Source organism: Haloarcula sp. HT12 (assembly GCF_055271655.1).
The window spans coordinates 1-875,374 of the sequence record NZ_JBUXKW010000001.1 but is presented as its reverse complement, the minus strand read 5'-3'; the positions used below and the strand labels follow the sequence as shown (position 1 = coordinate 875,374).

General features: G+C 64.8%; 919 protein-coding genes, 10 tRNA genes and 3 pseudogenes (1 of these 932 cut by a window edge). 468 read left to right on the top strand and 464 right to left on the bottom strand.

Annotated features, from left to right (window positions below; translation table 11 throughout):
* Both ACY9XZ_RS04660 and ACY9XZ_RS04655 read right to left on the bottom strand, forming a co-directional pair.
* Positions 1–565 carry the start of an excinuclease ABC subunit C gene (locus tag ACY9XZ_RS04660; protein ID WP_463455885.1) on the bottom strand. 1,181 nt of this gene lie to the left of the window's left edge, so 565 of the gene's 1,746 nt are visible here — the first part of the coding sequence; the start codon lies at positions 563–565; its stop codon lies beyond the left edge, outside the window.
* Between the two features lie 33 nt (positions 566–598).
* Positions 599–1,222, bottom strand: a complete 624-nt coding sequence (locus ACY9XZ_RS04655; RefSeq protein WP_463455884.1) for a hypothetical protein — start codon at positions 1,220–1,222, stop codon at positions 599–601.
* Positions 1,223–1,296: 74 nt separating this feature from the next.
* On the opposite strand from ACY9XZ_RS04655, the gene ACY9XZ_RS04650 reads away from it, so the two are divergent.
* From ACY9XZ_RS04650 to ACY9XZ_RS04630, 5 genes are all read left to right on the top strand, one after another.
* Entirely contained in the window at positions 1,297–1,836 is a 540-nt protein-coding gene (locus ACY9XZ_RS04650) for a hypothetical protein (RefSeq protein WP_463455883.1), read from the top strand.
* A gap of 273 nt (positions 1,837–2,109) precedes the next feature.
* A complete protein-coding gene (locus ACY9XZ_RS04645) occupies positions 2,110–3,213 on the top strand; it encodes a pyridoxal-phosphate-dependent aminotransferase family protein (protein ID WP_463455882.1) in 1,104 nt (367 codons plus the stop codon).
* A gap of 188 nt (positions 3,214–3,401) precedes the next feature.
* Positions 3,402–3,671 (top strand): HalOD1 output domain-containing protein, encoded by a 270-nt coding sequence (locus tag ACY9XZ_RS04640; RefSeq protein WP_463455993.1) that lies wholly within the window; start codon positions 3,402–3,404, stop codon positions 3,669–3,671.
* Positions 3,672–3,824: 153 nt separating this feature from the next.
* Positions 3,825–5,906: an NAD-dependent DNA ligase LigA gene (gene ligA / locus ACY9XZ_RS04635; RefSeq protein ID WP_463455881.1), complete on the top strand. Its 2,082-nt coding sequence runs from the start codon at positions 3,825–3,827 to the stop codon at positions 5,904–5,906.
* Between the two features lie 145 nt (positions 5,907–6,051).
* Positions 6,052–7,215, top strand: a complete 1,164-nt coding sequence (locus tag ACY9XZ_RS04630; protein WP_463455880.1) for a PAS domain-containing protein — start codon at positions 6,052–6,054, stop codon at positions 7,213–7,215.
* Between the two features lie 118 nt (positions 7,216–7,333).
* Here the strand turns inward: ACY9XZ_RS04630 and ACY9XZ_RS04625 are convergent, their stop codons facing one another.
* From ACY9XZ_RS04625 to ACY9XZ_RS04610, 4 genes are all read right to left on the bottom strand, one after another.
* Entirely contained in the window at positions 7,334–8,338 is a 1,005-nt protein-coding gene (locus ACY9XZ_RS04625; protein WP_463455879.1) for an ABC transporter permease, read from the bottom strand.
* Positions 8,335–9,273, bottom strand: a complete 939-nt coding sequence (locus tag ACY9XZ_RS04620) for an ABC transporter ATP-binding protein (RefSeq protein WP_463455878.1) — start codon at positions 9,271–9,273, stop codon at positions 8,335–8,337. Before ACY9XZ_RS04620 ends, ACY9XZ_RS04625 begins: the two co-directional genes overlap by 4 nt.
* A gap of 95 nt (positions 9,274–9,368) precedes the next feature.
* Positions 9,369–9,644: a hypothetical protein gene (locus tag ACY9XZ_RS04615; protein WP_461647437.1), complete on the bottom strand. Its 276-nt coding sequence runs from the start codon at positions 9,642–9,644 to the stop codon at positions 9,369–9,371.
* A gap of 54 nt (positions 9,645–9,698) precedes the next feature.
* Positions 9,699–11,063: a right-handed parallel beta-helix repeat-containing protein gene (locus ACY9XZ_RS04610; protein WP_463455877.1), complete on the bottom strand. Its 1,365-nt coding sequence runs from the start codon at positions 11,061–11,063 to the stop codon at positions 9,699–9,701.
* 236 nt (positions 11,064–11,299) lie between these two features.
* Here ACY9XZ_RS04610 and ACY9XZ_RS04605 point away from each other — a divergent pair, with 236 nt between their 5' ends.
* From ACY9XZ_RS04605 to ACY9XZ_RS04585, 5 genes are read left to right on the top strand one after another with little or no spacing between them, the layout of a single operon-like run.
* A complete protein-coding gene (locus ACY9XZ_RS04605) occupies positions 11,300–14,083 on the top strand; it encodes a transglutaminaseTgpA domain-containing protein (protein WP_463455876.1) in 2,784 nt (927 codons plus the stop codon).
* On the top strand, positions 14,083–14,682 hold the full coding sequence (locus tag ACY9XZ_RS04600; RefSeq protein WP_463455875.1) for a DUF7269 family protein: 600 nt from the start codon (positions 14,083–14,085) through the stop codon (positions 14,680–14,682). The genes ACY9XZ_RS04605 and ACY9XZ_RS04600 overlap by 1 nt, the downstream gene beginning before the upstream one ends.
* A 2-nt stretch (positions 14,683–14,684) precedes the next feature.
* Entirely contained in the window at positions 14,685–16,076 is a 1,392-nt protein-coding gene (locus ACY9XZ_RS04595; RefSeq protein WP_463455874.1) for a DUF58 domain-containing protein, read from the top strand.
* A gap of 2 nt (positions 16,077–16,078) precedes the next feature.
* A complete protein-coding gene (locus ACY9XZ_RS04590; protein WP_463455873.1) occupies positions 16,079–17,692 on the top strand; it encodes a DUF7519 family protein in 1,614 nt (537 codons plus the stop codon).
* Between the two features lie 45 nt (positions 17,693–17,737).
* On the top strand, positions 17,738–18,145 hold the full coding sequence (locus ACY9XZ_RS04585; protein WP_463455872.1) for an SHOCT domain-containing protein: 408 nt from the start codon (positions 17,738–17,740) through the stop codon (positions 18,143–18,145).
* Between the two features lie 2 nt (positions 18,146–18,147).
* Here ACY9XZ_RS04585 and ACY9XZ_RS04580 read toward each other — a convergent pair whose 3' ends face one another.
* Positions 18,148–19,101 (bottom strand): AAA family ATPase, encoded by a 954-nt coding sequence (locus ACY9XZ_RS04580; RefSeq protein WP_463455871.1) that lies wholly within the window; start codon positions 19,099–19,101, stop codon positions 18,148–18,150.
* 198 nt (positions 19,102–19,299) lie between these two features.
* The gene (locus ACY9XZ_RS04575) at positions 19,300–20,100 is read right to left on the bottom strand and encodes a hypothetical protein (protein WP_463455870.1); all 801 of its coding nucleotides are present in this window, start codon (positions 20,098–20,100) and stop codon (positions 19,300–19,302) included.
* A gap of 353 nt (positions 20,101–20,453) precedes the next feature.
* On the opposite strand from ACY9XZ_RS04575, the gene phnD reads away from it, so the two are divergent.
* From phnD to ACY9XZ_RS04535, 8 genes are all read left to right on the top strand, one after another.
* Entirely contained in the window at positions 20,454–21,476 is a 1,023-nt protein-coding gene (phnD, locus tag ACY9XZ_RS04570) for a phosphate/phosphite/phosphonate ABC transporter substrate-binding protein (RefSeq protein ID WP_463455992.1), read from the top strand.
* Complete coding sequence (gene phnC, locus ACY9XZ_RS04565; protein ID WP_463455869.1) at positions 21,476–22,303, top strand: phosphonate ABC transporter ATP-binding protein; 828 nt, start codon at positions 21,476–21,478, stop codon at positions 22,301–22,303. The genes phnD and phnC overlap by 1 nt, the downstream gene beginning before the upstream one ends.
* A 1-nt stretch (position 22,304) precedes the next feature.
* On the top strand, positions 22,305–23,105 hold the full coding sequence (gene phnE / locus ACY9XZ_RS04560) for a phosphonate ABC transporter, permease protein PhnE (protein WP_463455868.1): 801 nt from the start codon (positions 22,305–22,307) through the stop codon (positions 23,103–23,105).
* The gene (gene phnE / locus ACY9XZ_RS04555) at positions 23,105–23,899 is read left to right on the top strand and encodes a phosphonate ABC transporter, permease protein PhnE (RefSeq protein WP_463455867.1); all 795 of its coding nucleotides are present in this window, start codon (positions 23,105–23,107) and stop codon (positions 23,897–23,899) included. The genes phnE (ACY9XZ_RS04560) and phnE (ACY9XZ_RS04555) overlap by 1 nt, the downstream gene beginning before the upstream one ends.
* Positions 23,896–24,612, top strand: coding sequence for an HAD family hydrolase (locus ACY9XZ_RS04550; protein ID WP_463455866.1), 717 nt, complete (start codon positions 23,896–23,898; stop codon positions 24,610–24,612). Before phnE (ACY9XZ_RS04555) ends, ACY9XZ_RS04550 begins: the two co-directional genes overlap by 4 nt.
* 72 nt (positions 24,613–24,684) lie before the next feature.
* A complete protein-coding gene (locus ACY9XZ_RS04545; protein WP_463455865.1) occupies positions 24,685–25,971 on the top strand; it encodes an O-acetylhomoserine aminocarboxypropyltransferase/cysteine synthase family protein in 1,287 nt (428 codons plus the stop codon).
* On the top strand, positions 25,968–27,176 hold the full coding sequence (metX, locus tag ACY9XZ_RS04540) for a homoserine O-acetyltransferase MetX (RefSeq protein WP_463455864.1): 1,209 nt from the start codon (positions 25,968–25,970) through the stop codon (positions 27,174–27,176). The genes ACY9XZ_RS04545 and metX overlap by 4 nt, the downstream gene beginning before the upstream one ends.
* A 118-nt stretch (positions 27,177–27,294) precedes the next feature.
* Positions 27,295–27,597 (top strand): DUF7130 family rubredoxin-like protein, encoded by a 303-nt coding sequence (locus tag ACY9XZ_RS04535; protein ID WP_463455863.1) that lies wholly within the window; start codon positions 27,295–27,297, stop codon positions 27,595–27,597.
* Here ACY9XZ_RS04535 and ACY9XZ_RS04530 read toward each other — a convergent pair.
* The gene (locus tag ACY9XZ_RS04530; RefSeq protein WP_463455862.1) at positions 27,594–28,154 is read right to left on the bottom strand and encodes a hypothetical protein; all 561 of its coding nucleotides are present in this window, start codon (positions 28,152–28,154) and stop codon (positions 27,594–27,596) included. The genes ACY9XZ_RS04535 and ACY9XZ_RS04530 overlap by 4 nt on opposite strands.
* An 88-nt stretch (positions 28,155–28,242) precedes the next feature.
* Here ACY9XZ_RS04530 and ACY9XZ_RS04525 point away from each other — a divergent pair, with 88 nt between their 5' ends.
* The 3 genes from ACY9XZ_RS04525 to ACY9XZ_RS04515 all read left to right on the top strand — a co-directional run bounded on the left by ACY9XZ_RS04525 (position 28,243) and on the right by ACY9XZ_RS04515 (position 31,267).
* Complete coding sequence (locus ACY9XZ_RS04525) at positions 28,243–29,124, top strand: ketopantoate reductase family protein (RefSeq protein WP_463455991.1); 882 nt, start codon at positions 28,243–28,245, stop codon at positions 29,122–29,124.
* Positions 29,125–29,328: 204 nt separating this feature from the next.
* The gene (gene dgoD / locus ACY9XZ_RS04520) at positions 29,329–30,504 is read left to right on the top strand and encodes a galactonate dehydratase (protein WP_463455861.1); all 1,176 of its coding nucleotides are present in this window, start codon (positions 29,329–29,331) and stop codon (positions 30,502–30,504) included.
* A 103-nt stretch (positions 30,505–30,607) separates the two neighbouring features.
* On the top strand, positions 30,608–31,267 hold the full coding sequence (locus ACY9XZ_RS04515) for a DUF502 domain-containing protein (protein ID WP_463455860.1): 660 nt from the start codon (positions 30,608–30,610) through the stop codon (positions 31,265–31,267).
* Between the two features lie 16 nt (positions 31,268–31,283).
* Here ACY9XZ_RS04515 and ACY9XZ_RS04510 read toward each other — a convergent pair whose 3' ends face one another.
* Positions 31,284–32,216, bottom strand: coding sequence for a branched-chain amino acid transaminase (locus tag ACY9XZ_RS04510; protein ID WP_463455859.1), 933 nt, complete (start codon positions 32,214–32,216; stop codon positions 31,284–31,286).
* A gap of 205 nt (positions 32,217–32,421) precedes the next feature.
* Between ACY9XZ_RS04510 and ACY9XZ_RS04505 the strand changes: the two genes are divergently transcribed.
* Positions 32,422–32,658 (top strand): hypothetical protein, encoded by a 237-nt coding sequence (locus tag ACY9XZ_RS04505; RefSeq protein ID WP_463455858.1) that lies wholly within the window; start codon positions 32,422–32,424, stop codon positions 32,656–32,658.
* A 135-nt stretch (positions 32,659–32,793) separates the two neighbouring features.
* On the opposite strand, the gene ACY9XZ_RS04500 is transcribed toward ACY9XZ_RS04505, so the two are convergent.
* The 5 genes from ACY9XZ_RS04500 to ACY9XZ_RS04480 form a co-directional block, all read right to left on the bottom strand.
* Entirely contained in the window at positions 32,794–33,240 is a 447-nt protein-coding gene (locus tag ACY9XZ_RS04500; protein WP_463455857.1) for an RDD family protein, read from the bottom strand.
* Between the two features lie 58 nt (positions 33,241–33,298).
* Positions 33,299–33,973 (bottom strand): 3,4-dihydroxy-2-butanone-4-phosphate synthase, encoded by a 675-nt coding sequence (ribB, locus tag ACY9XZ_RS04495; RefSeq protein WP_463455856.1) that lies wholly within the window; start codon positions 33,971–33,973, stop codon positions 33,299–33,301.
* Entirely contained in the window at positions 33,960–34,658 is a 699-nt protein-coding gene (locus ACY9XZ_RS04490) for a DUF120 domain-containing protein (RefSeq protein ID WP_463455855.1), read from the bottom strand. Before ACY9XZ_RS04490 ends, ribB begins: the two co-directional genes overlap by 14 nt.
* 375 nt (positions 34,659–35,033) lie before the next feature.
* Complete coding sequence (gene twy1 / locus ACY9XZ_RS04485) at positions 35,034–36,014, bottom strand: 4-demethylwyosine synthase TYW1 (protein WP_463455854.1); 981 nt, start codon at positions 36,012–36,014, stop codon at positions 35,034–35,036.
* 85 nt (positions 36,015–36,099) lie between these two features.
* A complete protein-coding gene (locus ACY9XZ_RS04480) occupies positions 36,100–36,237 on the bottom strand; it encodes a hypothetical protein (protein WP_004964745.1) in 138 nt (45 codons plus the stop codon).
* Between the two features lie 145 nt (positions 36,238–36,382).
* Here ACY9XZ_RS04480 and ACY9XZ_RS04475 point away from each other — a divergent pair, with 145 nt between their 5' ends.
* The gene (locus ACY9XZ_RS04475) at positions 36,383–36,550 is read left to right on the top strand and encodes an FmdB family zinc ribbon protein (protein ID WP_463455853.1); all 168 of its coding nucleotides are present in this window, start codon (positions 36,383–36,385) and stop codon (positions 36,548–36,550) included.
* Between the two features lie 30 nt (positions 36,551–36,580).
* On the opposite strand, the gene ACY9XZ_RS04470 is transcribed toward ACY9XZ_RS04475, so the two are convergent.
* A complete protein-coding gene (locus ACY9XZ_RS04470; protein WP_463455852.1) occupies positions 36,581–37,153 on the bottom strand; it encodes a peroxidase-related enzyme in 573 nt (190 codons plus the stop codon).
* Between the two features lie 148 nt (positions 37,154–37,301).
* Here ACY9XZ_RS04470 and ACY9XZ_RS04465 point away from each other — a divergent pair, with 148 nt between their 5' ends.
* The gene (locus tag ACY9XZ_RS04465; RefSeq protein ID WP_463455851.1) at positions 37,302–37,775 is read left to right on the top strand and encodes a DUF6789 family protein; all 474 of its coding nucleotides are present in this window, start codon (positions 37,302–37,304) and stop codon (positions 37,773–37,775) included.
* A gap of 10 nt (positions 37,776–37,785) precedes the next feature.
* Here ACY9XZ_RS04465 and ACY9XZ_RS04460 read toward each other — a convergent pair whose 3' ends face one another.
* The gene (locus ACY9XZ_RS04460) at positions 37,786–38,310 is read right to left on the bottom strand and encodes a helix-turn-helix domain-containing protein (RefSeq protein WP_463455850.1); all 525 of its coding nucleotides are present in this window, start codon (positions 38,308–38,310) and stop codon (positions 37,786–37,788) included.
* Between the two features lie 144 nt (positions 38,311–38,454).
* Between ACY9XZ_RS04460 and ACY9XZ_RS04455 the strand changes: the two genes are divergently transcribed.
* The 5 genes from ACY9XZ_RS04455 (at position 38,455) to ACY9XZ_RS04435 (ending at position 42,280) form a co-directional block, all read left to right on the top strand.
* On the top strand, positions 38,455–38,832 hold the full coding sequence (locus ACY9XZ_RS04455; protein WP_463455849.1) for a NifU family protein: 378 nt from the start codon (positions 38,455–38,457) through the stop codon (positions 38,830–38,832).
* A 120-nt stretch (positions 38,833–38,952) separates the two neighbouring features.
* Positions 38,953–39,498 carry a CDP-2,3-bis-(O-geranylgeranyl)-sn-glycerol synthase gene (locus ACY9XZ_RS04450; protein WP_463455848.1) on the top strand — a complete coding sequence of 182 codons (546 nt, stop codon included), beginning with the start codon at positions 38,953–38,955 and terminating at the stop codon, positions 39,496–39,498.
* Positions 39,499–39,600: 102 nt separating this feature from the next.
* Positions 39,601–40,755, top strand: a complete 1,155-nt coding sequence (hemC, locus tag ACY9XZ_RS04445) for a hydroxymethylbilane synthase (RefSeq protein ID WP_463455847.1) — start codon at positions 39,601–39,603, stop codon at positions 40,753–40,755.
* Positions 40,752–41,513: a uroporphyrinogen-III C-methyltransferase gene (gene cobA / locus ACY9XZ_RS04440; protein ID WP_463455846.1), complete on the top strand. Its 762-nt coding sequence runs from the start codon at positions 40,752–40,754 to the stop codon at positions 41,511–41,513. The genes hemC and cobA overlap by 4 nt, the downstream gene beginning before the upstream one ends.
* Positions 41,513–42,280, top strand: coding sequence for a uroporphyrinogen-III synthase (locus tag ACY9XZ_RS04435; RefSeq protein ID WP_463455845.1), 768 nt, complete (start codon positions 41,513–41,515; stop codon positions 42,278–42,280). Before cobA ends, ACY9XZ_RS04435 begins: the two co-directional genes overlap by 1 nt.
* A 33-nt stretch (positions 42,281–42,313) precedes the next feature.
* On the opposite strand, the gene ACY9XZ_RS04430 is transcribed toward ACY9XZ_RS04435, so the two are convergent.
* Positions 42,314–43,039, bottom strand: a complete 726-nt coding sequence (locus ACY9XZ_RS04430; protein WP_463455844.1) for a PspA/IM30 family protein — start codon at positions 43,037–43,039, stop codon at positions 42,314–42,316.
* A 216-nt stretch (positions 43,040–43,255) separates the two neighbouring features.
* Here ACY9XZ_RS04430 and ACY9XZ_RS04425 point away from each other — a divergent pair, with 216 nt between their 5' ends.
* From ACY9XZ_RS04425 to ACY9XZ_RS04405, 5 genes are all read left to right on the top strand, one after another.
* Positions 43,256–43,510 (top strand): hypothetical protein, encoded by a 255-nt coding sequence (locus ACY9XZ_RS04425; RefSeq protein WP_463455843.1) that lies wholly within the window; start codon positions 43,256–43,258, stop codon positions 43,508–43,510.
* Positions 43,511–43,514: 4 nt separating this feature from the next.
* Complete coding sequence (locus tag ACY9XZ_RS04420; RefSeq protein ID WP_463455842.1) at positions 43,515–44,072, top strand: hypothetical protein; 558 nt, start codon at positions 43,515–43,517, stop codon at positions 44,070–44,072.
* Between the two features lie 94 nt (positions 44,073–44,166).
* Positions 44,167–45,630 carry a DHHA1 domain-containing protein gene (locus ACY9XZ_RS04415; RefSeq protein WP_463455841.1) on the top strand — a complete coding sequence of 488 codons (1,464 nt, stop codon included), beginning with the start codon at positions 44,167–44,169 and terminating at the stop codon, positions 45,628–45,630.
* 95 nt (positions 45,631–45,725) lie between these two features.
* Complete coding sequence (locus ACY9XZ_RS04410) at positions 45,726–45,959, top strand: hypothetical protein (protein ID WP_424327417.1); 234 nt, start codon at positions 45,726–45,728, stop codon at positions 45,957–45,959.
* Positions 45,960–46,001: 42 nt separating this feature from the next.
* Positions 46,002–46,319: a DUF5783 family protein gene (locus tag ACY9XZ_RS04405; protein ID WP_463455840.1), complete on the top strand. Its 318-nt coding sequence runs from the start codon at positions 46,002–46,004 to the stop codon at positions 46,317–46,319.
* A gap of 79 nt (positions 46,320–46,398) precedes the next feature.
* Here ACY9XZ_RS04405 and ACY9XZ_RS04400 read toward each other — a convergent pair whose 3' ends face one another.
* Positions 46,399–47,445: a DUF4350 domain-containing protein gene (locus tag ACY9XZ_RS04400; protein ID WP_463455839.1), complete on the bottom strand. Its 1,047-nt coding sequence runs from the start codon at positions 47,443–47,445 to the stop codon at positions 46,399–46,401.
* 1 nt (position 47,446) lies between these two features.
* Positions 47,447–48,373, bottom strand: a complete 927-nt coding sequence (locus tag ACY9XZ_RS04395) for a S49 family peptidase (protein ID WP_463455838.1) — start codon at positions 48,371–48,373, stop codon at positions 47,447–47,449.
* Between the two features lie 123 nt (positions 48,374–48,496).
* Here ACY9XZ_RS04395 and ACY9XZ_RS04390 point away from each other — a divergent pair, with 123 nt between their 5' ends.
* A complete protein-coding gene (locus ACY9XZ_RS04390) occupies positions 48,497–50,506 on the top strand; it encodes a heme-binding protein (protein WP_463455837.1) in 2,010 nt (669 codons plus the stop codon).
* 30 nt (positions 50,507–50,536) lie between these two features.
* Here the strand turns inward: ACY9XZ_RS04390 and ACY9XZ_RS04385 are convergent, their stop codons facing one another.
* The 6 genes from ACY9XZ_RS04385 to ACY9XZ_RS04360 form a co-directional block, all read right to left on the bottom strand.
* Entirely contained in the window at positions 50,537–51,295 is a 759-nt protein-coding gene (locus ACY9XZ_RS04385; RefSeq protein ID WP_463455836.1) for a class I SAM-dependent methyltransferase, read from the bottom strand.
* 53 nt (positions 51,296–51,348) lie between these two features.
* Positions 51,349–51,777, bottom strand: coding sequence for an iron-sulfur cluster assembly scaffold protein (locus ACY9XZ_RS04380; protein ID WP_463455835.1), 429 nt, complete (start codon positions 51,775–51,777; stop codon positions 51,349–51,351).
* Positions 51,778–52,220: 443 nt separating this feature from the next.
* Complete coding sequence (locus ACY9XZ_RS04375) at positions 52,221–53,468, bottom strand: aminotransferase class V-fold PLP-dependent enzyme (protein WP_463455834.1); 1,248 nt, start codon at positions 53,466–53,468, stop codon at positions 52,221–52,223.
* Between the two features lie 79 nt (positions 53,469–53,547).
* Positions 53,548–54,006, bottom strand: coding sequence for a hypothetical protein (locus ACY9XZ_RS04370; RefSeq protein ID WP_463455833.1), 459 nt, complete (start codon positions 54,004–54,006; stop codon positions 53,548–53,550).
* 65 nt (positions 54,007–54,071) lie between these two features.
* Positions 54,072–54,362 (bottom strand): DUF424 domain-containing protein, encoded by a 291-nt coding sequence (locus ACY9XZ_RS04365; protein WP_004518341.1) that lies wholly within the window; start codon positions 54,360–54,362, stop codon positions 54,072–54,074.
* Positions 54,359–55,087, bottom strand: a complete 729-nt coding sequence (locus ACY9XZ_RS04360; protein WP_014039369.1) for a tetratricopeptide repeat protein — start codon at positions 55,085–55,087, stop codon at positions 54,359–54,361. Before ACY9XZ_RS04360 ends, ACY9XZ_RS04365 begins: the two co-directional genes overlap by 4 nt.
* Positions 55,088–55,171: 84 nt before the next feature.
* Between ACY9XZ_RS04360 and ACY9XZ_RS04355 the strand changes: the two genes are divergently transcribed.
* The 3 genes from ACY9XZ_RS04355 to ACY9XZ_RS04345 all read left to right on the top strand — a co-directional run bounded on the left by ACY9XZ_RS04355 (position 55,172) and on the right by ACY9XZ_RS04345 (position 57,240).
* Positions 55,172–55,570, top strand: coding sequence for a hypothetical protein (locus ACY9XZ_RS04355; RefSeq protein ID WP_463455832.1), 399 nt, complete (start codon positions 55,172–55,174; stop codon positions 55,568–55,570).
* Between the two features lie 45 nt (positions 55,571–55,615).
* On the top strand, positions 55,616–56,179 hold the full coding sequence (gene thpR, locus ACY9XZ_RS04350; RefSeq protein ID WP_463455831.1) for an RNA 2',3'-cyclic phosphodiesterase: 564 nt from the start codon (positions 55,616–55,618) through the stop codon (positions 56,177–56,179).
* A gap of 248 nt (positions 56,180–56,427) precedes the next feature.
* A complete protein-coding gene (locus tag ACY9XZ_RS04345; protein WP_463455830.1) occupies positions 56,428–57,240 on the top strand; it encodes a ZIP family metal transporter in 813 nt (270 codons plus the stop codon).
* On the opposite strand, the gene ACY9XZ_RS04340 is transcribed toward ACY9XZ_RS04345, so the two are convergent.
* Positions 57,237–57,689 (bottom strand): hypothetical protein, encoded by a 453-nt coding sequence (locus ACY9XZ_RS04340; protein ID WP_463455990.1) that lies wholly within the window; start codon positions 57,687–57,689, stop codon positions 57,237–57,239. The two genes, ACY9XZ_RS04345 and ACY9XZ_RS04340, sit on opposite strands and share 4 nt — an antisense overlap.
* 186 nt (positions 57,690–57,875) lie before the next feature.
* Here ACY9XZ_RS04340 and ACY9XZ_RS04335 point away from each other — a divergent pair, with 186 nt between their 5' ends.
* The 3 genes from ACY9XZ_RS04335 to ACY9XZ_RS04325 are packed head-to-tail and all read left to right on the top strand — an operon-like array spanning position 57,876 to position 58,974.
* Positions 57,876–58,028, top strand: a complete 153-nt coding sequence (locus ACY9XZ_RS04335; RefSeq protein WP_004518346.1) for a 50S ribosomal protein L39e — start codon at positions 57,876–57,878, stop codon at positions 58,026–58,028.
* A complete protein-coding gene (locus ACY9XZ_RS04330) occupies positions 58,028–58,306 on the top strand; it encodes a 50S ribosomal protein L31e (protein WP_312620934.1) in 279 nt (92 codons plus the stop codon). Before ACY9XZ_RS04335 ends, ACY9XZ_RS04330 begins: the two co-directional genes overlap by 1 nt.
* Before the next feature lie 2 nt (positions 58,307–58,308).
* Positions 58,309–58,974, top strand: a complete 666-nt coding sequence (locus ACY9XZ_RS04325) for a translation initiation factor IF-6 (RefSeq protein WP_463455829.1) — start codon at positions 58,309–58,311, stop codon at positions 58,972–58,974.
* 30 nt (positions 58,975–59,004) lie between these two features.
* Here ACY9XZ_RS04325 and ACY9XZ_RS04320 read toward each other — a convergent pair whose 3' ends face one another.
* Positions 59,005–59,169, bottom strand: coding sequence for a hypothetical protein (locus ACY9XZ_RS04320; protein WP_463455828.1), 165 nt, complete (start codon positions 59,167–59,169; stop codon positions 59,005–59,007).
* A gap of 96 nt (positions 59,170–59,265) precedes the next feature.
* On the opposite strand from ACY9XZ_RS04320, the gene ACY9XZ_RS04315 reads away from it, so the two are divergent.
* The 7 genes from ACY9XZ_RS04315 to ACY9XZ_RS04285 all read left to right on the top strand — a co-directional run bounded on the left by ACY9XZ_RS04315 (position 59,266) and on the right by ACY9XZ_RS04285 (position 66,009).
* Positions 59,266–59,403 carry a hypothetical protein gene (locus ACY9XZ_RS04315; RefSeq protein WP_463455827.1) on the top strand — a complete coding sequence of 46 codons (138 nt, stop codon included), beginning with the start codon at positions 59,266–59,268 and terminating at the stop codon, positions 59,401–59,403.
* A 137-nt stretch (positions 59,404–59,540) separates the two neighbouring features.
* On the top strand, positions 59,541–59,714 hold the full coding sequence (rpl18a, locus tag ACY9XZ_RS04310; RefSeq protein WP_004964648.1) for a 50S ribosomal protein L18Ae: 174 nt from the start codon (positions 59,541–59,543) through the stop codon (positions 59,712–59,714).
* Positions 59,711–60,172, top strand: a complete 462-nt coding sequence (gene pfdA, locus ACY9XZ_RS04305; RefSeq protein ID WP_463455826.1) for a prefoldin subunit alpha — start codon at positions 59,711–59,713, stop codon at positions 60,170–60,172. Before rpl18a ends, pfdA begins: the two co-directional genes overlap by 4 nt.
* A 6-nt stretch (positions 60,173–60,178) precedes the next feature.
* Positions 60,179–61,459 (top strand): signal recognition particle-docking protein FtsY, encoded by a 1,281-nt coding sequence (gene ftsY, locus ACY9XZ_RS04300; RefSeq protein ID WP_463455825.1) that lies wholly within the window; start codon positions 60,179–60,181, stop codon positions 61,457–61,459.
* 231 nt (positions 61,460–61,690) lie between these two features.
* On the top strand, positions 61,691–63,430 hold the full coding sequence (locus ACY9XZ_RS04295) for a nitrite/sulfite reductase (RefSeq protein ID WP_463455824.1): 1,740 nt from the start codon (positions 61,691–61,693) through the stop codon (positions 63,428–63,430).
* A complete protein-coding gene (locus ACY9XZ_RS04290) occupies positions 63,423–65,033 on the top strand; it encodes a Coenzyme F420 hydrogenase/dehydrogenase, beta subunit C-terminal domain (RefSeq protein WP_463455823.1) in 1,611 nt (536 codons plus the stop codon). Before ACY9XZ_RS04295 ends, ACY9XZ_RS04290 begins: the two co-directional genes overlap by 8 nt.
* Before the next feature lie 553 nt (positions 65,034–65,586).
* Positions 65,587–66,009 carry a cell wall anchor protein gene (locus ACY9XZ_RS04285; RefSeq protein ID WP_463455822.1) on the top strand — a complete coding sequence of 141 codons (423 nt, stop codon included), beginning with the start codon at positions 65,587–65,589 and terminating at the stop codon, positions 66,007–66,009.
* 62 nt (positions 66,010–66,071) lie between these two features.
* Here the strand turns inward: ACY9XZ_RS04285 and ACY9XZ_RS04280 are convergent, their stop codons facing one another.
* The 3 genes from ACY9XZ_RS04280 to ACY9XZ_RS04270 are packed head-to-tail and all read right to left on the bottom strand — an operon-like array spanning position 66,072 to position 68,097.
* The gene (locus tag ACY9XZ_RS04280) at positions 66,072–66,722 is read right to left on the bottom strand and encodes a bifunctional 4-hydroxy-2-oxoglutarate aldolase/2-dehydro-3-deoxy-phosphogluconate aldolase (protein ID WP_463455821.1); all 651 of its coding nucleotides are present in this window, start codon (positions 66,720–66,722) and stop codon (positions 66,072–66,074) included.
* A 46-nt stretch (positions 66,723–66,768) separates the two neighbouring features.
* Positions 66,769–67,143, bottom strand: a complete 375-nt coding sequence (locus ACY9XZ_RS04275) for a cupin domain-containing protein (RefSeq protein WP_463455820.1) — start codon at positions 67,141–67,143, stop codon at positions 66,769–66,771.
* 45 nt (positions 67,144–67,188) lie between these two features.
* The gene (locus ACY9XZ_RS04270; protein WP_463455819.1) at positions 67,189–68,097 is read right to left on the bottom strand and encodes an AEC family transporter; all 909 of its coding nucleotides are present in this window, start codon (positions 68,095–68,097) and stop codon (positions 67,189–67,191) included.
* Positions 68,098–68,227: 130 nt separating this feature from the next.
* Here ACY9XZ_RS04270 and ACY9XZ_RS04265 point away from each other — a divergent pair, with 130 nt between their 5' ends.
* Together ACY9XZ_RS04265 and ACY9XZ_RS04260 are read left to right on the top strand one after the other, a co-directional pair.
* Positions 68,228–69,640 (top strand): signal recognition particle protein Srp54, encoded by a 1,413-nt coding sequence (locus ACY9XZ_RS04265; protein ID WP_463455818.1) that lies wholly within the window; start codon positions 68,228–68,230, stop codon positions 69,638–69,640.
* Positions 69,641–69,751: 111 nt separating this feature from the next.
* Positions 69,752–70,150, top strand: coding sequence for a universal stress protein (locus ACY9XZ_RS04260; protein ID WP_463455817.1), 399 nt, complete (start codon positions 69,752–69,754; stop codon positions 70,148–70,150).
* 8 nt (positions 70,151–70,158) lie between these two features.
* Here ACY9XZ_RS04260 and ACY9XZ_RS04255 read toward each other — a convergent pair whose 3' ends face one another.
* From ACY9XZ_RS04255 to ACY9XZ_RS04230, 6 genes are all read right to left on the bottom strand, one after another.
* Positions 70,159–70,842 (bottom strand): thioredoxin family protein, encoded by a 684-nt coding sequence (locus tag ACY9XZ_RS04255; RefSeq protein WP_463455816.1) that lies wholly within the window; start codon positions 70,840–70,842, stop codon positions 70,159–70,161.
* Positions 70,843–71,586 carry an ABC transporter ATP-binding protein gene (locus tag ACY9XZ_RS04250; RefSeq protein WP_463455815.1) on the bottom strand — a complete coding sequence of 248 codons (744 nt, stop codon included), beginning with the start codon at positions 71,584–71,586 and terminating at the stop codon, positions 70,843–70,845.
* Positions 71,583–72,341: an ABC transporter ATP-binding protein gene (locus tag ACY9XZ_RS04245; protein ID WP_463455814.1), complete on the bottom strand. Its 759-nt coding sequence runs from the start codon at positions 72,339–72,341 to the stop codon at positions 71,583–71,585. Before ACY9XZ_RS04245 ends, ACY9XZ_RS04250 begins: the two co-directional genes overlap by 4 nt.
* Positions 72,338–73,429 (bottom strand): branched-chain amino acid ABC transporter permease, encoded by a 1,092-nt coding sequence (locus ACY9XZ_RS04240; protein WP_463455813.1) that lies wholly within the window; start codon positions 73,427–73,429, stop codon positions 72,338–72,340. The genes ACY9XZ_RS04245 and ACY9XZ_RS04240 overlap by 4 nt, the downstream gene beginning before the upstream one ends.
* Positions 73,426–74,364 carry a branched-chain amino acid ABC transporter permease gene (locus ACY9XZ_RS04235; RefSeq protein WP_463455812.1) on the bottom strand — a complete coding sequence of 313 codons (939 nt, stop codon included), beginning with the start codon at positions 74,362–74,364 and terminating at the stop codon, positions 73,426–73,428. The genes ACY9XZ_RS04240 and ACY9XZ_RS04235 overlap by 4 nt, the downstream gene beginning before the upstream one ends.
* A 131-nt stretch (positions 74,365–74,495) precedes the next feature.
* Complete coding sequence (locus ACY9XZ_RS04230) at positions 74,496–75,905, bottom strand: substrate-binding protein (protein WP_463455811.1); 1,410 nt, start codon at positions 75,903–75,905, stop codon at positions 74,496–74,498.
* Positions 75,906–76,036: 131 nt separating this feature from the next.
* On the opposite strand from ACY9XZ_RS04230, the gene ACY9XZ_RS04225 reads away from it, so the two are divergent.
* From ACY9XZ_RS04225 to ACY9XZ_RS04210, 4 genes are all read left to right on the top strand, one after another.
* On the top strand, positions 76,037–76,888 hold the full coding sequence (locus ACY9XZ_RS04225; RefSeq protein ID WP_463455810.1) for a hypothetical protein: 852 nt from the start codon (positions 76,037–76,039) through the stop codon (positions 76,886–76,888).
* A gap of 55 nt (positions 76,889–76,943) precedes the next feature.
* Positions 76,944–77,522 carry a magnesium transporter gene (locus tag ACY9XZ_RS04220; protein ID WP_463455809.1) on the top strand — a complete coding sequence of 193 codons (579 nt, stop codon included), beginning with the start codon at positions 76,944–76,946 and terminating at the stop codon, positions 77,520–77,522.
* Complete coding sequence (locus tag ACY9XZ_RS04215) at positions 77,523–78,089, top strand: magnesium transporter (RefSeq protein ID WP_463455808.1); 567 nt, start codon at positions 77,523–77,525, stop codon at positions 78,087–78,089. It begins immediately after the preceding gene.
* Between the two features lie 77 nt (positions 78,090–78,166).
* Positions 78,167–79,213 (top strand): nucleoside recognition protein, encoded by a 1,047-nt coding sequence (locus tag ACY9XZ_RS04210; RefSeq protein ID WP_463455807.1) that lies wholly within the window; start codon positions 78,167–78,169, stop codon positions 79,211–79,213.
* A gap of 18 nt (positions 79,214–79,231) precedes the next feature.
* Here ACY9XZ_RS04210 and ACY9XZ_RS04205 read toward each other — a convergent pair whose 3' ends face one another.
* Positions 79,232–79,966, bottom strand: a complete 735-nt coding sequence (locus ACY9XZ_RS04205; protein ID WP_463455806.1) for an N-acetyltransferase family protein — start codon at positions 79,964–79,966, stop codon at positions 79,232–79,234.
* A gap of 122 nt (positions 79,967–80,088) precedes the next feature.
* Positions 80,089–80,982, bottom strand: a complete 894-nt coding sequence (locus tag ACY9XZ_RS04200; RefSeq protein WP_463455805.1) for a CBS domain-containing protein — start codon at positions 80,980–80,982, stop codon at positions 80,089–80,091.
* Positions 80,983–81,069: 87 nt separating this feature from the next.
* Here ACY9XZ_RS04200 and ACY9XZ_RS04195 point away from each other — a divergent pair, with 87 nt between their 5' ends.
* The 3 genes from ACY9XZ_RS04195 to ACY9XZ_RS04185 all read left to right on the top strand — a co-directional run bounded on the left by ACY9XZ_RS04195 (position 81,070) and on the right by ACY9XZ_RS04185 (position 83,797).
* Positions 81,070–82,026 carry a lamin tail domain-containing protein gene (locus ACY9XZ_RS04195; RefSeq protein WP_463455804.1) on the top strand — a complete coding sequence of 319 codons (957 nt, stop codon included), beginning with the start codon at positions 81,070–81,072 and terminating at the stop codon, positions 82,024–82,026.
* Between the two features lie 51 nt (positions 82,027–82,077).
* A complete protein-coding gene (locus tag ACY9XZ_RS04190) occupies positions 82,078–83,133 on the top strand; it encodes a molybdopterin-dependent oxidoreductase (RefSeq protein WP_463455803.1) in 1,056 nt (351 codons plus the stop codon).
* A gap of 319 nt (positions 83,134–83,452) precedes the next feature.
* Positions 83,453–83,797: a hypothetical protein gene (locus ACY9XZ_RS04185; protein ID WP_463455802.1), complete on the top strand. Its 345-nt coding sequence runs from the start codon at positions 83,453–83,455 to the stop codon at positions 83,795–83,797.
* Between the two features lie 33 nt (positions 83,798–83,830).
* Here ACY9XZ_RS04185 and ACY9XZ_RS04180 read toward each other — a convergent pair whose 3' ends face one another.
* The 7 genes from ACY9XZ_RS04180 to ACY9XZ_RS04150 all read right to left on the bottom strand — a co-directional run bounded on the left by ACY9XZ_RS04180 (position 83,831) and on the right by ACY9XZ_RS04150 (position 89,310).
* On the bottom strand, positions 83,831–84,454 hold the full coding sequence (locus ACY9XZ_RS04180) for an HAD family hydrolase (RefSeq protein ID WP_463455801.1): 624 nt from the start codon (positions 84,452–84,454) through the stop codon (positions 83,831–83,833).
* Positions 84,451–84,873, bottom strand: coding sequence for an RNA-binding domain-containing protein (locus ACY9XZ_RS04175; RefSeq protein ID WP_463455800.1), 423 nt, complete (start codon positions 84,871–84,873; stop codon positions 84,451–84,453). The genes ACY9XZ_RS04180 and ACY9XZ_RS04175 overlap by 4 nt, the downstream gene beginning before the upstream one ends.
* On the bottom strand, positions 84,870–85,433 hold the full coding sequence (locus ACY9XZ_RS04170) for an AAA family ATPase (protein WP_463455799.1): 564 nt from the start codon (positions 85,431–85,433) through the stop codon (positions 84,870–84,872). The genes ACY9XZ_RS04175 and ACY9XZ_RS04170 overlap by 4 nt, the downstream gene beginning before the upstream one ends.
* A 45-nt stretch (positions 85,434–85,478) precedes the next feature.
* Positions 85,479–86,321 (bottom strand): polyprenyl synthetase family protein, encoded by an 843-nt coding sequence (locus ACY9XZ_RS04165; protein ID WP_463455798.1) that lies wholly within the window; start codon positions 86,319–86,321, stop codon positions 85,479–85,481.
* Positions 86,322–86,382: 61 nt separating this feature from the next.
* The gene (locus tag ACY9XZ_RS04160; RefSeq protein WP_463455797.1) at positions 86,383–87,333 is read right to left on the bottom strand and encodes an electron transfer flavoprotein subunit alpha/FixB family protein; all 951 of its coding nucleotides are present in this window, start codon (positions 87,331–87,333) and stop codon (positions 86,383–86,385) included.
* Positions 87,333–88,124 carry an electron transfer flavoprotein subunit beta/FixA family protein gene (locus ACY9XZ_RS04155; protein WP_463455796.1) on the bottom strand — a complete coding sequence of 264 codons (792 nt, stop codon included), beginning with the start codon at positions 88,122–88,124 and terminating at the stop codon, positions 87,333–87,335. The genes ACY9XZ_RS04160 and ACY9XZ_RS04155 overlap by 1 nt, the downstream gene beginning before the upstream one ends.
* A gap of 85 nt (positions 88,125–88,209) precedes the next feature.
* On the bottom strand, positions 88,210–89,310 hold the full coding sequence (locus ACY9XZ_RS04150) for a helix-turn-helix transcriptional regulator (RefSeq protein WP_463455795.1): 1,101 nt from the start codon (positions 89,308–89,310) through the stop codon (positions 88,210–88,212).
* A 154-nt stretch (positions 89,311–89,464) separates the two neighbouring features.
* Here ACY9XZ_RS04150 and ACY9XZ_RS04145 point away from each other — a divergent pair, with 154 nt between their 5' ends.
* A complete protein-coding gene (locus ACY9XZ_RS04145; protein WP_463455794.1) occupies positions 89,465–90,697 on the top strand; it encodes a DUF7094 domain-containing protein in 1,233 nt (410 codons plus the stop codon).
* 195 nt (positions 90,698–90,892) lie between these two features.
* Here ACY9XZ_RS04145 and ACY9XZ_RS04140 read toward each other — a convergent pair whose 3' ends face one another.
* Positions 90,893–91,513: a methyltransferase domain-containing protein gene (locus ACY9XZ_RS04140; protein ID WP_463455793.1), complete on the bottom strand. Its 621-nt coding sequence runs from the start codon at positions 91,511–91,513 to the stop codon at positions 90,893–90,895.
* A gap of 115 nt (positions 91,514–91,628) precedes the next feature.
* On the opposite strand from ACY9XZ_RS04140, the gene ahaH reads away from it, so the two are divergent.
* The 11 genes from ahaH to ACY9XZ_RS04085 all read left to right on the top strand — a co-directional run bounded on the left by ahaH (position 91,629) and on the right by ACY9XZ_RS04085 (position 102,002).
* Positions 91,629–91,961, top strand: coding sequence for an ATP synthase archaeal subunit H (ahaH, locus tag ACY9XZ_RS04135; protein ID WP_151144572.1), 333 nt, complete (start codon positions 91,629–91,631; stop codon positions 91,959–91,961).
* On the top strand, positions 91,948–94,173 hold the full coding sequence (locus ACY9XZ_RS04130) for a V-type ATP synthase subunit I (protein WP_463455792.1): 2,226 nt from the start codon (positions 91,948–91,950) through the stop codon (positions 94,171–94,173). The genes ahaH and ACY9XZ_RS04130 overlap by 14 nt, the downstream gene beginning before the upstream one ends.
* 299 nt (positions 94,174–94,472) lie before the next feature.
* Positions 94,473–94,733: a F0F1 ATP synthase subunit C gene (locus ACY9XZ_RS04125; RefSeq protein ID WP_004518385.1), complete on the top strand. Its 261-nt coding sequence runs from the start codon at positions 94,473–94,475 to the stop codon at positions 94,731–94,733.
* 22 nt (positions 94,734–94,755) lie between these two features.
* Entirely contained in the window at positions 94,756–95,340 is a 585-nt protein-coding gene (locus ACY9XZ_RS04120) for a V-type ATP synthase subunit E (protein WP_463455791.1), read from the top strand.
* A complete protein-coding gene (locus ACY9XZ_RS04115) occupies positions 95,337–96,410 on the top strand; it encodes a V-type ATP synthase subunit C (RefSeq protein WP_463455790.1) in 1,074 nt (357 codons plus the stop codon). The genes ACY9XZ_RS04120 and ACY9XZ_RS04115 overlap by 4 nt, the downstream gene beginning before the upstream one ends.
* Entirely contained in the window at positions 96,407–96,730 is a 324-nt protein-coding gene (locus ACY9XZ_RS04110; protein ID WP_336337582.1) for a V-type ATP synthase subunit F, read from the top strand. Before ACY9XZ_RS04115 ends, ACY9XZ_RS04110 begins: the two co-directional genes overlap by 4 nt.
* A gap of 2 nt (positions 96,731–96,732) precedes the next feature.
* The gene (locus ACY9XZ_RS04105) at positions 96,733–98,493 is read left to right on the top strand and encodes an ATP synthase subunit A (protein ID WP_151144569.1); all 1,761 of its coding nucleotides are present in this window, start codon (positions 96,733–96,735) and stop codon (positions 98,491–98,493) included.
* Positions 98,494–98,495: 2 nt separating this feature from the next.
* On the top strand, positions 98,496–99,908 hold the full coding sequence (locus ACY9XZ_RS04100; protein ID WP_463455789.1) for an ATP synthase subunit B: 1,413 nt from the start codon (positions 98,496–98,498) through the stop codon (positions 99,906–99,908).
* A gap of 93 nt (positions 99,909–100,001) precedes the next feature.
* Positions 100,002–100,754 (top strand): cruxrhodopsin Cop3, encoded by a 753-nt coding sequence (gene cop3, locus ACY9XZ_RS04095; protein ID WP_463455788.1) that lies wholly within the window; start codon positions 100,002–100,004, stop codon positions 100,752–100,754.
* A gap of 108 nt (positions 100,755–100,862) precedes the next feature.
* Positions 100,863–101,555, top strand: a complete 693-nt coding sequence (locus ACY9XZ_RS04090) for a V-type ATP synthase subunit D (protein ID WP_049919884.1) — start codon at positions 100,863–100,865, stop codon at positions 101,553–101,555.
* Positions 101,556–101,609: 54 nt separating this feature from the next.
* The gene (locus ACY9XZ_RS04085; RefSeq protein ID WP_463455787.1) at positions 101,610–102,002 is read left to right on the top strand and encodes a DUF6276 family protein; all 393 of its coding nucleotides are present in this window, start codon (positions 101,610–101,612) and stop codon (positions 102,000–102,002) included.
* A 27-nt stretch (positions 102,003–102,029) separates the two neighbouring features.
* Here the strand turns inward: ACY9XZ_RS04085 and prf1 are convergent, their stop codons facing one another.
* Positions 102,030–103,286 (bottom strand): peptide chain release factor aRF-1, encoded by a 1,257-nt coding sequence (gene prf1, locus ACY9XZ_RS04080; protein WP_463455786.1) that lies wholly within the window; start codon positions 103,284–103,286, stop codon positions 102,030–102,032.
* Between the two features lie 283 nt (positions 103,287–103,569).
* Here prf1 and ACY9XZ_RS04075 point away from each other — a divergent pair, with 283 nt between their 5' ends.
* Complete coding sequence (locus ACY9XZ_RS04075; protein ID WP_463455785.1) at positions 103,570–104,388, top strand: MinD/ParA family ATP-binding protein; 819 nt, start codon at positions 103,570–103,572, stop codon at positions 104,386–104,388.
* Between the two features lie 56 nt (positions 104,389–104,444).
* On the opposite strand, the gene ACY9XZ_RS04070 is transcribed toward ACY9XZ_RS04075, so the two are convergent.
* Entirely contained in the window at positions 104,445–105,131 is a 687-nt protein-coding gene (locus tag ACY9XZ_RS04070; RefSeq protein ID WP_463455784.1) for a helix-turn-helix domain-containing protein, read from the bottom strand.
* A gap of 133 nt (positions 105,132–105,264) precedes the next feature.
* Between ACY9XZ_RS04070 and ACY9XZ_RS04065 the strand changes: the two genes are divergently transcribed.
* Entirely contained in the window at positions 105,265–106,056 is a 792-nt protein-coding gene (locus ACY9XZ_RS04065; protein WP_463455783.1) for an alpha/beta fold hydrolase, read from the top strand.
* A 63-nt stretch (positions 106,057–106,119) separates the two neighbouring features.
* Here the strand turns inward: ACY9XZ_RS04065 and argS are convergent, their stop codons facing one another.
* Positions 106,120–107,859 (bottom strand): arginine--tRNA ligase, encoded by a 1,740-nt coding sequence (argS, locus tag ACY9XZ_RS04060; RefSeq protein ID WP_463455782.1) that lies wholly within the window; start codon positions 107,857–107,859, stop codon positions 106,120–106,122.
* 134 nt (positions 107,860–107,993) lie between these two features.
* Entirely contained in the window at positions 107,994–109,760 is a 1,767-nt protein-coding gene (locus ACY9XZ_RS04055; protein WP_463455781.1) for a site-2 protease family protein, read from the bottom strand.
* Between the two features lie 100 nt (positions 109,761–109,860).
* Between ACY9XZ_RS04055 and ACY9XZ_RS04050 the strand changes: the two genes are divergently transcribed.
* Both ACY9XZ_RS04050 and ACY9XZ_RS04045 read left to right on the top strand, forming a co-directional pair.
* Positions 109,861–110,757 carry a universal stress protein gene (locus tag ACY9XZ_RS04050; protein WP_463455780.1) on the top strand — a complete coding sequence of 299 codons (897 nt, stop codon included), beginning with the start codon at positions 109,861–109,863 and terminating at the stop codon, positions 110,755–110,757.
* Positions 110,758–110,819: 62 nt separating this feature from the next.
* Positions 110,820–110,996, top strand: a complete 177-nt coding sequence (locus tag ACY9XZ_RS04045; RefSeq protein ID WP_008311078.1) for a hypothetical protein — start codon at positions 110,820–110,822, stop codon at positions 110,994–110,996.
* Positions 110,997–111,046: 50 nt separating this feature from the next.
* Here ACY9XZ_RS04045 and lysS read toward each other — a convergent pair whose 3' ends face one another.
* On the bottom strand, positions 111,047–112,684 hold the full coding sequence (lysS, locus tag ACY9XZ_RS04040) for a lysine--tRNA ligase (protein ID WP_463455779.1): 1,638 nt from the start codon (positions 112,682–112,684) through the stop codon (positions 111,047–111,049).
* A complete protein-coding gene (pyrH, locus tag ACY9XZ_RS04035; protein WP_463455778.1) occupies positions 112,685–113,371 on the bottom strand; it encodes a UMP kinase in 687 nt (228 codons plus the stop codon). It lies immediately after the preceding gene.
* Between the two features lie 419 nt (positions 113,372–113,790).
* On the opposite strand from pyrH, the gene ACY9XZ_RS04030 reads away from it, so the two are divergent.
* A complete protein-coding gene (locus tag ACY9XZ_RS04030) occupies positions 113,791–114,039 on the top strand; it encodes a DUF7123 family protein (protein ID WP_004518404.1) in 249 nt (82 codons plus the stop codon).
* A 96-nt stretch (positions 114,040–114,135) separates the two neighbouring features.
* A complete protein-coding gene (locus tag ACY9XZ_RS04025; protein ID WP_463455777.1) occupies positions 114,136–115,386 on the top strand; it encodes a site-2 protease family protein in 1,251 nt (416 codons plus the stop codon).
* Positions 115,387–115,413: 27 nt separating this feature from the next.
* Here the strand turns inward: ACY9XZ_RS04025 and thiL are convergent, their stop codons facing one another.
* The gene (gene thiL, locus ACY9XZ_RS04020) at positions 115,414–116,280 is read right to left on the bottom strand and encodes a thiamine-phosphate kinase (protein WP_463455776.1); all 867 of its coding nucleotides are present in this window, start codon (positions 116,278–116,280) and stop codon (positions 115,414–115,416) included.
* Positions 116,281–116,376: 96 nt separating this feature from the next.
* Between thiL and ACY9XZ_RS04015 the strand changes: the two genes are divergently transcribed.
* From ACY9XZ_RS04015 to ACY9XZ_RS04000, 4 genes are all read left to right on the top strand, one after another.
* On the top strand, positions 116,377–117,411 hold the full coding sequence (locus ACY9XZ_RS04015) for a lysylphosphatidylglycerol synthase transmembrane domain-containing protein (protein WP_463455775.1): 1,035 nt from the start codon (positions 116,377–116,379) through the stop codon (positions 117,409–117,411).
* A 111-nt stretch (positions 117,412–117,522) separates the two neighbouring features.
* Positions 117,523–117,984: a 30S ribosomal protein S19e gene (locus ACY9XZ_RS04010; RefSeq protein ID WP_064287375.1), complete on the top strand. Its 462-nt coding sequence runs from the start codon at positions 117,523–117,525 to the stop codon at positions 117,982–117,984.
* Between the two features lie 73 nt (positions 117,985–118,057).
* A complete protein-coding gene (locus ACY9XZ_RS04005) occupies positions 118,058–118,402 on the top strand; it encodes a DNA-binding protein (RefSeq protein ID WP_463455774.1) in 345 nt (114 codons plus the stop codon).
* A complete protein-coding gene (locus tag ACY9XZ_RS04000; protein WP_463455773.1) occupies positions 118,403–119,020 on the top strand; it encodes a DUF7411 family protein in 618 nt (205 codons plus the stop codon). It begins immediately after the preceding gene.
* Between the two features lie 34 nt (positions 119,021–119,054).
* On the opposite strand, the gene ACY9XZ_RS03995 is transcribed toward ACY9XZ_RS04000, so the two are convergent.
* Positions 119,055–119,720, bottom strand: a complete 666-nt coding sequence (locus ACY9XZ_RS03995) for an RAD55 family ATPase (RefSeq protein ID WP_463455772.1) — start codon at positions 119,718–119,720, stop codon at positions 119,055–119,057.
* Between the two features lie 247 nt (positions 119,721–119,967).
* Here ACY9XZ_RS03995 and hisS point away from each other — a divergent pair, with 247 nt between their 5' ends.
* Entirely contained in the window at positions 119,968–121,275 is a 1,308-nt protein-coding gene (hisS, locus tag ACY9XZ_RS03990; RefSeq protein WP_463455771.1) for a histidine--tRNA ligase, read from the top strand.
* Positions 121,276–121,324: 49 nt separating this feature from the next.
* On the top strand, positions 121,325–121,744 hold the full coding sequence (locus ACY9XZ_RS03985) for an SHOCT domain-containing protein (protein WP_463455770.1): 420 nt from the start codon (positions 121,325–121,327) through the stop codon (positions 121,742–121,744).
* Positions 121,745–121,801: 57 nt separating this feature from the next.
* Here ACY9XZ_RS03985 and ACY9XZ_RS03980 read toward each other — a convergent pair whose 3' ends face one another.
* Together ACY9XZ_RS03980 and ACY9XZ_RS03975 are read right to left on the bottom strand one after the other, a co-directional pair.
* On the bottom strand, positions 121,802–122,071 hold the full coding sequence (locus ACY9XZ_RS03980; protein ID WP_463455769.1) for an LIM domain-containing protein: 270 nt from the start codon (positions 122,069–122,071) through the stop codon (positions 121,802–121,804).
* A 60-nt stretch (positions 122,072–122,131) separates the two neighbouring features.
* On the bottom strand, positions 122,132–122,638 hold the full coding sequence (locus ACY9XZ_RS03975) for an N-acetyltransferase family protein (RefSeq protein ID WP_463455768.1): 507 nt from the start codon (positions 122,636–122,638) through the stop codon (positions 122,132–122,134).
* A gap of 95 nt (positions 122,639–122,733) precedes the next feature.
* Between ACY9XZ_RS03975 and truA the strand changes: the two genes are divergently transcribed.
* The 3 genes from truA to pan2 all read left to right on the top strand — a co-directional run bounded on the left by truA (position 122,734) and on the right by pan2 (position 126,774).
* A complete protein-coding gene (truA, locus tag ACY9XZ_RS03970; protein ID WP_463455767.1) occupies positions 122,734–123,561 on the top strand; it encodes a tRNA pseudouridine(38-40) synthase TruA in 828 nt (275 codons plus the stop codon).
* 53 nt (positions 123,562–123,614) lie between these two features.
* Positions 123,615–125,405, top strand: a complete 1,791-nt coding sequence (pepF, locus tag ACY9XZ_RS03965; protein WP_463455766.1) for an oligoendopeptidase F — start codon at positions 123,615–123,617, stop codon at positions 125,403–125,405.
* A 148-nt stretch (positions 125,406–125,553) separates the two neighbouring features.
* Complete coding sequence (gene pan2 / locus ACY9XZ_RS03960; protein ID WP_463455765.1) at positions 125,554–126,774, top strand: proteasome-activating nucleotidase Pan2; 1,221 nt, start codon at positions 125,554–125,556, stop codon at positions 126,772–126,774.
* Between the two features lie 37 nt (positions 126,775–126,811).
* Here the strand turns inward: pan2 and glpR (ACY9XZ_RS03955) are convergent, their stop codons facing one another.
* The 6 genes from glpR (ACY9XZ_RS03955) to ACY9XZ_RS03930 all read right to left on the bottom strand — a co-directional run bounded on the left by glpR (ACY9XZ_RS03955) (position 126,812) and on the right by ACY9XZ_RS03930 (position 132,318).
* A complete protein-coding gene (glpR, locus tag ACY9XZ_RS03955; protein WP_463455764.1) occupies positions 126,812–127,585 on the bottom strand; it encodes an HTH-type transcriptional regulator GlpR in 774 nt (257 codons plus the stop codon).
* Between the two features lie 199 nt (positions 127,586–127,784).
* On the bottom strand, positions 127,785–127,958 hold the full coding sequence (locus ACY9XZ_RS03950) for a hypothetical protein (protein ID WP_463455763.1): 174 nt from the start codon (positions 127,956–127,958) through the stop codon (positions 127,785–127,787).
* Positions 127,959–127,960: 2 nt separating this feature from the next.
* Positions 127,961–129,091 carry an ABC transporter ATP-binding protein gene (locus ACY9XZ_RS03945; RefSeq protein WP_463455762.1) on the bottom strand — a complete coding sequence of 377 codons (1,131 nt, stop codon included), beginning with the start codon at positions 129,089–129,091 and terminating at the stop codon, positions 127,961–127,963.
* 6 nt (positions 129,092–129,097) lie between these two features.
* Positions 129,098–130,018, bottom strand: coding sequence for a carbohydrate ABC transporter permease (locus ACY9XZ_RS03940; RefSeq protein WP_463455761.1), 921 nt, complete (start codon positions 130,016–130,018; stop codon positions 129,098–129,100).
* Positions 130,015–130,953, bottom strand: a complete 939-nt coding sequence (locus ACY9XZ_RS03935; protein ID WP_463455760.1) for a carbohydrate ABC transporter permease — start codon at positions 130,951–130,953, stop codon at positions 130,015–130,017. The genes ACY9XZ_RS03940 and ACY9XZ_RS03935 overlap by 4 nt, the downstream gene beginning before the upstream one ends.
* Positions 130,954–130,977: 24 nt before the next feature.
* Complete coding sequence (locus tag ACY9XZ_RS03930) at positions 130,978–132,318, bottom strand: sugar ABC transporter substrate-binding protein (protein ID WP_463455759.1); 1,341 nt, start codon at positions 132,316–132,318, stop codon at positions 130,978–130,980.
* A gap of 363 nt (positions 132,319–132,681) precedes the next feature.
* Between ACY9XZ_RS03930 and ACY9XZ_RS03925 the strand changes: the two genes are divergently transcribed.
* From ACY9XZ_RS03925 to ACY9XZ_RS03915, 3 genes are all read left to right on the top strand, one after another.
* Positions 132,682–133,896, top strand: coding sequence for an outer membrane protein assembly factor BamB family protein (locus ACY9XZ_RS03925; RefSeq protein WP_463455758.1), 1,215 nt, complete (start codon positions 132,682–132,684; stop codon positions 133,894–133,896).
* 42 nt (positions 133,897–133,938) lie between these two features.
* Entirely contained in the window at positions 133,939–134,409 is a 471-nt protein-coding gene (locus tag ACY9XZ_RS03920) for a pyruvoyl-dependent arginine decarboxylase (RefSeq protein ID WP_463455757.1), read from the top strand.
* A gap of 84 nt (positions 134,410–134,493) precedes the next feature.
* Positions 134,494–134,847, top strand: coding sequence for a DUF5811 family protein (locus tag ACY9XZ_RS03915; protein WP_004518427.1), 354 nt, complete (start codon positions 134,494–134,496; stop codon positions 134,845–134,847).
* A gap of 58 nt (positions 134,848–134,905) precedes the next feature.
* Here ACY9XZ_RS03915 and ACY9XZ_RS03910 read toward each other — a convergent pair whose 3' ends face one another.
* The 5 genes from ACY9XZ_RS03910 to ACY9XZ_RS03890 form a co-directional block, all read right to left on the bottom strand.
* Positions 134,906–135,100 (bottom strand): hypothetical protein, encoded by a 195-nt coding sequence (locus tag ACY9XZ_RS03910; RefSeq protein WP_463455756.1) that lies wholly within the window; start codon positions 135,098–135,100, stop codon positions 134,906–134,908.
* A gap of 208 nt (positions 135,101–135,308) precedes the next feature.
* Positions 135,309–135,788 (bottom strand): type II toxin-antitoxin system VapC family toxin, encoded by a 480-nt coding sequence (locus ACY9XZ_RS03905; protein ID WP_463455755.1) that lies wholly within the window; start codon positions 135,786–135,788, stop codon positions 135,309–135,311.
* An 11-nt stretch (positions 135,789–135,799) separates the two neighbouring features.
* Complete coding sequence (locus ACY9XZ_RS03900) at positions 135,800–136,069, bottom strand: AbrB/MazE/SpoVT family DNA-binding domain-containing protein (protein ID WP_463455754.1); 270 nt, start codon at positions 136,067–136,069, stop codon at positions 135,800–135,802.
* Positions 136,070–136,127: 58 nt separating this feature from the next.
* Complete coding sequence (infB, locus tag ACY9XZ_RS03895) at positions 136,128–137,933, bottom strand: translation initiation factor IF-2 (protein WP_463455753.1); 1,806 nt, start codon at positions 137,931–137,933, stop codon at positions 136,128–136,130.
* Between the two features lie 94 nt (positions 137,934–138,027).
* Positions 138,028–138,573, bottom strand: coding sequence for a plastocyanin/azurin family copper-binding protein (locus ACY9XZ_RS03890; protein WP_463455752.1), 546 nt, complete (start codon positions 138,571–138,573; stop codon positions 138,028–138,030).
* Between the two features lie 110 nt (positions 138,574–138,683).
* Here ACY9XZ_RS03890 and ACY9XZ_RS03885 point away from each other — a divergent pair, with 110 nt between their 5' ends.
* Positions 138,684–138,923 (top strand): PRC-barrel domain-containing protein, encoded by a 240-nt coding sequence (locus ACY9XZ_RS03885; protein WP_463455751.1) that lies wholly within the window; start codon positions 138,684–138,686, stop codon positions 138,921–138,923.
* The gene (locus ACY9XZ_RS03880) at positions 138,924–139,382 is read left to right on the top strand and encodes an NOB1 family endonuclease (protein WP_463455750.1); all 459 of its coding nucleotides are present in this window, start codon (positions 138,924–138,926) and stop codon (positions 139,380–139,382) included.
* Here ACY9XZ_RS03880 and ACY9XZ_RS03875 read toward each other — a convergent pair.
* The 3 genes from ACY9XZ_RS03875 to ACY9XZ_RS03865 are packed head-to-tail and all read right to left on the bottom strand — an operon-like array spanning position 139,379 to position 142,058.
* Positions 139,379–139,525, bottom strand: coding sequence for a CopG family transcriptional regulator (locus ACY9XZ_RS03875; RefSeq protein ID WP_463455749.1), 147 nt, complete (start codon positions 139,523–139,525; stop codon positions 139,379–139,381). The two genes, ACY9XZ_RS03880 and ACY9XZ_RS03875, sit on opposite strands and share 4 nt — an antisense overlap.
* Positions 139,526–139,581: 56 nt before the next feature.
* The gene (locus ACY9XZ_RS03870; protein WP_463455748.1) at positions 139,582–140,724 is read right to left on the bottom strand and encodes a lysostaphin resistance A-like protein; all 1,143 of its coding nucleotides are present in this window, start codon (positions 140,722–140,724) and stop codon (positions 139,582–139,584) included.
* Between the two features lie 23 nt (positions 140,725–140,747).
* Entirely contained in the window at positions 140,748–142,058 is a 1,311-nt protein-coding gene (locus ACY9XZ_RS03865; protein WP_463455747.1) for a glucose-6-phosphate isomerase, read from the bottom strand.
* A 125-nt stretch (positions 142,059–142,183) separates the two neighbouring features.
* Here ACY9XZ_RS03865 and ACY9XZ_RS03860 point away from each other — a divergent pair, with 125 nt between their 5' ends.
* Both ACY9XZ_RS03860 and ACY9XZ_RS03855 read left to right on the top strand, forming a co-directional pair.
* The gene (locus tag ACY9XZ_RS03860; RefSeq protein WP_463455746.1) at positions 142,184–142,750 is read left to right on the top strand and encodes a hypothetical protein; all 567 of its coding nucleotides are present in this window, start codon (positions 142,184–142,186) and stop codon (positions 142,748–142,750) included.
* Between the two features lie 83 nt (positions 142,751–142,833).
* Entirely contained in the window at positions 142,834–143,301 is a 468-nt protein-coding gene (locus ACY9XZ_RS03855) for a DUF5812 family protein (RefSeq protein ID WP_463455745.1), read from the top strand.
* Between the two features lie 24 nt (positions 143,302–143,325).
* Here ACY9XZ_RS03855 and ACY9XZ_RS03850 read toward each other — a convergent pair whose 3' ends face one another.
* The gene (locus ACY9XZ_RS03850) at positions 143,326–143,640 is read right to left on the bottom strand and encodes a hypothetical protein (RefSeq protein ID WP_463455744.1); all 315 of its coding nucleotides are present in this window, start codon (positions 143,638–143,640) and stop codon (positions 143,326–143,328) included.
* 100 nt (positions 143,641–143,740) lie between these two features.
* Between ACY9XZ_RS03850 and secF the strand changes: the two genes are divergently transcribed.
* Complete coding sequence (gene secF / locus ACY9XZ_RS03845) at positions 143,741–144,604, top strand: protein translocase subunit SecF (protein WP_463455743.1); 864 nt, start codon at positions 143,741–143,743, stop codon at positions 144,602–144,604.
* Positions 144,601–146,157: a preprotein translocase subunit SecD gene (locus tag ACY9XZ_RS03840; protein ID WP_463455742.1), complete on the top strand. Its 1,557-nt coding sequence runs from the start codon at positions 144,601–144,603 to the stop codon at positions 146,155–146,157. Before secF ends, ACY9XZ_RS03840 begins: the two co-directional genes overlap by 4 nt.
* 488 nt (positions 146,158–146,645) lie before the next feature.
* On the opposite strand, the gene rnhB is transcribed toward ACY9XZ_RS03840, so the two are convergent.
* From rnhB to ACY9XZ_RS03825, 3 genes are all read right to left on the bottom strand, one after another.
* Complete coding sequence (rnhB, locus tag ACY9XZ_RS03835) at positions 146,646–147,281, bottom strand: ribonuclease HII (protein ID WP_463455741.1); 636 nt, start codon at positions 147,279–147,281, stop codon at positions 146,646–146,648.
* 57 nt (positions 147,282–147,338) lie between these two features.
* Complete coding sequence (locus ACY9XZ_RS03830) at positions 147,339–148,616, bottom strand: tRNA pseudouridine(54/55) synthase Pus10 (RefSeq protein ID WP_463455740.1); 1,278 nt, start codon at positions 148,614–148,616, stop codon at positions 147,339–147,341.
* A gap of 86 nt (positions 148,617–148,702) precedes the next feature.
* Positions 148,703–149,812 carry a mechanosensitive ion channel family protein gene (locus ACY9XZ_RS03825; protein ID WP_463455739.1) on the bottom strand — a complete coding sequence of 370 codons (1,110 nt, stop codon included), beginning with the start codon at positions 149,810–149,812 and terminating at the stop codon, positions 148,703–148,705.
* A gap of 89 nt (positions 149,813–149,901) precedes the next feature.
* On the opposite strand from ACY9XZ_RS03825, the gene ACY9XZ_RS03820 reads away from it, so the two are divergent.
* Positions 149,902–150,714: an undecaprenyl-diphosphate phosphatase gene (locus ACY9XZ_RS03820; RefSeq protein ID WP_463455738.1), complete on the top strand. Its 813-nt coding sequence runs from the start codon at positions 149,902–149,904 to the stop codon at positions 150,712–150,714.
* 22 nt (positions 150,715–150,736) lie between these two features.
* Here ACY9XZ_RS03820 and ACY9XZ_RS03815 read toward each other — a convergent pair whose 3' ends face one another.
* The gene (locus tag ACY9XZ_RS03815) at positions 150,737–151,342 is read right to left on the bottom strand and encodes a DUF4382 domain-containing protein (RefSeq protein WP_463455737.1); all 606 of its coding nucleotides are present in this window, start codon (positions 151,340–151,342) and stop codon (positions 150,737–150,739) included.
* Positions 151,343–151,532: 190 nt separating this feature from the next.
* Between ACY9XZ_RS03815 and ACY9XZ_RS03810 the strand changes: the two genes are divergently transcribed.
* Complete coding sequence (locus ACY9XZ_RS03810) at positions 151,533–152,399, top strand: CheF family chemotaxis protein (protein WP_463455736.1); 867 nt, start codon at positions 151,533–151,535, stop codon at positions 152,397–152,399.
* A 384-nt stretch (positions 152,400–152,783) separates the two neighbouring features.
* On the opposite strand, the gene ACY9XZ_RS03805 is transcribed toward ACY9XZ_RS03810, so the two are convergent.
* The 8 genes from ACY9XZ_RS03805 to acs (ACY9XZ_RS03770) form a co-directional block, all read right to left on the bottom strand.
* Entirely contained in the window at positions 152,784–153,008 is a 225-nt protein-coding gene (locus tag ACY9XZ_RS03805) for a hypothetical protein (protein WP_463455735.1), read from the bottom strand.
* A 214-nt stretch (positions 153,009–153,222) separates the two neighbouring features.
* Positions 153,223–153,441 carry a hypothetical protein gene (locus tag ACY9XZ_RS03800; RefSeq protein ID WP_312621093.1) on the bottom strand — a complete coding sequence of 73 codons (219 nt, stop codon included), beginning with the start codon at positions 153,439–153,441 and terminating at the stop codon, positions 153,223–153,225.
* A 52-nt stretch (positions 153,442–153,493) separates the two neighbouring features.
* Positions 153,494–153,967 carry a universal stress protein gene (locus ACY9XZ_RS03795; RefSeq protein WP_463455734.1) on the bottom strand — a complete coding sequence of 158 codons (474 nt, stop codon included), beginning with the start codon at positions 153,965–153,967 and terminating at the stop codon, positions 153,494–153,496.
* 4 nt (positions 153,968–153,971) lie between these two features.
* A complete protein-coding gene (locus tag ACY9XZ_RS03790) occupies positions 153,972–155,642 on the bottom strand; it encodes a sodium:solute symporter family transporter (protein ID WP_463455733.1) in 1,671 nt (556 codons plus the stop codon).
* Positions 155,639–156,073: a DUF4212 domain-containing protein gene (locus ACY9XZ_RS03785; protein WP_463455732.1), complete on the bottom strand. Its 435-nt coding sequence runs from the start codon at positions 156,071–156,073 to the stop codon at positions 155,639–155,641. The genes ACY9XZ_RS03790 and ACY9XZ_RS03785 overlap by 4 nt, the downstream gene beginning before the upstream one ends.
* A 46-nt stretch (positions 156,074–156,119) precedes the next feature.
* Complete coding sequence (gene acs / locus ACY9XZ_RS03780) at positions 156,120–158,114, bottom strand: acetate--CoA ligase (RefSeq protein ID WP_463455731.1); 1,995 nt, start codon at positions 158,112–158,114, stop codon at positions 156,120–156,122.
* Between the two features lie 70 nt (positions 158,115–158,184).
* Entirely contained in the window at positions 158,185–159,876 is a 1,692-nt protein-coding gene (locus tag ACY9XZ_RS03775) for a bacterio-opsin activator domain-containing protein (protein ID WP_463455730.1), read from the bottom strand.
* A gap of 140 nt (positions 159,877–160,016) precedes the next feature.
* The gene (gene acs, locus ACY9XZ_RS03770) at positions 160,017–161,960 is read right to left on the bottom strand and encodes an acetate--CoA ligase (RefSeq protein ID WP_463455729.1); all 1,944 of its coding nucleotides are present in this window, start codon (positions 161,958–161,960) and stop codon (positions 160,017–160,019) included.
* A 166-nt stretch (positions 161,961–162,126) separates the two neighbouring features.
* On the opposite strand from acs (ACY9XZ_RS03770), the gene ACY9XZ_RS03765 reads away from it, so the two are divergent.
* The 3 genes from ACY9XZ_RS03765 (at position 162,127) to glmS (ending at position 166,130) form a co-directional block, all read left to right on the top strand.
* Positions 162,127–162,987 carry a CheF family chemotaxis protein gene (locus ACY9XZ_RS03765; protein WP_463455728.1) on the top strand — a complete coding sequence of 287 codons (861 nt, stop codon included), beginning with the start codon at positions 162,127–162,129 and terminating at the stop codon, positions 162,985–162,987.
* Between the two features lie 162 nt (positions 162,988–163,149).
* A complete protein-coding gene (gene glmU / locus ACY9XZ_RS03760) occupies positions 163,150–164,340 on the top strand; it encodes a bifunctional sugar-1-phosphate nucleotidylyltransferase/acetyltransferase (RefSeq protein WP_463455727.1) in 1,191 nt (396 codons plus the stop codon).
* Positions 164,340–166,130 carry a glutamine--fructose-6-phosphate transaminase (isomerizing) gene (glmS, locus tag ACY9XZ_RS03755; RefSeq protein ID WP_463455726.1) on the top strand — a complete coding sequence of 597 codons (1,791 nt, stop codon included), beginning with the start codon at positions 164,340–164,342 and terminating at the stop codon, positions 166,128–166,130. The genes glmU and glmS overlap by 1 nt, the downstream gene beginning before the upstream one ends.
* A 15-nt stretch (positions 166,131–166,145) precedes the next feature.
* On the opposite strand, the gene ACY9XZ_RS03750 is transcribed toward glmS, so the two are convergent.
* The 4 genes from ACY9XZ_RS03750 to aglF form a co-directional block, all read right to left on the bottom strand.
* Positions 166,146–166,559, bottom strand: a complete 414-nt coding sequence (locus ACY9XZ_RS03750) for a hypothetical protein (RefSeq protein ID WP_463455725.1) — start codon at positions 166,557–166,559, stop codon at positions 166,146–166,148.
* The gene (locus ACY9XZ_RS03745; protein WP_463455724.1) at positions 166,556–167,683 is read right to left on the bottom strand and encodes a DUF4330 family protein; all 1,128 of its coding nucleotides are present in this window, start codon (positions 167,681–167,683) and stop codon (positions 166,556–166,558) included. Before ACY9XZ_RS03745 ends, ACY9XZ_RS03750 begins: the two co-directional genes overlap by 4 nt.
* A 215-nt stretch (positions 167,684–167,898) precedes the next feature.
* A complete protein-coding gene (locus ACY9XZ_RS03740; RefSeq protein WP_463455723.1) occupies positions 167,899–169,314 on the bottom strand; it encodes a sugar transferase in 1,416 nt (471 codons plus the stop codon).
* A gap of 162 nt (positions 169,315–169,476) precedes the next feature.
* Positions 169,477–170,232 carry a UTP--glucose-1-phosphate uridylyltransferase AglF gene (aglF, locus tag ACY9XZ_RS03735; RefSeq protein WP_463455722.1) on the bottom strand — a complete coding sequence of 252 codons (756 nt, stop codon included), beginning with the start codon at positions 170,230–170,232 and terminating at the stop codon, positions 169,477–169,479.
* Positions 170,233–170,320: 88 nt separating this feature from the next.
* On the opposite strand from aglF, the gene aglM reads away from it, so the two are divergent.
* Positions 170,321–171,628 (top strand): UDP-glucose 6-dehydrogenase AglM, encoded by a 1,308-nt coding sequence (gene aglM, locus ACY9XZ_RS03730; RefSeq protein ID WP_463455721.1) that lies wholly within the window; start codon positions 170,321–170,323, stop codon positions 171,626–171,628.
* 5 nt (positions 171,629–171,633) lie between these two features.
* Here the strand turns inward: aglM and ACY9XZ_RS03725 are convergent, their stop codons facing one another.
* From ACY9XZ_RS03725 to ACY9XZ_RS03695, 7 genes are all read right to left on the bottom strand, one after another.
* Positions 171,634–172,128: a hypothetical protein gene (locus tag ACY9XZ_RS03725; RefSeq protein WP_463455720.1), complete on the bottom strand. Its 495-nt coding sequence runs from the start codon at positions 172,126–172,128 to the stop codon at positions 171,634–171,636.
* A complete protein-coding gene (locus ACY9XZ_RS03720) occupies positions 172,121–172,594 on the bottom strand; it encodes a single stranded DNA-binding domain-containing protein (protein ID WP_463455719.1) in 474 nt (157 codons plus the stop codon). The genes ACY9XZ_RS03725 and ACY9XZ_RS03720 overlap by 8 nt, the downstream gene beginning before the upstream one ends.
* Positions 172,595–172,659: 65 nt before the next feature.
* Positions 172,660–174,993 (bottom strand): STT3 domain-containing protein, encoded by a 2,334-nt coding sequence (locus ACY9XZ_RS03715; RefSeq protein ID WP_463455718.1) that lies wholly within the window; start codon positions 174,991–174,993, stop codon positions 172,660–172,662.
* Between the two features lie 48 nt (positions 174,994–175,041).
* Entirely contained in the window at positions 175,042–176,037 is a 996-nt protein-coding gene (locus ACY9XZ_RS03710) for an NAD-dependent epimerase/dehydratase family protein (RefSeq protein ID WP_463455717.1), read from the bottom strand.
* Positions 176,030–176,962 (bottom strand): NAD-dependent epimerase/dehydratase family protein, encoded by a 933-nt coding sequence (locus ACY9XZ_RS03705; protein WP_463455716.1) that lies wholly within the window; start codon positions 176,960–176,962, stop codon positions 176,030–176,032. The genes ACY9XZ_RS03710 and ACY9XZ_RS03705 overlap by 8 nt, the downstream gene beginning before the upstream one ends.
* A gap of 2 nt (positions 176,963–176,964) precedes the next feature.
* Entirely contained in the window at positions 176,965–178,137 is a 1,173-nt protein-coding gene (locus ACY9XZ_RS03700; protein WP_463455715.1) for an NAD-dependent epimerase/dehydratase family protein, read from the bottom strand.
* A gap of 113 nt (positions 178,138–178,250) precedes the next feature.
* The gene (locus ACY9XZ_RS03695; protein ID WP_463455714.1) at positions 178,251–178,712 is read right to left on the bottom strand and encodes an NUDIX domain-containing protein; all 462 of its coding nucleotides are present in this window, start codon (positions 178,710–178,712) and stop codon (positions 178,251–178,253) included.
* A 97-nt stretch (positions 178,713–178,809) separates the two neighbouring features.
* Here ACY9XZ_RS03695 and ACY9XZ_RS03690 point away from each other — a divergent pair.
* A tRNA-Pro gene (locus ACY9XZ_RS03690) sits at positions 178,810–178,882 on the top strand.
* 298 nt (positions 178,883–179,180) lie between these two features.
* Here the strand turns inward: ACY9XZ_RS03690 and ACY9XZ_RS03685 are convergent.
* Entirely contained in the window at positions 179,181–179,993 is an 813-nt protein-coding gene (locus ACY9XZ_RS03685; RefSeq protein WP_463455713.1) for an aldo/keto reductase, read from the bottom strand.
* Positions 179,994–180,097: 104 nt separating this feature from the next.
* On the opposite strand from ACY9XZ_RS03685, the gene ACY9XZ_RS03680 reads away from it, so the two are divergent.
* On the top strand, positions 180,098–180,490 hold the full coding sequence (locus tag ACY9XZ_RS03680) for a DoxX family protein (RefSeq protein ID WP_463455712.1): 393 nt from the start codon (positions 180,098–180,100) through the stop codon (positions 180,488–180,490).
* A 67-nt stretch (positions 180,491–180,557) separates the two neighbouring features.
* Here ACY9XZ_RS03680 and ACY9XZ_RS03675 read toward each other — a convergent pair whose 3' ends face one another.
* The 3 genes from ACY9XZ_RS03675 to ACY9XZ_RS03665 form a co-directional block, all read right to left on the bottom strand.
* A complete protein-coding gene (locus ACY9XZ_RS03675) occupies positions 180,558–182,078 on the bottom strand; it encodes a hypothetical protein (protein WP_463455711.1) in 1,521 nt (506 codons plus the stop codon).
* 93 nt (positions 182,079–182,171) lie between these two features.
* Positions 182,172–182,588: a CBS domain-containing protein gene (locus ACY9XZ_RS03670; RefSeq protein WP_463455710.1), complete on the bottom strand. Its 417-nt coding sequence runs from the start codon at positions 182,586–182,588 to the stop codon at positions 182,172–182,174.
* Between the two features lie 63 nt (positions 182,589–182,651).
* Complete coding sequence (locus tag ACY9XZ_RS03665; protein ID WP_463455989.1) at positions 182,652–183,116, bottom strand: nucleoside deaminase; 465 nt, start codon at positions 183,114–183,116, stop codon at positions 182,652–182,654.
* Between the two features lie 119 nt (positions 183,117–183,235).
* Here ACY9XZ_RS03665 and ACY9XZ_RS03660 point away from each other — a divergent pair, with 119 nt between their 5' ends.
* The 4 genes from ACY9XZ_RS03660 to ACY9XZ_RS03645 all read left to right on the top strand — a co-directional run bounded on the left by ACY9XZ_RS03660 (position 183,236) and on the right by ACY9XZ_RS03645 (position 187,539).
* Complete coding sequence (locus ACY9XZ_RS03660) at positions 183,236–183,490, top strand: hypothetical protein (RefSeq protein WP_463455709.1); 255 nt, start codon at positions 183,236–183,238, stop codon at positions 183,488–183,490.
* A gap of 63 nt (positions 183,491–183,553) precedes the next feature.
* Positions 183,554–184,603 carry a Gfo/Idh/MocA family protein gene (locus ACY9XZ_RS03655; protein WP_463455708.1) on the top strand — a complete coding sequence of 350 codons (1,050 nt, stop codon included), beginning with the start codon at positions 183,554–183,556 and terminating at the stop codon, positions 184,601–184,603.
* A 91-nt stretch (positions 184,604–184,694) separates the two neighbouring features.
* Positions 184,695–185,291: a tRNA (pseudouridine(54)-N(1))-methyltransferase TrmY gene (gene trmY, locus ACY9XZ_RS03650; RefSeq protein ID WP_463455707.1), complete on the top strand. Its 597-nt coding sequence runs from the start codon at positions 184,695–184,697 to the stop codon at positions 185,289–185,291.
* Between the two features lie 130 nt (positions 185,292–185,421).
* Positions 185,422–187,539 (top strand): hypothetical protein, encoded by a 2,118-nt coding sequence (locus ACY9XZ_RS03645; protein WP_463455706.1) that lies wholly within the window; start codon positions 185,422–185,424, stop codon positions 187,537–187,539.
* Positions 187,540–187,561: 22 nt separating this feature from the next.
* Here the strand turns inward: ACY9XZ_RS03645 and ACY9XZ_RS03640 are convergent, their stop codons facing one another.
* Positions 187,562–187,687, bottom strand: a complete 126-nt coding sequence (locus tag ACY9XZ_RS03640) for a hypothetical protein (RefSeq protein WP_463455705.1) — start codon at positions 187,685–187,687, stop codon at positions 187,562–187,564.
* Positions 187,688–187,780: 93 nt separating this feature from the next.
* Here ACY9XZ_RS03640 and ACY9XZ_RS03635 point away from each other — a divergent pair, with 93 nt between their 5' ends.
* From ACY9XZ_RS03635 to tgtA, 3 genes are read left to right on the top strand one after another with little or no spacing between them, the layout of a single operon-like run.
* Complete coding sequence (locus tag ACY9XZ_RS03635) at positions 187,781–188,326, top strand: NUDIX hydrolase (protein ID WP_463455704.1); 546 nt, start codon at positions 187,781–187,783, stop codon at positions 188,324–188,326.
* A gap of 44 nt (positions 188,327–188,370) precedes the next feature.
* A complete protein-coding gene (locus ACY9XZ_RS03630) occupies positions 188,371–188,628 on the top strand; it encodes a hypothetical protein (RefSeq protein WP_463455703.1) in 258 nt (85 codons plus the stop codon).
* A gap of 42 nt (positions 188,629–188,670) precedes the next feature.
* On the top strand, positions 188,671–190,143 hold the full coding sequence (gene tgtA, locus ACY9XZ_RS03625; protein ID WP_463455702.1) for a tRNA guanosine(15) transglycosylase TgtA: 1,473 nt from the start codon (positions 188,671–188,673) through the stop codon (positions 190,141–190,143).
* 26 nt (positions 190,144–190,169) lie between these two features.
* Here tgtA and ACY9XZ_RS03620 read toward each other — a convergent pair whose 3' ends face one another.
* Together ACY9XZ_RS03620 and ACY9XZ_RS03615 are read right to left on the bottom strand one after the other, a co-directional pair.
* Positions 190,170–191,042 carry an NAD-dependent epimerase/dehydratase family protein gene (locus ACY9XZ_RS03620; RefSeq protein WP_463455701.1) on the bottom strand — a complete coding sequence of 291 codons (873 nt, stop codon included), beginning with the start codon at positions 191,040–191,042 and terminating at the stop codon, positions 190,170–190,172.
* Between the two features lie 74 nt (positions 191,043–191,116).
* Positions 191,117–192,262, bottom strand: coding sequence for an alginate lyase family protein (locus ACY9XZ_RS03615; RefSeq protein ID WP_463455988.1), 1,146 nt, complete (start codon positions 192,260–192,262; stop codon positions 191,117–191,119).
* A 371-nt stretch (positions 192,263–192,633) separates the two neighbouring features.
* Here ACY9XZ_RS03615 and arcS point away from each other — a divergent pair, with 371 nt between their 5' ends.
* From arcS to ACY9XZ_RS03595, 4 genes and pseudogenes are all read left to right on the top strand, one after another.
* On the top strand, positions 192,634–194,421 hold the full coding sequence (arcS, locus tag ACY9XZ_RS03610; RefSeq protein ID WP_463455700.1) for an archaeosine synthase subunit alpha: 1,788 nt from the start codon (positions 192,634–192,636) through the stop codon (positions 194,419–194,421).
* 63 nt (positions 194,422–194,484) lie between these two features.
* A pseudogene (locus ACY9XZ_RS03605) lies at positions 194,485–194,885 on the top strand (VanZ family protein).
* A gap of 38 nt (positions 194,886–194,923) precedes the next feature.
* Positions 194,924–196,000, top strand: coding sequence for an archaeosine biosynthesis radical SAM protein RaSEA (locus ACY9XZ_RS03600; protein ID WP_463455699.1), 1,077 nt, complete (start codon positions 194,924–194,926; stop codon positions 195,998–196,000).
* A gap of 86 nt (positions 196,001–196,086) precedes the next feature.
* A complete protein-coding gene (locus ACY9XZ_RS03595) occupies positions 196,087–196,248 on the top strand; it encodes a hypothetical protein (protein ID WP_463455698.1) in 162 nt (53 codons plus the stop codon).
* Positions 196,249–196,279: 31 nt separating this feature from the next.
* Here the strand turns inward: ACY9XZ_RS03595 and ACY9XZ_RS03590 are convergent, their stop codons facing one another.
* Positions 196,280–197,005 carry a TOBE domain-containing protein gene (locus ACY9XZ_RS03590; protein ID WP_463455697.1) on the bottom strand — a complete coding sequence of 242 codons (726 nt, stop codon included), beginning with the start codon at positions 197,003–197,005 and terminating at the stop codon, positions 196,280–196,282.
* A 120-nt stretch (positions 197,006–197,125) separates the two neighbouring features.
* Between ACY9XZ_RS03590 and ACY9XZ_RS03585 the strand changes: the two genes are divergently transcribed.
* From ACY9XZ_RS03585 to ACY9XZ_RS03575, 3 genes are read left to right on the top strand one after another with little or no spacing between them, the layout of a single operon-like run.
* On the top strand, positions 197,126–198,166 hold the full coding sequence (locus ACY9XZ_RS03585) for an ABC transporter substrate-binding protein (protein ID WP_463455696.1): 1,041 nt from the start codon (positions 197,126–197,128) through the stop codon (positions 198,164–198,166).
* Positions 198,167–198,169: 3 nt separating this feature from the next.
* Positions 198,170–198,874, top strand: coding sequence for an ABC transporter permease (locus tag ACY9XZ_RS03580; RefSeq protein WP_463455695.1), 705 nt, complete (start codon positions 198,170–198,172; stop codon positions 198,872–198,874).
* Positions 198,871–199,686 carry an ABC transporter ATP-binding protein gene (locus ACY9XZ_RS03575; protein ID WP_463455694.1) on the top strand — a complete coding sequence of 272 codons (816 nt, stop codon included), beginning with the start codon at positions 198,871–198,873 and terminating at the stop codon, positions 199,684–199,686. The genes ACY9XZ_RS03580 and ACY9XZ_RS03575 overlap by 4 nt, the downstream gene beginning before the upstream one ends.
* Before the next feature lie 197 nt (positions 199,687–199,883).
* On the opposite strand, the pseudogene purQ reads toward ACY9XZ_RS03575, so the two are convergent.
* From purQ to ACY9XZ_RS03555, 4 genes and pseudogenes are all read right to left on the bottom strand, one after another.
* Positions 199,884–200,582, bottom strand: a pseudogene (gene purQ, locus ACY9XZ_RS03570) (phosphoribosylformylglycinamidine synthase I); the annotation flags it as partial.
* Positions 200,583–200,696: 114 nt separating this feature from the next.
* Positions 200,697–200,951: a phosphoribosylformylglycinamidine synthase subunit PurS gene (gene purS, locus ACY9XZ_RS03565; RefSeq protein WP_014039492.1), complete on the bottom strand. Its 255-nt coding sequence runs from the start codon at positions 200,949–200,951 to the stop codon at positions 200,697–200,699.
* Between the two features lie 52 nt (positions 200,952–201,003).
* A complete protein-coding gene (locus ACY9XZ_RS03560) occupies positions 201,004–201,669 on the bottom strand; it encodes a DUF7504 family protein (RefSeq protein ID WP_463455693.1) in 666 nt (221 codons plus the stop codon).
* Entirely contained in the window at positions 201,669–202,544 is an 876-nt protein-coding gene (locus ACY9XZ_RS03555) for a GAF domain-containing protein (RefSeq protein WP_463455692.1), read from the bottom strand. Before ACY9XZ_RS03555 ends, ACY9XZ_RS03560 begins: the two co-directional genes overlap by 1 nt.
* Before the next feature lie 120 nt (positions 202,545–202,664).
* Here ACY9XZ_RS03555 and ACY9XZ_RS03550 point away from each other — a divergent pair, with 120 nt between their 5' ends.
* Both ACY9XZ_RS03550 and ACY9XZ_RS03545 read left to right on the top strand, forming a co-directional pair.
* Positions 202,665–203,645, top strand: coding sequence for a formyltetrahydrofolate deformylase (locus tag ACY9XZ_RS03550; RefSeq protein WP_463455691.1), 981 nt, complete (start codon positions 202,665–202,667; stop codon positions 203,643–203,645).
* 217 nt (positions 203,646–203,862) lie between these two features.
* On the top strand, positions 203,863–204,261 hold the full coding sequence (locus ACY9XZ_RS03545) for a redoxin domain-containing protein (RefSeq protein WP_463455690.1): 399 nt from the start codon (positions 203,863–203,865) through the stop codon (positions 204,259–204,261).
* Positions 204,262–204,431: 170 nt separating this feature from the next.
* On the opposite strand, the gene ACY9XZ_RS03540 is transcribed toward ACY9XZ_RS03545, so the two are convergent.
* From ACY9XZ_RS03540 to ACY9XZ_RS03520, 5 genes are all read right to left on the bottom strand, one after another.
* Positions 204,432–204,992: a phosphatase PAP2 family protein gene (locus ACY9XZ_RS03540; RefSeq protein ID WP_463455689.1), complete on the bottom strand. Its 561-nt coding sequence runs from the start codon at positions 204,990–204,992 to the stop codon at positions 204,432–204,434.
* A gap of 106 nt (positions 204,993–205,098) precedes the next feature.
* On the bottom strand, positions 205,099–205,569 hold the full coding sequence (locus ACY9XZ_RS03535) for a metal-dependent hydrolase (protein WP_463455688.1): 471 nt from the start codon (positions 205,567–205,569) through the stop codon (positions 205,099–205,101).
* Positions 205,570–205,596: 27 nt separating this feature from the next.
* Positions 205,597–206,370, bottom strand: a complete 774-nt coding sequence (locus ACY9XZ_RS03530) for a CDP-alcohol phosphatidyltransferase family protein (protein ID WP_463455687.1) — start codon at positions 206,368–206,370, stop codon at positions 205,597–205,599.
* A 134-nt stretch (positions 206,371–206,504) separates the two neighbouring features.
* Positions 206,505–206,897: a DUF7475 family protein gene (locus ACY9XZ_RS03525; protein WP_463455686.1), complete on the bottom strand. Its 393-nt coding sequence runs from the start codon at positions 206,895–206,897 to the stop codon at positions 206,505–206,507.
* Between the two features lie 51 nt (positions 206,898–206,948).
* A complete protein-coding gene (locus tag ACY9XZ_RS03520; RefSeq protein ID WP_463455987.1) occupies positions 206,949–208,937 on the bottom strand; it encodes an aldo/keto reductase in 1,989 nt (662 codons plus the stop codon).
* 88 nt (positions 208,938–209,025) lie between these two features.
* Between ACY9XZ_RS03520 and ACY9XZ_RS03515 the strand changes: the two genes are divergently transcribed.
* From ACY9XZ_RS03515 to ACY9XZ_RS03495, 5 genes are all read left to right on the top strand, one after another.
* Positions 209,026–209,895 (top strand): alkaline phosphatase family protein, encoded by an 870-nt coding sequence (locus tag ACY9XZ_RS03515; RefSeq protein WP_463455986.1) that lies wholly within the window; start codon positions 209,026–209,028, stop codon positions 209,893–209,895.
* 130 nt (positions 209,896–210,025) lie between these two features.
* Positions 210,026–211,015: a zinc-dependent alcohol dehydrogenase gene (locus ACY9XZ_RS03510; RefSeq protein ID WP_463455685.1), complete on the top strand. Its 990-nt coding sequence runs from the start codon at positions 210,026–210,028 to the stop codon at positions 211,013–211,015.
* Positions 211,016–211,044: 29 nt separating this feature from the next.
* Positions 211,045–211,422 carry a 6-pyruvoyl trahydropterin synthase family protein gene (locus ACY9XZ_RS03505; protein ID WP_463455684.1) on the top strand — a complete coding sequence of 126 codons (378 nt, stop codon included), beginning with the start codon at positions 211,045–211,047 and terminating at the stop codon, positions 211,420–211,422.
* Positions 211,419–212,486, top strand: a complete 1,068-nt coding sequence (locus ACY9XZ_RS03500) for a glycosyltransferase family 4 protein (protein ID WP_463455683.1) — start codon at positions 211,419–211,421, stop codon at positions 212,484–212,486. The genes ACY9XZ_RS03505 and ACY9XZ_RS03500 overlap by 4 nt, the downstream gene beginning before the upstream one ends.
* Complete coding sequence (locus tag ACY9XZ_RS03495; protein WP_463455682.1) at positions 212,483–213,388, top strand: hypothetical protein; 906 nt, start codon at positions 212,483–212,485, stop codon at positions 213,386–213,388. The genes ACY9XZ_RS03500 and ACY9XZ_RS03495 overlap by 4 nt, the downstream gene beginning before the upstream one ends.
* A 28-nt stretch (positions 213,389–213,416) precedes the next feature.
* Here the strand turns inward: ACY9XZ_RS03495 and ACY9XZ_RS03490 are convergent, their stop codons facing one another.
* On the bottom strand, positions 213,417–214,451 hold the full coding sequence (locus tag ACY9XZ_RS03490) for a phosphoribosylaminoimidazolesuccinocarboxamide synthase (protein WP_463455681.1): 1,035 nt from the start codon (positions 214,449–214,451) through the stop codon (positions 213,417–213,419).
* A 96-nt stretch (positions 214,452–214,547) separates the two neighbouring features.
* On the opposite strand from ACY9XZ_RS03490, the gene ACY9XZ_RS03485 reads away from it, so the two are divergent.
* Complete coding sequence (locus tag ACY9XZ_RS03485; protein ID WP_463455680.1) at positions 214,548–215,564, top strand: sodium:calcium antiporter; 1,017 nt, start codon at positions 214,548–214,550, stop codon at positions 215,562–215,564.
* 125 nt (positions 215,565–215,689) lie between these two features.
* Entirely contained in the window at positions 215,690–217,042 is a 1,353-nt protein-coding gene (cofH, locus tag ACY9XZ_RS03480) for a 7,8-didemethyl-8-hydroxy-5-deazariboflavin synthase subunit CofH (RefSeq protein WP_463455679.1), read from the top strand.
* A 203-nt stretch (positions 217,043–217,245) separates the two neighbouring features.
* Here the strand turns inward: cofH and cofG are convergent, their stop codons facing one another.
* From cofG to ACY9XZ_RS03455, 5 genes are all read right to left on the bottom strand, one after another.
* Positions 217,246–218,352, bottom strand: coding sequence for a 7,8-didemethyl-8-hydroxy-5-deazariboflavin synthase subunit CofG (cofG, locus tag ACY9XZ_RS03475; RefSeq protein WP_463455678.1), 1,107 nt, complete (start codon positions 218,350–218,352; stop codon positions 217,246–217,248).
* A gap of 33 nt (positions 218,353–218,385) precedes the next feature.
* The gene (cofC, locus tag ACY9XZ_RS03470) at positions 218,386–219,009 is read right to left on the bottom strand and encodes a 2-phospho-L-lactate guanylyltransferase (protein ID WP_463455677.1); all 624 of its coding nucleotides are present in this window, start codon (positions 219,007–219,009) and stop codon (positions 218,386–218,388) included.
* Positions 219,009–219,785, bottom strand: a complete 777-nt coding sequence (locus ACY9XZ_RS03465) for a hypothetical protein (RefSeq protein ID WP_463455676.1) — start codon at positions 219,783–219,785, stop codon at positions 219,009–219,011. The genes cofC and ACY9XZ_RS03465 overlap by 1 nt, the downstream gene beginning before the upstream one ends.
* Positions 219,763–220,944: a tubulin/FtsZ family protein gene (locus tag ACY9XZ_RS03460; protein ID WP_004518503.1), complete on the bottom strand. Its 1,182-nt coding sequence runs from the start codon at positions 220,942–220,944 to the stop codon at positions 219,763–219,765. The genes ACY9XZ_RS03465 and ACY9XZ_RS03460 overlap by 23 nt, the downstream gene beginning before the upstream one ends.
* A 137-nt stretch (positions 220,945–221,081) precedes the next feature.
* Complete coding sequence (locus ACY9XZ_RS03455) at positions 221,082–221,981, bottom strand: complex I NDUFA9 subunit family protein (RefSeq protein WP_463455675.1); 900 nt, start codon at positions 221,979–221,981, stop codon at positions 221,082–221,084.
* A gap of 163 nt (positions 221,982–222,144) precedes the next feature.
* Between ACY9XZ_RS03455 and tmk the strand changes: the two genes are divergently transcribed.
* A complete protein-coding gene (tmk, locus tag ACY9XZ_RS03450) occupies positions 222,145–222,729 on the top strand; it encodes a dTMP kinase (RefSeq protein ID WP_463455674.1) in 585 nt (194 codons plus the stop codon).
* Here the strand turns inward: tmk and ACY9XZ_RS03445 are convergent.
* A complete protein-coding gene (locus ACY9XZ_RS03445; RefSeq protein WP_463455673.1) occupies positions 222,726–223,046 on the bottom strand; it encodes a hypothetical protein in 321 nt (106 codons plus the stop codon). The genes tmk and ACY9XZ_RS03445 overlap by 4 nt on opposite strands.
* 52 nt (positions 223,047–223,098) lie before the next feature.
* Entirely contained in the window at positions 223,099–223,329 is a 231-nt protein-coding gene (locus ACY9XZ_RS03440) for an Lrp/AsnC family transcriptional regulator (protein ID WP_463455672.1), read from the bottom strand.
* 140 nt (positions 223,330–223,469) lie between these two features.
* On the opposite strand from ACY9XZ_RS03440, the gene ACY9XZ_RS03435 reads away from it, so the two are divergent.
* Together ACY9XZ_RS03435 and ACY9XZ_RS03430 are read left to right on the top strand one after the other, a co-directional pair.
* Complete coding sequence (locus ACY9XZ_RS03435) at positions 223,470–224,156, top strand: potassium channel family protein (protein WP_463455671.1); 687 nt, start codon at positions 223,470–223,472, stop codon at positions 224,154–224,156.
* A 1-nt stretch (position 224,157) separates the two neighbouring features.
* Positions 224,158–224,388, top strand: a complete 231-nt coding sequence (locus ACY9XZ_RS03430) for an Lrp/AsnC family transcriptional regulator (RefSeq protein ID WP_463455670.1) — start codon at positions 224,158–224,160, stop codon at positions 224,386–224,388.
* Between the two features lie 39 nt (positions 224,389–224,427).
* On the opposite strand, the gene ACY9XZ_RS03425 is transcribed toward ACY9XZ_RS03430, so the two are convergent.
* Together ACY9XZ_RS03425 and ACY9XZ_RS03420 are read right to left on the bottom strand one after the other, a co-directional pair.
* Positions 224,428–224,940 carry a DUF5813 family protein gene (locus ACY9XZ_RS03425; protein WP_463455669.1) on the bottom strand — a complete coding sequence of 171 codons (513 nt, stop codon included), beginning with the start codon at positions 224,938–224,940 and terminating at the stop codon, positions 224,428–224,430.
* Between the two features lie 267 nt (positions 224,941–225,207).
* Positions 225,208–225,292 (bottom strand) — tRNA-Leu (locus ACY9XZ_RS03420).
* A 208-nt stretch (positions 225,293–225,500) separates the two neighbouring features.
* On the opposite strand from ACY9XZ_RS03420, the gene ACY9XZ_RS03415 reads away from it, so the two are divergent.
* Genes ACY9XZ_RS03415 through ACY9XZ_RS03395 form a run of 5 tightly spaced genes read left to right on the top strand, consistent with a single transcriptional unit; the run spans position 225,501 to position 231,636 of the window.
* Complete coding sequence (locus ACY9XZ_RS03415; protein WP_463455668.1) at positions 225,501–227,147, top strand: ABC transporter substrate-binding protein; 1,647 nt, start codon at positions 225,501–225,503, stop codon at positions 227,145–227,147.
* A gap of 23 nt (positions 227,148–227,170) precedes the next feature.
* Positions 227,171–228,169 carry an ABC transporter permease gene (locus ACY9XZ_RS03410; RefSeq protein ID WP_463455667.1) on the top strand — a complete coding sequence of 333 codons (999 nt, stop codon included), beginning with the start codon at positions 227,171–227,173 and terminating at the stop codon, positions 228,167–228,169.
* A 2-nt stretch (positions 228,170–228,171) separates the two neighbouring features.
* Positions 228,172–229,206 (top strand): ABC transporter permease, encoded by a 1,035-nt coding sequence (locus ACY9XZ_RS03405; RefSeq protein WP_463455666.1) that lies wholly within the window; start codon positions 228,172–228,174, stop codon positions 229,204–229,206.
* 2 nt (positions 229,207–229,208) lie between these two features.
* Positions 229,209–230,324, top strand: coding sequence for an ABC transporter ATP-binding protein (locus tag ACY9XZ_RS03400; RefSeq protein ID WP_463455665.1), 1,116 nt, complete (start codon positions 229,209–229,211; stop codon positions 230,322–230,324).
* Positions 230,317–231,636 (top strand): ABC transporter ATP-binding protein, encoded by a 1,320-nt coding sequence (locus tag ACY9XZ_RS03395; protein ID WP_463455664.1) that lies wholly within the window; start codon positions 230,317–230,319, stop codon positions 231,634–231,636. The genes ACY9XZ_RS03400 and ACY9XZ_RS03395 overlap by 8 nt, the downstream gene beginning before the upstream one ends.
* A 28-nt stretch (positions 231,637–231,664) precedes the next feature.
* Here ACY9XZ_RS03395 and ACY9XZ_RS03390 read toward each other — a convergent pair whose 3' ends face one another.
* Positions 231,665–232,006 carry a ferredoxin gene (locus ACY9XZ_RS03390; protein ID WP_463455663.1) on the bottom strand — a complete coding sequence of 114 codons (342 nt, stop codon included), beginning with the start codon at positions 232,004–232,006 and terminating at the stop codon, positions 231,665–231,667.
* 57 nt (positions 232,007–232,063) lie between these two features.
* The gene (locus ACY9XZ_RS03385; protein ID WP_463455662.1) at positions 232,064–232,849 is read right to left on the bottom strand and encodes an MOSC domain-containing protein; all 786 of its coding nucleotides are present in this window, start codon (positions 232,847–232,849) and stop codon (positions 232,064–232,066) included.
* A gap of 214 nt (positions 232,850–233,063) precedes the next feature.
* On the opposite strand from ACY9XZ_RS03385, the gene ACY9XZ_RS03380 reads away from it, so the two are divergent.
* Complete coding sequence (locus ACY9XZ_RS03380; protein WP_463455661.1) at positions 233,064–235,400, top strand: amino acid permease; 2,337 nt, start codon at positions 233,064–233,066, stop codon at positions 235,398–235,400.
* Between the two features lie 5 nt (positions 235,401–235,405).
* Here ACY9XZ_RS03380 and ACY9XZ_RS03375 read toward each other — a convergent pair whose 3' ends face one another.
* From ACY9XZ_RS03375 to ACY9XZ_RS03365, 3 genes are all read right to left on the bottom strand, one after another.
* Positions 235,406–235,954 (bottom strand): peptidylprolyl isomerase, encoded by a 549-nt coding sequence (locus tag ACY9XZ_RS03375; protein ID WP_463455660.1) that lies wholly within the window; start codon positions 235,952–235,954, stop codon positions 235,406–235,408.
* Between the two features lie 176 nt (positions 235,955–236,130).
* The gene (locus tag ACY9XZ_RS03370; protein ID WP_463455659.1) at positions 236,131–237,063 is read right to left on the bottom strand and encodes an alpha/beta fold hydrolase; all 933 of its coding nucleotides are present in this window, start codon (positions 237,061–237,063) and stop codon (positions 236,131–236,133) included.
* A 57-nt stretch (positions 237,064–237,120) separates the two neighbouring features.
* Positions 237,121–238,206 carry an anthranilate phosphoribosyltransferase gene (locus tag ACY9XZ_RS03365; RefSeq protein WP_463455658.1) on the bottom strand — a complete coding sequence of 362 codons (1,086 nt, stop codon included), beginning with the start codon at positions 238,204–238,206 and terminating at the stop codon, positions 237,121–237,123.
* A gap of 109 nt (positions 238,207–238,315) precedes the next feature.
* Here ACY9XZ_RS03365 and ahbB point away from each other — a divergent pair, with 109 nt between their 5' ends.
* The 3 genes from ahbB to mptA all read left to right on the top strand — a co-directional run bounded on the left by ahbB (position 238,316) and on the right by mptA (position 241,051).
* The gene (gene ahbB, locus ACY9XZ_RS03360) at positions 238,316–239,353 is read left to right on the top strand and encodes a siroheme decarboxylase subunit beta (RefSeq protein ID WP_463455657.1); all 1,038 of its coding nucleotides are present in this window, start codon (positions 238,316–238,318) and stop codon (positions 239,351–239,353) included.
* 74 nt (positions 239,354–239,427) lie between these two features.
* On the top strand, positions 239,428–240,027 hold the full coding sequence (locus ACY9XZ_RS03355) for a response regulator (RefSeq protein WP_463455656.1): 600 nt from the start codon (positions 239,428–239,430) through the stop codon (positions 240,025–240,027).
* A gap of 97 nt (positions 240,028–240,124) precedes the next feature.
* Positions 240,125–241,051 (top strand): GTP cyclohydrolase MptA, encoded by a 927-nt coding sequence (mptA, locus tag ACY9XZ_RS03350; protein WP_463455655.1) that lies wholly within the window; start codon positions 240,125–240,127, stop codon positions 241,049–241,051.
* A 71-nt stretch (positions 241,052–241,122) separates the two neighbouring features.
* Here mptA and ACY9XZ_RS03345 read toward each other — a convergent pair whose 3' ends face one another.
* Both ACY9XZ_RS03345 and ACY9XZ_RS03340 read right to left on the bottom strand, forming a co-directional pair.
* Positions 241,123–241,929 (bottom strand): TrmB family transcriptional regulator, encoded by an 807-nt coding sequence (locus tag ACY9XZ_RS03345; RefSeq protein WP_463455654.1) that lies wholly within the window; start codon positions 241,927–241,929, stop codon positions 241,123–241,125.
* Between the two features lie 76 nt (positions 241,930–242,005).
* A complete protein-coding gene (locus tag ACY9XZ_RS03340; RefSeq protein ID WP_463455653.1) occupies positions 242,006–243,619 on the bottom strand; it encodes a DUF255 domain-containing protein in 1,614 nt (537 codons plus the stop codon).
* Positions 243,620–243,700: 81 nt separating this feature from the next.
* Here ACY9XZ_RS03340 and ACY9XZ_RS03335 point away from each other — a divergent pair, with 81 nt between their 5' ends.
* The 4 genes from ACY9XZ_RS03335 to ACY9XZ_RS03320 all read left to right on the top strand — a co-directional run bounded on the left by ACY9XZ_RS03335 (position 243,701) and on the right by ACY9XZ_RS03320 (position 246,996).
* The gene (locus ACY9XZ_RS03335; RefSeq protein ID WP_463455652.1) at positions 243,701–245,077 is read left to right on the top strand and encodes a cytochrome P450; all 1,377 of its coding nucleotides are present in this window, start codon (positions 243,701–243,703) and stop codon (positions 245,075–245,077) included.
* Positions 245,078–245,151: 74 nt separating this feature from the next.
* Positions 245,152–245,697 (top strand): FxsA family protein, encoded by a 546-nt coding sequence (locus ACY9XZ_RS03330; RefSeq protein ID WP_463455651.1) that lies wholly within the window; start codon positions 245,152–245,154, stop codon positions 245,695–245,697.
* A gap of 81 nt (positions 245,698–245,778) precedes the next feature.
* Positions 245,779–245,852: transfer RNA gene (locus tag ACY9XZ_RS03325), tRNA-Ile, on the top strand.
* 289 nt (positions 245,853–246,141) lie between these two features.
* Positions 246,142–246,996: a hypothetical protein gene (locus ACY9XZ_RS03320; RefSeq protein WP_463455650.1), complete on the top strand. Its 855-nt coding sequence runs from the start codon at positions 246,142–246,144 to the stop codon at positions 246,994–246,996.
* Between the two features lie 55 nt (positions 246,997–247,051).
* Here ACY9XZ_RS03320 and ACY9XZ_RS03315 read toward each other — a convergent pair whose 3' ends face one another.
* A complete protein-coding gene (locus ACY9XZ_RS03315; protein WP_463455649.1) occupies positions 247,052–247,468 on the bottom strand; it encodes a low molecular weight phosphatase family protein in 417 nt (138 codons plus the stop codon).
* A gap of 264 nt (positions 247,469–247,732) precedes the next feature.
* Between ACY9XZ_RS03315 and ACY9XZ_RS03310 the strand changes: the two genes are divergently transcribed.
* On the top strand, positions 247,733–247,894 hold the full coding sequence (locus tag ACY9XZ_RS03310) for a DUF7560 family zinc ribbon protein (RefSeq protein WP_463455648.1): 162 nt from the start codon (positions 247,733–247,735) through the stop codon (positions 247,892–247,894).
* 89 nt (positions 247,895–247,983) lie between these two features.
* On the opposite strand, the gene nreA is transcribed toward ACY9XZ_RS03310, so the two are convergent.
* The gene (nreA, locus tag ACY9XZ_RS03305) at positions 247,984–249,276 is read right to left on the bottom strand and encodes a DNA repair protein NreA (protein WP_463455647.1); all 1,293 of its coding nucleotides are present in this window, start codon (positions 249,274–249,276) and stop codon (positions 247,984–247,986) included.
* Between the two features lie 100 nt (positions 249,277–249,376).
* Here nreA and ACY9XZ_RS03300 point away from each other — a divergent pair, with 100 nt between their 5' ends.
* The 3 genes from ACY9XZ_RS03300 to ACY9XZ_RS03290 are packed head-to-tail and all read left to right on the top strand — an operon-like array spanning position 249,377 to position 250,963.
* A complete protein-coding gene (locus ACY9XZ_RS03300) occupies positions 249,377–249,772 on the top strand; it encodes a hypothetical protein (RefSeq protein WP_463455646.1) in 396 nt (131 codons plus the stop codon).
* Positions 249,773–249,819: 47 nt separating this feature from the next.
* Positions 249,820–250,416 (top strand): ribonuclease HI, encoded by a 597-nt coding sequence (gene rnhA, locus ACY9XZ_RS03295; RefSeq protein WP_463455645.1) that lies wholly within the window; start codon positions 249,820–249,822, stop codon positions 250,414–250,416.
* Positions 250,409–250,963: a DUF7108 family protein gene (locus ACY9XZ_RS03290; RefSeq protein ID WP_463455644.1), complete on the top strand. Its 555-nt coding sequence runs from the start codon at positions 250,409–250,411 to the stop codon at positions 250,961–250,963. Before rnhA ends, ACY9XZ_RS03290 begins: the two co-directional genes overlap by 8 nt.
* Before the next feature lie 84 nt (positions 250,964–251,047).
* Here ACY9XZ_RS03290 and ACY9XZ_RS03285 read toward each other — a convergent pair whose 3' ends face one another.
* Positions 251,048–251,407 (bottom strand): PadR family transcriptional regulator, encoded by a 360-nt coding sequence (locus ACY9XZ_RS03285; RefSeq protein WP_004518536.1) that lies wholly within the window; start codon positions 251,405–251,407, stop codon positions 251,048–251,050.
* Positions 251,408–251,704: 297 nt separating this feature from the next.
* On the opposite strand from ACY9XZ_RS03285, the gene ACY9XZ_RS03280 reads away from it, so the two are divergent.
* From ACY9XZ_RS03280 to ACY9XZ_RS03270, 3 genes are all read left to right on the top strand, one after another.
* Positions 251,705–252,238 carry an inorganic diphosphatase gene (locus tag ACY9XZ_RS03280; RefSeq protein WP_004593839.1) on the top strand — a complete coding sequence of 178 codons (534 nt, stop codon included), beginning with the start codon at positions 251,705–251,707 and terminating at the stop codon, positions 252,236–252,238.
* Positions 252,239–252,365: 127 nt separating this feature from the next.
* Positions 252,366–252,491 (top strand): hypothetical protein, encoded by a 126-nt coding sequence (locus tag ACY9XZ_RS03275; protein WP_004518538.1) that lies wholly within the window; start codon positions 252,366–252,368, stop codon positions 252,489–252,491.
* A gap of 87 nt (positions 252,492–252,578) precedes the next feature.
* Positions 252,579–253,922 (top strand): alkaline phosphatase family protein, encoded by a 1,344-nt coding sequence (locus ACY9XZ_RS03270; RefSeq protein ID WP_463455643.1) that lies wholly within the window; start codon positions 252,579–252,581, stop codon positions 253,920–253,922.
* A gap of 50 nt (positions 253,923–253,972) precedes the next feature.
* Here the strand turns inward: ACY9XZ_RS03270 and ACY9XZ_RS03265 are convergent, their stop codons facing one another.
* A complete protein-coding gene (locus ACY9XZ_RS03265; RefSeq protein ID WP_463455642.1) occupies positions 253,973–255,046 on the bottom strand; it encodes a tubulin/FtsZ family protein in 1,074 nt (357 codons plus the stop codon).
* A gap of 101 nt (positions 255,047–255,147) precedes the next feature.
* Positions 255,148–255,423, bottom strand: a complete 276-nt coding sequence (locus tag ACY9XZ_RS03260) for a MarR family transcriptional regulator (RefSeq protein ID WP_463455641.1) — start codon at positions 255,421–255,423, stop codon at positions 255,148–255,150.
* Positions 255,424–255,565: 142 nt separating this feature from the next.
* On the opposite strand from ACY9XZ_RS03260, the gene ACY9XZ_RS03255 reads away from it, so the two are divergent.
* Entirely contained in the window at positions 255,566–256,096 is a 531-nt protein-coding gene (locus ACY9XZ_RS03255) for a type II toxin-antitoxin system RatA family toxin (RefSeq protein ID WP_463455640.1), read from the top strand.
* Between the two features lie 15 nt (positions 256,097–256,111).
* On the opposite strand, the gene ACY9XZ_RS03250 is transcribed toward ACY9XZ_RS03255, so the two are convergent.
* Positions 256,112–256,771, bottom strand: coding sequence for a halocyanin domain-containing protein (locus ACY9XZ_RS03250; protein WP_463455639.1), 660 nt, complete (start codon positions 256,769–256,771; stop codon positions 256,112–256,114).
* Positions 256,772–256,899: 128 nt separating this feature from the next.
* Between ACY9XZ_RS03250 and ACY9XZ_RS03245 the strand changes: the two genes are divergently transcribed.
* On the top strand, positions 256,900–257,649 hold the full coding sequence (locus ACY9XZ_RS03245; protein WP_463455638.1) for a hypothetical protein: 750 nt from the start codon (positions 256,900–256,902) through the stop codon (positions 257,647–257,649).
* A gap of 281 nt (positions 257,650–257,930) precedes the next feature.
* On the opposite strand, the gene ACY9XZ_RS03240 is transcribed toward ACY9XZ_RS03245, so the two are convergent.
* Together ACY9XZ_RS03240 and ACY9XZ_RS03235 are read right to left on the bottom strand one after the other, a co-directional pair.
* On the bottom strand, positions 257,931–258,116 hold the full coding sequence (locus ACY9XZ_RS03240; RefSeq protein WP_463455637.1) for a DUF7333 family protein: 186 nt from the start codon (positions 258,114–258,116) through the stop codon (positions 257,931–257,933).
* Between the two features lie 110 nt (positions 258,117–258,226).
* Positions 258,227–258,979 carry a hypothetical protein gene (locus tag ACY9XZ_RS03235; RefSeq protein ID WP_463455985.1) on the bottom strand — a complete coding sequence of 251 codons (753 nt, stop codon included), beginning with the start codon at positions 258,977–258,979 and terminating at the stop codon, positions 258,227–258,229.
* Between the two features lie 78 nt (positions 258,980–259,057).
* Here ACY9XZ_RS03235 and ACY9XZ_RS03230 point away from each other — a divergent pair, with 78 nt between their 5' ends.
* A complete protein-coding gene (locus ACY9XZ_RS03230) occupies positions 259,058–259,363 on the top strand; it encodes a MazG-like family protein (RefSeq protein WP_463455636.1) in 306 nt (101 codons plus the stop codon).
* A 76-nt stretch (positions 259,364–259,439) separates the two neighbouring features.
* On the opposite strand, the gene dnaJ is transcribed toward ACY9XZ_RS03230, so the two are convergent.
* Complete coding sequence (gene dnaJ, locus ACY9XZ_RS03225; protein WP_463455635.1) at positions 259,440–260,591, bottom strand: molecular chaperone DnaJ; 1,152 nt, start codon at positions 260,589–260,591, stop codon at positions 259,440–259,442.
* A gap of 525 nt (positions 260,592–261,116) precedes the next feature.
* On the opposite strand from dnaJ, the gene ACY9XZ_RS03220 reads away from it, so the two are divergent.
* Positions 261,117–261,635 carry a hypothetical protein gene (locus tag ACY9XZ_RS03220; RefSeq protein ID WP_463455634.1) on the top strand — a complete coding sequence of 173 codons (519 nt, stop codon included), beginning with the start codon at positions 261,117–261,119 and terminating at the stop codon, positions 261,633–261,635.
* An 83-nt stretch (positions 261,636–261,718) separates the two neighbouring features.
* Here ACY9XZ_RS03220 and ACY9XZ_RS03215 read toward each other — a convergent pair whose 3' ends face one another.
* On the bottom strand, positions 261,719–262,027 hold the full coding sequence (locus ACY9XZ_RS03215; RefSeq protein WP_463455633.1) for a HalOD1 output domain-containing protein: 309 nt from the start codon (positions 262,025–262,027) through the stop codon (positions 261,719–261,721).
* 632 nt (positions 262,028–262,659) lie between these two features.
* Here ACY9XZ_RS03215 and ACY9XZ_RS03210 point away from each other — a divergent pair.
* Positions 262,660–263,469: a TrmB family transcriptional regulator gene (locus ACY9XZ_RS03210; RefSeq protein WP_463455632.1), complete on the top strand. Its 810-nt coding sequence runs from the start codon at positions 262,660–262,662 to the stop codon at positions 263,467–263,469.
* A 31-nt stretch (positions 263,470–263,500) separates the two neighbouring features.
* Here ACY9XZ_RS03210 and ACY9XZ_RS03205 read toward each other — a convergent pair whose 3' ends face one another.
* The 9 genes from ACY9XZ_RS03205 to ACY9XZ_RS03165 all read right to left on the bottom strand — a co-directional run bounded on the left by ACY9XZ_RS03205 (position 263,501) and on the right by ACY9XZ_RS03165 (position 271,038).
* A complete protein-coding gene (locus tag ACY9XZ_RS03205; RefSeq protein WP_463455631.1) occupies positions 263,501–263,818 on the bottom strand; it encodes a DUF7344 domain-containing protein in 318 nt (105 codons plus the stop codon).
* Between the two features lie 320 nt (positions 263,819–264,138).
* Complete coding sequence (dnaK, locus tag ACY9XZ_RS03200) at positions 264,139–266,046, bottom strand: molecular chaperone DnaK (protein ID WP_463455630.1); 1,908 nt, start codon at positions 266,044–266,046, stop codon at positions 264,139–264,141.
* 165 nt (positions 266,047–266,211) lie between these two features.
* Complete coding sequence (locus ACY9XZ_RS03195) at positions 266,212–266,892, bottom strand: nucleotide exchange factor GrpE (protein WP_463455629.1); 681 nt, start codon at positions 266,890–266,892, stop codon at positions 266,212–266,214.
* A gap of 75 nt (positions 266,893–266,967) precedes the next feature.
* On the bottom strand, positions 266,968–267,159 hold the full coding sequence (locus ACY9XZ_RS03190) for a DUF1328 family protein (protein WP_463455628.1): 192 nt from the start codon (positions 267,157–267,159) through the stop codon (positions 266,968–266,970).
* A 44-nt stretch (positions 267,160–267,203) separates the two neighbouring features.
* Positions 267,204–267,824 (bottom strand): hypothetical protein, encoded by a 621-nt coding sequence (locus ACY9XZ_RS03185; RefSeq protein ID WP_463455627.1) that lies wholly within the window; start codon positions 267,822–267,824, stop codon positions 267,204–267,206.
* 66 nt (positions 267,825–267,890) lie between these two features.
* A complete protein-coding gene (locus ACY9XZ_RS03180; RefSeq protein WP_463455626.1) occupies positions 267,891–268,781 on the bottom strand; it encodes an RNA-guided pseudouridylation complex pseudouridine synthase subunit Cbf5 in 891 nt (296 codons plus the stop codon).
* A gap of 4 nt (positions 268,782–268,785) precedes the next feature.
* Positions 268,786–269,364, bottom strand: coding sequence for a (d)CMP kinase (cmk, locus tag ACY9XZ_RS03175; RefSeq protein ID WP_463455625.1), 579 nt, complete (start codon positions 269,362–269,364; stop codon positions 268,786–268,788).
* Between the two features lie 45 nt (positions 269,365–269,409).
* On the bottom strand, positions 269,410–270,300 hold the full coding sequence (locus ACY9XZ_RS03170) for a DUF106 domain-containing protein (RefSeq protein ID WP_463455624.1): 891 nt from the start codon (positions 270,298–270,300) through the stop codon (positions 269,410–269,412).
* A gap of 87 nt (positions 270,301–270,387) precedes the next feature.
* Positions 270,388–271,038, bottom strand: a complete 651-nt coding sequence (locus tag ACY9XZ_RS03165; protein ID WP_463455623.1) for an adenylate kinase — start codon at positions 271,036–271,038, stop codon at positions 270,388–270,390.
* A gap of 105 nt (positions 271,039–271,143) precedes the next feature.
* Here ACY9XZ_RS03165 and ACY9XZ_RS03160 point away from each other — a divergent pair, with 105 nt between their 5' ends.
* Complete coding sequence (locus ACY9XZ_RS03160; protein ID WP_463455622.1) at positions 271,144–271,596, top strand: peroxiredoxin; 453 nt, start codon at positions 271,144–271,146, stop codon at positions 271,594–271,596.
* 63 nt (positions 271,597–271,659) lie between these two features.
* Here ACY9XZ_RS03160 and ACY9XZ_RS03155 read toward each other — a convergent pair whose 3' ends face one another.
* Positions 271,660–272,535 (bottom strand): homoserine kinase, encoded by an 876-nt coding sequence (locus ACY9XZ_RS03155; RefSeq protein WP_463455621.1) that lies wholly within the window; start codon positions 272,533–272,535, stop codon positions 271,660–271,662.
* Between the two features lie 123 nt (positions 272,536–272,658).
* Between ACY9XZ_RS03155 and ACY9XZ_RS03150 the strand changes: the two genes are divergently transcribed.
* Positions 272,659–274,887: a histidine kinase N-terminal 7TM domain-containing protein gene (locus tag ACY9XZ_RS03150; protein WP_463455620.1), complete on the top strand. Its 2,229-nt coding sequence runs from the start codon at positions 272,659–272,661 to the stop codon at positions 274,885–274,887.
* Positions 274,888–274,898: 11 nt separating this feature from the next.
* Positions 274,899–276,257: an NAD(P)/FAD-dependent oxidoreductase gene (locus ACY9XZ_RS03145; protein WP_463455619.1), complete on the top strand. Its 1,359-nt coding sequence runs from the start codon at positions 274,899–274,901 to the stop codon at positions 276,255–276,257.
* 39 nt (positions 276,258–276,296) lie between these two features.
* On the opposite strand, the gene ACY9XZ_RS03140 is transcribed toward ACY9XZ_RS03145, so the two are convergent.
* Positions 276,297–276,905 (bottom strand): DUF6149 family protein, encoded by a 609-nt coding sequence (locus ACY9XZ_RS03140; protein WP_463455618.1) that lies wholly within the window; start codon positions 276,903–276,905, stop codon positions 276,297–276,299.
* Positions 276,906–277,036: 131 nt separating this feature from the next.
* Between ACY9XZ_RS03140 and ACY9XZ_RS03135 the strand changes: the two genes are divergently transcribed.
* The 10 genes from ACY9XZ_RS03135 (at position 277,037) to ACY9XZ_RS03090 (ending at position 289,116) form a co-directional block, all read left to right on the top strand.
* Positions 277,037–278,287 (top strand): NAD(P)/FAD-dependent oxidoreductase, encoded by a 1,251-nt coding sequence (locus ACY9XZ_RS03135; RefSeq protein ID WP_463455617.1) that lies wholly within the window; start codon positions 277,037–277,039, stop codon positions 278,285–278,287.
* Positions 278,288–278,335: 48 nt separating this feature from the next.
* The gene (locus ACY9XZ_RS03130) at positions 278,336–278,557 is read left to right on the top strand and encodes a hypothetical protein (protein ID WP_463455616.1); all 222 of its coding nucleotides are present in this window, start codon (positions 278,336–278,338) and stop codon (positions 278,555–278,557) included.
* A gap of 52 nt (positions 278,558–278,609) precedes the next feature.
* Positions 278,610–279,026, top strand: a complete 417-nt coding sequence (locus ACY9XZ_RS03125) for a DUF7124 domain-containing protein (protein ID WP_463455615.1) — start codon at positions 278,610–278,612, stop codon at positions 279,024–279,026.
* 74 nt (positions 279,027–279,100) lie between these two features.
* Positions 279,101–279,949, top strand: a complete 849-nt coding sequence (locus tag ACY9XZ_RS03120; protein WP_463455614.1) for a hypothetical protein — start codon at positions 279,101–279,103, stop codon at positions 279,947–279,949.
* A gap of 121 nt (positions 279,950–280,070) precedes the next feature.
* Complete coding sequence (locus tag ACY9XZ_RS03115; RefSeq protein WP_463455613.1) at positions 280,071–280,604, top strand: DUF5815 family protein; 534 nt, start codon at positions 280,071–280,073, stop codon at positions 280,602–280,604.
* A gap of 49 nt (positions 280,605–280,653) precedes the next feature.
* Positions 280,654–281,415: a hypothetical protein gene (locus ACY9XZ_RS03110; protein ID WP_463455612.1), complete on the top strand. Its 762-nt coding sequence runs from the start codon at positions 280,654–280,656 to the stop codon at positions 281,413–281,415.
* Positions 281,416–281,502: 87 nt separating this feature from the next.
* A complete protein-coding gene (locus tag ACY9XZ_RS03105; RefSeq protein WP_463455611.1) occupies positions 281,503–281,733 on the top strand; it encodes a hypothetical protein in 231 nt (76 codons plus the stop codon).
* 156 nt (positions 281,734–281,889) lie between these two features.
* Positions 281,890–285,141, top strand: coding sequence for a carbamoyl-phosphate synthase large subunit (gene carB / locus ACY9XZ_RS03100; RefSeq protein WP_463455610.1), 3,252 nt, complete (start codon positions 281,890–281,892; stop codon positions 285,139–285,141).
* 107 nt (positions 285,142–285,248) lie between these two features.
* Positions 285,249–288,269 carry a PAS domain S-box protein gene (locus tag ACY9XZ_RS03095; RefSeq protein WP_463455609.1) on the top strand — a complete coding sequence of 1,007 codons (3,021 nt, stop codon included), beginning with the start codon at positions 285,249–285,251 and terminating at the stop codon, positions 288,267–288,269.
* A gap of 220 nt (positions 288,270–288,489) precedes the next feature.
* On the top strand, positions 288,490–289,116 hold the full coding sequence (locus tag ACY9XZ_RS03090) for a hypothetical protein (RefSeq protein WP_463455608.1): 627 nt from the start codon (positions 288,490–288,492) through the stop codon (positions 289,114–289,116).
* A 248-nt stretch (positions 289,117–289,364) separates the two neighbouring features.
* Here the strand turns inward: ACY9XZ_RS03090 and carA are convergent, their stop codons facing one another.
* Complete coding sequence (gene carA, locus ACY9XZ_RS03085) at positions 289,365–290,411, bottom strand: glutamine-hydrolyzing carbamoyl-phosphate synthase small subunit (RefSeq protein ID WP_463455607.1); 1,047 nt, start codon at positions 290,409–290,411, stop codon at positions 289,365–289,367.
* Between the two features lie 102 nt (positions 290,412–290,513).
* Between carA and ACY9XZ_RS03080 the strand changes: the two genes are divergently transcribed.
* The 3 genes from ACY9XZ_RS03080 to ACY9XZ_RS03070 all read left to right on the top strand — a co-directional run bounded on the left by ACY9XZ_RS03080 (position 290,514) and on the right by ACY9XZ_RS03070 (position 293,241).
* Positions 290,514–290,927, top strand: coding sequence for an Lrp/AsnC family transcriptional regulator (locus tag ACY9XZ_RS03080; RefSeq protein ID WP_463455606.1), 414 nt, complete (start codon positions 290,514–290,516; stop codon positions 290,925–290,927).
* Between the two features lie 249 nt (positions 290,928–291,176).
* The gene (locus tag ACY9XZ_RS03075; RefSeq protein ID WP_463455605.1) at positions 291,177–292,052 is read left to right on the top strand and encodes a mechanosensitive ion channel family protein; all 876 of its coding nucleotides are present in this window, start codon (positions 291,177–291,179) and stop codon (positions 292,050–292,052) included.
* An 88-nt stretch (positions 292,053–292,140) separates the two neighbouring features.
* Complete coding sequence (locus ACY9XZ_RS03070) at positions 292,141–293,241, top strand: AI-2E family transporter (RefSeq protein ID WP_463455604.1); 1,101 nt, start codon at positions 292,141–292,143, stop codon at positions 293,239–293,241.
* A gap of 15 nt (positions 293,242–293,256) precedes the next feature.
* Here ACY9XZ_RS03070 and ACY9XZ_RS03065 read toward each other — a convergent pair whose 3' ends face one another.
* The 3 genes from ACY9XZ_RS03065 to btuC are packed head-to-tail and all read right to left on the bottom strand — an operon-like array spanning position 293,257 to position 298,078.
* Positions 293,257–295,680, bottom strand: a complete 2,424-nt coding sequence (locus tag ACY9XZ_RS03065; RefSeq protein WP_463455603.1) for a DEAD/DEAH box helicase — start codon at positions 295,678–295,680, stop codon at positions 293,257–293,259.
* Positions 295,681–295,736: 56 nt separating this feature from the next.
* A complete protein-coding gene (locus ACY9XZ_RS03060) occupies positions 295,737–296,951 on the bottom strand; it encodes an ATP-binding cassette domain-containing protein (protein ID WP_463455984.1) in 1,215 nt (404 codons plus the stop codon).
* 56 nt (positions 296,952–297,007) lie between these two features.
* Positions 297,008–298,078, bottom strand: a complete 1,071-nt coding sequence (btuC, locus tag ACY9XZ_RS03055) for a vitamin B12 ABC transporter permease BtuC (protein WP_463455602.1) — start codon at positions 298,076–298,078, stop codon at positions 297,008–297,010.
* A 58-nt stretch (positions 298,079–298,136) separates the two neighbouring features.
* On the opposite strand from btuC, the gene ACY9XZ_RS03050 reads away from it, so the two are divergent.
* The 3 genes from ACY9XZ_RS03050 to ACY9XZ_RS03040 all read left to right on the top strand — a co-directional run bounded on the left by ACY9XZ_RS03050 (position 298,137) and on the right by ACY9XZ_RS03040 (position 301,992).
* Positions 298,137–299,252: a PGF-CTERM-anchored ABC transporter substrate-binding protein gene (locus ACY9XZ_RS03050; protein WP_463455601.1), complete on the top strand. Its 1,116-nt coding sequence runs from the start codon at positions 298,137–298,139 to the stop codon at positions 299,250–299,252.
* A gap of 4 nt (positions 299,253–299,256) precedes the next feature.
* Positions 299,257–299,985 carry a 5-formyltetrahydrofolate cyclo-ligase gene (locus ACY9XZ_RS03045; protein ID WP_463455600.1) on the top strand — a complete coding sequence of 243 codons (729 nt, stop codon included), beginning with the start codon at positions 299,257–299,259 and terminating at the stop codon, positions 299,983–299,985.
* Positions 299,986–300,072: 87 nt separating this feature from the next.
* On the top strand, positions 300,073–301,992 hold the full coding sequence (locus ACY9XZ_RS03040; protein WP_463455599.1) for a PAS domain-containing sensor histidine kinase: 1,920 nt from the start codon (positions 300,073–300,075) through the stop codon (positions 301,990–301,992).
* Here ACY9XZ_RS03040 and ACY9XZ_RS03035 read toward each other — a convergent pair.
* The 3 genes from ACY9XZ_RS03035 to ACY9XZ_RS03025 all read right to left on the bottom strand — a co-directional run bounded on the left by ACY9XZ_RS03035 (position 301,980) and on the right by ACY9XZ_RS03025 (position 307,932).
* The gene (locus tag ACY9XZ_RS03035; protein WP_463455598.1) at positions 301,980–303,389 is read right to left on the bottom strand and encodes a dihydrolipoyl dehydrogenase family protein; all 1,410 of its coding nucleotides are present in this window, start codon (positions 303,387–303,389) and stop codon (positions 301,980–301,982) included. The genes ACY9XZ_RS03040 and ACY9XZ_RS03035 overlap by 13 nt on opposite strands.
* Positions 303,390–303,486: 97 nt before the next feature.
* Positions 303,487–306,003, bottom strand: coding sequence for an efflux RND transporter permease subunit (locus tag ACY9XZ_RS03030; RefSeq protein WP_463455597.1), 2,517 nt, complete (start codon positions 306,001–306,003; stop codon positions 303,487–303,489).
* Between the two features lie 3 nt (positions 306,004–306,006).
* Entirely contained in the window at positions 306,007–307,932 is a 1,926-nt protein-coding gene (locus ACY9XZ_RS03025; protein ID WP_463455596.1) for a COG1361 S-layer family protein, read from the bottom strand.
* Positions 307,933–308,134: 202 nt separating this feature from the next.
* Here ACY9XZ_RS03025 and ACY9XZ_RS03020 point away from each other — a divergent pair, with 202 nt between their 5' ends.
* Positions 308,135–308,755: a TetR/AcrR family transcriptional regulator gene (locus ACY9XZ_RS03020; RefSeq protein ID WP_463455595.1), complete on the top strand. Its 621-nt coding sequence runs from the start codon at positions 308,135–308,137 to the stop codon at positions 308,753–308,755.
* On the opposite strand, the gene ACY9XZ_RS03015 is transcribed toward ACY9XZ_RS03020, so the two are convergent.
* Positions 308,752–309,324: a response regulator gene (locus tag ACY9XZ_RS03015; protein ID WP_463455594.1), complete on the bottom strand. Its 573-nt coding sequence runs from the start codon at positions 309,322–309,324 to the stop codon at positions 308,752–308,754. The two genes, ACY9XZ_RS03020 and ACY9XZ_RS03015, sit on opposite strands and share 4 nt — an antisense overlap.
* Before the next feature lie 127 nt (positions 309,325–309,451).
* On the opposite strand from ACY9XZ_RS03015, the gene ACY9XZ_RS03010 reads away from it, so the two are divergent.
* On the top strand, positions 309,452–310,060 hold the full coding sequence (locus ACY9XZ_RS03010) for a hypothetical protein (RefSeq protein ID WP_463455593.1): 609 nt from the start codon (positions 309,452–309,454) through the stop codon (positions 310,058–310,060).
* A 76-nt stretch (positions 310,061–310,136) separates the two neighbouring features.
* Positions 310,137–310,424 carry a hypothetical protein gene (locus ACY9XZ_RS03005; protein WP_004593774.1) on the top strand — a complete coding sequence of 96 codons (288 nt, stop codon included), beginning with the start codon at positions 310,137–310,139 and terminating at the stop codon, positions 310,422–310,424.
* Here ACY9XZ_RS03005 and ACY9XZ_RS03000 read toward each other — a convergent pair.
* Positions 310,421–311,272 (bottom strand): NAD(+)/NADH kinase, encoded by an 852-nt coding sequence (locus tag ACY9XZ_RS03000; RefSeq protein ID WP_463455592.1) that lies wholly within the window; start codon positions 311,270–311,272, stop codon positions 310,421–310,423. The two genes, ACY9XZ_RS03005 and ACY9XZ_RS03000, sit on opposite strands and share 4 nt — an antisense overlap.
* 109 nt (positions 311,273–311,381) lie before the next feature.
* On the opposite strand from ACY9XZ_RS03000, the gene ACY9XZ_RS02995 reads away from it, so the two are divergent.
* Positions 311,382–312,503 (top strand): KaiC domain-containing protein, encoded by a 1,122-nt coding sequence (locus tag ACY9XZ_RS02995; RefSeq protein WP_463455591.1) that lies wholly within the window; start codon positions 311,382–311,384, stop codon positions 312,501–312,503.
* Here ACY9XZ_RS02995 and ACY9XZ_RS02990 read toward each other — a convergent pair.
* Complete coding sequence (locus ACY9XZ_RS02990) at positions 312,500–313,213, bottom strand: DUF4013 domain-containing protein (protein WP_463455590.1); 714 nt, start codon at positions 313,211–313,213, stop codon at positions 312,500–312,502. The two genes, ACY9XZ_RS02995 and ACY9XZ_RS02990, sit on opposite strands and share 4 nt — an antisense overlap.
* A 153-nt stretch (positions 313,214–313,366) precedes the next feature.
* Between ACY9XZ_RS02990 and ACY9XZ_RS02985 the strand changes: the two genes are divergently transcribed.
* A complete protein-coding gene (locus ACY9XZ_RS02985; protein WP_463455589.1) occupies positions 313,367–313,819 on the top strand; it encodes a universal stress protein in 453 nt (150 codons plus the stop codon).
* Here ACY9XZ_RS02985 and ACY9XZ_RS02980 read toward each other — a convergent pair.
* Together ACY9XZ_RS02980 and ACY9XZ_RS02975 are read right to left on the bottom strand one after the other, a co-directional pair.
* Positions 313,812–314,243 carry a universal stress protein gene (locus ACY9XZ_RS02980; protein ID WP_463455588.1) on the bottom strand — a complete coding sequence of 144 codons (432 nt, stop codon included), beginning with the start codon at positions 314,241–314,243 and terminating at the stop codon, positions 313,812–313,814. The genes ACY9XZ_RS02985 and ACY9XZ_RS02980 overlap by 8 nt on opposite strands.
* A 69-nt stretch (positions 314,244–314,312) precedes the next feature.
* Positions 314,313–316,163: an ATP-binding protein gene (locus tag ACY9XZ_RS02975; protein ID WP_463455587.1), complete on the bottom strand. Its 1,851-nt coding sequence runs from the start codon at positions 316,161–316,163 to the stop codon at positions 314,313–314,315.
* Positions 316,164–316,250: 87 nt separating this feature from the next.
* Here ACY9XZ_RS02975 and ACY9XZ_RS02970 point away from each other — a divergent pair, with 87 nt between their 5' ends.
* A complete protein-coding gene (locus ACY9XZ_RS02970; protein ID WP_463455586.1) occupies positions 316,251–317,042 on the top strand; it encodes an endonuclease/exonuclease/phosphatase family protein in 792 nt (263 codons plus the stop codon).
* A gap of 60 nt (positions 317,043–317,102) precedes the next feature.
* On the opposite strand, the gene ACY9XZ_RS02965 is transcribed toward ACY9XZ_RS02970, so the two are convergent.
* Positions 317,103–317,837 (bottom strand): MBL fold metallo-hydrolase, encoded by a 735-nt coding sequence (locus tag ACY9XZ_RS02965; protein WP_463455585.1) that lies wholly within the window; start codon positions 317,835–317,837, stop codon positions 317,103–317,105.
* Between the two features lie 201 nt (positions 317,838–318,038).
* Here ACY9XZ_RS02965 and ACY9XZ_RS02960 point away from each other — a divergent pair, with 201 nt between their 5' ends.
* From ACY9XZ_RS02960 to ACY9XZ_RS02945, 4 genes are all read left to right on the top strand, one after another.
* Positions 318,039–318,374 carry a DUF7113 family protein gene (locus tag ACY9XZ_RS02960; protein ID WP_463455584.1) on the top strand — a complete coding sequence of 112 codons (336 nt, stop codon included), beginning with the start codon at positions 318,039–318,041 and terminating at the stop codon, positions 318,372–318,374.
* Between the two features lie 152 nt (positions 318,375–318,526).
* Positions 318,527–319,063, top strand: a complete 537-nt coding sequence (locus ACY9XZ_RS02955; RefSeq protein ID WP_463455583.1) for a hypothetical protein — start codon at positions 318,527–318,529, stop codon at positions 319,061–319,063.
* Positions 319,064–319,193: 130 nt separating this feature from the next.
* Positions 319,194–319,550, top strand: a complete 357-nt coding sequence (locus ACY9XZ_RS02950) for a helix-turn-helix domain-containing protein (RefSeq protein WP_463455582.1) — start codon at positions 319,194–319,196, stop codon at positions 319,548–319,550.
* Positions 319,550–319,852: a DUF7521 family protein gene (locus tag ACY9XZ_RS02945; protein ID WP_463455581.1), complete on the top strand. Its 303-nt coding sequence runs from the start codon at positions 319,550–319,552 to the stop codon at positions 319,850–319,852. Before ACY9XZ_RS02950 ends, ACY9XZ_RS02945 begins: the two co-directional genes overlap by 1 nt.
* A gap of 2 nt (positions 319,853–319,854) precedes the next feature.
* On the opposite strand, the gene ACY9XZ_RS02940 is transcribed toward ACY9XZ_RS02945, so the two are convergent.
* Positions 319,855–321,105, bottom strand: coding sequence for a DNA double-strand break repair nuclease NurA (locus ACY9XZ_RS02940; RefSeq protein ID WP_463455580.1), 1,251 nt, complete (start codon positions 321,103–321,105; stop codon positions 319,855–319,857).
* 89 nt (positions 321,106–321,194) lie between these two features.
* Positions 321,195–321,587 carry a DUF7522 family protein gene (locus ACY9XZ_RS02935; RefSeq protein ID WP_004593761.1) on the bottom strand — a complete coding sequence of 131 codons (393 nt, stop codon included), beginning with the start codon at positions 321,585–321,587 and terminating at the stop codon, positions 321,195–321,197.
* A gap of 169 nt (positions 321,588–321,756) precedes the next feature.
* On the opposite strand from ACY9XZ_RS02935, the gene gpmI reads away from it, so the two are divergent.
* Positions 321,757–323,316 carry a 2,3-bisphosphoglycerate-independent phosphoglycerate mutase gene (gpmI, locus tag ACY9XZ_RS02930; protein ID WP_463455579.1) on the top strand — a complete coding sequence of 520 codons (1,560 nt, stop codon included), beginning with the start codon at positions 321,757–321,759 and terminating at the stop codon, positions 323,314–323,316.
* A gap of 17 nt (positions 323,317–323,333) precedes the next feature.
* On the opposite strand, the gene ACY9XZ_RS02925 is transcribed toward gpmI, so the two are convergent.
* Complete coding sequence (locus tag ACY9XZ_RS02925; protein WP_463455578.1) at positions 323,334–324,002, bottom strand: RNA 2'-phosphotransferase; 669 nt, start codon at positions 324,000–324,002, stop codon at positions 323,334–323,336.
* 129 nt (positions 324,003–324,131) lie between these two features.
* Here ACY9XZ_RS02925 and ACY9XZ_RS02920 point away from each other — a divergent pair, with 129 nt between their 5' ends.
* Both ACY9XZ_RS02920 and ACY9XZ_RS02915 read left to right on the top strand, forming a co-directional pair.
* Positions 324,132–324,875, top strand: coding sequence for a GNAT family N-acetyltransferase (locus ACY9XZ_RS02920; protein WP_463455577.1), 744 nt, complete (start codon positions 324,132–324,134; stop codon positions 324,873–324,875).
* Positions 324,876–324,954: 79 nt separating this feature from the next.
* Positions 324,955–325,446, top strand: a complete 492-nt coding sequence (locus tag ACY9XZ_RS02915) for a pyridoxamine 5'-phosphate oxidase family protein (protein WP_463455576.1) — start codon at positions 324,955–324,957, stop codon at positions 325,444–325,446.
* Positions 325,447–325,453: 7 nt separating this feature from the next.
* Here ACY9XZ_RS02915 and nadC read toward each other — a convergent pair whose 3' ends face one another.
* Genes nadC through nadA form a run of 3 tightly spaced genes read right to left on the bottom strand, consistent with a single transcriptional unit; the run spans position 325,454 to position 328,916 of the window.
* Positions 325,454–326,275 carry a carboxylating nicotinate-nucleotide diphosphorylase gene (nadC, locus tag ACY9XZ_RS02910; protein ID WP_463455575.1) on the bottom strand — a complete coding sequence of 274 codons (822 nt, stop codon included), beginning with the start codon at positions 326,273–326,275 and terminating at the stop codon, positions 325,454–325,456.
* Positions 326,275–327,786, bottom strand: coding sequence for an L-aspartate oxidase (locus ACY9XZ_RS02905; RefSeq protein WP_463455574.1), 1,512 nt, complete (start codon positions 327,784–327,786; stop codon positions 326,275–326,277). Before ACY9XZ_RS02905 ends, nadC begins: the two co-directional genes overlap by 1 nt.
* A gap of 2 nt (positions 327,787–327,788) precedes the next feature.
* Entirely contained in the window at positions 327,789–328,916 is a 1,128-nt protein-coding gene (nadA, locus tag ACY9XZ_RS02900) for a quinolinate synthase NadA (protein WP_463455983.1), read from the bottom strand.
* Positions 328,917–329,359: 443 nt separating this feature from the next.
* Here nadA and hmgA point away from each other — a divergent pair, with 443 nt between their 5' ends.
* The gene (gene hmgA / locus ACY9XZ_RS02895; RefSeq protein ID WP_463455573.1) at positions 329,360–330,577 is read left to right on the top strand and encodes a hydroxymethylglutaryl-CoA reductase (NADPH); all 1,218 of its coding nucleotides are present in this window, start codon (positions 329,360–329,362) and stop codon (positions 330,575–330,577) included.
* Positions 330,578–330,601: 24 nt separating this feature from the next.
* Here hmgA and ACY9XZ_RS02890 read toward each other — a convergent pair whose 3' ends face one another.
* The gene (locus tag ACY9XZ_RS02890) at positions 330,602–330,952 is read right to left on the bottom strand and encodes a hypothetical protein (RefSeq protein ID WP_463455572.1); all 351 of its coding nucleotides are present in this window, start codon (positions 330,950–330,952) and stop codon (positions 330,602–330,604) included.
* Positions 330,949–331,473: a DUF5817 domain-containing protein gene (locus ACY9XZ_RS02885; RefSeq protein WP_463455571.1), complete on the bottom strand. Its 525-nt coding sequence runs from the start codon at positions 331,471–331,473 to the stop codon at positions 330,949–330,951. The genes ACY9XZ_RS02890 and ACY9XZ_RS02885 overlap by 4 nt, the downstream gene beginning before the upstream one ends.
* 125 nt (positions 331,474–331,598) lie before the next feature.
* On the opposite strand from ACY9XZ_RS02885, the gene ACY9XZ_RS02880 reads away from it, so the two are divergent.
* Both ACY9XZ_RS02880 and ACY9XZ_RS02875 read left to right on the top strand, forming a co-directional pair.
* Positions 331,599–331,937, top strand: coding sequence for a cupin domain-containing protein (locus ACY9XZ_RS02880; protein ID WP_463455570.1), 339 nt, complete (start codon positions 331,599–331,601; stop codon positions 331,935–331,937).
* 37 nt (positions 331,938–331,974) lie between these two features.
* On the top strand, positions 331,975–332,772 hold the full coding sequence (locus tag ACY9XZ_RS02875) for a hypothetical protein (protein ID WP_463455569.1): 798 nt from the start codon (positions 331,975–331,977) through the stop codon (positions 332,770–332,772).
* A 22-nt stretch (positions 332,773–332,794) separates the two neighbouring features.
* Here ACY9XZ_RS02875 and ACY9XZ_RS02870 read toward each other — a convergent pair whose 3' ends face one another.
* A complete protein-coding gene (locus ACY9XZ_RS02870) occupies positions 332,795–333,019 on the bottom strand; it encodes a hypothetical protein (RefSeq protein WP_463455568.1) in 225 nt (74 codons plus the stop codon).
* An 81-nt stretch (positions 333,020–333,100) separates the two neighbouring features.
* Between ACY9XZ_RS02870 and ACY9XZ_RS02865 the strand changes: the two genes are divergently transcribed.
* Complete coding sequence (locus tag ACY9XZ_RS02865) at positions 333,101–333,328, top strand: DUF7860 family protein (RefSeq protein WP_463455567.1); 228 nt, start codon at positions 333,101–333,103, stop codon at positions 333,326–333,328.
* A gap of 125 nt (positions 333,329–333,453) precedes the next feature.
* On the opposite strand, the gene icd is transcribed toward ACY9XZ_RS02865, so the two are convergent.
* Entirely contained in the window at positions 333,454–334,716 is a 1,263-nt protein-coding gene (icd, locus tag ACY9XZ_RS02860; RefSeq protein ID WP_463455566.1) for an isocitrate dehydrogenase (NADP(+)), read from the bottom strand.
* Between the two features lie 153 nt (positions 334,717–334,869).
* Here icd and ACY9XZ_RS02855 point away from each other — a divergent pair, with 153 nt between their 5' ends.
* Together ACY9XZ_RS02855 and map are read left to right on the top strand one after the other, a co-directional pair.
* Positions 334,870–335,712: an isoaspartyl peptidase/L-asparaginase gene (locus tag ACY9XZ_RS02855; protein ID WP_463455982.1), complete on the top strand. Its 843-nt coding sequence runs from the start codon at positions 334,870–334,872 to the stop codon at positions 335,710–335,712.
* A gap of 43 nt (positions 335,713–335,755) precedes the next feature.
* Positions 335,756–336,652 (top strand): type II methionyl aminopeptidase, encoded by an 897-nt coding sequence (gene map, locus ACY9XZ_RS02850; RefSeq protein ID WP_463455565.1) that lies wholly within the window; start codon positions 335,756–335,758, stop codon positions 336,650–336,652.
* 204 nt (positions 336,653–336,856) lie between these two features.
* Here the strand turns inward: map and ACY9XZ_RS02845 are convergent, their stop codons facing one another.
* Positions 336,857–337,054, bottom strand: coding sequence for a DUF7835 family putative zinc beta-ribbon protein (locus ACY9XZ_RS02845; protein ID WP_004518623.1), 198 nt, complete (start codon positions 337,052–337,054; stop codon positions 336,857–336,859).
* A gap of 243 nt (positions 337,055–337,297) precedes the next feature.
* Here ACY9XZ_RS02845 and ACY9XZ_RS02840 point away from each other — a divergent pair, with 243 nt between their 5' ends.
* From ACY9XZ_RS02840 to ACY9XZ_RS02830, 3 genes are all read left to right on the top strand, one after another.
* On the top strand, positions 337,298–337,834 hold the full coding sequence (locus ACY9XZ_RS02840; RefSeq protein ID WP_463455564.1) for an HIT family protein: 537 nt from the start codon (positions 337,298–337,300) through the stop codon (positions 337,832–337,834).
* A 91-nt stretch (positions 337,835–337,925) separates the two neighbouring features.
* Positions 337,926–338,840, top strand: coding sequence for a cation diffusion facilitator family transporter (locus tag ACY9XZ_RS02835; protein ID WP_463455563.1), 915 nt, complete (start codon positions 337,926–337,928; stop codon positions 338,838–338,840).
* Positions 338,841–338,873: 33 nt separating this feature from the next.
* On the top strand, positions 338,874–339,254 hold the full coding sequence (locus ACY9XZ_RS02830) for a DoxX family protein (RefSeq protein WP_463455562.1): 381 nt from the start codon (positions 338,874–338,876) through the stop codon (positions 339,252–339,254).
* A gap of 43 nt (positions 339,255–339,297) precedes the next feature.
* Here ACY9XZ_RS02830 and ACY9XZ_RS02825 read toward each other — a convergent pair whose 3' ends face one another.
* Both ACY9XZ_RS02825 and deoC read right to left on the bottom strand, forming a co-directional pair.
* Positions 339,298–340,581 carry a tRNA (N(6)-L-threonylcarbamoyladenosine(37)-C(2))-methylthiotransferase gene (locus tag ACY9XZ_RS02825; RefSeq protein WP_463455561.1) on the bottom strand — a complete coding sequence of 428 codons (1,284 nt, stop codon included), beginning with the start codon at positions 340,579–340,581 and terminating at the stop codon, positions 339,298–339,300.
* A gap of 50 nt (positions 340,582–340,631) precedes the next feature.
* Positions 340,632–341,339 carry a deoxyribose-phosphate aldolase gene (deoC, locus tag ACY9XZ_RS02820; RefSeq protein WP_463455560.1) on the bottom strand — a complete coding sequence of 236 codons (708 nt, stop codon included), beginning with the start codon at positions 341,337–341,339 and terminating at the stop codon, positions 340,632–340,634.
* Between the two features lie 178 nt (positions 341,340–341,517).
* Between deoC and ACY9XZ_RS02815 the strand changes: the two genes are divergently transcribed.
* On the top strand, positions 341,518–342,354 hold the full coding sequence (locus tag ACY9XZ_RS02815) for a DUF63 family protein (RefSeq protein ID WP_463455559.1): 837 nt from the start codon (positions 341,518–341,520) through the stop codon (positions 342,352–342,354).
* A gap of 8 nt (positions 342,355–342,362) precedes the next feature.
* Here ACY9XZ_RS02815 and ACY9XZ_RS02810 read toward each other — a convergent pair whose 3' ends face one another.
* Positions 342,363–342,776, bottom strand: a complete 414-nt coding sequence (locus ACY9XZ_RS02810; RefSeq protein WP_463455558.1) for a hypothetical protein — start codon at positions 342,774–342,776, stop codon at positions 342,363–342,365.
* Between the two features lie 224 nt (positions 342,777–343,000).
* Here ACY9XZ_RS02810 and ACY9XZ_RS02805 point away from each other — a divergent pair, with 224 nt between their 5' ends.
* Positions 343,001–343,477: a hypothetical protein gene (locus tag ACY9XZ_RS02805; RefSeq protein ID WP_463455557.1), complete on the top strand. Its 477-nt coding sequence runs from the start codon at positions 343,001–343,003 to the stop codon at positions 343,475–343,477.
* Position 343,478: 1 nt separating this feature from the next.
* Here ACY9XZ_RS02805 and ACY9XZ_RS02800 read toward each other — a convergent pair whose 3' ends face one another.
* A complete protein-coding gene (locus ACY9XZ_RS02800) occupies positions 343,479–343,700 on the bottom strand; it encodes a hypothetical protein (protein ID WP_463455556.1) in 222 nt (73 codons plus the stop codon).
* An 87-nt stretch (positions 343,701–343,787) separates the two neighbouring features.
* Between ACY9XZ_RS02800 and ACY9XZ_RS02795 the strand changes: the two genes are divergently transcribed.
* Both ACY9XZ_RS02795 and ACY9XZ_RS02790 read left to right on the top strand, forming a co-directional pair.
* On the top strand, positions 343,788–344,513 hold the full coding sequence (locus ACY9XZ_RS02795; protein WP_463455555.1) for a nucleoside phosphorylase: 726 nt from the start codon (positions 343,788–343,790) through the stop codon (positions 344,511–344,513).
* Between the two features lie 116 nt (positions 344,514–344,629).
* A complete protein-coding gene (locus ACY9XZ_RS02790) occupies positions 344,630–346,144 on the top strand; it encodes an HPP family protein (RefSeq protein WP_463455554.1) in 1,515 nt (504 codons plus the stop codon).
* On the opposite strand, the gene ACY9XZ_RS02785 is transcribed toward ACY9XZ_RS02790, so the two are convergent.
* Positions 346,141–347,349 carry an NAD-binding protein gene (locus tag ACY9XZ_RS02785; RefSeq protein ID WP_463455553.1) on the bottom strand — a complete coding sequence of 403 codons (1,209 nt, stop codon included), beginning with the start codon at positions 347,347–347,349 and terminating at the stop codon, positions 346,141–346,143. The genes ACY9XZ_RS02790 and ACY9XZ_RS02785 overlap by 4 nt on opposite strands.
* 29 nt (positions 347,350–347,378) lie before the next feature.
* On the opposite strand from ACY9XZ_RS02785, the gene ACY9XZ_RS02780 reads away from it, so the two are divergent.
* From ACY9XZ_RS02780 to ACY9XZ_RS02770, 3 genes are all read left to right on the top strand, one after another.
* Positions 347,379–348,659, top strand: a complete 1,281-nt coding sequence (locus ACY9XZ_RS02780; protein ID WP_463455552.1) for a potassium channel family protein — start codon at positions 347,379–347,381, stop codon at positions 348,657–348,659.
* Positions 348,656–350,410: a TrkA C-terminal domain-containing protein gene (locus ACY9XZ_RS02775; RefSeq protein WP_463455551.1), complete on the top strand. Its 1,755-nt coding sequence runs from the start codon at positions 348,656–348,658 to the stop codon at positions 350,408–350,410. Before ACY9XZ_RS02780 ends, ACY9XZ_RS02775 begins: the two co-directional genes overlap by 4 nt.
* 121 nt (positions 350,411–350,531) lie before the next feature.
* Complete coding sequence (locus ACY9XZ_RS02770) at positions 350,532–350,810, top strand: ubiquitin-like small modifier protein 1 (protein WP_463455550.1); 279 nt, start codon at positions 350,532–350,534, stop codon at positions 350,808–350,810.
* A 17-nt stretch (positions 350,811–350,827) separates the two neighbouring features.
* Here ACY9XZ_RS02770 and ACY9XZ_RS02765 read toward each other — a convergent pair whose 3' ends face one another.
* The 3 genes from ACY9XZ_RS02765 to gatD form a co-directional block, all read right to left on the bottom strand.
* Complete coding sequence (locus tag ACY9XZ_RS02765) at positions 350,828–352,483, bottom strand: histidine kinase N-terminal 7TM domain-containing protein (protein WP_463455549.1); 1,656 nt, start codon at positions 352,481–352,483, stop codon at positions 350,828–350,830.
* Between the two features lie 51 nt (positions 352,484–352,534).
* Entirely contained in the window at positions 352,535–353,428 is an 894-nt protein-coding gene (locus ACY9XZ_RS02760; RefSeq protein WP_463455548.1) for an N-acetyltransferase family protein, read from the bottom strand.
* 96 nt (positions 353,429–353,524) lie between these two features.
* A complete protein-coding gene (gatD, locus tag ACY9XZ_RS02755; protein ID WP_463455547.1) occupies positions 353,525–354,772 on the bottom strand; it encodes a Glu-tRNA(Gln) amidotransferase subunit GatD in 1,248 nt (415 codons plus the stop codon).
* A 213-nt stretch (positions 354,773–354,985) separates the two neighbouring features.
* On the opposite strand from gatD, the gene ACY9XZ_RS02750 reads away from it, so the two are divergent.
* Together ACY9XZ_RS02750 and ACY9XZ_RS02745 are read left to right on the top strand one after the other, a co-directional pair.
* Complete coding sequence (locus ACY9XZ_RS02750; protein WP_463455546.1) at positions 354,986–355,585, top strand: DUF5789 family protein; 600 nt, start codon at positions 354,986–354,988, stop codon at positions 355,583–355,585.
* A gap of 74 nt (positions 355,586–355,659) precedes the next feature.
* Positions 355,660–356,166 carry a hypothetical protein gene (locus tag ACY9XZ_RS02745; protein ID WP_463455545.1) on the top strand — a complete coding sequence of 169 codons (507 nt, stop codon included), beginning with the start codon at positions 355,660–355,662 and terminating at the stop codon, positions 356,164–356,166.
* Here ACY9XZ_RS02745 and ACY9XZ_RS02740 read toward each other — a convergent pair.
* The 3 genes from ACY9XZ_RS02740 to ACY9XZ_RS02730 form a co-directional block, all read right to left on the bottom strand.
* Positions 356,163–356,810, bottom strand: a complete 648-nt coding sequence (locus ACY9XZ_RS02740; RefSeq protein ID WP_463455544.1) for an ArsR/SmtB family transcription factor — start codon at positions 356,808–356,810, stop codon at positions 356,163–356,165. The two genes, ACY9XZ_RS02745 and ACY9XZ_RS02740, sit on opposite strands and share 4 nt — an antisense overlap.
* A gap of 71 nt (positions 356,811–356,881) precedes the next feature.
* The gene (locus tag ACY9XZ_RS02735; RefSeq protein ID WP_463455543.1) at positions 356,882–358,162 is read right to left on the bottom strand and encodes a hypothetical protein; all 1,281 of its coding nucleotides are present in this window, start codon (positions 358,160–358,162) and stop codon (positions 356,882–356,884) included.
* Between the two features lie 96 nt (positions 358,163–358,258).
* Positions 358,259–358,903: a DUF1405 domain-containing protein gene (locus ACY9XZ_RS02730; protein WP_463455542.1), complete on the bottom strand. Its 645-nt coding sequence runs from the start codon at positions 358,901–358,903 to the stop codon at positions 358,259–358,261.
* 133 nt (positions 358,904–359,036) lie between these two features.
* Between ACY9XZ_RS02730 and ACY9XZ_RS02725 the strand changes: the two genes are divergently transcribed.
* The 6 genes from ACY9XZ_RS02725 to ACY9XZ_RS02700 all read left to right on the top strand — a co-directional run bounded on the left by ACY9XZ_RS02725 (position 359,037) and on the right by ACY9XZ_RS02700 (position 363,699).
* Entirely contained in the window at positions 359,037–359,402 is a 366-nt protein-coding gene (locus ACY9XZ_RS02725; protein WP_463455541.1) for a DUF5802 family protein, read from the top strand.
* A 140-nt stretch (positions 359,403–359,542) separates the two neighbouring features.
* Positions 359,543–359,680 carry a hypothetical protein gene (locus ACY9XZ_RS02720; protein ID WP_463455540.1) on the top strand — a complete coding sequence of 46 codons (138 nt, stop codon included), beginning with the start codon at positions 359,543–359,545 and terminating at the stop codon, positions 359,678–359,680.
* 268 nt (positions 359,681–359,948) lie between these two features.
* Positions 359,949–360,614: a helix-turn-helix domain-containing protein gene (locus ACY9XZ_RS02715; RefSeq protein ID WP_463455539.1), complete on the top strand. Its 666-nt coding sequence runs from the start codon at positions 359,949–359,951 to the stop codon at positions 360,612–360,614.
* Between the two features lie 71 nt (positions 360,615–360,685).
* Positions 360,686–361,579, top strand: coding sequence for a Vms1/Ankzf1 family peptidyl-tRNA hydrolase (locus ACY9XZ_RS02710; protein WP_463455538.1), 894 nt, complete (start codon positions 360,686–360,688; stop codon positions 361,577–361,579).
* Between the two features lie 75 nt (positions 361,580–361,654).
* Complete coding sequence (locus ACY9XZ_RS02705) at positions 361,655–362,665, top strand: DUF1611 domain-containing protein (protein WP_463455537.1); 1,011 nt, start codon at positions 361,655–361,657, stop codon at positions 362,663–362,665.
* Positions 362,662–363,699, top strand: coding sequence for a dipeptide epimerase (locus tag ACY9XZ_RS02700; protein ID WP_463455536.1), 1,038 nt, complete (start codon positions 362,662–362,664; stop codon positions 363,697–363,699). The genes ACY9XZ_RS02705 and ACY9XZ_RS02700 overlap by 4 nt, the downstream gene beginning before the upstream one ends.
* A gap of 51 nt (positions 363,700–363,750) precedes the next feature.
* On the opposite strand, the gene ACY9XZ_RS02695 is transcribed toward ACY9XZ_RS02700, so the two are convergent.
* The 4 genes from ACY9XZ_RS02695 to ACY9XZ_RS02680 form a co-directional block, all read right to left on the bottom strand.
* Positions 363,751–364,224, bottom strand: a complete 474-nt coding sequence (locus tag ACY9XZ_RS02695) for a peroxiredoxin (RefSeq protein WP_463455535.1) — start codon at positions 364,222–364,224, stop codon at positions 363,751–363,753.
* 85 nt (positions 364,225–364,309) lie between these two features.
* Positions 364,310–366,247 carry a hypothetical protein gene (locus ACY9XZ_RS02690; protein WP_463455534.1) on the bottom strand — a complete coding sequence of 646 codons (1,938 nt, stop codon included), beginning with the start codon at positions 366,245–366,247 and terminating at the stop codon, positions 364,310–364,312.
* Between the two features lie 68 nt (positions 366,248–366,315).
* Positions 366,316–366,828, bottom strand: coding sequence for a gamma carbonic anhydrase family protein (locus ACY9XZ_RS02685; RefSeq protein WP_463455533.1), 513 nt, complete (start codon positions 366,826–366,828; stop codon positions 366,316–366,318).
* 106 nt (positions 366,829–366,934) lie between these two features.
* On the bottom strand, positions 366,935–367,366 hold the full coding sequence (locus tag ACY9XZ_RS02680; protein ID WP_463455532.1) for a universal stress protein: 432 nt from the start codon (positions 367,364–367,366) through the stop codon (positions 366,935–366,937).
* A 181-nt stretch (positions 367,367–367,547) separates the two neighbouring features.
* Here ACY9XZ_RS02680 and ACY9XZ_RS02675 point away from each other — a divergent pair, with 181 nt between their 5' ends.
* From ACY9XZ_RS02675 to ACY9XZ_RS02655, 5 genes are all read left to right on the top strand, one after another.
* Positions 367,548–368,114: an HTH domain-containing protein gene (locus ACY9XZ_RS02675; RefSeq protein ID WP_463455531.1), complete on the top strand. Its 567-nt coding sequence runs from the start codon at positions 367,548–367,550 to the stop codon at positions 368,112–368,114.
* Between the two features lie 57 nt (positions 368,115–368,171).
* On the top strand, positions 368,172–370,100 hold the full coding sequence (gene thrS, locus ACY9XZ_RS02670) for a threonine--tRNA ligase (RefSeq protein ID WP_463455530.1): 1,929 nt from the start codon (positions 368,172–368,174) through the stop codon (positions 370,098–370,100).
* Between the two features lie 91 nt (positions 370,101–370,191).
* Complete coding sequence (locus ACY9XZ_RS02665) at positions 370,192–371,232, top strand: hypothetical protein (protein ID WP_463455529.1); 1,041 nt, start codon at positions 370,192–370,194, stop codon at positions 371,230–371,232.
* A 49-nt stretch (positions 371,233–371,281) separates the two neighbouring features.
* Positions 371,282–372,184, top strand: a complete 903-nt coding sequence (locus ACY9XZ_RS02660; RefSeq protein ID WP_463455528.1) for a diacylglycerol/lipid kinase family protein — start codon at positions 371,282–371,284, stop codon at positions 372,182–372,184.
* 86 nt (positions 372,185–372,270) lie between these two features.
* Complete coding sequence (locus tag ACY9XZ_RS02655) at positions 372,271–374,199, top strand: SLC13 family permease (RefSeq protein WP_463455527.1); 1,929 nt, start codon at positions 372,271–372,273, stop codon at positions 374,197–374,199.
* 18 nt (positions 374,200–374,217) lie between these two features.
* Here ACY9XZ_RS02655 and ACY9XZ_RS02650 read toward each other — a convergent pair whose 3' ends face one another.
* Complete coding sequence (locus ACY9XZ_RS02650; protein WP_463455526.1) at positions 374,218–375,060, bottom strand: PspA/IM30 family protein; 843 nt, start codon at positions 375,058–375,060, stop codon at positions 374,218–374,220.
* Between the two features lie 60 nt (positions 375,061–375,120).
* On the opposite strand from ACY9XZ_RS02650, the gene ACY9XZ_RS02645 reads away from it, so the two are divergent.
* The 6 genes from ACY9XZ_RS02645 (at position 375,121) to ACY9XZ_RS02620 (ending at position 379,218) form a co-directional block, all read left to right on the top strand.
* Positions 375,121–375,717, top strand: coding sequence for a dienelactone hydrolase family protein (locus ACY9XZ_RS02645; protein WP_463455525.1), 597 nt, complete (start codon positions 375,121–375,123; stop codon positions 375,715–375,717).
* Between the two features lie 123 nt (positions 375,718–375,840).
* Positions 375,841–376,014 (top strand): hypothetical protein, encoded by a 174-nt coding sequence (locus ACY9XZ_RS02640; RefSeq protein WP_463455524.1) that lies wholly within the window; start codon positions 375,841–375,843, stop codon positions 376,012–376,014.
* A 48-nt stretch (positions 376,015–376,062) separates the two neighbouring features.
* The gene (locus ACY9XZ_RS02635; RefSeq protein ID WP_463455523.1) at positions 376,063–376,254 is read left to right on the top strand and encodes a hypothetical protein; all 192 of its coding nucleotides are present in this window, start codon (positions 376,063–376,065) and stop codon (positions 376,252–376,254) included.
* 77 nt (positions 376,255–376,331) lie between these two features.
* A complete protein-coding gene (locus tag ACY9XZ_RS02630; RefSeq protein ID WP_463455522.1) occupies positions 376,332–377,993 on the top strand; it encodes a CTP synthase in 1,662 nt (553 codons plus the stop codon).
* Positions 377,993–378,910 (top strand): glutamine-hydrolyzing GMP synthase, encoded by a 918-nt coding sequence (guaA, locus tag ACY9XZ_RS02625; protein WP_463455521.1) that lies wholly within the window; start codon positions 377,993–377,995, stop codon positions 378,908–378,910. The genes ACY9XZ_RS02630 and guaA overlap by 1 nt, the downstream gene beginning before the upstream one ends.
* Positions 378,907–379,218, top strand: a complete 312-nt coding sequence (locus ACY9XZ_RS02620; protein WP_463455520.1) for a DUF7126 family protein — start codon at positions 378,907–378,909, stop codon at positions 379,216–379,218. Before guaA ends, ACY9XZ_RS02620 begins: the two co-directional genes overlap by 4 nt.
* 26 nt (positions 379,219–379,244) lie before the next feature.
* Here the strand turns inward: ACY9XZ_RS02620 and ACY9XZ_RS02615 are convergent, their stop codons facing one another.
* The 5 genes from ACY9XZ_RS02615 to ACY9XZ_RS02595 all read right to left on the bottom strand — a co-directional run bounded on the left by ACY9XZ_RS02615 (position 379,245) and on the right by ACY9XZ_RS02595 (position 384,377).
* Complete coding sequence (locus ACY9XZ_RS02615) at positions 379,245–379,919, bottom strand: MBL fold metallo-hydrolase (protein ID WP_463455519.1); 675 nt, start codon at positions 379,917–379,919, stop codon at positions 379,245–379,247.
* A gap of 69 nt (positions 379,920–379,988) precedes the next feature.
* On the bottom strand, positions 379,989–381,101 hold the full coding sequence (locus ACY9XZ_RS02610) for a glutamate-cysteine ligase family protein (RefSeq protein ID WP_463455518.1): 1,113 nt from the start codon (positions 381,099–381,101) through the stop codon (positions 379,989–379,991).
* Between the two features lie 234 nt (positions 381,102–381,335).
* Positions 381,336–382,160 carry an aldo/keto reductase gene (locus tag ACY9XZ_RS02605; protein ID WP_463455517.1) on the bottom strand — a complete coding sequence of 275 codons (825 nt, stop codon included), beginning with the start codon at positions 382,158–382,160 and terminating at the stop codon, positions 381,336–381,338.
* An 83-nt stretch (positions 382,161–382,243) separates the two neighbouring features.
* Positions 382,244–383,209, bottom strand: coding sequence for a WD40/YVTN/BNR-like repeat-containing protein (locus ACY9XZ_RS02600; protein ID WP_463455516.1), 966 nt, complete (start codon positions 383,207–383,209; stop codon positions 382,244–382,246).
* 205 nt (positions 383,210–383,414) lie between these two features.
* The gene (locus ACY9XZ_RS02595; RefSeq protein ID WP_463455515.1) at positions 383,415–384,377 is read right to left on the bottom strand and encodes a MogA/MoaB family molybdenum cofactor biosynthesis protein; all 963 of its coding nucleotides are present in this window, start codon (positions 384,375–384,377) and stop codon (positions 383,415–383,417) included.
* Positions 384,378–384,489: 112 nt separating this feature from the next.
* Between ACY9XZ_RS02595 and ACY9XZ_RS02590 the strand changes: the two genes are divergently transcribed.
* The 3 genes from ACY9XZ_RS02590 to ACY9XZ_RS02580 all read left to right on the top strand — a co-directional run bounded on the left by ACY9XZ_RS02590 (position 384,490) and on the right by ACY9XZ_RS02580 (position 386,888).
* Positions 384,490–384,654, top strand: a complete 165-nt coding sequence (locus ACY9XZ_RS02590; RefSeq protein WP_463455514.1) for a hypothetical protein — start codon at positions 384,490–384,492, stop codon at positions 384,652–384,654.
* 128 nt (positions 384,655–384,782) lie between these two features.
* The gene (locus tag ACY9XZ_RS02585) at positions 384,783–385,103 is read left to right on the top strand and encodes a hypothetical protein (protein WP_463455513.1); all 321 of its coding nucleotides are present in this window, start codon (positions 384,783–384,785) and stop codon (positions 385,101–385,103) included.
* Positions 385,104–385,145: 42 nt separating this feature from the next.
* Positions 385,146–386,888, top strand: coding sequence for a histidine kinase N-terminal 7TM domain-containing protein (locus ACY9XZ_RS02580; protein ID WP_463455512.1), 1,743 nt, complete (start codon positions 385,146–385,148; stop codon positions 386,886–386,888).
* 9 nt (positions 386,889–386,897) lie between these two features.
* On the opposite strand, the gene ACY9XZ_RS02575 is transcribed toward ACY9XZ_RS02580, so the two are convergent.
* From ACY9XZ_RS02575 to ACY9XZ_RS02565, 3 genes are all read right to left on the bottom strand, one after another.
* The gene (locus ACY9XZ_RS02575) at positions 386,898–387,596 is read right to left on the bottom strand and encodes an SDR family NAD(P)-dependent oxidoreductase (RefSeq protein ID WP_463455511.1); all 699 of its coding nucleotides are present in this window, start codon (positions 387,594–387,596) and stop codon (positions 386,898–386,900) included.
* A gap of 91 nt (positions 387,597–387,687) precedes the next feature.
* Positions 387,688–388,251 (bottom strand): NUDIX hydrolase, encoded by a 564-nt coding sequence (locus tag ACY9XZ_RS02570; RefSeq protein WP_463455510.1) that lies wholly within the window; start codon positions 388,249–388,251, stop codon positions 387,688–387,690.
* 47 nt (positions 388,252–388,298) lie between these two features.
* Positions 388,299–388,934 carry a helix-turn-helix domain-containing protein gene (locus ACY9XZ_RS02565; RefSeq protein WP_463455509.1) on the bottom strand — a complete coding sequence of 212 codons (636 nt, stop codon included), beginning with the start codon at positions 388,932–388,934 and terminating at the stop codon, positions 388,299–388,301.
* A 193-nt stretch (positions 388,935–389,127) separates the two neighbouring features.
* On the opposite strand from ACY9XZ_RS02565, the gene ACY9XZ_RS02560 reads away from it, so the two are divergent.
* The 4 genes from ACY9XZ_RS02560 (at position 389,128) to ACY9XZ_RS02545 (ending at position 391,750) form a co-directional block, all read left to right on the top strand.
* The gene (locus ACY9XZ_RS02560; RefSeq protein WP_463455508.1) at positions 389,128–389,541 is read left to right on the top strand and encodes an SRPBCC family protein; all 414 of its coding nucleotides are present in this window, start codon (positions 389,128–389,130) and stop codon (positions 389,539–389,541) included.
* 116 nt (positions 389,542–389,657) lie between these two features.
* Positions 389,658–389,963 (top strand): CGCGG family putative rSAM-modified RiPP protein, encoded by a 306-nt coding sequence (locus tag ACY9XZ_RS02555; protein ID WP_463455507.1) that lies wholly within the window; start codon positions 389,658–389,660, stop codon positions 389,961–389,963.
* The gene (locus ACY9XZ_RS02550) at positions 389,964–391,037 is read left to right on the top strand and encodes a radical SAM protein (RefSeq protein ID WP_463455506.1); all 1,074 of its coding nucleotides are present in this window, start codon (positions 389,964–389,966) and stop codon (positions 391,035–391,037) included.
* 65 nt (positions 391,038–391,102) lie between these two features.
* Positions 391,103–391,750 carry a helix-turn-helix domain-containing protein gene (locus ACY9XZ_RS02545; RefSeq protein WP_463455505.1) on the top strand — a complete coding sequence of 216 codons (648 nt, stop codon included), beginning with the start codon at positions 391,103–391,105 and terminating at the stop codon, positions 391,748–391,750.
* Between the two features lie 15 nt (positions 391,751–391,765).
* Here ACY9XZ_RS02545 and ACY9XZ_RS02540 read toward each other — a convergent pair whose 3' ends face one another.
* From ACY9XZ_RS02540 to ACY9XZ_RS02530, 3 genes are all read right to left on the bottom strand, one after another.
* Complete coding sequence (locus ACY9XZ_RS02540) at positions 391,766–392,929, bottom strand: hypothetical protein (protein ID WP_463455504.1); 1,164 nt, start codon at positions 392,927–392,929, stop codon at positions 391,766–391,768.
* 1 nt (position 392,930) lies between these two features.
* Positions 392,931–393,164, bottom strand: a complete 234-nt coding sequence (locus ACY9XZ_RS02535) for a DUF2249 domain-containing protein (protein ID WP_463455503.1) — start codon at positions 393,162–393,164, stop codon at positions 392,931–392,933.
* Positions 393,165–393,748: 584 nt separating this feature from the next.
* Positions 393,749–395,101 carry a methyl-accepting chemotaxis protein gene (locus ACY9XZ_RS02530; protein WP_463455502.1) on the bottom strand — a complete coding sequence of 451 codons (1,353 nt, stop codon included), beginning with the start codon at positions 395,099–395,101 and terminating at the stop codon, positions 393,749–393,751.
* Between the two features lie 107 nt (positions 395,102–395,208).
* Here ACY9XZ_RS02530 and ACY9XZ_RS02525 point away from each other — a divergent pair, with 107 nt between their 5' ends.
* The 4 genes from ACY9XZ_RS02525 (at position 395,209) to ACY9XZ_RS02510 (ending at position 398,927) form a co-directional block, all read left to right on the top strand.
* Entirely contained in the window at positions 395,209–396,285 is a 1,077-nt protein-coding gene (locus tag ACY9XZ_RS02525) for an amidohydrolase family protein (protein WP_463455501.1), read from the top strand.
* Entirely contained in the window at positions 396,282–396,659 is a 378-nt protein-coding gene (locus tag ACY9XZ_RS02520; RefSeq protein WP_463455500.1) for a metal-sulfur cluster assembly factor, read from the top strand. The genes ACY9XZ_RS02525 and ACY9XZ_RS02520 overlap by 4 nt, the downstream gene beginning before the upstream one ends.
* A 598-nt stretch (positions 396,660–397,257) precedes the next feature.
* Complete coding sequence (locus ACY9XZ_RS02515) at positions 397,258–398,043, top strand: 2-keto-4-pentenoate hydratase (RefSeq protein WP_463455499.1); 786 nt, start codon at positions 397,258–397,260, stop codon at positions 398,041–398,043.
* A gap of 122 nt (positions 398,044–398,165) precedes the next feature.
* The gene (locus ACY9XZ_RS02510; protein WP_463455498.1) at positions 398,166–398,927 is read left to right on the top strand and encodes an IclR family transcriptional regulator; all 762 of its coding nucleotides are present in this window, start codon (positions 398,166–398,168) and stop codon (positions 398,925–398,927) included.
* 66 nt (positions 398,928–398,993) lie between these two features.
* On the opposite strand, the gene ACY9XZ_RS02505 is transcribed toward ACY9XZ_RS02510, so the two are convergent.
* Complete coding sequence (locus tag ACY9XZ_RS02505; protein WP_463455497.1) at positions 398,994–399,776, bottom strand: 2-keto-4-pentenoate hydratase; 783 nt, start codon at positions 399,774–399,776, stop codon at positions 398,994–398,996.
* 145 nt (positions 399,777–399,921) lie between these two features.
* Between ACY9XZ_RS02505 and ACY9XZ_RS02500 the strand changes: the two genes are divergently transcribed.
* The 12 genes from ACY9XZ_RS02500 to ACY9XZ_RS02445 all read left to right on the top strand — a co-directional run bounded on the left by ACY9XZ_RS02500 (position 399,922) and on the right by ACY9XZ_RS02445 (position 413,038).
* A complete protein-coding gene (locus ACY9XZ_RS02500; RefSeq protein ID WP_463455496.1) occupies positions 399,922–401,436 on the top strand; it encodes an aldehyde dehydrogenase family protein in 1,515 nt (504 codons plus the stop codon).
* A gap of 140 nt (positions 401,437–401,576) precedes the next feature.
* Positions 401,577–402,518 carry an acetaldehyde dehydrogenase (acetylating) gene (locus ACY9XZ_RS02495; protein WP_463455495.1) on the top strand — a complete coding sequence of 314 codons (942 nt, stop codon included), beginning with the start codon at positions 401,577–401,579 and terminating at the stop codon, positions 402,516–402,518.
* The gene (gene dmpG / locus ACY9XZ_RS02490; protein ID WP_463455494.1) at positions 402,511–403,548 is read left to right on the top strand and encodes a 4-hydroxy-2-oxovalerate aldolase; all 1,038 of its coding nucleotides are present in this window, start codon (positions 402,511–402,513) and stop codon (positions 403,546–403,548) included. The genes ACY9XZ_RS02495 and dmpG overlap by 8 nt, the downstream gene beginning before the upstream one ends.
* Before the next feature lie 163 nt (positions 403,549–403,711).
* The gene (locus ACY9XZ_RS02485; RefSeq protein ID WP_463455493.1) at positions 403,712–404,092 is read left to right on the top strand and encodes a VOC family protein; all 381 of its coding nucleotides are present in this window, start codon (positions 403,712–403,714) and stop codon (positions 404,090–404,092) included.
* A 164-nt stretch (positions 404,093–404,256) separates the two neighbouring features.
* Entirely contained in the window at positions 404,257–405,216 is a 960-nt protein-coding gene (locus tag ACY9XZ_RS02480) for an amidohydrolase family protein (RefSeq protein ID WP_463455492.1), read from the top strand.
* Between the two features lie 87 nt (positions 405,217–405,303).
* On the top strand, positions 405,304–406,053 hold the full coding sequence (locus ACY9XZ_RS02475) for an ABC transporter ATP-binding protein (protein ID WP_463455491.1): 750 nt from the start codon (positions 405,304–405,306) through the stop codon (positions 406,051–406,053).
* Positions 406,054–406,055: 2 nt separating this feature from the next.
* Positions 406,056–406,754 (top strand): ABC transporter ATP-binding protein, encoded by a 699-nt coding sequence (locus ACY9XZ_RS02470; protein ID WP_463455981.1) that lies wholly within the window; start codon positions 406,056–406,058, stop codon positions 406,752–406,754.
* Positions 406,755–407,119: 365 nt separating this feature from the next.
* Positions 407,120–408,013 (top strand): branched-chain amino acid ABC transporter permease, encoded by an 894-nt coding sequence (locus ACY9XZ_RS02465; protein WP_463455490.1) that lies wholly within the window; start codon positions 407,120–407,122, stop codon positions 408,011–408,013.
* Positions 408,014–408,017: 4 nt separating this feature from the next.
* The gene (locus ACY9XZ_RS02460) at positions 408,018–409,064 is read left to right on the top strand and encodes a branched-chain amino acid ABC transporter permease (protein WP_463455489.1); all 1,047 of its coding nucleotides are present in this window, start codon (positions 408,018–408,020) and stop codon (positions 409,062–409,064) included.
* Positions 409,065–409,157: 93 nt separating this feature from the next.
* Positions 409,158–410,429: an amino acid ABC transporter substrate-binding protein gene (locus ACY9XZ_RS02455; protein ID WP_463455488.1), complete on the top strand. Its 1,272-nt coding sequence runs from the start codon at positions 409,158–409,160 to the stop codon at positions 410,427–410,429.
* Positions 410,430–410,661: 232 nt separating this feature from the next.
* Positions 410,662–411,633 (top strand): VOC family protein, encoded by a 972-nt coding sequence (locus tag ACY9XZ_RS02450; RefSeq protein ID WP_463455487.1) that lies wholly within the window; start codon positions 410,662–410,664, stop codon positions 411,631–411,633.
* A 445-nt stretch (positions 411,634–412,078) separates the two neighbouring features.
* The gene (locus ACY9XZ_RS02445; protein WP_463455486.1) at positions 412,079–413,038 is read left to right on the top strand and encodes a VOC family protein; all 960 of its coding nucleotides are present in this window, start codon (positions 412,079–412,081) and stop codon (positions 413,036–413,038) included.
* Positions 413,039–413,118: 80 nt separating this feature from the next.
* Here the strand turns inward: ACY9XZ_RS02445 and ACY9XZ_RS02440 are convergent, their stop codons facing one another.
* From ACY9XZ_RS02440 to ACY9XZ_RS02410, 7 genes are all read right to left on the bottom strand, one after another.
* Entirely contained in the window at positions 413,119–414,582 is a 1,464-nt protein-coding gene (locus ACY9XZ_RS02440) for an aldehyde dehydrogenase family protein (RefSeq protein ID WP_463455485.1), read from the bottom strand.
* A gap of 638 nt (positions 414,583–415,220) precedes the next feature.
* Positions 415,221–415,517 (bottom strand): hypothetical protein, encoded by a 297-nt coding sequence (locus tag ACY9XZ_RS02435; protein WP_008310576.1) that lies wholly within the window; start codon positions 415,515–415,517, stop codon positions 415,221–415,223.
* A gap of 52 nt (positions 415,518–415,569) precedes the next feature.
* Positions 415,570–415,848, bottom strand: a complete 279-nt coding sequence (locus ACY9XZ_RS02430; protein WP_004593670.1) for an ArsR/SmtB family transcription factor — start codon at positions 415,846–415,848, stop codon at positions 415,570–415,572.
* 207 nt (positions 415,849–416,055) lie between these two features.
* The gene (locus ACY9XZ_RS02425) at positions 416,056–417,177 is read right to left on the bottom strand and encodes a pyridoxal phosphate-dependent aminotransferase (RefSeq protein WP_463455484.1); all 1,122 of its coding nucleotides are present in this window, start codon (positions 417,175–417,177) and stop codon (positions 416,056–416,058) included.
* Positions 417,178–417,613: 436 nt separating this feature from the next.
* Positions 417,614–418,777 carry a thiolase family protein gene (locus ACY9XZ_RS02420; RefSeq protein ID WP_463455483.1) on the bottom strand — a complete coding sequence of 388 codons (1,164 nt, stop codon included), beginning with the start codon at positions 418,775–418,777 and terminating at the stop codon, positions 417,614–417,616.
* 55 nt (positions 418,778–418,832) lie between these two features.
* Positions 418,833–418,988 (bottom strand): hypothetical protein, encoded by a 156-nt coding sequence (locus ACY9XZ_RS02415; protein ID WP_463455482.1) that lies wholly within the window; start codon positions 418,986–418,988, stop codon positions 418,833–418,835.
* A 45-nt stretch (positions 418,989–419,033) separates the two neighbouring features.
* Positions 419,034–419,801, bottom strand: a complete 768-nt coding sequence (locus tag ACY9XZ_RS02410) for a DUF7839 domain-containing protein (protein ID WP_463455481.1) — start codon at positions 419,799–419,801, stop codon at positions 419,034–419,036.
* A gap of 137 nt (positions 419,802–419,938) precedes the next feature.
* On the opposite strand from ACY9XZ_RS02410, the gene ACY9XZ_RS02405 reads away from it, so the two are divergent.
* Positions 419,939–420,619: a metallophosphoesterase gene (locus tag ACY9XZ_RS02405; protein WP_463455980.1), complete on the top strand. Its 681-nt coding sequence runs from the start codon at positions 419,939–419,941 to the stop codon at positions 420,617–420,619.
* 37 nt (positions 420,620–420,656) lie between these two features.
* Positions 420,657–420,812, top strand: coding sequence for a hypothetical protein (locus ACY9XZ_RS02400; RefSeq protein ID WP_463455480.1), 156 nt, complete (start codon positions 420,657–420,659; stop codon positions 420,810–420,812).
* Positions 420,813–420,848: 36 nt separating this feature from the next.
* Here ACY9XZ_RS02400 and ACY9XZ_RS02395 read toward each other — a convergent pair whose 3' ends face one another.
* Entirely contained in the window at positions 420,849–422,102 is a 1,254-nt protein-coding gene (locus tag ACY9XZ_RS02395; protein ID WP_463455479.1) for an NAD(P)/FAD-dependent oxidoreductase, read from the bottom strand.
* Between the two features lie 83 nt (positions 422,103–422,185).
* Between ACY9XZ_RS02395 and ACY9XZ_RS02390 the strand changes: the two genes are divergently transcribed.
* Positions 422,186–423,358 (top strand): threonine synthase, encoded by a 1,173-nt coding sequence (locus ACY9XZ_RS02390; protein WP_463455478.1) that lies wholly within the window; start codon positions 422,186–422,188, stop codon positions 423,356–423,358.
* Between the two features lie 110 nt (positions 423,359–423,468).
* Complete coding sequence (locus ACY9XZ_RS02385) at positions 423,469–424,482, top strand: alcohol dehydrogenase catalytic domain-containing protein (RefSeq protein ID WP_463455477.1); 1,014 nt, start codon at positions 423,469–423,471, stop codon at positions 424,480–424,482.
* A gap of 55 nt (positions 424,483–424,537) precedes the next feature.
* On the opposite strand, the gene ACY9XZ_RS02380 is transcribed toward ACY9XZ_RS02385, so the two are convergent.
* The 7 genes from ACY9XZ_RS02380 to ACY9XZ_RS02350 form a co-directional block, all read right to left on the bottom strand.
* On the bottom strand, positions 424,538–425,161 hold the full coding sequence (locus tag ACY9XZ_RS02380) for a DnaJ domain-containing protein (RefSeq protein ID WP_463455476.1): 624 nt from the start codon (positions 425,159–425,161) through the stop codon (positions 424,538–424,540).
* Between the two features lie 60 nt (positions 425,162–425,221).
* On the bottom strand, positions 425,222–425,980 hold the full coding sequence (locus ACY9XZ_RS02375; protein WP_463455475.1) for a proteasome assembly chaperone family protein: 759 nt from the start codon (positions 425,978–425,980) through the stop codon (positions 425,222–425,224).
* A gap of 5 nt (positions 425,981–425,985) precedes the next feature.
* Complete coding sequence (locus ACY9XZ_RS02370; protein ID WP_463455474.1) at positions 425,986–426,168, bottom strand: RNA-protein complex protein Nop10; 183 nt, start codon at positions 426,166–426,168, stop codon at positions 425,986–425,988.
* 30 nt (positions 426,169–426,198) lie between these two features.
* Complete coding sequence (locus ACY9XZ_RS02365) at positions 426,199–426,999, bottom strand: translation initiation factor IF-2 subunit alpha (protein WP_463455473.1); 801 nt, start codon at positions 426,997–426,999, stop codon at positions 426,199–426,201.
* A gap of 1 nt (position 427,000) precedes the next feature.
* Entirely contained in the window at positions 427,001–427,174 is a 174-nt protein-coding gene (locus ACY9XZ_RS02360) for a 30S ribosomal protein S27e (protein WP_004518703.1), read from the bottom strand.
* A gap of 2 nt (positions 427,175–427,176) precedes the next feature.
* Positions 427,177–427,455, bottom strand: a complete 279-nt coding sequence (locus ACY9XZ_RS02355) for a 50S ribosomal protein L44e (RefSeq protein ID WP_004518704.1) — start codon at positions 427,453–427,455, stop codon at positions 427,177–427,179.
* Positions 427,456–427,619: 164 nt separating this feature from the next.
* Positions 427,620–427,883: a hypothetical protein gene (locus ACY9XZ_RS02350; protein ID WP_463455472.1), complete on the bottom strand. Its 264-nt coding sequence runs from the start codon at positions 427,881–427,883 to the stop codon at positions 427,620–427,622.
* A gap of 185 nt (positions 427,884–428,068) precedes the next feature.
* Between ACY9XZ_RS02350 and ACY9XZ_RS02345 the strand changes: the two genes are divergently transcribed.
* Positions 428,069–428,341, top strand: a complete 273-nt coding sequence (locus tag ACY9XZ_RS02345; protein ID WP_004963583.1) for an HAH_0734 family protein — start codon at positions 428,069–428,071, stop codon at positions 428,339–428,341.
* A 53-nt stretch (positions 428,342–428,394) separates the two neighbouring features.
* On the opposite strand, the gene ACY9XZ_RS02340 is transcribed toward ACY9XZ_RS02345, so the two are convergent.
* Positions 428,395–430,713 carry a DUF2298 domain-containing protein gene (locus ACY9XZ_RS02340; protein ID WP_463455471.1) on the bottom strand — a complete coding sequence of 773 codons (2,319 nt, stop codon included), beginning with the start codon at positions 430,711–430,713 and terminating at the stop codon, positions 428,395–428,397.
* A gap of 117 nt (positions 430,714–430,830) precedes the next feature.
* On the opposite strand from ACY9XZ_RS02340, the gene ACY9XZ_RS02335 reads away from it, so the two are divergent.
* The 3 genes from ACY9XZ_RS02335 to ACY9XZ_RS02325 all read left to right on the top strand — a co-directional run bounded on the left by ACY9XZ_RS02335 (position 430,831) and on the right by ACY9XZ_RS02325 (position 432,229).
* Positions 430,831–431,598: a glycosyltransferase gene (locus tag ACY9XZ_RS02335; protein ID WP_463455470.1), complete on the top strand. Its 768-nt coding sequence runs from the start codon at positions 430,831–430,833 to the stop codon at positions 431,596–431,598.
* A complete protein-coding gene (locus tag ACY9XZ_RS02330) occupies positions 431,598–432,080 on the top strand; it encodes a GtrA family protein (protein ID WP_463455979.1) in 483 nt (160 codons plus the stop codon). Before ACY9XZ_RS02335 ends, ACY9XZ_RS02330 begins: the two co-directional genes overlap by 1 nt.
* Before the next feature lie 74 nt (positions 432,081–432,154).
* Positions 432,155–432,229: transfer RNA gene (locus ACY9XZ_RS02325), tRNA-Met, on the top strand.
* A 174-nt stretch (positions 432,230–432,403) separates the two neighbouring features.
* Here the strand turns inward: ACY9XZ_RS02325 and ACY9XZ_RS02320 are convergent.
* The 21 genes from ACY9XZ_RS02320 to ACY9XZ_RS02220 all read right to left on the bottom strand — a co-directional run bounded on the left by ACY9XZ_RS02320 (position 432,404) and on the right by ACY9XZ_RS02220 (position 452,173).
* A complete protein-coding gene (locus tag ACY9XZ_RS02320) occupies positions 432,404–432,880 on the bottom strand; it encodes a hypothetical protein (protein WP_463455469.1) in 477 nt (158 codons plus the stop codon).
* 93 nt (positions 432,881–432,973) lie between these two features.
* Positions 432,974–433,543 (bottom strand): hypoxanthine/guanine phosphoribosyltransferase, encoded by a 570-nt coding sequence (gene hpt, locus ACY9XZ_RS02315; RefSeq protein ID WP_463455468.1) that lies wholly within the window; start codon positions 433,541–433,543, stop codon positions 432,974–432,976.
* A 44-nt stretch (positions 433,544–433,587) separates the two neighbouring features.
* Entirely contained in the window at positions 433,588–435,495 is a 1,908-nt protein-coding gene (locus tag ACY9XZ_RS02310) for a hypothetical protein (protein ID WP_463455467.1), read from the bottom strand.
* Complete coding sequence (locus ACY9XZ_RS02305; RefSeq protein ID WP_463455466.1) at positions 435,492–435,980, bottom strand: hypothetical protein; 489 nt, start codon at positions 435,978–435,980, stop codon at positions 435,492–435,494. The genes ACY9XZ_RS02310 and ACY9XZ_RS02305 overlap by 4 nt, the downstream gene beginning before the upstream one ends.
* Positions 435,981–436,068: 88 nt before the next feature.
* Positions 436,069–436,512, bottom strand: coding sequence for a type IV pilin domain-containing protein (locus tag ACY9XZ_RS02300; protein ID WP_463455465.1), 444 nt, complete (start codon positions 436,510–436,512; stop codon positions 436,069–436,071).
* A gap of 265 nt (positions 436,513–436,777) precedes the next feature.
* Entirely contained in the window at positions 436,778–437,359 is a 582-nt protein-coding gene (locus tag ACY9XZ_RS02295) for a DUF7344 domain-containing protein (protein WP_463455464.1), read from the bottom strand.
* Between the two features lie 113 nt (positions 437,360–437,472).
* Positions 437,473–437,934 carry a type IV pilin domain-containing protein gene (locus ACY9XZ_RS02290; protein WP_463455463.1) on the bottom strand — a complete coding sequence of 154 codons (462 nt, stop codon included), beginning with the start codon at positions 437,932–437,934 and terminating at the stop codon, positions 437,473–437,475.
* 195 nt (positions 437,935–438,129) lie between these two features.
* Positions 438,130–439,911: a Na(+)/H(+) antiporter subunit D gene (locus tag ACY9XZ_RS02285; RefSeq protein ID WP_463455462.1), complete on the bottom strand. Its 1,782-nt coding sequence runs from the start codon at positions 439,909–439,911 to the stop codon at positions 438,130–438,132.
* On the bottom strand, positions 439,911–441,590 hold the full coding sequence (locus ACY9XZ_RS02280) for a proton-conducting transporter transmembrane domain-containing protein (protein WP_463455461.1): 1,680 nt from the start codon (positions 441,588–441,590) through the stop codon (positions 439,911–439,913). The genes ACY9XZ_RS02285 and ACY9XZ_RS02280 overlap by 1 nt, the downstream gene beginning before the upstream one ends.
* Positions 441,587–443,089, bottom strand: coding sequence for a monovalent cation/H+ antiporter subunit D family protein (locus ACY9XZ_RS02275; RefSeq protein WP_463455460.1), 1,503 nt, complete (start codon positions 443,087–443,089; stop codon positions 441,587–441,589). Before ACY9XZ_RS02275 ends, ACY9XZ_RS02280 begins: the two co-directional genes overlap by 4 nt.
* The gene (locus tag ACY9XZ_RS02270; RefSeq protein WP_463455459.1) at positions 443,082–443,438 is read right to left on the bottom strand and encodes a cation:proton antiporter subunit C; all 357 of its coding nucleotides are present in this window, start codon (positions 443,436–443,438) and stop codon (positions 443,082–443,084) included. The genes ACY9XZ_RS02275 and ACY9XZ_RS02270 overlap by 8 nt, the downstream gene beginning before the upstream one ends.
* The gene (locus ACY9XZ_RS02265; protein ID WP_463455458.1) at positions 443,438–443,911 is read right to left on the bottom strand and encodes a Na(+)/H(+) antiporter subunit B; all 474 of its coding nucleotides are present in this window, start codon (positions 443,909–443,911) and stop codon (positions 443,438–443,440) included. Before ACY9XZ_RS02265 ends, ACY9XZ_RS02270 begins: the two co-directional genes overlap by 1 nt.
* Positions 443,908–444,453, bottom strand: coding sequence for a DUF4040 domain-containing protein (locus ACY9XZ_RS02260; RefSeq protein WP_463455457.1), 546 nt, complete (start codon positions 444,451–444,453; stop codon positions 443,908–443,910). The genes ACY9XZ_RS02265 and ACY9XZ_RS02260 overlap by 4 nt, the downstream gene beginning before the upstream one ends.
* Positions 444,450–444,770: a monovalent cation/H(+) antiporter subunit G gene (gene mnhG, locus ACY9XZ_RS02255; RefSeq protein ID WP_463455456.1), complete on the bottom strand. Its 321-nt coding sequence runs from the start codon at positions 444,768–444,770 to the stop codon at positions 444,450–444,452. The genes ACY9XZ_RS02260 and mnhG overlap by 4 nt, the downstream gene beginning before the upstream one ends.
* Complete coding sequence (locus ACY9XZ_RS02250) at positions 444,767–445,042, bottom strand: cation:proton antiporter (RefSeq protein WP_463455455.1); 276 nt, start codon at positions 445,040–445,042, stop codon at positions 444,767–444,769. The genes mnhG and ACY9XZ_RS02250 overlap by 4 nt, the downstream gene beginning before the upstream one ends.
* Positions 445,035–446,075, bottom strand: coding sequence for a monovalent cation/H+ antiporter subunit E (locus ACY9XZ_RS02245; RefSeq protein WP_463455978.1), 1,041 nt, complete (start codon positions 446,073–446,075; stop codon positions 445,035–445,037). The genes ACY9XZ_RS02250 and ACY9XZ_RS02245 overlap by 8 nt, the downstream gene beginning before the upstream one ends.
* Before the next feature lie 152 nt (positions 446,076–446,227).
* Positions 446,228–447,394 (bottom strand): bifunctional phosphopantothenoylcysteine decarboxylase/phosphopantothenate--cysteine ligase CoaBC, encoded by a 1,167-nt coding sequence (gene coaBC / locus ACY9XZ_RS02240; RefSeq protein ID WP_463455454.1) that lies wholly within the window; start codon positions 447,392–447,394, stop codon positions 446,228–446,230.
* Between the two features lie 51 nt (positions 447,395–447,445).
* A complete protein-coding gene (locus tag ACY9XZ_RS02235) occupies positions 447,446–449,005 on the bottom strand; it encodes a DUF7519 family protein (protein WP_463455453.1) in 1,560 nt (519 codons plus the stop codon).
* Positions 449,002–450,324, bottom strand: coding sequence for a DUF58 domain-containing protein (locus ACY9XZ_RS02230; protein ID WP_463455452.1), 1,323 nt, complete (start codon positions 450,322–450,324; stop codon positions 449,002–449,004). Before ACY9XZ_RS02230 ends, ACY9XZ_RS02235 begins: the two co-directional genes overlap by 4 nt.
* Positions 450,321–451,070: a DUF7269 family protein gene (locus ACY9XZ_RS02225; protein ID WP_463455451.1), complete on the bottom strand. Its 750-nt coding sequence runs from the start codon at positions 451,068–451,070 to the stop codon at positions 450,321–450,323. The genes ACY9XZ_RS02230 and ACY9XZ_RS02225 overlap by 4 nt, the downstream gene beginning before the upstream one ends.
* Positions 451,070–452,173 (bottom strand): DUF4129 domain-containing protein, encoded by a 1,104-nt coding sequence (locus tag ACY9XZ_RS02220; RefSeq protein WP_463455450.1) that lies wholly within the window; start codon positions 452,171–452,173, stop codon positions 451,070–451,072. The genes ACY9XZ_RS02225 and ACY9XZ_RS02220 overlap by 1 nt, the downstream gene beginning before the upstream one ends.
* Before the next feature lie 100 nt (positions 452,174–452,273).
* Here ACY9XZ_RS02220 and ACY9XZ_RS02215 point away from each other — a divergent pair, with 100 nt between their 5' ends.
* The gene (locus tag ACY9XZ_RS02215) at positions 452,274–453,332 is read left to right on the top strand and encodes a M48 family metalloprotease (protein WP_463455449.1); all 1,059 of its coding nucleotides are present in this window, start codon (positions 452,274–452,276) and stop codon (positions 453,330–453,332) included.
* Positions 453,333–453,338: 6 nt separating this feature from the next.
* Here ACY9XZ_RS02215 and ACY9XZ_RS02210 read toward each other — a convergent pair whose 3' ends face one another.
* On the bottom strand, positions 453,339–454,085 hold the full coding sequence (locus tag ACY9XZ_RS02210; RefSeq protein ID WP_463455448.1) for an NAD(P)/FAD-dependent oxidoreductase: 747 nt from the start codon (positions 454,083–454,085) through the stop codon (positions 453,339–453,341).
* Positions 454,086–454,240: 155 nt separating this feature from the next.
* On the opposite strand from ACY9XZ_RS02210, the gene pan1 reads away from it, so the two are divergent.
* The 6 genes from pan1 to ACY9XZ_RS02180 all read left to right on the top strand — a co-directional run bounded on the left by pan1 (position 454,241) and on the right by ACY9XZ_RS02180 (position 459,549).
* Positions 454,241–455,455: a proteasome-activating nucleotidase Pan1 gene (gene pan1, locus ACY9XZ_RS02205; RefSeq protein ID WP_463455447.1), complete on the top strand. Its 1,215-nt coding sequence runs from the start codon at positions 454,241–454,243 to the stop codon at positions 455,453–455,455.
* 129 nt (positions 455,456–455,584) lie between these two features.
* Complete coding sequence (locus tag ACY9XZ_RS02200; RefSeq protein WP_463455446.1) at positions 455,585–456,166, top strand: DUF420 domain-containing protein; 582 nt, start codon at positions 455,585–455,587, stop codon at positions 456,164–456,166.
* Positions 456,167–456,227: 61 nt separating this feature from the next.
* Positions 456,228–457,451, top strand: a complete 1,224-nt coding sequence (locus tag ACY9XZ_RS02195; RefSeq protein WP_463455445.1) for an HD domain-containing protein — start codon at positions 456,228–456,230, stop codon at positions 457,449–457,451.
* Between the two features lie 21 nt (positions 457,452–457,472).
* A complete protein-coding gene (locus ACY9XZ_RS02190; RefSeq protein ID WP_463455444.1) occupies positions 457,473–458,498 on the top strand; it encodes an amidohydrolase family protein in 1,026 nt (341 codons plus the stop codon).
* 33 nt (positions 458,499–458,531) lie between these two features.
* Positions 458,532–458,996 carry an SHOCT domain-containing protein gene (locus tag ACY9XZ_RS02185; protein ID WP_463455443.1) on the top strand — a complete coding sequence of 155 codons (465 nt, stop codon included), beginning with the start codon at positions 458,532–458,534 and terminating at the stop codon, positions 458,994–458,996.
* A 73-nt stretch (positions 458,997–459,069) separates the two neighbouring features.
* Positions 459,070–459,549 (top strand): universal stress protein, encoded by a 480-nt coding sequence (locus tag ACY9XZ_RS02180; protein WP_463455442.1) that lies wholly within the window; start codon positions 459,070–459,072, stop codon positions 459,547–459,549.
* Positions 459,550–459,570: 21 nt separating this feature from the next.
* Here ACY9XZ_RS02180 and ACY9XZ_RS02175 read toward each other — a convergent pair whose 3' ends face one another.
* From ACY9XZ_RS02175 to ACY9XZ_RS02160, 4 genes are all read right to left on the bottom strand, one after another.
* Entirely contained in the window at positions 459,571–460,518 is a 948-nt protein-coding gene (locus ACY9XZ_RS02175) for a biotin--[acetyl-CoA-carboxylase] ligase (protein WP_463455441.1), read from the bottom strand.
* 81 nt (positions 460,519–460,599) lie between these two features.
* Positions 460,600–462,444 carry an acetyl-CoA carboxylase biotin carboxylase subunit gene (locus ACY9XZ_RS02170; RefSeq protein WP_463455440.1) on the bottom strand — a complete coding sequence of 615 codons (1,845 nt, stop codon included), beginning with the start codon at positions 462,442–462,444 and terminating at the stop codon, positions 460,600–460,602.
* A gap of 141 nt (positions 462,445–462,585) precedes the next feature.
* Positions 462,586–462,891, bottom strand: coding sequence for a hypothetical protein (locus ACY9XZ_RS02165; RefSeq protein ID WP_064288302.1), 306 nt, complete (start codon positions 462,889–462,891; stop codon positions 462,586–462,588).
* Positions 462,892–462,893: 2 nt separating this feature from the next.
* On the bottom strand, positions 462,894–464,444 hold the full coding sequence (locus ACY9XZ_RS02160) for an acyl-CoA carboxylase subunit beta (RefSeq protein ID WP_463455439.1): 1,551 nt from the start codon (positions 464,442–464,444) through the stop codon (positions 462,894–462,896).
* Between the two features lie 141 nt (positions 464,445–464,585).
* Here ACY9XZ_RS02160 and ACY9XZ_RS02155 point away from each other — a divergent pair, with 141 nt between their 5' ends.
* Entirely contained in the window at positions 464,586–465,209 is a 624-nt protein-coding gene (locus tag ACY9XZ_RS02155; RefSeq protein ID WP_463455438.1) for a uracil-DNA glycosylase family protein, read from the top strand.
* A gap of 57 nt (positions 465,210–465,266) precedes the next feature.
* On the opposite strand, the gene ACY9XZ_RS02150 is transcribed toward ACY9XZ_RS02155, so the two are convergent.
* Positions 465,267–466,058, bottom strand: a complete 792-nt coding sequence (locus ACY9XZ_RS02150; protein ID WP_463455437.1) for a helix-turn-helix transcriptional regulator — start codon at positions 466,056–466,058, stop codon at positions 465,267–465,269.
* A gap of 224 nt (positions 466,059–466,282) precedes the next feature.
* Here ACY9XZ_RS02150 and ACY9XZ_RS02145 point away from each other — a divergent pair, with 224 nt between their 5' ends.
* On the top strand, positions 466,283–467,263 hold the full coding sequence (locus tag ACY9XZ_RS02145) for a DMT family transporter (RefSeq protein ID WP_463455436.1): 981 nt from the start codon (positions 466,283–466,285) through the stop codon (positions 467,261–467,263).
* A gap of 703 nt (positions 467,264–467,966) precedes the next feature.
* On the opposite strand, the gene ACY9XZ_RS02140 is transcribed toward ACY9XZ_RS02145, so the two are convergent.
* Positions 467,967–469,304 carry a sodium-dependent transporter gene (locus tag ACY9XZ_RS02140; protein ID WP_463455435.1) on the bottom strand — a complete coding sequence of 446 codons (1,338 nt, stop codon included), beginning with the start codon at positions 469,302–469,304 and terminating at the stop codon, positions 467,967–467,969.
* Positions 469,305–469,467: 163 nt separating this feature from the next.
* Between ACY9XZ_RS02140 and ACY9XZ_RS02135 the strand changes: the two genes are divergently transcribed.
* A complete protein-coding gene (locus ACY9XZ_RS02135; RefSeq protein ID WP_463455434.1) occupies positions 469,468–470,523 on the top strand; it encodes an ATP-binding protein in 1,056 nt (351 codons plus the stop codon).
* 19 nt (positions 470,524–470,542) lie between these two features.
* Here the strand turns inward: ACY9XZ_RS02135 and ACY9XZ_RS02130 are convergent, their stop codons facing one another.
* Both ACY9XZ_RS02130 and ACY9XZ_RS02125 read right to left on the bottom strand, forming a co-directional pair.
* Positions 470,543–471,253, bottom strand: a complete 711-nt coding sequence (locus ACY9XZ_RS02130; protein ID WP_463455433.1) for an SDR family oxidoreductase — start codon at positions 471,251–471,253, stop codon at positions 470,543–470,545.
* A gap of 79 nt (positions 471,254–471,332) precedes the next feature.
* Complete coding sequence (locus ACY9XZ_RS02125) at positions 471,333–472,289, bottom strand: NADPH:quinone reductase (protein WP_463455432.1); 957 nt, start codon at positions 472,287–472,289, stop codon at positions 471,333–471,335.
* Positions 472,290–472,635: 346 nt separating this feature from the next.
* Here ACY9XZ_RS02125 and ACY9XZ_RS02120 point away from each other — a divergent pair, with 346 nt between their 5' ends.
* Both ACY9XZ_RS02120 and sop2 read left to right on the top strand, forming a co-directional pair.
* Positions 472,636–474,891: a methyl-accepting chemotaxis protein gene (locus ACY9XZ_RS02120; RefSeq protein WP_463455977.1), complete on the top strand. Its 2,256-nt coding sequence runs from the start codon at positions 472,636–472,638 to the stop codon at positions 474,889–474,891.
* A 2-nt stretch (positions 474,892–474,893) separates the two neighbouring features.
* Positions 474,894–475,604, top strand: a complete 711-nt coding sequence (gene sop2, locus ACY9XZ_RS02115; protein ID WP_463455431.1) for a sensory rhodopsin II — start codon at positions 474,894–474,896, stop codon at positions 475,602–475,604.
* A gap of 231 nt (positions 475,605–475,835) precedes the next feature.
* Here sop2 and ACY9XZ_RS02110 read toward each other — a convergent pair whose 3' ends face one another.
* Together ACY9XZ_RS02110 and ACY9XZ_RS02105 are read right to left on the bottom strand one after the other, a co-directional pair.
* Entirely contained in the window at positions 475,836–476,168 is a 333-nt protein-coding gene (locus tag ACY9XZ_RS02110) for a hypothetical protein (RefSeq protein ID WP_463455430.1), read from the bottom strand.
* A 138-nt stretch (positions 476,169–476,306) separates the two neighbouring features.
* Positions 476,307–477,266, bottom strand: coding sequence for a transcription initiation factor IIB (locus tag ACY9XZ_RS02105; RefSeq protein ID WP_008310442.1), 960 nt, complete (start codon positions 477,264–477,266; stop codon positions 476,307–476,309).
* Between the two features lie 265 nt (positions 477,267–477,531).
* Between ACY9XZ_RS02105 and ACY9XZ_RS02100 the strand changes: the two genes are divergently transcribed.
* Positions 477,532–478,056 carry a hypothetical protein gene (locus ACY9XZ_RS02100; RefSeq protein WP_463455429.1) on the top strand — a complete coding sequence of 175 codons (525 nt, stop codon included), beginning with the start codon at positions 477,532–477,534 and terminating at the stop codon, positions 478,054–478,056.
* On the top strand, positions 478,053–478,778 hold the full coding sequence (locus tag ACY9XZ_RS02095; protein WP_463455428.1) for an RNA methyltransferase: 726 nt from the start codon (positions 478,053–478,055) through the stop codon (positions 478,776–478,778). The genes ACY9XZ_RS02100 and ACY9XZ_RS02095 overlap by 4 nt, the downstream gene beginning before the upstream one ends.
* A gap of 3 nt (positions 478,779–478,781) precedes the next feature.
* On the opposite strand, the gene ACY9XZ_RS02090 is transcribed toward ACY9XZ_RS02095, so the two are convergent.
* Positions 478,782–481,256: a bacterio-opsin activator domain-containing protein gene (locus ACY9XZ_RS02090; RefSeq protein WP_463455427.1), complete on the bottom strand. Its 2,475-nt coding sequence runs from the start codon at positions 481,254–481,256 to the stop codon at positions 478,782–478,784.
* Between the two features lie 289 nt (positions 481,257–481,545).
* Between ACY9XZ_RS02090 and ACY9XZ_RS02085 the strand changes: the two genes are divergently transcribed.
* The gene (locus tag ACY9XZ_RS02085; RefSeq protein WP_463455426.1) at positions 481,546–482,034 is read left to right on the top strand and encodes an HTH domain-containing protein; all 489 of its coding nucleotides are present in this window, start codon (positions 481,546–481,548) and stop codon (positions 482,032–482,034) included.
* 141 nt (positions 482,035–482,175) lie between these two features.
* The gene (locus tag ACY9XZ_RS02080) at positions 482,176–482,595 is read left to right on the top strand and encodes a DUF7344 domain-containing protein (protein WP_463455425.1); all 420 of its coding nucleotides are present in this window, start codon (positions 482,176–482,178) and stop codon (positions 482,593–482,595) included.
* Here ACY9XZ_RS02080 and gatE read toward each other — a convergent pair.
* Complete coding sequence (gene gatE, locus ACY9XZ_RS02075) at positions 482,592–484,463, bottom strand: Glu-tRNA(Gln) amidotransferase subunit GatE (protein ID WP_463455424.1); 1,872 nt, start codon at positions 484,461–484,463, stop codon at positions 482,592–482,594. The two genes, ACY9XZ_RS02080 and gatE, sit on opposite strands and share 4 nt — an antisense overlap.
* Positions 484,464–484,551: 88 nt before the next feature.
* On the opposite strand from gatE, the gene ACY9XZ_RS02070 reads away from it, so the two are divergent.
* Positions 484,552–485,346, top strand: a complete 795-nt coding sequence (locus ACY9XZ_RS02070) for a DUF7537 family lipoprotein (protein WP_463455423.1) — start codon at positions 484,552–484,554, stop codon at positions 485,344–485,346.
* 34 nt (positions 485,347–485,380) lie between these two features.
* Here the strand turns inward: ACY9XZ_RS02070 and ACY9XZ_RS02065 are convergent, their stop codons facing one another.
* Complete coding sequence (locus ACY9XZ_RS02065) at positions 485,381–485,677, bottom strand: DUF5789 family protein (RefSeq protein ID WP_463455422.1); 297 nt, start codon at positions 485,675–485,677, stop codon at positions 485,381–485,383.
* Between the two features lie 159 nt (positions 485,678–485,836).
* Between ACY9XZ_RS02065 and ACY9XZ_RS02060 the strand changes: the two genes are divergently transcribed.
* Positions 485,837–486,340, top strand: coding sequence for an N-acetyltransferase family protein (locus ACY9XZ_RS02060; RefSeq protein ID WP_463455421.1), 504 nt, complete (start codon positions 485,837–485,839; stop codon positions 486,338–486,340).
* A gap of 198 nt (positions 486,341–486,538) precedes the next feature.
* On the opposite strand, the gene ACY9XZ_RS02055 is transcribed toward ACY9XZ_RS02060, so the two are convergent.
* Positions 486,539–487,945 carry a class II fumarate hydratase gene (locus ACY9XZ_RS02055; RefSeq protein WP_463455420.1) on the bottom strand — a complete coding sequence of 469 codons (1,407 nt, stop codon included), beginning with the start codon at positions 487,943–487,945 and terminating at the stop codon, positions 486,539–486,541.
* Between the two features lie 242 nt (positions 487,946–488,187).
* On the opposite strand from ACY9XZ_RS02055, the gene ACY9XZ_RS02050 reads away from it, so the two are divergent.
* From ACY9XZ_RS02050 to ACY9XZ_RS02035, 4 genes are read left to right on the top strand one after another with little or no spacing between them, the layout of a single operon-like run.
* Complete coding sequence (locus tag ACY9XZ_RS02050; RefSeq protein ID WP_463455419.1) at positions 488,188–488,496, top strand: hypothetical protein; 309 nt, start codon at positions 488,188–488,190, stop codon at positions 488,494–488,496.
* A 7-nt stretch (positions 488,497–488,503) separates the two neighbouring features.
* The gene (locus tag ACY9XZ_RS02045) at positions 488,504–489,568 is read left to right on the top strand and encodes a carbohydrate ABC transporter permease (RefSeq protein WP_463455418.1); all 1,065 of its coding nucleotides are present in this window, start codon (positions 488,504–488,506) and stop codon (positions 489,566–489,568) included.
* On the top strand, positions 489,565–490,494 hold the full coding sequence (locus ACY9XZ_RS02040; RefSeq protein WP_463455417.1) for a carbohydrate ABC transporter permease: 930 nt from the start codon (positions 489,565–489,567) through the stop codon (positions 490,492–490,494). Before ACY9XZ_RS02045 ends, ACY9XZ_RS02040 begins: the two co-directional genes overlap by 4 nt.
* 17 nt (positions 490,495–490,511) lie before the next feature.
* The gene (locus ACY9XZ_RS02035) at positions 490,512–491,651 is read left to right on the top strand and encodes an ABC transporter ATP-binding protein (RefSeq protein WP_463455416.1); all 1,140 of its coding nucleotides are present in this window, start codon (positions 490,512–490,514) and stop codon (positions 491,649–491,651) included.
* Positions 491,652–491,711: 60 nt separating this feature from the next.
* On the opposite strand, the gene fen is transcribed toward ACY9XZ_RS02035, so the two are convergent.
* Both fen and ACY9XZ_RS02025 read right to left on the bottom strand, forming a co-directional pair.
* The gene (fen, locus tag ACY9XZ_RS02030) at positions 491,712–492,692 is read right to left on the bottom strand and encodes a flap endonuclease-1 (protein ID WP_463455415.1); all 981 of its coding nucleotides are present in this window, start codon (positions 492,690–492,692) and stop codon (positions 491,712–491,714) included.
* Between the two features lie 82 nt (positions 492,693–492,774).
* Positions 492,775–493,332, bottom strand: a complete 558-nt coding sequence (locus tag ACY9XZ_RS02025; protein WP_463455976.1) for a GNAT family N-acetyltransferase — start codon at positions 493,330–493,332, stop codon at positions 492,775–492,777.
* 144 nt (positions 493,333–493,476) lie between these two features.
* On the opposite strand from ACY9XZ_RS02025, the gene ACY9XZ_RS02020 reads away from it, so the two are divergent.
* Positions 493,477–493,890 (top strand): DUF3054 domain-containing protein, encoded by a 414-nt coding sequence (locus tag ACY9XZ_RS02020; protein WP_463455414.1) that lies wholly within the window; start codon positions 493,477–493,479, stop codon positions 493,888–493,890.
* 37 nt (positions 493,891–493,927) lie between these two features.
* Here the strand turns inward: ACY9XZ_RS02020 and ACY9XZ_RS02015 are convergent, their stop codons facing one another.
* The gene (locus ACY9XZ_RS02015) at positions 493,928–494,095 is read right to left on the bottom strand and encodes a DUF7331 family protein (RefSeq protein WP_463455413.1); all 168 of its coding nucleotides are present in this window, start codon (positions 494,093–494,095) and stop codon (positions 493,928–493,930) included.
* Between the two features lie 478 nt (positions 494,096–494,573).
* Here ACY9XZ_RS02015 and ACY9XZ_RS02010 point away from each other — a divergent pair, with 478 nt between their 5' ends.
* Both ACY9XZ_RS02010 and ACY9XZ_RS02005 read left to right on the top strand, forming a co-directional pair.
* The gene (locus ACY9XZ_RS02010) at positions 494,574–494,807 is read left to right on the top strand and encodes a hypothetical protein (RefSeq protein WP_463455412.1); all 234 of its coding nucleotides are present in this window, start codon (positions 494,574–494,576) and stop codon (positions 494,805–494,807) included.
* A 114-nt stretch (positions 494,808–494,921) separates the two neighbouring features.
* Positions 494,922–495,929 carry an ornithine cyclodeaminase family protein gene (locus ACY9XZ_RS02005; RefSeq protein WP_463455411.1) on the top strand — a complete coding sequence of 336 codons (1,008 nt, stop codon included), beginning with the start codon at positions 494,922–494,924 and terminating at the stop codon, positions 495,927–495,929.
* Positions 495,930–495,947: 18 nt separating this feature from the next.
* Here ACY9XZ_RS02005 and ACY9XZ_RS02000 read toward each other — a convergent pair whose 3' ends face one another.
* The 3 genes from ACY9XZ_RS02000 to srp19 form a co-directional block, all read right to left on the bottom strand.
* Complete coding sequence (locus tag ACY9XZ_RS02000; RefSeq protein ID WP_463455410.1) at positions 495,948–497,039, bottom strand: presenilin family intramembrane aspartyl protease PSH; 1,092 nt, start codon at positions 497,037–497,039, stop codon at positions 495,948–495,950.
* Positions 497,040–497,115: 76 nt separating this feature from the next.
* Positions 497,116–497,343 (bottom strand): H/ACA ribonucleoprotein complex subunit GAR1, encoded by a 228-nt coding sequence (locus ACY9XZ_RS01995; protein WP_463455409.1) that lies wholly within the window; start codon positions 497,341–497,343, stop codon positions 497,116–497,118.
* On the bottom strand, positions 497,340–497,618 hold the full coding sequence (srp19, locus tag ACY9XZ_RS01990) for a signal recognition particle subunit SRP19 (RefSeq protein WP_463455408.1): 279 nt from the start codon (positions 497,616–497,618) through the stop codon (positions 497,340–497,342). Before srp19 ends, ACY9XZ_RS01995 begins: the two co-directional genes overlap by 4 nt.
* 124 nt (positions 497,619–497,742) lie before the next feature.
* Between srp19 and ACY9XZ_RS01985 the strand changes: the two genes are divergently transcribed.
* Complete coding sequence (locus tag ACY9XZ_RS01985; RefSeq protein ID WP_463455407.1) at positions 497,743–498,513, top strand: CAP domain-containing protein; 771 nt, start codon at positions 497,743–497,745, stop codon at positions 498,511–498,513.
* Positions 498,514–498,878: 365 nt separating this feature from the next.
* Here the strand turns inward: ACY9XZ_RS01985 and coxB are convergent, their stop codons facing one another.
* Complete coding sequence (gene coxB, locus ACY9XZ_RS01980) at positions 498,879–499,634, bottom strand: cytochrome c oxidase subunit II (protein WP_463455406.1); 756 nt, start codon at positions 499,632–499,634, stop codon at positions 498,879–498,881.
* A gap of 142 nt (positions 499,635–499,776) precedes the next feature.
* On the opposite strand from coxB, the gene ACY9XZ_RS01975 reads away from it, so the two are divergent.
* The 5 genes from ACY9XZ_RS01975 (at position 499,777) to ACY9XZ_RS01955 (ending at position 504,083) form a co-directional block, all read left to right on the top strand.
* Positions 499,777–501,165 carry a heme o synthase gene (locus ACY9XZ_RS01975; protein ID WP_463455405.1) on the top strand — a complete coding sequence of 463 codons (1,389 nt, stop codon included), beginning with the start codon at positions 499,777–499,779 and terminating at the stop codon, positions 501,163–501,165.
* A complete protein-coding gene (locus ACY9XZ_RS01970; RefSeq protein ID WP_463455404.1) occupies positions 501,162–501,863 on the top strand; it encodes a DUF7546 family protein in 702 nt (233 codons plus the stop codon). The genes ACY9XZ_RS01975 and ACY9XZ_RS01970 overlap by 4 nt, the downstream gene beginning before the upstream one ends.
* Before the next feature lie 30 nt (positions 501,864–501,893).
* The gene (locus tag ACY9XZ_RS01965) at positions 501,894–502,133 is read left to right on the top strand and encodes a SelT/SelW/SelH family protein (RefSeq protein ID WP_463455403.1); all 240 of its coding nucleotides are present in this window, start codon (positions 501,894–501,896) and stop codon (positions 502,131–502,133) included.
* 271 nt (positions 502,134–502,404) lie between these two features.
* Positions 502,405–503,346, top strand: a complete 942-nt coding sequence (locus tag ACY9XZ_RS01960; RefSeq protein WP_463455402.1) for an ABC transporter ATP-binding protein — start codon at positions 502,405–502,407, stop codon at positions 503,344–503,346.
* Positions 503,343–504,083, top strand: coding sequence for an ABC transporter permease (locus tag ACY9XZ_RS01955; RefSeq protein ID WP_463455401.1), 741 nt, complete (start codon positions 503,343–503,345; stop codon positions 504,081–504,083). Before ACY9XZ_RS01960 ends, ACY9XZ_RS01955 begins: the two co-directional genes overlap by 4 nt.
* A gap of 20 nt (positions 504,084–504,103) precedes the next feature.
* On the opposite strand, the gene ACY9XZ_RS01950 is transcribed toward ACY9XZ_RS01955, so the two are convergent.
* Positions 504,104–504,643: a protein-tyrosine phosphatase family protein gene (locus ACY9XZ_RS01950; RefSeq protein ID WP_463455400.1), complete on the bottom strand. Its 540-nt coding sequence runs from the start codon at positions 504,641–504,643 to the stop codon at positions 504,104–504,106.
* Positions 504,644–504,802: 159 nt separating this feature from the next.
* Between ACY9XZ_RS01950 and cofD the strand changes: the two genes are divergently transcribed.
* The 5 genes from cofD (at position 504,803) to ACY9XZ_RS01925 (ending at position 508,370) form a co-directional block, all read left to right on the top strand.
* The gene (gene cofD, locus ACY9XZ_RS01945; RefSeq protein ID WP_463455399.1) at positions 504,803–505,795 is read left to right on the top strand and encodes a 2-phospho-L-lactate transferase; all 993 of its coding nucleotides are present in this window, start codon (positions 504,803–504,805) and stop codon (positions 505,793–505,795) included.
* A complete protein-coding gene (locus ACY9XZ_RS01940) occupies positions 505,795–506,541 on the top strand; it encodes a tRNA-dihydrouridine synthase (protein WP_463455398.1) in 747 nt (248 codons plus the stop codon). The genes cofD and ACY9XZ_RS01940 overlap by 1 nt, the downstream gene beginning before the upstream one ends.
* Positions 506,514–507,377: a triphosphoribosyl-dephospho-CoA synthase gene (locus ACY9XZ_RS01935; RefSeq protein ID WP_463455397.1), complete on the top strand. Its 864-nt coding sequence runs from the start codon at positions 506,514–506,516 to the stop codon at positions 507,375–507,377. The genes ACY9XZ_RS01940 and ACY9XZ_RS01935 overlap by 28 nt, the downstream gene beginning before the upstream one ends.
* Positions 507,374–507,988, top strand: coding sequence for a DUF447 domain-containing protein (locus ACY9XZ_RS01930; protein WP_463455396.1), 615 nt, complete (start codon positions 507,374–507,376; stop codon positions 507,986–507,988). The genes ACY9XZ_RS01935 and ACY9XZ_RS01930 overlap by 4 nt, the downstream gene beginning before the upstream one ends.
* 190 nt (positions 507,989–508,178) lie before the next feature.
* Positions 508,179–508,370 carry a 30S ribosomal protein S17e gene (locus ACY9XZ_RS01925; protein WP_004516807.1) on the top strand — a complete coding sequence of 64 codons (192 nt, stop codon included), beginning with the start codon at positions 508,179–508,181 and terminating at the stop codon, positions 508,368–508,370.
* A gap of 67 nt (positions 508,371–508,437) precedes the next feature.
* On the opposite strand, the gene ACY9XZ_RS01920 is transcribed toward ACY9XZ_RS01925, so the two are convergent.
* Together ACY9XZ_RS01920 and ACY9XZ_RS01915 are read right to left on the bottom strand one after the other, a co-directional pair.
* Entirely contained in the window at positions 508,438–509,499 is a 1,062-nt protein-coding gene (locus ACY9XZ_RS01920; RefSeq protein ID WP_463455395.1) for an Mrp/NBP35 family ATP-binding protein, read from the bottom strand.
* A 159-nt stretch (positions 509,500–509,658) separates the two neighbouring features.
* The gene (locus ACY9XZ_RS01915; protein WP_463455394.1) at positions 509,659–509,958 is read right to left on the bottom strand and encodes a hypothetical protein; all 300 of its coding nucleotides are present in this window, start codon (positions 509,956–509,958) and stop codon (positions 509,659–509,661) included.
* Between the two features lie 218 nt (positions 509,959–510,176).
* Here ACY9XZ_RS01915 and ACY9XZ_RS01910 point away from each other — a divergent pair.
* The 24 genes from ACY9XZ_RS01910 (at position 510,177) to ACY9XZ_RS01795 (ending at position 530,283) form a co-directional block, all read left to right on the top strand.
* Positions 510,177–510,261 (top strand) — tRNA-Ser (locus ACY9XZ_RS01910).
* A gap of 21 nt (positions 510,262–510,282) precedes the next feature.
* The gene (locus tag ACY9XZ_RS01905) at positions 510,283–510,816 is read left to right on the top strand and encodes a 30S ribosomal protein S13 (RefSeq protein WP_463455393.1); all 534 of its coding nucleotides are present in this window, start codon (positions 510,283–510,285) and stop codon (positions 510,814–510,816) included.
* Positions 510,816–511,331 carry a 30S ribosomal protein S4 gene (locus ACY9XZ_RS01900; RefSeq protein WP_004593562.1) on the top strand — a complete coding sequence of 172 codons (516 nt, stop codon included), beginning with the start codon at positions 510,816–510,818 and terminating at the stop codon, positions 511,329–511,331. Before ACY9XZ_RS01905 ends, ACY9XZ_RS01900 begins: the two co-directional genes overlap by 1 nt.
* Complete coding sequence (locus ACY9XZ_RS01895; RefSeq protein WP_004516802.1) at positions 511,328–511,717, top strand: 30S ribosomal protein S11; 390 nt, start codon at positions 511,328–511,330, stop codon at positions 511,715–511,717. Before ACY9XZ_RS01900 ends, ACY9XZ_RS01895 begins: the two co-directional genes overlap by 4 nt.
* Before the next feature lie 3 nt (positions 511,718–511,720).
* The gene (locus ACY9XZ_RS01890; RefSeq protein WP_463455392.1) at positions 511,721–512,500 is read left to right on the top strand and encodes a DNA-directed RNA polymerase subunit D; all 780 of its coding nucleotides are present in this window, start codon (positions 511,721–511,723) and stop codon (positions 512,498–512,500) included.
* Between the two features lie 104 nt (positions 512,501–512,604).
* Positions 512,605–512,689 (top strand) — tRNA-Leu (locus ACY9XZ_RS01885).
* Positions 512,690–512,713: 24 nt separating this feature from the next.
* Complete coding sequence (locus ACY9XZ_RS01880) at positions 512,714–513,064, top strand: 50S ribosomal protein L18e (protein WP_004516800.1); 351 nt, start codon at positions 512,714–512,716, stop codon at positions 513,062–513,064.
* Entirely contained in the window at positions 513,061–513,498 is a 438-nt protein-coding gene (locus tag ACY9XZ_RS01875; RefSeq protein WP_463455391.1) for a 50S ribosomal protein L13, read from the top strand. Before ACY9XZ_RS01880 ends, ACY9XZ_RS01875 begins: the two co-directional genes overlap by 4 nt.
* Positions 513,492–513,890, top strand: coding sequence for a 30S ribosomal protein S9 (locus ACY9XZ_RS01870; protein WP_004516798.1), 399 nt, complete (start codon positions 513,492–513,494; stop codon positions 513,888–513,890). Before ACY9XZ_RS01875 ends, ACY9XZ_RS01870 begins: the two co-directional genes overlap by 7 nt.
* Before the next feature lie 12 nt (positions 513,891–513,902).
* Positions 513,903–514,103, top strand: a complete 201-nt coding sequence (locus ACY9XZ_RS01865) for a DNA-directed RNA polymerase subunit N (protein ID WP_004516797.1) — start codon at positions 513,903–513,905, stop codon at positions 514,101–514,103.
* Positions 514,100–514,273: a DNA-directed RNA polymerase subunit K gene (locus ACY9XZ_RS01860; RefSeq protein ID WP_004516796.1), complete on the top strand. Its 174-nt coding sequence runs from the start codon at positions 514,100–514,102 to the stop codon at positions 514,271–514,273. Before ACY9XZ_RS01865 ends, ACY9XZ_RS01860 begins: the two co-directional genes overlap by 4 nt.
* Before the next feature lie 2 nt (positions 514,274–514,275).
* Positions 514,276–515,481 carry a phosphopyruvate hydratase gene (gene eno / locus ACY9XZ_RS01855; protein WP_463455390.1) on the top strand — a complete coding sequence of 402 codons (1,206 nt, stop codon included), beginning with the start codon at positions 514,276–514,278 and terminating at the stop codon, positions 515,479–515,481.
* Positions 515,478–516,299, top strand: coding sequence for a 30S ribosomal protein S2 (gene rpsB / locus ACY9XZ_RS01850; protein ID WP_463455389.1), 822 nt, complete (start codon positions 515,478–515,480; stop codon positions 516,297–516,299). Before eno ends, rpsB begins: the two co-directional genes overlap by 4 nt.
* Positions 516,300–516,405: 106 nt before the next feature.
* Positions 516,406–516,792, top strand: coding sequence for a DUF5518 domain-containing protein (locus ACY9XZ_RS01845; RefSeq protein WP_463455388.1), 387 nt, complete (start codon positions 516,406–516,408; stop codon positions 516,790–516,792).
* A gap of 76 nt (positions 516,793–516,868) precedes the next feature.
* Positions 516,869–517,249, top strand: coding sequence for a DUF5518 domain-containing protein (locus ACY9XZ_RS01840; protein WP_463455387.1), 381 nt, complete (start codon positions 516,869–516,871; stop codon positions 517,247–517,249).
* Positions 517,250–517,320: 71 nt separating this feature from the next.
* The gene (locus ACY9XZ_RS01835) at positions 517,321–518,658 is read left to right on the top strand and encodes a cytochrome P450 (protein ID WP_463455386.1); all 1,338 of its coding nucleotides are present in this window, start codon (positions 517,321–517,323) and stop codon (positions 518,656–518,658) included.
* A gap of 355 nt (positions 518,659–519,013) precedes the next feature.
* Entirely contained in the window at positions 519,014–521,188 is a 2,175-nt protein-coding gene (locus tag ACY9XZ_RS01830; RefSeq protein WP_463455385.1) for a PAS domain S-box protein, read from the top strand.
* Positions 521,189–521,255: 67 nt separating this feature from the next.
* Positions 521,256–522,239 (top strand): mevalonate kinase, encoded by a 984-nt coding sequence (gene mvk, locus ACY9XZ_RS01825; protein WP_463455384.1) that lies wholly within the window; start codon positions 521,256–521,258, stop codon positions 522,237–522,239.
* Positions 522,236–522,988: an isopentenyl phosphate kinase gene (locus ACY9XZ_RS01820; protein ID WP_463455383.1), complete on the top strand. Its 753-nt coding sequence runs from the start codon at positions 522,236–522,238 to the stop codon at positions 522,986–522,988. The genes mvk and ACY9XZ_RS01820 overlap by 4 nt, the downstream gene beginning before the upstream one ends.
* Positions 522,989–523,164: 176 nt before the next feature.
* Entirely contained in the window at positions 523,165–524,685 is a 1,521-nt protein-coding gene (locus tag ACY9XZ_RS01815) for a hypothetical protein (protein WP_463455382.1), read from the top strand.
* Positions 524,686–524,949: 264 nt separating this feature from the next.
* Complete coding sequence (locus ACY9XZ_RS01810) at positions 524,950–526,296, top strand: RNase J family beta-CASP ribonuclease (RefSeq protein WP_463455381.1); 1,347 nt, start codon at positions 524,950–524,952, stop codon at positions 526,294–526,296.
* Between the two features lie 4 nt (positions 526,297–526,300).
* Positions 526,301–527,341: a geranylfarnesyl diphosphate synthase gene (gene idsA3, locus ACY9XZ_RS01805; RefSeq protein ID WP_463455380.1), complete on the top strand. Its 1,041-nt coding sequence runs from the start codon at positions 526,301–526,303 to the stop codon at positions 527,339–527,341.
* Between the two features lie 89 nt (positions 527,342–527,430).
* Positions 527,431–528,366: an ArsA family ATPase gene (locus ACY9XZ_RS01800; protein WP_463455379.1), complete on the top strand. Its 936-nt coding sequence runs from the start codon at positions 527,431–527,433 to the stop codon at positions 528,364–528,366.
* Positions 528,367–528,543: 177 nt separating this feature from the next.
* On the top strand, positions 528,544–530,283 hold the full coding sequence (locus ACY9XZ_RS01795) for a glutamate--tRNA ligase (RefSeq protein ID WP_463455378.1): 1,740 nt from the start codon (positions 528,544–528,546) through the stop codon (positions 530,281–530,283).
* 7 nt (positions 530,284–530,290) lie between these two features.
* Here ACY9XZ_RS01795 and ACY9XZ_RS01790 read toward each other — a convergent pair whose 3' ends face one another.
* Complete coding sequence (locus tag ACY9XZ_RS01790; RefSeq protein ID WP_463455377.1) at positions 530,291–532,732, bottom strand: PAS domain S-box protein; 2,442 nt, start codon at positions 532,730–532,732, stop codon at positions 530,291–530,293.
* A gap of 251 nt (positions 532,733–532,983) precedes the next feature.
* Here ACY9XZ_RS01790 and ACY9XZ_RS01785 point away from each other — a divergent pair, with 251 nt between their 5' ends.
* The 8 genes from ACY9XZ_RS01785 (at position 532,984) to ACY9XZ_RS01750 (ending at position 540,520) form a co-directional block, all read left to right on the top strand.
* Entirely contained in the window at positions 532,984–533,355 is a 372-nt protein-coding gene (locus ACY9XZ_RS01785) for an Hsp20/alpha crystallin family protein (RefSeq protein WP_463455376.1), read from the top strand.
* A 263-nt stretch (positions 533,356–533,618) separates the two neighbouring features.
* Positions 533,619–534,590 (top strand): alpha/beta fold hydrolase, encoded by a 972-nt coding sequence (locus tag ACY9XZ_RS01780; protein ID WP_463455375.1) that lies wholly within the window; start codon positions 533,619–533,621, stop codon positions 534,588–534,590.
* 49 nt (positions 534,591–534,639) lie between these two features.
* Entirely contained in the window at positions 534,640–534,969 is a 330-nt protein-coding gene (locus ACY9XZ_RS01775) for a 4Fe-4S dicluster domain-containing protein (RefSeq protein WP_004516778.1), read from the top strand.
* 204 nt (positions 534,970–535,173) lie between these two features.
* A complete protein-coding gene (locus ACY9XZ_RS01770; RefSeq protein WP_463455374.1) occupies positions 535,174–536,028 on the top strand; it encodes an electron transfer flavoprotein subunit beta/FixA family protein in 855 nt (284 codons plus the stop codon).
* Between the two features lie 2 nt (positions 536,029–536,030).
* On the top strand, positions 536,031–537,695 hold the full coding sequence (locus tag ACY9XZ_RS01765; RefSeq protein ID WP_463455373.1) for an electron transfer flavoprotein subunit alpha/FixB family protein: 1,665 nt from the start codon (positions 536,031–536,033) through the stop codon (positions 537,693–537,695).
* Complete coding sequence (locus tag ACY9XZ_RS01760) at positions 537,688–539,349, top strand: FAD-dependent monooxygenase (protein WP_463455372.1); 1,662 nt, start codon at positions 537,688–537,690, stop codon at positions 539,347–539,349. Before ACY9XZ_RS01765 ends, ACY9XZ_RS01760 begins: the two co-directional genes overlap by 8 nt.
* Positions 539,350–539,360: 11 nt before the next feature.
* Positions 539,361–539,720, top strand: a complete 360-nt coding sequence (locus ACY9XZ_RS01755; RefSeq protein ID WP_463455975.1) for a hypothetical protein — start codon at positions 539,361–539,363, stop codon at positions 539,718–539,720.
* Positions 539,721–539,788: 68 nt separating this feature from the next.
* Positions 539,789–540,520 carry an N-acetyltransferase family protein gene (locus ACY9XZ_RS01750; protein ID WP_463455371.1) on the top strand — a complete coding sequence of 244 codons (732 nt, stop codon included), beginning with the start codon at positions 539,789–539,791 and terminating at the stop codon, positions 540,518–540,520.
* Here the strand turns inward: ACY9XZ_RS01750 and ACY9XZ_RS01745 are convergent.
* Together ACY9XZ_RS01745 and ACY9XZ_RS01740 are read right to left on the bottom strand one after the other, a co-directional pair.
* The gene (locus tag ACY9XZ_RS01745; protein WP_463455370.1) at positions 540,517–541,491 is read right to left on the bottom strand and encodes an LLM class flavin-dependent oxidoreductase; all 975 of its coding nucleotides are present in this window, start codon (positions 541,489–541,491) and stop codon (positions 540,517–540,519) included. The two genes, ACY9XZ_RS01750 and ACY9XZ_RS01745, sit on opposite strands and share 4 nt — an antisense overlap.
* A gap of 80 nt (positions 541,492–541,571) precedes the next feature.
* Complete coding sequence (locus ACY9XZ_RS01740) at positions 541,572–543,173, bottom strand: class I adenylate-forming enzyme family protein (RefSeq protein WP_463455369.1); 1,602 nt, start codon at positions 543,171–543,173, stop codon at positions 541,572–541,574.
* A 209-nt stretch (positions 543,174–543,382) separates the two neighbouring features.
* On the opposite strand from ACY9XZ_RS01740, the gene ACY9XZ_RS01735 reads away from it, so the two are divergent.
* A complete protein-coding gene (locus ACY9XZ_RS01735) occupies positions 543,383–544,276 on the top strand; it encodes a ParB N-terminal domain-containing protein (RefSeq protein ID WP_463455368.1) in 894 nt (297 codons plus the stop codon).
* Positions 544,273–546,210 carry a glycosyltransferase gene (locus ACY9XZ_RS01730; protein ID WP_463455367.1) on the top strand — a complete coding sequence of 646 codons (1,938 nt, stop codon included), beginning with the start codon at positions 544,273–544,275 and terminating at the stop codon, positions 546,208–546,210. The genes ACY9XZ_RS01735 and ACY9XZ_RS01730 overlap by 4 nt, the downstream gene beginning before the upstream one ends.
* Positions 546,211–546,334: 124 nt before the next feature.
* Here ACY9XZ_RS01730 and ACY9XZ_RS01725 read toward each other — a convergent pair whose 3' ends face one another.
* From ACY9XZ_RS01725 to tmcA, 4 genes are all read right to left on the bottom strand, one after another.
* Positions 546,335–548,134, bottom strand: coding sequence for an ABC transporter ATP-binding protein (locus ACY9XZ_RS01725; RefSeq protein WP_463455366.1), 1,800 nt, complete (start codon positions 548,132–548,134; stop codon positions 546,335–546,337).
* A gap of 110 nt (positions 548,135–548,244) precedes the next feature.
* The gene (locus ACY9XZ_RS01720) at positions 548,245–548,409 is read right to left on the bottom strand and encodes a hypothetical protein (RefSeq protein WP_463455365.1); all 165 of its coding nucleotides are present in this window, start codon (positions 548,407–548,409) and stop codon (positions 548,245–548,247) included.
* On the bottom strand, positions 548,406–548,903 hold the full coding sequence (locus ACY9XZ_RS01715; protein WP_463455364.1) for a DUF456 domain-containing protein: 498 nt from the start codon (positions 548,901–548,903) through the stop codon (positions 548,406–548,408). The genes ACY9XZ_RS01720 and ACY9XZ_RS01715 overlap by 4 nt, the downstream gene beginning before the upstream one ends.
* Positions 548,900–551,137, bottom strand: a complete 2,238-nt coding sequence (gene tmcA / locus ACY9XZ_RS01710) for a tRNA(Met) cytidine acetyltransferase TmcA (RefSeq protein ID WP_463455363.1) — start codon at positions 551,135–551,137, stop codon at positions 548,900–548,902. Before tmcA ends, ACY9XZ_RS01715 begins: the two co-directional genes overlap by 4 nt.
* Before the next feature lie 87 nt (positions 551,138–551,224).
* Between tmcA and ACY9XZ_RS01705 the strand changes: the two genes are divergently transcribed.
* The 6 genes from ACY9XZ_RS01705 (at position 551,225) to ACY9XZ_RS01680 (ending at position 554,230) form a co-directional block, all read left to right on the top strand.
* Positions 551,225–552,238, top strand: a complete 1,014-nt coding sequence (locus ACY9XZ_RS01705) for an NAD(P)H-dependent flavin oxidoreductase (RefSeq protein ID WP_463455362.1) — start codon at positions 551,225–551,227, stop codon at positions 552,236–552,238.
* A 213-nt stretch (positions 552,239–552,451) separates the two neighbouring features.
* A complete protein-coding gene (gene rpl7ae / locus ACY9XZ_RS01700; protein WP_137682513.1) occupies positions 552,452–552,814 on the top strand; it encodes a 50S ribosomal protein L7Ae in 363 nt (120 codons plus the stop codon).
* Positions 552,815–552,825: 11 nt separating this feature from the next.
* On the top strand, positions 552,826–553,053 hold the full coding sequence (locus tag ACY9XZ_RS01695) for a 30S ribosomal protein S28e (protein ID WP_004516764.1): 228 nt from the start codon (positions 552,826–552,828) through the stop codon (positions 553,051–553,053).
* Between the two features lie 2 nt (positions 553,054–553,055).
* Positions 553,056–553,442 carry a 50S ribosomal protein L24e gene (locus tag ACY9XZ_RS01690; RefSeq protein WP_463455361.1) on the top strand — a complete coding sequence of 129 codons (387 nt, stop codon included), beginning with the start codon at positions 553,056–553,058 and terminating at the stop codon, positions 553,440–553,442.
* Positions 553,442–553,906: a nucleoside-diphosphate kinase gene (gene ndk / locus ACY9XZ_RS01685; protein ID WP_463455360.1), complete on the top strand. Its 465-nt coding sequence runs from the start codon at positions 553,442–553,444 to the stop codon at positions 553,904–553,906. The genes ACY9XZ_RS01690 and ndk overlap by 1 nt, the downstream gene beginning before the upstream one ends.
* 66 nt (positions 553,907–553,972) lie before the next feature.
* Entirely contained in the window at positions 553,973–554,230 is a 258-nt protein-coding gene (locus tag ACY9XZ_RS01680) for a glutaredoxin family protein (protein WP_463455359.1), read from the top strand.
* On the opposite strand, the gene ACY9XZ_RS01675 is transcribed toward ACY9XZ_RS01680, so the two are convergent.
* From ACY9XZ_RS01675 to ACY9XZ_RS01625, 11 genes are all read right to left on the bottom strand, one after another.
* Positions 554,203–554,919 carry a hypothetical protein gene (locus ACY9XZ_RS01675; protein ID WP_463455358.1) on the bottom strand — a complete coding sequence of 239 codons (717 nt, stop codon included), beginning with the start codon at positions 554,917–554,919 and terminating at the stop codon, positions 554,203–554,205. The genes ACY9XZ_RS01680 and ACY9XZ_RS01675 overlap by 28 nt on opposite strands.
* Before the next feature lie 48 nt (positions 554,920–554,967).
* The gene (msrB, locus tag ACY9XZ_RS01670; RefSeq protein ID WP_463455357.1) at positions 554,968–555,372 is read right to left on the bottom strand and encodes a peptide-methionine (R)-S-oxide reductase MsrB; all 405 of its coding nucleotides are present in this window, start codon (positions 555,370–555,372) and stop codon (positions 554,968–554,970) included.
* Positions 555,373–555,407: 35 nt separating this feature from the next.
* A tRNA-Thr gene (locus tag ACY9XZ_RS01665) sits at positions 555,408–555,481 on the bottom strand.
* Between the two features lie 32 nt (positions 555,482–555,513).
* On the bottom strand, positions 555,514–555,981 hold the full coding sequence (locus ACY9XZ_RS01660; RefSeq protein WP_463455356.1) for a GNAT family N-acetyltransferase: 468 nt from the start codon (positions 555,979–555,981) through the stop codon (positions 555,514–555,516).
* Between the two features lie 170 nt (positions 555,982–556,151).
* On the bottom strand, positions 556,152–556,727 hold the full coding sequence (locus tag ACY9XZ_RS01655; RefSeq protein ID WP_463455355.1) for a CBS domain-containing protein: 576 nt from the start codon (positions 556,725–556,727) through the stop codon (positions 556,152–556,154).
* A 67-nt stretch (positions 556,728–556,794) separates the two neighbouring features.
* Complete coding sequence (locus ACY9XZ_RS01650; protein ID WP_463455354.1) at positions 556,795–557,568, bottom strand: GTP cyclohydrolase III; 774 nt, start codon at positions 557,566–557,568, stop codon at positions 556,795–556,797.
* Between the two features lie 108 nt (positions 557,569–557,676).
* Complete coding sequence (locus ACY9XZ_RS01645) at positions 557,677–558,015, bottom strand: DUF7344 domain-containing protein (RefSeq protein WP_463455353.1); 339 nt, start codon at positions 558,013–558,015, stop codon at positions 557,677–557,679.
* 55 nt (positions 558,016–558,070) lie between these two features.
* Positions 558,071–558,370 (bottom strand): DUF5785 family protein, encoded by a 300-nt coding sequence (locus ACY9XZ_RS01640; protein ID WP_137682504.1) that lies wholly within the window; start codon positions 558,368–558,370, stop codon positions 558,071–558,073.
* Between the two features lie 45 nt (positions 558,371–558,415).
* Positions 558,416–559,681: a PGF-pre-PGF domain-containing protein gene (locus ACY9XZ_RS01635; RefSeq protein ID WP_463455974.1), complete on the bottom strand. Its 1,266-nt coding sequence runs from the start codon at positions 559,679–559,681 to the stop codon at positions 558,416–558,418.
* A gap of 368 nt (positions 559,682–560,049) precedes the next feature.
* A tRNA-Ser gene (locus tag ACY9XZ_RS01630) sits at positions 560,050–560,133 on the bottom strand.
* A gap of 26 nt (positions 560,134–560,159) precedes the next feature.
* Positions 560,160–560,912 carry a hypothetical protein gene (locus tag ACY9XZ_RS01625; RefSeq protein WP_463455352.1) on the bottom strand — a complete coding sequence of 251 codons (753 nt, stop codon included), beginning with the start codon at positions 560,910–560,912 and terminating at the stop codon, positions 560,160–560,162.
* A gap of 101 nt (positions 560,913–561,013) precedes the next feature.
* Here ACY9XZ_RS01625 and ACY9XZ_RS01620 point away from each other — a divergent pair, with 101 nt between their 5' ends.
* Positions 561,014–561,556 carry a hypothetical protein gene (locus tag ACY9XZ_RS01620; protein WP_463455351.1) on the top strand — a complete coding sequence of 181 codons (543 nt, stop codon included), beginning with the start codon at positions 561,014–561,016 and terminating at the stop codon, positions 561,554–561,556.
* Here ACY9XZ_RS01620 and ACY9XZ_RS01615 read toward each other — a convergent pair whose 3' ends face one another.
* The 4 genes from ACY9XZ_RS01615 to aroA form a co-directional block, all read right to left on the bottom strand.
* The gene (locus tag ACY9XZ_RS01615; protein ID WP_463455350.1) at positions 561,557–562,183 is read right to left on the bottom strand and encodes a uracil-DNA glycosylase; all 627 of its coding nucleotides are present in this window, start codon (positions 562,181–562,183) and stop codon (positions 561,557–561,559) included.
* A 1-nt stretch (position 562,184) separates the two neighbouring features.
* Complete coding sequence (aroC, locus tag ACY9XZ_RS01610; RefSeq protein WP_463455349.1) at positions 562,185–563,384, bottom strand: chorismate synthase; 1,200 nt, start codon at positions 563,382–563,384, stop codon at positions 562,185–562,187.
* A 48-nt stretch (positions 563,385–563,432) separates the two neighbouring features.
* Complete coding sequence (locus ACY9XZ_RS01605; protein ID WP_463455348.1) at positions 563,433–563,831, bottom strand: hypothetical protein; 399 nt, start codon at positions 563,829–563,831, stop codon at positions 563,433–563,435.
* A gap of 103 nt (positions 563,832–563,934) precedes the next feature.
* The gene (gene aroA / locus ACY9XZ_RS01600; protein WP_463455973.1) at positions 563,935–565,224 is read right to left on the bottom strand and encodes a 3-phosphoshikimate 1-carboxyvinyltransferase; all 1,290 of its coding nucleotides are present in this window, start codon (positions 565,222–565,224) and stop codon (positions 563,935–563,937) included.
* Positions 565,225–565,315: 91 nt separating this feature from the next.
* Here aroA and ACY9XZ_RS01595 point away from each other — a divergent pair, with 91 nt between their 5' ends.
* The gene (locus tag ACY9XZ_RS01595; RefSeq protein ID WP_463455347.1) at positions 565,316–566,023 is read left to right on the top strand and encodes an SDR family NAD(P)-dependent oxidoreductase; all 708 of its coding nucleotides are present in this window, start codon (positions 565,316–565,318) and stop codon (positions 566,021–566,023) included.
* 45 nt (positions 566,024–566,068) lie between these two features.
* On the top strand, positions 566,069–566,935 hold the full coding sequence (locus ACY9XZ_RS01590; protein ID WP_463455346.1) for a ZIP family metal transporter: 867 nt from the start codon (positions 566,069–566,071) through the stop codon (positions 566,933–566,935).
* Between the two features lie 9 nt (positions 566,936–566,944).
* On the opposite strand, the gene ACY9XZ_RS01585 is transcribed toward ACY9XZ_RS01590, so the two are convergent.
* The 4 genes from ACY9XZ_RS01585 to ACY9XZ_RS01570 form a co-directional block, all read right to left on the bottom strand.
* On the bottom strand, positions 566,945–568,345 hold the full coding sequence (locus ACY9XZ_RS01585; protein ID WP_463455345.1) for a PAS domain-containing protein: 1,401 nt from the start codon (positions 568,343–568,345) through the stop codon (positions 566,945–566,947).
* 6 nt (positions 568,346–568,351) lie between these two features.
* Positions 568,352–569,842, bottom strand: coding sequence for an ATPase domain-containing protein (locus tag ACY9XZ_RS01580; protein ID WP_463455344.1), 1,491 nt, complete (start codon positions 569,840–569,842; stop codon positions 568,352–568,354).
* Between the two features lie 256 nt (positions 569,843–570,098).
* Entirely contained in the window at positions 570,099–571,331 is a 1,233-nt protein-coding gene (locus ACY9XZ_RS01575) for an ornithine cyclodeaminase, nickel-pincer nucleotide-dependent (protein WP_463455343.1), read from the bottom strand.
* A gap of 61 nt (positions 571,332–571,392) precedes the next feature.
* Entirely contained in the window at positions 571,393–571,779 is a 387-nt protein-coding gene (locus ACY9XZ_RS01570; RefSeq protein WP_463455342.1) for a hypothetical protein, read from the bottom strand.
* A 133-nt stretch (positions 571,780–571,912) separates the two neighbouring features.
* On the opposite strand from ACY9XZ_RS01570, the gene ACY9XZ_RS01565 reads away from it, so the two are divergent.
* A complete protein-coding gene (locus ACY9XZ_RS01565; RefSeq protein WP_463455341.1) occupies positions 571,913–572,614 on the top strand; it encodes an SOS response-associated peptidase in 702 nt (233 codons plus the stop codon).
* 17 nt (positions 572,615–572,631) lie between these two features.
* On the opposite strand, the gene ACY9XZ_RS01560 is transcribed toward ACY9XZ_RS01565, so the two are convergent.
* Positions 572,632–572,757 carry a hypothetical protein gene (locus ACY9XZ_RS01560; RefSeq protein ID WP_463455340.1) on the bottom strand — a complete coding sequence of 42 codons (126 nt, stop codon included), beginning with the start codon at positions 572,755–572,757 and terminating at the stop codon, positions 572,632–572,634.
* A gap of 119 nt (positions 572,758–572,876) precedes the next feature.
* Between ACY9XZ_RS01560 and cysK the strand changes: the two genes are divergently transcribed.
* Positions 572,877–573,806, top strand: coding sequence for a cysteine synthase A (gene cysK / locus ACY9XZ_RS01555; RefSeq protein ID WP_463455339.1), 930 nt, complete (start codon positions 572,877–572,879; stop codon positions 573,804–573,806).
* Positions 573,807–573,839: 33 nt separating this feature from the next.
* Here the strand turns inward: cysK and ACY9XZ_RS01550 are convergent, their stop codons facing one another.
* A complete protein-coding gene (locus tag ACY9XZ_RS01550) occupies positions 573,840–574,451 on the bottom strand; it encodes a translation initiation factor IF-2 subunit beta (RefSeq protein WP_463455338.1) in 612 nt (203 codons plus the stop codon).
* Positions 574,452–574,548: 97 nt separating this feature from the next.
* Between ACY9XZ_RS01550 and ACY9XZ_RS01545 the strand changes: the two genes are divergently transcribed.
* Positions 574,549–574,929, top strand: a complete 381-nt coding sequence (locus ACY9XZ_RS01545; RefSeq protein WP_463455337.1) for a DUF7344 domain-containing protein — start codon at positions 574,549–574,551, stop codon at positions 574,927–574,929.
* Between the two features lie 10 nt (positions 574,930–574,939).
* Positions 574,940–575,659: a DICT sensory domain-containing protein gene (locus tag ACY9XZ_RS01540; RefSeq protein WP_463455336.1), complete on the top strand. Its 720-nt coding sequence runs from the start codon at positions 574,940–574,942 to the stop codon at positions 575,657–575,659.
* 40 nt (positions 575,660–575,699) lie between these two features.
* On the opposite strand, the gene ACY9XZ_RS01535 is transcribed toward ACY9XZ_RS01540, so the two are convergent.
* Positions 575,700–576,827 carry a CapA family protein gene (locus tag ACY9XZ_RS01535; protein ID WP_463455335.1) on the bottom strand — a complete coding sequence of 376 codons (1,128 nt, stop codon included), beginning with the start codon at positions 576,825–576,827 and terminating at the stop codon, positions 575,700–575,702.
* A gap of 121 nt (positions 576,828–576,948) precedes the next feature.
* Here ACY9XZ_RS01535 and ACY9XZ_RS01530 point away from each other — a divergent pair, with 121 nt between their 5' ends.
* On the top strand, positions 576,949–577,320 hold the full coding sequence (locus ACY9XZ_RS01530; protein ID WP_463455334.1) for a hypothetical protein: 372 nt from the start codon (positions 576,949–576,951) through the stop codon (positions 577,318–577,320).
* A 36-nt stretch (positions 577,321–577,356) separates the two neighbouring features.
* Here ACY9XZ_RS01530 and ACY9XZ_RS01525 read toward each other — a convergent pair whose 3' ends face one another.
* From ACY9XZ_RS01525 to ACY9XZ_RS01505, 5 genes are all read right to left on the bottom strand, one after another.
* The gene (locus ACY9XZ_RS01525) at positions 577,357–579,192 is read right to left on the bottom strand and encodes an L-aspartate oxidase (protein ID WP_463455333.1); all 1,836 of its coding nucleotides are present in this window, start codon (positions 579,190–579,192) and stop codon (positions 577,357–577,359) included.
* 65 nt (positions 579,193–579,257) lie between these two features.
* Positions 579,258–580,361, bottom strand: coding sequence for an ABC transporter ATP-binding protein (locus tag ACY9XZ_RS01520; protein ID WP_463455332.1), 1,104 nt, complete (start codon positions 580,359–580,361; stop codon positions 579,258–579,260).
* A gap of 25 nt (positions 580,362–580,386) precedes the next feature.
* Positions 580,387–582,243 carry an ABC transporter permease gene (locus tag ACY9XZ_RS01515; protein WP_463455331.1) on the bottom strand — a complete coding sequence of 619 codons (1,857 nt, stop codon included), beginning with the start codon at positions 582,241–582,243 and terminating at the stop codon, positions 580,387–580,389.
* 12 nt (positions 582,244–582,255) lie between these two features.
* Positions 582,256–583,380, bottom strand: a complete 1,125-nt coding sequence (locus ACY9XZ_RS01510) for a thiamine ABC transporter substrate-binding protein (protein WP_463455330.1) — start codon at positions 583,378–583,380, stop codon at positions 582,256–582,258.
* Positions 583,381–583,444: 64 nt separating this feature from the next.
* Entirely contained in the window at positions 583,445–583,837 is a 393-nt protein-coding gene (locus ACY9XZ_RS01505; RefSeq protein ID WP_463455329.1) for a hypothetical protein, read from the bottom strand.
* Positions 583,838–583,928: 91 nt separating this feature from the next.
* Here ACY9XZ_RS01505 and ACY9XZ_RS01500 point away from each other — a divergent pair, with 91 nt between their 5' ends.
* The 5 genes from ACY9XZ_RS01500 to ACY9XZ_RS01480 all read left to right on the top strand — a co-directional run bounded on the left by ACY9XZ_RS01500 (position 583,929) and on the right by ACY9XZ_RS01480 (position 588,644).
* Positions 583,929–584,585, top strand: a complete 657-nt coding sequence (locus tag ACY9XZ_RS01500; RefSeq protein ID WP_463455328.1) for a sugar phosphate isomerase/epimerase family protein — start codon at positions 583,929–583,931, stop codon at positions 584,583–584,585.
* A gap of 133 nt (positions 584,586–584,718) precedes the next feature.
* Positions 584,719–585,831: a pyruvate dehydrogenase (acetyl-transferring) E1 component subunit alpha gene (gene pdhA / locus ACY9XZ_RS01495; RefSeq protein WP_463455327.1), complete on the top strand. Its 1,113-nt coding sequence runs from the start codon at positions 584,719–584,721 to the stop codon at positions 585,829–585,831.
* A 42-nt stretch (positions 585,832–585,873) separates the two neighbouring features.
* On the top strand, positions 585,874–586,596 hold the full coding sequence (locus ACY9XZ_RS01490; protein WP_463455326.1) for a hypothetical protein: 723 nt from the start codon (positions 585,874–585,876) through the stop codon (positions 586,594–586,596).
* Between the two features lie 171 nt (positions 586,597–586,767).
* Positions 586,768–588,093, top strand: a complete 1,326-nt coding sequence (locus ACY9XZ_RS01485) for a divalent metal cation transporter (RefSeq protein WP_463455325.1) — start codon at positions 586,768–586,770, stop codon at positions 588,091–588,093.
* On the top strand, positions 588,090–588,644 hold the full coding sequence (locus ACY9XZ_RS01480) for a hypothetical protein (protein ID WP_463455324.1): 555 nt from the start codon (positions 588,090–588,092) through the stop codon (positions 588,642–588,644). Before ACY9XZ_RS01485 ends, ACY9XZ_RS01480 begins: the two co-directional genes overlap by 4 nt.
* Positions 588,645–588,711: 67 nt before the next feature.
* Here the strand turns inward: ACY9XZ_RS01480 and ACY9XZ_RS01475 are convergent, their stop codons facing one another.
* The 3 genes from ACY9XZ_RS01475 to ACY9XZ_RS01465 form a co-directional block, all read right to left on the bottom strand.
* Positions 588,712–588,957 carry a DUF7861 family protein gene (locus tag ACY9XZ_RS01475; RefSeq protein WP_463455323.1) on the bottom strand — a complete coding sequence of 82 codons (246 nt, stop codon included), beginning with the start codon at positions 588,955–588,957 and terminating at the stop codon, positions 588,712–588,714.
* A gap of 19 nt (positions 588,958–588,976) precedes the next feature.
* Positions 588,977–589,132 carry a hypothetical protein gene (locus ACY9XZ_RS01470; RefSeq protein WP_191906039.1) on the bottom strand — a complete coding sequence of 52 codons (156 nt, stop codon included), beginning with the start codon at positions 589,130–589,132 and terminating at the stop codon, positions 588,977–588,979.
* Positions 589,133–589,512: 380 nt separating this feature from the next.
* Entirely contained in the window at positions 589,513–591,426 is a 1,914-nt protein-coding gene (locus ACY9XZ_RS01465; protein WP_463455322.1) for a beta-CASP ribonuclease aCPSF1, read from the bottom strand.
* 268 nt (positions 591,427–591,694) lie between these two features.
* Between ACY9XZ_RS01465 and ACY9XZ_RS01460 the strand changes: the two genes are divergently transcribed.
* Both ACY9XZ_RS01460 and ACY9XZ_RS01455 read left to right on the top strand, forming a co-directional pair.
* Positions 591,695–592,177 carry a hypothetical protein gene (locus ACY9XZ_RS01460; RefSeq protein WP_463455321.1) on the top strand — a complete coding sequence of 161 codons (483 nt, stop codon included), beginning with the start codon at positions 591,695–591,697 and terminating at the stop codon, positions 592,175–592,177.
* Positions 592,178–592,753: 576 nt separating this feature from the next.
* Entirely contained in the window at positions 592,754–592,909 is a 156-nt protein-coding gene (locus tag ACY9XZ_RS01455; protein WP_463455320.1) for a hypothetical protein, read from the top strand.
* A gap of 6 nt (positions 592,910–592,915) precedes the next feature.
* On the opposite strand, the gene ACY9XZ_RS01450 is transcribed toward ACY9XZ_RS01455, so the two are convergent.
* Entirely contained in the window at positions 592,916–593,974 is a 1,059-nt protein-coding gene (locus ACY9XZ_RS01450; RefSeq protein ID WP_463455319.1) for a DUF7350 domain-containing protein, read from the bottom strand.
* A 317-nt stretch (positions 593,975–594,291) separates the two neighbouring features.
* On the opposite strand from ACY9XZ_RS01450, the gene ACY9XZ_RS01445 reads away from it, so the two are divergent.
* Complete coding sequence (locus tag ACY9XZ_RS01445; RefSeq protein ID WP_463455318.1) at positions 594,292–594,567, top strand: hypothetical protein; 276 nt, start codon at positions 594,292–594,294, stop codon at positions 594,565–594,567.
* 13 nt (positions 594,568–594,580) lie between these two features.
* Here the strand turns inward: ACY9XZ_RS01445 and ACY9XZ_RS01440 are convergent, their stop codons facing one another.
* The 3 genes from ACY9XZ_RS01440 to ACY9XZ_RS01430 form a co-directional block, all read right to left on the bottom strand.
* Positions 594,581–595,846, bottom strand: coding sequence for a DUF7405 family protein (locus ACY9XZ_RS01440; protein ID WP_463455317.1), 1,266 nt, complete (start codon positions 595,844–595,846; stop codon positions 594,581–594,583).
* A gap of 80 nt (positions 595,847–595,926) precedes the next feature.
* Positions 595,927–596,430: a winged helix-turn-helix transcriptional regulator gene (locus tag ACY9XZ_RS01435; protein WP_463455316.1), complete on the bottom strand. Its 504-nt coding sequence runs from the start codon at positions 596,428–596,430 to the stop codon at positions 595,927–595,929.
* The gene (locus ACY9XZ_RS01430) at positions 596,427–596,759 is read right to left on the bottom strand and encodes a DUF7471 family protein (protein ID WP_463455315.1); all 333 of its coding nucleotides are present in this window, start codon (positions 596,757–596,759) and stop codon (positions 596,427–596,429) included. Before ACY9XZ_RS01430 ends, ACY9XZ_RS01435 begins: the two co-directional genes overlap by 4 nt.
* Before the next feature lie 80 nt (positions 596,760–596,839).
* Between ACY9XZ_RS01430 and ACY9XZ_RS01425 the strand changes: the two genes are divergently transcribed.
* The 7 genes from ACY9XZ_RS01425 to ACY9XZ_RS01395 all read left to right on the top strand — a co-directional run bounded on the left by ACY9XZ_RS01425 (position 596,840) and on the right by ACY9XZ_RS01395 (position 607,729).
* Positions 596,840–597,562, top strand: coding sequence for a hypothetical protein (locus tag ACY9XZ_RS01425; protein WP_463455314.1), 723 nt, complete (start codon positions 596,840–596,842; stop codon positions 597,560–597,562).
* Between the two features lie 82 nt (positions 597,563–597,644).
* On the top strand, positions 597,645–598,421 hold the full coding sequence (locus ACY9XZ_RS01420) for an SAM hydrolase/SAM-dependent halogenase family protein (protein WP_463455313.1): 777 nt from the start codon (positions 597,645–597,647) through the stop codon (positions 598,419–598,421).
* Positions 598,422–598,518: 97 nt separating this feature from the next.
* On the top strand, positions 598,519–599,973 hold the full coding sequence (gene proS / locus ACY9XZ_RS01415; protein WP_463455312.1) for a proline--tRNA ligase: 1,455 nt from the start codon (positions 598,519–598,521) through the stop codon (positions 599,971–599,973).
* 447 nt (positions 599,974–600,420) lie between these two features.
* Positions 600,421–600,834 (top strand): CBS domain-containing protein, encoded by a 414-nt coding sequence (locus tag ACY9XZ_RS01410; protein ID WP_463455311.1) that lies wholly within the window; start codon positions 600,421–600,423, stop codon positions 600,832–600,834.
* A gap of 154 nt (positions 600,835–600,988) precedes the next feature.
* Positions 600,989–605,539 (top strand): glutamate synthase large subunit, encoded by a 4,551-nt coding sequence (gltB, locus tag ACY9XZ_RS01405; RefSeq protein ID WP_463455310.1) that lies wholly within the window; start codon positions 600,989–600,991, stop codon positions 605,537–605,539.
* 184 nt (positions 605,540–605,723) lie between these two features.
* On the top strand, positions 605,724–606,701 hold the full coding sequence (locus ACY9XZ_RS01400) for a prohibitin family protein (RefSeq protein WP_463455309.1): 978 nt from the start codon (positions 605,724–605,726) through the stop codon (positions 606,699–606,701).
* 44 nt (positions 606,702–606,745) lie between these two features.
* Complete coding sequence (locus ACY9XZ_RS01395) at positions 606,746–607,729, top strand: NAD-dependent epimerase/dehydratase family protein (RefSeq protein ID WP_463455308.1); 984 nt, start codon at positions 606,746–606,748, stop codon at positions 607,727–607,729.
* 3 nt (positions 607,730–607,732) lie between these two features.
* Here ACY9XZ_RS01395 and ACY9XZ_RS01390 read toward each other — a convergent pair whose 3' ends face one another.
* Both ACY9XZ_RS01390 and ACY9XZ_RS01385 read right to left on the bottom strand, forming a co-directional pair.
* Positions 607,733–608,803, bottom strand: coding sequence for a TrmB family transcriptional regulator (locus ACY9XZ_RS01390; RefSeq protein ID WP_463455307.1), 1,071 nt, complete (start codon positions 608,801–608,803; stop codon positions 607,733–607,735).
* Between the two features lie 182 nt (positions 608,804–608,985).
* Positions 608,986–611,619 (bottom strand): glycoside hydrolase family 3 protein, encoded by a 2,634-nt coding sequence (locus ACY9XZ_RS01385; protein WP_463455306.1) that lies wholly within the window; start codon positions 611,617–611,619, stop codon positions 608,986–608,988.
* A 150-nt stretch (positions 611,620–611,769) separates the two neighbouring features.
* Between ACY9XZ_RS01385 and ACY9XZ_RS01380 the strand changes: the two genes are divergently transcribed.
* Positions 611,770–612,828, top strand: a complete 1,059-nt coding sequence (locus tag ACY9XZ_RS01380) for an NAD(P)-dependent glycerol-1-phosphate dehydrogenase (RefSeq protein WP_463455305.1) — start codon at positions 611,770–611,772, stop codon at positions 612,826–612,828.
* Here ACY9XZ_RS01380 and ACY9XZ_RS01375 read toward each other — a convergent pair.
* The 3 genes from ACY9XZ_RS01375 to ACY9XZ_RS01365 form a co-directional block, all read right to left on the bottom strand.
* Positions 612,825–613,340 (bottom strand): NUDIX hydrolase, encoded by a 516-nt coding sequence (locus ACY9XZ_RS01375; protein ID WP_463455304.1) that lies wholly within the window; start codon positions 613,338–613,340, stop codon positions 612,825–612,827. The two genes, ACY9XZ_RS01380 and ACY9XZ_RS01375, sit on opposite strands and share 4 nt — an antisense overlap.
* A gap of 123 nt (positions 613,341–613,463) precedes the next feature.
* The gene (locus tag ACY9XZ_RS01370; protein ID WP_463455303.1) at positions 613,464–615,275 is read right to left on the bottom strand and encodes a S9 family peptidase; all 1,812 of its coding nucleotides are present in this window, start codon (positions 615,273–615,275) and stop codon (positions 613,464–613,466) included.
* Positions 615,276–615,358: 83 nt separating this feature from the next.
* Complete coding sequence (locus ACY9XZ_RS01365; protein WP_463455302.1) at positions 615,359–617,149, bottom strand: DUF2339 domain-containing protein; 1,791 nt, start codon at positions 617,147–617,149, stop codon at positions 615,359–615,361.
* A gap of 140 nt (positions 617,150–617,289) precedes the next feature.
* Between ACY9XZ_RS01365 and ACY9XZ_RS01360 the strand changes: the two genes are divergently transcribed.
* Positions 617,290–618,348: a glycosyltransferase gene (locus tag ACY9XZ_RS01360; protein ID WP_463455301.1), complete on the top strand. Its 1,059-nt coding sequence runs from the start codon at positions 617,290–617,292 to the stop codon at positions 618,346–618,348.
* 19 nt (positions 618,349–618,367) lie between these two features.
* Here the strand turns inward: ACY9XZ_RS01360 and ACY9XZ_RS01355 are convergent, their stop codons facing one another.
* The gene (locus tag ACY9XZ_RS01355; RefSeq protein WP_463455300.1) at positions 618,368–620,107 is read right to left on the bottom strand and encodes a Na+/H+ antiporter NhaC family protein; all 1,740 of its coding nucleotides are present in this window, start codon (positions 620,105–620,107) and stop codon (positions 618,368–618,370) included.
* A 96-nt stretch (positions 620,108–620,203) separates the two neighbouring features.
* On the opposite strand from ACY9XZ_RS01355, the gene ACY9XZ_RS01350 reads away from it, so the two are divergent.
* The gene (locus ACY9XZ_RS01350; RefSeq protein WP_463455299.1) at positions 620,204–622,069 is read left to right on the top strand and encodes a DEAD/DEAH box helicase; all 1,866 of its coding nucleotides are present in this window, start codon (positions 620,204–620,206) and stop codon (positions 622,067–622,069) included.
* Between the two features lie 27 nt (positions 622,070–622,096).
* Here ACY9XZ_RS01350 and ACY9XZ_RS01345 read toward each other — a convergent pair whose 3' ends face one another.
* The 6 genes from ACY9XZ_RS01345 to purH all read right to left on the bottom strand — a co-directional run bounded on the left by ACY9XZ_RS01345 (position 622,097) and on the right by purH (position 630,272).
* Positions 622,097–623,590 carry a globin-coupled sensor protein gene (locus ACY9XZ_RS01345; protein WP_463455298.1) on the bottom strand — a complete coding sequence of 498 codons (1,494 nt, stop codon included), beginning with the start codon at positions 623,588–623,590 and terminating at the stop codon, positions 622,097–622,099.
* A gap of 136 nt (positions 623,591–623,726) precedes the next feature.
* The gene (gene folP, locus ACY9XZ_RS01340; protein ID WP_463455297.1) at positions 623,727–626,192 is read right to left on the bottom strand and encodes a dihydropteroate synthase; all 2,466 of its coding nucleotides are present in this window, start codon (positions 626,190–626,192) and stop codon (positions 623,727–623,729) included.
* A 114-nt stretch (positions 626,193–626,306) separates the two neighbouring features.
* The gene (locus ACY9XZ_RS01335) at positions 626,307–626,993 is read right to left on the bottom strand and encodes a hypothetical protein (RefSeq protein WP_463455296.1); all 687 of its coding nucleotides are present in this window, start codon (positions 626,991–626,993) and stop codon (positions 626,307–626,309) included.
* A gap of 42 nt (positions 626,994–627,035) precedes the next feature.
* Positions 627,036–627,584, bottom strand: coding sequence for a hypothetical protein (locus tag ACY9XZ_RS01330; RefSeq protein WP_463455295.1), 549 nt, complete (start codon positions 627,582–627,584; stop codon positions 627,036–627,038).
* Between the two features lie 36 nt (positions 627,585–627,620).
* Positions 627,621–628,607 (bottom strand): formate/nitrite transporter family protein, encoded by a 987-nt coding sequence (locus ACY9XZ_RS01325; protein ID WP_463455294.1) that lies wholly within the window; start codon positions 628,605–628,607, stop codon positions 627,621–627,623.
* Between the two features lie 84 nt (positions 628,608–628,691).
* A complete protein-coding gene (purH, locus tag ACY9XZ_RS01320) occupies positions 628,692–630,272 on the bottom strand; it encodes a bifunctional phosphoribosylaminoimidazolecarboxamide formyltransferase/IMP cyclohydrolase (protein WP_463455293.1) in 1,581 nt (526 codons plus the stop codon).
* 147 nt (positions 630,273–630,419) lie between these two features.
* Between purH and ACY9XZ_RS01315 the strand changes: the two genes are divergently transcribed.
* The 5 genes from ACY9XZ_RS01315 (at position 630,420) to ACY9XZ_RS01295 (ending at position 635,979) form a co-directional block, all read left to right on the top strand.
* Positions 630,420–630,974 carry a hypothetical protein gene (locus ACY9XZ_RS01315; RefSeq protein ID WP_463455292.1) on the top strand — a complete coding sequence of 185 codons (555 nt, stop codon included), beginning with the start codon at positions 630,420–630,422 and terminating at the stop codon, positions 630,972–630,974.
* A 250-nt stretch (positions 630,975–631,224) separates the two neighbouring features.
* Positions 631,225–632,292, top strand: a complete 1,068-nt coding sequence (locus ACY9XZ_RS01310) for a zinc-dependent alcohol dehydrogenase family protein (protein WP_463455291.1) — start codon at positions 631,225–631,227, stop codon at positions 632,290–632,292.
* Between the two features lie 167 nt (positions 632,293–632,459).
* Positions 632,460–633,842, top strand: a complete 1,383-nt coding sequence (gene purB, locus ACY9XZ_RS01305; RefSeq protein ID WP_463455290.1) for an adenylosuccinate lyase — start codon at positions 632,460–632,462, stop codon at positions 633,840–633,842.
* Positions 633,843–633,935: 93 nt separating this feature from the next.
* Positions 633,936–635,243 carry an MFS transporter gene (locus ACY9XZ_RS01300; protein ID WP_463455289.1) on the top strand — a complete coding sequence of 436 codons (1,308 nt, stop codon included), beginning with the start codon at positions 633,936–633,938 and terminating at the stop codon, positions 635,241–635,243.
* 91 nt (positions 635,244–635,334) lie between these two features.
* Positions 635,335–635,979 carry a phosphoribosyltransferase gene (locus ACY9XZ_RS01295; RefSeq protein WP_463455288.1) on the top strand — a complete coding sequence of 215 codons (645 nt, stop codon included), beginning with the start codon at positions 635,335–635,337 and terminating at the stop codon, positions 635,977–635,979.
* A gap of 25 nt (positions 635,980–636,004) precedes the next feature.
* Here ACY9XZ_RS01295 and ACY9XZ_RS01290 read toward each other — a convergent pair whose 3' ends face one another.
* The 6 genes from ACY9XZ_RS01290 to dapA all read right to left on the bottom strand — a co-directional run bounded on the left by ACY9XZ_RS01290 (position 636,005) and on the right by dapA (position 642,133).
* Complete coding sequence (locus tag ACY9XZ_RS01290; protein ID WP_463455287.1) at positions 636,005–637,132, bottom strand: M20 family metallopeptidase; 1,128 nt, start codon at positions 637,130–637,132, stop codon at positions 636,005–636,007.
* On the bottom strand, positions 637,132–638,367 hold the full coding sequence (lysA, locus tag ACY9XZ_RS01285; RefSeq protein WP_463455286.1) for a diaminopimelate decarboxylase: 1,236 nt from the start codon (positions 638,365–638,367) through the stop codon (positions 637,132–637,134). The genes ACY9XZ_RS01290 and lysA overlap by 1 nt, the downstream gene beginning before the upstream one ends.
* Positions 638,368–638,427: 60 nt before the next feature.
* Positions 638,428–638,955: a hypothetical protein gene (locus tag ACY9XZ_RS01280; RefSeq protein WP_463455285.1), complete on the bottom strand. Its 528-nt coding sequence runs from the start codon at positions 638,953–638,955 to the stop codon at positions 638,428–638,430.
* A 264-nt stretch (positions 638,956–639,219) separates the two neighbouring features.
* Complete coding sequence (locus ACY9XZ_RS01275) at positions 639,220–640,050, bottom strand: 2,3,4,5-tetrahydropyridine-2,6-dicarboxylate N-succinyltransferase (RefSeq protein WP_463455284.1); 831 nt, start codon at positions 640,048–640,050, stop codon at positions 639,220–639,222.
* Between the two features lie 416 nt (positions 640,051–640,466).
* The gene (gene dapB / locus ACY9XZ_RS01270; protein WP_463455283.1) at positions 640,467–641,216 is read right to left on the bottom strand and encodes a 4-hydroxy-tetrahydrodipicolinate reductase; all 750 of its coding nucleotides are present in this window, start codon (positions 641,214–641,216) and stop codon (positions 640,467–640,469) included.
* Positions 641,213–642,133 (bottom strand): 4-hydroxy-tetrahydrodipicolinate synthase, encoded by a 921-nt coding sequence (gene dapA / locus ACY9XZ_RS01265; protein ID WP_463455282.1) that lies wholly within the window; start codon positions 642,131–642,133, stop codon positions 641,213–641,215. The genes dapB and dapA overlap by 4 nt, the downstream gene beginning before the upstream one ends.
* 325 nt (positions 642,134–642,458) lie before the next feature.
* Here dapA and ACY9XZ_RS01260 point away from each other — a divergent pair, with 325 nt between their 5' ends.
* Positions 642,459–642,956, top strand: coding sequence for a LabA-like NYN domain-containing protein (locus tag ACY9XZ_RS01260; protein ID WP_424329745.1), 498 nt, complete (start codon positions 642,459–642,461; stop codon positions 642,954–642,956).
* 138 nt (positions 642,957–643,094) lie between these two features.
* Here ACY9XZ_RS01260 and ACY9XZ_RS01255 read toward each other — a convergent pair whose 3' ends face one another.
* Positions 643,095–643,277 (bottom strand): hypothetical protein, encoded by a 183-nt coding sequence (locus tag ACY9XZ_RS01255; protein WP_463455281.1) that lies wholly within the window; start codon positions 643,275–643,277, stop codon positions 643,095–643,097.
* A 586-nt stretch (positions 643,278–643,863) separates the two neighbouring features.
* Here ACY9XZ_RS01255 and ACY9XZ_RS01250 point away from each other — a divergent pair.
* Positions 643,864–644,331 (top strand): PUA domain-containing protein, encoded by a 468-nt coding sequence (locus tag ACY9XZ_RS01250; protein ID WP_463455280.1) that lies wholly within the window; start codon positions 643,864–643,866, stop codon positions 644,329–644,331.
* 112 nt (positions 644,332–644,443) lie between these two features.
* Positions 644,444–644,923, top strand: coding sequence for a hypothetical protein (locus ACY9XZ_RS01245; protein ID WP_463455279.1), 480 nt, complete (start codon positions 644,444–644,446; stop codon positions 644,921–644,923).
* Here the strand turns inward: ACY9XZ_RS01245 and ACY9XZ_RS01240 are convergent, their stop codons facing one another.
* Positions 644,924–645,874, bottom strand: a complete 951-nt coding sequence (locus ACY9XZ_RS01240; RefSeq protein WP_463455278.1) for an AEC family transporter — start codon at positions 645,872–645,874, stop codon at positions 644,924–644,926. It lies immediately after the preceding gene.
* A 146-nt stretch (positions 645,875–646,020) separates the two neighbouring features.
* Here ACY9XZ_RS01240 and ACY9XZ_RS01235 point away from each other — a divergent pair, with 146 nt between their 5' ends.
* From ACY9XZ_RS01235 to ACY9XZ_RS01220, 4 genes are all read left to right on the top strand, one after another.
* On the top strand, positions 646,021–646,416 hold the full coding sequence (locus ACY9XZ_RS01235) for a nascent polypeptide-associated complex protein (RefSeq protein ID WP_463455277.1): 396 nt from the start codon (positions 646,021–646,023) through the stop codon (positions 646,414–646,416).
* A gap of 1 nt (position 646,417) precedes the next feature.
* Complete coding sequence (locus ACY9XZ_RS01230; protein WP_004962944.1) at positions 646,418–647,140, top strand: methyltransferase domain-containing protein; 723 nt, start codon at positions 646,418–646,420, stop codon at positions 647,138–647,140.
* 75 nt (positions 647,141–647,215) lie between these two features.
* Complete coding sequence (locus tag ACY9XZ_RS01225) at positions 647,216–647,425, top strand: hypothetical protein (RefSeq protein WP_004962941.1); 210 nt, start codon at positions 647,216–647,218, stop codon at positions 647,423–647,425.
* 2 nt (positions 647,426–647,427) lie between these two features.
* The gene (locus ACY9XZ_RS01220) at positions 647,428–647,808 is read left to right on the top strand and encodes a hypothetical protein (protein ID WP_463455276.1); all 381 of its coding nucleotides are present in this window, start codon (positions 647,428–647,430) and stop codon (positions 647,806–647,808) included.
* Here the strand turns inward: ACY9XZ_RS01220 and ACY9XZ_RS01215 are convergent.
* The 3 genes from ACY9XZ_RS01215 to ACY9XZ_RS01205 all read right to left on the bottom strand — a co-directional run bounded on the left by ACY9XZ_RS01215 (position 647,789) and on the right by ACY9XZ_RS01205 (position 649,990).
* On the bottom strand, positions 647,789–648,400 hold the full coding sequence (locus ACY9XZ_RS01215) for a hypothetical protein (protein ID WP_463455275.1): 612 nt from the start codon (positions 648,398–648,400) through the stop codon (positions 647,789–647,791). The genes ACY9XZ_RS01220 and ACY9XZ_RS01215 overlap by 20 nt on opposite strands.
* A 9-nt stretch (positions 648,401–648,409) precedes the next feature.
* Entirely contained in the window at positions 648,410–648,736 is a 327-nt protein-coding gene (locus ACY9XZ_RS01210; RefSeq protein ID WP_463455274.1) for a transcription factor S, read from the bottom strand.
* Positions 648,737–648,916: 180 nt separating this feature from the next.
* Positions 648,917–649,990: a cell division protein CdpA domain-containing protein gene (locus tag ACY9XZ_RS01205; protein ID WP_463455273.1), complete on the bottom strand. Its 1,074-nt coding sequence runs from the start codon at positions 649,988–649,990 to the stop codon at positions 648,917–648,919.
* Positions 649,991–650,125: 135 nt separating this feature from the next.
* On the opposite strand from ACY9XZ_RS01205, the gene ACY9XZ_RS01200 reads away from it, so the two are divergent.
* Both ACY9XZ_RS01200 and ACY9XZ_RS01195 read left to right on the top strand, forming a co-directional pair.
* A complete protein-coding gene (locus tag ACY9XZ_RS01200; RefSeq protein WP_463455272.1) occupies positions 650,126–650,413 on the top strand; it encodes a DUF5789 family protein in 288 nt (95 codons plus the stop codon).
* A 134-nt stretch (positions 650,414–650,547) separates the two neighbouring features.
* Positions 650,548–650,748: a hypothetical protein gene (locus ACY9XZ_RS01195; RefSeq protein WP_463455271.1), complete on the top strand. Its 201-nt coding sequence runs from the start codon at positions 650,548–650,550 to the stop codon at positions 650,746–650,748.
* 75 nt (positions 650,749–650,823) lie between these two features.
* Here ACY9XZ_RS01195 and ACY9XZ_RS01190 read toward each other — a convergent pair whose 3' ends face one another.
* The 10 genes from ACY9XZ_RS01190 to ACY9XZ_RS01145 all read right to left on the bottom strand — a co-directional run bounded on the left by ACY9XZ_RS01190 (position 650,824) and on the right by ACY9XZ_RS01145 (position 660,873).
* Complete coding sequence (locus tag ACY9XZ_RS01190; RefSeq protein ID WP_005535361.1) at positions 650,824–650,988, bottom strand: hypothetical protein; 165 nt, start codon at positions 650,986–650,988, stop codon at positions 650,824–650,826.
* Positions 650,989–651,077: 89 nt separating this feature from the next.
* Positions 651,078–651,242, bottom strand: coding sequence for a hypothetical protein (locus tag ACY9XZ_RS01185; protein WP_463455270.1), 165 nt, complete (start codon positions 651,240–651,242; stop codon positions 651,078–651,080).
* 73 nt (positions 651,243–651,315) lie between these two features.
* On the bottom strand, positions 651,316–652,086 hold the full coding sequence (locus tag ACY9XZ_RS01180; RefSeq protein WP_463455269.1) for a creatininase family protein: 771 nt from the start codon (positions 652,084–652,086) through the stop codon (positions 651,316–651,318).
* Positions 652,087–652,149: 63 nt separating this feature from the next.
* Positions 652,150–653,859, bottom strand: a complete 1,710-nt coding sequence (locus tag ACY9XZ_RS01175; RefSeq protein ID WP_463455268.1) for a glycoside hydrolase family 13 protein — start codon at positions 653,857–653,859, stop codon at positions 652,150–652,152.
* 11 nt (positions 653,860–653,870) lie between these two features.
* On the bottom strand, positions 653,871–655,580 hold the full coding sequence (locus tag ACY9XZ_RS01170) for an alpha-glucosidase (protein WP_463455267.1): 1,710 nt from the start codon (positions 655,578–655,580) through the stop codon (positions 653,871–653,873).
* Between the two features lie 97 nt (positions 655,581–655,677).
* On the bottom strand, positions 655,678–656,760 hold the full coding sequence (locus ACY9XZ_RS01165) for a M24 family metallopeptidase (RefSeq protein WP_463455266.1): 1,083 nt from the start codon (positions 656,758–656,760) through the stop codon (positions 655,678–655,680).
* A gap of 114 nt (positions 656,761–656,874) precedes the next feature.
* Complete coding sequence (locus tag ACY9XZ_RS01160) at positions 656,875–657,834, bottom strand: nucleoside hydrolase (protein ID WP_463455265.1); 960 nt, start codon at positions 657,832–657,834, stop codon at positions 656,875–656,877.
* A gap of 122 nt (positions 657,835–657,956) precedes the next feature.
* Complete coding sequence (locus ACY9XZ_RS01155) at positions 657,957–658,970, bottom strand: ornithine cyclodeaminase family protein (protein WP_463455264.1); 1,014 nt, start codon at positions 658,968–658,970, stop codon at positions 657,957–657,959.
* Between the two features lie 80 nt (positions 658,971–659,050).
* On the bottom strand, positions 659,051–659,323 hold the full coding sequence (locus ACY9XZ_RS01150; RefSeq protein ID WP_463455263.1) for a DUF7513 family protein: 273 nt from the start codon (positions 659,321–659,323) through the stop codon (positions 659,051–659,053).
* Complete coding sequence (locus tag ACY9XZ_RS01145; RefSeq protein WP_463455262.1) at positions 659,320–660,873, bottom strand: Na+/H+ antiporter NhaC family protein; 1,554 nt, start codon at positions 660,871–660,873, stop codon at positions 659,320–659,322. The genes ACY9XZ_RS01150 and ACY9XZ_RS01145 overlap by 4 nt, the downstream gene beginning before the upstream one ends.
* 332 nt (positions 660,874–661,205) lie before the next feature.
* On the opposite strand from ACY9XZ_RS01145, the gene ACY9XZ_RS01140 reads away from it, so the two are divergent.
* Positions 661,206–661,958 carry an IclR family transcriptional regulator gene (locus tag ACY9XZ_RS01140; protein ID WP_463455261.1) on the top strand — a complete coding sequence of 251 codons (753 nt, stop codon included), beginning with the start codon at positions 661,206–661,208 and terminating at the stop codon, positions 661,956–661,958.
* Positions 661,959–661,998: 40 nt separating this feature from the next.
* On the opposite strand, the gene ACY9XZ_RS01135 is transcribed toward ACY9XZ_RS01140, so the two are convergent.
* On the bottom strand, positions 661,999–662,745 hold the full coding sequence (locus tag ACY9XZ_RS01135) for a helix-turn-helix domain-containing protein (protein ID WP_463455260.1): 747 nt from the start codon (positions 662,743–662,745) through the stop codon (positions 661,999–662,001).
* A gap of 137 nt (positions 662,746–662,882) precedes the next feature.
* Between ACY9XZ_RS01135 and ACY9XZ_RS01130 the strand changes: the two genes are divergently transcribed.
* Positions 662,883–663,926 (top strand): DUF1611 domain-containing protein, encoded by a 1,044-nt coding sequence (locus ACY9XZ_RS01130; RefSeq protein WP_463455259.1) that lies wholly within the window; start codon positions 662,883–662,885, stop codon positions 663,924–663,926.
* A complete protein-coding gene (locus ACY9XZ_RS01125; protein WP_463455258.1) occupies positions 663,923–665,002 on the top strand; it encodes a dipeptide epimerase in 1,080 nt (359 codons plus the stop codon). The genes ACY9XZ_RS01130 and ACY9XZ_RS01125 overlap by 4 nt, the downstream gene beginning before the upstream one ends.
* 42 nt (positions 665,003–665,044) lie before the next feature.
* Here ACY9XZ_RS01125 and ACY9XZ_RS01120 read toward each other — a convergent pair whose 3' ends face one another.
* On the bottom strand, positions 665,045–666,145 hold the full coding sequence (locus ACY9XZ_RS01120; RefSeq protein WP_463455257.1) for a polymer-forming cytoskeletal protein: 1,101 nt from the start codon (positions 666,143–666,145) through the stop codon (positions 665,045–665,047).
* A gap of 203 nt (positions 666,146–666,348) precedes the next feature.
* On the opposite strand from ACY9XZ_RS01120, the gene ACY9XZ_RS01115 reads away from it, so the two are divergent.
* Positions 666,349–667,194 carry a DUF7537 family lipoprotein gene (locus ACY9XZ_RS01115; RefSeq protein ID WP_463455256.1) on the top strand — a complete coding sequence of 282 codons (846 nt, stop codon included), beginning with the start codon at positions 666,349–666,351 and terminating at the stop codon, positions 667,192–667,194.
* A 21-nt stretch (positions 667,195–667,215) separates the two neighbouring features.
* Here the strand turns inward: ACY9XZ_RS01115 and ACY9XZ_RS01110 are convergent, their stop codons facing one another.
* Positions 667,216–668,676, bottom strand: a complete 1,461-nt coding sequence (locus ACY9XZ_RS01110) for an alpha,alpha-trehalose-phosphate synthase (UDP-forming) (protein ID WP_463455255.1) — start codon at positions 668,674–668,676, stop codon at positions 667,216–667,218.
* Between the two features lie 342 nt (positions 668,677–669,018).
* Between ACY9XZ_RS01110 and ACY9XZ_RS01105 the strand changes: the two genes are divergently transcribed.
* Positions 669,019–669,711: a 6-hydroxymethylpterin diphosphokinase MptE-like protein gene (locus ACY9XZ_RS01105; protein ID WP_463455254.1), complete on the top strand. Its 693-nt coding sequence runs from the start codon at positions 669,019–669,021 to the stop codon at positions 669,709–669,711.
* Between the two features lie 14 nt (positions 669,712–669,725).
* On the opposite strand, the gene ACY9XZ_RS01100 is transcribed toward ACY9XZ_RS01105, so the two are convergent.
* Positions 669,726–670,724, bottom strand: a complete 999-nt coding sequence (locus ACY9XZ_RS01100) for a TIGR04024 family LLM class F420-dependent oxidoreductase (protein WP_463455253.1) — start codon at positions 670,722–670,724, stop codon at positions 669,726–669,728.
* Between the two features lie 250 nt (positions 670,725–670,974).
* Between ACY9XZ_RS01100 and ACY9XZ_RS01095 the strand changes: the two genes are divergently transcribed.
* On the top strand, positions 670,975–671,307 hold the full coding sequence (locus ACY9XZ_RS01095; protein WP_463455252.1) for a DMT family transporter: 333 nt from the start codon (positions 670,975–670,977) through the stop codon (positions 671,305–671,307).
* A 109-nt stretch (positions 671,308–671,416) separates the two neighbouring features.
* Positions 671,417–672,097, top strand: a complete 681-nt coding sequence (locus ACY9XZ_RS01090) for a haloacid dehalogenase type II (RefSeq protein WP_463455251.1) — start codon at positions 671,417–671,419, stop codon at positions 672,095–672,097.
* 12 nt (positions 672,098–672,109) lie between these two features.
* Here the strand turns inward: ACY9XZ_RS01090 and ACY9XZ_RS01085 are convergent, their stop codons facing one another.
* Complete coding sequence (locus ACY9XZ_RS01085) at positions 672,110–673,267, bottom strand: dihydropteroate synthase (protein WP_463455250.1); 1,158 nt, start codon at positions 673,265–673,267, stop codon at positions 672,110–672,112.
* 123 nt (positions 673,268–673,390) lie between these two features.
* Between ACY9XZ_RS01085 and ACY9XZ_RS01080 the strand changes: the two genes are divergently transcribed.
* Both ACY9XZ_RS01080 and ACY9XZ_RS01075 read left to right on the top strand, forming a co-directional pair.
* Positions 673,391–674,572 carry a sensor histidine kinase gene (locus tag ACY9XZ_RS01080; protein WP_463455249.1) on the top strand — a complete coding sequence of 394 codons (1,182 nt, stop codon included), beginning with the start codon at positions 673,391–673,393 and terminating at the stop codon, positions 674,570–674,572.
* Positions 674,573–674,669: 97 nt separating this feature from the next.
* The gene (locus ACY9XZ_RS01075; protein ID WP_463455972.1) at positions 674,670–675,686 is read left to right on the top strand and encodes a phosphotransferase family protein; all 1,017 of its coding nucleotides are present in this window, start codon (positions 674,670–674,672) and stop codon (positions 675,684–675,686) included.
* Here the strand turns inward: ACY9XZ_RS01075 and ACY9XZ_RS01070 are convergent.
* Positions 675,683–676,561 (bottom strand): carbohydrate kinase family protein, encoded by an 879-nt coding sequence (locus tag ACY9XZ_RS01070; RefSeq protein WP_463455248.1) that lies wholly within the window; start codon positions 676,559–676,561, stop codon positions 675,683–675,685. The two genes, ACY9XZ_RS01075 and ACY9XZ_RS01070, sit on opposite strands and share 4 nt — an antisense overlap.
* Positions 676,562–676,729: 168 nt before the next feature.
* On the opposite strand from ACY9XZ_RS01070, the gene ACY9XZ_RS01065 reads away from it, so the two are divergent.
* The 3 genes from ACY9XZ_RS01065 to ACY9XZ_RS01055 are packed head-to-tail and all read left to right on the top strand — an operon-like array spanning position 676,730 to position 680,026.
* A complete protein-coding gene (locus ACY9XZ_RS01065) occupies positions 676,730–678,223 on the top strand; it encodes a COG1361 family protein (protein ID WP_463455247.1) in 1,494 nt (497 codons plus the stop codon).
* Entirely contained in the window at positions 678,220–678,903 is a 684-nt protein-coding gene (locus tag ACY9XZ_RS01060) for an ABC transporter ATP-binding protein (RefSeq protein ID WP_463455246.1), read from the top strand. The genes ACY9XZ_RS01065 and ACY9XZ_RS01060 overlap by 4 nt, the downstream gene beginning before the upstream one ends.
* A complete protein-coding gene (locus tag ACY9XZ_RS01055; protein WP_463455245.1) occupies positions 678,893–680,026 on the top strand; it encodes an ABC transporter permease in 1,134 nt (377 codons plus the stop codon). The genes ACY9XZ_RS01060 and ACY9XZ_RS01055 overlap by 11 nt, the downstream gene beginning before the upstream one ends.
* Here the strand turns inward: ACY9XZ_RS01055 and ACY9XZ_RS01050 are convergent.
* The 12 genes from ACY9XZ_RS01050 to ACY9XZ_RS00995 form a co-directional block, all read right to left on the bottom strand.
* Positions 680,023–680,535 (bottom strand): HTH domain-containing protein, encoded by a 513-nt coding sequence (locus tag ACY9XZ_RS01050; protein WP_463455244.1) that lies wholly within the window; start codon positions 680,533–680,535, stop codon positions 680,023–680,025. The two genes, ACY9XZ_RS01055 and ACY9XZ_RS01050, sit on opposite strands and share 4 nt — an antisense overlap.
* A gap of 743 nt (positions 680,536–681,278) precedes the next feature.
* Complete coding sequence (locus ACY9XZ_RS01045; protein ID WP_463455243.1) at positions 681,279–682,352, bottom strand: methionine synthase; 1,074 nt, start codon at positions 682,350–682,352, stop codon at positions 681,279–681,281.
* 2 nt (positions 682,353–682,354) lie between these two features.
* The gene (locus ACY9XZ_RS01040) at positions 682,355–683,353 is read right to left on the bottom strand and encodes a 5-methyltetrahydropteroyltriglutamate--homocysteine methyltransferase (protein ID WP_463455242.1); all 999 of its coding nucleotides are present in this window, start codon (positions 683,351–683,353) and stop codon (positions 682,355–682,357) included.
* Positions 683,354–683,415: 62 nt separating this feature from the next.
* Complete coding sequence (locus ACY9XZ_RS01035; protein WP_463455241.1) at positions 683,416–684,036, bottom strand: HemK2/MTQ2 family protein methyltransferase; 621 nt, start codon at positions 684,034–684,036, stop codon at positions 683,416–683,418.
* 1 nt (position 684,037) lies between these two features.
* Complete coding sequence (locus ACY9XZ_RS01030) at positions 684,038–684,895, bottom strand: 16S ribosomal RNA methyltransferase A (protein ID WP_463455240.1); 858 nt, start codon at positions 684,893–684,895, stop codon at positions 684,038–684,040.
* Positions 684,896–684,975: 80 nt separating this feature from the next.
* On the bottom strand, positions 684,976–685,548 hold the full coding sequence (locus tag ACY9XZ_RS01025) for a DUF655 domain-containing protein (protein WP_463455239.1): 573 nt from the start codon (positions 685,546–685,548) through the stop codon (positions 684,976–684,978).
* 181 nt (positions 685,549–685,729) lie between these two features.
* Entirely contained in the window at positions 685,730–686,086 is a 357-nt protein-coding gene (locus ACY9XZ_RS01020; protein ID WP_424329705.1) for an RNA polymerase Rpb4 family protein, read from the bottom strand.
* A complete protein-coding gene (locus ACY9XZ_RS01015) occupies positions 686,083–686,373 on the bottom strand; it encodes a 50S ribosomal protein L21e (protein WP_463455238.1) in 291 nt (96 codons plus the stop codon). The genes ACY9XZ_RS01020 and ACY9XZ_RS01015 overlap by 4 nt, the downstream gene beginning before the upstream one ends.
* Positions 686,374–686,486: 113 nt before the next feature.
* A complete protein-coding gene (locus ACY9XZ_RS01010) occupies positions 686,487–686,753 on the bottom strand; it encodes an elongation factor 1-beta (RefSeq protein WP_004593354.1) in 267 nt (88 codons plus the stop codon).
* 2 nt (positions 686,754–686,755) lie between these two features.
* Positions 686,756–686,935, bottom strand: a complete 180-nt coding sequence (locus tag ACY9XZ_RS01005; protein WP_312618202.1) for an HVO_2753 family zinc finger protein — start codon at positions 686,933–686,935, stop codon at positions 686,756–686,758.
* 72 nt (positions 686,936–687,007) lie between these two features.
* Positions 687,008–687,607, bottom strand: a complete 600-nt coding sequence (locus ACY9XZ_RS01000; RefSeq protein WP_463455237.1) for a DUF2391 domain-containing protein — start codon at positions 687,605–687,607, stop codon at positions 687,008–687,010.
* A complete protein-coding gene (locus ACY9XZ_RS00995) occupies positions 687,604–688,476 on the bottom strand; it encodes a 3-hydroxyacyl-CoA dehydrogenase family protein (RefSeq protein WP_463455236.1) in 873 nt (290 codons plus the stop codon). Before ACY9XZ_RS00995 ends, ACY9XZ_RS01000 begins: the two co-directional genes overlap by 4 nt.
* Before the next feature lie 144 nt (positions 688,477–688,620).
* Between ACY9XZ_RS00995 and ACY9XZ_RS00990 the strand changes: the two genes are divergently transcribed.
* Together ACY9XZ_RS00990 and ACY9XZ_RS00985 are read left to right on the top strand one after the other, a co-directional pair.
* Positions 688,621–689,589: a sugar phosphate isomerase/epimerase family protein gene (locus ACY9XZ_RS00990; protein WP_463455235.1), complete on the top strand. Its 969-nt coding sequence runs from the start codon at positions 688,621–688,623 to the stop codon at positions 689,587–689,589.
* Positions 689,590–689,682: 93 nt separating this feature from the next.
* On the top strand, positions 689,683–690,396 hold the full coding sequence (locus ACY9XZ_RS00985) for a TIGR00266 family protein (protein ID WP_463455234.1): 714 nt from the start codon (positions 689,683–689,685) through the stop codon (positions 690,394–690,396).
* Positions 690,397–690,430: 34 nt separating this feature from the next.
* Here the strand turns inward: ACY9XZ_RS00985 and ACY9XZ_RS00980 are convergent, their stop codons facing one another.
* A complete protein-coding gene (locus ACY9XZ_RS00980; protein WP_463455233.1) occupies positions 690,431–690,811 on the bottom strand; it encodes a CBS domain-containing protein in 381 nt (126 codons plus the stop codon).
* A gap of 102 nt (positions 690,812–690,913) precedes the next feature.
* Here ACY9XZ_RS00980 and ACY9XZ_RS00975 point away from each other — a divergent pair, with 102 nt between their 5' ends.
* The 3 genes from ACY9XZ_RS00975 to ACY9XZ_RS00965 are packed head-to-tail and all read left to right on the top strand — an operon-like array spanning position 690,914 to position 693,398.
* The gene (locus ACY9XZ_RS00975; RefSeq protein ID WP_463455232.1) at positions 690,914–691,063 is read left to right on the top strand and encodes a hypothetical protein; all 150 of its coding nucleotides are present in this window, start codon (positions 690,914–690,916) and stop codon (positions 691,061–691,063) included.
* On the top strand, positions 691,060–692,169 hold the full coding sequence (locus ACY9XZ_RS00970; RefSeq protein ID WP_463455231.1) for a Gfo/Idh/MocA family protein: 1,110 nt from the start codon (positions 691,060–691,062) through the stop codon (positions 692,167–692,169). The genes ACY9XZ_RS00975 and ACY9XZ_RS00970 overlap by 4 nt, the downstream gene beginning before the upstream one ends.
* A 47-nt stretch (positions 692,170–692,216) precedes the next feature.
* A complete protein-coding gene (locus ACY9XZ_RS00965; RefSeq protein ID WP_463455230.1) occupies positions 692,217–693,398 on the top strand; it encodes a redox-regulated ATPase YchF in 1,182 nt (393 codons plus the stop codon).
* Between the two features lie 30 nt (positions 693,399–693,428).
* On the opposite strand, the gene ACY9XZ_RS00960 is transcribed toward ACY9XZ_RS00965, so the two are convergent.
* Positions 693,429–694,358, bottom strand: a complete 930-nt coding sequence (locus ACY9XZ_RS00960; protein WP_463455229.1) for a hypothetical protein — start codon at positions 694,356–694,358, stop codon at positions 693,429–693,431.
* A 77-nt stretch (positions 694,359–694,435) separates the two neighbouring features.
* On the opposite strand from ACY9XZ_RS00960, the gene hisD reads away from it, so the two are divergent.
* Positions 694,436–695,707, top strand: a complete 1,272-nt coding sequence (hisD, locus tag ACY9XZ_RS00955; protein WP_463455228.1) for a histidinol dehydrogenase — start codon at positions 694,436–694,438, stop codon at positions 695,705–695,707.
* Positions 695,708–695,767: 60 nt separating this feature from the next.
* Positions 695,768–696,142: a HesB/IscA family protein gene (locus ACY9XZ_RS00950; RefSeq protein WP_004516609.1), complete on the top strand. Its 375-nt coding sequence runs from the start codon at positions 695,768–695,770 to the stop codon at positions 696,140–696,142.
* On the opposite strand, the gene ACY9XZ_RS00945 is transcribed toward ACY9XZ_RS00950, so the two are convergent.
* Positions 696,143–696,343: a dodecin gene (locus tag ACY9XZ_RS00945; protein WP_004516608.1), complete on the bottom strand. Its 201-nt coding sequence runs from the start codon at positions 696,341–696,343 to the stop codon at positions 696,143–696,145. It abuts the gene before it with no gap.
* A gap of 291 nt (positions 696,344–696,634) precedes the next feature.
* Positions 696,635–697,891 carry an RNA-guided endonuclease InsQ/TnpB family protein gene (locus tag ACY9XZ_RS00940; RefSeq protein WP_463455227.1) on the bottom strand — a complete coding sequence of 419 codons (1,257 nt, stop codon included), beginning with the start codon at positions 697,889–697,891 and terminating at the stop codon, positions 696,635–696,637.
* Positions 697,892–698,434: 543 nt separating this feature from the next.
* Between ACY9XZ_RS00940 and ACY9XZ_RS00935 the strand changes: the two genes are divergently transcribed.
* Positions 698,435–699,856, top strand: a complete 1,422-nt coding sequence (locus tag ACY9XZ_RS00935) for a DUF7282 domain-containing protein (protein ID WP_463455226.1) — start codon at positions 698,435–698,437, stop codon at positions 699,854–699,856.
* A gap of 185 nt (positions 699,857–700,041) precedes the next feature.
* Here ACY9XZ_RS00935 and ACY9XZ_RS00930 read toward each other — a convergent pair whose 3' ends face one another.
* The 6 genes from ACY9XZ_RS00930 to ACY9XZ_RS00905 all read right to left on the bottom strand — a co-directional run bounded on the left by ACY9XZ_RS00930 (position 700,042) and on the right by ACY9XZ_RS00905 (position 703,618).
* Positions 700,042–700,701: a hypothetical protein gene (locus ACY9XZ_RS00930; RefSeq protein WP_463455225.1), complete on the bottom strand. Its 660-nt coding sequence runs from the start codon at positions 700,699–700,701 to the stop codon at positions 700,042–700,044.
* Positions 700,698–701,318, bottom strand: coding sequence for a hypothetical protein (locus ACY9XZ_RS00925; protein ID WP_463455224.1), 621 nt, complete (start codon positions 701,316–701,318; stop codon positions 700,698–700,700). The genes ACY9XZ_RS00930 and ACY9XZ_RS00925 overlap by 4 nt, the downstream gene beginning before the upstream one ends.
* A gap of 60 nt (positions 701,319–701,378) precedes the next feature.
* Positions 701,379–702,293, bottom strand: coding sequence for a metal-dependent hydrolase (locus ACY9XZ_RS00920; protein ID WP_463455223.1), 915 nt, complete (start codon positions 702,291–702,293; stop codon positions 701,379–701,381).
* 67 nt (positions 702,294–702,360) lie between these two features.
* The gene (locus ACY9XZ_RS00915; protein ID WP_463455222.1) at positions 702,361–702,894 is read right to left on the bottom strand and encodes a mechanosensitive ion channel domain-containing protein; all 534 of its coding nucleotides are present in this window, start codon (positions 702,892–702,894) and stop codon (positions 702,361–702,363) included.
* Between the two features lie 24 nt (positions 702,895–702,918).
* Positions 702,919–703,251, bottom strand: coding sequence for a DUF7116 family protein (locus ACY9XZ_RS00910; RefSeq protein WP_463455221.1), 333 nt, complete (start codon positions 703,249–703,251; stop codon positions 702,919–702,921).
* Positions 703,252–703,378: 127 nt separating this feature from the next.
* Positions 703,379–703,618, bottom strand: coding sequence for a DUF5816 domain-containing protein (locus ACY9XZ_RS00905; RefSeq protein WP_463455220.1), 240 nt, complete (start codon positions 703,616–703,618; stop codon positions 703,379–703,381).
* Positions 703,619–703,690: 72 nt separating this feature from the next.
* On the opposite strand from ACY9XZ_RS00905, the gene ACY9XZ_RS00900 reads away from it, so the two are divergent.
* Both ACY9XZ_RS00900 and ACY9XZ_RS00895 read left to right on the top strand, forming a co-directional pair.
* Complete coding sequence (locus ACY9XZ_RS00900; RefSeq protein WP_463455219.1) at positions 703,691–705,049, top strand: bifunctional metallophosphatase/5'-nucleotidase; 1,359 nt, start codon at positions 703,691–703,693, stop codon at positions 705,047–705,049.
* Positions 705,050–705,081: 32 nt separating this feature from the next.
* Entirely contained in the window at positions 705,082–705,528 is a 447-nt protein-coding gene (locus ACY9XZ_RS00895; RefSeq protein WP_463455218.1) for a universal stress protein, read from the top strand.
* Here ACY9XZ_RS00895 and ACY9XZ_RS00890 read toward each other — a convergent pair.
* A complete protein-coding gene (locus tag ACY9XZ_RS00890; protein ID WP_463455217.1) occupies positions 705,498–706,559 on the bottom strand; it encodes a mechanosensitive ion channel family protein in 1,062 nt (353 codons plus the stop codon). The two genes, ACY9XZ_RS00895 and ACY9XZ_RS00890, sit on opposite strands and share 31 nt — an antisense overlap.
* Positions 706,560–706,636: 77 nt before the next feature.
* Here ACY9XZ_RS00890 and ACY9XZ_RS00885 point away from each other — a divergent pair, with 77 nt between their 5' ends.
* Positions 706,637–707,371, top strand: coding sequence for a proteasome assembly chaperone family protein (locus ACY9XZ_RS00885; protein WP_463455216.1), 735 nt, complete (start codon positions 706,637–706,639; stop codon positions 707,369–707,371).
* Between the two features lie 125 nt (positions 707,372–707,496).
* Positions 707,497–707,691 carry a hypothetical protein gene (locus ACY9XZ_RS00880; protein ID WP_463455215.1) on the top strand — a complete coding sequence of 65 codons (195 nt, stop codon included), beginning with the start codon at positions 707,497–707,499 and terminating at the stop codon, positions 707,689–707,691.
* 29 nt (positions 707,692–707,720) lie between these two features.
* Here ACY9XZ_RS00880 and ACY9XZ_RS00875 read toward each other — a convergent pair whose 3' ends face one another.
* Entirely contained in the window at positions 707,721–708,572 is an 852-nt protein-coding gene (locus ACY9XZ_RS00875; protein WP_463455214.1) for a translation initiation factor eIF-2B, read from the bottom strand.
* A gap of 90 nt (positions 708,573–708,662) precedes the next feature.
* Here ACY9XZ_RS00875 and ACY9XZ_RS00870 point away from each other — a divergent pair, with 90 nt between their 5' ends.
* The gene (locus ACY9XZ_RS00870) at positions 708,663–709,094 is read left to right on the top strand and encodes a type IV pilin domain-containing protein (protein ID WP_463455213.1); all 432 of its coding nucleotides are present in this window, start codon (positions 708,663–708,665) and stop codon (positions 709,092–709,094) included.
* 28 nt (positions 709,095–709,122) lie between these two features.
* On the opposite strand, the gene ACY9XZ_RS00865 is transcribed toward ACY9XZ_RS00870, so the two are convergent.
* Positions 709,123–710,217, bottom strand: coding sequence for a DoxX family protein (locus ACY9XZ_RS00865; RefSeq protein ID WP_463455212.1), 1,095 nt, complete (start codon positions 710,215–710,217; stop codon positions 709,123–709,125).
* A gap of 134 nt (positions 710,218–710,351) precedes the next feature.
* Here ACY9XZ_RS00865 and ACY9XZ_RS00860 point away from each other — a divergent pair, with 134 nt between their 5' ends.
* Genes ACY9XZ_RS00860 through ACY9XZ_RS00850 form a run of 3 tightly spaced genes read left to right on the top strand, consistent with a single transcriptional unit; the run spans position 710,352 to position 712,999 of the window.
* Positions 710,352–710,831 carry a GNAT family N-acetyltransferase gene (locus ACY9XZ_RS00860; RefSeq protein WP_463455211.1) on the top strand — a complete coding sequence of 160 codons (480 nt, stop codon included), beginning with the start codon at positions 710,352–710,354 and terminating at the stop codon, positions 710,829–710,831.
* A gap of 39 nt (positions 710,832–710,870) precedes the next feature.
* Positions 710,871–712,049 carry a DNA primase small subunit PriS gene (gene priS, locus ACY9XZ_RS00855; RefSeq protein WP_463455210.1) on the top strand — a complete coding sequence of 393 codons (1,179 nt, stop codon included), beginning with the start codon at positions 710,871–710,873 and terminating at the stop codon, positions 712,047–712,049.
* Complete coding sequence (locus ACY9XZ_RS00850; RefSeq protein WP_463455209.1) at positions 712,046–712,999, top strand: hypothetical protein; 954 nt, start codon at positions 712,046–712,048, stop codon at positions 712,997–712,999. Before priS ends, ACY9XZ_RS00850 begins: the two co-directional genes overlap by 4 nt.
* A 20-nt stretch (positions 713,000–713,019) precedes the next feature.
* Here the strand turns inward: ACY9XZ_RS00850 and ACY9XZ_RS00845 are convergent, their stop codons facing one another.
* On the bottom strand, positions 713,020–714,105 hold the full coding sequence (locus tag ACY9XZ_RS00845) for a S1C family serine protease (RefSeq protein ID WP_463455208.1): 1,086 nt from the start codon (positions 714,103–714,105) through the stop codon (positions 713,020–713,022).
* A gap of 142 nt (positions 714,106–714,247) precedes the next feature.
* Between ACY9XZ_RS00845 and ACY9XZ_RS00840 the strand changes: the two genes are divergently transcribed.
* Together ACY9XZ_RS00840 and ACY9XZ_RS00835 are read left to right on the top strand one after the other, a co-directional pair.
* Positions 714,248–714,511 (top strand): hypothetical protein, encoded by a 264-nt coding sequence (locus ACY9XZ_RS00840; RefSeq protein WP_463455207.1) that lies wholly within the window; start codon positions 714,248–714,250, stop codon positions 714,509–714,511.
* 144 nt (positions 714,512–714,655) lie between these two features.
* The gene (locus ACY9XZ_RS00835; RefSeq protein ID WP_463455206.1) at positions 714,656–717,283 is read left to right on the top strand and encodes a heavy metal translocating P-type ATPase; all 2,628 of its coding nucleotides are present in this window, start codon (positions 714,656–714,658) and stop codon (positions 717,281–717,283) included.
* Here the strand turns inward: ACY9XZ_RS00835 and ACY9XZ_RS00830 are convergent.
* Entirely contained in the window at positions 717,280–718,494 is a 1,215-nt protein-coding gene (locus ACY9XZ_RS00830; protein ID WP_463455205.1) for an ABC transporter substrate-binding protein, read from the bottom strand. The genes ACY9XZ_RS00835 and ACY9XZ_RS00830 overlap by 4 nt on opposite strands.
* A gap of 243 nt (positions 718,495–718,737) precedes the next feature.
* Here ACY9XZ_RS00830 and ACY9XZ_RS00825 point away from each other — a divergent pair, with 243 nt between their 5' ends.
* Positions 718,738–719,457 (top strand): metal-dependent hydrolase, encoded by a 720-nt coding sequence (locus ACY9XZ_RS00825; protein ID WP_463455204.1) that lies wholly within the window; start codon positions 718,738–718,740, stop codon positions 719,455–719,457.
* On the opposite strand, the gene ACY9XZ_RS00820 is transcribed toward ACY9XZ_RS00825, so the two are convergent.
* Positions 719,454–720,806, bottom strand: coding sequence for a sensor histidine kinase (locus ACY9XZ_RS00820; RefSeq protein ID WP_463455203.1), 1,353 nt, complete (start codon positions 720,804–720,806; stop codon positions 719,454–719,456). The two genes, ACY9XZ_RS00825 and ACY9XZ_RS00820, sit on opposite strands and share 4 nt — an antisense overlap.
* A gap of 406 nt (positions 720,807–721,212) precedes the next feature.
* Here ACY9XZ_RS00820 and ACY9XZ_RS00815 point away from each other — a divergent pair, with 406 nt between their 5' ends.
* Positions 721,213–721,455, top strand: coding sequence for a hypothetical protein (locus ACY9XZ_RS00815; RefSeq protein ID WP_463455202.1), 243 nt, complete (start codon positions 721,213–721,215; stop codon positions 721,453–721,455).
* An 89-nt stretch (positions 721,456–721,544) separates the two neighbouring features.
* Here ACY9XZ_RS00815 and ilvD read toward each other — a convergent pair whose 3' ends face one another.
* Entirely contained in the window at positions 721,545–723,272 is a 1,728-nt protein-coding gene (gene ilvD / locus ACY9XZ_RS00810) for a dihydroxy-acid dehydratase (protein ID WP_463455201.1), read from the bottom strand.
* A gap of 120 nt (positions 723,273–723,392) precedes the next feature.
* On the opposite strand from ilvD, the gene ACY9XZ_RS00805 reads away from it, so the two are divergent.
* On the top strand, positions 723,393–724,358 hold the full coding sequence (locus ACY9XZ_RS00805; RefSeq protein ID WP_463455200.1) for a beta-ribofuranosylaminobenzene 5'-phosphate synthase family protein: 966 nt from the start codon (positions 723,393–723,395) through the stop codon (positions 724,356–724,358).
* Positions 724,359–724,450: 92 nt separating this feature from the next.
* A complete protein-coding gene (locus ACY9XZ_RS00800; RefSeq protein WP_463455199.1) occupies positions 724,451–725,554 on the top strand; it encodes an NADH:flavin oxidoreductase/NADH oxidase in 1,104 nt (367 codons plus the stop codon).
* 6 nt (positions 725,555–725,560) lie between these two features.
* On the opposite strand, the gene ACY9XZ_RS00795 is transcribed toward ACY9XZ_RS00800, so the two are convergent.
* The 5 genes from ACY9XZ_RS00795 to ACY9XZ_RS00775 all read right to left on the bottom strand — a co-directional run bounded on the left by ACY9XZ_RS00795 (position 725,561) and on the right by ACY9XZ_RS00775 (position 729,572).
* Positions 725,561–726,562 (bottom strand): DUF368 domain-containing protein, encoded by a 1,002-nt coding sequence (locus ACY9XZ_RS00795; protein ID WP_463455198.1) that lies wholly within the window; start codon positions 726,560–726,562, stop codon positions 725,561–725,563.
* Between the two features lie 106 nt (positions 726,563–726,668).
* Entirely contained in the window at positions 726,669–726,920 is a 252-nt protein-coding gene (locus ACY9XZ_RS00790; RefSeq protein WP_463455197.1) for a DUF7127 family protein, read from the bottom strand.
* Between the two features lie 108 nt (positions 726,921–727,028).
* Entirely contained in the window at positions 727,029–727,517 is a 489-nt protein-coding gene (locus tag ACY9XZ_RS00785; protein ID WP_463455196.1) for a hypothetical protein, read from the bottom strand.
* A 138-nt stretch (positions 727,518–727,655) separates the two neighbouring features.
* Complete coding sequence (locus ACY9XZ_RS00780; RefSeq protein ID WP_463455195.1) at positions 727,656–728,288, bottom strand: hypothetical protein; 633 nt, start codon at positions 728,286–728,288, stop codon at positions 727,656–727,658.
* 393 nt (positions 728,289–728,681) lie between these two features.
* Positions 728,682–729,572: a DMT family transporter gene (locus ACY9XZ_RS00775; RefSeq protein ID WP_463455194.1), complete on the bottom strand. Its 891-nt coding sequence runs from the start codon at positions 729,570–729,572 to the stop codon at positions 728,682–728,684.
* A 410-nt stretch (positions 729,573–729,982) separates the two neighbouring features.
* On the opposite strand from ACY9XZ_RS00775, the gene ACY9XZ_RS00770 reads away from it, so the two are divergent.
* The 3 genes from ACY9XZ_RS00770 to ACY9XZ_RS00760 are packed head-to-tail and all read left to right on the top strand — an operon-like array spanning position 729,983 to position 732,770.
* Entirely contained in the window at positions 729,983–731,014 is a 1,032-nt protein-coding gene (locus ACY9XZ_RS00770) for a metal ABC transporter substrate-binding protein (protein WP_463455193.1), read from the top strand.
* Positions 731,014–731,751 carry a metal ABC transporter ATP-binding protein gene (locus ACY9XZ_RS00765; protein ID WP_463455192.1) on the top strand — a complete coding sequence of 246 codons (738 nt, stop codon included), beginning with the start codon at positions 731,014–731,016 and terminating at the stop codon, positions 731,749–731,751. The genes ACY9XZ_RS00770 and ACY9XZ_RS00765 overlap by 1 nt, the downstream gene beginning before the upstream one ends.
* A complete protein-coding gene (locus tag ACY9XZ_RS00760; protein WP_463455191.1) occupies positions 731,751–732,770 on the top strand; it encodes a metal ABC transporter permease in 1,020 nt (339 codons plus the stop codon). Before ACY9XZ_RS00765 ends, ACY9XZ_RS00760 begins: the two co-directional genes overlap by 1 nt.
* A 45-nt stretch (positions 732,771–732,815) precedes the next feature.
* Here the strand turns inward: ACY9XZ_RS00760 and ACY9XZ_RS00755 are convergent, their stop codons facing one another.
* Both ACY9XZ_RS00755 and ACY9XZ_RS00750 read right to left on the bottom strand, forming a co-directional pair.
* Entirely contained in the window at positions 732,816–733,922 is a 1,107-nt protein-coding gene (locus ACY9XZ_RS00755; RefSeq protein WP_463455190.1) for an oxidoreductase, read from the bottom strand.
* Between the two features lie 364 nt (positions 733,923–734,286).
* On the bottom strand, positions 734,287–735,261 hold the full coding sequence (locus ACY9XZ_RS00750) for an ABC transporter substrate-binding protein (protein WP_463455189.1): 975 nt from the start codon (positions 735,259–735,261) through the stop codon (positions 734,287–734,289).
* Positions 735,262–735,747: 486 nt separating this feature from the next.
* On the opposite strand from ACY9XZ_RS00750, the gene ACY9XZ_RS00745 reads away from it, so the two are divergent.
* Positions 735,748–736,206: a class I SAM-dependent methyltransferase gene (locus tag ACY9XZ_RS00745; protein ID WP_463455188.1), complete on the top strand. Its 459-nt coding sequence runs from the start codon at positions 735,748–735,750 to the stop codon at positions 736,204–736,206.
* Positions 736,207–736,644: 438 nt separating this feature from the next.
* Here ACY9XZ_RS00745 and ACY9XZ_RS00740 read toward each other — a convergent pair whose 3' ends face one another.
* Both ACY9XZ_RS00740 and ACY9XZ_RS00735 read right to left on the bottom strand, forming a co-directional pair.
* Entirely contained in the window at positions 736,645–737,862 is a 1,218-nt protein-coding gene (locus ACY9XZ_RS00740; RefSeq protein ID WP_463455187.1) for a Tm-1-like ATP-binding domain-containing protein, read from the bottom strand.
* A 28-nt stretch (positions 737,863–737,890) separates the two neighbouring features.
* Positions 737,891–738,727 (bottom strand): phosphoenolpyruvate hydrolase family protein, encoded by an 837-nt coding sequence (locus ACY9XZ_RS00735; RefSeq protein WP_463455186.1) that lies wholly within the window; start codon positions 738,725–738,727, stop codon positions 737,891–737,893.
* 164 nt (positions 738,728–738,891) lie between these two features.
* Here ACY9XZ_RS00735 and ACY9XZ_RS00730 point away from each other — a divergent pair, with 164 nt between their 5' ends.
* Positions 738,892–739,302 (top strand): cupin domain-containing protein, encoded by a 411-nt coding sequence (locus ACY9XZ_RS00730; RefSeq protein WP_463455185.1) that lies wholly within the window; start codon positions 738,892–738,894, stop codon positions 739,300–739,302.
* Positions 739,303–739,398: 96 nt separating this feature from the next.
* Here the strand turns inward: ACY9XZ_RS00730 and ACY9XZ_RS00725 are convergent, their stop codons facing one another.
* From ACY9XZ_RS00725 to ACY9XZ_RS00695, 7 genes are all read right to left on the bottom strand, one after another.
* Positions 739,399–740,655: an outer membrane protein assembly factor BamB family protein gene (locus tag ACY9XZ_RS00725; protein WP_463455184.1), complete on the bottom strand. Its 1,257-nt coding sequence runs from the start codon at positions 740,653–740,655 to the stop codon at positions 739,399–739,401.
* Between the two features lie 83 nt (positions 740,656–740,738).
* Entirely contained in the window at positions 740,739–741,482 is a 744-nt protein-coding gene (locus ACY9XZ_RS00720; RefSeq protein WP_463455183.1) for an ABC transporter ATP-binding protein, read from the bottom strand.
* Positions 741,479–742,240 (bottom strand): ABC transporter ATP-binding protein, encoded by a 762-nt coding sequence (locus ACY9XZ_RS00715; RefSeq protein ID WP_463455182.1) that lies wholly within the window; start codon positions 742,238–742,240, stop codon positions 741,479–741,481. Before ACY9XZ_RS00715 ends, ACY9XZ_RS00720 begins: the two co-directional genes overlap by 4 nt.
* On the bottom strand, positions 742,240–743,382 hold the full coding sequence (locus tag ACY9XZ_RS00710) for a branched-chain amino acid ABC transporter permease (RefSeq protein ID WP_463455181.1): 1,143 nt from the start codon (positions 743,380–743,382) through the stop codon (positions 742,240–742,242). Before ACY9XZ_RS00710 ends, ACY9XZ_RS00715 begins: the two co-directional genes overlap by 1 nt.
* A complete protein-coding gene (locus ACY9XZ_RS00705; protein WP_463455180.1) occupies positions 743,379–744,320 on the bottom strand; it encodes a branched-chain amino acid ABC transporter permease in 942 nt (313 codons plus the stop codon). The genes ACY9XZ_RS00710 and ACY9XZ_RS00705 overlap by 4 nt, the downstream gene beginning before the upstream one ends.
* Before the next feature lie 228 nt (positions 744,321–744,548).
* A complete protein-coding gene (locus ACY9XZ_RS00700; RefSeq protein ID WP_463455179.1) occupies positions 744,549–745,967 on the bottom strand; it encodes a substrate-binding protein in 1,419 nt (472 codons plus the stop codon).
* A gap of 410 nt (positions 745,968–746,377) precedes the next feature.
* Complete coding sequence (locus tag ACY9XZ_RS00695) at positions 746,378–747,145, bottom strand: IclR family transcriptional regulator (RefSeq protein WP_463455178.1); 768 nt, start codon at positions 747,143–747,145, stop codon at positions 746,378–746,380.
* A 310-nt stretch (positions 747,146–747,455) separates the two neighbouring features.
* On the opposite strand from ACY9XZ_RS00695, the gene ACY9XZ_RS00690 reads away from it, so the two are divergent.
* Positions 747,456–748,352 carry a GAF domain-containing protein gene (locus ACY9XZ_RS00690; RefSeq protein ID WP_463455177.1) on the top strand — a complete coding sequence of 299 codons (897 nt, stop codon included), beginning with the start codon at positions 747,456–747,458 and terminating at the stop codon, positions 748,350–748,352.
* Between the two features lie 508 nt (positions 748,353–748,860).
* On the opposite strand, the gene ACY9XZ_RS00685 is transcribed toward ACY9XZ_RS00690, so the two are convergent.
* On the bottom strand, positions 748,861–750,228 hold the full coding sequence (locus ACY9XZ_RS00685) for a phosphoribosylamine--glycine ligase (protein WP_463455176.1): 1,368 nt from the start codon (positions 750,226–750,228) through the stop codon (positions 748,861–748,863).
* Between the two features lie 173 nt (positions 750,229–750,401).
* Between ACY9XZ_RS00685 and ACY9XZ_RS00680 the strand changes: the two genes are divergently transcribed.
* Positions 750,402–750,674 (top strand): DUF7553 family protein, encoded by a 273-nt coding sequence (locus tag ACY9XZ_RS00680; protein WP_463455175.1) that lies wholly within the window; start codon positions 750,402–750,404, stop codon positions 750,672–750,674.
* A 9-nt stretch (positions 750,675–750,683) separates the two neighbouring features.
* Here ACY9XZ_RS00680 and ACY9XZ_RS00675 read toward each other — a convergent pair whose 3' ends face one another.
* Positions 750,684–751,511 carry a hypothetical protein gene (locus ACY9XZ_RS00675; protein WP_463455174.1) on the bottom strand — a complete coding sequence of 276 codons (828 nt, stop codon included), beginning with the start codon at positions 751,509–751,511 and terminating at the stop codon, positions 750,684–750,686.
* A 297-nt stretch (positions 751,512–751,808) separates the two neighbouring features.
* Here ACY9XZ_RS00675 and ACY9XZ_RS00670 point away from each other — a divergent pair, with 297 nt between their 5' ends.
* Positions 751,809–752,612, top strand: a complete 804-nt coding sequence (locus tag ACY9XZ_RS00670) for a MarR family transcriptional regulator (protein ID WP_463455971.1) — start codon at positions 751,809–751,811, stop codon at positions 752,610–752,612.
* Here the strand turns inward: ACY9XZ_RS00670 and ACY9XZ_RS00665 are convergent.
* The 7 genes from ACY9XZ_RS00665 to crtD all read right to left on the bottom strand — a co-directional run bounded on the left by ACY9XZ_RS00665 (position 752,609) and on the right by crtD (position 759,182).
* The gene (locus ACY9XZ_RS00665; protein WP_463455173.1) at positions 752,609–752,932 is read right to left on the bottom strand and encodes a transcription factor S; all 324 of its coding nucleotides are present in this window, start codon (positions 752,930–752,932) and stop codon (positions 752,609–752,611) included. The two genes, ACY9XZ_RS00670 and ACY9XZ_RS00665, sit on opposite strands and share 4 nt — an antisense overlap.
* Before the next feature lie 32 nt (positions 752,933–752,964).
* On the bottom strand, positions 752,965–753,654 hold the full coding sequence (locus tag ACY9XZ_RS00660; RefSeq protein ID WP_463455172.1) for a hypothetical protein: 690 nt from the start codon (positions 753,652–753,654) through the stop codon (positions 752,965–752,967).
* The gene (locus ACY9XZ_RS00655) at positions 753,647–754,540 is read right to left on the bottom strand and encodes a hypothetical protein (RefSeq protein ID WP_463455171.1); all 894 of its coding nucleotides are present in this window, start codon (positions 754,538–754,540) and stop codon (positions 753,647–753,649) included. The genes ACY9XZ_RS00660 and ACY9XZ_RS00655 overlap by 8 nt, the downstream gene beginning before the upstream one ends.
* A gap of 133 nt (positions 754,541–754,673) precedes the next feature.
* Positions 754,674–755,510, bottom strand: a complete 837-nt coding sequence (locus tag ACY9XZ_RS00650) for an RAD55 family ATPase (RefSeq protein ID WP_463455170.1) — start codon at positions 755,508–755,510, stop codon at positions 754,674–754,676.
* 422 nt (positions 755,511–755,932) lie between these two features.
* Complete coding sequence (gene cruF, locus ACY9XZ_RS00645; protein WP_463455169.1) at positions 755,933–756,814, bottom strand: bisanhydrobacterioruberin hydratase; 882 nt, start codon at positions 756,812–756,814, stop codon at positions 755,933–755,935.
* Complete coding sequence (locus tag ACY9XZ_RS00640) at positions 756,807–757,691, bottom strand: prenyltransferase (RefSeq protein ID WP_463455168.1); 885 nt, start codon at positions 757,689–757,691, stop codon at positions 756,807–756,809. The genes cruF and ACY9XZ_RS00640 overlap by 8 nt, the downstream gene beginning before the upstream one ends.
* A gap of 3 nt (positions 757,692–757,694) precedes the next feature.
* On the bottom strand, positions 757,695–759,182 hold the full coding sequence (gene crtD, locus ACY9XZ_RS00635; RefSeq protein WP_463455167.1) for a carotenoid 3,4-desaturase: 1,488 nt from the start codon (positions 759,180–759,182) through the stop codon (positions 757,695–757,697).
* Between the two features lie 250 nt (positions 759,183–759,432).
* On the opposite strand from crtD, the gene ACY9XZ_RS00630 reads away from it, so the two are divergent.
* Positions 759,433–760,608: a M24 family metallopeptidase gene (locus tag ACY9XZ_RS00630; RefSeq protein WP_463455970.1), complete on the top strand. Its 1,176-nt coding sequence runs from the start codon at positions 759,433–759,435 to the stop codon at positions 760,606–760,608.
* A gap of 3 nt (positions 760,609–760,611) precedes the next feature.
* Here the strand turns inward: ACY9XZ_RS00630 and ACY9XZ_RS00625 are convergent, their stop codons facing one another.
* On the bottom strand, positions 760,612–760,761 hold the full coding sequence (locus ACY9XZ_RS00625; RefSeq protein ID WP_463455166.1) for a rubrerythrin-like domain-containing protein: 150 nt from the start codon (positions 760,759–760,761) through the stop codon (positions 760,612–760,614).
* Between the two features lie 206 nt (positions 760,762–760,967).
* Here ACY9XZ_RS00625 and ACY9XZ_RS00620 point away from each other — a divergent pair, with 206 nt between their 5' ends.
* Both ACY9XZ_RS00620 and ACY9XZ_RS00615 read left to right on the top strand, forming a co-directional pair.
* The gene (locus ACY9XZ_RS00620) at positions 760,968–761,132 is read left to right on the top strand and encodes a hypothetical protein (protein ID WP_463455165.1); all 165 of its coding nucleotides are present in this window, start codon (positions 760,968–760,970) and stop codon (positions 761,130–761,132) included.
* 44 nt (positions 761,133–761,176) lie between these two features.
* Positions 761,177–761,386, top strand: a complete 210-nt coding sequence (locus ACY9XZ_RS00615; protein WP_137682350.1) for a ribbon-helix-helix domain-containing protein — start codon at positions 761,177–761,179, stop codon at positions 761,384–761,386.
* Between the two features lie 22 nt (positions 761,387–761,408).
* Here ACY9XZ_RS00615 and ACY9XZ_RS00610 read toward each other — a convergent pair whose 3' ends face one another.
* Both ACY9XZ_RS00610 and ACY9XZ_RS00605 read right to left on the bottom strand, forming a co-directional pair.
* Positions 761,409–761,819 (bottom strand): hypothetical protein, encoded by a 411-nt coding sequence (locus ACY9XZ_RS00610; RefSeq protein WP_463455164.1) that lies wholly within the window; start codon positions 761,817–761,819, stop codon positions 761,409–761,411.
* 47 nt (positions 761,820–761,866) lie between these two features.
* Complete coding sequence (locus ACY9XZ_RS00605; RefSeq protein ID WP_463455969.1) at positions 761,867–762,541, bottom strand: MBL fold metallo-hydrolase; 675 nt, start codon at positions 762,539–762,541, stop codon at positions 761,867–761,869.
* Between the two features lie 129 nt (positions 762,542–762,670).
* Between ACY9XZ_RS00605 and ACY9XZ_RS00600 the strand changes: the two genes are divergently transcribed.
* Complete coding sequence (locus tag ACY9XZ_RS00600; RefSeq protein ID WP_463455163.1) at positions 762,671–763,357, top strand: VOC family protein; 687 nt, start codon at positions 762,671–762,673, stop codon at positions 763,355–763,357.
* Positions 763,358–763,531: 174 nt separating this feature from the next.
* A complete protein-coding gene (locus ACY9XZ_RS00595) occupies positions 763,532–763,810 on the top strand; it encodes a hypothetical protein (protein WP_463455162.1) in 279 nt (92 codons plus the stop codon).
* Positions 763,811–763,845: 35 nt separating this feature from the next.
* Here ACY9XZ_RS00595 and ACY9XZ_RS00590 read toward each other — a convergent pair whose 3' ends face one another.
* Positions 763,846–764,148, bottom strand: a complete 303-nt coding sequence (locus tag ACY9XZ_RS00590; RefSeq protein WP_463455161.1) for a DUF5779 family protein — start codon at positions 764,146–764,148, stop codon at positions 763,846–763,848.
* Between the two features lie 135 nt (positions 764,149–764,283).
* On the opposite strand from ACY9XZ_RS00590, the gene ACY9XZ_RS00585 reads away from it, so the two are divergent.
* From ACY9XZ_RS00585 to pfkB, 12 genes are all read left to right on the top strand, one after another.
* Positions 764,284–765,528 (top strand): LeuA family protein, encoded by a 1,245-nt coding sequence (locus ACY9XZ_RS00585; RefSeq protein WP_137682344.1) that lies wholly within the window; start codon positions 764,284–764,286, stop codon positions 765,526–765,528.
* A 339-nt stretch (positions 765,529–765,867) separates the two neighbouring features.
* A complete protein-coding gene (gene ilvB / locus ACY9XZ_RS00580; RefSeq protein ID WP_463455160.1) occupies positions 765,868–767,625 on the top strand; it encodes a biosynthetic-type acetolactate synthase large subunit in 1,758 nt (585 codons plus the stop codon).
* Between the two features lie 8 nt (positions 767,626–767,633).
* A complete protein-coding gene (ilvN, locus tag ACY9XZ_RS00575) occupies positions 767,634–768,221 on the top strand; it encodes an acetolactate synthase small subunit (RefSeq protein WP_463455159.1) in 588 nt (195 codons plus the stop codon).
* The gene (gene ilvC / locus ACY9XZ_RS00570; protein WP_463455158.1) at positions 768,214–769,245 is read left to right on the top strand and encodes a ketol-acid reductoisomerase; all 1,032 of its coding nucleotides are present in this window, start codon (positions 768,214–768,216) and stop codon (positions 769,243–769,245) included. Before ilvN ends, ilvC begins: the two co-directional genes overlap by 8 nt.
* Positions 769,238–769,501 carry a hypothetical protein gene (locus tag ACY9XZ_RS00565; protein WP_463455157.1) on the top strand — a complete coding sequence of 88 codons (264 nt, stop codon included), beginning with the start codon at positions 769,238–769,240 and terminating at the stop codon, positions 769,499–769,501. Before ilvC ends, ACY9XZ_RS00565 begins: the two co-directional genes overlap by 8 nt.
* Positions 769,498–770,919: a 3-isopropylmalate dehydratase large subunit gene (leuC, locus tag ACY9XZ_RS00560; protein ID WP_463455156.1), complete on the top strand. Its 1,422-nt coding sequence runs from the start codon at positions 769,498–769,500 to the stop codon at positions 770,917–770,919. The genes ACY9XZ_RS00565 and leuC overlap by 4 nt, the downstream gene beginning before the upstream one ends.
* Positions 770,920–771,019: 100 nt before the next feature.
* Positions 771,020–771,664 carry a 3-isopropylmalate dehydratase small subunit gene (gene leuD / locus ACY9XZ_RS00555; protein WP_463455155.1) on the top strand — a complete coding sequence of 215 codons (645 nt, stop codon included), beginning with the start codon at positions 771,020–771,022 and terminating at the stop codon, positions 771,662–771,664.
* A 93-nt stretch (positions 771,665–771,757) separates the two neighbouring features.
* Positions 771,758–772,498 carry an HFX_2341 family transcriptional regulator domain-containing protein gene (locus tag ACY9XZ_RS00550; RefSeq protein WP_463455154.1) on the top strand — a complete coding sequence of 247 codons (741 nt, stop codon included), beginning with the start codon at positions 771,758–771,760 and terminating at the stop codon, positions 772,496–772,498.
* A 104-nt stretch (positions 772,499–772,602) separates the two neighbouring features.
* Positions 772,603–773,364: a response regulator gene (locus ACY9XZ_RS00545; protein WP_463455153.1), complete on the top strand. Its 762-nt coding sequence runs from the start codon at positions 772,603–772,605 to the stop codon at positions 773,362–773,364.
* 399 nt (positions 773,365–773,763) lie between these two features.
* The gene (locus ACY9XZ_RS00540) at positions 773,764–774,747 is read left to right on the top strand and encodes an isocitrate/isopropylmalate dehydrogenase family protein (RefSeq protein ID WP_463455152.1); all 984 of its coding nucleotides are present in this window, start codon (positions 773,764–773,766) and stop codon (positions 774,745–774,747) included.
* 88 nt (positions 774,748–774,835) lie between these two features.
* Positions 774,836–775,597, top strand: coding sequence for an HTH-type transcriptional regulator GlpR (glpR, locus tag ACY9XZ_RS00535; RefSeq protein ID WP_463455151.1), 762 nt, complete (start codon positions 774,836–774,838; stop codon positions 775,595–775,597).
* Positions 775,594–776,502: a 1-phosphofructokinase gene (pfkB, locus tag ACY9XZ_RS00530; RefSeq protein WP_463455150.1), complete on the top strand. Its 909-nt coding sequence runs from the start codon at positions 775,594–775,596 to the stop codon at positions 776,500–776,502. The genes glpR (ACY9XZ_RS00535) and pfkB overlap by 4 nt, the downstream gene beginning before the upstream one ends.
* Before the next feature lie 51 nt (positions 776,503–776,553).
* Here pfkB and ACY9XZ_RS00525 read toward each other — a convergent pair whose 3' ends face one another.
* Both ACY9XZ_RS00525 and ACY9XZ_RS00520 read right to left on the bottom strand, forming a co-directional pair.
* A complete protein-coding gene (locus ACY9XZ_RS00525; protein WP_463455149.1) occupies positions 776,554–777,681 on the bottom strand; it encodes a hypothetical protein in 1,128 nt (375 codons plus the stop codon).
* Positions 777,682–777,684: 3 nt separating this feature from the next.
* A complete protein-coding gene (locus ACY9XZ_RS00520) occupies positions 777,685–778,467 on the bottom strand; it encodes a class I fructose-bisphosphate aldolase (RefSeq protein ID WP_053968421.1) in 783 nt (260 codons plus the stop codon).
* 119 nt (positions 778,468–778,586) lie between these two features.
* Here ACY9XZ_RS00520 and ACY9XZ_RS00515 point away from each other — a divergent pair, with 119 nt between their 5' ends.
* Positions 778,587–778,736 (top strand): DUF7557 family protein, encoded by a 150-nt coding sequence (locus ACY9XZ_RS00515; RefSeq protein WP_008309953.1) that lies wholly within the window; start codon positions 778,587–778,589, stop codon positions 778,734–778,736.
* On the opposite strand, the gene ACY9XZ_RS00510 is transcribed toward ACY9XZ_RS00515, so the two are convergent.
* Both ACY9XZ_RS00510 and ACY9XZ_RS00505 read right to left on the bottom strand, forming a co-directional pair.
* Entirely contained in the window at positions 778,733–779,179 is a 447-nt protein-coding gene (locus tag ACY9XZ_RS00510) for a DUF5799 family protein (protein WP_463455148.1), read from the bottom strand. The genes ACY9XZ_RS00515 and ACY9XZ_RS00510 overlap by 4 nt on opposite strands.
* 115 nt (positions 779,180–779,294) lie before the next feature.
* A complete protein-coding gene (locus tag ACY9XZ_RS00505) occupies positions 779,295–779,690 on the bottom strand; it encodes an OsmC family protein (RefSeq protein WP_424329631.1) in 396 nt (131 codons plus the stop codon).
* A 168-nt stretch (positions 779,691–779,858) separates the two neighbouring features.
* Between ACY9XZ_RS00505 and ACY9XZ_RS00500 the strand changes: the two genes are divergently transcribed.
* Entirely contained in the window at positions 779,859–780,230 is a 372-nt protein-coding gene (locus tag ACY9XZ_RS00500) for a hypothetical protein (RefSeq protein WP_053968417.1), read from the top strand.
* Between the two features lie 52 nt (positions 780,231–780,282).
* Positions 780,283–781,137, top strand: coding sequence for a UbiA family prenyltransferase (locus tag ACY9XZ_RS00495; protein WP_463455147.1), 855 nt, complete (start codon positions 780,283–780,285; stop codon positions 781,135–781,137).
* A gap of 62 nt (positions 781,138–781,199) precedes the next feature.
* Here the strand turns inward: ACY9XZ_RS00495 and ACY9XZ_RS00490 are convergent, their stop codons facing one another.
* Entirely contained in the window at positions 781,200–781,859 is a 660-nt protein-coding gene (locus tag ACY9XZ_RS00490; RefSeq protein WP_463455146.1) for a DnaJ domain-containing protein, read from the bottom strand.
* Between the two features lie 127 nt (positions 781,860–781,986).
* On the opposite strand from ACY9XZ_RS00490, the gene ACY9XZ_RS00485 reads away from it, so the two are divergent.
* The 3 genes from ACY9XZ_RS00485 to ACY9XZ_RS00475 all read left to right on the top strand — a co-directional run bounded on the left by ACY9XZ_RS00485 (position 781,987) and on the right by ACY9XZ_RS00475 (position 785,462).
* Positions 781,987–782,535: a DUF1684 domain-containing protein gene (locus tag ACY9XZ_RS00485; protein ID WP_463455145.1), complete on the top strand. Its 549-nt coding sequence runs from the start codon at positions 781,987–781,989 to the stop codon at positions 782,533–782,535.
* A 155-nt stretch (positions 782,536–782,690) separates the two neighbouring features.
* On the top strand, positions 782,691–783,551 hold the full coding sequence (locus ACY9XZ_RS00480) for a lysostaphin resistance A-like protein (protein ID WP_463455144.1): 861 nt from the start codon (positions 782,691–782,693) through the stop codon (positions 783,549–783,551).
* A 261-nt stretch (positions 783,552–783,812) separates the two neighbouring features.
* On the top strand, positions 783,813–785,462 hold the full coding sequence (locus ACY9XZ_RS00475) for a PAS domain-containing protein (RefSeq protein ID WP_463455143.1): 1,650 nt from the start codon (positions 783,813–783,815) through the stop codon (positions 785,460–785,462).
* A 110-nt stretch (positions 785,463–785,572) separates the two neighbouring features.
* Here ACY9XZ_RS00475 and ACY9XZ_RS00470 read toward each other — a convergent pair whose 3' ends face one another.
* The 5 genes from ACY9XZ_RS00470 to ACY9XZ_RS00450 all read right to left on the bottom strand — a co-directional run bounded on the left by ACY9XZ_RS00470 (position 785,573) and on the right by ACY9XZ_RS00450 (position 791,021).
* Complete coding sequence (locus ACY9XZ_RS00470) at positions 785,573–786,571, bottom strand: arsenic resistance protein (RefSeq protein WP_463455142.1); 999 nt, start codon at positions 786,569–786,571, stop codon at positions 785,573–785,575.
* 482 nt (positions 786,572–787,053) lie between these two features.
* The gene (locus ACY9XZ_RS00465; protein WP_463455141.1) at positions 787,054–790,005 is read right to left on the bottom strand and encodes a PAS domain-containing protein; all 2,952 of its coding nucleotides are present in this window, start codon (positions 790,003–790,005) and stop codon (positions 787,054–787,056) included.
* Complete coding sequence (locus tag ACY9XZ_RS00460) at positions 790,002–790,184, bottom strand: hypothetical protein (protein ID WP_463455140.1); 183 nt, start codon at positions 790,182–790,184, stop codon at positions 790,002–790,004. The genes ACY9XZ_RS00465 and ACY9XZ_RS00460 overlap by 4 nt, the downstream gene beginning before the upstream one ends.
* Before the next feature lie 449 nt (positions 790,185–790,633).
* Positions 790,634–790,810, bottom strand: coding sequence for a hypothetical protein (locus ACY9XZ_RS00455; RefSeq protein ID WP_463455139.1), 177 nt, complete (start codon positions 790,808–790,810; stop codon positions 790,634–790,636).
* Between the two features lie 13 nt (positions 790,811–790,823).
* Positions 790,824–791,021 (bottom strand): hypothetical protein, encoded by a 198-nt coding sequence (locus ACY9XZ_RS00450; RefSeq protein ID WP_463455138.1) that lies wholly within the window; start codon positions 791,019–791,021, stop codon positions 790,824–790,826.
* A gap of 216 nt (positions 791,022–791,237) precedes the next feature.
* On the opposite strand from ACY9XZ_RS00450, the gene ACY9XZ_RS00445 reads away from it, so the two are divergent.
* Positions 791,238–791,519, top strand: a complete 282-nt coding sequence (locus tag ACY9XZ_RS00445) for a DUF433 domain-containing protein (RefSeq protein ID WP_463455137.1) — start codon at positions 791,238–791,240, stop codon at positions 791,517–791,519.
* Positions 791,519–791,860 (top strand): DUF5615 family PIN-like protein, encoded by a 342-nt coding sequence (locus tag ACY9XZ_RS00440; protein ID WP_463455136.1) that lies wholly within the window; start codon positions 791,519–791,521, stop codon positions 791,858–791,860. The genes ACY9XZ_RS00445 and ACY9XZ_RS00440 overlap by 1 nt, the downstream gene beginning before the upstream one ends.
* Positions 791,861–792,197: 337 nt before the next feature.
* Here ACY9XZ_RS00440 and ACY9XZ_RS00435 read toward each other — a convergent pair whose 3' ends face one another.
* Positions 792,198–793,556, bottom strand: coding sequence for an NAD(P)/FAD-dependent oxidoreductase (locus ACY9XZ_RS00435; protein WP_463455135.1), 1,359 nt, complete (start codon positions 793,554–793,556; stop codon positions 792,198–792,200).
* Between the two features lie 96 nt (positions 793,557–793,652).
* Positions 793,653–794,174, bottom strand: a complete 522-nt coding sequence (locus ACY9XZ_RS00430; RefSeq protein WP_463455134.1) for a response regulator transcription factor — start codon at positions 794,172–794,174, stop codon at positions 793,653–793,655.
* Positions 794,175–794,389: 215 nt separating this feature from the next.
* Between ACY9XZ_RS00430 and ACY9XZ_RS00425 the strand changes: the two genes are divergently transcribed.
* The gene (locus ACY9XZ_RS00425; RefSeq protein ID WP_463455133.1) at positions 794,390–795,343 is read left to right on the top strand and encodes a D-2-hydroxyacid dehydrogenase; all 954 of its coding nucleotides are present in this window, start codon (positions 794,390–794,392) and stop codon (positions 795,341–795,343) included.
* Here the strand turns inward: ACY9XZ_RS00425 and ACY9XZ_RS00420 are convergent, their stop codons facing one another.
* The 3 genes from ACY9XZ_RS00420 to ACY9XZ_RS00410 all read right to left on the bottom strand — a co-directional run bounded on the left by ACY9XZ_RS00420 (position 795,344) and on the right by ACY9XZ_RS00410 (position 797,355).
* Positions 795,344–795,724 carry a hypothetical protein gene (locus tag ACY9XZ_RS00420; protein ID WP_463455132.1) on the bottom strand — a complete coding sequence of 127 codons (381 nt, stop codon included), beginning with the start codon at positions 795,722–795,724 and terminating at the stop codon, positions 795,344–795,346.
* Between the two features lie 90 nt (positions 795,725–795,814).
* On the bottom strand, positions 795,815–796,852 hold the full coding sequence (gene asd, locus ACY9XZ_RS00415) for an aspartate-semialdehyde dehydrogenase (protein WP_463455131.1): 1,038 nt from the start codon (positions 796,850–796,852) through the stop codon (positions 795,815–795,817).
* Between the two features lie 68 nt (positions 796,853–796,920).
* Positions 796,921–797,355 (bottom strand): hypothetical protein, encoded by a 435-nt coding sequence (locus ACY9XZ_RS00410; protein ID WP_463455130.1) that lies wholly within the window; start codon positions 797,353–797,355, stop codon positions 796,921–796,923.
* A 168-nt stretch (positions 797,356–797,523) separates the two neighbouring features.
* Here ACY9XZ_RS00410 and ACY9XZ_RS00405 point away from each other — a divergent pair, with 168 nt between their 5' ends.
* The 3 genes from ACY9XZ_RS00405 (at position 797,524) to ACY9XZ_RS00395 (ending at position 799,461) form a co-directional block, all read left to right on the top strand.
* Entirely contained in the window at positions 797,524–798,564 is a 1,041-nt protein-coding gene (locus ACY9XZ_RS00405; RefSeq protein WP_463455129.1) for a tyrosine--tRNA ligase, read from the top strand.
* Positions 798,565–798,576: 12 nt separating this feature from the next.
* Positions 798,577–799,269 (top strand): class I SAM-dependent methyltransferase, encoded by a 693-nt coding sequence (locus ACY9XZ_RS00400; RefSeq protein ID WP_463455128.1) that lies wholly within the window; start codon positions 798,577–798,579, stop codon positions 799,267–799,269.
* A gap of 121 nt (positions 799,270–799,390) precedes the next feature.
* Positions 799,391–799,461 (top strand) — tRNA-Gly (locus ACY9XZ_RS00395).
* A 206-nt stretch (positions 799,462–799,667) separates the two neighbouring features.
* On the opposite strand, the gene ACY9XZ_RS00390 is transcribed toward ACY9XZ_RS00395, so the two are convergent.
* Entirely contained in the window at positions 799,668–799,982 is a 315-nt protein-coding gene (locus ACY9XZ_RS00390; RefSeq protein WP_463455127.1) for a hypothetical protein, read from the bottom strand.
* A gap of 394 nt (positions 799,983–800,376) precedes the next feature.
* On the opposite strand from ACY9XZ_RS00390, the gene dinB reads away from it, so the two are divergent.
* Positions 800,377–801,735: a DNA polymerase IV gene (gene dinB / locus ACY9XZ_RS00385; RefSeq protein ID WP_463455126.1), complete on the top strand. Its 1,359-nt coding sequence runs from the start codon at positions 800,377–800,379 to the stop codon at positions 801,733–801,735.
* A gap of 2 nt (positions 801,736–801,737) precedes the next feature.
* Here dinB and ACY9XZ_RS00380 read toward each other — a convergent pair whose 3' ends face one another.
* Positions 801,738–802,085, bottom strand: coding sequence for a hypothetical protein (locus ACY9XZ_RS00380; protein ID WP_463455125.1), 348 nt, complete (start codon positions 802,083–802,085; stop codon positions 801,738–801,740).
* A 147-nt stretch (positions 802,086–802,232) separates the two neighbouring features.
* Here ACY9XZ_RS00380 and ACY9XZ_RS00375 point away from each other — a divergent pair, with 147 nt between their 5' ends.
* Positions 802,233–804,056: a helicase HerA domain-containing protein gene (locus tag ACY9XZ_RS00375; protein WP_463455124.1), complete on the top strand. Its 1,824-nt coding sequence runs from the start codon at positions 802,233–802,235 to the stop codon at positions 804,054–804,056.
* A 27-nt stretch (positions 804,057–804,083) separates the two neighbouring features.
* On the opposite strand, the gene tpiA is transcribed toward ACY9XZ_RS00375, so the two are convergent.
* Positions 804,084–804,731, bottom strand: coding sequence for a triose-phosphate isomerase (tpiA, locus tag ACY9XZ_RS00370; RefSeq protein WP_463455123.1), 648 nt, complete (start codon positions 804,729–804,731; stop codon positions 804,084–804,086).
* Positions 804,732–804,830: 99 nt separating this feature from the next.
* Between tpiA and ACY9XZ_RS00365 the strand changes: the two genes are divergently transcribed.
* The gene (locus tag ACY9XZ_RS00365; protein WP_463455122.1) at positions 804,831–805,436 is read left to right on the top strand and encodes a response regulator; all 606 of its coding nucleotides are present in this window, start codon (positions 804,831–804,833) and stop codon (positions 805,434–805,436) included.
* A 1-nt stretch (position 805,437) separates the two neighbouring features.
* Here the strand turns inward: ACY9XZ_RS00365 and ACY9XZ_RS00360 are convergent, their stop codons facing one another.
* Genes ACY9XZ_RS00360 through hisC form a run of 4 tightly spaced genes read right to left on the bottom strand, consistent with a single transcriptional unit; the run spans position 805,438 to position 808,200 of the window.
* Positions 805,438–805,968 carry a multiprotein bridging factor aMBF1 gene (locus tag ACY9XZ_RS00360; protein ID WP_151099088.1) on the bottom strand — a complete coding sequence of 177 codons (531 nt, stop codon included), beginning with the start codon at positions 805,966–805,968 and terminating at the stop codon, positions 805,438–805,440.
* A 41-nt stretch (positions 805,969–806,009) separates the two neighbouring features.
* Positions 806,010–806,618 (bottom strand): CDP-alcohol phosphatidyltransferase family protein, encoded by a 609-nt coding sequence (locus ACY9XZ_RS00355; RefSeq protein WP_463455121.1) that lies wholly within the window; start codon positions 806,616–806,618, stop codon positions 806,010–806,012.
* Positions 806,615–807,121, bottom strand: a complete 507-nt coding sequence (locus ACY9XZ_RS00350) for an adenylate kinase family protein (protein WP_463455120.1) — start codon at positions 807,119–807,121, stop codon at positions 806,615–806,617. Before ACY9XZ_RS00350 ends, ACY9XZ_RS00355 begins: the two co-directional genes overlap by 4 nt.
* Positions 807,118–808,200, bottom strand: coding sequence for a histidinol-phosphate transaminase (gene hisC, locus ACY9XZ_RS00345; protein ID WP_463455119.1), 1,083 nt, complete (start codon positions 808,198–808,200; stop codon positions 807,118–807,120). The genes ACY9XZ_RS00350 and hisC overlap by 4 nt, the downstream gene beginning before the upstream one ends.
* 257 nt (positions 808,201–808,457) lie before the next feature.
* On the opposite strand from hisC, the gene ACY9XZ_RS00340 reads away from it, so the two are divergent.
* The 3 genes from ACY9XZ_RS00340 (at position 808,458) to ACY9XZ_RS00330 (ending at position 810,319) form a co-directional block, all read left to right on the top strand.
* Complete coding sequence (locus tag ACY9XZ_RS00340; RefSeq protein ID WP_463455118.1) at positions 808,458–809,156, top strand: chemotaxis protein CheC; 699 nt, start codon at positions 808,458–808,460, stop codon at positions 809,154–809,156.
* Between the two features lie 48 nt (positions 809,157–809,204).
* Positions 809,205–809,657 (top strand): transporter, encoded by a 453-nt coding sequence (locus tag ACY9XZ_RS00335; RefSeq protein WP_463455117.1) that lies wholly within the window; start codon positions 809,205–809,207, stop codon positions 809,655–809,657.
* 83 nt (positions 809,658–809,740) lie between these two features.
* Positions 809,741–810,319, top strand: coding sequence for a metal-dependent hydrolase (locus ACY9XZ_RS00330; RefSeq protein ID WP_463455116.1), 579 nt, complete (start codon positions 809,741–809,743; stop codon positions 810,317–810,319).
* Here ACY9XZ_RS00330 and ACY9XZ_RS00325 read toward each other — a convergent pair.
* The 3 genes from ACY9XZ_RS00325 to ACY9XZ_RS00315 all read right to left on the bottom strand — a co-directional run bounded on the left by ACY9XZ_RS00325 (position 810,316) and on the right by ACY9XZ_RS00315 (position 812,733).
* On the bottom strand, positions 810,316–811,947 hold the full coding sequence (locus tag ACY9XZ_RS00325; RefSeq protein WP_463455115.1) for a GMC family oxidoreductase: 1,632 nt from the start codon (positions 811,945–811,947) through the stop codon (positions 810,316–810,318). The two genes, ACY9XZ_RS00330 and ACY9XZ_RS00325, sit on opposite strands and share 4 nt — an antisense overlap.
* Positions 811,948–812,342: 395 nt before the next feature.
* Positions 812,343–812,416 (bottom strand) — tRNA-Arg (locus ACY9XZ_RS00320).
* 77 nt (positions 812,417–812,493) lie between these two features.
* Positions 812,494–812,733, bottom strand: coding sequence for a twin-arginine translocase TatA/TatE family subunit (locus ACY9XZ_RS00315; RefSeq protein WP_463455968.1), 240 nt, complete (start codon positions 812,731–812,733; stop codon positions 812,494–812,496).
* 561 nt (positions 812,734–813,294) lie between these two features.
* On the opposite strand from ACY9XZ_RS00315, the gene ACY9XZ_RS00310 reads away from it, so the two are divergent.
* From ACY9XZ_RS00310 to ACY9XZ_RS00295, 4 genes are all read left to right on the top strand, one after another.
* Positions 813,295–813,540, top strand: coding sequence for a hypothetical protein (locus ACY9XZ_RS00310; protein WP_004515651.1), 246 nt, complete (start codon positions 813,295–813,297; stop codon positions 813,538–813,540).
* A 43-nt stretch (positions 813,541–813,583) separates the two neighbouring features.
* The gene (locus ACY9XZ_RS00305) at positions 813,584–814,051 is read left to right on the top strand and encodes a peroxiredoxin (protein ID WP_463455114.1); all 468 of its coding nucleotides are present in this window, start codon (positions 813,584–813,586) and stop codon (positions 814,049–814,051) included.
* A 46-nt stretch (positions 814,052–814,097) separates the two neighbouring features.
* A complete protein-coding gene (locus ACY9XZ_RS00300) occupies positions 814,098–814,910 on the top strand; it encodes an HD domain-containing protein (RefSeq protein ID WP_463455113.1) in 813 nt (270 codons plus the stop codon).
* 62 nt (positions 814,911–814,972) lie between these two features.
* Positions 814,973–815,371, top strand: a complete 399-nt coding sequence (locus ACY9XZ_RS00295) for a hypothetical protein (protein WP_463455967.1) — start codon at positions 814,973–814,975, stop codon at positions 815,369–815,371.
* Positions 815,372–815,760: 389 nt separating this feature from the next.
* On the opposite strand, the gene ACY9XZ_RS00290 is transcribed toward ACY9XZ_RS00295, so the two are convergent.
* Positions 815,761–815,895 carry a hypothetical protein gene (locus tag ACY9XZ_RS00290; protein WP_463455112.1) on the bottom strand — a complete coding sequence of 45 codons (135 nt, stop codon included), beginning with the start codon at positions 815,893–815,895 and terminating at the stop codon, positions 815,761–815,763.
* Positions 815,896–816,132: 237 nt separating this feature from the next.
* On the opposite strand from ACY9XZ_RS00290, the gene ACY9XZ_RS00285 reads away from it, so the two are divergent.
* Complete coding sequence (locus ACY9XZ_RS00285; protein WP_463455111.1) at positions 816,133–817,392, top strand: alanyl-tRNA editing protein; 1,260 nt, start codon at positions 816,133–816,135, stop codon at positions 817,390–817,392.
* Between the two features lies 1 nt (position 817,393).
* Here ACY9XZ_RS00285 and ACY9XZ_RS00280 read toward each other — a convergent pair whose 3' ends face one another.
* The 4 genes from ACY9XZ_RS00280 to ACY9XZ_RS00265 are packed head-to-tail and all read right to left on the bottom strand — an operon-like array spanning position 817,394 to position 821,377.
* Positions 817,394–818,317, bottom strand: a complete 924-nt coding sequence (locus tag ACY9XZ_RS00280; RefSeq protein ID WP_463455110.1) for a DMT family transporter — start codon at positions 818,315–818,317, stop codon at positions 817,394–817,396.
* A 7-nt stretch (positions 818,318–818,324) separates the two neighbouring features.
* Positions 818,325–819,134, bottom strand: a complete 810-nt coding sequence (gene surE, locus ACY9XZ_RS00275; protein WP_463455109.1) for a 5'/3'-nucleotidase SurE — start codon at positions 819,132–819,134, stop codon at positions 818,325–818,327.
* Positions 819,135–819,170: 36 nt separating this feature from the next.
* Positions 819,171–820,646: a small ribosomal subunit Rsm22 family protein gene (locus tag ACY9XZ_RS00270; RefSeq protein WP_463455108.1), complete on the bottom strand. Its 1,476-nt coding sequence runs from the start codon at positions 820,644–820,646 to the stop codon at positions 819,171–819,173.
* Positions 820,643–821,377 carry a prephenate dehydrogenase/arogenate dehydrogenase family protein gene (locus ACY9XZ_RS00265; protein ID WP_463455107.1) on the bottom strand — a complete coding sequence of 245 codons (735 nt, stop codon included), beginning with the start codon at positions 821,375–821,377 and terminating at the stop codon, positions 820,643–820,645. The genes ACY9XZ_RS00270 and ACY9XZ_RS00265 overlap by 4 nt, the downstream gene beginning before the upstream one ends.
* Before the next feature lie 163 nt (positions 821,378–821,540).
* Between ACY9XZ_RS00265 and ACY9XZ_RS00260 the strand changes: the two genes are divergently transcribed.
* Positions 821,541–822,314: a fumarylacetoacetate hydrolase family protein gene (locus ACY9XZ_RS00260; RefSeq protein ID WP_463455106.1), complete on the top strand. Its 774-nt coding sequence runs from the start codon at positions 821,541–821,543 to the stop codon at positions 822,312–822,314.
* 23 nt (positions 822,315–822,337) lie between these two features.
* On the opposite strand, the gene ACY9XZ_RS00255 is transcribed toward ACY9XZ_RS00260, so the two are convergent.
* Complete coding sequence (locus ACY9XZ_RS00255) at positions 822,338–823,219, bottom strand: halocyanin domain-containing protein (RefSeq protein ID WP_463455105.1); 882 nt, start codon at positions 823,217–823,219, stop codon at positions 822,338–822,340.
* 244 nt (positions 823,220–823,463) lie between these two features.
* On the opposite strand from ACY9XZ_RS00255, the gene ACY9XZ_RS00250 reads away from it, so the two are divergent.
* Positions 823,464–823,826 (top strand): winged helix-turn-helix domain-containing protein, encoded by a 363-nt coding sequence (locus ACY9XZ_RS00250; protein ID WP_463455104.1) that lies wholly within the window; start codon positions 823,464–823,466, stop codon positions 823,824–823,826.
* Positions 823,823–824,125, top strand: coding sequence for a DUF7521 family protein (locus ACY9XZ_RS00245; protein ID WP_463455103.1), 303 nt, complete (start codon positions 823,823–823,825; stop codon positions 824,123–824,125). The genes ACY9XZ_RS00250 and ACY9XZ_RS00245 overlap by 4 nt, the downstream gene beginning before the upstream one ends.
* Positions 824,126–824,147: 22 nt before the next feature.
* On the opposite strand, the gene ACY9XZ_RS00240 is transcribed toward ACY9XZ_RS00245, so the two are convergent.
* Positions 824,148–824,723, bottom strand: a complete 576-nt coding sequence (locus ACY9XZ_RS00240) for a halocyanin domain-containing protein (RefSeq protein WP_463455102.1) — start codon at positions 824,721–824,723, stop codon at positions 824,148–824,150.
* Between the two features lie 169 nt (positions 824,724–824,892).
* Here ACY9XZ_RS00240 and ACY9XZ_RS00235 point away from each other — a divergent pair, with 169 nt between their 5' ends.
* A complete protein-coding gene (locus ACY9XZ_RS00235) occupies positions 824,893–826,419 on the top strand; it encodes a cryptochrome/photolyase family protein (protein ID WP_463455101.1) in 1,527 nt (508 codons plus the stop codon).
* Between the two features lie 9 nt (positions 826,420–826,428).
* Here the strand turns inward: ACY9XZ_RS00235 and ACY9XZ_RS00230 are convergent, their stop codons facing one another.
* The 3 genes from ACY9XZ_RS00230 to ACY9XZ_RS00220 all read right to left on the bottom strand — a co-directional run bounded on the left by ACY9XZ_RS00230 (position 826,429) and on the right by ACY9XZ_RS00220 (position 831,601).
* Entirely contained in the window at positions 826,429–828,183 is a 1,755-nt protein-coding gene (locus tag ACY9XZ_RS00230) for an ABC1 kinase family protein (RefSeq protein ID WP_463455100.1), read from the bottom strand.
* Positions 828,184–828,235: 52 nt separating this feature from the next.
* Positions 828,236–830,881, bottom strand: a complete 2,646-nt coding sequence (locus ACY9XZ_RS00225) for a heavy metal translocating P-type ATPase (protein WP_463455099.1) — start codon at positions 830,879–830,881, stop codon at positions 828,236–828,238.
* 129 nt (positions 830,882–831,010) lie between these two features.
* The gene (locus ACY9XZ_RS00220) at positions 831,011–831,601 is read right to left on the bottom strand and encodes a winged helix-turn-helix transcriptional regulator (RefSeq protein WP_463455098.1); all 591 of its coding nucleotides are present in this window, start codon (positions 831,599–831,601) and stop codon (positions 831,011–831,013) included.
* Positions 831,602–831,752: 151 nt separating this feature from the next.
* On the opposite strand from ACY9XZ_RS00220, the gene ACY9XZ_RS00215 reads away from it, so the two are divergent.
* Genes ACY9XZ_RS00215 through ACY9XZ_RS00205 form a run of 3 tightly spaced genes read left to right on the top strand, consistent with a single transcriptional unit; the run spans position 831,753 to position 834,612 of the window.
* The gene (locus ACY9XZ_RS00215; RefSeq protein ID WP_463455097.1) at positions 831,753–832,835 is read left to right on the top strand and encodes a metal ABC transporter substrate-binding protein; all 1,083 of its coding nucleotides are present in this window, start codon (positions 831,753–831,755) and stop codon (positions 832,833–832,835) included.
* The gene (locus ACY9XZ_RS00210) at positions 832,832–833,641 is read left to right on the top strand and encodes a metal ABC transporter ATP-binding protein (RefSeq protein ID WP_463455096.1); all 810 of its coding nucleotides are present in this window, start codon (positions 832,832–832,834) and stop codon (positions 833,639–833,641) included. Before ACY9XZ_RS00215 ends, ACY9XZ_RS00210 begins: the two co-directional genes overlap by 4 nt.
* Positions 833,638–834,612 (top strand): metal ABC transporter permease, encoded by a 975-nt coding sequence (locus tag ACY9XZ_RS00205; RefSeq protein ID WP_463455095.1) that lies wholly within the window; start codon positions 833,638–833,640, stop codon positions 834,610–834,612. Before ACY9XZ_RS00210 ends, ACY9XZ_RS00205 begins: the two co-directional genes overlap by 4 nt.
* 129 nt (positions 834,613–834,741) lie before the next feature.
* Here the strand turns inward: ACY9XZ_RS00205 and ACY9XZ_RS00200 are convergent, their stop codons facing one another.
* The 11 genes from ACY9XZ_RS00200 to ACY9XZ_RS00150 all read right to left on the bottom strand — a co-directional run bounded on the left by ACY9XZ_RS00200 (position 834,742) and on the right by ACY9XZ_RS00150 (position 841,867).
* Positions 834,742–835,449 (bottom strand): TMEM165/GDT1 family protein, encoded by a 708-nt coding sequence (locus tag ACY9XZ_RS00200; protein WP_463455094.1) that lies wholly within the window; start codon positions 835,447–835,449, stop codon positions 834,742–834,744.
* Positions 835,446–836,138: a metal-dependent transcriptional regulator gene (locus tag ACY9XZ_RS00195; RefSeq protein WP_463455093.1), complete on the bottom strand. Its 693-nt coding sequence runs from the start codon at positions 836,136–836,138 to the stop codon at positions 835,446–835,448. Before ACY9XZ_RS00195 ends, ACY9XZ_RS00200 begins: the two co-directional genes overlap by 4 nt.
* A 79-nt stretch (positions 836,139–836,217) precedes the next feature.
* Positions 836,218–836,370: a hypothetical protein gene (locus ACY9XZ_RS00190; RefSeq protein WP_463455092.1), complete on the bottom strand. Its 153-nt coding sequence runs from the start codon at positions 836,368–836,370 to the stop codon at positions 836,218–836,220.
* Between the two features lie 125 nt (positions 836,371–836,495).
* Entirely contained in the window at positions 836,496–836,744 is a 249-nt protein-coding gene (locus tag ACY9XZ_RS00185; protein ID WP_463455091.1) for an MTH865 family protein, read from the bottom strand.
* Positions 836,745–836,915: 171 nt separating this feature from the next.
* The gene (locus tag ACY9XZ_RS00180; protein ID WP_463455090.1) at positions 836,916–837,086 is read right to left on the bottom strand and encodes a hypothetical protein; all 171 of its coding nucleotides are present in this window, start codon (positions 837,084–837,086) and stop codon (positions 836,916–836,918) included.
* 2 nt (positions 837,087–837,088) lie between these two features.
* Positions 837,089–837,313: a zinc ribbon domain-containing protein gene (locus ACY9XZ_RS00175; RefSeq protein ID WP_463455089.1), complete on the bottom strand. Its 225-nt coding sequence runs from the start codon at positions 837,311–837,313 to the stop codon at positions 837,089–837,091.
* A 199-nt stretch (positions 837,314–837,512) separates the two neighbouring features.
* Positions 837,513–838,103, bottom strand: a complete 591-nt coding sequence (locus tag ACY9XZ_RS00170) for a DJ-1/PfpI family protein (RefSeq protein WP_463455088.1) — start codon at positions 838,101–838,103, stop codon at positions 837,513–837,515.
* A gap of 66 nt (positions 838,104–838,169) precedes the next feature.
* Positions 838,170–838,964: an HAD-IIA family hydrolase gene (locus ACY9XZ_RS00165; protein ID WP_463455087.1), complete on the bottom strand. Its 795-nt coding sequence runs from the start codon at positions 838,962–838,964 to the stop codon at positions 838,170–838,172.
* Between the two features lie 36 nt (positions 838,965–839,000).
* Positions 839,001–840,386, bottom strand: a complete 1,386-nt coding sequence (locus ACY9XZ_RS00160) for an ATP-binding response regulator (protein WP_463455086.1) — start codon at positions 840,384–840,386, stop codon at positions 839,001–839,003.
* A gap of 80 nt (positions 840,387–840,466) precedes the next feature.
* A complete protein-coding gene (locus ACY9XZ_RS00155; RefSeq protein ID WP_463455085.1) occupies positions 840,467–841,141 on the bottom strand; it encodes a DUF2071 domain-containing protein in 675 nt (224 codons plus the stop codon).
* A gap of 21 nt (positions 841,142–841,162) precedes the next feature.
* Entirely contained in the window at positions 841,163–841,867 is a 705-nt protein-coding gene (locus tag ACY9XZ_RS00150; RefSeq protein ID WP_463455084.1) for a YqjF family protein, read from the bottom strand.
* A gap of 122 nt (positions 841,868–841,989) precedes the next feature.
* Here ACY9XZ_RS00150 and ACY9XZ_RS00145 point away from each other — a divergent pair, with 122 nt between their 5' ends.
* Positions 841,990–842,490, top strand: a complete 501-nt coding sequence (locus ACY9XZ_RS00145; RefSeq protein WP_463455083.1) for a macro domain-containing protein — start codon at positions 841,990–841,992, stop codon at positions 842,488–842,490.
* Between the two features lie 6 nt (positions 842,491–842,496).
* On the opposite strand, the gene ACY9XZ_RS00140 is transcribed toward ACY9XZ_RS00145, so the two are convergent.
* From ACY9XZ_RS00140 to ACY9XZ_RS00120, 5 genes are all read right to left on the bottom strand, one after another.
* Positions 842,497–842,790, bottom strand: coding sequence for a hypothetical protein (locus ACY9XZ_RS00140; RefSeq protein ID WP_463455082.1), 294 nt, complete (start codon positions 842,788–842,790; stop codon positions 842,497–842,499).
* Positions 842,791–842,925: 135 nt separating this feature from the next.
* Positions 842,926–843,903 carry an aldo/keto reductase gene (locus ACY9XZ_RS00135; protein ID WP_463455081.1) on the bottom strand — a complete coding sequence of 326 codons (978 nt, stop codon included), beginning with the start codon at positions 843,901–843,903 and terminating at the stop codon, positions 842,926–842,928.
* Between the two features lie 43 nt (positions 843,904–843,946).
* Complete coding sequence (locus tag ACY9XZ_RS00130) at positions 843,947–845,032, bottom strand: ABC transporter permease (RefSeq protein ID WP_463455080.1); 1,086 nt, start codon at positions 845,030–845,032, stop codon at positions 843,947–843,949.
* Positions 845,025–846,947 carry a PrsW family intramembrane metalloprotease gene (locus ACY9XZ_RS00125; RefSeq protein ID WP_463455079.1) on the bottom strand — a complete coding sequence of 641 codons (1,923 nt, stop codon included), beginning with the start codon at positions 846,945–846,947 and terminating at the stop codon, positions 845,025–845,027. Before ACY9XZ_RS00125 ends, ACY9XZ_RS00130 begins: the two co-directional genes overlap by 8 nt.
* The gene (locus ACY9XZ_RS00120; protein WP_306706003.1) at positions 846,948–847,850 is read right to left on the bottom strand and encodes an ABC transporter ATP-binding protein; all 903 of its coding nucleotides are present in this window, start codon (positions 847,848–847,850) and stop codon (positions 846,948–846,950) included. It abuts the gene before it with no gap.
* 60 nt (positions 847,851–847,910) lie between these two features.
* Here ACY9XZ_RS00120 and ACY9XZ_RS00115 point away from each other — a divergent pair, with 60 nt between their 5' ends.
* Entirely contained in the window at positions 847,911–848,306 is a 396-nt protein-coding gene (locus ACY9XZ_RS00115) for an SRPBCC family protein (RefSeq protein ID WP_463455078.1), read from the top strand.
* A gap of 57 nt (positions 848,307–848,363) precedes the next feature.
* Here the strand turns inward: ACY9XZ_RS00115 and ACY9XZ_RS00110 are convergent, their stop codons facing one another.
* The 6 genes from ACY9XZ_RS00110 to sucC all read right to left on the bottom strand — a co-directional run bounded on the left by ACY9XZ_RS00110 (position 848,364) and on the right by sucC (position 854,574).
* The gene (locus ACY9XZ_RS00110; RefSeq protein ID WP_463455077.1) at positions 848,364–849,434 is read right to left on the bottom strand and encodes a sensor histidine kinase; all 1,071 of its coding nucleotides are present in this window, start codon (positions 849,432–849,434) and stop codon (positions 848,364–848,366) included.
* Between the two features lie 266 nt (positions 849,435–849,700).
* Positions 849,701–849,937: a transcriptional regulator gene (locus ACY9XZ_RS00105; protein ID WP_463455076.1), complete on the bottom strand. Its 237-nt coding sequence runs from the start codon at positions 849,935–849,937 to the stop codon at positions 849,701–849,703.
* 282 nt (positions 849,938–850,219) lie between these two features.
* Complete coding sequence (locus ACY9XZ_RS00100) at positions 850,220–850,969, bottom strand: ferritin-like domain-containing protein (protein WP_463455075.1); 750 nt, start codon at positions 850,967–850,969, stop codon at positions 850,220–850,222.
* 243 nt (positions 850,970–851,212) lie between these two features.
* Complete coding sequence (locus tag ACY9XZ_RS00095; RefSeq protein ID WP_463455074.1) at positions 851,213–852,202, bottom strand: sensor histidine kinase; 990 nt, start codon at positions 852,200–852,202, stop codon at positions 851,213–851,215.
* Between the two features lie 354 nt (positions 852,203–852,556).
* Complete coding sequence (sucD, locus tag ACY9XZ_RS00090; protein WP_463455073.1) at positions 852,557–853,429, bottom strand: succinate--CoA ligase subunit alpha; 873 nt, start codon at positions 853,427–853,429, stop codon at positions 852,557–852,559.
* Complete coding sequence (gene sucC, locus ACY9XZ_RS00085) at positions 853,426–854,574, bottom strand: ADP-forming succinate--CoA ligase subunit beta (RefSeq protein WP_463455072.1); 1,149 nt, start codon at positions 854,572–854,574, stop codon at positions 853,426–853,428. The genes sucD and sucC overlap by 4 nt, the downstream gene beginning before the upstream one ends.
* A gap of 229 nt (positions 854,575–854,803) precedes the next feature.
* Here sucC and ACY9XZ_RS00080 point away from each other — a divergent pair, with 229 nt between their 5' ends.
* Entirely contained in the window at positions 854,804–855,586 is a 783-nt protein-coding gene (locus tag ACY9XZ_RS00080; protein ID WP_463455071.1) for an NAD-dependent protein deacylase, read from the top strand.
* A gap of 12 nt (positions 855,587–855,598) precedes the next feature.
* Here ACY9XZ_RS00080 and ACY9XZ_RS00075 read toward each other — a convergent pair whose 3' ends face one another.
* Positions 855,599–856,024: a DUF5793 family protein gene (locus ACY9XZ_RS00075; protein WP_463455070.1), complete on the bottom strand. Its 426-nt coding sequence runs from the start codon at positions 856,022–856,024 to the stop codon at positions 855,599–855,601.
* Positions 856,025–856,126: 102 nt separating this feature from the next.
* Here ACY9XZ_RS00075 and ACY9XZ_RS00070 point away from each other — a divergent pair, with 102 nt between their 5' ends.
* The 5 genes from ACY9XZ_RS00070 (at position 856,127) to ACY9XZ_RS00050 (ending at position 863,339) form a co-directional block, all read left to right on the top strand.
* On the top strand, positions 856,127–856,627 hold the full coding sequence (locus ACY9XZ_RS00070; protein WP_463455069.1) for a TIGR04206 family protein: 501 nt from the start codon (positions 856,127–856,129) through the stop codon (positions 856,625–856,627).
* Positions 856,628–856,760: 133 nt separating this feature from the next.
* Entirely contained in the window at positions 856,761–858,380 is a 1,620-nt protein-coding gene (locus ACY9XZ_RS00065; protein WP_463455068.1) for a type II/IV secretion system ATPase subunit, read from the top strand.
* Position 858,381: 1 nt separating this feature from the next.
* Positions 858,382–860,829 carry a type II secretion system F family protein gene (locus tag ACY9XZ_RS00060; protein WP_463455067.1) on the top strand — a complete coding sequence of 816 codons (2,448 nt, stop codon included), beginning with the start codon at positions 858,382–858,384 and terminating at the stop codon, positions 860,827–860,829.
* Positions 860,830–860,867: 38 nt separating this feature from the next.
* The gene (ligA, locus tag ACY9XZ_RS00055) at positions 860,868–862,529 is read left to right on the top strand and encodes an ATP-dependent DNA ligase LigA (protein WP_463455066.1); all 1,662 of its coding nucleotides are present in this window, start codon (positions 860,868–860,870) and stop codon (positions 862,527–862,529) included.
* 63 nt (positions 862,530–862,592) lie between these two features.
* Positions 862,593–863,339 carry an MBL fold metallo-hydrolase gene (locus ACY9XZ_RS00050; RefSeq protein ID WP_463455065.1) on the top strand — a complete coding sequence of 249 codons (747 nt, stop codon included), beginning with the start codon at positions 862,593–862,595 and terminating at the stop codon, positions 863,337–863,339.
* On the opposite strand, the gene ACY9XZ_RS00045 is transcribed toward ACY9XZ_RS00050, so the two are convergent.
* Together ACY9XZ_RS00045 and ACY9XZ_RS00040 are read right to left on the bottom strand one after the other, a co-directional pair.
* Positions 863,340–864,446, bottom strand: coding sequence for a DNA topoisomerase IV subunit A (locus ACY9XZ_RS00045; RefSeq protein WP_463455064.1), 1,107 nt, complete (start codon positions 864,444–864,446; stop codon positions 863,340–863,342).
* A gap of 1 nt (position 864,447) precedes the next feature.
* On the bottom strand, positions 864,448–866,838 hold the full coding sequence (locus ACY9XZ_RS00040) for a DNA topoisomerase VI subunit B (RefSeq protein WP_463455063.1): 2,391 nt from the start codon (positions 866,836–866,838) through the stop codon (positions 864,448–864,450).
* 139 nt (positions 866,839–866,977) lie between these two features.
* On the opposite strand from ACY9XZ_RS00040, the gene gyrB reads away from it, so the two are divergent.
* The 3 genes from gyrB to ACY9XZ_RS00025 all read left to right on the top strand — a co-directional run bounded on the left by gyrB (position 866,978) and on the right by ACY9XZ_RS00025 (position 872,518).
* On the top strand, positions 866,978–868,906 hold the full coding sequence (gene gyrB / locus ACY9XZ_RS00035; protein ID WP_463455062.1) for a DNA topoisomerase (ATP-hydrolyzing) subunit B: 1,929 nt from the start codon (positions 866,978–866,980) through the stop codon (positions 868,904–868,906).
* Entirely contained in the window at positions 868,903–871,350 is a 2,448-nt protein-coding gene (gyrA, locus tag ACY9XZ_RS00030; RefSeq protein ID WP_463455061.1) for a DNA gyrase subunit A, read from the top strand. The genes gyrB and gyrA overlap by 4 nt, the downstream gene beginning before the upstream one ends.
* A 121-nt stretch (positions 871,351–871,471) precedes the next feature.
* The gene (locus ACY9XZ_RS00025; RefSeq protein WP_463455060.1) at positions 871,472–872,518 is read left to right on the top strand and encodes a ferredoxin--NADP reductase; all 1,047 of its coding nucleotides are present in this window, start codon (positions 871,472–871,474) and stop codon (positions 872,516–872,518) included.
* Here the strand turns inward: ACY9XZ_RS00025 and rocF are convergent, their stop codons facing one another.
* Positions 872,519–873,433, bottom strand: coding sequence for an arginase (gene rocF, locus ACY9XZ_RS00020; RefSeq protein WP_463455059.1), 915 nt, complete (start codon positions 873,431–873,433; stop codon positions 872,519–872,521).
* Positions 873,434–873,495: 62 nt separating this feature from the next.
* Positions 873,496–874,413 (bottom strand): NAD-dependent epimerase/dehydratase family protein, encoded by a 918-nt coding sequence (locus ACY9XZ_RS00015; protein ID WP_463455058.1) that lies wholly within the window; start codon positions 874,411–874,413, stop codon positions 873,496–873,498.
* A gap of 110 nt (positions 874,414–874,523) precedes the next feature.
* Between ACY9XZ_RS00015 and ACY9XZ_RS00010 the strand changes: the two genes are divergently transcribed.
* Both ACY9XZ_RS00010 and ACY9XZ_RS00005 read left to right on the top strand, forming a co-directional pair.
* The gene (locus tag ACY9XZ_RS00010; RefSeq protein ID WP_463455057.1) at positions 874,524–875,057 is read left to right on the top strand and encodes an Rrf2 family transcriptional regulator; all 534 of its coding nucleotides are present in this window, start codon (positions 874,524–874,526) and stop codon (positions 875,055–875,057) included.
* Positions 875,058–875,195: 138 nt separating this feature from the next.
* Positions 875,196–875,374 (top strand): annotated as a pseudogene (locus ACY9XZ_RS00005) (NAD(P)/FAD-dependent oxidoreductase); the annotation flags it as partial.

The window sequence follows — 875,374 nt, the reverse complement described above, 5'->3', positions numbered from 1 at the left end:
CTTCGGCGTACTCGGCGTCGCTGATTTCGCCGGTACAGGGCGCGGTACAGATACCCATCTCGTAGTCGAGACAGGGCCGGTCCCGGTTGCTGTACTTGTGGTCGGAACACCCCCGAAGTCCGTACGTCTCCCGCAGGGCCTTCACGACCGTCTCGACCCGACCCTTGTCGGTGAACGGCCCGTAGACGGTCGCGCCGTCCTCAGGGTCGCGCGTCACTTCGATTCGGGGGACGGGATGGTCGGTCAACTGGACCAGCGGATAGGACTTGTCGTCTTTCAGCCGGACGTTGTACGGCGGCCGATGGCGTTTTATCAGGTTGGCTTCGAGCAACAGCGCCTGCGTCTCCGTGTCGGTGACGGCGAAGTCGATTGTTTCGGCCCGCTCGACCATCTTGGCGATGCGCTCGCTGCGCGGGTCAGCATACGATCGGACGCGGTCCCGCAGATCGACGGCCTTCCCGACGTAGAGGACCCGGCGCTTGTCGCCCCGGCCCTGTTCGAACAGGTACACGCCGGGCTCCCGTGGCAGCGACCCTGCGCGCGCTCGAACTTCGTCGGCATCCATTAGCTCAGGGTTGGCGCTCGGCGGGGTTGAACGTCACGGGAGCGGGTCACCAGTGGGCGACTGGTCTTTTTCGGAGCCGGCAGGTACCGCACCCGGAACGACGGCGGCCTCGATTCGCTCGACGATACTCTCATTCTCCGGCGCAGCGAGTTCGATGTCGTCATCGCCGGCGACACGTACGACGAGCAGTCGGTCACGGCTCCAGAGGTAGACCCCGAGGACGACGGCGGCAAAGGCCAGCGCGAGGCCGCCGAACAGCCGCATCAGGTCGTCCAGTTGCGCCATCAGCGTCAGCATCGACTGGAGCATCCCCAGCATGCCGCCGATACCGACGGCACTGGCGGCACCGCCGCTGTCAAGCGATACGTTGCCGACGAGGCTATCGAGGCTCACGGTCATCCCAGCCGCGACCAGTACGACGCCGACGACCAGCGCCTTCACGCCGAGTTCGAGGAACGACCAGTCGCCTTTCGTGGTGAGGTCGACGCCCTCGACGTTCGGGCGGTCGACTTGCCGGTAGTTCGACCCCTCGCGGTCGGGCGTGAACACGAGAACACGGTGGCTCGTCACGACAATCCCGCCACGGTCCAGTCGAACGTCTTCTTCGATCACCTCGCTGTCGTACAGGAGGCTCTCGGCCCGTGCGACCCAATCCATACAGCCCCTTTCCCGCGGACACCTGTATATTCTCCCCCCGTAACCGCTAACTGTGCGCCCTCGAACATGACAGTATGACCGCCGATCCCCGCTGCCCTCACTGCTCGGAGAAAGTCAGTGCGACCGCGACGTGGTGCATGCACTGTGGCCGGGACTTCGATAGCCCGGTCGATGCCGGAACCGGGACAACGGTCCTCGATGCCGGCGGCAGCCAAACTACGTCGGACCTCGAAGCGGCCCTCAACGCCGGTGACATCGACGGAATACGGGGAGCGCTCGCCAGGAGCGAGCGAGGGGCGATGCTGGTCGGTATCGGCCTCGCCGCAATCGCGCTGTTCACACTTCCCTACGCCACGCCGTCGGGCAATACGCTCTGGTACCTCCTCGCGGTCGCGGGCGTGGGCGCGGTCGCCGCCACGCAGACGACGGCTGACGACGCGGTCAGGACCGGTGGGAAGGCCCTCGCTGTCGCGCCATTCTTTGTGGTGTTCGCCGACGTACTCTCGGGGTACCTCGCCTCGGGACTGGTGAGTGCCAGCCCGACCGTCCTGCTCGGGCCAGCGATATACGCCGGATTGGTCATGTTCGGCGTCAGCCGATACCGTCGCCGCTGAGCGGTTTACGTTGCCCGGTCCGAACCGTCGTGCATCTCGCCGAGCGTGGCTGCAACCTGTTCGGCTGCCTTATCGGCCAGGGCCGCTCGCTGAGCGGCCGTGAGCGGGGGGTGGTGGCCGACATGGCTGCTCAACTGAATAGGGCGGTGCTGTCTGAGCTCCGCTCCAAGCGTGCGTGAACCGCCTCCGCAGGGGTCCGTACTGGCTCGCCCGCCCGGTATCAAAACTACCATGCCTCCCGGATTCGAGAGTCCACCTACTACAGGTGGTTCTGTGACCGAAAAACGCGAATACAAAGACGACTACCAGGACAAGACGCTGTATCTCCCGGGGCCGACAGAGGTGCGCGAGGACGTTATCGAGGCGATGGCCGAGCCGATGTTCGGCCACCGGATGGACCGGATGACGGACCTCTACACCACCATCGTCGAGGACACGAAGGAGTTCCTCGGCACCGACAACGACGTTATCGTGCTTACGGCGTCGGGGACGGAGTTCTGGGAGTCGACGACGCTCAACCTGGTCGAGGACAGCATGCTCGTGCCGACCTCCGGCGCGTTCAGTGAGCGCCAGGCTAACGTCGCTGAGCGGCTCGGCAAGGACGTCGACCGAATCGAGTACGACTGGGGCCGGGCGGTCAAACCCGGCGACATCCGCAACGCGCTCGACTCCGGTGACTACGACGCCGTCGGGGCCGTGATGAACGAGACCTCGACCGGCGTCCGCAACCCCATCGAGGAGATCGGCGACGTGGTCGCCGAGTACCCGGACACCTACTTCATCGTCGACGCCATCTCCTGTCTCGGCGGGGACCAGATCGACATCGAGGCCCACGGCATCGACGCCATCTTCACGTCCACGCAGAAGGCATTCGCCATGCCACCGGGGCTCGCGGTCTGTGCCGTCAGCGACGCTGCCTACGAGCGGGAACTGGAGAAGGATTCGGCGTCGTGGTACGGCGGCTTCCAGCGCTGTCTGGACTACTACGACCGGAAGGGCCAGACCCACTCCACGCCGGCGATTCCGCTCATGCTCGCCTACCGCAAACAGATGAAGCACATGCTCGATGAGAGTCACGCTGCCCGCGACCAGCGCCACCAGGAGATGGCCGAGTATACGCGCGAGTGGGCCCGCGAGCATTTCGACCTCTACCCGGAGGAAGGCTACGAGTCCCAGACGGTGACCTGCATCGAGAACACGCAGGATATCAACGTCGCAGAGACGGTCGAGGCCGTCTCCGAGGAGTACGACATGGTGTTCTCCAGTGGCTACGGCGACATCAGCGAGGAGAGTTTCCGCATCGGGCACATGGGCGAACACACCGTCGAGAGTATCAAGGAACTAACCGACGCAATCGAAGACGTAGCCGACCTGTAACCCAGGCGAGAACCGACGAAAGATCGGGGTTATGGCTCGATTTGGGGCTTTCTGCTCCCGCAGCCTGGCGTTTTCACAGTCTGATAATGCTGGGAAGACTATATTACTGCCTGCTACTTTGATGTAGATAGACGAACCATATGAGTAAAACTAACAGGCGGAGTAGGGACGGCGACTCTTCGACACCGATGAATGTGACCCGCAAGCAGTTCGACTGGACCGAGACGCGACCGAGTGCGGCAGTGACCGAGTACATCTCCGCCATGACCGGACGGGAGCAGACCGACTTCGCACCGCTGTACGAGACTATCGACCCCGAAGCGCTCGATTCACTCGTCGACTCCTCGGACCGCTCCACACCGGTCAGTATCTCTTTTGAATATGCCGGCCACTCGGTCACTGTCCGCAGCGACGGGGAACTCGTGGTCAAGGCGCCCGGCGCCAAAATCGGCCGATAGCCGCCACCTTCTGCAGTCGTTATACTCTCTCTACCGTTCTAACTGGTGGCAGCGCTTTGAGAAAACTGTCTCTCCGTTTCTGCCCGTTGTTTCGTCTGTTCTGTGGCCAGGAGCAGAGCCGTTTTTATACGCGAGCAGTAACACTCGTCCAGTATGACCACTGCCGAGGACGTCGCCGGGAATCCCTACATCTCCGATCCGCGGACCGAATTCGACGCCGTCGAGGACATCGATGAAGCGACGGCCCGTGAGCAAGCCGGCCAGTTGCGCGAGGCGATCCGCCACTACGACTACCGGTACTACGTCGAGAACGACCCGGTCATCGGCGACCGGGCCTACGACGCGCTGTTTTCCCGGCTCCAGGCCCTCGAATCGGCGTTCGATCTCGACACAGATGGGAGTCCAACCCAACGCGTCGGCGGCGAACCGCTGGACGAACTGCCCGAGGTCGAACACGTCGCTCCGATGGGGTCTATCGACCAGGGCGGTGACGAAGCGGACGTTCGGGAGTTCGACGAGCGGGTCCGCGATGGACTCGGTGCTGACGCCGACGTCCAGTACTTCTGTGAGCCGAAGTTCGACGGCCTCTCGGTCGAAATCGTCTACGAGGACGGCGTCTATCAGCGAGCTGCGACCCGCGGCGACGGCGAGATCGGCGAGGACGTGACCGAGAACGTCCGCACCATCGCCAGCGTCCCCCAACGCCTGCGCGGCGAGTACCCCGACTTTCTGGCCGTCCGGGGCGAGGTGTACATCCCGCGGGCAGCCTTCACGGCGTTCAACCGCGAGCGTGTCGAGCGCGGGAAGGACCCCTTCGCGAACCCGCGCAACGCTGCCGCCGGGACGCTCCGCCAGCTCGATCCGTCGGTGACCGCGGAGCGTCCCCTCTCCGTGTTTTTCTTCGGTGTTCTCGACGCCTCTGTCGAGTTTGAGAGCCACAGCGAGATGCACGAGCGGTTCCCCGAATGGGGCCTCCGGGTGTGTGAGCGAACCGCTGTCGTCGATGACATCGACGCCGCCATCGACTACCGAAACGACCAGCACCGGGCCCGCGACGACCTCGACTACGAGATCGACGGCGTCGTCATCAAAGTCGACGACCTGGCCGCCTGCGACGAACTCGGGGCGACCGCTCGCGCACCGCGGTGGGCCTTCGCCTATAAGTTCCCGGCTCGCAAGGAGGAGACGACGGTGCGGGACATCGTCGTCCAGGTCGGCCGGACCGGCCGGCTCACGCCCGTCGCGCTCATGGATCCTGTCGAGGTCGGCGGGGTCACCGTCTCGCGGGCCTCGCTGCACAACCCCTCGCTCATCGCCGACCTCGGCGTCGACGTGGGCGACCGCGTCCGCATCAAGCGGGCCGGCGACGTCATCCCGGATGTCGTCGAGGTGCTCGACGACGACGGCGACGGCCACTTCGAGTTCCCGGCGGCCTGCCCAGCCTGTGACAGCCCGGTCGAGCGCGACGGCCCGATGGCCTTCTGCACCGGTGGGCTTACCTGCCCCGCCCAGCGCGAGCGCAGCGTCGAGCACTACGCCAGCCGCGACGCGCTGGACATCGAGGGCCTCGGCGAGAAGGCGGTCCAGCAACTGCTCGATGCCGGTCTCGCTTCGGACCCCGCGGATCTGTACGAACTCACCGTCGAGGAGCTGTCTGACCTGGAGGGCTGGGGCGAGACCAGCGCCCGGAATCTCGTCGAAGGGATGGACGGCGCTCGGGAGCCGCCGCTCGCGGATTTCCTCGTCGCCCTGGGCATCCCCGAAGTGGGGACCGTCACGGCGCGAAACCTCGCCCAGGAGTTCGGTACGTTCGAGGCGATTCTGGCCGCTGCCGACGACGGCGACACCGATGCGTTCGAGAGCGTCCCCGATGTGGGGCCGACCGTTGCGCGCTCCATCGTCGAGTTCTTCGAGGGCGAGGGCAACCGCGCCGTCATCGACCGCCTGCTCGATCACGTCGACCCACAGGCCGCCGAGGAAACGGGCGGAGACGCCCTTGCGGGACTGACGTTCGTTTTCACCGGGTCGCTCGACGGGTACACTCGCAGCGACGCACAGGAACTGGTCGAGCGAAACGGCGGGTCGGCGACGAGCAGCGTCTCCGGGAACACGGATTATCTGGTGCTTGGCGACAACCCGGGACAGCGAAAACAGGACGATGCGGCAGAAAACGACGTGGAGACGCTCAGCGAAGCCGAGTTCGAGGCGCTACTGGAAGACGCGGGCGTGCTGTAATCGGGGGTCTTCGACGCAACCGGCGGCCGTTGTGAGCCCTCCGGAACCGAACTCAACACGACTGATCGCGCTGTTCCTTGTCTGGCGGTGACCGCTCGGTCTCGGCCATATTTATTTGTTCGTGCACCACCAACTACACAGAATAATGGACCACTCTGGTGATTCGGTCCGTATTCTCCACGCTGATGACAACTCGAACTTCGCCGACACGACCGCGGCGCTGCTCGAACACGAGGACGACCGGATGTGCGTCGAGACGGCGGCGAGTGCCGAACAAGCGCTAGAGAACCTCTCTACGGGCCAGTACGACTGCGTCGTCTCGGACTACGACATGCCGGACCAGAACGGGATCGAGTTCCTCGAAGCCGTCCGCAAGCGCTACCCGGAGCTTCCGTTCATTCTCTACACCGGGAAAGGGTCCGAGGAAATCGCGAGCGATGCGATCTCCGCGGGCGTGACCGACTATCTCCAGAAGGGTTCGGGCGCCGAGCAGTACACACTGCTCGCAAACCGCATCAGAAACGCTGTCGACGCACATCGGTCCCAACAAAAACTCGACGAGCGAACCCGCCGGCTGGAATCGCTCATCAGTAGCCTCCCGGGCATGGTGTATCGGCGCCTGAACGCGCCGGGATGGCCAATGGAAACCGTCGAGGGCGAAATCGAACCGCTCACCGGCTACACAGCCACGGATTTCGAGACCGGGGCGGTAACCTGGGGCGAGGACGTACTCCATCCAGCGGATCGGAACCGGATCACGGAGACGGTCCAGGAGGCGCTCGCGGCCGACGGCGAGTTCGAGATGACCTATCGGATTATCACTGCAGACGGCGCCACGAAGTGGATGTGGGAGCGCGGCCACCGCGTCCCCGGTGCGGGTGCTGACTCGGCTGTGCTGGAGGGATTCGTTACCGATATCACCGACCTCCGGGAGCGAGAACGGGAGCTGCGACGGTACGAGCGGATGGTAAACACGATGCCGGAGGCGGCCTGCATCTACGACACGAAGGGTCGGTTCGAGGTTGTCAACGAGTACTTAGCCTCGTTTTACGGGACATCGAGGGACGAACTGGAAGGCGAATCGAGCCGGCTCCTGCCCAAGATCCGAAGCGAGTACGAGGGGGACCCATACCAGGAGCTGATCGACGGCGACCGCGACGAACTTCGCGGGGTGGTGAGCGGCGAGTTTTCCGGCCACGGGTACGAGGTGCTGGAGTACCGCCTCACGCCGCTGGAAGTCGATGGGCAGGTCACGGGCGTGGTCGCCGTCACCCGCGAAGTGACGGAACAGTGGGAGCACGAAAGATAGGCCGCCAAGCGACGTTCGGTTCGGGATCGGCAGTGGCAAATCCTCCGAGTGACGTGGTCACTTCGGTCGTTGGTACACACAGAAAGACTGTCAATCGGCGCGTGAACAGCGACGGACGCTACAGGTCCTTGTTTTCGAAGACGTAGTACCCGGCGACCAGCGGGACGACCAGCCACAGCAGGAGGTAGCCGATGACCGCGATCGTCCCGTACTGGGGCGGCAAGGCGGCGTTGGTGCACTCGACACCGGTCTGTGTCATCTCGAGTGTCCCGCCCAGCATCTCCTCACACGTCACCTGCGGACTCGACGTCAACAGGAGCCGCGAGCGGATCGGCGAGCCCTGCAGGATCTCCTGGACGAGCGTGCGGTACGCGGCAATGGGGCTCAACAATGAGACGAACAGTTCGACGTGGAGTTGGGTCACTTCCCCGATGTTCGCGTGGTCCGACAGCAGGTTCCCGAGCCCCGCGCCGAGGTTCGACCAGAACACCTGCAGGTAGACGTAGATCCCGAGCGACGCCGCCATCGTCCGACGCGCGGTCTTCATCGCCGCCGAGAGGCCGATCGCGAACGCCGTGAACACGACCCCGTAGGTCATCGTGGCGAGCGCGAACAGGAGGAACGACTCCCACGCGATCTCGATTTCAGACGGGAGCAACACTAACAGGGTCGTCAGGAGCCCGACCGTGACCGGGATGAGCGTGATCGCGCTCCGGCCGACGAACTTGCCGGCGAGCAGTTCGCCGCGCGTGTACGGGAGCGAGAGCAGTATCTTCAGGGAGCCGCGCTCGCTCTCCCGAGCGATTGCGGCGTAGCCGATGACGATCGCGACCGCGGGGAGCAGCGGCGCTGCGATCGGCAGCGCGAACCGGACGTATGCGTCCGTCGTTAACGACGCCCCGGCCTCGCTGAACTGCTGGCCGATGTTGAAATACAGGCCCAGCAGCGCCGGCAGCGCGAAGAGGACAATGAAGATGAACGAGAGCACCCAGATCCACGGCGAGCGAACCGTGTCGCGAAACTCCTTTTTCGAGATGGGGTACCAGTCGGCGAACTCGGAGTTCTTGATGCTCGTATCGACATCGCCGAGGAAGCGCTTGACGGGGTTCTGTTCGGCGCTCATGCGTCGACCTCCGCCTGCTCTTGTTCCTGCTTTTCGGTATAGGCGGCGAACACTTCATCGAGCGACGCCTCCTCGGTCTCGAAGTTGGCGACCTCGCTCCCGCTCTCTTCGACGGCGTTGAGGACGGCCATCTTCGCGTCGCTGTCACAGCCGACAGTCAGCGTGGTGCCGTCCACAGTCACCGTCGAAACCTCGTCGAGCCCCTCGATAGCTGCAACGGCTTCGTCGATGCCGTCGCCGTCGGCAAGCGTCACACGGAGGACGGTGTCGCCGGCGGCGGCCTCGCGCAGTCCGGCGACGCTGTCTTTCGCGATGAGACGGCCGTCCTGGAGGATGCCGACCGTGTCACAGACCGCCTCGACCTGGCCGAGGATGTGACTGGAGAAGAAGACGGTCGCGCCGCGTTCGTTCTCCTCGCGGATGAGTTCCCGCATCAGCCGGGCTCCGTTCGGGTCCAGCCCGGTCGTCGGCTCGTCCAGAATGAGGAGGTCGGGCTCGCCGACGAGCGCCATCGCCAGCACGAGGCGCTGTTGCATTCCCTTGGAGTAGCCGCCGGCCTTGCGGTCGATGGCGTCGGCGATGCCGACCCGCTCGGCCAGCGCGTCGGGGTCGTCGTCGGCGTCTTTCGACTCGATGACAAAGGAGAGGTGCTGGCGACCGGTGAGCCGGTCGTACACGTCGTAGCCTTCGGGGAGGACTCCAGTGCGGGCACGGATTCGCTTCGGTTCTTCGTGGATGTCGTGGCCGAGCACCGTCGCCGACCCGTCGGTCGCGCGGACGAAATCCAGGAGGATGTTGATCGTCGTCGACTTCCCGGCCCCGTTCGGGCCGAGGAAGCCGAAGATTTCGCCCTCCTCGACGGTGAGATCGACCCCTTGCAGCGCGGTGAGGCTCCCGAACTGCTTGGTGACGCCATCCAGTTCTATCGCTGCCATACGGCCGGTTTGTGACGGCCGCCTGTATAGTCTTTCGTGTTCCAATTATCAATCAGAACACTCGACGCGCGGACGCTGGCCGCCACAACGGCCGTTCAGACTTCCGCGTCGGGGTCGTGGCGTTCGGCCATCCGCTGGGCTTCCGTGGCGTAGCGCTCCTGTGTCTCCTCGTCGGTTACGGGTTCCAGTCGCTCGGGTTCGACGTCGATAGCCGCCGTGATCCGTTTGCGCCTGAGCAGGTTCGGCGAGAGCTGCTTGGTCAGGTGGCGGTCGCCCTCGGGCGGCGCGTAGATGAGCGTCACCATGCGCTCGTCGCCGAAACTGGAGCGTTCGACCAGCCAGCACTGGACCGTCTCCTCGTCATCGGTCATTGGCGTGTCGTTTGCGGGCCGGCGGTTTATATCTTACAACGCCCCGCACCGCCGTTATCGGGTCACGTTCAGTCCCTGCTCGATGCCCGCGGTGTACTCCTCGTCGATGTCGATAGCGGTCCCGGCGTTGCGGACCGTGTTCGTCGCAACGACGCCCGCATCGCCCGAACGGAGGCGGATGCCGGCCGCCGACGCGTTGCTGACCGTGTTGCCCGTGATTGTGAAACTGTACGGACGCTTCTCGGTTCGAGCGTCGGTGTTGTCCGCGTCAGCCGGGACCGTCCGGGCGAGGATACCGACCGGACAGTTGTCGACCTGATTGCCCGAAATCGTGATGTCGGACGACCGAGCTTCGGGGGTCCCGGCCACTTCGTCTCGAAGATGCGTTTCCTTGTACTCGATTTCGATGCCCGCCTCGCCGCCGGGGTCGGGCGCGAACTCGGTCAGGTCCCGACAGACGTTCCCAACGATGGTGCCGCGCTGGCCGGGCGAACACGCGATGAGGCTGTGGCCGCCGTCGACGGCGACGTTCCCGATGACGGCGAATTTCGAGACGTTGTACGGGGCGATGTTGTTGAATTTCACGCCGACGACGCGGTTGCCGGCGATGACAACGTCGCTGGATTGCCGGAGGTCCTGGTCGCTGCCGGTCGGCGCACTCCGACTGGTGATGCCGTACCAGTTCGGATTGACGACTTCGTTGTGCTCGACGGTTACGCCCGTACATCGCGTGAACGACAGCGCCATCTGGAAGCCGTTCACCGTGCGGTTGCGGGCGATGTAGACGCCATCGCACTGGTCGGCTTGGATGGCTTGGTTGTTCAAATGGGTGCCGTTGGCGTCGAATTCTATGTCGGTAACGGTGGTGTTGTCACCGCGTACGCGAATGAGGTCGTGCCCGGTCGCCAGCGGGTTCGACTGGGACTCCGACGGTGCGGGGTCCTCGCCCGTTCCGGTCTGTGTGGCGACGAAGCGAGTCCCCTGCTGGCCGGTCAGTGCGGTGTTGTCGCCTATTGTCGCCGGCCCGCCAAAGTGGAAGGTGTCGGCGCTGGCGATGACTGCCCCGCCGCTGTCCGGGATGTTGTCGAAGGCGTACTGGAACGCTTCGTCAGCAGTCCCATCGGTCGTGAACGCGACCTTGCCGCGGCCGCCGTCGAGCACCAGATAGTCGGTGCCGTTCCCGTTTCCGCTGCTGTTCCTATTTCCGTTGCCGTTCCCCCTCCCGTTCGACTGCCCGCTGGTCGTGACGAAGAACAGCGCCCCTGCGCCCGGCAATCCAGCGCCGGCCTGTGCCTGCCCGCTGCCGCTGAACAGTCCGATCCCCGCCGCGGCACCGATGCTCGATAGAACGGACCGACGCGACGCCTGCCAGTCCGACTGTTGTGACCCAGTACCGGCTCCGTTGGTGTCAGTCTGCATGCAGGTTCGACTGCCCGGTGACCCGCAATAACCGCTTATAATACTCGTCTGACCGGTACGTACTGCTTAATACCTGAACTATCCGGCCCGAAATAGCGGGTCAATCCGTCGGTGTGTGGCTCGTTCGATGCCGACCAACTACGGCGCTTGTCCCGAGAAGACGACGAGCGGCACGCCGTCCCCGTCACTGACAGCAGATTTATGCCGACAGCGACGGGACGATACGGTAATCCGACGTGGTCTCCGACGACTCGCCCTTCGAAGATGTGTCGGCAGACAGGGACTACCTCCGGGTCCTGCTCACCGCCGTGTGTATTGTTGCCGTGGTGCTGGCGACGGCAATGCTCCCGGTTCTGTCCCCCGGTGGCGCACAGAGCCCGATGGAGTCCCTTGTGCCCCTCCCGCAGGAGAATCCGTTTGGGGAGGCTGGAGGGACCTCGACTGGTGGCAGTGGAGGACAACTCGGCGCGCTGAACCCGGGAAGCCAGACCAGTGTGGGCGGCTCACTCGACAGCGGCGACAGTCCGTATCAGTCCCAGGACACGGAGCCGCATTTCACCGTCACGAGCTCTGAACCGGCGTACTGGCGGACCGGCGCGTACGAAACGTACACCGGCACGGGGTGGGACGGCCGCGCGGACCCCAAGGCGTACGAGGGGCCGATGGCAGTCGAGGGGATGACCGACACGACCGTCGACTACGAGGTGCGACTGGCCAAGTCCGCCACGTCGCTGCCGACCGTCTGGCGGCCGCGGTCGGTGTCCCGGGACGACGTGATGGTCACCGACTACGGCGCGGTCACGTCCGAGCGGCCGCTGCCTGCCGGGACGACCTACAGCGCGACCAGCGTGACGCCGCCCGACGATCCCGAGGTGTTGCAGACGAGCGGCCGTGACTACCCGGCGGACATCGAATCACGATACACTGGTGTCCCGGCGTCAACCTCGGCCCAGGTGGGGCCGTTTACTGACCGCCTAACGGAAGACAGCGACTCGCCCTACGAGACGGCGGTGACCATCGAGCGGTGGCTGGAGGCGAACAAAAACTACTCGCTGAACGTCAGCCAGCCACCGGAGGACGACGTAGCCACGGAGTTCATCTTCCAGATGGACGAGGGGTACTGCGAGTACTTCGCCACCTCGATGACGGTAATGTTGCGGAGCCAGGACATCCCGGCCCGGTACGTCGTCGGCTACTCGACCGGCGAGCGGACCGGCCAGAACCGGTACACCGTCCGCGGGATGAACGCCCACGCGTGGGTCGAGGTGTATTTCGAGGATGTTGGCTGGGTGCAGTTCGACCCGACGCCGGGCCAGGAGCGTCTGGAATCCGAACAGCAGGCAATGGCAAACGACAGTCAGGAGTACAGCGCCGCGGAGTCCGGAAGCCCTGACGAGGAGTTCGCCGTCGGGACGCCGACGGACGAGCCACAGACCGAAGCCCCGACCGATGGGATCGGGCAGTCGGGGAGCGGCGACGGCGAGGATAGCGAAACGGATGCAGACGGGACCGGCGATAGCGACGAAGCCGGTGACGCTGGCGACGGCGAGACGACCTCGCAGTCCGGCGAGTTCGTCATCGAACTCAACCGGACGGCGACGCCGGGCGTGGCGGTGGCGGCGACGGTGACCCGCGACGGCGCGCCGGTCGAGGGCGCTGAGGTGTACTTCAACGGCGACCCGGTCGGGACGACGGGACCGGACGGCACCGTTTCCGGGACGGTCCCCTACGAAGACGAACTGAGGATTACCGTCGATGCACCGGCCGACGAGGAATCACTCGTCGCTCCGTCGGCCCCGCGTGACAGTACTCGCGCCTTTGCTGTCGCCGGCCCGCAGGCCCAGCAGTCGACGAACGCGAGCTACGAACTGAACACGAGCGCGTCGGTGAGTATCACCGGCGAACAGGTCACCGGTGGCGAGGTGACCGTCACCGCGACCGTCGACGGCGTGCCGGTACGGGACGGCGATGTGTTGCTCGACGGCGAGCAGGTGGCGACGACGGACGGACAGGGCCGGGCAGCAGTGACGCTCCCGACCGACCCCGGCAACGTCTCGATTGCCGTCGAGCGTGATGCTGTCAGCGGCAACACGACTGTCGTTCTTGAACGGCTCTCTGTGGCAACGTCACCAACGCTGCCCCTGACGCTGCCGGTGGCCGGCCAGACGGTGAACGCGACGATGGGCGGGGCCCCCGTCACGAACGCGACGGTCGCAGTCAGCGGGGAGCAGGCCGCCCGGACCGGCGCGACCGGCCGCGCGACGGTCGGCCTGCCACTCGCGTCCAGCGCCACGATTGCGGTCTCGAAGTACGGTCAGACGGCCACGACGACCGTCGACGGCCTGTTCGTCAACGCCGCGGCCGTCGTGGTTGCCCTCGGCCTCCTCCTCGCCGGGACAGTCGTCGCCGCTCGTCGGCGGAACGTCACTCCGGGGACAGCGTGGGAGTGGGTGCTGGCCGGCCGCGAACTCGCTGTTTCCGCGCTGGTGGGCGTTGTCGTCGTATTCGATGACCTGCTGGATCGCCTTCGTACGCGGTTCGAACTCACTGTCACGGCGCTCCGGGACCTGCTCGCCGGCCGTCGGTCGGCGGCGGCGCTGCTCGACGCGTTGCGGGCGTGGGTCGACGAACGCCTCTCAGCGGCCGAAAACGCAGCCAGCGATGCGGTGGCAGCCGTCTCCGCGACCGACGCCAACGGGGACGACGGACCGCCAGCGGCCCGCGTTACCATCCGCGAGGCGTGGACGCGCTTCCTCACCCACGTGTCGCTCCGGCGGTACTGGACGCGGACCCCCGGCGAGATTGCGACCCACGCCATCGAACGGGACGGGCTCCCGCCCGCCGAAGTTCGGACGGTCCGGGACGCGTTCCGGGCGGTCGAGTACGGCCAGCGGGACCCACAGGAACACGTGGCGGCCGTGGAGGATGCGGTTCGGACCATCGAATCGGCCGCCGGGGCACGTCCCGGCACGACTGACGACGCCGGCGATGCCGACGACGCGACGGAGGGGCGGCCCTGATGCGGCTTCGGCCCGTCGTTTTCGGGACTGTGGGGCTGCTGGCGACCGCCGTCGCAGCCGTCCTCGTTTTCGCGCCGATGGTCGCCGGCGAGTCACTGATCGCCGTACTCGGCAGTGTTGCCCCGACGACGGCCCTCCTCGTGGGGAGTCTGGTCGTCGGCCTCTGTGCAGCCCTTGCCGGCTGGCTCGGTGGACTTCTCGGCGGTGGGTCGCCGACCGCCTTCGACCTGGCCGTCGACAGCCCGCCGGAACGCGTGACAGCGACGGAGGGGCGGCTGTTCGCCGCCGACATCGACGCGGCCATCGACGACGCGGTCGCGGGCGACGACGCGGCGATGGACACCGTCACCGAGCGACTCGCCGCGGCTGCGACGACGGCCTACGCAGTCGGCACCGGTGTCTCGCAGGCGTCCGCCCATCAGGCAGTGCGCTCGGGGACCTGGACCGACGACGCCGTCGCGGCGGCCCTGCTCTCGCCGACAGAACCCCAGTCGCTGCTGGCTCGGCTCCGCCTGTGGCTCGATCCGGAGAGCGAGCGCCGCCGCCGCATCCGCCGGACGGTCGCCGCCATCGAGCGGGTGTCAGGGGGTGCGCGCTGACGATGCACCGCCGCGTGCGGCGCTGGAGCGGCGGACTCGCCGCCGCGCTGTTTCTCGTCAGCGTCTCGCTGCTGACTGCGGAGCCACTGTTGCTCGCCGCGACCGCAATCCCGCTCATCTACGTCGCCTACGGCGCACTGTCGCGGGTACCGTCGGGAACCGACTTGCAGGCGGCCCGTTCTGTCTCCGACGCTCAGCCGACACCCGGCGAACCGGTCGAGGTCGAACTCACCCTCACGAACACCGGCAGCAGTTCGCTGACCGACGTACGGGTCATCGACGGCGTGCCCGAGGAACTGGCCGTCGTCGAGGGGTCGCCGCGGTGCTGTACCTCGCTGCGGCCCAACGAGAGCGCGACCCTGTCCTACGCCGTGATGGCGAAGCGCGGGACCTACACGTTCGACGCCGCCGCGGTGCGGGTGCGGACGCTGTCGGCCAGCGACGAGGTGACCGTCGACCTGCCCGTCGCCGGTGACGGGACGCTGACGTGCTCGAACACCGTCTCCGAGGTCCCGATGGCCGACGCCACGCTCCCCCGGGCCGGGACGCTCCCGACCGACACCGGCGGGAGCGGGCTGGAGTTCCACTCGACGCGGAGCTACCAGCCCGGGGACCCGGTCAACCGCATCGACTGGCGGCGCTACGCCAAGACCGACGAACTGACGACCATCGACTACCGGGAGGAACAGGCCGTCAGGACGGTGCTGGTCGTGGACGCACGGCCGCCGACTCGCGTGACGCCCGAACCGGGTTTTCCGACCGGTGCCGAACTGTCGGCCTACGCAGCCGAGCGCCTGTTCGACGCGCTCTCCCGTACCAGCGTCGTCGCGAGCGTCTGTGCCGTCGGACTGGCCGAAACGGATGTCCCCGGCGGGCTCGGTCCCGACGGCTTGGCGTGGGTCGACGCCTCGGGTGGCCACGCGGCCGCCCACGCGAGACAGGTGTTCGACAGCGTTGGCCGTGCTGCGGCCCGGCAGTCGGAGACAGACGCGGCCGGTGAAGCCGACGTGTCCGACGACGGACAACCACGGCAGTCGCAGGGGGACCACACCGCACAGGTGACGACGGCCGATGGCGGCACAGTCGAGGACCCGGCCCTGCTCGCGGTGCTCGCCCGCCTGCCGCCGACCGCGCAGGTGGTCGTGTTCTCGCCGGCCGCCGACGACTGGCCCGTCTCGCTGGTGTCGTCGCTCGCGGTCCGTGACTACCCGACGACCCTGGTCAGTCCGTCGCTGGCCCGCGGGGAGTCGCTCGGCGCGGCCGTCGCGGGCATCGAGCGCACCGCCCGGCTCCAGCGGGCCGAACTGTCCGGCGCGACCGTCATCGACTGGGACCTCGACAGCCCCATCGACGTGGCGCTGCGCGCCTCGCTCGCGGACCTGTTCAGCGTGTAACCATGGACGACCACACCACACTCTCGACCCGGATGCCATGGACCAGCCTCGCCACCGTCGTCGGCGTGACGGCGCTGCTGGTCGCGGGACTGCTGGGAACCGTCTCCGTCGACCGGGTTGCACTCGTCGGTGCGGTCACCGGCGTGCTGCTGGCGCTGTCGCTGTGGCTGAGCGGCTGGGACCGGTGGCAGGCGGTCGGGACGGTTCTGGCAAGCGTCCTCGCACTGCCGGTCGCCGTCGGGCTCTCGGTCGCCACCGGCGGCGCGGTCGTCTCGCTCGGTGCCGAACTGTTCCCCGTCGCCTCGCAAGCCGGCGTCCGCCCGGCCGTCGTCACGCTGCTGTCGCAGGTGATCGTCGTTCTCGGTTGTCTGACCGCCGTGTTCGGCGCGACCGCGGCCACTCGGGGCGTCGTCGACACCGAGCGGGTGGGGACCTACGGCGGCGTCGTCGTGCGGACGACCGTCGTTCCGTTCATCGTCGCCCTGGCGCTGTTCGCGCGGGGCGCTGTCGACTACCTGCAGTCAAACGCCGGGACGCCGGGCGTCCAGCAACTGATGGGTGAGGTCCTCACTCAGGTGCTCGGGCCGGTGTTCGACCCAGTTCCCGGACGGACCCATATCGCTATCTTCAGCCTGTTGCTCGCCCTCGCCGCCGCGGCGCTGGCCCGCGGACTCGACGCCCTACCGATTGCCGAACTCGTCCCGGAAACGAGCGACGCGCCCGACATCGAGGAGCCTGTCGACGCCGCCGAGCGGACGCTCCGGTGGACTGGCCGACTCTCCTTGCTGATCGCGCCGGTCGCCGGCCTGTTCGAACTGGGCCTCGGCCAGGAATCCCTGGCCGAGTTGCTCCCGCGTGGACTGTCCGACCTCCTCGTCGCAGTCACGGCCGCGCCGGGGCTTCGTGACCTCCTCTGGTGGCTGTTCCTCGCCGGGAGCGCCGTCTCGCTGGCCGTCTGGTTCCTCCGGCGGACGGTCCGGAGTTCGGCCGACCGCGTCGGGACCGTCCTCGCGCCGTACGTCGGCGGCGGCGTCATCACGCTCGCCGCGGTGGCGGTCGCGGGACCGGCAGTTAGCGCCATCGAGACGGCGCTCCGAGCGACGCCGGCCGCGGCGGCCGTCGAACAGCTCCTGACTCCGGCACTGGACGTGTACGGCCCCGAGACCGTCACGCTGGCGCTGGTCGTCGTGGCGCTGTTTTCCGTCATCAGCGTGATCGGACAGCTCTGGGTGGCGCTGGCGACGAACTACCTGCGAGAGCGGACGGCTGGCGTCACGCTCGCCGCCGCCGGGCTGTTCGGTGCGAGCGCGTTCGCCGCGACCCTTGACACCCCGACGTGGGTAGTGCTTGCGGGCCTTGTCGGTGCGGTCGTCGTCTGGGACGCCGGTTCCTTCGGGGCGACGCTCAGGCGCGAGGTCGGGATCGGGGCCGCGACGCGCCGGGCGGAACTCGTCCACACCGGCGGGACCGTCGCGGTCGGCGGCGTCGGCGTGGCGGCGACGCTTGGCCTGTCCAGCATCGCTCGGGGCGCGATTGTCGTCGAGCCGCCGGTCGCCGTGGCGGGGCTCGTGGTCTGTCTGGTCGCCGTGCTGGCGCTGGTCGCCGCGATACGGTAGGGCCGCACCGAACAATCCTTTGTGCAGTGCTGTCAACCCGACGGTATGACCGACCAGTCCCCGCTGGAGCGGGCCGGAGACAACGTGACGGAACTCGTTACGCTGGCCGTCACCGGGTTCTGGCTCGTGGCCCTCGTCACCGACCAGGAGTGGTGGCTCGCGGCGCTGCTCGTCGGCTACGTCGTGGTCGTCCCGCTGACCGAACTGCTGTACGGCGACGAAGACGAGGAGGAAGATATCCAGGAAGCGGACCCAGCGCCGTCGAACGATACGAGCGACGAGACGCCGTTGGAACGCTTGCGCCGCCGCTACGCCGACGGCGAACTGACCGACGAGCAGTTCGAGCGGAAACTGGAGCGACTGCTCGAAACGGAGACGCTGGAGGATATCGAAGACGGCGCGGCGCTCCGGGATCAAGCGCGGGACCGACAGCGCGAGACCGAGCGGACGTGAAATCAGGGACTGACGGCCGGCACTTCGACGCGGTCCAGCACGTCGTCGACGACGGTCGCCGGGTCGACGCCGCGGACACCTGCGTCGGCGGTCAGCACGAGCCGGTGGGCGAACGCTTCCTCGACGACGCTTTTCACGTCGTCCGGGACGGCGTAGTCGCGGCCGTCGAGGACCGCGGCGGCGCGGGTGGCTTCGAACAGCCGCTGGATGCCACGCGGGGAGACGCCGACATCGACGCGGTCGTCCTCGCGGGTGGCCCGGCCGAGTTCGACGACGTAGTCCCGAAGCGTGCCGTCGACGGTGACCGATTCGACGGTCCGCTGGAGCGCCGGGAGGCGCTCGCCGTCGATGACGCTTGTGACGCTCGGGGCCTGGGCGGTCCGGTCAGCCCGGCGGTCGATGAGTTCGCGTTCACCGCCGAAGTCGGGGTAGCCCATCGCCGTCTTGAGAATGAAGCGGTCCCGCTGGGCCTCGGGTAGGCCGAACGTCCCCTCCTGCTCGACGGGGTTCTGCGTGGCGATGACGAAGAAGGGGTCCGGGAGGTCGTGGGTTACGCCGTCGACGGTCACCTGCTTCTCGCCCATCGCCTCGAGCAGCGCGGCCTGGGTCTTGGGTGGCGCGCGGTTGATTTCGTCAGCCAGCACGACATTGGCGAAAACGGGGCCGGGCTGGAAGTCGAACTCGCCGGTAGCTTCGTTGTACACGTTCGAGCCGGTGATGTCGGACGGCAGCAGGTCCGGCGTGAACTGCACCCGTTTGAAGGAGAGGTCGAGCGCCGTCGCGAACGACTGGGCGGTGAGCGTCTTCCCCGTGCCCGGCACGTCTTCCAGCAGGACGTGTCCACGGGCGAGGATTCCGGTCATGACGGTTTCGAGGAAGTGGTCGTCAGCGATGACGGCACTGCCGACGGCGTCGAGGATCTGTCGGCTGGTTTGTCCGGCAGTGACGTGATCCATTGCTACCAGTGTGTTGGTGTCGGTATATAAATAGCCCGACGATAGCGGCCTATTACGAACCGTTTCCCGGCAGTCCGGTCTGTGTCATCGGCACCCACGGCCCGGACTCATACGGATCATTGTAGATTATCGCCGGATTACACCGACCCCGTGGTCGGTGGATACCGGTAAATCGCTACAACAATCCGTATCAGCCACTCACAGCCCGGGCCCGAACCCGGCGCCTGCGGGGTCGAACTCGGCCAGCCGGGCGTCACACTCCGGACAGGTGACGGCGACGACTGCCCGCGACTGACAGCACGACTCGACGGTGTCGTCGGCCACCTGAGTCGACGTGTCACAGACCGGACAGCGGTCGGCCAGTCCCCGGATACGGGCGGCCAGGTCCGCCCGCTCGGCCCGGTTCAACTGGGTCCAGGCGGTGTCACTGAGGGTCTCTTCCGTCGCGAGGTCCGCGATGCGGGCTACTTCTGAGGGCCACTGGCCGACCCAGTCGCCGCCGACAGCGAGCGTGACCCCGCCGCCATCCGACCGGGTTACGTCGACGGTGGCGGCCGTCGCCGACACGGCCTCTGCCGCCGCGGCTCGACGCGCGGCCGGGTCGTTGGAAAGTCCTCTGGCCGTGCTCGCCCACGCCTGCCGAAACGAGGGTGCGAGTCGCGGTTCGTCGGAGGCGGTCACGACGCCGAGCGAGCGGAGTCGCTCGCTCGGAGCTCCCGAGGGCGGCGGTCCAGCCGGCGACTTGCCGAACCAGGCCAGTAGCCGGTCGGGGACGAACCGTTTCGTCAGCGCTGGCGTCCCTGGGACGACATAGCCACGGAGCCAAACGAGCGTGAGGCCACCCAATGCGGCGACGACCGCTGCGGCCGGGACCACGACACCGGCGACAGCACTCACGACCGCGACGATCCCGACGTTGACGGCGGTACACGGCCAGCACCGGTTGGGCCCGGTGTACGCTGGCGCTCTGAGTCTGTGGAGCAGTCCCTGTCGGCTCACATTCCCGTTATTATCTAGAACTGACAAACAATTATCGATCCGTATCCGCGCGAACCTACGCTCCTCTATTGTCGCTATATAGCGGTACGTACGGCCGTGAAAGGTCATATACTGCTCATACCTGAACGACTGTCTCCCGTGACTATAGTCTCGAAAATATAAATATTACGATATATTCAAGTAATAGCAATCCCGCGTCCCACTTGATGTCAGAGAACGATGCTACGCGCCGGCGCGTCTTCCTAAAAAGCTCAGCCGCGGCCGTCGCTGCCGGGCTCGCTGGTTGTTCGAGCGGTGAAGGGTCGAGCGGTGCCAACGACGCCAGCGGATCCGATGGGTCGGGCGGCGACTCGATGCTGGCGGACTCCGGGTCCTTCGAGTTCTCGGACCCTAACTGGGCGGAGAACAACTATCTCGCTACCCCGCTCATCGACGCGGGGTACCAGCGCGGGAAACGGGCGGACCTCGAACGGATGAGTGAGCGGGAAGTCGACGAGGTTCCTCACGGTGACCCGGTTCAGGAGACACCGGAGGACGAGAGCGAGTGGCTCGACCCGGACACGCTGGTGTTCACCGAGAGCCCGAGCGAGGACGTGCAGGGTCGCTACGAGGAGGACTTCGAGGCGGTGTTCGACCGCATCCGCGAGGAAACCGGGAAGGACGTCACGTACAACAAGGTCGACAGCTACGCGGCGTCCGTCGAGGCGATGCGCTCCGAGCGGGCCCACATCGCGAACTTTTCGACCGGCGCGACGGCCTTCGCCGTCAATCTCGCCGGGGCGGTCCCCTTCGCGGTCGGTATCGGCTCGGACGGAGCGTTTGGCTATCGGCTGTTCGCGACGACGCGGGCCGACGCCGACGGCATCCAGAGCGTCGAAGATTTCGCTAACGACGATGTGCGGATGGCTCACGCCGAACCGTCGTCTAACTCCGGTCACCAGGCCCCCTCGGCGCTGTTCGACCAGGAATTCGGCGTGACGCCGGGCGAGGACTACGAGGTCAACTTCTCGGGCGGGCACTCGAACACGACCCGCGGCATAGCGGCCGGCGACTTCGACGCTGGCCCCATCTGCTCGACGTGTATGAAAGACACTGTGGAGGGCGACAGCAGCCTCAGCTTTGACGACTTCAAAGTCGTCTGGGCGTCGAACCCGTTCCCGAACGGTCCGATAACCTACCGCTACAATCTCCACCCCGACATCGTTGAGGGTATCCAGGCCGCGTGGCTCGACACCGACTTCAGCGGGACAGCCTACGCCGAACGCACCGACTACACGGAGTTCGTCCCCATCGAGTACCGCCGTCACTGGTACGACATCATGGTCATCCAGGGGTACAACGACGTCGAATACGAGGCAGGCGCGCTCAGCGAATAATGCTCACAGTCAGCGGCTTGCAGAAGACGTACGCGTCCGGGGACGAGGCGCTTCGAGGTGTGGATCTCTCGGTCGAGGGCAGCGAGACCGTCGCGATGATAGGTCCCAGCGGTGCCGGCAAGAGCACGTTCATCCGCTGTATCAACCGCCTCACGGAACCGACAGACGGGACGGTCGAACTCGACGGGAGGGACCTGACAGCGCTCGGCGACGACGAACTCCGGGCGGCCCGTCGGGACATTGGGATGATATTCCAGGAGTACAATCTGGTCGAGCGCCTAACCGTGATGGAAAACGTCCTCTCCGGGCGGCTCGGCTACGTCTCTACCTGGCAGGCGCTACGGCGGAACTTCCCCGAAAAGGACGTCCAACGGGCCTACGAAATCCTCGACCGCGTCGGGCTCGACGGGATGGAGGACAAGCGCGTCGACGAGCTGTCCGGCGGGCAGCGCCAGCGCGTCGGTATCGCACGGGCAGTCATCCAGCGGCCGAAGATACTGCTCGTCGACGAACCCACGTCGAGCCTCGACCCCGAAACGTCGAGTACGGTTATGACACTCCTAACCGACATCGCCGCCGAGCAGTCGGTGCCGGTACTGATAAACATCCACGAGGTAGACCTCGCCATCGAATTCGCCGACCGCATCGTCGGCCTTCACGACGGCGAACTCGTCTTCGAGGGCACCCCGGAAGCACTGGACGAACAGGGCCTCGACCAGGTGTACCGCGGGGCCGACGCCCCTGACAGCGGAACCGCGTCTGTCGCAGCAGGCGGGGAGAGCGGGGTACTCGAAGAGCGGGAGCGGTCGGTGCCGGGAGGGACCTGACGTGGCCACGGGCGAACGGACCTGGGACCGTCCCTCTGCATTCGGCCGCCCGGAGGTCAAGTGGACCATTTACGGCGCTGGTATCGCGCTTTTCGTCTGGTCGGCGTGGGGGCTCGGCGTCGCGCCGTCGCGGATCGCCGACGGACTCGGCAACGCCGTCGCGTTGCTGGGTGACTTTTTCCCGCCGCGGGCCACGCCCCGACAGACCACACGCATCGTCGAGAAGATGCTCGAGAGCATTGCGATGGCGATGGTGTCGACGCTCACCGGAATCGTCCTCAGCGTCCCGATAGCGTTTATGGCCGCCGAGAACCTCTCGCCGAAGCCACTGTACGCGCTCAACCGTGGGTTCATCTCGGTTTCGCGTGCGTTCAACGCCATCATCGTCGCGATTATCGCGGTCAAGGCTGTCGGCTTCGGCCCGCTCGCGGGTGTCGTCACAATAACGTTCAAAACCGTCGGCTTCTTTTCGAAGCTCCTCGCCGAGGACATCGAGGACATCGACATGGGTAGCGTCGACGCTATCAAAGCGTCCGGTGCGTCGCCGATACAGACGCTCCTGTACGGCGTTGTCCCACAGATCGTCCCGCGGTTCGCCGGGCTTTCCGTGTACCGCTGGGACATCAACATCCGGACCTCGACGATTATCGGAATAGTCGGCGCGGGTGGTATCGGGTCGATTCTGCTCACTGCGTTCAACCGGTACGAGTACGGCTACGTCTCGGCGATTCTGCTCGCGATAGTCGCCGTCGTACTGGTCGCAGAGGGTGTCAGTGCCGTCGTTCGACGGAGGTATCAGTGATGGCGAGCGAACACCATGCCTGGCGCCGGTTCGACCGCCGCCGTCGGCTTGCCCGCTTTGGGATCTGGCTGCTCGCGCTCGTGACAGTCGTCGCTTCCTGGCGGTTCATGGACGTCAGCCTGGTCGACGCGGAGACGGTGCCACGGGAAATCTCCGACCTGCTGACCCGGATGTATCCGCCAGACGTCGCCTACGCCGGCACCATCGTCGACCCGTTGATAGAGACAGTCCAGATAGCCGCTATCGGGACGGCCGGCGCGCTGGTGCTTGCGACCCCGGTGGCGCTGCTGGCCGCCGAGAACACGACCCCAAACTCCGCGACGTTCTGGCTCGGAAAGCTGATCGTGACGGTTAGCCGCTCGGTGAACACCATCATCTGGGCGCTGATATTCGTCGTCGTGTTCGGTTCCGGCCCGCTTGCGGGTGCTATCGCTATCGCGTTCCGTTCGGTCGGCTTCCTCGGGAAGCTACTGGGCGAGGAAATCGAGGAAATCGACTTCGGACAGGTCGAGGCGATACGTGCGTCCGGTGCCTCACCAGTCCAGATTCTCCTCTATGGCGTGTTGCCACAGGTCAAGCCGGCACTGGTCGGGCTCTCGGTGTACCGCTGGGAAATCAACATTCGGGATTCGACGGTGCTCGGATTCGTCGGCGCGGGTGGTATCGGCGTGGAACTGTTCCAGGCGGTCAACGCGTTCGCCTGGCGCTCGGTGTCGATGATGCTGATTGCCATCCTCGGCGTCGTGGTCGTCAGTGAAGGTATCTCTGCGTACACCCGGCGGATGGTCCGATGAGTCTGGGACCCTCCACCCGGCCCGACGACGTGTCTGCGCCCGGCGACCACGACCCCGTCGTCCTGTTCGACATGGACGGCGTCGTGCTCGAAGGCCACGGCACCGACGACGCCGTCCACGACCGTGCGCTGGCGGACGCACTCGCAGAGGCCGGACTCGACCCCGATTCCGAAACTCGGTCCCTGCTGGCTGGCTACGAGTACGACACCGACTTCGTCGCGGGGTGTCGCCGCCTCGGCGTCGACCCGGTCGCCTTCTTTGGCCGCCGGGAGCACTACAGCGCCCGCCGGGCCGTCGACCGCCTCGAAGCCGGGGTAAGAACGCCGTACGACGACGTGACCGCCCTCGACGCACTGGCCGAGCGATACCCGCTCGGACTGGTCAGCAACAACTACGACGCGGTCGTCCGCTTCGTCGTCGACTACCACAATCTCGACGCGTTCTCGCACGTCCGCGGGCGCGACACGGGCGTTCGCGGGTTCTACCGACGGAAACCCGACCCGCACTACCTGCTGGACGCGCTGGTGGCCGTCAGTGGTGACGGCGGCATCTACGTGGGCGACCGGGCCACGGACGTCCTCGCGGCGACCCGGGCCGGACTCGACGCCGTGTTCATCCGCCGCGCTCACAACGCTGACGCCGACTCCCCGGTCGGGGCAACCCATGAGGTGGACTCGCTGGCTTCGCTGGCGGAGCGCCTCAGAGCGCGGTGACAACTCCGGGGCTGGGGAGAGTTTTGCCGTAACTCGCGGTTATAGATAGCTAGAGATATATGCATACTGCACATGACTACCGACTACGGATTCGGGACGCGCTGTGTCCACGCCGGCCAGGAGGAGCCGGACCCGGCGACGGGGGCACGCGCGCCGCCCATCTATCAGACCTCGTCGTATGTCTTCGAGGACGCCGACACCGCGGCCGACCGGTACGCCCTGGATGACGACGGCAACGTGTACTCGCGCTTTGACAATCCGACGGTGCGGATGCTCGAAAACCGCATCGCGTCGCTGGAAAACGCCGTTGACGCCGTCGCGACGGGGTCGGGGATGGCCGCACTCGACGCCGGGACGTTCGTCCTCGCGTCCAACGGCGACAATATCGTGACGGCCTCCTCCATCTACGGCGGCACGCACTCCTATTTCTCGAAGACCGCCAGTCGGCGGGGTATCGAAACGCGGTTCGTGGACACGCTCGACCCGGACGCCTACGCCGAGGCCATCGACGAGGACACGGCCTACGTCCACTTCGAGACCATCGGCAACCCCTCGCTCGTGGTTCCGCCGATTGAGGAGATCGCCGAGGTGGCCCACGACCACGGCGTGCCCGTTTTTGTCGACAACACGTTCGGGACCCCGGCGCTCTGTAACCCGCTCGACCACGGCGTCGATGTCCTTTGGGAGTCGACGACGAAGTGGATCCACGGATCCGGGACGACCGTCGGCGGCGTCCTCGTCGACGGCGGGTCGTTCCCCTGGGACGAGTACCCCGAGAAGTTCCCGGAACTGGGCGGCCAGAACGAGGCCTTCGACAAGAACTTCACTGATGCCTTCGGTGACCGCGCGTTCTCCGTCGCCGCCCGTCAGCGTGCCCTCCGCTCGCTCGGCGACGGCCAGAAACCGTTCGACGCCTGGGCGACCCTCCAGGGGACAGAGACGCTCTCCCTGCGGATGGAGCGCCACTGCGAGAACGCGATGACTGTCGCACAGCATCTCGAAGACCACCCCGAGGTCGCCTGGGTCACCTATCCCGGCCTGGAGAGCCACGAGACCCACGACCTGGCACAGCAGTACCTCTCCGGCGGGTTCGGCGGCATCGTCACCTTCGGGCTGGAAGCCGGCTACGACGCTGGGCGGCAGTTCTGCGAGGAGACGGAACTGGCCCAGTTCCTCGCCAACATCGGCGACGCGAAGACGCTGGTCATCCACCCAGCCTCGACCACCCACGCCCAACTCAGCGAGGAAGAGCAACGCGCCAGCGGCGTCACGCCGGACCTCCTCCGGTTCAGCGTCGGCATCGAGGACCCCGAGGACATCATCGGGGATATCGACGCCACAATCGACCGCGTGACATGAACGTCGACCACGACACCGTCTCGCTTGGCGAGTTCGAGTTCGACTCCGGGGAGTCGATTCCGGACCTCGAAATCACCTACGAGGCATACGGCGAGTTCGACGGCGACAACGCGGTGCTTGTCTGTCACGCGCTGACCGGCAGCGCCCACGTCGCCGGTCGCGACCGCGTCGACAGCGCCGACCAGGCCCGCGCCTGGTGGGACGACATCGTCGGCCCGGGCAAGGCCATCGACACCACCGAGTACTACGTCGTCTGTGCGAACGTGCCGGGCTCCTGTTACGGCTCGACGGGGCCGAAAAGCGAGAACCCGGAGACGGGCGACCCCTACGGCACCGACTTCCCACCGGTCACCGTCGGCGACTGGACCGAGGCCCAGCGCGCGCTGCTCGACGAACTCGGGATTCCCCACCTCCACGCCGTCGTCGGCGGCAGCGTCGGCGGCATGAACGTCCTGGAGTGGGCCAAGCGCCACCCGGACCACGTCGACCGCATCGTCCCCATCGCCGCCGCTGCGCGACTCGATACGCAGTGTCTCGCGCTGGATGCCATCGCCCGCCGGGCCATCACGACCGACCCGAACTGGAACCAGGGCCACTACTACGGCGAGGATCAGGAGCCGCCCAGCGACGGCCTGGCGCTGGCCCGCCAACTGGGCCACGTGATGTACCTCTCGAAGGCGTCTATGGAGCGCCGCTTCGGCCGCCGCGCCGCGGGTCGGGACGCCGTCCGCACGTTCCCCACCGACGCCGCCGGCGCGTTCTTCCCGTACCGCGACGTGGAGTCCTATCTCGACTACAACGCCGAGAAGTTCACCGAGCGCTTCGACGCCAACAGCTACCTCTACCTGACCCGGGCGATGGACAACTACGACCTCGCCGCGGGATTCGAGTCCGACGCGGACGCGCTGGCGGCCTTCGACGGCGACGCGCTGGTGATGTCCTTCACCGCCGACTGGCACTTCACCACCCAGCAGGCGGAGGCGCTGGCCGACTCGCTCCGGGAGGCCGACGCGAACGTCGCCCACCACGTCATCGACTCCGACCACGGTCACGATGCGTTCCTCGTCGAACCGGACAACGTCGGGCCGCCGCTGTCTGACTTCCTCGACGCGGGCGTCGACGGCAAGGCTGTCACCGACTCGGTGGTCGAGGACAGCCAGGAGAGCGACTTCGCGCCGGTCCACAACAGCCTGTTCTCGCGGTAGCGACGCCGGCGTCTCGACTGTCGGCGTGTGGGTTTGTCCTCCACCGAACGGGCCGTCAATCATGGCTATTCTGAACCACGCTAGCATTTATCATATCTCGCTCCGACTAGCTCTATGTATGGCTGACATGACCACGAACATCGAAAGCGACGAGTACTCGTTCGGACAGACGGTGTACGACGAGAACGGCAACGAACTCGGGACCATCCGCGGCTTCGACGAACACGGGTTCTACGTCACGGTCGAGGACGGCATCGAGGCGCTGTCGAGTGAACATCTCAGTGCCGGGGCCGCGGGTCAGGCCGAACTGATGTGGCGCTGCTGGGAATGTGGCGAGATGGGCCAGATCGAGGATATCCCCGAAGAATGCCCGTCCTGTGGCGCACAGAAAGAGGATATCTACTACTGGCAGGAAGACTAGGGCGTCTGTTCGAACCGCTCGGCGTCGGCCGCCCCGACCGTCTCCCGCACTGTCTCGACGGCCGACGGCGGCAGCGAGAACCGCAGCGTCGTCCAGTCCCGTTCGAGAATCGCCCGTCCGTCACCGTCACAGACGACCGCGTACACCAGCGTCTCGCCGTAGACTCGCGCCAGCGCGTCGAACGTCTCCGCTGTCATCGGTACGGTCCCGGTCGTGTGGGTGTCGGTAGCTGAAACGTCGGTGTGGCCCGCGATCGTCTCGACGGCGAACCGCTCGCCGCCGGGGTTGTCCCGCCGCCCCAGTCCGAGGTGGACGAACGCCTCTGTGGGGGTCCGCGGTGACGCGTCCAGCACCGCTGCGAACACGTCCAGCCCGACAGCTTCGCCTGGGGTGGACAGCTCGAACCGATATCTGGTTTCGTCCCCCGGCCAGGTCGGTCCCGGCTCGACGCCGGAGCCCAGTCCTTCCCACGCCGTGACGATCGTCTCGGTCAGCCGGTCGATGCCGATCTCGTCGATGGCCCGAACTACCGCCTCGGCGTCGTCGGAGTCGCCCATGAACGCCCGTTCGTCGCTCGCAGCCAAGTGCGTGCTGATTCCGCCCGCCGGTGATGGGTTTTTTTCCGGGCCCGTCCTGCTCGTCGGTATGGATATCGTCGTCGTCGGGGCCGGAAGTCTGGGTAGCCTCGTCGGTGGCCTGCTCGCGCGGGCACACGACGTGACGCTCGTGGGGCGGGAGCCACATGTTGGCAGCGTCAGCGAGAACGGTCTCTCGGTGGTCGGGACCGAGCAGTTCCGGGTCCACCCCAGCGCACAGACGACGGTTCCGCAGAGCGCCGACCTCGCGCTGGTGACGGTCAAGGCCTACGATACCGCCGCCGTTGCAGCGGATCTCGCGGACTGTTCGCCCGATGTCTGCCTCTCGCTGCAGAACGGGATGGGCAACGAGACCACGTTGGCCGCCGAAGTGGACTGCCCGGTGCTGGCGGGGACGTGTTCCTACGGCGCGCGGCTTCGAGAACCCGGCACCGTCGCGTTCACCGGCCGCGGTGAGGTTGTGCTGGGGGACCGCAACGGCGGCCGGTCCGCGGTCGCCGACGAGGTCGGCGCGGCGTTCCAGGCGGCCGGCATCGAGACGGCCGTCGCCACGGACATGCCGACCCGCCTCTGGGAGAAACTCGCGGTCAACGCCGGCATCAACGCGGTGACGGCCCTCGCCCGCGTCGAGAACGGCGCGCTGACCGACCCGCCGGCCGACGCAATCGCTGCGGACGCCGCCCGGGAGACGGCCGCCGTCGCCCGCGAGCAGGGGATCGACCTCTCGGACGAGCGTGCGGTGTCGCTCGTCGAGCGAGTCGTCCGTGATACCGCCGCCAACCACTCGTCGATGTTACAGGACATCTCGGCCGGTCAGCGAACGGAGATCGACGCGATCAACGGCTACGTCGCCGATACCGCGACTGCGCCGGTACCCGTTAACGAGACGCTTGCCGGCCTCGTCCGCACGTGGGAACGACACCGCGACTAGGGGTCGAGGACCCGAGGCCAACAGCCCGTCGGCGCGTCGCCCGCCCGGCCGCTCCCGCCGGGACACCGGCGCCAGTGGGGATGACACAACCGCTAAATACAGCGTCACCGATGGCTCTCACATGACCGCACGAACCGCCGGACGGCGTCTCGAACCGCCGCGCCGCGTCGCTCGCAAGTGTGTCCCCCGCGGGAGGGCGATGGTATGACAGCGAGTGACGCGGGTGGAAACCGCATCGTCGACTACGAACTGTTCGAGGTGCCGCCACGGTGGCTCTTCCTCCGATTGGAGACGGCTGACGGCACCGTCGGCTGGGGCGAACCCGTCGTCGAGGGGCGGGCCCACACTGTCCGTGCGGCCGTCGAGGAACTGCTTGAGGGCTATCTCGTCGGCGAGAACCCCGAGAACATCCAGGACCACTGGCAGGCGATGTACCGCGGCGGCTTCTACCGCGGCGGTCCGGTCCTGATGTCGGCCATCGCCGGCATCGACCAGGCGCTGTGGGACATCAAAGGGAAGCAACTCGGCGCGCCGGTCCACCAGCTGCTGGGCGGCCAGGCCCGGGACCGGATTCGGGTGTACCAGTGGATCGGCGGCGACGAGCCCTCCGACGTAGCGACCGCCGCTCAGGAGCAGGTCGACGCCGGATTCACGGCGCTGAAGATGAACGCGACGCCCGAAATCGAGCGCGTCGACAACCCGGCGGCGGTCGAGGCCGCCGCGACCCGTCTCCGGGAGGTCAGGGAGGCTGTCGGTTCAGAGGTCGACATCGGCGTCGACTTCCACGGCCGCGTGACGAAGCCGATGGTCAAACGGCTCGCGTCGGCGCTGGAGCCCTACGAGCCGATGTTCATCGAGGAACCGGTGTTGCCCGAGCACAACGACGCGCTGCCGGCGCTTGCGGCCCACACCGAGATCCCCATCGCGACCGGCGAACGGATGTACTCCCGGTGGGATTACAAAGAGGTGTTCGAGGACGGTGCCGTCGACGTGATCCAGCCCGACCTCTCCCACGCCGGCGGCATCACCGAGGTGTACAAGATCGCGTCGATGGCCGAGGCCTACGACGTGGCGATGGCCCCCCACTGCCCGCTCGGTCCGGTCGCGCTCGCGTCGTGTGTCCAGGTCGACGCCTCCTCGCCCAACGCCCTCATCCAGGAGCAGAGCATCGACATCCACTACAACGAGACCACCGACGTGCTGGACTACCTCGCCGACCCGTCGGTGTTCGACTACGAGGACGGCTTCGTCAGCGTGCCCACCGACCCCGGTCTGGGCATCGACATCGACGAGGGGTTCCTCCGGGAGCAGTCCCAGCAGGACGTGGACTGGCACAACCCCGTCTGGCGACACGACGACGGCAGCGTCGCCGAGTGGTAGCCCGGCAGCGACGACTCCGCCGTCGTCGGTGTCGACCGCGAACCGGCATCGCGGGCGCGCACCAAAGGAAAGGGCTCATATCCCGCGCCCAATACGTACCTGTATGGCCTCGTCAACGTCGTGGAAGCGCGATTTCGCGAGCGGCCTGATCGTTCTGTTGCCCCTGCTGGTGACGGTTTACGTCATCCTCTATCTCTACTCCATCCTCGCGTCCGCAGCGGTCATCCCGGCGATCGACAGCGAGCTACTGGCGGCGCTTGGACTCCCCTCGGGAACTTCTTCCGTCGAACTCGCCCGGGTGTTCACGACGCTGATTATCTTCATCCTCATCGTGTTCTCCATCGGCTATCTGATGCGGACGGCCTTCGGCGACATCGTCGAACGGGCCATCGACGACGCGATGAACCACGTCCCCGGGCTCCGGGTGGTGTACAACGCCTCGAAGATGGCGGTCGAGACGGCTGTCGGGGGAACCGACGAACTCCAGTCCCCGGTTAAACTCGAAGTGTGGGACGGGATGCGGATGACCGCGTTCAAGACGGGACAGACGACCGACGACGGGCGGGACGTGCTCTTTCTCCCCACAGCCCCCAACATCACCACCGGCTACGTCGTCGAAGTCGAACCCAGCCGCTACGAGGAAATCGACGAACGCGTCGAAGAAGCACTGACACGCATCCTCAGCGCCGGATTCGGCGACACTGAGCGCAGTACTGCCACGCCGATTCCGGTCGCCGACGAGGAAGACATCGCGGACGACTGACCCGCTCAGCGCACTATCAGATGTAGCGGAACCACTCTTCGCGCTCGCCGCTCTCGATCACATCGAAGAACGCCGACTGGATGTCGTCGGTGACCGGTCCCTTCGTCCCTTCGCCGATCTCGTTGTCGTCGACGCTCCGGATGGGTGTGACTTCCGCCGCGGTACCGGTGAAGAACAGCTCGTCGGCGGTGTACAGTTCGCCACGAGAGATAGTCGCCTCCTCGTGAACGGTGTACCCCATCTCCTCGGCGAGCGTGATCGCGGTGTTGCGGGTGATGCCTTCGAGGATGCTCTCGGCCAGCCCCGGGGTGAAGATTTCCCCGTCCCGCACCATGAAGATGTTCTCGCCGGGGCCTTCGGCGACGTTGCCCTCCTTGTTGAGGACGATGGCCTCGGTGTAGCCGTTCCGGCGGGCCTCCTCGCCGGCGAGCATGCTGTTGACGTACAGCCCTGTCGTCTTGATGTTGGTCGGGATCTGGCTGGAGGCGTGCTTGCGCCAGGACGACACCATCACGTCGACGCCCTCTTCCAGCGCTTCCTCGCCCAGATACGCGCCCCACGGCCACGCCGCGATGGTGGTCTTCGTCGGGCAGTTCTTCGGACTCACGCCCAGCGAGTCGAAGCCGTAGTAGACGATGGGGCGGATGTAACACGACTCGAATCCCTCCGTCTCGATGAGTTCCGTCGTCGCCTCGGTGAGTTCGTCCTTGCTGAACTCGATGTCGAGGTCGTAGGGCTTTGCGGACTTGTACAGGCGGTCCAGGTGTTCCTCCCAGCGGAAGATGGCCGGCCCCTGTTCGGTGTCGTAACAGCGGACGCCCTCGAAGACGCCGGTCCCGTAGTGCAGCGCGTGCGTGAGGACGTGGGTCTGTGCGTCCTCGAAGTCGACGAACTCGCCGTCCATCCAGATGCGGTCGGCCCCCTCGAACATCTCCGGACGGTCGCTCATCGCACGACCTCCCCGGTGCGTCGGCAGTCACGGTGCCCGCGGGTGATGCCCCCTGCTGTCTCGTCGTGTGTCATATCTACTCCATTGATGTCCGTGTTTAAGAGTGTTGACGGTCGACTCGCGGGCCTTTGCTTTCGGGGGACCGGACAGCGTCGGGTGCCCGAGTGAGTAAACACTATACCGACCACAATCGTGTGGCTCCGGTATGTCAGAGCCCGCTCTGCAACGGTCTCTCCACCGGGGTGTCGCGATGCTGCTGGTCCTGCTGGGACTGCTCCTTATCCAGATAGCGGTCGTCACGCGAAACCTATCCGGCGTCGTCGAATCGCCGCTTCCCGGCATTTCCCGGACAGTCGGGACTGTTGTCGTCGTCGGTGCAGGTCTGTATCTCCTCGCGAGCGTCGCGCGACAGGTGTACAGGGCGGCCGACACTCCCTTCTAACGCGTCACGGAGCGCGGTCTCAAAACCAGTCATCGGCTGCCTCGTCTTCCGTTCAAGTACTGCGAAGCGGCGGTCCGTCCCGCCGTCGACTTCCATCTACAGCCGTGACTTCGTTCCGGGAGTCCGACCCCTGCCTCACATCGCACTCCCGGTTTCGCCGGCACGGACGACGACGGTATCCGCGACGATATCGCCGACTCGCTGCTTGCGATCCGTGACGAGCATGGCGACGAAGCCGATCAGATAGAACGCCGGTAAGGCGTCAACGATTCGCAAGAGGGTTCTGATCGCCGCCGGCCCGTAGTCGATTGGCCCGCCGTCCTCGGTCACGACGACGATGTCGAGGGCCATCTTGCCGATGGTCTGCCCGTACGTCCCCTCGAAGTAAATGTAGTACCCGAACCCGATTATGAGTCCGAAGAGGTTCCCGAGCACTCCGAGTCGAATCTGCCCGAGGACGCCGATGATGGCTGTCGAGACGACTCCGATAAGCACTACGTCGATTAGTATCGCGACAACGCGTCGCCAGATCACGTCGCCCTCAGTACCCATCTCGGGCTGTGGGCGTTCGAACCAGGCCATACTCACTGACTGACACGGGTCTGATATAAACCCACGCCAGGCTCCGCTTCGGACTCCGTTACTCGAACCGCTCCAGCAGACTGGCGCCTTCGACGTACACCAGTCCTTCGCGCTCGGCGTATGCCCGTGCTGCTGCTGGGGGTAGCGCTGCGCCGGTTTCGTCGTCCAGCATCTCACAGACGACGGCGGCTTCGGGCAGATCGGCCGCTGCCGCGAGCGCGAGCGCGAGTTCGGTGTGCCCTTCGCGGTCGGCCAGGCCGTCCGGGGCCGCCCGGAGCAGGTGGACGTGGCCCGGGGACCGGAACGCTTCGCTGAACGCGTCGGGGTCCGGGTCCCCCGCGATGGCGGCCAGTTCCCGGATCGTCAGCGAGCGGTCGTCGTCGGTGATACCGGTGAAGGTGTCGCGGTGGTTCACCGTCAGCGAAAAGGAGGAGCGCTCGTCGTACGCGAGGTCGTGGTCGGCCGCAGTCGGGTGATCGAGGACCTCCTGCATGAACGGCAGTTCCAGCGCGTCGGCGACGCGGTCCGAGAGGGCGACACAGACGAGACCGCCGGCGTCGTTTCGCATGCGAGCGACGGCTTCGGGGGTGACAGCGCCGGCCGGGTAGACGAGGTCCGTCTCGCCCTCGCGGTCGGCGGCGTCGTGGACCAGCACCGGCTCGCCGCGGGCGAACGCCGCGACGGCGTCGGCCACGCTGTCGGCGTCGACGGTGGCGTCCTCACTCCGAGACATGCACGATCACCTCGTCCCCGTCAGCCAGTTCCAGCACCTCACGGAGCTTCTCCGGTGCGATCACTTCGAGTTGCTCCTCGCCGTGGTGGGTCCGCTCGGGCGCGATGACGTGGGCCGGCTCGTACTCGCCGTCGCTGCCCTCTATCGAGGCGGGGTAGCAGTACGCGGGGCCGTAGGTCCGCTCGTCGTCCTCCCAGCCCTCGATGGTGACCGGCTCGATGGCGCTCATCCGCGCCCGCTTGCGGACGCTCTCGGCCGTGAGTTCGAGATTGAGCGTGCCCGCGAACGGCTCGTACCCCAGCCGCTCGATGAACTGCTCCATGTAGCCCGGCAGCGTGATGTAGTGGCGACCCTCGCCCATCCCCGAGGTGACGACGCCGGTCAGATCGACGCTGGCGTCGGCCTCGAAGATCCGGCGGTAGTCGGCGTATTCAGATTGGAGGCGGCGCTCCCCGTCCCCGGTCAGTTCGACCTCCTGTCCGTCGCTAACGATGTTTCGGGCCAACAGCCCGGCGTCTTCGAGCCGCTGGAGCCGCCGCGAGGCGGTCTGGTTCGAGGCGTCCAGCCGGTCTCCGAGGTCGGCACAGGACACCTTCGTCGACTCGTCGAGCGCACCGTCGAGGGCGAGCAGTTTCAGCGTCGCCAGCTCGTCCCGACCGACGCCCTGTCCCGTTGATTCAGCCATGCAGTCAGGTATGGATTCCCGCCGGATAAGCATACCGAAGGTGGAATGCGTTCCACTTTTGGAACAGCAAAAAACTGGTGTAGGGTTGGTAGCAGAAGCGCGTCTTACGGTCCGTCACGAACACAATTTAAACCGCTGCCTAACACGTTCCGTCTCATCACACTGCTGTGATCGTGCTTCTCTGACGCCCGTTGCAGCTAGTATTCCACGAGCGGGTCCTGTTCCCGAGACCACCTTTTTCCGCTTCGGGTGCGCTCCGCGCACCACTCGCGCAAAAACGTGGTCTTGCTGAGCGAAGCGAAGCAAGGCTCGAAAGATGAGCGCAGCGTGTCTTTCGGTGGCAAAAAAACGGCTCGCTTTGCTCGCCGTCACGTTTCAGTAGTCCACGAGCGCGTCCTGTTCCCAGAACTCGCTCGACTTCTCCAGTTTCGGGACCCAGGTGTTCTCGTTCTCGGCCAGCATCGCCACGCGGGAGTCCTCGACCTCTTTCAGCACGTCGTGATCTGGGAGGTACTCGCCCATCTCCTGTGTGAACGCCCGGACCTCGCTGTGGTCGGGCATCGAGTCACGGTCGAGGCGGCCCCGCGAGTGGCCGACGTGCATGTACGCCTTCATCTCGACGAAGTCCGCGTCGGCCCGGTCACACATCGCCGCGTACCACTCGGGGTGGTGCATGTTGTGGCCCTTGACCAGCGTCGTCCGGATGACGGTGCGGGTGTCGTCTTTCGCGGCCAGTACGTCCAGCGTGTCGATCAGCGACTCCCAGGCGTCGTCCTCCATCGCCTGCACCGTCGAATCGAACGTCCCCCGGTCGGCAGCGTCGACGGAGACGTACAGTTGCGTGGGGTCACACCGCGCCAGCATCTCCGTGTTCGTGCCGTTGGAGACAAGGAACGTGGTGATGTCGCGGTCGTGGAACTCCTCGATGAGTTCCGGCAGGTGCGGATAGAGGGTTGGCTCGCCGTCCAGCGAGATGGCGACGTGACGCGGTTCCATCGCCTGGTCGAACACCTCGCGGGGCACCTCGTCGTTGCCGCCGAAGCCAGACAACAGTTTCCGCTGGAGTTCGACGGAGGCGTCGGCGACCGCCGCGGGGTCGTCCCACTCCACGTCGCCGAGCTCGTAGGCGTGGCCGGCGTGGTCGCGCCAGCAGAACACGCACCGCTCGTTGCATTTGACGACTGGTGTCATCTGGATGCAGCGGTGGGACTCGATACCGTAGAAAATGTATTTGTAGCACTTCCCCTCCCCGCGCAGAGCGTTTTTCGTCCAGCCGCAGGTCTGGGCGGCCGTATGGTTCTCGCTGTGGTAGGCCGGGTCCGAGACCTGCTTCGGACCGCCGTCGGCGTCACTCATTGCTGTCGGCTTCAACAGCCAGCGGCAAAAACTCCCGGATGTTGCGCGTCAGCCACGATACCTGGACTGTGGTGTGCGTGCCGGCTTACGTCAGCTTGACGATGGGGTTGCTCATGTGGTGGCCGACGACGTTGCCGTTCTCCATGATCCGGTCGTAGCCGTCGTCGTCGACTTCGATTCGGGTCTCGCTGTCCTTCTGCATCAGGTAGAGTGTTTTGTTCATACACCTGTGGATGCCCCTGATAGGCAAGACCCGAACTACTAGGTGTATAGGTACGCGCTGTGATGTACCCTATATGTATCAAACCCCGCCGAAGATGTATCTCAGCCGGAAGATTTTGGGGGCTGCGGTTAGTGAGTACACTAGTATGGGAGTGCTTGACACAGTCTCCGAGCTGTTCGGCTCCGGGGACCATCACTACAGGTTCCGCTGTGACGACTGCGGGACCGAGTTCGCACAGCGCGCGGCGGCGGTCGAGGACCTGACCTGTCCGGAGTGTGGCGCTGAAACGGTGCGGCCGGCCGAGGCGGCCTGAGTCGGAGCGCGGTCGGCACGCGGCCGCCCCTCAGCGGCCCAGGTCGTAGAACTCGTCGTTCGGGCGGATGTCGGCGAGCTGTGCCAGGCGGTTCGAGAGGTTGAAGAAGGCGGCGACGCTGCCGATGTCCCAGATCGCCCGGCGGCTGTAGCCGTGTTCCTCCAGCCGTTCGAGGTCCTCCTCCTCGATACGGGCGGGCGATTCGGTCAGTTTCACCGCGAAGTCGAGCATCGCCTTGTGGGTCTCGTTGATATCGGCCGTCCGGTGGTTCGCGGCGACCTGCTCGGCGAGTTTCGGCGCGTCGGCGTAGATACGCAGGAGCGCGCCGTGGGCGACGATGCAGTAGAGGCAGTCGTTGACGCCGCTGACGGCGACGATTATCATCTCGACTTCCTCCCGTTCCAGTTCCGTCTCCTCGACTAGCGCGTCGTGATACGCGAAAAACGCCCGGAAATGCGAGGGCCGATACGCCATCGCCGGGAAGATGTTCGGCGTGAAGCCGGCGCGGTCAGTCTCTTCCGCGATACGGTCTTGTAGGTCCTCGGGGAGGTCGTCGATATCGGGCGTCTCGAACCGAGCCATCACTGTGTCTGAGTCTGCCATACTACCTGTCCGTCCGGTCCCGGCTTGAAAGTTGGTTACCTGTCTAGTCATGGCCAACGAGAGCCGGTGTATAGCTCTTGCGGGGACGTGGTACGAGGTCGAACAGCCCCGCCGGCGCTTTTGACACCCGTGGTGATCTTTCGGATGCATGTCAACGACGACAGAAACGACCCAGACGTACGACTTCGGTACCGGAAACTGGAAAGCGGGTGTGCTCGGCGGCATCGCCGGGAGCGCCGTCATGGGCGCGCTGATACTGGTGATGAACCCCCCGACGCTTGCCGTTGCTATCCCCTCCCTGTACGGGCTCGCGCCGCCGCCGAGTCCGGGGGCTGGCCTCGTCGTCCACCTTTCGCACGGCGCGGTGATGGGCGTGATGTTCGCCGGACTGGCAAGTCTGCTGAACGCGGAGTCGTCCGGAAAACTGCTCGGCCTCGGTGTCGGCTGGGGCGTCGTCACGTGGGCCGTCTTCGCGGCGCTCGTGATGCCGGTCTGGCTCAGTGTCGTCGGCTCGCCGGCCTCGCCGCCGTTTCCGAACTTCGCGCCCCCGTCGCTGCTGTGGCACGTCGTCTACGGCGTCGTTCTCGGCGGCGTTTACGCGGTGACGGCGGACCGGCTCTGACGCTCCACCCTCATTGCTCCTGAAACACGGTCCACTGCCGCTCGTCGGTCTCGGCGTCGGCTATCGACTCGACCTTCTCGCGCTGTAAGTCGCCCAACTGCGCCGTTGCCAGCCGAACCCACGACAGGAACTCCCCACGGAGCCGCTCTCTGACTATTTCGGGCGGCTGCGGCGTGTACACGTACACGTGACCGCCTTCGGGTCTGATGCGCCGTCGCTTCTCGACGACGCCGAGGTCGGCGAGGTGGTTGAGATGCCGCGCGACGACGCTCCGGTCGTAACCGATCTGCTCGGCCAGTTCCGTCACGGTCAGCTCACCGCCTTCCATTACGCAGAGACAGACATCTAGCTCGGTGCCGGACATGTCGAAGACGGTCTGTAGCAGGGTTTCGAGAGAGGGCTCCTCGACGGCTGTGTCCGTCGTCTCGACCGCCGCCATCGGCGCTTCACAGCAGTTCGGGCGGTTGTGTCCGATGCCGACGCCGTCGCAGGTGTCACACTCGAACAGCCGCGTCTCGTCAGCGGGAGGTGTCATGTGACGGTCTACTCCTCCCGCCCGTAGAAGCTTCAGGTGTGTTTGGGGTAACTGACACGCGTGCCCGCGGACCGCGTCTTGCGCCCCGTGATATAGATGTTAGTCCAAAGGTCTAAGCCCTCCCGGGACCGAATACGACTCACTATGAGTACCGAGACAGAGGACGGCGGAGACGAGCTTCGAGAGCGAATCACAAACTTCCTGCGCCGCAACTTCCCCCAGATCCAGATGCACGGCGGGAGCGCGGCCATCGAGGAGATCGACCGCGAGGAAGGCAGCGTCACGATCCGCCTCGGCGGCGCCTGTTCCGGCTGTGGCATCTCGCCGATGACCATCCAGGCCATCAAGACGCGCATGACCAAGGAGATCCCGGAGATCAACGAGGTCACCGCCCGAACCGGGATGGACCAGCAGGAAGGCATGGCCGGCGGCAGCGGCGGCATGAGCCCCTCCTTCCCCGGCGAGTCCCGCGGCGGCGACGTCGGCGGCGACGAAGACGAAGGCCCCGAAGCGCCGTTCTGAGGCCAGCTTTCTCCGTTTTTTGAACGTGGCTAGCCGCAGGTGTGGAAGCGTCCGTGTGGGTCGCCGGTGCTGCACCAGCGAGTCACACAGATTAAGACGACGGGGGCAGACGGCGGGGATATGGAGACGGTCGACACTGTCGTCTGGGCGCTGTGGGCGATGTTGCCGGCGTACATCCCGAACAACGCCGCGGTTCTCGCCGGTGGCGGCAGACCGATAGACGGCGGCCGAACGTGGGGCGGGCGGCGGGTGCTCGGCGACGGCAAGACGTGGCGCGGGACGCTGATCGGAACCGCCGCCGGGACGTTGCTCGCGCTCGGACTGACGCAGATCGCGCCCAGCGTGAGCGCCGCGCTGGGAGTCGACCTCCCCACGTTTCCGGTCCGTGCGGGGCTGGGACTCGCCTTCGGTGCGATGCTCGGTGACATCGGCGCATCCTTCCTCAAACGCCGAACTGGCCGGGAGCGCGGGGCGGCGTTCCCCGGGCTGGACCAGCTGGATTTCGTCGTCGGGGCGTTGCTCTGTGCGTTCGTGGCCGCGCCGTCGTGGTTCACCGAGACGTTCACGCTCCCGGTGCTGGTCGTCGTCGTCGTCGCGACGCCGGTGTTACACGTCGTCACCAACGGCATCGCCTACCTGCTCGGCCTGAAAAACGAGCCGTGGTGAGGCGTTAGCAGGGGGCCGGACCGCTCAACGACGCGGGGTCGGGAGTGGCCACGGAACCGACGAAGAAGTGCGTTTTTACGCGCTGACCGTGGAGTGTCGGGTATGACAACACGCGGGGAGACACTGCGACTGGCGACGCGGGGTTCGGACCTCGCGTTACGCCAGGCGGAGACGGTCCGGGACAGGCTGTCGAGCCGCCGGCTCTCGGTCGAACTCGTCGAGGTGGAGACGACGGGCGACCAGATCCGGGACGAACTCATCCACCGGCTGGGCAAGACCGGCGCGTTCGTCCGGAGCCTCGACGAGAAGGTGCTCGACGGCGAACTCGACGCGGCGGTCCACTCGATGAAGGACATGCCGACCGAGCGACCGGAGCGTCTCGTCGTCGCGGGGGTCCCCGAGCGGGCCGCCGCCGAGGACGTGCTGGTGACCCCGGATGGCCGCTCGCTCGACGAACTGCCGGAAGGCGCGACCGTCGGCACGTCGAGCCTGCGACGCAAGGCGCAGTTGCTCGCCGAGCGCGACGACCTCACCGTCGAACCGCTTCGGGGCAACGTCGACACGCGCATCGCGAAGCTGCTGGCCCCGTCGCTCCAGCAGGAACACCAGGAGCGCCACGAGGCCGAACAGGAGCGCAAGGGCAACGCCGGCGACCCCGACACCGACGAGGACGAGGAACACCCCTACGACCGCACCGTCGAGGAGTGGTTCGACGACCTCACCGAGTTCGAGCGGCGGGCGATGGAGCGGGACCCGGACACCGAATACGACGCCATCGTGCTGGCGAAGGCGGGTCTCCACCGGGCCGGCCTCACGCGTTACGTCGGCATGTCCGACCTCGACCCCGACCGGTTCGTGCCGGCTCCGGGACAGGGGGCGCTGGCGGTAACCGCCGTCGACGGCGACCTCGCGCTGGACATCAAAGACCGGCTGGACGACCCACAGACCCGCGTCGAGACGACCGTCGAGCGGACGATCCTCGAAGAGCTCGGCGGCGGCTGTGTCGCACCTATCGGCGTCCACGCCCACCTGGAAGGCGGCGTGATCCACACGCGAGTGCGCGTGCTCTCACAGGACGGCACGGAGGAGGTCTCGGTCGGCCGCGACGTTCCGGCCGAGCGCCACATCGACGCGGCACAGGACCTCGCGGCCGAACTCGCCGAGCAGGGCGCTGACGACCTCATCGCCGAGGCCAAGCGGGACTCGACAGGAGCTGACGACGACGCATCGACGGCGCGGGAGGAAGACGAAGAATGACCGACGCCGCGCCCGGCAAAGTGTACCTGGTCGGCTCCGGCCCCGGCGACCCCGACCTGCTGACAGTCAAGGCAAAGCGCTTGCTGGAGGAGGCCGACGTGGTGTTACACGACAAGCTCCCCGGCCCCGAAATTATCGGGATGATTCCCGAGGAGAAACGCGAGGACGTGGGCAAGCGCGCCGGCGGCGAGTGGACGCCACAGGAGTACACGAACGCCCGGCTGGTCGAACTGGCCGAGGACGGCAACACGGTCGTTCGGCTGAAAGGCGGCGACCCGACGGTGTTCGGCCGCGGCGGCGAGGAACTGGCTCACCTCGCGGACAACGGGATTCCGGTCGAGATCGTCCCCGGCATCACGAGCGCAATCGCCGGCGCGGAAGCTGCTGGTATTCCGGTCACGCACCGCGATTACACCTCCTCGGTCTCTTTCGTCACCGGCCACGAGGACCCCACGAAAGACGAGTCGGCCGTCGACTGGGACGCGCTCGCGGCGACCGGCGGCACGCTCGTCGTCCTGATGGGCGTCGGCAAGCTGCCCCAGTACACCGAGGCACTGCGCGAAGCGGGGATGGACCCCGACACGCCCGTGGCGCTCATCGAGCGAGCGACCTGGCCCGACCAGCAGGTCGCCACCGGGACGCTGGAAACCATCGTTTCGGTCCGCGATGCGGCCGATATCGAACCCCCCGCCATCACCGTCATCGGCGAGGTGGCCGGCGAGCGCGAGCGGGTAGTGGAGTTCCTGGAGGGGTACTGATGCGCGAGGAACCGCGCCTCCGCGTGGCCGCCTTCCGCCCAGCCGACGACCGACTCGATAGCGCGGTCGAACTGCTGGAATCGCTCGGCGCCGATCCCGTGCCCGACCCCATGCTGGCGGTCGAATCAGCCACCGAGGGGGATGATCCGGTCACGCCGCGTACCGACGCCGACTTCGTGGTGCTGACGAGCAAAACCGGCGTCGAACTCGCCGCCGAGACCGGCTGGGGTCCCGGCGAGGCGACGGTGTGTGCCATCGGCCAATCGACCGCCGAGGCGCTCCACGAAGCCGGCTACGGCGTCGACGTCATCCCCGCGGAGTACTCCTCGACGGGACTGGTCGAGGCGCTGGCCGACGCGGTCGACGGCGCGAAAGTGGAGGTCGCTCGGTCGGACCACGGCTCGGCGGTCCTGACCGACGGGCTGGAAGCCGCCGGCGCGTACGTCCACGAAACCGTGCTGTACCGGCTAGTCCGGCCGGCGGGATCGGGCGAGTCCGCGGAGCTGGCAGCCAGCGGCGACCTCGACGCCGCACTGTTCACCTCCTCGCTCACGGTCGAGCACTTCCTCGATGCGGCCGCCGAGCGCGGCGTCCGCGAGGCCGCCATCGACGGGCTGAACGAGGCGACTGTCGGCGCAATCGGCGAACCGACGCGGGAGACGGCCGAGGACGCCGGCATCTCGGTCGACGTCGTTCCCGAGCAGGCCGACTTCGAGGCGCTGGCCTGCGAGGCCGTCGAGGCGGCCGCTCCGACACATCACGAATAACGGCTCTGGTGTGGCTTCGGCGGCGCTGCGCGGCTACTCTGCGGCTTCTTCGACGGCTTCGCGCTGGTCCATCTCGGCCCGCAGCGTTGCCAGTTCGTTCTCGACGGCCCGCTCGCTGGAGAGGCGGTCGAGCTCCTGGTCGATGGAGTCGCCCTCGTCGAGCACGGACTCGAGCTGGCCGCTTTCTTCGAGTTCCTCCAGCGCGGCCGCGCGCGCTTCCATCTGCTCGGTGCGCTCCGTCGCGCGTTCGATGGAGCGGTGCACGTCGGCCATCGTATCGCCAGCGCCGGTAAACGCCTCCGAGACCCGGGCCGACGCCTCGGCGGCCTGGTAGCGGGCTTTCATCGTCTCCTTTTTCGTGCGGAACTGCTCTATCTGGCTGCTGAGTTCGGCCCGCTTGCCGACCAGCCGGTCCTGTGTCTCCTGCAGGTCGTCTATCTGGCCCGTCAGCTCCGTGATCTGGCTGACGTTGATCTGCTTCTTTTCCAGCGCCCGTCGCGCGAGGTCGTCGCGCCCTTCCTGCAGGGCGGCCCGGGCCTGGGAGTCGTGTTTCTCGACGTTGGACCGCAGCCGCTGGCGGTGTATCTCCAGGCGCTTCTTCTGGGTCGTCACGTCGGCGATACCGCGGGTCACGTCCTGGAGTTCGTCCCGCATCTGTTCGTAGGAGTAGTCCAGCTCCGCCGCCGGGTCCGCCGTCCGGTTGAGCAGGGCGTTGAGCTTGGCGCGGATCGCAAACGCGAACCGTCCGAGCAGACTCATCGCGCTCGCTCCGGTCGGCAGGTAGCTCGAAACGATTCCGACTGCGGGTCGATCATGACAACACGCATGTACTCTCGTATGACTGATACCATTATAATAACAGGGTGCCATTCGGTTTAATACTGGTTTAATCGCGTAAAACGACGGAAACCCGCGGCTATTCGGCTTTACCGTCTGGCTACTTGATGGGGTGTAGGGACCAACGAACGGACGACGATGACACGAACCCTACTGCGCACGGTCAGCACGCTGGTGCTCGCACTGACACTCCTGACCGGGGCGGCTGCGGCCGCCCCCACGGTGGACAGTGACGACGCGACGGCCGCCATCGGCCCGCCCGGCGACCTCCCGGACCAGGTCCCTGACTTCGTCACGACTATCATCGAGCTGATCCAGGAGTTCCTCGCCGGCGGGAGCGACGGTAGCCCGGGCTCGGACGTGAGCGGGACGGAGACGGGGGGCGGTACGTAGACCGATGGACGGGAAGCTACTCGCGGTCGGCGGCGTCTTCGTGCTTTTGCTCGCCGGTGTCGGCGGAGCGTTCGTCGCCGGCCTCGGCCCGTTTCAGGGGGAGCGCAGCGGCGAGGACCCCTCGGAGTTCCCGACGGAGACCCCTGTCGACGATTCCGCAAGCGATGGCGACGACACCGGTACCGACGGCGCTACCGCCGACGGCGGCGCGGCCAGCACCCCGCCGTTCGCGTTCACCGTCGATGCTATCGAGGAGTGCAGCCGGACCTGCCGTGACGTGACCTCCACGCTGACGAACCAACAGAACAGTACGGCCGAGGACGTTACCGTCTACACGCGGATTTACGCCGGCAACTCCACCGACGGCGACGTGGTCTGGGAGGGATCCGAGGACGTCGGGACGCTCGAAGCTGACGAGTCCTACACCACGACCCGGCGCGTCGACCTGTCCTACGGCGACGCCTACGCCATCGAGCAGGAAGACGGCTGGATTACCGTCCAGACGACCGTCGAGTCGGCCGACCGGACCGTCACGCTCAGCGAGCAGCGCGATGTCACGTAGCGCGTCGGGGCACGCCGGTCCGCCAACGCGTGACCTGCCACGGCGGCCGCGCGTCTGAACGTTTTTATCCCGGAGCGCACCTATCCCCGGTACGATGACTACGACCGGCCCCGTTCCAGCGCTCGCCGACCGCGCGGCCGCCTGCGCCGACCGACTCCGGGCGGCCGACCGCGTGTTGCTGGCCTCGCATATCGACGCCGACGGGCTGACCAGCGCCGCCATCGCCACCGCGGCGCTGTCGCGGGCCGGTATCCCCGTCGAGACCGTGTTCAAGAAGCAACTCGACGCCACCGAGATAGAGAGCATCGCGGCCCGGGAGTACGACACCGTGCTGTTCACCGACTTTGGCTCGGGACAGCTCGACGTTATTTCTGAACACGTCGCCGCGGGTGATTTCGAGGCGGTCATCGCCGACCATCACCAGCCGTCGGATCCGGCCGACTGTCACGCCGATGCGGTCGTCGACACCGACGGCTACGCCGACTTCGACACCCACCTCAACCCACTGCTTGAGGGCATCAACGGCGCGTCGGAACTGTCGGGCGCGGGCGCGGCGTACGTCCTCGCCCGCGCACTCTCGACCGAGGAAACGGACAACCGCGACCTCGCCGCGCTGGCGGTCGTCGGGGCGGTCGGGGACATGCAGGCCGTCGGCGGCGAACTCGTCGGGGCCAACGCCGGCCTCGTCGAGGAGGGGATCGACGCCGACGTGCTTGCGGAGGGGACCGACCTCTCGCTGTACGGCAAGCAGACCCGGCCGCTGCCGAAACTGCTCGAGTACGCCACGGAAGTCCCGATTCCGGGCATCTCGAACGACCAGGCCGGCGCAACACGGTTCCTAGAGGGCCTCGGCCTGGACCTGAAAGCCGACGGGGAGTGGCGGACGTGGGCGGATCTCTCCGACGATGAGCGCCAGACCGTCGCCAGCGGCTTGGTCCAGCGGGCCGTCGAGCGCGGCGTGCCGGCGGACAAGATTGAGACGCTCATCGGCACGACCTACACGCTCACCGCGGAACCGCGCGGGACGGAGCTCCGGGACGCGAGCGAGTTCTCGACGCTGCTGAACGCCACGGCCCGCTACGAGCGGGCGGACGTGGGGCTGGCGGTGTGTCTCGGCGAGCGCGACGCCCCGCTGGAGCGGGCGCGAACGCTGCTGTCGAACCACCGGCGGAACCTCTCGGACGGGCTCACGCTCGTCCAGGAACGGGGCGTCACGCAGGCCGGGAACGTCCAGTGGTTCGATGCTGGCGACGCCATCCGTGAAACCATCGTCGGCATCGTCGCTGGGATGGCTCTGGGGACCGACGGCGTCGACTCGGACAAGCCCATCATCGCGTTCGCCAGCACCGACGACGCCGAGACGAAAGTGTCCTCGCGGGCAACCGGCCCGCTGGTCGGCCGGGGCGTCGATCTCTCGGTCGTGATGCGCGATGCCGCCCAGTCCGTCGGCGGCGACGGCGGCGGCCACGACATCGCGGCGGGCGCGACCATCCCCGCTGGCGAGGAATCGGCGTTCATCGAGGCGGCCGACGAGATTATCAGCGAGCAACTCTCGTAACCGAAACCCAACAAAACGAGCGGTACGCCGATTCAGCACTCGGCCGCCGGTATCAGCAATAAAAGCTATACGTCCGCTTCTCCGAACACCCCACGATGGACTCCCGGGGCCTGTTCGATATCGCACTCGTCGTCGTCGCCGGCCTGTTGGCCTACACTGAGACGTTCGGCTTCGCGAACCCGCGGACGACGCTCGAAGAGATCATCGCGGCGATTGCCGGGCTGGACATCCGCGTTTTTCTCGTCCTGGGCGGCATCTTCGGTATCTGCTTCGTCGCGTATCTCACGATGTACCTCCCCCAGAAGGACGCGCGCACGATACAACGGTGAACATCGGGCCATCTTTATCCCCGGCCCCGTACGCTTTTGCCAATGACAGAGTTCGACCCCGAGAAGTTCGAGGACAAGTACGCGAACTACTTCACGGAGCTCCAGAAGGCCTACAAGAACGCCTTCGAGCGGATGAACGACGCGTACGACTCGGAACTGGTCCACGCAATCGACCAGCAGATCCTCAACGAGTCCGAGCCGTTCTACGAGGACGGCGAGTTCAGTGTCGAACTGCCGGAGAACCCGGCCGACCGGCTCTCGGCGATCATCGTCGACGACGAGAAACTCGACGCCGTGCTCTCAGAATACGTCGACGAGATCGAGCGCGAACTGCGCCGCGTGTTCGACCTCGACGACTGACTGCGTCTGGCGGACTCCGCCAATCGCTGTCCGTTTGCTCTGTGCGATCGGTCCAGCCGAGGAACCGCGCGGTGACGCCCTATTCGTCGGGCGTCTCAGTCGCGTCCGGTGTCGGCTCTCCGGACGGTGGGACGTTGCCACCGCCTGCACCGGGGAGCGGTCCACCGGGTCGGGACTCGCCTTCGTCTGCGGTCTGTGGCGCGTCTGATGGTGATTTCTCTCCCGAAACGAGGAAATCGAGCAGGTTCCCGACCAGTTGCTCGTTGTCGGCCCGGTAGAGGAACTCCTGGGTGACGACGTTCGTGTCCCCGACAGCGACGACGTTCCCCGAACGGGTGACGACGCCGTACGTGTCCTGTCGCCGGGTCTGTGAGAGCGTCGTCTGTTCCGTCGCAGTGACGGCCACGTCACCGCCCCGGACGGGGACGGCGGCGTAGAACACCGCCCGATCGACACCCTCCGTGAGCCCCGTGTCGCTCGCCGGCGTCGCGTAGACGCTCCGGTAGTTGGTGTCGTACTCGTGCATGTTGTACAGGTAGCCGTTCCCGTACGAGAGCCCGTACTGACTCGCCAGCGGGGCCATCGGCTTGGTCACGCTGTCCGAGGCGACCGGGCTGAGAAGCCCCAGTCCGGCGGGACTCGCCTGCGATGGCTCGTTCAGCAGTAGCACGCGACCGCCGGCGTCGCTGAACGCGGCCAGGCCGTTCAGTTCGCTCTCGGTGTAACGCTGCTCCGCGCCGAGGACGACGAAGGCGTCGGCCGAACGGAGCGACTCGTTGAGCGGGCTACCGCGTTGCCGCTCGCCGACGTGGTACCGAACCGTCGCGCCGCTTTCCGTCAGGGTCGACACGAGCGGCGTGAGCGCCTCGCGGTCGATATCTCCGGCGTGGGCCACGTCGATAACGACGACCGTTCCGGACGCGTCCGCTGTCATCGAGAGGGCACCGCTCTCGTCCGCCGGGGTTGCGACGGCCTCGTCGCTGTTGAACGAGGCCGCGTTCAGTTGGGATACCTCGGGAGCCGATTGGCTCCCACCACCACCGATCACCGCGGTTCCGACGACCGCCGCGAGGACGACGACAGCGGCGAAAAAGCCCGCACGTGCGATTGCACTCGATCCCGCCATCTCAGGCACCTCCCTGTGCGCTGCTGTTGTAGACGACCTGCTGGTTCTCCGGCGTGCCGTATATCATGAGGAAGTGGACCGAGTCGACACCGCGGAACGTGTACGGCGCGTCTTCGGCAGCGACGGTAGCGTTCCCGCCGGCGTCACTCCCGCCACTGAGGAGGAGCAGTCCCTGCGGATCCGCGGGGTTGTGGTACACGACCTGGTACGCCGAGAGGTCGGCGGCTTCAGCCGCGCCGGCTATCGCGGCTTCGAGCCCACCGATTTCATCGGCGTAGCCGGTCTGGACCGCGCGGCCACCCTGATAGGCCGACGCTTCGGCGACAGTTTCACGAGACACTTCGAGCCTGTCTCCGCGCTCGGTCATGACCGCGCCGACGAAGGACCGTTTCATCGATTCGAGGCTCGCGAAGTACTCGTCGCGCGTCATGCCCCGATGGGCCTTGTCGGGCCCCGTTGTGGCGGACGAACTGAGGCCGTCACTCGGCGCGGTGCCGATGACACCGACGTGGCCGACGATACTGGCCGGCGTCACGTAGATCCGGTCGCTCGGGACCGCGGTGTAGTACGCGCCGGAGGCGGCGTACTGGTCGACGCTCGTGTACACCGGCTTCTCCGCCGAGAGCCGCTTGACGGCCAGATACATCGACTCGCTGGAGGCGGCGCTGCCGCCGGGGCTCGATACCCGGAGGACGACAGCCGCCACCGACTCGTTGCTGCGAAGCTCGCGGAGCGTCTGTATCGTCTCCTGTGAGCTGGAACTGGAAATCGTTTCGTCGATGTTCACCACAGCGACGTACTGTTCGTCGCCCTCGGCGACAGATGCCGCATACGGCACGACCGCGGCACCGATAAGAATCGCGATAACCGCAAGTACCGTGTACGACTGGAGGGCAGTTGCGACCCGTCTATCGATTGGGTTGTTCATGCGACAACACCGACCAGCTGACACGTCGAAATAATAAAGACACAGTCCGAACTGCTGGCTCAGAAGTTGCCGTCGTGGAACGACATGGGAAGTTTCCTTACTATCGACCTGTAACCGGCATCTATGGACCAACGAAAGCCGCCAGCCACGGAAGAGGGCTGGTACGCGCTGCACGATTGTCGGAGCATCGACTGGGACGCTTGGCGCGAGGCCCCCCAGCGAGTCCGCGACCGTGCGCTCTCGGAGGGGATCGGCTTCCTCGACGCGTACGAAGCCGTCGAGGACGCCGAGGAGGGCCAGACGGCGGTGTACACCGTCATGGGTCACAAATCTGACATCATGATCCTCCACCTGCGGCCGACGATGGGCGACCTCGACGCGGCGGAACGGCACTTCGAGCAGACGGAGTTCGCCGCCTTCACCGAGCGGGAGTTCTCCTACGTCTCCGTGACGGAGGCCTCGGGCTACACCGAGAAGTCACGCGAGTACTTCGAGGGCGAGGTGGACGACGACTCCGGCCTGGCCCAGTACATCCAGGCCCGGCTCCACCCCGACGTGCCCGACGACGAGTTCGTCTGCTTCTACCCGATGAGCAAGCGCCGCCAGCCCGACCAGAACTGGTACGACACGTCCTTCGAGGAGCGGGCGGCCCACATCAAACGCCACGGCGACATCGGCCGCACCTACGGCGGGGACGTGAACCAGATGATCGCGGGCTCCATCGGCTTCGACGACTGGGAGTGGGGTATCACGCTCTGGAGCGACGACATGCGCCACATCAAGGAGCTGCTGACCGAGATGCGCTTCGACCCCTCGACCTCGCAGTTCGCCGAGTTCGGTCCCTTCTACGTCGGCCGGCGGTTCGACCCCTCGGAGTTGCCAGCCGTCCTGGCGGGCCAGCGGGTCCCGACCGACGACGAGTCGGTTCCGGAGACGCCGGCGGACGTTGCGGAACACGAGCACGCACCCGCCGATGCCGGCGCGAGTCACAGCCACGCCGAAGAGCCGACTTCGAGCGACGCACAGGCCGGGGCACACGCTGGGGGCGACACCGGCAGCCACGGCGGTGCCCACCCCGGGAGCGCCGGCGAGGGCGACCATCCGCATTCGGAGGAATCCTCCGGCGAGGACGACTCAGAGTCGTCGAGTAGCTCGGGCGGCCGGCCGGATGTCTCGGCCGACTTCGAGGAGGTCGACGACGCCCCACAGCGGCTCGGTCGACTGGGGCTGCACGAGGGCGATGCGTACGACGCCGGCGACTACGCACTGGTGTTCCACTCCTCGGCAGATGCGGAGGACATCGTCGACGACGTGTCCGATCTCGAGAGCAGTTTCGACCACTACGACCGCCACGTCCGGACGGCCGTGCGCGCCGACAGCGGCCAGACCTACGTCGTCAGCATCTGGACGGCGAAAGACGCCGCCGAGACGGCGGCCGGGTTCCTGAAAGACATCGACGGCGTCGAAGAACAGCTCGGCGGTCCCCTCGGCGAGGCCGACGAGAGCGGCGAAACTGAGGACGACAGCGACCACCAGGCCGCCGAATCGTCCCAGTCCATCCGCGAATCTCTCGAATCGGCGGGCGTCTACGCCGGGCAACCGCACGGCGAGGACGTGTACGCGCTGGTCGTCTACTCCGAGGCCGACGCCGAGACGCTCGACGAGGAGGTCGCGGACCTCCGGAGCGCGTTCGACCGCTACGACACCCACGTCCAGACGACGGTGTACGGCGACGCCGACGGCGACCTCTCGGCCGTCGCGTCGCTGTGGGACACTGAGGACGCCGCCCAGACCGCCAGCGACTACCTCACCGACCTCCCCGGCGTCGTCGGTCGCCACGGCGAGGGCGACGGGTTCGGGACGATGGGGATGTTCTACACGGTCAAACCTGAGTACCACGAGGACTTCGTCGAGAAGTTCGACACCGTCGGCGGCCTGCTCGAAGAGATGGACGGCCACCGCGAGACCTCGCTGCTGTTCAACCACGACGACGAGAACGATATGTTCATCGCGAGCCAGTGGGACTCACAGGAGGACGCGATGGCCTTCTTCCGCTCCGATGAGTTCAGGGAGACGGTCGACTGGGGCCGCGACGTGCTTGCCGACCGACCGCGCCACGTGTTCTTGGCCTGACGAACGCTCTCTCGTCTGGCCACCTCTCCGTTACCGACCGGCGACGAGCCGCAGCCGCCGGTAGTCGGCCACCCAGGTGTCACCGTCGAACAGGCTCTGTCGGAGTCGGTTCTCGACGGCCGACAGCACCGCCGCTCGCTCGTCGTCCTCGACATCGGCGAAGAACTCGTCGCCGAACATCCCGATCCAGTTCCGGAGCCCGTCCTCGCCTCCCTCAAGCGGCGTCGGCCGGTCGAACAGCCGCGAGAACCGGGTTTCGAGCCCGTGGGCTTCGACCCGCGGCGCGTACTCGCCGATACTCGGGAAGTACCAGGGATGGTCGACCGCGTAACCGCGTGCGTCGAGTTCGGCGACGAGCGCGTCGGTTATCGCCGCGACGTTGCCCGCCCCGCCGAACTCCGCGACGAACCGCCCGGTCTCGGTCAGCGCGTCGGCGACCGTCGACAGCACCGCGTCGTGGTCCTCACCGGGGATCCAGTGCAACGCCGCGTTCGAGAACACCGCGTCGAACGGCCTGTCGGCGGTGTAGGTCCGCACGTCGGCTTGCTCGAATGTGAGTCCCGGATAGGCGTCACGCGCCTGTGTGACCATCTCCGCCGACGCGTCGATGCCGACGACCTCGGCTCCGCTGTCGGCGATCTCCGCCGTCAGGTGGCCCGTGCCACAGCCGACATCCAGCACCCGCTCGCCCGGCTGGGGGTCCAGCAGGTCGACGACTGACTGGCCGTGCTCGTGGACGAACCCGTGGCGGTCGTCGTAGTCGTCGGGATCCCAGTCGTTGCCTGCCATGCACTGAGTGACGGTCGACGTAGTGTAAAAGAATACCGGCGATGTGTGCCGTCTCAGTCGTCGTCTTCGGTGGTCGTCCGGTCGATGTCCTTCTCGCCGAAGTAGATCTCCGCCCCGTCCTGTGCCACTTTCTCGGCGAGGACGGCGCACTTGACCCGCATCGGCGAGATATCGACGCCGAGCATCTCCGTGATGTCGTCGCGGTCCATCGCTTTCAGGTCCTCGACCGCCATCCCCGCAAGCTCCTGCGAGAGCATCGACGCGGAGGCCTGCGAGATGGCACAGCCGTCGCCCTGGAACGCGACCCGCTCGATGGTCTCCTCGCTCTCGTCAAGGACGACATCCATCCGTATCTCGTCGCCGCACATCGGGTTCTCGCCGATGTGGGTAAACGTCGGGTCCTCGATCTCCCCGTAGTTCCGAGGGTTCTTGTAGTGATCGAGGATCTGCTGCCGGTACATGTCCGAGCCACCGATACCCATAATTGAACTACGATACGGCTGTCAATCGGAAAAGGCTTCCGAGCCACCTTTTTCATCGTCGGGTCGCCGAAGGCGACTACTCCTCGAAAAACGTGGTCTTGCTGAGCGGAGTGAAGCAAGGCTCGAAAGACGAGTGTGACGAGTCTTTCGGTGGCGAAAAAGGCCGGTCGCGCTTTGCGCGACCGGTGAAACCGCTCGCTGCGCTCGCGGTACAAGACTGACTACGCGAATAGTTGCTGGGCGTCATCAATAGCCGCGACCAGCTTGTCGACCTTTTCGCATATATGATGAAACCGCCTTTTTTATCGAGTCGCCCCTAGTGACCGCCCTGGAAAAACGTGGTCTTGCTGAACGAGGTTAAGCGAGACCTGGAAGACGAGCAAAGCGAACCTTTCGGTGGCGAAAAAGCGGGACCTCACTTCGTTCGGTCCCGGAGCATCCGATTACGCGAACAACTGTCGGGCGTCGTCGATAGCCGCGACCAGTTTGTCTACTTCCTCGCGCGTGTTGTAGATGTAGAACGAGGCTCGCGCAGAGGCAGGGACCCCCATCTTGTCGTGGAGGGGCTGTGTGCAGTGGTCGCCGGCACGGATGGCGACGGCGGAGTCGTTGAGAATCGAGGAGAGGTCGTGGGCGTGGACCGATTCGAGGTTGAACGCGACGAGGCCACCCCGTTCAGTTCCCGCGGGCGGGCCGTACGTCTCCACGTCGCCTTCATCCCGGAGCTGTTCCAGCGCGTACTGGGCGAGCTGTTCCTCGTGGCGCTGGATGCGCTCCATGCCGATGTCGTCGAGGTAGTCACAGGCCTCCGCCAGCGCGATGCCCTGGCAGATGACGGGCGTGCCGGCCTCGAACTTCCAGGGGAGGTCGTTCCAGGTGGCGTCCTCGAAGGTGACTTTCTTGATCATCTCGCCGCCGTAGAGGTACGGCTCCATCTCCTCCAGCAGGTGCTTTTTCCCGTAGAGGACGCCGATACCCGTGGGGCCGGCCATCTTGTGCCCCGAGAAGGCCAGGAAGTCGGCGTCGATGGCTTCCACGTCGACCGGGCGGTTTGGGACCGATTGTGCGCCGTCGACGAAGATGTAGGCATCGTGGTCGTGGGCGATGTCCGCCAGTTCCGAGACCGGGTTCACGGTACCGAGCGTGTTCGAGACGTGGACGACGCTGACCATCGCGGTGTCGTCAGTGATGATCTCGCGGGCGTGGTCCATATCGAGCGTGCCGTCCTCGTCGACGCTGATGTACCGGCAGGTCGCGCCGGTCTTCTTGGCGATCTGCTGCCAGGTGACCAGCGAGGCGTGGTGTTCCATCTCCGTGAGGACGACCTCGTCCTCGGGGCCGAGTTCGTTCAGGCCCCAGGCGTAGGCGACGAGGTTCTCGCTTTCCGTGGTGTTCTTGGTAAAGACGATTTCCTCGCGCTCGCCCGATGCGCCGATGAACTCGGCGACGCGGTCGTGGGCGTCCTCGTAGGCGACGCTGGCTTCCTGGCTCAGCTGGTGGAGGCCACGGTGGACGTTGGCGTTGGTCGTCCGGTAGTAGTCCGCGATGGTCTCGACGACCGGCTCGGGCGTCTGCGTGGTGGCCGCGTTGTCGAGGTACACCACCTGCTCGCCGTCGAACTCGCGCTGGAGGATGGGGAAGTCCTCGCGAATACGCTCCACGTCCAACAGTTCAGATTCAGCGTGTCCCATTAGTTCTGTTCAGGGGCTCGACGGGCAACATTCCTTCGGTTCACCTAGAACTCTGCTCCGGCAACGGCGGCGATTTGCTCTATCCGGAATCGGATTCAGACGCGGATTCGGCGGCCATCGCGTGCTGTTCCTGGTAGGTCTCAAGCAAGTAGTTGTCCCAGACGAGGTCGCCGAGGACGTGGGCGTACAGGACGAGGGCGGTAAACAGCGCCAGCGGCTCGGAGACGACCCAGAGGCCGAACACGGCCACGCCGCCGATGAGGTGGTGGCTGAGAAGCCGCTGGAGCGGCCAGAGGTCCTGCGGGTCGAAGATCTCGTCCTGGTCGAGCACTGCGATCTTCGGGTTCCGGAGACAGCGCCGGAGCGCGGCCCAGTCGCCGGTCTCCAGTCGGGCCACGGCGAAGTGGTCGAAGTCGATGGCGACGCCGACGACGACCGCGTAGCCGACGGCGGCCCACCAGGGGAGGGGGACCGGCAGGACGGCGACGCCGGCGGCCCCGACGACCACAGAGACGATGGCGTGGTCTCTGGAATACATCTGTGTCTGTCCTCGATGGGCGCACGCAAAGACCCTCGGGATCGGTGAAGCGGCAGCGACCGCGGCTACATCCAGAGCAACTGCGCGTGGCGGGTCTCGCCGAGGTCGAGGACGTTCTCCTCGTCGACGAAGCCGTGTTCGACGGCGACGCTGACGGCGTCGTCGCCGACGATGTTGGCGACGGAACAGCGGGCGAGGCTGTCGACGATCTCGTCTTCAGTGGCCGTTTCGCCGCCGTAGAACTCCTCGTTGACGGTCAGCGACACGGGGCCGTTCTCGAACGTTTCGCCCATGATGTCGGGGTCACAGACAGAGACGAGCAGCCCCTCGTCGGTGTCGCGTTCGTTGAGTATCATTCAAGCAGCTGCTGTTCGGCCTCCTCGCGCATCTCGTCGACTTCCTCGGCCAGCTCCTCGGCGCGGTCGAACTCGCCGACCTCTTCGAGGGCGCGGGCCTTCTCTTCGAGCACGTCGGCGTTACGGAAGCCCAGGCGGACCGCGTTGTCGAACGCGTCGATGGCTTCGTCGGCCAGGCCGCGTTCTAGCAGGAAGAAGCCGCGGTTGTACCAGCCCTCGCCGAAGCGGGGGTCGATCTCGACGGCGCGCTCGGCGTGTTCGAGCGCCTGCTCGGAGCGGCCGGACTTCCAGAGCGCGTACGCGAGGTTCGTCTCCGCGGTGGCGGCGTGGTCGGATTCCTCGTCGAAGTTGAGCGCTTCCTTGTACGCGCCGATGGCGGCGTCCCACTCTTCGAGTTCCGCGTGGGCCGCGCCCTTGTTCGTCCAGGCCTCCTGTTTGAGCCGGTCGTCGTCCGTGTACTGGGCGACGCGCTCGAACGTCTCGGCGGCCTGTTCGTGGCGGTTGATGTGCATGTACTCCAGGCCGACATCGAGCAGCTGCTCGGGGTCGACCGCATCGGAGGAGACGTTCCGCTGGTCCAGCAGGTCGGTGACGACACGCGAGTCGACGGGGTCGACCTTGTCCGGGTCGACTTCGAACTCCGGCGGTTCGAGGTCGAACCCCTCGTAGGGGTCGTCGAACCCCTGGCCCTCGGAGAAGGCGTGATCGTCGTCGTGGTCTGTCATACCTCCTGATTGACGGCCAATCCGGTTAAGGGCTACGTCCACGGCTCGTGAAGATTTAGGTGTCCTGCCGTCGGATTCTCGGCTATGCGGGACCCACTGGCAGTAGACGCGTTGCTCGTCTTCTTCGGGGGTGTGTTCGCGGTCGTTAGCTGGGCTGCTATCACCTCGAACGAGGCCCCGCTGTCACTGCCCGCCGCTGGAGCGGGCGTTGCCGGGACGGTCGTTTTGACGGCTCTCGTCGGACGCTACTACGCGCAGCTATCGGCGCTCTGGCGTCGGGTGGCCAGTCCGGCCGAGACGCCCCGGGACCGAGCACAGGTGATCCTCCTGATTATGGTGGCCATCCTCGCCCGGTTGTCCCTCGGTCTACTTCCCGACACCGCCATCTCCGCTCTCTTCGGCGTCGCGGTCGCGATGGTCGCTCTGGGGCTCGGGCACGGCCTCCAGCGGTGGTATATGGACCCAGACCACAGCAGCCACTGACTCCTTGCCGTAGCCTTCTTGCGGACCCGACCGGAACCGCTCGTTATGGCCAAGCGCCTGTTCGTCAGCGTCGACCTGGATGGACTTGGAGACGCCGTGGCGGCCGTTCAGGAGCGCTTCGACGGCGTCTCGGGCCTCCGGCTGACCGACCCAGCACAGACCCACGTCACGCTGAAGTTCCTCGGCGACACGGACCCGGACCGCGTTGACGACATCGTCGGTGCCCTCGAAACTGCAGTCGAAGACAGCGGCGTTGCGCCGTTCGAAGCCGAGTTCGGCGGGCTCGGCGTCTTTCCGTCGCTGTCCTACATCAGCGTCGTCTGGGTCGGCGTCCGCGACGGCCAGGGCGGTGCGGAACTGACCGCGCTGCACGACGCTGTCGAAGACCGGACCACTGCCCTGGGATTCGACCCGACGGACCACGAGTTCACGCCCCACGCGACCATCGCCAGGATGGACCACGCCGGCGGCAAAGAGACGGTACAGAACGCCGTCGAGAACGACGATCCTGACGTGGGACGCCTGCGGGTCGAGGGAATCAGGCTGAAAGAGAGCGAACTCGGGCCCGATGGCCCGACGTACCGGACTGTCGAATCCGTCTCGCTGTGAGCACGTGTCCTGTTACGGCCGGGCGGTTGCTGTCGGTGCGAACGATACTGACTGACACCCGTTATAAAAATATTGACAGTAAATATTCGGCGGCGTCGGTCCGAACGAATAACTGGCCGGGATCCGGGCTGAAGGTGTCGGTTTAGCGTCCGAGTAACTGTCCACAAGCGTACTGGCAAGCTGTTTAGGCCGGCCAAAACAATCAGGTTAGTGATAATTTTTATCGGCCCGAGCGGCATAGGACCGATATGGTCGCCGTAGAGAACGTCGCCTTTGTGTTCGTCGCGGGGTTGCTCACGGCACTCGCCACCGGGCTCGGTGCGATCCCGTTCTTTCTCGTCGATGAGTTCTCCGACCGGTGGAACGTCCTGCTGTGGGGGCTGGCCTCGGGGATCATGGTCGCCGCCTCGCTGTTCGGACTCGTCCGCGAGGGGCTGGCCTACGGGTCGTCGTTGCTAATGATTCCCGGCATCCTCGCCGGTGTCCTGCTCGTCGTCGTGGCTCACGAACTGCTGGATGGCTTCGATCAGTCGCCCAAGCAGTTCGAGCAGGCGGATTTCACGAAGCTCCTGTTGATTCTGGGCATCCTGACCGTCCATAGCTTTCCCGAAGGCGTCGCTGTCGGCGTCTCCTTCGCGGAACTCGGGCTGGAGTCGGCCACGCCCGAATCCGCCGTGGGCGTTGCCGGCGTCTCCGTCCCGCTGCTGGCGGTGTTCATGACGGTCGCCATTTCGATCCACAACGTTCCAGAGGGGACCGCCATCGCCATCCCGCTTCGCTCGCTGGGCGTCAGCGAGTGGCGGATGGTCTGGTGGGCGGTGTTCTCCTCGCTCCCACAGCCGGTCGGGGCCGTTATCGCGTACTACTTCGTCACGCTGGCGAAGGCGTTTCTCCCGTTCGGTTTCGGCTTCGCCGCCGGGGCGATGGTGTACCTCGTTCTCACGGAGTTCGTTCCCGAGGCGCTGGAGTACGGGGACGGCCTGCCGGGCGGGGGCAAACGCGAGCTGACCGCCGGCATCGTTATCGGGGTAATGGCGATGGTGCCGCTGGCGTTCGTCTAGAAGGGGAGTTTCTTTTGGATGACGGTGAGGTCGACGAAGGCCGTCAGCGGATCGTCGTAGTCGTCGACACGGGTTTCCATCCGGTAGTTCGAGTGGTCGACGGCGAAGAAGTACGGCCCGGGTTCGTCGAGTGACTCCCGTGCGCCGCCGTTGTCCGTCGACGCTTCGTAGATATCTGACCCCTCGGGCTGGACCGCTGTCTGACTGAATTTGGGATTCCCCGGCGGTGTCTCGTCGGGCTCTCGACCTTTGATGTACATGTCGTACTGCTCGAACTGCTCACGGTCGGTAAAGAAGTACACGTTGAACGGGATGTCCGCTTTGACGATGTACTGTATCTCGCCGCCGGGATCGGACACGTCCGGGATCTCCTCCTCAATCCACGCCTCGTGGGGGTTGACTCTGACATCCTGCTGCACGCTGACGACGACCTCACCGCCACCGCCCATGCAGCCCGACCCGACGGCTGTCGCACCGACACCCATTGTCTGGAGGAATCTCCGACGCTTCATCCATTGATAATCAGGGTTATGCGCCACTTAGTTCTACGTCCGCAGTTATAGCCGCTGATAACGGGCTGTGACCGGCTCGAAAAGGAAGGAATTTAAACCACGCCGCGGAACAAGCACCATACCATGGGTAAGAAATCGAAGGCTACGAAGAAGCGACTGGCCAAGCTCGACAACCAGAACAGTCGAGTCCCGGCCTGGGTCATGCTCAAGACGGACCGCGAGGTCCAGCGCAACCACAAACGACGCCACTGGCGGCGCAACGACACTGACGAATAATGAGCGCCAGTGACTTCGAGGAGCGTGTCGTCACCATTCCGCTCCGAGACGCACGAGCCGAACCGAACCACAAGCGCGCCGACAAAGCGATGGTCCTCATCCGCGAGCACCTCGCCAAGCACTTCTCTGTCGACGAGGACGCCGTCCGTCTGGACCCCTCGATCAACGAGGCGGCCTGGGCCCGCGGTCGCGCCAACACGCCGAGCAAGATCCGTGTTCGCGCCGCCCGCTTCGAGGAAGAGGGCGAAGCCATCGTCGAAGCAGAGACCGCAGAGTAACGTTGCTCCGCGCGGCTTTCTCCGGGTCGTCGTACGTGGGTGTGTACGCCCGTGCGACCGACGACTGTGTGCTGGTTCGCCCAGACTTAGACGAATCGCTGCTCGATGACCTGAGCGACGAACTCGACGTGCCGGCCGTGCCGACGACCGTCGGCCGCTCCGGGACCGTCGGCGCGCTCGCGACCGGCAACGAGAACGGACTGGTCGTCTCCGAGCGCGTCCGGGAGACCGAGGTCGAACGGATTCAGGACGTCGTCGACGTGCCCATCACGCGCCTGCCCGGCCGGATCAACGCCGCCGGCAACGTCGTCTGTTGTAACGACTACGGCGCGTACGTCCACCCCGACCTCTCCAGAGACGCCGTGCAGGCGATCAGGGATGGGCTGGACGTGCCCGTCGAACGCGGCGTCATCGCCGGCGTCACCACCGTCGGGACCGCCGCCGTTGCCACCAACAGGGGCGTGCTCTGCCATCCGAAAGCCACGGACGGCGAACTCGACGCCCTCGAGGACGTTCTCGACGTGCCGGCCGACATCGGGACCATCAACTACGGTGGCCCGCTCGTCGGCTCCGGGCTGATCGCCAACGACCACGGTTACGTCTGTGGCTCGGACACCTCCGGGCCGGAACTGGGCCGTATCGACCAGGCGCTCGGCTACATCGACTGACCCTTCGTTTTCCCGATACGCGCCGCCCGTTCAGGACGGGTGCTGGTGGCCGATTTTCTCCGCCACCACGCCCGGAACGGGCAGTCCACAGTCCCCACACGTCCAGGACCGACTGGTCCCGGCCTGTTCCAGCGTCAGATCCTGCCTGAACCGCAGGGTCGCCCCGCACTGGCACCGGTAGGTCGTCTCACTCATGGTCGCATGTTGGGGCTACCCCGTCAAATCCCTCAGGACCCGTGACCATGATACTCCGTGTCAAAGAATAATATGGTGTGTGCACTACTAGCACATATGGTTCAACGAACCCCAGCCGTCGACGACCAGAACCGACTCGTCTGCCGGAAGTGTGACTACTCGACAGCGGTGCTTCGCCCGTCCTGTCCGGAGTGTGGCGGCGACATGGTGTACGCACCGGGAACCGACGAGTAGGTCCGGCTGTTCAGTTGGCTGCTGTCCCGGCGGTCCGCAGTCAATCGCGTAGCGGCCAGTTTCTACGGAGCGTGTTTCGCCGACTCGAAAAAGGCGGAAGGGGAAGATACTTCCCTGCCCTGCCCGCACCTGCGTGTATGAGCACGTACACTGTTCGCGGTAGTTTCCCGGCCCGAGACGGCCCACAACAGTTCGAGAAGGAGGTCGAAGCGCCGAACGAGAACGTCGCTGAGGAGCGCGTTTACAGCGACTTCGGCTCCCAGCACAACCTCAAGCGCACGCAGATCACGATCGAGGAGGTGGCAGCATGATGGGCGGTGGCGGCGGTGGCGGCGGCGGTCAGATGCAGCAGGTCGCACAGGAGATCGAGCAGATGGAGCAGGAAGTCGACGCCATCGACGAGGAGATCGAACGCCTCCGCGAGAAGCAGACGGACATCGACGAGGCCATCGAGGCCATCGAGACGCTGGACTCCGGCTCGACGGTGCAGGTCCCGCTCGGCGGCGACGCCTACATCCGCGCGACTATCGAGGACATCGACGAGGTCGTCGTCTCCCTCGGTGGCGGCTACTCCGCAGAGCGCGAGCAGGACGGCGCTGTCAGCACCCTCGAAACGAAGAAGGAGACGCTCGACGACCACATCAGCGACCTGCAGGAAGAGAAGGCCGAAGTCGAGACTGAGATGGAAGAGCTCGAACAGCAGGCCCAGCAGATGCAACAGCAGCAGATGCAGCAGATGATGCAACAGCAAGAGCAGGAAGACGAGTAAGGCCGCATGTTCGACGGACTGAAGGACAAACTCAGCGGGTTCACGAGTGACGTCGAGGAAGACGTCGACGAAGAGGCACTCGAAGCGGAGGAGGAACCGGACGCCGACGAGGCGGATGGGGAAGCGCCTGCCGAACAGGCAGCCGAAGAGCCCGCCGCGGACGCAGACGCGGAACCGTCCGGTGACGCGCAGACGGCGGCAGCGGACCCAGCGGCTGTCGATGACCAGTCCGGTGCTGACTCTGAACCACCAGCCGCTGACTCCGAGGCAGCAGATGAGTCAGCCACTGCATCGTCCTCGGCGGCCGAGGACGTAGCTGCGGACCCTGAAGAAGCGTCCGAGTCGGACGACACAGCCGAAATCGACGACGACTCAGAGTCGGACGCGGACGACGACGGCGGCCGCGGGCTCGCCGCGAAGGCGAAGCTCATGGCAACCGGGAAGACGGTCATCGAGGAGGAGGACCTGCAGGGTCACCTCGACGACCTCGAACTGGCGCTGCTGTCGAGCGACGTGGAGATGAGCGTCGCCAACGAGATCCTCGACGGCGTCAAGGAGAACCTCACGGGCCAGACCCGGCGACGGCTCTCCAGCACGGGGAACCTCGTTCGTGACGCGCTCCGGGAGTCGCTGTACGACGTTATCAACGTCGGCCAGTTCGACTTCGACGAGCGCGTCCAGCAGGCCGACAAGCCCGTCACCATCGTGTTCACCGGGGTCAACGGCGTCGGGAAGACGACCTCGATTGCGAAACTCGCCCGGTACTTCGAGGACCGCGGGCTCTCGACGGTGCTAGCAAACGGCGACACATACCGCGCCGGCGCGAACGAGCAACTCGAAAAGCACGCCGAGAACCTCGGCAAGAAGATCATCACCCACGAGCAGGGGTCGGACCCGACGGCGGTCATCTACGACGCCGTCGAGTACGCCAAGGCAAACGACATCGACGTGGTGCTTGGGGATACGGCCGGCCGACTCCACACCTCCGACGACCTGATGGCCCAGTTGGAGAAGATCGACCGCAACATCGACCCGGACATGACGCTGTTCGTCGACGAGGCGGTTGCGGGCCAGGACGCCGTCAATCGGGCCCGGGAGTTCAACGACGCGGCCGAGATCGACGGAGCGATCCTGACGAAAGCCGACGCCGACCCGCAGGGCGGCGCCGCTATCTCCGTCGCCCACGTCACCGGGAAGCCCATCCTCTTCTTGGGGACCGGCCAGGACTACGGCGACCTCGAACCGTTCGATCCCGAGGAAATCGTCGATAGCCTCATCGGCGAATAGGCCTCCGGACTTCGCGGCTATTTTTGCCGACACCTAGTAGCTGAGAGCGGTAACCATCGACCCTGATTGTGTGGAACCCGGAGAGTCCGGGCCGTCGCGCCGGGACAGCCCTGCATATATTGAGGCAATTGTTACCACATCAGGGGAGGTGTGGTCGTTTTCGCCGGCAGGGGCGCGTTGAAGGCACTTGTCATTCATTATCAATTCACACAGTATTGTGGTGTGCTATTAATGAACACGGTTGAACGGTGGAAACAGGAGAAGCACCCGCTGGACGTCATCGCGGACGTCAAGCGGTACGCGGCCGAGGAGTTGAGTTTCGAGGAGATCGAGGCCCGGGCCGGTGACGGCGAGTGGGAGCGGCTGAAGTGGGCCGGGCTGTACGCCCACGGCCGCCAGGACGGCTACTTCATGATGCGGACCAAAGTCCCCGGCGGCTATCTCTCGCCCGAGCAGGCCGAAGTCGTCGGCGAGGTGGCCGAGGAGTACGCCACCGCGCCAGCCGATTTCGGCGGCGAGGAACAGAACGACATCTGGGGCGACGCCTTCCTCGATATCACGACCCGCCAGGACGTCCAGATGCACTGGATCGAAATCGAGGACGTGCCCGAGATCTGGCGGCGCTACGACGAGGTCGGGCTGACGACGGTCCAGGGCTGTGGCGACTCGGCGCGGAACGTGCTTGGCTGTCCCGCCGCCGGCTTGGACGATCACGAGTGTTTCGACGCCCAGCCCGTGGTCGACGCCGTCTCGGAGTTTTTCACGAAAAACCGGGAGTACGCGAACCTTCCGCGGAAATTCAAGCTGACGATCACCGGCTGTCGCCAGGACTGTGCGCAGTCCCAGATCAACGACGTGGGGCTGACGCCGGCCCGGCGCGAAGTCGACGGCGAGCAGCACTACGGCTTCCACGTTAGGGTCGGCGGCGGCCTCTCCGACGGGCCGCGGATGGCCTCGGATCTGGACGTGTTCGTGCCGCCGGCGGATGCCGTCGAGTTCTGCCGGGCCGTTGCTCAGACGTTCAAGGAACTGGGCGACCGCAACAACCGCGGCGTTTGCCGGATGCGCTATCTCGTCCAGCAGATGGGGGCCGAGAAGTTTGAGGAGGCGGTCCGGGACCGCTGTACCGTCGACCTGCCGACCCGCGGCACCGACCTTACGGAGGGGTATCGGGGCGACCACGTCGGCGTCCACGACCAGCGCGAGGACGGTCTGAAATACGTCGGCTTCAACGTCATCGCCGGCCGGATGGGCGGCGACGAGTTCCGGCGGGCCGCTCACGCAGCGAGAGAGTACGGGACCGACGACGCGTCGGTCAGGCTGGCCACCGATCAGAACTTCCTTATCACGCACGTTCCCGAGCAAAACATCGGCGACCTGCTGAATACGCCGTTCGCCAGGAAATACCAGCCCGACCCCGGTCCGTTCTCGCGGGGGGCGGTCGGCTGCACCGGCTCTGAGTTCTGCAACTACGGCATCATCGAGACGAAAAACCGCGTGCGCCGCTGGGCGAAGGCGCTCGACCGCCGCATCGACGTGCCCGAGGAAATCGACGCCGTCCGGATGCACATGTCCGGCTGTTCGGCCTCCTGTGCCCAGCCACAGATCGCTGACATCGGTTTCCGCGGTGAGACGGTCCAGGTCGACGACCCCGAGGGCACCACGAACGAGGAGGGCGACAACATCGTCGAGGGGATGGACTTCGGCCTCGGCGGGAGCCTCGGTGCGGACAACGAGTTCCTCGACTGGGTCGAACACGCCGTCCCAGCGGATGCTGTGATTCCGGCCCTGGAAGAACTGTTTGCGGCCTACGCCGAGGAGCGAACCGACGGCGAGCGGTTCTACGAGTGGTGTCGCCGCGTGGACAACGACCGGCTTCGCTCGGTGATGCGGCGGGCCGACGCGAACGTTTCGGGTGGAACGGCCCACGGCGACGGCGGCGGTCGCGGGGAGGTGGCCGACGATGACTGACCGGCGCTACCGGCGGCAGGTCGCGCCGGCCGATGCCGCGCCCGAGTTCGTCGAGCCAATAGCGGACGCCCCGGCGGACCGCGACGGCGCTGACCCGCCGCTGGTGACCGACGGTGGCCGACCGATGCCCGGCGTTCCAAACGACGAGGGCGACGGTCAAGACGGTGACTGCGGCTGTGGGGAGTCGTGTGGCTGTGGCCGGAACGATGGCCACGGACACGGCCGAGACACCGAGCGGCGCGCCCGGGCGGACGGCGGCACCGGCGCGGCCAACGTCGAACCGAACGGGAAGCTCAAACCCATCCAGTTCACGGAGCCGGCGACGGGGGCCAGCCAGAACGTCGACGACGGCCGGCCCGACGAACGGGTCAACGTCCCCGAGGGCGTGGACCTCGACACGCCCGGCTACGGCATCCGCGCGGAGATGAGCGACATCGAGGAGCCCGACGGCAAGACGTGGTTCATGGAACTGGACGAGGCCGTCATCCAGGCCGACCGCTGCATCCAGTGTGGGACCTGCGTCGCGGCCTGTCCCAGCGACTCCATCGGTATCGGCGACGACGACTTGCCGAAACTCGTGAAGATGTGTACCGGCTGCTCGCTGTGCTGGGACATGTGTCCCCGCGGCGGTCTCCGATACGAGCGCCAGTGGAAGATCACCGGCGGCGACGACAACGTGAAAGGCGCGGGCGACCCCATCACGGAGTTCTCCGCGAAAGTCGAGGACGACTGGCGCGAGAACGCCCAGGACGGCGGCCTCGTCACTGCGGTGCTGTGTCACCTGCTGGAAGCGGGCGAAATCGACGGCGCGCTCATCGCGACCGAGAGCGACGACGCCGAGTGGAAGGCCGAGTCGTTCCTCGCGACGACGCCCGAGGAGTGCATCGACAACGCCGGGAGCTTCTACAACCAGACGCTCGCGCTCGGGAACCTCGACCTCGAACGCTGGGCGCACAAGCTCAACGTGCCGCTCGCCGAGGCGTCGCTCGCGCTGGTCGGCACGCCCTGCGAAATCGAGGGGATTCGCGCCCTGCAGGATTTCGACTGGGACTACGCCGCCCAGGAGGATGGGGTCCGCGCCATCGACTACACCATCGCGCTGATGTGTACGAAGAACTTCAACTACTACTCGCTCATCGGCGAGCTCATCGAGGAGGAGCGCGGCATCGACCGCGCGGACATCGGCAAGATGGACGTGCTCCACGGGAAGATGATGGTCTACGGCGAGGACGGCGAGATGCTGCTGGAGGAAGACGTCGAGGCCTTCCACGACGCCGCCCTCAAGGGCTGTGACGAATGTGCCGACTTCACGGGCTACTGCGCCGACCTCACCGTCGGCTCCGTCGGCTCCAGCGACGAGTACTCCTCGGTCATCGTCCGCACCGAGACCGGCTTGCGGGCGTGGGAACTGACCGAGCCCGACCTGGACTACCACGACCTCGAAGACCGCTCCGCCGTCGGCAAGCTCCAGGGCTGGGACAAAAAGAAGGCCTTCGACGCGTTGCAGCGCCCCTTCGATCCCGACGCCCCTCGGTTTATCGACTACGCTGACCACGCCGAGAACTACGGGACCGAACTCCACCCTCACGAGAGCGACCACTGAACGGGGCGTTTCGTGATACCGTGTCGCGCTCCGACGCAATGGTGTTATCCCGTTGCTAACCTGCCAGTCGAGCGGATTTTGACCGTGGGCCCGGTGGTAAGGCTCCCTTGTGCGAACTCGTTTCGTGTGGACTGTCGACGTCGGTGTTTGCAGACGGAAACCGGACTGCGTATTTCATCAAACAATGGCGGAAATTGAACTCACCGGACAGATACCGGAGCAAGAGCGGTATCTACCGGCTCGGACGATGGCGAGAACTATGCGTTCGATAATCGTCCGTTGGTAGTTCGGCCCGGATGGTTACTTCCCGGTTACAGCCCTTTTTCGTTGCACGCTGATCCCCGGTCCGCTATGATCTGTATTCCCCCGCGAGACCCGCTGAACTACCCGCCTCGGCACCACCATTCGACCAATCATGGCTTAGACCGGATTGTTCACGCCCGCCGCCCGAAACAGCCCTGACTTCCGGTGTGGCTACCCGATCCTGTCAGCGCTCCGTCAGACGCTTAGCAGGTCATTCATAAACTGTCCCCGTAGTCTTGGGGGAAACGCTATGGACGGATCGATAAAATCGCGACGGAACGTTATCAAGCTCGCAGGCGGCGCGCTCGTGGCGCTGGCTGGCTGTAGTGATGCAGGCGATACCGGGACGGAGACCGACGGCGGCGGTGCCGAGGCCCCGGGCACGCCTACTGAAGAAGAGACTGACGTGATGACAGAGGAAGAAACGGAGATGGAAACGCCCACTGAGATGGAGACCGAGACCGAGATGGGTGAAACCGAAACCGAACTCGGCGAAAACGAGACGGACATGCCGGGCAACGAAACCGAGATGGGTGAAAACGAGACCGAACTCGGCGAAGATGTAACTGAGATGCCAGGAAACGAGACCGGAACTGACGGAAACATGACCGGCAACGAGACAGCGACCGGGAACATGACCGGCAACGAGACGACGAACGAAACTGAAGAGTAGGCCGCTTTTGTAGGCGTTTGTCACTCCGACCGGGACCAGGCCCGGCGGCTCCGACGCAGTTACTACTCTCGGGTGGCTTCGACGGCAGCGACGAACTCGGCGGCCTGTTCGCGGACGCCGTCCATGTCGTCGTTCTCGATGGCCTCGTAGTTGACCAGCGCCGAGCCAGCGCCGACGGCGACCGCGCCGGCGTCGAAGAACTCGTCGACGTTATCGACCGAGACACCGCCGGTCGGCATGATCGGAACGTCGCCGAGTGGCCCCTGCAGCGCGCCGATGTGGGCCGGTCCGACCGTTTTCGCCGGGAACATCTTCAGGATGTCCGCGCCGGCTTCCATCGCGTCGGCGGCCTCAGTCGGCGTCATGACGCCGGGGATGGCGACGACGCCCTCGCGGTTACACACGTCGATGACGTCCTCGTTTAAGTTCGGCGCGAGGACGAACTCCGCGCCGGCCTCGATGACGTTGCGGGCGGCGGCGGCGTCCATGACCGTGCCGGCCCCGATGATAGCGTCGGTGTCGTCGAGCGCCTTGTCGACGGCGGCGATCATGTCCGAGCAGCGCTTCGCGTCGGCGGTCAGTTCCAGCGCCGTCACGCCGCCCTCGTGGACGGCGGTCGCCACGTCGACCATCTTCTCTTCGGGAATACCGCGCAGGACTGCCGTGACGCCGCTGTCGACCAGTTGCTGCTGGACTGCTTGTTTGCTCGTCATGGGCGCACCTGCGACGGGGTGGCCCAAAAGCGTGTCTGAACTGTGGCTACGTGTCGGGGTCGTACGGCCGGGCGATGTCGGTCGGCGGCGCACCGACACCCAGGACGGTCACCGATTCGCCGGCGTCGTCGGGGTTGTGCGCGCGGTGGGGGCTCTCCGGTTCGGCGACGAAGACCTCGTCGGCGGCGACCACGAACTCCCCGTCGGGCGTCTCGACGTGGAGTGTCCCATCGAGTACGTAGAACAGTTCCTCGCGGGTCTCGTGGTAGTGATAGGCCCGCGAGAGGTCTTCGCCGGGGGCCATCTCGTAGGTGGCCGCGTGAAGCGCGTGGAGTTCGGCGGCGTCGGAGATTCCCCGGCGATCACAGGGGTAGTCATCGGTCGCCGACAGGTCCTCTGGAACGATCTGGTGATAGCCCATACCGTCGCTGGGGGCGTCGGCGGGCAAAAGCGTGGCTACGACGCCTTAGCCGAACAGCCAGACCAGCACCGAGAGCGTCCCGATAGAGACCACCGTCGAGGTGAAGACGTTCAGCGAGGCGAAGGCCGCGTCCCCACCTAGCTCCGTCGTGTAGACGTACGTCGAAACGGCGGTGGGCGCGCCGAACATCACGACTGCCGCGCCGAGCGCCGTCGCATCGACCGGAAGCGAGGAGTACACCAGCCACGCCAGCGCTGGCATCCACAGCACCTTCAGCCCGACGACGCTGACGGTCTCCTGTACGTCCGACAGCGGGAGGTCCGTATCCAGCGTCGCGCCGATACACAGCAACGCGACGGGCAGCGCCAGCTCCGCCGGCACCCCGAGCGCCTGTATCAGCGTCTCGGGCACCGACAGCGACAGGACCGACGCCACGATACCGGCCGTGAGCGCGATGAGCACCGGGTTCGTGAGGAGCTTCCGGCACTCCCCGAGCAGTGAGGCGTCGCTGCCGTTGATGCGGACGAGCAGAAACACCGTCACCGGGACGTGCGTGACTGCGCCGATGCCGAGGATGACGCTGGCGACGGCCGTCGCGTCACTTCCCATCGTCGCCGCCACCAGCGGGAGGCCGAGAAATCCCATGTTGCTGTGGTACGACTGGACGACCGACACGCTCCGCCGGCCCGCCGACTCCAGTCGCCTGTGGACGACCCAGCCCAGGACGACCGTCAGCGCGATGACGGCCCAGAAGCCCGCGAGCAACGCCGGCGAGATGATTTCCTGCAGCGGTCGGTCGTACGTGGACCGGAATATGAGCGCCGGGAGCGCAACGGTAAACACGAGGGAAGTGAGCACTTCCGTCCGTCGCTCGGTCAACAGCCCGAGAGCGCCGGCGGCCACGCCCGCCGAGAGAAACGCGACCATGAATCCGAGCTGTCCGAGAACGGCCATATTGCCGCTCAGTCGGCTCGACCTTTTCACCCTTTCGTCCCGGGCAGATGTGGCAGTCACCGCCCCGATCCGTGGTCCGACAGCACGACAACAAGCCTTTACCCGCGTGGTCGCGTATCTCGGTCCAACAATGGTACTCGACGATCTTGGGAGTTCGCTCCGGGGGACGCTTGACGACCTCCGGGGGAAGTCCCGCCTCTCCGAGGAGGACATCGCGGACATCGTCAAGGAGATCCAGCGGTCGCTGTTGCAGGCCGACGTGGACGTCGGGCTCGTACAGGACCTCTCGGACAGCATCGAGACGCGCGCCCTGGAGGAGGAACCGCCGGCGGGCACGACGCCGCGGGACTGGGTCCTGCGAATCGTCTACGAGGAACTGGTCGATCTCGTCGGCGAATCGACCGACCTGCCCCTGGAGGAACAGACCATCATGCTCGCCGGCCTGTACGGGTCGGGGAAGACGACGACGGCCGCGAAGATGGCCTGGTGGTTCTCGACGAAGGGGCTTCGACCGGCAATCATCCAGACCGACACGGACCGGCCCGGCGCGTACGACCAGGCCAAGGAGATGGCCGAGCGCGCCGAGGTCGACTTCTACGGCGACCCCGACGAGGACGACCCCGTGAAGATCGCCCGCGAGGGGCTGGAAGCGACGGCGAACGCGGACGTTCGCATCGTGGACACGGCCGGTCGTGACGGTCTGAACGAAGAGCTCATCGAACAGATCGAGCGAATCGAACAGGAGGTCCAGCCCGACCGGGACCTGCTCGTGCTTGACGCGGCGATGGGCCAGAGCGCCAAGAGCCAGGCCGCCGACTTCGAGGCGGCAATCGGCATCGACGGCGTCATTATCACGAAACTCGACGGGACGGCGAAAGGTGGCGGCGCGCTCGCCGCCGTCAACGAGACTGACTCAACCATCGCCTTCCTCGGCGCCGGGGAGACGGTCAAGGACATCGAGCGGTTCGAGCCCTCCGGGTTCATCTCCCGCCTGCTCGGGATGGGCGACCTCAAGCAGCTCACCGAGCGCGTCGAGCGCGCCATGGAGGAGACCCAGGAAGGCGACGAGGAGGACTGGGACCCCGAGGACATGCTTGAGGGGCAGTTCACCCTCAAGGACATGCGCAAGCAGATGCAGACGATGAACAACATGGGGCCGCTCGATCAGGTGATGGACATGATCCCCGGCCTGGGTGGCGGCCTGATGGACCAGCTCCCGGACGACGCGATGGACGTGACCCAGGAGCGGATGCGCGATTTCGACGTGATCATGGACTCGATGACCGAGGAGGAACTGGAAAACCCCCGCGTCGTCGGCCAGTCCCGGACCGAGCGTATCTGTCGGGGCTCGGGCAAGCCCGAGGAGCGGGTGCGCGAACTCCTCCAGCAGCACAAGCAGATGGAGCAGATGCTCAAGCAGTTCCAGGGCATGGGCGACGGCGACATGGAGCGGATGATGAAACAGATGCAGCAGGGCGGCGGCGGAGGCGGTGGCGGGATGGGCGGCATGGGTGGCGGCGGTATGGGGCCGTTCGGCGACTGAGTCTTCTGGGTTTCGGGAGAAAACTGTACGCCCGGGCGTCATTTTTGGGGTGTCTGAGCGCGAAATACGGGCCAGAACTAAGGGTTGGCCCGTCCTACGGATGAAGCGAGCATGTACGAAATTGTCGCTGGGATAGACAAGAGTGAGGCTCGTGGGACTGCCATCGCGGAAGCGATAACCGAGATACCGATGGACGCCAGCCAGGTTCGCGTCACACTGTTGCACGACTTCGAGGAGAACCCAGAGGGGGCGTCCGTCGACCAGGTGTCCTCCGTGCGCCGGGCGCGGGAAGTCCTCGAGGACGCCGGCGTCGAGGTAACCCTAGAGGAGTCGAGCGGCGAACCGGCCGACGCGATCCTCCGGCTGGCTGACGAGCAGGACGCCGACATGATCGTCGTCGCCGGACGCAAGCGGACGCCGACGGGCAAGGTGCTGTTCGGCAGCGTCACACAGAGCGTGATCCTGGGCACGGACCGCTCCGTGCTGGTCTGTAGCGGCGAAAAAGACTAGCGCCGCAGTCAGAGGCCGTACACTTCTTCAACCCGTGCAGCGAGCGGCGACGGATCCGTTCGGCCAGTGATCCGCTCGACGGGTTCGCCGTCCTCGAACAACACGACGGCGGGTGCCGCGTTGACACCGACTGACCGACAGAACTCGGGCGACCGCTCGCCGGCGACGCCGCCGACCGGGACGCCCTCGGGAAACGCGGCCAGGACCTCGTCTAACTGCGCTTTCATCGCTTCGCAGGGGTCACAGAACAGTTTCCACACGGTGACGACACACCGGTCGTGAGCGTCGACGAAGGCCTCGTAGCTGTCGTCGTCTAAGTGTTCGACCGCGTCGGGGACCGGCGTCTCCGGCCCCAGTTCGGTCGCCATCTGTGCCATCGTCGTCAGTTCCACGGTGGTGTAGGAGCCGTCGACGTTCGACCGCAGGGTCAGGAACGTGGCGAACTCCTCGCGGGACACGTCGAGTTCGTCGACTCGTTCGGCCGCTACGGCGGCCGAATCGAGGCCGAACACGTCGGCGACGGACTCGTGGAACTCCGTGTCGCCCATCGTGACGTAGGTGTCGTAGTACACCTCGCGGTCGGCCTCGAAGGCCTCCGTCGTGCTGACTTCGTCCGTTTCCTCGTCGACGACGACGACACCTTCGTCCTCCAGTGCGTCGAGCAGCGCTTCGGCGGATTGGGTTTCCGACATTCAGACACCCAGGTACTTGTCGCGCGTCTCTTGATCGTTCTGTAGTTCCTCGGCGGGTCCCTTGAACACCACTTGCCCGCGGTCCAGCACGTAACACCGGTCGGCGATCTTCATCGCCGCCACGGCGTTTTGCTCGACCAGCAGTATCGTCGTGCCGTCTTCGCTGATGCGTTCGATGGCGTTCTCGACGGACTGGATGATCTGCGGGGCCAGCCCCTCGTATGGCTCGTCGAGCATCAACAGGTCGGTGCTCTGGTGAAGCGCACGGGCGATGGCGAGCATCTGCTGTTCGCCGCCCGAAAGGGTTCCGGCCTTCTGGGACCGGCGCTCGTCGAGCCGCGGGAAGTACTCGTAGATTTCCGCCGTCGACATCCCTTCGTCGCGGAAATCGAGCTTCCGCCGCCAGGTGTTGGTCTTGTTGCGGACCGTATCCGCGAGGTGCAGGTTCTCCGCCACAGTGAGGTCGGTGAACACGCGCCGTTCTTCGGGCACCAACGAGATACCGCGGACGGCGATATCCTCCGGCGGCTGGTTGGTGATATCCGTCCCGTCGAACTGAATCGTGCCACTCCGGACGTCCGGCGGCGTCGCCCCGGAGATACACCGGAGCGTCGAGGTCTTCCCCGCCCCGTTGCGGCCCAGCAGGGCCGTGATTTCGCCGTCGTCGACGTTCATCGATACGTCCTGGATGATGTGGCTCTCGCCGTAGTAGCCGTTGATGTTGTCCACGTCGAGCAGCGTCATTCTTCGACACCTCCGAGGTAGGCTTCCTGCACAGCGGGGTCGTCCTGCACTTCGTCGGGCGTCCCCTTCGCGATAACCGAGCCGCGGTTGAGGACGACGATGCGGTCGGAGATGTCGAAGACGATCTCCATGTCGTGTTCGACCAGCAGGAACGTCAGGTCGAGCTCCTGCTTGACCCGCTTGATCAGGTCGACGGTCGATTTCGTCTCGTCGGGGCTCATCCCGGCGGTCGGCTCGTCCATCAGCAACATGTCCGGTTCGGCGGCCAGCGCGATGCCGAGTTCGAGCCGGCGCTTGTTCCCGTAGTCGAGGCTGTCGGCCTGGTTCTCCCGCTCGTCGTACAGGCCGACAGATTCGAGCACCTCGTCGGCCAGTTCGTCCACTTCCGGGTAGCTGTTCTGATGCCGGAAGAAGTTGAACCGGAACGAGCCGTGCTCGGCCGCTAACGCCGCGATAGTGGCGTTTTCCTTGACCGTCAGCTCCGGGAAGATCGAGGCTGTCTGGAACGACTTGCTCATTCCCCTCTGGACGACCTCGTGGGGGTCCATCCCGAGGATGGAGTTCCCCTGGAACATGATTTCCCCGTAGCTCGGTTCGAGTCGCCTGGTGACGAGGTTGATGAACGTCGACTTCCCCGCACCGTTGGGGCCGATGAGGCTCACGCCCTCGCCCTGTTCTATCTCCAGGTCTACCTCGTCGACGGCCGTGAGGCCGCCGAACTGCTTGGTGAGTTGCTCGGTTTCGAGGACTGTCATTCTTCGTCACCTCCGACAACCATGTCACGGACGTACTCGATACCGCCCCAGATGCCCTCCGGGAAGAGGACGATGGCGACGACGAAGACGACGCCGAGGATGAGGTGCCAGAAGGGCCCAAGCGTCGGGAACCCGCTGACGATGTTCTCGATGTACAGGTACAGACCGGCACCGAACAGCGGTCCGAACAGCGACCCGACACCGCCGAGGACGGTCATGATGACGATGCGACCGGACTCGGTCCAGTACAGCGACTCCAGGGGCACGTAGTTCCCCTCGATTGCGAACAGGCTCCCGGCGATGCCGGCGAAGGCCGCCGAGATGACGAACGCCATCAGCTTGTACCGCCAGACGTTCAGGCCGACGAACTCCGCCCGCCGCTCGTTCTCGCGGATCGCGCGGAACACGGTCCCGTACGGTGAGTGAAGGATGCGGTTCGCCATCGCGACCGACAGCACCGTCATGACGGCGACGAACACGTACAGCATGTTGTCGACTAGCATCGACAGCGGGAACGGCACCCCGCCGTGGATGTCGATGACGCCCAGCAGGTGCCCGATATCCACGGAGGTGAAGCCGTTCTCACCGTTCGTGAGGAAGGCCAGCGGCGACGCCGCCAGGTAGAAGGACATCTGGCCGAACGTCAGCGTCAGGATAGCGAAGTAGATCCCGCCGCGGCGCAGCGACAGGAAGCCGACAATCCACGCCAGCAGGACCGCGAACACCGTGCCGGCGAGCAACACCAGCAGCGGCGAGCTACTGACGCTCGCACTGAAGATACCGGCGGCGTAGGCCGCCCCACCGAAGAAGGCGGCGTGGCCGAACGACAGCAGGCCGGTGTACCCCAGCAGGATGTCGAACCCGACGGCGAAGATGCCGTAGATGAGCATCAGCGTCGCCAGCTGCGTGTAGCCGTCGAGGTAGTTGTTGAAGAGGAACGGGAAAACGGCCACGCCCACGACCGTGAGCAACACCGTCGAGATCTCCCGGTCGCGGAAGCTGGCCCACCGGTCGCCGAGGCCGCCGGTGACCTCCGCGTCAGCGTCGGCCGCCGCCGTGGCGGTCGCGTCTCGGGGTTCGTCGCTCACGAGACATCCACCTCCGAACCCAGCAGGCCCTGCGGACGCACCAGCAGGACGATGGCCGCGAGCGCGTAGATGCCGACCTGACTCCAGCCGGCGTAGCCGGTCTGGATGAGCAACACCTGTAGGGTTCCCAGCATCAGCCCGGCCACGACGGCCCCTTCGATTTTCCCGACGCCGCCGATGACGACGGTCAGGAACGCCGGAACCAACTGTTCAGTACCGATGTTGGGGTTGACGTTGGCGAGCGGGCCGCCGACGACGCCGGCCACGCCGGCGAGTGCGGCACCGATGCCGAAGACGACGAGGTACGGTCGGCTCAGTTTGATTCCGAGCAAACGAACCATCTCGCCGTCGAGGGTACCGGCCTGGACGATGAGGCCGAAGTCGGTGTACTCGACGAGGGCGTACACGCCCAGGACGAGGACGGCCGTAATCGCGATGACGCCGAGCCGCCAGCGCGGGAAGTTTCCGATGACCGGCAGCGCGATGGGGCCGGATGCCCACGAGGGCTGTGGGAACGGCTGGCTGTTCCCGCCAAGCATCGCCCGAAGCAGTTCTTGGACGATGATCGCGAGCCCGAACGTCACGAGAATCTGGTCGGTGTCGGGGCGGTCGTAAAACGCCTGTGCGACGAACCGCTCCATCAGGAGACCGATAATGAACACGACAATCGGTACGATGACCAGTGCAGCGATGAATCCCAGTTCGATGCCGTATGACTGGATCCCCCATGCTGCTAACTGGCCGTCGTTCAGCGGTACCTGGGCGGTTATGAACAGCCCCAGATACGCACCGATGAGGTACAACGCTCCGTGAGCGAAGTTGACAAACTTCAGTGTCCCGAGGATAATCGACAGTCCAACTGCGAGCAGGACGTAGATCGCGCCCTGTTGCAGCCCATTCAATAAGATGGTGAGGATGTCCGCGAGTAGCGTCACGCTGGACTCCCCCCACCGCACTCTTCTCGTAGTATTTGCGTATTCCTAATCATGCTAGTTTTTGTGTATCAAGTAAGGCGAACTCATGCACTATAAATCATGAGGGGACGGTCCCCTGTCCGGATTACGGCCTATTCGTCCCCGTACTCACCGAGTTCGCACTCCGCGGCCGGCCCGGAATCGCAGCCGTAGCCGACGTCGTCTCGGGACGTGATCTCGACAATGTCGATGAAGTTCCCGTCCGACTGTTCGCTCTCCGGCAGTCCCTGGGCGACCGGAATCGCCCGCTGGGCCTGGTGGTCACAGGCTCGCATCGTCTCCTCGCCCATGCCGATGTTGCTGTACTCGTAGTCCTCCAGTTCGCGGATAATCTCCGGCGGGTAGAACGTGCCCGCTCGTTCGGCGGCGGCGGCGTACTGGAGCGTCTGGGCGTAGGCGAGCTGGGCCGGTCCGGAGGGGACGCGGTCGTACTCGTTCTGGAACGCCTCCGTGAACGCGTTCGAGGGCTCGTTGTCGATCTGGGAGTCCCAGGCGATGGTCCCATAGATGCCCTCGATGGAGCCACCGGCGGCCTGTGCCATCGGGCGGTTGTACAGCGGCACGACGATCTCCATGTTTTCGTCGATACCGGCGTCGACGGCCTGTGAGACGGAGTTCGCGCCGTCCAGCCCGTAGTGGTTGAGGACGAGTACGTCAGCGCCGCTGTTTGCGGCCTCCGAGAGATACGAGGAGAAGTCGCTGGTCCCGAGCGGCGTCGCCACGCTGTCGACCTCTTCCCACCCGATCTCCGAGAGGAACTGATTCATCGAGTCCTGCTGGGTCTGCCCCCAGGAGTAGTCGGCGTACAGCTGGTAGAAGGAGTTGTCCGAGCCGTACTCGCTTTCGAGCACCGGCGCGAGCGCCTGGCCGGTCATGTACGCGTTGAACATCTCCCGGAACCCGTACCGGGCGCAGTCTTTCCCGGTCGTGTCGTTGGAGTGGGTCAGACAGGCCATGAACATGACCCTCTCCGTCTGACAGAGGCCCTGCACGGCGATGGCCACTGCGCTGGACGAGCCACCCGAGATCATCACCACGTCGTCACGGTTTATCATCCGCGAGGCGGACTGTCGGGCGGTGTCGGCGTCGGTCGCCGTGTCGCCGTTCACCGAATCGACCGTGTACCCGAGGACGCCGTCGCCGCTGAGGTCCTCGAAGCTGTCCACCCAGCCACCCCCGTTGTTGAGGTGCTTTTGCGCGAGTTCGTACGCTCGGAGTTCGTCCTGTCCCTCCGAGGAATACGGCCCTGACTGTGGAACGTTGAACCCGAACGTGACCGTGTCGCCCTCAACCGGGAAATTGCCAAGCGCCGGGTAGTCGTCGCCGCCGTCTCCGCCACCATCGCCACCGTCTCCGCCACCATCGCCATCGCCACCGTCTCCGCCACCATCGCCACCGTCGCCACCGGAACAACCGGCCAGTCCCGTCAGACCTGCCACACCTGCGACGCCCGTACTCTTCAGCAACTGTCGTCGGTTGACCGAACTGCCATTAGTTGGCATGTTCCATAGGGTGTCTGAATCCATCATAATAGTTTCGGTAAGTTAGTCAGCGATTTCATATCTGGAGACCGACACGTTCCGGCTGAATGGCGATCCGTAGACTTATTTCGACTTGAATGGTTTGTTATACCATGGCGTGGTGTATGGGGCGACTGCTACTCGTCATTGCCGTCGTCGTGACCGCGGGCTGTGGGGGGTTCGGGTTCAGCGACGGCGACGGTTCGTCGGCATCGGTGACTCCCGCCCCAGTGCCGACCAGTTCCGCGACCACGTACCCGACCGGCGTCGGATCGACGGGTATCACCAGCCCAGCGCTCCTCGGGTCCGCTCACGGGGACCGTCTCAACGGAACCGGATACACCCTGACGATGAACCGGACCGTCCGGTATGCGAACGGGTCGTTACGGTCACACCTCCGGGTCCACGTTGCGCTGGACGCGAACCGGACGCATCTCGCAAACATCTCCGTCCGCGGGCACGCGGCCCCGGTGCTCCTCGGTCGGCCGCCGGCGACCGCGTCGTTCTGGTCCGACGGCGACACGTACCTTCGCCGACTCGTGCGGGACAACCGAACTATCTACAACGAGTACGTTCCGCCCGACAGCTACGCCGGCACGTGGCGCTACTGGGTCCACACCGCGGCGTTGAACGGCCGCCCCGCCGCCGACGTGACTCGGACTGTTGCACCGTTCCACACTCGGACCATGCAGTCCCAGCAGTCAGCTGGGACCGTCTACGTCATCAGGGGCGACCGGCTACGGGAAAACACCACGTCGACAGCGTGGGCCGCCCGGGAGAACGCGACGCTCGTCGCCCACGTCACCCGGTCGGGACTCGTTCGCGACTACCGGACCGAGTACACGACGGTCACGGACGACGGCGAACCGGTCACGGTCACCAGAACTGTCAGGTTTACCGCCGTCGGGAACACGACGGTCGGGCCGCCGCCGTGGCGCGACAGGGCGCAGTCGACTCGGGGTTGAAGGGTCGCCAACGCTATCAGGGGGCTTTTTTTCGCTCGCCGTCTTTCGGCCTGCAATGACTGTCCGCGAGGTGGCACTCGAAGCCTACCGGGAATCGCTCCCGGTGCTGGCCCTCAGTGCAGTCGGCGGCCTCTTCGCGGGCGTCGTCCTCGGCGGCATGGACGCGGAGTTACAGGACGTCGCCGGCTTGCTCGTGCTCGTGCCGGCGCTGCTTGCCACCCGGGGGAACGTCTACGGCTCGCTCGGGGCCCGCCTCGGTTCGGCGCTCCACCAGGGGCTCATCGAGCCGACGTTTTCGTTCGACGACGACCGCGTCAACGCGGCCGTCGCGGCGGCCCTGGCAAACGGTGTGCTCATCAGCGGCGTCGCCGCGGTGATGGCCGTCGCCCTGCTCGCGCTGGTCGGGCGACCGTCGGCCTCCCTCGCAACCCTGGTCGCCATCGCGCTTCTCGCTGGCCTCGTCTCTGGCCTGTTGCTGACTATCGCCGTCGTCTCGGTCGTGTTCGTCGGCTACCGCCGCGGGCTCAACCCCGACACGCTCGCCGGTCCGGTCGTGACGACGACGGGCGACGTGGTCGGTATCGCGACGTTGCTCGGCGCGACCCGACTAGTCCTCGCGCTGGGGGGTGGCTGAATGGCGGAGTTCGCCTCCCAGTGGTCGGTTTCGGGTATCGTCCGGACGATGTTCCCCATTCTGGTCGTGCTCACCGCTATCGAACTCGGGAGCGGCCTCGTGCTCGATACCTTCGAGGGAACGCTGCTGCAGTACCCGTCCCTGCTCGTGCTTGTCCCGGTGACAATCGGCATGGCGGGGAACCTCGGCAGCATCCTCGCGGCGCGGTTCTCGACGGCGTTTCACCTCGGGCTCCTGTCCTTCGCGGCGACTGACGACCGGCTCGCCGGTAACGCTATCGCCACCCTCGCCCTCGCGGTGACGCTGTTCCCGCTCGTCGGTGCGGGTGCGTGGCTCCTCCAGACCCTCATCGGCGGGACTGCGCTTTCCCTCTGGACGGTCGTCCTCGTCGCGCTCGTCAGCGGGAGTCTGCTGGCGGTGCTTGCCATCGTCGTGACGACGGTGACGACCTATGCGGCCTACCGGTTCGAACTGGACCCCGACGACGTGGTCATCCCCGTCGTCACGAACGTCTGTGACGTGCTGGGTGTGGTGGTGCTGTTCGGTACCGTCCGCGTGCTCGTGTGAGTTGTGTGCGCAGTATCACCCCCGAAGCGGCTGACGCTACCGATGGGCCTTTTGCGGGAAAGGCACTACTTCGAGCCGTGCAGTCGCTCGTCGCCGCTGTGCTCGGCCACCCGGCAGTCGCTGTCCTCGGAGAGGTCGCTGTCAGGGTCCTCCGTATCACGCTGTTCCTCTCCGTTGGCGTGTTCCTCGCGGAACTGGCGGTCGCGTTCGGGCTGGTCGAGAAGATCGCCGTCGTCTCGCGCTATCTCACGTCGCCGGCGAACCTCCCGGACGAGGTCGGCACCGCTATCCTGACGACGACCGCGTCGACGACCGCCGGCTACGGCATGCTCGCCGACTTCCGGGAGTCCGGCGTGCTGTCCGACCGCGCGACGATAATCGCTGTCACCATCAACACGTTCTTCGGCTTCGCCCAGCACATCATCACCTTCTACGCGCCGATCCTCATCCCCATTCTGGGCTTTCGGGTCGGGGTGCTGTACGTCGCCACGCGGGGACTCATCGCGCTGGCGATCACGCTGACCGGCATCGCGGCCGGCGCGGTGCTACTGGACGCGTCCAACGTCGGCCGGCCGAGCGCAAACACGGACCCGGCCCCCGACGGTGGGACGGCCGACGACGCAGGCGACGTGTTCGACGAGCGTCCGGACAGTCGCCGGGCGGCCGTCAGGTCGGCATTCGACGCCACCGCCGAGAAAGTCCGGGACATCCTGCCGCGGCTTGCGGCTATCTACGCTGTCGTCTCGTTACTCGTGGCCTACGGCGACGAGATCCTCGCCCTCCTCGGCAGCGACGGGGCCTCTGTCACCGCCGCCGCCGACGGGTTCGCCGGGCTGCTCGGGCTACCGGGGGCGGCCATCCCCGTCATCGCCGCGTACGCCCTCGACACGACTTCCGGGGCGACGGTCATCGCGCCGCTCATCAGAAACGGGACCTTCACCGCCCGGACCGCCGTGGCGACGATGCTCGTCGGCGGCATCATCTCCTTTGCCGTCTCGACGTTCAAACGCTCGATTCCCTTCCAGTACGGCATCTGGGGCCGGGAGTTCGGCTCGAAAGTCATCGTCGTGAACACGGGACTGAAAATCGTCTGGATCGCGCTGGCGCTGGTCGTCCTACTGTAGCGGGAAACCGGTGCCCGGCTACTCGAACGTGTAGGCCATCATCACCTCGTCGACCTGCTCCCCGTCGACGGTGTAGTGGTTCCGGCGGATTCCCTCCGTGTGCCAGCCGTGGTCTTCGAGGAACACCATCGCGTTCTCCGTGATCGCCGGCACGCTGTTGTACAGCTTCCGGTAGCCGTTGGCCCTCGCCCAGTCCAGCCCGCGCTCCATGAGCTGACTGCCGATGCCCTGGCCTCGCTGCTCCTCCCTGACGCCGACGGTGAGCTGGGCCGTCTCGCGGAGCTTGTCCAGTTGCGGGATATCGAGGTGACACCAGCCGATGACCTCCCCGTCGATCGTGGCGACGAAGAACACTCTCGATTCGACCGTGTTGTGTCGCGTGACGGCATCCTCATACAGCAACTGCTCGGCGACGCTCTCGGCGACGACGTACGTGCCGTCGCTGGACACGTCCCGAATCGTTTGAACGAGCCCCTCGAAGTCGTCGTTGTGAGCCGGCCGAATCGTGTACGTCAGCCCGTTCGTGGTGTGTTGCTCGACGGAGCCGACGTCGAGTGCCAGCGCCAGGGTCCCGCCGTCGTCCTGAATATACCCCTTCGACAGGAGGTGTGTCAGGGCCTCCTCGAACGCCTCCGGCGAGAGGTCTACCATCTCGCGGACTCTGTGCCGTGCCGCCGTCCCGTGTCGCTCGATGTGCTGATACACCTCCATCGCCGCGCTCGTCTCGAATGTCGGCCGTTCGACAGCGTCCATATCGGATAATATACTAGCAGATTATTAACAATTGTTATTTGGTAACACTAAACACGAAACGTGATGGGCGTTCTGTCCGAGCAGTCCCGGTCGAACGTGACGAGACGGCCCTGACTGGCGGCTCACGCCGTCTCCGGGATCGGATCGGAGATGACGACGGCGTCGCCTTCGATGACGCAGTTCCCCTCGGCGTCGTCGACGGCCGTGGCCAGGCGGAACCGGTTGTCCTTGATGCGCTCGACGACCTCGCAGTGGGCTGTGACTTCCTCGCCGATGTCGACGGGTCCCTGATAGCTCAGCTCCTGGGAGAGGTAGATCGTCAGTCCCGGGAGCCGCGCCAGGGCGGCGCTGATGATTCCGGACACGAGCGTTCCGTGGGCGATCCGGCGGCCGAACCGCGTCCCCTCCGCGAACTCCGCGTCGAGGTGGAGCCGGTTCGTGTCGCCGCTGGCCTCGGCGAAGGCCTCCACGTCCGCCTGGGTTATCGTCTTGGTGAACCGGACGTGGTCCCCGATGTCGATGCCGTCGGCGGTCCCGTAGCTCTCGAACGACCAGTCCTCGTTCTCGTACAGCGTGTCCGGCCGGGTGAACCGCTTTTGCTGTGACGGCCCGTCAGTCGGTCCCTTCGCCCGCGAGAGGTGCGGGATGTAATCGGAGAGGTCGGTCGTCGTGACGATACCGACGAGCGAGCCGTCCTCGACGACGGGCAGTTTCTTGACGTTGTTCGTCCGCAGTCGGTCAACGGCCGTTTCGACGTCCGCGTCAGGGGTGATCGTCACCAGCGTCTCGGCCATTACGTCACCGACTGACAGCGCTCTGGTATCGCCCTCGGCTGCGGCGACGGCGACGATGTCGCTTTCCGTGATGATGCCGACGCAGCCACCATCGTCCTCGACGACGAGCGAGCCGATGTCCTCGTCACGGAGGCGCTGCGCCGCCTCGATGACCGGCGCGTCGGGGACGATGGTTTCGACCGGCGTCCGCATAATCTCTCTGACTGGCAGCGGGACGAGCATTGTACCGGAAACCAGACATGGCAGACGTATAACAGTCCGCCCGAAGACACCGGCACCCTTGTGTCTCCGGGCACCGACATTTCGACAATGCGTCGGCTCGCGTTTGGTCTCGTCGTCGTGCTCGCGGTTGCCGCCGGTTGCAGCGGCTTCGCCGGAACGCCGTCACAGCCGGCGGGGACCGCCGTCGACGGTCAGTCGCCAGTCGACGCTCCGGAGTCTGATGTCACTGTGACCGTCACGGCCGTGGTCGACGGCGACACGATACAGGTCGCCTACGAGAACGGGACGGGCGACACCGTCCGACTCGTCGGCATCGACACGCCAGAAGTCCACACCGAGAACGACCCGGCGGAGTTCGAAGGCGTCCCCGAGACGGACGCCGGGGCGTCCTGTCTCCGCGAGGCCGGCACCAACGCCTCGTCGCTCGCCAAGCAACGACTGCTGGGCGAGACGGTCGGGCTCGCATTCGACTCGGACACGGACCGGCGCGGCTACTACGACCGGCTGCTGGCCTACGTCGTCCTCGACGGGACGCTGTTCAACTACCGACTCGTCGAGACCGGGCATGCGCGCGTGTACGACAGTGAATTCACCCGAGCCGACCGATTCTACGCGGCCGAAGACGACGCCCGCTCCGACCGCCGAGGGCTCTGGCGCTGTACGGACCCGGACGCAGTGACCCGCACAGCTATCGCCGACGGCGGGACCGAGAGTGCCAGCGGCCTCAGGATCGCGGACATCCACGCCGACGCCGCCGGCAACGATAACGAGAACCTGAACGACGAATACGTCACGCTCACGAACACCGGCGAGGCGGCGCTTGACCTGTCCGGGTGGACGGTCAGCGACGACGCGGGCCACCAGTACACGTTCACGAACCTGACCCTCGACCCGAACGCGTCGGTGACCCTGTACACCGGGAGCGGAACCGACACTACCACGGAGCGGTACTGGGGCCGGGACGGGGCGGTCTGGAACAACGACGGCGACACGGTAATCGTTCGGAACGCCAGCGGTGAGACAGTCCGCCGCCAATCGTACTGACGCCGCCCCGTTGCCACGGCAGTATAAACCGCTTGAGTGCTAACAGGGACCATGGCTATCCGCCGGCTGACGCCGACGCCCCGGGCGGTCGACTGGGGGCTGTTCGCGGCGGCGACGACGCTGCTTGCCACCGGCGTCGCTACCATCTTCGCGGGCACACCAGACGGTGCGTGGATCATCGACGTCCACGCCCTCTCCGGCGTGGTTCTGACGCTCTTGTTGCCGGTGAAACTCCGCCGCGTCTCCCACCGCGTCGCTCCGTCGCGGCTGACCGGCACCCGCGTCCTCTCGGTTGGTCTGGCTGTGGTTGTCCTGGGGGCGCTCGCTACCGGCGTCTGGTGGATATTCGGCGGCACGCTCGACCTCGGCCCGTGGGGGCTGTTTCACCTCCACGTCGCGCTCGGCCTGCTGGTCCCGCCGCTGCTGTTGGTGCATCTCCGCACCCGGTTCCACTCCCCGGCACAGGTCACCCGCGGCGGCCGCCGGGACGTCCTCCGGTATGCCGGACTGGTGACCGCCGGTGCGCTTCTCTGGCGCGTCCAGGGGCCAGTTAACGACGCCCTCGATACGGCCGGGGCGGACCGCCGGTACACCGGGTCGCGGGAGAAGGGGACCGACGACGGCAACCGGTTCCCCGTCACCAGCTGGGTCGCCGACGCCCCGGATCCGGTCGACGCGGCCGATTGGTCGCTGTCGGTCGCTGGCAGAGTCGCCGGCGAGACCAGCTACGCCGCCGCCGATCTCTCGCCGGACGCCACCGAGTCGGCGGTTCTCGACTGCACGAGCGGCTGGTACTCCGGCCACGAGTGGCAGGGGGTCCGGGTCGGCGACCTGCTCGACGCCGCCGACCCCGACGACGCGGCGGCGTGGGTCCAGTTCCGCTCTGCCACCGGCTACCGGTGGAGCCTCCCGCTGTCGGAGGCCCGAGACGCCCTTCTAGCGACGCACGTCGACGGCGAGCGACTGGCCCACGGTCACGGCTACCCGCTCCGCCTCGTCGCCCCCGGCCGACGGGGCTTCCAGTGGGTGAAGTGGGTCGAGTCGGTCCGGGTCAGCAAGCGCCGGGAACTCGGAGAGTGGCTCGCGATATTCGTGAGCGGGCTCTGATGCGGATCGCTGTCGCGATGTACCGGTGTGTGTCTTTGGGGCGGGACCGACCGGAAATACGCTACACGATCCCACACGAGTTCGCTCGTGCACTTCCCGACGGCAGTGCGGTCGCCCCTCCGCGAAGTCCTGTTGGGAAAGCGGTGGCTACCCGCGGTATCTGCCCGCTTCGGCGGCCAGATCCCGCTGAACCGTCGGTCCTCGCCGACGCAGGGCTCAGCGCAACACGGTCCTTTCAGCGCTCGAAAGAGCAGCTTACCGCTCGTAGCTGTCATTGAAGCTACTACTAACGAAGTACGGTGGCACGGTAGCGGGGGCTATGAACTGGCGGCAGCCCGCCCGACGCACCGGTCCGTCGAACGCCGCCGTCGCCCTGTGGGCGGTTGCCGTGGCCTTCTTCGGCGTCGGCGATCTCGTCACGACGCTCGTCGGCTACAGCGTTACCGGCGTGACGGAACTCAGCCCGGTCGTCAAACTCCTGCTGGAACGGCACGCGCTGTTGGCGCTGACCGGCCTGAAAGCCGCGGTGTTCGTGGGCTTTTTCGCCGTCTGGAAGTACGTCTCCTGGCCGTACTCCATCGGTGTCCCGCTCGGGCTTGCGCTCCTCGGTGTCACGGTGACGGCGTGGAACACCGGTATCATCCTCACTGCCGTTCTGGCCTGAGGCCGGCGGCCGTTTTCGGTGCCAGGGTACGCACTACACCAGTGCGCCGATAGAAGCCCAGAGGTCCGGCCCGCCGTCGTCGCCCGACTCGTAGTGAATCGGGACGAAGTCCGCGTCGCGTGCACCCTCCACGTCGGTTTCGTACTCGTTGCCGACCATCACGTACTCGTCGGCCGGCAGCTCCGCTCGAACCCGGTCGAACGGCGCGTTGTCGGGTTTGTGCGCGCCGACTTCGTAGGAGGCGACGACGAGATCGAACAGGTCGGTCAGCCCGTGGTGGTCGAGCTTGCCGACCTGCCAGTCCCGGACGCCGTTCGTGACGACCGCGAGCTGGTTGTCGGCAGCGAGTGCGGTCAGGCTGTCCCGGGCCGCGTCGGGGACGGTCGTCGATCCGTATTCAGTCTCTCTGAGTGTCTCGACCAGCGCATCAAGGTCTACGTCCGCCCCGGCCGCTTCGGCGACGGCGGCCATCGACTGTCGGTACGGCTCCGGCTCCAGTGCCTCGAAGGCCGTATAGAACACGTCCTTGCTCACGGCCCGGAGCTCGTCCGTGTACTCGATGCCGTGGTCCTCGACCGTCCCGCGGATGATGTTCTCGTATGGTTCCGGATAGTGGACGAGCGTATCGTCGAGGTCGAAACAGATGGTCGTCGTCATGTGTCGTCGTCGTAGACCGGCTGGCCGTCCTCTGTCGGCGGCGCGACGTAGTCGATGTACTCCTCGGCGCTTGGTTCGTGGACGCTCACGTTCACGTGGATATCGCCCAGTTCCGAGGGCTCTCCGACGGCAAAGTTGACCCGTCCCTCGAAGGCCGCCTGCTTCTTCACGTCGAACGCGAAGGTGTCGCCCTCCAGGTTGTCGAAGAAGACCGACCGGGCTGTATCCAGTATCTCTCGCCGGTGGAGCAGCTCGGAGAACCCGTCCATCGTGTGGAATTCGGCGACGAGTGCACCCTGCTGGTGGGTCGGGTCGGCCTCCGGGAAGAGGTTCCGGACCGCATCGGCGACCCGGTCGGTTACCTCTGTGTCGTTGACGGGGGCTTCGATCCGGATGTCGACGGAATAAACGGCGCTCATTGGTCGAGTACCTCCGGACCGTCCCGGATCAGTGTACGGATCTTTCGCTGGAACGCGGCCAGCGTCTCCGTGTTCTCGATGGTCCGGTCGGCCATCTCCATGGCCTCGCCCATTCCGAAGCCGAGTTCGCGAGCGTCGCGGTCCTCCAGGGATTCGCCGCCCTCTTCCGCCGTGGCGTCCCGCCCGCGGAGGTCCAGGCGGTCCGCTCGCAGTTCGAAGGGGGCGTCAATCTCGACCAGCAGGAACCCGTCGCCGAACGCCGCTTCGAACGTCTCGACCTCCACGTCCGACCGGATGCCGTCGACGAGAACGGTCTCGCTCGATTCGAGTTCGCGCTCGATCATCGGGAGCGAGCGCTCGGCAATGGCGGCGGGGCCGTTCTCTTCCCGTAGGGCCTTCGCGACCGTCCCGTGGTCCGACGCGGGGTCTAGCCCGCGGTCACGGCACTCCTCGCGGATGACGTCGCCCATCGTCACGACCGGCACGCCCATCTCGGCGGCGACGTTCGCTGCCTCGCTTTTCCCGCTGCCCGGCAGCCCGACGATACCGATAACTGTCATTGCCGGGCGTAATCGAGCAGCGGGCAAAAGCCCTCCCGTTCGGCCTCACCGCTCGCGGACGACGACGAACTCCGCGAGGTCCCGCAGGTACTCCATCGACTGGGAGTCCGGCGCGTCGATGGTCGACAGCGACTCCAGCGCGGCGTCGGACTCGGCCCGCGCCCGCTCGTTTGCCTCCTCGGTCGTCAACTCCGTCACTTCCACGAGCGACGGTCGCTCCATTTCCGCGTCGGTCCCGGCCGGCTTGCCCAGGGTTTCGGCGTCCGCTGTCGCGTCGAGCACGTCGTCGCGCATCTGGAAGGCGACGCCGACCCGCTCGGCGTACCGGCCGACCGCCTCGACCGTGTACGGGTCCGAATCGGCGGCAATCGCGCCCAGTTCCGCCGCCGCGCGGAACAGCGCGCCCGTCTTCCGGCGGGCGAGTTCCATGTACTCCTCCTCGTTTGTCGGCTCCGCGACCAGCTCCATCGCCTCGCCCTCGCCCAGTTCGACCATCGACTCCGAGACGGTCTGCATGGCGCGCTCGTCCGTCGAGAAGAGGGCGAACGCCTCGCCGAGCAGGCCGTCGGAGGCGATGATGGCCGGGCCGTGGCCGAAGGCCTCCCAGGCGGCCGGGGACCCCCGCCGGAGTTCAGACTCGTCGATGATGTCGTCGATGACCAGCGAGGCGTTGTGGACGAGTTCGATACCGACCGCGAAGTCGACGGCATCGGCCGGCTCCCCGCCCAGCGCCTCACACACCAGCACCGTTACCGTCGGCCGTACCCGCTTCCCGCCGGAGAGTGCCACGTGGCGGACTTCGTCTGCGAGCTCGTCCGGTTCGACACTGTCGAGGACAGCCTCCAACCGCTCCTCGACCTGGTCCCGCCGGCGCTCGAGATACTCCATTACCGCCCCCTTAGGACTACCATAAAAAGTACCTTGTCACCCGCGATTCGGTGCGTGACGGCTACTGGAACTGTTCGGTGAGCGCCGGGACGACCTCGAACAGGTCGTCCTGGATGCCGTAGTCGGCGATGTCGAAGATCGGGGCGTTCGGGTCGGTGTTGATGGCGACAATCGTCTCGGCGCCTTTCATCCCGGCGACGTGCTGGACGGCCCCGGAGATGCCGATGGCGATGTACACGTCCGGGGTGACGACTTTCCCGCTCTGGCCGACCTGGCGGTCCTTCGCCAGCCAGCCGTTGTCGATAAGCGGCCGCGATCCCGACACCGTCGCGTCCAGCGCCTCCGCGAGATCGTAGATGATGTCCAGGTTCTCCTCTTCCTCGATCCCGCGGCCGACCGAGACCAGCACGTCGGCGTCGGTGATGTCGATGTCGCCACCGCCGACCTCCTCGAAGCCTTTCACCGTGGACCTGACCGCGCTCTCGTCGATGGTTGCGTCGAACGCCTCGATGGCGGCGTCACCGCCCGTTTCGATGGTCGGCCACTCGGCCGGACGGATGGTCACGGCCGCCTGGTCGGCGTGGACGTCGATAGTCGTCTCGGCTTTCGAGCCGTACAGTTCCCTGGTGGCGGTGAGTCCGTCCTCGGCGTCGATATCGACCACGTCGGTCACGAGCGGCCGGCCCAGCCGGTTTGCGACCGCCGGCGCGTAATCGAGGCCGTTGACGCTGTTGGGCATCAGCAGCACGGACGGCTCCAACTGTTCGGCCAACTGCGTGACGACCTGCGTGTACACGTCGTGGTTGAACTCCTCGCCGATGTCGACGGTGTGGACGGTGTCGACGCCCTCGCGGTTCAGCTCCGCCCCGAACGCCTCGACGTCGCCGCCGATAACGGCGGTGTGGAGCTCGGCGCCGAGTTCGTCTGCGAGGTCACGACCGGCCGCCAGCTGCTCTACGCTCACTGGGCGCAGTTCGCCGCGACGGTGTTCGGCGATAGCGAGGACCGACATCAGCTGGTCACCCCCTTCTCCGCGAGCAGTTCAGCCAACTCGGCCGCCGTCTCCTCGGGGCTCCCTTCGAACACCGTTGCCTCGCCCTCGGTTTCTGGCTCGTACAGCGAGGTCTGTTCTAGCGGGCTCTCGATCCCGGTCGCGTCCAGGCCGAGGTCGGCCAGGCTGTACTCCGCGAGTTCCTTGCTCTGGGCCTGCCGGATGCCCCGAAGGCTCGCGTAGCGGGGGTCGTTGATCCCGGTCTGTATAGTCAACACGGCCGGGATCTCGATATCGGTGAGTTCCTCGATGCCGCCCTCCAGTTCCCGGTGGACGCTGGCGACACCGGCTTCCAGGTCGAGCTCGAGGTCGTTGACGACCGCGCCCCACTCCATGTCGAGCTTATCGGCCAGCGTGACGCCGGTCGCCCCGAACCCGTCGTCGGCGGACTGGACGCCGGTCAGCACCAGGTCGGGGTCTTCCTCGGCCGCGACGGCGGCCAGGATCTCGGCTTTCGTCTCGGGGTCCAGCAGGCCAGCGTCCTCGAGTGCGTCGTCCCAGACGCGGGTCGCGCGGTCGGCCCCTTTCGCCAGCGCCTGCCGGATCGTCTCGGCGGTCTCGGACGGGCCGATGGTGGCGGTGACGACCTCGACGTCGTCGTGGGCCTCCTTTATCTGGACGGCTTCTTCGACAGCGTACTCGTCCCACTCGTTGAGGTCGGCCGTGACGTAACGGTCGTCGATAGCGAGTCCGTCGATCTCGAACTCGTCGTCGACGGCGGCCACCTCCTTCACCGTGACAAGGATTTTCATACCCTGCAGTCCGACCGGACAGCGAATAAACGTTTTCGAACCAGAAACCACGCCCGGGTCGTTTACACTCGACGGGCCCGGGCCGTCACTCGTCGAAGTCGGTGATGTCCTCGTCCGGGAACGAGATGAGGTTCTCCCGACCGATACGGAGCTTGTCGATGCGGCCCTCCTCGTCCATCGACGAGAGCAACTGGGACACTTTCGCGTTCGACCAGCCCGTCTCGGAGACGATGCGGGCCTGCTTCATCCGCCCGCCGTTCTCTTCGAGGAGCCGTTCGACGCGCTCCTCGTCGCTCAGGAGCTCCACGTCGACATCGTCCGCGGGTGCCGCGTCGTTCGCTGCCGCTGCTGTGCCGGTACTGGTGCCGTCGCCGTCATCGGACGACCCGCCCCGGACCGACGGCAGCCCATCGGCGTACCCCGATTTGAACATGTAGCCGACCGCGCCGGCGAGCAACACCATCAGCACCACCCCGCCGAGCCAGGCCGGCCCGATGCCGCCGAACATCGACTCAGGGGTTTCCGCTGGCGTCTCTGTGGTCGGTTGTTCGCCGGTGTAGACGACCGATAGATATCCCGGTTCGAACGTCCGTTGTCCCTCGAAAATCAACTTCCCATCGTCGACGGCGCTGGGGGCGCTCTCCACCCCGTACCCCGGCGGCGGCGAGATGACGAGTCGCTGGTCCGCGGTCAGCGTCCCGAACCACGTGCCGTCCGTGGAGTTGAACGCGTCGCCGACGACGATGTTCTCGCCGTCGACGGTTGCGAAATTCGTCCACGTGAACTCGAGGATGAGCTGTCCTTTGCGATCGGACACCTCGTACCGACGGTCGACATCGGTGATATCCATCTCGCGACCGGTGACGGCGCTGGCCTCGTCGTTCGCTTCTCGGAATGCTGGCAGCCACACCGCCTCGCCGTCCTCGCTCGCGAACTGTTCGCCAGTGTCTCTGAACGCGTCAGTCTCGGTCTCGTCGAGCGCGTAGGTGTCTGTTATCGTCCACTTAGCATCGCCGTTTGACTGTATCTGCAGGGCAAACGTCGTGTTCTCCGCCACCGGTGTCGGCGTCCCGGTCGTCTGCTGGGCGGGGACGGTATCTGTCGTCGCCGCTGTCGCAAGCGGCGGTGTCGCCAACAGGGCAAACAGGACAAGGAGGAGGAGGGCACCTGATACCCGCGGGGTCATTCTCGTTCATCGATGAACAGCCTGGGGGCAAAACCCTTTCCATCCAAGAATAAAACGTCAGCGCACGCTTTGAAAGGTCTCGTGCCTTCTCAGGTGATAGTAGAGATATGGAGAATGGGGGGATTTTTGTAGGGTGGGCAAGTATTCAACGGTGATGCGTCCCCTCCCCGCAGTCGGTGTGATCCTCCTCGTGGTCGTTTCGATGGCTGCTCCGGTGGCCGGGTTCGCCCAACCGGCCCAGACCGCTGACGGTAGCGACCAGTTGCCACAGATCACGGCCGTTGACAACACGACGAACCATCTCGCGATCCCCGCCAGCGACGTCAGATCGACGACGTACAACCGCTCTTCCCTCGATGTCGGGGTCGCGGTCGCGGCCGGGTCCCGCGACCTTCGGAGCGACTACGCGACGACGAACTTCGAACGGCAGTTCTTCCAGCAGGACAGTGAGGCCGCCCGCGACCGGCTCGTTGACGAGACACTGACAGATATCGAAACCCAGCGAACGAGTTTAGAGCGACGAAACCGGATCGCGACCCAGCAGTACGCCAGCGATGCGATAACAGCCACGCAGTTCCTGCGACAGCGCGCACTCGTCGACGCCGAGTCCCGCCAACTGACCGACCGACTCGAACGTGTTCGGACGGCCGCCGGCACTGCACCGGACTACTCGCTGTCACCGGAGCAGCGGTTCCGGCTGGAAAACAACAGAGGCGTGCTCAGGACGTACCGCGGCCCGATTAGCCAGCGAGTCAGTGCTGAAACCGCCGGAACGACCGACCCGAACGCGGTGTACGTTGAGGCGTCATCGGAGGGATACATGCTGTCGACGGTCTCTAATGGTCAGTACGCGCGTGAGACGTATCTCGGTCAGGACCGTGATCAGACGGCGACAGACCAGTTCGCCCAGACCGACGACCCCCTCGGTGCGGTCAACACGCGGGCGGAGAACCTCTACCCGTGGCTCTACAGCGAGCAGTACCCGTCCGTCCAAGCCTACGGCCGGAGCGCCATCTACCAGATCCAGGCCGACCATCCGAACGGACAACTCACCGCCTACCTCGACGGCGGCACGACGAACGTCTTCTATGAAACCCAGCACCTCGAACTGACGACCGTCGACCGGTCGGAAGTGGCGACGAACGTGAACGAGTCGGTCCGCGTCCGCGTCCAGCAGTCCTTCGAGTCCGGACCGCTACTCGTCACAGTCACCGACAACAGCACGGGCTCCACGGCGGATGCGACCGTCAGAATAAACGGCAAACGGATCGGAACGACCGGCGCGGACGGCGCCCTCTGGACGGTTGAGCCTCGCGGCGAGTACACGGTCACCGCAACCACACAGGATGGTGATCGGGTCCGGGTCCCTGTCAGCGGGTCGGCGTAGCCAGCGAAAAAGCGACCACTCGCTTCGCTCGCGGCCGATGATTACTCCGGTACTTCCGCAACCGTCGTAATCGCGCGCGGACTCCCCGGTCGGGACTGCTAAACCACCTTTTTCCGGTTCGGGTGACCGCCGGTCACCGCTCACCGCAAAAACGTGGGCGAAAAAACGGCCACTCGCTGTGCTCGTGGCCGCGGATTACTCCGGTACTTCCGCAACCGTCGTAATCGCGCGCGGACTCCCCGGTCGGGATTGTTGAATGTGGTGTTCGAACTCCTCGAACCCGGCCTCGGTGAACATCCGGTCGGCCTCCTCCTCGTCGTAAAACAGCATGATGGCGTCGGCCATCTTCTGGAAGACCGTCGAGTTCGGGTAGTCGGGACCGACGATGAGGACTTTGCCGCCGGGTTTGGTCAGCCGCCGGCACTCGGCCAGCGCGTCGACGGGGTTGGGCCAGTACTCGATGGACCCCGAGGACCACACCGCGTCGAAGGTGTCGTCCTTGAACGGGAGCCGCTCGGCGTCACCGAGATGGTAGCGGACGTCGCCGAACTTGCCGAACTTCTCGTAGGCTTTCGAGAGCTGGTGGGGGCTCTGGTCGAGCCCGTACACCGTATCGACGTGTTCGAGCAGTCCCTCGGTGGCGAAGCCGGTGCCACAGCCGACATCGAGGACCATGTCGTCGGGCGAGAGGTCGAGCATCGCGATCGCCTCGTCGCGCATCCGCTCGTCCCAGATGAAGGGGTTGATCTGGTCGTACACCTTCGAGAGGTACTTGTAGAACGTCCGCGCGCGGGCCTTGTTCTCGAGGACTCCCATTACTGCCGGTTTAGGACTTGGCGGTCATAATTCCCCGGATTTCCCCCCGTCTGTCACACGGGGAAACTTCGCAACTACCAAATAGCCGCTCTGGCAACGCTCACGTGATTAGAGAATGCCACGGCCAGAAGTTCTTGACAGGATACAGGAGGCCGAGCAGGAGGCCGACGAGATCGTCGCAGAGGCCGAACAAGACCGCGAGGACCGCATCGCGGAGGCTCGCGAGGAGGCCGAGGAAATCCGCGAATCCGCGCGGGAAGAGGCCGAAGCGGCAGCGGAGGACCGCCTTGAGGCGGCTCGCGAAGAGATCGAGGCCGAGCGCGAGCAGATCATCGAAGACGGTGAGAGCGCTCGCGACGACCTCGAACAGCAGGCCAGTGAACAGATCGACGAGGTAGTCGAATACGTCACAGACCTGTTCGAGGAGGCGGTGCATGCTCAGACCTGAGAAGATGTGCCGCGTCTCGGTGACGGGGTCGAAGCGTGCGATGGAGCAGACTATCGAGGCCGTCCACGACCTCGATATGCTCCACGTCACCGAGTACGACGGTTCCTGGGACGGGTTCGACCCGGGGAACTCGCTTGCGGGGACTAACGAGGTCGCCGACAAGCTCGTCACGGTTCGCTCGCTGCAGTCCATTCTGGACGTCAGCGAGGAGGACGCCGGTCCCACCCGAGTCGTCACCGACGAGGCGATCGAGGAGCAACTCGAAGAAGTCCGCACTGCGGTCATCGAACTCGACGACCGGCGCGACGACGTCCGTGATGACCTCCGGGCCGTCGAGGATCGGATCAACACGATGGCGCCGTTCGTCACGCTCGGCATCGATCTCGACCTGCTCCGTGGCTACGACTCGCTGTCCGTCGTCGTCGGCGAAGGTGACAGCGACGAGATCGACGCCGTCCTCGCGGACAGCGATGTCGGGACGTTCGAACTGTTCACCGAGGACGGCGTCGTCGCCGTGTTCGCTCAGGCCGAGGAAGACGCCCTGCAGGACGCGCTGGTCGGCGCGACGTTCTCCCGACTCGAAGTCCCCGACGGCGACGGCGACCCGACGGCGTATCTCGAAGAGCTGGAACACGAGAAACAACAGCTCGAATCGAAACTCTCGACTGTCGAGGACGAACTCAACGAACTCCGTCTCGACCACGCCGGGTTCCTGCTCGCGGCCGAGGAGAAACTGGCTATCGAGGCCCAGAAGGGCGAAGCGCCGCTTACGTTCGCGACGACGGAAAACGCCTTCATCGCCGAGGGCTGGATTCCGAACGAGCGCTACGAGGAGTTCAAGCGCGCTCTTTCGAGCGCTGTCGGCGATGCTGTCGACATCGACAGGATCGAAATCGCCGAGTACGACAGCGAGGGCCACGCGGAGTCCCACGAGGAAGTCGAGCGCGAGGGCGGCAACGGCGGCGAACCGGTCGGTAGCTCCGTCGACGCACCCGAAGCGGAGAGCGAGCGGCAACCACAGGAGACCGTCGCCGACGGCGGCGTCATCACGATGGGCGACGAGGACCCGCCGGTCATTCAGGACAACCCGAAAGGGGTCAAACCGTTCGAGGACCTCGTCGAGGTCGTCAACCGACCGAAATACGGCGAGTTCGACCCGACGGTCGCCTTCTTCCTGACGTTCCCGGCCTTCTTCGGGTTCATGATCGGCGACCTCGGCTACGGGCTGTTGTACCTGGCGCTTGGCTACGGCCTGTACTCGAAGGTCGACAGTGACGTGCTCAAGAGCCTCGGTGGCGTCGGCATGTGGGCCGGCGGGTTCACCGCGCTGTTCGGTGTGCTGTACGGCGAGTTCTTCGGCCTCCACCAGCTCGGTGAGATCGTCTGGAACGGTCACCCACCGATGCACAAGGGTCTCCAGCCCCACTACGGCGACTACGCGCTGGCGTGGCTGACCGTGAGCCTGCTGGCCGGGATGGTCCATCTCGCCGCCGGCTGGATCTTCGATTTCATCGAGAACCTGAATCACGGCCTCTGGGACGCGATCACCGAGAGCGGGTCCTGGTTGCTGATGCTGTTCGGCCTCTGGGCGTGGGTGTTCTCCGGCGCGAACGGCGCGGCACCCGGCTTCCTCTACGGCTCTGATGGCGTCTTCGCTGGCAACCCGCTGCCGTTTGGATTCCAGGGCGTCCCGGCGTTCGATCTGTTCACGATTCCGGGGCTGGGTGCGCCGTTCTCGGCGTGGCTCGTCCTCTTCCTCGCCGGCCTCGTCCTGCTGGCCCTCGCCGACCCCATCGAGGTCGTCGAGTTCCTCAACGTGCTGGTGAACGTCCTGTCGTACACGCGGCTGGCCGCCGTGCTGCTCGCGAAGGCGGGGATGGCCTTCGTGGTCAACCTGCTGTTCTTCGGGGCCTACTCACACGACGGCGAGTTCCACTTCCTCATCGGGCACGGGCCTGAATGGGCAATCGCCGAGTACGGCCAGGAGGCGATCATGTTCCCCGGGCTCATCCACTCCGGCATCGCCGCCGCGCTAGTCGGTGTCCTCATCCTGGTCATCGGTCACCTGCTGGTGCTGGTGCTCGGTATCACCAGTGCCGGACTGCAGGGCGTGCGACTCGAGTACGTGGAGTTCTTCGGCAAGTTCTTCGAAGGCGGCGGGAAGCGGTACAACCCGTTCGGCTACGAACGCAACTACACGACTGAGGACTGATACTGTCGGCTGTAAGCCCACGAAGAATTTCGCCACCCCGGTGTGGCGAATATCTTGCAATAGTTACAGCCAACAGTATGATCGCGCGCTTCCGTTCTTCCCGGACTGATACAGGTTGTTTTCCGCCGGTTCTGACTGCTTCCCCGAGCTTGTCGACTGCTACACGCTCACAACCGACTACAGCTGAGCCCCTAAACCGCCCGAACAGCACGCTGACGAACCGTTTTGGGAAGCTTTATGAACTACGTGGATTCACATACGCCTGTTCGGACACGAGCAATTCCAGAGACTACACATCCATGATCGAAACCATCGCACTCCTTGTCAACGCAGTACTGCAGGAAGGTACCGCCAGTGCTCCAGCTATTCCGGCTTCAGCCGGCGCAGCGCTCGCAGTCGGACTCGCCGCGCTCGGTTCGGGGTATGCGGAACGAGGGATCGGGGCCGCCGCCGTCGGCGCAATCGCAGAGGACGAGAGCATGTTCGGCCGCGGGCTCATCCTGACAGTCCTGCCGGAAACGCTCGTCATTCTCGCGCTTGTCGTCGTCTTCGTCGTCTAACAACACTCCGTCTTTTCCAATAATGAGCCTTCAAACAGTCGTAGAGGATATCCGCGACGAGGCCCGCGCGCGTGCTCAGGAGATTAGCGACGAGGCCGACGAACGTGCCGAGGAGATTATCGCCGACGCCGAGGCCGACGCCGAGCAGATCCGTGAGGAACGCGAAGCCGAGGTCGAGCGGACCATCGAGCAAGAGCGGGAGCAGCGGCTCTCCTCCGCGAAGCTCGAGGCCAAACAGGCTCGACTCAACGCCCGGCGTGACATCCTCGAAGACGTTCACGGCGACGTCGAAGACGCGCTTGCGGCCCTCGAAGGGGACAGACGAGAGGAACTGACACGCGCACTGCTTGACGCCGCCGTCGATGAATTCGACGACAGCGACGAGCTGTCGGTGTACGGCCGTGCGTCGGACCAGTCGCTTCTCGAGGACGTACTCGATGACTACGACGGCGCGACGTACGCCGGTGAGCGGGACTGCCTCGGCGGTGTCGTCGTCGAGAGCAGCGAGTCACGAGTCCGTGTGAACAACACGTTCGACTCCATCCTTGAGGACGTCTGGGAGGACAACCTGAAAGCAATCAGCGACCGCCTGTTCGAAGACCAATGAGTTCGCGAACGGGAACGAGCGGCCAGGGAAGCAACTACGAGTACGTCATCGCACGGGTTCGTGCCCGCAGCGCGTCCCTGTTCGACGATGACGACTACCGGAAGCTGGTCCGCATGGGGACGGGCGAGATCGCCCGCTTCATGGAGGAAACCGAGTACGAGACCGAAATGAACGCGCTCGGCTCCCGGTACGACGGCGTCGACCTCGTCGAGTACGCGCTGAACCGCAATCTCGCGAAACACTTCGACGACCTGCTTCGCTGGTCCGAGGGCGCGCTGTACGACTACATCGCCCGCTACCTGCGGAAGTTCGACGTGTGGAACGTCAAGACCATCATCCGCGGGCTCTACTCGGACGCGGACCGGACCGAGGTCGAGGACGACCTCATCCGGGCCGGCGAGTTCAGCGACCGGCGTATCGAAGACCTGCTGAACGCGGGCTCCATCGAAGAGGTCGTCGAGCAACTCGACGACACCATCTTCGGCGAGTCGATGGCCGAGGCGTTCGACGTGTACGAGGAAAGCGGTGTCCTCGTGCCCCTCGAGAACGCGCTCGACCGCGCCTTCTACGAAACGCTGCTGTCGGGGCTGCCGGACAACCCGGAGATCGACAGCCCGACCGGGCTGTACGTCGAGTTCTTGGAGACGGAAGTCGACTTCCGCAATCTCCGGAACGCGCTCCGGCTGGCCCGCAGTGGCGCGGACATCGACCCCTCGGAGTACTTCATCGAGGGCGGCCAGCTGTTCGACGAACAGGAGGTCGCACAGCTGTCGACGAACCTCGACCAGCTGGTCAGTGCCGTCCGCGAGAGCAAGTACGGCGACGACCTCGACCAGGCGCTGTCGGCGCTTGAGGAGGCCGACAACCTCATCGACTTCGAGCGGGCGCTGGACGCGGCGCTGCTCGAATACGCCGACCGGCTCTCGAACCGCTATCCGCTGTCGGTCTGTCCGGTGTTGTCATACGTCCTCAAAAAGGAGCGCGAGGTCGACAACATCCGGGCCATCGCCCGCGGTCGCGAGGCCGGCCTCGGCCCCGACGAAATCGAACAGGAGCTGGTGATACTATGAGCCAGGAGATCGCTGTCATCGGAAGCCCGGAGTTCACGACGGGCTTTCGGCTGGCGGGCGTCCGCAAGTTCGCGGACGTGCCTGCCGAGGAGAAAGACGAGCAGCTCGACGACGCCGTCGAGGAGATGCTCAACGACGACGACGTCGGTATCGTCGTGATGCACGACGACGACCTGTCGCATCTCTCACGCGGTGTCAGGCAGGACGCGGAGACGAGTGTCGAGCCGGTGATGGTCACGCTCGGCGGCGGCACAGGCAGCGGCGGACTGCGTGAACAGATCAAGCGAGCCATCGGTATCGACCTGATGGACGAGGACTAACCATGAGTCAAGCAACAGACACAGACGTCCGCGAGGACGGCATTATCGAAAGCGTCTCGGGACCGGTCGTAACGGCTCGGGACCTCGACGCCCGGATGAACGACGTCGTCTACGTCGGTTCGGAAGGGCTGATGGGCGAGGTCATCGAGATCGAAGGAAACATCACCACGATTCAGGTGTACGAGGAGACCTCCGGTGTCTCCCCCGGCGAACCCGTCGAAGGGACGGGCTCGCCCCTCTCCGTGGACCTCGGGCCGGGCATGCTCGACGCCATCTACGACGGCGTCCAGCGCCCGCTCGACGTGCTCGAAGAGAAGATGGGGTCGGCGTTCCTCGACCGCGGTGTCGACGCGCCGGGCATCGACCTGGAGAAGACCTGGGAGTTCACCCCCGAGGTCGAGGAAGGCGACGAGGTCGAGGCCGGCGACATCGTCGGCACCGTCCCCGAGACGCCGAGTATCGACCACAAGGTGATGGTCCCGCCCGACTCCGAGGGCGGCGAGGTCGTCGCCATCGAGTCCGGCAACTTCAACGTCGAAGAGACGGTCGTCGAACTCGACAGCGGCGAAGAGATCCAGATGCACCAGGAGTGGCCGGTGCGCCAGCAGCGCCCGACCGTCGACAAGGAGACTCCGACGGAGCCGCTCATCTCGGGCCAGCGCGTGCTGGACGGCCTGTTCCCGATTGCGAAAGGCGGGACGGCCGCCATTCCCGGCCCGTTCGGATCCGGGAAGACGGTCACCCAGCACCAGCTCGCCAAGTGGGCCGACGCGGACATCGTCGTCTACGTCGGCTGTGGCGAGCGTGGCAACGAGATGACCGAGGTCATCGAGGACTTCCCGGAGCTTGAGGACCCGACCACCGGCAACGCGCTGATGGACCGGACCTGCCTCATCGCGAACACGTCGAACATGCCCGTGGCAGCACGTGAATCCTGCGTGTACACGGGTATCACCATCGCGGAGTACTTCCGCGACATGGGGTACGACGTGGCGCTGATGGCCGACTCCACTTCCCGGTGGGCCGAGGCCATGCGCGAAATCTCCTCGCGTCTCGAAGAGATGCCCGGTGAAGAGGGGTACCCCGCGTACCTCTCCGCTCGTCTGAGCGAGTTCTACGAGCGCGCCGGCTACTTCGAGAACATCAACGGCACCGAGGGCTCCGTGAGTGTTATCGGGGCTGTCTCGCCGCCGGGCGGGGACTTCTCCGAGCCGGTCACCCAGAACACGCTGCGTATCGTCAAGACGTTCTGGGCGCTCGACGCGGACCTGGCCGAACGCCGGCACTTCCCGTCGATCAACTGGAACGAGTCGTACTCGCTGTATCGCGACCAGCTCGATCCGTGGTTCGAGGACAACGTCCGGGCCGACTGGCCCGAGACGCGCCAGTGGGCCATCGACACGCTGGACGAGGAAGCGGAACTGCAGGAGATTGTCCAGCTCGTCGGGAAGGACGCGCTGCCGGAGGACCAGCAGCTAACGCTTGAGATCGCCCGCTACCTGCGCGAGGCGTGGCTCCAGCAGAACGCCTTCCACGACGTCGACACGTTCTGTGAGCCCGAGAAGACATACCGTATCATGGACGCCGCGAAGACGTACAACGACGCGGCCTTCGAGGCGCTGGATGCCGGTGTCCCCGTCGAGGAGATCACCGACATCGACGCCGCACCGCGGCTCAACCGTATCGGCGTCCAGGAGGACTGGAACGAGTACATCGACGACCTCGAAGACGACATCGAGTCTCAACTGCGGGAGCTGTACTAACAATGAAAGAGTATCAGACAATCACGGAGATCAGCGGACCGCTGGTGTTCGTCGAGACCGACGAACCGGTCGGCTACGACGACATCGTCGAAATCGAGCTCAGCGACGGCGAGACCCGCCGTGGCCAGGTGCTCGAATCCGCGAGCGACTACGTCGCGATTCAGGTGTTCGAGGGCACCGAAGGGATCGACCGCGATGCCTCGGTTCGCTTCCTCGGCGAGACGATGAAGATGCCCGTCACCGAGGACCTCCTCGGGCGGGTCATGGACGGGACCGGCCAGCCCATCGACGGCGGGCCTGAGATCGTCCCCGACGAGCGCCGCGACATCGTCGGCGAGGCGATCAACCCCTACTCCCGGGAGTACCCCGAGGAGTTCATCCAGACGGGCGTTTCGGCCATCGACGGCATGAACACGCTCGTCCGCGGCCAGAAACTGCCGATCTTCTCCGCCTCCGGCCTGCCGCACAACGACCTGGCGCTGCAGATCGCGCGACAGGCGACGGTGCCGGAAGAGGAGGAAGGCGAGGACGACGAGGGCTCGGAGTTCGCTGTCATCTTCGGTGCGATGGGTATCACGGCCGAAGAGGCAAACGAGTTCATGGACGACTTCGAGCGCACCGGCGCGCTGGAACGCTCTGTCGTCTTCATGAACCTCGCGGACGACCCGGCCGTCGAACGGACGATCACGCCGCGGCTGGCGCTGACCACCGCCGAGTACCTCGCCTTCGAGAAGGACTACCACGTGCTGGTGATCCTGACGGACATGACCAACTACTGCGAGGCGCTGCGCGAGATCGGTGCCGCGCGTGAGGAGGTCCCGGGCCGACGTGGTTACCCCGGATACATGTACACTGACCTGGCACAGCTCTACGAGCGTGCCGGTCGGATCCAGGGCCGCGAGGGCTCCGTGACCCAGCTGCCGATCCTGACGATGCCGGGCGATGACGACACCCATCCGATTCCGGACCTGACAGGCTACATTACGGAGGGTCAGATCTACATCGACCGGGACCTCAACAGCCAGGGCATTACGCCGCCGATCAACGTCCTGCCCAGCCTGTCGCGGCTGATGGACGACGGCATCGGCGAGGGGCTGACCCGCGCCGACCACGCCGACGTGAAAGACCAGATCTTCGCCGCGTACGCGGAAGGTGAGGACCTGCGCGACCTCGTCAACATCGTCGGCCGCGAGGCGCTGTCGGAACTGGACAACAAGTATCTGGACTTCGCCGACCGCTTCGAGGAGGAGTTCGTCGACCAGGGGACCGACACGGCCCGCAGCATCGACGAGACGCTCGAACTCGGCTGGGACCTGCTCTCGATGCTCCCGAAGGAGGCACTGAACCGCATCGACGAAGACCTCATCGAGGAGCACTACCGCGAGGACGAGGAAGCCGAAGCCGTCGAAGCCTGACGACACGGCTTATCTTTCCGGCAGTCCGCGATCTATACCATATATTTTGGGTACGCGACTGTTTAGCGTTGACTACCTATACTAACATGCACTATGCCAGAACCAGGGAGTGAAGCCATTTGGCTGTGGTTAGGTACAGCGGGCATGTTCCTCGGCATGCTATACTTCATCGCGCGCGGCTGGGGTGAAACCGACAGCCGGCGTCAGAAGTTCTACATCGCGACAATACTGATCACGGCAATCGCGTTCGTGAATTACCTCGCGATGGCGCTCGGCTTCGGGTTGACAATCGTCGAGATCGCTGGCGAAGAACGCCCCATCTACTGGGCGCGATACAGCGACTGGTTGTTCACGACACCGCTGTTGTTGTACGACCTCGGTTTGCTTGCGGGGGCAGACCGTAACACCATTAGCTCGCTCGTCAGCCTCGACGTGCTGATGATCGGCACCGGTCTGGTCGCGACGCTGAGCGCAGGAAGTGGCGTGCTGTCGGCCGGCGCGGAACGGCTGGTCTGGTGGGGTATCAGCACCGCCTTCCTGCTGGTCCTGCTGTACTTCCTGTTCAGCTCGCTGTCCGGCCGGGTCGCGGACTTGCCCAGTGACACGCGGAGCACGTTCAAGACGTTGCGCAATCTCGTGACTGTCGTGTGGCTGGTCTACCCGGTCTGGTGGCTCGTCGGCACCGAGGGAATCGGCCTCGTCGGGATCGGGATCGAGACGGCCGGCTTCATGGTCATCGACCTGACCGCCAAGGTCGGCTTCGGTATCATCCTGCTCCGGAGCCACGGCGTGCTCGACGGCGCTGCGGAGACGACCGGTACCGGTGCGACGGCAACGGCCGACTAACTGCTGCCGCTCGACGACCCCGTTTTTTTGACGCCAGCCCGATAGCTGCGGCGCTCGTCCCGTAATAACTGGAAACCGTTAACTGCCTACGTCGAAAAAAGACCCGTAATGGCTAAGGACGTCAAACCCACGCGCAAGAATCTGATGCAGATCGAGGACCGCATCGAGCTGTCCGAGCGTGGGCACGACACGCTGGAGAAGAAGCGTGACGGCCTCATCATGGAGTTCATGGACATTCTGGACCAGGCCCAGGACGTCCGTGAAGACCTCGACGATTCCTACGAGCGGGCCCAGCGCGCGATCAACATGGCCCGGGCGATGGAGGGCGACGTGGCCGTCCGCGGGGCCGCCGCAGCACTGAAAGAACACCCCGAACTGACGACCCAGTCCAAGAACATCATGGGCGTCGTCGTCCCCCAGATCGAGTCCAGCAAGGTCCGGAAGTCCCTGGACGAACGCGGCTACGGCGTCATGGGGACTTCCGCCCGCATCGACGAGGCCGCCGAGGCCTACGAGGAACTGCTCGAGAACATCATCCTCGCCGCCGAAGTCGAGACGGCGATGAAGAAGATGCTCGAAGAGATCGAGACGACGAAGCGCCGCGTCAACGCGCTGGAGTTCAAACTCCTGCCCGATCTCTACGACAACCAGGAGTACATCGAGCAGAAACTCGAAGAGCAGGAGCGCGAGGAGATCTTCCGCATGAAGAAGATCAAAGCCAAGAAGGAAGAAGAGGAGGACGAACTCGCAGCCGCGGAGGAAGCGGAAGAAGAGGCCGAGCCGGTCACTGCTGACGACTGAACGGGAAGCGTCCTGATCGGTACCGTTTTTGCGCTTTCACGTCCGTAGTTGCGTATGGCCTGTCCCGACTGCGGCGGCGACCTCGTTTCGTTCCCGGTCCCGGCTGATCTCCGGCAGTTGCTCCCTGGCGACGAGTCCGGGGCCAGCGTCTGTCGGTCCTGTCTGGCGCTCCAGCCGGCGGCGGAGCCTCCCGCGGATGTGCCGGATTTTACGACGCTCGACGATGCGATTCCAGAGGATGACGCGGCGGCGGTCTCGATACTGTTGCTCGTCGGACTGCTCGATTCGCTCGCGATGCACCGCGAGGAGATCACCGCACTGCTGGAGCGAGTCGAACGCGAGGGCGTCGACCCACTGCTGGTGCTTGACCGCCTCGATGCCAGCTACGGGGAGGCGGCCCACGTCGACCTCGGTCGCCGTCGTCGGCAACTCGAACAGCTGTTATAATAGCGACAAGAGAACGACCGGCGCGCGTTAGACGCCCGTCGAGTACCGCAGCAGGCCGGCGACGCCGCCGAAGGCGGTCAGGAGCTGTTCGCCCTTCTCGAAGTCCGTCGAGATGAACACCGTCTCGGTACCGCGCTGGTCGGCCAGTTCCATCAGGTGGTCGATGGCGTCCTCGCGCTCGCCCTCGCCGGCGTCGACGGTGGCCCCGCAGCGGGAGCACTCGTGGTCGTCGGTCCCGGCGTTGCTGTTGATGAGGTCGTACTCGTCGTGGCCGTTCTCGCAGGTGTAGGCGACCACGTCTTTCCGGAGGTCCTCGGAGATAAGCAACTGTTCGACTGCGCCCATGTTGAGGTTCTGGCGCGTCTGGTCGAAGCCGTAGGTGGCCTTGTCACCGTTGTGCAGTTGCTTGAAGAAGTCCTCCATGAGCTCCTTGTCCCGGAGCATCTCATGTTCGGCCAGCACCTCGTCGGCGGCGTCGACGAGGTCGTACAGGCCGGATTCGTCGGTGTAGGCCACGTCGAACTTCCCGAGCACCATGTCCTGGAGTTCGTGGTGGAGGTAGTCCCCGTCGAGGAACTCGTCTTTCGTCGGTGAGGGACCGCCGACGAGGATGCCGTCCAGTTCGTGGCGGTCGGCGACGAACAGGTCGTTGGCCATGCCGGCAACTTCCTGATAGAAGTTATCGATGGCTTCCAGCCGGAGGCGGGCGAATCGCTGGGCTGACTGGCCACCTTTCCGCTGCTTGCCCGGTACCAGCGAGGAGGCGGACTTGACGGGCTCGACCCGCTTGCCCTTTAGCCACCCGACGTTGGCCTCGCGCCGGTCGAGCACGATGAGGCCGAACAGTCCCTTGTCGGCAAGCATATGCTCCAGCGGCTCGGTGAGAAACTCCGAGTCACAGTGGTAGCGGAACGACTCGATGGGGTCCGGCGGGGATTCGAGGACTTTGGTCACCATGTCGGTTCGGCCGCCGCCGGTGTCGAACGCCCCCGAGAACAGCACCAGGCCGTTCTCCGGCGGCGTATTGTCGTAGTACCGGAGCCGGTCCTTGATCGAGGTGAGTGCGTCTTGGACCGCCGTTCGGGTGTCCTTCGATTTGATGTTCGAGGCTTCGGAGTGCTCCTGGGTGACGTGGGCGACGACGTCGCTGATCTGCTTGTCCTCGGGCACGTAGATAGAGACGAGTTGGGTCCCCGAGCCCTGGTAGTCCTTGAGCTCCTCGATGACTTTCCGGAACTCGTATTTTTGTTTGTCCGACTGCTCCTGTTCCTGCTGCTCGCTCATTACTCTACCTTGGCCGAGGTGGCGTAAGAACCTGTTGACAGCGAGGGGCGCGAACGAAGTGAGCGGCCCTCGTGCCGGAGCGGCGACCATGAGGAGCCGCGGAGGAAGCCGTGCGATTCGAGCGAAGCGAGAATCGCAGGATGAGTGAGTGGTCCTCGAACTGGAACGCCAAGCAGTGGGAGCCGTGGAACAGACTACGCTGGGCACCGCACGGACCGTAGCGGTCCAGCAAATGACAGTCGGGTTTATATGACTGCCTGCATTGTACCCAAGCAATCAGACTATGGCGGGGTATGTGTGTACGATTGCGGGCGGCAAAGGCGGCGTCGGAAAGACGACGACCGCGGTAAACCTCGGGGCCGTCCTCCAGGAGATGGACTACGACGTCGCCGTCGTCGATGCAGATCTGGGTATGGCGAACCTCGGCTCGATGCTTTCCGTAGCGCCCGAGAAGAGCCTCCACGAGATTCTTGCTGGCGAGGCTGCCGTGAGTGAGGCCCTGACTGATGCACCGGGTGGGCTCACGGTGATTCCGGGCGAGCAGTCGCTGGAGGCGTTCGCGGACGCTGACCCCGCGAAACTCAGGAAAGTCATCAAGACGCTTCGAAACGCTTACGACGTGGTGCTGATAGACACCGGAGCTGGACTGAGCCACGAAGTCGCCGTCCCGCTCGGGCTGGCCGACGGCATCGTCCTCGTCACGACCCCCGACGACGTTGCGGTGGGCGATACGGTCAAGACAGCCCAGCTGGCGAACCGCATCGACGGGACCGTCCTCGGTGCGATCATCAACCGTGCGACCCGCCACACGGACGTCGCAGCCATCGCCGAACAGATGGAGTTCCCGCTGCTCGCGGTCATCCCGGACGACCCGCAGGCGACGACCGAGGAACCGCTCGTGCTCAACGCCCCCCAGAGCACGGCCGCCGAGGCCTACCAGCGACTGACCGAGGCGCTGGAGGGCGTGTTCTTCCGCGGCGAAAGCCCCGAAACGGATATCGAGACGATACTCGACAACGAGTGGTTTCTCGAAGACACCGAAGACCGCTCCGATGTCGACGATGACGAAGACTCCGGCGGCGTGTTCGGCCTGTTTAACTGATCGTCACCCCGTCGCTGGTCCGCTCGATCCCGCTGTCTCGGTCCCGCCCCGCCGATTCACTCCGGGAGCGGCGGCCACAGCGTCGCGACCGTTTCCTGGATGAGCTGGGTCTGTGCCCGGCGCAATCGCTCCGAGAGCGACGACGCGGAGATACCCAGCTCCTGTGCCACGGTCTCCAGCGATGCACGTCGCGGGATCTCGAAGTACCCCAACTCGTATGCCGTCCGCAATGCTTCCAGTTGTCTGTCAGTGAGCCCGTTACCGGGCGATTTCGGCTCTCCGTCCCCCGTCAGACGCTCCAGTTCGAAGTCGGCGTTTCGCTGCCAGAACGAGGAAAACTCGGTGAACGCCGCCCGGTCGGCGAACCAGCCCATCTGCTGCCACCCGTCCGCAGTCACGGTTATCCGTTCGATGATGGCGTCTGCAGTGGCGAGCGCTTCGAGTCCGTCCAGGTCGTCTATCTGCCCACCGAGTTGCTCCTCGAAGCTCAGCGCCGGCATAGCCTGATATCGGCGGGTGTCGCCGGCCGTCCCGATCCGCGTCCACTCCTGCACGTCGTAGGCATCCGTGAACGCCCGCTCGATGGCCTGCTCTGAACCGCCCGTCACGGTAGCGAGAAACACCGGACGGCGTCCGTGGTTGTACTGCAGGGCGAGGGTGATCGCCGCTTCGGATACCGCATCCGCGACCGACACGAGCGGCAGCGCCTCACAGTCTATCTGGAACTCGGCGATAAGCCCCATACGGTATCGTCTCCGTCGCGCCTGAAGCGCCTGTCGGTACAGCGGGGCTGTCCGTCCTGTTTTCGACACCCCACTTAAACGGCCCAATCACTGAGAGAACGGCTTAGCCCGACTACGCCCGATCATCTGTTGTATGCAGTCGACACAGCCCACAGACGAGATGGAGATCGAGTACGAGAGACACGGCGACGGCCAACCGCTGGTGCTCCTGCACGGCGGGATGGCTCCCACGGAGTACTGGGCCCCAGTCGTCTCACAGTTCGAGGGATACGGCGCTGTCGTCCCCCAGCGCCCGGGGTTCGGGACCTGTCTCGACTCTCCCACGGAAACGAGTGCTGACGAGGTGCTGGACCGCGAGGTCAGCTACGTCCAGGCGCTCGCTGACGCCGTCGACGGCGACCCGATCCTGTTCGGTCACTCCTACGGCGCACTCACTGCTATCGAGGCCGCGACGGAGATGTCAGTCGAGTCGGTCATCGCCTACGAACCGGCAGTGCTTCCCGCCGACTACCGGGCCGATGCCGACCTCGCTGACCGAATGGCGTCGCTTCTACAGAACGGGGAGCGCGAGAAAGCGGTGAAACGCTACATCGAGCAGGTCCTCCATCCCGCCGGTATCGACGACCTCGACGCCTGGTTGGCGGAATGGCCTGTCTGGCCCGACTGCGTCGACCTCGCCGAGGAAGTCGTTCGGATGAACCGGTCCGTCGAGCAGTATCGGCTCCCCGACCGTCTCGACGTGGACGCACCGACGCTCATTCTGGCCGGTACCGACGGGCCGGAGTTCCTCCGGCGGAGCGCCCGGAACGTTCACGAGGCACTGCCTCACAGTCGATTCGTCGAGTTCGATGGGGTCAGCCACAGCGGCCCCGCCGAGGCCCCCGGCCTGGTCGTAGCGGAAGTCGACGCGTTCCTGCAAAAATAGGCCGGTTTGACGGATTTTTCGCAGCAATCGCACCTCTAACCGGGCTCCCAGCGCGGACCGCTCCTACATCGAGGTCGGCGCTTCGACGCCCAGCGCGTCGAGGGCGTTCGCAATCGTGGTCCGGGTCCCGTCGACGAGTGCCAGCCGCGCCGCACGGGTCTCGTCGTCGGCGTCGAGAACCGGACACTCCCGGTAGAAGGCGTTGAACGTCTCGGCGAGGTCGCGGGTGTAGGTGGCGACGGTGTGTGGCGTCAGGTCGTCCGCGGCCGCCTCGATGACGGCGGGGAACCGGGCCAGTTCGCGGAGCAGGTCGCGCTCCTCCGGTTCCGACAGCGGACCGAGGGCTGGCTCCTCGGGGATGTCAGCTTCCACGTCGCCCAGGATGCCACAGCAGCGCGCGTGGACGTACTGGACGTAGGGGGCCGATTGGGCCTCGAAGTCCAGCGCGCGGTCCCACTCGAAGGTGATGCCCTTCGTCGGCTGTTTCGAGACGATGTCGTACCGAACGGCGCCGATACCGACCTGGCGGGCGATGCGGTCGATGTCGTCCGCGTCGAGGTCGCCGCGGGTCCGGTCGTCAAGCCGGGACTCGACTTCTTTGCGCGCTCGGTCGATAGCCTCATCGAGCAGGTCGTCGAGGTCGATGCCAGTCCCCTCGCGGGTGCTCATCCCGCCTTCGGGAAGGTTCACCCAGGAGTAAAACACCTGCCGTAGCTGATCAGTGTCGTTGTCGAGCAGTTCCAGGGCGGCCGAAAGCTGGTCGGCCTGGAGCTTGTGGTCCTCGCCCAGCACCGTGACGGCGCGGTCGTAGGTGTCGAACTTCCACTCGTGGTGTGCCAGGTCCCGGGTGGTGTACAGCGACGTGCCGTCCGAACGCAGGAACACGAGGTTCTTCTCGAAGTCGGGTAGGTCCAGTTGCCAGGCGTCCTCCTCGTAGACGGCGCAGTCGAGTTCCTTCAGGCGGTCGACCAGATCGTCCGTGTCGCCGTTGCGCATGAACCGCGTCTCCTTGACGAACTCGTCGAACTCAGCGGGAAGGCGGCCGAGCGTGGTCTGCATCCCGCCCAGCACGGTGTCGACGACCTCGGCGACGCGCTCGTAGGTCTCCTCGTCGCCGTCTTCGAGGCCCTGTAGAATCGACTGGACCTCGGCCTCTGCCGCCTCGACCTCGTCGGGGTCGCCCTCTTCGAGGACGGTGTTGCCCTTGCGGTAGTACCGGACCATCTCGTACTCCGGGGACTCCCGCTCGGGATCTGGCAGGTCTGACTCGTCGAAAGTCTCGTAGGCCCAGGTGAACACGGCGATCTGGCGGCCCGCGTCGTTGACGTAGTAGTGGCGGTCGACGTCGTAGCCGGCGTAATCGAGCACGCGAGCGACGGCGTCCCCGATGATGGGGTTGCGCGCTCGCCCGACGTGGACCGGGCCGGTCGGGTTCGCCGAGGTGTGCTCGACGACGACGCTGGTGTCGCGGTCGGGGAGCCGGCCGAACCCGCTCTCTGTGACCGACTGCAGGGTCTCCGCGAAGTACGCCTCGCTCGGGAGGAAATTGACGTACGGTCCCTGTGTCGTCACGTCGCTGACGTAGGTGAGATCGGCGGCGTCAATCGCGTCGGCGATATCAGCGGCGACGTTCGGCGGCGCGGTACCGACCTCGCCGGCCAGCCGGAAGGCAACGCTCGACGCCAGCACAGCGTCGACGTCCTCCGGTGGTTCCTCGATACCGAGGTCCTCGGCCGGCAGGTCGAGGGCTGTGAGTGCGTCGGCGAGGGCGTCCTCGACCTCCGCACGGAGCTGCAGGAACATACGCCGGGCTTTCGCGGCGGGGAGTAAATGGGTAACGAAACCCTGGCCGTGTTAGACGGACTCCTGTACGTGATGTCCACGTCGACCGCCGTGAGTCGGGCGGTCGTCGAGAGAAACAGGGACAGCAGTCCGTCTCAGGTCAGGAGTCGCGGCCCGAACACCATCAACAGGAGGCCGCCGATCATCGACACCGTGATCGCGATGGAGACGGCTGTCGTCACCCGCCGCCCGTCCGAGACGGGCAGGCGAGAGACGAACGACTCGGTCGCGGCCCGGAGGATGTGGCCGCCGTCGAGCGGGAATGTCGGGATGAGATTGAACTGACCGATGACGAGGTTGATCCAGCCGGCCCAGAACAGGACGTTCGCGAGCAGGAACACCGGCGTCGTCCCGAGCGCGCCGAGCGGGCCCTGGACGGTGTAGAAGTTCGTCGCGATGCCGGTGAAGCCGGCGAAGTTGTAGCCGAAGCCGCCGGCGACGCCGATAAAGGGGAGCAAGAGGGTGCTGAAAATCCGCTGAGCGAACGAGAACTCGGAGACCGATGTCGGCGTGTCAGGCGAGCCGCCGATGAATTCGAGGAACGCGGCCGCGGGGTAGGCGTCGATACCGAAGTCACTGACCTGGATGCCGCTGATACCCTGCTGGATGCTGACGCCGATGATGCCGTTGTCGACCTGCTCGCTCTCGGCCATCGTCACCTCGTAAGTCTCGCGTTCACCGTCGACGTAGCCGGTGACCGTCACCCGGTCACCTGGTTCGCCGCCTTCGAGGGACTGCCGCAGCGCCGTCCCGCTGTGCGTTCGCTCCCCGTTGACTTCTGTGATGATCATGCCCTCGCCGCCCGGTGCGCCTTCCCCGGCGAGCGGGCCGTCCTCGGCGACCAGCACGTACGCGCCCAGCGGCGTCGTGACCGTCTCTCCGGATTCAGTTTCGACCGTCGCAACGGGATGGTTCCGAGCCGCCTGTTCGAACTCACTGCCGGTCGTCACGGCAGTCCCGTTGACAGCGACAATCGTCTCACCGGTTCCAAGTGGTGCGCTCTGGAGGGCCGCCGAGACGACGACGGACCGCTCGACGGAGACAGTTTCGGCGTCCTTACGCGCCACTTCGACGGTCTGTGCGTCGCTTTCGGCCAGCACCGCTTCGAGTTCCTGCTGGTTCGCGACCGGCTGCCCGTCGACCGCCGTGATGACGTCGCCCGATTCGATCCCCGCATCGGCGGCGGGAGTTCCGTTGATCGGGCTCCCGACCGGCACGCCGTCGACGACGGCGATAGCGCCGGCGACCGGCCCGAACAGCAACAGGAGCGTGATGATCGCGAGCGCGAAGTTGTTGGTCACGCCCGCCGTGTACATCCGGGCCTGCGCCCCGCGGTCGGAGCGAAGCAGTTCGTCCTCGTCGGGTTCGACGAACGCGCCGATGGGGATGATCGCCAGCAAGGCCAGCCCCATCGACTCGATGTCGATGTCCTCGACGCGGCAGAAGAGTCCGTGCCCGCCCTCGTGAACGACGAGCCCGAGCAACAGCCCGAGCACGATTTCGGGTGCGACCGACAGCGGGAGGAAGTCGTTGACGCCGGGGATCGCCAGCGCGTTCCGCGGTTCGTTCAGTGCGGAAGGCTGTGGGTTGACGAGCGCCTGGTAGGCGCCGAGCGCAACGAGGAGGAAGGAGCCGACCATCACCACGAGACCGAACCCGACGCCGAGGTTCCCCCAGGCCCGCCAGAACCGCTTTGGCCCCGCGAGCCAGTCGAGCACGGCCTTGCCCTTCTGGGTGTGGATCGTCGTAATCGGGCCGCTAAAACGAATATATTCGGGAACAACGCCGCGGGTCCGTAGCGCCATCGCGAGGAGGGTGTAAGCGACAAGGCCCGCGAGGACCCACGTCAGCGTACTCACCATGTACCGGAAACTAGGTTTAGCCAAGCAAGAGGGTTTGGTTTGGGACACACCGCCGCCCGGCGGCCAACGGTGAAGTGACCGCGCGGCAAACGACCACACAATGTACGAACACATTCTCATTCCCGTCGACGGCAGCGACGAAGCCACGGCAGCCGCCCGACGTGGCCTCGCACTGGCCAAGGACTTTGACGCGACGGCCGAGGCGGTCTACGTCGTCCAGCAGCGAGCACGCAGGCTCACCCGAACGGACCGCGAGAGCAGCCGCCTCCGGGAACGCGGCGAGTCCGTCCTCGCGGAAATCGAGTCACTCGCCGCCGATGTCGGCCAGCCCGTCACGACGGAACTCCTGAAGGGGAAACCGAGCGTGCAGATCGACGCGTACGCCCGCGAGACCGATGCAGGGCTCATCGTCCTCGGCCGACAGGGACTAACCGGTCTCGGGAAGCGACTCCTCGGTGGGGTTACTGAACAGGTCTTGCACCGAACTTCGGTGCCTGTACTGGTCGTCTCGGATACAGCGCAGACGGGAATCAACGGGTTCGATTACTCGCGGATACTCCTCCCGACTGACGGCAGTGCGAACGCCGAAACAGCGACAAAACACGGCGCGGCGCTAGCTGATCGGTACGGCGCGACGGTCCACGCCCTCAATGTCGTCGATATCCAGGCCGCCGGCGGGGCGTTCAACGCCGGCGGGCTGAACGAGACGTTCATCGAACGACTGGAGGAGAACGGGCGTGACGCCGTCGATTCAGTCGTCGACGACCTCGAAGAGATGGTCCCGGACGTGGCGGTCGAACCTGCTGTGGAACGGACGGATTCGTTCGACGGCGTCGCCGCCGGTCTCCGCGAGTACGTCTCCAATCACGATATCGATCTCGTCGTCATGGGATCACACGGCCGTTCGAACCTGAAACGCCAGTTGCTCGGCAGCGTCACGTCGCAACTGCTCCGAACCGTCTCGGTTCCCGTGTTGGTGACGCCTCGTTCGACCTGAGAGGGGTTGCGAACCACCTGTTCTATGTACTGTGAGAGCGTATAACAAGCAGGTGCCGGACTATGCCAGAAACCTGCGGTATCTGTGGCGAGACCGTTCCGTTCGACGCCACGGTTCACGCGATGATTCACACCCACAGTGAAACAGGCGTCATCGACGCGTACGTCTGTCAGGACTGCTACGACGAGCGGCTCGGGCCGATGTTCGAGCGGGTCGACACGCAGGAACAGTCGCCCTGAACGCGCCGTTTCGATGGCGCGTTCGGTGGGTAGGACCGGCCTACTCGGGCCTACTCGTTCCGACGGAAGCGTTCGACGACGAACTCCCGGTCAAGTTTCGCGATGAACGTCCCGAGCTGTGGGCCTTCGGTGTCGTCGAACAGGAGCCGGTAGCCGGCCGAGAAGAACTCGCCGATGTCGATGTCGTTTCGCTTCGCAGTTTCGTAGATCTCGGCCTGAATCGCCTCGCCGTCGTGGCCTTCGGCGATGAACTCGGCCAGCTCGTCCAGCGCGGCCGCCGTCGCGTCGTCGAAGGACACGTCGGGGACCTCGGCGCGCTTGAGTTCGTAGTTGAACTCGTTGTTCGTCAGGCTGGCCCACTCCTGGGCGCGCTCGACCCGAGCGAGCGCCCCTTCGACGGCCCACTCCGGCGCGTCGTCCGGGATATGTCCTTCCCTGCGGGCGATCTCCTCCCGGAGTTCGGGGTCGTCGGTCATTCCGAGGACGGCCGCGAACGTGTATGGGATTCGAACCCGCTCCTCGCGCGGTTCGTCCACGACCATCGGATAGGCCCGCTCGGCGAGCTCCACTTCGTCCTCGCTCCCGTCTGCCTCACCGAAGTAACGCCGCTCGAACCGGTCGAACTCGTCAACGAGCTGGTCGACGTTCTCGACGGAGAAGTCCCGCTGTTTCCGGGGGTCTTTCACGAAGAAGTACTTGAACACCTCCGGTTCGAGGATATCGAGCACCTCGTCGACGGTGATGACGTTGCCCGAGGAGGAAGAGAGCGGCTCGCCGTCGAGCGTGAACCACTCGTACACCATCGGGACCGGCGGCTGGATGTCCAGCACGTTCTCGGCAACGTCTTCGCCGGACGGCCAGGAACCCTCGGCGTGGTCCTTGCCGAAGGGCTCGAAGTCGACGCCCAGAATCTCCCATTGGGCGGGCCACTCGAAGCGCCACGGGAGCTTGCCGTCCCGGAGCGTCGCCGTCCCCTCATGGCCACAGCCCTCGATGGTCTGGTCGCCGGCCTCGACGTCTTCACAGACGTAGGTGAGTTCGCCGGCGTCGAGGTCGACTGCGGTGACGCCCTCGGTTAGCTTCCCACACTCGGAACACTGTGGCAGGAACGGGACGTAGTCGTCGTCGACCTTGTTCTGGTACTCGGCGAGCACGTCGCGGGCGCGGTCCGCGCGTTCGAGGACGCGCCGCGTGACTGCTTCGAACTCGCCGTCGGCATACAGCTCCGTGTTAGAGACGAAATCCACGTCGACGCCGACCAGTTCGGCGCTTTTCTGGAGGAGTGTCGTGAAGTGCGCACCGTAGGAGTCACAGCAGCCGAACGGGTCCGGGATGTCGGTGTACGGTTTCCCGAGGTTCCGGCCGAGCGCGCCGGCGTCGACCTCGCCGAGGCCGACGACGTTCCAGTCGAGGTCGGCGAGCTGGCGGGGGACCGCCCGCAGCCGGTCCTTGTCGTCGGCGGTGAACACCTGCCGGACCTCGTGGCCGCGGTCCCGCAGGGCCTCGGCGACGTAGTAGCCACGCATTATTTCGTTGAAGTGGCCGATGTGCGGGACGCCCGACGGGGAGACGCCGCCCTTGATAACGACCGGCTCGTCGGGGTCGCGCGCCTCGATAGCGTCGGCGACGGAATCGGCCCAGAAGGCCCGGCCACCGCCGCGGCCGACCTCGTAGGGGTCTTCCGCCATCTATGCCTCCGGGAGGATCTCGGTCCCGTCGAACTCGCCGTCTTCGACCGCGCGCACGACGCGTTCGGGGTCAGTGCCGTCGAGCACCATCGTCCGGATGCCGGATCGCTGGATGATCTTCGCGGCTAGCAGGTCGACCGGCGCGCTGCTGCCGGCGTCCATCTCGATGTCGGCGATCACGTCGACGAGCTCGTCCGCGCCGAGCTCGTCGAACTGCGTCGCGCCGTCGTCCTTGTTCGGGTCGGCATCGTAAACGCCGGGAACAGACGTGGCGTAGACGAGCAGATCCGCACCGACGTACTCCGCGAAGGCGGCCGCCACGGCGTCGGTGGTCTGTGCGGCGACGATGCCGCCGAGGACGGGAATGTCCCCACGCCGGATGGCCTCCCGGCCCTCGTCGTAGCTCTCGGCGGGCGTCGGGGCCGCACGGTCGTCTAGTGCGGCGATCAGCAGCCGGCCGTTTAGCCGGGTGACGGCGATGCCGAGCTGGTCGAGTTCGATCTCGTTCGCGCCGAGGGCGCGGGCGCTGCCGATGTAATCCCGTGCGGTCGGTCCGCCGCCGACGACGGTGCCGAGCGTGTGCCCCTGTGCATCGAGTGACTGGATGGCGTCGGCGTAGGCGGCGACCCGGTCCGCGTCGAGGTCCGGGGCCAGTACGCTTCCGCCGATGGAGACGACGACTTTCATTAGCCCGCCGTAACCGCGATGCACTCTTAAGGGTTGTCAAGGCTACTGATCGCCGTCCCTCTAGGCAGCCCTTTCCGGTCCCCTTTGCGACCGCTGTCGGCCGGGCCTCGGAGAGAACGCCCGTCTGACGTGTGCCCGACACGCTGACACGCGTCTGACGGTTCTGGTACTCTATCGGCGAAATATGCCGTTTATTGGCGCACCAGAAGGTGATATTGCTCTTTTACAGACCGTTCAAAACACGTCGATACGAGAACCGATCTACGGACTGAGAAAGCTTTGTAAAACGTCTAAAAGAATCTCGAACACTCGTAAAAAATGCGTTTTAGCTCGATTTGTCCTGAAAGTGACCGAAGTGACCTGAAGGTTCCTTTCTTTATATACTCCCGGCGGGGTTACGGAGAAGTGAGGTGACAAAGATGAGCGCTACCGCAACGCCCTCCGGCGAGGAAGAGCCCTCCAAAGAAGAGCGACTGAAGTCGTTCCTCGCAGAGAAGGCAAGTGACGGCGAGATGTATTTCAAGAGCAAGTTCATCGCTGACGAAGTCGGTCTCTCCCCCAAGGAGATCGGTGCCCTGATGGTCAAGCTCAAGGACAGCGCGTCCGAGATCAACGTCGAGAAGTGGTCGTACACGAGCGCGACCACTTGGCGTATCGAGCCGGCGTAGGCGACTGGTCCCCGCGTACCGTTCTCGGACGATAGTACCTGCCAGCCGTGTGTTCGTTCGCGGAGTATTTGTGCTCGCACCAGTTATGGGCAGTCGATGAGTGGCTCCGCCGCCGACCCGCCGTCGCCTGACCGACTGGCCGGCGTGTTCGCCGTCTCGTCAATACGGCGGACGGGTGGGACTATCCAGTATATCGGCGAGCCGCTGGTACCACCGGGCGCTGTCGTCGAGCAACTCGGGCCGGTGTTCCGACAGCGGGGCTACGACGTTCGGCTCGAAGAACTAGGTCCCGAAACGGCCGATTCAGCTGCCGCTGCGAGCAACGGCGGCACTACTGTTGTCGGCAGCCAGGGCGTCGACGACTCGATTACCGCCGCCGGTGGACTGTCGAACGCAGCCCCGAACCAGTACGCGCTGGTGGCGGAGCCCGCCGAGACGGACACCGGCGGCATCCCGTGGCTCAACATCGGGCTCCTGCTTGCGACCATCGCGTCGACGCTGTACGTCGGGGCGAGCGCCTGGTACTACATTCCGGTCGCCGAGGCACCGCTTCGGATTTTTGAGGCCTGGCCGTTCGTGGTCGCGATGCTGGGCGTGCTCGGCATCCACGAACTGGGCCACTACGCCGCGGCCCGCTACCACGGCGTCGACGTGACGCTTCCGTATTTCATCCCGTTCCCGTCGTATCTGGGGACGATGGGGGCGGTCATCAATATCCGCGGGCGCATCCCCGACCGGACGGCACTGTTCGACATCGGCGTCGCCGGCCCGCTCGCCGGCCTCGTCGCGACGACCGTCGTCACTGTTATCGGCCTCTCGATAGATCCGATCACGGTCCCGGAACGCGTGGCAAACAGCGACGCCGGCGTCATCATCACGTTCAACTATCCGCTGCTGTTCCAGGCGCTGGACGCCCTGGTGAACGCGCTGGGACTGGGGACTGAGGTCGGCCCCGGCGAGTCGGTCCACCCGATAGTGTTCGCCGGTTGGGCCGGGATGTTCTTCACGTTCCTGAACCTGCTCCCGGTCGGGCAACTCGACGGCGGCCACATCGTGCGATCCATCGTCGGACAGCGTCAGGAGACAGTCGCCGCCGCCGTCCCCGGTGCGCTGTTTGCGCTCGCCGGCTACCTGTATTTCACCCGCGACCCGCCGCCGGTCGGGTTCGGCGTCTGGGGACTGTGGGTGTTCTGGGGCCTGTTCGCCACCGGACTCGCGTATGCGGGTCCCGCCAGACCCACTGTGGACGCGCCGCTGGACCGGCAGCGGATGCTCCTCGGGGTGTTCACGTTCCTGCTGGGGCTGGCCTGTTTCACGCCGGTGCCGTTCGAGATCAGCGCAGTATAGTAGCTTCCGCGTCGCGCCGACCCGCTCTCAGTGTGAGTAGCCTCGGTCCGGCAGCGCTTCGCCGTCGAGCGTGACGCCGCCCTCGGTGACCGTTCCGATCCGGTGGAGCGGGCACGGCACGGCCTCTCTGACCGCGGAAACGTCGGACTCGGGCAGCGTACACACCAACTCGAAGTCCTCGCCGAAGAAGACGCCCAGCTCCTTGCGTTCCTGCTCGGTCTCCGCGAGCGCGTCGACCCGCGAATCTATCGGGAGTGGCTCCTTGACAGCGAAGCCACAGCCGCTGGCCTCGGCCAACTGGTGCAGCGAGCGGGCCAGGCCGTCGCTCGAATCCATCATCGCCGTCGCGTGCGGTCGGAGCGCGGTGCCCGCACGCACGCGGGGTTCGAATCGGAATAGCTCGTTCGCCCGGTCGCTGTCGCCCCGGTCGAACAGTTCGAGGGCGGCCCCTGTCCGACCGAGCGTTCCGGTGACACAGACCGCCTCGCCAGGGGACGCGCCGGAGCGCAACACCGGGTCCGCGGCCGTCCCGATGGCCGTCGTCGCCACGGTGAACTCGTCGTGGTTGTCCAGGTCGCCGCCGACGTACTCCGCGTCGACCGCGTGACACACGTCCTGTGCGCCGTCGACGAAGGCCCCGAGTTCGTCCGCCTCGAACGACGGTGCGCCGTAGGCGGCCACCGCGGCAGTCGCGTCGGCCCCCATCGCGGCCACGTCCGACAGGGAGGCCCCGACGGCCCGCCAGCCGGCCGTGTAGCGGGTCGTCCCCGACGGGAAGTCCGTCCGCTCGTGGAGCATGTCGGTCGTGATGACCTGTCCGTCCACGACGGCGCAGTCGTCGCCCGCGTCGGGAAGCCGGTCGGCGAGATCGGCGAGTGCAGCCCGCTCGTCCATACCCGGTCGTCGGTGCCCCGGGGCAAAACCCTCGGGGGTATCGGCCGATGGACCAGGGTCGGTGGGTTGAAACCGGAGACTGCCAATCCCATCCACATGGATGGGAACCGGATGGCGACGGTCGTCGGGTTCGCGGCGGCGCTCGCTGTCCTCGCGGGACTGGTGTGGCTTGTCGGCATCGGCGAGACACTGGACGCGCTCGCGACGGCAGACACGGGTGCGCTTCTCGCCGTCGCGGGCATCGCCATACTGTGGCTCGTCTCGTGGGGGCTGGCGCTGTGGACGGTGCTGCAAGCGCTCGGAGCGCCAGTTGCGCCACACACTGCCGTTCTCGTGTTCGTCGCCGCCGTGTTCTCGAATAACGTCACGCCGTTCGGGCAGGCAGGCGGGGAGCCACTGAGTGCGCTGCTCATCTCGGCAGCCGCCGACACCGAGTACGAGACCGGGCTGGCGGCTATCGCCACCGTCGACACGGTCCACTTCCTGCCGTCGGTCGGGTACGCCATCGTCGGCTTCACATTTGTCGCCGCCGGTGCGGTCCAGTTGACCCGAAACCTCGCGTTTGCCGCCGTCGCCGTGGCGGTCCTCGCGGTCGGCATCCCCATCGCCGCCGTCCTGGGCTGGCACCACCGGTACCAGGTTGAGGCGGCGATCATCCGCGGCGTGGCACCGGCCCTCGCCGCGCTGTCGAACATCGTGCCCCGGTGGTCACCGCCGTCCGCGGCCAGTATCGAGGAACGAATCGAGGGGTTCTTTTCGTCCATCGAGCGCATCGCGACCGACCGGCGGACGGTGCTCCAGACCTTCGGGCTCTCGGCCTTTGGCTGGGCCTGCCTGTCGGCGTCGCTGTGGACGTCGCTGTACGCCGTCGGGACGCCAGTGTCGGCCGAGGTCGTCCTGCTCGTCGTCCCCGTCGCGAGTATCGCTAGCGTCGTACCCCTTCCCGGGGGGTCCGGGGCTATCGAGACGGTTCTCGTGACGCTGCTGGTGTCGACGACCCCGGTTTCGGCCGCACTGGCCACCTCGGCGGTGTTGATCCACCGTCTCGGGAGCTACCTGTTGCCGACGATTATCGGTGGCGGCGTCGCTGCCGCCCTCGGTGTCGACCGGGCCGCATCGCCCGAGGAATGATCCTCGCCGTCTCCGACGAGGTAGCATCGCTGTCCTGCGGGCGAGTGAACGGTTCACGCCCGCCGACTGCGAACGACGCGTTTAAATGACGGCGACGGAAAGAAATCTGCAATGGCTACACTCTACGACGTTCCCCCCGAGGAACTCATCGAGGCACTCACGGAGACGCTCGCAGACGAAGACGACATCGAAGCGCCGGACTGGGCCGAGTACACCAAGACCGGCGTCGACCGCGAACTCCCACCTGAGCAGGAAGACTTCTGGGCGCGACGCGCGGCCAGCCTCCTCCGGAAGGTCGCCGTCGACGGCCCCGTCGGCGTCAACGCCCTTCGCTCCGAGTACGGCACCTCGAAGCAGGGGACGACCCGCTACCGCGTCCGCCCCCACCACAAGACCAAGGGCTCGGGCAACATCATCCGGACGGCGCTCCAGCAGCTCGAAGACGCCGGCTACGTCGAGACCAGCGAGAACGACGGCCGCCGCGTCACCGGCGAGGGCCGCAGCCTCCTCGACGACACCGCAGGCGACCTCCTGACGGAACTCGACCGCCCGGAACTCGAACGCTACGCCTGACCGACGCCTTTCTCGGTCCGTAGCCCCTGCTCCGAAATCGTTTTCCGGCCGACTCCAGTACTTTCACACAACCATGAGTGGCGACCCCAGCGAGGAGGAACTCGAAGAGCTCCGGAAAAAGAAGATGGAGCAGCTCAAGGAACAGCAAGGCGGCGAGGGCGAGGGCCAGGAGGCCGCCCAACAACAGGCCGAAGCTCAGAAACAGGCCGTTCTCAAGCAGAACCTCACCGACGGCGCGCGCAAGCGACTCAACACGGTCAAGATGTCGAAGCCGCAGGTCGGCGAGCAGATCGAGCAGCAGGTCGTCGCGCTGGCCCGCAGCGGCCGCGTCCAGGGCCAGATCGACGAAGAACAGATGAAAGAGCTCCTCTCGGAGCTGACGCCCGACTCCAAGAGCTTCGACATCAAGCGCCGGTAGATGGAGTGTGCCCTGTTGTACAGCGGGGGCAAGGACTCGACGCTGGCGGCGCTCTTGCTCGACCCCTTTTACGATGTGACACTGGTCAGCGGCACCTTCGGCGTCTGTGATGTCGCCCCTGCCCAGGAGAGTGCGACGGCCGTCGGCTTCGACCACGCGACGGTCGACCTGGACCCGGACGTGGCCCGCCACGCCGTCGAGCAGATGCACGACGACGGCTACCCCCGCAACGGCATCCAGCGGGTCCACGAACACGCCGTCGAAACCGTCGCCCGTGGTGATTGGCTCACAGACGTCGACAGCATCGACACGCTTGCGGCCATGGCTGACGGCACCCGACGCGACGACCGGGTTCCCACCATCGAGCGGCCGCTCGCCCAGAGCGTCGAGGACCGCTTCGGCGTGGACTACCTCGCACCGCTCGCGGGTATCGGCCGCGGCGCTATCGACGCGATGGCCGCCGACCGACTCGTCGTCGAGAGCGGCCCCAGTGCCGAGATTCCGAAAGCCGACTACGAGGTCGAACTCCGCGAACTACTGCGAGATCGCTACGGCGAGGATGCTGTGGCCGATATTTTCCCCGAGCACACGCAGTCCCGCGTGCGTGGGCTTCGGTAGCCGTCGGCGGGGCGGGTCCCGCGCTCCCCTCAGGCTAGGCGATGTCCCGGCTGGTGTCCACGCTGATGCGGTCGGTGAGGTCGAGGCATATCGGTTCGGTGAGCGCTCGGCCCCCGCGGAATTTCGGGACGAAGAGCCTGTTTTCGATGGCGTCGTCGTTTCGCTTCGTTTCGAGGTCGAACACGATGTCGCTCGTGTACTCGGTCCGGTGGCGCTGTGACGGCGTGGCGCCGTGTTTGAGCGCGTACAGAACCGCAACGCTGTCGGTCTGTGTGAGTCTGGATTGCAGCGTTTCGAGGAAGGCCCGAAACTCCCCTGTGTCGGCGCGCTCAAGCGACTCGACCGGATCGACGACGAGGAGCGACTCCTCCGTAACCCCCTCGACGTGGGCGAGCGCGTCGCTGACCGGGGCTTCGCGGTCCAGTTGGCTGACTGCGAGATCGTCGTACGTCCCCCGCTGGGATCGCAGCGCCGACGTGACTGTTGTCGGTGCCTGTTCGCCGGAGAGATACACCGTCTCCTGCCGGGCGACGAACTCGGAGAGAAACAGCTCTGCCTGGCTCGCCGGTTCGGCAAGCAACGTGACGAGGCTGCCAGCCGGAATGCCGCCGTCGAGCTTCCGGTCGAGCGCTCGAACCCCCGTCTCGAATCGCTGTGTCACTGTCTCACCCCGCGTGGCGTCCACCGATTCAGTGCCCATCTCATAGGGCCACCCTCGATAGACCGCGTCTTTGTTGTCCCCTCTCTAACACGGACCGCTCCTCGTGTAGCCGGCCACTAGCCCTTTTGACGCCAGTGTATGCCGGCCACGCCCGTCTGTCACGAGCGGACTACTGGCGAAAGCGGCAGCAACTCCCTGTTCTAGTGAGCCTCTACTGGGCGCGGTTCGGTGGTCACGGTCAGCGTGAACGAACAGGTTCAAGCGCGCCCTCGCTGTAGACGCGGGCATGTACGACTCCGTCAAGGGATTTCGCGATTTCTACCCCGGGGAGATGCAGGCTCGGCGGTGGGCCATGGACACGCTGGAAGACGTCGCACAGCGGTACGGCTTCCGAGAGATCGGCACGCCGGCCCTGGAGCCGACCGAGATGTACGTCGACAAGAGCGGCGAGGAGATCGTCGAGGAACTGTACAGCTTCGAGGACAAGGGCGGCCGCGAGGTCGCGCTGACGCCGGAGTTGACCCCGACCGTCGCGCGGATGTTCGTCGCCAAGCAACAGGAACTCTCGAAACCGATCAAGTGGGTGTCGACGCGGCCGTTCTGGCGCTACGAGGAGCCCCAGCAGGGCCGGTTCCGCGAGTTCTACCAGACCAACGTCGACATCTTCGGGTCGGCAGAGCCGACGGCCGACGCCGAGATCCTGGCCGTCGCCGTCGACATGCTCACCGACCTCGGGCTGACGGCCGAGGACTTCGAGATCCGCGTCTCCCACCGGGACATCCTCGCGGGCGTGCTGGAGTCCTTCGGGGCGGACGTTGACGTGCCCGAGGCGATCCGCGCGGTCGACAAGCGGGCGAAAGTCGACCACGACGACTACCTCGACGCGCTCGTCGAGGCGGGACTCAACTACGGCCAGGCCGACAAGTTCGACGAGATGCTGCAGATCGACGCCGAGGAGATCGAAACCCTGGCCGACCTCACCGGCTCCGACGACGTTCGGGCAGCGACCGACAACCTCCGGGCGGTGCTTGACGCCGCAGCGGACTTCGGCGTCCGTGAGTACCTCACCGTCTCGCTGACGACCGCCCGCGGGCTGGACTACTACACCGGCGTCGTCTTCGAGTGCTTCGACTCGACGGGAGAGGTGTCCCGCTCGGTGTTCGGCGGCGGCCGCTACGACGACCTCATCGAGGGCTTCGGCGGCCAGCCGACGCCGGCGGTCGGCTTTGCGCCCGGCCACGCCACGCTCCAGTTGCTGTGTCAGCGTGCCGGCGTCTGGCCCGCCGAGGAGCTATCGACGGACTACTACGTCCTGCAGGTCGGCGACACGCGCCCGACGGCGGCCCGGATCGCCCGGGACCTGCGCGAGCGGGGCCACGTCGTCGAGAGCGACGTCGCCGACCGGTCCTTTGGCGCACAGATGGGCTACGCCGACGGGATCAACGCCGAGACGGTCGTCATCGTCGGCGAACAGGACCTGGCAAACGACGAGGTGACGCTCAAGGAGATGGAGGACGGCGAGCAGATCAGCGTCCCGCTGTCTTCGTTCCCCGGCGACCACGACCGGCCGACGTTCGAGGACTTCGCGGAGTAGCGCGGCCCGCGACAGTAGCTTTTTGCGACCGCCGTATCGAGTATTCGACATGCAGCTCCCCTCCATCGCCCTCCCGAGGTGGAAGCTCGTCGCGACCATCGCGATACTGTCGACGGGCATCGCCATGCTCGCGGGTGCGGTCGGCTTCGGCAACGTGATTGCACCGGTTTCGATCATCCTCGGGTGGTTCATCCTCGCTCCGCTCGTCGCCCTTCTGGGGTCGAAACTGCCGATGATCGAGTCCCCGGCGGACGAGACAGAACTGGACAAACCCGATGCACTCAACGAAGCGAAACCGACGATGGACCCGGTCGATCACCTCCGAGAGCGCTACGCCCGCGGTGAACTGACAGATAGCGAGTTCGAGCGGCGGCTGGACCGCCTGCTGGAGACCGAAACGCTCTCGGCGAATAGCGGGACCGAGAACGAGGCCGGTGATGATAGAGAGGTCAGTCTCGAAACCGAGTGAGCGACGGCTATCGTCGTCGGCCCGTACCGCAGCGGATCTGTAATCAAGGCATCGCACTCACTCCTTCGCGCTGACGACCTCGATGCCACTGTCGGTCAGGCGAACGTACAGAAGCGCATCGTCCGGTCCCGGGTCGACCACGTCGCCGAGTTCGGGCGCACAGCCGGTCATTCCGAGGTCGTTGAAGCCACAGGTGACACAGACCGCCGCGTCGACCAGCGGGTGGTACGTCCCGTCCCGCTCGGTCGCCGGCAAGTAGCCCGCGTCCCCGATTGTTGAGCCACACTCCGCACAGATCAGTGTCTCCGGGTGCGAGGTGAGTTCCATACACCGCTGTTCGTGTGGCCGCTATTTATCGCTATGTGGGCCGTTCGTGAGGCCGTCCGGTCAGAGCGCCCGCTCCATCTCCATTTCGACGCGCTCTTTGGCGATCGTCTCGAAGCCGACTGACTCGTACAGTGCTCGGGCGACGTGGTTCGTGTTCGAGACGGAGAGCCAGACGCGGTCGAGCCCGTTCTCCTGCCCGTAGCCGAGCAGGACGCGGATGAGCTGTGAGCCGATGCCGGCGTGCTGGTAGTCCGGATGGACGAAAATCGCCAGTTCCGAGGTGTCCTGATACGGGACGAGGACGGCGTGGCCGACAGCTTGTTCCTCGTGCCAGACGACGACGTTCAGGCCGTCTTCGACGAGGTTCGGCAGCCAGTCGCGGATGTCCGCTTCGGTCCGGGGTGGGACGCCCTGTGACCGGGAGTCGGTCCCGAAGTCAGCATACATCTCCACGAGTGGGTCGATGTCGCCGTCGTAGGCCTCGATTGTCACCGTCCGCCCGTCGTGGTCGGTGAACGTTTCGGGCGGGCGGGGGAAGTCGTGATCCGCCGCGGCGGCGTTGGACATACTCCCCCCTTCGTTCTCAGCATGCCTAAGTTCGTCTATCCTTCCCAGCGACTGAGATTCGGGTGAGACAAGTGGGTCGCAGTCGACAGATCGGTATGCGCGCCTATCGCGTGGCCTACGACGGCCAACCGTATCACGGGTTCCAGCGCCAGCCCGATGTCGACACCGTTGAGGGGCGACTCCGCTCGGCGCTGGTCCGTCTTGGCGTCTGCGAGCACGGCGACGGCCTCCCCGGGCGCTACGCGGCCGCCGGGCGGACTGACGCCGGCGTATCCGCGCGGGCACAGACCGTCGCCTTCGACGCGCCGGAATGGCTCTCGCCGGCGGCGTTCAACGGCGAACTCCCGGACGACATCCGTGTGTGGGCCAGCGCCGACGCTCCCGCCGAGTTCCACGCGACCCACGACGCCACCGAGCGGACGTACACGTACTATCTGTACGCACCATCCGATGTGGACCGCCCCGGCGACAGAGCAGTCGACGACGAGCGGTGGGCCGAGGCTGTCGCCGCACTCGCTGGTCACCACGACTTCCACAACCTCACGTCCGACGAGACGGGTACCGAGCGGACCGTCGATATCGACTGGGCGCGGGAGGGCCAGTTCCTCGTCGTGCGGCTCACGGCCGGGGGGTTCTGCCGGCAACTGGTCCGCCGGCTTGTCTCGCTCGCCGCGGCCGTCGCAGAAGGATCGGAGCCGCTGTCGAAGATTGACCGCGTCCTCTCGCCGGAGCCCGTCAGCGGTCCCGACGGCGTCCCGCCGGCCCCGCCCGACCCGCTCGTGCTGACCGACGTATCCTACCCGGGTGTGACCTTCACCCGGGATGAGGACGCCGCTGCGGACGCGCGGTCGGTCTTCGAACACCGGCGCGCGAACGCCCGAACAACGGCGCGGGTCGCCGATCACATCACTGACGGGCTGTAGGGCGGCCGTCGCTGAAACGAAGGCTTACTTCGGCCCCGTCCCAAGGGCGGGGTATGAGTTCGGTACCCGCACGGAGCGACATCGACGAGGCGTACAAGTGGGACCCCGACTCCCTCTACGCCAGCGACGAGGACTGGGAAGCCGCCTACGAGGAGGCGGAGGAGCTGATCGAGGACCTCTCCGCTTACGAGGGGCGGGCCACCGAGGACGCCGCCACCCTGCTAGCGACGCTAGAGACCTACGAGGAACTGATGCGAACCGTGTCCAACGTCGCTGCCTACGCCCGGATGCGCCGGGACGAGGACACGACGGACGACACGTACCAGGCGCTGACAGCGCGTTCGCAGTCGCTGTCCTCGGAGGCCAGTTCGGCCGCCTCGTTCCTCGATCCAGAACTGCAGGACCTGGACTACGACGACATTGAGGCGATGATCGACGCGGAGCCGGATCTGGAACCCTACGAGCACTACTTCGACGACGTGCTCCGGATGAAAGACCACACCCGCTCGGCCGAAGTCGAGAACCTCCTTGCGGAACTCGGCGAGGTCACCGGCGCGCCCGGCGAGGTGTACAACATGCTGGCCAACGCCGACATGGAGTTCCCGACTGTCGAGGACCCCGACGGCGACCAGCAACCAATCACGCTCAACAACTTCACGACGCTGCAGAAACACCCGGACCGGGAGTTCCGCGAGCGCGTCTACGAGGCGTTCTACGACGAGTGGGAGACCGTCCGCAACGCCGTCGGGACGGCCTACAAGAACGCCGTCAAGACGGACGTGAAGATGGCCAACGCGCGCGACTACGATACCGCCCGCGAGGCCGCGCTGGACGGCCCGAACGTCCCCGTCGAGGTGTACGACACGCTCGTCGACACCGTCCACGACAACCTCGACACGCTGCACCGCCACGCCGACCTCAAGCGGGAGTCCATCGGCGCTGACGAACTCCGGATGTGGGACCTCTACGTCCCGCTCGTTCAGGAGGAATCGCCCGAAATCGAGTACGAACAGGCCTGCGAGTACGTCACCGAGGCCGTCGCGCCGCTGGGCGAGGACTACCAGTCCCGGCTCGCCGAGGGATTGGAGTCGCGGTGGGTCGACGTCTACGAGACCGAGCACAAACAATCGGGCGCGTATTCCGGCGGGACCTACGACTCCCAGCCGTTCATCCTGCTGAACTACCAGGACGACGTGGAGTCGATGTACACGCTGGCCCACGAACTCGGCCACTCGATGCACTCGGAGTACACCAGCGAGGAGCAGCCCTTCGTCTATTCCGGCTACGAGATCTTCGTCGCCGAGGTCGCCTCGACGGTCAACGAGACGCTGCTGACCCACCACCTGCTGGACACCGTCGAGGACGAGCGCCTGCGCCGGCACATCCTCAACGAGTACCTCGAACGGTTCCGGTCGACCCTCTATCGGCAGACGATGTTCGCGGAGTTCGAGCACCGGACCCACGAGATGTCCGAGGCCGGCGAGCCGCTGACCCCCGACCGCCTGGACGACCTCTACCGGGACCTGAAAGGCGACTACTACGAGCCGGCGGTGCTCGACGACCGTATCGCCCGCGAGTGGATGCGTATCCCACACTTCTACCGGGCGTTCTACGTCTACCAGTACGCGACCGGCATCTCGGCGGCCGTCGCGCTCGTTGACGGGATTCTGGATGAGGGCGAGCCCGCCGCAGAGCGGTACATCGACTTCCTCCGGAGCGGGTCGCGGCAGTACCCGCTGGAACTGCTTCGCGACGCCGGCGTCGACATGGCCAGTCCCTACCCGGTCGAGTCCGCGCTCTCGACGTACAGCGACTACCTCGACGAGTTCGCCGAGCTGTTGTAGGGCGGCCAGTCACTATTTGCTGCCTGTCTGGCTGTTCGGGCTACCCGTCTAACGGCACGCTACGGCCCCGTCTCGACACGGATAACCCTTTCACCCCCTGTGACCCGAAGGCACTTTGTGTCTCAACCGTATAGTACCGACCATCCAAATGTCGCGCAGTCCCTCGCTTCCGGAACGACCACGGTTGGAACTCGACCCAGATATGACGCCTGACGAGCGTCTGGAGGCACTCCGGGAACATTTCAAAGAGATAGTACAGGTCAACGAACAGCTCACCGAGCAACTCGACGCCGCCCGTGACCGGCAGCACGACCTCACGGACGAGGTCGACCAGCTCGAACGGGAAAACGAGACGCTCAAGACCTCCTCGCTGTACATCGCGACGGCCGAGGAGCTGACCGACGACGGCGTCGTCGTCAAACAGCACGGCAACAACCAGGAGGTGCTGACCGAGGTTTCACCGTCGATCCGCGACGGGCTGGAGGCCGGCGACCGCGTCGCCATCAACGATTCCTTCGGCGTCAAGCAGATCCTCGACCCCGAGACCGACGCCCGCGCGCAGGCGATGCAGGTCGACGGCTCGCCCGATGTCTCCTACTCGGACATCGGCGGCCTCGAAGAGCAGATCCGCGAGGTCCGGGAAGCCGTCGAGGAGCCGCTGGTCAACGCCGACCAGTTCCGTGAGGTCGGTATCGAGCCGCCGAGCGGCGTCCTGCTGCACGGCCCGCCCGGCACCGGGAAGACGATGCTTGCGAAAGCCGTCGCCAACGAGACCGATGCGACGTTCATCAAGATGGCCGGCTCCGAACTGGTCCGGAAGTTCATCGGCGAGGGGGCGCGACTGGTCCGGGACCTGTTCGAACTCGCCGCCGAGCGCGAACCGGCTATCATCTTCATCGACGAGATCGACGCTATCGCGGCCAAGCGAACGGAGTCGAAAACCTCCGGCGACGCCGAGGTCCAGCGGACGATGATGCAGCTGCTCTCTGAGATGGACGGCTTCGACGAGCGCGGCGAGATCCGCATCATCGCGGCGACGAACCGCTTCGATATGCTCGACCGCGCCATCCTGCGCCCCGGCCGCTTCGACCGCCTCATCGAAGTGCCGAACCCCGATCAAGAGGGCCGCGAGCGTATCCTCGAAATCCACACCCAGGAGATGAACCTTGACGACGACGTGGATCTGGGTGCGTTTGCCACCGAGACCGACGGGCTCTCCGGCGCGGAACTGGCCTCGCTGGCGACCGAGGCCGGGATGTTCGCCATCCGCGACGGCCGAACGACGGTCCACCAGTCGGACCTCCACGACGCCTTAGAGAAGATCGAAGCCGACGACGACGCCAGCAGCGTCCCGGTCGCGTTCGCGTAATACCGGCGCGGAAAACAGGTTTCAGCGTTTTACGGGCTCACGGAACGGCCAGTAGATTGTCGACCACGGTGACGTTGGCCTGTTCGAACACCCGCCGCATCTCGTCGCTCAGCGACACGTCCGTGATGAACATGTCGATGTCGTCGAGCGTCGCGAACTCGCGGAAACTCCGACTGTCCAGCTTACTACCGTCGGCGACCAGGATGACGTGCCGGCCACCTTCACAGAGCAGTGTCTTGATTCGCGCTTCGTCCTCGTTCGAGACGGAGAGGCCGCCGTCGCCCTGGACCGCATCCGTTTCGAGAAACACGATATCGAAGTTCGTCTTCCGGAGGTACGACTCCGCGCTGGGGCCGACGAGCGCGTCCGAGGTTTGACGCAGCGAGTCGCCGACGACCTTGACTTCGCCGCAGGTTTCGCGGAGTTCGAACGCGCTCTCCGGGGAGTTCGTCGCGGCGAGCAGCGACACCTGCTCCGGGATGGCTTTCGCCACTTCGCGGGCCGTCGGTCCCGTGTCGAAGAAGACGGCGTCGCCGTCGCTCAGTTCGTCGACGGCCCGTTCGGCGATCGCCCGCTTGCCGCTCGGATTGTCGATGCTCTCTGTCGTGCTGGACCCGTTGGTGTCTTCCTTCGACGCCGGGAGGGCACCGCCGTGAAACCGTTCGATAAGCCCGTCTTCCGCGAGCGACGAGAGGTCCCGGCGGATCGTCGCCTCGGAGACACCGAACTCCTCGGTGAGCTCTTCGACCGTGACCCGATCCGATTTGTTCACTTGTCGAACGATTTCCTTCCGTCGTTCATCAGGTATCATGTTCTGTTGCAGCGGGCCCGGACCCTGCGCGTGAGTGTGGCCGCCGGCTGATGTTTATTAGTTAGTGTCATCACTCTCGATAGAATCGGCCCCACTCCCAGGGCCAGCGTCGCAGTCTAGTGATTTGCGAGATTGCTCGATGGCGTTCGGTGGTATATCATGCAGTATGTAGACGTTCATGAAAAACTCTCTCCCGGTACTAAGTACTGAGGACACCGAACAGTGTCGCGACGACTACCCCGACACTGCTGATGATTGCGCCGCCGTAGATGCCGCTCGCGTAATTGATGACTGCGAGGGCTGCCAGCCCGAACGCAGTCCCGAACACGACCATGTCGGCGGGTGTCATTCTATCGGTGAGCTCCGTCGTCATCGTCAGATCGTCGCCTGCTGTTCGATCTTCGCATCGTACGTCAGCGATTCACCCGTCTCCGGGTCGAAATACTGGAGCGAGTCACGGTCGAACCGGAGGTTCACCGAATCGCCCATCTCGACCGTCGTGTCCGGGTCGACCGCGGCCTTGATGCTCTGGCCGGTCTCGAGTTCGAGTTCGAGCACGGTCTTCTCGCCCTGCGGTTCGACGACCTCCACCGTCGCCGGGTGGACGTTCGCCGGGACGCCGTCCTGATTGAGCGCGATGTTCTCCGGGCGGATGCCCAGCGTCACCCGGTCGCCGAGGTACGGTTCCAGCGCCTCGGTGAACTCGTCGGGGACGTTGTGGATCGCGCCGCCGAGGTCCAGTTCGAACTTGCCGGCGGACGACTCCTCAAGGGTGCCTTCGAGGAAGTTCATGCTCGGCGAGCCGAGGAAGCCGGCGACGAACATGTTTCGCGGGTTCGAGTAGACGTGGGTCGGCTCGCCGACCTGCTGAATCTGGCCGTTGTCCATGACCGCGATCTGGTCGGCCAGCGTCATCGCCTCCACCTGATCGTGGGTGACGTAGACCGTCGTCGTCGACAGTTCCTCGTGGAGTTTGTTCAGTTCGGCGCGCATCTGGACGCGGAGCTTCGCGTCGAGATTCGACAGCGGCTCGTCCATCAGGAACACCGCGGGGTCCCGGACGATTGCGCGACCGAGCGCAACGCGCTGTTGCTGTCCGCCGGAGAGCTCCGACGGCCTGCGGTCCAGCAGCTCCTCGATCTGTAGCAGTTCCGCGGTCTCGTTGACCCGCTCGGTGATGATTTCCTCGGCCGTATCGTGTTGCTCCAGCCCGAACCGCATGTTGTCCCGCACCGTCTTGTGCGGGTACAGCGCGTAGTTCTGGAACACCATCGCGATGTCGCGCTCGTATGCGCGAGCGTCGTTGACGATGTTCTCGCCGATCCGGATTTCACCGTCGGTCGCACGTTCGAGCCCCGCGATGAGGCGCAGGGTCGTGGTCTTGCCACATCCTGACGGGCCGACGAGGACAGTGAAGCTTTCGTCGGGGATGTCCAGCGAGATGCCGTCGACTGCGGTGACGTCGTCGAATTCCTTTACGAGGTCGGTGAGTTCTACGTGTGCCATAGTTAGTTACTCCTTGACTGCTCCTTGTGTGAGTCCGCTCACGATGTACTGCTGGAAGAACAGACCGAACAGGATGCCGGGTAACGCGGCGATCATCCCGCCGGCTGCGAGGTGTGCCCAGTCCACGAAGTCGTCAGCCACGAACAGCGAGACGGCGATCGGCAGCGTCTGGGCCTGTTCCGAGGACGTGAGAACGAGCGCGAAGACGAACTCGTTCCACGAGAAGATAAAGGCGAGGATGGCGGTGGCCGCGATGCCCGGCTTCGCCATCGGCAGAATTATTTTGACGAACGCCTCCCAGCGCGAACAGCCGTCGATCTGGGCCTGTTCGTCCAACGATTCGGGGATCCCGTCGAAGTAGTTCTTCATGATCCAGACGGCGAAGGGGAGATTGAAGAACGTGTACGTGAGGATGAGCGCGAGCCGCGTGTCGTAGAGGCTCCCGGTGAGTCCGCCGATGAGCGGCGGGTTCGACATGATCTGGAAGAACGGGACGATGAGCGCGATGGGGGGGATCATCCGCGCGCCGACGATCGACAGCAGCAGCGACTTGTTCCCAAGGAAGTCATACCGGGAGAAACTGTAGCCGGTGACCGTCCCAAGGGTGATACAGATGAGCGTCGTCGTCGTCGCGACGATCATGCTGTTGATCGTGTAGTTGTCGAACGGCCGGTTCGTGAAGATGTCCACGTAGTTCTGTGCCGTCGGGCTCTGTGGGAAGAACGTGATCGGCAGTGACAGCACTTCGCTCGATGGCTTGATGCTCGTGATGAAGATGTAGTAGATCGGGAACCAGATGATAAGGACGTACACGGCGAGCAGTCCGTAGGCCAGCAGTCGCTCGCGGGCGACGGACGGCCACTCGTTCTGTGTATCCAGTCCCAGCGACCGACGCAGTCGGTTGAGTGGTGATTTCTTCGTGCTCATGCTTCGTAGGGTGATTCGCCGAATATCTTGTACAGACTGGCCACGATGGCGAAGGTCACAGCCAGCAGGACGACTCCGAGTGCAGCGCCGGTCCCGGGTTCGTTGAACACCTGTGCGGTCCGGTACAGCCAGGAGGCCCACACCTCAGTCGATTTCCCGGGGCCACCCTGGGTCATCACCCAGACCAGGTCCAGCGCCCGGATGTCGAAGATGATACGGATGGTGAGTGCGACCAGAATCGACGGTTTCAGGAACGGATACGTGACGTTCCAGAACCGGGACCACCGACTCGCGCCGTCGACTTCGGCGGCGTCGTACAGCTGTTCGGGGACGTTCTGTAAGCCCGCGAGCAGGATGATGATGATAAACGGCGTGAACACCCAGACGTCGGCGATGATGAGCGCCATCATGGCGAGCGCGCCGTCCGAGAGGAACGGGATATTGCCGGAAATAACCCCGAGCCGCTGCAGTGCGCCGTTGATCGCGCCGAAATCGGACTGGAACATCCAGCGCCACATCAGCCCGCTCATCACGTACGGGAGAATCCACGGGACGATGACCGCCGTCCGGAACCAGCCCCGTCCTTTCAGGTCCTTATCGAGCAACAGCGCGATACCCAGTCCCAGCAGGAACGAGATTGAGACGCTGAAACCGACGTAGATGACTGTATTCGTCGTGATCGAAACGAAACTGGGACTGAATATGCCGAGCACGGCATTGCCCCCTTCTCGTGCGAAGATCAGCCGCTGGAAGTTCCGCAGGCCGACGAACTCCATCTCGTTTGTCACCGGGTTGCGGAACTGAACGCTGCTGAGAAACAGCTTCGCGGTCGGGTAGACGATTATTGCGGCGATCCACAGGAGCGTCGGCCCGACGGTTAACGGGACGAACAGCTTGTCGAGTTTGCGACGCAGTGGGCTCTTTTCGATTGACATAATATAGATCCTAAACCGCGCCGATCAGATGAGACCGATATCCTGGTAAAGGCGCTCGATGTTGTCGTAGGCGTCGTTGAGCGCTGCCTCGGGGTCCTTGTTACCGAGCAGCGCCGGCGTGAGCTGTTCGTTCAGGTAGTCGTCGACCTGTGGCTGGGCCATGTACGTCTCGCTTTTCGCGTTTTCGAGGTTGAACCGCATGTCCTCGAGCAGCCAGGACGGGTATTCGCTCTGGATCTCCTCGTCCTCGTAGACGTCCGGGACGACCGCCGGGTTCCCCTCGACGAGCATGTTGTTTTTGGACGACGCTCGGGTCGTCATGAAGCGGGCGAACTCCTTGGCCGCGTCCTTGCGCTCTGAGAACGCCGAGACGCTGATGCCGTTCGTGTCCTGGAAGGTCGCACGGCTCTCGGGGCCTTCCGGGGGCTTCGCGCTGCCGATTCGGTTCTCGTCCCATTCGTCGATGGCGCGGGCCCCGAGCGGCGTCCAGGATTCGACGGTCGCGTACTGGCCGGCGATGAAGTTGTCACCGATGCCACCCTCGCCGAGGCTTGACATCCCGTCGGGGGTGATGCCGCGCTCTCGGAGCTCGTTGAAGAACTCGAGGACCTCCATCCCTTCCTCGACGAACACCGGCTCGTAGCTGTCGTTGAACAGCTGGCCGCCGGCCTGATAGAGGAACTGCTTGAAACTGAACACGGACTTGCCGGCCCAGGTGAACGCGAACCCGGATTTCTCGCCCTGTGAAAGCTGCTCGCCCTGGCTCAGCACTTCGTCCCAGGTGTCCGGCGGCGCGTCGAAGCCCTGCTCACTCAGGTACTGCTGGTCGTAGAGGTAGCTTCCCCACTTCCCGAACTCGGGGGCCATGTACGTCTGGCCGTCGAACTGGACGAGTTCGTTCAGCGAATCGGGGAACTTGCTCATGTGGTCGCTCCCGAGGCCGATCGGCTCGAGCCAGTCGGAGCTGACGAAGTCGGCCAGCCACCAGGTCGGCCCGTTGAACGCGTCGACGGTACTGTCCTGGTTGCGCCAGATCGTCGTCAGACTGGTCTTGAGGTTGCTCCACGGGACCTCGTTGACTTCCACGGAGATGCCAGTCTCCTCCTCGAACCGCTCGATGTTGGCTTCCGTTCCGGGGTCGAACTCCAGCGACCCGGCGTTGTAGAACACGATTTCGTCCGCCATCGTCTCCGATCCGGTACCGGTCGTGGCACCGTCCGAGCTCTCACCGTCGGAGCTTTCGCCGCCGGAGCCGTCCTCCGTGCTCGAATCGGAGTCGCCGCTACAGCCAGCAAGTGCCGCTGTCCCGATGACACCGGCGCTTTTGATGAACGTTCGACGAGTGCGTTTTGAATTCTTCTGCATGCAATCGCTCACGAGACAGCCATGGATTATAAATCATGGGGGTAATCAAAGATGAAAACTTATCTCGTAACTAATAAAATAGATGGCTAAGAACAACTTTTAGAATCTAAAACTACTTTTAAGACCTCGAAAGCTATATTATACAATAATTTATATATTAAAACGTATATTTTTGTATGATTGATTTCACTCACAAATCTGAATTCGAGCATATTTTGAACGGTTCGTTCACCGAATCGTGCAGACCCGACAACTGACTGAATCGGACTTCCGTCGTTCGGTTCGGTATCGAGACGCCCGACGGTCGCCTGTGACCCGCACGACCCCGCGCGATTTAAGCCACACCGCTCAGTATCGGTGCCTGTGACAGAGCGCGGACGGACGCGGCGGGCGTTTCTGGGGACGCTCGCGGCGACGACGGTCGGGTCGGTCGCGGGGTGTCAGTCGCAGTTCAACCCGCTCGCATCGACACCGCTTGACGAACACGCCACCACGCAGTTCCGGCAGGGGCTTCTGAACCAGGGGTATCAGGACGCCTCGGTTCCGGACGCCGTCGAGTCGGCCTGGGAACTGCCGGCCAACCGCGGGGATCACACCGCGGCGAAGGGGAGCCCAGCGCTGGCTCCGACCGGCGACCTGATTCTGGCCGACGATACCGGCCGCGTCCGGGCTATCTCCACCGAGGGCGAGGTCCAGTGGTCGACGACGATCACGCAGGCGACGCGGGGAAGCCACGGCACGCCGGCCATCGCCAACGACACCGTCTACATCGGGGCCTACGACGGCGCGCTGTCGGCGCTGGACCTCGAAACCGGAACGCGGCGCTGGCGGACGGAACTGGGTGATGCAATCGGCGCAAGCCCGACCTACTACAACGGGTCGCTGTACGTGGCCGTCGAACACGCCGCACCGAGCGGGAGCGTTGTCGCAGTGAACGCCGCGACCGGCGACGTGCAGTGGCGGGACAGTCGGCCGACCGACCATCCCCACTCGACGGTGGCGCTGGACCGCGAACACGGTCGCCTGTTGTTTGGCTCCAACGACGGCTACTGCTACGCGTGGTCGTTCCCGGCCCTGGAACGGGTCTGGTGCTACGACACTGGCGGCGACGTGAAAGCCCCCATCGCCGTCGCTGACGGGACGGCTATCGTCCCGTCGTGGGCTGAGACGGTCACCGCCGTCGATGTGACCGACGGCACGGAACAGTGGACCTTCGAGGCAGACGCCGACGTGATGTGTGCCCCGGCGGTCCACGACGGCACCGTCTACGTCGGCAGCCACGACGACCGGGTGTACGCACTCGACCTCGAAAGCGGCGAGGAGCAGTGGCGCTACGACACCGGCGGGTGGATCATCGGGAGCGTCGTCGCCACCCCCGACGATGTGCTTGTCGGGTCCTACGACGGGCGACTGTACGCGCTGGAGCGGGACTCGGGAGCGAGGGTCTGGACCACCGACAACCGGGGCCACGTGACGAGCGCGCCGCTGGTGACCGCCGACGGCATCTACTACGCCGAGCGTGCAGCCGAGGGCGACCCGGACCGCCCGGGGATGTGCTACAGACTCGTCCCGGCATAACGAAGCGAAACCCCTTACCCCGCGGACCGTCGAGAATCGCCTATGAGTACCATCCGGGTCGTGTGGGGGACTGCGACCGGCCCGACCGCGCTGGCCGCCTACGACGCGGCACTCGCAGAGGCGGGCGTCCACAACTACAACCTCATCTCGCTGTCGTCGGTCATCCCCGAGGAACCGGCTATCGAGGTGACAGGGACAGCACCGGATCTGGGGCCGCCCGGCGAAGCCCTGGAGGTCGTCCAGTCTTCGACGACCACGCCACCGGGCGAGCGCGGCGCGGCGGGCATCGGCTGGGCCCGCAGTGAGGACGGGCCGGGTATCTTCTACGAGGTCGACGGGGCCACCGAGGACGCGGTCCGGATGGAGATCCGCGAGGGACTGGCCGCCGGCCGGGATCTCCGGGACTGGGAGTTCGTCGAGGAGAACGTATACGTCGAGTCGGCGTCCGACGACGCTGAGTACGCCAGCGCCGTTGTTCTCGCCACCTACGGCGAGAGCCATCCGCTCGTGTAAGCGGCGTTGCACCGACGGTCCCGGCCAGAACTGTGCTGGACCCTGGGTTTTTAGTCTTCCCCCCCATAGAGACAGAGAACGTTCATGTACGGTAATACGTCGTTTGGTGGGGAGACGGAAGAAGTGACCCTGACCGCGGAACAGCGTGAGGAGCTCCGACGGGACCTCTCAAGCGTCGCCGCCCGGACCCGCGAACTCCTGCCCGGCGAGTTCGTCGTCGGTTCGGAAATAAGCAACAGCACGACCGGTCCACGGGCCACAATCGCGGTCCAGCCCCCGGTCGGATCGGTCGTCAGCGCCGACTACACGCCCGAGGACCCGGAAAGCGCGAGCATCTCCGACGCCGAGCGCGACGACCTCGCGCAGGGCATCGCCGCCTCCGCTGCCCTACAGGTCAAGCAGGTGATGGGCGACGACACCTCGCCGACGGCGCAGTAAGAACCACTGTTTTTGCCGCATACTGGGAGACCGGAGTCCAACAGCCCTGCCGGTCCCGTCAGGCGCGGCGGCCGCTGGCGACCGGCGGATTGTAGAACAGCGCGTAGCCGATTGAGCCACCGGCGGGCAGACTGCCGGCACTCAGCGCAGTCACGAGGCTGATAGAGGTGACGACTGCACCGAGCGACGCCAGCAGCATCGAGAGGGCGATGCTGGCGAGCACGAGGTCGGGCATCGACGGGGACCCAGACATTCGTGTCTCTACAGAGACACGCCTGCTAATTAAATATTATTACTCGTGGGAGCAGTGCGTTGATTGCCGCGGTCTCGGTGCCCAGTCATAGCAGAGCAATGGAATGGAACAGCATAATCAAAAAGCAATGTCATAGAACAGTTCACAGCCCTTGAAGTCGTCACACTGCAAACCGCTCGCTACAGCCTGTCCACTGGCCGCTAAATGACTATCCCTGAATAAACGACAACTTCTCACGCTGTTCGGTCGGGATGGGATTGGTGTATGTAACGTCTTCACCGTCGCATAGTTCGTCGAAATCGTCGTCAGTCGTGATCAGGTAATCAGCGTCGTATGCCCGTGCGAGCGCCACAATGAACGAATCGTACACGTCGTGACCCTTCTCGGCGCTGATCTCGTATGCCTCTAGCAGGGTCGTCTCGGTCGCACTCACAATTCGTGCCGGACTCCGAACAAGTGATTGGACTGCGTTTCGCGCAGCGACGGCATCGACCCCGAAATTATTGGTCATTAGATACTGCGTTCGGAGCGGATAGTAATCGAAGACGAGCAATACGTTTGGTCCGTCGAGGGCGTTTTGAATCCACGGATACACGTCGTCGTGCGCCGGATGATCTTCGGTCAGTGCGATGGCGAGAACGTTCACGTCCGTGAGTACCGTCACTTCGGTCGGAAGTGAATCGCTCATCGGTTCTCCGATCACTGATCCATCGGTCCAAAGAGCGCGTCCCCCGCATCGGTTGGCGTCGTGTGCTCCCAGTCATCCCGGTCAGCCGTTGCTGGCTCTAACTTCGAACTCGGCTTCGGATTGACCTCAAGGACGGAGCCAACGAGCGTTGCTGGAAGCTCATCGTTCGATTCGATTCCTAACCGGTCCCGGACCTCTTTCGGGAGGGTGACCCGACCCCTATCGTCGACCGTGAGCGTCAGTTCCTCTCCGTGGCTTCTATCAGTCGACGGTTCTCCCATTTTCGACCACCTACTACCCACTACTACACTGACATGTAAAACGGTTGCGCCTCTCGACCTATTTGCCCCAGAACGGGTCGCGGTTCCGGTGTTTCTCTAAGTACATCGACAGCGCCTCGCGCTCGTCGACGGAGATGTCCTCTTTGAGCTCCTGTTCCAGAATCTTCGCGTGTTTTTCGGGGATTTCGACCCAGAGATCGTCGCCTTCCTCGATCTGGCGGCCAACGGTCGGCCCCTGGATCGAGACGGCCATACGCTCGCCGGCGCGGGCCGAGTCGACGTCCTCGCCCTCGTCCTGAATCGTTTTGAGCGTCCCGACGCGGTTTGCCTCGCCATTCTCCCATCTGACGACGTTGACGTTCCGCCGGAGTTCGCCCGAAAGGATTTCCACCCCGACGACGGCGGGGTCGGACTGGCGGAACGTGTGGTCCTGCAGAATCCGGAACTTCGCGGGCCGGGTGATGTTTTCGAGGATCTGCTCCTGCTGGGCCTCCTCGATGGCGGTGACGTGGTCGTCGTAGGACTCGACGAGCTGGTAGATGACGTCGTCTTCGAACAGTTCCACGTCCTCCTGCTCGGCGAGGTCGCGCGCGTCGTCGAGCACCTCGACGCTGAAGGCGAGAATCGCCTGGTTGGTCGGCTCGTTGGCCGTCTCGGCGACCCGGATGTCCCGCGGCGCGACCGCGCCGACCTCGGCACGCATGACCGGGATCTCCTCATCTTCGAGCGTGCTGGAGAGGGCCTCCAGCGAGCCCAGGGTGTCGGCCTTGATGACGACGCCCTCCTCCTGGGTCGTCACCTCGATCTCGGCGAGTTCCGCCTCGACCTCGGCGATGACCTCGCTGCGGTCGCGGTCGCGGATGACGCGAATCGGCGCGCCGGCCATCGCGTTGTCGAGGTCCGGGGCGGCGATCTTGACGCCGTCGGCGGCCGCGACGTGATCGACCTGTTCGAACTCCTGTTCGGTCCGGATCTCTTCAAGCGGGCGCGGCCGGAGCAGTGCGCGCACGTCGGTGACGATTGGGCCTTGCAGACCGCCGACGACGATGGTGTCGTCGCTGCGGATGGTCCCGTCGTAGATGATCGCGTCGAGCGTCGTCCCAAAGCCCTGGGTGTCCTTCACTTCGAGGACGGTCCCGACGCCGGGGCCGCTGGTGTCGATCTCCATCTCCTCTTTCATGTACCGCTGGGACAGCCCCATCATCACCGTCAGCAGGTCGGGGATGCCCTCGCTGGTTTCAGCGGAGACCGGCACGACGCCGATGTTGGCCTGGAAGTTCTGGACGCGCCAGTACATGTCCGCCGAGAACCCGTTATCGGAGAGTTCGCCGATGATCTCGTACAGTTTCTCGTTCAGATCGGACTGCACGCGGTCGGACTGTGCGTCCATCGTCTGCTGGACCGGCTGACCCTCGTTGGGGTTCCAGCCGGGGACGGTGTCGATCTTGTTCGCGGCGACGATAAACGGCGTCTGCGTTCGCTTGAGGATGTCGATGGCCTCCAGCGTTTGTGGCTGGAAGCCGTCGTTGACGTCGACGACGAGGATGGCGATGTCGGCGAGCGCGCCACCCCGTGAGCGAAGCGTCGAGAAGGAGTGGTGGCCCGGCGTGTCGATGAACAGCAGGCCGGGCAGGTCGAAGTCCGTCGGGTCGACGAGGTCGCCGGCGATCTCCGAGATCACGTTCAACGGGACGGCTGTCGCGCCGATGTGCTGTGTGATCGCGCCCGACTCGCCGGCGGTAACGGCCGAACCGCGGATCTTGTCGAGCAGACTCGTCTTCCCGTGGTCGACGTGGCCCAGAACGGCGACGATGGGCGTCCGCAGGGTGTCGTCGGTGGCTGTGGTGGGGTCCGTGTCAGACATAAATGGCTCCAGAAGTTGTCAGAACCGAGTCGTCGGTGGCAGTTAAGTTCGTCGTCATGGGTCGCGCGCGACCGAACGCGGGGCTAAGCGGGCGTCACTCGGTCACAGTGAACGAACCCGTCATCCCGACGCTCTGGTGGGGGACACAGTGGTACTTGTACTCGCCGGGGACCTCGAACGTGTAGGCGTACTGGTGGCCGCTGGAATACGTCCCGTCGCCGGGTGTCCCCGACCAGTCGCTACCGGACGGCGTCGCGGTCGGTTTGACGTTGTGGCCGCCGGCCTCCCACACCCACAGTACGGTACTTCCGACCGGGATTTCGAACGATTCGGGCTCGAAGCTGAAGCTCCCCGGCGCGACGGCGACTTCCTGATCGGCGTCGACCGGCGTTCGCGTCGGCGTTGGGGTTGCCGTGGGTGTGGGCGTCTCGGTCGGGGTGGCTGTCTCGGTTGGCGTCGGCGTTGCGGTTTCAGTTGGTGTCGGTGTCGGAGTTGCTGTCGCAGTTTGGGTCGGTGTCTGCGTTGCGGTGGCTGTATCCGTCGGGGACGACGCGTCGCCGCCGTCGCCACTGCATCCTGCAACAGTTCCCGTGACGGCGGCCGTGAGAACGCTGAGAAACCGACGCCTGTTTCGGCTCATACGTTCCCGTAGGACGCCTGTCGCTTAGGGTTACTGCCGGTGGGTCGGGGACGGGCCGCTCGTCAGACATCCCCGTGGCGTTTATGTAACCTCGTTCGGAACAAGGGGGTATGGCTGCAATACTCGCAGAGAACCTGTCGGGGAAAGACGTGATGGGGACTGATGGCGCGGAGATCGGCAGTCTCTACAACATCACGATGGACTTCTCCTCGGGCGCGTTGCACAACCTCGTCATCGACCCCGCGGAGTCGCTCCGCAACACGGACTTCGAGTACAGTGACCAGGGTCGCCTGCTCGTCCCGGTCGGACGGGTCAAGGCGGTGAAAGACCACATGATCGTCAAACGCTAGATGTACGTTCTTGACTCCTCGGCGTTTATCAACGAGTATCACACTGACGAGCAGATAGCGACGATTCCGCTCGTCAGAGAGGAACTGGAAGACGAGGCCGCCTATCGCTTCGACGCCCTCGAAGGCTCGGGCATGCACCTCCACATCCCGGAGGACAACACCGTCGAGCGCATCGAGCGCGCGGCCCGCGAAACGGGGGATCTTGCGGAACTATCCGAAACCGACATCCGGCTGATCGCGGCCGCGTTCGAACTCGACAGCCGGCTCGTCACCGACGACTACGCGATGCAAAACGTCGCGGAGAAACTCGACGTGAGCGTCGAGGTAATCGCCCGCGACGGGATCACAGAACAGCGGGACTGGCTGTTCCAGTGTGCCGGCTGCGGCCGCGAGTTCGACGAGAACCGCGACCGCTGCCCCATCTGTGGCAGTTCGCTATCGCGGAAGAACCCGGCTTAGGCGGTCTGTTCGTCACGGGCTTCGAGTCCGAGCTCGACCAGCTGCTGGAGCACTTCCTCCTCTGTGATGCCGTAGCGTCGCGCGAGCGTTTCGACCATCCGCGCTTGGTCGTCATCACAGACGATAGTGAACCGCCGAGCCATGCCGTCGCCTACAACGGTAGTTCGCATAAACACCCGTCAGACAGCAGTCAGACGGCTCAGAGGACCGGATTTCCTGTAATTTCAATGTACAGTGTGAGAAACTGGATCGCGTTGAACGCCCCGTGAATGAAGATGGGGACGAGCAGGTTCTCGGTCTTGAGATAGCTCAGTCCAAGCAGCGTCGACAGGACGAACACCAGGAGCAGCGACAGGACAGTCTGTGTCGGCGTGCCGGTGCTGTACTGCCCGAAGTGGACGACGCCGAAGACGGCGCTGGTGAGGATGATCGCCTGAATCTCGCTGAAATCGTCGTAGAGGTACTTCTGGATGAGGTTTCGGTAAATGAACTCCTCGCTCGGCGCGATAGTGAGAAACGCGAGCGGCACCATCACGAGCAGGAACGACGGGTCCTCGCGGGCCAGTTCCTCGACACTGCTCCGGGCCGCTTCGAGGCCAAGCGCCTGAATGAGGTAGCTGAAGCCAAAGAGTGCGACCATGAGGACGACGACGCCGCCGACCCCGTAGCCGACATCGCGGAGCCCGGGCCGACGCAGGTCCAGGTCGGCCCAGGTCCGGTCTAACCGGTTGGCGACGGCCGCGCCGAAGCCGACGAAGCCGACGCCGATGCCGATAGTGAGCGTGACGTACGTCGGCCCGGTGACGGTCCCGCCATCGAGTGCCCCGGAACTGATCAGCCCCGTGAGTGCCGCCCCGAGCACGACGAACTGGGCGAACAGTGTGCCGACGAGAAAGCCGGCCAGACCGATCCCCGTCGCGACCGAGAGGGCTCGGGCCACCGTGTAAAGCCGATTATTCGGCACACCGGTCGAAAGCGCCCAGCCCAGCGCGACCGTGCCGCCGCCGGCCAGCACCGTGAGATAGACCGCGAGGCCGACGGTCGCTTCGACACCAGTTCGGAACTCCGGCCCGAAGAAGGCGACGAGTGTTGCGAGAGTCGCGATAGCGCTTGCACCCATCGCGCCGAGACCTGCCTGTCGGCGGTCGAGAGCGCCGTGACGAACGAGCGAGAACGCGAGCGCGGCCACAACGAAGCCGGCCGCGGCGACCTGGCGGGCGGTGACCGGACCGACCGCCGTCGCCGGTGTCATCCAGCCCACGACGCCGGTTTCCGTGGCGACGAGTATGACGAGACCGAGGCCAGCGGCCAGGACGCCCCAGTTCGCGGCAGTGTCGTCCATTACCGGCAGTCCGTTGCGCCGGCCTAAAGGGACTCCGCTTCGCCGATCCGCAGGCGTTCGCGCTCGTCGATAACCGCCGTTTCCTCGGAGTCTTCGCCGCGGATGAGCGCTCGCGTGGCGTTCTTGCCCCACTCGACGGCCGGCTGGGTGAACGTCTCCACGTCCGCGAGCTCGCCGACGAGGACGCAGGCGGCCTCCATCGCGTACAGCAGCTTGCCGACGCTCTCGGCGTCGAGGCGGTCGATCTCCACTTCCAGCGCCGGCCGGTCAGCCGCCGGCAGGCTCGCCACCGTCGCCTCGTACTCGGCGTCGATGAGGCCACCGAGGTCGGTCCCCGAGAGGTACGCGAGGTCTTCGTGGTCCGGGTCGGGAATCGCCACGTCGGCCCGCTCGCGCGGTCGGACGAACGTGACGACTTTGTCGCGGTGGCCGGCGCGGTACAGCTGGAGCTGGGAGTGCTGGTCGGTCGCACCCAGCGCCCGTGCCGGGGTCTGGCCTCGCCCGTCCTTGCCCAGGCTCTCGGCCCACAGCTGTGCGAACCACTCGCCGAAGGACTCCAGCCGCTCGGCGTAGGGCATGAACGCGTTGACTTTTGCCCCTTCCTCTTCGAGTGCGTAGGCCATCGCGCCGTAGGCGTAGGCCGGCGAGTCATACAGCGACGGCGCGAGGTCATCGGCTGCCGTCCGGCCGCCCGCAAGCAGCCCCTTGATGTCGATACCGAGGATGGCTGGTGGGACGAGGCCGACCGCCGAGAGCGCACTGAACCGGCCGGGGACGCCCTCTGGCACCGGCAACTTCGGCAGGTCGTGCTGGTCGGCGAGCGCCCGCAGCGGGCCATCCTCGCCCGTCGTGACGACGATGCGCTCGGTCCAGTCGACGCCGCGGTCCTCGTAGGCCTCCCGGACGACGAGGAAGTTCGCCAGCGTCTCCGCCGTCGTTCCCGAGCGCGAGACGACGTTGATGGCAGTGTCGGCGAGCGAGAGTCCGTCGAGCGTCCGCCGGACGTGCTCCGGGTCGACGTTGTCCAGCACGACGTGACTGTCCGGATCGTCGGCCAGCGCCTCCGTGATGGTTTTCGCCCCCAGCGCGGAGCCGCCGATGCCGACGGTGATGACCGAGTCGGCGTCGGCGACCGGGGCGACGGCCTCCCGAATCGCCTCGGCGTCAGTCGCTTCGGGGAGGTTCAGCGACGCGTAGCCGAACTCGTCGCCGTCTCGCCCCTGCTCGATTCGCTCGTGGGCCGCGGCCACCCGTTCGTCCAGGTCATCGAGCGTCGCCCGTTCGACGCCCGGGTCGGCAACACTGGCAAGCGCGGCTCCGATATCGACGTGCATACTGGGGGTGTCGGCGGGGTGGTACAAACAACTCCCGGAGGGGACGGCGGGCAGTGGAGTCGCGCTCGCTGTCACCGCCGCCGGACAACACCGCGCTTAACCACGCGCTCGCCTAACCCACGGGTATGACAGACGCGACGGCAGAGCAGTCCGTCACGGCCGACGAGTCCGCCGCCGGCGACCCCGAGGACGACCGCCCCGAACCGTACAACGGACTCCCCGGCGCGTTCCCGTACGCCTTCCGGGCCAGCGACTCCCTTCTGTTCAAAGCATACGTCCCGGTCGCGCTGCTCCTGTCTGTGGCAATCGCGCTCGTGTTCTCCTTCGGACTGATTACCCAGCTCGCTCAGACCGGGAGCGTCCGCGGCGGGACGTTCACCTTCTCGCGGAGCTTCTTCCTGTTCGTCGGACTGCTGCTCGTCGCACCGCTTTTGGCTCCGGTGCTCTCCGTCGCACGCCGCCACCGTCGGACCGAGTCATCGGTCGCCTACGACCGCGCCCTCGCGCTCTCGGCGTTCCTGTTCATCGGGTCGCTGTACCTCGCACTGTTGACCTCGGCGCCGGCGGAACTGCGCGAGCCGACACAGAGCGCCGTCGTCGGTTTCTTTTATTCACTGCCGCCGCTTGCCGGCGCCGCCCCGCCGCTGCTGGCGATCCTGGCGATGTATCTCACCCACCGACTGTTGAAGTAGCGTCGCCTGGCCGGCGGTCAACACCGCCTTGTCACCCTTCCCGGGTCGAAACGGGCAAAAACGCCCGCCACGAATGTGGCTCTATGACAGCGATTGAAGGGACATTCCTGGTCACACACGCCGATGAGGATTCGGCGACGCTCCGAAACGTCGGCGACTCGCAGGTGGTGACACTGTCGGACAATCCCGGTATCGAGGCCGGCGAGGTAGTAGAAGGGACGGTCGAACCGGAGCCGCCGATGGAGGTGACCTACACCGTCACCGAGGTCGCCGAGCGGCGTCGGATTCCCGTCGAGACGGTCGACCTCGCGCCGACGGCACAGACGACCGAGATCGCGGCCGAGCAGGCCCCCGGCGAGCTAACGACGGTCGAGCGCGCCGGCGAGGGCGAGATACACGTTCTGACCGTCCCCGAAGACGAGACGGCCGAGGCCGCGGCGGACGTCGTCGACGACGAAGCCACCGTCTCGCGGGCGGCCAGGCTCGGCGTGGACCGCGTCGAGGTCCGGACCGCAGAGGGGGTCGTCAGCGTGCGCTACCTGCCGGACTGACGCCTGCCCTCGTACTTCGATGTCCTATTCAGTCGGTCCGGCGGCGCTCTGGACCTGCCAGCCGCCGGCGATCCCGCAGGCCTCGCGTTCGGTGTAGACGAACGCGGTGTCTTCGGTCACCGCTGTGCCGCCGTCGACGGATTCGACTCGAAGCGGGAAATCCAGCGTGTCGCCACAGCAACCGACGCCGACGAACTCCGTCCACACGTCCCCCGGCGCGGCGGTGTCGTGTGCCTTCCCAAGATACGCGCGGAACGGCGAGCCGTCGATCTTGTCGCGGCCCCAGCCGCTGAGATCCGCCGGATACGAGAGTTCGACTGTTCTAGCGCTGTCTGCCATGTCTTGATCTACGTGAGCAACTACCATAGCTATGCGGGAAACTGCCTGTCAGCGGAGTGAGTAAGAAGGCTTATTCGCTCCCGTCTCACACCGTTCGGTCATGTTCGAGTTCGAGGTCCCGGAAGTCGATTACACCCAGTACTCGAACCGCCAACTGGTGGCGGTTCCGCTGGTGGTGCTCGGCCTGGCGCTTGCGGTACTCGGTGGCTGGTATCTGGTCACCGGTGCGCCGGTGTCACCGAGCATCGACTTCACGGGCGGTTCGGAACTCACCGTCGAGTCGTCTCTTTCACAGGCCGAACTCAGGGAGAACACGTTCGACGAGCCAGTGGTCTCCGTCCAACAGGTCGAGGGTGAGAACCGCTACATCATCACGTTCGATTCGTCGAATCTGGAGCCTATCGAGGAGACCGCACGGTCGAACGACCAGATAGAGTTCCTCGGCAGCGGGACGACCTCACCGATATTCGGGCAGGAGAACCAGCGGCTGGCAATCGCTGGTATCGGCGTTGCGTTCCTCGGGATGAGTCTGCTCGCCTTCGCGTTCTTCCGGTCGTTCATTCCGAGCATCGCTATTGTCATCTCCGCGTTTTCCGACATAATCATCCCGCTCGCGGTGATGAACCTCCTTGGAATCAAGCTCTCGCTTGGGACCGTCGCCGCCCTTCTGATGCTGATCGGTTACAGCGTCGACTCCGATATCCTGTTGAACAACCACGTCCTCCGGCGGTCCGGTGGGTTCTACGAGTCGACCTACCGCGCGATGCGGACCGGTGTGACGATGACGCTGACGTCGATGGCCGCGATGGCGGTGATGGCGATCTCGGCGACGCTGTTCGGTATCGAAATAATGGCCTCTATCGGGTTCGTGCTCGTCATCGGGCTCGCGGCTGACCTGATGAACACCTACATGCTCAACGTCACGCTGCTTCGCTGGTACAAGTACGAGGGGATCAACCGATGAGCACACTCAAGGAGAACTGGCGCATCGTCGCGCTGGTCACGCTGTTGCTGCTCAGCGCTGTCGCGCTGTTCATTCCCGGCGTTCCACCGGGGACCTCTGACACCGAAGGTGCCGGGGCCGCCAACCAGACGACGAACCTCCAGTACGGGATTCAGCTCAGCGGCGGGACGCGTATTCAGGCGCCCATAGTCGGGACAACTGCTGAAGGCGTCGACGTCGCACCCGCAGACGAGGCCGACCTCGCCCAGTCCATGGCGGACCGGCTGGGCGTCGATCCGATCGACGTGCGCGTCTCCAACCGAACCGAAACCGTGGAAGTATTCTCGAACAACGTCTCGGAGTCGGAGGTCCAGTCCGCGCTCGAAGCCGAGGGGTACGACCCGAGCGAGGTCCGGCCCGGCGTAACCCGCGAGACGCGCGAGAACATGGTGTCGGTCATCGACGACAAACTGCGCGAGTCGGCCCTGACAGGCGGCTCCGTCCAGCAGGTAAGCTCTCCGGGTGGCCGGAGCTTCATCAGCGTCACAGCCCCCGACAGAGGGCGTGAGGAACTCATCGGCCTGCTCGAAGAGCGTGGCGTCGTCCGGGTGTACGCCGTCCACGACAACACCGAGAACGGGTCGTACGTCCGCGAGCAGGTCCTCTCACAGGGAGACTTCGCCGGTATCGGGTCTGCACAGCGAAGCGACACGCAGGGAACGCACGTCCCGGTGACGGTCAAAGACAGCGTCGCCGAGCGCTATGCGAACGACATGGTCGAGGCCGGCTTCGGGAGCGGCTCGACCTGCCGGCGCTCGGACTACGACCACGAGAACCTCCAGAACTCGCAGGCGGACTGTCTGGTGACGACGCTGAACGGCGAACCGGTGTTCGTCGGCGGCGTCGACCCGGGGCTGGGACAGTCCTACCGGAGCGGCGAGTTCGCAAACAACCCGCAGTTCATCATGCAGACCAGCAACATGTCCGAGGCGACCGAACTGGAGCTCGCGCTGAAGGCCGGTCGGCTGCCGGCGCCGCTGGACTTCGATAACGCCGAGAGCCAGACGCTCTCTTCCGCGCTCGCCCAGGAGTTCCAGCAGCGCTCGCTGCTGACGGGCATCCTCGCCGTCATCGCGGTGAGCCTGGTAGTGTATCTCCGGTACGGGCGACCCGAGGTCGCTCTGCCGATGATCGTCACCGCGCTGTCGGAGGTGTTCATCCTCCTCGGGTTCGTCGCCTTCGTCCAGTATCCGCTGAACCTCTCACACCTGGCCGGGTTCATCGCGGTCATCGGAACAGGGGTGGACGACCTCATCATCATCGCCGACGAGATCCTCCAGCAGGGGAAAGTCGAGACCGGGCGCGTGTTCCAGAGCCGCTTCCGCAAGGCGTTCTGGGTCATCGGTGCGGCCGCGGCGACGACTATCGTCGCCATGAGCCCGCTGATGGTCCTCTCGCTGGGCGATCTCTCCGGGTTCGCCATCATCACCATCGTCGGCGTGCTTATCGGTGTGCTCGTGACGCGGCCGGCCTACGGTGACATCCTCCGGAGCCTCGTGCTGGACGAGGACTGACCGTTTCCGGCCCGTTTTCGCCTGATGGATTCCGGTGTCCCAGTGTCAACTAATTTCATGCGAAGAAGTACCAAATTCTTTTAGATTGACTTATCATCCACCACTCACTATGTACACATCCCGCCAGATGCGGGGAGCTATCGGACGACGGGTCTCAGACTGTCCGATCAGGACGGAACGGGACGCGTTGGGGGCAACAACCGAGCGGTCCGTCACACGACTCCGAGGTTAACGCTCCGAAGGAGAACCGAAGCAGTCCACTGCCGGTCCGGCCGGCCGGATCGGTACGAAGGCCAACTACCGGATGTCACGTAAGTGGCGTTCGGGAAGCCAGCACGTCGACAAAAACTGGTGCAAGCCCAGGTAAAGCCCGAGAGGGCAAGGCCGGTGGAAGCCCGGCTACAGTCGACACAGTGTTGAAACGGCCGTACGGGCTGTGGAAAACAGCTCCCGTCCGACTCCACACCGCCTCTGTCGGGTTTTATCGCTCAGAAATCGCCCAGCGTTGCCTGTGACGCCGCCGCCAGCACGTCGTCACACGTCGACCACGAACGGCGGGCACACGCCGGAAGCTCGCCGTGGCGGTCGACGTAATCCGCGAGAAACGACCGTGTCGTCGGGTCGCTGGGATAGCCCGATCCAACGTCGCCGTACTGTTCGGCTAACTCTGTGACGTGGCTATCGCGGGCCACCTTCGCGATGATCGAGGCCGCACCGACCAGCGGGTCCGTCTCGTCGGCCCCGTGTTCTGCTGTTACGGTCACGTCAGCGTCAACGGCAGCAGCGACCCGCCGACCGAACCGCTCCGCGTCCGTGTCGCCGGCGTCGACCATGCCTGACAGCCCATCGTGGACCACCGCCGATAGCGCCTCGGCCTGTGCCTCGACGGTCAGCGTGTTCATGTCCGTCCCGTCAGCGTCGATCCGTCCGACCGGAATCTCGGCGATACCGACAGCGTCGGCCGACGCCCGGATTTCGCCGGCCAGCCGCTCGCGGCACGCTGGCTTGATGTCCTTCGAGTCGCCGACACCGTCGGGCAGTTCCGCCGGCTCGGCCCGGACGGCGGCGGCGAACATCGACCCCAGCACCGGTCCTTTCCCGGCCTCGTCGACGCCGAATCGCATGGCTGACTCCTGGACGGCACTGCAAAAACAGCTTCCGGTTGGGCGGCGGCCAGCGCGCTACTCCTTGAGGAACTCGGCTTTCGCAAACGGCTCGTCCTCGCCCTGTACGTCGGTCACGTCGAGCGCCGTCACCACGGCGTCGGTCCCGAGCAGGCCGGCCAGGGACGGCTCCGTGCGGCCCTCGTCGCTGGAGACGAGTTCCTTCACGTACAGGCCGCCCTCGCCGTGGATGCGGAGTTCTGCGTGGCGGTCGTCAGTCAGTTCACCCGCGGCGTCGTACACCGTCCGCGTCCGGGTGATGTCGGCCCGCCGGTGGGTGACCCGCTGGGGCGTCTCCTGCTCGATGGTCGCCCCGTCCAGTTTCGCCAGCGCGTCCTGCAGGGCGTCGGCGTCGACCGGTTCCTCGAACTCCACGTCCATCCGGTAGGTCTTCGAGGCGTCCAGTTCCTTCACGCGCTCGACCATCTCGTGAGTCGCCAGGTGGAGGTCCGTCACCTCGACCTTCCCGTCGGCGAAATCGTTGATGTCGGCTTCGAGTTCGTCGGTGTCCACGTCGCGCTTGCGCGGTTCCATCACCTCGATGACGAACGGGCGGCCCGAGTCGAGCATCCGTGCGTCCACGTCCTCGCGGCCGGCGCCGTGGAATACGGCCTCCTCGCCGTCCATCGCTTCCTGCACGACTGGCGCGGACAGTTGCTCGACGCTCTCGTCGTAGCGGTAGCCGCTGCCGCCACAGCCGTCGCAGGGCTCACCCTGCCACAGCCCGGTGCCGTTGCAGTCGTTGCAGGGCCACTTCGTCTGCGGGATGTCGCGTTCGAGCTTGCGGTAACGGCCGTAGACGAACGCGGAGTTGACGTGCGTTTCCACCTCGTCCGTGGCGAGATCGAGCGTGAGCTGGACTTCCGGGCGGCCGAAGTCCACCTCCGCACCGGTCAGGTCGCCGATCCGCTTGCCGACCTCGCGGTTCAGTTCGGTCTTCAGCGCCTCGCCGGCGTCGGGCTCGAGGCCCACGTCCTCTCGGAGCAGCTCGTCATTTTCTTCGAGTAGCGGCGGCACCTTCGTCCCGACCTGATAGGTGTCAAAGTCGTAGCCGCGGACGGCGCTTGCGGCCTGCTGGGCCCACCAGTCGAAGCGGTCACATTCGCCCTCACAGACCCAGCAGTCCTCGCTCTCCTCGAAGGGGTCGTCGTCCGCGAGTGCAACCGTCACCCGCAGGGCGTGGCCGCGTTCGGCGTTGGCCAGCCCGAAACTCCGGTCGGCGAAGAGTCGGCCGAGACAGGAATCACACAGCGGCCCGGTGGCAAGCGCCGCACGGGCATCCTCGAGTATGCTCATTGCCTGAGCCGACGCGTCGCCCCCCTAACTGCGTTTCGACCTCCCGGTCAACCGGGGGGCAGTCGGCCCTGCGACCGCGCCCGTCTTCACTCGCCGGCCACACCGCCGTCGTCTGTACCTTTCCGCGGCGCTCGGTCGAACAGTTCGCCCGGAATCTCCTCGGCCGAGAGAGAGACGGACCGCTGGGGGAACGGGATTTCGACGCCCTCGGCCTGGAACCGCTTGTAAATCGCGCTGTTGAGTTCGTGGGTCGCACGGGCTGTCAGGGCCGGGTTGCTGACCCAGCACAGCAGTTCGAAGTTCAGCGCGGAGTCGCCGAACTCCCGGAACCGGACCCGCGGATTCGGGCGGTCCTGCACGAGGTCTTCGGCCTCTGCCAGTTCCGAGAGAATCTCTTCGACCCGGTCGATATCAGTCCCGTAGGCGACGCCGACGGGGACGCGGATCCGGCGCTTTCGTCTCGGGGTCGACTCGTTGACGATGGCGGCGTTGTTGAGCTTCGAGTTCGGAACCGTGACGAGAATGTCGTCGCGGGTGCGGATGACCGTCGAGCGCACGGAGATGTCCTCGACGCGGCCTCGTTCGCCGGTCTCCAGAACGACGAAATCGCCGACCGCGTACGTCCCATCCAGATACAGGGACAACGACCCGAAGAAGTTCGCCAGCGTGTCCCGGGCCGCCAGGCCGACGATAATGCCCATAATCCCCGCCGAGGCCAGCAGCGGCGTCACGTCGATGTCCCACAGAATCAGCAGGAGCAGGATGCCCCCGCCCGAGATGAGCGCGCTCCAGACGTTCTGGAGGATGGGAACCATCTGGCGGTCGATATACGCCGAATCCGTCGCGAGAGCGGACGCCTGGCGGCCGATTCGCAGCAGCGTCACCATCCAGACGATGACGACCAGCGAGAGCGTCCCGGCCTCTAGCGAGACAGCGACGGCCGGCCGGACGTCGTATATCTGCGCGCCGGCGTACGCGCCGCCGAGCCCGACTGTGACGTACACGGCGGTGTGAATCCCGCGGAAGACGATGTCGTCGACGTCCCCTTCGATGTGGGGCGTGACCCGCCTGAGCAGTCGGTCACCGAGGACACGGATGACCAGTGCGAGCGCGACGCCGCTGCCGACGAGCGCGAGAAACCCCTGCCAGGCCGGCAGCCCCGACAGCAGGTCGACCATCCCACTTCCCAGTTGCATACCACCGATTGGACACCGGCGATATATATACTGCCGCGTCGACGGGCCGAACCGAACGGCCTTTGTCCCGCGGCGTCCGCTCCGTGGGTATGAACCCGATTCTCGTCGCTATTCTGCTGGGCCTGCTGCAGGGGGTGCTGGAGTGGATTCCGGTCTCCAGCGAGGGCGGCGTCGCGCTCGCCTCGACGGTGGCCACGGGTGTCTCGCCCGCCGCCGCGACCCGTCTCGCGCTCTTTCTCCACGCCGGGACGGCGGTCGCGGCGACGGCCTACTACCGCACCGAAGTTCGAACCATCCTGCGTTCGATCCGGGAACTCTCCCGCCGCCCGTTCGCCGACGAGACGGCGGATCTCTCCTTTATCGTCATCGCCACGCTGGCGACTGCCGTCACCGGCCTCCCCGCGTACATGGCCCTCGACGCGGCTGTGTCGGAGCTAGAAGGTGGACTGTTTCTGTCGTTTGTCGGCGGCCTGCTCGTCGTCACCGGCCTGCTCCAGCGCTTCGCCGCGGCGCTGTCGCTGGGCGAGCGCGAAATCCCGGACGGGCTCGACGCCGTCCTCGTCGGGGTGTTGCAGGGGCTGGCCATCCTCCCCGGTGTCTCCCGGTCCGGGACGACGGTGAGCGCGCTGTTGCTCCGGGGTCACGAGGGCGAGTCGTCGCTTCGGCTCTCGTTTCTGCTGTCGATTCCGGCCGCCCTCGCCGCGAACGCGCTGGTCCTCGTCGACGATGGCGTCCCCGCAATCGACCCGCTGCCGGCCCTCGTCGCCCTCGTCGTGAGCGCCGTCGTCGGCTATCTCACTGTCGGCGCGCTGGTCCGCCTGGTCCGACAGGTCCCGTTCTGGGCGGTCTGTACGGTGTTTGGCGGTCTTGGTGTCGTCGGCGGGCTGCTCGTCGCGTTGTAGCTCCCCGAAAACCCGGGTCGGCTTACTCTTCGTACTCGACGTCGGTGCCGCTTGCGACCGGCTGGAGGACGTACTGATCAGTTCGGCCGCGCTTGACCGGGGTGAAGTCGGCGGTGAACACGGTTCGGGTGTCCGCTCGGATCTCGTACTCTTGTGTGAACTGCAGTGGCGCTTCGCCGGGTGTGTCAACCGTCGCATCGCCGCCCTCCGCCAGCGTCGCGTCGACGCCGGTCACGTCTAGCTGGAGATACTCGTAGGTGTCCACTTCGAGTTCGGTCTCGTCGACGAGCGAGGTGTTGCCGTCCTGGAGCTGGACGAGATCGGCCTCCTGGGGGTCGTCGAACTCGTGGTACTCGCGGGCGTCGCTCGTGTCCGCTGTTGTCGATTCCTCGGTCGCTGTGTCTTCCTCCGAGGCCGGTTTGACCCAGATGCCTGCCATCGTGACGATGCACGATTCGAAATCGCCGATGTCACCCGGCTGGTCGGTCACCTGTGTGGCGAGCGTTCCGGTTTCGCCTCCGCTGCCGGAACAGCCGGCGAGGCCGACAGTGCTCGCTGCCGCGAGGCCGCCGGCGGCTTTCAGATAGTCGCGTCGAGAGGTCGTCCGCGTTCGCTGTGATTCTCGCATACAAATCGACCATCCACCCCAGTGTAAAGGAACGGGCTGATACTCCATCCGAATTCAGCCGAGTTTCGCCCGATTTTCCGGGTATAAACGGAATCTCTCCGGGAGTAGCCAGCAGTCCACCCGTCGAACCTGTTTCGGGGACGATACAACTTATTTATCTTCCGGCATCAATTTCATAGTAGCAACGGCCATGAGTGGTGACGAACGCAAGCTAGTCGACACGTCGGGGGACTTCCAGTACGTCGTCCGCGACGGCGACCCCGTGGCCGACCCGCAGTGGCGGTCCTGTCGGCTCATCGTCACCAACAAGCGCCTCGTTCTGGCGACGAACGGCTCGAAACAGCCGATTCCCCACTCCAACATCACCCTGCCCTCGGACCCCAACGACCTCGTGCCCGACGGCGGGACCGGCGGCGCGACCGCACTGGAGGTGGGCAACAACGTCCTGCTGGTCGACACGCCGAACCTGGACGACTTCGAGACGGAGTACGTTCGGGCGACGCTGCAGGGCGAGGTCATTCTCGCGCGACAGCAGGCGGTCGTCGGCGGCGTCGTTCAGGAGGACGCCGAGTGGAGCAAGGCACGGTTTCAACTGGACGACGACATTATCCGCCTCCAGTTCCCCGGCGGCAAGCGCATGTCCTTCGAAATCGAGGACGTCGGGACCATCGAGACCGGGACCAGTTCCGTGATGGGCCAGGAGCGGGAGGTCATCGAGGTCGAACACACCGACGAGCAGGACCGCAGCGTCGAAACACACATCTCGGGAATGGACCACCACACGCGGGCGCTGAAGACGCTCTTTACCCGCGTTATCGAGGACCGCGAGGACGATTATGAACTCTCGGAGATGGAGAGCCAGGTGTTGATGGCGCTGTACTCCGGCGTTTCACCGTTCGAGATGTCCGACTTCGTCGGTACGACGCCGGATGAGGTCGAGGAGATTTATCAGAAACTGCTCGAAATCGGCGCGGTTGATGAGGTCCGGGTTCGGACCGAAGTCGCGTTGAACGCGCAGGGACGGAATATGGCGAGTGAAGCGATGAGTGAGAAATAGCGAGGGGCCGACCGGAGGGAGGGCCCTCGGATAGCGAACGGGGAGCGTTAGCGACCCGTGAGCAGTAGAGCGGCGCTACGCGCCGCTGAACGAACGGCGAAGCCGTGAGTAGTGAGCGGCCCTCGAATAGCGAGCGGGGAGCAACGCGACCCGCGAGCAGCGATACGGTACGCGCTGCAGAAGGGACGGGAAGCGATAGTGACTCGCGAGCCGCAAACCACCTCACCCCTCGAAAAAACAGGTGGGACCGATTCTGACCCAGAACAGCAGGGCGGTATCGCCGACCGGCACATCCGTAGCGACCTACAGTGACACTTCCCGTCGGCGGTGCTCGGCCCGTACAGTGTGGCCCACGGCGTCTGGCCGCCGTGCGCCGCTTGTGGGTCACTCACCCAGGTAGTCGACATCCTCAGCCTCCGTCACCGACACCCCTTCCGGGAGGTCGGACTCCGGGACCGGCGTCAGGGTGAGGACTTCGCCCGCCTCAGTCTGGACCCACTCCTGTCCCGTCGCTTGGCTCCAGTCGTGTGGTTCCCAGAGCCCCGATTCGAAGCGCATCCAGATGTCGAGACCACTGTAGTACTCTCCCGTTGAACTTTGGTATATCATTGCTGACTCCACACCATCCGCTGCCGTCGAACAAGTCAATGCATCTACATGGTATTATTACTACCGGCGGGACCGAAATTCGCCGGTCCAGGGTATAGATGGGTGCCTGGATCGGTCAGGCAGGACAACGATTCGGCAATGCGGTGAGTCAATCGCACGCGGTTGTGGCGAACTCACAGGAAAACTGTGACTGCTTCGAAGAACCGAGACTGGCCTACTGCTGCTGTTGCATCGCCAGCTCAAGCGACCAGAAGAAGCCGTAGTACGCGACGACGCCGGCGGCGAGCGTCAGGTAGTAAGCCCACTGGGGAGCCGACAGCAGGTCGAAGATGACGCTCACGGCGGTCACCCAGGCGATGGCGAACACGAGGTCGACGAACATGCCTCGTTTGTGGTCGCGCACGTGGTCGCGGAGGGTGTCGACGACGCTCATCGGCGGCCTCGCGTCGTCCGTGGCGGTCGTGGTCTGTTCAGTCCCATACTAGTCACGCTTCGATGTCTGTCTCGCCGTGGACGTCGACGACGAGTACCGGCAGTCGGGTCCGTCGCAGCACTTTCTCCGTGACGCTGCCGAGGATGACTCGCTTGAGGCCAGAGCGCCCGTGAGAGCCCATCACGACGAGGTCGATGTCGTTGTCCTCGACGAACTTCCGGATGGCACGGGCGGGTTCGCCGGCGGTGATGTGCTCTTTCACTTCGACGCCGTGTTCGGCGGCTCGGTCGCGGACGTAGCCGGTGGCTTCGTCGGCGTCTTCCTTGATGTCGGTCATCTCCGCCAGGTTCCCCTGGCGGATGCGGTCGACCTGCTCTGTGCCCAGCGAGTAGCTGGTGGCGTCGACATCGACGACGTACAGCGCGTGGACCGTCGCGCCGTACTTCGAGGCGATGTCGACCGCCTGGTCGACCGCGTTCTCCGCGGTGTCGCTGCCGTCGGTCGGAACGAGAATGTTGTCGTACATGGGTTTAGTCGTCTGCGGGGGTGCCGCCGCCGGTGCTGTCGCCGACGACGTCTGCGGCGGTCTCCTGTTGCCCCATCGGTTCGGGGCTGTGACACTGTCGAACCATCTTCTTCGTCTCCAGGGGCGGCTCGGGGGTCGCCAGCGAGACGGCGATGGTGACGATGAACACGACGGGGGTCCCGATCAGCGCCGCGCCGATCGGCGGGACGTACTGGGCGTAGATCGGGACGATGGCCCCGCCCTCGCCGGCGATGGCTTCGAGTGCGCCGATGTAGTTCGGCAGGACGCTGTTGATAATCGAGGTGATCCAGATGAGCAGGCCGAGCACCATCCCGGCCAGCGCGCCCTGGCGGTTGGTGTTCTCCCACCAGAGGCCGAGGAAGAACATCGGGAACAGCACGACGCCGGCCAGCGAGAACGCGTAGGCGACCAGTTCGCCGATGAGCGCCGGCGGGTTGAACGCGGTCACTGTCACCAGCGCGCCCATGCCGATGATCGTCCCGCGACCGATGAGCACCTGCTGGCGCTGGGTCGCTTCGGGGTTGATCAGTTCCGTGTAGATGTCGTGTGCGACCGCCGAGGAGGCCGTGATGAACAGCCCGGCAGTGGTCGCGATTGCGGCGGCCATCGCACCGGCCGCGACGAGACCGACGAACCACGTCGGGAGATTGGCGAACTGCGCGGCGAGGACGACGATCACGTCACCTTCCGCACCAGACATGCCGCCTTCCGCGGCGTAGGCGCTCGCGCCAGTGGTCGCTTCGAAGAGATCGACGCCGAAGGCCGCCATCGCGGGCGACGCCCAGTACAGCAGGAGGATGAAGAACAGCCCCCAGACACAGGACCAGCGGGCGACGCGCTCGCTTCTGACCGTGTAGAACCGGACGAGGACGTGCGGGAGGCCGCAGGTCCCGACGATGAGCGAGAACGCCGTCGCGATCCAGAGGTAGAACGGCTGGTTCACGAACGGCGCGGAGAACTCGCGGCCGAGGTCGGCGATGAGCGCGCCGTACTCGACCTGCGGGAGTATCGTCGAGTACCCCTGCGAGAAGCCGACGACGTAGACACCCGCGAGGAACGCGATGATGAGGATCGTGTACTGGACGGCCATGTTCTTGGTCGCGCCCAGCATCCCCGAGAGCGCGAGGTAGCCGACGGTGATGGTCATCATCACGACGATCATGGGAATGATGTCCAGCCCGAAGACGTACTGGCCGACCAGCCCCATGCCACGGGCCTGGCCGACGGAGTAGACGTACGCGATGAGCAGCGTGGTGAACGCGGCCAGCGCGCGGGCGGTCGGCGAATTGAACCGGTCGCCGACGAAGTCCGGCGCGGTGTACTTCCCGAACCGGCGCATCTGCGCGGCCAGGAAGATGAGCAGGATGAAGTAGCCGGTCGTCCAGCCGACGATGAACGCCAGGCCGTAAAAGCCCGAGAGCGCCACCAGCCCGGCTAAGCCGAGGTACGAGGCGGCGGACATCCAGTTCGCGCCGATGGCCATCCCGTTCTCGATGTTGCCGATGCCGCGGCCGGCGACCCACATCCCCTCGGTGTCGGCCACCTTGAACACGTAGCCGATGACGAGGAACGAGGCCATCATCAGGAAGACGATGATCGCCGGGACGAGTTTGAACGAGATGTCCAGCGCTTCTGCCTGCAGCGGGACCGTCACTGCTCGACACCCCCGTCAGCGGCCGTCGCTTCGCCGGCCTCCGGGGCCGTGCTTTCGACGGCGTCGGGGTCGATACCGTACTTCTGGTCGAGCCGGTCACGGTACCGCGTGTAGACTACCGCCAGGATGAGCGCACCCGTCGGTGCGCCAAGCGAGACGAGGAAGTAATGCAGCGGGAAGCCGAATATGGGTGTCCCCACGGTCATCATCTCCGGCGCGATGGCAGTCATCGTCACCGGGCCGAACACGACCAGCGCCCAGAGCACGAAACTGCTCCAGATGATCTTCAGGTGGTCGCGCATGAACGGCGTGCTCGGCCGTAACAGGTTCACCTCCCTGTCGAGGTAGTCGATGTCTTCGTGGGCAGGCTCCGTGCCGCCATCTGGTTGGATAGTTGACTCTTCTCGGTCCGCGGGCGTGTCTCTTGACATGTGGATTGAAAGCTTGAAAATTCGTGGTACTGTTCGCTGTTACCGCTCAGTCTCCCTGGACCTTGGTCGCGATATCACTGACAACATCAGGGTTTCGCAGGGTGCTCGTATCGCCCAGTTCCTCGCCGTTGGCGATGTCCTCTAGCAGGCGGCGCATGATCTTCCCGGAACGGGTCTTCGGCAGTTCGGGCGTGAAGATGACGGCTTCCGGCCGCGCGATTGGACCGATAGCGTCCTCGACGCCGTCGATGATCGCACTGCGGAGGGCCTCGTCCTCGTCGTAGCCGTCCTCGGTGATGACGTAGGCGTACACCGCCTCGCCCTTGATATCGTGGTCGCCACCGACGACGGCGGCTTCGGCGACGCCTTCCACGCCGACGATAGCGCTCTCGATCTCCATCGTCCCGAGACGGTGCCCGGAGACGTTGATCACGTCGTCGACCCGCCCCAGCACGGTGATGTAGCCGTCGTCGTCGATCTTCGCACCGTCTTCGGGGAAGTACACCCAGTCGTCGGAGTCGTCGCTGTCGGTGTCGGAGTACTCGGCCCAGTACTCGTCGATGAACCGCTCGTCGTTCTTGTACAACGTCCGGAGCATGCCGGGCCAGGGCTTGTCGACGGTCAGGTAGCCGGCGCGGCCGGGTTCGACCTCCTCGCCCTCGGTGTCGACGATGCGGACGTCGTTGCCCGGCAGCGGCGGGCCGGCAGACCCGGGTTTCATGTCCTTGACGCCCGGCAGCGTCGTGATCATCATGCCGCCGGTCTCGGTCTGCCACCAGGTGTCGACGACGGGACACTCCTCGCCGCCGATGTGCTTGTAATACCACTTCCAGGCGCGGGGGTTGATCGGCTCACCGACCGTCCCGAGCAGGCGCAGGCTGGAGAGGTCGTGCTGTTCGGGGTACTGCTTGCCCCACTTCATGAACGCGCGGATGGCCGTCGGCGCGGTGTAGAGCTGGTCGGCTTCGTACTCCTCGACGATCTCCCAGAGGCGATCCTTGTCAGGGTAGTCCGGCGTCCCCTCGTACATCATCGTCGTCGTCCCGAGCGCGAGCGGGCCGTAGACGATGTAGGAGTGGCCGGTGATCCAGCCGATGTCGGCCGAGCAGAAGTACGTGTCCTCGGGTTTGATGTCCAGCACTGCCTGGGACGTCCAGGCCGCCCAGGCGAGGTAGCCGCCGGTGGAGTGTTTGACACCCTTCGGTTTCCCGGTGGTCCCGGAGGTGTACATGAGAAACAGCATGTCCTCGGCGTCGCGGTCGACCGGCTCGACCGCCGCGCCCTCGTTGTCGGCGATGACATCGTCGAAGGCGACCTGATTGTCGGCGTAGTCGTGGTCGAAGCCGTCGCCGTCCATCAGCCGCTCGGCGATGATGGCGCGTTCGACCTCGTGGTCGACGCCGCTTAGCCCCTCGTTGGCCTTGTCGAGGTGGTCGAGCGGGTCACCGCGGCGGTAGTAGCCGTCGCAGGTGACCAGATACTCCGAGTCGGCGGAGTTCATCCGCGTGGCGAGCGCGTCCGCGGAGAAGCCGGCGAACACGACGGAGTGTGGCGCGCCGATGCGGGCACAGGCCAGCATGGCGATGGGCAGCTGCGGGATCATCGGCATGTACATCGTGACGACGTCGTCCTCGCCGACGCCCATCTCCCGCAGGCCGGCCGCGAACTCGTTGACCTTCTGATGGAGTTCCTCGTACGTGTAGGTGATGTTGTCTTCCTCGACCGGCTCACCGACCCATTCGATAGCGGCTTCGTCGCCGCGCTCCTCTAAGTGCCGGTCCAGGCAGTTCGCCGACGCGTTCAGTGTGCCGTCGGTGAACCACTCGTAGAACGGCGGGTTCGAGTCGTCGAGGACCTGGTCGTAATCCTCTTCCCAGTCGAGAAGGTCGGCAGCCCCCTCCCAGCACTCCGGCCAGTTGTCCTCGAACTCCTCGTAGATACCCTCGTCCGTGACGTTCGCCTGCTCGACGAACGCCTCCGGGGGCTCGAAAACCTCCTGCTCTTCGAGCCGCGCTTCTAGTTGGACATCTTCATCTGACATAGTCTATCATCGATATTTCACAGCGGCCATATAAACGGGGGGTCTAACTACGATAATATGAAACGGGATTTCAGTTGTCGACTGGCCGTCGCGGCTCCGCCGGCCGGTCGTCAAAAAACGCGGTCAGGACCTTCTGTTGGGCTTTCCTGAGGTGATTGTGGAGCGTCGGGGACGACACCTCCAGCGAGTCCGCTAGCTCCTCGGCGGTCGACCCGCGGGGCCACTCGAAGTAGCCGCTGTGGTAGGCCGCCCGGAGGACCGTCTCTTGCCGGTCCGAGAGGGTATCGGTCAGCCGGTCCCGGAACCCGGAGTCCGTCTCGGCCGGTCGCTCCGTCTCTCGCTTCGCCGCCAGAGACGTCTCCGGGTAGGCGTCGGTGACGGCGTTGACCGTCGGTCTGATGTCGGCTTCGCTGGGGAGTTCGACGGCGATAGTCGCGGCGCCATCAGCGGCCGTCACAGCACGGATGCGGCCGCCGCTCTCGACCAGGTGGAGCGCCGGCGTGTCAGTAACGACGACCTCCAATAGCACGCCGTCGCTGTGTTGTTCGAGGAGTCTGGCGTCCGCCACGCCGTCGTCAGTGTCCGCATACGAGAGTATCGCGTCGGCAGAGGCTCCTTCGACCAGCAGGTAGTACAGCAGCGACTGGCCCCCGACGGGGACGACGCCCGACAGCTCGACCGTACACCCCAACGCCCCGGATACGCCGGCGGTAAACGTCCGCTCGTCCGCGCAGTGGAACTCCAGTTCTGTCACCGTATCGGCGAGCAGGAGGCGTTTGCGTTCGGCTGCGGCCTGTGCATGGCCGACCTGGACGCCGAGCGCCGAGAGGACGGCGCGTTCCGCATCAGTGACTCCCTCGCTGGTCCCGATCCCGATGACACCCGACACGGCGTTTTCCCTGACGAGCGGGACCAGCGCGACCGGTCCGTTGCTGTCGTCGACGATGCGGACGTCGCCGATATCGAGCGAGGACCCGAACGACTCGATGTGCGTCTCGATCTGTTGTTCGACGGCCGTCTCCGAGATCTCAGCCATCGCACGCGGGGTCAGCCCGTCGCCAGTCCGCTCGGCGAGCCAGGCGAACTCGAAGCCCGCTGTCTCCGTCAGGTGGTCACAGACGGTCGTCACAATCGCCTCACCGGTTGCGGCGGCCGCAAGCGCCTCGCTGACCGTCGTAATCCAGCCGACGGGTCGCTGGGGCTCCGCCGGCGCCGCCCGCTCACTGGATCCGTCGACGCCCGCGACGATGGTTTCCCGGTCCGGTTCGTCAAGCAGGGGATCGAGGCGGTCGAGTCGGTCCCAGCCGCCGAGCGCACAGACCACGTCAGGCGGGACGCCGTCGTTCAGCAGGCTCGCCGCGAACCGCCATCGGAGGTCGCGCGAGGAAACCCCTCGCAGGTGCGGTGCCGCGTCGGCGGCGCGGTCGGCCACCTCGCTGACGAGCATCTGGAGCCGCCGCGGGGAGACGGAGAACAGTGGCTCGTCGTTGGCTTTCCCGGACGCGTTTGCGTACTTCCGCATGTCGTGTTCGACCGAGTCCGGGAGGTACGTTTCGCGCACAACCTCGTTGCCGTCCCGAACAGCAAGCAGGTGATGGCCCTCGAATTCGGTGATATCGGCCAGCTGGACGGCCGTCATCTCCGCCGGCCGGAGTCCGACCTCCGCACCGAGCCGGAGCACGAGGTCGGCCCGGTGTGTCTCGGCCGCGCGACGGAGCTGTTCGTACCCCCGCTCACCGATTTGGTCGGCTGCTCCGTCCATGTGTTTCGGAAATTTATAGAATAACGAAATAAGTGTTGCGGTCAGATCGTGCGTATAGACGAGAGAGCCACGATAAAACAGTCTCTAAGAACACTGTTGCCACGAAAATATTTCGGAGATATAAAGAAGAGCGAAACGCCTTATTCTCTCCTCGTCGTCGACTGGATTTCGCCGAGGATTTCTGGGTTCCGCAGCGCGCTGGTGTCGCCCAGTTCCTCGTCGTTCGCCACTGCGGTTAGCAGGCGGCGCATAACCTTACCCGAGCGCGTCTTCGGGAGGTCGGGCGTGAACACGATCTCTTTGGGGCGGGCGATACCGCCGATAGCGTCTACGATAGCCGCTTCGATGGCCGTCCGGAGTTCGTTTTCGGCGTAGCCGTCCTCCGGGGAGACGAAGGCGTACACCGCCGTGCCGGTCGTCTCGTCGTCGGCACCGACGACGGCGGCTTCAGCGACGCCGGTCACGCCGGCGACCGTCGACTCCAGTTCCTTGGTGCTGAACCGCCGGCCGGCGACGTTGATCGCGTCGTCGATCCGACCGAGGAACGTGATGTAACCGTCCTCGTCGGCCGAGACACTGTCCTCCGGGTAGTAGCGCCATCCCTCGGCGCTGTCCGGGACGCTGCCCCAGTCTGTTCCGTCGAGTAACGCGCGCGGCATCCCTGGCCAGGGGCGCGTCACGACGAGCTCGCCGGCCGTATTCGGCCCGACTGCCGCACCTTCGCGGTCGACGACGGACGCCTCGATCCCCGGCAGCGGCGTTCCCGCGGCCCCGGGTTTCATGCTGTCGACGCCGGGCAACGTCGAAACGAGGATGGCTCCAGTTTCGGTCTGCCACCAGGTGTCGACGATCGGGCACTCGCCGCCGCCGATGTGTTCCCGATACCACTCCCAGGCCTGGCCGTCCATCGGTTCGCCGACTGTCCCAAGCAGACGCAGGCTGGAGAGGTCGTGCGTGTCGGGGTACTCCTCGCCCCACTTCATGAACGCCCGGACGGCTGTCGGCGCGGTGTAGAACACGTCGACGGCGTACTTCTCGATGAGTTCCCACAGCCGGTCTTTTTCGGGGTGGTCTGCCGTGCCGTTGTATAGTACCGTCGTCGTCCCGAGCGCGAGCGGGCCGTAGACGATGTAGGAGTGGCCGGTGATCCAGCCGATGTCGGCCGAACACCAGTAGGTGTCTTCGGGCTTGATATCCAGCACCGACCGGGCGGTCCAGGCGACGTGTGCGAGATATCCGCCGGTCGTGTGGGTGACGGCTTTCGGCTCACCGGTCGTGCCCGAGGTGTAGATGCGAAAGAGCGGGTCGTCCGCCGCCCGCGACACCGGCTCGATTTCGGCTCCCTCGTGGGCCGCCAGCAGGTCGTGATAGTCGTCGTAGTCGTCACCTAAATGTACGTCACGGCCCAGCCGATCCAGCACCACGACCGACACGTCGTGGTCGACGGCGATGCGTGCGTTGTCGGCCTTGTTCTTCTGTGCGACGGCGCTGCCGCGGCGATAGTAGCCGTCGCAGGTGATGAGATACTCCGACTCGGCCCGCTCCATGCGCGTCGCCAGCGCGTCCGCGGAGAATCCCGCGAAGACGACGTTGTGTTGCACGCCCAGCCGTGCACAGGCCAGCATCGCGACCGGAAGCTCGGGCACCATCGGCAGGTACAGCGTCACCACGTCGTCCGGCCCGACGCCGCGGTCGCGCAGCGCCGCGGCGAAGGCGTTGACTTCCCGGTACAGTTCGAGGTAGGTGTAGGTGCGTGACTCGTCGAGGTGACCCTCCCAGACCAGCGCGAGCTGGTTCTTCCGCTCGGGAAGGTGTCGGTCGATGCAGTTGTAGGCGGCGTTTAATCGACCGCCGGGGAACCACTCGAACGGCGGGCCGTCCGCGCCACGGAACACCGTCTCGTACGGTGTCTCCCAGTCGAGCAACTCGGCGGCCTCGTGCCAGCAATCGGGCCACTCCCGTTCGAAGCGGTCGTAGACAGCCGGGTCCGTTACGTTCGCCTGCTCGACGAACCAGTCCGGCGGTTCGACTGTCTCGCGCCCCGTGTGGGACTGGTCCCGACCCGGTTCGTCTCCCCGTGTCATCAATTGACAGTACGCCGGCGCACTCAAAAACATCCTAGCTAATTGTGTATGACTCTGACGTGATGGGACCGATACTGACCCCGGCGGCAGTTCTCAGTTTCGACACTGGCGACGGAACTTATATTGAGTCCTGCGGACAACAGATGTACGAGAGGCCGGTAGGGGCATGAGCGACACTGAAAAGAAGATCGCCGATACGAAGGGACAGTTCCTCCAGGCGGTCTCACAGGGCCAGCGCCTCACTGACGCCGAGTGGCGAAACTGTCGCATCGTTCTCACCACCGAGCGGGTCGCCTTGCTGGGCGACGACAAGCGACAGATTTCACTGACCGATATCGACCGTATCGCCGACCGGTTCGACGTGAACCAGCAAAGCGCCGGTGTCTCCGACTACGTCGCACTGTACGTCGGCGAGGACGTGATTCTGGTGTCAGCGTCGGACCACGAGACGTTCGAGACCGACTTCTACCGAGCGAGTCTCGACGGCGCGATCGTGCTGGTCCAACACCCCGCACTGAAAGGCGGCGTTGTCCAATCTGCCGAGTGGACGAAAGGCCGACTCAAAGTGACCGACGAGGCGCTGAAACTCGCGATGGCCGACGGGCAAGCCGTCGTCGTCGACCGCGCTGACATCGGCGACCTGGCCGTCGAAGAGAAACAGGTCAGCGGTGAGGAGCGGACGGTCATTCAGGTCGAGCACAGCGAGGACGACATCAGCGTCGAAACACACCTCGCCGGCGAGGAGTTCCACGCCACCGTCCTCCGGACGATGCTCGAAGAGAGCGCCGAACAGAACCGCGCCGACCTTGATTTGAGTTCGACGGAGAAGCGGGTTATTATGGCGCTACACTCCGGCGTGTCGCCCTTTGACATCCCCAACTTCGTCGGTATCGACGTCGAGAAAACCGAGGCGATCTTCGACCGACTGATCGAACTCGACGTTATCAGTGTGCTCCGGGAACGGACGGAAGTGAACCTGACGACGAAGGGCCGTCGAGTCGCCGGCGAGCGGATGGGCGAGCAGTAGCGGGCGGCGTTGCACCGGCAGGTGTTTGATCGCACCGGTAGCCTCGGACGCCCCCAACCCGTTCGGTTTCCACGTCACAATCTGGACGCGCGTTCGAGAGTAGACACCGACCAATCTCAGTAAGGCCGCCATATTGAAGCCCTTCCTCCGTCTGCAACAAATATGCACATCGATACGGCTGTGGTCCTCGCTGCGGGTGAGGGGACTCGCCTGCGGCCGTTGACGCGAAACCGACCCAAGCCTATGTTGCCGGCCGCGAACCGTCCGATTCTCGAACACGTCTTCGACGCGCTGGTCGAGGCCGGCATCGAGAAACTGGTCGCCGTCGTCGGCTACAAGCGTGACCGCGTGCAGGACCACTTCGGCCCGACCTACCGTGGCGTTCCGATTTCGTATGTGAGCCAGACGAAACAGCTCGGCAGCGGACACGCGCTCCTCCAGGCGCGCAGCGTCGTCGACGGCCCGGTCCTGGTGATGAACGGTGATCGGCTCGTCGACGCGGCCACTATCGAGGCGGTAGACAGCTCCTACGCGGAAACTGGCCACACAAGCATCGCTGTCCTCGAACGACAGGACACTAGCCGCTACGGCGCAGTCGAAGTCCAGGACGGCGATATCGTCGACATCGTGGAAAAGCCTCAACACGACGATTTCAGACTCATCAACGGGGGCGTGTACGCCTTCGACGGCGACGTCTTCGAGGCGATCAACGAGACGACGCGCCACGCCGGGGAGCTGGCGCTGACCGATACCATCGAACTGCTGCTGGAATCTGATCGAGTCCGGGCAGTCGAGGTCGACGGAATGTGGGTCGACGCAACCTACCCCTGGGACCTGCTGACGGTCGCCCGCGAGGTACTGGCGCGGGGTCGAGTCGTCGAATCGGCCCGCGACGAGCAGGTCTGGGTCGACAACTCCGCACGCATCCACGACGCGGCCACCCTCCAGTCGCCGGTCGTCGTCGGACCGGACTGTGAGGTCGGGCCGGACGCCGTCATCGGCCCTGATGTCGCGCTCGGGCGGAACGTCACCGTCGGGGCCAACAGCGTCATCCAACATACGGTGCTTGACGCGGACACGCGCGTCGATCCGAGTTCGACCCTCGTGGACACTGTCACCGGACAGGACGTGAACCTGGGTGTCAACACGGTCGTTCCCGGCGGTCCGGCCGATGTCCAGGTCGGCACAGAGGTGTTTGAGGACCAGCGCCTCGGGGCCGTCATCGCCGACCGCGCCGAAGCACTTGGCGACGTAAGCTTCGTCTCCGGGTCGCTCGTGGGGCCGAACGCCCGGCTTGCGACCGGCGTGACAGTCGATGGGACCGTCCGCGAAGGTGCGGAGGTGGTCCGCTGATGTGCGGGATCATCGGCTGTGTCGGCCGCGGCGACGAGACGCTCGATACGCTCGTTCACGGCCTGTCGAAACTGGAGTACCGGGGGTACGACTCCGCCGGCGTCGCACTGGCCAACAGTCACATCGACATGTGCAAACACTCCGGCAAAATCGCGGACCTGCGCGAGGCGCTGTCGGAACGGACGCTCTCGGGATCGGTCGGCATCGGTCACACCCGCTGGAGCACGCACGGCCCGCCGACCGACGAGAACGCCCACCCGCATCAGGACTGCACCGGCGACGTCGCGGTCGTCCACAACGGCATCATCGAGAACTACCAGTCCCTGCGTGACGAACTCGTCGGGGCCGGCCACACCTTCACCTCCGATACCGACACGGAGGTCGTTCCCCACCTCATCGAGGATGCGCTGAGTAACGGTGCGGACCCCGAAGACGCCGTCCGGGAGGCAATCAGCCGTCTCGACGGGAGCTTCGCAATCGCCGTCGTCATCGCCGGCTGTGACTCGGTGTTTGCCGCCCGGAACGACTCCCCGCTCGTCCTGGGTATCGGCGAGGACGCGACCTACCTCGCAAGCGACGTGCCCGCCTTCCGGGATTTCACCGATAAGGTCGTCTACCTCGCCGACGGCGAGTTTGCCCGCCTCAACGGCGACGGGTGGACCGTCACCGACTCCGATGGGACCGTCATCGAGAAAGACGTCGACACCGTCCAGTGGGATCCCGAAGAGACGGGCAAGAGCGGCTACGACCATTTCATGCTCAAGGAGATTCACGAGCAACCGCGCGCGCTCCGGCAGTGTTTGCGGGGCCGCGTCGACGAACTCGCCGGGACGGTCGATATCGGCGATCTCGGTGATCTCTCCCCGACCGGCGTCCAGTTCGTCGCCTGCGGGACCTCGTATCACGCCGCCCTGCATGGCGCGCAACTGTTCCGCGAAGCCGGTATCCCCGCTCAGGCGTTCCTCGCCAGCGAGTACGCGACCGCGACGCCGCCCATCGGCGATGCCCTCGTCGTCGGCGTCACCCAGAGCGGCGAAACCGCGGACACGCTGTCGGCGCTTCGGGCCGCTCGCAGCCGCGGCGCGCGAACGCTGGCCGTGACCAACGTCGTCGGTTCTACCGCGGCCCGCGAGTGCGACCACGCGCTGTACATCCGTGCCGGCCCGGAGATCGGCGTCGCCGCCACCAAGACTTTCGCCTCGCAACTGGCCGCGCTGAACCTGCTCGCACTCGGGACCTCTTCAACTGGGGACGCCCGGCAGGTTATCAGTGCGCTCCGTGACCTGCCCGGCCACGTCCAGGAGGTGCTCGATGAATCCGCCGCCCAGGAGGTGGCCGAACTGTACCAGGACGCCAACGCCTACTTCTTCATCGGCCGCGGCTATCAGGAGCCCGTGGCACTGGAAGGCGCACTGAAGATGAAGGAGATCACCTACAAGCACGCCGAGGGCTTCGCCGCCGGTGAACTGAAACACGGCCCATTGGCGCTGGTGACTGAGAACACGCCGGTGTTCGCTATCGTGACGGGCGACGACGAGCGCGCCCGCAAAACCATCGGCAACGTCAAAGAGGTCGAAGCCCGCGACGCACCCGTGGTTGCGATTACTGACGGGCAAAGTGACGTGGAGCGGTACGCTGATCACGTGCTCGAGATCCCGGAGACGCATCCGCGGGCCGCTGCCGTGCTGGCGAACACCCATCTGCAGTTAGTGTCGTATCACACGGCCGCCCTACTGGGGCGGAACATCGACAAGCCTCGCAATCTGGCGAAAAGCGTGACCGTGGAGTGAGCGGCGCATAGCAGGTCAACGCCGCTCGCGGTTTTCCGGCGGCTCCGGCGGTTCGAGGAGTGCGGCTAACAGCTTGACTGTCGTTGCGCCCGAGATGGCGTTCCCTACAGCGTGCGTTACCGACGCGAGGCCGGAATTTCGCCATAACTGTGTAATCCGCGGGATGAGAGCATCGAGAACGGAGATGATAGGGGCGACAGTGTACGTTTCCCGGAGGTCGATGACGATAACGTCCGGCTCCGGTTCCGCGGTGAGCCATCGGTAGAGGCGGGACGCGCGCGTTACCTCGGTTATACGAGCGCAGACGCCATTCAGTACCGAGGTTTCGAAACCCTGCGCAAGCGTATCGGAAACTGACGTGAGAGCCGAGTTCTCGACGGCTGACCGGAGACGCTGTTTCACCACCGATACTGTCTCGCTGCTCGTCATTGATACCCTGAAACGACAGTCGCTCTGATTGTTACGGTTCCCAGGTCAAGCGTCACGACGCGCCCCTGTTGCATCGTTTGGCCCTTGAACGTGACGCCGGAGTCAGTCTCTCGTACCGAGAGGTTCGCGGAGAGGGTAACGTCCTGGTTCACCGGGTGGTCCCGCTGGTAGATGTTCCCGTCCTGTCCTCTGGTGATAACTGTCGCGTTCTCGCGCTGGACACGAGTGATTCGTGCGATTGTGTCACCGCCGAACGACTCGGTCATCCCTGGTGAGATGCTGTCGGCGAGTATCGGAGACACGCTGGACAACCGCAGTCGAACATCGCGAGTCGCGGGCTGGCCGCGCTGGGATGTCGTACCGACCCGCACGATTTCTCCCTCGATGAGACCCGCTTCTGTTCGAAGTGCCAACGGCGATCCTGACCGGACCGTCGTATCGCCGAACTCTGCTGTATCATTGTAGGCTATGCTCTGGAGTGTCATTCCGAGGACGACGGTCTTTTTGTCCGGATTACTGGTTCCGTATGCTGTCACTGACTCGATAGTGGCTACTTCCCGCCCTCTAACGCGGATTGACTGCCCAGCACTGAGCTGTCTGGCGTCGGTCTCTGAGAGGTTTGTTCTGACGACCACCTCCGTCTCCGTGGTAGAGATTTCGGCGGTGCCGCCAACGTCACGAACCGTTCCGGCGGTAGAGTACGTCTCGGTCAGAATCTCGAGCTGTCGGCCGTACCGTGGTGGTGCGCCGTTGTACTGGATACTGTCTCCCGAACGCGGCGCTGAGAGTCTCGCACGCACTACCGCCCGGGTGGACTCCCCTTGCGGAGTCAAATAGACATCCGTGATTGTGAGCTCTGAATTCCCCGTCGGACTGTAGCTGTCGCCGACCGATATCTGGGAGCTGATATACTCCGGTTGGGGTCCGAGATCGAGCGTCACATTCGTCGTCCCTCTCGCGGGGGACGAACTCGACCCGTCCTCGGTATCTGTCAGGACCAGGCTGATTCCAGCGATAAGGACGGCAAGAACAAAGACGACGACGAGAGCGTCGACGACATTGATGACACCAAACAGGTTGCCCTCGTCGTCGATGATCCCGTCGGAATCTTCCATCGGCTCCATATCAGGCCATCCTCCGGCCGGTGTATGGCCTTTTCGCTTGGGTCTCGGAACCCTCGTGTTACGGACTTCGGACCACACAGCGCTCGCTTTCTGGGATGTAGCTGGTTTTCAAAGGGAGCCCAAGACCGTGTGGCGATCCTCAACGGATTTGGAGGGTTGCCCTTGGCGGCGGATAGAACGGCAATGGGACTCGATCTAATTCCGCCTTTGAATCACTACCGAGTTCTGAATGCGATTAGAACGTCAATAACAACGCTCCATACCTGCCTTGAGACCAGTTTCATATCGTAGCTGAACGACTGGTCACGCACGTATTCGAGGTCGTATCGCAGCTTTTCGCCCGGTTCCTTCCCAGTTACGTCATTAACCTGCGCAGGACCGGTTAGGCCGGGTTTCACGAACCAGCGCTTCTGCCAGTCAACGACGCCGGTCTGAATATCTGAGTCCAGTTCCGGGCGTTCGGGCCGTGGGCCGACAACGCTCATATCGCCCCGCAGTATCGACCAGAGCTGTGGAATCTCATCCAGGTGCGTCTGCCGCAGTACTCGCCCGACCGATGTCACGCGTGGATCGACCCCACCCGCATCCTCATTGCTGATCTTCGCACCTGTCTCGTTTTCCGCGTTTTCGATCATCGACCGGAACTTGTAGATGGAGAAGGTTTCGCCGAACACTGCTGTCCGGTCTTGCCGGTACAGTATCGAGCCGCCGTCGTCTAGCTTTATCGCTACTACAATCGCAACAATTACAGGCGATAGCGCGACCAGCCCGACCGACGCAAACCCGATATCGAACGCGCGCTTGAGAATGTAGTCCTGTATGTCCCAGGGCTCGATCTCTACGTCGACCAGGGTACCGACTCCACCGCTGGCGGTCAATACGGAGTCTGTATGGTCTCGGTGTACTTTCGCGTTAACTCCGTACTCGTAACACGCGTCGAGTGCGCCGAAGAACTCCGCCCGGTCGGCATGCTCAAACGCCAACACGACAGTATCGACGTCATACTCGACGAGAACGTCCTCGATGCGCGAGAGGCCACCCAACCGTTCCAGCCCACCGGGGCTGACCCCTCCGTCAGCGATGGCTTCGGTCCGTTCGGTTGTCGTCACGACACTCGTCGGACAGAGGTAGCCCAAGAGTGTCCCGTCGACCACACTTGCGACTTCTTCGATCACTTGGAGGTCATCGCCGACGACGATAGTCCGCTCGCCATTTGACGAGGGCCGCTTCCGAATCCACACGAACCACGCTGGCAGTGCGATCAGTAACAACGGGGTCACCAATACGACAGTCAAGCGCGGCAATCGGTACGTGTAGTCGAAATAGCCGATTGTCGCCAGCACGAGTACCGCCACGAGCACCCGCTTTTGGGCCAGCGCTACGGCGTCGAGAATCCGACGGGGCCGGGGCTTGTACAGCGGAAGGAACACGCTGACGACGACAGCGACTGTGACCAGGAGCTCGAACGTGAACTCCGACCCTGTCGGGGGGTCGGTCGGCAGCCGATTGAATATCGGGATGGTGGTCGCTATCGACTGGAAGGTAGCGTTGTTGACAAGTGCGACGGCAACCGCTGTCAGCACGACGACGCCGGCCACACTTGCGACCCGGTACCGCCAGCCACTATCCATTAACAGTGTGATTACCGAGTTCCGGGATAAGTCCTGCGTCCGGAGACTCAACTATTGAAACGATTCTCGTAGTGGTGTCCTGGTCTTTCAACCAAGTAACCCCATATCACCATACTTCCACGCACCCCGCTGGCTACTGACCGGGCTACCTGGTCAGTTCTCTCACTCGCTCGCGGCGATGTTCTCGGCGGACATCTCCGGATCGATCTCGCCCTGTAGCCGTTTCTCAGCCTGGTCGCGGTCCTCGGGGTAGCCGATGTCGTTCCGCCAGCCGTCCATGCGGATCGCGTCGATGGTCCGTCCGGAGTGCAACAGGAGGTCTATCGCGTCGCTGATCTCGTACTCGCCGCGGTTCGAGGGCTGCACCAGATGGCAGGCGTGGAAGATGGCCGGCGTGAACGTGTAGAACCCGGTCATCACCAGATTGGACGGCGGCTCCTCTGGCTTTTCGACCACTTCGGTTATTTCGCCGTACTTGTTGGTGTCACAGACGCCGTATCGGCTCGCCTCCTCCCATGGGACCTCCTCGACGAGGAAGGCGGCGTCGGCGCGTTCCTCCTGCTGGCGGTTGACGACATCCTGGAGGTTCGCCTCGAAGATGTTGTCGCCCAGCATCAGCATGAAGTCGTCGTCGACGTGTTCCTCGACGGTCAGGAGCGCGTGGGCGAGGCCGTTCTGCTCACGCTGGTGGGTGTAGGTGATCGGGACACCTTCGAACTCGTCTTCGTAGTGGTTAATGATGGCCTGCTTCTTGTAGCCGACGACTACCAGGAGTTCGTCGGCGCCGAGTTCGATCAACTGCTCGAAGCAGTGTGTCAGAATAGGTTTTCCAGCGACTTCTACCATCCCCTTCGGCTTGTCTTCGGTCAGCGGGCGGAGACGGGTTCCCTCACCAGCGGCGAGTACGACAGCTTTCATATGTTCTCATTGGTCGGTCGTCCGATAAAACTCTTGTCGAATTATAGGATCCGAATTATAATACCCGCTCCTCGACTATCGTCTCCCGATGAACGTCAGTATTGTCGGAAGCGGATACGTCGGGACGACGGTCGCGGCGTGTCTTGCGGATCTTGGACACGAAGTCGTAACGATAGACATCGACGAGGATATCGTCAATGCGATCAACGACGGCGAGTCACCGATACACGAGCCCGGGCTCGACGAACTCGTCGCCGAGCACGGCGGCGGTCGGCTCCGGGCAAGCACCGACTACGACGAGATTCTCGATACAGAGCTGACGATGCTGGCGCTGCCGACGCCCTCGAACGACGACGGGAGCATCGACCTCCAGTTCATGGAAGCCGGTGCGGCATCCGTCGGCGAGGCGCTGGCCGGTGCTGATCGCTCGGCCGACGATCCACATCTCGTCGTCACGAAGTCGACTGTCGTCCCGAGCACGACCGAGGACCGACTTGCTCCCCGCATTGCCGAGGCCGGCCTCGAACGCGGGACGGACTTCCTCGTCGCGTCCAATCCCGAGTTCCAGCGCGAGGGGACGGCCGTTGCGGACTTCCTGAATCCCGATAAACTCGTCTTCGGGACGGACGACAACCGCGCAACAGCCCTCCTCAACGAGCTGTACGCACCGCTACGCGAGGCCGCCGAGGGCGACGTACCGGTCGTCGAGACCGGTATCGCCGAGGCCGAGATGATCAAGTACGCCAACAACACGTTCCTCGCGACGAAGATCAGCCTCATCAACGACATCGGGAACATCTGTAAGGAGTTCGGCGTCGACGCCTACGAGGTGGCCGACGCGATCGGGCTCGACGACCGTATCGGCGAACAGTTCCTCCGGAGCGGCGTCGGTTGGGGGGGCTCTTGTTTCCCGAAAGACACTGATGCAATTATCGCTGCAGCACGAGAACAGGGCTACGATCCGGCCGTCCTGTCGGCGGCCGTGGAACTGAACGACGCCCAGCCAGGCCGACTCCTCTCCCTGCTCGATGGCCACGTCGATGTCTCCGGAAAACGCATCGCCGTGCTTGGCCTGGCGTTCAAACCCGGGACGGACGATATCCGGAACACGCGAGCGGTCCCGGTCATCGAGGGACTGCAGGAGCGTGGGGCCGAGATCGTCGCTTACGACCCCGTGGCGACCGAGAACATGCGCGAGCGGTATCCCGACATCGAGTACGCCGACTCGGCGGCGGCCGCGCTTGCGGGTGCATCCGGCGCTGTCGTTGTCACTGACTGGGACGAGTTCGCGGCGCTCGACGCTGAGTTCGACGAAATGGCTGCGCCCATCGTCGTCGATGGCCGACGCATCATCGAACGCCGCGACGGTATCACCTACGAAGGGTTGACCTGGTAGCGCGGTCAGTCGTGCGTTCGGATTCGCCGGTCGAGGACAGCAACGACACCGGCAGCCAGTAGCGCTACGACGAGGACGGTCGGGTCCGAAGACACGTACAGGCTCGGCGTCGGCGGCCGCCAGTTCGCGAACGGATACAGCCAAGCGCTCGCCCGCCCGTCGGCGTACACCCGCAGCCCATCCAGCAAGAGTGCGGTGAGGCCACCGAACGTCACGAGGCCGAACACTCGCCCCCAGTTCCGTCGCTCGAATGTGACGGTGATGATCCCGGCCAGTAGCAGGACTCCACCGAGTGTCGAGAGGGGTGCGTAGGTGAACGGTATTCCGAGAAGCGTTTCGACCGTGTTCTCGTCCACCACGATTCTGACTTTTATCAGATCGGGAATCGCTGCACCGCCCATCCCGACGACGACCCAGCGCTGATCGAGCCAGTCGACGCGCCAACTCGCGACTGTGAGGAGGACGTACGGAACGAGAAGGTGGGTCAGCAGATCAGCCATCGCGAGCCTCCAGTGTCCACGTATCACGGTCGACGCGCCAATACCGGAAGAACAGAAGCAGGAATCCGAACGCGCCGATAGCCGAGGCGCCGTATTTGTAGAACTCCGCCCACCGGCTGCTGTTGACGACTTCGATCCGTTCGGCTGTTATCCGCTGATCCGGTTCGAGCGTTCCGTACACCTGGACGACACCACCGGGTTCGACGGCCGCTGCCGTCCCAGTCACCTGAAGCGTGATTGCTGTCCCATCGCTCTCGGCCCTGATCTCCATCCTGTCTTCGCTGGTCTCTGTCACCGTTCCAAACACTATCACCCGCTGTCCCACGTACGAGTCGTACCCGGCCGAAAGGTCCTCAGCGTCCGGGTACGGTGACCGTTGCTCTTCTGTAACCTCCGCGTGGACGAACAGTCCTCCGAGTATCAGGCTCAGCACAAGCACGATGACGACACGAACCCAGACGCGCACACCATCTGTTCTTTCGGTGGGTATAATGGTCGTTTCGCTTCAGAACCACAGCGGTCTCCGGAAAATCACCCGACCGTCACGTTGCCGCCGCCGTACACCGTCTGCTCTGTGACTTCAACAGTCGTTTCACTTCCGCCATCGGTCGTCACGGTGTACGTCCCCGGGTTTGCGACAGTAACAGTGAACTCACCGTTCTGGTTGGCTGTCGTCCGGCGCTCGTACGCGATCTCTCTGTCCGAGACAGCGACCGTCGTTGCGACTGAAACGGTCGCGTTGGGGGGTGCAGTGCCCTGTATCGTCCCACCGGGGACAACTGCGAACGCCTTGTGGCTCCCGTCTTCGCTCACGAAGAGCGGTCGGTAGTGAGCCAGGCCGTCAACATCACCGTTCCGGCTTCCGAGTTGCTGGTGTAATCGGACGTACATCGCGGTTGGCTCCTCGACCGAGGTCTCTGTCGTCACGACGTATCCGACTCGCCCGGAAATCCGATTGTAGGCCTCGTCGGGGTCCGTGGCTGCGATAAACGGCCCGTACGTCTGGCGTGCGTAGCCGTAGCTCTGCGATTCCCCGTTGACAAAGTAATTGTACATCCGGTTCTGCCCCCAGCGGCTGAGGACGTAGTTTTCGGGATATTCGAGTCCCCGGTCGGTGGCGTCGGCGTCGACTGCTGCCGCTGCGCCGTAGGCCCCATCGACGGTAATCACTTGACTCGTCTTCACCGGGACCTGGACCATCCCGAGGGCTCCGAACAACAGGAACAGGACGAACAGCGACCCGAGAGCGCGGGTGTCCGGTATGAGTACGTCTCGCAAGTCCCTGTTGCCAGTCGTCAGCACCGGTCGAGCGACATCAACCCACGAAGCGGTCCAGACGAACGCGAGGCCGGCAAACAGCGCGAGAAACGGGGCCAGCTCGCCGACGAAGCGAACCTGAATCACGGCGAGGGCGAACAGTACCCAGGCGTAGCTACACGCGACAAGCCAGCCGCTTCGGTCGCTCCGAGCGAGGGTAATCCCCCATACCATCGCCGGGAGCGCCAGGAACAGCGTCAGGCCGAGCAGGAACAGGAAGCCGAAGGCGTCAGCGCTGAACAGCCCGTACGTTTCCGCAATCCCGTCGGACCGAAACAGCGTATCGAGCCGGCCGCTGAACGTTCCCCACTGTTCTGTGAGGCCGAAGCGAAAGACGATGAGGCCGACGACACCGAGCGCGACATCGACTGCAGCCAGTTGCCTGGCGGTGCCATCCAACCGTCTCGTTGCTTCTGCCGTCGCGATGACGACGACAGTGCCCGCCGTCAGCAGTGCCGGCGTGCCAGCGACCAGTGCCGTCTGCCAGTCAGCGATAGCGTGGACACCGCCAGCGACTATCGCACCGAGACCGACACCGGCAAGCACTGGCGCGTTCCTGACCAGCGACGACCGGTCGTTCGATACGTCGAGGAGCGTCTGCCCCAGTACGACCAGCCCGACTGGCAAGACGAGCAGTGGGCCGGCCTCCCAGGCGAGCACCTGGCCGGCGATCCCGACTCCGATGCCGACCGCGGCAACCCACGGCTGTGGTCGCCGAAGCGACGCTCGGTCCGTAACTGTCGTTAGCGCGACCACGAGTGCAAGGGCGGTGAGTCCGAGCCAGGGGTAGTCGAAGGCGTGGTGGTCCGCGAACCCAAGGCTCGTCCGGAAGGCGTGGCCGGGAATGAACGCCAGGAAGAGGACCGACGCGAGACCGATACGTCGGTCGCTGGACACCCGAACCGCGAGCAGATAGAGCAGGACGCCTGTGACCAGTGCCGACACGACCGGATACCACGCGAGAACGTGGCCGATAACCGCTTTGCTCCCGCCAAACAGGCTTGCCACCCACCAGAGCGTTGCGACCATGAGCGGCTCTCCCTTGACCAATCCATCTGGAAGGACGGAGAGCGCCCCGAGATCGGCCGCGCTGCCGGCGTTCGCCGCGACCTGTTCGATGTGATATCTGTAGAAGTAGGGGTCGTTACTTGACAAGACGATATCGCCGCCGCGGTAGATCGAGCCGATGACGTACGTTCGGGCGACGAACACGACAGCCAGCGCGGCGACGAGCAGGCCAGTCGCTCGCGCGTCGAAGTCAAAATCCAGTGCGTCACCGATGTCGAGACTGAGCCCGCTATCGCCACTGACCTCGGTTTTGCCGTCGAGAGCGGCCCGCACGGCATCGGGATCGGCGACGCGGTACTGCTCCCCGTCCTTCTCGACGATGCCCGCGGAGACGAGTTCGCCGAACTGGCCCGAATCGACGGGGATGTCGTCGAACGTCCAGCCGTCCTGTTCGTCGTCGACGGCCAGAACTGCCGCTGTCGCGTCTCGCAGCTCGGGTCGGTCATCGAGTACCGTTCCCGCCCCGGGCGTGTCGCTCATGTATCCCCTCTTTCCGGTATGGCGAATAAATCCATCGAGACTCGTCGTCTACGCGTCCGCCGACTCCAGCGCCGCTCGAATCGCTGACTCCACGTCGTGTTCTGGACTCCAGCCAAGAACGTCGGTCGTTCGCCCGGTGTCGACCGGGAACGAATCGACGAGCGTCTCGTCGTCGCCGCGTGGGTTCTCGACCAGTGCCACGTCGGCATCGATATCGGCGACCTCGGCAGCAACGTCTCTGACGAGTTCGGCCACGGTGTGGACGCTGGGGTCCTCGTCGCTGGCGATCTCGTACTTCTCGACGCCGGTCTCGCCGCGGTCCAGTTGCGAAAGCAGCCGCTCGCAGCTGTCGACGTAGGCCCGTGCCACGTCCTTGACGTGGATGAAGTTCCGGGACTGCGTGCCGGGCTCGTAGACGGTCAGCGTCTCGCCGGCGAGGGCGCGGTTCACGAAGAAGTTGATGACGGTCCCCTTCGAGACGGTCTGGCCGTCGAGCTCGTGGCTGCCGTAGAGGTTCGAGATCATGAACTGGTGGGCCGGGAACGCGCCGTCAGCGTACGTCTCGATAGCGCGTTCGTTGAGCAGTTTCGTCCGCCCGTACCAGTTCAGCGGGTCCCGCGGGTGATCGACCGTGATGGGGAACTCCCGAGGGTCGCCGATGACGGCCATCGAAAACGGGAAGATGAGCGCCGCGCCGGTCTTGCGGCAGAACCAGGCAACGTTGTCGGTCCCTTGGACGTTGACCTCGTAGGCCAAGTCCTGCTTTTCCTCGCAGTCGTCGACGCCCGAAACCGCGGCGAGGTGCATGACGACATCTGCCCCACTGAGGGCCGCTTCCAGCCGGTCCCGGTTCCGGATGTCGACGTGTTCGATATCGACATCGCCGACGGACCGAACGGTGCCGAGATAGAAGTTGTCGATGGCAGTGATCTCCCAGTCGGGGTGGGCCTGCTGTAGCTCGTAGATGACGCGGCTGCCGATGTAGCCCGCGCCGCCGGTGACGGCGACGTGGGGCGAATCGTTCGTGGGTTCTGTCTCAGTCATTGGTGGTGAATCTCTCCGCGAGGTCGCGGACCCCCTCCCGGAGCGTCCACGATGGTTCGAAGCTGGTCCCGCTAAGCCGGTCGAAGTTGACGTGGTAGGACGGGCCGGGATGCTCGTCTTCGAGGTAGGTCACGTCGACCGGGGCGACCTCCTCGGCGACGATGTCCGCGATTTCGGATATCTGGTAGTTCGACTCCATCGACCCGACGTTGTAGACGGGTTCGTCCCAGGCGTCGGGGTCACACGCCGCCTCCGCGTAGGCGCGGGCGGCGTCCCGGACGTGGATGAACGGCCGCCAGTTCGAGCCGTCGCCGTAGACGGTGAGCGGGCGGCCGGTGAGCGCGCGGAACACGAAGTAGTTCACGACGAGATTGAACCGGATGCCCGGCGAGTGCCCGAAGTTGGTGGCCATCCGGAGCGCGGTGCCGGTCATGTCGAACTCCTCGCAGTACTCCCGCAGCAGTGTCTCGGACTCCAGTTTCGTCTCCGCGTAGGGGTTGATCGGGTCGGGGTCGACCGTCTCGTCGATGTCGGTGCTGGTCGCGCGGCCGTAGACGTTACACGAGGAGGCGAAGACGACGTGGTCGACGCCGAGTTTCCCCGCCGCGGTCAGGACGTTCTCGGTGCCGTCGTAATTGATTTCGAACGTCTCCTCGCGGCGGTCGTGTGTGCTCGACGCGCCGGTGATGGCCGCGAGGTGGATGACGCGGTCGACGCCGCGCATGGCGCTTTCCACGTCGCCGTACTCGCGGACGTCGCCGCGGCGAAATTCGAGCCCGTCCCCGAGCGTCCCCAGCAGTGCCCGGGGCGACCCCGAGGAGAGGTCGTCGAAGACGACGACGCTATCCACGCGGTCGTCGGCCCGGAGCAGCGGGATCAAGGCGCTGCCGATGTAGCCACAGGCCCCGGTGACCAGCACGTCCATGGTCAGTCCTCGCTCAGGACGCCCGGCAGGAAGCGGTCCTCGTGGGCCTCGATGGTGTCGGCGTAGCGAGTCAGTGTCTCGAAGATGTCGGCGACGCCGTCCTCGAAGGACTGGGACTGCCCGCCGATGAGGTCGGCGTAGCGGTCGTTCTCGATCTCCATCTTGTGGGTCTCGTCCTCGTCGCGGGGGTTCTCGAAGTGCTCGACGGCGACGTCGAGGTCGTACTCGCTGCCCACCCCGGCGATGGTCTCGGCGATCTCGACGATGCTGATGGCGCGTGTGACCTGGTTGTACACAGTCAGTCCGTCGGGACGTTCGTCGGGGTCGGTCAGCGCCACTTCGGCCAGCCCTTCGACGGCGTCTTCGAGCGAGATGAACGGCTTTCGCTGTTCACCCTTGCCGTAGACGGTGACGGGATACCCCGCGACGGCCTGCGCACAGAAGCGGTGCGTGACCGTCCCGAAGTAGTAGTCGAAGTCGAAGCGGGTCTTGAGGCGGTCGTCCGCCCGGGTCTCTTCGGTCTCGGTCCCGTAAACGATGGCCGTTCGCACGTCCGAAATCGGGATGTCGAACTGCGTGTGGGCCAGGCGCATGTTCTGTGCGTCGAAGCCCTTCGTCGCGTGGTACCAGCTCCCGCCCATGTTGGGGAACGGCACGTCGTCGCGCTCGTCCTGGTTCTCCATCGTCGACCCGCCCTCCGGGATCGGGAACTCCGGCGCGCCGTAGACGCCCGTCGTCGTCGTCTCGACGAAGTGGGTGTCGGTGAGGTCGTGCTCTTCGAGCCCCCACAGGAGGTTCCGCGTCGCCTGGAGGTTGTTGTGCTGGGTGTAGTTCGCCCGCTCACCGTTAATCTGGGAGTACGGTGCGGATGGCTGGGCGGCCGTGTGGACGACGACTTCCGGCTCGTGGACCGTCAGCAGTTCGTCGACGAAGGACTTCTCGGCGAGGTCGCCCTCGACGAAGGAGAGATTCGCCAGCCCGTGGACCTCGCGGGCCGCGTCGAGGCGCTCGTCGATGCTGGCGACCGGTGTCGCGCTCGTCGCGCCGACGTCTTCGACCCACTCCCGCCGGGCGAAGTTGTCGACGAGCAGCACTCGGTCGTCCGTTCGGTCCGCGATTCGCAGTGCGGCCGGCCACCCGACGTAGCCGTCGCCGCCAGTGATGAGGATCGTCATAGTTACTCAGATAGTGAGTAACCGCGATGCGTAATCAATCTTCTGTTCAGCCACTCCCTACAGCTCGCTCTCGTGAGAGACGGTTTCACACTCAAAACAGCGTCTTTCTCCCTCTATCGGCCGATTTCGAACCGCTCGAAGTACTCTGTGACATACTGGTTCGCGTCCGTCGGTGGTTCCGTGACGACGCGATACGCGTCGTGCTGGTCGTCGAGCACTATCTCCGCCTCGTCTTCGGGTATGACCCGATACACGACCGGTATCGTGTGCCGGGCGTCGACGCCGTCGATCGACGAGGTATCCCAGAAGTGTTCGCTGACGCCAAGCTGTTCCGCCTCGACCGCTCCGAGACCGAGTTCTTCCTCGGCGACGCGCACCGCTGCGTCGTCCAATCGTTCGCCCTTGTAGAGGCGACTCCCCGGCCAGAACCACTCGCCTTTCGCTGGCTCGCTCTGCCGTCGCGTGAGAACGATCCCGCCTTCGTACTCGACGACGAGGTCGACACAGGGCTGGGGCATGTTGTTCAGACAGGTGGCGAACGTCTCCGTCGGAATGTGTTCGTCGTGGAGTTCCATACCGCTTCGCTCGCGGGCCACCGGTGAAACCGCTCCGCTTCTCGCTGTTTCGCAACCGTTAAAACCGACCCTGTCTTCTTTCCGATTGCTATCGCACGGGCCGGTGGGGTAGCCTGGTATCCTTCGGCCTTCGGGTGGCCGTAACCGCGATTCGAATTCGCGCCGGCCCATACTTCTCGCGGCGCTCACTTGCGAGCGCCGCGTGTCGTCCGCCGCCGCGGGAAGTCGAGCAGGGAAATCGTAGCGCGAACGAAGTGAGCGACCGTCTTCCCGTGTTCGATATTCGCGCCGGCCCATTTTCCACAATCTATGCCAGATAGTCCGGTATGTTACCATTGGGTAGCAGCAACCCCGTCCTCGTGAGCGGGGCGAACGAGAGTTCGCGGAGCTCCACTCTGTGGCGATGGGAATTCGCGCCTATCTAAGTCTAGATAGGACTGTTCTCGCGCCTGACCGCCGGCCGGATAACTACAGCCCTAACATTGATCGGACCCGTTCTATCAGGCCACCTTGTAGGTCGAAGATCTGTGCCATCTCCTCGTCAGTTAACTCAAAATCGAATATCGAGAGATTGGCCCCCAGATGGGCACGGCTGGATGCCTTCGGTATCGCGGCGACCTGTTGTTGCTGAACGAGCCAGCGTAGCGCCACCTGTGCTGGTGATTTCCCGTACTGGTCACCGATCGCCGACAGCGTGGCGTCGTCGTTGACGCGGCCTTTGGCCAGCGGGCTGTAGGCGGTCAGCATGATGTCGTGCTCGATGCAGTACGCAAGGAGGTCGGACTGGTCAGTGAAGGGGTTGTACTCGACCTGGTTCGTACAGATCGGGGTTTCTGAAGCCTTGCGCGCGTCGGCAAGCTGCTCGACCGAGAAGTTGCTGACGCCGATGTGTCGAACCACTCCATCGCTCTGGAGTTGGTTCATTGCCCTGATCGTCTCCTCGACGGGGACGGAGCGATTCGGCCAGTGGATCAGGAGCAGATCAATCGTCTCGACGCCGAGCTTCTCGCGACTCGCTCTGGCGACCTGTTTGGTATCCTCGTAGCCCAGGTTCGTGCGCCAGACTTTGGTCGTGATGAACAGGGCGTCGCTGCTGACAGCCGTCTCTGCGAGCGCCTGGCCGATCGCAGCCTGGTTCTCGTAGTACTCGGCCGTATCGATATGCCGATACCCCATCGCCAGTGCCTGGGCAACCGTCTCGGTGCAGGTTTGTCCGCGCAGGCGATAGGTCCCTAACCCGAGTGCCGGGACCTGTGTTTGAGCTGTGGTGACGTGTTCCATGACCTGGCTTGGACCGACCCGAAAAAAGCTCCTGCGCCGGCAAGCCCGGCGACCGGGGCGCATATCACAACTTGCTTTCCGCTGGTCGCCGTACCCGATGACAGATGCGTGTTGGCTTGACGCGGCTGAAACGGCCGTTGCGCTACGTGATGGCGCTCCTCTATGTCGTCGCGGGAAGTCTTCATTTCGTCGTGCCGGACCTGTACGCCCAGATAGTGCCGCCAGTGTTGCCAGCACCACTTGCGCTGGTGTATCTGTCCGGCGTCGCCGAAGTCGCTGTCGGGCTCGGCCTGCTGGTACCGCGGACGCGTTCGTACGCCGCGTGGGCGACGATTGCTGTACTCATCGCGATCTTCCCCGCGAACATCTACATGGCCGTCTCTATGGTCACCATCGAGGGGGCACCGGGTGGCGGCGATCCCTCTGTGCTGGCTCGCTGGGCTCGATTGCCTCTCCAGGGCGTGTTGATTCTCTGGGCGTACTGGTACACTGACTGAGGGCACAACCCGCCGTATATCGCCGACGGACTCCGTTTCGGCGGTCACGACGTTCGGTTTTGACTTCTCAGTTGCCGCTCCGACCCCGCACGACCTCGTATCCCTGCCCGCGAAAGCGGAACCGCCGACTGCTCGAATCGTACCCGAGCACGCCGTCCACGGCCCGTTTGTCGGTCTCGACAACAACGCGATTCACCTCGTCGGTTATGAACGGGAGGGCGTTGCGAAGCCCGCCGGCCGACGGAGCGAACCGACCGCGCGTCATCACCTGTTCGGCGATAATCCGCTCGTCCGCGCCGTCGGCGCGAGTAAGCGAGAACGTCGCGTCGGCCGGACTCTTGCCGTCGCCGTGGCGGCCGGTCGTCACGGTGACGGTGTCGCCGTCACGCGCAGTCGACACGTCCTCTGTCGGCGTCACTGTCACGCTGTCGCCGACCAGTTCGACCAGGGCACCGCTCTCGTTCGTTGCGTGGCCGTAACCGGCGACGATGGCGTACTCGCCGCCGCCGAGGTAGCCCTGCGTGAGACCGTCGCAGTGGCAGTCACCGGTGCTGCACCCGACAGCCTTCCCGTTGAACGCCCGGAGACCCCACTGCTCTCGGCCACCTGGTGACAGGATTCGACAGTCGGCGGTGTGGCCCGTCGGCGCAACGTGGAACCACTCGCCGTCGACGAGTTTGTAGAGATCCCAGTGGCCACACTGGAGTCGCTCGTGGCTGTTGTTGACCATCTCGAAGCCCACCTGGGTGTCCAGTTCGGCGCGCTCGGAAGTGGGGCGAACAAAGGACGGGGTCGTCCCGTCTGCCTCGTGGAACCACTGGACGCCGCCGTCGCCGGGAAACGGCGGAAGCGAGCGGCCGGCGAACCGGGAGTCGGCTTCCGGGCCGGGAGTTCGCGTATCCCAGACGGTGATCGACAACGTCTCATCCCGGCCACGAAACTCGTAGGTCCCGGTCGGCCGACCGGGCTGGCCCGGTTCGCCGACGAGCGCGTACTCAAGGGGGAGCCATTCACCGGGGGCGAGCCGGTGCGTTTCCGGCATCCACGGGCCGACGTCGTCGACGCGCCAGTACCCCTCGTCCGTTCGGCCGAGCGAGGGCACTTCTTCCGCGAGTGCGTTGTTGTCCGTGGGCGCGAGATGGAGGCGGGCCTCGTGGTCGTAGCCGCGGGGCTGGCGGCTGTGGGTCCGTCCGATTCCCGGGATCCACTCGACTCTGAACGTGTTCTCGAACTCGTTGCCGTTCTGGAGCCAGCCGCGAAGCGTGGCCGGGTGGTCGTCGGTCGCCGTCCGGTCGAACCAGAGCGCGACTCGCGCCCTGTCGTCGGTGTGGAGCCCTGACGAACTGAGGGCGTAGGTCCGCGGTCCGGTTTCCAGTTCGACGACGGTCGTCGGCTCGGCCGGTCTGTGCGGCTCGGTGGTATCGGTCGGCGCTTCGGAACCGCCGTCGTTCGCGTCGGTCGGTGACTGCTCCGGGCGTGGTGCAGGCGTCACGGTATCTGTCTCGTCGGTTCCCGGGCTGCCGAACGAACAGCCGGCGAGTCCCGCCAGCGCACCGGGGACCGACGCGAGGAGGGCACGTCTGCGCATAGACGACGGGTTCGCCGCCTCGGATAAACCCTTTCTGGAGGCTCATACGTCGCTTGTAGCGTTTTCGGTGCCGTCAGGGCCACAAACTGTGGCTTACCCCTTCGCGAACATCTCGACGACGCGGTCCAGGTCGGACGACAGCTCCTGCATCACGTCTGTCGTCGTGAGGATCCCGACGCTGCTGGCCTGTCCATCGATCACAAGCCGCTTGATGCCGTGCTCGACCATCGTATCGATAGCTTCCTCAAGCGAGGCACTGCGATCGATGGTCTTGACGGGGGTCGTCATCAGGTCACCGACCGGTGTCGTATCCGGCTCGATCCCGTCGCTGAGGCCATCGATAATATCCGTCTTCGTGAGTATCCCCCGCCCGTACTCGGTTTCAACCACGACTGAGCCGACTGCTTCCGACGCGAGTAGTTTCGAAACGTCCCGGACGGCAAGCTCCCGGTCGACGGTCTTCACTGGCTTGGTCATCACCCGCCCGACAGGTGTGTCAAGTGAATTCATACCACTAATTAGGAAACAGACATAATAACTCATTTGACTCCCACAATCAGTGCCAACGCTCGCCTACCAGTCGAATGCTTCGTGGATCGCCAGTCCCTCCTCCTGACATACCGGCCCGACGACGTCGGTAATGCCGTCGAGAATCTCACTGGAGCGAACAGGGATCTCGTGGCCGCTAAAACCGTCCATCTCGTCGTTGCTGACGCTGTACACCACCCGACCGAGGCCGGCGTACCGGAGCCCACCGGCACACATCGGGCACGGCTCGGTGCTCGTGTACATCGCAATCTCCGCGCGCTCGTCCGGGTCGAACTCGCGCATCGCTCGGTACGCCAGATGGAGCTCCGGATGCCGGCGCACGTCGGATTCGGTGAGCACGCGGTTCGATGCCTCCATGACGATTTCGTCATCACGAACGAGCACAGACCCGAAGGGCCGGTCGCAGCGGTCGACGGCGGCCCGGGCCAACTCGAAGGCGCGCCGCATGTGCGTTTCGTGGTCGAACTCCTCGAAGTCCGGCACAGGCATACCGGCGTTTTGCATTGCACGCGGAAGTAGGCACGGCGGGTAACGACTTGGCCTCGCGACGCGGCGCTCGACCGAAGACTGACAGTAGTGTTACAACTGTGCCGGTCTTAGTCACGGCCATGCACTGGGACCGCCGCCGCGACCTCGAAGGCGGGAAAGAACTCGGCATCTGGCTCCTCGTCGATGCTAGCGGAGCCGTCGAACGGGAACTGTACGTAGAGTCCCACGAGTATCGCGACGGCGGATTCGACGTGTACACGGCCACGCCTGCCGGCGAATGGACGCATCTCGAAGCGACAGACACCGCCGATGAAGCGTTCGCCCGCGCACTGGCGTACCTCGACGACAGTGGCTACGACCGGACTGACCACTGAACGTGACACACCCACTTCAGTACGAATCTGCCAGCACGTTTCCCCGGTAAACGACCAGCAACCATGTTACGGACCGCAATACTCGGCCTGGGCGAGGTCGCACAGTGGCACAAGACCGCAATCGAACGTACCCCCAACACCGTACTCACTGCCGTTGCTGATATCGACTCACAACAGGTCGAGCGCGCCGCTTCTGCGTGGGGCGTCTCCGGATACACCGACCCGCACCGCCTCCTTGCGACCGAAGCGGTCGACTGGGTCCACGTCTGTACGCCGCTGCAAACCCACTTCGACCTCGCGATGGCGTGTATCGACGCGTCGGCCCACGTACTGGTCGAGAAACCGTTCGTCTCTACCCGAGAGGAGTTCGAACGCCTCACAGCTGCCGCGGACCAGGCTGGCGTTCGGGCGACGGTCGTCCACAATCAGGTGTATTACCGGCCGCTACAGACCGCGCTCCGACGCATCGACCGCGGCGATATCGGGCGACTCCACGGCGTCTCTGTTCACTGGACGGAGGACATCGACCCGACGGTTCCGGGCCGCGGGGACTGGGTGCTCGACCTCCCCGGCGGTGAGTTCGGCGAGGGGATCGTCCACCCCATCTACGTCGGGTTGCGCGGGGCGGGCTATCCCGAAGACGACGCCTCAGTCGACGTTCGACAGCGTCCCACAGCGGCCGAGGGGGTCGCGTTCGACGGGATCGCCGTCTCGTTCGTGACGGCCGACGACGTCACCTGTACGATACAGCACCACTCGAACGTGCCTGACCGTCGCCGCGTCGTCTTTGCTGGGGAGGGCGGTCTTCTCACCGTCGATATCGGGACACAGTCGCTCCGGTACCACCGTCACGGCTACGGCCCCAACTCTCCGTACGACCTCCCGGTGCTGGCTGGGGCGCTCGCAGACCTGCGAAACGCGGCCCGCACGACCGCCAGTGCAGTCCGTGAGACCGTCAAGACGCGGCTATCGTCGTCGTACTCGACCCACGACACACATACGCCGGTAGTCCGCCGCGAAGCACGGGCCATCGAACACGGCGCTGACGGCCCGACGCCGCGAGCGGAGGCCGACTGGACCAACCGGCTGTTCACCTCAGTCGCCGAACTGTGAGACCAGAACCCGGACGTTTCGCCGTTCGAACGACCGGTCGACCGCCATCGCCTGTCGATGCACGTAAGTCGCCGACCGACCTCCCCACTGTATGCGCCAGTTCGTCATCATCGGCCACGACGCCCCGACGACGCCGGAGTTCTCGCTCGACGACCTGGCCGGCGCTGCCGGCCGGCTCGACGTGCTCTGTCGGTGTGTCACCAGCGCGTTCTTCCTGAGTCATGACATCCGCGAAGACGTGCGGGTCCACCTGATCTTATCGGACGAATACACCGTCTCGTTCGAGGGAAGCGACCTCCGCCGGCTGAACCCCGATGAACGGTCCACGGCGGCACTGATCCGGAAGGCCCTGGAGGAGCGCGAGGAAGCCATCGGCCACATCCCGGTCGAAACGTCGCCGGGAGTGTCGCTCACGCGGCGGGGGTTCGAGGGGACGCTCGACGACGTGGCACGCCGCGGCACCGTCGTCCAACTGCACGAGGACGGCGACCCCGTCGTCGACGTTGCCCCGCCGTCGGATCCGGTGTTTGTCCTCTCCGATCACCACGACTTCCGGGAGGGGGAAGCGGCGCTGCTGGCCGACCGCGCGGACGAGCGCGTCTCGCTGGGACCGAACGCCCTCCACGCCGATCACTCGATCACTGTCGCGCACAACTATCTGGATACGGCAGGGTTCGAACAGTACTGACGGGACGGGCCGGGAGGTGCCAGAAGGGTTTTCCTCCGTGATTCGCTGAATGGTGTATGGGATTATTGGGCTCGGTAACCGGCGTTCGACGCCATTTCAGGTGTTTGACAGTCGACCGCCAGAGGAAGCAATGAGCGACAGCAACAGGCTCTCTCGCCGCGCGGTCCTGCAGTCCGTCGCTGGGGTCGGGCTGGCCTCTGTCGCCGGCTGTTCGGCCTTCGAGGGCGGGAGCGACGACGTGGCGACGCCAGTTGATGACGAGCGGGCCAGGGAACTCGCGCGCCGGTTCGCGCCGACGCTGTACTTCGACCAGGCGGAGCCGTGGTTCCCGACGGACCCGCGGCCCTACACCAGCGAGCAGGACGGCGAGACCGTCGTCGACGGGTTCGACGCGTTCAACGGCTACCACGAGCGGATGACCGACGGGGAGCCACCGGACCCGACGGCGTTTTACAACGCTGTCGAGTACGAGAACTCGCCGCTCGCGGTCGTCCAGTTCTGGTTCTACTCGGCGTTCGACCAGTTCACGACGAACTTCCACTGGCACGACTGGGAGGTCCTGCACGTGTTCGTCGACACGGAGACGGACGATCCGCAGCTGTACGTCGCTAGCTCCCATTCACGGAAGGTTCCCAACAACGAGTTTCTGGACCCGGACCCGGAGATGGTGCCCCGCATCCTCTCGGAACTGGGGTCACACTCCAGCGCGCTCTCAGTCAACGACGTCCGCGACCGGTTCACCCGGCTCCCCGATGGCGACCGGTTCGCGGACATCACCAACAGCGCCGTCGAGACCATCGAGGACCTCGCGGAGATCCCGTTCGCCTACGGGCTTCCGCGCGATGAGGGCTCCCGGCTTCCCTACCTCGTCCCGGAGTACGAGGGCGCGCCGCTGTACGAACACGACCGGCTGCCGTCGGTCAGCCGCGAAGACCTCATCTCGGCGTCGCTCACCGTCCGTTCGTTCGACAGCCTCACCGAACCGCCGTCGGACCTGCCGACGCGGGAGACCGGGCTCGTCTTCCAGCACACCGACCGGAGCGAGGCCGACCCGGACATCGAGTACGAGCTCGTGCCGAGCAGCGAACTGGAGCACATCGCCGACTTCACCGGGCCGCAGTTGAGCTTCGAGTTCGCCGTGCCCGAGTTCGCCGAGGACGCCGTTTCCGGCCACATCACGACGACCGGTGCGCCCTGGAACCAGCCCCGGTACGAGAACCCCGCGGCGGATATCTCCGAGCCCAACCACCGGGCGGCGCTGGCCGAGCGCTACGACGCCATCGGGGCACCGGCGGACATCCGGACTGTCGTCGCCAGTCTCTCGGAGGCCGTCTCGAACGACGACGCCCCCGAAGACGAGGGGCTAACGACGGAGGACACCACCGTCGAGTCCGTCGCCCTGCTGGAGAGCGACCCCGAAGCCGTCCCGACATCCGGTGGACTGGCCGTCGTCCAGGACGTGCCCGCGGGCGAACACCGATTCACCGTCAACGGGGCCGGCGTCGCGCCACACAGCGAGACGGTGTCTGTTCCCGACGCGGAGACGGCCGACGGCCCGACCAGAGCGGGCGTCGACGGCGAGGTCCCGCTTGTCGCTCGGGCGAACGCGACCCGCCTCGAAGTCGATCCGTCGGGAGCCGACAGCGACCTCACCGACCTCGCCGTCGAGGACGACTTCGCCGGCCGGCTGTACGACGCGCCGCTCTCGGAACCCGACGCTGTGTACGTCCACGGCGGCGGCGCGTACACGACGGAGGTCCGGGACAGCGACGACGAGATCGGCGCGTTTCGGGTGAATCCAGACTCTGAGGCTGACAGCGCTGCTATCGACGATCCCCGAACCGGCAAGGCCTCGCTCGCCTCGTTCCTCGCCGACATCGCCGAGGAGACACGCCAGTCGGTCGCCGAACAGATGGACGAGGACAGCGACGACGATGACGAGGGAGACTCCGATGACGACAATAGCTCCGGAAACACCGGTGGCTCCGACAACGCCTTACAGGGCCTCGAACGGGCTCTCGCCGCCGTCGTCGAGGCTGCGAGACGGGCGACGGAACGCGCCGAGGCCGGCGACCGCGGCAACGCGGATAAACAGCTCCAGGCCGTCGCCGACCGCCTCCAGCGCGTCGCGACCAGGATCGAGGATGCCAGCGACGACCTCTCGGACCCGCTATCGAACGCGGCCCGGCAGCGCCTCGAACAGGCCGAGCGGCGAACTGAGCAGGCTCAGGCCGCCGACAAACTGTAACTCTCGGAGTCCCGAACCCGTCTCAGAGACCGAACCACTGGACTACCGCGCCGACCACGAGCACCAGTCCCACGGCGACGAACGTACCGGGGACCGGGAGGACGAACAACACGACACCGAGGGGGAGGACGATTGTCGATCTTCTCATACGAGCACACGTAGCGGGGGACGCCGTACCCATCCGGTGCCTGCATTCGCGTGGAGCCGTGCGGATTTTGCCGATGGGGACCACACTGCCGGTATGGACGAGGAACTCGCCTGGGAGACGCTCGGTGCCGAAACCGCCTACGCCTGTCCGGGATTCGATGTCATCCGCGAGGCGGTTCGCCTCCCCGACGGGACCGAAGGGGAGTTCGACTACGTGCAAAACGGCGACAGCGTCGTCGTCCTCCCGTTCACTACCGACGGTGACGTGGTCATCATCGAGGAGTGGCGACAGCCGGTGCGACGGGTCAACCGCGGCCTGCCGGCCGGGACGATGGAGGAGGGGGACGACGACCCGCGCGTCGCCGCGGCCCGAGAACTCCGCGAGGAGACGGGCTACGAGGCGGACACGCTCGACCATCTCTACACGGGCGAACCGGCCAACGGCAACACCGATTACGTGTTCCACTACTACGTCGCACGCGGGTGCGAAGAGACGGCCGACCAGGATCTGGACCACAACGAATCGATCCGCGTCGACACCGCCGACTTCGACGCGCTGCTCGATGCCGTCCGCGACGGCACCCTCCGGGACGGTCGCGCTGCCTTGGGTATCATGCACTACGCCCTGTTCGAGCGGTGACCTGACGACAGTTTGATATCCTGTGGAATGGTACCATCTAACATATGACCTCGATTGCACTCGACGAACAGACGGAACGCCGGCTGGACAAACTGCGTGCCGCCGTCCGCCGCCGGACCGGCCGACCGGTTTCACGGGCGGAGTTGCTCGAACGGCTCATCGAGGACGCCTACGGGTCCCGTAGCGAGGTGGTCGAGATGTTCCGGTCCGCTCAGCCCTACGTCGCCGATGAGGACTCCGGGATCGTCCATCGGCCCGAGCGCAAACTGGTCCCCGGCGGGCCGGAGCGACCCGACGAATAGGCGAACACAACCCTTAGGCGCGCTGGCCGACGACGAGGTGTAATGACGAATTTCGAGGTCCGCCAGTACGACGCCGCGGGTCGGCTGGGCGAGCTGACGGTGCCGCGGGCCGGCGTCACTGTCGAGACACCGACCATCCTGCCCGTGGTCAACCCGCACGTCCAGACGGTCGCGCCGGCGACGCTCGAATCCGAGTTCGGGGCGGAGATACTCATCACGAACAGCTACATCCTGCACGGCTCCGAGGACCTCCGGGAGCCGGTGCTGGAGCAAGGACTGCACGAGATGCTCGACTTTTCGGGGGCCATTATGACCGACTCCGGCTCGTTCCAACTGGCGGAGTACGGCGACATCGACGTGACCACCGAGGAGATACTGCAGTTCCAGCACGAGATCGGCTCCGATATCGGTACGCCGGTGGACATCCCGACGCCGCCGGACGTGGACCGCGAGCGGGCGACCGAGGAACTCAAAACGACCCAGGAACGGCTGGAACACGCTGCCACCGTCGACACCGGCGAGATGCTCGTCAGCGCACCGGTTCAGGGATCGACCTACCCGGACCTGCGCGAGCGCGCCGCCGCGGACGCCGTCTCGACCGGCCTCGACGTGTTTCCCCTCGGTGCTGTCGTCCCGCTGATGAACGAGTATCGCTACGCCGACCTCGCGGATGTCGTCGCGGCCTGCAAGCGCGGGCTGGGGGAGGTCGGTCCGGTCCACCTGTTCGGCGCGGGCCATCCCATGATGTTCGCGATGGCGGCTGCGCTGGGCTGTGACCTGTTCGACTCCGCGGCGTACGCGCTGTACGCCCGTGACGACCGCTATCTCACGGTACAGGGGACGGAACTGCTCTCGGAACTGACCTACTTCCCGTGTCACTGCCCGGTCTGTACCGACCACACGCCGGCAGACCTGAAGAGCATGGCCAACGACCGCCGCGAGGAACTGCTCGCGCGGCACAACCTCCACGTCACCTACGGCGAAATCCGAACCGTCAAGCAGGCGATTCGCTCGGGCAACCTCATGGAACTGGTCGACAGCCGCGCCCGCGGCCACCCGGCGATGCTCGACGGCTACCGCGCCCTGCTGGATCACGCCGAGCAACTCGAACGGACCGACCCCGTCTCGAAAGACGCCTTCTTCTACACCTCAAATGAGAGCGCCCGCCGGCCCGAGGTCCGACGCCATCAGGACCGGCTGGAGCGGCTCCCCGTCGAGGGTGACGAGGTCCTGCTGACCGAGGGCAGTTCCAGCACACAGTACGACGAAACCTGGGGCGTCGTGCCCCCGTTTGGTCCGTATCCGCGCGAACTCGCCGACACGTATCCGCTGACTGCCGAGACCCCGGACCGGACCGACCGAGCGGCCTACGAGGCCGCGGCCACAGGGGTCCGGCGGCTGGTCGAACTCCATCCCGACGTGTCCTTCACGCTGGTTCACGACGACTGGCCGGCGACGGCGCTCGGGCGCGTGCCTGACCGCGTCCGCCTGCGTGACCTGCACGCCCGCGACTGACACCTTTCAATCATCCCGCCCGCCGGTCAGACCGTTACGTCCACGTCCTCGTCGGCTGCCTCGCGCCAGGAACGGGTCGGCTCCCAGCCAAGCAGTTCCGTGGCTTTGGCCGTCGAATACGCCGCAGCGTCTCCCTCGACCGTGCAGTCGTCCGGAACGCGACCGTAGTGCTCGCGCATGAGTTCGACCAGCGGCCGGCCCAGCGCGTTGTCCGGACCGACGCAGTTGAACGCTTCGTGCCCGTCGATCTCGCCCGTGAGCGCGGCTTCCACGAGATCGACCACGTCCCGCACGTCGACGTACGACCAGTAGTTGCCCGCGCCGGCCGCGAGGTCCTCGACGTAGTCAGCGGACCGACAGGGGTACTCCCCGGGGAGCTGTATCCACGAGGGGCGGATCGACGCCACGGAGATGCCGTCCCGGCGGACAATGGTCCTCCCGATTTCCTCGGTGACAACCTTCGAGAGGCCGTAGTCGTCCTCTGGCCGGAGCGCGTGGTCCTCGGTAATCGGGAGCTCGTCCGGCACCGGGGTCTCTTCGGCGAAGAAGAATCCGTACGCGCCGTCCGAGGAGCCCTGCACTACGTCAGCGCCGACGCGGCCGGCCGCCGAGAGGACGTTGTGTGCCGCGAGCGTGTTGTTCCGGAAGAGGTCCACGCCGGGGTGGGTGCCGGCCACCGGGATCGCAGCCCAGTGGACCACTGCGTCCGGATCGATGGCGGTGAGCGAGTCGAAGACGCTCCCGGCGTCCGTCAGGTCGAGCGCCCGGTACTCGACGGCCGGATGGCCTCCCTCGTCGGGGAGAGAGCGGTCGAGTACTGTCACCTCGTGCGGTCCGGCGAGTCGGTCGACGATCCAGCGCCCGGAACTGCCTCGGCCGCCGGTCACGACAACGTTCATATCTGCGCTGGAACCGCTGGCATCGAAAACGTGGTGGTGTGGCTGCCGCCGACGCGGGAGCGTCGCCCGGCCGTCTACAGATCGAGCCGGAACCGCTCACCGTGCGTGAACGTCGTCCAGCCGAGGATGCGCTCGTCCCGATGCGGTCGGTCGGGGTTGTCAATCGCCGCCTGTTGGGCCGAGACGTACGTCGGGACGTTCTTCACCGGCCGGCCGCTCTGTTTGAGCGTCTCCAGGTACGTGTCTTTCTCGTAGTACGAGTAGGCCACCTCGTACAGCGAGGACGCGGCCTCCTGTTTTCTGGCGGGGAAGCCGTCCGTGTTGACGAACCGCTCGGGGTCATCCTCGCCCATCGCTTCCCAGGCCTCTGGGTCGGCAACATAGGGTGCATGGGTGTCGAGAATCCGTTCGATAGCACCCCTGTCACCGCTGAATTTCTGGTACTCGTACAGTGTGGGTCCGTCGAGTTTATCGGCATAGAGCCGGCTGAGTTCCGCGGCGGTGACCAGTGCCTTCGCCGCGTACAGCGAGTACGCCAGGCTCGACGCGCGAATGATCTCGTTTTCCAGCAGGCCGTCCTCGCGGAGCTGGGTGAAGCCGTCTTCTCGGTTCCGCCGCATGGCCTTCCGGAACCGGTCCCAGTTCCGAAGATACACTGACCCGGCGGCGTGGGTCATCTCCTGCCAGTTGAAGATGTTCTGTTGGCCCATCTCGGTCGGAATCCCGTGGCCAACGTCGTCCAGAAACGTCCGGACCCACTCCTGCAGGTCGGCCTCCGTGCCGACACTGTCGTCGTCCCAGGCCTCGTGGCCACGGACGAGTTCCGCACCCCACCACATCTTCGGGAGCGTGATGAACTGCTCGATGCTGTTTGTTCTTACAGGGGCCATCCGGGTCTCCGCATTCAGGAACCAGTGATCCAACAGCTCGATGGCTTTCTCGGCGTACCGGTCCTCGTCGGTGTACTGGTAGGCGAGACCGAGATCCCGGATTCGGTCCCCGGTTCTGATAGCGGCGACGTAGTCTTTGCGCGCCTCGGGGTTCTCCGGACCTTTCGTTTTGAACTCGTGGCCGTCGCCGTTGTCCGTGACGCTCTCTGGGGCCGCCTCCATAGCGTCGCGGACATCGTCCATGAAGGCTTCGTAGGCCCCCGTCCACGGGCTGTCCCTGTTCTCGACGCGGGACCGTATCGCAGCCAGTGTGTCGAGATGGACGAACATTGCGGGCCCGCTTTCCTTAGTTGACTCGGATGCCCGTTGTGTCGGTGTCGGTTCCGTCTCCCGTGACGCGGTCTGCGGGTCCGAGTCCCCCGAGGAAAGCCCGGTCGAACAGCCCCCCAGCGCCGTGGCTGTCCCCGACAGGGCGAGCAACACGTCTCGTCGTGTCTGTCGCTGCACGAACAGTCAGTCAGCCCCTATCGGTTTAGTTAGGACCCGGCTAACCGGCGGATAGCGGTCTGTCCGCGATGCTCATGGTCACATAACTGTCGGTCGGCTAAATTGCGATATCTTTGAAATTTTCACCAGTCGCTACCGACATCGGTGCTGGCCCAAAGGCAAGATAGTTGGTCGCGCGTGGCTGACGCCATTGCATGACCGACTACTTCGAGATCCACGAGCGCGACAGCGCCGCGCGAGTGGGTGAGTTGCGCCTCGCCGCCTCCGTGACGACGCCGGCGCTGGTCGACGACGTGGACACAGCGACGCCGGGCGACTGCCGGCACGTCCTCGACGACGCCGGAAGCCACTGGCCCACCCAGCGGGACGACCCCGAGGGCGACGAATCACTCCTCACCGTCCTGCCCCACCGCGGCCTCCCCGCCGGAACGCCGGATGAAGTCGCAGCGGCGTTCGCCGTCGACTACCCCGACGTTGATTTCCCGAGCGCGGCCGTCGTCTCGCCCGATACCGCGACCGACCACGGCAGCGACGCCTACGTACTCGCCGGCGCACCCGGCTACGTCGGGCACGCCTCGGCGTTCGTCGAGGCTGTCACCACCGTTCGGGATGCTATCCCCGCCGACACCGCGCTATATCTCCCTGGCGTCGCAACGCCGCGTAACGTCGCGACGCTCGTCTACGCCGGTGTCGACCTCGTCGACCCCGACCGCGCCGTCGTCCGCGGGACCGAGGGTCGCTATCTCACGACCGACGAGGCGTACTTCCTCGAAGACCTCGATGAACTCCCCTGTGCGTGTCCGGCCTGCCAGCAGCCCCGCGCCGAGTTCGACCGCGAGGACTGCGTCGAACACAACGTCAACGTCCTCGCCGCGGAACTCCGGCGCGTCCGCCGACGGATCCGGGACGGCCGCCTCCGGGACTACATTGAGGGGCAGGCCAGACAGGACAACTGGCTCACCGCGACGTTCCGACGGCTGGACCAGGAGTACGGCTATCTGGAGGAGCGGACGCCACTCATCCGGCGGGCCGATCTCTCGGCGGCCAGCGACGACTCGCTGCGCCGCGTCGAGATCCAACGGTTCGCCGAACGGGTCACCGACCGCTACGTGCCCCGCTTCGATGACCGCCCGCTCGTGCTGGTCCCCTGCTCGGCACGCAAGCCCTACAGCGACTCCCAGAGCCACAAGCAGTACCACGACGCCATCAAGTGGCGTGCTCACGTTGTCTCGATGACCTCGCCCATCGGCGTGGTTCCGCAGGAACTCGAACTCACCTACCCCGCCCAGCACTACGACTCCGTGGTGACGGGCAACTGGACCCCCACCGAAATCGAGTTCGTCAGCCGCGTGCTCGAACGCTATTTAGAAGGCACCGACTACCCGGAGATTATTGCCCACGTTCCCGGCGAAGGCTACCGCGACATCTGCGAGCGCGTGGCCGATTCGCTGGACCGGGAGTTCACTTACACCGTCACCGACCACCCGACGACGGCGGACTCGCTGGGGAACCTCGCCGCCGAACTGGAGGGCTGGGATCGCTACCCGAAGCGGGAACGCGAACACAACACCGTCCGCGCCGTCGCGGACTACCAGTTCGGTGCGGGCGCGGGCGACGAACTGTTCAAGGACCTCTCGACGCAGGGCCGGTATCCGCAACTGCGCGCCGACGACGCCGACGGGGAGCAACTGGCTGCGCTGGCCCAGCAGTACGGCGTCCTCTCGCTGACCACCGCCGGGGCGCGGCGCTGGGTCGAGAGCGACGTGCCGACCAAGACCGTCGAAATCGAACCGTTCGTCCCCCACGGGTCGGTGCTGGCCCCGGGGATCACTGACGCCAGCGACGACATCCGCGTCGGCGATGACGTGGTGATTCAGGGTGACGCGGCCTTCGGCGTCGGGCGTGCCCAGATGAGCGGCCCGGAGATGCGTAGTTCCACGCGGGGCATCGCCGTCCAGATGCGCCACGTCGACGAGCAGTAGCTTCGGTTGCAGCCGTCGCCCCATCACCGCGCGACTTATCGGCCGAGCGGGGCAACGGCAGGTATGGACTGGTCGGGACGCCGCCGGTATCTGCCCGCGGTCGGGTTTTCGCTGTTGTTACTGGTTACGTCACTGCTCCCGGTTCCCGAGGGGGCAGGCGAGCAGGTCCCCGCACTGCTCGGTATCACGCTGGATAAGTGGGTCCACGCGGCGAGCTACGGCACGCTGGCGGCCCTGCTCGCTTGGGGCCGACGGGCTCGCGACGTGACCACTGTTGTTGCACTCGTGACCGTCTCCGCCTGCTACGGCGCGGGGGTGGAACTGCTCCAGGGGCTCGTCCCGTCACGCGGTGTCAGCGGCGCTGACTTCGTGGCTAACGCGGTCGGGGCCGTTCTTGCCGGGCTGGCGCGGCCCGCCGGTCCGACGCGGCTTCGGACCGGACCGACCCGCCCGCTCGGCGGTAACGAAGCGGCTTTACGCGCTCATCGGCTACCTCGCCCCAATGAGCAAGCCCAGTCCCGAGGTCTACGAGGAGGGCAAGGGCATGGACGCCCACAACTCCGTGATGCGCGACATCCGGTCGCGCAACGACTCGACCTACGACCCTCGCGAGCCGACCCGCGTGTGGCTCGACGAGGACAACACGCCGGACGGCGTCTACCAGAGCCTGACCATCATCCTGAACACCGGCGGCTGCCGGTGGGCCCGCGCCGGCGGCTGTACGATGTGTGGCTACGTCGCCGAGAGCGTCGAGGGCGGCAGCGTCGCCCACGAGGACCTCATGGCACAGGTCCAGCACTGCCTGGACCACGAAAGCGAGAACAGCGACCAGCAGAGCGGCCTGATCAAGATCTACACCTCCGGGAGCTTCCTCGACGAGCGCGAGGTGCCGGCGGAGACGCGCCGGGCCATCGCCGAGACGTTCGCGGACCGCGAGCGCATCGTCGTCGAGTCGCTGCCCGATTTCGTCGACGAGGAGACGGTCGGCGACTTCGTCGATGTCGGACTCGAAACGGACGTGGCGGTGGGCCTGGAGACGGCGACCGACCGCGTGCGACACGACTGCGTGAACAAGTACTTCGACTTCGCCGACTTCGAGGAAGCCTCCGAGGCGGCCAAGGCGGCCGGTGCCGGCGTCAAGGCGTATCTGCTGATGAAACCGCCCTTCCTCTCAGAGTCCGAGGCCGTCGAGGACATGAAGCGGTCGGTGCGGCGCTGTGCAGCCGTCGACGGCTGTCACACCGTCTCGATGAACCCCTGTAACGTCCAGCGGTACACGATGGTCGAGGAGCTGTACCACGACGGCGGCTACCGGCCACCGTGGCTCTGGTCGGTCGCCGACGTGCTGGAATCCACGGCCGACGAGGACGTCATCGTCGTCTCGGACCCCGTCGGCCACGGCAGCGACCGCGGCCCGCACAACTGCGGCGAGTGCGACGACAAAGTCCAGCGAGCAATCAAGGACTTCGACCTCCGGCAGGACCCGTCGGTGTTCGAGCAGGTGAGTTGCAAGTGCGAGGCGACGTGGGACGCCGTCATCGAGCGCGAACGCAGCTACTCGCTTCCGCTCGCCCGGTAGCGCTGTCGAACCGACGATCTGTGAGTGGGTTTGTGACAAACTGTCGACCAACCCTTATCCGGCTCTCGCACCTAAGACTGTTCGATATGACCCCCAACGGTGACCAGGACAGGCGCAGTTTCAATACACGCGGAACGCTCACGGAGTGTGACCTGTGCGGTGAACGGCGGCAATGCATCGACGACGACGGGATGGTCGCCTGTGCCGCCTGTCAGTCCGATCTGCTGCCGTCCGGCTGGGGCCTCTGAGAGCTGACGGACGCGACTTTTCTCGGCTCGATTACGATTCGTCCGACCCCGGCTGCTCGATAGCGGGGATGACGCCGACGGTTGCGGTCGCTTTGAACGAGGCGACGAGCTCCGCGCCCGCGGTGATGTCGAGTTTGTCGAGACTCGTGTCAGTCACCAGCGCGGACAGCGTCGTATCCGGGTCGATAGCCAGCGACACCAGCGCGATAGACGCGCCTTCCTCTATGTGTTCGACGGTGCCGGCGAACTGATTGCGTGCGCTCGTCCCTGCCGGTTCGGGCGCTTCCGGCGGTGCGTTCAGTGTTACCGTATCGGCGCGGATACCGACCTCGACGGCGTCGCCGGCCTCGGCGTCGGTGTCGACGATGGCCCGGACCGTCCCCGGCGGCGTCTCGACGGTCGCCAGTTCGCCGTCGCGGTCGACGACGGTCCCCCGGAGGACCGTTTCCGCTGCTGTCGCCACCCCGTCGAACTCGGCCTGGAGGCGCTGAAAGCGTGCTAGCAGTTGCTCGGCGGTGTCCGTGAGTTCGCTTCCGCCGCCGCCGCTGCCGCCCCGACTGCGGTCGACCAACGGGCCGAATGCCTCTTCGAGTTCGACGATGCGCCGCTGGGCGTGGGCGTAGGACCGCCCGAGCGCGTCCGCGGCGCTGTTCAGCGACCCGTGGGCGGCGACCGCCTGTAGGAGCGTCCGGTCGCGGGCGGTCAGCGCCACGTCGCCCTGCCCCAGTTGTACTTCGACGTCCGCGGTCGCGTCCATACTGCCACATGACCGTGTCCTCACAAAGGCGTTGCCGCGCGGGACCTGCGGCCCCGCCGAGGACCAGTGTGACAGACATCACCATCAACAATTAAGAACCCCGACCCCATCGTTATGTCTATGCCGATGCAACGCCGACGGTTCCTCGCCTCACTGGGGGCTGCCTCAGTGATTGGACTCGCTGGCTGCGCCGGCGAAGGCAACCCCAGTAGTTCAGCGACACAGACTGGTAACGGGGCGGCCGGGCAGTCGGGTGGGGCAGAGTCCGGCTCGGGACAGATCGGCGACGGCGAACTGGTCCTCGCTACGACGACAAGTACCTACGACACGGGCCTTCTCGACGCGCTCCACCCCGTGTTCGAGGAGAACTACGGCGTGACGATGAAGACTATCCCGAAGGGGACCGGCGCGAGTCTCCGGACGGCACGGGACGGTGACGCCGACGTGATCCTCGTCCACGCCCGCCACGCCGAGGATCAGTTCCTGGAAGACGGCTTCGGCGTCAACCGCCGGGACGTGATGTTCAACGACTTCGTCATCGTCGGGCCGGACGCCGATCCGGCGGGCATCAACGGGATGGAAAGCGCCACCGACGCGTTCACGACCATCGCCGAGAGCGAGTCGACGTTCGTCTCACGGGGCGACGATTCGGGGACGAACAAGAAGGAACTGCGCATCTGGGACGAGGCCGGCACGGACCCCAGCGGCGAGTGGTACCGCGCCGTCGGCAAGGGGATGGGCGATACGCTCGTGCAGGCGAGCCAGACCGGCGCGTACACGCTCGCCGACCGCGGAACCTTCCTCTCGATGGAGAACGAAGTCGACCTCGTGGTACAGGTACAGGGGCCGCTGAAGGACGGCCCGGTCATCCTCAAGAACCCCTACGGCGTGATGGCGGTCAACCCCGGGAAATACGACGATGTGAACTACGAGGCGGCGATGGCCTACATCGGCTTCCTGACGAGTCCGACCGGCCAGTCGATGATCGCCGACTACACCGCCAGCGGCTCACAGTTGTTCTTCCCGAACGCCATCGCCGAGGAGCCGAACTTCGGCCAGTACGTCCCACAGGGGTATACGGCACAGCAGGCACGTAGCCTCTCACCACGTGACAGGGAGTACCTGTACTGGGTCGACAAACAAGTACCGGCGGAGTACTGATCGATGATTCCACTGCAAGCACAGCTCCCGGACGGCGGCTGGACGTACGTCGTGAGCATCGTCATCGTCTCGCTGTACGTCAGCCTCACTGCCGTCGGACTGAGCACGTTGTTCAGCCTGCCTGTCGCGCTCGGTATCGGCTTCACCGATTTCCGCGGGAAGCGACTGGTCACGGCCGTCGTCAACACCGGCATGGGGTTCCCGAGCGTCGTCGTCGGGCTACTCGTCCTGATTCTCCTGTCCAACAGCGGGCCACTGGGGAGCCTCGATCTCGCGTTCACGCCGCGGGCGATGATACTCTCGCAGTTCGTGCTCGCGACGCCGGTCCTGTTGAGCGTCAGCCTCTCGGCCGTGGAGGGCGTCGATCAGTCGGTCCGCGACGCGGCCTATGCGATGGGCGGCACCAGGGTCGACGTGGGGCTGGCGGTCATCAAGGAGGCCCGCTTCGGCATCGTCACCGCGATTCTCGCCGGGTTCGGGCGGGCCATCAGCGAGGTCGGGTCGATACTCATCGTCGGCGGCAACATCGTCTACAGCGACGGCCAGTCCTACACCCGGACGCTGACGACGGCGATAACCGTCGAGGCACGACAGGGCCGCTACGAAGTCGGCCTCGTCCTCGGCGTGATACTCCTCGCGCTCGTCCTCGTTGTCAACGGACTCGGGTCGTGGCTCCGGAACCAGGGCCGGGGTGAGCGCTCGGTATGACGCTCTCCGTGACTGACGTAAACGCTGGATTTGGCGGTTCGACCGTTCTCCGGGACGTCTCACTGGCTGTCGAACCGGGCGAAGTCGTCACCGTCGTCGGTCCCTCCGGCACCGGCAAGACGACGCTGCTGCGCCTGCTCGCGACCTTCCGCCGACCCGATGCCGGAACGGTGGCGTGGGACGGCCGGGACATCTGGGCGATGGCCGACGACGAGCGGCTGGGCGTCCGCCGGCAGGTGAGTATGGTGTTTCAGGAGCCGAGCCTGTTCAACGCGCCCGTCCATCGGAACGTCTCCTACGGCCTGCGCGTCAGGGAGCCCTGGCAGGCCCGAATCCGCAGGGGGCTTCGCGAACTCATCGGCTCGTCACGACCCGCCGACACCGTCACGTCCGCGCTCGAAACGGTCGGGCTCGCGGACGCGGTCGACCAGAACGCGCTCTCGCTGTCCGGCGGCGAGGCCCAACGGGTCGCCTTCGCGCGGGCACTCGCCGTCGATCCGGCGGTCATGCTCCTGGACGAGCCCACGTCGAACCTCGACCCGCACAACACGGCACTGCTCGAAAACGCAATCGAGCGGGCGCGGGACCGCGGCGTCGGCGTCGTCGTCGCCACCCACGACATGCACCAGGCAAAACGCATCTCGGACCGCATGGCCTTCCTCCACGACGGCGAACTGGTCGAGACCGGCCCGCCCGAACAGCTGTTCGAGAACCCCACCGACGCCCGGACCGCACGGTTCCTCGACGGCGAACTGCTCGTCGGTGACCGGGGCGGGTCGCGTGCGCCACAGTCGCCGACAGCCGACTCCTAACTGGTGATTTCACTTACACTCCGGTAAGCGTGCGCTTATACGGCTTGACCCACAAAGTTGGAATAGGGACCGCCGGACTATGTCACACGCTCCGCTGGTCCCTTCCCCTTTGAAACGAAACCGGATAGCGATGCGACTACGCATCCGGTTCGAGTTTTCTGTACAACCACCGGCACTGAAAGCCGGAACTGCCGGCGTTACTCGGCGAAGCCCTTGAGCACGCCCTGCCCGTCGGTACGGCCCAGGTCCGAAAGCGTCGCCCGCTCGGGGTGGGGCATCATGACGGCGACGTGGTCGTCCTCGCCGGTGACCCCGGCCACGCTGTGTTTCGAGCCGTTCGGGTTCGCCTCGGGCGTGACTTCGCCCTCCTCGTCGCAGTACCTGAACAGCACGCGGTCCTCGGCTTCGAGTTCGTCCAGGTGGTCGTCGGAGATCTCGTAGCGGCCCTCGCCGTGGGCGATGGGGAGTTCGACGACCTCGCCTTCTTCGTACTGGCTGGTCCAGGGCGTGTCGGCGTTCTCGACGCGGAGGTGGACGTGTTCACACTGGAACCGGGCGCTCTCGTTGGTCGTGAACGCGCCGGGAGTCAGTGACGACTCGCAGCCGATCTGTGCGCCGTTACAGATGCCAAGTACCGGCGTCCCCTCGCTTGCGGCTTCGCGGACTTCGGCCATGATCGGCGAGCGGGCGGCCATCGCGCCGGCACGGAGGTAATCGCCGTAGGAGAAGCCGCCGGGGAGGACGACGCCGTCGACGTCCTCGGGGAGGCCGTCCTCGTGCCAGACGAGTTCGGCGTCGAAATCGAGCGACTCCAGGGCCTGGACGGAGTCGCGGTCGCAGTTCGAGCCGCCGAACTGGATGACGGCGATAGTCACGCGAGCCACCTCCGTGTGGAGAGCGTGAGCAGGGAACGGGAGGCGAGCGAGGGCACCGAGCGAGCGGGAGTGACTGAGGTCACAGCGACCACTCCGTGTGGGAGCAGAGTATCGCCGTCAGTTTCGAGGCGATGGTCATTCTGCTTGCGCCACCTCGATGTCGTAGTCGTGGATGGTGGGGTTCGCCAGGAGCCGCTCGGCCATCTCCTCGGCGCGTTCGGCCGCGTCCTCGGCGCTGTCGGCGTCGAGGTCGAGTTCGAACACGTCCGCCGAACGGAGGTCGTTCAGGTCGAAGCCGAGCCGTTCGAGCGAGCGTTGTGTCGTCTCGGCCTCGGGGTCGAGGACGCCCCGTTTGAGCCGGACGGTGACGGTCGCGGTAAAGGCAGTCATTACTGGCAAGCGAGCGGGCAGCGGAGAAAACGCTTGTGTTCTGCCACCAGTATCAGGTCCCGGCGCTGACCGGCGTCCAGTCTGACGGCTGGTCGCGCAGCCCCTTGACACGGAGTTCGAGGTCGCCCGCGTCGGCGCGAACGTCGACCCGGCCGTCGAAGAACTGCGCCACGCTTTCGACGACCTGCGCCTCGTGGGCGTTCGGGTCGACCACGCAGACGCCGAGGCCGTCCGCGGTTCCGATCCGGCCGGTGATGGTGTTGAGAAACCGGTACACCGTCCTGACGTCGTCGCTGTAGACGAGCAGCGGCGTCAGCGTGATAACCCCGGTCCGGACCCGCGTGTAGCCGCTGGCGTACGTCGATTCGTAGTGGCCGGAGTACTCGATACCGATGCCGGTCAGGTCCGCCGGCGTGCTGACCGAGGACACGCTGTCTTCCGGCAGGTCGCCGCTCTCCTGTGCGCAATCGATGACGCGCACCCGGTCGCGGTCGAGCACGCCACCGTGGCGCTCGAAGTCCTCCAGCATCGTCGTGGCATCGCTGTCCGTCGCGACGAGGACGGTCCCACCGTCGGCATCGGAACTACAGAGCAGTCGCAGCCCCACCTCCCGCGCGCCGCTCAGAACAGGGCCGGTCACGAGCAGGCTCGTCCCCGGGTCGACCGGGTTCAGCGGCAGTCCCTCGAACGTGTATCGGTCGTCCCCTCGCTGTGACATCAGGGATCCCTCCGGAGCCGTCGTCGCAACAGCAGCTGTTCCTGGACCTCGTCGGCGAACCGCCGGAGGTCGTCCAGTTCGGTCTGCGTGTAGCGCCGCGGCTCGCCGTCGGTACAACAGACCGCGCCGATAGCGTTCCCGTCCTCGTCTGTGATTCGGACGCCGGCGTAGGACCTGATATCGAGCCGGTCCAGTTCGTCGACCTCGGCGAAGCGAGGGTCCTCGTGGGTGTCCTCGACGACCATCGTCTCGTCCGAGAGGATCGTGTGGGTGCAGATAGAGTCCTCGCGGGAGAGGGTCCGCCAGTTGGCTCCCTCACACGCCAGGAACCGCTCCTCGTGTTCGTCCATGAGGCCGACGAAGGCCACGTCGATGTCGAAGTGGCTGGTCATCAGCGCCGTCAGCCGGTCGAACGCGTCGATGGCCGCCAACTGGTCGACGTCGTACCGCTGGACAGCAGCTAGCCGCTCCGTCTCGGTTTCCGGCACGGGATAGGCCGCCTGCGTCACCTCGGCGGCAGCCATGGCGGCGACATCCGCAACCCGCTCCCGGGACTCCGGAACCGTCCGCGGCACGTACTCGACGACCTGTTCGGGACCGCCGCGGGGAAGGGCCGACGGCGCGTGTTCCGTATAGAGGACCACCACACAGTCCGGGTTCACCTCCCGGACCGAATCTACCACGTCGAACCCGTCCCCGTCCTCGAAGTCGAAGGCCGTCACAACGCAGTCAATCGACCGGTCAAGGACTCCGTCCAGCGCACCGACGGACCCGACCGACTCGACAGCGAGCCCGGTCTCGGCAAGCGAATCGGCCGTCTCCGCCCGCTCGTCGGCGTCCGGGTGGGCGCAGAGAACGGTCGGCGAATCACTCATCACGGCCGTACATACGCGGACGGATACACAAAGCGTTGGTGTCCAAGCTGTGCGGAAAACGAAGGCTTTTGCCGAGGGACTGCCGACTCTGGGGCAAATGAATCACGACGCTGTCCGGTGGTGGGTACCGTGACGCGCGGTCTAACCGAGATTACGGTCGTCGGCGAGGACGACACGGGGCTCATCGCCGAAGTGACCTCGTTGCTGTTCGAGCGCAGTATCAACATCGAGGACCTCGACCAGGCCGTCCGAGAAGGCGTCTTCCGGATGACCATGCGCGTCGACACGTCCGAGATGGTGACGACCGAGGAGAAGCTCCGCGAGGACCTCACCGAACTCGGCGACGAACTCGGCGTCGACGTGCAGGTGCGGTTCCCCGCCGACCGCGAGACCCAGACCATCGCCGTCCTCGTCACCAAGGAGTCACACTGCCTTGAGGCGCTGTTCGAGGCCTGGGCCAACGGCGACCTCGGAGCCGACATCGAGGTGGTCATCGGGAACCACGACGACCTCGAACCGCTGGCGGCGAAATACGACGTGCCGTTCCACGACATCGGCGACGAGAAGGGGACGCCCGACGAGCAGCAGCTGCTCGACCTGCTCGCGCAGTACGACGCCGACCTCATCGCCCTGGCCCGGTACATGCGTATCCTCTCGCCCGACGTCGTCTTCCGTTATGAGAGCCGTATCATCAACGTCCACCCGAGCCTGCTGCCCGCCTTCCCCGGCGCGTCGGCGTACATGCAGGCCATCGAGGAGGGCGTCCGCATCGCCGGCGTCACCGCCCACTACGTGACGACGGATCTGGATCAGGGACCGATCATCACGCAGCGGGCGTTCAACGTCCCCGACGACGCCACCGAAGAAGAGCTCCAGCGGATCGGCCAGCCGCTGGAAGCCGAGGCGCTCATCGAGGCCATCAAGCTCCACCTCAACGACGAAGTGAGCGTCCACCGCGGCCGGACGAAACTCCGGGACCCCGAGGAGACCTCGGCCCAGCTGGGCGCACCGGAGAAACTCGACCAGTTGAACCCCGACCGTCCCATCGACGGCCTCGGCGAGTTCGTCGCTGAAGACGGTGAGGTCGAGGCGGACGATTAGGCCGGCACGGGCCGCGGTGTGGGCGTGTCCGAGCACGTAGTCGGCTGGTTCGCGGCAGCCGTCGGCCGCGAAGTCGTGTCCGGACTGAACACAGTCGCTGTTGGGTTCATACCGCTGAGCACCCTCCCTCTACAGAATGTTAGGTGACGGCGATACCGCTCCGGGTTTTGAGTTGCAAGGCTACGCCGACGGCACAATCGACTGTACGACTGGATTGATGCCGGCAACTGGGTCGTACTCACGTTCTACACGTTCGATTTCAATCCGATCTGTACCGAGGGGGCCTGCCTCGCTACGGGACACGGAGTTCTTCCGGTTCGAGGACGATCTGGGGCTGCTCGACGTCTACGGCGACAGCGTGTACGCTCACCAGCGGTTTGTCGACGAACACCACATCAATTACCCGCTGCTGGCCGACACTGACCGGACGGTCGGCGAGCAGTACGGTGTCGTTCACGACGAACCGACGGAGGGCATGGCTCGCGCACACCAGCGGTCGCTGTTCGTCATCGACAGCGACCGGCGCATCCGGCTCGCGGTGGCCGTCGACGCCGATTCCCCAGCGGACATCGACCTCGCTCCGCTCGTGGACACGATACGCGAACTCCGGGCGTAGTGGGGTCGCCACCGCTATCCGACGAGTAGCGACAGTATCGTCGCGACAACCATCAGCACGAACAGCAGGACGAGCATCCAGAACATGAAGCGGTCGGCTCCCTCCATATCGTGAGTGGTTCGACTCGTGTTACAAAAACCACACTCCGGTCGCCCGAGCCGTGGTGCGGGTCAGTCGAGATACGGTCTGGCACGCGACAGCAGGTCGAACCGGTCGACGAGTCGCTCCGCGGCGACGAACGCAGCGACCCCGATTGCTACGCCGGCAACGGTATCCGAGAGGTAGTGCGTGCCGAGATAGACGCGTGAGAACGCGATCATCGCCGCGAGGCCGGCCACAGCGCCGAAGGGCAGCCGCGGCGACCGTCTCGCAGTCATCGCAAAGACCACCACGGCGGCCGCGTGGCCGGAGGGAAACGACGTGGCGATGCTTTCGGCATCCCCGGTCATACACACCGGACCCGGCGGAAACGGCCGTTGAACCGTCCGCATGAACACCCCGACGACCACGCCGGTCAGCGCCAGCGCCACGGCGGCCGTCAGGAGTTCTTCCGTCCAGTCAGCCAGGTAGAACAGGCCGAGGAACACCACGGCCGCGGAGGCCGAACCGAGCCCGGTCACCGATGTCAGGACCTTCGTGACGAGGGGACCGCGGAGGTCGAGTATCAGCGAGACGGTGCGCTCGTCGATTTCGACGACGAACTCGATGGCGTCCGCGACGAACTGCTCCATACACGCCTCGCAAGGACTGCCGTGGTATATCGCCACTGGGATGTGGTGGAGACGAGGAGAGGTCGCAACCCGACAGCGAGGTATCGCAGACCAGCTGGTCGCACGGTTACTGGTCGGTCACAATATCTGCTCTGGACCGGCGCTCGGCCACGAACACGGCGGCAAGCGTCACCCACAGGAGCACGTCCAGATAGAACGACGGCGTGCCGAGATAATACCAGACGAAGGAGCCGGGCGGAAGCGCCAGCGGGTCCGGTGAAACCCTGAGCGGCCAGCCGAGAAACACCGCGTCGCCGGCCCGTCCGTTGACGACGACGTGGAGCACGTCGAGCAGGAGATGCGAGGCCCAGCCAACAGCCGCGGCGCGTCCAGCGCGGCCCGACAACGCGACCGGCACCACGAGAACGAGCAGCAACCCGGAGTGTCCGACCGAGTGAAAGAGGTCGACGACGCCGAGCAGGCCAAGTGGCTTATCCACCACGTCGGGCAGCGCCGCGCCGACGACGAGCCACCACGGCGACAGCCGCGTCACTCTGCTCAGGAGCACGGCGGCGACGAGGTGAGTCGGAAAGAGCACGTCCCATCGTAGGTGCGGCGTCGTATATCAGTCCTGCTCGCCCGCAAGCGGTTCGGGCAATCGCCCGCTGATAGCGAGGAGATCGCGGCCGAACACCAGCAGCGACGGCGCGAGCACGAACGGCGCGACGGTCCAGACGAACGACGTCGGCACTGTCGGGACCAGCGCCACCGTAATAAACGCCATCTGGACGCCGGCGAGGTACTTGCCGAGATTGCTGTCCGGCGTGTCGTACACCGGCCGCCCCTGGTACCGTCGCCAGTGGACGCCGGCCAGGAACACGTATCGAGCGGCCGATATCGAGAGGTACCAGACGGGTAGCTGGCCCCACAGCACCGCGACCAGCGGCGCCGCGACGAAGCCGAAGGTGTCGAAGGCCATGTCGAGGCGGGCGCCCAGCTCCGTCTGTTGCCCGACGCTCCTGGCAACAGCGCCGTCTATCCGGTCAAGCACCGCGCCGGCCCCGTAACAGACTGCGGGAACCCACGCGAGATCGGTAGCGGACGGCACGACGACGAACCCCGCGACGACGGCGTACAGCCCACCGCGGAGCACCGTGAGACTATTGGCGAGACCCGTGAGCCGGCCGGCGACCTGGGGCGTACCGACCGAGTGGCCGGCGTACCACAGCTGGCCGGCCCAGCAACAGCCGGCGATAGTCGCCGGGTGGAACACCCACCGGAACATCTCGTTCGAAGGAAACAGGCCCCGAAGCAGGGCGGCGAGCACGAGCGCGCCGATGACCGGCATCGCCACGCGCAGTCCGACCTGAACGGGCAAGTCACCGTACCGTTCGGCCATCGCCACCTCCCGCTGTCAGTCGTTTCGAACGGAGTGCAGGCCACAGCAGACGACTATGTCCGGTCATTCAGCTGGCCGTGTAACAAGTTCGCGTCCAGCACGTTTAAACGCAGGACCAAATCAGATAGTGCCGGTCAGGACTGCTGGCGGAGCAAGGCGACGAGGACGGCGATGAGCACGACCTGGGCGATTTTGTCGACGGCACCCAGTGTGCCGATATCGCCCGGGAACGACTTCGGCATCGTGACAAAGTTAACGTAGTACCAGACGATGATCTGGACCAGCGTGAACGGGATGCCGACGGCGTACACCGTCCGGCGTCGGTAGTCCACCAGCACGAGCGCGATGGCACCGAGAAAGCCCAGGCCGGCGAGGATGAAACTGATGCCGATCCCCGAGGGAGCCAGCCTGACCCCGAGCAGGAGGTGGATCACCGCGGAAACCAGCGCGGCGACGATACCCGTCCATTCGAGTCCACCCAGTGACGCGGTCCGGAGGGACAGCCCCTGTGTTTCGGCTGTTGCCATACCTGTCCCTTTGGGTGTCTGTCACATAATCGTACTGCCAGAAAACGCGGCTCATCGCTCGAAGTCCGGATCCCGGAGCTCAGCGATGCGCTGGCAGTCGTCGGCGCTGAGGCGGTGGGCGGCCGCGGTCAGGTTGGACGCGATGTGGCCCCGGCTCGTGCTCGACGGGATCGGCACGACGCCCTGGGTGACGTTCCAGGCCAGCACGACCTGCGCCGGCGAGAGATCGTGGGCCTCACCAATCTCCCGTAACGCCGGTTCGTCCAGCAGCCCGGGAGCCGAAAGCGGCGAGTGGGCGACCACCGCGATATCCTGCTTCTGACAGAACGCGATGAGGTCCCCCTGTGGCTGGTATGGGTGGCGCTCTATCTGGACCACCGCCGGCCGCACGCTCCCGGTGTCGAGGATGGTCTCTAACTGGGACTGCGAGACGTTACAGATTCCGAGAGTTCTCGCCCAGCCCCGCTCGTGGACCGCTGTCAAGTTCTCCCAGGCCTGTGCCAGCGAAATGTCGGCCGTCTCGATCTCGCCCGCCTCGTTCTCGGGAAAGGTCAGCGCCTCCTGCTCTGCGACCGGCTTCTCGGCGAGGCGCGTCAGCGGCCCGCGGTGAGCCCACGCGTCCGGCCAGTGGAGCATGTAGCAGTCGAAGGCGTCGATTCCCAGTTCGGAGCGGCTGCTCGCACACGCCTCGATGAGGTGCTCTCGTCGGTGGTTCGTCCGCCAGACTTTCCCCAGGATCGTGAGGAATTCGCGGTCGGGTGACCCCGGCGCAGCCAGCAGATCGCCGATGCGGTGTTCGTTGCCGTACAGTTCGGCGCTGTCGAGCAGGCGGTAGCCGGCATCGAGCGCCGTTTCGATGGAGTCGGTTCGTGACACGTACTCGCCGTCCCGATAGCGCGAACAGCCGAAGCCAATGGGTGGGAGGCGGAGCGATGCTGTCCCCTCGCTCTGGCACTCGGTGTCGCCCGTCCGACGCTGCGCTCCCCTGCCGACAGGATCCGGCAGTGGCGTACTCGTCGCACCGAAGTCCCGGACAGCAACAGGGCCACCGGATTCTGCGGCCGACTCGATGGCGTTACAGATCGCGACGACGTGTGCGCCGCGGTGACCGGTCGCACGGGACGGATCGCCGCGTTCGACGCTCGCCGCAAGCCGTTCGATACCCTCTACGTACGTGACTGGCTGGGTCGGCGTCTGTGGTGGAACGGGCGTGTACTCCCGGCCGATTCGACCGAACTGCACGTCGTCGGCCGCCGTGTCCATCGCGCCAGTGCCGGCCAGATACAGGCTCCCGTCGTCGCCGTGCAGTTCCAGGCCGTAGAACTCCCGGCCCCGATGGGGGGCGTAGAAACTCGCGGTCAAACGGACGACCGGGCCGGTGGTAAATTCGAGCGTGGCCTCGACGTGGCTCGGCACCTCGGGCCGCCGGGACTCCCGGGCCGGCCAGATGTCGAGGGCGTCGGCGACCCGAACGCGCTCGACGGGGCCGAACCAGGCGACGAGCAGCGCGAGGGGGTACACCCCGCCGTCGTACAGCGGCCCGATCTCCAGAAACGACGCCGGCCGGTCGTGCCAGTCGGTGACTCGGCCGACGTGGGCGTGGGCGTAGCCCAGTTGCACGGGGCCGAGTCGCCCGTCCGCGAGCAGGCGGCCCGCTCGCCGCTGTGACGGCCCGCGCTCCGGTTCCGGGGCACAGCCCAGCGCGAGGTCTCGCTGCTGTGCCAGCGTCACCAGTTCTTCGGCGGTATCGGCATCCAGCGCCAGCGGCTTCTGCGAGTAGACGTGGCGGTCCGCGTTGAGCGCGGTTCGCGTCACCCTTGCGTGGGCGGCGTGGCTCGTCAGGTTCACCACGAGCGGTGCGTCGACCTCCGTGAGCGCCGTGTCGAGATCGGTGAACGACGGACAGTCGTGTTCGGCAGCGAGGGCTGCCGCACGCTCCTCGTCGAGGTCGCAGACGCCGGCGAGCGAGAGGGAACTGGCCGACGACCCGGCGGCGTACTCCTGTGCTATCGCCCCGGCGCCGACGAACAGGCAGTCCACATGCACACCGCGGCTGGCGCGCATAAATGTCTCCCGCCGATGGCGTTTTGCCCCGGCCGCCCTATCTCGAATTGTGACGGAACCGGGCATGAGCCGGCTGGGGACCGCCTACCTTCGAGTGCTGCAGGCGGTCGGCCGGCGGCTGGACTACGGGACGAACGTCTTCGACCGCGAGTGGGACGTCCTCGTAGTTCTCGACGCCTGCCGGGCGGACGCGCTCGGAGCGGTCACCACCGAGTTCGATTTCCTCGGCGGGGTCGACGCGATGCGGTCGGTCGGCAGTTCCTCCTCCGAGTGGCTCGAAAACACGTTCGTCGGACACCCGGAGACGGCGCGGACGGTGATGGTCACCGGCAACACCTGGACCGACCGGTATCTCGACGCCGACGCCTTCGCGGCGCTCGACGAGGTCTGGAAGTACGCGTGGGACGACGACCTGGGAACGGTTCCCGCCGCGGCGGTTACCGACCGGACTATCGCTCACGCCCGCGAGCGAGACCCCGAGCGGCTGGTCGCCCACTACATGCAGCCCCACCATCCCTTCGTGCCGGACCCGGTGGCCGGCGACGACGGCCTGGCCCGGACCGGGAGCCACAGCAACACCGGGAACCCGTGGGTGTTGCTCCGCCGCGGCGAGGTTTCCGTCGAGCGGGTCCGCCGGGCCTACCGGGCCAACCTCCGGCACGTCCTGTCTGCGGTGGCGACGCTGCTGGAAAACGTCGACGGTCGCGTCGCTATTACGGCCGACCACGGGAATCTCTTCGGCGAGTGGGGGCTGTACGGCCATCCGATGGCGACGCCCGTGCCGGCGCTGCTGGCGGTGCCGTGGACGACGACGAGGGGGACCGACCGCGAAACGAGGTCGCCGGCGCTTGACCCGCCCGAACCGCTCCCAGTATCCCGTGTCTACGGTGCCGACGGCGACCAAGAACGGCTTGACGCGCTGGGATATCTCTGAGCACGGATACCTTTTAGTCACAGTAATCCTCGTTGACAGACGTGCAACGCCCGACGATTCGCGGATCCAAACCCCCGGACGGGACGGCACACGAACAGGGCGCTCCCGCATCCACAGGTGGAGTCCCCCGATGACCGGCCGGGCGCTGTATTTCACCGACCCCTACACCGTCGAGATTCGGGAGACGTCGGTACCCGACCCCGGCCCCGAGGAAGTCCGCGTTCGGGTCCGGCAATCGGGTATCAGCCCCGGTACCGAACTGCGGGTGTACCGCGGGGAGTTCACGCCCGGCACGACGGCCGACGAGACCATCGCCGCGCTGGACGAACCCTTCTCGTACCCGCTGCAGTACGGGTACACCGCCGTCGGCGAGGTGACCGCCGTCGGCGACGACGTGGCCGAGGAGTGGCTGGACCGGCGGGTGTTCGCGTTCCAGCCCCACGCGAGCCACTTCCTGACCGACCCGGAGACGCTGATTCCGACGGAACTCCCGCCGGAGCAGGCGCTGTTCCTCCCGAACACCGAGGCCGCGACCAACTTCGTCATGGACGCCCGGCCGCGAATCGGCGCGCGGATCGTCGTGTTCGGCCAGGGCCCTGTGGGGTTGCTGACGACGAAACTACTCGCCGAGTTCCCGCTCGCCGAACTGGTGACTGTCGACCGCTACGAGAACCGGCGGCAGCTCTCGGAGTCGTTCGGTGCCGACCGGTCCGTCGCGCCCGGCGAGGCGGCCGGGGCGCTCCAGGACGGCGCCGACATCGCCTTCGAACTGTCCGGGAACCCCGACGCGCTCGACAGCGCAATCGACGTGACCGGCTTCGCGGGGCAGGTCATCGTCGGCTCGTGGTACGGGTCCGAGGAGGTCAGGCTGACGCTCGATGAAGCGTACCACCGCAGCCACGTCCGGGTGCGGAGCAGTCAGGTGAGCCGCATCGACCCGGACCACACCGACCGCTGGGACAAGGACCGCCGGATGGACGTGGTACAGTCGTGGCTCGCCGACGCCAACCTCGACGGTCTGCTCACCCACCGGTTCGACATCACCGAGGCAGCCGACGCCTACCGCCTGCTTGAGGAACGCCAGGACGAGGCGATACAGGTCGCGCTCACCTACGGATGAATTTAGTGGCTGCCGTCCCTTGGTAGCGTATGTACTCGACGACGGTGCTGACCGACTTCGTCGCACAGCACTACCTCACCGTTCCGGACCCCGGACCCGAAGGGGTGCCCCACTCCCATCACTACGAGGTGGAACTGACCTTTCGCGGCCCGGAACTCAACGAGTACGACTACCTCGTGGACATCGACGACGCCGAGGCGGCGCTGGCGGAAATCGCCGACCGATACCGCGACGAACTGCTCAACGACCAGCCGAAATTCGACGGATACAACCCCAGCGTCGAACGTTTCGCCCGCGTCATCTTCGACATCGTGACCGACATCGTCGCCGACGACACCGTCACCGAACTGACCGTGACTGTCTGGGAAGACGACGAGGCCGCCGCCAGCTACGACGCCGCCGTATGAGGGTCGGGCTGACGCTGTACGGGAGCCTCGACGAGCGCTCGGGGGGGTTCCACTACGACCGACAACTGGTCGAGGGGCTCCGGGCGGGCGGCGACACCGTGGAAGTCATCGAACTACCGTGGCGGTCCTACTTCCGTGGGCTGCTCGACAACGGGTCCAGACGGCTGCGAGGGCGACTCGACGTGGACGTCGACGTGATGGTGCAGGACGAACTCGCCCATCCGTCGCTCGTCCGGACGAACCGCCACCTCCCCTACCCTCTCGTGAGCATCGTCCACCACCTCCGAGCGAGCGAACGACGACGGCTGACCTCGCTGTACCGCGCCGTCGAACGGCGTTACCTCGACACCGTGGCCGGGGTCGTCTGTCCCAGTACTGCCACGCGCGACGCCGTCACGGCCCTCGGTGTCGACGGCGATGCGACCGTCGTCGCGCCGCCGGCCGGCGACCGCTTCGACCCGGCTATCGACGCCGAGGCGATTCGCGAGCGCGCCTACGAGGGACCGCTCCGACTCGTCTTCGTCGGCAACATCACGCCACGCAAGGGACTGGACGCGCTCGTCACTGGCCTAGCCGCCGCCGACACCGACGCAGAACTCACGGTCGTCGGCCGCGCGGTCGACGCGGACTACGTCGCCGACGTTCGCCAGACCGTCAACGAGCGTGGACTCACCGACCGCGTCCGATTTGCCGGTGAACTCTCCGACCCGGACCTCGCCGCGACGCTCCGGTCCAGCCACGTCCTCGCCGTCCCCTCACACTACGAGGGCTTTGGCATCGTGTATCTGGAGGGGATGAGCTTCGGCCTGCCGGCGGTCGCCTCGCGGGCCGGCGGCGCGACGGATATCGTCACCGACGGCGAGACAGGACTGCTCGTCGACCCCGACGCGCCCACGTCTATCGCGCGGGCTATCGAAGGGTTGGCGGGTGACCGTGACCGACTGGCCGAGATGGGGCAGGCTGCCAGACGGCGCTACGAACGCCATCCGGACTGGGGAGCGACGACTGCTCGGGTGCGTCAGTTGCTCGAATCCGTCGCCGGCACCACTGAGGTGACAGCATGACGGACTCGTTCCAGCGGTATCTCCGGGCGAAACGGACGGTCGACGACCGCGCGCTGGACCGCCGCGTCATCGAGCGGCTGCGGACGGAACTGACGGCCCGCGCCGAGTCGACCGACGGCCCGCTTCGGGTGCTGGAAACCGGGGCCGGCATCGGCACGATGGTCGCCCGTGCCATCGAGTGGGACCTGCTGCCGCCCGGCCGAACCGAGTACACCGCCGTCGACGTTGACGGGGACACCGTCGCAGCGATGCACGAATACTTCGAGGACTGGGCGAGCGACCGGCCGATGGCGGTGTCCGGCACTGAGACCGTGGAACTGGACTGTCCCGACCGGCAGGTCGCGGTCGAACCGGTGACGGCGGAGGCAGTGGCCTACGCCGAGGCCGCGTCCGCCGAGTTCGACCTGCTCGTCGGCGCGGCGCTGCTGGACATCCTCGACCTCGACGCGCTCGATACCCTTCTGGGAGCGCTCGCTCCCGGCGGGCTGTACTACTTCCCGATCACGTTCGACGGCGCGACGCGGTTCCGGCCGGCACACCCCGCCGACGAGGCTATCGAGGGGCACTACCACGACCACATGGACCAGAAGCCGGGCGGCTCCAGTCGGGCGGGCGGCGACGTGCTCGAACGGCTCCGGGCGACGCCGGGCGTCGACCTTCTCGCCGTCGCCGGCTCGGACTGGGTTGTGCGCCCGGACGGCGGCGGCTATCCCGGCGACGAGGCGTATTTCCTGCGGCACATTCTGGATACCGTCGAATCCGCCGTTGGCGAGATAGGTGGCGAGACGTTCGACGAACTCGATCCGTGGCTGGCACAGCGACGTCAGCAGGTCGACGCCGGCGAACTGACGTATCTCACCCACCAGTTGGATTTCCTCGGCCGCGTGAAAAAGGATAGTTGAGGGCCACAGAGCCGCGTTTTGTGCTGCCTTACAGATTGCTGGCGGCGTCAACGGCCGTCTCCAGGGACGGCGCGTCGAACACGTCGCCGCCGACGTACGCGTTCGTGCCGGCACAGTAGAGGTCGCGAGCGACCTGAATGACGTCGTCATCGAGCGGCGCGGGGGACTCCGCACAGAGGGATTTCCAGTCGGCGACGCCTTCCTCGTCGGCCCGCTGTTTGGCCTCGCTCACGGCCTCGACCCACGCGGGCTGGGTGCGCTTGTGGTACTGGCGAATGACCTCCTTCGAGACCTGCTGGCCCCCGTAGGAGAAGCGGTTCTCGTCGAACGTGCCGACCACGTCGGCCACGCGGATCTCCCCGTCGTGGTACAGGCACTCGATCTTCCCGTCTTCGTGGACCAGGTCGGCTTCGGCGGCCTGCTGGGTCACGATGTGGTTCACTGCGCGGGCCAGCTCTTCCAGGCGGTCGATACTCGCCGTCCCGGCGATGCGGTCGGCCGCCTCGCGGTCGAGATACCGATCCTGTTCCTCGTATTTCGTCGAGAACTCGACGATGGGCTCGTCGAGGTCGACGACTTCGTCGGGCCAACTGTCGTAGTCGAGGCCGTGGTCGGCGGGCTCGGTCCGCGAGCGCAGCGACGACCCGACGCCGACGCGGTTCCGGAAGACGATTTCGAGTGGAATGAGGTAGTTCTCGCCGGCGTCGGCGTGGTAGGCGTCGTAGTCGTAGCGCCCGCCCTCGAAGGGCAGGTCCGGGACCTGCGTGAGTTCGATGACCATCTCCTCGGGGGCGGCCTCGGCCGATAGCGCCTCGCCGAGGTCAAGCACTTCCTCGCTGCCGGGGAGCCTGACGCCCTCGTAGTGTGTCGGGACGTGGTTTTCTTCCAGCAGTTGGAAGTTGTACGCGCCCATCGTACACAGCGACGCGCCCTTGTCGGGGATCTGGTCGGGCATCTTGCCCCAGTCGAACACGGAGTAGTCGTCCGTGAACACGAACGCGCCGCGGCCGAGCCCCTCGGCCGTCGCCGGTTCCTCTACGCGGAATTCCTTGACGCTCGTCATTGTGCCCGCCTTTCGCGCCGGGGACAAAGACGTTTCTCACTCGCGTTCGACGGTCGAGGTCAACTGTTTTCCGTCGGGCTGTCGACTGACCGTCTGATGGCGGCTAACCTGCTGGCCGAGGTAGTGATCATCGTCGCCGCGACGGCGGCGATCTGGAAAGGAAGCGACTGGCTCGAATCGTCGAGCGAACGGCTCGCGACGTACTACGGCCTCCCCGACGTCGTCCAGGGTGCGATCATCGTCGCCGTCGGATCGAGTTTCCCGGAGGTCGCAACCGTCGTCGTCGCGGCGCTCGGCGGTTCGATGCCGCTCGGCGTGGGTGCAATCGTCGGCTCGGCGATCTTTAACATCCTCATCATCCCCGCAGTCGCGGGCATCGCCACGGACGACGAACTCGAATCGAGCCGGACGCTCGTTTACAAGGAGGCGCAGTTCTACATGCTCGCCGTCTCGGTCCTGCTCATCACGATGGCGCTTGCGGTCATCTACTACCCCACCGAGGCGACGCTCACGGGCGTCATCACGCGGCCGCTGGCGGCAATTCCGCTTGCGCTTTACGTGCTATACGTCTTCATCCAGTACCAGGACACGGCCGACCACAACCCGGAGGAGGACTGGACCGCCGGAATCTCGGTCGGGCGGCAGTGGCTCTTCCTCCTGCTGGGCCTGGCTGTCATCCTCGTGGCGGTAGAGAACCTCGTCCACGCCGTCGGCGTCATCGGCCAAGCCGCCGGCGTACAGGAGTTCCTGCTCGGCGTGACGATCCTCGCGGCGGCGACGAGCCTCCCCGACACGCTCGTCAGCGTCAGGGCGGCCCGCGATGACCGTGGGGTCACATCCCTCGCGAACGTCCTCGGCTCGAACACCTTTGACTTGCTCGTCGCGATCCCGCTCGGCGTCCTCATCGCCGGCGCGTGGACGGTCGACTTCGCGATGGCCGTGCCGATGTTCGGCGTCCTGACTGGGGCGACGATCCTCTTGTTCACCGCGCTCCGGACCGACCTCGTGTTGAGCGAACTCGAATCGTATGCGTTGCTCGGTGCCTACGCGGTGTTCGTCGTCTGGGTTATCGCCGAGACTGCGGGCTGGATCGGCGGCGTGTTGCCGACCTGATGGGTCGGCCCCTGGCACTGCGGGACCCAGGAACCGCTCACGTCCTGCAACACGAGGGCCTGTCGACCGTGTGGGCCGTGTGCGGACCCATACGCTTTTGACCGTTCTTTCCCTCCTGTCCAGCAATGCCGGACGTCCCAGAGACCGTCGGTACTCCGGACGGCTCATTCGAGTTCGAGCACCGTCCGACGACTGACCAGTCGTTCGAGAACGCGCTCGCCAAGGCGAGAAACGGGACGCGACTGACGGTCGACGACGCGGTCGAACTCTTCACGACAGGCACCGACCGGGACGGCATCGACCACTACCGGAAAGAGCAGGTGCTCGAAGCGGCCGACCGACGCCGGGCCGAGGTCGTCGGCGACGAGGTCACGTTCGTCGCGAACCTCAACAACAACGTCACGACGGCCTGCAACACCGGCTGTCTGTTCTGTAACTTCAAGGACCGATCCGAGCAGTTCCGGAGCGAATACCAGGAAGACCACGGCGGCTTCACGAAGACGCCGAGCGAGTCCCGCGAAATCGTCCGGGACGCCCTCGACCGCGGCATCTACGAGGTCTGTTCGGTGTCGGGCCTCCACCCCGCGCTCGCACTGGACGACGAACACCGGGAGATACTGGAGACGAGCGACCGCGGCGACCTGAACTACCGCTCGCCCGACGAGTACGAGAAAGACCCGGCCACCTACTGCGAGCAGATTCGGGCGATGAACGTCGGCGGCGTCCATCTCCACTCGATGACGCCGGAGGAGGCCTACCACGCCCGCCGCGGGACCGACTGGTCCTACGAGGAGGTGTTCAGCCGACTCAAGGCCGCCGGGCTCGACAGCGTCCCCGGCACGGCCGCCGAAATCCTCGTCGACGAGGTCCGGGATGTCATCTGTCCGGGCAAGATCCGCACTGACGAGTGGCTCGAAGCGATGGAAGCGGCCGCGTCGGTCGGCCTCGATATGACCTCGACGATGATGTACGGCCACGTCGAGAACGAGCGCCACCGCGCGCTGCACCTGAAACGGATTCGCGACCTGCAAGACCGGACCGGCGCGATCACGGAGTTCGTCCCGCTCTCGTTCGTCCACGAGGAGACGCCGCTGTACGAGCGTGGCATGGTCGACGACGGCGCGACGGTCGACGAGGACGAACTGCTGATCGCCGTCTCGCGGCTCTTCCTCGACAACGTCGAGCACATCCAGTCCTCGTGGGTCAAATACGGCGACACGCAGGGACTGAAGATGCTCACCTGCGGTGCGGACGATTTCATGGGGACCATCCTCTCCGAGGAGATTACCAAGCGCGCCGGCGGCGACTACGGCGAGTTCCGGTCCTTCCAGGAGTACGCCGACATGATCACCGCCATCGGCCGGACGCCGGTCGAGCGGTCGACGGACTATCAGCAGCGCCGCGTCATCGACCCCGACGCCGAGGTGCTCGGGCCGCAACTCGGGCCGCGGGCCGACGGAACGCCGTTGCTGAAATGAATTAGTGGGCCACGGCTGGGCACCGGCCGTGGCCGACGTGGTAGCGTATTCCGCCTGGATTGCTGTCAGAGGCACGTCCAGGCATGATATATATTGGTTCGCCAGCGTATGTGTAGATACAGCCTAGAGGACTAGGTGGTTAATGTCGCCAGTGTCCATCCTGTCAGTGACAACTGCGCGGACGCGGCGGCTGACCGTCGGGGTTACAGAGTCACTGGATTCACGCCCCGGTCCAGTATCGACTGGAACCGTTCGCCGGCGTCGCCCTCGGCCTCGATAGCTGTCTCGATAGGCTCCGAGAGCCAGCCGTCCCCGACGAACCGCTCGTAGACGGGCAGCCGTTCCGTCAGGGGCACCTCGGCGGCGTCGGCGACGGCCGTCAGTTCTTGCAGTGCTGGCCACTCGTACTCGGGGTTGATGTGGTCGACCGTGACCGGTGAGACGCCGCCCAGGTCGTCGATGCCACAGTCGGTCAGGTCCCGGGCGGGCGCGAGGTTCGGGGGGACCTGTACCGATACTTCCCCGGGAAGCGCCGCGCGGGCCATCGCCGTCACTCGCCGCATCGTTGCGAGATCGGGCGAGCCACCCCGCCAGCGCTCGTTTTCGACGACAGGCTGGACGATCACTTCCTGGATGTGGTCGTAGCGCTCGTGCATTTCACGGATGGCGAGCAAACTCTCGGCGCGGTGGTGCCAGTCCTCACCGATACCGACGAGGATACCCGTCGTGAACGGGACGCCGAGTTCGCCGGCCACGCGGAGGGTGTTGAGTCGCTGGCCGGGACTTTTCGCTCGTGGGCCACCGTGAGCCTGCACCTCCGTGGTCGTCTCAAGCATCACACCCATCGAGGCGTTCAGATCGGCGACGTGGGCCATCTGTTCGCGCGTCTGGTCGCCCGGGTTGGCGTGGGGGAGCAACCCCTCCTCCAGCGCGATTTCGCAGGCTTCCCGGAGGTACTCGTGGATCGAGTCGTGACCCCACTCTGCGAGTTGGTCGTGGACCGCGGTGTAGCGGTCGTCCGGGTCGTCGCCGAAGGTGAACAGCGCCTCGGTGCAGCCGGCGTCGGCCCCGCGGCGACAGGTCTCGCGGATCTCTTCGCGGTCCATCAGCTCCGCCTGTCCCGGCGGGTCGTAGTACGTGCAGTAGGTGCAGGTGTACCGGCAGGCGGTCGTCAGCGGCAGGAACACGTTCCGGCAGTAGGACAGTTCCGACGCGGCCTCGACGTCCTCGGGCATCACGGACAGCAGCCGCTCGATGTCTGCGTCCGGAACCTGGATATCGATGTCGTACGCGTCCGTGCCGGGTATCACGTCCCGGGGTCTGCACCCCACGGACAAAAACCTTCACTCGCGGCTCACGGCGACACGGCCGTCTGTGAGCGACAGACTGAAACCGGCGTCGGCGAGCCAGTCGGCGGCCGCACCGTCGCTGTGAAGCAGCACCTCCGCGAGGTCGCCCGGTTCGTCGATGTCGGTCGCCAGCCGGCGAGAATCGACCTCGGCCACGTCTGCCTCCACTTCACGGGCTATCCGTCGGTGGTCCCGGATCGATGCACCGTGGTAGTCGACCCTGAACTCGGGATGGCGGCAGGCGAAGGCGTTTGTCCCGCCACCCAGGCCCGGGGCCAGCACAACGTCGGCGTCGGGGGCAAGGAGTCGCTCGATGCTTTTTGCCGTTGCGAGCGGGAGGTCGGCCATCACGACTGCGAGTGCGCCCTCGCCGTCGGTCACGGTCGACGCGAGCAGATCGTTGACGAGTGGATCGAGTCCGCGCTCGTCGACGGTGACCGGCGCAGCACAGTCGAGCGGCGCTGTCGAGATGACCTCGGGTTCGTGGCCCGCCGCGGTCACTGCGTCGACAACGTCCGCGAGCATCGCTTCGGTAAACTCGCGGCGCTCGTCGGGAGAAAGAACGGAAGCAAGCCGCGTTTTGGGGTCAGACCCCGAGACGGGGACGACGATGCGCATTACAGCTTGGAGTAGTCGTCCTCACCCATCTGGGTGTAGGCGTAGTAGCCGCCACCGACGAGCAACAGGAGGACGACCAGCCCGCCACCGACCAGCAGGAGCGTACGCTGGGTCTGGGCGCTCTGTTGGGCCTGCTGTGCCTGGCTCTCGGCCTGTCCGGCGAGGTCCTGGGCGTTCTGGAAGTTGCCGTTCTCGTAGGAGGAGATGGCGCTACTGACGAGCTCCTCGGCCTCGTCGTTCCCACCGGCTTCGTCGATTGCAGCCTGTGCGTCGTCGATTGCCTGTCTGGCCGCCTGGCTCTCTTCGGTGTAGTGGTGGGCGGTGTCGTTTCGGAACTCGTCTTCGTTGTTCCCGCTGACTCGGCTGAGGGAGGCGACCTGGTAGTTCTGTGCCGGGTCGTACGTGTAGTTCGATATCTCCGGCGTCGTGCCGACGAGTTCGATGCGGACCTCGTCCCCGTTGTCGTCGATGTCAAGGTCCTGTTCGAAGGACTGGTCGCCGTAGGTCTCCTGGCTCACCTGGTCACCGGCACGCAACACAGTGACCGTCCAGCTAACGTTTTGGAGCCCGGTCGAGCCGGCGAGCGTCCATTCGTTCGGCGCGTCGGTGAACGGGTCGTCTATCGTGTACGTCACCGACACCTCTTCGTCGACAGCGGTCTCGGTCGGGACCCCGTCGGCAGAGACAGAGAACGCACTGGCTGTGCCGGCAGTCGCGAGCAGCGCGACAACACAGAGGAGTGCGGCGGTCTTGTTAGAACAGCGGATCAAGTTCATCTTCGTCGTCTTCGACCAAGTCCTCTAAGTTATCTTCGCTTTGGTTACGGATGTCGTCGATGTTGTCCTGGGCCTCGATGGCGACCTGCTGGAGTTCCTTGATGCGTGGAACGTTGTGGACGCCGGCCAGCAGGATGGATGCGGCCACTTTCGGGGCGTTGGTCGGATAGTCGCCCCCGCGGACCTCCATCGAGCCGGTCTGCTCCTCGAGCCACTTCCGGCCGCGCTCGATTCCCTTCCGGTTCAGGTGCTCCGGCGGACCCGCCATCACCAGCAGCGCGCGCTCCGCACCTTCGATCTCACAGGGGAGCGTCAGCCGGCCGAGCGCGGCTTTCCGGACGAGCGATGTGATACGGTTCGTCGTGTTCGCCGTGTCCATCCCGTCGTCGGAGGAGTCGTCGCCCTTGAACCGCGAGAGCAGGCCGCCCCCGCCCGAGGATACCTCGACGTCTTCGGAGGCGTAGCCGACGGTGGAGACGCCGCCGCCGTCGAGCGTGTTGATGATCTCCGAGGAGTCGACGACGCTCTCGGCGACGTTGTCGCCGGCCTCGATCTCACCGGCCCCGAACAGCACGCCGAAGCGCCGGACGATCTCCTCGTTGATGTGGTCGTAGCCGCCCTCGACGGACTCGCCGGTCTGTCGCCAGGCGTCGTTGTCGAACACCATGAGGTTGTCCACCTCGCGCACGAACGTCTGGAACGAGCGGGCGGCGTTGAGGGTGTAGATGCCACCCTCGTCGCTGCCTGGCAGGACGCCCAGGCCGTACACCGGTTCGGTGTAGATGCGCTTGAGGTGTTTCGCGACGACCGGCGATCCGCCCGACCCCGTCCCGCCGCCGAGGCCGGCGACGATAAGGAAGGCGTCGACTTCGTGGACAGGGATGTTGTCGATCGCGCCCTGCACCTCGTCGATGTCCTCTTCGGCGATTTCCGCGCCGAGTTCGTTGTCCGCGCCCACGCCGTGGCCCTTGACGCGGGCCTGGCCGATGAGCACTCGCTGTTCTTCCGGAATGTGTTCTAGCCCAAGCAGGTCTGCTTTCGCTGTGTTGACTGCGACAGCCGAGCGGACGATTCCCGAGCCGGTCTCCTTGTCGTACTCGAGGAATTTGTCCACAATTTTGCCACCGGCCTGCCCGAAGCCGATCATCGCCAGTTTCATTATATGGTTCTCCGCTTAAAGGGTCAAAGAGCGATAGCGAGTATAAGTGTTTTGCCCGCCTCTCAGCCCTGAAACTCAGGCTTGAAAATTAATACTGTCTAACACGACGATCTGTAGGGAGAGGCTACCGCCGGTACTTATCCCCGGAGGTATCCGCTGAGTGTCGTTAAAGAGCCACTACTGACGCCGAACGCGTCGATATCGTTCGACGCCGGACTGTTATCGAATTTGAGTGAGCGATACTGATCGGCCCCCATCGGAAAGCCGACGCTCCCCAGGACAGAGAGGCCGACTTTCGCCAGCGGCATCGGGAGCGGGACGATGCTTACCGAAGCGCCCTCAGCATCGTACACCTGATTGGTCACATCCCTGAGAGTCAACACCTCCGGCCCACCGATTTCGTAGGTTTCACCGACGTGTTCTTCGGATTCGATACTGTCGACGAGCATCGGCACGAGGTCACCGACCCAGATGGGCTGGAACTTGGTCCGTTTGCCGCCGCCCGGGAGCGGATACAGCGGGACGCCGGGCGCGAACATCCCCTTGAGTCGCTTCGTGAAGGAGACGAACTCCCCGCCCTCGCCGAAGACGACCGACGGCCGGAAGATAGTCCAGTCCAGCGAGGACTGTGTGACGACCTCTTCGGCCCGGCCCTTCGACCGGATGTAGTGTGTGTCCCCGTTGGGGTCCGCACCCAGCGCACTCAACTGGACGAACCGGTCGACGCCGTGTGCTTCTGCGGCTTGCACGCTGTTTTCGGTCCCGCCGAGGTGGATGCGTTCGTGCATCTCGTCGCCGCCGTCCGGCTTGAACAGGGGCGACAGTGCGACCAGGAAATACACCGCGTCCTGCCCCTCGAACGCGCTCTCGATGCTGTCGTAGTCCGTGACGTCTCCGGCGACGGTTTCGACGCCGTCGGGCAGCGTCGCGTCCTCCGGTGACCGGGACAGTGCAGTGACAGCATGTCCCTGTTCCTCGAGTGCGCGGCACAGGTGTTGCCCGATGAATCCAGTCCCGCCGACGACAAGTACATCCATAGACCCCGATACGGTCGGTAGAACCGTAAAGGTGGGCGTATTTGTTCGGCTGACCGGCCCGCAGTCCGGCCACTTGTGTCAGCCTCCGGATGAAACTTGTGTCACCCTCTGGATGAACTGTCCAGGTCGGGGCGCTTACGTCCCCCCACACGGATTGTGCAGTATGCTCGTCACGCTCGAAGGTCTGGACGGGAGCGGCAAGACGACCGTGTGGGAACGGCTCCGCAGTGACGACGCGGTTCCCGACGAGGCCGTGTTCACGCGCGAACCGACCGACTCCTGGTACGGCGACGCCGTCCAGCGCTCCATCGACGACGACGACGCGGACTCGCTGGCCGAACTGTTCCTCTACACGGCCGACCACGCCGCACATCTCTCGAATACGGTCCGGCCGGCGCTCGATGAGAACCGACTCGTCGTCTCCGACCGCTACAGCGATTCCCGGTACGCCTACCAGGGCGCGACTCTCGCGGAAAGCGAGACGTTCGACGACCCGCTGTCGTACGTCCGGGAGGTCCACGCCCCCTGGACCCGGCCGCCGGACCGGACCGTGTACCTCGATATCGATCCCGAAACCGCCGCACAGCGAAGCGGTGCGACGAACAAGTTCGAGACCGCCGACTACCTCGCGTCGGTCCGTGACAACTACGAACGGCTCATCGACGCCGACCCGGAGCGGTTCGTTCGCGTCGACGCGACGGCCGACCCCGACACGGTGTACGAACGGGTCCGGGACGCGATAGTTTAGTCCATCGACGCCGGCAGTTCGACCTCGTCGGGGGCCGGCATCCAGAAGTAATCGAAAGTGATGCCGATAGCGAGCGGGACAACGACGGTCACGAGGATGACGGCCGTTTGGCTCCCGAGGTCCGCACCGAGTCTGAATACGCCACTCAACACCAGGAGGATGACGACCATGACCACCGGACAGAGGAGCAGCGAGTAGACGAGACTCCCCCACCGGGTGTGCAAGCGGACGCGGAAAAAGCGCGTCATGAGCGCCGTCACAGCACTGTTGACCAGCACGATGACGAGCAGGCCGATGATACCGGCGACACTGACCATACCTGCCGTAGGGCGGGGAGTCCCTTTGCCGTGTCGAAACGGCGTGACCCGCTCACTCTAAACAGATGTACGTGCGCGTGTCGGCGACGCCGTCGAGGTCTCGGACGTGACCCGAGACGGACTGCATGATGTCGTACACTTCCGAACCCGTCGCTTCGGCGATGATGTCGTACTGCCCGGCGACGATGTGTGCCTCGGTGATACCCTCGGCGTCGCGGACTGCCGCAAGGAGTTCCTCGGATTTGCCGGCAGCCGTTTTGATCATAATGAACGCGGTAACCATGTTGTGGTATGTCGTAGCATAACACGAAAAAGGTTCCGTCACGAGACAACAATGGTTGTGTTGTTTGGGATAGCGGTCAAGGCGTCCGGTGGTTCCGCCGGGTGGGTACTTTTATTCACCCCCGTCACATAGGGATGTGTATGCGATTCGTTATCGTGGGTGCAGGTCGTGTCGGACTGCGGACGGCTCGCGTCCTGCAAGAGAGCGGCCACGAAGTTGTCCTCATCGAGCGCGATGAGAACGCGGTCGAGCGCGCACGAACGGCCGGCTTCGAGGTGATCGCGGGCGACGGCGCTATCGAGGAGACGCTCGGCGACGCCGACCTCGAAGCCGCCGACGCACTCGGCGCGCTCACCGGCGACTTAAACGACAACTTCGTCGCCTGTATGATCGCCAAGGAACACGGCTGTCGAACCGTTATGCGTATCGACGAGGACTACCGCGAGGAGATATACCGACGCTACGCCTCCGACGTCGACGAGATCATCTACCCGGAACGGCTCGGGGCCATCGCCGCGAAGAACGCGCTGCTGGGCGGGAACATCCGTGCGGTCGCCGACATCGCACAGAACCTCCAGCTCGTGGAGTTCACCATTCAGAAGCAGTCGCCGATGGAGGGGTACTCGCTGTCGGAACTGGAACTCCCGTCGGACTCCCGGCTGATGGCCCACGGGAAAGGCGAGGCCCCACTCGCCATCCCCGACCCGGACGAAACGCTCGAGGCCGGCGACCGGGTCGTGATACTCGCGGACTTCGGGACGCTCTCGGACGTCCGCAGCATCGTTGTCGGTGAATCAGAGCCTGCGACCGCGCTCGGAGGTGCCTGAAATGGTCATTGCCTACGTGATGGTCAAAGCCCACACTGGTGACGCGGACCGGCTGAAAGACGACATCGAAGCCGTCGACGGCGTCGTCGAGGCCCACATCGTCGCCGGCGACGTGGACTTCATCGCGAAAGTCGACGTGGAGACGCCCGCCGAAGTCAAGGACGTCGCGGCGACACACATCCAGGAGATACAGGGCGTCGAAACGACACAGACCTACATCGCGATGGACTGACCGACGCGGCCACGGTTTTCCGCTCTCAGGACCGGACAGCTACAGCGGCGTCCCGCCGCGCGTCCCCTCGCTCCCGCCGGTACTCGCCGAGTCGAGCAGGTCGGCCACGACGCCGACGTAGTCGTAGCCCGGGATGACGCCCTCGACGTACGTCCCCTCGACGTACTCGACGAAGGTTTTGGCGACATCTGCGGCCTGTCGCTCGCCACCCATCGTGTACTCGAACGTGACCACGACCTGCTCGCCGTCCTCGACGACGCTGTAATCGTCCAGTTCGACGCTCGTTCGGGTTGCTTTCGGCGCGTCCTCCAGTCGCCGCTCCAGCGTCTCGAACCAACCGTCGATGACGGCGTCGCCGACCTCGTCGCTTGTCGCGGCCTGCAGCGACGGCGCAGTGACCGTGACTTCGTAGTTCGTCCGCCACGCCTCCCCCTTGGTTGCGGTCACGCGACCGTCGAAGTTCGTCGTTTCGACGGCGTAACTGTCCCCGGCCGGAACGAGTGCGTCGTGTCTGTCGAACGCCTCGGCAACGTCGTCTGGTACGTCAGTCATTAGGCCGGTATAGGCCACAGACGTGCAAAAACGCGTCGTGTCCGGACTGTCTCGCCTGCCACGACCACTCGTCTGAGCGCTGCCCCCGAATCTGTGGCCCACACACCTGTGCCACACTTGGTCGAGTCTGCCCACAGCGTGTGTCACGGACGTGTTGTCAGCGGGAACGCTTGGTGACTCTGTGCCCCACGGTGTGTTTGCCACAGCGTTGGCTTCCCGTGATTCGAATCACACTCGCATCGCTCTTCGTGCTTACTCGTCGAAGAATGCGAGGGATGGGATTCGAACCCACGGACCCCTACGGGAGCGGGTCTTAAGCCCACCGCCTTTGGCCAAGCTCGGCTACCCTCGCGCAGATTGAACTCTGCGGGGGCTGATGAATGGTCCTTTCGATATGCCTGTGATAACTATGGCAAATGTGCCACGCCGATGCTATAACTCGGACTGCTGTTTTCGACGGATTATACGCCTTCTGCATCAGGTTCTGTGTAAGTATTACCCGGAAACAACCCATGGATTTATTATAGCTACACTTCACGATAGCGGTGTGTTACGTTAGCATGACGCTCCCTGAGTCCTCCGACCGATTCGGCGTATCACGACGGAAACTGTTACGAGCGCTCGCAGGCGGGTGCGCTACTGCCCTCCTCGCTGGCTGTCAGGGGCCGACTGACGGTGGTGGCGGCCAGAGCGGTGCTGATAGCGATGGTGGCGGCAGCGACGGCGAAGGCGGTGGGTCGCGGCTCCGGCTCGGACAGGCGAAATCGCCGGTGGAGTTCGACCCCGTCGTTCTCAACGACGTGCCGTCGCTGGAAGTGGCGATGATGATCTTCGACCCACTGTACGCGTACAACGAGGACGGGACCGAACTGGTCCCGAAAGTCGCGGCGGAGATGCCGACGATCGAACGTGACGGCCAGCGGTGGATCGTCCCGCTGGACACCGACGCGGCGTTCCAGAACGGGAACACCGTCACTGCTGAGGACGTGAAACACACGTTCCTCGCACCGGTCGAAGAAGAGACGGAAAACGCCGGCGAGGTCAACATGATCGACTCGATCACCGCCGTCGACGAGGCGACGGTGCAGTTCGACCTCAAGTACCAGTTCGGCGCGTTCAAATACTACACGAACCGCAATATCGTTCCGAAAAGCGTCCGGACAGAGGACCGCGAGGCGTTCAACAAGGAGGAGCCCGTCGGGTCCGGTCCGTTCACGCTGGAAAGCTGGAGCGAGGGCGAGTCCGTCGTGCTGTCCCGGAGGGAGGACTACTGGGACGAGCCGATGCCGAACCTCTCGACCCTGGAGTTCGTCCCCGTCGAGGAGCCGACTACTCGCATCACGACACTCAAGAACGGCAAGAACGACGTGGTCAAGAACATCCCGCCGAAGTCCTGGGGCACGGTCGAGGGGATGGACAACGCAGGCATCGAATCCGCTCTCGGGATGAGCTACTTCTACCTCGCGTTCAACTGCAACGAGGGACCGACCGCCGACCCCGAAGTCCGGGAGGCCATCGACTACGCCTTTTCGATGGAGACGGCCGTCGAGCGGTTCGTCGAACCCTCCGGCGTCCGCGCCGCCTCGCCGATCCCCGAGACGCTCGCGGAGGCCTGGGACTTCCCGCAGGACGACTGGGACGCCATCACGCACGAGCAGGACGTCGACCAGGCGAAGTCGTTGCTCGACGACAACGACAACGTCCCCGACGACTGGGAGGCCCGCATCATCGTCCCGCCGGACGAGAAGCGCGAGCAGATCGGCACCTCGGTCGCAAACGGGCTCAGCGAAGCTGGCTACGACGCCTCGGTCCAGCGACTGGATTGGGGCGCGTTCCTCGACCAGTACGTCTCAGGGAGCGCCGACGACTATAACATGTTCACGTTGGGGTGGTCCGGGTCGCCCGACCCCGACACGTTCATGTACTTCCTGTTCGCCCAGGAACAGATCGGCGTCACCAACGGGACGTACTACCGCAACGACGACGTCGACTCGGCGATCATGGACGCTCGTCAGGAGACCGACCGCGAGACCCGCCGCGAGCTGTACATCTCCGCCGTCGAGACGCTCATGGAGGACCGGCCCCACATCCCGTCCTACACGCTGAAAAACAGCTTCGGCGTTCGCAACCGAGTACAGGACTTCACGGCCCACCCGATAGACCAGTTCTCGCTCGTCAGCGAGTTCAACAACGCCTCTGTCCAGTAGGTTGGTCATCTCATCTCGAATATATGGGCCTGTTACGCTATTCAGGGAGGCGGGTCGTCCAGGCGATTCCCGTACTCCTCGGTGTCGTCGCTATCACGTTCACGCTGGTCAACGCCGCGCCGGGCAACCCCGTCGAGATCATGCTCGGCCCGTCACCGAACCAGGCGGCCGTCGAGACGCTCAAGGCCAAATACGGCCTGAACCAGCCGCTGCACGTCCGTTTCTGGAAGTACCTTGTCAACCTCGTCCAGCTCGATATGGGCCGGAGCATCTACTACGACGCGCCGGTCACGACGAAGATCGCCCAGCGGCTCCCGCAGACGCTCCTGCTGATGGTGTCGAGTTTCGCCTTCGCCATCGCAACGGCGGTCCCACTCGGGGTCATCTCGGCAAAGCGTCGGAACAAGCCGACCGACCACGTCACCCGCATCGTCTCGCTCGTCGGCGTGAGCACGCCGTCGTTCTGGATCGGGCTGGTCCTGATTATCCTGTTCTCGTACAACCTCGGCGTGTTACCGGCGACGAACCTCGTCATGCCGTGGGCGCACCCCTCGACCGTCAACGGCGCGAGTACCCGGCTCGGCGTGCTCTACGTCGCGGGCGCGCACCTGCTGCTGCCGATGCTGTCGCTGGGGACGCTTCAGATGGCGGCGATAACGCGCATCGAGCGGTCGTCGATGCTCGAGGTGCTCTCCGACGACTACGTCCGTCTCGCGCGTGCTTACGGGGTCACGGAGCGGACGATCCTCCGGAAACACGCCTTCCGGAACGCACAGCTGCCGGTCATCACCATCATCGGCCTGCAGTTGACGACCGCTATCGGCGGCGCGGTGCTGACCGAGACCGTGTTCGAAATCAACGGGATGGGGCGGCTCATCGTCGATTCCATCGCACGTCAGGACTTCCCGGTCGTCCTGGGGACGACAATCGTATTCGCGCTGGTGTTCGTCGTCGGCGTCATCATCACGGACATCTCCTACGCGTACATCGACCCACGGGTCTCATACGGTGATCAGGAGTAACTATGGCTACGACACATTCTGATTCGGAGACGGTCGGCGGCGAATCGGTGGACGACGTCGAGCACTCGGCGTCCGCAGTCGAGGCCCGCGTCGGCTGGCGCTACACGCTTGCCCAGGTGCGTCGAGACCCGACAGCCTTCGCCGGGTGCATCATCATCGCCGTCGCCTCCGTCGTCGCGCTGGTGACGACTATCGACGCCGTTGTATTCGAGTATCTGGCCCAGTATCAGGTGTTCGCGCAGTTCGGCGTCGAAAAGTACTGGCTCGCCAAGACGGTCTGGATGAGCCCGACTGCAGAATCGGCCGGGACGCCGGCGCTGTTGCCGCCAGTCGGCATGGAGAACACATTCGGCCAGGGGACCTGGGCGCATCCGCTCGGCACCGACGACCGCGGCCGGGACATCCTGCTTCGGCTGATCTACGGGACCCGCATCGCGATACTGGTCGGCGTGCTGGCGACCGCTATCGGTCTCGTCGGCGGCATGGTCATCGGGGCCGTATCGGGCTACTACGGCGGCTGGACCGATGACGTGCTGATGCGCCTCGCCGAGACCCTGTACGCGATTCCGTTCCTCGTCCTGGTGCTCGCGTTCATCGCCGCGTTCGGGCGGAGCATCACCTTCGCGATGATCGGCGTCGGCGTCGCGTCGATACCGAAATTCGCACGCCTCATCCGCTCGCGCGTCGTCAGCGTTCGCGAAGACGAGTACGTCGAGGCGGCGAAGGCGGCCGGCGTCCGCGACCGGAACATCATCCTCCGCCACGTCATCCCGAACAGTTTCGCGCCGGTGCTCGTCCAGGCGACGCTGCAGGTCGGGACGGCCATCATCATCATCGCCGGCCTCTCCTTCCTCGGGTTCGGCATCCAGCCCCCGACCCCGTCCTGGGGGCAGATGCTGTCGGTTTCGCGCAACTACATGATCCAGAACCCGTGGTTCAGCGTCTGGCCGGGGCTGTGCATCCTCGTCACAGTGGTCGCGTTCAACATGTTCGGTGACGGCCTCAGAGACGCGCTCGACCCCCGACTCAACAACTAACCATGTCTGCTCCACTCCTCAGCGTTGACGACCTCGAAGTCCAGTTTTTCACCGAAGACGGCGTCGTCCGGGCCGTCGACGGCATCAGTTTCGACGTTCGCGAGGGCGAACTGGTCGGGCTGGTCGGCGAATCCGGGGCCGGCAAGAGCGTCGCCGTCTCGGCGATCATGCGCCTGGTCGAGTCGCCGGGCCGGATCGTCGGCGGGCGCATCGAGTTCAAGGGCGAGACGCTTATCGAAGTCGAACGGGCCGACGACGGCGAGCCGTACCGAACCGATGCGACGATACCGGACGGCGAACTCCGCGAGCGGATCCGCGGCAGGGAGATCGCGATCATCTTCCAGGACCCGATGGAGTCCCTCAATCCGGTGTTCACCGTCGGCGGCCAGCTCCGGGAGTTCATCGAACTCAACCGTGGTCTCTCGGAGCAGGCCGCTCGTGAAACGGCGGTGCAGATGCTCCGCGAAGTCGGTATCCCCGAGGCCGCGGCCCGGTACGACGACTACCCCCACCAGTTCTCCGGCGGGATGCGCCAGCGCGTGCTCATCGCGATGGCGCTGGCCTGCGAACCGTCGCTCATCATCGCCGATGAACCGACGACGGCGCTCGATGTGACCGTCGAGGCCCAGATTCTCGATCTCGTCGAGGAGCTCCAGGAGCGGTACGGCACCAGCTTCGTCTGGGTGACCCACGACATGGGCGTCGTCGCCGAAATCTGTGACCGGGTGAACGTGATGTACCTCGGCGAAATCGTCGAGCAGGCCCCCGTCGACGACCTGTTCTACGACACCCAACACCCTTACACCGAAGCCCTGCTGGATTCGGTCCCGCGGCCCGACGAGACGGTCGAGGAACTGAACCCTATCAAGGGGGTGATGCCCGAGGCGATAAACCCGCCCTCCGGCTGTCGGTTCCACACGCGCTGTCCGGAGGCCCGCGAGGCCTGCAAGACGACGAATCCTGACTGCCGAGCTGTCACCGACGGCCTCCCGGAACACCGGGCCGCCTGTATCAAACACGACGCGTTCGAGACGACGTACGAGGGGTCGCCGCCGCTTGAGACCGGGGCCGGCGGCGGGTTCGACGTGTCCCTGTCTGGCGGTGAGACTGATGACTGAACGCGCCAGCTCGGTGTCCGACGGCACGGACACCACCGGCTTCGGCGAGCCGCTTGTGGACATACGGAACGTCAGCAAGTACTTCGCGAACGAGGAGGGGATGTTTTCCTGGCTCTCCTTCGACCGCGACGCAGACGGGCTCCCGGTCGAAACCGGCCGCGAGTGGGTCAGGGCCGTCGAGGACGTTTCCTTCACCATCCGCAAGGGCGAGACTCTGGGGCTGGTCGGCGAGTCCGGCTGTGGCAAGAGCACGCTCGCACGGACCATCATCCGCCTGCTGGAGCCGACCGAGGGGAGCATCTACTTCAAAGGTGAGGATCTGGCTGCCCTCTCGGGCGAGCGACTGCGGAACACCCGCAAGGACATCCAGATGATCTTCCAGGATCCCCAATCGTCCCTGGACCCCCGGATGAAAGTCGGGAAAATCGTCGAGGAGCCGATGCAGGCCCACGGGATGTTGGACAGCGAGGGCCGGGCCGCCAGGGCCCAGGAACTGCTGGAGAAGGTCGGCCTGGACCCGCAACACTACAACCGCTATCCCCACGCCTTCTCCGGCGGGCAGCGACAGCGCATCAACCTCGCCCGGGCGCTGTCGGTCAACCCCGACTTCATCGTCTGTGACGAACCGGTCAGCGCGCTGGACGTGTCGATCCAGGCGCAGGTGTTGAACACGATGCGGGACCTCCAGCAGGAGTTCGGCCTCACCTACCTGTTCATCGCCCACGACCTCTCCGTCATCAGGCACATCTCCGACCGCGTGGCGGTGATGTATCTGGGCCAACTGGTCGAACTGGCCGACAAGCGGGAACTGTTCGAGAACCCGAGCCACCCGTACACGCAGGCGTTGCTCGACTCGATTCCCGTGCCGGACCCGCGGGCCGACGGCCACCGCGGCGTACTGGAAGGCGACGTTCCCTCGCCTATCGACCCGCCGTCTGGCTGTCGGTTCCGCACCCGCTGTCCGGAGCTCATCGCCCCCGCCGAGTACGACCTGACCGACGGCGAGTGGGAGCGCGTGCGGTCGTTCATGCGTCATGTCAAGCGCCGGGACTTCACCGATACCGACCCCGACGCGATTCGCCAGCGGTTCTTCGACGGCTCGCTACCCGGCGGGGAGGCCGGCACTCTCTTGTCGGACGCGATCGCTGACATCACTACCGACGACTGGGAGACGGCGTCGGAGCGGCTGCTCGAAGGGTTCGCGGAACGGAGTATCTGCGCCCAGGCTGAGCCGGACTACGAGGTCAGCCCGGCGTACGGGACCGACCGCCACACAGTCGCCTGCCATCTCTGTCGGGACGGACAGGACTGAAGGAGTTTCGCTCCGACTCGGGTAGCCGCTACCAGTCGACCGAAAGGGTGCCGTCGCCGTTGGGGTCCGGCGCGATCTCCTCGTTCGTCCGCCGGTCGACGACGTGGATGATACCCCGGTCCTTCTTCGCCGGACAGGCCTCCGCGGCCGCGATGTTGTGGTCGAGGTCCTCCTCACCGATGAAGTAGGTCTCGGGCTTTGCGATCCCGGTGTCCAGGTCGAGCGTCCAGTTGCGCGACTTCTCGGCGCACTTGCCCGCGCCGAAGCACTTGTTGGCCTCGAAGATGATCTTGTAGGGCTTCTCCTCGACCGGGGGACCGTCCTGTTCGCCGAACTCGCTCGGGTCGACGGTGTCGTCCGCGTCTGCCATTGTCGCTCTTTCGCGGCGGACCGCCTTTCGATTGTCGGTCTCCCCGAGATTCGCCCGTTACGTCTCGGCCGCCGACACGACCTCGACGGGGTCCCCGACGGCGAGGTCCGTGCCGCGGTCAGCCTCGGGAACGCGGGCGATGAGCATCAGGGTGTAGAAGTGATCGAAGGCGTCCCGGTCGGCCCACTTCGGGAACGTCGCTTTCCGGCGTTCGATGAACCGCTCTCTGAACTCCGGGGTTTCCTCGCCGGTGTCGGGGTCTCGCTGGGGGACCACACAGCGACCGCAGGGGGTCACCCCCTCGAAGTAAACGCCACCGGCCCGGAAGGCGGGGGCGTCCGCGCCGACGAAGCGGTCCTCCCAGAACGCCGGGACGCCACCGATTTCGACGTTCGCCCGGAGCCGCCGGCGCAGTCCGTCGACGGTCACGTCGTCGAACCACGACGCCACGGTCTCCAGCGTCGCGGTGCTGATGACCGACGGCCCCATCTCCCGGCGGTCGACGTACCCTAGCGTCTCGTCGCGCTCGACCGTCAGGTCGACGCCGAAGAACGCGCTGAGCCAGTCGGCCGCCCGCTCGCGACCGGGCTCGCTTTGGAGTTCGAACGATGCGCTGTCGTCGTCGGTGGTGACCGACAGCGTTCCCGTTTCGGGGTCGTAGCCGGTGTCGACGCCGTGGACGCGGTCGGTCCGCTTCCCGTTGACCACGCCGCCGTCGGCGTCGAACATGGCGAACTCGCGGTCGTGGGCCAGCGTCCCGCCCGGCAGTATCGATACCGATTCGCGGTCCATGCCGTCCAGCGCCTTGACGGGGTAGACGGTGAGTCGCTCGACGTGCGCCATTGGCAGCGGTTTCGGCGGCCGGGCCTATAGCAGTGCCCGTTCCGTGCGGCGGTGCGACTGTTCTGAACGGGTGCGGACCGCTTTACCTCCATCGCCGGTCCCCTGGAGTCGGTCGTCCCGTCTATATAACCGAAGACGGAACGAGAGTGGCACTCAGAAAGTCATTTTAGGCGACACTATTACGTGGTGACTCTGGCAAACAGTTGTCAGGTGAATGGTTGAGCACACCCGGTCGTTAGATTTCAAGATTGCGTTCGCAATCGGCCTCGGGACGATGATCGCTGCCGGGATCTTCTCGCTGTCCGGGACAGCCGTCGCAGCGATCGGGTCGAGCGCGGTCATCGCGTTCGTCATTGCGGCCGTCATCGCCGGCGTCACCGCGGCGGCGTACTCCGAGTTCGCGTCCGTCTACTCCGAGAACGGCGGCGGCTACCTTTTCTGTTCACAGACCTTCGAGGACCAGGACCTACTGACCTACGGCATCGGCATGTCGCTGTTTCTGGGCTACACCGGCACGACGGCGTTCTATCTCGCGACGATGGACGAGTGGGTCGTCCGTTTCATTCTCCCCGAATCGCTCCACTTCCTGCCACACGGGACTGCGGGCGTGGCGACGGCGCTCCTGCTTGGCATCCTGAATGCACGGGGGACCGAGGAGAGCGGAGGGTTCCAGCTCATCGTCACAGGGGCAAAGGTCGCCGTCCTCCTCGCGTTCATCGGCGGGGCGTTCGCCTTCCGTGGGCCCTCGGCGGCTGCCGGTCAGTTCGCCGGCAGTTTCAGCGGCGGCCCAGTCGACATCCTCACCATCTCGGCGCTGGCGTTTATCACCTTCTTCGGTTTCTCGGCTATCGCGGCCAGCGCGGGGGAAATAATCGAGCCAAAGCGAACCGTCCCCCGCGCCATCGCCGCGAGCATGGTGACGGTGACTATCCTGTATGCGTTTGTCATCATCGCGATGGTGAACTCCCCGATCCCGGCCGAGGTCATCGCACAGGAGGGCGAGACGGCGATGGGTCGGGTCGCCGCGTCGTTCCTCGGAGGTATCGGTGAAAGTCTCATCGTCGCCGGCGCGATCTTCTCGATGGTGTCTGCCTCGAACGCCTCGATTCTCGCCGCGAGCAGCATCGGCTCGCTGATGGGGACCCGTGGGCAGGCCCCGCGGCGCTTCTCGCGCATCCATCCCAACTACGGGACGCCGTCGTGGAGCGTTGGGACCGCGACGGCGGTGATCATTCTGCTTATCGTGTTCTTCATCGCGCTGTTCCCGGCGGAGGGTGGCCTGCTCGCCGGATTCGGCCCCAACCTGGGGCTGAACGCTCTGACCGGCTTCGCGACGCTGAACCTCCTCCTGCCGCTGGCCGTCGTCAACGTCGCGCTCATCTACTCCCGGCGGCGGTTCCCCGACATCACACGCGGCTTTCGCGTGCCGGGCGTCCCTGTCGTGCCGGTCATCGGCGTGCTCGCGAATCTCGGTCTCATCTACAACCTCCCGCCGAAAGGCGTCGTGACTGGGCTGGTGCTGACGGGCGCGATGGTCGTCGCGTATCTCGCCTGGGGCGGCGCGCCGGAAACCGAGGACCTGCTCCGCGAGGTTGTCCCCGAAACGGCAGCGTCGACAACGGTGACTGACGACAGCGAGGCCGAACCGGCCGCCACCGCCAGCGGCTTCCGCGTCCTCGTTCCGGTTGCGCGCCCGGAACGGGCTACCCGTTACGTCGAACTGGCGGCGGCACTGGCCAACGCGTCCGACGCGGACCCAATCGTCCACGTCCTCAACGTCACCCAGGTACCCGACCAGACGCCATGGGAGACGGTCCAGGAGACGGCGAAAGCCCGCACCGAGCGCATCCGGTCTGCACTGGAGGGGCGCGACTACGACGCCGAGCTCCACATCGAGGGCCATACCTGTCGGGACATCGCCTTCGATATCCTCCAGACGGCTCGTGACGACGACGCTGACCTCATACTCATGGGATATCCCGAGCGCCACCAGGCCGTGGCTGAAACCGTCGAGCATGAGGCGCCCTGTGACGTGTTCTTCGTCGACCAGACCACGACCGCGGCCGACCTCGACGTCATCAACATCGGCGCTGGCGGCGGCCCGCACCACCAGGCCGTCCTCCCGCTCGTCAACGCGCTCGGCCAACTGGGGAGCGAACTCCACCTCATCAACGTCACCACGGAGGGCAGCGGGACCGCCGAAGCCTCCGGGATGACCCTCGACGCGCTGGAAGCCGTCGAGACGACACGGGTTCACAACGTACAGGCCGGATCCGTCGCCAGCGGGCTCGTAGACACCGCGGCGGAGAACGGCGGCGTCCTGGTCATCGGCGCGTCGCGGGACCGCTGGCTCAGACAGGCCCTGTTCGGAAGCACCCCGGACGAGGTCATCGCACTCGCCGAAGCACGGAACGTCCCGGTGCTCGTCTACGCCAGCCAGACCGGCGTTTCCGACCAGCTGAGCGAGCGGCTGTTCCCGGTGACGCGATATCTCAGAAAGCGGCTGTCGCGGTCCGGTTCACAGCGGGGTTCGAGCCCCGACTGGAACTGAGGAGATTACCGGTGAATCTCGACCGATTCGAGCAGCATTTCTTCGGTCGGCGCGTCGTTGCGGTCCGTGTCGACGCTGCCGATGGACTCGACGACCTCCATCCCGTCGATGACCTTCCCGAAGACGGCGTGCTTGCCGTCGAGGTGGGGCTGGGCGTCGAGCGTGATGAAGAACTGTGAGCCGTTGGTGTTCGGGCCGCTGTTGGCCATGCTGAGGACGCCCGCCCCGTCGTGGCTGAGTTCGTCGTGGAACTCGTCGTCGAAGGAGTAGCCGGGGCCGCCGCGGCCGGTGCCGGTCGGGTCACCCATCTGGATCATGAAGTCCTCGATGATTCGGTGGATCTCGATATCGGTGTACAGCGGGTCGATGCGCTTCTCGCCGGACTCGGGATCTTCCCACGCGCCGGTCCCCGGACCGATTTCGGTCCCGTCGTAGTCGTCGGCCCCTTCGGCCAGGCCGACGAAGTTCTCGACCGTGGTCGGCACGCGGTCCTCGTACAGTTCGACGTCGATCTCGCCCTCTGTCGTGTGGAGAGTCGCGGTCAGGTCGCTCATACTCAGTCGGAGGGAAGCCCGGCAGAAAAGCCTGCCCACTACGCGCCACGACCCGGACATTGATATACCGAAACGAAGCCACGCCCGCTATGTCCTGACGAGCGACCGCGTGGCGTCAAGCGGGTGTCCGACACGCCGCCACGCGTCCGGGAGTGTCGGCTGCTCGCCACTGTGGGCTACGGCAGATGTGACAGCAGGTGGTCCGACACCTGTTCGGGCGCGTCGAACTGGACCCAGTGGCTCGCCGCCGGGAGCCGCTCGACCCGACAGTCCGGGACCCACTCGTCGAGGTCCTCGGTCAGCGACAGCGATAGCGCGTCGTCCTGCACGCCCCAGACGAGAAGTGTCGGAGCCGTTACCGGGCGGTCGCCGACGCCGTCCTGGGTGAGCGTCAGCTTCGCGTTCCGACGGGCGAGCGCTCGGTAGTAATTGATGGCCGCCGTCAGCGCGCCCGGCTGACCGAGCGCTCGCCTGTACCGCTCGATGTCCGTCTCGGTGAACGCGTCAGGGTGGGTCGGTCCGTCAGTGAGGATGCGGTCCAACATGGCGAAATCGTTCCAGCGGAGGCTGGCCTCTGGCAGCGCCGGAAGCTGAAAGAACAGTACGTACCACGAACGCAGGAGCTGCTCGAACGAGCGGCGGAGCTCTCGCTCGTAGGCGGTGGGATGCGGGGCGTTTAGCACCGCCAGCCGGTCGACGATATCGGGGCGGTCCATTGCGGTCTGCCAGGCAACCAGGCCGCCCCAGTCGTGACCGACCACGTGGGCCTGCTCGCGGTCGAACGCTGCAACGAGGCCCGCAACGTCGGCGACCAGTTCGTCGATGTGGTACGCGGCGACGCCGTCGGGCTTGTCGGAGTGGTTGTAGCCCCGGAGGTCCGGCGCGATCACACGGTACCCGGCGTCAGCGAGCGCCGGCAGCTGGTGCTTCCAGGCGTACCAGAACTCCGGAAAGCCATGCAGCAGGACGACGAGATCGCCGTCCGGCGGCCCGGCGGTCACGGCGTGGAGCCTGATACCGTTGGTGTCGACCAGCTCGTGAACCCCGGGCGTCTCCGACGCGGGCACCGTCCACGCAGTGCTGTCGCGAGCGCTGGCGTGTTGTCCCATCGACACCTCTTCGCCCGCTCGGTAGAAGTGGGTTCCGCTCCGGGTCCAGTCGCCAGCTTAGAAGGCTTGGAGTTCGTCGAGCGTGTCCGCCGCGCTGCCGTCGGCAATCGCGTCACGGGCCTGCTCCAGCCCGTCCTGGATGCTGTCGGCGTCCTCACGGGCGTAGATACGGAGGGCAGCGTTGAGCGCCACGGCGTCGGCGAAACCGTCCTCGCGCTCGCCGGTCAACACGGCCTCGGTTATCGCCGCTGACTCTTCGGCCACGTTGTCGACCTGCAAGTCCTCGCTCTCGATATCCATGCCGTACTCGCCGGTGCGGATTTCGAAGTCCGCGATGTCCTCGTCGTCGGACTCGTCGCCGGTGACGGGCCATTCGGCAACGATAGTTTCGCCGGGGCGGACGTCGTCGTAGCCTTCCATTCCCTGGAAGAACAGGGCGCGCTCGACGCTGCTGGTCTCAGACTGGGCGAGCGTTCGGACCATCTTCTTCGCGAACGCCAAGTGATAGAAGCTGCCGAGATGGACGCGGGCATTGGCCGGGTTCGCAAGCGTCTCGACAGTGTTGACGAAGGTCCGGACGCCCATGTTGTCGCGGCGGTCGAACAGCGCGTCGATGCCTGGGTTGAACGCCGGCTGGTAGTAGAAGCCGAAGCCGACCTCGTCGACCATATCGGCGCTTTCGCCCGGCTCGATTTCGGTACGCACGCCCAGTTCGTCCAGCACGTGCTTGTAGGCGTCCTGCTTCTGCGTGGGGACGCGGTCGCCGGAGTGGACGACGACGGGCGTACCGGCGGCGGCCGCGACGACGCCTGCGCCGACGCCGAGAATCGCGGACCGGCCCTTGCCGTCGTAGTTGGCCCCGCAGTCGACAGGGTCGGCCTCCGGGGTCGCTGTCTCGACTGATTCCTCGGACATCACGTCGACGTACGCACCCAGTTCCTCTGGGGTGTTGCGTTTCCAGCGGTTGGCGAGCCAGAACGCGCCAAGCGTCGTGTGGTCGGGTTCGCCGCCGAGGATGCGCCGGAACGCCTCCCGGGCCTGTGTGCGGGACATGTCGTCGGCCGATTTGTGGCCGGAGCCGACGACTTCCGTCATGAGTCGTTTGAGCGGCCATTCGCCGTACTCCCGGGTCGCTTGTGCCATGGAAACGTGTTCGGGCCAGAGTTCAAAAGCCCCTGCGTTTCGTTCTCAATTTGCGGGAACTGGCTGGGGTCCCGAAAGGGATACACCAGTACACTCCTAATGAGAATCAATGAGTCTCCAGTCGGGCGAGTGGCGCGAGCGCATCGACGAGGTAGACGCCGCGCTCATCGACGAGTTCCAGAGCGACTTCCCGATTCAGGAACGCCCGTTCGAGGCTGTCGGTGACGCGCTGGGGGTCTCGGCAGAGACAGCCCTTGATCGGGTCAAGCGGCTCCGTGACGACGGCATCTTCCGTCGGTTCGGCCCGGTTCTGAATCCGCCGGTTATCGGCTCTTCGACGCTGGCTGCTGTCAGTGCTCCGGAGGATCAGTTCGACGAGGTAGCCGAGGTCATCAACGAGTACCGGCAGGTGAACCACAACTACGCCCGCGACCACGAGTGGAACATGTGGTTCGTCGTCACCGCGGGGTCCCGACAGCGACGCGACGAGATTCTGGCCGAGATCGAGGAACGGACCGGCTGTCCGGTGCTCGTCTTGCCGATGTTGACGGACTACTACATCGACTTGGAGTTCCCAGTCGTCAACGGTGACCGGTTCGCCCGGGAGAGCCTAGAGACGACTGACGCCAGCGCAACGCGGATAAGTGAAGACGCCGCCGCTGACCTCTCGGAACTGGATCGGCGGTTGCTGCTCGAAATCCAGACCGGGTTCCCGCTCGTCGCAACACCGTACCGGGACGTGGCGGACGCTGTCGATGCCGAGGTGTCCGAAGTACTTGCAGCGATCAAGCGGCTCAAGCGAACCGGCTGTATCAAGCGCATCGGCTGTGTCGTCAACCACATCGTCACCGGGTTCGACAACAACTGCATGGTCGTCTGGGACGTGCCGGACGACGCCCTCGACGAACGGGGACAGGCGGTCGGCGAACTCCCGTATGTCACGCTCTGTTACCACCGGCCACGCCGCCCGGAGCAGGACTGGCAGTACAATCTCTTCACGATGATTCACGGCCGCGAAGCGACCGTGGTCGACCAGAAGATAGACGAACTCGCGACCGAACATCTCCCCTACGACCATGACCGGCTCTACTCGACGGCGACGCTCAAACAGACCGGGGCCCGATACGACGACATCGTCGGCCAGTAGGGCCTGGTCGATAATGCAGATCGGCATCGGGCGGCCGGAACCCTTTTGAAATTCTGTTATAAACGTGCTAGCTAATGACAAAGGGTCGGCGAGCGACAATCCTCGTCGTTGACGACGAGCCAGCGGTGGCCGACGTCTACGCGGAACAGTTGCGGGATCGATACACAGTCGAGACGGCATACAGCGGTGAGGCCGCCCTTTCGAAGCTGGATTCCACGGTCGATGTTGTCCTGCTTGACCGCCGGATGCCGGACCTCTCCGGCGACGAGGTGCTGTCGGCGATCCGTGAGAAACGCTACGATACGCGCGTGGCGATGGTGACCGCAGTGGATCCGGACTTCGATATCATCGAGATGCCTTTCGACGATTACGTCATCAAACCGGTGTCGAAGGCGGACCTCTTCCAAACGATCGAGCAGTTGCGTCTGTACGCCGATTACGAGGAACGGTTGCGTGAGTGCTATTCGCTCACGGCGAAATACGCCGCACTGGAGTCTTCGAAACCACAGCGCGTCCTCGATGAGAGCGAGGAGTTCTCCGAACTGCAAGCTGAGCTCGCGGAGGTGCGGGCGGAACTTGACGAGATCACGGATTCGTTCGACGCCACGGACTTCGAGTTGCTGTTCCGGGACTTCGAGACGGGCGATTCGATGCCGGACAACACACAACCCTGACCCGGTTTCGAGCGGCTACTTTCTGCGGTAACGTTGCTCACGGCGACCTACCCACCCTTTCGAAAGCACTAACCGATTCTCTTCCATAGGGAGGGCAATGAGTCAACAACTCCCGGACGTGCAGGCGTCGAGTCCGGACGTAACGGTCGGTCTCAATCGCGTCGGTGTGACGGGCGTCGAGAAACTCGTCAAACTGGGGCGTCGTGACCGCGACCCCATCGTACTCATGGCGGAGTTCGAAGTGTTCGTGGATCTGCCGTCCTGGCGAAAGGGTGCGGATATGTCCCGCAATATGGAGGTCATCGACGAGACGCTGGAAACCGCCGTGTCGGAGGAAGCCTACCGCGTGGAGGACGTTTGTGGCGACGCCGCCGAACTGCTGCTTGAGAAACACGACTACACGACGAAGGCGGAGGTGCGGATGGAGGCGGAGTACGTCACCCACGAATCCACGCCGGCATCCGGAATGCCGACGCAGTCGACCGCTGATATCATCGCCTCGGCGACGGCGACCGAAGACGGGACAAGCGAGGAGATCGGTGCTCGCGTCACCGGGATGACGGTCTGTCCGTGCTCTCAAGGTATGTCGGCTTCCCGTGCTCGCGAGACGCTCCAGCAGCTAGATGTCGACGAGGATGTCATCGAGGAGTTCCTCGAAACCAATCCGCAGGCCGGCCACTCACAGCGGGGTCACGCCACGCTCACCGTCCAGAGCGAGGGCGCGCCCGAGGTTGACCTGAACGAACTCATCGAAGTCGCCCGCGACTCGATGAGTGCCCGCATCTACAACCTCGCGAAGCGGCCCGACGAGGACCACATGACCTACGAGGCCCACAAGGACGCAAAGTTTGTCGAGGACTGCGTTCGCGCGCTCGCCGAAGGTGTCGTCGAGCGGTTCCCTGACCTGCCGGACGACGCTGTTGTGACGATGAAACAGTCCAACGACGAGTCCATCCACCAGCACAACGCCCACGCCGAGCGTGTGGCACAGTTAGCTGATCTGCGGCAGGAAGTTAGCGAGTAGCGAGGGCTGAGCGAAGCGAAGTCCTCGGAATGGTGTCTGTGATTTTGGCGCTCCCGCGCAGATGGACACAGCTACGGCGGCCCGACCGGCGTCGCTTCGGCCCAGTGTTCTTCAAACGCCTTGGTGATATCGGCAGTGAAATCCGAGTCCTTCATGTCGATGACGCCGAAGGTCTCCTCGCGGCCGAGGGGGTGTGGAACCTCGATACAGACCTCGACGCCGTCCAGTAGCTCGAACGTGGTCCTGATGTTCGGGCTGGCACGGGCGCTGTAGTTGTCGTAGTGAAAGAGCCGCTCGTAGTACTCGCGGTTGGCCTCGTCCGGCAAACTCTCGAAGAGGTCCGGTCGAACGAGCAGGGACACCTCCACGCCCCGCTCTAACGCCGCTTCGAGTTCGTCGACGATCCGCTCAGTGCCGGAGAGAATATCTACCTGTCGAGCGGGGGCCGAGCCGACCATGATGATCTCGTCGTCGGCGGCGGCCAGCCGTTCGAGCAACAGATCAAGCGAGTCGTTGGGACCGACGGCGGCCGTCCAGAACGGCTCCTCGACGGGGTCCGCCGACTCCAGTTGCGAGGAGAGGTCGTCGACGATCTCCTCGTACTGGCCGACTTTCTCCTGGAGTTCACGTTTCTTGTCTTCGAGCAAGCGGTCGAGGGCCGTATCCGGCTCGACTGCGACGTACTTTTTCGGCCGGCTGGCGGTCTGGCTGCGGACCAGATTATACGTTTCGAGGCTGTTGAGCACGTCGTAGATGCGGCCCATCGGCACGTCACTAGCGCGCGACAGTTCCTTGGCCGTCGTCGGCCCGGTTTCCAGCAGCGACCGGTACGCCCTGGCTTCGTACTCGGAGAGCCCGAGATCTCTGAGACTGGACATACCCACACATCAGGGTACGAGTGCAAAAACTTATCGGGCGTTTACCGTTTGTCCACGTTTGCTGCCGTTGTTCCGGTCAGTGTTCGCCGGTCAGCGCGGCTTCAAGCTCGGACGGCGTCGTCCCCTCGGCGACGATAGCGTCGCCGTCGAGAAGCCGCGCCGTACCGTCGCCGTCCGGCTCTGGAACGACCGTTGTCTCGTGGTCGGCGAGCCGCAGGGCCGCGCGGTGGAGGTCCGTCCCCGCCTCGGTGCCGACGGTGAGGGTCCCGGGTTGCTGGAGGCGGGCTGCGACACCGGCGTAGCCGGCCACTTCGACGCCCATCCGCTCGGCCGCGCCGGCGAAGGACTCGACGGCCGACAGCGCCGCGTTGCGGTACCGGTCCTCGCCGGTGAGTGCCGCGAGGTCGACCAGTGCGTCGGCCAGTTCCACCGTCGCGTCGAGGGGATGGAGCGAGCGGTTACAGAGCCCCGCGCCGCTTGCTGGTCCGTCGCGGAACGCGCCGCCGTCCTGCTGGCGGTGCTCGATGGTCCAGTCGGCGACCGCTCTGGCTGGCCCCGGCTCACCGAGGACCTGCCAGCTCGTCGTCAGGCCCTGGAGGAGCTGGGCCTGGTCCAGCAGCAGGCCAGTATCGCTGTCCGCGCCGTCGTAGTGAGCGACCTCGCCGCCGTCGACGAGTGTGTCACAGACAGCGTCTCTGGCACGACTGGCGTACTGCTGGGCGCGCTCGTCGTCAGTGTAGGCAGCGACCCACAGCAGGGCATCGATGGCGAGCCCGTTGCGGTCGGCGAACACCGTCTCGTCGACGTTAGGCGGCACTGTGTCCTCGCGCTCGCTCGGTTCCAGCCGGTAGTACTCGTCCGAACCGGCCTGGCTCGCCGCGAACGCGTCGCCGGCCCACAGCGTCGTCGAGAGGTAGTCGACGGTCCGCTGGGCGGCGTCCCGGTACGCCTCGGTTCCCGTGTAGCGGTAGCCGTGGGCAAACGCCCGGACCAGGGCGGCGTTCTCGTCCAGCAGTTTCTCGCGCCGGGGGTTCCCCCAGTTGCGCTCCGTCGCGTACCGGAAGAAGCCGCCGTCGTAGGTGTCGAGCAGGTGCGTGCGGATCGCTTCGAGCGTCCGGGTGGCCTGGTCCCGCGCACGGACGAGGGCGAACTCGACAGTCCGCGGGAGCGGGAACTTCACGTCGGTGCCCCAGCCGCCGAACTCGTCGTCGAACGCGCCCAGCAGTTGCTCGACCATGTGCTCCTCGATGCGTGGCCGGAGTTCGCCGGCCGGCGGCGATTCGTCCTGTAGCTGGCGGGGGACCGAGCCTGCCGCCGCGCCCTGGGCGTCCCACGACTCACGGACGGAGTCTAGGATGCCGCGGAACCCATCCGGCCCGAGAAACGTCGCGCCGGTGATGACCTCTCCCTCGGGAGTGAGAAACACCGTCGACGGGAACCCGCCCATCGTGTACCGCTCCCGGACCCGCGGGTTGCGGTCGGCGTCGACGCGGATCGGAACGAACCCGTCGTTGATGTTGGCCGCGATGCGCGGCTCGCCGTACGTGCCCCGATCCATTGCCCGGCATTCGGCGCTCCACGGGACCGTCAGCGCCAGCAGTACCGGCTTCCCGGACTCGGCGGCGTCCTCGAACGGGGCTGCGCCCCACTCGCGCCACTCGACCTTGGTGTCGCGTGCGTACTCGTCCATACCTGGTCTGGGCGGTGGGCGTACAAAGGCCCTCTCACTCCCGGCGAAAGACCGATTGGCGGGGCGGCCCAAGCGCCGACGATGGATACCCAGCAGGCGATTCCCGAAGCGCCCGAGCCGGTCACGCCGGGCGACCGCCCACCCCGTCTCGGTCGCGTCCCGTTTCTCGACAACACCGTCGCGATGTTGCGTGACCCGCTTGGGTTCTATGACCGCGCCGGGGCTCACGAGTCGGATATCGTGGGGTACAACGTCGCCGGGACGACGGGCTGTTTCGTCTGCCATCCCGACCTCGTCGAGCAGGTGTTGGTGACCGACGCCGACGCCTACGAGAAGGGCCGCCTCCTCCAGGACACGCTCGGACAGTTCATCGGCGAGGGGCTGTTCCTGCTGGAGGGCGAGGAGTGGCAGCGCCAGCGGACGGCGCTCCAGCCGGCGTTCTATCGGGAGCGAATCGCCGCCTACGGCGAGACGATGACCGCGTTCGCCGATCAGACAGCGACGGGGTGGGCCGACGGCCAGCGCATCAACGTGCTCCCGCACATGCAGTCGCTGACGCTGAACATCCTCGGGAAGACGCTGCTCGACGTGGATATCGAGACCACCGCGGAGGCGCTGGAGCCGTTACTGGATGCACTGCGCAAGCGGCTGGACCCGCGGTCGCTGTCGGCGTACCTCCCGCTGTGGGTCCCGACGGGAACGAATCGGGCTGTCAATCGCTCGCTCGCCGAGTTCCAGTCGACGCTCGACGACGTGATTGCCGCCCGTCAGCACGAGGCCGACCACGCCCGCGAGGCGCGCGACGACGTGCTCTCCCTACTGCTCTCGCTCGACGAGGAGACGATGGACCGCGAGCGACTGGGTCATCAACTGCTGACCTTCCTCGTCGCCGGTCACGACACGACGGCGCTGACGCTCACCTACGCCTGGTTCCTGCTGGCGAACAACCCCGAGTGCCAGCAGCGCCTCCACGACGAACTCGACACGACGCTGGGGAATCGCCAGCCGACGCCCGAAGACCTGTTCGAACTGCCGTATCTGGATAGCGTGCTGAACGAGGTGCTGCGGCTGTACCCGCCCGCGTTTACGGTGTTTCGCCAGCCGACGGAGCCGGTGACGCTCGGTGGGTACGAGCTCTCCCCCGAGGCACAGCTCACCCTCCCGCAGTGGCTCGTCCACAGGGACGACCGGTGGTACGACGCGCCAGACGCGTTCCGCCCCGAGCGGTGGACCGACGATCTCGAAGCGTCGCTGCCGGAGTACGCCTACTACCCCTTCGGCGGTGGCCCACGGCACTGCATCGGGATGCGCTTCGCCCGGATGGAGGCCAAGCTCGCGCTGGCGACCATCGCCCAGCAGTATGCCGTCGAAGCGGTCACCGAACCGCCGTTCTCGCTGGCGATGCAGATCACCCTGAGTCCCACGGAGCCCATCGAAGTCCGACTGCGGGACCGCTGACCCGCTACTCCGGACGACCGGCCGCTCGATTCCGCTCTCGAAAGGCGTTTGGGGGCGGGCCTGCAAACAGTGGTATGCTCCGGGTCATCGGGCTGTTGCTGCTCATCCCGCTGTTCGACATCGTGTTGCTGGTGACGGTCGCGATACCGTTCCTCGGCTCGCTCGTGACGGTCGCGCTCGTCGTCCTGACGGCGCTGGTCGGCATGCTGTTGGTCCGCGCCGAAGGTCGGGCGACGCTTCGGAAGATCCAACAGCGGCTCGCGGTCGGTGAACTCCCGACCGACGAACTCATCGACGGCGGTCTCCTCATCGCCGCCGGCGCGTTCTTCCTCACCCCCGGCCTGGTGACCGACTTCGTCGGCCTCCTGCTCGCGGTGCCGTTCACGCGCTACCCCGTCCGCGCCGCCACGCGCCGCTGGGTCGTCCGGCCCTACATCGACGCCAAGACCGGCGGCTTCGCCAGCGGGCAGGTGTACATCGGTGGCTTCCCCGACGAAGACGGCGGCCCGGCCGGCCCCGGTCCGACCGGGCCGGAGGGCGGCCCCAGTCCCGGCTCCGGCACCTCCTTTGACCCTAACGAAGCTACCGATGTCGACTTCGAGGACAACGACGAAAACTGAAGCCCTGACGCGGTTTCACATCCCCAACCGCCCACGAAACGTTACCCTTTTCAATACCCCTCGGGTACAACTGAATGCGTTGGGCCAATAGCTCAATCAGGTTGAGCGCTCGGCTGATAACCGGGAGGTTCGCGGTTCAAATCCGCGTTGGCCCACTATCTTCGCCACACAACGAGAAACGGAGTGACGAGTCTGTGGCGCATGAATCGTGCATCTGAGCGGATTTGAACCCTGGAAGTCGCAGCGGGCGAACGGCGTGAGCCCGACCGTCTTCCTCTGGTTCACAATCCGCGTTGGCCCATGAATTTTCCGAGCGTTCTGTCACTTCCATAGAATAGGCTGTGTCTCCGCAGATGGAAAAGTAACGGGTCACCCGCGACTGCGAACTTGAGCAGGGCTAAGCTCACCGGAACCCTTTCCTTACGGTTGCCTGTCAGTAGCTGTATGCGACGACGCCAGTTCCTCGCGGGTGGAACGACCCTCCTCGCGGCCGTCGCCGGCTGTGGTCATCCCTCAGTCGTGCTGGACATGGACGACGCGACAGCGGCCGACATTGCCAATCAGGTTTCGATATCGCCGGAACCGGGGTCGCCGGAACACACGGTCGTCTCGGCGGCCGTCGAAAACGGCTCTGCGACGCGACGGGGTCGAAACGAACTGTTCGACCACACCGACACGGTTCGTATCGACGACTCATTCTACGAGGTTTCGGAGACGCCGCTTGCGAGCAGTGAGGTGACGGTGTACGAGGTGCGCATCGATTTCGATCCGGCTGATTCGACGGCAGAGATCGGCGAAATCGCGTACGAGGAGCTACCGGCGGCGGACCGCCAGCGCCTCGACCCGATCATCGTGGACGAGGAACCACCCACCGGAGAGGGGTACGACGTGGGTGTCGGGTACGGAACCGCCGAAGAAGTGGGTGACGGATCTGTGTTCGTCCCGGAGCAGCAGTACGATATCATCGTCCACGACGGGGACCGCTATCGGATCACGGTCGATACACGAACCGTCCCTGAGACCGAATATCGATACGAAGTGACGGAGGTCGCTTCCGGCGTCGACTCGTTTGCCGACCGGATTCGAGACCAGTACCTGTTCACGCTCACGGGGCTTTCCGACGCCGAACGGGAGGTCGTCGAGGAGGCCATCGACGGCGGGTATTTCGAGGACGACGAGGCTTTTCGGGCAGTAACCGACCGTATCCGGGACCACGAGGGGATCGAGGTCACTGATAGCTACGGCACGTGGCTGCTGGAGTACGAACAGGTCGAGTACCTCACGTACGTCGAGTGGTAGTCGACGGCCAGGGTCCGAACCGTTCGACCGGCGCGACGGCCCGTCCCTGTGTCCGTTAGTCAGCGTACTCGTCGAACAGGTCGGCGACGCGCTGTTCGATGTCGTCCCGGATCTCGCGGACCCGCTCGATGGACTGCCCGTGTGGGTCATCCAGCGCCCAATCTCGCACTTCCACGTCCGCGTCGAGTTCGAGCGTCGAACATCCCATTGTCGCAACGACGGTGCAACTGTTGAGTTCGTCGTCTGAAACCGCTCGCGGGACTCGGTCGGACAGGTCGATGTCGCGTTCCTGCATGGCTTCGACGACCTCCGGATGGACTTCGTCCGCGGGGTCCGTGCCGCCGGTCAGGATTTCGACCTTGTCTTCGAGTCCGCGGCGGGCGCGTTCTCGCTCGGCAAACGCCGCAGACATCTGACTTCGGCCCGCGTTTTGGACGCATACGAATCCGAACTTCAGGGGTGTATCAGTCATAGCATAGTAGTTCCGAGCAAGCGGAATAACCCTTCCTAAGACCGCTATTGTGATCTATATATCTGCGACACTCGGCGACTACTGACGGTGGTTTTCCGGGCCGGCTGTCGAGTATGGGTCAATAAGTCGGGGGAGCCGAATCTGACCGATTGCGAGGTGACAGTGCGGGGAAGGGCTCTCCAGGCGGTGCTACAACAGTCCATCTATATCCCCATCAAATTGAGGGGATACTTCCTTCGGCCACTCCAGTCTGTGACTCCGTACATGCCGGAGTACCGTTTCACGTGCCCGAGCTGTGATGCGTGTGCAACGGTCGATAGCGGCGTTCGGGAGCGCCTACTGGCGGTTGGGTGCCCAGTTTGTGCGGGCGAAGTCGATACCCCGGCGTTCGTCGAAATCCCGCCACACAGCACCGACAACCCCTGAACTGTACCGTCGATCTGACGACCAGTCGTGACGGGTGGTCCCGACGGCCGGTACTGGCGTGGCCGCTTTTTAGCGCAATTCGGTTGCCGTTAGAAGTCGCTTAACTGTGACTGAAGCCCGGCGACGAGTTCAGACTTGCGCCGCAACTGTCCGAGACTGACGGGGAGTTGGTCGGCGATTGCCGTCAGCGTCTCCCGGAAGGACTGAGCGGTTCCGGGCTCGCCGTCGAAGGCGTTCCGGACTCCTTCACGGACCTGCCAGACGCCGACCGGTGCCCAGTAGTCGTCGGTGATCTCCCGCAGCACCAGGCATTTGGCCTGTCTGTCCCGCTCCTGTAGGTGTTCGAGGACGCCGAGCCGTGCGGCGTAGTACGCCCCCGCAGTCTCTTCGACGTAGGCCGTCCGCCCCTCGTACCCCTCGTGAGCGCTGGACATGTAGTAGCCCGTCTCGGGCCGCGGGTTCCAGACGCTCTGTGGGGCTTTCATCTCGACGAGTTCGAATTCCCAGCGCCCGGGCGCGAGTACGACCCAGTAGCGGTTCCCCATGTACTCGTTGTACCACAGCTCGGGCTTGTCGATGGTGTCGGCGTTGCGCAGCGTGCCGCGGACGTACTGGCCGACCGTGTCGTCGACGGCGGTGATCGACCACCGCGTCGGCACCAGCGACCGCTCGCTGGCCTGCCCGAGTGCCCCGGCTGAGAGGATCGTGTTGATGTCGTACACGTCGAACCCACGGCGGTACAGGTACGCCATCGCGCCCTCCGCGCGCCAGTCGTCGTCCGATAGCGTCTTTTCCACGGGTCGAGGAACGTGGGGGTTCTCCGCCAGATCGGCCCCCGTCGCGTGGGCCCGCGGCCCCGTCGGCGTCCCCACGTCGTCGAAACTCACATCCATCTCCGGGGTGCCGTCGAGACCCACCTCTACGTCGACGGGATGGTCCGCGATAGCGACCTCCCGCTGGACGCCCACGAAGCCGTTCCAGACGTCGTGGACCCCGCCGCTGCTGCCGCGCCCGCCACTGGCGCTGACGGAATCGACCGATGTCGTCTGCGTCGAGTTCACCATGCCAGTCCGGCGCTGGAGGACGTCCTCGATGCCCAGCCCCTCCTGATACCAGTCGCGGCTGGTCGCGAACCCGGCAGCGGCGGCGTCGGTATCGACCGGGGAGAGCAGCCCCGTCGAGACGTTGGGATACCCCGACCGGCCGACGAATATCTCCGGAGAGGTCGATCCGAACAACGAATCGCCCTGCACCGCCGCCTCGAACTGCCGCTCGACGTCTTCGAGGTGGTCCGTGATCGCGTAGGATTTCTCCGCCGCGAGGCGACGCCGCTGTGCGGCTTCGTCCTCCTCGAATCCCTCGATGAACTCGTCGAGTTGCATCTGTCACGCTTTCGGCTCTCCCCGATAAGAACCTTTCCAGCGGTCCGTGGGAGAGCAACTCTTACAGGGTTGGATTGAGTAACAACAGGTGATATAAATCATGGTAAATACAACGAAGTGGTTCCTGCTCGGTGCAACGCTCGTCAGCATGGGTGTCATATTCGTCTCGGCGATCATTCCGGTGGCCTACCAGCAGGCGCTTGTCAACCTCCTCGTCGGGGAGCTCGCGGCCCTCACGCTCGCCCACTCCGCCTACCGCGTCTCGTCGGGGAAGCAGGTAAGCCCCGTCGCAGCAGCGATAGCTATCGTCTCCGGGATCGTCCTGTTCATCTCACCAATCCTCATTGAGCCTGTCGACCCCATCCTGTCAGTAATGTTCGCCGCCGGCGCCATCGTCACCATCGGTGGCTTCGTCGGCGTCCTTGACCGGGTACTGGGCGGTGAAGAGGGTCGACAGACCGGTGCAGAGCGACTCAGCAGGAACGCCGGGAACTGATAGGCCGATCACAACGTCTATACCGACGGGTCAGCCACCCTCGGACAATGCCGGTCATTGAATGCGATGAGACGACGGCCCGCGAGCGGCTGGCGGACGCGGGACTCGATATCCAACAGGGAAACACCGACCACGAACGCTGGCGCGTCGAATACGGCGGCGCGACGGCAGTCGCCTACGACGGCAAAGTGGTCGTGCAGGGCGAAGGAACCGCACAGCTGGAAGCTCTCTTGCGCGGCAGCGACGGCGGTCGCGTCCACGCGTACTTCGACGGCGCGTCGCGGGGCAACCCGGGGCCGGCCTCGGTCGGCTACGTGCTGGTCGACGACAGCGGGATTGTCACGGAGGGCGGGGAGACGATCGGAACAGCTACGAACAATCAGGCGGAGTACCAGGCGCTCATCCGCGCGGTCGAAGTCGCACGCGATTACGGGTTCGACGACGTCCACATCCGGGGCGACTCGGAGCTTATCGTCAAGCAGGTCCGGGGCGAGTGGGACACGAACGATCCCGAACTGCGCGAGAACCGTGTCCGCGTCCGCGAACTGCTGACCGACTTCGACGACTGGCAGATCGAGCACGTTCCGCGGGAAATAAACGACCGTGCGGACCAACTAGCCAACGACGCACTCGACGATGACTGACCTGCCGACAGACGTGACCGAAGAGGCCGAACGGCTGACAAGGCTCGCTCGCGAGGCGGTCGACGATGCCGAGGCAGACGCTTACAGGACCGAACGCGACGAAATCCTCGCCGAGTACGACTACACTGCCCGCATCAGGAACGACGAGACCGGCGACGTGCTCGTCTGCCATCCCGTCGGATGGGTCGATGACGGCGTCATCCGTCCGGAACGGGTCGACGACATCGAACGTGGCGTCGAGATACGGCTTTCGGGTCCCGGTGACCCGGACGAGTGGGCGGAGATCGACGCTGCAAACCGAGCCGTCGTCGAAGCTGTCACCGAAGCACACGGCGAGACTCACGGGGCCAACGCGGAACTGCTCGCCGATTTCATGGGGAATCACTACGCGAAACAGATCTCCGAGGCGACGCCGGACGAACTACAGGAGTTTCGGGACGACTACGTCCGTCGGAACGCCTGGCCGACTGAGGAACAACAATCGGTTCTGGACCAGTCGATCCGACTCACTATGGAAGAAGCCGGCGGCCGCGTTCCCGAGGCCTAACTGCTCAGTACACCCGTCGGTAATCAGTGTTTGTTTCGCGTTAGGAATGGATTAACAGTAGTTCGCAGGTGCCCAGTTGCGAGTCTACTGCTGCGCCGCGATCAGATCACGGAGTTCGTCGGCTCGACCGTCGTCGGAAATGAACTTTCCGAACACCCATCCGAGCTGGTCAAGGACTGCGTCCTTGCCCGACTCCGTCAGGGAGTACTGGTTCGTTCGCTTGTCGAGTTCGCTCTTTTCGACGAGACCCATCTCGACGAGGTCGTCGAGGTTCGGGTACAGGCGACCGTGGTTGACTTCGTCGTCGTAGTATTCTTCGAGTTCGCGCTTGATAGCGAGACCATACCGAGGCTCCTCAGCGAGTATTACCAGGATATTCTGCTGAAAAGCGGTAAGTTCTTTTGCGATGCCCGGACTGTCAGTAACTGTTTGTGCCTCTGACATAGTTGAGTAAATGTCAGCAAGCTATTTAACACTTGTTAACTCTGGCGCACAACGCCTGCTGTGGGGCATTAACCACCACACAACTAGCAACTACAATAATATCGAGAAATTTATATTAGTCGGTCTTAGCTGAACTGAGTTTCCGATTAATCTGCTTTCAGATTGTCGTTTTCAGGTAGTAAGTGTAATCTAAGAATATATCTATAGTTAGATATTATTGGGTTATATAGCGCATAATACCGGATTGCTGTGGCTATTACGAAAGGATTTTTTGACGGCGTCGCGCAGTCGCCGGTGATGACGAACCTCTGGGAAGACCTCGAAACTGGACCGAACCCCCCCGAAGAAATCTACGCCGTCGTCGAGTGCCTGAAAGGCGAGCGTAACAAGTACGAGTACGAGAAGGACATCCCCGGTGTCGTCCTCGACCGCGTCCTGCATTCAAACGTTCACTATCCGTCCGACTACGGTTTCATTCCGCAGTCGTACTACGACGACGAGGACCCCTTCGACGTGCTCGTCCTCGTCGAAGACCAGACGTTCCCCGGCTGTGTCATCGAGGCCCGCCCCGTTGCCCTGATGAAGATGGACGACGACGGCGAGCAAGACGACAAGGTCATCGCAGTCCCGATCGAGGACCCGCGATATGACCACATCGAGGACCTCGACGACATCCCACAGCAGACCCTCGACGAGATTGACGAGTTCTTCTCGACGTACAAGAACCTCGAAGAGGGCAAGGAAGTCGAAACGCTCGGCTGGGAGGACAAAGAAGCCGCGAAGGACGCCATCGTCCACGCCCAGGAACTGTACGACGAGGAGTTCAACTAACGGTTCCGGCCGATCCGGCGTTTTCGGTCCGCACCGGGCGTATTTCTAGAAGTAATACCGGCAGGCATCACCGATTATGTATGAGCATGGGTAATCTTTTGCCCGTGTAGCGGCTATCGATACGTGTATGGCTACTGACGACACCGACACGGCGCTGGACCACACGACCGTCGTTCCGCGAGTCGAACGGCGATCGACACCCGGGATCGCACACCTGACCGTGGTTCCGGAGAACGCGGACCAGTCGTCCTGACCGTTCGCCCGTGTCGACGATATTGCCGCTTTCGATGACGCGGCTCCGAAAAGAAGTTTCTTGTTCCTGACCTGACTAACGGGTCGTATGGGATTATTCGACCGATTGAAGGGCGACGACGCACCGCGTGTTGCCTTCTTCGGTATCGACGGCGTACCGTTCAGCCTCATCGACGAACACCCCGACGTGTTCCCGAACCTCACGGAGATGGCGGCCGAGGGAAGCGCCGGCCCCATCGACAGTATCGTCCCACCCGAGTCGAGCGCCTGCTGGCCGGCGCTGACGACCGGCGTTAATCCCGGCCAAACGGGGGTCTACGGCTTCCAGGACCGCGAGGTCGGCTCCTACGATACTTACGTCCCGATGGGCCGTGACGTGCAAGCGACGCGGCTCTGGGACCGCGTTACCGACGAGGGCCGCAACGCGACGGTGCTGAACGTGCCGGTCACCTTCCCGCCACAGCGCAACGTCCAGCGGATGGTGTCGGGTTTCCTTTCACCCGGCGTCGATAAGGCCGCCTACCCGGACGAACTCCGTGACCACCTCCAGGACAGCGACTACCGGATCGACGTCAACGCCAAGCTCGGCCACGACGACGACAAGAGCGACTTCGTCGACGATGCTCACAAGACGCTCGAAAAGCGGTACGAAGCGTTCAAACACTACGTCGACCAGGACGACTGGGACCTGTTTTTCGGCGTGTTCATGACCACGGACCGGGTCAACCACTTCCTGTTCAAGGACTACGAGCGCGACGGCGAGAACCAGGAGGCCTTTTTCGAGTTCTACAAGCAGGTCGACGCCTATCTCGGTGACCTGCGCGACCGACTCCCCGACGACGTGACGATGGTCGTCGCCTCGGACCACGGCTTCACCTCCCTCGACTACGAGGTCCACTTCAACGAGTGGCTCCAGGAGGAGGGGTGGCTCGACTACGCGACCGACGACCACTCCGAACTCGGCGACATCAGCGAGGACACGAAGGCCTACTCGCTCATCCCCGGGCGCTTCTACATCAACCTCGAGGACCGCGAACCGAACGGCGGCGTGCCAAAGGACATGTACGAGTCCGTTCGCGCAGACCTCAAACAGCGCCTCGAAGCACTGGAAGGTCCTGACGGCAAGAAGGTCGCCGACCGCGTCGTCACCAAGGAGGAAGCCTACCGCGGCGACCACGACGACATCGCGCCGGATCTCACCGTCGTCCCGAACCACGGTTTCGACCTGAAGGCCGGATTCAAGGGCTCCGACGACGTGTTCGGTGTCGGGCCGCGAAACGGGATGCACAGCTTCGACAACGCGACGCTCCTGGTCGATGACCCGGACGTTCGCATCGAAGACGCCGACCTCTACGACATCGCACCGACAATTCTCGACCTGCTCGACCACGACTTCGACCGCGCGAAGTTCGACGGTAGCAGCCTCGCCTGAGGCTGTCGCCGTGTCGGATTAGGGTTCGTTTTCCGAGCGGAAAACAGCGATTAAAACAAGCCGTCCAGTTCGTCGTTCGTGAACTCGTCCGGGTCGGTCGTCCCGCCCTGGGAGTCGGCTGCCTCGCGGGCGCGTTTCATGAACTCGTCGACCCGTTCGGAGCGTTCGACGCCCGAGAGGACGATGAGCGAGGCGATCTTATCGGACCCGAGCGGGAAGTCCCCGCCCCGGACCTCCATGCTGCCGGTCTGGTCTTCCACCCAGCGGCGCGCCCGCTCGACGCCTTTCCGCGAGAGGCGCTCTGGGTCGCCCGCGACGACGAGGAGGGCCGAGTCGGCCTTGACCGCGTTGGGAAGGCTCATGCTCGTGAGGAGGGCGTTCCGGGTGACGCTGGTGATAGTGTTGACGTTCTCGCCGGCCTCCTCGCTGGCCTCGGCGCTGGCGTAGCCGATAGAGGCGATGCCGCCGCCCCTGAGCGTGTTGATGATCTCCGAGGAGTCGACGACGCTTTCGCCGACCCCCTCGACCGCCTCGCCGGAAGCAAACAGCAAACCGACGCGCTGTGAGATGGCGTCGTTGACGCGTTCGAAGCCGGCGGCGACGCTGTCGCCGCTGCCGCGCCAGGCGTCGTTGTCGACGAGGAGAAGAGAGTCGGCCTCGCGGGCTGCGGTCTTGAGTGAGCGGCCAGCGTTGGCCTGGTAGAGGCCGCCCTCGTCCCGGCCGGGGAGGATGCCGAGGACGTACACCGGCTTCTCGTAGATGCGCTTGAGTTCGCGGGCGAGCATCGGCGCGCCGCCCGAGCCGGTGCCGCCGCCGAGGCCGGCGACGACGACGATGGCCTCGGCCTCGGTCGTGATGCGACCGTCGAGTTCGTCGAGCACCTCGGTGGCGTTCTCCTGCATGATCTGGGCCCCGAGCTCGTTGTCGCCGCCGACGCCGTGGCCTTTCACGCGGTCCTGGCCGATGAGGGCCGTGTCGATATCGAGGTTCTGGAGGTCGGCCCGTGCCGTATTGACGGCGAGGGCACCTCGAACGGCGTCGAACCCCATGTCGTAATCGAATTGGGCAAGAGACTGGGTTACTTTCCCGCCAGCCTGCCCGACACCAATCAGGACGACTTTCATACCGGATATCTTGTGAGGCTGACTAATCAACGTTGTCCTCACACTGTGAACGGGCGACAAGGGGGAGTGAAACCGGTGTCGGCGCGGGAAGCGGATGGCGGTTACTCGACCCGGAGCGTGTAGATCCGCTTGCGCGCGTCGGCAAACGAGAACCGGGAGTCGATGACGCCGACATCGTCGAGACGGGAGAGGGCGTATCGGACCGTCCGCGGTGGCAGTAGCGTCTCCTCGGCGAGTTGGCTCTGGGTCAGCGTGTCGTTGTACTCCAGGACTTTTGCGACGAGTTTCGCGCTCGGCGGGAGGTCGCGAACGGCGTCCCAGCCGCTGTTCTCGCGTTCGCTGTCGGTGTCGGCAGGCTGCACGTCGGATGCGCTCATGGTACTACTCCCTTATCCAATACAGAGTGATAATATTTTCTGTTCGTGATTATGCTCTGTGGAAATGTTTCGGCAAAAAACGCGGTCAAGGACGGGGTGCCAGGCCCGAAAGTTTACCTTCAGGACCTCCGGTGTCACAGACGTGGACGAAGTCGAGGTCAGCACGGTCGTGTACGTCCCACCCGAAGAGGTCTACGAGTTTCTGCTGGACTTCCCTGGCTACGCACGATATTCGGAGTATCTCGACCGGGTGACGCAGGACGGCGACGGCTCGCCGGGGACGAACTACGACCTCGTGTTCTCGTGGTGGAAGCTCTCCTACACCGCTCGGTCGGAGGTGACCGGTGTCTCGCCGCCGACGCGCATCGACTGGCGCATCGTCAAAGACATCGACGCCGAGGGGTACTGGGCGGTCGAGCCCGACCCGGACGCCGCTTCGTCGGACACGGAGACGGCGTCACGGGTACGCTTTCACGTCGCGTTCGACCCCGGGTCGGCGTCTGACAACGCCATCGACCTCCCCCGGCTCGTGTCGATGGACTGGGTGATCGAGAAGGTCAAGCCGCTCATCCGTAAGGAAGCGACCAAGATCGTCGAACGTGTCGTCGAAGACCTCGAAGGGCAGGAACGGGACGTCGACCTAGAGATTCACACGGGACCGGACTCGGTGTAGCGCGGCGGCGAACCGCTACTCGGGCGTCTCGTAGTCGCCGCCGTACCGGATGAAGAAGTACGCGAGTCCGAGCGTCGCGACCATCACGAACGAGGTTGCGACGCCGAGCGTTTTCGCGCTGTTTGGCACCTCCGGCGGGCCGGAGCTTCCGCCGCCGCCACCGCCGCCACCGCCAGAGGACTGTGTCGGGTAGTCCGTCCCGACGACGACGGCCCCCTTCATTCCGAGCCCCTCGTGTGGCACGCAGACGTAGGGGTAGATGCCGTCCTCCTCGAAGGTGTACTCGTAGTTGACGCCAGCCTCGGAGACTGCACTCCCCGAGTCCAGCGGCCCGTCGCCGTCGGAGACGACGTTGTGGCCGCCGCCTTCGCCGGTCCACTCGAACTGGACCGTCGCACCGTTATCGACGTGAATCGCGGGCGGGCCGAAGCCGAAGGCCCCGCCGTTGGCCTGCACGCCGACCTCCACCGTCGCCGTGTCCTGTCCGGTCGCGTCGGCGACCGAGCCGTCGTAGTTCCCGACCTGGTCGAGGAACCCGCCGAAATCCGGCTGGCCCCCGCCCGATTCACCGTCTTCCTGTGCGGTCGCGGTGCCTGCAGCGGCCGACGCAGCCGTGGCTCCCGCCGCCGTCCGCAGGAAGCCCCGACGGGACACGTCCGCTCTACCGTCTGTCATACCTGACCGTTTGGGACTCCCCGTCCTGAATATGTCGGTTTCGAATCGCGGCGGTCGTCCCTGCAGCGACAGCGCACTGGCCCCCGGTGCCGTGAAACATTTAACGCCGGTAGACCGAAACCACCGGTATGTCTACCGGAAGCCACGGGGTCGTCGGCGGGATCCGTATCGACCTCAACAGATTACACGAAACGTGGATGGAGCTCGTGTATCCGCGCCAGCGAAACGCTAACGACACCGTTCTCGGGACGTGGACACCGGACTCCTCGCTCGGATTGGCCCTCTACCGCCTCTGGTCTGCGCTCGGGATCCCGGTCATCGCGCTGGTCTATCCGCTGGTGCTGTGTGGCGTCGTCCTGCGGTACCAGACGCGCCGTATCGACGGCACGGCGACGCGACTGGGCGTCGTCGGTGTCGTCTTCCTCTCCGTCCTCGTCTGGGGCGGTCTGGCGGCTCTCGCACGGTTCGAACCGGGCAGCATCGACCTCGTGTCGGGCGGGTTCACCGCTGTCGCTGTCGCCGGTGGCGTTGCGACGCTGTCGGCCGCGCTCGCCGTCACGTTCCGACGGGTCGGCGGTCGCGGAACGACAGTCGCGCTGGCGTATCCGTTCGCCATGACGGCCGTCTTCCTGCCGCCGGTCGTCGCAGCGCTGTACTCGACGACCGTCGCCTCGGTCGTCATTCCCGCGAGCGACTCGCTGTCCCGGTGGTTCCTCTACGAGGTGCTGGCGTCGGTCGGTGCCGCGGAGTTCTTCATCCAGAACTTCGACCGGGAAGGCATCGCCTACGTCATCATCTGGCTCGGCATCTCCATCCCGCTGGGGTGGGTGCTCGGCCTGCTGGTGACCCTCGCGGACCTCGTCCGCCCGACCGAGTGACCGCAAAGCCACCGTTTCGACGACCCCCGCTCTAGTGTTCGGCTGGTATGGCATTCGACGAAGTCTTACTGAACTCAGTACACTGAGTCATCTGCCAGAGACTCCCCAAGACCGCTCGTGACGGAAACAGGGTGCGTTTCGGCCTCCCATCTCGCAGACGATTTCACCGACAAAAGTCAGTCAGTACACAGCGTGTACGGTCACAGAAGGGGGCTCGGAATCGACGCAAACGACGTTGATGGTGCCTTGATACCGTTGACCTCGTGGACCGAGATGGACTCCTACGGACTGGCGCGGAACTCACCGTGTTTCATTCCGAAGAAGAACGCGATGACCGAGAACACGATCATCGAGGGCAGCACCATCATGAACACCGTCGAGCGACCCATCACAGAGGTGAGTGCGACCGTCGCGACGGCGACAATCACGACGAGTGGGGCTACCGCGGACACGAAGTCAAAATCCATACGCTCTGTTGTAGCCGGACAATTAAATTCTTTAAGAAACCGAATCGACCGTACGCCTGATTGAACGGTGCTCGTGGACAGCCAACACTGACCGAGTGCTTAATATGACGCTACGACGGCGTCGCGTCGGCCGGCCGAACCACTGTTTCTTCGAGTGCGTCCCCATCAGCGACGGCGATATCAGCCGCCTCCTCCCCGCCGCCCAACACCACAGTCGCGCCGGCCCGCATCGGCGCGAGCAGGCCGGCGACGACTGCGCCTGCGGTCGTCATCGGTGCCCGAAGGGCGAGGGTCGTCTCGGCGTCGATGTCGTAGTCGGCGACGACACGGCCGCTCTCGGCCATAAGTTCGCCGTGTGTGTATGTTCTGTCGGCGGCCAACACGTCGTCCTCGGGCGAAACTTCGCCCGGGGGCTGCAGCGGGTTCTCGCTCCACAGCTCCCGTTCGAACTGGGCGACCGTGGCGTCCTCGACCGGGCCACCGTAGGCCAGCCCCTTCGTTCCCGGCCCCTGCGTGTAGCGGTCGAGCCACGCCGCCGGCGCGACAAGCGCCGTCGCGTCGACCGCGTTCGGCGGGTCCATGTCCACGACCGCGCCGTCGAGGGCGGCAGCGAGGAAGGCAAGCAACGCATCGGGGGCGTCCCGGAGGTAGCCCGGCCGGTCATCCTCGGTCGGCTCTTTCGGCCCGACGACGACGGCGACCCGCGTCCCGTGCCGGACGCCGTAGTGACGCAGCAGATTCCCGCCTTTCCAGGCGTTCGTGGCGAAGTCGGAGTAACTGTACGGCGTCGACCGCTCCGGCGAACGAAAGAGAACGCCGTCGCGGTCGCGTGCCTGCGCGACGAGGTCACCGAGTACCTGCATGCGCCGTCCTTCGGCCCCGCCGATGAAAAACAGCGCGGCCACAAAGCCGATGTAGGTGGCCTCCCCCACGCTCTAGAAATGAAACAGCAACAACAGGTTTCCGACGTGCTCGGACACGGTGACATCGACACGCCCCCCGCCTATCGATTACTCGACGTGGTTGCTGAGCTCGGTGCCATCGCGGCCGAAGTCAACGAGACGACCGGGTACGGGACCGACTCGACGGCGCTGTCGATACGGGAGGAAACGGTCGGCGACGCCCTGTTCGCGCTGCTCGCGCTGTGTGAACAGCTCGACGTCGACGCCGACACTGCGCTCTCAACGGCGCTTGCGAAGTACGAAGGCGGGTCCGGAACGAACGGGACGCCGGCGAGCGGCGACTGAGACGTGTAGCAATGTGCCAGTGTCCGCCGACCCCAGGGTCGGCGTATCCGAAACTACTCTCCAGTAATCCGTCCGACTACAGCGAGTTCTTCAGTTTCTCGAAGAAGCCTTCCTCGACGTCGACCTCCTCGCCGCCGGCCGCCGCGAACTGTTCGAGGGCTTCCTTCTGCTCGGCGTTGAGGCTGTCGGGTGTAACGACCTGCACCTGGACGTAGAGGTCACCCTGGCCGCGGCGGCGGAGTCGTGGCATCCCCTTGCCTTCCAGGCGGAACACCTCGCCGCTCTGGGTGCCGCTTGGCACGTCGACTTCGACCTCGCCGTCCAGGGTCGGGACGGTGATGGTGTCGCCGAAGACGGCCTGCGGGAACGAGATGGCCTGCTGGTGTTGCAGGTCGTCGCCGTCGCGCTCGAAGTCGGGGTGGTCGCGGACGCTCACCTGGATCAGCAGGTCGCCGTTCGGACCGCCGTGCTCGCCGGGCGCGCCCTCGCGTTCCATCCGAAGGGTCTGCCCGTCGGCGATGCCGGCGGGGATCTCGACTTCGAGGCTCGCGTCGTTCTGGACGACGCCGTTGCCCCGACAGGTCGAACACGTCTCGTCGTACAGCGTCCCCTCGCCCTCGCACCGACGGCAGGTCGTCGTCTGCTGGACCCGTCCCATCGGTGTCTGCTGGACCTGCGTCGTCTGGCCCTGTCCGTTACACTCCGGGCAGGTCTCCGAGTCGGCCCCCGGCGGATGTCCGGCCCCGTCACAGTCGTCGCAGGCCTCTGGCCGGGTGACGTTCAGCTGCTTCGTCGCGCCGTTGTAGGCCTCTTCGAGGTCGATCTCCAGCCGCGTCTGGAGGTCCTGGCCCTGTCGCCGTCGGCTGCCGCCCCGTCCGCCGCGGCCACCGCCGCCGAAGAACTGATCGAAGATGTCCTGCATATCGAAGCCGCCAGCGCCGCCGCCGAAGGGATCTCCGCCCATGCCGCCGCGGCCGCCACCACCGGCGCCGCCGCGCTTCTCGGCCTGCTCGAAACGCTCGTGGCCCATCTGGTCGTACATCTGGCGCTTCTCCTCGTCGGTGAGGACCTCCTTTGCCTTCTTGGCTTGCTTGAACTTCTCCTCGGCGTCGGGGTCGTCGCTCACGTCCGGGTGGTATTCCCGGGCTTTCTCCCGATAGGCCTCCTTGATCTCGTCTTCGGAGGCGTCCCGAGAGACACCCAGTATCTCGTAGAAATCCTGACTCATTCGTTGTACAAGGCTTAGACGATTGAGATACTTCAAAAGAACGGGTTGCCGACTAGTAGTGTTTGAATGTACTGCTACAAATTGGAACACCAGAAAGCCCCTGCGTTCTCAGCTTTGGCTCGCGGCTGCCGCTCGCCAAGACGAGGGACCGCCGGTCCCTCGCGATCCGCGACTCGCTGCGCGCGCTTGCTTCACCGGAAGAGCGGAGCTCTCCCGAACCCGCGGCAGAGCCGCTGACGCCAGGGTTCGCTGAGAACGCGGCCCCTTTCAGTCCCACCCGTAGCCAGTTGGCCAATCCAAGCTGGGTGGGACTGAAAGGGGCGGTAGGCTGAACGAAGGCGGACGACGCAAGCACTGCAGCGAACGCAGTGAGTGAAGCGCGCAGCGAGCCCCCCGAGTTCAGCCTATCGGGGCTTTCTGGCTCTTTGTCGTCCCACTGACCAGCCCTGCCAGATATAACACCTCGACACTGAGGTTCGGACCGTACCGGGGCGCTTATTTTCGTGCCGGGGGAGGATTCGGGCAATGAGTCCTGAGTCGTCGCGTGGTCACCGGGGTCTCGTCACGGTCGAGCGAGTCGCAGTCTGGGGGCTCGCGGCGCTGGCCGTCGTCGGGCTGGTCGCCCTCGTTGTCGGCCCTGGCGCGGACCTGCGGACCGAGTCCCCGTCGGTCACTATCGACGGCCAGTTCGACGCTGAGGAAGGGGCGGTCACGCTTACCCACACCGGCGGGGACAGACTCACGGACACCAGCACGCACGCGCTGGAGCTAGTCGTCACCGACGCCGACCGGAACCGCTCGACCACGCTGACGTGGGCTGAGGCGGACCAGCTACCTGTCGAGTCCGGCGATACAATCGTTCTTGACGACCCGCGCGTGGATTCGGACGGTGACGGTAACTACCTCGACGGCGACGTCTCAGTCGGCTTTTTCCTCGACAGCGGCGACACCGTCGCGGTTCGCTGGACAGGACGCCCACTCGGTGCGCCGGACGAGCGAACGACGACGCTCGGCACAGTCACGCTCGGGAACGAGACTGGGTGACTATTGGGTAGCCAGGGTCCCGCCGGACCGCCTCCGGTCGGAGACGCCGGCTGTCGACGGTGGCACTTCTGTCCCGTGGGCGGTCACGAATGGACGTGCTTGGTGCGGACATACACGTCCCCGGTTCCGGTCACGGTCACCGCGTAATCGCCCAGTTGAAACGAGAGCGATACGGCGCTGTCCGGGCCTGACGCATGCACAATCAGTTCGTCGAGCGCGTCCGGATCGAGCGTCTCGATGAGCGGCGATAGCTCTATGGCCTCCCGGTCGGCCGCGGTTGCGACCGTCTGAACGACGGCTACTGACGGAGAGACCACGCTCCAGTCGAACTCCGCGTGGAGGATGTCTGAGCCGTCAGATGTCCGGCCGGGCCGCTTGTCGGACCCACTCATTACTAAAAATATGTCTATCTATCATATTAATTCTACTGTCAATTTATTAGTTGGAATTGTGATATACAAAACGGCTATCTGACATCCGAGTAGATCTCGGTGAAGGATTCGAGGCGACTCAGTGCTATACAGATTTATAAATGCAGGCTGATACAATAGCTGTCCGATACACTTGTTCTTTCAGGTAAACAGTTCACCCCGAGAAATGACATCGCGGCCGAAATACGCTCCGTAGTACGACTACTGTGGTGCGTTTGACAGCAATGGTCGTCGATGATATCACGGTCGAGACGCGCTGCTTACCGTCTGTAGGCGCGGTTTTGTGAAAGTAGCACGCAGCAGTTGTGGTTGGGACACATAGAGTGCTGCGTGCCACCTACTCATAGTCAGGACCCATGTATAACAGTTGTGTGATTAATTGAGTAAACCTAAATGTAGTGTTGAAATAACTTACACACAGATAGTCGATTACAACCGCTGGAGGCCCGCTCAGACACAATCTGCTACGAACCGCTCATCGAACACCGCTCACTGAGACGAGAACCGACAGTGTGACAGTAACAACGTCTTTTACCTGTGGGCGTCATCCCTCTATATATCCTCGGCTTCCACCGAGATGAAGGTTGGGACACATGACATCTGATGCAACACACGAAGAGGCGGTAAGTTTACTCCAGGAGTTGGGCTTGAAAGAGTACGAGGCGAAGTGTTTTGTCGGACTCTCTCGGATGTCCAGCGGCACGGCGAAGGGATTGAGCGAAGTGACGGAGGTCCCGAGAACGCGCGTCTACGACGCCGTTCGGATTCTCGAAGCGAAGGGGCTGGTCGAGGTCCAGCATTCGAGCCCCCAGCAGTTCCGGGCCGTTCCGCTCTCCGAGGCCACCGAAACGCTCCGCGCTCAGTACGAAGAGCGCGTCGAACGCCTCCAGTCCGCACTGCGAGAGATGGGAAGCATCGAGTCCGACGACGACGAGGCCGAACTACAGGAGGTCTGGTCGCTTTCCGGCTCCGATGCCATCGAGAACCGTGCCTCGGCGATCATCGGAGACACGGCCGACGAAGTAGTACTCGTCATCGGTTCCGAAGCAGTCCTCACTGAACCGCTGATCGAGCAGCTCAATTCGCTCGACGCGGACGTCGATCTCATCGTCGGTAGCGGGTCCGCTTCGATACGGGACCGCGTGGAACGGGAGATCCCACGCGCGACCGCGTTCCTGTCGGAACTGGACTGGCTCCGCGGCGAGATGACACCGCAGGAGGATGCCGCTGTCGGACGGCTCTTGCTCGTCGACCGGTCAGCGATGCTCGTCAGCTCAATCGACCCGCAGACTAGTGACGAACAGGCTATCTTTGCGACCGGACTCAGAAACGGGCTCATCGTCATCGCGCGCCGCCTCCTCTCGCAGGGCGTCGTGGAAATGACGCCACTAGAACAGGACTAGCGAACAACGCGGATCGAGAGTATCGCCGCTCTCACTCGCACTCGTCGTAATGATCGGAGAGACACGCAAGTAGCGGCCGGATCCGATCGTACTCCGGACCGCGTGTTACCCAGTGGGTTTCCCGGTCCCATTCGATGAACCCCATCTCCGCCAGTTTCGGAAGATGCTGGTGGTACAGGCTGGCCGGAATTGACGGCTTGCCGATGACGTCTCCCTTCTCGTCAATTGCGGCCGGTCGCCACTGCTCTGCCTCCCGCAACGCGAACAGCACTTCTCGGCGGTCCTCGTGTTGTACGGCATCGAGTTGGGCATTCAGACACTGTGGCTGGATCTGGTTCTGATTGCTCACTGTGCGGTCATACGTTCGGCAATCTGATATATATACACGACTTTCACTATTTCTCTTCTTTTGAGTATCTGGGTGAATGAAACCGGCGTTGTGTATCCTCGATTCACGGAATAGAAGCGGTAGACCGACGGAGTGTGGCTGTCGCTACGCATTTACTGTACACATGGCAGATAATGACCACTTCGAAAAAATATAGCTTATTTGTCTTTTTGAAACTGCCCTGACTGATCTACACTGCCAAGCTGAGAACTGAGGCGGCTTGTCAGCCCTCGCCCTTGCTGTCGTCAGACTGCGTCTGAGGGGCTGCTGAGAACGACTTATTATTCGTCGTCTTCGTCCACGTCCTCGAAGTCGGCGTCGACGTACTCCTCGCCCTGGTCGGCCGCGCCGCCTGCTGCGCCGCCAGGTCCGGCAGCGCCGCCGGGGCCTGCACCGGCCGCGCCGCCCGGACCAGCGCCCGCAGCGCCGCCGGCGGCCTGCTGGGCCTGCTCCTGGTACATCTGCTTGCCGATCTCCTGCAGTTCCTCGCTCAGGGTCTCGGTGACTTCCTCGTAGTCTTCCTTCGTGGCGTCCTCGTCTTCGAGGACTTCCTCGACGTCCTCGATCTTGGCCTCGATGTCGGACTGAAGATCGTCGTCGATTTCCTCCTCGTTCTCCTCAAGCAGGGTCTCGGCACGGCGGACCGAAGCTTCGGCCTCGTTGCGCGCTTCGATGCGCTCGCGGCGCTGCTCGTCCTCTTCGGCATGCTGTTCGGCCTCCTGTTGCATCTCCTCGATCTGCTCGTCGGAGAGGCCGGCACCGCCTTCGATGGTGATGTCCTCCTTGTTGCCCGAGCCCTTGTCCTCGGCTTCGACGTTGACGATGCCGTTCTCGTCGATGTTGAACGACACCTCGATCTGGGGCGTGCCCGCGGGGGCCGGCGGGATGCCCGAGAGCGCGAACGCGCCGAGCAGTTCGTTCTCCTCGGCGATCTCACGCTCGCCCTGGAAGACGCGGATCTGGACCTGCGTCTGGTTGTCCTGGGCGGTGGTGAAGATCTTCGACTCTTCCGTCGGGATGGTGGTGTTCTTCTCGATGAGCCGCTCGAAGAGACCGCCCTTGACTTCGACACCCAGCGACAGCGGCGTCACATCGAGCAGGACGATGTCGTCGACGTCGCCCGAGAGGACGCCGGCCTGGATAGCCGCGCCCAGCGCGACGGCCTCGTCGGGGTTGACGTTCTTTTTCGGCTCCTGCCCGGTCATCTCCTGGACCTTGTCCTGGACCTGTGGCATCCTGGTCGAACCGCCGACGAGGATGACCTCGTCGATGTCGCCCTTGTCGTAGTCGGCGTCGGACAGGGCCTGCTCCGTCGGGCCGACGGTGCGCTCGATGAGATCCTCGGTGAGCGATTCGAACTTCGCGCGCGTGATCTTCTGTTCGAGGTCCAGCGGACCGTCGTCCGTGGTCGCGATGAACGGGAGGTTGATGCGGGTCTCCTTGCGCGAGGAGAGCTCTATCTTGGCTTCCTCTGCGGCCTCGGTCAGCCGCTGGAGGGCCTGCCGGTCGTCACGGAGGTCGATGCCGTGTTCGGCCTCGAACTCGTCGGCGAGGTAGTCGATGATGGCGTGGTCCCAGTCGTCGCCACCGAGGTCGTTGTCCCCGTTGGTCGCGACGACTTCGTAGACGCCCCCGCCCAGGTCGAGGATGGACACGTCGAAGGTCCCCCCACCGAGGTCGTACACAAGGACGGTCTGGTCGGACTCGTCGTCGAGCCCGTAGGCCATCGCGGCCGCTGTCGGCTCGTTGACGATGCGCTCGACCTCGAAGCCGGCGATCTCGCCGGCGTCCTTGGTCGCCTGGCGCTGTCGGTCGTTGAAATAGGCCGGGACCGTAATGACGGCCTTCTCGATCTCGTCGCCGAGGTACTCCTCGGCGTCGTGTTTGATCTTCTGGAGGATCATCGCCGAGACCTGCTCGGGCGTGTACTCCTCCCCGTCCAGTTCCACCGTGTAGTCGTCTTCGCCCATGTGGCGCTTGATCGACTGGATGGTCTGGTCGGGGTTCTTTACGGCCTGATTCTTCGCCGGCTTCCCGACGAGTCGTTCGCCGTCGTCGAACGCGACGACAGAGGGTGTCGTCCGTTCGCCTTCGCCGTTGACAATGATTTCGGGGTCGCCACCTTCCATGACCGCGAACGCGCTGTTCGTGGTCCCGAGGTCGATACCCAGAATCTTGTTGCTCGCCATCTTACCCGCTCATAGCGGATTGGGCCGGTTAAAAGTTGCTAGATGTACTGATTCGAAAAGCGCCCGACGACCCCTCCTCCGGGCGGTTTTATACTCGACGGCCTTCCCTGACCGGTGATTATTTAATGTACCGCAATACGACCGCTACACCGCCGGGGCCGCCCGTTACTCCTCGCTTTCGCTGACAGTTACCTGGGCCTCGCGCAGCACTTTGTCGGCCATCTCGTAGCCGGGTCGGTGGACATCCGCAATCGTCCCTTCGGGCTGGTCGCTGTCGACGCGGGCCAGCACCTGCTGCTGTGTCGGATCCACGTCCTGGCCCGGTTCGGGGTCGATGACCTCGACGTTCTCGGCGTCGAGTACGTCGTCAAGCTGGCGGAGCGTGGACTCGACGCCGCCTCTGATATCCGTATCTTCGTCCTGTTCGAGCGCGCGCTCTAAATTGTCCCGAACGTCGAGCAGGCGCGTCACGAGGTCCTCGGTGGCGCGTTTCTGTTCCTGTTCGCGGCGCTTGTCCATCCGCTTCTTGTAGTTCTGGAACTCCGCCTGCTTGCGCTTGAGCTTCGACTCCAGCTCGTCGATGTCGTCGGCTTGCTGGTCGACCTGCGATTCGAGGCTGTCGGTACGCGTCCGCAGCGCGGCGAGTTCCCGGGCGATGTCCTCGGGGTCCGATTCGGCGACTCGGTCGACGAGGTCATCGTCTACCTCGAACTCGCCGAGGTCGACCTCGTCGGCGTCGACGCCGTCGGGCACGTCCTCGATATCCGCGTCGCCGTCCGCTTGCGCCTCGCTCGCGGTCGACTCCTCCGTCGCGGCCGTGTCGTCGGCTGCGTCCTGCTCGGTCATACCCGATAGAAGTCGTCACGTGGATAAAAGGATTCAGAAACGGTGTGGCAGTGACACTGCCCACCGACGCCGGCGTTACAGGAGGAAGCTAACGACCATCAGGACGAGAAAGACAACGACGAGTATCTTGGCGATTCGCATGCTGAGCCCCGCCACGCCCCCGAGTCCGGCCAATCCGGCGACCACGGCGAGGACGAGAAACAGCAGCGCCAGTTCGAGGAACCCGCCGCCGGGCTGGAGTGGGACCGCAGTTGGTAGGTGGTTCATGACTTTTTGTACCGCCCCGTCCCGATTTATTATAGGTCGCCTAATCAGGGGCCGATGGCGAACGCGCCCGGATCGTACTGGAATCGCGTCCGATAGGCCGTCCACTCACCGAGTTCCTCCAGCCGATACTTCCCAAAGGGGGGGTTCCGAACCAGTTCCAGTTCCGCGAGCCGTTCCCGAACGGGGTCGAAAAGTTCTCCCCAGTCGAGTTCCCGGAGGGTCTCGTCCGGGTTCACTTCGCTCGCGGTGAACGTCAGCCCATCATCCGTCCGCTCGATAGTCCCGTACTGATACCGAGTCCAGACGGTGTACTCCCCGAACGGGACGGTCTCAGTGGGTGGTGGAGGTCGGCGGTACTGCGCCTGGAACCGCTGGTGTGTTTCGTCGCCACCCCACAGCACTCCGCGGGCGAGGAGCTTGATCCGCCGATTCGTGTCCACGCCGCTATTGTAAACGATACGGGCGTGTTCGTACTCGCTGGATCGGAACTGCTCGGCGACGCCGTCGGTGTGGTGGATGTCGACTTCGTACTGATACGGTAGCGGCGTCCGGCGAGCGCGTTCGAGTACTGACACCGTTTCTTCGCCCCGGCGCAGGCCGTCGTGCGGTCCGGTTCCACGCCACTGCGCCGGGTCGGCCTCGTCGGGGTCGACCCAGCGGTCCATGCTAACAATACGCAGGCGTCGAACTTAGCTTTTCCCGCGAGGGACGGACAGAACCGACGCACCCACTCAAACTAACACGCGGTCGAGTTCGACGACGAGGCCGCCGTCGGCGTCCGGGTCGCCGACGAGCGTCCCCAGACAGACCGCAGCGCCGTCGGGCGTGACACAGACGACCTGGGAATCTATCTCCGGCGTCGCTTCGCCGACTTCGGCGGGCCCGGCCTCGATGACGCCCGGTCCGTACACCGGCGCGCCCTCGGCGACCTCGCGGGCGGCGTTCGGCGCAATCGTGACCCGCGGCAAGTGGACCAGCGCACGCTCGGCCGGCTGGATGATCTCGCGCAGTTCGGCCTCCTCGCCCTCTTCAGCGAACGCCAGCGCGTCGACGAGGTCGTGCATCGTCGCCAGCGAGGTGTCGTCGAAGCTCCCGGTCGCCGTCCGGCGGAGATCACCCATGTGCGCGCCCGTACCCGCCGCCAGTCCGATATCGTGACACAGCTTCCGGATATACGTGCCCGACGCGCACTGTACTCGTAGGAGCAATCGGCGCTCGTCCTGTTCGAGGATATCCAGTGCGTGAATCCGCCGCGCGCGCAGTTGGCGCTTGACTGCGCTCTTCCGGGGCGGCTTCTGGTAGACCTCGGTCTCGAACTCGGCGACGATATCCGCGATGTCGGCCGGGGCCCGGTCGTGGAGTTCCAGCACGGTGACGTACTCCTTGACGGCGTCGTCGAACACCTGCGCCATCCGGGCGGCGTCGCCGAGCAACACGGGCAGACAGCCGGTCACCTTCGGGTCGAGCGTCCCACCGTGGGCGACCCGCTCCTGGTCGGTGGCGTCCCGGATCCAGGCCGCGACCTGGTGGGCCGAGGGGCCCGGCGGTTTATCGAGGTTGACGACGCCGAAGGACTGGAGCGAATCGAGGTCCCGTTCGTCGGGCGGGGCACGAAGCGTCATCGGCTCAGAACTCGTACCGGATGTTCTCGACCGGCGCTTGCCCCTCGTCGCCGTCGGGGCTGTACGATTCGACGGCGTGCAAGGTCACGCTCAGGACGCCCTGTGGGTCCCACCGGGCGGTGTTGACCGACAGGTCGTAGATAGAGAGGTCGTCGAAGTCGATGTCGTAGTAGTCGCTGTAGCGCTGGGCCTCGCTCTCGCCGCGCTCCCGCGTCTCGGTCTTGGCCTGCTCGAAGGGCTTGTTCTCCCGCGTCGCGATGCGGTCGGCACGCACGTCCAGTGGCGCGGTCAGCCACAGTTTCATATCGGCGTACTCGCCGGCCATCCAGCCGGCGAGACGGGACTCTAACACGAGGTCGTCGCGCTCGGCGGCGATGTCCCGGAGCCGGCGATCCAGATCGCGGTCGATCTGGTCGTCCTCCTCGGCGGCCTTGTTCAGTTCCAGCGGTGTCATCCCCCGCTCCTCGGCCAGCGAGCGGAAGATGTCGCCGCCGCTGACGTGTTCGTAGTTCAGGGCGTCGGCCAGGCTCTTGGCAAGTGTGCTCTTGCCGCTGCCGGCCGGGCCGGAGACGGTAATCAACATAGAGGTGTTCGGGAGGCCCCGATAGAAAGGGCTGTCTCTTCGCGCCTACCCGGTCGGCGTCGTCTCGACGTTGAGCGCCTTCCGGATGATCTGGGTGAAGGACAGCGAGCACAGGAAGTACCAGACAATCCACGCCTGGATCGGGCCGGCGATGCCGTTGCTCCATGCCTCGACCTCACCGAAGATGGGGAGCGTAATCACTGGACTCGCGTCGACGCCGGCTCCAAAGACGATCCAGTAGAGCCAGAGGAACAGCGGGATGTTGACCAGCATGATCCACACCATCGGGCGGAACTGCTGTTTGAACATCCCCATCTGGTCGGTCATCAGCTCCATCTGCTCCTCTTCGAGCCGGTCCAGGGCCTCCTGGTCGTCGCGTTCCTTCGCAGCTTTGCGGCGCTCTTTCAGGTCCTCCATCTTCTCCTGGTGGTCGCCCATCCCCGACATGTCCATGAGGTTGTCCTGCAGAATCGTCGAGGTGGTCCCGGTGATGATCGCGAGCACCAGGATGACGACGTAGAACGGCAGCATGTCGTTGAGCGGCCCGAGGAAGATGTCGATGAACCCGCCCGCGATAACGTCGCGGACCGAGGTCATGGAGTAGCCGGCAAAGAGGCCGAGCGTCCCGAGGCCGGCGAGCTTGTCCCACTTCGACCAGCCGCTGTCCTCGTCATCGTCACTCGGGGCGGCATCCGACTCTTCGAGCGCTTCGCGGACGCCCTCGGGGTCGTCGATGACGAACCCCTCGCCGTCAGCGTCGATGAGCAGGCCGGACTCGATGAGCCGGCCCCACTCGCCGCTCGTGAGGTCGTCGCTCACGTCACTCCAGGTGACGGTCCCGTTCTCTTCGGCCGCAGCGAGCACCGTCGAGAGCGCGTCAGTCATTGCCTCGCCGTCTTCGGCGAGTCGTTCTACCTTCGGCGCGGTACGTGCCATTGTGTGTGCTTGAGGTGCGACGGCATATCAACGTTTTACTCTGACTGTCTCGACGGTATCGCCCTCGAACGGTGGGACCGTCCGGTTTCAGGTCGTCTGTTCGTCGACGGCGGCCTGGATATCTGCCCAGACCTCGTCGGGCGTCTGCTCGCCATCGACGGCGACGAAGCCGTCGTGGTCCTCGTAGTGGTCGATGACCGGCGCGGTGTTGTCGTCGAACACGTCCAGGCGGTTGCGGACGGATTCTTCGTTGTCGTCGTCGCGCTGGATGAGTTCCCCGCCACATTCGTCACAGACGCCCGCTTCCTCGGGCTGGTTGAACTCGACGTGGTAGTTCGTTCCGCAGTCGTCACAGACCCGCCGGCCCGTGAGCCGGTCGACCAGTTCTTCGCGGGAGACATCCAGCGAGAGGATCACGTCGAGGTCGGTCATCCCTTCCAGTTCCTCGGCCTGGTCGAGGTTGCGCGGATAGCCGTCGAGGACGAACCCGTCGGCCTGCGAGAGCGCCTCGTCGACGATGGCGTTGACGACCGCGTCCGGCACGAGATCGCCCGCTTCCATGTACTCTCGGGGCGTGTCGTACTCGGTGTCCATGTCGCTGATGTCCATATCCTTGTTCGCCCGGAGCGCGTCTCCGGTCGTGACGTGCTCGACGCCGTACTCTTCGGCGAGGTTGGCGCTCTGGGTTCCTTTGCCGGCTCCCGGCGGCCCGAGAATCAGGATTCGCGGATTCGACATAGGGACGGTTTCTAAGGGGTCCGTTAAATGGTTGTCCAAATCTTGCCGGTGGGTCGCCCTGCCGCCACCCAAAGGCGTGTAGGCGTTCCGAGCCAATACAGGGTAATGCTCGAACCCGGAGCGCCGGCCCCTGACGTCAGCGCACAGAACCAGTTCGGTGACACCGTCTCGCCTGACTTCGAGAAACCGACCGTCGTATACTTTTACCCCGAAGACTTCACCGGCGGCTGTACCATCGAGGCCCGCGACTTCCAGGAACACCTCCCGCAGTTCCGCGAGGGCGGTATCACCGTCTACGGCGTCTCGATGGACGACGTGGCGACCCACGAGGAGTTCACAGAGGAGGAAGGCCTACTGTACGACCTGCTGGCCGACCCTGACGGGACCGTCGCCGAAGCGTTCGGCCTAGACACGAGCGGCGGCCGGACGGCCCGCCGGACGTTCGTGCTGGCCGACGGCGAAGTGAAGTCTGTCTACGACCCGGATCTCTCAGACCCCGAGGGCCACGCCGAGGAAGTGCTGCGTGACGTTCGCAACGAGTACGTGCAGGGCGGATAGCCGGGCTCCGGGTAGATTGCTACGCCACGACACACGACGGAAACAGCGGCACAGACACCTCGCCTAGAACACTTCCGCACCGCCGCCGATCCGGGTCTGGTACACGCGGGCGTCGACGCCGCGCTCGCCGAAGGCATCGAGCATCGTGCTCGCAATCTGCCGGCGGTCCGCCTCGGCGCAGGCGGCGATGACGGTCGGGCCGGCCCCGGAGATGGTGACGCCGGTCGCACCGGCCGCCAGGGCGGCTTCGCGGACCTCTTCGTAGCCGTCGATGAGTTTTGCCCGGGCCGGCGTCACGACGGTGTCGTGCATCCCCTGGCCGACGAGTTCGGGGTCGTCGCGGTGCATCCCCGTCGTCAGCGAGGCGGCGTTACCCACCGTCTCTACCATCTGGTCGACGCGGGCGGTCTCGGGGACGACGTTGCGCGCGTCCCGCGTGGACACGACGATGTCGGGGAGACACGCGACGAGCGGGATGTCGGCGTCGACCTGCGTGACGCCCTTCTCGGTCGCAATGGTGAATCCGCCCAGGATTGAGGGCGCGACGTTGTCGTCGTGGGCGTCCCCGGAGACGACGGCTTCGCCCTTGGCGGCGATGGGAACCAGTTCCTCGCGGGAGTAGCCGCGGTCGTACAGTTCGTTCAGCCCGACGGCCGCCGCGGCGGCGCTGGCCGCGGAGGAGCCCAGCCCCGACGCGGGACGGACGCCCTTGTCGATCTGGATTCGGGCCGGGGCGTCGAGCGCGTCGGCGACTGCGCCCACGGTGTTCTTGTCGGGGTCTTCCGGGATGTACTGGCTGCCAGCGCCGGTCACTTCGATGGTGACCCGGTCGGCCTTCTCCAGACGGACGACGTCGGCCGGACGCTCCAGTGCGACGCCGAACACGTCGAAGCCGCTCCCGAGGTTCGCACTGGTAGCCGGCGCCCGGACTGTCAGCATGCCTGCGAATTTCAGCAGTGTAGGCAAAAAGGTAGCGAACCGACACTGGGAGCCGTTCGCAGTACTGAGAGCGCGGCCCAAAGGCATAACTCGGGGAAACACGACCTGCGAGTAGGTATCGATATGGATGTCGACATCGCCACGGTCGCCATCCTCGGGAACGCGGGTGGGGCGCTCGTCGCGTTTGCAGTTGCGGTTATCGCCACCCGTCACCAGGATGCCCCCGGCGCACGTCAGTACGGCTGGCTCGCGCTGGCCGGGGGGTGTTGGTGTGCTATCTCTCTCGGGCAGGTCATCGCCACCAGTCCGTCCGTTGCGGAAACGGTGTACGTGTTGGCACGAACTACTTCGGCGCAGCTACTCGGGCTCTGGGTTGTTTTCGTGCTTGTCTACACCGGCCGACGCTCGTGGCTCCGCCCGTCGCGTCTCGCGCCGCTTTTGCTTGCGGCGAACGCGGACGTGTTGTTACTGCTCGTCGGCCAGGGACGCTTCGTTGCGGCAACGGCCGTCCCCATCACGCAGAACGGCGCGACGCTGTTCGCCGTTCAGCGCGGGGCCGCCTACACAACTACTCTCGCAGTCTCCTACGTCCCGTTACTGCTCGGATATGCGCTCCTGATCGAGTTCCTGTTTCGGTCACAGAACATCTATCGACGGCAGACTGCGGCAATCATCGTCGGAACCCTCCTTCCGATGCTTGTCGCCGTGCTGTACGATTTCGGATACACGCCGCACCCGGCCGTCGACTTCACACCGATGGCGTTCTCGGTGAACGTCCTGTTCGTCGGCTGGGTGCTGTTCAAAGACGAGTCGCTGTCCGTGACGACGCTGTCGGGTGACACCCTCGTCGACAACCTTCCCGACCCGGTCATCGCCCTCGACGACGACTGTGTCGTGATCGATTGCAACGCGGCGGCGTCGGCCGTGTTGGAGCATCCGGACCCTGACGGGGAGCCACTCGATGACCTCGTCCCGGGTCTCTCGGCCCACATCGAGCACGGCGAGGTGTTTTCCTTCGGGGACTCGTTCACGTACTACAACCCACAGACGACGAGCCTCACCGATCAGTCTGGGACGGAACGCGGTCGGCTCGTCGTTCTCAGGGACGTGACCGGGCAGCAGCGTCGCCAGGACCGACTCGAAGCGCTGCAGGCCGCGACCCAGCAGTTCATCGAGGCCGAAACCGCCGATGCGGTCGCGGAGATGGCTGTCGAGTTCGCGACGGCCGTTCTCGATCAGAACGCGGCAGGCGTGTTCCTCGAAGACGACAGCGTCCTCGAACCGGCCGTAATCAGCGAGTCGATTGACGAACACGTCGAGGACGAACTGCTGTACGGTTCGCCGACGGACGAACCCGAAAGCAAACTCTGGCAGACGTACGAAACCGGTGAGGTACAGACTGTCTCGCTGGAGCAGGACGGACTTGAACCGCTCGACAACGCGCTCATGCTGCCGCTTGGCTCCCACGGAGTGATGGCGATTACGTCATACGACAGCACCTTCGCCACGGAGGACAGGCGATACGCGGCGATTCTCGCACAGACGACACAGGTGGCCCTCGACCAGGTCGAACGCGAGCGCGAACTCCGTCAGAGTCGGAGTTCGGTCCAGCGACGCCGCGAGCAGATCGAGTTCTTCAACGGCGTCCTCAGGCACTCGCTGCACAACGCGATGGTCGTCATCCGCGGCCGCGCGGAACACATCAGGGACGACGTGCCGCCGCCGAAACAGCGGCATCTCGACAGCATCAGCGACTGGTGTGGGAAGCTCACGGAGATGAGCGAAACGATCAGGAACATCAACAACACGGTGACAGCGAGCGAAGCCGAGCGGTTGGACGCCGTCGACCTCAACGCGACGCTCCGTCGCGCAATCGAGTCACTCCGGGGCGACTACGACTCGGTGTCGGTTTCCTGCGAACTGGACGGCGAGTACAGCGTCCAGGCGAACGAACTGCTCGAAGAGGTCCTCCTGAGCATCCTCCGGAACGCGGTCGAGCACAACGACACCGACTCCCCGACGGTGACCGTATCGGTGCAGCAGGCCAGCGACTGGCTGCAGGTCCGTATCGCCGACGACGGCCCGGGGATGAGCGACGAACTGAAGACGACGGTGTTCGAGCGCGGGCTCTCGCCCGACCAGACCGCCGGCGGGTTCGGCCTGTACTTCGTCTCGGTCATGATGGAACTGTACGGCGGGACGCTCTGGTTCGAAGACAACCACCCCACCGGGACGGTCGCTGTCCTGGAATTCCAGCAGGCGCTGACGGACGGCGAGGCGGACGACGGCCCCCGGTGTAACGACAGCGCGACGGCGGCGACCGAAGCGCAAACTAAATCCCACAACCGCTGATAGGTCGGGGTATGATTGGCGTCGTCGGTGGCGGTATCGCCGGTCTCTCGGCAGCGTACCGGCTCCAGCAACGCGGCCACGAGGTCCGTGTCTTCGAGGCGAGCGAGGACCTCGGCGGCCTGGCAGCGACCTACGAGACGGCCGGTGATCCCATCGAGAAGTTCTACCACCACCTCTCGAAATCCGAGGAGACTATCGTCGAACTCGCCGAGGAACTGGGCCTCGGTGACGCGGTCGAGTGGCACATCGGGGAGAACGCCTACTACGTCGACGGCGTCGTCCATCCCATGGACAAGCCCTGGGAGATCCTCTCGTATCCGCATCTCTCGCTGTACGACACGTTCCGGCTGGGGATGCTCGTCCTCGACATCGACGTTCGGGGCGGCGTCCCGAAGTTCGACACCTACGAACGCCTGGAGGACTTCGAGGACGTTCCCATCGAGGAGTTCGTCGTCGAGCACACCAGCCGGGGCGTCTACGAGAACTTCTTCGAGCCGCTGCTCGACGCGAAGTTCGGCGACCGGAAAGCCGACGTGAGCGCCGCGTGGCTGCTCGGGCGGGTCAAGTTCCGCGGCGAGCGGGACATCCTGAACGGCGAGATCCTGGGCTACTTTGACGGCGGCTTCGGCCGACTGCTCGACGCGCTGGTCGACGCCGTGGGCCGTGACAATATCTCCACGGGTACGCGCGTGACCGACCTCGACACGAGCGGCGGGACCGTCTCGTCGCTGACGGCCACGGACGGTACCGGGACGACGGTCCACGAGGTCGACGGCGTCGTCGTCGCGACGATGCCCAACGTCCTGGAGGAACTGACCGGCTACACCTGCGACATCGATTTCCAGGGCACGGTGTGTTCGGTCATCAGCATGGAGAAGCCACTGCTGGATACGTACTGGCTGAACATCGCCGACGAGGCCCCCTTCGGCGCGCTCATCGAACACACGAACTTCGTCTCCGCCGAGCGCTACGGCGGGGAGCATCTGCTGTACGTCGCGCGATACATTCAGGACGAGTCCGAAGCCGTCTGGCAACAGAGCGACGACGAGGTCGCCGAGACGTGGCTGGAGGGGATCGAATCCCTCTTTCCCGAGTTCGACCGCGACGCCGTCAACTGGATCCGGACGGGTCGCAATCCTCGGACAGCGCCGGTCTACGAGCGTGGCTATCTGGACATGGTCATTCCCTACGACCTGGGCGACGCCGTCGCGGACGGCCTCTACTACGCCGGGATGGCCTCGCGCGCCCAGTACCCGGAGCGTTCGCTCAACGGCGGCATCGTCGCGGGCTTCGAGTGCGCCGACCGCATCGCAAGCGGACCGACAGCGGCGACGGACGACGATTCGCCGCTTTCGAAAGCCCAGCGCTGAGAGCGTCCTGCCGAAGAAACCCTGCAACCGCCGCTCGGTTCAGTCGCCGGCCGCGCCTTCGACGTCGTCCTCGTCGACGACCGGCGCGTCAGTCGGGCTCACGTCGTCCGGTTCCTCACGGCCGCCGCCGACAACCATCTCGCCGTCCTCGGTTTCGACGTACACATCGTCGGCGAAGCCACCGACTGCGTGGGGGTGTTCCGGCTCGTCCAGCTTCTCCGGTGTCGACGGCGCGTCGGCGATACCGCCGGCCGGGCGGAACGTCCCGAGCGGGTCGTCGATGGTGATGCCGTGCGCGTCGAAAAAGTCCGCGTACCGCTCGTAGTGGGCTTCGAGTTCGTCGGCCGGGAACTCCATCATCTCCGTCCAGCCGTGGTTGTAGAAGTCGAAGTTCGCCTGGATGTGGGTAATCTCCCGGGCTTCGGCCTCTGAGTAATCTGCCTGCAGCGCGGCCACGTAGGTGTCCATCGTGGCGTCGAAGAAGTCATCGAGGTGGTCACGGCGCTCCTCCCGGTGGGCCTCGTCGGCCTTCCCGAGGAAGATCTTGGTGTGGAGTTTCACCAGCCCGTAGTTGGCCACCGACCGGACGCCGGGTGTAGTCAGCGCCTTCTTGCTCGCCCAGTGGCGCGGGTTCTGGTAGATTTTCATTTCGATTACGGATACGGGCCCCAGCGCCTTCAAATCCCCGACTATCGGCGTCTGCTACGGTGTTACGCGCGCTATCGCAAACGATACGCAGATAGCAATCCACATTAAGCCCGATTTCGTATCGGCCGTACATGAGCACGTCGCACGTAATCATCGGTGACGGCATCGCGGGTGCGTCCGCAGCCGAGACAATTCGGGAAGCGGACCCGGACGCGTCGGTCACAGTCCTGACCGACGAGGGGGAGGCACTGTACAACCGGATCCTCATCAAGGAGTTCGCCAAGGGGAAGCTGCCGGAAGCGCCGATCTCGATCCACGAGCCGGAATGGTACGACGAGCGTGACATCGACCTCCAGCTGAACACCCACGTGACGGACATCGACCCCGACGCCCACGAGATCCAGACTCACGAGGGCGACACCTACGAGTACGACAAGCTGCTGGTGGCGACGGGCGGGACCCCGGCACAGCTCCCGGTCGAGAACAGCGACGCCGACGGTATCCACCACTTCTGGACGTTCCAGGACGCGCGCGGCATCCGCGAGCACGCCGACGAGGCCGATCAGGGCATCATCGTCGGGGCGGGACTGCTCGGCATCGACCTCGCCGCCGTGTGTGCCGCACAGGAAATCGACGCGAAGTACCTGATGCGTGGCAACCGCTGGTGGCGCTACGCGCTCTCGGAGGACGGCGCCGAAATCATCCACGAGGCGCTCGAAGAGAACGGCGTCGAACCCGTCTTCGAGTCCGGCGTCGACCACTTCGAAGTCGACGACGACGGCCACGTCACGGGCGCGGTCGACCCCGACGGCAACCACTACGACGGCGAGTGGGCCGGCGTCGCTATCGGCCTGAACTTCAACACAGAGTTCCTCAACGGGACCGGGATCGAACTCGACGACGGCGTCGTCGTCGACGAGTACATGCAGACCAACGTCGAGGACATCTACGCCGCGGGCGACCTCACCCAGTTCTACGACACGATCCTCGACTCCCAGGCGCAAAACGGCGCGTGGGGCTCGGCCAAGGAACAGGGGTCGGTCGCCGGAACGAACATGGTCGCGGACGCCGAGGAGAAGGAGTTCCGCTGGGTCTCCTCGTACTCCATCACGCACTTTGACTTCCCGTTCCTCTCCTTCGGGCACCCGACTCGCGGCGACGACGAGGCCGAACGGAAGTACTCCGACAGCGAGTGGCGTCGCCTCGCCTTCGAGGATGGCCAGCTCATCGGCGGCGTGCTGATCGGCGACCTCTCGCAGCAGTCGGCGTTCAAGCAGCTCATCCGCGAGGAGCGCCAGGTCGCAGCGAAGAAGGAACTGCTGCTTGAGAAGGAAGTGGACCTCGAAGAAGTGAAGGCACAGACGCCCGCGCCGGCCGAATAAGACCCGCCGACACGGATATTTTTAGGCGCTGCGGACGTAGCGGCTCGTATGCGTGATGCCCTCTCCCGCGTCGTTGCCTGGCTCACCGGCGGCGATAGCCAGTCGGACGATGCGGACACAGCAGACGACGACGGCAACGGCTTCGCCGGTTCGCTGCTCGATGCGTCGGTCAATCACGGACACGGGCAGGGCGACCCACAGGCTGCCAGCGAGATGGCCGAACTACAGGCGGAGGCGAACCGGCTCGCCGAGCAGGACCGGCACCGATAGCTGCCAGCGGGAGAACGACGCTCTTTTTTCGGCCTAAAGCGGAGAGTCGCGTATGGATGGCGGCAGCGGCGATATGACCCTCGCGTTCGACCTCGACGCCCTCAAGCAACTGGCCTACCCGGACAGCGTGTTCAACGACGCGCGCCAGTGGTCCGAGTACGTCGGCGTCATCTCCGAACAGCCCACCTACGTCGTGACCAACTTCACCCGGAAACACCGGATCAGACAGGACTTCTTCTCGGGGCCGCGGGGCCGGGAGGAGAGCCTCGAAAACGTCAAAGAGCAGTTCGACACTGACCGGCACGTCTTCGTCGGCGCGAACGACGAGGACGCCGCCCTCGCCGAGACGGCGGGCTGGGAGTATCTCCCTGTCACGCAGGCTGCGGAGGCAGCCGACTGGGAGCTGGGTGAACCGGAGACGCCGGACGCCACAACCGACGAGGACGAGGAGCGCGACGACTGGCCGTAGGCGGCACAGCCCCGCTGTCGGCTTGAGCATACGATTCGACTAGTTTTATATTTTCCCGGAGAGCGACTGAAGATATGGCCCTCCAGATCGGCGACGCCCTGCGTAGCGGTATCGATACCCTTCTCAGCGAGGACGGACTCCTGATTACCGGCGTCTTCCTCCTGTTCAACCTCGGGAACACTGTCGCGAGTTCCACGTTCACACAGGCGCTGTTCGACGAAGTGATGGACATTGGCGGCCCCGGCGGGCCAGGCGGAGCCGGCGGAGCGGGTACACCGGGGTTCTCGGTGGCGGATTTCACTGGTCCGTTCAGCCTTGACGTTGCGCTGCCAGTCGCCGTCGTGATGGTACTCCTGTTTCTGGTCGTCGGCCAGCTCATCAAGTTCTGGGGGATTAGGCTGTTCGCGGAGCCACAGGAGATCAGGGAGGACAATACGTCTGAAAGAGCCGTTATGGCCGTCGTCCTCGGTGGTGGCGTCGCGGTCCTCACGTTCGCGGCTTCGATGAGCTCGACCGCGCTGAACGTCAGCGGGCAACCGCTACTGGGGGGACTGGCTGGCCTCCTCAGTGGCCTCCTCTCCCTGATTGTCGGACTCGTCTTCGTCTACCTGCTGCAGTCGATTGCGCTGTACGACGGCGGCTACGTCGAGACGCTCAAACACTGCGTCGCGCGGTTCATGGACGCCCCGGCCCAGATCATCGTGCTCCTGTTCATCCTGTTCCTTCTCGGCATCATCCCGGGCATTCCCTCGACGGCGTCGGTCATCTCAGCGATCCTTCCCGGGTCGTTCGATCTACCGTCCCAGTCGATCCTGCAGGTCGCGTCGATGGTGCTCAATGCGCCAGTGCAGGCGTTCAGCCTCGCAGTGATTACGGACGCGTACCTGCAGGTGCGGGACGAGCAAGACCAGGCCCGACTGTGAGCGGGAGAGGGTCGAGTTTCGACGACTAGTCGACCCCACCGCGACAGTCGCCGCTGTCCGCTTGCAGGCCCACGCCACGAGACCGCGGCGTTTAACCACGCGATACTCCTACAGACAGCAAATGGCTGAACCGCGCGTGCCCGGCGGGCGCGAGTCCGAACTCGAACTGCCCTGTGGCGAACGCGTCGACACGCATGACCTCCATCTGGGCATGCGGGAGTTCGCGTGCGACTGCGGGAAGACACACGCCGTCGTGCTGGATCCGCACCCGCTGGCGCGCTTCGTTCCGGAGTTTCTCACCGAGGTGCTGCACGCGACCATCGAGACCAACGACGACTATGACGAGTTCACTACCGTCCATCTGATGGGCGTCGTCATGGAGGAGTTCCCGGAGAAGGTCGTCGCCGCCGACACCAGCGAGGACGGGTCGGTCGGCTTCTCGCTGGCGTGGGTGAGCGACTTCGACTCCCGCCGCCTCCACGAGATCGTCGTCGAACTGCTCGTGGAACTGATGGAACACGCCATCAGCCACGCCGAGGACGACGACGTGATGGCCGAGTTCGAAGAGCAGATGCTCCAGTTCGACGTCGACGCGTTCGTCGAGCAGTACCGCGACGAGCGGAACTTCGACGGCCGCTCGGACACCGCTATCTGACGCGGACCGGGACCTGAGTACTTAGTGGGTCTGGCCCGTACATCCACGTATGGCGGTGCGCGTGGCGGTCGTGGTGCTGCTCGTAGTTTTTGCTGGCTGTGGAGCCTTCGGCGGGGCGGAACGACAGACAGTGACACCGGTTCCGGTCCCCGAGCAGTCCCAGGATGGCCCGGTCGAAACGGCCATCACTGCAGACGGTGTCGACGCCAGGCGACTCGCGGCGGCACACCAGCGTGCGACGCGGAACCGCTCGTACGTGCTCGGGATGCGCCTGTCGCTGGAATGGGGCACGCAGATCGTCTCGCTCGTCGTCGAAGACAGGTATCACTACCAGTACCGGACCGAAATCGTCGACCAGAACTACACCAAGCGGGTGTACGCCGACGGGGACCGTCGGTACATCTACGACGAGCGGGCAGAGGGGGCCTGGGCCGCGACGAGGCGGCCGGCTCCGGTCGGCGACCAGCTCGACCCGGACCCCGCTCGACTCATCGAAGCTTACCTCGCAACGAACGTCAGCGTCGAGCGCCCGCGAGACGACTGTGACACCTGTAGCGTGACGCTCACGGCGACGGACCCGCCGCCGGCGTTCGAACCGGCCGACAATTACAGCGTTCGGGCGGACGTCCGGCCGGACGGCCTCGTCCAGTCGCTCACCGTTTCGTACTGGGACCGCTCCAGAAACGCCCTGGTCAGCTACGAAATCCGGTACTCCGCAATCGGCGACACGACCGTCTCCCGGCCGGCGTGGGTGACACAGCGCTGGCCGAACGCGACAGACAGTAGCCCCGAACCGTCCGACAGCCACTGACACGACGCCGTCCGTTGGTTTCCCGAAATCAGCCGTCTGACTGCTGTCTGACGGTGTTATATGGTGGAAGCGGTGTTGTACCTGTGTATGGCTATGCGTGAGGGGGAGTTCGAGCGCATCCTGACGGTGCTCGAAGAAGCCGACGCCGACGGCACACTGACAGCCCGTGAGATCTGTGACCTGCTCGAAGAGCACGACGAGGCGTTCGGGAGTGCCCACCGGATAGCGACTGTCCTCGGTCGACGCGCCCAGTCCGGCGAGGTCGAGGTCATTCAGGGCCAGCCCTACCGATATCGCATTCCCGACCGCGACGGCTGACCGTTCTCAGCACCGCCGCCGTCTGAATACTACCTCTGGGCCGTCGGATGAGACACCCCACCGTGTGACGCCCTGGCATTACGATATTCGAAATTAGGCTTCGAGCTTCGCATCCTTTCGCCGGGCTTATTACGATGTGTAGACTCCGCTCGTACAATGACAGCGGACGAGGACCGTACGATCCTGCTCATCGGGAGCGGCCCGATCAAGATTGGACAGGCGGCCGAGTTCGATTACTCCGGCGCACAGGCGTGTCGCGCCCTCCAGGAAGAGGGTGCCCGCGTCGTGCTCGTGAACTCGAACCCGGCGACGATTATGACCGACCCGGAGATGGCCGACAAGGTGTACCTCGAACCCATCAACACCGAAGCTATCTCTGAGATCATCCGGAAGGAGAACCCCGACGGCGTCATCGCCGGACTGGGCGGCCAGACCGGCCTCAACGTCACGGCCGAACTCGCTGAGGAGGGCATCCTCGACGAGTACGACGTGGACGTGATGGGGACGCCATTAGATACCATCTACGCGACGGAGGACCGCGACCTGTTCAAACAGCGGATGGAGGAAATCGGCGAGCCGGTGGCGCGCTCGACGACCATCACCCTCGACGAGGGCGAGTCGGTCACTGATCTCGACGAGGAATCGCTCGTGGACCGCGTCGAGGCGGCCGTCGACGAGGTCGGCGGGCTCCCCGTCATCGCACGCACGACGTACACGCTGGGCGGCTCCGGCTCCGGCGTCGTCGACGAGATGGACGAACTCATCGAACGCGTCCGCAAGGGCCTGCGCCTCTCGCGTAACAACGAGGTGCTCATCACCGAGTCCATCGAGGGCTGGGTCGAACTCGAATACGAGGTGATGCGCGACGCCGACGACTCCTGTATCATCATCTGCAATATGGAGAACATCGATCCGATGGGTATCCACACCGGGGAGTCGACTGTCGTCACGCCCTCGCAGGTCATCCCCGACGAGGGCCACCAGGAGATGCGCGACTCCGCGCTGAAGGTCATCCGCGAACTCGGCATCGAGGGCGGCTGTAACATCCAGCACGCCTGGCGCGACGACGGTACGCCCGGGGGCGAGTACCGCGTGGTCGAGGTCAATCCACGCGTCTCCCGTTCCTCTGCGCTGGCCTCGAAGGCGACCGGCTATCCGATTGCCCGCGTCACCGCGAAGGTCGCGCTCGGCAAGCGTCTCCACGAGATCGACAACGAAATTACCGGCGAGACGACCGCTGCCTTCGAACCGGCCATCGACTACGTCGTGACGAAGGTCCCGCGCTGGCCCATCGACAAGTTCCGCGACACCGAGTTCGAGCTCTCGACGGCGATGAAATCCACCGGCGAGGCGATGTCTATCGGCCGGACCTTCCCCGAGAGTCTGCTGAAGGCGCTTCGCTCCTCGGAGTACAACCCGGCCGCCGATTTCAACGAGATCGACGACGCGGAACTCGAAACGGAGTACCTCGAAAAGCCGACGCCGGACCGCCCGTACGCGATGTTCGAGGCGTTCTGCCGCGGCTACACCGTCGAGGAAGTCGTCGACATCACCGACATCAAGGAGTGGTACGTCGAGCGGTTCAAGCAGGTCGCCGAAGCGGCCGAGGCCGCCCGCAACGGCGACTACGAGACCGCCGCGCAGGCCGGCTTCACCGATCAGGAGATCACCGCGCTGGCCGGCGGCGAGTTCAACGACACGCACGTCTCCTGGCTCCCGGCGGACCTCGACGACGACGGCGGCGACGAGCCGGAAGTCGAAGCGGCGACCGACGGTTCCGGTGTCACGGTAGACACCGTCGAGACGGACACGACCGACCGCGACTTCAAACTGGTCGACACCTGTGCCGGCGAGTTCGAGGCGACGACGCCGTACTACTACTCGACGCGGGACCCGGTGTCGGGCATCGACCGCAACGAACTCCAGATCGACCCCGATCTGGAGAGCGTCGTGGTCGTCGGTGGCGGCCCCATCCGCATCGGGCAGGGCGTGGAGTTCGACTACTGCTCGGTCCACGCGGTCCGCGCGCTGGAGGACCTGGGTATCGACGCCCACGTCGTCAACAACAACCCCGAGACCGTGTCGACCGACTACGACACCTCCGACGGGCTGTTCTTCGAACCGGTCACCGCCGAGGAGGTCGCCGACGTGATCGAGGCAACCGACGCCGACGGCGTGATGGTCCAGTTCGGCGGCCAGACCTCCGTCGACATCGGCCACCCGCTCGAACAGGAACTGCAGCGCCGCGACCTCGACTGTGAGATCATGGGTACGTCCGTCGACGCGATGGACCTCGCCGAGGACCGCGACCGCTTCAACAAACTGATGGACGACCTGGGCATCTCACAGGCCGAAGGCGGCTCCGCGACCTCCAAGGAGGAGGCCTTGGACCTGGCCCACGACATCGGCTACCCGGTCCTCGTGCGCCCGAGCTACGTGCTCGGCGGCCGCGCGATGGACGTGGTGTACAACGACGAGGACCTCGAAACGTATATCGAGGAAGCCGTCCGCGTGAGCCCGGACAAGCCGATTCTCGTCGACGAGTTCCTCGCCGACGCCGTCGAACTGGACGTCGACGCCGTGGCCGACGAGGACGACGTCCTCATCGGTGGCGTGATGGAACACGTCGAGACGGCGGGCATCCACTCGGGCGACTCCGCCTGTATGATTCCGCCCCGGTCCCAGGAGATCAAGGACGTGATGCCGCGCATCCGTGAAGTCGTCGAGGACATCGCCGACGCGCTCAATACGGTCGGCCTGCTGAACGTCCAGCTCGCGGTGCGTGACGGCGAAGTGTTCGTTCTCGAAGCGAACCCGCGCTCCTCGCGCACTGTGCCGTTCATCTCCAAGACGGCTGGCGTCCCAATCGCCAAAATCGCCGCCAAGGTGATGTCCGGCGCGACGCTGGCCGAACTCGACGTCCAGGAGCAGATTCCCGAGCAGGTCTCGGTCAAGGAGGTCGTGCTGCCCTTCGACCGCCTGCCGGGGTCGGACCCGCGCCTCGGCCCGGAGATGAAATCCACCGGCGAGGTCATGGGGACCGCCGGCTCCTTCGGGAAGGCCTACCAGAAGGCCCAGATGGCCGTCGGCAAGCCGATTCCCCTCGAAGGGACAGCCATCGTCGATCTGCCGATCCTCGGGTTCGAGGAGCATTTCGACGTGCGGGACTTCGACGACTACGAGGACACCGACGCCATCATCGATGCCATCCAGAGCGGCGAGGTCGACCTCGTCCTCTCCCGCGACCGCGACGTACTGGAAGCCTGCGTCGAGGAGACCGTGACGTACTTCTCGACCCACGAGAGCGCCGAAGCGGCGCTGGAAGCGATCAACTCCGCCGACCAGCCACTCGCCGTCCAGGCCATCGACGAACGGCCCAAGACCCAGCGCGAGTGGGGCGCTGAGTAACGCGGCCCTCTCAGCGGTCCAGTCGGCCATCCGTAGCGGTGTGACTTCCTGTCACTCGAACAGGTCGGCAGGAATACTTATTCTTCGGACACGCTCACACATGAGTCATGGCCGATGCCGTACGCGTTCTGCACGTTGAGGACGATCCCGAGTTCGCGGCGGTGACGGCGGACTTTCTCAACCACATCGACGACCGCTTCGACGTGGTTTCGGCGACATCGGCAAACGAGGGACTTAGCCGGCTCAGCGAGGAGCCAATCGACTGCGTTGTCTCTGATTTCGATATGCCCGGGCGAGACGGCATCGAGTTTCTGGAGTCCGTCCGGGCCGCCGACGACGACCTCCCGTTCATCCTCTTTACCGGCAAAGGCTCCGAGGAAGTGGCCAGCGAGGCGATTTCGGCCGGCGTCACTGACTATCTCCAGAAGCAACACGGCACTGACCAGTACACGATTCTGGCCAATCGCATCACAAACGCGGTCGAACAGTACCGGTCACAGCGGGCCCTCGAAGCGAGTCGGGAGCGACTCTCGCTGTTTATCGATAAGTCACCGCTGGGCGTCATTGAGTGGAACGAACACTTCGAAATCGTCCAGATCAACGAGAAAGCTGAGGAGGTTCTGCGACGGTCGGAAGCGGCTCTCGTCGGGAAGAGGTTCGAGACGCTCGTCCCGGACTCGGCGCTGGATGCGGTCGAGGAGACCATCGCGGCCCTGCAGGACGCCAGCGGTGGCTACAACACGGTGCTCGATATCGAGTCCGGCGACGGCGAACAGATCGTCTGTGAGTGGCACAACCGCATTATCCGTGAAGACGGAGAGACAGTCGCGATATTCTCGCAGTTTCAGGAGATAACGGCGCGCCGGCAACGACAGCAGCGTATCGAGGCGCTGCACGACACGACCCGGGAACTGATGCACGCCGAATCACGCGAGGCAGTCGCCGAACTGGTCGTCGAAACCGCGCGTGATCTGCTCGGGCTCCCACTCAGCGCTGTCTTCCTCGCCGATGGGTCGGCAGACCGTCTCAGACCGGCCGCAGTGACCGACCAGGCACAGGCTGTTATCGACGGCCAGCCGACGTTTGGCGAGGGCGGCAGCCTCGTCTGGGAGGTGTTCGACTCCGGTGAACAGCGTGTCCTCGACGATGTGTCCACGCACCCTGACCGCTACAACCCTGACACCGACATCAGCAGCGAGATCCTGCTACCGCTTGGCGACCACGGCGTGCTGATCGCCGCATCGACTGATGCCGCCGCGTTCGAGGACGCGTCGGTCTCGCTGCTGCGAACTCTCGCTGCCAACACCGAGGAGGCCCTCTCCAGACTCGACCGGCAGCGGGAGCTCAGAACGCTCACGGAGCGCCACGAACTCGCGCTCGAGGGGGCCGAACTCGGCGTCTGGGACTGGAACGTCCAGACGGACGAGGTCACCTTCGACGAGCGCTGGGCCGAGATGCTCGGCTATTCGCTCGATGACCTGGATCCGTCGGTAGACACCTGGGACGAACTGATTCACCCGGAGGACCGCGAGCGAACCTACGAGGCGCTGAACGCCCACCTCGACGGCGAGACGGAGATCTACGAATGCGACCACCGGCTCAAAACGGCCACCGGCGACTACCGATGGATCCGCGACATCGGCAAGGTGTTCGAACGCGACGAGCACGGCGACCCGGTCCGTGCGGTGGGGATCCATCAGGACGTGACCGACCACAAGGAGCGAAAGCGGGAACTCGAAGACACGAGCCGGAAGCTCCAGGCCATTCTCGACACGGCGCCGACGTACATCCTGATGAAGGACACCGACAGCCGGTTTCTCTTCGTCAACAGCGCGGCCCGCGACATGTTCGGGCTCGACGCGGACGATCCTGTCGAAGGGCTCACGGATTATGACCTCCTCCCGGACCACATCGCGGAGGGGACTCACGACGACGATCAGCGGGCCCTCGAACGGAAAGAAACGGTCGAAGTCGAGGAAGTGATACCCGTCGACGGGACGGAGCGGACACACCTGACACGGAAGACGCCGATCCTCGACGAAAACGGCGAGCCGTACGCCATCTGTGTCGTTGCGACCGACATCACCGAACAGAAACGTCGGGAGCGGGAGTTGGATCGACTCACCGACGAGTACGAGGCGGTGTTCGAGAACACGAACGACGCCATTTCGCTCGTCGAGGTTGCGGACCCGTCGGACGAGCCGACGTTTCGATACGTCCGGACGAACGAGGCATACGAACGGCAGACCGGACTCGCCACCGAGTCACTGGCCGGTCAGACCCCGACCGAGGCTGCCGGCCAGGACATCGGGAGTCGAATCGCCGACCGCTACCGGCAGTGTCTCACCGCCGGTGGCACCGTCACGTTCGAAGAGCGTGACATCCATCCCTCCGGCGTCTGGGAGACCCAGATAACGCCGATTTTCGCCGACGGGAAAATAACTCGGCTTGTCGCCATCTCGCGGGACATCTCCGACCGAATCGAGTACCGCGAGGAACTGGAACGGCAGAACGACCGACTCGAAGAGTTCGCGAGCATCGTCAGCCACGACCTGCGGAATCCCCTCGGCGTCCTCGAAGGGTCACTCACCCTTGCCAGAGACACTGGCGACGACGAGCAGTTCGACCGCTGCTACCGTGCAATCGACCGCATGAAGGAGCTCATCGAGGACCTGCTGACCCTCGCCCGCGAGGGAGATACAGTGTCGGAGACGGAGCCGCTCGATCTCGAATCGACTGCACGGTCCTGCTGGCAGGCCGTCGAGACTGACGACGCGACCCTCGAAGTTACTGCCGAAAGCACGATCCATGCCGATGAGAGCCGTGTTCGCCAACTCCTCGAGAACCTCATCAACAACGCCGTGACACACGGCGGCCCGGCCGTCACCGTCGAAATCGGTGACCTCGGCGATTCGGGATTTTACGTCGCCGACGACGGCGGCGGCATCCCGGCGGAGAAACGCGAGGCCGTGTTTGAAAGCGGCTACACATCCTCTGACGATGGAACTGGGTTCGGCCTCGCGATCGTCAAGGAGATCGCGGCGGCACACGACTGGTCGGTGTCCCTGACTGAGAGCGACGCCGGCGGGGCCCGGTTCGAGTTCACGGGCGTCAGACAGCAGTCATAGAGCGTCTATGCGGTAACGGTCTTCCTCTGTGTCCAGACCAAGTATTACACTTCATAACTGCTGAGTCGATATAGTGGCCATAGATAGCGGTTGGTAAGCTATCTACGACTACATGTCCTGTTCTGGGTCAATAATGGCACGTTCGTAACACTCATTTTCGGGGCTGTGACACTAGCGGTATGGATCGCGTTGCAACCGCTGTCGCCGCCCCGGGGACCCGATGATAGAGGACGTCACCAAGCGGGCAGAGACAGTCGCTGAGATGGCCCCCGATGACTCGGTAACGGCGGGAGTCCTCGCTGGATACAAGAGCCGCTTCTCCGAGTCACCACCGCTGAACAACCCACCGCTGACGTACCTCGACGGTGCTGAAGCCCCGGCGTATCTCCTGACGAACGGGAAACGCGGCATCGGGCGCGGGACGAAACGCAAGACCGACTCACCGGTCGGGGACCGACGGACAGTCATTCTGGTCACTGGCCGACGGACCCTCTGTCTCATTGGGAAAGACGAGGACGACGAGGTCATCGAGATTCCACACGAATCGGTTGCTGCCGTTACTATCAAGACCGGGTTCCGCGTGCACCGTCTTGCGCTCCGGACCCCACGGAAGATGTACCACTGCTGGGTCCATCGCAAGACCGACAAAGCAACCCTCAACGCGGCCGCCGAGTTCATCGAGAACCATCAGCAGGACAGTCCGGACGCCATCGACGGCGACGACACTGCCAACCGGGTCATGTACCGCGGCCGCCCCGTCACGCCCCCGGACACCACGGACGAAACCGAAACCAGCGACCAGACGACGTACTACCGCGGGCAGCCCATTGACGACGACAGCGACTGAGTCTCACGGGTCGCGGTTCGGAGCGAGCAACGCGAGCGAGAACTGTGCTATCGCTCACGGGTCGTCCCTCCCCGCTCGCATCAGCCAAGGGCCGCTCCCTGCGGTCGCGCCCTTCCTACTGCTCGCGGGTCACGTTGTTCCCCGCTCGCAATTCCGAGGGCCGCGCTTCGCGCGCCCCTCGCTACTCCTCACGGCTCCTGCGTCGCCGTTCGGATGTTCGGAGACCCCTCGCTTCGCTCGGGCTCTCCCTACTCCCCCGCCATCCCTAACACATCATCGAAGAAGCCGAGCGAATCGTGCGGGCCGGGGTTGGCCTCGGGGTGGTACTGTCGCGTGATGATGTTCAAATCGTCGTTTTCCAGGCCTTCCGGCGTATCATCGTTGACGTTGATCTGGGTCACGTCGAGTTTGTCGCCGGGGTCGGCGACGGTGTAGCCGTGGTTCTGGGTCGTCATCACGACCTGGTTCGAACGGAGGTCGCGCACGGGTTGATTGACGCCGCGGTGGCCGAACTCCATCTTCTCGGTCTCGCCGCCCAGCGCGTTGGCGACGACCTGCTGGCCGAGACAGATGCCCGCGAGCGGCACGTCGCCGACGTAGGTCTCGACGAGTTCGCCGGCCTGCTCGAAGTTCTCGGGGTCGCCGGGGCCGTTGGAGATGAACAGCAGGTCCGGATCGACAGCCGCTACGTCGTCCTCGCTGGCGTCGTATGGTAACACGTGGACGACGGCGTCGCGTTCGACCAGCGACTCGACGATAGAGCCTTTCGCGCCGCAGTCGACCAGCGCGACCGTCGCGCCGTCGCCGTCCTCGTTGTGGACCTCCACGTCGTCGACGGAGACCTGTGCGCCGATATCCGTGTGGTCGGACATGTGCTTGCACTCGTGGAGTTCATCGAGCGCGTCCTGCTCGGTCACGTCCGGGCCGGCGGCGATCCCGCATTTCATCGCGCCCTCGTCGCGGATTTCGGTGACGATGTCGCGCGTGTCGAGGTGGTCGACCGCGGGGACGCCCTCGGATTCGAGCCACTCAGCCACGTCGTCAGTCATCTCGCGGGCCACTGCCGCGCGCGGGTGGACGCGGTCGGACTCGAAGCGTTCCTCTCGGACGCCGTAGTTCCCGATGAGCGGGTAGGAGAACGTCAGGACCTGCTCCTCGTAGGACGGGTCGGTGAGACTCTCCTCGTAGCCGGTGTACGCTGTTGTAAATACCAGTTCGCCGCGGGCGGTTCCGGGAGCGCGGGCGCGCGCTTCGATGACGCGGTCACCCTCCAGGGCCACGTATGCATCAGCCATTACGAGATGCGTATACTATAGTCGGCCATAAGGGTTGCTTTCGAAGACGAGTTTCGAATTTCGTAATCCTCAAGTCACGACCGGTGATACTGTCACATCTCGATGGACGACCTCGACAGAGAGATACTTTCGATACTCCGCCGGGACGCTCGGACCCCGTATACGGAGATCGCAGACCGAGTCGGAACGTCGGAAGGGACCGTGCGAAACCGCGTCGAACGACTGGTCGACGACGGCGTTATCGAACGTTTCACCGTCGCGACGCGGACCGGTAACGTGAAAGCGATGATCGAGGTCAGCGTCGACGTAAACGTCGATACGGCCGAGGTGTCGGACCGCATCGCCGAGTGGCAGGAAGTCGATTTCGTCTGGCAGGTCTCCGGCGAGGAGGACATCGTCGTCGTCGTCGACGCCGCCGACACCGACGCGGTCAACGGCCTCATCACGCAGGCGCGTGAGCTGGAGGAGGTCGTCGGGACGAAAACGAGGCTAATTCTGAACGAACGAGTTGGGTAACGCGTGGCGGAGCCGCGCGCGCCAACTCGATGAATCGGCATTCGCCGAGTGAGGTCGATATGAAACGAGCGCGCCGGGTGAGCAGCGAGGGTGCGAAGCGTCCTCAAACAGCGAGTCCCAAAGTCGCGTTCAGTAGCGTGGTTCGAAGCGAGTGAGAACCGCGAGACGCGAACGGGAGCCGGAGCCGCGGTCTCCACCAGCCCGGACGTGACACCCTGATTTCATATCTATCGGGCTACGAGAGACGGTATGCAGTTCTCGCCCGGCCTGGACATCGACATCGTCTCGACGTACGGACAACTCGCCACGGACGGGGCGCAGTTCCTCGCCGTCGCGGCGCTGCTCTACGTTCTCGGCCGGCTGATCGCTGTGCCGACGGCCCGGTGGGCGCTGTCACGGACGGCGACCGACAAAACGGTCGCCAGCGCGCTGACCAGCACCGTCAATTTGCTATCGTTCATCCTCGCAGTACTCATCGGGGCCAGCGTCGCGGGCTTCCGGGGCGCACTCGCGGGCTCGACCCTACTGGCGGCGGGTATCACACTCGCAGTGGGGCTGGCGGCACAGGACGTGCTCGGGAACTTCGTCGCGGGCGCGTTCATCGTGACGGACCCGGACCTGAACGTCGGCGACACCATTTCCTGGGACGGGATGCAGGGCACGGTGGTCGATATCGACCTGCGGGTGACGCGGATTCGGACGCCGGACAACGAGCGGATCATCGTCCCGAACACGGCGCTGGCGACGAGCGCGGTGACGAACCAGACGTCGACCGGTCCCATCGGGATCTCCTACCAGTTCGGTGTCGACTACGATGAGGATGTTGAGACGGTGCAGGCCATCATCGAGAACGCCGCCCGTGACCTCGACCATATCCTCGATAAACCGGAACCGACCGCCAGAGTCAGCGACCTCTCGTCGACGTCTGTCGTCCTGACGGGCCGGGTCTGGATTCCCAACGCCCGACGCAACCGGATGGCAGTCGTTCGGTCCGCGTTCGTTCAGCGAGTCCACGAAGCCTGTCGCGACGAGGGCATCGACCTCAGCGACACGACCCAGCACGCACTTTCGGGTGATATCGGCGTCTACGATGGCGTTGCGCCGGCAGACGAGCGAACAGAGTAGCCACCGGTCTGTCCAGTGTCCGGCCCCGTGTCGCTTGCGAGATCCGCAGCGCCCCTACGTTTATATCTGCCCCCAAAATGGTACGTATATGGACGAGAAGCGCTTCGTCGTTGCCCTCTTCGGTTGCGCTGTCGCGGTGGTGGTCGGCGTGCTCGCGTATCAGTTCATCGCGGCGTTGACGGTCTCCGTGTTCCTCTATTATTCGACGCGCCGGTACTACAGTTCGTTACGCAGGCTCCGGCTTCCGGCGCGGGTGCGAGCGGTCGTCGTCATGGCTTCGCTGGCGATCCCCCTCCTGTTGCTCGTCAGCTATGCGACCGTCCTCATCATCGTCGAAGCCCGGCAGTTCGTCACCCAGTACGCACTCGTCGACGCCGCCGCGGCGCACGTCAGTTGGCTGGACGGCGCGGAGTCGGTGCCGGACCTCACCGCCGAGGGACTGTACAGCGCCTACCAGTCGGGGCAACTCTCACCCTTCGTCGATTTCCTCAGCGAGAACGCCATGGTACTTACCTCGGTCGTCTCTCAGTTCGCTCTCAATCTGTTCATCACGACCATCGTCACGTACTACCTCCTGGTAGACGGGCGGCGCATCCGCGAGTGGCTGCTCCGGTTCGACGACGGGGCCATCATCCGCGAGTACCTCGAAGCCGTCGACGAGGAACTGGAGGCGGTGTTGTTCGGTAATCTCCTGAACGTGTTGGCGATCTCGCTCATCGCCATTGCCGCGTTCACCGGCTACAACGCCGTGGCACCGGCGGCCGTCGAGGTCCCGTATCCGACGCTCGCCGGCGCGCTGACCGGTATCGCGAGCTTGATTCCCGTCGTCGGGATGAAGATAATCTACCTCCCGCTGACCGGTATCACCGCACTCCCGGTGGTGCTTGATGGCCAGTCCTCGCTGCTCGTGTACGTGTTCGGGTTCCTCCTCGTCGCGGTGGTCGTCGTCGATACGATACCCGATCTGCTGCTCCGGCCGCTGCTCAGCGGCGAGAACACCCACGTCGGGCTCTTGATGCTCGCGTACACGCTCGGCCCCGTCGTGCTGGGCTTTTATGGCCTGTTTTTCGCGCCGATACTGCTCGTCATCGGACTGACCTTCGCCAACACGGCGCTGCCGCGGCTGCTCGGTGCCAGTGAACCGGACGGCCTGTCGCCGGACCAGATGCGCCTCAACGACTTCCAGTAGCCGTAGGGCGCGTTCTCACTGCACTGCGTCGTCCGTCAGCCCGTCAAGCAGGTGTATCGCGCCGTGTTTGTCAAGCGGGTCGTTGGCGTTTCCGCAGTGGGGCGACTGGACGCAGGCCGGACAGCCGTCGGCGCAGTCACACGAGGAAAGCATCGACAGCGTGGTGTCCATCAGCGGTCCGATGTCGTGGTAGCCGGCCCGCGTCAGGCCGATACCGCCGGGGTAGCCGTCGTAAATAAAGATAGTGGGCTCGCCGGTGTGTGGGTGTCGGGGCGTCGACAGCCCGCCGATGTCGCCGCGGTCACAGAGGTACTCGAAGGGGAACATCGATATCATGGCGTGCTCGGCGGCGTGGATGGCCCCTGGGAAGTCGCCGGAGTCGCTGCCGCCGTCGGTTGCCGTATCACCGGGCTGTCCGGGACGTTCGCCCCCGCCGGCTCCGTACGCGCCCTGCCGTATCTCGCCTTCGAGGTCCGACGGCACGGTGTGGTACAGCGCCTTCGTCTCCAGCGTCGTCTCGGGCAAGTCGAGCGAGCGCTGACCGAGCACCTCGCCGGAGGAACCGTCACGGCGCTCGTAGCCGGTGATCTGTTTGCGCATCGTCACCGAGGCGAAGCGGACCGGCACGTCCTTGCGAGTCGGCAGTCGCCGCTCCGCCAGGTCCGCCTCGACGGTGATGGTCTTGTCGTGCAGGACGCGGGTGAAGTAGTCGGCCCACGTGCGGTCGAGCTGTGCGACGCCCGTGTCCAGGTCGAGGTTGGTCACCTCGTAGCGCCGGCCCTGATGGTGGTAAATCGCGCCGGGGTGGGCATCGCGTAGCGCGTCTTCCACGGAGAGTGTCGCTATCACGTCGCCGTTGGCCACGAGTTTCACCTCGCCGTCGTCGACGGTCCGCAGGTTCATCTCGTGGTGCGGGCTGCCGTTGCCCAGCCAGCGCATCCCTTGGTCGGTCTGGCGACGGTCGAGCTTTCCGGCCGATTCGAGGTCCGCGACCACGTTGGGGAACGTCTCGCCGAAGTGGCGGTCGTCCTCGGGCGAGAGCCAGTTCTCGCAGGCGGCCGCGTGGACGTGGTCCGGGAGCAACTGCTCGTTTTCGGGATTCGTCACGGCCTGCTCGGCCCCTGTCTCGAACAGCGCGTCGGGGTTGCGCAGGACGTACTGGTCGAGCTGGTCCTCGCCGCCGACCAGCGCGACCAGCGCGGGATCAGTGCCGCGGCCGGCACGCCCGGCCTGCTGGAAGGCCCGCATCCGCGTGCCGGGGTAGCCGTCCAGCAACACAGCGTCGAGACCGCCAACGTCGACGCCCAGTTCGAGCGCGCTGGTCGACCAGACGCCGCGCAGGTCCCCTGACTGAAGCCCTTGCTCCAGTTCGCGCCGGCAGTCGTCGGTCAGCGCGGCCTGGTACGCGCCGACGCTGTCGGCGAGGGCGTGTTCGCCGCGGCTCCGGAGTTCGTCTGCGCTGTCGCTGGCGTAGCGTTCGGCCGTCTGGCGTGACCCGGCGAAGACGACCGTCTGGAGGCCACGCTCGACGAGGTCGACGAACAGCTGTTTCGTCTCGACGTGATTGGACTTCCGGCGGCCGCTCCCCCAGCCGTCGCCCTCGTACTCCGGCGGGTTCCACAGCAGCCAGTGGCGCGGCCCGCTGGCGCTTGCGTCCTCGTCGACCAGCGCGAACGACGGCTCGGGCTGGCCGGTGACGGCCGCCGCGTGCTCGATTGGATTGCCGATGGTCGCCGAGCAACAGATCCACTCCGGGCCACCCGCGGTACCGCTGTCGTCCCCCGCGTCTCCCCCTCCGGCGTCGAACCGTTCGGCGACCCGCTGGAGGCGGCGCATCACCAGCGAGACGTGGCTGCCGAACACGCCGCGGTAGCCGTGGATCTCGTCGATGACGACGGTTTCGAGCCGTTGGAAAAACCAGTCCCACAGCCGGTGGGCGTGGGGCAGAATGCCGTAGTGGAGCATGTCCGGCGTCGTCAGCAACACGGTGGGCTGGCGCTCCCGGATGGTCTCCTTCTCGGATTTGGACTGCCGGCCGGTGTACTGGGCGACGGAGACGCCGGAGGCGAAGCCGAGTCCCTGTACCAGGTCCGACAGGGTTTCCGTCTGGTCGTTGATGAGTGCGACCTGGGGTGCGACGTACAGCGTCGTCGCCCGGCGGTCCAGCGCCCGCTCGAAGGCCGGCACGGTGTAGGCGAGGCTCTTGCCGCTTGCCGTCTCCGTTGCGAGGACGACGTTTTGGCCTTCGCGGACCGCCTCGATAGCGTCCACCTGATGGGCGTAGAGGTCCGTGATGCCCCGGTCTTCGAGGACGCCGCTGAGCCGGTCCGCAACCTCGCAGTCCGCAGTCCGCGCGTCCCGACCGGGGACCGTCCGCTGGTCGACGATCTGTCCCTCGTAGTACGGCCGGTCCCGGAGCCACGCGATCGTGTCGTCCACAGGCGAGGTACGGGAGCGAAAAGTATCGGTGTTGCTGTTCTCAGTCGGCGGTGGACTCAGTCAGTGGTCGACTGATTGAGTGGCGGTGTCGCGTCGCGCTCCGTCGCGGGCGGCAGGGAGGCGACCGCTGCCGGGAGCGCAGTCAGTGACACGGCGTCGTGACCGTTGCTCGTGGGGGCGCTCTCATCTGTTTCGACGGCGAGGCAGGCATCGCCCGCCTCAACAACGGCACTGTTGCCGTCACCCGTTTCGCCCGCTAGCACGACAGCATCGGCGGCAGCGGCGAGGTCGACGGCACGCTCGCGGGCCGCATCGTCGATGCCGGCGAAGGCCGGGACCGTGACCGCCTCACAGTCGAGGTCTGCGGCCCGCTCAGCGGCTGTGTCGCCGGTGGGGACGACGCCGATACTGACCCGACAGCCGGCTCCGACGAGTTTCGAGACGGCGGCGGCCGCCGGCGTGCCGGTCCCGACGACGTGGACGCGACGGGCGACCGACTCCCGCTCGGCCAGCGGCGTCACGAGCGGCGCGTCGGTGCCGGGCTGGGTCGTCACCAGCGTCTCCGCGTCGAAAGCGTCACGGAGCGTGTCGCTCGTGAGCACGTCGTCCGGAGGGCCCGCGGCGCGGACCCCGCCGCCGGCGAGCAACACCAGTTCGTCGCAGTACCGGGCGGCCAGGTTGAGGTCGTGAATCGCGGCGACGGCCGTCTTCCCGTCGTCGACGAGCGCTCGGACCAGTTCCAGCGTCCGGACGGCGTGGTTGATGTCGAGGCTCGCCGTCGGTTCATCGAGCAGAAGGACCGGCGTTTCCTGTGCGAGCGCCCGGGCCAGCAGGACGCGCTGGCGCTCGCCGCCCGAGAGCGAAGTGAACGGCCGGTCGGCGAACCCGGTGACGCTCGCGCGCTCCATCGCCCGCTCGACGGCGCGCCGGTCGGCCTCGTCCATCCGGTCGAACCGGCCGAGGTGGGGTGTCCGCCCCATCTCGACGGTCTGCCTGACGCTGAAATCGAACGACAGCGCGGTTCCCTGTGGCGTGCTCGCTACGAGGCGACTCACCGCCTTCGCGGACCTGTTCTGGATTGGATCGCCGTCAACGCGGACCGTTCCGGTGTCCGGATCGAGCGTCCCCTTCAGCGCCCGCAGGACGGTCGTCTTGCCCGCGCCGTTGGGGCCGACGAGGCCGACGAGCGACCCCCGGTCGACGCTGAAATCGACCCCCGAGACGACCAACTGGTCGCCGAAGGACACCGCGAGGTCGGACACGTCGAGCATCGGCTCCGAGCGGTTCTGCTCGGCGTCTGTCCAGTCAGCGTCGGCGGTGGGATCGTTCACAGCTCGTGCACCTCCCGCTTCCGGAGCAAGTACAGGAAAAAGGGCGCGCCGAGGACGGCCGTGACGATGCCGACCGGCACCTCGGCGCTGCCAGAGCGTGCCAGTGTGTCCGTCGCGACGAGGAACGATGCCCCGGCGAGGGCCGCCGTCGGGAGCAGTATCCGGTGGTCCGGCCCGACGAGCAACCGCATCACGTGGGGGACGATGAGGCCGACGAAGCCGACGATGCCGGCCACGGCGACGCCCGCCGCTGTGATGACAGCCGACAGTGCGAGCAGGACCCGCTTGGTCCGTTCGACCTCGATGCCGAGGCTCTGGGCGTCTTCCTCGCCCAGCAGCATGACGTTCAGATCGCGTGCGTACGCGAGCAACACGACGAACGGGACGGCGACGAGCACGACGCTCGTTGTCACCTCGGGCCACGAGGCCCCCTTGAGATGCCCCATCAGCCAGTACAGCGCCCGGCGGATGCTCTCGCCGCTGTGGAGCAACAGGAAGGAGACGACTGCGCCCAGAAACGTCTGTATCGCCACCCCGGCCAGCAACAGCGTCGCGACCGGCGTGCGGCCGTTCCGCGTCGCGATGAGGTAGACGCCGAAGGCGGCGATCAGCGCACCCACGAAGGCCGCGCCGCGGAGGCCGAGTCCGAACGGGATCACGACCGGCGCGACGATGAAGCCGACCGCGCCGACCGCCGCCCCGGAGGAGACGCCGATGATAGAGGGGTCGGCCATCGGGTTCCGGAAGATTCCCTGCATGATCGTCCCTGCAGCGGCCAGCGAGAAACCGACGACCGCGCCGAGCAGTATCCGGGGGAGCCGGACCTGCATCACGATCTGTGTCTGGAGGTCGCTTACGGCGTAGGAAAACACGCGGGCCGTGGTCACGTCGACGGCAGGGCCGGAGACCGAGATGCCCGTCGGGACGACGACGGCGTTGAGCAGTACTTTCCCGACGACTCCGGGCGGAATCCACACCGGGCCGATACCGGCGCTCGTCGTCACCACGGCACAGAGGACGGCGACGAGCCCCGCCGACCACCCGACGGTCCGACCCGCGAAACGCATGTATGAAAGCCCAGTTGCAGTAGATAAGTATTTATTGCTCCTGGCACCCGCCTAGGGCATGCGACGACGTTCTCTCGCGTGTGTCTTTGTCTTGCTTGTCGCCTCGCTCGCGGGTGTCGCTCCGGCCACAGCGACAGCCGCCACGCAGGCCGACGACTGCTCGTTTCCGGTGACGATGACCGACGCGACCGGGACCGAGGTCACTATCGAGGAGCGTCCGGAGCGGGTGACGACGACTAACCCCTCGGCCGCACAGACGATGTGGGAAATCGGTGGGCGCTCCCAGGTGATCGGACTCACCCAGTATGCAAGCTACCTAGACGGCGCTGAGAGCCGGACGAACGTCTCGGCGAGCTTCGGCGTCAACGTCGAGCGTGTCGTCGGCACGAACCCGGACCTGGTGCTCGCGCCGAACGCCAGCGCCGGTGACGTGGCCCCCCTCCGGCAGGCCGCGCTCACGGTGTATCACCTCCCCGCTGCGACAACTATCGAAGATATTCGAGCAAAGACGGCGACTATCGGTCGTCTGACCGGCAACTGCGGGGGCGCAGCCGACGCCAACGCCTGGATGGACGCGAACGTCGACGCTGTTCGACAGGTCAAGGCGGACGACGAGGACCGCCCGACGGCACTGTACCCGCTGGGCGGGGGGTACGTGGCGGCGGGCAACACCTTCGTCACGTCGCTCATCGAACTCGCGGGCGCGGAGAACGTCGCGGCCCGCAACCACACCCAGTACCCACAGCTCAGCGACGAAGTCATCCTCCAGTTCGACCCGGACGTGCTCTTTGTCACCGAGAACACGGCGACCATCGCGGAGACCGAGCCCTACGCCAGCACGACCGCGGGCGAGACCAATTCGACGGTCGCCGTACAGGTGCGGAATATCAATCAGCCCGCCCCGCGGAGCGTGGTCTCGTTCGCACACAACGCCACCGCACAGCTCTACCCGGACCGCTACGACGCCGACAGCTACGTTCCCCGGTCGGCTGTGACAGTGACGCCATCCGAGACAGCGACGACCCAGACCGAGCCGTCGACAGGCACGGAGACGATGGCGACGCAGGAACGGACCACGACCGACGCAAGCGGTCCCGGATTCACGGCTGTCGCGGCGCTTGTCGCACTGCTGGCGCTGGTCTGCACACAGCAGTTCCGCCATCGGAGGCCGTAGCGTCATGGACAAGCAGACTATCCGTGAAACGGTCTGGGACGCGCTGGAAGAGCGCGGTATCGCCCGGTTCCCGTTCCCGCCCCACGACCGGATTCCCAACTTCGAGGGCGCAAGCGAGGCCGCACAGCGCCTGACCCAGACGGCGGTCTGGGACGCCGCTGAGACGGTGAAGGCGAACCCGGACTCGCCACAGCTCCCGGTGCGACGGGCGGCGCTGCGGGCCGGCAAGACGGTGTACATGGCCGTGCCACGGCTCCGGGACGAGCGCTGTTTCTACGAACTCGACCCCGACGAACTCGACGATATCGAGGCGGCACCGGCGGTTTCGAACGTCGCCGACCACGCGCGACAGGTCGGTCCCGAGGCGGTCGGAAGCGTCGACCTCGTGGTGTCGGGTTCGGTCGCGGTCACCGAGGACGGCGCGCGAATCGGAAAGGGCGAGGGGTACAGCGACCTCGAATACGCCGTCCTCCGTGAACTGGAGCTGGTCGACGAGACGACGCCAGTCGTGACGACAGTCCACGAACTCCAGATCGTCGGCGGTCCAGAGGGCGTCGTCGACGCCACTGTGCCCGTCGACGACCACGACGTGCCGATGGACTGGGTCGTGACGCCGGAGCGAACTGTCGAGACGGAGACCACGCACACGACACCAGCGGGCGTCGATTGGGACGCGCTTTCGACGGACCGCATCGACGAGATACCTGTCCTTTCGACCCGCCGGCCCGACTGAGATTGCAGCCGCTATAGCTGGGTTAGAGCCCTGGTAATGGAAGCTTACCGGCGGTACAACTTTAGCCCCACACGCCTTGGAACGCATATGGATACGCCCGTGGCCACGTCGGACCGTCACGGGGTCGATGAAACTGCCGGGCGGCTACGCGTCCTCTACGTCGACTCGGAATGTGACGATATCACGGCGGTCAAGGAGACGCTGAGCGGTAGCGCAGGCAAATTCACCGTGACGGTGTGTGAGTCGGCGGATGACGCGCTCAAAACCCTCGAAGACGCGTCGTACGACTGCGTCGTCAGCGAGTACCAACTGCCGGACCGAGACGGAATCGAACTGTTACGGGCCGTCCGGGAACAGTCCTTTGACCTCCCGTTTCTGCTCTTCACTGACGACGGCGACGAGAGCGTGGCCAGTAACGCTATCTCCGCCGGCGTCACGGACTACGTGACGAAAACGCCGCTTTCGGAGCAGACGGCACTGCTCCGACAGCGGATCACCTCTGCCGTTGCCCGCTACCAGGAGGAAGCAGACATCCTCGACCGGATGACCGACGCGTTCTTCGCGGTAGACGAGAACTGGGAGTTCACGTACGTCAACGAGCGCGGCCGGCGCGTCATCGGCCGTGTGATGGGGACGGAAGTTAGCACCGCGGACCTGCTGGGGCGCAACATCTGGGAGGCGGCCCCATCCCTGGATAGCACGGAGTTCAGCAAACAGTACCGGCAGGCGATGACACAGCAGGAGCCAACCTCGTTCGAGGCGTACTTCGAACCGCTACAGACGTGGTTCGAGGTGTCCGTCTACCCGTCGCCAACCGGGATTTCGGTGTACTTCCGTGACATTACTGAGCGGCAAAAGCACGAGGAAGAGATCAGGGGCAGAGAGCGGACGCTCCGAGAGATCTACCGGGTCATCTCCCGCAAAGACCTTGATTTCGAGGAGAAGGTCGAGCGCCTGCTCGAAATTGGGCAGAACGTCCTCGGGACCGAAACGGCCGCCCTCTCACGTATCGATGGCGACATGTACGTCTTCGAAATCGTGCGCGACCGGACGGGGGCCACCGAGGCGGGCGATGCGGTCCCGCTGGACGCGACGAACTGCGAGCGGGCCGTCGTCGAGGAGAAGACGCTGGTGCTCGCTGATATCGTCGAAGACCGGCCAGAACTGACCGACAGAGCGGGCTACGCGGAGATGGGCGTCTCCTGTTACCTCGGAACGCCCGTTGTTGTCGACGGCTCGGTGTACGGCACGTTCTGCTTCTACGGCAAGAAGCCCCGCGATTCCTTTTCCGAGTGGGAAGTCACGCTCGTCGAGTTGATGGGGAACTGGGTCAGCTACGAACAGGAGCGCGAACGCCGCGAGCAGGAACTCACCCGCGAGCGAAACCGCCTGGAGGAGTTCGCCAGCGTCGTCAGCCACGACCTCCGGAACCCGCTCAACGTCGCGTTCGGCCGGCTCACGCTCGTCGACGAGGCGTACGACGGGGACCCGGAGCACGTCGAGGCGCTCCGGCGGTCGCTCGAACGGATGGACGAACTCATCGACGACGTGCTCGCGCTCGCCCGCGGCGGCCACAAGGTCATCGACGCGACCGAAACGTCGCTAGACGATATCATTACGGCCGCCTGGGACACCGTCGAGAGTTCGAACGCGACGCTCGAACGGATCGACACGGACGCACGAATCACGGGCGACCAGACGCGGCTCCAGCAGCTCTTCGAGAACCTCTTTCGCAACGCTGTGGAGCACAGCGACGACCACGTGACCGTTCGCGTCGGGACGCTCTCGGGCGGGCGGGGGTTCTACGTCGCGGACGACGGCCCGGGGATTCCCGAAGACCAACGCGACGAGGTGTTCGAACGCGGCTACACCACGAGCGACGACGGGACCGGGTTCGGGCTGGCCATCGTCTCCGAAATCGTCGAGGTCCACGGCGGTCGGATCACCGTCGCAGAAAGCGAAGACGGCGGGGCGCGCTTCGACGTGACCGGCATTCAGGTCGAGTGAAGCTGGTCGACGCAGTCCCGGATGAGCCCGTCGACGTTCTCCGGGAGCGTCGGGTGGTAGGCCCGGTCCGGGAGGTCACGCACGTCGAGTCCGAGTTCGACGATAATCTGGAACGTCTTGGCGAAACTGTCGGCGTGGTAGTGCATCCCCTGCCAGCCCAGTACCGTCCCGTCGTCGGCGTCGACGACGAGCTTCGCCAGTCCCTCGGGCACGTCCTTCGATTTGAACACGCCGTCGTCGCTGGCCTGTCGCGTCGCGGTGACGACGTCGTAACCGGCCGCTTTCGCCGTCTCCTCGTTGTGGCCGACGCGGGCGAACGGGTAGACGCCGAGTCCGGAGAAGATGACGTGGTGGTGGACGTTCCGGTACTCCTGGGGCGTCCCCCCGGCCTCCTGCCGGAGGATGTTCTCGGCCGCGGTGAAGCCCTGCTCCTTGGCGACGTGGAGGATCGGCTCCTTGCCGTTGACGTCGCCGACGGCGTAGATGTGGTCGGCGTCGCGGGTCTGCATCGTGTCTTTCACCCAGTCGACCCCGACCGAGACGGGCGTGTTCTCAAGCCCCAGCCCCTCGATAGTGGGTCGACGGCCGGTGAAGAGGAACAGCTGATCGGCCTCGAACGTCTCCTCGCCCCCGTCGTCGTACTCGACGGTGAGGCGGACGCCGCCGTCCGCCGTCGTCTCTAGTTCCTTCTCGTGGCAGTTCGTCGGGATGGTCACGTCCCAGTTGTCCTCGTAGATGTCGAGCGCCGCGTCGCCGAACTCCGGGTCGCCCTCGTCGATCGGCCGGTCGTCGTGCTCTATTACCGTGAGCTCCATCCCGCCGGCTTCGGCGAGGTACGGCACCATCTCCATCCCGATATACCCGAAGCCCATCACGATGCCGGAGTCGGGGAACTCTGTGGCGTCGAGCACCTGGTCGCTGGTCATGAAGTCGACCTCGTCGATGCCGGGCGTGTTCGGGACGTTCACGCTGGAGCCGGTCGCGACGACGACGTAGTCGGCCTCGTGCTCCTCGCCGCCGGCCCGGACCGTGTGCTCGTCGACGAACGTCGCCCTGTCGTGGATGAACGTCACGTCTTCGCGCTCGGCCATCTCGTGGATGGAGTCCCGTCGGTGACCGGCCCAGCCCAGCACGTGGTCGTCCTTGCGTTCGACGACGGCTTCCAGATCGACCTCGGGCACGTCGCCGACGAGGCGCTCGTCGTGGCGCGCCTGGAACCGGTGGGCTCCCGCGGAGAGGACCTCCTTCGACGGCATACAGCCCCGCAGGATACAGAGGCCGCCGCCGGGCTCGCCGTTGTCGATGAGCGTGAGCTCGATATCCGCTTCGTCCACGAGTTCGCCGGCGACTGCGGCCCCGGCACTCCCGTATGCGCCGATGATAACGACGTGAGTCATACCACTGCTAGGGCGACCCCATCAAATAAAGCCTTCAGTGGCGTGTTTCGCCCGGACACGACCGGCGTGGGGTGGTCCGTACCACCGGCCTGCTGGCTCAGTCGTCGCCGTCGACGGGCGCGGGTCGACGCGACCGCCCGAACCCGAGCACGCCGCGAACCGACCAGTCGGCGTTGAACACTCGGTCCCAGACGACGAGCGCGGAGGGGATCACCAGGAGCGACGCGAGGAAGGCGTATGCGATTGACAACGCGGTCAGGATGCCGAACTGGCCGATCGCGGGGAACACAGCCAGCCCGAGCACGCCGATTCCGAAGGTCGTGGTGAGCATACTCCCGAACAGCGCGCCGCCGGTCCCCCGAACGGTCCGGTCCAGCGCCGTTCCGAGGTCGTTCTCGTCGAACTCGTCGGCGAACCGGTGGGTGACGTGGACCGAGTAGTCGACCCCCAGCCCGATAGTGATCGCCAGCATCGTCGCCGTGAGCGCGTTGAACGGGATGCTGAGCAGCCGCATCGTCCCGCCGAGCCACGCCACCGTGACGACGACGGGGACGATGTTCACGAGGCCGAGCGACGGCCGCCCCTCCAGCATGTTGTAGATGAGGATGAGAAACACCGACGCGCCGGCGAGCGCAATCGCCAGGGACTGGATCGCGGATTCCAGAATGAGGTCCGAGACGGCCTGGAACACGACGACTGAACCGGTTGCTGTCGCCTCATACCGGAAGTCCTCGGCAACGTTTCGCGTGTCTTCGGTCACCTCCGAGTCGGTGGCGTCCGATTCGACTGTGTAGACGACGCGCGCGCTCCGGTAGTCCTCGGTGATGTACTGCAGCGCCGTGCTGCGGGCCGGCGAGTCGAGCAGATACTCGTATATCTCTTCGAGATTGTCGTCCGGGACGCCGTTATCGTTCCGGTCGTTGCGCTCGACCATTCGGCGGAACTCGGGGTCTTCCTCTGCTCGGTCCTGGATGACCGTCACGATAGACGTCGAATCGGCGCGCCCGTTCTGCCGGACGAACGACTCCGGCGGGTCGTCGCCGGCGCGATACATCTGTTCGAGCGCCGCGTCGTTCCGCATCGGCCCCTCTACGTACACCGTGGCCTGACTGGACTGGGTCGTGTCGAACCGCTCATCGAGGAAGTTCGTCACCTCCGTTACGGTGTACTCGCTCGGGGCGAACGGTTCCGGCAGGGCCTCGACGAAGTCCGGGTTCTCCTCGGGCGGCAGGAAGTCCTCCTGGCTGAACGACGTCGAGACGCCGGTGGCGTAGTAGCTGGCCCCGACCGTGGACACGAGGACGATCACGAGGAAGATGATCGGGGCGCGGTTCGCGATGACGACGCCGCCGCGCAGCACGTCACCCAGTGCGGAGTCCTCCGCACCCAGCGGCGTCTCGCTGAACGTCGGGATGGGGTAGCGCTGTCGGAGCCGATCCAGTTCCACCTTCGCGGCGGGCAGGAACACCCCGAAGATGAGGAACGTGAAGGTGATGCCGACGGAGGCGACGTAGCCGAAGTCCTGAATCGGCGGCAGTGCGCTGGTGAGGTTCGCGGCGAACCCGATGACTGTCGTCCCGGTAACGATGAAGAAGGCGACAAGCAGCTGGTCGGTCGTGATTCGCATCGAGTCCTGTATCGACGCCCCGGTCTCGCGCTCCTCGCGATACCGGTTGACGGCGTGAATACCGAAGTCGATACCGACCGCCAACAACAGCGGCGGCACGGCGATGAGCATCTGCGAGAAGGGGATGCCGGCAAGCCCCATGAAGCCGAACGTCCAGACGACGGCCATAAACAGCGCGAGCAGACCGAGCGCCATGTCCGCGAGGTCGCGGTAGGCAATCGTCAGGAAGAACAGGATGAACAGCACTGCTGCGGGGACGGTCAGGATGAGCGAGTCGCCGACGACGTTCGAGAACTCGTCGGCGACGATCCCGCTGCCGAACAGGGTAATGCCACCGTGGTCAGCGCTGGCGACAGTGAACCCAGCCTGCTTCTGGATGCTCGTCAGTGGACTCGAACCGCCCTGGCCCGACCCGGAGGAGATTCCGGCCGGGACCTCGTGTGTGACGACGCCGATGGTCGCCGACGCCGAGGCGGCTTTGCGGTTGAAGTCCTTGCTCAGTAGCGATTCGAACCGGGGGTTCTGTTCGGCTGCGCGCCCGACGGCGGCATCGATCTCACCCGGCGTCGCAGCTTCGACAGCGTAGATCTCCTGTTCGGTCGTCGTCGCATCCGGATCTAGCTGCTGGGCGACGATGCTGGCGGCGCTTGACGTCGACGTGACACGGAGCTGTCCGTGCTGTTCTAACCGATGCTGTGACCTGAGCATCCGCAACAGCGCCGGCTTCGAGAGCACGTTGTTCTCCTGCTGGATGAGCTGTGTGCTCCCGGTATCCGGGGAGAAGGTCGGTGAGAACTTGTCGTTGACCTCCTGTAGCGCCTCCTCGGCCGGCAGCCCGGTGGTAAACTGCGACGTCCCGGAGTTGGTCGAGACGCCTCCGAGGCCGGCGCTGAAGACCACCGTCACGACGAGGAAGACGAGAATCACCTTCCGTGAATCGTGGACGATGCGGTCGTCCGCCCAGTCGATGTAGCGCTGGTAGTCCATGCGTTAGCGGAACCTGAAGTAGCCGCCGATGGCCAGGGCGGCCACGAGTGCGACGCCGACAATCGCCGTCAGCGGCGAGCCGCCACCGCCGGAGTTGGTCACCGAGACCGGGAGTCGGTAGGTGTCGGACACCGGCGTATCGCCGTCCGGTTCCTCGTACTGGAAGTCGACCGAGACGGGATAGTTCTTCGTCATGGCGGCACCGCTTGCGCTGATACCGAACTCGATGGTCGCCGACTCACCGTGGTCGAGTCCGTCAACGTACGCCTGGTCGTCAGACACGGAGATCGGTGACTCGGCGAACAGCTTCGCCTCGATATCGGTCAGCCGTTCGCCGGCGTCGTTGGTGATGGTCACTTCGAACGTGCTGGACCCGCCAACGTCGACGGATGCGTTCGTCGTTTCGACGATGAACTCGTCGGCGCTGCCGTCGACGCTCTGTCTCAGTTCAAGCGTGTCGCTCTCGCGCCGGTCACCCTCGCTGTTGCGGTAGTTGGCGACGAAGTCGAACTGCCGCGGGCCGGCGTTCGCGTTGTCCGACACGTCGGCATCGAACGAGACAGTCGCCGACTCGCCCGGTTCGAGGTCGCCGACCGCGTACTGGGTCTCCTTCGGCGAGATGTTGTCGTGGTCGCTCGCCCAGTTCAGGACGACGTTGCGGACCGTCCGGTCCCCGGTGTTGGTCAGGGACGCTTCGATGGTCCCGTCGTCGCCCGCCTGGAGGGTCGATTCCACGTCCCCGAGTTCGAAGGACTGTTCGGGTTCCGGTCGGATTCCGAGTGCGATTCCGTCGTCAGCACCGGTATCGCCCTCCTGGTCCTTGTAGCCGACCGTGGCGGAGATCGCGTACCCCCTGACGGACGCGCCGTCGCTCGCGGACGCGTCGACGCTCACGGTGCGGGTCTCGCCGGGTTCCCACGTCCCGATGTACTGCTCGGCCGAGTCGGACTCGCCGAACGCGATCTCGCTGCTCTGTGATTGCAGGGAGACCGTGGCGTCTCTGACAGCCACCGGCCCGTCGTTGTGGAGCGTCACGCGGTAGGTCCCCGAGTCGCCGACGGCGACGTCGCTCTCGACGCCCCGAACGCTGAACGACTGCTCAGGGTCGGGCGTGATCCCGAGCGAGGAGGCGGACGTACTCTTTCGGACCCCGTCCGTATCGTCGAAGTCGACCTGCAGGTCGAACTGATACGGTTCGGCTCTGGCATCGCCGCTCGCACCGACGCGGTACCGGAGGGTACGCTGCTCGCCGGCCTCCCAGGTGTCGATGAACCGCGTACTGCGGGTGTCGCTACCGACCGTGAGTTCGGGATTCGTCGATTCCAGCGCCACCGAGGCTTCACGAGCGGGTTCGTCGCCGGTGTTCTCGACGGTGACCGCCACCGTTCCGGTCGAGGCCACCCGCGCGCCGGAGTCGACATTTACCACGTCAAAGGCCGCGTCGTCGTCGATCTCGAGTTCGAGTTCGATCCGTTCGGTGGCTGTCTTCTCGTCGCGTGCGCCGTCGCCTTCTGAGATATAGCTCGTGTACTTGTACTCGACGACGACGGGAACGGTGTAGTCTCCGGGGCTTGCGTCGTCATCGACACTCACCTGGAAGGAAATGGGCTCCGTCTTTCCCTCGGGGACGGACCCAACGGCCTGTTTGTTCGTCGTCACGGTGATGGGGGCGTCCCCGTCGTTGACTTTGACCGTGGTCCCGCGAGCGGTCGTCACCTCGCTGGTCCGAACAGTCTGGGTCGATGGGCCGGAATCGACTGTCCCGCTGTTGACGAGGACAACGTCGAGTGTCGTTTCTTCACCGGGCGTAACCGTGTTGTCGACGAACGTCGCGTCGAAGTCGGGGCTTCCGGTCACGGCGGCGATCGCCGTCCCGGATGCCATAAGCAATGCGACAACGGTCAGTACAAGTAGCGTACGTGCTTTCATGAGTGGGGACAGTTCGGGTGTTCCATGTGTTAGTTCTGGTCGGAACGGGTGTCACGATAGAGAAATCGGGGCACCCCCCACATATCTCTGCGCGGACTCCCGTCCGAACCGTGTACATCGAACGAACGTTCGGTCGCCTATCAACGTTGTGGTTCGGTGACAGTGGGAAGGTATTTACAGCCCGAACGAATATTCGGTCGGGATGAGTGATGGAATTCCGTTCGCCGGGGAGCCAGCGGACTCGCACGAGGCAATAATGCGAGCCACGTTCCGTGCCCTCCGAGAATACGGGTACGCCGGACTTTCGATACAGCGAATCGCGGACGAGGCCGACCTCAGCAAATCGACGTTCTATCATCACTTCGACGGCAAGGAGGACCTGCTGCTGTCGTTTCAGGAGTTCATCCTCGCGGAATTTAACCGCATCTTCCAGCTGGAATCGACCGGTGACCCCGAACAGGACATCAAGACGTTTGTCAGCCTTATTCTCGACGATTTCCCGGATTGCGTCGAGACGCCGGACAAGAACGCGGTACTCGGGTCGTATATCGAAATGCGCGCACAGGCGGTTCAGAACCCGGAATTCCGCGAGAAGTTCACCGAGACGGACAAGCTGTTCGCCCGGCAGTTCGCACAGATCATCGAGGACGGCATCGAACAGGGGGTCTTCGCCGATGTCGACCCCGAAACGGTTTCGCAGTTCATGATCACGATACTCGACGGTGTGATCCTGCAAAACGCAACGCGAGACGACGACCCCGTCTCCATGGTGCGGGACACCATCGACGAATACATCGAAGAGACGCTGATTCTCGACGCCTAGCTTCGACTGATAGACTGGTACGTCTCTTTCAGTTCCTCGAAATCGTCGTTCTCGGCCTGTAGGACCCACTCCAGCTCTCTGGCCCGTTCCTTGAGCCTGGTGTACTCGGCGCTCGATTCCAGTTGTGACGCGGATTTCTCGCGTTCCAGCACGGAGAGCTTCGAGGAGATCCGGAAATACTCGTCGAGCCTGTCGTCCTCGTCGGTCCTGTCGAGATGCTGGTCGAGCGTCGACAGGAGTGTCGACTGGTCGACCGGCTTCTGGAGGTAGTCGTCGAAGGGCATCTCCAGGATGTTCAGGTCGGCATCGACCGCAGTCAGCATGATGATGATACCGTCGTACCCGCGCTCGCGCAACCGCGAAAGCACGTCGTCGCCGTGCACGTCGGGCATTCGCCGGTCGAGCAACACAGCGTCGAACTCCGGGCCGGCAGCGTCGAGCGCCGCCTGGCCACTGTACGCGACAGCGGTCTCGTAGCGCTCGCCGAGTTTCAGGGCCTGAGTGTCGGCGACGTCGTGTTCGTCGTCGACGACGAGTACCCGCGGCGGCCCGCCTGTAGTTCTGGACACGGTAGTGGACGTCTCTAGGGCTGGCGACTGTATATGTTTTATCAGCGGTCGGGCGGATACCCTGAAGCAATCCACCGTCGGCCTGCTCTCGAAAAGCGTTAACCGATGGCCCATAGAGTGTGTATCGATGAGCAAGTCGTCGGCGGGCACGGGCGGCCGACACCGCCTCGGGAGCCTCGCGGCCGTGATCGGTTGGATAGGGGCAGGAGCGGTCGTGCTCGCCACCCTCGCGCTGGTGGTGCAGTCGGTGGTTTCTCCGGGGCTCTCGGAACAGGTCACCGTCGGCCTCGGTCTGGCCCTCGGCGGCGGGTTGGGTGGTGTTTCCTATCTCTTGGTGACCGATTCGCCCGGCGAGACGGCCGATGAGACGATGACGGTGTCGGCGGACGCGGAGCAATCGCCGGAGCCACAGCCGGTGGACCTCTTCGACGGCCACCCGGACCCGGTGCTGTACTTCGTCGACGAGGGCCACGGCCCTGTCGTGCGTGCGGCCAACGAGGCCTTCGGGACCACGTTCGACGTGCCGTCCGAACGGCTCGACGGGACGGCCCTCTCCGAGGCGCTGCTCGTGGCCGGCATCGACGAAGTGGACGCCGAGACGGTCAGCACGGGCGACCTCGATGTCGTGGCCCTCTCGACGGCACCTGACGACCCGAAGCAGTTCCGATTGCGGACGGCCGGCGTCCCGTCGACCGGCTATCTCCTGCTCACACCGCTGGGGACGGCGGCCGACTGAGCGGCCGAACGTCGCCCGTAGGTCGGCGGCGTAACGGAACTTTAAAGATTCCATCACGGCGAAATCCTGGATAGGAATGCTCGCGTCACCGCTGCAACTCATCGATAGTTTCCTGCTGAACTACACCATCGGTGATGTCCTGCTACTCGGCTTTGTCGGTGGGCTCGTCGCAATTCTCCCGCAACGGTCGCTGCGAATGCTGGGACTACACACGATTGCGCTGGGCGCGCTGCTCGTGATCACGCCGGCGTCGGCGATGGAACCAAACAGCGCGAGCGTCCTCGCGTCGTCGTTCCAGTACAAACTGTTCGGCCTGGTGCTGCTCGTCCTCGCACCGGTGCTGTACGCCGTCGGCCGGCGCTAGGCCAGCTTGTCCAGCGCGGTAAAGAAGTCAAGCGGCGGCCCGGCGAGCCGGACCGGTTCGCTCGCACGCGAGAGGGTTATCCGCTCCGGTGGGACCACGTCTTTTCGAACCCGACCGTCACTGACGACGACACCGCTGTCGGCGTCGGTGAGTTCGACGACGATTTCGCTGTCAACGTCGACGACCAGCGGCGGCGTCCCTGTCTCGTCTGCCATCCCCGTGACGATGAGGCCGGCCACGTCGGGGTGGACGAGCGGCCCCCGTTCGCTGAGGTTATACGCCGTCGATCCGGTGGGTGTGGCGACGAGCACGCCGTCGGCGTGGCCGGACGTGTACAGCGAGCCGTCGACGTACACGTCGAGCGTCGCCCCGCCGCCGTGACCGCGGCGCTCGCCTTGGACGACGACCTCGTTCAGCGCCGGCGAGAGCTCCCAGTCGTCGCCGCTGGCCTGGAGCCGCGGCTTGGCCCGCGTCCGTGCGCTCCCGGTCTTCTGGATGTGCTCGACCTCCGCGACGACCGTCTCGACGGCCTCCTCGGGTGCGATAGCGTTCAGAAAGCCGACCTCGCCGAGGTTGACCCCGAGTATCGGCGTCGACCCTGCGCCGCGAGCTGCGTACAGAAAGGTTCCGTCGCCGCCGATGCTCACGACGAGGTCACACGCGGACATCTCATCGACTGGGGCCGAATCGGGCACGCCGGCCACCCACGCGTCGTGGTTACCCAGCGCCCCGGCGGTCGTCTCGTCGACGACGACGGCCGCCGACGTGGCACGCAGTCGGTCACACAGTGTACTCGCAAGCGACATGGCCCGGTCGTTGTCCCGCTGCGCGACGATACCGACAGTCATTGCCCGGACGTTCCCGCCGGCCGTATATAAACCCTCTACGACGGCAATTATATCAGTCCCGACGCGTATCCCCTTCCATGGGCCGTTCGTGTGGCTGGTGGTCGGACGTATGAGCGGGGACGACGAGTCCGACGACGACTGGTTCGAAAGCGCGCTGGACGACGAGGACGGCGACAGCGAACCAAGGGACGACGATACTTCGGCGACACCATTCGAGAGCGACGCTGAGGGGGCAGCGTCGACAGACACCGGGTCGTTCGTGGGCGACAGCGACGGGCAATCCACGCACAGTGGTGACGCCAGCCCGTTCGACGACGAGGGGGGCACACCCTTCGACGAGGAGGGTACCGACAGTCCGTTCGACGAGGGCGGCGATGACCCCTTCAGCAGCGGCGGGAGTGAAGCCCCGGATGCCGACGCTGGGTCCGCCGGCGACGGCGGCGGGCTCTTCGACGACGACTTCGCCACCGCGTTCGAGTCCGCCGGTAGCGGCGGCGGTGACAGCGATAATGGCTTCGAGGAGGAGTTCGAGTCCGACATCCCGCGGGTCGACATCGGTATCGAGGGCCTCGACCAGATGATTCAAGGCGGGATTCCGCGACGCCATCTCATCGTCACTATCGGCTCGGCCGGGACCGGGAAGACGACGTTTGGTCTGCAGTTCCTCCATCACGGGCTGCAAAACGGCGAGAACGCCGTGTTTCTGACCCTCGAACAGTCCCACGAGGCGATACTGGACACCGCCGACGACCGTGGCTGGGGGTTCGCCGAGTACGAAGAGCAGGGCCAGCTAGCGATTGTCGACCTCGATCCGGTGGAGATGGCAAACAGCCTCGACAACATCCGGGGGGAACTCCCGGCGCTCATCGAGAAGTTCGACGCCGACCGGCTGGTGCTCGACTCCGTCTCGCTCCTTGAGATGATGTACGACGATCAGTCCCGTCGACGCACCGAGGTGTTCGATTTCACCCGGTCGCTGAAACAGGCCGGCGTGACGACGATGCTCGTCTCCGAGGCCAGCGAGAACAACCCCTTCGCGTCCAGACACGGTATCATCGAATACCTGACCGACGCGGTGTTCATCCTGCAGTACGTCCGGTCCGACGCCAGCGAGACGCGACTCGCCGTCGAGATCCAGAAGATACGGAACGCGAACCACTCGCGGGAGACGAAACCCTACGAGATAACGAACGACGGCATCTCGGTCTACCAGCAGGCCAACATCTTCTAAACTGTTGCCGTCCCGACCGACTCAGGCTCTTCCCGCTCGTCGAGTGCGGCGTTGTAGCCGCCGGCCCAGAGATCCGTCGCGACGACCAGCACGTAGAAGGTGGCAAACGGGCTGAGAAGCACGGCGATGAGCGAACCGATGAACGGGACTACGTTCAGCAGGTTCACAGCGACGTTCGCGGCGATGAACAGCGCGACCGAGACCAGCCACGTCGTCGCGTACTCCGGGGACAGGACCAGTTTCCGGAGCGTCCCGAAGTCGAACCCGGCACCGAACTCGCCGGTGCAGGCGAAGTGGATGATGGCCGCCGTCGCGACGTAGCCAAACACGAGCGACAGGACGAACGAGAGCGCCAATCCGCCGAACAGGCCGGCCAGGCCGGCCCCCGCCCCGGCGCGGGTTCCGGTCGCCATCGCGAACAGGCTGCCGCCGACAGTGACCCCGAACACGACGAGCGGAACGAGCATGTACACGATGCCGATGATCCAGGCCTTGAGGCCGTCGACGAACAGCTCGCCCCAGTCCGCAAACGACGGCGGCTGTGTCGCCCCTTCGGCCCGCTCGCGGACCGCCTGGACGAGATAGCCGTACACGAGTATGGCGGGCACGACGAGGAACGAGAGGAGGCTGAGCACGCCACCGATGAGGACAGTCATTGTCCAGTCGTCGTCTTCCAGGGGGTAGGTTACCGCATCTTCTATGGAGTCCATGACTCTTGGTCACATTCCTCACAATTAGTTACAGACTCCTTGCCGAGCTATTCGCTCGGCTTACCACGGGACTGCAAGGTACCGGGTACGCCGGTGGCACATGTAATACCGGTTTGCGGAACCAATAAATCACAACCGGGCGACAGGTGGGGTATGGTGCTACTCGTGCCCTTCGACGGCTCGGACCTGTCGAAAGCCGCCCTGAAGCGGGCGACGGAGTTCGCGGAGTACCGCGACGAGGTAATTACCGCGCTGTCGGTCATCCCCGACGATGCGGCGTACGCCCGAGAACACGGCTGGCTCGACGCCGACGACGTGTTTACTGTCGAGGCCGTCGCCGACCGGCTGCGAGAGCAGGCCGAATCGGTAGCCCCGACAGCGTCGTTCCGTTACGAGATCCCGGAGGACGTGAGTTCGATGGCGTCAACGACGACGGATATCACCCGGACGATCAGAGAAGTCGCTCACGAAGAGGGGGCTTCAATCGTGTTCATCGGCAGCGAGAACGCCGGACGGGTGTCGACGCCGGTCTGTAGCGTCGGCTCACCGGTGTCGGAAGACCCCCAGTACGACGTCCATATCGTCCGGCACCCGGAGACTACCTGACGACGGTTACGGGGACGGACGCCCGTCGGACGACGATCTCGGCGACACTGCCCAGCAGGATGCGGGACATGCCCGAGCGGCCGTGGCTCCCCATGATGATCTGGTTGATGTCGTGGTCGTCCGCGTACTCCACGATGACCGTCGTCGGCCGACCGACTTCGATGACGCGCTCGACTGATTCGACACCGGCCTCGGTCACCGTCGCTTCGAGGTCGTCGAGCAGGTCCTCCGATGTGGCCTTCTGTTTCTCGTACCATTCCTCGGAGAAGGAGGGAATCGATGCCTCCGCGCTGTAGCCTGCCTCTGCGGGGTTGATGACGTGCAGTAGCACGACCGTCGCGTCCGGATACTCCTCGGCCGCAAACTCACAGGCTGCTGTCGCTTGGTCGGAACTGTCGACCGGAACGAGGATTCGCTTTGCCATACGCCCCATTCCGCTGGGGTCGGTTTGAATCTTCGGCCCGCTGCAAGCAACGACCCGGCCTGCGGTTTGTCAGTCTCGCCCGTGACGGGTCACACACGTCGACAGGCCGATAAGCTCGACGGGCTCTGAGTTGTCCGGTGAGTACACCACGCGCTGGCCCTTCTCCATGTAGGGGACTTTCGACTCCAAGTTCGTGGGGATGTTCACGGCCGAGATGGCGTCCTCGTCGCCGAGATTGAGCACCATCGTCGTGTTGATCTGCTTGAAAACCGGGTCGGCGATGTCCTGCGGGTCCTGCGTGATGAGATACAGGCCCAGACGCTCCTTGCGACCCTGTTTGGCGGCCTCGGTGAACTTCCCGATGACCTTGCGGCCCTGCACGCTGTCGGCGTCGGTGAGGAAGTTGTGGGCCTCGTCCATGCCGAGTACGAGCGGCGTCTCCTTGATGCGGTCGTAGTCCGGGTCGTTCGAGAGCTTCTGGTCGATGAGCAGGCTGGAGACGGCCAGCACGATGGTCGAGGCGGTCCGGGAGTCCGTGATGTGGTACGTCGGGATGACCGTGAGGCCGCCGTCCCGGACGAACTGCGATATCTGGTCGGTGATGGGGCGGGCGTCCTGATCGAAGACGGAGCCAAAGCCCTGCACGCGGCGCTTGACGGCGTCGAACGTGGCCTCGTGGACGTCGCCCGCCTCATCCAGTTCCTCCTTGAGCGCGGGGTCCCCGAGGAAGGTCCGGAAGTCGCTGTACGAGCCGCCCTCGCCGTATTCGCGCTCGAAGCGCGGGAGCAGCGTGTTCACCAGCGCACCGTACTGGTTGTCGTTCAGGCTGGAGCCGGCGATGAGCCAGGGGTTGTCGTGGACGAGCGAGAACGGGATGGTGAACTCCACCTGCTCGGCGCGGTGGTGGCTGGCATTGTAGTCGGCTCCGGCTACCTTCGGGACGAACGCGATGGTGTCGTCGTGACCGCCGTAGGCGACGCCTTCCCGCTCACAGCGGCGCTCGAACTCGTCGGTCATCGCGGGGTTGTCGTCGTGCATCTGGGCGTACTCGTCCTGCGGGTCGAACTGGACGACGGCGAGTTCGGGCGTGCGGCCGTCGCCCATCTCGTAGGTCCGGCCGAGATACTGCCGCAGGACGTTCTTCGAACTGTGGGTCTTCCCGGAGCCGGTCCCGCCCGCGACGAGGGTGTGCCGGAACACGAGCGGGTCGCCGGCGTCGTAGTCGTCTTTCAGCCGGTAGTCGATGGTCGGCGGCTCGGCGGCGGTGCGGACCTTCTCGCCACCGACGGCGAGATGGCCGAGGAAGACGCCGTCCTCCGGAATCTTCAGGCCGGTCTTGATCTCGGATTTGTCGGTGGCCTCCCGGACGACGGTTTCGGGCTTGGGCACCCGGTCGGTCATCCGCCGTTTGAGTTCGCCGCCGTCGGAGTACAGCACCGCGACCGGCTCCAGTTCCGCGATGAACTTGAAATCCCGCTCGTCGATGCCCCGCTCGCGCATCGCCCGCCGGGCGTGGATTTCGGTCGCGTCGTCGGCGTGGAACTCCTGGGCGTACTCCAGGGCCTTGATGCGACAGAACAGGCGCTCTCCTCCCGGGTACGGGACGAGCAGATACGTCCCGATGCGCAGGCGCGAGCGGTTCCGCGCGGTGACGTAGGCCCGCAGGACCGTTTCGTCCTCCTCCTCGCTGATCCGGAGCCCGTTTGCCGCCGAGAGGACACCGAGACCGGTGTCTGTTCCGGCCGGTGTCACGTCCATATCTTCGAAGTCGTCGTCTGCAGATTGAGCGGTCGGGTCGGTCCTCTCTGCGGCGTCGACAGTCCGGCCGCCGTCGTCGGTCGTCGCAGCCGAATCGGCGGCCTCGTCGTCGGCCGCCGTATCGTCGCCGTCGAAATCAGTGAAATCCCCGAGGTCGGACATACCCGACTCCAGGGTAGCCGGGGATTAACACCTTTCCCCAGCAGCATGAATGTGAAACCTTACCCGGGTGGCTGTCAACGAGCACATATGAAGCCGATGCGGGTGATGTCTTTCAATGTGCGGTACGACACCGCTGGGGATGGGTTGGACAGCTGGCCCCACAGACGGCGGCTGGTGGCGGGGATAATCCGGTATCACAGCCCGGATATCGTCGGCGTGCAGGAGGCGATGGCCCACCAGCTCCGGGAGCTAGAGGTGTTGCTGGACGGCTACGAGTGGGTCGGTGATCCGCGTGACTCCGTCGATGCCGGCGGCGAGCACACGGCGATCGGCTACCGGGCCGAGCGCTTCGACTGCGCGGCCACGAACACGTTTTGGCTCTCCGAACAGCCGGCCGAGCCGAGCAGCGTCGGCTGGGACGCCGCGTATCCCCGCGTGGCGACCTGGGCGCGCCTCCGGGACTGCGACACCGACGAGGACCTGCTGGTTCTGAACACGCATCTGGACCATCAGGGGGCTGCCGCGCGGGTCGAAGGCATCGAACTGGTGCTCGACCACCTCGACTCTATCGCCCGTGAGGCAGCCGCGGTAGTCACCGGCGATTTCAACTGCGTCGTCGGCGAGCCGGCCTACGAGCGGGCCGCGGGACACGAACTCCCGGACGGCCGCAGGCTCGTCGATGCCCGCGACAGAGCGACCGAAGTCCACGGCCCGACGACGAGCCGGACGGACTTCCACGACCTGCTCCCCGAGATGGGTATCGACCACATCTTCGTTAGCGAGGACGTGGCCGTCGACACCCGAGCGGTCATCGCCGACCGCGACGACGACCACTACGGCTCTGATCACCTACCCATCGTGGTCGACTGCGAGCCCTGAGCCGGGGGCGTCGCCGCGGCACCTGACACCGTCACCGTCGAAGCACCTGTCAGCCAGTGCCTATCGGTTGACCCGCTCCCCGTCGTCGGGAATCCGAACGTCCGCTGATGCCGACCGTAGCTCGTCCCGGCTGAGCAGGCAGTGGTTGATCGCCTCCATGTGAACGACGACAACCGTGCCGGCCGTCGCATCCCGGACAGCTGTGATGTCCTCGATACCCATCGTGATAGGGTCGCCCTGTTCGAACTGTGCTTCACCGCCGTTCAACACGACCAGGTCGGGCTCGAATCGGTCGAGCGTTTCTTCGACGAGCTCGTACCAGACCGTGTCGCCTGCGACGTACACCGTCTCGTCGCCCTCGAACACGAATCCGGAAACGGGACCCATCTCCGCCGCCAACTCTCCGTGCCCGTGCCGCCCGGGCGTTCGGTGGACCGAGACACCCTCGATAGACGCCTCGTCGTCGACGGGTCGGACATCGGTGAACCCCTCGTCAGTGAACTCGTCTGCCTCCTCGGGCTGACAGAACAGCGGCACGTCGCTATCGAGTTCCGCTCTGGCCGCCGCATCCCAGTGGTCCTGATGGCGGTGCGTGACGACCACGGCGTCGTAGGACAGGTCAGCGTCGGGCATCGGGACGAGCGGGTTTCGACGGTCGTTCGGCGAATTCGGAACAGGCGGGTTCTCGCCAGGTGACGCAAACATCGGGTCGACGAGGAAGGTCACGTCTCCAACGTCTACGAGGACAGTCGCGTTACGAAGTAACCGAACACTGGCACCAGTCGAGTCTGACATGTGCCTACCTGCGGCACCATCGATATGCGACTTGCTTCGGCACGTGCCAAATTCCGGGGACACGGTCGTTCAGTGACCACCATCTCGGGACGGGTGGGCAGTTCTCTGACCAGCAGGCGCCGCCGGCTATCGCCCACGACTGCTGGTGCGAACGCTCGCCCGGGGGAGAATCTTTTGCCACTGGGGCCCCTACGTCAAATCATGTTGCTTATTCGGGGGACGGCAGGCGGGACGGCGCTGACCGGAACGCTGTACGAACCGGGCGAAGAGCCGCCCGAGTTCAACGGCGCACCGGACGAAGGGACGCCCTACGTCTGGGTCTGTGACGCCTTCTACGAGGTCGAAAGCGGCGGCCAGGTCCAGTCCATCGACGGCCGCGAGATCCGGATCGCCTTCGAATCCCCGATGCCCCGCGGCTTCGAGACGCGCGACGCGGCCATCGACGCGGCCAAGGAACACGTCCGAACGCAGTTCGCCCGCCTCGGCGTGGCCGGCGAGACGGTCGACGTGACGGTGCAGCAGGCCGAGACGGCGTAGCTGGCTCGCTGTGAGAGTGCCAGGAGTGGCTCCTATGGAGTTGCTTGCATCTCTATTTTGACGAACCGACCGATACGTAGGTGTGCTTAGATTACACAGATATCAGACATTGAGTCATTACAATTAAAAATCATTACTCGAAACTGAAGGATATGCGTGAGTATCCTCAGTGGTCAAAGTGGATGACAATCATACTTCCTTTAGTTCCCATTGTCGTTCTCTACCTATCCCACCCTGTTGTCTGCAATCTTGGGCGTCTTTCAGGATTCTTAGGACTCGTTCTGAACGTCATTGGTGCTGCAGTAATTGCTCTGCCCGACGTGCCAAGACTTAATCAGTACGCACTGCCCGAAGCTCTGCGCAACTCTTGGAAAACCTTGCAGAATGAGCGGAGTGTATCTCCAGATGATGAGGGTTTTGAATCGCTTGTGGACTTGATAAACCGACGAAATGGAAGGTTGGATTATGACCGCACCTGCAACTTTCTTAATGTTGATTATGAGGTATATGGGAATCCGAGCATATCGGCCGGATTCGAAGAAGAGGATAACAAACCTCCACGATATACTGTGGCGAATTGGATTACACTACAGACGTGGATTGATGACCACATGGATAATGTGCGAGCAGCCGGATTCATCATTTTCATGTCGGGATTTGTCTACCAGATGCTGAGCTATGCCCTTTGACTGCACTGGCCGTTCGTCGGGTAGCCGGGGTATACAACCCGTATGGCTGCTTGGGCTCGCTATGACTGGCCGACCGTTTTCTGGGTCAGCGAACGACCGGGGCGTTATACCACGGTGACGGGCGAACCCAATGCGTGTGGCCGAGGACCTGTCCCCGACCGAGGTGTTTGCCCTCCTCGATGACGAATACGCTCGCGCGCTCCTTGCAGCCACGAGTCACAGACCGATGACAGCAACTGAACTCAGCAACGACTGCGATATGTCCCTCTCGACCGTGTACCGCCGCCTCGACGCCCTCGAAGACTGTGGCCTCGTCGCCGCTCGAACGCAGCTCGCGGACGATGGCCATCACCCGGACGTGTACGAGGCACAGATGGACGAACTCACCGTGTGTCTTACCGACGGGACATTCGATGTCAGTCTCTCCGTGGAGTCGTCGACACACGAGTTCGCCGACGCACTGGTAGACCTCTGGGAGGGGCTCTAATGGAGTTTGCCGGCCTCTCGGATGAATTGTGGGTCTCCGTGAAAATCACGGTTCACCTCGCACAGACGGGGTTAGGGCTGTTCATTGCTGCGCTGGCGCTCGTCGGCTATCGTCGACAGCGGACCCGGTCGATGCTCGCGCTAGCCGTCGGAATCAGCCTCCTCACCTTCGTCTCGTACCTCGTCACGCTCGCGGCGGTCCGTGTCGTCCCGCCGGTCGCGTTACCCATTCCGAGCACCCTGACCGAAACCGTCGGCCTGCTGGCTATCCTCTACGCTATCGTCCTGGCCCGCCGTGGCTAGCCTCAAAACGACTCTTCGACGGCACCCCACCGGATATCGTTGTACTCCCGCTCCCGGTCGGTCTCGAACGTCCGCTCGATGCGGCGGGTGAGTTCCTCGCTGCCCTGTCGGTCGATCTTCGCCAACTCGTCGGCCTTCCCGATAGCCAGTGGCGGCCCCTGCTCTCTGGCCACGTCGTGGAGTATCTGCCGCGTGAGTTTGGCCCGGCACTCCGGGTCCTTGGTGAAGGCATAGGGGGCCTCGACGCGGAACACGAGATCCGAGCGCGGGTCGTAGAGAACGAAAAACGTCACTTCGTAGGCCTCGGGGTCGAGCGACCGCTCGATGCCAAGCGCGTCGCCGTCGGCGGCCATGATGCCGTCAGTGCCGCCCCGCGAGCGGAACCAGTTCGTCGCAGTGAGACAGTCGGTCAGCGTCTCGCCGTCGTCGTCGCGGCGCTCCAGGATTCGACGGAAGAAGGCGGTGTCGTTCACCCACGGGGCGTTGGTCTTGCGTCGTAGCGCCCGCGTGAGGGCCTTCGTCGAGGAGTTCTTGATGAACCCCACCATCGGCACGTCCCGCTCGACGAACCGCTCGACGAGGTCGACGTAGTTGTTCACCACCGTCTTGGGCCGGTCGTCCTCCGCGAGCAGGTCGGCCAGCTCGGTGTCGCGGTCGGCCCAGCGGAGCACGCCGGTCGGGTAGATCGGCCCGTCGAGGATGAACAGGTCCTCGACCACGTCGGCGTTCGTCAGCGCGTGCTGGCTCTCCGCGAGGTACAGCGCCAGCGCGTGGACGACCCGCTGCTCGTAGCGGTCGACCTGTGGCACGTCGAGGACGCGCCGCTTGGCGTAGCCGCGGTCCCCGCCCTGCCACTCGCCGTCGAACCCCAGCGTCGCGTCGTTCGAGTGGACGGCCATGATAATCGTCCGGCCGCGGTGGAGTTCGACGTCCGACGGCACGCTGCCCATCGCGGCCTGGGCCACGTCAAGCACCAGCCCGTTCTTGAACGTCGTGGGATTGATCGTGCCCGAGTCCAGGCCGTGCTGGGTCGGAAACGGCGGGTCCGCCAGCGCGATGTCCTCGATAGGGACCTTCCGGCGGCGCTGCTCGTCGAGCGGTTCCAGAATCTTCGTCCCGTCCTGCCACAGCGGGTCGAGAAAGCTGTCCCACACCGCCTCGGCGGCCGCCTCCTGGTCGCTCGTCTCGACGGTCTCGCGCACCTGCCCGGCGAGTTTGGCGATACCGTCGACGTGGACCGGGTCCAGCGTCATGCCCGTGCGTTCGCGGGCACGGGCATAACCCTTTGGTCACCCGCCGATTCGGCGCTCTCCTTGTTGGTGGACGCCCGCCGATTCGGCGCTTACTCCTTGCCGGACTCCTCACGGAGCAGGCGCTCGATTGCCTCGGCGATCTCCTCGTAGGACTGCATCGTCAGGCCGTCCGTGGTGATGAGCACGCCCTGGCGCTCGGTCGTCGCCCGCAGGAGGTAGCCGTTGGAGAACGCACGCACGGTAAAGCGGTAGTCGCCCAGTTCGGACTCCTGGTAGGCGTTCTTGGTCTGTTTGTACCCCTGCCACTCGTGGCCGACGAAGTCGTTGAGGTCGGCGTCCTGTTCGAGGTCCTCCCGCAGGTAGAGTTGCTCGAAGTTCGCACGTGTGAAATACGTCACTGACCGGAGCGAGTCGCCCGTCGCTGTCCGGGCTGTCGTGACGATTGCGTCGGCCAGATCGTCCGAGAGAATGTTCCGAGTCATGCCCGACCGAAGGCGGGCCACCCTCTTAATTTCGGGGTTCTCACTATCGGCGACGATAGCGAGGACAGGTGTGGCGCAGCGTCACTGGAACCGCCGGATTCCGCATTATCGACCGTGGCGTTCGGGACTGACCGACAGTGTATTAGGCCGGTCGCGTGACCCACCGGGTATGAACGTCGGACTCATCATCTTGGACGGGTGGGGCCTGAACCCGGACGACGATGTCCGGGATGCCGTCGCCGCCGCCGACACGCCGAACTTCGACCGCTACCGAGACGCCGGCGCAGCGTCGACACTAGAGACCCACGGCCGCCGCGTCGGCCTTCCGGAAGGCCAGATGGGCAACTCCGAGGTGGGCCACCTCAACATCGGGGCCGGCCGCGTCGTCAAGCAGGACTCCGCCCGCGTCAGCGACAGCATCGCTCGCTCGCGGGGGCAGTCGCCGCCCGACGACACCGCGCAGGATCCGCCCTTGTTCGAGAACGAAACGATCCTGTCGGCCTTCGAGTACGCCGAGGACCACAGCGGACGGGTTCACTTCATGGGCCTGGTTTCGGACGGCGGCGTCCACTCCTACCAGGACCACCTCCACGCGCTCATCGAACTCGCCGGCGAGCGCGGGACCGACGCCGTCTCGCACGCATTCACCGACGGCCGCGACACGTCGCCGACCGGCGGCGAAGACTACCTCGCGGACCTCGAAGCCACCGCCGAGAGCCACGGCACGGGCCACGTCGCCACCGTCTGTGGGCGCTACTACGCGATGGACCGCGATCAGAACTGGGAGCGCACTCGCCGGGCCTACGACGCCATCGTCCACCGCGAGGGCGACCACCACGCCGACGACGCCGTCTCGGCGGCCACGGAGTCGTATGCCCGTGACACCACGGACGAGTTCATCGAGCCGACGACCGTCGGCGACCACGCCGGCCTCGAAGACGGCGACGCAGTCATCTTCTTCAATTTCCGGTCGGACCGCGCCCGGCAACTCACCCGGATGCTCGGCGACATCCGTCCGGACGACTGGGGGGCTGACACCGAACCGCCGGACACCCGGCTGGTGACGATGACCGAGTACGACGAGACGTTCGACCTGCCGGTCGCCTTCCCGCCGAACCAGCCCGAGGACGTGCTCGGCGAAGTGCTCTCGGAAGCCGGGAAGACCCAGATCCGGCTGGCCGAGACGGAAAAATACCCCCACGTCACCTACTTCCTGAACGGCGGCCGCGAGGTCGCGTTCGACGGCGAGAGCCGCGAGATCGTCGACAGCCCCGACGTGGCGACCTACGACCTGCAACCGGAGATGAGCGCGCCGGAGCTGGCCGACACCGCCATCCAATTCATCGAGACTGATGATCCTGACGCGCTGGTCCTGAACTTCGCCAACCCCGATATGGTCGGCCACACTGGCGACTTCGACGCGGCGGTGACCGCCGTCGAAGCCGTCGACGAACAGCTCGGCCGGCTGGTCGAGGCGATTCAGACCGCCGGCGGCCACGTCCTCATCTGTGCCGACCACGGCAACGCCGACGACATGGGGACCATCGAGGACCCGCACACCGCCCACACGACAAACCCCGTCCCGTTCATCTACCTCTCGCCCGACGGGACTGCTGGCGGCCGGACCCCACGCGACGGCGGGACGCTCGCTGACCTCGCGCCGACGATGCTCATGCTCATGGGCATCGCCCAGCCGGCCGCGATGACCGGCACGCCGCTTATCGAGTAACGGGCGAAGCGACCGCGCTATTCGTCCAGCAGCGAGAGGTACTGCGGCGGCACGCGGTCGGTCGTGTACGTCTCGGCCCCCCGCTTGATGACCCGGCGGTCGTCGGCTTGCATCGTCGCAGCGTCGATGACGAACACGACGGGGTCGTCCGCGTGGCGACGCCCCACCTCGCGGGCCGCTCTGACCGAGTCAGAGAGATGGACCGTCTGGCGACCCATCGGCTTCAGTCCTTCCTCGCGTATCGGTTCGACGTTCCGCGGGGCGGTCCCGTGATACAGCGTCGCCGGGACCGGGTCGTCGGTCGCGTCGAGAGACACGTCGACGGAGTGTCCGTACGCCGCTCGAACGCGACCGTCAGCGGCTACTTCGCCTGACTGGTCGCTGACTCCCGTCCGCTCGAACCGTCCTTTCGGGTCCGTGGCGATGACCCCCGCCAGTGTTTCGTCGTCCGCCCAGTCGTACTTTCGCTCGACTGCGGCGCGGAGGGACGAGAACGCCGTCCATCCGGCGTCGTCTACCTCGATGCCGGCGTCCCCAGGAAAGTGTCTGAGCGCCCCAGAGACGAACTTCGAGAGCTGTCGCCGTCGGTCGCCGTCGAGAACGTGGGCTCCCTCTCCGTCACAGACCGGGCAGGTGTCGCCCTCGAAGAAGCCGTCCTCGGGACAGCGCCGCACTGCGTCTGGCACGGTCGGGGATGGGCCAGGGCCGTACAAAAACGTCACGCGAACGGATGTCGGGCGGATATAACCCTGACTGTCCCGGCACCCGTGCCGGGTGTCTTCAAGTGGATACAGTCACCAATGGCCCGTAGCGAAATGCCGTCCCCAACAGACCTCGAACTCGGCGGCGACCGCTCCGACGTGTATCGGTTCGTCGAGCGAAACGGCCCCGTCGCGCCCGCCGAGGTAGCCGAAGCCATCGGCGTCGATCCCGAGCGGTTCCAGCACCACCTCTCTATCCTCAAACGAGACGATCTCATCGAGACCACCGAAGACGGGAAGCTCACGGTCGCGCTCCACCACGGCGAAGCGGCTGAATACTACGAGGCCGGCGTCAGCTACGAGATACGCCCCTCCCGACCGTCGGACCTCTCCGGCGTCGTCGGCACGATACGGGACGTGACCAGCGAGGAGCCGTATCTCGCCGCGGCCGGCGTCGCAGAGCAACTGGCCTACGAGAACACGCTCGTCCGCTGGGGTCCCAACCGCTGCCGGATCGTGTTCGTCGCCACCGTCGACGACGACGTCGTCGGCTGGGCGCACGTTGCTATGTCCGAGGTTGCGGAGCTCTCGTCGACGGCCGAACTCACGCTCGGGGTGATGGAGACGTACCGTCGCCACGGGATCGGCAGCCACCTGCTGCACCGCGGGGTCGAATGGGCCGCGAGCCGGGGTTGTCGGAAGGTGTACAACAGCCTGCCGGCCACGAACGAGCGCGCAATCGACTTCCTGAAGGCGGCCGGCTGGACGGTCGAGGCCGTCCGCGATGACCACTACGAAATCCGTGGGGAACTGGTCGACGAGGTGATGCTCGCTCGCCGGCTGAACGAGACGGGCTGACGGCAAGCACCACCTGTCGAGCGGAGAGTCTGTGGACAGTGCCCTGTGGATTTATGATTATATGCCGACAAGTACTGGCATGACATTTGAACAACTATCGGATTACGGGATGCTCCAGATGGACAGCGAGGATATCGAAAAGACCCTCGAACACAAGAGTATCGGCGTGCTCGGGGTTCCGACAGACTCCGCGCCGCTATTGCGCCCGCTCAGTTACTGGTACGACGGCGAGTCCGCGCTCTACTTCGTCTACGTTCTCGGTACCGACAGCCGGAAAGTGACGGCGAGCGACCAGGCTGACGTTGCCCGGTTTCTCATCTACGACATCGAAACGACGTTCAACTGGCGCAGCGTCCTGCTGACGGGGACAATCGAGCGAGTCCCTGACGGCGAGCGCAGGGCGATCGAAGAACAGATCGACACCGCCTGGAAGCCCGACGTGTTCGAGCGGGCGGCCGAGACGGAGGCCACGGCGCTGTACCGGTTCCGAATCGACGAGCGAGTCGGTATCAAGCAACTCGAACTCCCACCGGAACTCAGAACCGAATCCTCGACGAGTGGCCCGGAGTAACCGGGACTCAGCCCGTTCGGAAAGAGAAATCCAGCGTCGGTGCGGAGTGGGTCAGCGACCCCATCGAGACGATGTCCACACCGGTTTCGGCGTAAGCTGGCACGTCCGCGACTGTGATACCGCCGCTGGCCTCGGTAAGCGCGTCAGCATCGGACGTCGCCACGAGTTCGACGGCCCGTTCGGTTTCCGCGGGGGACATGTTGTCGAGCAGGACGATGTCCGCGCCGGCCTCGGCGGCCCGCGGGGCGTCCGCCGGAGACTCGACCTCCACGTCGAGTTTCGTGGCGAAGGAGGCCCGCTCCCGGAAGTGCTCGACCGCGTCGACGAGCCCCATCTCCGCGATGTGGTTGTCTTTGACCATCACCATGTGCGAGAGGTCCAGCCGGTGGGTGTCGCCGCCGCCGGCGGCCACTGCGCGCTTCTCGATGCCGCGCAGGCCCGGGGTCGTCTTGCGCGTACCGGCGATGCGGGGCCCGGAATCCGTCGCAGCCGATGCTGCCGCGTCGACGGCGGCTCGGGTCTTCGTCGCCACGCCCGATGCGTGGCCGGTGATGTTCACGGCCACACGCTCGCCGCGGAGGACGGACTGTGCTGGGCCGTCGACGCGAAGCACGACATCACCGGCGTCGATGGCGGCCCCGGACTCGGCCGGTGTCTCCACGGCACAGTCCAGATACTCGAACACCGCGGTGGCGGCGTCGAGGCCAGCGACGACGCCGGACTCCTTGGCCACCAGTCGACCTCCTGTCGTTCCGGGCACGTCGTTGGTCACGTCGTGATGGCCCACGTCCTCGCGGAGCCACTGCTCGATGTCGCTGTCGGCGAGCATCAGTCGGCCGTCGGCTCCGCCGGGTCCTCGCTCGCGTCCACGAGGTTGTGCGTACCGACGCTCTCCTCGTTCTCGGCGGCGTGGCGCGCGACCAGCAGGGCGGTGACGCTGGCGTGGCGCAGTTCGTACAGCGAACGGCTGGTTCGCGTGCGGACGTAGGCGTCGACCTCGCCTTTGAGACGGCGGAGGACGGCCATCGCGCGCTGGAGGTCCGCCGGGTCCCGCTCGACGCCGACGTTCTCGTCCATCACGCGGGTCAGCCGCTGGAACTTGTCGCGGGCGAACCGCTCGGGCAGGTCCGGGTCCCGTTCGAGCAGCTCCGGCGCTTCGATGGGGTCGGGGTCGGCCCCAGCGGCGTCTTCGCCGGCGCGCAGGCCCCAGACCAGCCCTTCAAGCAAGGAGGTGCTGGCGAGGCGGTTCGCGCCGTGGACGCCGGTCCGGGAGCATTCGCCGACAGCGTACAGTCGGTCTAGCGTCGTCCGGCCGCGGTCGTCGACGCTGATGCCGCCACAGAGGAAGTGCTCGGCCGGCGCGACCGGGATGCCGTCGTCCGGGTCGATGCCGTGTTCCGCACAGCGGTCCGCGAGGCTCGGGAACTCTGCGGCGAAATCCAGCGGCGACACGTCCAGCGTAACTTCGCCGGTGGCCTCCCGTTCAGTTTTGACCGCTCGGGCCACCACGTCACGGGGCGCGAGCTCGGCGTCCGCGTGGTAGTCGGGCATGAACCGCTCGCCGTCGCCGTTCCGGAGCAGGCCGCCCTCGCCGCGAACGGCCTCGCTGACGAGGAAGGCCACGTCGCCGTCTATCGTGCAGGCCGTCGGGTGGAACTGCACGTACTCCATGTCCTCGGCCTCGGCCCCGGCGAGTGCCGCCATCCCGATGCCGTCCCCGGTCGTGTTGTCGGGGTTCGTCGTCCGCGGGTAGAGGTCGCCGATACCGCCGGTCGCCAGGATGACGCTGCCGGCGAAGTGCGGTTCGACTTCACCGTCGGATTCCAGCATCGCCCCGTGGATCCGGCCCTCGTGGCGGATAAGTTCGAGCGCGGCGGTGTCGTCCAGAATCTCCACGCCATCGTGGTCATCGACGTAGTTCAGGAACGGGACGTGGATGTGCTTGCCCGTCGAGGCGTCGACGTGGAGGATGCGGTCCTCGCTGTGGGCGGCCTCGCGGGTGAAATCGTGACCTTCCCCGCTCTGGTCAAAGTCGATGTCGAGCGTCTCCAGCAGCACGTCCTCGACGGCCTCGTTTGCGTTCTCGACCAGCACATCGACCGCGTCGGGGTCGGCGGTGCCGTCCGAAGCGGCCATGATGTCTTCTTTGAACTCCTCGGGCGTATCTCGGGAGACGGCGATACCACCTTGAGCCCACCAGGAAGAGGAGCCTTCCGGGCGAGTCGCTTTTGTGGCGAGCGTCACGTCGTCGCCCTCGCGGGCCGCAGCGAGTGCCGCCGCCAGCCCGGCGATGCCGGAGCCGATGACCAGTACGTCAGTCGTAATCGGATCGTCCGTCATGGTTATATCTCCAGCATTCGGTCCATCGCGATCTGTGCCAGATCCTTCTCCTCGGGCGCGACCTCGATGACGTTGCGCTCGCGACCTTCGACCAGTTCCTCAAGCACCCACGCGAGGTAGTTCGGGTCGATCTGGCGCATGGCGTTGCAGTCCATGCAGGCGTCGCCACACAGCGGCACGACGTTCACGTCGGGGTGCCAGCGCTGGAGGTGGTGAGTGAGGTGAATCTCGGTACCGATAGCCCACGTCTCGCCGGGATCGGCCTCGGCGACGGATTCACAGATGGTCGAGGTGGAGCCGGCCACGTCTGCTGCCTCGACGACCTCGCGGCGACACTCCGGGTGGACGATGACGTTCGCGTCGGGGTAGTCCTGGCGGATGGACTCGATGTGGTGCTCGCGGAACCGCTCGTGGACCTGGCAGTACCCCTCCCAGAGGATGATGTCGTTTTCCACGGCGTCGGCGGCGTCTGTCCCCTCGGCGTCCCACGGGTCCCACTCGACGGTTTCGTCGGCCATGCCGAGCCGGTGGGCCGTGTTCTCGCCGAGGTGCTTATCGGGCAGGAACAGCACCTTGTCGCCTTTATCGAAAGCATACTCGAAGGCTTTGTGCGCGTTCGAGGAGGTGCAGACGAGCCCGCCTTGCTCGGCGCAGAAGGCCTTCAGGTCGGCGTAGCTGTTCATGTACGTGATGGGAATTATTTCCTCGTCGTCGGCGAGCGCCGCGGTCAACTCCGCCCACGCGGCGTCGACCTGCAGCGCCTCGGCCATCCCGGCCATCGGGCAGGAGGCCTCCATCGACGGGAGGATCACGGACTGGTCGTCGTCCGTGATGATGTCCGCCGACTCGGCCATGAACGTCACGCCGCCGAAGACCACGTAATCGGCGTCGGACTCGGCGGCCTCCTTGGAGAGCTGGTAGGAGTCGCCGATGAAGTCGGCGTGCTCGACGATCTCCCGGCGCTGGTAGTTGTGGCCGAGAATGACCACGTCGTCGCCGAGCTCGTCGAGCGCACTCTCGATGCGCTCGGTCCGCTCGACTTCCTCAAGGTCCCGGTACGCCGCCGGGAGCTGCTCGAGGTTGTCGTACTTGAAGAGGCTGAGGTCCGTCTCGAACGCGGCAGTTTCCATTTCGGGCACGATGTATCCACCTGTCGGTACGCACACTTCGGAACTGCTACATGAAAAGATTTTATCTTCAAAGACGGCAGTTGGCGGAGGAGTTGATTGTGTATTCGATGTTGGTGGCTCAATCAGTTCCTTTTTCGAAGTTGGTGGCTGTTATAATTCTGACCCCGGAATTGGTGGCTAGTTAGATCCTATATCAGATTTTGGCGATTCATTTGATTCCATACGCTGTATTGTTGAATATTGTTATCTGCCATCAAGGAGCAGCGAGTCGGTTACTCGATACCGTTCGCTGTTGGGGTCAGCCTCTATCATTGACCGCCACATCGTCGTCAGTCTCCAGCAGTCGGTCGATGCAGTCGCCCGGGCCGTCGCCCGACGGTGGCCGCAAAGCGGTTCGTCCACCAAGAGCAACTGTTAGGGGTCCCGAACGCACACCGGTCAGTATGACCGACTCCGGCGCTGAAGACCTCGCGGCGCGCGTCCGTGAGGGCGAGTTGCGGCTCTACGAACTGGAAGACCACGCCGACCCCGACACCGCGGCGGCGGCCCGCAGACACCTGCTTGTCGAGGAGACCGGCGCGGACCTCTCTGCGGTCGGCGACTACACCTTCGACGCCGCCGACGCCGAGAGCAACATCGAGAACATGATCGGCGCGGCGCAGGTCCCGATGGGCGTCGTCGGCCCGCTGCCCGTCGATGGCGGGGCTGCCGAGGGCGACCACCACCTCCCGCTGGCGACCAGCGAGGGTGCATTGTTGGCCTCGGTCAACCGCGGCGTCTCGACGATTCGCAACGCCGGCGGCGCGACCGCCCGCGTCCTCAAATCCGGGATGACGCGCGCGCCGGTGTTCCGCGTCGCGGACGTGGCCGAGGCGGGCGAGGTGTCGGCCTGGGTCCGGGAACACGTCGACACACTGGCCGACGCCGCCGAGTCGACCACGAGCCACGGCGAACTGCAGGACGTGACGCCCTACGTCGTCGGCGACAGCGTCTTCCTGCGGTTCTCCTACGACACCAAGGACGCGATGGGGATGAACATGGCCACTATCGCGACCGAGGCGGCCTGCGACGTCGTCGAGTCCGAGACGTCGGCCGACCTCGTGGCGCTGTCGGGCAACCTCTGTTCGGATAAGAAGCCCGCCGCCATCAACGCCGTCGAGGGCCGCGGACGGACCGTCGCCGCGGACGTGCTCATTCCCCACGAACAGGTGGAAGAGCGGCTCGATACGACCTCCGACGCCATCGTCGAGGCGAACACGCGCAAGAACCTCGTCGGCTCGGCGAAGGCCGGTGCGCTGGGGTTTAACGCCCACGCCGCCAACGTCGTCGCCGCGGCCTTCCTCGCGCTCGGCCAGGACATCGCACAGGTGGTCGAGGGGAGCAACGCCATCACGACCGTCGACGCCCGCGAGGACGGCCTGTACGCCTCGGTCACCATCGCGTCGCTGGAGGTCGGCACCGTCGGCGGCGGGACGGGTCTCCCGACCCAGTCCGAAGCGCTGGACGTGCTGGGCTACGGCGGCGGTGGCGACCCCGCCGGCAGTAACGCCGACGCGCTCGCGGAGGTCATCGCCGCCGGCGCGCTGGCCGGCGAACTCTCGCTTCTTGCCGCACTCTCATCCCGGCACCTCTCCTCGGCGCACGCCGACCTCGGGCGGTAGCGTCGGTTTCGCGGCAGTGCGCTATCACTGCCGGCGCTGGCTCACCAGGAAGCCGGCACCCGCAACGAGTACGACGACGCCGGCGAGCAAGAGCGCTTCTTCACCGAGCAGCGGCCCGAGCACCAGCAGCGCCCACGCGACGGCGAAGACGCCGTGGGCGATAGCGAACAGCCGCCGGCCCCGCCGGGCGAACACGACCGTTCCCAGCGCGAACCCGAGCGTCAGGACGACCGCCGAGAGCGCGACCGTGCTCACCCGCAGTGAACCGACCGCCACCGGTTCGACGACCGGCGTGAGCAGAAACAGCAGTCCCGAGAGGCCGACGAGCGTGCCGACCACGACCGGTCCGGGCTCCAGGTCCAGCGTCGAACTCATAGCAGCCGGTACTGCCCCCGGCTTTCGGACGCCTCGCCCGCTCGGACGAGTTTCTGCAGTGCCTTCCGGGTGTACGACGCCGGGACGCCGCGATCCTCGGCGTAGGCCACGATATCGCCCTCGGTCGGTTCGTCCAGTTGCCGCAGCGCATTCGTGACCGTCTCCTTGCGGCTCGATCCGCCCGTCGCACCCTGTTCGGCGCGGTCGGCGGCCGCCGAGACGGCGTCGGTGTCGACCCCCGAATCTTCGAGATACGTCTCCTCGTCCACGCCCGCCTCGTCGACCTGTCGTTCCATTTCGGCGTAGGAGTCCAGTTCGGCGAAGGCGTCGCCCTCCCCCTGCCGGTTCGCCAGCATCGACGCCCGGACCTCGCGGGCGTGTGCCTCGTCGTCCGTCTCGACGAACTTCCGTCGCTTCTCGTGTTTGCGGCGCGTGCCACACCGCGGACACTGGGTTGTCTGCGGCCGCCCTTCGGTGACCCACAGCGCGCTGCAATCACTACACCCGACCACCGCGTACATACCTCTCCGTCGGTGCCGAACAGTACTGAATCCACCGACAGAGCGCGCTCAGTGCGAGAGGTGAACACCGATACGCACCCCCGGAAGACGAACGCTTAGGTTGACCCGGCGCGACACCACGGCGCATGGAGGAAGTACCACAGGCCGCCTGTGAGACGGTCGAAGCGGTCGACGGCGTCCACCTGACACAGTTGGCGGTCGGCGAGCGGCTGAGCGTCCAGGGGTTCCACATCGAACCCGGCGCGGCCGTCCCGGAACACAGCCACCATCACGAGCAGGTCGGCTACGTCGTGAAGGGGACGTTCACCTTCCACGTCAACGGCGAGGAGTACGTCATCGGCCCCGGCGACTCCTATGTCATCCCGAGCGAGGAACCACACGAAGCACGCAACGAGGGGGAGGAGCCGGTCAGCGGAATCGACGTGTTCAGCCCGCCCAGACCGAACCCGGACTGGCAGGACTAACCACAACGGTTTGGAGCCTGCGACCGTATGACAACCAATGGCGCGGGTCGTCGCTGCCGCCGTGGCACTCGCATTCGTCCTCGCCGGGTGCTCGGGGTTCGTCCAGCCGGACAGCCCTGAGACGGTCACGCCGGCAGCGGTGCCGACCGACGGGGCCGGCTATCCGCCGGGCGTCAGCGACGACGCAGTGGTGCCGTCGACGCTAGCCAGCGCACACGCGCGGACGCTCTCGACGACAAACTACACGCTGATCACTCGCCAGTGGGTCACCGACCGCAACGGGACGGTCCTCCGGCGATCAAACCACACGCGCTACGTCGCGGCGAACAACACGACCTACGCCGGACAGTTCCGCCAGAACGGTACGGAACTGAACGTCTTCACGACCCGCATTGACTACTGGACTAACGGCTCAATCGTCGCGGCCCAGTACGACGAACGAGCGGATCAGCCCCACCGGGTCAAGTGGACCGTCCGCAACGACGGTCCCGTCTCGGATCTCTCGGAGCGCCGGACGATTCTTGGCATCGGGGAAGCCGTCGATCTCGCCGTTGCCGACCGGGTCGATGGCGGTGTCGTCCTCGTCGGCACTCGGTTCACGAACCCTGACAGACTCGTCACCCCGTTGTTCGTCAGTGATCCTCGCAACGTCTCTGTCCGGCTTCGTGTCAATCACGACGGTACCGTTTCGGCGCTTCGGCTGGCCTTCGACGCAGAACGAAGTGACCAGTATGTCCGTGTCAGGCAAGATCTCAGGATAACAAACGTCGGGTCTACGACGGTGAGACGGCCGAAGTGGGTCGCAAACACGACCCGGCGGTCGTCTCAGGAATAACTGCTTCCGCGCGAAGAACGGCTCAGGCGCCGTTGAGTGCGGGCAGGACTCGCCGGGAACCGAGCGTGTAGCCGGCGTACAGGAGGACCAGTCCCATGTACACCTCCCAGGCAGCGAGCGCGGAGACGCCGCCGGACAGATCAGCGAGGGCGGCCTGTTCGGTGAGTGCCCCACCGACGGTCAGTCCGACTGCGAGAACCGTCGAGAGGAGGAGTTCGAGTAGCTCCGGAACCGATTCTGAAACCATGTGTGCCAAGATATCAGTGTGAACCCGCATGTAGCTTTTTCGATCCGAGAGAGCTTTGTAAGCCCACGAGAACGGACCTGTATGAGCCAAAGTTTGAACGCGGATTACGCGACACTCGCAAAGCGCGGGTTCATGGTCGGGGCGGGGCTGTTCCTCCTCGGCATCGCTGGGGAAGTCGCCGGAAGCGCCGTTCTCGGGACGCTCCCCGCCTGGGGCGATACGCTGCTGGTCGACATGGAAATGCTCGGTATTCTCGTCGGACTCCTCTCGCCGCTCGTGTTCGGCGTGGTCCTTCCGCTGACGGAATAACGGCCCGTCCATTCTCCGTCGCAGCATCCTGCCATAGCGACGGTTTTGCGCCATAGACAGCAGTCTCCCCAGTCGTGGCCCAAGATGCGCGATAAAAATAGATTCGAGTGGTCAGCTTGACTCGCTTACGCGAGCTTCTCGATGTTTTCGACGACCTTGTCAGCGAACTCGCTGGTGGCGAGCTTGTTGCCGCCCTCGATCTGGCGTTCGAGGTCGTAGGTCACGTCGCCCGAGGAGATGGTCTCCTCGACGGCGTCACGGACGAGCTGGCCGGCGTCCTTCCAGCCCATGTATTCGAGCATGAGGCGGCCGGAGAGGATCATCGCGGTCGGGTTGACCTTGTCCTCGCCGGCGTACTTCGGGGCGGAGCCGTGGACCGGCTCTGCGAGACAGCGAGCCGAGCCGAAGTTCGCACCGGGGGCGATGCCGAGGCCACCGATCTGTGCGCCGGCGGCGTCGGACATGTAGTCCCCGTTGAGGTTCATCGTCGCGATGACGTCGTACTCGTCGGTACGGGTCAGGAGCTGCTGGAGCATGTTGTCGGCGATGCGGTCGTTGACGACCAGCGAGTCCTCGGGGGCCTCGCCGTCGTACTCGTCCCACAGCTCGTCCTCGGTGATGACGTGCTCGCCGTACTCCTCTTCGGCGACCTCGTAGCCCCAGTCACGGAAGGCTCCCTCGGTGAACTTCATGATGTTGCCCTTGTGGACCAGCGTGACGCTGTCGCGGTCCTCTTCGAGGGCGTAGTCGATGGCCTCGCGGACGAGGCGCTTGGTCCCGAACTCGGTGATCGGTTTGACACCGATACCGACCGGGCCGTCGTGGATGGTCTCGTCGAAGTTCATCTCGTCCTCGACGAACTCCTTGACTTCCTGCACTTCGTCGGTGCCGGCCTCCCACTCGATGCCGGCGTAGACGTCCTCGGTGTTCTCCCGGAAGGTGACCATATCCATCTCCTCGGGGTCCTTGACCGGTGACGGGACACCCTCGATGTGGTAGGTCGGGCGGACGTTCGCGTAGAGGTCGAGCGTCTTTCGGAGCGCGACGTTCAGCGAGCGGAAGCCAGCGCCGACCGGCGTCGTCAGCGGTCCCTTGATAGCGACGTTGAACTCCTTGATGGCCTCGACGGTGTCGTCGGGCAGGTTCTCGTCGTACTTGTCGCGGGCGGACTCGCCGGCGTAGACGCGCATCCAGGAGATGTCACGACCGGTGGCGTTCGCGGCGGCTTCGAGCACCTTCTGTGCGGCCGGTCCGACATCCGTTCCGATACCGTCCCCGTGGATGATGGGGATGATCGGGTTCTCCGGAACGTCGAGTTCGTCGTCCGCTGTGACCTGAATCTGCTGTCCCTCGTCGGGAACCTCCACTTTGTCGTAATCGTAGCCCATATTCCGCCAATTGACAGTCGCCCCTAAAGGCGTGCCGTTTTGCGTCAGACGTGGTAACACAGTGCGTAAAGAAAGGGTTCTGCTGGCCGCATGTCGGTATATACCATCGCGATAGCCGGAGGTGATATGACTTTGGTGTGTCAACACGACCACATGCACGTCATCGTCCACGGCGGCGCGGGCAGTCCACCGGAATCGCCGGCCGACCGGCGGGAAACGCTCACTGATGCCGCTGAACAGGCAGCGAAGTCCGAGCGGCCGATAGATGCGGTGGTGAGCGCGCTCCGCCCACTCGAATCGAATCCGGCGTTCAACGCCGGCGTCGGCGGGGCCGTCCAGAGCGACGGCGAGGTACGGACCGATGCCGGGCTAATGACCGATGACGGGCAGGCCGGCGCGGCGTGTGCAATGTCCGGCGTTGTACACGCCGCGGACGTGGCCCAGGCTGTGGGAACTGAGACGCCCCACGTTCTCATCGCTGGCGACGAGGCCGTCGATTTTGCGGCGGGCACTGGCGTCGAAACCGGTCGCGACCTCACGACCGCGGAGACGCGCCAGCGATACGGGGCCGCTGACCCGCCCGACGGCGGACCCGCCGACCACCTCGAATGGGTCCATGAGCATTTCAGCGGTACCGACACCGTCGGTGCGGTTGCGACCGACGGGGACCGGCTCGCAGCGGCCACGTCGACCGCCGGGCGCTGGTTCGCGCTGGCCGGTCGGGTCGGCGACGTGCCCCAGATCGGTGCCGGCTTCTACGCGGACGACCGCGGCGGCGCGAGCGCGACCGGTGAAGGGGAGGCCATCGCCCGGTTCGGGCTCGCCCGCCACGCGGTCGAGCAATTAGACACGTACGGCCCGCGACAGGCCGCCGAGGAGGCGATTGCGGACTTCGAGGACGCCACTGACGGGCGCGCCGGCGTCATCGTGCTCGACCATGCCGGCCACACAGGTGCCGAACGGAACACCGCCGCGATGCAGACCGCGAGGCGATAATCAGAGGGAAACCCCTTTGCCCGCCACCGACTAACCGCCGTGCATGACTGACGTGGACTTCGATTCCGAGCAGTACGAGAAATGCCGCGAAGCGGGCGAGATTCTGGCACAGGTACGCGACGAGGCGGCCGAACGCGTCGAGGTTGGCGTCTCCCATCTCGAAATTGCCCAGTGGGCCGAGGACAAGATCCGGGAGCTGGGCGGCAAACCGGCGTTTCCGGTGAATATCTCCATCGACGAGGAGGCGGCCCACGCCACGCCCGAACGCGACGACGACGCCACGTTCGGCGAGGAGATGGTCAACCTCGACATCGGTGTCCACGTCGACGGGTGGCTCGCCGACACCGCTGTCACGGTCGACCTCTCCGGGCAGGACGAACTCGCCGAAGCCCCAGCAGAGGCCTTAGACGCCGCGCTGGACGTTGCCGGCCCGGGTGTCGACGTGGGTCAGATCGGCGCAGCCGTCGAGGAAGTCATCGAGGGGTACGGCTACAACCCCGTCGTGAACCTCACCGGTCACGGCCTCGGCCACTGGGAGCAACACACCCAACCGAACATCCCGAACCGCGAAGTGGCGCAGGGTGCGACGCTGAACGTCGGCGACGTGGTCGCCATCGAACCGTTCGCCACCGACGGTCGCGGCAAGGTCCAGGAAGGGGCCGACGAGGAGATCTTCGCCCTCGAACGGGAGGGCTCAGTCCGGAACCGGCAGGCCCGACAGGTCCTCGAACAGATCACCGAAGAGTACCGCACGCTGCCGTTTGCCGCCCGCTGGCTCGACTCGCCGCGAGCGGAGATGGCGCTTCGCCGCCTGAAACAGCAGGACATCGTCCACGGCTACCCTGTACTCAAGGAACAGGACGGCGCGTACGTCAGCCAGAAGGAACACACCGTCATCATCACCGAAGACGGCTGTGAAGTGACGACGCGCTCGCGGTAATACGGTTCCGAAACGACGAGCGACTGTTTTCAACTACTGTCAGTGACTTCCCCCGTGATCCGTGTGAAAGGGTGGGGTGTGTATGCCACACGGCCCGTTACCGCGTGGCGTATTGAAAGCGGTGGGGTGGGGGGTGTGTGGCCACGCAGTCAGAGACCGCGTGGCGTACGGAAACGGTGGGGTGGGGGTGGGGTGTGGGGATGGTCAGGCGTTGTTCATCCGCGTGGACGTGGTCGTACCACAGATCTGACACTCGCTGACCCGGTACGGCTCACGGGAAAACGCCGCGTTTTCGCGTTTATCGGACTCTGTCTGTATCTGGACACGTACGGCGTGAGGTGTCTCGCGGTCACACGTCGAACAGTGTTCAGCCATGTCAACGCCGTCGTTTATCGCTGCCATCCCGTCTGATACAAGCCGGGTAGATAGTATAAAAACAGCCCTCCGTTCTGGTCCGTTCAACACTGTTTATCGCCAGACTGCAGCCGGTTTTCACCGGTTACGGCTTCAGAGCCATGGAGAACGTTTAATTGCGGTCCTGCGGCTGTAGAAACCGGTCTGTGGCCGTGAACGGCCAACACTTTTATATGTGACTTCCGCGGCAGCAGTCACGTCGTTTTTGCTGGTGGGTCGACAACTGGCGGTATGGACAAGGTGTTCGCGCCGTGGCGCATCGAGTGGGTCGAACGCGAGGAGACGAACCCCGACGTCGACTGCGTGTTCTGTGCCTTTCAGGAGGGGGACGACGACCGGGCGAACAACCTCGTGGCGCGAAGCGACCACGCCTTCGTCCTCCTGAACAACTACCCGTACAACCCCGGGCACGTGATGGTCATTCCCCACACCCACACCGGCGAGTACGGCGACCTCGACGACGAGACCCTGCTCGATCACGCCCGCCTGAAACAGCGGACCTTCGACGCCCTCGAAACCGCGCTGTCCCCGGACGCGTTCAACGCCGGGCTGAACCTCGGCGGGTCCGCGGCCGGCGGCTCGATTGACGACCACCTCCATACCCACGTCGTCCCGCGATGGAACGGCGACACCAACTTCATGCCGGTCGTCAGCGACACGAAGGTCATCGTCGAGGCCGTCGAAGACACATACGACCGACTGTACGCCGCGTTCGCGTCACAGGACGGGACGACCGTTCCCGACGACGGGGCTGTCCGAATCGACTGAGACGGTCGGTTCCGGTGTTGGTGGGGAGACCCCGTGTGGAACTGCACCGGTGTCGAAGCGGCTTTGACGGCGGCCCGACAACGGGGGAGCAATGTCACGCCGCGCGACGCTCAGGCGGGTCGGCCTGCTCGTTCTCGGCGTCAATCTCCTTCTCGTGCTCCTGAAAGCCGGCGTCTGGCTCACCACCGGGAGCTTTGCCGTTCAGTCCGAGGCGATTAACAGCGCCGCCGACACCGCCTACTCGCTGGTCATCGTCGCCGGGCTCTACCTGACGACGCGCCCGCCTGACTTCGAGCACCCCCACGGCCACGAGCGCATCGAGCCGTTCGTCTCGCTGTTCGTCGCCGCCGGTATCTTCGCCGCCGGCGGTTTCGTCCTCTGGAACGCCGGTACTGCGCTGCTGACCGGGAACATCTCAGTGACACAGGGGCCGGCCGCAGTGGCCGTGCTCGCGTTCTCGGCCGCTGCGAAGTACGGCCTCTACCGCTACTGTCTCCGCGCGGGCGAGGACCGCAACTCCCCGGCGCTCGTCGCGACGGCGAAGGACAACCGTAACGACATCCTCACCGCGGGGGCGGCACTGGTCGGCGTCGCCGGCGCGATGGTCGGCTACCCCATCGCCGACCCGCTGGCCGCGCTCGTCGTCGCCGTCGGGATTATCTACACCGGTATCGAGGTCGTCCAGGACAACGTCACCTACCTCGTCGGCGGCGCACCGCCGGAAGACCTCCGCCGTGAAATCCTCCGCCGCGCCCTCGACCACCCGCAGGTCCAGGGCGCACACGACGTTATCGCTCACTACGTCGGCCCTGAAATCGACGTGAGCCTCCATATCGAGGTAGAGGGCGACCTGACGCTGTTCGAGGCCCACGACATCGAGACGGCGGTCATCAAATCTATCGAGGAACTCCCCGAGGTCGACGACGCGTTCATCCACGTCGACCCGAAGGAACTCGGCGAGTGGAAAGACGACGAAGAAGTGGAACGGCTCGCCGACCTGGAGTGACGTTTTAGTAGCCGCCGTGCCATGAAATAGCATATGAGCGACGACTCGACACGGTTCGCGCTCGGACGACTGTTGTTCGGCCTCGGCGTGGCCCTCCAGGCCGCTGAGGACTTCCGCGACATGGAAGACGCTATCGAGTACGCTGAATCGGCGGGTGTTCCCGCGCCGGACCTGCTGGCCCCGCTGGCCTCGGGGATGATGCTGGTCGGCGGGTTGGGGACAGCATTCTGGCGGCTCCCCCGCGTTTCGACCGGCGCTGTCGCCACGTTCCTCGCCGTCGTGACCCCGACGATGCACGATTTCTGGAACGCCGACCCGGACGACCGGGGCGGCGAGCGCCTGGCCTTCTTCGGGAATCTCGCGATGTTCGGCGGGGCGATAGCGTTCCTTCGTGAAGCCTACAGCGGCGACTGACGGTGCAGCCGAATCCCAGTGAAAACTCGATCCGACGGTCCGCTTAGTCCGCGACCTGTGCCCGCTCGATTGGCTCGCCGAAGGCGTACACGGTGTTGTGGCTCGTGATCTCCACGTCGACCGTGTCGCCGATTTGGAGGCCGCGCTCCTGTGCATCGGCGATGACGACCTGCCGGTAGGCCTCGTCGTAGCCCACCAGCGACTCGTCGGTGCCGTCCTCGACGAGCAACACCGAGGACGTGTGGCCGACCATCTCCTCGTAGGCCTCGGCCATCAGTTCCATCTTCGCCTCGCTCATCTCCTTCGAGCGGTCCTTCTTCGTCTGGCCGCCAAGGCCCTTCATATCGGCGGCGTCGGTGCCGGGACGCTTGGAGAAGCGCGTGACGTTGATCTTCTCGGGGCGGGTCTCGCGTAGCAGCGCCATCGACTCCTCGTGGTCGGCCGGCTTCTCGGTCGGGAAGCCGACGATGAAATCCGTCGACAGCGTCCAGTAGTCCAGGTGGTCGTCAAGCGTCTCGACGACCTCCAGGTACTCCGAGACGGCGTGCTGGCGGCGCATATCAGCGAGTACGTCGTCGCTGCCGGACTGGACCGGCGCGTGGATGAAGTTGTACAGCTCGTCGTGTTCGGCGAACACCTCGGCCAGTTCCTCGCGGACGCCGTGGAGCCCCTTTGGGTTCGCCATCCCGACGCGCACCCGGAACTCGCCGTCGATGTCGGAACAGATGCGATCAAGTAGCTCCGGCAGAAGACTCGTTCCCTGATTCGTGTCCCAGCCGTAAACGCCGGTGTCCTGGCCGGTGATGCGGATCTCTTTCGCGCCGGCGTGGACCAGGGCGCGGGCCTTCTCGACGTTCTCCTCGACGGTCGGGGATTCGATGCGGCCGGTCGCCTGCTTGGTGATGCAGTACGAGCAGTCGGACATACAGCCCCGGGCGATGGGGAGGATGCCGACGACCCCGTTGAGCACCGTTTCGGTATCCGGCGTGACCGTCGGGCACTCGCCGTTGAGGACGTACTGGGGCACGTCGTCCCAGTGGAGCACTTCGGCGTCGATGTCGGCGCTCTGGAACTCCTCGCCCTGGGCGAGCGCCATACAGCCCGTGATAACGAGGTCAGCCGGCGTTTCTTTATCGAGTTCTTTGGCCCGTGCGAGCATGTTGCGTTCGGTCTTCTCAAGCACCGTGCAGGTGTTGAGGATCGCCACATCGGCGGACTCCGGCCCGTCGGCGGGGTGGTGCCCGCCCTCCCGGAGCGCCTGCTCGATCTGCTGGGTCTCACCTCTGTTCGAGGTGCACCCGTACGTCTCGATGTGATACCGGGCCATTCAATCGAACACTATCGCCAGGACGGCAAAAGGGCGACGGATTGGTCTGGTCAGTAGCCGTCGCCTGTGTCCGCGTCGTCTCGGTCTGTCTCCGGTTCGGATGTGGCGTCACCCTCTGCCCCGTCCTGTGTCGCTGCCTGCCACTCCCGAACGATAGTATCGCCGCTCGATGCACCGATCCGCTCGGCCCCAGCCTCGAACATCGTCTCGGCGTCGGCCCACGACCCGACGCCGCCGCTGGCTTTCACCGGGAGGTACTTGCTGAGGATCTCCACGTCGTGGACCGTCGCGCCGCCCTCGCTGAACCCCGTCGCGGTCTTGAGATACGCGGCATCAGCGTCTGCGACGAGTTGCCCGACCCGTTCGAGTTCGTCGTCGGTAAGCAGCGGCGCTTCGACGATGACCTTCACGGGAACCGGGACGCTGGCGACGACTTCCGTGATGTGGTCGCGGACGGCGTCGTCCTCGCCGGCCTTGAGGAGGCCGATGTTACACACCATGTCCAGTTCGTCGGCCCCGGCGTCCCAGGCGAGTTTGGCCGCCTCGCAGACGCCGTCGGTCTGGCCCTGTCCGTGGGGGAAGTCGATGACGGCCGTGAGCGGGACGTTCGCGTATTCCGTCGCCAGCGGGAGCGCCCACGGCGGAATACACGCCCGCATGCCGTACTGTAGCGCCTCGTCGAGGCAGGTCCGTACGTCGTCCGGCGTCGTCGTCGGGCCGAGGACCGTGTGCTCGATACGGTCTGGTACGTCGTCCATACCGCGGACTGAGGCGTGGTGTGTACGTAAAGACGGCGGGCGACAGCCGCGATGGTCACTGTGACCTTCTCAGTTCGGCTACCTTCGAAACCGCTGCCAAAGAACGCCATCGACGCCGATAATACCAACGCCGGTCGCGTTCGGAAGTTTTTCCCTCGTCGGGGTCGGCGTGGGGGACATGGTATTGCCTTCGGGGTTAGCGCTCCCGCCGCTCGAGTACACCGTGGCGCTGCTTGCAGGCACGCTCGTGGTGACAGCGCTGTTGTACGCCCTCGAACCACCGATCGACCAGCGGACCGTGGTGGCCCTGACGCCGTGGATGGCGCTCGGCGGTGCACTCCACGCCTTTCACCAGCCACCTATCGAGGCCTACCGGCCCGTCGTCGCGCCGCTGTTTGGCGCACCGGCGGTGTATCTCACGACCTTCGTCACGCTAGGCGTCGTCTGGATCACGCTGACGCTGTTCAGCGTCCGCCGCGGCCACAGCGAGACGATTTCGCGCAACCTGGGGCTCATCGGGACCGGACTCCTGACGGTGTTGCTCGTCATCGGCGTGGTGATGGCGCTGGAGTCCGGCCTGCTGGGACTTATCTGGCCGACCGTCGCCGTCGTGGTCGCAATCGTGGTCACCGCTGTGACGGTACTCGCGGTCGCGCTGTGGCGGACGCCGGTCGTGGTTCGGATGCGCTATGCGGCCCCGACGGTCGTGTTCGCCCACATGCTCGACGGCGTCTCGACGGCGGTCGGCGCTGACGTTATCGGCATCACGGAGCGCACCCCGATCCCGGCCCGCATCATGGAGTTCGCCGGCACGCTCCCGACGGCCCCGTATCTCGGCAAAGGCTGGCTGTTCGTCTTCGTCAAACTGCTGGTCGCGTTAGCGGTCGTCTTCCTGCTGGACGACTACTTGGAAGCAGACCCCGTCGAAGCAAGTCTTCTCCTCGCACTCGTGACCGCCGTCGGTATCGGCCCGGCCACGAACAACATCGTCCTGTTCCTGTTCAGCCCGGTCTGAATGTCACGCTATTTCGACGACTGACCGTCAAGCTGCTCTGCTTGTTCCCGTTCGAGCCGCTGACAGCCGAACACGAGCGACTCCGGAATGGCCGCTACGTTCGACTGGAGTGATTCGAACACGATAGCCACCTCGTCGAACCGCGGCCCGCGACCGGCGACCAGTGGCTCGGTGTCCCACGTAACGAACCCGAGGTCCGAAAGCATCGGCAGGTGACAGTGGTGCAACTCCTGGCGAAGGACAGTCGGATTGCGCGGGACGTTGGGGTTTACCGCACTCTCGGGGAGCGGCACTGTCTCGCCAGGTGGGGCGTCCGACAGTGCGGTGATGAGCTGCCGCCGCGGCTCGGATGTAACGGCCTTGAAAACCTCGTCCCAACGCTCGATCACCTGTTTGCCGTTCTGATAGCGAGATCGTGACATGGTATAACTTGACATATATGACGGGGTACTGGCATATATATGCCATGGTGTAAAAGCCATCTGAGAGGGACTCTAGAGGGCGGTTTGCACCTGCTGTGCCGAGATGGCACGCTAACGGGTGCTGGGGTGGGTTTTATCAGCACCATCTATCCAGAACTGTCGCTTATCCCACCATTTGGGTACATGACACAACGCTCATTGGCGCCGCGAGCGAGGGGCCAAACGTGCTTGATTACCCCCTCTCGCAGTGGGTGTTCGTCTGTGTCGTCGCCGGCGCGTTCGTGGGTCTGTTGGTGAACATTCCGATGGTGACACAGGACGAGGGGTACCTCCCGGCGTACGTCGCCGCCGCCGGACTCACCCGCGCCGATCCGGCCGCCGTGAGTCGCCCCCTCGCCGTTCTCGTCCATCACGTCACTGCCGTCGTCGCGGCGCTGTTGTACGCCGCGGTCGTGGCCGGCCTCTCGTTTACACTCCCGACCGCGATTTCGGTCAACGGGATCCCACTGATACCACACGTCGTCGGTGCCGCGGGCGTTACCGCGTTCATCTACTACTTTTTCGCCCGCATCGCCATGCCTCGCTTCGGCGGCAGCCTCCGCGACCGGGGTGACGAGATCATCCAACAGTGGGCGCTGACGGCGTTCATTTTCGGTACGGCGCTCACGCTGTTCGTTCCGGTGCTCGTCACACAGCTCTGAGCTACTTGCTCCCGACCCGTTTCGAGAGGTTCCTGTAGGCTCCGAGATACAGGAATACGGTTGCTAACAGCGCGAACGGGGCGATAAGGGTCCACGAGGGGCCGTCCGGCGTTCCCGCGTCGACGGTGTACCCGGTCAGCAGTCCGAGGGCGACACCGGCAGCCACGGCGATACCTGCTGGCCCCCGCATCCGCCTGTCGAACAGCGAGATATCGTCCGCCATACGTCCTCTCTCTCGGGCGTCCTACCTCACTGTTGCGACCGACGAGAATCCACTGAATACTAAACAGTTCCGGCCGACGGAGCCTGTATGGCGAAACAACCCCATCTACTCGTCGAACCGGGTGACCTGACAGACATCGCGCTCGTGCCGGGCGACCCCGGACGCGTCGACCGCATCGCGGGCCTCTGTGACGACCACGAAGTCGTCGCCCAGAACCGCGAGTACAAACTCGTCAACGCGACCTACGAGGGCCGCGAGCTGACGATCTGTTCGACCGGCATCGGGTCGCCGTCGACGGCCATCGCCGTCGAGGAACTGGAGGCGGTCGGCGTCGAGACGCTCATCCGCGTCGGGACGACCGGCGCGCTCCAGAAAGGTATCGAGATCGGCGACATGGTCGTCGCCAACGGCGCTGCCAAGGACGAAGGGACGACCGGGCGCTACGAGTCCGACACTGTCCCGGCCGTGCCGGACTACGACGTGCTCTCGTCGCTGGTCGATGCTGCCGAGGCGAACGACGAGGACGTACACGTCGGTCCCATCGCCACGGACGACGCCTTCTACGCGGAGACTGACGAGTACATCAACGACTGGGAGGCCGCCGGCCTGCTCGCCGTCGAGATGGAGGCCGCCGCGCTGTTCTCGCTGTGTCGACGCAAGGGACTGCGCTCGGGCGCGATCTGTACCGTCGACGGGAACCTCGTCGAGGGGACCCAGAAAGGCGAAACCGAGGCCGAGGAACTCCCCGAGAAAGCCAAGAACAACGTCGAACGCGCCATCGAAATCAGTCTGACGGCGACCACGTCGCTGTAGGCGTCGGACTGTCGGATCCGTGAGATCGCCTGCTGAGGCTGTCGGACCCGTGTGAGCGGCCGGTCGAACCGTTTTCCGGCGGAGGGCTTAACAGACCCTCTCCCTAGCAAAACTGTATGCTCGACCAGTTCCGGAAGCGACTCCACGCGGCTGCCAGACGACTCCGGCGGGTCGAGCGCCGCGAACTACAGGATTTCAGACGGTGGGCCGAGGTGACCGAAAACCTCGTCCATCTCTCCATGCTGGTGTTCGTGCCGTTGGCAATCGTGCTGGTGACGACGCTGGCGAACGCCGTCCCACAGCTGAGCTTCCTGCTGTTCCCGCCGCTTGCAGCGGGGTCGTACACGCTCTTTGTCGACCCGACGAGCAAGTACTCCGATCCGAAGCGGTTCGTCGCGGGACTCACCATCGGCGCGGTCTGTGGGCTGGGCGCGCTCGCCGTTTCGAACAGCTACCTCACGGCACCGGGCGGCCAGTTCGGCGTCAACGCGCTCGGTGCCGGCCTCGCCGTCTTCGCGACCGGCGTGGTCACCTGGCCGCTGGACATCGAGGAGCCGTCGTCGTACTCCACCGCCTTGCTGGCGCTGCTGGTCGAACCGGCCCAGGGAGCGACGTTCGTCGCCAGCATTTTCGTCGCCAGTTCGCTCGTGGCCGGCCTCTTTGTGGTCTGGCGCGAGGAGTTCTACGAGCAGCGGGCGACGTACCTGTACGAGTCGATGTCCGGCGACGACCACGTCCTCGTCCCGATGCGCGGCGAGTCGGCGGGCCAGACGGCTATGCTGGGCGCGCGGCTCGCGGCCGCCCACGAGGCCGGCAAAGTGGTCCTGCTCGATATGGTTTCGGACAGCGACGCCGCCACGACCCAGCAATCGCTCATGCGGGATACGATACGGCTCGACATCCGGTCGGAGAACGGGTCGGAGCCGCCGTCGGCCCGGACCCGTCTCGTCGGCGACGGCGGCGACCCGGCCAACGCGTCGGTGTCGCCCGATCAGACCGACCTCGAAGCGGAAGTCGACTGGCTGGAGACCCACGCCGAGCGGATCGAGACACGAACGGGCGTCTCCTGTCAGGTCGTCGTCGCGAGCGACAACGGCTCGCCGGCGAAGACAACGCTGCAAACCGCGGCGGAAACCAACTGCGACCTCATCGTCGCGCCCTACGAGAGCCGTCACGGGGCGCTGACGCCGTATTTACAGCGGCTCTTCCGCAGTGAGAGCGACATCGTCGTCCATCGGTCCCGCAGCGACCGGACACGCTGGAAGCAGATCCTCGTCCCCGTGCGGTCTGTCAGCGACGTGGCCCACAACATGGTGGATTTCGCCACGCGGCTGGCCGGCCGGAGCGGGCGGGTCGCCGTCGCGACCTGTATCGGCTCCCGCGGGGACCGCCGCCGGGCCGAGGAGATGCTCGCGGACCTCATCGAACCGTACGAGGGGGCGTTCGAGACGCGGGTCCCCCGGACGGACATCCAGACGTTCCTCGCCGATACCGGGCCGCAGTACGACCTGGTCATGATCGGTGCGAGCCGCGACCGGAGCAAGGCGTCGCGTTTCATTTCGCCGCCGACGTTCGAACGGCTGGAAGATGTGGAGACGGACGTCGCTATCGTCGACCGCGGCCGGGCCTAGATATCCGCGTCGTCCTCGTCGCGCACGTCGAGCAGGTGGTCGGCGATGTTCTCCATTCCCTCCCGTCCCAGCGCGGACTGGACGATGAGATGCCCGCCCAGCACCGCCGGGCTGATGACCGTGTCCGCGCCGGCACGACGGAGTTTCTCGATGTTCTCGCGGTCGGTCGCCGCGGCGACGATGTTGACCTCGGGGTTGAGCGTCTTCGCTGTCAGGATGCCCAGCGCGTCCTGGGCGTCGTCGTTCGTCGCCGCGACGACTGCCGCGGCGTCCTCGATCCCGGCCCGTTGCATCGGCTCCTCGTCGCTCGGGTCCGCGGTCAGGACCGCGATGTCCCGTTGTTGGAGCCGCGTAGCCGTCTCCGTGTCCGGCGTGATGACCACGAACTCTATCGCGTCGGTCAGTTCCTCGATAATCGGTTCCGTCAGATCGCCGTGGCCGAGCACCAGTACGTGGTTCTCGAGCAGGTCCAGTTGTGCGTCAGTCATGTTTCCGAGTGCCTCCGAAAGCCGCTTCTCGATTGCCGGGCCCAGCAGCGACCCCAGCGCGATGGCGAAACTGGCCGTCCCGAGGACGACCACCGACATGCCGAACAGTTTCGCTTGCTGGGTCCTCGGTGTCATGTCGCCGTAGCCCACGGTACTCGCCGTGACCAGCGTGTAGTAGAACGCGTCGGTCGCCGTCGAGAGGTTGACGAACTCATCGCGCAGCGCGTAGGAGCCGGCGGTCCCGTACATGAGCGACCCTAGCAGGGCGGCCCCGGCCGCCAGCTGCGCCGTCGAGAGGTCGATAGGCCGGTCGAACCGGTGGCGGTTCAGCAGCATCGTCGGCAGCGAAACCAGCGAGAGGACGATGAGCGGGTACGAGACTGTCGAACTCGGCACGGTGCCGATAAGCGGAATCGACACTGCCGACTGCTGTACGAGGCCCTGGATCGCTGCGACGGGCAGCAGGACGACTGTCGCGTACCACGCGACCCGCAGACGACGGCGAAGCCCGATGACGCTGATGAGCAGCGTAAACCCCGTGAGCGCACCGGTAAAGCCAGCGGTCCGCTGGATACTTCGCGGAATCAGATCGCCGAGCGGACCGCCGATTGACACGGCGCTGATGTTGACGACGCCGGTGACGAACGACAGCACCGCCACAAGCACCGGCAACACGATGGTCGCACGTGCACCCAGCCAGTCCCGCGGTCTGTCCATACCCATCCAGATTACAGCGGTCGGTGTAAATGTACTGTCCGCGGGCCGGAAGCGATTTACTACCGGCCACGCAGAGTGGGGACATGGCATCGCTCCCGGTCGAAGTGTTGATGGGGATCTATCTGGGGCTGTTGGTGGGGGTGATACCGGCGCTCGTGTCGTGGGCGCTGGGGTTCAGTTTCAAGTATTTTACCGGCATCACCGTGCCGGGGTTCGGTGTCGTCGTGCTGGCAATCGCACTTGCCGGCGTCAGCGGGGGGCTCATGGCGCTGGCGGACAAGTCGATCACGCAGGCCCCCAACGCCGAGCGGATCATTACTGCGATCATCCTCGTCGGGATGGTGTCGCTGTACGCACACAGCAAGGGCGACCAACTCGGCGCGAACTTCCCCAAACGGCTCTCCCTGCAGGGGCTGCGCGAAAAGAAACTCTCAGCGGACGTGGTCGAACTTGTCGGCGGCCGCAACGAGGTCCGGATCCACGTTCTCGGCGATGTGACCGACATGGAGGGGTATCCGCCGCTGCCGGAGCCACTCCGGGCAGAGATTCGCAACGAGGAGTGGCGGTTCCCGGCCGACCTCCGCATCGGCGAACTCGAACGCCGGATGGAGGAGCGGCTGAAATCGGAGTTCGACCTCGGCGACGCCTCCGTCTCAATCGACGAACAGGGGCGAGCGACTGTTGTCGCCGCGCCGCCGTTTTCGGGCCTGTCGAAGCGCGTGGGCGACAACCGCCACGCCGTCTCGGTGGACGCGCTGTTGCCGACCGGCCTCGCTCGTAACGACGAGGTGACGGTGCTGACCGAGGACGCACAGGTCCGGGGGACCGTCGTCAGTGCCAGATCGACCGCCTCAGCCGATGAGATCCCCGCCGAGACCCCGTCGGAACCGGAAATCGCCGACGCCGAGGCATCCCCGGCGCCGGTCCAGGCACCGACGACCGACGGCGGTGAGGGGCGGCTCACAGTCGCTGTAACCCGGACGGACGTGCAACCGCTCCTGCGCTCGGCCCAGCCCAAGGTCGTGGTCGAACCCCGCGGGACACACCGGGAGTACGAACTCGTCTCCCTGCTCCGACGGGCCGGCAGCCGGTTCCGCCGGCTCACGGTCCGCGCCGACGGCCCGCTGGACGGGACGACACTCAGGGACGCCCACGTCCGGGAGGCCTACGACGTTGCTATCGTCGCCATCCGGACGCCGGACGGCTGGCAGGTCGCGCCCCGTGGCGATGCGGCCGTCGAAGCCGGCGACGAACTGTACGCGATCGGCCGCCGCGCCGATCTCGACGCCTTCGTGGAGGAAGTCGCATGACACCGCTCGGCCCGACACTGCTCGCACAGGTCGGTGCGAACCTGCAACTGGGGGCAGTATCCCAGTCGCTGGTCGAGGGAGTGGTGTGGCTCCTCGCGATTGCAGTCCTCGCCGCGACGCCGGCGGCCGCTATCGCCGTCTTCTACCGCTGGTACGTCCGCGAACGGATCCAGACCGGGCTGGCGCTCCTGTTCGGCCTGACCGCGGTCGTCCTCGTCATCGGTGCGACGACCGCGCTCAGCGAGGTCATCCTCGGCGACGAGGACGTGCTGGCGGCCGGCGCGGTCCTGTTGAACCTCGCCGCGTTCCTCGCCGGCGGCGTCGGAGCCTACGGCGGGCTGCGCATCGGGGACCGACTGGGCGTCGACCTCTTCGCCGCGACCGGCGGCCGGAACATCGACGCCGACGTGAGCGAAATCGTCCAGACCGTCGGCCGCGTCACGTCCGTGCGACTCCCGGACGATATCGACGACATCATCGGGTACGACCCGATGCCGGAGGAGACCAAAGAGACACTCGCCAACCGCCGGTTCCTCTTCCCCCGGCGGCTGACGAAAGACGAACTCCGGGATCGGCTGGTCGTCCGGCTCAAGACCGACTACGGCGTCGGCCACGTAGACGTCGAACTGGCCGACGACGGCAACGTCGACTACCTCGCCATCGGCTCGCGGGCGGCCGGTATCGGCCCGACGCTGCCGCCCTCGACGAACGCCGTCGCCATCCGGGCGGACCCGGCCCATGCCGCGAGCGCCGGCGATCTGGTCCAGGTCTGGGAGCAAGCGCCGGCAAAGCGCGTGCTCACCGGCGAGCTCCGGGGCGTTGCCGACGACGTGGTAACGGTCGCTATCGACGCCGCCGACACACCGAAACTCGACCCGCACACGCAGTACAAGCTCGTCACGCTCCCGGTACAGGACCGCTCGGACCGGGAGTTCGCCTCGCTGCTCCGGGCGGCCGACGAGACGATGGGCACTGCCACCGTCGACCCGGGGAGCGCGCTCGACGGCGCGCCGGTGGGCAGTCTGGCGGTCGCCGTGGTCGCGATTACCCGCGACGACAGCGCGCCGGAGACGATTCCGTCCCGCGAGCGCGTGCTGGCGGCCGGCGACACTATCTACGCAATCGCCACGCCGGACGCGTTGCGGCGGCTGGAGCAGGCCACGGACGGCCCCGGTGACACAGCCACGACAGCGGCTGTGGCGGACGAACCGGACGACGATCTTGATGATGAAGACGGCCAGTCAGGTGCGCCTGACGGGGACGAACAGACCGACGGGACGGCGAAACCAGCGGCCGACACGACTGATGCCGATGCCACCGACAGCGCGGAGGCTGTCGACGCAGCCGAGACCGATGCCGATGCCACGACCGACACCGCCGCTGCGGAGAGGACGGCTGACACCGCTGCTGATGCTGATCTGGCTGATATCGGCGCTGCCGACAGGACGACCGAGTCCGGCGATGAGTCCCCGGACGACGATCCGCTGGAGGCGCTTCGGAACGCCGACGTGGAGGACGCGGACGACGATCTGACCGCGGACGAGGCGTTCGACGACCTGCCGGCGGACGACGGCGACGACTCCGTCGAGGTGTGGGACCCGGAAGAACGGATCAGCGAGGCGGACGGCGAGACTGCTGCCGACGTGGTGGCTGACGACAGCGACTCGGCGGACTCCGAAGCGCCGGCCGAGGACGGAGACGGCGTCGACGACGAATCGGCCGCTGCTGACGATTCGGAGAAGCCAAACTGAGAGGCGGGTACCGTTACTGCCAGATGCACGCCGTCGCGGACTGTCCTTCTCCGGTCCACCTGAACGGGCCGGACACACCTCGGTCCGGAACCCTCTTTTGCCGGACGCCCGGAGTACGGCTATGGAGTGGAAACTGTTCGCACACCTCCGCGACGCGGCCGACGGCCAGTCGGTCAGCGTCGATATCGAGGGGGACGCCACGGTCGAAACGGCGCTCGATGCGCTGCTCGCGGCGCGACCGGCGCTCGCCGAGGAGGTGCTCGACGAGAACGAGGAGTTGGCCGACCACATCCGGGTACTCGTCGACGGCGAAGACCCGTTCACCGCCGGCGAGGGGCTGGCGACAGGAGTCGACGAGGAGACGGAACTCGCGTTGTTCCCGCCGGTCAGCGGCGGCTAAAGCCAGCGACCGTCGCGTTAGTTTCCTACTGGCCCCGCCACCGTCACGTTCGAGACGACGATGCGGACGCCGTCCTGGTACTCGGTATCGAGTGTCACGTCCCAGCCGTGGGTCCGTGCGAGCATCCGCAGGTTCGGGAGCGTCATTCCGGCCTCCGCGTCCGGCATCGCGCCGCCGTACTCGAAAAAGGCCTCCGCCGCTGTCTCGCCCGCCGGAGTCCCGTCGTCGGTGATGACGATCTCGTCGGCCTCCCGCTCGACGGTGACCGTCGACGCGCCGTTGTGTGCCGCGAACGTGAACCCGCTCTCGAAGAGATCACGCAGGCGGGTCGGATCGGCGATGACCTGCCCCTCCACGTCGGCCGCCATCCTGAGCCCGTCGGTGTCGGTACGCCTCCAGGCTCCGTCGACGACCGACTGGAGGTCGACAGCCGTCGTCTCGTCGATTGTCTGCCCGTGTCGAGCCAGCGTCGCGAGTCCGTCGACGATCTCCGACATCCGGTCGGCCGTCTCGGACGTCGACTGGAGCGATTCCTTCGCCAGATCGACCTTGCCGCGGTCCAGGGCGTCTCCGGCGACGGAAACGCGGCCGGTGATTATCTGGAGCGTGTTCAGAAGCTCGTGCCTGATCGCGGTAGCGAACCCCTCTAGCTGCTCGTTCTGTCGGTCCAGTTCGCGGCGACGCCGTTCGCTTTCGGTCACGTCGGTGAACACGAGCATCCGGCCGATGTCGACCTGTCCCAGCGAAAACGAGGTGTCGCTGACGAGGTAGTACTCCGCACCACCGCCACGGTTCCGTTCGAGAATCTGCTCGTCCGTTTGCAGTATCTCTGAAACGGCCGGCAACACCGTCTCAAGCTGCTGGCCGCGGCTACCGGCCAGTGCCGGGAAGAGTCGCTGTGCCTCGCCGTTGGACTCCTTGATCCGGCCGTCGTCGTCGAGGTACACGACGGGATCGTCGACGCCGTCGGTCAACTGCACGGCGAGAAACGCCCCGTCGTAGACGTAGAGAACACCGACTGCAAACAGCGCGACGCCCAGCGGTTCGTGATTGATGTCGAGCAGGATATCGCTGACGAACCCGACGATGTCGAGCACTGCTGGAATCGCCGTGATGCCGACGAGAACACCGAGCGGACGGGTGTCGTAGTCGGCTTCGAGGAACAGTTCGAACAGCATGAAGAAGCCGACGGTGACGAGCGCGTAGGAGAGCCCCGTCACGACCCAGTGAAACACGCCGTGTGTGATTGCCAAGTGCGGGAACGGGTCGACGACGAACTGCGTGGCGAAGTAGAGCCCGTGAAGCGGATTGGTCAGCTTTACCGTAACGATAGCGAGATAGAGGCCCACGGCGACCACACGGTACAGCCGGTTCCGGTGGAAAGCCCGGCCGGTGTACGCCGAGCAGAAGTACAGCCACGCGCCGACCGTGGCGAGGCCGACAATGAGGCTGCCGAGGTAGAACGCGTACCCCAGTGTCCCCGGCGTGAGCAGGAAGCCGAGTTCCAGCGCTGCCCAGCCCCCGCTGCAGAGGAGCAGCCCGACCATCCCACGGCGCGTGTCGGGGTCCTCGATGCGGGTCGCCCTGTGGAGTCCGACACCGCATCCGACTGCTGCGAGAGCATACACCGCGACGTACGTGAGAAATGCCGGAGAACTCCCAACCAGATCCATCTAGTAGCGGTATGGCTGGTATTTGAATGAGTGTTGTGTCCGCGTTATCGCTCATGATAACTCTTCGAGGCCGTCGATCTCGAACACGAAGTCCGGGCACTCGTCGATGTTCCCGCCGGCGTACGCGGCCTGGGCCACGTGGCGTGGTGATTCGGGGATGAGGACGCGCGTCGCGTCAACGCCGAGAGCGGCTGCGTCGGTAGCTATCGCAGCGAATAACGCCCGCGCAGCGTCGACGTCGCTCCACACCCCGACCGCGTACTCCGCGAGCTGTTCGCCGTCGGCTTCGGTCGTCCGGACGCGAGCGGCTATCCCCCGCGTCACGTCCTCACCAACGGTCAGGACCGTCTGTTCCGTCGCCAGACGGTCGAGCCGCTCCCGCGTCAGCGTCGACAGCGCCCAGCTTTCACCGCTGTCGAGCGCGAGGCCGGACAGTACGTCCCGCCCGTCGCTTTCCCGCCAGAAGCCCCACGCTGCCGCCGGGTCGCTCCCGACAGTCATCCTCGGTGTCACGTCTTGCGGATCGGGGTGTGCAAAGCGGAACGACGTGACCGGTTCGAAGCCGGCGGCCAGCGACTGCCCGAGGCCGGCCTCGTTCCAGGAGAACACCATGTTTCGGCCGACTGACGCGCCGGCGTCGGCCGCCCAGTCGATGAGGCGCTCGGTCAGCTTCGTCCCGAACCCCTTCCCCCGGTGGGCCGGGTCGACGCGCATGCCCTGGAACCACGCCTCGGTGTCGGTGAGCACGACGGCCTGACAGAGGGCGACGGCCTGGCCGTCGACGTCGACGACGAGGGTTTTCCGGTCCGGGCCGTCGGCGTCGACCCAGTCGTCGAACACGTCCGGGATGTAGTCGGACAGCCCGCGCTCGGGCCAGACATCGCTGGTCAGTTCGACAACGTCGTCGTAATCGTCGTGACGCGCGGTCCGAACAGTCGGCGACATGCGGGCAGACTCTCCCGCGATGGTGAAAAAGGGTCGCTTCGGTGGCCCTGTGCGGGCTCTTTCGCCCCCACTCGGGCTACTGTGCCCGGTTCGGCGCTACAGCCAGGGCGTCGACCGCTGTTGAATCTCGCCGGCCAGCGGCTCCTGGATGGTGTCTGCCACGTCGTCGCTGTTTGCCAGCGCCCACATGAGCTTGACCTTCGCCGTGCCGGGGAGCATGTCTTCGCCCTCGATGACGCCGGCGTCGAGCAGGTCTCGGCCGGTGTCGTAGACGCGGTCACAGACCCGCCCTTCGAGACACTGGCTGGTCATGACCACTGGGATATCCAGCTCCTCGATAGTCCCGATCCAGTCGGTGTTGACGTGGCCCAGCCCGGTCCCTTCGATGACGATTCCGTCACTACTCTCGGCGGCCGCTTCGAGCAGCGCGGTGTCCATCCCCGGCGAGAACTTCAGTAGTTCCACGTCGGTTTCGATGTCGTCGTGCAGCGCCAGGTCGACGGCGTCCCGTTCGGTGTACTCCCGGCGGAACGTGACCGTACTCTCGCCGTCGATGTCGTAGTCGACCTCGCCCAGCGGCTTCGCCCCGACCGTCTCGAAGGCGTCCCGGCGCGAGGTGTGGTTCTTCCGGACGCGGGTCCCGCGATGCAGCGCACAGCGGTCGTCGGACTCGTCGGCGTGCATACAGACCAGCACCTCCGCGCAGTCGCTCGTGGCGGCTTCCACCGCCGAAACGGCGTTCATCACGTTGTCCGAGGACGGGCGATCCGCCGAGCGCTGGCTGCCGGTGAAGACGATGGGGACCGGCGTATCGAGCATGAACGACAGCGCCGACGCGGAGTACTGCATCGTGTCGGTGCCGTGCATGACGACGATGCCGTCCGCGCCAGCCTCGATCTCCTCGTGGACCGCCTGCGCGAGGTCCTGCCAGACCGCCGGGGTCATGTTCTCAGAGAGGATGTTGGCGACGACGCGGCCGCGGTAGTTCGCCATCCCTGCCAGATCCGGCACCGCCCGAAGCACGTCCTCGGCGTCGAACTGGGCGGTCACCGCGCCGGTGCGGTAGTCGACCGTCGAGGCGATGGTCCCACCGGTCGAGATGAGCGACACTGTCGGGAGATCGTCGTCGAACTCGATTTCAGAGGTCCCCTGTTCGCCCTGTGCGCTCTCGACGTCGTAGACGTCCGACTCTAGCACGTCGACGGACGCGTCCTCGCGGTCGATACCGACGTTGTACCCGCCGTCGAGCTTGACGACGAGGTGGTCGGGCGTACTCGACGGGAGCAACACGCCCTCGTAGGTCTGGGCCGCGCGCTCGACGCGGACCCGGTCGCCTGCGTTCATGCGCGGCACTTTCCGCCGGTGGGACTTGAACCCACTCGTTTCGGTGTGCTTCGCGGTGAGTCTTGGCCCGTACTGTCGGCGTGTCTCACCGCGACTGCCCTCCCTGTGACACTTACCTCCTATCCGGCGACCCTGAGAGAGCAGCGTTGTGACTGCAGCCCACGGACAGTGTCGTCCCACAGCGTTATCCCACTCGACACTCACCTAACAAGTATGGCAGACAACAAGAACGGCCGCGAAGCCCAGGCTCGAAACGAGGAGCGCCGCCAGCGGGAGCGCGCTATCGCCGAGGAGCTTGAGCGCGCGGACGAACCCGAGCCGCCGGTCGATCCGACGGAACTCGCGTACTTCGAGACGGAACTCGAAACGATCGAGTTCCCGGCGACAGCGGCTGACGTGGTCGCTGCGGTCGGCGATAAGGAAATCGAGTCCACTGAAGGGACGTACACTGTTGCGGACCTGCTGCCCGATGCGGAGGTCGAGTCCTTCGAATCGCCAGCCGAGGTCCGGACCCGGGTCCAGCGGCCGACGGTGGCCAGTGCGATGAAACGCGTCGTGGAGGCCGCCGACGAATACCAAAGCGCGTCATTTGGCGCCTCACAGCGTGACGGCTACGAGCGGACGTTCCGGGAACTGCGGGCTATCGACGCGGATGACGACGACGAGGGCATCCGGGTCATCGCTGACTGGATTATCGAGCGTATCCACGAGAAAGAGAAGCTCCCGGGGTCCCGCGACGTCCGCCGACAGGCGGCGAAGTTCTGCCGGTCGAACGACTACTCGGTGCGCAACGACGAGTGGCTCGGTATCTGAGCACCATCAGCACCACTACCCTGACTGCCGGCGGACCCCACAAGGACCATACCACTCGCGGTCCCACACTCGATATGGCCGAACGAACCGAGGAACGGACCCGCGACGCAGAGACGTCGGGCAGTGACCTCGGTCTCGACATCGGTGAGACGGAGTCGACGGAGACTGACGTTGCTGTCGGGGAATCGCACACGACAGAGCCCCCTGTGGCTGACTCCGATACAAAAGAAGGCGGCAGCTACTTTTCACTCCGGGCGCTGCTGTTCGCCTTCGGTGCGGTCGGCGGCGGAATGGTGCTCGGCGGGCTGATACCGCTCGTACCCTTCACCGAACTGCTTGGCGTTTTGCTGGGTGGGTTCGTCTACGGGCTCCTCGCCAGCGAACGCCGATATCTCGAAATGGGGATCGCTGGTGGCATCAGCGGCGGAGCCACGGCCGTCCTGTCCCTCCTGCCGCAGCTCGCTGCGGGGTTGAACGGGACCAAGCTGTTCGCTATCGCCGGCGGCGTCGGTCTCGTTCTCGCGCTGGTCGGGCACTACTTCGGTCGTGACCTCCGTGACGGGCTGACGAAAGATATCTAGACGATTTCCCAGCCGTCGTCGGTCCGTTCGACCACGTCGTCGTCCGCAAGGCGAGTGAGTGCTTCCTCGACGATTTCCGGCGGGGCTTCGATCTCCCGGGCCAGTGCCGGGACGGTGTCGATGCCGTTCGCGAGTCCGCTGACGAGTTCCGCGTACAGTCGTCCGTCGCCGTTTTCGAAGCCGGCGTCGATCCGGTCCCGCACGTCGGTCATCCGGGCCTGTACCCATCGCTGGGCCAGCGACAGCTCGTTCTCTAACTGCTGGAGATGCGCTAACTCCTGTGCCAGGTCGTGAAAGTCCCCGTCGGACGCGGCACCCACGTCGATCGAGAGATGACGACACGAGGGCATTTCGAACTCGGGATTTGCCGGATACGCGCTCTTGGTACCGAACTCGTAGGGGGAGACGCGGACCTCAAGACGGAGGTTCCGGGCGATAGAGAAGTATTTCCGGCGCTGGTCGTCGGTGCGGGACTCGATGAGCCCGGCGTCTTCGAGCTTCTGGAGGTGGTCGATGACAGCTTTCGGGCTGACGCCGATGTATTCGCTGATTTCCGTGACGTAGCAGGGTTTGTGTGCGAGTAGTTTGAGAATCCGCCGGCGGTTGGCGTTTCCAAGGAGATTGAGTAACTCGGCGGAGTCCATCGATACGTAGGTAGCGGGTCACGGTTCAAAAGCATGACTCTCGTCGGGTGGTTTGCTGACGCGTCACCCGGCTACGCTAGTTGGTAGATCCACGACGCGCTCTGTGAGCCGCTGTTCCCGTTCCCCTGGCCGCTTCCGCCATTACCACCGGTTCCCTGCCCGTTATCATTTCCCTGGTTTCCTCCGTCATCCGCGTTATCGTTGTCTCCATCGGAAGTGTCGTCGGACCCATCGTCACTGCCAGAAGCGTCGTCAGAACCATCGCTACTGTCAGAAGTATCGTCAGAATCCCCGTCACTGCCAGAAGCGTCGTTAGAACCATCGCTGCCGTCAGCGGTGCCGTCAGAATCCGTCGTGTCGGCTGAGTCCCCGGTGTCGTCGTTGTCAGAAGCGTCATCTGAACCAGTGTCGTCTCCGGCGGTATCGTCACTGCTATCGCTCTCGTCCCCGTTTCCCTCGCTGTCACCGCTCTCAGTACCGGATTCGTCGCGGTCCGTGTTGTCGGTACCTCGTTCTACACCCTGCTCAGGCCCGTTCCCCGCTCCCTGGTTCCCGCCGTCGGACTCGCCGGTTTCGTTTTCGCTGTCGTCGGGCGCGTCATCCGGTGGCTCTCGGTCGCTCTCGTTTCCCTGTTGCCCGGGGGCATCGTCGGGCGGTCCCCGTTCGCTCTCGTTCGCACCCCGTTCGGGCGTATTCGCTGGTGGTCCTCGTTCGCTCTGATTGACCCCAACGTCGTCGGGCGGTCCCTCGTCACTTCGATTGACTGGGGCGTCGTCCGGTGGGCCCTGCTCACCTGGGCCGGCGCTATCCGGCGGTCCGGCGATTCCGCGCGCAATCGACGAGACCTGCTGGCCGGAAAGCTTGCTGGCGTTCTGCTTCAGGCGCTCCAGCGCGGTGTCGTCCACGCCGGTTTGTTCGGCAGCCGCGTCGGTGTCGTTGATCGCGGTTTGCAGCCCCTCGATCTCCGCGACGAGCCGGCTTCGCTGGGCCACGTAGGCCTGCTCTGAGAGCGAGCCGTTCTCGTATCGCTGCTCGAGCGTGGCGTTGCGCTCCTGTAGCCGTTCGAGCCGTCGTTCGAGCGAGCCGGTTCGATCCGTGACTAGCTCGGCTCGTTCGGTCCCGTTCGATTGGTTGTAGGCCGACTGCCACATCCCGTTCTCGACCGTGTCGTTCGCGGCGGCGGAGTTCGACTGGAGGAACGCTGTGAGCTGTGTTCCCATTCCGCTAGCAGAGTCGTTCTGCGTGGCCACTGTCTCCGTCGTGGTTTCCTGCGCTGTCACGGCCGGGAGGCCGACAGCGACAGTCCCGACGATGACCAGCACTGTGAGGAGCGTGGCCTGGCGTGGGCTCATTCGTACATCTACCTCTGCCCTCCCACATCAAAAAGAAACGCCTTCGTTCGTGTCGTTCACAGATACCTGAAACAACCACAGATAGTCCAAGAGTGTTTAAACTGTTCTCTGAGTCGGCTTTTCCGATGGCAGGAGTCGCCAGGCGATTCCCACCGACAGTACCGAGAGTGCGACAGTGGCAAGCGGCAACACGAGGCCCGGATCGTACCGCAGCGGCGGGTGATATCCGAAGCCGTAATCGAGCACGTCGTTGCCGAGGGCCAACACCAGCGCAGTCACGAGTGCTCCCTTCGTCGTCCGCGCGTAGTGAGGGACTAACAGCCCCTCGGCGACGAAGCCGAGGTGGGTGACGATGATGCCGAAATACGCCCACGGGGCCGGAAAGTAGGCGTCGAAGCCGATGTTTAACGCCACGACGGTCCACAGCCCCATCTTGACCAGCCAGACCAGCGCAATAGTGTGGAGGTACGCGAGCGGCACCGTCAGCGGGACCTCGTCGAGCGATCTGCCGAGGAAAGGAAGAAGGGTGGCCAGCGACAGCGTCATCAGGAACAGCGCGGCCGGCGAGTCGGCGTACAACGGCCAGAGAAACGTCGAGACCTCGGGCATCGTCTCGACGTAGTACCGGACGCCGACGAGCATCGCGACGGCGTTGACGACCAGTAGCCACACGAGACTCGGCGTCTGCTCAAGGTAGTACCGTGCGTAGCGACGTGGCAACGGCCCCCGCTGCTCGCTCATGGGTCGATTCGGGGTCGCTCGCGGCAAAGCCCTGTCGGACGGGAGTCGGAACCCAATCCGCGCTGTTTGCACGACGGCAAAAGCGTGCCGGCGAACACTTATGTATGTCAATGACACACATTCGGGTGTACCGATGTTCGAACAGTTTTCGCGCGGATACTACCTCGGCCGCCTCTACGTCGAACCGAGAGACGACGCGGCGGCTGCGATGTGTCGCGAGCAGCACAAACGAGTGAACGAGCAGTTGTACGCCTCCGGCGAGGGGGTCGAGCGCACAGATTATCCGCTCGTAATGAAACTCGGTTCCCAGCACTTCGCCGTCCACGGGGACGAACAGGTCCCGGCGGACACGCTTGTCGTCCCCGAAACGATGCTTGAGAACGCCAACGTCCGGAACCCGCCCAGCCTCGAAGAGGTGTTCCTGGCGAAGGCGGACCACGCCGCACAGCTGCTCTCTATCTCAGAGGGGACGCCGACACTCCCGGACACCGCCGTTTGATGGCGTAGAATCTCCGCTCCGGTAGCGGTCGCCGCTGCCACCGAGCGGGCAGAAATCGATGCACTCCTCGAGGGCCGGTATAAGTAGGTTATACGCTTAAGCTACAGACCAATGCGGTCTGGGAGCTTCTACGCATCCGTATGTCACAGCGAAACCACGACGACGACCGGAATCGCGCAACGGAATCCAAATTCTACCTCCCCGCCGGAGTCACCCTGTCGTCCGAAACCAGTTGGTTCGGCCGTCTCTGGGCCACGCTGTTCAACCACCGCGTCTGAACTGACAGTATCGCTGTGTGGGAAAACGTCGCCCCGGCGGTGTCCATTCCGAACATCCATCTCAGGGTGACCCCCTCAGGATTAGCGATATAGTCCGGACGTAAGAAGACAGACAGCGTCACTGTGTTCAGATACCGTCCAACCGACTCAGTTAAGCTACCGCACAGCTATCGTTACAACCCCGGGAGCAAGAATTACAGGACTGGTTTTTACCAGGTATCTCGAACATAGGGTCAATCGTACGTTTCAGCGCACTACATCACAGAACATGACCGATATCAAGGCGGTCGTCCGGGCCGAACATCCTGACATAGTGCTCACAGAGACCGTCACTCACGACCGAAGCTCGAAAGTCAGGTCGGTGTCAGAGGCAGGGACAGACCCGACGTCGGGGAAGTTCTTCTATCATATCGAATCGTCTGACTTCCAGCAGTTCGAAGACGGATTACGGAATGACCGCACTATCGGTGGGTTCGAACGAGTCATCGAAACCAGAGACGGGGAAGCGATCTACAGCTTCGAGTACACGGACGAAGCGAAGATCCTCTCCCCGGTAATTTCGACCGCGAACGGCGTCATCCTCGACATGGAGAACGACGGGAGCGCCTGGATTCTAACAGTATGGATGCCTGACCGAACGGACCTGGGTCACCTCTGGGAGTATGCACAGGAGAATGGCATCGACATCGATCTACTGCGCGTGAACGAATACGCCAGTTTAGGCAAGACGGACGCTGGGTTGACCGACAGCCAACGAGACGCGCTCCTCGTCGCGCTCGAAACGGGGTATTTCGAAGAACCGCGGAACGCAACCCTCAGTGAGGTTGCCGCCGATCTGGATATCTCTCAGCCCGCAGCCAGCGGGCTCCTCCGACGTGGCATCAAGCGACTCGTCATCTCCTCCCTGCTGGATGACGGTGACACGCCAGACTGACCGGCGGTTCTTCGATGCAGTGACGGCCCGGGAAGTCACTTTTAAGCCCGTCCCCGTCCGCCATCCAGTCGATGCTTGACCGGTTGCTGGGCCGAGCGTCGCTGAAAGAGCGGGTGGCCGAACTCGAAGAGGAGAACCACCACCTCGAACGACAGCTCGATGCCGAGACGGAGCGCCGCGCCGACGCAGCGACCGAACGCCAGCGGGCCGAGGCGGAGGTCAATCGGCTGGAGGACCGCGTCGCCGAACTACAGGACCGCGTCGAGCGCCTGCAGGACGAGGAGGGCGAATCGACGTTTCGGGCCGAGGAGACGCTCAGTCGGGCGCGGCTCGGGGCAGTCCTCGACCGGCTGGAATCCTTCCAGACGGAGCCAGAGGGCGTGTTCACGGCCTACGTCGAGGCGGAGCGCTCCCTGCCCGGCCCGGTCCGGGACGCCTTCGGCGACCGCGCGTCGCTGGTCGCCAGCGCCGCGCCGTGCCTGGCTGTGACGGATGACGCCGGCCTCCTGTCGGCGTGCCTGTCCGTTCCCGCACCGCCGTCGGCGTTCACCGAGTGGAGCGACGCCGTGCAACTGGACCGGTCGTGGTTCGAACCGACCGGGGAGCACGTCGTCGCGCTGGTCCGGTCAGACCTGTTCGCCCTGGGCGAGTACGACGGCCGCGAGCGGACCGCGTTCCACGGGTTCGACTCGGAACTGAAGAGCCAGCACTCGAAGGGCGGCTTCTCGCAGGGTCGGTTCGAGCGGCTCCGGGACCAGCAGATCGACACCCATCTCGACCGCTGCCGGGCCGCCATCGAGGAGGTGTCGCCCGGCCGGCTGTACGTCGTCGGCGAGGGGTCGGTCATCCACGAGTTTGAGGGCCTCGCGACGGCGACGAAGCCGGTCGATGCGACCGGTGAGCCGGACGAAGCGCTCGACGACGCCGTCCGGTCGTTGTGGACAGTTCGGCTTCGCGTACCGTAGTTCGGAACCCGTTCATCCCAGCTCCGTCGGTGCCGGTTCCGTAGCTTTTTCGCGGGGCGGCGATTCTGTCCGGCTATGGCCGTAGCCATTTTGACACACGACGCCTTCCCCGACCGGGCCAAGACGGCCGTCGGGTTGTTGCGGTACGGTGACCGAGAAGTACGAGCACTTGTCGACCGCGAGCGGGCCGGCCAGCGCGTCCATGACTCGCTGCCGGACGTGCAGGACGCCCCAATCGTCGCGTCGATAGCCGACGCACCCGACGTCGACGCGCTCGTCATCGGCATCTCGCCAATCGGCGGGGAGTTCGACGAGTCCTGGCGCGCGGACGTACGCACGGCGCTCGAACGCGGCTGTGACGTGTATTCCGGACTGCATGATTTCCTGGCCGACGACGAGGAGTTCGCCCGCCTCGCCGCGGAACACGACGCCGAACTGCACGACCTCCGCAAGCCGCCCGAAGACCTGACCGTGGCAGCGGGGACCGCCGGTGACGTGGACGCGACAGTCGTCACCACTGTCGGCACCGACTGCTCGACCGGGAAAATGACCGCATCGTTCGAAATCCGCGACGCGGCGCGGGAGCGCGGTCTCGACGCCGCCGTCGTCCCGACGGGCCAGACGGGCATCGCCATCACCGGCTGGGGGATCGTCATCGACCGCGTCATCGCCGACTACGCCGCCGGGGCGGTCGAGCGACTGATCGAAGAAGCGGAGGCGGCGGACCTCCTCGTGGTCGAGGGCCAGGGCGCGCTGGCCCATCCGGCCTACTCCGGTGTGACGACGAGCATCCTCCACGGGTCGGCCCCCGACGCGCTCGTCATGTGTCACGAGGCCGGCCGCGAGGCCATCCACGGCTACGAGTCGTTCGCCGTTCCGCCGCTCTCCGAGTACGTCGACATCTACGAGCGCCTCGCCGCCCCCATCTCGGACGCGTCCGTCGTCGCGGGGATGCTGAACACGCGCCACCTCGACGACGACGCGGCCGCAGACGCCGTGGCGGAGTACAGCGAGGCCCTTGATACGCCGGCGACCGACCCCGTCCGCAACGGCGTTCCCGACGAGGTGCTGGACGCTATTCTATGAACTGGGCCATCGACCGCTACGAGCTGCCGCTGTCGAACCCGTTCGGCATCTCGCGGGAGACCAGCGAGACCAGCGAGACGGTCGTCGTTGAGCTCACCCACGAGGGAACCACCGGTATCGGAGCCGTCACGCCGTCGGCGTACTACGGCGAGAGCGCGGCGTCGGTGGCCGAAACGCTGCCCGCCCTCTGTGAGGTTGTCGACCGAATCGGCGACCCACACGCCCAGCAGCGCATCGAGCGGGAACTCGGCGAGCAAGCGCCGGACCAGCCTGCGGCCCGGATGGCCCTCTCCGTCGCCGTCCACGACCTCGCCGCTCGGAACATCGACCTGCCGCTGTACCGTCAGTGGGGGCTCGACCCCGACGCCGTCCCGCCGACGACCTACACGGTCGGCATCGACTCGCCCGAACGGATGGCCGAGAAAGCCAGCGAGGCGATCGCCAGCGGCTTCGGCCACCTGAAGGTCAAGCTCGGGACCGACGACGACCGGGCGCGACTGGACGCGGTCCGAGAAGCGGCCCCCGACGCCGAGCTACGCGTCGACGCCAACGCCGCCTGGACCGCCCAGGAGGCTATCGACAAGGCGGACTGGCTCGCCGACGCGGGCGTCACGATGCTGGAACAGCCGGTCGAAGCCGACGACATCGACGGCCTCCGCCGCGTGACCGAGGCGACCGGGATCCCCGTCGCGGCCGACGAGTCCTGCGTCACCGCGTCGGATGTACCCCGAGTCGCCGACGCCTGCGACATCGTCAACGCCAAACTGGTCAAATGCGGCGGCCTTCGACCCGCAATGGGACTCCTCTACGCCGCCGACGCCCACGGCCTCGACTCGATGCTCGGCTGCATGGTCGAGTCAAACGCCAGCATCGCCGCTGCGGTCCACCTCGCGCCGCTCGTCGACTACGTCGACCTCGACGGGGCGCTCCTGCTGGCATCGGACCCCTACGCCGGCGTGCCGCTCGACGGCGACGTGTTCGACCTCGCTTCGGTGTCGGCCGGCACCGGCGCACGGCCCACACCAGACGCGTAGCTGCGGGACAGTGCCGATAAAAAATCTGGTTCGGAGTGTGATGTGGCCCGTTTACGCCGACTGGACGGCGTCCAGCAGTTCGTCGTAGTCCGGCTCGTTGGTCGGGTCGTCGGCGACCCAGTTATAGGTGATCTCGCCGTCGTCGTCGACGACGAACACGGCGCGGTTCGCGACGCCGAGCAGCCCGAGGTCCTCGATGTCGATTTCGAGGTCGTAGTCCTGAATCGTCGACCGGCCCATGTCGCTGACCAGGTCGAACTCCAGGCCGTGCTCCTCGCGGAACGCGTTCTGTGAGAACGCCGAGTCCGCACTGACGCCGAGGATCGTCGCGCCGGCGTCGTGGAAGTCCCCGAGGTGCTCCTGCAGGGCCACCATCTCGTTGGAACAGGGCGGCGTGAACGCGCCCGGGAAGAAGGCGAGCACGACCGGCCCGTCGCCCAGGTGGTCGCTCAGTTCGAAGGCCTCTACCTCACCGTTCGCGATTGTCGCCGAGATGTCCGGCGCTGTGTCTCCAGTAGATACCATCAGTTGACACTAACGGCGTCAGCCGAATAAAGGCCTACCATCTGACAGAGCTACTCCGACTCCACGCTGCCGTGGGACTAGCCATCTACAGCCACTCGTCGAAGGAGTGGTACTCGCGGCTCGCCTCGATGTAGTCCCGTTGCATCGACTGGATGGCTGTCGAGAGGTCGTTGCCATCGTCGAGGTACTCGCGGACGCGGCCCACCTTCCAGTCGCTCGGGGTCATACCGGCCTCGTATCGGGCTTCGATAGGCCCGAGGTACTCCTCGATGCGGGCTTCCGGCACGTCTTGCTCAGCCAGTCCGAGGCGAGCGTACTCGAAGACCTCGCCGTAGATCTCGTCGTGGTCGGCCGTCCGCTCGCCCTCGGCTGTCACCCACGACAGGTCGGCGTCGGAGCCGTCTTCCGCGGCGTTGTAGAAGCTCCGGCGAGCCTCCTGCCATGGGAGTTCCGCGGCGGGGTGGTCCGCGACGACGAGGCCGCGGATGAGGCCGACCGTCAGCGCCTGCAGCCCGATCATGTCCTTGACGTGGGGCTGGGTCGGGAGCGGGCGATACTCGATGCGCAGCGACTTCTCTGTGCTTGCCCCGTCGACGGCAGCCCCGCCGATGACACACCGGAGCCAGCGCCAGTAGGTTCCGCGCTTGTGGTCGAACTCCCAGAACTCCTCGGCGAATTCCGTTCGCTCGTCGTCGTACAGGAACTCCCGGAGGAACGGCGCGAACAGGTCGTCGTCGACGACGCGGCCGACCACGTCCGTCGTGCTGTCGAGGTCCCGCGGGACCCGTACCTTCGGGTTCTCGCTGGTGTTGACCGACTGCTCGAAGGCCGCGATGCGGAGTTCGTGGTGCGTGTTCGCACAGAGCCACTCGCCGTCGGTGTCATCGTACATATCGGCGGGGAGGAACGGCGAATTGACTGCTAGCGCGAGCAGCGGCCCGAGCGTCCGTATCGCGGCGTTGTAGTACTCGGGGAACGCCTCGGCGTCCGGAATCTGGAGATGTGGCTGGATCGACGTGGCCAGCGACTCGAACAGGATCGTCGGGAACGAGCCGCTGTAGCCCGGCACGTCGAAGTCGATGCTGCCGCCGGCGCGGTCGAGCGCCTCGTTGTCCAGCGCGACGTATCTGGGGGCCTGCCGCATGTTGTCCGCGAGGACGACCCCGTCGCTTGTCTCGTGGGCCGAGAGGTACGCCTCGCTGCCCTCCGCTGGCGGGATCGTCCACATCGCGTCGAGGACGAGTTCGCAGTTGTGCTTGCTCGCCTGCTGGCGGGCCTGTTTCGTCTGCATCTCCACCGCCGTCGTCTGGACCTCCATCCCCGTCTCGTCGAAGCTGTTCGGCTCGGTGTTGACCTCGGCATTGTGCAGCCCCAGTTCCTTGTTGGCCTCGCCCTCGAACACCACGTCGGGCAGGCGGGTCAGCCGCCCTTCCCAGTCCTCGGGGTCCATGTACGGTTCGTCGTCCGCCCCGTCTTCGACGGTCGACTCGACGGCCGGTTCGGTCTCCTCCTCGGGCGTCTCCGGTTCGTCCTCGGCCAGCGGACTGTCCGGATCGATATCGAGTGACGGCCCTTCTCCGGGGCCGAACGAATCGTCCGAGCCGTCGGTGGCCTCCTGATCCGCCGACTCGTCTCCGGTGGGTTCCAGCGGCTCGCCTTCGTCCGGGTCCAGCGACGCCCCGTCGCCGCTCGGTTCCAGCGACGCCCCGCCCCCGTCTTCGGGCTCCGCCGGTGCATCGAGCGATCCGCTCCAGGCCGCCCCGCCCGACCCGCTCAGGACGTCGTCGAGGTCTTCTTCGGCGACTTCCTCGCTGTCTTCCTCCTCATCTGGTTCGGGCGGGTCCGGTTCGGCGTTGATCGCGTACAGTTCGATCTCCAGGCCGACAGAGAACGCGTCGTTGTCGAACTCCCCGGCCTCGATGGCTCTCCGGAGCTGCATCGCCTGTTCGTCGACCCGTTCAGTGAACGCCGCGGCAGTCTCGTCGGCGAGCGACCGGGTCACCAGGTCGACGATATCGTCCATGCTCGGTACTGTGTGGGCTCTTCCACTATAAGTGACCCGTCGTTCGTTTGCAGCACTGATACCGGGCGTTACTCGAAGAGGTCCTCGTGGCGGGCCGCGAGGTTGGCGTAATCGCCGGAGCTGAACGCCTCGAACACCTCGTTGGGGTCGATGGTGGTCTCGGACAGCGGCGTCACCGTGGCCGGGCTCCCGCGGACGAACGATTCCGCGGGCACCTCGTAGCCCGGTGGGACGACCGTTCCCATCGCGACGATGGATCCCTCGCCGATGGTGGCGTCGCTGACCGTCGAATTGAAGCCGACGAGCGCGCCGTCGTGGACTGCTGCATCGTTGAGAACGGCTCCGTGGCCGACCATCACCTTCTCGCCGACTGTCGAGGCGTGGACGATGGCCCCATCGCCGATCGCCGATTCGCGGCCCACTTCGACGGGTGCCACGTCGCCGCGCAACACGACGCCGGGCCAGACGTTCGCGTTCGGGCCGACGGTAACATCGCCGACCAGCGTCGCCTCGCGGCTGACGTGCGCGTAGCCGTGGATGTTCGGTGTGGCACCTTCAAACGCGTACTCTCGGCTGTCCATACTGTCTACAGCGTGTCGGCGGGCCGAAAAGATACCGGTCAGATCAGGGTAGTACTGGCAGTGTCTCCTGTTAGTTTTGTCTGCTCTCGGTGGCCACACAGCAGCACTACTCGATGTGGACCACGAGGACGGGAACGGGCGCGCTCTGGACGACGCGCTCGGTGACGCTGCCGAGATTGGCGACCCGGTCCCGCCCGGTTCGACCGTGGGTTCCCATCACGATGAGGTCGATGTCCTCCTGCTCGGCGTAGTCGGTGATCGTCTTGTGGGGAATCCCCTCCTGCATAGTCGTGACGACCTCGACGCCGGACTCCTCGCCGCCGACGACGATGTCGTCGAGTGCCACTTCTCCCTCCTCTTCCAGTGACTGGCGAACTTCGTCCTGTTTGGACTTGTCGGCCGCGAGGTACAGCCGCTTGTCCACGACGTACAGGCCGTGGAGAGTCGCGTCGTTGTCGCGCGCAATCGAGGTGGCATGTGCGAGCGTCTCCGTCGTTCCCGAACTGCCGTCTGTGGCTACGAGCACCGAATCGTACATATGCGGCTTCTCATGCGAACTGTGCCCACATAGTACTCCCTATCACGCCGACACGGTCCGTGGCTTCCAAACCGGTGTGAAACTGCTCGCTTCGACATCTGCTGTTCAGTGTATACCCGTTCTAACCATTATTTGTCAACAGGAATACTTTTGCCAGTTGCTGTCCATTGATTTCTATACGATGCAGGGGAGCACGCAGCCAGACGACACACGGGCAGAACTGTACGTTCGTTCATTGCTGCCCGACGGGCACACGCAGCAACAGGCTGCGGTTATCGACCGGCTTCAGGGGCTGTCGGACGCTGGCACTCTGTCAGATGTCACGGTTCAGGTTATCGGTCGGCAAATTCCGTCGACACCAGCGGAAGCGCGGACTGAACTCGGTCTGTTCGCCCTCAACCGGGTGAGCGTCTTTCAGGAATGGGCGAAACGCAACGACTGTTCACTCGACCCCGCGTTTCAGGTCCGGTCGGTGGACTCGGAAATAACTGGGGAGCAGTACCGGGCGCTCGTGTTTCCGGTCCAACTCCTGGCGGAGTACACCGGGTCGGAACTCACGTGCGTGACGCCGCATACGGCCGACGGGAAGACGGTCACCGTCAGGGACCGGCTCACAATGCTCGAAGGGGAGGAAGAACCGACGTTCACATCGCTGGAACGGGCGAGCGCACCGCGCCCGTCGGCGCAGTCTGACCTGCCGGCAGTCGACACCGTCGACGAGGATTCGGACCCGTTGTTGCCAGAGTAACAGAGCGTCGCCCGCGTCTCAATACACTTATCCCCGGCCGCCGTCGTATCCTCGGATATGAGTACGGTCACGGTCACGCTGCCCGACGGGACCCCCCTAGAGGTCGAGCGTGGCAGCACGGTCGAGGATGTCGCCTACGAAATCGGGCCAGGGCTGGGTGACGACACGGTCGCCGGCGTCGTCGACGGCGAGCTTGTCGACAAGCACGCGCCGCTGACAGCCGATGTCGAGCTCGAAATCGTCACCGAGAGCAGTGACGAGTACCTCGATGTGCTGCGTCACTCTGCCGCCCACGTCTTCGCCCAGGCGCTGCAGCGACTCTACCCCGACGCGAAGCTCACTATCGGGCCGTGGACCGACAACGGGTTCTACTACGACATCACCGGCGTCGACATCGACGAGGACGACCTCGAAGATATCGAGGCCGAAGCCGACGAGATTATCGAGGAGGACCTCGACATCGAGCGCGAACTCGTCGACCGGGAGGACGCCTTCGAGCGCTACGAGGACAACCCGTTCAAACAGGACATCCTCGAAACCGAGGCCGCGGACCAGGAGGCGGTCTCCTTCTACAGCCAGGGCGAGTTCGAGGACCTCTGTCAGGGCCCCCACGTCGAATCGACCGGTGAGATCGGCGGCTTTGCCCTGCTCGAAATCTCCGCTGCGTTCTGGCGCGGCGAGGAGGACAACGAGACCCTGACCCGCGTCTACGGCACCGCCTTCCCGACGCAGGACGCGCTCGACGAGTTCCTCGAACAGCGCCGCAAGGCCGAGGAGCGCGACCACCGCAAGATCGGCCAGGAGATGGACCTGTTCTCTATCGACGAGACGACCGGGCCGGGCCTGCCGTTGTATGAACCCAACGGCAAGAAGATCCTCAACGAACTCTCGGACTACGTCGCCGGCCTCAACCGCGACGCGGGCTACGACGAGGTCGAGACGCCCCACGTGTTCCGCACCGAACTGTGGAAGAAGTCGGGCCACTACGAGAACTACGTCGACGACATGTTCCTGCTGGACGTCAACGACGAGGAGTACGGCCTGAAGCCGATGAACTGCCCTGGCCACGCGACTATCTTCGAGCAGAACTCCTGGAGCTACCGGGACCTGCCGGTGCGGTACTTCGAGGACGGGAAGGTCTACCGCAAAGAGCAACGGGGCGAACTCTCCGGGCTCTCCCGGACGTGGGCCTTCACCATCGACGACGGCCACCTGTTCGTCCGCCCCGACCAGATCGAGGAGGAGGTGCTGGCGACGGTCGACATCATCCTCGATACGCTCGACACGTTCAACCTCGACTACACCGTCCAGTTCGCTACCCGACCGGAGAAGTCCGTCGGCGGCGACGAGATCTGGGAGAAAGCCGAGTCCCAGCTCGAAGCCGTCCTCGACGAGCAGGACATCGACTACGTCGTCGAGGAAGGTGACGGCGCGTTCTACGGCCCGAAGATCGACTTCGCCTTCGAGGACGCGCTCGGTCGCCACTGGGATGGCCCGACCGTCCAGCTGGATTTCAACATGCCCGAGCGGTTCGACCTCTCCTACACCGGCGAGGATAACGAGGAGCACCGCCCGGTGATGATCCACCGCGCGCTGTATGGCTCCTACGAGCGCTTTTTTATGGTGCTGACCGAGCACTACAACGGGAAGTTCCCGCCGTGGCTCGCCCCCGAGCAGATCCGCCTGCTGCCGGTCAGCGACGACAACATCGCCTACTGCGAGGAGATTCAGGACGAACTCGACGACTTCCGGGTCACCATCGAGGACCGCTCCTGGACCGTCGGCAAGAAAATCCAACAGGCCCACGACGACCGTGTGCCCTACATGTGTGTCATCGGCGACAACGAGGCGGAAGCCGGGACCATCTCGGTCAGGGACCGCAAGGAACGCGAGGAGAAGGACATCGACATCGCCGCGTTCCGCGACCACCTCGAAACCGAAATCGAGCAACAGCGGACCGCCGTGACGTTCCTCGCCGGCCGGTAGTCGCTGCCCGACTGATTCTCGCTGATTGTCCATCGGCTACCCAGCGCGTGCCGGGCCCGTCCTTTTATCCCCGGCGGGCGAGCCGACCTGTATGCCAACTGACAGCGGCGAGTCGAGCGACACCATGCGGGAGCGCGCCGCCGGGGACACGCGACTGCTCTGGCTCCTCCTCGGTGCGGACCGCTGGCTCGTCACCGCCCTCCTCTCGGCTGTCCCGTTCTGTGGTATTCTCGCGGTCGGCCTCTTGCATCCCACACCGGTCCTGACGCTGTTGACCCGCGGCGACCCGGTCGAAACCCTGTTCCAGGCGCTGATTACGGGGAGCATAACCGCCGTTACCCTGGTCCTGACACTGAATCAGCTCGTCCTGTCGCAGGAACTCGGTGCGGTGGGCGACCAGCGCGAGCGGATGACGGGGTCGATGCAGTTCCGGGCCGACGTCGCCGACGCCGTCGACACACCAGTCAGCCCCGCCGAACCATCGGCGTTTCTCCGGTCGCTGGTCCGCGGGACCGCCGAACGGGCCGAGAACGCCCAGGACGCCGCCGACCGGACGGCGCTCGATGATGATCTGGCGGCGTTGCTTTCGAACTATCTGGAGGACGTGATAACCAACGCCGACGGGGTCACCGACCAGCTCGAAGGCGGGACCTTCGGGGAGTTCGAGGTCGTCAAGGCCGCGTTGAACTACAACTACTCCTGGAAGCTGTACGCCGGTCGGCGCATCCGCGAAGTCTACGCCGAGCAACTCACCGACGAGATCGACGACTCGCTCGCGGAGCTCGTCGAGACACTCGAACTGTTTGGCCCGGCCCGGGAGCACTTCAAGACGCTGTACTTCCAGTGGGAGCTGTCCGACCTCTCCCGGACGATGCTGAACGTCGCGATTCCGGCGCTTACGGTCGCAATCACCTCGTTGCTGTTTCTCGATGCGCAGGACTTCGTCGGCGTCACGGCCGGTGTACCCGACGTGTTGTGGCTGCTCGCGGTGACGACGACGGCATCGGTGCTTCCGTTCACGGTCCTGATCTCGTACGTCCTCCGCATCGTCACGATAACCAAGCGAACGCTCGCCATCGGACCGTTCATCCTCCGCGAGACGGACCGGAGCGTCGACGTCGACTGGGAGTGACGCCGCCACACCACCACGGTATAAGTACCGGACCGGACTCGCTACTACTATGCAGATTGGCTCGCGTCGGTGCGTCCTCAATCCCGTCAGCGGCGACGGCGAGCACGCCGACTACGTCCCACGGCTGATGGAAGCACGCGGGTTCGAGGTGTTCGAGACCGAGGAAGCGGGCGACGCGTTCGAACTCGGCCGTGAGGCCGGCCGGGCCGAGGCCTCGGAGGTCGCCGTCTGCGGCGGCGACGGGACGATAAACGAGGTCGTCCGCGGGCTCAGCGACGCCGGCCACCTCGACTCGGTGACGCTGAGCGTCATCCCCGCCGGGACGGCCAACCTCCTGGCCGGGAACATCGGCGTCACGGACATCGAACATGCTGTCGAGATCGCCGACACCGGAGAGACGCGATCAGTTGACATCGGCGTCGCTGACGACGAACCGTTTCTCGTCTCCTGTATCGCCGGGCTCCCCGCCGACGCCAGCGTCTCGACACCGAGCGACCTCAAAGAGCGGTTCGGCACGCTGGCGTTTCTCATCACCGGGACGCAGGAGGCGCTTCGTTTCGACGGGCTCGACATCACTGTCGCGGCCGTCGGCGAGGACGGCCCGTTTACGTGGTCGGGCGAGGCCGCCTGCCTACTGGTGGGCAACGCCCGGAAGTTCGTCGCCGAGGGCGGACAGGCAAACACGGAAGACGGCCTGCTGGACGTGGCTATCGTCGAACAGATGCCCACGGGCAACCTCGTCGCGGAGGCCATCGGCCAGCGACTGCTGGCGCTCGACACCGACGGCGTGACCCACGTCCGGGCGGACGAGGTCACCGTCGCCGGCCACGACGACCCACTCACGTTCAGCCGGGACGGCGAACTCAGCACGCACGAGACGCTGTCGCTCTCGGTGCGCGAGCGCGCCCTGACGCTTCGCGTCGGAGCGGGCTACGAGCAGGACCCGGAGTGAGACCGGTCGCCTGTCACAGCCATCCGCTGGCGGAGTGACCGGTCGGCCCCCCGACGCTTTTGCCCCCGTCCGTCGAGGGAAATAGTATGCCCCCGCTCACGACGGGCGCGCTCGTGGTCTTCGCGCTCGTCGCCGCCGCGCTGACGCTGTTCGTCACCGAGTGGCTGCCGCCGGACATGACGGCCGTCGCCGTCCTCGTCGCGCTGGTCGTGCTGGAACCGTACACCGGCGTCCCGGCACGGACGTCCATCGAGGGATTCGCCAGCCCGGCGGTGATAACCATCGTCGCGATGTACATCCTCAGCGCCGGCGTCGAGTCTGCCGGCGTCGTCGACTGGCTGGCCGGCAAACTGGCGTCGCTGACCGGCGGCGACGAGCAGCGCCTGCTGACCGCCATCGTGGGCACGACGGGCGTCAGTGCCGGGTTCGTCAACAACACGCCAGTCGTCGCCGTTTTTATTCCACTCGTCACCGGCCTCTCCGAGCGCTACGGCATCTCGCCGTCGAATCTCCTGTTGCCGCTGTCCTTCGCTGCGATGCTTGGCGGGACGCTCACGCTGGTGGGAACCTCGACGAACCTCCTCGCCAGCGACCTCTCGGCGCAGTTGCTCGACCGGTCGTTCTCGATGTTCACGCTGACGCCTGTCGGCGTCGTCATTCTCGCTGTCGGCGTGGCCTACCTGCTGACGGTCGGTCGGGCGCTCGTCCCCGAACGGGTCCACCCCGCGGCCGATTTCACGGAGGAATTCGACATGGACCGACACCTGTCGCAGTTACGGGTGCGCGAATCGTCGCCGCTGGTCGGCCTGACGGTGCAGGAGGCGCTGGAAGGCAGCGTCTCGGCCGAAACGGCGGCCGAAGTCTCCGAAACGGTCAGTGTGGGGGAGTCGCTGCCGACCGAAGCCACCGTCGAACAGGTCATCGCCGCGAGCAGCGCGCTCGACATCGACGTGCTCCAGATCGACCGCAACGGCAAGTCGTTCTTCGCGACGGCCACAGATCGACCGTTCGAACTCGGCGACGTGCTGACAGTCCGGGGGAACCGCCAGGCCGTCAATCAGTTCGCGCAGACGCTCGACCTGCGGGATCTCGCCCGCGAGTCCGTGACGGCGGATCTCCTGGCAGAGAGCGGCCATCCGGGCGTGCTCGCGGAGGCCGTCATCCACCGCGAGTCTCGGCTTCAGGGCCGGACGCTCGCGGACGTGCAACTGCGCAGCCGCTTCGACGTGACGGTCCTCGCCGTCCGGCGCGGCGACGAGGTCATCCACGAGAACCTCGCGGCGGTCGAACTGTCCGCCGGGGACCTACTCCTCGTCCAGACGCCCCTCGACGAGGTGGGGCACCTCCAGGACGAGGGGTACCTGGTCCTGACCGAGGGGCCGCCGGAGCTGTTCGACGCGCTCGACGGCGGGCCGCCGTCGCTCGATGCCTCGGCGGCAGTCCCACTTGCGACCCTGCTCGCAGTCATCGCGCTCGCGGCGCTGGACCTGCTCCCCATCTACATCGCCGCGCTGGGCGGCGTCGTCGCTACGGTCGCGACTGGCACGCTGAGCGCGTCCCAGGCCTACGATGCTGTGAGCTGGAACATCGTGTTCCTGCTCGCCGGACTGCTCCCGCTGGGGCAGGCGATGCAAGCGACCGGCGGGGCCGCGTTCGTCGGCGCGCTCCTCGTCGACGCTGCCGGCGTCCTCCCGCCGCTCGCGCTGCTGGCGCTGGTGTACCTTTTGACGGCCGTCCTCGCCAGTGTCATCACCCCGGCCGCGACCGTCGTACTGATGATCCCGATCGCCGTCGCCACCGCCGCCGAAATCGGCGTCGCCGGGTTCCCGTTCCTCGTCGTCGTGACGTTCGCAGTCGCGACGGCGTTCCTGACGCCAATCGGGTACCAGACGAACCTGATGGTGTACGGCCCCGGCGGATACCGCTTTACCGACTTCCTGCGCGTCGGCGGCCCGCTGCAACTCCTTCTGTGCGGCGTCACGACTCTCTCGGTGTCTGTCGTCTGGCCGCTGTAAAACCACGCCCTGGCGGCGCTACTGCTCGTCCTCTTTCAGTTCGTCCAGCTCCGACTCGACCTCGCTCTCGTCGACATCGACCTGCGTGGTCTCGTCTGTGAGTTCCTGTTCCAGTTCGGCCTCGGAGACATCGACGTCTGCCGACCCGCTGTCGCCGTCCTCGGTTTTCCCCATCTCGGCTTTCAGGGTGTCGAGTTCGGCGTCGACCGACCCCTTCTGCTGGACTTCCTCCAGTTCCTGTTCCAGCGAGCTCTTATCCGAGAGCTGGTTTTCGAGGACGCCGTCCTCGCGGAGTTCGTCCATCGCCTGCGAGCGGGCCTCCATGTCTTCGGTCCGTTCCTCGGCCCGCTCGATGGCCTGGTTGATGTCCTGCATCTCGTCGCCAGCGCCGGTCATCGCCTCGTTCACACGGGCGGAGGCCTTTGCGGCCTCGTGACGGGCCTTCATCGTCTCCTTTTTCGTCCGGAACTGCTCGATCTGTTTCTGGAGTTCGTCTTTCTGCTCGACCAGCTGGTCCTGCTGGGCCTGCAGGTCCTGTATCTGACCTTCCAGCTCCTCGATCTGGCTCATCTTCTGCTTTTTTTTCTCTAGGGCCTGGCGCGCGAGGTCTTCGCGGTCCTGCTCGACGGCCTGGCGCGCCTGTTCGTTGTGCTTCTCGACGTTCTCTTCGAGGCGGCGTTTCTGTATCTCCAGTCGCTTCTTCTGGGTCGTCAGGTCCGCGATGCCCTGCTTGACGTCCTGCAGTTCGTCACGCAACTGCTCGTAGCTGTAGTCGAGGGTCTCTGTCGGGTCCTCCGCTCGGTTCAGGACGGCGTTGAGCTTCGAGCGGATGACGTACGACGCGCGCGAGAGGATTCCCATGTATGCGCATTGGTCTCTCCAACCTTAAATTTCTTACAGAGGTATGACGAGTGAACACGCATGGGTGACACCGTTCGGATACCAGGTGGCCGGGCCGTCACTGCGACACTCGACCGCCCCGAGTCGGATACCGTCGTCGTCGCGTGCCCGCCACATCCACAGCATGGGGGGTCGCGGTCGGACACGCGGCTGCAAGCGGTCAGCGACGCGCTCGCGCCCGAGGTCGGCTGTCTCCGCTTCGACTACGGCGCGTGGGACGAGGGCCGCGGCGAGCGGGTCGATGCCGAGAACGCACTGGCGTGGGCCGGCGAGCGGGTCGATTCCGTCGGCTTGGTTGGCTACAGTTTCGGCGCAGCCGTCGCGCTCCGCGCGGCCGCCGAACTCGACGCCGCGGCCGAGCCAGCGGTCCTGTCAGTGCTTGCGCCGCCGGCCGGACTGACCGACCATCTCGACGCTATCGCCGCGCTAGACGCCATCGACTGCCCGGTACAGGTCGTGGTCGGGGAGCGCGACGACACTGTCGACTGGGAACCGGTCGCCGACCGCGCCGAAACGCTGGGCCACACCGTCGAACGACTGCCTGCAGACCACCACTTCGTCGGCCAGCAGGGTCGTATCGGCGAGACTGTCGGTCCGTTTCTCCGCAACCGCCTGTAGCCGCTGGGAACCGCCCGCTCAGCGGTACAGGGGCACCCCTCACCGCCCGTGCGCTGGCTGCTGTCCGATTCGTCGGTGGGGCGGTATCGAAAGACAGAGGCGCTGTCGGCCCATCCTTCGGATATGAATCGCGCGCTTTCGTTCGCCGCCGTTTCGTTCGTTGCAACCCTGGTGACGCTGCTAATACTGATGCAGACGGCGCTCGTCGCGGGCGGGCCGGCCCGGGCGTTCGTTCTCGCTTCGATGGGTGGGCTGGGAACGTACGTCGCGATCAGATCCGGCGTGCTCAAGTCCTGATTGTCGGCCGAAGTTACATTTATACTATATACTGATAAATAGTGTAGTATGTCAACTCGAACCAGGGCGGCGGTGTCTCACTCGACACGACACGGCGTCGTCTCGCTGCTGGGTGGGTTCGTCGCCGGCTACCTGCTGTTTATCGCTATCGGCTCCAGTCCCAGTGACGCGGTGTTCTCGGCGCTTTCTCTCGCCGTTCTCGTGGCTGCGTGGCGCGTCCTCACGCGGCCGTCACTGTAAGCGCGTTGACACTGCGACGGGGTGGCGAACAGTGCGCGCTCCGAAACCGTTTAGACTACGCGGGGTTCACCGTCGGTATGCCGACCGAACCCGAAACGGACTACGACCCGGAGCTGGGTCGGAAGTTCATCTTCGTCACCGGTGGCGTGATGTCTGGCCTGGGGAAAGGCATCACCGCCGCCAGCACAGGACGGTTACTCAAAAACGCCGGGTTCGACGTTACAGCGGTCAAGATTGACCCGTATCTGAACGTCGACGCCGGGACGATGAACCCCTTCCAGCACGGCGAGGTGTACGTGCTCAAAGACGGCGGGGAGGTCGACCTCGACCTGGGGAACTACGAGCGGTTCCTCGACATCGACATGACCTTCGACCACAACGTCACCACGGGGAAGACCTACCAGCACGTCATCGAGAAGGAGCGGTCCGGCGACTACCTCGGTCGCACGGTCCAGATCATCCCGCATATCACTGACGACATCAAGCGCCGCATCCGCGAGGCCGCCGAGGGCAACGACGTCTGTATCATCGAAGTCGGCGGCACCGTCGGCGACATCGAGGGGATGCCGTATCTCGAAGCGCTCCGGCAGTTCGCCCACGAGGAAGACGAGGACGATATTCTCTTTACCCACGTCACGCTCGTCCCCTACTCGAAAAACGGCGAGCAGAAGACCAAGCCGACCCAGCACTCCGTGAAGGAACTGCGCTCTATCGGCCTGCAGCCCGACATTCTCGTCGGCCGCTGTTCGGACAAGCTCGACATCGACACGAAAGAGAAGATCGCGCTGTTCTGTGACGTGCCGACGGAGGCCGTCTTCTCGAACCCGGACGTCGACGACATCTACCACGTCCCGCTGATGGTCGAGGAGGAAGGCCTCGACGAGTACGTGATGGAGGAACTCGACATCGCGTCGGAGGCCCTGCCCGAGGACGAGCGGGAGAACCGCTGGCGCGACCTCGTCACCCAGCAGACCGAGGGCGAGGTCGAGGTCGCTCTCGTCGGCAAGTACGACCTCGAAGACGCCTACATGTCCGTCCACGAGGCGCTGAAACACGCCGGCCTGGAGAAAAACGTCGACGTGAACGTCCGGTGGGTCAACTCCGAGAAGATGAGCGACCACCACGCCGACCGGATGCGAGAGGCCGACGCCATCGTCGTGCCGGGCGGCTTCGGCGCACGGGGCACGGAGGGCAAGATCGAGGCGATCCGCTACGCCCGCGAGAACGACGTCCCGTTCCTCGGGCTGTGTCTCGGCTTCCAGATGGCCGTCGTCGAGTACGCCCGCAACGTGCTGGACCTCCAAGACGCTCACTCGGCGGAACTGGACGAGGACACGCCATACCCCGTCATCGACATCCTCCCCGAGCAGTACGAGATCGAGGACATGGGCGGGACGATGCGGCTGGGTGCCCACGAGACCGAAATCGACGCGAACACCCTCGCCGCGACGCTGTACGGCGGCGAGTCCTGCACGGAGCGACACCGCCACCGCTACGAGGTCAACCCCGAGTACATCGACGACCTCGAAGCCGCCGGGCTGAAGTTCTCCGGCCGCGCCGGGAACCGTATGGAGATACTCGAACTCGCGCCCGAAGAGCACCCCTACTTCATCGGGACGCAGTTCCATCCGGAGTTCCGCTCCCGACCGACGCGTGCCAGCCCGCCCTTCGTCGGCCTGCTCGAGGCCGTACTCGGCGACGACCCGCACGCTGTGACGACCGAGGAGGTGAGCCACTGATGGTGAACGTCGACGAGTTCATCACCGACGCCAAAGACGAGATCGCCGACGAGATCGGCGACAAGAACGCCGTCATCGCGCTGTCGGGCGGCGTCGACTCCTCGACGGCCGCTGCGCTGGCCTACGAGGCCATCGGCGACCAGCTCACTCCCGTCTACGTCGACACCGGGCTGATGCGGAAAGGCGAGACCGACCAGATCCGCGAGACGTTCAGCTATATGGACTCGCTGCGGATCGTCGACGCCCAGGACCGCTTCCTCGACGCGCTCGGCGACGAGACCGACCCCGAGGAGAAGCGCCACATCATCGGCGAGCAGTTCATCCGGGAGTTCGAGACCGTTGCGAAGGACGTCGACGCTGACTACCTCGTCCAGGGAACCATCTACCCGGACCGCATCGAGAGCGAGGGGACCATCAAGTCCCACCACAACGTCGGCGGCCTCCCCGAAGTCGTGGACTTCGAGGGCATTGTCGAGCCGATGCGGGACCTCTACAAGGACGAGGTCCGGGAGGTCGCCCGCGCGCTCGACCTCGAAGAGATCATCTCAGAGCGGATGCCGTTCCCCGGCCCCGGCCTCGCCGTCCGCATCATCGGCGCGGTCACCGAGGAGAAACTCGAAGTCGCCCGCGAGGCCAACCACGTCGTCGAAGAGGAGCTGGAGGAGTACGAGCCGTGGCAGGCGCTTGCCGCCGTCATCGGCAAGGCCACCGGGGTCAAAGGTGACAACCGCGTCCACGGCTGGGTCGTCGCCGTCCGCTCCGTCGAGAGCCGGGACGGGATGACCGCCCGCGCACAGGAACTCGACTGGGACACGCTCCAGCGCATCCAGTCGCGCATCACCGGAGCCCACGAGAACGTCGCCCGCGTCGTCTACGACGTGACCCACAAACCGCCGGCGACCATCGAGTACGAATGAAGGTCGTTCTCGTCGGCTCGGACCCGAACGGACTCACGGATGCGCTGGAGGCCGAAGGCCACACGGTGACGGTCGCCGACGTGGGCAACCGACCTGGCCTGGAGGAAGCCGGCATCCACGAGGGCGACGTGTACCTGCTGACCGAGATGTCACAGGCCACCTCCATCGCCGTCGCCAAGGACCTCAACCCCGACCTCCGCGTCGTCGTCTACGCCGAGGGGTCGTTGCCGGATTTCGCCAGCCGACAGACCGACCTCGTCGTCGACCCGGACTTGCTTGACATCGACGCGGTCGCCGAGGAACTGTAGCGCACTCCCACGTTTCCGGGGTTCACTCACAGCGTCGCCGCAAGCCGATCCAGTCGCTCCCCGCCGTTTTTCTGAAACGGAACGCCGTGGCCCGGGACAGCGATCTCAAACCCTGGTGCGCGCTCGACGAAGTCACTGATACTCCGGGTGACGGCGTCTGTGTCGTAGCTCAGTAGCCACGGCGAGGGCTCGAAGCGGCCGCCGTCCTCCCGAACGAGGTCCCCCAGCAGCCCCAGCGACAGGGTTTCGCTGACGTAGCAGACGTGGCCCGGCGTGTGGCCGGGGGTATGGTAGACGGTGAAGCTGCCGACGGTGTCGCCGTCGGCCAGGGGGACGACGTCGTTGTCCGGCACGTTTCGTAGCGGGGAGACGAGGCGCTGGAACGCGCCCTTGTGATTCCCCAGCGGCGGGGCCTCCTCGCCGGTGACCAGCGGCGCGTCGCGTTCACCGACGTAGATGGTCACGTCGAGGCCGTCGAAGGCCGACAGGCCGCCGACGTGGTCGAGGTCGAAGTGGGTCAGCAGAATCCGGTCCAGATCTCGGAGTTCGTAGCCGGCGTCGCTCAGGCCGGCGATCAGTTTGTTCCCGTGCCAGGGCAGCCCCGCGTCTACGAGCGTTAGCGTTCCGCTGTCGTCGACGAGCGTTACGTTGACGCCCGTGAGATCGTACCACCAGATATCGTCGGCGAGCGCCGTTACCATAGCGCGGGGTTGGAGCGACGATTCCTAAACCCTTGGTCACCGTTCCGTTTCGGCGGGCTGGCTCCGATCTTAGTCGAGTGCGACCGGCGCAGCCTGTCGCACGTCGTCCTGAAGGCGGTCGGCATGTTCCAGTCGAATCTCTCGGGCCGCGCGAGCCGTGATCGGTTCCGGTCTGTCGAAGGTCGGTGCGACCGGCTCGTACGCGTCCACGTCGAATCCCATCCGGTCGAGATACGACCGAACGCTGTCAGCGGTGACTCCGTCCCGGATAGCGTCGTTCGCGTACGCGAGCACGGCGTCGAACTCGGGGAGCACGATCTCGTCGTCGGTAACACGGCCCGTCTCCCCTTCGATACGTACCTCAGTTTCCCTGAGGTGGTCCATGAGCGATGCCACCGAGTCGGCGAGTTGCAGGATCTGACTCGGGAGCGCAGCGTCCGGCGACCGCCACTCGACGGTGCCGAACTCGGCCCGGAGCTGGACCGGTGTCCAGATAGCGCTTTCGGGCTCGAAGTTCGCCGCAACGGTTCGACGGTCTATACCGGCGTCGATAGCCGCGGTCACGAACTCGTCGTAGCGCCGTTCGAGCCGGCGGTCCCACTCCTCGGTGTCGTCGAGATACGACCACAGCCAGCCCTGGTGTGGCACCGAGTTGTACGCCATCCAGCGGTACAGTTTCGAGCGCGCACTGTCGGCCAGCCGCCGGCCGCGGAAGTACGGCGAGGACGAGACGAGCGCTAGCGCGGGGTCAATGGCGATCAGCGTGTTCAACTGATCGATTTCCCGCCCCGACTGCTGTTCGACGTGGATGTGCGTGCCGGCACAGTGGCGAACGTACTCGAAATCGTCGCCGACGACACAGTTTTGGATCCGGGTCCGGTCGCACGGAATCTCCTGAATCTCGTCAGCGTTAACAGGGGTCGAAAGCGGTACGAGGCGTTTCCCGATGTCGTCGGCCCGCCGCAACACGGCTCCGAGCCGGTCAAGGAGTTCCTCGCGCAGTTCTGTCGCTGTCTCACATGGCGTCGTCTTGACTTCCAGCAGGGGCTCGACGAACTCCCGCTCCGCCCCCGGAGCCGCGTCGACGAGCGCGCCCGGTTCGACCAGCCGGCCCGCGTCGTCGATGACCCAGTACTCCACTTCGATGCTCCGTCGTATCGGTTCGGATTCGTGTACTGACACAGTGGCCTCGCTGTGGATTCAGCGGTGTGTTCCCGCACCGGAATTTATTGGTAACACACCACACGAAAACTGCGGCCAGATGGCTTATGATAGTTGTGTGATTCGTAATATTTGCGGCGGATAAGATTACAGTCCCAGTTATAGATACTGTCGAACCGGGCGTGCGTTCCATAGAATCCGGTATCAATCCATATACAGAAACTTTAAGTCGATATCGAACGGCGCTGCTCCCGCTTAGAACGGTAACTGCGACCGGACGAACTGCATCCCGGTCTTGACCTTCGACGGGTCCCGGATGCGCTCCATCTCCGCGTCAGTGAGTTCGAAATCGAAGACGGCCATGTTCGCTTCCAGATGCTCCCGGCTGGACGCTTTCGGAATCGTGGCGACGCCCTCCTGCTGAACCAGCCACCGGAGCGCGACTTGTGCCGAAGATTTCCCGTACTTGTTGCCGATCTGGACGAGCGCCGGGTCGTCGAGGACGCCACCGCGGGCGAGGGGGCTGTAGGCGGTCAGGAGCACGTCGTGGATGCGACAGTAGTCGAGCAGCTTGCGCTGATCCCAGTAGGGGTGGTACTGCACCTGGTCGGTGAAGATGGGGGTCGACGAGGTGGTCCGCGCCTTGTCCAGCAGCGATGGTGAGAAGTTGCTGACGCCGATATGACGGACCAGCCCCTCCTCGACGAGGTCGTTCATCGCGCCCAGCGTCTCCGACAGCGGGGCCATCCACGGCGTGTTCGGCCAGTGGATGAGCAGCAGGTCCAGATAGTCCGTGCCCAGTTTGTTCAGACTCTCCCGCGTCGACCGGCGGACGCTCCGCTCGTCGCGGTTCGAGCCGTCGAGCTTCGTCGTCAGAAACACGTCCTCGCGGTCGACTGCGGCGGCCTCCATCCCCAAGCCGACCTGCCGTTCGTTGCCGTACGCCTGCGCGGTGTCGATGTGGCGATAGCCCATCTCCAGGGCCGTTTCGACGGTCTCACGGCAGGTCTGGCCGGTGAGCTGCCACGTTCCGAGGCCGAGTGCGGGGACCGACGTTCCCTGGACCTGAATGTCGTCCATGCAGGGTGTTGGAGGGGGTCGGTGAAAAGTCAGTGGCTACGGCACGCCGCTGTCTCGAACCGGCCAGCACTACTGTGTCGTCGTCACTTTTCGAGGATAATCCCGCCCGAGCCGACAGCGATGTCGGTGCCGCCGCGGACGACGGCCTTCAGGCTCTCGCCGGCGGGCGTCTCCTCCTGGGTCCAGTCGCCATCGCCCAGCGCATACACCTTGCCGCCGCCACCGACCGTGTAGCCGGTGCTGTCGTCGTCGGTGACCTCGATGTCGCGCAGGCCGGCGTCGCCGGTGTCGGTCGGCGTCCACTCCGAGCCGTTCCAGTGGAAGATCATCCCACCGCCGCCGGAGACCCACACGTCGTCCGGACCGTCGGAGTCGACGCCGTAGAAGTTGACGTTGGCGTCAGCGAGACCGATCTTGTCCCACGTCGAGCCGTCGTCGGTGACGAAGACGCTCTTGTTCCCGTCGACGATGTGGCCCGAGCGCACGCCGTGGAAGTCGACGGCGTTGATGGCCGACCCGGACCCGGGCGTGGTGTAGTCCCAGGTCTCGCTCGCGCCGTTCTCGAAGCTGTAGTACATCTTGCCGGAGTCGCCGGCGACGTAGACGTTCGCCTCGCCGGCGTCGCCGGTCACGGACACGTCGTTGAAATTGTTGGTGACGTCCATCGGGGCGCTGTGGTCGGTGAGGACGCCCGATTCAACGTCGTACTCGCCGATAGCGCCCGAGGAACCAACGAACCAGAGGGCCTTGCCGTCGTCGGTCACGTCGGCCCCGTAGAGGCTGTTGCCGTTGCCGGTCGGGCCGCCGCCGATGACCTTCTGCCAGCCCGTGCTGGTCCGTTCGAGGACGATACCGCCACCCGCCACCGCGTACGCGCCGGTGGCCGTGTATTCGACGTCGTGGAGGGTGTTCCCGGTCGGGGACTCGACGGACTCCCAGGGACCGGCCGCCGCAACCGTCCCGGAGAGGGCCGCCCCGCCCAGTGCGGCTGCAGCTGTCGCGCCGATACCCGTGAGCACGCCACGTCGTGTCGCGTTGCGATCGGACATGACATCCGAGCCTGTGGACTGTCTCCACTTCAATGGGGGGCGAAGTTAACGACCTTTCACGGTGTTTTAAGCGTTTAAACGGTCGATATTCGGGAGAACAGCCCGTTGACATCGGAAAAACGGGCAACCCGGATCGAACCGGCAAATATCACGTTAAGTCGGCTAAACGGACACAAGACTGATACCGCGAGTCCGTCCGATCGGTTCAGGACAGTTCAGCGACGAGGCGCGGGGCTTCCGTCGCGATGATCTCGTCGATAGCAATACGGACTGCCGCTGGGTCCGCGGGCAGACAGAACACTGGCGTCTCGTCGGCGATCCCGGCGGTCGCGCGGACAGCGATGACACCGGTCCCTTGGTGTTCGAAGAGGAGGCTCCGGTACACTTCCTCGAACCCCGGCAGCGCCTTTTCGAACAGCGGGTGGACCGCTTCGAGGGTGTGCTCAGTCGGCGCAACACCGAGGCCGCCGGCGGTGACGACGACCTCCACGTCGTCGCGCCCGACCAGCCGGTCGACGGCCGCTTGAACGCCGTCGTAGTCCCCTCGCAGGCGTTCGCGGGCTGTGACCGCCTGCCCGGCCGCTTCGAGTGCTGTCTCCGCCGCCTCGCCCGTCGGGTCGCCCTCCTCCGTTGCCGTCCCGACCGTGACGACGGCGGCGGCCACCTGCTGCTCCTGGGACGCGTCGGCCTGGGTGGCCGTCCGCGCTGGTGACTCATCCGCTGTCGGCACCGTCTCGGCCTGTGGTGTGTCCGCCGGTCGGGTGGCTGCCTCCGTCTCAGGGAGGGGTTCCTCGTCGCGTCCCTGCGTTACCTCGTCAGTCCCATCGGCGTCCTGTGTTTCGGCTGCTGACTCGCTGTCCGTGCCTCGGTTCGCCGCCTCGTCGATTCTTTCCGCCACAGAGCCGTCGCTTTCGGCCGCCGATACGGACTCGTCACTGTCCCCCGTCGTATCGTCCGTCACAGCGGTCTCTGTGCTGTCGCCCTCACTCGCAATCTCGTCGTCACTTGACGCTGTATCCTCTGATTCAGTGGGCTCTGCAGTGGTGGCCTCGGCGTCAGTATCGGTCGCTCTGGATTCCTCGTCGTCCCCCGTCTCGCCCTCCTCCGTCTCGTCGTCTTCCCCGTCAGTCGGACCCCGGCGCGTGTCACGGGACTGGAAATCCACCATACTACTCCATCGGTCGCGGTGGATAAATACCCTGACGACCGTTTTCTTCGCGGCAACACGTATAATATCTGGAAACGATAGGCTTAAAATATAATAGTATCAAACAAAATGTATGGCCGGGAAATATCACGTTGTCTGCCATGAGTGTGCGTTCGAGGGACTGTACGAGGACCCGTCGGTCGCGGAGGGCCAGCGGGACGCACACGCGTCCGCCAGCGGGCATCGGATGAGCCTGCGTGACATCTCGAACCAGGAAGCCCCGGCTCTGTCGCAGTAGCGGGACCGTTAGCGTTTTGCGCTCGCTTGCCTGACTCCGAGACATGCAGCCACGTTGTTCCGTCGGTATAACGGGGGGAGGTCCCATTGTGACGCACCGTTCGAGCGGGCGCGACGGGGTGTGTCACGATGGCTGACGACGAGACCGGCTACGTCCACCGTCCCGACACGGAGCCACAGTCCGCAGACACCCCGCGCGCGGACAGTGAGACGGGCACGGACACCGCCGACGGTCCCGAGTTCGGGACGAGCGGCTGGGTTCTCGTCGGGATGCTCGGTGTGGCGTTCCTGCTCGTTCCCGGCGCGATCCTGCTCTTGCCGTCAGCCCAAGGCGTCATCAGTAGCTTCGGGCTCACGCTCCGGGACGCCTATCTCACGCTCCCGCTCGTTCCGGCGTTCGTGCTCGGTGCCCTCGCCGTGTGGTCCGCGGTCCGCTCGCAGTCGGAGTGACCGAGACTAGTTATATCTGGAACGCAATTGGTACGCTACTGAATGGTCCTGTCGCCGCTTGCTGTCGTTCTATTGTCAGGTGTCGTCGGTATGGGCGTCGCCTTTCTGGTGTGGCTCCACCGCGACCGGCCGGGCGCGGGACCGCTGGCAGTGTTTGTGGTCGCGGCGAGCCTCTGGGCCGTCGCGTACGGTATCGAGCTCGCATCGCCGGGACTGGCCAACATGGAGCGACTCGTCCAGCTACAGTTGACGCTCTCGGTAATCATCCCCCTCGCGTGGCTCGTGACCGTTATCGAGTACGTGGGACAGCCATACTGGCTCACCAAACGCCGGATAGCGGTGTTACTCATCGAACCAGCAGTGTTTGTCACGCTCGTGTGGTCGAACCACGCCCACGAACTCATCTGGTCCGGTCGCGGGACGCAGTACGTCTCGGCGTCGGCAGTGACGCTCGTGCCCGCATACGAGGTCCTGTACTGGGGCCACCTGTCCTACATACTGCTGTTAATTCTGGCCGGTGGCGTCCTCCTCCTGCGGACCCTGTTCCGGTCGAACCAGGTCTTCCGGGGCCAGAGTCTCGCGCTGTTGCTCGCTATCGCCGTCCCCACGGTCGTCCAGACGCTGTTCGTGCTCGGCCCGTTGCCGACCGCCTTCGACCCGACGAGCCTCGCGTACGTCGCGTCGGGGGCCGTCCTCTCGGTCGCTATCCTCCGTGGGCAACTGCTCGACGTGGCACCGGTGACCCGGGAACTGGGTCGGGAAGCGATCTTCACCGAAATGGACGACCAGGTCATCATCGTCGACGACGAGCGTCGCATCGTCGATGTCAACGAAGCCGCCACGGCGCTGTTCGACGGCGACCAGGACACGCTGCTGGGCCGTTCGCTCCCGCGTGCGTTACCAGCACTCGCCGAGACGGTTCCCGGTCCCGGCGAGCGAACCCAGACCGAGACGGCGCTCGAACACGGCGGCGGCGTCCGGTACTACGACGTGCGCGTGATACCGCTGTACCGCGCGTACGGCGTCGTCTCGGGCCATCTCATCAGCCTCCGGGATATCACGAAGCGGCGACAACGCGAGCAGCGGTTGGACGTACTCAACCGCCTGCTCCGACACGACATCCGAAACGAGATGAACGTCGTCAAAGGGAACGCGGACCTGCTCCGGGACACGGCCGATGCCGACGAACGCGAGCGACTCGGCCGCATTATCAGCACGGTCGACGACATCGTCGACCGCAGTAACAAGATCGGCCGGGTTACCGAAGCCCTGGAGACCGAACAGCACACCCCGACGCCGCTTCACGAACTGCTGGAATCGGTCGTGCGTGACGCCCGTGAGCGCAACCCCGATGCGACGATCACGCTCTCCTGTGAGGAGACCATCTGGATACAGGGCGGCCCGTCGGTTCGTATCGCCCTGGCGGAACTGGTCGAGAATGCCGTCGAACACCGAGCGGCCGACGACGGCCCCGTCAAGGTCGAGATCATCGCGACCCGGACCGACGGGACGCCGGGCGTCCGCGTGGCCGTTCACGACAACGGCCCCGGTATCGCCGAGCATGAACGCGAGGTCATCCGTTCGGGAACCGAAACGCCGCTCAAACACGGCTCCGGCGTCGGGCTCTGGCTCGTCAACTGGATCGTTCGGAACCTCGGCGGCCGGATGTCGTTCCCCGAGACGGACGAGCAGGGGACGACCGTGGAACTGCAACTGCCGGCGGCCGAGCCCGCCCGTACGACAGACGAGCCGGCGGCCACGACTTACGGCGAAAACACCGAGTGAACGGGGCCGCTACCACTCGATTTCGGCCTTGTCGCGCCAGAACCGCCCGCTCGGGGCCTCGGGTCGGAAGCGTGCGAGCCAGACCGGCGTCTCAGCCCCCTGTTCGGGCGTCCGCGGGGCACTCCCCTCGGTCATGTCCGTCTGGACGTAGCCCGGGCACACCGAGTTGGCGACGAGCCCGTCGGCCGCGTACTCGCCGTCGAGGTACTTCGTCAGCCCGTTGACGCCCGTCTTCGAGATGCGGTAGGCCGGCGTGCCGCCCGACTGGCTCTCGGTGATCGCCCCCAGTCCGGAGGACATAGTGACGACGCGGCCGCCGTCGTCGCCCAGCAACAGCGGGAGGGCGTACTTCGTCGTGAGGACCGCGCCACGGAGGTTCGTGTCGAGGGTGTGATCGATGACGTCGGTCGGCATCTCGTCGAGTGGCTCCCGCGAATCCATCACGCCGGCGTTGTTGACCAGCACGTCGAGTCGGCCCTGCTCGCGCTCGATGCGGTCGACCGCGGCGACCATCCCCTCGTCGTCGGTCACGTCGAGTTCGATAGCCTGGCGGTCTGTAGCGTCGATGTCATCAGTATCACGAGCGCCGGCGTACACCGTCGCGTCGAGGTCGACCAGCCCATCGGCGATTGCCTTCCCGATGCCCCGCGTCGCGCCGGTGACGAGCACGACCTGCCCGTCGAGAGAGTCGTACAGCGGAACGTCCATACCCGGGGTTAGGCGGCCGGGCCGAAAAGGAAACGGATCGGGGTGGCATTACTGCGGTGCCTGCCGCCCGCGCTGAGAGGAACTGCCGCCGTTACCGCTCTTCGTCCCGGCGCATCGCGATCTCGAACCAGGGACAGAGGCGGAGCTGGCGGTAGTACTCGGGGTGCTCGCGCAGTCGCTCGTAGGGGACCCACATGAGGCCGTCGACCTCCTCGGGGTTGGGTTCGAGTGAGGTGTCGTGGAGCGTGGCCTGCAGCACCGCACACACTTCCCATTCGAGACCGGCGTTCTCGTAGTAGCGCTTGTACTCGAACCGATCTGTCACGCGGAGGTTCTGGTACTGGGAGGGGTCGATACCCAGTTCCTCTTCGAGTCGCTCCTCGGTGGCTTCGACCTGTGTCTGGCCCTGAACGGGATGAGAGGCGACGGTACCGTCCCAGTGGGTGTCCCAGAGACGCTTGTTCGCCGCGCGCTGGGCGAGCAGGATTCGGTCGTTCTCGTCGAACAGCAGGGCGGTAAAGGCGCGGTGGCGAACCCCGTCGCCGGTGTGGGCGTCGAGCCGATTGACCAGCCCCTCCTCGTTGTCGTTGGCGTCCACCGCGATGACCTCCTGTCTGGCGTTTTCGTGCGTCTCGTCGACCGCGTCGGAACTCATATGTCGTATCTCTCACAGAGGCGCGTATTACGCGCTTCGACTTCCCCTCACCGCGCCGGGAGGTCCGAAACGAACTGCTTGAGGATCTGCTCTTCCGCACGGTGGAGGGTTTCACTGCAGGTCGACTTCGCGATGCCGACGCGGTCCGCCAGTTCGGTCAGCGAGCACTCCCGCGGCGTGTCGTAGTAGCCCGCCTCGATGGCTTCCTGGACCAGTTCGAGCTGGCTCTCGGTCAGCACCTGCTCGGTTTCGAGGTGTTGCTGGATGCGGTCGACGCTGAAGGAGATGCCGAACTCCTCCAGTTGCTCGCCGAGTTCGGAGAGTCGCTCCTGTGGCGCGGATATCTCCCAGACGGCCTGGCCGTTAGACAGCGTAAAGGGCATCTCCAGCGGGACGCCCGAGCCCTGAACCGGGAAGAGCAGGAGCGGCATCGACGTCTCGAACTGCACCAGCGCGCTGTCGTCCCGGTGGGAGAGAATTTCCAGCGTGGTGACGGACTCCCGGTCCTCGATATCGCGGAGAACCGCCGGAAGGTCGTCCGACGTGATCTCCGCGAGTCCGACGCCGGAGTCCTCGCCGGGGAGCGCGGACAGTATCCGAAACGTGGCGTCGTCGTACGCTCGCGACACGTCGCCGATCCAGATCTCCTCCGGAATCGTGAGCGTGAGTTCAGCGTGTGGCATTGGTGTATCCGAATATATTCGCCCGACCCCCGCGTCCGTGTTCCCGAACATGTTCGTATAGTTCCGGGACTGAAAAGAAACTTGGGGTGTACTGTCACATGGTGTCGGCACGCGACGGGTTCGTGTAAAACTACAACGCCGAACATCTCCGGGTGTGGCGAACGCTTATTCCGTCGGCCACTCGCCGTCTGTTATGGAGCGCGTCTCGCTGACTCGGACGGTCCCGGCCGACCCGGAGACAGTGACCGATCTGATAACCGACGTAAAACCGTTTATGCTGGCGGCGGGGTTCGACGAGGTGACGCTCGACGGGGACGACCTCGGCATCATGAACCGCGTCGGCCTCTTCGAGATCGAACTGGACCTCGAAATCGTCGAGACCGACGCAGTGCTGCGGTACGAACAGCGAAAAGGCATCTTCGAATCGATGATGACAGAATACACTGTTGAGGCTGTCGACGGTGGGACCGACGTCACAGCCACGACGGAGTACAGCGCACTCGACCTCCCGGTACTCGGCGAGATGATCGATTCGACCGTCATCTCGCGACAGCGCAAGAAGGAACTGAACAAGCAGTTCGACTGGCTCGTCGAACAGGTCTCGTAGTATCCCACGACACGGCGGCGGTTCGACCGCCTGACTCTCTATCCACTCCGATCGGTATAAAAAAGCCGAACATATGCGGCGGAGGACCGAGGGGCACGCACCGCCAATCCGCACGTATGAGCCATCCCCACGAGGACGTGCCGCCGGTAACGACCGAGGTGCACGACAACTCCTGGTCGGCGAACCTGGAGACGCCCGCGCACGCCGAGGACCCCGACGTGGTCGTCGAACAGGCCATCGACGCCGTCGAGATGACGACGGCTGGGAACCACGTCAATCTGGTGAGCCACGCCGACCACGGCCACCCGGAAACCTACCTGTTCGACGCGCTGGCGGAGGCGTTCGGCGACACGATCACGACTGAGTACGTCCAGCAGTGTGGCTGTGGCGGCCACGTCACCCGCGTCCACCGGGAGGCATAGATGCGCGGGAAACTCGACCTCGACGAGCAGCCGCTGGTGCTGATCTGGGAGGTGACCCAGGCCTGCGAACTGGCGTGTAAACACTGTCGGGCCGACGCCCAGCCCCGCCGCCATCCCGACGAGCTATCGACGGCGGAGGGGAAGGAACTGCTGGACCAGGCCCGCGAGTTCGGCGACGGCCAGCTGGTCGTCCTCTCGGGCGGGGACCCGCTCGCCCGCGAGGACCTCCCGGAGCTCGTCGATTACGGGACCGAGCAGGGTCTGCGGATGACGCTGACGCCCAGCGGGACGAACTCGATCACGCGGGACCGACTGGCCGAACTCGACGAGGCCGGACTCCGGCGGCTGGCCCTGTCCATCGACGGCGGCGACAGCGAGTCACACGACAGTTTCCGGGGCGAATCCGGCAGTTTCGAGGCGACCATGCGCGCGGCCGAGGCGGCCCGCGACCTCGACATTCCCTTGCAGATTAACACCACCGTCTGCGCGGAGACGGTCGAACAGCTACCGGCGATCCGGGAGCTCGTCGCGGACCTCGATGCCGTGCTGTGGTCGGTGTTCTTCCTCGTCCCGGTCGGCCGCGGGCGGGTGCTGACGCCGATCCCCCCCGAGCGCGCGGAGCGCGTGCTGTCGTGGCTCCACGAGGTCAGCGAGGAGGCACCGTTCGGCCTCAAGACGACCGAAGCGCCCCACTACCGGCGCGTCGCGATCCAGAACCAGGACGAGGGTGCGGGCGGTCTCAAACGCCGCATGGGTATCCGCGCCGGCAAGGGGTTCGCCTTCGTGAGCCACACCGGTGAGGTGTTCCCCTCCGGATTCCTGCCGAAATCGGCGGGCAGCGTTCGGGAGGAGAGCGTCGTCGATATCTACCGGGAGTCGTCGCTGTTCCGGCAACTGCGGGACGATGACGCGCTGACAGGCAAATGCGGGGCCTGTCGATATCGGACGGTCTGTGGTGGGAGCCGGTCGCGGGCGTACGCGACGACGGGGGACCCGCTGGCGGCGGACCCGCTGTGTGACTACCAGCCCGAGGGGTTCGAGGGGCCGGTACCCGACCAGCACCCGGCAGATTGAGGGGGTTTTTCACTCCGTGGGAACGCCCATAGCCCGTTTTGTAATACGGTGGCACAGTTACAGGTATGAGTGACTCCGGCATCAGAGTGGAACTGTCGGTCGACGCCCCTGGGGCCTGTCCGGTGGCGAGCGTCTCGGACGAGGCGGGCGCGGTCGTGACCGACGTTGCCCGAAGCAGCCCGGACGAGGACGGCCAGGTCATCGAAGAGTTCACCGCGACTGGCACGGACGAGGCCGCAATCGAGGCACGGGGCGATATGGACAAAGTGTTCGCCACGGGCAATGGGGACCGCTATCAGTTCTCCCGGACGCGGACCGACTGTGTCTGTGAGGCGGTCGAAACGTATGACTGTCCGGTCGCGGACATCCGCGCCGAGAGCGGACAGCTCTACCTGACGTTCCATGCTCCCGATGTCGACCGGGTGCGTGCCATCGTGACGCGGCTGAAGGACCTGTACGACGGCGTCTCGCTCCGGTCGATGCGACGGAACGGCGACGTGGACCCGGTTGATTCGATTCTGGTCGACCGGAGCCAGCTCACCGACCGGCAACAGGAAGTGCTCGAAACGGCCGTCGAAATGGGCTATTTCGAGTATCCAAAGGGGGCCAACGCCGGCGACGTGGCGACGGAGCTGGACATCTCCGTTTCGACGTTCGCGGAACACCTCGCCGCCGCCCAGACGAAACTGCTCGACAGCATCGTCGCGGAGTAGGCCCGTAACGCGTCGCTACAAACGCCACCGGCGAGCGAACGCCGCCAGCAGGAGATATACATAGAGGAGTGCGCCAAGGACTCCAGCCGCTGTACCGGCTGCTAGCATCCAGTCGAACCGGCCGACGAGACCGAGTATCTGCATGCCGAGTCCACCGCCGAGCAGTCCAATCGACACCAGCGCCGTCCGGTCGTCCGCGTAGGGCCAGACGCCGACCGCCGGCGGGTAGAACTGGAAGGCCGCTCCGACGACGGTGAGTCCGAGAAAGCCCGCCAGCATCGCCCGGTAGTGTGCGCTGACCAGCGCAGGCTCCCGTCCGGTGACGGCGATGGTCAGTCCGAGGCCGATACCGACGACGCCGGCCACGACCGCCAACAGCACCGCGTAGAACCCGACGCGACGGCGCTCCGACCGCCAGAAGAGACCGATATACGACAGCGCAAAGCCCACGACCGCGACAGCTTCGACGACGCCGCCGACGAGGAGGAGCCGGCGGTCGAACAGGCCAAAGCCGAGTAACGCGGGACCGACAGCGCCGGCGGCGACGACGACCCTAACGACCGACCGCGGCGCGTCAGCGACCAGGAACCGTGGAAACAGCCGGAAGCCGACGCCGAAGACGAACACCGCCGCCGTCCCCGCGGCGAGGAGGTGCGACAGTTGTTGGGGGAGAACCGACCCGAAGCCGGCGGTAGCGGCGAGCGCGCCGCCTGCAGCGAGTGTGAGGTAGCCGAGCGCTATCGGGACCGCGACGTTGGCGGTTCTGTCGACCGGCTTCCGATGGGCGTTCGGACCACCGGTCCCCGTCGCCGCGCCGGTGATGTTGTCACGAATCGTCCACCCCAGCGTGCCCTGAAACACCGCGACGCCGCCGACCCAGAGCGCGGTTCCAACTGATCGGAGCCACGGCGGCCCGAACGGTACGAGCGCCAGCCCTGTTGTGCCGAGGACGGACAGCGGGAATTGAACTGCCGGCCCCGATTCCCACGCGAGGTCCCGGTCGAAGTACGACGGAACGAGCGCGTAGGCCTTCCCGAACAGGACGTGCAGAACGAACCCGTAGAGCCCGAGCGTGACGACGGCGCGGCGGGGCGCGCCGACCGCTATCGCGACGTGAAAGCCGACGAAAAACAGCGCGCTGGCGGTGACGAACCACCGCGAGGCGCGCTCGGCCCGCATTTCACTCCGGCCGGATCGTGACGTGCCACTCCTCGTCGGCGACCTGCTCCGCCTCGTACCGGTATCCCTTCTTCGAGAGAACGTCGTACAGCGGCACCGGCTCGAAGCTGTTCACCAGCCGGAGCGCCTCGCTATCGTCGACAGAGTCGAGGGCGTCCATGATGTGGCCGAACGGCTCTCCGTCGACCTCCCGAACGTCGAGTTCCCGTACCGACTCCTGCTGATCTGTGCTCATACGTCGGATGACGGTCCCCGCCAGTCAGGCGCTTGTCCCGAACGTGTTCGACTAGCGGTTCGGCACCCTATCCGTCCGCTCAAGCACGACAGTCCCAACCCAACCAAGGGTTTTGTAACCGTCCGCACGGCACACTCGACGATCTTCATGCCACTGCTCCTCTGTCCCGAACCAATAGTAAGGTCGGTTTATGCACCTACATTCCTCGAATATACAGACATAGATATGAAAGATCCACTATATACAGATATTTAGATATCGAATTACCATTCGCACACAGATAATCTATCTTAGTTGTATATTTTATCCATATGTTTTTATATATTGGCAATATCAGCGTATAATTATTCTATCTGCTGTATTATCTTATTAATTGATGTTCTCTCGGAGCATCTAATGCGCTACTGAACCAGATCTGTACTCAACACACTAGAGAACCGATGTTATTTGTTCAGGTCTATCAGTGACTACCGCTATGCCGGTCGATACCTCGATCTATCCGCAAATATAGCCGAACCCCACCCGTCGGCAGGAATCGGGGTGAGCGAGTAGCGTTCGGACGTACTGTCCGAGGTGAGGCTCAGTCAGCCGGATTCGGATTTGAGCTCTTCCTCAACCTCCTGGATACGGTCCTGCACCGTTCGGACCTCTTTGGTGTGTGCTTTGTTAGCGGCCGCCAGGTCACCGATCTCGCCGACGATTTCTTTGAGTTCGTCGACAGCGGTATCGACCATAGCGGAGATCTCTGAGGCGGAGACGGCCTGAACGTCTGTGGCATCAGCGATCTGTTCGATCCCGCGGACGGACTCATCGACAGCGACACGAATGCGGTCCTGCTTCTCATCGACGTGTTGAATACGTTCGTCGACCTCCGCGACGTGTTCTTTCGTCGTTGCGACGCTGTCGGTGGTTTCGCGTGCGACTGCGGTCATTTCCTCGACCGCCGCTTCGATGGTTGCGACTTCGCGTTCCGTCCGTTCAGCGAGTTGCTTGATCTCGTCGGCGACCACGGCGAACCCCGATCCGCCGGCATCACTCCGAGCGGCCTCGATGTTCGCATTGAGGGCGAGCATGTTGATCTGCTGGGCAATGTCATTGATCACCGAAACCACGTCTTCGACATCAGTGGCCCGGGATTCCAGCGTCTGTGCGTTTTGATTAAGCATAGCAACGGCATCCGTGACCTCACCGACCCGTTCCAGGGTCGTCTCCACCTCCGCCTTGGATTCGTCAGTGAGCTCTTTCATCCGCTGACTCTCGCTGTTGACCTCATTCGCGTTCGAGGCGACCTCTTCGACGGTCGCGCTCAAGTCCGCGATCTCTTCGCTCACCTCTCGAAGGCTGTCGACCTGTTCTGACGCCGTCTCTTCGATGAATCGACTGCTTTCTGCCACGTTTTCGGACCGTTTCAAGAGGGTAGTGACAGTTTCGCCCACCTCCTCATTGATCTGGGACTGAGCACGTTCGACCGTCCGGCGCTGTTCGACGAGATCCGTCACGGGGTTTACGTACTCGAACGCACCCACAACAGATCCATCGGGGGCACGGAGCGGTTGGCCGGCAACACGGACGTGCTGGGTCCCACCGTCGGACTGTTTGGTCGACCGGACGTCGTCCTCGCGAACGACGCGGCCGGTGCGGACTATCTCTTCGGCGAGAACCTCGTCGGTCTCTTCGTTTGCGATGACATCGTTTGCCTCCTTCCCAAGGACCTGTTCTCGGTCGAGGCCGATGTGTTCTTCGTGGGCCCTGTTCCAGTGCGTGAGCCGACCGTCGTCGTTGACGGTCAGGACAGGGATCGGGAAGTTTTCCACCAGGTCGTCGAAGAGATGCTTCCAGAAGTCACGCTCGTCGCGGAGCTGTTCCTTCTCCGAAATGCCTTCCGGGGGGACGTACAGGGTGGAAGCATCCGATGTCGCTGTGTTAGATCGTGTCACTATTCTTGGAGAGAATCATCATCGATAATAAAACCCCTGCCTCTGTTATCATGATTTGTTTTGACGAGGGCACAATTTTTTTACCGATCATGGTGCTCTTTCTCTCTATGACATCCCTTAACGATGTCTTCGTCGCGGACGCAGTTACCCACGCGTACAACCAGGCCGAATCGAACTTCCGCGTTCCGCGGTACGCCGAGCAGGTAGCGGATATCGGTGTCGCCCTGGAGGAAAAGATGCCCGGGAGCTACCGGCGGACCCAGGAGACGTTTCTCAGCGACTGGCCGGTGGCGGACACGACGAGCACGCTTTTCCGGGAGAGTCAGACCGACTTCGCCGTCTTTCATCCTCAGTCCATCACCGTCTTTCACGATGGCTTGACGGCTGAAGCCAAGGCGAAGCGGTTCGTTGAACGCAACCCGACCCGGACTGCAGCCTTAGCGAGTATCGACCCAATCGGGCTCGACGATCCGAAGGCGGACCTGACCCGACAAGTCGAGGAGTTCGATCCTCACGGCGTGAAAGTCTACCCCTCGTACTGGGAAGCCGACGGGACCCATCACGGGTTTCGGATGGACGATCCGGAAGTTGCGTTCCCCCTCTGGGAGCATGTCGCCGACCTCGGCCTCGATGTCGTCGCCGTACACAAGGCGTTTCCCTTCGGTGCCGTCCCGATGGAGTCCTACAAGGTCGGCGACGTCGAGGAAGCCGCCGCTAGTTTCCCAGATCTCACCTTCGAGATCGTCCATGGCGGCATCTCCTTCGCAGAGGAGACGGGGTGGCAGATCGCCCGTCACCCCAACGTGTACGTGAACCTGGAACTGACACTCGCCGAAATTGCAACGTCGCAGGCCTCCTTCGCCGACACGCTGGAGGAACTCCTGTACGGCGGTGGAAAAGCTGCTGTGGACAAACTGCTCTGGGGTACTGGCGCACCTCACTTCCACCCACAGCTACTCCTCGAACGGTTCTGGGAGTATGACTTCCCGGAGATGGAGAGCTTCAGCGGTCCGTTCCAGCTCACACAGGCGGACAAACGGAAGATCCTGGGAGAGAACTTCGCGGAGGCACACGGCTTCGACATCGAGGAACTGAAGGCAAGTATGGCCGACGACGAGTACTCTGAGGTCGATCCTGCCGACGAGCCGTGGTCGACAACGGACTTCGAGATAGTTGCACAATGACTGACATCGATCGAATCCGGACGGCGCTACGGGACATTGTGGACCCATGTAGCGCCGCGACCGGATCGAACTTGGACATCGTCGAGATGGGACTCGTGAAGTCGATTGATGCCACTGACGGTCAGGTTCGCGTTGATATCAGACTCACGTCGCCGATGTGCCACCAGGTATCGTACTTTATGAAAGAGATCGAAGAGCGTGTCGGCGATCTCGACGGCATCGAGACTGTCGCGGTAACGAGTGACGACGGGTTCGAGTGGACCGAATCGATGATGACCGACGCCGCGAAACGACGTCGGCAGGCGGTTCTCGACGAACACCGTGCGCGGTACGAGCGGGATCACGAGCGCGACTGCCCTCCGTCCGATGCCTGATCGGCTCCCAAGCATCGGAGATTACTCACCCTCAAAGCTGAGGCGTCTTTACAGCCTGGTTTTCGGGTAATCGGGGCCGGGCTGAGATTGGGTGCACCACGGGTTCGTTCACCGGCCGCCAGAGGTGAAGGCCTGTGACAGTATTTTGTATTTGAAAACCTTGTTGGACTGTCAGTATATCGTCGAATACTCAAGTGCCACGATCTGATGAGGAACAATAACGGTTGTACAGTTGTTATCCAACTCGGCAGAGGGTCGCGGACTGATCAGAGCGTGTGATCCACTGGACTGTGTATTGGCCTCCATTGAGTGACATGGCGACTTGCCACCACGCATGTTTTGATTACCTAAACGGAATTGTCCACAATTCAGTGGCCGTTCACCGGCGCTCCTCGGCTATCGTTTCGACTTTACCCCCTCGCCCAGCAGTGATTCCACTTTACAGGCCGTGTAAATGTCTACATCTGCGTATTTATCCGATCCAAGCGGTGGCAGCAATACGTTTTCAATGTAAAAACACTCTCTGGCACGGTGTCAATGCGGAGACGGGAGCGTGGGATTCCCGAATGTATTTGTAATTGCACGCTGACGTATGGATATGCCGATAGATGACGCCACCAGAGAGAAACTCGCAGAGAATCTCTACGAGGCCCATGAGACTGGAGAGCCGATTGAGCCACTGATTGATGCTCACGATCTCGGCGTCTCCGACGCGTACGATATCCAATCCGCATTCGTCGACCGTCGCATCGAGGACGGTGCGACGGTCACGGGCCACAAAGTTGGACTCACGAGCGACGCTATTCAGGACCAGCTCGGCGTCGATGAACCGGATTTCGGGCGTCTCCTGGACACGATGTTCGTCGGCGGCCGTACCGTCCCGGCCGAGCGACTGATCGCCCCGCGGGTCGAACCAGAAGTCGGCTTCCTTCTGGGCGAGGAACTGACAGCGCCGGTAACATACCTCGATGTCCTCGAAGCGACACGCGCTGTCGTTCCGGTCTTGGAAGTCATAGATAGTCGTGTACGGGACTGGGACATCCAGATCCAGGACACTATCGCGGACAACGCCTCGTCATCGATGTACCTGGCCGGCGAGGCGACGACCTCCCCTGACGGCCTAGATCTCTCCCTTGAGGGCGTCAAACTCTACCGCAACGGAACCCTCGCCGTCTCGGGTGTGGGCGCAGCCGTCCTCGACCATCCGGCCCGCTCGGTCGCGTGGCTAGCGAACACCCTCGACGACCTCGACCAGCACCTCTCGGCGGGTCACCTCGTCTTGAGCGGCTCTCTGACCCCAGCCGTCGACGTGGAACCCGGCGACGCGCTGACGGCGGAATTCACTTCGATTGGCACAATCACTGCCCGTATTGGCGATGAATAAGCTACGCTCACCACGCTGACTAAGCCGCACCGGACCCAGGAATCTCCGGTGGAGCGGTTTCAGAAACCGACTGCCTGTTTTGACATCGAAAACGCTTTGACGCTTGGTGAGTGATACAGGATATGGATCACGTGGCAAACCATCCGGTCCGGACGACAGAAAAGACACTCAGGCTCATTTCGGAGCTCCGAGACCTCGATGGCGCTCGAATCCACGAATTGGAAGAGCGCGTCGACATGACGAAGGGAGCCATTCACAACCATCTGAGTACCCTGCGGGAACATGGGTTTGTAACGAAAGACGACGACGTGTATCACCTCTCTTTCCGGTTTTTGACTCTCGGGGGGTATGTCCGTAGTGATCACGAGATGTACGACGTGGGTCGGTCGAAGGCAGATCAGTTGGCCGACGATACCGGAATGCTGGTCAACCTCATGACCGAGGAAAACGGCAAGGGCGTGTATCTGTATCAGTCCCGCGGCGATTACGCCGTCAGCCTCGACACGCACGTGGGGTTTCGTATCCGCCTGCACAACATCGCCATCGGGAAGGCGATCCTTGCGTCCCTGTCTCGCGAGCGCGTAGACGAAATTATCGATCACTGGGGGCTTCCGAAGATGACCGAGAACACGATCACCGACCGAGACGAACTCCACGACCAACTCGAACGCTTCCGCGATCAGGGGTACGCGACCGAACACGAAGAGCGTACCGAGGGGCTAGCCTGTATTGCCGCTCCAATCCGCGTGAACGATGACCTCCTCGGCGCGATCAGCATCTCGGCGCCGACTCGGCGGCTCGGGAAGGAAGGGTTTGACGACGATATCATCGGCGAGGTTCAGAGTACTGCAAACGAGATCTCCCTCGAAATCAAATACACGTAGACGGTGAGTTCAGATCGTCCGAACGCCGGTCCCGGACGTTCGTTCTACTGCCCGACTCAAACCCGGTTACTCCGCTCGAAGTTCCACTGAGCCCATTTCGCCAAACGTGACATGGAAGACATCGCCCGCTTCGATGTCGATAGCTGCCGATATACCGCCGCTCATCACGAGCTCGCCGGCTACCAGCTGTTCGTCGAGGTCCGCGAGCCTGTTTCCAAGCCACGCCACGGAGCGAGCGGGGTGTCCCATGATGTCAGCACCAACGCCTGTCGCCTCGATTTCACCGTTTACCGAGACAGTCACGCCCTCGTGGACCAGATCTAGGTCCCGGACGTCGGAGAACTGTTCCCCGATGGCTAGCTTCGCCGTTGAGGTATTGTCGGCGATGACATCTTGTGCGGTGGGGATCGTCCAGCCCTTGAATCGACTCTCGATGAGTTCGACAACTGGCACGACAGCCCGCGTCGCCGATAGCACGTCCGCTGTCGTGACTGGCGGTTCTACGTCCTCGTCCAGGATGAACCCGATCTCGGCTTCGAGCCGTGGGTTGATCATGTCTGAGGCCGGGATCGGCTCCCTGTCGAGGACGTTCTCCTCCGAGATGTAGCCGAAGATGGGCTCTTGGATACCGAGTTGTTCCTGTTTTGCCTCGCTGACGAGTCCGAGTTTGTGCCCGATACCTGCAGTGTCCGCTCGGATCCGCTCGACAACTTTCGCCTGAATCTCGTAGGCTTCCTCGGTCGTCAGTTCCCCCTCATCCTCTGTAATCGGTTCGACCGGCTCCTTGGTCTCGTAGGCGTCGTACAGTCGGTTCGCGTAATCCGTCTTCTCCGAGTCGTTCAGACTCATACAACTGTCATGTGGGAGTCCTCACTTAATCTTACCTACAACGTCTCGGTGTCTTCACCCACATTGAGCGAACGGCCCTACAAGACAAACCCTACCAAGGGCGCCAAGTTTTTATATCCACTCGCATAACTTTCCGCTGTCAACCATGTCCGAACAAGTACCATCAGAACAAGCGACCGACCTGTCGCTTAACGCCGACTGGGATGCACTCTACATCGATGGGGAGTGGCGATCAGTACCCGCACGTGACCGTATTGATGTCGAGAACCCAGCGACTCGCGAGGTCGTTACTCAGGTCCCCTCCGGAACCGCTGAGGACGTCGACGACGCCTACGAGGCCGCGGTGGCTGCCCAGCCAGACTGGGAGAAGACGACACCTGACCGCCGTGCCGAAGTCGTCCGGAAAGTCGCCCAGTTGATCGACGACCACGAGGAGGAAATAAAGGAGTTGCTCGCCGTAGAGGGTGGCAGTACGCCCCCGAAGCAGGCGATCGAACACGGCGGGTCGGTTACGTTCGTGCACGACGCGGCCTCCTACGCCTTCCGCATGGACGGCAAGCACAATCAGTCGAAGATCCCCGGCAAGGAGAACATCATCCAGCGCCAGCCCGCGGGCGTCGTCGCCGTGATATCTCCGTGGAACGTCCCGCTGAAGCTGTCAATCCGCGCGGTCGCACCGGCCATCGCGACCGGGAACAGCGTCGTCCTGAAACCCGCGGGCGAAACACCGATCACCGGTGGCCTACTGCTCGCGCGACTGTTCGACATGGCCGGGCTCCCGGACGGCGTCCTCAACGTCGTCACGGGACCCGGCTCGACCGCCGGCGATCGGACAGCGGCTCACCTGGACAACGACGTCGTCGCCTTCACCGGCTCGACGGAAGTCGGGAAGATGGTCGGCAACAACGCAGTCGATCACTTCGCGCTGCCGGCCCTGGAACTGGGCGGGAACAACCCACACGTCGTCCTGGAGGATGCCGACCTCGACACCGCAGTCGACGCCGGAATCTTCGGCAGTTTCTGGAACCAGGGGCAGGTCTGTATCTCAATCAACCGCCATCTGGTCCACGAATCGATCTACGACGAGTACGCCGAGAAGTTCACCCAGCGGGCGTCCGAACTCAATATCGCGGACCCCCGAGAATCCGACTCGATCATCGGACCGATCATCAACGAGTCTCAGCGCGACGAGATCATCGAATACGTCGAGCAAACCGTTGAACAAGGGGCAACCCTCGAGACCGGCGGAGAGACAGTTACCGTCGATGGCGTGGCGGACTCCCTGTACGTCGCCCCAACCGTCCTCACCGACGTTACGAACGATATGTCTGCGGCCTGCAACGAGCATTTCGGCCCCGTCGCCCCAATTATCCCGTTCGCTGATGACGACGAGGCTGTCCGACTGGCAAACGCCACCGAGTACGGCCTCGCCGGGTCGGTTCACTCGGCGGACCGTGGGCGGGCCCGTGACGTGGCAGACCGCATCGATGTCGGCATGATGCACGTCAACGACCAGCCGGTCAACGCGGAACCCCACGTTCCCTTCGGCGGTATGAAGGACTCCGGCATGGGGCGGTACAACGGCGACTGGATCATCAACGAGTTCACCGAGTCGAAGTGGACCTCGGTCCAGCGCGAATCGCGCGGTTACCCCTTCTGAGGCAGGGGGGTTCCAGCCCCATCCTATTCCTCGCTCAGACTACGGTTCGGCAGCTGTCGACGCCGGTAGCTACCCGTATACGATGCGTTGAGGAATGTCTCACCAATACGCTTAAATATCGCCGCTGGATTCATACTTTCATGGCGGTCAAAGCTGCAATCGTAGGTCCAGGTAACATCGGGACCGACCTGATGTACAAGATACTTGATCGAGGGGAGTCGATCGACTTGGAGCGTATGATCGGTATCTTCCCTGTTGAGGAGTCTGAAGGCCTCCAAGCGGCCGTCGAGGAGGGCATCGACGTCGGCACTGACGGTATCGACAGCGTCCGGGAACACGCGGACGAGTTCGATATCGTTTTCGAGGCGACAAGCTCCCACGTCCACGAGGACAACGCCCCCGTCTACGATGAACTCGGTCTGTTCGCTATCGACTTGACGCCAGCGGCGGTCGGGCCATACACTGTTCCGGTCGTTAACCTCGACGACGTTGTCGGCCGGACGAACAATATCAACATGGTAACCTGTGGTGGGCAGGCGACAATTCCGATTGTCCACGCTGTCGACCGTGTGGCTCCCGTCGACTACGCCGAGATGATCTCACACATCGCCTCGAAGAGCGCCGGACCGGGGACGCGCAAGAACATCGACTCCTTCACGACGACGACATCCGCTGGCCTCGAGGAGGTCGGCGGTGCCGAGGAAGGAAAGGCCATCATCACCCTCAACCCGGCCGAACCGCCGATCATGATGCGGAACACGATCCACACACAGGTCGACGAGGATACCGATGTCGACGCGGTACGAGAGTCGATCCACCGCATGGAATCCGAGATCCAGACGTACGTCCCCGGCTACGAAGTCACGATGGAACCGGAGGTCAAAAGCAACGACGACGTTGCTTTCGATCTCGAGGACACAGTCATTCTCACGACGATGCTCGAAGTCGAGGGGGAGGGCCAACACCTCCCGCCGTACGCTGGCAACCTCGACATCATGACGAGCGCCGCGCTGGGTGCCGGGGAGCGTGTCGCGGCGAAACGGCTGGACGCAGGTAGCGTTGAGGAGGTTGCCCATGACTGACCGCGATGTCCGCATGGTCGATATGACGCTCCGTGACGGTATGCACGCCGTCGACCACTCCTTTACGCCTGAGCAGATGGCTGTGGTGGCCAGCGCGCTCGACGACGCGAACATGGACGTGATCGAGGTGTCCCACGGGGACGGCATGGGCGGCTCTTCGATCAACTACGGGTTCTCCGCGGCCGACACCGAGGAGTACCTCGACGCCGTCGTGCCGAAACTCTCCAATTCGGAGCTCTCTGTGCTCCTCCTGCCGGGAATCGGGACTGTCGAGGAACTGGACATGGCTGCCGACCGAGGGGCCGACATCTGCCGGCTTGCAACCCACGTCACCGAGGCCGATGTCTCTCAGGAGCACTTCGAATACGCCAAGGACCGGGGTCTGGAGGCCAATGGTCTGCTGATGCTCTCCCACATGGCGCCGCCCGAGACCGTTCTGGAGCAGGCCAAGCTCATGGAGGAGTACGGCGCCGATGCCGTCTACGTGATGGACTCTGCCGGCGCGATGCTCCCCGCTGACGTCCGCGAGCGCGTGAGTCTGCTTGTCGACGAGCTCTCGATCGACGTCGGCTTTCACGCGCACAACAATCTCGGGCTGGGCATCGGAAACACGCTCGCGGCACTGGAGGAAGGTGCTGTCACCGTAGACGGGTGCCTCCGCGGCCTCGGGGCTGGCTCGGGTAACGCTCAGATCGAGGTCCTCACCGGCGCTCTGGAGAAGGCTGGATACGATGTCGCCCCTGACTTCTTCGGCGTCATGGATGCCGCCGAAGACATCCTCGTACCGATGATCTCCGACGACGAGATGCCAAAACTCGACAACGACTCGTTGCTGCTTGGATACGCCGGGGTCTACTCGTCGTTCCTTCGGCACACGCGCCGCGCCGGCGACAAGTACGACGTTGACCCGCGTGAAATCCTCATCAAGCTTGGCGAGATGGAAGTCGTCGGCGGCCAAGAGGACCTGATCACCGATGTCGCTTCCAGCCTTGCCGACGAACACGACACGTCGACAGCGTCCGACGACTGAGGCGTTTAGAAACGGCCCCGTTCGTTTTCCCGGCTTGCCTCATCGATAGAGCTGGCCGGGCCGATGAACCCGGACTATCACAGCCGGGGAAACAACCGACAGAAGCGGTCCCGTACTCGCACCGATCCGGGAATTTTATGCGCCGCTGTGAACTGCCTCCAGTATGGACGTCATCCACCACGCAGTCTGGGTATCGGACATGGAAGAGACGCTGGCCTTCTACGTCGATGAACTCGGGCTGGAGCAGACAAACGAGTTCGTCAGCGGAGACGGTGCACGCAACGTCTACGTCGCTGGCGAGAGCGATATCGAGATCCAGTTCAAACACGAGCCAGATCGAGACATCGACCCGGATGCGGACGGGCCCTTCGACCACGTAGCCATCGCGGTTGACGACGTGGACGCTGAACTCGAGCGACTCGTCGAGAACGGGAGCGCTACCCTCGTCCGAGGCCCGCTCGATTCTACAGGGGCCAGTGCACGCGTTGCCTTCATCGAAGACCCCGCAGGCTATGGGATCGAACTCGTCGAAGAGTTCGACTGAGACACCACTCGCTGAACGTCGTGCAGACGACCCGCGTTATCCGCTGGGGCGACTAGTTTCGGCCCTCGTAGCGGTCCGACCATCGCAATCGCTCACACCGAGCATCTGCTCGCCCGTCGAATCCCAGCAACTATCATCGGGCAGGCCACAATCATCGGACGAGCATGACGATAGATGGCTTTACCCACGCACTGACGGAACGCTTTTTCGACACCCTGGTTTCCGAATACGAGTTTTCGGGACTGAGTGGGCGGCCAGCGTTCCTCTGGGACATGGAGCAGCGTCTCGCTGACATGGAGGCGTATGGCGTCGACAAACACGTCGTCTCGATGGCACCGTTGCCGTTCTGGAAGGGACTCTCCGACGAAGCGGCGCTCGAAATCACCCGTCTCGCGAACGACGAAATCCGGCGTCTGGCCGACGAGTATCCCGACGCGATCATCCCCGTCGGCACCGTTCCAAAGGTGACTGACGATCTGATGGACGAGTTCGAGCGGTGTAGCGACGACCTCGACATGGCCGGTGTCCAGATCTTCTCGAACATCGACGGCGAGCCCCTCGACCGGCCGCAGTTTGAACCCCTCTTCGAGACGGCCGAGCGCACGGACACACCCCTGTGGCTCCATCCACAGCTCCACGAGTGGTACGGCTGGGCGAGCGAGTACATGGACCACCGCCTCTTCGGCTGGCCGTTCGACACCACGCTGGCGCTGTCCCGCCTCGTGTTCGGTGGGGTCACACAGAAGTACGACTTCGACCTCGTCTCCCACCACGGTGGGGGCATGATTCCCTTCTTCAGCGGCCGTATCGATACGTTCTACGAGACGCGAATGCAGTACCCGGAAAACTACGCCGCCACCGATCTGCCGGCCCTCGACCGACCAGTTAGCGACCACTTCGCGGAGTTCTACGCTGACACGGCCCTGGGCGGTTCGGTCGCCGCCCAAGAGTGCGCCCACGACTTCTTCGGCGACACGATGGTTTTCGGCACGGACTACCCGTTCGGCCCCGATCGAGGCCGTGCCGGCATCGAGACCGGGCTGGCTGCCATCGAGACGGCGGACATCAGTCAAGCGGCGCGGGAGGGTATCAGGTCCGGTAACATTCGCAACCTCCTCGAGTGACCGGCCGAAGCCTCGTTCGCCTGGGGTCGGCTGCTCGGGTATTATACCATAACTTTAATTGAGGTCATACAGAACACTGCACTACGAATGCCATTACTAACCGGCGACAGCCTTACCAAACGGTTCGGTGGCTTAGTAGCCGTCAACGAGGTCTCCTTCGAGATCGAACGGGGTGAGACCGTTGGACTCATCGGTCCGAACGGCGCGGGCAAGTCAACGCTGTTCAACATGATGTCCGGGACGTACGCACCCAGCGATGGCACGGTGACGTTCAAAGGCACGGACGTAACCGGCTGGTCCCCGTACAAACTCTGTGAGTTCGGTCTCGCGAAGACCCACCAGATTGTTCGCCCGTTCGAGGGCCTCACCCTGGTGGAGAACGTCGCTGTGGGAGCCGAATTCGGCGGGGACGCCGACGACGCCCACGAACGCGCCCACGAGGTGCTTCAGTTCGTCGGGCTCTCCGATCTCCGGGACCGGGAACCTGACGAACTGAGCGTCGGTGCCCTCAAACGCCTGGAGATTGCCCGCGTCCTCGCGACGGATCCGGATCTCGTGTTGTTCGACGAGGTAGCCGGCGGGCTCGACCACGAGGAGACCGAGTCGATCGTCGCACTCATCGAGGAGATCAGCGACGGCGGCACGACCGTGTTTCTCATCGACCACGTGATGCGTGCGTTAATGTCTGTCAGCGACCGGGTGATGGTCCTGAACAACGGGAAGTTGCTAGCTCGCGGGACGCCCGCGGAGATCCAGTCCGACCCAGCAGTCATCGAGGCGTACCTCGGCGAGGGAACGGCTGGTGACCGCGCCAACACGGAAGGTGAGATCGCGTGACGCTGCTGTCGGTCGAAAACATCGACGTGGCCTACGGTGATGTCCAGGTCCTCTGGGACGTCTCTCTGTCCGTCGATACCGGCGAAACGGTCGCTTTGCTCGGCGCGAACGGTGCCGGGAAGTCCACGGTTCTGAAGACGATCTGTGGCGATTTGACGCTGCTGTCGGGATCGATAGTGTATCAGGGTGAGCGGATCGACACCCTTCCGCCCGAAGAGGTCGTCCAGCGCGGGATCGCACACGTGCCCGAAGGTCGAGAGATATTCTCTCATAGCACCGTTGCGGAGAACCTTACCCTCGGCGCCCACGCGCTTGATGGAAGCGTGGCCGAGCGCCGTGAGTGGGTGTTCGATATCTTCCCGCGCCTGGAGGAACGAAGCGACCAGTCGGCTGGGACGTTGAGCGGCGGGGAACAACAGATGCTCGCTATCGGCCGCGGGCTGATGAGCGACCCGGATTTACTGCTGCTTGACGAGGCCAGTCTCGGCCTCGCGCCAGTCCTCGTCGAAGACGTCTTCGACGCCATCGAAGATATCACTGCTCGCGGGGTGACGGTGTTGCTCGTTGAACAGGACCTGCACAACGCGTTCAGGGTGGCTGATCGCGGGTACGTTCTTGAGAGCGGACGCGTGTCCCTCTCTGGGGATGCCAACGAACTCTCTACCGATGAACGCGTTGAGGCGTCGTATCTGGGTGGGTGAGAACACGTATGGATTTCCCGTCGCGACGTGTCGCCCTCACATCCCGGTTAAACGCCATAACTGACCACGGTGAGACAGTGCCACTTATGACACACCACTCTAGATCAAACCACTGCACGCACCGCTCCTTTGCGCTCGGCGGCGAGGTCTGCTCTCCTGTTCTGAGCTGCAGTCCCCGTCCCAAGCCGGGCGCAACACCACCGCGGACGAGCACCACCTGTGAGACAACGACCCACGCAATCCGATCACTACTGTAGACACATGGAAAACCCAATCAACACGCGAACGATAGACGGTACAAACCGAGCGAAAACTACCGAGGGGTCGTCGACGGCCCCGGTCCCGGGACCGATGACGGAGGGACGATGATTTCCTTCGATGTCATCGCTGAGGCGGCCGTGAACGGAGTGTTACTCGGCGGCATCTACGCGCTGGCCGCCCTCGGCCTCACCCTCGTGTTCGGGATCATGGATATCGTAAATTTGGCACACGGCCACCTGCTCATGATCGGTGGCTACGTCGCTGTGATCCTAGCGATGACAATGGGTCTGTCCCCGATCGTGGGCATGGTTGTAGCTATCGTGGTGCTCATGCTGATCGGCGTACTTCTCCAAGAAATTCTCAAGTACGTTCTCGGCGAAGGGATTGAACAACCGATCTTGCTCCTGTTCGGTGTCGCGCTCATTATCCAGAACTCGTGGCAGTTCGTTCTCGACAACTACCTGTTCGGGAGCGAAGCCCAGACGACGGATCTCGGCATCGTCTCCGGGAGCTTCCTGCTCGGGGGCATTTCGCTGTCCTCCTCGCGGACGGTCACATTCGTCGTCGCCGTCTTGCTTGTCGCACTGACATGGGCTTTCCTGCAGTACACCGCAACGGGACGCTCCATCCGCGCGACGGCACAGAACCCGACCGCCGCACGGTACATGGGGATCGACACAGACCACGTGTACCGGGTCACCATGGCCATCGGTGCCGGGGTGGCTGGGGCGGCCGGGGCGCTCCTGTCGATGCTGTTCCCGTTCGACCCGTATGTCGGCTGGGCGTACCTGTTGAAGGCCTTTGCAGTGGTAGTGCTCGGCGGCGTCGGTAGTGTCCTCGGAACGCTGGTCGGCGGCGCTGTGATCGGCGTCTCGGAAAACGTCGGCGCAGTGCTTATCGGTGGCAGCTACCGGGACGTTGTGAGTCTCATGATCTTCCTGCTGGTGTTGATCTTCCGACCCCAGGGACTATTCGGACAGACGGACGGGGGTGAGTGATACGATGATGGGAGTCAGTGACCGTTTGCCGACACTCGGCCGCCGTGAAGCAACCGCCATCGGAATCGTTACTGTCGCCGCACTTGCGCTCGTTCCAAGGTTTGGGTCGAACGCGCTAGAGGATCTACTGCTGCGGACGCTCGTGTTCGCGATCCTCGCGATATCCTGGAACCTGCTGGCCGGATATGCCGGGCAGATCTCGCTCGGGCACGCCGCGTTCTTCGGGATCGGCGCGTACGGCAGCGCGTGGCTGACCACCCCAGGAGAGGCAGGGCTTCCCGGGTGGCTCGCAACGCATCCCATCGTTGCCATCGTGGTTGGTGGCCTTGCTGCTGCCCTCCTCGCGGCGATCGTCGGGCTGCCGATGTTCCGACTCCGCGGGCATTACTTCGCGATCGGGACGCTCGCCCTCGGGACGATTATCCAGATCATCCTGAACAACTCGCGGACGATCAGCGGCGGAGCGACAGGCTACTACGTCCAGAATGACTTCGGGGCTACCGGCGTGTACTATGTCGCTATCGTGGCCGTCGTCGCTATCTTCGTCGCTACCTATTACATGAAAAACGGACGCCTCGGGCTGGGGATGCAGGCAGTCAGGGACGACGAGGATGCGGCCAACACCCTCGGCGCAAACCCACTGCGGTACAAGATGTGGGCGTTCATCGTCTCATCGTTCTTCGCCGGTGTAGCCGGCGGTTTGTACGCGCAATACGCGCTGTATCTCAACCCCTCCTCAACGCTCGGGGTCGGCTGGACGATCGACTCCCTCGTTATCGTCATTCTCGGGGGAATGGGGACCATGCTCGGCCCCCTCGTGGGGACGGTGATCTTCATGCTGATCGACGAAATCCTGGCGGACCTCGCCGGAGCGCTGGCGACGACCCTTGAGGGGCTCCTTATCGTCCTGTTCGTCATTTTCATCCCCATGGGGTTCTGGGGCTTCGTTCAGAACCGTCTCTCGGCCCCGGCGGGCGAAACGGACGGCTCATCCGGTGATGGGAGGGCCGACCCGTCCCAACCGACTGAGTCGACGACTGACCTGGATTAGTGATATCTCCGGTGGTGTGTGGGAACGACCGCCGGTCTTCCTACCCCACATATTTATTATTACAGATTACACTACATAAACTGTAGTCGGACAATGACAAATATAAATAGGCGGCAATTCATCCGAACGAGTAGTACTGCAACCGTCGTCGGTCTTGCCGGACTCGCTGGCTGTAGCGGGGACGGGAACGAGAACAACGACGACAGCGGTAGCGGCGATGGCGGCACGACCGGCGGCGGATCCGGACCATACACGATCGCGGCCACGTTGCCCGAGACGGGTGCCTTCTCGGCTATCGCTCCCGACCTCCGGCGCGGATACGAGATGGGCGTAAACCGGATGAACGAGGCCGGCGGGCTGAACGGACAGACAGTCGAACTCGTCGTCGAAGACGACGAGAGCGATCCACAGGTTCTCCGGGAGAACCTCACCCAGATCCTCAGCGACAACGATGTCGACATGATCTGGGGGAGCTTCGCGGGCGTACTCGGTACCGCGACGGCCGCAATCGCCGAGCAGGAGAAGATCCCGATGCTTGGCATCGCCTTCTCGGACGACAAGCTCCACGAGAAGCGTGGCTACGAGTGGACGAACGTTCCATTCCCAAAGAGTAGCGATCACGTCGAAGGGACGAGAAATCTCCTCGAACAGATTCCCGAGGCCGAGCGACCGACCAACGTCGGTCAGTGGGTACCGAACACTGACTGGAGCATCGAGATGGCAGATATGTGGGACGAGACGCTTCAGGACGCCGGGTTCGAGACAGTGTTCCGTGAGACCCACCAGCTCCACGCCAGTGACTTCAGTTCGCTGATCTCCCAGTCGGAGGATGCCGGCGTCGAGATCTTGCTGGGAACACCGGCTCCTGATGGCGGGATCACGGCGATGAAACAGCTCAACGAGTCGAACTTCACGCCTGAATTCATCCAGTTCACGCGCGCAGCGGACACGTCTGGCTGGTGGAGCGCACTGGGCGAAGCTGGCCAGCACGTCGTCATGGCGCCCGGCTGGGTGCCCGGACTGACCGGCAACGGTAACGAGGAGATGACTGAGACCTACTACGAGAACTACGATGTCCCCGAAGACGACCTGCCGGCCGTGATGACCGGCGCGGCCTACAACCTGACACAGGTCGCCGAGCAGGCCATTACCGCCGCCGGGTCCAACGCGAAAGACGATGTCCGGGAGGCACTCAGGAGTACGGACTATCAGACCGTCACCGGAGAGTTCAGCTTCGACGATGTAGGTCGGCCGGAAGGGCTCGAATGTCCGATGGGACAGTGGATAGACGGGAATCAGCATCTCGTCTACCCCGAAACCGACGGCGAGGCGTATCGCGATCTGATTTATCCGATAGAACAGTAATCGCGGCGCGAATACAACAGTTCTCCCCGGCGGCCGACGGTGAAGTCGGCCCACTTCTTCCGTTCACCCGTTCGAACACCCGGCCTGCGGAGCCGGGGGCAGACCGATCACTACTTAAATTGGCCCTATTTTTTGGGCCCGTCTATATCCCAGCTTGAGCCGATCCCTCCAATGCCTGTCGGTCGGACGGGAGACTGCCATCGCACCCGAGCGACAGCGTATTGCAACAGCCATGACTCGCAGACACACACCGATCGCGAAGCTCGGACACGTCGCGATCCATACGCCAGACCTTGAGGAATCGTTGTGGTTTTTCAGTGACCTGATGGGGTTACAGGTAACCGAACGGGAAGGTGATACCGCCTATCTTCGCGGGATGCGGGACTGGGAACATCACACCTTGAGTCTCACCGAGTCCGGTGAGACGGGCGTCGGGCACATGGCGTTCCGGACGACGAGTCCGGAGGCGCTCACCGAGATCGAACGCCAACTCAAGGCCGAAGGTGAAACAGTACGGCGTCTCGATCCCGGGGAGGAAACCGGCCTGGGCGAGGCGATCCGCGTTGAGAAGTTCGGACACAACTACGAGTTCTACTACGACGTCGAAAAGCCCACACCGCCGGAGGGGAAACGCTCCCGCCTCAAGAACCGCGTCTACGACGAGACGACCGCCAACCGCATCGCCCCACGCCGTATCGACCACGTTCACGTGAACGATCCCGGCGAGAACGCGGAAAACCACGACGAGTGGCTCCGTGGGACGCTCGATTTTCAACTCAACGAGCGATACCAGACGAGTGAGGGTGAGTACTGGGGCTGGTGGTACGCCGTCACCGCACTCCCTCACGACATCGCCATCCACCGTGAGCCGCCAGAAGAACCCACCGAGTTCCACCACGTCGCGTTCCATCTGGACAGCCTCCAGGACCTCTGGACCGCCGGCGACATCTGTAGCGAGCACGGGCTCGAAATCAACAACCGGAGCAACGGCCCGGCCATGCACGCTATCACGCGAGCGAACTGTATGTACGTCAAAGATCCGGCCAGCGGGGTGAGGCTGGAGTTGTTCGCCGGTCCGGGCTACCTGAACTTCGAGCCCGACTGGGAGCCTATCGAGTGGACCGAAGACGAGATCGGCGGCGCGACGAACCACCAGTGGCACGGCGGCGGCCCGACATGGGACGGAAGCAAATACGTCAGGTAGTGCTTGACGGTGTCATTGTCTCGACTGTGTCGGGCGTTACCCATCGATTACTGTCGGGATACTGCGCAGAGAGAGTAGACGGGGAACGACGCGGCGAACGGATACATGCGAGAGAAACCCCGGGTGTATGCCACTGCCTCAGCGAGGTGGACCAGTTGAAAGGAGTCACGCACTACAGCATGCACCCTCGTAATGCCCACTGGCCCCCGGTACTTGCAACGGTTCGCTCTTGTCCTGAACGGACCGTCAGGTAGACCGGCTGTTCCACCCCATCCGACCACTCTGGTGCTGTTCGTTCGGGAACCGAAAACCAAGGCTTTCCAAACATATATTATCATGTAGAATCCACTCACAACTGACTGTCCATGAAGCGACAACTAGAAGCAAGAATTGCATGGAATTACAACCGCCGGCAACGTGTCATCCGCTCGGAGGGTGATGCAGTGTGACCGCACCACAGGCACCGATCGCGAAACTCGGGCACGTCGCGGCACAGACACCGGATCTCGACGAGTCCATCTGGTTCTTCCGCGACGTCATGGGGTTTCAGCTTACCGAACGCGAGGATCACACAGCCTATTTCCGCGGGATGCGGGATTGGGAGCACCACACCCTGTCGATCACCGAGACCGGCTCGACTGGCGTCGATCATATCGCGTTCCGGACGGTAAGCCCCGAGGCGCTCGAAGAAATCGCCACCTCCCTCAAGGCCGACGGCGACGATGTGACCCGGGTTCCCGCCGGAGAGGAAACCGGCCAAGGGGAGGCGATCCGCGTCGAGAAGTTCGGGCACCCGTACGAGTTCTACTACGACGTCGTAAAGCCCGACGCGCCGGAGGGCAAGCGGTCGAAGCTCAAAAACAGAGTGTACGGCGAGCAACACGGCAACCGGATCGCCCCCCGGCGGATCGATCACGCACACGTTCAGGACTGTGTGTCTCCCGAACACGCCGCCTGGCTGCAGGAGGACCTCGGCTTCCAGATCAACGAACAGTACCGAACGAACGACGACAGGCTGTGGGGCTGGTGGCTCTCGGTAACGCCACTCCCCCATGACTTCGCGATACACCGCTTGGCGGAGGGCGAACCACCGATGTTCGACCACGTCTCCTACCACGTCGACAGCCTCCAAGACCTCTGGACCGCTGCTGACATCCTCGCGGAGCACGGTCTCGCACCCGACGGTGGCCCAGGGAAACACGCGATTACCCGCGCTGACTTTCTCTACGTCTCGGATCCGGCCAGTGGCGTCACGATTGAACTGTTCGCCGGGCCAGGTTATCTGAACTTCGAACCCGACTGGGAGCCCATCGAGTGGACTGAAGACGAGATCGGTGGCGAGACATCTCACCAGTGGATCGGCGAGGGACCCGGCTGGGAAGGGCTCGCCTATCCCGACGAGTAGGGCAGCGTTGCGGTTTCCTCAACGGACCGGCCAGTGGTGGCACCCGGCTTTACTAGGACCCAACGGTACGCTTTGCTGGTTTATAACGGGTACTCGCGCGGTTTGCGCTGGACGGAGATCCACTTCTGTTCCGTGAACTCCGCCAATATCTCGTCGCCGTTGTACCGCCCCATTCCCGACCACTTTGTCCCGCCGAAGGGAACGTGGGGTTCGTCGTTGATCGGCTGGTCGTTGACGTGGATCATGCCGGTGTCGATCCGTTTTGCCACTGACCGAGCAGACGCCGGCTCACCGTGAACCGATCCAGAGAGTCCCATATTCGTCTCGTTCGCGATAGCCACGGCCTCGTCGGTCGTTTCGAAGGGTACTACCGGTACGACCGGCCCGAAATGTTCGTTACAGACGGCCGGCATCTCGGGATCGGTCCCCGAAAGGACGGTCGGTTCGACGAACAGTTCGTCGTTATCGCCGCCCGTTTCGATGGTTGCACCGTGCTCAACGCTCTGATCGATGAGAGTGAGGATCTTGTCACGCTGTGATTCGTTGATTACTGGCCCGATATCGGTTTCAGGGTCAGCCGGGTCGCCGACCACAAGTTCGGCCGAGCGGTCGGCCATGCGCTGGACGTACTCCTCGTAGTGGGACTCGTGGACGAGATGTCTGTTGATCGAGATACAGATCTGGCCCTGGTGCATGTACGAACCGAAGAAGCCTGCGTCGACCGCACGGTCGAGGTCGGCGTCCTCCAGGACGACGTGAGCGTTGTTTCCGCCGAGTTCCAGCGCGGGGAACGCGAGGTTGTCGACCGCAGCCTTCGCAACTTCCTTTCCAACGGCCGTCGAGCCGGTAAACGAGACGACGTCCGCATCTGGATGTTCAGCCAGGGGTGCGCCGGCGTTCGGCCCGTCGCCGGGGACCACGTTCATTACGCCGGGAGGGAGACCGGCGGCCTCGAACAGTTCTGCAATGGCCAGGCCACCCGTGATCGGTGTATCTTCGGCTGGTTTTAGAACGACGGCGTTACCGAGTGCCAGTGCGGGCGCGACGGCCCGCATCGAAAGGTGAAACGGCACGTTCCAGGGAGTAATGATACCGACAACACCCACCGGTTCACGGAGTACTTCGTTCTCTTTGCCCGGGATGACGGATTCGTAGTTCCTGCCGGTCATCCGCGTCGGGAAGCTTGCCGACTCAGCCATGATCCCTTGGGCTAGCTCTCCGAGTTCAAGTCCCGCCTTCATTCTGGTGCTGCCCGACTCCGTGACGAGCAAGTCGGCAAGCTCGTCTTTGTATTCCTCCAATATGTGCAAGGCGGATTGAATGACGCCGGCGCGCTCCTGTGGGGGGGTTGCCGCCCACTCGGCCTGGCTGGCTACGGCAGCCTCGAACGCGGCGTCGATATCAGCCGGGTCGCCAGCAGGAACCTCTGCTATGGGTTCTCGCGTTGCTGGATTTTCAACGGTGATCGTTTCGCCATCGGGGGACTTTCGCTCCCCGCCGATGTACAAGTGATTCCACTCGCTACCGAGGGTGAACGACGGCATCGTGTCTAAGTGACTGAGCCACAATAATAATAAACCATGGTGATTCGGGAACAGTGGTCATGCAACCGCGATGCTTGCGACAGGAGACTGTTTCAGGATTCTGTGCGGCAACGATGTCTTTCAACAGCGGAAGCAGACGGCTGTGGTGGATCGGCAAAGATAGCCTGATCTCACCGCTACAGAGCCTGATTGGTGTTGTGAACTGCACACGGCAGAATGCGTTCTCGAAACTCGTCGCACCACGTCGGTGGCTCCACGACATCGCCGAGCGTGCGCTTCATCGTCGCAAAGCGGACCTCACACATCGCCTGTTGGGAACACCTTTGTCTTTTTAGAGGTGAAATACCGACAAAAATCTGGAACTGGAGACTGATCTGCAATACTATTATACATTTTCGACCACAGTCATTAAATTAGCCACTGATGAGACCATATTAGATACTTATCGAAATATATGGTCGTAACGTGAGAATATAGACTCAAATTTACTATTTTGGGTTTAAATATGCTACCTCAATTTATTGATTTGGGTCCCGAATGGACTCAGTTAGTGATATCTCTGGGACTAAGCCCCGTAACTTACTGAGTCGCTGTTTCGGCTGCCCCAGCCGATAAAGAACCCACACTCACGACGGCTGTTACCGAAGCGTGGTGTAGCTCAGCCCGGCAATCGCGACGAATTGCAGCGAGCGCAGGACTAGCACGGCCTGCTGGACGTGCGGGTCGCCGGCGTAGAAGCTCTGCATCGAGAAAAAGAAGTAGACGGCGATGGCGTTCTCGGCGAGCATCGCGACGGCGAAGGCGATGAGGCCGGCGACGAGTCCCGTCCGGAACGTCGCGTAGTTACGGACCCAGACACCCAGCAGCGGGAGCAGCAATAGGACGTTGAGCCCCGCGAGCGCTGCCGCGGCAGTGATGAGCGGTCCCATCGCCATCAGCGCCGTCCCTCCCGCTTGCTTGTCACAGCCTGACTGCTAATTCCCCCCGTCATTCGTCCATCTTCTCCACGATTTCCTCGAAGGTGTCGCGGTAGTTATCGAATCGGTCGGTCAGGAAGTACAGCTTGGCGTACTCCTCGTCGCCGGACTCGACTACGTCGTGGTCCTCTAGCTGTTCCATGTGGTGTCTGATCGTCTTGTAGCCCACGTCGAGTTCGTCGGCGAGTTCGTTGGCGTTCATCGGTCGGTCCGAGAGAGCGTCGATGATGCGCGCCCGGTTGGCGCCGCCACGCGTCGCCGTCAGCAGATACCAGAGCGCTTTCTCCATCCCACTGTCCTCCCGGGACCTGCGTCTGCCGGTCGTATAGTCCTGTCTCTCCCCGTCGAACAGCGTGCTGGACTCGGATGCATGTACCACGATGGGATACGGGAGTCAAGACAGCCGACGGATAAAGCGTTTCTTCGCACTCTCTTCCGAGACTGTTCCAATTTCGGTGCGACTGTCCGGCGCGATGCCGACTTCGCCCGTGAGCACTCAGCGGATCGCCGCCGTCGCGTCGGCCATGATCTCGATGGCCTCTTTCAGCGTCTCCATGTCGGTCGCGTAGGAGATGCGGGCGTAGCCCGCGCCGTGTTCGCCGAAGGCGTCGCCGGGAACGACCACGACTCCGCGGTCGATGACCTCGTCCACCCAGCCGTCGGGGACCTTCGGCATCGCGTAGAACGCGCCCTTGGGCGTCGGGCAGTCAAGCCCCATCTCGTCAAGGCCGTCCAGCAGCACGTCCCGGCGCTCCTGGAAGGCTTCCCGCATCTCCGTCACCTGGTCCTGTGGGCCGGTCAGCGCCGCTTCGGCGGCGTACTGGGCCGGCGCGGACGCACAGGCCTGTGTGTACTGGTGGACGCGCAGCATCCGCTCGATGCGGTCGGTCGCGCCGGTGACCCAGCCCAGCCGCCAGCCGGTCATCGAGTACGCCTTCGAGCAGGCGTTGACGACGACGACGTTGCCCGTGTCGCTGAACTCCGCCGGCGAGCGGTGTTCTCCCTCGAACACCTGGTGCTCGTACACCTCGTCGGAGATACACAGCAGGTCGTGCTCGTCGGCGATGCGGGCGAACTCACGCATGTCCTCGGGGGACTGCACTGCGCCGGTGGGGTTCGCCGGCGAGTTCACGACGAACGCCGCCGTATCCTCGGTGATGGCCTCCTCGACGGTTTCGGGGGCCATCGTGAGGTCCTCCCGCAGCGGGACCGGCCGTGGCGTCCCGCCAGCGAGGTGGGTCAGCGCATCGTAGGAGACGAACCCCGGGTCCGGGAAGATGACCTCCTGGCCCTCGTCGACGTGGGCCTCCAGCGCGATGTGCAGCGCCTCGCTCCCGCCCGACGTGGCGATGATGTCTCCGGGGTCCACGTCGAGGTCGTTGTCCCGAGCGTGCTTTTCGGCGATGGCCTCCCGGAGTTCTTCAGTGCCTTTGTTCGACGTGTAGGCGTCGACCTTTCCGGCCTGAATCGCCTCGACGGCCGCTTGCCGGGCGTGCTCCGGCGTCGGGAAGTCCGGTTGGCCCAGCCCGAGGTTGATGGCGTCCTCGCCCGCCGCCTCGAACACTTCGCGGATACCCGAAATCGATACCTGCTCCACCCGTCGGGAGAACCCAGTCATACTCTCTCTGGAGGCGGCCGGCCCGATAATTCTTCCCGATTCCCGCCGTTCTCTGTAAGACACTTACGTCGTTGTGACTCGCTTTGTATGTCGGCCTCGAAAGCCCCCGCCCGCTCGCTGGCTGTGACTCGCTGCGGTCCTCGTCACTCCCGGCGGTCGTTCCTGCGGTCCTTTCGTCCTCTCGCGCAGCGAGCGGGCGGCCCCTTTCAGTCCCACCCGAGAAACGACAGCCACACCCTCCCCAACCGACTGCGTTGCTCGGCTCACGCTGTTCGCCTGCGCGACTCGTCCCTCGCACGGCAGTTTCGCTCGACGGAGCGAGCGAGAGCGCGCGCCATCCGCGGTCCGTACTGCCCTTGGTAGCGGACTACCGGACCACGGACATCGCAATCGCGCCGCCACCGCTGACGCTCACTCGCCTCGGCGCTGGCGGGGGCTACCGGACCACGGACATCGCAATCGCGCCGCCACCGCCGACGCTCATCCCCACGATGCCGCGGTGATGGTCTTCCCGCTCCATCGCGTACAGCAGCGTCGTCGTGAGGATGCCGCCGCTGGCCCCGATGGGATGGCCGAGCGCCACCGCGCCGCCCAGCGGGTTGTGCTTCTCGGCGGGGATGTCGAGTTCGTCGGCGACGTACACCATCTGGGCGGCGAAGGCCTCGTTGAGTTCGAATTGGTCCACGTCGGCGACCACGAGGTCGTTCCGGTCGAGCAGTTTCTCGACCACGTCGGCGACGGCCAGCGAGAACTCCGCGGGGTCGCGGTAGGACACGGCGTAGTCCTCGATATGGGCCATCGGCCCCAGGCCCTCGCGCTCGACCGTCTCGGCGTCGGCGAGCACTACCGCGCCCGCGCCGTCGGAGAGCTTCGAGGCGTTCCCGGCGGTGATGGTGCCCCCCTCTTCGAAGGCCGGCTGGAGCGACGCCAGCCGATCCAGCGTCGTGTCCGGCCGCGGCCCCTCGTCCTCGGTCACGAGCCCGTCCGCGGTTTCGACGGGAACCAGCTCCTCCGTGAACGTCCCGGACTGGATGGCCTCGCCTGCTCGGTGGTTGCTCCGCCGAGCGTACTCGTCCTGGGCCTCGCGGCTGATGTCGTGCTCGGCGGCGATTTCCTCCGTCAGCGAGCCCATGTGGGCGTCGTAGTGTTTGTCCCACAGCGAGTCCCAGATCATCGCGTCGACGAGTTCGCTGTTGCCGTGCCGGCGGCCGCCGCGCAGATCGGGCACGAGATACGGCGCGTTCGACATCGATTCCATGCCGCCGGCGAGACACACCGACGCCCGCCCGGCCTCGATGCGGTCGGCGGCGGTCGTGATCGCCCGCAGTCCCGACCCCGAGGCCTCGTTCAGCGTCGTCGCGGCGACCTCGTTCGGCAGCGGCGAGTCGACGACGACCTGTCTGGCCGGGACCTGGCCGACGCCCGCCTGCACCGCGTTCCCGAGGCCGACCCAGTCGACGCTCCCCTCGTCGACGCTGGTCCGGTTGAGAAGCCCCTCGACGGTCGCCCCGCCCAGTTCCACAGCGGTTCGCCCCGAGAGGCCCCCGAGCAGTTCGCCGTGTGCGGTGCGTGCGCCGTCGACCAGAACCACATCGGTCATACGGGCTACATGAATCCGATCCTACAATACTGTTCGCCCGGCGACGGACAGGTCGCTACTTCTCGGTCGCCGTCCGCAGTTCATCGATTGCCGTCTCCAGCCGCCGTAGCGTCGCGTCAGCGTCGGTGTAGCCTTGCTCGTACTCGCCGTAGGCGTCGTCGGCTTCGCGCAGAAATTCCTCGATGGCGTTGTGAACGTCGTGGTCGCTCATGGCTGTACTGACGGCAGCCGACCGGAAAAGTCCCGTCACTCCAGACTATTGAGTCACGTCGTAGTCGACGCTCGCGTCACGGAGCGCGTCGGTCACGCGCCCGACGGTGTCCTGCGTGGCGACGACGACGGCGTCCAGGCCCCGGGACGCGGCGGCGGCGGCCACCTCGCCCGCCGCGAAGTGCGTCGTCGGCTCGATGTCGGCGTCCCGGAGGGCGACGACGGCCTCGACGCCCGCGGCGGTGACGATGGGCACGTCCGCACAGGCCGCGGCGATCTCGTCGACGTTCTCGACCGGGCCAGACCGGACCGGTGGGACCTGTATCACGCTGACGTGACCGGGGTCAAGATCAATGACGCCCTCGAAGCCCGTGACGCCGACGACCTCGCCCTCCGCGGCGCTGGTCGTCGTCACGCCCGTCGCGTCGCCGCCGCCGGGGTCGGCGTGTAACAGGCCGTCCGATAGCGAGAGCGTCACCGTCTCGCCTTCCGCCAGGTCCGCCGTGGCGATGGCGGCGTCCTCCTGGACGCTGCCGAGTACGTCGTCGGTGACGTGGTCGGCGAACCGGCGCACGTCGGTCGCGGACTGGAACACCCAGTCGACGCCCTCCTTGGTGACGCGGTAGCGCGACCGCCCTTCCTTCTCGACGAGGCCGTCGTCGACGAGCTCCCGGATGTACTCGCTGACGGCCTGGCTCGTCACGCCGACGGCCTCGGCGATTTCGCCCTGACTCACCGCGGGCTGGCGCTCGGCGATCTCCACGAGGACCCGAAACCGCGTCGCGGCCCGCTTGTTCTCCAGGACGTCGACCATACAGGAGTCACGGGAGTCGCAGGTAAAAATACCACCGACACTGTCAGGCCCGGATATTCGACCGTGGCCCGGACACCCACGAGACGGGCGTCGCCGTGACCGATAATATAAGCGTCGCCAGCGCCGACCCCACGGCGATGACAGCCAGCTACGACGACCGGGCGCTCCTGCTCGGGGAGACGCTCGTCGTCGCGGACCTCCACGTCGGCCGGGGCACCGGCGGGAGCCTCGAACTGCCGGTCGGCTCCGGCTCCGACATGGTCCAGCGGTTCCAGTCGCTCGTCGAGCGCCACGACCCCGACGAGGTCGTCGTCGCCGGCGATCTGCTCCACTCGTTCCAGACCGTCCCCCGGTCGGTCGAGAGCACCGTGGCCGGCATCAGGAAGGCCTGCCAGCAGACCGGTGCGCGCCTGCTCGTGACGCCGGGCAACCACGACACGATGCTCGATAGCGTGTGGAACGGGCCGGCCGAGCCGGAGCACCGGATCGGCGAGACGGTCGTCTGCCACGGCCACGAGGCACCCGAAGCCGACGCCGACCGCTACGTCGTCGGCCACGACCACCCCACCATCTCCATCGAGGGGCAGCGTCGACCCTGCTACCTCATCGGGAGCGGTCAGTACCGCGGGGCCGACGTAGTGATGCTCCCGTCGTTCAATAGGTTGAACGCCGGGGTCGAGGTCAACGAGATGCGCGCCGGCGACTTCCAGTCGCCGCTGGTCACCGACGCCGACCGACTGGAGCCGGTCGTCTGGGACGAGAGCGGGCGGGAAACCCTGTCGTTTCCCCCGCTGGGCGAGTTCCGTCGTATGCTATAGCGGTAAGTATTTGACCCACGACGGTAGACGCTGGAACATGGTTCAGACAGAAATCGCGCTGGGTCTCATCGCGATTACGCTGCTCTCGCTGGTGCTGGTGTACTTCGCGACGATAAAGTACGTCTCGGAAGTCCTCGAAGGGGAGGGGCACGACCACGAGGGAAACACGAATAGCGGCGGTCCGGCCGCCTAGACCGTCGCAGAACCGCGTGGCCGTCCGTTTTTACCCTTACTGAAGCAGATCGGCAGCCACTTTGCCGCTTTCCAGTGCGCCCTGTATCGACGACCAGCGGGTGTAATCGCCGGCCAGGACGGCGTTGCCGTCCGGTGCTGTCGGGTCCGGGAGCGCGTCCCGATACCCCGGCGGCTGGGCGAACTGCGAGAACGGGACGCGGTCGGTCCGGCGGAGTTCCAGCGCCTCGAAACTCGCGTTCGGATACCACGACCGAAGCGCGTCCCCGACTTCGGCGGCCAGCTCTTCGTCACTTGCGTCGGGCGTCCCGAGGAACGTGGCGCTGTACAGCTCCATCCCGGCAGGCGCGTACTCGCTGGCAACGGCCGACAGCGGCGCGACGGTGTTGGGCCGGTCGTCCGCCGCGTTGAGGATGATGCGCTGCCCGGTGGTCGGGGCGCGGTTCGTCGGGAGCGCGAAGTACTGGGTGACACAGCCGACGGGCTCGGTCGGGATGGCGTCGATGTCTGTCAACTCCGCCGCAGTCCGTGGGTCCGTCGCGACGACGGCGCTCTCGGCCGACACCGTCTCCGTGCCCACCTCGGCAGTAACCTCGCTGTCGTGGATTTCTAAGTCTGTCACGGCGGCGTCGGTTTCGATGGTCGCTCCCGCGGAGCGAGCGCGGTCGGCGAGCTGTCTGGGCATCGCCTGCATCCCGTCGGCGGGAACGAATATCTCGCCCTCGCTCAGCATCTTGTAGGTGTACTCGAAGATGCTGCTGTCCGTTCCCAGCGAGCGGTCGAGCGTGATGCCGCCGTAGAACGGCGCGGCGAACCGCTCGACGAACTTCTGTGAGAACCCGTAGTCGGCGAGGTACTCACGGATGGTCCGCCCGCCCCGAGAGAGCAGTTTGACCGGTTCGATGTCGGCCAGTTCGCGCTGGAGCCGGAACAGCCGGAGCTTGTCTGCCGTGCGAACGTCGGTGTTCAGCAGCGTCTGTGGCGCGGCCGTCGGGTTCCGGAGCGGATCCGACAGCACCGAGCGGTGGTTCGGACTGGCGATTGTCGCTCCCGGCGTGAACGTCCGCGGGGACAGCGCCTCGATGTCGAGTTCGCGCTTCGCCGCGGGGTAGGCAGAGAACATGACCTGGAACCCGCGGTCGAAGGTGTAACCGTCCTCGTGGGCTGTCCGGACGCGCCCGCCGACCTCGGACGCCTGTTCGAAGACGGTCACGTCACGGCCCGACGCCGCCAGGTGGCGGGCGGCGACCAGCCCGGCGAGTCCCCCGCCGGCGACGACGACATCTGTCATACCCGCTCCTTTGGCCGCCCGGGACAAGAGCGTGCTGAAGCGGGACCGGACCACACTTGGTCGTCCCGTCCGCAGGGGGAGACATGGAGACGACTGCGGCGTTTCGCGGCCTCATCTGTACGGCGTGTGGCGCGGAAACCGACAGCGCGGCCGACCGCTGTCCCGACTGCGGCGGGGTTCTCGTCGGCGGTTACGACGTTCCGGACCTGACGCCGGCAGCACTGGCCGACACGACCGGACCCGGCCGCTACGAGCCGCTGCGGCCGTTCCCGCAAGCTGCGACGGTGACGCTCGGCGAGGGAGCGACGCCGCTGGTCCCGGTTCCGGACCTGGCCGACGAACTCGGCGTCGACTCGGTGTACGTCAAGGACGAGGGGCGCAATCCGACAGCCTCGCTGGGCGACCGCAAGCTCTCGCTATCGGTCACCGCCGCCATCCAGCGCGGGGCCGAGCGCGTCGTGACGCCCTCGACCGGCAACGGCGCACAGGCCAACGCCGCCTATGCGGCCCGCGCGGGCATCGAATCGAAGGGCTTCGTCCCCTCGCGGTGTCCGTTCCTCAACAAGGCGATGGTGAACGTCCACGGCGGTGACATGCGCGTCGTCGAGGGGCGGTACGACGACGCTGTCTCGGCCTTCGACGACGAACTGGCCGAGGCATCCGACGGCTGGATCTCGGTCGCACCCGGCCACCCACTCCGCATCGAAGGGGCCAAATCCGTCGCCTTCGAGACCGCTGACGACCTCGACTGGACGGCCCCCGACGCTGTCGTCCACCCCACCGGCCACGGCGAGACGCTCGTCGGCCTCGAACGCGGCTTCCGAGCAGCGGCCGGCAGCGGACTCACGGACTCGGTCCCGCGACTCTACGCCGCACAGCCGGACTCGACGGCCGCCATCGCCGACGCAGCGGCCGCTGGCGACGACGAGCCGACGGCCATCGAGCATCCAGACACTATCGTCGGCCCGCTGGAGGTTCCCGACCCCGCCGCCGGCACAGCGGCGCTGGACTCCCTTGCGCGCTCTGGCGGCGGCGGTGTCGCTGTTTCGGACAAGGATATCCTGGCCGGCGCGGTCGACGGCTGCGAGATGGGACCGGAAACCGGCGCGACCGGCGGGACGGCAATCGCCGGCGCGCGAGCACTGGCCGACGAGGGAGCCTTCGACGATGACGACGTTGTGGTCCTCGTGAACCCCGTTGCCGGGAGCAAGGAGGCCGACCTGCTTCGCAGTCACCTCATGAGCCAGGGTATCTGATCTGAGCGGCCGGTCGTCAGAGCCGGGGCGAGAACCGAGACCGCTGTCGAGTAGGCAGACATCGACCACTCCGGTGTTGTTTATACGCTTCTGGACCAACCATCGACGTGATGCGCGCCGCAGCGTTCAGCGATCTCACTGGCCCCGACGGCGTCTCGATTATCAACCAATCGACCCCTGAACCCGAACGCGGCGAGGCAGTGGTCTCCGTGGAGGCCTGTGCCATCAACCGGCACGACCTCTGGATCCTCGAAGGCGATTCCGCGATGGTCGACACGGACGACCTGCCGTTCGTCAGCGGCCTCGACGTCGCCGGGACCGTCGACGCCGTCGGCGAGGGCGTCACGGCCGTCGAATCCGGGGACCGCGTGGTGCTCTGTCCGAACGAGACCTGCGGGACCTGTCGCTACTGCCGTGAGGGGCCGGAGAACCTCTGTGAGAACTTCTCGCTGTACCACGGTGGCCTCGCCGAGGCGGCCCGCGTTCAGGCCGACCGCCTCGTCACGCTCCCCGACGGCGTGGACGTGGTTGAGGCGGCCGCGCTGCCGACGGCCTACATGACCGCCTGGCACATGCTCCGCCGGGTCGAAGCCGGCCCGGGCGACTTGGTGTTCATCCCGGGTGTGACCGGCGGCGTCGGCGTCGCGGGCGTGCAACTCGCCGACGCGTTCGGCGCTCACACCGTCGGCACCTCCTCTTCTCGGGAGAAACTGGACCGCGTCGAATCGCTCGGCCTGGACCACACGATCCAGAGCACCGACCCGGACGAGATTCGGGCGGCAGTCACCGATATCGGACCGGTCGACGGCGTGCTCAATCACCTCGGCGGCGAGTACACGCAAGTCGGGCTAGACACTCTCCGGCGCGGCGGCCGGATGGCGGTCTGTGGACGGACAGCCGGTGGCACATCCGAGATCGACATTCCCGACCTGTTCCTCGGCCACAAGCGCGTCATCGGGAGTACGATGGGGACGCAGGGCGATCTGGAACGGCTCGTCGGACTCCTCGCCGACGGCGAACTGACCCCGGAAATCGACGGGACGTACCCGCTTGAGGAGACCAGTACGGCGTTTGCGGCGATGCAGGACCGTGACAGCGTCGGCAAGCTCGTCGTGACGCCGTAGTCAGTCACACGACTCGATAGAAGGCGCGTTGTTACACTGAGTCCGATTGAGCGGTTTACGACGCCCGCTGTTTCGACGGCCCGGACGCGTGCTGTTTCGCAGTCGTGTACGCCTCTCGGACGCGCTTGAACTCGTCCTCGTTGCCGCCGTGGTCGGGGTGGACCTCCTTGACGCGTTCTCGGTAGGCCGATTTCACTTCGTCCAGCGACGCGCCCTGTGTGAGTCCCAGTTCGCCGAACGCCTGCACCGTCGGATGTGGTTCGTCTTCCGGGTCCGGGCCGAGGTCGACCTCCGGCGTCTCGAAGGGGAGCCGTGCGCCGAGATAGACGCCCGGCATCTCGTGTTCGACCAGGACCGGGACGGTCCGGGATCGCTCGATGCGGTAGTACGCCCGGGCGTCGAACGTGATGGCTACGTCCCGCTTGGGGAGGTAGAAGGCGACGTGTTGGCCCTCGACGAAGTGGTTCTCGGCGAACTGCTCGTCGATGGCTGTGAGGTACTCGCGGAGCTCCGCCCGGCGTCGCATCTCGCCGCCGTCGGTCGCCTGTCGGTTGGGTCGTTTGGCGGGAAACACGCGATTGGCGAGGACGAACAGCCCGGCGACGACGAGGCTCCCGGCGACACCCAAGACGAGCCCGAGGACCAGCCACTCCGGCAGCATGCCCGGTTGTGTCTGCACGACCCTCCGTTAGGGGTCAGTGGTAAAGAAATTCCCGCTCTCCGGCAACTGTTGGCTGCTTCAGCCGATGTATCTGAGGTCTTCGTCGGCGGGCGACGGGGAGTTCTGCTGTTCCATCTCCTGGATCTTCCGGACGACCTCCTCCATCTCGTCGGCGCGGTCCTCGAGCGAGCTGTAGTCGACCTCGAAGCCAATGACCGCTTGCAGGATTTCGAGGACGGCCTGTGCGCTCTTGGGGTCGACCAGATAGCCCGAGGTCTCACCCATGAGGCAACTGGCCGGCACGTCTCGTCGCTTGCTCAGACCCAGCAGCAGGCCGGAGACGCCGACGATGCCGCCCGCGGGCTCGTCCTCGCGGAAAGCAACGCCCGCGTCCTCCAGCGTCTGTTTGAACTCCTCGGTCGTCGTCGCACCGAGCACGTCGTACTCCTCGATGAGTTCGCCGGTCGGGACGCCGCCGAGGGCGAACACCCGCTGGACGCCGAAGTCGTCGGCGACGTCTAAGAACGTGTCAGTCAAGCCGTAGTGGCCTTCGTTATCCTGAGCCTGGTGGTCCCCGGAGAGTACGAGCAGGTCCTGGCCCTCCTCCGGCGTGACGGCGTGGAACTCGGCGCAGGCGAGCTGTGCCTGGCCCTCGTCGATGCTGACCTGGGGCGGGAAATGCGTCGAGTAGACGCGGCGAACGAGCTCGCTTTCGAGTTCCTCCAGCAGGTGCTCCGCGGCGAGTTTACCGACGTGGCCGACGCCGGGTAGCCCCTCGACCAGTACCGGGTCGTCAAGGTCGGGGTCCGCTACGCGCTCGATGTCGAATTCGTCCATACGGCTTATTCGCGGCGGCGGCGCTTAAGAGAACGTCGATACTCGCCGTAGCTGTCGTCTGGCGAGAACGGTGCGGGTGCGCTGTTGACCGCCTCCGTCCCACAGTCCGGACAGACCTCACCCAGCGTGTACACCGGCCGGTCGTGTTCGGACTCCCAGGCGGCACAGACGCGAATATCTGATTTCATTGGTGGTGGATCGCCCGGCCAACGACCGACTTACTCGTCGTCTTCGCTACGCTCGCGGTGGAACTGTCCGGTTCCGCCGTGTTGCTCGACGACCTTCGCAGCGCGGTCCGCGCTCTCTTCGAGCGCGTCCTCGGCGGTCTTGTAGTCGGGCGCTTGCACCTGAATTCGGTACTCCGGCGAGCCGACGTAGGTCACTTCGAGTTCGATCTCCTCGGGGACCTCGCCGTTGCCCTCCGCGGCCTGGAGCGCTTCCTTGATGACGTCGACGCCGTCGCTCTCGGGACAGGACAGGTCGACGTAGCCGGTGACCTGCACGTACGGCACGGAGACGTTGTTCCGGGCCGTCTGGACGATGGCCTCGATCTCCTCCTCGGAGAGGTCGACGTCTTCGAGGGCGTCCATGCCGTGGATCGCCGCCGACTCGAACCCGTCGTACATCGAGCCGAACTCCGCCAGCAGTTCGTTGGCGATGGCGGCGTAGCTCTCGTCGTCTAGGTCCTCGCCGAAGGCCAGTTCCATCCAGTTGTCGGCCTTCTGCTCGTTTTTCCACTCCTGGATCTTTTCCTTTCGCTGGTGGTCGTTGACGTCCTTGATCGAGAGGTCGATCTGCTGGGCGCTCTGGTCGACGTCAAGCACTTTGGCAACGACTGTCTGCCCTTCGTTGACGTGGTCGCGGACGTTCTTGATCCATCCGCTGGCGACCTCGGAGATGTGACAGAGGCCGCGCTTGCCCTCGTACTCGTCTAAGTCGACGAACACGCCGAAGTCCTCGATCTCGTCGATCTTGCCGACGACGAGTTCGCCCGGTTCGGGCCAGCCGCTGTATTTCATCCTATCGAGCCTCGACGACGGCGGTCACTTCGCCTTCGATGTCGGCCTTCCCGCCCGTCGGGCGGGCGATAGTGTGGCCACAGACGGCACACGAGACCTCGCTCGCGGCCTTCTCGAAGAGGGTCTGTTCGTTCTCGCAGTCGGGGCATTCGACGGTGATGAAGCTTCCTGCCATCGTTACTCCTGGAACTCCAGTCGGCCGGCGCGCCATCCCTCGCGGAGGTGGGCCTTCCCACACTCGCCACAGCGGTACTTGAGGTCCGTCTTCTTGGTGGGCTTGTCGCCACCCGGGACCTTCGAGAACTTGCCGTCGTTCCCGATACCGGAATTGCGCTCGCGCTGGCGGTCGATCCACTTCATGCCGGTCTGGCGGCCGCTGCGGACTTTCTCGACCTCGTGTTCCTGGTGCTCGTTGCAGTGCGGACAGTACGTATTGAAGCGTCGTGGCATCTCCATAGATATCAGCCTTACCGAGCGATTTGACGTGCCCGCTTAAAACCCGTTTGGTTCGGACCTGCCGTGTGCCGCCGAATCACGTCCCCTCACGCGACCAGTCTCCCCGTTTCCCTGGGACTCCCCCTGCTGTATCCGTCTACCGCATCCGCTGCCTGCAGCCCCGACTACTGGAACCGAGCGGACGGCCCGCTGGACGCGATTCGGACTGCACCGAACACGCCCGTTTCTGCACCGGAAAGCAGTTGGAGTTCGACAGCCTCGCCTTTCGAGAGCGCGCCCAGTTTCGTCGCTAGTTCGTCGTCGATGTAATCAACGACCTCGTAGGTTTCGTCGGCGTCGACGTCCCGGAGTTCCATCCGCCCGTCATCGCCCATCGGACTGACCACGACCGAGGCCCGCTCGCACGACCGCTGCTGTTGTTTCAACATACATGACTGTCTCCGTTCCGAATATATAAATCTCTGCTATCAGGATGTTAAGCATCTAAACACTATCCGAAATAATATAAGGACATTCTAGTTACAGGTGAACCGCTCGTCGCCCCTGTCGGTCGGTGTGCCGTGGCGCAATCGCCTTCGAAGTCACTAAGTACGCTGTTGGCAAAGGAACGGCCATGAAGAAGCTCATTATCCACGGCGACCCGGGGCTGCGCAAGGGCGGCCGCATCGAGTACGAGGACGAAGAATACGAGGTGTTCTCGGTCTCGCGGCAGGGCGACTGGCACGGTCCGGACCGGCCACAGCTCTGGTGTACCATCGGCTCGGAGGACGAGGAGGAGACGTTCAAAACCCAGGAGTACATCCCGATGCACCTGGACACGGACGACATTGAGGCCGAGGCCGTCACCGTCCTCCGCGAGCGCGCGCCGCCGAATGCCGAGTCCTGATCGGCCCGTACCGGCCTCTGAAAAATCTCGTTTTCATGCGGTCTGCTTTGCTTTCAGAACTGCGCTGGCCGCACTCGATAGATCGTGACGCCGTCGGTCTGCTTTGCCACGGTCACGCCCTGTAGCTGGTCGATAGTCACCTCGTCATAGCGGGCCCGCTCGGCAGGGCCGACGTAGACGTAGCGCACGCCGTACGCTTCGAGAAGCCGGCGCTGTTCGGGTGCCTCTCCGGTGTAGATAGTCTCCACGTCATCCACGCGGCTGTTGTACACCGTGTCGTTGCGGTACTGGGCCTCGTGGGTCCAGCCCGCGACGGTCGGCAGCCCGGTCAGGCTCGACGGCGCACTCGCGCCCTCGCCGTCACCGGCGTTCCACTGGTAGCCCGCGGGTGCGGCCGTGACGATAGTCGGCCGGCCTTCCGTCGTCTCGCCGAGCCACCGTATCGCCTCGGCTTCCTCGGGGTGGTCGTCGTCGAGGTATGCCAGCCCGTCCAGCGTTGGATCGTCCGCGGCGTCGACGTGGTTCGAGAGCGCGAACGCGCCGTACAGCGACGCCGAACAGACCAGCAGGGCGAGGAACCCGCGGACGCCGATGCCGGTCCACGCTCGCGCGCGACCGCTGGCCGGCCGCCAGCGGGTCAGCAGCCACGCCAGCACGGGGCCGACGGCACCCCCCCAGAGCACCCACACCTGCATGTACGTCTTGAAAACGGTGTTCATCCGGCCGATGTTCTCCCTGACGAAGACGAACTCGACGAGGAGCACGAGTCCCGCGCCAGCGAGAATCAGCACGGCTTCGAAGCCCACCGGCCGGTCGCCGCCGTCAGCGAGCGCCGGAACCGCATCGACGGCGTGGTCAAGCGTCGGCGAGCGCCCGAACAGCCACGCGCCGAACAGTAGGGGGACGAGCAGGCCGACCGCCGCGATATCAACTGTGGCCGCAAGCGCCGCCGTTCCGACGGCAATGAGGCCGACGATGCGGGCTGTCCGCTGCCCGACGGCACGCCCGGTCTGGGCGTACAGGTACAGCCAGAACGGGGCGACGAACAGACCGTGGACGGCCAGCAGCTCAAGCAGCGAGGTCCGGTCGGGCAACACTGCGATCTCCCGCCCGCTCGCCGGACCGAGCCAGAAGGGGAGCGACCAGAGCAGGCCCAGCGCGAGGACGCCGCCAGCGACGGCCACCCCCATTCCGACCCTGACAGCCTCCTGGCCCGGTCCGTTCAGCCGGAGCCGCTGTCCGACGTTCTTCGGGAGGAGCGTCGTCGGGTCGGCCGGGGCGACGGTGACCGTCAGCAGGGCCAGCCCGCCCATCGACGGGAACGACCACGTGTTCGTGACGGCCATGATGCCGGCGACGGCCGGGAGCGCACCGAACAGCAGCGCGAGCCGCCGCCGGCGTTCGGCGGCCGGCGTCTGGTAGTAGCTGAAACAGAGCGCGGCGGCCAGCAACAGGAAGCCCGTGCTCATCATGTGAGCGTGCAGGTCGCCGTTGAGCCAGGCGAACAGCGGGAACTCGTCGATGACCAGCGCGGCGCCGGGTTCGTACGTGCCGAAATCGGCCGCGCTGTCCTCGATGACGCGGCTCGCGTCCCAGTAGCTGAACGCGTCCGGGCCCGCCGCGAGCCCGTCCAGTTCGTATCCGGCCCGCTCAGCAACCGTCTGACTCAGTTCGCCGGGCAGGAGCCAGACGACGAACTTGGCGGGCGTCGAGAGGTTACTGGCAAAGCCGATACAGAACGCGGTGAGACCGGCGGCCAGCCGTCGCGGGAGGCCGCGTTCGCTCGCGACAGCGCCGGCCAGTCCGTACGCCGCCGTGACCAGCGTGGCGTAAAAGCCCGCCAGGGCCAGATTGTACGCGAACTGACCCGCGGTCCCCGTGATTCTGGTGAGAATCGCCGCGATGAGGTGCCCGCCGTAGTAGTACGCGACCGGTTCGCCAGCGAACCACATGTCCTCTAGCGGGAGGCTGTCAGCGCGGATGAGCGATTGCAACAGACCGAAATCGAGGAACTTCTCGCCGCCGATGGGGACGATTGCCGGGTCAAGTGCCCGGATACCGACGACGAACAGGAACGCGACTGTGAACACGCCGGCCGTCTCGGCATAGGTTCGGGCGTTCGGTCCGCCGTCAATCCGCCAGACAGCCAGCGTGCTCGCTGCGAGAACGACGACGCCGAGCCAGACACCCACCGTCAGCGAGAGGCGGCCGACGAAATAGGTGACCAGCCACAGTATCGAGACGGCGACCGGGACACCGAACGCGAGTCCGCGGTCGGCAAAGCGGGGGAACAGCAGCCCCGCGACGGCCCCGCCAGCGTACAGTAGCAGGAGGTAGAGGGCGAGCCAGGTAGCGAGGAGCCCGTATTCCATCAGTGAAGGGACCGGTTCGCTGGCCTATACGCTTTTTCGTTGCTCTCGGGCTTATCAACTGATTAGTGACCGGTAGCTTCGAACTGTTTTTACTTCCGCCTGTCCGACTACTCGACAATGTCGCCGACCGTCGGGGTTGTCCTCCCAGCCTACCGTCCCGACATGGACCAGCTCGGGTCGTATATCGCTGCCATCGACGACGCCCTCGCTCCGGAGACTATCGTTGTCGAATTAGATGCGCCACGAGACGGTGTCCCCACACAGCTCCGCTCACTGCCGGTCGATGTCCATACCGTCCCGTATCGCCGCGGAAAGGGCGCAGCGATCACCGCCGGGTTCGAGCGATTGGAGACCGACGTGCTGGCGTTCGTCGACGCTGACGGGTCGACACCGGTCGCCTCGCTCGAACGAATACTCGACCCGGTCATCGACGGCCGAACGGACCTCGCCGTGGGCTCTCGCCGCCACCCGGACGCCACGGTCGCCACCCACCAGACGTTCGCTCGCCGGTTCCTCGGCGACGGCTTCGCGTGGCTCGCCGGCCAGTTGCTCGACGCGCGGCTGTACGACTACCAGTGCGGTGCGAAAGCCATCGACGTGGCCGCCTGGGAGCGCGTGCGCGACCACCTGTACGAACCCGGCTTCGCGTGGGATGTCGAGCTGATTGCCATCACCGCGGCGCTTGACCTACGTATCGAAGAGGTTCCAATCGAGTGGGAAGACAAGCCCGGCTCGACGGTGTCGCCGATCCGAACGTCGATTGACCTGCTGCAGGCGCTGCTGACGGCTCGACACCGTTCGAAGCAACTACGGGACGACGGGTTCCACACGGCACTGGCCGAACATCTCGACGAACCCACCGCCCTCATCGAGAAGGACCGATGATGGATCTCGAACAGCAGGTCCGACGCGTCGTTCCCGACCGGTTCGAGTCGCTGGTCTCCGGCGTTCGGTTCGGCCAGTTCGTCTCGGTCGGCGTCGTCGGCGCGATCAGCGACAACACCGTCCTCGCCGTGCTCGGGCTGGCCTTCGGCGTCAGCGACATGTGGGCCAAAGCCGCCGGCGTCGAAACGGCGATTCTCGTGATGTTTCTGGTCAACGAACACTGGACGTTCGCCGGCCAGGGCGACGCTGGCCGCCGGTCGTTCGCCAAGCGGCTCGGGAAATCGCATCTGGTACGGTCCGGTGGCGTCGCGGTACAGCTCGCCGTCTACTGGCTGCTCACGCAGTGGTTGGCAGTCGAACTCGTCGTCGCCGGGACGGACCTGTGGTTCATCGCTGCGAGCCCGCTCGCGATTGGTGTGGCGATGCTGGTCAACTACGTCGCCGAGAGCATCTTCACGTGGCAGGTCCACGCGGACGACTGAGCATGGCGCGTTACTAACTCACGGACGGCACTCGAATCACAACCCTTAATGAGGGGACCGGACTACCAGAAGGTAGCGGGATGGGATAGCCAGGAGATTCCGGCGGGCTCATAACCCGCAGATCGGTAGTTCAAATCTACCTCCCGCTATATTCTGTCGCTCACAAATTCGTGAACGATGAATTTCGTCGAGTAGATTTGAAGTAGAACACGAGCGACCAGCGGGAGTGACGTGGGCGTAGCTCGAATCTACCGCCCGCTTTTTTGCTGCGAACGAATCGGAAGTGGCATACCTAACGCCCAGGGCGACAGCTCTCGGCGGGCTTACCCTTGTCGTTCACCGCTACCCCGATACCCGTCTCTGGCCGCTGTGAGCGTCCGGTACAGTGTGGCCACCAACGCAGCGACGAGCAGGACACCGAGTACCTGTGCGGGCGTGTTTCGCGTCTCGATTGCCCACGGGAGCGCCAGCACAAGAACCCGAACGGACACGACGAATCCAGCCACGGTGGTGATAGCGACCAATAGATATCGGCCACCGCGTTGCAACGGGCCGCCGCGGTCAATGGTGGCGAGTCCGTGCCGCTGGACCATCGCTCCTTCGAGCGCCATCCCGAGTGCCAGCACCACGGCGACGCCGAAGCCGACGATACCAACGGGGTTCGGAACCGCAACTCCCGCTACTCCGAGGATAATTCTGCCTGCGCCGACAAGGAATCCGAGCGTCAGCGATCCTAACAGAATAAGCGAACTGAACAGCGCGGCGAAGTCACCTGCGAGGGATCGGATGGAGGGAGACACAGCAGCCAGTGTCGACCCAGGTTTTTGTAAGTCTGCTGGTGGTTATCGACGGTGTGATTTTGGCGTCCTACAACACTTGTGCTACCGGCTGACCTAATCGTCGCCGTGTTCGTCGACGATAGTGACCTCGCCCTCGACGACCTGGACGTTGATGAGCGTCTTGGCGTCGTAGCCCGCTTCGTCGAGCTTGTTCGTCCCATCGGCTTTCTTGATGACACAGACGATATCGCGGATATCCGCGCCGATGTCTTCGAGCGCGCCCGTGAGCCCGGCCAGCGTCCCGCCGGTCGAGAGCACGTCGTCGAGCACCAGCACGCGGTCGCCCTCGTACACGTCGTTGACGTACATCTCGCTCTCGGAATAGCCGGTCACCTGGGACAGCGAAACCTCGCCGTCGAGGCCATACTGGCGCTTGCGGACGACGACCAGCGGGATGTCTGTCATCAGCGAGACGGCTGTCGAGATATGGATGCCCATCGCCGCCGGTGTGACGATCTTGTCGACGTCGTCGAGTTCCGCCTTCCGGATGATTTTGATGACGATCTCGCGCAGGAGCTCCGGTCGAAGCATCGGGACCCCGTCGCTGATGGGGTGGACGAAATAGTGGTAGCCTTCCTTCTCGATGATCGGCGCGTCGAGCAGAGACTGCTTGAGTCGGTCCATGCCGTCGGTACTACAAGCCCGTACTAAAATTCTCCGTCACTAACTCAGTAGAGCGACAGCAACTCACCGAGCGCTCGCATCATCGGCAGGAGATGCGCATCACCCAATGCGTAGTACTCGACACTGGTCAGCAGTAGGAACACAGCTGTCACGCCCGTTGCAGCGCCGAGAAGCACTGCACCGGCCTTCCCAGCCAGCCCCTCGGATCGACCACGCACCGACCACAGACAGAGCGGGACAGCGATCCCAAGTGCGAGTAGCGCGTGTAATTGGAACGCCTCGCCGATACCGTTCACTGTCAGCGCGACGAAAACCACGGTCACCTGTCCGCCAAGCAACACTGTCCCCGCAGCTGTCCAGAGGAACACGTGCCAGTGATCCGTAAGGCTCTTGCGTACCGCTGGGAGCCGCATGAACAGATACACGCCGAGTGGGTAGAGCGGGAACAGATATCGGGCAGTCACCTGTGCGTGCAATGGTAAGCGGCTGGTGTACAGCAGGACGACGCCCACGAAGGTGGTGAGTGCAAACGCGTCGACGACGCGGTCGCCGCTGAGTGTCCGGTCAGCCATCGACGACGGCAAACGCAGTCGTCGGACGAGTGGGAGCGACCCGATCATAGCGGTAAGTACGGGTGCGGATTCGAGCAGTGAGAGATTGACAGACTCCTCGCCAGCGTTATCCAGCGCGCCGCTCGCGCTCCCGGACCGGATGAACGCGTGATACGCGTCGACTGGCTGGTGCTGGAGTGTTTTGAGTCCCGAAACGAGTTCGCCGGCCAGCAACAGTAGTGGCCGCAGTCCGCTTTCGGCGACGCTGAACAGCGGGGCCAGCGGCGCGAGCAATCCACTCGAACTGCCACCGCCGCCAGCACCGCTTTCCCCACCGCTGGCGCCGCTCGCCACATCTCCGCCGAGAGAGCCGCCACCGGAAATCAACCTCGGTGGTTTGATCGGGGAGCCGGTGACGGCGATATTAGTTATAAAGAACGGCAACAGGGAGAGCGCGAAGACGACGCCGATACCAGCGAGCGTTCGAGGACTGTTGTCCGGGGCTGTCGGGATGTCGACCAACGCCAGGGCGACACAGAGCAGGAGTGCCTCCGGAGCGTGTATCCAGGCGTACAGTCCCGCCAGCGCGTAAGATAGCGCGCGGAACGTCCGTTGCTGTGTGACAACTGCCCCATCAGCAGGGCCGCGGCTCCGATAGAGGCAGTACGCGATACAGACGACCACTGTTCCGGTCACGACGTGGCGCTTCGGCACGGACGCCCAGAACGCCAGCGGCGTCCCGGCTGTGAGTACGACGGCGCTCAGGAGCCCCAGCCGACGCGTCTGCATCCGGCTGGAGAGCCGATACAGAACCACCGGCGTAAACGCCGCGATGAGGAGATGCGTCAGTTGCAGCGCATACAGATGCGTTCGACCGGCGTCGAGCGGCTGTGCCAGCGCGACGTTCGCTCCGAACAACCCGAGGACGGCGATACTCCCGCCATAGAGGAGCCAGTCGCTATCGGCGTAGTGACTACACTGGACCATCAGCGCCACCAGCGCCAGCGACCAGAGCGCGACCAGCGCGATGCGGAGTTCGACGACGGCGCTGAGCAGATCGAGCGCAAACACGAGCGGCAGGGAGAGCACGATGACGCCGTAGTTGCGCGCGTACCACTGCCCGCCGTAGTTGCTCGCCCCCGGCGTGTCCAGCCCGGGACCATAGGCTGCCTCGGTCATCGCTAACTGTCCGTTGGAGAGGCTGTACAAGCCGTTCGCCAGCGTGTAGGAATCGTTGATCAGGAACGCTGTCCGCCACAGCAGCCCGAACAGCACGACCGTGCTGAGAAACACAGTTAAGCCCAGTCGGTCGCCGAAGAGTACGGAATATACCGTTTGGCGGGTGTTCGACAGCGTATCGGTCCGCCGGCGCAGGCCCCCAAAGAACTCCGTCGCTGTCATTGGACCACCGATATTGTGACGTTTCGCGTCGCTACCACGCCGTGGCCCGCGCTGTCGCGCTTGCTGATTGTTACTGTGCCGGTGTACTGTTCGCGTTCGATCTCCCCGTCGGTGAACGTGTCCGACGCCAGCGTCAGTTCGTATGCGTCACCGGTCGATTCGTCCAGGAAATGATTCGTTGTCCGCGAGTAACCCAGTTCCTCGATTGTGAGTTCGTAGACGAGTGTCGGCCGTCCGGTAAGATTCGAGAAGTGTACGCGGACCGGCGGCGCGTCGAGATAGTAGCTTGCTGCACCGTAGGCCCCCTCTTCGAGCGTTACGTCGCCCGACATTTCGACCGCTGAAACCGTGACATTGCCTGTTTCGAGCACCACCGGCTCGGGCTCCGTTGCCAGTGTTACGCCGGGGACGAGCGGGCCGGATAGGAGTGTGACGCCGAGTATAATGGCTGTCACACTAGTGATAACTGCCCGCGTTCTCTCCATCGTTACCGGTCACTGGACAGCTGGGAATAAAAGTATCGTGGCGTAGGGCTGTTGCTCACTGGTCGAAAAAACAAAAAATGAGGTCGGATTACGTTTCGGGGCCGGAGTCTTGCGCGAGCGTTGCAGAGGAGTCGCCTTCTTGAGTTTCGTAGACGACTCGGAGATCATAAGAGGGACCGACAAACATTTTGGCAGTATTACCGGCCGTAACTTCGGATGAAGGGCCCTTTGTGCTCCAATTACCCCAAGTGGCTCCTGAAGTAGAGTGGTCGAAATCTCCACGAATGTATAGTTCTTGTGCCTCAATTGAGTCACCGCCATCGTGAGTAACGGTTAGATTCTCACTACTTGCAGAGGCGTCGTAATCCCACGAGAAGCTAGCCTGCGGCGTCGCCTGCTGTGCCTGGTCGCCGAGACCAAGCACGAAGGAGGCGATAACGGCCGCCAGGATGACCGTGATTGCGACCATCAGGATGACCCCGATGACCGGCGAAACAGCGTCGTCGTCGTGGATGAGTTGTTTGATATCCATGGTTTGTGCGGCGCACACCGCGAGCGTGACCCGAGTAGTACGACCCTACGCGTTGAAGGGTGTCCTTACTGGCTCGCGGAGGTGTGCTGACTCAACCACATGGGATGTGCCCACTTATACTCATAACACGTTTTAGCTGTTCAACGCTGTCTTGAAACCCTTCAAGGCCCGCTGTACTGCCGGAATTCGCTATAACGATGTTCGGATAATTTAGCTGGCCGGAGACAGGCGAAACCAACGCAGCGGGTGCGAAGAACAGCCTGTTTCAGTCGTTGGACTCCGATTCCTGCTCCGCGAACTCGGTGAGTGTCATCTCGCGACCGGCGTAGGTGTGATAGCCCGCGGAGATACTGAGTACGACCGCGATCAGCGTCGCCCAGACCAGCGGTGAAATTACAGTGAACGGATAGACGCCGACCCAGAGGATCGTAACGATTGCCAGACTGACTGCGCCGAGTGAGAGGTAGTACTCGCGCCAGGGGAACTCGCTTCCGGGCACGATTTCGAGATATACGGTAAGGTCTTCTGTTTGTGCGGTTCGGGAGACTGTCCCGTTCTCGTCGTCATAGTCGATGATACCCGTGTCGTGCATCCGCGGGAGATGGGACTGCTGTAACGTGGTGTAGACGCGCTTTCGCTGCGCGCTCGTAACTTCTGTATTCGGACAATCGTACTCCTGGGCTGCGACGTGCGAGGCGAGGTCACCGAGCTGTACCGGCCCGTCGTGTTCCCGGAGATACTGCAGGGTGTACCGACGCCGCTCGTTCTGCAACACGTCGAATATTTCACCCTTTGAAAGGTCGTCATCCGAATCAGCGGAGTCTGACCGCTCGATCTGCTTACTCATTTACTAGCCTCCAATACCCACCACCCCTCGAAGGGAATATAGAGACAATCAGGGTATTCATCAGTTATAAACTCACGGGTTTTAGAGACGGAAGAAACGAGTAGTGCGTGGATTTACGCGTTCGGACCAGACGCAGTGGCTAGCGTCGCGGAGTTGTCGCCAGTGGATGATTCGTAGACAACTCGGAAGTCGTAGTCGTTACCACTTACGCCAACAATCACACGGTCACCTGCGACAACCTTGCTGTTACTGCCACTCGTTTCGCTATCTGGCCAGTTTTGATTATTACCGTCAATATTGCTATTGGCAGTACTTGCGAACCCACTCCCTCGGAAATAGAGGTTACTTGCTGTAATCGAGTCACCACCGTCGTGGGTCACGTCGACTTCGTTGGCTCCAGAATCATAGTCCGTACTAAAGCTAGCCTGCGGAGCCGTGTTGCTGACCTGATCGCCCAGACCGAGGACGAACGTCGCGATGACGGCCGCGAGGATGACCGTGATTGCGACCATCAGGATGACCCCGATGACCGGCGACACAGCATCGTCGTCGTTGAAGAATCGTTTGAGTTCCATGGTTATGTCCGCACGCATCAACAGGCCGCCCTGTTATGCAGTGCTTATCGGAACGTGGCTACCGAGGTATATAAGTCTACATCTGGATTATCAGAGACTGTAATCACCTCATCTGCTGACAGCTATCCTGAAGGTGCATAGCTACTGATATGGCCGATTCATTCTGTAATTATCACAGAATATGGTTTTGGAACTTCAGGAAAGTGCCAGCAGCGTCACCGTCACGAAGACCGCGAGGATGAGGATACTGAGTCCGATGCCGGCCCGCATTGGATGTACGAGCCCGTCGTCGTCGCTGAGTCGCGCAATCACGTCGTTGGGTGCCGTCACCGTCCGCGTGACGACGCCGGTGGCCTGCACCACCATGCGATCCACAGCGGCGTATAGTTCGGTAACACCGACGACGAGCCCGCGGGAGCCGTAGAAGACGGCAGGGTTGTACAGCGAGTCGATGTCCGGGACGCGGCCGAGTTTCGAGAGGGGCTTCTTCGTCACCGCGAAGCCGATCAGTCCGGCGGCGGCGAGGGCGACCCCTTCGACGATGTGATCGACAGTGTAGGTCGTATAGACGTGATCGACGGCGGCGTCACTCGTCACATCGAACGGAAGGATGGCGAACAGTGCAGTGTCGTACACACCGTAGATGACACAGAGCGCGGCGACGGACACCATCGCAATGCTCTGGCCGCGGTTCGCGTCCGGGACGCTGCCGTCGTACGTGCCGTGGAAGAACGCGTAGTAGCCGAACTTGATGAACGACATGAACGTTCCGACGCCACCGATGAGCAGCATCCACTCGAGGGTCGTTCGGTGATCGAAGTACAGCGGTCCCTCGACGAACTCGTAGTGGCTCCCGGAGATGATGATTCCCTTACTGACGAACCCGTTGAATCCCGGGAACCCGGCGATAGAGAGCGCAGCGATGGAGAACGCGGCTGCGGTGATCGGCATCTCACGGGCGAGCCCGCCGAGCTTCTTCAGACTCTCCTCGCCGGTCCGGTAGATGACAGCGCCGGCGGTCATGAACAGCAGGCCCTTGTAGAGGATGTGGTTGAACACGTGGGCGAACGCCCCGGCCTGTGCGAGCGAGGTTCCGATACCGACGCCGGCGACCATGTATCCGACCTGGGACTGGATGTGATAGGAGAGCAGTCGCCGCATGTCGTTCTGGAACAGCGCGAACAGCGCGCCGAAGATAGCCATTCCGCCGCCCATGTAGGCGATAGCTTCGTGGCCGTTGGGGAACGCGCGGTACATCCCGTAGACGCCGGTCTTGGTCGTGAACACACAGAGGAAGACGCTGGCGGCGATGTGCGGGCGCGGATAGGTGTCGGGCAGCCACGCGTGCAGGCCGATGAAGCCGACGTTGACGCCGATGCCGATAGCGGCCAGCGCGGCGGCCAACCCACTCGTCATACCCGCGGCCTCCGGCCCGCCCGGTACCGACGCGAACAGGAACGTCTCCACCTCGACGTAGTGGCGGAGGATGGCGGCCATCAACAGCGTGCCGCCCAGTCCGTGCAGCAGGGCGTACCGGAAGCCGGCCCGGACCGCCTTGCCGCCGTAGTGCCACACCAGCAGCGTGCTGGTGATAGCCATCAGCTCCCAGAAGAAGATGAGCGTCAGCCAGTCGCCGGCGAACACGGCCCCGAAGCTGGTCGCGACATACGAGAGGGCGAAACCGGTCTGTGTGGTGTCGGCCTCGCTGGCGTAGGAGTAGAGCACGGCGACTGCGGCGATGAGCCCGAAGATAATCCCCATCAGCCGCGAGAACGGGTCGACGTTCAGTAGCACGGCGTCGAACCCGAGGAACTGGGTCCGGAGGTGTGCGCCCTCGGGCACCATGACGGCCCACGGCACCGCCAGTGCGGGCACAAGCGCACCGACGGCGTGTCCGGCCCGCCGCGGAAGCCGGGAGACGACGACTGCCAGTACGAGCAGTACGACGACCGGCGGGACCGTCGTCAGCGTCGACATCAGGCCACCACCCCCGGGAGATTCCCGACGATAGCGTCGACGATCCGCAGGAAGACAGCCGTGTACGGCACCGTCCCCAGCAGGAGCGACAGCGTCGCCGCAGTCAGTATCGGCCCGAGCATGAACCACGTGCTCTCGCCGCCGCGCCAGCCGCGGTCGTCCCAGCCGCCTTCGGGCGGGCCGCCGTGGTGTTCGTGCTCCTCGTGGTGTTTGCCGAGGTGGTCGACGTGTTCGGGCTTCGGCGTGTCGTCTCCATCGGTGTCGTCCGACTCACCCACGTCACCGCCATCGGCCCGCAGCTCGCTCCGGCCGCCGAATGGCCCCTCCAGAAGGGGCTTTTCGTCGTGGCCCTCCGGCGACTCGAAGTACGCCTGGTAGACGATGGGCCAGAAGTACGCGATGTTGAGCACGCCGGAGACCAGTAGAACCGCGGCGAAGACCAGCCCGCCATCCAGGCTCAGCGCACCGATGACGAGATACCACTTGCTGACGAACCCGGCAACGAGCGGGATGCCGGCCATCCCCGCCGCGGCGACGGCGAAGGCGGCCATCGTCAGCGGCATCCGCTTCCCGATGGCGGCCATGTCGCTGATGTCGTCAGTATGCGTTTCGACGTGGATCGCGCCAGCACAGAAGAACAGCGTGAGTTTCATGAACGCATGCGCGGGGATGTGGAGCAGTCCGCCGGTCAGCGCTTGCCCGTGCAGCAGTCCCAGTCCGAGCACGATGTAGGACAGTTGGCTGATGGTCGAGTACGCCAGCCGCCGCTTGAGGTTGTCCTGTCTGAGCGCGATAATACTCGCCGTCAGGAGGGTGAAGGCCGCAATCGCGGCGAGCGGGAGGCCGACGCCGAGTTCCGCCATCGTCTCGGTACCGAACACGTCGAGGACGACCCGAGCGATGCCGAACACGCCGCTCTTGACGACTGCGACAGCGTGGAGCAGGCCCGACACCGGCGTCGGCGCGACCATCGCGTCCGGCAGCCAGGAGTGCATCGGCATGAGTGCGGCCTTGACGCCGAAGCCGGCCGCAAGCAGGGCGAACGCGGCTCTCGCCAGCGTCGGGTCCGCCGTCGCGAGCGCTTCGAGGCCGCCCGGTGTGAACGCGGTCGTCCCGGCGAGGACGAACACTAGTACGGTCCCGCCCAGCACAGCGACGCCGCCGCCGAAGGTGTACGCGAGGTACTTCCGGCCGGCGGCGCGGGCCTCGTCGGTTTCATCGTGGGTAACCAGCGGGTACGTCGACACCGTCAGCAGTTCGTAGCAGACAAACAGCGTCAGCAGGTTCGACGCGAACGCGACGCCGATGGCCGACGCGAGGCTTGCGGCGAAGGAGGCGAAATAGCGCGTCTGTGCGTGTTCGTCCAGCCCGCGCATGTAGCCGATGCTGTAGAAGCTCGTGACGATCCACAGCAGGCTCGCGAGTAAGCCAAACAAGAGCCCGAGCGGGTCGACGTTGAACGCCAGTTCGATACCGGTAGCGAACTGTCCGATGACGAACTCGTACTCTGTCCCGTTCAGGACGCCGGGGACCATGCTCGCAATGATCGCGAACTTCGCGAACGCGACGAGTAGGGTCACCCCCTCCCGCACGTTCGGCCGGCCCTTGAGCGAGAGAATAGCGGGGATGGCCACTGCCGAGACGAGGATTGCCAGGATTGGGCGTAGCGATTCAGTCATTGGGTTAGAAGTTGTGGAAGCGTGTCTCGAAGTACCTGTTCGAACGCCGGTACGGCTGCGGTCAGCGTGACCGCGAGAACGGCCGCGAGGACGACAACGGCGATCATCCCGAACGAAACCGCCTGCCCGCTCCCGTCTGTGACGGGCGCGTCCTCAGGCACGGGCTCCTCCGAGTGGATCGTCGCCTCGGCGAAGTAGAGTCGCTCGACGAGGCGGGCGAAGTACGCGAGCGTCAGCAGCGTACTCGCCAGCAGAACGGCCACGACGGCCCAGTTCTCGGCGTTGACCGCGCCGAGGACGATGTACCACTTGCCGACGAAGCCGATTGCCGGCGGGACGCCGACCATCGCCAGCGCGAGGACGGCGAAGGAAAACGCCGGGAGCGGGACGCGACTCCCCATTCCGGCGTAGCCGTTCACCGTCGTCGCGCCCGTCTCCCGCTCGATGATTCCCGTCGCGGCGAACAGCCCGCCTTTCATCACCGCGTGGCCGAGCAGGTGGACGGTCGCGCCGACGACGGCCAGCGGAGTCGCGATGGCGAACCCAGCGACGACCAGGCCGAACTGCGACACTGAGGAATACGCGAGCATCCGCTGGACGCTGTCCTGCGAGACGGCGAGCGCGCTCCCCGCGATGATGCTCACGCAGGCCAGGCCGACCAGCGCCCAGCGAGCCACGGGCACGGCCGTCAGGAACTCCACGGTGAACACCGAAAACAGCAGTCGGGCGAGCGCGTAGGCGGAAACCGTCGAGACGAGCGCCGAGATGAACGCGCTCACCGTGTCCGGCGCGTTCGCGTAGGCGTCGGGCTGCCAGGTGTGCAGGGGGAACAGGGCGACTTTCACCGTCAATCCCCCGACCATTAGCCCGAACGCGGTCAGGACGAGCGTCGAGTCGTAGGCCGCCATCTCCCCGAGCTTGGTCGCCAGGTCGGCCATGTTGAGCGTCCCCGTCGCCGCGAGCAGGTAGCCCACGCCGAGCAGGTACAGCGAGGCCCCGACGGTCCCGATGATGAGGTACTTCAGCGCCGCGACGGCGGCGCTCGCGTTCCGGCCGCTCGCCACGAGCCCGTAGGCCGCAAGCCCCGTGATTTCGAGGAACACGTAGAGGTTGAACACGTCGCCGGTGACGGTCATTCCGGTCAGGCCGGCGACCAGCAGCAGGTACAGGCCATAGAAGGCGCTCGAATGCGGACCGGCCTGGCGGGCGTACGCGAGCACGCCCAGGGACACAATGGCCACGAGCAGGGCGACGGCCCCGGAGAGCCCGTCGACGACGAGCTCGATGCCGTACGGGGCGGCGAAACCGCCGACCGCGTAGGAAACCGTGCCGCTCGTGCTGACGCTCCACGCGAGCAGTCCGGCCAGGCCGACCTGGCCGACGAGCGTCAGCGTCGCGACGGGCCAGCCGGCCCGGTCGCTGACGAGGCTGGCGACCAGCGGTACCGCGCCGCCGATGATCGGCAGGACGACCAGCAACACAGGGATCTGTTCAATCATAGTAGAGCTGTTTGAGTTTGTCTTCGTCCAGTGTGCCGTACTCGGTGTAGATGCGGATGATGAGCGCCAGCGCCACGGCAGTCAGGCTCACCCCGACGACGATAGCGGTCAGGATGAGGACGTGCGGTAGCGGGCTGACGTAGGGTCCACCGCCCTCCTTGATTATCGGCGGGTTCCCGCCCGCTCGGAACGACAGCGTGATGAAAAACAGGAAGATGCCCGTCTGGAAGATGTTCATTCCGATGACCTTCTTCACGAGGTTCCGGGACTCGATGAGCATGTAGAGGCCGATACCCAGCAGGAGCATTACCGCGTAGTAGTTGTAGTGTGAGTTCAGCAGTTCCAGCATTAGCTTTCACCCTCCGGGGAGTCGACGGCGTGGCCGAACCCGGCCGCGAGCAGGAAAAAGAGGCCGATGGCGACGCTGGCGACGATGCCACCGATGCCCAGTTCGACGAGTTCGATACCGTAGGCGGTCGCGTGTGAGATGAACTGTTCGTACAGGTGGTATTCGAGGAAGTTCCCGCCAAGCAGCATCGTCCCCAGCCCGATTGCCGCGAACGTGAACACGCCGCCGGATGCGAGCGCGGCGACGACACGAACGTCGAGCCACTCCCGGGCTGCGTCGATACCGTAAGCGAAGGCGAGCATCATCACGACCGATCCGGCGATGACCCCGCCCTGGAATCCGCCACCGGGGGAGTCCGCGCCGTGGAACATCACGAACAGGGCGAAGGTGAGGACGAACGGCGCCACGACGCGGACCGTGGTCATGATGATGGTGCTCTCGACGTACAGTCCGGTTCGCTCATCGGCGCTCATGCGAACACCTCCTGCCTGAGGACGGTCAGCGCCGCGACACCGGCCGAGAAGACCACGACCGCCTCGCCCAGCGTGTCGAACCCGCGGTAGGCCGCGAGCACGGCCGTCACCGCGTTGTGGACCTCCGTGTCCGCGTACGCGTTCTCGATGTAGTACTGTGTCACCTCGCCGCTGACGACGGGGTTTGCCGCTCCGTCTGCCCCAACGGCGGGCAGCGACGGTACCGTCGCGATCATGACGACGACGAACGCGCCGACCAGGGCGACGGTCCGGACGCTGAGTGACTCGAACAGGCCGTCCTCCTGTGGCCGGACGGTGTTTGCCAGCGCCAGAATGAACAGGATCGTCATGATGCCGGCCCCGACAGCCGCTTCGGTCAGTCCCACGTCGGGGGCTTCCAGCATCACCCAGATGATGGAGATGCCGAGGCTGTAGGCGGCAAACGCCATCAGCGAAGCCAGCACGTCCCGGAGCACGGCCGCGCCGATAGCACAGCCCAGCACGAACACCAGCAACACTCCTTCGATGAGCGAGAGCGTCATGATTCGCCCTCCTCGTCGCCGGCTGTCCACGGCTCGATACCCTGGTCCTGTGCCGCCCGGGCGATGGCGTGGGCGGCGGTCGGGTTCGTCAGGAACATGAACACCAGCAGGAAGACGGCCTTGATCGTCGCGAGGTCGGTCTGTATCGCGAGCGCGGCGGCCCCGATAGCGAGGACGGCTCCCAGCGTATCACTTTTCGATGCCGCGTGCGTGCGAGTGTACACGTCCGGAAGCCGGACGATACCGATTGCGGCGACACCACCGAAGAACGCGCCGAGCAGCGCGAGCGCGACGATCGCCCACTCCGTCGGCGTCATAGCACACCCCCGTGTTCGACGTTGAACTTCGAGAACGCTATCGACAGCAGGAAGTTCAGCAGGGCGTACACGAGCGCGATATCGAGGAACAGCGGCTTATCGAGCGCACCGGAGACGAGCGCGATAGCGATGACGGTGTTCGTCCCCATCACGTTGACCGCGATGACTCTGTCGTGGTCCGTCGGTCCCGCAATCACGCGGTAGAGGGACACGATGGCAAACAGGACGAACGCGCCGGCGATCGCCAGCAACGCCGCTTCGAACTCAATCATCGTCGGCCACCTCCGGGTCGCCGATGTCACTCTCGATTGGCTCGTCGCCCCCTTGCCCGCGCTCGCGCGGCGAGGGAATCGCTGCCGCCTCTCGGCCGTAGAAGACAAACCGGACGGCCCGTTCGAGACCGCCGTCGAACAGGTCCTCGCGCGCACTGCCGGTGAGCGAGTGGATGTCGAACGCCTGCTCCGAGACGCTGACGGTAAGCGTCCCGGGCGTCAGCGTGATGCTGTTTGCCAGTGTCGTCACCGGCGCGTCTCCCCAGATGGCCGCCTCCAGTTCGACCATCTCCGGGTCGATGGGCAGCGACGGGTGCAAGACGACGTAGGCGATCTGGAGGTTCGCGACGGCGATCTCCTTGAGGAGGTACGGGATGTAAATCGCCATCCGGGCGAACTGGCGGGGAATCCGCGTCAGCGACGGCTGGCGACTGAACGCGATTGGCGCGAGCAGTGCGGTGACGATGGCCGCCGTGATCGCACCGGTGAGGAAATCCAGCGGCTTGTACGAACTCAACAGCAGATAAAACAGGTACGACGCCCCGAAAATAGTGAGGTACTTCGGGAGCGTCGCGGCGCGAGCGAGCGCGGTCGACCGCGCCGGTCGCTCGACGGGTGCGGTCTCGACGTCGATATCCCCCCGAACGAGTTCTACTTCCAGCGGCCGGAGCATCGGCGTCGTCCCGCCCGGGTTGAACTCCGGATCGAGAACGACCCGCTCGATGCCGTGTTCGTCGACGTAGGCCAATATCGCGTCGGCGTAATCGCCGGGACTGAACAGGTATCGGTCGGCGCCGATGACGCCCAGTTCCACGTCGAGATTCGACGGCGGGTCAGCGCCCAGATCTTCGTCGAGCCAGACCTCGATACGGTCGAGCAGGTCCTTGGCCTCGCCGAGTTCTGTTTGCGCGTCGGGGTCGACGGCGCGCGTACTTGCGACGGCGACGAGGTGCAGCGACACCGGTTGCTGTCCTTCTCTGGCCGCCGATTCGGCCTGTTCAACGGCGTAGGCAACGGTGTTACGGACCGTCACCGAATCGGCTACTGGCACGAGCAGGCGACGGGGTGGTGGTACAGTCACAGTCTCTGTTTAGAAACTCCGAATAGGCGGTTCGTCGGGCAGTACTGTCGTTATCGGACCGGAACCACGGAACACGCAAAACTATTTCGTAATCGGTTACGCGCTCAGTCGCGACTGGACAGATGGGCACCGAGTTCGTCCGCGACGCTGGCACCGAGTCCCGCCTTGTCCCCGACGTACTCCGTGGCCGTGTCTCCGTCCACGAGCAGGGCGCGCGTCTCCTCGTCGCCCATCACGTTCGCGTCGTTGGCGACCACGAAGGCCAACCCGGCCCGCTCGCGTATCTCGCGGGCGCGCTCGATCAGCGTCTCGTCGTCGCCCTCGGTTTCGACTTTGAAGCCGACGATAGGGAGCTCCGGATGGTCAGACCGGACGGTGTCGATGAGCTTCGGCGTCGGTTCAAGTGTCAGCGTCAGTTCCGCCTGCCCGCTCTTGATCTTCTCGGGAGCCTGCTCGACAGTGTAATCCGAGATGGCGGCCGCCGAGACCAGCGCGTCGGCCGAGTCGGCGACCCGACGGGTGGTCTCGGTCATCTCCGCGGCGGATTCGACCTGCTCGACGGCGGCGTAGGGAACGTTCGGCCCGTCGTGGACGAGCGTCACGTCGGCCCCGCGAGCGTAGCAGGCCCGCGCGACTGCGCGGCCGGTCCGCCCCGAGGAGCGATTCGAGAGCGTTCGCACGGGGTCGACCGATTCCGTGGTCGCGCCCGCGGTCACGACGACGTGCTCGCCCGAAAGCCGCCGGTCGCCCGTGGCCCGTGCGGTCGCCGTGACGATGGCCTCCTCGGTCGCGATCTTGGCCTTCTCCTCCTCGATGCGCGGGTCCACGAACTCGACGCCCCAGGACTCGACGCGGTCGATTGCCTCCAGCACGCCGGGGTGGTCGTACATCGGTTCGTGCATCGCCGGCGCGACGACGACCGGCACGTCCGCGCCCAGCGCCGTCGTCGCACACGTCGTCACTGGCGTGTCGTCGATCGCGGCGGCGATCTTCCCGACGGTGTTTGCCGTTGCCGGCGCGAGCAAGAGGACGTCCCCCCAGCCCGAGCGCCCACAAAGTTCGACGTGTTCGACGCTGCCCGTGATTTCGGTAACCACGTCGTTGTCCGTCGCGAACGCAAGTGCCCACGGATGGATGATCCCCGTCGCGCTGTCGGTCATCACCGCCCGGACGGACGCCCCCTGTCGTCGGAGTTCGTGTGCGAGTTCCACCGTCTTGACGGCCGCGATAGAGCCCGACACCCCCAGGACGACGTTGACTCCGGTCAGCATACCCGTCGGTTCGCGGTGCGGGGGTAAAAGCCCCTGTCTCTCCGGCGGGGGCTAATCGCCATCGCTGGCGGGTGGGTCGCCCTGCCGGCCGTCCCTGCTCACGCGTGGCCCGTCGTCGTGTGCGTTCAGCGCAAGGGTGAATGCGGCTATCGACAGCAGAACCAGTCCCAGTGCGACCACCGAACTGAGCGAGCGCCCGGTCGGCGTGGTCGGCACCGCGACCGGGATAAGCACGTATCTGACGAGCAGTACGAGCAGGACTGCACCGACGAGGACGGCCGCGGTGCCGGTGACGTGGACGAACTCGCTGTCCGTCGTCTCGGCGTCCCGGCCCAGCTGGTGGCCGATACTGCTGGCGTGGACGCCGGCGTCCCAGACCAGCAGCGCCGCCGCGCACCCGAGGAGCACGAACAGCGGTGCAAGTCCGCGCTCGGCCGCAAGCAGCGTCATGACGAACAGCAGCGCGCTCCCGGCCGCGAACCCGGTCACCCGCCGCGAGAGCAACTCCGCGTTGACCAGCCCGGTCAGCAGTCTGCCGAGAGTCCAGAGAACGACGACCGAAACCAGGACGCCGAGGAGGAGGACGGTCGCTGAGCCGTAGTGTCCGCCCCCGGCATACGTGGGCGCTACCCGCCGAGTCACGCCGGCGGCTGTAAGGACTAACGCGCCAAACAGCAGTACCACAGGGGCCACGATACTGCCGGTCTGCCGCGCCAGCGACCGTCCGGGGTCGTCCCCGAGCCACTGTAGCAGCCACTGCCGGAGCTGTTCGACGATGAGGATACCCAGCAACGCCAGGAGGCCGACCACGAGGGGGAGATGGAGCGGACCACTGAGAGCGACCCGCAGGGCCGGCCCGAGCACCGGGAGGGTGTCGAGGAAGCGTTCGAACAGCCTCTGGGCCGTCGGGACGAACGCGACGAGGAACTGCAGGCCAACGGCGGCTTTGACGTAGGGATCGATGTCCAACCAGGATGTTCCCAGCAGGTTTAGCCGCCCGAGCGCCCGCTCGGTCGTCGCCGTCGGGGCCGGAACCCACGATTCCAGTATCTCTGTGGCCCGGTCCAGCAACAGGAGGGTGAGAAGAACCGCGGCCTGTAGCGTCACGAAGCCCACGAGCGGGTGGATCGAGAAGCCGGTGACGACCCGGACGAGTACCCAGGGCAGCCTGACGGCGGCGGCGACGGCACAGACGATTGTGATGCCGATGCCGACCAGCAACACCACGAAGCTCTCTTCGAGCGTCTTCGAGAGTTCGTCTGTTTCGTCGGTCGGCGGCACCAGCCCGCTACTCGCGTCGATGACGACGAGCGTCGCGGCCAGCGGGAACCCGAGCGCCACGACGAGCGACCAGTAGTCGGAGGCCAGAAACGCGGTCCCACAGAACACGGCCGCGCCGACGATGACGGCGACGCTGCCGCCGGCGATGCGCGTGTGAGCGTCGCTGCGGAGCGCCCACGCCCCGGCGGCGATACAGAGGCCGCCGACGAGGCCGGTCAGAACCGGTGTCGGGTTTCCGACAGCGATGCCGAGGCCGAGCGCGGCGATCACCGCGACCGCCCCGGCCAGCGCCGCGCTCGACGCCGCCGGTCTGCTGTCGAGCTCCGTCATGCCCACCGCTCCGTTGCGCGGATGAGGGCTTTGGCGAGCGGTTCCGCGGGCGGCCAGTCGACGACCCGAACCGTCCCCCGGAGGTCGTCGAGGCGGGCCGTCCGGTCGATCCGTTCGACGGTACTTCCCGGACTGTCGCCCGTCGTCATGTCCGGGCTGACGACCGTGACCGCGTGTCCGTACGCGGCGAGTCGCTTCGCCGCGTCGGCCGCCCGGTCGTCGAGCAGCGGGGTGCAGAACACGACCTGTGATTCGCTCGGAATCGACCGGTCGAGCGTCGCCACCGCGTCGCCTCCGTCGGGGATGCCGTATCGGTCCGCCCTTTCGGTCGGGGACTGTGTTCGCCAGTTTCGGGCGGTGTCGAACAGCCACAAAGCGCGGCCCCCCGACGATCCATCAGTCGCCCCACTCACAACCGCACCGAGGAAGCTCTCCAACCGCTGTTCCTGTGCTCGATTGGCCGACGGCTGGAGCGTCTCGCAACTGTCGTAGACGGCGACCCCGACGCGGTTGTCCATGTCCAGGAGCGCCGAGCCGACCTGCTGGGCCGCGTAGGCACAGAACTGCACGGCGGTGGGCGCGTTCGCCTCGCTCGCCACTGGATGTCGTGAGTCGACGAGCGTGACGACGGTGGCCGCTCTGGTCTCTTTGAACTCGACTGTCGCCAGTTCGTTCGTCTTCGCGAGGCGGTTCCAATCGACGCGGCTCATCGGGTCCGCGGACTGGTGCTCGCGGATGGCGTAGAAGGCGAGCCCGTTCCCGCCGGTGTCCGTCGGGACGCGCCCGGACTGTGCGAGCGTCTGGCCCGAGAGCGAAACGGTGTCCACGTCCGCGCTGCAGGAAAGCGTCGTCTCGATGGCGACCTGCTCGGCGAACTCGACGGTCCCGGTCAGGTTCCGACAGACCACCGCCACGTCGGTGAAGGCGTGGTCGCCGCGCCGGGCTTCGACGGTGTAGGTGACCGAATCCGACGCCCCAGCTTCGAGGTGGGTGCCAAAGCGCGGGGACCCCTCGACCACTTCAAGCCGCTCCGGAACGCCGTCAAGGACGCGAACGTCGGGCAGGGTCGTGTCCCCGTCGTTCGTGAGCGTCAGCGTGACCCCTACCTCTGACCCCGGGAGCGGATCAGCCGGTTCGACGTGACGCTCTATCGTGAGCGTCGGCTCGGGATCACCGATGGCCGCCTGGTAGGCTGCGTACACCAGCGCCACCGCCGCGACCATGAAAACCGCCGGGTTCCCGGTGACGATACCGGCTCCGCCAGCGACCAGCGCGGCCGAGACGCCGACGTTGCGCTGGGTCGTTTCGCGCGTGTTCACGTGCGCTCACCCCGCTGGACCCGTCGTATCTCGGCCGTCGTGGACTCGACCTTCCGGTCGAACCCCTCGCCGCTGGCCCAGTCCCGGAGCTGCAGCTCGATGGGCGGGTCGGGCGCGTCCGGGCCGCCGAGGAAGGCAGCCGCCCGGCGGTCGTCCGTCCACGACCCCGCTTTGACCGCTCGGGCCGCCGCCTCCGGCGACACGTCTGTCGTCTCGACCAGCACCTGTCGGGCGGCCTCGCGGAGCCTGTCCCTGATTTCGGCCGCGTAGCTGGCTTCGAGTCCGTCGTAGGGGTCGACCCGCCCGTCGATCCTCGCGAGCAACTCATCGATATCGTCGCCGACCATATCGACGGGGGCCGCCCGTGTCCCTTTCGGTTCCAGCAGTTCGTCGAGCAGTTCCGTCGACTCGTCGTCTGAGCCGCCGACCTGATACGGCTCGCGCGGCTGGCTCCCTTTCACCGGCGGCAGATTCGAATCCTCCGTCCGAACGACGGTGTACAGGCCAAAGAGGCCAATCGCGGCGGCGCTGATGCTGGCGACGACCCGGATGTTCTCGGTCGTCCCGCTGCCGACAGCCGGGAGGACCGAGGGAACGGTGACGACGAGCACCGCCCCGGCAAGCGAAGCGAGACCAAGCATGGTGTACTGGACGAACCTGCGCCCCGGCGTCGGGCGTTCGACGCTGACTCCGATGGTTGCTCGGGCGGTTTCCCCTTCTGCCTGCTCGGACTCCGCGTCGCTCATCAGTCGTCACCTCTCCCGAGGAGCTGTCTGAGTGCGTCACGGGCCGACTCGGTTCGCTCCCCGGTGGGCGTTTTCCCGCCGTATGTAACCTCCCGAAAGCGGACGGTCAGCCGGCGCACGGGCTCGGCCGGGAGCCCGCTGTCGATGGCCCGGCGGGCGTACTCGCCGGGCGTCGCCGTCTCGTGGTCCGGCACGGACACGTGGTCAGCCAGCAGCGCCCAGGCCTCCTGGATCGACAGCGAATCGATATCCGGCCCGTCGTCTGTCTCTGTCGCGTCGGTGGTCGTCGACTGCTCGGACTTCGAGTCCGACGAGCTAAACAGCGACGGGCTGTCGACGCCATCTCGAACCGAGGCGAGGAAGCCGCCGTTCCCGCCGAGACCGCCGAGGGCCTCGAACGGGGCGACGGAGAGCGACCCGAGGGCACTCGGCAGACCGGCGATCCCCCGAAGCGACATCGCACCGACTGCTCCGACGCCCGTCGTCACTCCGGTCAGGACACTACCGGAAACGGTACTGATACCGGCCCCGACCCGTGCGAGGGCCGACGATCCCGAGAGCAGCGCGGCGGTCGTCACCTGCGGAATTCGGCCGACAGTCCGCCCGACCGCGCCGTCAGAGACCGCTGAGACGACTGTCCCGACCAGTTTTTCGACGACCGGGAGGAGTGCTCCGGCGGCCGTCGACCCGTCGCGGTCCCCGTCCGACGCCGCTCGAATGACACCGACCGCGACGAGACCGAACCCGCCGACAAGCGCCAGCCCGAACAGCTTCACGAGCAGGGGCGTCCCGCCATTGGCGTCGCCCCCGGGCGTGTCTGTCGCCGTCGCTGTGTCCGTCGGCGTAGCCGTCTCGTCCGACTCCGTCTCGTCGCCTGGCGTCGATGTCGCGTCCGCCCCGTCGCTCGTCACCACCGGCGTCGGCTCACCGTCGACGTCGTCGGGCGCTGTCCCGTCGGGCGTGGCCGGCCCGTCTGACCCGCTGCCGAGTGGCCCGTCCGAGCCGAACTCGACGCCGAGTGCGCCGGGAAACAGCGCCGTGCCGAACAGGACCGCGACTGCACAGAGGAGGGCGAGGGCGGCACGTACCAGCTTCGTTGACACTACGGGACGGTTTCCGGCGGCAGAGTAAATATTTTCCCTCACCACCGATCCGTCGGAGCAGAAAACCTTTCATTCGCTGTGGGTATACCAGCACTAACCCATGCGGACACTGACCCGCCGGATGCTGCGGACCCTCCTGCTCCTCCTCGCCATTGACGTTGCCGTGGTCGCCACCGCCGCGGTGCTCCTGACGCCCTGGCTCGTCCCGGTGCGGGACGCCGTCGCGGCCAGCCTGCCGTTCGGTGGCGCGTCGGCGCGGATCGCCTGGTGGGTGGCGATCCTCGTCCCGGCACTCGTGGCGTTCGTCTGGGCACAGCTTCGCTACACCAGCGCCCAGACGATGGCCGAGGTCGACGCCCGCATGGTCGGCCCCGAGGAGTACCCCGACCTCCACGAGCGGGTCCACCGGCTCGCACAACTGGCCGATCTCACCCCGCCGCGAATCGCCGTCGCGGACGCCGACGTGCCGAACAGCTTCGCCATCGGCACCCTCGGCGGCGCGACAGTGGTCGTCAGCGAGGGGCTGCTGTCGACGCTCGACGGCGACGAACTCGATGCGGTGCTGGCCCACGAACTCATGCATATCGCCAACCGCGACGCGACCGTCATGACGCTAGCCAGCTTCCTCCCGTCGCTGACCAACGGCGAGTACGACCCGCTCGCGGACCTGCTCCCGGGCGGGAGCCGCTACGGACTCGGGCTGGTCGCGCTCGGTCTTGCGTACGTGTTCAGCGCCCGGGTGCTTGACGCTCCCTTCGGGAGCCTGTCGTTCACGCTGGGGTTCCTGTTCCTGTTCGCGGTGACGGTTCTGTTCGGCGGCGTCGCACTGGGCGTGTTCACCGCGCCCGTGGTCGTCCTCGGGCGGTCGCTCTCGCGCGCTCGGGAGTTCGCTGCTGACCGGAGCGCCGCGCGGTTGACCGGGGACCCTTCGGCGCTCGTCGCGGCGTTAGAAACACTCGATGGTAACGGAAACGACCGCCCGGGGACCGACAAGCGAGCGGCGTACGCGGGCGTCCGTGGACTGTGTCTCCTGCCGTACGGGTTCGATACCGAGACATCGAGCGACGCGCTGTCCGTCGAAACGCGGTCCCACCCGCCGACGGCCGAGCGGATCGAACGGCTGCAGTCCGTCGCACGCTCGCTCGAAACGGCGTCATAGTGAGTATCAGTCCGAAATCTCGTCTTCGTCGACGCTCGGATGCATCGTCGGCTCGCCCGGCATCGGCTCCTCGAAGTACCGCCGCATGACCTCAAGGGACTCCTGTTCGCGCTCCTTACGCTCGGCCTCGTCGATTTCTTCACAGCCCGGCGGAACCGGACGGTCGCGGCCGGTGAAGTACCCTTCCGGTGCGGTCCAGTCGTGATAGAAGTCGACGTCGGAGTCCTCAAGCAGCGTGAGCCCGACCTGCGCGCCGTGGCCCGCGGCGACGATGGTCTGGTGGTGCTGCTCGGCCAGCCGGCCGGCCGCGTACAGCCCATCGACGTCAGTGCGACCCTGGTCGTCGGTCGAGATGAACTGCTTCGACCCGCGGTCGACGAGTGAGATATCCAGTCCCTCCAGATACGACGGGTCCGACCAGGACGCGGCGATGAGATACGTCGCGTCGTATGACTCGCCGTCGGCGCAGGTCACCTCGAAGCGGCCGTCGGTCTGTTCGACCTGTTCGGCCTCGCCATCGATGAACCAGACGCCGGCGCGCCGCGCCTGTGCCCGCATGAGTTCGAGCAGGAGCCGCGGATTGATTCCGGCGGGGAACCCGGGGTAGTTCTCCAGGTGGGCGTTGCGGTTCAGTATCGACTCGCCGGTCGAGATGATCCGTGTCGACAGGTCGGCACGAGCGGTGTAGATCGCCGCCGAGAGCCCGGCGACGCCGCCGCCCACGATAATGACTTCTTCGCGTTCGCTTGGCATGGGCAGGTGTTCCCGGTGGGGGCCAAGAAACGTGCCGGTTCGAGACCTACGGACGGGGAGTCGCCAGTAACGGCGACTTCAGGGCTCATGTCGGGCGATACATGTTCTGGGACTACCCGAAGCCTCATAACGGTACACCCACTAAAGGCGTCGTAATGACCGACACCGTCGACGAGGTCGACATGCCGTACGACGACGACGCGTCTCAGCAACAGAAGATCGAGGCGCTGCAGGAGCGGCTGGAGGTGCTCGAAGCCCAGAACGAGGAGATGCGCGACAAGCTGCTGGACGCCAACGCTGAGAACAACAAGTACCAGCAGAAGCTCGAACGGCTCACGCACGAGAACAAGAAGCTCAAACAGTCACCGCTGTTCGTCGCGACTGTCCAGGAACTGTCCAGCGACGGCGTGATCATCAAACAGCACGGCAACAACCAGGAGGCCCTGACGGAGGTCACCGACGAGATGCGCGAGGACCTCGAACCCGACGACCGCGTCGCCGTCAACAACTCCCTCTCTATCGTCAAACAGCTCGACGACGAGACCGACGTTCGCGCCCGCGTGATGCAGGTCGACCAGTCGCCGGACGTCACTTTCGCCGACATCGGTGGCATCGAAGAGCAAATGGAAGAAGTCCGCGAGACCGTCGAGATGCCGCTGAAAAGCCCAGAGATGTTCGAGGACGTCGGCATCGACCCGCCGAGCGGCGTCCTGCTGCACGGGCCGCCCGGCACCGGGAAGACGATGCTCGCGAAGGCCGTCGCCAACGAGACTGACGCGACCTTCATCAAGATGGCCGGCTCCGAGCTCGTCCACAAGTTCATCGGCGAGGGCGCGAAGCTCGTCCGGGACCTGTTCGAACTGGCCCGCCAGGAGGAGCCCGCCGTCGTCTTCATCGACGAGATCGACGCTATCGCGGCCAAACGCACCGAGTCGAAGACCTCCGGCGACGCCGAGGTCCAGCGGACGATGATGCAGCTGCTCTCCGAGATGGACGGCTTCGACGACCGCGGCGACATCCGCATCATCGCGGCGACGAACCGCTTCGACATGCTCGACCGCGCTATCCTCCGCCCCGGCCGCTTCGACCGCCTCATCGAGGTCCCGAACCCCGACGTCGAGGGCCGCGAGCAGATCTTCAAGATCCATACCCGCAGCATGAACGTCGCCGACGACGTGGACTTCGAGGCGCTGGCCGAGGAAATAACGGACGCCTCCGGTGCTGACGTGAAAGCCATCTGTACCGAGGCCGGAATGTTCGCCATCCGCGACGACCGCACCGAGGTCACGATGGCGGACTTCCACAACGCCTGGGAGAAGATCCAGCAGGAGGAGACCGACGACGAAGAGGTCTCGCGGACCTTCGCCTGATCTGCGTTCGGCGGTTCTACTCTGCCTTTTTCTATTCTCCAAATCGAGAGCCACCGCACTCCCTGGAAATCCACTGTCGCTCTCGCCCGTTTCAGAACACAGTTACCACTCCGGTCCTGAACAGTTGCTATGGCCGTCGCAGACACTCTCCAGTCGCGTGCCCGCGCTCGCCCGCGGCTCGTCACCGCCGTCGTCTCGGTCGTTGGCTACGCGCTCGTGTTCGGCGCGTTCGGCGGCGTGTTACCGCTGCCCGAACTCTCGCGGGAGGTCGTCATCCTGCTGGGTGACGCAATCGCCGTCGTCAACAGCATCGCGCTGCTGGCAATCGTCGCCGGCGTCTACTTCATCAAGACCGATCAGGTGGGGAAACACCGCGCGGCGATGCTCTCCGCGTTCACGCTCATCATGGCGTTTCTGGTCCTGTACATCCTCAAGGTCGGCGGCGGCTTCGAGAAGGAGATCGTCGCCGAGGGGTTCGTCTGGACCGCGTACATCGTGATGCTCGCCGTCCACATCCTGCTGTCCGCGGTGTCCGTGCCCGTCGTCGTGCACGCCGTCGTCCTCGGGTTGACACACTCCCCCGCGGAGCTCAGGGAGACAGTCCACGCCCGCGTGGGCCGCATCGCCGTCTCCGCCTGGGGGCTGAGCCTGTTTCTCGGGCTCGTCACGTACGTCATGCTGAACCACATCTACGGCTGGGTTCCCCGGTAGCATCCGTTTGTACGTGTTCGGTGGCGAACGATTTTGCCGGCCGCCGTCGTAGCCCCAGGCAATGACCACAATCAAGGATAGCGTCCACGACCACATCGAGGTCCAGGGCGTCGCGGCGGCGTTGCTCGATACGCCGCCGGTCCAGCGGCTCCGGAACATCTCACAGCTCGGCACGGTCACGCTCGTCTACCCCTCGGCGAACCACACCAGATTCGAGCACTCGCTTGGGGTCTACCACCTCGCAGACCGGGCGCTGTCCCATCTCGGAATCGAGGGCCAGCAGGCCGAACGGGTCCGCGCTGCGGCGCTGCTCCACGACGTGGGCCACTCGCCGTACAGCCACAACGTCGAGGCGCTCATCCACCGCCGGACGGGCAAGTACCACGACGACGTGGACGAACTGCTCGGTAATGGCCCCGTCGCGCGTGTTCTCTCGGAGCACGGGCTCAATCCCGACCGCGTGGCGGGCCTCGTCGCCGGCGAGGGGGAACTCGGCCAGCTTGTCTCCGGCGAACTGGACGTCGACCGGATGGACTACCTGGTCCGTGACGCCCACCACACGGGCGTCCCATACGGGACTATCGACCACGAGCGGCTGGTCCGGGAGCTGTGCTTCGTGGACGGTGAACTCGTCCTGGACGAGGGGAACGTCCAGACGGCCGAATCGCTCCTGCTGGCGCGGGCGCTGATGAACCCCACCGTCTACCAGCACCACGTCGCCCGCATCGCCAAGTCGATGCTCAGGCGCGGGACGGAGGAACTGCTCGCCGCGACGGACACGACGGCCGAGACGTTGCGTCGGTGGGACGACAGCGACCTGCTCGTGGCGCTCCGACAGTGCGATGCGACGGCGGCGTACGCGCGGCGGCTGAGCCAGCGGGACCTGTACAAGCGCGCTGTCTGGGCGGAGTGGCAGGCCGTGCCCGACGAGGTGCTGGCGGCCGACCACGAAGCGGTCGGCGCGATGGAGCGGGCCATCGCTGACGAAGCGAACGTCGACAGCGACGCCGTTGTCCTCGACATTCCGCCAGAACCGTCGATGACTGAATCGAGCAGCCGCGTCCTCGTCAACGGCGAGGTCCGCCGGCTCGGCGAGCAGTCGACGCTGGTCAACGCCATCCGTGCCGCCCAGCGCGACCAGTGGCGGCTCGGCGTCTACGCGCCGGAAGCCGAGAGCGAGCGGGTCGGCGCGGCGGCGATCCGCGAACTGGGACTCGACCTCGACGGGGCCAGAGTCCGGGACGTGCGGCCGGGCCTCCATGCGACCCTCGATGAATTTAACTGAGAGAACGGGCGAACAGGGAGTATGATTCTCGAAGGGACGATTCTGACGGGGAGGTCGTTCGAGGCCATCGAGGGCCGCGTCGTCGTCGAGAACGGACAGATAGCGGCCGTCGAGGAGACTGCGGTCGACAGCGACGACATCGTGGCTCCGTCCTTTGTCAACGCCCACACCCACATCGGCGATTCGATCGCCAAGGAGGCCGGTGAGGGGCTCTCGCTGGAAGAACTGGTCGCACCGCCGGACGGCCTGAAACACCGGTTGCTCCGCGATGCCAGCCGGGACGACCTGGTGGCCGCGATGGAACGGTCCCTGTCGTTCATGCAGCAGTCCGGGACCGGCGCGTTCATCGAGTTCCGGGAGGGCGGTGTCGAGGGTGTCCGCGCGATACGGGAGGCGCTGGCGGGTTCGGACCTCGAAAGCGTGATCCTCGGGCGCGAGACGACGGACGCGATGGAGCTATCCGACGGGTTCGGCGCGAGCGGGGCCAACGATAGCGAGTTCGGGGCGGAGCGACGCGCCACCCGAGACGCCGGGAAACTGTTCGGCATCCACGCGGGCGAGGTCGACAGCTCCGACATCAACCCCGCGCTCGATCTGGACCCTGATTTCCTCGTTCACATGGTTCACGCGGAGTCGCTGCATCTCCAGCGGGTCGCTGACAGCGAAATTCCGGTCGTCGTCTGTCCCCGGTCGAATATCGTCACCGACGTGGGTCGCCCACCGGTCGAGGCACTGGCCGAGCGAACGACGGTCGCGCTCGGAACGGACAACGTCATGCTCAACAGCCCCTCGATGTTCCGCGAGATGGAGTTCACCGCGAAGCTGTACGACATCTCCGCCCGCGAGGTGTTACGGATGGCGACCGTCAACGGGGCCGAAATCGCGGGGCTCGGCGGCGGGCTCATCAAGACCGGCCAGCCGGCACGCCTGCAGGTCCTCGACGGGGACTCGGATAACCTCTCAGGGGCGCGAAACCCGGTTCGGGCCGTCGTTCGCCGAGCGGGGACGGCCGACGTTCGGCGGGTCGTCCACCCAGGGGCGGAATAATTCTTATCACTGCGGGAATAGTATGCGCGGACGATGCCCTCCACGACCGACCGCGCTCTGAGTACGCCACTGAAGGTACTGTTGTACGGCCTGTTAGGGCTCGTCTCGCTACTTGTCGTTCTCACAGTCGTGAGTTTCGTGTTCGAACTGCTGTGGGGCCTTCTCGGCCTCTTGTTCGGTATCGTCTCCCTGGCCGCTACCATCGGAGTCCTGGCGGCTATTGGCTACGCCGTGTACTGGCTCGTGTCGAGACTCGTCGGCGGGGATGATGCGGAGACGGCGGCGTCGACCACTGGCGTGTCACAGACGCGGGCGACCGACACGACAGGTGTGACCAGCGCCGACGAGACAGATCCTGTCGAACGACTCTCTGAGCGCTATGCCAACGGCGAGCTAACCGAAGCCGAACTGGAGCGACGCCTCGAACAGGCCCTCGACGAACCGTCCCTGGAGGGGACCGGTGTAACAGAGTTCGAACGGGACCGAGAGCTGAACTGAGCCGGGCTCTTGGCCGACTGTCATATGATACCTTCTACCAAACTATATCCCTTCAGCCAATCAATAGTACAGCATGTACGACAGAATACTGGTGCCGACGGACGGCTCGCCGGGCTCGCAGGCTGTACTCACACACGCTGAAACACTTGCGACGACCCACGACAGCGAGATACACGCACTGTACGTCGTCGATACCGGTCGGTTCTCGACGCTCCCGAACGAGCCGACGTGGGAGAGCGTCACCGACTCGCTCCACCGCGAGGGCGAGATGGCGCTGGACACGGTGGAGCGCCTCGTTACCGACGACGTGACTGTTACGCGAGCCACGGCCGAGGGGAGCCCGAGCCGTGAAATCATCGACTACGCGAGCCAGCACGGCTGTGACCTCATCGTGATGGGCACCCACGGCCGCGGCGGTATCGACCGGCTGTTGCTGGGGAGCGTCGCCGAGCGGGTCGTCCGGTCGGCCCACGTTCCGGTCGTTACCGTCCCGGTAGAGACGACGCTGCAGGATGTCTCGGAGGACGAACGGCCTGCCGGGGTTCCGCAGTGATCAACCCCGCTTCGAGCGCGCTCACTCCTGTAGCGGCCGGAGATGCTCGCAGTCCCCCACTGAAACGACTTCTGTCCCAGATTCTGTTTCGATAACGAGCGCGCCCGGGAACTGTATATCCACGGCTTCGCCCTCGATAGTCCCTCCCGGCGTCTCGACGCGGACCCGCTGTCCCAGCGTCGTCGCGTACTGCCGCCACGCCTCGACGACGTGACCCGTGTCCTGTCGCAGCGCGTCGAACTCCTCCAGCAGTCGCTGGGTGAACAGCCGTCGGTCGACCGGTTCGCCCCGCTCGGCCGAGAGACTCGTCGGATTCGCCTCTTCGGGGAGATCCGCGGGGTCGACGTTCGCGTTGACGCCGATGCCGACGACGACCCACGAGACGCGGTCGGCCTCGCCCTCCATCTCGGTGAGGATGCCGACCAGTTTCCGCTCCGCGTCGCCGTGGCGGACCAGCACGTCGTTGGGCCACTTGATGCTGGCGTCGACGCCGGCCTCGCGGGCCGCCCGCGTCACCGCGACGGCCGCCGCGAGCGTGAACACCGGCGCGTGGGCCATCGGCACGTCGGGCCGGAACAGCACCGAGAGCCAGACGCCGCCGCTCGGCGAGTTCCACTCGCGGTCGAGCCGTCCCCGGCCCCCGGTCTGTTCGTCGGCCAGCACCACGACGTCCGACGCGCCCTCCCCCGCCAGGTCCCGGGCACGTGCGTTCGTACTCGGGATGCTGTCGTGGTACTCGACGGAGAAGGGCGCATCGAGGCCGTACTCGACCGCGCTCGCCCCGAACTCCGGCACCGAATCGAGAACGTAGCCCGCGTCGTCGCTACGGATCTCGAACCCCTCGTCCCGGAGGGTTTCCACGTGCTTCCAGACCGCGGAGCGAGAGATATCCAGTTCGTCAGCGAGCGTCGGCCCGGAGACGGGGCCGTCCGCCAGTGCGTCGAGCACCCGGTGGCGCGTCTCGTTCATATACGGGGCTTCGGCGGGCCGGGATAAAAGACGTCTGTAGAAGCAGTGCAAAACGAGGCGACGCGGGGGTCGCTCCCGCGATCACCCGATCACGAAGAGCAAGTCGCCCATGTCGACGGATTCGCCCTCACTGATAGCCACTTCGTTGATCGTTCCGCCGCGCTCGGCGACGATGTCGTTCTCCATCTTCATGGCTTCGAGCACGCAGAGGACGTCGCCGGCCTCCACCTCGTCGCCGTCGCCGACGTTGACCTCCAGAATCGTCCCTTGCATCTCCGCGGTGACTTCCTGGCCCTCGGCGGCGGTAGCACTGCCGCCCCCGCCGTCGGAGCCGCCACCGCCCTGTGGCCGCTGTGGCTGGTTCCCGCCACCGGCGTCCACATCGCCGACGTTGATGGGCGGTGCGCCGCGCTCTTCGAGGTCGACCTGGAAGCGCTTGCCGTTGACCTCCACCGTGAATTCGCGCTCGACGACTTCCTCGTCATCGTCGCCGTCGGATTCGGTGACGGTCCCCCACTTCTCCTGAGCTTCCTCGACGCGCGTGCGGTCGAGTTGCTCGTCGAGGTACTTCGTGGTGTGCGTGCCGCCGACGAACTTCTCGTCGGTGAGCATCAGGCGGTGGAACGGGATGACCGTCGGGATGCCCTCGATGTCGAAGTCCTTGAGCGCCCGCTTCCCGCGCTCGATACACTCCTCGCGGTCCCCGCCGTAGGTGATGAGTTTCGCGATCATCGAGTCGTAGTCGGTGACGAGGTCGTCGCCCTGCCGGAGCGCGTCGTCGAGTCGGACGCCGATACCGCCCGGCGGGTCGTACGTGTCGAGGCTGCCGCCGGTCGCGGGCGCGAAGTCGTTGGCGGCGTTCTCGGCGTTGATCCGGAACTCCATCGCGTGGCCCTCGATCTCCACGTCGTCCTGTGCGAAGGTGATCTCCTCGTCCATCGCCACCCGCAGTTGCCACTTGACGATGTCGATGTCGGTGATCTCCTCGGTGACGCAGTGCTCGACCTGAATACGGGTGTTCACTTCGAGGAAGTAGAAATTCGCCTCCTCGCCCAGCAGTTCGCCCGGTTCGCGGTCGGTGTCCTCCTCGACGAGGAACTCGACGGTCCCGGCGTTGTAGTAGCCCGATTCGCGGACGCCACGTCGGGCGGCGTCGCCGATCTTCTCGCGGAGGTCGTCGTTCAGGGCCGGCGACGGCCCTTCCTCGATGACCTTCTGGTGGCGGCGCTGGAGCGAGCAGTCACGCTCGCCCAGGTGCCGGACGTTGCCATGGTGGTCGGCGATGATCTGGACCTCGATGTGGCGGGGGTTCTCCAGGTAGCGTTCGAGATACACCGAATCGTTCGAGAAGTACGCCTCACCCTCCCGCTTTGCGCTTTCCAGTTGCTCCTCGGCTTCCTCGGGGTCGTGGACGATTTTCATCCCGCGGCCGCCGCCGCCACCTTCGGCCTTGATGGCGATCGGGAAGCCGTTCTCCTCGCCGAACTCGACGACTTCCTCGGGGTCCTCGACCGGGTCGGTCGTCCCCGGAACGATGGGTACGTCGGCCGACTGCATGATCTTGCGGGCCTTCGTCTTCTCGCCCAGTGCCTCCATCGATTCGCTCTCGGGCCCGACCCATTTGATGCCCTCCGCTTCCTGCACGCGCTCCGCGAAGTCGGCGTTCTCCGCGAGGAAGCCGTACCCCGGGTGGATGGCGTCCGCGTCAGCCTGCTTGGCCGCGTCGATAATCGCTTCCTGATCGAGATAGGAGTCGGCGGCACGGGCCGGGCCGACGTTGTACGCCTCGTCCGCGTACCGGACGTGGCCGGCGTGCTTGTCGGCGTCAGAGTAGACGGCCACTGTGCCGATGCCCAACTCCTCGCATGCGCGCATCACGCGCACCGCTATCTCCCCGCGATTAGCGACGAGCACCTTATCGAACATGTGCCCTCATACTGAGAGTCGGCCCATAAAACTATGCGCAGATAGCGGCCAATCTTACATATATAATCATGTTAGTATGGGGCATGCCCGCAAATCCAGACAGGGCGTCGCTGCTCAACTGACAGAAGAACCTGTCGGCGGTTAGAACCGTTCTGTTCGGCCGGCGGCGCTCCAGGGGTCGGTCGGTGCGTCCGAGCGGACCCGAACGGACCGCTTCTGCGTGGCTTCGACGCGACCGGAGAAGGACCACTGTTTGCCGTCCCAGGAGTCCCCGTCGTCCGCCGCCGCAGCGGCCGCGGCCGCTGCCGCCGCGCGCTGGCGGTCGGTGAGGTGCGCACCGACAGCGACGGCGATGGCGGCCGCCTCGTCCGTCGAGGCGTCGTCTAGCTGTGCGGCGATCTCCGCGACCAGTTCGGCGTCGACAGCCGAGTCAGTGTCAGCAGCCATCGTTACAGTGGGATGTTGCCGTGCTTGCGGTCGGGCTGGTCCTTGCGTTTCCCCCGGAGGAGGTCCAGGTCGTCGATGAGCCGCGGCCGGGTCTCCTGGGGTTCGATGACGTCGTCGACGAAGCCGCGCTCGGCCGCCGTGTAGGGGTTGGCGAAGGCGTCGCGGTACTCGTCGATGAGCTGCTGGCGGCGGGCCTCCACGTCGTCGGCGTCTTCCAGTTCGTCGTCGTAGAGGACGTTGACCGCGCCCTGTGGCCCCATCACGGCGATTTCGGCGGTGGGCCAGGCGTAGTTCATGTCCGCGCCGATGTGTTTCGACGCCATCACGTCGTAGGCCCCGCCGTAGGCCTTCCGCGTGATGACGGTCACCAGCGGGACGGTGGCCTCTGAGTAGGCGTACAGGAGCTTCGCGCCGTGGTTGATGATGGCGTTGCGCTCCTGGTCCTTGCCGGGCATGAACCCGGGCACGTCGACGAACGTGAGGATCGGGATGTTGAACGCGTCACAGAAGCGGACGAAGCGCGCGCCCTTCCGCGAGGCGTTGATGTCCAGTGTCCCGGCGTTGACCCGCGGCTGGTTGCCGACGACGCCGACGCTGTGGCCGTCCATGCGGGCGAACCCGATGACGATGTTGCGCGCGAAGTCCTCGGCGACCTCGAAGAAGGAGTCCTCGTCGACGATGCGCCCGACGACGTCCGTCATGTCGTAGGGCTTCTGCGGCGCGTCGGGTACCGCCGTTTTCAGCGCTTCGTCCCGGCGCTCGGGATCGTCCCAGGGCTCGACCCGCGGCGGGTCCTCGACGTTGTTCTGGGGGAGATACGACAGCAGGTAGCGGATGTCGTCCATCGCCTCCTTCTCGTCGGCGGCGGTGAAGTGGGCCACGCCGGACTCGGAGGCGTGGGTCTTCGCACCGCCGAGTTCGTCGAAGCCGACCTCCTCGCCGGTCACCGTCTCGATGACGTCTGGGCCGGTGATGAACATGTGGCTGGTCTCCTCGACCATGTAGATGATGTCCGTGATCGAGGGGGAGTACACCGCGCCGCCGGCACACGGCCCCATGATCGCCGAGATCTGCGGGACGACGCCGCTGGCCTGCTGATTGCGGTGGAAGATGTCGGCGTAGCCCGCCAGCGAGTCGATCCCCTCCTGGATTCGCGCGCCGGCGGAGTCGTTCAGGCCGATGATGGGCGCGCCCGTCTCGATGGCCTTGTCCATCACCTTACAGACCTTCTGTGCGAAGGCCTCGCCCAGCGACCCGCCGAAGACGGTGAAGTCGTGGGCGAAGACGTACACCTGGCGGCCGTCGACCTTGCCGTAGCCGACGACGACGCCGTCGCCGGGTACCTTCTTGTCGGCCATGTCGAAGTTCGTCGAGCGGTGTTCCCGGAGCGAGTCGATCTCGACGAAGGTGCCGTCGTCGAGGAAGTAGTCGATGCGCTCACGAGCGGTGAGCTTCCCGCGGTCGTGCTGGGCCTGGATCCGTTCCTCGCCACCGCCCCGCTCGGCTTCGGCTTTTCGTTCTCGAAGGTCCTCGACACGGTCATCGTGGCTCACGCGATATCACTTCTCCCGGACCGGAGCATATCCGACTCCTTGCGGGCATCCGAGAAAAGCGTTATCAAACTTAACCATTATTTCTCGTATTCGATATCCGAAACCGGCGGAGTTTTGAGCGACGGCCTGTTGCTACCGGGCGTGAAGAACGTCACGGCCCGCCAGCACAACCCCTTCGGCTTCGACGCGCCGTGTGAGCCGTTCGTGCCCGGGTACGGCGACGCCAACGCCCACTTCCACGTCATCGGTGACCACCCCGGCGTCCACGGTGGCGCGACGTCCGGCATCCCGTTTACTGACAACGCTGCGGGCGAGCGGCTCCAGCGGGCGCTCGTCGCGGCCGGACTGCTGGCCGAAGCCGGGACGCCGCCGACCGTCGAGAAGACGTATCTGTCGTATCTGTACATGTGCGGCGGCGACCCGCCGACGGACGCCGATTACGACGACCTGGAACCGCTGTTCGACACGGAGCTGCGGGCCATCACCGCCCACGTGCTCCTGCCAGTCGGCGAGCGCGCCACCAGACACGTGTTCGAGAACACGACGGCCGAGCCGACCGACTCGATAGACATGGCCGCGCGCCACGCAACGGAAGTCGTCGGCAGCGGCTGGCTCGTCTACCCCATCAAAGAGCCTGCGGAGTGGACCGACGACGACGAGGATCGCCTCGTCGACGCGCTGAGGGCACTGTTGGAAACGGACTATCGCCGCGAGGCGGACCTCGGACGGTTCATGCCAGGCGAGGACCCGTACCTGGTTCGGTAGTCGCTCCGATTGGTTTCTACGGCGGGAGCGGCGTCGACGACTCGACACAGCGGACCGTCACGGCGACCGATCAGCCGAAAGTGGCTCTGCAGACTCCCAGTACGTGTCGAACGTCTCGATGGCCCACTCGCGGACGGCCGGCGCGGTCGTATCGAGAGAGGCCTGCAGGACGCCGTTGTCGTCCCGCAACAGCAGGTGGACCACGTCGTCGGCGATCATCACCGCGAGAGGGATACCGTCGTTCCGTACCCGGAGCGACGCGTCTGGTTCGGCAAGCAGCGATTCGAGCCGGTTCCGGAGCCGATCGTCCGCTGTGAGCGCATCAATCGCGCCGGGCGAGAACACGCCCGAGAACTGCTGTTCCCCGGCAGCCACCCGCTCTTGAACGACCCGGATCGTCTGGTCGTTGAACGCATGCGAGAACGTCCGGACCTCCTCGGCGTCCCGAAGCAGGTCGAGCAGCCGCTGGACGGGCGCGTTCGGCCGCGTCTGGCTCGGGACGGTGATCGTCGCGTCGGCCAGGTGTCGCAGATCGAAGTCCATCTCGTCGGTCGGGAGATACTGGACGATGTCCCGCAACCGCCGCTCGGTTTCGAGGCTGTCGAGCAGGTCGGTGAACCCGTCAGCGACGATGCGGCCCGTTGCCGTCGCGACGTACCCGCCGCCCGCTCGGCGGATCCACGATCGCTCTTCGAAGTCGGCGATGATCCGCCCGAGCGTCGCCTGTGACGCGCCGGTTTCGGCCGCGAGTTCCCCACGCGTGTGTGGTTCCGCTGCCAGGAGCCGTAACACCTCGACCCGATTCGCGGAGAGCGCGAGGAACTCGATCTCTTCGAGCGCCGATTCCATACCGCTGCGTTGGGGAGTCCGTCCTAAAGCGCTTTCGCACCGTGAAATAATTTCACACCGTGAATATCCGCCACGGGTGTTCGACCGTTTCGCGTTATGTAAGATTTTCTAAACGGGCCTATAAACCCCGATACCCTACCATAGAGTACGATGACTCAGGTCTCTTCACGTGCTCTCTCTGTCGGCTGTGCAGTCATTTCAGATACCAGATACGAGGTGGTCGCGTGATTTCGCGCCGTACCCTCGCCCTCGCTGCGGTCGCCAGCGTCCTGCTCGGCGGGACCTTCGTCGGCGCGAAGGCCGGACTGTCGTATCTCCCGCCGCTCCTGTTCGTCGCTCTGCGGTTCGACATCGCTGCCGTCGTTCTCCTCGGCTACGTTGTCGTGACCCGATCCCGGGACGAACTGCTCCCGCGGACCCGTGGGGACGTACTGGCGATCCTCTCGACGGGCCTGTTCGCGCTCGGCCTCGCGAACGCGCTGATATTCGTGGGCCAGCAGTCCGCTACCAGTGCGGTCGCCGCCATCATCTTCAGCCTCAACCCGATACTAACGCCGGTGTTCGCCGCGATCCTGCTCTCCGACGAGCGACTCTCGGCCCGCGGCGGCCTCGGCATGGTTATCGGTCTGCTCGGCGTCGGTCTCGTCGTCAGCCCCGACCCGGCGATGCTCCTGAGTGGGGGCATCGGCAAACTTATTCTGTTCGCCGGTGCGACCAGCGCCGCGCTGGGCAGCGTCCTCATCCGGTGGTCCGGCGGCGGCCTGTCGAGTACGGTCCGGACCGCGTGGGCGCTCCCCGTCGCCGCCGCGCTCTCTCACGCGCTGAGTGTGGGCATGGGCGAGTCGGCGGCCACGGCAGTCTGGTCTCCGACTGCGATAGCGGCCCTGCTGTACGTCGGTATCTTCGCCGGGGCAATCGCCTACATCGCCTACTTCGGCCTGCTCGATGTCACCGGTGCGATCCAGGCCAACCTCATCTTCTACGTGGTCCCCGTCGTGTCGACGCTCGGCGGGTGGGCCGTGCTCGGTGAGACGATTACCTCGACCGCGGTGGTGGGCTTTCTGACCATCTTCACGGGGTTCGCGGTGCTTGGCAGCGAGTCGGTCGATATCCGCGCGCTGCTCTCGGACAAGGCGGAGGACGCCGACGCCGCGACCGACGGATTCGCACTCAGGGACGAGGCGCGCGGGTTCGAGTCCGACTGAGACGGGCTGCTATGGTGTCACAGACCTGTTGCCGCTCCGAATTTGGAACGGTCGGTACAGGAAAATTGTATATCACTCTGACCGGAAATGCTATCAGCCTATTGCCACATTTCAAAAATGATGGTCCTCCGAAGATGGTACCCTGAGCGCCCTCCAACATGGACAGATATTCTCGTTGGCCTTTTCGTTCTGGTTTGGGTGCCACTCAACGTAGGATACCTACAGACGATCTATTGGGGCTGGTTACTTTTCGGATTCGTTATCGGTTTGGTTTCGATAGGCCCCCTTGCAAATTCGCCAATTGGAGAACAGGTCGGAACGTGGTTCCGGAAAATTGGAGGTGTCGGCAGGGCCATATCTATTCTTTCTTTTGGCGTCGTTGTCTGGATCATAAGAGGACAAATTAACGTACCTAGTGACATTGTAACCAGCGCCGTTGGTGGAGTCATGGCGTCAATTTTTCTATATATTCTCATGCACCTACTGTATTCGGGTGAGATCAGCGGATGGAAACAATGAGTGAGCAGACGTAGTGTGCAGTCCATTCAGACGACTCTGGCTGAATGCAAAACCTTGTGGAGAATTGTATGAATCTCTAACGGACTGCTGTAACTGTTTCTCGCGATGACTGCCGTCACTGGGCGGTCACTACAAAAAGACGCACAGCAGTCCGTAGATGCAGGAGAGACAGTCTGAACGGTGTCTATACCGGCGGGACGATTGCGGGGTCCTCAGCGAGGAACAGCGTCTCTAGCCCGAGAGCCAGCGTCAGGATGACACCGAGGATCACCACTGTCCGGACCATCCAGAGCCAGGCCGGACCGAAGGCACGGAGCCCGCCTGTCCCCTGCCGGAGTTCGTCGACTGCCTCCGCGGAGAGGACCCAGCCGACGAATACCAGGATCAGCAGCACCGACAGCGGCAGGAACAGTTTGTACGCGAGCGTGTCGAACCAGCCGAACCACGCCAGGTCCCAGGCCGACGGGAGGCCGAGGACGAACAGGGCAACCCCGACCGCTGCCGACAGCGACACTCGCGAGAATGGCGTGTTGTCGACGCCGTAGGAGACCACGACCTCGAGCAGGCTGATGGCGGAGGACACCGCGGCGATGAGGACGACGCCGAAGAACACCACGCCGAGGAGTTGCCCCGCCGGAAGCTGGGAGAACGCCGACGCCATGGCGACGAAGATCGCCGACGGACCGCTGGTGTCGGGACTGACGCCGATGGCGAAGAGAACCGGGAAGACGACGAGCCCCGCCAGCACGCCGATGAGCGTGTTCGTCACGACGATGATACCGCCGTCAGTCGGGAGGCTCTCGTCGTCAGCGATGTACGAGGAGTAGGTGATCATGGCTGCCATCCCCAGCGAGAGGGTGAAAAACGCCTGCCCGACTGCAAACGGGATCAGGTCGCCGGCGTTGGCCGCAAGCGTCGAGAAGTCCGGCGAGAGGAAGTAGCTGTAGCCGGCTCCCGCCCCGCTGAGTGTGGTAGCCCAGGCCGCCATCCCGAGCATGAGAATCACGATACTGGGGACCATTACCTTCGTCGCCTTCTCGATACCGTCCTCGATACCCAGCGCGACGATGCCGAGACAGACGAGCAGGAACAGCGCCTGCCCGGCGACGGCTTCCGGACCGGTCGAGATCGCGCCGAAGTACTCCGCCGGGCTGCCGAAGTACGCGCCCGTCGCGCTGCCGAGGATGTACCGCATGACCCAGCCCCCGACGACGTTGTAGTAGGAGAGGATCCAGAAGCCCGTCACGACACCGAGGGCACCGACCACCCGCCACTGCTTGTGTCCGAGGTCTGTGAACGCGTCGACGGCGTTCCGGTTCGTTCGCCGTCCAATGATGAACTCCGCCAGCATGGCCGGGAAACCGATGAGCAACACGGCGGCGAGATAGAACACGAGGAACACTGCGCCGCCGTTCGTCGCGGTCTTGAAGGGGAACTGCCAGATGTTTCCGAGACCGACTGCGCTACCGATCGCTGCGAGAATGAACCCAAGCCGTGAGGCCCACGTTTCTCTGTCACTCATTGTGACGCCGCGTATTCCTCTGCCGAATAAAACTGCCCTGATTCCCGACTGTGGTACCATCCGGTGGTACCAGCGCTGACACCCTCTTCGGACGCCGAACAGTATCAACCGGGAGAATTGCACTGTTACCTTTTTGTCGACCCTTCTCCGACGAAGCGTACACGTGACTACGAAACGCCTTCTCGGATGCGGGACGCTCACGCTGACCGGCGGGGGCCTGGCGGTGGTGTCGGCGCGGCAGTTGCTCGGCGGGACGAGCGGTGCCGTCGAAACGGTTATCGCGGTGTTCGGCCTGCTCATCGGTCTCGGTTTTCTCGCCGGAAGCGGCGTCCTCCTCCGCAGCGACCTCCGGACGAAACACGTGCTCAGAGTAGCCGGCTGGAACCTTCTCGGGGTCGTCGCCACGTCGGCTGTCCTGTTCTTGATACTGCTCTACCAGCGGTCGAGCGGGGGAACGCTCCTCGCGCCGCTTTTCAGCGGGGCAATCGTCGTCGGCGTCAGCGCCACGGCACACGTCCTCATCGGTGTGAACGACGTCCGGCGGATACGGGCGCGGAACCTCGCGCGCCAGCGGGAGAAAACGACCGTGATGAACCGCCTCATCCGCCACGACCTGAAACACAGCGCGCAGGTGTTGCTCGGGCTCGGGGACGTACTCACCGGAACTCCGGACCCGGACGTGGACGACATCGGCGACCGCGTGCGAACGGTCGGGTCCGACCTCGCCGAGATCGACAGCCAGGTCGGGACAGTGACCGACCTCATCGAAGCCGAGGAGATCGAGCGCGAACCGGTGACGGTCGACTCCCTCGTCGAAGCGAGCGCTGCACAGCTTCGCCCGCAGTTCCCCGACGCGACAGTCAGCGTCACCGCTGACGACAGCGCCCGCGCGCTGGCCGGCGACCCGCTCGAAATCGCGGTCAGCGAGCTACTGGAGAACGCCCTGGTCCACGGCGGCGATCCGGCTACCGTCGACATCCGCGTCGCGGCCGAACGACAGGCGGTCACGGTGTCTATCAGCGACGACGGCCCCGGTATCCCGGAAACCGAGCGGGACCTGGTCAGCGGCGAGCAGGCGGTGACCCAGCTGACCCACAGCAACGGGCTCGGGCTGTGGCTGTCAAAGTGGGTCGTCGAGGCCTACGGCGGGACACTCGAGTTCGGCGCGGACGACGGCGACGGCGCGACGGTCACGCTTCGACTCGACAGAGCAGACTAACTCGACCGCGGAGTCCGTCTCAGGCCTCGCCGTACACCGGCACCGCCGCGCCGCTGGTCACGGTGGCGGCGTCCGAACAGAGGAACAGCATCACGTCCGCGATGTCTTTCGGGTCGACCCACGACTCGAAGTCGGAGTCGGACATCATCTCGCGGTTCATCGGGGTGTCGATGACGCTCGGCATGACGGCGTTGGCTCGCACGCTCCCGAGGTTTTCCGCCGCGATGGTCTCGGTCAGCAACCGGACGCCGGCCTTGGATGCCCGGTAGATGCCGTCGCCTTCGCCGCCCTCCAGCGACGACCGTGCGGAGACGGAGACGATTGCGCCCTCGCCCTCCCGCAGATGTGGAACCGCGTGCTTCGACGCCAGAAACATGGTCTTCAGGTTCACGTCGAAGAGGAAATCGAACGTGTCCGCGTCCGTCTCGTGGATCGGTGTGCCGCCGCGCCAGGTCCCGGCGATGTTCAGCAGATAGTCTAACCGTCCGTGTTCGTCGACGACTGCGTCGATTGTTTCGGCAACGTCGGCCTCGTCGCTGAAGTCAGCCTGGTGGAAGTCCACGCGGTCGGGATCGGACAGCAGGAAGTCCTCGGTGTTCGGTTCGATGATGTCACTGCCACAGACGGTCGTCCCCGCTTCGAGGAAGGCGTTTGCGACCGCGCTGCCCAGCGCCCCGCCGACGCCGGTGACCAGTGCTACCTCGCCGTCGAAGTTAAATTCGACTGACATGCCTGTGTCAACGGATAGCAGGAAAATAAAGGCCGGTCCCCGCTAGCGCGGGCCGGGTCGGTCAACCGACGCCGGCCGGCTACGGCGTGACGACGAGTTTGCCGAGGAAGCTGTCGTTCAGGACGTCGTCGTGGGCGGACGGGACCTCGTCGAGGTCGTAGCGGCGGGCGACGACCGGCGTCAGGTCGTCGTCGGCCATGAGCGTCGCCAGTCGGGAGAGCACCGCGCCGAACTCGGGCGTGTTGAACATCGAGACGTGGTGGACGCTGAGGGCCTTCGCTCGACAGCGCGGGACGTTCTCGAATGTCGCCGCGAGGTCGGTATTGCCGATGGCGGCGATCCGAGCGCCCTGGGCGGCCACCTCGGCGTCGAACGCGAGGTAGTCGTCGAGCCGGTGGTCGAGAATCACGTCCGGCGCGCCGGCGTCGATCACCGCATCGGCGAGGTCGTCCCGGCTGTAGTCGAACACGTCGTCCGCGCCGAGGTCGGCCAGCTGGGTGTGGTAGGCCGGTGATGCCGTGGTCGTCACCCGCGCCCCGTTCGCCGCGGCCAGCTGGACCGCGATGTGGCCGACACCGCCGCTCCCGCCGTGGATCAGCGCCCGCTCGGCCGGCTCCAGCGAGCCGGCGTCGACGAGCGTCTGCCAGGCGGTGACGCCGACGAGCGCGACGGCCGCGCCCGCCTCGGCAGACACGCCTTCGGGGAGGTGTGCCAGATGGGATTCCGGAACGGCGACGTACTCCGCACAGGTCCCCTGGAGCCAGTTGCCCAGGCCGGTCGCGAACACCCGGTCGCCCTCTGCGACAGTCGCGACGTTCTCGCCGGTCGCGGCGACAGTCCCGGCACAGTCGGAGCCGGGTATCCAGGGCAGTTCGCCCGGCTCGTAGTCGCCGGTCCGGAAGTACGTATCGACCGGGTTGACCGCCGCTGCCTCGACTTCGAGCAGGACCTCCTCCGGACCTGCTGTCGGCCGTTCGATGTCGTCGACGCGAAGCACGTCCGTCCCGCCGTACTCGTGGAATCTTACAGCACGCATTGGGGTATGGGTCAGGTGGTATCGGGAAAACCTTTCCCCACGGAACCGAGTCTGGTCCGGATTCGCCGACAGGGACACTGCAGTGAGCGAAGCGACATCACCGACAGCGAGCGAGGCGTGGCCGGTGTTCCTCAGTTATTGCGGGAACGATACTCGACCTGATATGAATATGCAACGACAACCGCGCTGGGTTATCTATTTCCACAATCGGCAATATCGTTTATCATACGTGAAAATTGCGCAACAACCCTTTATTAGTATGTTTTCGTAATGTTAAATGATGGAACCAGATAGGGACTCGCCGCTCCCGAGCTTTATTGCCGGCAGTTACGCCGCCAGACTCGGGGTGGCGCTTTCGTTCGCGATAATTGTCATTATCGCCGCTGGTGTCCTGACAAGCGTACAGGCGTCCGCGACTCTGGAGGAAGACGTCGCGGACGACATCACGGCGCTGTCGGAGACACATGCTGCACAGTTAGACGACTGGCTGACGACATCGCGGCGGGATGTCCGGTCAACGTCACGACTCCCCGTGTTCACTGACGGGACGACCACGGAGAAACAGCAACGACTAGAGCAGTTACAGACAAACGAGGAATTGCCGCCGGGTGTCGTCGCCGTTCACTACTTCGACACCGAGACCAACGAGATCCGGGCCAGTTCCAACCGGGACTTCATCGGGGTCAACGCTGCCGACCAGGGGGCACCGTTCGCCACGAACCCACCACAGTTCGACAGCCCCGACAGCACGCACGTGACGGACCCGTTCTCCGTATCGGTCGTCGATCACCCGATAATCGCCGTCGTCTCGCCCGTCCCCGGTGACGAGAACAGAGCGCTCGTGTACATGATCGACCTCCGCGAGAAGGCCGACCAGATCTCGGATCAGCGCGAGGGGTCGTTTACGACGGTCGTCAGCACTGACGGCGAGTTCGTTTCCCACCCCAACACCTCGATGATCGGGTCGACCGCACCGATCTCGCAGATGGAGTCGAACCCATTGGGCACGCTCGAACCCGGACAGAGCGCGTTCCACGAAACGGACGGTATGTTGATGGGACTGAGCCGCCTCGAATCCCACGAATGGGTCGTTATGGTCCACTCCGACCCGGAGGTCGCCTACGCCCTGAGCGATCAGATCAACTCCGATCTCATTGGACTCATCCTGCTGGCCGTCGTTAACCTCGGGCTCATCGGGGTCACGATCGGCGGGAACACGATCGCCTCGCTCCGGCGGCTGTCGGTGAAGGCCGAGGCGATGGCAGCGGGCGATCTCGACGTCGACCTCGATACGTCGCGCGAAGACGAGTTCGGCACGCTGTACACGGCTTTCGACAACATGCGGACGAACCTCCGCACGCAGATATCCGAGGCCGAAACCGCCCGGCAGGAAGCCGAGGAGGCGAAAGAACAGGCTGAGACCGCCCGCGAGGAAGTCGAGTCCGAACGCAACGAGATGGAGGCGCTGACCGGCCACCTCGAACTCAAGGCCCAGCAGTACAGCGACGCGCTCGATGCCGCCGCCAACGGCGACCTCACTGCACGGGTGGACACGGACAGTATGAACGACGCGATGGCCGAGGTCGGCGAGGACATCAACACGACGCTGGACGCGCTCGAAGACACCATCGCCGACATGAAGGCGTTCGCGGCGAACGTCATCCAGTCCAGCGACCGCGTCAACTCCAACGCGGAACGGGTCGACCAGGCCAGCAAGCAGGTGTCGAAGTCCATCAACGAGATCTTCGAGGGGACGACCGAGCAAAACGAGGGGCTCGAATCGGCGGCCGCCGAGATGCAGAACCTCTCGGCGACCGCCCAGCAGGTCGCCTCCTCGGCCCAGCAGGTCGCGACCACCTCCCAGTCGGCCGCGGAAGTCGGCGAGGACGGCCGCGAGGCCGCCCAGGAGGCTATCGCGGAGATGAACGCTATCGAGGACGAGACCGGCGAGACCGTCGAGGAGATCAACGCGCTCGACGACGAACTCGACGAGATCGGCGAGATCGTCGGCGTCATCACGAGCATCGTCGAGCAGACGAACATGCTCGCGCTAAACGCGTCTATCGAAGCGGCACACGCCGACGGTGATGGCGAAGGGTTCGCCGTCGTCGCGGACGAGATCAAGGGTCTCGCGGAGGAGACCAAGGAGGCTGCCGCCGACATCGAACAGCGCATCGAAGGCATCCAGGAGCAGGCCGGCGACACCGTCGAGACGATGGAATCGACCAGCACCCGGATCACCGAAGGCGTCTCGACGGTCGAGGAGACGGTCGACGCGCTGGAGACCATCGTCGAATACACCGAAGAGGTCGACACCGGCATCCAGGAAATCGACCGCGCGACCGAGGAGCAGGCCCGGACCGCACAGGACGTGATGGGCACCATCGACGACCTGACGACGATCAGTCAGCAGACGGCGACGGAGGCCGATACCGTGGCCGGCGCGGCACAGGACCAGTCCGCGTCCATCGACGAGGTGTCGGAGTCGGCGACGGAACTCCGGCAGCGTGCTGACGACCTCGAATCGCTACTGGACCGCTTTACCGTCGAAAGCTCGGCCGGCACTGGTGCCGACAGCACGGCCGCGGTGGGGGACGACTAACAATGGCAACGATAACGACCTGGTTCACGCTGGGACTACTGGGCGAACTGCTCGGGACGGCCGTGCTGGCCTATGGCTACACGCTCGTCCCCGAAGCGACGCGGAAGCGCTACCTGCTGTTGATAGCGATTCCCGGTATCGCCATCGTCGCCTACGCCCTGATGGCGCTTGGCTTCGGGTCGATACAGACCGAAGGCCACGCGGTGTACGTGATTCGCTACATCGACTGGCTGCTGACAACGCCGCTCAACGTCTGGTTCCTGGCGCTGCTCGCCGGTGCGAGCCGGTCGGATACGGTGAAACTTGTCGTCCTGCAGGCGTTGACTATCGTCTTCGGGTTCGCTGGTGCGATCACTCCGTCGCCAGTCAGCTACGCGCTGTTCGCGGTCGGCGCGACGCTGTTCGGCGGCGTCATCTATCTCCTGTACCGGAACATCGCGGTGGCTGCGAAGTCGACCCTGTCCGACATCGAGATCAGCCTGTACCGCACGCTCCGGAACTTCGTCGTCGTCCTCTGGCTGGTGTACCCGGTCGTGTGGCTGCTGGGTGCGGCGGGGCTGGGACTGATGGACGTGGAGACCGCGTCGCTCGTGATCGTCTATCTCGACGTGGTCACGAAGGTCGGCTTCGGCGTTATCGCATTGCTGGCGATGATGGACCTCGGATCAGTCGGCGAGACTGCCGAGGAGTCGACGGCAGTTGCAGGGGACTAGCGAGGGGCGCGAACGAAGCGAGGGGCGCGAACGGAGTGAGCGGCCCTCGGCGATGCGAACGGGGAGGCACGACCCGTGAGTGGTGAGCGGCCCTCGGTGATGCGAGCGCCCCTCGGCAGAGCGAGCGGGGAACGAAGTGACCCGTAAGCAGGGAGCGACCCCTGAAGTTCGAGCCGCCGCCGATTTTATGAGTGTTTCACTGTCCGCTTATACGACAACAGCGGCGGCCTTTCAGGACCGGTCCTCACCGAGGGTCCCGGTGGTCTCTGATTCGTCAGTCGCGTCGGATACCTCCGTTTCGTTGACGGTATCGAGTGCGTCTGGAAGCTGGTTCTTGATCAGCCAGAACGTCAGCCGGTAGACGCCGTACCCGAGTACGACGAACAGCAGCAGGTCGATGAGATACAGTTCGACGAACTCCAGGAGCGAGATCTCGTTGAGCGCGAGGTCGCCGGACAGGATGAGAAACTCGAGCGTCGCGACGAGGAACAGCGCGGGGGCAAAGAGAATCACGAGTCCGATGACGAGAAGTACGATCCGTTTCTGTGACGGGGAAACAGGCATACCTACAGTATCGGTGTCCAGACGGATAGTTCTGCACACCGATCCCGCAACGACACCGGGGCCTGTGCTATCGCTGGCAGTATCACACAACGAACGGCGGACAGCTACACGACCACACGAAAAGGGAAGCGCGACCGGTCAGTGGATGCCCATCGCTTCGATCTGCTCTTGATACCGGTTCCGGATGGTGACCTCTGTCACCTGGGCCACGTCGGCGACTTCACGCTGGGTCTTCTTCTCGTTGCACAGCAGCGAGGCGGCGTAGATGGCCGCGGCGGCGTAGCCGGTCGGTGATTTCCCCGAGAGCAGCCCCTGCTCGGCGGTGGTGTCGATGATCTCGTTGGCCTTGGACTGGACCTCCTCGGAGAGTTCCAGTTCGGAGGCGAACCGCGGCACGTACTGCTTGGGATCGACCGGCTCCATCTTCAGTTCGAGTTCCTGGGCAACGTAGCGATACGTCCGCCCGATCTCCTTCTGCTCGACGCGTGACACGTCTGAGACTTCCTCCAGGCTTCGGGGGATGCCTTCCTGTCGACAGGCCGCGTACAGGCAGGCCGTGGCGACGCCCTCGATGGAGCGACCGCGGATGAGGTCCTCGTTGAGCGCCCGTCGGTAGATGACCGAGGCGACCTCACGAACTGAGCGGGGCACGCCCAGTGCGCTGGCCATGCGGTCGATCTCCGACAGCGCGAACTGCAGGTTCCGTTCGCCGGCGTCCTTGGTTCGGATGCGTTCCTGCCACTTCCGGAGGCGGTGCATCTGGCTTCGTTTCTCCGAGGAGAGCGACCGACCGTAGGCGTCCTTGTCCTTCCAGTCGATCTGTGTGGTCAGCCCCTTGTCGTGCATCGTCTGGGTCGTGGGGGCTCCGACGCGTGACTTGGACTGGCGTTCGGAGTGATTGAACGCCCGCCACTCCGGCCCGCGGTCGATGTTCTCGTCCTCGATGACGAGGCCACAGTCCTCGCAGACGAGTTCACCGCCGCCGTCGCTGGATATGGACTCCGACTCACACTCGGGGCAGGTCTGCTGGCCCGTGCTCTCGGACTCCTCCTCGCGTTCCTCCTGGTCAGAATCCCGCTGGCGCGTCGGCCGTTCCATGTGTTCTTTTACGGAGAAAAGCCAATCACGTATAAATGTTTGGGCAGGATCGACAGTTTTGCCTGATTTGGACGCCAGCCGCGAATGCTAGGTGGAATAATCATGTTAAATTTAGCTAGAACCACCTGTGTTTCGAACGACCGGTGGGTGTAACCGGTTGTCGTCCCCGGTTCACATCCCGAGGCGGCGACGGAGCGCGGACGGCCCGGCACCGCTCGACCGGCATATCGCGCTCTTTTAGTCCGGGACTCCCCCACCTTGGCGTATGAGCAAGGTCAATATCGGGCTACGGGGCTGGCGCTTCGACGAGGACGTGCTCGGGCCGGACGGGCGGGTCCGCCCGCTCAAGACGATGGAGCCGGAGACCCGCCAGCGGCTACTGGTGCTTGCAGAACGGGTCGTCGACCCCTGTGACGCCTGTTGGTTAATTCACGGCGACGAGGACATCGAACAGTGCAACGTCGCCGACGCCATCTACGGGGAGCCGATGGGCGAAGTGGTTCTCTGTTCGGACCACGAGACGGACTTCATCTACTGGTTCCGCGAGGCGGGCGGCGACGCCTACGCCGGCGATACCGAGCTGGCTTCGGCCTTCCACGAATGGTTCCTCGACGGGAACCGGGCCCCCGAGGACTATGTCGGCCTCGAACACGTCGAGGAGGACCCGACGGCGCTCCCGGAGGCCCCGGACAGGGACGAAGCGATTCCGGGACTTGAGGAAGAAGTCGAGCAGATGGACGAGGAAGACCTTGACGCCATCGATATGGACCTCAGCGACCTGGACGTATGATCTCGGTCGCCGTCGTCGACGCGGAGACGCCGGGCAACGTCGGCACCATCGCCCGGTCGATGAAGAACTTCGGCTTGTCCGAGCTGCTGCTCGTCGATCCGCCGGAGCTGGACCTCGACGGCGAGGCGTACGGCTTCGCCGGACAGGCCCGGGACGACATCCTGCCCAACGCCCGGACGGTGACGTTCGACGAGATCGTCGAGAACTACCACACCGTCGCCTGTACGGCGACGACGAACGAGGACCCGGCCAACCACGTCCGGTATCCGGCGACGACGCCGGCCGACCTGGCCGACTCGCTCCGGGACGTCGACGGCGACATCTGCGTCGTCTTCGGCCGCGAGCGGGTCGGGCTCTCGAACGACGAGCTCGCCCGGCTGGACGTGATCTGCTCTATCCCGGCCAGCGCGTCCTACCCGGTGTTGAACCTCGGCCAGGCAGCTACCATCGTCCTCTACGAACTCCGTGACCTGACTGTCTCGGAGACCCAGCACCCCGAGGAGCTGCACACGCTCGCCGCGAAACCGGCAGTGGAAGGACTGCACGGGGAGTTCGACCGGTTCTTGCGGGCTATCGGGCATCCCGAGGAGAAACAGCACAAGGCTCGGCGGCTGTTCCGCCGGGTGCTCGGCCGTGCGGGACCGACCGGCCGGGAGACGAAGACCCTTCGCGGCCTGTTCCGGCAGGCCCGCCAGCGCATCGAGCGCGCCGAGGACGAGTAGCAGTCAGCCGATCTCATCGAATCCGGTTTCTGCGTCGAACAGCGCCCCGATGACGGCGTCGTGGGCCTTCCGCAACCGGTAGTGAAGCGTCGGCGCGGAGATATCGAGCGTCTCAGCCAGTTCTTCGGCCGAGCTCTTTCGGGGCCAGTCGTAGTACCCGCGTGCGTAGGCGGTCTTGAGCGCGGCGGCCTGTTTCGGCGTCAGCCGGTCGCGTATCCGCGTCCGGAAGTCCGTGGCCGTCGAAACCGGCCGGTCGACGTACTGCTTGCTCCGCAGCTCCGTCCCGGGCGCTGTCTCCCGGATCGCCTCGACGACGGCGCGGACGTTAATATCCGGTGCCATCTCCGCTGCGAACCGGAGGTCGCCGTCCGCCGCGACGGCCCGCCGCACGGCCCCGCCGTAGTCTGTAATTGTCTCAAGCGGGGAGGCGGATATCTCGTCGAGCGCGACTTCGAGCAGGGGTGACCGATTCTCCGCCGCCGCCTCGACGACGGCACAGGACTCGACCGACGGCGTCTCTGTGAGGGCCCGACACACCCGGTCGGTGTCCGCATCGCTGACGCGAACGTAGTGGAGGCAGTTCCCGGAACTGGTCGGGACGCGACGTTCGAGCGTGAACGAACAGCCGAGCGTCGCGGAGAGCCTGGCAAAGATGTCACCGGCGGCCGGTGTCAGGAACTCCAGTTCGACGGTTGTCGCCGCCAGCAGCGACTGCTGACTGTGGACGCGCTGAATAGACAGCGCGATAAGTCGCCCCAGATCGGCCAGGATACTCGACTCACGACAGCCAATCGTGGCCTCGGTCGGCGCGTACACCATCACCACGCCGTACGTAGTCTCACCGGTTGTCAGGGGAACTGCCGCGACGGCAGAGCGATCCGCGATCAGTGGGCGGTCCGTTCCGGTGTCCGATTGTGTCGACACGACGGCGATATCTTCCACGACCTGTACCTCGCCGGTGTCGATAGCGTCTATTGCCAGTCGGTGCTCGGCGGGCGAAACCCGTTCCGGCGTCGGCGTCTGGATCCCGGCGGCTGCACTCAGTGTTACTGTCGTGGTATTCCTGCGGGTCCCGGTCCACACGGCCCGGTACAGGTCCGATTCGGTGAGATGTGTACACACCGCGGATTCGATTTCCTCCCGGGTCTGTGTGTCCTGGAGCGCCTTGGCGATCTCTCGACCCAGCACGTTGAGCCGCTGTGCCTGTTCGAGTTCGTCGCGTTGCCGTTCGAGTTCGGCCTGGCGGTCCTTGTGCGCGGTGATGTCCCGAGCGACGAAGATGACGGCGTCGTGATCGTACACGCGGCTTTCGAGCGGCGCGACCCGCGCCTCGAACCACCGCTCCCCACCGGGAACCTGCAGTGTGTACTCCACGGATTGAAACGACCCGGTCCGCAGGGCCGCACGAACGGTCGAAAGCAGTGTATCGGCGGTGTCGTCGGCAAGGAACTCGTGTAGCGTCTGGCCGACAAGCGTGTCCGTCTCGTCTACTTTCACCATCGTCTCGGGATCCGTCAGACAGTCGAGAAACCGCCCTTCCGCATCGATGATGAAACTGGGGTCCGGGAGGGCAGTGCTCAGTGCGTTGCGCTGTTCCGTGCGACGTTGTCGTTCGAGTTCGTACCCCACCCAGTCCGACAGCAACCGGACGAACGTCAGGTCCCACTGCGTGAACGCCGTCTCGCGTGGCTCTAGCCCGTAGAAACAGAACGTCCCGTACACGGCCTCCTCGACGACGACGGGCGCGCCGATGTAGCTCGCAATCCCCCACTCCGGGTCAGCGAGGTCCGGCGCTTCCGCTGCAACGTCGCTGAGGGCGAGCGGTTCGCGGTGTTCGACGACGTGTCCGCAGTTCGGGAGTTCCTCGATGCTGGCCGTTCTGCCGGCTTCAAGATCGGCAGTCGCCGGCGCAGCGACCGCCTCGAACACGTACTCGTCGCCGTGGACCCGGGAGAGCGTCCCAAACGACGTACTGAGCGTCTGACGGCCGAGATCTAACAGTGCGTCGAGTTGCTCAGTGAACGTCCGGTCGGTGTCGGTACAGATGTCGTATGCCGCTTCGAGCGCCGACTCTCGCTGCTTCCGGGCCGTGATATCGATGTGTGCGATTGACGCGTACGTCGCTCCATCGATGGTGAACGGGGCGACGTACAGGCGGAACCATCGGTCCGCCGACGGGGAGTGACACGGGTATTCGAGTTCGAAGGTGGCTCGCTCGCCGGCGAGGACGGCCCTGATTCCGTCTGCCGCCTGGTGACCGGTCGCGTCGTCTGCCACGTCAGCGACGTCGAGGTAGTTCACCCCCAGCGTATTCGGTGTCAGTTCCATTCCGTTTGCCCGGCCGAACTCGTCCCACGTCTCGTTCGTCGAGAGAATCACCCCCGACTCGTCTACGATAGCAAACATGAGAGGCAGCGTATCGATGGCCGGTCCGTAGAGGGCTGCGACATCGTGGCCATCCATGACACTTGGAACCATACGGGCAGTGTGGCGGCGAGCCACTTAACGCCCGGCGTTTGGTTAGTATAGTAATATATTGTCAGAGCTCGCGGGGGAGACGAATATAACGATGAAACCGGGTTCCAAAGGCCTTACTCGGGCTACGGCTTGGCAAACCAACGACCAGATATTCAAATACTAACCAATTACTGCTTGGCCCGGATATATCACCCTTGGCTCCGATTCGCCCCGATTTATTCTAGGGGCCTAGAGAGAGTGCTTAGGACGGTTACCACTGTAGCGACGCACAGGATACTCACACTCCACCATGGATTCTACTGCCACTCCGGTTCGCGTCGAACTGTTCGTCCGGTCCCTGTGTCCGGAAGACGCAACGCAGCAACAGAACTACGTGATCGACCAGTTACAGGCGCTCGAGAAAGCGGGCCGTATCGAGGAGCTGTCGATACTGATCTGGGGCCGCCGGATCGAACCACGGATCGCACAGCGGACTACGGAGGGTCGACACCTGCTGGAGCGACTGTCCATGTTCGAGCAGTGGGAGCGCGAGTCCGATGCTTCACTGGATGCGTTCGACTGGCAGCACTCGGTGACGAACATGATCTCCGACGAGTCGGTCAACGTCATCACGCTGCCGACGATTGCCCTCGCCGAATACGTCGACGGCGACCTCCGGCATGTCGCCCCTTGTAGGCGTGACGGGACAGTCTGTCGCGTCACTGACCGTATCAGCCACCTTGCGGATACCGCACACCTGACAGACGAAGTAGAGCATGAGCACACTGTGGTCCAGTAGCAGCGGAAGGTACCGAGACACTCCCGCCACGAACGCCACGCGGCACGTGAACGAACGGGCCACGTGGTGCCGGCGGTCGAGTTCGAACCGCCCGAAACCCCGCGCTTTCGCCGCGTCCACTCAGCAACACACTGAGTAACGATGGACACGCAACAAACCGAGATACCGGACTCGCTCCCGCTGGACGACCGGCTGTCGCTCCTGTCGTCTCGCTACCGGCGGTACCTCCTGTACGGGCTCTCGCAGTACACGACGCCGGTCTCGCTCGCCGTACTCACGGACACGATAACCGAAATCGAACACGGGACTCCGGCCGAACAGTACCGCGACGAGCGGCTCAAGATCTATACAGCCCTCTACCACAACCACCTCCCGCGGCTGGTCGATGCCGGTGTCGTCGAGTACAACCAGTCGGACGACACGGTCGATATCGGGCCGAACGCACCGGCGCTCGTGCCGGTACTCGAATCGACAATCGATCACGACCTGTCCGCGAACGGTGATGGCCCGCTCTGTGACCCCGTCGATATCGACTCCTTGCACCGCGAGCGGCCCAGCTAGGCCCGCTTCTGTATCTCCGAGCGCAACACGTCGCTCACCGTATCGCCGTCGGCTTTGCCACGGAGCGCGCCCATGCACTCGCCCATCAGCGCCGAGAACGCACCCATGCCTTCCTCCGCGACCTGGTCCTCGTGGCGCTCGACGACCTCGGCGACGGCGTCCCGGACCTCCGACTCGTCGACGCCGCCCAGCCCCTCCTGCTCGACGGCTTCCTCGGCCGTCAACGACGGGTTCTCCGCGAGCGCCGTCAGGAGGTCTTCCATCCCCTCCCGAGGCACGTCCCCGCCGTCGACCAGCAGGATCGCTCCCCGTAAGTGCTCGTCGGTGAGGTTCTCGACGGGCACGTCGTCGCGGCGGAGTTCGGTTAGCGTCGACTCAAGCGTGCCGGCGGCCAGTGTCGGGTCGACGCCCTCGCCCGCCACCAGCGCCTCGAACAGCGGCCATCGCTGGCCGTAGGCGACCTGCTCGGCGAGGCCGGCGCCGAGGTCGAACTCGCTCTGGTACCGGTCGACCTTCTCGGTGAGCAACTCCGGCGTCTCGACCTCGGTTACGTCGGGTTCGACGGGGGGCACGTCCGTCTCGGGGTACATCCGCGCCGCGCCGGGGAGCGGACGGAGATATCGGGAGGTAGCGTCCTCGTTCGCATCGCGGGTCTCCTCGGGGACGCCTTCGAGCGCCGTTTCGGCCCGCTCGGCGACGGCCTCGATGGCCAGCTCAGCGGTTTCGGGATCGTCGGCGACGATGGCGACGGCGTCCTCGGGACCCGCACCGACGGCGTCCCGCAGCGCCTCGACCTCCGCCTCGGTGACGCCGTAGGCCGGGAGTTCGTCGGTGTGGAAGATACCGCCCGCGCCGTGGCGCTTGGCGTGATCTGACAGTTCCGTCCCGAGCCGGCGGTCCGGCTGAATCTCGCGGCCGACGAGGCCGTCGAAGCCGGAGAGTAGCAGTCCCTGCACGTCGCCGCCCGATGAGAGTGCGCCCTCGATGACGCCCGAATCCGTATCCTCGAACACCTCGGTCACGTCCTGTGGTTCGCCGACCGAGGCGTCACGCTCGACGAGCTCCTCGGCGATATCGAGCAGTTCGACCTGCCGCCGGACCTCGTTGCGGACGAGGTCGTCGATGTCGTCGAGGCTCTGGACGCCCTTCAGTTCGATACGCGCGCCCTCCTCGATGGAGACGTTCACGTCCTGGCGGATGGTGCCGAGGCCGCGCTTGACCTTCCCGGTCGAACGCAGCAACATGCCGATGCGCTCCGCGGCCTCGCGGGCCTGCTCGGGCGAACTGATGTCCGGCTTCGTCCCGATTTCGACCAGCGGGATGCCGAGGCGATCCAGCGAGAACCGGACGCCGTCGTCGGTCTCCTCGACGCGCTGGCAGGACTCCTCTTCCAGGAGCATGTCCTCGATACCGACTGGGCCGGCGCTCGTCTCGATGGTCCCGTCGTTGGCGACCAGCATCGAGCGCTGGAACCCCGTGGTGTTCGAGCCGTCGACGACGATCTTGCGCATGACGTTCACCTGGTCGACGACAGACATATCGAGCAGTTGTGCGATTTCAAGCGTCGTCTCCATCGCCTCGCGGTCGACGCGGTGGGGCGGTTCGTCGTCCTCCTCGACGAGACAGGTCGTGTCGTAGGCCAGGTACTCGAACTCCCGGTCGACCATGCTCTCCTCCAGTGCCGCCTCGTCGATCTCCCCGAGTTCGCTCTTGGTCGGGTGGAGATAGCGAGTAAAGGAGCGCTCGCTCTCCTCCGGTTCGCGGATCGTCGTCGGACAGTCACAGAACAGCTTCGTCGCGGTGTCGAGTTGCTGGTGGATCTCCAGGCCGGCGACGAGCCCCAGCTCCTCGTAGTCGTACTCGGTCATTGTCGAGGTGTCCGGGACCGGGGGCCAAAAAACGCACCCTTCCCGCGCTCGCCGCCGTGCTTTTGCCTGTCTCTCCCTCACTGTCGGTATGCGCTGGCTGTCGACAGCCGCGGTGATCGTCCTTCTGTCGATAGCCGGCTGTAGTGCCTTCGTCGGTGCTGACACCGCCGTCCGGGGCACCGTCACGCCGGCCCCGGTCCCGACTGCGGCGGAGTCGGACACGGTAGCCACGCCGGACCCGCCGCCCGGCGTTACCACGGAGCGCCTCGAAAACGTCGCGCTCCTGTCGGCAGCCCACCGGCAGGCGATAAACGGCACCAGCTACACGCTAAACGAACGCTACAACGAGTTCACAATCGGGAACGACACCAGTTCCGTCCGCCGCACCGAGACTGTCGCCGTCGAATCCCCGACGCGCTACCGCGACGAGATGGTCAGGCTGCGGACCGACCCGAACGGGACCATCGAGCGGTACGAACAGTCCACCTACGCCGACGGAACCAGCTGGTACGAACGCCGCGACAACGGGACCGTCGAGCGCCAGCGCGGCACGGTCCAATTTGGCGGCGACAAGTACGCCTACCGGACGCGGTTCTACCTGAACCGCTACGCCGTGGTGAACCGGAGCGCCACGACCGTCGTCACCACCAACGACAGCCGCGTTTACCGGATCCGGGGCTCCGGCGGCGAGATTCCGACGACAGAACGGCTGGAGGAGTTCCGCGTCGAACTGCTTGTCGAACCGGATGGCCTCGTCCGTCGGTTCGATGTCCGGTACCGCACCGAGGACCGTCGCGTCGAATACAGCTTCTGGTACGAGGATATCGGCGAGACGACGGCCGAGCGACCGGCGTGGCTCGACGAACCAACGCCGGAGAACTGACCGGGGCCGGCCCGCGGGCCCGCTCACCCGGCGGTTACAGGCGGTCCGTATCCGTTCGGACCTCGTCAGTCCCGGACGTGCTCCCGGCCCGGTCGTCGTAGTACTTCCGGCCGATGAAATCGTCATCGAGGTTTCCGACGAGGGAGTTGTACAGCCCCTCTGAGGACTGGTACGTCGCTTCGCTGGTTCTGTCTAACACCTCGCGCATCTCGACCGAGTCACCGTTCTGGGCGACCAGCTCAATGTCGCCGAGTTGCTGGACGACGGTAGTGTGGTCGGCGGGGAACTCACAGGCCTGATCGAACAACTGCAACGTTTCGGAGTAACGCATCTGTGTCATACATCGGGGATTCATAATTAAAAAAGATTATGAATTTGGAATGTCCAGTAGCCGGTTCCGCCGATCACACTCGGGTGTCAGGACAAGACCTGATATTTCAGCCCGCCTGCGCGGGGAAAACATATCCCAGATTGCGCCGTATGCTCACATATGTCAATCAGACCGGCAACCCCGGACGATGTGACCGCCATCAATCAGGTTGCGACGGCGGCCTGGGAGACGGATTACCCGGACATCCTCACCCGCGAAACGGCCGAAGACGGCGTTCGCGACTGGTACGCGCCCGAGCAGATCGAGTCGGAGCTGGTCGAATCCCAGACGCTCCTGTTCGTCGCCGAGCGCGAGCAGGGCGTCGTCGGGTTCGCTCACGCGACGTGGCACGAAACCGACCGCGAGGGGTACATTCTCCGACTGTACGTCCATCCCGACCACAGGCGCGAGGGCATCGGCCGATCCCTGTTAGAACGGACCTGCGAGGAGCTATTCGAGCACGATACCGACCGGATCAACGCGATGGTTCTTTCGGCGAACGAACCGGGCGGCGAGTTCTACCAGCGGTTCGGGTTCGAGTTCGCCGACGAGAGCGAAACCGAGATCGGCGGCGAGCGCTACCCTGAGAGCCGGTATGTTCTCGCCGACGCGTCTCGGGTCTGAGAGCGGGGCGACTGTCAGAATCGCTGCCGCGCTCGGGCGGGACTCTCGCGTGACGGTCGCCCCCCTCACTGCTCATGGGTCACTTCGTTCCCCGCTCGCAATTTCGAGGAAGCGACCGGAGGGAGCTTCCTCGCTACTCGCGGGTCGTGCCTCCCCGCTCGCATCGCCGAGGGCCACTCACTCCGTTCGCGCCCCTCGCTACTCCTCACCCAAAATCCCGCGCTCGGTCATCTTCGCGGGGTCGAGCACGTCGTCGACCTCGTCCTCGTCGAGATACCCCTCTTCGAGGACGACTTCGCGGATGGTCTTCTCCTCGGCGAGGGCTTTCTTTGCGACCTTGCTCGCCTTGTCGTAGCCGATGGCGGGGTTGAGCGCCGTCGCCAGCGCCATGCTCTGCTCGACGCGCTCGGCGCAGTGCTCGGCGTCGGCTTCGAGTTTGGCGACGAACTTCTCGCCGAACACTTCGCTGCTGTTTGCGATGAGCTTGGCCGACTGCAGGAAGTTCGAGGCCAGTACGGGCTTGTAGAGGTTCAGGTCGATCTGGCCCTCCGCCGCGCCGGCTGAGACGGCGGCGTCGTTGCCGACGACCTGCTTGTGGACCTGATTGACCGCCTCGGCGACGACGGGGTTGATCTTCCCGGGCATGATCGAGGAGCCGGGCTGGTTCTCCGGCTGGTCGATCTCGCCGAGCCCGTTTCGGGGGCCGGAGGCGAGCAGGCGGAGGTCGTTCGCGATCTTGTTCAGCGAGCCGGCGACCGTCCGGAGCGCGCCGTGGGCCTCGGACATCGCGTCGTGGGCGGCCTGGGCCTCGAAGTGGTTGTCGGCCTCGCGGAAGTTGAGGTCGGTTTCCTCGCTGATGTACTCCGCGGCTTTTTCCGGGAAGTCGGGATGGGTGTTGAGTCCGGTCCCGACCGCAGTTCCGCCGAGCGCGAGTTCGGCCAGGCGGCCGTGGGTGTCCTGCACGCGGGAGATGCCCTTCTCGATCTGCGTGCGGTAGCCCGAGAACTCCTGGCCCAGCGTCACCGGGGTCGCGTCCTGGAGGTGGGTTCGGCCGGTCTTGACGACGTTCTCGAACTCCTCTTCCTTGGCTTTGAGTTCGTCGCGCAACGTCTTCAGGCCGGGAATCACGTCCTTCTCGACGGCCTCAAGCGAGGCGACGTGCATCGCCGTCGGGATCACGTCGTTGCTGGACTGGCCGAAGTTGACGTGGTCGTTCGGGTGGATCTCGCGGGTCCCGATTTCGCCACCGTACAGTTCGGTGGCGCGGTTCGAGATGACCTCGTTTGCGTTCATGTTCGAGGACGTGCCCGACCCGGTCTGGAACACGTCGACGGGGAACTGGTCGTCGTGCTCGCCGGCGATGACCTCGTCGGCGGCCTCGACGATACAGTCCGCCTTGTCTTCGGGAATCGTTCCGAGGTCGCGGTTGGCCTGCGCGGCCGCCTTCTTGACGACGCCGAGCGCTCGGATGAACCGCCGCCCGAAGGTCACGTCGCTGATCGGGAAGTTCTCGACGGCTCGCTGCGTCTGGGCCCCCCAGTACGCGTCGGCTGGCACCTGCATCTCACCGAGACTGTCCTGCTCTGTCCGGTACTCGTCGGTCATACGTCCGGGGGGTGGTCCGCCCGGTCGTAAAACCCACCGGTACGAGTCGGGACACCACTCGGCACAGCCCCGCAGTTGCCGGGCCAGTTGCCACTGAACACCACGGTCGCGAAACGGAGACCGGGGTTTCAGAACCCGTGACCTGGATAAACGTGTATTATCATTCGGAAATATTAAGTAGAATCTCTCTCCACTTACCATGAGTTCGACGCCACAGAGACGTTCATGACTGATGCCCCACAATGCCCCGCGACGGCGGTGTGTTGCTGTCGTCGTCGGCTCCTGGGGCCCGATGGGACACCGACGGACGTGACACATCGCGAACGCTCGCAGCCGGTGTACCCGCCGCGTTGCAACCGCTCGCCCGCTCGGCACGACGACGGGATGGCACACCCGTCATTCGGCGCGACCACGCCGCCCGCCAGCCTGTGTTGGTGCGACAGGCTCGGTCCGGGCGCGTGACTGACGCGCGTGCCGGCCGGCGAGTCAGTGTGACTGACGACACATCCGTCGGGACGATGGACGGCGAACTCACGTCGGCGAACGACTGACACAACCATGCGCGAGATACTCAGCAGACTCCTCGCCACCGGGGGTAGACTCCGGTCGGCGGTATCGAGAGACGAATCGGACGGAGACCAACTGGCAACAGACGGGGGGGCGACGGTGAAGACGACCCGGGGCGACTCGCTCCGGAACTCGCTGCCGGTCGAGTGGGAACTCATCGAATCCGCCCCGTTCTGGCTCCCGCCAGTCCTCTTTGCGGGCTTTTTCGTCTACGGCGCTATCGCCTGGAACTTCCTCCTGTCGCTGACCGATTACAACGGGCTGGGCGGTGCACAGTACGAGACGTTCGACTTCAGCATGTACACCCGCATGCTGAACGACGGGGCGTTCTGGCAGGCGGCACAGAACACGGTGGTGTTACTGGTCGTGTTCACCGTTCTCTGTCTGGCGCTCGGTCTGTTCGTGGCAATCCTCATCGACCAGCAGATACGCTTCGAAAACACGTTCCGGACGATATACCTGCTCCCGATGAGCCTCTCGTTCGTCGTCACGGCGACGATGTGGGCGTGGGTGTACAACGCACGCAACGGCGTGCTCAATCAGCTCCTCCGAGGGTTTGGCCTCGAAGGGGCCATCGTGGGGTTACTTCGCCCCGCCGGGGTCAACGCCGAAGTCATTCAGTGGCTCTCCTGGAACACGACCGCGCTGGCGGCGGTCATCTTCGCGCTCATCTGGCAGTTCAGCGGTTACGCGATGGTCGTCTTCCTCGCCGGCCTCCGGGCGATCCCGACCGACCACTACGAGGCGGCACGGGTCGACGGCGCGTCGACAGTTCGCATGTACGCGCGGGTCATCATCCCGCAACTACGGGCCTCCGCGGTGTCGGCGTCGGTGGTGCTGATGGTGTTTGCGCTGAAAGCGTTCGACTTCATCTACGCGCTCCGTGGCTCACAGCCGGGGGCGAACATGGACATTCTGGCGACGATGATGTATCGGGTCGCGTTCGACAGCCTCCAGTGGGCGTACGGGTCGGCCGTCGCCATCGTGCTGTTTGCCCTCGCGCTGCTGGTCATCGGACCGTACCTCTACAGCGAATACCGACGGGGTGAACTATGAGTATCAGAGACGGCGGTTTCATCGACGAACTCCGCAGTACAGAGAACAGCCGCATCGGCCTGTACGCCATGCTGCTGGCCGGCATCGTCTTCTACCTCTTCCCGGTGGAGACAGCCGTGATGACGATGTTCAAGACCGAAAGCGCGTTCGCACAGACGCTCCCGTTCGCGCCGCCGGGCGCTGACGGCTTCACGCTCGACGCGCTCGCCACCGCCTGGAACACGCTCCGGCCGGGCCTGCTGAACTCGCTGCTGATGGCGATTCCGGCGACGGTCATGTCGGCGCTGCTCGGCAGTCTGACCGCGTACGGATTGACGACGATTAGCTGGCGCGGCCAGGTCGGCGTGGTCGTGCTCATCATCGCGGGCATCTTCATCCCCTACCAGGCCGTGCTGGTCCCGCTGGCACAGTTCTGGTTCCGGGTGTTCCCGGGATTGATTGAGGGATTCATCAACACTATCTTCGGATTCATTACGGGCGGCACCTGGGACTACCCAAGCCGCAACGGCTACGTGCAGTTGCTGCAGCTATCGGTGACCCACGCGGCCTACGGGATCCCGATCTGTACGCTGCTGTTCCGGTCGTACTATCAGAGCATCTCCGACGAGATGATCGAGGCCGCTCGCCTCGACGGCGCGAGCGCGTTCAGCATCTACCGCAACATCATCCTCCCGCTATCGCTGCCGATGTTCGCGGTGACGCTCATCTACCAGTTCACGCAGGTGTACAACGACCTGCTGTTCGCGCTGGTGCTCATCAACGAGCCGGCCTCGCAGGTGGCGACCCAGCGCCTCGCGGCGCTCACTGGCGGGGTCGTCCAGTCGTTCAACACCACGATGGCAGGAGCCATCGTCGCAGCACTGCCGACGCTGCTCGTCTACATCGTGTTCGGCGAACAGTTCGCGAAAGGCGTCGCTGGAGAGTAATCACGGAGGGATTCACAATGGCACAACTCACTCTGGACGAGGTAACGAAGACGTTCCAAGACGACGACGGCGAAATCATCGCTGTAGATCAGGTTTCAATCGACATCGAGGACGGCGAGTTCCTCTGTGTCGTCGGTCCATCGGGCTGTGGGAAATCGACGACGCTGCGAATGATCGCCGGACTCGAAGACATCACGCGCGGCGAGATCCGGCTGGACGGCCAGATCATCAATGACCAGCCGCCGGCCCGCCGGAACGTGGCGATGGTGTTCCAGTCCTACGCCCTGTACCCCCACATGACCGTGCGGGAGAACATGGCCTTCGGGCTTGAGGAGTCGACCGACATGCCCGACGACGAGATCAACGAGCGCGTCGAGAAGGCGTGCAAGGACATGGGCATCTTCGAACTCATCGACCGCAAGCCCGGCGAACTCTCCGGCGGCCAGCAACAGCGTGTGGCGCTGGGGCGCGCTATCGTCCGGGACCCCGAAGTGTTCCTGATGGACGAGCCGCTGGCGAACCTGGATGCGAAGCTCAAAGCCGAGATGCGGACCGAGCTCCAGGAGCTCCAGCAGGACCTCGACGTCACCACCGTCTACGTCACCCACGACCAGACGGAGGCGATGACCATGTCCGACCGCATCGCCATCCTCAACGACGGCGTCCTCCAGCAGTGTGCGACCCCGCTTGAGTGTTACCACGAGCCGAACAACCTCTTCGTCGCCGGCTTCATCGGCGAGCCGTCGATGAACTTCTTCCCGATGACCCTGGAGGGGTCGACGCTTCGCGGCGAGTGGTTCGAGTACGAGCTCAGCGACGAAACGGTCGCCGCCGTCGAGGGGACGACCGACATCACGCTGGGCATCAGGCCCGAAGACATCGAGTTCGTCCAGACCGGCGACGGTCCGAACGTGTTCGATTCGACGGTCCACGTCGTCGAGCCACGTGGGAACGAGAACACGGCCCACCTACAGTTCGACGAATCGATGGACGACCAGTTCATCGCCACGGTCGGCGGCATGAAACGACTGGACGCCGGCCAGCGCGTCAAAGTTCGCATCCCGGAAAACGCAATTCACCTCTTCGATACGGAGAGCGGCCAGGCCATCCGGAACCGCACGCTCGACGAGATCGAAACGGTCGAATCGGTCGTCTGAGCTGAGACCGTCTGTAGTCGTTTTTTTATTGTGCCGCTGGTCAGTCGTGAGTTTTCGCCGTCACGCCCAGCGGTCAAGCCCGGTCTGGACGACAGATTCGTCGATGCGCTCGAACCCACGAGCGACTTCGTCGGCGTCGACCTCCCACTGCTCGGTGACGAACGCGCGGGCGGCGTCGATGTCCGGGTCGATGCTGTCCGGGATCTCGTAGTCGTCGGTGACTGCGGGGTCGAGAAACATGTCTCGGATACGGTCGGCGTGGTCGATGTGTTCGTCGCGAGCCTCCAGCACTGCGTAGAGGTCGCCGTGTTCGTGGAGTTCCTTGACGGCGGTCTTGGGGCCGATGCCGGAAATACCCTCGTTGAAGTCCGTTCCCATCAGGATGGCGGCGTCGACCAGTTGCTCCCAGGTAAGATCGTGCTGGGAAAGCGTGGCCTCGAAGTCCATCAACTCGGGGTCGCCCTTCGAGGTTATCTGGCGGAGCGTCATGGGCGCACCGAACAGCAGCGCGTCGTAGTCCTCGGTTCCGACGTAGTCCACGTCGCCCCGACGGGCCATCACCGATGCCTGGCCCTCTCCCTCTGCCGGTGCGTCGACGATAGGGACGTCGAGTAGTTCAAGCAGGTCCCTCGTCGTGTCGACGATGGTCTCGGTTAGCCGCTGGGTCCGGGAGTCGAGCCTGGCGACGCGGGTCGCGTCACCCGCTTCGCGGGCCGCCTCCAGTTCGGATTCGTACTTCTCGCGTTGCTCGCGGCGTTTCTCGACCTCGTCGTCCTTGAGGTCGGTGACCGCACCGTCGAAGACGAACACCGGCGTCATGTCGTGCTCGAAGAACTTCGGCAAGCCCTGGACGACGCCGATGAGGTTCGCCACCTCCTCGCCGTCGCTGGTGGTGTATTTCGACTCGCTGGTGAACTTCACCGTCGTCGTCAGATAGCGATAGAGCCAGTTGTGGGCGTCCACGGCGACGACACTCCCGCCGAGGTCGTCGAACGACACGTCCGAAAGCGCCGCGAGCGACCGTAAATCAGCGTTTCCCATTGGCAGGTCTTCGGCCGACAGCCGTTTGAATCTCTCGGAGATGGCACGGGATTCCGGCAGGGTAGTCGACTTCTCAGCCCGATCAGCCTGATGAGGCTGTCCGCCCGGACGGCTGCTCGGCCCAGTCGCCGAGGACCGACGGCGGATCGGCGTCAGCCTTCGCGTCGAGGAACGACTCCTCTTCGGGTGAGAGGTCCCGCTCCCGGAACAGGTCCAGTCCGGCCTGATACCGGTCGGTACTACGGTCGCCCGGCCAGACGAGGTCGAGTTCGGCCATTCCCGACTCCGCGCCGCTGAAACAGAACCCCGCCCGGTAGGCGGCCTGGTAGGAAAAGGGGTTGTTGACGCCGATGGAGACCCGTTCGAAGCCCCGCTCCGTGGCCCGCTCCCGGACGAACCGGAGGAGGCGGGAACCGAGCCGGTCGCCCTGGCGGTCCTGCCGGACCGTGATATACCGGACACAGAGGGTGTCGGGGTCCGTCCGGTCGGCGTCGAACGCCGCCGCGGCCACGACGCTGTCGTCCCCGACGACAGCCTTCCCTGTCGAGGTCATCACGAACTTGCCCGCGTACGCGAACTGCTCGTGATCCAGCCGGAGCCGGTGGCCGTCCTCGGGCCAGCCGAGCAGCGTGAACTCCATACCCGAACGGAACGGGCCGCCCCCTGTAATCAGTGATGGTCCGTACTCCATCGCCAGCGTGTCAGTTGCCGGGCTGGGACCCATCCGATGACTCGACGTCGTCGAATCCGGGAGAGCGAAGTGCCCGGAGCCGGAACTCCCTGTATGAGCGTCTCGACGGTGGGGAACGGTCGTATCGAACTGTCCGCCCGGACGGCGATGGTCGCCCTCGGTGACCTGCTGGCGATTGCTTTGTTCGTCGGTATCGGCGAACTGACTCACGGCATCAATCCGGTACTCAATCCGGCTCGGTTCGCTGGGACGCTGACGCCGTTTTATATCGGCTGGCTCCTCGTCGCGGGAATCGGCGGCCTGTACACTGCCGCTGCAACCGGGACGGCTCGAGCGGCAGTCAGCCGCGCTATCGTAGGCTGGGTACTGGCTGTCGGGATTGCCCAGGGACTCCGGTCGACGGAGATGTTCCCCGGTAACGCGGCAGTGACGTTCGCGCTCGTCTCCGTGCTCGTCGGGGGGACGCTGCTGATGCTCTGGCGCGGTGCAGTCGCAATCGCAAAATAGGGCGGCCTGTAGCTGGGGGTACAGTATCGGTGACGGACTATCGCAGATCGGCGACTTCAAGCGACTTCGTCGACTGGATCCACGCCTGGTGGTTCTCCCGGTCGTAGATTACGAACTCCTCGTCGCCGATGTTCAGCTCGGCGTATCGTCGTTCTTGGTCGTCGGTCGCGGCGTCCGTCGTGTTGTCCGTTGCGTTCGTGCTCATTGTCTCGTTTGGTAGTCGGCGTTACCGTCTTTCTCCGACTCAACGTATCCCGGCGTACCTAATAAGCACACTGACCCAGTTATCACCGGAAAAAATGGGCTGCATGACCACTCCACGTCTTCGATAATCTAGTTCTCAAATTCTGAAAATACGGGGTAGACGATTGGTACAGCGAGAACTCACTCGCCGGTGTCGAAGTCATCGTTTACCGAACAGTAGCCACTGTGTACCGTCATCCGTGCCGAGTTTTATCCACGGAATGTGTCTGCGGGCCAGCTCCAACGGGCCGATACCGTCCTTATATTGTGAACGGTAACCAAGAATCGTAGTATATTAATCTTTTCCCCGTATCCAACCCATAACTTATGGAGATACTACTCAACGGGTACGAAGTAAATTTGCAGGGGCCATTGAGTGTATTATCCCGTGTTTTAGGGAAACATTAATATACTACACTCTCATACTATAATTCATACTTATGACGGGCTACTACGACATCATTCTCGGACTCATTCCGCTCGCCATGGCCGGCATCACCGCCACTCTGTTCGTTACCGGCTTCGCACTGACGACGGCGATCCCGATGGCTTCGGTCGTGACTGTCGGTCTCATCGGCCACGCGATGTTCGTCCGTGCCCCCGTCGACCCGGTTCCGAACGACACGCCGGCCCAGCAGAGCGCGCAGTCGGACCCGCTCCAGACAGCGGACTAGGCGCTGTCACCCGTCTTCTTTCCTGTACTTCTCGGATAGCCGATGACCCCGTGCGTGTCGAACGCGTCCACTATCGCCGGACAGTATAAGGGCCGGTCGGTCGAACGTCGGGGTATGCCAACGGATGCGACAGCGCTGTTCTTACAGAGTGACGAGGTCGCCGACCTCGCTGATCCCGCCGAGTACGTCGACGCCGTCCGGAAGGGGTACCGCCAGCGGGGCGAGGGCGCGCCGGCGACCCCCAGAACCACGCTGTTCTCGGACGAGCCCGCGGGAATGTTGACCGGCTATCTCGCGATTCTCCCCGACACCGGCGCGATGGGCGGGTACACATACGCGGCCGGCTTCAGCGGCCGAGACGCCCATTTCACGCTCCCAATCTTCGACGCCGACAGCGGCGACCCGCTCGCCGTCCTCGACGGCGCGAGCATGAACCCCCACAAGACCGGTGCTGCGGGAGCCGTCGGCGTCGACGCGCTCGCACGGCGCGACGCCAGCGACCTCGCGGTCATCGGCAGCGGCGCGCAGGCCCGCGGCCAGGTCCGAGCGACCGCAACCGTCCGCGATTTCGACCGCATCGAGGTGTACTCCCCGACGGCAGGCCACCGTGAGTCCTTCGCCGCGGAGATGAACGACGCCCTGGACCCGACAGTGGCGGCCGTCGCCTCCCCCGCCGCCGCCATCGAGGGTGCCGATGTCGTCATCACGGCGACGAACGCAAGTGAGCCGGTGTTCGACGGCGACCTCCTCGAACCGGGCACCCACGTGACTGCGATGGGCCAGTACCACCCCGAAAAGAACGAACTGGACGCGACGACAATCGAGCGCGCCACGTACGTCCCGGACCTGCGAGAGCGGGTGACACAGGACGCCGGTTCGTTCATCAACGCCCTCGATGCGGGCGTCATTGACGAGGACCACGTCCACGCCGAACTGGGCGATATCGTCGCCGGCAACGCGCCCGGTCGGCAGTCACCCGAGGAGATCACCGTGTTCGATTCGGGCGGGACAGCTATCGAAACCGTCGCTGCGGGCTATATGCTGTACGAGCGGGCGAAGGCCGAGGGCCGCGGCGAGGAAATCGATTTCGCGCCCGCGAGCAAAGCCCTGACCGGACGGTAGCAGTTACAGGATCGGCAATTAGAGGTACGGACCGAGACCGAGCGCATCGACCAGACTGATGCCCGCGGCGAGCGCGCCGACGATGTAGCCGGCGATAGTCCCGCCGTTCAGGAGCGGCAGGCCCGCGTGTGCGCGCCCCTTCAGAACCATCCAGAGCAGTATCGTCAACCCGACGTAGGAGCCGATCATCGCAGTCAGGGCCGGCAGCGGGACGCCGAACACCGACAGCACGTCCGACGAGGCGAAGAAGGCGGCGCTGGCGACGAGTATCGACGGGATGATGGCGTCACCGAGGCCGATAAACAGCGCGTCGCGCTCCAGCGGGTCGGCGTGACCGTCGTCGCCCGCCTCGTCGCCCGCCTCGTCGTTTGCCGTTTCCGAATCGGTTGTTGCGTCTGCCGGCTGGCTCCCGTCGGTGACTGCCGGGCCACCGGCGTCGGATTCGGGGTCGTCCGCCGTCGACTCGTCGCTTTCTTCGGCCTCCGCCTCCGGATCCGGCGTCGTCGCGTCGAGATACGAGTACGACAGCGTCATCGGGATCACGAGGACGACAGGGACCTTGAGGTCCATCACGCCGGAGGCCAGCGTGAGCATGTGTTCGGTCCCGTAGACGCTGATCGCATCGTACACCGCGAGCACGGTCAGTAGGACGAGCGATGGCAGAATCCCGAAGCTGATACCGAACAGGCCGGCGGCGGCGGCTCCCATCACCGCACCGGCACCGTCGATGACGTACCACTCGGGATAGACCAGCAGCGCCGTCCCCAGCCCCAGCGCTAACAGGACGGCGACGACATTGAGGCCGGCGTACGTGAGCACCGGGGGAATCAGGACCTGAAACACGTACAGGGAGAGCCAGGCCGCCGAAAAGACGATCAGCCCGCGGATGAGCTGGTCAACGTCGTAGCGGAAGGCGAGCAACATGACGGCAGTCGCGACGAGAATCGCCCCGACGTACATGAGGCTGTTCGTCGGGTCAGAGGGGTCTTCGACGGCCTGGTAGCCAGCCGACTCGAAGGGCTGGACCAGCGCCAGCGCGCCGAGTTGGACGAACAGGAAGATACCAGCGATAAGGCCACAGCCGCCGAGGATTCGCCACCGTCGCTCCATGCACACACGTCCTGCAGGAACCCGTTTGAGCGTTACGAAGCAGGTGTCGACGGGCGTCGACGGTTCAGGGCGTCAGTCACCGCGCGTACAGGACCTTGCCGACCAGCGCCGGGAGGTGCACACCGTCGTTCGGGGACACGGCGAGATACGGGCGCTCGACCGGCCCGAACACGTCGACGACCGAACCAACGGTCTGGAGTTCCTCGTCGACTACGGTGGTTCCTACGGACGCGTACTCCTCGTCGGGTGCCCGGACGACGGCCATCCCCTGGGCGACCCGAGAGACAGTGCCGATGCGTTTCATTCACGTAGCGCCTGCATGTAGGCCGCCACGGCCCCGAGCAGGTCGCTTTTGGTCGCGTCGTCCGCGTCCTTGACAACGACCCGCCCACGCGCTTCGTACTCACGCGGATACGTCTTGTCCCGTTCGATAACAGCGTCGTAACCCACCTGCTGGACGGCCTTGGCGATCTCGTCGACAGTCGGGTCTTCGACGGCCAGATCCAGTGACACGCGACGCCCGTCGCTGCGCGAACGGTTGGCGTCGAGGGCCACCGGCCAGATAACGTTCTCGACCATACTGGGAGTGGCCGCCCGTGGCATATATGGGTTATCGTCACCGCCGACGAAGGACGAAGTGAAAACCAGTTGAAGTATATGAAGAATCAAACTTACATACCTCTGTAATCTACCCGTGACAAGTATGGTAAAGAAAGGGCTACTCGCTATCGCTGCCGTGGTACTTCTGGTGGTTCTGGGGACGGGAGTTCTTGTCGGAGCGCAGTTCGCGGGCGGGACAGCGGAGACGCCGACACAGACAGCTGATTCACAGAGCGACAACGGCGGCGGTAGTGCAACGGCGACGGCGACGGCGACAGCGGGCAACAGCACTACGCCGACGCCGGAGGCGAACGGGACGGCAACGCCGACCGAGACGGCGACCCCGCAACAGGAGTCGATCCCGACCCGGGAGTTCAACGAACAGAACGTCTCGAACTACGTCCGGCAGTTCCTCAACGAGGAACGCGAGGCCGCAGGCGTCCCGCCGTTCGAGTCGGGACTCCAGACCGAGGCGGACCTCAACGAGATGGCGAAGAACCACAGCGAGCAGATGGCTATCGAAGGGAAGGCGATCCACAAGATCGATGGCGTCTCCAGCAAGGACCGCTATGAGAACAGCGGCCTCTACGACCGGTGTACGTTCAAATCCTCGGAGGGAGATTACATCGAGCAGCCCGACCGGAACCGGTTCGAGGCAGTCGAGAAGACCGTTGCCGGCCAACGTTACGAGGAGGGCGGCGAGGAGCAGTTCCACGCCACCGACAAGGAAGTCGCACGGAAGATCGTCGACGACTGGATGGCGTGGCCGGATTATCAGGAGCGGCTCACGCTCCGCAACGCTAACATCGTCGGTATCGGCGTGGAGATAACCGACACCGGCAACGTGTACGTGACCGCCAACATCTGTGGATAACGGTTTCTCGGTCCACCGCAACGGCTGGTTTGCTTTTCGAGCGCCGTTTCGCTCCGCTGGGATCTTTCCCATCCGGTAGCCACCTGCGCACCTCTCGGAGCCAACCTTGCTCGTCGCTACCCGCACTGTGGTGTGACCCGCTTAGCTCCCGCTCACAGACTCCCTGACCTGCTGTCGATAGCGTCCAGTGGTACTCTGAGACGAACTGAGAACGTGACGGACTCCGGCTTGCGAGCCGAGCATAGCCTCTCACAGACTGTCCGACTGGCTACTATCGGTGAGTGAAAAGCGAGAAATGAAACCGTAGTCACCGGTATCACGACGCCAATCGCCAGCCGTAGAAAAATGACGGGTCGGTGTCCGCGCTACTCGTCGCTGCCGTCATCGCCGCTTCGCTGCTCTGCCAGCCAGTCCTCGTACTCGTCTTGGGGGACGACTTCGACGGTCCCGAGCATCTGGGAGTGACCCGAGCCACAGTACTCGGCACAGTAGAGCTGATAGGTGCCGGTGTTGTGCACGTTGGTCTGGATCTCGTTGTACTGACCGGGGAACGCGTCGGATTTCAGCCCGAGCCCCGGAACGTGGAACGCGTGGAGCCAGTCAACCGACGTGACGCGTATCGACACATCCTGGTTCGCCGGGATCTTCATATTCGTCGTGGTCGATACCTCCGCTTCGCCGTCCCAGCTCGATCCGTTGTAGTAGAACGTCCAGCCGTATCGCTGGGCCTCGGCGACGACGTGTTCAGTCTCTTCTGCCTGCTGTGCAGCCTGGTCACTGGCTTCGGCGGTGACGTACGGGCTCGCCATCACCTGGTAGGAGGCGACGCCGACGAACAGGAGAATGATCGCCGTCGCGATGGTCCAGGTGACTTCGAGTCGGCGGTTCTCCTGCGTGGGAAGCGCTTCTTCCTGATTACGGAACCGCCAGACGGTGTAGATCAGAATCCCTTCGACGAGAACCGTAATCGGGATCGCGACGTACAGGAGGTTCATGTTCAGCCCCCAGATGAGGCTCTCCGTCGTCGAGTCCTGAATCTGTGCGGCGGCGGCCGGCTCGGCGGCGAGCGCGAGCAACGCGGCACCGAACAGAGCGACCAGACCGGCACGTTTCCGGGTCATGGGTGCGGGTTAGGATTTCGGGGATAAATAACTGCTGTCTTCGCCGCAAGCACCCGATTTTCGGGCAAAGGGCACCCGAACATCTCCGGACGGAGACAGCGGAATCGCGGGGTCTAAGTGGACAGCAGCGAAGGATACAATAATGGCAGAGAGCCGGACCTTCACCGGACTGCTCGCCGCGACCGCTGTCGGCGTCTACTTGCTAGTCCTCGCTGGCGCGACGACGACGCTCACGGACGCGGCGGCAGCCTGTACGACCTGGCCGCTGTGTGACGGACCGGTCGACGTGACGAACACGGCCCTGCTGGTCGCCTGGAGCCATCGACTCGTCGCGGCCGCCGTCGGGCTCCTCGTGGTGGCCATGACCGTTGTCGGTCTCCGATCCGGCTGTCGTGGCCGTGTCAAAGCGGCGATCCTTCTCGGTGCCGCGCTGTATCCGGTCCAGATAGCGCTCGGCGCCGTCGTCGCGACGAGCACGGAAGCGGCCCTGCCCGGTGCCCATCTCGCGCTGGGGATGGGTATCTTCGGCTCGTTCGTGCTGGCCCTGGCGTGGCACCTCGAAGCTGAGACGGGCAGTGATGACGAGAGCCCCGTAAAGAACCCCACGCTCGCGCCGGAGCCGGCCGACGACGGCCCGGCACAGTCGCCGACGCTCTCCGCCCGCGAGCGCGTCGTCGAAACCGCATCGGCGTACTTCCGCCTGATGAAGCCCCGGCTGATGTGGCTCCTGTGTCTCGTCGCTGCGGCTGGGATGGCTCTCGCCGCCGGGCAGACGCTCACCGTCCGGACGGTGCTGCTCACCCTCGGGGGCGGCGTTCTCTCTATCGGCGCGTCGGGGACGTTCAACCACGTCCTCGAACGCGATATCGACAAGCGGATGGATCGGACCTCGGATCGTCCCATCGCAACCCACCAGATACCGGTCCGGAACGCGCTGGCTTTCGGACTGCTCCTGTCGCTTGCCTCATTGGGGCTGTTCTGGCAGGTGAACGCGCTCGTGGCGGTGCTCGGGCTGACTGCGATTGTGTTCTACAGCGTCATCTACACGCTCGTGTTGAAGCCGAACACGGTCCAGAACACCGTTATCGGCGGGGCCGCCGGCGCGCTCCCGGCGCTCATCGGCTGGGTCGCCGCCGACGGATCGGTCGGCCTCCCGGGCATTGTCCTCGCCGTCGTCATCTTCCTCTGGACGCCGGCGCACTTCTACAACCTCGCGCTCGCGTACAAGGACGACTACGAGGCGGGCGGCTTCCCGATGATGCCGGTCGTCCGCGGCGAGACGGAGACGCGCAAGCACATCGTCTACTACCTCGGCGCGACGCTCATCGCCTCCGGCGTTCTGGGCGTGCTCACGTCGCTCGGCTGGCTGTACGCCGTCACGTCGGTGTTGCTGGGCGCAGTGTTCCTTTGGACCGTCGTCCAACTCCACCACGAACAGACCGAAGCAGCGGCGTTCCGGGCGTTTCACGCGTCCAACGCCTACCTCGGGGCGGTCCTCGTCGCCATCGTTATCGATGCACTCGCACTATGAGCACCACGACAGCGACGCTGAGAGATGCCATCCCGGGCACGCGCTCACTAGTGACCTGGGCAGCCGTATTGAACGCGGAAGTCATCCTCGTTCTGGGCTACGTCGTCAACACGGCCCAGCCGGCGACGGACCCCTTTCTGCTTCTGTTCCCGTTCATCTGGCTCAACATCGCCGGGCTCGTGTTCCTGCGGGTACGGCCGGAACTGGCTACCCGCCGACGAACGCTTGGCAGTGCGGTCGTCGCCCTGGGCTACCTGCTCGTGCTGGGATACGTCGGCGGCCTGTACGGGACAGGCGGTCAGGGGACCGGCCTTCGGCTAGTCACGCAGGCCCCGCCCGGGTTCTCGCCGACGGTCGTGTTCAGCGGCGCGACCCTCAGCGTGGTGCTGATCCCCTGGAAAGTCGCCGGTTACCTGGCGCTCTCCTATCTGGTGTTCGTGACCGCTGTCGACGCGAGCGGCGGCGCGGTGGGCGGGGTCGTCGGCCTGTTTTCCTGTGTCTCCTGTGTCCTTCCGATCATCGCGTCGATACTGGGCGGGTTCGTCGGCGTCGGGGCGACGCTGTCACAGGCGGCCCTCTCCCAGTCGTACGGTCTCTCGACGGTGGTGTTCGTCGCCTCCGTCGGACTGCTGTACGGCGTCCACCGGTTCGACGTGACGCTCGTCGGTCGACTCCGGGCGCTGGTCGACCGGCCATAGAGCTTTGGGACTGACGGTCGTGGAGCCCGTATGAGCACTGTCGAGATCGAATACTGCGTCCCGTGTGGATTCCGCGAGCGAGCGGTAAACGTCCAGCAAGCGATCCTGTCCGGACTTGAGCAGGAACTCGACAGCGTCCGACTGGTCATGGGTGACCACGGCGTGTTCAGGATTAGCGTGGATGACGAGACGATCTACGACAAAGCCGAGGCCAGCGACGAGTTCGACGTGGACGCCATCGTGCGTGAGATCCGCTCGCACGTCAGGTAGCAGGAATCGTGCTGCTGTCGGCGGACCCCGTGGTGAAACCGTTATGTGCGTGAAAAGGAGTGACACACAACAAACTATTTATTGTTTTGCCGTGACAGCTTCGACAAATGGCGACGAAAACCGAGTTCTGTGACCACTGCGAAGACACCCAGCCAGTCGTCACGGACAAACCGTGGCTCCCCGCCGTCTGCCTGCAATGTGGCCGCAACGTGTAGGCCGCTGACCGCACGAGAACGGAACTGCTTTCGGCGACCCGACCGGACGAGGGCGCATGGACGAGGTACTGGTCGCGTCGGATGTCGGGCGGCGCTACGGCGAGACGGTCGCACTCGACGGGGTTTCGCTGACTGCGACCGCCGGAGAGGTGCTCGCGCTGGTCGGCCCCAACGGGGCCGGCAAGACGACGCTCGTACGGGCGTTGACCGGAACGACGGATGCGACCGGCGAGGTTCGGCTGTTCGGCCAGTCTCCCAGAACGGTCGCCCGCGACCGAATCGGTCTGTTGCCACAGTCGTTCTCGCCCCACGAGCGGCTGACTGCGCGGGAACTGCTGGAATACTACGCCGGCCTGTACGACGACACCCGCGATGTCGAGGCCGTCCTCGATGACGTCGGCCTGGCCGACACTGCTAGCACGACGTACGAGAACCTCTCGGGCGGCCAGCAGCGACGGACCTGCGTCGCGACGGCGCTGATTAACGACCCGGACCTCCTCGTGCTGGACGAACCGACCACCGGCATCGACCCGGCCGGCCGGCGGGACCTCTGGCGGTTACTGGAGGGACTCGCCGACCGCGGCGTGACGATACTCGTCACGACACACTACATGGAGGAAGCCCAGCGCCTCGCGGACCGCGTCGGCCTCCTCGCCGACGGGACACTCATCGCACTCGATTCGCCGGACGAACTCGTTGCTGAGCACGGCGGCGACAGTCAGCTTATCGTCGACGGGACCTTCGACGAGGCCGCCGTCTCGGCCATCGATTATCCGGCAGAGACAGCACTCCGGAACGGCCGGCTGGTCGTCTACGGTATCCGTCCGGAGTCCATCGGCAGTATCACCGAGGAACTGGGCCAGGCGGGCGTCGAGTACGACAGTCTGACCTGGAAACAGCCGGACCTGGAGGACGTGTACCTCGAACTAACCGGGACGGCCGTCGGCCAGCGCGGTGAACCGCGCCGGACCGAACCAGCGGCAGGTGGTGTCCGATGAGTCGGCTCGGACGCCTCACAGCGGAGACGCGCGCGGCGTCGCTTGCTTTCCTCCGGCGGCGGACGGCGGTCTTCTTTACGTTCTTCTTCCCGGTCATCATCGTCGTCATCTTCGGCGTGCTGGTCCAGACCCAACCGGGCGGCGGCGGGCTGTTCACGGAGCCGCCGAGCTTCTACGCGCCGGGGTATCTGGCCGTCGTCGTCCTGTTCACGCCGCTCTCGCGCGTGGGTAGCGAGGTGGCCCGACACCGGGACGGCAACCGGTTCGAGAAGCTGGCGACGACACCGCTGACCCGAACCGAGTGGCTGCTGGCACAGACGCTCGTCAACGTCGTCATAATTGGTATCGCCGGCCTCCTGATTCTGGGGCTGATGGTGTGGCTCACCGGCGCGACGATCCGCCCCTCCGTCCTCCTGCTCCCATTCGTCGGCCTCGGCGTCGCGCTGTTCTGTGCCGTCGGCGCGATGCTGGGCAGCCTCGCGGACTCACAGGACGGCGTCATCGCGGCGAGCAACGGCCTGGCGCTCCCGCTGCTCTTCCTCTCGGAGACGTTCGTCCCACAGACGCTCCTGCCGGCGTGGCTGCCGACCTGGCTCTCGCCGCTGACGTACTTCTCGCGTGGCGTCCGTGCGGCGACGACTGGGACTGGCGACGCGCTCGTCCCACTCGCCGTTCTCACCGTCTGTGCTATCGTCGGGTTTGCCGTCGGTGCGCGACTCCTCCCCCGGACGGACTGAGCGCGCTGCACGGACTTCCCTTACAAACGTGCGACGGACGATAACAGGTCGGACAGTTCCGCGTCCGACGCGTTCCCGGATCTGATTGCCTCTTCGGGGTCACGGCCCATCTCCTGTACCGTCTCGATGGCGCGGTCGGGGCCGTAGTCGTAATGGTACACCAGCCACGCGGCGAGCACCTGCCCGGTGCGGCCGATGCCGGCCAGGCAGTGAACGACTACCCGCTCCTCTGTCTCACAGGCGTCAACCAGAAAGGGCAGAATCTCGTCGTGGAGGCGGTCTTGGGGGATGAGGTGGTGGTCGGAGACCGGTACGTGGCGGACCGATGGCTCGCCGAAGGCGTCCCGGTAGCGCTGGATGTTGGCTCCAGCGTCGTTGAGCTGTTGGCCGGGAAGCAGACAGCAGACCCGTTCGATGTCGTGTGCCTGCATGTGTGCGATCCAATCGTCGAGAGCGTCCTGGTGCGTGGCGGCCGTATGCCAGCCGGGTGCACAGGACCCGTAGACGTACTCTTCGTTGGAGGCTGCAGGCGCGAAGCGGTGTGGATTCACGATGGGCATAACACCCGTTGTCCTGCCTATCCTACGGACTCCCTTCATTCTACCCACCCAGTTCTCAGCTGTGATTCTCCGAACAGGAATGGGGTTTTCGGGCTGCCCGCCGGATCCGATCAGTTTCAGTGGCCACGTTTATACTGTCAGTTCCCCCTACGTCGAGACATGGTGACGTTTCTTGCCGGCGGGACGGGAACGCCGAAGCTCCTCGCCGGTGCCGACGACGTGTTTTCGCCCACGGCGACGACTGTCGTCGCCAACACCGGCGACGATATCGAGCTCGGGGGTCACCTCGTGTGCCCGGACCTCGATACCGTGCTGTTCCTGGACGGTGACGCCCTTGACCGGGAGACATGGTGGGGTATCGCCGACGACACCGCGGAGACACACGACGAACTGACTCGGCTCGCAGATGCCGCCGGGCTGGATGGCGGCCCGCGATACCTCCCCGACGATGCACAGACCGCGGGGCGTGACATCGCCCGCTGGCGGCGCTTCTCAGGCGTCGCGGAGTTCATGCACATCGGCGACCGGGACCGCGCGGTCCACGTCACGCGGACCTCGCTGCTGGACGAGGGCCAGTCACTGACCGAGGTGACACGCACACTCGCTGACGCGTTCGGACTGGACCGGACGCTGTTACCGATGAGCGACGACCCCGTAGCATCTATCATTCACACGCCGACCGGCCCGATGCACTTCCAGGAGTGGTGGGTCGGCCGCAACGGGGAGCCGCCGGTCGAAGACGTGGAGTTCCGAAGCTCCGAGGCGGCCAGTGCGACGGATGCGGTCCTGACAGCGCTCGATGACCCAGTCGTCATCGGTCCGTCGAATCCCGTGACCTCGCTCGGGCCGATGCTGGCCATCGATGAGTTCGAGCGGGCACTGCACGAAACAACGGTCGTTGCCGTTTCGCCGTTCATCGAGGATACGGTGTTTTCGGGGCCGGCGGCGGACCTGATGGCCGGTGTTGGCCTGGAACCAAGCACTGCTGGCGTGGCCGAGGCCTACCCCTTCGCCGATGCGTTCGTCCTGGACAACGACGATTCGACGCCGCTCGACGTACCGATCGTCCGAACCGACACCGCTCTTGACGACGAAGCTGACGCAGAACGGGTGGCTCGCGCCGTCGAGGCCGCTCTCTCGGAGGTGGCCTGATGTTCGAGCCGCGAGTCGCCCTCGCGAGTCTCAGCGGCGAGGCTGACGCGTCGTGGGCACGCGCGGTCGAGTCCCACGTCGGGTGTGCGTTCCTCGGCGGTATCGCACTCGACGACCGAACCCGGGCGGCCGCCCGAGCGATGGTAGACCGCGACCGCTGTGAGTTCCTGCCCGACGACCCGGTTGCCTTCATCGACGCCCAGCTCGGCGTGCTCGAAGGCGCTCCGCTCCGTTCCGCGTTCAACGTCCGGAGCGCGACACTCGACCCCGTGGAGCGGGCCGCCACCGTCTGTCAGCGCCGCGACGCCATCATCGAAATCAATGCTCACTGCCGCCAGGACGAGATGTGCGCCGCGGGTGCCGGTGAGTCGCTGCTCCGGGAGCCGGGCCGGCTGGCCGAATTCGTGAAGGTTGCAGCGTCGACAGGAGCGACGGTTTCGGTGAAAGGGCGTGCCGAACTCGACGGCATCTCGCTCCCGGACGTTGCCCAAGCCATCGAAGATGCTGGTGGTGACATTTTCCACATTGACGCGATGGACTCGGAGTCCGTCGTCGCTGACGTAGCCGATGCCGCCGACCTGTTCGTCGTCGCGAACAACGGCGTTCGAGGGATGGAGACCGCACAGGAGTACCTCTCGTACGGCGCTGATGCGGTCAGTGTCGGGCGCGCGAGCGACGATCCCGAGACGCTCCGTGCTGTCCGAGAAGCGACGGCGGAGTGGTTCGCGTCGGAGGTGTCGCCGTGAGCGACCGGTCGGTCGGGCAGAACGCCCAGTTGGCGCTGCTGCTGGAAGTCACCGGCACGCCAAAACCCGGCAACGTCGACCGTGAGCGGGAGTACGACGACCTCCGGTTCGAGCATTTCATGGCCGGCGCTGTGGGCGCACGGGCGGGGCTGGACCGGGCGGCCGCCGGGGAGCCACTCGGTCCCGCCTTCGAGACTGCCGTCGAGGGAATGGCGGGCCAATCGGCCGGCAACACCCAATTTGGGGCCTTGCTGACGCTTACGCCGCTGGCGGCCGCGGCCAACGATGGGCGATTGTCGCCGTCCGGTGCGGACGCCGTTGTCCGTGAGACGACCGTTGAAGACGCGGCGGCGTTCTACCGTGCCTTCGAACACGTCGACGTGGCCGTCGACGACCCGCCGGACGGGCTGGAACCGCTCGACGTCCGCCGCGGGAGCGACGCGATTTCGGAACTCCGGGCGCGGGAGCTAACGCTGTTCGACGTGATGGAGTCAAGCGCCGATGTCGACGGCGTGGCGGCCGAGTGGGTGTCCGGCTTCGAGCGCGTCTTTGAGGCCAGTGAAGCGGTACTGGGTGGGTCGGGACCCGTTGCAGACCGCGCGTCGGACGTGTTCCTCGAACTCCTGGCGGCCGAGATGGACACCTTCATCGTCACACGACAGAACCGCGAAACCGCCGCGGAGGTCCAGCGACGGGCACAGGCCGTTCTCGACGGTGAAGAGGACGCCACTGACATCGCAGAGGAGTTCGTCGACCGGGATATCAACCCCGGAACGACTGCCGACATCGTTGCGGGGGCGCTGTTCGTTGCGCTGGAACGGGGGCTCGAAGTGTGACCGAGGAGCCGCCGCCAGACGGAACTGACGCACAGACGGCGTGGCCCGTCGTTCTTTCCGGCGTCACCGAGACTGTCGTCACCACGTTGGGGCCGAACGAGCGCTGGAACGTCGCCGCCCTCGGGGTCCATGCATCCGACGGTGACGGACCAGCCACGGCAACGACGTGGGGACGGACCCGGACCTGGCGGAACTTCCGGGAGCGTGGCGGCGGCTACGTCCAGTTCACGCGCGACCCGGTCGACTTCGCCGAGGCGGCGCTGTCGGTTCGGGAAGAGGATGACCCCGTCCTCGACAGCACGGACGCCTGGGTAGAGGTCGACGTTGAACGGCGTGATTCTGGGTCAGAAGGGGACATACAGTGGGTCGAGTGGGCACTCCACCCTGTCGACAGTGCCGTCGAGCGGCGCGTCGTGCCGACGACGAACCGCGGCCACGCCGCCGTCGTCGAGGCGACGGTCGCGGCTTCGCGGCTGGACGTGCCGAGCTACGACCGCGAGACGCTGCTGGATCGACTCGCCTATTTCGAGTCCGTGGTCGAGACGGCCGGCAGCGAGCGCGAGCGAGCGGCGTTCGAGCGCGTACGTGAGTTAGTCGACGCCGAGTGGTAGCCATTCGACACGGAATCAGGGGCGAACAGGCGACACGCGACAGTTCGTGACAGGCTGTGTCGCACTCCCGCTGGACCTGCCACGACGACGGTCAGCGCACGGCAGCGCTTGGTTCCGCCCTTCCTGATAAACGTTCGCGTGCGTGGTCCGTTCCGAACCCTTTTTGAGTGCGACCAAGCAAGTAGCGCGCATGGCAATCAAACCCGCCTACGTCAAGAAGACCGGGACGCTCCTCATGGAGCGATACCCCGACGCCTTCGGTGCCGACTTCGAACACAACAAGGACGTCGTCGAGGAACTGACCAACATCGAGTCCAAGGGTGTCCGCAACCGCATCGCCGGCTACGTCACCCGGAAGATGAACAACCCCGTCGAAGCGTAGACCGGTTCTTTCTCTCTGTCTCCAGTGGTAACTGAGCGACTGCTCTCAACAGGTCAGCCTGAACGTACTACTGCTCCGGCTGAGCGCGCTGGCTGTCGCTCTGTCGCTTCCGGTGGATGATGCCCTGCATGTTGGCGGTGCGGGCGGCGATGTCGCGGAACGACTCGCCGACGTCGCTATCGTCGTCCAGAACGAGCGGTTCGCCGGTCCCGCCACCCTTCCGGACGGCGGGGTCGAGCGGAATCTCGCCGAGGAACGGCATCTCCGTCTCGTCGGCGAACTCGCGGCCGCCGCCGCTGCCGAAGATGTCGTGTGTCCCGCCACAGTCCGGACAGATGAACGACGACATGTTCTCGACGATGCCCAGGACGGGGGTTTCGTGGCGGCCGAACATCCGGAGTCCTTTTCGGGCGTCGTCGAGAGCGACTTCCTCGGGCGTCGTGACGATGACCGCCCCGGAGACGGGCACCTGCTGGAGCATCGTCAGCTGCGTGTCGCCGGTCCCCGGCGGCAGGTCCACGACCATGTAGTCGAGTTCGCCCCAGAGCACGTCGTCCCACAGTTGTGTGAGGACGTTGTCGACCATCGGCCCGCGGAAGATGACCGGGTCGTCCTTGCCGACGAGGAAATCCATGCTCATCAGCTTCATCCCGTGTTTCTCGACGGGGATGATCTCCTCGTCCTCTGTCGCGCGCGGCTGTTCGTCGGCGTCGAGCATCCGCGGGACGTTCGGCCCGTACACGTCGGCGTCGAACAGGCCGACCCGGGCACCGAGCTGCGAGAGACCGGCCGCGAGGTTCACTGCAACAGTAGACTTGCCGACGCCACCCTTGCCAGAGGCGACCGCGATGACGTTCTTGACCTGCGGGAGCGGGTCCTCGGCTTCCGGGACCCCGCGGTCGACACTCGCCGAGAGGTCGATCTCGCGGTCGATGTCGGCAAGCGCCTCGCGGACTTCGTTCGCGATGCTCGTCTCCGTCGGCGAGTACGGCGCACCGAGCGCCAGGTCGATGCTGACCTCGTCGTCGGTCACGTCGATGCTGTTGATCAGCCCGAGCGACACGATGTCGGCTCCCAGGTCCGGGTCCTCGACCGTTCGCAGGCGCTCGCGTACGTCGTCTGTATTCATGCACAGGAGTAGGTCCCGGAGGTGCGATAAGGATTGTGACACCGTGAACACGGTTGGGGAGACTCACTCCCTCGTCGCGCACGCAGGCGCACGGAATCTACGAAAGATAAATTCGTAGGTAGGAACCCAAATCCGTAGGTAGTCGCGGCCGTGCCGGATTCAGGGCCGCCGAAACACGTAGACGCTCTCGCCATCCAGTTCGGCCCGTAGCTCGCCGCTGTCGTGGTCGAACACGAGCCGTTCAGGCGTCCCGGCGAACGAATGGAGCGGCATGCCGGTGTCTATCGCGCCGTCGGGGGCCACTGCGACGTGGGTTCGGCCGCTGAAATCGGCCCGGAGCGTTCCGTCCTTTGCTTCTGTGACGGCGTCCGGTCCCGCGAACCGCTCCAGATGGTCACGGACCGCTGTTCGGTCGGTCGGGTCGACGCTGCTGCCGCCGTCGGTGACGCGCCGGTACATACGGCAACGTGGGCTCCCAGCGATGAATGTGTTGTGCTGGCACGCGTCAACCGTGCTGTTGCTTGCTATTATACCGCTCAGTGGGTATGTCTCGGAGTCACGCGGCCGGGCCCCTTCGTTGCGTTTAAATACAACCCCGGAATAGAATCGGATAGACTCGTGTAGGGGGACCCGCCCCCGAGTCCGCGTGCTGCGGGCGCGAGTGTCATAGAACGTGTGTCGTGGTAGCCAAGCCTGGCCCAAGGCGCAGGGTTGCTAACTCTGTGGCGTACAGCCTCCGGGGTTCGAATCCCCGCCACGACGCTCACCCATCAGTACCTACATATGAGTGCAGAAGACCCAGACGCGGGCGAGGACGCGGATGCCGAGGAAGAGGAGGACATCCGCTATTTCGTCCGCATCGGACAGACAGACCTCGACGGGACGAAATCCGTCGAGCGAGCACTGACAGAACTGAACGGTATCGGCCACCGGGCCGCCCGAATTATCGCCCAGAAGGCGGACGTCGACCGGCGCGAGGTCTTCGGCAAGCTCGACGACGACGTCATCGAGCGCGTCGTCGACCACGTCGAGAACTTCGCCGACGAGGTGCCCGAGTGGATGGCCAACCACCAGAAGGACTACTTCACCGGTGAGACCACCCACGAGACTGGCAACGACCTCCAACTCACCCGCCGGCAGGACATCAACCGCATGAAGATGATCGACTCCTACCGCGGTGTCCGCCACAAGCGCGGCCAGAAGGTCCGTGGACAGCGTACCAAGTCCACCGGCCGGACGGAGGGGACCATCGGCGTCAACGTCGAGGCGATCAAGGAAGAGCAGGCTGAGGAAGCCGCCGCGGAGGATGACGAATAATGGCGCTCGGCTCGAACACGAAGTTCTACGAGACGCCGAACCACCCCTTCCAGGGCGAGCGAATCGCCGACGAGGCCAACCTCATCGGCCGCTACGGCCTGAAGAACAAAGAAGAACTCTGGCGCGCACAGTCCGAGCTCCGTGGCTATCGCCGCGAGGCCCGGAAGCTGCTGGGCAGCGCCGGCGAACACGAGACCGAGTCCGAGGAGTTCCTCGCTCGGCTCAAGCGCTACGGCATCCTCAACGAGCAGGACCAGCTCGACGACGTGCTGTCGCTCGACGTGACCGACGTGCTTGAGCGTCGCCTGCAGACGGTCGTCTACCGCAAGGGCTACGCGAACACGCCCGAGCAGGCCCGCCAGTTCATCGTCCACGGACACATCGTGCTGGACGACGCTCGCGTCACCCGACCCGGCATGACGGTCGAAACCGCCGTCGAGAGCTCGGTCGGCTTCGACGAGCACAGCTCGCTGTCGGACGAACTCCATCCTGAGCGCGCGGAGGCCCAAGAATGAGCGAAGAAACCGAAGACATCTGGGGCATCGCCCACGTGCACGCATCGTTCAACAACACGATCATCACCATCACCGACCAGACCGGCGCGGAGACGCTCGCAAAGAGCTCCGGCGGGACGGTCGTCAAGCAGAACCGCGACGAGGCATCGCCGTACGCGGCGATGCAGATGGCCGAGGTCGTTGCGGAGAAGGCCCTCGACCGCGGCGTCGAAGGCGTCGACGTTCGGGTTCGCGGTCCCGGCGGCAACCTCCAGACCTCGCCCGGCCCGGGTGCGCAGGCGACGATCCGCGCACTCGCCCGAGCGGGCCTGGAGATCGGTCGCATCGAGGACGTCACGCCGACCCCGCACGACGGCACTCGTGCACCCAAGAACTCCGGATTCTAACCAATGACACAGGACTACGAGGTTGAGTTCGTCGAACGCGGCGAGCGCGAGGCCCGCATCCTCGTGCGCGGCATCACGCCGGCATTCGCCAACGGCATCCGGCGAGCGATGGTCGCGGACGTGCCGACGTTCAGTATCGACACCGTCCGCGTCATCGAGAACACCAGCGTGATGTTCAACGAGCAGATCGGTCTCCGACTGGGACTGGTCCCGCTGACGACCGACCTCGACGACTTCGAGATCGGCGACGAGGTGACGCTGTCGCTGTCCGTCGATGGGCCTAGCACGGCCTACTCCAGCGACCTCGTCTCTTCGGACCCGATGGTCGAGGCGGCCGACGACAACATCCCGATCATCGACCTCAAGGAGGGCCAGCGCCTCGAAGTCGAGGCCGACGCCGTCCTCGACACCGGTCGGGAACACGCCAAACACCAGGGCGGCGTGGCCGTCGGCTACCGACACCTCCAGCAGGTGGAGGTCGTCGGCGACCTCGGCGAGTTCGAGGACGACGACCCGAACATCCTGCGTGGCGTCATCGAAGAGCAGGCGGCCGAACACGCCGCCGGCGACGCCACCAACGGTGAACTGGTCGCGACGGACGAGTTCGACAATGATCTCCGGAACCGCTACCCCGGCAAAGAGGTCGAGGTCTCGGACGTGCCGAACGCGTTCGTGTTCCACGTCGAGACCGACGGCTCGTTCACCACCGAGGAACTGGTCCTGCGCGCGGTCGAGACGCTGCGTGACCGCGCGACCGAACTGAAAGACGCAGTCCAGCTGTAACGACACAATGCCCCGACACACCCCACCACTACCGATGACCGCCCGCTCCCCGAGCGCGAGGACCGAAAGGGGTTTTACGGGGCACGCAAAACGAACAATCGCGCGCAGGGATAGCCAAGTCTGGCCAACGGCGCAGCGTTCAGGGCGCTGTCCCGTAGGGGTCCGCAGGTTCAAATCCTGCTCCCTGCACTTTTCCCACAACGGAGGAATCATATGAGTAAGACGAACCCGAGACTCAGTAGTCTCATCGCCGACCTGAAGTCAGCCGCCCGCAGTTCGGGCGGTGCTGTCTGGGGCGACGTCGCCGAGCGCTTAGAAAAGCCACGGCGCACACACGCGGAAGTCAACCTCGGCCGTATCGAACGATACGCCCAGGAAGACGAGACCGTTGTTGTGCCCGGCAAGGTGCTTGGCTCCGGTGTCCTGCAGAAGGACGTCACCGTCGCCGCTGTCGACTTCTCCGGAACCGCCGAGACGAAGATCGACCAGGTTGGAGAGGCTGTATCACTCGAACAGGCAATCGAAAACAACCCAGAAGGCTCCCACGTCCGGGTGATCCGATGAGCGTCGCAGAGTTCGACGCGGATGTCATCGTTGACGCCCGCGACTGTATCATGGGCCGCGTCGCATCACAGGTCGCCGAACGCGCGCTCGACGGCGAGACGGTCGCCGTCGTCAACGCCGAACGCGCCGTGATCACCGGCCGAGAGGAGCAGATCACGGAGAAGTACAAGAAACGTGTCGACATCGGTAACGACAACGGGTACTTCTACCCCAAGCGACCGGACGGCATCTTCAAGCGCACCATCCGCGGCATGCTGCCCCACAAGAAGCAGCGTGGCCGCGAGGCGTTCGAGAGCGTCCGTGTCTACCTCGGCAACCCGTACGACGAGGACGGCGAGGTCCTAGACGGCACGTCGCTTGACCGACTGTCGAACATCAAGTTCGTCACGCTGGGCGAAATCAGCGAAACGCTTGGAGCGAACAAGACATGGTAACGAACACGTCTGGCAAGAAGAAGACCGCCGTCGCCCGCGCAACCGTTCGCGAGGGCGAGGGCCGCGTGCGTATCGACTCGCAGCCGGTCGAACTCGTCGACCCAGAGCTGGCGCAGCTCAAGATGCTGGAACCGTTCCGCATCGCCGAGGACGACCTCCGCGGCGAGGTTGACGTTGAAGTGTCCGTCGAGGGTGGCGGCGTTATGGGGCAGGCAGACGCCGCCCGAACCGCCATCGCTCGCGGGCTCGTCGACCACACAAACGACGCCGAACTCCGCGACGCGTTCATGGAGTTCGACCGCTCGCTGCTGGTCAACGACGTTCGCCAGTCCGAACCCAAGAAGTGGGGCGGCCCCGGTGCGCGGGCCCGCTACCAGAAATCGTACCGCTAAGGTGATACAGGTATGATGGTACCGGTTCGGTGTTTCACGTGCGGTAACGTCGTCGGCGAGCACTGGGAAGAGTTCAAAGCACGCACCCGCGAGGCCGAGGAGCCCGAGGATCCGGAGAAGGTCCTCGACGAACTCGGCGTCGAGCGGCACTGCTGTCGCCGGATGCTCGTCTCGCATAAAGACCTCGTCGACATCGTCTCACCCTACCAATGAACGCACAGGAAAGCCGCTACGAGAAGGCCCGCAAACTCGGCGCACGAGCGCTGCAGCTGGCCCACGGTGCTCCCGTGCTCATCGAGACGGAACACACCCAGCCGATACTCATCGCCGCCGAGGAGTACGACGCTGGCGTCCTACCGTTCACGGTCAACAGGAGTGACTAACGATGACGCTCATCACTGACATACGACTCCGCCGCGTCCTCGACTCCCGCGGGAACGCGACCGTCGAGGCCGACGTTCTCACCGAGAGTGGGGGCTTCGGTCGTGGCAAGGCACCGAGCGGCGCAAGCACGGGCGAGTACGAAGCCATCGAGCTCCCCGCTAACGAAGCCATCGCCAACGCCCGCGAGGAAGCGCTCCCGCGGCTTATCGGTGAGGTCCACGCCGGGAACCAGCGTGACGTCGACGCGGCACTCCACGCCGCCGACGGCACGGACGACTTCTCCGGCATCGGGGCCAACAGCGCGGTCGCCATCTCGATGGCGGCCGCCAAGGCCGGCGCTGACGTGCTGGGCGCACCGCTGTTCCAGCACCTGGGCGGCACCTTCCGGGGCAACGAGTACCCGACGCCGCTCGGCAACATCATCGGCGGTGGCGAGCACGCCGCGGACGCCACGAACATCCAGGAGTTCCTCGCGGCCCCCGTCGGCGCACCGAGCGTCGAAGAAGCCGTCTTCGCCAACGCCGCGGTCCACCAGGAGGTCCACGACATCCTGGCCGACCGCGACCTGCCAGCGGGCAAGGGCGACGAAGGAGCCTGGGCGCCCTCTATCTCGGACGACGAAGCGTTCGAAATCATGGACGAGGCCGTCGAGACCGTGGCCGACGACTTCGGCTTCGCGATCTCCTTTGGCCTCGACGTCGCCGGCGCGGAGCTGTACGACGCCGACGAGGACGGCTACGTCTACGACGACGGGGTCAAGTCCACCGAAGAGCAGATAGAGTACATCGCCGGGAAGGTCGAGGAGTACGACCTCGTCTACGTCGAGGACCCCCTCGACGAGAACGATTACGAGGCCTTCGCGGACCTGACCGCACAGGTCGGGGACCAGACGCTCGTCTGCGGTGACGACCTGTTCGTCACGAACGTCGAGCGTCTGCAGGCCGGCATCAACGCCGACGCCGGTAACTCCATCCTGATCAAGCCCAACCAGATCGGGACGCTCACCGACGCCGTCGACGCCATCGAACTGGCGACGGCAAACGGCTACGAGTCCGTGGTCTCCCACCGCAGCGGCGAGACCGAAGACACGACGATCGCACACCTCGCTGTCGCCACTGACGCACCGTTCATCAAGACCGGCGCGGTCGGCGGCGAGCGCACAGCCAAGCTGAACGAACTAATCCGTATCGAGGACAACGCAGTATGAGCGGCAACGAAAAAGAAGGTCTCGACGCGTCCGACTCCGACTTCGACCCGTCCGACGAGGACGACGAAGCGGTCGACGCGGAGACCGAAACGGAAGCCGAACAGCCCGCCGACGACGCCGCAGAGGCGACAGAGGCCGAACCAACCGATGCTGACACGGAGGCCGACGAAGAAGCCGAGGCCGACGAGGCCGCCGGCCCACAGCTGGACGAGGACGTCATGCCCGACGAGCAGTCGGAAGCCGACCTCCTCATCCCCGTCGAGGACTACCTCGGCGCCGGTGTCCACATCGGGACCCAGCAGAAGACCCAGGACATGGAGCGGTTCATCCACCGCGTCCGGACCGACGGGCTCTACGTGCTGGACGTCTCGATGACCGACGAGCGCATCCGCACCGCCGCGGACTTCCTGGCCAACTACGAGCCCGAACAGATCCTGGCCGCGTCGTCGCGCCAGTACGGCCGGTTCCCGGCCGAGAAGTTCGCCGAAGCGATCGGCGCGCGCGTCCGCACCGGCCGGTTCATCCCCGGCACGCTGACCAACCCCGACTACGACGGCTACATCGAGCCCGACATCGTGGTCGTCACCGATCCCATCGGTGACGCCCAGGCTGTCAAGGAGGCTATCACGGTCGGCATCCCGGTCATCGCGATGTGTGACTCCAACAACACCACGTCGAACGTCGACCTGGTCGTCCCGACGAACAACAAGGGGCGCAAGGCGCTGTCGGTCGTCTACTGGCTGCTGGCCAACGAGACGCTCGACCGTCGCGGTGCCGAGCCGACGTACGGACTCGACGACTTCGAGTCCGACATCTAACGTCGCTGCTGCTTCGTTTCGTTTTCCGGCCCGCTGACAAGCGAGTGGCGACGCCGGTGTGTCGCCAACACAAGACCTACCACGGGTCCCGGAGAAGCCTCGGGAAATGGGAGACGGAGACACGCTCGTCAACGCCGTTATCGGAGCCGTCGCGACCGCCCTGCTGAGCGGGTTCGTCCCGCTCGCGCCGCTGCTCGGCGGCGGCATCGCCGGCTACCTCGAAGGCGGTGAGCGAGAAGACGGCGTCCGCGTCGGGTTCCTGTCCGGCGTCATCGGCCTCGCCGTCTCGCTGGTCTTGTTCGCGGTCGTGTTCGTCTTCCTGGCCGCGTTTCTGGCGTTCGTCCCCGAGGCGCTCGGACTGTTCGGCGCGGCGGGCCTGTTCGTGCTCGTCCTAGGCACGCTCACGACGGCCGCGTACTTCCTCGGCCTGAGCGCGCTCGGGGGCTGGCTGGGTAACTACGTCCGATACGACACGACCATCGGCGACCGGTAGCCGATAGCTATCAGTGTTGCACGAGCAGGCAGACGGTCGATAACTACATCAGGAGCGAACCCACTACGAGCAACGCATGCGCGAGTCGCTGACCAGCGCCGGCATCGGGGCGGTCGTCACGGTTGCCCTGTCGTTCGTCCCCTTCTCGTCGGTGGCCGGCGGTGCCGTGGCCGCGGCGAACCACGGCGGCGGCTACCGGGCGGGGCTCTGGCTGGGGACGCTGGCCGGCGTCTGCGCGATGGTCCCCTTGCTCGCCTTCTTCGTCCCGGCGCTGTACATCGCTGGACGCCTGGGATTCGGGATTCCGCCCGGAGCACCGGGGTACGGACTGTTTCTGGGCCTGGTTGGCGTTTTCTTTCTGCTGTACACCGTCGGCCTGAGCGCGCTCGGCGGCCTCGGCGGGGTCTGGATCGCAGCCCACACCGACTGGAACCTGGACGCCGGCCGCTGGCTCTGAGCCCCGACAGTCGACGCCGTACTCGGCAGTTTGGCATGCCATTCAAGCGTGTTCGACACTTACGTCAATCGATGTCAAAGACGCCGCCCGGACCGAAGGGCGAACCGCTGTTCGGCAGCAGTCGCACGTACGCTCGGGACCCGTTCCGGTTCATTTCAGCGCTGGAGCGGGCCTACGGCGACGTCGCTCGCTTCGACATGGGGCCGATGGACACGGTGATGCTGTGTGACCCGACGGCCATCGAGCGCGTACTGGTCTCGGAAGCAGACCAGTTCCGCAAGCCCGACTTCCAAGGCGACGCGCTGGGGGACCTGCTCGGCGACGGGCTGTTGTTGAGCGAGGGCGAGACGTGGGAGCAGCAGCGAAAGCTCGCCAATCCTGCGTTCTCGATGGCGCGGCTATCGGGGATGGCCGACCGCATCACCGGCCATGCCGAGGACCGCATCGCCGACTGGGCCCACGGCGACGTCATCGACGCCGAGCAGTCGATGACCAGGGTCACGCTGGACGTGATCCTGGACCTGATGATGGGTGTCGAACTCTCGGAACAGCGGGTCCGGACCATCGAGGAGCAACTGCTGCCGCTGGGGCAGCGGTTCGAGCCGGACCCCATCCGTTTCGCCATGCCCCAGTGGATGCCGATGCCCGACGACGCCGAGTTCAACCGCGCCGTGCGGACGCTGGACGAGGTTTTGGACGATATCATCGCGGTCCGCGAGGACTCGCTTGGGACGGACGAGGACGGCCCGATGGACTTCCTGTCGGTGCTCCTGCGCGCTCGCGACGAGGGAACCCAGTCGCCAGAGCAACTCCGCGACGAGATGATGACGATGCTGCTCGCGGGCCACGACACGACGGCGCTGACGCTGACCTACACCTGGTTCCTGTTGTCGGAACATCCCGAAGTCGAACAGCGGGTCCACGAGGAACTGGACGACGTGATCGGCGACGACCGACCGGGGATGGAGCACGTCCGCGAACTGGACTATCTTGAATGGGTGATTCAGGAGGCGATGCGTCTCTACCCGCCGGTGTACACGATCTTCCGGGAACCGACCGCGGACGTGACCCTGTCGGGCTACGAGGTCGAGGCGGGGACGACGCTGATGGTCCCCCAGTGGGGCGTCCACCGGTCCGAGCGGTTCTACGACGACCCCGAGACGTTCGACCCGGAGCGCTGGAAGCCCGAACGAGCCAAGGAGCGCCCGCGGTTCGCCTACTTCCCGTTCGGTGGCGGCCCGCGCCACTGCATCGGGAAACACCTCGCGATGCTGGAAGCGCAACTCATCACCGCGACCACGGCCAGCCAGTACCGACTGGAGTTCCAGGGCGAAACGCCCCTGGAGCTGTTGCCGTCGCTGACTGCCCACCCCCGACAGGAAATGTCGATGCGCGTGCTGGAGCGGTAAGCCGTACACCCTGAAATGACCGCTCCGGCGTCGCCGCCTGTCGCAGTGACCTGACAGGGATTTGGTCATCAGCTATTTACTGCAGAACCCCGTGTATGTGCGCAAGCACAGCGGGTCAGCAGCCTCTCTGGCGACCGATTTTCCCATGGTCGCTATCGCGGGCCCGCGCTCACAACTTGCACATCATGAAACTGCTGCAGAACACCCCAGGTGGCACTCGTCCCGCGTTGTTTGCGGCGGTCCTGCGGTCCGACTTCTTCCGAGACAGTCCCCTGAGACCCATCGCACTGGTTACCCCTGACCGGCGGAGTGGTACATACCCCGACACGGCAGCCGGGTTCGAACGGGATGCCGAATGACGGCCGAGACTGCTGTCGATGGACGTGACAGAATCCGAGTCCTCTACGTCGGTGCCGACTCGGAGGACACCGGGACGCTGTCGACGGCTCTCGAACGCGACCGCTTCGCGGTGGAAACAGTACGCACCGTCGCCGAAGCTATGGTGAGGCTGGCCGATATTGACATCGACTGTCTCGTCTCCGACTACGACCTGCCCGAAGGGAACGGTATCGAACTGCTGGAAACAGTCCGGGAGGAGTATCCGGCTCTCCCGTTTATACTCTACACCAGCCGGGGGAGCGAGGCGGTCGCCAGCGAGGCGATTGCTGCCGGTGTCACGGACTACCTCCGGAGAGAGCCAGACGCCGAACAGCACGCCGAGCTGGCGTCCCGAATCACGAACGCCGTCGAGGACTATCGCTCACAGCAGGCAGTCAGTGAGCGGAACCGAGCGCTCCAGAGCTACGAGCGGATGGTCAACTCCATGCAGGAGACGGCCTGCATCTACGACGCCGAGGGCCGGTTCGAAACCGTCAACGAGGCGCTGGCGGAGTGGTACGACGCGACACGTGCCGAGCTCGAAGGCCAGGTCAGCCGACTCGTTCCGCGTATTCGAGCGCAGGGTGAGACGGACCGCTACCAGGAACTGCTCGACGGGACACGGGAGGAACTCAGCGGCGAAATCGAAGCGGAGTTCCCCGGCCACGGATACGCGGTGGTCGCGTACCAGCTAACGCCGCTGTTCGTCGAGGGGTCTATAGACGGCATCGTCGGTGTGGCCCGCGATGTTACCGACCGGAAAGAGCGCGAACGGGAACTCCTCCGGACCAAACGCGCGATTGACGAGGCCCCGGTCGGCGTCACTATCACCGACCCCGACCAGAGGGACAACCCGCTGATATACGCTAACGACCACTACTGCGACCTGACCGGCTACTCGCTCCCGGAGTTGCTCGGCAGGAACTGCCGGATGCTCCAGGGCGAGAACACCGAGCCGGAGCCCGTCGCCGCGATGCGGAACGCCATCGATGCAGAGGAGCACGTGACGGTCGAACTCCGGAACTACCGGAAGGACGGGACCGAGTTCTGGAACCGGGTGCGGATCGCGCCGGTCCGCGACGACGACGGAACAGTCGTCAACTACGTCGGGTTTCAGCAGGATATCACGGCGCGGAAACGCCGCGAGCAACGGTTAGAGGAAACGTCGTCGCGCCTCGAAGCTCTCTTCGAGAACTCGCCGGACATGATCGACGTGCTCGACGCCGATGGGACGATCCGCGACGTGAACCAGCGGTTCTGTGCGGAACTGGGATACGACGAAAGCGAGGTGCTCGGGCGGTCGATCTGGGAGTTCGACCTGACGTTCGACGCCGAGGACGTGCAGACACAGCTTTCGGGGTTCAGCGTCGACGAGCGCCGGAAGTTCGAAGGCCTGTACGAGCGCCGCGACGGGTCGACGATGCCGGTCGAAGTTCATCTGCTCCGGCTCAACCTCGATGGCAAGGACCGGTTCCTGGCGATCAGTCGCGATATCACGGAGCGCAAGGAGCGCGAGCAGGAACTCGAACGGCAAAACGAACAGCTCGAACAGTTCGCCAGCGTCGTCAGCCACGACCTGCGGAACCCGCTGACCGTCGCCCGCGGACGCCTCGAACTCCTGCGTGAGGAGTCCGACAGCGAGCACGTCGACGCCATCGACAGCGCACACCAGCGGATGGATACGCTCATCGACGACCTGCTCACGCTCGCACGCGACGGTGCATCACCCGCGTCGCTCGTCGCGGTCGACCTCGAACCGTTCGTCCGGACGTGCTGGCAAAACGTCGATACGAAAGCCGCGACGCTGCACACTGACATAGACCGGCCCATCCGTGGCGACGAGAGCCGCCTCAGACAACTGTTCGAGAACCTCGTCCGCAACGCGGTCGAACACGGCGGCGACGACGTGACCGTGACCGTGGGCGAGCTGGCCGACGGGTTCTACGTTGCGGACGACGGCCCCGGCATCCCCGAACCCGACCGCGGAGACGTGTTCGACGCCGGCTACTCGACAGCGGTCGGAGGGACCGGGTTCGGCCTGAGTATCGTGAAACAGGTCGCTGACGCCCACGGCTGGACAGTCCGCGTCGGCAGCGGCACCGACGGCGGCGCTCGCTTCGAGTTTACCGGCGTCGACACTGTCTCCGAGTAGTCTCCCAGCGGCCCCCCCGACCGTCGACTCCGAAAACGCCTAACGCCCTGGGTGCACACGGGCGGGTATGGTCACGTCGAGCGCTCCCGGGAAAGTCTACCTGTTCGGGGAGCACGCGGTCGTCTACGGCGAGCCGGCGGTGCCCTGCGCCATCGAGCGGCGGGTACACGTGACGGCAACCGAGATCGACGAGGGACTGCGCATCCACGCGAACGACCTACAACTGGACGGCTTTACCGTCGAGTACTCCGGCGACGGAGAGAGTCACCCGGACGTGGATGTCGCCGAATCACTGGTCGAGGCCGGTATGGGATACGTCAACGAGGCGGTGGCACAGGCCCGTGACGCAGCCGATGCGCCGGGAGCGGGCTTCGAGATATCCGTCGAGGGAGACATCCCCCTTGGAGCGGGGCTTGGGTCCTCAGCCGCGCTCGTCGTCGCTGCAATAGACGCGGCGACGAGGGAACTCGGCGTCGAACTGCCGGCGAGCGAGATCGCCGACCGCGCCTACCAGGTCGAACACGAGGTGCAGGACGGGCAGGCCTCACGGGCGGACACGTTCTGCTCAGCGATGGGCGGGGCGGTCCGCGTGGAGGGCGACGACTGCCGGCGGCTGGACGGCATCGACACCCTTCCCTTCGTCATCGGCTACGACGGCGGGGCCGGTGATACCGGGGCACTGGTCGCCGGCGTCCGGGACCTCCGTGAGGAGTACGACTTCGCCGCCGACACCGTCACAGCAATCGGTGATGTCGTCCGCGAGGGCGAGGCGGTCCTTGGGACAGGCGACTACGAAACGTTGGGGGAACTGATGGACTTCAATCACGGACTGCTTTCGGCGCTGGGCGTCTCCTCGCGGTCGCTGGATTCGATGGTGTGGGCGGCCCGCGACGCCGCCGCACACGGCGCGAAACTCACCGGCGCCGGCGGCGGCGGCTGTATCGTCGCGCTGGACGAGACGGACGATGCGCTCACGGCGCTGAAGTACACACCGGGGTGTGAGGACGTCTTCCGGGCCGAACTGGACACCGACGGGGTCCGGCGGGAATGACGGTCGTCCTCAAACTCGGCGGGAGCGTTATCACCGAGAAAGACGAACCCGAGACGGTCGATCAGGCCGCCCTGTCGACAGCGGTGTCGGCCATCGCTGAATCGGCAGTCGGCGAGGACATCGTCATCGTCCACGGCGGCGGGAGCTTCGGCCACCACCACGCCGCCGACTACGGCGTCAGCACGACCGCGGGGACCCACGATGTGGACGGCGTGCGGGCCATCCACGGGGCGATGTGCCGGCTCAACGCCGCCGTCGTGGACGCGCTTACAGAACAGGGGGTCCCGGCCGTCCCGGTCCACCCGTTCTCGGCGGCCGCACGCGACGCTGGCGGCGACCTCTCGTTGCCGACGGCCCAGGTCACGACGCTGCTGGGCGAAGGGTTCGTCCCGGTCCTCCACGGCGACCTCGTCGCCCACGCCGGTGCGGGCGTGACGGTCCTCAGCGGCGACGAACTGGTCGTCGAACTCGCGCCCGCCGTCGACGCCGACCGGGTCGGCGTCTGCTCGACGGTTCCCGGCGTCCTCGATGAAAACGGAACCGTCATCGACCGTATCGCGGCGTTCGATGCCGTCGCATCGGCGCTTGGCGGGAGCGACGCGACGGACGTGTCGGGCGGGATGGCGGGCAAGGTCCGCGCCCTGCTCGGGCTCTCGGCCCCCGCCGTCGTGTTCGGCCCCGACGCGCTCCCCGCGTTTCTCGCCGGTGAGAGTCCGGGGACGACTATCGCTGGTGATGACAGCGACTGATATACCTGCTGTCACTGTTATCAGCGGACCCCTGCCCCGGAACCCAATTCGATCAGTAGCGGGCTAAATTCGGCCAATACAACGATATTCCTGCCCGACTCTGGTGGACAAGTAAATTAAATATCACTTCCTCGACCGTCGTAACATATTTGTCCTCTGTTATCAATTATGCGACTATGTCTGCAGTAGGTCTGACCGACGTCTATCGATACGGAACGAGGTTTCTCGGGACATTGCTTGTCGTCGCCGGCGTCGGTGGCGGCCTCATCGCTGCAGGGTACGTACTGATACAGAACGGCTCGCTGGGCTCGCTCTCGGGGAACGAGGGCTACCGAGCGGTACTCGGCATCGTTGTCGGTGCGCTCGGGGGACTCCTGTTGCTCTCCGGCCTGCTCGGCCTGACTCACAAGCTTATCGCCGACGCGACGATGGCTGGCACGCTCGCGGCTCGGACGGCACGGCGCGATGCGAGCGGTTTGGCAGCCGCCAGTCCCCCGGCGGGCGATGGGACCGCAACTGAGACGGCCGATGATAGCCCTGCGACCACATCCGAACCGGCTGAGGAAGCCGACGAACAGACGGCAGAGACGGGCGAGCCTGAGCCAGAAAGCTCCCAGGAGCCGGCCGAAGACCCGTCCCCTGTCGAGCCGGCGACGGCCGAACCCGACGTGTCGGAACCGGTCGCGGACTCCGAACCGGCCACTGACTCCGCCGATGAACCGGAGATCAGTGCGCCTGCACAACAACAGCCCGAACCGTCAGACTCGGCAGCGCCGTCTGCTGCGGCCGACACCGCGACGGCCGCGGGTGACGACGTTCCGGCGACGGCGGCGGACGATGATCCGTTGGCAGATGCTGATCAAGGGACGGAAGACGACCCGTTGGCGGACGAGGGCCCGGCAACGGACGGTGACCCGCTGGGAGCCGACAGCACACCGGAGCCCGCGTCGGCCGACGACACGATGACCCCGGCGACAGACGAAGACGTGACCGCGGGAGCCGCCGCGAATCAGACGGAACAGCTATCGAACCAGCAGGCGGCCGAAAACGCGGCCGGGTCGGAACCTGCGCCGGTGGACGGCACCACCGCTGCAGCGGACTCTCCGACGGATCTCTCCGTCGACTCGGACACGGCGGAACCCCAGTCCGAACCCAGCGAGCAGTCGGACCGCGACCTGCTCGCGGAGGAGCCCGCCGAGGAGCCGGAGCCGAGCACGGAACCACAGGAATGGACCCCGCCGGACCCTGCGGAGTTCGATACCGCGAGCGAGGAACCCGCAGCCGCCGACGACTGGGGCACTGACGAGCCGGTGCCAGCCGACGACCGGGGCGCTGACGAGCAGGTCCCAGCCGACGACCGGGACACCGAACCTGAAGCCGACAATGAGTCCACCGGCGTCGGCAGCCTGAATGCTGACGGGGCGGACCAGCACGACACCGTGACTCAGGACACCCGATTATTCGACGAGTCCGGCGGGGCAGACACCTCCAGTGGCCCGCGGACGACGGACGACCTGTTTGGCAGCGCTGCTGATGAAGAGGAAACCGAGGTTGATGGGAGCGTAGAGGACGAGGCGGAGTCCCAGGACGCCGACGCCCCTGACGACGAGGATTCGACGCTTGCGGACGAAGGGATCACCGGCTTCGACGTCTCCAGTGACGACGACCCGCTTTCGGACCCCTTAGACGACGAGTAGCGACGAACCCACACCGTTTTAAGAAGCGCCGTTGTAGTCCGGAGTAACCGAGCGCACGGCCGCCCGCGGACTGCGGATCGGCGGCCGGCAGACGGCGGATGTAAGTTGCGGGACGGAAGTCCCTCCCACTGCGGTTGCACAGGCTACGGGCGTACCCGACTGGCCTGGAGCGCCGACGCGGACAATGTCGCCTACATTGCAGATACCGTCGTTGCCGTGCCCCACCGGATGCCCGCGGCCGGCTTTCCACTCGGAGCTACAACCATGGAAGTCGAAATCGCGACAATTGGCGGTTACGAGGCTGTAGGCCGACAGATGACGGCCGTCCGTGCAGGGGACGACGTCGTCATCTTCGACATGGGCCTGAACCTCTCGAAGGTACTGATTCACGACAACGTCGAAACGGAACGGATGCACTCGCTGGACCTCATCGACATGGGTGCCATCCCGGACGACCGGGTCATGTCCGACCTGGAGGGCGACGTGAAGGCTATCGTGCCGACACACGGGCACCTCGACCACATCGGCGCGATATCCAAGCTCGCCCACCGCTACGACGCTCCTATCGTCGCGTCGCCGTTCACCATCGAACTCGTCAAACAGCAGATCAAGAGCGAGGAGAAGTTCGGCGTCCAGAACGACCTCGTCAAGATGAGCGCCGGGGAGACGATGTCCATCGGCGAGCGCAACGAACTGGAGTTCGTCAACGTCACACACTCCATCATCGACGCGATCAACCCCGTGCTCCACACGCCGGAAGGCGCAGTCGTCTACGGGCTCGACAAGCGGATGGACCACACGCCGGTCATCGGCGACCCCATCGACATGAAGCGGTTCCGCGAGATCGGCCGTGAGGGCGAGGGCGTCCTCTGTTACATCGAGGACTGTACGAACGCGGGCAAGAAGGGCCGTACGCCCTCCGAATCTGTCGCCCGCCGGCACCTCAAGGACGTCATGACGAGCATCGAGGACTACGACGGCGGCATCGTCGCCACGACGTTCTCCTCACACATCGCGCGTGTCAAGAGCCTCGTCGAGTTCGCCGACGACATCGGCCGCCAGCCGGTACTGCTGGGCCGCTCGATGGAGAAGTACTCCGGTACCGCCGAACGACTCGACTTCGTCGACTTCCCGGAAGACCTCGGGATGTACGGCCACCGCAAGTCTGTCGACCGGACGTTCAAGCGGATCATGAACGAGGGCAAGGAGAACTTCTTCCCCATCGTCACCGGTCACCAGGGCGAGCCGCGTGCGATGCTCACCCGCATGGGCCGTGGCGAGACGCCCTACGAGCTAGACGACGGCGACAAGGTACTGTTCTCGGCCCGGGTCATTCCGGAGCCGACCAACGAGGGTCAGCGCTACCAGTCCGAGAAGCTCCTGGGCATGCAGGGCGCGCGCATCTACGACGACATCCACGTCTCCGGCCACCTCCGCAGCGAGGGCCACTACGAGATGCTCGACGCGCTCCAGCCCAAGAACGTCATTCCGGCCCACCAGAGCCTGGAAGGGTTCGCACCGTACGTCGACCTCGCGGAAGACATGGGCTACAAAGCCGGACGGGACCTCCACATCACCCGCAACGGCAACATGATCAAGCTCACCGAGTAAATCGATGTCCGAACGCCATCAGCAGGTCGAAGACGCGATTGTCGCCCGACGAGACCGGGTCAACGACGCCCTCCCCGAGGACCTTCCGGTCCAGAAGCCGGACCACCTCTACGAGGCGTCGCGATACCTGCTGGACGCGGGCGGGAAACGGCTCCGCCCGACGGTCCTGCTGCTGGTCGCGGAGTCGCTGCTGGACGTCGACCCGCTGACGGCAGACTACCGCGAGTTCCCGAGCCTCGACGGCGGGCAAGCCGACGTGATGTCGGCCGCCCTCGCCATCGAGGTCATCCAGACGTTCACGCTCATCCACGACGACATCATGGACGACGACGCGCTCCGTCGCGGGGTGCCCGCCGTCCACAAGGAGTACGACCTCTCGACGGCGATTCTCGCCGGCGACACGCTGTACTCGAAGGCGTTCGAGTTCCTCCTCGATACGGGTGCGGCCCCCGAGCGGACTGTCGACGCGAACAAGCGACTCGCGACGACGTGTACCCGCATCTGTGAGGGGCAGTCGCTGGACATCGAGTTCGAGCAACGCGACGTCGTCACGCCCGAGGAGTACCTGGAGATGGTCGAACTCAAGACGGCCGTGCTGTACGGCGCGGCCGCCTCGATTCCGGCCACGCTGCTCGGGGCCGACGAGGAGACGGTCGACGCCCTGTACAACTACGGGCTCGACGTGGGTCGCGCGTTCCAGATTCAGGACGACCTGCTGGACCTGACGACCCCCTCGGAGAAACTGGGCAAACAACGGGGCTCGGACCTCGTCGAGAACAAGCAGACACTGGTGACGCTGCACGCCCGCCAGCAGGGCGTCGACGTGGGCGACCTGATCGACACGGACTCCGTCGACGCCGTTTCGGAGGCCGAAATCGACGCGGCCGTCGAACGGCTTCGAGAAGTGGGGTCCATCGAGTACGCCCGCCAGACCGGGCAGGACCTCATCGCGAGCGGCAAGCAGAACCTCGAAGTCCTGCCGGACAACGAGTCCCGCTACCTGCTCGAAGGCATCGCGAACTACCTGGTCGAGCGCGACTACTGAGCGCGGTCCGCCGGCCCGTTTTTCCGCACCTCTTCGACCCTGATAGCTGCTGGTCAGCAACTAAGACCGACCAGTCCTAACACTGTCACGTGACCCGGTTCCTCCTCTACGGCGGCAAGGGCGGCGTCGGCAAGACGACTGTGGCAGCGGCGACCGGCCACCGCCTCGCAACAGCGGGCCACGAGACGCTGGTCGTCTCCACGGACCCTGCACACTCGCTGGCCGATGCCGTCGAGACCGATGTCGGCGGCGAGCCGACAGAAATCCAGTCGGGGCTGTGGGGCGTCGAGGTCGACCCGCAAACAGGCATCGACCGCTACCGGTCGCTGTTCGAGTCGCTGGCCTCGGAGTTTTCCGACGCTGGCATCCGGATGGACGAGGACGAAATAGCCGAGCTGTTCACTTCCGGCGTGATGCCTGGCAGCGACGAACTGGCGGCTATCGAGGGCATGGCGACCTACATCGAGAGCGACCGCTGGGACCGCGTGGTGTTCGACACCGCTCCGACCGGCCACACGCTCCGCCTGCTCGACCTGCCCTCGGTGATGGACCGCGGCGTTGCGACGGCGATGGAGCTGCGCGATCAGGTCCGCCGGAAGGTCAACACCGCCCGAACCATGATGTTCGGCCCGATGGCCAGCCGGCGCGACGACGGCCCGGACGACTTCACTGCAATGCGCGAGCGGATGGAGCGGGTCGGAACAGCCCTTCGGGACCCAGAGCAGACGGCGTTCCGGGTCGTGACGATTCCTGAGACGATGGCCGTCCGCGAGACTGAGCGGCTGGTCGAAAAGCTCCGGGAGTTCGAGGTGCCGGTGACGACGCTGGTCGTGAACAAGGTCATCGAGGACGCCGGCGACTGCCAGCGCTGTCAGGGCAAGCAGGCGGTACAGGAGGAGGCGATTGCACAACTCCGAGAGTCGCTGCCAGAACTGGATATCTGGACGATTCCAGACCAGTCCGGTGAGGTGACTGGAATCGAGGCGCTGGACAGGGTTGCGGAGTCTCTTGTGGATGTGGAGTGACCTGTAAAGACGAGCATCCGCGCGAGCGGAGCGAGCGCGGTTTCACGCGAATCGCTCTGCGATTCGCGCCTTTTTCGCCCACGTTTTTCGAGGAGTGGTTCGCGCGGTCAGCGCGAACCCGACGCTGAAAAAGGTGGTCCGACGGCGTTTTGACCCTCCCAGTCGCAGGTCCCGGTAATGGACGATGAGCTTCAAGACCGTATCACGGAGGCGGCGGAGACGAACGCCCTCCTCAACGCGGTCAAACACGACAGCGAGGCACAGGTCGGTGCAATAATGGGGCCGCTCATGGGCGAGAACCCGGAGTTCCGCGAGTACGGCGACGAGATACCCGGCGTCATCGCGCCGGTCGTCGAGCGGGTCAACGGGATGGACGCCGAGGAACGCCGCGAGCGGCTGGCGGAGTTAGCGCCGGAGAAGCTCGAAGAACTGGAGAGCGAGGACGAGGGCGAGGACCACCCGCTGCCGGACCTGCCCAACGCCGACGACTACGACACTATTCGGATGCGGGTCGCGCCCAACCCTAACGGCCCGTGGCACATCGGCCACGCGCGGATGGCGGCCGTCGTCGGCACGTACAAGGAGCGCTACGACGGGGAGTTCATCTGCCGCTTCGACGACACCGACCCAGAGACGAAGCGCCCCGACCTCGACGCCTACGACGCAATTCTGGATGCTATCGACTACTTGGGCTTCGAGCCCGACGACGTGGTCAACGCCAGCGACCGGGTCGAAACCTACTACGAGTACGCCCGCGAACTCATCGACAAAGGCGGGGCCTACACCTGCTCGTGCCCGCAGGGTGAGTTCTCCGATCTGAAAAACAGCGGCGAGGCCTGCCCGCACCGCGAGAAGGACGCCGAGACCTCACGGGCGGAGTTCGAGGCGATGGTCGACGGCGAGTACGACAGCGGCGAGATGGTTCTGCGGGTCCGGACTGACATCACCCACAAGAACCCCGCGTTGCGGGACTTCGTCGCGTTCCGGATGGTCGACACCCCCCACCCCCGAGAGGAAGCGGCGGAGTACCGCTGCTGGCCGATGCTGGACTTCCAGAGCGGGCTCGACGACCACCTGCTGGGCGTCACGCACATCATCCGCGGGATCGACCTGCAGGACTCCGCAAAACGCCAGCAATTTGTCTACGACTATTTCGGCTGGGACTACCCCGAGGTCATCCACTGGGGCCACGTCCAGGTCGACGCCTACGACGTACCACTCTCCACCTCAAGCATCGCCGAACTCATCGCGGACGGCGAACTGGCGGGCTGGGACGATCCGCGAGCGCCGACCGTCGCCAGCCTCGAACGGCGCGGTATCCGCGGCGAGGCCGTCGTCGACGCGATGATTCAGCTGGGGACCTCCACCTCGAACGTCGACCTGGCGATGTCCTCGATCTACTCGAACAACCGCGACCTGATCGACGACGAGTCTGACCGGGCCTTCTTCGTCCGGGACAGCGACGACCACGGTGGGATTGTCGAACGTCAGATCGTCGGCGGCCCGGACGCCGGCGAACCGCCGCTCCATCCGGACTTCGAGGAGCGTGGCCGCCGCGAGATTCCGGTAACCAGCGGTGTCGTCGTCGAGGGAGACGACCTACCGAGCCACGGCGAACGGATCTGGCTCAAGGGGTACGGCTGCGTGCGCCACACCCGCGACGCCTTCGAGTACACCGGCGACGATATCGACGCCGTCCGGGAGGAGGGCGTCGACGTGATCCACTGGGCGCCGGCCGACGGGCCGCGACTCCGCCTGCGGACGATGGACGGGGACGTGGCAGGCGTTGCCGAACCAGGACTGCTCGGCTACGAAACCGACGACGTTGTGCAGTTCGAGCGCATCGGATTCGCCCGCCTCGACGATATCGCCGAGGACCCCGACACGGAGTCCGTCGCGTACTTCGCACATCCCTGAAGCGCCGTTACGACGACTCTTCCACCGGTTCTTCGATCCCGTTCCCAGTCTCGACACCGCTGAACTCGAAGCGGGCGCCGCCGTCTTCGCTGTCAGTGATAGTCACCTCCCAGCCGTGGGCCTCGGCAATCGTCTCGACTATCGACAGGCCAAAGCCGGTGCCGTCGTCCTCCGTGCTGTAGCCCGATTCGAGGACGGCGTCACGCTGGTCCGGCGGAATCCCCGGCCCGTCGTCGGCGACGTAGAAGCCGTCCCGCGTGGCACCGAGCGTAATGGTGACCGCCCCAGCGCCGTCGGTCGCTGGCCCCGCTTCGGAAGTAGCAGCATCTCTGCCGTGTTCCACAGCGTTTTGGACGAGGTTCTGGAACAGTTCGGCGAGGCGGTCAGGGTCGGCCAGCACGCGCTCCGGCGGGTCCCGAATCCGTCGCGTTGCTGCGCTCGTGGCCGCGGCGTCCCACGCCTGTTCGAACGTGTCCCGGAGCGATATCCGCTCGGGTTCGCTGATATCACGCCCCTCGCGGGCAAGCGTCAGGGTGTGGTCGATGAGCGTCTCCATCTGAGCCAGGGCATCCGTTGCGGCCGTTATGGAGTCGCGCACGTCTGGCGAAGCGTCCTGTGACGCCAGCTCCAGGTGGCCGCTGGCGACATGCAGGGGGTTCCGGAGGTCGTGGGAGACGAGGCTGGCGAACTCGTCCAGCCGCTCGTTCTGGTGTTTGAGCTGGCGTTCCCGCCGCTTCTGGTCGGTGATATCCGTGATGACGGAGACGCTACCGACCACAGAGCCACTGAGGCCCCGAATCGGGGCGGCGGCGAGGCTCACCTCGACGTGGCTCCCGTCCTTTCGCTGCAGTTCCGTTTCGTGGCCCGCCAGACGCTCGCCCTCGAGCACCTGCGCGTGGAGTTCGGCGGTCCGCCGTCGGTTCTCGGGCGGGATAACAGGGACTGTTTCGCCCAGAACCTCGTCGGCATTCCAGCCGAACAGCTCCGTTGCGGCCGGGTTCCAGACCTCGACGACCCCGTCGGTGTCCGTCGCAATAATCGCGAGCGGCGCAGCCTCGACGAGCGTCTCCAGGCGTTCGGTCGTCACTGCGAGTTCGGACTCGATCTCCTTTCGCTGTGAGATGTCACGGACGATGCCGACTCGGCCGGACTCACCGCTGGCCAGTTCGATGTCCGCCGCGTCGACTTCACAGGGGACCTGTTCGCCCGACGCAGTTCGGATGAGGAACTCGCCGGAGCCGCCGTCCGTCGGTTCGGTTTCCGTCTGGCCCAGCACTGCCTCGAAGCGCTCGCCGACGAGGCTGTCCTCGACGGCACCCACCAGTTCGGCGAACGGGTCGTTGTACGTGACGAACCGGTCGTGTTCATCGAGGACATAGACGGGTTCACTGACACCCTCGAAGATCGTCTTGTACTGCGCGAGCCGCTGCTCGCGGCGCTTTCGCTCCGTGACGTCCCGAAGGACGACGAGATGGCCAACGAGCGTGTCGAACCGGTCGGCAAACGGCGTCACTTCGAGTTCGACGAACCGCTGCTGGCCGTCCACGGAGAGCGCCAGCTCCGACCAGTCGGACTGTTCGCTGTCGCCGACCGCGAGACTGTCCCAGGTCGGAATGACGGCGTCTACTGGCTGGCCCACGAGCGTTTCCTCGGGCCCAGACAGGAGAGTTTCGGCCGCCGGATTCGCGTGGCTGATACAGCCGTCGACGTCCACGACGAGCGTTCCGTCACCCATCTGCTCGACGATGGTTTCCTGAGCTGCCGGGACCGGATCCAGCGTTTTGAACGTGTAAAGGCCAGTCGTCATCGCGATCCCGGAGACCCCCCAGGCGAAGATCGTGGCGTCCTCGGGTATCTGTAGGAAGTACTGTTGGGTCAGCGCGATGGTCCAGGGTGCCAACGCCGCGATAAGGACGGCCGCGGCCTGTGACCGGTACAGGTGTCGCGAGCGGACGAACAGGCGGATGAGAACGATTGTCCCGGCGAGCGCCGCAACCAGAATCGTCGCCATGTGGGCGATGAACACTGCTGTGAGACCGGTTCCGGGGGCCACGACGAGCGAACCGGCGGAACCGCCCGGTGGAAGTTCGAACAGCGAGAGACCCGGGACCACGAACACAGCCACCAGCAAAAGCGGATCGAGCGACAGTAGCCCCACGATTCGGCGCGTCACTGACCGGCCGAAGCCGGCGTACTGTAACGCGGCGTATAGCCAGGCGATAGCGACTGTGCCCTGTGCGACGGTCGCGACCTGTCGAGCGACCAGCTGGGTCGACAGCGTCGTCGCAGTGATGTCGACGGCGTAGCTGGCCGCACCAACCGATAGCGCGAGGTGAAACAACACCATCGGCGTCCCGCCCGGGTCCTCGCGCTTTCGCCCAGCGAGCAGCAAAAACACCGCGGAGAGGCCTGTCAGGGCCCACAGGGCCGTCACGAAGCGGCCATACATCGTTCAGTAACGATAGTGGTATTCCCACTTCATTTTATCGGTACCTATGTATTGTTAGTAAAAAGAGCGTTTGCCGGTCGTTGGCTCCCCAGCACCCGAACCTGCGGTTCTAATTTGAGTCGGGAGCTGTTAGTCGTCGGAATTTTGAATCCTGGGTGGCGTTAAGTCGGTGTTTGTTACCTCATAGCACGATCGGCAAGATTTTTATCGAACCGCACCACTAGTATCAAATGGATGCGAGGTGATGGCCAATGGCTCTGCCAACAACCACACCAAGTTCCTGGATGCGCGGTCTCGACCTTCCGTCCCGCCTGTTAGAAACCGGTAGCGACGACTACGAACTGTACGAGGAGGACGACGAGTTCGTACTCAACGTCGAACTCCCGGGCTTTGACGTCGAGGATATCGACGTCTCCTGGGACGACGGCATGTTGAACATCGCCGCGGAACGCGAGGACGAACAGCGCGGCGAGCGTCGGACCTATCACCGACGCTTCCGGTTCCCGAAGCGCGTCGACGACGAAGGCATTGCCGCGAACTACACGAACGGTATCCTCGAAGTGCGCCTGCCTGTTGAGGTAGGTGCGACGGCCCGCGGCAAGCAGATCGAGGTCGAAGGCTAACCGTCGGGCCGCAGGCGTACCGCCCGATAACTGCGCTTTTTCGCGTTCAATCAGATCCTGGAAGCGGCGGTCCCGTCCGTGTCCAGAGGTGTCCGAGTGACTGTCAGCCACCCACGAGAGTCTGACCCAGCGACCGCGAAGACACTGGCGGGGTGAGAAGTCACTGGATGCCGGCGGTATCGACGCGTCGTTCGACCCCGATTCAGGGAGTGTCGGAACCGGATAACGTCGGGCTTAAGCCCGTGACGGCCCGACCGTTGCCCGTGACAGACCGCGCTCCCGAGTCGGTGACCGTCCGGCGCGATATCCCGTTCCACGAGGTGGACGGCGAGACGCTGACGCTCGACCTGTACGACTCGCCAGCGACCAGCGGCCCGAAGCCGGTCGCCGTGCTCGTCCGCGGCGGCGCGTTCAGGTTCGGCGACAAGGGGGAGTTCGCTCGGCACGCGCTCGACCTCGCGGCGGACGGCTTCCTGGTCATCGAACCCCAGTACCGCCTCGCACCGGAGTGGACGTTCCCGGCGGCGCTGGTCGACGTGAAGGCCGCTATCGAATGGGCCCGAACGGAGGGGGAGAGCCGCGGCGCGGACACCAACCGCATCGTCGGTGTCGGCCACTCGGCGGGCGCGAACCTCGTCCTGCTGGCAGCGCTGACGGCCGACGAGCCCGGGTTCGAACCCGAACTGTATCCCGGCGCGTCCTCGGCGCTGTCGGCCGCCGTCGGCTACGCCGGCGTCTACGACTTCCACGCGCTCGATAACGCCACTGACGACGAAGCTGACCCGCCCCACCGAGCGTACCTCAGCGGCGGGCCCGACGACGAACCCGCGGCCTACGACCTCGCCTCGCCGGTCGCACAGGTGGATGTCGACGCCCCGCCGACGCTGTTGCTCCATGGCACTGAGGACAGTGTCGTGCCGCCGGCCCAGTCTGAACTGCTGGCCGACGCGCTCGAACCGATGACCGACGTGGTTCACGAGACGGTGCCTGCGGGTCACGGGTTCCCGTTCCACGGGGCCCACTACGACGACGTGTTCGAGCGGACCGTCGAGTTCATCCGGCGGGTCGGAATCGCCGGCCCGGACACCGCCGACGCGAACAGCGAAGGTGGGGACACCCCCTCGCCCGGGAACGACCTGCCAGGACCGACCGACCGTATCGACGACCTCGGCCCGGGACCGGCCGATGGCAGGCCGCCGAGCGGTCCGGACCGCCGCGACGGCCCGGGGTTCTGACCGTTAGGTCGAAAAGTTAAGTAGCTCCCAAAAGTGAGATAAGATACCAATGGCCATAGACCCGGAGTTCGAGGAGAACCGCGACGTTGTCGAACAGCACGACGGACACGACGTCTGGGGGCCGGTCGACGAGCCCGAGGAACTGGGCATCCACGGGACACACGTCGCCGTCGACTTCGACATCTGCATCGCCGACGGCGCGTGTCTGGAGGACTGTCCCGTCGACGTGTTCGAGTGGGTCGACACGCCGGACCACCCGGAGAGCGAGATCAAGGCCGACCCCGCTCACGAGGACCAGTGCATCGACTGCATGCTCTGTGTCGACGTGTGTCCGGTTGACGCCATCGACGTGGACCCGGGTCGTGCCGGCCGAATCTGAGCTATCGGGACCGCCTGTTTCCGTGGCATTGCAGCATTCTGAACCCCAAATATAACGGCCTGTAGCTGTCAGCCTGTCGTCATACAGCGTGTTGCTCGGATTCTACCGCCCCTGAGACGGATACGTATACCTGTCACCCATATTTGTAAACATACATTTATTATAGATTCTTGTGTGAGATACACTCACGAGGGTCGTGATACCATGCACACAGTCGTTATGACGAAAGGCGTTCCGGACTTCCGCGAGGGACAGGTGTCGTTCGACGAGGACGGCCATCTCGAACGGGGGAAGACACCGACGGTGATGAACCCGAACGACAAGCACGCGCTCCGTGCGGCGTTCCAGACGAAAGTCCGCAACGGCGGGCACGTCTCGCTGATGAGCATGGGGCCGCCGGGGTACAAAGAGGTCCTGCAGGAGGGGATGGCAGACGTGTACGCCGACGATCTGTATCTCCTCTCGGACCGCGAGATGGGGGCCGCGGACACCTGGGCCACCGCGATGACCGTCGCCACCGGCCTGCAGAAACTGGACGACCAGCCCGACCTGGTGTTTGCCGGGTTCAAGACGGCCGACGGCGAGACCGGCCACACCGGCCCACAGACCTGCTGGTGTCTCGACTGGCCGATAATCACCCACGTCCTCTCGCTCGACATCGACGAGGACGCCGGCACCGTCCGGGCGAAGCGACTGGTCGACGGCGACATCTCCGAGATCGAGACGGTTAGCGCGCCGATGCCGTGTTTCGTCGTCGCCGACCCCGAGTTCGAGCCAACGTACAGAAAGGCCAGCCACCGGCTGAAACACAAGGACCTCCGCGAGGAGACCCAGCAGCGGGCCGAGGCGTACGAAGAGCACCTGACGGTCTGGGACCACGAGGACCTCAACCTCGATCCGGACTACATCGGCCTGGACGGCTCGCCGACCATCGTCTCCGGCGTCGATCCGATTCCAAAGGCCCCCTCCGAGCGGGAGGCGACGATGATCGAGGCCGATCAGAGCGAGGCGCTGGAACCGGTACTGGACGAACTCACGCCGTACGCGGCGGGTGACTGACCATGCCTGACATCGACCCCACGGAACACGAGATCGCTGAACTGGGACCGAAAATCAAGGACATTGAGGACGCCGATGAACTCCGGGCGATGCTGGAGTTGGAGGAAAGCGGCGAGGACAGGGTCCCGGTCAAGACGCTCATCGAGGACCGCATCGACAAAGTCGAGAGCGAGGACGACGGCGAAATCGACCCGGAAACCGTCGATCTCTCAGAGCTTACGGTCGCCGACGTGGCGAACATGGTCCGGGACATTGATGACGCCGACGTGCTCCGGGATCTGCTCGAACGCGAGAAGGCGGGTGAGGACCGCAAGACGGCCAAATCACAGATAGAGAGCCGTATCGAGTCCGTCGAAGGGACCGAGGAAGCCGAGGGCGAGGCGGTGACTGAAGTCGAATACGTCCCGCCGGAGGAGAAGTACCCCGAACTGGACCACCCGACCAACGACAAGCAGTGGGTCGAGGGCACCGTCGGCGCGGAGTACCGCGACATGTGGGTGTACTGCGAGACCCAGGCCGGCGAACTCGTCGACGTCTCGAAGGAGATGCTCGGGAAGGCTCGCGAACTGATGGATACGTACAACGAGGAGTACGACGAAGACGAGCGTGTCGTCGCCGTCCTCATCGGAGCCGACGCCAGCGACCACGTCGAGGATGTCATCGCCTACGGCGCTGACCTCGTCGTCTATCACGAGGACCCCCGTCTGGAACGGTTCCGCCACCAGCCATACACCGAAATCTTCTGTGACATGGCTCGGGCCGGTGGGGAACTGGCTGCGGCGGGCCGCGAAGACGTGGCGTGGAAGGAGTACCACGAACCCCGGTACACCGTCTTCCCGGCGACGAACAACGGCCGGGACCTCTCGGCGCTGGTCCAGGGCGAACTCGACTCCGGATTAGCGTCGGACTGTTCGGGGCTGTACATCGAGAACGCGATGATATCCAACCCCGCGAAAGTCGGTACCGCCGGCGACAAGAAGGAGTTCGAGCGGGTGCTGCACATGAAGCGCCCGGACTTCTCCGGGTTCGAATACTCGACGATCCTCTGTATCGACAAGCCCAACCGGGACTTCCACCCGCAAGGGGCGTCAGTCATTCCGGGCAGCTTCGAGATACCAGAGCCCGACTACGAGCGCGAGGGCGAGGCCGTCGACTACGAGATGGATCTCGACGAGGACTGGTTCCAAGTCGAGGTCGAGGAGTACGACCGCCTGTCGGGCGGCGTCGACCTCACCGGCCACGACGTTATCGTCGCCGTGGGCCGCGGTATCGGCGACGACCCGACGCGGGGCATCGAGCAAGCCTTAGACCTCGTGGACGCCTTCGACGACGCCGACCTGGGGCTCTCGCGGGGCGTCATCACCTCCTCGTACTCCTTCGACGGCCACGTCGAGCAGTACGTCACGGAGGAGCGCCAGATCGGCGAGTCCGGGCAAGAAGTCGAGCCCGACGTGTACATCGCGGCGGGCATCTCCGGCGCGATTCAGCACAAAGTCGGCTGTGACGAGTCCGACACGATAATCGCCGTCAACACTAACCCGGACGCCGATATCCGGGACTTCTCGGACTACCTCATCGAGGGCGACCTCTTCGAGGTGCTGCCGCAGCTGACCGAGGCGGTCGAAACAGGCGAACTGGGTGCGATGATGGAGGCAAGCGATGACTGACCCCGTCGAGGAGTACGAGGCGGTCGTCGTCGGCTGTGGGCCGGGCGGAGCGGCCGCGGCGGCGACCCTCGCCCGCAACGGCGTCGAGACGCTCGTCCTCGAACGTGGCGTCGATGCCGGCTCGAAGAACGTCTCGGGCGGGCTCATCTACGCCGAGGAGTCGGCCCCCTACACCATCGACGGGCTGTTCCCGGACTTCCGTGAGGAAGCCACGGAGCGGCCGGTGACGGAGAACGTCATCCACAACATCGCCGGCGACAAGGTGAAATCCTTCGACATCGGCGACCTGCACCACCACGACACGGCGTGGGCCGACGCGGTGTTGCGCCGGAAGATGGACTCCTGGCTCGCCCAGCAGGTCCACGAGCGCACCCGCGAGACCGGCGGCGGCCTGCTGACCGAGGTACACGTCACCGGGCTGCTCCGCGAACGGGGCGAAATCGTCGGCGTGACGACGGAGGAACTGGACCCCATCAAGGCCGACCTCGTGGTGGCCGCCGACGGCGTCAACTCCGAGCTGGCCCGCGACGCCGGGCTGATGGACTGGGAAGAGCCAGAGGAGTGGTTCCAGGGCGTCAAGGCGGTCGTCGACATGGAGCCCGAACTCATCAACGACCGCTTCGACGTGGCTTCCGACGACGGCGCGGCCCACCTGTTCTCAGGGGACCTGTTCGACGGGGTCCGCGGCGGTGGCTTCCTCTACACCAACGAATCGTCGCTGTCTATAGGCACAGTGTTCCACCTCGACTCCATCGCCGAGGAGCGGGCCGAGCCCCACGAACTGCTGGACAGCCTGCTCACCCATCCGCTCATGGCCCAGTGGCTCGGCGACGAGTACGATGAGCGCGAGTACAGCGCGAAGCTCGTCCCGGACTCGAAGAAGGCGGCCCATCCCTCGCCGCACAAGGACCGGCTGGTGCTGGTCGGCGACGCCGCCGGCCAGATGCAGGCCCAGGGGCCTATCATCAAGGGAATGAACCACGCTGTCACCGCCGGAGCGCTGGCGGCCGAGGCGTTCGCCGATGCTCGGGCCCGCGGAGATCCGTTTCAGGCCGGCGAGCTGTACGAGAAGAAGCTCCACGACGAAGGCGTGATGGACAAGCTCCGCCCGACCGGCTACAAGGTGTTCGGACGGCTCGGCGAGGTCGGCCCCGTCGACGACCTCTCGAACGCTATCGCCGACTCCGCAGTCGGCCGATTCGGGGTCCGCGCGGCGGCCGGGCTGCTCGAACGGGCCTACTCGTCGCCGCGCATGGTGTCGATGATCCCCGACACCAAACTGCCCTACGTGACGCTGCCGACGGTCATCGCCGAGGAACTGGGCGAGCCGGTGACCGACGAGAACACTGTCTCGCCACCGGACCTGGCTGACCGCATCGGCGACCTGACCTACGACGTGGGCGACCCCCACATCGAACTCCTCGACAAGTCCTTCGAGGCGTCCGGCACCGCCGTCACGGCCTGCCCGGTCAGCGCCGAGGACTTCGGCGGCGGCTGTTACCGCGACGAAATGGTCCAGACCAACGGCAGCAAGGAGCACCTCGTGAGCCTCGACACCCAGCCCTGCGTCGAGTGTGGCACCTGCGCCATCGTCGCCGACACTGAGTGGGAACACCCCGCCGGCGGCAAGGGCGTCGAGTTCAACGAGGGCTGATCCGGCCGGTGATGCGCTACCAGTACCAGGACCGGATTCAGGACCTCTCCCGCCGGGCCGAGACGGTCCGCGAGTCGCTAGATCCCGACCCGCCGGACGACCAGCGCGCGATGGAGATTCTCCGGGAGGGGTTCGGTCCGACGGTGGCCCTGTACTGTGAGGGCCGGACCGGCGAGTCGTGGGCCAGGTTCTCCGAGACGGAGTTCGAGCGACTGGAGGGGGCGATGAACGACTGGCTTGACTGCTATGCCGCCTGCTACGGCGTGTCGTTAGCCGGCACCTACTCCGTCAGAGCGGCCGCAGAGTTGCTCGTCGACACGCACAACGTTCGCGACGTCGCGGTGCTTCTGACCGGCGTTCCGGAGTCGTAGCGACCGTTTACTGTGAAGTACATGGTTTTTGATAAAAGATTAAGTACTGTCTCGTGGTAGCAGATACCATGGAGTTAACGGAGCCACTGCAGTTCGACCACGAGGACAGACGGGACATCTACGAGTACGTCGAGTCACACGGGTCTGTCGAGCCGAGAGCCGCCCGGTCGGCGCTACAGATGGACCCGCGACCGTTCGGCCACCACGTCGCGATACTCAAACGCGACGGCGTACTGGAGGAGATCGACGAGGAACTCCGCATCGCCTACAACGACACGGTCGAGGAAATGTTCGAGGCCGACGACATCGAGTTCTCGATCCGACAGGCCCGCCAGGAGGACCTGACCGGGCTCGTCGGGGCCATCCGTGCCGCTATCGGCGGTGGCGAGTACGTCGATGCGGAGACCGTCGCCGACGTGGTGGACTCCGAGGGCGTGCTGCTCCGACACAACGAGCTGGAGTCGCGCATCTTCTTCGTCGCCTGCATCAACGACGACGTGGTCGGCTGGGTCCACCTCAAACACCCCGAAGTCGAGAAGCTCAGCCACACGGCGGAGCTGACGCTGGGCGTGCTTGAACGGTATCGGGGCCACGGTATCGGCTCCCAGCTGCTCGCCCGGGGCACCGAGTGGGCGGCGACGAACGGCTACGAGAAGCTGTACAACTCCGTGCCCTCGACGAACGAGGACGCGATCGAGTTCCTCGAAGCCCACGGCTGGGGTACCGAAGCCGTCCGCGAGGATCACTACAAGTTCGGCGACGAGTACGCCGACGAGGTGATGATGGCAATCTCCCTTTAAGACCGACCCAGTGCCCGAATCGTCTCTCGAGCCAGCTCCCCGTCGACCTGCTGTGGCACAGTTAACAGAAGCCGGTCGAGGACATCCCTGTCCGCTATCGCGTCCCGTTTTTCCCGCGCCTGTTCCGGCGTCCCGGCGATGCCGAGGTCGGCCGCCATCTCGTCAGTGACGAGCTCTGTCGCCTCGCCGCGGTCACCCGCCTGCCAGGCGTCGGCGATGCGTTCGGCCCGGTCCGGATACGTCTGTGCGACCGCCCGACGATACCCCTCGCCGCTGCCGACGTAGTAGGCGATGTGCTGTCGGAGCTCTTCTGTCGCCCGGTCGGCGTCCTCGTGGACCACCGCCGGCACGTACGGCGCGACCGTTATGTCGTCCGGATCGCGGTCGGCATCGCGTGCGATCTCGGCGATGTACTCGAATGCCGATTCCAGTTCGGAGAAGGGAATCATGTGCGGGAGCCAGCCGTCGGCCAGTCTGGCGACGACTCGCCTGTTCGCCGGGCCGAGTGCGGCGTGGTACACCGGCACGTCGCGGTCTAACGGCGGGACCCCGCTGACTGACACCACCTCGCCGTCGTAGGTCACCCGCTCGTCGCCCGTCATGAGCTGTTTGACGATGTCGATGGTCTCGTGGGCGCGACGGACCGGCCGCTCGAACTCCATGCTGTGCATGTTCTCGATAGACCGGGCGGTACTCGTTCCCAGGCCCAGCACCGCCCGCCCGTCCGAGACTCTGTCGAGGGTCGTCGCTGTCATCGCCAGCACCGCCGGCGACCGCGAGAAGACGTTTAATATCGCGCTGCCGATTTCGACCTCGTCGGTCCGGGTCGCGATGTCCGTGAGTTCGACGACGGAGCTTGCCCCCCATAGCTCGTTCAGCCAGACCGAGTCGTAACCGTAGTCCTCGGCCTCGACAGCCAGGTCGACTGTGCTGTGGTCCTCGACGCGTGGCACGACGACTCCCAGATGCATGGTCGGATCGACTGCCGGCACCCTAATAAAGAATCGTGTTAATTCCTCAGGGGTGACCGCCTCCGATACGTTCGGCGTGTTTACTCCTGGCCGATCATCCGTTCTTGCTCCTTCCAGTACTCCTCTCGGAGTTCGTATTTCTGGATCTTGCCGGTCGCCGTTTCCGGGAGCGAGTCACGGAAGTCGACGCCCGCAGGGACCTTGTAGCTCGCGAGGCGCTCTCTGAGGAAATCGAGGATCTCCTGCTCGGTGACGTCGCTGTCGGCCGTCGGAACGACGACCGCCATCGGTGTCTCGCCCCAGTCCTCGCTCGGTGCCGGAATGACCGCGGCCTTCAGAACACCGGGGTGGTCGTACAGTTCGTCCTCCAGTTCTATCGAGGAGATGTTCTCACCGCCGGAGATGATGATGTCCTTCCGTCGGTCCATGATCTGTATCATCCCGTCCTCGTCCCACGTCGCGAGGTCGCCGGTGTGGAAGTACCCCTCGACGCGGTCGTTGAACGCCTCCTCGGTGATCTCGGGCTTGTTGAGATAGCGGTCCATCACCTGGTTGCCCTGCACCACGACTTCGCCGATGGTCGCCCCGTCGCGTGGCACGTCGTTGCCGTCCTCGTCGACGATTCTGATGTCGGTACACAGCGTCTCCGAACCCTGCTTGACCTTGAGTTCCCGGCCTCGCTCGGCGATGCGCCGCGGGGAGTTGCTGGTCGTGATGATCGGGGCCGTCTCGGTCAGGCCGTAGATGTGGATGATGCGCCAGCCGAACTCGTCTTCGACGCGCTCGATGGTCGCTGTCGCCGGGGCGCTTCCAGCGGTCGCGATCCGTACGTCGCGGTCACCCTGTGTCATTACGTCGCCGTCGTTGGCCCGGTAGTGCTGGATGAGTTTGTTCAGCACCGTCGGCGCGCCACACAGGAACGACACGTCGTACTCGCGGACCCGGCGGAAGGTGTCCGCGGCGTCGAAGGTCCGCTGGCAGACGTGGGTCCCCCCGGTCCCGGTGATAGCGTAGGTGTGGCCCCAGCCGTTGCAGTGGAACATCGGCAGCGTCCAGAGGTACGTGTCGTCGTCGCGGATCTCCATGTGCTGATTGAGGACCAGCGCGTGCCAGCTCTCGGTCCGGTGGGTTCTGACCACGCCCTTCGGGTCCCCGGTCGTTCCGGACGTGTAGTTGATGCTCGCGTCGTCGTCCTCGGTGATGTCCGGCCGGTCCGGTTCGGCTGTCGGCTGCCCGTCGAGGATACCGCTGTAGGCCTCCCATTCCCCCTCGATACGGTCGGGCTCGTAGCCGATGAACGTCTCTGCAGGGACGTCGTCCCGTACCGGTTGGACCTTTTCGGCGAAGTCGTAGTCGGCGATTACTGTCGCGGCCTCGCAGTCGTTCAGGATGTATTCGATTTTCGCGGGGTCGAGCCGGTAGTTCAGCGGGACGAACACCGCACCGAGCTTGTTCGCCGCGTACAGCGTCTCGATGAAGTAGTGTGTGTTCGGCGCGAGGACGGCCACGCGACTCCCCTTCGAGACACCCCGATCCGACAGGGCGTGGGCCAACTGATTTACCCGCTCGTTGACCTCAGCGTACGTGTACTCGGTGCCGTCGTGGGCGACAATACCGGTCACGTCGTCGTAGATATCCACTGCACGGTCGATGAAGTCGGTGGTGAGCATCTCGCGTTTCATGATAACACGCCTCACTTGTCGTATTCAAACCCAATTATTATTATATTTTCTTCGTGAGTGGCTTTCGAGCGAAGCCGTCAGTGGTCAGCACCCGAACCGTCTTATGAAAAATTAGAGCCCGGGTACACCGATACCAGTCCGAATTATACTGCCGATAGGGCGATTAAGAGTGCGATAACAATATAATCTATACCGTTACGTACGGGAAAATGCTCGGAGCTCTCTCCGACGTGTACGCCGAGCAGGGGGTGGAAGGCACTGTCCGGCTCGGGTCAGAGTACGTACTTCTCCGAAGTCCGCTCTCTTCACCCGTGACGAAAGCGTTCTACTGGGCTATCGCTCCGTCTTACTACCGGCGACAGTACCCGACTGATTTCGACGGGGGCAAGGCGTCGCCGGACCCGTTCAAGCTCGAACCTGTCGACCCGTCCAGAATATCCCGGTTCACTCGGCGGTGTTACCCGCCGTGGTGGAACCGTGACCAGTTGTTCGGGAGCGTTAGAAGCGGTGACTGGGACAGGCGCCCGCACGAGGCGGCTCCGACCTACGGCGGCCCGCCGGAGGACCTCTTCCACGCCGACACTATCGCCGAGAGCCCGCTGTACCGAGCACTCCGCGCCCGCTTTCTCGACGATCGACAGTGGACCGAGACGCAGTTCGTTCAGGACGTGTTGGCCCGCCTCGACGCGGGCGTCGACTTCGTCTGGCACGACTGCCAGACCCGGGATGACGTCCTCACTCGCTGTGAGCATCTAGAGCGGATCTATCGGAGCATGAACCGCGAGGGCTGTCTCAGCTACCAGGATCGAACGCCTCCACACGACCGGGATGGGAACTTCATCGACGCCTTGGAGCGCGAGATTATTGTCGATATCGGACGGGATGGCGAACTACTGCTCGTCAGCGGCAAACATCGGCTCTGCATCGCAAAGATCCTCGGACTCGATTCGGTTCCGGTTGCCTTCCTCGTTCGCCACGCCGACTGGATGCGAACGCGCTACGCCGTCGCCACCGGTGATCGACCCGATGTAAACCACCCTGATCTCCGAGACGTGTCGCCTCAAACCACAGACAGTGGCCGCCGACAGAGATCTATCGTATGAACTCGAAGACCCGTCGCCGACTCCGTTTTCTCGGTACCGATTCCCTTCCACGTCAAGTCTGGACCGGGACCCAGCTAGCGATGGAAGCGTACTTCTCGTGGCGAACGCCTCCCGGCTGTGATGTCATGGCCGAGGAGTGGGACCAATTAGTCATCCTCGACGGCTGTCGCTTCGACATGTTCGAACGGCAGAACTGGCTCGACGGCGACCTGTCTTCCCGGATTTCGGTCGCGACTGAGACACCGGCGTTCCTGGAACGGACGTTCGGTGACGAGACGTACGAGGACACCGTATACGTCACTGCGAACCCCATGCACCGTGTCGATGACTGGTGTCCAATCGACCTCGACGACGTGTTTCGCGACGTCATCGACGTCTGGAAGACCGAGTGGGACGATGACCTCGGGACGCTCCCTCCGGCGGCGATGGTCGCCGCCACCAAGGAAGCCCACGAGCGATACCCTGACTGCCGCCTAATCACGCATTTCGTCCAGCCACACTACCCGTTTATCGGCCCGTTCGGTCAGCGGCTCGACCACGGCCGGATAAACGGGAAACAGCGGGCGGAGGGTGAGAGCTCCGACGCCGATGAGAAACCGGTCTGGGGCGCGCTGCGAGACGGCGACTACCCGGCCGAACGCGTCAGACAGGCCTACGAGGAGAACCTCTGGCTCGTGTTGCCGTACGTTCAGGACTTGCTCGAAGAGTTCGATGGGACGACAGTCGTCACTTCGGACCACGGCAACCACGTCGGCGAGATCGTGGCTCCCTTCCCGGTCAGACTGTTCGGCCATCCGCCGGGTATCAGAACGCCCGCCCTCGTGAAAGTCCCGTGGCTGACTGTCACCGACAAGCCGACGGAGTCGCAGCCGGCGACCGCGGAGTCGACTCCTTCGGCCGACGACACCGCTACTGCCGCCGATCCGCGGCCGGCCTCCGCGACTGACGGCGGTCGAAGCTTCCTGCAGCAGTCGGCAGAAGCTTCTGGGCGACCGTCAGATAGCTGCGGAGACCCGCAACGTTCGCAAATCCGAACCGGGCCGCTCGTTTCGGTAGTCATCCCGACGTATTACCGTAACGAGCAACTCGCAGCGGCTATCGAGAGCGTCCGGCAACAGCGCTACAGCCCGACCGAGATCATCGTCGTTGACGATTCCGGAACCGGGAACGCACGCCCGGTCGCAGAGAGATACGACACTGTGTACGTTGAGCACGACACGCAACACGGTGCGAACCGGGCCCGAACGAGCGGTATCGAGGTTGCCAAGGGTCGGTATGTTCAGTTGCTCGACGACGACGACCGACTGCACCCCGAAAAGTTCCCCCTGCAGGTCCCACTGCTCGAACGCGATCCCGAAACCGGCGTCACGTTCTGTGGCTATGCGTCCGACGAGGGGATTCGAATGCCGAACCCGGATATTAAAGGGACCGTACTCGGCGAGACGCTCCAGTTTGGACCGAAGGCTTGCACGAACTCGACAATGCTGATCTCGGCGTCGGTGCTCGGTGACGTGATACCGTTAGCGGACCGGGGCGGTGCCGACGACATCGGGTTCTGTATCGAACTCGCATCGCGATGCGAGTTCGATTCGCTCGCGGCGGCGCTCGTCTACAAGGGCACGTCAGGGAGCCAGCGGTCGGCGAAATCCGCGGTGGGACACGAGCTGTTGAACATCATCGACCAGTACGAGTCGTTATACGCTGATTTCGACCCCTCGATCAGACGAACCGCGCTCAGAAAGGCGCACGTGACACTGGAACGGAACACGTTACACGAGCAGGGGTGGTCACTATCGGCCGTACGCGCGCTCGCCACGTCAATTCGATACACTGACCAGCGGCGGCTGACGGACTACGCACTGCCAGTCGCGGCGTTGTTTGGCTCCCCCGGCCTTCGTGTGGCATCCGGACTGAACGCCCTGCTGCAAAGCTAAAACGGCCGACAATTGGGTGTTAACGGCCAGATTTGGCCGTCCCTCACGGCGCAGCAGTTACGATATCGGTTCGTTCTGAATCGGTTACACCACGCAAAACAATATTCCAAGCCGCCACAGTGCCTCACGCAGTGTACAGTTCCGCGTACGTCCCATCGCGGTCGAGCAGTTCGTCGTGGTCGCCCGTTTCGGCTATCTCGCCGTCCTCGACGGTGTAAATCCGGTCGGCTGACTCGGCTGTGGACAGGCGGTGGGTAACCATTACGACGGTCGCATCTATCGAGGCTGTCTTGATGGCATTGTGGACCTCCGCCTCGATAGACGTATCGAGGTCGCTCGTCGCCTCATCGAGGATAAGGATTTCGAACTCGCGGAGCAGGGCACGGGCGAGGACGACACGCTGTTTCTGTCCGCCGGACAGTTGCACCCCGTTTTCGCCGAGTTCGCTGTCGTAGCCGGCGGGCAGTTCGTCGAAGAACTCGGTGACGCCGGCCAGGTCACAGACGCGGCGCAGTTCCGACTCGGAGATGTCTAACTCCCCGAGCGTCAGGTTATAACGGAGCGTGTCGTCGAACAGGAACGGGTCCTGTCGCACGACAGCAAGCCGGTCCCGCCAGGATTGCAGCTCGTATCGGTCTATGGGCGTCTCGTTCGCCGTGATCTGTCCGGAATCTGGTTCGTAGAGCCGAGCCAGCAACGAGATTATCGTCGATTTCCCGGCTCCGGACGGGCCGACGAACGCCGCGAACTCCCCGCGTTCGATGTCGAAGGAGATGTCGCGGAGCACCTGTTCGTCACCGTAGGTAAACGAGACGTCGTCGAACTCGACCGATTCGATGCGCGCCGGGGCCGGCTGTCCGCCGGCTGGCTCGGCGCTGCGCTCCAGCTTTTCGATGAACCGCTCGGTTCGAACCACGTGTGGGAGGTACCCTTCCAGCTCGTAGACGGAGCCGCTGATAGAGCTGACCATCGGTCCCAGGCGGAAAATAGCGAACAGGAACACCGCTATTTCAGTGAGCGCGAGCGGGGTGAAGCTGATGACCGCGTAGACGAGCCCGAAAATTACGACCGCGTTCATCAACTGCTGGAAGTCCGAGACGGCGGCCTCGTTCCGTCGGAGTGTGACCTTTGCATCGATGTAGCGGTCGATGAGCGCGTTGAACTTTGTTTTCAGCGTTTCGCCGGTCCCGAACAGCTTCACCGCACGGATTCCCTGTATCCCGCCCTGTGCGCTGGTCTGTATGTCCTCGTTTATCTGAGCGACGCGGTCACCGACGACGAATGCCGGTTCGAGCCCGTACCGGATGAGGAGGATCGATCCGCCGAGTGCGGAAACCGCAAGCACCGCCAACATCGGAGCGAAGTACAGCGCGACCGCGGCGTACATGACGACGAGGAGGAACCGCTCGAACGCGTTCACCAGGATTCGGATCGACTTACTCGCGGCGTCTGTCTGGGTGATAACTGCGTTCAGTATTTCGTCCGAGCCGTGTCTGTCGAAGTAGTCGACACGTGCATCAATGGCGGCATCGAACCCTCGGACACGGAGGTGACCCGCGTAGCTTCGCCGGAGTTTCTCCCGTAGCCAGGCGACGACGAAGCTGGCGGTGTACCGCGCCATCATCACACCCATCACGCCGAGGGTAATCGTTTCGAGCGTCATCGGGATGCCGACGAACTGGTACGCCCGGACAAACAGTCCGAGGGGTCCATCGGCCTGGCTCGGCGACTGGCCGGACTGGGCGATCTCGATTATCGGAATCAGGAACCCGAACCCGATTCCTTCGAGCAGCGCAGTGATGGTCCCGAAGCAGATGATAGCCAGGGTAAACCGCGGCCGGAAGGCCAACACCCGCCGTATCATCTCTAGCTTGTCGGCGGTACTCGTCTCGTCGTCCGAGTCGGTGAGTGGCTGTGCAGACATTCTATATCCAGAGGAAGCGAAACAGCGTCGTTACTGGATGCAGGCCAACGAACCACTTGAGTATGGAGTTATTAACGGCCTTGGAAGTGCTGTTTTACCAGCTGGAGGGATCAGGGCCACTCGTCTTCGTGTCCCTCCAACGGCGCCGGAACGACACCGTCTTTCTGTGCCCAGACGCGAGCGTGGGCCGGACACACAGCCATGTTCGCGTCCCAGGGAATGTGGAGTTCGACCGCGGCCTCGCTTTCGCAGCCGTCCTCGGCGCACTGGTTCATAGGAGCGCAACAGCGACCATCGTGACCAGTATCGATGCCGTCAGGAGGGCCTGGACGACGCTGGAGGCCAGCATCCCGACGGTCGTCACGAACGCCGCCTTCGCGCTGCCGCGGGCGTCCTCTTGCCGGTAGAACTCGACGACGAACACCGTGCCGGCGACGCCAAGCAGGATGCCGAGCGGGCCGGTGACGAAAAAGAGGACGAGCGCCACGACGCCGGCCAGAACCGCCGTCCAGTTCGACGCCCCGCCCACGCGTGCGGCGACGGCCCCGCCCGCGATGTCGACGGCCCACGTCAGCAGGCCCACAAGCGTCAACAGGACCAGCAACACCGTCCCGGGGTCGGTCATGCCGCTGGCGATCCAGTAGAGGTAGACGCCCGCAAGCGAGACGAGCGCGCCGGGGACTTGGGGGGTGATACTGCCGATGACGCCGCCGACCAGTAGCGCGAACGCAAGTACAAACAGCAGCGTTTCGAAGCTGAGCAGGCTCATTGGTGTCTGTCGAGTTCCTCCTGTACCCAAGAGTCGCCGTACAGACGCGTCAACCTTTCGACGACTCCGCCGAGCGTGCGCATGCACTCCCGTTCAGAGACGAACGCCAGTTCCTCGGTGACGGCCGACCAGGGACGGGCCTGCAGGACCTTGCGGACGAGCAGTCGTTCCTCTTGCTCGGCGAGCGCGGCCGGGTCAGTCGGGTCCGAAAGGTGTCGTCGGGCGAGGGCACGGAACGGAGCGGGATTCGTGTCGAGAATCGACGCGCCGCCGGGGACGCCGGCGATCAGCCGCCACTCCCACTCGGAGAGGCGAAGGGACGGTTCGCTGTCAGTCGCGCGAAGCACTGCCCTGACAACGTCGGGATCGCAGTCGTCGAGCGGGTCCGACAGCACCGCAGCGATGCGGTCCTGGAACCAACCACCGTGACGCGTCGCGAGCGCCGCCCCGTCGTCGGAACAGGGGTCAAGCATGACGACAGAGTACTCGCCGCTGGTCGCGTTCCGCGAGGTGGCGAGGTGTACGGTACTGTAGCCGTTGTGCGCCCAGAAGCGGACGAGTTCCGGCGTCGCGCCGTAGCCGACGCCGAGCCAGTCCACCCGCTCGGCGAACTCCGCCCTGATCTCAGAGAGGAGTTCGGAGCCGAGGCCGCGGGACCGGACCGCGGCGTGGGTCGCGATGCGGAGGACCCGCTGGCCGACCGGAATCCCAGCTGATTCGTCCCGGAGCTGTGTCGACAGCACGTCCGGAATCATGTTGCCACGGACACGCCCGCCCTCGTACATCGTAGCACGCGTGTCTGCCGAGAGGCCACCCTCCCGCGCCAGCAACGCGACCGCGACGACGTGACCCTCGTGGGTCAGCGCCCGGACGGTGAGGTTCGGCGCGTCGAGCAGTCGGGCCAGGTCCGACGGCTCCGTCCGGTAATGCGCCAGCACGAGCAGGCCGAAGACCTCCCGGAGCAGGTGCTCGTCGGCACGCAGATCCGCGGTCGATAGCTGCTGATACGCGACTGTCTCCGGCGTCGCCTCCGAGATTAGCTGGTCGACCGGCGGGCGGGCGTCGAGCAACAGCGCCCGGAACGCCCACACCTCGACAGGGTCGGCGTCGCCGTACCGGATCGGCGTCGTCATCGACACGTCGGTGACGGCGAAGTCGCTGTCCGCTAACCGATCTCGGAACCGAACAGAGAAGCCCCGTCCCGCACCCTCGTACCCGTGAACAGTTGTGGTGAAGGCGACCGCCGGGGCGTTTAGGAACTGCTCCAGCCGTCGGACCGGCAGGGCCGCGGCCTCGTCGACGATGACGACGTCGGGGCCATCAGGGAGCGTAGCGGCCTCCTCCGGCGGTGCGTACCGCACACAGCCAGCCCCGCTAACGTCGAGTCGTTGGGGGTCCGAAACTCGGTCGCACGTGCATTCGACGCCGAGCGTCTCCAGCAGGTGCGCCGCCCGCGTAAACACCTCGCCGGCGCTCCGGTACTGCGGCGCTGTCACCAGCACGTCCCTGCCCTCCAGAGCGAGGTTTCCGGCGGCCAATCCGGCGGCGCTGGATTTACCCCGCCCCCGGTCGGCCTCAACCACGAACGCCTCCCCGTCGGCCAGTAGCGTCTCGAACGCCTGGACCGCGTCCCGCTGGTCGCCGGTGAGACACTGGGCGTAAGTCTCAGGCCGGAACTGTGCGTCGGCCGGCGGAGTCGGGGCCGGAACTGGGCGGCTCGGCGGCGGATTCGTCAGCCCGTCCTGCTCCACGGTGTCCGCATCAACGTCGACGATGGCGATTCCCCGGTGTGCTCGGAGGGTCTCGACGAACCGACGGCGGAAGTGACCGGTCACGTCTGCCACTTCGAACGGCGGGACCGCAAGCGAAGCGTCGAAGCCGTCCCGCTTCTCGGGCCACGTCTCCAGCGGCGGTGCGAGAATAACGTAGAGGCCGCCGCCGTCGACCGCGCCGACGGTCCGCCCGACTGCGTCCGGCCGCAGTTCCTCGTGGGCGTCGAGGACGACGGCCGTTCGGGTCCGACCGAGGAGTTCCTCGGCGCGGGACTGCTCGTGGTGTTCGCAGTCGAGGAACGGCTCCGGGCCGACGACGGTCGTCTCCGTGCCGGGGATGTCCGCCGCGTCGAGCGCTGCCCTCGCTCGCTCCCGCGTCCGGTCGGGGTCGCCCGCCAGAACGAGCAGTCGCCGCTCGTTTGCGCGGCGGGCTTCCGCTCGGAGCGACCGCGCGATGTCCATACCGGAGGTGGCGGACGCGCCAGTATGGGCCTGACGGTCACGGCGCTATCGAGGTACGCTTTTGCCGGGCCGGACACAGTGGCCAGCATGGCTCCCCTCCAAACCCCGCTCTGCACAGAGATCGGTATCGATCACCCAGTCGTACAGGCACCAGTCGGGAGCGTCTCGACCCCGGCGCTGGCCGCGGCCGTCGCGGACGCGGGCGGTCTCGGATTGCTGGCGATGTCCTGGCGCGACGCCGATGCAATCCGCGAGTCGTACGCTGCCGCTGCAAGCGCGACCGACGGCGCGGTCGGCGTCAACGTCGTCCTCGACGAGTCCACGGGCGTCCTGTCCCCGTCGGAATGTCTCGATGTCTGTCTGGACGCTGGCGCGTCGGTCGTCTCCTTCTCCTTCGGCGACGCCGGGCCGTACGTCGACCGGGTCCACGAGGCCGGCGGCACGGCGATGGTCACGGTCGCGAGCGCCGCCGAGGCCAGGGCCGCCGTCGACGCCGGGGCCGATGTGGTAGTCGCGCAGGGCCGAGAAGCCGGCGGCCACGTCCAGAGCGACGTGACGACAATGGCGCTGGTCCCGCGGGTCGCAGATGCGGTTGAGGTGCCTGTCGTGGCGGCCGGCGGTCTCGGCGACGGGCGCGGCCTCGCGGCGGCGCTGACGCTGGGGGCCGACGGCGGCTGGTTCGGTACTCGGTTCGTCGCGACCGAAGAATCGGGTGCACACGAGACATACCAGCAGCGCATCCTGGACGCGCCCGAGACGGCGACGCGGCTCACCGACCTGTTCGACCGTGGCTGGCCGGACCAGCCACACCGGGTCCTCGAAACCGACGAGGTCAGGCAACAGGGGACGGCCGATTCGGGGGGAGTGACCGAACCCGGTGACCCCGAACAAATCGCACGGATGCCCGGCGGGAAGCCGATAAGTCGGCTCGCTGATATGCCCCCGCTGGACGGAATGACAGGTGAGGTTGAGGCCCTGCCCCACTACGCCGGCCAGAGCGCCGGGCTTTCACGGGACGTGCGGCCCGCCGACGAGGTGGTGACACGGCTCGTCGCGGACGCCCGAGCCGCACTGGCCGATGCGTCGGCGTCCGCGGAGTAGGCAGACCCCCCGACAGCACCCGTGTGCCGGCCTGGCACGCGATTTCGGCTTCGAAAGCGCTTTTAGGGCCGGTGGCACAGAATGGGGTACAGCCTGCGCCGAGTTGATGATGCTCCCAGCCTTTTCAGGATACACACCATCACGGTGTGACGGGCCCCGCGGCCCGGACACGGCGGGGGAGCCTGAGCTCGCGCGCAGGAGGTGAACATACAAATGCCAGTATACGTAGATTTCGACGTTCCCGCGGACCTCGAAGACGACGCCCTCGAGGCGCTCGAGGTCGCCCGGGACACAGGCGCAGTAAAGAAGGGTACAAACGAGACGACCAAAGCCATCGAGCGCGGCTCCGCCGAGCTCGTCTTCGTCGCCGAAGACGTCCAGCCCGAGGAGATCGTCATGCACATTCCGGAGCTCGCCGACGAGAAGGGCGTCCCCTTCATCTTCGTCGAGCAGCAGGACGACCTCGGACACGCCGCCGGGCTCGAAGTCGGCTCGGCCGCCGCGGCCGTCACCGACGCCGGTGAGGCCGAGGCCGACGTCGAGGACATCGCAGACAAGGTCGAGGAGCTTCGGTGAGGTGACCTCGGATGAGCGCTGAGGAATCCGAAAGCAGCGGTTCCACGCCCGCCGAGGTTATCGAAGTCGTGGGCCGGACGGGGATGCACGGCGAGGCCATGCAGGTCAAGTGCCGCATCCGCGAAGGCGAGAACCAGGGGCGCATCATCACGCGCAACGTTCTCGGCCCGGTCCGCGAAGGTGACGTGCTCCAGCTCCGCGAGACGGCTCGCGAGGCCGACACCATCGGAGGGCAGTAACCATGCCCCGGACACGCGAATGTGACTACTGCGGCACGGACATCGAACCCGGCACGGGCACGATGTTCGTCCACAAGGACGGCGCGACCACGCACTTCTGTTCCTCGAAGTGCGAGAACAACGCCGATCTGGGCCGGGAGGCCCGCAACCTCGAATGGACCGACACCGCCCGCGGTGAGGCCGGCGAGGTCGAAGACGAGGCCGAAGAAGTGGAAGCAGACGCTGGCGAGGCTGAAGCCGAAGACGCAGACGCCGACGAGGAAGCGGCTGCGGACGACGCTGAAGCCGACGACGCTGACGAGACTGACGCGGACAGCGCGGACGAAGCTGACGAAACCGACGCCGACGAAGACGTCGAGGACGAAGAAGCCGAGGAGGCTGAAGCGTAATGTCCGAGACCGAGCGCACCTTCGTGATGGTCAAGCCCGACGGCGTCCAGCGCGGCCTCATCGGGGACATCGTCTCCCGCTTCGAGGACCGCGGCCTGAAGATGGTCGGCGGCAAGTTCATGCAGATCGACCAGGAGCTCGCCGAGGAACACTACGGCGAGCACGAGGACAAGCCCTTCTTCGACGGGCTCGTCGACTTCATCACCTCCGGCCCCGTGTTCGCGATGGTCTGGGAAGGCCAGGATGCGACCCGGCAGGTCCGAAACATGATGGGCGAAACTGATCCGGCCGAGTCCGCTCCCGGCACCATCCGCGGGGATTACGGGCTCGACCTCGGTCGGAACGTTATCCACGGCTCCGACCACGAGGACGAGGGCGCGAACGAGCGCGAGATCGCGCTGTTCTTCGACGACGACGAACTCGTCGACTGGGACCAGATCGACGCGCCCTGGCTGTACGAGTAACGCCAGAGCGGCTGTCGCGTTTTTTCGAGCACAACCACCTTGAGGGCGGCGTCCGTACTGCCCGGTATGAGCTTGATGCTCTACCAGCTCGACGGCTGTCCGTACTGCGAGAAGGTCGCCGACCGACTGGACGAACTCGGGATCGACTACGACAGCGTCTGGGTCGAGGCGCTGCACTCGGAACGCGACGAAGTCAAACGGGTCTCCGGCCAGCGTGGTGTCCCGGTCCTGGTCGATGAAGACCGCGGCGTCACGATGGCCGAATCCGACCGCATCCTCGAATTTGTCGACACCACTTACGCGCCCGAGGCCCGGTCAGCGTAGAGATATTGGACGGCCGCACCGAGGCTCGCAAATAGCAGCGGCAGGAAGAACATCAGGATGAGGAGCCACAGCACTGCCGGTGCGGCCTGTCCCTCGCCCCCGCCGTCGAACACGACCGTCCGGACGAACACGAAGCTCCCTGCGAATCCCGTCACAACGTAGCCAAAGCCGATACCGGTCCCGACGAGCGCCGCTTCTTCGAGTAGACTGTCAGTTCGGGCATCGCCGCGGTAGCGCTCGAACAGCGCGCCGACGACGAGCAACGAGACGACGGGAATCAGGAAATAGACGATGGGGGGAACGCTCGCGCCCTGTGCGCCGTATAGGACGTTCCGCGCGGCCGAGCCGTACACCTCTGCATCTGCCGCGGTCACCAGCGTCGGTACGTGGTGGGCGTTGTACAGCACGAATCCGTACTGGATCAGTCGGTCCGATAGCTCCGGCAGGTCGACCGACGACGGGCCGGCGAGAAACAGCACGGCGACGAGCAGATACTCGACCGCCAGCGTCCCGGCGGCGACGCCGGCCGCCCTGAGCCACGGAAACGTTCGGAGGCTCTCGGCTAACAGGTGGCTCTCCGGCTGTGGTTGCTCGGCGGTGGCGGTTGGCGGTTCGTCGACCAGCGACTCCCTGACCGTCCCGGCTTCGGCCCCCTCCTCGGCCGCTTCGTCGGTCCCGTGTTCAGTCACGTCTAGCCGTATCAACTTCAATGACGGAAAAAAGGGTTCCGGTGGTCGCTACTCCGACTCGAAGTCGAGCGCCGCGCCGTTGATGCAGTACCGCTTCCCGGTCGGCTCCGGGCCGTCGTCGAACACGTGGCCCAGATGACCGCCACACTCGGCACAGACGACCTCCGTTCGCTGCATCCCGTGGCTGTTGTCCGGCCGTGTCTCGACGTTGCCCTCCTGGTACACGTCCCAGAAGCTCGGCCAGCCGGTCTCTGACTCGAATTTTCTGTCGCTGTCGAACAGCTCCGTTCCACAGCCGGCACAGGTGAACACGCCCTCGTCTTTCACGTCGATGAGGTCGCTGCTGAACCGCGGCTCAGTTCCGGATTCACGGAGGATCCGGTACTCCTCGTCGGAGAGTATTTCACGCCACTCTTCGTCGTTGTCCGGGAGTTCCCCTTCGGATTCACTCATGCCCTCTCGTACGTGCCCCAGCGGTAAAAACGTAGAGCCAGGGGTGGGATTTGAACCCACGAACTCTCGATTACAAGTCGAGTGCTTGGACCACCCAAGCTCCCCTGGCGCGGTTGCATGCCTGGGTTGTGTGGGGACCGTTTAGAGAGTATCGTTTTCGGTCGGCTTTTCGAGTTCGATCCGATGGGGTGTGTAGCCGTGCGCCCGGTAGAACTGTCGGGCGGACTCGTTGTCCGCCATCGCTTCCAGCGCGAGGACATCCGCACCGGCCTCGTGGAGTAGTTCCTCCGCCGCATCGAGCAGAGCGCTGCCGATCCCCTGGTCTCTGTGGGCGGGTTCAACGAAGATGTTCTCGATGATGCCCCGCGTCTCGTCTTGCTCGTAGCGGCCGCTATCGATGGTCACCATGACGAATCCGACGATCTGTCGGTCGAGTCGGGCGATACGGACGTTCTCGGCGACAATGCGCTGAACGACAGTCTCCCGGACCGCAGTCCTGTTTCGGTCCCCGAACAGGTGTGACCCGTGGGCACGCTGGCTCTCTGCCAGCCGAACCCACAGGTCGACGATGGTGTCGACGTCCTCCATCGAAGCGGTGGCGATTTCCACAGTGATACTCCGTGACGTACGGTCAAAACAGTTCGGCTACTCAGCTATCCGTCCACCGCGGGACGGGAAACGGGCTACGGTGGCTCATACGGATTACGGGAGACTATTTCGGAGGACGCCGACTCCGTTCCGTGGTCGGTGGACACCGAACATCGCTACAAGGATCCGGATCAGACGTCCCGACAGTCCGCACAGAGGAGCTGTCCGTTGAACGACGCCAGGTCCCGCGTAAACGTGCTACAGGCGGAACAGATACCCTGCTCATCGAACGAATCTTCGGCGGCGGACTGCATCCCGTCGGTGGTGGCTTCCCGGCCGGTCGTCGCAACCTGGGGCGTCTGTTCGACGACGTCCGTCGACTCGCTCTCTAACCTCGCAGTCGAGAGGATATCGTGCTCGGTCAGTGTCCCGAGCGGTTCACCGTCGTCCGTGATCAGCAGGAACTCAGCGGACCGCGTCGCCATTCGGTCCCGTGCCTCCGGGAGTCCGGCGTCAGGATCGATTGTCGGAACCGATTCACGCATCACGTCGCCGACGGTGGCAGTCTCCGGGTCGCCGCCGTCGACGATGTACGCAAGCACGTCCCTGTCCGTCGCGACGCCGACCGGGTCGTTCCCCCGCAACACGAGAATCGGCTGCTGGTCCTCGCGGATCAGCAACTCCGTCGTTTCGAGGAGGTCATCGGACTCGCTCGCGCCGACGTACTCTCGGTTCATAACCTCCCGCACAGTGACCTCTCCGTTCATGTGTAATGTTACCACACGACCGGTCTAAAAGATACCTCCACTACGTTTATATCGCCTGGTTCACAAGTTACTCGGTTGTCTCGGTTTCGATAGTGACTGCCTCGCCGGTCGCCCGGCAGGTCTCTAGTGCGTGCTTGGCGTCCATGCCTGCCGTAGCGGCCGTCCGCCCGCGTCCGACACCGACTTTCAGCTCCACGTCGACCGCTTCGCGGACGTGACTGATGGCGTCGTGGTAATCCGCTTCGTCCAGGTCCGGACAGACCGCGATGACGTTGTCGCCGCCGACGAAGAAGGACAGCGAGTCGTGGGCTTCACGCATGTACTTCATGAGCGACGCGTACCCCTGCTCGATCTGGATGAAGGTGTCGAACTCGTTGAGCTGATCGGTGTACTTCTCCGTGGCGTCGTCGACATCGAAATGTGCGAGCTGTACGTCCGTCGCCTTCCGGAACTCGTCGTCGATGGTCTGGCCGCGTAGCACTTCACGCCGGCCCTTGTCCTGTGCGCTGCCGGCCTCCTGGAGCTGTTCCGTCGCCGTTCCCAGCGCCGAGACGGGCGTCGTCCCCGTCGCCACGGAGAGACTCATGGTCACCGGATAGCGGTTGCCGACGGACTCCTGGATGAGGGCGTGTGCCTCCTCGTCAAGTCCGTTCGTCACGGCGATCATGTTGTCGAACCGCGAGAAGAAGATGTAGCCGTCGCGGTTCCCGAACAGTTGTGCGAGATCGGCGTACAACCGGGACTGGAGCGTCTGGAGGTCGACTTCGCGGCGGGGTTCAGGCGTCACAGTCCACGGCCCGTAGTTGTCGATCTGTATGTGGGTGATCTGGGTGTTGGTCACTGTCCATCGACAGTTTGGAAGCAACAGGTATTGCTCTGTCGAAATTTACCGGCAGCGTGGGCTGTGGGTCGATCCGACTACTATCGGATTGCGGATATGCGAGCCGATTCAACGGCGGTCAGTCGGCACCGCGTCGTGGCGCTGTATCTCGACAGTCCCGACCATGGAGTCGTAGGTTACGATATCCGTTGCCATCAGCTTCGGGAGGTGTTCGGTGAACAGTTCCTCGGTGAGTTCGTCTCTCGCAGCGTCGGCGACTGCCGCTGGCTCGATGTCACGCTCGGCCGCTAGAATCGCTGCTGCCAGTTCCGTCACGACTACCGGCTCGCCACGATCTGCCAGTATCGAGAGCGCGCGGCGGCGAGTGTCGTCCGACAACAGGTCGTCGACAACCTCCTCGGGGAGTCCCTGCCCGGTGTGGTCGCCGCTTGAAGATGTCGTCGCCATACGCGAGGCTACGCTGGCCTCCTACAAGTATGTGTCGTGCTCTCACACCACGTGATTACGCGTGCTCGAGTCTGTACGGCCACCAGTCCGCCTCGCGCAGTGCGCGCCCGAGTGCCTTGTGGAAGTCCGGGAAGTCCTCGAACTCCTCCTGGTCGACGTATTCGAAGATATCCGCCACGCTGACGACCGTCTCGTAGTCGATCCGAACCGGATGATCCCCGTACTGATCGACGTACTCCGCGGCGGTCAGCGGGAAGTCCTCGTCCTCGTCGACTTTCTTCGCCAGCACAGCGTGGCCGTACTTGCGCCGGCCCTCGCTTCCTTCCTCACCGTCCGGATCGTGTGGCCAATCCATACGCGGTTCTCTGGACACTGGCACAAAAAGGGTTTCTCTCCCCGCCTACAGCTCGAAGCCGCTGTCGTTTCGGCTGCCACCCCGCCGGAGGAGGGCGATGACGACGCCGAACAGCAGCAACGCACCGAGGAGCCCGCCGATGACAAGCATCGTACTGATGCCCATGACCGTGGCCGGAAGCGGTCCAAGTCCGACGCCGTCACCATCAACCGCGGGTTCGGTCCGGACCGCTGGCTCCGTTCCCGTGGATTCCGTCCCCGGCTCGGCGCCGCCGTTCTCGTCGGTCTGGAGCTGGCTCTCGGTCACCCGCACTTCGCCGGCCTCGATATCGTTGAAGCCGATCTGGTACTGCCCCGGCGTCGTCATGACCGTCGACAGCGTCACTGTCTGTTCGGACTCCGCCGGCACAGTCACCGACGTCTCGTTGACGACCTCGCCGTCGACCAGCATCTGCGCGTCGTAGGAACCCGGGGCACTGCCGGCGTTTTCGACGGTTCCCCTGACGCTTACCCGATGGCCGTCTGACGCCTGTTCGCTAACGACCGACGTTCGCGTGACGGTAAACGACGGCTCGATCCGACCGATGGCGTAGGCCGACGCACCCGCGGTGTCCGCCTCGTAGACCACGCGGTCGGGCTGTTCCGCAACGACGGTCGTCTCGGCGGCTCTCCAGGACCCGTTCGTGCGATGGTACACGCGGACATCCGACGCGGAGATCCCGGCCGACTGAAGTGCTGCACGGTCTACCGTGAACCGCATCGACGACGGCTCGACCCCGTCCGATGACCCCGCAGTCACCACGCCGAACACCGACGCGTCGTCCCCGGACGGAACCGGGATGTCTGCCGCGCCGGGGTCAGTGTACTCGGTCACGTCCTGCGTGAACGCCTGCTGTGACGCGTTGACGGTCCAGGACTGGACGGCGAAGGACCGGTTCGTCGGCTCCGATACGTTCAGTTCGTAGGGCTCGTTCGTCGGGACTGTCCCGGCGCGTATCCTGAGCTGTCGCGTATTCGCGTCCGGACGCGTCGTCTCGACAATCGCCGGCTTGACTTTGACCCGCCCGGCTGACTTCCCCGGGCTCTTGACCTTTATCCTGTACGTCCCGGGGGTGTCGAACTCCAGCGCCCGCGTCCGCTCGACCGACGAGCCAGCGTCGACGACCACCCGTTCGGTCGCTCTGGTTGTACCGTTGACGACGTACTCGACGGTCATCGCACCACCCGAGCTACCGGTGTTCTGGACCGTCGCCGTGACGTTTACCGATTCACCGGCCAGTATCTCGTTGGCGTCTTTCGACGCGCCGGACACGAACAGACTCGGTTCAGCAACAGCGGGACCTGCTGCCGTGGCTGCGAGGAGGAGGGCAACGGCACAGATGATCAGCAGGCCCGGAAGATGCTGTCCTGGGGACCTCTCTTCACGTACCATTGTACGGATATAATCCGGACCATCGACATAAAACCGCCCGATTGCCTTGATTCGGTAAACTGTCCCTACGAATCAGAAGGCAGCGAATTCTGTAATCCCCCTCTGGAGTTGCTCGGGCCAGGCAGAACGTTACTGTGGGCGAGATTTGCACTGAGCAGGACGGTCGCACTCACTGTGTTCGTTCGCTGCGACTTGCAGGGCTCAAATCCAGTTGCACCGCTCACTGCTCACTGTCGTTCGCAGAGAAGCGGTGGGACTGGGATTTGAACCCAGGAATCCGTGAGGATACCTGCTTTCAAGGCAGGCGCAATAGGCCGCTCTGCCATCCCACCGCAGTCGGGCATACTGCGTGGGCCTTCTAAGACCTGTCGGTCTCCCGGATCACGGTCGGATCGCCGTCGTCGTCGATGACACGGATTCCGAGGTCATTGAGGAACGCCGTCGTCCGTTGGGGGACGACCCGGCCAGCCCGGTTCCGGGCGCGTAACAGCGGAACCACGGTTTTGAGGTCCGCTCGCGTTTCGAGGACGGGCGTCGACGGGAGAAAGTCGACATCGAGACCGGCGTCCGCGGCGCGTTCGCCGATGGTTTCGACGGTCGGGGTGGCGTAGCTGTCCTCGAAATCTATCGGCTCGCCGAAGCCGGCGTAGTAGACGCGCCCGCCCTCCGCCGGGCCGAGAACCACGTCGCTGGACCGCAGTTTCATCGCCGCGCTGTCGATGAGTTGGCGGCTCAGCAGCACCGCACTCGGCTCGACGGCGGCGACGGTTGCGACGTCCTCCCGCTCAAGAAGGTGGGTGACGGTGTTGCCGACCCGGCCAGCGAACGTCGACCCGACTTGCACTTCGAACCGAGCGTTGCCGGGTGAGTCGAGGGCAGCCGTCACTGTCTCTCGCACCGCAACCTCGGGGTCTACGCCGTCCGGGACCTGTTCTTCGGGGCGGTAGTTCACTAGCAACTCGGCACCGCTGATCTCCACCGCACGACAGACATCGAGCAGCATGGCTTCGTACAGCCCGGCCGCCTCGGCGTCGTCCAAGAGGTCGCCCGCCAAGTCCTGTAACACGAACCCCTCGACTGGCGGATCCGCCAGCACAGTTACCGTGGTCATACTCCCCTCTCGGCCCGTCGGTGGTTAGTCGCTTGCGTTCCGGCGCAGCTACCGAACAGTTATAAGATGTGAGTAATACTTGATAACTAAGGAGAAACTATATGGAGTCAGTCCAGACCTACAGATGCGACGGGTGTGGGTCGGAGTATCGGGTCCGTGGGGAGTCACAGCCGAAAGTGGTGTGCCGCGACTGCGACCGCGAGGCGACGCTGTGTGGGACGGCGGCGGCACAGCGGGCGTACCACATCGGCTACACGCGGTATCGCGAGGCGCGTCGCCAGCTATCGGACGCGCTGGCGACCGTCGAAGAGGGGGAAATGACACTCGCCCGCGGGAGTTTCGACAGCGCGGCGACCGACTTCGAGGCGAGCGTCGAGGAGTTCACGACGGCTGTCGGTGAAGCTGACGACGACACGCTGGCCGAGTTATCGGAACGAGCGCGCAAGAAAGCGACCTGCCTCTGGCAAGCCGCCGAGTGGCTCAGCGGCATGACCTACGCCCGCGAGCAGGGAGAGTCGACACAGGCGACGCAGTACCGCCACGACGCCGAAAACAGGCTCCAGGCGGCCAAGGAGTACGGAACGGTGTCGCATCCGGACGAGGCGCTCCAGGACGCCGAAGTCGAAATCCGGACTGACGCCTGACTACCGCCCGCGCCGGCCCTTCGTCTGGCGGTAGTCCTGCCCGAGCGTCTCGCTGAGGTGCTCCAGAAACGCCGTCCGCTCCTCGTCGGTCTGTTCACCCGGTGGAATCATCGGAAGGATCTCGAACCCGCGGCCGCGGATCGTCGTCGCGTGGCGGTCCTCGATGTCGAGTTCGTCCTCGCTCATCGTCGTGTACTCGAAGGCCAGTTCTTCGAGCGGGCGCTGGCCGACCGGCAACAGGATTTCGGGGTTAATCATCCGGATCTCGCTGTTGAGATACGGTTCGCAGTTGACGACCTCCTCGTCGGTCGCCGCCCTGTCGGGATGGCGACAGCGGGTCACGTAGGTCAGGAAGGTGTTCTGCAGTTCCGGCCGCTCCGCGTCCGGGTCCGAACACATGTCGACCGCGGCGAGGATGTCGAGCAGTTCGCGCTCCTGTTCGCCGGTGAACGGTAGACCGGACTCGTCGGCGCCAGCCGCAGGCGAATCGCCAAGGACGATGAACTCGGCGCCCACGTCGCCGTAGCCGTGGACGACGTTCTCGCGCGTCTCACACAGCGCGGGGCAGTTCTGGCACTCCTCGTCCATCCCGAACGGGTTCGACTTTGACTCCTGTTCGGCGTCCATCTTACTCCTCGTCGACGGTCTTTGCGTGGGTGTCCGCGTCCTCGGGATCGTTCTGCGGGCTGGACGGGTGGTAGTCGGTGTCGTACTCGCCCGGCCGGTCGTCGAGGCGGTCGGGGTTGATGCGGCCGCCAAGCAGCATGAAATCGAGGACTGTGCAGGCGAGCATAGCCTCGACGACCGGGACCGCTCGCGGCGGCAGCACGGGGTCGTGCCGGCCGGTGACAGTGATCTCTTTCTCCTCGCCGGTTTCCCAGTCGACCGTCTTCTGGGTCTTGGGGATCGAGACCGGCGCGTGCCAGGAGACTTCCCCGTAGATGGGCTGGCCAGTCGTGATGCCGCCCTGGATGCCGCCGTGGTCGTTGCCGACCGGTGTCGGGTGGCCGTCCTCACTAAACTCCCAGTTCTCGGTGTACTCGCTGCCGCGGGTCGTCCGGGCCTCGCGGCCGATGCCGTACTCGAAGTCGTTGACGGCCGGGATGGAGTACATCGCCTGGCCGAGCCGTGACGGGAAGCTATCGAACCGCGGCGCGCCGAGGCCCGACGGGACGCCGCGACACTCGAAGTAGATCGCACCGCCGATGGAGTCGCCCGCCTTCTGGTGCTGGTCGGCCACGTCGCGCATCTCCTCGGCGGCCTCGGGGTCGGCACAGCGGACCTCGTTTTCCTCGCTGTGTTCGAGCATGTCCTCGAAGGTCACCGGCCCCGACTCCACGTCGCCGATCTGGCAGACGTGAGCCTTGATCTGGACGTCGTAGTCGGACTGTTCGAGGACCTGCTTGGCGACGCCGCCGGCGGCGACCCAGTTCACTGTCTCACGAGCCGAGGAGCGGCCGCCCCCGCCCCAGTTCCGGGTCCCGAACTTCGCGGAGTAGGTGTAGTCGCCGTGGGAGGGTCGCGGGGCCGTGATGAACGGCTCGTACTTGCCTGAGCGGGCGTCCTTGTTCTGGATGACCATCCCGATCGGCGTCCCCGTGGTGTAGCCGTCCTGAATCCCGGAGTTAATGGTCACCTTATCCGGTTCGCCCCGGGAGGTGGTTATCATCGACTGGCCGGGTTTGCGCCGGTCGAGGTCCTTCTGTATCTCTTCCTCTGAGAGTTCGACACCCGCCGGAACGCCGGAGACGGTACACCCCATCGCCTCCCCGTGGGACTCGCCGTAGGTCGTCATGCGGAACAGACGACCGAACTCGTTGCCGTTCATTACAGTGGTGTCGGGGTCGGGGGCATTTGAACCTTGTAGATGCGCCCGTCAGTCGTCGAGCCACCTGACGCGGTCAAGGAGCTGAACCGTCTCTGCCGCCCTGACCTGTTTCCTGAGAACCGCATCGTACACCTCGGTTGCGCTGTCGTCTGTCCGGGGCTCCCAGGCGTACCGTACCAGCGTGGTCTCCGGATACTCCGTGTGGATCTCACGGGCGAATCTGCCGGCTGCCGAGCCGGTGCGCATGCTTCCGACCACCACGCAGTCGAAGGCGTGGTCATCCAGCAGTGCCATCGCCCGGTCGGCGTTCGGTGTCGTTACTAACTCGACTGCCTCGCGTTCGTCGGCGATATCCGCCTGCAAATCGAGTAACAGCTGATCGTCATCGACGTAGAGGACTGTCGTAGTGTCCGCGGTAGGTTCCGGAGAGACGCTTGTTCGATTCACAACGTACGTTGTAAATATTCTTCGTCGCGTATAAGCGCACTTATCTATCAGATATATAATACTCTTTCATTGCAAAATATGGAACGTTGGCGACCCCTGAGCCTTATCGCTGTATGGCAGCGCCGAGCGAATCGAGCACGTCGAAGAAGCTCGGGAAGGACACGTCGACGTGTTCCGCGCCGGTCACCGTCGTCTCGCCGTCGGCGACCAGACCCGCAACGGCCAGCGACATGATGATGCGGTGGTCGGCGCGGCCCCCGACGGTCGCGCCGACGAGGTCGCTGTCTTCGCCGTACACGATGAGTTCGTCCTGTTTCTCCTCGACCGCTGCGCCCAGCTTCGTCAGCTCCTCGGCCATCGCGCTCACGCGGTCGGTCTCCTTGTACCGGACGTGCTCGGCGTCGGTGATCCGCGTGACGCCGTCGGCTGCGGCCCCCAGCGTTGCGATGGTCGGCAGGAGGTCCGGCGTGTCCTCGACGCCGACTTCGATGCCGGTAAGCGGGGACTGCGAGACGGCAATCTTCCCGGCCTCCCTGTCCCAGTCGAGGTCTGCCCCCATCCGGTCGAGGATGTCGACGATAGCCGCGTCGCCCTGTGCGCTGGGGAACGCCGACGTGACGCGCAGGCCGTCCTCGGCGGCGAGCGCGCCGGCCGCAAGCAGGTAGCTCATCGACGAGAAGTCCCCGGGGACGTTGTAGTCGCCGCCTTCGGGCGCGTAGGTCTGGCCGCCGTCGACGGCGAACCCAGCGTCGGTCTTCTCGGCGTCGACGCCGAAGTCATCGAGCACCTCCAGCGTGATGTCGACGTACGGCGACGATTTCAGCTCGGTCGTCAGATCGATGTCGATGCCCGCCGACGAGACGGCTCCGGCCATCAGCAGCGCGGTGATGTACTGCGAGGACACGTCGCCGGGGATTTCGACTGCACCGCCGTCGACGCCGCCGCCAACCACGAGCGGGGCCTGGCCGTTCCGGCGGGTCGACTCGGCGTCGCCGTCCAGTTGTCCGATGGCGTCGAGCAGCGGTCCCTGCGGGCGCGACCGGAGCGACTCGTCGCCAGTCAGCACCGCGATGTTGTCCTGCAGCGCGGCGGTGGCGGTGACCAGTCGCATCGTCGTCCCGCTGTTGGCGCAGTCGATGACATCATCGGGCGTGTTCGGCAGGCCGTCGAAACCCGTCACCTCAACCGTCGAGCCGTCCTCTGCCAGCGAAACGCTGCCGCCGTAGGCCTCAACCGCTCGCATCGTCGCCTTCGTATCTGCGCTCACGAGCGGGTCGTGGACTACTGCACCATCCGCATAGCCCGCGGCCAGCACCGCTCGGTGCGTGTAGCTCTTCGAGGGCGGCGCTTTCGCCGTCCCCTCGACCGTCGACTCGGCAATCGTGATGTCCATGCCCGGTCGGTAGCGGGCGTTCGACAAGAGGCTACCGCTCTCACCCACCAGCGAGAGCAACGACCTTGTGGCTGGCAGCGGTACCACCGCTATGGTCCCAGGGATGGACGGCGCGACCGCTGTCGTCACGGGCGCGAGCAGAGGCATCGGTGAGCAGATAGCCCACGCAGTAGCGGCTGCGGGGGCACATACGGTCATCTGTGCCCGCGACGCCGAGGCGCTCGACGGGGTTGCAGCCGACATCCGGGACGCGGGCGGCTCCGTGACCGCGATCCGAGCCGACGTACGCGACGAGTTCGACGTGGAACGACTGGTCGAAACCGCCACGCGCGAGGGTGAGGGCGCGATACAGTACGTCGTCGCCAACGCCGGCGTCTACCACGGAACCGCCGGCGAGACTCCCCTTACGGAGGAGTCCTACGCCGCCTTCGACGACCACCTCCGGACGAACGCCCGCGGCGTGTTCTCGACGATTCGCGAGGCCCTGCCACACCTCGGTTCGGACGCCCGCATCGTCGTCCCGACGGGCGTCGTCGCCCGCGAGGGGATGCCCGGCTACGGTTCCTACGCGGTTTCGAAGGCCGCCGCGGAGGCCGTCGCCCGTGGGTTCGCCGCCGATCTGGATATCCCGGTCGGCGCAGTCGATCCCGGACAGGTCGCGACGGACCTCTCGGGCGACGGCGGCCGCGACCCCGAGACGGTCGCCGAGATGGTGCTGTGGGCGCTCCGCGACGCGGACCCGTCGGCGCTGGACGGCGGCGTCCTCGACTGGGGCGACTATCGGTCGGCGACGCGGTGACCGCCACCGATGGGTTTATTAGTAACAGACCAGTGATTGTAGGTAATGACTATTAACTCGAACTCAGTTTTTAATAACACTGGGCGAGTGTCTGCCGCTGGTATCGCAAGTGTCGTGGGCCTGGTGGTCCTGTCCGCCGTCGCAGTCACCGGCGGGGCGAGCAAAGTTCTAATCATCTCCTGGGTTGCATTCGTGGCGATGGCACTGGGCGCGTGGCTCGGTGCGCAGGCCGACGAGACGAACCCCTATCGACTGGTCTGGGGCTACGGACTCGCGAGCGGGGCGATGGTCACGTCGGCGGCCATGTTCCTCGTCCCGCAGGCGATGGGCCTGGGCGGCCAGGCCGGCGCGGCGCGCATCGGCGGTATCGGCATCGCCGCCGGACTGGTCGTCGGCTACGGCACCCACACCATCGGCCACCGGCTGACCCACGTCGAGACCTCCTTCGATATGACGACGCTCGCCATCGCCGCCCACGCGCTCTCGGCGGGGCTGGTCATCGGGCTGGTCTACGCCTCGATGCCCGAACTGGGCATCCTGCTCGGCCTCGCCATCGTCTCGCACAAAGGGCCGGCCGGCTACGCTGCCGCCCGCCGACTGGGCCGTGACGGCAAGTCGGCGACCGCGCTGTTGCTCCCCGCGGCCGGCGTCGGTCTGACGGCGATCCCCTCGGCACTCCTGCCGGTTCCGGAGTCCGCCCTTCTCAACGCCGTTATCTTCGGGTTCGCCGCCGGTATCTTCCTCCACGTGGCGATGGATTTCCTGCCGAACTGCGAGGCCGGCAGCGAGATCGACGAGGTCTGTTCGCTGCACGAACACTCCCACGACCTGCTCGATGAACTCCGAACGCACGCCGTCGCGTCGACGGTCGTCGGCGCGGCCGTCGTCGTGCTGGCGTGGGTCGCTATCTGAGCCTCGCTGTCACCGCACGGGCACGGTCACGGAGACACGGGTCCCGTCAGCATCGGTCCGGATGTCGATATCGCCACCGACGTAGCTGATAAGCCAGTACGCGAACCACAGTCCCAGCCCGGACCCGTGTTCGAGCGGCTTTTCCTCCGCCGCTTCGATCACCCGCCGCTCCCGGTCCGGAACGCCCGGCCCGTTGTCCGAAATCGTCACTGTCGCTGTCGTGTCGTGGCGCGCTGTCCGGACGGTGACTCGCGGCGCCGATGCGTCGGAGTGCTTGATGCCGTTCTCGATGAGTTCCTGCAACGCCGGGACGACTTTCGCGTCTATCGTGGACGACGAGAGGGAGTCGCTTTCGACGACGAACTCGGCGTCGGGGTATGCCGCCGAAAGACCGTCCGTGATGTCACTGAGGACCGCTTCGAGTTCGCGCTCGACATCGTCGGTGAGTGAGTCCGCGAGCAGTTCCTGCACGTGGTGGGCTTTCTCGCTGATGTCGAGGAGTGACTGCACGTTCGCTTTGATCGTCTCGAGATGAGCGAGCGCGTCGTCGTCGTCGACCAGGTCCGTTAGAATATCCGCACGCCCGCTGATCGTCGTTCCGTTGTTACGGAGATTGTGACGGAGGATCCGATGGAAAACGGTGAGTTGTTGCTCGCGAAGCCGGCGGCCGGTGATTTCGTCCTGCATCCCGACAAAGCCTTGGATCGTTCCGTCCGTGTCCTGGATCGGGGCGATGGTCTGGTTGATGATGAACCGCTCACCGGACTTTCGCTCGTTTACGATCTCGCTCGTCCAGACCTCGCCGCGACAGATCGTGTCCCAGAGACGCTCGTAGAACTGTTCGCTCTGTTCCCCCGACTTGAGTATCCGCGGCGTTCGACCGATTGCCTCTTCGGCGCTAAACCCGGTTAGCTCCTCGAACGCTGGATTGACGTATTCGATGATACCGTAGGTGTTCGTTATCAGAATCGCGTGGCCCGCGTGCTCGACGGCGTTTCTGAACCGCCGGAGTTCGCTGTTTTGCTCCCTGAGATCCTCGACGAGGTCCTCGGTGTGGCTGCGCCGTGCGAGGAGGTTTGCGACGGTTCGAAAGAGCGCCTGCGTGTCCACCGGCGCTGTCACGATGTCGTTTACCACGAGTGGCTGCTCGGCAGCGTCGATATCGGGCAGATCAATCCTGCCCGGCGTCTCCTCGCGACGGACCAGAATCACGGGACAGAACACCGGATCTTCACGGCCTTTGTACTGCTCTATCGCCGCCCTGTATTTCGGAAACGACGCCTCGTCGACGATGTGGAGATCCACCTCCCGGAACTCGTCGTCCGTGATCGGCGTGTGGTGCTCGGCCACGATGGTGGCGAGTGCCTCCCGGTTGCCATCGCCGGCCAGCAGTAATTGGATGTCGGCCATCGGTGGTTAGCGAGTGGACGAGCGTCCGCTGCTGTCTCCATGCCGTTCGGGAACGCCCTCGAACACGCCGTGCATCCCCGAGACGGGGTCACCGACTTGCAGGCCGTCGGCCGTTATTTCGAACCGGCGAGGGACCGCCTCGAACCCGCCGACGCGCTTTTTCAGCGCGCCGACGACCCGCTGGAGTTCGCCCTCGACCTCGATGTAGTTCTCGAAGACGATGTTGTCGGCGAGGTAACTGACGTTCTCGCTCGTGGGCTCGTGCAGCCCCGTCACGTCTCTGCGCTGGTCGATCAGGATGACGGCGGTGTTCCAGCGTGTGAGATGCTGTGTCAGGGCGTGGAGCCGTCGACGCAGTTCCACGTCGTCTTGCCCGTGCTTGATCGCGTTCTTGTAGCCCGCGATGCCGTCGACAACCACGAGTTCGGCCCCGCGCTCCGCGGCCTGGGTCGTCACGCGGTTCGCGAACTCCTCGGGGGACAGCGCTAGCGACTCGATCTCCTCGATGCGGAGTGTCCCCTCGTCACGCAACTGCGAGATCGGTATCTCGAACGTCTCACAGCGGTGTGTGAACGTGTCGATGGACTCGTCGAACAGGTAGGCCAGCGCCGGGGAGCCGTCCGCCGCTGCGGAGGCAAGAAATTCCGTCGCCGTCGTCGACTTGCCGACGCCGGACGGGCCGCTGAGAATCGTCACCGTCCCGCGTTCGAGTCCGCCATCGAGGAGCGCGTCCAGTTCCGGCACCCCGGCGGAGAACTGCGAGGGGTCGAACGACCGCGTCCGTCGCTCCGGTTCGAGCGCCGGATACACTTCGACGCCGGACTCGCGGATCTCCATCCCGTGTGACCCGTCCCGTTGGCCGATGCCGCGATGCTTGCGCAGTCGAATCCGCCGGCCCGCTCTCTCGTCGCCGTAACTGAGTGAAATGATGCCGTCGCTGAGTGATCTGAGCTGGGTGTCCATCTGGTTGCTCGGCGTCTTGGTCGCCAGCACGGTCGTCTCCCTGTCCTGCAGGAAGCGCGCGAAGGAGATGACGCGCTTGCGAAACTGGTACTCGGTCGGTTCGAGGTACTGGAAGTGCGTGATCGGGTCGATGAGCACGCGGTCCGGGTCCACCCGCTCGATAGCCTCGCGGATATCCGAGATCAGGTGCCCGTCCTCGACGTCTCGCGGCTTGACCACGTCGTAGGATTCGGCCTCCATGAAGAACTCAGAATCGGGTCCAACGTCGAGAAACGTCGCGTCGCCGATATCGATGCCGAGTTCGGCGGTGTTGGCCAGCAGGTCAGTAGCCGACTCTTCGGCGTGGATGAACAGCACGTCGTCGCCGGCTTCGAGCCCCGCTTCGAGAAACTGCGTCCCGAGCAGTGTTTTACCGGTCCCTGGCGGCCCGATAACGAGATACAGTCGCCCCTCCACCAGTCCGCCTCTGAGAAGTGAATCAAGTCCGGAGATACCGCTGGAAAGCCGCGTGAACTGCCGCGCGGAAGAGGTCATAGGCGGAGTATCAGTCGGTGGCTAATAAGTATCTCGCGAGAAATCAACGCGTGATAACGGAGGCCAGGCCGGCGAAGCAGCGACCACTCGCGTCGCTCGTGGTCGTCCTACTTCTCGTCGAGCAACTGCTCGGCCAGAATCGGGGCAAACGTCCGCAAACCACCTTTTTTACCGTCGGGTGTGCTCCCAGTGGTCGCACACCACTCGGTAAAAAACGTGGGCGAAAAAGCGACCACTCGCGCTGCTCGTGGTCGTCCTACTCCTCGTCGAGCAACTGCTCGGCCAGAATCGGGACGAAAGTGCCGATGTCAGTGACCATTCCGACCGCCTGTGCGGAGCCGCGGTCGAGGAGTTGCGTGACGGTGGCGGGGTTGATGTCGACGCAGACGACCCGCGTCGTCGAGGGGAGGCAGTTCCCGACGGCGACCGAGTGCAGCAGCGTCGAGAGCATCAGCACCATGTCGGCCTCGTGGGCCTGCTCGCGGATGGCGTTCTGGGCTTCGACGGCGTCGGTGATGGTGTCCGGGAGCGGGCCGTCATCGCGGATGGAGCCCGCGAGAACGAACGGCCGGTCGTTGTCGATGCACTCGTACATCACGCCGGAGCCGATGGTGCCGGAGTCGACGGCTTCCTCGATGCCACCCTCGCGGATGACCTCGCTGATGGCGTAGATGTGGTGTTTGTGGCCGTGACGGGGATGGTCGAGGCTCTCGGTGTCCATCCCGAGCGAGGTGCCGTAGATGTCCCGCTCGATGTCGTGGACGGCGAAGCCGTTGCCGGCCGAGAGCATGTCGACGTACCCCTCGCGGACGAGCCGGGCGAGGTCCTCTCGCGCGCCGGAGTGGATGAGGGCCGGCCCACAGACCGCCATCACCTTGCCGCCCTCCCTTTTCGTCTCCTTGATCGCGTTCGCGATCTTGCGGATGGTCGACTCCGACGGGCGCTCTGAGGAAACGCCGCCCTGCATGAAGCCGAACGCGCCGCCGGAGTCGCGGGGTCGTTCCGGGGGCTGGACCTTGATGCCGGTCTCGTCGGTGACGACCATGTCGCCCTCCTCGATGGCGTTCAGGACTTTGGTGTAGGCTCGGGGGCCGTCTTCACTGTCTTCTACTACTACGGCGCAATCCATCTCCATGTCCTCGACCTCGATCCACTCGCCGCTGTGGCGGATGTACGTCGGGTGGTTCGTCGTCGAGTAGAAGCCGTGGGGGACGACCTGGTCGTCGGGCGCGGGCACGAGCGTGGCGTCTTTCGGGTCCGAAGGGTTGACGCCGTGCTGGTGGAGTTCGTGGACAATCGACTGCAGTTGCTCCTCGTCGTCGGCCTCGACGAGCATCCGGGCGTAGGACTCTTCGTCTTTGTGGCGGCCGATATCGAACTCCTGGACGGAGAAGGAGCCGCCCAGATCCATGATGATGCCGAAACAGGACTGCATCATCCCGGAGTCGATGATGTGGCCCTCTAGCTCGACTTCGCGAGAGACGGTCATGGCGAAGACATGGAGGCAGGTGTGTAAGACGGTTTTGGGTCCACGCTACCCGGCGGCCCGGCTACTGCCCGTGGACGTGTCGCTGTACGGCCCACGAGCGCCCCTCGCTGGTCTCACACAGGCGTTCGAAGAACCGCCGCAGGCCGTCGGACTCCGTGGTCGGCAGGACGTGCAATCGAACCGTCCCGTCGCGGACGGCGACGCGGAACACGTCGGTCGTCTCCTCGTCGCGGACCAGCCACAGCGGCATCGGCAGGTCGTGGAAATCGCCGTAGCGGTACGGCCCGTCGTCGAGGATATCGACGACTGTCTCGGCAAGTTCCGACGTCGCCCGCTCGCTCTCGGGCGTGAGGCGAAACTCCGTCCCGCCCTCGTATTCGACCCCGCTCCCGTGCGGAAAGCGCCGCTGTGGGTGTGCCGGGATGCTGAACGAGGGGTCCGTGGTCATCTACGAAGTGGTTGGGCGTGATACAATTTAAATTCGCGGGCGGGGAAACGCGATGGTCGGGGTACCGTGGCAGCTACGCGCAGCGTCGACCGCCACTGCTGGATTTATCCGCCAGCGGCCCCTGTTTTCGGCCATGTGCGGTCGCTACAGTCTGTTCGCGCCTCGCGAGGCCATCGAAACACGGTTCGACGCCCAATTCGCCTTCGAGTACGAGCCGCGGTACAACGCCGCTCCGAGCCAGGACCTGCCGGTCATCACCGCCGAGTCGCCCGGCACAATCCAGCGGATGGAGTGGGGGCTGATTCCGGCCTGGGCCGACAGCCGAACGGACCACGGCCACATCAACGCCCGCGCCGAGACGCTGACCGAGAAGCGCTCGTTCGCCCAGGCCTACGAGTCCCGGCGCTGTCTGGTCCCCGCTGACGGGTTCTACGAGTGGGTCGATGAGGACAGCGGCAAGCAACCGTATCGCGTTGCCCTGCCGGACGACGACCTGTTCGCGATGGCGGGGCTGTACGAGCGGTGGGAGCCGCCACAGCGCCAGACTGGACTGGGGGAGTTCGGCGCGAGCGGAGACGATTCGAGCGGCGAAAACGATATCGTCGAGTCGTTCACTATCGTCACGACCGAGCCCAACGACGCAGTCAGGGACCTCCACCATCGGATGGCCGTCATCCTCGACTCCTCGGAGGAGTCGACGTGGCTGCGCGGTAGTGTCGACGCCGTGTCCGCATTGCTTGACCCGTACGACGGGCCGATGCGAACCTATCCGGTGTCCTCAGCAGTCAACAGCCCCAGCAACGACTCGCCGGAACTCATCGAGCCGGTCGGATAGCGACGACGGGGGTGCAGTTACTCGCTGGGCGCGTGCTGTCGCTTGAACTGGTGGAGCATCTTCCAGAGCGTGTCTTCGTCAACCTGGTTTTCGGCGACGGAAAGCTGGCGGTACAGGCCCTCGGAGACGGTAATCTCGGGCATCACTGGATAGGTGGTCTCGTGACGACATAAGCTTCCGGCGACTCGAAACCGAGTGAATCTATTCAACCCACAGTATTCTGGGTGTGCAGTTAGGGGCGCCAATCGCCTTCCCTCGGTGTATGCAGTCGTACGCCCAGCGAGACGACGACGGAACTGTCGCAGCCAGCGTGACTGAGCTCATCGGTGACACGCCGCTGGTCTGTCTCGACAGCTTCGCGGACAATCTGCTCGGCAAGGTCGAAGCGGCGAACCCCTACTCCGTCAAGGACCGCATCGCGCTGTACATGGTCGAGGCGGCCGCCGAATCCGGCGACCTCCCCGACGACGGAACCGTGGTCGAAGCGACCAGCGGCAACACCGGCATCGGGCTGGCCGCCGTCTGCGCCGCCCGAGGGTACGACTGCGTGCTGACGATGCCCGAATCGATGAGCGAGGAGCGCCGGCAGTTGCTGTCGGGCCTCGGCGCGGATCTCGAACTCACGCCGGCAGACGGGGGCATGAGCGGCGCAATCGAGCGGGCGAACGAACTGGCGGACGAGCCTGGCACCGTCCGTGCCCGGCAGTTCGAGAACGAGGCGAACCCGCGGGCCCACCGCGAAACGACCGGCCCGGAGATCTGGTCGGACACCGACGGCGACGTGGACGCTGTCGTCGCCGGCGTCGGGACCGGCGGCACGATCACCGGCATCTCGGAGTACATCGAGGAGGAGGTCGGCGCGGACCTCACCTCTGTCGCCGTCGAGCCGGAACAGTCCAAACTGCTCTCGGCGGATGATCCGGACAGCCACGACATCCAGGGCATCGGTCCCGGGTTCGTTCCTGACATCCTCCGGCGCGACCTCGTCGACGAGGTTCGGACCGCAAGCAAGCAAGCGTCCGTCGAGGCGACCCGCCGACTCGCCAGCGAGGAGGGACTCATGGTCGGCATCTCCTCGGGCGCGGCGCTACACGCGGCCACGGCGTACGCGACCGATAACCCCGACGAGACGGTGGTCGTCGTCCTGCCGGACACCGGCGAACGATATCTCTCGACGGATCTCTGGGACTAAGCGAAGCGTTGCGACGCTGCGGGAAAACCGACCTTACGCGACCCGACCGAACGCCAGCGTGCCGCTGATGCTCTCGATGTAGGCTTCGACAACCTGCCCTTCGCGCGCGCCGGAGACGAAGATGGTGTATTTCCCTTTCTCGGCGACGCCGTCGCCCTCGCGGCCGGTGCCGGTGATCTTGACCTCGTAGGTCTCGCCCTCTTCGAGCGTGGGTCGGTCCCGCTGTGCGTTCGAACTCGCACCCTTGGCGACCGGCCGGAACGCACCACAGGCCTGACAGCGGAGCATGTCGACGCCGTCCTCGTTCTTGAGGACCGTGTCGGGCAGGCCACACTCGGAACAGGTGACGTACTCGGCGACGTACGCGTCGATTGCGGCCTCGAAATCGGCGGTGTCGAACGAGCCGTTGTAGCGGGCTTCGCCCCCGTCGAACTGGCCGTTGGTCCCGAACTCGCGCTGGATGGCGCGGTGGAGATGCTGCGCGTCCCGCGAGACAGCGTCAGCGATGGCTTCCAAGTTCGTCAGGCGCGTGAACGCCCCGTCGGTCTGGCCCTCGGGGTCCGGGATCGAGAGCCGTTCGCCGGCTTCCCGGGGCTGGTCTGGTAGCACGTCGTACGCACGCTGTAGGGCGGACTCGTAGTTCATACGTTTTAGACGGTGCTGGCACGTAAATGGATTCCGTCACATCTGTGCTTGCTTATCGGCCAATGATATTAATACTGAGAGTGGACAACTGGTTGACATGGATCAGCACGAACAGCCCGCGGAGACAGCGGGCTTGCCGTCCGAGCGACTCGATGCTCTATTACGGGCGCTGGCGGCCGAGCCCCGACGGATGGTGTACACCTACCTCGCCGAGCACGACGCAGCCGCAATTACGGAACTCACTGACGTAGTCGTGGGCTGGTCACGAGCGCGCGGCCGAGCCACCGACGCCGACAACTGGGACGATACCCGCACTGCGCTCCACCACCGCCACCTCCCCGTTCTCGATGACGCTGGCGTCATCTCCTACGACGCCGACCAGCAGACTGCGACGCTGGCAGCACTGTCGCCGGCGACGACCGAGGTCCTTGAGACGATTACCGATCTGGACACCGACGAAACAGACCGCGAGGACTGATCGTGGATCGATGACAGTCCGTACGCTCCTTCGGCGCTTCGAGGGCTCGGACTTGGCGATGACTGTGTACGGCCCGCCGGCAGCGACGACTCTGGTTGAGCGCCTGGCAAGCCAGGGGATCGACGCCACCTGGCGGAAACTCCCGACCGGACAGCAGGATGCGTTTGTCGTCATCCACCGGGACGGCGCGTTCGCCGAGACAGTTCCGCTTGCGGCGGTGGAGTCGTTCCTGTGTGAGCCGACGATCGGCGTTGACGACAGCGAAACGGCTGACAGCGATCCGGGCCGGCAGCTTCTCCGCTCGGCGCTCGCGAACACGCTCCTGTCATCGCTCACACCGGCGCAGTTGCTCGCCACCTCCCACGAGTTCGAGGACAGAGCCTACCGCGTCGGGGAGGGCACCCTTCGGGTAAGCTTCCAGTCGCTGTCGATCTTCCGCTCTCAGCGTGCCCGATACGAGACGCTTGCCAGTGACACGGACCTCGACATCCACGTGTACGGCAAAGCCGACTGGGTGCCGCCGGCAGTTCCCGGGATCTCGTTCCATCCGCTCACAGACGGCGTTCTCGACCAGGTGTGGCTGCTGGCGTTTGACGCCGCCGGTGACGATCAGAACAAGTGCGCGCTCGTCGCCGAAGAAACCGCGGACGGCCCGTTTCGAGGCCTCTGGACGTACAACCCTCGGCTAGTAGACGAAATCATGGCGACGGTTGCGGCAGTCGACGAGTAGCAGCGGAAAGCGCGGCGGTCTGAAAGAACACATGGGGATGCTACTGCTGACACGTCAACGGCACCCGAAGCCCGAGCCCGTCGCGCTCGATAGCCGTTCCGAAGGGTCGAGAGCGCGCTCGCAGTGTCTTCCGGAGCCACTCCGCCACCGCTTCGTCGGCGCGTCCGACCTGCGTGTACGCGTTCTCGACCGGCGTGAGGTCGAGCGTGGCCAGTCGCCCGTTCTCGATTCGGAGTTCGAACAGGAAGCTCCGGTCGTTGCGGTAGCCGTCCTTGATCGCGTAGTCGTCGACGAAATTGCCGGTGTCGTACATGATAGGGCGACCGCGGTACACCTCGACCCCCTGGATGACGTGGGCACTGTGGCCGTGAACCACGTCGGCCCCGTTGTCCACCAGCCAGCGAGCGAAGGCCTGCTGTGTCTCGCTCGGTTCCGTCACCCAGTTCGGCCCCCAGTGGGCGGTGACGACGAGCAGGTCGGGATCGGCGTCCCGGGCCGCCGTCAGCGCGTCCCCGACGCGGCGACGAGTCAGCGGGTGGTTCGGGTCCAGCGGTGCGTAGGCCGTGCCGGGGCTGTCGTCGTCGGCCGCGTAGCTCGGCGACTGGTCGGTCACCGAGACGACGGCGACGGAGAGCCCGGCGATGTCGACGAAGGCCGGTTCGAAAGCTGTCTCTCTGTCGGTGCCGGCCCCGGCTGAGGCGATGCCGCCGTCGCCGAGGTGCGCCGGCGTGTCAGTCAGCGCCGCCGGGCCGAAATCGAGCAGGTGGTTGTTCGCCAGTCCGGCACAGGAGACGCCGGCGCGGTTCAGTGCGGGGACGGCCCATCCGGGGCTCGACCTGAAGTGGAACGTACGGCCGGGCCGTGGTTCGCCGCGGTCCGAGACACAGCATTCGAGGTTCGCCACCAACCCGTCGAGTGATTGGAGTCGGTCGAGCATCGACCCCCAGACGGCCGTTGGTCCGTCGGGGTCATCGCGCCAGCGCTCATCGACGCTCCGGCCCAACATCACGTCGCCGACGAACCCGATGCGCAGCGACGCGTCCGCCGGGACCGACGGCGGACACGCCACGTCCGCGTCGCCAGCGGCACCCAGACAGCCCGAAACGGCGGTGAGACTGCCGAGTGCGGGGCCGCCGCTGGCGAGGACGGTTCGGCGAGTCGGTGCCACAGTGAATAGAACATCGACTGGGACCGTCTTGAATCTCGGTGGCTTAAAAAACCACCCAGGGTGTGTCGTATCGAGACACACTCAGACTGGTTACTTTTAGTAATCTACCCTCTATCCAGGCATGTCAAGCGACACCACGCGTGACTACGACGCGGACGAGGAGTGTACGACAACGGAGTCGTTCGCCGACCACGGCCTCGACGACGGTAGCGTCCTCATCAGCCGGACGTACAACCGGATCGCGGCGGACGGCGAACCAACGTTCGAACCGACTCCGGAGTTCTTCGACACGCTGGAGGCGGCGTTCATCTGGGCCTACATCGGCACGATTGACGAACCCGGCGTCCCGCCCCACGTCGAAGCAGCTATCGAAGACGCTCGGGAGTTCACGCGCCAGGAGTTCGCGGACGATCCTGACGCGGACCTCCGAACAGACGTGATTCCGACGTTCTACCAGCAGGGCGCCGGCTTCCACTGCGCGTACCGCGAGTAAAAAAGCAACCGCGGGCAGACTGCACCGCGGGCCGGTCTATTCGAGGTGGTGGTAGTCGAGTTCGTAGCCGACGTCGACCGCCTCGCTGACTTCCTCGCTCGGCTCGGCGACGCCGCGGGTCGTCAGTTCGAGCCCGGTATCGCCGCGGTCCACGAGGATGTTCCGCCGCCACTCGGGGTCCACGTCGGGCGCGTCGGTGCGGTAATGTGCGCCGCGGGACTCGTCGCGCTTGCGCGCACCCAGCAGCAGCGCCTCGGCGACCGTGAGGCTGAACGAGAGGTCGACGGCGAGTTCGAACGACAGGGTGGTCCGGTCGCCGTCGACGCCGATGTTCCCCGTCCGCTCACGGACCTCACGAAGCTTCTCCAGCCCTGTCGACAACGACTCCTCGTTTCGGAGAATACCGGCGTGCTCCCACAGCAGGTCGCCGAGGTCCGCGAGTAGCCCTTCGGGTGTTTCGTCCCCGTCCGACGCCTCCAGTTCTTGCAGCGACCGGAACTCACGCTCAGCGATGGCACGCTGGCCAGCCGGCAGGGCGGTGTCGCTGTCGCCGTCTGTGACCTGCGCCGCGACGTGGTCGCCGACGAGCGCGCCGATGGCGACCGTCTCCGCCAGCGAGTTCCCGCCAAGTCGGTTCGCGCCGTGAACACCTGCCACCGTCTCACCGACAGCGTAGAGCCCACCAACGCCGGTTTCCCCGGTCTTGAAGTCGATGTCGACGCCACCCATCGAGTAGTGGGCAGTCGGTGCGACTTCCATCGGCTTCTCCGTGATGTCGACGCCGAGGTCCATGAACCGCTCGTACATCCGCGGGAGCCGCGATTTGATGTAGTCGTCGTCGCGGTGCGAGATGTCCAGATAGACGCCATCGTTCTCCGTTCCACGGCCTTCGCGGAGTTCCTGCGCGATGGCGCGGGCCACCACGTCCCGCGCGTCGAGTTCCATCTGATCCGGCGAGTACTCCTCCATGAACCGCTCGCCGTCTTTGTTGAGCAGTCGCCCGCCCTCGCCGCGGACCGCCTCGGTGACGAGTCGGCCGTCCCAGTCCTCGCCGTAGCGGTCGCCGACCATCCCCGTCGGGTGGAACTGGACGAACTCCATGTCCATCAGCGACGCGCCGGCTTCGAGCGCCAGCGCCGGGCCGTCGCCGTTGTTCTCCTCGTCGCGCGAGGAGTGGCGGTTGTACAGCGCGGAGGAGCCACCCGCTGCCAGAACGACGTGGTCGGACTCGAACAGGACGAACTCCCCGCTCTCCATGTCGTAGCCGGCCGCCCCGTAGACCTGATCGCCATCCGAGAGCAGGCGCGTGATCATCACGTTGTCGCGGTAGGGAATGTCGAGCGACTGGGCCTTCTCCACGAGCGCATCGAGCATGGCCTCGCCCGTGCGGTCGCCGACGAAGCAGGTCCGCCGGAACGACTGCGCGCCGAAGTACCGCTGATTGATCTTCCCCTCGTCGGTCCGGTCGAAGGGCATCCCCCAGTCGTCGAGTTCCCGGATGCGGTCGGGCATGTGTCTGGTCGTCAGCTCGACTGCCTTCGGGTCGTTGATGAAGTGCCCTTCGTCCAGCGTATCCGCGGCGTGGATGGTCCAGTCGTCCTCGGGGTCGAGCGACCCCAGCGAGGCGTTGATCCCGCCGGCCGCCCACGTCGTGTGTGCGTCGCCGTGGTCGCGTTTGCCGATGACCAGCGGCTCGACACCGTTCTCGGCGAGCCCGATAGCGACCCGTGCCCCGGCAGCGCCAGCGCCGACGACCAGCACCGGGACCGACACCGTCTCGTAGTCGACCGACACGTCCCCGTCGGTCGCAAGCCCGGTCGTCCGGGCCTCGGCAGCCTGCTCGCCGTCAGCAGATGGCTTCTGTGGTGTCATCACTGATTGTAGGGGCCGTGGACGTATAGGGCTTCGCGCGCACGCGCACGAGAGACGGCGGTCAGCTATGGTCCGCCGATGATATGTGCATCTTCGGGGTCGAAGCCGACCGTTACGGTGCCCTCCGGCGGCTCCTCGGTCCGCAACAGAAGCTCTTGACCGTCCCAGTCGAGGTGAACGCGCGTCGTTTCCCCGAGGAACTCCGCGCTGGTGACTGTCGCCGTCACCGCGTTTCGGTCGGTGTCGACCGTAAGCCGTTCCGGTCGCACACAGAACGTGAGTCTGTCGCCGGGGGAGACAGTGGACGCCGGGCCGCTGTCGCCGTCTAGGACCACCGACAGCGTCGTGCTGCCGACCGTCACGGCCGCGACGGGTTTGTCTCCTCCGCCGTCGGAATCGGCGCTCGACCGCACGGTTGCCACCTCGCCGCTGAGGACGTTGTTGTCGCCGACGAAGGTGGCGACGAACTCCGTCGCCGGCTCGCGGTAGACAGTCCGCGGCGGCGCGACTTGTTCGGGCCTCCCGTCGCGCATGACCGCCACACGGTCCGAGACCGCCAGCGCCTCCTCCTGATCGTGGGTGACGTATATCGTCGTAATGCCCAGCTCCTGCTGAATCTCACGGACCTGCACACGCAACCGTTCCCGGAGCTTCGCGTCGAGGGCGCTCATGGGCTCGTCGAGCAGGAGTACGTCGGGGCCGGGGGCCAGCGCGCGGGCCATCGCCACCCGCTGTTGCTGGCCGCCGGAGAGCGTGTCCGGGTCGCGGTCCACCATGTCGCCCAGATCCACCAGTTCCAGCAGTTCGCGTACTCGCGCCTCGTCGCTGCCGCCGCCGGGCGGATCGGCGAACGAGAGCCCGTAGGCGACGTTCTCCCCGACGGTCATGTGCGGGAACAGCGCGTAGTTCTGAAAGACGACACCGACGTCGCGGTCCTCCGGCGGGACGCCGGTGACGGGGTCGCCGCCGAACCGAACTTCCCCCCGCGTCGGCGCTTCGAAGCCGGCGATGAGCCGGAGCGTCGTCGTCTTGCCACACCCGGAGGGACCGACCAGTGTGAAGAACTCGCCCTCCCGAACAGCGAGCGAGAGGTCGTCGACGGCGGTCGTCTCGCCGTAGCGTCTGGTGACGCCGTCCAGTTCGACGGCCGGTGTGCCGTTCCGATCCACGCCAGCACTGTCCGACGGCGACTCCTTAGAACCCAACGTCGTCACCCCCGAGCCGGTCGATGAGCAGGAAACTCGCGCTGGTGACGGCGAGCAGGACGACGCCCATCGCCGTCGCGGGGCCGAGCCGACGGCCGATGAACCGCTCGATGGCGATGGGCATCGTGAACTGGTTCGTCCCGGAGGCAAGCACAATCGTCGCCGAGAACTCCCCGATAGAGATAGCGAACGCGAAGGCCGCGCCGGCGACGACGGCCGGCCACACCAGCGGGAGTTCGATGTCCACGAGCGCCCTGGCGCGTGGCGCGCCGAGCGCGCGGGCGGACTCGACGAGCGTGTGGTCGATACTTTCGAGGCCGGGCGCGACGGTGCGGACGACGAACGGATAGCCCGCGACTGCGTGGGCGGCGATGATGGCGAGGCCGCCGCCGACGGCGACGCGGGACCCGCCGATCTCGACGCCGAAGACGAGGCCCCGGAGCAGGCCGAGGCCGACGACGATGCCTGATACTGCAAGGGGAGACATCGCGACGGCGTCAACGAATTTCCGGCCGCGGTAGTCCCGGGTCGTCAGCACAGCCACGACGACGCCCATCGGCAGCGCGACGGCGAGCGAGGCGACGCCGAACAGCAGCGAGTTTCTGACCGCGTCCCACGGCTGGACCTGGAACGACGCGCCCGTCGTCTGCCGGTCGATGAGAAACCTGTAGTTCGCCAGCGTCAGCCCCTCCGGCCCGCTGAGGCTGGCGAGAATCATGCTCGCAATCGGCGCGACAAACACCGCCAGCGCGACGACGATGTAGACGGCAAGGCCCATCCGGGGGAGCAGTTCACGGGCCGAGAACGACGGCGGCGTCAGCGGCCGGCGCGGGAGCGGTCGAATCCCACGGGACCGGACGGTATGCTTGGCCTCGTAGCGGAGATAGGCGTACAGCAGCCCCAGCGAGATGCCGAGTTCAATCAGCGCGAGCGCGGCCGCCTCGGCGTACTCCAGGTCACGGATGAGGCGGTAGACGAACACCTCGACGGTCGCCAGCTGGAACCCGCCCAGGGCGAGGACGATGGGGAACGTGCTGAAGGTGAACACGAAGGTAAGCGCCGCGCCCATCAGCACCGACGGGTACAGTTGCGGGGCGACCACGTCGCGGAACGCCCGAAACGGGCTCGCGCCGAGACTTCGCGCCGTCTCGACCGCGCTGGCGTCGACGGACTCCCAAGCAGCGGTGGTCACCCGGGCGACGAGGGGCGCGTTGTAGAACGCGTGAGCGATGATGACGGCCTCCAGCGTGAACAGGAGATTGACCTGTCCCAGACCGAGCGCGCCGAGCACGGCGTTGAGCGTCCCGTTCCGGCCGAACGTGGCGACGAAGCCCACCCCGACCATTATTGACGGCAGGACAAAAGGGAGAATCGTCAACGACCGGAGCGTCCGCCGGCCTGGAAACTCGTAGCGGGCGAGTAGGTAGGCTGCGGGGAGCCCGAGGGCGACGCTGGCAACGGTCGACAGCGCCGCCTGGTACGCCGTGAAACCGATGACGCCCAGCCGCCGGTCCGGCGAAAGAAGGGCCTCAATGACGGCCTCGACCGGTTCGCCGGCCAGCAACCGCGCCGGCTCCCCGAGGTAGAACGGGTCCTGCAGTATCGAGACGAACATCTGGCCCGTCCAGCGGCCGTCGACGAGGACGCTCTCGATGAACACCGTCGCCACCGGGTAGTAGAAGATGCCGAGCAACAGCGCGATAGTGGCGACCGCGAGCCCGACGATGGCCCGCCGCTCGACAGTGTTGCGGACGGTCCGCCGTCGCTCGCGGGACGGGCTGTCCGCTGTTCCTGTCGACTCCTCGTCGCCATCGCCTGCTGTACCGTCGTCGAGATCTCGGGCCACAGTCAGTCGTCGCTAGTTCGAGGCGAACTGCCGCTCCCAGTCGGAGATCCAGCCCGAGACGGAGCCCTTGAGCTCGTCGTAGCCGAAGGTGACCGGCTCCGGGGGCTCCTGGGCCAGTTCCGCGTAGTCCTCGGGGAGGTCGGCGGATTCGGTCGCCGGGAACTGGACGTTCCGGACGGCGATTTCGCCCTGGATCTCCGGGCGCAGCAGGAAGCCCATGAACTCCCGTGCGAGGTCGGGGGTGTCCGCGCCCTCGAAGACCGCCATCCCCTCCGGGTTAGCGTAGCCCTGGTCGTTCAGGAAGCGGATCTGGTGCTCCTCAAGGTTGGCGTCGTTCTGGTCGGCGAACACCTGGTCGGTGGAGTAGGAGACGACCATCGGCGCTTCGCCGCCCGACCACGCGCTGTAGGCGTCACTCCACGACCCGAGTACCCGAACGTCGTTGTCCTGCAGGTCGCTCCAGTAGTCCAGATAGCCGTCGGGGCCGAACTGCTTGACTGTGTGCAGCAGGAACGCCCGGCCAGTGGCTGAGCTGGCGGGGTTCTGCGTAATGAGATCGCCGGCGTGTTCCTCGGCCAGCAGGCCGTCGAAGGTCTCCGGCGCGGTGGTCGCCGTGCCGTCGAACACCAGGCTGATGTACCCCGTGTCGTAGGGGATCGCCCGGCCGTCGGGGTCGAACTGCAGGCCCGGCTTGATGTCGTCCTGGCCGGCCACGTCGCCGACCTGGGCGAACAGCGCCTCGTCGAGGTTCTCGTCCACCCGGACGAGGTGGTCCGTGTTCAGTCCGAGGTACATGTCGGCCTCGATGTCGACGCCGGCGTTCCGGCGTTCGATGTAGTGGTTGAGTTCGTTGCTCGGCGTCTGCCAGACGAGGCGGGCGTCGAACTCCTCCTCGAAGCGCTGTTTCACCCACGCGCCCGGACTCGTCGACGGCGAGTCGATGAACGCGCTGTAGGTCCCGACGACGAGCGTCTCCTCGGCACCGCCGGCGTCGCCGGTGCTCGTCCCGGGCGCGGTCGATTCGTCCGTGCTGCCGCCCTCGGTGCTCGACTCGTCGCTGCCGCCCAGCCCGGCACAGCCAGCAACGGAGACGGACACCGTCGCGCCGGCCGCTGTCAGGAAGGAACGTCTATCCATTACTCCGTGGTCACACCCGGTGGTATTTAACCCCGGTGTTCCTGCACTGGACGGCTTCAGCGCCTCAAAGCACCGAAACGACCGTTATGACGCCGCGGTACTGCAGGATGGTGACGGCGTTGTAGGCAACGACCGCGAGCGTCACTACGGCAAACAGGGCGAGAAATACCGTGGCGTCGCGCTCGGAGAGCAGTCGCCAGCCGGCGACCAGCCACAGCATCGCACCGAACTTCACCAGCCAGAGGCCAGCCAGTCCGAACTCCGCGAGCATCGTGCTGACGACGACGTTCCCCTCCTGTAGCCCGACCGTGAGCCCGGTCATTGTCAGAAGGATGTCCCCGACCGTTGCGATGAGGATGACGGTCCAGAGTACCGCGTGGGTGGCCGACAGGTGGTGCCCCCGCCAGAATATCAGCCCACTCTCGTCCGCGTCTGCGCCCGCCTTGCCAGGCATCATCGATACCATGGGCGGAAACGGTATGAACGCTCGGGCAAGCGCCGTCGGTGAAGAGACCGTTTTATCTTCCTCGTCGTGAAACTCTGTCGTAATGAACCTTGTCGGCAAGTGCCCGCCGAGCCCGGCCAAGCTTGACGCCGCGGCCGACCGGGGCTTCGACAGCGTGGAACTCCATCTCCGACCGGCAGACCTCGACGACGTGGCGACGACAGCGGCGAGAGTCCAACAGTCACCCGTTTCTGCGGCGTCGGTCCACACGCTTCACGCCCGACCGGACGACCCGGAGCCGTTCCGCCAGAGCGACGCGCTGGCCCAGCGCCTCGACGCCTATCTGGTGGTCCACAGCCAGTACGCCCAGCACACGCACACCGCCCTGCTTGACAGCTACGGCTTCACCGTGCCGTACGGCTACGAGAACAACCCCGGGATGAGCGTCCATTCCCTGCGGAATCTCCTGCTGGACCGCGGCCACGACCTGGTGCTCGATACGGCCCACCTGTATATGGCCGAGCCGACGTATCTGGATTCGCTGAAAGCCCTTCTGCGGGACTACGGCGACCAGATTCAGGTCGTTCACTTTACCGACGGCACGCCGCTTGAGGACGGGCTGGCGTTTGGTAACGGCGACATCCCGCTCGAACGGACTGCCGATGTTCTCGATGCGCACTTCGACGGGGCCGTCGTCCTCGAAGTGATGCCCGACGACCAGGCCGACGCTCGCCGTCGTGTGCTGGAGTGGCTGGGCTGATACTGTTGGCTGTCTCTTTGTGAAAATATTCGCCGCTTCGACGTGCCAATACCTTTCACGTGATTACAGCCGACAGTCGACAGGAACCCGGACACAGCTTTTTGCTCGTCCGCTTCGAGTGTGGTGATACGACATGTCCCATGACGTTCTCGACCGGGCTCCCGACGACCGCATACAGGCGCTGAATTCGGACGGTGAGATCGTCGACCCGGATCTCGTTCCAGATCTCGGCGACGAGGCGCTGGTCTCGATGTACCGCGATATGCGCTTTGCCCGCCGGTTCGACGAGCGGATGATCAGCCTCCAGCGCCAGGGTCGGCTCGGAACCTACTCGTCGCTGGCGGGTCAGGAGGGGTCACAGATCGGGTCGACGTACGCGCTGGCCGACGCGGACACTATCTTCTACCAGTACCGGGAACACGGCGCGCTCGTCGCCCGCGGGCTCCCCTGGGAGTACGTCCTCTACTGGATGGGCCACGAAGCGGGTAACGCCGCCATCGGCGACGTGAACGTATTTCCGCTGAACATCTCTATCGGCGCGCACCTCCCCCACGCAGTCGGGTGGTCGTGGGCGGCAAAGCGCAAGGGCGACCAGCGGGCGGGCGTCGTCCACTTCGGCGATGGGGCTACCAGCGAGGGGGACTTCCACGAGGCGATGAACTTCGCCGGCGTGTTCGAGACGCCGACGGTGTTTTTCTGCAACAACAACCAGTGGGCCATCTCCGTGCCGCGGGAGCGCCAGACCGCCAGCGCGACGCTGGCACAGAAAGCCGACGCCTACGGCTTCGACGGCGTACAGGTAGATGGCATGGACCCACTGGCGACCTACACCGTCACCGAGGCCGCACGGGAGCAGGCGGTGGGGGCCGACGGAGCGAAGCAGGAACCCATTTTCATCGAGGCCGTCCAGTACCGCTTCGGTGCGCACACGACCGCCGACGACCCGGACGTGTACCGGGACGAAGCAGAGGTCGAGCAGTGGCGCGAACGCGACCCGCTGGACCGGATGGAGCAGTTCCTCAGAAACTGCAATCTGCTGGACGACGGGAAAATCGAGGTGATGGACGACACCATCAACGAGCAACTCGGCGAGATCATCGACAAGGCAGAGGCCCACGCCGCAGACCCGACGGACCTCTTCGCCGACGTGTACGCGAAGTCGACGCCGAACATCGACGCCCAGCGCGAGTACTTCGAGGGGCTCCGGGAGCGCCACGGCGACGACGCCCTCCTCGAATCCGAGTAGCCGACCGAGCCTGTTATTGCCGTCCCGCCGTTTCCGTCCACTGTGACAGAGTGGCCACCGGCCGACCCCACCGACGCGACAGCCGTTGCACAGCAGCGCGACGAACTGGTCGCGGCGGTCCGGGACCACGCCGGACAGGTCGCCTACCAGCTCGCTCGGCTGGAGGGTGGCGACTACGGACAGGCGGACGTCGAGACCGACCGCGGCGAGTGGACCGTCAAGTACGAGGGCGGCGACCTGGAGTACCTCCGGTTCTCGCCCTCGCGTGGCGCTGATACCTACGTCATCTCGACCAAACAGCCGCCGGAGCCCGAGCCGCTGGCCGCCGCGCTGGCCGACTACGACGCCTTCGTCGAGGGGTTCAACGACTACGTCGCGTCGCTCGACGGCGTACTCGACGACGTGTCGACCGAGTTCCCGGAAATTGCGACGACCGATGGCGTGGTTGCTGAACGGGACCGCGTCTTGGGCCGCATCCGGGAAATCTGCGACCAGATCTCGCGGGAACTCCAGCGCTACGAGGGCGGCGACTACGGGACCTTCACCGAACGGATCGGCGGGACGCGGTGGGAACTGAAGTGGGACACCGACGGCGCGTCGTATCTCCGCGTCGGCGGGAGCAACGGCCTTTACCTCCTTTCGCAGTACGAACCGCCTTCGGCAGCTGACATCCGCGAGTACGCCCCGCAGTTCGCGGACTTCGTGGACGCGTACAACGACCACGTCGACGAACTCGAATCGAATCTCGGAACTGTCGAACTCTGAATCGGCATAGCCACCGTCGGCTGGGGTAGCACACCGCTCGGTGAGCCGATGGTGTCGATCCAGTAACGCCTTGGTTTCTGTATAACCGCTGTACCGCAGTCGAATTACCGCAGAATACCACCGAACGATATGTCGGCAGTGTTTTGAGGGGGCCTCACCCAAGCCGGAGGTATGAGTCCGACCGAAACCGTCGATAGTTCGGCTGTTAGCAAGGGTACAATCAGTGACTACGTCGAAGCGATGGGGCCGTCCTGGATCGCAGGCGCTATCGCCGCCGGCCCGGCGACGATTGCCAGCCTCGTCACCGCGGGCGGTGCCTTCGGCTACAGCCTCCTGTGGGTCGTCGTCCTCTCCGCGGGGGCGGGGGCACTGGCCCAGTATCTCGCGATGCGGCTGGGACTGCTGACCGAGCGGGGCATCGTCGCCGTCGTCGAGGATCACCTCGGCGAGACGTGGGCGTGGCTGCTGGTCGGTGACGCGGTGCTTGCGGCCGGCGTGGCACAGTTGGTGATTATGAAAACTGTCGCCACAGTCTCGGCGACGGTGACCGGTATCGACGCGCGGATCTGGGGCGTCGCCTGGGCGCTCGTTCTGGCGGCGGGACTGGCCGGCGGCGGCTACCGGTTTCTTGAACTGGCCGCGAAAGTCCTCGTCCTGCTGGTCGTTGTCGCTTTCGTCGCCAGCCTGTTCGTCGTCCCCATCGACGCCGGTGCGGCGGCGACCGGGCTGATACCGTCCGTCCCGTCCGGGAGCGCGCTGGTCGCCGCCGGCATCCTCGGCGGCGCGGTCCACATCACGCTCATCACGATGCACTCCTACACGATGCGGGCCCGGGGCTGGACCCGCGAGGACTACGACCTCGCGACGGTCGACGTCGGGGCGTCGATGCTGGTGGCGTTTGGGGTCTACAGCCTCGCTATCTTCCTGGTGACGGCGAGCGTGCTCACCTCCGGCGACCTCACGACGGTCGGCGCTGCGGAGGCGCTGGGCCCGCTGGTCGGTGACAGCGCCCGCTGGCTGTTCCTGGTCGGGCTCTGGGGCGCTGCCGTATCAACGCTCGGGGGCAACACCATCGTGCCGCCGTTCCTGCTCGCCGACAAGCTCGGCTGGGGCACCACTATCGAGGACAGCCGCTACCGCGGACTGCTCGTCGCCGTCGCGCTGCTCTCTGCCCCGGGCGCGTTCATCGGCGGGAACGTGCTCGGCCAGCTCGTCCTGGTGCTCGCGCTCGGCACCGTCGGCACGCCCTTCGTCATCGCGCTCGTCCTCTACCTCCTGAACTCCGACGCGGTTCCGGAGTCGAACTCACTGCTGGCTAATATCGGCGGCCTGGCGCTCATCGCTGTGTCGGGTGGGCTGGCCGGGAACTTCGTCGCCGAACAGCTCGGCGGTGGCATCGGGCCGCTCTCCGGGTTCGTGCTGGCCTTCGCCGTCGCGCTCGGGCTCGCCATGGCCGGCCTCGGCGGGAAGTTCCTGCGGGAGGAACGCCTCGCGTGACCGGCGTGGAGTTCCCGCTTTCCGGGTCGACGCTCGTCACCGGTCCCTCGAACGCCGGCAAGACGCGGACGACCGCCGCCGCGCTCGATGCCTGGCTCGGCCGCGAGGGAGCCGAAGGCGTCGTCGTTCTCGATTTCGCGCCCGAACTCGAACGGGACGGGGCCGTCTTAGGGGGTCGCCTCGACCGGTTCATCACCGTGCCGGAGACGGTCTGGGTCGGCCGGATCGACGCTAGCGCCCCGCGCGCCGAGAGCGAGACTGACGACCAGGCCGTCGCGCTCGCCAGAGAGAACGCCCGCCTGGCCGAGCGCGAGATGGACCGACTTCCGCCGAATCCGCGGGCGGTGTTTGTCAACGACGCGACGATACCGTTCCAGTACGATCCCGCTGCGGTCCGCCGGCTCACCGAATACTGTGACGGGGCTGACGCGGCCGTCCTCAACGCCTTCGACAGCGACGAACTGGGCGTCGATAATCCGGTGTCCCGGGCCGAGCGGGATGCGCTCGAGACGCTCCGGCGCTGGGCCGACCGGACCGTCGATCTGTCGTAGCGACCCGTGTCAGCAGAAGAAGTTCGGGCGTAGAACCATGACCGGACGCCTCAGCGGCTGCCGGTTACTACCCGCCGCGTTTCCGGAACCAGACGCGCTCGCCGACCGGGCTCTCGTCGTCGCCGATGTCCAGCCGGCTGACGAACAGGTCGCGGATGGCCATGGTGACGACGAGTTCAGTTGGCTCGCCGGACTCGTCTTCGACGGTGACGACGCAGTGGCCGTCCCGCTTCGCTATCCCGGTGATTGTGCCGACCGTCCAGCGGTCGCGGTGGTGTGACGGTTCCTGTGCGTGAATGCGGTCGTGGTTCATAGACACTGCTGTCCGTGTCTCACCGGTTCCACTCGTAGAACCACCACGCGCCGCCCAGCGCCATCAGGCCGATTCCGAGCGTCGAGGTCGCGGGCTCCGGGATGATGAACAGCACGAGTCCAATGAGTACCATCCCGACCGGTTCGAGTTCGTCGAGATACTGGATGATGTCCATATCTGCCCCTTCACCCGCCTGCCGTATAGAGGTTCGTCCGGCTATTGGTGGTGTTTAGTTTAGCAATGATGACTGCAGAGTGCCAGAAAGCCCTCGCGTTCTCAGCTCCCGCGGCTCGCTGCGCTCCAGTGGGTGCTTACTTCGCCGGGGTTCGCTGAGAACGTGACCCCTTTCAATCCCACCCAGTATCGCTTTCCCAACCGGCTCGGGTGGGACTGAAAGGGGCGGCTGGCTGAACGACGGCGGACGATGCAAGGACCGCAACGCAGTGAGGACCGCAGCGAGGCCCCCGAGTTGAGCCAGTCGGGGCTTTCTGGCTGTTCGTAACTTCTGTTCACTGCCGCTATCGGGGAGATAGCGAAGCGGGAACGGCGACCGGATCAGCGAAAGCGGAACGTTTCGAGGTTCTCCGGCGCGAAGGTCCGAATGTTCTGGTCGTGGTACAGCGACGAGGAGAGGTCCTGTGTCGCGGATTCGTCGCCGTGGACACAGAGAATTTTCTCCGGTCGGGGGTTCATCGTCTTCACGAAGTTCTCAAGCCCCTGCCGGTCGGCGTGGCCGGAGAAGCCGTCGACTGTCTCCACAGTCATCTCCAGTGGGACCGTCTCGCTGCGCCCGCTACCGACGGGCACCTCGTCGATGCCACGCTGGATTCGCTTGCCGAGCGTTCCCTGCGCCTGATAGCCGACGAAGGTGAGCGCCGAGTCCGGGTCGGGGCCGAGTTCTTCGAGCCAGGACATCACGGGGCCGCCGGTGAGCATCCCGGACGTCGAGAGGATGATACAGGAATCGCCGTCGGCGATCTCCTGTCGCTCCTCGTCGCCGCCGTCGATGTGATTGAACTGGTCGGCCAGGAACGGATTCTCGTCTTCGTCGAAGATGCGGTCCTGCAGGCCGTCGCGGAGATACTCGGGGTAGGTCGTGTGGACGGCTGTCGCCTCCCAGATCATCCCGTCGAGGTGGACCGGCATCTCGGGGATGTCGCCCTCCCGCATCGCCTCTTCGAGGACGAGCATGAGTTCCTGTGACCGCCCGGCGGCGAAGGTCGGAATGAGGACCTTCCCGTCGCGGTCGTAGGCGTTCTGGACGATCTGTTTGAGCTTTCGCTCGGAGTCTTCCTGGTCGGTCTGGTAGTCGTTGCGGCCGCCGTAGGTCGACTCGAGCACGAGCGTCTCCACCCGCGGGAAGTCGTTGACCGCGCCGTCGAACAGGCGCGTGTCGTCATAGTGGATGTCCCCGGAGAAAGCGACGTTGTACAGGCCGTCGCCGACGTGGAAGTGACACACCGACGAACCGAGGATGTGGCCGGCGTTGTGCAGCGTCAGCTTGATATCGGGCGCGATGTCGGTCACGTCGCCGTACTCGAGCGGGATGGTGTGTTTGATCGCCTCGCGGACCATCTCGGAATCATAGGGCGGCGTGCGGCCCTCGTCCGCGGCGGTGTCCAGATAATCGAGCGTCAGCAGTCCCATCAGGTCCCGCGTCGGCTCCGTGCAGTAGATGGGGCCGTCGTAGCCGTACTCGAACAGCAGCGGGACCATCGCGGAGTGGTCCAGGTGCGCGTGGGTCAGGACGACGGCGTCGATGCCGTTGGTTCCGGCCCCGAACGCCTCCGGGATGTCGAGATACGGCTGTTCGCCGTTCGAACCGGGTTTGTTGCCACAGTCGATGAGGATCCGCGTGTCCGGTGTCGAGAGGATGAAGGCGGCGCGGCCGACCTCCCGACAGCAGCCAAGCGTCGTGATGCGGACGTACTCGTCGTCGGACATCGGCTCGCGGTGGATCTGCCGGCCGACGCGTTCGAGGATGTCCCGGCGGTCCTCCCGCTCCTGTTTGAGGAAGTTCCGGACGTTCTCGACCGTCGAGGACTCGATGGGGGGCGTCCGAACGACCTCGGGCGTCCACCCGACCTCCTGCGTGATTTCACGCAGGGTCGCGCCACGCCGGCCGATGACGACGCCGGGCTTCTGTGCCTGGACGACGACTTCGCCGGTGTCAGTGTGGAAATTCAGGTCCATGACGCCGGCTTCCTCGGGGATGAGTTCCCGGATCGCCGCCTCGGCCTCGGCTGGCGGGGCCAGAACGTCCGGGTCCGGACGGACCGTGATGCGTTTGCGGAGTTTCGACGCGAGCCGGCGAACGAGGTCGCTGTTCGCGGCGAACTCTTTCGGGTCCCGCGTGTATATGACGAGTTCCGGTCCCTCGTAGGTGACATCCGAAACGGAAATACGGCGCGGGACTTCCTCGTCGATCGTTGCCTTCACGTCTTCGAGTTGCTTGTCTACAGTGCTCATAGCTCAAAACGGGGTGTCATCCCGGTAGCGGGGCCGTCAACGGCTGGTGCGGGCCGACCTGGTACCGCGGGATGTACGCTCTCTAATAAAGTCATCAGTTATCGGTGAGTTGCCTCCGGACGTGGAGAGATGCCCGGAAAACCGTCCTCTATTTCCCAGTATCCCCCTCGTGTTATAAAAGCCTTCGCAATACGAAGGTCGGGTCTGGACCGCAGTCGCCGCCGCGTGTGCCCACAAGGGGTAAACGCACACCGTGTGAGAATACGGCATGCGACTGACACCTGAAACCGTCCGCGCAGAGTACGACTGGGTGCAGGAACGGGGAGACGTCGTCGTCCCGCTGGTGAACGAAACGCGAGCCCACCTCGGGTCTCAGTTCGGCGTCGATGTCGACACCCTCACAGATGACGCCTACACAGCCGCTATCGACGACGTGTTCGCCGACGGCGACCGCGCGGTCAACGTCGCTGCGTTGGTCCGTCTCCTGCGAGACCTGGACGTTGCGGGCGATTATCCGGGCTTCGTCGTCGACGAACTGCTGGGCCGTGAACTGGCGGCCATGATAGCCGGTGAGCAACCGCTCCGTCTGCTCGCGGAGGCCACCTTCCACGTTGCGGACGTGCGATCACACGGCGATGACACAGCGGCGGCGGGCGCTGATGACCTCGACGCCGCACTCGCGGCCGGCGTTCAAACACGGGTCCCGGGCTGGCCGTGGCAACAGACGGCGAGCCCGTTCGCTGTGGAGTGAAACCGGTCGAGCATCCGGGATCGTATGCGCCGCCTGGATTTGGCGGAATTTGTAGACCCGAAACGGTTAATAGAATAGCATTTTGGAAAATAATTATTAGCTAAGGCTGAAATAATGGTAACTATACGGATAGAATTAACACATGTTTAGTGAGCAGGTTCCGAGTCAGTGTCCAAAGTGTGGATCAGTAGATGTCCGGATAAACAGGGTTGCACCCTCCTCTCACGAGCGCGGGGACGAATGGAGCATCCGCGCCGAGTGCCGCGATTGTAACGATTACACTGAGTGGTTCGACTAACTGAAAACGTGGGGGTCGGCGCGGCGTTTCAGTCGTCGACCGGCCAGTGGAAGCGTTCCAGCAGAAGCGTCGTTTTATACATTTCTGACCTGTGTCGACAGAGTAGTTGCTGCTATACTGAACGTGTGTACTTCGGGAAATCCATGTTAAACGATGACTCAATATCCTTCATTAGCGCCGTCATCAATCGTATCATGCGGGGATTCCCTAAAACACATTTAGGGAAAATACCAGTACTGACAGGTGAGAAACGAGGCTCGGTCGGGGTATCTAATCAAATGTCTAGTTCCAAGATCCCGGGACAGTGTCCGGAATGCGGTTCGGTGAACGTCAGCGTCGTCAGGATCGCGCCGTCGGACCACGACCGGGGAGACGGTTGGGCGACCCGCGCCGAATGCGACGAGTGCCCGGACTACGTCGAATGGATCGACTGAGCGGCGTCAACCACCGGAAAACGAGAACGAAGGTGTCGTCAGGAACGCCGTTTCGTACCCCTCGTGGCGGGACACCTGTGGCGGGGCAACGACGTCGACACCGACCGACGGCTCCTGGGTCGCCGTCTCGACGATTGCGCCGTAATGATACCCGAGTTCGGGATGGACCGCGGCGGTCAGCGCGTCCTCGAACACCTGTTCGCCGTCGGCCTCCACGGTCCCGTCGAGTGACATCATCGGAAGGGGGACACGGTTGTACGGCGTCCGGACCGAAACAGCGAGATACGACTCGCCCTCGGCGAGGAACCCGGCGTCTTGAAGCCACGTGGCGGCGTAGACGCCGTCGCTGCCTTTGTCGGTCCCGAGAACGGTCCCGGGCAGGGCCGACACCTCGGGGACCTGCGAGGTCGGCACCATGTTCATCTCCATCAGGTCGACCGCCGCGCGTTCGCCCTGTGACTCGGGGAACTCCTCGAACGCGAGTTGATCGCGAGCGCTCTGTGCGAAGTCGAACTCGACTGTGGTCTCGCCGGCCTCGCCGAACCGCCCCTCGAAGGCCCCCAGTCGGCGTTCGCCCATCCCGTTGACGCGGACCGAGAGCTGGTAGACGCCGTCGCCGTCGAGGGCGTAGTTGTCGCCGTAGTGAAAGCCCATGTTCTGGGAGATCATCGGCCACGGGGACTTGTCGGCGACCGTCTCGCCGTCGCGCTCGACGGTGATCGAGAGGCCGGCGGACACTGGGAGAACCATCTCTGTCTCGGGGTCCCAGACAGTCGCCATCAGGTGGACGCTGTCCTCGCTCCGGATGTCGACCTTCTCGGCCGTCGTCCCGGTCACCGTCCAGAAGCGATGGGGAAAGGAGTAGCTCAACCCGACCATGTACTCGCCGGCCTGTGCCATCCCGGCCATCCCCATTCCCTCGGCGTGGGTGGGGCGGTACGTGGCGTCGGGTCGGTCCTCGACCAGCGGGGGTGCGCGCGTCGACTGGGAGCTCAGAGAACCACATCCCGCCAGGACTGTCGTACCGGCGAGGCCGGCCCCGGCGAGGAACTGTCGGCGATTCATGAACCGCCTTTGGGCCCTCGTTTGAAAGACCGTTCTGGTACGATAGCCGAATGTCGTGGTGGGAACTGGACGGCACAAGACAATTGCTACCGGTCGGTGCATTCCCGGGCGTGCTCGCCAGAATTGCCCGCATTGCGGTTCTCGGTTTCGTGGTCCTGACCGCAGGCTGTTTCGGTGCGCCGTCGCCGGGGTCATCGGGCCCATCAGAAGCAGCGACGACCGCTCCGCCCTCAACAGGGACTGTCGATTTCCGGAACGGTCCAAAAGAACAACCGAGTCGGCCCGCGACGCTGAACGAGTCGTCCGTCCGTGAGTTCGTGTACGAGTACGAATACCGACACGTCTACAACGGTCTGTGGCAGGGCGAATACACCGAGATGACCCTCGACTGCCGCATTGACGACGTCACCGAACGCTCGTGGGGATACGACGCTGTCGTCACCTGTACTGGGTCGTCGACGACTGACCCGCCGGCCGACTCGACAGCGACGGAAGGCCCGATAGCCGACTACTTCACCCAGTCGTACCGCTACAGCGTCAGCGCCGACGCCCTGGCTCGTGAGTCAGTCGAGAACCGCGACCCGGTATCCTGACGACATCGACCCGTCAGGCTGGATCGGCCGGCGGGAGCGCCCGCAGCGAGCGCGGCGGGAGCAGGTAGTTCCCGCGTCGCGTGACCGTCATGTACTGGAGGATGCCGTTGTTCACTCGCTGGCCGACGGCGGAGTCGTTGGCGACGTCCGTCCCGTTCATCGCCTGTTTCGTCGCGACGAAGTCGGCGATAGCGCGCTGCAGCGAGAGGAAGTGCAGCCCCGCTTCACCGCCGTCGGTCGAACTGAAGTCCCGGCGGAGAATGGGTGGCGTTCCGTCCTCCCTGACGCGGGACATCTTCTGGGCGTGCCCGACGACGCCGTCCCGCCGGCCGCTGTCGACGACATCCTCGGGGCACTCGCCGGCACCGTTGTCCGTGCCGAGGTTCTCGCCGACGCCCTCGACCTTGTCTTCGGCGGCGTGGGCCGGACAGAACATCTTCGAGACGCGCTGGTCACGCGAGTCCTGTTCGTACCACTGCTGGAGTTGCAGCCGGATCTTCGAGAGGTGCTGTGTCGCGCCGCCGGCGAACGGCCCCGAGTCGACCGTCACACGGTCCTCCGAGGCCTGGTTGTCGTCGAAGCCGGATTTGAACCCCATGAACAGCGGGGCCTCGTCGGGCACCGGCTCTGAGTCCGGAACGCCGTCAACGTCCTGGTTCTCGGCGGGCAAACCGGCCCCGACAAAGCCCGTCCGGCGTTCCGCCTCGCGCAGGACGCCCTCGAAGGTCGCAGTCATCTCGTGGTCGTTCGCGGTGTCGTGCCGGCCTTTCAGCGCTTCCTCGGCCTCGATGACGGCCCGTTCGTCATCGCTGGCGAGGTGAAGCAGGGCATCGGGCGTGTCGAGTTCGGGGTCTTCGAAAGGGGCAAGCGCCGTCGGCTCGGGCAGGTCGACGCCGGCTACGTCGGCCTCGAACCGGTCGAAGTAGGCCGGGCTGTAGCCGAGCGTGAACAGCAGCCCCTCGTTGCTCCACTCGTAGGCCTGTTCGAGGTCTCGAAGCGCCGTCTCGACCTGCTCGCGGTCGGCGTCGGTCGGCGTTCCGTCGCCGGTGTAGTCAAGCAACAAGAGGACGTGATGGCGCGACAGCCGGTGGTTCCCCGCGTCGTCGGTCGCCAGCGACGCGTCCCAGGCGTGCTGGCGCTCCGGGAGCGAGGCGGGGTCGTCGGTCCCCTCGGGTACCGCCCCCGACCCGCGGTCGAGACAGGCGGCCAGCGCCGCCGTGCCGCCGATGGCGACGGCGCTCTTGGCGAACTCGCGTCGGGAGATCCCGCGTTCAGTCATCATCCGCCCTAGGGACTGCCCATCCAATTGGGTTGTGGTACGAGATTCGAAAGCATCGGGAGCGTCCGTAGACAGGCCGGCTAGCCGCCCTCGAAGAGCCGGTCGAGTAACCGGGTGAACCGGTCCGACAGTCGGTCGAGGGCCGTGGGGTCGACTGTCGCCAGCAGTTCGACCGTCGCTTCCGGTCGACAGAGCGCCAGCGTCACGCGCCCCCCGCGCCGACGCTTTTCGATGATCTCGTATTCGACCAGCCCGTCGAGATGGTGTTCGAGCGTGCTCCGGGCGATGTCGACGTGGTCTGCCACTTCGCCGGGGCGGGCTTCCTCGCACTCTATGAGCGAAACGAGGATGTCTCTGGCCGTCTCCCGCCGGAGGAAGGCGATTGCGCGGCGCTCCCAGGGGTCGAACGACCCCGCGTAGTAGTGCGTGCGTCCGTTGACCGACTCGCTGGTGATGTGGTCGAGTCGGCCCAGATGATACTGGACCTGTCCCGTTGCGAGGTCGAGCGTCCGGGTCAGTTCCCGAAAATGGACTCCCGGGTGAGACTCGATGTGCCGGTAAATCCGGGCTCTGGTGTCGCTCATAGCCCCTCCTCGTCGAGCCGTTGCTCGACAGTCCGAGCGTAGTACACCGCGCCGAGAACGAGAACGACAAAGAGGGTATCGAGCGCGTGTTCGAGGAGGTGGTGGGTCGGTTCCGAGACCAGGGAGAACCCCGACAACAGCGCGATGAGTGGCCGGACGAACAGCGCGGTGAGCGCCAGGGCGATCAACAGATACGGACGCGTCCTGCGCTGTCGGTACGCGGCTACAGCGAGGCCACACAGGACTGCCACGGCTACGGCAGAGAGGACGACAGCGGCGACGTCCAAGGTCCCGCCGCCGAGATAGCCACCCACACTGGGTAGTTTCATCACAGTACAGTTAGAAGCCGACGTGCCTCAGTCGTTCGGTTTTGGGCGACTTTTTTATCGGACCGCTGAGACGTGGCGGTATGGACCGCATCGGCTTCATCTGCGAGCCAGAGCATCCGGTGTTCGGTGCCGTCGCAGAGCGGCTCTCCGCCCGGGGATTCGACGTCCAGTTCCTCCGCCCCGGAAACCCGGTGTCCGAAGCCGATATCGACGACCTGGCCGCGCTCGTCAACACGACGCTCCGGCCCGAATCGTTCAGCGCCCTGCGGTACGCCGACAGAGTCGGGGTCGAAACGTGGAACGGGTTCCTACCGACGACGGCGCTGTCCTGCCGACTCGTCGCGCTCCACGGACTGGAACAGGTCGGCTGTCGGGTCCCGACCGTCTGGTTCGAAAAGCCCGACTGCGACTACGTCGCTCGGACGCGCTACTCGTGGGACGGCGTGCCAGCGGACAGCGACGAAGGCGATTTCTATCAGGCTCGGGTCCGGGAGGACCCGGTCGAGTACAAGTACTTCGCCGTCAACGACGGCCGCGAAACGCATCTCCGAGCGATTCAGGTCCGCTCTGAAGTGTCCGGGCTGGACCACGTCATCAGCGAGGAACCCGTTGAGGTGACACTCGCGGCCCGCGTCCGGGAACTGCTGGACCGCTTCGGCGCGCGGGCACTCTGTGTCGAGTTCGTCGAGAGCGAGTCTGAGTTCTACGCACAGGCTGTCGACCCCGCGCCGGGGTTCACCGGGACGGGGATGGAACGCCGCGTCGCCGACTCCATCGCCTCGCTGACGACAATCGGGGCCTGAGCGGGAGCGGCGCTGAGTGAATCCTGTTACCAGGGCATAAGACTCTACAGGCGCACCGACGTGGTAGCGACTGGTACTCCACATGAGCAGGTTCGTTCATCTCATCGCGGACTACGGCCCGTCAGACCCGGCCTTTTCCGAGGTCGTCCACCGGCTTACGGCCGCCGACCCGACGATTACCGTGCAGTCGACCGAAGTCAAGCCGTTTTCGACAGTCGCTACGGGCTTTTGGATCGCACAGCTGGGCGTCCATAACCCCGCGTTCGACGACCTGCTGATATACTCGAACACCGCCCCGCGAACCTCGCAAACGACGCCGGAGCGGGCCGACACCGGCGGGGCGCTGTGCTATCTCGAACTGGACAACGGCGTCCCCGTCGTCGCCGTCGACGCGGGCTACAACCTCTCGTTCATCGCCGACCGGGCAACGACGTTCCGCGAGATCGACCTCCCGGCCGACACCGGGCAGTTCCGCTCCCGTGACGTGTTCCCGCGCCGGGTCGCCGAAATCGCGAACGGGAACCACTCCTCGCTCGGTGCGGAGCGGTCCCTCGACGACGTGCCGGCCCCGCCGGAGGCCGTGGTCTGTCACGTCGACGGCTACGGGAACGTCAAGACCGGTATTCGCCAGTCGGCGTTCTCGCCGGGGAGCGAATCGGTCGTCGTCGAACTCAACGGCGAGTCCCGGGAAGTCGTCGTCAGGGACGCTGTGTCGAACGTTCCGGAGGGATCTCTCGCTATCGTTCCCGGGTCGGCCGGCGGCGGGGACCCCTATCAGGAGCTGTTCCTGCGCGGGGGTTCTGCTGCGGACGCCTTCGGCGAGCCCGAGCCCGGCGACGAGCTGACGGTTCGGGCCTGACAGCAGTGGTGGATGTCGTCCGCTTGGGCCAGCCGGCGTACCAGCGGCTGACCACCCTTCGGGGAGTTTATTAGCGCCGTGGGCCACGACACACCTAATGAGTGGCGAGCAGGAACTCGGCATCACCGAGAGCAAGGAGCATTCACCCGGCGAGTGGTACGCCGAGGTCGTCCAGAAGGCCGGCCTCGCTGACTACGCCCCCATGGGCGGGTTCATCGTCACGCGACCACGCGGCTACGCCATCTGGGAGCGCATCCAGAGCAACCTCGACGGCTGGTTCAAGGACACCGGCGTGCAGAACGCCTACTTCCCGCTGTTCATCCCCGAGAGCTATCTGGAGAAGGAGAAAGACGTCGTCGAGGGGTTCGACCCCGAGGTCGCGTGGGTGACCCACGGCGGCCACGACGAACTCGAAGAGCGCCTCGCCGTCCGGCCCACCAGCGAATCCATCATCGCGCCATTTATGGCCCAGTGGACCCGCTCGCACCGGGACCTCCCGATGCGACTGAACCAGTGGTGTTCGGTCGTCCGATGGGAGGCCACCGAGACGAAGCCGTTCTTCCGCACCAAGGAGTTCCTCTGGCAGGAGGGCCACACCGCCCACGCCGACGAGGACGGCGCGTGGGAGGAGACGATGACACGTCTCGACCAGTACGCCCGCCTCTACGAGGAGGTCATGGCGATGCCGCCGCTGAAGGGCCGCAAGCCCGAACACGACAAGTTCCCCGGCGCGCACACCACGACCACCATCGAGACGCTGATGCCCGACGGCAAGACCGTCCAGGCCGCCACCTCCCACTACCTCGGGACCTCCTTCGGCGAGGCGTTCGATATCACCTACGCCGACGCCGACGAGGAAGAGAACACGGCCCACACCACGTCCTGGGGGCTGTCCTGGCGCGCGATGGGTGCGCTCATCATGACTCACTCCGACGACCAGGGCCTCGTGCTCCCGCCCGCGCTCGCCCCCGACCAGGTCGTCGTCGTCCCCATCTGGCAGGAGGACAACCAGGAGGAAGTCGTCGACTACGCCGCCGATCTCGCCGCCGAACTCGACGAGGCCGGCGTCCGCGTCGAACTGGACGACCGCGAACACCGCAATCCCGGCTTCAAGTACAACGAACACGAACTCCACGGCGTTCCCCTCCGAGTCGAGATCGGCCCCCACGAGGTCGAGGACGAAGAGGCCACGCTGGTCCACCGGCCCGACGGCGAAACCGAGACGGTCGACCGCGATGGCATCGCCGACACCGTCACGGAACACCTCGACACCGTCCACGCCAAACTGTACGCCGACGCTGAGGAAACGCTGGAGGGCGAAATCCGTGAGGCAGAATCCCGCGAGGAGATCCTGGGCACCATCGGCCAGCACGGCGGCTACGTGAAGTGCGGCTGGTGCGGCGACGAGGACTGCGAGGAACCGATCAAGGACGCTATCGCGGCCGAGATCGTGATGGTCCCGCTGGACCGCGACGAGGAGCCGATCCACGACGACTGCGCTATCTGCGGTGCGGACGCGGAAGAGACGGCGTACTTCGCGAAGAGCTACTGAGCGTCAGAGCCGCGTTTCGACCGTTCTACGCGACATCTCCGACATACGTTCGCCCGACGACCGACGCGACTACTCAAATACCCGGTCGACTGAAGGAAGGATGGGGTCGGGGAGCGTGTGACATTTCCTCCGTGCCCCCGTTGAGCACTGCTGCCCCTGTGTATATAAATCGCCGTCAGACTACAGTCATACAAACGCCAAACGGCGAACAGATACCGTCGTGGGTACCGTAGGGTCACCGGATAGTTCGGTTCGCTGATGAGGGGCCAGCAGTCTTGCACAGACCGACCAGTCGGGGGTAGACTGCCGAGGGCAGGAAAAGGCTGGTGAGACAGGATACACGACAGCGCGAACAGAATATTAAGACCTTATATATTTCTCTGTCACTGAAATCGAGAGATATCCGGAACCAACACGGTTATATTATGTCCCATGTTATCGACTGCCATGGACGACGTATTTGTCGGTCGAATTATGTCATCGCCCGTAACCACTGTTGCCGCCGACGCGAGCGCGAAAGCAGTCGCCAAGCGGATGCTCGACGAGAACATCAGTTCTGTCGTTGTCGTCGACACTGACGGGGAGTTACTGGGGATTCTCACCTCGACGGATTTCGTCGAGATCGCCGCAAAGGACGGCGATACGACGGGACTGGACGTGTCCGAGTTCATGACCACCGGGCTGGTTACTGTCACGGCAAACGACGCCGTCGAGACGGCCGCAAACCTGATGTTGGACCACGGTGTCCACCACCTCCCTGTCGTCGACGAGACGGAGGGTGTGGTCGGAATGTTGACGACGACTGACATGACTGCCTACGTTTCGGGTATCGAGCAGTCGACTGCGCCGATGCTCGGTTGAACACTATGTGAACCGCCAGCCTGCGGGCATCCGCATATAAACCGTGATACAAATCGAACAATCGTTATAAATATATATGCCTTAATGTGGGGTTAAACAACACTAATACCATTAGGATTACCCTCTTATAGTGGCATACCTAGTCGTGAAACACATGGTTGAGCGACAGACAGGTCTCTCTGCAGGCGAAGCCGGGCTTGCAGATCCCACGGACGAGCGGTCGAACTGTGGTGTCGGGGTCGTCATGGACCTCGACGGCCAGAGCGACCACTGGGTTGTATCGGACGGGCTCGAACTCCTCGACAACCTCGAACATCGAGGGACGACGGGAGCCGAGCAGGACACGGGCGACGGAGCGGGCATCATGCTCCAGATTCCACACGAGTTTTTCGCTGCCGAAGTCGATGCCGACCTCCCGCCTGCCGGCGAGTACGCCGTCGGCACGCTCTTTCTCCCGAAGGACGACGACGAGGTCGCCGAGAGTCTGAAAGACCTCGTCGAGACCGAACTCGCCACGGAGGGCCTGGACGTCCTCGACTGGCGCGACGTACCCACGGACAACAGCGACCTCGGCGCGACGGCGCTCGAATCGGAGCCGAAGATCGTCCAGTTCTTCGTCACCTCCGCGACGGGCAAAACCGGCGACGCCTTCGAGAACCAGCTGTATATCGGCCGCCGGTCGCTCGAAAACACGGTCAAAGCGGAGAAACCCCCGGGCCACGAGCGCTTCTACGTCGTCTCACTCGCAACCGACGTGGTGGTGTACAAGGGTCTGCTCAAGGCCGAACAGCTCGAAGATTACTACCCGGACCTGGAAGACGAGCGGATGCAGTCGACGTTCGCGATGGTCCACGCCCGCTTCTCGACGAACACGCTGGGCGCGTGGCACCTCGCACACCCCTACCGCCGTGTCATTCACAACGGCGAGTTCAACACGATTCAGGGGAACATCAACTGGATGCGCGCCCGGGAGACCGACATCCAGAGCGACGAGTTCGAGGGTGACCTGGAGAAGATCAAGCCCATCATCGACGACCCCGAGCAGTCAGACACCGCAAGCGTGGACAACGCGCTCGAACTCCTCCTGCAGGGCGGTCGTGACCTCCCCCACGCCCTCCGGATGCTCATCCCAGAAGCGTGGCGCGGCGAGATGAACGACGTGACCGGCGACCGGCGCGAGTTCTACGACTACCACGCCTCGCTGGTCGAACCGTGGGACGGCCCGGCGCTCGTCGCGGCGACGGACGGCGACCGCATCGGCGCGGTGCTCGACCGCAACGGCCTGCGCCCGTGTCGCTACGACGTTCTGGAGGACAACACGCTCGTGATGTCCTCCGAGGCCGGCGCGCTGGAACACGACGCCAGCGAGATCCAGGAACGCGGCCGGCTCCAGCCCGGACAGTGTTTCCTCGCCGACCCCGAAGAAGGGCGTGTCATCCCCGACGCGGAGGTGTTTGAAGACATCACCGACGACAAGTACGGCGAGTGGGTCGCTCAGGAACAGGTCGACATCGACGCAGTGGCCGACCGCGAGGACAACGCACCGCAAGACCCCTCGGACGCCCTGCGGAGCCACCAGGCCATGTACGGCTACACGTACGACGAGGTCGACCACCTCATCGAGCCGATGGCCGAGAAGGGGAAAGACCCGGTCGGCTCCATGGGCGATGACACGCCGTTGTCGGTGCTCTCGCAGTTCAATCGCCCGCTGTTTACCTACTTCAAGCAGCTGTTCGCCCAGGTGACGAACCCGCCGCTTGACTACATCCGCGAGGAACTCGTCACCTCGCTCGAGTCCCGACTGGGTCACCAGCGCAACATCCTCGACGAGAGCCAGGACCACGCCCGCCAGCTCGTTCTGGACTCGCCGATCCTCACCGACGAGGAGACCCAGTCGATCAAGGATCTGGACGCGAACGGCATGTCCACGGAAGTCCTCGACATCACCTACGAGAAGGGCGGCGACCTCCGCGAGGCCGTCGAGGACGTGCGTGCCGAAGCCGACGCCGCGGCGAAAGAACACGATATCCTCGTCCTCTCGGATCGGAACGCCGGGGAGGACCGCGTGCCGATTCCGAGCCTGCTGGCCGTCGGTGGCATCCACCACCACCTCGTCCGCAACGGCCTCCGCAACCACGTCGGACTCGTCGTCGAGTCCGGCGACCCGCGAGCGGTCCACCACTTCGCGACGCTCATCGGCTACGGGGCCGGCGCGGTCAATCCCTACCTGGCCTACCAGACCATCGAGGACCTGGTGGCCGGCCCGGACGGCGCTGATCTGGCCGACGCCATCGACGCTTACATCACCGCCGTCGAGGACGGCCTCCTGAAGACGATGGCCAAGATGGGTATCTCCACGGTCGAATCCTACCAGGGTGCCCAGATCTTCGAGGCCGTCGGCCTTTCCTCCGATTTCATCGCCGAGTACTTCGAGGGGACGACCTGCCGGACCGAGGGTATCGGCATCGAGGAAATCGAGGACGACCTCACCCAGCGCCACGAGGTCGCCTGGAGCGAGGAGGAGCCGGAAATGCCCCGCCAGGGCGAGTACGAGTTCCGCTCGAACGGCATCCACCACCAGTGGAACCCCAACACGGTCGGCAAGATTCAACAGGCCGTTCGGATGGGCGACTACGACACGTACAAGGAGTTCGCCGAGCTGGTCAACGACCAGAACGAGGAGCTCCAGACGCTCCGCGGGCTGCTTGAGTTCGACTCCGACCGCGAGTCCATCCCCATCGAGGACGTCGAGCCGGTCGAGGACATCGTCGAGCGGTTCGAAACTGCGGCAATGTCGCTCGGGTCGCTCTCACCCGAGATGCACGAGAACAACGCTATCGCGATGAACCGCCTCGGCGCCAACGCCAACACCGGCGAGGGCGGCGAACCGCCCGAGCGGTTCGACACCGAGAAGGAGTGTACCACGAAGCAGGTCGCCTCCGGCCGCTTCGGCGTTACCTCCGACTACCTCGCGTCGGCCGACGAACTCCAGATCAAGATGGCCCAGGGGTCCAAGCCCGGCGAGGGCGGCCACCTGCCCGGCAAGAAGGTCAACGAGATGATCGCCCACGTCCGGTACGCGACGCCGGGGGTCGGCCTCATCTCGCCGCCACCGCTGCACGACATCTACTCCATCGAGGACCTCAAGCAGCTCATCCACGACCTCAAAGCCAGCAATCCGGAAGCGGACATCAACGTCAAGCTGGTCTCCGAGGACGGCATCGGGACCATCGCGGCCGGCGTCGCCAAGGCCAACGCCGATGTGGTCCACATCTCGGGCCACGACGGCGGGACCGGCGCGTCGCCAAAGACCTCCATCAAGAACGCTGGCCTCCCGTGGGAGCTCGGTGTTTCGGAGGCCAACCAGATGCTCCGAGCGACGGGCCTGCGGTCGCGCATCAAAGTGACGACCGACGGCGGGATGAAGACCGGCCGCGACGTGGCCGTCGCCGCCCTCCTCGGTGCCGAGGGGTACACCTTCGGGACTGCCTCGATGGTCACCTCCGGCTGCGTGATGGCCCGGCAGTGCCACGAGAACACCTGTCCGGTCGGCATCGCCACGCAGAACGAGAACCTCCGCGAGCGGTTCCCCGGCGAGCCACAGCACGTCATCAACTACATGACCTTCGTGGCCCAGGAGCTGCGCGAGATCATGGCCGAACTCGGCTTCGAGACCATCGACGAGATGATCGGCCGGCCGAGCGTCCTCAAGCAGCGCGACAACGTGACCCAGCCGAAGGCCCAGAAGCTCGACCTCTCGTCTGTCATCGCGGAGCCGGCCGACAACGACGGCCGCTACAAGCAGCGCGAACAGACCCACGAGGTCGACGAACAGCTCGACTGGGACCTCATCGACGCCGCCGAGGGAGCGATCTACGACGGTGAACCGGTCGCCATCGACGCCGACATCAACAACGTCGACCGCGCAGTCGGGGCGACGCTCTCGAACCGCATCTCCCGCGAGCACGCCAGCGACGGGCTCGCCGACGACACGATCCGCGTGGACTTCGACGGCACGGCCGGCCAATCGTTCGGCGCGTTCCTCGCACAGGGCGTGACGATGGAGCTGACCGGGACCGCCAACGACTACGTCGGCAAGGGCCTCTCGGGCGGGAAGCTGATCCTGAACACGCCTGACAACGCCCCCTTCGACCCGACGGAGAACATCGTCATCGGCAACGTCGCGCTGTACGGCGCGACCCAGGGCGAGGCCTACGTCAACGGCATGGCCGGCGAGCGCTTCGCCGTCCGCAACTCCGGGGTCAAGGGCGTCGTCGAGGGCGTCGGCGACCACGGCTGTGAGTACATGACCGGCGGCGCCATCGTCGTGCTGGGCGAGACAGGCAAGAACTTCGCGGCCGGGATGTCCGGCGGCGTCGCGTACGTCTACGACCCCGACGGCGAGTTCGCCGAGAAGGCAAACACCGGCATGGTGTCGCTGTCCGACACTCTCGAAGGAAAGGACCGCCAGATGATCACTCGACTCGTCGAGAACCACGCCGCCTACACCGACTCCGACCGCGCGGCGGAACTGCTGGAGAACTGGGATGCCGAACTGGAGAACTTCACGAAGGTGATGCCCGACGCCTACGCCGAGGTCATCGCCGACCGCGAGCGTGACGACGTGCGCAACGAGCCACCGGCCAAAGCCGCGCCGAGCGCCGAGGCCACTGAAGTGGACTTCGCTGCCTCCACTGACGACTGAAGCGCTCGGATTCAGCGTTTTCCTGTCTGTAGCTATCGGCGTTCGTTTTTCCATTACAGCTAAGTCCGGTTTTCGCTACGATGACAGGGCGTGACAATCAACCGCCGGCCCTATGTCTGTCGGGCCAAAGAAGCGAGCATGGTCCCCGCACAACCAACTGTGCAGTATCGAGAGGGAACACACCATGAGTGATATCCCGGGCCCCGACCCCGACCCCGACTCCGGGTCCGGTATCGACGTCGATGTCGGCCGTGGCCTCCGTATCGCTGTCAGCGTTGTCACCGTACTTGTCGTCGCGACGGCGCTGTTCGGCGGGTATCATCAGGTCCCAGAAGGCCATGTCGGCGTCCAGAAGTCGTTCGGTGCGGTAACCGGCGACGAACTCCAGCCGGGCGCACACATTATCGTACCTGTCAAGGACTCCGTCCAAGACGTTGAGATACGGCCACGGACCTACACCATGGCCAATACCGAAGGCGAAGGAAACAGAGCAACCCAGTCCGATGCGGTGACCGTCCAGACGATCAACGGAACGACGGTCGACATCGACATCACCGTCCGGTACAAGGTCGAGGAGGCAGACGCCTCGGGGTTCGTTACCGAATGGCGGAGCGTCGGACAGGCAGAAGAGCGACTCATCCGCCCGTCCGTCCGGTCGCAGCTCCGTGACGAGGCCGCGGGCATCCAGACGAGTGAGATATACACCAGCGATGGCCGCGAGCGGCTCTCCGAGGCAGCCCAGGTGACACTTGAATCTGCCTTCGAAGACGAAGCGCTCGTCCTCCAGGAGGTCCAGGTCCGGGATGTCGACCTGCCGGACTCGTACGATCAGGCGCTCAACGACAAGGAAATCGCGAAGCAACGCGTCGAGGAGAAGGAGTTCGAGATCCAGCAGGCCGAGCGTGACAAGGAACGACAGGAGGTTCAGGCCGAAGCCGACGCACGCGTTATCGAAATCCGTGGGGAAGCGCTCCGGGACAATCCGGTTGTGTTGAGACAGCAGTACGTCCAGAGTATCGATGACTCTGATAAGGTCATCTTGGCAACCGACGATGAAGGGACGCCGATTATCCTTCAGACCGGCCGGAGCAGCGGTGGCAACACTTCTGATTCCGATACAGGATTCTCGACGAACGTGACGAACGCGACAGCCGGGAACTGACCGCGCGGGCCTACCATTTTAGTCCCGCCACCCGACCGCGTACTATGGACAACGTCCTCGTCATCGGCGGCGGTAGGTTCATCGGCCGACACACGGTCACCGAGTTCTTCGACGCGGGCTACGACGTGACGATGCTCACCCGCGGCCAGCGCCCGAACCCGTTCGCTGACACCGATGTCGCCCACGTGGAAGGCGACCGGCGCGAGCGGGAGACGCTCGAAACCGCGCGCCAGCGCGCCGACCCGGACGTGGTCGTCGACTGCGTGGCGTACTTCCCGGAGGACGTGCGGGCAGCGACTGACGTATTCGGCGATGTCGATGCGTACGTGTATGTCTCAAGCGGCGCGGCCTACGGCGTCGAGCGGACGCCAAAGCGGGAGGGAGAAACGCCGCTTGCTGGCTGTACCGACGAGCAGGCTACGACCGACAGCAGGGCGACATACGGCCCGCGGAAGGCCGAGGGCGACCGCGAGGTGTTCGCCGCCGCTGCGGACGGCGTGCGGGCGATGAGCGTCCGGCCGACCGTCGTCTACGGCCCCCACGACTACACCGAGCGGTTCGCCTACTGGGTGAACAGGGTAGCCGAGTACGACCGCGTCGTCGTCCCCAGCGACGGCCTCAGCCTGTGGCAGATGGCCTACGTCGAGGACGTGGCGAGCGCGCTCCGTCTCGTCGCGGAGCGAGGGACGGCCGGCGAGGCGTACAACGTCGGCGACGAGCACGCGCCGACGCTCCGGGAGTGGGTCGACCTGCTCGCCAGGGTCCACGAGACGGCCGTCGAAACCGTCGGCGTCGGCGAGCGCGAACTCGCGGCGGCGGGGCTCGATCCCGACGATTTCCCCATCTACCGCGACTCACCGCATCTGCTGTCGACGGCGAAACTGCGCGACCTGGGCTGGTCGTCGACGCCCCACGAGACGGCGCTGGCCGTGACCGTCGCCGAACACCGGGAGAACGACCGGACCGGCCGGGAGTTCGGGCCCGACCGCGAGGCGGAAGCGGCGCTCATCGACCGCCTGACCGACTGAGGACTACGCCCGGCGGAGCGTCGTGTGCTTGACCTCGTAGTCTTCGAGGAACGCGCCGTACCCGCCGACGGTGATCCGTTCCTGTCCCGTATCGACGACTAGCGAGTTTTCGAAGCCGAAATCGCTGTTGTGTGGCTCGATGAGGTTCTGTCGGACATCGACTACCTCGCCGGATATCACTTCGAAGTCGTCGTCGGAGCCTGTCGGCCGTGCGTACAGATCGGCAACGACGGACTTCCCGGCCCGGAGCGCGAGCGTTGTCGTGAACACGACGGGGCGAAACATGTCGTACCGGGCCGGAAGTGACGGGGGTCGCGAAACGAGGAGTTCCTCGCCGATGGGCCAGTAATTGCCCAGGTAGGAACCGACCAACACCGCCGAGACCGCCTCCTGCGTAAACGTGATCGCGTTCGTCTGGTCGTGGTCCCAGCTGAGCATCGTCGACGGGGAGACGAATCCTCGCTGCTGGTCCGTCGCAACCAGCGAGGGCGCGCCGTCGAGACCGAGGCGGACGGCGTTGGCGACCCCCTCCAGCTCCAGGTCCATCGCTGCTGCGTCGTAACTCGACAGCGTCAGCAGCACGAGGATGCCCCGCTCGCGGGCACGACGGAGTGTCTCGTTGATCTCCGGCAGTCGCCGGGCTGGGACCTGGAGCACGACCTCGCATTCGGCGGCCTCGATATGCTGTTTCAGGCGCTTGATGATGGTCGGTCTGGATTTGACCACTTCGAAGGAATTGTCGTCAGTCGAGTCGTCCTCGTAACGGTTCTGGACCGCCGTCTCCAGCGTCTCGAGTTCGCGCTTCAGCGCATCGAAGGCCTCCGACGGCGGCGTCGCACGGATGACCGTCGGCGTCCGATGGTCGTCGACGGAGACGAAACCGTCCGCGGCCAGCGAATCACAGATGTCGTACACGTAGCTCTTAGAGACCCCTGCCGTCTCAGCCACCGTCCGGGCCGTTGCCGGTCCCGTTTCGACGACAGCGAGGTACGTTTCCGCCTCCGTCTCGGAGAGTCCGTACTGCTGGAGTCGGTCCCGAACCGTCGCGTTGGGTTGGCGTGTGGGGTCAGGCATGATGAGCGGGTCAGAGCGGGCCGCGTGGCCCCGAATCACGGAGCCGCTGTGTCAGGTAGTATCATCGAAAGTATATAATAATTAGTCCGGGTGCGGGCGGACCGAAGCGTGTCGGCGCGGGGTAGTGGTCCGCGAGACAGAGCTGTCCCCGAAACAGGCGGTGTTAGACCGCGACGGCCCTCTCAGGACCGCTGTCGGACCTCATCCAGGAGGTCGACGACGTCCTCCATCGTCGGGTCGCGGTTACTACTGCTCCCGTTCCCATTGCCGTTGTTTCCGTTGTCGTTCCCGTTATTCCCGTTGCCGTTATTACCGTTCCCGCTATTCCCGTTTCCGTTGTTTCCATTACCCCGACCGGGGTTGCCGCCAGATCCATCCGGGAGGCCCGGAACGGGGTCCGGGTCGGTGATGCTCGCCGTGTTCTGGACGGTCAGCGTTGTCGTCGGGCCGTCTTGGCCGACAGTGAGTTCGTACTCACCGGCTTCGACGACCTTCGGGGCGAGTCCGAGCATGTTGCCGGGTACAACCTCCAGCGCAGTGAGGTCGGCCGTCACGTCTACTGTGGTCGACTCGCCGGAGTCCAGTGAGACGCGTTCGTAGCCGAGCAGCCGCCGCATCGGCTGGAGCACCGAGCCGTAGGACTGGGTGTTGAACACCTCGACGATGTGTTCGCCGGCCATCTCGCCGGTGTTCGTCACCTCGACGCTGACGGTCACTTCGGACTGGTTGGCCGGGTTGCCGACGGTGGGCTGTGTGACCGAGACGCTGCCGTACTCGAAGTCAGTGTAGGAGAGTCCGTGGCCGTACTCGAAGACGGCTGTGTTGTCCGTCCCGCCCGTCGTTGTCGGTTCGTAGCGGTTGTACTGTACGGGCGTGGTACCGACGTTTTCGGGCCAGCTGAACGGGAGTTTGCCGGACGGATTGGACTCGCCGACCAGCGTCTCGGCGATGGCGACCCCGCCGTCGCTGCCGGGCTGGCCGGCAAACAGGAGGGCGTCGAGCTGGCTGAAGGTGTCCGGGGATCCCCGCGGCGCGCCGGCGAGCATGACGCCGATGATCGGGGTCGAGTCATCGGTGGACTCGACGACGGTCTCCAGAAGCGCCTGCTGGGACTCATCGAGCACCAGTTCGTCCCGGTCGCCGAAGCCTTCGTTGTGGGTTCCTTCGCCGATGACCACGACGACGGCGTCGGCTTCGGGAGCCGCCGATTCGACCTGTGACCGTTGCTCGTCGGTGAAATCGAAGTTGCCGTTCTCGTCGCTCTGCTGGTTCTCACCGTCGCCCTCGCCGGCCCACCAGGTGGTGTTCTCGTACGACGTGGGGACGTGCGTGAGACTACCGACGCGGGACTGCAGTTCCGCTTCGAGGAGGTTCTGACGCGGATACGGGCCGCCGGCGCTGGCTCCCTGCCAGCCGAGCGTCCAGCCGCCGTGTTGCATCAGCGCGCGGGTGTTGTTGCCGTCGCCGTCGACACCGGGGCCGGTCAGCAGGACGCTCTCGTCGCCCGAGAGCGGGAGCGTGTCCGCGTCGTTTTTTAGAAGTACCATCGACTCCTTGGCCATTGTTTCGGACGCCTCCTGTGCGCCGCCGAGCACGTTCCCGATGCGGGACTCGTCGACCGTCGGCTGGTCGAACAGGCCAAGGTCGGCCTTCAGGTCGAGGATCCGCCGGACCGCTTCGTCGATGCGCTCCATCGGAATCGCGCCGTCTTCGACGAGGCCGACCACGGTGTCGATGAACTGGACCGGTCCCGGCGCGTCGCCGCCGTTGCCGATCATGTACATGTCGATACCGGCGTTGATCGCCATCTCGGTCGCCGTTTCGAAATCGGGCGCGTAATCGTGGTTCGTGATCATCCGGTTGAGGTCGTCCCAGTCAGAGACGACCATCCCCTCGTAGCCGTAGGTGTCCCGGAGCAGCGTCGTCAACAGCCAGTGGGAGGCGTGGGCCGGGACCCCGTTTATCGAGCCGCTGTTGACCATCACCGTCCCGGGTTCGGCCTCCAAAGCCTCCCGGTACGGCGGGAGGATGTTCGTCCGGAGGTCGCGCATGGACGTCGAGGCCGGCGCGCGGTCGTTGCCGTTGTTCGGGATGGAGTAGGCCGCGAAGTGTTTGACACACGCCGTCAGCCGGTCGTCGTCCTCCAGTGCTTGCGCTCGGACCCGTGAGACATCCGCTTCGAGCTTCGGGTCCTCGCTGATGCCCTCGAAGAAGCGGCCCCAGCGAGGGTCCCGCTGGAGGTCCGTCGTCGGGGCGAACGTCCAGTGTGCGCCCATCGAGGCCGTCGAATCACTCGTGTGGCGCTCGGCCTCCGCAATCAGACTCAGGTCGCGCGTCGCACCCATGTTCAGCCGCTGGGGGAACACCGTCGCCCCCTCCAGCAGGCCGTTCCCGTGTGTCGCATCGACGCCGTAGAGGAACGGGATGTCGTGGTCGGCGTTCTCCAGGTTGTACTCCTGTAGGGCGTTGATACCCTGGACCACCTCGTTGGCGTCGAAGCTCGGCGGCTCGGCCCCGCCGGAGAGGATCGACCCGATGCCGAGTTCGCTGAAGTACTCGCCGACCGTATCGACCCCGAAGCTGTCGGGGACGTTCGATTCTTCCGGCTCCGCCTCGAAGGAGCTGATCGCGACCTGTGTCATCTGGGCCGCTTTCTGCTCCAGCGTGAGGTCGTCGATGAGTGTGTCCACGTCCGGTTGCGCCGCGGCGGTCCCAACACCTGCACCGGTGGCGGCCGCTGCCGTGGCCATCCCGGTCGCTTTCAGAAACGTCCGCCGAGACGCTCGCATGCCGTCGTCAGTCGTGTCATGTGCCATGACAGGCGCACCCAAACAGTGATGTTAATAATTGTTTTTGGAAAACTGATGTGGGATAGTTGTCAACACATTTGCGTACGGTTCGCCATCGGGCCCTGACTGATCCTGTGCACCTAAACTGTTTTCACGCGTGGCCGGGGACAGGCTACCATGTTCGAGAAACGCACCTGGATCCGCCTGCCCCGGAACGTCGTGGTCGGGCACGGGGTCCTCGGGCAGACAATCGAGGCCGTCAGCGAACTCCATCTGACCGGGCGGCCGCTCATCGTCTCCAGTCCGACGCCACACGATGTCGCCGGCGAGCGGGTCGTCGCACAGTTCGAGGACGAGGGGTACGACCCCTCCGAGATCGTCATCGAGGAGGCCAGTTTCGACGCCGTCCAGCAGGTCATCGACCACGCGAGCGACATCGACGCCGGCTTCCTACTGGGGGTCGGCGGCGGGAAAGCAATCGACATCACGAAGATGGCCGCCGACGACCTGGGGCTTGGCTTCGTCTCGGTGCCGACGGCCGCAAGCCACGACGGCATCGTCTCCGGCCGGGGCTCGGTCCCCGAGGGCGACACGCGCCACAGCGTCGCCGCCGAACCGCCGCTGGCCGTCATCGCCGACACGGAGGTGCTGGCGGAGGCCCCCTGGCGGCTGACGACTGCCGGCTGTGCCGACATCATCTCGAATTATACTGCGGTTCGGGACTGGCAACTAGCCCACCGCCTGAAGAACATCCACTACTCCGAGTACGCCGGCGCGCTCTCCCAGATGACCGCCGAGATGCTCGTCGAGAGCGCCGACTCGATAAAGCGGGGGCTGGAGGAGTCCTCGTGGATCGTCGTGAAAGCGCTCGTCTCCTCCGGCGTCGCGATGTCCATCGCCGGCTCCTCGCGCCCGGCCAGCGGCGCGGAACACCTGTTTTCCCACCAGCTGGACCGGCTCGTCCCCGACGGCGCGCTCCACGGCCATCAGGTGGGCGTCGGCTCGATCATGACGGAGTACCTCCACAGCGGCCAGAAGGGCAAGTGGAAAGACGCCAGAGACGCCCTGGCGGCCATCGGCGCGCCGACGACGGCGGACGAACTCGGCATCGACGACGAGACGGTGATCGAAGCGCTGACGACGGCCCACCAGATCCGCGACCGCTACACGGTGCTCGGCGATGGCATGAGCGAGGAAGCGGCGATAGAAGCGGCGACGGTCACCGGCGTTATCTAAACCAGTTCCGCGACCGCGACTTCACCCGGATCGTCCCATCGGATCGAGACTTCGGTCTCGTCAGCCGCCTCGGCGTCGCCGTCTTCGAGGTCGGCGCTGTTGATCTCGGCGTCGAACACGATACTGAGGCGATACACCGTCTCGGCGTTCGGGTCAGCTTCGTTGCGGACGCCACAGATAGTCGCCCGTACTGCGTCCCGAATGGAACACGCGACGCCGGCCGTCTCGGTGACGACCCGTTCGACCGCCGTCGCCGGGCGCTCCATTCCCTGCGTTTGCCCCTTTGGAACCTCCCATGACCCGTCAGTGTCACTGAGCAGCACGTCCCCCGACTCGTTGTGGACGAACGCGTGTACGTCCACCTGCCCCTCCCGTGAGCGCTCGACGGCACGCTGGTACGCCTCTCCACCCACCGAAAAGGTGGCCTGGTCCACCGGCGTCGAGCCGAACTCCTGTTCGAGACGGGCGAGGCGCTCCTGCACCCGCGCTCGCGAGCGCTCGGCTATCTCCATACGAAACGCTCCTTCGGGAACATCATAAAGCCGCCTGAACGTTTTCGTCGTTTGAAATCGCCCTATAAAAACGTGCTTGCCGTCCGATAGCCGCGCCCTCCCCGGGTCTCCCGGCAGCGCTGCTCAGACGTGTTGGTCGAGGAACTCGACGACAGCGGTGTAGGCCTCGATGCGGTTCTCCCGCTTGCTGATGCCGTGGCCCTCGTCGTCGAAGACGAGTTTCTCGACGGGAACGCCCTGCTTGGCCGCCTGTTCGGCGATCTGTTCGGCCTCGCCGACGGGGACGCGCGGGTCGTTGGCCCCGTGGAGGACGAACAGCGGCGCGTCGATGCGGTCGACGTTGTTGATCGGCGAGATGGATTCGAGGAACTCCCGATCCTCGTCGAGGGAGCCGTACTCGGCCTCGCGGAGTTCGCGCCGCCAGTCGCCGGTGTTCTCGAGGAACGTCACGAAGTTGGCGATGCCGACCACGTCGACGCCGGCCGCCCAGAGGTCGGGATACTCCGTCAGCGCCGCCAGCACCATGAACCCGCCGTAGGACCCGCCCATCGCCACGATTCGGTCGGGGTCGACGGCCGGGTGGTCGTGGAGCCAGTCGACGCCGGCCCGCAGGTCCTTCACGGAGTCCATCCGCTTTTCCACGTCGTCGAGGTGCGTGTAGGCCTTCCCGTAGCCGGTCGAGCCGCGGACGTTCGGCTCGAAGACGGCGTAGCCCCGCGAGAGGAAGTACTGGGTCAGGCCGGAAAAGGACGGGCGGCGCTGGCTCTCCGGACCGCCATGGATATCGACGATGACGGGCGTGTCGCTGTCGGCGGTGGTCCCATCAGCGGCGGCCGCCGGCAGTGAGAACAGCGCCGGAATCTCCCGCCCGTCGAAGGAGTCGAATCTGACGACTTCGGGCTCAATGAACGTCTCACGCGGGATGCCGGCCGTCGAGGCGGCCGTCCACTGCTCGCTCTCGCCGGTCTCAGCCTCGACGACGAACACGTTGGTGTTGACCGTTCGTCCGGTGACGCTGACGGCGAAACGTTCGGCGTCGGGTCCCCAGGAGACACCCCCGGCCAGCCCGCCAGGCAGGTCCGGCGTCGGGAACGTCTCGATGGTGGTCGGGCCGGTCAGTTCGCCGACGGTGAGTTCGTTGTAGCCGTCGACGTTGCGCGAGTACGCCAGCCGGCCGCTGTCCCGGTCCAGCGCGACGCCGTCGATGTTCCACCGGTCGTCCGAGCGCACGATGTCGAGGTCGCCGTCCAGCGAGAGGCGGGCCAGTTCGAGCGTGTCGCTCTCGGCGTCGGTGACGAGATAGAGCCCGTCGCCCTCCGGCCCCCAGGACGCGCTGGTGTAGCGGACCTTCCCCTCGTGTGGCGTGAGATGGGTTAGCTCCTCCGCGTCGATATCCAGCACGTAGATATCCTGGTCGAAACTGGAGTAGGCTTCGCTGACGAGCAGGCGCTTTCCATCGGGCGAGAACCCGCCCACGGAGAGCCAGCCGTCGCCCTCCCAGACCAGTTCCGCGTCGTCGCCGGTCGCGTCGCGGTCCTGCACGTAGATGTCGAAGACGGCCTCGTCCCGGCGGTTCGACGCGAAGGCGAAGCGCTCGCCGTCGGGCGACCAGCCGCCCCAGCGGTGTTTCGCGTCGGGCATCCCGGTGAGTTCGTGGACGTGTCCGTCAGCGTCGAGCCGGTACAGCTGGGCCCGCTCGTTGCCGCCCTCGTCCATGCCGAAGACGAGCTCCCGGCGTTCGGGCGAGTAATCGACGAAGCTCACGGTGTCGTCGTAAAAGGTCAGTTGCTCGGGCCAGCCCTGTGGCTCATCGAGCGACCAGAGCTGGGCGACGCCGGTCGTGTTCATCAGGAAGGCGAGCGTGCCGTCGGGCGCGAACGAACTGCCGTAGGCGCTGCGGACGTTCAGATAGCGAGAGAGGTCGTACGCGGTCACGACCGGAGGGACGGCAGGGATCGGCAAAACCCTTTGTGGCGACCGCGGCTTTCGATTCGGGGCCGCCGAGGGAGCAACGGCTGCTACCCAGTAAGCCGCTGTAGCGGCGTCTCACCCTGCCAGCGAGCGTACGCGTACGAGGCGACGAGGAGGATGCCGCCCAGCACGAGAAACGAGAGGGTCCGGGCGAGCGTATCGAGCCCCCGAGTGTCGTAGAGGAACACCTTGGCCGTGACCAGGCCGAGGACGACGACGCCCTGAAGCCGACGGCTGCGGTCGTCGAGTGTGAGACCGACTCCGACGAACGCGAGCCCCAGAACGGCCCAAGCGACCGACAGCCCGGCACCCGAAAGCTCCAGGCCCAGGAGCACCACCGCGAGTCCGGTCGCGGTCCAGGCGTACGGAGTCGCCACCGAGAACTCGCGGTCCGTGGCAGGTACCGTCGCCGATACGCCCCCGGACCACCGGGCGAGCGCGTAGAAGACCGCGATACCGAGCAGGTAGGCGGCGGGCCGTCCCGTCGCAGTCGCCAGCGGGTCCGCGAGCGAGAACGCCGGTAGTTCCGTCGCGTCCACGGCGAAAAGCTTGGCGACGGTCCCGACAGCGACGAGGTGCCCACCGAGACGGACCGCTCCGGCGTCGCGGCGGGCGCCGACCACCAGTGCCCCACTGAGCAACAGGAGGAGGCCGACGGTCGCGAGGAACGGGTCGGCTGCGAGGACGACGCTGACCGCGAGCAAGGCGACGGCAAGCACTCCGGCCGCACTGTCCCGCTGGCCTACCCGTGACTCGGTGACTGTGTACACGCCGCCCAAAGCGAGTCCGACCGCGCCGACGGCCACTCCGTCCGGTGCCGTCGGGACGAGATTACGAACCGTTCGTTCCAGCAACACCGCGGCGAACCCGGCATTGAGCGCGGTCGCCGCGTCTACCTGACGGCGGTGGACCCCGTCTTTTCGTCCGCTCGCACGGAGTACGTACCCGCCGGCGACGTACATTCCGAACGTCACTGCGAGAACGACGACGGCGACCGCTTCGGGCGGCTCGACCGTCTCCAGCCAGGCGACGTGGAGCACGTACGCCGGGAGGACGCTGCCGAGGACGAGCCGGCTCCACGGCCGGACGGCGGCGATGGCCACCAGCCCGGCCGTGAGTAACACGACGTAGGCGGGCGAGACGACGAAGGTACTGGCGTCGAGTCCGACGTAGGCAGTGACGTAGCCCAGCAGGAACGCCTCGCCGGCGACGGCGGGCGCACGGTCCCACACTGAGATAGCCACGGTGGCGGAAACGAGGGCCGTCAGGGCGAGCAGGACCGTCCACAGCGGGGTTCCGAGGGCGGCCCGGTACGACTCGAAGCCGTAGGCCGCGTAGACGCTGAAATACGCGATTGCGAGCCCGGTTCCCGCGACGAGTCGGCCCCATCGGTCGTAGCCCTGGCGCTCGGCGGCATACCGGCCGCCAGCGAGCAGTGCGAGTCCGCCTGCCGTGCCGGTGAGCACGCGCCCCAGCGGTCCGAGATAGCCCGCCTCGATAGCCAGGCGGATGAAGAAGACGACGCCGACCACCAGCGCGAGGCCGCCGACCCCGCCGAGCCACTTCATGCCGATGTCGCGCTCCCAGTTCCGTTCGTCGGGCGGTGCGTCGCTGTCGGCTGTCTCGCCCGTCTCCGGTGCTGGCTCCGAACCGTCCGGGGACCTCGGTTCGGCTTCCGCCGTAGCCGACTCGACCGCTGTACTGGCAGCTTCCTCCTCGGCCGACGGCGGCGGATCGGTGTCGAGTGCCGATTCCAGGGCGGTGATGCGTGCGTGGAGGGCATCGACCTCCGCGCGGAGTTCCCGCACTTCCGCGCCGAGGTCGTCATCATCGCTCATACACCGTCACGTTGCGGAGTCGATGTAATAAATATCCAGTCGAACGGCGGTCCGTGGGGCGGCTCGGACAGCGGACTCGCTGTCCGCTGCCGTCAGCCGTGAACGGGTGGATTTTTGAGCGGCCACGTCGTCGCCCCTGTATGCGTGTCGCGGTCGTCGCCATGGAGACGAGTCAGTACCGGGACACAGTGGGCCGAACCCGGCTGGAGCGGGTGGCTACCGAACTGGCCGCCGCCGGCCACGACGTGACCGTGTTCTGTTCGCAGTGGTGGCCCGGGTTCGACAATCAGCGCGAACGCGACGGCGTCACCTACCGCGCCGTCACCGTCTCGCCGACCGTTCCGTCCTTCTGTGTCCGCCTGCCGGTCATGCTCGCCCGCTATCGGCCCGACATCGTTCACGTCCACCCGACGCCGGCGTCGGTCGCGCTCGCGGCCAACATCGGCGCGACGCTTTCGCGTGCGCCGCTGCTCACGGAGTGGTTCGGCGACGAGGACGTGCCCGAGAGCCGCCGGGCAGACCTCGCACTCCGGGCGTCGGATTGCCTCATCACCCCCTCCGAACTCGTCCGGACGCGGGTCCGCGAGCGCGGGGCGACGGCCGACCAGACGGCGATACTCCCACAGAGTATCGACATGGACCTCGTTCGGGAGACCGAGGCCGACGAGGAGATCGACGTGGTGTACGCCCACCGACTCGACGGCACCGCGAACGTCGAATCGCTCCTGCTCGGCCTCGCAGAACTCAGACAGAAGGGCTGGTCAGCGACGATCATCGGCGACGGGCCGGAACGGGCGTACTACGAGCAGGAAGCCGCCGACCTCCGCATCGACGACCGCGTGACCTTCGTCGGCGCGTGCGATATCGAAGAACGCGTCTCGATTTATAAGGGTGCGCACGTGTTCGTCCAGACCGCGTTCCGGGAGTGCTTCGCCACGGACCTCCTCTGGGCGATGGCCTGTGGCTGTATCGGTATCGTGGAGTACCAGGCCGAATCCTCGGCCCACGAACTCATCGAGCAGCGCGACCGCGCGTTCCGGGTGACGAACCCACAGGAGATCGCCGACAAGATCGTCGAATCGGCCGACTTCGAGCGATGGACCGTCGACGAGTCCTGCGCCGAGTACGACCACGCGCACGTTCGAAGCGAGTACGAGGAACTGTACGAGAGACGAATCGAGGACTACGGCTTTTTGTAGCTAAATCGCACTCTGCTGCTCAGTACGGGATGACGCGGAACCCCTCGGGGAGCACCAGCCCGAACACGAGAAACAGCGCGGCCGCGACGCCCGCCGCGATGAGGGCGTACGGCGCTTGACTCCTGACGTGGACCATGTGGTCGCTCCCGCTCGTCGACGACGCCAGGACGGTCGTGTCGCTGATGGGCGAGGTGTGGTCGCCGAAGATGCCGCCGCTGAACACCGCGCCGAGGACGAGCGGGAGGTTCGCGCCCGTGGAGAACGCCAGCGGGATGGCGATGGGGAACATGATACCGTAGGTCGACCACGACGAGCCATCGGAGAAGCTGACGAACGAGGTCACGAGGAAGACACCGACCGGAATAACAAACGCCGGGACGCCGCCGAAGACGTTCGTCACGAACGACGAGATGCCGAGGATCGACACCGCGTTCTGGATGGAACTGGCGAACATCAGGATGACGGCCGCCAGGAAGATGCCCTTGAAGCCGACCAGCATCGCATCGGTGGCGTCGTCGTTCGAGGGGATGTCACCCTTCCAGCGGTACAGTAGGAAGGCGACGATCAGCGCCGAGAACGACGCGAGGCCCAACTGGACGCCGCCGATGTTGAACGCCCACGGGCCGCTCGGCGGGGCGATGAGCTGCCAACTGCCGAGCTGGAGCAGCGTGGTCCCCATACCCTCTTTCCCCTCGACGAAGATGACCGGGCTGGCCCGCCAGAACATCGCGCCCAGCCCGACGACGATCATAGTCAGGATGGGCCAGGCGAAGTTCCGCCAGTCCGGCGTGGCGGTTTCGGACATCTCGTACTCGTCCATTTCCGTCGAGATCATCGGGTCGGCGTCGTCGCCGACGACCTTCCCCTCGGTTCTCGCGCGGGACTCTTCTGTCCCCATGCCGTAGATGTTCGGTACGACCTGCCACGCGACGAGGCCCGCGAGACCGAGCGCGATCCAGGAGTAGAAGCCGGTAAACAGCGTGTTGAAAAACAGCGGCCAGACGGCACCGGTCGCCGCGGTGACCTGGTCACCGCCGGTGTTCACGAGGTTGGCCATCCCGGACGGGAGCGTCCCCTGCTTCTGTGCCTCGACGAGACCGCTCCCCATGAACCCGACCATCGCGGCCCCCCACGTCGAGTAGAACGCGAGGCGGGACGCCGGTGAGCCCGCTGAGTCGACGTAGTAGGCCAGCTTGGCCCGCGAGACGTCGAACTTGTCCGTTAGCGGGCGCATCATCGAGCCGACCACGAGGCAGTTGAAGTAGTCGTCGATGTGGATGGCGATACCCGCGAGGAAGGCGGCCTTCTCGGCGTCTGCGGCCGAATCTGCTCGTGCCACCAGCGCCTCTAGCACGCCCTGGATCGCCCCGGATCTGATCATCAGTCCGATCAGCCCGCCGATGGCGAAGATTGCCAGTAGGACGTTCTTGACGTACCACTCCCCGAACAGCGGGGCCGTGGCGATTATCTCCGGCACGAGTTTCAATCCGAATATCGCCCCGAGTACGATACCACCGACGCCCACCGTCCAGGGACTTCCGTCCTCGGCCTGTGGCTGGACGGTCGCCACCTCACCGCCGGCGGTGATCAGGTCCGACGGGACCCCGACAGCCTGGGGATGTAACGCGCCGACCAACACGCCTGTGACGACGATGCCAACGAACAGCCCGATGAGGGCGTCCCGGGTGTACCAGGCGAGACCGATTGCGACGAGCGCGGGAACGATAGACCACGGCCCTGCGGCGATTCCTTCGACCATGCCGGCAGGTCCGGATGGCGCTATATTAATGTGCGTATTTGAGGCGGCGGGTGCCCAGACGAAACCCGTTTGAGCGTCGGTCCCCTCCCATCGGTAGTGACAGCCGAGGAGCCAGCCGACCGAGACGAGGACTCGGACCCCACCACGGAACTCGAACTCGACGACGTCTACGACGCTATCGACGCCGTCGGCCGACCACATCTAACGGCGACGGAGCTCTCCCGGAAGACGGACCTGACACCCGACCAGGCGCGGGCGGCACTGGAGGGGCTCGCCGACGACGGCGATATCGAGCGCCAGGACGTAACCGAGGTCGAGTCAGTGTGGTATCCGACGGATATCGCCGAGGTAACCGACCGCGAGCGCGTGGTGCTTTTCCCGGACCGTCGCGAGGTCGTCGTCGAACACCCGGAACAGTTCACGCGGGCGCAACTCTCGCAGTTCGCCCGCCTGCAGGACACCAACCGCTCGGGCGGCTACGTGTACGAACTCCGCGAAGAGGACATCTGGGCCGCGCCCCACGAGTCCCTGGACGACCTCCTGGCGACGATGCGGGACGTCCTGGGTGAGCGCTCACCTCACCTCGAAGAGTGGGTGACGAGCCAGTGGGAGCGCGCCCGGAAGTTCCGCCTGAAGACCCACGAGGACGGCTACGTCGTGCTCGAAGCCGAGAGCGACGACCTGATGGGCAACGTCGCCCGGCCGAAACTCGACGACGACCACCTCCGGGCACCCATCTCGGACTCGGAGTCGTGGGTCAACGAGGACGCCACGGCCGAAATCAAGCGCACCCTCTACGAGGCGGGCTACCCGGTGCGGGACGACCGCGACCTGGAGACCGGCGACGCCATCGAGATGGACCTCCTGCTGCGCCTGCGTGACTACCAGCAAGACTGGGTCGAGCGGTTCACCGAGCAGGGGTCGGGCGTGTTCGTCGGCCCGCCGGGGTCGGGCAAGACTGTCGCCGCGATGGGCGCGATGGCCGCCGTCGGCGGTGAGACGCTGATTCTCGTCCCCTCCCGCGAACTCGCGACCCAGTGGCACGACGAACTGGTTCGCCACACTTCGCTGACCGACGACGACATCGGCGAGTACCACGGCGGCGAGAAGTCTATCCGGCCGGTCACCATCGCCACCTACCGCACCGCCGGGATGGACCGCCACCGGAAGCTGTTCGACCAGCGCAAGTGGGGCCTCATCGTCTTCGACGAGGTCCATCACGTCCCCTCGCCGATTCACCGCCGGAGCGCTGACCTCCAGACCAAACACCGGCTGGGCCTGACCGCCACGCCGACCAGAGAGAGCGACGACGAGGAGGAGATATTCACGCTCATCGGCCCGCCCATCGGCACGGACTGGGGGAAGCTGTTCGACGAGGGCTACGTCGCCGAGCCGGAGGTCGAAATCCGGCTCGTCCCGTGGGGCAACGAGACCGAGCAGTCCGAGTACAGTTCCACGTCGGGCCACGACCGCCGGCAGGCCGCCGCCAGCAACACCGGAAAGATCGACGAGATCCGCTACGCGCTGGCCGAGAACCCCGCGGCGAAGGCACTGGTGTTCATCGAGTACTTAGACCAGGGCGAGGCCATCAGCGAGGCCATCGACGTACCCTTTATCAGCGGCGAGACGCCACACGCCCGCCGGGAGAAGCTGTTCGACCAGTTCCGCCGGGGCGAACTGAACACGCTGGTCGTCTCCCGCGTCGGCGACGAGGGGATCGACTTGCCGGACGCCGAACTCGCTATCGTCGCTTCCGGGCTGGGCGGGTCCCGCCGGCAGGGCGCACAGCGGGCCGGGCGGACGATGCGCCCCGCCGGTGACGCCCGGATGGTCATTCTCGCGACGCGGGGGACGACCGAGGAGGACTTCGTCCGCCGGCAGATGCGCCACCTCGCCTCGAAAGGCATCCGCGTGACCGAGACGGAGGCCGAGGCCGTCGAGCCGCCCGAACCAGAAGGGTAAGCGAAGCGCGCTGGCTACTGATCGAAGTTACTCCGTCTCCGTGTCGAGTCGCCGCGCGGTCTCGGCCACGTCCTGAATCTTCTCCGTCTGTTCCTCGTTCGTCGCCGCGAGGTCGTCGAGCTGTGCCGACATGTCGTCGATGCCGCTCGACAGTTCGTCGATCATGCTGGCGACCTCTTCGGTCGACGCCGCCTGATCGTCGGTCGCTGCCGACACCTCCTTGATTCCCTGTGCCGCCTCGTTGACCGCAGACACGATCTCTTCGAGTCGTTCGGCCGCCACCTCTACCTGATCGATACCGTCGGTCACCTGCTCGGTTACGGTTTCGAGGCTCTCGACGGCGTCGACGGTCTCGTCCTGGATCTCCGTGACGGTGTCTTCGATACGGTTCGCGTGCTCCTGTGAATCCCCTGCGAGCGTCTTGATTTCGTCGGCGACGACGGCGAACCCGTCGCCCGCCTCCCCCGCGCGTGCGGCCTCGATAGACGCGTTCAGGGCGAGCATGTTCGTCTGGTCCGCGATATCGTTTATCACCTCGACGATGTCGTCGATCTCGTCGGCCTGCTCTTGCAGGCCGGCGATGTCCGAGGAAACCGTGTCCACGGCGTCGTCGACGTCGTTCATCATGGTCGCGGCCTGCTGTGCGGCTTCGTTTCCGCGTTCGGCCTTCCGCTCGGCCGACGTGCTGGTACTCGCGACTTCCTCGGCGGTCGAGGCGATTTCCTCGATGGTCGCGCTCATATCCGCGACCTCGCCCGCCACTTCGTCCATCGACTCGGACTGGGCCTCGGCAGTCTCGGTGATCTGCTGGTTCGTCTGCGCGACTTCTTCGGCTGAGGCACTCAGCTCGTCGATAGGCTGCTGGAGTCCGCTTTCGACCTCCTGCATCAGCGCTTGCTGGTCCTCGATTGCTGATTCCAGGCGCTGGCTGTAGGAGTCGATGTACGTGTCCATCGCCACCTGCTGATCGAGGTTGAGGAGTTTGAATACGGAGAGCGCCCGCGACTGCATCGTTTCGAGCGCCTCGTCTCGGGTCGCGTCGCCCGACTGGAGGTCGTTGACGATTGTCCGCAGGAAGTGTTCGAAGTAGATGCTGTAGGCCCCGAGATAGATCTTCGGCCCGAGATCGAGCATGTCGTGAATCCTCCCGATACGAGCCCGGTTCTCGAAGTACTGTTTGTCGTAGCTCCCGCCGACGAGGTCCCGGAGGTACTGCGACTGGGTGTTTTTGAGCTGGTCGACCGACTTGGTTGACCGCCCCAGGATCTCGACGCTCTCGTCGAACGACTGGAGGTGATCGTAGAAATCGTCGACGACAGCGTCGGCTTGTGCGGTCGTCTCGTCTGCCATCGCAGTGAGATTGTCGACGTCCGCCTCGTCGAACCCGGTGAACTCCTTCCGCCAGCGTATCTCCTCGGCGTCCAGTCCGATACGGTCGGTAAGTGTCGCGCCGTCGACGCCAGATCTGTCAGATTCAGTGATACGTTTTCGAGAGCCCGTGCTCTCGCTCTGGAATGCCATGGCGAGACTCAAAGGACGTGGGGGTTATATGTTCGCCCCCGATTCTCACCCTTGAGAAATATAAATAGCCAGCACAAAAATTTGGGGTTGCCGGTCACATCCGGCGATGATCCGGCTGGCTGTTCGGCTGTTCGGCTCAATCCTCGAACGTCTGTGGATCACGGGCCGCCTCGGCGACCCGAACTGCGGCGACGTTCTCGGGCACGTCGTGGACGCGAACGATATCGGCCCCCCGCTCGGCCGCCAATGTCGTCCCGGCGATGGTCGCCTCCAGACAGTCGCCCGCCTCCTGTCCGACCAGTCCGAACAGCGACTTGTGGGAGTGGCCGACCAGGATAGGGCAGCCGAGTGCCTCGAACTCCGGGAGGCGGTCGAGTAGTTCGAAATCCTCTGTGGGTGATTTCCCGAAGCCGATGCCCGGATCGACGATGATCTGGTCCCGGTCGAGTCCGGCCTTCTCCGCGAGCAGGACCCGCTCGGTTAGCTGGTCGATGCAGTCACCCACCACGTCGTCGTAGTGGATGTCGCTGTCGGGGTCGACCGGCGTCTCGATGGAATGCATCACGACGACGGGCACGTCGTACTCCGCGGCGACCAGCCGCATCTCGGGGTCTTCGAGGCCCGAGACGTCGTTCAGGATGTCCGCGCCAGCGTCCAGTGCCGCCCGGGCGACGGGGGCCTTCCGCGTGTCGACGGAGAGCGCGACATCCAGGTCCGAGAGCGCCTCGATGACCGGGACGACGCGGTCGATCTCCTCTTCGACCGGGACCGGATCGGCACCGGGGCGGGTCGACTCCCCGCCGATGTCGATGATGTCCGCGCCCGCCTCGACCATCCGCTCGGCGCGGGCGACGGCGTCCTCGACCGCGTTGTACTCGCCGCCGTCGTGGAACGAGTCCGGCGTGATGTTGCAGATACCCATGACGGCCGTGCCGTCGTCCCAGGGGTAGGCTGTCGACGTGTCCGCTTCTGGTTGCTGGATGGACAGGGCCGCCCGCAGTTCGTCGGCGAATGACGCCAGACCGTACGGCTGCCCGTCCAGTTTCTCCACGAGGCGCTTGTACTGGGCCATCGTCGCCATCATGACCACGTCCAGTGACTCCTCGTCCTGGTCGTTCAGGCCGGAGATGGCACACTCCCCGCCCAGGGACAGCAGTTCCTCCTTGAGATACTGGGCCTGCCGTGGCTGGACCCGCGTTCGCAGGACGCGGTGAACGCCCTTGCCCCGCATCCGCCAGGCGCCGGCGTCGGTGACGTGTGCGTCCGCGATGGTCTGGCGGGCCTCGGCCAGCGAGTCGACCTGCTTTGGGACCAGCGAGCGCGACCAGCGCGTGCGGGCCTCCCGGACGGCGTACAGCGACCCCGTCACGAGGACTGCATCGCCGGATTCCGCGGCATCGAGCGCGATACCGAGCGCGCCAGCCACGTCGTGGCGCGTCTCGACCGTCGCGTCGGTCGCGTTCTCGACTGCGGCTGCGACGACGTTGTGTGACTCCGCTCGGTCGACGTCCGGCTGACAGGCGACGACGTGGTCCGGGGCCGGCAGCGCCGCGGCGATGCGCTCGTGGTCCTTGTCGACCATCGCACCGATGACGACGTGGAGGTCGTCGTAGTCGAACGAGGACAGCGTCTCGGCAGTCCGCTCGATGCTTCCGGGGTTGTGGGCCCCGTCGAGGACGACCAGCGGCGATTCGTCCATCACTTCGAACCGACCGGGCCAGTGGGCGTTGCGCAGGCCGCGTTCGAGGGCCGTCTGCGAGACGTCCGCGACCTGCCGGCACAGCGTGGCCGCGATCCCGGCGTTCTGTGCCTGATGCGCGCCCAGTAGCGGGAGGAACGTATCGACGCTCCAGTCGGGGCCGTCGACCGAGACCGACCCCTCAAGCCCCTCACGCCCGTCGTAGGTCACCGTTACGTCGGTTTCGGACGGCCCCTGATCTGTCTCGACTGCGCTGCCGACGGTCACGACGTCGTCGGCGACTTCGCGGACGGCGGCGAGCGCGTCGTCGGTCGTTCCGGTCACCAACGGGGTGTCGTCGGGGGCGACGTGGGCTTTGTCGCGGGCGATCTCTTCGACGGTGTCGCCGAGGATATCCGTGTGTTCGAGCGTCACGGACGTGACGGCGCTGGCGACCGGGTCGACGACGCTCGTGGCGTCGTACCGGCCGCCGATACCGACCTCCAGAACCGCGACGTCGACCTCCTGTCGGTCGAACTCCCACAGCGCCATCGCGGTCAGCGTCTCGAAGAAGGTGGGCGAGTCGTTGGCCGCGCCCCGCTCGGTCACGTACGCCCGGACCGATTCGACGAACTCGACGAGGGCGGCTTCCGAGAGCTTCCGGCCGTTGATTCGGATCCGTTCGCGCACGTCGTCGAGATGCGGCGACGTGTACAGTCCGACGTCGAGGCCTGCTTCCCGCAACGTTCGTTCGACCATCCGCGCGGTGGACCCCTTTCCGTTGGACCCCGCGATCTGGACACAGCGAAGCCCCTCCTGTGGGTCACCGAGCGACGAGAGCAGGTCCTGCGTGGCATCAGTACCGGGTCGCGAGGCGAACCGGCGCAACTCGAAGAGGAAGTTCGCGGCCTCGTGGAACTCCATGGTCGGGCTATCGGAGCCGCTCGCTTTAGCCTGTCGGACTGTTGCGTGTGTCCGGCGAGAAGACGCCTCGAACAGCCCGCTCACCCAGCTGTCACCCACCGGACACGGTGACCGTTACGGCTGGTCGGTGCGGTCGCGCGTGGCCCACCGGCCGAGTGCGCTCGACAGAATCAGGAACGCGGCACCCAGCAGCGGTGCCGGGTCGATCTTCGCCGCCGGTCGCTCGTCCGCGTCTGTCTCGGGTTCCGTCTCGTCCGCCGCCACGGTCGCCGATTCGGCAGCGCCGGCCGGCTCGGTATCTCTCCCGGTGTCCTGTCGTCGGTACTCTGGCTCAGTCTGTGGCATCTCTGTGGCCAACGCTGTTTCCTGGGTCCCCGGCGTCGGCGTGTCGTCGGCGTCTTCCGCCGCTGCTTTCGGCTCGAAATCCGGGTCTGTCGGCGATGGCGTGTCGACGGTCGGTTCGGCCGGTGGCGGCGTCTCGCTCGGGCTTTCCGTGGCCCACTCCGACGCCTCCTCGTCGGTGCCGGCAGCGTTGCGGCGGCGGTACCACCAGAGTCCGGCCGTAGCCACGCCGAGGGCGATGAGCGACAGCCCCGTGCCGAGCAGCCCCCACTGTCGCCAGAGCGACCTGAGACGGTCGGTTAGCCCGGGGCCGGAACTCTCGGCGCCGTCCGATTCCGCTGGTGCCGGTGTCGAGCCAGCGGTGGCGTCGTCGACAACGGCGACGCCGGGAACGGCGTCGAGCACCGTGGCGACGGTGTCCCGCTCCACCTCGACTTCGAGAAACGTCGGTGCGTCCATACTCGACCTGTCGTCGGGCGACCATGTAAAACCCGCTCAGTGCTACTCGCGGGCCGGCTCCCGCTCGCGGTCGGTGTCTACGGACCGCGTCGGCTCAGTCTCCGCTTCGAGGTCCCCCAGTGGCTCGGAAGCGAGGTCCTCCAGTGACTCGGTGGCAGATTCGTCGCCGAGCAGCGCCTGCAGTTCCCGCTCGTAGGTGTCCTCGGCGATCTCTCCTTCGACGTATCGGCGCGTCAGTTCCTCGTGGCGGTCCTCGACGGACGGCGCGAACGTTTCGGAGAGGCCGAGCGACGCAAGCGGTGGGACGACTGACTCAAGCCCTGCAAGCCCACCAGCGACGCGCTGGCTCTTCGGTATCGACGCCCGTCGGGCCAACGCACGGACCAGCGCGACCGAGAAGACGACATCTAGGCCCACGAGCAACAGCGTCCCGAGCAGGAACCCGGCGACGGTCTGGACGACCGCGCCGCCGCCGAGAAGCGCCCCGACTGTCGCGACGACACCGACGATTCCCAGCCCGACAGCTCCCAGCGTCGTCAGAACGACGGCAGCAAACAGAAACAGCAGGCGGTTATCTCTCACCCAGTTCACACCAACGATAGCCGGAGCGCGTTGAAATGGTTTGTGTCAGGGTTCTTCTTTCGGCGGCTCCGTCTCGCTTCGGGGGACCTCGTCAGTCGCCGGTACGTACGAGCGGCCGGAGGCAGACAGCCCGCCCCAGACCCACTCTCGGAGGGTGAGCTGGCGCTTTGACCCTTCGTTCCGCGCTGTTTCGAGTCGCCGTTCGGTCGTATGGAAGTAGTTGACGACGGTCACGAGCACGACGCCACCGACGGAGTTGCCGACGAGCACCGGCAGGACGAACTCCCAGAGGCCGACAGACAGCGCCAGCTCGCCGATAAACACCAGATAGAACATCTCCGTCGCGGAGACGACGACGTGATAGAGGTTTCCGAACGGGATCGCCAGAAAGGCGATGTAGATCAACGCGAGCCGTGAGATGCTGTCTCGTAGCGAGTAGTCGACCCAGACGACGCCGGCGACGATGAGGCCGGCGAACACCGCTTTCGAAAACAGTGTTATCTGTGAAGTCTCGATTGCCTTCTGTGCGAAGCCAGCGGCAGCGACAGATGCGTCGGTCGAGAGCACGTCAGTGAACGCCAGCGCCGCCGCGCCGAGCATCCCGCCGAAGACGTTTGACACGAGGACGACGACCCAGATACGCAACAGCGACGGGATGCTCGACAGCCGTTCGAGAACGAGCGCGACCGGCGGGAGCGTGTTCTCGGTGTAGAGCTGGTAGTCCCCGAGAATGATGAAGACGAACCCGAGCGGGTACAGCAGTGCGCTCAGTATCGGGTCGCCGCCGGTCTTGGCGTACAGCGACGCGTACAACATAAACGTCACCGTGATAGCGAACCCGCCCGCGATACCGGCAAAGAACAGCTCGCGGGTCCCGGAGGTCACCTCTTCGTCGGCCGCGACGATGATACGCTGAAATATCTCGTCCGCCGAGAACCGGTCCCGGATGACGCGTCCGCCCGCCGGGGCACCACTCCGGGAGACGTCCACAGCGTCGCGGACAGCTTCTTCTCTGTCGTCGTTGTCTGCCATCGCCCGGGGATTCAATAGCCGGTATGAAACGTCTTTCGTTGCCGACAGTGGCCTCGCGGAACAGCCCGCGGTCAGCCGCTATCCTCAGTCGTGTCTGAAGGACCGCTGCCCGGTGAACACCATCGCCATGTCGTGTTCGTCCGCGGCCTCGATGACGCTCTCGTCGTTCTTGGAACCGCCGGGCTGGATGACGGCTTCGATACCGGCGTCGGCGGCCTCCTCGATACCGTCCGGGAACGGGAAGAAGGCATCCGAGGCCATCACGGCACCCTCGGCGTCCTTGCCCTCGGCGTGTTCGTCGGCTTTCATCGCGGCCAGCCGGACGGCGTCGACGCGGGACACCTGCCCCATGCCGATGCCGACTGTCTCCGTCCCTTTGGCGAAGAGGATGCCGTTGGACTTGACGTGTTTGAGCGTGTGCCAGGCGAACAGCATCGACTCGATCTGCTCGTCGGTGGGTTCGCGCTCGGTGACGACCTCCAGATCGTCGGCCGAGAGGTGCTGGGTGTCCCGTTCCTGGACCAGCCGCCCCCCGACGAGGGGCTTCTCGGTCAGGCTGTCGGTGACCTCGAAGTTCTCGTTCACATCGAGCACGCGGAGATTGTCCTTTTCGAAGAGCACGTCGAGCGCGGCGTCGGTGTAGCCGGGCGCGACGACGACTTCCTTGAAGGAGTCGATGATCTGTTCGGCGGTGGCGGCGTCACACTCGCGATTCAAGGCGACGATGCCGCCGAAGGCGCTCATGGGGTCCGTCGACAGCGCCTTCCCGTACGCGTCGGCCACGGAGTCGGCGGTCGCACAGCCAGCGGGGTTGGTGTGTTTGATGACGGCGGCGGCGGGCTCCTCGAACTCCTTGATGAGGTTCAGGGCGCCGTCGGCGTCGTTGTAGTTGTTGTACGACAGCGCCTTCGCGCCCTCGTTCAGCTGATCGGCGTGGACGACGCTGGCCTCGGAGACGGTCGTGTCGGCGTACAGCGCGGCGTCCTGGTGAGGGTTTTCCCCGTACCGCAGACTGGCGGCGAGGTCGTCCGAGACGACCCGCCGAGCGGGGAAGTCGCCGCCGTCGTCGCCCTCGACCGAGACGGTGCCCGCGTCCCAGTCCACCGTGACGCGGTCCTCCGCGAACCACTCGACGACGCGGGGGTAGGCGGTGAACTCACCCTCGTAGAGCACGCGCTCCTTGAGGCTGTCCTCGTCGTCGCCCTCGAAGACGGGGATGGGTTCCTGCGTGACGATGGGGCCGCCGTCGACGCTCTCGTCGACGACGTGGACGGTACAGCCGGTGACCTTCACGCCGGCGTCCAGCACCTGCTCGTGGGCGTTCTTGCCGGCGAAGCTCGGCAGTAGACTCGGGTGGACGTTCAGCGTCGTCGGCGCGTCGTCGAGGAACGTCTCGCTGAGGACGCGCATGTAGCCGTCAAGCGTGACGAGGTCGAAGTCGTACTCCGAGAGCGCATCCAGCACCCGCGCTTCGTGGGACTGGCGCGACTCTTCGGCGTCGCGCTCGACGACCTCGGTCGGGATGCCGCGCTCGGCGGCCGCTTCGAGCACCGGCGCGTCGGCGTGGTTGGTCAGGACGACGGCGAAGGACGCACCGCCCGGGGCGCGGTCCGCGATGTTCATGAGGTTTCGGCCGCGGTTGCTGGCCATACCGGCGAGTTTCATGTGGGACCGACGGACCGGCCCGTGCAAAGTTGTTGCGAAACCCCCGTCCACCCTGTCGCGTGGGACCGGGCCACACCGAGCGGCCGTCGCCTGTGCAGTCGTACGCAGGTCCGGTGTACATTTGTAGCCCGCCGCCAACTCGCCCGTATGGCGAAGCTACGGTGTCAGCGCGCAGGTGCGGTCGCCGCCGTCGGTGGTGTCGTCTGGATCGGCTGGGCCGTGGCGCTGTCCACGACCGGCCGGACTGCAACGAGCGCGCCCATTCTGGTCGGCATCGTCGTCTCCGCACTCGGTATCGTGGCCGGCCACTACGCCGTCGAGGGCTTCTACGGCGCACGGATGAAACGGCCCGGGACGATAGGCGCGTGGGTTGGCGCAGTCGGCGGCGTCGTCTTTGCCGCTGGGCAACTGCTCCGCCTCCTCGACGGCGGTGGCGAGGCAGTCATCGGAATCGGCGTGCTCGTGCTGGTCAGCGGATCGATGCTGGTCGCGGTCGGCCTCGTCAGGACCCGCATCCAGCCACCCTGGCTGGGTGTGTTGCTGGGACTCGGGACCATTGTGTTCCTCGGGTTCGAGATTCAGCCGGCGACGGCGACCGTTTATGGCCTTGCATGGGTCAAACTCGGACAGGACCTCTACCGCTTCGATCCCCCGGACGGCCGCTTCGGCGACGCTGCGGGCGACTACGGTTGGCTGAACTGACCGGTTCCCCCGAAGGCTCGTTTCTCGTCTATGTCTCCCAGTTATTTCGGTCAGATACGGCTCCATCTGTTATGTGTGATATAGTTTACTAGTTTCGGAGTTCGGTAGGGGTTTAACAACGCAATCTGATATATCATGCTGAGATCTAGAATCCCTCTATACTGTGGATAAATGGAGTTTCAAACCCTCACTGTAGTATAACTTAGAAATCATAATATTCATTAGTGCGATATTCTATATGTTTCCTGTAATGCAAGCAGTACTACTGGAGGAGTTTCAGGAACCGCTGACAGTACAGGATGTTGACCGTCCGGAGCCGGAGCCGGACGGGGCCGTCGCCGAGGTCATCGGCTGCGGTATCTGTCGGTCCGACTGGCACTGCTGGCAGGGGGACTGGGACTGGTTCGGCTACCGGCCTGATCCGCCACACGTCCTCGGGCACGAGCCGACAGGCCGGATCGTCTCCGTCGGCGAGGACGTCGAAAACGTCGAGGAAGGACAGGAGGTCGCCATCCCGTTCAACTTCGCCTGTGGGAGCTGTGACCTCTGTCGGAACGGGCGCGAGAACATCTGTGAGAACCACATCGGGCTCGGGTTCATGAATCAGGCCCCCGGCGCGTTCGCCGAGGAGGTCCACATTCCCAACGCCGACCTCAACGCCGTCCCGCTCCCGGATGATATCGACGCCGAGTCGGCCGCCGGGATGGGCTGTCGGTTCATGACATCGTTCCACGCGATGGCCCACCGCGCACCGGTCAGTGCCGGCGACGACGTGGTCATCCACGGCTGCGGTGGCATCGGACTCTCGGCGGTCCACATCGCGAACGCCCTCGGCGGCAACGTCATCGGGGTCGACCTGATGGACGAGAAACTCGACCGGGCTGAAGACCTCGGCGCTGTCGCGACTGTCAACGCACAGGAGGTCGACGACCCCGCAAAGGAGGTCAGGGACATCACCGACGGGGGTGCCGACGTGTCCGCGGACGCGCTCGGTATCGCAACGACCTGCCAGAACGCGGTGAACTCGCTACGCAAGGGCGGGACGCACGTCCAGATCGGGCTGACCACCAGCGAGGAGGAGGGAATGGTGTCGCTCCCGACAGACGAGTTCGTCGCCAAGGAGATCGATTTCAAGGGATCGCTCGGCCTCCAGCCGTCGCGGTACAGCGAGATGCTGGACATGGTGGAATCGAGCAAACTCGACCCGACGGCGCTGGTCGAGGACACGGTCGACATCCATCAGGTGCCCGACGAACTGGCCGCGATGAGCGACTACAACACGGTCGGTATCCCGGTCTGCAACGAGTTCAGCAACTAACGCCACAACCGCCCTTTCGATTCGCCTTCCCGCTCCCGACCCTCTCCCGTCGGCGCGCCCACGCGTCGCTGTCGCATCGTGTCGCCGTCGCACCTCGTGGCTGCCCCACCGCGTCGCGGTTGGGGGAGAACGACACGCTTTTTCGCGCCTCCCGCGCACAGTCGGGTATGACCGAGAGAGGGCCACTGGCCGCCGTTTCACCGCTCGACGGCCGATACGCCCGCTACACCGAACCGCTCGTCCCGTACGCCAGCGAGCGGGCGCTGATGCGCGCCCGTGTCGAAGTCGAAGTCGAGTACCTCATTGCGCTCGCTGATCTCGACGCCACGCCGCTGACAATCGACGACGGCCAGCGCGCTACGCTCCGGGCGCTGTACGAGACGTTCGACGACGAGGACGCGAGCGTCGTCAAGCAACTCGAAACCGAAGGGTACGGCGAGTACGCGGCGACCAATCACGACGTGAAGGCCATCGAGTACTTCATCCGGCTGGGCATGCCCGAGGACTTAGACGCCGCCAACTGGATCCACTTCGGGCTGACCAGCGAGGACGTGAACAACCTCGCCCAGCGGCTGCTCGTCAAGCCTGCTGCTGAGGAGGTGCTGGTGCCCGAGCTCCGCGAGATACGGGACACGCTCGTGGAGATGGCCCACACCTACGCCGACGTGCCGATGCTCGCCCGCACGCACGGCCAGCCCGCGACCCCGACGACCTTCGGCAAGGAGATGGCCGTCTATGCCTCCCGGCTGGGCCAGGCCATCACGCGGGTCGAGCGCGCCGCCGACGACCTCTCCGGCAAACTCGCCGGCGCGTCGGGAACCTACGCGGCCCACGTCGCCGCCTACCCCGACGTGGACTGGCCGGCCGTCGCCGAGTCCTTCGTCGGCGACCTCGGTTTGGACCACGAACCGCTGACGACGCAGGTCAACCCCTGTGACGACCTCGCGGTCCTGTTCGACGCACTGCGTGGCGCGAACAACATCTTGCTCGACCTCGACCTGGACGTGTGGCTGTACGTCTCCGACCGCTACCTCGGCCAGGAGGCCGTCGAGGGCGAGACGGGCTCGTCGACGATGCCCCACAAGGTCAACCCCATCGACTTCGAGAACAGCGAGGGGAACCTCTCGAAGGCCAACTCCGACCTCGTGTTCCTCGGCGACTACGTCACGAACTCCCGGCTCCAGCGGGACCTCTCGGACTCGACGGTCAAGCGCAACATCGGGGCCGCCTTCGCCCACTGTCTCATCGGCTACAGCAAATGCCAGAACGGACTGGCGAAGGTCGTCCCCAACGAGCAGGTAATGGCCGACGACCTCGCCGCGACGCCGGAAATCATAGGCGAGGCCGTCCAGACGATTCTCCGCCGTGAGGGGTACGCCGACGCCTACGAGCAGGTGAAGAAGGCGACGCGGGGCCGCGATGTCACCATCGAAGATTTCCACGACATGTTCGCCGACCTCGACGTGAGCGACGCGGTACGGGCCGAACTGGAAGCGCTGACGCCGACCGATTACACCGGTATTGCCGAGCAGCAGGCCGACGGCATCTGAGGGTCGCTGCCCCGACGACGCTGTTTCGGGGTCGGAACGCGCCGCCGCGGCGAACGCAACTATGAGGGGCGTGGCCGCCTTCGTCGGTGGTAGATGGTCCTCGGCACTGACACGCGAGTCCTGACGCTCGCGTTCGCCCGGATGGCGGACGCGCTGGGCAACTCGTTTCTCATAATCGTCCTCCCCCTGTACATCGCCAGCGGGCAGGTGTCCCTCGCCGGCATCGCCGGCGAACAGATACTCGGCTTCACGCTCCAGACGGAGACGCTCATCGGCCTCGTGCTCTCCCTGTTCGGCCTCCTCAATAGCTTCGGCCAGCCCTTCACCGGGCGGCTCTCGGACCGGACCGGCAAGCGCCGGATATTCGTCCTCGCGGGACTGGTGCTCTTTGCTATCGGGAGCGCGGCCTATCCGTTCCTCTCTTCGTACTGGACGGTACTGGCCGCGCGGGCGTTCCAGGGACTCGGTGCGGCCTTTACGATTCCGGCGACGGTCGCGCTGGTCAACGACTACGCGGCGAGCGACGCCGAACGCGGCGGGAACTTCGGCGTGTTCAACACCTTCCGGCTCATCGGCTTCGGCTTCGGACCGATTGTCGCCGGCATCGTCATCACCGGCGGACTCGCCGCGAACGACGTAGTGACCTACCGCGTCGCCGGCACCGCGATTTCCGGCTTCACCGCCGCCTTCGCCATCGCCGTGCTGGGCGCTGTTGTGAGCTTTGCCCTGGTGTGGGCCCTGATTCAGGACCCGCCGTTCGAGGCCGAGGCGGGCAAGGACCTCTCGATAGCGATTCTGGACCGGGAGGGAAAGGGGTTGGATTCGGTGTTCGTGCTCGGCGTCGGCACGTTCATGATGGCGACGACTATCGCGCTGTTTGCCACGCTCGAAGGCCCAATCCGGATGCGACTGAACGAGTCAACCCTGTTTTTCAGCGTCCAGTTCGCCGCCGTCGTCATCGCGAACGTCGTCTTTCAGGTCCCCATCGGTCGAGCGAGCGACCGGTTCGGCCGGCGGCCGTTCATCGTCGCCGGGTTCGTCGTCCTCGTCCCGTCGGTGTTCGCACAGGGTGTCGTGACAGGCCCGTGGCTCATGCTACTCGCGCGGTTCGTACAGGGAATCGCCGTCGCGCTCGTGTTCGCCCCGTCGCTCGCACTCGCCGGTGACCTCGCTGGCGCGCGCGGGTCCGGGACGACGCTGTCTGTCCTGACGATGGCGTTCGGCCTCGGCGTCGCTATCGGGCCGCTGGCGTCCGGACTGCTGTACAATCTCGGATCGTTCAGCACGCCTTTCACTGCCGGTGCCGCGCTCGCGTTCGTCGGACTCGTACTGACTTACACCCAGGTCGAGGAGACGCTAGACCTCGGGCAGGAGCCGGACCAGCCGGTACCGCAGGACTGAACACGCGAGCGAGGGCAGCCGCTCGTTCGACGATCAGCCACGGACACCACCAATCGGAACGATTAGGATGCGCGATTCCGTATTGTGGTACATGTTCACAGACCGCTCGGATGCGGCGCAACAGCTTGTGGCCGCGCTGCGCCAGCGGGATGTCGTCGGCGATGTCGTCGTGGCGCTCGCACCGAACGGCGTCCCCGTCGGCAACGTGGTCGCCGAGGCGACCGGGCTCCCGATGGATGTCATTGTCATACAGCGTATACAGGCGCCAAACCACCCGGAACTGACTATCGGGGCCGTCGCGCCGGGCGGCTTTTCGTGGATCAACAGCCCGATGATGCGGTTTCTCGACGTAAACTGGGAGTACGTCCAGGAGGCCAAGACGCACGCGAGCGACACCGTCGAGACCAGAGCGGTCGACTACGGCGAGACGTGGGGGCCGCTTGACGTGGCCGGCAAGCGGGTCCTGCTTGTCGACGATGGGATTCCGACGGGTGCGGCGATGCGCGTCGCCACCCAGCGCCTGCGAAAGGCGGGCGCTGACGAGATTATCGCCGCCGCTCCAGTGGCACCGCCGGACGTGCTTGAGGAGGTACAGCGGTGGGCCGACGACGTCGTCGTCCCCCTGAAACCGGCGGCGTTCCAGGCCACCGCCGACTACTACGAGGAGTTCGACCGCGTGACCGATGAGGACGCGACGACGGCACTTTCCGATCTCGTTACGCGACGGTCAGCGTAAACCCGTCTGTCGTCGAGGTCGCCGCTTAGACCAGCCGCTCGACCGTCTCCCGCACGGCTCGCGCGGCCGTCCGAACCGCCGAGAGGTGGACGTACTCACGCTTCGAATGCGCGACAGCACCCACCTCGTCGCTCAGGTCGCCAGGACCGAACACCACCGTTGGGCCGTGCTGGGCGAAGTACGAGGCCTCTGTCGCGGCCCCGAACTGCCGGACGCCGCCGCCGCTGGCTTCCTGCAGCGTGCGGACCAGTTCGGCGTCGGGGTCGGTCGCGAACGCCTCGGGGAACGGCGTGTCTGGACGGATGAGTTCTACGGTGAGGTCCATCGAGTCCGGGAGCCACTGTTCGAGGTGCGTCTGTAGGTTGGCACAGAAGGACTCGCTCGTCTCCGGCGGGACGCTCCGCCGGTCGAAGGTGATGATGCATTCGGCCGGAACCTGATTGGTCGCCTCGCCACCCTCCACCATCGACGGGGTGAGAATGGGGTAGCCAAGTGTCTCGTGTTCACCAGGACCTTTCTTCTCGTCGTAACTCTCCATCGCCTGCAGAATCGGCGCGGCGGCCCGAATCGCGTTGTGGCCACTGCCGGGGTCAGCCGCGTGGGCGCTCTCGCCGTGGATCGTGACGGTCCCCTCGAACTGGCCGCGGGCGGCGGTACACACGTCGAGGCCGGTCGGCTCGCCGACGATGTAGCCGTCGGCGTCGATAGTCTCGGCGAGGTGTGCACCGCCGGTCTGTGTCGTCTCCTCGTCGGTGGAGATCGCCAGCGTGACCCGGCCGTCGTCGGGTGTCACGGTGAGAAACGCGTCCAGGAGGGCCGCGAGCGGCCCCTTCGCGTCGCAGGCCCCGCGGCCACAGACGATGTCGCCCTCGCCTTCGTCACCGGAGCCATCGACAGTCTCATCGGGCCCCGGCGGTTCCGTCCGCCGCTCGTAGGGAAGACCCGGCGGCACAGTATCGATATGCGTGTTGAGCAGGATATGCGTCCCGTCGGTGTCTCCCCGGGAGACGACGATGTTCCCGAGATCGTCGATTTCCGGGTACTCGCCGGCATCTTCGAGCGTGTCGACCAGCAGCGAGCGCATCTCGTCGACGCTCTCATGAGAGGGCGTCTCGACGGCCTGCCGGTGGAACGAGGGGATGTCGAACGCCATTACTGTTCCATGCGGGTCACGTCCGCTAGCGTCTCGCGTTCCCGGACGACTCTCGTCTCGCCGCCCTCGAAGGCAATCTCTGCGGGGCGGGGCTGCGAGTGGAACTGATTGGCCAGTTCGTAACCGTACGCGCCGGCGTTGCCGATGGCGAGCAGGTCAGTTCGCTCGGGTCGGGCGATTGGGCGGTCGGTGCAGAACACGTCGGCGCTCGTACAGCAGGGGCCACCGACCGACGCCGGTTCGCTATCCCGGTCCGGTGCGGTGACGTTCCGGATCGGGTGGTAGGAGCCGAACATCGCCGGGCGGATGAGCGTCGCCAGCGAGGCGTCGACGCCGACGACCGTCGCCGCCGGCGTTTCCTTGACCGTGTTGACCTCACTCAGAATCAGCTCCGCGTCGGCGACGACGTAGCGGCCGGGTTCGAGTTTGACTTGCGCGTCGAGGTCCCCGACGGCATCGCGGACCTTCTCGCCGACGATCTCCATGTCCAGCGGCTCGGTCGTCTCGCGGTACGGGACGCCGAAGCCGCCGCCGAAGTCGACAAAGTCCAGGTCCGCGCCGTCGGCGATGACTTCCCGGCCCATATCCGCAACCTTTGCGATGGCCCGGCAGTGGTCATCTAAGTCGTCGTGGAGGACGCCGCTGCCGGCGTGGGCGTGGAGGCCGACCAACTCGAAGCGCTCGCGGACGTCGGCTGCGACTTCGGGCACCTCGTCGTAGGGGATGCCGAACTTGGCGTCCTTTCCGGTGGCGACTTTCTCGTGGTGGCCCGTTCCGATACCGGGGTTGATGCGGATGGCGACCCGGCCGTCGTAGCCCCGCTCTTCGAGGCGGTCGAAGGTGTCCCGCGCGCCCGCCGTAATCGTCAGGCCGGGATTCTCGGCGGCCAGTTCGACGGCGTAATCGAGGTCGCGATCCGGCGGATTGACGGCCGTGTACTGGAGCGTGTTGGGGTCCGCGCCGGCGTCGATGGCCCGCTGGAGTTCCCCCCAGGCCGCACACTCGATGTCGGCTCCCGTCTCCAGCAGTTTCGAGAGGACGGCCTGGCCGGTGTGGGCCTTCGCGGCGTACATGACGTGGGCGTCGGGAAACGCCGCAGCGAACCGCTCGTAGTTCTCGGCGACGCGGTCGAGGTCGACGACGTACAGCGGCGTGCCGTAGTCGGCGGCCACCGCCTCTAGGCGCTCGTGGTCCCAGTCCGCGAGACGGCGGACCGGCGGCGAGTCGTGGCTCATTGGGGAAACAACGGTGATGGCGGCTAACAAGGGTTCCGCTTCAGGACACGCACCGCAGGATTAACCCCCGGTTGCGACTGTCTCCGCCACGAGTCGCTCCTGAGACAGCGCGTAGACCACTCCCAGGATCAGGCCGTACACCAGATGTGCGACGCCGACGGAGACGATGACGAGGAAGCTTCCCAGCATCCCCGGCAGCGGCACTAGCGGTTCGGGGAACGACTGGACGCCGAGTACGTTCATCGAGATGGGCAACAGGAGGCCGGTCGAAACGAGCCCGATAGCGGCCGCGTACACGACCCCCGCGGCGATGCTCTCTGGCGTCGAGGCCGTCTGTTCCCGCAGAATCGGCCGCGAGACGATGACCGCGAAGAGGAGTCCGGCGAGGACGCTGTTCACCAGGTGGACGACCCATCCGCCGACGACCGTCGGCCACCCGTACAGCGCTCCAATGAACGGCATGAGGTTCGCGCCCCCGTGGAAGGTGATTCCCATACCGATACCGGCGACCAGTCCGCTCGCCGCCCCGGCGACCCATCTGAACTGTATCAGGTTCGCAACGCGAGAGCTAGCGTGTTGCTGGCGCATACGAATATACTTGTTCCATGGTACCAAATAACAGCCGATAGTGCAGCGCCGGTAACGTGGCCTTACACGTTCGCTGGCGTCAGTTACCCGTGAGGATCAGGTTTTGGCTCTTCCCGCTACGGTCGTGCCTCTCGCTGCTCACGGTTCGCTTCGCTCCCCGCTCGCGTATCGAGGTTCTTCGCTTCGCTCCCCGCTCGCGTATCGAGGTTCTTCGCTTCGCTCACCGCTCGCGTATCGAGGTTCTTCGCTTCGCTCAGAACCTCGCTACTCCCGAAGCGCGTCTTCTCTCTCCGTCGCCTCTAGCGTCTCCTCCTCGACGTCAGTGGCCACCACAGCGGGTTTGTACGCCCCGCCCGGAATCAGATCGTTCTCGCCGACAGAGGAGTCGACGAAGCGCTGGAACGCGCGCCGCTCCGGCGGCAGTTCGCCGTACAGCACTTCGTCCTCGACGAGATCGTAGACTGGAATCCGCGGCGTCAGGAGCGTGTTCTCGCCCACGATCGATCCCTCGCCGACGACGAAGCCGCTGGTGACGCGACAGCCTGCGCCCAGCGACACCTCGTCCTCGACGATGACCGGGGCGTTCTCGACCGGTTCGAGGACGCCGCCGATGAGCGTGTTCGCGCCGAGTTTGACGTTCTCGCCGATCTGGGCGCAGGAGCCGACGGTGTCACAGGAGTCCACTAGTGTTCCGTCGCCGACGTACGCCCCGATGTTGACGAAGGAGGGCGACATCATGATGCAGTCCTCGCCGAGATACGCGCCGCGGCGGATGGTCGTCCCGTCCGGCGTGTTGCGCGTCCCGCGCTCGCCGAGGTCCGCCGTCTCCCGCAGCGGAAGCACGTCGTGGTAGTCGACGCCGCCGTACTCGCGGGCGACGGTCTCGCGCAGGCCGAAGTTCAGCAGAATACCCTGCTTCACCCAGGCGTTTGCCTTCCACTCGCCGCCGGATTTCTCCGCAGCGCGGACGTCGCCGGCTTCCAGCGCCGTGAGGAACTCCTCGAGCACGGCGAGATGGTCGTCGGTCGCTTCGGCGGCTGTCAGCCCGTCCTGTTTCCGTTGCCAGAGGTCGTCGATGTCAGCTTCGAGGCTCATACCACCCGGTTGCGACGCCGGGGGCTTACCTACCGGGGTTTCGGAATAGCTGTGCTATCACACCACACCCACGAAAACCGTCCTCTCAGTCGGACCCGCGTCCGGGAATGTAACCGCATTCCTGGCACATGCTGATCCGTGGTGCCGCCGCTTCGAACTCACTGGAACATCGCGGGCAGTCGGTCGCTGGCAGTTGTACGCGTTGGTTCGTAGCCATACAGGATACTCAGCAATTCCAACATATAAGGCTAACCGTAATATCGAGGGAAGTGTTCGAGTGTGTATTATCATATATTCATATTCTCGAATTGTGAATATCGATATGCGTCGCGGCTAGTCGAACGGGTAAAACACCAGTCAATTGCTGCGGGGTAGTACCGCCGGAAAACCGTCCCGTGTTGCCCTGGTGCTCTCGCTCAGGCGTCGATAACGTCGTCGAACTCGTACCAGCCGGCGTCGCGGCCGACGAGCCACGCCGCCGCATCGAGCGCGCCGGCGGCGAACACGCCGCGGTCCTCGGCGCGGTGGGAGAGCGACAGCACCTCGTCGTTGCCGGCCAGAACGAGTTCGTGCTCCCCGCGAATATCGCCAGCCCTGCGGGCGAACACGCCGATCTCGTCGTCTTCCCGCGGGGCGTGCCCCTCCCGGCCGTACACCGGCTCCACATCGCGTTCCGCTTGGATTACATCGAGGATGCTGTTGGCCGTCCCCGACGGCGCGTCGACCTTGCGGTTGTGATGTGTCTCCATGAGTTCGAGGTCGTAGTCGTCGAGCGTGGCGACCGCCTCGCTGACGAGTCGCTGGAGGACCTGAATCCCCTGCGAGAAGTTGGTAGCCTTCAGCAGCGGAATCTCCTCGCTGGCGTCGTTCAGGCGGGCCATCCCCTCCTCGTCGAAGCCGGTGGTTCCGACGACCATCGGGACGCCCGCTTCGACGCAGGCCTCGGCGACGGTCAGTGCGCCGTCGGGGACGGCGAAGTCGACCACGACATCAACGTCGTACTCCCGGAGCGCCTCGGCGGCCTCGGCTGGGTGGACGGCCGGGACGCCGTCGACGGTGCCCGTCTCGCTGGTCGCGAAGCCGACGACGACCTCGCTATCGGTGGCGGCCTCGATGACGGCCCCGCCCATCTGGCCGGTGACGCCGTTGACCGCCACCCGCGTCATCGCTCGGCCTCCGCGTACTCGTCTTCCAGGTCTTCGGTTTCGAGCACGGCCAGCACGTCACGTAGGTGGTCGAGGTGCTCGTCGGACAGGCGGGTCAGCGGTGAACGGAGATGTGCCGGGCCGTAGCCTCTGATTCGCATTGCCTCCTTGACCGGGATGGGGTTCGTCTCGAGGAAGAGCGCGCGGAACAGCGGGCCGAGTTCGTGGTGAATCTGGCGGGCGCGCTCGAAGTCGCCCGACAGCCCCGCACCGATCATCGCGCAGGTGCGCTCCGGTTCGATGTTGGCTGCGACGGAGATACACCCGGTCCCGCCGACCGACAGCATCGGTACCGTCATACCGTCGTCGCCGGACAGCACCGCGAAGTCCTCGTCCCGGGTGCGTTCGATGATCTCGGAAATCTGTCCCATGTCACCGCTGGCGGCCTTGTAGGCCCGGATGTTCGGATGCTCGGCGAGTTCGACCGCGGTATCCGGTTCGATGTTCTGGCCCGTCCGCGACGGGACGTTGTACACGATCTGTGGCAGATCGATGGCGTCGGCCAAGGTCGTGTAGTGGTCGATGAACCCCTGCTGTTCGGGCTTGTTGTAGTACGGTGAGATGAGCAACAGGGCGTCAGCCCCGGCCTCGGCGGAGCGCCGGGAGAGCTCCAGCGCTTCCTTGGTGTTGTTCGACCCCGAGCCGGCGATGACCGGCACGTCGTCGACGGCGTCGATGACCGCCTCGACGACCTCGATGTGTTCGTCGTGGGAGAGCGTCGCGGATTCACCGGTCGAACCGACAGGGACGAGCCCGTCGACGCCGGCTGCTTCGAGCCGCTGGGCGTCCTCTCGGAGTGTTTCGAAGTCGATACTGCCGTCCTGGTGGAACGGCGTGCACATCGCTGGGAACACGCCGCGGAAGTCGATAGCTGTCATTGCTGAGTCTGTGGTGTCGCTTTGGGTTAGGTTGTCCGGTCTGTCGATACGCGAAAAGGCGGCCCGGGACGGGGTCGCTACGCCCGCAACGAGCCATCAGAAAGACTGCTTGCGTTTCGGTTTCGAGACGACGCGCTGGCTACCGGTCAGCGGTCCCGACGGAGTCGCGGCGCGTCGTCGCATATCTACTGGATCAACCGTGAGGGACTTATCGCTTGCGCTCTCGTCCCGAGCGCTTCCGTGTCGGTGGTCGGGGTCTTGACTGACGCCCCGGCCGTTCCCCAAACCCCGAAAACCTATCCCAGTCCGGGAGAAAAATCCGGGTATGACTGTCTCACACCCGGGACAACGCGTGGCCGTACTGGCCGACGCGCAAAACCTCTATCACACTGCCCGGAGTCTCTACTCGCGGAACATCGACTACGACGCGCTACTGGAAGAAGCCGTCGCTGACCGCGAGCTGACCCGCGCTATCGCCTACGTCATCCGAGCGGATTCGCCCGAAGAAGAGACCTTCTTCGAGGCGCTGGTCGACATCGGCTTCGAGACGCGAATCAAGGACATCAAAACGTTCCAGGACGGGTCGAAGAAGGCCGACTGGGACGTCGGGATGAGCCTCGACGCCGTCTCGCTGGCGAATCACGTCGACACGGTGGTGCTCTGTACCGGCGACGGGGATTTCGCTCGCGTCTGTCGGTACCTCCGCCACGAGGGCTGTCGCGTCGAAGCGATGGGCTTCGAGGAGTCGTCCTCCGAAGACCTCAAAGCGGCCGTCGACGGGTTCATCGATATGAGCGACGACTCCGACCGGTTCCTGCTGTAACGGACCCAGTACGCAGGCGGTGGTTCCTGTGCCCACCTGCTGGTCTACCCACGGTCTCGGAATCGTTGTCTTCGGTTCGGCGGACTCACGTCTCCCTGCGTTCTGGTTGCCGTCGAAACAAAAGGACTCTCTCGGCGGTCAGACCGGGCGACCGTCTTCCGACGTTCCAACGAGGAGGGCTCCAGCAGCCAGCCCCAGCGCAGCCAGCGCTCCGGCAGCGGCCGGGATACCGATGTCGATTGCCCCTGAACCGAGAATGAGTACGGTGCTGATTGCCAGCAGAACCGCGCCCAGAATCACCTTTCGCGTGTCTGTAGCCATATCACCCCTCACTTGGAAGTCATCCGGTATAAATTTCCCCAAAATCGACGGAGGAAAGTATGGGACAAGGCAGCAATGCTCATAATCTTCTCTGAGAGACGCTGCCGCTCTAGCCGCCAGACCGGCACTACGGGGCCACCTGTCTAACTGAAGCAGCACATACATCCTCTTGTAGTGCCCTCCACCAGTTGGGTCACACAGACGGCGTGTTGTCGCGTGCAGGATTGTCGGTACACCTCGTGGCTGCCCGTCACCGGGCAGGCGCGAGACGGCGACCCACCGCAGTTCCAGGCATCGTGGTCGGCTCGCTGACCGCGGATTGGATACAGAGGCACACGCCCCGTCTACTCGGGCCGGGGCGACGGCGGAGCACCAGTGGCATTCCGGTTCGAGGCTCCGTAACCCATCGGGCCGGACCGTTGATTCGGACCGGACTGGGGGAGTGGCACTCGACATCGCCACACACACTTTCGTCCGACCGTGGTTCGGGCAGCCCGGTCGGGCACACTTTTCATTTCAAACTGCGGCGGACCGTGCCACGGACAGAACCGAAAGGCGGTTTATCGCCCGGCATCGAACACCGGCAATGAGCGACGACGAGTTCCGCGGGCTCCGGCGTGCGGCCGACTACCAGTTCGGCGGTGGCGGCGGGACGGCGCTGTTCACAGGCCCCGATACCCTCGACGTAACACACACCAGTTCCGGCCGCCCGCGGCAGGTCCACACCAGTGACGGCCGCGTCGCCACGTACGGCGACGACGGCCGCTTCCGGCTCGGCCTCGCCGGCGGAAGTCGGCTCCTCGATGCCTTCGACGCCCCGCGACACCGCGTGGTCGTCGGCGACGAGAGCGAGCCGTTTATCCGCGAGGGCCGCAACGCCTTCGCGAAGTTCGTTCAATCGGCCGACAGCGCCCTCCGCCCGGGCGACGAGGCCCTCGTCGTCCACGAGGACGGCTATCTGCTCGCCGTCGGCCGCGCGGAACTGCCCGGCAGCGGCATGGACGACTTCGAGACGGGAATGGCCGTGAAGGTCCGGCAGGGCGCCGAGGACTGAGTCGGACCGGTGTCGCGATGGATCGTGTGTGCCGACCTCGTGATCGGCACGGAAACGCCCCACGACACCCTGATGACAGAAAGCACTTGTCGCTCCCTCCGAGACGAGCGATATGCGCCGCCGCACGTTCCTCGCCGCGCTCGCCCTCTCCCCGACGGCCGGCTGTGTTGCCCCCGGTGATGGCCCGTCGACGAACGACTCGACCCCAGCGACGGCCACGACGCCACGGGAATCGACGCCAGCAGCAACCAGTCCACCGCGTGATACGCCGACACCGACAGTAACGCCCCCTCCCGACGATCCGATCCTGTTTATCGTCGGCAACGACACGGACCGTGAGCGGACTGTCACGCTCACTGTTACGAGAAACGAAACGACGGTTCTGGACGAGACGGAGACGCTGGCTGCCGGCGCGTCGGTCGAGTATGATCCGGGGATCGGTGTAATCGGCATATACACGATTTCCGTGGCGGTAGACGGTGGGCCGACCCGAACCATCGACCGGAACATCGGCCGGTTCGATGTCAGAAACGGCTCGAATCACTTCGTCGACATCACTACTGACGAGATTAGAATCTACTGGGAAGAGTAGTCACAGCACCAGTCCGGCCTGCAGCAGCCAGACCAACACTGTGACTGTCACCGCGCTGACGACGGTCGTCAGGAACACCGTCGCGCTGACGAATTCGCCCGGCGAGTGGTCGCCGGTCCCGCGACTGAACGCGCCGACGAGGATGAGCGTCGTCACGCCGGTCGGCGTCGCAAGCAGCAGGACGACCACCCGCGCGACCGTCTGGTTCTGGAAGCCGACCGCGAGCACCGCGGCGAACCCGAGCACTGGAGCCAACAGGAGCTTCATCGCGCTGGCGACCCCGACCGACTGGAAGTCGCTGTCCCCGTCGACGTTCGATAGCTGGATGCCGAGAATGAGCAGCATTACCGGAATCGAGGCGTTGCCAAGCAGTTCCAGCGTCTGCATCACCGTCGACTCTGTGGGCGGTACCGCACCGAGCCAGCGAAGGCCGAGCGCGACGACGACGGCGTAGACGAGCGGGACGCCGAACACGCGGCGCATATCGGCGAGCGGGCTCCCCCCGCTGCCCCGGGCGGCGATGTAGATGCCGACGGTGTAGAGCAGCACGCCCTGCAGCGCGGTCACGAGGACGGCCGTACTGCGCCCGGTCGCTCCGAAGGCAAAATCGGCCAGCGGAATGCCGTAGTTCCCAGTGTTGGGGAAGATAGAGACGAGGACGAACGCACCGAGAAGTGGTTCCGAGTGCCCCGTGAGGCGGCCGACGCCTTCCGCGAGGACGAGCATCGCCGCAGTGAACAGCGCGACGGCGAGGACGACGCTCAGAATCGTGTCGCCGGCCAGCGTCGACGTGGTCAGGCTGTGAAGCACCAGCGCGGGCGCGAGGACGTACACCGTGATGGTGTTGAGCGCGTCGGCGTCGGTGCCTTTCACCCGCCCGAGCGCGAAGCCGGCCGCGGCGACGACGACGACCGGGAGGATGGCCGTGGCGAAGATGGACAGCAGTGACACGGTGGGGATGGACAGCCGAGCCTTAGAACCGTTACGAAGCCGCGGGAGCGTGCCGGTTTCGACCGGTCGACAGACCAGTACCGCGCCGATCCTCGGCCCGAGTCCGGGTCGCTACGCTTTTCTGCCCTGCCCCGCCAGTCCTACGTATGTTTGGCGGAGGCGGCGGGATGAACCCGCGCAAGATGAAGCAGATGATGGAACAGATGGGCATCGACATGGAGGACATCGATGCGCAGGAAGTAATTATCCGCACCCCGGACGAAGAACTCGTCTTCGACGACGCGGAGGTCCAGCTGATGGAAGCCCAGGGCCAGAAGACGTACCAGGTCGTCGGTGAACCCGAGAGCCGCGAACTCGGCTCCGGCGAGGGCTCGACTGCGGCGGCTGATGACGACGCCGACGAGGGCGACAGCGGCTCCGGCGTCGACGAGGACGACGTCGAACTCGTCGCCATGCGGGCCGGCGTCGACGAGGACACCGCGCGAGAGGCGCTGGAAGCCAACGACGGCGACCTCGCGGACGCGGTCGACGAACTGGAGTAACGTGGCGTACCTCTTCGTCCACGAGGACCGCGAGTACCTGCTGGACCCCGGCGAGCGCTTCGAGTCCGACCTCGGCATTCTGGAAGTGCCTGAGGACGTGGAACCGGGCGATGTCGTCGAGACGCATCTGGGCACCGGCTTCACCGTCCGTCGACTGCGCGGTCCGGACCTGTTCACCCACCTCGAACGCACCGGCGCGCCGATGATGCCACGGGACGTGGGCCTGGTCGTCGGCAAGACCGGCGTGGCAGCGGCGGACCGCGTACTCGATGCCGGCACTGGGACGGGCATCCTCAGCGCGTACATGGGCCGCATCGGCGCTGACGTGGTGACCTACGAGCAGGACCCGGAGTTCGCCGAGGTCGCGCGACAGAACATGGAGATCGCCGGCGTCGCGGACACCGTCGAGGTCCGGACCGGCGACATCACCGACGACCTCGACGACCTCTCCGGCTTTGACGTACTGACTCTCGATACCGAGGACGCCCCCACAGTTGTCGAACGAACGCCCACGCTGCTGGACCGCGGCGGGTCGCTAGCGGTGTACTCCCCGTTCGTGGAGAACACGCGCGAGGTCGTGGCGACGGCCACTGAGGTCGGCCTCGACGGCGTCGAGACGCTTGACACCATCCAGCGGGAGATGGACTTCGACGACCGCGGCTCCCGCCCCTCGACCGGTGGCGTCGGACATACCGGCTACCTGACGTTCGCGCGGCGGCCCTGACGGCCGCCATCAGTCTGCTAAACCCCGCTTGTTGGGGTCGACTTTAAACATGTAGTAGTACGTATAGTACACTGCATGAGCGAATCAGAAACGCCGATGGAGACGACAACCTGGCCAGACCTCGCAATCGGGCTCTACGACCGCCTGACAGGGCGGAACGCCGAAATAACGTACGATTTTGACGACATGGAAGTAGACGTCCCGAGCAAGGCCGGCGAGGACGCCGAACACGCTCGCTGGCGGGTCGATGGGACGCTGACCATCACGACACGCGATAACGACTGACAGTGGTCACCACGGCGAAGGCGGTCGGTGATCTGTTCGACCTGATCGAGCGAAAGCCGGACCTCCTCGTCGACGCCGACCTGACCGTCGAGCGGGACGGGGTCGCGTTCACCGTCCGCGGGTACGACGACCTCGTCGCCGTCGACCTGCCGTCTCTCGGGGCAGCGTTCGCCCTCTGGCGGGATCGGCCGGTCGACGGAACGGATGCCGCCTCGGCGCTGGCTGCTGCCGGTCTGACGGCCGAGATCCGCGTTCGCGGCGCACCTGTCGCCCGCCTCGGCGCGGATGCCGTTCCGACCCCGCTCGCGAAACGGCTCGGTCTGGGACCGATCCAACTGTTCCTCGACGGCGCGCTCCTGGCGCTTATGCCACGGCGCGGATGAGATCCAGCAGCTCGGTCTGGTAGTCCGATGGCGTTCGCCGGAGCGTTTCCGGCGAGTTCTCGATGTCAAGCAGTGACGACAGCGGTTGGTCGGGATACGCCCCGGCGGCGATGCGGAAGCCGTCGCCGTGCCAGACGCCGACCCAGCCAGTGATCGACAGCGTCGCGTCGACCGCTTCGAGGTCGAGTTCGGCGCTGTAGGTGCGGAGCCGCGCCCGGTCACCGCTGTCGACGCGGACGCGTTCTCTCCGCCCGCGTTCGATGGACTCGAACCCCCTCTCGGCCAGCTCGTCGGCGAAGGCAGACTGGGCCTCCGAACGGACTGTCGGGAGAATTACTGTCGGCCCGATACCCGGCGCGAGCGGCGGGGTAAACGACAGTGCGGTCGCGAAGAAGAACCGCCACTGGTGGTCAAGCCCGATCGCATCCCGGACGGCCTCGCGTGTTTCGGCGGCGTCGTACACCTTCGTCGCCCCTTCGACGCGGGCCGTCGGTAGCTGAAAGACCGTTTCGACGCTCTCGTCGACGAGCTCCCAGCCGCCGTCGCGCAACTGATCGGTGGGCACGTCCGGGTAGGCGGGGTCAGTGGGCACGGGCCGGCCTCAGTGGTCGTCCTCTCGCCACTTGTGTTCGCACTCGGTGCAGGTGAAAAAGCGCGTCTCGGACTCGTCGGCCGCCCGGATCTGCTTCATCTCGTAGAAGGCCCGCTCGTTGCCACACTCGGGACAGCGAGCGCCCGTCGTCGGCCCCATGTCCTCGGCATCGACTTCGGAGGTGTCGACGACCTCCGACTCCTCCTGGCCCTGCGTGGTGACGGCCATCTCCTGTTCGGCCTCGGCGTTCCGAGCCTTCTCGTACCCGCAGCTGCCACAGACCCAGCGTTCGTCTTCCGTTTTCATCATCGAACCGCATTCGTCGCAAAACTCCATTGTAGTACCACCGTTTGCCTGCCGACCGTGTTAAACGCCCGGTTTCGACCCCGACAGTCACCTGGGTCGACATCGCTGTAACGGGTCAGCGGACCGTCTCATACGGATTAGTGTAGATTATCTTCGGATCACGCCGATCCCGGGTCGGCAGACACCGGTACATTGCGACACTAATCCGTCTCAGTCGTTGCGAACCCACGCCGAGCAGGCGTCCATGTCGTCCATGACCTCGCCGTGGAACGAACAGTACGGCTCGATGTCGCCGTCCTGCATCACGTACTCGAAGTGCCGGCAGTTCCCGCAGTAGGTGTCCGGTTCGCCCTGATGGACCGCCGTTTCGGTGATCGCGTCGTGGCCGGTCGTCGCCGTGCCGCCGTCGGTCGACGCCGACGCTTCCGGGCCGGCCTCAGCTATCCTCGGATCAAGCGCGCTCTCGGACGGGCCCGTTCGGCCCGTCCCGCGCGATTCGGCGTTCGAGCGAGTGGTCGCCTGCCGTTCAGACTGTCGCTTTGTCCCGCTGTCCGACCGTCGCTGAGACCGCCTGTTGCGGTCAGACTGTGTGTCGGTCGTCCCCTGTCGACTGCGGTCGGTGGCCGCGCGTGTCCCGCCCGAGCGCTGTCCGGTTCCGCCGTCGCTGACAGCGCCGTCGTCGGCCGTCCCCGGTCGGTTCGTCTGCGTCTCGACCCCGCCGTCCGGATCCTGTCCGAAGAACCCGATGCCGCCCAGTCCCGGTATCGTCCGGGCTTCCTCGACGAGGCGGATCGTCCCTTCCTCCGTCACTTCCATGCGAGCCGTCCCGCCGGGGTCGTTTCGCGTCTTGAACGTCGCGAGCGACGCGAACAGGCACCAGAACGCCGTCACGATCCCGGCGAAGTAGACGACGCCGGTGAGCAGTGCCAACAGCGGCTCACTGCTGGTCCAGTTGTAGGGGTACAGCGACTGGAACAGTCCGACGCCGACCGCTGCGATACCCGTGCCGCCGAGGGCGGTCAGTCGGATCCGACGACTGGCGGGCAACACTGCGAACACGCCGAGGATGACCGACGGCAGCCCGAGGCCGGCGACGATGCCGGCGATTCGCCTGGCCGCGTAGGCGTCCAGCCCGTAGCTGTTGCCGATCCCGGTCGTTGCGAGCGCGATTGCCCCCACGAGTCCGGCAACGCCAACGAGAAACAGGGCTGTCCCGACGAGTTGCTGTCGGCGCGATGCGACGCGCCCGACCTCCCCTTCGTACACGTCGGTGAGACTAGTCATGCCGTATACTACTGCTACATCGGATAAAACTACCCGTCAGACAGATGCATGACGCGGGCACGCGCGTACAAGCATCAGGTAAGACACGCGAGCCGTTCCGAAAGCACTAATCGGACCCACGGGCACAGTTCGGGTATGAGCGACGACGAAAGCGAGGACGCGGAGGAGCCGGCTGTCGAACTCGGTGACGGACCCGACGTTGATGGTGCACCGCTTGCCCGCGTCTCGGCGCGACTCACCTGGGGCATCGAACACAGTACTATCGTCGCCCGCGAGGGCGACACGACGATCCGGACGCCGGACGGCCCACAGGAACTCGCAACGGTGCTTGAGGACGTCGACGTGCCGTACTTCGCCGACCGTCAGGAGTTCGAGAGCGCGGTCCGGGACGTCATCGGGACCGGTCCCGTTCCGACCGAGTGACGAGTCGGGACCGCGACGGACTGACATCCGCGTCCGCCGCGGGCGAGTAGGGGCCGTGGCCAGGACGCGACTGCGATACCTCTTATCGAGTGGTAATCGCTGGGTTTGATACCGGCTGTTACGGATATGGATTCATGTTTCGTAGCGGCGGCCTCTCCTGGAAAGAGCAAACAGCCCTCGCCAGCTGGGGCATCGGGATTTTCGTCGTCCTCCGGCTTCTGTACGACGTGTTCGGCGTCGACGGTCGTGTGTTAGCTATCGCAGCCGTGGGTATGGTCTTCGGCTCGTTCTACGGGGTGTTCATGCCGGTCTGGCGACGGTTCTCCGCGGAGTGACTCGCGACGAGACCACCGTGGATACTGTTTCAGTTCGCTATCGCGCCGAGAAAAACGTCGGTTCGAGCGGGGGCGTTACCGCATGTTTTCGAGCGCGTACACCGTGTCGGAGATGATCCATTCCGTCTCACAGTCCGCGTGCTCGATACTGAGCGCGTTGAAGGTTTCTCGTCCGTCGTCGACCGTTATTTCGAACGCTCGGCTCCGAAGCGACTCCGGATGGGGACTCGGTGGGGACACACATCCTCTTCATAGAGTGGGACCGATAAACGAGTCGATTCCGGTCGAGAGGGCCGGAACGGACCGATTGGTCGCCGTCTGTCGATTTGTCAGGAGTCGACTTGCTCTGCCGCTTCGGCTCTGCCGCGGCGCTTGCCGAACAGGTACGCGGCCACGATGAGTGCGAGCGGGACGATGAGAAATAGCCCTATCATGACGAGGAGGATGAACAGTTCAATAGCTCCGGGCATACCGGGGAACAGGAGGAGGACCATATCGTCTCTCCACCTCCCTCCCCCAAAAATCCCTCTGCCAACGAGCATCGGAACCGGCTCCGAGGTGCTCGGCTCAGACGTGTGGTTCCGGCAGCAGATCCTCGAACGCCTGCGCGTCTAGCCACTCACAGAGCCTGACGAGCTGTTCGGTTGCAGCCTCGAACATCTCTGCGCCCTTCTCGGCCGTGGCGTCGGTTTGATCGCCCAGAACGCCGTTCTCGGTGTTGTCGACGGCGTCGTAGAAGGTCCGCGAGCCGTACTTTTCCGTGTTCGCTGCCTCGACGCTCGGGATCCCGCCGTCCCGTGCGTCTTCGAGGCGGTCGTCGTGCACCAGTTCGGACCGGAGGTGTTGGATCATGGCCGTCTCCTTCGGGCCGCCGTGGGGGCCGTTCTGCTCGAAGAGGTCGTCCACGAGGTCCGGGATGCTCTCGTCCCACATCCACTCGATGGCGTACAGGACTTCGTCGTCCCGGAGCCGGCGGCCGACTTCACGGAGATGTTCGACGTTGCCACCGTGGGCGTTCACGTAGACGACCCGGTCGATGCCGTGGTACGCCAGGTTCCGGGTGAACGATTCGACGTAGTCGCGAAACACCGGCGCGTCGACCCACATCGTGCCGTGGAACTGTCTGTGGTGGGGGCTCACGCCGACGTTGATCGTCGGGGTACAGAGATAGCCAGTTCTGTCGGCGGCTTCCCGGGCGAAGGCTTCCCCGATGAGGTGGTCCGTCGCCAGCGGGAGATGCGGTCCGTGTTGCTCGGTCGACCCGAGCGGGACGAGCGCGAGCGACTCCGTCCCGAAATAGTCGCCGAGGTCCGGCCAGGTCTCGTCGGCAAGGTACATACCACCTGCTGGTGACGGACGCGTCTTGAATCTGTGCTTCGTAGCCATCCCAGAGGCGGGTACTCAGTCGAACAGCTCGTAGACGCGGGCCTCGTACGGCGCGAGCGTCACCGTTCCCGGGTCCGGACCGTCGCGGTCGTAATTGCACTCCAGCAGCGTTGCGTCGGTGTACTCGACCGGGAGGTCGAAGGTTTCGGTCACGTCGTCGAAGTGCAAGACGACGAGGACTCGCTCGGTGCCCGAATCCGTCGATAGCGACCGCGTGTAGGCGAAGAGGCTCTCGTGATCGGGAAGCAGATCAGTGTAGTCCCCGTACACGAGCACGTCTCTGTCGGAGCGCAACTCGATGAGTCGCCGGTAGTAGTTGTAGACGGAACCTCCGTCGGCTCGCTGATCGGCGGCGTTGATCTCCCTGTAGTCCGGATTGACCTTGATCCAGGGGTCGCCGTCGGTGAAGCCGGCGTTTGCCGAGCCGTCCCACTGCATCGGCGTCCGGGCGTTGTCGCGGGTCCGGTAGCCGACGACGTCGTTCACGTCCTCGTAGCTTTCGACGCCGTCCCGGTCGAGCAGCTCCCGCGCGTGGTTGATGGCGTCGACGTCCCGGAGGTCGTCCACCGTCTCCCAGTCGGCGTTGGTCATCCCGAGCTCCTGTCCCTGGTAGATGTAGGGCGTGCCACGGAGCGTGAGGAGGAACGTTCCGAGCAGCTTCGCGGATTCCCGGCGGTAGCTCTCGGGGTCGCCGTAGCGGGAGACGCTCCGTGGCTGGTCGTGGTTCTCCCAGTACAGCGTGTTCCAGCCGTCGGCCGCCAGCCCGTCCTGCCAGCGGTCGGTGATGGCCTTCAGTTCCGGCAGGCTCCAGTCGCCGACGCTCCAGCGCTCGCCGTCGTCGTAGTCGAGTTTCGTGTGCTGGAAGTGAAACGCCATGTCCAGCGGGCCGTCCGCGCCGGCGTACTCCCTGGCCGACTCGACGGTGAGCTGTGGCATCTCGCCGACGGTCATCACGTCGTAGTTCGACAGCACCTGCTCGTCCATCGCGTCGAGATACGACCGCATCTCCGGCCCGTCGATGAACTGTTCGGAGCCGACCCACTCGCTGTCCGGGTCGCCGTCGGGCAGCCCCTCGACTTTCGACAGGAGGTTGATAACGTCCATCCGGAAGCCGTCGATGCCCCGCTCCAGCCACCACTCGATGGTATCGAAGACGTCCTGCCGAACGTCGTCGTTCCGCCAGTTCAGGTCCGGCTGGGAGGTGTCGTACAGGTGCAGGTAGTACTCGCCCCGTTCCTCGTCGTACTCCCAGGCCGAGCCGCCGAAGAAGGACTCCCAGTTGTTCGGTGGCGTCCGGTTGCCGTCCTCGTCTGTCCCACCTTCGCGCCAGATGTAGTAGTCCTCGTACGCCGGGTCGCGCTGGCGGGACCGCTGGAACCACTCGTGTTGGTCCGAGGTGTGATTGACGACGAGGTCCATGACAAGTCGCATGTCCCGGTCGTGGACTTCCTCGACCAGCGCCTCCCAGTCGGCCATTGTCCCGAACTCGTCGTAGATAGCCCGGTAATCGCTGATGTCGTAGCCGTTGTCTTTCTGGGGGGACTCATACACCGGGTTGAGCCAGATGACATCGACGCCGAGGTCGGCGACGTAGTCCAGCCGCTCGATGATACCCTGCAGGTCGCCGACGCCATCGCCGTCGCTGTCGTTGAAGCTCCGGGGATAGATCTGGTAGACGACCGCCTCTTTCCACCACGCACTGTCCAGTTCGTCGTCGGATAGCATCTGAGCTGTCGTCATTGTTCACCTGAGAGTTCGTAGAGACGCGCTTCGTACGGCCGCAGGTCGAGGTCGGCGACGCCGTGGCTGTCGGATTCGGTCGCTGGGTCCAGTTCGTTTCCGAACAGGAGCGACGCCTCGGCCGCCACCGGTACCGAGACGCTTGTTGCTGTCGCCGAGACGTTCAACACGACGAGTACGTCGTCCACGTCGACTGCCGGGTTATCGAGCGTCCGCCGGTAGGCGTACACCGTCTCGTGGTCGGGCAGCAGTAGTTCGTACTCGCCGTAGACGAGTACGTCCAGGTCGCTCCGCAGGTCGATGAGGTCGCGGTAGTACGACAGGATACCGCCTTCGGTCGCCTCCGCGGCGGCGACGTTGATATCCTCGTAGTTCGGATTGACCTTGATCCAGGGATCGCCGTCAGTGAAGCCGGCGTTTGCCGAGTCGTCCCACTGCATCGGCGTCCGGGCGTTGTCACGCGACCGGAACTCGACGACGTCGCGGGCCTCGTCGTAGTCCTCGATGTCGCCCGATTCCAGAGCGAGTCGGACGCGGTTTGACGCGTCCGCGTCCCGCATCTCGTCGACGGATTCCCACGGGCAGTTCGTCATGCCGATCTCGTCGCCTTGAAACAGGAACGGCGTTCCCTGATGCGTGAGCAGGAACGTCGCCAGCAGTTTCGCCGACTCCTCGCGGTATTCCCCGTCGTCACCGAAGCGGGAGACGATGCGGGGCTGGTCGTGGTTGCCAAGATAGACCGTGTTCCAGCCGTCGAGGTCGGTCTGCCACTCGGCCATCACCGATTTCAGATCGGGCAGCGACCAGTCTTCGATGGTCCACCATCCCTCCTGCTGGTCGAGAAGCATGTGCTCGAAGTGAAACACCATGTCCAGCGGCCCGTCGGCGCTGACGTAGTCGCCGGCCGTGTCGACGTCGATGTCGACGCACTCGCCGACGGTCATCGAGTCGTAGTTGTCGAACGTCTCGGCGGCCATCTCGTCGAGGAACTCCTGTGTCCGGGGCCCGTCAGCGAAGTGCTCGACGCCGACCCACCCTGAATCCGGGTCGCCGTCGGGGAGCCCCTCCGGCTTGGAGATGAGATTGATGACGTCCATCCGGAAACCGTCGATACCCTTTGCCAGCCACCAGTCGATCATCTCGTAGACGTCCGACCGAACCTCGGCGTTCTCCCAGTTCAGGTCCGGTTGCGTCTCGTCGAACAGGTGGAGGTACTGGGCCTCGCGTTCCTCGTCGTACGTCCAGGCCGAGCCGCCGAAGCCGGTGGTCCAGTTGTTCGGTGGCGTCGGATCCCCGTCCTCGTCGCTGTCGCCCTCGCGCCAGATGTAGTAGTCCCGGTAGCCGTCCTCGTCCCGGCGCGAGCGCTCGAACCACTCGTGCTCGTCGGACGTGTGGTTGACCACGAGGTCCATGACGAGCCGCATATCCCTGGCGTGTATCTCGTCCAGCAGTTCCTCCCAGTCCGCGAGCGTGCCGTACGCCTCGTGGATGGCGCGGTAATCGCTGATGTCGTAGCCGTTGTCGACCTGTGGCGACTGGTACACCGGGTTGAGCCAGATGACGTCGACGCCGAGGTCGGCGACGTAGTCCAGCCGCTCAATGATGCCCTGGAGGTCACCGACGCCGTCGCCGTCGCTGTCGTTGAAGCTCTGTGGGTAAATCTGGTAGACGACCGCCTCTTTCCACCAGGCGCGCTCTGCGGTCATACACAGGGGTAGCTGGACCCGTTGCTTAAACCTACGGATTCATACAACACCCGTTGTAAACAACTCGGACGAGTCGGGTGAGCGGCTCCCAGCGCCGCTACAGTTCCAGTACCGTGTGTCGCGGCAGTTCGAGGTCGTAGCCGACCGCCGAGACTGTCTCCGTCGGCCAGTCGCCGGTCGACGACAGCAGTTCGATGTCCTCGTCCGAAACGAGATAGGTGTCCTCGCTCTTCGCACCGGCGATAGTCGGATTCCAGGCGTATCCCTGGGGCAGCACTACCTCGGCCTCGTTGCCGGGCGTGGCGATCCACTCGCGGCCGGCAAAGCCCGCAGCACCACCCTGGTGATGGTTCTGCCACTCGCCTTCCCAGCCGACCTCGGCGTAAGCGTCCTGAACCGCGGCGAACACGTCGCCCGCCGTGCCGCCCTCTCTGCCGACTGCCTGTGTCGTAGCCAGTGCGGTGGTCTCGACTCGGGTGGCCTTGCGGGTTCGCTCCGTGAGCCACGCCGGCGGGTCGAACGCGACAGCGCGAGTGGTGCTGACGTGCAGGCCGTTCCGCTGGGCGGTCACGGATATGAGCGCGTAGTCGCCGAGTTCCGCGTCGGTCGACGTGTAGTGCCGGTAGGACTGGGCCCGCTCGGCGCTACCGACGAGCACGACGGGCGTGGCGATGCCGCGCCCTTCGAGTTTCTGTCGAAGCACCGCGGTCACATCAAGTTCGGTGTGCGAGGGCTCGACGTTCCGCGCAACGGCCTCGACTGCGTCCGCGGTGTCCCGACCGAGTTCGCGGTACTGCTTGACCTGCGCCTCGGTCAGCGGCTGTCGGAGGTGTGTGGCGTCGACCGACTCGAACCCGGGGACGTCGAAATCCGCCGCCGCAGGGGTCGGGCTCGTCTCCGCGACGGCGTCGGCCAGCGACTTCGCGTGCCAGTCGAACGTCTCGACGGGCACATCGCTGCCGAGTTCCTCGTCGCGAAGCCGCTGTGCTTCGATGTTGTCGGTGACAACCCGAATTTCTTCGCCGTCGTAGCCCGCGGCGGCGACGCCGATGTCGCCCGCCCGGTCGACGACGTTGTCGCCACCCCCGGTCAGCCACGCGAAGGAGTTCGGTCGGGCGAACCATACGGCTTCCAGCCCCGCTGTCCCGAGATACTGGTCGAGACGGTCTGTGAGCGTCATACGCTGACATGTCCCCCGCCCATAGTAAAATCCAAGGAGAGTGCCCCGAGGGGCCCGCCGTGACGGCACTCCCGAAGGTGGGCATCGTCGGCTGGTGTCGCGTCCAGGACTGGTTCACTCCGCGATGCCGCTATCAGGATCCCGGGACCGTAGCATCGAGTACATGACCGACTGGAAGGCGTCGCTGTCGACGGCTTCCACGACGTGCGTGTTCGGCTCCCCGTCGGTCACGCCGTTGACGTCGACGCTGGTGTACCCGCGGGTGAGCCCCTCGCGGTCGTCCACCGCGACGTGGTACGTCGACACGTCCTCGCGGAGTTCCGGATACGCCAGCAGCGCGGCGGTGACGCTGTCCGGGAGTGCCGTCCATCCGGGGTCGTCGGGGCCATCGCTGTTGAACGCCCGGGCCTTCTCGGTCACCGACTCGAAGAACGACGCCAGTTCGGTGTCGAACCCCGATACCGCCTCGAACTCCGGCGAGCCGAACACCGCGTCCCGAAGACAGAGGCCCCAGTCGACGAGCGTCACCTCGAAGGCATCGAACACCCGCCTGGCGGCGTCAGGGTCGACCCACAGATTGAACTCCGCGGCTGGGGTGATATTCCCTTCGCAGTTGACGTTCCCGCCCATCACCCACACTTCGTCGACGAGGGCTGGAAGCTCGGGCTCGCGGGCGTACGCCAGAGCCAGATTGGTCAGCGGTCCGATACAGAGCAGCGTGATATCGCCCGGGGCTGCCCGACAGCGGGCGACGATCTCGTCGGGGCCAAACCCCGCCGCCGATTCGATGTCGGTCTCAGGGAACACGTCCCCGCCGAGGCCGTCCTCGCCGTGGATGTACGTCGCGTGCTCGAACTCCTTGAGGAGCGGCTGTCTCGCCCCTTCGTAGACGGGTACGTCGAGGGCATCGGCGAGTTCGAGCGTGTACTTCGCGTTCTCGACTTCCCGGTCGAAGGGGACGTTGCCGGCGACAATCGTGAGTGCGTCGACTGTCACCCGGTCACTGAGACAGGAAAGCAAAATCGCCTGTGTGTCATCGCCCGCGGTGTCCGTATCGATGATGACGCGTCGCATACCTCCTGGTCGGAGGGGTCATACAAATGCTGCCGGGCCACAACCGTGTGCCACACCGATCTGTGCGCCACTCAAAGCGATGATAGGTGGCCGGCTGAGCGAAGCTGTCAGCGACGCCGGGGTTAGACCATTTCGAGGCGGTGCCCGCTGTCGGCACCGAGCGATTCGTACACGATGCGTGCGGCAGCGATATCCTGAATCGCCAGCCCGGTCGAGTCGAAGACGGTAATCCCGGACAGATCCTCGCGGCCCGGCGCGTTCCCGACGACGATCTCGCCGAGTTCGGCGTCGATATCAGATTCGTCGATATCGCCCGTGCTCCAGGGGACGTTTATCTCGCCGGAGTGGGTCGTCTGCTCGAAGTCGTCGATGACGAGCGTCGCCTCGCGGATGACGTCGGTGTGGAGTTCCTGCTTCCCTTCGGCGTCGGCACCCATGGCGTTGACGTGGGTGTGCGCTCCGAGGTCGTCGAGGGTGACGATGGGGTCTTCGACCGGCGTAACGGTCGAGAGAACGTCACAGTGGGCCGCCTCGGAAATCGTCCCGGCTCGCACGTCGAACTCGTCGCCGAAGGTGTCGATGAACCGCTGGACGCGCTCGTCGTCGAGGTCGCTGACGACGACGGACTCTATCGGTCGGACTTGCGAGATTGCCTCCAGTTGCGTATAGGACTGGACGCCGGCCCCGATGATGCCGAGTGACGACGCGTCCGCGACAGCGAGGTGGTCCGTCGCTACGGCGGCGGCCGCACCGGTTCGCTTCATCGTCAGTGTCGTGGCGTCCATCACGGCAAGCGGGAACCCACTCTCGGGGTCCGTGTACACGAGCGTGCCCATCACGGTCGGGAGGTCGAACTCGTCGGGGTTGTCGGGGTGAACGTTCACCCACTTGATGCCCGACGCCTCCCAGTCCTCGGTGTCGAGATAGGCCGGCATCGACCGGAAGTCCCCGTTGTGCTGTGGCAGATCGATGTAGGACTTCGGCGGCATCTGTGCCGTCCCGTTTTCGTATGCGGCGAAGGCGGCTTCGATGGCCGGAACGAGAGCTGCCATCTCGACGGCCGCCTCGATGTCCGTGCTGGGGACGATAGTCGTCTGTTTGTGCTGCCGTGCTGTCGAATATAGTGAGTTACTCATAGTGCTGCGAATTCGTGATATCGGTTGCTCTGATCGCGCTATACGTGCTCAGCATCCCTTTTCGGCTCCCGGTGACGATCTTAGAACGACCCCCGGGAAAGCGTCTTGAGGTGGGTGACACGGCCGCGGTGTTCCGCGTCGTCGAACGACTCGACCTTCGCGAGAACACGACTGCCGACGATGTCTGTCTCGCCGTTCTCGAAGTAGAGGCGGGTCTCGCCGACCAGTGCGACCAACTCGCCGGATTCCTCGTCGAGTTCCGTGACGTACACCTCGATTTCTTCTCCGGGCTCGAATGTCGGCGTGGTCGTCCTGAAGCTCATCCCGGTGAGGAACTTACTGAATATGCTCATAGTCGGGTCACATCCTTGGATTTTCGGTCAGTGGTGTATTCCAGCCCGAAGCCGGTCAGCGCACAGAGGAGGAACACGCCGAACAGGAACCAGCCGTGGAAGACGTACGGCCACACCTGCACGGGGTTGACGACCATCGCACTGGTGAACCACTCGTACTGGTTCGGGAGGCCCTGCAGCGTCGCAAAGCCGATGAGAACGCCGCCGCCCCACGGGAAGATATACCCGAGTGCGGAGGTGTTCGCGTCGAGGATATTCGCCCGGCGGTAGCTGTTGATATTGTACCGCTGGCCGATGCGGGCGATGTACGGCGCTATCGCGATTTCCGCCGCGGTGTTGATCGTGATCATCGAGTTGACGAGGGCGGTACCGACCACCATCGTCGTTTCGGCCCTCCGGACGCCCGTTGCGACGTGTTCCAGGAGCCACTCCTGTATCGCTTCGAAGCCGCCGCCACGGATCATGATCTCCGATCCGGCGACGATGAGCAACACGAGCACGATCAACGGGAAGAAGCCGGCTGCGCCGTTGTAGATCGACCCGGTGACGCCAGCGTTCTCGGCCGCGACCACTTCTGCAATGGGGAGCGAGCCGGCCCAGCTTGCGGCCGCCGACGTTTCGGGAACTTTGAACAGCAACACCTCACTCAGCGGTGCGAGATCGAAGACGACGTTGAAGACAACCGCAACGATGAGTCCCCACGAAATGGCTTCGACGATGTGTCGGCCCATGACTGCCGTCACGATGACGACGAGCATGGAGATGAGATGCAACAGTCCCGCCGGTTCGCTGTTCTGGACGAACAGGTCCTGTGCTTGCTGGGAAATGTCCAGCCCGGCCATCGCGTTGCCGGCGAAGACGTACGCCGCAAGCGCCAGCACTGCAGCGATGATGGCGTACTTGAACCGCGAGGCGACGACGCCACCGATGTCGGCGTCCTGCGTCACTGCGCTCACGATCGTCGTATCGCTGACCGGCGCCAGGTTGTCGCCGAAGACGGCCCCGGAGAGAATCGCCCCGAACAGCAGTATCGGATTCGCCCCGAGGAGGATACCCGCCGGGAAGAACAGCGCCGAGAAGGCGACTGCGGCACCGTAGCCGGTACCGATGCCGGTCGTGAACAGCGCCGCGAGGATGAAGGTGGCCGCCGGGAACAGTGCGCCCCCGACATCGGCCGCGTTCGCTGCCCAGACGAGCCCGCCGACGAAGCCGCCTGCCTGGAGCGTGTTCGAGAACATCCCCGCCCAGAGCCACGCGACGACCGCCGTCGCGGCGACCCGCTTCGTCATCCCGTCGAAGATGGTGTTCGCGTAGTTCTTCCAATCGCCCTTGGCGAAGAACATCCCGACGATGAGCGCCACGAGCATTCCCGCGACGAGTCCCGTCGTGTCCCCGATACCGAACAGGCCACTCTGGACAATCGCCCACAGGATAAACAACCCTATCGGGAGGACGCTCATCCACCGTCCGCCGTAGAACTCGATTGCTTCGACATCCGGGCCAGAGATCTCCTCGATCTCTGTCCCCTCGCCACTATCCGTGTCTGACATGCATTCTGTACCTCGTCAGATACACACGCAAAAGATGATGATAATAACTATCTCTCCGGTAACAAATTACATGAGCCGTCTCTGGTGAAGCTTCGCCCTCCCCCGGCCCGCTGTGGATATATAAAAGTCCACCTCTAGTGGATTGTCGACACCACACTACCCCCTGTATATTGCCCAAACCATGGGACAACATACTTATTTCACCGAATACGGCCCGAAATATGAACCACAGAAATCAGAAGTTCGACAGCTATCACGATTCCACATAATACCCGCCGGCCTTGTTCCACTATGACCGGACTTTTTTATACTGCCGTCCAGTGAGCCGTGGTATGGACAGCTCCGGCGGTCGTCGTCTCCAGACGACCGAGACCTCCCTCGCGATCATCGATGCGATAAACGAACTGGGGGAGGCTCGAATGAGTGAGCTCGCGGACCGGCTGGATCTATCGACGAGTACCGTTCACGTACACCTCAAGACACTCTTGGACCAGGAGTACCTGGTCAAGCGGGGCGAGCAGTACCGACTCGGCCTGAAGCTGTTCCACCTCGGTGAGGGGTCCAGGACCCGAAACGAGTGCTACGAGGTCGCGCGTCGCAAAACACACGAACTCGCCGATAGCTGCGGCGAGGAGGTCACGTTCGCCGTCGAAGAGTACGGGCGCGCGATAACGCTGTTCAACGTCGTCGCCAACGTCCCGTCGAAAGGGTTCCAGGTGGGCCGATACTACTACCTGCACAACTCGGCAGTCGGCAAAGCGATCCTCGCCGCGCTGCCGGAGACCCGAGTCAACGAGATTCTCGACCGGTGGGGGTTGCCAGCCGAGACGGAGTACACCGTCACCGACCGCGAGGCTCTCATGGAAGACATCGAACGCACGAGCGAGCGGGGGTATTCGGTGAACGATCAGGAAGCGGTCGAGGGGCTACGTTCGGTCGGCGTGCCGGTCACCGCCCCGCACGGCGGCGTCCTCGGCGCACTGGACATCTCCGGCCCGCTGTACCGGTTGCCGCCGAACGAGGAACTCGCGTCGATGCTGGGAGACGTCGTCGAGGAACTGGAAGCGGAAATCGGGGTCCCGTAGTCGTTCAGGCCCCTTACACGGGCTGAACGCTGTGCTGTCGTCAGTACTTGCCAGCGTCTCTCGGGCCGAGCAGTGTGGCCTCGACTTTCCGGAGGTGTTCGTGAAGCGTCGTCTTCGCGATACCGAGTTCGTCGGCTAACTCGCTCCCGCTTACCTCTCTCGGGTAGTCGTAATAGCCGCGTTTGCGGGCCAGTTCGAACACCTCCCGCTGCTTGTCCGAAAGCTGCCGGACAGCCAGTCCGTCGCGCTCCCGGCCCCCAGTGGTCGCTGACGTGATCTGTGTGACGGTGATCGTCGCGTCCTTCTGTGCACACACGGCGTCGAGTTTCTCCTGTATCGCCGCCCGCGATTCGTCGATGGCGACCGTCCAGTACTCGGTCCCGTCGCGGATCCTTATCGGCTCTTGGTTCATGAACCCGTGTGAGACCAGCGCGTCGTGGATGCTCTCCTCGGGGCCGTATTCGACGAGGAGCGTGCTCGTCGCTTTGTTTACCGGTGCGGACATCCCGCCGAAGTCGCGACGGGTATCCATTTCGGTGACTGTGTCGGTGTGATCGGACGCCCGGGTCGCCGCAACGAGCGCGTCGACCGCCGCCGTCGACTCCGCGTACGCGACGACGTGGGCTTTGACCTTCCCGTCGACTAGATACGCGGCGTTGACCAGCAGTCTGGCCGACGTCGCCGACGTCACTTCCCGCATCCAGCAGTCGGGATGCTCCAGTTCGAGTGACAGCTGGAGACCGCCACCATCCGGGTTAGCAGTCATGCCGGAACCCTCTGGGTCCATCGCTTTGTCCGGGTTCGAAGACGCGATATCGCTCGCCTGCGTTGACTTTCCTCACGGGTATCGTCCTCCAGTGATCCCACCGGGTGCCACACATGTAAGGCTCTGGTTTGTCAGTCGCGTCGCCGATGCACACTGGTATGGACTTGCGGCGAAAATACGACGAAGACACGCCCGCCGTCGTGCTCGCAGAGGGCGAGTTCGGGCAACCGGAAGGCAAGACGGCAAACGGTATCGTCATGCACGGCGAACTGTTCGACGTCCGGGCCGTCGTGGACTCGACGTGTCCCAGCCCTCACGCCGGAGCGGCCCTCGATTGGCCGGCTGCCGGCGACGTGCCGGTCGTCGAAACCGTCACCGAAGCGCTGAATCAAGCTCCGGACGCGGCCGTCCTCGTCATCGGCGTCGCGCCAGCGGGCGGCGACCTCCCGGCGGCGTGGGTCGAAGCTATCCAGCGCGCGATGGCGCGGGGCTGTGACGTCGTCTCCGGCCTGCACGTCTTCTTGAGCGAGCGCCCGACGTGGACCGAACGCGCCCAGCAACACGGTGTCGACCTCGTCGACGTCCGGAAACCGCCGTCCGTCGCCGATCTGACGCTCGGTGACGGCCGCGGGTCCGAAGCCGACGCGGACGTGGTCCTGACGATGGGGACCGACTGTGCGGTCGGGAAGCGGACGACGACCTTCGAACTGTACCGGGCGGCGACCGACGCCGGACTCGACGCGGGCTGGGTCGCGACTGGACAGACCGGCATCCTCGTCGGCGCGGACCGCGGTGTCGTCATCGACCGGGTTCCGGCCGACTTCGTTTCGGGCGTCGTCGAGGACATGGTGCTCGACGTCGCAGCGGACCACGATATCGTGTTCGTCGAAGGACAGGCCGCACTCACGCACACCGCTTACGGCGGTGTGACGCTCGGGCTGCTTCACGGGGCGGCCCCCGATGCCGTCGTGCTGGCCGACGATCCCTCCAGGGAGGATCGGTCCCATTTCGACGACCTCACCGTGGCCGGCGTCGAGGCCGAACGCCGCGCGATTACCGACCTCACAGAGACGACTGTCGCCGCGCTCTCGACCTGGGGTGACCCGGAGGAAGAGACAGCTCGGACAGGCCTCCCGGCGGCAAACGTCTACGACGATGACGGGCCGGCGCAGCTCCTCGCGGCCGTTCAGGAGGCTCTATGACCCGTATCGACCGCGTCGCCGTCGAGCCGCTGGACCACGAACTCCGCGAACCGTTCGAGATCTCGCTCGGGACCCGAGAGAAAGCGCGGAACCTGGTCGTCGCAGTGGAGACGGATTCGGGGGTCGTCGGCCACGGAGAGGGGTCCCCGCTGCCGCCGGTGACCGGGGAGACGCAGGCGGCCGCCGTGGCGACCGCCAGCTCCGTCACGTCGTTGCTTGAAGGGGCTTCCCTCGGCGACTATCGCGAACTCGTCCGTGATCTGCGGGCAGCCGTGCCCGGAGGGGTTTCGGCACTGTTCGCCGTCGAGACGGCGCTGCTTGACGCGTACTGTCGCGACCGCGACATCCCGCTCTCGGAACTGTTCGGCGGCAAACCGGCCGCGGTGTCGACCGATATCACCGTTCCGATAGTCTCGCCCGACGCGGCAGCCGAACGGGCCACGCGCGCCGCGGCCGCCGGCTTCGACCACATCAAGGTCAAAACCGGTGGCGCAATCGACGCCGACGTGGCCCGAACGGTCGCCGTCGCGGACGCAGCGCCCGACGCGACGATCACGGTGGACGCGAACCAGGGCTGGACGCCGAAAGCCGCGGAGACGTTTGTCGACGAGGTGACCGCGGCCGGGGTCGACCTCGCCCTTGTCGAACAGCCGACGCCGAAAGACGACATCCGCGGTCTAGGGCGGGCACGCGACAGACTCCCGGTCCCCGTCGCCGCGGACGAGGCTGTATTCACGCCCGCGGACGCGACCGCCGTGGTTCGCGACGGGGCCGCCGACGTGATCAACATCAAACTCGGGAAATCGGGACTCCTCGGGGCAGCGGCCATCGCGAACATCGCCGAGGCCGCCTCGCTCGACTGCATGCTCGGCTGTATGCTCGAAGGCGCAACCGGGATTGCGACGAGCGCCCACCTTGCCGCCGGGCTCGGTGCGTTCGAGTATGTCGACCTGGACGGGCACCTGCTGTTCGACGAGTGCCCGCCGTCGATGTCGTTCGGCCCGCGTATCGATATCGACGGACCGGGACACGGCGTCTCACCGCCAGCGGCTGTGAGTGATATGACTGGAAACTGACCCTGTGTGGACAGTTCCACCCGCAAAACAGTTTTCCGGCGGTTACTCCGTCGATTCCGCCGCCTCTTCGACGTCGGAACTGCCCTCGGAAGTATCGCCGCCAGTTGCCGCCCCGCCCGTCTCCGCGCTGTCGGCTGCCGCACCGTCCGCAGTGGCGGGGTCGTCGTCGGCTGTTGTATCGGCTGCCTGCTCGTCGTCCTCAGCATCGCTGTGTTCGTTCGTCGGCTCCGTAGTGTCAGTGTCGCCTTCCAGCGACTGGGCCATCTCGGCCATCGCAACCGCGGATTCGTCCGGTCGGTCCAGCACCTCGTCGGTGTGCATTCGCATCTCCTCGCTCGTCCGGATCGTCCCGTCGACCGTCGCGTTCTCGTGGAGTTCGACGGTCGTCCCCGAGATGTCGCCCCAGATCTTCGCGCCTGGGCCGACGCGGACGGTACCGCTGCGAGTCGTTACGTCCCCTTTGATCTCCGTGCCCCGGCCGACCACGATATCGTCTTTCGCGCGGAGACTCCCGAAGACGACCGTGTCACGGCCAACTTCGAGGGACTTCGCGCGGATATTGCCGTGGAGTCGGCAGTCGTCGCCGACCGTCGCCGGCGTCGAGACGCGCCAGGCGTCGTCCGAGACGCTCGCACCGCGTGGAATCAGAACCGGGTCGTGCTCGTCGCCGCCGTCGTCGAGCATCTCGTCGATGACTTCCTCGGCCGCGTCTTCCTCGCCGATCCGGAGGAGTTGCGAGAGGTACACGAACAGGAAGACGATGGTCGGCATCGGATTGCGGATGACGATCCAGCCGTTCGCCTCGAAGCCGTTCTCGATGTCCACGTCGTCGCCGATATCCAGATCGCCCGCGACACGGAGTTCGCCGCCGATGTGTACCCGTTCGCCGATGTAGGCGTCCTCGCCGACCAGCACGTTGTCCGCGACGTCACACCACATGTCCAGCCGACAGTCACCTTCGGCTTCGATGTGGCCGCCAAAGCGGACCCGCTCGTCGGCGATGACCGTCCGCCCGCGCACGCCGAACTCCACGGTCGACTGGCCGCCGACGATTACGTCACCGTCGGTCACCAGGTCGTGTTCCTCGACAGTAGTCCCGTCGGGAATGTCGAGTTCGGACAGCGGGTCAGAGCCGAGAGGCACGGTTTCTATAGCGGTTTCGTTCGTATTAAACCCTCATGGAGCGCATGACGGGCGTCTGACGCTGGTCGGACGGGGCCGGCACGAGTCATGGTTGCGCGGCCGGGCGGTGCGGTCAGGGAGGGCCTGTGCGAGTCCCGCTGACGCCGAGAACGTGACAGCTGAACGGCCATAACGAACTAGTTCACTGATACAGTGGCTCCGGTATGTTACTCGAACGCCGCCACCTCTCGCTTGCACTCGTGTTGTTACTGACAGCGTCCGCCGGCTGTACCGGCCTGCTCGGCTCTGAACCGGGAGCCGGCGGCACAGACGCGAACGGGACAGCGACGCCGGCGGACGCCAACGGCCCCGCGCCCGGGTCCTCCGGGTTCGATGCGGCGGCCGTCGAGCGCGGACACTTCGAGACGCTGTCCGATTCGTCGTTCACCACCTCGCTGTCGTTCCAGCTCTCGACGGTCCGCGACGGCGAGAACCGGTCGGTGTTCATCAACCGAACCGTCGCCATCGACCGCGAGAACGAGCGGGCGCTGGCCGACGGCGAGCTAGTGCAGGCCAACGGCGACGCGCTGGCGACGACGACCTACACGGCCGACGGGACCACCACCGAACGCCGGGTGCTCACCCGCGGCGACGACACGATGACGGACTACCGCTCCGCGTCGCCCCCCTACGACGGGCAGGTCCGACCCGTCAACGAGAGCAGCGTCATCGACCGCTCGCTGCTGCAGTCGCTCGGGTCGGACATCAACTGGAGCTACGCCGGAACCGAGACCGTCGACGGCGACAGCGTCTCGCGGTTCGAAGCGACCGGCAGCGAGGTGACCGGTTTCGCGGCCGATAACGCCGTCTCCACGAACGTTTCGGCCAACGGGACGACAGAATCTGCCAGCGCAGTTGTCCTCGTCGACGCGGACGGCGTCGTCCGGTCGTTCCAGTACCGCGTGACGACCGAGCGGGACGGCCGACCCGTGACGGTGACGCTGTCGCTCTCCGTCTCGAATGTCGATGACACCACTGTTGGGGAACCGGACTGGCTATCCGAGGCGTAAGCCGGCGAGCGGAGTCGCGAACTAGTGGAACTGCTCGGCGCTGAACTGCCTGGCGACCCACTGTGAACTGTCGAGCGTCTCGACGCTGTTCTGGAGCCGTTCCAGTCGGTCACGCGCCTCCGCCGCGTCGAGTTCCAGCGCCGCCTCGACCGCGTCCGCAATCGCGGCGATGTCGTGGGGATTGACCGTCAGCGCGCCGTCGAGATGCGTCGCCGCGCCGGCCAGTTCGCTCAACACGAGCGCGCCGTCGCCGTCGACGCAGGCCGTCGGGTACTCGTGGGCGACGAGGTTCATGCCGTCGCGATGTGGCGTCACCAGTGCGACCTCGGCGGCCCGGTAGAGGCCGGCGAGCGTCTCGTTGTCCAGTTGGGCCTCGGTGTAGACGATCGGCTGCCAGCTGTCGGTCCCGAAGCGGTCGTTGACCCGCTCGACGGCATCAAGGACGTCCGTCCGGTACCGGCGATAGGCGGCGATCCCCTCCCGGGTTCGGCTCGCTTTCTGGACGTAGGTAAACTCCCCCTGTAGGTCCGGTCGTCGGTCCCAGAGGTGCGCCAGCGCCTCGATTCGCTCGGGGATGCCCTTCGAGTAGTCGAGTCGTTCGACGCCGAGCGCGAGTCGAATCGACGGGTCCGAGCGGCTCTCACCCAGCACACGCTCGCGTATCCCGGCCACGTCAGCCGCCCACGCTCTGTCTCGAACCGCTTCGACATCGACACCGAGCGGGTTCGCGACCGCTCGCGTCTCGCCGCCGTCGTAGGCCACGCTACCGGTGTCGGTGTCGATAGTCGCCGCCGGGAACGCGCTATCGACGCAGTGCAGGAACTGCTCGGCGTACGCCGCCGTGTGGAAGCCGATCACGTCACAGGCCAGCAACCCATCGAGGAGCGCGTCGCTGTGGGGACAGTGCTGGAACACCGACGGTGCGGGCCAGGGGATATGCCAGAACTGCAACAGCGTGGCATTCGGCCGCAGCGCTCGGACTTTCCTGGGTGCCAGCGCCAGGTGGTAGTCCTGGAACCAGATCGGCTGGCCCGCGTCGGCGACCGCGTCGACGGCCGCAGCGAACTGGTCGTTGACGGCCCGGTACTGCTCCCAGTAGGCGGGTTCGGCCCACATTCGGCCCGTGTCCTCGTGACAGAGCGGCCAGAGCACCTGGTTTGCGTAGCCGTAGTAGTAGCCCTGAACGGCCGCGTCGGAGAGCGGGACGCGTTTCAGGTCGTAGGTCGGGTCCGACGGCGGGACCGGGACGATGCCCTCCTCGGCGACCGCCATATCGGCGTCGCCGCTCCCCCAGGCGACCCAGGTGCCACCCTGTGACTGCATCACCGGGTCGAGTGCGCTCGTCAGCCCGCCCGCCGCGGACCGGACCCGTATCTCGCCGTCGTCGTCCCGTTCGTGACTGTACGGTTCGCGGTTCGAGACGACCACCAGCGAGTCCGGAACTGCACCGTCTCGCACGTCCGCCGATAGATCCGGACCCATTTGCCCCCGGTATGGACTGCCCCGTCTTGAGACTGTCGTGGGGTATTGAATCTTGTGAACAGCGTAACAGGTCGTCTCAGCCTGTGACAACCCTCTCTCTGTCTGACGTAAGAGAAAACTTATACCGGAGGCCTCGAAAAAGAGGCGTGAAAGCCGAAAGGGCACCCGGGTAGGGGTACACGGACGTGCCATTTCGGCTCAACTCGGTTTATCTGGACACAAATCCGATAGCGATAGCTACGCCGTCTGGCGTTTCAAGGTAAAATCAGTGCGCCGCCGCCACCTGCAGCGACGACGGTGAACAAGACAGAAGCACGTCCACTGCTTGATATCCGACAACGGATGGACTTTGACACCTGGGAGCCAGCGTACGAAGGCATCCTCGACGACTTCGGCTACCCCCGCGAGGGCGACGAGCAGGCCCGTGACCGGTTCGTCGAATTGCTCGGTGACGACGGGACGTACGACCCGACACGGCTCGGGCTTGACGGTGCGACTGTCGCCATCGCCGGGGCCGGCCCGTCGCTCGAAGCCGAAGTCGATCTGGCGGCCGACGCCGATGTTGTGCTGGCGGCATCCACGGCCACTGACCGCCTCCGGGCGGAAGGCATCGCTGTCGACTGTATGGTCACGGACCTCGACAAAAACGCCGACACTGGACGAGAACTGACCGCAGAGGGAACGCCGGTTGTCGTCCACGCCCACGGCGACAACATCCCGGCGCTGGAAGCTCAGGTGCCCGCCTACGACAGCGAGTTCGTTGTGCCGACGACCCAGGCCGCCCCCGCCCCGCCGGTCCGCAACTATGGCGGCTTCACCGACGGCGACCGCACAGCATTCCTCGCGGACCACTTCGGCGCTGCGTCGTTGGTGTTCCCCGGCTGGGACTTCGACGACCCATCAGTGACTACCGAGAAGGCCCGGAAACTCCGGTGGGCCGAGCGCCTCCTCTTCTGGCTGGAACAGCGCCGCGGCGAGCGATTCGACGTACTCGACGGGCGACGCGACGCCATCGAGCCGGTCGCCACTCGCTGACCACCGCTTCGGTCTCAGGGAGCCAACACGTCGATGGTCGTATCGATGGTATCCCGGTCGGCTGCGCGTGGGAAGGAGATGTTGACGGCGTCAATCCCGTCGATGGCTTCGAACTGCGCCAGTCGGTCACGACACTCTTCGGGCGTGCCGGCGACGGCAATGCTGTCCAGTAGTTCGTCACCGATGGCATCGGCCGCAGCCGCCTTCTCACCTGACCCCCACTGTTCGGCAATCTCGTAGGCGGTGTCCTCGTACCCCTGGCGGGCCAGCGCGTCGCGGTAGAACGTCCCCATCCCGCCGATGTAGAACGCCACGTGCTGGCGAGCCAGTTCACGGGCCTGCTCCCGGTCGGCCATCGCACAGCAGGTCAGCGACAGCGTCACCCGCTGGTCGGTCCGGTCGCGGTCGCCGAGGTCAGCCCCGTGCTCGAAGTCCGAAAGCCGGTCCCGGAGGCCGTCCGCGGTCAGCATCAGGGCGTGCCAGCCGTCGGCGAAGCGCCCGGCGAGTTCGACCGACTTCGGGCCGAGGCCGCCGGCGTCGACGGGCGGCGCGGGTTCGGGCGGTTCACACCGCAGTCGAAAGCCCGACAGCGAAAAGACGTCGCCGTCGTACTCGACTGACTCGCCGGAGAGCACCAGTTTCATGATCTCGACAGCCTCCCGCGTATACTTGAGCGGTTTCTCGAACTCCCTGCCGTGCCAGCCCTCGATGACGATAGGCCCGGACGGGCCGACGCCGGCGCGGAAGCGGCCGTCCGAGACCTCCTGCAGCGTCGCCGCAGTCTGGCCCAGCAGCGCCGGTGACCGCGAATAGACGTTGAAGATTGAGGAGCCGACCCCGACCGTCGACGTGTGCTCGGCGATACTCGTCAGCGTCGTCACCGCGTCCCGCCCCCACGTCTCCGGGAGCCAGATCCGGTCGTAGCCGCGGTCTTCGGCCTGCTGGCTCATCCCGACCAGCGTGTCGACCGACGGCTGTGCAGCGACCGGGAGGTACACGTCTCGCGCTGTCATCTGTCGCCCTCCCCACACCGAGTAGCGACCGGACGCACGGCTGTCAGAGAGCGGAGGACCTGTGTCTGAGACATGGTTCGCAGTGTGACCGCACGGGAGATAAAACCACAGCAGAGGGGCAGTGTCGCCAGTTGTCTGCGGTTTATCGAGCGGCCAGTGTCCGGGTACAAGCGTCTCGACGCAGCCCGAGCGAGAACCGTCGCAAGCCGAAATGTCTATTATTTGTCCACAGGTGTCGACGAGTGTACCCGTGAACCCGTATGCCCTCCTCGGCGCTGCTATCGTGTCAGAACTCGTCGGTACCACGTCGCTCAAACTCTCAGAAGGGTTTTCCAGGCCAGTTCCCAGCCTCGGCGTCGTCGTCGGCTACGGCCTGGCCTTCTATCTGGTTTCGCTGACGTTAGAAGACCTCCCTATCGGCGTCGTCTACGGTACCTGGGCTGCACTGGGCATCGTCGGTGTTGCCGCCATCGGTATCGTCGTGTTCGACGAGCCTATCGATCTCCCCGGCGTCGTCGGTATCCTCCTAATCCTCGTCGGTGTGTACTGCGTCAATGTACTCTCCGAGATGTCTGCACACTGAGCGGGGGCCGGCCGCGTCGCACTCGGTATGGTGAGTACGTCCGGAGCCCTGCCGGCGAGCCGCTGATTCGGCGACCGGCTATATGGGGCCGCAGGTGCTACGGGTGCCCATGCCGTTTGCCCCGGACCGCGTGACGACGATCACGTTCGACTCGTACAGTACCATTGTCGACGTCGAAGCGGCCCAGAAAGCCCTCGCCGACCGGGTGGACGACCCCCGCCCGGTGTCCCGGCTCTGGCGCTCCCGGTCGCTGGCGTACACCTTCCTCGCCAACCAGATCGACGCCTACAAGCCCTTCTACGAGATGAACCGCGACGCGCTCCAGTACGCGCTGGACGCCCACGGCGTCGATATCACGACGGAGGAACGCGACGAGATCCTCGCGGTGTACCACGAACTCGACGTGTTCGACGACGTTCGCGACGGGATGAACAAGCTCTACGACGCCGGCTACGACCTGTATGTCGTCTCGAACGGCAACCCCGAGATGCTCGACTCCATGGTCGATTTCGCCGGCATCGGCGGCCTGCTCGAAGACACCGTCAGCGCCGACGAGATCCAGACGTTCAAGCCGGCGGCCGAACTGTACCGCCACGCGGCGGAGCGAACGGAGACTGATATCGAGGAAATCGCCCACGTCACTGCGGGCTATTTCGACGTGTACGGCGCGATGCACGCCGGGATGCAGGGCGTGTGGGTCAACCGCGACGGCGGCCCGTGGGACTCCTTCGCCGGCCAACCGGACCTCACTATCGGGTCGTTCCACGACCTCCACGACGAACTGGCGTAACGAGAGACTAGGTTAGACGCGACGGGACAGCGAACTTCGCAGTTCGCCGGCGAGTTCCCGGTGCCCGTCCTCGGCGAGGCTGTCGGCGACGACCTTCAACGCGGCCGCAGCGCCGCCGACGTAGAGCCCGCCGCAGTCTTTCTCGACCACTACCACGTCGGTCACCTCGGCGACGGCCCGGAGGCTCGCGCGGGCGTCGTCGGTCAGGTCGCCGAGCAGGAACGTCAGCGTCGCGCCGTCGTCGGTACCGCCGGCGACCGTCTCACCCAGCGCCTGATGCCGGGCCACTTCGCGCAGCGTTACGTCGGTCAGTTCCGCGACGGTAGGGCCGGGTTCGGTCTCCGCTCGTGTCGTTCGCTCGTCGCCGAGCGCGTCGGCTACCTTGACCACGTCGTGTGTCTCGCGGGTGTCGTGGGTGCGGATGATGTGGGCTCCGCGCTCGACTTCCATCGTGGCCGCGGCCAGCGAGACGGCGAGTTGGTTCTCGGTTTCGGGCTGGTCGGCCAGGTCGCCGAGGAAGTCCTCGCGGTTGGTCGCGGTGAGCATCGGTCGGTCGAAGGCGCGGAACTCCCGGAGGCGGCGGAACATCTCCCAGTTGTCCGCGAACTCCTTGCCGTCGTACCAGCCGCCGAAAGCGGGGTCGATGATGGTCCTGTCGGTAAAGCCGTCCCGCTGGAGTGCCTCGAAGATGTCGTCGATGGTCTTCAGCGCGCCGGGGCGGGCCAGGTCCGGCGGGCTGGCCATCTTGACGACCGGCATGTCGTGGTCCTCGACGACGCCTTTCATGTCCGGGTCGGCGAAGCCACACACGTCGTTGATGAGGTCGAAGCCGTGGCCGATGGCTTCCTCGGCGACCTCGGCGTACCGGGTTTCGAGCGAGAGGGGCACGTCGGCGTCGAGTTCGTCGACCAGCGGCGCGACCTCTTCGAGGCGGTCTTTCTCCATCTCCACCGGCTTGGACTCGTATTTGGGGTTCGCCGACTGGAGCCCGACGTCGATGATGTCCGCGCCGGCGGGGACGAGGTCGTCCTCGATGGCGGCGGCGGCCTCCTCGGGGTCCAGATATACGCTCGGCTTGTACCCGGAGTTCGAACTCATGTTCAGCACGCTCATGACGCGAGTCGGGTGGCCGTCGCCCACCGGGAGCCCGTCGATTTCGACCGTTCGCATACCGCGTTCTGAGGACTGAGGATACAAAGACCCCGCGACATCGGCGGAAAGGCGACGGTATCGTACCTATCAACGACATATAACCACCAGCCTTTATATACACCGTTGCATGATTTGTACGGGATGGGTGGGGAGTCTACAGTCGCGTTCGATCTCGACGCGTTCGAGGCCGTAACACGGCAGTTGATGTCTGCGGAGTCCGAGCGGGAGATCTGCGAGATCGCGATGTCGGGCGTCTCGTCTGTGTTCACCCTCCCACTGGGTGCGCTGTGGCTATATGACAGCGACGCGTCGGAACTGCAGTTGGCCGCGTCCACGGAGCGGGCCGACGAGGTGTTCGACTGGCCGGTCACCTACCGTCCCGGCAACAGCCTCTCCTGGGAGGCGTTCGAGCAGGACGAGGTGCGGACGTACTCCGAACTCACCGGCAAGCAGAGCCAGTACAACGAGAATTCGCCTGTCAGCAGCGAGATCATCTTGCCGCTGGACGAGTACGGTATCATCAACATCGGATCGCTCACCCCCGTTGCGTTCGACGACGAAACGGTTCGACTCGCCCGGATGTACGCGACCCACGTCCAGGCGGCACTGCAGAAAGCCGAGCGCGAGCACGACCTCCGCGTCCAGCGTGACCGGATGGAGCAGTTCATCGGCGTCGTCTCGCACGACCTCAGAAACCCCCTGCACGTTGTCGAAGGGCGGCTCGAACTCATCCGTGAGACTGGTGACCTGTCCCATCTCGAAGACGCGGAGGACGGGGTCGCTCGCATGAAAGCGCTCATCGACGACCTGCTGACACTCGCCAGAGAGGGGTACGCGGTCGAGGATCGAACCGCCGTTTCGCTTGACAGCCTCGCCGAACGGACCTGGGGGATGGCCAGGACGGGTGACGCGACGCTGACGGTCGAGGGTTCGGCCCCGGTGTTCGGTGACGAGAACCGGCTCAAACAGGTGTTCGAGAACCTCTTTCGGAACGCGGCGGACCATGCGGGTGACGACGCAGTTGTCTGGGTCGGGCCGATTGTCGACGACACCGAGACAGGTGGTGACAAGGAGCGAAGCGTCGGTCGTGTGACCGGCTTCTACGTCGCCGACGACGGGCCGGGTATCCCAGCCGATGAGCAAGACGACGTTCTCTCGGTCGACGGGTTCTCCGGCGGTGACACCGGTCTCGGCCTGTCTATCGTGGCTCAGATCACCGACGCCCACGGCTGGGACATCTCGGTGACTGACAGCAGGGCCGGCGGCGCGCGTTTCGAAGTGACCGACGGGACGAAACCGGTCTCACCGTTTCACTCCTCGTAGCACGGACACAACGGCCGATAGCCCTCCGAAGCGGGTGTCAGTGCTGTCGTTGACGGGATTGGCAGATTTATTTGCTCGCCCGATATATGGTATGCCAGTGCAGACCCCGGAACAGGACATCGAAGCCGTGCTGCAGGAGTCGGGCCCGGACTACGAGGGGTTCCGGTTCGAAACGCCGGGCGGAGGCCACCAGAGCGATGTCTACATGGTAACGCTACGCCACAACGGCGAGGCCTACGAGGTGGTTGTGAAGTTCAAGCCGCCGGGTGATGTCCCCTTCGCCGTCGAACCCTGCCTCCACGATTTCGTCGCCACTCGGACCGATGTCCCCGTTCCACGCATCCTCGTCTACGAGGACGACCCCGACGCCGACGTGCCGCCGTATTTCGTCACCGAGCGCATCCACGGTGAGAACCTGGCCGAGGAGTTCGCCGGGCTCTCGCCCGAGGATCGTCGGCGGGTACTGGCCCAGTCCGGACGGATCCTCGGCGACATGCACTCCGAGATAGGATTCGAAGCGTTCGGCCGGCTCACGCTCCACGACGACCGGATCATCGTGAGTGACTGGATGGGCAACTGGCGGGAGTACTTCGAGAGTCTCACCAGGTCCCACCTCTCTCACCTCGACGGCACGCCCTTCGAGGACATGACTGCCCGGGCGCGGGACTGTATCGAACCGGCCCTGGAGATGGTGCCGGAGAAGGGCGTCCCCCGGCTGGTACACGACGATTTCAGGCCGGCGAACCTGATGTTCGAACAGACGGCGGACGCGCCGATTACGGCCGTCCTCGACTGGCAGGACGTGCTCGCGGCGCTGCCGGAGTACAACCTCGCGCAGACGGAGTTCCTTTTCATCGACTCGTCGTTTCAGGACCCGGAACTGCGCGAATCGCTCCGGACGGTGTTCCGCGATGGGTACCAGGAGATGCGCCCGATGGAGTTCGGCGAGGGGTACGAGCAGCGACGACCACTGTATCAGCTCTCGACGCTCCTGTGGCGGATGGCCGGCTTCGAGGCGGTCTTCGCCGACGAGTCGGGCCTCGCCGTCGCCCGCGCCGAAGCCCAGTATCGCCAGCAGTTCGAGCGGCTCGTCGAGGAGATACAGGCGGGTTAGGCCGTCTCGGGCGGCTGCTCGCCGTCGACCAGCTCCCACACCGAGTCCCAGTCGAGCGTCGCCTGTGCACCGGTCGACCGCGCTGCGAGCGCGCCGCAAGCGTTGGCGACCGCGAGCGCCCGTTCCGGATCGTCTTCCCGTGCGTTGGCGAGGATGTACCCGGCGGCGAAGGCGTCCCCCGCGCCCGCGGTGTCGACCGGCTCTATCGGATACCCGGCGTTCGTGACCGTCCGGCCATCCGTGTAGGCCGTCGCGCCGCAGTCCCCATGTTTGACCACGACCGTCGGCACCGCGTCGAAGAGCCCGCTGTCCTTGGCGTGGTCGGCTTCCCGGTCGTTGCAGAACAGGATGTCCGCGTGTGCAAGCACCGCCGAGTAATCACGAAACGGGAGCCGGCGGCCGGGGTCGAAGCTCACCGGGATGTCCGCGGTCGCGGCGTCACGAGCGAGCGCCGAAGCCGTCTCGGGATCCTGGCCGGTCAGGTGGAGGTGGTCCGCCTCGGCTAGAGTCTCGGCCGGGAGGTCCGACGCACTGAACGCCTCGTTGGCCCCGTCGTTTCCAAGCACCACGACATCGCCGTTCTCGTCCACGATGAGGTATTTCACCGCCGTCGGCTCGTCTGATTTGACGAGCAGCGTCTCGACGCCGGTCGCCTGCAGTTCGCGCCGAGCCATGGTGCCGTGATCGTCCCGGCCGACGCTACCTACGACGAGCGAGTCAGCCCCGAGCCCGGCGAGCGCGACGGCCGCGTTCGACGCGCTCCCCCCGCTGGACTGTGACCGGTCGGTGATACGCCCCTCGCCGTCAGGCTCCGGAAGGTGGTCGACGCGGAGCGTCACGTCCCAGTTGACGTGGCCGGCACAGATGACGCGCATGTCCACCGCTGGGAGGGGCGTTGTGATAGCAGTTTCCCACCGGGAGATATACAGTATATTTAACATTGGCCGGGACGGACCGGCCCACATGGTAACGGTCCCCGGTAGCATCCTCCCGTCGAGCGGTTGGACCAGTGTACGATTACTACAGAGAGGGGTGACTGCGTGATGCGCCACGGCGTGGCTGTGATAGCCTGTCTGGTCGTCGTCGGCTCGCTCCCGCTCTCTGTCGCCGGCGCAAGCGTCAACGCGTCCGTCTCGAACGTCGACGTGTCGCCGTCGTCGCCAGCGCCGGGCGAGACTGTCACGTTTGACACGACGGTTCGGAACCTCCAGAGCAGCGACGCCCCGCTCGAAATCAACGCCATCGCGATCCGGAAGTCGGGCGGGCGAGGTATCACCGAGTACGAACGCGTCTCGGATCTGGGCTCGATTTCGCCGGGCAGCACGCTGGAGGTACCCCTGACCGCATCCTTCGATTCGTCCGGCAGCAAGGACCTCCGCGTCATCGCGTACGGCCGTGACCGCGGTACCGGCGAGAACGTCGAACTGAGATACCCGGTCAAACTGAACGTCGAAGAGCGCCACCCACAGATAGACCTCGCGGCCAACGACTCCGTCGCCGGCGTCGAATCGACCGGCGAAGTCACCGTCGCCAACGGACTCGACTCCCAGATAACGAACGTCGAGGTCGTCGTGGAGGGCGACGGCGTCGAGATGACGAAGAGCCGAACTGTCCGGTCGAGCGTCGCACAGAACGAGTCGATGACCGCGCCGTTCCGGTTCCGGCCTGAATCCGCCGGCGAGCACGCACTGACGGCGACGATCAGCTACACGGTCGATGGCGACACCACGCGCACCACGACCCGGACGACAGTCATCGACGCGGACCCGCTCCGCAACAGCGTGGAACTCGACACGACTGCAGTCGGCAGCGGTACCGACCGCGCGTTGCGAGTCGCCGTCTCAAACGGGGCTAACGCGCCGCTGTCGGACGTCATGATCAGCGCAACGTCTGCGAACGCGTCGTTCCAGCGCGTGCTGCTCGAAAACGTTTCGGCCAGTACGACCCGAGAAGTGCGACTGAACGCCACGATGGACGAACCTCGGGCGGACGTCACCGTCACAGCCGAGTACGAACTCGGGACGGAAACGGAGCGGACGACCGCCGAAACGACGCTCCGGTCCGTCCCGGGGACGATAGACCTCACCGGGTTGGACGTGATCCGGCAGGGGGGCCGCCTCCAGATCTCCGGGAGTGCGAGCAACGTCGGATCGACGGCTGCGGACAGCGTCCTCGTCAGTGTCGTCAACACTGAGAACGTCACCCCGGCGACGCCGAACCGGGACTACTTCGTCGGCACGGTCCCCGCCAGTGACTTCGTCTCCTTCGACGTGTACGCCCGGACAGAGGGGAACGTCACGTCGGTGCCACTGGAAGTGACCTACCTCGTCGACGACACGCGCAAGCGACAGACCTTCGACGTGGATATCGACCCGACGGGCGGTTCGGCACAGCAGCCGGCACAGGACGGCGGCAGTGAGAGTGGGGACCAGAACAGCATGCTGCCGGTGTTCGTTGCCGGCGGGCTGGCACTGCTGGTCGTCGTCGGTGTCCTCGTGCGTCGCTACCGCCGCGGTGACGACGATATCGAGGTATGACGGTTATCGACGCACAGGGGCTGGTCAAGCGGTATCGCACCGGGGGCCAGACACTGTACGCACTGGCGGGGATCGATTTCGCGCTCGAATCCGGCGAGTTCGTTTCGATTATGGGGCCCAGCGGCAGCGGCAAGACGACCCTGCTGAACATCCTCGGGCTGTTGGACACACCGACGGAGGGGACTGTCCTGCTGGAAGGGCAAGACGTGACCGGACTCAGCGACCGCAAGCGGACATCGCTCCGGAAGCGAACCATCGGCTTCGTGTTCCAGCACTTCTATCTCCTGCCGACGCTGACTGCCGTCGAGAACGTCGAGGTCCCCCTGCTGTTGGACAGCGATCCAGAAGTCACAAGACGGGCCAGAACGCTCTTAGAACGGCTCGGGCTCGGCGACCGACTCGACCACAAGCCCGACGAGCTATCGGGCGGCCAGAAGCAACGCGTCGCCATCGCGCGCTCGCTCATCAACAGTCCGAAGGTCGTGCTCGCCGACGAGCCGACGGGTAACCTCGACAGCGAAACCGGACGGCAGATACTCGACGAGTTCCGCCGCATCGCCGACGAGGACGACGTGGCCATCGTCGCAGTCACTCACGACGATCTGGTCAACGAGTACGTCGACCGAACTGTCCATCTGGTCGACGGCACTATCGGGAGGGAGCGGAAGAATGGCGGGTAGGTTCTTCCCGGCCGCGCTGATGGCGCGGCGCAACCTCACGCGGACGAAGATGCGGTCGCTGCTGGCGTCGCTGGGCATCGTCATCGGCGTCGTTGCCATCGCCTCGCTGGGAATGTTCGGCGTCGCGCTCCAGTACTCGTTCACCCAGAACCTCGGCGATGTCGGCAACCAGCTCACCGTGTACCCCAATTCCGGCGCGAACGTCACCGAACTCACCGAGCGCGATATCCGTTCGATCCGCAGAGAGGCCAGTTCGACAGCGACTGTCTCACCGGTAAAGACGCGCGTCGAGACGGTGTCGTACAACCGCGAGGACACGGTCCGGGAGACGATATACGGCGTCGAAAACCCAGAGGAGTTGTACGAGGCAAAGGAGGGACGGATCTCGCCGTTCCGGACCGGGGCACTCGTCGGGGCCGATGTCGCGGAGGAACACGACCTTCACCCCGGGAGCCAGATTACCGTCAACGGGACCAACGTCCGTATCCAGGCTGTACTCGAAGAGGGCGACCCGTTCTCCTCGGCGAACCCCGACAACCGTGTCATCATGTCGGCGAACTCGTTCAGCCAGCGGGGCTACTCGGAGGTGTACGTTATCGAAGCCACCGGAACACGGGCCAACCAAACGGCCATGGGAATACGCGATTCGCTCAACGAGCGTGAGGACCGGGTCTTCGTCCAGGAACTGGGCTCCATCGTCGACACTATCGAACAGCAGTTCCAGATCATCAACACCGTCCTCGCCGGCATCGCGTCGATTTCGCTGCTCGTGGTCGGCATCTCCATCCTCAACGTGATGCTGATGTCCACCGTCGAACGCCGGGAAGAGATCGGGGTCCTCAGAGCGGTCGGGTACCAGAAACGGGACGTTCTCAAAGTAATGCTGATGGAAGCGACGTTGCTCGGCCTCCTCGGCGGCATCGCCGGGGTTATCCTCAGCCTCGGCGCTGGACTCGCAATAAACCACTACACTGTCGGTGACGCCATGGCCGTCTTCAGAGTGCCAAACGCCTGGTACGTCGGCGCGGCGTTTACGTTCGGCGTGCTGACGGCCATCGTCAGCGGCCTGTATCCGGCCTGGAAAGCGGCCAGCGAAGAGCCGGTCGACGCGCTACGCGGTTAGATCGTCGTGTCGACGCCCGGTTCCAGCAGCGGATCGGTCCGGTCGACAGACAGCGAGTCGAACTGCGCGAGCCAGTTTTCGTCGCCGCGCTCGAAGGCCTCCAGCGCGTCGCCGACGGTGTAGGTCCGTTCGTCGTCCGAACACGGGAACACGCCCTCCAGGTCGTCGCCGTCGTAGATCGCAAGCGAGACGACCGGGAACACGACGACGTCGTCGACGCGCTCCATGCCGACGTAACTCCGCGTCCGCCGCTCGAACGCCGGTTCGAGCGAGTGGCCGTTCTGGCCCGCCCAGTCTTTGAACTCCTCGTAAGTCCGGATGGCTTCCGACCGCTTGTCTTCCGCCATCGTCCTGATCCGCTGCCACTCCCCGGCGACCATCGACTCGCTGAACACGCCGTTGGCCTCCAGTCGCTTCACCCGATTGAGCACCTGCTGTTGTGCGTCGAACGTCCCGTAGGTATCTCCGCGAAGATACAGTTCCGCCCGAAGGTGTATGTCCCCTGTCATAGCTTTCTCATCGCTAGCTTCTCCAGAGACCCTCAAAACTCTTTCCCAGAAATACATGTTAACATATAACATGAATTCATTTCTGGGAATCTGTTGCATCAGGCCCTCTATATTCACAATATGGGGGTATTCCCCTGAATATAGAACCCCTTATATTGTTGGTGTGTCAACAGTTAATTTCCTATCGAGTCGATGCTAACTTCGATATTTGTCGAACAAATCCGCGAGATGTTTTCTCAAGTTTAGACGGTGAATTCGTAAAGTTATAAGAATCCGTATATTTGTCTGTCCGGGGCCTTGGTGCTCAGGTACTCCTGTGACGAACTGTTCGCGATTTCCGTAGCTGGATCCAAAGATCTTGCTCGGTTCCGTTTACGGTATGGTCGCTACGTGTGTCTGCCACATTTGCCGGTTCAGGGACCGCCGCGTCCGAGAAAATTCGATAGCTGCCGAAATAACAGCCGATCTGCGTCGAAAATACGGTCCGTCGTACCCTCGCTGTGTTCGGACTCCTGTTGGCCGCTCAACCCCCCACTGCTCGCGGTTTGACCGTTCACTAATCGAGACTTCTTATATATTACATTGTCTCGCGGCTCACTTCGCCCGCTGCTCGCGGGTCGCGTCGTTCCCCGCCTGCTATTTCGAGGGCCGCTCACTGCGTTCGCGCCCCTCGCGGTTCGCGGCTCACTCCGTTCACCGCTCACATCCCGCGGTTCTCGCTCCCGCTGGTCGCTCAAACCGCGCTAGTCGTCCGCGTGCGCTTCCGCACCACTCGCAACGACATCGATCTCGCCGGCGTCCAGTTCCTCTTCGATTTCGCGGGTCGCCTGCACCATGTTCTCCATCTTGCCGTAGGCGACCTCACGGGGCAGGAGCTTCACGCCACAGTCCGGTGAAACGGTGAGTCGCTCCGGGGGCACGACTTCCAGCCCCTTCTTGATGTTCTCCTTGATCTCCTCGACGGATTCGACCTCCGCGGTGTGGGCGTCCAGCACGCCCATGGCGAAGTCCTTCGTGAACTCGTGCTCTTTGAACACGTCGAGCTGGTCGTAGTCGCCGTTTGCGAGTTCCAGGTCGTACTCGTGGACCGGGTAGTCCAGAATCTCGGGGTAGATACGCGAGTAGTCGCCGTAACAGACGTGCAGGCCGAGGCGCACGTCGTCGGGAATCTCGTCGACGATGCGTTCCAGACACTCGCCGACGATGGCGTGGTCGTCCGGCGTCGTGGCGAGGGCCGGCTCGTCGATCTGGATGTAGCGAGCGCCGGCCTCGACCAGCGCCTCGATCTCCTCGTTGACGAGGTCCGCAAGCTCGTAGGCTAGCTGCTCCTCGCTGTCGTACACTTCGTTGAACGACCAGTTGGCGAGCGTGTACGGCCCCGTAATCGGGACCTTGACCGGCCGCTCGGCGACCTCGTCGGTGAACTCGAACTCCTCGACGAGCCACTGCTCGCCGTACTCGACCTCGTCGGCGACGCTGGGCTTGTCGAAGTAGTTGTGGCCCCACACCTTCACGCGGCCGTTGAACTCGTAGCCGTCGATGCGGTGGGCGAAGTACTCCACCATCTCGTTACGGCGCATCTCGCCGTCACAGATGACGTCGAGGCCCGCCCGTTCGTGTTCGTGGGTAATGAGCCGCGAGGCGTCGTCTTTCGATTCTTCCCATTCGTCCTCGCCGAAGTCGGCGTCCTCGTCCTCGAACAGCTCACGGGCACGGTCGTGCCACTTGGGCTTGGGGTAGGAGCCGACGACGGTCGTCAGCAGGAAGTGGTCGTTCGGGTGGTCCGCCGGTTTGAACTGGTCTCGTGGTCCTGTCATCGTTATGCCTCCGCCGCCTCCAGGTCCGCGGCGTTTGCGAGCGCTCTGAGCTTGTCTTCGAACTTGTTCACCGGGAGGTAGAACGTTTCCGTGTTCGCCGTCGCGTACACGGTGTCGTAGGTGGTGTTCGTCTGCTGTTCGAACCAGTCGATGCGGTCCCGGATCGTCTCGGGGGACTCGACGAGCGTGTTCTGGCCGTCGACGACGCCCAGCGCCACGTCGTCCTTGGTGCCGTACTCCTGGACGTTGTAGACGGTCTGATCGTGGTTGGCGACGAGATCGAAGCCGATGGCATCCACGTCAGCGTCCATCAGATGAGCGTAGGCCTTCTCTTCGATTGCGCCCCAGTAGGTGTGGGCGACGACCTCGGCGTCGGCGGCCGAGGCGACGGCGTCGATGGCGTCGGCGGCGCGTTCGTCCTCGCCGTCAGCCGGTGCGTTCTCGACCAGCGACGGCTCAAGTAGGAACAGCGTCTCCACGTCGGGGAAGGACTTCACTTCCTCGACGAGGAAGTCGGCGATGGCGTCGAGGAACTCGGCGTCGTCGCCGTAGTACTCGTCCGTCGCGAGATCGGCCAGCGAGTACGGCCCGGGGAGGACGGCCTGCAGTCCCGAATCGACGTGGTCGGCTGCGGCACCGAGGTCAGCGGCTACGTCGCCGCCGTCCGCGCCGAGGTCGCCCTGCACGACCGGCTCTCGGTAGAAGTTGTTGTTGTCGTAGTAGCGGACGATGCCTTTCGTCTCCACGCTGTCGTGGACCGCGAGCGGGTGCGCGAGCATGTCGTCCCAGCGGAGTTGGCCCTCGACCACGCGGTCGAGCCCGGCGTCCTGCTGGATGGAGATGACTTCTTCGCGTGCCTTGTCGTAGGCCGCGACGACCTCGCCGGACTCGTCGCCCGAGATGAGGTCGGTCTTCTGATGGCCTTTCAGATCTGCCAGTTCGTCCTTGGCCCAGTCCGGGAGCGGAAAGAGCCCAGGGGTCGTGGCGATTACCTGTGTCATTGCCGTGGGGTAGGAAATGACGGGCTTTAATATTTCCTATTCGATAAAATGCCCAGCAGTAATTAATTTCGATAGAATCGCAGGACGACGAGCGCTTCATACGGGTGTTTCTCACTCGCTATGCGTTCACTTGCCAGGCCCTGCTCGCGCGCGTACTCCCGCACGGCGTCCGGGTCTGTGAGACTGCTGACGAGCATGAGCGCCTCGCCGTCCGGAGCCAGTACGCGCCCGACGGTTTCGAGAAACGGGTCGACCAGTCGGCGGCCGTCGTCGCCGCCCGACAGCGCGTATTCCATCCAGTCGTCCCACTCCTGTTCGGGCGGTGTCGGCAAGTAGGGCGGGTTGAACGCCACGAGGTCGAAGGCGTCTGCTTGGAACGGTTCGACGAGGTCCCCACGGACGACCGGGACGCCGTTGTCGGCTGCCTCTCGACAGGCCAGCGGGCTCACGTCGACGCCGACCGCCCGTGCGCCGGTATCCGCGAGCGTCGCGGCGACGTAGCCGGAGCCAGTCCCCACATCGAGAACGGTATCACCCGCATCGACTCGCTCGCTGGCTGTTCGGGCCAGTAGATCCGAGTCCTCAGCGGGCTGGTACACTGATTCCACGCCGCGCTGGTCGGCCAGCGAGGGTCGTTCGGTGCCGCCCTCTTCTTGGCCGCGGGCGTCGGACTCCTCACCCATCTCAGGCCTCCGGCTGGCCGACCTCGTAGGCGAGCGTCGCCAGCGTGGCGAAATCGGCCGGCGTGAGCTTTCCGGCGCGGGCGCTCATGAGGTCCTCGTCGGCAGCCTCGACCACCGCGTCGGGGTCGCCCAGCCCGGAGATGTGGGCCGTGTTGCGGACGGCGTTGCGCATCGTCTTCCGGCGCTGGGTGAACACCGCTTTCAGGAAGTCCATGAAGAAGTCGTCGCTGGGAACGGTGTAATCGGGTTGTCGCGGCGTCGTTCGGACGAGCGCGCTCGTGACGCGGGGTTGCGGGTCGAACGCTTCCGGCGGCACCGTCTCGACGATCTCCACGTCGGCGTAGTGGCCCGCTGTGACCGAGAGCCGTCCGTAGTCGTCCGTCGCCGGGTCGGCGGCCATCCGCTCGGCGAACTCCTGCTGGAACATCAACAGGAGCGGGCGCCGCTCCGGCAGGAGTCGAAAGGCGATCTCCGAGGACGCGCCGTAGGGCAGATTCGAGATGCTGGCGGTGAACTCCGGCAGGTCGACGTCGAGCGCGTCGCCCTCGACGACGGTGAGGCGCTCCGCCGCGATCTCGTCGGCGAACTCCTCTCGGAGGTGGGCCGCGAACTCCGGGTCGCGTTCGATTGCGGTCACCCTCTCGGCCGCTGCGAGTAAACGGTCCGTCAGCGCGCCGGGGCCCGCGCCGATCTCTAACACGTGCGAGAGGTCAACGTCCGCGTCTGTGGCGTACTCCGGAATGCGGTCCAGTACTCGGTCGTCGACGAGAAAGTGCTGGTCCTGCCGGGTGTCGGCCCGTTTGCCGGCCCGCCGGACGAGCGCGTCGGGGTCCCGACTCCCTGTCTCGGTCGTAGTCATTAGCGAGCCGTAGCGGGTCGCGATAGAAAAGGGTCGCCTTACACTGGTGGCCGCAAGTTCGGTACTTACAGCCGACCGTGTTACGAGGACTGCTCCTCGCGCCGGACGAACAGCCGGTATTTGAGGTCGTCGTCCTGTAGCTCTTCGAGTATCCGCTCGACCAGCGTCTCCTTGGGGCTGTGGAGGCCGCTGACGCGCTCTTCGAGGTCTTCGAAGCTCTCGAATGGCTTTCGCTTTCGCTCGTCGAGAAGCGTGTTCCGGAGCTTCTTCCCGATCCCCGGCAGGAGGTTCAGCTGGTGGAGCCGTAGCGTGATCGGCTGGGCGTCGTTGTAGAAGTCGACGAACCGCTGTTCGTTTGCTTCGACGATCTCCTCGACGGCGTAGTCGAGTTCCGAGCGCGCGCCGCTGGGAATGTCCTCGAACTCGACTTCCGTCACGCGGCCGAACTCCGTCAGGTCAACGCGGTCGCCAAAGGCGATGTCGACGTCCTTGTCGTCGAGCTGGAGCTCGTAAATGTAGAACTCCTCGACGTCGAGCGCGTACGCGAGCGGCTCCTTCTGGTGTTGTGGCCGGTCGTCTCCGGGCCGCCCGTGCGGGAGGACATCGAGGACAGCCGCCATCATAGTGTCGCCGCCGCTCTCCGATTCAGTCATGTCAGGCAGTACGAGCAGAGCATACTTAATGCCGGTGGATGCCCCGAACCGCGTCACGGAGCGCTGTCGGTCTCTCCGTGCTCGGTCCAACGGCGGCGGAAAGTGAGTCTCACCGGCGTGGCTGGTCGGTCCTAAAATCAGGAAGAGAGCGGCGAACGGCCGAACTGACGGATATTCGTCGCTACGCGTACTGCTTGACGATGTTGAGGATCTCGTCGAGTTCGTCGCCGTCAAGCGTGTACCGCTCCTGGGCGAACACGGCACGGAGCTCGTCGCGGTCCAGCGGCCGCAGGTTCGCGATCTTGTAGGCCGTCGGCGTGTCGACCTTTTCGAGTTGCTCGAGGTCTTCGACCAGCTGCAGTGACTCCTCGGGGTCGAGGACGGCAAAGCGGTTGACGTGCTCGATGGCCCGCTTGAGCTCGTAGCGCATCTCGCGGTCCTCCTCGGCGGCCCGCTCCATCTCGAGGTCTTCGAGTATCTCCTTGGTCTCCGCGACCGTCAGGAACTCCTCGCTGACTTTCTCTTTGAATATCGTCATTCTTGCCGGCGCAGGTGCGCAGCGGTGACGATGATGGTCTTCGCCTTGCCACCGTCGACGATATCGACCTTGTACGCGTCACCCTGCGTCCCTTCCACGGTTCCGGTCTGGCCGTCGAACCGCGGGTGGAAGCGGCCGTTGGGCACGGACGGGTCGATCTTGAGGTGGACTTTCTCGCCGGCGTCGAACTCTTCGACGGCGCGCTGTGGCGGCGAGGTGCCGCGGTCGCGGGGCTTGTTCTTGAGCTTGTCTCGTGTTCCTTCGAGGGGTCCGTTTGAACTAGGCATTCTTGCTCCTCGCTAATCCGGTCGCCCTAATAAAACGTGCGTTCCGCGGCCGTCGCTGGTCACCATCTTGCCGTCGCTACAGGCCCCAGTAGAAAACTACGGCGGCGAGTCGATTACAGGCGACCGGTGCTCTCGACGGAGACCGACTCGACGTCGTCGACGTTCGCGAAGGCCTCTTCGACGGCTTCCGTGCCGCCAGTGTCGTCGGGGACGATGACCGTCGGCGTCAGCGCGACGAGGCCGAAGGCGACGTCCTCGCGCTCGAACCCGTTGATCTTCGTTCCTTCCGGAAGCACGCCCTCGAGACGCTCCTGCAGGTCGTCGAGGTCGACTTCGGGGCTCTCCGGCATGACCTTGATCTTGGCTGCTACTTTCCCCATTGTTATGGTCCCATGAAGCCGCAGTCGGGGCACTTGTAGAGGTTGCTCTGCTTCCGGCAGGTGGCACAGCGGTAGATCTGCTGGCCACAGTCCGGGCACTTGAAGCGGGCAGCGTTCGTGCCGGCGATGTTGATGCCACACGAGACGCACTTGCGCGCCTGTTTCTGTTGGCTCTCGCTCATACCACTCCGTATCCGACCGCGGCTTTTAACGATTGCCAAACGCGACCGCCACCGCGAGTGACTGCCATGGGCTTAGTTCCCGGGCAGGATGTCTCCGAGGGCAGCGCCGATAGCCATCGGGACGAACGCCACGGCACAGATGCAGGCCGACTCGTAGATGACGACGGGGTCAGACGACCATTCGACCAGTCCCCAGCCGGTGAGTAGTGCGACCGAAACCACCAGCGCTGTCCCGGTGACGCCGACGAGCCGCCGCGGGATGATTCCGAGAATCGGATTGGCCACGCGCACGTCCTGGAAGTCGGCGACGTAGAGAATCGAGATGACCAGCCCGATGGCGATGACGATTGTCGCGGCGAGATACAGCGGATGTTGGGCGATATGGCGGCCAGCGTCGATTGTGCCGCCCTCGACGGCCATCGGAATCCCGAACAGCAGCGAGCCCAGCAGCGCCTCCGCGAGGTCGGACCGGCCGAAGCCCCAGACGACCCGGCCGAAGGTCGCGGGCTCGTGGTCCTGTGACTCAGCGGCCGCGCGCATCGCGTCCCGGACCTGCTGTCGCTCGTCCTCGGAATCGACGAGCTGTTCTAGCTCCTGGAGTTCGTCGAACAGCGTCGCGAACTCGTCGTCCTCTGCGTCTAGTTCGGCCGGTGGGTTGTCGTGTTTGCTCATCTGAACTCGGGCTCGCTATCTCGTGTTGGTACGTCCGGGTCCGGATCGGCACCGGCTGTCGGGGTGCCGTCCTCCCAGACGTAGAACCCCTCGCCGGTGACAGCGCCGAGCTGCCCGTCTTCGACCTTCCGCCGGAGCAACGCTGGCGGCTCGAATCGCTCGTCCAGCCGCTCGGCGAGGTCTTCTAGCGCCGTAAGCACCGTTTCGAGCCCGTGCCTGTCGGCGCGGACGAGCGGCCCGTCGCGGTCCGATTCCCCGCGCTCGAACGTCCGGTCGATGTCCCGAACGGCGGCGACGCCGTCCTCCACCATCCGAATCGCTTCGGCGATGGTCGCGAGTTCGAGGCGTAGCGCGGCAAACCCCGGTGTGTCGCGGACGACGACCGGCGTTGCGTCCAGGCTCTCGACGAAGTCGGTGGCGCGGTCGCGGGTCGCTGCCGTGGTCTGCTCGGCGATGACGACCTCGACGACAGCGCCGTCCGGCGGAGCGACGAGGTTGAGGCCGACCGCCCGATCCGGGCTCCGCAGACCGGTGGCGACCGCAGTCATCGACAGCGACGTGTCGCTGACGGCGATGAGCGCCGCCTCCTCCACCATGGTCTCTGTTTCGGCGACCACTTCCCGGTGGCTGTCCGTCCCGCCCTCGGTTGCGTCGATGACGATATCGCTGCCGCTGACGGCGCTTTCGAGTCCCGTGGTTCCGTCGATGCCGGCCGAGACATCCCCGTTGAGCGCGTGCCGGATCTCGTCGACCCGGTCCATCACGTCCGTCGCATCCGTCCCCCGAAGACGCACTTCGTGGCCCGCACGGACACATCGCTGTGCGATATCTCGCCCCCGCTGTCCGGTTCCGAGTACGGCCACAATCATGACTGAACCACTGTACGCTCCGGGTTAAGCCTTTACGCCACGGTCTGTCATGGTATCGTCCCCGCTCTGTCATGTCTGCTGGTCGGGCAGACCGGCCGCGACGGCAGCAGTACGTTTTTTTCAACACCGGTTGTATCACCCGTCATGGACATCGGTGTACTGACAGTTCCCCTGGGCGGACAGTCGCTCGATGAAGCGCTGGCGTATCTCAGCGACCTGGGCGTCGATGCGGTCGAACTGGGATGTGGCGGCTTCCCCGGCGACGACCACCTCGACCGGCAGGCGTATCTCGACAACGAGGAAAAGCAAGCCGAACTCACGTCGCTCCTTGACGAGCATGACCTCCGGGTGAGCGCGCTGGCGATCCACAACAACCCGCTCCATCCGGACGACGAGCGGGCCGCGGAGGCGGACACGGAACTTCGTGAAGCGATCCGGCTGGCCGACCAGCTCGACGTGAACACCGTCACGGGCTTTTCCGGCCTGCCGGCCGGCGGTCCCGACGACGAGGTCCCGAACTGGATCACCGCGCCGTGGCCGACCGAACACGCCGACGCCCACGAGTACCAGTGGCGCGTCGCCGACGAGTACTGGTCGGACCTCGCGGCCCACGCCGGCGCACACGACGTGGATGTCGCCATCGAGATGCATCCGAATATGCTGGTGTACGAACCCCGCGGGCTACTGGAACTACGCCGACGGACGAACGACCGCATCGGCGCGAACTTCGACCCGTCGCATCTGTACTGGCAGGGCATCGACGTGACCGATGCCATCCGCCTGCTCGGCGAGCACGACGCCATCCACCACTTCCACGCCAAGGACACGAAGGTGTACGAGTCAAACGCCCGGGAGAAAGGCGTGCTCGACACCGCGCCGTACACGGACGAACCGGACCGCTCATGGCTGTTCCGCTCCATCGGCTACGGCCACGACGAGTCCCACTGGAAGGACGTGGTGTCGACGCTGCGGATGGTCGGCTACGACGGCGCGCTCTCCATCGAACACGAGGACTCGCTGACCAGCGCCCGCGAGGGGCTTGAGAAAGCCGTCGACGTACTCGACCGCGCCGTCTTCGAGACCCAGCCCGGCGACGCCTATTGGGCTGAGTGAGCGATACGGCCGACAGCGCGGCTGTTTGCGTACGTATTCTTATATAGTGTCTGTGAGATACTCCGACTGGATTCCCGTATCCAGTGACACCACATGGACATCGAACTCACACACAAGCCCTCGTACACGCACGTCCGCGTCGACCTCGACAGCGGCGAATCGATACTCGCCGAGCCCGGCGCGATGGTCAGTCACTCGCCGACCATCGAAATCGAGACGACGACGAGCCGGGACGGCCTCCTCAGCTCCGCGAAGTCGATGCTTGGCGGCGAATCGCTGCTCGCAAATGAGTTCACCGCACAGGGCGGCTCCGGCACGCTGACTCTTGCGCCGCCGACGCCCGGCGACGTGCACCACCACGAACTCACCGGCGAGACGCTGTACGCCGTGGACGGGGCGTTTCTCGCGGCTGATCCCGATATCGATATCGATTCCGAATTCGGCGGCATCAAGTCGATGCTTGCCGGCGCGAGCATCACGCCGCTGGCGCTGAAAGGGACCGGAAACGCCCTCATCGAGGCCTTCGGCGGACTGGAGACCGTCGAACTCGACGCCGGCGAGTCCTACACCATCGACAACGACCACGTCGTCGCCTGGGACGAGTCGGTCAGCTTCGACGCCCACCGCGTCGGCGGGCTGAAGTCGACGCTACTCAGCGGCGAGGGACTGGTGATGGACTTCACCGGACCCGGAACGGTGTGGTACCAGACGCGGGGCCTCGACTCGTTCACCTCGGCTATCGCCGACGCGTTGCCCGGCACGGGTGACAACGACGGCGACGCGTCCGGTCTGGACGACTTTATCTGAACAGCTGTGAGTGTCTGCCGGCGAAGATCCGCGTTCAGGAGAGCGCCTGCGTGATATCCGTCGACGACACCATGCCGACGTAATCTTGGTGTTCGTCGATGACCGGGAGGTGCTTGATGTCGTAGGTCGTCATCATCGCGGCGGCCTCGCCCAGTTCGAGCGAGGTCGTCACCCGCTCGACCGGCGAGGTCATCACGTCGCCCACGGTCGCCGTCGAGAGGTCCTTCCCGGCCGCGACGGCGTCGACGATATCGGTGGTCGTGATGATACCAGCCTGTGCCCCTGGAACGAAGATGCCGTTGATGTTCTGCTCTCGCATCTGCGTCGCGGCCGCCTTGACCGTCTCGTCGGCGGAAATGGTCTCTAACGGCGTCGACATGATGTCCTCGATACGGACGGACGTTTCAGTGGCCATGCAGTGTCAACGCACGCATCCGGTTTTGTCTTTTCCCTCGGCGCGGCCCGCCGCCCTGCCGTCACCATGAGCGTTATTTCGGCCCCGGGTGAACAGCCGGGTATGACCCTCGACATCGGCATGCTCGGCTACCGCTTCACGGCCACCTTTTTCCCGCTCGGGTGGCCTACGGCCACCTCTCGCGGCAAAAACGTGGGCGAAAAAGGTCGCTCACTCACTGCGTTCGTTCGCGATAGTGAGGTGATAGCATGACCCTCGACATCGGCATGCTCGGCTATCGTTTCATGGGCAAGGCCCACGCGAACGCGCTGGACCGCCTTCCCATGTTCTTCCCCGAAGCACCGGCAGTCAACAAGAACGTACTCGTCGGCCGCGACGAGGACGCACTGGCCGAGGCGGCCGACCGCCTCGGGTTCGACCGGATCGCGACGGACTGGCAGGACATCGTCGACGAGGTGGACGTGTTCTACAATCTCGGTCCGAACCATGTCCACGCCGAGCCGTCCATCGCGGCGCTTGAAGCCGGCACACCGACGTTCTGTGAGAAACCGCTCGCACCGACGCTCGACACGGCCGAGGACATGGCTCAGGCCGCCGCCGACGCCGACGTTCCCGCGGGCGCGGCGTTCAACTACCGCTTCGTCCCGGCGATTCAGTACGCGAAGGGGCTCATCGACGACGGGAAACTCGGCGAGATTCACCACTTCCGCGGGCAGTACCTCCAGGACTGGCTGGTCGACCCCGACGCGCCGTGGTCCTGGCGCAACGACGAAGAGATGGCCGGCAGCGGGGCGCTGGGCGACCTCGGCTCGCACACGGTCGACCTGGCCCGATTCCTGCTGGGCGACGCCGCCGGCGAGATCACCGACGTGAGCGGTCACCTCCGGACGTTCACCGAGGAACGCCCCGTGGAGGGGAGCGACGAGACGTGCCCGGTGACCGTCGACGATGCCTACAGCGCACAGGTCGAGTTCGACAGCGGCGCGATGGGGACGCTGGAGGCCTCCCGCGTCGCCAACGGCCACAAGAACGCCCACACCATCGAAATCGAGGGGTCGAAGGGCGCGATCAAGTTCGACCTCGAACGCCTGAACGAATTGGAGGTGCTCACCGAGGGCGATCGCGGTTTCCAGCAGGTGCTTATCACCGACGCAGACGACCCGTACGTCGACCACTGGTGGCCCCCCGGCCACGTCATCGGCTGGGAACACACGTTCGTCCACGAGAACTACGAGTTCCTCTCGGCCGTGGCCGAGGGCGGCGAACAGGAGCCGTCCTTCGCCGACGGACTCACAGCACAGCGGGTCCTCGACGCAATCGAGCGTAGCGACGAGCGCGGCGAGTGGATCAGCCTATAGGGCCGCGAACCGAAACCCCCTTTCGGCGGCCACTGGTAGGTCCTGGCATGCTCTCTATCGCGCTGGCCGGCAAACCGAACGCCGGCAAGTCTACCTTCTACAAGGCGGCGACGATGGCCGACGTGGACGTGGGGAACTACCCCTTTACCACCATCGACGCCAACCGCGGCGTCAGCCACGTCCGAACGGAGTGTCCCTGTCTGGACCGGGAAGAACGCTGTGGCGACGACAACTGTCGGGACGGCAAGCGATATGTCCCGGTGGAACTCATCGATGTGGCCGGCCTCGTCCCCGGCGCACACGAGGGCCGCGGCCTCGGGAACCAGTTCCTCGACGAGCTGTCGACCGCCGACGTGATTCTCAATGTCGTCGATGCCTCCGGCGGGACCGATGCTGAGGGCGAACCCGTTGAAGTCGGCGAACACGACCCTGTCGAGGACGTCCACTTCGTCGAGGAGGAGATGGACCTGTGGCTCGCTAGCATCGTCGAGCGCAACTGGGAGTCCATCGAACGGCAGTCCCGCTCGCCGAATTTCAAGCTTGACGAGTCGCTCGTCGACATGCTGGCCGGCGTCGGAGCCTCGGAACTCGACGTGGCGCGGACGCTGCGGGACCTGGAGTACCCCGAGGACCCCATCGCCTGGACCGACGAGCACCGCGAGGCGCTGGCGACGGAGATCCGCCAGCGGACGAAGCCGCTCGTCGTCGTCGCGAACAAGGCCGACATCGCGCCTGACGGGAACATCGAGGCCCTGCAGGAGGCCGCTGACGTGGTCGTGCCCGCGACGGCCGACGGCGAACTCGCGCTGCGCAACGCCGCCCAGGCCGGGGTCATCGACTACGACCCGGGCGACCCGGACTTCGACATCGTCGGCGACGTGAGCGACCAGCAACGCGAGGGGCTGAACCGCATCCGCGGCGTCATGGAGGAGTACGGCGGCACCGGCGTCCAGGGCGCGCTCGACACCGCCGTCTACGACTTGCTGGACCACCTGACGGCCTATCCCGTCCAGAACGAAACGCACTGGACCGACGGCCAGGAGAACGTCCTCCCCGACGCGTTCCTGCTGCGCCACGGCGCGACGCCGAAGGACCTCGCATACGCCGTCCACTCGGACATCGGCGACGGCTACATCCACGCCGTCGACGCTCGCGAGAACCGCCGCATCAGCGACGAAACGGAACTGGAAGAAGGGTCGGTTATCAAAATCGTCAGCGACGCGAACTGACGCGCCTGGCCCGCGACCGCTCTCTCACTCTTACTCCGGTAGCAAGTCCCGCAACGTCGCCCGAATGTCTTCACTGCCGGGACTCTGTGGCACCTGTCCGAGTACGTCCCGGCCGAGCCGCTCCGTCGCCGCTCCGACTGAAAGGTCATCCAGCGAAGCGCCGTACCTCAGCGCCGGTCGCGGTGACACGTCGAACAGAAGGTCGCGCTTCCCGATGAGCGAGTGGGTGATCGACAGGATTTCCACGGCGCGGTCGACGTACTGCTCTCTGGTGTCGTCGTCGTCGCCGTAGTCAGCTATCGCGGCCAGCAGGAACGCCTCCAGTTCAGCCTCGCGGTCGTGGAGCGCCGGCGGGTCCGAAAGCATCGTCGTCCCGTCGGGCCGCTCCGGAAGCATGCTCCGGCGGGGTGCATACGAGAGGACAGCGCCGGTGGTGGGCGTGGTCGCGGCGGGCAGTGGCACAGCCAGTCGCTTCGAGGGGTTCGTGTCGGTGAAGACGACGTGGAGGTTCGCCGGATCGCCACACACCGGCTCGTCCCAACCGTCGGGGGTGTGCGTGTAGCCACGCCGGAGCGCCTCCTGTAGCGTTCGCGGAATCCGCCCGCCTTCGCCCTGCAGTTCCAGATGGAGCACGAGGGGGCCGCGGCCGCTCTCGTCCACGATGGACCACAGGGCCGGGATTGCGTCCCTCGCACCGGCCGAGAGTTCGTAGCAGGGTGCGTCTTGCTCTGCGGCGAGCAGCCTGGCGAGTGTGGCCCCGTGCCAGCCAGTCAGGTCGGCGATGTAGAACCACGGAAGTCCGTGTATCGGGCCGACCGCGGCATCGCCGGTTGCTGTGTCGATGGTCGTCGGGACTGTCTCCAGATAGCTGTCAATAGTCTCCAGTTCGGGCGCGAAATACTCGGTCGTCGCTGGGGGGAGGTCGGTCGTCCGGCGACGGTGGTCGTCGAGGGAGGCCATAGGCGATGTTTGTCCGAGTGCCGGAAAACGGTGACGAGAAAGGAAACCCGTTTTTTACCCCGCCCCGAACCAGGCGTATGAACGTACGGACGATAGCCGACCTGGGGCCTGACGAGCGGGCCGCCTTCTTCGACCGCGACGCCGGCGTCGACGCCGTTAGAGACGATGTGCGCGATATTGTCTCGGCAGTCCACGAGGAAGGCGACGTGGCGCTCCGGCGATTCGCCGAGGAGTTCGACGGCGTGTCGGTGGGCAACATCGACATCACGGACGCCGCCGAGCGGGCCTACGAGGAGATCGACGATGACGTGCGGGACGCAATCGAGGACGCCGCGTCGAACATCCGCGCGTTCCACGAGCGACAGGTACCCGAGGACTGGCGCGACGACTTCGAGGGCAGAGAACTGGGCCGTCGCTACCGACCGCTGGACAGCGCCGGCGTGTACGCGCCCGGCGGGACCGCGGCCTACCCCTCCAGCGCGTTGATGGGCGTCATCCCGGCGAAGGTCGCCGGCGTCGAACACGTCGCCGTCGCCACCCCGCCGGCAGAGGAGGTCAATCCGGTGACGCTGGCAGCCATCCACGTCGCCGGGGCCGACGCCGTCTACCAGGTCGGCGGCGCACAGGCCATCGCGGCGCTGGCCTACGGAACTGAAACCGTGAGTGCGACCGACATCGTCGTCGGTCCCGGCAACCGCTGGGTCACGGCGGCGAAGGCCGAGGTCCGCGGCGATGTCGCCATCGATTTCCTCGCCGGCCCCTCCGAAATCATGGTTGTCGCCGACGCCGACGCGAACCCCGAACTGGTCGCGGCCGACCTCGTCGCACAGGCCGAACACGACGAGAACGCCTCGGTCGTCGCCGTTACTGACGACGAGGAACTAGCTGAGCAGGTCACGACCGCTGTCGACGAGCAGGCCGACGGCCGGGAGCGCGAGGCAGTCATCCGCGGCGCGCTCGACAACGACGCCTCCGGCGTCCTGCTCGCCCGCTCAATGAGTGAGGCCGTCCTCTTCGCCGAGGAGTACGCCGCCGAACACCTCTCGATTCAGGCCGACGAGGACGAGAGATTGCTGGAGCGACTCCCCTCCGCCGGGTCCGTGTTTCTGGGTCCGTACAGCCCGGTCGCCGCCGGCGACTACGCCACCGGCACGAACCACGTCCTGCCGACCGGCGGCAGCGCGCGGGTCACCGGCGGCCTCTCCGTGGACACGTTCGTCCGGTCCACGACGGTCCAACGGCTCTCTGTGGATTCGCTGGACGATCTCGCGGACACGATCACGACACTTGCCGAAGCCGAAGGGCTGGAAGCCCACGCGGAGAGCGTCCGCAAGCGGTTCGAAGACTGAGAGCGGACTGCCCCCGCCGCCGGCGTCACTGTTAACACGTTCGGGCGTCCACATATGTGTATGAGCAGCACAGCGGACGATGGCGACCCGAACCTCGGCGGCGAGGACGTAGCCGTCACCGAGCAGGCAGCGGGAGAGGCACTGGACCTCCTCGAAAGCGAAGGCATGGACGTCGAAGAATCCGGGCTCCGCCTGTACGTCCAGCAGGGCGGCTGTGCCGGACTCTCCTACGGGATGCGGTTCGAGCACGCACCGGAAGAAGACGACGAAGTGTTCGAGCGCAACGGACTGCGCGTGTTCGTCGACGACGCGAGCATCGACTACATCGAGGGGTCGGTACTGGACTACGAGGGCGGCCTGCAGGGGGCCGGGTTCCACGTCCAGAACCCGAACGTAGTCAGCGAATGCGGCTGTGGCGAGTCCTTCCGGACGTAGCTACTCTTCGAGTTCGAACGCCACGACGACCTCGGCCTGGTACTCGCGGCCCTCGACACTGGCGATCTCGACGCCGAGTTCCTCCACCTCGACCCATTTGAGGTTGTCCAGTGTCGCCTCTGCGCGCTCGATTGCGTCGTCAGCGGCTTTGTCGAAGCTTTCCGAGCTAGTTCCGATCAGCGTGATCTTTTTGAATACCATGGATGGATGCACCGTGTCGTATCCGGGCAGTCCCCGCCGTCAAGTGCGGGTGCCCTACGTGGACCGTCTATTCGAAAACTGATATAACTTGGCGCGGAATCGCTACAGCATCACTCGTCGGAATCGGGTTAGCTTCGACCAGCGCTCGTCTCAGAGAGAGTCGCCCCCTATTTTTGATTTCCATCACAAATATCCGACACGCCATAGCTAGTAAACTACCCCACCCTACTTCGCTCACCGCATACGCGGTTCGCTCGTTGAGGATGGGGCTTTGATGTGGACTCCCGGCAATCAGGCACCAGCAATAGGCTGGTGACTCTTGCCGTTCAGCGTCCCACCATTTATACGCACGTCTACTGGTGCGTCTCCGCTCCCCGACGTGGGCGAGGAACGCAGTCTGTGCTGCCGTTTCCGGGCGTACCGTAGCCCGACGTTCTTTGCACCGTTGTAATCAGCGTTCACTTTGTACCCGCACTTCTGACACTCGAAGTGTTCTCCGTGACGGTTGTCATCGTGTGTGAACCCACAGTCCATCCGAGAACAGCGTTGGGACGTATGGTTCGGCTCGACCTGTTCTATGGAGATACCCTTCTCAGGTGCCTTGTACTCGACGTACTCGAACAGCCGTCGGAACGCCCATATGTGGTGCCACTTCGCCTCCGGAAGTCGCTCTCGAATGTCCGTCAAATCCTCGAACACGATCACATCACACTCAGTCTCGACGGCTTCCGTGACGATCTCGTTGGCGACGGTGTGGATGTACTGTTTCCGCCACGCTTCTTCTCGTTTCCCGAGACGAAGCAAGGCGTTGTGCGCGGGTTGTGTCCCGCGCTGTTGCATCTCTCCCCGTCGGTTCTCGAACTCGCGGCACCAGTGGTCGTAGTCGTCTCCGTGCCAGAAGCGTCCCGTTGAGGAGACGGCGAGACTGTTGACGCCAAGGTCGATACCGAGGACTGTTTGGTGCTCGGTATCTTCCGAACCCTCGGACTGGTCACCGTCTCCGTCGGAGCCGTACTTCCGGGTGGTAATGTGGAAGTAGAACTCGTCGTCCACTGCGTCGTACTGAAGTGTACTCGCTCGAAACTCGAACTCCTCGGACAGTACGTATTGCTCATATGGTGTGGGGCTGTCCGAGGGTAATTCAAACTCACACTCAACGCGCCCGTTGATAGTTGAGAGCGAGACTTTGTTCCGATAGAACGTGGCGCTTCGTTTGTCGTAAAGCATACTCCACGACGTGAACTCCGGTTGGCTCACCCGCTTCCCTTGCTTCCATCGTTCGACACATCCAGTGACGGCTTGGACAGCGCGTCGGATGGCTTCTTGAACGAGGTTGGCAGTGAGATCGGTTTCCTCGCGGAGTTCATCGTAGAGCGCGTTTCGTGCGGTCGTGTTGGCTGTGACGCACTCGGTGTAGGAGCGGTCGGACCAACAGAACTCGGCAGCACGGTTAGCGCAGTGAAGGAACTGCCGAGCGGATTCGTGGAGGTCGTCGCGGCGCTCGTCGGGAACGACGAGTTTGACGGGTGCAGTACGCCGGACCTCCATATTTCAGATGTGAATCTGACGGTTCTTGAAGACTTGGGAGTCGGGCGGTCGCAGTTTGCCGGTTGTGCCATCCTGTGTCGGTTTCCTCTCCGGCCTACTCGCTTACTTCGTTCGCTGCTTAAGGCCGGAGGCTCCACCTCGGAAATGCTGAATACCCTCGTGTGAGTTGCGTCCAGATGCGCCCAGGCAAGCAGCAGTTGCTGCTGTATTTTCGTTCCGTCTGCCCGTCCCGGACCAGCACCCACAGCTGAAATCAGACATTTAGCTGATGGATCGGCATACACTGTCTCGCACGCACGGCGTTAACCGTGGCCATATAAACTGCCAGGGAGGAGTTCGTTGGCTCTAGTAGGCTGTCGTGAAATCGGGGTGAACAGGTCAGCTCGATATAACTTACTTGGGCCAGTCACTGTCTGAGCGTCGTCCGGGATATCCTACTACTGTGGTAATCGTTGACTATGCTCAGTAATCAAAACGAACTGCTGTCTCGATGCCTGAAGGATTATCGCGTTATTAGACAGTGTGACACTTCAATCAAGTGGAATGAAAACACAGACCAGCAAACTCACAGCAGTCTCGATGGTGCTGCTGTTGCTCGTATCGACAACACTCGCGATAGGATTTGCCGGCGGTGCATCCCTCCAACAGGCAGGGAACGCCGGGAACGTCGGGGCCACGACGGTCACGTTCTCCGACCAGACGACGGCGGGGACTACTGTCACCGTCGATTCGGTGAACATCTCCGAGGGAGGGTTCATCGCGATCCACGACAGTAGCCTGCTCGATGGCAACGTCGTCGGGAGCGTAATCGGCGTGAGTGGGTATCTCGAACCCGGCGAATACGAGGACGTGGAAGTCACGCTGTTCGATGTCCCGGGTGCGGAGTTCGACAGCAACGAGCTGACGGAGAATGACACGCTGATCGCGATGCCGCATCAGGACACGAACGCCAACGAGACGTACGACTTCGTCGCCACGGACGGCGCGGCTGACGGCCCCTACGTGTCGGACGGGGCAGCAGTCACCGATGCGGCCAACGTCACTGTCGAGGGAGCGGAAACGGTCGAAGGCGAGTCCTTCACCGTCTCGAACCTCTCGGCTCCATTGAGTGTCGAGCAGGGCGACACGGCGACCGTCAACGCGACGGTAACGAACCCGAACACCGTAACTGATACGCAGGAAGTGGTGTTCCGGTTCGACGGCGAGGCGGTCGCACGCGACCAGGTCGAACTCGCGGGCGGGGAGTCAGCCACCATCTCCTACAGCCTCAACACGTCGTCTGTCGAAACTGGAACGTACTTCCACGGCGTGTACACCCAGTCAGACGGGGCACCGGCACAGATCCAGGTCGTCGACGAACTCCAGTCTTTCGAGGTCTCGGACCTCTCGGCCCCTGAAACTGTCACCGTCGGGAGCGAGTTCACGGTGAACGCGACCGTGACCAATCCCAACGCGTTCGCCAGCGAACAGTCTGTTGAGTTCCGATTCCAAGGTAGTCTCGTTGAGGCACGGGATGTCTCGCTTGAAGCCGGAGACACTTCGACGGTCGAGTTCCAGGTCGACGCGACAGGCATCAGTCCGGGCACGTACATCCACAGCGTCTTCACCCGTGACTTCGGGCAATCAGCGCTCATTACGGTAGAGACGCCAGGTGAGGGCCCACCGACTGAAGAGCCGACGGAGGAACCGACTGAGGAGCCAACCGAGACGGAAGAGCCAACCGAGACGGAGGAGCCGACAGAAACTGAAGAACCGACCGAAACGGAAGAGCCGACGGAGGAACCGAACGAGACAGAAGAACCGACCGAAACGGAAGAGCCGACAGAAACCGAGGAACCAACCGAGACGGAAGAGCCGACAGAAACCGAGGAACCAACCGAGACGGAAGAGCCGACTGAAGCTGAGGAGCCAGCCGAGACTGAAGAGTCAACCGAGTCGGAGGGGCCAACGGAATCAGAAGCGTAGCCCAGAGCCGAAGGATCGGTTCAGGAGCCTCCCACAGCAGGCAAACAGCGGCAGCCCCGGCTGGCGCCAGGGTGATAAGCCCCGTCTCCGCCCACGAAGTAGTAAACGGCTCCGAATTGGGAACTATCGATTCTCGTCGCCGCTGGGTCCGGGACCCCGGATGGCGTGTGTAAAACACAGACGGGTCACTGCGACTGCCGGTCGAGCAACGTCTCGACGTGGCCGACTACGCCGGTGAGGTGTGCTGTCCCCCAGATAGCCACGAGGACGGCACCGATCGCGTCGAACACCAGATCGAGCATCGTATCTCGGAGACCGAACTGGGTCAGAATGGTGTCGTTTCCGGTCGCCGATGCGGCAAGCGTGATCGAGAACTCGATGACTTCCCAGAACACGCCGAAGGCCATCACGAACAGGAGGAGGAACACGAACATGAACCGCGATGGGATCGAGATGTCGGTCGTGTGCTCGTCGAGTGCCCGGACGGTCGTGTAACCGACTGCGGCGACGACCGACGACGAGAGGGCGTGGGTGAGGTGGTCCCACCACCAGACGGTGACGTAGAAGTTCTCCTCAGCCCCGGGGAACCCAACAGTTCCGAGTGCGTGGAAGAACGCCGCTGCTGTAATCCATAGTGTCAGCGCGGGGTCGAGCGTGATCCCGTAGTCCCGCTCCAGCAGCGCCGGGAGTTGCGTGACGAGGATGGCGACGGCAGAATTGACGATGATGCCGACGTTGCCCCGCTCGATACCGACCCCCAGGAGTCCAATGAGCGCGAGCGACAAGATACGCGAGAGCAGTTGTTGTGTCGCCGTGCTGATGCTGAGGCGATCACGAACTCTCATACGTCCGGCTGGACCTCCTCAGGGACGCGGTTGGTCCCGGCCTGTTGACGGACGTAGTACGCGAAAACAACGCCGGCACCGACGCCGGCGATGGTCGACGCGACGAACTCCCACATCAGCGCCTCCTCGATGACGTGTTCCGATACCGTCGGATCGAGGATGAAAGCGGTCCCGAGGAACTGGTCGGCCACCCAGCGGACGACCGCCCAGACGCCGGCAGTGGCCATCGTTGTGATGGCGACGAAGACGACGGCGAACCGGGGTGTCATCCGGACGGGCGTAAAGAGCTGGAGTTCGACGGCGATGATGAGTGCGATGGCGGCAACCGAGAGGTAGGTCGCGAGATTGCCGGTCATCGAGAGCGTCGCAAACAGGCGGCCGACGACGGGTAGCGCCGCCAGCAAGAGGATTTCCCAGGGGAGCATGGCGTACCGGTTGCGGAGCAGGACCGGCGGAAACAGCGCCAGTGCCGCGACGGCGGCCGCGAACCCGGCCCACAGTAGATCGGCCTGGATAGCGCTTGTCACCGAAACAGCGGCAAGCATAGCGACGATGCACCACGCCGCGAGGGCGTTGACGCGTCTGTCCCGGAGCAACCGTGCTACGTCCCGGCTCATACTGTCTGGTGAGTCGCGACTGGAAAAACCCTATCGACCGATACCGGTGGTCTGGGCTGTTCAGATAGCGCCATACGCCATGGCATACGCGAGCGCGGCGATGGTCACTGCCGCCAGCCCCGTCACGACCGTCTCCAGCCAGTCGACACCGTCACTGAACGGTCGGGTCGGCGCCCCGACGACGCCCAATGCGAGGACGCTGAACACGAAGTGTGCCGACCGTTCGAGCGTCGGTGCGGGCAGAAACAGGGCGGCCGCCGCGTAGCCGATCCCCAGCGCCGCCCGCGGGCGGACGAGCTCGGTCAGCGTGTACCCGCGGAGGTGGACGTAGGTCCAGACGGCGAGCCAGACCGTCGCGAGTTCGATAGCGAACGCCGCCAGGAGGTGCGTCGTCGGATCGGGGTGGAGTATCACCCGCTCAGCGACGAGCGTCACGTCGAAGGGGTAGAAGAACGGGGGCGGGCCGCCGGTGAAGAGGTCACCGAACGGGTGCGTAAGCAGTCCCAGAAGTGCCAGTCCGGTCACTGTCCGGGGGCTGACATCGCGTGACACCGCGACCGTGGCGACACCGAGCACAGCCAGAACGAACACGAGCATCACGAGCCCCGCGACGGGGCCGCTGACTGCGCCCGTGAGAACTGTCAGTGCGACGCCGATGGACACCGATCCGATCCGGGCAGCCCGCGTGCCATTGGCCCAGAGGCCGGCCGCGGCGGCGAGTACAGTTCCCAGCAGGAGCGAGTGTGTCGGCCCGCGGTGGACGACGTTGGCAGTCTCCCAGAAACCGTCGGCCGTCAGGTTCTCGGCGGCTCCGACGAGCAGTCCGAACGGTGCGTAGACGATATCGACGTCCGGGACCGCGGCGAACAGGCCAGCGACGACGCCCAACTGGACGGCCCGCTCGCGGGAGAGCCCCAGCCACCAGGCGGCGAGGGCGCCGAGGGCGAACGCGAACAGCGCGTGCCCGACGAACATACGTTACGTACGATAGCGATAGGCTTAAATATCGCGTGTCAACGGGTAGCGCGGCTCCCGACCCCGTTCAGGCCCCGGAATCGACTTTCGTCCAGCGTTCTTCGATGACCGCGTTGGCCCTGACGACAGTATCCCCGTCGACACGAAACCGTGTTTTGCGGAGTTCGATGGCGGCCACCTCGCCGGTGGTGTCGCCGGCTTTGATCGTGTCGCCGGGGTTGAAATCGGGGTCGCGAAGGAGGTAGACGCCGGCGACGGCGTCTTTGATCATCTCCGAGAGCGCGTAGGAGACGCCCAGCGCGAGGAATCCGGTCGCGGTCCCCAGCGAGGCCGCGATGGCGGTCAGACCGACGATAGAGAGGAAGGACAGTGCTACGCCGAACCACAGGAACACGAGCACGATGACCCCGAGAAACTGTCGGTAGACGGGTGATTCACCGGGCAGTGACCGCTTTAGAACGGCCCGCACGACGACCATGATTACCTTGATGCCGACTGCGGCGACCGCGAGAAAGACGAACCCGGTTATCAGACGCGGGAGCGCGTCGACGACGTTCGTGACTAGCTGTTCGAGCGCTCGATTGATGACACCGACTTGCACGCCGGATGGTGGACGGAGAGCCCCCTAAGTGTTGGCGTCGCCCGCAACGCCTGTGTCGCCGGGGTGCCGAACAACCTCGTAGTCACCGTCATCGGTGACGCCGATAACAGCCCAGTCGTACGATACGTCCCGCCGGTCGAGACGGCGACCGAGGTGCGGTGCCTCGCCCCTGTGCGTGACGAAACAGCGCAACTCGCCGCCGTCGGGTATCGGGTCCTGCGAGTCGAGCACTGAGACAGTGACGACGCGCCAGCCGCGTTCCGCTCGCAGTTCAGTACCAGTGCGCGACACGGTGTATCCGAGATCGTCGAATATCGACCGGGCCTGCTCGTCGAGTGATGTGGTAACGGCCCCCATCTGAGATCTACTACCACGGTCTATCTGATAAACGTTCCCACTAGCCACGTGGCTGATAGTTCCGACGAATGAGTGGCTCTCGAAAGGCGCGTATGCAGGCGGCGCCGCCCGGTCGGCCAGCCCCGGGTTACTCGTGGGCGGCGTCCCACTCCTCGGCCTTGCGGAGGTTCGAACAGTCGTTACAGCGGATGCGTCCCATCGAGTCCATCGCGTTGTTGAACGTCTCGCAGTTGCTACAGAAGTAGCCCCAGCGGTTCTCGCGGTCCGCGTCGCGGTAGACCACGTGGAACGCGCCTTTCGTGCCGATGTCGCCGTCACTCCTGTCGACGTACAGCGTCTCGCCGTCGGGACCTTCGAGTGCGTCCATACGTAGTCATGACAGGCCAGCGGCTAAATCACTGCGGAAACCATTAATGGCTGGTTCCCCTGCTTTGTGGGTGTGAGTCCCCGGATCATTCAGTACTCCGACGTGGAGAAGGCCTACGACACACCCGAACGGATCGGGCGATTCGCGGGGACAGTGGCCGCCGCCGACGGCCCGGACGCGCTGGTGGTCGGCACCGGGGACAACACCGGTCCGGGGGTGCTGTCGCTGGTCACCGATGGCGAGCAGTCGCTTGACCTCTTCACCGCACTGACACCCGCCTTCGAGACGCTTGGCAACCACGATTTCGACCACGGCCTCGACGCGACGCGGGACATCATCGCCAGATCGCCCCAGACGTGGCTGACCGCGAACGTCCAGCAGGACAGCGAGCGGTTCGGCGGGCGATTGACCCGATCGTGGGCGAGTCGGACCGTCGACGGGCACCGGATCGGCTTCGTCGGCGTGACCGACCCCGATACGGCGTCGGCCAATCCGCAGGCCACGACGCTGACGTTCACGGACCCGCTCGCGGCCGTCGCCGAGGCGGCCACGGCGCTTCGAGAGAACGGTGCCGACGTTGTTGTCGTGCTTTCGCATCTGGGACGGGCAGACGACGAACTGGCCCGCACCTGCGACGTGGACGTGATTCTCGGCGGGCACGTCCACGAACGCCGTCTCGACCGCGTCGCCGGCACACTGCTCACCAGACCCGGAGCGAACGGTCAGGCCGTCGTCGAAGTCGACCTCGCTGGAAGCGAACCGACCGCGCAGTTCCGCGAGACCGCCGACGGACCTGTCGACGACCGCGTTGTGGCGGCTATCGAGGACCGGCTCTCCGAAGCGGGACTTGACGAGGTCGTCGGTCACGTCGACGAACCGCTGGACCGTAGTCGGGCGACGACCTACGGCGGCGAGTGCCGACTCGGCAACCTCGTTGCGGACGCGTACCGGTGGGCGACCGGCGCGGACGTGGGCCTCCAGAACAGCGGCGGCCTCCGGAACGACACGGTCCCGCTGGAGGGGGCGCTGACGGTCGCCGATATGATCTCTGTCGTCCCCTTCGAGGAACCCCTGACCGTCGCCGAACTGACCGGTGCGGAGCTCCGGACGCTGTGTCGACAGGGCAGCGGGCGAGAGGTCGGGCTTGGGGAACCGGATTGGTGGCACGCTCACCTGAGCGGCGTCGAATTGGTCTGGAACGACGACACGCAGACTATCGAGCGACTGCGGGTCGACGGGCGGCCGGTCCGCGACGCCGAGACGTACACGCTCGCGACGAGCAACTACCTCTACTACACCGAACGGGAGTTTCCGGTCCTGACCGAGTCCCACCGAGTCGGCGTCGCCGACGTCCAGTACGAAGCCCTGGCCGACTACGTCCGCGAGACGGATGTCGCCCCGGCGGTCGACGGGCGACTCACCCGTCGCTAGCACTTTAAACCTCGACACGGTACGTTCCGCCGATGCCACAGGTCGTCGTCCCAGTCAGGTACCCCCTCTCGGAGAACTCCCGAGCCACGCTTGCGGAGGCTATTCAGATCGCCGACGAAGAAGACGCGGACCTCACCGTCTTACACGTAAATCTGTATCAGAACAGCCACCGGGTCGACCGGACGGAGCTCAAACGCGCCGTCGAGCAGTCCTTTGGCCACGTTCCGCGGACGCGGTACGTCGTCCGGTCGGGGATGCTCGTCGAAGAAACGATCCTCGACGAGGTCGCCGCACAGGACGCCGATATTGTCGTCATCGGCAGCAAGCAGGCGAGCCGTTGGCGACAGATGATCCGCCGGCTGGTCAACGACCCCGACGTCGAACAGTTCCTCCGCGAGGAACTCGACTGCGAAATCGTCACGGTCCAGCCGGATGCCCAGTCCAGCCGTCACTCGTCGGCGAGGTCGTCGGGATCCTGACGCGGTGGGACGGGCGAGTCACCGGTGGCTGTGTGGGTCGGGTCAACGCCGTCCAGGCCGCCCAGCCCGTCGTTGAGCGAGACGTTCATCTCACCGCTGGTGTCGTCGAAGTACAGATGCGAGTGCGGGTACGCGATTTCGACGTTTACGTCCTCCAGTCGCCGCCAGACGTTCGTCTGGACGCGCGAGCGGGCGGCGAGCAGCTTGTACGGCTCCGTGACCCAGTACCGCAGCGTCAGTAACACGCCGTGGTCGGCGAACTCGTTGATATACACCGTCGGCGATGCGGGATACCGGGCCGCGCCGACGCGGATGTTCGGTCCGCCGGAGATGACGTTGTCCACCTCTCTGGCGGCCTCCTCGATGAGGCTCCGCGCGACGGCGATGTCGCTCTCGTAGGTGACTAACACGTCGAGCCGGAGGCGAGTCCGTGCGTCCTCTGCCGAGTAGTTGACGACGTCTCGTTGCCGCATCTCGCCGTTGGGGATGACGAGGAACGTGTTGTCGAGCGTGAACATCTTCGTGTGTCTGAGCGTGATGTCCTCGACGAACCCCTGCTGGCCGCTGTCGACGAGTTCGACCATGTCGCCGATCTCGTAGGGCTGGTCGGCTAACAGGAAGATCCCGGAGATGAGACTCCCCAGAATCGGTGCCAGGACGACACCCACCACGGCCGTGAACACGGTGACGGAGAGGGCGATGTCGCCCAGTTGCAGGCCGTAGATGTTCAGAATGGTCAGCAACGCGAAAATGTACACACCGACACGGATGCCGCGCAGCGCCGTTCGAGTGAGGCTCGGCCGCCGGAACCGCTGGGCGACGCGCCGACCGAGAAGGCGAACGAGCAGGCGGGAGACGACGACGGCCAGCACGATGACGATCAGGGATGTCCCGATGTTCGCCACCCACATCGGAATCTCGAAGGGGAGCAACCCACCGATGTCGGTGGCCACTTCCGTTGCGACATGGGTAGCGGCTTCGGTCGGCGTTGGAGTGGGCGTCTGCAACGGCCAGGCAGGGCCAAAACGCATGACATGGATTCGACACCGCCGCGAGAAAAGGGTTCCCCTCCCGAACTACTTAGCCCTCGCGTCCCGTTTGAACGAACATGTCTTCCGATGACATTTCCGTGGTCCTCGCAGACGACCGGCCACCGGTCGATACACTGGCGGTCGGTGTCTCGGAGTACGGTCTAGCCGGCCTCACCGCTGTCGATTATCTGGCCGACCAGTCCTCGATGCAGGAGATCGGCCACCTGCGGACGCCAGGGCCGCCGTTTATCACCCCCTTCGAAAACGGAACCCCGAGACATCACACGCGGCTGTATGTCGACGAAGCGGCGTCGTTTGCTGTCTTAGTGGGCGAGCGGTTCGTGCCGCCGACACAGGCCGGGTCGCTTGCCGAGGCAGTCACGACCGCCGGGCGGAAACTGGACGTTTCGAACATTACGATGCTCACCGGCGTTCCCATCGCGCACGGCCCGGACGACCACGTCCCGTTCTACATCGCAACGCCGGGGTATCAGGAGGCGTACCTCGATGACACTGCCATCAGGCCGATGGGGAACGGGTTCCTCGAAGGGCTGAGTGCGGAGCTCGTCACGCGAGGGATCGACGACGAGCGTCCGACCGGCGTGTTCACGACACCGACACATCCGCAAGCGCCCGACGCCGCGGCCGCGATCAGACTGCTCACCGCGCTCAAAGAGACCCACGCGATCCAGATCGACACCGGTCCGCTGGAGGCCTTCGCCGCGAACATCGAGGCCCACTACCAGGCGCTCGCAGAACGGATGGAATCGACTGATTCCGATACAGCTCCAGATGACCGAATGTACATGTAATAGCCAAAGTGTGGTACGATCATCCACATTTTCGGGAATTAAAACTATATCAATTCCACATTGTGGGTGAACAATCAAACATTCTGCCGACAGGTTTTTCAGCGTACAGCGCGTTTGTTTCTTTGATGACCTCCACCGAAATCTACACGACCAGCGCGGTCGATTCAGACCCACCACCACAGACGCGGTCCAAGACATCGCTGTTCTGCCCAGACTGCGGTCACGAGAGCGCAGTGACGGGCGACTGGACAGCCGAAGCAACCGAGAACAGTTTGCAGCTCCGGTGTCCGGACTGTGGCACAGTCGTTCAACAGCGGTAGTCCGCTGTCCACATAGCTAGTTCTGTCTGTCAGTACTCGTGAACCGTCTCGTCAGTGACGACCGTATCCAGCAGGCGCGTCGGCGTGGCGTCGTAGGCCGGGTTCGCGACCTCGAACCCGTCTGCGGGCTCCCGAAGCACTTCCGACGGCGGCCGGATCTCGTTTTCGAAGGCGAAGGCCCCGTCGACGTACTTCGCTTCGGACCCGACGACAGTCACCGGAACGCCGTTGTCCGCTGCTGCCGTCGCAATCTGATAGGTCCCGATGCGGTTGTACAGTTTCTCATCGACGATACAGTCCATCCCGACGAGTACGCGGTCGACCTCCGAGATGAAGTGGCCGGCGGCACTGTCGACGATGAGCGTCACGTCGACCTCGTCCCGGTCGGAGAGATGCCGCGTCATCTTCCGGCCGAGGAACCGGGGCCGCGACTCGGTGACGTACACCTCGAAACTGTGGCCGGCCTCAATAGCATCGTCGATGGCCGCGAGCACTGTCGAGGAGAAATCGTGGGTCAACAGCACGTCGTCGTCGGCGATTTCCGACACCGCGCGCGCAGCGGCGCGGTCTTTCGATGACTCCACGGAGTCGATAACGTCGTCGATAGCCTCGATAGTCTGTTCCTTGGCGGTCGCTACGTCCTCGGGGTCCGCCTCCGTCACGGCGTTCACGATCCGGTGCTGGGTGGTATGGAGGGAGGCGTGTGAGGGGTTGGCTCGCTGGAGCGCGTTGCTGTTACGGTTGAGCGAGCGGAGGTAGTCCTCGACCGTCGGATAGTCCCTGTCAGTCAGGACTCGGAGCGCCTGCGCGGCTTTGACTGCGACCACGGAGGAACTGTGGGTCTGCATCTCCGAGATCTCCTCGACAGTCTCGTCTATCATACGCGTGGCTGTGAGTTGAACCGATATGTGTCTTCCCCTCGCCGTCGAACAGCATTTAACGCCGTCTCGCATTAGGGGTGATAGACGGCTATGGGACGGTTCGACACTGACACGGTCGGGATGACGGAGGGTATCGGCGTCGCCGTACTCGTCGGACTGACGCTGCTCGTCACGGCTATCGTCGGGCTGAACGTCCTCGTCATCGAGGACGACGACGGCGGCGGTCCACAGGCGAACTTCAGCTACGACTACGTCGATGACAACGAGCTTCTCATCGTGACACACGAACGCGGCGACGAGTTCGAGGCCGGGAACGTCGAGTTCGAGGGGCCGAGCAAGACGGTCACGTGGGCGCAGGTGGCTGACCGGGAGCCCGACGCCATGATTGGTCCCGGCGATATCGCCCAGCTAAGCAGTGGCAATGCGTATCAGCGGCGGGTCGGCGCCCGGGACACCATCACGATCTACCACAACACGAGCGGGAACCGGACCCAACTGGATCAGTGGGACGGCGCGAACTGACCGGCGAGCAGGCAGAACCGTGGACGGGTCAGTCTGCCGAAGCGACGGTGTCCCGGTCGCTCTGTGCCGGCCGACCGAACCAGTTGTCAAAGGAGAGCGGCCCAGCGCCCATCGTGAACACCGCCGACGCCATCCCGAACAGCGTGATGTGAGCCAGCACCGGGTCGTCCGGGAGACCGAACAGCGTCGTGGTAAAGAGGACAAAGGAGACGGCTGCCGCCCCGCGGGTCATGAAGCCGACGATCAACACCAGGCCGACCAGCATCTCTGTCAGACCGGCACCGAGCACCCACATCCCGGGGTCGACGGGCACGACGGCGGTGAGGTCGTACTTTTCGACGACCAGCAGCGCCCGGCCGGGATCGGCGAGCTTCTGGATCAGCCCAAGGTAGATGAACGTCACACCCATGCCGACGCGGACGATGACCGGGACGTACTCGCGATATGGATCCGTTGCCGAGTCTAGAAACCGCTTGAGGTGATGCACCGGGTCGACGCGGCCGTAGTAGGTCCCGTCGGTGCTGGCGACCTGCTGGAGCATGTGGTCGGCGCTCGGGCGGCCGCCGCCCAGTACCAGCAGTGCCAGGAACGCCGGCACGTACTCCATGGCGAGCACGACGCCGGGGTCGACGCTTAGCGCCCAGCCAAAGGTCACCAGCCCGATCGTCGTGACGATACGGGTCGCGAGCCCGAACAGCAGGGTGAAACCCAGTCCGATGAACAGCACCCGAACGAACGGGCTCGTAGTCGGATCAAAGGTCACCGTCGGGGCGAACAGATACCCCTGGAATCCGGCGCCGACGAGTGGCAGCCCCACGCTGAGTCGAAGCATCCACGGAACGAGGTCCGCGTAGCCGACGAGGACGTTCCGGAGGATGACGATATCCGTAATCGTCGGCCGGACCCAGAGGTACGCCGCCAGGCCACCAGTTACGGCGAGGCCCGAAACAGCGAAAACGGCCGCGTTCACCGGCTCGGAGAGGACCGACAGTGCGAAATCAAGCGCATCGAGCGCGTCGCCCGGCCCATCCGTCACGTAGTCGACGTGCGCCGCCGCGGGTCGCGAAAGGAGCGTGAGAGCGAGCGCAATGGTGCCGGCTGTACTCGGTATGCGCGTGTCCATACCTGACAATTCGTGGGCTGGCTACCTAATCCTGTTTGTCCGTTCAACGGTGTCCGAGCCGTTCGCTGGTCCTCCCAGCGGCCCATCTCTGTAGGCGGTGGAATTATATCCACGCCTCCACTACTTATACGGCAGTGAGCGTCAACATCGAGACACAGATCGTCGAACGCGGGGACGACGAACACGTCGACGCGGCGTGGCGGCTCAAGGAAGACATCCGCGAGTCCGACGGGGTGCTCCGACAGCGGCGGGGGTTCTTTCGTGACGCCTACCGGCGGTCGACCACCTATCTCTACATCGACCGGTCGACGGACCGCCTCATCGGCTTTGCCGCCGTTCGCCGCGACGGCTACATTCTCTTTCTCGCAGTCGACGACGAGTACAGGGGTCACGGCTTCGGCAAGCGACTCGTCGCCCGCGTCGCCGAGGACTACGGCAGCGTGACCTGCCACGCCCGGGCGACGAATCGGGAGGCCATCGGCTTCTACAAACACATCGGCTTCGAGATCCGGCGGCGCATCGACAACTACTACGAGGACGGCGGCGACGCCTACTACCTCAAGCTCGGCGAGGACACGATCACGGACAAACTGTCGAAGTTCCTGCGTAGCTAAGCGAACGCTTTTCAAGGGACCTCCCCAACGAGGTAGCCGATGGAAGAGCGGACCCGCGCGTACCTCCGTGGCCGGTTCGGCGACCACTACCGACAGGCATCGGTGACGCCGCCACCGGCCGCCAACGAGCGCGAATGGGGGTTCATCCCGTGGACCGAAGGCCCGGGCGAGACGATGGTCCGCCATCGCTCGCTGCTGGACCTGGGCGAGATCGAGGACTTCCTCGGCCGCCGGAAGCCCCGCCACGTCTACTTCTCCGCGGGCCGCTACGACGAACCGAGCGCCTCCACGATGTCGGACAAGGGCTGGCGCTCGTCGGACCTGGTGTTCGACCTCGACGCCGACCACCTGCCCTCGGTGGTGCTGGGCGAGGACAGCTACGCCGAGATGCTCGAAAAGTGCAAGGATGCCCTCCTGCGGCTACTGGATTTCCTCGAAGACGACTTCGGCTTCGAGGACCTGACGGTCGTGTTCTCCGGGGGCCGGGGCTACCACGTCCACGTCCGCGACAAGCGCATCCGTCATCTGGAGCGGGACGCGCGCCGGGAAGTCGTCGACTACGTCCGCGGCATCGGCCTGGAGTTCGACGAACTCGTCGACGAGGAGTCCGTCGCCGGGACGGCCGGCCGGTCCAGTCCGGCACAGAAACGGACGCTCTCGACGGAGGGCGGCTGGAGCGCCCGCGCACACCGTCACATGCTCGCTGTCGTCGACGATCTGCTTGCCATGGAGGAAGCGGACGCGCTCGACCGACTGCAGGAGTACGACGGCATCGGGGAGGGGAAGGCGACGGCGGCGCTGAACGCCGCCCGGTCGAACTACGAGCAACTGGAAGCCGGGAATATCGACGTGCATCCGGCGTTCTACCAGCTGGCGAAGATTCTGCTCCACGAAGTTGTCGCGGCGGACAACGCACCGATAGACGAACCGGTGACGACGGACACGAACCGGCTCATCCGCCTGCCCGGGTCGCTGCACGGCGGCAGCGGGCTGGAAGTCCAGCGCATCGACCGCGAGGACATCGACGCGTTCGACCCGCTTGTCGACCCCGTGCCGGAGACGTTCCGGGGCCACGACATCACCGTCGAGGTGACCGACGGGGGGCTCGTCGAGCTGGATGGCGATAGCTTTACACTGGAGGCGGGTAATCAGACTGTACCAGAGCACGTGGGCGTGTTTCTCATGGCCCGCGGGCGAGCCGAGAAGGGGAAGGAATGAACGTAGACGAGCTACAGTCCGTCCAATCGCGTGAGCGCCAGACCGACCAGCTCCAGCAGCTGCGCGAGACGTTCTACGAGGACGCCGGGGGGTTCATTCAACAGCTCCGGGAGGAGCGCGACCGCGCGGCCGAGCGCGCCGAGGACCCGTTCGACTCGCCCGAGGTCAACCGCCTGACAGACGATATCAAGACTGCCGAGCAAACCGTCGAAGCCGTCTACGAACGGCGCGTCGGCAAAATCGTCAAGATGGCGTCGCTGGCCGCGGCGGACATGCCGACTGAGGATGACGGCCTGACACGGGAAGAGCGGGACCTGTTCGAGACGATGGTCGAGGCCATCGAGTCCAACCGGGGCCACGTCCTCGACGTGATTGCGGGGGAGGCCCCGACCGGCACGGTCGGCGACGAACCGGACTCGGACAACAGGGAAGTCCCAGACCCGGCACCCCACCAGGAGACAAGCACGCCGGACGCGGTATCGACTGACGAGCCTGAATCGACAGTAGCCCCCGAACCGGGCGTCGACGCCGCCGACATGATGGGCAGCGGCGGCGATCAGTCGCCGACGACAGAGGAATCAGATGCACCGACGCCGCCGCCCGACCTAGACACGGACAGCAATCCCACTGCCGCCGGCCAGTCCGACTCGGCGGACGTGCCGGCCGGCGGTGATGACGTCCCCGTCCCACCGGCCGAACCCGATGCCGAGTCCGACCCCGGCCCGGCAGCGGACCCGGCGCACGCAGACGGCGGCCAGCAGTCACCGGCCGGTTCTGACACACCTGGGGCCGACGTGGACCGGCGGACGGTCCGCATCACGGACGACGTGGGCGAGATATTCGGCGTCGACCAGCGCGAGTACGACCTCTCGACGGACGACGTGGTGACGCTGCCGGCCGACAACGCGGACCCGCTGGTCGAACAGGACGCCGCCGAGCCGCTCGAATAGCTGTTTCAGTTTTCCGATCACTACGGCTCCGGGCGTGACCCGAGCGTGAGTTCGACCGTCTCCTGTGTCCCGTCGCGCTCGATCAGTACGTCGACCGTCTCGCCGGGGCTGGTTTCCAGCGCGAGAAAGCTTCCAAGCGCCTGCCGCGTCGGCGTCGGTGTGTCGTTCATTTCTCTGACCACGTCACCGCCAGTGGGAATCTCCGTCCCGGAGATCGTCGTGCTCCCGTCGCTGCCCTGGAGGACGCCCGCCGCCGGGCCACTGTCGAGGATGCGGTCGATATACACCCCAGAGGCGGGGTCGAGGTCGTTCGCCTGGGCGATTCGGGGCGACACGCTCTGGAGTCCAACACCCATGTACGGGTGGTCGTAGTCGCCGCTCTGGATGAGCGACGGCACGACGCGCTGGGTGAGCGGGGCCGAGATGGCGAAGGCGACGTTGTCGCCGCCGCCGGAGTTGATGACGCCGACCACGTCACCCGCAAGCGTGACCAGCGGGCCGCCGCTGTTACCCGGGTTGACCGGTGCGTCTGTCTGGACCGCGTCCGCGATGGAGAAGTTGTTCGCGCTCTGGAGATTGCGGTCGACGCCGCTGACGATGCCAGCGGACACCGACCCGGACAGCCCGAAGGGGTTCCCGATGGCGACGACTTCGGTCCCGACCGTCGGTTCGCTCTCGGCAAACGACAGGGGCGTCACGTCCGGCGTCGCGTCAATTTGGAGGACTGCCAGGTCGCTGTACACGTCCGCGCCGACGACGGAGGCCGAGCGCCAGCCGGTGTCGGCAAAGCGGACGTGGTACTCGTCGCCGCCCGCGACAACGTGTTCGTTCGTGACGATGTGTTCGTCGTCGATGAGGAAGCCGCTCCCCTGTCCTCCGCGGGTGTCTTCGGAGTACACTCTGATAGAGACGACGGCGTCGGCGACCTCCCGATACACGTCGGCGTAGACGCTATCGGACTGCGCAACGGCGTCGGCCGACGCCGACTGATCGGCGGCATCACCGGCTGATTCGCTGCTGGTCCCGGGACTCTGACAGCCAGCCGCGGCCGCGACGGCTGTCCCGAGGGCACCTAACATCGCCCGGCGCGTGAGAGACTGCTTCATACTGGGGCGTAGGCCTGGGTTGCGAAAAAGGCACGGTCGAGCCCCGCCGTCGTTGACGATTGCACAACAGCTATGCAACCTTGCAGTTCGATCCCCGAGAGCGGGCACAAACTACAATCGTCCCGATATCATACGGGGGGGCATGGCAGAGGACTCATCGGGCACAAAAATCCCCACACCGGGGTTCGTGTTGCCCGGCCTGCGATGTGGTGTCGAGATGGCACTCGTCGGGACAATCGTGCTGCTCATCGGTCTCCCGACCGAGGAGCCGATACGGCTTGGAATCGTCTTCCTGTCGGCACTGCTGGCGATGACTGTGGTACTGTTCTGGGCGGTTGGCCGGCATATGCGTCGCTGGATCCGCTACGCACAGGGGAAGCCGACCCGGAATACGCCGTTCGACTGAGCGGACAGTCGATCCAGTCATGCTGACAGCACTGTCGATCTCGGCCGAGTTAATAATCCATCCCGCATTACTTATCAACTTATCCCAGTTCAGCCCCCGAAATTAGCAGCCGAATTAATAAGACAGGGTATCCTAGCGCCGGTAATGACGGAGTCCGACGGCTGTTCGGATGGCGGATGTGACGGCGCGAGTGCTGACGGCCCCCCGACGGCGACGGACTCGGGTGGCCGAGCGGGCGTCGCACAGCTGTCCGTTCCGGAGATGGACTGTCCGTCCTGTGCGGGAAAAGTGGAATCCAGCGTCCGGGACCTGCCGGGCATCGGGGCCGTGAACACACAGATAGCGACGGGTCGGCTCACCGTCGAGTACGACGAGGCCGAGACGGACGTGGACGCGATAGCGGCGCGCGTCGAAGCGGCGGGCTACACCGTCGCGGACGACGGGGGCGAGACCGTGCGGTTCAGCGTCCCCGAGATGGACTGTGCCTCGTGTGCCGGCAAAGTCGAGAGCGCGCTGGGGAAGGTCGACGGTATCAGAGCCGTCGAGACGCATCCGACCACCGGGACAGCCGTCGTGACGTACGACCGGAACGCGACGACGGAGGGAGACATCGTGGCGGCTATCGAGAGCGCCGGCTACGAGGTCACGGAGAGGACCGGCGAGGGCGAGACGGCGACCGGGCAGACGGACGAGAACGCCTCGATCTGGACCAGTCCCCGGGCGCTGAAGACGTGGGTCAGTGGCGTGTTCGTCGCCCTGGGTCTCGTTTTCTTTTTGGAGTTCCTGCTGCCCGGTGCGAACACACAGGTCGGCAGCGTTCTCGGGTCGCCGCTGTACGTCGACGATATGCTGTTTCTCATCGCGGTAGCGACCGGCGGCCAGGAGATCCTGCGCGGCGGCTACTACTCCCTGCGGAACCGGAACCTGGACATCGACCTGCTGATGTCTATCGCTATCCTGGGCGCGCTCACCGCGAGCCTGGCCTTCGGTGAGGCGCTGTACTTCGAAGCCGCGACGCTGGCGTTCCTGTTCAGCGTCGCGGAGTTGCTGGAACGCTACTCGATGGACCGGGCACGGAACTCCCTGGAGGAACTGATGGACCTCTCGCCCGACGAAGCGACGGTCAAGCGCGACGGGACCGAGCGGGTCCTGCCCGTCGACGACGTACAGGTCGGTGATGTGGTCGTCATCAGGCCCGGCGAGAAGATTCCGATGGACGGCGAGGTCATCGACGGGACCAGCGCGGTGAATCAGGCACCGATCACCGGCGAAAGCGTCCCCGTCGACAAGACCGAGGGCGACGAGGTGTACGCCGGGACGATAAACGAAGAGGGGTATCTGGAAGTGCAGGTCACGGCGGCAGCAAGCGACAACACCCTCTCGCGCATCGTCCAGATGGTCGAGGACGCCCAGTCGAACAAGACCGAGCGCGAGCAGTTCGTCGAGCGCTTCTCGTCGTACTACACGCCGGTCGTCGTCGCGTTCGCCGCTCTGGTGACGCTGACGACCCCTGCCGTGTTCGGGGTGGCGTGGTCGACCGCCGTCGTGTACGGTCTGACGTTGCTGGTGCTTGCCTGTCCCTGTGCCTTTGTCATCTCGACGCCAGTCTCCGTAGTGTCGGGCATCACCAGCGCCGCGAAAAACGGCGTGCTGATCAAGGGCGGGAACCACCTCGAAGCGATGGGTGCGGTCGACGTGGTGGCCTTCGACAAGACGGGGACGCTGACGAAAGGTGAACTCACCGTCACCGACGTGATACCGCTGAACGGGAACACTGAGGACGAGGTCCTGCAGTGTGCCCAGGGGCTCGAACAGCGCAGCGAGCACCCCATCGGCGAGGCTATCGTCGCGGAGGCGGGCACGGCCGGCGTCGAAAGCGCCGACATCGACGACTTCGAGAGCATCACCGGCAAGGGCGTCCGGGCGGACCTCGACGGGACGCCTCACTACGCCGGGAAGCCGGGGCTGTTCGACGACCTCGGCTTCGACCTCTCGCACGTCCACGCGACCACCGACGGGGGCGTCGTCACCAGGACGGCCCAGCAGATCTGTGAGCGCAACAACTGTCTGGACCTGCTTGCCGACACCGTCCCGGAACTCCAGGCCGAGGGGAAGACGGTCGTCATCGTGGGTACGGACGAGGAGATAGAGGGGGTCATCGCCGTCGCCGACGAGGTTCGCCCGGAGGCGAAGGCGGCCATCTCCCGACTCCGAGAGCTGGGCGTCGAACGGACGGTGATGCTCACCGGCGACAACGAACGCACTGCAGGGGCTATCGCCCGGGAGGTCGGCGTCGACGACTACCGGGCCGAACTCCTGCCCGACGAGAAGGTCGCCGCTATCGAGGACTTGGTCGCGGAGTACGACGGGGTCCACGAGCAGCAGTCGTGGGTTCGCCGGACGCAGTCCGGCGGTGTCGCCATGGTCGGAGACGGCATCAACGACGCGCCGGCGCTTGCGAGCGCGACCGTCGGCGTCGCGATGGGGGCTGCCGGGACGGACACGGCCCTCGAAACGGCCGACATCGCGCTGATGAGCGACGACCTGTCGAAGCTCCCGTACCTCTACAAACTGGCCAACGACGCCAACGGCGTCATCCGGCAGAACATCTGGGCCAGCCTGGCGGTCAAGGCCGGCCTCGCGGTCGCCGTCCCGTTCGGCTACGTTCCCATCTGGGCCGCTGTGCTCGCGGGCGACGCCGGTATGACGACGGCAGTGACCGGCAACGCGATGCGGCTCTCGCGGATTCGACCGGACAGCGACGACAGCTAAATATCGCCGGCCCGGATGTCGGCGAGCCGCTGGCGGTCGTACAGCTGTTCGTCCCGGTCAAACTCCGCAGGGAACAGCTGTTTCGCGGCCCGCTCCGTCTTCGAGAGGTTGATAATCGGTCCCTGGTACATCCCGCCGGCCGGGTACACGTCGCCGTTCTGCACGGCGGTGAGCTGACTCGCCGTGTCGTGGTTCTGGAGGAACGAGACGTACGTCTCCTCGAACGCCGAATGGGAACGATGGTTGTCGGTGTACAGCATCAGTACCTCGGGGTCGATCTCAAGGAGCGGTTCGTAGTCGATTGTCCCCCGGTCGGAGGTGAAGCTCTGAATCTCGCTCCCGGCGAGAGCGTCGCTTACCCCCAAATCGTGCCAGTGCTTGTACGCCGTCCGGTCGCCGAGCCGATACGGGTAGAACGTTTCTGGCTCCGTTGACGCCGGCGAGAGGAGGGCAATTTCCGGACGCTGGTCTTCGGCTGGAAGTCGCTCCTGAACCCGGTCGAGGAACTCGTCGTGAAGGGTCGAGAGCGCCTCGAAGCGCTCCTGTCGCTGGAACACCGCGGCGACTTTCTCGGTCGCTTCGTAGAGGCTGTAGTACGGGTAGCTCTCGTGCCAGGAGTACGTCGAGAAACTGGTGTTGCCACAGAACGGGCCAACGCGCTCGTGCATTTCCTCGACGTCCGACTGGTCCCAGTCTGGGATCAGATTCGCCATGTAGTTGGGGTCGATGAAATGCACGCCGGCGTCGATTTCGAGTACCAGTTCCTTCGAGATGCCGTCCTGCCAGAGGGACACCATCTCGTCTTTCGATGGCGAGAGCCCCGGCACGTCTTCGTAGTGCCACGTGCGATACTCCCCCGTGAGAACGATCGCACTGGGCTTGTCAAGCCCCAGCGCAACACCCATGTCCGCCCAACTGGCGTTTTCTGCGACCCACGTCTGTGGCACTGCATCGAAGGTCACCTCGCCCGCCGGTTCGATAGTGACGCTGTAGGACCCGTCCGTGGTCGGTTCGTCAGCGGCCGTCGAATCCGCCGGAGTTGACTCTGCCGCCGTTGACGAGGTTGTGTCCGTATTTGTCTCCGATTCCGCCGAACCTGAACCGCTGCCTCCCCTACACCCGGACAGCAATCCGCCACCGATGACCGTGCCGCCGTAGGCGACGTACTCGCGTCGTGTCAGGGCCGACTCCTCGTTTGATCTGTTCGACATAGATTTAGGCTAGCCTAAAAATTATAAAATATCTTCGGTTTCTGCAACTGAGTGCCCGTCTGGAACCGGCGCGGATGCCAGCAATCCGTAACTGTCACCAGAGAAACCAGTTCGAAAGGGGTTCGAATCAATCCGTCGGGACGACGTGGCTGTGTCAGCGGCTACTGATATCCGCAGTCGGCACCCATTCAGCACCGCCGCAGTGTACTATTAAGTGGACGCCGGGAGTAGCGTGCATCCGACATGGAGCTCACATGGTACGGCCATTCGACGTGGCACGTCACAGTCGACGACACCGAGTTGCTCATCGACCCGTTTTTCGATAACCCCAAGACCGACACCGACCCCGAGGAACTAGATCCGGACTACGTGTTGTTGACCCACGGCCACGCCGACCACATCGGCGACGTGGACCGCTACGAGGGCAGCGGGCTCGTGGCCACGCCCGAAGTCGTCGAGTACTGCGAGGACAACTTCGGCGATTTCGACGCCGTCGGCGGCATGGGGATGAACCTCGGCGGCACCGTCGAGATCGGCGACGCCTTCGTCACGATGCATCGGGCCGACCACACGAACGGCATGGACACCAGCTACGGCACGAGCGGCGGGATGCCAGGTGGGTTCATTATCTCGGACACGAAGCCGACACAGGTCAGCGACAAGGAATCGACGACGTTCTACCACGCCGGCGACACCGGCCTCATGACGGAGATGCGCGACGTCATCGGGCCGTTCCTCGAACCGGACGCCGCGGCGGTGCCGGTCGGCGATCACTTCACCATGGGGCCGATGCAGGCCGCCGTCGCCGTCGACTGGCTGGACGTCGACTACGCGTTCCCGATGCACTACGATACGTTCCCGCCGATCGAAATCGACACGCAGGACTTCGTCAACGAGGTCAAAGGCACCGGTAGCGACACCGAGGTCCACGTCCTCGAAGGCGACGAGACCTTCGAACTCTAGTCCGGTCGTTCCACGTCGGTCACGGTGAACCGTGCGCCGCCCTCTTGGCTGTCATCCACCGACAGCGACCAGCCGTGTTCCTTCGCGATCCGGTTGGCGATATAGAGCCCGAACCCGCTGTTTTCTTTCTCCGAGGCATACCCCGCCTCGAACACCCGGTCCGGCGGCGAGACGTCGACGCCGGGACCGTCGTCCGCGACGAAAAACCCGGACGACGTAGCGCCGACGCGAACCGCAACGTCGGAGCCGCCGTGTTCGATTGCGTTCGATAACAGGATCTCCAGGAACAGTCGCATCGATTCCGAATCCGCCAGCAGTCGCCTGTCGGACGTGACTTCGAGCGACGCCGCTTCGAACGACAACGAACTCCACACGTCCCAGACGACCGTCGAGAGCCGCAGTCCCTCGGGCGTGAACTCCGGCGAGTTGTTCGAGGCCAGCGAGACGACCTTGTCGACAATCGCGGCGAGTCGGTCGATGGAGTTCTCGACGGCTGCCATGTGCTCGTCGTCGACGTCGATTTGCGAGAGATGGCCGGTCGACACCTGGAGTTCATTCCGGAGTTCGTGTGCGGCCAGCAGCGCCACTTTTCGGAGGCGTTCGTTCTGCTGCCTGAGGAGGCGCTCGCGTTCTCGCTGGTCGGTGATGTCCTGGGTGATTCCGATCAGGCCGGCCAGGTCGCCGGTCTCGTCGTACCAGGGAACCTTCGATGTCCGGAGGTGTTTCTCCATCGACGGAGAGAACTCGTGGACGTCCAGTACGTCGGTCTCGTCGTTGATGACCTGCAGGTCGTCGCCGCGGGCCGCATCCAGATACGCTGTCCCGGCGGGCAGTCCGTCCTCGTCTCGCCGGCCGAGCAGTTCCGGGGGCGCGTACGACGAGTCGTTGAGCAGCACGTAGTGCCTGTCAGTATCCTTCACGAACAGGTGTTCGGAGTTCCGTTCGAACATCGTGGCGAGAATCGTCTCGGGTCGTGAGACCGGACGGGCCGCCATCGTCTCGCTGCTGTCGAGTGCCTCGCCGACGGCGGCAGCCAGCGCCGGCGATCCGAGGTCGTCGTCGCCGACTGTCCGAATACAGTCTCCGCGGTCGGCTTCACTCCCGTACATAATCACGGGGAGGTTCGGATAGAGGCCGGTGGCTGCCGCCGCCAGATGGCCGCCCGCCATCCCGCCACACGTCACCGGGACGACGAGGCAGTCAGTCGCAGTCCGTAGCAGTGTCGTATCGACGTGTTCGGGTTCGGTCGTCCGGACCGTCGCGTCGATTGCCGCCTGTTCGAGTACCGCCTGTAACCGCTCTCCGGCAGCAGTCTCGGTAGCGACGAGGAGGACGGTCGGCGGGGACATCGACACGCTCACGGTTTGCACCGGGGTTGTAAATAGGTTTAGTAGTCATGAAACCAGCGGAACAGGACGCGGTAACGGGACGGATCGCTACTACTGATCCCAGACGCCGTTTTCCACAGCGAGCGGTCAGATTCTGAACCGGCCGGTTACTCGCCTCTGCAGGGCGCTATCGGGCGACGGCTCATCCTGTCAGCTGTACGTCTGTGAAGAATATCGCTCTCTGGGGGTCGCGAACATCTTGAAACGGTTTCAGCCGACAGTATTACTCGAAGCGGTGCGCTCCGACCAGCAGTGGCGGGGTGACACCTCTTTGCGGGCGTTCGGCAGCGTCGGTGGGGCGGCACATCATGGTTCCCAATTGAGAAGAGTCACAACATCCGAGTATCCGGACGACGTACAGTCGGACGTGTCCGAAACGTACGTATGTGCCCGATGCCAGGCCGAAGTCGAGCGGAGCTTCGAGGTTCGGTCGATAATCAGGACCTGTGATAACTGTGGCGAGAACGGTCGCTTCCTCCACAGAGACCTGGTCGAATCTCTCTCAGCGATCGCCACGGAGAACCAGCCGGACGGCTGGGAGCAGATGACACTGGACGAGCGGTTCGAAGCGGCGCTCAAAGAGGGACTCATCACGGTCACGCGGCAGTGAGTCCCGGTTTCGTCGTACGAGGCCGCTCCGGTTTCGGCGGTACGTTCCGTGAGTCGAGGTCGTAACTCGGGCCAGACGATACCGGTTTCTCAGTCCCACTTCGCGCCGGGGTTCGTCACCGCACCGTTGGCGGCGGAGCCGAAGTCGCTGTGGTACTTCGCCAGCACACCGCTGTCGTAGGTCGGTTCGGGGTCGTAATCTTCGAGGCGCTGCTCTATCTCGTCCTCGGTGAGATCGACCGACAGTTCGGTGTTGTCGATGTCGATGGTGACGGTATCGCCGTCCTCCAGGGCGGCGATGGGGCCGCCGACGAACGCCTCGGGGGCAACGTGGCCGATGGAGAAGCCACGGGTCGCGCCGGAGAAGCGGCCGTCGGTGAACAGCGCCACGTCCTCGGCGTGGCCCTGGCCGGCGACGGCCGAGGTGACGCCGAGCATCTCGCGCATGCCGGGCCCGCCCTGGGGCCCCTCGTTACGGATACAGATCACGTCGCCGGACTCGACGTTGCCTTCCTGGACGTACTCCATGGCGTTTTCCTCCTGCTCGAACACGCGGACCGGCCCCTCGTGGTGGAGGTGGTCCTCGCCGGTGATCTTGATGACCGAGCCGTCTGGCGCGAGGTTGCCCGAGAGGATGCGGATCGCGCCGCGCTCGTGGATCGGGTCCTCGACCGTGTGGAGGTAGTCCACGTCGAGGTCTTCGATGGCCGGCGGGTCGATGCGTTCGAGTTCCTCCGCGATTGTGTTGCCCGTGACGGTGAGTTCGTCACCGTGGAGCAGGCCGGCGTCGTGCAGCGCCTTCAGGACGACCGGGACGCCGCCGACCTCGTGGAGGTCGTTCATGACCTTCTCGCCGCCGGGCTGGAGGTCGGCGATCTTGGGCGTCCGGGCGCTGATCTCGTTGAACGTCTCGATGTCGAGGTCGATACCGGCCTCCGCCGCCAGCGCGAGCAGGTGGAGGACGGCGTTGGTCGATCCGCCGACCGCGACCTGCAGCGCGATGGCGTTCTCGAAGGACTCGCGGGTGAGGAAATCGGAGGGGCGGCGGCGTTCCTGAACTACCTCGACGGCGAGTTCGCCGGCCCGGCGAGCCTCCTCGTAGCGGGACTCGTGTTCGGCCGGCGGGGAGGCCGACCCCAGCGGCGCGAAGCCGAGTGCCTCGGAGATAGAGGCCATCGTGTTCGCGGTGAACATCCCACCACAGGAGCCCGCACCGGGGCAGGCGTGGCGTTCCATCTCGTCGAGTTCGCCCTCGCTCATCTCGCCATCGGCGACCGCGCCGACGCCCTCGAAGACGTTCTGGATAGTGACCTCGCGGCCGTCGTGCTCGCCGGGCATGATCGACCCGCCGTACAGGAAGACGCTGGGCAGGTCCGTCCGGATGGCGGCCATCATCATCCCGGGCATGTTCTTGTCGCAGCCGCCGATGGTGACGATGCCGTCCATGCGCTCGCCGAAGGTGACGAGTTCGACGGAATCGGCGATGATCTCACGCGAGATGAGCGACGCCTTCATTCCCTCGGTCCCCATCGAGATGGCGTCGGAGATGGTGATCGTGCCGAACTCGATAGGCATCCCCTCCGTGTCGTCGATGCCGTCGTAGGCAGCATCTGCCACGTCGTCCAGATGGACGTTACACGGCGTGATGTCGGCGGCGGGGTTCGCGATGCCGATCATCGGCGAGGACAGGTCCTCGTCGTCGTAGCCCATCGCGCGGAACATCGCGCGGTGCGGGGCTTTCTCGTATCCCTCCGTCACCTCGGTACTCCGGAGTTCCGGGTCCTTCTCCGGACGCTCTTGCCGTTCCTGCTTGCTCATAGTTGAGCGTCGCCGTGAGCGACCTTAAATAACTTGTACTCGCGGTAACGTCCCACGTGGAGCACGGCGAAACCGACCGGTGGCAGTAGCTTCTTTTCCATCGGGGGCTTCCCCCGGCGTATGCCGACGGTCACGACCGCCGCGCGACTCCACTTCGGGTTTCAGAACCTCTCGCTCGCTCACGAGCGCCTCTACGGCGGCGTCGGGCTCGCGCTCGACGAGCCGCGGCTGACCGTCGAGGCGACCCGTGCCGACACGGTCCAGTGTGACGACGCGGCGACCGAACCGTACGTCCGACGCGTCGTCGACGCGCTCGACGTACCCGGCGCGGATGTCTCCGTCGACGAGCGCTTCCCACGACACGTCGGCCTCGGGAGCGGCACGCAGCTCTCGCTGGCGACGCTCATCGCCGTCGTTCGGGCATACGACCGGACCGCCGACGCCCGGACCTATGCGCCGCAATTGGGCCGGGGCGGCCGGAGCGGCATCGGCGTCGCGGCGTTCGAAGCAGGGGGGTTCGTCGTCGACGGCGGGCATCCGACCGAGCGGTTCACCGCCGAGCCGCCGGCCGAGGGCGACTGGGATGTGCCGCCGGTGCTCGCACACCACGACGTTCCCGCGCACTGGCGCTTCGTCGTCGTCGTGCCGGACACCGACCCCGGCCAGAGCGGAGACGCGGAGGACCAGAGCATGCGCCAGGCCGTCGAGCGTGCCGACCCCGGCATCGCCGACCAGATCTCGACGCTGCTGACCCGACGGCTCCTCCCCGCGATTGCCACCAGGGACCACGGCGACTTCGGCCATGCCGCGGCGCGACTGGGGCGGCTCAACGGCGCGTGGTACGCCGACGAACAGGGCGGCGTTTACCGACCGCCGGCCGGCACGCTCGTCGATTCGCTGTCGAGCGCCACGGTCATCTCGGGGGCCGGCCAGAGCTCCTGGGGGCCGACCGTCTGGGGGCTGACGACCTCGGACCACGTCCCGGAGGCCCGCGAGGCCGGCGTGCTGGCACTCGACGACGCCGGCGTCGAGGGGACTGTCCGAGTTGTCGCGCCCCGGAACACCGGTGCCTCGCTGATAGAGTAGGCTCGCCGGAACTGTTGGCGGAATCGACGGAACTAACGACGACTCTTGCAGCCGCCAGTGCGGTTATCCGTCTCGGCGGCGAACCCTCGCCGATGACTGCACTGTTCTCACCGCTGGAGCTCCGCGAGACGACCGTCCCGAATCGCGTCATGGTTTCCCCGATGTGCCAGTACTCATGTGAGGCCCGCGACGGCCTCGCCACCGACTGGCACCGCACCCACCTCGGCTCCCGCGCCGTCGGCGGCGCGGGACTGGTCATGACCGAAGCGACCGCCGTCGAAGCCCGTGGCCGCATCTCCCCGGAGGATCTGGGAATCTGGAGCGACGAGCACGCCGCGGCGCTGGAACCGATTACGGAGTTCGTCAGCGATCAGGGCAGCGTGCCGGGCATCCAGCTCGCCCACGCCGGCCGGAAGGCCGCCACGTCGCGCCCGTGGGACGGCCACGACCCGCTCCAGCCCGACGAGGGCGGCTGGGACGTCGTCGGCCCGAGCGACGATCCGTGGCCCTACGAGGACGGCGACGCGCCGCCGACGACGGGGCTCGACCAGGATGGCATCGAGGACGTCATCGACTCGTTCCGTGCAGCCGCCGAACGCGCGCTCGACGCCGGCTTCGAGGTCGCCGAGGTCCACGCCGCCCACGGGTACCTCCTGCACGAGTTCCTCTCGCCGGTGACGAACCACCGCGAGGACGACTACGGCGGCGACTTCGAGGGACGCACGCGGCTTACCCGCGAGGTCACCGCCGCCGTCCGCGAGGTCTGGCCCGACGACAAGCCGGTGTTCGTCCGGGTCTCGGCGACGGACTGGCTCCCTGACCGTGACTCCTGGACCGTCGACGATTCCGTGCGACTGGCGGACCAACTCGCCGACGTGGGCGCGGACCTCATCGACGTGAGCGGCGGCGGCATTCACCCCGAATCCCGGCCGGAGTACGCCGGCCCGAACTACCAGCTTCGATACGCTGAGCGGATTCGCGAGGAAACCGAGTCGGACATCGCCGTCGGCGCTGTCGGCGGCATCACGACGCCCGAACAGGCCGAAGCCGTCATCGCCAACGACCGGGCCGACATGGCTATTGTCGGCCGCGAACATCTCCGGGACCCGTACTTCGCGATGACCGCGGCGAAGGAACTCGACGCGACCGACGAGATCGAGGGGCCGCCGCAGTACCGTCGTGCCTGGGGCTTCTGAACCGGATTAGACCTTATCGAGGTCGAGGTCGACCGCGTACCAGTCGAGCGCGAGCAGGAAGGCCGCGCCGACGGCGGCGGCGGCGACGAACGCGATGACCACGTCGGTCGAGAACCCGACTTCACGCCGGACTTCGACGACGGGGGCCCGGAGCGCGCCGACGACGAGCGCAACGAGGAAGGCAAGCGTCGCCCGGCGGTTGTAGTCCAGCGCACGGCGGACGACGCGTGCGATGGTGAACAGGCCGACCAGCCCTCCGATAATGAACGTCACGACCGGGATGGCTGTCGTGGTCACGTCCTCGACAGTGCCGCCAGTGGCGAGCGCGATGAGTGCGTCCACGAACTCGCTGAGCGCCGTCGACATGCGGGTGTACTGCCCGAGGATGATGAGCAACAGCGACCCCGAGATGCCGGGCAGGATCATCGCGCTGACGCCGATCATGCCGGCGAGGAAGACGAGCGCGATGCCGCCGCCGTCGGTGGCGGCGTTCGACACGCCGGAGACGAAAAAGGCGAGGAGGAAGCCGACGACGCCGGCCCCTATCTGGAACGGCGACTCGACCGTGAGACTGCGCAGTAACACCACCGCCGAAGCGGCGATAAGCCCGAAGAAGAACCCAAAGAGAAGCGCCGGCGTCTCCTGACTGGCGATGTGAACGATCCGCGTCACGATGACGACGGCGGTTGCGACACCGCCGACCAACGCGAGGAGGAACCAGATGTCGAGTTCGAGGAGTTCCGCGAACGCACCACGCGGGTCAACGCCGCCGTCTAACGGGGTGAGCGCGCGGAGAAAGCGGATTATCCGCGCCGGGGAGACGGCGGTAATCGCGGCGATGAGCCGCTCGTAGATCCCGGCGATGAGCGCGATTGTCCCCCCGGAGACGCCGGGGACGCCGTCCGCACTACCCATACAGAGGCCGATGAGAAACGTTCGAATCCACGCACGAAGCGGCGGCACCGAGCCCCGAATCGTCGGTAGGTCCCGGTCAGGAGGGGTGGTCATCACTGAACGCTTCCAGCATCACGCTCAAATCCCTTGTGGAGTCGGTTCGTGTTGTGAAACTGTCACAACTACAAAGCTGTAACTGAAAACACAGTCTGCGACCGCGTTAGCTCCGATGCGATAGGGTGAGCACGCCGTTCCGGAGTGTCTGGGCCGCGCCCCCGGCCGGCAGATCGATATCGAACTCCGTCTGGAGGTGTGGAGCGTCGATAGCAACGATTGCCTCCGTTCCGATAACGTCGACTGTCACGTGGTCGTCGCTGACCTGCAGGGAGTTGAGGTCGACAGCGACCGTCCAGCCGTCGTCGTGGTCGGTGTGCGAGACGTGCAGCGGCGACCGTTCAGTTTGTGCATCCATTCGTCAACCATGGGTACGTGTTACATACATAAAGGTCCCCGTTCGGCGCGTGCCAATCCTCCGAGTTCTATTGGGCCGGACAGGTCGGTGGGGCGACACGATTCGACATCATGTGTACAGGCCAGTCGCCACCACGAGTCGGACGTACCCAACCCAGGCGACCTGAACGACCGGAGCCAGGAAAACCGCCGCCGTCGCCCGGATCTGTCGACCGTCAGCACGGGCCGCCACCCCGTACATCGCCGTCAGCGACGTAACGAACCAGAGGAACAGCCCGAGGTCGTAGACGACCATCTCCGTGCCCGTCAGCGACCGGGGGAGGGAGTAGTTGACCGTGCCGAGATACACCCCAATCATCGCGGACCCTGACCCGACGAGCCCCCAGACTGCGAGTCCGGCGATCCGCTGGTACGTCGCCGCTCGGACGTGGAGATACAGCAGGGTCGCTGTCGCCGGCGCGGTCACGAGTATCGGAACCGGTCCGGCGCGAACAAACAGGAACTGGTCGATCAGATGACCGACAAGCCCGAGGCCGAGAGCGACCGCTGCGGGCACCGGTGATATTCGTGACTGTCGCCGATGTCTGAGTTCACGCATACACTGGTACCGGGTGACAGGGACAAATAGATAGGGTGGCACACTCGTGGACGGAAGTGGCCACCGTTGACAGGGCCGGGGTGTCGTCAAGTTTCGGCCCACGGCGACCGACAGCCGCCACGCTATCCGTGACCGACATCACGGTGTCTCGGTTTCGACGGTGATATCGTCGATGTAGTGGGTCGCATCACCTTCCCAGATGACGCTCGTCCCGAGTGCGACGTACATGGTGTCCGTCGACAGCTCGGGTGTCGTCCACTCGAAGGTGTACTCCCGCCAGCCGTCGGCCAGCCACAGCGGTTCCCGGAGCCCGCCGTACGGCGTCTGTCCGAGGTCTGTGGTGTTCACGCCGGGTTGTGGGAAGTCCTCCTCGACCTCCGGCGGCTCCGGTCCGAGCCGCATCACCGCGTCCCGGAGCGTGTTGAAAGACTCCGATTCGCTCCAGAACTGGGCGCTGACCGTCATCTGATAGGCTTGTCCGGACTCGACTGAGATCGGGTGGACGCCCCAGGTCACGCCGTCGTCGTAATCGCCCTCGTTCCAGATGCGTAGCGAGCGGTCGCCGGACGCCGCCTCTTCCCCGGAGACGCCAAACTCCCACTCGAACTCCGAGAGTTCGACCTCCGGGCCGATAGCCGCGCCGCTCTCCCAGTCGCCGAGGCCGTCCTCGAATCCTTCCTCGAAGGCCGGTTCCGTAGACTCGCCCATACAACCGGCAACAGTCGCGGCACCGGCCGCTACGCCCGCCCGGAGCATGTCACGGCGTAACATTGTATTGGCTGTCCTGTCGTGCACTTATAATCGGTGGGGTGGGCCGAATCCGGCCGCCGCCGGCAGTCCACTGTCGACGATCCGACTCCAATTTCGGGATGCTGTCCCGTGATACAGTCCCGAGCCACAAAAAATAGCCTCCATCGCTTGTTATCGGTCGTATGGCGCCGGCGAGACGGACTGTTCTTGCTGTATTGACCGGCGTTTTACTGTGGCCTGTTCGGCACCCAGCGACAACGGAGAGACACCGACGACAAGCCCATCAAGGGATTCATCCACCTCGGAAGCCACGTCGGTGCCGGGATTGCGCTCCTGCTCGGTGTGGTAGTGCTCGCGCTCCCGTCCGTTCTGTAAGCAAACCCTCTCTCGAAGTGACCCGCGATAGCAGCGATATCAGCCCTGGACGACCAACACGACGCCGGCGACGACGAGCACTGTCGCTCCGACCAATCGTGCCGTCACGTGCTCGTCGTCCTGTAGGAAAACCGCCGCGCCACCGACGACGAACAGCGTGCTGGTGCCCAGAACGGGGGTGACGACACTGACCGGTGTCCGAGCGAGTGCCGCGTAGTACGCCAGCAGGTACACGGTGTTAGCGACGCTCGCAACGATGAGCCAGCGGTTCACGCCGAGGCGGTCCCGCGGGGAACCACGCGCTGCCCGCCAGAGGAAATACAGCCCGAAGCCCGCGGCCGCCGCGGCCACGCGGACGGTGACGCCCACCAGCGCCGACGTTCCCTCCGCGAACCCCAGTTTGGTGAAAATCGGGTCGATACCGAGAAGCAGCGCCGCGGTGAGCGGAAACGCCAGGGACACCCACAGCTCCCGGCCGGTCGATACGGTCGGGCTGTCCCGCGATTCGAGTGTGACCGCGACGCCGCCAGCGATGAGGAGGACGACGCCGGCAAGCAGCGTCGCCGTCACCTGCTCGTCGAGGACGAGGACCGCAGCGCCGACAGCAAACAGCGGGAGCAGTGCTTTCAGCGGTTCGGTGCGGCTGGCTCCGAGGCGGGCGATGCCGACGAAATAGCAGTACCGAGCTATCAGCGAGCCCAGCAGCCCCGAGACGGCAAAGGCCACGAGTGAGACCGGCGTGATGCCGTATTCCGGATATTCGCTGACCCCTGCCACGGGGACCAGCACGAGGAGGTTCACCGCGTACATGACCCCGATGACCGATGAAACCGAGTGGGTCTTGGTCCCCACCCGGACAGCGAGGCTCTGGACTGCGAGGCCGACAGCCGCCAGCACCGCGAACCCGACACCCGCGAGGGGACTGGGCATTCCTACCGGGCATTCACACTCCCGCGGTTTGACGGTTCGGAACGCCCTGTCCGTACGTGCCGATATCGTGGACCCACAGGTGGCTGTGGCGGCTCCCGAATGTCTGACACTCTCTTGCAGGAAATTTGTTAACACAAACGTATCGGACTGTTGTATCCAGTCTCTTTGAGATGGGTCTGAATATCTCCCCGTCCTGAACGTCTCGATAACGGAGCGGCTTCGGGACGACCTTGCTGTCGTGCGGGGGAAAACGGCTACACCGAACGAAGTAGCGACCGTGGGCCGATCACTGGGGAAGAGCCAGTACTCACTCTATGCTAACTAACCAACGAATCCAATCAATTATTAATATCCAATCAACTCTCAAACGGAAAAGTTATTATATACACAATCCAAATTAATAACTATCGATGGAACTCACCAGACGACGGCTGCTGTCGGTAACCGCAACAACGGCCGGTACGGGCATGCTGACAGGGTGTTTGGGTGGTGAATCAGCCGCTGGGTCGGAACCTGAGGCTACGACAGCCCGAGCCTCGTTTTTCGTGTTTGGAGACGTAACCGAGCAAGTCGCCGGTGAGACAGCAACGGCTGACCTGCTCGTTCCGATCGGACAGCACGGGCATGGGTGGGAGCCAGGTCCGAGCGTTCGTGAAGACATCCGGGATGCCGACCTGTTCGTCCACGGAATGCCCGGCTTTCAACCCTGGGTCGACGATATCAAGACTGATCTGGAAGCAGACGGGGCAGACGTGACGACGGTAGACGCAAGTGCTGGACTCGATTTGCTGGCGGCCGGTGAGGGTCACGACCACGAGGAAGACCACGAAGACGAACACACTGACGAACACGAAGACGCACACGAAGAGGAGCATGCGGACGAACACGAAGAGCACGACCACGGCTCCGGAACGGATCCACATTTCTGGATGGACCCGCTGCGTGTAAAGGAGGCAACAGGCAACGTCCGGCAGGGGCTCGTCGACGTCGACCCCGATAACGCGGACGCGTACGCAGAGAACGCCGACGACTTCCGTGACGAACTCGACGCGCTCCACGGGCAGCTAAAGGAACTGATCGCCGATGCGTCGAAGGACGTCATCCTCGTCGCCGGGCACAATTCTCTGCAGTACTTTGGTGACCGGTACGGTGTGACAGTTCAGGCCCTCACGAACGTCTCGCCCGACGATCGGCCGACACCTCGGGACATAGAACGTGCACAGGAGGTCATCGACACGCACGGTCTGGAGTACATCTGTGCGGACCCGCTCGAATCACAGCAGGCCGCAAACCAACTCGTCGAGGAAACCGATGCCAAAGAGGTACTGCCGTTGACTGCGATGCCGGGACTAACCGACGAGTGGGAGAGCGAGGACTGGGGATACGTCGACGTCATGGAAAACGTAAACCTTCGGACGCTCGAACGCGCACTGGACGCATAATGGCACTTCTTGAAGTGAGCGACGTCACGTTCTCCTACGGCGACCGTCCGGTCGTCGACCGTGTGTCGCTCGAGGTCAAGTCGGGCGAGTTTCTCGGTCTGGTCGGGCCCAACGGGTCGGGAAAAACGACGCTGCTCGAACTGATGATCGGATTGCGCCGCCCCGATAGCGGGACCGTGACGCTGTTTGGCGACCCGGCACACAAGTCCAAGAACGGCGAACGGATCGGGTTCGTCCCGCAGGACGTAACCAACACCAAAGGAGAGATGCCGATAACCGTTCGAGAGGCTGTCCGGATGGGCAGATACCCGCACAAACTGACGGGACGGTTCACACAGGACGACCGCGACGCTATCGACACCGCGTTGCGACGGGTCGAAATTGCCGACCTCGCCGACCGGCGTATCGGTCGACTCTCGGGCGGGCAACGCCAGCGAGCGTTCATCGCCCGCGCTCTCGCTTCGGAGGCAGATCTCCTCGCACTGGACGAGCCGACCGTCGGCGTCGACGCCGAGTCCCGTGAGGCGTTCTACGATCTCCTCCACCAACTGAACCAGGACGGCATCACGATAGTTCTCATCGAACACGACATCGGTATCGTCACGACACACGCTTCGGAGATCGCCTGTCTCAATCGGGAACTGTTCTTCCATGGCGACCCGGAGACGTTCGTCGAAACTAACGCACTGGCAGATGCATACGGCGGCTCCCAGTCCGTTGTCCACCACCAGCACTGATGATCGTGGCCATCCTCTCCCGATTCATCGCCTTGCAGTCACTCGACCGCAGCATCGGGTTTGTCCTCGACGACCTGTGGGGGACAGTGCTCGATATCTTGGCTGCTCTCACGGGGATCGATATGTTGGGGTCCCCGTTCATGCAACGAGCCTACTTGGCCGCGATCTGTATCGCGGTCATCGGCCCCCTCGTTGGGAGCTTTCTGGTCCACCGAGAGATGGCGATGATCGGCGATACGCTCGCACATTCGGCGTTTGCCGGCGTCGCTGCGGGACTGTTCGTTAACGCCACGTTTGGAATTGTGGTCGCACCGCTACTGACCGCATTGCTTGTTGCCGCTATCGCCGCACTACTCGTACAGACGCTCGTCGACTACGCTGGTGCGTATCGCGATACGTCACTGGCTATCGTGTTGACGGGATCGTTCGCGGTCGGAAGCGTGCTCATCACCGCGACTGACGGCGGAATTGCCGTCGGCATCAACGCATACCTCTTCGGTTCGCTTGCGACCGTCTCCCGGGTGAACGCTGCGATACTGCTGGTAATGAGTGTGATCGTGACCCTCGCCGTCGCTGTCGCGTATCGACCATTGGTCTACGTCACGTTCGACGAGACCGGCGCCCGTGCCGCTGGCCTGAACGTCACTCGTTACAACCAGCTACTGGCCGTGTTGACGGCCGTTGTCGTCGTCGGGGCAATGCAGATCATGGGCGTCATCCTGGTCGCCGCGATGCTCGTGATCCCCGTCGCGGCAGCGACTCCCGTTCGCGGATTCAAGCGATCGATCGGGGCAGCCGTCTGTGCCGGCCTTCTCGCCACGACTGCCGGTGTGACACTGTCGTATCTGTACGATGTCGCCGCTGGCGGGACGATCGTCATCGTCGCCATCGGTATCTACGCAGTGGCGAAGGTCGGCGTTCGGGCCCGTCAAAACGTGTTACGCTGGCAACGAACTCACACGAAATCTGTGTCCGTATCGGGGACTGTCAAACCGGACGGCGGAGACGACGACGAATGAACGCCCGCTCGGGACCGACGGCCGGCAGTCACCGATCCGTCGCCGTCAATCGTCGCCGGGGACCTCGCCGTCGCTAAGCGAGGCGTCTGGCTCGAAGACGAGACTCGGGTCCAGATCGTTGAGCGGTTCGCCCGCCCGGACCCGGTCGGGCCAGTCGTGGTTGGCAAGCGCACCGGTCCCGAGAGTGATCAGGTCGGCACCATCTGCCACCGCTGCTCGCGCGTTCTCCGGGTCCCCGAGGCTCCCGTTAGCGATCACAGCCACATCGTCGTCGACATGCTCGACCGCTAGTTCTGCGAGCGTGTGGTCTGTGTCTGGCACTTCCGCGACAGTCGCGTCGCCGCCGGTGACGTGAACGTAATCGGCACCGGCATCCGAGAGCGCGTCGAACAGCGCGGCGGCGGTCGCCTCGCCGTCGGGCCAGACCCGCTCCTCGTCGGTGACGGCCGCCTGCGAGGCGCGGACACCGACGACGAAGCCATCGGGCGTGGCGTCGTCGATGGCGGCGGTTACCTCGGCGGGGAAGCGAGCGCGGGCAGCCGGCGACCCGCCGTACTCGTCGTCGCGGTCGTTGACCAGCGGATCGACGAACTCGTGGAGGAGGTAGCCGTTGGCCGCATGGAGCTCGATACCGTCGAAACCGGCCTCAACCGCGCGCTCTGCCGCAGCGACGAACCCCTCCTTCACTTCGGCGAGCCCTGCATCGTCGAGTGGTTCGGCTTCGGGGAACTCCCCGGACCCGCCGTATAGCTCCGCCATCTCACCCGGCGGGCGGTACGGCGAGGGCGCGACGGGGTCGTACCCGTAGCGGTTGCCCTGTGCCTGCGCCCCAGCGTGCATCAACTGTGCGAAGATCGGGCTGCCTTCCGCGTGGACGGCGTCGACGACCTGCTCCCAGGCCGCTGCCTGCTCATCGGTCGCCAGGCCGGGTTGGTTGCGGTAGCCCTGGCTGTGGGTCGTATCCGGGTGGACGCCCTCGGTGACGAGAAACGAGAAGCCCCCGCGAGCGAAGGAGGCGTAGTAGCGGGCCATCCGGTCGGTTGCGTGGCCTTCGTCGGTCGCGCTCGTGCGCGTCATCGGCGCGAGACCGACGCGGTTGTCGAGGCTGTGTCCGTTCAGTTCGAACTCATCGAACAGTGGGTCCTCAGTCATCGGGTTCCCATACCGCGGTCGGAAATATAACCGGACGGCGGATGTGCACGCTCCACCGCACAGTGTATGCGGTATCACACCCTATACTCCGCTCCGTCACCGTACTCCTGGGTCTGATCTGTACAGGTAGCACGCGCTGCGCTCGTCGACAGACACCGCTTGGCTCTCTCCAGCCTCTGGTGACTTCTCTCGGCGTAGCTCTCGACATGTCTTTCGAGAGCGGAGGGTGCCTTCATCCCTGGCATCGAGATGCATCGATAAGGATCTGAACGGCTATGAGCAGTGGAAAACCCTCGAAAAACAGGCCTGATTTCCCGAGTCGAACTGAACGGAGCCGGTCGACGGATTCAAGCTTCGAGCTGCCTCAAACGTTTCCAGAAACGATCTGAGCGACGCGCTCTCGGTCGAAGAGCGTTGCGTCTTCGAATGCGTCGGGATAGATCGCTTTCGCCGCCAGTTCGGTGTGATAAAAGTTGATTATCGGTCCTTGATCGAGGTAGCCAGCGCTGTAGACGGCGTCGTTTTGCACTGCCTGTATATTGCTGGTGACCGAATGATCCTGCAGGGGGGCAACGACCTCGTTCCTGAATTTGGATTCGGATACCCCTCCGTAGTTGCGTACCAGTATCGCTTCGGGATCGATTTCGAGCAGCGCTTCCGGACCGAGTGTGCCATCGTCGGAGTAGCTGTAGTGGCCCACGTCTGTCTCGGCAAGTGCGCCGCTTAGACCGAGATCACGCCACTGTTTGGTGCTGACCCCACCATCGTCAATTCGGAAGGGGTAGAACGAGGTCCCGGACTTGCCGGCTGGGTAGACGAGCAGGGCAGTTGGTCGCTGGTCGGCTGGTGGCAGTCGCTCTTCGATTGTTCCGAGCATCTGCTCGTGGAGTTCGACGAACGCCTGGTATCGGTCCTTAGCCTGGAAAACCTCGGCCATCAACTCGAACGCCTCATAGAGACTGTAGTAGCGATAGTCGTGCCAGTCGTCGCTGTGACGACGGATGAAGCTCCCGAAAAAGGGACCGAGGTTGGTCGCGACTTCATCGATATCGGCCTGGTCCCAGCCATACCAGAGTTTCAGTATGTGCGGATCGATGAAGTGGGCGTCGGCGTCCATGTCATAGAACAGCTCTTTATCGACATCACCACTGACGAGATCGACGATTTCGTCCTGGTCATGCGCCACTCCAGGCAGCGCGTCGAAGGCTTCGTTCGCGTAGCGGTCGTGGTTCTGGATTCCAAGCGTCTGTCCGCCGCCGAGCGCAAACGCCATGTCCGCGAAGGTCGGCAGGAGGGCGGTCCATTGCTCAGGAGGGTCCGCGAACCCGACATTCCCCATCGGCTCCATACCAACAGTATAGCTGTTTTTATCGCCGCTTTCTCCATCGGACGTTGCGGTGTGAGTACCATCGCTCCCCTGTTTCGGGGTCGAGGTGGTGTTACTACTGCCATCTTGCCCAGAATCCGAAGAAGCACCACCCAGACATCCCGCAACGAAGGTACCGCCAATCACACCACTCACTCCCAAGAACTCTCGTCGTGTTGGTTCGACACGTCGCATAGCTCTAGATTTTAGGTAGGCCTAAAATAGTTTTTGAAAGTCGACAGCAAGTGGAGCGTTCACCCGGGTGGGTCCAGACCCTGCCCGGAGACAATCCGGAAACGGCGTGCCGACTCTTTCGACGAGGATAGTCAACACGGCATCCACAGTGACGACCGGCGTGACGCGTGGTTAGGGGTCCTCGAAACGTGGGTCGGGGCGGAGTCACGAGAGATACTAGACGCTGGCTGTGGAACTGGCGTTATCTCGCTTCTGCTCGCGTAATTGGGCCACAACGTAACGGACACCGATCTTTCAACAGAGATGCTCGACCGTGCGCGAGAGCAGGCACACCGACACGGTGTATCAATTGATTTCCACGAGGGAAACGTCGAGAACCATTCGTTCGAAGACAACGCGTCCGATGCAGTGACAGCCCGATACCTCATCTGGACTCTGCCGAAGCCCTCGAAAGCCCTCCGAGAGTGGTCCAGAATCGTCCGACTGGACGGACATATCGTCCTCTTGGAAGGGCATTGGGACTTCGACGAACTGTGGGACGAGTACGAAGAGTTCCACGAGGAACTCCCGCTGTATCAAGAGCCAACACCGGCTGAACTGACTGACTTCCTCTCAGAACAGGGACTTGCGCAGGTACGGTGTGACCCCTTGTCTGACCCGGTTTTGTGGGGCGAAGCGATTGACTACGAAACGTATGTCCTTCGAGGAGTTGTTTCCACGTAACACCATATAGGGACGATTCGAAACTGGAATCGAGTTATCGTTTGGATGAGCGTCATTCTCCCGTCGAATAGCCACTCTCAGCTGTAGGACTACCGAGCCTGACACGCTGCTTGATAACAATTAGAATCTCCCTCCACAACTTAGCGCGTATATGCCGGTATATTTGCTAGTATAAATATAAAAACTCCGAAAGTATTTATAGGATCCCCATATATGGTCCCATCTCTACACACTTATATCTGTACTGCGGATATACCTTCGTTTATTATGGTCAGGTCAGTATAAACCCGGATGGGAAAATGGATGCATACTATATTCGAAAGTACTGAGCAGGAGCGACCGACAGCAGGCTGGGCTCCCCCTCTTTTCAGCAGACTACCGGGTTTGCCCACAGTGACGGACAACGAGCTACGGGCACAGTTCGTTCATCCTCGGGCGTCAGTCGGCTCGATGGTCCTGCATGTACGCATCGAGCTTGTCCGCGATTATGTGGGCGAACGCGTCGTCGTTGATCGCGGCCTCGGACTCGATACGTTCGACCGTCTCATCGAGATGTGAACGGAACGCATCAAACAGTGCCGCGTCGGCTTCGGGGTCGTCGAAAGCCGCTCCGTCTTCATCGAGCATCGAAACACCACCGAGCGGTAGTGCGAGTGCCGCCGGCCCAGTCGCGGCGTTCAGTTTCTCCGCGATGATCCGGCCGAGTTCGGCGTTCTCGTCCGGCGTCGTTCGCATCAGCGTCACCTGTGGGTTGTGGACGTGGAAGGTGCGCCCGTCGAACTCGTCCGGAACGGAGTCACGCGGCCCGAAGTTGACCATATCGAGTGCGCCGGGGGCGACGACCTGCGGGATTCCTTGCTCGGCCGCAGCATCGAGTCGGTCGGGGCCGGCGGACAGCACACCGCCGACGAGTTCGTCGGCCCACTCCGTCGTCGTCACGTCGAGGACCCCGTCGATGACACCCTCCCGGATGAGGTTCTCCATCGCCCGACCGCCAGTCCCGGTCGCGTGAAAGACGATGGTCTCGTATCCTCTGTCTTCCAGCACCTCGCGCGCCGCTTGCACGCACGGTGTGGTGACGCCGAACATCGTTATTCCGATGGTCGACTTATCGGACAGTTCCACGCCGGGGTCGTTGGTGACCATGCCGACCATCGCGAGCGCGGCGTTGGCGATGACCGTTCGAGAGAGCTGATTCAGCCCCTCGATGTCGGCGACAGAGTACAGCATCGCGATGTCGGTGGCGCCGACGTACGGTTCGGTGTCGCCAGAGGCCATCGTCGAAACCATGAGTTTCGGGACGCCCACGGGGAGCGCACGCATCGCACTCGTCGAAATAGACGTGTTTCCCGATCCGCCGAGTCCGAGGATTCCATCAAGCGTCCCCGCGTCGTGGAACTTGGTCGCGATGGCCGCTGCGCCATCGCCCATGACTTCCATCGCCGCACCGCGGTCCCCGTCTTCCCGGAGCGTAGCGAGGGACGATCCACCGGCCTCTGCCACCTCGGCGGCGGTGGTGTCCGGTTCGATTTCCGGGTCACCCATCACGCCGACGTCCATCAGGTGGACATCGACGCCCTGGGCCTGGATGATGTCGCGTGCGAAGCCGATTTCTTCGCCTTTCGTGTCGAGTGTGCCGACGATGACGACGCTCATTGCGGCCACCCCGTTCGTGTCGATCGAATCATGAGATAGTCATGTCCTTGAACTCGCGTGCCTGCTTTTCGATAGCGTCCTCGGTGGCCAGGCGCTCGATGCTGGAAGCGCCGAAGAAGCCGACGACCCCATCGGTGTTGTCCAGCACGTACTGGGCGTCATCGGGCCAGGCGATGGGACCGCCATGACAGATGACCATTACGTCGTCGTTGACGCTCTTGGCGGCATCGTGATGCGCTTGTACGCGCTCGGCTGCTTCATCGAGAGTTAGGGCGGTCTCAGCACCGATATCGCCCGATGTGGTCAGCCCCATGTGCGAAACGATGACGTCAGCACCGGCCTCGGTCATTTCGCGAGCCTGTGATTCGTTGAACACGTAGGGACAGGTAAGCATGCCCTGCTCGCTAGCTTCCCGGATCATCTCGACCTCCTTGTCGTAGCCCATTCCCGTCTCTTCGAGATTTTTCCGGAAGGAGCTGTCTTCGTCGATCAGGCCGACGGTGGGGAAGTTCTGGACGCCCGAGAACCCGCGGCGGCGGAGGTCTTCGATGAACACGTCCATCTCGCGGAACGGGTCTGTCCCGTTGACGCCTGCCAGTACCGGCGTATCCTCGACAACCGGCAAGACCTCTTGGCCCATCTCAAGGACGATTTCGTTGGCGTCGCCGTAGGAAAGCAGGCCCGCCAGTGAGCCGCGCCCGTTCATCCGATACCGGCCCGAATTGTAGATGATGAGGAGGTCGACCCCACCACGTTCGGCGAATTTCGCCGAGATCCCCGTCCCCGCCCCCGCACCGATAACTGGTTGGTCGTCCTGTACAGTTGATTCTAACCGCTCTAGGGACTCTGTTCGTGCGAACTCCATGATACACTGTGTAAATCAATTGAATCCCTAATCAAGATTGGGGTTCAGAACGGATAACTCACTGGCTCTGTTCGCTCCCTCAACCCAGTCAGTCGTCTGGAACCACCACCGTTCCCGACCCAATCACAATATTTAATATATCTTGCTGTACGATACCATACGTTATGGCAGCAGACCAGCGGTTCGTCCAGCCAGACGACGTCGAGACGATCCAGCTAGACTGGGGAACTCTGAAGTGGATGAACACCCCCGATGTCACCGGTTCCGAGGGATTCAGTGCCGGTGTCGTGATCCTCGAACCAGGAAAGGGCCACGAGCGACACACCCACCCTGAGAGCGAAGAGATACTCTACTTCCTCAGCGGAGAGGGCGAACAGACCGTTGCAGACGAGGAGCGGTCCGTTAGCGCGGGCGAGATGGTGTACATTCCTAGCGGCGTCGAACATAGCACGATCAACACATCCTGGGAACCGCTTCGGTTCATCGCCGCCTACTGCCCGCCCGGACCGGAAGCCGAGATACGCGATCTCGACGAGGCGACGGTTTTCCCGCCGGGTGAGATCCCGGACACGTAGCCAGACACGAGCCACAGGTAGTCGGAACCGAGAAACAGACAGCGCCGTAGCGTGTCCCGCTCGCCGTTCGTGATTGTCGAAGCCACATACTGGTCGCTACTCGACGGCGTACACCGTCGCGTCGGTTCCCCCGAAGTAGAGAACGCCGTCGACGAGCGCCGGACTGGAGCCGACGCCGCGACTCCCGACCTCGAAGAACCACTCCTCGTCACCGCCGGTCGTGAGCGCGTGTATCCCGACGTTCTCGCCCTCTGTCTGTCGATGACTCCCGACGTAGAGGTGGTCGTCAGTCACGACTGGACTGCTGCCGACCTCCAGGGCTGGTGTTTCGAAGGCCCATTCCTCCGTGCCGTCCGTTCGGTCGAAACGGAAGACTTTGGCGTGGTTCGTCGTTGGGTCGTCGAGCGTGTTGTACGGTGTATGGCCGACGTACACGCCCGCTTCGTCGACGGCCACGGACCCCGAGATGTACTTGCCGGCCGTGTCTGTGAGCCACTCCTGGTCCCCGGTTTCCGCATCGACGGCGTGGACGTTCCCGTTCCAATCGGTGATGTACACTGTTCCGTACGCGAAGGCCGGACTCGACCAGATCATATCTCGGGTGTCGTAGGTCCACTCGACGACCCCTGACGCGGGAGTCAGTGCGTACAGGGTCCCGTCCGACGCACCGATATACACGAGTTCGTCGGTGACTGCCGGGCTACTCACCACTTCGTTGCCGACCTCGTACCGCCAGTTCGTCTCCCCTGACGCGGCGTCGAGCGAGTAGATCCAGCCGTTCTCCGGAACGTCGGTCTCGTCGGCGTACCACGCACAGGCGAGGTTGTGACAGCCGACCCCGATGAAGACCGACCCGTCCCAGACCGTCGGACTGCCACGGATCAGCCCGTCGAACGCCCGGGACCACTTTTCCGTTCCGTCCGCGGCATCGACAGCGTACAGGCGCTTGTCGTAGGACCCGACGTAGACCGTCCCATCGTCATAGGCCGGCGTCGCTTCGATCCGGTGTTGTGTCGGGAACGTCCACGCTTCGGTCCCCGTCTCGGCATCGAGCGCGTACACCGAATTGTCCGTACTGCCGATGTAGACGGTTCCGTCGGCGACGATTGGGCTCCCCCAGAACGGGCCGTCGGCGTCGTAGGTCCACTTGACTGACGGACTCGACCCGGGAGATGCGGTTCCACCAGTGTAGCCGGTGTTGAATCGACCCCCCCGAAACGACGGCCACGACGTGACCGGCTCTGAGACCGGGTGGTCTGTACGCACGGTTCCCGGACGCTGACAGCCTGTGGCGACGGTGACCGCGGCTGTCGAGATCGAAGCGAGAAACCGCCGACGGGTTCTGTCCACCATCTCTCCTGTCTTTTTGCGCCAAGAAAATAATGCTGTCGGGTGGCTCCCTGATGGCGGGTCCAAGCCCACAGCGACCACCGCCGTCAAACGACGAGGTACTCGTCGAGGTCCTTGTTTTCGAGTTGTTCGACCGACCCTCGATAAACGATGTCGCCCTGGTCGAGAACGTATCCACGGTCCGCGATTCGGAGCGCCTCGCGGACGTTCTGCTCGATGAGCAGCACTGTCAGCCCCTGGTTGGCGATCTCGTCGATGGAGTCACCGACCGTCTTGACGAGCTGTGGAGCCAGTCCCTCTGTCGGCTCGTCCAGCAACAACAGCTTCAGATCCGGTAAGCGGAGCGTCCGCGCGATCGAGAGCATCTGCTGTTCGCCGCCCGAAAGGGTTCCGGCCGCCTGTCCTCGCCGTTCCTCTAGCCGGGGAAACAGGTCGTAGAGCTCCGCGAGCGTCATCGTACTGTCGTCGCCACCGAGTCCGCCGCGGCGAATCGTATTCCACCAGCCCCGCGTGATCTTGGACATTTCGAGGTTCTCCTCGACGGTCAACCCGGTGAACAGGCGACGTCCTTCGGGAACGACGCCGATGCCACCCATCGCGATGTCGTCGGCCGGCCATTCCGTGATGTCCGTCCCGTCGAACCGGATCGTTCCGGACCGGACTTCAGGCGGTTCTGTGCCGGCGATACTCCGGACAGTGGTGGTCTTTCCGGCGCCGTTCCGTCCGAGGAGCGTGACGACCTCGCCCCCTTCGATAGTGAGCGAGACGCCACGGAGGATGTGACTCGGCCCGTAGTAGGCGTGGACGCCGTCCAGCTGCAGCAGGCTCACTCCGCTTCACCTCCGCCGAGGTAGGCTTCCCGAACGGCCGGATGCTCGCTAATCTCTTCCGGCGTTCCTTGCGCGATCAGTTTCCCCTGATGGAGTGTGAAGATGCGGTCAGAGACGTCGAAGACGATGTCCATGTCGTGCTCGACGAGGAATATCGTCATGCCCCAGTCAGTCAGGAGATCGCCGATGAGGCTCACCGTCATTTCGGTCTCCGTGGGCGACATCCCGGCCGTCGGCTCGTCCATGAACAGCAGGTCCGGGTCGGTCGCGAGCCCGATGGCGACTTCCAGTCTACGCTTGTCCCCGTAGGGAAGCGACTTGGCGTCCATCTCGGCCTTCGAGTCCAGGTCAATCGTCTGTAAGATTTCGTCCGTCTGCTCTTGCACCGCCTCGAAGGAGTCCCGGCGACGGAGGAAGTTGATCTTGAATGACCCGTGTTCGGCCGCGAATGACGCGACCTGGATGTTCTCACGGACCGTGAGGTCGGGCAGGATCGACGCGGTCTGGAACGACCGGCCGACGCCGAGTTGGGCGATTTCGAACGGCTTCATCCCGACGAGGTCGGTCCCCGCGTAGTAAACATCGCCCCGTGTCGGCGACAGTTGCCCCGTTATCGTGTTGATCAGCGTCGACTTGCCGGCACCGTTCGGTCCGATGAGCGACACCAACTCTCCCTCCTCCACGGCGAGGTCGACGTCATCGAGTGCCGTGAGCCCGCCGAACTCCTTGGTCAGCCCGCGCGTTTCGAGCAGCGCCATCACCGCTCACCCCCGGTCGACACCAGGTTCGTGATCCGCCGTTTCGTTTTCGCCAACAGCGCCTTCGGATCGCGGAGTGCCCCGGTGAAGTCCGTGAGCATTCCCCAGATTCCGTCGGGATAAGCCCACACGACGGCCGTAAAGGAGAGTGCCAGCAGGAGCAGCCAGTAGTCCCCGAGCATCGGAAACCCGTTGACGATGCCCTTGAAGTAGAAGAAGACGAACGTTCCGATAACCGGGCCGGCGAGCGTTCCCAGCCCGCCCAGAACGGTCATCACGACGATGTCGCCGCTGACAGACCAGTAGAGCCGTTCGACGCCGGCGAACTGCGTGTTGACGGCCATCAGGCCGCCGGCGAGTCCTACGATTGCCGCCGAAAGGAGGAACGCCGCGAATTTGTAGCGCCAGACATCGAGTCCCACGACCGCCGTGCGCGTCTCGTTTTCGCGGATCGCTCTGAAGATCAGCCCGTACGGCGACTTTCGGATCCGTGTGATGAGCGCAACGACGGCGACAAAAAAGATCCCAATGAAAATGTAGAGATTGTTCACCAGGAACATACCGATGAGGCCGCCGTATTCGTGCTCCAGATCGACGAGCCCCAGGAGCGGCACACGCGGGACGTCGAGCCCGTTTATCCCCTTCGTTATCTCGACCAGTGGTTCCCGAGCGAGGAAGTAGAGGAACTGAGCGATGGCCAGCGCGACGATGGAGAAGTACACGGTATGCAGACGCAGCAGTATCAGCGCCGAGACCACACCGAGGGCAACCGCAGCCAGTGTGCCGGCCAGCACCACGACGAGTGGGTCGTTGTAGACGTGAATCGCGAACAGCGCTGCGGCGTAGCTCGACGTGCCGAAGAACATGGCGTGTCCGAACGAGAGGAGCCCCGTCTGACCCAACAGGAGGTTGAAACCGAGGGCGAAGATCGACCAGATGAGTATCGTCACGGCGAGTCCGTGATACCCCCTGAGAACGTCCGAAACGACTGGTGCACGGCCGAACGTGTACGAGAACAGGAGCACGAACAGTACCGACGACAGGAAGACGAACCGTTCGGTGTGTTTGATCTGGTTCCACGTCTCCCAGCTGACAACTGTCGAGTCACCGGTCACGCTGTTGCGGATCGTGTCGATGCTCATTGTCCGATCTCCGTCGATGGGTAGATCCCGTTCGGTCGGAGCGTCAGAACCACGATAGCCAGCAGATAAATACTGGCCCGAGTCATACTCGGGACGAGTTCAGTGGCCGTCGCGAAAAAGAGGCCGGCGAGGAGCGCGCCGACTACCGTCCCCCTGAGACTGCCGACGCCGCCCATTATCACGATAACCAGCGACGGGATGATGATCTCCATCCCGATACCGGAGGTAACGTTAAACAGCGACCCCCCGAGGACGCCTGCGAGACCCGCATACGCGGACCCGACTGCGAATATCAGCAGAAACGGGCGGCCGACGCGGATCCCGAGCATCTGGGTCATCTCCGAGTCCTCGGTCCCGGCACGCACTGCAAGCCCGTAGTCGGTGTATCTGAAGAACGCGAAGATGGCGACGATGAGACAGAGCGTCAGCACAACGACCAGTACACGGATCGTCGATGCCGCGCTCATCCCGGGCGGTGTGCCGATAGCGGGGAGCGATATCGCGCCCGTGAGCCATTCGGGACGGGGATAGATCGTCCCCGTCCGACCGAAGATGATAGCGACGAACTCCTGGGCGGCGATCAGGATTCCGAACGTCACCAACAACTGGTCGAGCAAGTCGCGTTCGTAGAACGGCTTCGCGATGAACCGCTCCATGACGATCCCGAGGACGAAGACAATGACCGGGGTCAGTATCAGGGCCGGGATGAACCCCCAGCCCAGCCCGACTTGGCCCGCATCGCCCAGGAGCCCGCCGTACTGTTTGCTCGACGCGATGAGGAGTCCGATGTACGCACCCGCGAGGTACAGCACGCCATGGGCCATGTTCACGTACTTGAGCGAGCCGAACACGATAGACAATCCGACCGCAACGAGCAAGTACAGGGACGCGACGCTCAGCGCGATGAACAGGAATCCGACGATACCGTCGATACTCATCTCTGCCACCTCTGTACAGGTGTGGTTATCCGTCTCATACTGTGTGGGATTGGTACTGATTTCATCGAGTCTGTTGATGTTCTGTTTCGGTGGGTTCTGATGGGAAACTCTCGCGTTACTGTGGGAGACACCGTTCGTCGACGAGCACCGCAGTCGGGGCACGACGGGGCTCGATGTCCAGTGATGGCTCTCCGTCCACGGACCGCGTTCGTTCCAGCGCGTCTGTCGCTATTCGTCTCCGTATGGGTTCTCATCCATCGCGCAGTTAGACGCCGGGAAGGCGCTGCACTCGTAGACGAGTGGGTCGGTCGTTTCGACGATCTCCGTCCGGATACCGAGTTCCTCGGCGCGGTCGTCACCGACGCCCCGCACGAGATACCACGGTCGCTCGACCTGGTGGTCACAGGTCCGATACGCCGCATCGCCCCACGCGAGGCTCCATTCGAATTCTTCGAGCGTTCTGACCACTGTCGGTGGATGGAACGTGCCGGCCTCCTCGACAGCGGCCGCGTAGACCAGCATCGATTCGTAGGTATGCAGCGAACTCTGGTTGGGTGTCTCACTGTACTCCTGTCGATACGATTCGACGAACGCCTGGCTGGGCTCGTTGTCGGCGTTGGGGTTCCACGGTTCCATCCCGAGAACACCCTCTGCGTCCGCACCGAGTGGATCGAGAGTGAACGCGCTGACGTGTGGGATGATGACGTCGATGTCGTCGGTGAGGCCGGCGTCGCGCAACTGTGCGAGACCGCTGGCAGCAAAGTTCCCGAAGCTGGAGAAGTACAGCGTGTCAGCCCCGGAGTCTTCGAGTGCCTGTATCTGGGAACTGTGGTCGGTCTCCCCCTCCGCGATAGCGGCCCCGCCGGCGTCCTCCCATGGACCTTCTTCTGTGAGGTACTTGCGAGCGGCGTCGCGGTTGGACTGCCCGTAGGAGTAATCTATATAGATGTGGAACAGGGAACGGTCCTCCCCGAGCACTGACGGCGCAGCCTCACCCATCGCCATCCCGATAATCTCCGCGTGGAACGTCGGATGGAAGTAGTAGCGTGAACAGTTCTCACCGGATATCCCCGCAGAGGTGGAGTTCCCGCCCATGAACGGCACTTTCTCACGCTGGGCGACGTTCTGCATCGCCATCGTGACTGTACTGGACATGCCTCCGGTCCAGAACTGGATGTTGTCCCGCTGGATCATCCGTTCGATGTTGTCCTGGGCGGTGTCAGCGCTCCCGGCGGTGTCGGCTTTCGTCGGCTCGATTTCGGACCCCAGGATACCGCCGCCGTCCAGACGGTCCCAGTAATCGACGAGGCCACCCCCATCGTTGAGATGCTTGACCGCCAGGTCGAACCCTTTCTCCTGGTCCTGACCGTCGGGACCCAACGCACCCGATGTCGGGCCGTTGAACCCGATAGCGACCGTGTCCCCCTCGGGTGGGAAGTTCCCGATGGCCTCGTACTCGCTCCCTCCATCGCCACCACCGCTGCTGTCTCCGTTACCACTGCTGTCTCCGTTACCGGTGCTGCCTCCGTCCCCACCGGAACAGCCGGCGAGACCGGCGGCGATACCAGCGGTCCCGATCGCTTTCAGATAGCTTCGCCTGGACCCGTCCATCGATTGTGCATCTCTAGTCATGTTTGGAACGTCCATGAAGGGATCGTATAACCAAATATTTAAAACTTTTGCTATATTAATGATGTTGAATACGTTGTGCCCCTGATCTGGCCCGCTGCCGAGCCGTTGCTGTGCGAGTTATCCACAATCAATCATTTTATTTCCGCGTTCATTTCCCGGCCACTTCCGGCTGGCAGCAAACCGGCCATGGAACGTTCGATCCACTCAAATATTCACATAATGTGAATACGCCTGTTCAGCATCGGTCTCAAATAACCGGTTCTGGAGCGACAGCGGTCCGAGGCGTAGCTATGCGGGCAACTGTTCGCATAATACGATGAAAGATTGTGGAAATTCGGTTACTATTCCTGATCTACCCCCATCTAACAGACGTACATACGTTATTCCAGTCAACGGCCGCGTGGGTCACAGCAAAGAGTGACCGGCTACGCTGAGAGTGTGGATTCCAGTGATGTTACGGCATCGAGCAGTTGTTCACCCAATTCGTGGTTGATGCGAGTTCTATCGACTCGATACTTCGGGCCGCCCACGCTCAATCCTCCGAGAACAGTCCCGTCGTCGCGATGGATGGGTGCTCCGACGGCGACCAGACCGGGGGCGAACTCCTCGTCGACGATGCCATAGCCGCGATCAGCGGTCTCCTCCAGTTCGTCAAATAGCCGCTCTCGGTCCGTGATCGTGGCTTCGGACTCCCGTGGCAGCCCCCACTTGTCGAGTATACGTTCGACTCGGTTCGAGTCGAGTTCCGATAAGATGGCCTTTCCAGCGGCCGTATTGTGGAGGTAGTACTCCGAACGGTAGTCGGCTTCCCCGTCCGCAGTCGCCGTGTTACCTGAGGTCCCGTGGAACAGCAGCAGCCGACCGTGTTCAAAGATGGTGAAGTTCGCTTCCTCCCCTGTGGTCTCAGCTAACTCCTCCAGGACAGAACTGACGCGTTCGCGGTTGGGATACCGGGATTTGACCTTCTCACCCAGTAGTGCCACCCTGAAGCTCACGGTATACGTTCCATCCGTTTTTACCAGATACCGACTGTCACGAAGCGTGTCGAGATGGCTGAGAATCGAACTCTTCGGACTGTCGACCATCCCATCGAGTTGGGCAAGCGTGAGTCCGTCGTGCTCTAAAATCAGCGTGAGAACCTTCAGAGACGTCCGGGTCGTCTTGAGAGTCCGTCGTTCGGTGTTCTCTATCATACACTGTCAATACTGCGCCGCTTTGTTAACTATTTCCATAATGTGAACCGCACGATTTGCTCCTTTTCTTCACATTATGTGAATACAGATCGTAAGAACTGCCGCCAATCAGTCGTCGGTCGCAGGTGAATCAGCGCTCCGGAGTGCCGAAATGGTATCTTCCTTGATCATTATCTCCCGAGTGGATGGGTCGTGTGCACTGCCCGAATCGAACTGCAGGAATGATGGACCACTGCGCCGTTCTGAACGCCCCACAGGCACGCCACACGAAAGTTTTTATCCGACAACTGTGTGAGTTGTGTACAGAAACATGGGCGATCCACGAGAGCGACAGTCGGTGGAGTCGCTGAACAGAGAGCGGTGTCTGGAACTACTGTCGAGCTTTCAGCGGCTCACTGGCGTTGGCGTGTGGTCGCATAATGTGGTGACAGAGGAGACGTGGTGGAGCCGGCAAGCCAAGGAAGTCCACGGGATAGATCCGACCCAGCGACTCTCTTTCGCCGACCTCGTCGCCCGATACACCGATACCGACGAAGCGGAAGTGTTGCGGTTATTTACCGAGGCGATTTCGGATGGTGAACCGTTCACCGTCGACGTAGCCCTGACCGGAGCGGGAACGACCGAGCGGTCGATCAGGATACGTTCCGAGCCGCGTCGATCAGCGGACGGGAAGCTGTGGTTGTATGGAACCGTCCAAGACATTACTGACGTGAAGCGGCGCGAACAACGAATCGAGGTGCTCCGGAAGACGAGCCAAGAGCTCCGGTCCGCGAGTTCACGTCAGGACGTGGCGGAGATCATCGCCGACGCCGCGAAGAACATTCTCGGGCTAGTCAACACGACGGTTCGCCTGGTCGATACGTCCAATGAACTGCTGCGGACGGTCGTCGCTACCGAGGAGTGCGTAGAGCGCGCCGGAGATCGGCCGGACTATTCCGTGGACGAGGAGACTCCCGCCGCACGAACGTTCCGAACGGGTGAGCCCGAACTTCACGCTGACCACGAACTGACCAACGACGACCACAACCGCGGCGACCTCCAGTCGGGACTGTACGTTCCAATCGGTGAACACGGCGTCCTCAGTGCCGGCGATGTCGTTGTCGACGCCTTCGCGGAGCACGACCTCGAAGCCGCCGGCCTCTTGGGCCAACTCGGTGCGGAGGCCATCACGCGTATCGGCTGGGTCAAGCGGTCGAGAGCAGTTTGAAATGCCCACCAAGTCGAAATGCGTACCGATTGAAACCGAATCCGCCCCAGAGAACGACCCGATATTACCTCAACACTGCAGTGAAAAACAGCGGTGTACCGAACCAACAGCGACAACAGGGTTCGGGATATCTCCCCGTGATAGATTTAGCCTTATAACTGGGACAGATGCGCTTAAATTATCTGAATCTGGATACTTATATCACACATCTACTAATATTTGTTGAATATTGTGTCCTTTTTGGAATATAAATATTTATTTGATACCGGACCGATCAAGAAATATTTAGGATAGAACTGAACACTCCTAAATAGACGTACATCTGTTATAACACACCCCATCAAAGCAAGGTTCGTAGATATCTGGCATGTTAGACGACCCTCTGGACGGAAAAGTGTCCAGAATCGGTCGAGGACGTCGCTATCACTGGCTATTGCCAGCTATTATTGATGGGCACCTGAGTGATTTGCGTGTGCCAGTCCGATACAAGAGGGTCTTGCTCTCGTACCTATGATTGTGGTCCGAGATACCCCCAGGCTTGCAGCCGGTCGCCGTCGCCGTCGATCCAGCGCTCCCCGATGTCGTCCCGGTAGTACAGGTTCGGGATGACGATGTCGTCGATGCGGCCGTACGCCTGCCGTCGGGCGGCCTGCATCGTTTCGCCCTTGCCCGTGGCGACGAGGGGCATCCCGCTCTCGCCAGCCACCCGCCACTGCCCGTCGGCTGCCGCTCCCGGTTCGCTGCTCTCGCCGGTCGCGCGTTCCGCGTCCGTAACGGGCACGCGCTTCGCGTCCTCGATGTGGATCCCCTCGCGGCTGTCGGACTCGAAGACGACCGCGGCGTTACGGGAGTTCTCGTCGTAGGTCTTCTCGTCGTTGAACGGGAACGGCGGGAGGACGACCCGAACCGCGATCTGGTAGCCGCGATGGACCTCCAGGCCGGGGTCGCGCCCGTTCGCCAGATCGAGGAAGAACTGGCCCGTCTCTGACTCGAAGGACTCCTCTTGCAGTGTGATCGTCGGATACCCGAACCGGGGCGTGAACTCCAGCGGGTAGATACCGGTGTCGTTGACGATACAGTTGAGATCGATACTGCCGATATAGCCCTCGTCGGCCAGCCACGCCTCTAGTTTGCCGAGCGTCTCCGTGAACAGTTCGTTCCGGCCCGCCCAGAACATCGAGGTCCCCATCTCGCCGGTCGAGGGGCCGATGTTGCCCGGGAACAGCTTCTTGTGCTCGAAGTTGAAGTTGACCGGCTCGATGAACGACTCACCGTTGAAGAAGCCACAGACGGCGACCTCGACGCCTTCGACTTTCCGCTGGAGTTGGAAGCCCTTCATCCGGTGACCCCAGGCCTTCTTGTAGGCCCTGAGCACGTCGACGATGTCGCTGCCGTCGTCCTCGTTGCCGACGTAGAGCAGCCGCTTGACGTTCTGGACTTCCCCGAGCGGTTTGATGACGTACGGTGCGGGGTTGTTCTGGACGAACTCGATTCCCTCGTCGAAGTCGTGGAAGATGTGGTGCTCGATGGTATTGACACCACAGTCGTCGAGTATCTCCATCGCGTAGCCGCGGTCTTCTTCGAGCGTATCCGTGTTCGGCGTCCCGCCAACGACAGCGTGGCCCTCTGTCCGGAGTTCCTGTGCAATCTCGCCGGTACCGATGTCGCTGCCGACCCAGATGTCGTCGAAGATGACGACATCGGCCCAGTCGAGGTCGCCCCGCCAATCGTCGGTTTTCGGCACGAACCCGTCGGCGATTTCCTGATCGCTGTCGGCCTCGATGTAGTACCGAACGTCGTGGCCTTCCTTCGAGACCTGCCAGGCGATGTCTCCGATGAGGGCCGCGTCCAGCGAACAGAAGAGGAAGTTTGCCATGGCACCGCTGGGAGCGGGCACGGGTAAACGTTGGCGGTCCTGTCGGCTGTAAGATGGTTTATCCACGTGACACCGCACCGTCCGGCTGACCGCGCGATAGCCACTGGCGCAGTTCCAATAATCCCGCTGCCGTGAGCCGAATCGTTTTAGTCCCCATCTGTAAACTTCTACGTATGACACGCGACGAACTCGCGTCCGCGAGTGAACTGCTCGAATCGGCGGCCGAAGACACTGCCAGCGACGAGGCGAGCGAACGCCTCGCCGAACTCGCCGATCAGCTCGACACCCTCGCGACTGACGACCATGGCCCGGACCACGGTCGACTCGCCCGCATCCAGTCGGCGCTCAACGATCTCAGTAGCGGCGACGCCGAAGACGCGGCGGACGCTATCGAGGACGCCGACGACGAGATCAACGAGTACCGGTCCGACCTCGAAGGCGTCTGAGGCGGGTCGCTACGACTCGGTTGCAGTCGCTCCGTCAATCGGCTTTATCCGGTGTTCCGCGTCGTTTTTTTCGTCCGAAGCCCGTAGTCGATAAATGACTTCGCGAGGCTCCGTGCCGCCGATGTAGGGACTCTTGGCCCCGTGAGAGATGCTATCGGTCGCTCCCGGCTCAAGGACTCCGTCGAACCGGTCGACGGGTGTGTAGGCGACGCGCGGACCGGTTCGGTTCAGCGCGATGACGTAGCGACCAGACACGTCGCCCGTGTTCGTGACTGTGATTTCAAGCGTCGGGTGGTCGCTTCCGTCGACGCGCTCCGGGCCGTCGAGCGCGATATCGAACGACGGCAGCGGGGCTTCGAGTCCCGCCTGAACCGCTTCCGGGGGCGTCCACTCGCCATCGGGCCAGGACAGTCGGGCGTCGCTGGCGGTCCCGGTTTCGGGGAGGGCAAAGACCAGCGGTCCACCGGACTCGGTGAATTGCCGGCCCCATTCGCCGTCGCGGTACAGCCCGTTTCTGAACTCTTCGGGGCTGTACGTCGAGCCGTCGAACCGGAACGAGAACGCGGTCCGGTCGACGGCCGGCCCCTCGACAACCGTTGTGAGCACGAGATACTGTCCGTCGGTCGACCCGACGCTGATGGAATCAGTGCCGGGGATCACAACTCCGGGCGTCACCACGGCGTCGGTAATCCTCACCGTTGTCGGCGGTCCGGTGGCCGTTTCGCTGACGGCCGGCGACGGGACCGGCGTCACCGTCTCGGCGTCGCCTGTATCGCTCTGACACCCAGCGCCAGCGAAAGCCAATCCACAGAGCGCCAGCACTCGGCGGCGGTACATAGCGTCGCGTTTCGTTGCTCGGGATAAATGCTTTCAGATGGGTCGGATTCCGTTTTGACCGACCGAACTCCGTATACCACTCCCCCCGCGCTCTGGGCCAGTATGCGCTGGTGCACTGTCAGCCAGTATCCGATTAAATGACATCTTAATTAATGTTTGTGGGTAACCAAAAGCTTTTGACATTTCCGGCACTTTCAGTCAGACGTATATCAGGTTAGGGAGATCGGGTGGCGGAACCGTCCCTACGTGGTGATATCAATGAGCAAATCAACGACGGGCCGAACGGCCCCTAAATCGATGCGTCACAAACAAATACTCGATGTAGCGGCTGAGAACCCTGAGGCTTCCATCGCTGAGCTCGCAGCCGAAGTGCCGAGTGCGACGGCGGAACTCGTCGAACGGGTACTCGAAGAACACGGCGATCCGGCCGAAGCGGGCGAGGAGGGCGAGAAGACCGAGACGAACGTATCCGACCAGTCACCGAGCGACCCACCGACGAATGCACAGTCGTATCCGGCCCCTGAAGACCTCTCGTCGGCCGAGCACGAGACGATCCGAGCGATTCAGAATCACCCTACCGCGTCCCAGCGGGATCTCGCGGAGAAACTCGGCGTGACTGCCTCGACGGTGAGCAACCGCGTCAACGGGATCGACGGGTTCGACTGGGCGAACCGCGAAGCGTTCGCAAACGCCGTGTTCAGCGATGAAGCGTCCGAGTCGGCGAACGTCTCGGGCGAGACTGAAAGCCAGGCATCCGACGGCGAACCACCGGCGTCAACGGGGACCGCCGCCGAGGCCGACGGTCGAGCATCCGGCCCCGACACCCCGTCCGACGACGGCGACCGCTCGCCACCGGAGCCCGCGACAGCGGCCGGCGAGGTGAACACGACCATTACCCAGTTCCAGTCGACCGTCGAGGAACTCTCCGCGCAACTGGCCGACCTCGAAGGGCAGGTCGAAACTATCGCCGACGGTGGCGGCTCGCCGGAGCCGTCACCGTTTCAGGACCCCGAACTCGTCCACAAAGTCGTCCACGCGTGTATGGACTCAGACAAGATATCCGAGGAAGAAGAGCTCCGGATACTGGATTCGTTGCTCTAGTTGTACTCACGCCACCGGTGGCCACAGTCCTGGCACTTGAAAAACCGCGTCGGCGGTTCGTCGGCTGATCCCGTCTGTTTGATCGTGTACCACGCTTTCCCGTGGCCGCATTCCTCACAGGTCACGTCGTCAGCCGTCGGCTTCCCCTCGAAGTTCGACCCTTCTTCGGTCTCTATCAGTTCGTCCCCGCTCTGTTCGGCCGTGCTGACGAACTCGGCCGCGCGGTCCTCGTCTTTCGTGACCCGCGCGCCACAGGACTGGCAAACCATCTCGTCACCATCCGCGTGCATCATCGAGCCACAGTCGTCGCAGAACTGCATACACACCCGTCGGACACCGAGGCAAAAAGCCGTTACTGCTCGTCCTCGATCTCGTGTTGCTCGGCGACGACCGGACAATCCAGGAGTCGGACTGTCTCCATGTCCAGAAACTCCATGATCTCGGTCCCCTCGTTCGTGCAGTGTGCGTTCGGCGGTGCGGAGAAGTGTTCACACTGCTCGCAGTAGCGGTGTTTCGACACCTCCGCATAGCGGCTCTCCGGCGTGGTCTCGCTATCCTCGTCCTCGGCGATTTCCGCCCACACTTTGTCGGCGTCGATGTGGTCGACATCGACCCGCTCGAACGCGCTCTCGCCGCTTCCGAAGGGGTCCTCACCGCGGTCGTCAATCCCGCTGAAAGGGTCATCAGGATCCGGTGACGACCCGGTGGGGGAACCGTCCGACTCGGCCGACGAGTCCGACCGGAACTCCGCCGTATCGATAGCCGAGAGCAGGTCGTCACCACCGGATCCCGTCTCGGACACACTGTCGACCGGTTCGTCGTTCGATCCGCCGCCCGACTGGCCGTCGCCGGGTGCCCGGTGGGCGTCCGCCGGACTGCCTGTGTCGCCATCGAACGGCGGCTCGTCCGGCGGTTGTGGATCATCGGCCTCCGTCTCGGTCGCTGTGTCGTCGGCCCCCGCGCCGAGGCGCTCGAAGGGGTCCCCCTCGCGGTCGTCGCCGGGGTCGAGCTCCTCGAAGGGGTCTCGCTCGTCGTCACTCATTGGTCTCGCCCGGTTCAAGCTGTGCTGCGGCCACCAGCCGCGCCTTCGAGCGGATGATGCCGCCCTCGGGCCGCACGTCCGACACCGTCGTGTTGCAGTGTGGACACTGGGGTTCGGTTAGCAGCCCGATCTCGACCTGCTCGTCACAGTTCGAACACCGCGCCGTCGAGATGTTCTCCTGTGCCGCAGCGCGTTTCAGCCGGTCGACTGCCTTCTGGTTCTGGTCCCGGCCGCCCTGGTCGTCGCGGAGGTCGCTGACGACCCAGGCGACGCGGGTGAGTTTGTCTTCGACGTCGTCGAGCCGGTTGTCGATGTCGTCGATCCGGCCGACAGTGTCGTCGACGCGCTCGTCCTGTGCTTCGAGCGACTCGGTCACGTCGTCCCGAAGCGCGGCGAGTTCCGCCTCCATCTCCTCGATCTCCCGTGTGAGTCCATTGATACGGTCGAACTCCTCGTGGCTGTGGTTGGCTGGCGCTTTCGCGTCGGTTTCCCGTTTGATCTGCACGACGCGCTCGCGGACATCTTCTATTTTCGTCTGAAAGTCCGCTTCGAGCGCGTCGAACCGCTCGGCGAGCTGGCGCTCCACCGTATCGACGATATCAGGGATGTGGGCTTTCACAGCGCTTTCCGTCGCCGCTTCGACCGAGCCGTTCAGCTTCTCGTCCACCGTTGCGGCGACGACGGCGTCCAGTTCGTCCGCCGACGGCTGGAGGAGAGCGTCCGTCTCGTCGTCCGAATCGGCCGCTGTCATGTATGCGGCCAGCAGTTGCTCCATGACGGCTTCGCGAGGAACGCCGAGTGTCTCGGCCTGCTCGGTCAGCCACTCGTCTAGATCCGCAGATAGCTCGACGTGCACCCCCCCGTCATCGGTCGACTCGGAGGACATTACGACACCCTTGACGAACAAGACTGATAAGGGTTTGTCGCCGATTTCAGATACCGAGAGCGAGGGGGAACTGTCCGTCCGCCGCTCGTTGTCTTTCCCCGACAGTTACGGGTGTCCGTACTGTCCGCTATCGCTATCGAATCTTGCGCACGTCGCTGATGTCGAACCCGGCCTCGCCCAGTTCCGTCTCGAACTGGACGATGTCCTCGTCCTCTATCTGCGAGAGGACACCGCGGAACTGCTGGACGACGAGCGTCCGAGCCCGGGTGGAGCCGCCGGACTCCCACGCGAACTCCATCGTCCCGTGAGAAGCGTCGACGAGCTGGCCGTGCTGTATCGACGACAGGGTCTCGGGGTTGACATGTAACAGGAGGAGGCCACCCCAGTGATGGGCTGCCTTCTGGAGTCCCTGAACGAGCGAACTGATGTCCGACCAGCCGACTTCCTCGTCCGTCGCGCTGACGAGGTCCGACACCGAGTCGATGACGACGAGGTTGTTCGTCGCCACCTCGTTCAGGACCATCCCGAGCGTGCCGAGCAGGTCCTCACGCTCATGGCGCGCGCGAAGGTCGGTGATCGACGCGGTTTCGTCGGCGTACCAGTCGCGCGGCACAGGGCTGATATGGAAGTACCGCTCCGAGAGGTCGTGGAACTCGACCGCCTGGCTCCCCTTCTCGACCACGTCGTCGTCCATCGCCAACCGCATCTCGCTGACCAGTTGTGTCTCGCTTGCGGTAAAAGAGATGTAATGCACTTCTTCCGGGGCGACGGCGTCGGCCGAGAGGTCGCCGTAGTAGAGGTCGTGGAGTTCCCCGTCGGACTGCTTGAGCCCGTTGATGAGTGCGCTCGTGTGCATGAACTCCCGGGAGCCAGCGCCGGCCTCGCCGGAGAGCAGGACGACGCTCCCGGCGGGCGCTCCACCGTTGATGATGGAGTCGAGCTGGCGGATCCCGAACGGGATTCGCTTCATACCTCCACCTACCTACGCGGTCGCTTAAACGCTTGGCCTGTCTCGTTGGCGGTGTTTAGTTTAGCAATGACGGCCGCAGAGAGCCAGAAAGCCCCCGCGTTCTCAGCTCCCGCGGCTCGCTGCGCTCCAGCAGGTGCTTGCTTCGCCGGGAGAGCAAAGCTCTCCCGAGCCCGCGGCAAAGCCGCGGACGCCGGGGTTCGCTGAGAACGCGGCCCCTTTCAATCCCACCCAGCATAGCTTTCTCAACCGTCTATAAGTGGGATTGAAAGGAGCGGTCGGCTGAACGATGGCGGACGACACAAGGACCGCAGCGAGTCCTCCGAGTTCAGCCAGCTAGGGCTATCTGGCTGTTCTTGACTCCTATCCAGTAACCAAACACTGCCTCTCAGTCGTGGTCGGCGGAGCGACAGCGAGTCCGGAGGTCACCGCCAGACAGCCCGACCGAGCCGCGTTTCCGAGAGGTCGAAGTCGAAGCGATCCGTCCACAGCAGGCCGGCCCCAAGCAGCGCGGCCAGGCCGACCGGCACCCAGTTCGCGTAAAAGAGGTTGATGCCGCCCCACAGCAGGACGAAGCTCACGAGGTCATCGAGCATAAACGGGCAGCTCCGGAGTCGCCGTCGGAGCCCCGCACGGTCGAACCCGAGGTCGAACAGCAGGACGGCGACCGACCCCGAGAGGAGCCAGCCGGCGTAGTTCTGCCAGGGGACGCCGTAGAACTGGGGCATCTCGTAGGTCCAAAAGCCGATAGCCACGGCACCGGGGTCGAGCACGAGGTCGACGAGCATGACCATCGAAAGCGTCGCCAGCAGCCGAACCGCGGTCGATTCCGCGCGGTTGCCGAGCAACAGCAGGACGAGTAGATAGGCGTTCAGCACCAACGGGAAGAAAAACACCGGGAGGCCGAAGGGCACCTCACCAAGCAGCATCGGGCCGAGGTCGACGCCGTAGGTGAACTCCCCGTAGGGCCACCCGGTCCTGACGCCGACGAGTTCGACGCCGTAGGAATAGATTGTCAGCGCGACCAGCGCCAGCCCGGCTCGACGATCCACGAGCGGAAAGATGCCAGCCACGAGCGGTAGTCGCATCACGAACGTGCCAAAGAGGACGAAGTAGGGATTGAACGCGAGAGGATCCGGGAGCAGGCCCTCGGCGCTGGCAAGCAACGTGAGAGCGCCGACGATTGGGAACACGACGGCGATGGTAAAGCGATTCTCGGTGACGAACCGGTCGAACCGCGCGGTCGCGTCATCTCTCGTCTCCGGCAGCGTCCACCCCGCCAGGTTCCAGTCTTCGCCGTTAGCCATACAGCATCACCCACAGGGCGATGAGCGTGAAACCCATGCCGACGACGGTGTTGATAGCGGGGTACCACCAGTAGGCCTCGTCGATGTCGACGCCGACCCCGAGAATCCCGAAGACGATGCCGGGGTAGACGAGCAGTAGCAGGCCGAACACCCAGTGGGTGTACGTGAACACGAACGCGGCTGTGAGCCAGCACATCACGCAGTAGTAGTAGGTGTTCGACTCGCCCAGGAACGTGGCTGTCGTCCGGATCCCGGCCTCGCGGTCGGGTTCGATGTCGGGAATCGCCGAGAAGGTGTGCATCCCCATCGCCCAGAGCCACGCGCCGGCGACCGCCGTCGCTGGCGGGGCCGCCCCCTCGATAGCGGCGTAGCCGATGACGCCGGGCAGGATGTACAGCCCGTTCGAGATGGAGTCCAGGAACGGCGTCGTCTTGAACCGTAGCGGCGGGGCCGAGTACTCGACAGAGAGGCCCAGCCACGCTAGCAGGGCCACGACCCCGAGCGTCGGAAGCCCGAGGACGAACAGCAACGCGAGCGCGCCGCTGGCGACGACGATGGCAGTGACGACGCTGTCGCCGCGGTAGCTCACCTCCCGGCCCTCGTCTTTCTTCGGGTTGTGCTCGTCCACGTCGGCGTCGAAGATGTCGTTGACGCCGTAGAGGAACACGTTCCCGGGGATGGTGAAATACAGGAACAGGGCGATAGCCAGCGGCGCGAACAGCTCTCCCGGGCCGTCGGCCGCGTAGCTGACGCCGACGATGACCGGGCCGCCGAGGTAGAGCCAGAAGCGCGGCCGGGAGAGGCGCAACAGATACCCTACCAGCGTCTCCTCCGGCGGAATGACGGCGGTGATTCGGTCGGTCGGGAGTTCTGGCATTACTCAGGCGATGTCTTCGATGAGCGCCTTCGCGGTGTGTTCGCCGCTGATGAGACACATCGGCACGCCGATGCCGGGCGTCGTGAACGACCCCGTGAAGTAGAGGCCGTCGACGGCCGACGAGCGGTTGTTGGGCCGCAACAGGGCCGTCTGGTGGAGTGTGTGGGCCAGCCCGAGGGCGGTCCCCTCTGTGGCGTTGTACCGCTCACCGAAGTCGGAGACGGCGAACTGCTTCTCGTAGACGATGCGGTCGCGCAGGTCGACGCCGGTGTTGTCGGCGATGTCGGCCAGAATCTTCTCGCGGTACTCCTGGCGGATCTCGTCGCCGTCGTGCAGGCCCGGCGCGATGGGGACCAGGACGAACAGGTTCGAGTGGCCCTCTGGGGCGACGCTGTCGTCGGTCTTCGAAGGAACACAGAGGTAATAGGCCGGGTCGTCAGGCCACGCCGGCTCCTCGAAGATGTCGTCGAAGTGTGGGTCCCAGTCTGTCGGCAGGACGAGCGTGTGGTGTTCCAGCGGCTCCACGTCGCCTTCGACGCCCATGTACATGAGGAAGGCAGACGGCGCGTAGGTCTTGTCGTCCCAGTAGTCGTCGTCGTACTGGCGCTCGTGTTCTGGCAGGAGTTCCTGCTCGGCGTGGGCGTAGTCGGCGTTGACGACCACCTCGTCGGGGTGGGTCGTGTCGCCGTGGACCGTCTCGACGAGGAAGCCCTGCTTGCGGCGAGCGATCTCGTCCACTTCGGCGTCGGTCTCGTAGGTGACCCCGAGTTCCTCGCCGAGTTCGACCAGGCCGTCGACGACCGCGCCGACGCCGCCATCGGGGTAGTAGACGCCGAGGTTGAAATCCACGTGGCTCATCATGTTGTACAGCGCCGGCGTCGTCCGGGGCGACCCACCCAAAAAGACCAGCGTGTACTGCATGATCTGCTGGAGCTTCGGGTGCTCGAAGTAGTCCTCGACGTGGCCCTGCATCGAGCCGATGAGCTGGAGGCCGACCGGCGCGGCGGTCATCACGTCGAGGTCGACCCAGTCCCGGAGCTTCGAGCGGTCCTTGTAGACGAACTTGTTCATCGCCGTCTCGTAGTGGCGCTCGCTCGTTGCGAGGTAGTCCCGGAAGGCCTCGCCCGCGCCGGGCTCGTACGCCTCGAACTTCCGGGCCATCTCCTCGTTGTCGCCGGTCACGTCGATCTGGTCGCCGTCTTTGAAGAAAATCCGGTAGTGGGGGTCGAGCCGCTGGAGGTCGTAGTAGTCGCGGGGCTCCTTGCCGAAGTACGCGAAGAACCGCTCGAACACGTCGGGCATCAGGTACCACGACGGCCCCATGTCGAACCGGAACCCCTCGGCCTCCAGCCGGGAGGCGCGGCCGCCGACTTGCTCGTTTTTCTCCAGCAGCGAAACGTCGGCCCCCGCGTCCGCCAGATAGCACGCGGCGGAGAGGCCGCCGATGCCGCCGCCGACGACAGTCACGTCCTCACCGGACAAGTCACTCATTACCAGTACAGAGGGGCTGGAGCGTCAATAAATGGGCGGCCAAACTGCATCGGTATGTCACTAGGAAGCATACAACAAGGCGGTCGGTGTCGCGTTCACTCACCGGAGTCCCACCCGAATGCACCGCAGATTGGAAGTGAAAACGGAATCGCACTTCGGACCGCTCGTGGGGACGAGACCACAGTGCCCGTCCGGCTATGAGTCGGCCGAATGGGAGACGTATATGGGGATCGGGTCCGGACTGGAAGGCATGGAACCCGACCTCTCGGCACTGGACGCGTATCTCGACGACGCCGGCGTCGACGGCTACCTCCTCGACGCTGATTCCGAGGTGTCAGACCAGTACTACCTCTCCGGTTTCGACGCGCCGGACCCGTTCATCACGCTGTACGACGGCGACACGCACCTCCTCTTCCCGCGGAGCCTGGAGTTCGGCCGCGCCAAGCGCGAGTCGCGGGCCGACACCGTCGAGCGCTACGTCGACTTCGACCACCAGGGGAAAGTCGAGGAGTACGGCCCCGACGAGGCGGTCTCGCACGTCCTCGCAGATTTTCTCGCAGCCTACGACGTGGAGAGCGTGGCCGTGCCGCCGCGGTTCCCGCTCCGAACTGCGGACGGCCTCCGCGCACGCGGCGTTGACGTGACGGCAGACACCGACGGGATCGTCACCGAGATCCGGGCGACGAAAACCGAGTCCGAAGTCGACTACATTCGGACAGCACAGCGGGCTAACGAGGCGGCGATGGCGGCCGCCGAATCGCTGCTCGAAGACGCGGAAATCACCGACGGTGACACGCTCGAAGTTGACGGCGAGACGCTGACGAGCGAGCGGGTCAAAGAGGAGATCGAGGTGACCCTGCTCCGACACGGCTGCTCGCTCGATGAGACTATCGTCGCGTGCGGCGCGGACGCCGCGGACCCGCACGACCGCGGGAGCGGGCCACTCACAGCACACGAGCCGATCATCATCGACATCTTCCCGCAGGACAAGGCGACGAAGTACCACGCCGACATGACGCGGACGTTCGTGAAAGGCGAGGCGAGCGAAACTGTACAGGAATGGCACGACCTCACCGAACGTGCGAAGGCGGCCGCGTTCGACGCGCTGGAACCCGGCGCGACCGGCGCGGACGTCCACGACGCCGTCTGTGACGTGTACGAGGACGCCGGCGAGCCGACGCTACGCGACGACGAGCGAACGGAGACGGGGTTCATCCACAGCACGGGCCACGGCGTCGGGCTGGACGTCCACGAACTCCCGCGGCTGTCGCCGAACGGCGGCGAACTCGAACCGGGCCACATCGTCACCATCGAACCCGGCCTCTACGACCCCGACGTCGGCGGGGTCAGGATCGAGGACATCGCCGTCGTCACCGAAGACGGCTACGAGAATCTGACCGACTACGAGGTCCAGCTGATCGTCTGAGACTCAAAGCCGTTCCATCTGGCCGCCACAGGACGGACAGGCCGCCTTGGCATCTTCGGTCCGAGTTCCACAGAGCGTGCATTCATAGCGCATGCCGGTCGAGTCGCTGTCGCCCGAGTCGAACAGTCCCGACAGTCTGGGTAGCAGTTTCATGCTGACCACCGTTTCGATATATGCTAGCATTTATCAAAACACTTGGTACCACACAACAGTATCTTCCGCAACTCCATCATGAACATTTATTATGAACCGGTCGAAAGGTGGGGGTACCCAATGCTTGTATCCGACGTACGCCTTTCGCGCCGACCCGACACCGAACCGCCCACGAACCACAGACGCCGGCCGACACGACCCCCAGGATGACAACACGAATCACGACCCCCCGAAACGACGACTCGTACCCGACAACCACGCTGCCCTTCGACGACGCGGACAGCGACTCCCGCCGCGCGCCGAAGATGTTCTCACCGACCAATCACGCCACGATGGGCCAGTTCGACACAGAGGCCACGGACCCGCGGTAAGCTGGGTCACAACGCATATCCCGCCGGCACGCCTCCGTGCCGACATGTCCGACTACACCACGGTGTCGATTCCGAAAGACCTCGCCGAGCGCGTCGAAGAGACCATCGAAGGAACGAGCTTCTCCAGTACCTCCGACCTCGTCCGGTTCCTGCTCCGGAGCATCGTCGTCCAGCACCAGCGGGAAGGGGAGCTGACAGAGGCGGAGTTTCAGGACATCACCGATCAGTTGCGGGACCTGGGCTACCTGGAGTAACGTACTCGGCGTCCGCTGTGAGCTACTGCGGATACTTTTCGGGCGGTTCGACATCGAGGACCGTGACATCCCGTTTCTCCCCGGCTCTGTCGAAGGCCCCGAAAGCGTCGATGTCCCACGGCGGGATGCCGACGAAGATCACCTCGTGGAGGTCGTCGGTCTTGCTGACGCCCATGTACCCGTCGGGATGGGAGACGAATCGTCCCTGCGTCTGGCCGGCCGGCGTGCCGAGGTCGACGCCGAACACCGCCTGCACGGACGCCCCGGCCGAAGGGAGATAGAAGTCGGTGAACACCGGCGTCTCGTCCGGTAAGTCGGTATCCGGGAGCTCTCCGGCGGGTGTGACGGCCAGCGAAATCGTCACGTCGTCAGGTTCGGCCTCGCTGGCGAGCCGTAACAGCGTCTCGACGAGTCCGCGTGTGACGTAGACCACGCCATCCTTTCGCACGGGCCGGGTAAAACGGCGTCGTTTGCGACGATTTACCCCAGTACGAGAGACTTGAGGTTCTTCGCGTACAGGCCCGGTGTCCGGCCGCGCGACCCGCGAAGCGCGTACGCGATGGCCTCGGCCGCGTCTTCCATCACGCCCTCTCCGTGCCCGACGAGGACGCGCTCGGGGTCCAGCCGCCGGAGTTTCTTCGGCGGGAACAGACGCAACATCGGGTGGACACCCAGGCGCTCGTCGCCGGCGAGGAAGTAGTCGGCCGTCCCGACCGCTTCGGGGACGACCAGCGTGTCGTCCTCGTCACCGTACAGCGCGGCCTCCTGCCAGAACGTGTTGTCGATGATCTTGTGGACGCCGTAATCCGTGTCCGGCAGTTGTCGGCGAATACGCTCGACCGGTGCGTCGACGTCGTCTTCGACCCCGGACATCCACTCGGGAATGTACACTGGCACGTCGTGGCGGTTCGCGACGGCGGCGCTGTCGCGTTTGTGTCGATCTAGCAGGATGACGACGCCAGCCACCTCGCCGAATTCGGCGAACAGGTCGTCGATGCCGTCGACGTCTATCGGGTCGACGACGAACACGCCGGCGTCCGTCCCGAGGACGTGGCTCGCCCGGACCATCATCTCGTCGGGGTACGGGATGTAGCTTACCCCGCGCTCCCAGCGGTTCGTCTCCAGCCACTCCGTCGCGTCGCCCTGACCTTTCATTGGCATACGCTCTCGTACGGGCCTGACGCGAATAAATGGTCGCGAACGGGAAACACGCATCTGGGGGTTGTTCCGCCGGTGAGGACGGCCTCCACAGCGGCTTTGTCGGTGGCGTTCGAAACGCCGCTCATGCTTTCATCGCCCGCCTGGCTCACGTTAGAGGTGAAGTATCCGGACCGTGCAACGGCGTTCTACGAGGCCTTCCTGGAACTCGACGTACGCTCGGAGACGCCGGAGGAGGCCGTGCTCGCGGCCGGCGACACCGAACTCAGACTCCGCGCGCCGGGCACAGTTCCCCGCGGCGGGCTGCACACTCACTACGCGCTGACGATTCCCGACCGGGAGTACGACGACTGGTTCGACCGGCTGGGCGAGCGCTTCGACCTCGTCGAGCACACGTTCGGGGACGCGCGCTCGCTGTACTTCTACGACCCGCAGGGCAACTGCGTCGAACTCGGCGAGCGGGCGGTCGACGGCGACGGGGTCACGGGACTGTTCGAACTCGTCCTCGAAGTCGAGGACCTGTCGGCGGCGATGGAGTTCTACACCACGCTGGGGTTCGAACTGGTCGACGACGGCCGCGAAGAGGGCCGGGTCAGGCTGTCGACGGGCGAATTCGACCTGGAACTGTGGTCGCCGCGGCTCGGCATCGCGGACGCCCGGGGCGGCGTCCACGTCGACTTCGGCGTCGTCGCCGACGACCCGAAATCGACGGCCAGGGAGGTCGCCGACGAGGCGCTCTCGGTCACCTCGGTCGACGAGGGCGTCCGAATCAGGGACCGGGACGGTCACTACCTGACGCTGGTGTCCGAGTAGCGGCCGCCGGCGACAGTGTCGGCAGCGGCGGGTATCGAGAGAGGCTACGGGAATCCGTGTGGGCGGCGACCGGTGCGAGCGGGCGCGGATATAATGACCTCCCCTATGCTAGTAGCCGTATAGACCCCTCATAGGCAGGTTCTTTTCCTGTGGACGGCCACCGTCCACCTGAGGATGTCCCCGACTGACTGCCGGACCGAGCGCGATGCCCCCGCGAAGGCGACGCTGTTCTGTCCGGACTGCGGGCACCGGAGCAGGTACGACGGTGACTGGATCGTCGTCGAGTGCCACGGCGGCACGCACTACCGCTGTCCGGACTGCCACACTCAGATCACGACCCGACTGCGCCACACTGCCGGGGAGTCGCCCCGGTTTCTGGACACCTACTGGCAAGCGTGGGACCACGGTATCCGCGTGTGGCACGGACTGCTACAGCGCCTCCTCTCTCCATGAGAAGTACTCCTGTCGGAATCAGCCCGTAACGCCGCTCAATCCAGCCGTTCGGAGTCGATGCTGACGCCCGGCGGCGTCACGATCAGGAACCCCCGGAAGTGCATCAGTTCGCCGCCGGCCTCCCGGACCGGACGGGCGAACCCGGCGGCGAGTTCGTTCAGATCCCCTTCGACGTTGAGGACCAGCACGGAGCCGCTCTCGATGGTGTTTATCCACTGCTCGGGGGGCTCTGACCCGTCGAGGACGCCCAGCACGACGCGGTTGCTCCCGGCACCGTCCCGGCCCTCGTCCATCTGGTCCTCCACGGCCTGTAGGTCCAGGCCCTCGAAGTCGCTCATAGCCGGATACATGCGCGGACGGAGCAAAAATCCTCCCCACCCGTCTGACGCACGGCAGCCGCGGTAGCCGTGATACCCGAACACCGACCGTGTGCCCCGTCAACGTGCCATCCGCATCATGAACAACTATAAATAGTGGAAGCGACCAGATACAGGTGCTTATGTCCAACAACGAGGGCACGTCGGGATCTCCGGCGGATCGAGTTCTTCCAGGGCACACTGGATTCCACGTCTGAGATAACAGACGCACGGATTTTCGACACCACGCTGCGCGACGGTGAGCAGTCACCACGCACGTCGTTCAACTACGAGGACAAACGCGAGATAGCCGCGCTGCTCGACGAGATGGGCACCCACGTCATCGAGGCCGGGTTCCCCGTCAACTCCGACGCGGAGTTCGAGGCAGTGCGCGACATCGCCGAGTCCACGCGAGTGACGACCTGCGGCCTGGCGCGTGTGGTCGAGAAAGACATCGAGGCGGCCTTGGATTCGGGTGTGGACATGGTCCACACCTTCGTCTCGACGTCGGACGTACAGTTGCAGGATTCCATGCACGCGACCCGCCAGGAGGCGCTCGACACAGCCGTCGACTGCGTCGAGATGATCAAAGACGCTGGCGTCGAGTGCATGTTCTCGCCGATGGACGCGACTCGGACCGACGAGGACTTCCTTGTCGAAGTCATCGAGGCCACGTCCGCGGCGGGGGCGGACTGGATCAACATTCCGGACACGTGTGGGGTCGCCACGCCGCGGCGGTTCTACGACCTCATCGAGATCGTCGACGACTGCACCGACGCTTACATCGACGTGCACACGCACGACGACTTCGGGCTGGCGTCGGCCAACGCCATCTCCGGCTTCGAGGCCGGAGCCAGCCAGGCGCAGGTGTCGGTCAACGGGATCGGCGAACGCGCCGGCAACGCGGCCTACGAGGAGGTCGTGATGGCGCTGGAGTCGCTGTACGACGTCGACACCGGAATCGACACCACCCGCATCACGGAGCTGTCGCGGATCGTCGAGGAGAAATCCGACATCGGGGTGCCGGCGAACAAGCCCGTCGTCGGGCGCAACGCCTTCTCCCACGAGAGCGGCATCCACGCCGCCGGTGTCATCGAGAACTCCGACACGTTCGAGCCGGGCGTCATGACCCCCGAGATGGTCGGGGCCACGCGCGAACTCGTGCTCGGCAAACACACCGGGGCCCACTCGGTTCGCGAGCGGCTCGTCGACGCCGGCTACGACCCGACCGAAGCGGAGGTCCGGGAAGTGACCCGCCGCGTCAAGGAGTACGGCGCGGAGGAACAGGTCACCATGTCGGTGCTTGAACGGTTCGCCGAGGAGATCGGCGTGACCGAGGAGAGCGAGGAGGTCCGGGCGTAGGCCGATGACCTCGCTTTCGGCCGTCACTACGAGTGAGCAGCGACCGGTGAGTGCCCGGTTTCGAGATGCGATCCGCCAACAGCTATCACAGAACGTTTATTATTCGGGACGAACTGCTTCCGGACGTGATGACCGCGGCCGCTGGGCGTCAGGTTCGACCGTTCGCCAGCGCCGCGACCGCTATTCTCGGCGTGCGTATTGTAGGGGCACTATAGCCCCTCTCTTCACATTTTCACACCCGGTCGGATCGATTCGCCACAACACCACAGAGTCACCAGTCATGCACGCAGCACACACATCACCGCGGTATCGAACCCGAACAGACGGAGGGATGACACGATGAGCGAACGCGCATCCGTCCCCAAAGAAGAGGAGGAAACGGAGTCAGAAACGGAGCAGGCACCGGTCACGACGGGCGCACAGTCGGTCATCCGCGCCCTGGAAAACGCCGGGACCGATTACGTCTTCGGCGTCCAGGGCGGGGCGATCATGCCCGTCTACGACGCGCTGTACGACTCCGACATCAACCACGTCACGATGGCCCACGAGCAGGGGGCCTCACACGCGGCCGACGCCTACGGTATCGTCACCGGCGACCCCGGCGTCTGTTTCGCCACCTCCGGCCCCGGTGCGACGAACCTCGTGACCGGCATCGCCGACGCCAACATGGACTCGGACCCGGTCATCGCCTTGACCGGCCAGGTCCCGACGGAGTTCGTCGGCAACGACGCCTTCCAGGAGACCGACACTGTCGGCATCACTCAGCCGATCACGAAGGAGAGCTACTTCGCCGCCGACTCCGACACCGTCGGCGACGACGTCAGCGAGGCGTTCGCGCTCGCCGACGCCGGTCGACAGGGACCGACGCTTGTCGACCTGCCGAAGGACGTGACCCAGGGCGAAACCGAGGTCGAACCCGGCAGGCCGGAGACGCCGGAGACCTACGAGGTGCCAGACGAAGCCGACGACGAGGACGTTCAGGAAGCCGCCGAGGCGCTGGCCGAGGCCGACCGCCCGGTCATCCTCTCCGGTGGCGGCGTCATCAAGGCGAACGCATCGAGCGCGCTCCGGGAGTTTGCCAAGGAGTACGAGATCCCGGTCATCACGACGATGCCCGGCATCGGGAGCTTCCCCGAGGATCACGAACTCTCGCTCGAATGGGCCGGGATGCACGGCACCGGGTACGCCAACATGGCGATCACCAACACCGACTGCATGCTGGCTATCGGGACGCGCTTCGACGACCGCCTGACCGGCGGCGTCGACTCTTTCGCGCCCGACGCGGAGGTCATCCACGTCGACATCGACCCCGCCGAGATCAGCAAGAACGTCTACGCCGACTACCCGCTCATCGGGGACGCCCGGGAAGTGCTCCGGCAGCTGTTCGACGCGATGCCGCGCGCGCCGGACGCCGACGAGTGGCGCGACCAGTGCCAGACCTGGAAAGACGAGTACCCGATGGACTACGACACGCCCGACGACGAACCGCTGAAACCGCAGTACGTCGTCGAGAAGTTTTCCGACGTGACGCCGGACGACACCATCGTCTGTACCGGCGTCGGCCAGCACCAGATGTGGGCCTCCCAGTTCTGGGAGTACACCGAACCCCGGACGTGGGTGTCCTCCCACGGGCTGGGCACGATGGGCTACGGCGTGCCCGCCGCCATCGGCGCGAAGCTGGCTGCTCCGGACCAGGAGGTCGTCTGCTTCGACGGCGACGGCTCGTTCCTGATGACCGTTCAGGGGCTCTCCGTTGCGGTTCGCGAGCAACTGGACATCACCTACGTCGTCCTGAACAACGAGGCGGTCGGGATGGTCCGCCAGTGGCAGGACGGCTTCTACGAGGGCCGCCGGATGGCCTCGGAGTACCCGTGGATCCCGCAGTTCGACAAGCTCGCCGAGGCCTTCGGCGCACGCGGGTTCACGCTCGAATCCTACGAGAACGTCGAGGAAACGATACAGGAAGCACGTGACTACGACGGGCCGAGCGTCATCGACGCCCACATCGACCCCGGGGAGAACGTCTTCCCGATGGTTCCAAGCGGCGGTGACAACGGCCTGTTCGCGCTCAACGAAGACCATCTGGACCAACTATGACTGGAGGAATGCCAGGCCCCGCGCCGGACGAACGGATGCGACCGAAGGGCCGACGCAACACGCAGGGGATCCGCGTCGACCCCGAGGCCGAAGTGACACACGAACCGCGACAGGCGGTGCTGTCTGCCCTGGTCAAACACCGACCGGGCGTGCTTTCGGAGGTGTCGGCGCTGTTCAGCCGTCGCCAGTTCAACATCGAAAGCCTCACCGTCGGCCCGACAGTCGACGAGGACACAGCCCGGATGACGATCCTCATCGAGGAGCCGGAACCGGGGATCGACCAGGCGAAAAAGCAACTGCGGAAGCTCGTGCCCGTCATCTCGGTCAGGGAACTCGAAGGCGAAGCCGTCCGTCGGGAGCTCGCGCTGGTGAAAGTCAGCGGCGAGAAGCCCGACGACGTCAACGCCGTCGCCGACATGTACAACGGGCAGGCCGTCGACGCGTCGACCGACTCGGTCACCGTCGAAATCACGGGCAGCAAACAGAAGATCGACGCCGCCATCGAGGCGTTCAAACAGTTCGACGTGCAGGAGATCGTGCGAACCGGGGCCGCCGCACTGGAACGCGGCCCGAAAACATTAGAGAAAGATGTCTGACGAATTCACCACAACAGTCTACTACGACGAAGACGCTGACGTATCGACACTCGACGACGAGACCGTAGCCGTGCTGGGCTACGGCTCACAGGGCCACGCCCACGCGCTGAACCTCCACGAGTCCGGCGTGGACGTGGTCGTCGGCCTCCGCGAGGACTCGTCCTCAGTGGCAGAGGCAGAGGACGCGGGCCTCCGCGTCGAGACGCCCGACGTGGCCGCCGCCGAGGCGGACCGCGTCGTCATGCTCGTCCCCGACACGATCCAGCCGGCCGTCTACGAGGCCATCGAGGACGAACTGGACGCCGGCGACACGCTCCAGTTCGCCCACGGCTTCAACATCCACTACGGCCAGATCGAGCCGCCGGAAGACGTCGACGTGACGATGGTCGCGCCCAAATCGCCCGGCCACCTCGTCCGCCGGACCTACGAGCGCGGCGAGGGGACGCCCGGTCTCATCGCGGTCTACCAGGACGCGACCGGCGACGCCAAGGAAGAGTCGCTGGCCTACGCGAAGGGCATCGGCTGTACCCGCGCCGGCGTCATCGAGACGACGTTCCAGGAAGAGGTCGAGACGGACCTCTTCGGCGAGCAGGCCGTCCTCTGTGGCGGCGTCACCGAGATGGTCAAGGCCGGCTTCGAGACGCTGGTCGACGCCGGCTACGCGCCGGAGATGGCCTACTTCGAGTGTCTGAACGAGCTCAAGCTCATTGTCGACCTGATGTACGAGGGCGGCCACATGGGCATGTGGGACTCCGTCTCCGACACCGCCGAGTACGGCGGGCTGACCCGCGGAGAGGAGGTCATCGACCGCGAGGGCATGGAGAAGATCCTCGAAGAGGTCCAGAACGGCGAGTTCGCCCGCGAGTGGATCAACGAGAACCAGGCCAACCGGCCCGCCTACAAGCAGTACCGCGACGCCGAACAGAACCACCAGATCGAGGAAGTCGGCGGTCGCCTGCGCGAACTGTTCGCGTGGGGCGAGGACGCCGACGCTCAGAAGGAAGAAGCCCCTGCAGATGACTGACGACACACCAGCAACAGACACGAGCGAATCGACGGACTCGCGCGAGACGATGCGCAGCGTCCAGCACACCCACCCGAAGACGAGTTCGACCTTCGGCGCGGTGTTCCGCCGCGGCCCGGTCGTGGCTGCCGACGGCGGCGAGCGCGACGGGGAGGAGACTGACGAGACGATGGAGGACATCGACCACGAAGCGCCCGGTGAGGGCGTCACTCGCGCGTACGAGCGCGGAACCGAAGGACGGGACGAGACAGTATGAGTCAGGGAACACTGTACGACAAGGTATGGGACCGACACAAAGTCACGACTCTGCCCAACGGCCAGGACCAGCTGTTCGTCGGACTGCACCTCATCCACGAGGTCACCAGCCCGCAGGCCTTCGGCATGCTCAAAGAGCGCGGCCTCGAAGTCGCGCGCCCGGACCTGACTCACGCGACGGTCGACCACATCGTCCCGACCGCGAACCAGGACCGGCCCTACAGCGACGACGCGGCCGAGACGATGATGGCCGAACTCGAAGAGAACGTCCGCGACGCCGGTATCCAGTTTTCGGACCCAACGACGGGTGACCAGGGTATCGTCCACGTCATCGGCCCGGAGCAGGGCATCACCCAGCCCGGCAAGACTATCGTTTGCGGTGACAGCCACACCTCCACCCACGGCGCGTTCGGCGCGCTCGCGTTCGGTATCGGGACCAGCCAGATCCGGGACGTGCTGGCGACCCAGACCATCGCGATGGAGAAACAGAAGGTCCGCAAGATCGAGGTCACCGGCGAACTCGACGAGGGCGTCGAGGCCAAGGACATCATCCTCGAAATCATCCGCCGGCTCGGGACCGAAGGCGGCGTCGGCTACGTCTACGAGTACGCCGGCGAGACCATCGAGAACCTCGACATGGAAGGCCGGATGTCCATCTGTAACATGTCCATCGAGGGCGGCGCTCGCGCGGGTTACGTCAACCCCGACGAGACCACCTACGAGTGGCTCGAAGGGACGGACTACTTCCAGGAGCACCCCGAGAAGTTCGAGGAGCTCAAACCGTACTGGGAGTCCATCCGCTCGGACGACGACGCGGAGTACGACGACGTCGTCGAGATCGACGCGAGCGAACTGGACCCCGTCGTCACGTGGGGGACCACGCCCGGCCAGGGTATCGGCATCGACGACCCGATTCCGGAGCCAGAGTCGCTGGCCGACGACAAGGTCGACACGGCCCGGCGCGCCCAGAAGCACATGCGCGTCGAACCCGGCGAGACGATGGAGGGCTACGACATCGACGTGGCCTTCCTGGGCTCCTGTACCAACGCCCGACTGCCCGACCTGCGACGGGCGGCCCGCATCGTCAAGGGCCGCGAAGTCGCCGACGACGTGCGAGCGTTCGTCGTCCCCGGCAGCCAGCGCGTCCAGCGCGCCGCCGAGGAGGAAGGCCTGAAGGACATCTTCGAGGAAGCCGGCTTCGAGTGGCGCAACGCCGGCTGTTCGATGTGTCTGGGCATGAACGAGGACCAACTGGAGGGCGACGAGGCCTGTGCCAGCTCCTCGAACCGGAACTTCGTCGGCCGGCAGGGCAGCAAGGACGGCCGGACCGTCCTGATGAACCCACGGATGGTGGCCGCTGCGGCCATCACCGGCGAGGTGTCTGACGTGCGCGACCTGAAGGAGGTGGCACTGCAATGACAAGCGAGACGCTCCGCGTCTCGGAAGTACGAACGGGGAGCAACGCGACCCGTGAGCGGACCATGCGACAGCCCCAGCGCGAAGCGCTGGAGGTGGTCGCATGACTGACGCCACTGAAGACATCCCGTCCGTCGACTACGTCGAGGGGACCGGCATCCCCATCCGCGGGAATGACATCGACACGGATCAGATAATCCCCGCGCGGTTCATGAAGGTCGTCACCTTCGACGGCCTTGGCGAGTTCGCCTTCTTCGACCTGCGGTTCGACGACGAGGACAACGAGAAGGACCACCCGTTCAACGAGGAGCGGTTCCAGGACGCCAACGTCATGGTGGTCAACAACAACTTCGGCTGTGGCTCCTCCCGCGAGCACGCGCCCCAGGCCCTGATGCGCTGGGGTATCGATGCCATCATCGGCGAGGGCTTCGCCGAGATCTTCGCCGGAAACTGTCTCGCGCTCGGTATTCCGACGGTGACGGCCGACCACGAGACGATCAACGCGCTCCAGCAGTGGGTCGACGACAACCCCGACGGCGACATCGAAGTCGATGTGCGGGCGGAGACGGTCACTTACGGGGACAACGAGATCAACGTCAGTGTCGACCGTGCCCAGCGCGAGGCCCTCGTCGAGGGCAACTGGGACACGACGGCGCTGATGAAGGCCAACCGGAACGCTATCGAGGAGACGGCCTCGCAGTTGCCGTATCTGGACCAGACGCGGTCGGAAGTCGAAGCGGGCGATTAACGCGAGGTCGCGAAGCGACCTCGGATAGCCTGAACGAGCTTTCTGTCTCGGAGATGGTAAGACCAATAGCTGTGCGGAGCGCGTCCTTCGCGCATGGATCAGATCCGAGAGATACACATTGCCCCGCTGGGGCACGAACGCGACCGGATCGCCGAGCCGATACACCGGCACAACGCCGACGACGTGTCCCTCCTCACACCGACGACGGAGCCGTCATGCCTGACACCGTATCAGCAGGCGCTCGTCGACGAACTGGACGACAACGGCGTCAGCGTCGAACTGCACCGAACTGATTTACACGACCTTTATGACGTGCTGGCGGTCGTGACGACGCTGACTGCCGACCATCCCGAGGACATCGTGCGCGTCAACGTCTCCACCGGGCCGAAGGTGGCGGCTATCGGGAGTGCCATCGCGTGTATGGCAACGGGGGCCACAGCGTACTACGTCCACCCCGAGGAACACGTGCCTTCGGTGTCCGAGCAGCCGCTCACCCGCGGCATGGAACGCGCGGAGGTTCTCCCGTCGTACCCCATCGAAGCTATTTCCCGCGACCAGGTCGCCGTCCTCGACTATCTCAAACGGACCAACACGGACGCCTACACCGCGAAGAAGTCGGATCTCATCGAGTTCGCGGCGGACGCCGGTCTCTCGTTCATCGACGACGCCGACCCGGCAAACGACAAGGCGAAGTTCGCGCTGTTGAACGCCAATGTCGTCGATCCGCTGGCCGAAGACGGTTACATCACCGTCAGCGATGTCGGCCGGACGAAACAGATAGAGTTGACCGAGACCGGCGAGAACGTCCTCCACGCGTTCCGACACAAGCTCTGACGTGCTACAGTATCTGTCACTCACACGTTCATCACACGTATAAACGGAACCCAACGTTTTCGTAGTTTCAAATTATAATTAATTATACTTGGGCCTCATCCCGCATGAACCACGTCTCGATAGATGACATCACAGTGCTTCACGTCGACGACAGTCCGAACTTCGGCGAGATCGTTTCGGAGTTCCTGGAACGGGAAGACGCGGCATTCTCGGTGGTGACAGCGGTGAGCGTCGATGATGCGATGACAGTGCTTCGGAACGAGTCCATCGATTGCGTCGTCAGCGACTACGATATGCCCCACAGAGACGGACTGGATTTCCTGGAACTGGTGCGGGACGACTACCCGGACCTGCCGTTTGTTCTTTTCACCGGGAAGGGATCAGAGGAGATCGCAAGCCAGGCGATATCGGCCGGTGTCACTGACTACCTCCAGAAGGGAGCCGGGACGGAGCAGTACACGGTGTTGGCGAACCGGATCCGGAACGCGGTCCGGAGCGTTCGCGCCGAAACTGCGGTCCAACGGACGGAGGATCGGTACCACAATCTTGTCGACACTGCGCCGATCCCGATCCTCCTCTTCGACCGTGACTGGGAGGCGCTGTACGCCAACGAGGCAGCCGTGGCGTTTCTCGCTGCAGACTCGTTCGCCGATATCGCGGGCACGAAGGCGAGCGACTTCCTCCACCCTGACGAGCGTGACGCGGCCAGAGAACGGTTCCAGCAGTTGATGCGTGACAACGTTTCCGTTCCCGAAAAGGAGTACCGCGTGGTGACCGTCGAGGGCGAGGTGAAGACAGCGACGATCGCCACTGCACCCGGGTACTACCGCGGCGAGAAGGTCGCGCAGGCGATGGTGTACCGGTAGCTCGGAGACGAATACCTACACGGTATCTATCGACTGTATCTGTTAGTTAGTGTTATTTCAGTAGTATAGATTGTATCGATAGTGTAGATAGTTTCAACTGTAATTGTAGTATTACGATAGAATATACATATAAACCCACACTATTATCAGTCGCGCACGGGTCGCCAGCAATTCTCCCCGATTCGCTTCGGCCCTCCACACGCTTATGTCGTCCGCTGGTCGCCCGTGCCACTCCCCTGAACGTGTCCGATTCCGCCTCCGAACGCCGATTTCAGCGGCTTCGATCCGCGAGAACGAAGTTCTCACTCTCATCCGGAGTGCCGTCAGCCTGACGGATACATGCGAGCCCGGGACGCCGGAACCGAACCACTTTCACCAGCCGCCTCCGTCTCATCCCCCATGACACACGAGATAGCCGTCATCCCCGGCGACGGAATCGGACAAGAGGTCACACCCGCTGCAGTCGAGGTCCTGGAGGCAATCGCCGCTGTCGATTTCGAATTCGTCGAAGGCGAGGCCGGCGACGCGGTGAAGGCGGAAACCGGCGAGGCGCTGCCTAGAGAGACGCGCAAACTGGCGGCCGACGCCGACGCGACGCTGTTCGGCGCGGCCGGCGAGACGGCGGCCGACGTGATCCTCCCCCTCCGGCAGGTCGTCGGCTCCTTCGCCAACGTCCGCCCGGCCCGTTCGTATCCGGGACTCGACGCCGTCCAGCCCGACACCGACATCGTGTTCATCCGGGAGAACACCGAGGGCGTCTACAAGGGCATCGAGAGCGAGATAGCCGAGGGTGTTACCACCTGTACCCGCGTCATCACCGAGGAGGCGTCCGAGAAAATCGCCGAGTACGGGTTCAGCTACGCGAAGCAAAACGGCTACGACGACGTGACGATTGCCCACAAGGCGAACGTCATGCGCACGACCGATGGACTCTTCCTCGATACGGCCTCGGCGGTCGGCGAGGATCGGGACGCGTCCTACGACACCGCGCTCATGGACGCGCTCGCGATGCATCTGGTCATGAACCCGCAGGACTACGGGGTCGTCATCTGCCCGAACCTCGCCGGCGACATGCTGTCGGACCTCGCCGCCGGCCTCGTCGGCGGCCTCGGCCTGCTGCCCTCGGCCAACATCGGCGAGGAGAACGCGCTGTTCGAGCCGGTACACGGCTCCGCGCCGGACATCGCCGGAGAGGGCGTTGCCAACCCCTCGGCGATGATTCTCTCCGCCGCGATGTTGCTCGACCATCTCGGGTACGATGACCAGGGCGACACCGTCCGGTCGGCCGTCGAGCGCGTGCTCGACTCGGGGCCCCGAACGCCGGATCTTGGCGGCGACGCGTCCACCGAGGACGTGACCGGTGCGGTCATCGACGAGTTGTAGACAGTTTTCTCGGATGCGTTTTGGTCAGAAACAAGCACGGCCCGATAGAAAGAGGTAAAACCGAAGCGAAACAATCACGGGAGAGAGAATGCTCCCGGCCGAGCGAAAGCGCACTATCGTCCAGTTGGTGACAGAGCGAGACGGCTGTTCAGTGTCGGAGCTGGCCGCGGAACTCGAGTTTTCGAAGGCGACGATCCGTCGGGACCTCCGGGACCTGGAGTCGCAAGGCCGGATAAAACGGTCCCACGGCGGCGCGGTACCGGCGTCCTCCGCCGGGACCGAACGACCGTACGGCCAGCGTGAGGTCGACCACTATGCGGAGAAACAGGCCATCGGCGAACGAGCCGCACGGGAAGTCCGCGAGGGACACGTGGTCTGTTTCGATGCCGGCTCGACGACGATGGAGGTCGCTCGCGCGATTCCGGACACTGACTACGTCGCAGCGACGAACATGCCGGAGCTCGCCACTGAAGTGTCCGAACGAGACGTCGATGCCAAGCTCACCGGTGGGAGCCTCCGACCGCGGACCCGGGCGCTCGTCGGCCCGATGGCCGAGCGCGCCATCGGGCGAATGAACTTCGACCTGCTGTTTCTGGGGACGAACGCGCTCGACAGCGCCGCCGGGCTGTCGACCCCGAACGAGGACGAGGCGGCCGTCAAGGAGATGATGGTCGAGCGCGCCCGTCGGGTCGTGCTGGTCGCCGACGCGTCGAAGTTCGGCGACCGGAGCTTCGTCAGCTTCGCCGACCTGGACCAGATCGACCTGCTCGTCACCGACGCCAGCCCGTCGGGCGCGCTCGCTACCGCACTCGCGGACGCGGATGTGACCGTCGAGGAGGTCAGCACATGATTGTCACCGTCACCTACAACCCCGCAGTCGACCAGACGATCCAGTTCGACGAACAGATGGCCCCCGACCGCGTCATGCGGGCCGACAGCGCGCAGTTCGATGCGGGCGGCAAAGGCATCAACGCCGCGCAGTTACTCACAGCGATGGACCAGCCCTGCGTCGCGACGGGACTGCTGGGCGGGTTCACCGGCTCGTTCATCCGGGACACGTTGCAGGACGACGATGTCGAAACGGCCTTCGTCGACGTGGACGGGACGACCCGGCTCAACACCACCGCTATTGCGGCCGCTGAGGAGTACAAACTGAACCAGGACGGGCCGACCGTCGACGAGTCGGTCGTCGACTCGCTGCTCGAACGGGTACGAGCCCAGGACCCCGACCGCGTGCTCGTCGGTGGGAGCCTGCCGCCGGGGCTGTCCCCTGAGGCCATCGACCGCATCGCGGCCAGCGGTGACTGGGAAACAATCGTCGACACTGGCGGCGACATCCTCCGCGAACTCGACGCGCAGTACGGGCTCTGCAAACCGAACCGCGCCGAACTCGGCGACGCGACTGGGGCAGACGTCTCCACGGTCGAGGGGTGTGCGGACGCAGCAGACACGTTCCGAGAACGGGGCTTCGACCGCGTCCTGGCGTCGCTCGGTTCGGACGGCGCTGTCCTCGTCGGCGATGCGGGCCGACTGTACGCCGAAGCGCTCGATATCGACGTGGTTGACACCGTCGGGGCCGGCGACGCGCTCCTCTCGGGCGTCCTGAGCGCTTGGGAAACCGGCGCGGACGACGAGACGGCGCTCCGAACGGGTGTGGCCGTCTCCTCGCAGGTCGTCCAGCGGGCCGGGACCGCGGTTCCGGACCTCGACGACATCGAGTCCCTGCGGGAGAACGTGACTGTCCGGCGGCTATAGCGGTCCGGACTCGTCCCGAAGCAGCGTGAAAACCAAATAGACTCGGCTGACTCAGAACTTTTCGAGATACTCGTCGACGAACGCACGAACGTCGGTCAGTGACGGCTGGTCCGCGGTCCGGACGAAGTAGCCGGCGACGGCGTTGCCGACGACGACGGCGGCCGCCGGCGGGTGGTCGGCGATGAGTGCGAGCCCCAGGCCAGCGTTGAAATGGTCGCCGGAACTGGTAGTCAGCTCCGGGTCCGAAACGGCGGGAACGGCGACGCTTTCGGTGCCGTCCGCGTTGACGACGACCGAGCGTTCGACGCCGTGGCCGACGAACCAGGTCGGTTCCAGCGCGTCGAACACCGCCTCGGCGTCCTCGGTGAACGACCGCTCGGCCTCGCCGGCGTAGGCGTCCGCGAGCACGCCTGTCTCCGCCCGGTTCGACGAGACCACGACATCGGTTACCTCGTCCAGCCGCCCGATAGCCTCACGGCCGGCGCGCAGCCGGTCGGCGTCGAGCTTCCGCACGTCGCCGGGGTCGACGAGGACAGTCTCGGGTGGGTCGTCGATTTCGTCCCACAGGTCACGGAGGCCGTCGAAGATGGTCGGCAGGTCCGGCGTCTCGGACCAGTAGCCAGTCCCTAACAGGCTCGCGCCGTCGAGCTTCTCGGCCAGTCGGTCGTGGCCGAAGGCCGCGTCGAGTTCGGCCCAGTCCAGGGCCATCGTGTCGCCGATCTCGGTCAGCATGAGCTTCCCGTCGTCGAACTCGACGGCGTCGGTGACGCCGGGCTCGCCCAGCGAATGGAGGTCGTACTCGCCGAACTCCGTCTCGAAGGCGTCGTGGACCGGCTCGCCGTACATCCCGACCATCACGGGGTCGAACGACCAGCCGCCGAAGGCCCGCGCGAGGTGGCTGGTGTGGCCGCCGGTCCGGCTGCCCTGCTGGAGCCACTCGAAAGAGAGGGAGCTATCGGCGGCGATGGAGCGGTCAATGCGGTCGCCGAAGCCCTCTAGCGTGGCGAGACGCTCGTGGCTCTCGGGATCGATGCGGTCGGCGACGACCTCCCGGACGCGGTCGAGGTAGCCGTCGAAGCCGAACACGACCCGGCCGGTGTCGATGGCGTCGGGAAGCGCGTCGCTGGGTGGCAACGCCTCGTCCGCCGCGGCGACGGCTCTGCGCGTCTCCTCGTCCATGGCCTACAGGACGTCGTCCGCCGTCGCGTCCTCGAAGATGACGCCTTCGAGCTTGTCCAGGATGTCGTAGGGATCGTCGCGCTGCCAGACGTTGCGGCCGACGGCGAGGCCGGCGACGCCGACGTCCATGCAGTCCTCGACGAGTTCGAGGAAGTCGCGGTCCGAGGTTTTGGACCCGCCCGAGAGCAGGACGCGGTTGTCGGCCGCCGAGCGGACGGCGTGGGCCATCGCCTCCTTGTCGCGCGGGTACTTGACCTTCGTGAAGTCAGCGCCCAGCTCAAGCCCGATACGGGCCGCGTAGGCGATGGTCGATGGACTCCGGTGCTCCTTGATGGCCTGGCCGCGCGGGTACGACCACATCGCGATGGGCAGGTCGTGGTCGCGGGCGTTCTCCTGGACCGGGCGGAAGTCCTCGAACATGTCGGTCTCGCGGTTGACACCCGGGTAGATGGTGTATCCGATGGCGTCGGCACCGAGCTCGGCGGCGTAGTCGACGGACCAGTTCTGCGGCGAGTACGGGTCGCCCATCCAGAGGTCCGAGCCGCCGTTGAGCTTCGCCAGCAGGTTCACGTCGTCCTCGTAGCTCGGGTAGTACGTCTCGGCCAGCCCCTTGCCGACGGCCAGGGCCGTCACGGCGTCGTGGGTCGCCATCTCGAACACTTCGCGGGGATCGAGGCGCTCCTCGACGCCGCTGAACTGCTTGGGACCGTGTTCCAGCCCGTGGTCGTGTGCCAGCACGAGCGTCTTGTCGTTCCGTACGAGCGGTGAGTCACCCAGTGGTCGCATGTGTCGTGTTTCTACCGAGAACGACCATTAACAGTTTTCGGTTCTGATTTGTTACTACTGTTCGCGTTCGTTTTTGATCGAGGGCGGGAATTAAGTGTGTTCCAGTGAAAGGTTCGGGCATGCCATCCGTGGAACTAGACGCTGAAACTGTGGACCGCCTCGACGATCTCCGGGTCGAGGACGAATCGTACGACGACATCGTGACGGAACTCATCAACATCTACGAGGCCGAGGAGCTGACCCTGTTCCACGGCGGCGACGAGTACTAACCCTGGGCCTGTTCGCAGACGGACTGCCAGCGCCCATTCGACTCCAGTTTCTCCTGGAGTTGCTCCGCATACGCCTGTGCGAGACGGGCCGCTTCTTCCTCCTGTTCTTTGCTCCCGCCACCGGACCCACCCAGCCCAAGCGCGTCTTTGACCCCCGACAGGAGGCCGCCGCCGGAGCCACCGCTGTCTCCGCCGGGTCCGCCCATCGGACCCTGGTTCGCGACCCGTTCCATCTCCGGCATGACGCTGGAGAGCTTCGACGTATCGGCGACGATGCGGGCGGCGTCCGGGTCGCCGGGGTTCTCGATCTCGAACTCGACGGCAGTCATCACCAGCCCCCACTGCTGGCTGGAGAACGACGAGGCTTTGACCTGTTCGTTGAACCGCTGGTCGACCGCCATCCGTTCGCCGGCGATGCGGTCGGTCCAGTCTGAGTTACTCATAGACTGGTGTTTGCGGGCCGGCGGTATGAGCGTTTCCCGCTTGAGCGGCGATGCCCAGCGGCTGCTTTGGACCCGTGGACCGCGACAAACTGATGAGACCGCCGCGATACTGTGCTCAGACGCCGGATTCGATGGTGATCTCGGCGTGAAGTTCGTCCTGCAGCGCCGAGTGGACGTGACAGATATCCTCCGCGAGTTCGACGATGTCCTGCTCTTCGTCGGCAAGCGATTCCTCGACTTCGACGTGGAAATCAATGTACTCCAAGTCGTCGTCCTCATCGAGACCCGCGGCGACCTCGACGTCGACAGTCCCGATGTCCTCGTGGCCGTATTTGTCGGCGGCGACGCGTAGCGCCGGGATGTAACAGGAGGCGTAGTCGGCGGCCAGCACTTCGTTGGGCGACGGTCCGTTCTCGCTGAGCGCGTCGACGATGAGCTCCCATTCGCCGTTGATGATGCTCTCTACCGTGTATCCTTCCTCGCACGTGCTTTCGACTTCGATGTCTGCCATAGCAGTGTTGTGGTCACAGCCCTCCCCCTAAACGTTTCCTGCGTGGCATTTCTGACTGCGGGCGCGACACACAGTGACCCGCCAGCGTGGCACCGCGATACCGCGGGACAGAACGGCTGATCGGGCACTGCCGAAAGATAAAACACCTCCAGTCCCTACGACTGAGCAATGGAACACCTCGCACCGTCGAATGTGCCGGTGTACGCGACGCGGGATCACCAGCGCGAGATCTGGGAGCGCTGCCGGGACCGGGGGCACCCGGTCCTCGCCGTCCGGGACGCGACGCGGGGGTTCATCGTCCGGTACGATCTTCAACACTTGTCCTACGAACTCTCTGACGCAACCGTCCAAGAGCTTCGCGACCGGGTCCGGTCTCGCAGACCGTACCCGACCACGACGGATCCGATTTCGGAGACGGAGGGCGTCGGCGGCGAGGCCGGCCCGGTGTCCGGCGAACTCCACGCGGACACCGAGCAGGCTGCCAGGGAACTGGCCTCGCATATCTCGGGGTTCGTGCTGGACCGGTCGAACTGGCGGTAGTACCGAACCAACGTGGACGTGGCTTTTTGCCACAGCCCCGCCTTGAGTCCGTATGGCAGTCGCCCGACACGAGACCGGTCCGTTCGCGGCCGCGAGTGCCCTGGCCTCACAGGTGCATCCGGTGTTCATGCTGCCGCCGCTAGCGACGTCGCTGTTCGGCGGCTTGCTCTCCGGGGGGTTCTGGCCGCCGGTGGCCGCGCTCCACGCGGGGGCGATGTTTTTCGCCGTCTACACGGCCCACGTCAAGGACGGCTACGTCGATTTCCACGTCCGCGGCGAGGACGACGACCATCCACTCACCGGTTCGGGCTGTCGCATGGCACTGGTCGGTGCCGGCGTCGGCTTCGCGCTTTGTACGACGGCTATCTGGCTGCTGGTCGGTCCCGGCGCGGCGCTGCTGACGGTTCCGACCTGGGTTATCGGCTACACCCACGCCCCGCAACTGGATATGAACCCCGTCGGCGCGACGATGGGCTACCCGACGGGTATCGCGCTGGCGCTGCTGGGGGGCTACTACACTCAGGTGACAACGCTGACGCCCCGCGCAGTCGGCCTCGCAGCCGTGTTCCTCCTGCTACTGACCGGCATCAAGATCATCGACGACGAGCAGGACTACGACTACGACCGGTCGATACAGAAACGGACCGTCGCCGTCGTGCTGGGCCACCAGCGCGCACGGCGACTCGCGCTCGGCCTGTTCGGAGCGGGCCTCCTCGGAATCGTGGGGCTATCGGTGGCCTTGCCCGGCATCCCGCCGAGCGCGGCGGCGGCTGCGCTCGTCTTCGGGACGGTTGCGGCTATCGCCCAGCGAGGCGACCCCGAAACCGCGACGATGCTCCTGATTCGCGGATCGTACCTTTTGCTGGCCGTCCTCGTTACCGCTGTCTGGTTCCGACCGCTGGCCTGACTGTGGTGTTCTGCCAGTCCCGACTATCCGACACTGCTCTCGCTCGAAACGCCTCTCGGCGGTCAGCCCGAAACCCGCGTGATGACGTGGGTCGCGGAGACGACCAGCGAAATCGTCAACATCGAGACGGCCATGACGCCGGCGACGACCGGCGAGAGAGCTCCGGTGAGGCCGCCGACCCCGAGCAGGACGGCGGCGGTGAGCGCACAGCTCAACAGCGCGAGGTGGACGAACAGCCACGGTCCGACACGGCGCAGTGAATCGAGCAGCGTCTCGACTCCCGACGACTGTGTCGGCCGGACTCGCTGACCGGGTTTGTAGTACTCCGCGGCGGTCCCGTAGCCCGTGCGTCCCCCGCGGGTCTGGGCGGGTCGCTGTGTCGCTCTCGCCGTCGCCCCGCCCACAGTCTCCCCGTCGGCCCGGTGGTCGACGTACTGCTGTGCGATGTCACTGACACCGCCTGTAGCTGTCCCTCTGTCCGCGCCGCTGTCGACGTACCTGCTGACGTATGCAGCGTGGCCGAGTCGGTCATACCGCTCCCGCTCGACCTCGTCCGTGAGCACGTCCTTCGCTTGCGTGAGTCGCTTGAACCGTTCTTCCGCGTCGGGGTCGTCACTCACGTCCGGGTGATGCGCTTTCGTCTGCTCCCGGTAGGCGCGGACTATCGTCTCTTCGGTGGCATCTGGGTCCACCCCCAGAATACCGTAGAACGTCGCTTCCATACACACCCCTGTGTATTTATCCAGTCGAACTAGGTGTATAATAAAGTATCCACTCCCTCAGTTCGCGATATCCCTCGTCTGTTGTCGAGTCGCCGGACTGAAACTGCGTGGCCACCACCGTCTCTGTATGGACGAAGACACGGAAGACTGGGCGAGACAGTTGCAAGCGAACCGGGACGAGAAAGACCGCTTCTTCGCGGAGCACCGCCAGTCCCCGATTCCGCCGGAGGACCGCGACGACTTCGACGGCCTCAGCTACTTCGATCCGGACCCCGAGTACCGTGTCGAGGCGACGGTTACTGTCCACGAGACGCCGGAGTCAGTCGACCTGGAGACGAGCGACGACCGAACGGTGCGCTACCTCCACGTCGCAACCCTATCGTTCGACCTTGACGGCGAGTCCCGCGACCTGCACGCGTTCCGGCAGGCCGCCGACGAGTCCCGGACGCTCTTTGTTCCGTTCCGGGACAAGACCACCGGCCAGCAGAGCTACGACGGCGGCCGGTACATGGAACTGGAACCCGACCGCGACCTGGCCGACGGCGACGAGATCACACTGGATTTCAACCTCGCGTACTCGCCGTTCTGTGCCTACAGCGATACCTTCTCCTGTCCGCTCCCGCCGGTGTCGAACTGGCTCGAAACAGCGGTGACTGCCGGGGAACGCATCGACTGAGACGGATTGGTGTAGCGATTCACCGGTGTCTGTCGACCTCGGGGTCGGAACCATCCGGAGGTACGCTACACCAATCAGTATGAGACGCGGTTCTCAGCGCTCACGTCACCAACACCAAACGAACTGTTTACACATCGCCACGACCAAAGCGGTGTATGGCAACGGCGACCCGCGACCGTCCGGTCCTGCAGGCCTTCCAGTACGGGTTTACGCTTTTCTCGGCGCTCCTGTTGGGTGTGATAGGGCTCGGGTTTGGCTCGATACTGCTGCTCATCATTGCTGGTGTCCTGTCTTTCGGTGCCGGAATCCAGATAACGACAGTACAGACGCTCGTGCTGGGGCTGATAACGGTCCAGGGAATCGGCTGTCCGGTCATCGCGTTCGCGTACATCAAACTCAGACCGGTGATCAGAGCGAAACTCCGCGACCTGTTCTCGTATACGCCGAACACCGGTGCGTTCTCTATCGGCATCGCCGTGCCGAGCCTCCGCGAGATCGGTATCGTCGTGCTGGGATACGCCAGCGCAATGGGCGGGCTCGTGGTCGTGGCCGTCATCATCACGACGCTCGTCTCGATGTTCGGGATCGAACCGGCGGCGAACCAGGCCGCGGAGATCGGGATGGAGAACCCCGACGTGCTCCTCCTGCTGATCCCCGCCTCGTTCCTCCTCATCGGACCGGGCGAGGAACTGCTGTTCCGCGGTGTCGTTCAGGGCCGCATCAGGGACTACTTCGGTCCGATCACGGGCGTCACTATCGCGAGCATCATCTTCGCCGGCATCCACTATCCCGCTCTCAGCGGTGGGTCGGTCACTGGCAAGCTCGTCTCTGTGAGCGCCCTCCTCATTCCGGCGCTCATCCTCGGTGCGACCTACGAGTACACGGACAACATCGTCGTCCCGTCGCTCATCCACGGCGCGTACAACGCGACGCTGTTTACCGGCCTGTACGTTAGCGTGAAATACAGCGGCGAGCTCTCGTCCGCTGCGGGCGCTCTCTATAACGCCGTGTTCTGAGGGTGCCTGGTCCGGCATGCTCGTGACACGCCACGCTTGTAATTCATGTGACTGGTCATCTGACTTGTAAATACAGGGTGACGCTGACAATCCAGATAACGGACCGATAGCTACGGGATCGTTTCCCCGCGATAGCGTCTATACCTGCAAATCAGTTCCTTTCGCTGTGCTTCCTGTGCATACAGTGGCGGGCTTCGATTCGACGACATGTGATTAAAATAACAAACCTCTTATTACCGTTTTCACACAATGTTCTGACAGATGGCTGGTTCAGTGCACGTGCTCCATGTCGATGACGAACCGGACTTCGCCGATCTGACTGCGGAATATCTCGAGCGGGCCACGGACTCCTTCAGCGTCGACACCGCAACGCGGGCCGACGACATCGTGGCGGACCGCCCGCAGGATACGTACGATTGTATCGTGAGCGACTACGAGATGCTCGGGCTGAACGGACTGGAGTTCCTCGAACTGATTCGCGAGGACGCGCCGGGGTTCCCGTTCATCCTCTACACCGGGAAAGGCAGCGAAGAGATCGCGGCCGAGGCAATCTCTGCAGGTGTCACGGATTACCTCCAGAAGAAGCCGGGGACCTCCCAGTACACGGTTCTGGCGAACAAGGTGGAAAACGCCGTCAAAGCCCACAGGGACGAACTGCAGGTCCTGCGGGGCCAGCGAGCGATGAACGCGGCCTGGGACGGCATCAGCACGCTGGATCGCGAGGACCGGTTCACCTATCTGAACGACGCCTACGCTGAGACGTTCGGCTACGAGCCCGACGATCTTCTGGGCGAACACTGGGAGACAATCCACTCGGCGGAGAGCCTCGAGACGGTCGAAGGCGAAATCCTCCCGGCCGTCGAGGAGAACGGGACGTGGACGGGTGAAACGCTTCTCGAACGCGCTGACGGGACACAGTTCATCGGCGAACACACCGTCGCGAGCACCGAGAATAACGGCTCGGTCTGCGTTGTCCGTGACCGGACTGGCCGCGAGGAACTCGACAAACAACTGCGACATGAGCGCGAGCGATTCCGGCTGCTCGTCGATGCAGTCGAGAACTACGCGATGTTCCTCCTCGACCCCGACGGTCGCATCCAGTCGTGGAACGCCGGTGCGAAACAGATCAAGCAGTACCAGGAGTCAGAGATCCTCGGCGAGCATTTCTCGGCGTTTTACACCGAGAAACAGGTAGCCGACGGCATCCCCGAACGACTGCTTCAAGAGGCAAGAGAACACGGCCAGGCCACCAACCGCGGGCTCCGGGTTCGGAAGGACGGGAGCACGTTCTGGGCCGACGTGACCATCACGGCGCTCCGGGAAAACGGGGACATCCGCGGGTTTGCGAAAGTGACCAAAGACATTACGGAGCAGATCGAACGGGAGCGCTTGCAGGCCCAGGCCGAACGCTACCGGGAGAAACTTTACGAGGTCACGAACGATACGGACCGCCGGTTCGAACAGCGAGTGGTGGACGTGCTAGAACTCGGTGCCGAGTATTTGGGCGTCGACCAGGGCCATCTCGTCGCCATCGATCCGCAAAAAGGGACGCACGAAATAATCGCCATCAGCGGTGAATTGTCGCTCATCACTCCCGGCGACATCACGTCGCTCTCCGAGACGTACTGCCGACGGACAATCGAATCCAACGGCATGCTCTCGGTCTACAACGCCGAGCAACAGGGCATGGGCGACGACCCCGCTTACCAGCGATACGACCTTGGCTGTTACCTCGGTGCCAGAATCGAAGTTGCCGGCGAGCTGTTCGGGACGGTCTGTTTCGTCGCTCGTGAGCCACGCTCTGACCGTTTCAGACAGGACCAGAAGGCCTTCGTCGAACTGCTCACGAGCTGGCTCAAATACGAACTGAGCCGACGCGACGGACAGATCCAGTGGCCGTTAACATCCTGATGCCATCGAGCGGTTCGGGTTTCGGTCTGCGAAGCCGTTTCCGGAGTTTTCGTCTCTAATTCACGGCCCGTGGGGAGCAACGATTCAGGCTCTCCCCGACCACCTACCCCCTATCTCGTGGTCGGACCCGAGGCCCCCGCCGGCTCGTCCGGCACCAGCCATTCAGGAACGACCCTCGTGAGAACCACCATCCCGGACAGTTCGACGAGCGTCTGCGTGACGACGACGGCCGGCGCGAGCGCATACTCGGACGGCAAGGCGAGCGCCAGCGGGAGAATCACGAGCGAGTTCCGGGTAACGGATGTGAACACGAGCGCCCGGCTCGTGCCGGGTTCCATCCCGAGGAAGCCGGCGACAGCCCGCCCAACCACCGGCATGACGAGCAGGAACGCCACGTACACCGGCACGACCGCAGCGATCTGGTCGATGGAATCCTGTACGCGCGGGAGTTGTGAGGCGATGACGACGAACAGCGTCGCGCCCATCATCGGCACCGGCAGCCACCCCATCGCCCCCTGGAACTGGTCGCCTCGCCAGGACCGGTCCGCCCAGAGTTCGGTCCCCCACGCCAGCGTCAGCGGCAGCGCGATGATGACGACGAACGCTTCGACGAACGGTCCGGCCTCGATGAACTCGGCGACCCGTTGGCCCATGAACAGCCAGAGATACAACGGGAGCAAGAGCAACTGGACGAGCATCAGTGCCGGCGTCGCGGCCGTGATCTGTTCGGCGTCGCCGTCGGCGAGTTCGGTGAACGTGATGACGTAGTCGATACACGGCGTCAGAAGCACCATGAAAACGCCGACGAGTATCGTCGGCTCCCGTGGCAGGAACCGCGTGAGCCCGAACACCACCACCGGAACGATCAGGAAGTTCATCCCCAGCGCGGCCAGCATGAACTGTCTGTCCCTGAACGCCTGTCGGATGCGGACGAACGGAATCTCCAGGAACGTGACGTACAGCAACACCGCCAGTACCGGATTAATGAGCGACTCCAGCATGGTGCCCGCACTCGGCTGGCCGAGGCCGACCCCGACCGCAAGGAGGACAGCGACGGCGTACAGGCTGACCTGGTTGTACTGGATCCATTGCTTCGAGAGTCGCGTCATGCTGTGGTCCTGGCGTCAGTTGGTTCGGTGCACGAGTTTTCCAGCGGTTGGCGACTGCTGTTCCGAACAGTGTCGGATTGCGCGCGGTCACACGCCATCTCTCTGTTCTCCTCTCGTCGGGAGAAACGTAAGTCCGTATCGACGGCGACGCTACTTAACCAGACTCGACGGCGTCTCGGAGTTAGCGGCGGCCTGCCCAGTGGTTGTGGAGCCACACGTCAGTCCCCTGCTTCGACGCTATCCCCTGTTCAAGCCCGCGTTTCCGATGTATCGGTAGATCGTCGCCCGGCACACTACTACGGGGAACTACCAGTAGGCCGGGTAGAACTGGGAGAATTCTAAGTGTTGGGTGTAAACATACCTCATGGTCGTCGGGAAACGGACCCCTGGCAGCATGGTGCTGGGCAGACGGGAATAATTGGCCGTAGATGTCGATGATTTCTCGATATGCCATCAAAATCCGCATGCGAAGTATAGAACAGCTATTCAGGCGTGTATTCGACACCCGTAATCTCGAACCGTGCCCCGCCTTCAGATCCATCGGCTATACGAACCTCCCAGCCGTGGGCCTGGGCCACCTGCTTGACAATGCTCAGTCTGAAGCCGGTCCCGTCCTCAGCCGTGGAGTTGCCCGCGTCAAACTTGTTGTCTCGTTCCGCTTCAGGAATCCCTTGCCCGTCATCTTCAAGATAGAACCCGTCCTCCAGCTCCCCGACACTGATTGCCACATCCTCGCCGCCGTGTTCGACTGCATTACGCATGAGGTTCTCAAGGAGTTGCTGGAGACGGCTTTTGTCGGCCCGGATCACCCGTTCGACATCAATCGAGAGTGTCGCGTCGGCGGTGGCAATGGTCCGCCAGCAGTTCTCAGTGAGAGTTCCCAGATCGACTGACTCCATCTCACCGACCTGTTCTCCTTCACGGGCGAGCGTCAGGAGGTCACCAATCAGCGCGTTCATGCGCTCTTGTGCACGGGCAATATGATCGAGGTGGTCGCTCTCGCACTCCGTTTTGGCCAGTTCTACTCGGCCTTCGATGACGTTCAGTGGATTCCGGAGATCGTGAGAGACAATGCTGGCGAACTCCTCCAGGCGTTCGTTCTGCTGCGTGAGTTCTTGTTCACGGCGCTTGCGCTCGGTAATGTCTCGGCTGATCGCCAGGAACCGGTCCTCTCCTTCGATGTCCAATCGCAGGAGATGGACCTCGACGGGGAACGTCGAGCCGTCACGTCGTTCGTAGACGCCTTCGATTTTACGGCGTTCGTCGAGCGAGAAATCCGACAGCAAGCAGTTCACGTCGTCGGCATCGACCAATTTGTCGATCTCCCAGATCGGACGGCCGATGACTTCATTTTCGTCGTAGCCTAACTCCTCACAGAAGCGGTCATTCACGTTTCGCAACCGTCCCGCTGTATCGAGGATATCGATCATATCCGGTGAGTTGTCAAACAACGCCTCGAGTCTGGACGTTGTTTCTTGGAGGCGCTGTTCGCGCTCTTTCGAGGGGGTCACATCACGGTACAGCCAGAGATGGCCTTCGCCATCCGGAAGTTCGACCGGTTCGTAACTTCGCTGGAAAGTCCGTCCGTCTTGGAGGGGGAAGGCTTCATCAGACACTCGAGTCTGGGTTGTGACTACTTCGTCGATCCGCTCGACGAAGCCGTCGGGATCGACGACTGTGTCGCTAAGGCGGTCAGTCAGGTTTTCGCAGTCCGTCCCGATAACGTCATCTGGCGAGCCAGGTAGCCCGAACAGTTCGAACATCCGTTCGTTGATAGCGAGCACGCTCCGGGAGGCGTCTTCGGCCAGCACACCGACGGGAAGCGCCTCAAACAGCGTCGAGAGCACCGCGTTCGTCGCTTCGAGTTCGCGTTCGCGCTGTCGCTGCTCGGTCACCTCGCGTGAAACGCCGACGATCTGGACGATCTCGCCCTCAGCACGGACCGGTCGGAGGGTCGTCTCGAACGTGCGTGTCGTCCCGTCCAGTTCGTACTCCGCGGTGTCGGTGATCGATTCGCCCGCCTCCAGGCATCTCCGGTAGGCCTCGACCGCACGGTCCGCGGTTTCGTCGTCGTAGAGATCGTAGAGTGTGCTTCCGATCACGTCCGACGCAGACCGACCGAGCAGCTCCTCTTCACGCTCGTTCAGCTCCGCGATACGGAAGGTCGGTCCCGCTTCGACATCGAGCAGGAATATCGCATCGTGCGAGTGGTTGAAAATCGTCTCGTATCTATCGGTGAGTTCCTGGAGTTCACGCTCGCGCTCTTTGCGCTCGGTGATATCCTGGATGGTGCCACGCACGCGGACCGGATCGTCTGCAGGTTGTGGGTCGCCCTGCGTATGCACCCACTTGTGTGTCCCGTCGGTATCGACGAATCGCACTTCCAGATCGTACGGCTTGCCCTCTTCGATGGCAGACTGGAAGGCCGTCCGGATGACGGGTTGGTCCTCCGGATGGTACTGCTGGAAACTGCGCTCTGGCGCGCGATCTGCGTCGGTTGAGACGGCGTGAATACGGTACACTTCGTCAGTCCACCACCCTTCTTCGGCCTCGATATCGTATTCCCACGCGCCGATAGATGCAATCTCTTGGGCCTGTTCAAACAGGTCGAGGTACCGCTCCATCTCCTGTTCCCGCTCCTTCCGGTCGGTAACATCACGCGTGAACCCAACGACACGTACCACGTTCCCGTCATCGTCGAAGATCGGGTGTCCCTTCACCCAGACCCAGCCCGGTTCGTCCTCACCGCGTTGGATTTTGAACTCGATGTCCACCGATTCTCCGGCGGACAGTTGGTCCAGTTCCCGTTCCACGAAGTCGCGATCCTCCGGATCAATGGCATTGAGGAAATCCTGTGGATTCTGCTCGATGGCTTCGGTCGGCCGGTTCCAGACGGTTTCGTAGCCCGAGATGAACAGGAGCTCATCCCAGTCACGAGTGAACATCCACAGACAGTCGGTCGAGCTCTCGGCCAGCTCTTGTAACCGACGGTGGGTCGTCCTGACTTCTTGCGTGGCACGATACTGCTCGACAGCGTTGCGAACACGGTTCGCAAGGAGTTCGTACTGGTTGGTTCCGCCCTGTTTCTGGAGGTAGTCAGTCGCGCCAGCACTGATCGCATCGCTAGCGACCTCTTCACTCCCCTTCCCCGTGAACAGAATGAACGGGAGATCGGGATACTCGTCACGGACGGCGTCGAGGAGGTCGATACCGCTCTGGCCTGGCATATCGTAGTCGGAAACGACGCAATCAACATCGGCCTCGGCAAGCCGTTCCAGTCCGTCAGACGCTGTGTGGGCTGTTTCGACATCGAACTGGCCGTCTTCGCGTGCCAGGAAGGTCGCGACAAGGTCGGCGAAACCGGTATCATCTTCCACGTGGAGGATCCGGATTGTCTCGGGTTGATAGTGCACAGTCTTGGCAACAGTGCTCATTGGTCGATCCCCTCGGTGTTCGGAGTGATCATGAGCTGACCGTCGTCGATTGTTACAGTGACGGCGTCGTCGTTGTCGAACGGGAACTGTGAGTCAGACACGACCTGTGCGGGGATCGTGACGTACAGCGTGGAGGCGTCGCCGCTGTTGAAAATACGGCTGGGGTGTGATGTTGCCATGGTGGTCTGAAATACCTCGAACAGAACGTGGACCCGATCCGACGGAAACTCCACACCGACCCCGGACGAAGACGGCCGTGTTTCCTAACAATGGTGGGGCAGCGCCCATGACTACCCACAGAACTGCTTCGAGTTACTTCTCACTCTACACAGTACCGCACGTAGTAAATAGTTAGTGATAGTGAATTTTCCCACGTATCTCGGGTCTCAACGAGCATTGGTAGACAGTAGTCGAGTCCCTGTGGAACAGTCTCTATATTTTCCGTTTATCGACACAGTGACGTGAGACACCGGTTTTGCACGAATCGAGGGTTCGGGATAGTCTCTGCCCGTATGTGGCTGTAACTGCATGAGTCACGTCCCGTAGATGCAAGCCGCATCTCAACTCGCCAGTAGATCAGCCTGTTCTATAGAGAGCATCTATACCCGAATCTCTCTATTTGAATGTACTATTTGACGGTCGTTACGGTAAAGAGAGAATCATCCGACAGGACGGCTCGGACACGGCCGTGCCAGACCTCTGCGAACCGCCCGCGGTCTTCCTCGCTGGCCGTCCCGTCGATGAGCCCCTGGAGATTGCCCAGAGCTGGCCCGCTATTCGGAACGTCGCCGACGTGGTAGGTCACCGCAACGGTCTCGTCAGTGTCCAGTCCGTCGGAGGCGGAAATTCGGGTCAGGGCTGTCGGCGTCGAACGTCAGCATGTTCTGTCGATCACCGTAACCGCCGGCGAGGCCTCCAAAGCCGTCTTCCTGGACTGGGCCGGTCACGTACGAGATGAGCCGGGCCATGACGCCGTACGTGGCGTCGTCGCGCGGCCCCGCGGCGAGCACCTTCAAACAGCTGGTGAGAAAGGGGATCACGACGGAAGCGTTCGTCTCGACGAGAGACCGTGATTGAATTAATGTATAATTTTGGTATATATTTCTTGTCATACTCAAAATGTACGCCCGGAACACTACCGGGCAAGTTTCTACTAGTAGGCTCGGTGGAAGTGAAAACACGGCTGGAGCCCAGTCCAGACGTTCAAGTATGGTGGCGGCATAGTGTTCCGTATGAGTCAGGTGACAAGACGTATCGTGCAGGAACTCCACGACGAGCCACATCTCGAGGGCCGGCGGATCACCGTTCAGCTCATCAAGGAACAGATCGAAGAACGGGGACTGGATCCGAGGACGGTCGCCGATCGTCATGATCTCGACGTGGCTGATGTCTACCGGGCGCTCACGTACTACCACGATCATCCCGAGGAGATGCGTCAGATCGAACGCCGGCGACAATCTGAAATCAAAGAATACGCTCACCTGACAACTGATCCCGACGAAGTGCGTGACTAATGGGGTATCGGATTCTTGCTGACGAAAACGTCGAGCAAGCGACGATCAACTATCTGCGGAAACTCGGTCACGATGTTGAATGGATCGACGATGTCGAAGAACTCGGCCTCGGTGCTGACGATGAGGAGATCGCTGTATATGGACGCGAGATGAACCGTCTCATTCTCACTCAAGATGACGACTTTTTCACCCGGATCGATGTTGAAGACACTGCTGGGATTCTCTTTCAGAAGGATCAGGCACTTTCGGCCCGAGAAGTCGGGGACGTCGTGCACGAACTCTCCGAGTATATCGATCAGTCCGATGGGACACTCGAATACGTGAGTCGCAACTGGCTGTGAACACCAGACCGCAGCTGGGAATTTGTATTATTCATAAATAATTCTATTAGTATATTCGAAATGTACGCCCGGAACACTAACGTCCGGCATCATCCTCGGCGGTGTGCCATGTTAGCCGGCAAACCCTCGTGCCGGGCGGGTGATTACGGCGTAATCACCGAACGCCCAGACGGTGCAACCGTCTGGCGGGCCGTCGAAGGACGGCCAGGTGCGGTGTGAACCGCGGTCATGTCGCGTGCCCGGGTTCTCCGGGTCGTCATCGTCCCGGTGACGGGTCTCAGCCGGGGATTGAAGGCACGCACTCCTAGTTCGCCGGTGGGACACCTAAGGGTGACGTTCAGACGGCGTAGTCGTCCTCGCGCAACTGGACGTACTTCCCGTTACGATAGGAGAACTTCCCCCACTTGTAACTGAAGACCATCTTGAGGCCGTTGAGACCGCCCCGCAGCGCCGCGTCGGCCTTGATACCGCGGGCGTCCATCAGGTCGTTGGCGGTCCTGAAGGCCCGGTCCCAGTCGTCGGGCCGCCAGTCCCGAACCATGTCCGCGAACGTGACGTTCCGGAGGATCTCGTCGCCGATGGCGTCGTGCCAGGCGTCGTTGTACCGTTCGAGGCGGTCGGTCGCGGCGAGGCGGCCGGCGATCTTCCCGGTGCGAACGGCGACGTGGTCGCCGCCCTCGTGGAACGCCGATGTGGTCCCCATCGCGCCGCCAACCACGGCGATGCCGGCACCGACTGGGGACTCGATTGGGCGCGTCGAAGAGATGGGATACGTCTCCGTGCCCTTCGATTTCCCGCGGTCCTCGACGAGCGGGAAGTCGTCGAGGTCGTACGCCTGAAACTCGCGTTCGAGCAGTCGTTCGATGTATTTCCGGCCCTGCGGGATGCTGTCGTCGCTTGCTCTGAGCAGGTCCCACTCGCCGCGGTCGTAGGCGTCGATGTCCAGTCCGATGGGCATCGTCAGCCCGATGCGAGCGACCGGGGCGTCGTTCGGGAAAATCCACGGATACGCCGTGTGGCCGGGCATGATGCCCCACCAGAACTCGATGAACTCCGGTGTGAACAGCTCCTCCGGCATCCGGCGGTGTTCCTGGTAGGCGATGTGGTTCACCTCGTTCGAGGGCATGATGTCGGCCATCGTCTGCCCGCCCGGGAGGAACTGGTCGAGCGTCCCGCCGGTGACGGTTCGCTGGGGGCCATCGGCGAGGATTACGTACTCGGCGGCGATATCTTCGCCGTTGGCCAACCGAACGGTGTGTCGCGGCGAGCTCCTTAGGTCGGTCTCGACGCCGGTGACGCTGACGCCGACGCGGTAGTCCGCGCCAGCTTCTGTCGCCCGTTCACGAAGCCAGTCGTCGAACCGCGCGCGGTGGAACGTGATACCGAAGCCGTCCGTGCTGGTACTGATGCCCGTCTCGGTGAGCGTCATCTCCGTCGAGGGGCCGTAGAACTTCGCCCCGTCGAGTTCGCTCAGTACCACATCTTCGGGGAACTCGGACCGGGGAATGCCCATGATGTCGAACCAGTAATCGAGCAGCCCGGCGGCGTCCGTCGAATCCGGTCCCGTCCCCTCGCGGTCGGCTCTGGGGACCCCCTTTTCGAGGAGGACGGCGTCGGCCCCGTGGTCGGCTGCAGCCTCGGCCGCCGACGACCCGGCCGGGCCACCACCCACAATGGCGACGTCTACGTGTTCCATACCCGCTACGGCGTCCCGCGCCCGCTAAAACCTATTGTCTTGGGTCGAATCCACGGTCTGATGCCCTCATGTGACGACACTGGAACGCACTGCGCGCTACGGTTCGGACATTGCGTCGACGAGTGACACGTCGTGTTGTTCCAGCCGCTTGATGGCCCGCTGGTACGCGTCGCTCTCGGCGAGTGCTGTCGCCCGCACAGCGTCGGTGACTGTCGCCAATCGGTCGGCAAGTCCCAGGAGTTCCCGCCTGTTCGCCTCGTACTCACAGCGGGTGCCAACCGTCGAGAGCACTGACAACAGGGTATCCCGGTCGGCAGGCTTTCTGAGATACGAATCGACGGGAATGTCCAGTATATCCACGTCCGGCTTGACGCTACTGATCATTACGACCGCAGGGGTACCCGACCGCTGTCGGAGTTTTGCGGCGACCCTCTCGCCGCTTAGATCCGGCATCTGTCGATCCAGCAGCACCGCATCGATTGAGTCGTCGATCCGCTGTAACCCCGTACGGCCGTCTCCGGCCTCGATAATATCGTATTCCTCCGGAAGCCAAAGTTTGTAAAGCTGTCTGTAATCCTTGTCGTCGTCGATCACCGCAACGCTCGTCGGTCTCCCCATGCCTTCGAAATCCTACGCCGGTCATCCTACAAATATGCTAAGATATCGGCGTACTATTACTACAAATTTTACTTATTCAGACTGCCAATTTCCCCGTTTCTTATGTATAGAAAACACAACACTATCTCCAGCCGCGGTCAACGGACTGCCGGCACCGTTTTGAGGGCCGCGCGTGGAGCAGACGATATGGCTCGACACGCTACAGGAGGGGTTGAATGGCCGACATCGTCGTGATGCGATACGATGTCCACGGAATGCCCGTCGACCAGTACGTGACAGCGCTCCGTGAGCGACTGCCGGAGTGGGACATCGCCGTCGCGGAGACACCCGAAGCCGAGCGGGACCTGATCGCGGATGCGACGGTCCTGACCGGCAACGTTGTCTCGCCGGAACTGATCGATGCAGCCGGTTCACTGCGGCTGTTTGCAGGAACATACGCTGGATACGATCACCTCCCGCTCTCGGAACTGGCTGACCGCGACATCGCGCTGACGACGGCTTCCGGGGTCCATGGCCCGAACGTCGCCGAGAACGTCGTCGGGTCGTGGCTCGCCTTCGCTCGCGGCTTCTTGACCGCCCGCCGACACCAGCGCAACAACGTCTGGCAGTCCTTCCACACCGACGACTTCGCCGGGAGCCGCGTCTGTGTCGTCGGTCTCGGCGAAATCGGCGAGGCCATCGTCGACCGTGTCCAGGGGTTCGACGTGGAGACCGTCGGCGTCCGGTACTCGCCGGAGAAGGGCGGCCCGACCGACGAGGTGTACGGCTTCGACGAGATCCACGAGGCCGTCGCCGACACGGAGTACGTCGGGCTCGCCTGCCCACTGACCGACGAGACGCGCCACCTCATTGACGAGGAAGTATTCCAGACCATGCACCCGGACACCGTGCTCACCAACGTCGCCCGCGGCCCGGTCGTCGATACGGACGCGCTGGTCAGTGCGCTGCAGCGCAATCACATCTCCGGCGCGGCGCTGGACGTGACCGACCCCGAACCGCTGCCCGGTGACCACCCGCTGTGGGGCTTCGAGAACGTCCTCATCACGCCCCACAACGCCGGCCACACGCCGAGCTATTACGAACGGCTGGCCGATATCGTGGCGGAAAACGTCAAGCGGGCCGAGCGGACCGGCGAGTGGGACGGGCTTCGAAACCAAATTGAGCTGTAGTCACCGCCGGCTGGCGAGATAGCCGTCCCGTGCTTCGTACAGGAAATAGCCCACTATCGTCACAGCGAACGCGCCGGCCAGTAGTTGATTGACCGTGACGCCCCCGAATCGCTCGTTCCCGACGGTTCCCTGCAGGAAGATGGCTACAGCCACCAGCGCCGCAAGCCCGACGTACCGCCAGCGGGCCGCGACTGGAATCAGTTCGCTCTCATCCGAGAAAGCGAGGTACAGATGTGTTCCGGCCATAACAAGAAAATACGTGGCCGCGACGAGCGCTACTGACACGAGCGGGCCAGGCGTAACCACGCCGAAGACGAGCGCCCAGATCACGATGACTGCGCTCACAAGCCCAATCTGAAGCTTCGTTTCGCGGGAGACCATATGCTGTGGTCAAGCCTGGTCGTGAAAAATATCGGGTTGGTCACAGCAGCTGTCCGATTTGGGACGAACAGCGGTCGGCGAAGTCGGTCCTTACAGATAGCCGCGCTTGTCCAGCAGTTCGCCGTTCAGCACGCTCGCACCGGCGGCACCGCGCATGGTGTTGTGCGCGAGGCAGTTGAACTGGACGCCGTCGGTCGTCTCGCGGAACCCGCCGACGGCGACGCCCATTCCATCCTCGACGTTGCGGTCGAGTCGGGGCTGCGGACGGTCCGGTTCCTCGAACACTGTGATGAGCTTCTCGGGCGAGGACGGCAGGTCGATACCCGTAACCGACTCCATCGCGGCCTCGGCGTCGGCCGTGGAGATGTCCTCGGCCGTGTCGGCCCAGACGTTCTCCAGGTGGCCGTCGAGCGTCGGGATGCGGTTACAGGACGCGGCCACGTCCATCTCGTTGAGGTGGACCTCCGCGCCGTCGAAGGAACCGAGCAGTTTGCGCGATTCGCTCTCCATCTTCTGCTCTTCGCCGCCGATATGCGGGATGGCGTTGTCGATGTTCTCCATCGACGAGACGCCGGAGTAGCCCGCGCCGGAGACGGCCTGGAGCGTCGAGACGCGCACGTCCGTCAGGTCGAACTCGCGGTCGAGGGCGGCCAGCGGCGGTACCATGGTGATCGTCGAGCAGTTCGGGTTCTTCAGGAGTGCGCCGTCCCAGCCGCGCTCGTCGCGCTGGACCTCGAGGAGGTCGACGTGGTCGGCGTTGACTTCGGGAATGATGAGCGGCACGTCTTCGTCCATCCGGCCGTTCGAGGAGTTCGAGGAGACAGTGTAGCCGGCCTCACAGAACTCCGGTTCGACCTCCGCGCCGACGCTCGACGGGAGCGAGGAGAAGATGAGATCGACGTCGTCGGGCACCGAGTCCGGGTCAGTGGCACGGACTTCTAACCCAGCCACGTCCTCGGGAATCGGGGAGTTGACGCGCCACTTGGCGGCGTCCTTGTATGTCTCGCCAACGCTTGCGTCGCTGGCTGTCAGTGCTGCGATCTCGAACTCGGGGTGGGGGTCGAGCAGTTGGATAAGTCGCTGCCCGACTGCGCCAGTCGCACCGAGCACACCTACGCGTACAGTCATCGGTTGACACACGGCTGTGGGTGGTCAAAACAGTTTGGATACGGAGCGATACCGCTGCCTTCGTAGGATTACTCATCCTGGGTGTCTTCGAACACCCATTCGATGACCCGGGCCTCGACGAGATCGCGCTCCTCGACGTAGGGGTCGTCGCGGTTCGCCAGCGCCTCCTCGGCCTCGGCTCGCATCTCGGCCTCGATTTCCGTGTGGTCCGGCTCGTCCCGGATGTCGTTCAGCAGCGCCTCGAAGTCCTCCCGGAGGTCGAAGGAGGCGCGGGCGGCGTTGCACCGCGACAGCGGGCTCATTCCGGTCTCTAACACAAGGTCGCGCACCGTCTCCCAGTCCGAGTCACAGAAGTAGATGGAAACCTCGCCGACGATGTCCTGCCAGGCGATGGGGTCGGCGTGCTTGAGCAGCGGGACCGCCCGCGGCGGCAGGTCCAGACGGGTCGCGGTGTCCGGGTTCCCACACAGACAGCAGGCCTTCTCGGTTTTCCCCGTATACATGTGCGGATATTGGACTGACTGTATTTGGACCCATCGACGCTATACTGCCCCGACAGGAGTACTATCTCCCCTTGCCCGTATATTAAGTCATAAAACAGTACGGCCCACCTCGACAGCCCGTCACACCGGACAGGAACGTTTTAATCGCCGGACCGGCCACACTGCGGTATGGATATCGCCGAGCGACTCGATCTGGTGACGCGACACACCACAGAGGTCGTCACCGAGGAGGAACTGCGGACGCTGTTCGAGGAGAGCGACCCGTCGGCGTACATCGGCTACGCGCCGACCGGCGAGATGCACATCGGCCACTTCACGACGATGCGAAAGCTCGCGGACTTCCTGCGGGCCGGCGTCGACGTGACGGTTCTCATCGCTGACTTGCACGCCCACCTCGACGATAACAAGTCGCCGTTCGACCTGCTGGATGCCCGCTCGGCCTACTACGAGACGGCCATCGAGGGCATGATTGAAGCAGCCGGCGCGGACCCCGACGACGTAACCTTCGTCCGCGGAACCGACTTCCAGCTCGACGAGGAGTACACGCTTGAGATGTACCGGATGGCCGCCGAGACGACAATTTCACGCACACAGCGTGCGGCCAGCGAGGTCGTCCGCGCGTCCGAGAGCCCGAACCTGGGCGGGCTCATCTACCCGCTGATGCAGACGCTCGACGTGAAGGCGCTGGATGCCGACATCGCCTACGGCGGCGTCGACCAGCGCGGCATCTACATGCTCTCCCGCGAGATTCTGCCGGACCACGGGGGCGAGTCGCCGATCTGTCTGTTCGCGCCGCTTCTGTCGGGCCTGTCGGGCGGCAAGATGAGCGCCTCCGACGAGGCGTCGAAGGTCAACCTCACCGACAGCCCCGACGAGGTCGACGAGAAAATCGGGCAGGCGTACTGCCCGGCCGGCGAGGTCGAGGAGAACGGCGTGCTGGAGTACCTCAACCACCTCGTCTTCCCGATCCTGGAGGTCCGTGACGAATCCTTCGTCGTCGAGCGCCCGGAGGAGTACGGCGGCGACCTGACCTACGAGAGCTACGACGAGGTCGAGGCGGACTTCGTCAGCGGCGAACTCCACCCCGCCGACCTGAAGCCGTCGGCTGCGGCCGCCATCTCGGACGTTATCGACCCGGTCCGGGAGCGACTGGCCGACGAAGAAGACCTCCTCGCCGAGGCCTACCCCGACAAGTACGGCGCGGAGTGACGCGGTCGACCGATGCCGTCCACTGATCCGAACGGCGGCGATGAGACCGACGGCGAACCATCGCGGGCCGCCGTCCGCCGGACCTACGAGGACATCGGCGACCACTTCTCGAAGACCCGCGAGTACGCCTGGCCGGAGGTCGAATCGTTCGTCGATGCGTCCGACGGCGTCGGGACGGCGCTCGACATCGGCTGTGGCAACGGCCGCCACGCGGAACTGCTCACGGCTGTCGCCAGTCGCGTCGTCGGCCTCGACGCCAGCCGCGCGCTCTTGGGGGCGGCGACCGACCGCGTCGGCGACCGCGTCGACCTGCTCCAGGGCGATGCGACCCGGCTCCCGCTCGCTGCCGGGACCGTCGACCTCGCCGTGTACGTCGCGACGCTTCATCACCTGCCGTCACAGTCCGCCCGCCGCGCCAGTCTGGACGAACTGGCCCGCGTGCTCGCACCTGACGGCCGGGCGCTTGTCAGCGCGTGGAGCACGGCCCACGACCGCTTCGACGCCGACCCCGACGCGGACGAAGGTTTCGATACGACCGTCGACTGGACGCTCCCCGGCGGCGAGACGGTCCCGCGGTTCTACCACATCTACGCGCCGGCCGAGTTCGAGCGCGATATCGCCGACAGCGACCTTCGGCTCGTCTCGCTGGAGCTGTCAAGCGGCAACTGTTACGGGGTCGTCGAGCCGGAAGGGAAACGCACTTAATTGCCTTCCATCTATGGACGTGTACGTTCGCGTTCCGTTGGTTGATGCCGCGGAACGAGCGGCGGTGGTGAGCAAATCCGACGGATTTGCGAGGCACGCCGCGCGCGAACGGAGTGAGAGCGCGGCGGTGGTCTAGTGGTAGGACCTGAGCCTTCCAAGCTCATGGCCCGGGTTCAAATCCCGGTCGCCGCACTTTTCCGACGAACAATTCGTGAGTCGGAAATGCGGAGTGGCGGATTTGAACTACGGAAATCCGAGCGATAGCGAGGATTTGCAGTCGAGTTCAAATCCCGGCCGCCGCATTCTCCAGTCCACAATACCAACGAGCTGATGCGCTGTCCGGCGTCTGAGCGTCGCTGCGTTCGTTCTCTGCCCGGCTGAGGAGCCAACTGATGCCGTTACTCCTGCTCGACAGCGGCCTGCTCGAACTCTTCCCAGTCGTCGCCCATCCACTCCTGCAGGCGGTCGGTGACGCCGGCGAAGTCCTGGCCATCTTCGAAGGACTCGACGACGACCCAGCCGTCGCCGTCGCGGTCGTAGCCGAGGCTGTACCCTCGGTCCCCGTGGATGATGACGACGAAGGCGGCCACCACGTCCAGATCGGGGAAGAACCCGACCGGCGCGAACCCGTAGTCGTCGTGCTGGGCTTCGAGGGCCGAGATTTCGCTCGTCGAGAGCGGCCTATCTGGCAGCGAATCCGTCAGTTCCGTCATTACGTCGCAGTGGTGGGGAGAGGACTGAAAGCGTTTCGAGCGGGCCGCGGTTGGGGAGGGGTAAACATGTGGCTGAGGTGTAACTTCGGCCAACATTGAAGTGATACCATGATCTTTGTTAACATGGAGCTTCCACGCTCCCGGCGGGAACGACCGTCGTACCATCCGGGATTGGCATCGGCGGACGACAACTCGCCGGTGGAGACTGGCCACTCCACCGGCCACGTATCGTTTCGAAACCGACGGCGTACGGAGCATCTGACACCCCACCCCCACCCCCACCACTTTCCCTGCTCCCGTTTTTGGGGTGTTTTCGAGACACCAGTCCGAGTTTTGACCTGTTGGCTTCGACGAGGGCCGGTGGGGTTTTCTGCAAGTACGCGTAGCGTCGGGTATGGACGCCGCGCGACTCCCTGGGACCAGCGGACCCGAGCAGATAGTCGCGCACGTGGACATGGACTGCTTCTATGCCGCCTGCGAGCAGCGGCGGGAGCCGGCACTAAGGGGCGAGCCGCTCGTCGTCGGGATGGGGTACGAGAACGGCGCGACGCACGGGGCCGTCGCGACCGCGAGTTACGAGGCGCGGGCCTACGGCGTCGAATCCGCGATGGCGATTTCCGAGGCGCTGGAGCGGCTCCCCCGCAAAGTCGAGGCCGTCGAGGACCCCGACCTGGATGTCGAGGACGCGGGGTTCTACCGCCCGGTGGATATGGATTTCTACGAGTCCGTCGCCGCGGATGTCCGGGAAATCCTCCACGCGGAAGCGGACGTCGTCCGCGAGGTCAGCATCGACGAGGCGTACTTAGATGTCACCGACCGCGTTTCCTGGGAGACCGTCGAGTCGTGGGCGCGGGACCTGAAAGACACCATCGAGTCGGAGGTGGGCGTGGCGGCGAGCGTCGGCGTCGCCCCGACGATGAGCGCCGCGAAGGTGGCCAGCGACAGGGACAAGCCTGACGGACTGGTCGTCGTCGAACCCGGAACCGTCCGGGAGTTCTTCGCCGACCTGCCCGTCGAGGACGTCCACGGCGTCGGCCCGGTTACCGCCCGGGAACTCGACGCACTCGATATCCAGAACGCAGGCGACCTCGCGGCGGCCGACCCGGAACTGCTGGCCGAGCGCTTCGGCGAGCGCGGCCGCGAGATACGCCGCTACGCCCGCGGCGAGGACGAGCGGTCGGTGACGCCGAAAGGCGACCCCAAAAGCCTCTCGCGGGAATCCGCCTTCACCGAGGCGACGACCGAACTGGAGGCCAAGTGCCGGCAAGTCCGCACGCTCGCCGACGCCGTCGCCGACCGCGCCCAGCGGAAGGGCGCACGCTATCAGACCATCGGGATCAAGGTCGTGACGCCGCCGTTCGACGTGAACACGCGCGCCCGTTCGCTTCCAGGCCCGGTCGAGGAGCCCGACCTGGTCCGGCGCGTCGCGCTGGACCTCCTCGGGGAGTTCGACGACGATCCGGTTCGGAAGGTCGGCGTCCGCGTTTCGAACCTGGACTTCTCAGCCGGCGAGCAGGCCAATCTGGACGGGTTCGGCGGTGACGCCGAAACCGGGGGGACGGATCATCACTCCACCGCGAACAACGGGGCGGCAGCCGAGGAGCAGGACGCCGATGGACAGGTCGGGCTTGGGACGTTCGCCGAGAGCGACGGCGGCAACGAGGCCGCCAGAGATGCGGCGAGCGAGGGGACAGAGAGCGGTGAGAACCACATCTCGCTCCCACCGGGCCAGACCACGTTCGCGGACTTCTAAGCTCAGGCGACACCGTGTTCCAGATTCTCCAGCAGCTTCCCGACGAACAGGCCCGCTCGCGGTGAGATGGTGTCATCTGCCGGGACTTCCGTCGGATGCGCGGCCAGCGTCTCGACGAACCGCTGGCTGTGGGTCATCGCGTGTAACATGTCGACCACGTCGACCACCAACCCCTCGTCGCTGGTGTCCATGCCGGCGTATCGCTCCTTCTCGGCCTCGGAGTAGGTGATCGTCCAGGCCGGGCCGCCAGCGGCTGCGACGATGTCTTCCAGCGGTGCGACTTCCAGCGGGCCGTCGTCACTCCCGACGTACACCGTTCCGTCCTCGACGAACGTCTCGTACCTGTCCATGGACAGCCCCCGCCGAACGACTGTGACAAGGTGTGCGACCACAATAGCCGTTACCCCTTCCGAGACCGTCTCCGAACCTGTTTCACAGCTGACGGTCGTCTGACGGAGAGTTATGGGGCGTGAGCGTCTCCTTCCCGACAGAAACGCATGGCAGAGACCGAACAGATAACCGTCGCGACAACGAGCGCGGGGCCGGGTGGGACCGGGGAACCGGGAGAGACGGTCGATCTCCCGGTGGTGGAACTGCTGACCGGCCGGGGATTCATCACCGGCAAGAGCGGGTCCGGGAAGTCGAACACGGCGAGCGTGGTGGCCGAGAAACTGCTCGACAACGGCTTCGGCCTGCTCATCGTCGACATCGACGGCGAGTACTACGGCCTGAAAGAGGAGTACGAGATCCTCCACGTCGGCGGCGACGAGGAGTGTGACATCCAGGTCACGGAGGACCACGCCGGCAAGATCGCCTCGCTGGCGCTGGAGCAGAACGTCCCCATCATTCTGGACATTTCGTCGTTCCTCGACGAGGAAGAGGCCGAGACGCTGCTGACCGAGGTCGCCAAGCAACTGTTCGCCAAGGCGAAAAAGCAGAAACAGCCTTTCTTGATGCTCGTCGAGGAGTGCCACGAGTGGATGCCCGAGAAGGGATCGATGGGCGAGGTCGGGAAAATGCTCATCAAGATCGGAAAGCGCGGCCGGAAACACGGGCTGGGCATCGTCGGTATCAGCCAGCGCCCCGCCGACGTGAAGAAGGACTACATCACCCAGTGCGACTGGCTGGTCTGGCACCGCCTGACCTGGAACAACGACACGAAGGTGGTCGGGCGCATCCTCGACAACAAGTACGCCGACGCCGTCGAGGACTTAGACGACGGCGAGGCGTTCATGATGAACGACTGGGCCGAACAGGTCCGCCGGGTCCAGTTCCACCGCAAGCAGACCTTCGACGCCGGCGCGACGCCCGGCCTCGACGACTTCGAGCGCCCGGAACTCAAGTCCGTCAGCGACGACCTCGTCTCCGAACTGGAGACCATCAGCGAGGAACAGCAGGCGACGGAGAACCGCATCAAGGAACTCCGCGAGGAACTGGACAAGAAGAACTCCCGCATCGCCGAACTGGAAGCGGAACTGCAGGACGCCCGGGACCTCTCGCGGATGGCCGAGCAGTTCACCGAGGCGATGCTGAACCAGGCCGAAGACTACAACCCCGGCCGGACGGCACAGGAGGAGATGCGCCGCCAGCGCGAGCGGTTCGCCGACTCGTCGGATTCCGACGGGGAAGCAGACGCCGACAGCCCCCGTGACGAGCAGCCACCGGCGTCGGGCGAGACAGCCGACGCCACGTCCGGCGGCGGGTTCGGCGACGCGTTCAGCGCCTTCGCCGAAGACGGGGCTGCGATGAACGGCGGTAGCGCGGGCAACGAAGCGGCGACGAACGGCCACGCCACAAACGCGGACACAGCGACGAACGGGGCCAGCGCAGAAACCGGCGCGGCTGCCGTGTCAGTGAACGGGGAGGCCGATACAGACACGACCGACACCGACGACGAGGACCTGAGAGCAGCCATCGCCGAGGCCGTCGAAGCCGAGGAGTCGAGCGAGGCAACTGGCTCCGCTACCGACGAGGCAACATCCGACTTCGACGGTCCTGCCGTCTACAGCGACCTGCGAGCCGACGTCGAGGAGTTGGAGAGAAAGACTCGACGGATGCTTACGTACTATCACGAACAAGGCCCCGGGACACCGCTGAACGCCCACTTCTCGGCGGGCGGCTCCGGCGACCGGACGGCGGCCTACGCGCGAAACAGGGAACTCCGGCTCCGCGGGCTGGTCGAGCACGTCGGCCGCGGGAAGTACGACGCCCGGCTCGCGGAACTGGTTCGAGAGGAGAGCGACCGCCGACTCGACGAAGACGAGGTCGAGTCCGTCGTCACCCGACTCGAATCGGCGTTCCTGGACGGAGACGGCGACTGAAACGGTAGTACCGCGATAACGGCGATCTTACAGCAGCGGTTCGACCAGGTCTTCGAGCGCCGCACGCGGGTCGTCGGCCTTCGCGACGCCGCTTGCTAGCAGCACACCGGTCGCACCGAGGTCGCTCGCGGAGACGAGGTCTTCGCCCGTCGAGATGCCAGCGCCACAGAGCACGTCCACGTCGCCGTTGACGCGGGCGGCGGCGTCGACTGCGCCGGTCACGATGTCCGGGTCGGCCTTGCTGACGGGCGTGCCGGTCCCGATGAGTTCCGGCGGCTCGACGGCGACGCCGTCGGGATCGAGCGCTGCGGCCGCGCCGATCTGTGCGGGGTTGTTCGCACAGACGATTGTTTCGAGGTCGGCGCGGTCGGCGGCGTCGAGCGCGCCGTCGATGTCCGCGAGCTTGAGCCGGTTCTCGGAGTGGTTCAGAAGCGTCCCGACAGCGCCGGCATCTGCAGCGGCCTCGGCGAGGGTGCTGCCGGTGTGGCTGCCGTGCTCGACAGCGCTGATGTGCTGGGCCCACGTCTCGACACCGGTTTCGGCAACAGCGCCGATCTGTGCGGCCTGTGGCGCGACGGCGACGCGAACGCCGGAGTCGTCGCTCACGTCAGCGGCGGCGGTCGCTACTTCGACTGGGTCACACGGGTACGCCTTCAGATTGACAAGGACGAACATACGAAACGCACCGGCTGCTGTCGGGAAATAGGTTGCGAAGCGGCCGCTTGGTAGCGCTCGCCACCGCGCCTTCGTTCCATCTCGGCCTGCCGCTCGGGGGTGACAATTATTACGGTTCAGCCGAGACAAGAAACGAGACAAGCCGTGACAGCAGGGGATGACGACACACCGACCGTTCTGATAGTCGAGGACGAACAGCACCTGGCCGACCTGTACACCGACTATCTATCCGGCCAGTATCACGTGCAGACGGCCTACAGCGGTGAGGAGGGGTTAGAACTGCTGTCGCCCGATATCGACGTGGTGTTGCTCGACCGCCGGATGCCGGTCGTCTCCGGCAACGAAGTGCTCGCACAGATCGAGGAGCGAGGGCTTCGGTGCCGCGTCGCGATGGTCACCGCCGTCGACCCTGACTTCGACATCATCGAGATGCGCGTCGACGACTACCTGGTCAAACCCGTCACCCGCGACGACCTTCGGGAGGTCGTCGACCGGCTGTACAAGATCCGGGAGTACAACGAGCGGCTCCAGAAGCTCACGTCGAAGAAGCTCAAACGCAACGTCCTCCGCGTCGAGAAGACCCAACGAGAGCTGGAAGACAGCAAGCGGTACCAAGAACTCCAGGACGAGATCGCGACCATCTCGTCGAACGTCGAGTCGCTCGCGAACGAACTCGACGTCGAGAAAGACGACCTCCAGCTGTAACCTAGTCCTTCCGTTTCACGACGTCGCCGAGCGTGTACTCGCCGTCGCTGCTGCCGCCGGACCACTCCGTCTCGTCGGCGCTGCCGCCGGCGCTCAGGGAGATCTCAAGCGCGCTTTCGAGTTTCTTCTGGACATCGTCGCTGGGCAGGGAGTTCCCCTGTTCGAGTTTCCGAATCAGGCTCGCCTTCTCGTTGAGTTGCTTGGCGAGTTCCTCCTGGCTGAGGCCTTGGGATTCCCGACCCTTGCGGATTCGGTCGTGGTAATCCTGTGCGATCTCGTCCATCTCGTCGAACATGTCCCGACGGCGGCCGCCGGACCCGCCACCACCCGAGGAACTCGACGAGGCGGACGAACTCGACGACGATGACGAGGAAGACGACGTCGAGTACTTCGTCGACGTGGACGACGTCTCCTCCGTCTTGACCTCCGTGCCGAAGTCGGTACACTCGTCACAGACGTCGAGTTCGGCTCCCTCGATTTTGACGCGGTTCGGAGAGGAAACCTCCGTCCCGCACATCTCGCACTGAACCATACCGACGGCTTGGACGGGGCACCGTATAAATGGTGCGCTGGCTACTCCAGCGCCCCCATCGCGTGATAGAACCGCTGGGCCGCGGTGACGTGGCCCACGACGGCGAACACGACCAGCAGCCAGCCGACGAGCGTCAGGCCGGCCAGCGTGGCCGGGACGAACGCCGCGACGCCCGTGACGACACCCACGAGAGCGAGTCGATCAGCGCGGCCGAGCAGGCCGCCGTAGACGCGGTCGAGACCGACCGCCTGGGCCTGGGTCCCGAGATAGGAGGTCATCAGGACGCCGGTGACGGCGGCGATGCCGAGTTCCCACTGGCTCACGCCGGCGGCGAGGCCGACGATAATGCCGATGTCGGCGTAGCGGTCCAGCACGTGGTCCAGCAGGTCGCCGCCCGAGGACGCGACGTTCAGCTCCCGCGCGAGCGCGCCGTCTACGAGGTCGAGCCAGCCGTTCAGAAAGACCAGCACGGCCCCGCCGAGATACAGCAGGGGGTCCCGTGTCGCGACGGCGTACACGCCGCCGGCTCCCAGCGCGAGCAGGAACGCGATGACGCTGACGCCGTTTGGTGACAGCCCGGCCACCTTTGCGGCGCTGACGAACGGACCGAGCGCACGGTCGGCCAGCGGACGGAACTTATCGAGCGTCATAGCCAGTCGATGTAGGAGACGGTCCCCGCGCTCGGCTCCCGCTCGCCGTCCACGACGGCCCGGATTTCACTCGCCACCGCCTCGGGGGTCCGGTCCGTCGTCTCGATTTCGTAGACGGATTCCATGCCGTGTTCCTCGACGGCTTCCCCGAGGATGACATCGAGCGCTTCCGACTCCGCGTTCTCGTAGGCCTTCGAATCGTCGTCGCCGCGCTCCCGGAGCCGTTCGACGATGGTTTCAGGGTGCGCTCGCAGCACGATCACCCGGTCGGCCTCAAAGTGATGCGCGAGATGGGACTCGAACAGCACGTCGTCGCGGCCATCGAGCCACTCGGACAGTCTGTCCAGGTCCGCGACGAGGCTCCCGCGGTCCTCGTCGATACCCGTCGAGAACCCCTCGTCTTTGATAACGTCGTTGAGATGGAGCACGTCGAGGTCAGTGTCGAGTCGCTCCGTCGCCGTGGTCTTGCCAGTTCCCGGCGTCCCGGTGACGGCGACTCTCACGCCTCGACCACCTCGATGACCTCGTTCAGTACCGAGACGGCGCGCTCCGTGTCCTCGCGCGTGCCGCAGGTGATACGGATGCATTCAGGCAGCCCAAAGGAAGAACAGTCGCGGATGATGACGCCCCGTTCCTGGGCGGCGTCCGCGACGGCCGACGCGTCGCCGACCTCCGCGAGGACGAAGTTCCCCGCGCTGTCCCAGGTCGGTGCGTCGAGTTCTTCGGAGAGGTACTCCCGGGCCCACGCGGCGGTGTCGACGGAGCGTTCGACGTGCTCGTCGTCGTCGAGCGCCGCCAGTCCGGCTCGGCAGGCGAGTTCGCTGGCGGAAAAGGGCGTGTTGATGCGGGCGTAGGCGTCGGCCCAGTCCTCGGGGACCACTGCGTACCCAAGGCGGATGCCGGCGAGTCCGTAGGCCTTCGAGAACGTCCGCAGGAGCGCGACGTCGTCGCGGTCGGTCAACAACGGCCGCTTGCTCGGCTTCTCAGTGAACTCCCCGTAGGCCTCGTCGACGACGACGAGCGTCTGTTCCTCGGTCTCCTCGGCAATCGTCCTGACTGCGTCGGTCGAGAATTCCGCGCCGGTCGGGTTGTGCGGGCTGGTGAGATAGACGATGCGCTCCCCGTCGTAGTCCTTCAGGACGGTGTCGGCGGTTTGGGCGAAGTCGTCAGCCTTCGAGAGCGTGTACTCGTTGACCTCGCCGTGGTGATAACGGGCGCTCATCGCGTAATAGGCGAAGCCCGGCGACGGGACGAGCACGTCCTGGCCGGGGTCGAGCATGGCCCGAGCGAGGCAGTCCAGTGCGCCGTCGCCGCCGTTGCTCAGCCACACCTGTTCCGGCGTTACGTCCCACAGCGCCGCCAGTTCGTCGACGAGGTCGGCGTGGGAGGCCTTCGGATACGAGTGCATCCGCTCGGCCGCCCCGCGGATCGCCTCGACGGCTTTCGGGCTCGGCCCGTACATGTTCTCGTTCGACGCTAGCTTCACCATGTCGTCCGGGTCGAGACCGAGTTCCCGGGCGACCTCCTCGATGCCGCGACCTGCCCGGTAGACAGTGTGAGCGGAGAGGTCCCGTGGTTCCATGGCTGTGCAAAACGGACGGGGCGGCTTAAGCGTGCTCACATCGGGCGTGGCCGCGGCTCCATAGCCAGTCCCGCACAGAAATCCGTTGGCGGCCTCCCGTGTGAAACCCGTCGATGACGGGTGAGACACGGAATAGCACGCTCCCCACCGAAGCCCTGTCAGTCAGTGGTAATGAGCGTTACGGTGAATCGCCGTTCGGGCCCGGGAATCCGCCCCCACCGAAAACGGTAACACACCATGGGTCCTGATAGCGTCCAATGCCGCTTCTCATCGATATCCGGAAACTCACGCTCATTACGCGGCTCATTCAGGATGGGGCCGAACAGGTCGCCGACTCGCTGGCGACGCTGGCCGGCGTCGACGCCGCCGTCGAGATCAAGAGCCTCTCCTTTGTCCAGCCGGAGGACATCGCCACTGAGATGGGCGGCGGGACCATCTACAGCGCCCGCGTTCGCCTGACTGAGCCGCCTTACGGCGTCTTCCTGATGACCTTCGAGACGGAAACGGCCGCCGAAATCGCGGAGCTGATGACCGGCTCCAGTGTCGAGGACGGGTTCACGCAACTCCACGAGTCCGCGCTCCAGGAGATGTGTAACATCCTCACTTCGGGCTTTATCGATGGCATCGCGAACACGCTGAACGCGACCATCAACATGGGGACGCCGACGGTCGTCCAGGACGACGCGTCCGAGATCGCCGACAAGGCCCTCTCGCACGTCCGCCGGGACTCGCTGACCATCGTGCTCGACTCGCTCGTCGACATCAAGGAGAGCGACGTAGCGTTCTCGCTTCGCATCTTCCTCATCCCCGATCCCGGCTCGTTCGTCCATCTCATCGACCAGCTGGACTACGATACGGACCGCGAGACGCACATCTCGGCTGACACAGACGCGGTCAAAGAACTCGATATGTCCGGTGACGCGGACGCACTGGACGCCTTCGATACCTCGGAGTAGCCACACCGAACCCACGACGTTGAAGAGGATTGCGTCCAACCGCCGCATATGAGTGTCGTAAACGCGGCTATCTTCGGGGTCCACCTGATATTCGCCGCGCTGTGGGCTGGAACCGTGTTGTTCATGACTTACGCCGTGCTCCCGACGGCGCTGAACGGCGACTCCTCACCGGGGCCGCTGTCGGCGATTACCGGGAAACTTCAGACGGTCTCCCGGACGAGTGCCCTGCTCCTGTTTCTGACAGGCGGGCATCTGGCGGCGACTCGCTACACTGCCGAGTCGCTGACAGGAACCGGTCGCGGCCACCTCGTCATCACGATGATCGTCCTGTGGTTCATTCTGGCCGGCCTCGTCGAGGTCGGGGCGTCGAAACTCAACGACGGCTTCGACCAGCAGAAGGTCCGCGAACCGGCCCGGAACGCACGTCCGTTCCTGCTCGGAGCGTCTGTTGTGTCGATTCTGCTCCTGCTCGACGCCGGGGCGATTCTCGGCCTGTACTGACGATTGACCGAGCGGTTTTCTGCGATTCTTCTCATGGACCTGTATCAGCAGATACAAATCACTATCCGGCGTACCGAATCGCAATGTGGCCGTGGGGACACCTCGCCGTCGCTTATCTCGTCTACGTCGTGTACACTCGTCTTGACCCGACCCGTCGCCAGACCGCGGCGACGCTCACCGCTCTTGCGGTGGGGTCGCAGTTCCCGGACCTGATCGACAAACCGTTCGCCTGGACGTTCGGCATCTTGCCGTCCGGGCGGTCGCTCGCTCACTCGCTGTTCACGCTCATTCTTCTCGCCGTGGTCCTGCACCGCATCGCCGCGTGGTATCGCAGAACGGATCTCTCGGGGGCCTTCACCATCGGTGCGTTCGTACACACGCTGACGGATATTGGCCCGTCAGCGGTGGCAGGGCTGCTCGGCGGCGACCTGACACAGCTCCAGTGGCTCCGCTTTCTCGTCTGGCCGCTCCAGCCTCCGCCGCCGTACGCCAACGACACCTCCTTCGTCGAGCAGTTCGCCTCGCTCTCCTTCGAGCCGTACGTCCTGTTCCAGTTCGGGCTGTTCGGCCTCGCCGTCGCCGTCTGGCTCGCCCACGGCGCGCCCGGGCTCCGGTCGGTCACCCGCCGGAGCAAGGCAGTGTTCACTGAATTTGCCGATTAGAGCCGTTCAGCGATGTGATCCGCACACTTCAACGCGAGCGCAGCGATGGTCAGCGTCGGGTTCATCGACCCGGCAGTGACGAACACCGAGGAGGACGCGATTGAGAGGTTCGCCACGTCGTGGGTCCGTAGTTGCGGGTTGACGACGCTCGTTTCGGGGTCGGTCCCCATCCGCGTCGTGCCCATGTGGTGGTACGCCGGCCCGGTGTCCTCCGGACCGACCGTCCATGAGATGTCGACGCCCAGCTCCGACAGCACGGCGCGTTGAATCTCGTTCGTCCGAGCGAGCGAGCGCTCCAGCCGGTCGCCCCAGGACCACTGGATGTCCGGCACCGGGTTCCCGTGGTCGTCCGTCGTCGACGTGTCCAGCGTTACCCGGTTTTCCTTCCGCGGCGGCTGGCCGACGAGGCCGCCCATCGCGATGGAGTTGCCGTAGCTCTCGCGGAGGCTCGACAGCAGCGTGTCTCCCCAATCCTCGCCGGAGAGCGCGAGTTCGACCGGCGACGGACCGGCGTAGTTCAGGAACTCCAGTTTCAGCGGCGACAGCGCCGCGTCAGTGGCCTCGACCACTGTCTCGCCGTCCGTGACGCGTTCGACTGCCTGCCCGGGGTCGTCGTAGAACTGGTGGCACTCGCTCGTGAGAAAGCCGACGTGGTTCTGGCGCGTTTCCCGGTCGAGCGTGCCCCCAGCGCCCGCAAAGAGGTGGTCCATGAAGTAGTGGCCGACGAGGCCGGACCCGTTGGCCAGCCCCGACGGGTGGTCCTCGCTCGCCGACAGCAGGAGGAGCCGCGGCGTCTCGACGCCGCCCGCCGCGATGACGAACTCGCGGGCCGTCTGGCGGTGTTCCGTGCCGTCCGGCGTCGCGTAGACAGCCGCCTCGACGCGCCCGTCGGCGTCGGTCACGAGGCGCTGGACCGGGACGCGGTCGATGACTCTGGCACCCTCTGCCTCGGCGTCCTCAATGTGGACGCTGGCGTCGTATTTCGCCCCGGAGGGACAGATGGGCTGGCAGGTTCCGTAGCCGACACACGGCCCCCGGTCGTCGTACGGTTCGGAGTTCCGAGCGTTGGGGACGGAGTGCATCGTGATTCCCAACGTTTCGCAGGCCTCCGCGAATAGCGAGTCGCTGTACGACGGGGGGAAGCCGGGTAGCGGATACGCACCGTCCCGCGGCGGTGCGAAGGGGTTGTCGGCGTCGCCGGCGACTCCAAACGCTCGCTCCGCGTCAGCGTAATAGGGACGGAGGTCGTCGTAGCTGATCGGCCACGCCGGGTCGTCGGTGTCGTGGCTCCCGTTGAAATCCGACGGATGCAACCGCATCACCATCCCCTGCCAGTGTAGCGTCGAGCCGCCGACGCCTTTCACCCGTGCGACGTTCAGCGGGTAGTACCGCTCGCCGCTCGTGCTGAACGCGTCGCGGTCCCCGCCCATCTCCCAGACGGAGCCGTGGTCGCCGGGCCGAATCGCCGCCTCCATTTGCTGCTCGCGTTTCGACGTATCGAATCGCGGTCCGGCTTCCAGCACGACCACGTCGCGGCCGTCGCTGGCGAGTCGACTCGCGATGAGCGCCCCCGCTGGCCCGGCCCCGATGACACAGACATCCGCCCGCTCGGACGGCTCCCGGTCCATTTCAGCAGGGGTTAGGCAAGCCTAAACTTATACGTTGGCATCTCAGGCGTTGTGTTGGCGTGTCGGTTCGTTCACTGCGTTCGCTGCACGGCCGCGGCGTGGTTCGAACCGGAGCAAGACGGTCGCTCACTTCGTTCGCGCTACGACTTGCAGGGTTCGAACTCCGTGCCGTTACAGGCCTCGCTGTCGCTCGGCGGTAACGGGCGTGGCGGGAGTGAGCAAACGCGGAGCGTTTGCGAGCTACGCCACGGCCGCAAGTGTGTTTCGAGCGGACGCGAGAAACCACGACGCGGGCGTGGCGGGATTCGAACCACGGTCGGACGTGCTCGCTTCGCTGCGCGCGACCTCCCTGATTAGAATCCCGCCATGCCGGTTCGCTCACTGCGTTCGCTGCACGGGCGTGGCGGGATTCGAACCCGCGTTCTAGGGGTTAGGAACCCCTCGCCCTGGTCCACTAGGCCACACGCCCTATCGGGTGGTTGATTGACCGGCGAAAAATGCTTTCGTTATCACTACAGACCGCTGAAAACGGAGAAGTGGTCGAGATTACGTCTCGGTTTCCGTCGCCGTTTCGGTCGACTCGGCCGCGTCCACGGTGGACGCGTCGGTCCCTTCTGCGGAGCCGCCCTCACGCATCTCTTCGAGTTCCTGTTCGACTTCTTCGCGCCCTTTCTGGAATTCGCCCATGGCTTCGCCAGTCGACCGCGCTAGTTTCGGAATCTTATTTGCACCGAACAGCAGGACGGCGATGAGGAGGATGACCATCATCTCCGTCGTCCCGGGCATCCCCGGGAACAGTACTCCGGATGTCCCTAACATTGTATCCGAAGGTTACGTGGTTGCTATTATAACCTTTTTGCTCAGGACGGCCTGCCAGTCGAATCGCTGCTGTCGGGACTTGCTTTGGGCGCTGCTCTGATAGGGACCAGAGACGGACCACGCGTCATAGACGATCCGTGACTGGTTAGCTGTGGAAACGGCCTCGCCGGGAACCGACGGCGAGGCCCGGCATGGGGGGAGTGGGTGTAATGGGGGTGGATCGGAAGGGGCAATTCGAGACACCGTGTCCCCGGCCGTGTGGTGGCTTGGTACGGCACGTCGACAGATAGACCGCTACATGTCCACGGGACCAGGCCGATAGCTGTGGCTGTCCAGGTGACACGACTGCCGTGGCCATGTTTTGCCTGCGTGGTCTGTCCGCGTGCGGGTTCACACCCGCAACAACGGCTATACAGTACTGTCAGTTCATTATACGTTTGTTAAATCGCTGCTCGCCGGGCACGGCCCCGGAAAGGGAGACTCCCCCGCCCGGGGATATAACTACTGTCGGGCGCTCAGGGATACCAGATGCCGGCCGATAGTCACACGATGGAAGTCAGGAGCGGGGAAGAGGTAACGATTCGACCGATCAAACCTGTCGGGGAGGACGTCGTTCGGGTCGACATCGAGGCTGACGGGGTCTGGCGACTGGATATCACACGCGAGGGAGAGATCGCCGACGTTGTCACGACCCGGGACGCCGACGGGACACTTGCGGACCGCGAACTGCCGGAGTGGATCGACGAGGTCACGGCGAAGTTCGCACAGTTCTGACCAGTCGGAAAGGGTTTTACCTGCCAGGGCCCAGGTCGCCAGTATGGTATCAGTCGGAGACGCTGCGCCCGATTTCACGGCACCGATTGCAAACGGCGACATCGATGAAATAACGCTGTCCGAGGCGCTTGAGGACGGGCCTATCGTTCTCGCGTTCTTCCCCGGGGCGTTCACCAGCGTTTGCAGCCACGAGATGAACACGTTCCAGGACCGACTCGACGAACTCACCGACGCGGGGGCGACGCTGTACGGTGTCAGCATCGACACACCGTTCTCACAGAACGCGTTCCGGGACGAACTTGGACTCGAGTTCGACCTCATCAGCGACTCCGGGCGGGAGATCGTCGACGCCTACGATATCTCGATGGACTTCGAGGCGCTCGGCGTGCCGAACGTCGCCAAGCGAGCCGTCTTCGTTATCGACGAGAACCAAGACATCACGTACGCCTGGGTCAGCGACGACCCCGGTGTCGAACCGGACTACGACGAAGTGATCGACGCCGCCACCTGACCGCGCCGGTGGGGGATTTTTCGCTGTGGGTCGTCTGGGTTGTGGTATGAGTGCTGACAGAGACGACACCGGCGGCCGTATTTACGATCCCGAGGCGGACCACGCGTTTCCGGATGGGCGATTGAACGCAGTCCTTGACACCGTCTCGGCTGACGAGGAGATCCAGGCGTATCTCGAAGCCCAGAACATCAACCCCGTCGCGCGCAAGCGGTACAACGACCACGGCGCGAAACATATCGATATCGTTCGGAACCGAGCGCTGTGCCTGTATGATCTCCTCAAACAGGGTGGCGTCGAGTTCAACGGCGCGGCCGATCACGGCCTCGATGAGGCCGACGAGGCCGTCATCATCGCGCTCGCGACGACGCTGCACGACATCGGACACGTCGTCCACCGCGATGCACACCCCTACTATTCGATCCCGCTGGCGGCCGACATCCTCGATGACCTGCTCGATGAGTTCTACGACATCCGCCAGGCGGTTCAGGTGAAAGGCGAAGTGTTGCACGCGATTCTCTGCCATCACACCGAAGAAAACCCGCTGACGCTGGAAGCCGGCGTCGTTCGCGTCGCCGACGCGCTGGATATGGAACGCGGTCGGTCGCGGATTCCCTACAAGCGCGGCGGTCGCGGTATCGACACCGTCTCCAGCCAGGCTATCGAGACGGTGACGCTGAGCCCGGGCGACGACTACCCTGTTCTCGTCGAAATCGCGATGAACAACGCGGCCGGCGTCTACCAGGTCGACAATCTCCTGAAAGCCAAGCTCAAGGACTCCGGCCTAGAGGAACACGTTCGCATCGTCGCGCTCAACTCCCGCGAAGACGGCAACCAGATCGTCGAGCGAATCGAACTCTGAACCGGACCGACACAACGGTTTTGTACCGTGCTTCCCTAGCTTTGTCTATGAGTCTCACACCCATGGATGAGCCACAGGGTGCCCGGAGCAGGGGGGACAACGGTGAGGTGCCGCCGCCCTCACTTCTGGAACGGGTCAGGCACCGGGTGCGCTCAGCCATTGAGACCATCTCGGTTGGGGAGAAATGCCTCCAGTGGCTCGATACGCGTGGTCGAGACAAGCCACAATCGAAGATCCACACCGACGGGTTCGCCGACGACGTCGTCGTGCCGCCGGAGTGCCCGTCGATCAGCGACCTTCCGACGCGGTCACGCCCGTTTACGTACCCGACGCGGAATCACACGGAGAGCAACACTGTCGACCTCATCGCCATCGAGTCCGGCGACCGACTGACGGTGACACATCCCGATAACGCTGAGGCGAAGATATCGTCTGACGTGTGGGAATCTGTCGAGCAGTAAGCCTGCTGTCGGCCTGTTCTTTCGTCGCTGAGCGAACAGTCGGTGAAATATACCCGCCCGACAGCGTTTGGAAAAGAGAAACCAGCAGACGGGAGAGTCGACGCCGCGGTCAGAGGTCGTACTGTGCAATGTTGCCGGAACCACAAGCGGGGCAGGTCGTGGCATCCGTTTCGATGGTGGTTCCACAGCGCCGACACTCCAGGTGCGACTGCTGTCGAGTCCCCACGACCCGGCGTAATTGCTCGATCATATCACCAGACAGGGAGCCAAGGCTCATATAATCGGGTAATTCACGGTGAAAGTGAAAACCGCAAGACGGAGCGTGGATTTCGAGGGGACCGTCAGCCGAACGTCAGACGCTGCTGTCCTGCCGTCCGGCGGGACGGTTCCTATAGTTTCGCGCGGGTCTGCTCACAGCGGTCCCGCTTGCCGGACGCATACAGGAGCGCCATGAACAGTCCGATGGTGAACAGCCAGCCCACAAGCAGCCAGAGTACTATCGATGGGTCCCCACTCCCGAGCATGATCTGTAAGCGTCACTGCCGGTATTTAATTAGTAGCACCGTATCGAGAGCGGAAACGACAGAAAACAGCGTATAACCTCTCGGCAGTTACTGAGAACGGCGTAAGCCTCTTCTTACACCGCCGCACTGGACCTGTACGCGCGGTGATTGTGCTCTCCTTGGTCCGCTGTTCCGAGATGCTCGCCCGTCCCGGGTGACGCCCAGATGTTTTTGTCCGCGCCGACGTAGCCACGGCCGATGACGGGAACAGCCGCAGCCGAGCCCACTGTGACGACGTTCACCTCGACTGTCGACCGTATCGATACGACCGATGTCGTGCTAACGGAGACGTACTTCTACCCCGAAGGCGGCGGACAGCCGGCCGACCGGGGGACACTCGGCGGCGTCGAGGTGGTCGACGTCCAGCACCAGGACGGGGATATTGTCCACGAACTGGCCGAGCCGCCGGCGTTCAATTCGGGCGAGACCGTCGAAGGACATATCGACACGGCGTTTCGGACGTACTGCATGCGTGCCCACACGGCCAGCCACGTCCTCTATGGCGCTGGCCGTCGACTGCTTTCCGATCTCGGCTACGGCGGGTTCGATATCAGCGCGACGGTCCCGGACGACAGCGATGATGACGATTTCGGGCCGGCTATCACCGGGAAGGTGCGGGTCGACTTCGAGACGACGACCGAAATCGACGACGAGGTGCTCACTGAACTCGAAGGACTGACTAACCGTGCCGTCTGGGAGTCCTACGACGTGACCTGGGAGGAGATTCCGCGTGCGGAGGCACTGGACCGCGATGACATCGCGTTCAACACGAAAACCGAAGAGGGGATCGAAGGCGAGACGGTCCGTGTCGTCACTATCGAAGACTGGGACGTTGCAGCCTGTGGCGGGACGCACGTCGGGAACACGCGCGAGATCGGACCGGTGACGGTGCTGGGCCGGTCCAACCCCGGTGAGGGGCTGACTCGCGTCGAGTTCGCCGTCGGCCCGCGGGCGATCCGCCAGCGTGCGACCGAGCACGAGCGGGCGATGACCGCCGCGCAGTCGCTGGATACGAACGTCGCGGAACTGCCGGCCGCTGTCGATAACCTCCAGTCAGAACGCGATGATCTCAGGGAGACGGTGTCGACGCTCCGAGAACGCCTCGTCGATTCCCGTATCGCCGACCTGCGCGACGACGCCATTGAAGTGGACGGGCGGACGTGGCTCGTCGGGACTGTTACGGGCCTCGATGCGAACGGGCTGGCCGACAGGGCGGAGCGCGCCGTCGGCGATGAGATCGACGTGACCGCGCTGGTGGACGCCGACGGTCAGTATCTGGGCGTTGCGACGACCGGCGGCGTCGACGCCGGAGAGGTGGTCAACCGCGTGACGACGGAGTTCGGTGGCGGTGGCGGCGGGCGGCCTACGGTCGCACAGGGCGGTGGGCTCGATGCTGACGGAGACGATATCGTCGCGTTCCTTCGGGACGTATCAGCGGCGGCAGACCACGGCGACTGACTCAATCGCCTCGGTTCGGCGTCCCGTTGAACCGTGCGACCTCGTTTCGCAGCGCATCCCGTTTTAACAGCCCGAACCCGAGGAGAATACAGGCGAATCCGACGCCGGTGTAGACCGTTGGCGTCTCACCGAGGAACAGCAGTCCGGTGGCAGCGGCGACGACCGGCGCGGCGTAGGAGACGAGGTTGATTTCGATGGGACCGAGGCGCTCCAGCAGGTCGAAGTAGATGAGAAAGCCCAGCGCGCTGGCGACGACGACCAGGTACAGCAGGGCCAACACGGCTTCAGCAGTCCACTGAACGTCGGCAATCGATTCAGAGGCCCCGAGACTGACGCCGTGCATGAGCACCGCACCGAGCAGCATCGACCACGCCTCCATCGTCTCGATCTCCAGATCGTCGTCGAACCGGCGGGTCAGCACGCTCCCGAGGGCAAAGGACGCGGCCGCGAGGAACACCAGGAACAGCGACACTGTTCGGGGGTCGAGCAGATTGCTCGGGTCGGGGTTGCTGAGAACGCCGACGCCGACGAACCCGACGAGGAGACCGACGATACCCAGCGCCGTGAGCCGTTCGTCCGGGAGGAACGCACGTGCGAACCCGGTCGTGAGAATCGGCGAGAGGCTGACGACGATAGCGGCGGCGGCGCTGGTGGTTCCCTGCTCGCCGACGAACAGGAAGATGTGGTACGCGGCGATCAGGAGCGAGCCGCCGATACCCACGACGATCCAGTCGGTCCGCCCTTTCGGGACCCACTGGTCCGTGGCGTACACCGCGTAGCCGAGCATCAACAGCCCGGCGAGGTCGTACCGGAACGCCGCAAACAGGATCGGCGGGAAGTACTCCAGGCCGGCTTTGATGGCGGTGAAGGCGCTGCCCCAGGCGACTGCGAGCGCGACGAAGAGGATGGCGTTACGGAACCGCATCGTCCGCTCAGTCGGCCGCCTCGCCGTCGTCTCCCGGGTCGTACGTTTCTGCGATGGCGTCGAGGGCTTCGTGGTGTTCCGTCGTGTGCGGCGCAGTCAGCGGTGAGACGCTGACCTTTCCGTCGACGACGGCACGACGGTCGGTCCCCTCGGGGTCGGGGATGTCGCCCTCGGCCATGTGCTCCCAGATGCGGTCGTGAAGCGTCACGCCGTTCCCCTCCCGGACGGCGTCCATCTCGTAGAGGTGGGACGGTCGCGTAACCGTCATCTCCGCGTCGCCCCATTCGGAAACAGGCGCGTTGACGTTCAGATAGTCGCACTGCTCGAACACGCCGGCGTCGATTGCGTGGTCGGCGAGGTATGTCGTCGCCTTGGTGGCCTCGCCGTAGCTGTCACCGTTGGCCTCGATGTCTGCGAAGGCGGCGTCCTCGCGGACCGGGATGTACATCGAGACGGCCATCGCCGGCACGTCGAAGAAGGTGGCTTCGACGGCGGCGCTGACAGTCCCCGAGCGACCGAGGACGTACGCGCCGAGGTTCGCCCCGCGGTTACAGCCCGCGACGACGAGGTCGGTGTCGGTGACGAGTGCTTCGAGCCCCGCCACGACGCAGTCTGACGGCGTGCCCTCGACGGCGTACCCGAGGTCGTGGTCGTGGACGGTCACTTCGTGGGAAATAGCCCGGCCGACCGCGCTCTGGTCCTCCGCCGGGGCGACAGCAGTCACGTCGCCGACTGTCGAGAGACCGTCGTACAGCGCCCGGAGGCCGGCGCTCTCGATGCCGTCATCGTTCGTCAGCAGAATCGTCGGCTCGTCCATACGCTCCGTCAGGCCGTCCCCGAGAAAAGCCCACCGCTAGCGGGCCCGGTCGACGACTGTCTCGCCGTCGACGACGACGTTGTAGGCTTCCTCGTCGTCGTTCCACAGCACCAGAGCGTTCTCGAAGGACAGCAGGTCGCCGTAGTCGGCTGTCCGGAGGTCCTCGTTCAGGATCGACGCCTCGGTGAGCACGGCGAAGTGGTCGACCTGCTGGCTGCCGTCGCCCAGCAGATACAGCGGGTTCGCGCCCTCGCGCTCGGCGAGGTCGTGGCTAAGCTTGACTCCGAGGAAGTTCACCCGGTCGGTGACGTAGTTCTCAGCGTCGGCCATCGGCGCGTGAATGCCCCGATCCGGCGTCACGTCGTGCTTTCGCTTGCCGTCCGTCCGCAGGACGCTGTAGGCGTACTGCACGTCCGTGTTGACGAACTCACCTGTCCCGCCGGCGGGGTCGTCGAGGCGCTGTTGCATCGTCGGCACCTCGATGTCGGGCTTGCGGTCGAACGACCACGACTCGCTGTCGGGTGACTGGTGGGGCCACAGCCGTACTGCCGGCCCGTACACCGTCGCCGGACCGCCGTCGGCCACCTCGCGCTCGACTTGCCGGAGCTGTATCGCCGTGTTGCGGTCGGCGGGAGCAAGTGCCAGCAGCGTTCCGTCGTCGGCCAGCGCCTCGACGTACCGATACAACGTCGCCGCCGCGTCGTCGAGTTCGCTGAGGACGTTGCCGAAGACAATGAGGTCGTACCCCTCGGCGGTGCTGTCGTCGCTACCGCTGTCCCCGTCTCCGCCCCCGCTACCGCTGTCGTCGCCGACAAGCGGCGACGACGGGTCGAACTCCTCGGCGAGCGCCCGGTGAATCTTACAGCGGACGTTCTGACCGCTGTCTTCCAGTAAGCTCTCCAGCACGTCCGCGGCGGCGCTTGGCTCGACGGCGTGGTAGTCCAGCAGGGCGTCGTCCGGGAGCAGGTCACGGAGTGCGAGCGCCGGACCGCCGACGCCGGCCCCCACGTCTAACACGCGGAGCTGTGACGGGAGCAGGCCGTCCGCGGCGAGGTCCGCGAGGACGTACTTCGCCACGGCGTAGTAGTCGGGGAGGTGGTAAACGGCGTAGCCAAGCGCGGTCAGTTCGTCGTATTCGACGGCCTTCCCTTGGAGGTACCGCTCCTTGATGTCGCGGATGCGCTCCCGGAGTTCGTCACCGCTGTCACCGCTGTGCCACTCCAGCCCACCCCATTCCGTCAGCAGGTCCATGACCTGCTGTTCGTAGCGGTCGGGGAACCGCTCGACGCCGTCGAAATCCACCGAGAGGCGGCCGTCGGGCGCTGGGACGAAGGTCCCGTCGTCTTGCTCGACGATGCCCAGGTCGAACGCCTCCTCCCGGAGCACCTGTTTGACGACGGCTGGGTGGGGCTGGCCCTCGACGTACTCCTGTAGCTCCTCGGGGTCCAGCGGCCGGACGTTGCGGAGGTACTGGGCGTTTTCGCGTATCTGCTGGCGTGTTTCCTGGTTCATGAGAGTTGCTCGTACAGCCGCTTGAAGGTGTCAGCGTCGGCATCGGCGATCTGTCGGGCGGCGTCGGCGACCGCGTCCGCGCCGTCGAAGGCGTCCTGGATGTCGGAATACACCCGCGGGTCGCCGCCGGTGACCTGCTCGACGAGGTCGAACAACCCCGCCGAAATCGGCGTCTGAAACCGCTCGGGCACGTCGTCGGCTGCCATCGCGAACGCGAGGACGGCCGCGTGGGCGCTGGCCTGGACTGTTTCCATTGCCGCGTCGTGTTCAGCCGCCGTCGTCTCGAAGCAGTTGTTGCCGGCCGCATCAAGCGCGTCGACGACAGCAGCAGCGTCGGGTCCCGACGCGTCGGCGACGACGGCGACGTTCCCGGGTGCGTTTTCGGGGGCGAACAGCGGGTGGAGGCTCAGTCGTTGCCCGTCGGGCATGGCGTCCTGCATCGCCGTGATTGGGCCTGCCATGCTCCCCGTCACGTCGACGATTGCACCCGTCGCCAGCGGCGCGAACTCCTCGATGGCCGTCTCGGCGACGGGCATCGGGACCGCGACACAGACGACATCGAAAGTCTCGGCCGCATCGCTGGCGACGGCGCGCCCGCCGACCGCGTCAGCAGCGGCTTCGGCGGCCGACTGGTCGACGTCAGTGAAGGCGACGGCGGCGTCGGCGTGGGCCCGGACTGTGCGCGCGAACCACTGACCCATCGCACCGGCGCCAACGACGAGGACGTTCATCGGCCCAGCGTAGCCCGGCGCGTCTCAAAAGCCGTTCGGTCACACGTCCGACCGCCGGGACACCGCAGGTGACGATTGCCGGGTAGACAGCCGTCGAACAGGCCGCTGTGGTCCGGTTTCCCCCTCCTAAACGCTTATCTGTCGGCCCTGAGAGAACGGTGACATGAAGCGTGTTCGATTCCGTGATACCGCGGGGAACGTCCGGGGGGGCCGCTGGACCGTCGAGGACGGCGAGCCCGTCGTCACCGCCGCCGCCGGACCGTACGGCCGCATCGCCTTCGGCGACGAGTCCTACGACCCCGACGAGGTGGACATTCTCCCGCCCTGCGAACCGACGAAAGTCGTCTGTATCGGGCGCAACTACGCCGACCACGCCGAGGAGATGGATTCGGACCTCCCGGACCGGCCGATGCTGTTTCTCAAGGCTCCGAACGCCGTCGCCTCCCACGGTAAGCACCTCACGCTGCCCTCGGGGAAAGAGCGCATCGATTACGAGGCCGAACTCGGCGTCGTCATCGGCGAGCAGTGCAAGAACGTCTCCGAGAAGGGCGCGATGGACGTCGTCGCGGGCTACACCTGCGTCAACGACATCTCTAACCGCGACGACCAGCGACAGGAACAGAACTGGGTCCGCGGCAAGGCCTTCGACAACGCCTGCCCGATCGGCCCGCTCGTCGCGACACCGGAGCACGTTCCCGAAGACGCGAGCATCGAACTCCGACTGAACGGCGAGACGAAACAGTCCTCCTCCCGCGAGCATCTCATCTTCTCCGTTCCGGAACTGATCGCGGAGATCACGTCGTATATGACCCTAGAGCCCGGCGACGTTATCGCCACGGGGACGCCAGAGGGTGTCGGACCGATGGAGGACGGCGACGAGGTCGAAATCGAAATCGAGGGTATCGGGACGCTCAAACACAGCGTCAAGATTCCATAGGCGGCCGACAACTGCTTCTGTGGTTATTCGACGACGATTGCGCCTCTCATTCCAAGCCCTTCGTGTGGTTTACAGGAGTACAGATAGGTCCCGCTCTCCTCGAACGTGTGCTCGTAGGCGCTCCCCTCGTCAGCGACGAGTTCCGAGTCGAGCGGGCCATCGCCTTTCGAGACGATGTTGTGCGGGCCGCCGTGACCGGTCCAGTCCCAGCGGACGGTCGTCCCAGTCGAGACTTTCAGTGCCGGAGGGTCGAACGCGAACTCACCGCCGTTGCCCTCCGCTCCGGCGATGACTGTTGCGGTGTCGGAGCCGGTGCGGTCGGTAATGGTCCCCTCGAAGTTACTCGACGCTACGAGCCACTCGTCAACTGTTGCATTGCCCGAGGTCGGAGGCTCTTTGACGATAACCGCCCCTTTCATGCCGTCGTCGCGGTGTGGCTCGGAGACGTAGCGATACTCCCCGGGTTCCTCGAAAAAGTAGTGATAGCCTGTCCCCGACTGTGCGTTCGTCCGGCCGCTGTCGAAGGGTCCGTCCAGAGCGACCACGTTCTGCTGGCCCCCGTGGCCGGTCCAGTCCCACCGGACGATTGTCATCGGCGGGACTTCGATAGCCGGGGGGCTGAACGCCAGTCCATCATCCGTCTCCTCGCCGACCATGATCGTCGGTCGGGACTCAGGTCCGTACCGGCGGGGCTCGCCGTCGTAACCGTTAGCGTCGTCAAGCCAGTCGTCAAGCGACTCCGGCGTCGATTCAGTCGCCGTTTCCGTAGCTGTTGCAGTCGCAGTTTCGGTACCACTGTCCGTGGCGGAGTCCGAATCAGCCGAGGAAACGCAGCCGGCGGTAACGGCGAGCGCTGTCAACCCTGTGCCCGTGAGGAACTGTCTGCGAGTGGAGGGCCGTTGCATAGCGAGCTAGTCGTTGTCATCCGACGATAGAAAATGGAGTGTCCACTTTCCAGAATCTGGAAACAAACGGTCGCCCTTTATCTGATGGTGTTTTATATTTCAGACATCAGCCGGGGGCTGATACCCGGATATCGAAGGGTATCGGGGCAACAGCATCCCACAGGTTTCACATCACTGCCCCGTCATATCGGAACCGAACCGCCCGCAGAACCACCTTCGACTGCCTCCCTGAGAGGGTCCCTCCGTGGCACACAACGACGCGAGCGAGACACAGGCGCTGTTCGACGCCCTCGCCGACCCTGACTGTCGCGACATACTCAGGGCACTCGACGAGCCGCTGCCAGCCAAAGAAGTCGCGTCGGCCTGTGACCTGCCCCAGACAAGCACGTACCGGAAGCTCCAACAGCTGAGCGAGGCCGAACTGGTCGCCGAGGAGACGGAGGTGCGTGCCGACGGGCACCACGCGACAGCGTACGTTCGGGACTGTGGCGGGGTGTTCGTCGGCATCGACGCCGACGGCGCGTTCGAGGTCGACGTTCTCCCGACCGAGGCACGGCCGAGCGACCGGCTCGCACTCCTGTGGTCACGCGTCAGCGAGGAACTATGAACGGAGACATCCCACTCATCGTCATCGGATTCAAGACTGTGACAGTGTTGCTTGGCGGGCTCATCACCTACTTCGCGGCTCGCGCGGCGCTGAAAACGCGGGCGACCGGACTCACGTATCTCGCCGTCGGATTCGGAACCATCACCATCGGGTCGCTCGTCGCCGGCGTCGCAGACCAGCTGTTCGGTCTGAGTACCACCGCTGCACTGCTCTTCGAGAACGCACTGACCGCGGTCGGCTTCGTGGTCATCGCGTATTCGCTGTACGTCACCAGTCGCTCGGCGCTGGTCGCACGATAAAAGCAGGCCGCTAACTGTCGCGCTACTCGACGACGACTGCGCCTTTCATGCCGAGCGCGACGTGTGGCACACAGTTGTAGAGGTAGGTGCCGGCTTCTTCGAACGTGTACTCGTAGGTGGTCCCTTCTTCGGCGACAGCCGAGCCCGAGTCGAGCGGGCCCTCGCCTTCGGATACGACGTTGTGGCCGGCCCCTTCGCCGGTCCATTCCCAGACGACCGTCGTTCCGGTCGAGACTTTGATTGCGGGCGGGTCGAAGGCGAACGCACCGCCGTTCCCCTCGGCCCCGACAGCAACGGAGACCTCGTCCTGATCAGTCATCACGACCGTGTTCCCGTCGAAGTTGGACGAATCGCCGACGTAGTCCGCCACTTCGGTCGACGATTCGACGGTCTCCATCCCACCGCTGCTCTCGGTGTCCATCTCCTCGGCTTCAGTGGTCTCCATCTCCTCAGCTTCGGTGGCTTCCGTTTCGCCACTGTCACCATCGCCGCCACTACCGCCGTCACCGCCGGATCCGCCACAGCCGGCGAGGAGTCCAGCGCCTGATACGGCCGCAGTCGTGCGGATGAACGTCCGCCTGTCGAGGTCGTCTGTCATGCAGCTAGAGTTATGACTGTGAACTTATAAGGAAGTCGTTTCTGTCGTTTGTCTGGGAACAATAATTGAGGTTTGTACCGCCCCGCGGCGTCACGATACCGACACAGTTCGGACGGGGATTGATGCGACTACGGCCCGCAGTACAGCTAATGGGAGTGTCCGTTCGCAGATGACCGTCTGGCTTCGCGGCGACCACCTCCTCCGCCGGTCCGGCCCTGTTGTCCGCCGGCCCGACGAGCCGGTGCTCCTGATAGAGGCGGAGTCGTTCGCCCGCAAACTGCCGTACCACCCACACAAGCTGATTCTGCTGTTCAGTGCGATGCGGCATTTCCGCGACGACCTCCGGGACGACGGTCGGACGGTCCAGTACCGACAGACAGAGACATTCGAGGACGGGCTAGTGGCACATTTCGAAGCGCATCCGGACGACACGCTCGTAGCGCATCGGCCACAGACCGCGTCCGCACAGGCGCGACTCGAATCGCTGGTAGCCGATGCCGGCGGAACCGTTGAACTTGTCCCCGACGAGCGGTTTCTCTGTTCGCCGGCGCAGTTCGATGAGTGGGCGGGAGACGGCCGCTACCGTCACGAGGACTTCTACCGGTTCATGCGCCGGGAGACGGGCTACCTGATGGACGGGGGCGACCCCGTCGGCGGCGAGTGGAACTACGACGACCAGAACCGGGAGACGCCGCCCGAGGGCTGGACGCCACCGGAACCACCGCGGTTCGAACCGGACACCGTGACCAAGGAGGTCATCGAGTGGGTCGAAACGACGTTCGAGGGGAGCTACGACGAGCGGCCCTACGGCGGCGACTGGGCCGACCCCGAACCGTTCCGCTGGCCCGTCACCCGCCGGCAGGCCGTTCGGGCGCTCGATCACTTCGTTACGAACCGACTACCGGCGTTTGGCCCGTATCAGGACGCGATGCTGGAGGATGAGTGGGCAATGAGCCACAGCCTGCTCTCCACGTCGCTCAACCTCGGTCTGCTGGGTCCCGACGAGGTCATCGAACGCGCTATAGCCGCCTACGAGGACGGCGACGCGCCGCTGAACAGCGTCGAAGGGTTCGTCCGTCAGGTGCTCGGCTGGCGTGAGTTCCTCCGACACGTGTACCGCCGGGAGATGCCTGACCTGGCCGAGGCGAACCAGCTCGGCGCGACCGAGGACCTGCCCGACTTCTACTGGGACGGCGACACCGACATGGCGTGTCTCTCCGACGTGGTCGACGGGGTCAGAGAGCGGGGCTACTCACACCACATCGAGCGGCTGATGATCCTCGCCAACTTCGGGCTCATCTACGGCGTCGAACCGGCCCAGCTCAATCGGTGGTTCCACGCCGGCTACGTCGACGCCTTCCACTGGGTGACGACCCCGAATGTCGTCGAGATGGGGCTCTACGGCGCGGGCGTGTTCGCAACCAAACCCTACGCTTCCTCGGCCAACTACGTCGACAAGATGAGTGATTACTGCTCGGGCTGTCCGTACTACAAGACGAAGACGACCGGCGAGGGTGCCTGTCCGTTCAACGCGCTGTACTGGGACTTCCTGGACCGGAACGAGGACACGCTCCGGTCGAATCACCGGATGGGGCTGATGTACAGCCACGTCGACAACAAAAGCGACGCGGAACTCGCGGAGATACGTGAACGGGCCGCAGAGATTCGGGAGATGGCAGAAACTGGCGAGCTGTGAGACGGCCGATCACTCCTCTAACTCCGTCGAGTCGGCCGCCTGCCGCTGTTGCATCTCGTGGCGGGTGAACTGCGGCGTCGACAGCGCCGGCCCGCGGCGTCGGCGGAACGACCACACAAGCAGTCCGAGCACTGCGGCGCTCCCGCCCAGCGCGAGCCCGGCGGGTCGGAGTCCGCTCACGGTGTAGAGATAGGCGCTCACCGGCACCCCGGCACTGGCGACGATACCGAGCAGGAGCCGCTTGGCGAGCACCCGGCTCAGTCCGTCGGAGTCTTCGAGGACGGTCTTGACGAGTAGTTCTTCGCGCTCGACTCTGTCGAGTGCGTCCTCTAGCTTCGGCGCTGTCCGGATGGCCGACCGAGTCGAATCCGTCACCGCCTCCTGTACCTCCGCTTTCACTCGCTCTCGGATATCGTCCCCAGCGCCCTGTTCCATGACGTACTCCGAAATGATCTCGATGAAGTCGAACTCGGGGTCGAGTGTGCGACAGACGCCTTCAAGCACCGTCGTCACGCGGACCACCAGCGCGAGGTCCTGGGGCAGGCGCATCGGGAACTCGTACAGTTGCGTCTCGAACTGGCCGACCAGTTGCTCGATTCGATACTCGCTGATGTCCTCGCCCCGGAACTGCTCGATGACGATGTCGAAGGCCTCACGCATCACCTCGCGGTCGGCCATCGGGTCCAGCGCGCCCATCTCCACGAAGGCGTCCATCACGCGGTCCACGTCGTCAGTCGCCAGGCCGACGTAGAACTCGAGCAGTCGGTCCTGCGTCCTGGGACCGAGATAGCCGGTCATCCCGAAGTCATAGAAGACTATCGTGCCGTCCGGCTGGACCGCCAGGTTGCCGGGATGGGGGTCGGCGTGAAAGAGGCCGTCCTCGACGATCATCTGGATGTACGCCTCTTCGAGCCGCCGGACGAGCGCCGGCCGGTCGACGCCGAGTTCGTCCAGCCGCTCCACGTCGTCGATTTTCACGCCGTCGATGTAGGTCATCGTCAGCACACGGTCCGTCGAGTGGCTCGCAATGACGTCCGGGATGGCGATGTCGTCGTCGGCTGCGAAGTTGTCGCCGATCTCCCGGAGCATCTGTGCCTCGTGCCCGTAGTCCATCTCCCGGCGGACTGTCGCGGCGAACTCCTCGGTGAGGTTCTCTAACGTAAAGGCCTGGCCCGGGTCCGCGCCGTAGGTGAGTATCGGCAGCAGCGTCGACAGCACGCGCAGGTCGGACTCGACACGCGTTCTGATATCCGGCCGCAGGACTTTCACGGCGACCCGCTGGCCGTCGATCCGCGCTTCGTACACCTGCCCGAGCGAGGCCCCGGAGATGGCCGTCGTGTCGAACTCCTCGAACAGCGTGTCGATGTCGTCGCCCAACTCCCGTTCGATAACGGGCTCGATAGTCGCCCACGCGTCCGGCGGCACGTTGTCCTGGAGTTCCGACAGCACGTCGACGTAGGCCCGCGGCAGCGCGTCGGGCCGGGTCGAGAGCATCTGCCCGAGTTTGATAAACGCCGGGCCGAGGTCGACGAAGGTGTTCTTCAGATAGCGCGCTCGCTTGGTGCGGGTCTCCGGCGCGACCGAGCGGGACCGGCCGAACAGGAGGAACCGCTTGCGGTCACGGCCCCACTGCCACAGCAGGGGGACGAACTGCCAGACGATGACGAGCGCGCGCCAGAGCGCCCGGAGCCGAACGCCGATCCCCGACGGCTGTGACACTGTCTTCCCCGTCGGCTCGTCGGCGACGCGCTCCTCAGCAGTCACTGTTCGCACGTGAGGCCCGCCGACAAATGAGTCTGCTGGAGACGGTGCCCGCTCAGCGACGGAGGAAGCCGAACAGGCGGTACTCCGAATCCGGCGTGTACCGGCGGAACGCGAGACTGTTAGCGAGTACGGACACCGACGACGCAGCCATTGCGACGGCGGCGAGCACCGGCTGGAGCAGGCCAAGCGAGGCCAGCGGAATCATCACCGTGTTGTAGCCAAGCGCCCAGAAGAGGTTCTGCTTTATCTTCCGGAGCGTGGCCTCGGAGATCCGGATAGCCTTCACCACGTCGGCGGGGTCGTCCCGGAGCAGCGTCACGTCGCCGGCCTCGATTGCCACGTCGGTCCCGGAGCCGATGGCACACCCGACGCTCGCGGCTGCCAGCGCGGGCGCGTCGTTGACGCCGTCCCCGACCATCATCGCCTGATCGCCGTCGCTCTGGAGGTCGTCGATAGCATCGGCTTTGTCTTCGGGCAGCACGTCGGCCATCACGTTGTCGGGGTCGATACCGACCTCCTCGGCGACGGCGCGGGCGGTCCGCCCGTTGTCGCCGGTGATGAGCCAGACGCCAAGGCCGCGCTCGCGCAGGCCACTGACAGCGGTCTTCGCGGACTCCTTGACCGTATCGGCGTCGGCGACGATGCCGAGGAGGCGGTAGTTCGGTTCGCCGTTGCTGTCTTCTTCGGCCTCGTCAGCCAGCGCGACCAGCATGGCCGTCTTACCCTCGCGTTCGAGTGCGTCCATGCGTTCTTCTGCCGGTGCGATGTCGACGCCGGCCTCGGACAGCAGTTTCCGGTTGCCGACGAGGACTCGTCCGTGGCGCGTCGTCGCCTGCACGCCCTGGCCGGGGACGTTCTCGAACGCCGCGGGGTCTTCGATCTCGATGCCGCGCTCGCGTGCCCCCTCGACGATGGCCTCGGCCAGCGGGTGCTCGCTGGCGTGTTCGGCGCTCGCGGCGACGTCGAGGACGAACTCTTCGGTCAGTTCTCGCTCGGGCTTGAGCGTCCCGCCGTCGGCGGCCGGGCCGACCACCTCTACGTCGGTCAGTTCCATCTCGCCTTTCGTCAGCGTCCCCGTCTTGTCGAAGACGACGGTGTCGACCTCGTGGACGCGTTCGAGGATGTCGCCGCCCTTGAACAGGACGCCGTTGCGCGCACCGATAGCCGTCCCGACCATCGTCGCAGCGGGCGTCGCCAGTCCCAGCGCGCAGGGACAGGCGATGAGCACGGCCGAGGCGAAGACGACGACGGCGAACTCAGAGACACCGACGCCGGCCGGGCCGCCGGCCGCCAGCCCCCACAGCGGGAGAGCATCGACGACGGCGGCCAGCGTCTCCGGCGCGACCGCCCACAGCACCGCCCAGAGGACGGCATTGGCGATGACCGCCGGGACGAAGTACGCGGAGATGCGGTCGGCGACGTTCTGGATGTCCGGCTGACGGGACTGGGCCTGCCGGACCCGCTCGGCGATCTGCTGGATAGCCGTCTCCGAGCCGACCTTCGTCGCTTCGATTTCGAGGACGCCGTTCTGGTTCACCGTCGAGCCGATGACCTCGTCGCCCTCCCCTTTCTCGACCGGGACGGACTCGCCGGTCACCATCGCCTCGTCGACGGCCGAATCGCCGTCGACGACGACGCCGTCCGTCGGAATCTTCTCGCCGGGTCGGACTTTCAGCCGGTCGCCGACCCCCACCTCGTCGATGGGAATCTCTTCCTCGCTGCCGTCGTCGCGGACGACAGTGGCCGTGTCGGCCTCCATCTCCAGCAACTGCTGGATGGCGGCCCCGGCCTGGCTCTTCGAGCGGGCTTCGAGGTAGTTCCCGAGCGTGATGAACACGAGAATCAGTGCGGCCGTGTCGAAGTACAGCCCCGTGCTCGCGATGAGCCCGGCCAGCGCGGCCACGGAGTAGATATACGCCGTGGAAGACCCCAGCGCGATGAGCACGTCCATGTTGGCCCGGCCGTTGTTGACCAGCGCCTTGTAGGAGTTCTCGTAGAACGGCTTGCCAAGCAGCACCTGGACCGGCGTCGCCAGCGCGAAGGCGACCCAGCCCTGCGGGATCCCCAGAACTGTCTCGCCGACGAGGCCGAGCGAGAACAGGTGGTCCGCCATGAACAGGAGCAGCGGGGCCGAGAGCGCCGCCCCGAACAGTGTGAGTCGGAGCTGTCTGCGCGTCTCCTCATTACGCGCGGCGGCGCGGCGGTCAGCGCCGGACTGTTCGCCGCTGGTGCCGTCGCCATCGCTTCCGCCGTCACCGCCGCTCCCGCCACTACCATCCTCCCTCACGGGCGTGTAGCCGGCGGACTCGATAGCGTCGTAGAGGTCCGACCGCGACACGTCGGCCGGATTGTAGGTGACCTGCCCCTCGTCGGTGGCGTAGTTCACGCTGGCTTCGACGACGCCCGCGGTCCCTCCCAGCGCCTCCTCGTTGGTGTCCGCGCAGTTCGCACACGACATGTCGGTGATGCCGATTGTCACCGTCTCCGTCGCCACGCCGTAGCCGGCGTCCCGGACGGCAGAGACGATATCGGCCAGCGACACCACATCGGGGTCGTACTCGACGGTCCCCTCGTCGGTGGCGTAGTTCGCGTCGACGGACGCAATTCCGTCCAGCCCGCCCACCGACTCCTCAATCGTGCCCGCGCAGTTGGCACAGCTCATTCCCGTCAGTTCGAGCCGAGTGGTCCGGTTACTCATCTTGTCCTACTATACGCCCCCCATGTTCATGCGGTTTGTCCCTTCGATTCGAAAGTCAGACTCGGCTGTTTAATTCGAGACAAAACCTACAGCAGCTAGAGATTACCAATCCAAAGCGAAGGTCGCAGTTCAGACACCGTCTTTCAACGACTCGTACTGTTCGACGAACCGTTCGGCACAGGAACCACAGCAGAAGTAGTAGCGCTCCCCGTCGAGCGTGCGCTGTTCACCTTCCTCGTCGACGGAGTTGCCACATTCCGCGCAATCGGGCGCGAACTCCGCCCCGCCCAGCCCCGCGGTCCACTCGCTGTCCGCGATCATCCGGACCTCGTAGCGGTCCACGTCCCCGAGGTCGACGTGTTCGGCGAGGAGTTCGCCGGCGTCGGACTGGGAAACGGTCGCGGCCAGCACCACTCGGCCACCAGCGGTCCGATAGACTCGCTCGACGGTGTCGGCGTCAGTGACTGCCGCAGCGACGTCGGCGGCCCGACCCGGTTTCGCGTCGATCTCGATCAGGACCGGCACGCCGGCCTGTAGCAGCGAGCGGTCGACGTCGACAGTAAACCCCTGGATCAGTCCCATCTCGGAGAGTCGGTCGACGCGGTCGGAGACCGCGGGAGCCGAGAGGTCCACCCGCTCGGCGATGTCGCTGTAGGGACGTCTGGCGTCTTCAAGCAAGAGCCGGAGGATTTCGTGGTCGGTGTCGTCGAGCCCGGGCATACCGAACCAACTTCGAGCGCCGGTTTATGCGTTGTGTCCGCACGTGCCTGTGGTTTGTCCGAAGTACCAGGCCAGTACGAATCTGATTAGACTAGTCTAATAATTAGATTAGATACTCACTATTATATACTTCTACGATAGCAATCCACACATGACAACTACTGAACCCCGTAGCGAGCCGTCACATGGACTCACCCGCAGGCAAGCCCTGGGTGCCGGCGCGGGCGTGCTTGCATCCGGGCTCGCCGGGTGTCTTACCGGCGGTGGGGCCGAAGCGTCTACAAGCGACGGCGGCGCAAGCGGCGCGGACGGCCCGGTCGCGGTGGCGTCCTTCTTCAGTTTCTACGACTTCGCCCGCGAGATCGCACGTGGAACGCCGATAACGGTCAAGAACCTCATTCCGACCGGCCTGCACGGCCACGGCTGGGAACCGGACGCCGGCATCACGCGAGAGATAATCGACGCGGACGCGTTCATCCACGTCGGCCCGGACTTCCAGCCGTGGGCGGACCGCGCAATCCAGACGCTCGAAGACGACGATGTCGACACCGCACTCATCAACGTCCGCGAGGGTATCGAACTCGAAACGCTGGCGGCGAGTCTCGACCGCGACGAGGAGGGCGTCGGCCAGAACAGGGCCAGCGACCCCCATTTCTGGCTCGATCCACTGCGCGCGAAACAGTCGGTCGACAACATCACCGAGGGGCTGGTCGCGCTCGCGCAGGACGCCGAAGCCACGCTCCGGGACAACGCCGAGACGTACAAGTCAGAGGTCCTCGACCGCATTGACGCGGACTACGCCGAGATTTTCGACCGGGCCGACCGGGACGTGGTCCAGCTCGCGGCACACAACGCCTTCCAGTACATCGGGACGCGCTACGGCGTCAGAATGCGCCCGCTCGTGGTCAACCTCGCGGCCAGTGGCGACGTGAAGCCCTCCGATATCACCGAGGCCAAGGCGGTCATCGAGGAAAACGACATCCGGTACATCGGGGCCGGCGTTTTCGAGACCCGCAAGCCCGCGCGGCAGTTGCTCGCTGAGACGCCTGTCGAGGCTTACTACCCGGTGACGCCCTACGCCGGCGTCCGCGAGGAGTGGGTGGCAAACGACTGGGGCTACGAGGAGATCGCCTATCGGATCAACATGCCGACGTTCGAGGTCGTCCTGGGCAATACTGCGCCCGAAGACGCGGGTCCTGACGGCTGGAACGAGACCTGGCGGAACTTCGAATGATGGTGTCACTGGGATCGCTCCTGCAGGGTGACACCGTCGAGGAAACGACCGATCCGGGCGAGAACAAGTCTCCCGTCATCGAACTCGCGGACGTCTCGTTCGGCTACACGTCCACGCCAGTCGTCGAAGACATCAGCGTCAGCATCGACGCCGGGGAGTACGTCGCCGTGGTCGGCCCGAACGGGTCGGGCAAGTCGACGCTCATGCAACTACTGCTCGGGCTGCTGGAACCGGACGCGGGAACCGCGGAACTGTTCGGCGTCGACGCGACGGTGTTCGACGACGGGACCAGAGTCGGCTACGTCGCGCAACGCGCCGGCACGAGTCGGGAGATGCCGATAACGGTCCGCGAAGTGGTGAAGATGGGACGGTTCCCACACGTCGGGTTCGGCCGACTCTCGGCGGCCGACTGGCACATCGTCGACGAGGCCATCGACACGGTCGGGATGACGGCCTTCGTCGACCGGCGAATCACCCAGCTCTCCGGCGGGCAGCGCCAGCGGGCGTTCATCGCCCGGGCGCTCGCGGGCGAGGCTGACCTGCTCGTCCTTGACGAGCCGACCGTCGGCGTCGACGCCGAATCGGTCGATGCCTTCTACGAACTGCTCGAATCGCTCCATGCCGACGGCATCACCGTCCTGCTCATCGAACACGACCTGCAGGCTGTCACCGAACACGCGGAGCGCGTCATCTGCTTGAACCGGGAGGTGTACTTCGACGGCCCGTCAGCGGAATTCACCGACAGTCCGGCGTTGGCCAGAGCGTTTGGGGCGGGCGCGCAGTCACTGGCGGGAGGGGACGGATGACGCTCGCGTTTGCTTCCGGTGGCGTCTACGAGGTGTTCCTTCCGGTGCTCGAACTGTGGTACTGGCTCCTGACACAGCTCTACCACATCACTGGGCTGGAGCTCATCAGCCCCGAGTACACGTTCATGTACCGGGCGATACTGGTCGGGCTGTGTGTCGGCGTCATCGCGCCGCTCATCGGGACCTTCCTCGTCCACCGCCAGCTCGCGCTCATCGGCGACGCGCTCGCCCACACGGCCTTCGCCGGCGTCGCTGTCGGGCTGTTTCTCAACGGCGTCCTCGAACTGGGCGTCTCGCCGTATCTCACCGCTGTCGTCGTGGCTGTCATCGCGGCGTTGCTCATCGAACTCATCTCCGAGGCGACCGACGCCTACAACGACGTGTCAATGGCAATCGTCCTCTCGACGGGGTTCGCCCTGGGGACGGTCCTCATTAGCCTCAACGCCGGCGGACTGGCCGTCGGTATCAATCAGTACCTCTTCGGGAACCTCTCGACGGTGTCCGCCGAGAACGCGGTCATCATGCTCGGGCTGTTCAGCGTGGTCGTCGGAACGGTCGCGCTCACCCGAAACCAGTTGCTGTACGTCACCTTCGACGAGACCGCCGCCGCCGTCTCCGGGCTCCCGGTCGCCTGGTACAACCGGATCATGGTGATGCTGACGGCGCTCGTCGTCGTCGGCGCGATGCAAATAATGGGCGTCATCCTCGTCGCGGCCATGCTGGTCGTCCCGGTCGCCGGCGCGACGCAGGTGTCCCGAAGCTTCTCGGAGTCGCTGCTGGTCTCGATTGTGCTGGCCGAACTCGCCGTGCTGCTCGGTATCGGTATCTCGTACTACGTCGGTGCGACAGCCGGCGGCGTCATAGTCCTCGTCGCAGTGGGGATTTACGCCCTCTCGGTGGTTGCCGGGAAAGTCAGGCGGACCGGCGCTCCGGATGAAACGCAGAAACTCGACAGCATTAGTCAGGACTGATACGGATTGTTGTAGCGATTTACCGGTATCCACCGACCACGGGGTCGGTGTAATCCGGAAATAATCTACAATAATCCGTATGAGACCACCCACCGGCAGGGCCACATCCAAGTGACAGCGCAGCGCGTCTCAGACGCCCATCTGCGCCGCGATACCTGAGACCATCGTCTCCCACAGCGAGACCCCCATCGTCACACTCAGAGCGAAATCCGCGGCGAAAAACAGGAACAGCCCCGCGCCGACGAAGTGGGCCGTTCGAAGGTCGAAGCGGTGGGCAAAGCGGTGGAAGAACAGCGCGTTCACCAGGCTCACCGGAATGATGGCAAGCATCTCGCCGGTCCAGATCGCGCTGGCGTGGGCGCTGTACTGGGCGGCAAGCGTGATCGTGATGAGCTGGGTCTTGTCGCCGAACTCGCCGAAGGCCATCATCGCGAAGATGGGCAGGAATCCGCCGAGCCTGTTCGGCACTTGCCGGTCGACGACGGGAACGCGAACGTCTAGCTGTCCGCCGTCAGTGGTGAAACCGGACGCGGGTTCCTGTTGCTCTGCGTTGGCTCCCGGGGCACTGTGGAGCAGCAGTATCGCAAACAGCAGGAACATCCCGGCGGTGAGGCTTTCGAGGACGATACCGGGCAGTACCGACGTGATCGCTGAGCCGAACCAGATCTCCAGCGCCGTCCAGCCGGCGAAGGCCGTCCCCGCGGCGCTGACGACGAGGAACGGATTGAACCGCGTCGACAGGCCGGCGATGATGAACTGGACTTTCTCGCCGGGGAGGACCGCAAGCTGCGCACCGGCTGCTATCGCGACCACTGTCAGCCACGTCGCGTCGCTCACGCCTGGCTCACTCCGTCTTCGCCCTGCGTGTCCGGTGCACGGACCTGAATCGCGTCGGCGATCCGGTCCGGGAGCGACACGGACGACCCGCTCTCTAGCTGGACCGTCACCATCCCGATAGGGGCGACCTCCTCGACGGTCAGCACGGTTCCCGGTGTGATACCGGCGTCGGAGAGATACGTGAGTTCGTCCGGGTCACGGTCACGGACCCGTGCGACTTCGAGTCGCCCGCCCTCACCGTGTTCTGACAGCGCCGTCGCGGACTCGTCGTCGATGGGGTCAAGCGAGTCGCTGGGGATCGGGTCCCCGTGGGGGTCGAACTCCGGCTCGTCGAGGACAGCCGCGACCCGGGACTCGAACTCCTCGCTGATGTGGTGTTCGAGTACCTCCGCTTCCTCGTGGACCTCAGCCCAGTCGTAGCCCAGTTGCTCGGTGAGAAACGTCTCGAGCAGGCGGTGGTGGCGGATGATCTCCAGGGCCACCGTCTCGCCTTCCGGCGTCGTCCGAACTCCCTTGTACTTCTCGCGTTCGATCAGCCCGCGGTCGGCCAGTTTCTCGACCATACTGGTGACCGTCGGTGCCGTAACGTCCAGCATCTCGGCGATAGTAGACGGGGAAATCGGCGGGTCGCCGTCCCGCTCCAGACGATAGATTGCCTTCAGATAATCCTCCATCTTGGCACTCAACATACACCAAATTAGACGAATCTAACCCAAAAGATTGGCGGTTCCAACAACTTTGTACGCGGCGCTCAGAACCGGTCGACCGTTATCGCTCGTCAGCAGCGTACGTTTCTCGCCGGTGCCGGGTGAGGAGCCACAGGAACAGATAGCCGATGGCACCCAGAACGAACAGCGTCGCGGGAATGAGAAACGGTCCGAACGTCCGAACGAGCGTCTCAATCCCCGGCAAACCGACCATACCCTGGCTAGGGACGTTGCCCTGATAAACCTCAAGGGTCTGGCGGGGACGGCTACTGACTCACTGGGAGTATCGCGGATCGTGGCGCGAAACCAGCGACAAGGGCGTCCCCGATCTGAACCCGCTCAGATGAGGTCCTGGTCTTCGAGCGAGGCCATGACATCGTCGACGAACTCATCAACGCTGTCGTAGGGAAACTCCCCGTCGAGTTTCGTGTTCAGTTCCATCGCCGTCATCGAGAAGTCGCCGGATTCGAACTTCGTCGACGGGCCACTCGGGAGCGCCGGAACGAGGTCCATCGGGCTAGAGATCGGGTAGTCTGCTTCCTCGAACGCCTCGACGAACTGCGAGCGGAGTTCTTCTTTGTCAACCATGGCCGGACGTTGTGCGAGAATTAGTATAAAAGGTTCGACATCGGGACACTTTCCCATTGTTTTGAGTTTATTCGAAGGCTGCGACGTTGCTGTAGCCGCGTGTTGTTGGGGCTGTGTGTGGTGGTTCGAGAACGCCTGATCTGTACGAGCGGTGTGAGGATCCCAGGCTGGTCACCGAGGCCGGCGCTCGTCGTCCGTATCGCGCCGCGCCAGCCGTTCGGCTGTTTCGCGGTCTGTCTCGACGCGCTGGTCGTGTTCGCTCCGGACCAGCACATACAGGGCCAGCGGCGCGGCCAGCGCGAGCAGCAGGACCACGAGGAACAGCCCGGTCACGGCGGGCATCGTCAGCCGAGGAAGATGTCCGCCAGGTCACTGCCCGCGGACCCGGTGTCCCGGTACAGCTCCGAGTAGCCGCAGTTCGTACACGTCACGACCTGGAACTGGTTGGTCTGGATGTCGAACATCTTCGAGAGGCCGCCGCCGGTGGTCGAGATGCTACCCACGTCAGTGCCGGTGTGACCGCATTTCGGACAGCCGCGGTCGTCCGGCGTCGAGGTGTTGGAGGGCATTGCAGCCAACGTTTCGTGCCCCTGTGTAACAAATCTGGTGCTACCCTGTCGATAGCTACAACGGAGATATCGCAAAACGAGGCGGGAGAACTCAGTGGTGCACTATGCCAGAACCCACCCGCCTCAACGGAGAGAAACGCCCGCGTTATTTGTTTGTTATGAATCCCTCAATCCTCCGTAGTTCGGCTGACGAGGAGGCTCAATCATCGGCCGGGATCGGGTCGCCGTGGGACACTTCGTCCCCGAGCAGGTCCATGAACTGCGCGAGCCACTCGGGGTGGTCGGGCCAGGCCTGGCCGGTGACGAGGTTGCCGTCGGTGACCACCTCGTCGACCCACGAGCAGCCAGCGGCCTCGCATTCGGCGCGACAGGCCGGGTACGACGTCATCTCGTAGCCGTCCAGTACGTCGGCGGCGGCGAGGATCTGCGGGCCGTGACACAGCGCCGCCACGGGCTTGTCTTCCTCGAAGAAGTGCCGTACCGCGTCGAGGACCGCGTCGTACGTCCGGAGATACTCGGGGGCGCGACCGCCGGGGACGCACAGCGCGTCGTAGTCGCTGGGTGTCACGTCGGCCATCGTCGCGTTCAGGACGAAGTCGTGACCGCGGGACTCCATGTAGGTCTGATCGCCCCGGAAGTCGTGTATCGCTGTCTTGATCGTCTCTTCGGCCTCCTTGTCGGGACACACCGCGTCGACCTCGTGGCCGACCATCTGCAGCGCCTGGAACGGCACCATTATCTCGTAGTCTTCGCCGAAATCGCCGACGATCATGAGGATGTCTTTGCCCATTGGGAACACCAGTGAGCGCTACGGTTGCCGTCGAAATAAAGCCGCAGGTGAATTACCAGTCCTGTGTCACACATCGAGGCCAGCCAGCACTTCTTCGATGTCCGCAAGCGAATCGATGACGTAGTCAGGCGTCACTGCACTCCGTTCCAGCGACCGCTCGTTGGACACGCCTGTCCGGACGAGAACGGTCGTCATTCCGTTCCGTTCGCCCATCGCGATGTCAGTCTCCAGCCGGTCACCGACGATGATACAATCCGCCGGCGCACAGTCCAGCCGCTCCAGCGCCGCCTGGACGGCAATCTCTGAGGGCTTGCCGAGTATCCGGTCCGGATCCTGCTCGATGACGCCAGCGACGGCGTTGATTATGGCCCCGGAACCGGGGACCGGATCGCCGTCCTCGCCGGGGAACGTCCGGTCCGGGTCGGTCCCGAGAAAGACGGTCTCGTCGTCGACGGCCCGGAGCGCGTCGACCATGTCGCTGTAGTGGAAGCTGTCGGTCCAGGACGCCAGTAACACGTCGGTTTCAGCGGGGTCCTCGACAAGGCGTGCGTTCGTCCCCTCGACCAGTCCGCGGAGCTGGTCGCTCCCGATGACGAACACGTTGTCCCCCGCGTGGGTCCCGTTGAGATACTCGCGGGTGACGACGCCGGAGGAACAGGCCTCGCCCTCGCGGGCGTCGATGCCCATCCCCTGCAGGCGCTCGACGTACTCGCTCCCGTCGTGGATGGGATTGTTCGAAAAGAAACAGAGTTCCAAACCTCGTGCTCTGAACGTGTCGATTGCCGATGCCGCGCCCGGCAACAGCGTGTCGCCGTGATACACCGTTCCGTCCAGGTCGACGATGACCCCCTCGACTGTCATTACCACCACTCGGGACCCGGCAGTGAAAAGTCCGTCTCAGTCGTGCAGTTCGACGTCCGTTACCTCGAAACACGCCCCGCCGCTGTCGCTTTCCGTCAGCGACACCTCCCAGCCGTGGGCCTCGGCGACCTGCTCGACGATAGCCAGCCCGAACCCGGTTCCGTCCGCCGTCGAGGAATATCCCATCTCGAACACGTCGTTGGCGTCGCCGTCGACGCCTGCGCCGTTGTCAGCAATGTAGAAGCCGTCCCGTGACTCCAGCAGGCCGACCTCGATCTCGACCTCGCCGTCGTTGTGTTCGATGGCGTTACGAAACAGGTTCGCCAGCAGGTCCTGAACGCGGCCGCTGTCGGCCGCGAGTTCCGCGCTCGATTCGACCGACATCGAGGACTGTTCCGCCTCGATCCAGGTCCATGCGGTCGAGGCCAGCGTCGATAGCTCCGTCTCCTGTGGATCGCTGACAGTTCGACCCTGCCGCGCCAGCGCGAGCACGTCCTCGATGATACAGCCCATCCGGTCCAGCGACCGGTCTATCTTGGCGACCAGTTCCGCCTCGTCGCTATCGTCGGGTTCCGCAAGCAGGTCGACCGCGCCCTGGGCGACGTTCAGCGGGTTCCGGAGGTCGTGGCTGACGACGCTGGCGAACTCCTCCAGTCGCTCGTTCTGGCGCTCCAGTTCGCGCTGGCGTTCGACGCGTTCGGTGATGTCCCGTGAGACCAACTGGAACGTCTCCGCCTTGCGATGGCTGTCCACGGGAATATACTGGTTATGGTAATGTCGCTCCCCGACGGCGTCCTCAGACCGTGTCGCAGCCCCGTTGTCGACCGCGTTTTTACCGGCTTCGAGACGCTGGCTGGCCGCCTCGCTGTCCATCACCTCGCCCAGTTTCCGACCGACGAGCGCGTCGGGGTCGTCACCCAGTCTGTCTGCCATCGAGGGGTTCACCGAGAGGATGGTCCCGTCAGTCGTCAGGTGGACGATCCCGTCCGGCGAGTCCGACACGAGCGACTCGAACTTCTTGCGGGTCCGCTCCTGGGACACGACGTTCTCGATGCGGTTTGCCAGCCGACCGTACTGTTTGTCCTCGACGACTTCGAGTTTCAGGAGGTAGTCGGCGACACCCGCCGCGATAGCCGCACTCGCCGTCTCCTCGTCCCCCCGCCCGGTCAACAGAATGAACGGGATAGACGGGTGCGTCTCTCTGATCTCGTCAAGGAGTTCTAGCCCGTCCATCTCGGGCATTTCGTAGTCGCTGACGATACAGTCGAACCCGCCCCCGTCGAGTCGGTCCAGCGCTTCTTTGGCGCTGTTTGCGGCAACAGAATCGATGCCGTGTTGCTGCGTGAGCGTATCGGCGGTCATCTCCGCGAAAAAATCGCTGTCGTCGACGACAAGCGTCCGTATGTTGTTTCCAGATGTCATGTGGGCGGGGGGTTCCTTGTCCCCCCAACGGTCTGTCCGTACTTATATTTCAAGGGAGCCGGGTCGACCGCAAGACCCCGCTAGCGCGGCACCGGCGGGGCAATCGATACGCGGAGCCCGGGGCTGTGGTGGACCAGCGGGTCCGAGGCGTGTGCCGATATGTCAACCAGTGGAAACGGCGACCCGGTCACGGTGGCGTCGACACGGTCGAGTCGCCACGGGTCGTGTCCCACACTGCCGACGAGACGCGTTCCGAATCGACCGGTCGTGAAGTACCGCTGCCGGTCGACGAGAAACGAGGCCAGCGAATCCGGCGGGACGGCTACCGGGGTACCCTCAGCCGTGTACCGACACTCGAACAGCCGCCGCTGGCCGGTATCGAGGACCCGGCGGCGGTCAGCCGTCGGGAGCGACCGCGGGACGGCATCGCCGACCGTGACGCGAAACAGCTCCGAGACCGCCGTCGTTGTCCGCCTGTCGTCGCCGAACAGCGCCAGCACGCAGACCCCCCGCTCGCCGGTCGGCCCGCGGACGTAAGTCCGAACCGTGAGCAACTCCGACGGCCCGGCGACCTCGACACCGAACGTCTCGACGCGGTCGACGGTCGCCGCGACGGCCGACACCCAGGCGTCGCCGTCGGCCGTCTCGACAGTGAGCCAGTCGGGGACTGCCGCCACCACTGCTGTCTCGGAGACCGGCCAGTGACAGAAGCACACGTCCTTGAGCGTGACCTGCAGCGGACGGAGGGCGACCACACCGTCACTGGGGCCGACACGCTATTGAGTGTACTGGGCGACCCCGTCGAGCCGGTGGAGCCGCCCAGCGGTCACCGGGATCTCGGCGCAGTAGTGGACGAGTGGCTCGCCGTCCGGTCTGTCGAACCCTGATGCGGCGAACAGCCCGTTCGTCCGGATGTCGGCTCGCCCGGACTGTAGCGGCCACGGCTCGTGGTCGATGTCGGCGTAATACACCGTCCCGTCGTCGCTTGCAGCGTAGAATCGATAGCGCTCCACCAGGAACGATTCCAGCGACCCCGGCTCGGGTGTCGACGGCGGTTCCGTCGGCTCGTAAGTGGCATGGAAATCCGCCGGCGGTGCGCGTGCACTGGTCCGGCGACTGCGGAACTCGACGCTGTCGCCGTCGGCGCGTATCCGAATCGACGCGCGGTAGTACGACAACTGGAACAGCCGCCGGGCCAGCGTGACGCTGAGGCGGTCGTCGGCATCGAGGTTGTAGAAGTACACCCCCGGCGTCCCGTCGGCGATCACGTAGGTACGGAGGTTCAGTTCGCCGAATGACCGTCCGATAGGGCTGCCACGCGGCCTGATATCCGCCATTTGGAACGGGACCACACTGAGCCACGCCTGCCCGTCGTACGTGTCGACTGCGAGTCCGTCGGGCAGCGTCGCCTCGACGGTTTCGGGCTCGACCGGCCAGTGCATGAACCCCACGTCCCGCCACGTCATCGTCAGCAGGTCCATGTCTGTTAGTAAGGGCCAGACAGGTTTCTGCCTGACGTGAGAACCGGTGACAGTGGGGCGACAGCCGCCGGCTCCGTGGGGCCGCCGCTAGAACTTTGGCTGATTCGCCCGTCTGTTCGACCATGGAGTTCGAGGTTATCCAGGGCGACATCGCTGCACAGTCGGCGGACGCACTGGTCAACGCGGCCAACACGAGCTTGCAAATGGGCTCTGGCGTCGCCGGGGCGCTCAAACGGGCTGCCGGGTCGGGGCTGAACGACGAGGCTGTCGCGAAGGGGCCAGTGGACCTCGGCGGCGTCGCGACGACCGACGCCTACGACCTCAACGCCGAGTACGTCATCCACGCCGCCGCGATGCCGCCGGGCGGGCAGTCCACCGCCGAGAGCATTCGAAACGCCACCCGGAACGCACTTGCGGAAGCGGACGCGCTGGACTGTGAGTCACTGGTACTCCCAGCGCTGGGATGTGGCATCGCCGGGTTCGACTTCGAGGACGGCGTCCGAATCATCTGCGAGGAGATCAGCGGGTTCCAGCCCGACTCCCTGACGGACGTGCGACTCATCGCCTACTCCGACGACGACTTCACGAAGATCCAGCGAATCGCGGCCGACGTTCGCGGCTGACTCCCGCTACCGCAGGTGTACTCGGCCGGCACGCCACTCCCAGGCCACCTCTAGGGCGGTCCAGCAGACGAGCCAGACCGCGGCGAAACTGAACACCAGCCACGTCGAACCGAGATACGACATGGCCTCGGCGACGGACTGGAGCCACGGATAGGCCTGCACACCGATGACGAGTGTCGCGACCAGCCCCAGTATCCCGGTCACGTAGTGCTCGACCGCGTTGCCTATCGAGCAGACGCAGGTATCGCTACACGTCGCCTCTTCGGGCCGTTCGCCGGCTGTCTTCCGGCGACTGTTCATTGTTATCTATCCTCAAAGTAAAGCTACATCAGACGAGGTATTAACGGTTTCGGCGGATCTATCGCCTGTTCCGCGAGATCCTGTTGTTCGGAGACAGCGGTGGCCGGTATCCGGGAACGCCCGTAGCCGGGATCGCTACTCGTGGCCAGACACCCGAACTGGCTCGTAGGGGTCTTCCAGCCATGCTACGTCGCTCGCCGAGAGGTCTATCTCAAGCGCCGCGACGGCTTCTTCGAGGTGTTCGAGGCTACTCGTCCCGATAATCGGTGCGTCGACCCACTCCTTGTCCAGTACCCAGGCTAGCGCGATCTGGGCCATCGAGGCGTCGTACTCGTCGGCCAGTTCCTGCACGCGCTTGTTGACCTCGTACCCGTTCCCTTCGTAGTAGGGATGTTCGCGGGCGTGGTCGTCCGTCTCGCCCCGGACCGTCTCCTCGACCTGTTCGTGCGGCCGGGTGAGATAGCCCCGGGCCAGCGGGCTCCACGGCATGACGCCGACGCTCTCCTTCTCACACAGCGGCAGCATCTCGCGTTCCTCCTCCCGGTACAGGAGGTTGTAGTGGTTCTGCATCGTCGCGAACCGCTCCAACCCCTCGCGCTCGCTCGTCCGCAAGGAGTCGGCGAACTGGTGGGCCCACATCGACGACGCGCCGACGTAGCGCGCCTGCCCTCGCCGGACGGCATCGTCAAGCGCCCGGAGCGTCTGCTCGATGGGCGTGTCGTAGTCCCAGCGGTGAATCTGGTAGAGGTCCACGGTGTCCATCCCGAGCCGGGAAAGCGAGTTCGACAGTTCCTGCTCGATTGCCTTCCGCGAGAGCCCCCCTGAGTTTGGGTTTTCCTCGTCCATCTGGAAGTAGCCCTTCGTCGCCACGACCTGGCTGTCGCGGTCGTAGTCGTCGAGAACGGTCCCGACGACGCGCTCGGACTCGCCCATCGAGTACATGTTGGCCGTATCGAAGAAGTTGATGCCGAGGTCGATGGCCCGCTCGATGACCTCGCGGCTCTCGTCCTCGTCGAGCACCCAGTCGCGCCACTCAGAGGTTCCGAAGCTCATACAGCCCAGACAGAGCCGGCTGACTTCCATGCCAGTCGACCCGAGTGTCGTGTACTCCATGCTCTGATCCGCGGGCGCGCCGGCGAAAAAAGGGCGGCGTCGGCTACAGCGCTTCCGCCGCGACCCGACCGATGTACAGCCTGGCTGCGGCGTAGCCGGCAATTGCCAGCAAGACCGCGCCGCCGACGTGGCCGTAGGTCAGCAGTGTCGGGCTGTCAACGGCCAACTTCGCCACTGTGGTCGCCGGATGCTCCGGAAGGAGCACGGCCCCGCCGAACAGCACGAGGGTGAGCACGGAGAACAGCAACTGGGCCGGGCGACGGTTCCGGAGCATGATGCCCAGCACGACCCCGAGCGTCACGACGACGACGGTGACAGCCGTGATGAACAGCAAGATTGCCGCCGGGTTCGAGACGGCGATGCCGTTCGTGGACAGCAGCCCGAGCCACAGTAGCACCTGTGCCGGGGCCAGCAACACCATCCCCAGCGCCTTCCCGTCGATGATGTCAAGCAGCGACACCGGGGCTACGCGGAGCAGTTCCATCGTGCCGCGTTCGATCTCCTCGGTGACGGTGTCGACGGCCACCGAGCCGCTGATAAAGGGCGGGAGGAACAGCAGCAGCGGAATCAGGATGGTGTAGGTGAACCCGAAGTACTGGCTCGCGCTGACGGTGTCGGGGAGCGGTACGGGCGGCTGGTCGAGATACGGCGTCCGCTCGATCCGCTCCTGGCGCTCCAGTGCACTGAGGACCCGGCGCACCTCGACGACGATGAGGGTCGACCGAATGCTCCCCTCCGGCACGACAGCGGTGACCGCTATCTGCTCCCCTGGCCCGCGCGTCGACGGTGCGTACTCGCCGCGCAGTATCGCATCTACCCGGCGCTGGTCGAACGCCCGCTGTGCGGCGGCCTCGCTCTCGAAGGCGGTGACGCTCGTGCCGTCCTGTTCGGCGGCCGCGGCCTCCAGTTCCTCTCGCGCGTCACCGGTGACAGCCATCTCTACCTCGCCGGCCGCGACCGATCCTGGATCGTACAGCGACGTGAGGCCGACGACGAGAAACGAGGAGAACCCGGCGACGAACAGCTGAATGAGCAACGCCAGCACGATGGTCTTCTCGCGGGACAGCGACCGGATGTCCCGTCGGGCCACGACGACCCGCGGGTCGCGCCAGATGGGGCGCTCAGACAAGGGTACTCACCACCGCGAAGTTGTAGGCGAAGTGAATGACGATAGCCAATCCAAGGCCGCCGAGGTACGCCCGGCGACCGCGGCTCGCCCCGACGGAGGATATCGCGGCCGTCACCGTGTGCAGTGCCAACGGGAGCGTGAACAGCAGGGCAGCAGCCCACAGCGGCAGGCCAGCCGGTAGCGTCGCGCCCTGCAGGGCGGCTTCGCCGATTGGGAGACTCTCCAGGTCGGACAGCCTGGCGATAAGCAGGCCTTTCTCTCCGATGAAGAAGCCGAGGCCGGAGAGCGCACCGACGCCGAGCGCCGACCGGAGCGTCCGCTCGTAGCGGGCGTGCTCGTAGCCGGCGTAGAGGTGCAGGCTCTTTGCCAGTTCCTCAACGATGACGATGACGCCGAGCACCAGCACGATGCCGAGCGACTGGTTCGTCCCGAAGACGTTCAGCGACACCGAGTCGAGGACGAACAGGAACGCGACGGCCGCCAGTTCGGCGACGATGACCAGCGGCAGCAGTATAATACTCATTTTCAGCGCGCTCTTGCGGGTCTTGATGCGCCCTGCCAGCGCGTCGAGCACCTTCAGCGGGATGGGCCGCTGGGTGAACATGTCCTCTTCCCTGTAGAGGCCGGCTCCCAGGCCAAACAGCACCAGCCCGGTCAGCAGCGGCGGCGTCACCGAGAACACGAACGACGAGAGCCCGACCGACTGGCCGGTCAGGTCGAGCACGACCAGCGTCAGCGGCGAGATGAGCGCGATCGGCGTCACGTCAGTGAAGATGGCCGGCACGAACGCGTAGGAGGTCAGCGTCACCGTTATCGTCACTGTGACGAAGGTGAGTTCCTTGAACGAGCGGGCGAACATCGCCCCGCAGAACGTCGCCGAGAGGAACAGAACCACGAGCGGGACGACCGCCAGCACCGCGACGTAGCTCCCCGCCGGCGCGATGTTGCCGAACCGCAACGCCGCGGTGATGAGCGTCGCCACGCCGACGGCACCCAGGAAGTACGGGAGCGTCTTCCCGCCGATGATGTCCCCGCGGGAGGCGGGCGTCACCAGCAAGAGCTCGCCGCGGCGGTTGAGCCGTTCGGAGAGCATCGACGAGCCGTAGGCCTGGATGACGAAGTTCATCGGTACGATGTAGAGGAAGGCGAGCACGAGCGACTCGAAGGGGAACGGCGGCGAGATGTCCGATGGGGTGCCACCCTGCACGTCGCCGGTCAGCCGCGCGCCGATAGCGCCGAGGTTCGCGCCGCTGCCGCCGGCGGTTCCGCCGTCACTGCTGACTGTGGACCCATCGCCGCTACCGCCGGCCGTATCGGTGTCTGAACCGTCGCCGCTGCCGCCGGTGCTCGAATCGCCGCTGTCCGAGGTGCCGGAGCCGCCGTCCGAGGTGCCGGAGCCGCCGTCCGAGGAACCCGACCCGTCACTGCCGTCGTCGCCTCGGGGGTCGAGCTGGCTGCTCCCCGACTGCTGCTCGTAGACGAGCGTCACGGACACCGGGAACGCGGCGGTCCCGTTGTCGTCCCGGGCGAGCGTCCGGTCGTTGTACTGCGCCGTGCTGTCGCGGAGTTCGGCGAGCGCGGCCCGCTCCTTGGCCGTCCGTGGAACGCTCTGGAGGGTCGTTCCTCGATACAGGAGTTCCTGCTGGCGTCGTTCGACGGCTGCAGGGTCCGGCTCGCGAATATCGAAGGTCGGGTCGTCGGCCGCGACGCCGTAGTACGGGCTGCTCTCGTCGACGCCGATCCGGTAGATGCCGTCGTCCATGCCCGCGCCAGTGCCGCCGCTGACGGCTATCGCGGCGACCGCGCCCATCGCGACGAGAGCAAGCGCCATCACGACGATGGTTCGCTTGTCCACGCCGCCCGCGTTTTTCGTCACCTCCCACTTCGCGACGCGCAGGAGTTTGTCGAGTTGCATCTACTCCGCGTCCTCCTCGACGTACCGCGTGCCGCGGGTCCCGGCCTCGGCGACGTTGAGGAACACCTCCTCCAGGCTGGACTCCTCCGTCCGGATGTCGACTACGTCACCGCCGTTCGATTCAGCCTGCTCACGCGTTGCTTCGACGGCGTCCATGCTCTCGACGACCCGCTTGTACGACCCGTTCTCCTGCACCGCGTCGGGGACGTCGACGGTCGTGTAGACGTGATACCGGGTGTGGCCGTACTCGGCCTGGAGTTCGTCGAGGTCGCCGCGGGCGACGATCTCGCCCTCGTTCATGATGACGACCCGGTCACAGATCGATTCGACGTGAAAGAGATTGTGTGCCGAGAAGACGATGGTCTTGCCCTCTTTGGCCAACTGCTCCGTGAACTCGATGACGTAGTTCGTCGTCAGCGGATCCAGTCCCGACGCCGGTTCGTCGTAGATGAGCACGTCGGGGTCGTTGATGAGCGAGCGCGCGATTGCGACCTTCCGCTTCATCCCTTTCGACATATCGCCGAGCTTCCGGTCTCGGTGTTCGAGTTCCAGTTCGTCAAGCGTGTCGTGCATCCGCTCCTCGGCCACGTCCGGATCAACGTCGTAGAGATCGGCGAAGAATTTCAGGTAGGAGATCGGGGTCATCTCCTCGTACAGCGGCGACTCCTCGGGGAGAAAGCCCAGTTGCTGGCGCATCTCGGCAGTCTCGGTGTCGAGGCCCGCTATTTCGGCCGAGCCGCTCGTCGGCTCCAGCAGGCCCGCGAGCATCTTCAGCGTCGTCGTCTTGCCGGCCCCGTTCGGCCCGATGATACCGAACACCTCGCCGCGGTCGACCGAAAACGAACTGCCCTGTACAGCGACGAAACCGCCGTACTCCTTTCGAATATCCCGGGCGTCAATCATCTGGCGAGTGGTTGTGAGTGAACTAACCTATACCTTGGCTCCAGCCTATTGCTTCTGATAATGGCACTCGAACTCGGCGGCAGCAGCGTCTCACTTGCACAGACACCGGACGGGCGGCGGCTGGTCGTCCGGCGTGATGTCGCTGCGCCGGTCGACACCGTGTGGGATATCCTGACAGACACCGGTTCCTGGCCCGATTGGGGGCCGTCGGTCACAGCCGTCGAGACAGACAGCCGGTACATCGATGACGGGACGACCGGCCGCGTTCGCGTTGCCGGCGTGGTGTGGCTCCCGTTCGAAGTGACCTCGTGTACCCCGTACCGCTGGACGTGGGACGTCGCACGGCTCCCCGCGACGGGTCACTTCGCCGAGGAACGGACCACTGGGTCCGTCGTCGGGTTCGAGATCCCGCCGCTGGCGACCGGATACGCGCCGGTCTGTGCCCGAGCGTGCTGACGTATCGCCGCTCTCGCACAGCGGCGCGAAGCGTAAGCAGCCACCCCGCCGTAGCTGTCAGGACTGTACCGGGGTCTTCGGCCGCGTGTAGCCGTCCTCGTCGGGGCTGTCCGATATCGTAACGCCCGTAATCTCGAAGCGCGTCCCGCCTCCGTCGCTTTCGGTCACGTCGATTTCCCAGCCGTGGGCTTCGACGATGCGCTGGACGATTGCCAGCCCTAGCCCGCCCTCGTCGTCCGTGGTGGTGTAGCCGTCGTCGAGCACCGCATCGCGCTTGGCGGGCGGGATTCCCGAGCCGTTATCGGCGACGTAAAACCCACCCTCCATCGCGCCGACACGGATCGTCATGTCAGCGCCAGCGTGTTCGATGGTGTCGTCGGCCCCCGACCGGCTGCGCGTGGAACCGTGTTCCGCACTGTCGTCGGACTGTGTCCGATTGCCCGTGGAGCCATGCTCCACGGCGTTCCGAAACAGGTTCTCGAACAGGTGACGGAGCCGATCAGGATCGGCATCGATGACGGCTGTCGCCTCGTTTTCCAGCGCCGCGTCCCCCGTCGGCACGGCGTCCCAGCAGCCATCGACCAGTTCTGCGAGATCAACGGCTTCAGTGTCGCTGATGACGTGTCCGCTCCGGGCCAGCGTCAGCGTTCGGTCGATGAGTGTCTCCATCCGCTCTATCGCCGTTGCAGCCGTCTCCAGGTGTTCCGAGTCGCGGTCCATCCGTGCGAGTTCGAGACGACCAGAAGCGACGCTGAGCGGGTTCCGGAGGTCGTGTGCGACCACGGCCGCGAACTCGTCGAGGCGCTCGTTTCGCTGTTCGACAGCTTCTCGCTGGAGCCGCTGTCGCTCGGCCTCGACGGCCCGCGAGATCGCCCGGGCCTCGAAGATACCCATCATGAGCCCACCAAAGCCGCCGACAATAGCAGCGAACAGCCCCCATCCGACGTCATCACCCAGTGACCCCGTCGGCCACGTCAGAATCATCACGACATTCAACAGCAGGAAACAGATGAGTCCCCCTGTGAACCAGACGCCGATACGCCGATAGTGGTCCGGATCGATCTTCGAGCTATCGAGCCAGAATCCGCCGACGATGATCGCCGCTGCAAACGGCACGACTGCCAGCATGCTGACCACGAAATCGGCCGTGAAAAGGGATTGAACTCCCGGATCAGAGAAATAAAAATAGTTGCCAACACCTCCAACCAGGAGCAGCCCCCCGACTCCCTGAATAACGGCTGGCAGGCGATCTGAACGACGATCTGGGTCTGTCACCTCCGCATCGATTTGGTAGACGTGTATTTATATCTGTTGGCCAACTGAACAGGTATGCAACGTGTTTTCCGACAGTACAGTCCGTATTACTGCCGGCCCAGTTTGTTCTTCCTGCCAGCTTACTGTTTGGTTACGCGTGCGTCCGATACTTTGTGGATGTCGTCGTCGATGCCGCTTCCGTCACAGTCGTCATTCGGACATCGATAGTGCCAGCCGTCTTCCGTGGCCGCTCGCTCCGTGAACCGGTCACCGCATTCGTCGCAGTAGAGCTGGCCGTCCGAGCATGTATCTCGGTGGAGTTCGAGTTCGAGCTCTGTGCTAAAGGTCCGCTTGCAGTTCCGACAAATATGGGGCATATTCGAAAATACAGATTCATCCCTTATAGCGATACCGGAACGTTCACGGCCGCTTCTTTCCGTTGTCGGAGGGTTCGGCTCGCCCGCCGTCCGTCGGTTTTCGTCACATCCCACATTTCATATCTTGAACAGTAATGGCCGTTCAGAACTGGACACGGGTGTACATGTCTGTCGCCCAATACGTCAGGGCGGCGGGGCGAGTATCCGGCCCGAAACCCATGGCGGCGGGATGCCATGGTGACGAGACGGCCCTCTCACGACCGTCGGGACCCCCTGGGTAGGTTACCCGTCCGACTGGATGAACTGGCCGGCGGCCGAGAGGACTTCGTCTTGTGAGAGCGCCGGGTCGTAGGCGTTCGGGAAGGGAGTTTCGCCGTTGATAGTGTTCAGGAAGGCCGCGTGGCGGGCTTCGACGCTGTGAATCGAGAGCGCGGCGCTTTGCAGGTCCGGGCTCTCGATGAACGGTGCGGCACCGGCGTACGCAGAGACGCCGGTGTTTTCTAGCACCTGTGCCACCGCGAGGAAGTCCCCGACGGTCTCGACGCCGAAGTCGTACGTGGCTTCGCCGGCCGGTTCACCGCCGAGGAGACTGACCGCCTCACTGAGCACCCCGGCGTGGCTCGCTTCGTGCTCCCCGATGACCTCGATGCTCGTGTACACCGACTGCCCGAACTCGGTACTGTAGTCCTGCACGATGTCGGCCTCCTCGAAGTCTGAACGGTCGAACATCTCCAACCCTTCCCGGTAGAACGCGTTTTCGAGATGTTCGAGCGTGAGGGCGTAGTTCACGACATCGATGTCCGTCCCCTCGACGTCATCGAACGATGCTGTCATTTCCTCGGCGGCGTCGGCTTCGTCTGACTCCTGCCCCATGGCAAAGCCCGTGCCGCCCCCGAGTGCCAGGAGCGAGCCCCCGACCACCGCTGAGCGACTCAGGAACTGCCGTCGGGACGTGTCGTCGCCTGTCGCTCGTTCCTTTACCGCAGTTGCGATCCGCTCTGCTAGCGCTTGTGTGTCGTCTGGTTCAGTCATAATACACCGGGAAACCCGGTATTCTCAGGCACGGAGTACGCCATGATTGTTATAGGCTACCAATGAATATTATTTGAGGAGGATTTGTGAGTAACATCAATAATCTCGAATATTGCGACCCTACTTCGATCCGTGCGCTCAGTCTCAATCGCACTGCTGCGAGGCGGCCTGGACAGTAACCTGGCCCTTCAGACGCAAAAGCTCCCACAGCGATATCCGATCCTAGCGTATCGCCGGTCGGAGTTACGAAACCGTCACGTCGATGCGCGTACCGCCGGACTCGCTCTCCCCGACCGACACTGTCCACCCGTGAGCTCTCGCCGCGGTGTCGACCAGGAACAGTCCGTATCCCTCCCCGTCCCGCGTTGTCCCGAATCCCTGATCGAACACCTCATCGCGGTCCGCTTCAGGAATTCCGGGGCCGTCATCGGCCACGTAGAACCCGGAATCGGTGTCGCCGAGAGTGACGGTCACCGGCTTCTCGCTATGTGTGACTGCATTGTCGAACAGTTCGCGGAGAATCAACTGTAGCCGGTCGTGTTCGGCGTCGACAGACGCGTCCGTCGACACTTCGAGCGTCGCATCCTCGTAGCTCCCTGCGGTCCAGACCTCCGTCGCTACGTCAGCCAGCGAGAGCGAATCGGTTTCAGAGACGGGACACGCGATGCTCCCGATGCGGGAGAGGTCGGTAAGCAGCGTCTCGACTCGGCCGACAGACCGAAGCAATGGGTCTTCGTGGGGCTCACCGATATCCAGTAGATCTAATCGACCCATAACGACGTTCAGCGGGTTCTTTGCGTCGTGGGAGACGCCGCTCGAAATGTCGTCCCACTGCACGGCCCCGACCCGCCAGTCAGTCGGCCACCGGGTCGCGTACGCTTCGAGTTTCGCGGCCAGCAGGGATGCGGGCGTTTCTGCGGTCATGTAATCGGTGACGCCGGTCCGGAGCGCCTCGGTGACCCGGTCCGGTTCGGGGTCGGCCGCGACGAGTACTATCGGAATCTCGGCCCCTGTCGCCCGCAGTTCCTCGAATACCGCAACCCCGTCGAGGTCGCCGTCATCACTGACGACGACACCCCTGACATCCCCGTCACTCAGCCGGTCCTGTACGACGCTCGTGTCTTGGACCGCTTCGACTGTTGTACCGTTTGTCAGCGCTTCAGAGAGTGCCTCAACTATGTCAGTCGCTTCGGTACCGGCCACGAGATAGACGGTCCCACGAGCAGGCGTCATCCCATAGCATTACGAAAACACGTGATAAGAAACCGACGGTGCCCTGCAGCAGGTCTTCGATGTGTTTGGCGACTTCCTCCGGTGTGTCACCGACCGGAACACCGATAGACTCACTCCGTTCCACGGCTCGCTTCGCTCGCCGCGTCACATCGAGATCTCCCATCGGTCGATCTCGTGCCGTTCGTCTATCGAGCCCTCGCTCGCTCCGCATCACGGCTCACTGTGTTCGCCGTATCGCGTCGAGGTCTCCCGCTGGTCGTCCTCGACTCGCTCGCGAGGACACCGTTGTCCGTCCGCACAAATCCATTCGAACCGATCAGAAAAAGCGTCCGGTGAAAGTCGCCTGAATGTGCCCTACAGCAGGTCTTCGACGTGGTCGGCGACTTCTTCCGGTGTGTCACCGACCGGGACGCCGTTGTCCTCTAGGGCGGTGATCTTCGACTGCGCGGTCCCGGTGCCGGAGCCGGAGACGATGGCGCCGGCGTGGCCCATGCGCTTTCCGGGCGGCGCGGTCCGACCGGCGATGAAGCCGGCGACTGGCGTGTCCATATGCTCGCCGATGTAGCGAGCGGCCTCTTCCTCGTCCTCGCCGCCGATTTCGCCACACATGACGACGGCGTGGGTGTCGGGGTCGGCCTCGAACTGTTCGAGCGCGCCGATGAAGTCCGTCCCGATGATCGGGTCGCCACCGATACCGATGGCCGTCGACTGGCCGATGCCGCGGTTGGTGAGGTTGTCGACGACCTGGTAGGTCAGCGTCCCCGAACGGGAGACCAGACCGACGTTCCCCTCGGAGAAGATGTTCCCCGGGAGGATGCCGAGCTTGGCGACGCCGGGCGTGATGACGCCGGGGCAGTTCGGACCGACCAGGTGCGTGTCGGTCTCCTGCAGCTTGCGGTAGACCCGGGACATGTCCTGGGTCGGGATGCCCTCGGTGATGGCAACGACCAGGTCGATACCCTTCGCGTCGAGGGCCTCGAAACAGGCGTCGCCGGCGAAGGCCGGCGGCACGAACACGACGGCGGCGTTGGCGTCTTCCTCGCGGGCCGCGCCCTGGACGGTGTCGTACACCGGCACGCCGGCGACCTCCTGGCCGCCACGGCCGGGTACTGCCCCGGCGACGACGTTGGTGCCGTACTCCAGCATCTGTTCGGTGTGGAACTTCCCTTCACCGCCGGTGATTCCCTGTACGACGACGCGTGTATCTTCGTCAACTAGAACACTCATGCTTCCACCTCCTTCGCGTACTCGACCGCACGCTGGACGGCGTCCTCCAGCGTGTGCTCAACCGTGACCAGCTGCTCGTTCAGAATCTCCATGCCCTCTTCGGCGTTGGTCCCCGCGAGTCGGACGGTGACCGGCTTCGGGATCTCGTCGAACTGCTCCAGGGCCTGATTGATACCGTTCGCGACCTCGTCGCCGCGGGTGATGCCGCCGAAGATGTTGAACACGACCGAGTCGACGTTCTCGTCGGAGAACACCATATCGAGCGCGTTGGCGATTCGGTCGGCCTTTGCGCCGCCACCCACGTCGAGGAAGTTGGCGGGCTCGCCGCCGTAGTAGTCCACGAGGTCGAGCGTCGTCATCACGAGGCCCGCACCGTTGCCGATGATGCCGACGTTACCGTCCAGGCGGACGTAGTCGAAGCCGTACTCGTCGGCCTTCTGTTCGAGTTCGTCGCCCTCCGCGGCCTCCTCGCCCATCTCGGCGATCTCGGGCTGGCGGAACAGGGCGTCGCCGTCGATGTTCATGACGGCGTCGGCCGCGATAACATCGTCGTCGCTGGTAATCATCAGCGGGTTGATTTCCGTGTCAGCGCCGTCGCGGTCGTCCCAGAGCTGGTACAGCGTCGTGAGGACGCTCGCAACGTCGTTTGCAACCGCGCGGTCGACGCCGGCCTCGTAGACGACCTTGCGGGCCTGGAACGGGTGCATCCCGAAAGCGGGGTCGATGTGCTCGCGGGCGATGGCGTCGGGGTCCTCTTCGGCGACCTCCTCGATGTTGACGCCGCCTTTCGTCGAGACCATCGCGACGGGCCGGCCCTCGTTGCGGTCCATCGTCACGCCGACGTACAGCTCGTTGACGAAGTCGACGGCTTCCTCGACGAGCACTTTCGAGACGTGGTAGCCTTTGAGGTCCATCCCGATGATGTCCTCTGCGGCCTCGCGAGCCTCCTCCTTCGACTCGACGAGCTTGATGCCGCCGGCCTTGCCGCGGCCGCCAACGTGTACCTGTGCTTTGATGGCGACCGGATATCCGATTTCCTCGGCCGCGTCGACGGCCTCATCTACTGTCTCGGCCAGCTGCGAGGCGGGCGTCGGGATGCCCGCGTCAGCGAAGACCTGCTTCGCCTGGTATTCGTGCAAGCGCATGTCATGCAGAGAGGCGAGCGGTGGCGATTTAAATCCGTCTTTCTCTTCCTGCGATCACGCGGAATCCCTCCCAGTTTACTGTGGGTATGGATAGTGGGTCGGGAGCGCGCACTGTGGCGCGATACGGCTGGTCCTGGAGCGACTCGGGATACCAGGGGAGCGTCCACGGTCGTCCCTACCATCGAATCCAATCCGATAGACCCACACCATCGCACTGCGAAGCGAGCGTATGGCCGACGACAGGCACGGGACCGACGACGTCGCCGACGAGACGCTCGAAGCGGTTGCCGAGGCGCTTCGCACCGCCGAAACTGCTGTCGCGCTCACCGGCGCGGGCGTCTCGACGGCGTCGGGAATCCCTTCCTTTCGCGGCGACGACGGTATCTGGGAGCGCCACGACCCGGCGGACTTCCACCGCCGTCGGCTCGACGCCGACCCAGCGGGTTTCTGGGCGGACCGGGTCTCGCTTCGGGAGGCCATCTACGACGATGTAGACCCCGAACCCAACGCTGCCCACGAGGCGCTGGCGACACTCGAAACTTCGGGGCATCTCGACGCTGTGCTCACGCAGAACATCGACGGACTGCACGACGACGCCGGCACGGACCGGGTCATCGAACTGCACGGGACCCACCGGCGCGTGGTCTGTGACGACTGCGGCCACCGTCGGGACGCCGAGGCGGTGTTCGAGCAGGTCGCTGCAGACGGCAATCTGCCGCCGCGCTGTGACTGCGGCGGCGTCTACCGCCCCGATGTCGTGTTGTTCGGCGAAGCCATGCCAGACGTGGCGATGAACGAAGGCCAGCGTCTCGCCCGGGACAGCGACGTGTTCCTGGCCGTGGGGTCGTCGCTGTCGGTACGGCCCGCGTCACTACTTCCGAAAATCGCGGCAGAGGCGGGCAGCACGCTGGTCGTGGTAAACTACGAGGAGACACCGCGTGACGCGAGTGCGGCGCACGTGCTTCGTGCGGATGTCACGGAGGTCCTCCCGGCGATTGTCGAGCGGGTGTAGCGGTGGACGACGCTATAACTCGACGCCGCCGGGAATCAGGCTCTGTCCGCGCAGGAGGCTTCCGTCGGGGTCGTAGACGAGCAGCGTTCGCATTTCGTAGGTCCGTGACTCGCCTTCGCCGTCGGTGAGACGGACTGTAAACTGTGGGTCTTCTTGAGCGTCCGCACTGGAAACGAGCGCATCGATCTCCGCTGTCGGCGCTGTCGCCTCGAAGACATACTCACCGGTGAGGCGGTTCGTCAGCGAGAGCACGCCGTCGCTCTCTGGCTGGCGGCGGAAGGTCACGTCGATCTCTTCGCCATCGAGTGTGCCGCCGTCTACTTTTGTGAGGCGTTCGCGGAGCTCTCCTGTCGGCCCATCGTATACAATCGCGATCGTCGGGTCGTCGTTGTCGGTGGCCGAAGCCTGGATGTCGACGGTGAAGTAATCACGCCTCATTCCGGTGTTTACCGGTACGTGGCCCGGCCAAATGAACGTAACGGCGCACCGACTGTCGGTATCGGTAGCTTTTACCGGACCGGCCCACCCTCTGACAGTAGCATGGCCTGGGTGAAGTCAGAGTACGCCGGCGAGTTCGCGGTGCTTGCGACGTGGCTCGTGGGGCTGGCCCCGTGGTCGGTGTCGCTGTTCGAGATTGAGGGGCTGACTGTCATCGGGCTCCGGTTTCTCCCCTTTCGGTTCCAGTTCATCTTCGGCGCGACGCTCCCCGGGGAGCAGCCCTTTCTCTGGGCCTGGCAGGTCGCCGCGTTTCAGGAGTCGGACCCGCTTGCGCTCGCCGGAACACTCGGGTTCGCAGCCCTGGCCGTTTTCCTGCTCCCGCTCGGGCTCAGTCTCTACTACTACGCCGCTGAGGACCGCGTCGAAGCGACCCTACCCGTCGACCCTGTCCGGCTGTTCGGCGGGCTGCTTGGACTTGTGGGCGTCCTCACGCTCGCGGCCAGTGGGCTTTTCATCACGTCGTTTCCCGGTATCACCGTTCCTGTCGGCGCGCTCGTCGCGCTCGTGTTCGCCTATCTCCTGTTGACTGTCGACCGAGCGTGACGGACAGCGCCGGCCAGTTCGTTCGACCGCTGGCGATTAGACTGCTGATAATTCGGCGAGCGAATTTAAGTAGGTGGATACGATAGCAGAGGTATATTCCGCGGAGCGCCGTGTGCTCCCCACTGGACCACCGATGTCGAACCCAGAAACTCCCGAACCCGGTGACTTCGTCTCGGACCCGCTCGGCCACATCCAGTCGTGGCTCTCGCGGACTGCAACGGTGTTGAGCGGGTCGGCGGTTCCGACGGCGAACTACGACCCCAGCCGCCACGGGACGCTGGTCGACTTCGACGGCCTGGACGGCTACAACGAGGTCGAACGCTACTGGCTGAACGCCCCCTTCGCCTTCGCCTCTATCAACCACGACCCGGACCGCGACGAGCACCTGTATCAGGTCGTCGAGCCGTCGCTTTCCGACCTTGAGCGGGAACTCCTCGACCGTCTGTTCGAGGACATCCGCATCCCGCTCATCTACCGCGACGACGTCGACACCGACCCGGAGCGGGTCCTCGCCGAGGAACTCGAAGCCAGGCTGGAGGAGTACGGCGTCGTCATCGAGCCGGAGACGTTCTACCGGCTGTTTTACTACCTGCATCGCTCCTTCCAGGGCTACGGTCACATCGACCCCCTGATGCACGACCCGGACATCGAGGACATCTCCTGTGACGGGGCGAACCTCCCCATCTTCGTCTACCACGACGGCTACACGGACATCGAGACGAGCATCGTCTACGACGCCGACGAACTGAACGACTTCGTCATCCAGCTGGCCCAGCGCTCGGGCCGACACGTCTCCGTCTCGGACCCCGTCGTCTCCACGACGCTCCCGGACGGCTCGCGTATCGAACTGGCGCTCGGCGAGGAAGTGACCCCGCGCGGCTCGGCGTTCACCATCCGAAAATACGCCGACGAGCCCTTTACGCCGATTGAACTGCTGGAGTACGGCACGTTCTCCGTCGAGATGCTCGCCTACCTCTGGCTCGCCATCGAGTCCAACAAGTCGCTCATCTTCGCGGGCGGGACGGCGGCCGGCAAGACCACGTCGATGAACGCGCTGGCGATGTTCCTCCCGCCCCGGTCGAAGGTGCTCTCTATCGAAGACACCCGCGAGCTATCCCTGTATCACGACAACTGGCTCTCGTCGGTCACCCGCGAGCGACTGGACGATTCGGACATCACGATGTACGACCTGTTGCGATCCGCGCTTCGGCACCGCCCCGAGTACATCATCGTCGGCGAGGTGCGCGGCGAGGAGGCCATCACGCTGTTCCAGGCAATGAACACCGGTCACACGACGTTCTCGACGATGCACGCGGACTCCGTCCAGACCGTCATCAACCGGCTGGAGAACGAGCCGATCAACGTCCCGCGACCGATGGTCCAGAGCCTCGATATCCTCTGTGTGCAGGTGCTGGCCCGCTCGGGCGACGAGCGCGTCCGCCGCGCGAAGACGCTCGCCGAGATCGAGGGCATCGACCAGCGCACCGGCGAACTGGACTACTCGACGACGTACAACTGGCGGGCGACCGAGGACCGCTTCACCGAGAACAACAGCGAGCTGCTGGACGAGATTCGGGCGGAGCGGGGCTGGACGCAGTCGGAGCTGCTGACCGAACTCCGCAACCGCCAGCGGTTCCTCCGCTATCTCCAGTCCGAAGGCATCACCGACTACCGGAAGTTCACGGCGATGGTCAACAAGTACTACGCGGACAAAGAGCAAGTCATGGCGAACATCGACGACGCGATAGCCTGACATGGCGCTGAACCCGCTCGGTCTGGCACCGCTCGCCGTCGTCGTCGGGATTCTCGGGCTGGTCGGTTACAGCACTGTCAACGAGCGCTTCGACCGTAACGTCACCCGGCTGTCCCGACGCCTCTTCGGCCGGTACGTGGGCGAGTCGCCCGAGCGCGAGCGCCAGCTCGAAGCCGCGTACGTCGACGAGACCTATCGCGGCTACGCTGCCAGAACGCTGGTGTACGCCTGCGTGGGTGCCGTTGCGGGAGCGATCTCTGGCGCGTACGCCATCGGTGGCCTGTTGCTGGTGTTGCCGGCGCTGGTGGAGCTTGCACAGGGCCTCCCCTCGACGATGGTCAACGCCTTCGGCCTGCGGACGTTCGAACTCGTGTTGACACCGACGGAGACCCTCTATATCCTCATCGGCGGCGGGTTGCTCTCGGGTACGGCGACGGCCGGGCTCACGTATCTGTACCGCTGGGAGCGCCTCAAAAACCGGGCGGACGTACGGAGCCGGAACATCGACGAGGGGATGGCCCGAACCATCGCGTTCATGTACGCCCTCTCCCGCGGTGGCATGTCGTTCCCGGACGTGATGCGCGTGCTGGCCCGAAATCAGGAGATCTACGGCGACACGGCGAAGGAAATCGGCGTCGCCGTCAGGGAGATGGACCTGTTCGGCCGGGACATGATTACGGCGCTGGAACACGTCTCGCGACGGACTCCCAGCGAACAGTTCAAGACCTTCACCGAGAACCTCTCCAGTGTCCTCCAGAGCGGCCAGTCGCTGGCCCCGTTTCTCCGCGAGCAGTACGAGCGCCACCAGGAGCAGGCCGCCGAGCGCCAGGCGGACCTGCTCGAACGGCTGGCGACGGTCGCGGAGGCGTACGTCACCGTGTTCGTCGCCGCCGTACTCTTCCTGATGACGATTCTGCTCGTCTTCGGCCTGACGACGACGGACACGCTCTGGCTGTTACAGCTGATGGCGTATCTCGTCATCCCGCTGGCCAACGTCGGGTTCATGGTGTATCTCGATATCAAGCTCCAGTCGCTTGGCATCAGTAGCGGCGGCACGACGGACATCCTGGAGCGCTACGAGACGGCGACGCTGGGGAAACCCGGTCTGGGAACCGACCGTCTCGGCCTGCCCGACGGCGGCGTCGTCCCGGCTGACGAGGCGAACTGGCTCCGACTCCGGTTCCACGACCGAATCAAATCGCTTCGGGACCTGCTCAGCGCCCCGATTCAGTCGCTGGTCTGGAACCCGGTGTACGTCCTCTACCTCGCCGTACCCGTCGCGGTGGTACTGCTGCTCGTCCGCGCCCCGACGGCGTTCCAGGCGTCGACGGTCAACGTCCGTATCCTCGACGATCTCGTCATCCAGTCGGTTCTCCTGATTCTGGGGCCGTTCGCGCTGGTGCGGTTCATCTACACTCGACGGCTGTTCCGCATCGAAAACGCGACGCCGGACCTGCTCGAACGGCTGGCGAGCCTGAACGAGGCCGGGATGACCGTCGTGGAGAGCCTCCGACGGGTCCGCGGCAGTGACATCGGCGTACTCACCGAGGAGATGCACCGCATCTGGGCCGACATCAGGATGGGTGCGAACATCGACGACGCGCTCGTTCGGTTCGGCCGTCGGGTCCAGACCACGGCGATTACGCGTATCGTGACGCTGCTGACCCACGCGATGCACGCCTCGGGCCAGCTCGGGCCGGTGTTCCGCATCGCGGCGACCCAGTCGCGGGCCGACCTCCGGCTGAAGCGCCGGCGACGCCAGCAGATGCTCACCTACCTCGTCGTCATCTACGTCGCCTTCCTGGTGTTCCTGGTCATCATCGTCGCCGTGCAGGAAGTACTCGTCCCCAGCCTCCCCTCCAGCGTGCCGACGCCGGCCGGCGAGTCGAACCGACTGGGCGTCAACGTCGACCAGTTCGCCCGCTTCGGCCGCGTGGACAAGGCCGCCTACACGCTCGTGTTCTTCCACACCGCACTCATTCAGGCGGTCCTGACCGGCTTCATCGGCGGCCAACTGGGCGAGGGCACGCTCAAGGCCGGCGCGAAACACGCCGCAATTTTGCTGGGCGTCGCCTACGTCGCGTTCATCTTGCTGTCCTCGCCGGTCGCGTCGATGACGGTCACCAGCCCCGCCGTCTCGGGCGACCAGATAACGGTCGAATCGGCGTCGCTCTCGGAGGGCGGGTTCATCGTCGTCCGCCAGTTCGAGGCCGACGGGAGAGTGCTCGGGACCTCCGAGTACCTCGCTTCCGGAAGCCACAGCGACGTGCGGATCACGCTCGACAGACCGCCGTCGTCCGGCCAGCCGATCGTGCTGGTAGCCCACCAGGACACCAACGGGAACCAACAGCTCGACTACCCCTTCGACGGCAATTCCGGGTCGCCGGACCGGCCGTACGCGTCGTCGACGGCCGGCGAGAACGTCACGGTCGAGTATACGGTCGAGTGACGCTGGATTTACGGTTTCCAATCGGGTAGGGGAGGCTGATGGAGTTCGCCGCCTTCGCCGACCGGGCCGAGGAAATCGAAGCCGAGAGCGCTGACACCGCGATTACTGAGGCGGTGACCGACCTGTTCACTGACGCGGGATCGGACCTCTCGACGCTCGCCCGCTTCGTCCAGGGCCGGGTGTTTCCGGCCTACGAATCTCGCACGCTCGATATCGGACCGCGGCTCTGCTACGAGGCGATTGCCCGGGCGGCCGGCCAGAACGTCAGCGCTGACGACGTGGAGCAGCGGCTCGCGGACGTGGGCGAAATCGGAGCCGTCGCGGCCAGCTACGACCTCGGCGGCCAGCAGGGCCTCGCCGCCTTCGGCGCAGGAGGTGGGAGCGACGCACTGACTATCGCCGAACTCGACGCCGAGCTACGGGAGCTGGCCGCTGTCGACGGCAGCGGGAGCCAGGGGACGAAAGTAGATATCCTCTTTGGCCTGTTCTCGCGGTGCTCGTCGACGGAAGCCGGCTACCTCGCACGGCTCGTCCTCTCGGAGATGCGCATCGGCGTCGGCGAGGGAACCGTTCGGGACGCCGTCGCGGCCGCCTTCGACGTGCCGGTCGCGGCCGTCGAACGGGCCGTGCAGGTGTCAAACGACTACGGCATGGTCGCCGAGGTGGCCCGCGAGGACGGCGAGTCCGGACTGGCGACCATCACGCTCGAAATCGGCCGTCCCGTGCAAGCGATGCTGGCCCAGGCCGGCACCGTCGCCGGCGCGCTGGACGACTGGGACCGCGCCGCCGTCGAGTGGAAGTACGACGGCGCTCGCGTCCAGGTCCACTTCGACGGCGAGGACGCCCGGCTGTTCTCCCGGAACATGGAGGAAGTCACGGACCCGCTTCCGGAGGTCGTCGACACCGTCGAGTCGACGCTGGACGCGCCGGCAATCCTCGACGGCGAGGTGGTCGCGGTCGACGCGGACGGCGACCCGCTCCCGTTCCAGGAGGTGCTGCGGCGCTTCCGCCGGAAACACGACGTGGCCGCGGCCCGCGAGGACGTGGCCGTCCGCCTGCACGCCTTCGACTGCCTGCACGCCGACGGCGAGGACCTACTAGACGCCTCGCTGGAGACGCGCCACGACCGCCTCAAGTCGCTGTTCCCAGCCGGGAGCGAAATTGTCTCGCGGATGTGGCTGTCCGACGACCCCGAGGAGATCGAGGCCCTGGAAACGGAGGCCCTCGCCGCCGGACAGGAGGGTATCATGCTGAAAGCCCCGACGGCGTCGTACTCCCCCGGCAAGCGGGGCAAGCACTGGCGCAAGCGAAAGCCCGACGTGGAGACGCTCGATTGCGTGGTCACCGGCGCGGAGTGGGGCGAGGGCCGGCGGGCGAATGTCCTCGGATCGTTCGAACTCTCGGTGCGAACCGACGACGGCTACGTCACCGTCGGTAACGTTGCCACGGGTATCACCGACGCCGAACTCGACGACCTGACGGAGCGCTTCGAACCGCACATCCGCAGTGAGGACGGCCGCGACGTGACCCTTGACCCAGCCATCGTCTTCGAGGTCGGCTACGAGGAGATTCAGACTTCCCAATCCTACGACGCGGGCTATGCGCTCCGGTTCCCGCGGTTCCTCTCGGTCCGCGAGGACAAGATCCCCGCGGATGCCGACTCGCTGGAACGGGTCGAGCGGCTGGCTGGGTCGCAGTGACGGTGCTTTGCTACTTGGAAGTGGACCGACACGCGTAATTGTCGGCTCCGAGAAGGCCCGCACATGACAGTCAGACACGACGGCATCACCGCGGAGTGGCTCGGCTACGCGACGCTCCGACTGGAAGGCGATGACACGGTCGTCTACTTCGACCCCGGCCGCTACGGCGTCCTCACCGGCGAGTGGGAACCGGACACGCCCGGCGTCGGCCATCCGCCAACGCAGGACTACGCGCCGAAGGACGGGGACATCGTCTGTGTAACCCACATCCACCACTACGACCCGGACGGCATCCGGCGGGTCGCCGCTGAAGACGCCACCGTCGTCGCGTTCGAGGGCATCAACGTCCACGCGACCGACCGCGACCTCGACCGCCTGGCCGACCTCGACTACGAGGTCCGCAAAGTGGGGATGGAGGCCGACCTGCTGGTCGACGACGTTCCGATCTGGACCATGCCGGCCTACAACCACGAGGACGGCCGGAACGTGAAAGACGACGGCAGTCCGATTCATCCGAAAGGCATCGGCTGTGGCTTCCTCGTTGCGCTGGACGACACTCGCGTGTTCTGGACCGGAGATACTGACGTGCTGGAGGGCCACGCCGAACTCGACGTGTCGCTGTTCGTCCCCTCTATCGCCCAGAACTTCACGATGAACCGCCACGAAGCCGCCGATCTGGCGGAGGCGATGGACCCCGACCTCGTCCTCCCGATGCACTACAACACGTTCACGTCGCTGGAAGCCGACTCCGGTGCGTTCGCGGAGGACGTCGCGAAACGCGGCGTCCCGGTCGTACTCGACGAGAACTAGTTAGAGGATACCCATTTCGTCCAGCCGTTCGGGCAGATACGTGTCCGTCACGAAATCAAGCCCCCGAGACGCGAGCGCCTGCTGCTCTGCCTTCTTGTTGATGTCCAGCTGGAGTTCGATCTGTTCCTCCCAGAACTCCGTCTGGAACCGCGGGTCCTCCAGTTCGCTCTCCAGGGCGTTCACGTCGGAGTCCGACAGCGGATCCGTCGGCAGTTCGTACTCGACGATGTCCTCCGGGCGGATGCCGATGAACTGGGCCTCGGGGGTCGCCAGGTACTCCGAGAGGTGGGCCGATTTGATGGAGCCGTAGGAGACCGACCCGAAGATACGGTACGACCATGGATCACCGTCAGTGAACACCGTGACCGGGAGGTCGAGTTCGTCGTGCAGCCGCTTGATGAGCCGCCGGGTGGCCCGCGCGGGCTGGCCGCCGAGGTGGACGACCAGGGCGTCGTACTCGTCGTCGAAGCCGTTCTCGACGAGGCGGTCGCGCATGCCGCCGGTCTCCACGCAGAGGACGAACTTCGCGTCGTTGTCGAGGAACTCGATGGTGTCGGGGTTGTTCGGGATCTGGTAGCCGCCCTGGCCAACGTCGTCCTGGCAGTGGATCTCGCGGTCGCCGCGGTTGGTCTGCTCGCGGAGGAGCAGCGGCCCCATCACTTTTGCGCCGGACTCTTCCGGGCGCATGTGGAAGTCCTCGCGTTTCACGTCGGAGACGATTTCGAGGTCCTCGATGAGGTTATTCGACTCGTCCTGCGTGTTGAACTGGGCCTCGTCGAGGTCCCAGGACTCCGAGAGGTAGTACAGTTCACGCAGGGTCGAAGAGCGGTCTTCCTCCAGTTGCTGGGAGAGGAAATCGATAGTGTAGACGGCCTTCAGGATCTTCTCGGCCCCGGATATCGTCTTCGCCGACCGGGTTGAGTCGCGATCGCCGTACACCCAGACCTGCTCGTCCTCGTCGAAGACGATGTTCGATTTGGTCCGGGTCGGGATGGTCATCGTCGGGACCTCGCCGTCGGCGAACTGGTCGTAGAAGTCCGCCGCGAGGTCGATGAGTTGCTCGCGCGCTTCCTCGGTGTCTGGTGTGGTGTCTGAGTCGGTGCTCATATCAGGCGTTCACCGTGAGTTTCTCGTCTTCGATGCCGTCGACCGAGACGGTGAACTCGGCCTCGCCGGAGACGCTGTATTCCAGCACGGCGGTCTCGCCGGCCCCGACGGTCGGGGACCACTTGACGAACCACTCGCCGTCCATCTCGACGACCGTCGCGCCGTTCGTGTCCTGCGGTTCGGCGGTGACGATGTCGGTCAGTTCCACGTCCGCGTTCGTGTCGTCGTTGTTCTCGATGCGGACCCGGACGGTGCCGTCCTCGACCTCGCGCTCGATGAGGACGTTGTTCATGATGCGGGCCAGCGAGTCGTCGATGTGGAGGTCGTCGTTGCCGGTCACCTCGGTGAGCTTCTCGGCCATCTCCGGGAGGATGGTCGCCAGCTTGTCCTGCTTCTCGCGACGCTGTTGCATCGACTGGCGCTTGTTCAGGTAGCTTTTGAGTTCGCGGGCGGCCTCCCGGATGGCGAGTTCGATCTCGTCTTCCATCTCGGGGACGTTCGCGATGGCGTCCTTCGATTCGCTGGTGAAGGGAACGTTCGTCGAGGCGACGTGGACCATGATGACGGCCGGTCCCTTCGGGATGCCGGAGCCGCCGGGCTGGTCGAGGTTGTAGTTGCGCCAGCGGATGGATTTCACGACGTCAGTCGTGGCACAGGCCCCGCGCTGGTAGACGAGTGGCACGCGGTTGGCGAAGCGCATTACGTCGACGGGTCCTTCGGCTTCGAGTTCGCCGCCGTAGGCGATGCCGGCCTCGACGATGAACGGGTCGCCGCCGTGGACCGACGCGTCCCGCGTCGACGCGGCGTAGAAGTCCGCGTCGAACTCTTTCCGAAGTCCTTCCTCGACGAGTTCCGCGCTGATAGGCGAGAGGCAGTCCGTCGGCGGCGCGATGATGTCCGTCTCGCGCATCGCCGACAGCAGTTCGCTCGCGGTGTCGCGGTCGTCGGCGATGTCGGCGACCTTCGGCGGCTCTTCGGGGACGCCCTCGGCGGCCGTCCAGAGCGCTTCGAGGACGTTTTCGCGGGCCGTCTCGCCGTAGGTAGCGTCGTCCTGCTCCTCGGTCATGTCGGCCGCGCGGTCGATGTAGCCCCGGAGCTCGTCGCGGGTCAGCCGGTGGCGGCCGTCGTCGGCGAACTTGTCGGCCAGTCGGCTCGCAAGCCCCTCGATGGCGGCGTCGTCCTTACGTTTCGTCGTCACGTCGTCGACGAGCGCGTAGAGGTCGCTCGATAGATCCTCGGTGACGGCCGCCCAGGCGGCGTCGACGGCGTTCTCCCGAACCGTCGCACCGAAGGTGGTGTCGCTGTCGGCTTCGGCGTCAGCCGCGGCGTCGTCGACGATGGCTTCGACCTCGTGATACGCGACCCGGTCGCGGTCGTGGATGGCGTCGGAGACGGCGGCGGCGAACGTCGCGGTGGTTTCAGCGCCCTTGTTGGCGACAGCGTCCTCGACAGTGGCCTCGATATCTGCCTCCTCGTTGACTTTCGGCGGCTGCCAGGCCATGCCGCGGCCGTAGTGGCGGTCGTTGAAGTTCGCGATGACGCTGTCGGCGGTCTTGCCGCCGACGCGGGTGAACTCCTCCTGCATGAATCCGGACACGGAGTACGAATCCGTTGCTTCGAGCATCTTCAGGAGCGTCCCCAGTTCGACGCCGTGAGGGTGCGGGCGTATCTCCTCGGTCTCGTCGGGGAGTTCGGCGCGCTCGGCCCGCTCGAACTTCAGCGATTCGTCCAGTCCCGGCTCGTCGAACTCGATGCGGGCGTGCGGGTTGACGACGGCGGTGTCCTGGATGTAGTCCCGCAGCGTCGAGCGAGCCCGCATGTTGGCTTCCATCTCCAGTTCGATGCGGGTCCCGTGGGGGCGCTCCCACGTCGTCGTCTCGTCGACGCTGATTTCTGGCTCGTTCGTGTCCGTGTCGACGATGAGTTCGAAGTACTGGGCCTCGTCCTGGCCCTTCGGTCGGGAGGTGATTTTCGCCGGCTTGCCGGAGGTGAGTTGCGAGTAGAGTACGGCCGCAGAGATCCCGATCCCCTGCTGCCCGCGGTTCTGCTCTCTGGCGTGAAAACGGGAGCCATAGAGGAGCTTCCCGAAGATTTTCGGCGCCTGTTCCTTCGTGATACCGGGGCCGTTGTCCTCGACGACCAGTTTGTAGTAGTCGCCGGACTCCTGGATTTCGACGTAGATATCGGGGAGGATACCGGCCTCTTCGCAGGCATCGAGCGCGTTGTCGACAGCCTCTTTGACGGCCGTGACAAGCGCCCGGGCCTCCGAGTCGAAGCCCAGCATGTGCTTGTTCTTCTCGAAGAACTCGGCGATGGAGATGGCCCGCTGGGATTCGGCCAACTCCTCGGCGATCCCCTCGCCCTCGCCGAGTCGCGACTGATACGAGGTCATTGTCGTGCGGTACGTACCCGCGTCGGGGTTAAAAGGTAATCGCCACCGGAGTGAAAGTGAACGCTGTCCCCCAAAATCGGGCTCCCGCGCGCGTGCGGGAGCTTTATACGTCCCCCTCTATTAGGACGGGTAAGTTCCTATGTCAGGAGAGTCTGATGAGTACGGCGCAAAGTCGATCCAGACCCTCGAAGGGCTGGAAGCCGTCCAGAAACGACCTGCGATGTATATCGGGTCGACGGACGCTCGCGGTCTCCACCATCTCGTCTACGAGGTGGTCGACAACGCGATCGACGAGGCGCTCGCCGGCTACTGTGACAACATCGACGTAACGATTCACGACGACGGCTCCGTCTCTGTCAGCGACGAAGGGCGGGGAATCCCCGTCGATACCCACGAAGAACACGGCCGCCCGGCCGTCGAGGTCGTGATGACGATTCTCCACGCCGGTGGGAAATTCGACAACAAGTCCTACCAGGTCTCCGGGGGTCTCCACGGGGTCGGTGTGAGCGTCGTCAACGCCCTCTCGAAGTGGCTCGAAGTCGAGGTCAGGCGCGACGGCGCGCTCTGGAAGCAGCGCTTCGACCACGGCAAACCGGAGTACGACCTGAAGAAAGTTCGGGACCTCGAACCCGGCGAAGAGACGGGCACGACCGTTCGGTTCTGGCCCGACGACGAGATCTTCGAGACCGGCGAGTTCAAGTTCTCGACGCTCTCGTCCCGACTGCGGGAACTCGCCTTCCTCAACTCCGGTGTCGCCATCTCCATCATCGACGAGCGCGATGGCGAAACGGAGACGTTCGCCTACGACGGCGGCATCCGCGAGTTCGTCGAGTATCTGAACGAGACAAAGGACCCGCTCCACCGCGACATCATCTACTTCGAGGACGAAGAGGAGATCGCGGAGGGACCGGTCCAGGTCGAAATCGCCATGCAGGGGACCGACGACCTGCAGGGCTCGATCCACGCCTTCGCCAACAACATCAACACACGCGAGGGCGGGACACACCTCACAGGGTTCAAAACGTCGCTCACACGGGTCGTCAACGACTACGCGACCGACAACAATCTGCTGAAAGACCTGGACGATACGCTCAAGGGCGACGACATCCGCGAGGGGCTGACGGCCGTCATTTCTGTCAAACATCCCGACCCGCAGTTCGAGGGCCAGACCAAGACGAAGCTCGGCAACAGCGAGGTCCGTGGCATCGTCGAATCGGCGATGCACGACGGCTTGGCGACCTTCTTCGAGGAGAACCCCGATACCGCCGAGGCCATCGTCGGGAAGGCCGTCGAGGCCGCGAAAGCGCGGAAGGCCGCACAGAAGGCCGAAGAGCTCACCCGGCGGAAATCGGCACTGGATTCGACGGCACTGCCCGGCAAGCTCGCGGACTGCCAGACGCGGGACCCCGAGGAAGCCGAACTGTTCATCGCGGAGGGTGACTCCGCGGGCGGCAGCGCCAAGCAGGGTCGGAACCCGGAGTTCCAGGCCATCCTCCCCATCAAAGGGAAGATTCTGAACGTCGAGAAACACCGTCTGGACCGGATTCTAGAGAACAACGAGATACGGAACCTCATCACCGCGCTGGGGACCGGGATCGGCGACGAGTTCGACATCGAGGACCTTCGCTACGAGAAGATCATTCTGATGACCGACGCAGATGTCGACGGGGCACACATCCGGACGCTCCTGCTGACGCTTTTCTACCGGCACATGAAGCCGCTGCTGGAAGCAGGCTACGTGTACGCCTCCCAGCCGCCGCTGTACCGGATCCGCTACCGCGGGAACACCTACGACGCGATGACGGACGCGGAGCGCGACAAAATCATCGAGGAGAAGTGTGACGGGAACCCCACTCAGGTCCAGCGGTTCAAGGGCCTCGGTGAGATGAACCCCGAACAGCTCTGGGAAACGACGATGAACCCCGACAACCGGATTCTCAAGCAGATCACCATCGAAGACGCCGCAGCCGCGGACAAGATGTTCAACGTCCTGATGGGCGACGCCGTCGAACCGCGCAAGGAATTCATCAAGGAGCACTCGCCTGAAGCGGAGTGGGTCGACATATGAGCTCCGACGCTAACGACCCGAACGCGCCGGCAGAGCAGATCAAGCACGTCCGTATCGAGGACGAGATGGAGCAGTCCTACATCGACTACGCGATGTCGGTCATCGCGGGTCGGGCGCTCCCGGACGTTCGGGACGGCCTCAAGCCCGTCCATCGGCGCATCCTCTATGCGATGCACGAGATGGGCGTCTCTTCGAACTCTTCCCACCGGAAGTCGTCCTCGATTGTCGGGGACACGATGGGTGACTACCACCCACACGGCGACTCGGCCATCTACGATACGCTCGTCCGGATGGCCCAGGACTTCTCGATGCGGTATCCGCTGATCGACGGTCAGGGGAACTTCGGCTCGATGGACGGCGACCCGGCGGCCGCCATGCGCTACACTGAGGCCCGGATGGCCCCCATCGCCGAGGAACTGCTCGAAGACATCGAGAAAGACACCGTCGACTTCTCCAGCAACTACGACGACCGCCTGCAGGAACCCGACGTGCTGCCCTCGATGGTCCCGAACCTCCTGTTGAACGGGTCTTCGGGCATCGCCGTGGGCATGTCGACCAACATCCCGCCGCACAACCTCGGCGAACTGGTCGACGCGACGGTCCACCTGCTTGAAAACCCCGACTGTACGGTCGAGGACCTGATGGAACACATCAAAGGGCCGGACTTTCCGACCGGCGGCAACATCGTCGGGCGTGACGCCATCTACTCGGCGTACGCGACCGGTCGCGGCCGCCTGCGGGTCCGTGCGGAGTACGAGGTCGACCCGGAAGAGGGTCGCATCGTCATCTCTGAGCTCCCCTATCAGGAGAACAAGGCCCGCGTCGTCGAGCGCATCGCCGACGACGTGAACGAGGGGAAAATCGAGGGCATCTCGGACCTGCGTGACGAGTCCGACCGCAACGGCGTCCGCATCGTCATCGAACTCAAGCGCGGGGCGAACGTCGACGTGGTCGAGAACCGCCTGCTCGACCACCATCTTGAGTCCACCTTCGGCGTCATCAACCTCTCGCTGGTCGACGGCCAGCCCGAGGTCCTCTCGCTGAAGGAGACCCTCCAGCATTACATCGACCACCGCCGCGAGGTCGTCCGCCGCCGCTCCGAGTACGACCTCGCCGAGGCCGAGGACCGCGCCCACATCCTCGAAGGCCGACTGAAAGCACTGGAAAACGTCGAGGACGTGGTCGAACTCATCCGCAACAGCGAGGACCGCGACGCCGCACGAGCCGGCCTGCAGGAGTCATTCGAGTTCTCCGAGGACCAGGCCGCCCACATCGTCCGGATGCAGCTCGGCTCGCTCACCTCGATGGAAGCGGCCGAGATCGAGGCGGAGTACGAGGACGTACAGGACACTATCGACTACCTCGAATCCGTCCTCAACAGCCGTGCGAAACTCGACAGCGTCATCGCCGACGAACTCCAGGAAGTCAAAGACGAGTACGACGACGACCGCCGGACGAGCATCATCGAAGACGAGGGCCAGGTCACCCACGAGGACCTCATCCCCGAGGAAGACTGCGTCGTCGTCATCACGGAGGACGACTACATCAAGCGGATGCCGGTCGAGAACTTCGATCCCCAGAACCGCGGCGGCAAGGGGATCATCGGGGCAGACCCCAAGGAGAACGACCGCGTCTCGAAAGTGTTCCGGGCCAACAGCCACGACTACCTGCTCTGTTTCACCAACCAGGGGCAGGTCTACCGGCTCAAGACCTACGAGATCCCGGAGATGTCCCGCACCGCTCGGGGCAAGTCCGCCATCAACCTCATCGACTTGGACGACGGCGAGGAACTCACCGCCGTCGTCTCGACCGACGAGTTCGGCGACGACGAGTGTATCACGATGGTGACCCGGAACGGGTACGTCAAGCGGACCTGTTGTTCGGAGTTCGAGAACATCCTCTCGACGGGGATCATCGCCGCCAAGCTCGAAGACGGCGACGAACTCATCGACGTCGATGTCACCGACGGCACCGGCGACCTCGTTATCGCCACGGAGGCGGGGATGACCATCCGCTTCAGCGAGAGCGAAGTCAGCGAGATGGGCCGCTCGGCCCGCGGCGTCAACGGCATCAAACTGGAGGGCGACGACAAGGTCGCGGCGATGGTCGCCACCGACGACGACGACCCGCGGTCGCTGTTGACCGTGACCGAGCACGGCTTCGGGAAGCGCACCAAACTCGACGAGTACCGCACCCAGTCCCGCTACGGCAAGGGCCTCATCGACATCAAGACTGACGACCGCAACGGTCGCGTCTCGACCGCCAAGGCCGTCACCGACGAGGACCACCTGGTCATCATGTCCGAACAGGGCCAGATCATGCGTATCCGCGCCGGCGACGTCTCCCAGGTCGGTCGGAACACGAAGGGTGTGACGATCATGGGTCTAGAGAACGACGACCGTGTGGCGAGCGTGACGGTTGTGCCGGCGGAAACCGACAAGTAACCGCGAGCGAAGCGAGCGGCCTTTTTCGCCCACGTTTTTGCCGCGAGTGGTGGCCGCAGGCCACCCGAGCGGGAAAAAGGTGGTGGGGCAGACATACCAGTGTCGACGTCGTACCCCGCCTATGGACCTGCCGCGGCATCTCTCACAGCACGACCGGGCGGCACAGTTGCCGCTGGTCACTGAGGACGCGCGGGTGACGCTCGTCGAACCGATGGACCGCAACCGCAACAACGAGGTGCTGTCCGCGGTCCGGAAGCAGATTGCACCTGTCGGGGAGCAGTCGTGGTTATCGGCCGTCCGGAGCGGGTCGACAGTTCGGTGGCCTGAGTTACTCGACCGCTTGCGCGAGGCCGGGGCGTCGAAACGGCGGCTCGCACGGGTCAAGACGCTGGCCGAGCGCTTCGACCGCCCCTATCCGTCGTTGCTGCGTCTCCGCGTCAAGCCCGACGTGGACCTCGATTTCACACCCGGACAGTACGTCACGCTCAGGCTCCGGAACACGCCGCGAGCGTATTCGCTGGCCAACTCCCCGAGCGAGGACGAACTGGAGTTCTGCATCCGGCTGGTTCCCGGCGGGAAACTCACCAGCGGCCTGTTCGAACGCGTCCGCATCGGCGAAGACGTCGTCGTCCGCGGGCCGAACGGTCACATGGTACTTGACCCACCATCGAGTCGGGACATGGTGTTTCTGGCGACTGGAACCGGTGTCACGCCGTTCAAGAGCATGATCGACTACACATTCGAACAGGGGCGGGACGTGGTCGACGGCGAGCCGCGCGACATCTGGCTGTTTCTGGGCTGTGGCTGGGAGGACGACCTGCCCCACCGGGCGCACTTCCGGCGCCTCGACGCCGAATACGACCACTTCCATTTCGTTCCGACACTCACGCGCGAACCGCTCCTGACCGACTGGGACGGCGCGACCGACTACGTCCAGTCGGTGTTCGTCAGCTACGTCGCAAGCGACGCGCTGGAAGGCGCGGACCTGCCGGAGCGGTTCGACGCCGTCGGAACGCATCTACCACAGTCCGGCGTCGACGCCCGCATCGACCCGTCGAACGTCGAACTGTACGCGTGCGGTATCAGTGCGATGGTGTCGACGCTGGTCCGGGCCGCGCGAAGCGTCGGGATTCCCGAGTCCGAGATGCAGTACGAGGGGTTCGGATAGCTACAGTACGCGCTTGCCGAAGGCGCTGGCGACGAGTTCACAGCCCAGTTCCGCGGTGCGGTTGTGCTCGTCGAGAATGGGGTTCACCTCGACCATCTCCATCGAGCGCAGCTGGTCGTGGTGTTCGGCGACGTACTCCATCGCGATGTGGGCCTCGCGGTAGGAGACGCCGCCCCGAACCGGCGTGCCGACGCCGGGCGCTTCCGTCGGGTCGAGCCAGTCCAGGTCCAGCGAGACGTGTATTCCGTCCGTTCCGTCGGTGGCGATTTCAAGCGCTTCGTCGACGACTTCCGGCGCGCTCCGGGCGTCGATATCCGACATCGTGTACGCCGTGATGTCGCTTTCCTCGATCAGCCGGCGCTCCCCGTCGTCTACGTCCCGCAGGCCGACGATGACGACGTTTTCCTCGTTCACCGCCGGCGTGTGCGCCCACTCGTGGTCAGCGAACACGCCCAGCCCGAGGACGGCCGCCAGCGACATCCCGTGGATGTTCCCGCTGGGTGTGGTCTCCGGCGTGTTGAAATCGCCGTGGGCGTCAAACCAGATGACACCCAGTTCTTCGTTCTTGCGGGCCGCGCCCGCGATAGTCCCGATACCGATAGAGTGGTCGCCGCCAAGGACGAGCGGAAACCGCCCTTCCCGGAGGGTCCCGTCGACGGCCGTCGTCACGTCCTCACAGACCTCCTTCGTCTCTCTGAAGAACTTCGCGCGACCGCGTTCCAGGCCAGCGGCGTCGGGGTCGCGTTCCTCAGGCCGCGGCACGGCGATGTCGCCGCCGTCGACGCAGTCGATACCGATACCCGTCAACTGGTCGGCGAGACCGCCGTACCGTATCGCCGACGGACCCATGTCGACGCCGCGCCGGTCAGCGCCGAGGTCCATCGGGACGCCGAGGACGCGAACCTGTCGTTGCATACCGTCGCCTCCACGGGCGACGGATAAAGACCCAGCGTTGGGCCGGCGATGCCAGCGGTTCCCTACGTGTACGGCGCACAGACCATCTCGATACCTTCTTCGAAACGGATCTCCGGCTCCCAGCCGGTCGCGTCGTGCATCCTTGAGAAGTCAGCACAGGTGTCGTGGACGTACACGTCCTCGGGAATCGGGTTCTCGACGTACTCCGGTTCGATGTCGGTCCCGAGTTCGTCGTTCAGCATCTCGACGACGGTGTTGAAGTCGTAGGCCTCGCCGGTGCCGAGGTTGTACACGCCGTTCAGTTCGTGTTCGGCGGCCAGGACGAGCCCGCGGACGATGTCGTCGACGTGGGTGAAATCGCGGGTTTGATCGCCGTCGCCGTACAGCTTCGGCGCGTCGCCGCTGGCCAGGTCGTCGGCGAACTGGGCGATGACGTTCGCGTACTCGCCCTTGTGTTCCTCTGCACCGCCGTAGCCCTGATACACCGAGAAGAAGCGCATGCCGGCCAGCGTGAGGTCGTAGTGGTTCTGGAAGTACTCGGCGTAGGTCTCCCGAGCCATCTTCGAGGCCTCGTAGCCGGTGTTGACCGTCACGTCCATGTCCTCCGGCGAGGGATCCGTCCGACTACCGTAGATGGAGGAGGTCGAGGCGTAGACGACGGTGTCACAGCCGTCGTCACGGGCCTGCTCGACCGTGTTGACGAACCCCTCGACGTTCACGCGAGCGCCATGGGTCGGGTTGTCCTCGTGCATCGCATACGAGGAGAGCGCCGCGAGGTGAAACACCACGTCCACGTCGGTCGGCAGGTCGTCGTCGAGGACGCTCTGCTTGACGTACTCTACGTCTTCTGATACGTTCTCCGGCGTGCCGAGATAGCCGTCGTCGAGGGCGATGACATCGTTGTTCTCGGCCAGTTTGTTCGCGAGATTCGCACCGATGAACCCGCCACCGCCGGTCACCAGAACACGCTGACTTTCCATATATGTGTCAGGTCGCCGACGGAATAAAGTAGTATCGCTTTCGGCTATTCTGCGGCAGTTCCAGACGGTTTACCGTCGCATTTAAGGACGGCTATACCGAACAACAGATTATGTCATCTATCGAACTGACACCCAGTCAAAAGAACATTCTACAGGAACTGGTAAATCTCTATCGAGAAAGTGAGAGCGCCGTCAAAGGTGAGGACATCGCCGAAAAGGTCGACCGGAACCCCGGGACGATTCGCAACCAGATGCAGAGCCTCAAGGCCCTGCAGCTGGTCGAGGGCGTCCCTGGCCCCAAAGGTGGGTACAAGCCCACCGCCAACGCCTACGACGCGCTCCAGATCCAGGACATGGAACAGGCCGCGGAGGTCCCGCTACGCCACAACGGCGAACTCGTCGAACACTCCAATGTCGAGGAGATCGACCTGACCAGCGTCCACCACCCCGAGGAATGTCGCGCGGAGATTCAGCTCCAGGGAACGATGTCCCAGTTCCACGAGGGCGACTCCATCACCGTCGGCCCGACACCGCTGTCGAAGCTCCAGATCATCGGCACGCTCGAAGGCAAGGACGACACCAACAACAAACTCATCCTCGCTATCGACGATATGCGGGCACCGGCGGGCGAGCCGGAGCACTAGTTTCAGGGGTCTTCTGTACTTTTTCCTGCAGTCGACCGAGCGGAGCCGTGCGGTAATCATCACGGACTTTCACTGATAATTTTCCACGCTGAGAGCGATTTCAAAGGGTTTGTATCAGTCGGTTGCGGACTCTCCTGTATGACAGAGAACGTGGTCGTGCTGGGGTCGGGATATGCCGGGGCGGGCGCAATCAAGAGCCTGGAAGACGAACTGAACGGAGAGGCGGATGCCGATATCACCTGGATTTCTGACGTGGACTACCACCTGGTGTTGCACGAGTCCCACCGTTGCATTCGGGACCCGAGCGTCCAGGAGAA

Excerpts from the sequence above, each read along its gene's own strand:
- ACY9XZ_RS04655 (WP_463455884.1), bottom strand. The coding sequence starts at position 1,222 with ATGGATTGGGTCGCACGGGCCGAGAGCCTCCTGTACGACAGCGAGGTG.
- ACY9XZ_RS04650 (WP_463455883.1), top strand. The coding sequence starts at position 1,297 with ATGACCGCCGATCCCCGCTGCCCTCACTGCTCGGAGAAAGTCAGTGCG.
- ACY9XZ_RS04640 (WP_463455993.1), top strand. The coding sequence starts at position 3,402 with ATGAATGTGACCCGCAAGCAGTTCGACTGGACCGAGACGCGACCGAGT.
- ligA (WP_463455881.1), top strand. The coding sequence starts at position 3,825 with ATGACCACTGCCGAGGACGTCGCCGGGAATCCCTACATCTCCGATCCG.
- ACY9XZ_RS04630 (WP_463455880.1), top strand. The coding sequence starts at position 6,052 with ATGGACCACTCTGGTGATTCGGTCCGTATTCTCCACGCTGATGACAAC.
- ACY9XZ_RS04625 (WP_463455879.1), bottom strand. The coding sequence starts at position 8,338 with ATGAGCGCCGAACAGAACCCCGTCAAGCGCTTCCTCGGCGATGTCGAT.
- ACY9XZ_RS04620 (WP_463455878.1), bottom strand. The coding sequence starts at position 9,273 with ATGGCAGCGATAGAACTGGATGGCGTCACCAAGCAGTTCGGGAGCCTC.
- ACY9XZ_RS04615 (WP_461647437.1), bottom strand. The coding sequence starts at position 9,644 with ATGACCGATGACGAGGAGACGGTCCAGTGCTGGCTGGTCGAACGCTCC.
- ACY9XZ_RS04610 (WP_463455877.1), bottom strand. The coding sequence starts at position 11,063 with ATGCAGACTGACACCAACGGAGCCGGTACTGGGTCACAACAGTCGGAC.
- ACY9XZ_RS04600 (WP_463455875.1), top strand. The coding sequence starts at position 14,083 with ATGCGGCTTCGGCCCGTCGTTTTCGGGACTGTGGGGCTGCTGGCGACC.
- ACY9XZ_RS04595 (WP_463455874.1), top strand. The coding sequence starts at position 14,685 with ATGCACCGCCGCGTGCGGCGCTGGAGCGGCGGACTCGCCGCCGCGCTG.
- ACY9XZ_RS04590 (WP_463455873.1), top strand. The coding sequence starts at position 16,079 with ATGGACGACCACACCACACTCTCGACCCGGATGCCATGGACCAGCCTC.
- ACY9XZ_RS04585 (WP_463455872.1), top strand. The coding sequence starts at position 17,738 with ATGACCGACCAGTCCCCGCTGGAGCGGGCCGGAGACAACGTGACGGAA.
- ACY9XZ_RS04580 (WP_463455871.1), bottom strand. The coding sequence starts at position 19,101 with ATGGATCACGTCACTGCCGGACAAACCAGCCGACAGATCCTCGACGCC.
- phnD (WP_463455992.1), top strand. The coding sequence starts at position 20,454 with ATGCTGGCGGACTCCGGGTCCTTCGAGTTCTCGGACCCTAACTGGGCG.
- phnC (WP_463455869.1), top strand. The coding sequence starts at position 21,476 with ATGCTCACAGTCAGCGGCTTGCAGAAGACGTACGCGTCCGGGGACGAG.
- phnE (WP_463455867.1), top strand. The coding sequence starts at position 23,105 with ATGGCGAGCGAACACCATGCCTGGCGCCGGTTCGACCGCCGCCGTCGG.
- ACY9XZ_RS04550 (WP_463455866.1), top strand. The coding sequence starts at position 23,896 with ATGAGTCTGGGACCCTCCACCCGGCCCGACGACGTGTCTGCGCCCGGC.
- ACY9XZ_RS04545 (WP_463455865.1), top strand. The coding sequence starts at position 24,685 with ATGACTACCGACTACGGATTCGGGACGCGCTGTGTCCACGCCGGCCAG.
- metX (WP_463455864.1), top strand. The coding sequence starts at position 25,968 with ATGAACGTCGACCACGACACCGTCTCGCTTGGCGAGTTCGAGTTCGAC.
- ACY9XZ_RS04535 (WP_463455863.1), top strand. The coding sequence starts at position 27,295 with ATGGCTGACATGACCACGAACATCGAAAGCGACGAGTACTCGTTCGGA.
- ACY9XZ_RS04530 (WP_463455862.1), bottom strand. The coding sequence starts at position 28,154 with ATGGGCGACTCCGACGACGCCGAGGCGGTAGTTCGGGCCATCGACGAG.
- ACY9XZ_RS04525 (WP_463455991.1), top strand. The coding sequence starts at position 28,243 with ATGGATATCGTCGTCGTCGGGGCCGGAAGTCTGGGTAGCCTCGTCGGT.
- dgoD (WP_463455861.1), top strand. The coding sequence starts at position 29,329 with ATGACAGCGAGTGACGCGGGTGGAAACCGCATCGTCGACTACGAACTG.
- ACY9XZ_RS04515 (WP_463455860.1), top strand. The coding sequence starts at position 30,608 with ATGGCCTCGTCAACGTCGTGGAAGCGCGATTTCGCGAGCGGCCTGATC.
- ACY9XZ_RS04510 (WP_463455859.1), bottom strand. The coding sequence starts at position 32,216 with ATGAGCGACCGTCCGGAGATGTTCGAGGGGGCCGACCGCATCTGGATG.
- ACY9XZ_RS04505 (WP_463455858.1), top strand. The coding sequence starts at position 32,422 with ATGTCAGAGCCCGCTCTGCAACGGTCTCTCCACCGGGGTGTCGCGATG.
- ACY9XZ_RS04500 (WP_463455857.1), bottom strand. The coding sequence starts at position 33,240 with ATGGCCTGGTTCGAACGCCCACAGCCCGAGATGGGTACTGAGGGCGAC.
- ribB (WP_463455856.1), bottom strand. The coding sequence starts at position 33,973 with ATGTCTCGGAGTGAGGACGCCACCGTCGACGCCGACAGCGTGGCCGAC.
- ACY9XZ_RS04490 (WP_463455855.1), bottom strand. The coding sequence starts at position 34,658 with ATGGCTGAATCAACGGGACAGGGCGTCGGTCGGGACGAGCTGGCGACG.
- twy1 (WP_463455854.1), bottom strand. The coding sequence starts at position 36,014 with ATGAGTGACGCCGACGGCGGTCCGAAGCAGGTCTCGGACCCGGCCTAC.
- ACY9XZ_RS04480 (WP_004964745.1), bottom strand. The coding sequence starts at position 36,237 with ATGAACAAAACACTCTACCTGATGCAGAAGGACAGCGAGACCCGAATC.
- ACY9XZ_RS04475 (WP_463455853.1), top strand. The coding sequence starts at position 36,383 with ATGGGAGTGCTTGACACAGTCTCCGAGCTGTTCGGCTCCGGGGACCAT.
- ACY9XZ_RS04470 (WP_463455852.1), bottom strand. The coding sequence starts at position 37,153 with ATGGCAGACTCAGACACAGTGATGGCTCGGTTCGAGACGCCCGATATC.
- ACY9XZ_RS04465 (WP_463455851.1), top strand. The coding sequence starts at position 37,302 with ATGTCAACGACGACAGAAACGACCCAGACGTACGACTTCGGTACCGGA.
- ACY9XZ_RS04460 (WP_463455850.1), bottom strand. The coding sequence starts at position 38,310 with ATGACACCTCCCGCTGACGAGACGCGGCTGTTCGAGTGTGACACCTGC.
- ACY9XZ_RS04455 (WP_463455849.1), top strand. The coding sequence starts at position 38,455 with ATGAGTACCGAGACAGAGGACGGCGGAGACGAGCTTCGAGAGCGAATC.
- ACY9XZ_RS04450 (WP_463455848.1), top strand. The coding sequence starts at position 38,953 with ATGGAGACGGTCGACACTGTCGTCTGGGCGCTGTGGGCGATGTTGCCG.
- hemC (WP_463455847.1), top strand. The coding sequence starts at position 39,601 with ATGACAACACGCGGGGAGACACTGCGACTGGCGACGCGGGGTTCGGAC.
- cobA (WP_463455846.1), top strand. The coding sequence starts at position 40,752 with ATGACCGACGCCGCGCCCGGCAAAGTGTACCTGGTCGGCTCCGGCCCC.
- ACY9XZ_RS04435 (WP_463455845.1), top strand. The coding sequence starts at position 41,513 with ATGCGCGAGGAACCGCGCCTCCGCGTGGCCGCCTTCCGCCCAGCCGAC.
- ACY9XZ_RS04430 (WP_463455844.1), bottom strand. The coding sequence starts at position 43,039 with ATGAGTCTGCTCGGACGGTTCGCGTTTGCGATCCGCGCCAAGCTCAAC.
- ACY9XZ_RS04425 (WP_463455843.1), top strand. The coding sequence starts at position 43,256 with ATGACACGAACCCTACTGCGCACGGTCAGCACGCTGGTGCTCGCACTG.
- ACY9XZ_RS04420 (WP_463455842.1), top strand. The coding sequence starts at position 43,515 with ATGGACGGGAAGCTACTCGCGGTCGGCGGCGTCTTCGTGCTTTTGCTC.
- ACY9XZ_RS04415 (WP_463455841.1), top strand. The coding sequence starts at position 44,167 with ATGACTACGACCGGCCCCGTTCCAGCGCTCGCCGACCGCGCGGCCGCC.
- ACY9XZ_RS04410 (WP_424327417.1), top strand. The coding sequence starts at position 45,726 with ATGGACTCCCGGGGCCTGTTCGATATCGCACTCGTCGTCGTCGCCGGC.
- ACY9XZ_RS04405 (WP_463455840.1), top strand. The coding sequence starts at position 46,002 with ATGACAGAGTTCGACCCCGAGAAGTTCGAGGACAAGTACGCGAACTAC.
- ACY9XZ_RS04400 (WP_463455839.1), bottom strand. The coding sequence starts at position 47,445 with ATGGCGGGATCGAGTGCAATCGCACGTGCGGGCTTTTTCGCCGCTGTC.
- ACY9XZ_RS04395 (WP_463455838.1), bottom strand. The coding sequence starts at position 48,373 with ATGAACAACCCAATCGATAGACGGGTCGCAACTGCCCTCCAGTCGTAC.
- ACY9XZ_RS04390 (WP_463455837.1), top strand. The coding sequence starts at position 48,497 with ATGGACCAACGAAAGCCGCCAGCCACGGAAGAGGGCTGGTACGCGCTG.
- ACY9XZ_RS04385 (WP_463455836.1), bottom strand. The coding sequence starts at position 51,295 with ATGGCAGGCAACGACTGGGATCCCGACGACTACGACGACCGCCACGGG.
- ACY9XZ_RS04380 (WP_463455835.1), bottom strand. The coding sequence starts at position 51,777 with ATGGGTATCGGTGGCTCGGACATGTACCGGCAGCAGATCCTCGATCAC.
- ACY9XZ_RS04375 (WP_463455834.1), bottom strand. The coding sequence starts at position 53,468 with ATGGGACACGCTGAATCTGAACTGTTGGACGTGGAGCGTATTCGCGAG.
- ACY9XZ_RS04370 (WP_463455833.1), bottom strand. The coding sequence starts at position 54,006 with ATGTATTCCAGAGACCACGCCATCGTCTCTGTGGTCGTCGGGGCCGCC.
- ACY9XZ_RS04365 (WP_004518341.1), bottom strand. The coding sequence starts at position 54,362 with ATGATACTCAACGAACGCGACACCGACGAGGGGCTGCTCGTCTCTGTC.
- ACY9XZ_RS04360 (WP_014039369.1), bottom strand. The coding sequence starts at position 55,087 with ATGACAGACCACGACGACGATCACGCCTTCTCCGAGGGCCAGGGGTTC.
- ACY9XZ_RS04355 (WP_463455832.1), top strand. The coding sequence starts at position 55,172 with ATGCGGGACCCACTGGCAGTAGACGCGTTGCTCGTCTTCTTCGGGGGT.
- thpR (WP_463455831.1), top strand. The coding sequence starts at position 55,616 with ATGGCCAAGCGCCTGTTCGTCAGCGTCGACCTGGATGGACTTGGAGAC.
- ACY9XZ_RS04345 (WP_463455830.1), top strand. The coding sequence starts at position 56,428 with ATGGTCGCCGTAGAGAACGTCGCCTTTGTGTTCGTCGCGGGGTTGCTC.
- ACY9XZ_RS04340 (WP_463455990.1), bottom strand. The coding sequence starts at position 57,689 with ATGGGCGGTGGCGGTGAGGTCGTCGTCAGCGTGCAGCAGGATGTCAGA.
- ACY9XZ_RS04335 (WP_004518346.1), top strand. The coding sequence starts at position 57,876 with ATGGGTAAGAAATCGAAGGCTACGAAGAAGCGACTGGCCAAGCTCGAC.
- ACY9XZ_RS04330 (WP_312620934.1), top strand. The coding sequence starts at position 58,028 with ATGAGCGCCAGTGACTTCGAGGAGCGTGTCGTCACCATTCCGCTCCGA.
- ACY9XZ_RS04320 (WP_463455828.1), bottom strand. The coding sequence starts at position 59,169 with ATGAGTGAGACGACCTACCGGTGCCAGTGCGGGGCGACCCTGCGGTTC.
- ACY9XZ_RS04315 (WP_463455827.1), top strand. The coding sequence starts at position 59,266 with ATGGTTCAACGAACCCCAGCCGTCGACGACCAGAACCGACTCGTCTGC.
- rpl18a (WP_004964648.1), top strand. The coding sequence starts at position 59,541 with ATGAGCACGTACACTGTTCGCGGTAGTTTCCCGGCCCGAGACGGCCCA.
- pfdA (WP_463455826.1), top strand. The coding sequence starts at position 59,711 with ATGATGGGCGGTGGCGGCGGTGGCGGCGGCGGTCAGATGCAGCAGGTC.
- ftsY (WP_463455825.1), top strand. The coding sequence starts at position 60,179 with ATGTTCGACGGACTGAAGGACAAACTCAGCGGGTTCACGAGTGACGTC.
- ACY9XZ_RS04295 (WP_463455824.1), top strand. The coding sequence starts at position 61,691 with ATGAACACGGTTGAACGGTGGAAACAGGAGAAGCACCCGCTGGACGTC.
- ACY9XZ_RS04290 (WP_463455823.1), top strand. The coding sequence starts at position 63,423 with ATGACTGACCGGCGCTACCGGCGGCAGGTCGCGCCGGCCGATGCCGCG.
- ACY9XZ_RS04285 (WP_463455822.1), top strand. The coding sequence starts at position 65,587 with ATGGACGGATCGATAAAATCGCGACGGAACGTTATCAAGCTCGCAGGC.
- ACY9XZ_RS04280 (WP_463455821.1), bottom strand. The coding sequence starts at position 66,722 with ATGACGAGCAAACAAGCAGTCCAGCAGCAACTGGTCGACAGCGGCGTC.
- ACY9XZ_RS04275 (WP_463455820.1), bottom strand. The coding sequence starts at position 67,143 with ATGGGCTATCACCAGATCGTTCCAGAGGACCTGTCGGCGACCGATGAC.
- ACY9XZ_RS04270 (WP_463455819.1), bottom strand. The coding sequence starts at position 68,097 with ATGGCCGTTCTCGGACAGCTCGGATTCATGGTCGCGTTTCTCTCGGCG.
- ACY9XZ_RS04265 (WP_463455818.1), top strand. The coding sequence starts at position 68,228 with ATGGTACTCGACGATCTTGGGAGTTCGCTCCGGGGGACGCTTGACGAC.
- ACY9XZ_RS04260 (WP_463455817.1), top strand. The coding sequence starts at position 69,752 with ATGTACGAAATTGTCGCTGGGATAGACAAGAGTGAGGCTCGTGGGACT.
- ACY9XZ_RS04255 (WP_463455816.1), bottom strand. The coding sequence starts at position 70,842 with ATGTCGGAAACCCAATCCGCCGAAGCGCTGCTCGACGCACTGGAGGAC.
- ACY9XZ_RS04250 (WP_463455815.1), bottom strand. The coding sequence starts at position 71,586 with ATGACGCTGCTCGACGTGGACAACATCAACGGCTACTACGGCGAGAGC.
- ACY9XZ_RS04245 (WP_463455814.1), bottom strand. The coding sequence starts at position 72,341 with ATGACAGTCCTCGAAACCGAGCAACTCACCAAGCAGTTCGGCGGCCTC.
- ACY9XZ_RS04230 (WP_463455811.1), bottom strand. The coding sequence starts at position 75,905 with ATGCCAACTAATGGCAGTTCGGTCAACCGACGACAGTTGCTGAAGAGT.
- ACY9XZ_RS04225 (WP_463455810.1), top strand. The coding sequence starts at position 76,037 with ATGGCGTGGTGTATGGGGCGACTGCTACTCGTCATTGCCGTCGTCGTG.
- ACY9XZ_RS04220 (WP_463455809.1), top strand. The coding sequence starts at position 76,944 with ATGACTGTCCGCGAGGTGGCACTCGAAGCCTACCGGGAATCGCTCCCG.
- ACY9XZ_RS04215 (WP_463455808.1), top strand. The coding sequence starts at position 77,523 with ATGGCGGAGTTCGCCTCCCAGTGGTCGGTTTCGGGTATCGTCCGGACG.
- ACY9XZ_RS04205 (WP_463455806.1), bottom strand. The coding sequence starts at position 79,966 with ATGGACGCTGTCGAACGGCCGACATTCGAGACGAGCGCGGCGATGGAG.
- ACY9XZ_RS04200 (WP_463455805.1), bottom strand. The coding sequence starts at position 80,982 with ATGCTCGTCCCGCTGCCAGTCAGAGAGATTATGCGGACGCCGGTCGAA.
- ACY9XZ_RS04195 (WP_463455804.1), top strand. The coding sequence starts at position 81,070 with ATGCGTCGGCTCGCGTTTGGTCTCGTCGTCGTGCTCGCGGTTGCCGCC.
- ACY9XZ_RS04190 (WP_463455803.1), top strand. The coding sequence starts at position 82,078 with ATGGCTATCCGCCGGCTGACGCCGACGCCCCGGGCGGTCGACTGGGGG.
- ACY9XZ_RS04185 (WP_463455802.1), top strand. The coding sequence starts at position 83,453 with ATGAACTGGCGGCAGCCCGCCCGACGCACCGGTCCGTCGAACGCCGCC.
- ACY9XZ_RS04180 (WP_463455801.1), bottom strand. The coding sequence starts at position 84,454 with ATGACGACGACCATCTGTTTCGACCTCGACGATACGCTCGTCCACTAT.
- ACY9XZ_RS04175 (WP_463455800.1), bottom strand. The coding sequence starts at position 84,873 with ATGAGCGCCGTTTATTCCGTCGACATCCGGATCGAAGCCCCCGTCAAC.
- ACY9XZ_RS04170 (WP_463455799.1), bottom strand. The coding sequence starts at position 85,433 with ATGACAGTTATCGGTATCGTCGGGCTGCCGGGCAGCGGGAAAAGCGAG.
- ACY9XZ_RS04165 (WP_463455798.1), bottom strand. The coding sequence starts at position 86,321 with ATGGAGTATCTCGAGCGCCGGCGGGACCAGGTCGAGGAGCGGTTGGAG.
- ACY9XZ_RS04160 (WP_463455797.1), bottom strand. The coding sequence starts at position 87,333 with ATGTCGGTCCTCGCTATCGCCGAACACCGTCGCGGCGAACTGCGCCCA.
- ACY9XZ_RS04155 (WP_463455796.1), bottom strand. The coding sequence starts at position 88,124 with ATGAAAATCCTTGTCACGGTGAAGGAGGTGGCCGCCGTCGACGACGAG.
- ACY9XZ_RS04150 (WP_463455795.1), bottom strand. The coding sequence starts at position 89,310 with ATGACCCCGCGGGTATCAGGTGCCCTCCTCCTCCTTGTCCTGTTTGCC.
- ACY9XZ_RS04145 (WP_463455794.1), top strand. The coding sequence starts at position 89,465 with ATGCGTCCCCTCCCCGCAGTCGGTGTGATCCTCCTCGTGGTCGTTTCG.
- ACY9XZ_RS04140 (WP_463455793.1), bottom strand. The coding sequence starts at position 91,513 with ATGGGAGTCCTCGAGAACAAGGCCCGCGCGCGGACGTTCTACAAGTAC.
- ahaH (WP_151144572.1), top strand. The coding sequence starts at position 91,629 with ATGCCACGGCCAGAAGTTCTTGACAGGATACAGGAGGCCGAGCAGGAG.
- ACY9XZ_RS04130 (WP_463455792.1), top strand. The coding sequence starts at position 91,948 with ATGCTCAGACCTGAGAAGATGTGCCGCGTCTCGGTGACGGGGTCGAAG.
- ACY9XZ_RS04125 (WP_004518385.1), top strand. The coding sequence starts at position 94,473 with ATGATCGAAACCATCGCACTCCTTGTCAACGCAGTACTGCAGGAAGGT.
- ACY9XZ_RS04120 (WP_463455791.1), top strand. The coding sequence starts at position 94,756 with ATGAGCCTTCAAACAGTCGTAGAGGATATCCGCGACGAGGCCCGCGCG.
- ACY9XZ_RS04115 (WP_463455790.1), top strand. The coding sequence starts at position 95,337 with ATGAGTTCGCGAACGGGAACGAGCGGCCAGGGAAGCAACTACGAGTAC.
- ACY9XZ_RS04110 (WP_336337582.1), top strand. The coding sequence starts at position 96,407 with ATGAGCCAGGAGATCGCTGTCATCGGAAGCCCGGAGTTCACGACGGGC.
- ACY9XZ_RS04105 (WP_151144569.1), top strand. The coding sequence starts at position 96,733 with ATGAGTCAAGCAACAGACACAGACGTCCGCGAGGACGGCATTATCGAA.
- ACY9XZ_RS04100 (WP_463455789.1), top strand. The coding sequence starts at position 98,496 with ATGAAAGAGTATCAGACAATCACGGAGATCAGCGGACCGCTGGTGTTC.
- cop3 (WP_463455788.1), top strand. The coding sequence starts at position 100,002 with ATGCCAGAACCAGGGAGTGAAGCCATTTGGCTGTGGTTAGGTACAGCG.
- ACY9XZ_RS04090 (WP_049919884.1), top strand. The coding sequence starts at position 100,863 with ATGGCTAAGGACGTCAAACCCACGCGCAAGAATCTGATGCAGATCGAG.
- ACY9XZ_RS04085 (WP_463455787.1), top strand. The coding sequence starts at position 101,610 with ATGGCCTGTCCCGACTGCGGCGGCGACCTCGTTTCGTTCCCGGTCCCG.
- prf1 (WP_463455786.1), bottom strand. The coding sequence starts at position 103,286 with ATGAGCGAGCAGCAGGAACAGGAGCAGTCGGACAAACAAAAATACGAG.
- ACY9XZ_RS04075 (WP_463455785.1), top strand. The coding sequence starts at position 103,570 with ATGGCGGGGTATGTGTGTACGATTGCGGGCGGCAAAGGCGGCGTCGGA.
- ACY9XZ_RS04070 (WP_463455784.1), bottom strand. The coding sequence starts at position 105,131 with ATGGGGCTTATCGCCGAGTTCCAGATAGACTGTGAGGCGCTGCCGCTC.
- ACY9XZ_RS04065 (WP_463455783.1), top strand. The coding sequence starts at position 105,265 with ATGCAGTCGACACAGCCCACAGACGAGATGGAGATCGAGTACGAGAGA.
- argS (WP_463455782.1), bottom strand. The coding sequence starts at position 107,859 with ATGTTCCTGCAGCTCCGTGCGGAGGTCGAGGACGCCCTCGCCGACGCA.
- ACY9XZ_RS04055 (WP_463455781.1), bottom strand. The coding sequence starts at position 109,760 with ATGGTGAGTACGCTGACGTGGGTCCTCGCGGGCCTTGTCGCTTACACC.
- ACY9XZ_RS04050 (WP_463455780.1), top strand. The coding sequence starts at position 109,861 with ATGTACGAACACATTCTCATTCCCGTCGACGGCAGCGACGAAGCCACG.
- ACY9XZ_RS04045 (WP_008311078.1), top strand. The coding sequence starts at position 110,820 with ATGCCAGAAACCTGCGGTATCTGTGGCGAGACCGTTCCGTTCGACGCC.
- lysS (WP_463455779.1), bottom strand. The coding sequence starts at position 112,684 with ATGGCGGAAGACCCCTACGAGGTCGGCCGCGGCGGTGGCCGGGCCTTC.
- pyrH (WP_463455778.1), bottom strand. The coding sequence starts at position 113,371 with ATGAAAGTCGTCGTCTCCATCGGCGGAAGCGTACTGGCCCCGGACCTC.
- ACY9XZ_RS04030 (WP_004518404.1), top strand. The coding sequence starts at position 113,791 with ATGAGCGCTACCGCAACGCCCTCCGGCGAGGAAGAGCCCTCCAAAGAA.
- ACY9XZ_RS04025 (WP_463455777.1), top strand. The coding sequence starts at position 114,136 with ATGAGTGGCTCCGCCGCCGACCCGCCGTCGCCTGACCGACTGGCCGGC.
- thiL (WP_463455776.1), bottom strand. The coding sequence starts at position 116,280 with ATGGACGAGCGGGCTGCACTCGCCGATCTCGCCGACCGGCTTCCCGAC.
- ACY9XZ_RS04015 (WP_463455775.1), top strand. The coding sequence starts at position 116,377 with ATGGATGGGAACCGGATGGCGACGGTCGTCGGGTTCGCGGCGGCGCTC.
- ACY9XZ_RS04010 (WP_064287375.1), top strand. The coding sequence starts at position 117,523 with ATGGCTACACTCTACGACGTTCCCCCCGAGGAACTCATCGAGGCACTC.
- ACY9XZ_RS04005 (WP_463455774.1), top strand. The coding sequence starts at position 118,058 with ATGAGTGGCGACCCCAGCGAGGAGGAACTCGAAGAGCTCCGGAAAAAG.
- ACY9XZ_RS04000 (WP_463455773.1), top strand. The coding sequence starts at position 118,403 with ATGGAGTGTGCCCTGTTGTACAGCGGGGGCAAGGACTCGACGCTGGCG.
- ACY9XZ_RS03995 (WP_463455772.1), bottom strand. The coding sequence starts at position 119,720 with ATGGGCACTGAATCGGTGGACGCCACGCGGGGTGAGACAGTGACACAG.
- hisS (WP_463455771.1), top strand. The coding sequence starts at position 119,968 with ATGTACGACTCCGTCAAGGGATTTCGCGATTTCTACCCCGGGGAGATG.
- ACY9XZ_RS03985 (WP_463455770.1), top strand. The coding sequence starts at position 121,325 with ATGCAGCTCCCCTCCATCGCCCTCCCGAGGTGGAAGCTCGTCGCGACC.
- ACY9XZ_RS03980 (WP_463455769.1), bottom strand. The coding sequence starts at position 122,071 with ATGGAACTCACCTCGCACCCGGAGACACTGATCTGTGCGGAGTGTGGC.
- ACY9XZ_RS03975 (WP_463455768.1), bottom strand. The coding sequence starts at position 122,638 with ATGTCCAACGCCGCCGCGGCGGATCACGACTTCCCCCGCCCGCCCGAA.
- truA (WP_463455767.1), top strand. The coding sequence starts at position 122,734 with ATGCGCGCCTATCGCGTGGCCTACGACGGCCAACCGTATCACGGGTTC.
- pepF (WP_463455766.1), top strand. The coding sequence starts at position 123,615 with ATGAGTTCGGTACCCGCACGGAGCGACATCGACGAGGCGTACAAGTGG.
- pan2 (WP_463455765.1), top strand. The coding sequence starts at position 125,554 with ATGTCGCGCAGTCCCTCGCTTCCGGAACGACCACGGTTGGAACTCGAC.
- glpR (WP_463455764.1), bottom strand. The coding sequence starts at position 127,585 with ATGATACCTGATGAACGACGGAAGGAAATCGTTCGACAAGTGAACAAA.
- ACY9XZ_RS03950 (WP_463455763.1), bottom strand. The coding sequence starts at position 127,958 with ATGACGACGGAGCTCACCGATAGAATGACACCCGCCGACATGGTCGTG.
- ACY9XZ_RS03945 (WP_463455762.1), bottom strand. The coding sequence starts at position 129,091 with ATGGCACACGTAGAACTCACCGACCTCGTAAAGGAATTCGACGACGTC.
- ACY9XZ_RS03940 (WP_463455761.1), bottom strand. The coding sequence starts at position 130,018 with ATGAGCACGAAGAAATCACCACTCAACCGACTGCGTCGGTCGCTGGGA.
- ACY9XZ_RS03935 (WP_463455760.1), bottom strand. The coding sequence starts at position 130,953 with ATGTCAATCGAAAAGAGCCCACTGCGTCGCAAACTCGACAAGCTGTTC.
- ACY9XZ_RS03930 (WP_463455759.1), bottom strand. The coding sequence starts at position 132,318 with ATGCAGAAGAATTCAAAACGCACTCGTCGAACGTTCATCAAAAGCGCC.
- ACY9XZ_RS03920 (WP_463455757.1), top strand. The coding sequence starts at position 133,939 with ATGAGTACCATCCGGGTCGTGTGGGGGACTGCGACCGGCCCGACCGCG.
- ACY9XZ_RS03915 (WP_004518427.1), top strand. The coding sequence starts at position 134,494 with ATGTACGGTAATACGTCGTTTGGTGGGGAGACGGAAGAAGTGACCCTG.
- ACY9XZ_RS03910 (WP_463455756.1), bottom strand. The coding sequence starts at position 135,100 with ATGTCTGGGTCCCCGTCGATGCCCGACCTCGTGCTCGCCAGCATCGCC.
- ACY9XZ_RS03905 (WP_463455755.1), bottom strand. The coding sequence starts at position 135,788 with ATGAGCGATTCACTTCCGACCGAAGTGACGGTACTCACGGACGTGAAC.
- ACY9XZ_RS03900 (WP_463455754.1), bottom strand. The coding sequence starts at position 136,069 with ATGGGAGAACCGTCGACTGATAGAAGCCACGGAGAGGAACTGACGCTC.
- infB (WP_463455753.1), bottom strand. The coding sequence starts at position 137,933 with ATGTCTGACACGGACCCCACCACAGCCACCGACGACACCCTGCGGACG.
- ACY9XZ_RS03890 (WP_463455752.1), bottom strand. The coding sequence starts at position 138,573 with ATGAGCCGAAACAGGCGTCGGTTTCTCAGCGTTCTCACGGCCGCCGTC.
- ACY9XZ_RS03885 (WP_463455751.1), top strand. The coding sequence starts at position 138,684 with ATGGCTGCAATACTCGCAGAGAACCTGTCGGGGAAAGACGTGATGGGG.
- ACY9XZ_RS03880 (WP_463455750.1), top strand. The coding sequence starts at position 138,924 with ATGTACGTTCTTGACTCCTCGGCGTTTATCAACGAGTATCACACTGAC.
- ACY9XZ_RS03875 (WP_463455749.1), bottom strand. The coding sequence starts at position 139,525 with ATGGCTCGGCGGTTCACTATCGTCTGTGATGACGACCAAGCGCGGATG.
- ACY9XZ_RS03870 (WP_463455748.1), bottom strand. The coding sequence starts at position 140,724 with ATGGACGACACTGCCGCGAACTGGGGCGTCCTGGCCGCTGGCCTCGGT.
- ACY9XZ_RS03865 (WP_463455747.1), bottom strand. The coding sequence starts at position 142,058 with ATGCACGTCGATATCGGAGCCGCGCTTGCCAGTGTTGCCGACCCGGGC.
- ACY9XZ_RS03860 (WP_463455746.1), top strand. The coding sequence starts at position 142,184 with ATGACAGACGCGACGGCAGAGCAGTCCGTCACGGCCGACGAGTCCGCC.
- ACY9XZ_RS03855 (WP_463455745.1), top strand. The coding sequence starts at position 142,834 with ATGACAGCGATTGAAGGGACATTCCTGGTCACACACGCCGATGAGGAT.
- ACY9XZ_RS03850 (WP_463455744.1), bottom strand. The coding sequence starts at position 143,640 with ATGGCAGACAGCGCTAGAACAGTCGAACTCTCGTATCCGGCGGATCTC.
- secF (WP_463455743.1), top strand. The coding sequence starts at position 143,741 with ATGTTCGAGTTCGAGGTCCCGGAAGTCGATTACACCCAGTACTCGAAC.
- ACY9XZ_RS03840 (WP_463455742.1), top strand. The coding sequence starts at position 144,601 with ATGAGCACACTCAAGGAGAACTGGCGCATCGTCGCGCTGGTCACGCTG.
- rnhB (WP_463455741.1), bottom strand. The coding sequence starts at position 147,281 with ATGCGATTCGGCGTCGACGAGGCCGGGAAAGGACCGGTGCTGGGGTCG.
- ACY9XZ_RS03830 (WP_463455740.1), bottom strand. The coding sequence starts at position 148,616 with ATGAGCATACTCGAGGATGCCCGTGCGGCGCTTGCCACCGGGCCGCTG.
- ACY9XZ_RS03825 (WP_463455739.1), bottom strand. The coding sequence starts at position 149,812 with ATGCAACTGGGAAGTGGGATGGTCGACCTGCTGTCGGGGCTGCCGGCC.
- ACY9XZ_RS03820 (WP_463455738.1), top strand. The coding sequence starts at position 149,902 with ATGAACCCGATTCTCGTCGCTATTCTGCTGGGCCTGCTGCAGGGGGTG.
- ACY9XZ_RS03815 (WP_463455737.1), bottom strand. The coding sequence starts at position 151,342 with ATGCGAGAATCACAGCGAACGCGGACGACCTCTCGACGCGACTATCTG.
- ACY9XZ_RS03810 (WP_463455736.1), top strand. The coding sequence starts at position 151,533 with ATGAGTGGTGACGAACGCAAGCTAGTCGACACGTCGGGGGACTTCCAG.
- ACY9XZ_RS03805 (WP_463455735.1), bottom strand. The coding sequence starts at position 153,008 with ATGATATACCAAAGTTCAACGGGAGAGTACTACAGTGGTCTCGACATC.
- ACY9XZ_RS03800 (WP_312621093.1), bottom strand. The coding sequence starts at position 153,441 with ATGAGCGTCGTCGACACCCTCCGCGACCACGTGCGCGACCACAAACGA.
- ACY9XZ_RS03795 (WP_463455734.1), bottom strand. The coding sequence starts at position 153,967 with ATGTACGACAACATTCTCGTTCCGACCGACGGCAGCGACACCGCGGAG.
- ACY9XZ_RS03785 (WP_463455732.1), bottom strand. The coding sequence starts at position 156,073 with ATGTCAAGAGACACGCCCGCGGACCGAGAAGAGTCAACTATCCAACCA.
- acs (WP_463455731.1), bottom strand. The coding sequence starts at position 158,114 with ATGTCAGATGAAGATGTCCAACTAGAAGCGCGGCTCGAAGAGCAGGAG.
- ACY9XZ_RS03775 (WP_463455730.1), bottom strand. The coding sequence starts at position 159,876 with ATGGACGGAGCAGCCGACCAAATCGGTGAGCGGGGGTACGAACAGCTC.
- acs (WP_463455729.1), bottom strand. The coding sequence starts at position 161,960 with ATGACACGGGGAGACGAACCGGGTCGGGACCAGTCCCACACGGGGCGC.
- ACY9XZ_RS03765 (WP_463455728.1), top strand. The coding sequence starts at position 162,127 with ATGAGCGACACTGAAAAGAAGATCGCCGATACGAAGGGACAGTTCCTC.
- glmU (WP_463455727.1), top strand. The coding sequence starts at position 163,150 with ATGCACATCGATACGGCTGTGGTCCTCGCTGCGGGTGAGGGGACTCGC.
- glmS (WP_463455726.1), top strand. The coding sequence starts at position 164,340 with ATGTGCGGGATCATCGGCTGTGTCGGCCGCGGCGACGAGACGCTCGAT.
- ACY9XZ_RS03750 (WP_463455725.1), bottom strand. The coding sequence starts at position 166,559 with ATGACGAGCAGCGAGACAGTATCGGTGGTGAAACAGCGTCTCCGGTCA.
- ACY9XZ_RS03745 (WP_463455724.1), bottom strand. The coding sequence starts at position 167,683 with ATGGAGCCGATGGAAGATTCCGACGGGATCATCGACGACGAGGGCAAC.
- ACY9XZ_RS03740 (WP_463455723.1), bottom strand. The coding sequence starts at position 169,314 with ATGGATAGTGGCTGGCGGTACCGGGTCGCAAGTGTGGCCGGCGTCGTC.
- aglF (WP_463455722.1), bottom strand. The coding sequence starts at position 170,232 with ATGAAAGCTGTCGTACTCGCCGCTGGTGAGGGAACCCGTCTCCGCCCG.
- aglM (WP_463455721.1), top strand. The coding sequence starts at position 170,321 with ATGAACGTCAGTATTGTCGGAAGCGGATACGTCGGGACGACGGTCGCG.
- ACY9XZ_RS03725 (WP_463455720.1), bottom strand. The coding sequence starts at position 172,128 with ATGGCTGATCTGCTGACCCACCTTCTCGTTCCGTACGTCCTCCTCACA.
- ACY9XZ_RS03715 (WP_463455718.1), bottom strand. The coding sequence starts at position 174,993 with ATGAGCGACACGCCCGGGGCGGGAACGGTACTCGATGACCGACCCGAG.
- ACY9XZ_RS03710 (WP_463455717.1), bottom strand. The coding sequence starts at position 176,037 with ATGACTGAGACAGAACCCACGAACGATTCGCCCCACGTCGCCGTCACC.
- ACY9XZ_RS03705 (WP_463455716.1), bottom strand. The coding sequence starts at position 176,962 with ATGGACGTGCTGGTCACCGGGGCCTGTGGCTACATCGGCAGCGCCTTG.
- ACY9XZ_RS03700 (WP_463455715.1), bottom strand. The coding sequence starts at position 178,137 with ATGACGATCCTCATCACTGGCGGCGACGGCTACGTCGGGTGGCCGGCC.
- ACY9XZ_RS03695 (WP_463455714.1), bottom strand. The coding sequence starts at position 178,712 with ATGGAACTCCACGACGAACACATTCCGACGGAGACGTTCGCCACCTGT.
- ACY9XZ_RS03685 (WP_463455713.1), bottom strand. The coding sequence starts at position 179,993 with ATGGAACACGTCACCACAGCTCAAACACAGGTCCCGGCACTCGGGTTA.
- ACY9XZ_RS03680 (WP_463455712.1), top strand. The coding sequence starts at position 180,098 with ATGCGTGTTGGCTTGACGCGGCTGAAACGGCCGTTGCGCTACGTGATG.
- ACY9XZ_RS03675 (WP_463455711.1), bottom strand. The coding sequence starts at position 182,078 with ATGCGCAGACGTGCCCTCCTCGCGTCGGTCCCCGGTGCGCTGGCGGGA.
- ACY9XZ_RS03670 (WP_463455710.1), bottom strand. The coding sequence starts at position 182,588 with ATGAATTCACTTGACACACCTGTCGGGCGGGTGATGACCAAGCCAGTG.
- ACY9XZ_RS03665 (WP_463455989.1), bottom strand. The coding sequence starts at position 183,116 with ATGCCTGTGCCGGACTTCGAGGAGTTCGACCACGAAACGCACATGCGG.
- ACY9XZ_RS03660 (WP_463455709.1), top strand. The coding sequence starts at position 183,236 with ATGCACTGGGACCGCCGCCGCGACCTCGAAGGCGGGAAAGAACTCGGC.
- ACY9XZ_RS03655 (WP_463455708.1), top strand. The coding sequence starts at position 183,554 with ATGTTACGGACCGCAATACTCGGCCTGGGCGAGGTCGCACAGTGGCAC.
- trmY (WP_463455707.1), top strand. The coding sequence starts at position 184,695 with ATGCGCCAGTTCGTCATCATCGGCCACGACGCCCCGACGACGCCGGAG.
- ACY9XZ_RS03645 (WP_463455706.1), top strand. The coding sequence starts at position 185,422 with ATGAGCGACAGCAACAGGCTCTCTCGCCGCGCGGTCCTGCAGTCCGTC.
- ACY9XZ_RS03640 (WP_463455705.1), bottom strand. The coding sequence starts at position 187,687 with ATGAGAAGATCGACAATCGTCCTCCCCCTCGGTGTCGTGTTGTTCGTC.
- ACY9XZ_RS03635 (WP_463455704.1), top strand. The coding sequence starts at position 187,781 with ATGGACGAGGAACTCGCCTGGGAGACGCTCGGTGCCGAAACCGCCTAC.
- ACY9XZ_RS03630 (WP_463455703.1), top strand. The coding sequence starts at position 188,371 with ATGACCTCGATTGCACTCGACGAACAGACGGAACGCCGGCTGGACAAA.
- tgtA (WP_463455702.1), top strand. The coding sequence starts at position 188,671 with ATGACGAATTTCGAGGTCCGCCAGTACGACGCCGCGGGTCGGCTGGGC.
- ACY9XZ_RS03620 (WP_463455701.1), bottom strand. The coding sequence starts at position 191,042 with ATGAACGTTGTCGTGACCGGCGGCCGAGGCAGTTCCGGGCGCTGGATC.
- ACY9XZ_RS03615 (WP_463455988.1), bottom strand. The coding sequence starts at position 192,262 with ATGTTCGTCCATCTCGACACACTGGCTGCGATACGGTCCCGCGTCGAG.
- arcS (WP_463455700.1), top strand. The coding sequence starts at position 192,634 with ATGACCGACTACTTCGAGATCCACGAGCGCGACAGCGCCGCGCGAGTG.
- ACY9XZ_RS03600 (WP_463455699.1), top strand. The coding sequence starts at position 194,924 with ATGAGCAAGCCCAGTCCCGAGGTCTACGAGGAGGGCAAGGGCATGGAC.
- ACY9XZ_RS03595 (WP_463455698.1), top strand. The coding sequence starts at position 196,087 with ATGACCCCCAACGGTGACCAGGACAGGCGCAGTTTCAATACACGCGGA.
- ACY9XZ_RS03590 (WP_463455697.1), bottom strand. The coding sequence starts at position 197,005 with ATGGACGCGACCGCGGACGTCGAAGTACAACTGGGGCAGGGCGACGTG.
- ACY9XZ_RS03585 (WP_463455696.1), top strand. The coding sequence starts at position 197,126 with ATGCCGATGCAACGCCGACGGTTCCTCGCCTCACTGGGGGCTGCCTCA.
- ACY9XZ_RS03580 (WP_463455695.1), top strand. The coding sequence starts at position 198,170 with ATGATTCCACTGCAAGCACAGCTCCCGGACGGCGGCTGGACGTACGTC.
- ACY9XZ_RS03575 (WP_463455694.1), top strand. The coding sequence starts at position 198,871 with ATGACGCTCTCCGTGACTGACGTAAACGCTGGATTTGGCGGTTCGACC.
- purS (WP_014039492.1), bottom strand. The coding sequence starts at position 200,951 with ATGACTGCCTTTACCGCGACCGTCACCGTCCGGCTCAAACGGGGCGTC.
- ACY9XZ_RS03560 (WP_463455693.1), bottom strand. The coding sequence starts at position 201,669 with ATGTCACAGCGAGGGGACGACCGATACACGTTCGAGGGACTGCCGCTG.
- ACY9XZ_RS03555 (WP_463455692.1), bottom strand. The coding sequence starts at position 202,544 with ATGAGTGATTCGCCGACCGTTCTCTGCGCCCACCCGGACGCCGACGAG.
- ACY9XZ_RS03545 (WP_463455690.1), top strand. The coding sequence starts at position 203,863 with ATGCCGGCAACTGGGTCGTACTCACGTTCTACACGTTCGATTTCAATC.
- ACY9XZ_RS03540 (WP_463455689.1), bottom strand. The coding sequence starts at position 204,992 with ATGGAGCAGTTCGTCGCGGACGCCATCGAGTTCGTCGTCGAAATCGAC.
- ACY9XZ_RS03530 (WP_463455687.1), bottom strand. The coding sequence starts at position 206,370 with ATGGCCGAACGGTACGGTGACTTGCCCGTTCAGGTCGGACTGCGCGTG.
- ACY9XZ_RS03525 (WP_463455686.1), bottom strand. The coding sequence starts at position 206,897 with ATGGCAACAGCCGAAACACAGGGGCTGTCCCTCCGGACCGCGTCACTG.
- ACY9XZ_RS03515 (WP_463455986.1), top strand. The coding sequence starts at position 209,026 with ATGAGCCGGCTGGGGACCGCCTACCTTCGAGTGCTGCAGGCGGTCGGC.
- ACY9XZ_RS03510 (WP_463455685.1), top strand. The coding sequence starts at position 210,026 with ATGACCGGCCGGGCGCTGTATTTCACCGACCCCTACACCGTCGAGATT.
- ACY9XZ_RS03505 (WP_463455684.1), top strand. The coding sequence starts at position 211,045 with ATGTACTCGACGACGGTGCTGACCGACTTCGTCGCACAGCACTACCTC.
- ACY9XZ_RS03500 (WP_463455683.1), top strand. The coding sequence starts at position 211,419 with ATGAGGGTCGGGCTGACGCTGTACGGGAGCCTCGACGAGCGCTCGGGG.
- ACY9XZ_RS03495 (WP_463455682.1), top strand. The coding sequence starts at position 212,483 with ATGACGGACTCGTTCCAGCGGTATCTCCGGGCGAAACGGACGGTCGAC.
- ACY9XZ_RS03490 (WP_463455681.1), bottom strand. The coding sequence starts at position 214,451 with ATGACGAGCGTCAAGGAATTCCGCGTAGAGGAACCGGCGACGGCCGAG.
- ACY9XZ_RS03485 (WP_463455680.1), top strand. The coding sequence starts at position 214,548 with ATGGCGGCTAACCTGCTGGCCGAGGTAGTGATCATCGTCGCCGCGACG.
- cofH (WP_463455679.1), top strand. The coding sequence starts at position 215,690 with ATGCCGGACGTCCCAGAGACCGTCGGTACTCCGGACGGCTCATTCGAG.
- cofC (WP_463455677.1), bottom strand. The coding sequence starts at position 219,009 with ATGCGCATCGTCGTCCCCGTCTCGGGGTCTGACCCCAAAACGCGGCTT.
- ACY9XZ_RS03465 (WP_463455676.1), bottom strand. The coding sequence starts at position 219,785 with ATGAACTTGATCCGCTGTTCTAACAAGACCGCCGCACTCCTCTGTGTT.
- ACY9XZ_RS03460 (WP_004518503.1), bottom strand. The coding sequence starts at position 220,944 with ATGAAACTGGCGATGATCGGCTTCGGGCAGGCCGGTGGCAAAATTGTG.
- ACY9XZ_RS03455 (WP_463455675.1), bottom strand. The coding sequence starts at position 221,981 with ATGGATGTACTTGTCGTCGGCGGGACTGGATTCATCGGGCAACACCTG.
- tmk (WP_463455674.1), top strand. The coding sequence starts at position 222,145 with ATGCTCGTCACGCTCGAAGGTCTGGACGGGAGCGGCAAGACGACCGTG.
- ACY9XZ_RS03445 (WP_463455673.1), bottom strand. The coding sequence starts at position 223,046 with ATGGTCAGTGTCGCCGGTATCATCGGCCTGCTCGTCATCGTGCTGGTC.
- ACY9XZ_RS03440 (WP_463455672.1), bottom strand. The coding sequence starts at position 223,329 with ATGGTTACCGCGTTCATTATGATCAAAACGGCTGCCGGCAAATCCGAG.
- ACY9XZ_RS03435 (WP_463455671.1), top strand. The coding sequence starts at position 223,470 with ATGCGATTCGTTATCGTGGGTGCAGGTCGTGTCGGACTGCGGACGGCT.
- ACY9XZ_RS03430 (WP_463455670.1), top strand. The coding sequence starts at position 224,158 with ATGGTCATTGCCTACGTGATGGTCAAAGCCCACACTGGTGACGCGGAC.
- ACY9XZ_RS03425 (WP_463455669.1), bottom strand. The coding sequence starts at position 224,940 with ATGACTGACGTACCAGACGACGTTGCCGAGGCGTTCGACAGACACGAC.
- ACY9XZ_RS03415 (WP_463455668.1), top strand. The coding sequence starts at position 225,501 with ATGACGCTCCCTGAGTCCTCCGACCGATTCGGCGTATCACGACGGAAA.
- ACY9XZ_RS03410 (WP_463455667.1), top strand. The coding sequence starts at position 227,171 with ATGGGCCTGTTACGCTATTCAGGGAGGCGGGTCGTCCAGGCGATTCCC.
- ACY9XZ_RS03405 (WP_463455666.1), top strand. The coding sequence starts at position 228,172 with ATGGCTACGACACATTCTGATTCGGAGACGGTCGGCGGCGAATCGGTG.
- ACY9XZ_RS03400 (WP_463455665.1), top strand. The coding sequence starts at position 229,209 with ATGTCTGCTCCACTCCTCAGCGTTGACGACCTCGAAGTCCAGTTTTTC.
- ACY9XZ_RS03395 (WP_463455664.1), top strand. The coding sequence starts at position 230,317 with ATGACTGAACGCGCCAGCTCGGTGTCCGACGGCACGGACACCACCGGC.
- ACY9XZ_RS03390 (WP_463455663.1), bottom strand. The coding sequence starts at position 232,006 with ATGGCAGACGCGGACGACACCGTCGACCCGAGCGAGTTCGGCGAACAG.
- ACY9XZ_RS03385 (WP_463455662.1), bottom strand. The coding sequence starts at position 232,849 with ATGGCGCACGTCGAGCGACTCACCGTCTACCCCGTCAAGGCGCTGGAC.
- ACY9XZ_RS03380 (WP_463455661.1), top strand. The coding sequence starts at position 233,064 with ATGGTTGAGCACACCCGGTCGTTAGATTTCAAGATTGCGTTCGCAATC.
- ACY9XZ_RS03375 (WP_463455660.1), bottom strand. The coding sequence starts at position 235,954 with ATGAGCGACCTGACCGCGACTCTCCACACGACAGAGGGCGAGATCGAC.
- ACY9XZ_RS03370 (WP_463455659.1), bottom strand. The coding sequence starts at position 237,063 with ATGGGACAACACGCCAGCGCTCGCGACAGCACTGCGTGGACGGTGCCC.
- ACY9XZ_RS03365 (WP_463455658.1), bottom strand. The coding sequence starts at position 238,206 with ATGGCACAAGCGACCCGGGAGTACGGCGAATGGCCGCTCAAACGACTC.
- ahbB (WP_463455657.1), top strand. The coding sequence starts at position 238,316 with ATGAGTCTCCAGTCGGGCGAGTGGCGCGAGCGCATCGACGAGGTAGAC.
- ACY9XZ_RS03355 (WP_463455656.1), top strand. The coding sequence starts at position 239,428 with ATGACAAAGGGTCGGCGAGCGACAATCCTCGTCGTTGACGACGAGCCA.
- mptA (WP_463455655.1), top strand. The coding sequence starts at position 240,125 with ATGAGTCAACAACTCCCGGACGTGCAGGCGTCGAGTCCGGACGTAACG.
- ACY9XZ_RS03345 (WP_463455654.1), bottom strand. The coding sequence starts at position 241,929 with ATGTCCAGTCTCAGAGATCTCGGGCTCTCCGAGTACGAAGCCAGGGCG.
- ACY9XZ_RS03340 (WP_463455653.1), bottom strand. The coding sequence starts at position 243,619 with ATGGACGAGTACGCACGCGACACCAAGGTCGAGTGGCGCGAGTGGGGC.
- ACY9XZ_RS03335 (WP_463455652.1), top strand. The coding sequence starts at position 243,701 with ATGGATACCCAGCAGGCGATTCCCGAAGCGCCCGAGCCGGTCACGCCG.
- ACY9XZ_RS03330 (WP_463455651.1), top strand. The coding sequence starts at position 245,152 with ATGCTCCGGGTCATCGGGCTGTTGCTGCTCATCCCGCTGTTCGACATC.
- ACY9XZ_RS03320 (WP_463455650.1), top strand. The coding sequence starts at position 246,142 with ATGCGACGACGCCAGTTCCTCGCGGGTGGAACGACCCTCCTCGCGGCC.
- ACY9XZ_RS03315 (WP_463455649.1), bottom strand. The coding sequence starts at position 247,468 with ATGACTGATACACCCCTGAAGTTCGGATTCGTATGCGTCCAAAACGCG.
- ACY9XZ_RS03310 (WP_463455648.1), top strand. The coding sequence starts at position 247,733 with ATGCCGGAGTACCGTTTCACGTGCCCGAGCTGTGATGCGTGTGCAACG.
- nreA (WP_463455647.1), bottom strand. The coding sequence starts at position 249,276 with ATGCAACTCGACGAGTTCATCGAGGGATTCGAGGAGGACGAAGCCGCA.
- ACY9XZ_RS03300 (WP_463455646.1), top strand. The coding sequence starts at position 249,377 with ATGGTAAATACAACGAAGTGGTTCCTGCTCGGTGCAACGCTCGTCAGC.
- rnhA (WP_463455645.1), top strand. The coding sequence starts at position 249,820 with ATGCCGGTCATTGAATGCGATGAGACGACGGCCCGCGAGCGGCTGGCG.
- ACY9XZ_RS03290 (WP_463455644.1), top strand. The coding sequence starts at position 250,409 with ATGACTGACCTGCCGACAGACGTGACCGAAGAGGCCGAACGGCTGACA.
- ACY9XZ_RS03285 (WP_004518536.1), bottom strand. The coding sequence starts at position 251,407 with ATGTCAGAGGCACAAACAGTTACTGACAGTCCGGGCATCGCAAAAGAA.
- ACY9XZ_RS03280 (WP_004593839.1), top strand. The coding sequence starts at position 251,705 with ATGACGAACCTCTGGGAAGACCTCGAAACTGGACCGAACCCCCCCGAA.
- ACY9XZ_RS03275 (WP_004518538.1), top strand. The coding sequence starts at position 252,366 with ATGGCTACTGACGACACCGACACGGCGCTGGACCACACGACCGTCGTT.
- ACY9XZ_RS03270 (WP_463455643.1), top strand. The coding sequence starts at position 252,579 with ATGGGATTATTCGACCGATTGAAGGGCGACGACGCACCGCGTGTTGCC.
- ACY9XZ_RS03265 (WP_463455642.1), bottom strand. The coding sequence starts at position 255,046 with ATGAAAGTCGTCCTGATTGGTGTCGGGCAGGCTGGCGGGAAAGTAACC.
- ACY9XZ_RS03260 (WP_463455641.1), bottom strand. The coding sequence starts at position 255,423 with ATGAGCGCATCCGACGTGCAGCCTGCCGACACCGACAGCGAACGCGAG.
- ACY9XZ_RS03250 (WP_463455639.1), bottom strand. The coding sequence starts at position 256,771 with ATGACAGACGGTAGAGCGGACGTGTCCCGTCGGGGCTTCCTGCGGACG.
- ACY9XZ_RS03245 (WP_463455638.1), top strand. The coding sequence starts at position 256,900 with ATGTCTACCGGAAGCCACGGGGTCGTCGGCGGGATCCGTATCGACCTC.
- ACY9XZ_RS03240 (WP_463455637.1), bottom strand. The coding sequence starts at position 258,116 with ATGGATTTTGACTTCGTGTCCGCGGTAGCCCCACTCGTCGTGATTGTC.
- ACY9XZ_RS03235 (WP_463455985.1), bottom strand. The coding sequence starts at position 258,979 with ATGCAGGTACTCGGTGACCTCGTCGCGCAGGCACGCGACCGCGACGGC.
- ACY9XZ_RS03230 (WP_463455636.1), top strand. The coding sequence starts at position 259,058 with ATGAAACAGCAACAACAGGTTTCCGACGTGCTCGGACACGGTGACATC.
- dnaJ (WP_463455635.1), bottom strand. The coding sequence starts at position 260,591 with ATGAGTCAGGATTTCTACGAGATACTGGGTGTCTCTCGGGACGCCTCC.
- ACY9XZ_RS03220 (WP_463455634.1), top strand. The coding sequence starts at position 261,117 with ATGAGTCCTGAGTCGTCGCGTGGTCACCGGGGTCTCGTCACGGTCGAG.
- ACY9XZ_RS03215 (WP_463455633.1), bottom strand. The coding sequence starts at position 262,027 with ATGAGTGGGTCCGACAAGCGGCCCGGCCGGACATCTGACGGCTCAGAC.
- ACY9XZ_RS03210 (WP_463455632.1), top strand. The coding sequence starts at position 262,660 with ATGACATCTGATGCAACACACGAAGAGGCGGTAAGTTTACTCCAGGAG.
- dnaK (WP_463455630.1), bottom strand. The coding sequence starts at position 266,046 with ATGGCGAGCAACAAGATTCTGGGTATCGACCTCGGGACCACGAACAGC.
- ACY9XZ_RS03195 (WP_463455629.1), bottom strand. The coding sequence starts at position 266,892 with ATGACCGAGCAGGACGCAGCCGACGACACGGCCGCGACGGAGGAGTCG.
- ACY9XZ_RS03190 (WP_463455628.1), bottom strand. The coding sequence starts at position 267,159 with ATGAACCACCTACCAACTGCGGTCCCACTCCAGCCCGGCGGCGGGTTC.
- ACY9XZ_RS03185 (WP_463455627.1), bottom strand. The coding sequence starts at position 267,824 with ATGGACCGCTGGGTCGACCCCGACGAGGCCGACCCGGCGCAGTGGCGT.
- ACY9XZ_RS03180 (WP_463455626.1), bottom strand. The coding sequence starts at position 268,781 with ATGACGCTTCGTGCCCCGCCCGACGAACGGGACCTCGATTCGCTCCAG.
- cmk (WP_463455625.1), bottom strand. The coding sequence starts at position 269,364 with ATGTTGATTACCGTCTCCGGCCCGGCCGGCAGCGGCAAGAGCACACTT.
- ACY9XZ_RS03170 (WP_463455624.1), bottom strand. The coding sequence starts at position 270,300 with ATGGCACGTACCGCGCCGAAGGTAGAACGACTCGCCGAAGACGGCGAG.
- ACY9XZ_RS03165 (WP_463455623.1), bottom strand. The coding sequence starts at position 271,038 with ATGTCGAATCCGCGAATCCTGATTCTCGGGCCGCCGGGAGCCGGCAAA.
- ACY9XZ_RS03160 (WP_463455622.1), top strand. The coding sequence starts at position 271,144 with ATGCTCGAACCCGGAGCGCCGGCCCCTGACGTCAGCGCACAGAACCAG.
- ACY9XZ_RS03155 (WP_463455621.1), bottom strand. The coding sequence starts at position 272,535 with ATGCTGACAGTCCGGGCGCCGGCTACCAGTGCGAACCTCGGGAGCGGC.
- ACY9XZ_RS03150 (WP_463455620.1), top strand. The coding sequence starts at position 272,659 with ATGGATGTCGACATCGCCACGGTCGCCATCCTCGGGAACGCGGGTGGG.
- ACY9XZ_RS03145 (WP_463455619.1), top strand. The coding sequence starts at position 274,899 with ATGATTGGCGTCGTCGGTGGCGGTATCGCCGGTCTCTCGGCAGCGTAC.
- ACY9XZ_RS03140 (WP_463455618.1), bottom strand. The coding sequence starts at position 276,905 with ATGAAAATCTACCAGAACCCGCGCCACTGGGCGAGCAAGAAGGCGCTG.
- ACY9XZ_RS03135 (WP_463455617.1), top strand. The coding sequence starts at position 277,037 with ATGAGCACGTCGCACGTAATCATCGGTGACGGCATCGCGGGTGCGTCC.
- ACY9XZ_RS03130 (WP_463455616.1), top strand. The coding sequence starts at position 278,336 with ATGCGTGATGCCCTCTCCCGCGTCGTTGCCTGGCTCACCGGCGGCGAT.
- ACY9XZ_RS03125 (WP_463455615.1), top strand. The coding sequence starts at position 278,610 with ATGGATGGCGGCAGCGGCGATATGACCCTCGCGTTCGACCTCGACGCC.
- ACY9XZ_RS03120 (WP_463455614.1), top strand. The coding sequence starts at position 279,101 with ATGGCCCTCCAGATCGGCGACGCCCTGCGTAGCGGTATCGATACCCTT.
- ACY9XZ_RS03115 (WP_463455613.1), top strand. The coding sequence starts at position 280,071 with ATGGCTGAACCGCGCGTGCCCGGCGGGCGCGAGTCCGAACTCGAACTG.
- ACY9XZ_RS03110 (WP_463455612.1), top strand. The coding sequence starts at position 280,654 with ATGGCGGTGCGCGTGGCGGTCGTGGTGCTGCTCGTAGTTTTTGCTGGC.
- ACY9XZ_RS03105 (WP_463455611.1), top strand. The coding sequence starts at position 281,503 with ATGGCTATGCGTGAGGGGGAGTTCGAGCGCATCCTGACGGTGCTCGAA.
- carB (WP_463455610.1), top strand. The coding sequence starts at position 281,890 with ATGACAGCGGACGAGGACCGTACGATCCTGCTCATCGGGAGCGGCCCG.
- ACY9XZ_RS03095 (WP_463455609.1), top strand. The coding sequence starts at position 285,249 with ATGGCCGATGCCGTACGCGTTCTGCACGTTGAGGACGATCCCGAGTTC.
- ACY9XZ_RS03090 (WP_463455608.1), top strand. The coding sequence starts at position 288,490 with ATGATAGAGGACGTCACCAAGCGGGCAGAGACAGTCGCTGAGATGGCC.
- carA (WP_463455607.1), bottom strand. The coding sequence starts at position 290,411 with ATGGCTGATGCATACGTGGCCCTGGAGGGTGACCGCGTCATCGAAGCG.
- ACY9XZ_RS03080 (WP_463455606.1), top strand. The coding sequence starts at position 290,514 with ATGGACGACCTCGACAGAGAGATACTTTCGATACTCCGCCGGGACGCT.
- ACY9XZ_RS03075 (WP_463455605.1), top strand. The coding sequence starts at position 291,177 with ATGCAGTTCTCGCCCGGCCTGGACATCGACATCGTCTCGACGTACGGA.
- ACY9XZ_RS03070 (WP_463455604.1), top strand. The coding sequence starts at position 292,141 with ATGGACGAGAAGCGCTTCGTCGTTGCCCTCTTCGGTTGCGCTGTCGCG.
- ACY9XZ_RS03060 (WP_463455984.1), bottom strand. The coding sequence starts at position 296,951 with ATGCTCGACGTGTCCGACCTCGCGGTGTCCTTCGGCGACCAGTTGGTC.
- btuC (WP_463455602.1), bottom strand. The coding sequence starts at position 298,078 with ATGCGTTTCGCGGGTCGGACCGTCGGGTGGTCGGCGGGGCTCGTCGCC.
- ACY9XZ_RS03050 (WP_463455601.1), top strand. The coding sequence starts at position 298,137 with ATGCGACGACGTTCTCTCGCGTGTGTCTTTGTCTTGCTTGTCGCCTCG.
- ACY9XZ_RS03045 (WP_463455600.1), top strand. The coding sequence starts at position 299,257 with ATGGACAAGCAGACTATCCGTGAAACGGTCTGGGACGCGCTGGAAGAG.
- ACY9XZ_RS03040 (WP_463455599.1), top strand. The coding sequence starts at position 300,073 with ATGGATACGCCCGTGGCCACGTCGGACCGTCACGGGGTCGATGAAACT.
- ACY9XZ_RS03035 (WP_463455598.1), bottom strand. The coding sequence starts at position 303,389 with ATGACTCACGTCGTTATCATCGGCGCATACGGGAGTGCCGGGGCCGCA.
- ACY9XZ_RS03030 (WP_463455597.1), bottom strand. The coding sequence starts at position 306,003 with ATGGACTACCAGCGCTACATCGACTGGGCGGACGACCGCATCGTCCAC.
- ACY9XZ_RS03025 (WP_463455596.1), bottom strand. The coding sequence starts at position 307,932 with ATGAAAGCACGTACGCTACTTGTACTGACCGTTGTCGCATTGCTTATG.
- ACY9XZ_RS03020 (WP_463455595.1), top strand. The coding sequence starts at position 308,135 with ATGAGTGATGGAATTCCGTTCGCCGGGGAGCCAGCGGACTCGCACGAG.
- ACY9XZ_RS03010 (WP_463455593.1), top strand. The coding sequence starts at position 309,452 with ATGAGCAAGTCGTCGGCGGGCACGGGCGGCCGACACCGCCTCGGGAGC.
- ACY9XZ_RS03005 (WP_004593774.1), top strand. The coding sequence starts at position 310,137 with ATGCTCGCGTCACCGCTGCAACTCATCGATAGTTTCCTGCTGAACTAC.
- ACY9XZ_RS03000 (WP_463455592.1), bottom strand. The coding sequence starts at position 311,272 with ATGACTGTCGGTATCGTCGCGCAGCGGGACAACGACCGGGCCATGTCG.
- ACY9XZ_RS02995 (WP_463455591.1), top strand. The coding sequence starts at position 311,382 with ATGAGCGGGGACGACGAGTCCGACGACGACTGGTTCGAAAGCGCGCTG.
- ACY9XZ_RS02990 (WP_463455590.1), bottom strand. The coding sequence starts at position 313,213 with ATGGACTCCATAGAAGATGCGGTAACCTACCCCCTGGAAGACGACGAC.
- ACY9XZ_RS02985 (WP_463455589.1), top strand. The coding sequence starts at position 313,367 with ATGGTGCTACTCGTGCCCTTCGACGGCTCGGACCTGTCGAAAGCCGCC.
- ACY9XZ_RS02980 (WP_463455588.1), bottom strand. The coding sequence starts at position 314,243 with ATGGCAAAGCGAATCCTCGTTCCGGTCGACAGTTCCGACCAAGCGACA.
- ACY9XZ_RS02975 (WP_463455587.1), bottom strand. The coding sequence starts at position 316,163 with ATGTCCGACCTCGGGGATTTCACTGATTTCGACGGCGACGATACGGCG.
- ACY9XZ_RS02970 (WP_463455586.1), top strand. The coding sequence starts at position 316,251 with ATGAAGCCGATGCGGGTGATGTCTTTCAATGTGCGGTACGACACCGCT.
- ACY9XZ_RS02965 (WP_463455585.1), bottom strand. The coding sequence starts at position 317,837 with ATGTCAGACTCGACTGGTGCCAGTGTTCGGTTACTTCGTAACGCGACT.
- ACY9XZ_RS02960 (WP_463455584.1), top strand. The coding sequence starts at position 318,039 with ATGTTGCTTATTCGGGGGACGGCAGGCGGGACGGCGCTGACCGGAACG.
- ACY9XZ_RS02955 (WP_463455583.1), top strand. The coding sequence starts at position 318,527 with ATGCGTGAGTATCCTCAGTGGTCAAAGTGGATGACAATCATACTTCCT.
- ACY9XZ_RS02950 (WP_463455582.1), top strand. The coding sequence starts at position 319,194 with ATGCGTGTGGCCGAGGACCTGTCCCCGACCGAGGTGTTTGCCCTCCTC.
- ACY9XZ_RS02945 (WP_463455581.1), top strand. The coding sequence starts at position 319,550 with ATGGAGTTTGCCGGCCTCTCGGATGAATTGTGGGTCTCCGTGAAAATC.
- ACY9XZ_RS02940 (WP_463455580.1), bottom strand. The coding sequence starts at position 321,105 with ATGACGCTGGACCCGGTCCACGTCGACGGTATCGCCAAACTCGCCGGG.
- ACY9XZ_RS02935 (WP_004593761.1), bottom strand. The coding sequence starts at position 321,587 with ATGACTCGGAACATTCTCTCGGACGATCTGGCCGACGCAATCGTCACG.
- gpmI (WP_463455579.1), top strand. The coding sequence starts at position 321,757 with ATGAACGTCGGACTCATCATCTTGGACGGGTGGGGCCTGAACCCGGAC.
- ACY9XZ_RS02920 (WP_463455577.1), top strand. The coding sequence starts at position 324,132 with ATGCCGTCCCCAACAGACCTCGAACTCGGCGGCGACCGCTCCGACGTG.
- ACY9XZ_RS02915 (WP_463455576.1), top strand. The coding sequence starts at position 324,955 with ATGACATTTGAACAACTATCGGATTACGGGATGCTCCAGATGGACAGC.
- nadC (WP_463455575.1), bottom strand. The coding sequence starts at position 326,275 with ATGCTCGCCGACAGCGACATCGAGCAGTGGCTCCGCGAGGACGTGGGC.
- ACY9XZ_RS02905 (WP_463455574.1), bottom strand. The coding sequence starts at position 327,786 with ATGACGGACGATCCGATTACGACTGACGTACTGGTCATCGGCTCCGGC.
- nadA (WP_463455983.1), bottom strand. The coding sequence starts at position 328,916 with ATGGAAACTGCCGCGTTCGAGACGGACCTCAGCCTCTTCAAGTACGAC.
- hmgA (WP_463455573.1), top strand. The coding sequence starts at position 329,360 with ATGACCGACTCCGGCGCTGAAGACCTCGCGGCGCGCGTCCGTGAGGGC.
- ACY9XZ_RS02890 (WP_463455572.1), bottom strand. The coding sequence starts at position 330,952 with ATGAGTTCGACGCTGGACCTGGAGCCCGGACCGGTCGTGGTCGGCACG.
- ACY9XZ_RS02885 (WP_463455571.1), bottom strand. The coding sequence starts at position 331,473 with ATGTACGCGGTGGTCGGGTGTAGTGATTGCAGCGCGCTGTGGGTCACC.
- ACY9XZ_RS02880 (WP_463455570.1), top strand. The coding sequence starts at position 331,599 with ATGGAGGAAGTACCACAGGCCGCCTGTGAGACGGTCGAAGCGGTCGAC.
- ACY9XZ_RS02875 (WP_463455569.1), top strand. The coding sequence starts at position 331,975 with ATGGCGCGGGTCGTCGCTGCCGCCGTGGCACTCGCATTCGTCCTCGCC.
- ACY9XZ_RS02870 (WP_463455568.1), bottom strand. The coding sequence starts at position 333,019 with ATGGTTTCAGAATCGGTTCCGGAGCTACTCGAACTCCTCCTCTCGACG.
- ACY9XZ_RS02865 (WP_463455567.1), top strand. The coding sequence starts at position 333,101 with ATGAGCCAAAGTTTGAACGCGGATTACGCGACACTCGCAAAGCGCGGG.
- icd (WP_463455566.1), bottom strand. The coding sequence starts at position 334,716 with ATGGGCTACGATTACGACAAAGTGGAGGTTCCCGACGAGGGACAGCAG.
- ACY9XZ_RS02855 (WP_463455982.1), top strand. The coding sequence starts at position 334,870 with ATGCACGTCATCGTCCACGGCGGCGCGGGCAGTCCACCGGAATCGCCG.
- map (WP_463455565.1), top strand. The coding sequence starts at position 335,756 with ATGACTGACGTGGACTTCGATTCCGAGCAGTACGAGAAATGCCGCGAA.
- ACY9XZ_RS02845 (WP_004518623.1), bottom strand. The coding sequence starts at position 337,054 with ATGGCAGCGATAAACGACGGCGTTGACATGGCTGAACACTGTTCGACG.
- ACY9XZ_RS02840 (WP_463455564.1), top strand. The coding sequence starts at position 337,298 with ATGGACAAGGTGTTCGCGCCGTGGCGCATCGAGTGGGTCGAACGCGAG.
- ACY9XZ_RS02835 (WP_463455563.1), top strand. The coding sequence starts at position 337,926 with ATGTCACGCCGCGCGACGCTCAGGCGGGTCGGCCTGCTCGTTCTCGGC.
- ACY9XZ_RS02830 (WP_463455562.1), top strand. The coding sequence starts at position 338,874 with ATGAGCGACGACTCGACACGGTTCGCGCTCGGACGACTGTTGTTCGGC.
- ACY9XZ_RS02825 (WP_463455561.1), bottom strand. The coding sequence starts at position 340,581 with ATGGCCCGGTATCACATCGAGACGTACGGGTGCACCTCGAACAGAGGT.
- deoC (WP_463455560.1), bottom strand. The coding sequence starts at position 341,339 with ATGGACGACGTACCAGACCGTATCGAGCACACGGTCCTCGGCCCGACG.
- ACY9XZ_RS02815 (WP_463455559.1), top strand. The coding sequence starts at position 341,518 with ATGGTATTGCCTTCGGGGTTAGCGCTCCCGCCGCTCGAGTACACCGTG.
- ACY9XZ_RS02810 (WP_463455558.1), bottom strand. The coding sequence starts at position 342,776 with ATGTCACGATCTCGCTATCAGAACGGCAAACAGGTGATCGAGCGTTGG.
- ACY9XZ_RS02800 (WP_463455556.1), bottom strand. The coding sequence starts at position 343,700 with ATGGCGGACGATATCTCGCTGTTCGACAGGCGGATGCGGGGGCCAGCA.
- ACY9XZ_RS02795 (WP_463455555.1), top strand. The coding sequence starts at position 343,788 with ATGGCGAAACAACCCCATCTACTCGTCGAACCGGGTGACCTGACAGAC.
- ACY9XZ_RS02790 (WP_463455554.1), top strand. The coding sequence starts at position 344,630 with ATGCTCGACCAGTTCCGGAAGCGACTCCACGCGGCTGCCAGACGACTC.
- ACY9XZ_RS02785 (WP_463455553.1), bottom strand. The coding sequence starts at position 347,349 with ATGGACAGACCGCGGGACTGGCTGGGTGCACGTGCGACCATCGTGTTG.
- ACY9XZ_RS02780 (WP_463455552.1), top strand. The coding sequence starts at position 347,379 with ATGTACTGTCCGCGGGCCGGAAGCGATTTACTACCGGCCACGCAGAGT.
- ACY9XZ_RS02775 (WP_463455551.1), top strand. The coding sequence starts at position 348,656 with ATGACACCGCTCGGCCCGACACTGCTCGCACAGGTCGGTGCGAACCTG.
- ACY9XZ_RS02770 (WP_463455550.1), top strand. The coding sequence starts at position 350,532 with ATGGAGTGGAAACTGTTCGCACACCTCCGCGACGCGGCCGACGGCCAG.
- ACY9XZ_RS02765 (WP_463455549.1), bottom strand. The coding sequence starts at position 352,483 with ATGGATCTGGTTGGGAGTTCTCCGGCATTTCTCACGTACGTCGCGGTG.
- ACY9XZ_RS02760 (WP_463455548.1), bottom strand. The coding sequence starts at position 353,428 with ATGTCGCCGACTGTTCGGACCGCGCGTCACGACGATTACGACGACGTT.
- gatD (WP_463455547.1), bottom strand. The coding sequence starts at position 354,772 with ATGAACGCAGGCGACCGGGTCCGCGTCGAGCGCGCGGCCCAGACCTAC.
- ACY9XZ_RS02750 (WP_463455546.1), top strand. The coding sequence starts at position 354,986 with ATGGCAGACAACAAGAACGGCCGCGAAGCCCAGGCTCGAAACGAGGAG.
- ACY9XZ_RS02745 (WP_463455545.1), top strand. The coding sequence starts at position 355,660 with ATGGCCGAACGAACCGAGGAACGGACCCGCGACGCAGAGACGTCGGGC.
- ACY9XZ_RS02740 (WP_463455544.1), bottom strand. The coding sequence starts at position 356,810 with ATGGACTCCGCCGAGTTACTCAATCTCCTTGGAAACGCCAACCGCCGG.
- ACY9XZ_RS02735 (WP_463455543.1), bottom strand. The coding sequence starts at position 358,162 with ATGAGCCCACGCCAGGCCACGCTCCTCACAGTGCTGGTCATCGTCGGG.
- ACY9XZ_RS02730 (WP_463455542.1), bottom strand. The coding sequence starts at position 358,903 with ATGAGCGAGCAGCGGGGGCCGTTGCCACGTCGCTACGCACGGTACTAC.
- ACY9XZ_RS02725 (WP_463455541.1), top strand. The coding sequence starts at position 359,037 with ATGTTCGAACAGTTTTCGCGCGGATACTACCTCGGCCGCCTCTACGTC.
- ACY9XZ_RS02720 (WP_463455540.1), top strand. The coding sequence starts at position 359,543 with ATGTCACAGCGAAACCACGACGACGACCGGAATCGCGCAACGGAATCC.
- ACY9XZ_RS02715 (WP_463455539.1), top strand. The coding sequence starts at position 359,949 with ATGACCGATATCAAGGCGGTCGTCCGGGCCGAACATCCTGACATAGTG.
- ACY9XZ_RS02710 (WP_463455538.1), top strand. The coding sequence starts at position 360,686 with ATGCTTGACCGGTTGCTGGGCCGAGCGTCGCTGAAAGAGCGGGTGGCC.
- ACY9XZ_RS02705 (WP_463455537.1), top strand. The coding sequence starts at position 361,655 with ATGGCCGTAGCCATTTTGACACACGACGCCTTCCCCGACCGGGCCAAG.
- ACY9XZ_RS02700 (WP_463455536.1), top strand. The coding sequence starts at position 362,662 with ATGAACTGGGCCATCGACCGCTACGAGCTGCCGCTGTCGAACCCGTTC.
- ACY9XZ_RS02695 (WP_463455535.1), bottom strand. The coding sequence starts at position 364,224 with ATGGTATCTACTGGAGACACAGCGCCGGACATCTCGGCGACAATCGCG.
- ACY9XZ_RS02690 (WP_463455534.1), bottom strand. The coding sequence starts at position 366,247 with ATGGACGATATCGTCGACCTGGTGACCCGGTCGCTCGCCGACGAGACT.
- ACY9XZ_RS02685 (WP_463455533.1), bottom strand. The coding sequence starts at position 366,828 with ATGGACAGCCGAGAGTACGCGTTTGAAGGTGCCACACCGAACATCCAC.
- ACY9XZ_RS02680 (WP_463455532.1), bottom strand. The coding sequence starts at position 367,366 with ATGTACGATTCGGTGCTCGTAGCCACAGACGGCAGTTCGGGAACGACG.
- ACY9XZ_RS02675 (WP_463455531.1), top strand. The coding sequence starts at position 367,548 with ATGCAGGGGAGCACGCAGCCAGACGACACACGGGCAGAACTGTACGTT.
- thrS (WP_463455530.1), top strand. The coding sequence starts at position 368,172 with ATGAGTACGGTCACGGTCACGCTGCCCGACGGGACCCCCCTAGAGGTC.
- ACY9XZ_RS02665 (WP_463455529.1), top strand. The coding sequence starts at position 370,192 with ATGCCAACTGACAGCGGCGAGTCGAGCGACACCATGCGGGAGCGCGCC.
- ACY9XZ_RS02660 (WP_463455528.1), top strand. The coding sequence starts at position 371,282 with ATGCAGATTGGCTCGCGTCGGTGCGTCCTCAATCCCGTCAGCGGCGAC.
- ACY9XZ_RS02655 (WP_463455527.1), top strand. The coding sequence starts at position 372,271 with ATGCCCCCGCTCACGACGGGCGCGCTCGTGGTCTTCGCGCTCGTCGCC.
- ACY9XZ_RS02650 (WP_463455526.1), bottom strand. The coding sequence starts at position 375,060 with ATGGGAATCCTCTCGCGCGCGTCGTACGTCATCCGCTCGAAGCTCAAC.
- ACY9XZ_RS02645 (WP_463455525.1), top strand. The coding sequence starts at position 375,121 with ATGGGTGACACCGTTCGGATACCAGGTGGCCGGGCCGTCACTGCGACA.
- ACY9XZ_RS02640 (WP_463455524.1), top strand. The coding sequence starts at position 375,841 with ATGAATCGCGCGCTTTCGTTCGCCGCCGTTTCGTTCGTTGCAACCCTG.
- ACY9XZ_RS02635 (WP_463455523.1), top strand. The coding sequence starts at position 376,063 with ATGTCAACTCGAACCAGGGCGGCGGTGTCTCACTCGACACGACACGGC.
- ACY9XZ_RS02630 (WP_463455522.1), top strand. The coding sequence starts at position 376,332 with ATGCCGACCGAACCCGAAACGGACTACGACCCGGAGCTGGGTCGGAAG.
- guaA (WP_463455521.1), top strand. The coding sequence starts at position 377,993 with ATGGTGAACGTCGACGAGTTCATCACCGACGCCAAAGACGAGATCGCC.
- ACY9XZ_RS02620 (WP_463455520.1), top strand. The coding sequence starts at position 378,907 with ATGAAGGTCGTTCTCGTCGGCTCGGACCCGAACGGACTCACGGATGCG.
- ACY9XZ_RS02615 (WP_463455519.1), bottom strand. The coding sequence starts at position 379,919 with ATGGTAACGGCGCTCGCCGACGATATCTGGTGGTACGATCTCACGGGC.
- ACY9XZ_RS02605 (WP_463455517.1), bottom strand. The coding sequence starts at position 382,160 with ATGGACGACATTCAGGTCCAGGGAACGTCGGTCCCCGCACTCGGCCTC.
- ACY9XZ_RS02600 (WP_463455516.1), bottom strand. The coding sequence starts at position 383,209 with ATGTCCGATCGCAACGCGACACGACGTGGCGTGCTCACGGGTATCGGC.
- ACY9XZ_RS02595 (WP_463455515.1), bottom strand. The coding sequence starts at position 384,377 with ATGGTGGATTTCCAGTCCCGTGACACGCGCCGGGGTCCGACTGACGGG.
- ACY9XZ_RS02590 (WP_463455514.1), top strand. The coding sequence starts at position 384,490 with ATGGCCGGGAAATATCACGTTGTCTGCCATGAGTGTGCGTTCGAGGGA.
- ACY9XZ_RS02585 (WP_463455513.1), top strand. The coding sequence starts at position 384,783 with ATGGCTGACGACGAGACCGGCTACGTCCACCGTCCCGACACGGAGCCA.
- ACY9XZ_RS02580 (WP_463455512.1), top strand. The coding sequence starts at position 385,146 with ATGGTCCTGTCGCCGCTTGCTGTCGTTCTATTGTCAGGTGTCGTCGGT.
- ACY9XZ_RS02575 (WP_463455511.1), bottom strand. The coding sequence starts at position 387,596 with ATGGACGTTCCGCTGTACGACTCTCTCGACGGGCAGGTCGTGCTCGTC.
- ACY9XZ_RS02570 (WP_463455510.1), bottom strand. The coding sequence starts at position 388,251 with ATGAGTTCCGACGCGGTCGACGAGACGCACGAAAACGCCAGACAGGAG.
- ACY9XZ_RS02565 (WP_463455509.1), bottom strand. The coding sequence starts at position 388,934 with ATGCCACACGCTGAACTCACGCTCACGATTCCGGAGGAGATCTGGATC.
- ACY9XZ_RS02560 (WP_463455508.1), top strand. The coding sequence starts at position 389,128 with ATGGAGCGCGTCTCGCTGACTCGGACGGTCCCGGCCGACCCGGAGACA.
- ACY9XZ_RS02555 (WP_463455507.1), top strand. The coding sequence starts at position 389,658 with ATGAGCCATCCCCACGAGGACGTGCCGCCGGTAACGACCGAGGTGCAC.
- ACY9XZ_RS02550 (WP_463455506.1), top strand. The coding sequence starts at position 389,964 with ATGCGCGGGAAACTCGACCTCGACGAGCAGCCGCTGGTGCTGATCTGG.
- ACY9XZ_RS02545 (WP_463455505.1), top strand. The coding sequence starts at position 391,103 with ATGAGTGACTCCGGCATCAGAGTGGAACTGTCGGTCGACGCCCCTGGG.
- ACY9XZ_RS02540 (WP_463455504.1), bottom strand. The coding sequence starts at position 392,929 with ATGCGGGCCGAGCGCGCCTCGCGGTGGTTCGTCACCGCCAGCGCGCTG.
- ACY9XZ_RS02535 (WP_463455503.1), bottom strand. The coding sequence starts at position 393,164 with ATGAGCACAGATCAGCAGGAGTCGGTACGGGAACTCGACGTTCGGGAG.
- ACY9XZ_RS02525 (WP_463455501.1), top strand. The coding sequence starts at position 395,209 with ATGACATCCCTTAACGATGTCTTCGTCGCGGACGCAGTTACCCACGCG.
- ACY9XZ_RS02520 (WP_463455500.1), top strand. The coding sequence starts at position 396,282 with ATGACTGACATCGATCGAATCCGGACGGCGCTACGGGACATTGTGGAC.
- ACY9XZ_RS02515 (WP_463455499.1), top strand. The coding sequence starts at position 397,258 with ATGCCGATAGATGACGCCACCAGAGAGAAACTCGCAGAGAATCTCTAC.
- ACY9XZ_RS02510 (WP_463455498.1), top strand. The coding sequence starts at position 398,166 with ATGGATCACGTGGCAAACCATCCGGTCCGGACGACAGAAAAGACACTC.
- ACY9XZ_RS02505 (WP_463455497.1), bottom strand. The coding sequence starts at position 399,776 with ATGAGTCTGAACGACTCGGAGAAGACGGATTACGCGAACCGACTGTAC.
- ACY9XZ_RS02500 (WP_463455496.1), top strand. The coding sequence starts at position 399,922 with ATGTCCGAACAAGTACCATCAGAACAAGCGACCGACCTGTCGCTTAAC.
- ACY9XZ_RS02495 (WP_463455495.1), top strand. The coding sequence starts at position 401,577 with ATGGCGGTCAAAGCTGCAATCGTAGGTCCAGGTAACATCGGGACCGAC.
- dmpG (WP_463455494.1), top strand. The coding sequence starts at position 402,511 with ATGACTGACCGCGATGTCCGCATGGTCGATATGACGCTCCGTGACGGT.
- ACY9XZ_RS02485 (WP_463455493.1), top strand. The coding sequence starts at position 403,712 with ATGGACGTCATCCACCACGCAGTCTGGGTATCGGACATGGAAGAGACG.
- ACY9XZ_RS02480 (WP_463455492.1), top strand. The coding sequence starts at position 404,257 with ATGACGATAGATGGCTTTACCCACGCACTGACGGAACGCTTTTTCGAC.
- ACY9XZ_RS02475 (WP_463455491.1), top strand. The coding sequence starts at position 405,304 with ATGCCATTACTAACCGGCGACAGCCTTACCAAACGGTTCGGTGGCTTA.
- ACY9XZ_RS02465 (WP_463455490.1), top strand. The coding sequence starts at position 407,120 with ATGATTTCCTTCGATGTCATCGCTGAGGCGGCCGTGAACGGAGTGTTA.
- ACY9XZ_RS02460 (WP_463455489.1), top strand. The coding sequence starts at position 408,018 with ATGATGGGAGTCAGTGACCGTTTGCCGACACTCGGCCGCCGTGAAGCA.
- ACY9XZ_RS02455 (WP_463455488.1), top strand. The coding sequence starts at position 409,158 with ATGACAAATATAAATAGGCGGCAATTCATCCGAACGAGTAGTACTGCA.
- ACY9XZ_RS02450 (WP_463455487.1), top strand. The coding sequence starts at position 410,662 with ATGACTCGCAGACACACACCGATCGCGAAGCTCGGACACGTCGCGATC.
- ACY9XZ_RS02440 (WP_463455485.1), bottom strand. The coding sequence starts at position 414,582 with ATGCCGTCGTTCACCCTCGGTAGCGAGTGGAATCACTTGTACATCGGC.
- ACY9XZ_RS02435 (WP_008310576.1), bottom strand. The coding sequence starts at position 415,517 with ATGGCGATGGGACCGCTCATCACTGCCGCGGCAGCGCTCGCGGGGCTC.
- ACY9XZ_RS02430 (WP_004593670.1), bottom strand. The coding sequence starts at position 415,848 with ATGGAGAAAGCGCTCTGGTATCTGCTGACGGCGACGCGTGGCGGCGCC.
- ACY9XZ_RS02425 (WP_463455484.1), bottom strand. The coding sequence starts at position 417,177 with ATGACTGGGTTCTCCCGACGGGTGGAGCAGGTATCGATTTCGGGTATC.
- ACY9XZ_RS02420 (WP_463455483.1), bottom strand. The coding sequence starts at position 418,777 with ATGACCGATGTGGTTCTGGTCGACGGCGCACGCACCGCACACGGCGAA.
- ACY9XZ_RS02415 (WP_463455482.1), bottom strand. The coding sequence starts at position 418,988 with ATGAGCGACCACGACGTTCACAACGCCATCGAGGAATTTCTGCGCGAA.
- ACY9XZ_RS02410 (WP_463455481.1), bottom strand. The coding sequence starts at position 419,801 with ATGGTCGACGTCCTGGAGAACAAGCGGGCCGCGACGCGGTTTCGGGTC.
- ACY9XZ_RS02405 (WP_463455980.1), top strand. The coding sequence starts at position 419,939 with ATGACAGCCAGCTACGACGACCGGGCGCTCCTGCTCGGGGAGACGCTC.
- ACY9XZ_RS02400 (WP_463455480.1), top strand. The coding sequence starts at position 420,657 with ATGGTTCAGACAGAAATCGCGCTGGGTCTCATCGCGATTACGCTGCTC.
- ACY9XZ_RS02395 (WP_463455479.1), bottom strand. The coding sequence starts at position 422,102 with ATGACAGATGTCGTCGTCGCCGGCGGGGGACTCGCCGGGCTGGTCGCC.
- ACY9XZ_RS02390 (WP_463455478.1), top strand. The coding sequence starts at position 422,186 with ATGGAGACGACTGCGGCGTTTCGCGGCCTCATCTGTACGGCGTGTGGC.
- ACY9XZ_RS02385 (WP_463455477.1), top strand. The coding sequence starts at position 423,469 with ATGCGCGCCGCAGCGTTCAGCGATCTCACTGGCCCCGACGGCGTCTCG.
- ACY9XZ_RS02375 (WP_463455475.1), bottom strand. The coding sequence starts at position 425,980 with ATGGACGAATTCGACATCGAGCGCGTAGCGGACCCCGACCTTGACGAC.
- ACY9XZ_RS02370 (WP_463455474.1), bottom strand. The coding sequence starts at position 426,168 with ATGAAATCAGATATTCGCGTCTGTGCCGCCTGGGAGTCCGAACACGAC.
- ACY9XZ_RS02365 (WP_463455473.1), bottom strand. The coding sequence starts at position 426,999 with ATGAAATACAGCGGCTGGCCCGAACCGGGCGAACTCGTCGTCGGCAAG.
- ACY9XZ_RS02360 (WP_004518703.1), bottom strand. The coding sequence starts at position 427,174 with ATGGCAGGAAGCTTCATCACCGTCGAATGCCCCGACTGCGAGAACGAA.
- ACY9XZ_RS02355 (WP_004518704.1), bottom strand. The coding sequence starts at position 427,455 with ATGGAGATGCCACGACGCTTCAATACGTACTGTCCGCACTGCAACGAG.
- ACY9XZ_RS02350 (WP_463455472.1), bottom strand. The coding sequence starts at position 427,883 with ATGTTGAAACAACAGCAGCGGTCGTGCGAGCGGGCCTCGGTCGTGGTC.
- ACY9XZ_RS02345 (WP_004963583.1), top strand. The coding sequence starts at position 428,069 with ATGAAGAAGCTCATTATCCACGGCGACCCGGGGCTGCGCAAGGGCGGC.
- ACY9XZ_RS02340 (WP_463455471.1), bottom strand. The coding sequence starts at position 430,713 with ATGGAATACGGGCTCCTCGCTACCTGGCTCGCCCTCTACCTCCTGCTA.
- ACY9XZ_RS02335 (WP_463455470.1), top strand. The coding sequence starts at position 430,831 with ATGTCGCCGACCGTCGGGGTTGTCCTCCCAGCCTACCGTCCCGACATG.
- ACY9XZ_RS02330 (WP_463455979.1), top strand. The coding sequence starts at position 431,598 with ATGGATCTCGAACAGCAGGTCCGACGCGTCGTTCCCGACCGGTTCGAG.
- hpt (WP_463455468.1), bottom strand. The coding sequence starts at position 433,543 with ATGGACCGACTCAAGCAGTCTCTGCTCGACGCGCCGATCATCGAGAAG.
- ACY9XZ_RS02310 (WP_463455467.1), bottom strand. The coding sequence starts at position 435,495 with ATGACAGCGACGGAGTTCTTTGGGGGCCTGCGCCGGCGGACCGATACG.
- ACY9XZ_RS02305 (WP_463455466.1), bottom strand. The coding sequence starts at position 435,980 with ATGGAGAGAACGCGGGCAGTTATCACTAGTGTGACAGCCATTATACTC.
- ACY9XZ_RS02300 (WP_463455465.1), bottom strand. The coding sequence starts at position 436,512 with ATGGATATCAAACAACTCATCCACGACGACGACGCTGTTTCGCCGGTC.
- ACY9XZ_RS02295 (WP_463455464.1), bottom strand. The coding sequence starts at position 437,359 with ATGAGTAAGCAGATCGAGCGGTCAGACTCCGCTGATTCGGATGACGAC.
- ACY9XZ_RS02290 (WP_463455463.1), bottom strand. The coding sequence starts at position 437,934 with ATGGAACTCAAACGATTCTTCAACGACGACGATGCTGTGTCGCCGGTC.
- ACY9XZ_RS02285 (WP_463455462.1), bottom strand. The coding sequence starts at position 439,911 with ATGTCGACGCTGACGACGGTCCCGCCGGTCGTCGTACTGCTCGTACTG.
- ACY9XZ_RS02280 (WP_463455461.1), bottom strand. The coding sequence starts at position 441,590 with ATGACTGAATCGCTACGCCCAATCCTGGCAATCCTCGTCTCGGCAGTG.
- ACY9XZ_RS02275 (WP_463455460.1), bottom strand. The coding sequence starts at position 443,089 with ATGATTGAACAGATCCCTGTGTTGCTGGTCGTCCTGCCGATCATCGGC.
- ACY9XZ_RS02270 (WP_463455459.1), bottom strand. The coding sequence starts at position 443,438 with ATGCTGGAACTGCTGAACTCACACTACAACTACTACGCGGTAATGCTC.
- ACY9XZ_RS02265 (WP_463455458.1), bottom strand. The coding sequence starts at position 443,911 with ATGAGCGCCGATGAGCGAACCGGACTGTACGTCGAGAGCACCATCATC.
- ACY9XZ_RS02260 (WP_463455457.1), bottom strand. The coding sequence starts at position 444,453 with ATGACGCTCTCGCTCATCGAAGGAGTGTTGCTGGTGTTCGTGCTGGGC.
- mnhG (WP_463455456.1), bottom strand. The coding sequence starts at position 444,770 with ATGACGCCGACGGAGTGGGCGATCGTCGCGCTCGCGCTGCTCGGCGCG.
- ACY9XZ_RS02250 (WP_463455455.1), bottom strand. The coding sequence starts at position 445,042 with ATGATTGAGTTCGAAGCGGCGTTGCTGGCGATCGCCGGCGCGTTCGTC.
- coaBC (WP_463455454.1), bottom strand. The coding sequence starts at position 447,394 with ATGCTGACCGGAGTCAACGTCGTCCTGGGGGTGTCGGGCTCTATCGCG.
- ACY9XZ_RS02235 (WP_463455453.1), bottom strand. The coding sequence starts at position 449,005 with ATGACGGAGCTCGACAGCAGACCGGCGGCGTCGAGCGCGGCGCTGGCC.
- ACY9XZ_RS02225 (WP_463455451.1), bottom strand. The coding sequence starts at position 451,070 with ATGAGCGACGCGGAGTCCGAGCAGGCAGAAGGGGAAACCGCCCGAGCA.
- ACY9XZ_RS02215 (WP_463455449.1), top strand. The coding sequence starts at position 452,274 with ATGCGGACACTGACCCGCCGGATGCTGCGGACCCTCCTGCTCCTCCTC.
- ACY9XZ_RS02210 (WP_463455448.1), bottom strand. The coding sequence starts at position 454,085 with ATGCCAAGCGAACGCGAAGAAGTCATTATCGTGGGCGGCGGCGTCGCC.
- pan1 (WP_463455447.1), top strand. The coding sequence starts at position 454,241 with ATGACCGACACCGTCGACGAGGTCGACATGCCGTACGACGACGACGCG.
- ACY9XZ_RS02200 (WP_463455446.1), top strand. The coding sequence starts at position 455,585 with ATGGCCGTCGCAGACACTCTCCAGTCGCGTGCCCGCGCTCGCCCGCGG.
- ACY9XZ_RS02195 (WP_463455445.1), top strand. The coding sequence starts at position 456,228 with ATGACCACAATCAAGGATAGCGTCCACGACCACATCGAGGTCCAGGGC.
- ACY9XZ_RS02190 (WP_463455444.1), top strand. The coding sequence starts at position 457,473 with ATGATTCTCGAAGGGACGATTCTGACGGGGAGGTCGTTCGAGGCCATC.
- ACY9XZ_RS02185 (WP_463455443.1), top strand. The coding sequence starts at position 458,532 with ATGCCCTCCACGACCGACCGCGCTCTGAGTACGCCACTGAAGGTACTG.
- ACY9XZ_RS02180 (WP_463455442.1), top strand. The coding sequence starts at position 459,070 with ATGTACGACAGAATACTGGTGCCGACGGACGGCTCGCCGGGCTCGCAG.
- ACY9XZ_RS02175 (WP_463455441.1), bottom strand. The coding sequence starts at position 460,518 with ATGAACGAGACGCGCCACCGGGTGCTCGACGCACTGGCGGACGGCCCC.
- ACY9XZ_RS02170 (WP_463455440.1), bottom strand. The coding sequence starts at position 462,444 with ATGTTCGATAAGGTGCTCGTCGCTAATCGCGGGGAGATAGCGGTGCGC.
- ACY9XZ_RS02165 (WP_064288302.1), bottom strand. The coding sequence starts at position 462,891 with ATGGCTGCTGACACTGACTCGGCTGTCGACGCCGAACTGGTCGCGGAG.
- ACY9XZ_RS02150 (WP_463455437.1), bottom strand. The coding sequence starts at position 466,058 with ATGGAATCGGCGCTCGAAGAGATCGAGTTCCTCGCGCTCTCCGCGAAT.
- ACY9XZ_RS02140 (WP_463455435.1), bottom strand. The coding sequence starts at position 469,304 with ATGAGTGACAGAGAAACGTGGGCCTCACGGCTTGGGTTCATTCTCGCA.
- ACY9XZ_RS02130 (WP_463455433.1), bottom strand. The coding sequence starts at position 471,253 with ATGTCAGTCGAATTTAACTTCGACGGCGAGGTAGCACTGGTCACCGGC.
- ACY9XZ_RS02125 (WP_463455432.1), bottom strand. The coding sequence starts at position 472,289 with ATGCGTGCTGTAAGATTCCACGAGTACGGCGGGACGGACGTGCTTCGC.
- sop2 (WP_463455431.1), top strand. The coding sequence starts at position 474,894 with ATGGCAACGATAACGACCTGGTTCACGCTGGGACTACTGGGCGAACTG.
- ACY9XZ_RS02110 (WP_463455430.1), bottom strand. The coding sequence starts at position 476,168 with ATGCCTGTTTCCCCGTCACAGAAACGGATCGTACTTCTCGTCATCGGA.
- ACY9XZ_RS02105 (WP_008310442.1), bottom strand. The coding sequence starts at position 477,266 with ATGGAACGGCCGACGCGCCAGCGGGATTCTGACCAGGAGGAACGCGAG.
- ACY9XZ_RS02100 (WP_463455429.1), top strand. The coding sequence starts at position 477,532 with ATGAGCAAGGTCAATATCGGGCTACGGGGCTGGCGCTTCGACGAGGAC.
- ACY9XZ_RS02095 (WP_463455428.1), top strand. The coding sequence starts at position 478,053 with ATGATCTCGGTCGCCGTCGTCGACGCGGAGACGCCGGGCAACGTCGGC.
- ACY9XZ_RS02090 (WP_463455427.1), bottom strand. The coding sequence starts at position 481,256 with ATGGTTCCAAGTGTCATGGATGGCCACGATGTCGCAGCCCTCTACGGA.
- ACY9XZ_RS02085 (WP_463455426.1), top strand. The coding sequence starts at position 481,546 with ATGGATTCTACTGCCACTCCGGTTCGCGTCGAACTGTTCGTCCGGTCC.
- ACY9XZ_RS02080 (WP_463455425.1), top strand. The coding sequence starts at position 482,176 with ATGGACACGCAACAAACCGAGATACCGGACTCGCTCCCGCTGGACGAC.
- gatE (WP_463455424.1), bottom strand. The coding sequence starts at position 484,463 with ATGACCGAGTACGACTACGAGGAGCTGGGGCTCGTCGCCGGCCTGGAG.
- ACY9XZ_RS02070 (WP_463455423.1), top strand. The coding sequence starts at position 484,552 with ATGCGCTGGCTGTCGACAGCCGCGGTGATCGTCCTTCTGTCGATAGCC.
- ACY9XZ_RS02065 (WP_463455422.1), bottom strand. The coding sequence starts at position 485,677 with ATGCGTTACTCCGAAACGTTGCAGTTGTTCGATCAGGCCTGTGAGTTC.
- ACY9XZ_RS02060 (WP_463455421.1), top strand. The coding sequence starts at position 485,837 with ATGTCAATCAGACCGGCAACCCCGGACGATGTGACCGCCATCAATCAG.
- ACY9XZ_RS02055 (WP_463455420.1), bottom strand. The coding sequence starts at position 487,945 with ATGACCGACGAGTACCGGACAGAGCAGGACAGTCTCGGTGAGATGCAG.
- ACY9XZ_RS02050 (WP_463455419.1), top strand. The coding sequence starts at position 488,188 with ATGCCCCGCGACGGCGGTGTGTTGCTGTCGTCGTCGGCTCCTGGGGCC.
- ACY9XZ_RS02045 (WP_463455418.1), top strand. The coding sequence starts at position 488,504 with ATGCGCGAGATACTCAGCAGACTCCTCGCCACCGGGGGTAGACTCCGG.
- ACY9XZ_RS02040 (WP_463455417.1), top strand. The coding sequence starts at position 489,565 with ATGAGTATCAGAGACGGCGGTTTCATCGACGAACTCCGCAGTACAGAG.
- ACY9XZ_RS02035 (WP_463455416.1), top strand. The coding sequence starts at position 490,512 with ATGGCACAACTCACTCTGGACGAGGTAACGAAGACGTTCCAAGACGAC.
- fen (WP_463455415.1), bottom strand. The coding sequence starts at position 492,692 with ATGGGAAACGCTGATTTACGGTCGCTCGCGGCGCTTTCGGACGTGTCG.
- ACY9XZ_RS02025 (WP_463455976.1), bottom strand. The coding sequence starts at position 493,332 with ATGGAGTTCACGCTGCTCGGCTGGCCCGAGGACGGCCACCGGCTCCGG.
- ACY9XZ_RS02020 (WP_463455414.1), top strand. The coding sequence starts at position 493,477 with ATGAGCGTCTCGACGGTGGGGAACGGTCGTATCGAACTGTCCGCCCGG.
- ACY9XZ_RS02015 (WP_463455413.1), bottom strand. The coding sequence starts at position 494,095 with ATGAGCACGAACGCAACGGACAACACGACGGACGCCGCGACCGACGAC.
- ACY9XZ_RS02010 (WP_463455412.1), top strand. The coding sequence starts at position 494,574 with ATGACGGGCTACTACGACATCATTCTCGGACTCATTCCGCTCGCCATG.
- ACY9XZ_RS02005 (WP_463455411.1), top strand. The coding sequence starts at position 494,922 with ATGCCAACGGATGCGACAGCGCTGTTCTTACAGAGTGACGAGGTCGCC.
- ACY9XZ_RS02000 (WP_463455410.1), bottom strand. The coding sequence starts at position 497,039 with ATGGAGCGACGGTGGCGAATCCTCGGCGGCTGTGGCCTTATCGCTGGT.
- ACY9XZ_RS01995 (WP_463455409.1), bottom strand. The coding sequence starts at position 497,343 with ATGAAACGCATCGGCACTGTCTCTCGGGTCGCCCAGGGGATGGCCGTC.
- srp19 (WP_463455408.1), bottom strand. The coding sequence starts at position 497,618 with ATGGTCGAGAACGTTATCTGGCCGGTGGCCCTCGACGCCAACCGTTCG.
- ACY9XZ_RS01985 (WP_463455407.1), top strand. The coding sequence starts at position 497,743 with ATGGTAAAGAAAGGGCTACTCGCTATCGCTGCCGTGGTACTTCTGGTG.
- coxB (WP_463455406.1), bottom strand. The coding sequence starts at position 499,634 with ATGACCCGGAAACGTGCCGGTCTGGTCGCTCTGTTCGGTGCCGCGTTG.
- ACY9XZ_RS01975 (WP_463455405.1), top strand. The coding sequence starts at position 499,777 with ATGGCAGAGAGCCGGACCTTCACCGGACTGCTCGCCGCGACCGCTGTC.
- ACY9XZ_RS01970 (WP_463455404.1), top strand. The coding sequence starts at position 501,162 with ATGAGCACCACGACAGCGACGCTGAGAGATGCCATCCCGGGCACGCGC.
- ACY9XZ_RS01965 (WP_463455403.1), top strand. The coding sequence starts at position 501,894 with ATGAGCACTGTCGAGATCGAATACTGCGTCCCGTGTGGATTCCGCGAG.
- ACY9XZ_RS01960 (WP_463455402.1), top strand. The coding sequence starts at position 502,405 with ATGGACGAGGTACTGGTCGCGTCGGATGTCGGGCGGCGCTACGGCGAG.
- ACY9XZ_RS01955 (WP_463455401.1), top strand. The coding sequence starts at position 503,343 with ATGAGTCGGCTCGGACGCCTCACAGCGGAGACGCGCGCGGCGTCGCTT.
- ACY9XZ_RS01950 (WP_463455400.1), bottom strand. The coding sequence starts at position 504,643 with ATGCCCATCGTGAATCCACACCGCTTCGCGCCTGCAGCCTCCAACGAA.
- cofD (WP_463455399.1), top strand. The coding sequence starts at position 504,803 with ATGGTGACGTTTCTTGCCGGCGGGACGGGAACGCCGAAGCTCCTCGCC.
- ACY9XZ_RS01940 (WP_463455398.1), top strand. The coding sequence starts at position 505,795 with ATGTTCGAGCCGCGAGTCGCCCTCGCGAGTCTCAGCGGCGAGGCTGAC.
- ACY9XZ_RS01925 (WP_004516807.1), top strand. The coding sequence starts at position 508,179 with ATGGCAATCAAACCCGCCTACGTCAAGAAGACCGGGACGCTCCTCATG.
- ACY9XZ_RS01920 (WP_463455395.1), bottom strand. The coding sequence starts at position 509,499 with ATGAATACAGACGACGTACGCGAGCGCCTGCGAACGGTCGAGGACCCG.
- ACY9XZ_RS01915 (WP_463455394.1), bottom strand. The coding sequence starts at position 509,958 with ATGTACCGGCGCGTCACCGACGGCGGCAGCAGCGTCGACCCGACCGAC.
- ACY9XZ_RS01905 (WP_463455393.1), top strand. The coding sequence starts at position 510,283 with ATGAGTGCAGAAGACCCAGACGCGGGCGAGGACGCGGATGCCGAGGAA.
- ACY9XZ_RS01900 (WP_004593562.1), top strand. The coding sequence starts at position 510,816 with ATGGCGCTCGGCTCGAACACGAAGTTCTACGAGACGCCGAACCACCCC.
- ACY9XZ_RS01895 (WP_004516802.1), top strand. The coding sequence starts at position 511,328 with ATGAGCGAAGAAACCGAAGACATCTGGGGCATCGCCCACGTGCACGCA.
- ACY9XZ_RS01890 (WP_463455392.1), top strand. The coding sequence starts at position 511,721 with ATGACACAGGACTACGAGGTTGAGTTCGTCGAACGCGGCGAGCGCGAG.
- ACY9XZ_RS01880 (WP_004516800.1), top strand. The coding sequence starts at position 512,714 with ATGAGTAAGACGAACCCGAGACTCAGTAGTCTCATCGCCGACCTGAAG.
- ACY9XZ_RS01875 (WP_463455391.1), top strand. The coding sequence starts at position 513,061 with ATGAGCGTCGCAGAGTTCGACGCGGATGTCATCGTTGACGCCCGCGAC.
- ACY9XZ_RS01870 (WP_004516798.1), top strand. The coding sequence starts at position 513,492 with ATGGTAACGAACACGTCTGGCAAGAAGAAGACCGCCGTCGCCCGCGCA.
- ACY9XZ_RS01865 (WP_004516797.1), top strand. The coding sequence starts at position 513,903 with ATGATGGTACCGGTTCGGTGTTTCACGTGCGGTAACGTCGTCGGCGAG.
- ACY9XZ_RS01860 (WP_004516796.1), top strand. The coding sequence starts at position 514,100 with ATGAACGCACAGGAAAGCCGCTACGAGAAGGCCCGCAAACTCGGCGCA.
- eno (WP_463455390.1), top strand. The coding sequence starts at position 514,276 with ATGACGCTCATCACTGACATACGACTCCGCCGCGTCCTCGACTCCCGC.
- rpsB (WP_463455389.1), top strand. The coding sequence starts at position 515,478 with ATGAGCGGCAACGAAAAAGAAGGTCTCGACGCGTCCGACTCCGACTTC.
- ACY9XZ_RS01845 (WP_463455388.1), top strand. The coding sequence starts at position 516,406 with ATGGGAGACGGAGACACGCTCGTCAACGCCGTTATCGGAGCCGTCGCG.
- ACY9XZ_RS01840 (WP_463455387.1), top strand. The coding sequence starts at position 516,869 with ATGCGCGAGTCGCTGACCAGCGCCGGCATCGGGGCGGTCGTCACGGTT.
- ACY9XZ_RS01835 (WP_463455386.1), top strand. The coding sequence starts at position 517,321 with ATGTCAAAGACGCCGCCCGGACCGAAGGGCGAACCGCTGTTCGGCAGC.
- ACY9XZ_RS01830 (WP_463455385.1), top strand. The coding sequence starts at position 519,014 with ATGACGGCCGAGACTGCTGTCGATGGACGTGACAGAATCCGAGTCCTC.
- mvk (WP_463455384.1), top strand. The coding sequence starts at position 521,256 with ATGGTCACGTCGAGCGCTCCCGGGAAAGTCTACCTGTTCGGGGAGCAC.
- ACY9XZ_RS01820 (WP_463455383.1), top strand. The coding sequence starts at position 522,236 with ATGACGGTCGTCCTCAAACTCGGCGGGAGCGTTATCACCGAGAAAGAC.
- ACY9XZ_RS01815 (WP_463455382.1), top strand. The coding sequence starts at position 523,165 with ATGTCTGCAGTAGGTCTGACCGACGTCTATCGATACGGAACGAGGTTT.
- ACY9XZ_RS01810 (WP_463455381.1), top strand. The coding sequence starts at position 524,950 with ATGGAAGTCGAAATCGCGACAATTGGCGGTTACGAGGCTGTAGGCCGA.
- idsA3 (WP_463455380.1), top strand. The coding sequence starts at position 526,301 with ATGTCCGAACGCCATCAGCAGGTCGAAGACGCGATTGTCGCCCGACGA.
- ACY9XZ_RS01795 (WP_463455378.1), top strand. The coding sequence starts at position 528,544 with ATGGACGATGAGCTTCAAGACCGTATCACGGAGGCGGCGGAGACGAAC.
- ACY9XZ_RS01790 (WP_463455377.1), bottom strand. The coding sequence starts at position 532,732 with ATGTATGGCCGCTTCGTGACGGCCCTGTGGGCCCTGACAGGCCTCTCC.
- ACY9XZ_RS01785 (WP_463455376.1), top strand. The coding sequence starts at position 532,984 with ATGGCTCTGCCAACAACCACACCAAGTTCCTGGATGCGCGGTCTCGAC.
- ACY9XZ_RS01775 (WP_004516778.1), top strand. The coding sequence starts at position 534,640 with ATGGCCATAGACCCGGAGTTCGAGGAGAACCGCGACGTTGTCGAACAG.
- ACY9XZ_RS01770 (WP_463455374.1), top strand. The coding sequence starts at position 535,174 with ATGCACACAGTCGTTATGACGAAAGGCGTTCCGGACTTCCGCGAGGGA.
- ACY9XZ_RS01765 (WP_463455373.1), top strand. The coding sequence starts at position 536,031 with ATGCCTGACATCGACCCCACGGAACACGAGATCGCTGAACTGGGACCG.
- ACY9XZ_RS01760 (WP_463455372.1), top strand. The coding sequence starts at position 537,688 with ATGACTGACCCCGTCGAGGAGTACGAGGCGGTCGTCGTCGGCTGTGGG.
- ACY9XZ_RS01755 (WP_463455975.1), top strand. The coding sequence starts at position 539,361 with ATGCGCTACCAGTACCAGGACCGGATTCAGGACCTCTCCCGCCGGGCC.
- ACY9XZ_RS01750 (WP_463455371.1), top strand. The coding sequence starts at position 539,789 with ATGGAGTTAACGGAGCCACTGCAGTTCGACCACGAGGACAGACGGGAC.
- ACY9XZ_RS01745 (WP_463455370.1), bottom strand. The coding sequence starts at position 541,491 with ATGCATCTGGGAGTCGTCGTGCCACGCGTCGAGGACCACAGCACAGTC.
- ACY9XZ_RS01740 (WP_463455369.1), bottom strand. The coding sequence starts at position 543,173 with ATGAAACGCGAGATGCTCACCACCGACTTCATCGACCGTGCAGTGGAT.
- ACY9XZ_RS01735 (WP_463455368.1), top strand. The coding sequence starts at position 543,383 with ATGCTCGGAGCTCTCTCCGACGTGTACGCCGAGCAGGGGGTGGAAGGC.
- ACY9XZ_RS01730 (WP_463455367.1), top strand. The coding sequence starts at position 544,273 with ATGAACTCGAAGACCCGTCGCCGACTCCGTTTTCTCGGTACCGATTCC.
- ACY9XZ_RS01725 (WP_463455366.1), bottom strand. The coding sequence starts at position 548,134 with ATGTCTGCACAGCCACTCACCGACTCGGACGACGAGACGAGTACCGCC.
- ACY9XZ_RS01720 (WP_463455365.1), bottom strand. The coding sequence starts at position 548,409 with ATGAACCAGTGCGCCGAGGACGGCTGCGAAAGCGAGGCCGCGGTCGAA.
- ACY9XZ_RS01715 (WP_463455364.1), bottom strand. The coding sequence starts at position 548,903 with ATGAGCCTGCTCAGCTTCGAAACGCTGCTGTTTGTACTTGCGTTCGCG.
- tmcA (WP_463455363.1), bottom strand. The coding sequence starts at position 551,137 with ATGGACATCGCGCGGTCGCTCCGAGCGGAAGCCCGCCGCGCAAACGAG.
- ACY9XZ_RS01705 (WP_463455362.1), top strand. The coding sequence starts at position 551,225 with ATGGCTCCCCTCCAAACCCCGCTCTGCACAGAGATCGGTATCGATCAC.
- rpl7ae (WP_137682513.1), top strand. The coding sequence starts at position 552,452 with ATGCCAGTATACGTAGATTTCGACGTTCCCGCGGACCTCGAAGACGAC.
- ACY9XZ_RS01695 (WP_004516764.1), top strand. The coding sequence starts at position 552,826 with ATGAGCGCTGAGGAATCCGAAAGCAGCGGTTCCACGCCCGCCGAGGTT.
- ACY9XZ_RS01690 (WP_463455361.1), top strand. The coding sequence starts at position 553,056 with ATGCCCCGGACACGCGAATGTGACTACTGCGGCACGGACATCGAACCC.
- ndk (WP_463455360.1), top strand. The coding sequence starts at position 553,442 with ATGTCCGAGACCGAGCGCACCTTCGTGATGGTCAAGCCCGACGGCGTC.
- ACY9XZ_RS01680 (WP_463455359.1), top strand. The coding sequence starts at position 553,973 with ATGAGCTTGATGCTCTACCAGCTCGACGGCTGTCCGTACTGCGAGAAG.
- msrB (WP_463455357.1), bottom strand. The coding sequence starts at position 555,372 with ATGAGTGAATCCGAAGGGGAACTCCCGGACAACGACGAAGAGTGGCGT.
- ACY9XZ_RS01655 (WP_463455355.1), bottom strand. The coding sequence starts at position 556,727 with ATGAACGGAGAGGTCACTGTGCGGGAGGTTATGAACCGAGAGTACGTC.
- ACY9XZ_RS01645 (WP_463455353.1), bottom strand. The coding sequence starts at position 558,015 with ATGGCGACGACATCTTCAAGCGGCGACCACACCGGGCAGGGACTCCCC.
- ACY9XZ_RS01640 (WP_137682504.1), bottom strand. The coding sequence starts at position 558,370 with ATGGATTGGCCACACGATCCGGACGGTGAGGAAGGAAGCGAGGGCCGG.
- ACY9XZ_RS01625 (WP_463455352.1), bottom strand. The coding sequence starts at position 560,912 with ATGACCACGGTAACTGTGCTGGCGGATCCGCCAGTCGAGGGGTTCGTG.
- ACY9XZ_RS01620 (WP_463455351.1), top strand. The coding sequence starts at position 561,014 with ATGGAGTCAGTCCAGACCTACAGATGCGACGGGTGTGGGTCGGAGTAT.
- ACY9XZ_RS01615 (WP_463455350.1), bottom strand. The coding sequence starts at position 562,183 with ATGGACGCCGAACAGGAGTCAAAGTCGAACCCGTTCGGGATGGACGAG.
- aroC (WP_463455349.1), bottom strand. The coding sequence starts at position 563,384 with ATGAACGGCAACGAGTTCGGTCGTCTGTTCCGCATGACGACCTACGGC.
- aroA (WP_463455973.1), bottom strand. The coding sequence starts at position 565,224 with ATGGACATCACGATTGCCGAGTCGACGGTCGAGGGGACGGCGAAAGCG.
- ACY9XZ_RS01595 (WP_463455347.1), top strand. The coding sequence starts at position 565,316 with ATGGTCCCAGGGATGGACGGCGCGACCGCTGTCGTCACGGGCGCGAGC.
- ACY9XZ_RS01590 (WP_463455346.1), top strand. The coding sequence starts at position 566,069 with ATGACTATTAACTCGAACTCAGTTTTTAATAACACTGGGCGAGTGTCT.
- ACY9XZ_RS01585 (WP_463455345.1), bottom strand. The coding sequence starts at position 568,345 with ATGGCCGACATCCAATTACTGCTGGCCGGCGATGGCAACCGGGAGGCA.
- ACY9XZ_RS01580 (WP_463455344.1), bottom strand. The coding sequence starts at position 569,842 with ATGACCTCTTCCGCGCGGCAGTTCACGCGGCTTTCCAGCGGTATCTCC.
- ACY9XZ_RS01575 (WP_463455343.1), bottom strand. The coding sequence starts at position 571,331 with ATGACCGTCTCTCGCGAAGTCGAGCTAGAGGGCCACATCATCGACTCC.
- ACY9XZ_RS01570 (WP_463455342.1), bottom strand. The coding sequence starts at position 571,779 with ATGACCACGGACCCCTCGTTCAGCATCCCGGCACACCCACAGCGGCGC.
- ACY9XZ_RS01565 (WP_463455341.1), top strand. The coding sequence starts at position 571,913 with ATGTGCGGTCGCTACAGTCTGTTCGCGCCTCGCGAGGCCATCGAAACA.
- ACY9XZ_RS01560 (WP_463455340.1), bottom strand. The coding sequence starts at position 572,757 with ATGCCCGAGATTACCGTCTCCGAGGGCCTGTACCGCCAGCTTTCCGTC.
- cysK (WP_463455339.1), top strand. The coding sequence starts at position 572,877 with ATGCAGTCGTACGCCCAGCGAGACGACGACGGAACTGTCGCAGCCAGC.
- ACY9XZ_RS01550 (WP_463455338.1), bottom strand. The coding sequence starts at position 574,451 with ATGAACTACGAGTCCGCCCTACAGCGTGCGTACGACGTGCTACCAGAC.
- ACY9XZ_RS01545 (WP_463455337.1), top strand. The coding sequence starts at position 574,549 with ATGGATCAGCACGAACAGCCCGCGGAGACAGCGGGCTTGCCGTCCGAG.
- ACY9XZ_RS01540 (WP_463455336.1), top strand. The coding sequence starts at position 574,940 with ATGACAGTCCGTACGCTCCTTCGGCGCTTCGAGGGCTCGGACTTGGCG.
- ACY9XZ_RS01530 (WP_463455334.1), top strand. The coding sequence starts at position 576,949 with ATGTCAAGCGACACCACGCGTGACTACGACGCGGACGAGGAGTGTACG.
- ACY9XZ_RS01525 (WP_463455333.1), bottom strand. The coding sequence starts at position 579,192 with ATGACACCACAGAAGCCATCTGCTGACGGCGAGCAGGCTGCCGAGGCC.
- ACY9XZ_RS01510 (WP_463455330.1), bottom strand. The coding sequence starts at position 583,380 with ATGGATAGACGTTCCTTCCTGACAGCGGCCGGCGCGACGGTGTCCGTC.
- ACY9XZ_RS01505 (WP_463455329.1), bottom strand. The coding sequence starts at position 583,837 with ATGATGCCTGGCAAGGCGGGCGCAGACGCGGACGAGAGTGGGCTGATA.
- ACY9XZ_RS01500 (WP_463455328.1), top strand. The coding sequence starts at position 583,929 with ATGAACCTTGTCGGCAAGTGCCCGCCGAGCCCGGCCAAGCTTGACGCC.
- pdhA (WP_463455327.1), top strand. The coding sequence starts at position 584,719 with ATGTCCCATGACGTTCTCGACCGGGCTCCCGACGACCGCATACAGGCG.
- ACY9XZ_RS01485 (WP_463455325.1), top strand. The coding sequence starts at position 586,768 with ATGAGTCCGACCGAAACCGTCGATAGTTCGGCTGTTAGCAAGGGTACA.
- ACY9XZ_RS01475 (WP_463455323.1), bottom strand. The coding sequence starts at position 588,957 with ATGAACCACGACCGCATTCACGCACAGGAACCGTCACACCACCGCGAC.
- ACY9XZ_RS01470 (WP_191906039.1), bottom strand. The coding sequence starts at position 589,132 with ATGGACATCATCCAGTATCTCGACGAACTCGAACCGGTCGGGATGGTA.
- ACY9XZ_RS01465 (WP_463455322.1), bottom strand. The coding sequence starts at position 591,426 with ATGAGCACTGTAGACAAGCAACTCGAAGACGTGAAGGCAACGATCGAC.
- ACY9XZ_RS01460 (WP_463455321.1), top strand. The coding sequence starts at position 591,695 with ATGCGACTGACACCTGAAACCGTCCGCGCAGAGTACGACTGGGTGCAG.
- ACY9XZ_RS01455 (WP_463455320.1), top strand. The coding sequence starts at position 592,754 with ATGTCTAGTTCCAAGATCCCGGGACAGTGTCCGGAATGCGGTTCGGTG.
- ACY9XZ_RS01450 (WP_463455319.1), bottom strand. The coding sequence starts at position 593,974 with ATGAATCGCCGACAGTTCCTCGCCGGGGCCGGCCTCGCCGGTACGACA.
- ACY9XZ_RS01440 (WP_463455317.1), bottom strand. The coding sequence starts at position 595,846 with ATGACTGAACGCGGGATCTCCCGACGCGAGTTCGCCAAGAGCGCCGTC.
- ACY9XZ_RS01435 (WP_463455316.1), bottom strand. The coding sequence starts at position 596,430 with ATGAGCGACACCAGAGCCCGGATTTACCGGCACATCGAGTCTCACCCG.
- ACY9XZ_RS01430 (WP_463455315.1), bottom strand. The coding sequence starts at position 596,759 with ATGAAACTACCCAGTGTGGGTGGCTATCTCGGCGGCGGGACCTTGGAC.
- ACY9XZ_RS01425 (WP_463455314.1), top strand. The coding sequence starts at position 596,840 with ATGGACCGCATCGGCTTCATCTGCGAGCCAGAGCATCCGGTGTTCGGT.
- ACY9XZ_RS01420 (WP_463455313.1), top strand. The coding sequence starts at position 597,645 with ATGAGCAGGTTCGTTCATCTCATCGCGGACTACGGCCCGTCAGACCCG.
- proS (WP_463455312.1), top strand. The coding sequence starts at position 598,519 with ATGAGTGGCGAGCAGGAACTCGGCATCACCGAGAGCAAGGAGCATTCA.
- ACY9XZ_RS01410 (WP_463455311.1), top strand. The coding sequence starts at position 600,421 with ATGGACGACGTATTTGTCGGTCGAATTATGTCATCGCCCGTAACCACT.
- gltB (WP_463455310.1), top strand. The coding sequence starts at position 600,989 with ATGGTTGAGCGACAGACAGGTCTCTCTGCAGGCGAAGCCGGGCTTGCA.
- ACY9XZ_RS01400 (WP_463455309.1), top strand. The coding sequence starts at position 605,724 with ATGAGTGATATCCCGGGCCCCGACCCCGACCCCGACTCCGGGTCCGGT.
- ACY9XZ_RS01395 (WP_463455308.1), top strand. The coding sequence starts at position 606,746 with ATGGACAACGTCCTCGTCATCGGCGGCGGTAGGTTCATCGGCCGACAC.
- ACY9XZ_RS01390 (WP_463455307.1), bottom strand. The coding sequence starts at position 608,803 with ATGCCTGACCCCACACGCCAACCCAACGCGACGGTTCGGGACCGACTC.
- ACY9XZ_RS01385 (WP_463455306.1), bottom strand. The coding sequence starts at position 611,619 with ATGGCACATGACACGACTGACGACGGCATGCGAGCGTCTCGGCGGACG.
- ACY9XZ_RS01380 (WP_463455305.1), top strand. The coding sequence starts at position 611,770 with ATGTTCGAGAAACGCACCTGGATCCGCCTGCCCCGGAACGTCGTGGTC.
- ACY9XZ_RS01375 (WP_463455304.1), bottom strand. The coding sequence starts at position 613,340 with ATGGAGATAGCCGAGCGCTCGCGAGCGCGGGTGCAGGAGCGCCTCGCC.
- ACY9XZ_RS01365 (WP_463455302.1), bottom strand. The coding sequence starts at position 617,149 with ATGAGCGATGATGACGACCTCGGCGCGGAAGTGCGGGAACTCCGCGCG.
- ACY9XZ_RS01360 (WP_463455301.1), top strand. The coding sequence starts at position 617,290 with ATGCGTGTCGCGGTCGTCGCCATGGAGACGAGTCAGTACCGGGACACA.
- ACY9XZ_RS01355 (WP_463455300.1), bottom strand. The coding sequence starts at position 620,107 with ATGGTCGAAGGAATCGCCGCAGGGCCGTGGTCTATCGTTCCCGCGCTC.
- ACY9XZ_RS01345 (WP_463455298.1), bottom strand. The coding sequence starts at position 623,590 with ATGGCATTCCAGAGCGAGAGCACGGGCTCTCGAAAACGTATCACTGAA.
- folP (WP_463455297.1), bottom strand. The coding sequence starts at position 626,192 with ATGGAGTTCCACGAGGCCGCGAACTTCCTCTTCGAGTTGCGCCGGTTC.
- ACY9XZ_RS01335 (WP_463455296.1), bottom strand. The coding sequence starts at position 626,993 with ATGGACGCACCGACGTTTCTCGAAGTCGAGGTGGAGCGGGACACCGTC.
- ACY9XZ_RS01325 (WP_463455294.1), bottom strand. The coding sequence starts at position 628,607 with ATGGCAGACAACGACGACAGAGAAGAAGCTGTCCGCGACGCTGTGGAC.
- purH (WP_463455293.1), bottom strand. The coding sequence starts at position 630,272 with ATGAAACTCGCCGGTATGGCCAGCAACCGCGGCCGAAACCTCATGAAC.
- ACY9XZ_RS01315 (WP_463455292.1), top strand. The coding sequence starts at position 630,420 with ATGGCGAAGCTACGGTGTCAGCGCGCAGGTGCGGTCGCCGCCGTCGGT.
- ACY9XZ_RS01310 (WP_463455291.1), top strand. The coding sequence starts at position 631,225 with ATGCAAGCAGTACTACTGGAGGAGTTTCAGGAACCGCTGACAGTACAG.
- purB (WP_463455290.1), top strand. The coding sequence starts at position 632,460 with ATGACCGAGAGAGGGCCACTGGCCGCCGTTTCACCGCTCGACGGCCGA.
- ACY9XZ_RS01300 (WP_463455289.1), top strand. The coding sequence starts at position 633,936 with ATGGTCCTCGGCACTGACACGCGAGTCCTGACGCTCGCGTTCGCCCGG.
- ACY9XZ_RS01295 (WP_463455288.1), top strand. The coding sequence starts at position 635,335 with ATGTTCACAGACCGCTCGGATGCGGCGCAACAGCTTGTGGCCGCGCTG.
- ACY9XZ_RS01290 (WP_463455287.1), bottom strand. The coding sequence starts at position 637,132 with ATGGCGTTCGACATCCCCTCGTTCCACCGGCAGGCCGTCGAGACGCCC.
- lysA (WP_463455286.1), bottom strand. The coding sequence starts at position 638,367 with ATGAGCCACGACTCGCCGCCGGTCCGCCGTCTCGCGGACTGGGACCAC.
- ACY9XZ_RS01280 (WP_463455285.1), bottom strand. The coding sequence starts at position 638,955 with ATGCGCCAGCAACACGCTAGCTCTCGCGTTGCGAACCTGATACAGTTC.
- ACY9XZ_RS01275 (WP_463455284.1), bottom strand. The coding sequence starts at position 640,050 with ATGAGCCTCGAAGCTGACATCGACGACCTCTGGCAACGGAAACAGGAC.
- dapB (WP_463455283.1), bottom strand. The coding sequence starts at position 641,216 with ATGACGCGGGTGGCGGTCAACGGCGTCACCGGCCAGATGGGCGGGGCC.
- dapA (WP_463455282.1), bottom strand. The coding sequence starts at position 642,133 with ATGACAGCTATCGACTTCCGCGGCGTGTTCCCAGCGATGTGCACGCCG.
- ACY9XZ_RS01260 (WP_424329745.1), top strand. The coding sequence starts at position 642,459 with ATGACTGTCTCACACCCGGGACAACGCGTGGCCGTACTGGCCGACGCG.
- ACY9XZ_RS01255 (WP_463455281.1), bottom strand. The coding sequence starts at position 643,277 with ATGGCTACAGACACGCGAAAGGTGATTCTGGGCGCGGTTCTGCTGGCA.
- ACY9XZ_RS01250 (WP_463455280.1), top strand. The coding sequence starts at position 643,864 with ATGAGCGACGACGAGTTCCGCGGGCTCCGGCGTGCGGCCGACTACCAG.
- ACY9XZ_RS01245 (WP_463455279.1), top strand. The coding sequence starts at position 644,444 with ATGCGCCGCCGCACGTTCCTCGCCGCGCTCGCCCTCTCCCCGACGGCC.
- ACY9XZ_RS01235 (WP_463455277.1), top strand. The coding sequence starts at position 646,021 with ATGTTTGGCGGAGGCGGCGGGATGAACCCGCGCAAGATGAAGCAGATG.
- ACY9XZ_RS01225 (WP_004962941.1), top strand. The coding sequence starts at position 647,216 with ATGAGCGAATCAGAAACGCCGATGGAGACGACAACCTGGCCAGACCTC.
- ACY9XZ_RS01210 (WP_463455274.1), bottom strand. The coding sequence starts at position 648,736 with ATGGAGTTTTGCGACGAATGCGGTTCGATGATGAAAACGGAAGACGAA.
- ACY9XZ_RS01205 (WP_463455273.1), bottom strand. The coding sequence starts at position 649,990 with ATGACTAGTCTCACCGACGTGTACGAAGGGGAGGTCGGGCGCGTCGCA.
- ACY9XZ_RS01200 (WP_463455272.1), top strand. The coding sequence starts at position 650,126 with ATGAGCGACGACGAAAGCGAGGACGCGGAGGAGCCGGCTGTCGAACTC.
- ACY9XZ_RS01195 (WP_463455271.1), top strand. The coding sequence starts at position 650,548 with ATGTTTCGTAGCGGCGGCCTCTCCTGGAAAGAGCAAACAGCCCTCGCC.
- ACY9XZ_RS01185 (WP_463455270.1), bottom strand. The coding sequence starts at position 651,242 with ATGGTCCTCCTCCTGTTCCCCGGTATGCCCGGAGCTATTGAACTGTTC.
- ACY9XZ_RS01180 (WP_463455269.1), bottom strand. The coding sequence starts at position 652,086 with ATGTACCTTGCCGACGAGACCTGGCCGGACCTCGGCGACTATTTCGGG.
- ACY9XZ_RS01175 (WP_463455268.1), bottom strand. The coding sequence starts at position 653,859 with ATGCTATCCGACGACGAACTGGACAGTGCGTGGTGGAAAGAGGCGGTC.
- ACY9XZ_RS01170 (WP_463455267.1), bottom strand. The coding sequence starts at position 655,580 with ATGACCGCAGAGCGCGCCTGGTGGAAAGAGGCGGTCGTCTACCAGATT.
- ACY9XZ_RS01165 (WP_463455266.1), bottom strand. The coding sequence starts at position 656,760 with ATGACGCTCACAGACCGTCTCGACCAGTATCTCGGGACAGCGGGGCTG.
- ACY9XZ_RS01160 (WP_463455265.1), bottom strand. The coding sequence starts at position 657,834 with ATGCGACGCGTCATCATCGATACGGACACCGCGGGCGATGACACACAG.
- ACY9XZ_RS01155 (WP_463455264.1), bottom strand. The coding sequence starts at position 658,970 with ATGAGTAACTCACTATATTCGACAGCACGGCAGCACAAACAGACGACT.
- ACY9XZ_RS01150 (WP_463455263.1), bottom strand. The coding sequence starts at position 659,323 with ATGAGCATATTCAGTAAGTTCCTCACCGGGATGAGCTTCAGGACGACC.
- ACY9XZ_RS01145 (WP_463455262.1), bottom strand. The coding sequence starts at position 660,873 with ATGTCAGACACGGATAGTGGCGAGGGGACAGAGATCGAGGAGATCTCT.
- ACY9XZ_RS01140 (WP_463455261.1), top strand. The coding sequence starts at position 661,206 with ATGGACAGCTCCGGCGGTCGTCGTCTCCAGACGACCGAGACCTCCCTC.
- ACY9XZ_RS01135 (WP_463455260.1), bottom strand. The coding sequence starts at position 662,745 with ATGGACCCAGAGGGTTCCGGCATGACTGCTAACCCGGATGGTGGCGGT.
- ACY9XZ_RS01130 (WP_463455259.1), top strand. The coding sequence starts at position 662,883 with ATGGACTTGCGGCGAAAATACGACGAAGACACGCCCGCCGTCGTGCTC.
- ACY9XZ_RS01125 (WP_463455258.1), top strand. The coding sequence starts at position 663,923 with ATGACCCGTATCGACCGCGTCGCCGTCGAGCCGCTGGACCACGAACTC.
- ACY9XZ_RS01115 (WP_463455256.1), top strand. The coding sequence starts at position 666,349 with ATGTTACTCGAACGCCGCCACCTCTCGCTTGCACTCGTGTTGTTACTG.
- ACY9XZ_RS01110 (WP_463455255.1), bottom strand. The coding sequence starts at position 668,676 with ATGGGTCCGGATCTATCGGCGGACGTGCGAGACGGTGCAGTTCCGGAC.
- ACY9XZ_RS01105 (WP_463455254.1), top strand. The coding sequence starts at position 669,019 with ATGGACTTTGACACCTGGGAGCCAGCGTACGAAGGCATCCTCGACGAC.
- ACY9XZ_RS01100 (WP_463455253.1), bottom strand. The coding sequence starts at position 670,724 with ATGACAGCGCGAGACGTGTACCTCCCGGTCGCTGCACAGCCGTCGGTC.
- ACY9XZ_RS01090 (WP_463455251.1), top strand. The coding sequence starts at position 671,417 with ATGCCGTTTGCCCCGGACCGCGTGACGACGATCACGTTCGACTCGTAC.
- ACY9XZ_RS01085 (WP_463455250.1), bottom strand. The coding sequence starts at position 673,267 with ATGCGAACGGTCGAAATCGACGGGCTCCCGGTGGGCGACGGCCACCCG.
- ACY9XZ_RS01080 (WP_463455249.1), top strand. The coding sequence starts at position 673,391 with ATGGGTGGGGAGTCTACAGTCGCGTTCGATCTCGACGCGTTCGAGGCC.
- ACY9XZ_RS01070 (WP_463455248.1), bottom strand. The coding sequence starts at position 676,561 with ATGCGCGTCATCTGTGCCGGCCACGTCAACTGGGACGTGACGCTCCGC.
- ACY9XZ_RS01065 (WP_463455247.1), top strand. The coding sequence starts at position 676,730 with ATGCGCCACGGCGTGGCTGTGATAGCCTGTCTGGTCGTCGTCGGCTCG.
- ACY9XZ_RS01060 (WP_463455246.1), top strand. The coding sequence starts at position 678,220 with ATGACGGTTATCGACGCACAGGGGCTGGTCAAGCGGTATCGCACCGGG.
- ACY9XZ_RS01055 (WP_463455245.1), top strand. The coding sequence starts at position 678,893 with ATGGCGGGTAGGTTCTTCCCGGCCGCGCTGATGGCGCGGCGCAACCTC.
- ACY9XZ_RS01050 (WP_463455244.1), bottom strand. The coding sequence starts at position 680,535 with ATGACAGGGGACATACACCTTCGGGCGGAACTGTATCTTCGCGGAGAT.
- ACY9XZ_RS01045 (WP_463455243.1), bottom strand. The coding sequence starts at position 682,352 with ATGACAGGACCACGAGACCAGTTCAAACCGGCGGACCACCCGAACGAC.
- ACY9XZ_RS01040 (WP_463455242.1), bottom strand. The coding sequence starts at position 683,353 with ATGACACAGGTAATCGCCACGACCCCTGGGCTCTTTCCGCTCCCGGAC.
- ACY9XZ_RS01035 (WP_463455241.1), bottom strand. The coding sequence starts at position 684,036 with ATGGGTGAGGAGTCCGACGCCCGCGGCCAAGAAGAGGGCGGCACCGAA.
- ACY9XZ_RS01030 (WP_463455240.1), bottom strand. The coding sequence starts at position 684,895 with ATGACTACGACCGAGACAGGGAGTCGGGACCCCGACGCGCTCGTCCGG.
- ACY9XZ_RS01025 (WP_463455239.1), bottom strand. The coding sequence starts at position 685,548 with ATGACTGAATCGGAGAGCGGCGGCGACACTATGATGGCGGCTGTCCTC.
- ACY9XZ_RS01020 (WP_424329705.1), bottom strand. The coding sequence starts at position 686,086 with ATGACGATATTCAAAGAGAAAGTCAGCGAGGAGTTCCTGACGGTCGCG.
- ACY9XZ_RS01015 (WP_463455238.1), bottom strand. The coding sequence starts at position 686,373 with ATGCCTAGTTCAAACGGACCCCTCGAAGGAACACGAGACAAGCTCAAG.
- ACY9XZ_RS01010 (WP_004593354.1), bottom strand. The coding sequence starts at position 686,753 with ATGGGGAAAGTAGCAGCCAAGATCAAGGTCATGCCGGAGAGCCCCGAA.
- ACY9XZ_RS01005 (WP_312618202.1), bottom strand. The coding sequence starts at position 686,935 with ATGAGCGAGAGCCAACAGAAACAGGCGCGCAAGTGCGTCTCGTGTGGC.
- ACY9XZ_RS01000 (WP_463455237.1), bottom strand. The coding sequence starts at position 687,607 with ATGAGCAAACACGACAACCCACCGGCCGAACTAGACGCAGAGGACGAC.
- ACY9XZ_RS00995 (WP_463455236.1), bottom strand. The coding sequence starts at position 688,476 with ATGATTGTGGCCGTACTCGGAACCGGACAGCGGGGGCGAGATATCGCA.
- ACY9XZ_RS00990 (WP_463455235.1), top strand. The coding sequence starts at position 688,621 with ATGGACATCGGTGTACTGACAGTTCCCCTGGGCGGACAGTCGCTCGAT.
- ACY9XZ_RS00985 (WP_463455234.1), top strand. The coding sequence starts at position 689,683 with ATGGACATCGAACTCACACACAAGCCCTCGTACACGCACGTCCGCGTC.
- ACY9XZ_RS00980 (WP_463455233.1), bottom strand. The coding sequence starts at position 690,811 with ATGGCCACTGAAACGTCCGTCCGTATCGAGGACATCATGTCGACGCCG.
- ACY9XZ_RS00975 (WP_463455232.1), top strand. The coding sequence starts at position 690,914 with ATGACCCTCGACATCGGCATGCTCGGCTACCGCTTCACGGCCACCTTT.
- ACY9XZ_RS00970 (WP_463455231.1), top strand. The coding sequence starts at position 691,060 with ATGACCCTCGACATCGGCATGCTCGGCTATCGTTTCATGGGCAAGGCC.
- ACY9XZ_RS00965 (WP_463455230.1), top strand. The coding sequence starts at position 692,217 with ATGCTCTCTATCGCGCTGGCCGGCAAACCGAACGCCGGCAAGTCTACC.
- ACY9XZ_RS00960 (WP_463455229.1), bottom strand. The coding sequence starts at position 694,358 with ATGGCCTCCCTCGACGACCACCGTCGCCGGACGACCGACCTCCCCCCA.
- hisD (WP_463455228.1), top strand. The coding sequence starts at position 694,436 with ATGAACGTACGGACGATAGCCGACCTGGGGCCTGACGAGCGGGCCGCC.
- ACY9XZ_RS00950 (WP_004516609.1), top strand. The coding sequence starts at position 695,768 with ATGAGCAGCACAGCGGACGATGGCGACCCGAACCTCGGCGGCGAGGAC.
- ACY9XZ_RS00945 (WP_004516608.1), bottom strand. The coding sequence starts at position 696,343 with ATGGTATTCAAAAAGATCACGCTGATCGGAACTAGCTCGGAAAGCTTC.
- ACY9XZ_RS00940 (WP_463455227.1), bottom strand. The coding sequence starts at position 697,891 with ATGGAGGTCCGGCGTACTGCACCCGTCAAACTCGTCGTTCCCGACGAG.
- ACY9XZ_RS00935 (WP_463455226.1), top strand. The coding sequence starts at position 698,435 with ATGAAAACACAGACCAGCAAACTCACAGCAGTCTCGATGGTGCTGCTG.
- ACY9XZ_RS00930 (WP_463455225.1), bottom strand. The coding sequence starts at position 700,701 with ATGAGAGTTCGTGATCGCCTCAGCATCAGCACGGCGACACAACAACTG.
- ACY9XZ_RS00925 (WP_463455224.1), bottom strand. The coding sequence starts at position 701,318 with ATGAGCCGGGACGTAGCACGGTTGCTCCGGGACAGACGCGTCAACGCC.
- ACY9XZ_RS00920 (WP_463455223.1), bottom strand. The coding sequence starts at position 702,293 with ATGTTCGTCGGGCACGCGCTGTTCGCGTTCGCCCTCGGCGCCCTCGCC.
- ACY9XZ_RS00910 (WP_463455221.1), bottom strand. The coding sequence starts at position 703,251 with ATGGGGGCCGTTACCACATCACTCGACGAGCAGGCCCGGTCGATATTC.
- ACY9XZ_RS00905 (WP_463455220.1), bottom strand. The coding sequence starts at position 703,618 with ATGGACGCACTCGAAGGTCCCGACGGCGAGACGCTGTACGTCGACAGG.
- ACY9XZ_RS00895 (WP_463455218.1), top strand. The coding sequence starts at position 705,082 with ATGCCACAGGTCGTCGTCCCAGTCAGGTACCCCCTCTCGGAGAACTCC.
- ACY9XZ_RS00890 (WP_463455217.1), bottom strand. The coding sequence starts at position 706,559 with ATGCGTTTTGGCCCTGCCTGGCCGTTGCAGACGCCCACTCCAACGCCG.
- ACY9XZ_RS00885 (WP_463455216.1), top strand. The coding sequence starts at position 706,637 with ATGTCTTCCGATGACATTTCCGTGGTCCTCGCAGACGACCGGCCACCG.
- ACY9XZ_RS00880 (WP_463455215.1), top strand. The coding sequence starts at position 707,497 with ATGACCTCCACCGAAATCTACACGACCAGCGCGGTCGATTCAGACCCA.
- ACY9XZ_RS00875 (WP_463455214.1), bottom strand. The coding sequence starts at position 708,572 with ATGATAGACGAGACTGTCGAGGAGATCTCGGAGATGCAGACCCACAGT.
- ACY9XZ_RS00870 (WP_463455213.1), top strand. The coding sequence starts at position 708,663 with ATGGGACGGTTCGACACTGACACGGTCGGGATGACGGAGGGTATCGGC.
- ACY9XZ_RS00865 (WP_463455212.1), bottom strand. The coding sequence starts at position 710,217 with ATGGACACGCGCATACCGAGTACAGCCGGCACCATTGCGCTCGCTCTC.
- priS (WP_463455210.1), top strand. The coding sequence starts at position 710,871 with ATGGAAGAGCGGACCCGCGCGTACCTCCGTGGCCGGTTCGGCGACCAC.
- ACY9XZ_RS00850 (WP_463455209.1), top strand. The coding sequence starts at position 712,046 with ATGAACGTAGACGAGCTACAGTCCGTCCAATCGCGTGAGCGCCAGACC.
- ACY9XZ_RS00845 (WP_463455208.1), bottom strand. The coding sequence starts at position 714,105 with ATGAAGCAGTCTCTCACGCGCCGGGCGATGTTAGGTGCCCTCGGGACA.
- ACY9XZ_RS00840 (WP_463455207.1), top strand. The coding sequence starts at position 714,248 with ATGGCAGAGGACTCATCGGGCACAAAAATCCCCACACCGGGGTTCGTG.
- ACY9XZ_RS00835 (WP_463455206.1), top strand. The coding sequence starts at position 714,656 with ATGACGGAGTCCGACGGCTGTTCGGATGGCGGATGTGACGGCGCGAGT.
- ACY9XZ_RS00830 (WP_463455205.1), bottom strand. The coding sequence starts at position 718,494 with ATGTCGAACAGATCAAACGAGGAGTCGGCCCTGACACGACGCGAGTAC.
- ACY9XZ_RS00825 (WP_463455204.1), top strand. The coding sequence starts at position 718,738 with ATGGAGCTCACATGGTACGGCCATTCGACGTGGCACGTCACAGTCGAC.
- ACY9XZ_RS00820 (WP_463455203.1), bottom strand. The coding sequence starts at position 720,806 with ATGTCCCCGCCGACCGTCCTCCTCGTCGCTACCGAGACTGCTGCCGGA.
- ilvD (WP_463455201.1), bottom strand. The coding sequence starts at position 723,272 with ATGAGCAAGCAGGAACGGCAAGAGCGTCCGGAGAAGGACCCGGAACTC.
- ACY9XZ_RS00805 (WP_463455200.1), top strand. The coding sequence starts at position 723,393 with ATGCCGACGGTCACGACCGCCGCGCGACTCCACTTCGGGTTTCAGAAC.
- ACY9XZ_RS00800 (WP_463455199.1), top strand. The coding sequence starts at position 724,451 with ATGACTGCACTGTTCTCACCGCTGGAGCTCCGCGAGACGACCGTCCCG.
- ACY9XZ_RS00795 (WP_463455198.1), bottom strand. The coding sequence starts at position 726,562 with ATGACCACCCCTCCTGACCGGGACCTACCGACGATTCGGGGCTCGGTG.
- ACY9XZ_RS00790 (WP_463455197.1), bottom strand. The coding sequence starts at position 726,920 with ATGGATGCACAAACTGAACGGTCGCCGCTGCACGTCTCGCACACCGAC.
- ACY9XZ_RS00785 (WP_463455196.1), bottom strand. The coding sequence starts at position 727,517 with ATGCGTGAACTCAGACATCGGCGACAGTCACGAATATCACCGGTGCCC.
- ACY9XZ_RS00780 (WP_463455195.1), bottom strand. The coding sequence starts at position 728,288 with ATGTTACGCCGTGACATGCTCCGGGCGGGCGTAGCGGCCGGTGCCGCG.
- ACY9XZ_RS00775 (WP_463455194.1), bottom strand. The coding sequence starts at position 729,572 with ATGCCCAGTCCCCTCGCGGGTGTCGGGTTCGCGGTGCTGGCGGCTGTC.
- ACY9XZ_RS00770 (WP_463455193.1), top strand. The coding sequence starts at position 729,983 with ATGGAACTCACCAGACGACGGCTGCTGTCGGTAACCGCAACAACGGCC.
- ACY9XZ_RS00765 (WP_463455192.1), top strand. The coding sequence starts at position 731,014 with ATGGCACTTCTTGAAGTGAGCGACGTCACGTTCTCCTACGGCGACCGT.
- ACY9XZ_RS00760 (WP_463455191.1), top strand. The coding sequence starts at position 731,751 with ATGATCGTGGCCATCCTCTCCCGATTCATCGCCTTGCAGTCACTCGAC.
- ACY9XZ_RS00755 (WP_463455190.1), bottom strand. The coding sequence starts at position 733,922 with ATGACTGAGGACCCACTGTTCGATGAGTTCGAACTGAACGGACACAGC.
- ACY9XZ_RS00750 (WP_463455189.1), bottom strand. The coding sequence starts at position 735,261 with ATGGGGAATGTCGGGTTCGCGGACCCTCCTGAGCAATGGACCGCCCTC.
- ACY9XZ_RS00740 (WP_463455187.1), bottom strand. The coding sequence starts at position 737,862 with ATGAGCGTCGTCATCGTCGGCACACTCGACACGAAAGGCGAAGAAATC.
- ACY9XZ_RS00735 (WP_463455186.1), bottom strand. The coding sequence starts at position 738,727 with ATGGAGTTCGCACGAACAGAGTCCCTAGAGCGGTTAGAATCAACTGTA.
- ACY9XZ_RS00730 (WP_463455185.1), top strand. The coding sequence starts at position 738,892 with ATGGCAGCAGACCAGCGGTTCGTCCAGCCAGACGACGTCGAGACGATC.
- ACY9XZ_RS00725 (WP_463455184.1), bottom strand. The coding sequence starts at position 740,655 with ATGGTGGACAGAACCCGTCGGCGGTTTCTCGCTTCGATCTCGACAGCC.
- ACY9XZ_RS00715 (WP_463455182.1), bottom strand. The coding sequence starts at position 742,240 with ATGGCGCTGCTCGAAACGCGCGGGCTGACCAAGGAGTTCGGCGGGCTC.
- ACY9XZ_RS00710 (WP_463455181.1), bottom strand. The coding sequence starts at position 743,382 with ATGAGCATCGACACGATCCGCAACAGCGTGACCGGTGACTCGACAGTT.
- ACY9XZ_RS00705 (WP_463455180.1), bottom strand. The coding sequence starts at position 744,320 with ATGAGTATCGACGGTATCGTCGGATTCCTGTTCATCGCGCTGAGCGTC.
- ACY9XZ_RS00700 (WP_463455179.1), bottom strand. The coding sequence starts at position 745,967 with ATGGACGTTCCAAACATGACTAGAGATGCACAATCGATGGACGGGTCC.
- ACY9XZ_RS00695 (WP_463455178.1), bottom strand. The coding sequence starts at position 747,145 with ATGATAGAGAACACCGAACGACGGACTCTCAAGACGACCCGGACGTCT.
- ACY9XZ_RS00690 (WP_463455177.1), top strand. The coding sequence starts at position 747,456 with ATGGGCGATCCACGAGAGCGACAGTCGGTGGAGTCGCTGAACAGAGAG.
- ACY9XZ_RS00685 (WP_463455176.1), bottom strand. The coding sequence starts at position 750,228 with ATGGCAAACTTCCTCTTCTGTTCGCTGGACGCGGCCCTCATCGGAGAC.
- ACY9XZ_RS00680 (WP_463455175.1), top strand. The coding sequence starts at position 750,402 with ATGACACGCGACGAACTCGCGTCCGCGAGTGAACTGCTCGAATCGGCG.
- ACY9XZ_RS00675 (WP_463455174.1), bottom strand. The coding sequence starts at position 751,511 with ATGTACCGCCGCCGAGTGCTGGCGCTCTGTGGATTGGCTTTCGCTGGC.
- ACY9XZ_RS00670 (WP_463455971.1), top strand. The coding sequence starts at position 751,809 with ATGCGTCACAAACAAATACTCGATGTAGCGGCTGAGAACCCTGAGGCT.
- ACY9XZ_RS00665 (WP_463455173.1), bottom strand. The coding sequence starts at position 752,932 with ATGCAGTTCTGCGACGACTGTGGCTCGATGATGCACGCGGATGGTGAC.
- ACY9XZ_RS00660 (WP_463455172.1), bottom strand. The coding sequence starts at position 753,654 with ATGAGTGACGACGAGCGAGACCCCTTCGAGGAGCTCGACCCCGGCGAC.
- ACY9XZ_RS00655 (WP_463455171.1), bottom strand. The coding sequence starts at position 754,540 with ATGTCCTCCGAGTCGACCGATGACGGGGGGGTGCACGTCGAGCTATCT.
- ACY9XZ_RS00650 (WP_463455170.1), bottom strand. The coding sequence starts at position 755,510 with ATGAAGCGAATCCCGTTCGGGATCCGCCAGCTCGACTCCATCATCAAC.
- cruF (WP_463455169.1), bottom strand. The coding sequence starts at position 756,814 with ATGGCTAACGGCGAAGACTGGAACCTGGCGGGGTGGACGCTGCCGGAG.
- ACY9XZ_RS00640 (WP_463455168.1), bottom strand. The coding sequence starts at position 757,691 with ATGCCAGAACTCCCGACCGACCGAATCACCGCCGTCATTCCGCCGGAG.
- crtD (WP_463455167.1), bottom strand. The coding sequence starts at position 759,182 with ATGAGTGACTTGTCCGGTGAGGACGTGACTGTCGTCGGCGGCGGCATC.
- ACY9XZ_RS00630 (WP_463455970.1), top strand. The coding sequence starts at position 759,433 with ATGGAACCCGACCTCTCGGCACTGGACGCGTATCTCGACGACGCCGGC.
- ACY9XZ_RS00625 (WP_463455166.1), bottom strand. The coding sequence starts at position 760,761 with ATGAAACTGCTACCCAGACTGTCGGGACTGTTCGACTCGGGCGACAGC.
- ACY9XZ_RS00620 (WP_463455165.1), top strand. The coding sequence starts at position 760,968 with ATGACAACACGAATCACGACCCCCCGAAACGACGACTCGTACCCGACA.
- ACY9XZ_RS00615 (WP_137682350.1), top strand. The coding sequence starts at position 761,177 with ATGTCCGACTACACCACGGTGTCGATTCCGAAAGACCTCGCCGAGCGC.
- ACY9XZ_RS00605 (WP_463455969.1), bottom strand. The coding sequence starts at position 762,541 with ATGAAAGGTCAGGGCGACGCGACGGAGTGGCTGGAGACGAACCGCTGG.
- ACY9XZ_RS00600 (WP_463455163.1), top strand. The coding sequence starts at position 762,671 with ATGCTTTCATCGCCCGCCTGGCTCACGTTAGAGGTGAAGTATCCGGAC.
- ACY9XZ_RS00595 (WP_463455162.1), top strand. The coding sequence starts at position 763,532 with ATGTCCCCGACTGACTGCCGGACCGAGCGCGATGCCCCCGCGAAGGCG.
- ACY9XZ_RS00590 (WP_463455161.1), bottom strand. The coding sequence starts at position 764,148 with ATGAGCGACTTCGAGGGCCTGGACCTACAGGCCGTGGAGGACCAGATG.
- ilvB (WP_463455160.1), top strand. The coding sequence starts at position 765,868 with ATGAGCGAACGCGCATCCGTCCCCAAAGAAGAGGAGGAAACGGAGTCA.
- ilvN (WP_463455159.1), top strand. The coding sequence starts at position 767,634 with ATGCCAGGCCCCGCGCCGGACGAACGGATGCGACCGAAGGGCCGACGC.
- ilvC (WP_463455158.1), top strand. The coding sequence starts at position 768,214 with ATGTCTGACGAATTCACCACAACAGTCTACTACGACGAAGACGCTGAC.
- ACY9XZ_RS00565 (WP_463455157.1), top strand. The coding sequence starts at position 769,238 with ATGACTGACGACACACCAGCAACAGACACGAGCGAATCGACGGACTCG.
- leuC (WP_463455156.1), top strand. The coding sequence starts at position 769,498 with ATGAGTCAGGGAACACTGTACGACAAGGTATGGGACCGACACAAAGTC.
- leuD (WP_463455155.1), top strand. The coding sequence starts at position 771,020 with ATGACTGACGCCACTGAAGACATCCCGTCCGTCGACTACGTCGAGGGG.
- ACY9XZ_RS00550 (WP_463455154.1), top strand. The coding sequence starts at position 771,758 with ATGGATCAGATCCGAGAGATACACATTGCCCCGCTGGGGCACGAACGC.
- ACY9XZ_RS00545 (WP_463455153.1), top strand. The coding sequence starts at position 772,603 with ATGAACCACGTCTCGATAGATGACATCACAGTGCTTCACGTCGACGAC.
- ACY9XZ_RS00540 (WP_463455152.1), top strand. The coding sequence starts at position 773,764 with ATGACACACGAGATAGCCGTCATCCCCGGCGACGGAATCGGACAAGAG.
- glpR (WP_463455151.1), top strand. The coding sequence starts at position 774,836 with ATGCTCCCGGCCGAGCGAAAGCGCACTATCGTCCAGTTGGTGACAGAG.
- pfkB (WP_463455150.1), top strand. The coding sequence starts at position 775,594 with ATGATTGTCACCGTCACCTACAACCCCGCAGTCGACCAGACGATCCAG.
- ACY9XZ_RS00525 (WP_463455149.1), bottom strand. The coding sequence starts at position 777,681 with ATGGACGAGGAGACGCGCAGAGCCGTCGCCGCGGCGGACGAGGCGTTG.
- ACY9XZ_RS00520 (WP_053968421.1), bottom strand. The coding sequence starts at position 778,467 with ATGCGACCACTGGGTGACTCACCGCTCGTACGGAACGACAAGACGCTC.
- ACY9XZ_RS00515 (WP_008309953.1), top strand. The coding sequence starts at position 778,587 with ATGCCATCCGTGGAACTAGACGCTGAAACTGTGGACCGCCTCGACGAT.
- ACY9XZ_RS00510 (WP_463455148.1), bottom strand. The coding sequence starts at position 779,179 with ATGAGTAACTCAGACTGGACCGACCGCATCGCCGGCGAACGGATGGCG.
- ACY9XZ_RS00505 (WP_424329631.1), bottom strand. The coding sequence starts at position 779,690 with ATGGCAGACATCGAAGTCGAAAGCACGTGCGAGGAAGGATACACGGTA.
- ACY9XZ_RS00500 (WP_053968417.1), top strand. The coding sequence starts at position 779,859 with ATGGAACACCTCGCACCGTCGAATGTGCCGGTGTACGCGACGCGGGAT.
- ACY9XZ_RS00495 (WP_463455147.1), top strand. The coding sequence starts at position 780,283 with ATGGCAGTCGCCCGACACGAGACCGGTCCGTTCGCGGCCGCGAGTGCC.
- ACY9XZ_RS00490 (WP_463455146.1), bottom strand. The coding sequence starts at position 781,859 with ATGGAAGCGACGTTCTACGGTATTCTGGGGGTGGACCCAGATGCCACC.
- ACY9XZ_RS00485 (WP_463455145.1), top strand. The coding sequence starts at position 781,987 with ATGGACGAAGACACGGAAGACTGGGCGAGACAGTTGCAAGCGAACCGG.
- ACY9XZ_RS00480 (WP_463455144.1), top strand. The coding sequence starts at position 782,691 with ATGGCAACGGCGACCCGCGACCGTCCGGTCCTGCAGGCCTTCCAGTAC.
- ACY9XZ_RS00475 (WP_463455143.1), top strand. The coding sequence starts at position 783,813 with ATGGCTGGTTCAGTGCACGTGCTCCATGTCGATGACGAACCGGACTTC.
- ACY9XZ_RS00470 (WP_463455142.1), bottom strand. The coding sequence starts at position 786,571 with ATGACGCGACTCTCGAAGCAATGGATCCAGTACAACCAGGTCAGCCTG.
- ACY9XZ_RS00465 (WP_463455141.1), bottom strand. The coding sequence starts at position 790,005 with ATGAGCACTGTTGCCAAGACTGTGCACTATCAACCCGAGACAATCCGG.
- ACY9XZ_RS00460 (WP_463455140.1), bottom strand. The coding sequence starts at position 790,184 with ATGGCAACATCACACCCCAGCCGTATTTTCAACAGCGGCGACGCCTCC.
- ACY9XZ_RS00445 (WP_463455137.1), top strand. The coding sequence starts at position 791,238 with ATGAGTCAGGTGACAAGACGTATCGTGCAGGAACTCCACGACGAGCCA.
- ACY9XZ_RS00440 (WP_463455136.1), top strand. The coding sequence starts at position 791,519 with ATGGGGTATCGGATTCTTGCTGACGAAAACGTCGAGCAAGCGACGATC.
- ACY9XZ_RS00435 (WP_463455135.1), bottom strand. The coding sequence starts at position 793,556 with ATGGAACACGTAGACGTCGCCATTGTGGGTGGTGGCCCGGCCGGGTCG.
- ACY9XZ_RS00430 (WP_463455134.1), bottom strand. The coding sequence starts at position 794,174 with ATGGGGAGACCGACGAGCGTTGCGGTGATCGACGACGACAAGGATTAC.
- ACY9XZ_RS00425 (WP_463455133.1), top strand. The coding sequence starts at position 794,390 with ATGGCCGACATCGTCGTGATGCGATACGATGTCCACGGAATGCCCGTC.
- ACY9XZ_RS00420 (WP_463455132.1), bottom strand. The coding sequence starts at position 795,724 with ATGGTCTCCCGCGAAACGAAGCTTCAGATTGGGCTTGTGAGCGCAGTC.
- asd (WP_463455131.1), bottom strand. The coding sequence starts at position 796,852 with ATGACTGTACGCGTAGGTGTGCTCGGTGCGACTGGCGCAGTCGGGCAG.
- ACY9XZ_RS00410 (WP_463455130.1), bottom strand. The coding sequence starts at position 797,355 with ATGTATACGGGGAAAACCGAGAAGGCCTGCTGTCTGTGTGGGAACCCG.
- ACY9XZ_RS00405 (WP_463455129.1), top strand. The coding sequence starts at position 797,524 with ATGGATATCGCCGAGCGACTCGATCTGGTGACGCGACACACCACAGAG.
- ACY9XZ_RS00400 (WP_463455128.1), top strand. The coding sequence starts at position 798,577 with ATGCCGTCCACTGATCCGAACGGCGGCGATGAGACCGACGGCGAACCA.
- ACY9XZ_RS00390 (WP_463455127.1), bottom strand. The coding sequence starts at position 799,982 with ATGACGGAACTGACGGATTCGCTGCCAGATAGGCCGCTCTCGACGAGC.
- dinB (WP_463455126.1), top strand. The coding sequence starts at position 800,377 with ATGGACGCCGCGCGACTCCCTGGGACCAGCGGACCCGAGCAGATAGTC.
- ACY9XZ_RS00380 (WP_463455125.1), bottom strand. The coding sequence starts at position 802,085 with ATGGACAGGTACGAGACGTTCGTCGAGGACGGAACGGTGTACGTCGGG.
- ACY9XZ_RS00375 (WP_463455124.1), top strand. The coding sequence starts at position 802,233 with ATGGCAGAGACCGAACAGATAACCGTCGCGACAACGAGCGCGGGGCCG.
- tpiA (WP_463455123.1), bottom strand. The coding sequence starts at position 804,731 with ATGTTCGTCCTTGTCAATCTGAAGGCGTACCCGTGTGACCCAGTCGAA.
- ACY9XZ_RS00360 (WP_151099088.1), bottom strand. The coding sequence starts at position 805,968 with ATGGTTCAGTGCGAGATGTGCGGGACGGAGGTTTCCTCTCCGAACCGC.
- ACY9XZ_RS00355 (WP_463455121.1), bottom strand. The coding sequence starts at position 806,618 with ATGACGCTCGATAAGTTCCGTCCGCTGGCCGACCGTGCGCTCGGTCCG.
- hisC (WP_463455119.1), bottom strand. The coding sequence starts at position 808,200 with ATGGAACCACGGGACCTCTCCGCTCACACTGTCTACCGGGCAGGTCGC.
- ACY9XZ_RS00340 (WP_463455118.1), top strand. The coding sequence starts at position 808,458 with ATGCCGCTTCTCATCGATATCCGGAAACTCACGCTCATTACGCGGCTC.
- ACY9XZ_RS00335 (WP_463455117.1), top strand. The coding sequence starts at position 809,205 with ATGAGTGTCGTAAACGCGGCTATCTTCGGGGTCCACCTGATATTCGCC.
- ACY9XZ_RS00330 (WP_463455116.1), top strand. The coding sequence starts at position 809,741 with ATGTGGCCGTGGGGACACCTCGCCGTCGCTTATCTCGTCTACGTCGTG.
- ACY9XZ_RS00325 (WP_463455115.1), bottom strand. The coding sequence starts at position 811,947 with ATGGACCGGGAGCCGTCCGAGCGGGCGGATGTCTGTGTCATCGGGGCC.
- ACY9XZ_RS00315 (WP_463455968.1), bottom strand. The coding sequence starts at position 812,733 with ATGCCCGGGACGACGGAGATGATGGTCATCCTCCTCATCGCCGTCCTG.
- ACY9XZ_RS00310 (WP_004515651.1), top strand. The coding sequence starts at position 813,295 with ATGCCGGCCGATAGTCACACGATGGAAGTCAGGAGCGGGGAAGAGGTA.
- ACY9XZ_RS00305 (WP_463455114.1), top strand. The coding sequence starts at position 813,584 with ATGGTATCAGTCGGAGACGCTGCGCCCGATTTCACGGCACCGATTGCA.
- ACY9XZ_RS00300 (WP_463455113.1), top strand. The coding sequence starts at position 814,098 with ATGAGTGCTGACAGAGACGACACCGGCGGCCGTATTTACGATCCCGAG.
- ACY9XZ_RS00295 (WP_463455967.1), top strand. The coding sequence starts at position 814,973 with ATGGATGAGCCACAGGGTGCCCGGAGCAGGGGGGACAACGGTGAGGTG.
- ACY9XZ_RS00290 (WP_463455112.1), bottom strand. The coding sequence starts at position 815,895 with ATGCTCGGGAGTGGGGACCCATCGATAGTACTCTGGCTGCTTGTGGGC.
- ACY9XZ_RS00285 (WP_463455111.1), top strand. The coding sequence starts at position 816,133 with ATGACGGGAACAGCCGCAGCCGAGCCCACTGTGACGACGTTCACCTCG.
- ACY9XZ_RS00280 (WP_463455110.1), bottom strand. The coding sequence starts at position 818,317 with ATGCGGTTCCGTAACGCCATCCTCTTCGTCGCGCTCGCAGTCGCCTGG.
- surE (WP_463455109.1), bottom strand. The coding sequence starts at position 819,134 with ATGGACGAGCCGACGATTCTGCTGACGAACGATGACGGCATCGAGAGC.
- ACY9XZ_RS00270 (WP_463455108.1), bottom strand. The coding sequence starts at position 820,646 with ATGAACCAGGAAACACGCCAGCAGATACGCGAAAACGCCCAGTACCTC.
- ACY9XZ_RS00265 (WP_463455107.1), bottom strand. The coding sequence starts at position 821,377 with ATGAACGTCCTCGTCGTTGGCGCCGGTGCGATGGGTCAGTGGTTCGCG.
- ACY9XZ_RS00260 (WP_463455106.1), top strand. The coding sequence starts at position 821,541 with ATGAAGCGTGTTCGATTCCGTGATACCGCGGGGAACGTCCGGGGGGGC.
- ACY9XZ_RS00255 (WP_463455105.1), bottom strand. The coding sequence starts at position 823,219 with ATGCAACGGCCCTCCACTCGCAGACAGTTCCTCACGGGCACAGGGTTG.
- ACY9XZ_RS00245 (WP_463455103.1), top strand. The coding sequence starts at position 823,823 with ATGAACGGAGACATCCCACTCATCGTCATCGGATTCAAGACTGTGACA.
- ACY9XZ_RS00240 (WP_463455102.1), bottom strand. The coding sequence starts at position 824,723 with ATGACAGACGACCTCGACAGGCGGACGTTCATCCGCACGACTGCGGCC.
- ACY9XZ_RS00235 (WP_463455101.1), top strand. The coding sequence starts at position 824,893 with ATGACCGTCTGGCTTCGCGGCGACCACCTCCTCCGCCGGTCCGGCCCT.
- ACY9XZ_RS00225 (WP_463455099.1), bottom strand. The coding sequence starts at position 830,881 with ATGAGTAACCGGACCACTCGGCTCGAACTGACGGGAATGAGCTGTGCC.
- ACY9XZ_RS00220 (WP_463455098.1), bottom strand. The coding sequence starts at position 831,601 with ATGCCCGGGCTCGACGACACCGACCACGAAATCCTCCGGCTCTTGCTT.
- ACY9XZ_RS00215 (WP_463455097.1), top strand. The coding sequence starts at position 831,753 with ATGACAACTACTGAACCCCGTAGCGAGCCGTCACATGGACTCACCCGC.
- ACY9XZ_RS00210 (WP_463455096.1), top strand. The coding sequence starts at position 832,832 with ATGATGGTGTCACTGGGATCGCTCCTGCAGGGTGACACCGTCGAGGAA.
- ACY9XZ_RS00205 (WP_463455095.1), top strand. The coding sequence starts at position 833,638 with ATGACGCTCGCGTTTGCTTCCGGTGGCGTCTACGAGGTGTTCCTTCCG.
- ACY9XZ_RS00195 (WP_463455093.1), bottom strand. The coding sequence starts at position 836,138 with ATGTTGAGTGCCAAGATGGAGGATTATCTGAAGGCAATCTATCGTCTG.
- ACY9XZ_RS00190 (WP_463455092.1), bottom strand. The coding sequence starts at position 836,370 with ATGGTCGGTTTGCCGGGGATTGAGACGCTCGTTCGGACGTTCGGACCG.
- ACY9XZ_RS00185 (WP_463455091.1), bottom strand. The coding sequence starts at position 836,744 with ATGGTTGACAAAGAAGAACTCCGCTCGCAGTTCGTCGAGGCGTTCGAG.
- ACY9XZ_RS00180 (WP_463455090.1), bottom strand. The coding sequence starts at position 837,086 with ATGCCCGCCGTGACCGGGCTGTTCCTCGTGGTCCTGCTGCTCGCGCTG.
- ACY9XZ_RS00175 (WP_463455089.1), bottom strand. The coding sequence starts at position 837,313 with ATGCCCTCCAACACCTCGACGCCGGACGACCGCGGCTGTCCGAAATGC.
- ACY9XZ_RS00170 (WP_463455088.1), bottom strand. The coding sequence starts at position 838,103 with ATGGGCAAAGACATCCTCATGATCGTCGGCGATTTCGGCGAAGACTAC.
- ACY9XZ_RS00165 (WP_463455087.1), bottom strand. The coding sequence starts at position 838,964 with ATGACAGTCGAGGGGGTCATCGTCGACCTGGACGGAACGGTGTATCAC.
- ACY9XZ_RS00160 (WP_463455086.1), bottom strand. The coding sequence starts at position 840,386 with ATGACATCTGGAAACAACATACGGACGCTTGTCGTCGACGACAGCGAT.
- ACY9XZ_RS00150 (WP_463455084.1), bottom strand. The coding sequence starts at position 841,867 with ATGGACCTGCTGACGATGACGTGGCGGGACGTGGGGTTCATGCACTGG.
- ACY9XZ_RS00145 (WP_463455083.1), top strand. The coding sequence starts at position 841,990 with ATGGAGTTCGAGGTTATCCAGGGCGACATCGCTGCACAGTCGGCGGAC.
- ACY9XZ_RS00140 (WP_463455082.1), bottom strand. The coding sequence starts at position 842,790 with ATGAACAGTCGCCGGAAGACAGCCGGCGAACGGCCCGAAGAGGCGACG.
- ACY9XZ_RS00135 (WP_463455081.1), bottom strand. The coding sequence starts at position 843,903 with ATGGAGTACACGACACTCGGGTCGACTGGCATGGAAGTCAGCCGGCTC.
- ACY9XZ_RS00125 (WP_463455079.1), bottom strand. The coding sequence starts at position 846,947 with ATGCAACTCGACAAACTCCTGCGCGTCGCGAAGTGGGAGGTGACGAAA.
- ACY9XZ_RS00120 (WP_306706003.1), bottom strand. The coding sequence starts at position 847,850 with ATGATTGACGCCCGGGATATTCGAAAGGAGTACGGCGGTTTCGTCGCT.
- ACY9XZ_RS00115 (WP_463455078.1), top strand. The coding sequence starts at position 847,911 with ATGGCACTCGAACTCGGCGGCAGCAGCGTCTCACTTGCACAGACACCG.
- ACY9XZ_RS00110 (WP_463455077.1), bottom strand. The coding sequence starts at position 849,434 with ATGCTGGCAGTCGTGCCGTTTGCAGCGGCGATCATCGTCGGCGGATTC.
- ACY9XZ_RS00105 (WP_463455076.1), bottom strand. The coding sequence starts at position 849,937 with ATGCCCCATATTTGTCGGAACTGCAAGCGGACCTTTAGCACAGAGCTC.
- ACY9XZ_RS00100 (WP_463455075.1), bottom strand. The coding sequence starts at position 850,969 with ATGACTGAACCAGACGACACACAAGCGCTAGCAGAGCGGATCGCAACT.
- ACY9XZ_RS00095 (WP_463455074.1), bottom strand. The coding sequence starts at position 852,202 with ATGACGCCTGCTCGTGGGACCGTCTATCTCGTGGCCGGTACCGAAGCG.
- sucD (WP_463455073.1), bottom strand. The coding sequence starts at position 853,429 with ATGAGTGTTCTAGTTGACGAAGATACACGCGTCGTCGTACAGGGAATC.
- sucC (WP_463455072.1), bottom strand. The coding sequence starts at position 854,574 with ATGCGCTTGCACGAATACCAGGCGAAGCAGGTCTTCGCTGACGCGGGC.
- ACY9XZ_RS00080 (WP_463455071.1), top strand. The coding sequence starts at position 854,804 with ATGGCCGACGACAGGCACGGGACCGACGACGTCGCCGACGAGACGCTC.
- ACY9XZ_RS00075 (WP_463455070.1), bottom strand. The coding sequence starts at position 856,024 with ATGAGGCGTGATTACTTCACCGTCGACATCCAGGCTTCGGCCACCGAC.
- ACY9XZ_RS00070 (WP_463455069.1), top strand. The coding sequence starts at position 856,127 with ATGGCCTGGGTGAAGTCAGAGTACGCCGGCGAGTTCGCGGTGCTTGCG.
- ACY9XZ_RS00065 (WP_463455068.1), top strand. The coding sequence starts at position 856,761 with ATGTCGAACCCAGAAACTCCCGAACCCGGTGACTTCGTCTCGGACCCG.
- ACY9XZ_RS00060 (WP_463455067.1), top strand. The coding sequence starts at position 858,382 with ATGGCGCTGAACCCGCTCGGTCTGGCACCGCTCGCCGTCGTCGTCGGG.
- ligA (WP_463455066.1), top strand. The coding sequence starts at position 860,868 with ATGGAGTTCGCCGCCTTCGCCGACCGGGCCGAGGAAATCGAAGCCGAG.
- ACY9XZ_RS00050 (WP_463455065.1), top strand. The coding sequence starts at position 862,593 with ATGACAGTCAGACACGACGGCATCACCGCGGAGTGGCTCGGCTACGCG.
- ACY9XZ_RS00045 (WP_463455064.1), bottom strand. The coding sequence starts at position 864,446 with ATGAGCACCGACTCAGACACCACACCAGACACCGAGGAAGCGCGCGAG.
- ACY9XZ_RS00040 (WP_463455063.1), bottom strand. The coding sequence starts at position 866,838 with ATGACCTCGTATCAGTCGCGACTCGGCGAGGGCGAGGGGATCGCCGAG.
- gyrB (WP_463455062.1), top strand. The coding sequence starts at position 866,978 with ATGTCAGGAGAGTCTGATGAGTACGGCGCAAAGTCGATCCAGACCCTC.
- gyrA (WP_463455061.1), top strand. The coding sequence starts at position 868,903 with ATGAGCTCCGACGCTAACGACCCGAACGCGCCGGCAGAGCAGATCAAG.
- ACY9XZ_RS00025 (WP_463455060.1), top strand. The coding sequence starts at position 871,472 with ATGGACCTGCCGCGGCATCTCTCACAGCACGACCGGGCGGCACAGTTG.
- rocF (WP_463455059.1), bottom strand. The coding sequence starts at position 873,433 with ATGCAACGACAGGTTCGCGTCCTCGGCGTCCCGATGGACCTCGGCGCT.
- ACY9XZ_RS00015 (WP_463455058.1), bottom strand. The coding sequence starts at position 874,413 with ATGGAAAGTCAGCGTGTTCTGGTGACCGGCGGTGGCGGGTTCATCGGT.
- ACY9XZ_RS00010 (WP_463455057.1), top strand. The coding sequence starts at position 874,524 with ATGTCATCTATCGAACTGACACCCAGTCAAAAGAACATTCTACAGGAA.